We start from the raw sequence: 920,764 nt of genomic DNA, 5'->3' as shown, positions 1-920,764 counted from the left end.
AAAATCTAGCGCAAATCTTAGCGCCACTGCCCAAGCAAAGGCCTGAATGCGCTTTCGTTAAATTAATATAATAATCGCTCTAAAAAAAACTAACTAATTAAATACATAAAAGCACAAGTCACCCAGCAGCATCGCCCTGCCCAATAAGACTTGCGCTTGTGAGGCTAGTGAGGGTTACTCTAGAAGAAATTTAAATTCATTTTCAAGTTCAAAATGTCCCTCTAGATTAATAGGTTCCTCTCGTACAATATATTTCATCATATCGGGTTTAATCAATAACCAAGAGTGAGGATAAACGTTGCCATCGTCGATCAAAACATCATCTTTCAACTTACATGATAAAATGGCTGCGAACGCACTTTCACTAAAATGTGGCTTAATATCTTCGTCTTTGTACACCACCAGTAACGTTTTAAAATCGCCTTTTAGCTTAACAACATCTATATAAACAGGTTTTTCATCAGCGTCTTTATTATCAAATAAAAGCGCGATTTCATCTTCTCCTACTTCCAATATGGATTTAACAACGTTTATTATTTCCACTAATAAATAATTCTTTCTTATGAAAATCTGATAACTCATTTTGTAATTTCAGTAAATACTTTTCTAGCAGAGTTTATATCTTCCAATTTAACATCTTTCATTTTCTTCAAGATATCCATTGTTTTTTCCTTGTCCCCAAGCTTATTAAAGCCATTCTAGCGCAAGTCTTAGCGCCCCCGCCCAAACAAAAGGCCTGACTTGCGCTCTAGTCAAATCAATATAATAATCTCTGAAGAAAATTTAAAAGCACAAGTCAGCCACCAACACTACCCTAGCGACTAAGACTTGCGCTAGTGAGGATCTTTTAGAGCGTTCTTTCCATTAAAATTTGTCTTTATTATTCTTATATCTTCTGGCGCATGCACATTCAGCTAGTCTAAATTGTTTAAACCACTAAACTTGTGCAGTGAGGGTTGTTAACGTTCAACAGGAAAACCCATCATTAAAACTTACGTTTTTTATTAGCATTATACTGTTTAAACATCACATCGATATCGTTGTATTTAATTTCCTTATCCTGAATTTTCTTAACCAATTCGGGGAAATCGGCGAAAGCTTCTGTTAGAATTTCCTTATAATTGCCTCTTCTAAGTGGATAAGTGGTATCTCCATCCTGGTAAATATAAATTGCCATCTCTCCCGAAATAAACCTGGTAGATGTAGGTGTGTTGCTGTAATTATTAGATGGGCCAGGGCCAATATGCCCCATCATGCTTGAAGTATCGTAAGACATCGTATAGTAACAAAAAAATTTCCTTACCGGTGTAACCGCGATTAATGAACAATAATGTTTTTCTAATTTTTCCTTTCCATAGTTTAAAACCACCAAACTATCCTCATTTATAAGTAGCGATGATACGGAATCTATTTTTATTTTCTGTTTCTTCGATGCTGCATTGCTTTTAAAAGTAATGTACTTCACCAAGGGATGATGCGCAATTAGCCCGGATATCTTTACCCCGTGTAAATCATAATAAGATGCGGGCTTAAAATATTTGTCTGCCTGCGCTTTCGCATTAAGACTAATGAAACAGAGTAATATGAAGGTAATCGTGTAACGCATAAGGGAGCTTTAATCTAGTCGTTTTTTTTGCCTAATTTATATATTTTATGCTTAGTTCGTTACTTTCTTTTTTTAATTCTAGCAGAACATCTAGCGCAAGTCTTAGCGCCCCTGCCCAAGCAAAGGCCTGAATGTGCTTTCGTTAAATTATTACAACAATCGCTCTAAAAAACTAACTAATTAAGTACATGAAAGCACAAGTCACCCAGCAGCATCGCCCGGCCCAATAAGACTTGCGCTAGAGAGAAGAAGGCAACAGGATAACCGAACTGGCCAGACTGCACGGACGCTCTTATGGCGCAATAAAAGCCAGACTCATCAAACTCGGAATACTGGAAAAGTAAAAGCCCGGCACAATCGCCAGGCTTAGATTATTTTAAAAGCACAAGTCATCTGGCCCACTAAGACTTGCGCTAGTGAGGTTTTTTATTGGTACGAGTTAAAAACTCGCACCAGCACAATTTATCTAATTGCAATCCGCTCGGACTAGCAGGGAGGAGGATAAGCCACTATTCGATATTCTCTTTCAGCAATGCTCATTATTTTTTTTACCGAAGTCCTCTCAGAGTTATGATAAAATCCAATGCTACCAGTATGATGAAAATAAAAGAAAAAATCTTCTTCAGTATTAAAAAATAGCGGACTATATGGAGCCTGATGAGTTAAGATACAGGTTAGAACTAATGGTAAGAATTTGTTCCAATCATTACATGTACATATACCAGAATAGTCTTTCTCAATAAAGGAACTTTGCAGCATTTTTAAATAAGCTTTCGATTCATTAGACTTACCTGTTAATTCGTAATTGTAGTCATCATTTTCTATATCCCAAGTATCTAAGCAAAAGTCCCACCAAGAATAGTTATATATTTTAATATTATTGTCTACACTTTGAAATAAAGAACGGAACATCTGCAATAAATCTTCTAAAAGATTATTGTTTTTATTTAGATATATCTCATATCTACTTCCCTTGCTATCTGGGAAAAAATCAAGATTAACCCACTCAAATGGAAAATCTTGATTATTAGTTGAGTTTAGTATTGTCATTTTTATTGAACCGATTTTAATTTGCTCCACGGAATAAATTTCCCAGTCTCTCCCTTGTGTTTATCTTGTATAAAATTTCCAAATCCATCAGCATCTTTATACCATTCCAGTCCTTTTGGTGTTTCTGTAAAAACTTTAAATTTACTTCCTCCATGCCCTGTTTTGTCAACAGACCACCAAAGTCCATCAGATTTACTTTTGTACATGCGTCCCCAAGTTGTACTATTTTTAATCTTTGACGACCCTTCTTTCGTTAATTGCCAAGGAGCTTTTACTTTAGTTTCAGTAGGAGCACCACCGTGAGCTGAACTGGCTTGGTTATTGGAAGATTTTTCTGGTGTGTTTCCAGCATCAGAAACAGCCATATTGTTAACCCCTAGTTTCCTAAGTTGTTCTAAAGTCTGTCCCAAATCAACTGCTCCTGCTGCACCAACTCCCGCACCATGACCTGCCGTTACTAAACCTCCCACAGCTGCAGGTGCTCCGACAACTGCACCAACACCGGTCAATGATACAGCTCCTCCTGCTCCTGCTGTTGAGAGTCCTCCAGTTACCTCTCCTCCTCCTTGTATAATTGATACTGCATCTCCTACAACTCTTCCATACAGATACATTTTTTTATCATAAGAAGTAGAATAACTACCCACATTATCCGTTCCACCGAAAGCATCGGTAAGACCAAAAGTGTTAGCATTTAATACTGCATCGGCTGTACCCTTCAAAGCTACTGTATTTTCAGATGCCATTTTACCTAAAGCAGCCTTTGCTTTTCTAAGAATTTCTACTAGCTGTGATGGTGTATATTCCAAACCATCCAAATCAATCCCATCAATAGGCCTATTACTCGCAAACTGATATGGTGTAAGGTCCGGGAACTTAGGGCTTAAAGGATCCACACTCAAGAACTTCGCAATCCTCGGGTCATAGATCCGCATCCCATAGTCCTGCTGATTCCCCACCCCTTTTACCTCATTGTCGTTCTCCTTGCCGTTAAAACCATAACGGTAGGCTTGTGCGCCTGGGTTTGTAAAATCGCGGCCTTTCATGGCCATACCAAAGGCATAATAATCGCCAGCGGTTAATACTTCCGCTTTAAAACCTCCGCTTACCGGCACCTGCTTATCGGTAATGGTAGCCATGGTATTGCCTAAATGGTTATTTAACTCGTAAGTAATGTTACCTGTAGTTGCCCATACATCGCCTCCGCTTTGCAGCGCTAAGTTAATATTTGGTTTCCACATGCCCAAACGGCTGCTGCCATATAAATCCTGTTCGAGCCAGTTGCTGGTACTCCCTGCATTATCATAAACGGCTAAGGCATTGCCCTGTGCATCGCGCACATAAAAGGTGCTGGCTCCACCGCCTACCTGTTTACTTACGCGGTTTCCGCCAGCATCGTAAGTATATGTTATATTTCCTGAGTTTTTGGTAATCTGCTTAATCTTGCCATAAACGCTCCACTGTATATTGGTTATACCTTCGCCAGTATCGCCGGTTAAATTGCCAATTGCATCGTAGGTATAGTTGCTGTTGCCAATATCGGTACCGTTGGTTATGCCTTCCGTATCGGTTACACTTGCCAGTTTATTATGCAGTAATCTGCCATTGGCATCTCTGCTATAATGATAGCTCAGGTTATCCATTAGTCCGCTCTGGCTGTTACGGCTTAGCGATGAGATATTCCCGTTTGCATCATAAATAAAGCTTTCCTTAAAAGCCGAGTTAGCAGCATCGAAACTCCAGTCGTTAACTCCGCCTAATGTTTGTTGGTTTACATTTTTCAAACGGTTTAACTGGTCGTAACCATAGGTATAACCTACTGTTGCACCATTGTTTATTTCGGCTATGGCATAGGTACTGTTGCTAATGTTACCATTATAAAAGTTACGGCCAGCTATGTTACCGTTATTGGCCTGGTGTTTATAATTAAAGGCACTGCCCGCGCCAATCGGGTTATAATCGCCCTGGTAATAACCCAGGCTAAAGGCCAGGGCATCTTTGGCGATGTCGGCCCCGTCATTGCCTATATCATTGGTATTTAAGGTGCTTCCGTTTACCCCTTTAAGCCAGCCCTGCAAGGTATAGGCATAATCTACACCCTGTACTAAAGCACCTTCTGGGCCAAGCTCCATACGGGCCAGAGGGCCATGCAGGTAATATTGGTAACTGGCATTTAAACGTTGGTACGGCGCACTTAAAGTACTGCCAAAACCGTAACTAGATACGTTGGCCTGCGTAGCGGTATATGCTTTGGTTAAGCGGTTTTCGGCATCGTATTCATACTTATAATAAAAGCGGTCTTTAAAAGCTGCCGTTGATTGATCGGGGTTATGCTGGTAAGCCAAAAAGTTTACCTTGCCACTTACCAGATCGTATTCGTAATCGAGGCGTTTTAAACCCAGTCCTTTTACCTGTTGGTACAATGTTTTTACATTGCCCGCTACATCGTAACTGTAGTAGCTTGCATTAAAATTAACATCGCTATCATTTTCGCGGTAAATGCTGGCCGTTACACGTTTGCGTGGGTTATTTTGTGTTAAACCTAAAATAGAACCGCTAATGGTACTTGGGGCATCGTAAATGGTATTGGTAATTTGGCTGTTTGTACCACTAAAATAGATACTCAGTATTTCAAACTGATCTAAAAACTTACCACTACTATTTACCAGGTAACCAGGCGTACCCAGGCTATATCCGTTATGCTTCTGTCCTACTTCGGTAATACGGCCAAGGTTTGGATCGTAACGGGTATAACTGTAGTCGTTATTCTCCAACTGTTTTGCATTTTGGCTAAATGTTAAACGGCTTAATTTATCGTACCAAAATTTGCTGATACCTGCATCGGGTGTATTTTGCTGTACTACCTGGTTAGTGGCATTATAGGTATAGGTAGTGGTTAATACATGCGCAGGGTAAATGCCATGAAACTGTGTTTCTTGTCTACTGTTATCGGCAATGGTTGTAGGATCGCCTGCCTCCGGTACATTGAAACGGTAGTTGTAAGGGTTGTTTACATCTACTACCCCAAAACAAGGACTGTTTGCATTTTTGGCAATTTCATCACCGGTCATTAACCTGTTTTGGTATACCCTTAGGTATTTTAGCAAAGCAAAATTATCAGGCATTACCACATTGCCGGAGCCATTGGTGCTAATTGCCCAACCGCAGCCTGCTGCCGGTGCGCCTGTTACTGCAGTATATTGTTTGCCATTTATCCAGATCTGTAATGCACCCTTAGCTAAATCTGCTCCCTGTACTACAATATGGCTCCAGGGTTGCAGCGGTATTATACTGCTTACATCGGCCGTAACATGGTTGCTTAAGGTAATGGCTACGCTGTTTGCCGCTGTTTGGTTTAAGGTAAAAATATCAACATTAACCAGGTTACCGTTCTGGCAGGCCTGTAACAGGTATTTCATATCAGGAGTGGTGGCTATAAACTGCCTTGCGCCAGGATTACCTGCATACAACCACATCTCAATAGCATTGTTTCCTGCTCCCTGTAAGGCGGTACTTAAACTTCCCAATGCGGTATTACGGTCGGATGCTGTTTCAGGCCCATTGTAATTACAACTTTCATTTACCAAACCATCACGATTGCGGCCTACTTCCTTTATTTCAGTATCGCCCAATAACACTACTCCTTCCGGCGGTACGGTGCGTACCAGGTTACCTGCCAAATCGTAGTAGTACAGGGTAAAGTGATAGAGCTGTTGTTCGGCCTGTAAACGTACATTTGCCTTGGCCGAGGCGGCAGTACTGATGTAGGCATTTATAAATTTAGCCCTTTCTTCGGCTATATAGGCATTATATAATTCTTCGCCCTGTCCAAATGCCATGTTAATTAATGAGCTTGCACAGGCATAAACATCTTCTGCAACAGGTACAAAAGGTGGTTCGTTGCAGAGCATCTGGCTGTAAGAATTATCTGCAAAAGTTTTATACTGATCGTACCCCATTACAAAACCAAACCTGTAATTCATAAAATTGGTTAGTATGGTTGGGTAATTGCTCCAGCTGGTATTGGGCGTACTTGCAAACAAACTGTTCATTTGAGCAAGCGCTGTATTATATTCACTTTTGGTAATACAACCATTTGCTTTTGGCTGCAAAAACACCGGGAGCTGTATATCTTTGGCTAATAAATATTTACAATTTTGACAACCATTTAGCAGGGTATCTAATGCGCCCTGTGTTAAGGTCATTGCACTACCATAGGTATTTTTTAAATAGGTAAAAAGCGGCTGACCATTAGCTGCTGTGGTTAAAGCCGTTATTTTATCACAGATTTCGGATGTGGTAGCCGAAATTACCATATCTGTAGCTTGCTGCCTCACTTCACTTGGGGAAAAACCATCCAGCAACCAGGGGTTAAGGTCGTTGGTAAAAGGATTACTCTCATTTAAACCTAAAGTATATTTAATTACATCAACAACATTTGAGCAGGCATGATTATTAATGATGATAGCAGGTTTATCATTGCTTACCACAAAACTGCTTGCACCAAAAGGATGGTCAAAATCGCCTCCACGGCTACACAGTTCAATTAAATTTGCGCGTAACTGCGTAGTTAAATTTGGGTAGTTAACTAAACCAGGTGCCAATTTTTCCATCCAGTCATCAGCATTGCTGGTACAAACATCAGTAAGCTGTGCTGCCAGATCAGTATGTACCTTGGTATCCTGCTGACCATCATCTAGGGTAGGTACGGTATAATCTATATTATCAAAACGGCTGATTTTTGATGAATAAGCAGCGCAAGTATTCGGATTTGTTGCTGGCGGTGTATAATATGGGTTTAGAAAACTTTGTGGGTTGCCATTACCACCAAAGCCGTAGCTTGTCTTTAGGTTTCCATAAGACTGCCACCCTGAAAAACCTGGCCCATATATATATAAATCATAGTAATTCCACAATGTTTGAGAATATTCTGCCCCCTGACTACCATACGGATCGAGCTGCCAAGAATCTAAGTTGAATATAACCCTGCTATCGAAGTAATCTTTATAATATTCTCTATTATTGGTTCCCTCCATACTATAGGTGTTCCCATCAACATGTATACTATTAGTTGTATTATAGGTATTAGAGTAGTACTCCCACACATTTTCATAAACTATTGGAGTGCTATTGCTCATCAGATTACGAATCTCCACGCGTGGATAAAACGTTCCTAATGTAAAGTAAACCATCTGATCCGTAAAAGGACGTTCGAGATAAAAGCTCTGCGTAACAGAATTAGGATCTGAAGTACCTACACGCACAAACATGACATCTTGCTGGGTGCCCCCTCCTTGATAACTAAAAGTTGCCTGCCCGGTCTGGTCAAAACCAAATAAATCGCGTACGGTAGGTGTATTCGGATCGGCCGGTGGTGCCAAACTAACCGGTGTACCAATCGTACAGGCAGCAGTACCACAATGTGCTTTACTTACCTTGGCTACATATTTATTTTTAAGATCGAGGTACATGGTGCGGTACATTTCCCATTCTCTATCGTTTACCCGGCAGGAATTGTTTGGCGCACAATTTGTCCAGTTATCGGCATCATTGCTTGTATTGGTGTTGCCACTGGTACAATAGAGCATAAAATCTACTACCTGGCTCAAATTTTTAACCGCATAAGGGCGCACCAGTACATTGCTGCTGTAATTAGCTAAATCGGCTGCCATATTATTGATTTCTCCGGCCCCTAATCCTCCATTAAAGAAAGGGTCAGTGTTTAGCAACCAATTTGAAGCATTGTTATAACCATACCCCGCTGCCGCAGCTGTTTTTTCTTCCAGTTTATTGTCCCATATTTTACTGGCAACATTTGCCTCGCAGAACAGCAGTTTACAGTTTTCGGGGTGGTGTTGCAAAAATTGCTCTGCCCAAATAGGTTTCCAGTATTTCACTAAATCTTCAAGCGTAAAACCAGTTGCGTAAGGAGTGGTCACCTTTCCGTCTGCTTTGGTGACCTGATATTCTGGATCAGTTACATTATCATTATCATTAAAAACACCATGTTTAAAATAGAGTTTCAGCACATTAATAGCGGGCTCTGTTAAATTTCCATTGACATCAAGGGGTGCATATTGTCCGCCAGGAGAAACATCGGCTAACATTGGTTTTCTATAGATATCACAGGGTGAAGCAGGTGCAGTGGCACATGCTATCTCTAAAGCCCCCACATAAGAATCAAGTGCTGTATATAATCCACTGATATAAGTAGCATAATCTAAAAGATTATCGCGTTCGCCAAGACTATCGAGCCTTGTATTAAACATCTTAGTAAACTCAACCTGCGAACCTAAATTCTCTTTAGCTGTTTTACAATCAGAAAAACATCCGCTAAAATCGGCCTTGGCCAGTTGCTGTAACACGTAAAATTGCTTTTTCTTTAATGTACCATTTCCCTGTCCCTCTGTAATATACGCTTTGGTATATTTCTCAATTACATCTTTGCTTAGTTTTAAATCGAAGGTAATGTAATATGTTCCTATCTTATCGAAATTTATGGCTAAGCTACCTGAGGCTAATCCTACAGCAGTTTGGTCAGAAGTTTTTGATCCGATGGCTACCGTCGGAGGTGGTAAAGCAGACGAAGTGGGATAAATGGTAATTCCACAATCGTCTTTTACCGTAATCTGCAAGTCGTAATAAGCATTGCTATATGGCTGAAATACTCCTCCCGGGTATCTGCTGATGAGTTTCTCTACGTCATATGAAATCGTAGCCTGGCCAATAAATGTTGCATTATAAGTAGCAGTTGCACTTAAGTTTAGATTGCTGCTGCTAAAGGCAAATTGATTAGGCTTAATAAGGTCTACATTAACTTGCTGAGACGAAGGTTTATTAGGCAAAGGATCAACATTAGCTGGTGTACCTGCAGCTAATGCTGTAGCGATGGTTTTGCCTGCTGCATCTACATAACTTACCGACGTTTGTCCGTTTGCATCGATCACTGTATTTTTAAGATAGTGATCTGCATAACCTACATCATTACCAAATAAGCGGTCTAACTCCCACTGACTTGGCTTATCGTAAAAATATTGCGTAGTATGTTTATCGGTCTGCCCTGGTTGAAAAACCTGGCCAACACCTCCCTGCGCTTTTATCCTTCCGGTATTATCTGGTGTATATTGCGTAACCGAGATGGGATAACCGCCTGCATCGGGAATGTATTGATGATAAAGTTTTTGACTGTATGGTGCAGTTGATAAAAATTGGTTATTACCCGAATAGTATTTAGATGCGCCGAACCCCGTACTTAGTGGGTCGGGCACAATTTGGCAATTTACAATATTTAGATTAGCGAAGTTATAACTGGCACCAGCATTGTTTCTATTAAATGCTGGAAAATAATGCAGGTACTGAACAGCAGTATTTTCATCTTTAAATGGTGCTGGCAAAATGCTTGCTGTGGCGCGGCCAAACTTATCGTAAATATTCTCTTGTACTACAGCAACATTATCGAAATTGTTAAGTGTAGCGGTTTGCCTGTTACGTAGTGTGCCATCAAAATAACTAACTACTTCTTTTTTCTTTCCATCTTCGGCATAGGTTGCTGCGTATTGCCAGTTTAAATTTTGTTGATGCCAGGGGGTTTCCCATACTGCATATGAGACATTATCATCTTTCCTATAAAACCAATTACCCTCGTCTCTAAGCCCATCCGCTGTATAGGCAACTTGCCTCATCCTCACGGCAATATAATTGGAATTGTAAATTAATGAAATGGTATAATTTTCTTCGTGTGTGGTAACCCGAGTAGCATTATTACGAAACATTGGGGCAATTTGCTCATCATCATAATAATAACCTTGCTGAAGAGCAGCAGCCATTTGTCCAAATTCACCGTCTTCATCTATCGGTACCCATTCTATATCATATTCCTGGGCACCAACAATAGCAGCCCAAGACAGTGCAAGTTGGTGATCATTATTTGTTGGCGCACTTAAGCTACTTAAACGTTGCATACCACCACTTGAACCACTACCCTGAGCTGTTTGCCCATTTATACCTATAAACAGGTATTTTTTAAAAGTGTAAGTACGGTCGATATTAATTTGATTGGTTAATTGCAGAACTGGTGGAAGCTGATTACCATATTCAGGACTACTAATATCCAATACATATACTTTTACATAGTATCCGTTTTCGAAAGGATAAGTTGCTGTTCCTTTATAGGTAGCCCCCGATTTTTTATCGTAGTTAACCAAAAGAAATGCCGAATCAATACGCGTTGGTTCTGCCTGTGTTGGGCTGCTAAAATATTCTACCCTGAACTTTAATTTGCAGCTGAAAGACTGGCTAATATTTTGATCCGCTAAAATCTGCAATGTAATGGCGTTGTGTACCGATATGTTGGTAATTTCGCTCCAGTTAAATGCCGGATTTTTAAATTTCTCATCCTTTACCAATACCGAATCGCCAACTTTGATCGTACCTTTCAAAAAATTCTGATAAGGCTCTACAGCAGCAAAAACATGTTGCTGAAGGAGCAACAACAAGGATAAAGCAAAAATAAACCGAAGTGTTTTTAACATATTCTTTTTTTATTCTGATACTTAATATTTTATAGCTAATTGCTTAGCCTATTTATTTTTTAATTAGATTTTCTTCTTTCCACTGAGATAATGCAAACTAAATTTCCAAATGATTGGCACCGTTTTAACAGGTTCAATAATCCTTAAACAGATCCTTCATAATACCACTACTTATAAAATGATAGCTATAAATTGAAGGCGATTCTTTAACTTACCGAAGTTCAGGAAGCACAATCAATTCGTAATCCTTATACTTTTCTGCGGGCACATACTCCTGCGGTTGTTTTTTTTCAACAAAACGGTCTACCTTAAATAAACCTACATTTACCTGTGAGTCAGTCATAATTTCAAAACTGATCTTCTTATCTTTTTTATTGTTTAGGGGATCGTCGAAATTACTTAAGCACATTACAATCTTGTTTGGCTTTAACGTGAGCGAATCGTAAGTTATCTCATATAATTTGCAGGTAATGTGCGTCTGATTTATGAGAGAAATAGTCCAATGTTGTTTATCTGTACGTCTATCCCACAACTGGTATTTCTCTTCTTTAAGCTGTTTTGTCAGGTCAGATAGATCCGGAAAAACAAGTGGTGTCATCCCGCCCTTATTTTTGCCCAACATCATCTTTTTCTGGGCATGATCTACATAAACAGATATGCCATCTGCATTTATGGTTTCTGTTTGCCCTGATTGATAATAATATTGATCACCTTGTTTTTGAAATACATAAGACAGATTGTGTAGGTTCTGACTAGAATCTACAGGATTTGTGATATTAATTTTTCCTGCTACTTTAAAGTTCTCTCCATTTGGATTAACCATTGCTGAAATCTTAGTGAATTTTTCTGCCAGTTTAGGATCAATATCTGTCTCCTTCTGTATAATGGCCGTTGCTGGCCAATCGCTGCGCTGCGTAAATCCTTTGATCAAGCTGGTTCCACCATAAGCAATTAAGCAGATGCCAAAAACAGAAATGCTAATAAAAAATATACTTTTATAAATTCTTTTCATCTTAATTACTTACTGTTATTCTTTTACGGTATGAAGAGTGATTTTCTTTAATGGTTGCGATTCCTCTTTCAGTTTCTTTTTTCACACGAATTAATGAACCTTCGTCATCGTATTCGTAAAATGTTGCAAAAGCATTTTCATCAAGTTCTGCCATTAGCTTGTAATTCTTCTCATTATACACATAGGTTTTCATATGTGCATCATTAGGGTGGATACGGATATCATCCAAATAAACCACAGTACCACTAGTTGGATAGATGTTTACATCAAAGCGGTTATTGCCAGAGCTAGAGGGAAGATCGAAGGTGCCCACAACCTGTTTCCAACCTTCTACCGCTGCTTTAAAGGTAAGGTATACGGGGGTGGATGCATTGGCATTGCCCACATTTACTGCTACCCTAATATCTCTATCCAGTGGTTGATTATCCTTGATCCAAAATGAGATAAGATAGGGATTGCCCGGTTTTGGCTCGAAACCACGGGGGTAAAGGCCGATAGTAGGCATTAAGCTAAACTCGTATTTGCTGGTTTTTGTCAGGTAGGGCTTATTAACATCTTTTTGTTCGGTGAAATGTTTTTTGGTTGATAACCGTATGCCGGTATTTGGCAACCGTAGAGAATAATTACCAGAGTGTGCCTCAGAAGATACCCTAAATGTATTGTCACCAGGATAAGCAACAAAAGGCTGCCCATTTATTAAAGTAAGCTCTTTTGTCGCGCTCGTGTCGGGCACACTGTTCATTCTTGAAACATCCTCAAAACTATTTGAGTAAATTTGTCTACGCATAGCATTAGAAGCGACCGCCGAAGGTAATTGCCCTGCAAAATCGAAACTGGCGGCACTGTATCTTCTTAGTGCGTCTTGATTTTCTGCTTCCTGTCCGTATTTATCGTATTGTTTAATGGTATTGGTACTCACCCATTTTGTAGCAGATGTATTGGTAACCCAATCGCCATATTGAACAACCCAATAGGACTTAAAAAAGTTTAAATAACCCGAGTTTGATACATTTATACCTTTTTTGCCTGGTGTTAAAATATTATCATAGGTCCTGTTTTCCTGATAAACGTTTTGTTGATATGGTCGCCAATTCCCTTTCATTCCATGAACAAAAGGATTGAAATAAGTTTCATAAGTAAAACGCCAGGTTTTAACATAATCAATGGTTCTAAAGGTTTGAAAATCCAATTGATTTGAAATCAATTGAGAAGTACTAAAAATGGTATTTATTCCTGTAGACCCTGAAGCATTTTTTAATTGCAACCCTGTATTATTATAAATTTCTACAGCCATTGCTCCCGGGTTATTACTCCAATTAGAATATCCATTGTAGATATTATACCCCTCTACCTCTATTTTATGTGTACCTTCCGGAATATAAACAGGGTAAATCGTCCAAAATTGAAGGTTATTATCCAAACTAGGAATCTCACTCTGACCATCAATTTTAATCTTCAGTTTATCATCTCCGGCAAAACCTATATAATAATATTTACTTTCCGGAGCATAGAATGTAGCTTCAAAACCTAATGGTTCTTCATCACTATAATTCACTTCATTATTACTATTAACCGAAGAGAGAGAAGGTGCCTTTGGCCAAATCCCAGTATTTATCAAACGTGAATTTAGATAAGCGCTACTAAAAGACACATAATTATTACAGACATTATTTATCATTAATGGATTTTCGCCAACGCCTTCCTCCGGACAAATACTATATATACGACTTCCTGAGGCTCCATAATAACTCTGATAACCACTAAATTTATATGTAAACGGATAATTAGCATCAACATATTCCTTTCTTTCAGTAGCCTGGCCGGTTCCATCTACAGGCCATTCATCACTGTAAACCGTTGATGAGGCATTGATTACTTTTAGTGCTGAAAGCTCATTTGATGAAGCAATAGAGAGTACACCATTTTGAATTGGGTTATTTAAACATACAATATTTTGTGCACTGGCATCTAAAATATTTCGGAAACCTGAGCGTACCACTTTGAAGCTGTGATTTAAATCACCTGCTGCAATTGATGATAATCTTGCTCCTTTTTTATCTACAAGGATTTTGCTCGGCTCAGCCCAGAAATGTAATGGGCTTCCATCTATATTAACTGCCGGTCTACTATCTACAGCCCAATAATGCAGGCCTGTGCCAAGATTTACCAGTTCATCTCCCTGGGTTAATAAATAGCCATGCGGGCTAACTTCAAAATTGTTATTCAGTGTTACATTTTGCAGTAACATCCCAATATTTTGATAAGCACCTCCCATTCGACGATATGGCCAATAGGCGGGTAGGTTTACGGTATAATAACTCTTGTTAAATTCGTTCTGTGTTTTGGTAACCAATGGCGCCCCTGTAACACCATCATAGGCTACATTTTCTACTGTAATTGAAGAGCCGTTCTCCTTTTTCGTAACTTTTGATAGTATGCCATTGGTTTGTATAACCTTTACGGCACATGCAGATCGGAATAATTTATATTCGTTGTTTGCATTTACCGGAAAATGTGGAAGGGGGATTATTACGAAAGTGTAATGCATTATATCTGCACCGATACCAACTGATGTACCAGAATTTATACTCTCCTGCTCTCTAAAGTCGGTAAAAAATTCGATGTCCCTGCCAACCACAGCATCAACTACATCCCCATTAGGTTTTACAACTTTAACTGCATTGTTAAGTTTTAAAGTTTTTTCTTTTTCATTATCTACCTGGTAGCGGTACTCGCTAGAAGAAATTTCTGCCGATGAAGCATTAAATACCCGATCTGCACTGGGCTTGCCATGCATATCATTTAACTCAATGCTATATCCTTGAGACATGGTTTGCTCCTCGATACTTTCTGTTTGAAACCACGAGTATTGAGTTTTTGGCTTAGAATTTTGGGATTCGATAGGCAGAACGGTAACCCTGACAGGAAAATCTTTAGCGGTGTAAAATTCGTGTACGGTATAGCCTGTTCCCGGAATATTGGGCTGCGTTCCTGTACCTTCCAAATCCTTTACAACAATTCTGCTATAACCAACGCTTGGTGCGGGGTATAGTGATTCGCCAAAAGGCGTTTCCAGCTCAAAAAAGTTATTTACGGCGCCTTTTATTTTTTGAATATAGGGTATAGGTTGTTTTAATGCATTCTCATCATTTCCAACGGAAGGCTCATAAGTTGCTACCCCACTGCTAATAACACGCCCATCATCGCCTTTCGTGGTATACTCATATCTTTGCCCATATGTACCTTTTGGGGCTGTTCCACCAGTAAATGTATCCCAGTCATCCTCGATCTGAATCTGTTTCACCCTAGCACCACCACCTATTTTAGTTACACTTGCTTTGGAGATTCTGGCAAAACTTTGCGCCGGATAAAAATTTTCACAAAAACCTTTTCCTCCTCCTCTTTCTGCCCTGCTGTAAAAGCCTTGCCATAATTCACTTAAATTTCTTGTAGCACTCGAAATGGCTTTCCATACTGCTGCAATACCGGGATTCCCGTTACCTATCCTATTTTCATATCCTGGATAAGCATATTTAGGATATTCATTTTTCAGTTTTTGCCACGCTGCAAAACGGATTGGATTGGTAGTTACTTCATCTTCCGTAACGTCTTCAAGCTCAACAGTAGCACGGTTATTTGAAACATTTACGTGCTTTACCTTTGCATATGCCGATACAAAATCATTATCATTTCCTTCACTAGGTGCATTTGAAGTACTCATTTTAATGGCCGATTTGGTATATATATAATCTGAACCGTTTAGATATACTCTTTTAAACCAACCCGTTACATCCCCTGCATCAGCTTCAGGAGGAATTGAATCGATGTCCAGCACAATTGAATTGTTCCTATTGGTTATATTTTTCCCGGCAACAAAATCAAAAGGCACCATAACTGCAGCCTTTTTATCCTGAACATAGGCATAATCATCAGCTTCATAGGTTACGTTAATCTTTCCTCCTGAAGGTAATTCAATTTTATTTAAATGCCATAAAGCCGCTGCCTGATCGGCTCTACCTCTGTTTTGATCCGTATAAGGATATTGTTCGTTGTTTAATGAGCCGTAGTTATTAGCTGGATTTTTATATACACCCCATCGGTCTACCATTTGAGCTCCATAGCCTACATTCGATTCATAATGAAAAAAATAGGGATGATTAGCACCTTTATGTGTAGAACCGTATTCGAACCATACCTGCTCTAAGGTAAGTTTTCCTCCCCCTTCAGCAGTATTTGGTACGCCCGGACAAAGACTGTAGTTATATTTAAATCTTACTACTTTAATGGGCTTATCCATATTGGCTTTACTATACAACCGTATTTCCCTTAAACATTTCTGTCTTATAGATGGATCTTTAGCTCCATCTACATTCAGAACACCTAATGCATCCTTTCTATCCTCGGTTATAAAATAGGCTATCTTTGTTTTTGATTCGATAGAATGAACATAGTATATTTCCTTCTCTCCATAAATAATACTCCCTTTATCGTCTTTAGGATCGGCAAGTAAGCCTCTATTTAAAGCAGCTTCAGGATTGCTGCCTAAATTATATGGGGTACGCCATTTATAGGAATCAATTTTAGAATAATTAAATTTAATGGCTGTACCAATATCGTCAGGAGTAATGCCATTCCCTTCTTTATCAACATAATCAGGTGAGAGTATGCCGGTTAATAGATAACTACTCGCGTAACCGGGTTGTTTATCCCAATGAAAATAGTTATCGGTGCCATTAACCCCAGATGTATTAACATTATATAAATTACTAGAAGAAACCCGCCCATTTGTATTGTTTACAGCATTATCAACAGCAAAGGTAATTTCTTCCTGTCGTTTATTATAAACAGGCAAACCATATACGCTTCGTTGTCCTTGCTCATTTAAAACAGTTATTTCAGAAATATGGTGTGCCTTTCTGAATTCGTTATTTATCCGGCTACTAGAATCGGGGATGACATTTAAATTCGGATAAAATGTCCCAAAATTATTAAACGGGTAATTTTTTATTTTTTTGTCTAACCCGGCCTTACTTGCTTCTGCAGCTGTAAGGTAACTTATTGCGGTGCTTTGTTCTTGTCTCTTATTTTTCTCGATCCGGTCGTTTACCTGGTAGATGTTACTGGAAATAGAATTGCTTGTTTTAAATGCTGCATTTGCAGTTTTTCCTGAGGTATTTATCATTAATGGTTCTGTACCATGAATTTTATCATGCATGGTTACATCTTCAATATTCTTTTCATCAGGTTTACGAAAAAACACATGTTGTTTTTGCGGTTCGTTGATGTCTTGATCTTGAAAATCACCTTTATTGGTGTATAAATTATCCCGGGTCCATTTCCCTGTAGTGTTGGTTGCAGATTGTTTAAAATAGGTAACCCCAACATGTGTATTGGTAAAACCAAAGCCCAAATCAATACCTGCTGAAGTATTTTTTGAGCCATCAACCGCCTGATTATCGTAAAAGATACCTGATCCACCTCTGTATAACCTAAATTGACCCGAGCCTACCTGGCTATTGAACGTAAAAATATCGGGCGTTGCAACAGGCAAAGCTAGGTTTGGTAATTCTGGGATGATAGGGTTTTCTTTCTCCCTGATAAAATCGTGCAACGCGTTTACATCGTTTTTTCCTCTTTCTGAGTACAAAAAGCCATATTCTCGATTTTTCGCATGATGATTTGCAACCCATAGTTTTTTCCAATAACCTGTAGCACCACCACCCCAAAAGATAGGCCCCTCTGCTGCACCAGCATCTATGCTAAATGAATAATTTTCAGAGGCGTAAGCTTTTTGCACTTTAGGCTGTATAGGTTCTGTATTGTAAGAAACCGATCCATTAAAAATATCTAAACCAGCTGCATTTGCGCCAAAATTGAATGCTTTTAAACCCGCCCTACTATTATAACCTAAGCTGGAAGTGAGACCAGAGTACATGGCTTGTTTTTCATCTCTATTATTAGCAATTGCGGCAGAGATATATGGTGAAACGTCTACTCCTGAAGCAGTATTTGATAGGACTCCAAGCCCTAATTTAGAGGTAAGCAAACCACTACTTCCAAATGAATACGATATACCTGCATTGGCTCCAATCTCTGCTCCCATACCTGTATAATTATCACTAAAAATACCAAAAGTAAATGAGCCACTAATTTTAAGTTTTTTACCAACAAGGTCTTTTACGTCAGAGGCTAAGCGGTTTACATACTTGCCCCTTACTTCCATCTTTCCTGTTAGCCTTCCTCCAACGGTAATTCTATCTCTATTCTGCTGCTCAGTTAGAAGTGTATCTCCATTAAAATCATCGGGTATACCTCTTAATTGCCTATTAATGGAACCCACGTTCAAATTCCAGCCTAAGCCAACCCAGCTGGCCTCATCATCCATACTTACGCCCGATTGATAATTTAAATTAACAGGATAACCATCGATATCCATTAAAGGGATATTGTATTTAAAATCTCCGCTAAAAACATCAACCATATCAGAAACACCAGCTGGTTGAAAAGATTGACTTTCTGGCTGTGATGGCCCTGATGTTAAAGCATAAGCAGAAAATGGTTCAATTAAATTTAAAACCCAAACGGCCAATAAAACCCTGGCAATTTTTTTTGTATTACTCCTAAATCTATTATTCATTCTACTTTATCCTCAATTGATAGGTTTTTCCATTAATATTTTTTGCATTAAAAACAAATGCGCCTACCGTTTCGGCTATTTCTGCCTTATCAAACAGTACAACATATTCAAAGCAGTTTTTTATTCCGCTGGCTACCGGAATAACGCCTACAGGAAACACTTTTTGAAGACCTTTTAGTTTGTAAAAACTACTATCCTGACTGTAATCCATTACTTCCGTTAATTTTTTAACACCCGGCTCGCTCAGTTTCATCTGATTAAAAATCCGTATCTGATAGGCTATTTTTGTTGAATCATCTACAGCATCCTCTTGCTTTACCTGTATCATTAAATCTTTATCCTGCTGTTTAACTGAAGTAGTTTTTCTTTTGCAGGCAGATAAAGCAAGTGTAAGCAGTACTATAAAATATATTTTTCTCATTCTATTCTACATTCTTATAAATAAATCTTAAACTTTTTGGGGTACCATCTGGTAAGTACGCAGTCATTACATATGAATAACCTTCTTTAAATGAAAAATTACGACTGAGATCTATGTTAACTTTGTTCTGGCCTTTTTTCAGTTTAATCGTTGGTAAGCTTCTTATTTTTGATTTGGGATCAGTAGTACATACAATATTAAAACGCAATTTTTGTTCACTATAAGAGTTCATTATAGAGAAGCGAATAAAACCTTCGGCTATGTAAAAATTACCCTTAACCAAATCCTCTATATCTCTATACCCATAATCAGTTGGAATAACGGCGCTAATCGTATCCTGACAGTTTACCTCGAACGACCAGACATCTGATCGATTGATGATGGTTTGATCGCGGTAGGCGCTTACCTGCCAGGCATATTTTTTACCCGCCACCAGCTCCTTTGAATTGGGTGGGTAAACCAATAGATTGGCCACCACCTCTTTCTGATTCACAATTGGCAGGTTATAGTTCAGGGCTTCAACAGCATTCTGTTTATCTTTAATTTCGACCAGCATCACCTGATAGCGCAGACCATCTACTTTTGGCATAGAAGGTTGCCAGGTAAGCAGAGGCCGTTTTTCGCAAATTTCGTCCTGATCGTAGGGTTCAATCAGATCTAAAGGTGCTGGTGGGGTAATCTCATTATTAAAGGTTTGATCAATAATGATCTCCTCGCTTGAGGAGGCCGAATAAATATTAAATGAGTATTCGTAATCACCCTGTGGAAAGTATTGGTTTCGCCTGATAAAATTCGCTGTTGCGTTTTGTGCCATGGCTACACTGGCAGTGCGGGCTACTCCTGTTGGAATAGGATTATTTCCTGGCATAATCGTAAAAGTACCTGTTTGTATAGTGGCAATTTTTCCTGCACGGGCTTCGCTTACGGTGATGTTCATTCTAACCGATTTCGCGCCTGAAGCATTGAATATCGATGCCCTGAAAAGCCCGTTCAATGTAGTACCATACACTTCAGGGACAAACACAATACTGGTTTGAGCTGAGGCAGCTGCGCTTATGGAAATAAAAAAAAATAATAATCTTAATTTAAGCTTGCTCATTGTTTGTCGAGATAATAGTGTATAGATATTTCTCCCCTATTGGTAGAGAAAAGATCAGGATAAGTTGGGGTAATCAGGTTTTTGCGGATATCTACATATGCCGAGATATCAAAATGTTTTTTCAGCATGAACTGGATACTTTGTTTAATGCCGGCCTGACGGGCAAGATGCTGATTATCGAGATAACTCAATCCGCTCGACATTGAAACGCCTCTGAATAATTGATATTGAAGCGAAGCATCTGAATTAAGCATATTGCCCAATATGGTATTGGCATTCAGTTCACGGTTGTAAAAAAGGTTTCCGGAAAGTGAAAAATCTTTAAATACGACCGTTTGTACATAATTTAGCTGCAAGAGACTAGAATTACCCAGTGATAAAGGATTAGCAATTTCCTGCTGCGCCACACTCACATGGCTAAAACCGCGCTGCCCAAAAAGTTTATAATTCGAATTGAGATCGAGTTGAAGTTTTTTAGAGGCATAAACCGGAGTGTTGCCCTGCGATACCTTATCAACGCCATTATCAATATATTTTAAACCCAAATTGGCCGACCTGGAAATGCGGAATCTCGAATCGATCTGAATGTTGTGGTTGCTCCAATGCGAATTGTCGCTAGCACTAATCGGCATATTCTTAAAATCAGAACGTAGCGAAAGTGTCATTTTGTTGTGAAAAAAATCTTTGCGGATATTGCCACCAAACCTTAAATTCAGGTTACCAATACCTTGTTGCCCTGGATTTTGAAAACCAGAACCTGCATAATTTACAAATACAGAACTCCTTAACCCAAGTTTTTTATTATCTACTGAATGGTTTAGCCCAACCGACATGGTTTGAAGAAAATCATCTCTAAAGTAGTTGCCATTGGTATTTCTATCAATCATTAATTGATCGGGGCCAAATGCAGCAAGTTCTTTGTACTGTGTTGACGATTTAGATACATCAAAGGTAAGTGTGCCAGCCTTGCTGAAATTAAAAGCCTGGCTAAGCGTAAATACCATATTGTTTCTGGGCAGCGCATTTTGTGCTTGTGCCATGCTACCATTAAATTGCCTGTCGTATGTACCCACCCAAGAAAGTTTACCTGAGCCAAATGAAAAATTTGTGGTAGGCACACTTAAATAACTGTACAGTTTTGGAATGGAGAAAGTAGAGGCATTAAAGCCCACATCTTTAGTTGAATTAAGATCACGGTTAGTACTAAGCCCCACGTTTACAGGCCCTCTTGGCGTTCTTAAAGAAAAGTTGAAACCATTTAAAAATAGATCACGATTAAGGAAACTCCCCGGTAGCTGATGCCCAAAATTACCGGCCTGAAACTCACGAAACCGGGCATAACTTTTTTGTAAAAAGCCCATATCTTTTCCTTTAGCAAGTTCTGACACAAAGAAATTTTCAAGTTCTCTTTGCGAGATTTTTCCTTGGGCTACTTTTTCCAGTAAATCAAGTCTTTCAGGGTCAAGGCCGCTCTCATTTAGTGATTGCTGTACTTTTTGAATTTCGGCAAATAACTCCTGCTTTTTGGCATTTAAGAGATTATTGAGCGAGTCTTGTCCGTGCTGATTGAGCTGCCTTCCCTGATTTTGGGCCTGCGCTTTAATTTCATTTGTAAATTCATTAAGTTTCCCTTTAAGCTCCAGTTCATCCATTTTAAGCATGCTCCTTAAATTTTGTGGATTGTTTAAATAGGCCTGAAGTTTTGGTGAACCGGACAGGTTAACATTCTTTGCAATCTTATCCTGTATCTTCTTTCGGAGAAAAGACTCAGCGGTTTGCCCACTTAATATATTCTTGCGCAAGTTCCGGTATTTGTCTATGTCGGCCTTAAAAAACTGGTTAAAACTCGGTTTGGGTAAATTGAACTTAAAAAGATTGCCCTGATCGAACCTAAAATCTCTCATGGCCGTGTAAGCATTGGCCAATGAAAGATCAATTGGAATGTTATATATTTTCAGTTGACCGGAAAAGGTTACATTATTTAACAGGTTTTTACCATTTGCCGGATCCTGTGTTTTGATGTATTGCGTTGCATTTTCTACAGAAACATCACTAAACTGTATTTTAGCACCTTTTTTGAGTGTGTCTTTTTTTAAGAGCTTTGCAATATCAGATTGTTTCACGCGTTCATCCGCTTGCGTCAATATCGTTTTTTTGGTAGCCTGTATTTTACCCATTGCCACCGAGTCGAGCTTAGAGAATTTCTTCTGTGCTGATTTCAAACTATCTGTTATCAGTTCTTTTGTTTTAATATATTTATTAGAAACAGCAGCAGATTGTACTTTCACATTTTTTTTCAAACTATCTTTGTTTAACAATTCTGTGGTAGCTGATTGCCCGGTTTGCAAGCCTACTTGTAAGTTTAACGAGTTTTTGGTCGCCTGGATTTTTTGTTTAGCCAGCGAATCAAGCTTTGAAAGCTTCTTTTTCCCCGATTTCAGACTATCGATAGCAGCCTGCCCCGTTGGAGGAAGTTGTGCAAATAGCTGCACAGCATGCAGGCAAAAAAATATCAGCACAATAGCTGTTATTACGGCTTTGTTCATATATTAAATTTAGCATAGCACTTTATCAAAGGCTTTCTCCGGCATGTAGGGCAAGATGGAATAGACATTAATAAAAGCGTTATTTAGTTTGGTTTATGAGCTTGAGAACTCAATTTCGAATATCCTTAAAAAAACAGCGTCAAAAAAGCCGGCAAAGCTCCGTTTCCACAAACAGTACATTTCTAATGACGAAAGTGACTGAATGTTTGATGAAACCGCCAATATTCCATTCGGATATTTTGGAGAGCTGGCTTAATTTGCTGGTAATCGGGCTTATATAATAGCTGTTTAAACTTCATAATCATCGTTTTTTTTATTGCTTCCTTATTTTTTTTACAGATCCAATCCTAATCATGGATTTTCGGAATACCCGATTTTTAAAGTCATTAAGATTAGCCTGTTGCTTTTTTAATATTTTAATTTCTTTATCCTGCGCAATTAAATGGAGTGTAAGCTCTTCAATCTTTTTGAGCAATATTTTATTTAGCTCCCCTAACGCTATTCCATTATTTGCAGCCTCTTTGGCTGATGGAACTTCAGGCAAGTGGTTGTGTTTTTTAATGAATGCTTCTAGTTCTGGTAAGGGAAGGTTTTTGTAATTATCTTCAAATACATAATCAGGAATTTGTTGTCCATTCACCCGGATTTCATTTGCTTTAATACGCCCGTTCACAGTGAGTTTATCTTCGGGATTATAAGTACCGATGCCCACATTCCCCACAGGATCAATAACCATTCTAACCATTGGCTGGGCACCATTAGAAGTAGCAAAAAAAAGCCTGGCACGGGCATCATGAGTAGCATCTTCGGCAAGCTGGGCACCTATATAAGCCATACCTTTATTAAATTGTGCATTTTTGGCAACCCAGGTTATACTTCCGGCGGAGCTTCCGCTTAGGGTTGAGTTATTGCTGAGTATCAGATGTGATTGGCTATTTATTTCGGTATTTGGGTTCAAAATTTCAAAAACCTTGTTGTTCCCACCATGAAAGTAGCTTTGGGGGGTTGTTATATTCAAACCAAGATTACCAGAAGGAATATCCATCGCCAAAAAATAAGTACCAGAAAGCGGTCCACCAAGATAAATTCTCTTGGTAGAAGTGGCGTTGTAAACCGAAGAAGCATTATAACCACCAACAAAAATTGCTTCCGGATCCCAGCCTGCATAGGTACCGATAAGCTGATGCACAAAATCCCCTTGCCTACTGGTCAGCACATTATCGTATGCATCTTTTATGGTCACCCCTGTTGTAACGATCGGAGCCTGCGCACGCAATTGCCATGCGCCGGTAAGGGTAATTAACATATAAATTAGATACTTCTTCATTTTCTTTTAGATTGGCCTGCTAATATTTGTTTAACCTGTGTTTGTAACACCGAAAGCATTTCCTGTTGATCGGTAGTATTCTTTTTTAGTACATTAATATCTGCCTGTTGTGCATCTAAAATTTTATTCTTTTCAATCAGATGTAGCGTGAGTTCTTCGATCTTTTTGAGTAAAATTTTGTTCATCTTTCCCAGTTCAATTCCATTCTTTTCTGCTTCTTTGGCCGAGGGCACCTCAGGCAGGTGTTTGTACACTTGTATAAATTTTTCAAGCTCAGGTAAGGGCAACAGCTCATATTTTGGCGCAAAAACATAATCGGGCATTGCCTCAACATCAACCCTGATGGCTCTCGCCCTGATATTTCCGTTTACTGTAAGTTTATCAGAGGGCAGATCAGTCCCTATACCCACGTTTCCATCCATCACGTTCAGGTTGCCCACGTAAGTATGGGCATTGTCTCTTATCATATTATAGATAGTCACTATTGCACCGTTATCATTCAAGTTGTCGTCACTAATCGAACCGAGTTCCAATGCGCCTGCTAAAAGATTACTCACTTTAAAAACTCCCAAATCTGCACCTATTGCTGCTTTTACCCATATCTGGCTTTCTCCTCCAAAATTTAATAGTGCAAACTGTGGTTGCAGCCATGCTGCATAACCCATACTATGATGCTCCTGAATAGAAAAATTCTGTGAATTGATAAACTGGATCCTACCCGATACCAATGAAGGCTTATGTGCTGTGGTATGTTTATAGGTGTACTCAAATTCGCTGTGCAAACCACCAACTTTAGCCACCAGATACCATTTTCCATCGGCAGGTAAACTGAACTGCTGCGCAGATAAGTTCATACCGCTAAAGAGCACCAAGGTTAAAATGTATAAATGTTTCATTTGACCTTTCCTTTAAGTTCTGCTATTTCCTTTTGCTGCCTGGCCAATACTTCGGCCTGCTCGTTCATCTTTCGCTCGTGTTCGATCAGGTGCAGTGTGAGCTCTTCAATTTTCTTAAGTAGCAGTTTGTTCATCTCTCCAACAGCCATTCCATCACGTTCGAATTCTTTAGCAGAAGGTACTTCAGGAAGATGTTTGTTCAAACGGATGTATTTTTCAACTTCAGCGAGTGAAAGTTTATGATAGCTTTCTTCAAAAACATAATCAGGTGCTCCCTGGCCATCAACCCTAATTTCCCGGGCTTTGACCGTTCCGTTTACCGTTAATTTTTCAGAAGGATTAGAAATATTGATGCCAACATTGCCTGTACCATCAATCACGATATCATCCCCGTAAAACCAGTTAAGTCCATTGCCATATTTGTCAAAAAGCCGCCGGGTACCCAAAATCATCTTCCCGGCAGCGTTGCTGTTCTGCAGGTTTCCTGCGACAGTAATAATCCTTCCCTGGCCATAAAAATTTGAGCCGTCACTATTTGCAGGGATTACAAATTCTATCTGGGCGCCTTTGTCCGAAAATCTTCCTCCTGTTGCTGCCTGAACGATCAGACCGCTCCCTCCGAATGTAGGATTAGACCCATTTAGTGCCGTGCCATCATAATTCAAATGAAGTTTCCCTTCAGGAAGAGCAGTTCCGATCCCAATTTTTCCACTGCTCGAAACCGCGAGTCCATTATCATAAAAATCATTACCAAAATAAGCAACGCCTCCTGCTGAGGTAATGAGTGCCGTACCATTATGGTCTTCACCAGTTACCGTTAGTTTTCCACCCCAGAGATCAAATTTTTGTCTCGGATTAGCTGTTCCAAGGCCTAAAAAGCCGTTCGATGTAATACGGGCGGCCTCCCGGTTGGCCTGATCAAAAGGACTGGTATGTAAAGCCAAGCCAACACTACGATTAAACCCTAAACCCGGATCTTCACTTACGGCGTAAATACCCACACTTTTTTCTGGTGTTAGCTGATCAGCATCATTCCTTCCATAAAGCTGTATCCCCCATTTATATCCTGCGCCATTCGTTCCTCCTGGATTGGCACCGGTATAAGGTGTTTGGATAAGTAATAAATTATCGACGGTTGAGCCAGATGCATTGGCATCCGTAAAAGCGTCCATTTTCCGAATATGCAGTTTAGCAAAGGGGGTAGGCGTACCAACACCTATGCTACCGTCAAAATAGCCCTGTCCATCTGCCCTTACACTAAAAAGACGGTTACCAGCTGTTATGCCATCAAAATAAAAATTCTGAGCACCGTTTGGATTATCAGTTAAAGCCCTGAAAATGCCGGCCCCATAACCATATGTACTTCCCAATTGATGACCTGTAAAAAAAGACTGTCCGATAGAGGTTTGAATGTTTAAATTCCCCGAACTGAGTACACCATTACTTTCGGTAAGTATTCTTAACCAGGGTTGTTGAGGATTACCATTGGTTTTCCTCAGATAGAAATTCTGATCAAAAAAACTCCCAGCCATCTGCATGGCATAATTATTAACCTCATTGGAATGTCTCACATCAAGCAAATGCCACCAATTGGCTGCGCCAGAAGGATAATTTATAGGTGCTACAGTTTCAAAAAAGCCCGAAACTGCACCGGCATTACCCTGTAGGCCCGCATCGTTACGTACACCTGTTTGCGCCAGCACACTCTTTACGCCGAGTAAAAAGAAAATTATAAGATAGCTTAACCTAATGCTCATTTTTAATTAATTTTTAACAATTTTTCTATTTTTTCCAAGCGCTCAGCCTGGCTTTTCAATTCTTTTTCCTTTTCAATTAAATGCAGGGTGAGTTCTTCTATCTTTTTCAGCAACAGCTTATTCATCTCTCCAACAGCCATTCCATCACGTTCGAATTCTTTTGCAGAAGGTACTTCAGGAAGGTGTTTGTTCAAACGGATGTATTTTTCAACTTCAGCGAGTGAAAGTTTATGATAAGTTTCTTCAAAAACATAATCGGGTGCTCCCTGGCCATCAACCCGAATTTCCCGGGCTTTGACTGTTCCATTTACCGTTAATTTTTCTGTTGGATTATTCATGCCAATCCCTACATTACCTGCATTATTCCAAATGCCACCAGGAAGCCTGATGTTGGCCGGTCCAAAACCGCCATCGTAACCCAGTTCAATTGCGCCATTACCAGCACGAATAAAATCTACTCTTGATCCCGAATCATGAAAACCGATAGTAGAATAATCTAAACCATTAAGCAGCATAGTGGTTTTACCGGCCCAATCGCTAATTATCGGAGAGGAATTTTCGAGAATATTCCCAAGGCTCAAATATCCATCTGTATTGTGAATAACGCTATTGACTCCCAAAACCATTGCACCACCAAGCACATGTAGCTTCGCACCTGCATATGCTGTACCAGTTCCAATCCCAATATTTCCATCAGGGCTAATGGAAAGCCCATTAGAGAATTGATTATTGGAATAAAGGGCCAAACCGTTATATGAGGTAATCAGTGCCGTACCGTTATGGTCGTCTCCTGTTATAGAAACCCTACCTCCCCATATGTCGAGCTTTTCCCGCGGGATTACACTCCCTATGCCGATATAGCCGTTTTGGCTCATCACCATATTGGGCGTATTGCCCATTTGTTTCGATAGAAAACCAAGTGAGCGGGAATTTCCTTCCAACTGGAGTGAAAACTTCTCCTCACCCCAGGCACCCACATTAAGCCCTGATTCAGATTCGTTCTGTGCAAATACTATGGCATTCCTTGCACCTGAACCGAACGTCCAAGCATCGTTATTCTGCTGGAAACGTCCTGTCAACATAAAAGTAGTGCGGCCAAAATCTGTCGCATTATTAGTCAGTGTAAACAGGGTGGAGGCATCGAACCAAGAATCTCCCTTTACCTGAAAATGACCAGCAGGGTTTAAAGTATTTACTCCCGCAGGGCCAGAGCCTGGAAAAGTATTCTGCGCATATGCCTGGTGTGAAAAGGCAACCATTAGCATAAAAATTGAAACTATGTGAGATGTGAATTTCATTTCTTAAAGGATTTTAATGTTTTCTCTAGTTCAGCGATCTTTAAACGCTGGGCATCTAATAAGTCTCCTTGTTTTTCATTTAGCTTGTGCTCTTCCATGATATACAAGGTGAGTTCTTCAATTTTTTTAAGCAGCATTTTATTCATTTCACCCAATTCCAGCCCATTCTTTTCAGCTTCAATAGCACTCGGTATTTCGGGCAGGTGTTTGTTCTTTTTAATATAACTTTCCAACTCATTCAACGTTGCAGCCTTATAACCCTCTTCAAAAACGTAGTCGGGCACATCGCTGGCATCTACCCTGATCTCTCTGGCCTTAATTTTTCCGTTTACGGTTAGTTTTTCAGTCGGATTGACAAGGCCAATGCCCAAATTGCCTGAGTAAGCATTGAGCCAGCTGTCATTATTACCCATCAAACGGGTATTCTCGCGGCCATCTGCATAATATAATTTTAGCATAGCCCCTATACCAGTCCCCCCACCCAGCAGGGCAATATCTAATCCTCCCTGGGCACCGATAGACATGTACCGTGCTACATCAAGTGGATAGTTTGGACTTGTTGTACCTATACCAAGCTTACCCTGTGAGATAAAGTGTGTGCCTTCCCCCGTAACCATGAGGTTGCTCGTAGAAGTTAGTGGATTATCTGATAAAACCGGGACTGAAAAATCTTCAATATGTACCGATGCTGGTGCTGTATTAATTTTAATTTGATTCTGTGAAGTAAGGTCTTCGACCCTGTCCTGCTGATAAGTAATTTTTACTCTGTACCTTGCATAATTTCTTACATCAACATAAATGGGAAATGCCTTATTAACGTAACCGCTATAACTGGTCTGCAAATCATAAGGGGTGCCTAAAGTTACCTTTGCGAACTGTTCTTGTCCACCAGTTTCGACCAGATTTAATTTAGTTTGGCCTGAATTGATTCCTGTACCAGCGCCGTTATTGATGATATATTTTTGGTAACCTGTAGTGTAAGACTGCTGAAAAAGCTCGACAATAATTATCCCACCTAACTGCCAGTGATAAGAATTAAAACCGACTATGGCTACTTCATATCTCAATGCCTGCGGCAGATTGTTAGTATTGAGGTCATTAATCACTGAAGATTTTAAACCATTTTGATCGGAGTGAACCTGTGCATTTACTTTAATACAAGAAATAAATGTAAAAGCCACACAACAGATGGCTATAGCAATAATATTAATTTTCATTCCGTTTTCTTTTCGCTATAATTTATTCTCTTAAAAAATCCAGCATGCCATATCACTTGATCAGCCAAACAATGTCCTTTTCAACGGGCGACAATCAATCTGTAGGCATTTAGTTTGTTTGTGGAGCTTGAGAACTCCGAATCGAAGATGAAGGAAAAAAAAGAGATTTTATAGCGCCAAACCCTTACATTACACGTAAGTGGTACTATAATACCATGAATTGGATAAAATGTAGGATGAAACTTCTTTTTTTGTCAATCGTACCTTACAGATTCTTATATTTGAACTTTAAAGTGCTCTCTATATGAAATTTAACTGTATTGCGGTCGATGACGATCCCGCAAACCTGGAACTACTTTGTGATTATCTCACCACGCTTGACGATTATGAACTTCTAGAATGCTTTACCGATCCCATTAAAGCAATGAACCGTATTACTGCAGGAGATAACCTTGATATTGTTTTCATGGATATCGAAATGCCAGGCCTGTCAGGAATAGACTTGGCCAAGATTATACGCAATAAAACAAGAAATCTTATTTTTACGACTGCGCATTCTAAATATGCAATAGATGCATTTGAAATTGAGGCTGATGCTTTTCTTTTAAAACCCTATTCTCTGGGCCATTTTGCAAGAGTACTCCATAAATTACAAAGCCGACGGATACTTGCGAAGCCGGATCAGGAAAAGAGCAACGACCAATATTTCTTCATCAAGAGCAAAAATGACAAGTCGAAACTTGTAAAGATTAGATTTGATGAAATCATAGCCATTGAGAGTATCCAAAATTACATTTCTATATATACCACACAAAAAACTGTAGTTGCCCATATTACACTCACAAAAATCAAAGAAATACTCAGGGATAATAACTCCTTTATTCAGATCCATAGATCTTTTATCATTTCTAGAAATTATTTAGAGGAAATAGAGAATAATCTGGTCAGGATGAAAAACGATTTATTATTAACCATTGGAGAAAACTATAAAGATGAGCTCATTGGTTTTGTAAAAACAAGAACAATTAGAACAGGCAGGAATTAGAATAATAGGTTGTTTGGGTATTTGGGCAAAAGAAAAGTAAATTGGACTATCCATAGTATGCAAGGTAAAATTGTCTTCCGTTTGTGGATGTAAGTGACAATACCAGTGAATAAAATTGTGTAGTATATTAAACTGGAACGTACCTTATATCCCGTTTTTTACCAGATCAGTCAGCTATCTTGTATTTGGCGTATAAAGAAGGGTTAACCCCATATTTTTTCTTGAACTCCTGACTAAAGTGTTTCCTGTTGTTAAAACCACTCATGAAAGTGATTTCGTTAATATTGAAAGATGTTTCTTTGAGTAATTGTGCTGCCCGTTTCAACCTTACTTCTTTAATTAAATCTGCTACCGCATAATTGGTGAGCTGCTGAACTTTTTTATAAAGTACTGATCTGCTCATCCCCATTTCATCAACCAGGTTTTGTACGTCGAAACTGGCATCAGGCACTCTTTCTTCTACAATTGTCATCAGCTTTGCGATGAATTTTTCTTCAGGGCTAACCGCGTTGGCGGGGATTGGTGATATCAATATGGTTTTACAGAACTTCGCCCTGACAATCTCTTGTCCCCTGAGCAGGTTGCGGATATTCAGCTGTAACAATTGCGGACTAAAGGGTTTAGAGAGATAAGCGTCTGCACCAATACCCAATCCTTCCAACTGATGTTCAACCGAAGCTTTCGCGGTAAGCAAAATAAAAGGGATATGATTAGTCGCCTCTGCAGATTTCACTTTTTGACAAAGCTGGATTCCATCTAAAACCGGCATCATAATATCGCTTACGATCAGATCGGGGATTTCATTTTCTAAAAAATCCAATGCAACCTGGCCGTTTTCACAGCCAACTAACTGATATCCAAAGGACAGATGATCCATAATAAGGTTTTTAACATCTAAATTATCCTCTACAACCATAACTTTGTATTTCCTGCCGTCTCCGCTTTCGGGTACAGCAAAGAGCTGGTTCAGGTTTTCTGGCATGTTCACCTGATGCGGATGGGGATACGGAACTGCGGTTTGTGAAAGGATTTCGGCAGGTGAAAGATGTGCATCACCTTTCTGAAGGGATACGGTAAAACAGGTTTTATTTTTTTTAGGCGATTGTTCGCTTGTTACCCCTATTTTTCCTTTGTGGAGTTCAATAATGTTTTTGGCCATCGCCAGCCCTATTCCTGTCCCCATCTGGGCGATACCCTTTTGGTCTAGCTGAACAAAACTTTCGAATATCTTTTCTCTAAAATCCTCCTCAATGCCGCAGCCGTTATCAGTCACTGTGATATCAACCCAATTCCTATCTGAATCAGAATCGGCCATGCTTAATGAGATATCTCCACCATCGGGACTAAACTTGAATGCATTGGCCAATAAATTGAAGATCACCTTTTCAAGTTGGTTGCCATCGAAATAAATAAAGAGTGGTTCTCTCGGAGCTGAAAATGTAAATGTAATGTTCCTGTGCGTTGCCAGACTTTCAAAAGACTGATAAATCCGGTGACAAAATGGTACCAGATCTTCCAGGCTACAGTAAATTCTAAGGTGCCCTTCTTCCGCTTTTCGAAAATCCAAAAGCTCGTTAACCAATTTCATTAACCGGTCGGCGTTGGTCTTGATTAACCGCAGCGTTTTGGAAAAATCACCCTCTTTACTTTCCTGTATCAATTTTTCAACAGGCCCAATTATTAAGGTTAATGGTGTGCGGATTTCATGAGAAATATTGGTAAAGAAGTTGAGCTTCATATCATAAAGCTCATTGAGTTTTTCGTTATGTGCATGCTCAAGGTAAAGATCGCGTTTTAGCTTTTGCCTGGCGCTGATAAACCTAAAGATGATGTAACAGGTTATTACAAGGAGTATCAAGTAAATGAGGTATGCCCACCAGCTGAGCCACAATGGAGGCCGGATATGGATATGGAGTGACCGGTACTTCTCGCCAGAACCATTCCCGTAATTGGCGACTTTCACTTTAAAAACATAATGTCCTGGCGGCAGATTGGTAAAGTTAACAACTCGTTGGTCGCCTATAACCTGCCAGTTATTGTTTTCCCCATCGCCTTCCATTTTATAGGCATAGCTGTTATTGTAAGGATTAATGTAATTAAGCGCAGCAAATTTTATCCCGAGTGAAGATTGATTGTGGTTCAGTTCTAAATCTTGTATGGTTTCGACAGAGGAGTTAAATATGGAATCTTTATTGCCGGGTTTCAATGGTATATTATTTACTGATAGCTCAGTAATCACCAGCGGTGGTGGAATTGTGTTTTTAGTGATTTGGTTAGGATGAAAAATGGTTAATCCGTTAATGCCTCCAAAAATTAACTGGCCATCTTTTAGTTTAACAACAGCCTGGTTCGAGAACTGATTGCTGATCAACCCATCGTTAGTGGTATAAGCGGTAATGTCGAGGTTTTCCTTTTTAAAAGGTAGGTTGAATTTTTTGAACTTTATTTCCGAAAGGCCCCGGTCTGTACTCACCCAAAGATTGTGCTGGTCGTCTTCAGTTATGGCATGTATAAGGTTATCATTAAGGCCTTGCCTTACATCAATTACGTAAAACCTTTGGCTACTTTGATCGAAATAATGAAGCCCCCCATCTTCTGCACCTACCCATAGCCTGTTTTTTGAATCTTTGAATAACGATAATACGTTGCTTTTATTAAGCTGAAATTTCCTGTCTCCTATTTTTTGGTAAATGGCCAATATCTTATCCTGCCGGGTATCGTAAAGGTTTAGGCCGTTTTGTGTGCCAATCCACAAGCGGTCCGGAGCAGTTTTCAGTAAGGCAGTAATGTAATTATCAGATAAACCAATTTTGCTTTTTCGCAAGGTATCTGTTTTAGCAGGCTTATTGAGGAGCAATTGGGATCTCCCATCGGGCAATAAATAACGCAATCCGCCTCCGTTTGTGCCTACCCAGGCGCCCTCTCCATCCGATAGTAAACAGGAAATGAGCGTTTCGCTTAATTTACTTTGCGGGGAGCTAAACCTCAAATATTGGAAAACTTTGCGCTTTTTATTGAATAACCCCAGTCCGTTCAAGGTACCTACCCACAAGTTTCCTTTGTGATCGTCGGCTAAAGATTTTACCCCCGTAAACGACTGGGTATTGTTTTGCATCGGGATGTTATAGCTTTCACTCTGGGCTGGGCTAAGCCAGATCCGGTTCAATCCACCGGCAGTACCTACCCAAAGGGAATTATCGGCATCTGCTGAGAGGGCAGTTACCAGCACATGATTTAATCCAGGCGATTCGCCTACCCGCTCCCCAATGTTCCGGAAGTTGGCGTTACCTGCATAATAGAAATTAAGCCCGCCGGCAAAGGTTCCTACCCATATACAGTTGTTCTTATCTTTTAAAAGGCTCCATACCGAGTTATCGTTCAGGCTTTTACTATTAAGGGGATTGTGCTTATAATTGGCAAATTTCTGGGTGTTTTTATCCAGAACGCTAATTCCATCGCGGGTTGCAAACCAAACCTGGTTATTATTGAACAAAATATCTTTAACCCAGTTTGATGCTATTGGACTAACAGCATCCCGGTAGCTGTAGTTTTTGATGGTATTTTGTTGTACCGAATAACGGAATACCCCTGAAATTTCAGTACCCAAATAAATGTCCTGGTTACTATCCTGCCTGATGACTAGAATCCGGTTATTGGCAAAATCTGCAAATTTTGAGAAGGGAGCTGGTAATGTAACCAATTTATGGCTACTGGCGTTAAACCTAATCAGCCCAGCCTGTGTACCCGCCCATATATTATTTTCATGATCAGCTAGCAGCGCAAAAACCGGATTTTCTTTCAGAAAGGTATTCGATTGTTCGGTACGAATGTCTTCAAGCTTGAGCGTTTTTTTGTTTAACTTTTTGAGACCTCCGAAAGTGCCTACCCAAATGTTTTTATGCTTGTCTTCGGTAATAGACGAGATATAGTTTCTTCCGCCTTTTATATCACGAAGATCAATACGTGTAAATGTACCACGTGTACAATTATAGCGATTTAACCCATTCGAAGTACCCACCCAAAGCTGGCCGGCGCTATCCTGAAAAATAACGTTTATCTTTTTATTGCTTATGGTTGTGCTGTCATTAGTTATCGGCTGGTAAGCTTTAAATTCATATCCGTCATATCTGATTAGCCCTTTCTGCGTGGCCAGCCATATAAAGCCTACCCTATCCTGAACGATGCCAGAGATCTGGCTTTGAACCAGGCCATCCCGGTTAGTAAAATGTTTAAAGCTGGGCGATTGGGCCCGCAGGAAATTACAAGCCAGGGATAGAAATGCAACAAATAAATACTTACAAATATTCATAACCAGTGCTACTGCTATCTAATTTACAAAATAGCTTCCCAAATTTTCTTTATAACTTAAATAAAAACATCTTATTGTCTGGCCTATCGGTGTGCCAGGCGCTGCCTGATCCGGGTGAGCGTTTGCCTTTCTATCCCCAAATAGCTGCATAAGTGTGAAAGCGAAATCCTTCCAAATAATTTAGGTTGTGCTTTAATGAAATCCAAATAACGCTGCTCTGCCTTTTGCAAGATAAAACTTTCCAAACGGATTTGTTGTCTGTTGAGTAGCTCTTCTGCGATCAGACAGCGGTAATTGCCTCCACAGGCTGAATGACTGTAGATTTGATTCAGGTCACCAAAAGGAATACATATAATTTTAGTTTGCTCCAGGCATTGGATAAGATAATTGCTGGGCTGCTGTTTCAGAAATGCCGGATAATCTGCCACGTAGTCTCCTTCAGAAAAAAAAGCTACAGTATGCTCATTTCCGTTTTCATCGATAAAATAAGCGCGGGCTAATCCTTTTGCAATAAAGCCCAGAAATTTCTGGACCTTTCCTGAATGCAGGAAAAAATCTTTCTTACTTAATTCTATTATGCCCGATGTTGGACTTGTAGGGTATACCCCACGTTCAGGCAAATCGGTTTTTGAATAATCTACCGATTTTAAATGCTTCAAAACATCGTTTTGAGCATCATTATTATAATGGCTTGAATGATAATACATGGCTATCTCCGGTTGGTTATAGCATAAATTTCGGCAGGATTTTGTTTTTTAAGGGGACGCTAATATCCTTATTTGGGGGTTGTTTTGTCTTTTTAAACCAAAAAGCAGCTCTTTTTTGGAGCTGCTAACGGTAAGAGGATTAAAATATGGAATAACCAGCTTTGGAATGTTATACCAGGGCCATTAATTCAGTATTAATGAATTCCATCTCCTCATCATCCAGGCTTACTGAAACAGATTGCGCATTACTGATGGCTTGTGCTTTATTTCGCGCGCCGGCTAAAACGATACTAATACCAGGCTGCATAGTAGTCCATTTTAGCACCAGTTGCGAAAGGCTGATCCGCTTTTCATTTGCAATAACCTCAATTCTTTCAAGAAAATTTTTAACCTTTGAAAGATCGAAGTGACTAAAATAGCCGTTTCGGTGATCGCTGGCCTGCAGGGTATCCCCTTTGAAAAACTTACCACTGAGCAAGCCTCTTTCCAGCGGACTGTAGGCAATTATACCGATATGATTTGCAATTGCAGCCGGTATCAGCTCAGCTTCGATTTCCCTTTTCAACATGCTGTAAGGCACCTGATTGGAGGCCACATTGATGCTTTGCTGCGCCTGCATCATTTGTGCTGCGCTGTAATTGCTTACACCAGCCGCCCTGATTTTACCCTGATCTATCAGTAATTGCAGGGCCTCCATTGTTTCCTCAATAGGTGTGGTCGAATCTGCCCAGTGCAATTGCAGTAAATCAATATAATCTGTTTTTAAACGCTTTAAGCTTTCCTCGGCTTCTTTAATTACATTGGCTTTCGAGGCGTATTTATAAACCGGGTAATTTTTGCCTAAATGATCAATATCAAACATAAAATCCCCGCGGCCATTATTACTTCCATCCCAAACCATTCCAAACTTGGTAAGAATCTGTATTTTAGAGCGGTCTGTTTGCGCAGTTGCACTGGCAATCAGTTCTTCGCTTAAGCCTAACCCGTAGAATGGTGCGGTATCTAAAGTGGTTACGCCCAGGTCAATTGAGGCCAGAATGGCTTCTTTAGCCTCTTTCTTTTCTGTTCCTCCCCACATAGTGCCTCCAATAGCAAAACTGCCATAAGTAATGGCAGATAAGCTTAAATCTGTGTTTCCTAATTTTCTATATTCCATGATGAATTATTAATGGTTAAGCATTTTCTTCGGCAGGATGTAATTCGGCATAAGTTTTCCAGTCGGTATAGCCTTCCGAGCCCAGGCCATAATATAAATCGCGATTAGGTGGAGTAAGCTCAAGGTTATTTTCCAATCGCTCAACCAAATCAGGGTTAGCGGTAAACAGCTCTCCGAAACCGGCAATATCAATAGTACCTGCATCGATTAACCGTTCTGCTTTCTCCCTGGTCATGCTACCGGCCAGGATGATTACCCCTTCATACCAGGAACGAAAGCGCTCCAGAAAACCTTCGGGCAAAGCATGGCTGCCTTTAGATTGCTGATCCATCAGATGGATGTAGACGACTTGCCGTTTGGCAAGTTGAGCTGCCAAATACTGATAAGTTGCCTCTATTTCATCATATTGGGGCAATTCGCCAAGCCCGCCATAAGGCGTTAGCCTGATACCAACCTTTTCTTTGCCAATGGCAGCAACAGCTGCATCAACTACTTCGAGCAAAAATCTAGACCTATTTTCAACGCTGCCGCCATATTCATCCTTTCGGTTATTGATGAAAGGATTTAGGAACTGTTCGATTAAATAGCCGTTGGCTCCATGAATCTCAACGCCATCGAACCCTGCTGTTATCGCATTGCCTGCTGCATTGGCAAAATCGTTAACGACCTCGCCAATCTGGGCTGCCGACAACGCTTTAGGCTTGGAAGCCAAAACAAATCCTTCCCTCCCGTTTTCATCAAAACCCCAGGCATGTGTATTAGCTGCCTGAATATCTGAGGGGCCGACTGGAGCAATACCACCTGGCTGATTGGAAGTATGTGATACCCTGCCGACATGCCAAAGCTGTGTAAATATGGTACTACCTTGCTTGTGTACAGCCTGGGTTACTTTTTTCCAGCCTTTAATTTGTGCCAAAGTGTACAGCCCGGGAATGTAAAGGACACCTTTAGCGGTTTCTGAAATTGCTGTGCCTTCGGTAATAATTAATCCTGCGGTGGAGCGTTGCGAATAGTATAAAGCATTTTCCTCATTAGCGATGCCATCGGCATTTCGTGCCCTGGTCATAGGTGCCATGGCAATCCGGTTTTTTAATTGCAGCGAGCCAATGGCTGCCGGCCTAAAAATATTTGTGCTCATTTTTTTTCTGAATATGTACAATTATGTGTTGCTGTTTTACCTTTTTTTAACCAGCCAGCTTTCTACCGCTCTGGAGAAATCGGCAACATCAATCGGGTGCCTGCTGGTAACCAGGTTACCATCGGTAACAACAGCTTGTTCCAGCACCTCTCCACCTGCATTTTTAAGGTCAGTTTGAATGTTCCAATAACCCGTTAATTTTCTGCCTTTCAGGATATCGGCAGATGCCAGTACTACAGGCGCATGGCAGATAGCGGCAATGAGTTTTCCGGATTTATTAAAATCCTGAATAAACCTGATTACATCTTTATCATAACGCAGGTTATCGGGGTTCCAGGCACCACCCGGGATAAACACCGCATCATAATCACCTACTTTAATCTGATCTGCTGTGCGGTCTACCTTAATCCAACCCACTGGCTGCAAATATTGAATGGCCATGATATGCGTAGCAGCCATCTCCGGCTGGCTAAGTCCATATCTGGCTGGAGCCGGGTTATATTTTGGCGATACAATTTCTACCTGGGCGCCAAGTTGCTTAAAGTACCATACTGGTCCGGTCAATTCGATTTCCTCGAAACCATCTGCCGCAATAACCGCAATTTTTTTACCTTTCAGCACTGCTTTATCTTTAACAGGGGTAAAAAAGAATGCCCTTAAAGCTTCATTTCCCGGAGCATTCAATAATTGCGAAACGGGCATATTAACTACCGCAGATGGCGAGGTGAGTTGATTGATAACTTCAAGTTCATTGCTTTTAAGCTGGGCATTTGCACCAAGTACCGCAAATATGCACAGGATACCTGTCAGTACGATTTGATTTACTGTTTTCATTTTTTCGTTTTTTATTTGTTTTCTTTTTGTTGCTTACTGTATTGTTATTGGATTTATTAATTCGGGACCTTAATTAACCTGCGGATGCCAGTTTGAAAGGGTTGCTTTTTGATACTGGTATTTAAATAATCGATAACAGGTTGTATCGGTGGAAATTTAAGGTGGTACTGAAAAGCGCTTTCACTTCTGAATTTTTCGTAGGTAACAAACTGCGTCTGGTCATTTTCAAATTGCGAAAGCTGATAATTGATCACCCCTGGCTCACTTCGAAATTGTGGCATCGCCTGGTGATAAACAGTTTTGAACTTAGCCTCAGTACCGGGCTTACAGTCTACAAAAAGCATGATCGTAATGGGCTTATCTTCTTTATTGGCCTCCATACGCCACTGTTTTTTGGAGAGTGGCTCGAGATCCTTTACCTGTATTTTTTTGACTGGTTGCACCAGGTTTTTTGTAAGCGCCAGAACAGCCCTGAAAAGTGTTTCACCACTGGCTTTATGGAACTCCTGTTTACTAATCCATCTTTCAATGGTCCAGAGCACAGCAGGATGTTCCTCTTCGTAATAAACCTCGGCCATGATGTTGGCCTTTTGCAAGATGGCATAAGCAACATAATTTTGCAATGCCTTTTTAAAAGTCTCCCGGTCATTCGGTTTAAGCTCATAACGGGTTAATATGGCTAAAGGTTGCGGGTGCTTCTCACCTGTAGCAACAAGTTTTTTTTTCGGCATAGTACTGGTTTGTGCCTGACTCAACAGGCCGGTTAAAAGCAGGGCAACAAGCACATAATAAAAGATTATGGGGATCCGGGCTATGATTATTTTTGTTTTCATTTTCTGGATATTTAAGGCCGTTACGGCACAATTTTTATGATCAATATGGTTGAAATTATTTTCCAGTCCTAAGTAGCAAGGCGGCAAGCTCATGGGGTTTGGCCAGGAAAGGCGAATGACTGGTATCGATCTCATATACCGATTTAATGCCGGAGCTTTTTATCATCCTGTCTTGCAATCCGGGCGAGATCACAATATCCTGAAGCGTTTTGATGTAGATTTTTGCTACGCTGCCAAAGTTTTCGCTGGTCAAAGTAACTTTACCGGCAAAAGGAATGGCCGGCTCCGGACGGTAATTGGTTAAAACCTGCTCCTGATCGGCAGCTGTTCCATCAGGGATAAACAGGTTTGTTAAATTCTCGCGGCGCACATCCAGGCTCAGCTGATCCTGCGAGGGTACTAATGCAGGGCCAAGCTTCGCATCCGGATCTGAAAAGGCCAGATCGGTAAGCGCCTGTCCGTTTGCAGGTAAAAATGCCCCAACATAAATCAGTTTATGAATTTTAGCAGGTACTTTTTCAGCAACAAGACTGATAACCATCCCGGCCATGCTATGCCCTACCAGTATTACCTTACCTTTGGTTTTCGCTATTGCTTCTATTACCTTATCCCGGTAAAGATCTAAACTCAGTGTATGTAAAGGGCTTTTATCTTCGCCGTGCCCCGGCAATTCGACGACAATTACCTCATTGCCTTTTTTAACTAAATCAGCACGAACTGCATCCCATACGTAGGGAGCCTGCCAGGCACCGTGAACAAGTACATAAGTTTGTTTTTTTATTAGGTTGACAGCTGTTTTTTTCGCATCAGAAGCTATAGTAGCACCAGAAATAAATGCTGATAACAGTATTAAGATTGACTTTTTCATTTTATATCTTTTTTATTTTTTAAAGCATAATTATTGTTCATTTTGCCCGGCCGGCATGTCATAGCCATTGAGTAAGATTGCTATTAAACTATAGCCACCTATAAGGAAGAACAGCTCGGCCAGGCCATCTTTTCCGAGTACCTTTAAAGCATGGCTATAGCTCGATGTTGGGAGTATCCGTCCTGCAACCAGGCAGTTTGCAATATCCTGGGCCAGGTTTTCCTGTTGATTTAATCCCGCAGTTTTGCTTCCTATGGCCAGTGCAGCAATCGTCTCCTCCGGAATACCAAAAGCTGCTGCCATAATCTCATGAACGTAAAGTTCAAATCTGGCCCCGTAAAAAGCGCCTACGGTGAGGATAGCTACTTCGCGTACTTTTTTATCGAGTGTGGCCTGGGTATCCAGACTACGCAAAAAAGTAAGCGCTGCGATGCCAAATTGCGGAAAATGCAGCATCGGGGTGAAAGGCCCCAGCAAAGCCCCCTGGTTATCAATCATCCTGGCAGGACTTTGGCTTCGGTTAATCAATTCAGATATTTCCTGGTGTACATACAGTAATTCAGGACTCAGGCTATTCGGTGGTAGTGGGTTTAGGCGCATCATGATTTACGATTTAAGTATTTCACTGGTAAATTCGCCATCAATTAAAATGAAGGCTATCCGGCAGTTTTTACCAGAGCGGTTAGCCCAGGCATGATTGGTGCCATTTTGAATAATAATATCACCTGCTGAAACCGTAACTTCAGCCTGATCCATAATCATAGTAATGCTACCTTCAAGTACAATTCCGTAATCTACCGTCTGGGTGCGGTGCATAAGCGGATGCGGGGCTCCAACTGTGGAAGTAGAAGCTTGCTCATCTCCCATTGCCTTAAATTTTGCTGCAGCATCCTTTTCGCTTAAGCTCCTGATTTCTTCTCCTTCCGGTGGAAAATCGATCATCCTGATCCGGGTACCTTTTTTTGGTGGCCCCAACTGTAAACCAGTGTTATCCAGCTCATCAGGTTGGGCATGAATCAACGCCGGGCTTTCCAGGGTGTGCCAGATTTCGAAAAAAGTTGGTCCGCCTTTCCCTCCCACTAAATGTATATTGGTAGGAGGAGCATCAGAGACAATGATGGCCTGACCGGTGGCGTCATGCCCTGTTACAATACGCCTGAATGTTTTTTGAGTCGAATCCATAGTTAGTTATTTTTAGCCCTTCTAAATGCAGTAATTCCCAGATAATGGAATAAGACGCCAATTGCCCATAGTGGAGTAGACCAAAGAGGCCACGGATAACCGGCACCGGTTAAATACCATACCATCCAGATAATTGGTGTAGCGATAATGAACACCAAAAAATGAATTCTAAATCCACGTTTCGGATTCGATACCGCGGTGTAGTTGTGTTTGATGAAGTGTGTCATGATGTTTAATTGTTGATTTTCTGATACAAATTTGCTAAGAAAACCAGGGACATACCTGACGCAATTGCGTCAAAAACAACACATTACAAATAAAAAAAGCCACTTATGAGAAGTGGCTCCATGGTATTTAAATGATTTTAAAACAGGCTTAAAAATCAAAAATCTTTTCAAGCTCAATAACATGTGTTCCCGACTGAAATACTTCGGGGGCTTTAGCCATTTTTGCGGCCAGCGTTGAGGTTGGCATGGCCCTAAACTTTTTAAAAAGGCCAATTGTATTCAGGCTCCTGATGAGACCAATAGTTATGCGCTCTCCGGCACGATCACTATTTTGCCGCAGTAAAATACCAGGTTTAAAAATGGTGTAGCTATTAAACCCCAGTTCGCCAATGGCCTCTTCAAGCTTTCCTTTCATTTTAGAATAAAATACACTACTAGCTACATTTGCACCATAAGCCGATAACAGCACTGCAGCTCTTACTCCGTTTAGCTTAGCGATCCTGCCAAACTCCAAAGGAATCTCGTAATCAATTTTCCACTGCTGTTCTTTCGAACCTGCTGCCTTCAAAGTAGTACCCAGGCATGAAAACCATACATCGCCTTTAATGTGTGCTGCAACGGCGGCCAGCTGATCAAAATCGGTAACGATTTCGGTTAATTTGGCATGAGATTCACCCGTCGGTTTTCGCACAAAACTGAACACTTCTGAGTAAACCGGATCCGTCAGTAATAACTGCAAAAGATCGCTGCCAGTTGCGCCTGTTGCGCCGATAATAAGTGCTTTCATAAAACAAAGTTATTGGAATTAAATTAACGGTTACTGCTTAAAAATATATAAAGATTACTGCCCGATTTTTAACAGCAAATCACTTACCGCTTCGGGTTGCGACAAAAATGGAGAATGACCGGTATTTACCGTAAATACTGTTTTAATACTGGCATCAGCAATCATACGGTCCTGAAAAGCTGGCGTTATCACCACATCCTGTAAAGTTTTTATATACACCTTTTCAACTAAACCGAAATTGGCATTTGTGAGCGTAACTTTTGTAGTAAAAGGGATTGCGGGCTCTGCACGATAATTATCCAGCATCTGTTGTTTATTCGCAGCCGAACCATCGGGGATAAAAAGATTGGTTAAATCCTCGCGGTTTACATCCAGGGTTAATAAATCTGCCGATTGGCTTAGCGAAAGGCCTAATTTTGAAGCCGGATCTAAAGGACTTAAATCTGCCAACGCCTGACCCGATTTCGGCACAAAAGCACCAATGTAAACCAGTTTGCTAATCTTAGACGGGATTTTTTCAGCTACGTGGCTAACCACCATCCCACCCATACTGTGGCCAACCAGAATAACCTGCCCGTTTACCTTCGAAATGGCCTCGATCACTTTATCGCGGTAAATATCCAGATTCAACTGGTATGTTGGTGTTTGGTCGGTACCATGACCGGGAAGCTCAACCACAATTACCTGATGCCCTTTGTTTATCAGATTTTTACGCACTTCGCTCCAAACATAAGGTGCCTGCCAGGCGCCATGTACCAATACATAGGTTTGCGGTTTAATTACCGGCACCTGATCATTTTTAGAACAGGAATTAAGCAACATCCCTGCGCATACTGCCATAAGCAGTGATAAAACTATTTTTTTCATTTTTATTATTTTAATGGTATTTGCCTACTTTATTACCGGTGTTCGGCTTTCCCGTTTATCAGTTCTATTTTAACTGTGCACCCAGGCGCTCTACTTTTTTAAGCCATTTTTTGCGTTGTTCAGGTGAAGATTTTCTCATAAACCCGAACGTAGTGAAGCGGATGGGATCAAAGCCAACATAACCGAATACAATATCTTTCAGGATTTGGTACTGTGAGGCGCGATATACTAAATAAAACCACCAGGTTGGCGTATCCATGGTAACCAGCAGGCGGATGCTTTTACCTTTCAATAGTTTTTCCGGAAATGGTTTCCCTGAGTGGTTTTTAAAGGCAAAGCCAGGGAGCAATATCCTGTCGATGAATCCTTTGGTCATGGCGGGCATAAAACCCCACCAGTTTGGATAAGCCAGTACAACGTGGTCTGCCCATTTAATCAGCTCTTGCGCTGCAAGCAGATCAGGTTCAAGAACCATCGTTTTACCATTTCTGTAACCATCGGCGAGGTTTACATCGAAACTGAGCTGACTAATGATTAACATTTTACATACTGAACCGGTATGTTCGGCCGCTAACTGATAACGTTCAAGCATGGCTTTGCAAAATGATTCTTCTGAAGGATGCCCGAGTAAAAGTAAGATCTTCTTTTTCATTATGTGGTATAATTAACTTACACCACAAAATTGGAAATTAAAGGAAAGCTAAGCCTGACACATAAGTGCCAAAAGCTATTTACGCGCAACTTTCTGACGGATACGGGTTAAGGTCTGCCGTTCAATACCCAGGAAACTACACAGGTGCGAGAGAGAAATCCGATTGAATAAGGCAGATTGTTTACTGGTGAAATCGAGATAACGTTCTTCAGCAGTTTGAAAAATAAAACTTTCTATACGGGCTTGTTGCTTCATTAAAACCTGTTCTGCAATTAACCGGCCATACCGTTCAAAATAATGGCCCTGCCGGTAAACGCCCTGCAAATCATCGAGTGTAAGGCAAACAAATACGGTAGGTTCAAGGCATTGTATATAATATTGGCTCTGCTGACTGGTTAGAAATGCAGCATAATGGGTTGCGTAGTCACGTTCGGCATAAAACCCAACGGTTATTTCGTTCCCCTGCTCATCAACGAAATAAGAACGCACTAAACCACTTACAATGAAGCCCAGATTTTTCTGAAGCTTTCCGGCTTCTAAGAAAAATTCTTTCTTTTTATACGCTTTTACGGTAAGTCGTTTGGCCATTCGCGAAAGGTCTTCTGCTGATACATCATTACCACATGTTGCCAGCATGGCATCGATGTAGGCTTGTATAGCTGTTTCCATTGGTTAGTGGCTTAAAATTGGGTTAACAGGGCAAAGATTAAGTTACGATCTTTTACCCCGTTTTCAATGTGGTTACTGAATTAATTTATTGATTTCTTTTTGTAGGATGCTTTCAATTTTAGGATCTGAATTAGCAATGTATTTTACTATTCCATTTTTATCGATAATAATGTTGGTTGGAAATGTATTAATCCCATATGCTTCACAAGCTGCTTTTAAATCAGGAATTAGGGTATAGTCAAATTGATGTGTTTTTAGGAAAGTTTTCACCTCTTCTGCATTATTAAATGTAGGCGCTAAAAAGACAACCTGCTTAGGATCATACTGCGCAACGAGGTGATTAAGTTGAGGCATTTCTTCAATGCACGGCGTACAGCTGGTAAACCAAAAATTCAGCACAACAACCTTGCCCTTAAGCGCGCTTAAGTTTGTTATTTTCCCAGCACGGTCTCTGAAAGAAAAAGACTTAGCCTCCTTTCCTTTCATGTCATTCATTGCCTGGTTATATTTTTGGGCTGCTTCATCGGCCTGTCTTTTCATTTCCTGCGTTTGCCGTACCAGTCCCATAGTGCCTTTTTGTTCATCCTGTTTGGTCCGGGTAAACTTTACCAGATCTGGTGCCCATGCTTTTTTTACACTGTCCAGTTTATCTGTTGTTACGACCTTACCATCCGGTAAACGGAGTCCGTTTACTTTGATTTGTGCACTAGTACAGAAATACATACCCAAGCACGCCAATACCATCATCAATTTTAGTTTCTTCATTTGTTCGTTTCTTAAATGTAAAAGCGAAGATTTGAGGCATCATTATTCATGAATGAAACATCTTTTCGCGCCACAATAAAATTCTGCATCTATATCGATAAACACCTGACGCAAATGTGTCAAAAATGATAAGAGAGCTTCTCCATTTATTAGCTTATTTTTAGTCGAATTGAATTCTGGTGAGAGAACATCAATGCCGAGCACAATTGTTACCAGTGTTAAGCCAGCAGGAAATCTCCGTGGCTTAATTCCAAATGCTACTAACCGGCAGCTTAAATCATTACTTTCGCTAGTAACTGCAGGGTACAGATTAAGCACAAATATTCATTTTTTGAATTTTCCGGTGATTCGATCATGTATATGATTGGCACTCGCAGTTGTAAAATTTATCTTCACAACCGCATCCTGTTCTGTTTGCAGAGCGAGCTATCAAAAATTTAACGACCTTGATTTATTTTATGAAAATTCCAGCGTTGAAGGCAAAAGATATTCGATTAGCTGTCTTTTTCCTAAAAAAATGAAATACGATGGATACCGATATCAAACACTTTTGGCCAATGAAATTACGGAACACATTTACCTGAAAAACAGAGGATTTAAAAAAAATTAGACAAAAATATTCGAAAAATCTTTGCCCTACTGGGCCAGTTGCGGTGCGTAATTCGAACCACTTTGCGGACGAATTGATTGAACTAGGCGGTTATTCATAAATTCTGGAGGAATAATTAGAAACGAATTTAATCTCTTTTAGCACCATTAATTTCACTCGGAGTTGTTCCAAATTCCTTTTTAAACACAAAATAAAAATGGGTTATATCTTCAAAGCCTAAATCCAGGTAAATGTCGGTCGGTTTTTGCTTTTTTTCTTCGATGAGAAAACGGGCTTCTTCCAAACGTCTTTTTAACAGCCAACGATTGGGTGTTTCCTGGAATATATTTTTAAAATCTCTTTTAAATGCTGATAAACTACGTCCCGTTAAAAATGCAAACCTTTCCATACTCACATTGAACTTATAATTTTGTTGCATAAATTTTTGCAGATCCAATCTTCCAGGAACGCCAAAATCAAAAAGAATGTCTGACAACTCTGGATGTAATTGCAATAAAATGAGCAATAATTCTTCTCTCTTAATAGCTGAGAAAGTTGGGCTGATATTTCCCGAATTGTTATAGTACGGTTCTAATGACAACAAGAAGCTATTGATTAAATCATCTTTTTTCAGTTTAACAAATGCATCCTTTGAAATAAATTTTTTAAATACAATGGAGTGTTTTTTTTGAAATGCTTTTAAAAACAATTCATCAAAAAAAATGATCACTTTCTCGAACTGGTTATTATCCCGTACTTTATTGTATCTGGCTAAATGATTTTTCCGGACAAGGCAACTTTCGCCCGGCTTCAACACATAATGTTTGTTGCCATCATAACCATTCATCTTTCCTTTTGCCAGAAACACAAAGAAATGCTCGGCGATGAATTGTTCTGCCGAAAGTGCCGGACCTACGATGCAGGATTTTATTTCGGTTATTTTCATTTCGACAATTTAAAAATATCGTCTGCTTCCAAAATTTGGTTGGGATAACCTTTTGACACCGCATTAATCATCGCTTTCCCTACTTCAGAAAGTTTCAATGTTTTTGCCGGAAAAAATGGCGACATCAGCGGGCCCAAAATTTTATAAATTGTCTTTACATTTTTCTGTCCTTTGCTTCCAGTCATTATTGCCGGACGGAAATTATACTGCCCCTTGAACGGCAGTTTCATCAATGCATTTTCGGTCCTGCCTTTTACCCTTGCCCACATTACTTTTCCTTTTTCTGTGCTGTCAGTGCGGTTCCCAGATACATAAATAAAAGTCATTCCAGGATTAATATCTGAAATTGTTGCGGCAAATGGAACTACAAAATCATAGGTCTTTTTAGTAAAACTTTCCTCATTCTCGCCAACAGAACTTACGCCCGCGCAAAAGAAACATCCGTCGTAAGTTTTCAATAAATCCGAGTGATTGCTGATTTCTGAAAAATCTTTTACAATCAATTCTTTCAGTTTTGGATGGCTTTTATCGTAGTGTTTTCTTCCAATAATAAGCACTTCGCTTACCACAGGATGATCTAAGCATTCGAAAAGTACGCCTTCGCCCACCATTCCGGTGGCACCTGTTATGATTACTTTCATACGTTTACAATTTTTAAATCGATTAGACTATTTGCAGTAGCTAATATAGCTTCTTCATTGCTTCTTGGCTTCCATCCCAACAATGTTTTTGCCTTTTCGTTGCTGGCCTCTTTTATTAACCCTAAATGGGGCACTATCATTTTAAGTTTTGGAATGAAAACCGACAATAACTTTACCAACCAATTAGGCAATTCTTTGGTTGGTACTTTACTTGCCATATCGCCTAAGTTTTTTCTAAGAATTTTAGCGATCTCCAATACGGAAATGCTTTCTCCGGCTACAGCAATAAAACGCTGGCCAAGAGCCTGTGGCATCGTCATCGCCTTAAAATGCAGATCAGCTACATCGCGTACATCTACATAACCAAAACTCATTTTAGGGCATCCGCTTACTTCGCCATTGAGCATTTGTTTGATCGTTTGGATGGAATGGGAATAATCATCAGCCAGCACAGGCCCCAGAACACCAGTCGGGTTGACCACGGAAAGTTCCATGCCCGCACCTTCATTTTTAATAAAATCCCAGGCCGCTTGCTCCGAAATGGTCTTAGAACGCTGGTAAGGTGCAACAGTCTCGTTGATGACCGTCCAATCTTCCTCGGTGTAAGGTGTTGTTTTTGTTGTTCCCATACCTACAGCACCGAAAGCAGATGTAAGTACCACTCTTTTTACACCTGCTTTTTTAGCAGCACGTAGTACAAACAGCACACCGTTTTTTGCAGGAACCACAAAATCATCTTCTGTTTTTGCGTCGGTATTTGGTGTGGGTGAAGCCACGTGGATAACATACTGACATCCTTCGACCGCTTTCCCCCAACTGCGCTCATTTTGCAAATCGGCTTCCACAAAAGCTAAGTTTTCAAAGGAGTTGATACCGCCTTCTTTCAGCATTTGTTTTACCAATTCTGATTTGTGAGGGGAACGCAGGGATGCCCTTACTTTAAAACCATTCTTCAATAAGGTAATCATGCAATAAGAAGCTATAAAACCCGATCCACCTGTAACTAAAACTGTTTCTTTATTTTCCATTTTTGAAGTTTTGATAAGACAAAGTTCAACGATAAAAAAGTAAAAAAGCTTGTTATAAGGTCCAGATTTACTTGCTGTAAAGGTCAGCATTTGATAGCTGATCACAACCTGAATAGAAACCTAGTAATGCAATAATGTGAAATTATGGGTTTTCTTTTCTAAAGGAATAGATGACCGGCATTGAATCACAAAATAGATTAATAAGAAACTATTTTTGCATCCGAAAGTGTCAATATTGTGCTCGAAACCCAAACGGGTCTCCATCGCTTTTATTCAATGTTTTGAAAATAGTCTAAAAACAAAAAGTACTTTAAGATCTATTAAGGGCCCAACGGAGCAAAAGTTCAAATCAGCAATAAATTCATTGCTGATTTGACAATAAAAAAACCGCAAAATTGCGGTTTTTTTTATTTCGGCATGCACCTTAAATGAATTATTTACGGTATAAAGGGCATCTTTTTAACAGATATTCGAGCGGACCACTGTAGGATCCATCAGTATTGCTCAGGAAGGCCTTGTGACTTTCATTATAGATACTCGCATTATTGTCCATGTAGATCTGAAGACTCACACTAACATCATACCGCTGTACCGCATTACTATTAGTAGATCCATAACTTGATACCCCTTTAACCTTGTCACCATCACCACGTTTTATTTTGGTATCATCACTCGATGAGCTAAAACTGGTCTGATATCCCTTATTCTGGGTAATAGTTCCCTGAATAATATATTCAACGCCCAGGATATCGCATAGATTTTTCATCGTAAACCCGATCAGCTTATCCTGTGTAGCACCTGCCTGGATCAAAGCTGCATTGGTTGAGCGCGGATCCAATATCGTATATCCGGCCGAATGCTGGCTAAGCAAGGCAAAAGCATCCTGCTGGGCCTTCATTCCAATGGCATCAGCACCAGGTTGGTTATCCATCAAAAAGGTAAAAGGGATGATCGCAATTTTATTGTGATGGTCAACCGGAGTCGCAGTCATCGCAACCGGATCCTTTCCTCTGGTCTCTGAAGGAGATACCTGTTGCGAGATGATCTCTACTCTGCCACTGGAGTGGGTAATCTGGGAGATATCCGATTTTTTAATAATGTATTCCGCGGTTTCTCCAGAATAAACAAAAGAAACCTCAGCATCGGTGACTTTGATAATTTTTCCTTTTAGTTCTTCACCATTATTCTTTTTGATTACATCAACCCGCTGTGAAACAGCGGACTGCGAAAAACTGCTGAGCGCAATTACCATGCATAGCAGCGATAGATAGATTTTTTTCATAATTAGGGTTGATTTGAAAGTAAAAATAAACAAAACACATCAAAAGAATAAATGTTGGAAGGAACATAGCAAAAAATAACTAACGCATGCCTGTTGTAAAGGTCAGCATTTGATAGCTAAGAATTGCAGAACTAGTGTAAGCTCCTTTCTCTGCAAAAACGGACAGCATTAAGTTTTTGACTATATACATTAATTATGTATGTTAGTGCATCCCAAACAGAATGCCCTATAAACACCATAATGACCAGGAACTAGCAGACTTACTCAAGTCAGGCGACCAGCTGGCCTACGCTGAAATTTATCACCGCTATCATGCTGCTTTATACATTCACGCATTTAAACGGCTTCAATTAAGAGAAGAATGCAGGGATCTGGTGCATGAACTCTTTACCACCTTATGGATTAAACGTGAGGAAATTACTTTTAAAACGACCCTTTCCGGGTATCTTTATACTTCAGTTAGAAACAAAATATTCGATCTGCTGGCAAAGCAGAAGTTAAAAAAATCATACACTCAGTCCATTCAGGATTTTGCAGAAACCGGTTTCGTCACTACCGATTACCTGGTCAGACAAAACCAGCTAAAAGCCATTATAGATCAGGAAATTGCCAACCTCCCTACGCGAACCCGTCAAATATTTGAACTAAGCAGAAAGAATTTCCTCAGTCATCAGGAAATCGCCAAAGTGCTTAACCTTTCCGAACAAACTGTAAAAACTACAATAAACAATGCATTAAGGGTGTTACGTACCAGGCTTGGATCAATGATGTTCCTGTCGCTCTGATTTTTTTTTAAAATTTCTTTACCCCCAAGGCTATTTTGCTTCGTCTTTAACTTCTGAATGCGGAAGGTACGCTCCTTCCCTCGATAAGAATGATGCAAAAAGAGGAAATTAGCAAGCTTTTACAAAAAAAACAGGCTGGTAACTGTACACCTGAAGAAATCGCCTTTTTAGAGAGCTGGTATGCCCAATGGAATAAAGATCTTCCCCTGGGTTTAACGGAGGAAGAACTATTTGAAGACCTGCTCATAATCAAGAAGATGACCAGTACGCTACCTACAGAAAGACATTTCAAAATATCAAGCCGAAGCCTTGCGATTGCAGCATCACTGCTGGTGATTATGAGCATCGGCCTTTATTTTTACCTGCATAACCAGCGCATTGATTATAATTTAGCGCTACACGATATTCAACCTGGTGGTAATAAAGCAACGGTTACCCTGGCAAACGGACAAAGGTTTGATTTAAAGAATTTAGAAGGCGGAGTAGTGGTTGACAAATCCGGACTGGAATATAACGACGGAACAGCTATCAGCGAAATCGGCTCAGCCAAAGGAGCAGCACAGCAATTGGTATTATCTACCCCTAAGGGCGGCCAGTACCAAATCACACTCTCTGATGGAACCAAAGTATGGTTAAATGCGGCCTCATCATTAAAATTCCTTTCCAGCTTCGCCGGGCAGAAAGAGCGTCGGGTAGAATTAACCGGTGAAGCCTATTTCCAGGTAAATCATGATGCGAAGCAGCCGTTCCGTGTAATAAGCGCTGGCCAGCTCGCCGAAGACCTTGGAACTTCCTTTAACATTAATAGCTATGCCGATGAACCACTCAGCAAGACTACACTGGTAGAAGGAAGTATGCAAGTTCGAAGTTTAAAAAATGCTCAGGATAAAAACCCCATTCTGTTAAAACCTAGTCAGCAAGCTTCTATTGATGCTGCAGGAGCAATTAGCTTACGAATGGTAAATACTGCAGAAACATTAGGCTGGAAAAATGACAACTTCATCTTCGATGGAGAGGATTTGAATTCGGCCATGCGGAAAATCGCCAGATGGTACAATATTGATGTCGTTTATGAACCTGATGTAAAAGCTAGTTCAACACCTATTCTGGATGGATTAGTGTCGAGAAAAAGTAAGTTGTCGGAAGTACTGAAGTGGATAGAAACTGTTGGTGAAGTCCGTTTCAAAATAGAAGGAAGGAGGGTAACCGTGATGAAATAAGTACTTCTCCATCATGCCAAATCACCAGGGGTGCTGGAAACACCCCCGATAATTACTGGCATCCAGTTAATAAAAATTATCAACCGAAACCTGCAGTTGCCAACAAATTGACCTGATCGGCCACTGCACAACCAAATATAACAAAATGTATAGATTTTATGCCAGCAAATCGGGTATAACGAACCGTTATGTCCGTAAAATATGGATGATTATGCGCCTAACCACCATCATACTTCTTTTAACGCTAATGCAGGTAAGTGCGGCAAGCTTCGGGCAACGCATTACCCTTAATGAACGTCGGATATCATTAAAAAATGCATTAGAAAAGATCCATAATCAAAGTGGATATAACTTTTTGTTCGATAGAAAAGTCCTCAACGGGATCACCCCCATTACCATTTCTATCGAAAATGAAGAATTGGAAACCGCAGTAAAAAAAATTCTGGGTAACCTCCCCTTAACCTACGTAATTGATGGAAATACCATTCTGATCAAAGCAAAAGAAACTTCACTTCTGGACAAGGCTGTTGACAAACTGAGCAGCATGTTTAGCAGTCAGGAAATACGGGGTAAAGTAACCGATTTAAAAGGAAATCCTATTCCGGGGGCAACGGTGTCCGTCAAAGGCACTAAAAAAGCAACTTCTACAGATGCTTATGGAAACTTTAAAATCCAGGCAGATAAAAATGAAACGCTGGTGATTCAGATCGTGGGTTTCATCACCAAAGAAATACTTCTGGGCGAACAGACTGAAATCAGCATCAACCTGACAGAAGAAGACAAATCCCTTGAGGATGTAGTCGTTGTAGGTTATGGTAAACAAAAGAAGGTGACCATTACCGGTGCCGTTAGCACCATCAATATGTCGGATATGCAGACTCCTAACCGTTCTCTTTCAAATTCGTTGGCCGGTAAAGTAGCTGGTATTATCTCCATGCAACGAAGTGGTGAACCAGGATACGACAATGCCTCCTTTACCATCAGGGGCATAGGAACTTTTACCGGCAATACAGAACCACTGATTATTATTGACGGCGTACAACGGGATGATGTAAACAGCTCTTTCGGAGGCTCTTACAACAACATCGACCCGGAAGACATACAAAGCATTTCCTTACTTAAAGATGCTTCAGCCACTGCCGTATATGGCGCCAGGGGTGCCAATGGTGTTTTAATCATCAACACCAAACGGGGTACTGCCGGTAAACCGCTCATTTCAATAAAAACTGAAGCCTCCATGTCTGGCCTTACTAAAACACCAAATATGCTGGATGGTGTTTCGTGGATGAGACTCTATAATGAAGCCAATATTAACGATGGCAATCAACCCGTATATTCAGAAGAAATTATCCAGAAAACTGCAAGTGGACTGGATCCTTATCTCTATCCTAATGTAAACTGGATCAAATCAACTTATAAAAACTGGGCTCCTGGTTTCAACACCAATTTAAATGTAAGCGGTGGTTCTCCAAGCGTGAGGTACTATGTTTCTGCCTCTTTTTATAACCAGGATGGCAGTTATAAAGTGACCGAACAAAATGGTTATAACCCAAATTTAAATTTTAAAAGATATGATTTCAGGACCAATCTCGACATCGACCTGAGCCCGACAACGCTTTTGTCAATGAATCTGGACGCCATGCTGGTGAGCAGCAGGTACCCCGGTTTGTCAGCAAGCAGAATCTGGTATAATGCCTATTTAACCCCGCCTATCGCTTTTCCTATCCAATACCCTGACGGATCATGGGCTGGCCCATTTAACAATGGAGGAAGTAATCCGCTCAACGAAATCCAAAATTCGGGTTACGCAGCAGAATTCCGCCCCACCATACAATCCATTTTCTCCATCAATCAGAAATTAGACCGTTTTATACCAGGATTGAGTGCAATGGCCAGGTTCTCCTTTGATTCTTACAGTGAAAACGACAACAGGCGAACTGGAAGGAACAACCTTTTCCTGGCCAGTGCAAGAGATGCGGATGGTAACCTGATCCTTAACCAATCGCGGATCGGAGAACAGTTTTTGGGTTATTCACAATCATCAAGTGCAGAGAAAAAGATGTACCTGGAAACCAATGTCACTTACGACCGCAGGTTTGGCAATCATCATTTTGGTGGTTTATTTTTATACAATATGCGCACCAGGGTGGTTAGCTCCGCAGGAGATGTGATTTCTTCTATCCCCTACAAAAACCAGGGCATGGCGGTAAGGGCTACTTACGATTATGCAGACCGTTATTTGCTTGAATTTGACGCAGGTTATACCGGTTCGGAAAACTTTGAACCAGGTAAAAGATTTGGATTTTTCCCTTCTGTTTCGGCGGGCTGGGTGATTTCAAAAGAACCCTTTTTCAAAAATCTATCGGCTACTGTGAACCTGCTAAAAATTAGAGGATCGCATGGAATTGTAGGAAATGATCAGATTGGAATTTATAATGGATTGAAGAGGTTTCCTTATCTGAGTCAATATGGCCCAGGTCGCTCTATAGGTTTGGGCTTTAATGGCGCTATCGTAAATGGTGTTACAGAAAGTGTGTTCGGTGTAGAAAACCTAACCTGGGAAAAAGCGATCAAAGACAATATCGGAACAGAAATTGGTTTATTCAATAGACTGAATATCACAGTAGACCTGTATAAAGAAAGAAGAAAAAATATCCTCATTGCCCGCAGCTCACTCTCGGGAATCCTGGGGGTAACCGGAACCGTATTCGCCAATTTAGGAGAGATGAATAATCAAGGGGTAGATGCCAACTTGGAATACAACGAGCAGATTGGAAAGGTATCGCTTCGCCTTTATGGTAATTTCACCTATAACAACAATAAGATCGTCGAAAGGGATGAACCCAGGCAGCTATATGCCTATCAGCAGGCAACCGGGCAGAAATTAGGAGACAACCTGATGTACATTGCTGAGGGATTATTCACTTCTGCCGAACAGATTGCCGCAAGTCCGACCCAGTTTGGTACAAATTTAAAACCAGGAGACATCAAGTACAAAGACATGAACGGTGATGGGGTGATCAACAGTTTCGACAGGGTGTATACCGGAAAATCAGACGTTCCAACCAAACTTTATGGAGCAGGATTTACGGTAGGCTATAAAGGTGTAGACCTTTCTCTTTTCTTCCAGGGTATTTCTGATGTATCATTTATGGCCAATGGCGCTGCAGTAACTGGTGATGGAGCAAGTGGAGCAGGTATAGTGCCTTTTACAGGCATGGGTCAGTACCCTTCTGGTATGCTGGCTATTCTGGAAAACAGGTGGACTGTTGAAAATCCAAGGCAAGATGCCTATTATCCCAGACTGGGGATTTCGAATCAGAACAGCAATAATTATCAGCCTAGCACCTGGTGGTCTAAAGATGGCAGCTTCGTGCGCTTAAAACAAGCTACTTTAGGTTATAAATTTTCGGATGCTTTTCTAACCAGGATATCAATTAAGTCAGTGTATCTATATCTCTCGGGTCAGAACCTACTCACTTTCTCCAAATTTAAATTATGGGATCCGGAACTTGGCGCCAACGCGGCAGGCTATCCGCCTTTAAGAACATTTGCGCTGGGACTGAAAGCATCCCTTTAAAAAGACATATTGATCAATTATAAGCATTAAAAAATATTCTGATGAAAAGTAAATATTTAATCATGATAGCAGCAGGGACATTGTTTTTAACAAGTATCCTATCGGCCTGTAAACACCTGGACGAAAAGCCAGATAACCTTCTTACTTCAGATATCCTTTGGAGCAACCGGGCAAATGCAGAATCCTACCTCTATAACATTTATGGTGCAGTGCTCGAAATCGACTTTGCACATATCGGCATTAGCGATGAAGCATCTGTTTCTATCCCGGGTACAAATATCAGGCAAATGGTTGCCGGGAACTGGAGCCCTGTAAACGCCTATTATGACCATTGGGACCTTTATTACACCGGCATCCGGTCAACTTTTATTTTTGAAGCCAATGTAGGAAGAGTACCTGAGTCGCAGCTGAGTTCAGCTTTAAAGACGCAATACAAAGCAGAATCAAAATTCTTAAGGGGCTGGTTTTACTGGCAATTGATCAAACAATACGGACCGGTGGTAAAATTAACGGGTTCCCTAGCCCTTGATGAGGATTTCAACAAATATCCCAGGAATACTTTTGATGAATGCAAAGACTACGTAAATCAATTAATGGATGAAGCAGCCGTTGATCTGCCGGTAAACTGGGCTTCTTCCAGTAACTATGGCCGACCTTCAAAGGGAACCTGCCTGGCAGTAAAATCACAACTTGCACTTTGGGCAGCCAGTCCACTATGGAACGGAAACCCGGCATTCAGCTCGCTAAAAAATCAGGATGGAAAGGCACTTGCTCCCACATCATTTGATCCAAATAAATGGAAAATTGCCGCAGATGCTGCGAAAGCGGTGATAAACCTCAATGCTTTTAAGTTATTCACCAATCTGGATAACGGTGGTACCAGGTTTGATCCTTATTTTTCAGTAAGGGATCTTTTCCTCACCAATTGGAACAGCGAGATCCTGTTTTCCAGAAATTCATGGAACTATTGGGGATACACCAAAGCATCTTCACCTAATCCGGGGGGAATCAATCTGTACAATGCCACTCAAAATGTAGTGGATGCCTTTTACATGAACAATGGACGCGCTATTGATGATCCTTTATCGCAATATACCGAAACCGGCTTTGCAGAAAACAACAGCGATCAGAGCTGGGGGCATAAAAAAGGACAGTGGAATATGTATGCCAACAGGGAAGCCCGTTTTTATGCATATATCCAATACAATGGCCGTCCGGTATTGCCTGCGCCTACTGTTGATGACAAAAATTATTATTCTTCGGCCGGAAATGTGGATGGTACCGGTCGCGTAGAATTTTATTATTCAGGTAAAGCTGGCGCCAAAGCCACCGGAATTACCAATAACATCACGGGTTATAATTTTCTAAAAAACATCAGCCCGGCTGATAACATCAGGCAGGATGCTACCAACTACAGGCCCTTCATCATTATGCGCTATGCGGAGATTCTGCTCAATTATGCCGAAGCTTTAAATGAGTATGATCCTTCGAATCCTGAGATTGTGCAAACGCTAAATCTGGTTAGAACCAGGGCTGGCCTGCCGGGAATTGAAACTGTATATCCTAATGCAGTTGGAAATAAGGAACTCATGAGAAAGTACATTCTCAAAGAAAGACAGGTAGAATTATGCTTCGAAGGCGACAGGTATTATACGCTAATCAGAAGACTACAATTGGGTGCTCCCGAAAATCAAAATATCTATACCATGAATGTAAATGAAGATGACGGGGGGCTGGGATTTGGTTTTACCGGTTTTTACAAGCGCACGTTATTTCAAAAAAGAGCCTGGGAGAACAAGATGTACCTCTTCCCTATTTCTCAATATCAGCTCGACCGTGACAGGGCGCTGGTACAAAACCCAGGTTGGTAATTAAAGCATCATAATGTATTTAAATCAGAATTACATGAAAAGATTCATCAATATAACGGCAGAGCGTTCGCGCTTGTTAAGCTATACGATCTGCTTCCTGCTCCTTATTGCAGGCTGCAAAAAAGATAAAACCGACGGTTATAATCCGTCTTCTCCAATCGCTATTTCAGATTTTATTCCAAAAAAAGGTGGCGGTGGCACAGAGGTACTCATTACCGGAACTAACTTCACTTCTGATCTCTCCAAAATCGCTGTGACTTTAAATGACCTGTCGCTTAAAGTAATTGGGGCCAGCGCGACGCAGATCATGGTAGTAGTGCCGAAAAAATCGAAATCAGGTCCGATAAAAGTGAAGATAGAAAATAAAGAAACTTCAAGTGTGGCCATTTTTAATTATGAATATACACGAACAGTTACAACCCTTGCAGGTTCTGGTAACGCAGGATTTGCCAATGGCAAAGGAACAGATGCCTCTTTCAACTTTTCAGGGCAAAATTGGTACAGAAGTTCCGGTATTGTGGTAGACGATCAACTCAATATCTATGTAGCAGATCCAGGTAATCATTGTATCCGTAAAATCGATCCCGAAGGAAACGTGAGTACCCTGGCAGGTAATCCTGCAGTTGCTGGTTATGCAGATGGTAAAGGCACTGCCGCAAATTTCTCTTTGCCTTATGACTTGGCGATTGATGGCAGTGGCAACCTATATTGTGTAGACCCTGGCAACTGGGACATCAGAATGATCACCCCTGATGGACAGGCCAAGACATGGGGTTTTGGCAGTCAGGCACCATGGAGCGTTGCTTTTGACAAAAGCAGTGGCAAAGTCTACTATGCGAGCTGTTCGAGCCCGGGAAGCGTTTATCAGATCGATGCCCAGGGTAGCACCAAGGAAACCATTTCGGGTCTTAATTATCCTGCCGGAATTAAATTTGACCATGCAGGTAATTTATTCGTATCTGCGCATGGCGATCAGGTGATTAGAAAATTCAATGCCGGTACCTGGCAGGGAAGCATTGTTGCGGGGCAGCAAGACAAAGTAGGTTATTTAAACGGCGATGGCAAATCGGCGCAATTTGCTTACCCATGGGGCATTGCCATAGATAGCAACGATAATATTTATGTGGCAGGTAACGGAACCGGTGGTGGAAGCACCAGCAATCCTGATCAAAGTATCCGCTTAATCCAGGCAAATACCTACCAGGTGAGCACATTTGCAGGAAGCAACGTGGCAGGCTACACGGACGGATTTGGACAACAGGCTTCCTTCAGTGCACCTGGCGGAGTTGCTGTAGACAAAAACGGGACGGTCTATGTAATCGACAAAAACAACAACAGGATCAGAAAGATCGTTTCAGAATAATTTAATCAAGTCCTAATTTCAATAATACATGAAATTTTACTGTTTTTTAGGCCTATTTTTACTAGCACAGGCCCTGGTCTGTGCTGGTAAAACATTTGCGGCTACATTTCAAATTAAAAATAACGCGCACAAATATTACGTATCCGTTAACGGCTCGGATACGAATATAGGAAGTATCAGCGCACCATTTCAAACCATTAATGCAGCACTAAGTAAAGCTGAGCCAGGAGATCAGGTAGTGGTGCGGGGTGGAACTTACCATCAGCAGGTAAAATTCCCCAAATCAGGCAAGCCAGGCAAAACCATCAGCCTTCAAAATTACCCGAAAGAAAAACCTGTGATTGATGGCAGCAAAATCGAAGTTACCGGATGGCAGGCGTTAGTTACGCTTAACAACATGAGCTGGGTAAGCATTGATGGTTTTGACATTTGCAACCTGCATAGTGCTATGGTTAATACAGATCCCCAGGGTATTGCCATTTACGGCAGCGGGCAGCACATTGCTGTTAAAAACTGCAACATTTACAACATTAAAAACACCACTACGCTTGCCCAGGGCAGAAGTGGACATGCCATACTCGTGATTGGGAGCAATGATACCCCCATTTCAAACCTGTCGATTACCGGTTGTACCGTTCATGATACGCAAACCGGAACCAGCGAAAATGTAACCCTCGCAGGTAATATAGATGGCTTCATTTTCAGGAATAATAAAGTGTATGATACCGAGAACATTGGTGTTATTGTTGCTGGTGGCGACGGCCTCAATCCGAAGGGAGCTATAGCAACCAATTATGCCCGAAACGGGGTCATCAGCGATAATATTTTCCACCACAACAGCATGACTAAAACCCCTGAAACATGGGGAGCTGATCGATATGGTGCCATCTCCATCTATGTTTGCGGAGGCGCCAATACCCTGATTGAAAGGAACATTGTTTACGAAAGTGATAGAGGAATCGGCCTGGTTAGCGAAAGCAATATCTATCCGACAAGGACCACTACCGTAAGGAACAACCTGGTTTACAACTGTTACCGTGCCGGTATTTATCTGGGTGATTATTTAAATTACACCATCTCGGGCACTAAAAACTGCAGCATAATGAACAATTCTCTATTTCAGAACAACCGCGTGTTAGGTGCATTCGGAGAAATAGAAGGAGAAATCAGACTGACAGAACACTGCGATAGTAATGTGATCAAATACAACCGTATTTATGCAGGACCTGCAGATGTTCTTGTCCATAAGTATACCTCAAGCGGAAGTGATAACCTCATTGACCATAACCGCTATTTTAGCATGGAAAAATCGCAATGGATCTGGAACAGTACCAATGGTAGTCCAATCACAGATTTCCAGGTCTGGAAAAAATCAAGCGGTCAGGATGCCAATTCTACCTTAAAAATCGTCAGTTCAAAGTTTTACGCTAACCTATTAAAAAAATGGAAAAGATCCCTACCATCAAAGATATAGCCAGAAGGCTAAAGATAAATCCTTCAACAGTATCCAGAGCCCTCAGAGGGCATCCAAGCATCGGACTTGTTACTACTATGAGGGTCAATAAAATTGCCGAGGAGTTAAACTATCATCCTAATCAGAATGCCATATTCCTGAAACAGGGAAAAACCTTTACCGTAGGTGTTGTGCTTCCGGATATTGCTGAACCTTTTTACTGTTCTATCCTGAGTAAAATTGAGCGCTTTTCCCATAACAAAAATTACAATGTGATATTTGGTCAGTCATTCAAAAAACCCGAGCAGGAAAGACAAATCCTCGAAAACATGATGAATGTGAGGGTTGACGGTATTCTGATTGCCCTGAGCAAACCCAGAACACCTTTAAAGCAGATTGAACAGTTAAAAAGGTACAATATTCCTGTTGTTATTTTAGACAACAGGAATATCATAAGTGATCAGCCTCATCAGGTTATTGAGCAACTGTTTTCAATTTTAGAACTTCAGCAACTACCTCAGATAGAGGCTTAACCTTCCCCTCTGCTTTGAGTTCCATATTTTGCGTTACCCATGCACGCTCCCAATCAAAAAATTTGGGAGCTTGCATGTTCTTGCCCTGGAGCTCTTGCTGTAAATATTCGATATACATCTCCCACCTAACCAGGTAATAATCCTTCATTAAGCCTCCCCATTCCTTATATGCATAATCATGCAGGTTATCTTCTGCCGGGTTGTTTTCGCCCCAATAAGTGATCAGCATCATTGCGTTTTGGAGGTTCAGCTTTTTCTCTTCCTTTGTTTTTCCCAAACTTAAAGCCTGGGTTTTGTAAGTATTCAACCGGTAATAAGGGTGTGCAGATAACAGATCGTCGGTTAAACGGATCATGTCAAGAAACTGAGCGGATACTTTGGTAAACTGCTCCGTGTTTTTCTCCTGGTAAGCCTTAATCATCGCCTGAAAAACCTGCTCACCATCATTGGCCAATACCTGTCTTAAAATATTGATCAGATCAATCTGGTAAGTATCAGATTTTTTAAACTCTGGTGCTGCTTTTGCGAATTCCTGCGCCGCTTCTTTAAATTTTATAAGATCATAGGTTCTCACCCGGGTGCCCCAATGAGAAACAGCCTTCGTATCAAGTGCCGGACGGATGCAAAAAACCGATTCACTAGCCCCTTCCTGATAACCCGGAATGCTTTGATAAATGGTTTCGAGAAAACCCTGCCAGGCTTTATCAATATGAGGGTTTGAGTTTCCATAGCGGTATTTAGTATAACCGCTCAACCAGTCTTTAACCTCCACATGGTCATTTCGCCAGCCCAGCTCCAACATCAGGTCGTATACCGGCGGATTATTATTGAGCCCCTCCGGCATAATCCCTACTCCGCTTAAAACATCCTTGTACGGGCCTTTTCTGATCCTGTCTACTTCGTCTGCAAAGCGTTGCAGTTTCCCGTACAGCCCTGGTCTTTCGCCAAAATTGTTTACCACACTCCAAATAAATGGCGTAGCGTCGTAACCCTTCCTTTTCTCCCAGTTGTTGGTGAATTCGCCAAACAGCTCCTGTACCAGCACATGTGACTTATCAAGGCCATCAAGCATTTGCTGTTTGGGATTATCCTGCCAGCCTTGAAGAACCCATATTGATCCGGGAAAACTCTTTTGCATCTCCATTTGAATAGATTTGCCTGCTGCCTTCAAGTCTATGCCCTCGGTGATTCCACCTTCATGAAAAGGATCACCTGCAAAAAAGCGGATGTCTTTTCCATATGCTTTCCGAAGTTCAGCATAATATATACCTGCTATTCTGGTGAAGTCAGCCCGGTCAGGAACTAAAATATCTGGTCGTTTAAATGCACCCCAGGTTTTTTGGTCAATAATTTGCGCTTTACCCTTATCTTTCAAAGATGCAGGAACCATTCCATAAAACCCTTGTAATACTGGCGCTATGCCCAGTTCTTTCATCCTGGCCATCATTTTTTGCTGTAAAGCTTTACGACCATCGATCTGACTTTGAGGCATCGGGCCTCCCCACCCCTGAATGTTTCCCATCAGCCACCAGGCGGTATAAGCCGGTCCAACTAAAAAATCGTTAATCTCCTGATCAGAATAGCCGATCTGCTTCAGTGTATTCTGCCATACGGCTTCCATGCCATTTACGGTGAGCATCAGGTTAACGCCATTTAAAGCCATCCAGTCCAGCTCATGCTCCCAATCTTTCCAGTCGTAAAAGCTCATGGTATAGTTATACGTACAATAGTTTAAAGCATAACGGTATTTGGCAGGAGCTTCAACGCGAACTTGCTTCTGTACCTGTGGAATTGGATATACTGCCGAAAGGTTATCACCCATGTGCGACATGGAGCGATTACAATAGTATTTCAGATACCAGTTCAATCCAACTGCGGCAGCATTGGCGCCGGAAGCACTAATCATTAGTTTCTTCCCGATACTCTTCAACTCAAACGCATCTTTCTGACCACTTTGCAATTGTTTAAAAACCACTTGGTTTGTCAACCATGGTGTACGCCGCTTGATCAGCTCCTGTACCGACTTAAACGGCTGCCCCAAAAGATTTAAAGGGACTAAAAATAAAAGTAAACAGGTAAATTTTCGCATAAAATTATTCGGTTTTCAATTTCAAAAAGACCGAAACTAAATAAAATAAATAGTAAAAAGCTAAGCGGAATATGGCCTGGAAGGCCCTAAAAATAGCACAATCGATTGTTCCGTATGCCGCAATCGATTGTGCTATTTTTCCATATTTTATTTATTCTTTTTTTGATTAGCATTGCCCTAAATGTTTGTGTTTTAACATCATTCCATTATGAAAAAGCAGCTAATTGGTTTATTATTTTACATCCTATCTGCAGCCTGTCCGCTATTGGTTTGGGCACAAAAGGGAACGGTTAGCGGCATAAAAGTATGGCCGCGACAGGATATGGAAACGAGCAGAATTAAGGATTTCAGCCCCTATCTGGCCGAAAAATTATTTAATGGGCCATAATGGATAAATGTAATTTCCTGATGAGATTGAGTCCTTTATTATTACAACGAAAAGAATAAGATCTTCTAACAGGAAAATATTACCCAATGACTCAACAATATTGGCATAACCACAAAACGATATCTAATTCTGTGGTATATTAATAGACCGAATATAAACCTAATCAGATATGAAACCGCAATTACTAAAAGTTTCAACTACACCTACGCAGTCTTTTAGCGTGAGGAGAGACCTGGTTCCTTACATGAACAACAAATGGCATTATCATCCGGAGATTGAACTCATCCATCTAAAAAAAGGCGTAGGCACACAATTTATTGGCGACAATATCAAAAGCTTTAGATCAGGGGATATTGTGCTGGTTGGCCCTCATCTTGCCCATTACTGGAGATTTGATGATTGTTATTTCAAAGATCAATCTAACGTACAGGCTGATGTTAGGGTGGCGCATTTTAGCGAAAATTTTTGGGGAGATCAATTCCTGAACCTGCCCGAAAACAAGGCCATTAAGTCTTTATTGGAAAACAGCAGAAGGGGCTTGCAAGTGAATGGCAAAATTAAGGTAAAAGTAGCTGGCCTGCTTGAAAGGATGCTGGAATCAGACGGGGCTTCCCGCATCATATTGTTAATGGAAGCGCTCAACCTGATTGCTAACTGCAACCAAACCGTTAAACTTTCTTCCATCGGTTTTAAGCAGGATTATGATGAAACCTCCAATATAAAAATTAATGCTATATACAATTTCACACTAGAAAATTTCAGGCGGAAAATACATCTGGAAGAAATTGCAAGTGTAGCCGTCATCAGTCCAAATTCATTTTGCAGGTACTTTAAATCTAAAACGGGCAAAACATATTCACGGTTTTTAACCGAAATAAAGGTTGGCCATGCCTGCCGGTTATTGATAGAGAACAAACTCAATATCAAACAATTGTGTTATGAAAGCGGATTTAACAACATGGCCAGTTTCCATAAATATTTCAAAATTACTACAGGAAAAAGCCCGCTAAGCTATCAGCGAGAATTTATTTCACAAGGTACAAATTGACCAATTTACACTGGCGATAACTGAATGGTTCAAATTAAAAACTATTGTTCTATTAATGCTGTAGCTGTCCATAAAATGGGTGCCTGTCCATGCAGATCACCGGTTACCCTTTTTCTGTCCAGGTAATATTGTTTATCGTTTTTCTTATTAGTACCCTCACATACTTCTTTCACATTGGCATTTTCATCGAGATAAGATACCAGCCCTATCCAGGCTTTTCTTGCCGCCGGAGCATATTTTTCTTTAGCCAACCAACCTTTTTTCACTCCTACCACCATGGCATAGGCAAACATACCTGTTGATGAACTTTCCTCCCAGGATAGGGGTTCATCTATCAATTGCCGCCACAAACCAGAAGGTGCCTGGTATTTTAACAAAGAAGCCATCATTATTTGATAACCTTTCAAAATCCGTGATCGATCGGGGTTGTTAGCGGGCAGGGAGGTTAATATTTCGGCCATGCCGGCTGCCATCCATCCATTGCCTCTTGCCCAAAAGAAAGGAACATCTGGTGCATGATAAAACAGGCCGTTTGGCCGCTGAAGTGAATCCAGGTACAATACCATTTCCTTTGCTGCCCTATTGATATATTTGTCATCTTTGGTCACCCTATAGGCCTGGGCCTGTAAAGCGGTTATCATAAACATATCGTCTATCCACATCCGTGTATGCCATGTATAGCCACTTTTAAAAGCGGCCAGCTGGTCCGGGTTAACCTTCACACCTGAATCTGGTGCTGCCCATTGTTTATCGGCAATAGCTTGCCCCATTTCCTGATATTTTTTATCACCTGTTTGTATAAAGAGCTGAAGGGGCACAGCTCCAAAAACGGCATAATCTACATTTGTTACCGGGGGAATCATACTGGCTTCCTGAGCGAACATGGGTTCAAATCTTTTGATCAGCTCATTTTTCAGGCTACTGTTTGCCGATGCTTTGGCAAATTTTAGTGCACCGTACCAGGCACAGCTTTCTGCGTAAGTAATTACCCTGGGTGGGGTTGGTTTATTAAAATTGGTATGCGGAGTAGCTACAAACCTGACCGCAACTCTACTACCTACTTCTTCTGGTGAAACACCTTTAGGCCATTTTTTTAAATCTGCTGACTGCGGTAAACTGATGGTGGGAAAAGCAAATAATAATCCCAGGATTACGATAATATTTTTTTTCATATGCATGTTCAATTTGATTAGTAAACCAATCTAAACGACTTATAAAGCCTGCCTAATCTATGGCTCCTGTTTTCATTTTCTCCTTGCCAGATCCTTCAAGCCAGGTCTGCATTTTGCCTTTTACTTCTACTTTGATCACACTGGCTACCTGATTGGGTGCACCGGGTGGTAATTTCAGCGTTACCTGATCTGCTTCTTTTTTCCAGGTTACTTTACCGCCATTGTTCAGCAACCGGGCTGATATCAACTCGCGTGATATACCTTTCACCATCAGTTCTCCGTTTGCCGGCCACTCGAAAACAGAAAAATACAAGGTGGTATTTCCGTTAGCCAGATCCTTTCTGGTTACCCTACCCCAGGTTTGCGACTGGATAGGACTGGCTTGTGTAGCATATATTGCCTCACTGTATATCTTCATCCAGGCGCCCAGGTCTTTTAACCGTTCTACACTTGCCTCTGGGAAAGACCCATCTGGTTTTGGCCCGACATTTAATAGATAGTTCCCGCCTTTTGAAGCGATATCTACCAAATTACGAATCAAAGTAGCCGATGATTTCCAGTTGGTATCCGAATTCCTGAATCCCCATGTACCGTTCATGGTCATACAGGTTTCCCAGTCTTTACCGTCCAGCTCACTTAAATTTGGGATTTTCTGTTCAGGTGTTTTGGTATCTCCCGGGAAGTTTGGTCGTTTTAACCTATCGTTTGTAATGATGTTGGGCTGTAATTTTAACTGCTCCTGTAACTTTAAGGCAGCCTCATCTGTCATGTTGGTTGGGGTATCCCACCACAATACCGCAATATCACCATAATTGGTCATCAGCTCTTTTACCTGAGGCACAGCAACCCGATCGATATATTGCGCAAAAGACGATGTTTCCTGCGCCGGATCCCAGTGTCCTTTATGTTCCTGGGTATAACGGTTAATTTTAGTGCTATCGGGATTCGGCCAGCCTTCGGCCATTAACTTTCTGGCTACCGAACCGCCAGCATTACCCCAGTCTTGTGCCTGAGAGTAATAAAAACCTAATCTGATGCCATATTTTTTACAGGCAGCGGCAAGAGGTTTTAACAAATCCTTTTTGTAGGGTGTGGCATCAACAATGTCCCAATCGCTTGCTTTCGAATCAAACAGCGCAAAGCCATCGTGGTGTTTGGCCGTAATGATCAGATACTTCATTCCAGCATCTTTGGCCATTTTAACCCATAAATCGGCATCGAATTTTACAGGATTAAATTTTTCTGCTATTGCTTTATATTCTGCTACCGGTACTTTCATTCTGTTCATAATCCATTCTGCACCACCTCTGGCCTGTTGGTGTCCGTTATATTCGCCTGCCAACTGGGCATATACCCCAAAATGGATGAACATACCAAAACGGGCTTCCCGCCACCATCCCATTTTGTCGTTTTGCGATACCTGCTGTTGAGATTTTACAATAGCAACTGAAAAAGTAAATATCAAAAGCAGACAACTAAGTTTCTTCATCATATTATTTTATTAAGAAATTGAAATTATAACCCTTTGTTTTTAAGCATACAATCACCAAAAATTGGTTATTATTTAGTTTATTTAACTACCATTGTTTGTATTGGTTTAAACCAATTGGGGCCAATATTTTTTGCCTTTAGTATTGAAAGTTGGTCATGATTTACCCTTGCTCCGGCTTTTTGCTGTTTTATGTTCCAGATACCTTCCTGTTTTTCGAATTTTGCATCGCTAACACTAAAACCCTTATCAAGATTTTGTGGAGTTGAAGTGGCAACCAACACATTTCCGTTAAAAATCACATCAGCATTTTTGTCAACCCAGCTTACCGGATGAGTATCTGCTTTTACCAGATTATTGGTAATCACCACTTTCTGCGGAGGCAATATCCGGTCAGCATTTTTGCCTGCACCAAGTGAAAAAGCCTCTTTGCAGTCTACAATTGTATTGGACGTAATATCTGCATATTTCACCTGCCAATGGCTTACCAAAATCGGATTCGGCAGTCCATCCATTACCGATATTGCAGCTCGCAAACCGGTACCGGTTAAACCTTGCAGATAATTATTGTATACTTTGTGATGTTCGCCGATTACCCGGATACCACCAGTATTTTCAATTTTGTTTCCGATGAAAATATTCCCGGACACTTCATTGTAATTACCATGGCGCAAGGTCAAAGTACCCACGCTTTCGAAAAATAAATTATTAGATATGGTATTCCTGCATGATTTAACAGAGACAATCTCAGTTTCTCCGTTGCAGTGCGCGAAAATGTTTGCATCAACTTTTGTGAATGAATCATACATAGACCAGGTGCTTGTGCCAATCCGGATGGTTTCGCCCCCATTTCCGCCGATATCTGGTCGTGGACCAAAATAATTATGGTCTATCTGATGGTAGTTAGGCTGGTCTGAAAGCCATACGACTAAGGTGGGCGCCTGATTGGTTTTACCTTCAAAATAACAATGATCTACCCGGTTATGATCGCCATAAAGTGAGGTAAATGTATATTCCGTAGCCTGATCAGGTGGATTATAACCTATAACCGACGAATTTGTTAAACGGCAATTAGCAGATTTTTCGGAAAATGTGATCACATTTTCACCTTTTGTAAAACCATCCTTAAACGACATTCCATCTGCAATTAACCAGGTTCCCTCAATTCTTAGTGAAGCTGTTCCCGTAAAGACCACGTTTCCGCCAGTCTCTGCTACAAAGGTGATGGGTTTTGAGCGTGTACCATTACCTTTAAATACCAGTTGTTGATTTTTCCATTCGCCATTTTTAAGAATTACGTTATCTCCTGGCAACAGGTTTAAAGCAGCCAACTCAGTAGCAGCGCTTATTTTATAATCTTTTGCAGATCCATAGATCGAACAAACTATCAGGATACCTGTTAAATAAAAATTCAGTCTCATATATTTGGTTATTTATATGCTTTAAATCAGCGTCCTACTGCTTTTTATAGTTTTTATACCGCAGCAGCGCTTCTAAATAATAATAATCGGCATAACTCAATGGTACATCAACCTCACTATCTGATGGTTTTGAACCTGTACTATGCAATAAAATAAAGCCTTTAACAGTTCCTGCTGGCGCAGCATAAGTTGTACTTAAACTTTTCAAAATCTGGTTTGCCTTTTGATAATAATCCGTTTTGTTCTTGCTGTACCTGCTTAATTCATATAAACCGGAAGCAATAACAGCTGCAGCTGATGCGTCTCTTGGTTCATTTGGAATGTGGGGCGCGTCAAAATCCCAATAAGGCACCAGATCTTTTGGCATATTCGGATGAGTGAAGATAAACTTTGCAATATTTTCTGCCTGTTTTAGATAAGCGGGATTTTTAGTGTACCGGTAACATAAGGTATAACCATACAAGCCCCATGCCTGCCCGCGGGCCCAGGCAGATGAATTACGATAGCCCTGATGAGTAGTTTTCTTAATTACGCCGCCAGTTTTAGGATCATAATCGACCACATGATAGGAGCTAAAATCTTCACGAAAATGATTTTTCATGGTAGTATTGGCATGGCTTACTGCAATTTTATGGAAGGATGAATCGCCTGTTAATTTAGTGGCTTCGAATAACAGTTCCAGGTTCATCATGTTATCGATAATTACCGGGTTTACCCATTTATCCCGGCTATGGTCCCAGGATAGGATCGTCCCTGTCTTATTGTTAAATCGGGTTGACAAGGTCTTTGCAGCTGCTATAATAACCTCTTTATCGTGTGCATTTCCTGTTAAACGGAATGCATTGCCTACGCTACAAAAAACTTTAAAACCCATATCGTGGGTAGTAGCGTTATTCTTTTCGTTTTCTATAGGTGTAGTAAACGCTCTTGCTTCGGTTTTCCATTGATCGGTTTTATAATAGTCATCCAGATACCATAATACACCCGGAAAAAACCCGCTTGTCCAATCTCTGCTGGCAACGAGTTTAAGTACCCCATGATCTAATGTTCGTGGAGAAATTAGTTCCGGTTTAGTTGGGTCGTTCGATTTTTTTATTTCCTGCAACATCAATTGGGTTTGGACAGCAGCCTGTTGAAAGGCTTTTTTAACATTTATATCCTGCGCAAAAGCAGCTGTTTGCAGGAACAATAAAATAATTGCTGGAATAAGGTATCTAATTTTGATCATCATCATGGGTTTATAGGGATTAATTGAATTTCCGGGAGTTTCATCAACCCGCTTTTAAAAAATGGTCCGGAAGCAATGAAAATTTCGATTATCAATTTCATATTACCTGGTCATAAAGGTGAAACTTACTTTACCAATGGTATTTGGCTTTCCTTTCTCTGCCATAGAGATACTTCCTTTTAACTGGCCGTTTTTAAGTCGCTCTACCTTAATTTTCCTCCAGGTAAACGCGCCTCTTTCAAATTCAAAAGTTTCTCCATCATCATCATATAAATAATATTCACTGGCTTTTTGGCCATAGTGGCGAATTTCGAGATCTACTTTCGCGCCTAATTTGGGTGAGTGGAGTAAGGCCGGCATCAATGGGATTATTCCACCATCTTTAACATAAACAGGTATTTTATCTAAACCTGGGGTTACGGTGATAACCTGTCCATCGCCGACAAAAACACCGGTATAAAAATCATACCACCTGCCTTTTGGTAAAATCACTTTTCGCTCAGTCTGACCGGTAAACATTGGCGCAACAAGCAAATATTCGCCAGCCATGTACTGATCCTTAATCTCCCTGGAAGTAGCTTCTGCATAGGGGTTTTCTTCTAAATCAACATTGGCTTTTTTCTCCATTTTTGCCTCCTGTGTAAAACCTTCTTCTAAATTCATTCCCCTAAAAGGCGGTATACCTTCAAAATGGTATTTTGCAGATTCGCTATACCAATAAGGCATCATGCTCATCCTTAATAAAGCATACTCCTTCACCTGTTTTTCTACATCAGGATAAGTCCAGGGTTTGGTGCCACTTGCCCAGGCATTGATCATGGCCATAGGCGAGAAAACATTCGATTGAAACCTCCTCAACCACTCCTCTCCTGTTTTAGAAGCCCTCACCTCCGGTGTCCACAGTACGCCGGCATAACCACTATTAATAAGAGCGGTAACAAAGTCTTCATGGTTATAATAATCGTTATAAAGTACATAAGGAAAAGAAGTTCCACCGCCATTAGATGCCCTAACCAAACCATAGGTACGTTTGTTACTGTTTTTGAAGATATCAGCAGAGTAGCGCTGCATTAGCAGCCCGTAAGTTTGGCGCATTTGCTCAGCACTCGTACCTGAAGGAAAAGTGGCAACATCTGGCCATAAATAATAATCATATCCGTCAACCTCATCAATTTTATATCCACTTACCCCTATCGCTACCTGATCTTTTTGCAATTGACCAAAGAAAAGCTGTCGTGCTTTTGGCAGGTTAAAATCTGGCACAGCACCCAACCAAACGGTATGTGAAGCGGTTAAGGGCCTGATATCTTTATAAAACGGTGCATCTGGCGAAACATAAGGGTTAATCCAAAGATTTAACCTGATCCCTTTGGCCAGCATATTTTTTACAAAACCAGCAGGTTCGGCAAACCTATTTTTATCCCACGAAAAAGTTCCTGGGTAAGCTTTACTTTGCCAACCAGGTTCAAGGCCTACAAAATCTAATGGATATCCCTTTTCTTCAAAGCTATTGACCTCTTTTTCTACATCCGCAGCAGTTGAACGTGTCATTACCCTTTGTGTAAAACCAAGGCCCCACCGTGGCGGCAGATAACCACCGCCGTTAAATAAATTATATCTTTTAACGGCATCCAACGGTTTAGCCCCTGCAAAAACGTAAATTTCTACGCCTGCCGCTGGAACTAAAATCTCCACTTCATCTCCATTGTTGCGGGATGACCAGCTTTTGTCAGCATTTCTGTCTTTTGGTATGGGAAAATCTTTACTGTCTTTCCTCATACCTGTTCCGGCCCATACTTTAAGGTACCTTGCCGAATTGATAAAAACGCCATACCCCTTAGATGAAACATAAAAAGGAACCGGGGCATGTGTTCTGCCATTATCCTTTCCACCGTAATGATCTACGTGCAGTTCCAAAATCTTCCCCCGCTGATGTATGGTTTGAAAATTCAATCCAAAACCATATAACTGCTCCGTTTTATCAAGCGGGATTCTTAAATAGGTTTTGCCATCATTAAGCTGGGCTTTGATTGCCTGCTCAGAGAAAGGAAATGTTGCCTGACCTAATTTGCTTAATGATTCGTGATTGGGTTTAGCGCCCGAAGCTTTTAAAAGATCATAAGCTTCCGGAGTACCAAATACACCTTTCCACACTCCGGGCTCTATTTGCGTCCAAGCTATTTCCTGGGCTTTCAAACCAAAATGCAGGTGAAGAAGAAGCAAGGCAAAAAATGGCAATCTGAATAATTTCATAAGGATTTTGTGGACAGATACGAATAATTAGAACTCAACTGGGGCTACATTCTTTTAAAGATGAAGGTAAAAATACAACAAACCGGCATAGTTGATATATACCCGGTTTGTTAGATGAAATTACAGTGAGGGGGCCAGCGATGCGCCAAAAACGTGGACAATACCATTGGTGGTTACATAACCTGCACTTCGATCATTAGTCCTGTTGTTATGCACAATTGGCGCCTGGTCACTGTTATTCAATATTTTTAGATAAAAGATCCCGTTTTCGTCAAAGCCCTTACCGTTGTTGGCATAACCCAACATGGATGATTTGGATAACACCGCATTTGCCGGCAGAATTGATTTTACAGGCATATTATTGGCATTGAGATTATCGAAATTATACTTGCCCTGTCCAATCAGGTATAAGAAATAATTTTTGACATCTTCTTTGGGGTAATCGCTCCATTTGGTAGCTGGTTTCGTTATTGGCAGGCCTGTAGTAGGATTAATGCCGGTAACAATAGGAAAATCGAACCATAAACCTGCTGTTGGTATGTTACTGGTTGTTACTGTTACGCCATTGGTTACTTTTGTAGGTAATACCCTCACCCCAAGGTTATGCAGAAAAAGAAAGGTACGATCGCTTTTTTCGTATTCTGCAAGGTCTATGCCTGCATATTCCAGGCCGAGTTTCATATACTTAAAAACGGTATCATTTGCATCGGTTGCCATACCAGTACCGGTTGCCCTGTCTTCCAAAAACTTACGGGCCGATACACCGATATTGGGATCAAGTGTTTTCTTCACGTAATCATAATCCTTCTGACGGTACAAACCAAACATTTTTCCGCAGCCGCTTTGGCTAATCGCCATCAAAATCAATAAGATTGAAGGCAATATTCTATTTTTAAAAACTTTCATTTCCATATCATTAAAAGCCTGCAACGTTAGTCAGGCGTAATTTTAAAAAATTAATCATTACTCACCGTAACCAGGGTTCTGCACCAGTTTTTTATTCGAATTCATTACTGCCCTGCTTAATGGCCAGTAAGAACGTCGCACATCTGTAAAACCAACTATGTCAGTATTACCGTTTCGAAGCTGACGGTCTTTTAACACGGGATCCATAATTTCTTTCACTTTGTTTGTTCTTACCAGATCAAACCAGCGTTTGCCTTCGCCGATGAGCTCATATTGACGTTCCTCCAAAATTGTATTTTCCATTGCGGCTTTAGCATTTACCTTAACATCGGTTGCCATATACTGATCTACATTGGCCCTTTTCCGCACAAAATTTAAATATTTAAGTGCATTTGGCAGATCATTGTTTCCGTTAAGTGCTTCTGCGTAGAGCAGATAAATATCAGATAACCTGTACATTGGCAGGTAAACAGCTGTATTCTGATTGTAATATAGGTTTAATTCTGTAGTGGGTATTGCACCAACCGGGTTTGAAGGACTTGGATAGAATTTCAGGAAACGATCACGGTTGTTAAGGCTAGGATTTGCAACTGCATACACATCTAATGTTTGTTTAGGCCTGATATCGTTGGTATGAACAGGCTGGGTTTGAGGCAAAAAGTAACTTGCGTATAAAAGCGGATCAAGTTGCATCTGTCTGTTATTGGGCGAAAAAGATATCTGCATGCAGGCACAACTGTTTGTGGCAAAATCCCAGTGGATAGACCATATGGTTTCTACGCTCGCTGCAGGGGCCGTAAATATACTTTTCCAGCTGGCTGTTGGCTCCAGGTTGGCATCAGATGTACCCGTATACAGTGCGCCTTTAGGGTTTCTGGCCTTAAACAGGTTATTGATCCAGAGGATAGCATTGGTATAATCTTTTTTCCACATATACGCATCTGCCAGGGCTGCACAAATAGCACCTTCATTCATATAGTAGACCGATGCATTCTGATTTTTAACGGTGAGGTCGTATGCTGTTTTTAAATCCTTGATGATCACATCGTCTAAAATCTGCGCTGCCTTAGTCCGTTCCCGCTCGGCTGCAACCTGACTATCCTCGTAGGGTTCTAACCAAACTGGCGCATCGCCCCAAACCCTCACCAGGTAAAAATAAGAAATTGCCCTAATGGCATAAGACTGCGCCAGGTTTGCATTAACAATTGCCTGGGTAACATTATTATCCAAAGCTGGTACCCCTGGTATATATTTAATGTTGCTGTTTGCCCTGGCAATCACGGTATAAAGCCTTGACCAATCGGCATAGGGATTATCTGTGGTAAGGGCATTAAGTGCTATCTCAGTTGTGTAGGTGGTGGTATAGGAAAGAAAACGGTCGAAATTATCTGACCTGAACTCGCCCCAATAGTGGTAGCGGTCGTTAAACTGCGATTCGCCCACCATAGTAAGCTGAAAAGCAGAATACATGCCCGCCATTGCGGCATCAATATCATATTTTGATTTGTAGAATTTATCGCTCGACACCTGCGAAACAGGAGCCTCTGTAAGGAACTTTTTGCAACTGCCCAATGTGAGCAATAGCATAAAAATACAGGTATATTTTATTGTTTTCATGTTGCTTATTATAAACTGATGTTTAAACCAAATCCAAGTTCTCTTCTTTTGGGATATTTCCCTGTATCATCGCCGGGGGTTAAGGGGTTAGAAGTGCTAAATTCAGGATCATAGCCCTTATAGTTGGTCCACGTTAATAAATTCGTGCCATATATAAATGCTGTTACTCCTTTGAGATACACCCGTTTTGCAAGGGCCGGATCCATACCATAGGCAAACCTCATGCTGGCAAGCCTGATAAAAGAACGGCTTTCCAGGTAGGCACTATTGCCATTAGCTTTTAAATTACCCCTGGAAGGTCTGTTTGGATAATAGGGATATTTTGCGATATCTCCAGGTTTTTGCCAGGAATTGTACAGCACATCAGGGTTACCAGGACCTGTATTGGATGGATTGTTTGCATTATACAACAAGGTATTATAAATGTCTCCACCTATAGATGCATTGAATAATACATTCAGTGAAAATCTCTTATAGTTAAATGTATTGCCAAAACCGATATTGAACTTGGGTTGGGCATTGCCGATCACATGGCGGTCACCATCATCAATCAGGCTATCCCTTTTGATATTTGCCCATTCGGTATCTCCTCCAACAAGTTTACCGGAAGGATCGTATAGGTTATGAACGGTTCCGTTATAAGGCTGTCCGTTGAAAGTATACTGTGGTTTTCCGTTCACATACAAAGGTTTGTTATCAGCGCCCAATACCACCGTCAGTTTATCCCAGCTATCGTTATAGGCATTAGATTCGTTCCATTGGTAAACCCCTAAGTTTTTCCATCCATAAAAGTCTCCAATTTTTCCACCTTCCTGAACATACCATTTGTTGCCTGCAATAAACGGAACGCCGCCTGCAAGTTCCTTAATGGTACCCCTCTCGAAATAAATGTTCGCATCTATGTTCCATGAAAAATTCTTTTTGGATATTGGCGTACCGGAAACGGTGAATTCAATACCTTTATTAACAATAGAACCAAGGTTAACAATAACCGTTGAAAAACCTGTTTCTTTAACCAGCTGGCGCTGATATAACAAGTCCTTTGATTCCTTCTCATAAAGTTCGCCGGTGAAGTTCAATCTTCCTTTCAAAAAGGTAAGATCCAATCCCAGGTTTTTCTGGATGCCGGTTTCCCATTTAATCAGGCTGTTGCCTATCGTGGTATTATAGGCTGCCCCACCTATCCCATTGTAATTTCCCTCAAACTGTACTTTGGTAATGGCTCCATAATCCTCGATCTGATCGTTACCAACCCTTCCATAACTTGCACGGATTTTGGCATCATCAAGAAATGACTTGGACCAATCCATAAACTTTTCTGCAGAAAAACGCCAGGCCATCGATCCTGAATAAAAGGATCCGCGTTTGTTCTCGGGGCCAAAACGCGACGAACCATCATTGCGGTATACTGCACTGGCAAAATACCGGCTTTTATAATCATAGTTTACCCTGGCAAAAATAGCCTGATTGGTGTTGGCTGTGCCAGTGGTATAAGTTTTGGAGCCCGTCAGATAAGCAGGAAGGGTAACAATAATTTCCTCACTTGCCGAATTCAGGTACTCCAAATGAAATACACTCTGCGTTCTACGGATGGCATTTGCCCCCAATGTTGCGCTTAAGGTATGGTCTTTAAATTTTTGGTTATAGTTAAAATAGGTCTGCGCTTCATACCTGAAATTTTTGGTCAGTTCATTTATACCATTGTTTGTATTCCGGTTTGGACTTACATACCGTGGTGCAAAAAAAGTATACTGTGGATTCTCATAAGCCAGGTTAAAAAGTGTGGTCCATTTGATATGCCTGGTGAGATCAAAATCCAGTTGGTTATTGATCTGCGCCGAATAGGTTTCGGTTTTATTGATCTCATACATCGCATTGGCCACTGGATTCCGCTTCGAAGCGATATAACTCGTTAATGCCCCATCCGGATAATAGATCAGCGAGTTTGCCGGCCTGTCGAAAATAACATTTACCGTTCTTGCAATGGGTATTTCATTTTTGGTCTGATAGTAAAGCGAAAAATTTGAGGTGTATTTAAGTTTAGGCAAGGCCTGGTAAGAAATGTTCAATCTGGTTTGAAGTGATTTCGCAAAACTGTTGATCACAATAGATTTATCGTCGATATAATTTACGCTCGAATAATAGTTAAAAGTTTTTGAAGCTCCTGCCAAACTTGCATTGACCTGGTTTCGCTGACCGGTATTACCCAGCAACAAATCCTGAAGATCATTATCTGAATTAAAAGAAACGTTCAATGAATCTGTATTCGAGCCTGCCGTGATCAATCCTCCGTTCTGTAACCTTCTAAAAGCCCTAACCTCCTCAGAATTACTCTGCGGGAGTTTATGTGCCAGTTTGCCAAACAGGTGTGTATACTGTATATCTACCCTGGGCTTGCCCTCAATCCCTTTTTTTGTCGTAATCAAAATCACACCATTAGCGGCTTGTGCACCATAAATAGACGCAGAAGCTGCATCCTTCAGGATTTCAATGCCTGCAATATCCAATGGATTGATGTTTCTACCATTGTCTGTAATTACGCCATCAACCACATAAAGCGGACCTGCGCCACCGTTTAAGGTAGTTACCCCTCTAATCTGAACGGTTCCTTCGCCTCCAGGACCACCATCGGTGGTTACAGTTACGCCTGAGGCTTTCCCCTGTAAGGCATTCAATAAGTCTACAGGTTGGCGCTCCTGTATATCTTTGGCGGAAACAGAAGAAACTGCTGAACTAAGGTCGCTTCTTTTAACCTTGCCGCCAAAACCGATTACAACCACCTCATCTAGCGCATTTGAAGCGTCTTCCAGTACAACATTGATTGCTCCGCCGCCAACTTTCCTTTCAACAGTGTTATAACCGATCATGTTAAACTGCAGAATGGCATTCGGGGCTACTGAAATGGTAAATTTACCGTCGTTATCAGTAGATACTCCACCAGTCTGGTCTTTCACCCTTACCGTTACGCCCGGAAGGCCTGCCCCGCTACGGTCTTTAACAGTTCCTGATACCTTTGTTTGCCCCTGAGCAGAAACATTAAAAATGCTGGTCAAAGTTAGCATACATGCAAATACCGCTACCTTCAGCAAAGTCAGATCAGCGGGAAAAAATCGTGTAAATCTTCCTTTCATATCCCTGAATTAAAAGTTAGTAGAAAGTCGACTGGATAGACGAGCTGATTGGCCCGATGGGTGGCGTACAACAAGTTATTGATGTAACGCCAATGGTTCTCAAACCCTGGGTAATTTCTGTTACTCATACGATTTAGTTTTATATTTGGTTAATGCAATTAAAGGATAAAACAAGAAATAGTTGATGCAAGAATTGGCGAACTAATCAACTATTTTGGCAATAGCGCTTCTACATTTTGAAAATAGCTTTCTGATCGAAATGCCTATAATTATTACCCGACACCTATGTTTAGAAAAGCAATAGAGCTGGGAATGGGAATAAAAATTTAAAATCTGTTTACGATAATGATGTCAAAATAGCTTTTAAACGGACCCGGTATCAATAATAGCATGCTACGCAATTTAATAGCATAATAATCAACCATTTGACAGAATACAATTCAGCAGTTATAGGCATAAGGTCTCCGCGCAGATGTTATTTCTTAGCATAAGCAATTAGCTTAAAAATTAAAAAATAAAAAAACTATAGTCCCTTTCAATATCCTAATCAAGAATCTTAATGATCATCAGACGTAATCAGATAAGTCTCACCTTTCCGAACGTCAAGTTCATAAAGATAAGTTTGCTTTAAGTTAAGCGGCTGCAGCGCTGTTTGGCTATGGTTAAGGTATTTTGTTTCCTCCATATGTTTAAGATCACCCATCCGTAAGCCAGCATTCAAATGCTTGATCTTAATTTTGGTAAACGTCCTGATGCTACATTTCCCGGTTCTATTTGCTTTAAGGGATGCCGATTTAAGCTTTCCATTCGCCCATTGTATCCCGATGTTATAATCTCCCCTTGCTTTAATCCCTTCAATTTTACCCGATGGCCATGCATCCGGCAGTGCAGGGAGCAAAACCAGCTCACCATAATGGCTCTGCAGCAACATCTCTGTCATCCCGGCGGTAGCCCCGAAATTACCATCGATCTGAAACGGAGGATGTGCATCAAAAAGATTTGGATATGCTCCGCCACCGCTCATCTGTCCTTTTGACGAAAGTGGATCGATATAATTTAATGCCGAGCGCAACACCTCATATGCATGATTTCCATCCTGCAACCTCGCCCACCAGTTCGTTTTCCAGGCCATAGACCAACCTGTACTCACATCACCACGGTGAAATAAAGACTGTCTGGCTGCCGATGAAAGTTCAGGGTTCCCGTAAACATTGATCTGATTTGCAGGGTAAAGTCCATAGAGTTGAGAAATGTGCCTATGCTGGCCTTTAGGGTTATCCCAATCCTGAAACCATTCCTGTAGCTGTCCATATTGCCCGATCTGATAAGGATATAGCCTGGCTTTGGCCTGTTCGAGCCTTTTTGTAAATGTGCTGTCGATCTTCAAAACTTTCGACGCCAGTATGCACTGTTCGAAAAGTTCTCTGATAATTGACATATCCATCGTAGAGGCAATGCTCAATTGATACTCTTTGCCTTTTATTTTGACTGTATTTTCGGGAGAGGTGGAGGGATTAGTAACCAGATAACCGCTTTTAGGATCTTCTATTAGCCATTCCAACATAAATTCAGCCGCACCTTTCATTAAGGGGTATCCCGTTTTCTTCAAAAACAAGGTATCATTGGTATACAGGTAATGTTCAAAAAGGTGTGTACTCAGCCAGGCTCCAGCCATTGGCCAGGCGGTTTTTCTGGGCATTTCCCGCTCATCCTTATCAAAAGCACCAACCGGTGAGGTTTTGGCCCAGATATCCGAATTGTGATGGGCAACCCATCCTTTATTGATATTATAATTCACCCTGGCTGTTACTGCCCCATTAACTGAAAGGTTTTTGATCAGGTTAATTAATGGCGCATTACATTCGGTAAGATTGCTATTTTCTGCCAGCCAGTAATTCATCTGTGTATTTATATTGGTCGTATAGTTACTGCCCCAGGGTGGCTGCACCAGATCATTCCAAAGTCCTTGAAGATTTGTAGCCTGACCTCCTTTTCTGGAACTTGATATCAGCAGGTATCTTCCATACTGATAATAGAGTGCCATCAGATTTTGATCAGAAACCTCATTGTTTTTAAAACGCAACAACCGTTCATTGGTTGGCAGTTGATCCAATTTAAAATCCTGATCCCCAAGTTCAAAATTTACCCGATTAAAAAGCTTTTGGTAATCGCTCAAATGATCCTTAAAGATCTGCGAATTGCCTTTTTTAATGGCCTTTTTCATGCTGGCCATGGTCTGTACCGAAGGATTTTTACCTGCTAAACCTGCCGACTTATTAAAACCATTGAAACTTGTTGCAGCTGTTAAGTAGATGACAACTTCTGTTGCCTTGCTTACCGTTAAATTTGAAGAAGTATTTTTTACGGTTCCGCCAACATTGGCCACTTTCACCCTGATCTGAAAATTCATTCCCTCTTTTTCATCGTAGACCACCTGTTGAGGATCATACTCCCTTGCGGCCACATACTTTGGTGCTTTACCATTCAAAATCAGTTGTTGCTGACCTGAGCTTGCCACCACATATTTTAATTTGCTTGTTAAATCAAGCTTAAAACTGATCGAGTTTGCTTTGCTAGCCGTTAGTTTCAACACCAAAACCTGATCGGGGTAGCTCATATAGCATTGTCTGGTATATTTTATTCCATCTACGGTATACCTTAGCAGAGAGACTGCATTAGCAAGATTAAGTTCGCGATGGAAGTTCGTAAAAGTGACATTTTTATGGTCAAATTCCAGAAATAAATCGCCCATTGGAAGGTACCTTGCCGAATATGGCCCCTGCATTTTACTCCAGAGCGCTGTTCCTTTCAGGTAATCTCCTTCAAACAATGCTTTCCTAACTTGTGGAAGCAAATTTGGTCCTTCCGGATTGTTCCCCGGGACTGGATAACCAGACCATAAGGTGCTTTCATTTAACTGTAACCTTTCCCGATGCACGTTGCCGAATACCATGGCACCCATTTTCCCATTACCTAAGGGCAGTGCCTCCTCCCAAACCTGGGCAGGCTGAACGTACCACAGCTTTAGGGGCCTGGCAGTTGTTTTTTGAGCATTAACCTTTGCAGTATCAAGACCTATAAAACATATGATTAACTGAAAGATTAAAACAATTCTTTTCTGACTAAGAGTCTTCATATGAGATATCATAAATATTTGGTTATAGTAGGTTTATTTTGCCGAAGCTTAACAAAAGCTGGCATCTGCTAAACCATGATTTTAAACAGAATACCCTGGTCTGTTAATCCTGATTATAAATTTAAAATAAACCGCTTTTATATTTAATCTGCAACTACGTAATAATCCATTAGGTTTTACTCTTCCGAATTATCTATTTAGTCAACAAAATTGACATCAATCAGCAAGCTTACGCTTAAAGCAGGCCAATTATGTTTAGTATTCTGCAAATATGATTGACAAATGGAATTCTATTTAAGATTAATTTGTATGAACCATTTATAAACCGATTGCTTTTTTAAACCTTCTCATAGAAGCCCACGCAAGCCAAACCACTATTCATTAATAGATTATCAATAATGACTAAAATGCTGAATTTAATCCGTGTTACTAGTTTTACCACCATGCCAAGTGGCCGAAAGCTCAAAAAGGGAGATCAGCTCAGATATGATTTCCGAATCGAAAATATTAGTGATTCAATCATTACTAATATCTGTATCAATAAAGAAGGTGAAGAGCCACAAAAGGAAGGAATATCCATTAGTCCAGGGCTTAGCCACACAATAAGTAAAACTTATTTCCTAACACTAGAGGATGAACGGACAGGGATTATCCGAAATACTTCAATCCTATCGGGCCAGATACCTACAGGAGAAATCATTACCGAAAAACTGACAGGATTGAATGAGATAAAATAAATATGAAAAGACAAACTGTTCGGTTTGTCTTTTCTGATGTTGATTTTATTGTGCTACATCGGCATAAGATGTACCAATTCTTATTTTTTTAACAAAATGGGTTGCCTGTGAAGAATCACCTCCATATACGCCCCACTTCGGATCACAGTAATCGACATCTAAAGTTCTGCAATATAAGCGCTGACTACCATTTGCCAGTGTCTGTTTAACGCCATTATACCAGAATTCAATATAGCCCACTGCAGGATCTCTGGATACTTTCATCCGGATAACGAATTTAAGCCAGGTGTTTACCGCCAGTGTGGTAGACCATGGAACCGTGGCTACATGGTTGTCGTCGAAATGCTGTAATTCAAGGTTCCCCGATTTGGTTCTGAGCATCAGGGGATGATTTTGTAGTGATCCGGCAGTTGGATAGGATTTCCATTGGAATATGGCCTCTGTTTTTAATGTAGTTGGCATGTAAATCTTACTGGTCCATCCTATATATATTTCATCTCCATCCTGGGCTTCGTAATTTTTGGCACCATGGCCCTCTGTCCTGTGGCTTGATGCTGGCTTCAGAAATTTCCAGGTTAGGGTACCCGTTTCATCATTTACGGTAGTTACCGTTCCTGTACCTTCAATATTAATGTCTTTCCATACATTAGCCGATCCGTTGGAGGCATCACCATTAAAGAGCACAGACATGATCTGTACCCCTCCTGCTGTAGTGTTTTGCTGCTGTTCAGCTTTGCCAATTTTTTCTCCCGGCGTTTCAGCTGTTGATTGTTTTTTGCAGCCATACTGCAATACGGTGGCGCAGGCAAGCGCCAGAATTACTGGTTTAAAAGTTCTCATAAGGTTATTATTTTGGTTAGTAATAACTAAATTTAGCGCCTTATTTCATTTCATTATTCTGCACCATAGGCCAATTAATCAGCTGGATTAGCATATTAAGAGAATCATTTTCGCCCTAGATATTTTAGAGCTTTTTTAAATAAATCACGAATGAGCATTATGTAAATGAGGCTTTTTTATTAACATTACATTTATTTTATGTTGATGCTTCGAAATATTCAAATTGATTTCCTAAGGTTTTTGGCCATAACACTCGTTATCATGCTTCATTCAGGTGGTTTTACAAATTCCAATATAATAAACCAGATTTACAATACTATAGCGCGTGGAGGATGGATTGGAGTAGATTTGTTTTTCGTTTTAAGTGGATTTTTAATTACCTCACTGGTCCTGAACGAATATAAAGCATCTGGCAAATTTGACGTTAAAAAATTTTTGATCCGGAGAGGCATAAAAATATATCCTTTATTCTACTTTTTTCTGGTCTTCCAATTTTGTTACAGCGCTTACCTTGGAAAGCCTCAGTCTTCCATAAATCTTCTTTATGAAGCAACTTTCATCGCTAATTATACAGCATTAAATAATCTATTTCTTTGGTCGATATGTTGAGGAACATTTTTATTTGATCATTTGCATGTTTGCCTATTTCTTCCAAACGCATAAAGCTTTTCATCCTAAAATTATCCTGAAGATTTATGTTTTCACATTGCTCCTGGGATTCTGCATCCGGATGTTTAATTACATTGAATTTCAAAACTATGATTTTTATAGGGATTACATACCAACTCATTTGCGAATACATGGGCTTTTTGCAGGTGCAGCTTTAGCATATTTTAATATTTATAAACCCAATGCAATTGCTGCAGTAATTGATAATAGAATTTTAAATTCAGCATTACTGTTGTTATCTGTAGCTTTTCTACTTATTAATTTCATTTGGAACTTAGATGAGGATATAATAGTTTCTACATTATGTTTTACAACAAATCCTATCTGCTTTGCTTTCATTCTGATCAATCTAATCACCATGAAAAATAGCTGGATACTTAGTTTGTTAAAACCTATGGCATATATTGGAAAATACTCCTACTCCATCTACTTGTTTCATATATTTTTCTTAAGCGTAAAGTATCCTTTTATCCATAACTACGGCCTTATGTTCGTTATCATTCGATTTGCAGGCATATTTATTGGAGGAATTGTAATTAGTAAGTTAATAGAATACCCGATTCTTAAATTAAGAGATAGGTATATTCCAAGTAACGCAAAGCTGTCATTGGCTTCGTCCTAAAATTCTTTATCATAAACGTTCCTTAAGCTGATGTTGGAACCGCGCATGTATTTTTGGGTTGCTTAAATACCAGCCAAAAACTTAATGATTTACAAAATGCCGTTGCACAAAAAACTCGAGCAGTTAATTTTCTGGAAATTTTGGGCCTTGTAATTACCGAAAACTAACGGAGCTCTAGCCTCTAATGTTGATTTATATAACCATGATGATATTTTAAAGTATTATATCCCTAGGTTTTCACGCGTCCGTATTACTGTATTAACCGGCAGCATCAATTGCTCAGCTATCTGCTCATGTGTCAAAGAAGCATCCTTTATCAGCGCATTTATAACCGCTCCGCCAAACCTTCCGATCTTTGAACGGTTTTTAAGCAGTTTGGGCAACTTGTCTTTAATATCTGAACCAACAGATTGCGGTGCCAAAGGATATTTATGGTTGTTCAAGGAAAAATTCAGTTTTCATCGAACCGCTGAAATGACGGAAACGTTTAATCGTATTTACCTGATAAACAAAAAAAATAGGGAGTAAAAAAAAGGGCAAAAGATCTTTAAAAATCCTTTGCTCTGTGAAGGGTCCAATCGCAGTTCTGAATAAAAATCAATTTGTGGATGAATTAATCGAACTAGGCCGATTTTCAAAAATTCTTTTTAAGGGATAAAATCCAATATTGGTTTTGCAGGAATGAGGATTGCCGAAATCCTCAACTTGAAAATCAATTGGTTCGAGGGTTGACTTCAATGCGCTATAAATTTAAAACAAAAAAACCTTTCAGGCCATCTCCTGTTCATTACCTATTGAAGGTTTTCTCCTCTTAATACTGCAGGCTAAAACTGAATACTTAACATTTTAAAAAAGCGTTTTTAGAAACTTGATATTCGCATAAAGCCCTTAAAGATATAATCAGTTTATAATTTGAGCATAAATTAAGAGCGAAGTTTCTTTTTCAATTTTATAGCTTTGAACATGATTTCAGAAAGCAGCCTTGGTAGTAATGATGATTTTGAGAAAGACCTTAATGAGGAAAAAGATATTGACCTGGAAGAGCCATCATCTGCATTACTGCTCAACGCCATTCCCCAGCAGGTATGGACAGCGAATAGCGCTGGAGAAATTAATTATGTAAACGATGTTATCTGCAGGGATTTTGGCCATAGTCCAAAAACAATCTTAGCGCAGGGCTGGACCTCCTTTGTACACCAGGATGACCTGCTTTCAAGTATTCAGCGCTGGAAGGCATCACTAGAGAGCGGAAAAGAATATACAAACGAATTTAGGTTACTTTTCTCCGACGGCCTGTACTACTGGCACCTTGTTATTGCAAGACTGGTGAAACAGAAAGGGAAACCCGATATCTGGGTGGGAACCAATACCAATATCCACACCCAAAAAATGAATGAGGCCAGAAAGGATGAATTTATTTCTATCGCGAGCCATGAACTCAAAACCCCATTAACCACCATTAAAGGGTTTCATCAGCTCCTTTTGAGAATAGCTGAAGAGGGCAAGGTAAAAAGTTATCTCGAGCGTTCATCAGGACAACTCAACAGATTGGAAAAACTTATAGGCGATCTGTTGGATGTGAGCAAAATAAATGCAGGCAAAATGCTTCTGAATTCAGAACTGTTTGATTTTTCCAGCATGCTCAAAGAAGTGGTAGTAGAAATGCGGCAGATGTACCCTAAACATGAACTGAAATTAGCGATTCAGGATGAAACTGCCTTCAATGGAGATCGATTCAGGCTCGAACAGGTGATCCATAACTTTGTTTCCAATGCCGTCAAATACTCCCCGGATTCAAAAACAGTAGAAATCAATGCAAAAATAGCTGACGGGAACATTATCGTTTCAGTAACTGATTATGGAATTGGTATCAAGTCGAGTGATTTAGAGCAGCTATTTGAACGGTATTACCGCGTAGATAATTCCTCAACCCGATTTGATGGGCTTGGCCTGGGGCTGTATATCTCTGCAGATATTATCAAACGCCATGGCGGAAGTTTCTGGATAGAAAGTACTTTGGGTAAAGGATCTGTTTTTTCTTTCAAGCTGCCATTGATCTCAAACTACCTGGTAAGCCTGGAAATACACACCAAGAGCCATTATAAGGATAAACATATTACCATATCCTGCCCAGCTGACAGTGATACGATGCACGTAGAATGGACAGGACACCAGGATATGCATTCTGTCAAACACGGCGGCACTTTAATGATCGAATACTTAAGGGCAAATCAGCGGAGCAAAGTGTTTAACGACAACAGGCTTGTTCCCGGAACCTGGTCAGAAGCCTCAGATTGGGCTGCAAATATCTGGTTGCCCCTAATGGAACTGGCCGGCTTAAAATTTTTCGCATGGATACTGTCAGAAAGTGCGTTTAGCCAGCTTTCTGCAAAAAAGAGCGTCGAAAACGACGATAAACAGGCTGAGATTGTTTTTTTTACTTATGCTGAAGAGGGATTAAAATGGCTGGCAGACAAAAAGTGAACGGGTTATGATGCTACACCCTAATGCAAAAATTACAGCTATTATCTTATCCTAAGTGAAATAAGATTAGCCGGGAGAGTAATTACATTTGTTTTTTGTCGGGATGAGAAGATTCGAACTTCCGACCTCCAGCACCCCATGCTGGCGCGATACCTGGCTACGCTACATCCCGATTAAAAGTTATGCCTGGCAAATATAATAGCAGATGAAAACAATCACAATCGATAAGTTGCAACCCATTGAAAATCATGCCGAATAAATTACAAAGTTAATTTCAGTTTTTAGAGGTATAGTAAAGATAAAATCTTGTTTTGGCAAGGTAATGAGTGGATACTGGTTGGAAAAGCTAAAAAAGAGCCTGATTATTTAAAAAAAATAATCAGGCTCTATCGATATGTTCTGAAATAATAAATTGATGCAGTTACTTTTTGCACTTACCTAGCCACCAGTATAATTAAAAGAAACCCTTGTTGCAATTTCTGTGTAGCCATCATCTTTAAAATAAGCAACATAATAGCTTCCTGCAGGACTATTGGCTGGCAGGCTCAGTGTGACACTTCCACTTGACATTCCATTGGTATATTTCCAGCTATTAGCATAATTGGTACCGGGTACTTTGTTACTTTGATAAATCCCTACCCAGGCTTTCGCATTAGTTGAGCCATTTGCAAAATTTACGGTAATCGTTTCGCCATTGGCGTAATTTGTTTTATTCAAACTTATTGTCGGCTTTATGCTTGTAATCGAAAAAGTGGTAATTAATCCTTTATGATCGGATGGCCATGTTCCTGTTGGAATCAGGAAAGGATTGGTATAGGTTGGGTCTTCATATCCTTGTCCCCGCACAATTGATCCTGAAGGCCCAAATACAATAGATTCACTTACATTTACCCTGTTACTATTATCGGCATAATAAATGTAATCAATCCGGTCCCTTTCATCTGCATCGGGCGCCCAGACAAGCGAGGAGAGGCTGGCACTGGTATTAAATGCGGCCCAGGTAAAGCCAGGTGCGGTGACCGGGTTGGAATTCCTTACCCTATAAGAGTCCTTAAATCCTTTAGCATATAAAGTAACACTGTTCTGCCAGGGAACAATAGTTCCGCGGTGGTCAAAAAGATTCTTTTGTTCGTTCACCCAATCCAGATGAGACGGTTCGTTAAAATCTCCACCCAATATTACAATCCTACCACTATCCCTTTCCAGTTTTGCATCATTCACAAAAGCTGCGATTTCTTCATCTCTACTCGATTGCAGATTTGAGGCCAAAATAGCATTTACGTCGGTGACTGGCTGACTCATTTTTTGAAAACTATTGCCATCGTAGCCTCTGGGTAGGTAACAGGCATAATTTAAATAGTCCAAATGTGCTGAATAGATAGCAACCTGGGTATTGAGATCAAGATTGATAACCGCCTTATCAAATGCATTTCCATATATCCCTGTTTTAAATGATACGATAGGATATCTGGATATGATTCCTACATTATTGTCTTTAAAAGAATAAAAGGTTAAGTTTTTCGCACTTAATGCCGCTAGAACCCTGGCGCTGAAATTCGTATTATTATAATTGCGCACTTCACTTAAGGTGATTAAATCTGCACCTGATTGTACAATGGCATCAATAATACCATTAAAACCTCCTGACACCTTTGTCCCCTCCTGCCACACATTCAGCTGCAATACTTTTAAACTAAGCGTTGAGCTCGCGGAGGTGCTGGCCTTTAACATTGTGGAAGGTAATGCAATAGTACTATTTGCAGTGGTGGGTGTGCTGTCCTTTTTGCAGCTCATTAAGATGAAGCTGCAAAGGAGGATAGTAAGAAAATTGGTTTTCATAATTGTTTTATTAATATTTGGTTAAAATCATGATATTATAATCTGTGAGAATTGGTAAATACTAGTTTACTTAATATGGCTGCACTGCCAGGCGGAAACAAGACATACAAAAAGTAGGTTGTTTTTGCATTAGATGTTTTGAGTTTAGGATTGAAAAATATTGCCCTTAGTTTTATTGCCCTATTTAACCTGATGTTGGCTGGCAATTCCCCGATCTCAAAACAATCCTCAACACTCTCCTTTTCCTGCTGCTGTACTATCCAAAGTTCAGCTCACTATTTAAGTGAAATGCGAACTACCTTAAGTTACAAACAAGTAATTATAGCTTATAAAATTAAATGAGCGCAAACGTTTGTTTTAAAATTATATATTGAACGGTTATTTAATCTATTTTGATTCCAAAAGACAGAGATTCTTTATACCTTATTGCTTAGTTAATTGCAAACGGATATCTATATCGCACAAACGTTTGATAATTCATTCTGGGCGTACTAAAAAAGCAGCTTTTATTAAATTAATATGAATTTGTATTACAATTAAGACTGGTTTTTCATATGATTAAGGAAGTAAGTGACATGACGAGAAGCTTGATACAATGACAAAAATAATTCGTCAGTCATGAAGCTAATTTCAACCAGATTATTGGCAAAGCAGTTTTTTTAAAAAAAATCAAACAACTAACCACCCTGTAACTAGCTGCCACTTTAGTTATCAAAAACTTTAAATCTTTAAAAACCAAATCGGGCCTTCTGCCGTTTATCAAAAATAAATTTTAACAGTTTGGGCAAGGAAAATCATATCAATACAAAAAAAATAAATGCACCCTTAGATCTTGAAGTTCTTTACAAGGTTTTGGATGCGTCGGTTACCGGAATTGTTATCACCGATAATCTGTTGCCAGACAATCCGATAATCTACTGCAACCCTGCTTTCGAAGATATTACGGGGTATAAAAGAAACGAGATCATTGGCCATAACTGTAGGTTCCTCCAGGGCAGGGATCGCCAGCAGCCTGAGCGCCGGGCAATTTCGACTGCACTTGCCAGCGGAGAGAGTTGTAGGGTTGAGATTAGAAATTACACCAAAAAGGGCAAATTGTTCTATAATGAACTATACATATCGCCAGTTAAAGGAGAAAATGGTAACATCACACATTTTATTGGTATACAGAATGACGTGTCTTCCAGGCGGAGGTCCCAACAGGAACTCGAACTTGTGCAACAAGAGACAGAACGGAAAGTTGAAGAACGAACCAGAATGTACCGGGAGAGCCAGGAATATTTAAGTAGCATCGTTGAAACCATTCGGGAGAGCCTTGTCGTGATGGACAAAAACTATAGGGTTTTAAGCGCCAATAAGCATTTCCTCAATACTTTCAAGGTTTCTATGAATGAAACAAAAGGAAAGTTGCTTTACGACCTTGGTAATGGTCAATGGAATATTCCGGAGCTAAAAAAGATGATGGAAGAAATCCTTCCTACCAACAATCCGGTACTGGACTATGAAGTTGAACATGAATTTCCGCATATCGGCAAAAAACTGATGCTCCTTAATGCCCACCGCATTGAGCTTGAAGGCAGATATAAGGATTGGATATTGCTTGCAATTGAAGATATTACAGATCAGCGGGCACTACAGCAGCGTAAGGATGATTTTCTTTCCATTGCCAGCCACGAGCTTAAGACACCGCTAACTACCATTGTTGGATATATGCAGCTTATGAACAGGCTGATGCCTGATAATGCGAGTGATAAGTTTAAAGCGGTGGTAGAAAAAACAGGAAAGTATATCCAGCGCCTTAATCAACTATTGTCCGAACTTCTGGATGTATCCAGGATCCAGACCGGTAACATCACCCTTCACCGTGAGGATTTCGACTTTGATAAAATGGTGGCTGATACTGTTGAGAGTATGAGAGCAGCAACGCCATCAAGAAAAATTTCCCTTACGGGAAAAATTGGCAGAAATTTTAACGGGGATGAATCCCATCTCATTCAGGTTGTTTCAAATTTGTTGAGCAATGCGATCAAATATTCTGCTGATCACACGGAAATCCAGGTCCAGGTTTCTTCCATTAGCGATTTTATCAAGGTATCTGTAATTGATGAAGGCATGGGCATTAATGAGGATGAACTAGCTAAGGTTTTTGACCGCTTCTACCGCGTCGGAGAGGTACACAAACATTATCCGGGAATGGGAATTGGACTTTATCTTTGCCAGCAGATTATTACCAACCATGGCGGCACCATATGGGCCGAAAGCCAGAAAAACGTTGGATCTACCTTCAACTTTACCTTACCGATGTATTAGCAGTCCGATCAAAATATGAAAGATAAAAAGATTCTGATTTGTGATGATGATTTAGGCATACTGGAAATGCTCGAACTGTTTTTGGAAGATGAAGGCTACCAGGTGCTAATCGAGCCTAACAGTATTAATGCGCTTAGGACAATCGAACGGGAGTCGCCAGCGCTTATTCTTCTTGATATTTGGATGCCTAAGATATCAGGTGACCAGATCCTGAGGTCATTAAGACAGAACAGCAAAATTGCTTTAATTCCGGTATTAATGTACTCTGCGAGCACTGATGGCAGAAATATTGCTGAAAGCTGCGGAGCCGATGCCTATGTCCCCAAACCTTTCGATCTTAATGTGTTGCTGGAAGAGATTGAGAAACTGCTTGATAAATGATTGCTCAACGGCTTAACAGGTTAAGAACCTTTCGAACGTTATTTTTTGAGGGTTCTAAAATGATCCGGAAATATTAAAAGCATAAATATGTACATTTTTTAATTTCAGCTAATGGTAAACCATCTTAGGAATACAGAGTTGTGAAGCAAAAACAATGGCAGGTTTAGGCAAATGCAAAAACCTTCCCGCGTATCACATCTGAAAGGTATATCTGGCACTCAATATCACGAAAAAGAATCGGGATTTAAAATCTGAAGACAGGTGCGATACGCATTAGCAATGCAGAAGATAAATTTCACTTCAATATTTCGCAGCACTACACACAGCTCTAAACTAACATTAAAATGGCAAGCATAAAATTTCTGCAAGTTGCTTAGCTATATTTCTGCTAATGGCTTATTTATTTCTCAACACTACCAATTATTCATTTTTCAGGATGTACAACATCAAACCGCTGAAATGACGGAAACGTTTAATCGTATTTACCTGATAAACAAGGGATTAGAAGGCAAAAAAAGAGGGCAAAAGATCTTTAAAAATCCTTTGCCCTGTGAAGGGTGGCTGATGGGGCTCGAACCCACGACCCTCGGCACCACAAACCAATACTCTAACCAACTGAGCTACAGCCACCGTGTTTTTTGATGTCACAAAAGTACGACTTTTAATATTCCATGCAAATATTTTTTTCAAAGTTTTTACAACAAATTTTTAATTCCTTAACATTCAATTATTTGAAATGGAAAAAAAAATTCAAAAGCAGATAAAACAAGCTATTTTGAACCTAAAAACATAACTTTACGACATTTATGATCGAAATTTACACAGACGGAGCAGCTAGCGGAAACCCGGGACCAGGTGGCTGGGGAACAATTTTAAGGGCAGGACAACACTATAAAGAATTAAGTGGTGGCTTTAGGATGACCACAAATAACCGCATGGAACTATTGGCTGTAATAAAAGGATTGGAAGCATTAAAAAGCTTAAATCAACAGGTAACAGTTTATTCTGATTCGAAATATGTAGTAGATGCGGTGGAGAAGAAATGGGTATTCGGCTGGGTAACCAAAAATTTCAAGGATAAGAAAAACAAAGACCTATGGTTAAGGTTTCTGGAACTGTATAAACTTCACAAAGTTAAATTTATCTGGATTAAAGGCCACAACGATCACCCGGAAAATGAACGTTGCGACCGTTTAGCTGTTTTTGCCTCGCAAGACAAGCAAAACCTGGCTATAGATACTTTTTTTGAAGTAGAGAGAAGCAAAATTTAGTTAATCTTAATCAATTCCACCAATTACATTCAAATTTTCCAGTTTAGCTTCTACTGTTGGCTCAATTGAAATTGATTTTGCGGTATACAATAGCATCATTTCTTCAGCCTTTTCTACCATATGTTTTGATCCGATAAAAATCGGAACCCTTTGGTGCAGTTCTGTTGGCTCAATATCGAGTATACGATCAAAACCTGTGCTGGCTTTGCCTCCGGCCTGCTCAATAATAAAAGCCATTGGGTTACATTCGTATAACAACCTTAACTTGCCATTAGGCGAGCGCGAAGTAGTTGGGTAAATATAAATACCGCCTTTAATTAAATTCCGGTGGATATCGCCAACCATCGAACCAATATAACGCGAAGTGTACGGGCGTTTAGTCGCTTCATCCTCTACCTGGCAGTATTTGATGTACTTTTTAACACCATCAGGGAAATGAACATAATTACCTTCGTTTACCGAGTATAGATAACCTGTTTCGGGTATTTTCATCTGGGGGTGCGATAAACAGAACTCACCAATTGACGGATCTAATGTAAAACCGTTAACCCCCTTCCCAGTGGTATAAACCAACATGGTAGATGAGCCATAAATAATGTAACCGGCAGCTACCTGTTCAGTGCCTTTTTGCAGCACATCAGTTATGCTCGCCCTACCATCAACCGATTTTCTGCGATAAATAGAGAAAATAGTCCCTACAGCTACGTTTACATCTGTATTCGAAGAACCATCCAGAGGATCAATACACACAATATATTTAGCATTCTGCGAAACCGGCGATTCGATGTGGATGATTTCGTCTTCTTCTTCGGTAGCAACAATACAGCATTCGCCACCACTGGTTAGTGCAGCAATAAATTGTTCATCAGCATAAACATCTAACTTTTTTTGTTCCTCACCCTGAATATTGGTGGTTCCCATATCGCCCAAAATATCAACTAAACCCGCTTTATTAATTTCGCGGTTTACAATTTTAGCGGCAATACCAATATCCCTTAACAACCTCGAAAGTTCTCCTTTAGCATATGGGAAATCTGCTTGTTTTTCTATAATAAATTGTCCTAATGTTTTAACGCCACAAACCATACTTAGTGTATATTTTACATTATCTACCCGATAACTCTATAACCTCTAAGGTATGAATATTTTCATCAGTTATACAAAATCTAATGAGGGTTCTCACTTTGTGCCAACCGTGTTTTCCTGCTGCTCCGGGGTTTATATGCAAACATTTTATTTTTTCATCGAACATTACTTTTAAAATATGCGAGTGCCCGGTAATAAATAATTTTGGAGGGTTAGTGTACATTTCTGCCTTAACTGAAGATGAGTATCTCCCCGGGTATCCGCCAATGTGGGTCATCCAAACATCAACCCCCTCACAGCTAAATCGATTTTGCTCCGGGAATTCCGCTCTAATTGCAGCATCATCAATATTTCCAAACACACCACGCAGCGGCTTAAACGCCGCCAGGGGCTCGGCCACATGAGGCCCAAAATCTCCGGCATGCCAAATTTCATCTACACCATCAAAGTGTTTAAAAACCGCATCGTCTAAAAAACCATGGGTATCAGAAATTAATCCTATTTTTTTCATTATGTAAACTTAATTGTGCCCAGTAATTTACAGGATTAGCAAAATCTTTCGACCAATTTTCACTAAAACAAATTATTCAGCACTTAAAAAAATCTGTAAAATAATAACTAATTAATATAAAAAAGGTGTTACTATAATTGTACAATATTACCATCTTCATTCGAACAATACCTATCCAGAACGTCAGAAAAAAAATTAAACCATTGTAATCTTAAAGAAGAAACTTCAACGATCCAATTAAAAACCGAACATTAAAAGGATGCTTTATTTTTTTTTAGAAAAAAATACTACTTTAGTCCTAATCTCTATGAAATTATTACGCCTCTTATTATTATTTTTTGTCATAACGCTATCTGCCCAAAATCTGTTTGGACAAATTATTTATAGAGGTACAATAACCGACGATAAAAAACAACGCTTACCCTTGGTTACGGTTAAACTAATTGCAGAAAATATAGAAACTGCAAGTAATCAAAATGGCCAATTTAGCATTACTTCGTTAAAGGGATTAAATGACACACTGTTATTTAGCAGCGTAGGTTATGAGAGCAAAAAAATTGCCACCATTGATTTTAAACAGAACAGTAAAATCATATTACCCGAAAACATATTGTATCTTAACGAGGTAAACATTGCGGGCGGCAAGAAAAAAAGTGTAACAATCAATTATTTTGAATACGCTCAAGCCAACTACAATCCCCAGGTAAGGAAAAAAATATCGTCCTACATCTCACCCTTTCCAATAGCAAAATTGTTTACTTCGGAAGTAGCTAAAGCGAAAATAGAGAAAATAACTCTTGGAAGGTTCGTATATAAAGACTATTACACTGGCCCTATAAGTAATACATTCAACCGCGTAATGAGGGGTGGAAATTATAATCCGGTAACGGTGGGTCAACAGCAGATCGCTACCGCGAGATCAAATTTTGCCAATGAGAAGATTGTGACAAAGAGCTATGATGCCCGCTTTAATCTTTATTTATTAGATGCAGATACCTTAACCGGAAAGCCTGGCAAACTATTATACAAAGATAAAATTGAAGTTAAATTAACCAATAACGCAACTTTAATTGAAGTTGGACTTGCCACGAAACAGATTTTCATTCCCCATCAAAAATTTTATGTAATGGTAGAGTGGCTTTATATTCCTTTTAATGAAAATATTGCACTGAGCCATGAGTTCGTTAACAGAACTGCAATATTGAACAAAAACATAGATAGAATGAGCCTTATGCCTGTTTACAAAACCAATTATGAACCACTACTCTCAACCTATCCGGCTAAAAAAGATAAAGTAGCTACAAAATGGAAGCTTATTGGCGATCAATGGCAGCCATTATCCTTTTTTAAAAATAGCCAGTATGAAATGGAATTAGCCTTATCAGCAACTGTTAGTTTTTACGAAAAATGAAATTAAGTATCATCCTCATTTTACTTCTTGTGACCATACAGGCAAATGCACAGCTAAGTGACACGACTCACCTTGAAAGGTTCTCTTTAAATGTAATAGATAGTTTAAGCGGAAAAACAGTAGCCGACGTTTTGTTTTCAAATCCTTTTGATAGAAACACTTATTTAACAGATAAAAATGGCGAACTTAACTTAATTATCAAAAATGATTTTCTTCAAGATACCCTCTATATCACCAAACAAAATTATTTCACAAAAAAAATCTGCCTCAAAAACCTAAACAATGAAAAATCGATTTTACTAAGCCCAAAAAACAACTCGATTTCAAAAGAAATACAACAAAAGGTTCGGAGTAAATCCGTCACACTTAATGTTTTTGAGCGAAATGAATCTAAACACTATTTAGGCCTTTCCTATCAGCTTGAACCCTTTGCATTTCTTCAAGTGGCTCAAAAACTTAATGCTTCAGAGGAAGGCCAACTCAACTCGGTTAGTTTGAGTCAATTGGTATTTTTTAATGAGAAATGGATTTCAGAAAATCCTAGAGATCCAGACAGCCGAACGCACTCGTATCTGGCCATGCAACAAAGCTCGTGTAAGCTCAGAATCTACTCAGCTGATAGCAATACCGGATTACCCAAAGAAGATTTGTGTAATGAAATTATTGAAGTTAAAAATTTCAATAACCGTAACATAACGGTTAACCTTAAACAGTACAAAATTAAAGTACCAAAAGGTGATTTTTTTATTGCAATTGAATGGATCAGAAATGATGAAAATATGAGCAAAACAACTTATAATGACCAATCGCTAACATTCAATATCACAAGTTATCGTCCATTCATCGCAATATCGACTAATGAAGGGCCAAAGCTTAATGTTTATGGACTAAACTTCTTCGACAAATGGGAACCACTGGCTAATCTCTCCCCAGATTTTACAGACCTGGCCATAAGCGCAGAAGTTTCCTACTAAATTAACTAATACCCTAAAAAGTAAGGCTTCAGTAAATCTCGATAGGCTTGCGTATAAACCTTTTCGGCCTGGTAAATGTAGAATTGCGTTCTATTCAACCCTGCATTGTTCCTACTTAAACCCACAATTCTCCTAAATTCGGGCTTGGTTTGGTCAGAATGCAAGCTGATTTGTTTGTTTGGATATAAACCAAATTGAGTACCACTATTAATTAACTGCTCGGTTTGTTTTATGGGAAGAACAAACCAAAAAGTACCAGTCGCACTTAGCAATTCGTTTACTTTTCTGATTAAATCATCAAAAAACTGTTCGTTAGTATGCCTGGCAACACTTTTATTTTCTTGTTTACTTTTTAAATCATTCACAAAAAAAGGCGGATTAGAAACGATCAGATCAAATTTCGCTGAATGGCTAAACTGTTCGATAGCTACGTTGCTAATACTTAACCGGTCACTGAAAACTGACGACTGGAAATTCCGTTTAGCAGTTCCTGCAGCCTGTTCATCAATTTCTACAGCATGTATATTTGCGTCTGGAAAACGCTGAGCCAGCATCAATGCAATCACACCAGTACCTGTTCCAATATCCAGGATGTTTTTAGGTTCTTCCTGATTGGCCATCGCGGCAATTAAAACGCCATCGGTATTAATCCTCATGGCGCAACCCTTTTGGTCGACTTCAAATTGTTTGAATTTGAAAATACTCATATAAATGTTAAAACCTTACCCCTATCCTTATTGGGAGAAACATGGAGTTATGTACAAATCTTAATCCCGTTTTATATTGCAAACTTAGTTTCTTCCCAACTTTATGTTCCACCCCACCGCTAATATCAATAAAATTATTATCGGCAATATTATTAACGTAACTTTTTCCAATTTTCAAATTAATCACAGGCGAAACCTTGTTTCTTGTAGCTACAAACTCCATGTCGCCAAAAATAGCATAACCATTACCTTGTTTATAATTCAAATAAGAAATACCTACACCAAACCGAAGATTATTCCTGAGACTTATACCGTTAACAAAGCTTACGTCTATTCCATCTTGTAATCCATCCCACCAATAATACTGTACTTCATCAGCGGGTGAATCTTTAAGAAACATGGCTAGATGAAATTGATACCCAGCTTCCACTTTCGCTGTGTATTTAATTTGAGATTGGGCATGAAGATTTAGCGAGACATAAATTAATGTACAGCACAACAGCGTTCTTTTCATTTTGAGTGTTAATTTTAATTATTTAAATTCTAATTTTCGTAGAGCTCTAAAGGCAGGCCATCTGGGTCAGCAAAAAAGGTAAAACGTTTATCGGTAAACTCATCAATACGAATGGGTTCGGTGATGATGCCGTGATTATTTAAACGCAAAATCTCTTTTTCTATATCCTCAACTTCGAAAGCTAAATGACGCAAACCCTGCGCCTCCGGACGTGAGGGGCGTGCAGGAGGATTTTCAAAAGAAAAAAGCTCGATCTGATATAAACCATTTACGGCCAGATCTAACTTATATGATTTCCGCTCAGTGCGGTAAACCTCAGCCAATATAGTAAAACCGAGTTTATTTACATAAAAATCTTTCGACTTTTCGTAATCTGAACAGATAATGGCGATATGATGAATTTTATTGAAGATAGATTTGATTTTTATAGATTTTGTATTGCTATTACGCTACGATTGGCAGACTTTAAAAAAAACATCATCTCGACTGCAACGCAGTGCAATGCAGTGCAATGCAGAGATCTACCTGGATAGATCTTTCGGCTGCCTTGCACTCCGCCCGAAATGACGATCGGCGAGCAACATTAACGTCAAAAGTAATAAAAGCGCAATTATATTGTGCGCTTCAATAAGCTTTTTAAATTTTAAACGCTATTTTTGCAACTTCAAAAAAAAAGCATGATTCATTTCTTCCTTAGTCAATCGCAGGCGATTTTTGTTTTACAAACAGACAAAGCGCTTTCTACCACTGATATTACTAAACTTGAATGGTTATTTGGCGGTGCCAAAATCTCGCAAGAAACAGCTTTAACAGGCTTTTTCGTTGGACCAAGAGCAGCAATGATTACTCCATGGAGTACCAATGCCGTAGAGATTACCCAAAACATGGACATGCAGGGGATCATCAGGATTGAAGAATTTAAGCAGGTTGATGAAAACTTTGCTGATTTTGACCCGATGCTTTCTCAAAAATACAACAAGCTTGATCAGGAGGTATATACCATCAATATCAAGCCTGAGCCGATTTTAGAAATCACCGACATTGCAGCTTACAATAAACAGGAAGGGCTTTCTTTAAGTGATGAAGAAGTTGGTTATTTAAATACTTTAGCGCAAAAATTAGAAAGACCTTTAACCGATTCTGAAGTTTTTGGTTTCTCTCAGGTAAATTCGGAACACTGCCGTCATAAAATTTTTAACGGCAAGTTCGTAATCGATGGTGTAGAGCAGCCTACTTCTTTATTTAAGCTGATCCGCAAGACATCAGAAGAAAACCCTAACGATATTGTTTCGGCCTATAAAGATAACGTAGCTTTTATTAAAGGCCCTAAAGTGCAGCAATTTGCACCTAAACGTGCGGATGAACCTGATTATTACACGACAAGCGATTTCGAATCAGTCATCTCCTTAAAAGCCGAAACCCATAATTTCCCTACCACAGTTGAACCTTTTAACGGTGCAGCAACAGGTTCGGGAGGTGAAATCAGAGACCGTTTAGCAGGCGGACAAGGTTCATTGCCTTTAGCCGGAACTGCCGTTTATATGACTGCGCTTTCGCGTTTGGAAGATAACCGCCCATGGGAAAAAGGTGTAGAAGAAAGACAATGGTTATACCAAACCCCAATGGATATCCTGATCAAAGCATCAAATGGCGCTACAGATTTTGGAAATAAATTCGGGCAACCACTGATTACCGGTTCGGTTTTAACATTCGAACATGAAGAAGACAGCAGAAAATTAGGTTTCGATAAGGTAATTATGCTTGCAGGTGGTATCGGTTACGGTAAAGCCAGCCAGGCACAAAAACTTAAACCAAAAGAAGGCGATAATATCGTTATCCTCGGTGGCGAAAATTATAGAATCGGGATGGGCGGTGCAGCAGTTTCGTCTGCAGATACCGGTCAGCACGGAAGCGGAATTGAATTAAACGCGATTCAGCGATCAAATCCCGAAATGCAAAAACGTGCAGCCAATGCAGTACGTGGTATGGTAGAAAGCGATCACAATTCGATTATCTCGATCCACGATCATGGTGCAGGCGGACACTTAAACTGTTTATCAGAACTGGTTGAAGAAACCGGTGGTTTAATCGACTTAGATAAACTGCCAGTTGGCGACCCTACCCTTTCGGCCAAAGAAATTATCGGTAACGAATCGCAGGAAAGAATGGGATTGGTTATCGGCAACGAGCACATCGAAACCTTACAAAAAATAGCCGACCGCGAACGTTCACCAATGTATACCGTAGGTAAAGTAACCGGCGATCACCGTTTTACCTTTAAATCTGCAACAACAGGTGTAAAACCAATGGATTTTGAGTTGGCCGCCATGTTTGGCAGCTCACCAAAAATTGTAATGGACGATCAAACCATCGATCGCAAATACGAAGCTATTGAATATAATAAAGCTGAATTAAATACCTATTTAGAGCAAGTGCTTCAATTAGAAGCAGTGGCATCGAAAGATTGGTTAACCAATAAAGTAGATCGTTGTGTGGGTGGCCGTGTAGCCAAACAGCAATGTGCAGGTCCGTTACAATTGCCATTAAATAACTGTGGTGTAATGGCTTTAGATTTTCAGGGTAAAGAAGGTATTGCCACTTCAGTTGGCCATGCACCACTTTCGGCGCTAATTGATCCTGCTGCTGGTAGCCGCAATGCCATTGCCGAATCGCTATCGAATATTGTTTGGGCTCCTTTAAAAGATGGTTTAAAAAGTGTTTCACTTTCTGCCAACTGGATGTGGGCTTGTAAAAACGAAGGTGAAGATGCCCGTTTATATGCAGCAGTAAAAGCCTGTTCTGATTTTGCGATCGATTTAGGAATCAACATCCCAACCGGAAAGGATTCATTATCGATGAAGCAGAAATACAAAGATGGTGATGTGATTGCACCTGGAACGGTGATTATTTCTGCAGGAGCAAATTGCGATGATATTACCAAAGTAGTTGAACCTGTCCTTCAAAAAAATGGCGGTTCGATTTATTACATTAACCTATCAAAAGATACTTATAAATTAGGTGGTTCATCTTTCGCGCAGATTTTAAACAAAATCGGTACGGAAACCCCTGATGTAAAAGAAGCTGATCAATTTAAAACAGCCTTCAATACACTACAACAGTTAATTAAAGCGGATAAGATCCAGGCTGGTCACGATATTGGCAGCGGTGGTTTAATTACAACCTTGCTGGAAATGTGTTTTGCTGACCGCGATTTAGGCGCTTCGATCGATTTGTCTTCATTAGCAGAGGCTGATAGCATTAAAGTATTATTTGCAGAGAACATTGGTATCGTTTTCCAGGCTGATGCTTCAGTTGAAGATACTTTTGCACAGGCCGGCGTTGCTTTCCACAAAATCGGAGAAGTAAATGCTTCAGCTAAACTGGACGTCAAAAATGCCGCAGATCACTATAGTTTCGACATCGATCACTTACGTGATGTTTGGTTTAAAACTTCGTACCTGTTAGATAACAAACAAACCGGTAATGGCCTGGCAAAAGAACGTTACGATAATTATAAAAACCATGTTTTAAATTACACTTTCCCATTACAATTTGACGGAAAGAAACCTGTAATTGACGCAACTAAACCGCGTCCAAAGGCAGCCATTATCCGCGAAAAAGGAAGTAACTCTGAACGCGAACTGGCCAATGCCATGTACCTGGCAGGTTTTGATGTGAAAGATGTACACATGACCGATTTAATTACCGGAAGAGAAACTTTAGAAGACATTCAGTTTATCGGTGCAGTAGGTGGTTTCTCTAACTCTGATGTTTTAGGATCAGCCAAAGGTTGGGCAGGTGCATTTTTATACAACGAAAAAGCAAGGGTAGCTTTAGAGAAATTCTTTGCCCGTCCTGATACTTTATCGGTTGGCGTTTGTAATGGTTGCCAGTTGTTTGTAGAGCTGGGCTTAATTAACAAAGACCACGAAGAAAAACCAAAAATGCTGCACAATAAAAGTGGTAAACACGAAAGTATTTTCACTTCATTAACCTTACAGGAAAATAATTCAGTGATGTTATCTACCCTGGCCGGAAGCACTTTAGGGGTTTGGGTATCACACGGTGAAGGCAGATTCTCATTACCATACGCAGAAGATAAATATAAAATCGTAGCGAAATATGCTTACGAAACTTACCCGGCCAGTCCGAATGGATCTGATTACAATACCGCAATGTTATGCGATGAAAGTGGTCGCCACCTGGTAATGATGCCGCACATTGAGCGTTCATTGTTCCAATGGCACTGGGCAAATTACCCGCAAGGACGTAAAGACGAAGTTTCACCATGGATGGAAGCCTTTGTAAATGCACGCAAGTGGATTGAAAATAAAGGATAAGAAACTGATGGAAGATGTAAAATGGATGATGGGATTAAAACCATCATCCATTTTTTGTTTACAGACTTCCGTCATTCCGATCCGCATATTGCATTGTCATCCTGAGCCTGTCGAAGGACAAATGTTTCTTTTTATAAAAATAAAGGCAAAACACTATCAACTAAAATTTTAGTTTTATATATTTAACTAAAATTTTAGTTATGAAAAATCTTAAAAACTTATTCTTGCTCTTTTTACTGTTGTTTACCTTCAACGTAAATGCACAGCTCAGTGGTAAAATTTCCTTTTTAAAAGATACAATTTGGACTTTAAGCAATAACTCGGGCATCAATTTAAAAGTTAAAGGCGATAAGAGTGGTCGATTTGAAATAGATATCAGCAAACTCGAAAAAGGAATTTATTCTTTTGGCGAAATGGGCGAAATTTTTATTCAACCAGATTACAAAACAAGTGTTAGCTTCAATAGCGGGCAATATATCATTACCGGGGATGGCAAAACAGAAAGTGATCTTTTAAATGAAAACAAGAAGCTACTGGAGAATTTTTTGGGAAACCCTGGCTACGGTGTTAAATTTAATTACCTTCTAACTGAACCTGCTTTTTTTATTCCTGTGCTTGATAATTATGTAAAAATCGTAAATTCAAAATCAGCACAATCATCAAATGCCTTTTTAAAAAATTTCATAAAACAAGAGGCCGAGTTCGGTAAACGGTTTTGTTTATCTGCTTACGCCCGCTTTTATGGACTGGATTCATCTAAAATGGATGCTTTAAGAAAAATCTTATCCATTCCGGTTGCAGATCGCAAAGAACATTACAAAAAGGAGCTTATGGCTGCCTATCAAGCGCAGTTTTCTAAAAAACTTACACCTGAAGAAAAAGAATCATTAAATAAGAGCATTTATGAAGGATGGGACATAAACAACGAGATATTGTACAAAAATTCAAGTTATTATAAAACCTTGATTGGTTATCGCATAGATTACCTGACTTATCTTCCAGAAAATCAAAAATTAAGAGATTCATTAAAGAATGACGACATCGTTAGGCTTAACATTGCAAAAAATCTCATCACCAATAGTAGAATTAGAGAAGATTTTACTTTCAACTATACGATTGGTGCCATAAAAAGAGCTAAAGTACCAGCTGAAATTACAAAGATATATCAATCTTTTATCGACAATTCTAAAAATGAAAGGTATAAAACAGAAGTCAAAACAACCTTTCAAAATTTAGTTACAACTTTAGCAAAGGCAATAGCTCCGGATTTCAACTACCCTACTCCCGAAGGAAAAATGGTTAGTTTGAAAAGCTTGAGGGGAAAATATGTTTATATAGATGTTTGGGCCACGTGGTGCGCGCCATGTGTTGCAGAAATCCCCTCGCTAAAAAAATTAGAAACGTATTATAAAGATAAAAACATTCATTTTGTAAGTATATCTGTTGATAACAAACAACAAAAAAAGGAATGGTTAAATTTTGTAGAAAAGAATAACCTGAAAGGTATTCAACTGATGGCCGATAATGATTTTAAATCAGATTTTATTAAAAAATTTGGAATAAGCGCTATCCCAAGATTTATATTAATTGGTCCTGATGGCGCAATTATAGACAATAACGCCAAACGGCCTTCTGATATTGAGCTTATTAAACAATTAAATACTTTTAAATTGTAGAAATTGTAAAATGGATGATGGAATTAAAAACCATTATCCATTTTTTGTTTACAGACCTCTATCTCAAACGAAATATCTTCACCGTGCCGTCATCTCGAGTGAGGTGCAACGCAGTCGAAAGATCTGTTGAGATAAATTTCTCCCCGCCTGTACGGGCAGGCATTTCGCTACCGTTGAAACCGGCAAGCTTCAGTCGAAATGACGGTTTAATTTTATGCTTCTAAATAATTTATATGATGAAATGAGCGTTCCGCTTTCCATAGCTGCTGTACACCCGCCATCGCTTATAGTCCTCGTTCCGCTGCGCTTCACTGCGGGCTAACCGCTCTGTCGGGTTTATTGATCAAAAGCCTGCTCTTCGGCATAAGGCCAGTTTCTGCGCTTGCAATAAACCATTAATCGTACCACCATCCTTGCCACCTAAACCCGACCGAAGTGGAAAACCCACAGCCTGAGGTACGAGGGCGAGGATTTGAAACAAAGCGCGGGACGGCAATGACAAAAAGGTGCTGCTCTGGCTTTCCAAAATTAAACAATAAACATTTTCCCTTAGCAGCAGCTTTATAAATTGATTTCGTTCCGCTATTGATTAAAAATGGGGAAAGAGTAATAGTCCGCTAACACAACAAAAAACGGCCTGAGCTTTCGCCCAAACCGTTTCAATTTACCCAACCTCACATTTTTTCTAAAAGAGCATTAATAGAAAAATTATTTAAACATTATGCTGAACTTGATTCAGCATCTTTCCTTCAGGTTAGCCACTGAAACAAGTTCAGGGCAACGGGTTTACCTCCCTCTTCCATCTCAAATCCCCTGCACATCTTTCCTCACTTCTTTGCGCCAACCCCTTCCATATTTACGATCCATAAAAGAAGCTACTACTTTATTATAATCTTCAATGGAAAGGCCTGAAGGCATTACACACCCAAAATCATAATAATCTACACCATACTTCTTTTCAAATATTTCCTGTCCTTTAACATATGTAGATACAATACCTCCACGGATTAGAAATTTAATTTTTCCGTTCTTTAAATCGGTATTGGCCAGTTTAATGCTGTATATTTTAGCAGTATCTACATGATTTATCACTTTAGCATTTAAATGAAGCGTGGCAAAGCAAAGAAACAGTAATATTAAAAAGGACTTTTTCATTTTTGAAGATTTTAATTAGAAATGGTAAAGTTAATCGCCATATTATACCTTACCCGCACTGGTACACCTCTATTTTTACCGGGTTTCCATAGCGGCGATTTTTTAATCACTTTAATGGCTTCTTCGTCGCAGCCGAAACCAAGTCCCTTTAACACCTTAACATCAGTAACAGAACCATCTTTCTCTACCACGAAACTCACAAATACTTTCCCTTGAACATTTTCTTCCTGGGCCTGATATGGATATCTTAAATTACGTTCCATATATTTAGACCAGGCCTTGGCACCGCCATTAAATTCAGGGTACTCATCAACTCCACCCAGATCTATAACTGCATTCGGATCGCCGGTTCCTGCACCATCCTTCGCTACACCTGAACCATCACCATTCCCCTTATTATCGGTTAGAACTGCATTAGGCGCAACTACTCCATCCTGGGTTTTATCACTAATCACTGCATCCTGGATTTCTTTAATTGTTGGTGGATCAGGCAGATCTACTTTATTAACCACTACGACCTGCGATGGAAGCGCTATCGTTTTAACCTTTACCGGATCTGCTTTTGCAGGTTCTACCTTTTTCTCTGGTTCAGGGGTTTTAGGCTTCATCTGATGGATCACATCTGTTAAATCGACAGGCCTTGCAATTTCTACAGTTACCTCTTCTTTCGGAAACAACTTTGCATAAATTAAAGGAGAGAAACACAGGAGGATAAATAAGCTTCCGGATACAAAAAGCGCCCTCGTCATAATCGACGAAGATTTAGATCTTAAATCATAAGCGCCATAATTTTTGTTGCGGTTTGCAAATACAAGATCGAGCCACTCGGTTTTGTATACGTTAATTGAAGAGTTGAACATAGCTTTTATTTTTATAGCATGATGCAGCTAAATCTTCAATTCCATAAAACATTCGAAAAATCTATTTTCTTTACAAAAAATGAAATTTTTCATCTGAAAAACATTTTTTTATTTCATTTTCAATAAAATTCATAAAAATAATACGATTCTTTTACGAAAATTAATAAAATATACTATTTTTGACAAAAAACATAACAAATTAATGAAAAGCTTAAGAACCATCGCATTAAAAGAGGCTCAAAACAGAATTTCACCAGAAGTTAAATCACCATCAGCAAAAATTTCTGACTTTTTTGGCGCTAATGTATTTGATAAGAGAAAAATGAGAGATTTCTTATCTAAGGACGTATATGAAAAATTAATATCATCCATTAACCAGGGTGAGTTAATCAACGCAGAAGACGCTAATCAGATTGCGACGGCAATGAAATCTTGGGCTATGGCAGCTGGTGCAACACACTACACACACTGGTTCCAACCATTAACCGGCACAACTGCCGAAAAACATGATTCATTTTTTGAGCCAAGCGGCGAAGGTGCAATTGAAAAATTTGCCGGCAGCGCTTTAGTTCAACAAGAACCAGATGCATCTAGTTTCCCTAACGGAGGTATCCGTAACACATTCGAGGCTCGTGGTTATACAGCATGGGATCCTTCTTCTCCAGCATTTATTATGGAAAGCAAAGCAGGTAAAACACTTTGTATCCCTACCGTATTTGTATCCTATACCGGTGAGGCCCTGGATTATAAAGCACCATTATTAAAAGCATTAGCTTCGCTTGATAAAGCGGCTGTTGATGTTTGTCAATATTTCGATAAAAGCATTACTAAAGTAAATGCATCTTTAGGTATCGAGCAAGAATATTTCTTAGTTGACGAGTCGTTGTTTAATGCCCGTCCAGATTTATTATTAACTGGCCGTGCTTTATTCGGACACATGTCTGCTAAAGGCCAGCAATTAGAAGATCACTATTTCGGTTCTATCCCTGAGCGCGTATTCAGCTACATGGTAGATTTCGAAAACGAAGCTTTAAAATTAGGTATTCCTTTAAAAACCCGTCACAATGAGGTTGCACCTTCTCAATTTGAGTGTGCGCCAATTTATGAAGAAATCAACTTAGCGATCGATCACAATCAGTTGTTGATGGATTTGATGGAGAAAGTTGCCCGTCGTCACCACTTCCGTGTATTATTACACGAAAAACCATATGCAGGTATCAACGGTTCAGGTAAACACAACAACTGGTCGTTAATTACCGATACTGGTAAAAACTTATTGGCACCAGGTAAAACACCTAAAAATAATTTAATGTTCCTTGCTTTCTTTGTAAACACAATTAAAGCCGTTAGCGAGCATGCCGATTTATTACGTGCAAGTATTGCATCAGTAAGCAACGATCACCGTTTAGGTGCTAACGAAGCACCACCTGCAATTATCTCTATCTTCTTAGGTTCTCAATTGAACGATGTATTAGACGAGATTGAGCACTCACGTATCAGCAAAAAAATCAAAGAAGATAACGCACTTTGGTTAGGTATACCTAAAATCCCTCAGATTCTATTAGACAACACCGACCGTAACCGTACTTCTCCTTTCGCATTTACAGGTAACAAATTTGAGTTGAGAGCTGTTGGATCATCAGCAAACTCTTCTGCTCCAATGACGATCTTAAACGCAATTATGGCCGAGCAATTGGTTAAATTTAAAGCTGAGGTTGATAAATTGATCAAAAAAGGTGATAAAAAAGACATCGCTTTATTAACTGTGATCAAAAAATACATCAAAGAATCTAAAAATATCCGTTTCGAAGGAAATGGTTATAGCCAGGAGTGGGAAGATGAAGCTGCAACACGCGGTTTATCAAACATCAAAACTACACCAAAAGCTTTAGATGCTTATTTAACTGAAAAATCTGCTGAGTTATTTGCTTCAACTGGTATTTATAGTGCACGTGAGATTCATGCCCGTCATGAAATCATGTTAGAAAACTTCTATAAAAAACTACAGATCGAAGCACGTGTAATGGGCGAAGTAGCAAATACCGCTATCATCCCTGCAGCAATTGCTTACCAAAACTCTTTAATTGAAAATGTTAAAGGATTAAAAGAACTTGGTGTTGACAGCAAATCATCATTAGATATCGTTAAAAAATTATCAGAGCATTTAGATATCGTGAAAACCAATATCGATGCGATGTTAGAAGAACGTAAATTAACCAACAAAATCGAAGATACCCGCGAGAAAGCGATTGCTTACGATGAGAAAGTTAAATCATACTTCGATACCATCCGTTACCACGCTGATAAATTAGAGCAAATTGTTGACGATAGCGTTTGGCCATTACCAAAATTCAGAGAATTATTATTCATGAAATAGATTTTAAGCCGTAAGGTTTAAGTACGGGGCGTAAGGTTTAACTTTACGCCCTTTTTTTAGTTAGTTCAGTAGTTCATTTGCCATTCGTTCATTAGTAACTGCTAATTTGGTTTATTGGTACCGCGAAATGGTTAACCGGTTAATTGGTTAACTGTAATTCCAGCGTGTCGTCACCCTATCCGATAGCTATCGGATTTATTTCAGGGTCTTCCCTGCTAAAAAGATCCTCCTTTGCATCTCCCTAGACCGTCATCCTCACCACGGTCGTCCTTTCGACTGGAGTGTAACGCAATGGAAAAATCCATTTCCAATATTTTCCACCTTAGCCAGGGCGTCATCTCGACTGGAGCATAGCGGAATGGAGAAATTTATTTCATATATTTTCCATCCTAGCCAGGGCGTCATCTCGACTGGAGCATAGCGGAACGGAGAGATCTATTTCATATATTTCTATTTAAAAAGATACTTCATTGCTAACAGAATGACAACTCACGGAGAAAGATAAACTTTAAAACAGCCCTTATTAATCATTGATTATCGGTATTTGATAAAAGCTGGTGGCCCACCGCAAAACGCCAAACGCCACACGCCAAACTTATCTTTAGCACAACAATTTAAAACCTTTTACCTTTTACCTTCCACCTTTTACCTCTAATCGCTATCTTTGCGCCAACATGAGTGATAACAGGTACAATCAACGCGGCGTTTCCGCCTCAAAAGAAGATGTGCACAATGCCATCAAAAACATCGATAAAGGAATTTTCCCAAAAGCATTCTGCAAAATCATCCCCGATATTTTAGGTGGTGATGAGGAATACTGTAATATCATGCATGCAGATGGCGCGGGTACCAAATCTTCTTTAGCTTACGTATACTGGAAAGAAACCGGAGACATCTCGGTTTGGAAAGGGATTGCACAAGATGCCATCATCATGAATATCGACGATTTAATCTGCGTGGGTGCTACCGATAATATTCTCTTATCATCAACCATTGGCAGAAATAAAAACCTCATCCCGGGTGAAGTTATTGCTGCTGTAATTAACGGAACAGAAGAAATTTTAGCCGATTTACGCGAACAGGGTATCTCGATCTATTCAACCGGTGGCGAAACTGCCGATGTTGGCGACCTGGTAAGAACGATTATCGTTGATTCTACGGTAACTTGCCGCTTAAAGCGCGAAGACATCATCAGCAACGATAATATTAAACCTGGCGACGTAATTGTGGCGCTAGCTTCTTCCGGACAAGCTACTTACGAAACAGAATACAATGGCGGTATGGGTTCGAACGGATTAACCTCTGCGCGTCATGATGTTTTTGATAAAGCAGTAGCCAACAATTACCCTGAAAGTTTCGATCCGGCTGTTCCTTTTGATCTGGTTTTCTCCGGAAAGAAACAATTAACAGAAGAGATCGATATTGAAGGTTTTGGCAAAACGACGGTAGGAAAACTGGTGTTATCGCCAACCCGCACTTATGCACCTGTAATTAAAAAGATTCTAGAAAACTACCGCAGTCAGATTAATGGCATTGTACATTGCAGTGGTGGTGCGCAAACCAAGGTATTACATTTCATCAACGATGATATCCATGTCATCAAAAATAACTTATTCCCAATCCCTACCCTATTTAAACTGATTCAGGAGCAATCGGGTACCGATTGGAAAGAAATGTATAAAGTATTTAACATGGGGCACCGCATGGAGCTTTATGTGCCTCAGGAGATTGCTGAAAGTATCATTGAAATTTCAAAAAGCTTCAATATCGATGCGCAGATTATTGGTCGCGTAGAAAAAGGCGAACAGAAACAGGTAACCATCGAAAGCGAAAAAGGAACTTTTGTTTATAATTAAGGAATAAAAAAACAACAAAAAGCCGTGTCGAGATGCTCTTCACGGCTTTTTTTATTGCAATAATGTTCCAAAATCCTATTATATCTTTATCGATACATTCTTAAATTTTATTGGCACAACATTTATTTTTGCTGATATAAGTGTATATTGGATTTAAGAAATTACTCCTAACAGGAATAAAAACAATGATCAATGTATATCTACTAGGTGCAGGTAAACATGCCGCTGAACTAAGCGAGTATTTCAATGGTTCGGATGAGTATCTTTTAACCGGATACATCATCAATTTAGAAGATGCGGTAAATCATCCAAACCTAACGAAGCCTATTATTTCGCTGCCCTCTTTTTTAGAAAAACATCCCACGACTTTAAACATTGCATTAATTGGCGCAATAGGCAATTATGAAAGAAAATCTATTATTGAGCCATTAGAAAACAAAGGTTACCCATTTATCAATATCATCCACCACCATAATTACATCAGTTCCTCGATTAAAATTGGCGAAGGAAACTGCATTGCCCCAGGTTGCGTAATTAATGCAAACGTGCGTATCGGCAACCATTGCATTGTGAATTCAAACTGCAACATCAGCCACGACTGTATTTTAGAAAATTATGTAACCATTTCCCCTGGTGTAACCATTGCGGGCAATGTACATATCCATGAAGGTGTTTTTATCGGTTCAGGTGCAACCGTTATTCCAGGTATAAACATCGGAAAAGGAGCCTATGTTGCTGCCGGAGCCTGTGTGACAAAAGATGTTCCGCCCCATGTAATGGTGGCTGGCGTACCGGCAAGGGTAAAAAAAGAAGTGAGATAATCAATCTGAATGCTTTGAAATCATAAATTTCTTCTCCATTCAGCTTATAACAAAAAAGCCCCAATCAAATGATCGGGGCTTTTTTAATCTTGTATTTATTATTAGTTAAAGTTATAACGAACTCCAACTTGTCCTTGCCATCTTGAAAGGAAAGAAGATAGTGCATAAGGAACGCCACCAGTTGGTGCTCTAAATGTAAAACCGCCACCATTCGCGGTAGAATAGTTAATAAGCGAATAAGCTGTATTATTAATAAAATAAGATTTTCCCCAATCTTTATTGATCAGATTTCCTACGTTGATAATATCTACAGAAAGTTGCAGTGAATTTTTAGTGCCTTTAAACACAATACCTAAATCTTGCATAATGCGAACATCAAATTGGTGTTCCCAAGGCATTCTTGCAACATTACGCTCAGAATACTGACCTCTAATTTTGCTTAAGTAAGGATCATTGCTAATATAGTTATCTAAGGCAGCCCATTGTTCAGCAACTGTTTGAGCAGGTAAAGAGCCCGAAGCCGCTAAAGGAACTAATTTAATATCGTTTAAGGTACGAGGTACAAAAATTAAATCATTACTTGGGTTACCAGATGAAATTGAGTTATCACCATTTAAATCTCCATTATAAATATAAGAGAATGGAGTTCCAGATTTACCTACATAAAATAATGAGAAAGTAGTAGCTGACGCTTTGTTTCTGCCATATTTAATTGAATAATTTAATGCACCTACCACTCTATGACGAAGATCGTAGTTAGAATAAGCTAATGGTGGATTCTGAGGGTCGTTAGAAATCAACACACCTCCGAAGCCAGAACTAGCTGTGCTACTAAAACCTGAATTGATATCTTCTGATTTTCCATAAGTATAGGCAATTGAAGCATATAATCCCATGTCAAATGCTTTTTGTAATTGAGCAGTTACATTATAAGCAGAACCACTTCTTGTGTTTTGCAATAAATAAACTTCAGTGAATTTTGTTCCATTTACCCTACCGGCAGTTGTATTAACAAAAAGAGGACGTGTATCAGCACCACCCGATAAAGATGGATTGATTGAGGCAACAGAAGGTTTCATATTTAAGTTTTTATATGAAATATTGTTAACCGTTGAAGAATACAATCCTTCAATAGTTGCCTGAACTCCACCAGGTAATTTAAAATCAACAGCTAAGTTGGCTCTAAAAACCTGAGGTAATTTGAAGTTATTATCAATTAAACTAATTTGTGAAGTTGTACCAGCAACACCACCAGCGGCAGATTGGTTATTAACATCTGGAATAAATGTTCCACTTCCAACAGGAGCACTAACAGCACTTGTTAACATACCATTTCCAGAGAATTGATTAGATATCCATACAAATGGAGCGCGACTTGTTAATAATCCACCACCACCTCTCAATTGAACCGAACGATCTCCTGTTAAATCCCAGTTAAAACTTAAACGTGGTGAAACAAGTATTTGGCCGCTTGGAACCTGATCAGTTCTGTAATTAGGAAAAGTAGCAACAACATCAGGGTTAGCTAACGGAGTATCAAAAATTAATGGCACATCTACTCTTAAACCAGCGATTAATTTAAAACCTTTAAAAGCATCAATCTCATCCTGGAAATAAAACCCTAATTGTGCAGCACTAAATCTAGCTGCAGGTCTTGGATCTCCAGGAACTTTTGAAGTACTTGTAGCTGCAGAAGGTTTAGTATTCGCTTCAAAATCAGCTAAATTATTCCATGCATAACTTCCAGTAAGGTTGTTCACAAATAAATTTCTGATTTTATAAAACTCATTGTGTGTACCAATTGTGAAAGTATGTTTGTTAGCAAAAATTTTAAAGTTGTCAGTAAATTCAAAAATATCCTGATCCAATTCATTCGCTGTTGATGATGCTTCCGAACCTAATGTAGCTGACTGACTACCAGTACCTAGACCATTAATTCTGATTTGTGGAAATAAATCGCCAACAGTTGCTCTTGTATCTCTAATTCGTGAATAACCAATAATTAAATTATTCGATAATGTACTAGATATTGCACTTCTCAATTCTAAAACAGAATTGTTTTGCTGATCGTTAAAACGATATAAGTTACTTGCAAATCGGAAAGCAGTCGCACTTCTAGAGATGTTATCATCATAAGCTTTAATGTAGTTATGACGTAATGTTAATTGGTTCTTAGCATTAATGTTCCAATCTAAACGAGCAAAAAGTTTATCACTTCTTGTTTCAGCATCAAATGCGTCAATACCACCAGCATCATAACCATAACGATCTTTAGCAACTTTAGCAATTCTTAAAAGTTCAGCAGTAGAAACCGCACCTACATCGCCTGAGTTGAAGGTTGTAGGCTGAACAATAGTCTGTCTTTCAGCACTTACGAATAAAAATAATTTATCTTTAATGATTGGTGCTCCAATTCTTGCTCCATATGTATAATTATGGAAAGGCAATGCTTTGGTATTTGTACCATCAACACTTTTACCAATTGTATTTTGGTTTCTACCAAAGAAATAAGCAGAACCTTCAACAGTATTTGATCCTGAACGCGTAACCGCATTCACACCTCCACCAATTGCATTACTATTCGTAACATCAAATGGAGCCAATACAATTTGTAATTCTTGAATCGCATCTAATGAAATAGGTTGTGTATTTGCCTGGCCACCTGGAGCACCAGTACTTCCTAATCCAAATGCATCGTTGTTTACAGCTCCATCAATAGTTAAACCATTGAAACGATTGTTAATACCACCAAATGAATTTCCATTCGCTTGAGGAGTTAGACGCGTAAAATCTTGTAATGACCGTGATAAAGAAGGTAAATTTTGAATCTGGTCCTTACTAACGTTCGTAGAAGCACCTACTTTTTTACTACTAAATACAGCATCTCTTTTACCAGCAACTACAACTTCCTGCAGTTGCTTACCATTTTCACTTAAAACAAGGTTTAATAAGTAAGGTTCACCTAACTTTAACATTGCTCCAGTTACTTTCTCTGGTTCATAACCAACAAAACTAATTTCAAAAATATAAGGACCGCCAACACGCATGTTATTAATTACAAAACGGCCATCATTATTTGTTGATACAGAATATACTGTACCAGTAGGCGTATGTGTCGCTTTAACACTTGCACCAGGTAGGGCGCCTTTGGCATCCTTAATTGTTCCTGTCATTGATGATGAGGTTACCTGCGCATTTGCACCAAAGGTAATACCTACAATTGCAACAATAACCAGTACTAATCTTAAAAGTAAAGATTTCTTCATACTTTGTTTTTTAAATGTTTTTTGTTGTTGAATAATAAATCTAATAGGGATATTATGCTGCAAATGTACCCAATAAAATTTAACACATTTTAACATCCAATGTTAAATAATTATTAAGTCGGGCAAAACTTTTCAACATTTAACACATATTGAAGCCTTTATAACTTTCAGTTTATCAACACTTTGATCGTATAACTAGATTATTAATAACGAAACTTACAGTTGATTATAATTTACGCAGAAAAGACACTGTAATGTTGGTATTTTTCCAATAACACCTATTAACAATAACTTTTTAAGTAAAAACAGCATCATATTTTAACCTATCGCTTAAATATTTACCATTCATCAGCAAAATCCTAAAGGCCAGATCAACATCGCACCGTAAATTTACCCCAACAATATTCAATCATTGTAAATTTTAACGGTTATCTCAATATTGATCTAGCCAATTGACATTTTTTTTTTAGTTTTGAGCGATTGTTCCAGGATGATGATCCTTTAACTTTTTGTAATGCGGATACAGGCAACCCATATTGAGGGACGATGGAGAAGATTACAGATATACAAAGCAATTAAAACAAATCTCTTTAAAATAGATTAAAAAACAGATGAATTACGACGTTATTGTTTTAGGCAGCGGCCCAGGTGGTTACGTAGCTGCAATCAGAGCTTCTCAATTGGGACTAAAAGTTGCAATTGTTGAGCGTGAATCATTAGGTGGTATTTGTTTAAACTGGGGCTGTATCCCTACTAAAGCACTTTTAAAAAGTGCTCAGGTTTTCGAATATATCAATCATGCTGCTGATTACGGAATTACTACTGCAGGTGCAACTGCTGATTTTGCTGCTGTAGTAAAACGCAGCCGTGGCGTTGCCGATGGCATGAGCAAAGGCGTTCAGTTTTTAATGAAAAAAAATAAAATTGACGTAATCATGGGTACTGGTAAAGTAAAACCAGGAAACAAATTAGAAGTTAAAGGTGCTGATGGTTCTCAACAAGAATTAAGCGCAAAAAATATCATCATTGCTACAGGTGCACGTTCAAGAGAATTGCCTAACCTGAAACAAGATGGCAAAAAAATTATCGGCTATCGCCAGGCAATGGTACTTCCTGAATTACCAAAAAGCATGGTCGTAGTGGGTTCTGGTGCTATTGGTGTAGAGTTCGCTTATTTCTATGCTACCATGGGCACAAAAGTAACCATCGTAGAATTTATGGATAACGTTGTCCCTGTAGAAGACGAAGATGTATCTAAACAATTGTTACGCAGCCTGAAAAAAGTAGGTATCGATGTCATGACATCAGCAAGCGTTGAGTCTGTTGATACCAGCGGTGCAGGCTGTAAAGTTTCGGTTAAAACGGCTTCGGGTATGCAAACTATCGAGGCAGACATCGTGCTTTCGGCAGCAGGTATCGTAGCAAACATCGAAAACATTGGTTTAGAAGAAACCGGTATCAAAACTGAAAAAGGTAAAATTGTTACTGACGAATTCTACAATACTTCGGTTAAAGGTTATTATGCCATTGGTGATGTTGTTGGTGGACAAGCTTTGGCACACGTGGCTTCTGCAGAAGGTATTATCTGTGTAGAAAAAATTGCTGGTCAGCATGCTGAGCCATTAGATTACAATAATATCCCGGGATGTACTTATTGCACACCAGAAATTGCTTCAGTAGGTTATACCGAAAAAGCAGCAAAAGCAGCAGGTTACGAATTAAAAATTGGTAAATTCCCGTTCTCTGCATCAGGTAAAGCAAGTGCTGCCGGTGCTAAAGATGGTTTCGTAAAATTAATTTTCGATGCTAAATACGGAGAATTATTAGGTGCACACATGATCGGTGCCAACGTTACCGAAATGATCGCCGAGATCGTAGTGGCCCGTAAACTGGAAACTACCGGTCACGAAATGATCAAATCTGTTCACCCTCACCCAACCATGAGCGAAGCCATTATGGAAGCTGCCGCTGATGCTTACGGAGAAGTGATACACTTATAAGGTAGCAAGTTTAAAGGTGGAAGGCTTAAGGTCAACCCCATCAGTAAAACCAATATTATTACAAAAACCCTTTAGTTAATGCTAAAGGGTTTTCTTATTTTTAGCATTTACATCATCCGCTTTACATTTTACATCAAATGAAACTCCACACCATAAATACAGGCTTTTTTAAACTCGATGGCGGTGCCATGTTTGGCGTTGTGCCCAAATCTATCTGGCAAAAAACCAACCCGGCCGATGCGAACAATCTTTGTACCTGGGCGATGCGCTGCCTTTTAATCGAAGAAGGAAACCAGTTGATTTTGGTTGATACCGGGATAGGAAATAAACAGGACGAAAAGTTTTTCAACCATTATTATTTGCATGGCAACGATTCGATGGAGAAATCGCTGGCACATTTGGGTTTCAGCACAGCTGATATTACCGATGTATTTCTCACGCACCTGCATTTCGACCACGTGGGCGGGGCAATCGTTAGGGAAAATGACAAACTGATTCCTGCTTTCAAAAACGCACATTATTGGAGCAACGAAAAACACTGGCAATGGGCAGTAGAACCCAATGCAAGGGAAAAAGCTTCTTTCTTAAAAGAAAATATTTTGCCGATTCAGGAAAGCGGGCAGCTGAAGTTCGTAGAAGAAAGAGAGGATATGGAGTGGCAGAAAAATATCAACATCAGTTTTGCTTACGGCCATACCGATGCCATGATGTTGCCTAAAATTAACTACAAATGCAGGACTATTGTGTACATGACCGATCTTTTACCTTCAGTAGGTCATCTTCCCCTGCCCTACGTCATGGCCTATGATATGTTCCCCTTAAAAACCTTGACAGAAAAGCAGGCCTTTTTGGAAGAAGCCGTAAACAACAACTATATATTATACCTGGAGCACGATCCAATTAACGAATGCTGCACTTTACAGCGAACAGAAAAAGGAATACGCGTTGCAGAAACTTTTAAGCTCAGCGACATCTAAATGATCAGACCAGCCCTGCCCACCGATGTGGAAGAAGTTGTACCGCTGATTATTCAGGCCATGGGTAAGCTGGCGAATAAATTAACCCATACCAATGATATAGCAATTATTAACGAGATTTTTAAACACTTCTTTCAGCAGCAGGGTAATCAATACAGTTATGAAAACACTTTAGTTTTTGAAGATGAAGGCAAAGTGCTGGGCGCTATAAATGCTTACGACGGCAGTAAACTCGCCCAACTTCGCCAGCCATTTCTAACCTACCTGGCCAAACATCACCGGGTTAATCACAACAACCAGGATAACGAAACTGAAAGCGGTGAGTTTTATCTTGACAGTATCAGCGTTAATCCAGAGGCACAGGGAAAAGGAATTGGCAAACAATTGATCAGCGCCGGTATAGCTTGGGCTAAAAAACTTGGTCACCATACTATTGCTTTATTGGTAGAACAAAATAACGACAATGCATTAAAGCTTTATGAGAAAATGGGCTTCGTTATTCAAAACGAAAAACAATTTATGGGTGGATGGTATCACCATATGGTTTTTAAGATTAAATAATTACCTCTCACTGCTATAGTTTTACAACGTCATACGCTCCCTTACTAAGCGCTTCTCAAATTTATTTTCGTTTTTATTTGTATTTAATCTAAATAATGCCAATTTTTGTAACCGATGGAAAAAGCGTGTATCGATATTAATGAACTGGTTAACGTATTCTCAAATACCCATGGTTCTGTTTATCAATCAGATAAATTAAACTGCTTTTATGTAGATTTTGGCGGCAAATTTGCACGCTATAACTGCCTGTCTCTTCAAAAATTAAAAGCGGTTGTAGAACAGATTGATATTGAAGCACTGCTTTTAAATACCCACAAAGCCGATTTCGAATTGGTTACCTTTAATGGTTGCGAACACATTTACCTATTGAGTGCTTTAGAAATCATTGCTTTAAAAGATTTACTGCAAGGCACCTTTACCATGTTCAAACTTAACCACATTATTAGCGACTGTCTTTACAGATTGGTTTATTAATGACGGAAAATGTTTGATGTAAGATGGAAGATGTGATACCTAGATTGTTTTAAAAGCTACTAAAATCTTAATGATCTTAACTCCTTAATGGTAAAAAAGACTTCATTCTCAATTGCAACTGGTCATTTGGGGTTAATTGATTAACTGTTCAAATTGGTTAACTGACAACAAACGATTAGTTACTTAACATTTCTAAGTTATAGCCATATTATTTATAGCAATTCCGAAACCTTAATGCGCTTAACTTCTTAATGATCGTAATATGGGTTAGCTGTTCAAATTGGTTAACCGACAACAAACGATTAATTACTTACATTTCATATTTATAGCTATATTATTTATAGCAATTCCCAAACCTTAATGCGTTTAACTTCTTAATGATCAGAATAAATGGTTAACTGTTAAACCGGTTAATTGCTACCAAACACCCTACTCCAAACACTAGACAGATTCATTCAGTAACTGCAAACTAAAAATCGCTAACTAAAAACCGGCCATTATCCTGCTGAGTCTCAGCCAGTATCCGTTTCGCGTTATACCTCCATTTTCCATCATACCTATCACGTTACCCCGTCTTATTTAAACTGATTACAAATAACTAATTATCAGCAATTTAGACTAATTTCATATAGCAAATAAATCACACAATCTGCTTAATTTGATGTTATCTTTGTATCATTAGTTAAGCAAAGAAAATTATGAAAGACTTAATGCGCATTAAATGTTTAATATCACAGGATATCGAAACATTATTAAATCAGCAGATCAAAAAAGAAGCTCACTCTTCATCACTATATTTATCAATGTCATCCTGGTGTGACCAAAATGGATTCGATTTTTCAGCAGATTATTTCTTAAAGCAATCTGAAGAAGAAAGAGTACACCAGTTAAAATTGTTCAAATACGTTTTGGATATGGGTGGAAACGCAATATCTCCGGAAGTTTCAGGCATTAAAACCGACTTCGCCGGATTTAGAGAAGTTTTCGAAGATGCTTTGGAAGCAGAAATCGCCATTACCCAAAGTTTTAAAAACCTGGCTTCTAAATGCCATAAAGAACAGGATTTTGTAACCATGGAATTTTTAAACTGGTTCCTGAAAGAGCAGCGCGAAGAAGAATACAAAGCACGCAGAGCATTAGAATTATTCGAAGTGATTGGCGAAGAAGGTACAGGAAGATGGGAAATTGATAAACACGTGAATAAAATCACTTATTCAGAAGAATAACAACAACAAAACATATATTGAAAGCTATCCTGATTAAAATCTGGGTAGCTTTTTTTATGCCCAGAATTTTTGATAAGACATTATTCTTTTCAGTTGCAGTGACCCATAGTTAAGAATCCATAGGCAACCCTTTACCTCACAGTATCGTCATGCTGAATTTATTTTATTAGCTGTTTTTATTGTTTTAAGGCCTAATAGCTACTTCGTGGTCAGCATCTCATTAATGGAACTCAAGCTTATAGATCTCTCCATTCCGTTTCACTTCAGTCGAGATGACGATCGCCTATAAAAAGAAAAGCTCCGGGTTTACCGGAGCTTTCTTGGTTTAGGGTGTTTGGTTTATGTTGATTATGAATAAGTCTTGAAATTTTTATAAAAAAAGCGCCGTTACCAGCGCTTTTTTTAAACCAAATATATAATAATAATTAACGAGCATTACAAAAGTACAAACTTTATCCGTATTAGCAAGTATTTTTATTAAAAAAATTAAAAATTTTAATAAAAAACACATAAAACACTAAAATTCAGACTAAAAAACAATCACAAATAGATAAAAATCATATTAAAATTAAATTTTTATATAAAAACATTAGTTTTTTACTTACAAAATCATAATTTAAGGAAATATTTAAGCAAAATGATAAAAGATTTTATAAAAAATTACTTTAATCATCCCAAAACTTACGATGAAATGTTCCTAAATGGTGACAATTACAGAAATCACTATGCAAATTTCATCAGCAATTTCTCTAAAGAGTCGCTCGAAAACCTAAACAAAAAGGAAGAACTCGCCAAAACGCTATTTATGAGTCAAGGTATTACCTTTACCGTGTATGATAGCGGCGAAGGCATCGAAAAAATCTTTCCTTTTGATATTATCCCGAGAATTATCACTTCAACAGAGTGGTCTTTTATAGAAAAAGGGATAAAACAACGACTAAAAGCGCTGAATCTTTTCTTGAAAGACATTTACAGCAATCAATTTATCTTAAAAGACCAGATTGTTCCTATAAATGTAATTTATTCTTGTCCGCATTTTTTAAGAGAGATGCACAATGTAAATGTATTACACGATATCTATATCCATATTGCCGGCATAGACTTGATCAGAGATTACGACGGAACATTTTATGTACTGGAAGATAACCTTCGGACACCATCAGGCGTAAGCTATATGCTCGAAAACAGGGAAATCACCAAAAGACTATTCCCCGACCTTATTCCGCAATGTGGCGTAAGAAGCGTAACCGAATACCCGGCCATATTATATAAAAATTTAATGAGCCTCTCTCCGAGGGCCGTTTCGAATCCAACCATTGTACTGTTAAGCCCGGGCATGTATAACTCTGCCTATTACGAACATACTACCCTGGCCCGTCTAATGGGCGTAGAATTGGTAGAAGGACGAGATTTGGTGGTTAAAGACCATAAGGTATTTATGAAAACCACTACAGGCCTGCAACAGGTGGATGTGATTTATCGCCGTGTAGACGACGACTATCTGGATCCGCTGGTTTTTAACCCAAACAGCGTACTCGGCGTAGCAGGCCTGATGGGTGCCTATCGCAAAGGAAATGTAGCCATTATTAATGCAGTAGGCAATGGCGTAGCCGACGACAAGGCGGTTTACACCTATGTACCGGATATGATCAGGTACTACCTGAATGAAGAACCTATATTAAAAAATGTACCCACCTACCAGCTCAGCAATAAAGATGAGCTCGATTATGTTTTTGCAAATATCAATACGATGGTGATAAAAAAAACCAACGGAAGTGGTGGATACGGGATGTTAATGGGACACGCTGCCGGCGAACAGGAAACTGAAGCATACAAAATTGAGATCCTGAAAGATCCACGCAACTTTATCGCCCAACCCACCATCAGCTTGTCTTCTGCCCCGTGTTTTATTAATGGAAAACTGGCGCCACGCAGAATCGATCTTCGCCCATTCGCCTTAAACGGACCGGACGGCATTTCAATTGTGCCAGGTGGTTTAACCAGGGTAGCCTTAAAAGAAGGTTCGCTGGTCGTAAACAGCTCGCAGGGTGGTGGCAGTAAAGATACATGGGTTTTAACTTCTTAGAATACAAAATATGTTAAGTAGAGTGGCATCAAGCTTATATTGGCTAAGCAGATATGTTGAGCGCAGCGACGGTATGCTGCGCATGTTAAAAATAAATTACGCTTCCTCACAAGATACCATACAGGAATTCACCTGGAAGCCTGTAATCAGGATTTTTTCTTCAGATGATGAAAATGAATTACTGAATATCCAGCACGATAGCCGGGCAGTGATTGAATACCTCTTGTTAAACCGCGAGAATCCAAATTCGATTTTAAATATCGTTACCCTGGCGCGAGAAAATGCACGGAGCGTTCAGGAACACATCCCTAAAGATTTGTGGCAGTGTTTAAACGAATATTACCACACCGTTAAGGATGAAAAATTACTGTGGCATGTACAAAAAGATGATCCGGTTACTGCTTTAGACGTTTTGATTAAACAGGTGATGTTATATAATGGAACCGCCGACAGCGTAATGGAACGCGGAGAAAGCAGAAGTTTCATGAATATTGGCAAACACCTCGAGAGAAGTATACAATCGGTTGATATCCTCGATATTAAATTCAGCTCGATCAGCAGCAATCCAGATTTGCTGACCGATATATCCTACTGGAAACATTTACTATTATCCTTGGGCGGTTATGAGCTCTATTTAAAAACCTACCGGCAGGGTTTCGACGCCAAAAACATCATCGAGCTAGCCATGCTGAACAATGATTTTCCACGGTCGGCACTGTATGCCATGAATAATATTGAACGGTATTTTAACCGGTTAAAAAGCGAAAGCAATATCGAACATTACAACAACCTCTCTTTTAAAATAGGGCGTTTAAAAAGCATGATTACTTATAGCTCGGTTAATACCATGAACGAAGAGCAATTACACCATTACCTTACAGAGATCAGGGCCGAACTTTTCGGCATCGGAAACCTGCTAAATGAATATTATTTCGCAAATTCATAAAAAGTATTTTCTTTAACCACCGATGAACACAGAGACGATCCTTTAATTAATTTTTAAATCTGCAGTAACATATAATAAGCCATATGCCCATTTTCAAAATCAAACATATCACCAATTACAAATATGAATTGCCGGTTCGCGATAGTGCGAATCAGATTATTTTATTTCCGATTAAAGATGATTTCCAGAAAGTGGTTAAACACGACCTGAATATCTCCGGAAGTCCGGAAATTGAAATTTTTATTGATTATTACGGCAATGAGATTGGTACTTTTACCCAAACTGAGCCCCATACACAACTGAAAATCTTCTCCAAGGTAAGTGTAGAAACCTTTGCAAAACCCTTACCGCAGGATGATATGTTTAGTAGTGAGCAATGGAACAGTTTAAACGCCTTAAAATTTGAAGTACCCTATATCGATTATTTAAGGCAGGAAAGTTTTGAGGGCATAACCCAGTTGAAGGAAACGGCTTTGACGATCAGGAATACCGAAGATACCCCCTATCAAACCGCGATAAAATACTGTGCCCATGTGTTCAATAATTTCGAATACATTAAAGGCGTAACGGCGGTTGATACCACTATTGATGAAATTTTAAACCTTAAAGCAGGAGTTTGCCAGGATTTCGCGCATGTATTAACGGCCATGTTACGTTTAACCGGCATCCCGGCGAGATATGTGAGTGGTTACATTTGCCCCAACAGAGATGGTATGCGTGGAGAAGGTGCAACGCACGCCTGGGCCGAAGCCTATTTACCCGAGTACGGCTGGTTGGGTTTAGATCCGACCAATAACTGTATTGCCAACGAAAACCATGTGCGACTGGCCGTAGGCCGTAATTTTACCGATTGCTCGCCGGTAAAAGGTGTTTACAAAGGTGCTTTCGAGCATATTATGGAAGTTAACGTATCCGTAGGTTATAACGATGAAGATTTTAACGATAACGAAACCTACTTCCAGCCAAAAGAAGTAAACTACACCAAACCTTCAGGAACGATAAGCACCGCCAGATCGAAAAACAGCTATCAACAATACATGGAAGCCATTCAGCAACAGCAACAACAACAACAGTAGGCAATTTCCAGCCTTCAATTTGCAGTTGGTAGTTGGCAGCAGGCAGTTTTCAGTTATCAATGATCAGTTGGCATTTCTCCGTTGTAATATTGGTTAATGATATGATTTTGCTAAAAAACTGTCAACTGAAAGCCGAAAACTGCCAACTGATAAAGTTTTTTTTTCTAAATTTGCGCCTTTTACAAATAACAATATGATTAAGAGACAGCAAATTAAAGATTTATTAAAGTCGACAGCATTTGACACAGAAGTAACGGTTATGGGATGGGTAAGAACTTTCCGTAATAATCAGTTTATTGCATTAAATGACGGGTCTTGCATGAGCAATATCCAGGTTGTGATCGATTTTAATAATTTACCTGATGAGCTGTTAAAAAGAATAACAACTGGTGCGGCCATTTCTGCAACTGGTAAATTAATCGAATCGCTTGGTAAAGGTCAATCTGTTGAGATTAAAGCCACAAGTGTAGAAATTTTAGGTGACAGTGATCCGGAAAAGTTTCCGTTGCAACCCAAAAAACACAGTTTGGAGTTTTTACGCGAGATTGCGCATTTGCGTTTCCGCACCAATACCTTTAATGCCGTTTTTAAAGTGCGTCATGCTTTGGCTTTTGCCATTCACCAATTCTACAACGAACGTGGTTTTGTGTACATGCACACGCCTGTAATTACCGCAAGTGATGCAGAAGGTGCTGGTGAGATGTTTAAAGTAACCACTTTAGATTTCGACAATACCCCACGTACAGAAGATGGTAAAGTAGATTTCTCGCAGGATTTCTTCGCTCGTGCAACCAACTTAACCGTATCGGGACAATTGGAAGGTGAATTAGCGGCAATGGCTTTCGGACAAATTTATACTTTCGGTCCTACCTTTAGGGCAGAAAACTCGAATACCACACGTCACCTGGCCGAGTTCTGGATGATTGAACCTGAAGTGGCCTTTGCTGATTTAGAAGATAACATGCAGCTGGCAGAAGACATGATGAAGTATGTGATTAAATATGCTTTAGACCACTGCAAAGATGAATTAGAATTCTTAAACACCCGTTTAGCGGAAGAAGATAAACAAAAGCCACAGAACGAACGCAGCGAATTTAGCTTGTTAGAGAAATTGGATTTCTGTTTAGCCAACGAATTTGAGCGCTTAACCTATACAGAGGCGATCAGGATTTTAAAATCTTCTAAACCTAACCAGAAGAAACAGTTTAAATACCTGATTGACGAATGGGGTGCTGATTTACAAAGCGAGCACGAACGTTATCTGGTAGAAAAACACTTTAAAAAACCGGTAATCTTAACGGATTATCCTGCTGACATTAAATCGTTCTACATGCGTCAGAATGAGCCGGATGCTGAAGGCAGAAAAACGGTTGCTGCGATGGATATCTTATTCCCGGGTATTGGCGAAATGATTGGCGGATCGCAACGTGAAGAACGTTTAGACCGCTTAACTAAACGCATGGAAGATTTAAATATTCCACAAGACGAACTTTGGTGGTATTTAGATACCCGCCGTTTTGGATCGGCCCCGCACTCGGGTTTTGGTTTAGGTTTTGAACGTTTAGTATTGTTCGTAACCGGAATGACCAACATTCGTGATGTAATCGCTTTCCCAAGATTCCCGAAAAACGCAGAGTTTTAGGAAGGTTTAGGGTTTAGGGTTTAGGGTTTAGGGTTTAGGGTTTAGGAAAAACAAATACCCCATGATCAAAGAAGTCAAGTTTTGAAAACTTGACTTCTTTTTTTTTACGTCATACTGAACTTGTTTTACTGCGTAGCTTTCCGCTTTGCTACAGGTCAGTATCTATCTTGCTATAAAGATCCTGAGCTAAACTCAGGATGACGATCCAATGAGTACGCAACAATCGAGTTTTTTTTACATCGTCCCATGGGGACGCCTCACGGGTAAAAACGCCAATTGCCAATTGGTGTTTTCGTTCCGTTAGGAACGTTTGGTGATTAAACCCTTAATATTTCTTCTGCTCTGGCCACCTAAACCTGATTGACGCGGATGCCGATTTTTCATCGGCAGAAGCAAAAAGCAGGACTGAATAAACCTATGCGCTACTAGCTTTCCTTTCCAAAAAAAATAACTCAAAACCAAAGAAGTCAAGCTTTTAAATGAAACTTAACTTCTTTTTTTGCCTAAAAATTTCTGCATTAAAGTTTGAGATTTGTTTTTTGGCATATTTAATCTGTTGTTCGCTACTTAACTATAGGGTGGCCAATACCTCCATTGTCTTTTTTTCTTTTTCAGAAATAGTTTTCAGGATATTGGATGCTTGTTCAATGTATTTAAACTCTTTTGTTTCACTTACCTTTTCGAACAGCTGTGATACAGTTGTCCAGAGTGTTGCAATTTCAGCAAATGCCTCCCATCCGGTTTTTAGCTTATCAAGTTCCAGCAATTCATAACTTTCTTTTAAGAAATCACGATACAAATTCCTGAACAATGCGCCACCCGTTCCTGCTTTTTCCATAATCATGGCGGATAGTCTAAATTCATGCTCAATATTTTTACTCGTTTTAAACCATTTCACAATTTCAGCACTTGTTTTCAAAATTCCTTTGTAGGCAATATTCGTAATGGGTGGGTTCAGGTATTTGATGGCATTATTTTTAATCGCTATCGGTATGATCTTTTTTAGATCTGGATTATTCCTTTGGCTAGTCTGCTTGAGGGTATAATACAGATTTTTCGAAGCCATAGGTCCTTTTTCAGCCCTCGCCAAGGTTAAACTTTCTAAAGAAGTTTTTACCTCCCCTCCTTGCTGTATTGTATCTACTAAAAAAGCATTTTCATGGTCATAGCCATAAATTGCAGCATAGTGGCCTGCAAAATGAAAAGGGTTCGAAAAATATTCCAAATGGTAGCAATCCAATTTCAGTCCTACAACCTGTCCTTTATCGAGAAGCTGCTTTACGTTATCCCAGGCTTTTTGTTTTGAAGAAGTTTCCTCAACAGTTAATTCGAGATTTAAATTTTTAGCAATATTTTGCGTCAGCAGATCGGTTTTTATTCTCCCTCCTAAAAATGGAAAGTCCATCGTTTTCATATTCCAATAGATAAACCCAAGTCCTTCACCAAGTCCAAAAAGCATGGGTTCGGAAAGTTCAATCCCCAGTTGCAGCAATAATGTTCCCGTTGCCGTGGTTTCGCAATGTTGTCCGTTAAAAGGCTTTAAATACTCAATTTTCATTTTAACTGATTAATCTAAAACATTATATTTTTTTTATTCCGACCGTTCCCAGACGAGATTGGAAATGATTTAAAATCATAAATCATACGGTTTAGGAACATCGTTATTTAGATTTAAATTAATGACATCGTCCCATGGGGACGCCTCATGGGTAGAAACGCCAATTGCCAATTGGCGGTTTTCGTTCCGTTAGGAACGTTTGGTGATTAAACCCTTAATATTTCTTCTGCTCTGTCCACCTAAACCTGATTGACGCGGATGCCGATTTTTCATCGGCAGAAGCAAAAAGCAGGACTGAACAAACCTAAGCACTACTGTCCTACCTTTCCAAAAAACCAATGAGTTGCCATACGCTAAACTTCCGAAGTTCTGCCTACGCTTAGCCCCTTTTAAACTTCGGATTCATCCTTATCGCCCATCATCATGCATACTATCCCCGTACGGATTAGCATGTGCATAATCTACCGCCGACACCTTATAATCTGTCGGTGCAAAACTAGCCGAAGTACTGAGTGCCATGCCTAATTCGTAACGCGTTGGATAAGGTGTTTTTAATAAACTACCTGCCGGGATATATGGAAAACTCTCCAAATAACTCTGCATTACACTCGGACTTACGCGCCTGTTGATATATGCCCTGCTTAACTGATGCGTTTCCCTTAAACCCGCAGCACCTAATAATTCTACCGCGCTGGCTACGGTTAGGTTATGGAAGTTTTTTACCCGAACGGTTTTATCTTCTACCACAAGGCCTTTCATTAAACTCTGATCCTGCGTAGCCACCCCTGTTGGGCAAGTATTGCTATTACACTCCAAAGCCTGAATACAGCCTAAAGCAAACATCATTCCGCGGGCAGCATTACACATATCGGCACCAAGGGCTATATTTTTTACCAGATCGAAGCCCGTTGCCACTTTACCCGAAGCAATAATTTTAATGTGTTTTTTCAGGTCGAAACCATTTAAAACATCATATACAAAAGCCACACCTTCGCGCAGCGGCATCCCTACCGAATTCGAAAACTCCTGAGGTGCCGCACCTGTTCCGCCCTCACCACCATCAACAGTAATAAAATCAGGATAAATGCCGGTTTCAACCATGGCTTTACAAATGGCATAAAATTCACTTTTACGACCGATACAAAGTTTAAAACCTACGGGTTTACCATCCGATAAATCGCGGAGTTTCTTCACAAACTCCAATAAACCAATAGGGGTATTAAAAGCCGAGTGTGCAGGCGGCGACAATACATCTTTACCTTCAGGCACTAAACGGATCCTGGCCACTTCTGGTGTTACTTTTTTGGCGGGTAACATACCACCATGCCCTGGTTTAGCGCCTTGTGAGAGTTTAATCTCGATCATTTTCACCTGATCGGTTTTGGCCCGCTCGGCATAAGCATCGTAATTAAAAGTACCATCAGCATTCCGGCAACCGAAATAACCGGTACCAATCTGCCAGATTAGATCGCCACCTGGCTGACGGTGATAATCGCTGATCCCTCCTTCGCCGGTATTATGTGCAAAGTTGCCCATTTTAGCACCACCATTTAAAGCCAGAATAGCATTCTGACTTAATGAGCCAAAGCTCATGGCCGAAATATTATAAATACTGGCAGAGTAAGGTTTTTTACAATCCGGTCCGCCAACGGTAACACGCGGATCTAAATTCAATTCGTGGTGCGAAATCGCAGCAATGCTATGACTTAACCATTCGTAACCATTATCGTAAACATTTAACTGAGTACCGAAGGGAATGGTATCGTTATCTTTTTTAGCACGCTGATAAATGAGTGAGCGGTTTAACCTGCTGTAAGGCGTACCATTGGTATCGCTTTCAACAAAATATTGATACACTTTCGGCCGCAGTTCTTCCATAAAATACCTCAAACGGCCAAAAACCGGATAGTTCCTGACGATACTGTGCTTGGGCTGGTATAAATCGTAAATACCCAGAATAACAAAAGGACCAGTAAAAATGAATGTCCACCATAAAAAGGGATGATACAAGCCCAGCATAATGGTTAGGGCGATTAAAAATGCGGCAATCGCGACGAAAGCTTTTCTCATAATAATAGATTAGCGTATGTTTTGTTAGTACAAAGATTAGGATTATTAAACAACTGACACCATTAATTTGTTATTTTTACGCTATGCTTATTAAGATATATCCAGAGAACCCGAACGAAAGAGCCATTGAACAAGTTGTTGAAGTGTTGAAGAAAGGTGGTTTAATTATCTACCCAACCGATACCATTTACGGTTTGGGCTGCGATATCACCAATCCGAAAGCGATCGAAAAAATCTGCCGCTTACGTGGCATCAAACCTGAAAAGGCCAACTTCTCTTTCATCTGTCACGATTTAAAGCACATTTCCGACTATATCAAGCCAATTGACAATACAACTTTCAGGGTGTTAAAAAAAGCTTTACCCGGGCCATTTACATTTATCTTTAACGCCAATAACAACGTACCCAAATTACTCAGTTCCAACAAAAAAACGGTCGGTATCCGTGTGCCCGACAACAATATTGCACGCTGTATTGTAAAAGAACTGGGCAATCCTATCCTATCTACGTCCATAAAGGATGATGATGATGTAATTGAATATTCAACCGATCCCGAGTTGATTCATGAAAAATACGAAGACCTGGTCGACCTGGTAATCGACGGTGGTTACGGCGATAACGAAGCCTCTACCGTGATTGATTGCACCACGGGCGAGTTCGAAGTAATCCGTGAGGGTAAGGGAAATATTGAGGAGTATTTGTAAGCTCTTTATAGTAAAGCCAGATCGTTTATTTTACGAGGATTGTTAGATTGATTTTTTTTGGAAGTGACGGTTTCAGTTCCCTGTGGCGGCCTCCAGCCCTGCTTTACACTTCAAGTCCTCCCCGATAAAAATCGGGATGCGGGCTTTCCGTTTCAATCAGGCTTAGTAACAAAGGGTGTTTTATCAAACGCGGGAATGACGACCATATTATCACTACCCCCTGCCCCCTAAATTCTATTGATGCCTGCTCTATACGCCAAGCTATCTGCACCCTGCTATCCGGCCTATGATATGATGGAAGGAGAAAACGTTAAAGCTTTTGCACCTCCTTTCAACCCACCACTGCCTCGAGGCAGCACGCCCTTTCCGACCCTTCGTCGGAACTTGTGCTGGCGACCAATAAAGCTTTGACGAATTTATCCGACATCAGATCCAAGCCTTGGGTTTTTGTTACTTTTGGGCCAAGCCAAAAGTAAGAGCCCCTCGGCGGCGGTGAGCCGAGGCAAGCCCGAGCCTGGGGCAATCCTGAACCACGCATTAACTCTATTTATAAGATTGCTTCCCCGAAAGGTCGGGACAAGCTGTCGGCTGAAAAAGCCTTCTCGCAATGACGAATTCATCGTGGTAAAAAGCCCATAGATCTCTCCACTACGGTCGAGATGACGATTGATCTTGATTGAAATAACGTCAATGATTTCTCTACACCCTGCTACCCGGCCTTGGATATTTTCGCCGGAAAAAGCACGGAAATCTTTGCACTACCCTACATTACCTCACAGTCCAAGGCAGGATCAAGCGGGAGTGTTGGGATAAGCAAGGGTAAGAGCCTCGATACTGCTGCAATTGAGATTTCCGTAGGTTTTTACAAGAATTGCGCAGCAATCTTTTATACCTATAAAAAACAATATGATCACATAAAAAACTGATCCCAGCCTTGATTGTTTGTTTCTTTATCATCAAGGATAAAGAAAGAGCCCTTTCGGCGGCGGTGAGCCGAGGCAAGCCCGAGCGATGGGCAAAACCACCCCCAGCCCCTCCTTGAAAATCAGGAGGGGAGCTCCCACCAATAGCTTTAAGGTTCCCACCTGCGCGGGAATGACGAACGATGTTTAGAATCCGGATAACGGAATAATTTTGGTACAAATCGCAGATAACCCATAGTATTAAGATTGCTTCGTCGTTCCTCCTCGCAATGACGGAATTGATGTTGCAATGACAGCTTTAAACAAAAAAGCACCAAGAACATCGCGCTCTTAGTGCCTAAATTTATACACAAGCCTATAAATCTTAAAGATGTTATAGGCTCATATATAGGATTTACAAATTAATTCCAGCCACCGCCTAACGAGCGGTACAAACCAACAACTGCATTTAACTGCTCCGTTTTAATCGTCGTTAACTCCAGTTCGCTCTGCAATAAATTGCCTTGTGCCGTAATTACCTCTAAATAATTAGCCATACCGCTTTTGAATAATAAACTTGCATTTTTCGAGGCCTGTTGTAAAGTCTGCGCCCTTTTCTCCGCGATACTGTATTGAGTCTTTAACTTCTCTACTTTCGTTAACTCATCCGACACTTCACCAACCGCATTCAATACCGACTGACGGAACTGGATCACTGATTTCTCACGGTCGATTTTAGCCAGTTCCAGAGAAGTTTTCAACTGACCTCTTTGAAAAATCGGTTGCGTAATCCCTGCCCCAACCAAACCGAATAAAGATGCCGGTACATTAAACCAGTTGCTCGCTTTAAAAGAGTTGATGCCTCCGCTGGCGGTAATCACCAGCGATGGATATAAACTCGCTTTCGCTACCCCAACCTTCGCATTGGCAATGGTTAAAGCTAGTTCAGCACTTTTAATATCCGGTCTGCGGCTTAACATCGCTGAAGGAAAACCTGCGTTTAATTCCTGTGGAATACTCATTTTATCCAGACGGCTATCGCGGTTAATCGCTTTAGGCAAGGTACCAATCAATACACTTAAAGCATTCTCCTGTAAAGTTACATTCTGCTCTAAACGGGGGATCAGCTGTGCCGCCACCAATTGCTGTGCCTGTGCCTGCTGAATGGCTAAGGAAGTAACCTGACCGGCATCGAACTGTAAATTGATAATCCTTAATGTGCTGTCGTTAAGCTTTAAGTTCTTTTTGGCAATTTCCAGTTGCGCATCAAGCATTAACAGGTTGTAATAACCCTGTGCCACATTGGCAACCAAACGGGTTTGAACGGCTTTACGGGCTTCTTCTGTCTGCAAAAAACTGGCTAAAGCGCCAGCTTTTTGATTGCGGATTTTACCCCAGATATCGGCTTCCCAAACCACACCCAGATTCGCATTGTAATCTTCGATGTGACTCGAACCCGTAAACTGGTTCAGGCTTAAACCATTTAAACTGTTATCAGACGGACGGCTCGAACTCGCTGCCACCTGTAATTTCAATTCAGGCAAATAACCCAATTTCGATTGTTTAAACAATACTTCAGCGGCATCGATATTTTTCAATGCAATTTGCATATCGTAATTCTTAACCAAAGCGGTATCAATTAAATTTTGAACAGTAAGGTCGTTGATAAAACTCTTCAAAGGCATACCGCCAACACTTGAAGAATCTTTAGGTAATGTGTTTCTGAACAAGCCCGGTGCCACATTGGGCAAGGCTGTATCTTTCGAAACCGAACATCCGCTCCAGATTAAAGCCAGGAGCAGGATGGTAAAAATATTAAACCGTTTCATAAACTACATGATTATTATTGACAGGTTCTCCATGATGATGAACAACCTCATTTCTTGATTTTTTTGATATTTTTTCCTGTAAAGCCTGGAAGATGACAAAGAGTACCGGAATGATGAACAAACCTAAAATTACACCCGATACCATACCTCCTGCAGCACCAATACTGATGGAGTGGTTACCCTGTGCCGATGGACCCGTGGCAATACTCATCGGGAATAAACCAAACACAAAGGCCAGTGAGGTCATAATGATCGGTCTGATCCTTAATCGCGCTGCTTCTATGGCTGCATTAACCAAACTCAGTCCTGCCTTTCGTCGCTGTACCGCAAACTCCACAATCAGGATGGCATTTTTAGCAAGCAATCCGATCAGCATAATCAGCGCTACCTGTACATAAATGTTATTCTCAATACCGGTTAAACCCAATACCACAAACACACCGAATACACCTGTAGGGATAGATAAGATTACCGCTAATGGCAGGATATAACTCTCATACTGTGCCGATAATAAGAAGTAAACAAACACTAAACATAACAGGAAGATCACCGTCGACTGTCCGCCTGAAGAAATTTCCTCACGGGTTTGTCCCGAGAATTCGTAAGCATAACCGGTTGGCAATTGTTCTCTGGCGGTTTCTTCGATCGCTTTAATCGCATCACCAGAACTGAAACCTGGTTTAGGAATCGCATTGACTTCGATCGAGTTAAACAGGTTATAACGTGAAGCCGTTTCCGAACCATATACACGGGTTAATTTAACCAGCGTACTAATGGGCACACTTTCTCCAGATTTGTTTTTCACAAACACACGGTCGATACTCGCAGGATCAGTTCTATCGGCAACATCCGCCTGAACCACTACACGGTAGTATTTACCAAAGCGGTTAAAATCTGATGCCTGTGCCGTACCAAAATAAGTCTGCATCGTTTGTAAGATATCTTTTTTACTTACGCCCAGCTGATCGGCTTTTTCATCGTTAACATCCAGTTGTAATTGCGGATAATCTGCTTTATAAGAAGTAAAAGCATAAGCAATAGCCGGTTTTGCCATTAACTTGGCGATAAAGTTATTTGCAACCCCACTAAATTTATCCAGTCTGCCATTCGTTTTATCCTGTAACATCACGTTCATGGCCTCCACATTACTAAAGCCCGGAACCGTAGGGAAACTGAATACAAAGAAAGTACCGGCAGAGATAGCCGCCATTTTAGCCCTTACGATATTCTGGATTTCATCAATATTTTTGACCGCTCCCCTTTCGTCGTTTGGTTTTAACAATAAGAAAATCTGACCAGCCGATGGACTGTTGGATGCCGTTAAAAAGTTATAACCGGCCAGCGACATTACAAATCGTGCTGATGGCATCGCCCTCAACTCTGCTTCAGCCTGTTTTAATATTTTATTGGTATTGGCTAAAGATGTTCCTGATGGACTGGCCACCGCGATCGCCACAAAACCCTGATCTTCTGTCGGAATAAAGCCTGTTTTGGTTCTGCCTACCAGAAAAATGGTAACCAAAACGATTAAAGCAAGCCCGCCCATACTGATCCATTTATTGCGGATTAATACTCTTAAGCCGCCGATATAACGGTTGGTCATATAATTGAAACCACCGTTAAAACCTGCATAAAACTTTTCTACAAAACCTTTTTTAGGTGCCTGATGACCACCTTCGGCATGTTTGTTCTTTAAAAATAAGGCTGCCAAAGCAGGACTTAAAGTTAAGGCGTTAACAGCCGATATAATGATGGCAATGGCCATGGTTAAGGCAAACTGTTTGTAAAAGATACCTGTTGAGCCGGTCATAAAACCAACCGGTAAAAATACGGCCGCCATCACCAGGGTAATCGATATAATGGCCCCGGTAATTTCGTTCATCGCTTCGGTAGTGGCGGCCCTCGGACTAAGTGAAGGGTTTTCTTCCATTTTGGCATGCACCGCTTCGACGACCACAATCGCATCATCCACCACAATACCAATGGCGAGTACCAATGCAAACAGCGTTAAAAGGTTAACCGAGAAGCCGAACAGCTGCATGAAAAAGAATGTACCGATAATCGCCACCGGAACGGCAATTGCTGGAATTAAAGTTGACCTGAAATCCTGAAGGAAGATAAATACAACGATAAATACCAGTAAAAAGGCTTCGATCAAAGTGTGCTCCACCTGATTGATGGATTCGTCAAGATCGGTTTTGGTACGGTAAAACTGATTGTGTTTAATACCTGCCGGGAAATCTTTTGAAAGTTTCGCTAACAGTTTATCAATGGCAATCTGGATTTCGTTGGCATTTGAGCCTGATAACTGGATTACACCAATAGTAATCCCGTCATGTCCGTTTAAACGGTTTACACTACCATAACTGTATGCACCCAATTCAACACGGGCCACATCTTTTAAACGCAAGATAGAACCATCTGCATTAGAGCGGATCGCGATATTCTGATATTCCTCTGGTTTGGTCAGCTTACCTTTATATTTAATGATGTATTCAAAAGCCTCACTACTTCTTTCTCCAAATCTGCCCGGAGCCGCTTCCAGGTTTTTGTCCTGAATGGCGGTGATCACTTCATTAGGAGTAATTTTATAAGTAGCCAATTGACTTGGGTTTAACCAAATACGCATCGAATAATCTTTAATACCACCAAATACGCTGGCCGAACCTACACCCGGGATACGTTTGAGTTCGGGAATGATATTGATTTGTGCATAGTTATTGACAAAAACCGCATCGTATTTTTTTGGATCTTCCGAGTAAACCCCGATTGCGCCAATAAAACTGTTTTGCTGTTTTGTGGTGGTGATACCATATTGTACTACCTCTGCAGGCAGTTGACTGGTGGCCTGTGAAACCCGGTTTTGCACGTTAACTGCGGCCTGATCGGGGTTGGTACCTTGCTGAAAGTATACCGTGATCGCCAGGGTACCATCATTACTGGCGCTGGAGGTCATGTAGGTCATGTTCTCCACACCATTAATGGCTTCCTCCAATGATGGAGTTACCGAACGTAAAATCGTTTCGGCATTGGCCCCAGGGTATACCGCAGTTACCAATACCGACGGAGGTGCGATATTTGGAAAGCGCTCTAAGGGCAACTTGGTTAAGCCCAGTATACCAACTATTACCAATAAGATGGAAATAACAGTCGAAAGTACAGGCCTGTCTATAAATTTCTGAAACATGATTGCTTAAACTTTAGTGGTTTATTATTTTTTTGTTTTGGCAACAGCTACTTTATCTGCTGCTTTTTGAGGCTGGATTACCATACCCTCCTGTAATTTATCAACGCCGCTTAACACGATCTGATCACCAGCTTTTACCCCGTCCTTAACCAGGTAATTTTCGCCGGCTTTACCCACAATGGTAATGGCTTGTTTTCTCACCTTACTGCTGTCGCCAACGGTAAACACAAATACCTTATCCTGCATTTCTACCGTCGAAGATTGCGGTACCAGAATGGCATCATCGTGTTGTAAACCTAAACGGATTTTACCCGTATTACCTGAGCGAAGGATTCCGCTGGCATTAGGGAAACTGGCCCTTAAAGTAATGGCACCGGTGTTTTTATCAAACTGACCATCAATCATATCGATTTTACCTTTGATTGGATAAGCTGAGTTATCGGCCAATAAAAGTTCAACCGCTGGTAAATGTTTAATCCGGTCGGCAGGACTTTTACCCGGGTAGTTGGCATTAAAGTTGTTGAAGTCGTTTTCAGCCAGGGCGAAATAAACATGCACTTCGTGGATATCTGATAATTGTGTTAACGCTACCTGATCAGTTGGTGAAACTAAACTTCCCTGTTTCTTCGGGATACGGCCAATGTAACCGCTCACCGTAGCCTTAACATTGGTATAACCTAAGTTAATCTGTGCCGAAGCCACACTGGCTTTAGCTTGTTCGGCATTTGCCTGGGCGATTTTATAAGCCGTTTTAGCCGTCTTCAACTGAAAATCAGAAACTACTTTATTCTGAACAAGAGGGGTTAACTTATCCACTTCCAACTGAGCGTTTAAGATAGCCGCTTCTGCTGCGTGTAAACTTGCTTTAGCATTGTTTAATGCCTCGCGATAAGGGTTTTCATTGATTTTGAACAGGGTTTGTCCTGCCGTTACATAAGCGCCTTCGTTAACCAGTACACTTTGTAAATAACCACTCACCTGCGGACGAACGTCGATATCAACAGCACCCTGAATAGAGGCCGGATATTCGATATAGGTGGTTTCTGTACTCGAGTTAATCGCACTTACAGGCAGTGCAGGTGGCGGTGGTGCAGCTGCTGATTGCTCCGGAGATGACTTACAGCTCACCAAAATTATAGATAGAAGAGAAATTGTTAACAATAACTTAATACTATTAAACTGTTTAACAGTGTTAAGTAATGGGTACAAGCGATGTAGAGATTTCATATGATTAAATTTAATTGGAATTATAGTGTATAAATAATCTAACAGTGTTAAATTACTGTGTAAAAAAAATATTAACTGTTAATAGATAACGTAATGCCCTTGATGGCATCTTTTAAAATTTGCTGGTTTAACTCGTCAGTTGTTCTTCCGTTGGGGCGAACTAAATTGATGGAAATCAAGCCATGAATGATCGACCAATAGGTGTAATACTTCATGCAGATATCATTGTCCGAAACTGGTTTCTTCTCAAATAACGATTCGATTACATCGCCCAACATACTGCCTACGTTTTCGGCTTCAGGCATCGAATTTTTAACGGTACAACAAACCATATCTACACCGTACATCAGCTGATAAAATTCTTTGTGGGCAAAGGCGAAGTTCCAGTAGGCAATCCACATGGCTTCCATTTTATCTTCCGGAGATTCGTGTTTATCCCTGGCTTCGCGGATATCTTTGGCCAACATTAAATACCCTCTCCTGGTGAGTTCCAGCAAGATGCCATCTTTGTTAGAAAAGTACTCGTAAATAATCGGTGCAGTATATTCAATCTGGTCGGCAATTTTACGCATACTTAATGCCTGCCAGCCCTCTGTTTGAACAATGTTCAAGGCAGCATCCAGAATTTTTGTTCTGGTTTCATCTTTTAAACGTAGAATTCTTTCTTTACTTCCCATGACTGGAATATTAGGTGTAAATAATCTAACACCGTTAAGCAAATGTAGAACCAATTCCAGAATTCACAATCATTCATTTGTCATATCGCGTTTTTCAGAAAGAAAAAGGGCTCTGTTAGCATTTAAACAAGCTTTTTTAATCATGGCAATATTTTGAAAGAATAGGATGATGTTTTTTTCTCAACTGACAGGGCTGACATTTTTTTACTTTGAAAAGCAACTGCCGCAGTCTTTTTGGCAGTGTAGCCAGTTAAAGAGAACGAAGTCATATTTTTTTGAAAAGCAGGTTCCGGTATTTATCGGTTCCGAAAGCCCTGCCATTCGCTGTAGCCCTCATGATCCCGATATAAAAATCATGATGGGGCTGCCGCTGCTGTCAGGTTTATTAAACGTTGGTCCACGCCTGTTGGCAATAAACTTTGTGCCTAGTCCCCGATTGAATGGATGCCGCCGATATTTCATCGGGGGCAGAAAGGAAAGCGGGAACATTGAAACTGATGAGCACTGCAATTGCGCTCCATTCCCTCACAGGATGATAATAAATACCAACCAATCATTATCTTAGTAAAATGATATTCCGGGAAGCACGCCTAACTGACATACCTGCGATACAAATTGTCAGGCATACGGTAAAAGAGAACACTTTGTCTGATCCCGCGCTGGTGACTGACAAAGATTGCGAAGAATTTATGACGCAGCGCGGCAAAGGATGGGTTTGCGAAGTGGATGGAGAACTGGTTGGTTTTTCCATTGTTGACCTGAAAGAACATAACATCTGGGCTTTATTTCTTCGTCCTGAAATTGAAGGTAAAGGCATTGGTAAAGAACTGCACCGATTGATGATGGACTGGTATTTCAGTCAAACCCAGGAAACGGTTTGGTTGGGTACCTCGCCCAATACCCGCGCGGAAGAGTTTTATACCCGGCAAGGCTGGAAAAACGTTGGTTTGGTCAACAAAGGTGAAGTAAAATTTGAAATGACTTATGCGGATTGGGTGAAACATCTTCTTTAAACAGCACCTACAAAAACAGATCATATAGATCAATCTTTTATATTTGTCGAAAAAATATTAACGCTCTTTATTATGGCAATAGGCATTACTCCTAAGCATCGGGAAGAGATTCCCTTACATGAATTAACCGGACTAGAATTCTTAACGATAGCAATCCAGACGGCCACACAACTCAACTGGACCATTCTTTATCAAAGTGCGAGTGGTTTTATCGCCCAAAGCGGTACTTCTTCTTTTAATTCAAATAGTGAAATTAAACTGATTATTGAAGATCAGACTGCCATACTTTCGAGTGAATCAATAGGTGGCGAAATGATTGATTTTAACAAGAACAAAAAAAATGTCCGAACTTTTTTAGATGCTTTCTCTACTGTACAGTCTGAATTATCGCCTGAGGAACTTTCGGTTAAATCACAGGAGTTATACAGCTCATTCGATTTAGCGGCTGCCGACCTGCTGAAAATCCCGGCAGAATCTGCCACGCAGAAGATTAAAAATTTCTTTTCGCTGTTTATTCCAAAGAAAGATTTCTTTTTCACCCCAATACTGATCAACCTAAACATTCTGATCTTTATTCTGATGGCTATTGGTGGTGCAGACATTTTTTCGCCGAGTTCTGAAATCCTCATTAACTGGGGCGCCAACTTCCGTCCGCTAATTTCCATCGGGCAATATTGGCGATTAATTACCAACTGTTTTTTACATATTGGCCTATTACACCTCCTTTTTAATATGTATGCATTGTTATATGTTGGGGTTTTGTTAGAACCAATGCTAGGAAAAGGCAAGTTTATTGCGGCCTACTTATTAACCGGTATCGGAGCCAGCCTGGCAAGTACATGGTGGCACGAGCAAACCATCAGTGCGGGGGCATCTGGCGCCATTTTTGGTCTATATGGTGTTTTCCTTGCCTTACTTACTACCGATCTGATCGAAAAGGAAACCAGAAAGGAATTATTAACGAGTATTGGCATTTTTGTGGTTTATAATTTAGCTTACGGCTTGACAGGCGGTATAGATAATGCAGCCCATATCGGCGGATTAGTTTCTGGATTGGTAATCGGCTATGCCTTAATCCCTAGCTTAAGGAAACCAGAAAAGCCATCCTTAGAGGTTATTTCTATTGCTGCATTGTGCATATTAATGTTTTTTTCATCTTTTGGTGTGATTAAATCGATTCCCAATGCAGAAAGTTTAACAGCATACGATAAAAGGTTTGAGCGTTTCAAGGTTTTGGAAACAATGGCGCTTGGCATTTATACGCTTGAAAAAGATGCAAAAAAAGAAGACGTGTTGTATGAGATCCGTAACCGCGGAATTTATTACTGGAATGAAAATATTAGTTTATTAGACAGTTTAGAGCAACTAAACCTGCCACCATTTGTTAGAGAGCGCGATAAGGTTTTAAAAGAATATTGTAATTTACGCATTAAGGCTTACGAACTGATGTATAAGGCAATCGACGAAAATTCGCATCAATACGATGCTGACATTATTAAAATAAATAAACAAATAGAATCTACACTAAAATCTTTTGAGGAGCCTAAATGATGTTCCAAAACGCAGCTACCCTTAGCAGCAAAGACCCTGAAACAAGTTCAGGGTGACGAACCGCGGGAGTGATTGTCACTTCGAAAAGGCTTTTTCAGCCGATGAGCATCATATAACCAATGAACAGATGGCTAATGAACTTTATTGCCACGGAGGCACAGATTAACACGGAGATGTTTTATTAGTTTATTAATTACCAGATACAAAGTAATCTGCCTAAATAATAACCGTCAAAAGAATAAACCATATAAGCTATATAAGTTGCATATAAGCTCAATGCCTAATATGTTCTTACATTCCTTATATGGTGAAAAACTATAATAAAAGTTTTAACCATTAAAACCTTGAGCGAAGCGGAAAGCTACACAGTAAAACAAGTTCAAGGCGACGACCCGATAGATTGACCGTCATCTCGACCGGAACGCAGTGAAGCGGAGAGATCTATCTAGTTAGATTTCTCCGCTACGGTCGATATGACGAACCGACTGAATGTGCCTTTCTGGTAAAACACTAATCCTTAAACTTCTTCATGAAATTGCTCACACTTTCTGCTAAATTCCCATCAGCGATGGCTTTAACGAAAGCTGTACCGATAATAGCACCATTCGCATACGAACAGGCCTTATCAAAAGTTTGTTTATCGCTGATCCCGAAACCAATCATTGTTGGATTCTTCAGGTTCAGGTTTTTAATCCTGCTGAAATAGGCTTCAGTGGTATTGCCTACTTCGAGGTTTTTACCCGTAGTAGCCGATGATGATAACAAATAGATAAATCCATTGGTTAAACCGTCAATTTTATGGATCCGTTCTCCAGCTGTTTGAGGGGTGATTAAAAACACATTGCTCAGGTTATGTTTTTCGAAGCAATCTTTATAAAACTCCTCGTATTCTACCATCGGCAAATCGGGAACAATACAACCATCTACGCCTACTTCGGCACAGGCTTCACAGAACTTTTCTACGCCAAACTGCAAAACAGGGTTTACATAACCCATTAACAAAACAGGAATACTTACCTTTTTGCGCAAGTCTTTCAGCTGTTCGAAAAGCAACTGAAGCGTCATCCCTTGATCTAATGACTGTTTGCTACTCGCCTGAATTACCGGTCCATCAGCAACTGGATCTGAGTAAGGGAACCCTATTTCGAGCATATCGGCGCCCGATTGCTCCAATGCCTCTGCAATTTGCAGGGTATCGCCAGTATTTGGATAACCAGCGGTATAATAAATTGATAATATATTTTTCTTCTCCTGGAAGAGTTGTTTAATTCGGTTCATTTTTTTAGCCTTGAAATGTGAGACGTGAGATGGGAGATGTGAGATGGGAGATTAAGTGCTTATCAGAAAGTCCATCGTCTCATGTCTCACATCTATTATCTCATATCTATAAGTTAAAATATTTAATATAAGTATCCAGATCCTTGTCGCCACGACCTGAAAGGCAAACCACTACGTTTTCGCCACCTTTAAATTCCATTTTTTCTAAGTAAGCCAGGGCGTGTGCACTTTCTATCGCCGGAATAATCCCTTCCAATTGGGTGCAAAGCAAACCTGCATCTAAACTTTCTTCATCGGTGATGGAAACATATTGTCCGCGACCGGTTTTAAACAAATGTGCATGTTGTGGACCAATCCCCGGGTAATCCAATCCGGCAGAAACCGAATGCGGTTCCACCACCTGTCCGTCTTCCGTTTGCATTAAAATGCTTCTGCTGCCATGGAGCACACCTTCTTTACCCAGGTAAGTGGTTGCTGCAGAAAACCCACTCGATACCCCTTTTCCCGCAGCTTCAACCGCGATGAGTTTCACATTTTCATCATCCATAAAATGGTAAAACATACCCATGGCGTTACTGCCACCACCTACGCAAGCCAAAACATAATCAGGCTGATCGCTTCCGGTTTGCTCCAATAGTTGTTTTTTGGTTTCTTCCGAGATAATCGACTGGAAAATCGCTACCATATCAGGGTAAGGATGCGGACCAACCACCGAACCAATAATGTAATGCGTATCAACCGGATTGTTGATCCAATCGCGCATCGCCTCATTAGTGGCATCTTTTAAGGTTTTACTCCCTGAACTTGCCGGAACCACCTTGGCGCCCAACATTTTCATACGGGCCACATTCGGTGCCTGGCGTTCGATATCAACTTCACCCATGTAAATAACACACTCCAGGTTACGTAGCGCACATACCGTTGCCGTGGCTACACCATGCTGACCAGCGCCTGTTTCGGCGATGATTCTTTTTTTGCCCAGCTTTTCAGCCAGTAAAATCTGTCCGATGGTGTTGTTGATCTTATGTGCACCGGTGTGGTTTAAATCTTCTCTTTTTAAGAAAATATTGGCACCATATCTTTCCGAATACCTTTTGGCAAGATATAAAGGCGAAGGACGGCCAACATAATCTTTCAATAATTGATGAAATTCCTTTTGAAAATCGGCATCATCAATAATCTTTAAATAGTTTTGACGCAATTCTTCTACGTTTGGATAAAGCATTTCGGGGATGTACGCGCCACCAAAATCTCCATAATATCCTTTTTCGTTTACTTTGTATTTCATGTTTTTTTCTTTTCCTTCCCTTGGTTGAAACCAGGGGTTATGAATAACAACTTATTTATTCATTTCTTTTATAAATTCTTTAATCTTCTCTGCATCTTTTAAGCCTGGTTCAATTTCAAATCTGCTATTGATGTCCAATGCATATAAACGTTCGTCATTTATGTTTTTTATGGCCGGGGCATGTTCTAAGTCAATTCCGCCACTTAAAAAGTAAGGTTTGGTATAAGTATATCGGTCTAAAACAGACCAATCGAATGTTTTTCCCGATCCACCATGTGCTTTGGTTTTGGTATCGAACAGGAAATAATCTGCCACATCTAAATAAGTTTCCAGCTCAGAAAAATCGAAATCCTCATCTATTCCAAATGCTTTGATTACTTGTAAGGAGCCAAAGGCCGTTTTTAATGCTGCACAGTATTCAGGCGATTCGCTGCCATGTAACTGAACAGCCTTTAGCTTCAATGTGTTTACTTTATCCTTTACTTTTTCTAAGTCTTCATTTACAAAAACGCCTACGGTTTTAATCTCGGATGGAATGTATTTGATCAATTCAGCAGAAACATCGCTGATCAGTCTGGGCGATTTTTCATAAAAGATAAAACCCAGGTAATCTGGCTGCAATTCTGCAACCGCAGCAATATTGGCGGCCAAACGCATGCCGCAAACTTTTAACTTTAACATGCCAATAGTTGTTTGAAACTGTTAAGTGCTTTTTTGCTCATTAACGATTCTTCCGCTTCATAAAAACAATCGGCAAAAGATTGTTGTGGTTTTATGGTTTTAATGGCCAATGCTGAATTACACAACACCACATTGTTCTGTACATCTGTAGCTTCACCATTTAAAACATCCATAAATATTTTGGCTGATGACTCTACGGTATCGCCACCTTTAATCGCATTCACCTCCACCTTATCAAAGCCCATATCCTGAAGGGTTAAAATCTGCTCCCCCTTATTCGAAAAGGTTTTCACATCGCAGGTTAACGAAACTTCATCATAACCCTCCAGTGCATGTACAATGGTATAACTTTTATCCGTATCCTGATATAAATAGGCGTATAAGCGTGCTAGTTCCAAACTGAACACACCTACCATCTGGTATTTTGGCTGTCCGGGGTTAACCATTGGCCCCAGCATATTGAAAAATGTTTTTACGCCCAGGTCCTTACGGATTGGTGCTACAATTTTCATTGCCGGATTAAACAGTGGTGCATGTAAAAAACAGATTCCTGCAGCATCTAAATTACGCTTTAATGTATCCTCATTATTGGTAAAAGTATAACCTAAATATTCCATTACATTAGAAGAGCCACAGCCCGAAGAAACGCCATAATTACCGTGTTTGGCTACATGATGACCAGCACCTGCCACCACAAATGAAGACAGGGTGGAAATATTGAAAGTGTCTTTACCATCACCTCCGGTACCACAAAGATCAATCAAATCGTAACCCGACAAGTTTACTTTAACGCACATATCAAGCATCGCATCCCGAAAACCCTGTAACTCCTGTACCGTAATATTACGCATGGCATAAGCCGTAATAAAAGCAGCAATTTGTGAAGAATTAAATGCCCCTTCAGAAATGGAGATTAAAATGTTCCTGGCCTCTTCCCTGCTAAAACTCTTGTTCTCGAATAAATGGTTTAATATTTTTTTCATGTTTTGTATACTCATTTCCGTCATTCTGAACTTGATTCAGAATCTTTTAAATAGATGCTGAACTAAATCAGCATGACGACTTCAAAAAAATTGCATAAAAAAAGGATTGCTTTTTGGGCAATCCTCTTCGTTGTGTTTAAAATATTATAAAATATATAACAATAGAATTTGCCTAACGAATTTCGTTATGCCACCACCAATTGTTATTTAAGTTTTTAATTATCATGTTTGTATAAAGCAAATATTGACATAGTTTTTTAATATTCCAAAATCTTTCTAAAAATATATGGCTTTCTTTAAAAGAAAAGTACAGTTTAATGATGATTTCGGTTTCGGATCCAATCCCGTTACCAAAAACCAGCGCATGCTTAACCCCGATGGTTCTGCAAATATCGAGCGTACGGGCCTGCCCTGGTTTAAGTTCGATGATACCTACACCCGACTGGTTACCATGAGTTGGCCGCGGTTTTTCTTTGTTATTCTTGTCGCCTACCTCATTGTGAATACCATATTCGCAGTATTATATAATGTGGTTGGAATCGAAAACCTGGAAGGTGCTAAAGGTTTAACACTACGCGATCAGTTTTTTGATGCATTTTTCTTTTCTGCCCAAACCATTTCTACAGTAGGTTATGGTCACATTTCGCCACAGGGTTTTATCACGAGTATCCTGGCGGCATTCGAAAGTATGCTGGGCCTGCTGGCTTTTGCACTAGCTACAGGTTTATTGTACGGCCGTTTCAGCCGACCTACATCTAAGGTAAGTTTTAGTAAAAAAATGGTGATTGCGCCTTATGAGAAAGGCCATGGCTTAATGTGCCGTTTGGTTAACTTAAGACGGAATCAGCTCATCGAGGTAGAGGTACAAATGGTAATGTCGTACAACGAAACGGTTGATGGCAAACAGGTGAGAAGATTTTATCCTTTGGCACTGGAGCGTGATAAAATCGGCATCCTGTCTTTAAACTGGACATTGGTACATCCCATTACAGAAGACAGTCCGTTTTACGAAAAATCGTTAACGGAGTTGCAACAGGCAGAGGTAGAAATTTTTGTGATGCTTAAGGCTTTTGATGATACTTTTTCACAACACATTCATACCAGAACCAGTTATCAGGATGAGGAAATCGAAATGGATGCTAAGTTTGATAAAATGTATTACCATAACGAGGCGGGTAAAATGGTAATGGATTACAGTAAGCTGGATAAGGTTACGCGGACGGTGTAAGTTCCTTCTTTCCTATTTTGAGGGATTTTTTTTTGTTTTTGGAAAGCAGGTTTCAGTGCTAATCGGTTGCGATAGTCCCGCCATACGCTTTATCCCGATGAAGAATCGGGATGCCCGCTACTGTCGGGTTTAGGTGGGTTGGGCTAGTGCATTAACCAGGAACCACCCCGCCTTACAGGCACCCCTCCAAAGGAGGGGAATTCCCCCTCATAGTTTCTATGCGATTTGTATTCCCCTCTTCCAGTGGGGTGTCCGCAGGCGGGCTGTTAATCAACGCCCTATAAAATCCAAAATATCCTGATACAACTGATTTCCACCAAAAATCATCTGGCTAATCATCGGTACATGGCTTTTGCCTTTAATCTCCTTTATTTCTACCGAAACATGGTTAGCTTTAAGCTTTTCGTATAAACTTGGGGTTTGCAATTTAATGGCGCCATAAGTTTTGCTTCCATAAAAAAGTAAGTGCGGGTTTTTAATATTGCTCACATAATCCAACGGCGAAGCTACTTTCCAAACCGCAGGCTGATCGGTAAAGGTTCTGATGAAATCAAAATAAAAATGGTCTTTTTCGGCCGTGGTTAAATATTCGTTCATATCCAGCCCAAAAGGATCGTTCAGGATTACACCTTTAATCGGATTTTTAATTCCAGCTTTGTTAAAATATTTAGGATCAGCATTGATCAATTCGGCCAGGTGAGCTCCCGCCGAATGTCCCATTACAAAAATTTTATCTGCACTTGCTTTATAATCCGTAATATGCGCTTTAACCCATTTTATTGCCAAAGCGCAGTCATCACCCATTTTTTCATATTGAACATTTGGTGCCAATGGGTAATTGATAATGACGGTAACTACACCTTTCCGCGCGAAGTTTCGGCCCAACCACCAATAAGTTTCTTTCTTCCCGCTGCTCCATGAGCCGCCATGAATAAAAACCAGAACAGGTTTATTTTTGATGCTATCGTTTTTATAAAAAATATTCAGCGTATTGGCTTCATCAGCATTGCCCGCGTAATTGATATTTTTTACTTTTTTAACCTGCGCAACAGAAAGTATCGTTTGAAACAAGAGCATCAATAGAACAAGGGGTTTATACATAAAAAAGGTTTATCATTTCAACAGTGAATAAACGAAATTGTTGTAGATGTGGATTTTCATAATTGACTCGTCACCCTGTACCGATTTCACATCGGGATCAAGTGGCTATTTATCCAAGAATGTATTTAGTTGGCTACCAAAATTCAGATATGGTATTATAGGGTAGATCAAATGTTCGTCATTTCGAGTCTAAAGGTATTAGAAAAGGAATCAATATTGATGATACTAAATGTTTTATTCCCAACGGCACAGTCTTGCCTCGGCTCGCCGCCGCCGATGGGCTCTTTCTTTTTGCTGTCAAAAAGAAACAAAAAACACCGGCTGAAAATTTTTCTTTGGAAGCTAGTGGGATGGCTAGACTGGTAGAACCCGAAAAATTTGTTAGGCCGGATTTAAGTAGAACGGGGATGCGATGCTTCGGCCTAGCTGGGTGGAAACCCATACTCGAAATAATTTGTTCATTATTAATGGCTACCTATTTTTATTTCTACCCTACGCCTTAAACTTTACCCCCTAAACGCTAAACCCTAACCGCTACACGCTAACCCCATTTACCCCTACGCCCTAAACCTTCCGCCTTTATACCCTCAACCTCCTACCCTTTTATCAACGGATTCTTTTCTTTCGCAAACAGATCAAAAACTTTTTTATCTACAAAGGCTGGAAAAAGTTTATTCATCCATACCGCCAATTTTCCTTGTCCGGTCATGATTAAGGTACGTTTGCGTTTTTCAATACCATCGGCAATAATGCTGGCTACTTCTTCCGATGTCATCATTTTACCTTCATCCATGCTGGTTTCGCCATGTGCAGCACCATCTTTAGACAAAGCCGTTACACGGATATTCGATGCCGTAAAACCCGGACAGGCCAAAAGTACATTTACACCTGTTTTAAGTAATTCAGTACGCAAAGATTCCATAAAACCGTTCATTGCAAATTTAGAGGCCGAATAACCTGTTCTGCCCGGCAAACCGCGAAAACCTGCAATTGATGATACGCCAACCACAGTACCTTTGGTTTTCAAAATCTCAGGCAAAGCATATTTGGTGCAGTAAACCGTCCCCCAAAAGTTCACATCCATTAGGTTTTTAAGCACCGATAAATCTAAATCGTTAAACAGTGCACGCATCGATAATCCAGCATTATTAACCAGCACATCAATTTTTTGAAACGAAACCAAAGCCTGTTTGATAATCAGTTCGCAATCGGTTTCTTTGCTTACATCAGCCTGAACAGCTACAGCCCTGATATTATATTTTTTCTCCAGATCGGCCGTAATTTCGCAAAGCGTTACATATTGGCGGGCAGCCAAAACCAAATTGGCGCCACGTTTTGCAAATTCTTCGGCACAAGCTTTTCCGATTCCGCTCGATGCGCCAGTAATGATGATTACTTTTTCTTTTAAATTCATTATAGTATCAGGTAGCGAGCATCAAGATTGATCCCGCTTATTAGTTCGTTTTAAAATAGTTTGTTGCTTCGGTAACTTTGTCTGTATTGATGATATCTGCACCTAATTCACGTAATAACTTCCAGCAAGCCTGATTGTCTGGGGCGCCCCAGAAACGAAAGGGTTTACCCAATTGATGTGCATTGTTAATCAGTGCTGCCAATTTAGTTTTATCGGCTTCTGAAATCTCACCGACACCTTTCCATTTAGAATAAGTCGCAAAATTATCGCTGATCATCGCTATTTTCTTCAGGTCTTCCAGGCCGTAGCTAACATGTGGCAAGCCATCAAAAAATAAGTGGGAATATTTGTGAAATGTATTTGTAGCAGGTCGATTGCCACTAATCACCACAATGGTATTTCGCCCTTGTCGGCCAAAGTATTTCTGGTATTTTTTCAGATTTTTCCCTAACAAACGATATGTCGAATCCCAGTCACCTTTTACATCGATCATCAATTGGAAAGTATAATATTCCTTTTCAGCTGATAAGGATTTAATATGCTTTAAATATAATTGTTCTAATGTATGGCCAGCTTTAATTTCTTTTTTACTATGCGCCACCATTAACGAATCGCCAACGACAAAAACATCGGCCTCTATGGAAAAAGCCTTGTTTTGAATCGCTTCGTAAAAAGGTTTTTTGTGGGTATAATCGTTATGGGAATGGATCCTGACAGGCGTTTGATCAAACCAAGCCGCAAAAATAATTACAGATAATAATAAAAAGTGTTTTACCATTATTTCATCATTGCAGTTTCATAAGGCACACGGGTTACAATCGAACGGCCGAGCGTAATTTCATCGGTATATTCCAACTCGCCACCAAAAGCAATACCCCGTGCAATGGTCGTTACCGGAACATTAAATTCTTTTAATCTTTTGTACAGGTAAAATAATGTAGTATCACCTTCCATATTCGGACTAAGGGCTAAAATCACTTCTTTAATCCCCCCTGCTGTCATTCTGCTTACTAATCCATCAATAAACAGATCGGAAGGGCCAACACCATCCATTGGAGAAATTAAGCCCCCCAAAACATGGTAAACCCCAAAATATTGACCGGTATTTTCAATCGCCATCACATCGCGGGTATCTTCTACCACACAAATGGTTTCTTTATCGCGTTTTGGCGATGTACAGATCTCACATACCACATAATCGGAAATGTTATGGCAGGTGCTGCAATGTTTAATCTGCTGCTTAAGTTTTATAAAAGTATTGCCAAACTGGTCTACCTCCTCCTGCTCTTTATTTAAAAGATGTAATACCAAACGTAAAGCTGTTTTTTGCCCTACACCAGGAAGTTTTGAGAATTCGTTTACCGCATCTTCGAGCAGCTTGGATGAAAAATTCATATTACAAAAATAGGTAAAATGGTTCATTGGTTCAATAGTCATTGGTTCATTAGTTCATTCGTCATTGGTTCATTGGTAACTGACAATTGCAAACTGGATACTTGTTCAGTCGTTCATTAGTTCATTGGTAACTGACAATTGCCAACTGGATACTTGTTCAGTCGTTCATTAGTTCATTCGTCATTGGTTCATTGGTAACTGACAATTGCAAACTGGATATTGTTCAGTCGTTCATTAGTTCATGTGTCATTGGTTCATTGGAAACTGACAATTGCCAACTGTATACTTGTTCAGTCGTTCATTAGTTCATTCGTCATTAGTTCATTGGTAACTGACAATTGGCAACTGGATACTCCTTCATTCGTTCATTGGTAACTGACAATTGGCAACTGCAAACCGGATACTGGTTCATTGGTCATTTTACTCCGGACTCCGGACTTCCGACTTCGGACTCAAGAATATTGCTTGATTTGATAGTTTTCTTTACATTTATCACCTTAACACAAAACTATGTCTCCAACCATCCTCTTATGTTTCCTGATCGGTTATTTTTTACTGCTGATTATTATTTCATTCGTAACCTCAAAAAAATCTTCCGATAATTCCACTTTTTTTGTCGCTAACCGAAATTCTAAATGGTATTTAGTGGCCTTTGGCATGATCGGAACGGCACTTTCGGGTGTAACTTTTATTTCGGTACCCGGAGAGGTTGGCGCACCAAGCGGAAACCAGTTTCAATATTTTCAGTTTGTTCTGGGTAATGCAGTTGGTTTTATCATCATCGCCACAGTTTTGCTTCCATTGTACTACCGGATGAACCTAACATCCATTTATAGCTATATCGAAAAGAGATTAGGCCATTATAGCTACAAAACAGCAGCATCCATATTTTTATTGAGCCGCACCCTGGGATCGGCAACAAGATTATATCTCGTTGTGATTGTTTTACAGCGTTTTATATTCGATAATTATGGCGTTCCGTTTTGGTTAACCGTTTTAATTTCGCTGGCCCTGATTTGGTCGTACACCTTTAAAGGCGGATTAAAAACCATTATCATTACCGATACCCTGCAGACTTTTTTCCTGGTGCTTTCGGTTTTCCTGACCATTTATTTTATTTGCAGCAGCCTTAATTTCAATATTCAACAAGCATTCGAAACGATAAAAAGCAGCAGTTATTCGAAAATATTCTTTCTAAACGATTTCCTAACGAATAAGTTCTATTTCAGTAAACAGTTTATTGGCGGTATTTTCGTTACCATTGCCATGACAGGTTTAGATCAGGATTTGATGCAGAAAAACCTGAGCATGGGCACCATTAAAGAGGCGCAGAAAAACATGTTCACTTTTACTGGCGTATTCGTGATTTTAAATGTTTTCTTTTTAAGCGTAGGTGCCTTGTTATACATTTTCGCCGCGAAAAATGGCATCGATATCCCATTGGATCATATTAGCGGAAAACCGAGAACAGATTTATTATTCCCCGAAATTGCCTTAAATAACCTGGGCGCGGTACCCGCAATTATTTTTATGCTGGGCTTAACTGCAGCAACATTTGCCACCACCGACTCTGCCCTTACCGCTTTAACCACATCGTTCTGTGTCGACTTTTTAGGCATGGCCAAAGCAGAAAATGTAAATGCTAAAGATGCTGTAAAAAAACGCCATACCGTTCACGTGGCCTTTTCTATTTTGATGTTCCTGGTCATCATCGTGATCAATGCATTAAACAGTTCATCGGTAGTCAGCTTGATTTTTACCATCGCCTCTTACACCTACGGGCCGCTTTTAGGCCTATACAGTTTTGGATTATTTGTCAAAAAACGTGGTCTTCACGATAAATTAGTCCCAATAGTTTGCTTATTATCACCTTTTTTATGTTACTTGCTTGCCACGTACTCGACCACCTTACTTGGCGGTTACGTTTTTAGTGTTGAACTGATTTTGATTAACGGTTTAATCACATTTATAGGCTTGTTGTTCATTAGCAAAAAGACTGATGCGCAAACCAAATTTTAATATTTAGCATTACTTATATGACGAGTGAAGAAAAAATTAGAAGTGCTTTCGAAAACAAAGACTGGCAGGAAATTAAAGTAACAGACTCCTGGCAAATTTTTAAAATCATGGCCGAATTTGTAGACGGCTTTGAAAAACTGGCTAAAATTGGCCCATGTGTTACCATTTACGGTTCGGCGCGTACAGCCCAAACACACCGGTATTATCAATTAGCAGAGCAGTGCGGCAAATTATTAACCGACAGAGGTTATGGTGTAATTACTGGCGGTGGTCCGGGTATTATGGAGGCGGGTAACAAGGGTGCACATACCAATGGCGGTAAATCGGTAGGTTTAAACATTGAGTTACCATTTGAGCAGTTCCACAATAAATATATCGATCATAATAAATTACTGGAGTTTGATTATTTCTTTGTGCGCAAGGTAATGTTCATGAAATATAGTCAGGGTTTTGTGGTTTTACCAGGTGGATTTGGCACCATGGATGAGTTATTTGAAGCCTTAACCCTGATCCAGACAGGCAAAATCGCCCGTTTCCCGATTGTATTGGTTGGTATTGATTATTGGGGCGGATTAATTGACTGGATTAAAGGCACTATGCTTCAAAAAGAACATAACATCCACGAAGAAGATTTGAATCTTTTCAGATTGGTAGATACCGCTGAAGAAGCCGCAGAACATATTTTCCGTTTCTATGATAAATATGTACTTAAACCGAATTTTTAGACTGGTTCATTGGTCATTGGTTCATTAGTTCATTGGTCATTGGTTCATTAGTAGGGTTAACTGCTTAATTGTCTAAATCGGTTAACTGAAGATTGCAAATTGTAAACTGTTTAATCGGTTAACTGAAGACTGCAAATTGTAAACTGCCTAATTGGTTAACTGAAAACTGCAAATTGTAAACTGTTTAATCGGTTAACTGAATACTGCAAATTGTAAACTGCTTACTCGTTTAACTGAAAACTGCAAATTGAAAACTGCCAACTAAAAAAGTGCTTATCAACAATAAGCACTTTTTTTATTTGTAACAACTCACGAAAACTGCCATCTAAAGTAAAACGTATCTAAGATGTCGAAATTTATCAGCTGGAAAAACAATTGGCTTAGTGGAAACTTTCAACTCTTTGCAGATGGTGTACAGAAAGGCGTAATCACTTTTGCAACTTGGAAAAGCGATGCAGAAAGCATGTTCGAAGATAAAAACTACTTCTTTTCGAACGAGGGCTTTTGGCAATCGCGCACGCAGGTAATCGACAGAAAAACAAATGAAACGGTAGCCATGATTACTTACGACACCTGGAAATCAAAAGCGGTAATCAGCTTAAAGTCAGGCGAGCAGTACGAATGGAAATCGACAAATTTATGGCGTTCGAAGTGGACGGTAAGCAATTACAAAGATGAGCACATTATGTATAGCGCCAGCAGCAGCAGCGGTGCATTATCGTCTGATACCGACAATGAATTATTAATTATAGCAGGCTTATTTATTAAGCAGATTTATAACAAACAGGCAATTGTGCTTATTGCATGCTTCATGCCAATCATTACGATATCAACACTTCGTGATTAGTAACTTATTAAATCCTTTTGTGAGATGGAACAGGTATTAAATTGGAGAAAAGGTTTATTTGATAGCAATTATCAGGTATATAACAATGCACAATTAAAATTTGCGTTAAATTTTAGTTCGTGGAAAAATTCGGCAATAGCCACTACTCAAACCGGTATTTACTTATTAAAAAGTGAAGGGTTCTCTAAACCTGAAACTAAATTACTGAACAACCAGAATGAGGTTTTAGCTATAATTACCTACGATTGGCTTCGTTTTAAAGCAAAAATTTTATTTGCCTCCGGCGATACTTTTGACTGGAGCTTTCAAAACAGCTGGTTAAGTCGCTGGTCGTTAAATAACCATCAGGATAAACAGATCCTGTTTAATGCTTCAACCGGAAATGGGTTGGTACATACCAATGTAGATGATGATATGCTTATTTTATGCGGGCTTTTTATCAGGGAATATTATTCGAGGCTTCTGGTTGGTTTTATTATTTTTATGTTCATTCTGTTTAGCTTTAAGAATATTTTTTAGACTAATCTAGTCTTAGCATCTCGCTAAGACATTAGAAAACACTAAAACAACATTACAGCATTATTTTATGTTGTAGCAAGATGCAACGACTAGTGTCATTTTTCGAAGTCCATTTTCAAACGCGATCGTCATGCTGAATTTATTTCAGCATCTACCCTGCAATATAGACCCTGAAATAAATTCAGGGTGACGTACCTCGATAGCGACTTCTTAGGTTAACCCAAAATCTCTTTTATCTTTTCGGTTGGTCTGGCGATAACCGCCTGCTCTCCTGAGACAATAATTGGTCGTTCAATTAAAATCGGATGCGCGACCATAACATCAATCCATTCTTCATCGGTTAAAGTTTTTCCTTTATAATTTTCAGTAAAAACCTTTTCCCCTTTACGGATCAGTTCCAGTGGTTTTATGCCCAGTTTACGAATAATTTCTTCCAGTTCACTTTTACCGGGTGGGGTTTCCAAATAATAAATCACCTCAAAAGCCTTTCCACTGTTTTCTAATTCGGCCAAAGCACAACGGCTTTTGGTGCATCGGTTATTATGGTATATCGTGATCATTTAGAAATGTTTAAAGTCCGCTTACGCCGCCGCTTACCACCAGTTTCATGGCATCTGCTGCTGTCATTTGCAAATCAGTTACCTTATCTCTTCTTACAATGCAAAGCTGACCTGCAAAAGAATAAGAAAGTGGAAAATATACGGCAACTTCATCCGGGAGATTGAGTTTATGCAGATCGTTTTGGGTTAAAAATCCGATTTTTTTTAGGCCACCCTCCACTTCTACCAGCACCGGGTGGTTAAATTTCTTCTCATCGCCAACAAAAGCCTCTGTTAAATCTTTTATAGATGAATAGATAAAATTAAGCAAGGGTAGCCGCTGCATAATCCGCTGAAACCAATTGTACATGGGTTCGGTTACCAAATTGGTTACAAAGATACCAGCAAGTAAAATGATCGTTAAAACCGTCAATAAACCTAAACCAGGGATATTCCGGCTTTCGCCTGTATTTGGATTTACGCCTAAAATATTGTTTACATTTAACCAGCTATCAACAGTTGTAACCGCCCAAACCACAATAAAAATACTTACGGCAATGGGCACAACAATTAATAAACCTTTAATCAAATAGTTTAAAATAGCTTTCCCGACTTTATTCATGGTGCAAACTTAGGAAAAATATGGCTAAATGGTTAGGATTGTTATATTGTTTAATGGCTAGATTATTACCAATCTTTTAGCTTTGAGCCCAACAATATATCAATTAAATAATTTAGCACTTTTCTTACTCATAGAAATAAACCCTTTTAACCCTTTGCGAGATATTGGTTAAAATTTCATAGGGAATGGTGCCGATATCTTTGGCCAGCTGCATAATGGTGTGCGCTTTATTAAAAACAATAGCTTCATCACCAGGTTTAACATCAATACCTGTAATATCTAACATGGTCATGTCCATGCAGATTGAACCAATGGTGGGCACCAAGTGGCCGTTAATAAGCATTTTACCCACTCCGTTACCAAAATATCGGGTGTATCCGTCTGCATAGCCTATTTTTACCGTCGCTATTTTCCCTCCATTTGGCATTACACCCTTCCTGCTATAACCCACAGTTTCGCCTGGAGCCAGCGTCTTCACCTGGGTAACCGTTGTCTTAAGTGTCATTACGGTCTGTAAACCCCGGTTATTAGCCAATGCAGAGTCAAAACCATACAAACCTATCCCCAGGCGTACCATATCCATTTGGCCTTCGGGCCAACGCGAAATGCCCGAAGTATTGGAGATATGAAGCAGCGGTTTATAACTTAAAGCTTCAAGCAGCTGATTCGCGATGATTTTAAACCTTTCAATCTGTTGTTGTGTAAATCCATCATGTTCTGCAGCATCACTTGCCACCAGGTGAGAAAAAATACTTTGAACTTTTACCCTCGCCGAATCTTTAAGCAGATTAGACAAGGTATCAATTTCAGGCTGATCAAAGCCCAAACGATGCATTCCACTATCTATTTTAATGTGGATCGGATAATCGAAATCATAATCAGACAGTGCATTTAAAAAACTATTCAGGATTTCGATACTATAAATTTCGGGCTCGAGTTTATGTTTAATGATGGCTTCGAAAGCAGATTCCTCAGGACTCATCACCATAATGGGCAAGGTGATACCCGCTTTACGCAAGGCAATACCTTCATCGGCATAAGCTACTGCCAGATAATCTACCTTGTGAAACTGCAATAAATTGGCAATTTCGAAACTTCCGCTCCCATACGAAAAGGCCTTAACCATGGCCATCATTTTAACGCCAGGTTTGATTTTAGACCGATAAAACTGCAGATTACTCACCATGGCATTCAGATCGATTTCTAAAACCGTATCGTGTATTTTCTGGGTAAGGAGTTTACTGATCCGGCCAAACTCGAACCGCCTGGCTCCTTTTACCAATATGGTTTCGTGGTTAAACTGTAAACCAGGGAAAGCATCGATAAAAGCATTCGTATCGTCGAAAAACTGCGTCTCAAATTTAAAAAGATCAGCATACTTCGAAATATGAGTTCCAATTCCAATCAGCCGGTTTACTTTCTTCTGCAAAAGTAATTCGGCTATTTCTGTATATAAATCCAGGTCATCTCTCCCTGTTTCAAATAGTTCGGAAAGGATAACGGTTTTCTTTGCATGCTGATTCTGCTGATTTAAAAAATCGAGGGCAATGGCTAAAGAAGAAATATCGGCGCTGTAAGAATCGTCAATAATAGAACATTGATTGATACCATTTTTCAGTTCCAAACGCATGCTTACATGGCTCAGTTTTTCCAAACGTAAATCGGCTTGCTCTGGCGTATAACCCAAAGCCAGTAAGGTTGCCCAGCAGATCATTCCATTTTCTATCGAAGCTTTATCTTTAAAAGGCAAAATGCATTCGATTTCTCTGTTTTGATAAATGGCCCGTAAATAACAGTTTCCTTCAATGGGTTCAACCGCAATAATCTGAAGATCTGCCGCTTGTTTACTGCTCCAGCTGAATTGTTTTCTACCAGGAAGTTCTTTTGCACTGATTTCGCTTACATATTCCGGCGAATAAATAAACAGTTCAGATGCTGCAAAAAGTTTCAGTTTCTCGGTTAGTTTTTCCTTTTTGGAGCTGAATCCTTCGGCATGAGCTTCACCAATATTGGTTAGTATTCCGATTTCAGGGTGGATAATTTCAGCTAAACGCTGCATTTCGTTAACCGCAGAAATACCAGCTTCAAAAATGCCCAGGGTATGATCAGCCTCAATCTGCCATACTGAAAGCGGCACACCTATCTGTGAATTATAACTTTTCGGACTTTTAACGATATTAAAGTCGGTTGCCAAAAGTTGATATAACCATTCTTTAACAATCGTTTTTCCATTACTCCCCGTGATGCCAATTGTTTTTAGGTCAAATTGGTTCCGGTGTTCAATCGCAAGCTTTTGAAGCGCTGCCAAAGCATCGTCTACCAGTAAAAAATTGCAGTCGGGATATTCGTTAATGTATTTCCCTTCAGTAATGACAAAATTCCTGATTTCCTTGGTGTAGGCATCTTTAATAAATTCATGTCCGTCACGATGCGAAGAAAGGGCAAAAAACACAGAATTTTCAGGCACCAAAACCGAACGGCTATCGATCACCAGATATTGAATAATCACCTGTTCATCAACTAATTTGGTATCGGCATTTAAAATTTCGGCTATTTTGGCAATGGTGTATATTGGATTTTGCATGCTTTATATTTCAGAAAAATACGGTAATCGCTATTATTTTTACGAATTTCAGTAAATAATTATGAAAAGCGGTAAACAAGAGGCAGTATTATTAGATAAAAAACAAGCGCTGGTAAAAGCGGAGCATTTTTGTGTTTACCAGGAGCGTTCGCAAAAGGAAGTACGGTATAAACTGGTAGAATGGGGAATGCGTGGTGATGAATTGGAAGAGATTTTAAGCGAACTGATATTGAATAATTTTTTGAATGAAGAAAGGTTTGCTAAAAGTTATGCTTCGGGCAAATTTAACATCAAACATTGGGGACGTGTAAAAATTAAACAGGGTTTGAAATTAAAGGGCGTGCCCGATAAAATTTTGCAAAAGGCAATTTACAGCATCGATGATGATGATTATTTACAGACCATCGAAAAATTAGCTTCAAAAAAAGCAGCAAGTTTGAATGAAAATGATCCGTTTAAAAGAAAAAACAAGCTGATGAGCTACCTTCAGGCAAAAGGTTTTGAAACTGATTTAATTTTACTTGTACTGAAAGCCAGCAATTTAAATTAAATATTAAATTTTTAACAAGAAATCTCTTGACAGAAATATAAATCTGCCTATATTTGCATCACCAAAACGAAACAACAACATCAGTTTTGTTCATGCGAAAGTAGCTCAGTTGGTAGAGCACGACCTTGCCAAGGTCGGGGTCGCGAGTTCGAATCTCGTCTTTCGCTCCAAAATGCCTTCCTACCAGAAGGCATTTATTTTAAAGTTAACCAAGCCGATGGAGATCGGTAGCGGCTAATGCTCGGGTGGTGGAACTGGTAGACACGCAGGACTTAAAATCCTGTGCTTTCAAAGGCGTGCGGGTTCGATTCCCGCCCCGAGTACACAAAAAAATCGAACAAAAACCTTTCAGAAATGAAAGGTTTTTTTGTTTACTGAATAAGCTCAGTTATTTGAATTAATGGATTAAATAGCATTATAGAAAATAAAGGATTCCTTTCTCTTCGGATCTAATTTTATTTCATTGATTTTGAAGCACTAAGCATTTTATTCGAAAAATTTATTTTATTTTTTTGATTTGGAAAGTTTAATTTCTATATTTGCAACCCCAAAGGAATACAACAAGTATTCATTTTGCGAAAGTAGCTCAGTTGGTAGAGCACGACCTTGCCAAGGTCGGGGTCGCGAGTTCGAATCTCGTCTTTCGCTCTAAATGCCTTCCTCACAGAAGGCATTTATTTTAAAGTTAACCTACCGAAGGATTTCGGAACAGGCTAATGCTCGGGTGGTGGAACTGGTAGACACGCAGGACTTAAAATCCTGTGCTTTCAAAGGCGTGCGGGTTCGATTCCCGCCCCGAGTACACATAAAAAATCGAACAAAAAAAGCCATCAGCAATGATGGCTTTTTTTGTTTAACAACTAATTCAATTCTTATTTACCTTCCTCAAAAATGCTTATAAATCCTTGCAAAGCGGGTGTAAGTGGTAAATCTTTACGATAAACAAAAAGGGTAGTCATTAATCCAAGTTCATGCGGAAGGGCAAAAGTTTTGATATTTTTACCACTATAAAAGGTGGAGATAATTTCTTTAGGCAAAAAACTAAAGCCAATACCTGATTCAATAAAATTAACTACACCTTCTATCGAATTCATAACCGTTTTATGATATTGATCAATCCCCTTGCTCACCAGCCACGATTCGAGCCTGGCCCTGAATACACAGCCCTGATCGAACACTATCGTTTTTATCGGTTTCTTATTCAATAAATCGTCAAGGGTTTTGCAGTCGCCCGGCGCAACCACAACAATTTCTTCTTCTTTGATTTTGATCTGATGCAATTCCTGAACATCTATTGGAGCTGGCACAAATGCCGCATCGAGCCTATAATTTATTACATCATTTAAAAGGGTCGGGCGCATGGCCGATTTAAATTCTAGCTCAACAAAAGGAAATTTAGCCGCAAGTTCGTTAACCAGCTCCGGTCCCTTAATCGTCATCATCGTCTCCAAAAAGCCAATTTTGATCTGCCCTCTAACCAAATCACTTTTACCAATAGCCCTCTTTGCTTCGCTAATGATGTGGTTAAGCTGCTTGCTGTACTGCATCAATGTTTCACCTGCAGCTGTTAGCGCTACCTTTCTCGATGTTCTGGTAAACAATGGCGCGCCGAATTCTTCTTCCAGATTTTTGATACGGGCAGTAACGTTCGACTGTACTGTAAACATGGCTTCAGCAGCCCTGGTAAAACTACCATGATGGGCAACGGCTTCGAACAAATTTAAATCATTGGTATTCATAAATCACAAATTATGATAATTAATATCTTAATAAATCATTTTTAATAATCAAATATCGTTGATAGTTTTGAGGAAAAGAAACAAAAAATGAAAAAATTAATTTGGTCAGCATTAATAATGGGTGTTCTATTTGGAAAATCAAACCTCATAGCACAATCTATTTCAACAACAAGCAAGTCTGCTTCAGAAACAGCAAATGTTCATTATCGCCGCGTAAGTATAAATGGTTTGAATGTATTTTATCGGGAAGCAGGTCCGCTGGGCGCCCCAACGGTGTTATTACTTCACGGTTTCCCCAGCTCATCGCATATGTTTCGTAATCTCATCCCCATCCTGAGCAAAAAGTATCATGTTATTGCACCCGATCTGCCAGGTTTTGGTTATAGCGATCTACCTGAGCGCACTACATTTGATTACACTTTTGATAATCTGGCTAAAACCATGCAGACGTTTGTAGATGAATTAAAACTTAAACGATTCGCTATATATGTTTTTGACTATGGTGCACCGACCGGATATCGTCTCGCACGGGCAAATCCCGAAAAAATTACGGGTATTATTTCACAAAATGGCAATGCCTATGTAGAAGGGCTTAGTGAAGGCTGGAACCCGATCCAACGTTACTGGAAAAACGACACTCAAGCAAACAGAGCGGCATTAAGAGACTTTCTAACTCTTGAAGCAACTCAATCACAATATTTGACAGGGGTGGATGATCCTTCGGTTATTGCACCGGAATCTTACACATTAGATCAGTATTTTCTCGATCGCCCGGGTGTGGCCGAAATTCAGCTTGATCTTTTTAAGGATTATAAAAATAATGTGGCCTTATATCCTAAATTTCAGGAATATTTTAGAACATACAAGCCAAAAATACTAGCTGTTTGGGGCAATAAAGATCCTTTCTTTTTACCTGCTGGTGCAGAAGCCTATAAAAAAGACCAACCCGATGCAAAGGTGAAATTTTACAATACCGGCCATTTCGCTTTAGAATCGCATGTTGTTGAAATTGGAGATGAAATCCTTAAATTTCTGGCAACTTTACCTAAATAAGCAGAAAAGCAAACATAAATAAATTGGATTTAAGTGTTATCTATCAATAGATTTTAGAACAATGGAACAAAAACCACCGCTACCACCATTTACCCATGAAACTGCAGTACAGAAAGTACAAATGGCCGAAGATGCCTGGAACTCACGCGATCCCGAGCGGGTATGTATGGCCTACACCATCAATACAGAATGGCGCAACCGAAGCGAATTTATTAATGGCCGGGAAGAGGTAAAAGCCTTTTTATCGGGCAAATGGGAAAAGGAACTGGATTATAAGCTCAAAAAGAAATTATGGTCGTTCACTGAAAACCGCATAGCAGTACGATTTGAATACGAATGGCATAACGAGGCTGGCCAGTGGTACCGCAGCTATGGCAATGAGTTATGGGAGTTTGACGAAAATGGCTTAATGCAGAAACGTTATGCCAGTATAAATGATATGCAAATTGCTGAACAGGATCGACACTTGTAAAAATTGAAGTTTGAATCAACACAAAAGCCGTCAGCAATGATGGCTTTTGTGTTTTATTTAGTAACCCATTTCCTGTAATAATTGTGCACAATACCATTCCTGTCTTGGCAAATGAAATGGCCCTTTAAACAGGTTGCCTTTCGCTGTCTGCGCTACCGTACCATCGCGATGCAGGTAACCAAACCATTCTCCATGTTCCTGATCATGAAATTTATCGTAAGCGTAATCATGAACCATTTTATGCCAGCGCGCATATTTTTCATCACCGGTTAAGGTATAAGCCAATAATGTGGCAATAATCGTTTCGTTTTGTGGCCACCAGAATTTCATATCCTGCCAATACTCCTGAACAGGTTTGTTGTACACATCTTTAAAGTATAAAATCCCACCATATTCTTTGTCCCAGCCACGCGCCCACATATAATCGAGCATTTTACAGCCCAGTTTAATTAATTCGCGATCGTTATTGCGGTATTTTGCTTCGTGTAAGATAAACCAGGCGCCTTCTATGGCATGACCAGGATTTAATGTTCTTCCATCGATATGATCGATTATGGAGCCATCTGGTGCGACCTGTTCCATCACACATTGGATATCATCTTTCACAAAATCGTTTTTGATTTCTTCAATCCAGGTCGAAATCCATTCATCACAACGCGGATCGCCAATGGTTTCCCTCAACTGCTGGGCGGTATTCATCATAATCATGGGCACACCTATCCCTTTTGCCGGACGCGTTCCTGTAAATTTTGCGGGCAATAATCCTGGCGTAGTGGCGTATTCGATACATTTCCCAAACAGATATCTTGCTTTTTCAGCCGCAGCTTCATCACCGCTGGCTTTTGCATAGGCTGCATTGGCAATCACCGCGAAAGTTTCAGAGAAATAATAGCGCCTTTTGCGGATCGGCTGCCCCTCACGGGTTACATGAAAAAACATCTGTCCGTCGGTATCAAAACAATGGTTATTTAAAAAATCTATTCCAGATTTTGCGCCATCAAGCCACGCTTGTTTCGGCTCAATGGTATTACAAAGGGTAGATAACAACCATGCAGCGCGCCCTTGAATCCATACCGCTTTATCATCATCGATTAAACTTCCGTCACGATCGCACATCAACAGATAACCGCCGTGTTCCTGATCAACCGATCTTGGAAACCAAAAAGGAACGGTATTATTTAACAACTGGTTTTTATAAAATGCAGCAAGTTTTTGCAATTCTTGGGTCGTATAACTCATATGGATTTAATTGATGGAAATGGAAAATGTGGAAGCCGGCAGTTTGGCTTCGTTAATTAAATTAGCCCTGGTAAAAGCTTGCCAGGCATATAAAACCTGCTTGATTTTGAGTTGAGCAGGAACAATTAAATGCACCTGGTTATTAATGATAGTCGCTCTAACGGGAAGATGATTTCCTTTATCATCCGCTACTTCAAAACCTTTTAAAACCGGACCATTGCCCGACAGCAGCTTTTTGGCATGGCTAAAGTTGATCATGATGGTATTTCCCTTACGTAAAGCTTTCACTGCAACAGGGCCACTAGCTGAAATATTTTGATGGTAAGTATTTTTTAAGGCGAGTAAAGCCAGGCGCTCGCCGATCTCTTTTTTATGTGAAGGATGAACATTAAGCGAATCGCCCAGATCAGAGCTCACGGCCATGCCTGAATTGGGAATAACAGCCTGCAGTTTTCGTTGTGCATCCCTAAAAAAGGGCCAGGAAGGACGATCGATAGAAGACAGCTGAACACTATAAAAAGGAAAGTTATCATTCCATTTTTCACGCCAGCTTTTAACCAATAAGGGAAATTCGTGATTATAAAGCTCAACATTATGCGCATTGCTCTCCCCCTGGTACCAAATCACACCTTTTATTGGAAAGCTGATTAAATTAGAAATCCCGGCTTCATAATTATAGGCTGGTTCGTAAGGGTGCCGTTGTTTCGGGTTCAATGCATTTTTGAGGTTTACATCTGCCCTGCCCCTTACCCAATCCTGGATAAAATCCGATTTCCGCCAGTTAGCCAACAAATCAACCAGCAAATTATCATGTTCTAATGTTTTTCGATCCATCCACGATTCGAGTGTTGAACCGCCAACGGCCATTTGAATGAGCCCAATTGGGATTTGCGTATTTGAGACAACTTTTTCTCCAAAATAATAAGCAACGGCTGAAAAATTGCCGACCGTATTTTCGTCGGGCTTAGCCCAGGTTCCAGCGAAATAATTGAGTTCATTTACCTGCTTTAATATTTTTTCATCCCAGGCAACGTTATCTGTTTCGGCCAGTAGATTATACTTCAATAATCTAACCGGAAGATTTTTGTTTAGCCGGCTTAAGGTAGCCTGAGCGGTAGCTGATGATTTTAACGGAAAGGCCATATTCGATTGTCCTGAACACAACCACACATCGCCAATCATCACATCATTTAACCAAACAGCATGTTGATTTGACTTAACTTTAAGCAGGTATGGCCCACCAAATTTCATCGGTTTAAAAAACACTTTCCATTGGCCATTTCGATCGGTTATTGTTCGCCGGGTAATGTGGTTAAACTGGACTTCAATCCAATCACCGGCATTGGCCGTTCCATAAATTGGGATCGGCCGATCGCGCTGCAAAACCATATGGTCAGCAAATAGTGTATTTAATTTAAAGCCTCCAAAATTTCCGGTAATATGTCCATATACCGTTTTCGCAATAATACCCGCGCCATTAACATCAGGATGGAGATTATCGGCAAAAAGCTCCGGGCGGTTATTTAAAGCATTATTGAGGTCGATCAGTTCAAATTGATTTACTTTTGCAACCTGTTCTATTTTATCCTGAGCCTGCCTATACCAAACGCGTGTTCCTGACTTAAATCTTGGATGGCCGCTAAAAATCGGACTTAGTTTGCAGCAATAAATTTTAAGCTTTGGGTTTCCTTTTTTCAGGCTATCGATCAGCCATTGGTAATCAGCCTGAAAATCGCCTTTATAATTTGGCCAGTTACGGGGATCGGTATCATTTAAACCGAGATGAATAATGGCAATATCCGCCCGAAAGTTTAATGCATCGTTAAATTCTTTGGTCTTAAAGTAAGGATTATGGCCTTTTTTTAACAAGGTAGCTCCGCTATGGCCGAAATTACCGACCAGATATTGATCGCCCAAAAGCTGTTGCAATTGCGCCGGATAAGATTCTTGTTTTGGATTAGGCAATAAATAACCCGCCGTTAGGGAATTCCCGATACAGGCAATTTTTATTTTTTGCGCATAAGTATTGCTGCTGATCAAAAAGATCAGTCCTGTTATTAACCCGAAAAAAGCTTTCATAAGGTCTATTTTACGATTTCACTCACCGGAATACGCACAAAATATAAATCTTTCAAGCCTTCGTAGAAAAAGCCAATGGTCTGGTCATCAATCTTCGTTAATGAGGAATAACCATAAAACTTTCGATCATCTACCAAGAGTTCATTTTTCTTATTCCAGCTTTCCCCTAAATCTAAACTTGCCTTTATGGTTAAATTGTACCGGTTGGCTTGCGTATTATCGTTCCCAAAAAACACCACTTCTTTTTCCTTGCCTTTTACCATCACCCTGGCTTTAATGAAACTGGCCATGCAAACCGGATCAGGCAGCGCATTGTACGAAGTATGGTGTTCTACCCAGGTTTTACCCATATCAGCCGTTGTGGCTACACTTCTAAAGCTGCCGCGGTTATCGCGCATATTCAGCATTAAAATACCTGGTGTGGTTTCTATAATCTGGCTTTCGGTTGTGTTAGGCTTAGGGCCGTCTTCTGTTTTCCAGCTTAGGCCATGATCAGCACTATATACCAGTGTAGAATGTGGCATGGCATTTTCATCCCAATACTGCGCGGCAAAAACCAGTTTACCATCGGCCATGGCCATACCACTACCCGGACCATTAAAAAACAGATTCCAGGCCGGATCTTTAACATTTTTGGTAATGCTTTTCGGTGCCGACCAGGTTAATCCATCATCATCGCTACTCACCAGCACCAACTGTCCGGTGACATCTTCTGACAAACCCGGCTTTGATCCGGCTATTGATCTGTTTCCTTTACTCCACAATGCGGCTACCCATATTTTTTTGGTAACAGGATCAAAAAGAACCGCCGGATCACCTACCCCATTATTTTCGTTCGGTTCGCCCATATCCATAATTACTTTCATGGGTTCCCAGCTTTTACCGCCATCGGTACTTCTACTCATGCCCACGTCGATATTTCCGGGTAAATCCCCTGAGTTTTTATAACGGATATCGTAAACGGTAATCAACGAACCTTTGTCTGTTGTAGCAATTCCCGGAATCCGAAAGGTATTAATGCCATTTTCGCCAGCCTTTTTTACTGCTATCCCCAATCTTTTAACAAAACCTTGCCCCTCTTCCTTAACGGTATATTTTTTAGCATTGGTGTCTTCCATCTGATTCACATGAAATTCAATTTTCGAATCGATATCGCCCAAATCTTTCAGTTTAGCACTAAACCAAATGTAATGCATACCCGGTTTGAGCTTAATGTTCACCTCAAAACCCATATTTACACCTATTGGATTAACGGTAGTTAGTTTATTTTTTGCTGAAAAAAGCGGTTCCTGATCGGTAAAATAAACATCAATCTTTTCAACGGACTGCAGTCCAGCGGGATTGAGCTTGGCCGCTATTTTTTTAAACGTAATTTCTTTTTCACCAGCCGGGATATAAATCAATACCCGCAAAATTGGATTTGAATCCATCCCTTTTAAAACAGGAACTACCGGTGAAGAGGCGGTAATGCTTAACCCTTTCAATGGGAAAGCCTGTAAGGTAAATGTGGTAAGCATGAGCAGCAAATTCAAAACTGCCCCTATTTTAATAAGTTTCATATTTTTTTCTGTTGATTTAAGCATCTTCAAAGTCGTTAAATTTTGGACGCAGGAAATAAAGTTGAATCATTAAGGCAATAAAAACAATGATAGAAAGCATGGCAAAATCTTTACCCAGACTACCTGAATCGGTCGATTTGCCCAATAAATCGGTAATGAAAGCCCCGGCAAAAACACCGGTCATATTCATCACCCCGTATGCTGTGGCCCTATATTTTGAGGAAACAAACTGACAAAGGATCGGCATATTGTTGGCATCGAACATGCCATAACCGAAACCAAAGCAAAAAGCGGCTCCAATGATATTGAACAAAGAGTGGCCAAAACCAATAAGCAATAGTGAAGGAATGGTTAAACCCAGACCAATGGCACTGGTGTAAATACGCCCTTTGATATTTTTCTGCACCCACCTATCGGATAAAATACCTCCGAAAATCACCCCTAAAAATGAGGATGCCGCAATCGTAATGGTCGATATGGGTCCGGCTTGTGCCATATCGATACCTAAATTATTAGCAAATAAAGTAGGAAGCCAGTTTTTGGTGGCCCACCCAGGCAAACTGGGAATGGCAAAATAGATGAGAATTACCCAAAAAGAAATATTGCTGAATAAAAGCGCCAGTCCTTTAAAAAGCGGCTGTTTAATCCGGATCGTTTCGGTACCCCGTATTTCAGTATGTTTTTTCTCTCTTAAAAAGAACATCAGGATCAATGCATATACAATACCCACAAAACCGAAAGAATGAAAGGTAGCTTGCCATGAGAATTTTGAAGCTATAGTTGCACCAAAACCACCTAAAGCCTGCCCCATGTAAAGCCCGGTCATGTGTATACCAATGGCGACAGATCGTGTTTTAGAACTGTGATAATCGGCAATGAGCGATAATCCCGCAGGAATATAAAGTGCTTCACTAACGCCCATTAATGCCCTTAACCAATAAATCTGATTAAACGTAGTGGCGTAACCCATTAAAAAGGTAACCAACGACCAAACCATTAAACTACCAACAATTAACCACTTACGATTCAATTTATCGGCAATAATTCCTGAAACAGGACTCATTAAACCATATATCCACAAAAAAATAGCCATCAGATAGCCGAAATTTGTAGCCGATTTTAGCTCAGCAATATCCATCTGCATGGCAGGTTTCATGGTCGAAAGCATTTGACGGTCCATGTAATTCAACAAGGCTACAAACCAAAGCAGTCCCACTACTACCCATGCGTATCTTTTCTCTCTCATTTGTTTGGTTTTAATTTCCCCATTAAAATATTGGGCGTTCTTACCCCCGCTTTAATTTCACCACCTGGGATAATCGCCTCCTGACCTAAAAGCACGGCATTAGTGGTCACTGTACCATAAGGCAATAAACCTTTTAGGCTGAGCCAGGTATTCTGTTTTAGATCATATTTCAGCACCGACTTACTAAAACCCGGGTGATTAGACTGAAGTTTAATTTTCTGTTGATTCAATCTTTCTTTTTTTACAGGATCTTTCTCCCGATCTATCCCGGCAATTAGTTTTTCCGCCTGATGAAAGGTTTCGCCCTGATCTCCGCTAAAAATGAAAAGATCTTGCGCGTTTGCAACACCCGAGGCGGCAGATAAAGCATAAGGTAATGATGCTTTTATGGCCCAGGTCTGCTTGTCGACATGATAGGAAAATACATTTTTATAGAGCGTGCTGGTATCGCCCTGGTTTCTTTTTCTACCCCCGATGAGGAAAATCTCCCGGCTATTTTCAGGATGCAGCAATACCGTATGTGAAACGGGATGAGGAAGATTGATCATTTTTTTCCATCCATCTTGTGGTTTTGTTAAATTCAAGGATAAAAATTGATCTGTTGCTCCATTTTCTACTTCACCTCCAGTGAGGTAAACAACATCTCCTACTGCGGTTAGCGCGCCATTGCTTAGTCCATTTGGTAAATCGGGAAGAAAGCTGATCTGCAATTCATTTGCTTTCCAATTCAGGATCAATACTTTTTTGCTCAGTCCGTTTTCATTTTCACCGCCAGCAACAACAATACCATGTGGAGTACTACAAACTGCACTGTATGCCAGGTTAAAAGGTAATTTTAAGTCTTTCTTAGCGGGCATTAAACGCAGGTTATCGTTGGTTTTTCGATACAGAAAAACATCATCGTAGTATTTCTTTTTGCCACCGTTCCAGGGCATTTCATTAGGAAAATTTGTTCCTCCTGCAATAAGCAACATGTTTTGACTGTTACCTGAAATCGCACCAGCTAAACCCATAGCGGTTGTTTGTTCAGGAGCAGGTGGTATTTTGGCGGCTATATTCCAGCCTATATTTTTAACATAGTGGTGCTGAGCCGATAATTCTGGTGATATGATAGATGTAAGCAAGAAAGTAAGGTATAAGATGATCTTTTTCATGAATACTAAATAGGGATTAAATAAAGATAACCATTGCTTAATGATAATTGAATGCAATGCAGTTAAGCTTTAAACCTTTTCAGTTTTATTTAGCCCGGCTGTTGATTTAAAACCTTCAAAGTCTAAACTTTCAACATCCTTTTTGAAGCGTTCGAATGCGGCTGCATCCATATTTTTAACGGGTAACCTGAATTCGCCACAGTCTAAACCGATCATTTTCATATAAGCTTTACCTGTTGCAATTCCACCATATTTACCCAATAAGCGAATAAAATCAATTGATTTCTGCTGCAAGGCCACGGCGGTTTTCAGGTCGTTTTGCTCAAAAGCTTCAATTAACCGGTTGTATAAAGGCGTCAAATAGTTAAATGTACTGCCAACGGCGCCTTTTGAACCTAAAACCAATGCAGAAAGCATATTTTCATCACGTCCCCAAAGCATATCGTATTTATTACTTTTGAAACTCATGCAGGAAAGAAAGTCCATAAAATCCTCATGAGTATATTTTACGCCTGCGAAATTTTCAATTTTACCGTCAACCGCTTCCAATAAATCGATCATATTGAGGTTTGCTCCGGTTAATACCGGAATGTGGTAATAATAAAAAGGCATTTCGGGCACTTCTGCAGCAATTTCGGCACACATTTCGGCTAAAACCCCAACATTTGAAGGCTTGAAATAAGAAGGTGCGGTAAAGGAAACACCATATAAACCGATTTCGGCTGCATGTTTTGCCAATACTTTACAATCGGCCAGACAGGTACCACCCAGCAAAGTCATTACCTTAAAATCCTGATCATTTTTGGTGGCTGTTGCCCAGGCCTCGGCAACTTCCATTTTTTCTTCACGGCTAAGTGAAACCCCTTCTCCTGTTGAACCACAGATAAAGGCTCCTGTAACACCGTTTGACTTAAGAAACTGGTAATATGCTGGTATGATTGATAAATTTAATTTTCCCGATGGATCAAACGGCGTGAATGGCGCAGCGATTAATCCTTGTAAATGTTCGTGTTTCATTTGTATTGTTGATAATGGCTTTGATGTAATTTGATAGCAGATAACTATCGGAAGGCATTTATCCCGATAGTTATCTGGTGTTATTATGTCCCTTTATATCCAGGGTTTTGATCGCCTTTTAAAGTTTCATCCTGGTTCAGGGTCGATAAATCAATCGGCCACAAAATTTTGTGGTTTTGTCCGGCAACGTTATCTAAAACTCCAACCAGTGGCAAATCTTTACGAAAAACCAGTGGATTACCTGAAGCATCCTGCATTCTGCGTAAATCGTACCAACGTTTACCTTCAGCCACAAATTCTTTGGTTCGTTCCATAAATATGGCCAATTCATTTTGCTCAAAGCTACCGTTAACAAATACTGGCGCAACGCCTGGTGCGTATGCGCGGTTGCGGACGATCATTATTTCTGCCGCAGGGCTTTGGCCTTGTTTGTTTTTCACTTCAGCCAGCATTAAATAGGCTTCTGCCAGGCGATATACCGGAAAATCATCAGAGTAGTTACGCGCGCCCTCTACTACCACACCAGGGAATTTACGCAAATTAGTGGCATGAATGGTTCCTTTATTGAAATTCAAAAATGTAGCATTTGCACGTTTATCGTCAACATCAAATAAATTGTACAATTCTATTTTGTATTCGTATCGAATGATTGTTCCACCGCCATTTACCTGTAACGGGTCGGCAGGAATAGCCACACCTTTATCATCTACATAACCGCTTAAAGGATCGGTGATGGCGTAAATGAACTGGGAATAACTATTAGTTGCTTCACCAAATTGATTTCTCATGGCAAATATCATTTCGTTATTACCTTTACTCGCAGCAATACTTGCCGATTTAAAAACGTTACCAAAATCGGGCAATAAACTATATTTCGAAATTACATCTTCCAAAGCTGTTCTGGCCGTAGCTAAATCTGCTACAGTTGTTGCAGGCACCGCATTATCAATTTTAACCTTGGCCGACCATAGGTACACCTCGGCTTTCAACATCTGTGTGGCGCCAAGCGACCATTGTGCTTTTTGAAATTTTGTAGTGTAATTGGTTCCAAAGCTCGATGCCGATTTATCGATATCAGCTTTAATGAAATCAAGCGTTTCTTTTTCCGTTTTTGCCCTCGGAAGGTACATTTCCTGAGCCGATTTTGGATTTTTGATCAATAAGGTTGGCTCCATGGCTAAGGGTATCCGGCCAAAAGTGCGAAACAAATGAAAGTAATAAAATGCCCTTATTCCGTAAGCCTGACCTAAATAATAAGCCTTATCAGTAGAGGAAAGGTAATTCGCCTGTTCTACCTGATAAATGAAATTATTCACATCAAAAATTGGACGATAAAAGCCCGACCAGCCGGTTATGCCAGTGCTCGATTCGCGGATATCCTGATTGATTACATTTGCAGAATTCAGCGATGCTGTACCTGTAAAGCTGGTTCCGGTTCTTAAAGTCCCGCCACGCATTTCGCCCAGTGTGAATATAGTAAATTGGAAACCTCTCAATTGACTATGAAGACCAACCATCCCCCCCTCTACCTGGGCCGGACTTTTCCAGAAACTTTCGCTTGCAAAATAATCCTCAGGGGTGAGTTGTAATTTTTTACACGCACTGAAAGCGGTGCTTAATATGATTAAGGCAAAGCCTATTAGTATCTTTTTCATTGCAGTTTAATTAGAAAGTAAATTGAAGACCAAAAATTATCGTTCTAGGTAAAGGGTAACCACCACTTCCGGCACCACCAATTCCTATGCTGCTGCTCTCCGGCGAATAGAGGGTCGACTCGCTAAAATAAGCCAGGTTCTGTCCACTTACCGACAGGTTAATTCCTTCACTTTTTAACTTACTGGCCAATTTAGCTGGTAACTTATAGGTTAAGTTAACTTCTCTCAGTGCCAGATAATCTCCTTTATGATAATACATGCTTGATTCGCGGAAAGTATTGTTTTTATAAAGTTGATCTGCCCAGTAATAAGTTGGGAATTTTGCATCCGGATTACTTGGCGACCAGGTGTCCAAAACATCCGTAATGGTGTTAAATGTGCCCTGCGCATTACTGGCAAACCAAGATCGTGGTCCATCATAAGCCATAAAACCTAAAGCATAATCAAAACGGGTACTTAGGGTGAAACCTTTCCAGCTTGCGTTTGCACCAAAACCTCCGGTAAAACGCGGAACGGTACGTCCCATGTAAACACGATCGAAGCTATTAATCACATTATCTCCGTTTACATCCGTCCACATTACATCTCCCAAAGCAATCGGAAAGTGCAGGTTTTTATCAGCAGCGCTCATTGCATTATACACATTAGGGTGCACAAGTCTTCTCGCTCCAATTAAATCAACAAAAGATGATGAAGCATAAGCATCCAAATCGGCCTGGGTCCTGATGATGCCTTTAGCCTGATAAGCATAAGCTACGTTTGGATCCTGACCTTCCTGCAAACCTCCAACCCAGATCAACTCTTTGGTATTGGGATCGTAAACCTGCGTACCTCCCTGCCTGTTGTTTTCTAATCCATTGGCAGGAAGTTTTAAAATTTTATTGGCATTATAAGCCATATTGAAATTAAAGTTTACCGTCCAGTCTTTGCTTCTCCATACACTGTAATTCAAATCAACCTCTACCCCCTGGTTTTGCATATCGCCGTTATTGGTCGTAATGGAGGTTATCCCTGCACTGAGCGGAAATGTTAAGGATGCAATTTTATCACTGGTGGTTCGGTGATAGTAAGCCACAGAAAGATCAATCTTGTTTAACAAACGGGTTTCTAAACCAACTTCTTTTGTAATTAAACTTTCCCAGCGCAAATTGGGATTTGGAATATTGCCCAGCAAATAACCAATGCTGCTGTTGTATTTATTAGAACCATATGATCCCTGCAAAGTATAAGCGCCAATAAAATCGTCGCTCACATTACCGTTTGCACCATAACTGGCCCTTAATTTTAAAGTATTCACCACGCCGGTAAGTGATTTAAAGAAATCTTCTTTATGTAAGTTCCAACCTACCGAAACACCTGGGAAATTACCCCAGCGATTGTTTAATAACCTGGAATATCCATCGCGACGTAAGGTTGCGGTTAACAGGTATTTTCCATCATAATCGTAATTCATACGACCAAAGAATGATAAAATGCGCTGGCGGGTATGATAGGTATCTGTAGCACGTCTATCTTTTTCTGAATTGGTAAGTGCCAGATCAGAAAAGTCGTCAGTAGGTGCGCCGCTTCCGGAAGCAGATAGACCCTGGGCATACGTATCATAATATTCTGTACCCACCATGGCATCGATATGATGTTTGGTTGCTATCGTGGTGTTATAATTGATTACGCCATTATAGGTTTGGCTTAGCGCTCTATCAAAAGACGCCGATGAAGTTCGGGTTCTGTTATAATTTCCGGGGCTAGATAAAAAATCCCTGTTAAAAGATTCATAATTCCCATTGTTAAAGAAGTAGTTTCCACTCACCCTTAATGACAGGTTCTTCAAGAAATCTACTTTTAAAGCCTGGCTTAATGTAAATTTATCGGTATTGTTATTCCGGATAAACTTATCGTCGTTTACCGCCGGGTTGCCATCAAGATAATCTCTGCCGACCAATAAATCACCATTCTCATTCATTCCTCTCATGGTTGGTGGCGCACCTAAAGCACGGGTGAGATAATTTCCTTCCGAATTAATGGCATCGCGCCATTTGGCATTGGCAAAATTTAAACTTGAAATAGAAGTTAACCAGGGTTTTATCTTATAATCGCCATTTAATACGAAGGTTAATCGTTTATAAAAGGTATTAATGGGCATGCCTTTTTCATCATAACTGCCCAAGCCTGCATAATATTTGCCTTTCTCATTTCCACCTGTCATCGATACATTATAATCCTGTGTCAAACTATAATCTCTAAGTGCATAGTCTGAGTAGTTAAAATCCTTATAGATGATCTCTTTGTTTATCCCATTCGGATCATAGGCTCCCGCAGCATTGGTTTTTAAAGGATCAGTCATCACTTGCCATCCTTTTGCCAGTAATTCTTCATTGGCAGCACTTCTAAACATTGGACTCCACACTGCCGAAGCATTCAGATTTCCATCCAGAATATTCCCCGCAGCATCTTTGTATAAGTTACCTGTACCAAAGGGGCCTGTTGTATTTAATTGTGTTAAACGGCTAGGTTCGTACATTCCTGAAGTTTCAATTGCTTTTCTCGACCAATAAATGTATTGCTCTGCATTTAAAAATTCGAACGGGATGTTTAACTTATTAATACCTACTTTAGATTTGATAGAGATATTGGAAGCGCCCTCTTTACCTTTTTTAGTGGTGATCAATACCACACCATTACTGGCCCTGGCGCCATAAATGGCCGTAGCAGAAGCATCTTTTAACACCTCGATCGATTCAATATCATCCTGGTTAATGTCGCTAAATCCCGATCTCAGCAAACCATCCACCATTACCAATGGTGAACCACCCCCTGTGTAACTGGTACCACCACGTAAAACAATATTAGGTACCGAACCCGGACGGCCAGAAGTTTGCTGAACCCTTAAACCAGGGATTGTACCAGCCAGAGCAGATGCCGGGTTAGAACGTATACCCGTTTCCAAAACTTTAGCATCAAGTTTTGATACCGAACCTGTAAGTTTCGATTTTTGGATAGTACCATAACCCAAAACAACTACTTCATCTAAATTCTTGTTATCCTCTGCCAGTGCGACATTGATATTGGTGTTATTACCCACTGTAATTTCTTTGGCGGTGTAGCCTGTAAAGGAAAATACCAGAATATCGCCCTGTTTAGCGGCAATGCGGTAACGCCCGTCATTATCGGAGGCTGTGCCTGTTTTCGTGCCTTTAACAAGAACGGTTGCACTTGGAATCCCCATTCCAGATACGTCAGTAATTCTACCCGATACCGTACCGGTTTGTGCCATGGCTGTTAGCGCAGTTAAGCAAACAGCCAAACTAAGCAGAAACTGCCTAGCAAATGTTTGGTAAATTTCTTTCATAATTTGGTTATCTTATTTTGTATTATGTTATACATAATAATACTAAGTACCGACTTATTTTAGATATTTGCAAATAGTTTCGATAAATTTTGAGCGAATATTTAGTTGCTTAACTTTATATTTGCCCAGAAAGCTATTTAAAGACCGATTTTTAAAGAAAATAAATTATACATAATAATGGAGAGCATCAGTAATTTTAAACAAGTGGATACCAGTTCGTTGGTAGATCGTGTAGAAGATAAGCTTGTTCAACTTTTGCAGGAACGCAAACTTAAAGTTGGAGATAGCATCCCTACGGAGCTCGAACTTTGTGCCGCGCTGGGCGTAAGCAGAACAGTAGTTCGCGAGGCCATGTTGAGATTACGAATGATGGGATTAATTGAATCGAAAAAGAAAAAAGGCGCGGTGATCACCAGTCCGGATTTATTTGGCATCCTTTCCAAAAGTATGAATCCACATATTTTAGATCAGGGAACGCTAAAAGAAATATTCGAAATCAGGCTGGTGCTCGAAATTGGAATGGCTGATTTTCTTTTTCAGCGCATTACTGCCGAAGACCTGAAAGAACTGAGAACCATTGTGGATAATGAACCCGAGGCTTCGCAAGATCATTTATTTAATATCGAGCACGAGATTGCTTTCCACGGAAAGCTTTATGATATCACCGGAAACGAAACCCTGAGAAAATTTCAGAGCATGTTATTGCCGATATTCGATTTTGTACACAATAGCGGCTTACTAAAAAAGCAAGGACAACTGCACAAGTTTGTATCACACAAGGGTTTAGTCGACATTTTAGAAAACGGATCGCCTGAACTTTTTCGCAACGCGATGAGAAATCACCTCGAAAATCATTTTAACCGTTTATTTGCTGAAGAGTAGTTCATTGGTAATTAGTTCATTGGTTCACTGGTCATTAGTTCATTAGTTCACTAGTCATTAGTTCATTCGTTCAATGGTCATTAGCTAATTAGTATGGATAATTGGTTAATTGATTCATTCGTTCAATGGTAGTTAGTTCATTATGATGGTAATTCTTTAACTAACGATCGAATCTAAGCTCCATCCTCATCTTGAGCCGATTTTCACCGGTAATCCTATCTACAGCTTAATCCCTTAATGATCTTAACTTCTCAATGGTAATTCTTTAACTGACGATCGAATCTAAGCTCCATCCTCATCTTGAGCCGATTTTCACCAATAATCCTATCTACAGCTTACCCCTTTAATGATCTTAAATTCTTAACGTTTTAAGATTTGTTAACATCATTCCCTCAACGACGGCCAGATTTTATACACACAACCTGGATGATTAAAATAATCCTAAAACAAAAAAGGCTTTCTTTACCATAAAGAAAGCCTTTGCCTGCAGATCATCCGTTTAACTTAGGATAATCTGGTAATTTACATTTACTCTTTTCGGATAATTGCTTTCCTCATTATTTAAGGAAACAAATGCAGCATTATCGTGAACTTCATTTTTCAATGCATGTTCATAATGCGATTGGATAGTTTCTTGATAATCGTGCTGAAGGTTTTTAGTTGTTTCGGCTAAAAGATTTCTGTCATTCAGGTTTTCTGGCAATAAGGTAATATCGCAGTTTCCTTCACTGATTTCTTTGACTAAGTATTTCATTTTTGGTTTTAAATCTTCGTTTCCTGTTTTATAAATAAGATTTCGAGAACGGTCAAAAATATGGTAAGTCTTTATTTTGTATGTAATCTAAAAGTTAATTTTTTACTTAAAATGATGTATTAACTTTTATGCAGCATGCATTACAATAGCTACATAAAACCATTGGAGTTTAACTAAGGTTCTCCTATTCAAAACCAACCGTTGTGCTTTCCATAAAAACAGATTGAAACCTTTTAGCCTGGCCATTGTTAAGCAAACACAAGTAATTTATTTACAATAGGTTAATCAGTCACAATAACCTGATGGAGAACGAGAAAAATGAAAAGAATATTAGTGGTTGACGATAATCAGGAAATACTGGAGCTTATAGAATTAATTTTAAATCTGGAAGGTTATCAGGTAAGTGGATTAATGGATGCAAGTCATTTTAACCAGCGCATTACCGATTTTAAGCCTGATTTAATTTTGCTGGATGTGATGTTAGGTGCCCTGGATGGTCGTGATCTTTGTAATCTGCTCAAAGCAGACCGGTTAACCTTACATATTCCGGTGATTATGATTTCCGCCAGTCATAACTTAAGCGATATGAAAGGCAGCATTTGTCACCCTAACGATTTCATTGCCAAACCATTCGACATCAGCAACCTGATTAATAAAGTAAGCGCACAGCTAGCAGCCTAAAAGATATTTATGGTTTTGCGTTAAAATAATTACTCATAAAAACGCTCTGAAACTTAATGGCATTGGCCCAATAGTCCCAGTTGTGTACACCAGGTCGGGTGGTAAAATCGTGCGGAATATTGTTATACAAAAGCTCGTCATGCAAACGTACATTCATTTTATAGAAAAAATCTTCGGTACCACAATCGATGGCAATGGCAAGTGCCCCGGGTTTGATGCGATAAATCATATCAATCACACTGTTCTGTTTCCACCGTTCCGGAAATTCATCTTGCGTACCTAACCTTTTCGAAATATTCCACCCATTTGGAAAAGGTTTAATGTCTACGCCCCCACTCATGCTGCCCACCGCACCATAAACATCCTGATGTTTAATCGCCAGGTATAATGCACCATGCCCACCCATACTCAAGCCAGTAATGGCCCTGCCCTTTTTTTCGGCAATGGTTTTATAATGTTCATCGATATAGCTTACCAACTCTTTAGCCACGTAGGTCTCATATTTCCATTCAGCATCTACCGGACTATCGAAATACCAGCTGGTTACATTACCATCAGGGCAAACAATAATAAACTGATATTGATCGGCCAGGTTTTTAATGCCCGGTACTTTTCTGGCCCATTCGGCATAGCTGCCACCAGCGCCGTGGAGCAGGTAAACCACCGGGAAAGTTTTTCCGGTTTTATAACTATCGGGCTTAATGACCACCGCTTTAATATTTTTTTTCATTGATTGGCTATAGGTCAAAGCAGTGTCTACTTCTGCAGCATTTAAGATATGGCTAAACAAAAACAAACAGATGGCTATTAAAAAGCTATTTCTCATGGGTAATTTTAACTATTAATACGATACGGTGCTAAATTTATAAAATAACCAGTTATTGTTTGCCTTTTCTACTCATGGAAATCAAAAAATAATTGGGTTTGGGGCGTCTATTCCTTAAACAGCTAAAAAACTTTAAAACAATTTTGTTACCTTATGGTTGTTGAACGGTGAACCCATCTAAAAATGCTTAAAACCTACCCATTTTACATCAAAGCTCCTGTAATTCTTTTAGGAATCGTAATTACAGTGTTTATGATGAGTGTGCTGAGAGATATTCTTGTGCCACTTGCTTTCGCAGCTTTAATTGCGATATTACTTAATCCGCTTACCAATCGTTTCGAAAGGAAAATGCCCAAAATAGTAAGCATTATGCTCGCTATGATTATCGGTATTGTAGTGGTCGTTGCCGTCCTTTATTTTCTATCCTCGCAGGTCGCTCACTTTTTTGATGACCTGGACAGCATTAAACACAAGTTAACACAATTGTTAGAAGAAATCAGAGCCTGGCTACAAACTACCTTTGGCATTTCTTCGCAAAAACAAATGCAAATGGTTAACGATGCCGCAAACGGCAGTAAAGCATTAATCGGCCAGACCTTAAGTGGCTTAATGGGTGTATTAAGTGTTGTTTTTCTAATACCTGTATATACTTTTTTAATCCTGTTATACAAAACACTGATCTTAAACTTTATTTACGAGGTTTTTTCAGAAGAAAACAAACAAAAAGTTGCCGAGATTTTAGGCGAAACGAAAGCGGCGATTCAAAGTTATATTATCGGCTTACTCATCGAGACTTCAATTGTTGCCGTCATGAACTCGGCCGCCCTGCTTATTCTCGGTGTACAAAATGCCATTCTGATCGGCGTTATCGGGGCAATATTAAACCTGCTACCCTACATCGGAGGGATTATTGCCATTGCCTTACCTGTATTAATGGCTACCTTAACCATGGATGGTTTTACCACTCAACTTTTAATTATAGGTGCTTATGCGCTGATCCAGTTTATCGATAACAATATATTAGTACCACGCATTGTTTCGAGTAAGGTGCAAATTAATGCGCTGATTTCTATCGTAATTGTATTGATGGGCGCTGCGCTTTGGGGCATACCCGGTATGTTCCTTTCCATTCCTTTTATTGCGGTGCTGAAAATCATCTTTGACCGGATTGATGGCCTAAAACCCTGGGGGAAATTGCTGGGTGATAACATCCCGACTGAACACATGGGGCAGGTGAAAAGATTCAGAAGGAAGAAAACCGCAGTTACTGGTAAATAATATTGCTTTTATTTATTTGAAAACAGGCATTCAGTAATTCTTCGCGAACAGCAGCCCCGTTATCCGCTAATTCCGATAAAATCGGAACCGCTGCTACCGGGTTTATAAACAAGGGCTGGTGCAGGTAAGCGCCTAATCAAAAATAGCACCACCTAATAGGCCAACTAGCCCCGATTGGAGTGGGCATCCCCATCCTTCATCGGGATAAAACGGAAAGCAGGAACAAACCTTAATACTTGCACCAAATTGCGCTCCTCATTTTCAACTTGGTCATGTTCAGCATAAAAGGGCGCATATCATCTCCCGCAAATTTCGCAGAAAGCGCTGATTTATAATTTTATCTGCGTTAGTCCGTGTGATCAGCGGGAAATTAATAGCGACTAAACAATTAACTTATCAATAGCTAATCTCATTAAAATGCCCTTCGACTCCGATCTGGTGACAGCCGAATGGATAAATTGCCAGACATTGATATTTTAATCGCACCAAACTGTAATCCCAATATTTAATTTTGTCATGTTCAGCATGAAAGGGCACATATCATTTGCCGCAAATTTCGCAGAAAGCGCTGATTTATAATTTTAATCTGCGTTAATCCGTGTGATCAGCGAGAAATATCTTTCAATTCCGCTCAGGACGATAACCGAATGTATAAACTGCCAGGCATTGATATTTTAATCGCACCAAACTGTACCCCCAATATTTAATTTTGTCATGTTCAGCATGAAAGGGCGCATATCATCTCCCGCAAATTTCGCAGAAAGTGCTGATTTATAATTTTATCTGCGTTCATCCGTGTGATCAGCGGGAAATATCTTTCAACTCCACTTAGGGCGACAACCGAATGGATAAACTGTCAGGCATTGATATTTTAATCGCACCAAACTGTACCCCCAATATTTAATTTTGTCATGTTCAGCATGAAAGGGCGCATATCATCTCCCGCAAATTTCGCAGAAAGTGCTGATTTATAATTTTATCTGCGTTCATCCGTGTGATCAGCGGGAAATATCTTTCAACTCCGCTTAGGGCGACAACCGAATGGATAAACTGTCAGGCATTGATATTTTAATCGCACCAAACTGTACCCCCAATATTTAAGTTTGTCATGTTCACCATGAAAGGGCGCATATCATCTCCCGCAAATTTCGCAGAAAGCGCTGATTTATAATTTTATCTGCGTTAATCCGTGTGATCAGCGGGAAATATCTTTCGACTCCGCTTAGGGGGGCAATTGAATGGATAAACTTCCAGGCATTGATATTTTTATCGCACCAGACTGTACCCCCAATATTTAATTTTGTCATGTTCACCATGAAAGGGCGCATATCATCTCCCGCAAATTTCGCAGAAAGCGCTGATTTATAATTTTATCTGCGTTAATCCGTGTGATCAGCGGGAAATATCTTTCAACTCCACTTAGGGTGACAATCGAATGGATAAATTGCCACGCATTAATATTTTAATCGCACCAAACTGTGCCCCAATATTTAATTTTGTCATGTTCAACATGAAAGGGCGCATATCATTTGCCGCAAATTTTGCAGAAAGCGCTGATTTATAATTTTATCTGCGTTAATCCCTGTGATCAGCGGGAAATATCTTTCGTCTCCGCTTAGGGAGACAATCGAATGGAAATCACATATGATCTTCCGATCAATTGTAAATTTTACTACTTTTGGTTTATTCTAATCAACATGAAACCAACCGCTTTTCTTTATTTAACGCTACTGCTAACGGCATTAATTTCTAAAACTTTTGCCCAAAACAAGTTACAATCTTCATCTTTCATCACTTTTAATGGCTATAGCCATACCATCGCTGAAAAAATCAATAAAAGCGAACCTGTAACCGTTGCCTTTTTAGGCGGATCGATTACCAATATGGAAGGCTGGCGTGGATTGGTATGTAACTATTTAGCCAAAACGTATCCGCAAACAAAATTTAGGTTCATTAACGCCGGTATTCCATCATTGGGCAGTTTACCGCACGCCTTCCGCCTTCAGCGCGATGTACTTGATAGTGGAAAAATAGACCTGTTATTTATAGAGTCTGCGGTTAATGACCATGTCAACAAAACAGCAGAACAAACGCAGCGAAGGGCTTTAGAGGGCATTATCAGACATACTTTAAGTAAAAATCCGAAAACGGATATCGTCATGATGGCTTTTGCCGATGAAGATAAAAATGATGATTTTAATAAAGGTAAAATCCCAACTGAAGTAAAGGTGCACAGCGATTTAGCCGAATATTACCATTTGCCATTTATTAACCTCGCTTTAGAAATTGAGAAGCGCATTGCCAATGGCGAATTTACCTGGAAAGGTGATTTTAAAGACCTGCACCCTGCACCTTTCGGACAGCAACTTTATTTTAATACGATCAAAACTTATCTGGAAGAAAATCAGAAAAATGCCACCAAGAAAGCTTCTGCGAGTCTTCCTAAAATCATTGATAAATTTGCTTATACCAAAGGACAGTACATCAGTATTAATGCTGCCGAAAACTTAAATACTTTTAGCTTCAATAAAAACTGGAAACCAAGCGACGGATTGGAAGGAAGGCCAGGTTTTGTTCATATCCCGGTGCTTGAAAGTGATACCAGGAACAGTACCTTCGATTTGATTTTTAAAGGCAATGCTGTGGGAATTGCTATTTTATCAGGTCCGGATGCCGGAGCGCTTCATTATCGTATAGATGATGGAGCAGAAAAAATGGTCGATCTGTATACACAATGGAGTTCTAGCTTACATTTACCCTGGTACTTGTTACTCGGCGATCAATTGACTAACGGTACACATAAATTAAGTGTACGCATCAGCGATCACCACAACTCAAAATCAACAGGTTACGCCTGTCGCATTGCTTATTTTTTGGCAAATGCTAATTAAGTTTTTTCAAAACATGATTGCCTAACCCAATACCGTCTTCGTTTATAACAGATATAGACAAGAGGGATGATTTTATCGCCATTAGGTTTCAAATGTGAATCCAATTCGTCACCGTTGCACAGCTGTGTTAAATCTTTGTGATCATTAGAAACAGGTTTCTAATCTGTAAATAAGTATTCTATATTTGCTATACTTAATCGATTTAGTTTAATTCATTCAAACAATATTGATTGACGATTGCTTATAAAGAAAATAACTCATGAAAAACATCAAATTAATTATCCCGGCAGTATTGTTATTATTTTCGGCCTGTAGCGAAGCCACCAGAAATACAGCTAATAGCAAAAGCGATAGCATAACACAAACAGGTATGGCCAGCAGAACTGATTCGCTCGAAGCTTCCATCAAAGTAAATGGTAATGTAGCCCTGGGCGATCCATTAATATTAAGGTTTGTGGTATACAATAATTCTGATACCACTAAAAGTTTTTGCATCTGGCATACACCATTTGAACCCTTAATGAGTAGTTATTTAAGCATAACAAATGAAAAAGGAGAAGAAGCGCAATACAAAGGGGCAATGGCCAAAAGGATGATGCCTCCACCCGCTTCCAGCTATTCTACAGTAAAACCTGGTGATAGCCTGGTTGCTAACGCCGATCTGTTAAAAGCTTATGACCTAAAAAAAGGATCGAGTTATAAAGTAGTTTACACTGGCGGGAATATGAGCGGACTGGTATCCAGAGATACAATTACCTTTGTTTATACCGAATTGCACTAACAAAAAGCATATCTACATCATATCATTTAGTTTTTTTAACTACAGCTTTAAACGGATTAACACAGATCTGACCATTTTATGGTTGAGTCATCGTTTTAACCTTCCCAAGACCTGAACAGGCTGTGGTTAATTTAAACATACCGATTGTGGCATTTCCACCCCCTATTTTGTCGCATTTACACTTTCTGAGTTGTTAAAGTTCCCCTAACTTTATTAAAAAATTAAACACTTTAAAACATGGAAAATAAAACATCAATCACTGTTGAAACTACAGTAAATGCGCCGGTAGAAAAAGTTTGGGAATTTTGGAATAATCCGGATCACATTACTAAATGGGCATTTGCTTCGCCCGATTGGCATACGCCCTACTCAGAAAACGATTTAAAAGTTGGCGGCAAATTTAAAAGCACCATGGCTGCAAAAGATGGCAGCATGAGTTTTGATTTCGGAGGAACCTATACTACCGTTAATCAAAATAAAACAATCGAATATACCATGGAAGATGGCAGAACCGTAAGCATTATTTTTGATGCACTAGGCGAAAAAACCAGGATAACCGAAACTTTCGATGCCGAATCAACCAACCCTATCGAAATGCAACGCGGCGGATGGCAGGCCATTCTGGATAATTTTAAAAGTTACACGGAGGAATCATAAACATATTTTTAATAACATCTTGCGAGATAACAAGTCTATAAACAGGTTATCACGGATATATTCCAATAAAAAAGTCATTGCGAGGTACGAAGCAATCTTAAAGCGCTCGCTACTAGCGATAGTTGTAAGATTGCTTCGTCGGCTGAAAAAGCCTTCTCGCAATACTGATTTGATTATCTAAACTCAGTTTTGGGTTAAATCGGCCCCATGCTATGCCTTAAGTAACAATTCGATTATTATTTGATTCGCATAATTTTTGATTTGAACCGAATACTTTGATATTGTGATCATAATTTACATTTGCCGTGTAAATTATACACTATGTCTCGTACATCTTTATTTTATTTTTCGCTATTATTATTTATCAGTCTATCCATCGGTGTAAATGCACAAATACTCAGCTTAAAGCAAGCAGTTAATACCGCATTAAACAATTATGGTACGATTAAAGCCAAGGATAATTATGCAAATGCATCAAAATCATCTATCCAACAGGCCAAAAGAGAGTATCTCCCAAACTTCAGCCTAAGTGCCCAGCAAGATTATGGAACTATTAACGGCCAAAACGGGCCACAATATGGTTTGGGTGGTTTAGGAACAGCTTCCTCTGGTCCATCTCTAGACAAACAAAACTGGAATGCCGCATTTGGCGGGCTCTATCTGGCCAATGTAAACTGGGATTTCTTCACTTTCGGAAAAATCAGAGAACGCATTAAAATTGCCGATGCCGCTTACCAAAGAGACAAGAATGACCTGGAGCAGGAAAAATTCCAGCAGGAAATCCGTGTTTCTGCCGCATATTTAAATTTACTGGCTGCACAAAGGTTAAGCAAATCGCAACAGAAAAATCTCGATCGTGCCATCACCTTTAAAAACACTGCCGTAATCAGGGCTAAAAACGGATTAATTGCTGGGGTAGATTCTTCTTTCGCAAAAGCCGAAGTTTCTAACGCTAAAATTGCTTTAACAAAAGCGAAAGACCTGGAACAGGAACAGGCCAACCGACTGGGCGTTTTAATGGGATTAACTGCAATATCCTACGAGCTGGATACCGCATCGATTACGCGCATCCCCGGCAATCTGCTCGAAGATACAGTGATTAAAAGTTCACATCCACTTTTAAAGTTTTACCAAAACCGTGTAGAGGTTAGCCAGCAACAGGTTAATTATTTCAAAAAACTATACTATCCTACGTTTACTTTATTCGGTGTAATGCAAGGCCGCGGTTCGGGTTTCAGTCCGGGTTATGCCTTAGACCAAACGGCTTATTCTACCAGTTATGCAGATGGTATAAATCCTACCCGCGGAAACTATTTGATTGGCATAGGAATGACCTGGAACCTGTCAACCTTACTCAAAAACCGCCCGCAGGTACGTGCCCAGGAATACATTAGTCAGGGTTTAAAGGAAGAATATAACCTTGTCGATCAACAGCTGAAAGCACAATTGGCCCTTGCCGAGACTAAATTAAGCAATGCTTTAGCTAATTATAGAGAAGCACCCATTCAGGTAAAAGCTGCATCAGATGCCTATCTGCAGAAAAATACGCTTTACAAAAACGGACTCACCACATTGGTTGATCTTACACAGGCGCTTTTCACTTTAAACCGTGCCGAAACCGATCGGGATATTGCCTTTACCAACGTTTGGCAGGCCTTACTGCTAAAATCAGCGGCACTTGGCAATTACGACATATTTATCAACGAATTTTAATCTGGCTATATCAATGAATTTAATACGTTTCGCACTCCGCAAACCCATATCCATCTTAGTTTTAGTGGCTGGATTGTTCTTTTTCGGTATTGGGGCCATCAATCAGATCAAGGTTGATATCCTTCCGCAGATGAACCTTCCGGTAATTTATATTGCCCACCCTTTTGGCGGATATACCCCTGATCAAATGGAGGCTTATTTTGGTAAACAATACGTTAACATCCTACTTTTTGCTAACGGTATTAAAAGTATCGAAACCAAAAATACACAGGGTTTAATGTTAATGAAACTAACTTATTACGAAGGCACCAACATGGCGCAGGCCGCGGCAGAGTTAAGTGCGCTCTCTACCAGGGCGCAAGCCATTTTCCCGCCAGGTTCGCAACCGCCCTTCGTCATCCGTTTTGATGCATCGTCGCTTCCCGTTGGGCAATTGGTATTAAGCAGCCCTATCCGCACCAACAACGAATTGCAGGATCTGGCCAATACCTATGTACGTCCTAGTTTTTCCGCTATACCGGGTTTGCTCTCTCCGGCCCCTTTCGGTGGTAGCCCAAGAACAATCGAAATTAACGTGAATCCGTCACTTTTGCGTTCGCATAACCTAACGGTAGACCAGGTGGTTGAGGCCATCAGACTGAATAACCAGACTGCACCTTCAGGAAATGTGCGGATTGGCGATAAAAACTACATCACCCCCACCAATTATACCATTAAAAAGGTTAAAGATTTTGAAAACATTCCCTTATTTAAAGGCAGCGTGCAAAACTTACAACTCCGCGATGTGGCTACTATAAAAGATGGTGCCGATTTAGTAGCGGGTTATGCCTTAATCAATGGTAAACGCTCCGTGTATTTAAGTATCGCTAAATCTGGAGATGCCTCTACCTGGGATGTGGTTAAAAACTTAAAGAAAAACCTACCGAACATCCAAAATACCCTTCCGGAAGATGTTAAACTTTCTTACGAGTTCGACCAATCTGTTTATGTAATCAACGCGGTAAAAAGTCTAATCAGTGAGGGGGCAATTGGTGCCATATTAACCGGACTAATGGTTTTACTTTTCCTGGGTGATAAACGTGCAGCATTGATCGTTATCCTCACCATTCCGACCTCTATTATTGCTGGTGTTTTGTTCCTGAAATTATTCGGACAAACCATCAATATTATGACCCTGAGCGGATTAGCCTTAGCCATTGGTATTCTGGTAGATGAATCGACCGTAACGATAGAGAACATCCACCAGCATTTTGATATGGGCAAGCCAAAAGCACTGGCCATTTGGGATGCCTGTAAGGAAATCGCTTTCCCGAAACTACTGATCCTGTTTTGTATCCTCGCTGTATTTGCACCTGCCTTTACCATGACAGGGATTCCAGGAGCACTATTCTTACCGCTGGCATTGGCAATCGGCTTCTCGATGGTGGTTTCATTTCTCTTATCGCAAACTTTTGTACCCATTATGGCCAACTGGCTGATGGTGGCACACCCGAAAAAAGGCAGTGAACATCATCCGGGCATTACACAGGATGAGGCTGATTTTACCGCAACCGGAATTACATTGGAGTCGGAAAAAGATACTTTGAACCAGAAAAGGGTATTAGTCGAGCGTGAAGATTTTAGTGGCAATGGCAAAATTGGTTTCTTCGATAAGTTCAGGAACCGTTTTATGCGTTTCCTCGACCGGATATTACCTTACCGAAAATCTGTTGTTTTGGCTTATTTGGTGGTTATTATCGGTTTGGCAGCGTTACTATTGGTTAATATAGGTCGCGATGTTTTGCCAAGAGTAAATTCGAGTCAGTTTCAGTTGCGTTTACGTGCACCCGATGGAACACGTTTAGAACGTACCGAAGAAAAAGCGAATGTGGTTTTAGCTGAATTGAAAAAAATGGTTGGCGAAGAGCATATGGGTATATCATCCGTGTATGTTGGTCAGCACCCTGCCCAGTTTTCGGTGAATCCGATTTATCAGTTTATGGCGGGTCCGCATGAGGCCGTTTTCCAGGTAAGTTTAAAAGACTTTGAAGAAGATATGGACGATTTTAAGGATCAGTTCAGGGAAAAAATTAAAAAAGTGCTGCCTGATGTTAAACTTTCATTCGAGCCGATAGAGTTAACCGATAAGGTATTGAGCCAGGGTTCTCCTACGCCTGTTGAAGTGCGTATTGCAGGAAAAAACAAAAAACTGAATGAAAAGTATGCCAACAAAATCCTGGCGGAACTGAAGGAAATCCCATACATGAGGGATGTTCAGCTCGCACAGCCCATTAAATATCCATCGTTAAATATCGATATCGACAGAACACGTGCGGCACAGATCGGGGTAGATATGGCGGATATTTCGAGATCATTAATTGCCTCAACTTCGTCATCCCGTTATACTGATAAAAATATCTGGCTGGATGAAAAAGCCGCTTTGCCATACAGTGTTCAGGTTCAGGTACCGCTTAATCAAATGACGAGCAAAGATGATATCGGAGAAATTCCTTTATTGAAAAATTCGGCACGACCGGTTTTGAGCGATGTGGCAAAAATCACGCCTGATACCACTGCAGGTGAAAATGATAACATTGGCGCTATGCCTTTCCTATCGGTAACGGCCAATCTTTACCATACCGATCTGGGCTCAGCATCAAAAGATGTAGAAAAAGCCATTAAGGACGTTGGCGAACTGCCACGTGGATTAAATGTTACCGCTATAGGCTTAAGCAAAGTATTAACCGATACTTTAGACAGTTTGCAATCGGGATTATTTGTAGCCATTGTGGTCATTTTCTTAATGCTGGCAGCCAATTTCCAGTCTTTTAAAGTACCATTGGTTATTTTAGCTACAGTACCCGCGGTTATTTTAGGCTCGCTATTGTTATTAACGATTACCGGATCAACCTTAAACCTGCAATCGTATATGGGCATTATCATGTCGGTGGGGGTATCCATCGCCAATGCGGTATTGCTCATCACCAATGCAGAGCAATTAAGAAAACACAACGGCAATGCGCTCGAATCGGCACGCGAAGCCGCTGCATTACGTTTACGCCCAATCATCATGACCAGTATCGCGATGATTGCGGGCATGCTACCCATGGCCATTGGACATGGCGAAGGTGGTGGGGCCGTTTCGCCACTGGGCAGAGCCGTGATTGGTGGTTTGTTGGCCTCAACATTTGCCGTACTCATTATATTGCCACTGGTATTTGCATGGGTGCAGGGAAAACAGACTACCGATTCGATATCGCTTGATCCAGAAGACGAAGAAAGCATCCATTACATTAAAGGTTTACAAGAAAACGAATAAATCATCATCACAAATGAATACGAAGATATTTTCAAAAGGATTATTAAGTACAGGGTTTTTAGTGCTAACGGCCATATATGGCTGTGGGCACTCTGAATCGAAAGTAACGCCCAGGAAAGAAAAAGAAGCAGCGATAGCCACCTTCGACCTAAAAAAGGAAAAGCTATCTACCAAACTAAGTTTACCGGGCGAATTAATTGCTTTGCAACAAGTAGATCTGTACGCCAAAGTAAGCAGCTTCGTAAAAACCTTAAAAGTCGACATCGGCTCTGAAGTAAGCAAAGGCCAGTTGTTAATGACTTTGGAAGCACCAGAAATGACTTCGCAATTGGCGGCCACACAATCGAGGATAAAAGCACAGGAAGCCATTTATACGGCCAGCAAAGCCAATTATAACCGTTTATACGAGACCAGTAAAACCCCTGGAACCATTTCTACCAATGATCTGGATCAGGCAATGGCCAAAAAAAACGCAGACCTGGCACAGCTCGAAGCGGCGAAAGCGGCTTACAAAGAAGTAGGTTCCGTTCAGGATTATTTAACCATCAGGGCGCCATTTAGCGGGATTATCTCGGCCAGAAATGTGAATTTAGGCGCTTATGTAGGTCCAACAGGTAAAGGATCTGACTTGCCTTTGTTTACTTTACAGGATCAGAAAAATTTGCGTTTGGCGGTTTCCATTCCAGAGGTTTATACCGGTTATTTGAAAGCTGGCGATGAAATTAGTTTCACGGTTAAATCATTACCAAGCCAAACTTTTAAAGCAAAAGTGAAACGTTTATCGGGTGCTTTAGATCTACGCTTACGCTCCGAGCGCATTGAAATGGATGTGCCGAATGTTGACAAGATTTTGTTACCGGGTATGGTTGCGGAAGTGAACATCCCACTACCGGCCAATACCAGCACTTTTATCATCTCTAAAAAAGCTTTACTGGATACCAGTGAAGGATTATTCGTGTTAAAAGTAGCCGACAACAAAGCGGTTAAAGTAGGGGTAAAAAAAGGTAGGGAAACCGATGACCAGGTCGAAATTTTTGGCGATTTAACAGAAGGTGACAAATTAGTGGCAGAACCAACCGAAGAAATGCACGAAGGAATGACGATTAAACCCTAACTTTACTTGTATTAAGCACTTAAAATATGTTATCAAAAAACCAAGAGCTTTCTACCCTTCAAAAAAAGGAAACATTAGAGGATTTTTATAATAAATTAAAAATCACGCGGCCAGAAATCCCTACGCCTAGCCTGGGGATGATTAATGATATTGGGCACTTTAATGTTTTTAACAGAACTACTGTTTGCAGCAATGTACCATCTGTTTTTAGCCGCAGAGATTTTTATAAAATTTCCTTGATTATTGGCAACGGCATTTTGCATTATCCTGATGCGCAGATTGAAATTAAAGGACGGGCATTACTGTTTACTAACCCGAATATTCCATATTCTTGGGAAAGTACTTCGCCAAAACCTGCTGGTTTCTTCTGTTTATTTACCGAAAATTTTATCCATAACCGGAACGAAACCCTTCGCGATTCTTTATTGTGGCGCATTAACGATAATCCGGTAATCCACATTAGCGAAGAGCAGGAAGTAACCTTAAGGGATATCTTCATCAAGATGATGAAAGAGATGGATGGCGATTACATCCATAAATATGATCTGCTGAGAAATTATGTGCAGTTGATCGTTCACGAAGCACTAAAGGTTAAACCTCAGGATGTTGTTTTCAAACAGAATAATGCATCGGCACGCTTAACTGCATTGTTTATCGAATTATTGGAAAGGCAGTTTCCTATTGGTTCTACCGAGCATATTTTAGAGTTAAAAACGGCACACGATTTTGCCTTCCGCTTGCTGGTGCATGTAAATCATTTAAACCATGCCGTAAAAGAAGTAACCGGCAAAACCACGTCCGAGCATATTTCTAGAAGAATAGCAACCGAAGCGGTGGCCTTGTTAAAACATACCGAATGGAATATTGCACAGATCGCTTATTGCCTGGGTTTCGAATATCCGGCAAATTTCAACATATTTTTTAAACGTCAAATGCATTGTACCCCAAAAGGTTTTCGTGCAAATTGATGATAATTTTATTAAACCTAGTCGTTTAAATAGTCGAAGCGCCAATCCTGAAACGAGGAAATGGCGCTTTTTTATTGTCCGATAGCTAAATGGCCCATTCTCTGATCGTTTCGTCATTTCGAGCGGAGTGTAATGAAACCTGGAATCTATGGAAAGGGTCGTCACCCTGAACTTGTTTCAGGGTCTTATCAATAATGATTTTTAAAATAGATGCTGAAACAAGTTCAGCAGGACGCACCTTTGAATAAGAATCCCTTGTATTTGCAATTCCTTTTTAATCTACCAACTCAACATGATCGCTTTTATCAGCATTCAATACCTATCCAATAAAGATTTATCCAATCTTTAACCAGCCTGTAATACTCATTCGTTGTTTATGGGTAAGCAACACTTCATGTGCCAGATCAGAACTTTTAAAGAAAACACTTTTGCCGTTATTGGGTGGTATATCCTGTTCCTCATCAACATGATAAATGCGCAACTCTCCCCCATCTTCCATTTTCCAACCGGCATTTAAATACATAATCATCGAATATTGCCGGCTTCCGTTGTGCTGAAACTGATCGATATGTTTTTTATAAAACGTACCCGATTCGTAAAGTGTGTAATGAAACTCGTAGCCGGTAATGCCCGTATAACAGGTCCGGTTTAAGTAGGCAACAAATTCGTCCATCAGGTCGAAGAAATCATTTTCGTACTGGTTTTCGTGTTTTCGATCCAGCCAGTAAATCACATCGCTCCTGATCAGCTTATCCTGATTCACTACCACATCGTTACCCACACCAGCATTTAAAAGTTTTTTGTTTTCGAATAACCCGATCAGGTTATCTTTAAGGTGTGCCGCTAGCGAAACACTTAAAAAGTTCTCGGCTATCCCTACTTTATCCTCGATAAAACTATCAATAAGGCAATCAAATATTTTCTCCAACAGATTAAATTAATCTTAAAACAGCTCGCCTAAGGGCGGTAAGGTAGTCTTAATTAATGGCTAATCTTAAAACTAATTGTTAAATTGCCTACAAAAGTCAAATCTTATGAAATATCTATTTACGCTCTTACTATCAATTTGTTCCTGTGCCTTGATTTTTGCCCAGGACACGTCAAAATCTGTTCAAAAAAAAATAATTAAAGTATCTACCTCAATAGCACATAGCAAACTCGATACCAACAGAGTTGTATATGATGAAACGGGGAAAGCACTACGCTATTATCAATATAGCAAGGTGATGAATACGGGAGAATATTCGATTAACTATGACGGAAATCCATCTCTGCCAACCACTAAAGCCTTTTTAAAGAAAATCTCTCAGGAAGAACAATTCAAAAGGTATGAAATGATAAAAGAATTCATGAAAATCAATAATTCTGCTATCGCTGAGGGCAAAACACTGGATGTTTCTCCCTTAACTGCATTTTATGAAAAAGAAAAGCTCGAAAATAAAGCCATTGTTTTGGTATTCTGGTATGCAAACTGCCCTCCATGTACAGAAGATTTTGCAGATATTGGTACCTTTCTGAAGCAAGTAGATAACACAAAGGATTTATTAGTGCTGGCAATTACCACTGATGAGCAGAAAATTGCTGCAGCTAAACTAAAAGAAAAACCTTTGTTATATGCAGAATTAATTAGTTCGGGGCGCGCCATTGCCGATGCCTATCAAATAAAAAGTTATCCATCGTATATTGTCACCGATAAAAACCATGTTATAAGGTATGCCATTGCCGGAAGTTCTCAAATTACCATTCCCGGATTAAAAAATGCTATAAAAGCTGTTTTACAACAATAATGAACATTTTCCCAGCCCAATATTCCACTTTATCAGCCGCGGCATTAAAAGATTATTTAATTACAGCATATCAGTTGAATCCGTCCACAACATGCCGGTTACTCATCCGAAATGTGAGTGATACTTATATCCTGGAAAATCCGCATCAGAAATATATCTTCAAAATTTACCGCGATGCACACCGTAAACGCAACGAAATTGAAGCTGAAGTAGAGTTGCTCAACATTCTAAAAGCAAATGGAAATTCGGTTTCCTGGCCAATTACAGATGTGGAAGGAAAACAGATCCAGCAATTTAATGCCATAGAGGGTGTTAGAAACGGCGTATTGTTTTCTTTTGCTGAAGGAAAAGTGATTTTAGACCTGGAAGATACACAGCTCATCCAATTGGGACATGACATGGCCAAACTGCATCAAACTACTGCTTCGATAAAGCTCGGGAACCCACGACCTGTATTCAGTTTCGAAAGCACTTTATTTGAACCCTTAAAAGATCTTGAACCTCATTTTTCAGAAATGAAGGAAGAATATGAATATTTGCGCTGCATTTCAGAAAAAGTAGTTAAAAAGTTCGAAGCATTCGATACTTCAAAATTCAGTTATGGTTATTGCCACTATGATTTCTTTCCTAAAAATTTCCATTTTGATGAGCAGGGAAAAATTACCTTCTTCGACTTCGATTTTGCCGGCGAAGGTTATCTGATTAACGATTTAATGTCGTTCCTTAACCATTATTTCTTTCATCAGCTCAATAACCTGATTACAAAAGAGCAGGCAGAGAAGGATTTCAATACCTTTTTAAATGCTTATCAAGAGGTGCGCCCCTTAACTGATGATGAATTAAAAGCCATCCCTTACCTGGGCATTACCTTTCATATTTTCTTTTTGAAATTCTTTTATGATAATTACGATGATTGGTCGAATGCTTTTTTAAGCCCCCGATATACAAAACACCGTGTAACGCTGATTAAAAAATGGGAAGAAATGTATTGTAACTTTTAGGCAATGCTACCTTAAATCTCGACATCCTTGTTTATCTTGTATGGTAATTCAAAATCAATAAGATGGATCAGAAAATAATTAACCTGTATGATGAGTATACCCACAGTCAGGTAAGCAGAAAAGATTTTATGAGAAAGCTGGCTATCCTGGCGGGCAGCACTGCACTGGCCATGACTATTTTGCCGATGCTGGAAAATAATTATGCGGCCGCGGCAGATTTTACCAGTGATGATATCGAAGTTGAAAACATTACCTATACAGGTGTTGATGGTGAAATGAAAGCTGTATTGGCTAAACCAAAAGGCAAAAAGAATTTGGGCTGCGTACTGGTTATTCATGAAAACAGAGGTCTGAATCCACATATTATTGATGTTACTAAACGTGTAGCCGCCGAAGGTTTCCTAGCCCTTGGTGTTGATGCACTCTCGCCGCTTGGCGGAACACCGGCAGACGAAGATAAGGGGCGCGAACTCATCGGGAAATTAGATCCTGAAAAGAACTTACAGAATTATTTAAAGGGCCTGGATTATTTACGCAAAAGAAAAGACGGAAACGGTAAAGTTGGCTGTGTTGGCTTTTGCTGGGGCGGTGGAATGGCCAATAAATTAGCCGTTAACGATCCTAAACTGCAGGCCGCTGTTGCTTATTATGGCGCACAGGCCAATGTAGCAGATGTTCCGAAGATTAAAGCCAGTTTAATGTTACATTACGGAGGTTTGGATGAACGCATCAATGCCGGAATTCCAGCTTATGAGCAGGCTTTAAAAGAGAATAAAATTGATTATAAGGTTTACATCTACGATGGGGTAAACCATGCTTTTAACAACAATACCTCACCCACCAGATACAACGAAGCAGCTGCAAAACTAGCCTGGAGCAGAACAATTGATCTGTTTAAGCAAAAACTGGCAGTATTAACCAGGTAATAAATTAAATCCGCCATGTCTGTCCGTCCGTCATTTCGACTGGAGCGCAGCGGAACGGAGAAATCTGTTAAGGATGCAATTAAACTAAATTTAAAAGGCTTCGCCAAAAAGTCGTTGCAAGTCATCTTCCGCTATGCAATAACAATTGCTCTATTTTGAAAACGTCCGTTCCGTGTTTCATAGGTGCTGTAGCCCCGCCATCGCTTGTAGTCCTCACTGCGTTGCGGGCTATCCGCTCTGTCGGGTTTATTTCACAAAGGCAGGTAGAATAATACCCTAATCGTACCACTAATGCCGCCCCTTAAACCCGATTGCAATGCAAAGCCCACAGCGAGGCACGAGCGAGGACTTGGAATAAAAAGCGGGACTGCCAACACCGAAAAGTGCTGTAACTGCTTTCCAAAAAAAAAACAACTAACCTTGCGCTACAAAATTGCTTCCTGGAAAAGCCGAGGCAAGTCATCGTCCGCTATGCAACAACAATTGCTCTATTTCGTCGCGATACTTCTTAGCTGCCCTTAGGTATCTCAGGTGGCAAAAAAGTGCCAAAATAAATCCCCCTTCAACATATCCGATTAAAATTTATCCAATACTTTTTCAGCATCGCCCGAAATGATGCTATCGCTTTTGTGTTTTTTAGGATAGTTAAACAATAAGGATGTTAATACGGGTATAATGAAAATTGCCACTGTAAAAACAGACACAAAAAGATCGGTTTTTTCACTTTCAATAACATGAGAAACAGGCGAATCTTTATAGAAATGTGTTACTAAGGATGAAGTAAGTTTAATTCCTAAAACAGCAATAACGATGAATGCTATCGTTTCTAAAAAGGTAAATTTCTCCATCAGTTTCACAAATGCCTGTGCGACAAAACGCATCGCCAAAATCCCGATAAAAACGCCGATATAAATTAACCAGATATGATCGGTAAACGCCACAGCTGCAAAAACATTATCGATAGAGAAAGCCAGATCCATTATCTCAACTAAAGCAACAGTTGCCCAAAAATTACCCATTAAGCCAACTGTAGATTTATAAATCCAGCTTTTGCTTTTGTCTACATCCTCTTCTTCCTCCCTGCCTTTATTATTCTTTTTTCTAAAATAATCGAAAGCCAGGTATAGCAGGTATAAACCGCCAAGAGGTTTTAACCACCAGATTTTTACCAGCCATGCGGCCAGGAATAAGCAAATACCTCTAAAAACATAAGCACCAATAATACCATATTTTAAAGCTTTTTCCCTTTGCGATTTTGGCAGATCCATGACCATGGTAGCCAAAACAGCAGCATTATCAACCGAAAGCAAACTTTCGATCACAATTAAATTTAAAATAATTAGTAATCCGGCCTGTATATCATCACCTAAAATCGTGTGCAAAAAATCCATTGATGGCGTGTATGTTAATTAAATTATCAGTTGGCCAGCAAAGAAACAAAATTTATCAGTCCAAAATGCTTCAATCTTTTTTATTAGTTAAATCGTCTTTCAGATTAGCTACTTAATCAATACAACTTTTACCTTACAGGTCTGAAATTTTATTTGCTGATCTCCAGTTGGTAAACATTACCTTTTTCTCCAGCCAGCACAATCTGTTTTCCTTTCTTCGCTTTTTGAACCGCATTAAAGCTTTTATCGGAAATGTGTTTCCAGTTCTGACCGCCATCTGTCGAAATATCTGTTCCTGAGGTACCCGTAGCGATTAAAGTTTTAGCATTAATATAGGTTACGCCCGACCGGAAGCCTAAAACCGGCGTAGCTGGCTTTTGCCATGTTTTCCCGCCGTCGTTCGTTAAAAGAACATTATTCGAATTTTCTTTATCTTTTACGTAGTTACCCCCAACCGTTACACCTGTTTTTTCATTAAAAAAATCTATTGAAAAAGGACCGGTACTCCCCTCGCCCTGTAAAATCGGGCATTTAAATACTTGCCAGGTTTGGCCATAATCGGGCGAAAAGTAAATGTTAGATACAGTTCCACCCGATGCAATCCAGGTTTTGCCACCAGGTAATGTTTTAATGGTTGTACCACTGGCCGCAAAACTGGCTTCGCCTTTGCTTAAGTTAGTTTTGAGGTTTGCAGAGATATCCTGCCAGCTTTTACCGGCATCTACAGTTTTGAGCAACTGCATTTTATCATTTATGGGATCGCCAAAAATGAGTCCTTTATTTTTATCCCAGAAACTTAGCCCATCCAAAAATATGGCCGAATCTACATTTTTATAGCTTTCTGTCCAGGTTTCGCCACCATCTGTGGTTTTCAAAACATATGCCGGAGAGGCAATCCCCACAATAATGGCCTGCTTATCGTCGAAAGCTTCGATATCCCTGAAATCGATTTTCTCGTAACCTTTTGGTTTTAACCATTTCCAGGTTTTACCACCATCAGTAGTTTTTCCTACCGATCCATTACTACCACTTACCCAGGTAACCTGGTCTGATACCACACTTAACCCACGTAAACTGGTTTTGGTATTTTCATTCAATGGTTTAATGGAATACGATTGCGCAGCGCAAAAAAAAGGTGCCACTAAAAGGCACCATAAAATTTTCTTCATTTATAAATTATTTTACTCGTCTAAAAGTCTCTGACCGGCCTAAAAGAGAAATACCAACATAACCACGAACGTTTAACACATCGTTACTTTTTAAAGACAGGTTACAGCTGTATGTTTTACCGCTTTTCGGATCGTAAATCGTTCCATCCGTCCACTTACCATCATCGTAAACAAAATCTTTCAGTATTTCCAGGTTCAATAAAGCGCGCTTCTGTAGCTTTTCGTCAGGGTTTTTCGCATCTAATTTAGGTTTACCATTTAAATTTGGTTCCTTCATCCAGGCTAATTTTCCATAATATTTATCGCCTTTTTTATAGATTTCTATTTGCCCTTCTCCTGAAGGATTAAGCCATTTGCCCACAATAGCATCTTTGTTCTGCGCAAATGCAGAAAACGATACCGCAACAAAAAGCAACATTAAAAATGGTAACTTCCTCATATTTTTTATTTCTAGTTAGTTTTTAAAGATAATAATTACACCTTATATCAAAACACTAAATAAAGAGAAAAAGTATGAGAATGTTAAAAACTATAAAATTTACTTCGAAACGATTGGTAAATACTTAGCCCGGTAAGCATAAAATAAGAATAAATTAAACAGGAGCATTACTGCAACCATCGGTAATTCTTTCGGACCTAAAAATGCATGGTAAAGAAAAATATTTAAGGTAACCGGGAAAAGTACCAGCGCAGCTAAAGGTGCTGTACGGCCAATAAGCAATAGTATACCTCCCACCAGTTCGGTTATTTTAATCAATGGAAAAAGATACACGGAGGCCATCAAGCCGGTCATAAAACTCGTTTGTGCCGCGGTCATTTCCGGAGCTTTCGGCATTATATTAAGAAAATAGCTCACAGAAGCAAAAAGATACATGGCGGCTAAAAGCACGCGTACAATAATAACTGCAATTTTCATAGTGGTTTAATTTTGGGTTTCTATATTTAAAAATAATAAAAGTTACTTATAGTTCAATAGTCATTGGGCATTGGTTATTAGTTCATTAGTCAATAGTTCATTGGTTTATTGGTTATTAGTTCATTGGTTATTAGTTCATTGGTCAATAGCCAAAGTTTATAAGCCATTGACCATTAGCCACCAATCCAAAACTACAGACTCAGGACTCAAGACTCCCCCCCCCCCGTTCCCTCACTTCCGATTATTTATTATAATCGTAATTCACCATCCATTGAATACCAAATTTATCGGTAGCCATACCAAATAGTGCGCCCCAGAACATTTTTTCCAAAGCCATTGTTACTGTTCCACCTGCAGATAGACTGTTAAAAAGGGTGTGTGCCTCTTCTTCGCTTCCCGCATCAACTGATAGTGAGATTCCGGTACCAAAAGTAGATGCAGGCATTGGGTCGGTAATATCGGTCCCCATCAGTATGTTGCCGCCAATCGGCAAGGCGACATGCATAATTTTGTTCTGATCGCCTACCACCATGCCTTCGCATCCCGGTGAATCTTTAAAGCGTTGCAGTACGAGAAAATCGCCTCCAAAAACAGATTTATAAAAGTTAAATGCTTCTTCGGTGTTACCATTAAAATTTAAATAGGTGTTAAGTGTAGCCATTGTTTTGTTGTTTTTCCCCTTCGGGATGGTTAATTATTATTTATTTCGATTAGTTTAATCCAGTTATTTACAAACTGCTCCAGCGCAACCTGTTTCTCTTCAATATCTATCATGCTGTAAAACCTTGCCTCGCGCCTATCCTTCCAATTCCCCTGCAATAACGATGAATCTTCGATCATTTTTCCATCGTAAAAAATAAAAATGATCTGTACATATCCGTTTGCCCGAAGGTTAAAAGCAGCCAGATCTTTTATATAATAAAAACTTGGTGAATTCCATTTAATCCTTTCCTGCAGTTTAGGATTTGCATTCAGGATGATATGCCGTAACCGCTCGATTTCCTGCTTAAAAGGATGCTCAAGTTTTTCCATGTAATCATTAACCTGATCTGCTTTCGGCATCTGCTCCTTACTCCTCATGTGCAAGTTTCGTTAATTTAATATCCATCCATGGCACCCAGTTTTTACCATCAAACTGTTCCCATGTCCCTTCAATGGTATTGGCTTTGAAATTTCCTTTAAATCTTTCCGTATCGGCAAATATTAAAATGATATCATCGTAAATTTTAAGGGTTGATATGGCAATATTACCTTCATTATCGAACGATTGCGACCTAAAAACATCTTCCATATCATCATAATGTGTAATTTCTAACGATCGGATCTTTTTATCACCGAACATCACATCTACCTGGTGTGTTAAGAAAAAACCGCCGTCAACCCATTCATAGGTATCTGTTCCGATAATGACATCACCCGATTTTGTTAAACCTTCTGTTTTCCATTTACCGATATAGGGATTTAGCAGATTAAGCCTGTTGTTTCTCATAAATTTAGTTAAAAATCAATTGCTATCCAGCTCGTTGTAAATATTTTTTAATTGGTGTACGTGTCGTTGTGTATGATAAATTACAAAATAAACAGCCTCTAAACGGGTTAGAAAACCATAACCGGGCAACTCAAAGGCGCTGCAGGTTTTAGTTAAATCAAGGCCCGCTATAGCAGTTGAAATCCCATCCCTGATCTGTTTCAAACTTTCTAATAATGCATACTGATGATAGGTTTTATCTTCAGGATAAATCTCTTCAGGTGAATTAAACTTAACATTGAAATTCAAAAAATCATTTCTTATCTGCGCTACCATCAAATCGGCTGGCTTATCTGTTTCGGTTACCGGACCATTTATCACTTCCAGAAACCCCGAATTCGACAATATCATATGTTCGGCCAACTGGCCTGCCGTCCAGCTTCCTTCAAAAGGTACCACATTAATTTGTGCGGTATCAAATTTTGATAACGTGTTTTCTAATGCCGACAAAGTTTCGTTAGCTTCCTTTATTATCTTTTCCATAACTTACATGTAATTCATTCCAGGGTATCCCAATAACCTCCGCCATAAGGCAATCTGTCCGATACAGTTCGCTTCGCGGTAGCTGCTAAAACTGATCATTTCAAACAATGTTATTTCCATTCCGGGGATACTGAGTTTCTCTTCCAGCTTCTCATCGGTAGCCTGGGTTAAAGCTTCCTGCAGCTTTGGCGAAATTGCTGTCCAGTCTTTTATCAAATCTTCTAACGATGGATAAGTGGCATCATCAATAATGCCTTTATTGTTTTCAAAAAGTTCGTCGGTTATAGAGGGGAGATCGATTCCAAATGATTTAGCTAAAAAATAGCGACCATGTACCACACTCCCTGTAATCCATGCAATATGGTTTGCTTTAGTATCTAATCTTTTTTGGGCATCCTTTTGGTCTATGCCATCCAAAGCCCTTAATAAAAAATCTGTCTGCATTTCGTAAAGCACAATAAAGCCATACATTCTGCTACTCGTTGGTGTGGTTTTCATATCGTTATTAGTTAGGTAATTAACTTGAATAAAGTTAGGGCTTAATTCAGATGAACACCCTTGCCGTAAAAGTCAATCTTAAGGGGCATTTCAGACAATTTTTATATATTTACGATACCTTAATTTTTAACCAAATGATACAAGTAGGTGTTTTACTGCCCCAAAATTTCAGATTATTAAGCATAGCGGCTATTTTAGACGTATTTGATACAGTTAATGGTTTTTACAGAAAAGATGCCCTTGAAACGCCATTTAACATTAGTTTAATTACCCTCGACGATAAAAATTATAATTTTAGTACGCATCCTTGCGTGCCTTTGCAAAAAACCGGGCAGTTTGAACTGATTTTAGTTCCATCATTTGCAACCAATGATATTAAAGACTGCATTGGGGCCAACAGGGGTTATATCCCGTGGTTAAATAAACAGCATGCAGCAGGGGCCGAAATTGCGACCTTTTGTACCGGAGCATTTTTACTTGCCGCATCGGGACTGTTGGATGGCAAAGCGGCCACCACACATGTTGATGCCTGCTCTGCTTTTTCTCTCGCATTCCCTTTGGTTCATTTAAAGGCTGATAAAACGGTAACACAGGACGGCAAATTATTTACTAGTGGTGGTGCCACCTCTACCTTTCATTTATTGCTGCATCTTTTACAGCTTCATTGCGGAAAAGACATGGCCGTTAAGGTAGCCAAGATTTTTGCGATCGATATGGACCGCGTAAACCAATCGTATTTTAGCACCTTCCAGCCTATCCGTCACCACAATGACGATATCGTTGCCTCTGCGCAAGAAAAAATTGAAAATAATTACCAGGATGTGGCCACTATTGAAGAGATGATTAAAGATATTCCTTCCAGTAGAAGAAATATTGTGCGTCGCTTTAAACAGGTCATCGGCATTACCCCTATCGAGTATCTTCAGCAAACCCGTATCGAAGCCGCTAAAAAGTTATTAGAGCAAACGGCGCAGCAAATGACAGAGGTGATTTACAATTCCGGCTATAACGATCCAAAAGCATTTAGAAAAGTGTTCAGAAAATCAGTCGGCATGACGCCAACGCAGTATAGAGATAAATTTCAGGCCAGATAAATTTAAAAACCGAGGGTTCCAATGCGTTATTCAATAGATACCATATTTCAGACTGGCTGTTTATTTTTTTGAAGCGCAAAGCCTGTGGTTCTTGGTAAATGGCTGTCCCGCTTTTACTCCAAGTCCTCACTCATCCTTCGCTCCGGGCTTTTCGTGCAATCGGGGCTATGAATGGTTTGATCTGCACCAAACATCAAAAAACACTATTGCTTAGAAAAAGCCTGCTGGTATTTTAATGGCGTTTTGCCGGTTATTTCTCTAAAATATTTATGAAAACTGGTAAAATTATAAAACCCACAGTCGTAGCAGATTTCTTTTACCGTAAGATCATTTTCGATCAATAATTTACAGGCCTGCCCTACCCTAATCTCGTTCAGAAACTGCGTATACGTTTTTCTGCTTTTAGTTTTAAAGAATTTACAGAACGAATTGGGGCTAATTTTAGCTACCGCAGCAATTTCCTTTAGTTCTATTTTATTTTTGTAATTGCTGATGGTATAGTTATAAATAGACTGGATCCTGTCTTTTTCGTTCTCCAAAAAGTTTGGTTTAAATCCTAACGAAACCAATATGTTTTTTTCTTCACAATTGGCTATTTCAGTTAATACTTCGAGTATTTTTATAATCCTCATCGTACCTGTAGCCTCAATAATCTGCGGCATTAAACTGGCAATCCGCTCTTTTGAAATTCCTTGCAGCTGAATGCCCTGTCGCGATTGCAGCAAAACTTTTTTGATTTCCTGATTTTCGGGAAGCTCGAGAAAATCCTTGCCTAAAAAATCCTCTTTAAAATGAATCGCATAAACATCTACCGGTTCACCAGCTTTTTCATCAAAAAATTCGGGGTCAAAACGCCAGTAATGGGGCAAATTGCTTCCCAGTAAAACAACATCACCGTCCTTAAAATTTTTAATGCTATCGCCAATAAACTGCGTTCCTCTGCCTTTTTTAACGTAGATTAATTCTAATGCAGAGTGGTAATGCCAGCGGTTGTTTATATCGGGCATAACATCTCTTCGAGCGCTAAAAGAATCTACCGAATTAGTAGATACATTAAGTAAATGCGGTTTCATAAAATCTTAAAAAATCAATCTAATATGCAAAATTATTTTGCAATGTAAAAAATTGAGCCAATATCATTTAATAATTAGGTAATAAAGTTAAATTTTTATTAACGCTTAACGGCTTAATTTGTAAAGCAACAACTCACTAAAAACATTTTATGAAAGTTGGATTATTTATTCCTTATAATATAGACCAGTTGTATCCTAAAGTTGCCTTTGCAAGCTTAGAATTGCTGGAAAAACCTGGTTTAAATTGATCATTGTGCCCACGGAGCCAGAAGTTTAACTATTTTTATCTTGGCAGAACCTGCTTAACCATTTATAACCAAACATCATATGAGCCACACACCATCAACAAATTTTCAGGTATCCGATACGCCAAAAAATGGCAAGGGATACTTATTCCCATTAATTTTGGTCACCAGCCTGTTTTTCTTCTGGGGCTTTGTCCATAACCTCGATCCGGTATTAATTCCGCATTTACGCAAAGCTTTCCAGTTAAACGTTTTCGAATCTACCCTGGTCGATTCATCTGTATTTATCGCTTATTTTTTACTGGCACTGCCTGCAGGCTATATTATGCGCAAGTACGGCTATAAAAGCGGTATTATATTGGGCCTTGTTTTATTCGCCATCGGCTGTTTATTATTTATACCCGCAGCCAATACCGCCCAGTATATATTTTTCTTAGGGGCACTTTTTATTATCGCCTGTGGTTTAACCTTTTTAGAAACAGCCGCAAATCCTTATGTTACCGTGTTAGGCCCACCGGAAACCGCTACCCAACGATTAAACTTTTCTCAGTCATTTAACGGTTTAGCGGCTTTCTTAGCCCCCGTACTCGGTGGTAAATTTATTTTTACAGAAGTAAAATATACCGATGCCCAATTGGCGAAAATGTTGCCTTTAGAAAAACAGGCTTATATGCTCGAAGAAGCATCGACGGTAAAAGCACCTTATTTAATCTTAGGCATCCTGATTATTGTGGTAGCCATCCTGTTTATTTTCACCAAGCTACCCGATATTAAGGAAGAAGAAAATGCTCAGGAAAAAAGCAGTTTTGCACATGTATTAGGCCATAGCCATTTACGCTGGGCCATTATTGGGCAGTTCTTTTATGTAGGTGCACAGGTTTGTGTATTAAGTTTATTTATCAGTTTTGTCACCTCATCGGCTGGTATCAGTCAGGATGCAGCAAAATGGTATGCTGGTGCGGCAGGCCTGGCTTTTATGGTTGGCAGATTCGCTGGTACGTTCTTCATGAGATACGTAGCTGCCCATAAATTATTAATGCTTTACGCATTAATCAGTGCTGTACTTACCCTCGTATCTATTTTTGCAAGCGGCATGATTACCGTTTATGCTTTAATCGGCGTCTCTTTCTTTATGTCGATCATGTTCCCAACCATATTCTCATTGGGTATAGCAGGTTTGGGCAAGGATACAAAACTGGGTTCGTCGTTAATTGTAATGTCAATTGTTGGTGGTGCTTTTTTACCGCCGGTATTGGGTTTGATATCAGATGCAACCCACAATATACAATATGGGTATTTAGTGCCTTTTGTATGTTTTTTAGTGGTTTTCTACTTCGGCTGGAAAGGATGGAAACCCAATCACATTGAAAAAGAACTTAGTTTAGAAGTATAATATACAATGAGCCATCATGATTTTTCAAAACGAATATAAAATCATCACGGCTTCATAACCGATAAAAACAGATTATAAATAGATGAAAAAATTAGTCATCAAGATTAACCATGTAGATAACGTTTTGGTTGCGTTACAAGATTTACCTAAAAACACCGAAATAGTGCATGAAGGAAATACCTACGTTACTGTTGATGAAATCCCTGCCAAGCATAAATTTTTTATGCAGGATATGAAAGCAGGCGATGAGGTAATGATGTATGGCGTTTTGGTTGGAAAGGTACAGTTTGATGTAAAAGCGGGTATGCGGATGAATGTGGAGAATACCAAACATGCAGCAGAGCCATTTGCTTATCGGAATGTTAATTATAAATGGGAAGCACCTGATGTAAGTAAATATGCCGGCCGCAGTTTTAATGGTTATCACCGTAAAAACGGCGAAGTGGGTACCGCAAACTATTGGTTGTTTATCCCGACTGTATTTTGCGAAAACAGAAATCTCGATATCATTAAAGAATCGCTTTATAGTGAGCTGGGTTATGCAGTAGATGATAAATATAAATCTTACACCCACAAACTGGTTCAGGCCTACGAGAATGGAGAAGATATCCATAACATTAGTTTCGAGCCTAAAGTAGATAAAGCCAGCCGTACCTTTAAAAATGTAGATGGGATTAAATTCCTCACACATAATGGTGGCTGTGGCGGAACACGTCAGGATTCGGATACGCTGAGCAAATTATTGGCAGCTTATGCCCATCACCCCAATGTGGCCGGTATTACAGTTTTGAGTTTAGGTTGTCAGCATTTGCAGGTAGAAGATTTTAAACGCGACTTGTTTGCACTTGATCCTGATTTTGATAAACCACTTTTAATTTTCGAGCAGCAAAAAGCACAAAGCGAAGAAGAATTAATCCAAAATTCTATCCGCAGTACTTTTGAAGGATTGATGTTCATTAATAAACAAGCGCGCGCAGCAGCACCGTTAAGCAAAATGTGTGTGGGTGTAAAATGTGGCGGTAGCGATGGTTTTAGCGGCATTTCAGCCAATCCATCTGTTGGTTATTGTGCCGATTTATTGGTGGCCTTAGGCGCCAAGGTCTTACTGGCCGAGTTTCCCGAACTTTGTGGCGTAGAACAAGAAATGATTGACAGGTCTGTGGATCAGCCAACCGCCGAAAAATTTATCCGCTTAATGACGGAATATGATGATTTGGCGCATAAAGTGGGTTCTGGTTTTTACATGAATCCTTCACCAGGCAACATTAAAGACGGTTTAATTACCGATGCGATTAAGTCGGCAGGTGCTGCACGTAAAGCAGGCTCTGCGCCTATTGTCGATGTTTTAGATTATACCGAACCTGCCACTAAACCAGGCTTAAGTTTGGTTTGTACACCAGGGAATGACGTGGAAGCAACTACAGGTAAAGCGGCTGCCGGTGCCACCTTAATTTTATTCACCACCGGTTTGGGTACACCAACCGGAAATCCGGTTTGCCCCACCATTAAAGTCGCAACCAATTCCATCCTGGCGAAACGCATGAGTGATATTATCGATATCGACACAGGCGCTGTAATCAGTGGCGAAAAAACCATTAACGAAATGGGTGAAGATATATTGGAATACTGTATTAAAGTGGCCAGCGGCGAGGAGATCCCTAAAGCGGTACAACTTAATCAGGATGATTTTATCCCCTGGAAAAGAGGCGTAAGCCTTTAATTCATGGAAGATGGGCGAGGGAAGATGTATGTCCTGAGCTAAATTCGAGCTAGCATCATACAGGCAATTCAGGTCAGATGCTGTCATGTTGAGCTTCCCGAAAAATCGGGACAAGTAGTCGAAACAACTTAAAAGAGTTTAAACAGGTCCTTCGACAAGCTCAGGATGACAAATCTACATTTATGATACAACCTCGTAATGCTTTCAACGTAAACGCTTTGCGCTCAGCAGTTATAACAACAAAATATTAACCAAATATGAATTTAAATTTAGACGGCAAAATAATCCTGGTGAGCGGTGGCGCCAAAGGCATTGGTGCAGCAATTGTGAAAGCTTTGGCCATTGAAAATGCTTTCCCCATCATTATTGGCCGTAACGAAAATGATAACCTGAAAATGCTTCAGGAAATAACAGATTTAGGCTTAAAAGCAGATTATTTTACGGCAGAGCTTACCGCACCTGAAAGCTGCAAAACCATTGTTGATGCAATATTGGCAAAATATGGCAGAATAGATGGCTTAGTGAACAATGCTGGAGTTAACGATGGTGTTGGCCTTGAAAATGGCACTTATGAAGGTTTTATGGAATCGCTACATAAAAATGTGGTACATTATTACCTTTTAGCCAAACATGCCCTGCCTGCACTTAAACAAAGTAAGGGTTCGATTTTAAATATTGGTAGCAAAACTGCAGAAACCGGACAAGGTGGAACATCTGGTTATGCCGCATCTAACGGTGCCAGAAATGCCTTAACCCGCGAGTGGGCAGTAGAATTGTTGCCATTTAGCATCCGTGTTAATGCCATTATTGTGGCCGAAGCCTGGACTCCGTTATACGAGAAATGGATTAACTCTTTTGAAGACCGTGATGAAAAACTAAAGAACATTACCGATAAAATCCCTTTTGAAAACAGAATGACCAGTGTGGATGAGATTGCCAGCATGGCGGTATTCTTATTATCAGATAAATCCAGTCATACTACAGGGCAACTGATCCATGTAGATGGTGGTTACGTACACCTGGATAGGGCTTTGTTGTAAATATTTATACTCAATTCATCACGACGCGTCATTCCCGCGCAGGCGGGTAATCTTAAAGCACTAGTATTTGGCATTAAGATTATCTTCATGAGCACACTGTGGTTCCCAATCAACCCGATAGCTATCGGGTTGGGAATGACGTAACGCGCTTAACTAAGCTATTTCTTTTTCCTTTCTTCCAGATAAGCATGCCATAACAACATTGTAGCAATGGTTCGGTGAGGTTTAAATTGATCAGCTACTGCCAATATTTCTTCTTTACTAAGCCCTGCTTCCAAGCCTTTTACTTTCTTTAATGAGTTAACCGCAGCCAAATCACCGATCGGAAAAACATCGGTATGGTGCAAAGTAAAAATCAGGTAAATATCTACCGTCCAATCGCCGATACCTTTAATGCTTTTAAGCTGGTTTCTAATAGTTACATCGTCCATTGTTTCCATTTTGCTTAAAGACAATGTTCCACTGATCAGGCTTTCGGCCAAATGACGAACATAAATCGTTTTTTGCCGACTGAAATAACAATCTCTTAATTCCTGATCGGTAAGCAAAAATAAGCGTTCAGGCACAACTTCTCCTATCTTTTCTTTCAGCTTATTTAAGGCAGCCAATGCTGATGCCAAAGAAACCTGTTGTTCCAGGATAATATGTATAAGTGATTCGAAAGTATTCGGTCTCGACCAGAAAGGTGGGTATCCATATTTATCCAAGATGGGTTGTAAATCTGCATCGCTGCTGCCTACTAAATTACAAAGCTGGTGGAAGTTGGTCTGATCAAAAGTTTCGAACATTTTTATGGATGTTGATTGGAACGGATCAATTTTGTATATTCAAATATAATACAATCAACAAATTAACCATTTTAATCCCATTTTAAGATGAGATGGTTACTTTTGTCGGATGCTAAAGATTGGAATAGCTGAAGACGACCCTAAAATTGCTGAACTCTTAAAATCGGCACTCGAAGAAAACGATTACCAGGTGTTTACTGTAGCCAACGGTATTGATGCACTGGAGCTTTTCTTGGGCGAAAGCTTTAACCTGTTCATTATCGATGTAATGATGCCGCGGCTTAACGGCATTCAGCTTTGTAAACACATCCGTGGAAATGCCGTGCAAACACCGATTTTGATGCTTACCGCTTTGGGTGCTATTGATGATAAGGTTACAGGCCTGGGAGCTGGGGCTGATGATTATCTGGTAAAACCTTTCCACCTGAAAGAACTCCTGGCAAGAGTTGCTGCACTTTTACGCAGACAACCTATTGTTACCGCTCAAACTGATCATAAATTATATTTCGAAGACCTAGTGCTCAATACTTACAGCAAAGAAGTAAGCCGTGGAGGAAAAACCATTGAACTTAGCGCCAAAGAATTTGTGCTGCTCGAACTGTTTATGCACAATCCCAACCGTTTACTCTCGCGGCAATTTATAGCAGAGCAAGTTTGGGACATCAGTTTCGAAACCGGAACCAATGTAATTGATGTGTATATCAATTTCTTACGAAAAAAGATCGAAAAAGGTTTTGAACGGAAACTCATCCACACCAAAATCAATATGGGTTATATCCTGAAATAATGAAAATAAAGGATCGCATAGCATTATATTTTACACTGATCAGCACCTCGTTGCTGTTTGCCGTACTTTGTACTGTGTATTTTACTTTCATGAAATTTTTGGAAGCAGATTTTTTCGAGCGCCTAACCGACCGTACCATGGTTACGGCTAAACTTTACCTCGAAGCCGACGAAATTAGTCGGGATGCGTTGAACAATGTGCGCCATAAATACCTGCAAAAGTTAAACGGCGAAGTTACCCGCATTTACGATAATAAAAACAGGGCCACCTTTATTGGCGATTCTGCTCAATACTGGACTAATTCTACTATCGATGAAGTTCGCAAAAAAGGCCGTTTAAAATATACTGATGGCCAGCGGCAGGTAGTTGGCATTTATTACAAAGATAATCAGGGCGACTTTGTAATCCTGGCTTCAGCAGATGATCAAGGCTCGCACAATAGGCTCGATAAGTTATTGAAGATCATGATTTTCATCTTCATTCTAATTTCCCTCATCGTGCTATTGTTGAGCCGGTGGATTGCACAAAATATGCTAAAACCCCTACAAAAGTTTATGCAGGAAGTAAAACAGGCGGGCTCGCAGAACATGGAGTTCAGGGTAGAAGAAAAGCACAATAAAGATGAAATCAACCTGATTGCCAAAAGCTTCAATCATTTAATGGAAGAACTGGAACAGGCTTTTATTTTACAGAAAACCTTTGTGGCCAATGCCTCTCACGAACTTCGCACACCCGTAACGCGGATCATGATGAATGCTGAATTGGCTTTATCCAAAGAAAGAGACCATACAGCTTATGAAAAGGTAATTGCTTCTATGCTCGAAGATGCCGAGAAAATGGAACACATCATTACCGGATTGCTCGCTCTTGCAAAAATGGACCTGGAACTGATCAATTCTCAACTTATTCCAATCAGGTTAGACCACCTGCTTCTCAAAATACAATCTGAGTGGAAAGCGCAGAAAAACCTTGACCTTAAAATTACCTATCAAAATCCCATTGATCCAAAACCTGAAATATTGGCCAATGCTGTACTATTACAAATTGTCTTGGATAATATCATTTCAAATGCTTTTAAATTTTCTGACAATCAACAGGTAAGCGTTGTTGTTGAAGCAGCTGAAAATGACTTTCTCATTCACATTACGGACAATGGAACAGGTATCGCTACTGAGGAACAGGAAAATATTTTCAAACCCTTTTATACGCGGGCAAAAGATTTTGGTCGTCATGGCGAAGGAATGGGACTTTATATGGCTCAAAAAATTATCGATCTGCTAAAAGGTGAAATAACTACCACAAATCTTGAAAAAGGAGGTTGCACTTTTACGGTGAGATTGACAAAGCTTTAGTAGCTATTTATTACTTCATTCTAATTTACAACTCGATCGTTACCCTGAATTCATTTCAGGGTCTTAGCGACAGAATAGATGCTGAAATAAATTCAGCAGGACGATTAGCGTCCCAACTTTAATTCCCTTTTAATTTCCGTTTAATCTCCCTTTAATTCGGCAAGGATAGCTTTGCCATATGAGAATAATATGTACGTTGCTCATTTTCTTTTTGGCGATCAGGCCTGGAGCAACTTTTGCACAAAAAGATACGCTAAGCTTAACCCTTAGTAAAACAGAAAGCCTTTTTTTAAAACACAATTATGATCTCCTGGCCGGTAATTACGAGATCGATCAGGCAAAGGCCGAAATTATTACCGCCAAACTCTTTGATAATCCTACCCTTGAATACGAAAATCTGTTTTACAACCACGAAACAAAGAAATTCCTGCAAACCTCTTATGCTTACGGACAATACGCGGCTTCTATTTCGCAGCTATTCAAACTTGCTGGCAAACGCAATAAAAACATCAAACTGGCCCAAACCGGAGTTAAGCTAGCCGAATATGAATATTTCGATCTGATGCGAACATTAAAATTCGAACTGGTCAACACGTTTTATAAAACCTATTTCTCCGCACAATCAGTTAAACTGTATCAGGAACAGATCAGCTCTACCGATCAATTATTAAAAGCTTATAATATCCAGTTAAAAATGGGCAATATTGCCGCAAAAGATGTCATCAGAATTAAATCACTGTTAATCAATCTTAAAGCCGAACAGGCGGGCTTACTGAACGACCTGGAAGATCATTACAAAGACCTTAAGCTACTCTGTGGTTTGGATGCCAATATTTCACTTTCTTTAATTGTAGATCAAGAAGATTTTAAGAGCGGATTGCTCGATAAAATCCCTTACAGTTCCTTATTAGATTCTGCAAGAGCCAACCGCGCCGACCTTAAATTAGCCAAAACCGAGCTCCTTTACAACATGCGGAATTTAAAACTGCAAAAGGCTATGGCCATTCCCGATATAGAAATCGGCCTTAGTTATGATTTAAAAGGTAATTATCCTGAAAAATATACAGGTTTGGGCATCAAAATTCCCATTCCACTTTTCTCCAGAAACCAGGGTGAAATTAAAAAAGCCCAAGTTGGTATAGCTGCAGCCGATTTGAACATCAAAAAACAGGAAGCCCTACTCGAGAATGAAGTATTTAACAGCTACAAAACCGCTTTACGCAACGAAAAATTGTACCAAGAGATCGATCCTGCCTTTAGTACCGATTTTAATATACTCATTTCTGCCCTCATTAAAAATTTCAAAGCAAGGAACATCAGCCTGATCGAATTTTTAGACCTCTATGATGCCTACAAAGAAAATACGCTACAATTGAATAAACTCCAATTCGAAAGAATGAGCACCCGTGCTGAGCTCAATTATGTAACCGGTTCTAATATTTTTAAATAAATCTCATGCAAAATCTTTATAAAAACACTGTACTCATTGCTGCAAGCAGTTTAATATTTTCCTGCAACGAACATAAAACGACCGTGCCAAACGATAAATTTGCCATCACCGATTCCCTGATTAACCGCTTGCTGATTGATACCGTGCAACAGGCCAACAGCAAAACAGAACTGATGTTTTCAGCCAAAATTGCAGCAGATGAAGAACGTCGCTCAGAACTTTTTCCGATGGTAAGCGGCATCGTAAATCGCGTTGGTGTAAGGTTGGGCGATCAGGTTGTGAACGGACAAACGCTGGCCACGGTAAATAGTTCTGAAATGGCCGGATTTGACAAAGAGGTAATTACCGCAAACGCCGAACTTAAAAATACTGAGCGATCGTTAAAACAGGCCGAGCAGCTTTTTCAAAGTGGTTTATCCTCGGCAAAAGAGCTCGATGAAGCCAAAAACGATTACCAGATTAAAAAAGCAGAAGCCAAAAGGGCTAACTCCGTATTAAAACTCAATGGTGGAAGCAGTACCGGATTATATGCTATTAAATCGCCCATTAATGGTTTTGTGATTGAAAAAAACGTAACCCAAAATATGCAGTTACGCAGCGACAACAACAAAAGCCTCTTTACTATTGCCGATCTCTCCAATGTTTGGGCTATGATCAACATTTACGAATCGGATATTTCGCGTGTTAAAGCCGGTGATGAAGTGAGTTTATTTACCCTCTCCTATCCCGACAAGGTTTTTAAAGGAAAAATAGAGAAATTATATAATCAGGTAGATCAGGATAGCAAGGTAATGAATGCAAGGGTTGTGATCCCAAATCATGAATTTTTATTAAAACCAGGTATGCTCGGAACGGTAAAAGTTTCAGCAAATTCGGCCATCGATCTTCCGGTATTAAACTCAAGGGCAGTTATTTTCGATGAAAACAAAAATTATGTGCTAGTCTTAGGTCAGGACCACAAAGTGAGGGTCCAGGAGATCGAAATCGGGCGGAAAACAGCCGACAAAACCTACATCAGCAAAGGTGTACAGGCCGGCGATCGCATCATCGCGTCTAAACAGGTTTTCTTGTTCGAAAGTCTAAAAACTCAATAATTTCTTTTCATTCCTAGATTTCAAAAATGACTAAATTCATAAAAAGCATTATAGGCTTTGCACTGAAGAATAAATATTTCATCTTTTTTGCCACTTTTCTCTTAATTCTGGCAGGTTATTTAAGCTTCAAACACACCACCATTGATGCGTTTCCTGATGTTACCAATACCAATATCACCATCATTACCCAATGGCCAGGCCGAAGTGCCGAAGAGGTAGAAAAGTTTGTAAGCAGACCTTTGGAAATTGCCATGAATCCTACCGAAAAACGGACCAGCATCCGTTCTTCTTCCCTATTTGGTTTATCCATCGTAAAAGTAAGTTTCGAAGATGATGTAGATTATGCTGAAGCACGCGTACAGGTAAACAACCACCTCGATGAAGCAGACCTGCCCGAAGGAATCCAACCCGAAGTACAGCCACCTTACGGGCCTACTGGTGAAATATTCCGTTATACCTTATCTAGCGACACAAAATCTGTAAGTGAGTTAAAAACCTTACAGGATTGGGTGATACAAAGAGAACTTTTATCTGTTTCGGGCATTGCTGATGTAGTAAGTTTTGGAGGCGAGGTAAAAACCTACCAGATTACTGTTGATCCACAAAAAGCCATCCAATATGGTGTAAGTGCGAAGGAACTCTTCGAAGCGGTATCTAAAAGCAACATCAATGTGGGCGGCGATGTAATTGTACAAAGTGGTCAGGCTTATGTGGTGCGCGGTATCGGCGTGCTCAACAATATCGACGAAATCAGAAATGTGGTGGTTGATAATATTAATGGCACTCCTGTTTATGTTAAAACCATTGCCGATGTGGCAGAATCGGCTTTGCCAAGGCTAGGTCAAGTTGGCCGCGATAAAGATCCCGATGTGGTTGAAGGCATTATTGTAATGAGGAAGGGCGGTAATCCAAGTGATGTAATTGCCAGGCTGAAAGAAAAAATAAATACGATCAATTCCAGTATTTTGCCTGATGATGTAAAAATCAAACCTTTCTACGACCGCGAAGATCTGGTTAATTACTCCGTACACACCGTGATGGGCAATATGCTTGAAGGGATTTTATTTGTTACCCTAATCGTATTCCTCTTCATGGCTGATTGGCGCACCACCTTAATCGTTTCTATTATCATTCCTTTAGCACTTCTTTTTGCGTTTATCTGCCTCAAATTAAAAGGCATGCCAGCCAACCTGCTTTCTATGGGTGCAATTGATTTCGGGATCATTATAGACGGCGCCGTAGTAATGGTTGAAGGAATTTTCGTCGTGCTGGATGCAAAAGCCAAAAAAGTAGGCATGGAAAAGTTTAATAAAATGAGCAAACTCGGTTTTATTAAAAAAGCCTGTTTAGAAAACGGAAAAGGCATTTTATTTGCCAAACTGATCATCATTACTGGCTTGCTCCCCATTTTCACCTTTGAAAAAGTGGAAGGTAAAATGTTCTCTCCCCTGGCCTGGACTTTAAGTTTTGCCTTATTGGGCGCTTTAATCTTAACCTTTACATTTGTACCGGCCATGGCCAGCGTGTTTCTAAAAAAGGATGTAAAAGAGAAACACAATATCTTTTTAGAATGGATTACCAAAGCAACCCTTAAATTTTACGATCTCTGTTTCAAAAAAAAGAAACTGGTTTTTGGAATTTCTATTGTAGTGCTGTTTTTAGGTGCTTTTAGTTTTAAATTTCTGGGGACAGAATTTTTGCCCAGTTTAGATGAGGGCTCCATTTATGTGCGTGCTACTGGCCCGTTGAGTATTTCGTTGGACGAAACCAAAAAACTTTCGAACGAGATGAGAAAGATCTTTTTAAGTTTCGAAGAGGTAAAACAAGTGATGTCTCAGACTGGCCGGCCAAACGATGGAACGGATGCAACGGGTTTTTACAACATGGAATTCCACGTGGATATTTACCCCCGAAAAGAATGGAGACAGAAACAGACTAAAGAACAGCTGATTGAGCGGATGCAGGAGAAATTAAAGCGCTTTCCTGGTATCAGCCTTAACTTTTCTCAGCCAATTTCTGATAATGTAGAAGAAGCTGTTTCAGGTGTAAAAGGATCAATTGTAGTGAAGCTGTTTGGCGAAAATTTCGAGTACATCGAAAAGGAAGAGGAAAAAATAGAAGATATTTTAAAAACGGTAGAGGGTATTGAAGATTTAGGTATACTCAGGAATCTGGGGCAGCCAGAATTACAGATTAATCTCGATCAGAAAAAAATGGCCTTATATGGCGTAAGCACAGCAGATGCTAATGCAGTGATCGAAATGGCGATCGGTGGTAAAGCCGCTACGCAGATTTATGAAGGTGAACGCAAATTTGATCTCATCATCCGTTATCCCGAAGATTTTAGGAATGACGAAAGTTCGATCAGTAAATTACGTATACCAACGCTATCGGGTTCAAATGTTCAATTGGGCGAAATCTCGAGTATCCGTAAAATTACCGGACCAAGTATGATTTACCGCGATAAGCACAAGCGTTATGGGGCGATCAAATTCTCCATCAGAGGCCGTGATATGGGCAGCGTAATTGCCGAAGCACAACAAAAAGTAAATGCAAAAATCAAATTGCCACAGGGCTATCAGCTCGAGTGGGCCGGTGATTTTGAAAACCAGCAAAGAGCCATTGCACGTTTATCGCAGGCTGTTCCGGTAAGTTTGTTGCTGATATTTTTTATCCTGTTTGTGCTTTTCGGCAATTTTAGGGATGCGCTATTGGTACTCAATAACGTTCCTTTTGCCATGATCGGTGGCATATTGGCGCTGTTGGCCGCAGGTGTAAACTTTAACATTTCAGCAGGCATTGGTTTTATAGCATTATTCGGTATCTGTGTGCAGAACGGTGTGATCCTGATTACCCGCTTCAAAACCAACATCACCGAGCTGAAACACCACGCCACGTGGACTTTTACCGATGCCATGCGTGATGGGATTGCCAGCAGATTTAGGCCGGTATTAATGACGGCCTTAATGGCCGCTATTGGTTTAATGCCAGCAGCACTCTCTACCGGAATCGGTTCCGAAGCCAGTAAACCACTGGCCATTGTAGTTATTGGTGGGTTAATTACCAATACCTTGTTTAACCTTTTTGTGTATCCGATTGTATTCTATTGGTCGTACAGGAGAAAGGTACATAAAGCGATGAGAGATGTAAAAATATAAGATTGACCATCGAAAATGTAGGACAGTAGATGTAAAATGGATGATGGAATTTCAATGCTTAATTAACGAAAAAAAAGTTTTTAGTAGCGTTTTTGGTCGCTGTACCGTATAAGCTATAAATTAAAGCTTTATGAAAAAGATATTATTACTCCTCCTGGCTGTAACAGGCCTTTTGTATGTATCATGCAAAAAAAACGATAAAGATAACGATGGGCCTGGTGAAGTTTATGGTAAGTGGAAACTCACCGAAACGATGCAGGATCCCGGGGATGGAAGTGGCAGATATAAAAAGGTAAGCGGCCAGATCAAATATCTTATTCTAAACAAATCAGCAGATAATGCCGGTAAATTTGAAGGTGATGCACTTCCGGATTTATTTTCGTTCAGGATTTTGGATAGTGTAAAAATGGAAGTTTACAGCAACACCTATAAAATGCCGATGATTTATCAGTACAAGGTTTCAGCAAAATCGCTACAGCTTAACCCTCCTTGTTTCGAAGGTTGCGGGTACAGGTTTGTAAGGGAATAATCTTGTAGGTGAGGTCCTTAAAAAGATTAATTTATTTGAACCTGGATTCAACAAGATCTTCTTATATACGATCGTCCTGCTGATTCGATAACGATCAGATCAGCAGAACATCATTCTTTTTCAAACAGTCAAACTATCCCAGATCACCTGATAAACATCCGGTGCATGTAAGCTTTTATCGATTGCCTTTGAGGTAACCAGAACAGGTTTAAACTGATCGGCCACATTAATGCTGCCATGCGATCCTTTAACCAGCGTAGCATCGAGTGGAATGACATCCATCACATAACGGAAACCGGCTTTTTTCCTTAAAAGTTTGTAGCCTGCCCTCAATTTAGAAGTCATGAACATTTCTACAGGATCGTAGCCAGGTTTTTTATGAATATCAACTACCCGCGCATAATCCGGCGCTTTAGCATCGTCAAGCCAAAAATAATAGGTAAACCAGCTGTTTTCTTTTGCCGTAAGCACCAGATCGCCTGAACGTTCGTGGTTAATATGGTGTTTCTCCTGTTCAGCCTGATCCAGTATCAATTCAATTTCTGGTACACTTTTCAATAAAGCCTTCACCTGCTCCGTTACACTTTTATCATTGATGTAAACATGTGCAACCTGGTGATCGGCCACTACGAATGCTTTAGAAGCACCCGGATCGAGTAACTCCAACCCTCTTTCTTCACGAATCTGAATCAAACCGTTTTCCCTGAACAAACGGTTAAGGTGGATTGGCTTATTTACGGGGGCAATACCATATTCAGAAAGCAAAATGATGCGTGCACCCCTGCTTTCATAAAAACGAACCAATTCTTCTACTACCTGGTCGATTTCTTTCAGTTCAGTACTGATTTTATCGAGCTCCGGACCAAACTTTTGCAGGCAGTAGTCTAAATGGGGTAAATAAATTAAAGTAAGCGTAGGATTGTGCAGCTTTTCAGTTTCCATCGAAGCATCTGCAATCCATCTGGTAGATTTAATATTTGCGCCTGGTCCCCAGAACTGAAACAAGGGGAACTGTCCCAGTTTATTTTGTAAATGATCACGTAATTCAACTGGCTGCGAATAACAGTCGGGTAGTTTACGGCCATCGGCCAGGTAATTGGGGCGTGGTGTTACCGAAAAATCGGCTGTCGAATACATGTTGTACCACCAGAACATATTGGCACAGGTAAAATCCGGATCTTCTTTTTTAGCCTGATCCCATATTTTTTCGGCATTCACCAGTTTATTAGACTGTTTCCAGAATTTAATTTCACTATCCGTATCATCGTACCATCCATTACCCACAATGCCATTTTCTGAAGGATATTTACCCGTCAAATAGCTCGACTGTACCGCTGTGGTAACTGCCGGCAACAAAGGTTCAACGGTAGTTAAATGGTTTTTCGAAATATATTGCTGAAGAAAAGGTGTATGCGTTCCAATTACGGAAGTAGATAAGGCTACGATATCGATAACAACGGTTTTGTGCATATTTCTTAAATTATAATAAATTTTTAACCCAGGCAAGCTCCCTAATGATTGAATCGTTCAAAGGTGCTTTTAAAGCTGTTGGTAAAACCTCCCAGGTGTAGGTTTCGACTTCTAAATGCGTGGTAAAAGGACTGTTTTTTTGCAAGTTTAGCACCTCGGTAATGTCTGACTGTGTAGATTGGATCAAACCCATATCTTCAACAAAAATGGGAACATGGAAATGTGCCCTCCACTCCTCTACTTCAGGATTTTCACCCGCTGCCAGTGCATCCGACAGGTCAGGATAACGCAATAGCGTACCGTCATTTTTTCGTGCAATTACCTGGTGGAGGTAAGTAGGCTCATCAAAACGGCCTAACTGATCTAATACAGCTGTTCTTGCTGAAAGAGAGGCAGGTAATTTTGCTTTTAATGCCGCACTAATCTGAATTTTCCCAATCTTAATCCCTTTCTCCTGCAGTTCTTTGATGATGGCCGTATGTGGTTCATATCCGATTGCAAAATGACAAACATCATAACACAAACGGATATGCATTTTGATTAAATTTTCTGCTTCATTGGCGTTTAAGCCCGATTGCTCCGCAAAATATGTTTTTCCAATTGGTAAAAGCTCGTTTTCAAACCAGTTGATAAATTCCTCGCCAGATTCCAAAAAACCATCTGGTTCTGGTTCGATATCGAGGTGGATCATTTTATCTGTTTGTTGATGGATTTTTGCTAAACCTTGTGCAACTGCTAAAACATGTGTGCTTGCGGTGGCAGTAGCTTTTTCCTTCTCTAAAGTATCTTTAAACCAGGGTTTATAGCTTAATGGTGAAGTCGAAATCCCACCTTCTAAGTCTTCCGGGAGTAATTCGGAAAGGATTTCAGCTAAACGAATTGTATATGCAACGCGGTCTCTGGTCGTCCAATCTGGTGCATGTACCTGGTCTTTAACCCGGGTATGGTGGAAACCACCATAGGGAAATCCGTTCATGGTAAATACGTATCCACCTTCCTGCTTAAGCCATTGTTTAAATGTTTCCAGGTGATTTTCTTCCAGCAATTCGATACTGGCAAGATTGGAAAGGCGTAAACCGATGCCCATAGGTGCATCTGGCGATAATTGGGCTTTTAATACCGGAAAACTATCTTTTAACACCGCAAAATGTGCCATCCAGTCTTCGCCTGCATAAATATTGGTGCAGAAGGTTAAATGTCCGGAAGTTAATTTCATCGTTTAATGTTGAATTATAGCGGTTTGGTTATTTAAAATTTCGGCAGCTTGTTTTAAAATATCTGCATCAATTTCATGCACTTCCTCTCCACTACCCAGGCCTGTAAGCAAAGTGATGGTTAATTCACCACCAAGGTGTTCCCTAAATTCTTCCAGCCCCTGTAAAATTGGACTATTGCCTTCAGTAACCTGTAACAAAGGATGCGTTAACTCGAAACCAAGTTGGTGGATCAGGCCAATTATCCTTTGCGCATCTTCGGTACTGATTCTGCCCGATAAATTGGAATATACGGCATCTAAGGCTATGCCCATGGCAACAGCCTCGCCATGCCTCACTTCAAAATTAGTCAGATATTCTAGTTTATGCGCACTCCAATGGCCAAAATCCAATGGTCGGGCCGAACCGTTTTCGAAAGGATCGGCACTGCGGATATGCTCCAGGTGGAGTTTTGCGCATTTCCAGATCTGGTAGTTCATGGCGGTGATGTCGCGTTGTGCCAGCGCAGCGGCATTCGCCTCCAGCCATTCAAAAAATTCGCGGTCTTTAATCAGTGCCACTTTAATCGCTTCGGCAATACCTGAACGCCAATCGCGATCGGATAAAGTGCTTAAAAATACTTCATCATTAAAAACAGCAACTGGCGGCGAAAAAGTGCCTAGAAAGTTCTTTTTATTGAAATAATTAATTCCATTTTTTACCCCGACGCCTGAATCGTTCTGCGAAAGCACAGTACTTGGAATTCTGATGTGTTTGATACCGCGGTGTGCAACCGTCGCCGCATAACCCACCATATCGAGCACCGCCCCACCGCCAATGGCAGCAACAAACGAGTGCCGGTCAATCCCATGAACATTAATGGCTTCCAATACCCGATCAAAATATTGCGTATCGTTTTTCACCTGTTCTCCCCCGGGAATAACTAAGATATCCTGAACCAACTGCGTTTGTGGGTATTTTGAAAAATATGCTTTAATCTGGTTATTAAGGTCCTGGTGTGCATTTGCCACACCTTCATCTATTACAAATAAAATCTTTTTTACGGCAACGGCCGGATTTAGATTAACTAAAAAACTGTTTAACAGTTCATTTTCTGGCAAAAAGAGCGATGAAGTAAAGAAAACATTATAATTATATTGTACCGTAAAGGATTGATGTAAATGTTCCATATCAATTTGGTAATGTGTGTTTGATGGTTAAGTAACGGCGAATAATTTAGAGAGCCACATGGATAATGGCAATAAAGCTGCAATAATAAAAGCCAAAATCAGGGCATCGAAAGTTACGGCCCAGGCGGCATCCATCAAAATAAGTGAAATTACGCCAGCTTTTACTGCTCCGCCGATATTTTTACCGATAGGTTCTTTTATTGCTTTTAAAAGTGGCCTGAAAATCATAAAGGTAAAAGGAACCAGAAACAGTAGCGACCACAACAACCTATCGTTTACAAAAGCAAAATAAGCAATAGCGCAGATCACGATTGCATATAGAAAGGCCGCCAAATACAAGTTTTTAGCATGGCCTCCGTGAACTTCACCCCGGCTGGTCATCGTAATGGAAAAAATATAAATAACCGGAATAACCGCCAGGTAATAATGACTACAAAGCATTTCTGGCACAATGCTCAAACCTAGCAGCAGGTTAAAACCACGGCATAGGCCCATATTCAATGGTCCGAAAAAAGAATGATGTTTGCCAAATTTATTATAAAGCAAAGCGAAAACGGCGACCAAAAGCGCCAATAATCCCGATGTTAAACTATTTAACGCTGCCAGGGTTATTCCGGCAAAAAGCAACAGAGTCCCTAAAATGGCTGCATTTTGCAAACTGATCAAACCACTCGGGATGGCCCTTTCCGGACGTTCTATTTTATCCAGATCGGCATCAAAAACATCGTTGAAAACAATTCCTCCTCCATACAAACAGGCTGTTGATGCGGCTAAAAGTACAATAGATAACCATGGAATGGAAAACCCACTGCTTAAAACACCAGAAATGGCAATTCCCGCTAAAATATCTGCAACTGAAGTAACAATATTGGCAGGGCGCATCATGCGCAGATAGACAATTATTTTTTTCAATACTTTAGCTGATGATGATAGACGATTTATCTGTTCTTGGCTGTTGTCCGCCGCGCAAAATGGTGTTACCTTCGAATTTCTCGGTCAGGTCTACATTTTTTTGCGCATTGAAATCGGCTTCATCCAGCTGTCCGCTCTGTGCAAATGCAGTAATCGCATTGCGGTAAGTAACCAGTTCAATATCCTGATCGCTTAAACCGCGCATTTTCATTAAAGCCGCAGTTTTAGGTACAGCCAAAGGATCGCTGATGCCCCAATCGGCAGCAGAATTGACCATAATACGCTCCGGGCCGTACTGTTTTACAATCTCCACCATGCGCTCATTACCCATTTTGGTAAAAGGATATATGGTAAAAGCAGCCCAGAAGCCTCTATCTAATACCTCTTTTACGGTCTCTTCATTGTTGTGATCGATAATTACACTATAGGGATCGAGGCCATGTTCCAAGGCAATATCCATGCTCCGCTGCGTACCTTTTTTCTTATCGCGGTGTGGTGTGTGCACCTGTACAGGTAAACCTGCTTCTTTGGCCAGTTCGAGCTGTAGCCTGTAATATTTTTCTTCCGCGGCAGTCTGGTCGTCGAAACCGATTTCCCCTATTCCCACTACGCCTTCTTTATAGACAAACAAAGGCAATATTTCCATTACCTGTTCTGCCAGGCTTTCGTTATTGGCTTCTCTCGAGTTTAGTCCAATGGTACAATAATGTTTGATACCAAACTGTGAGGAACGGAAACGCTCCCAACCGATCAGGCTGCTATAATAATCTCTAAAGCTATCCAATCCGGTACGTGGCTGCCCCAGCCAAAATGCGGGTTCTATCAAAGCAACAACACCTGCATCGGCCATCGCCTGATAATCGTCTGTTGTCCTCGAGGTCATGTGAACATGTGGGTCGAAGAATTTCATCCCCTTTACCGCACTGATATCGAACGCTTCAGGCTCCCCCATCAATGCTTTATCTCTTTCAATTGAACTACTGCAACACATATATTTCTGTTTTGAATGTCTAATGGTTAAAATGAATCCCAGTTTAAGTTCCCTTCTGAAAGGGCCAGCTTAAGTTCAGGAAAAGTATGAATATAATCTTTTGCCGGTTGATAATCAGACTGAGCAACGGCAAGTGCAATGGCCCGTTGTTCAATCTGGTCGTAATGCATCAAACCAACTTTAAGGTGCTCAAAAATTTCTGCATTGATAAATTTACCAACCAAACGCCAAAGTTGTGGATGCACCTTTCGTCCCGCAGCCCAGCGTTCATTTGCATAATCTATCAAAGTTAATGCAAGTTCCAGATTGGCGCGTTCATCTAAACCTACAATATGCCTGATATCTTTTTCGGTAAAAAAAGCTTTTAGTACCAGTTGATTCCAGGCGGCATCGTCCAGATTTTCTGAAGGGTATGGGTTGTTTTCCATAATCGCTTCCAAAACCGATCCGATATTACTCCTGATCCCTTCAGCACAACGTTTAACCCAAATTTCAGGATGAGCCAAAAATGGCAATGCCGAATATAAAGCCACGGCCTCATTCATTTCTGCCGAAAGGAACAACCGATCGACAGTTGCATATAATTTCTCCTGATCTGCTGCATTTAAATTGCTTAGCAGCCAAACGCGGCAAAGCCTGTCAATAGTCCAGTTACTGATATAGCTGATCCCAGCCGCCGTTATTAAAACCTTTTGGGCATCGTTAAGCTGAATAACCGATTTCCCAGTTTTGCGTGGCACCATCACAAATGCCTGACTGATCTTATTGCTTTGATCAGCCGATTGCACTATACTTTCTAACCAGTTTTGGCTATCTGCACTCACATTGCTTTTTACAATAGCTGATAAAGCTTCTTGGATAGCCATCCTATCATCACGTTTCATAAAGTATCTGAATAATCGCTTAGCTGGTGATACCCGCCGAAACAAAATAATTGATTAACAACGCACCTGCAATAATTAACAGCCCAAAAAATTCTCTCGTTTGTTCGATATAAGGTTTAGTAGCCTGCATACTTTCTACCAGACTTGGCCGCTTATATTTCATCATCCAATCTCGTACACCATCTTTTGCAAAAAACAGGATAGCAGCATAAATTAAATAGAAAGCAGTTAAAAACAGATAAGCGAAAGGGTAAAATTTACCTGCAGCAGCCAATCCACAGCATATTGCGGCGCTTAAATAGATAGATACCCAAAGAAAAGCATCGTTATCATTTAAATTTACATAGGCAAATCCTATAAACGAGATGCAAAAAATAATGTTGAGAATAATTAAAAGCATTTTAAATTATTTGGTTTAAAACAAGGTAAATCGATTTCCCGATTCTTTTCATTCAAAAACAAAGTTATTTAAACTGAATGCTTTTTTTGCCTAAAAAATGTAAATTATATACTGCTATAAAAGTTTTTTTTGATTAAAAACGGCGTTTGCCCATACCTTTGCTCTTCTTTCAATATTGCATAAAAAGAAAGGCAGTCTGCATCATCATTCCAAAATGATAATGCTCAACGGTATCTGCCATCACATATTTTACCGGCATTTAAAAGCGTCAAACCATCATTCTAATCTCCAAAAACAAGTTTTAAAATATTCGCCAGCACAGGATTATGGTCATCGGCCCGCCAATTGATCAATATATCGGTTTTAAAGGGCAGCGGGATAAAGCGCAGCCCCGGACTTTGGTGATGCATATAAGAATCGGGCAAAATCGCTATTCCCAGTCCTTTTCGTACCAGTGCAATAATGGTTGATCCAAATTCGGAATGCAGAAATACATCCGGCACAAAATCATAAGATTTGAAAAGTGCCTGAATAATCTCGCTGTAGCTACTGCCCTCATCTTTAGTGGGCAGGATAAATTTTTGCGCCCTAAGGCTCTCCTTAGATAAATCTTCGAATCTTTTAAAAGCATGTTCTAAAGGAACCACTAAAGCCAGGTGATCGGAATATATTTTTTTCGATTTAATCCCCTGCTCGCTGGTTATATCGCGGGTAATGGCCAGGTCGATCTTATAATTTTTCAGAAAATCGAGTTGATTTTCATATAAAACCTGTACCAATTTAATTTGGAGCTGTGGAAAGGCCTCTGTAATCTTCGCTAAAATATCGGGCATGATGGAAGCCGATATCGAATCAGGATGTGCGATGGTAATCGTTCCGCGTTCGCCTAAATGGATCTGCTTGGCAAACTGATGGATATATTCGATTTCATTTAATTCGACTTCCCACTTTTCTTTTAAGAATTTACCCGCCGAAGTGAGCTTCACATTACGTTTATTACGTTCAAAAAGCTGTAAACCCAATTCATTTTCGAGCGACTGAATTTGGCGGCTAAGGGCTGACTGTGTGATATTTACCTTTTCTGCCGTTTTCCAATAATGAAGCTGTTCTGACAAAGCCAAAAAATACTTGATTCGCTGAAGATCCATTAATGCAAAATACGCATTAATAAATGAAAAAATAGCATTTTATAACATTTAAAGAGTTCCTACATTCGTGGCATGGAGCATATCACAATCGAAAGGGCAACAAGAGCGAATATCGAAAAATTACAGGAGATCAGTAGAACAACGTTTTATGAGGCTTTTGCAGATGTAAACAGTGCCGAAAACATGAAAGTTTATCTCGAAAACAGCTTTTCGCAAGAAAAACTGACAGGGGAACTGAGTAATACGGATTCTCAATTTTATTTCGCCCTACTTGATGGAAAAGCGATTGGCTATTTAAAAATCAACCTTGGGCAGGCACAAACCGAAAAGCTGGATCTTGATGCACTTGAAATAGAACGGATTTACCTTCTGAAAGCATTTTATGGTCAAAAAGTTGGCCAGCTGCTTTACCAGAAAGCCATTGATATTGCCCACGAAATACAGGCCAGTTATGTATGGCTGGGTGTATGGGAAGAAAACTACAGGGCTTTAAAGTTCTACGAAAAAAATGGTTTTATCGCGTTCGATAAACACAAGTTCTGGCTAGGCGATGATGAGCAAACAGATTTGATGATGAAAAAAGTATTGGTTAACGAAAACGAATTAAAAGTATCCTGATGGAAAAAAGAAACTTCTTTTTAATTTTATTGATATTAGGTACCGCATTCTGGGGCATTTCCTTTTCAGTTACCAAACTGGCTATTGGCCAGCACCAGCCGGTGTTGTTTTTATGCTATCGTTTTTTTCTGGCCACAATGGTTCTATCTGTTATTTTCTGGAAACATGTAAAGAAATTAGATTTAACAACCATTAAAACAGGCGCCAGCCTGGCTATTCCACTGGTATTGGGCATTTATTTGCAAACACTGGGCATTACACACACTTCAGCATCACAATGTTCATTTGTGGCAGGAATAACGGTGGTAATGATTCCAGTGATTAAACTTTTTATTTACCGAAAAGCTGCAGCATTAAAAATATGGATTGCCGCCTGCACCGCACTCACTGGCCTGTTCGTCATATCGGTTACGAATCAATTCAGTATTGGAACGGGCGATTTATACACCATCATCGGCGCTTTTTGTTTTGCCATATATCTCATCCAGATCGAAAAAGAATCGATGGCGGGTGATATTATTCCGACCATTGTGCCCATGTTTGCCACTTGCGCCATACTCACTTTTCTATTAACGTTTATTCAGGGAAACATCACCTGGATTCCGCAGCAGGAAACATTTTGGATGGGTATTATTTTTTGCGCACTATTTTCGACGGCGTATATGTACACCATATCGAATATTTCTCAAAAGTACATTAGTGCCGAAAGGGTATCCATCATCTATCTTTTCGAACCTATTTTCGGAGCCTTCGCTGCACATTTTATTTTGGGAGAAGAAATTACATCGAGGCTATTAATTGGTGGCGGCATGATATTTTTGGCAACACTGATCTCTGAACTGAAATGGAAAATGTCAAATCAAATGGCAATGCTCAGGGTATTGAAGGAAAAAAAGTATTAGCCTAAATTGAAGCAAGGCCATTCGAAATAATTGGCTAGCTATTGCAAATAGACACAGAGATATAATCCTTAAAAAAACTTCGAAAAATAACATCCAGTCCGATCAGGTAAATCTTGGTCGGGCTTTATTATATTTACCAGGAATTACGGCAATTAAAAATCAACCTTAACCATCCCTCTATTTTAAGCAGGGGACAAAATAAATTAATGCGATGAAACTCTTTTTTTTACTTCCGATTTCTATCCTGTTAACCAGCTTTATACCCGGTTCAAAAACAGACACTTATGAGCATAGTATTTCACCTGTAACAGCCCGTAAAAAAGGTTTAACACTTAACGAGGCCAATAGTTACATAAGCGATACCGACAATCAGGAAAAAGAAAAAGATAAAACGGCTTTAAAACCCTCATGGGATAATAAAGAATTTAGTTACAATGGCAAAAAACTCAAATTCAAAACCAATACCTATGGCGAAAAACCAGCCGATGGAAGAAGCCTGTATATCTCCCTACATGGTGGTGGCGGCACCACTGCCACAGTAAATGACGGGCAGTGGAATAACCAGGTATTTATGACAAGCGATCAGCCCAACATGTACAATATTAAGGAAGGTGTGGTTATCGTTCCAAGGGCACCGACAGATAGCTGGAATATGTGGTTTCAGGATGAGGTTTACGTTTTACTGGAACAAGCCATACGGGCGGCTACCCTATTTGCCGATGTAAACCCCGATAAGGTTTATGTTATGGGCTATTCGGCAGGTGGAGACGGGATATTCAGACTGGCCACCTACATGGCCGATCATTGGGCAGCAGCAGCTATGAGTGCGGGCCACCCTGGCGAAACCACGCCGGCAAATCTTCGAAACATAGGTTTTGCCTTAAACATGGGCGGAAAGGATGATGCTTACAAAAGAAATGAACTTGCAGCAGAATGGAAGCAGAAATTAAACAAATTACAAACAGAAGATCCCTCAGGATACAAACACATGGTCAATATTTTTGCCGATAAACCCCACTGGATGAAAATGGAAGATAAAATTGCGATCCCTTTTATCAGCGGCTTTAAAAGACAGCCCTATTCAAACACTATTGTATGGGAGCAAAATTCATCTCATGTTCAGCGTTTTTTTTATTGGCTGGGTATTTCAGAAACTGATGCCAAGACCATTAAAACTGCAGAAAATTCGCCCAAAACCATTCAGGTTTCATATGTGGGTAATACGATAAATATTAAAGATAATTTTGCCGGTGAACTTTACTTGTACCTAAACGATAAGATGTTAGATTTGGATAAAAAGGTGATTGTAACCTATAAAGGCAAACAGATTTTTAAAGGAAAGGTAAAAAGGAGCCGGAATGTAATTTCGCAAACGGCAGCCGAAAGGAAGGATAGTGCCTATATTTTCGCTGCAAAGCTGACCGTAAGTAATAATACTAAAGTAGTTATAGCGGATTAAAAGAAATCGGTTATCAGTATTTATTCAGTTAAAGGGCTATTTATTCATAATCCCAAATTTGTTGTTTTTAAAGTCCAAAACAACAATTTCGTCAAGAAAATAAGCGTTGCCTGTAAGCCCGTCAATTTTTTCTGCTTTATTAAATTCCATCAGTCTTTTATTTTCGTTATACCATGCATCACTTTTCTTAAGTTTCTTTCGCCCCAAATAAACATCTTCTTTGATGTGGCCTCCATAAAACTTTACTTTTTCACCCCAGGAATTTGCTTCAATAGTATCTTTTGGAATGGATTCCCCTACCAGTTGAGTCCAAATATTTTTATTGGTGTTTATCGGAAACAGGCTGGCACCGGTATCAAATAACAGCCAGTAAGTGTTATTTTTTATTGTAAACGGAATATGCAACCTTCCTTTTTGGTATCTTGTTTCAACAAAAGTTGTTTTCTTTTTTAAAAAATCATCCATTTCATCTAACACACACATCCGCTGTTTTGAATAATCGATAACCAATATTTTATCCTTAAATGCATCAGCACCCAGTGTTCCTAAAATTTTTGGGCTTTTAGTGTACAAAGAATCTTTAGGAATCTCATCACCATATTTATCTTTAAGCAATATATTATTAACGCTAAAAGCACCAAATTTAAGCTGCAACCCTTTGGTATCATAACTGGTATGGCCCGCATCAGAAGTGTATTTGGCACTTTTAACAATAAAAGCATCATATTCTTGTGGCGTGTAATAACTGCTTAGCGTATTGCCATAAACAGATGTTGCATCACTTCCCAAATCGAACTGCAAAATAAAACCGGCAGGTATACGATCAATTTTTGCAGGAACCAGAATCGCAACCTTATCGAACTGTTTCCCTGATATTTTAGCAGCATGCCACATAAAAGGAAACCATTTATAACTATTTAAAGGCAGTGTTTTCTTTTGTGCATAACCATTAGCAAAAGTTAAACACACCACAATAAGGCAATTGGTTAAATGATTTTTCATATAGCTGTTTGAATTTTATTGCTGGCTTTCATACATATCATAATTCTGACACATATTTCGCTACTGAAATTTAAAAAAATATTTTCATTTAATAATTAATATCATCACGGTTGCGCGATATAACCAAATTTCGGTAGTGATATGTCGTGTTGATCCTCAGCACGATACCATACCATTTATACAGATCTTTTCTATATTTGATAACAGTCTTTAAAGTGGGAAGCGCAGGATAAGAAATTTGATTTTTCTACTTTACGGTTTAAAATTATAATCATTAGTATGTAGTATGGTGCCGGACAAAACAAGTAAATGTAATCTTGCAGCCCTAAGAAAAAGTAAGGGGCTTACTCAGGAAACATTATCCGAACTGTCGGGTGTTACCGTACGTACTATTCAGCGCATAGAATCAGGCCAGGTGTTGCCCCATATGCATACATTAAAGCTTATTGCTGCAGCATTAAATATTCATACCGATGAAATTTATCAAAATGAAGAATTGCCTTCAGGACAAGATGGCATCACGCCCAAACTATTACCCCTGATTCATATCATTCCACTATTGGGTATTTTAATTCCTTTCGCAAATCTCATTTTGCTTGTTGTATTTTGGTTAATATACAGAACAGAAAATGACTGCTATGATATGGAAGGCAGGAAGGTCATCAATTTTCAGATTACGATTTCATTATTAGGTTGTATCAGCATTCCGTTACTCATTTTCTACATGCCTGTTGGTTATCCGCTATTGATTTTATGCTACCTTATCGGAATCATATTTTCTATAGGCAACACCATAAGAGCAGTCAAAAATGTTCCCTCTTTTTACCCACTCAGCATCCGTTTTTTAGCAATCCGCTCAAATGTCGGGTAATTGACACCTAAGTGTCGTTGTAGTAATTAGCAGTTTTACGGATTTTTGGATAATAAAATGATCACCACGAACCGTTTAAGCATTTCCTTAAAAAATAAACGCTATGACTTTAAAATACGCACTTGCTTATTTTCTTTTTTTTGTTCCGGGTATTAAATTCAATCAGGTCGATGATATTAAAAGATTGGATGGAAGCACGGTATCAGTTGCAGAGATTAACACTACGGTAAAAAGGCTGATGGATGCAGCGAATGTTCAGGGGTTAAATCTGGCTATACTAAACCACAATAAAACGGTATTCGTTAAATCTTATGGTTTTAGGAACAAACCGCAGCATGCCATGTTAGATACCGCGACAATTGTATATGGGGCATCTTTGAGTAAAGCTGTTTTTGGATACTTAATGATGAAATTGGTGGAGGAAAAAGCGATTGACCTGGATAAACCGCTTTATAAATACCTGAAAAAGCCAGTACCAGATTATGAATATTTCTCTGATTTAAAAAATGATGACCGATGGAAATTAATCACGGCAAGAATGTGCCTGAGCCACACCACGGGCCTGCCCAATGTAAGATGGTTTAATCCCACAGAAGCAGCTCCCTTATTTGATTCGCTCGGTGTGATTAAAATTTATTTTAATCCGGGAAGCAAATATGCTTACTCTGGTGAGGGGTTTAAACTTTTACAGTTAACGGTAGAAGAAATATGCGGAAAAAATATAGATGAGCTGGCTCAGGAAAAAATATTTAAACCACTGGGTATGGCGCGTACCGGATATATTTGGCACGATTCATTTGGTGATGATAATGTGGCGGTAGGACATATGGATAATGGTGATATAGATTCGAAAAGAAAGCGTACCGAACCAGTTTCAGGAGGATCAATGGTCACAAGCATTGCTGACTACGCAAAATTTATAGAAAATGTGATGCAGCAGAAAGGTTTAAGTAAAAAAATGTATCATGAAATGTTTTCCCCACAGATCACGATCCATTCCAAAACGCAGTTCCCGCCCGTTAGTAATGAAACAACAACCGAAAATGATGCCATACACTTATCATATGGACTAGGTTGGGGTTTGTTCAATTGTAAATATGGAAAAGCATTTTTTAAAGAGGGAAATGGCGGTGCCTGGAAAAATTATAATATTAATTTTATAGACAAGGGAATTTCGGTCATTATTACGACCAATAGCGAAAATGGTGAAAAGATATATCAGGAACTTTTAGAAACGATACTCGGCGAAACCTGCATACCCTGGAAATGGCAGGGTTATATACCTTACAATTATAAAAAACAGGAGTAATTGAACTCCATAATTTATTTTGAACAGAAAGCTTGAGCAAAAGACTACTTACCTGACTCAAATATTTCGACCTTACCCGAATTCATGTTATAAACACCTCCTTTAATCATGATTTCGCCTTTTGATTCCATTTCTTTTAATATCGGGCTTTTACTAAGAATCTCCTGAATAGACCATTTTACGTTCTCATCGCAAACAGCTTCTACAAAAGCGGGATTTGAAGAAACAGCGTTACCGTGAAATGAAGCTTTCGCAGCATTAACCGCCGGGTTAATTTTTTGAAGTAATGTGGTGATATTCCCAAGCTTAACACCATCTATAGCTGACTTAATTGCGCCGCAATATTCGTGTCCCAGAACAAGCACAAGTTTTGCACCTGAAACCTTACAGGCATATTCCATACTCCCCAGAATATCATCATTGATGATATTTCCAGCTACCCTAACCACAAAAAGGTTGCCTATGCCACTGTGAAATACATCTTCTACCGGCACCCTCGAATCGAGGCAGGAAAGTATAACGGCTTTGGGGTATTGTCCAAGAGATGCTTTCCTTACTCTTTCAGTAGTATTACGTATGGTTAAATTATCTTTTGTAAAATCGAGGTTACCTTTTTTTAACCTGTTAAGCACATCTATCGGATTAAGTTTTGCCTGCTGCTCTTTTGTTAAAATATCAGCGGTCAAAATATCTTCGGTAGCAATTACCAGTGTATCTTCGCTATTAACCGGATTGGTTTTCACCTCAGATTCACTTTGTTTGCATGCACTTAACAGCGTCGCCGTAAATAAGAAAAAGAATAAAAATAAGCGCTTCATACCTTAAAGAAATAACATTTAAACTTATGAATTATTCTTATGCTTCACAATATCTTATACATATTTTAAACTGACAGGAATGATCGAAAATATACTGACCAAGCCCCTTAAGAGCTGACCAGGACCGTGCCTGATAGTCACTCGTACACCATGATCTTCAGACTCCTGACGGCTGAGTTCCATGATATCCTTAACGATATACTTTTTCACCTTTAATCACGGTATACACTCTTTAGAAATATTCAAATACTGCGCAAAACCATATCCCTGCTATTTGAAACACTACCTTTCCTGTTTTATGGTTTTAGTTTTGCTATTATTGCGACAAGTTTGATGAAAATTAAACCTTAACATTATGAAAAAAATTATTTTTTTATTCCTCAATTTTATTTTGCTAAACGCAGTACATGCGCAAACGGGTATTGATTTCGATCATATTTATGAAAGCGGCAACAATCAATGGATGAGCGTTGATATCGGTGCTAAAGAAGTTTATTTTAACAACAAGGTAAATGGAGAGTTTAATACTTCATTTAATTATATACCTGGTGTAAATAAACTCAGTATTGAGTTAAGAATTAAAGAGAAAAAAAATACACAAAAATATCGCTATACAATCTTGCAAGATGAAAAGCCAATTGTAGTTAATAAGCAGTTTGAAGATATTATAGATTATACGAATGGACAATTTAGAGGAAGTATAGTAACGTTAGGCGTTTTCCCCATAAAAGGTAAAAGCATAACAACATTGATTTACAACATTGAAAAGCCTTTGGATATTTATAAAAATATATATTATTCAAAGGAAATCCCAAGAGCGAAAATTTTATCTTTTTCTCATCGCTTATATTCCGGCGATAAAATCCCAATCAAGAATAACTCAAATGAAATTACAAATGTTAATTTCTCTAAACATGATTTTGGATTGAGAGTTACAAAAGATAAATCAATTATTGATAACATTTATGCTATCTGTATAAAAGATAAGCGAACAAATGAGGTTATTTACAATTCAACAGCATGGAAATATGACTTATTTGACTCAGAAGGAGATTTTCCTTATATAGATATTGAAGAATATGTTTTCCCAAAATCTGGTGAATATGAGATTATTATTCGCCCTTCTATTCGATGGCAGGTTCCAGGAGAGGGACCAGAAAAACACATAATAAGACAGACTATATCCGTTACATTAGCTGAAGAGAGTTTTACTAAAAAAGACCTCATAAAGTTAGGAGTAGTATCAACATTAGGTGTAGGGGCTTTTTTTTTTAGTAGTGCTTTATTTTGTTAAGAAAAGGAACAAGAAAAAACTTGCACAGCAATTAAAAGAAAAAGAATTTGCTCAGCTTAAGTTGGAGTCTGTCCGCTCCCAATTAAACCCTCATTTTCTGTTTAATGCACTCTCGGGCATTCAAAATTTAATGAACAAAAACGAAATAGACAATGCCAATAAATACCTTTCTAAATTTGCCCGGTTAACGCGTAACGTACTTGATGATAAAGAACTGATTAGTTTATCGCAGGAAAAAACGCTGCTAGACGATTACTTACAAATGGAGCAATTGCGCTTTGGCTTTAAATACGAAATTAACTACTCCGATAATTTAGCCTTGGAGAACGTTGAAATACCAAGTATGCTGCTACAACCTTTTGTAGAAAATGCGGTGAAGCATGGTATATCGAAAAAGGGCACAGATGGAAAAATTATGATCACATTTACTAAACAAGCGAATGATTTAGTGCTAACTGTTGCCGACAATGGAAATGGATTTAACATAGAAAAAAAGAACAATGGCCTGGGTCTTCAATTAAGCGATAGTAGAATAAAACTCTTAAATAGCATTTATAAAGAAAATCGCTTTATTTTAGCCACACAATCAACCGCTAAGGGCACTGAAATAAGTTTAACACTGACCGATTGGCTATAGTATGATGAGGGCAATTTTAATAGACGACGAAATTTCCAACTTAGAAAACCTGCAGGCATTGCTAGAAAAGCATTGTCCGCAGGTAAGCATAATGGCTACAGCGCAAAATGTAAGTGATGCCGTTACTGCTATTGAAAAACATCTGCCTCATTTAGTGTTCCTGGATATTCAAATGGGCGAGCAAATCGGTTTTGAGGTATTAAAACTACTACCAGCACGTGATTTCGAAGTTATTTTTGTAACTGCTTACGATCAATATGGCATACAGGCTGTAAAATTTGCCGCCTTAGATTATCTTTTAAAACCCATTGATATTGAAGAATTGATAAATGCGGTAAGTAAAGCTGAAGCTAAATTGACCAAGCCAATACCAAATCTACAACTCGATTTTTTACTACAACAACTCAAAAAGCCAGAAACGAATGTGAGCAAAATTGCCCTACAGATGCAAGGCGAAATCAGGTATGTTACTTTATCAGAAATTATACGTTGTGAGGCAGACAATACTTATACCCACTTTTTCCTTTCGGGTGATGAAAAAATATTAGTTTCTAAATCACTAAAAGAATATGCAGATTTATTGCGTCCTAACGGATTTTTAAGAACGCACCAAAGCCATTTAGTAAATCCAAAGTATGTAAAAAGCTGGTTAAAAGAAGATGGTGGTATTCTACTCTTAACATCCGGAGAAAAAATACCTATTTCTAAGCCCAACAAGGATACAGTAAAACAAGCCTTACAGCGACTCTAAACAAAATCTCTCTTATTCAATTGATATTGAAACGCTTTATCATGATTAAAAATCAAAAAAGCCTCTCCCATATTAGTGGGAAAGGCTTTGTATTTTACTGATATCAGTTTATTGCGTCACCAAATAGGCCGATACATAATATTTACTATCTGTTTTTTCAAATTCGGCCTCGGGGATTGATATTTTCAAAGTATGTTTTCCTTTTGCCAATGGACCCAGGTTGATAATACGTGTGGGTACAGGGCCGCCTGGGCACCACGAGCGACGTTCTTTGCTAATGTCGCCGAAATAAATACCATTAGGCTGCGTATTATACATCTCAAATGGTGCACAATTTTGGCTCATTTCTATTCGGGTATATTCTTTACCGTCCAGATCTACAACATGTTCTCTCCAGTTGTATTCTTCTCCCCCTTCGGCAGCTCCATGTCCTGATGAAATAACATAAAGAACTGTTGCTTTAGTATTGTCAGGCAATTCGAAGCTTACTTGTTTACTGTTTTTTCCCGCGGCTTTATCCTTGCCGTCTAAACTGTAATAACTCAACAATGAAATTCCTTTTTGTGCAGGCAAATCCTTCACTTTATCGCTGATTAAATCTACCGACACATTAAAAGTTAGTAATGAACCATCGCAACCAATTACTTCCCTTTGTCCGGCACCAGTTGTACCAAATACCTCGGTTAATAAATAAACATCCTTTCCGGCTTGTTTTATCGTACTAACCATTTGGTCTATTTGTGCTTCGTAAGGAATATGGTCGGGTTGGCGGGTACGGTACATAAACGGTGTCATGATCCTTAAAAGTTCAAATTGCTCACCTTTTTCTGCATTAAATTGTTCACCTTTTGGCATAAGAACCAGGGTGACATGGCCAATTCTATCATAGTTATCGCAGCCTGATTTTATGCTCACCTTTATTTTTAATGTTTTACCAATCTTATCGATTTCGGCTGAACTAAGCTGACGCAAATACTCCGCATTATTGATGCGTGTTACTCCTTTAGGAACCGGATGGCCTACCTTTTGTGCATAACCATCATAAAAATCAACATTTGTTAACACATTGATGGTTGCCAGCTTCTCTGTTAACTTAGCTAAGGCTGTGGTGATCTCTCTACCTAATGCGGCGCTTTTTTGTTTGGCCGGTAGCCGATCGAAAAATTGTTGTGCTTTATTGATGTTGAAAGCAGAACCATCAGTGCTTACATACATTAACAAAGCTTCGGCAGCATAAGGTTTGGTGATATTTATTGATAAAAATTCTGACAATTGCGCAAGTTTCAGGTTTTTCACACTATCGATCTCCTCATCAACATTTTTTCTACCAATGGTATCTTCGGCTTTTACCCGTCTTTTTTTCCAACCCAGTAAACGCAATGAAGTATCTAACTTTAAGTATGGCTTTTTAAAGATCATATAATCATTATTTACGGCAGACCCACTAATTATGGATTTACGCAAATAACCTTTTGCACTAACATTTACCAATCCTTTGGAAAGATACAGGCTCAACGAATTAGGATCAGCGGCTGCATTTGGTGAAGTATTTGGCTTAGTAAATTGTAAAGAAGTTTTAGTATCGATATCAGCCAGACCTTTAAAACTGAATTTATTGCCTTTAATTATAGCACTGTCTAAAACCTCTTTGCCATTTCTTTGGAAGGTAAAATAAATCGCCCGATTGGCAGAATCGTAATCAGGTAAATTAACCGTTCCCTGTAATTGGAAAGGGACATCAGTGTTTTTTTGAGCCATTAAACCTGTTGATGAAATGGCGATTAATAAGAGCAATAGATATTTTTTCATCTGTTAAAATTGTTTTCTTTTGCGATGAAGCTGTCGTGATTTAAAATGTTTCACTTATTCTTTTCTAAAATGGGTCAGTGCAACCCGGCTTTTTTAGCTTCGGTAAATATCATAAAAAATTAAAAGTGAATCTTCCGTTATTTTATCAAAATATGATGCAAAATATGCCAATGCTGGCTCAAAAGGTGCGGAAACAAAAAAATCCTTAACAATCATTATGTTAAGGTTTTAATTTTAAGTCGTACCGATCAGCAGGAATACTTTGAACATTTAAATCGCTTTTATTGCTTATAGATCTATAATTGAGGACTTGGAATAAAAAAATTCATTTGAGCAGACATCGAAATACAAAATAATTTTCGATTACCACACCTTGACCAGATTATAATAGAACGAAAAATTTGGCAAATGTCATTAATAGTATATCACATCCATTCATTTGCCCATGATTCCAAATCAACTAAAACCACACTATAGTGGTTATCCTGGGCTTCTACTTTAAAGCAACATCCATTTTGTTCAAAAATTTATCAACCGCATCTCTTATATCAATCCCAGACCTTTCAGCTAAAACAATCAACCACCAAATATTTTCGCCTAGTTTATGTTGCAATTCAGCCTCCGAACCGGCTTTCGGCCAGCGTTGCTGTTGCGACATAATGTTGCGTCCCACTAATCCAGCATCAGTCAAATAAGCCAACGCATCTTCTTCCACAGTCCACTCGCTTCCATGATGCAGCACCTCCAGTTCATGATACTTTTTTCTTATTTCCAGAGACCTACGAATAATCTCGTCAAAATTTTCTTTACTCATTGCTATAAATTTATTTAGTGAATTAAGTTCGCATTGACAGAAGAGATCTTGTCATTTTTAAATTTAAATTCAAACGTCCCTCCAATTTTACCTTCTGGAAAATCACCAGAAAATTGCACTACCAAATGTGCATTTTGCTGATCTATTATTGTCAGTTCTACTTGGTCTGTATGTGTGTTGTACCCTATAAAATAGTCGTCAAAATATTTTCGAATCCCTTTATGCCCTTGAAATTTTCTACCTACCGATGGATCGTCTAGAATAGCATCAAATAAATAAAAACTTAGATATTTCTCCGCATCGAACATGTTACTGGCTGTAATCCATTCCGTGATAAAAGTTTGTATGTCCATTTTTTCTTTTTGTTATATACGTGGGTTTGGTTTAAATGCGGAATGTACTTTACGTAAAGCTGGCTTAATGTTCACCTAGAACTGAATCACAATTTAGTTCAATAAACTCTTTTTGTATTCTGAAGGGGAAAAAGAAGTCTTGCTTTTAAATAACTTATTGAATGACTGAGGGTGTTCAAAGCCTAAATGATAAGCAATCTCAGCTATGCTAAATTCATCTTTTGCAAGATATTCCTTGGCTTTTTCAATCACCTTTTCATGGATAAACTGTTGGGTATTTAATCCGACCAGATTTCGCAGCAGATCACTCAAATATCTTGGTGTTACATTTAGATTTTCGGCTACCGTATTTACGGCAGGAAGTCCTTTAATCAAAGAACCCTCTCCTTTGAAATAGTCTTCCAATTGCTGTTCTAATCTGGCAAGCAAGTCATGGTTTACAGTCTTCCTGGTCAGGAACTGCCGGTCATAAAAGCGGTTGGCGTAATTGAGCAAAAGTTCAATTTGTGAAATGATTACATCCTGACTGAATTTATCAATGCGTTCGCTCAGCTCCTCCTGAATAAATCTGTAAATACTCAGAATGGTTGCTTTTTCCTTCTCGGAAAGATAAAGAGCCTCGGCTGCTGAGTATCCGAAAAAACCATATTGTTTGATCTGTGTATTTAACGAATAATGTCGAATGAAATCGGGATGGATGTGAAGTGTCATCCCACTATAATCGGCTTCTTCGTCCTGCATTTTCAATAGCTGTCCGGGGGCTATGAATGACATTCCACCTGATTCAAAATCATAATATCCCAGACCATATTTCAGCGCTCCGGAAAAGCTTGTCTTAAATGATATCTTGTAAAAGTCTAATATAATACCCTGTTCAAAATCCCTTGGATCAAACTTTGCATCTCCATAATTCATTACACTGATGAGCGGATGCGATGGAGCAGCTTGCCCCATTGCCTTATGCAACTGTGATAGCGAACTGAATATGACGGGCTGTTTTTTCATAGTACAAATTTAAGTAATCCATAAAGAAAGTCATTTCTGCCAGATTGTTACAAAATCCGGCAGAGACAACGAAACTAAAATATAAATTGCGAACGTATTTTTTCGAATTGCCCTTCGGGCGTCAAATCCAAGCGTTCCTTGTACAGACCGATAGCATCATTGCCTGCTATATACCTAAGCTGTATTTTGTCATCAGTGGCTGCATCATAAATAATCTGGGCTACGTCGTCTGCTTTTGAATAATTGGCAACCTGCTCCTCGCTATAGCCTTCACTAACTTTTGCTACTAGTTGAGCGTATGCTTCGTGCATTCCACCCTGTAAAGACCTTCCCGCAAAATCAGTCTGCATTCCTCCTGGCGCCACCACTTTAACTTTGATCCCAAATTGTGCCAATTCGTAAGCCAGCCCCTCTGAAAAACCATCTACAGCGAATTTGGTCGCATTATAAATCGAACAGGTAGGATAGCCCAATAATCCAAATGTACTGGTAACATTGATAAAGCTTCCACTTCTGCTTTCTCTAAAATAAGGAAGAAATGCTCTGGTTACATTGATCACACCAAACAGATTGGTCTGCACCTGCGATAGAATTTGCTCGTCTTTCAAAGCTTCCAACGGACCTATCAGACCGTAACCGGCATTGTTTAGCACAACATCAACAGCATAGGATTGTAAAATAGTCGAAACTGTTTTTTGAATTGCCGCAGCGTCAGTAACATCCAATTTCACCAAGGTTACGTTCGGAAGCTCTTTAAGTTTATTTTCCTTTTCAGGATTTCGCATGGTTGCGATCACGCTCCAGCCTTTTGCATGAAATAATTCAGCTGTTGCTTTACCTAGCCCTGATGAGGCCCCAGTGATAAAAATTGTCTTTTGCATAATTCGTTTTTAGATTGAACTATGCAAAAGTGGACATTCCGTAAAGTATGGAATTAATCGAAAACGACATATAGTAAGCCAGAATGACGTTTTGGGCCTGAAGTCGCAACAAGTGATCTAAGCTATTATTACCAGACTGACCATGGGCAGGAATACTTTGAAAATAACAGAGATTGCCTAGAAAGGCGATTTTGAAGATAAAAAAACCGTACTTAGAAATGTTCTAAGTACGGTTTATACCATTAAGAGGAATACTTTGAACTGTACCCAAGAGGAGATTCGAACTCCCACACCCATACAGGCGCCAGCCCCTCAAGCTGGTGCGTCTACCAATTTCGCCACCTGGGTTTGTGCTGCAAATATAATTTAATTTTGGATTTTAAAAAGCGTTTAAATTTCTATTTTCAAACCATCATAAGCCAATCGGATTTGCGCAGGTAAATTCTTTTCTACATCGGCATGTTTACCCAGGTTATGACTGATGTGTGTTAAATAAGTACGTTCTGCACCTACCCTTTCGGCAAAAGCAATAGCCTCGTTTAAGGTAAAATGAGAAATGTGCGACTCTTTCTGTAAAGCATTCAGCACCAATATTTTGGTTCCCCTTATTTTTTCAAAACTTTGTTCCGATATGGTTTTGGCATCGGTAATGTATGTAAAATCGCCAATCCGGTACCCGGTAATGGGTAATAAATGGTGCATTACTTCAAAAGGAACTATCGTGCTTTCGCCGATTTTAAAATCTTCGCCATTGGTTACTGTATGAAGGTTAATCTGCGGTAAACCATGGTATTTGGTTTCGGCAAAAATGTAATAGAATTCCCTTTTCAAAGCTGCTTGCACCCGATCAGTGGCATAAACATCAATTACCTTGTGCAGCAGGTAATTAAACGGCCTGATATCATCCAAACCGGCAATATGATCTTTGTGTTCGTGTGTAAACAAAACGGCATCCAGGTCTTTTACCTTTTCGCGCAAGAGCTGGTAACGGAAATCTGGTCCGCTATCTACCACAATGGTTTTATCAGCTGTTTCGATTAAAATCGATGTCCTTAACCGGTTATCTCTTTGATCGGCAGATAAACAAACTTCGCAACTACATGCAATTACAGGAACGCCTTGTGATGTGCCAGTGCCTAAAAAAGTAACTTTCATCTGCTTAAACTTTCCTTTCTGTTGATGTAATTGTAGTTTTTTATCTCCATTAAAATAATTCGGTTTGCTGTAAAGATTGATAAAATTGCCGTTGTTTTTCGTCTAACTGGTTTTCATCGGCGTTGGTTTGTTTAACCAGGGCAACCAATGCAGCAATTTTTCCTTCCAGATTGGAGAATTTATTTACTACAATAACCTTATTGTGCTCGAGCAGGCAGGAACCTGTTTTAAAGTTCCCTTTCTCGTAACGAACCTTATAACCCATGGCAAAAAGCAGGGCTTCTAATTTCTCTAAAGTATGGTTTGTTAGTGGCAATGACATTGGAAACAAACTTAGATAAATCTGCGCAGCATTCATAAATACCCGATGAAAAATTTATCAACCATCATGTTCATTTCTAATAATCGGCGTCATCTCGACCGTAGTGGAGTGATCTTTTAATCTAGGTCAAAGATCTCTCCACTGCGCGTTGCTCCGGTCGAGATGACGATTCATTGTAAACCTGTCATCCAGCTCCTCTGTTTTGGCTAAATACTAACTTCTATAAGTGTCGGGAATCGTGTTCGCTTCTGCCAGTTTTATTAAAATGCGCTGACCTCACTATTATTCTATTTTTTAAATGTTGGCTAGAAACCATTGTTTCTTAATTTCTTAAAAGGACCAAGCCGCTTAAACCCGGCAGCAGCGGCAGCGCCCGATTCTTCATCGGGTCTATAGCGAATGGCGGGACTGCTGCAACCTATGCATACGCAAATTGCTTTTCAATGCCAGGATACCTGAAAACACATTGGCTTTTATTCTAACTTAGGTGACCTCAGGTGTCTAAGGTGGTTATTTTTCACCATCCTCGTTTGTTCAACCACCTAAGTTACCTTAGCACATATTAGTTGATAAATAGCTAAGATTGTTATCAAACAAAAAAGGTTCAGCTGTTTCCAACTGAACCTCCAGGTTTCATCCCGCCCAGGCGGAAATCACAATTATCTTAAATCGACTACCTCAACACCAGGATATTTTTTGGCATCGAAAGCAAAGGTAGTTTCTGGTACGTTTACATTTGGCGAAAAAGTTTTCACGTTGTACGTGTATTTGTTACCGTTTTTATCGAATAACACCACATTGGCAATTTGTTTAGCGGCTTTATCGATACTTAAACGAACTTTAAAAATCGATTTTTTAGCATCAACAGGTGTTAAATCAATCATTTGATAAGTTTTAGCACCTGCTTTTTCTTCGCCGGTGTACACATATTTAAATCCTTTTTCGTAAACCGTAAAAATCTTAGCCGGATTAATGGCATCACCACTGTTATCTACATTGCTTACTTGTACCTCTTTGTCTTTTTTCAAATAAGTCCATTGGCTTTTACCATCGCTAAATAACTCCTGGTTAGTCATGGCTACTTTATACTTATTCGAATTGGCTTTAACATACAAAGTACCTTGCTGGGTTTCTTTTACTTTAGCTTTTGGATTATCCAAAGTGAAGGTAAAATCTGTTTTTACAATATTATACGATTTGTATTTTTTACTCACCTCTGCTAAAATGGCTTTAGCTTTCGCATCAGTTTGAGCATAAGTTGAAGTTGTAAAAGCAACTACAACCATTAATGCTGAAATTAATTTCTTCATCTTTTCTTTTTTAAATTTTCCTTTGAAACGTTAGAGTAGATTTTTTGGTATTGGTTTAATCTAGTCTTTGTCATTCATACTGTTCAAGAACTGTTCCAAAGAATACTCATCAGGGTATAAAACTTCGCGGGCCTTACTTCCTTCAAACGGACCAACAATACCGGCGGCCTCTAACTGATCGATAATCCGGCCTGCCCTGTTATAACCCAATTTTAGTTTACGCTGTATTAATGAGGTAGAACCCTGCTGATGCATCACGATCAGCCTGGCCGCATCTTCAAAGAACTTATCACGTTCGTTAGGATCAAAATCGGCCTTACTGCCTTCGCCTGCTTCATCTATATATTCAGGCAGCTGATAAGCATCGGCATAACCACGTTGGTTACCAATATATTCAGAAATGCGGTCTACCTCAGGTGTATCAACGAAAGCACACTGTAGCCTGATTAAGTCGCTTCCTGTAGATAAAAGCATATCACCACGACCAATTAACTGATCGGCACCGCCACTATCCAAAATGGTCCTCGAATCGATTTTCGATAATACCCTAAAGGCCAATCGCGCCGGGAAGTTGGCTTTAATGGTACCGGTAATAATATTTACCGATGGACGTTGCGTAGCCAGAACCAGGTGAATACCGATTGCCCTGGCTAACTGCGCCAAACGTGCTATTGGTGCTTCAACCTCTTTACCTGCCGTCATCATTAAATCGGCAAACTCATCTACCACTAATACAATGAAAGGTAAAAAGCGGTGACCGTTATTTGGATTAAGCTTGCGTTTAACAAACTTATCGTTGTATTCTTTTAAATTCCTAACCTGTGCATCCTTCAGCAAATCGTAGCGCTGATCCATTTCGATACAAAGTGAGTTTAGCGTATTTACTACTTTTTTAGTATCGGTAATAATGGCATCGGCTTCACCAGGTAGTTTAGCTAAAAAGTGTCTTTCTATACGGTTAAATAAAGTTAACTCTACTTTTTTCGGATCGACCAGTACAAATTTCAATTGTGCAGGGTGTTTTTTAAACAACAGCGAAACCAGGATGGCGTTAATCCCTACTGATTTACCCTGACCAGTTGCTCCTGCCACCAGTAAGTGAGGCATTTTAGCTAAATCGGCAATAAATACCTCATTGCTAATGGTTTTACCTAATGCAATAGGCAAATCCATAGTGGTTTGGCTCCATTTCTCCGTATTTAGAATACTGCGCATCGGCACCATTTCCGGGTGCTGGTTGGGCACCTCGATACCAATGGTACCTTTACCAGGCATTGGCGCGATAATACGGATACCTAAGGCGGCTAAAGAAAGTGCAATATCATCCTCCAGGTTCTTAATTTTCGAAATCCTTACCCCAGGGGCCGGGATAATTTCGTAAAGGGTAACCGTTGGACCAATGGTCGCCTTAATCTTATCAATTTCAATATTGTAATGATTAAGGGTTTCTACAATTTTATTTTTATTGGCTTCCAGTTCTTCGGCATTTACCGAAATTTTATTGGTGCCATAATTCTCTAACAGATCAATTGTTGGATACTTATAACCAGACAGGTCTAATTTTTCATCATAATTGCCAAACTGCTCAACCAGATCATCCGATTTTTTATCTTCTTCAGTTTTTTCGATCGTAAAAGCAGGTTCCTTTTCGGCCTCAATTGGTGGCTCAACCGTTAATGGAAGTGTTGCTGCCGCCGCAGTGGCAAGTGGTAAATTAGTTGCAAGAGGCGATAACACCACAGGTGCTATAGTTTCTTCCTCTTCTTTTTCTTCGAAACGGCTCGGCTGTAATACCACATTTTGCGGTTTACGTTCGTTACTTACCGGCTTATCGCGTACCGGAAATTCAATAGGTTCTGAAGGTTCGTCGAAAGTCTGGTTTTTTACGGCTTGCGCCCTAATGTCGTTTACATAATCCGGGGTCTCGTTATCCAGGTAAACTTCTTTCTCTTTACGCTCCGGAAACTTAAAATCGATGTTATAAGCGATGATTAAAATCGTTAATCCGGCAAAAGCGATTAATCCGGCCACACCGGCCGCACCAATTTGGGCAGCTAATAATTTATTACTCCAATAACCAAACTCACCCTCTAAATAATGTGGCGATTCTGACCAAAAACTATGTGCAAAGCCTAAGGTTAGTGAAATAAACAATAAAAAGAAAAAGCTATAACCTAATGTTTTAGAGATGGAAAGGATTTTAACTTTAAATAATAAACGGTAACCGATAATAAAAAAGGCCAAAACGAACAAGAAAGATGCAATACCGAACCATTCGTAAATAAACTGGTGCGATAATAATGCACCAAACTTACCTAACCAGTTTTGCACAACCGGGATAGAAACGCCTGCTTCTTTTAGTTCTTCTGTTGTTTTAAAAAGATTACTCCAGCCGCCATTTGCGTCGATTACATAACTCTGATCGTCTTGCCAGGTAAATAAATACGAAGTAAAAGCAATTAAAAAGTATAATGATAATATCACAAAAAACAGACCTACAATTTTAACTGCACGGCCGTCTGCCAAATCGAAGCTTGGCAAAAAATCTCTTTTTTCTTTCGGCTGCCGACCTGATGATGATCTGCCGGGTGCACTTTCTGCACCTTTATCTCTGAATGTATTGGTTTTAAACTGGTTACCCCTTACCGACATTTTCTATCCTAAATAATTTAATATTGAACAAACTTAGATAAAACTGCGCAGCATTAACGAAAGCCTGACAAAAAAAATAATCACAAATTGTAACCATTGCTGTTATATGCTTTCTACCACGACTCCTCTTTTCAAAACAACGCATCAAACCCGAGGAAATATATAGTTATACCTTTTATTTTTATAATGTGCCTTAAATTAAATAAAAATATTCATCGGGCATTAAACCTTAAACAGAAATTATTGTCTATTATTTCAACAACACACAAGTTGTTACGTTTTGTCAAATGAAACGGATTTTGTTTTAGGTTTTATCCCGTTTTGCCTGGAGAGGTTAAACGGGATTTTTTTTTTCGAAAGACCTTATAGGTTTAAAAAACCTATAAGGTCATATAAATTAATTCGGGTCTGTAATTAAGCTTTAAGATGAATTGCTGATTAGACCTATGGGTTTCGCGTTAGGGATTGTAAGGGTTCAGTACCGATCCTTCATCGGTACCGGAGCGAAGCGCAGCCCTGAAAAGCCCGACCCTTTCCCGTATTTCACGGGATTGGGTAACGCCCATATTTTTTAATGGTTAACCAATGCTTAAATGTACTCAGGTGACTTAGGTGGTCCGTATTATTTTGAAAAGCAGGGTTCTGTGCACATCGGTTATAACAGTCCTGCTATCACTTCTCCCGACTTTTTTACGTCGGGATCGCTTTATCAGGTTTATTTAACCTGATTCAGTAGAGCTTAGTTTTAAAAACCTACCAGGTCTTGTGACTTTTGCTAATTTGCTTTACACTATATATATTTAGGCATTAAAGTTTACAATTCCTTAATTTTAGTTAATTTAAAGTGATTTTTGAAACAATATTATGGGTATAGCGCAACTCGAAGAACAAATTGAGGCCGGAAATTTACAAGCAGTAAAAGAAATTTTGGTTGAAAATCCAAAATTGGCAAATATTGATACCTCACATCACATTTCGCCATTATTATTGGCTTGTTACTATAAAAAACAGGAAATAGCCGACTTAATTGCTGAGTTTGTAGATCATTTAACTTTATTTGAAGCCTGTGCAGTTGGTAAATTTGATGCCGCTACCTTATTGATTTTTCAAAACCCGGAAAGTATAAACGAATTTTCTGAAGATGGTTTTACACCGCTAGGTTTAGCCTGCTATTTCGGACATGAAGAATTAGCCCGTTTTCTGGTTTTAAAAGGTGCTGATGTTAATCTGGCTTCAAAAAACGGCTTCAATGTATTTCCGATCCACTCGGCAGTTGCCGCTAATAATTTCAATATCACTAAAATGCTGCTAGATGCCGGCGCATATCCGAATGTATGTCAGAAAGCAGGCTTAGCCCCTTTGCATACTGCCGCACAATTGGGAAATATAGAACTGATTATTTTATTATTAGAACATGGAGCAGAAGTTTCTTTACGCATGGAAGGTGGCAAATTACCTGCAGATTTAGCCGCAGAAAAAGGTTTTAACGAAATTGCAGAAATTTTAAGAGACGATGATTAGTTCAATTATCAGTTGGAAGTTCTCAGTTTTAATCAACTGCTAACTGAATATTGTTAGCTGTAAACTGGATACTGAATCATTCCCATATTCTCAGACGCATTCTTTTCATGTATGTCCTGATATCGAGCACCACGGCGGCCAAAAAATAAAATAATATTGGAAAACCCACCGCCAAAAAAGACGAATAAATAAAAAACAAACGGACTTTAGCGGTACTCATATTCAGTTTACTGGCCAAATAAGTAGAAACCCCAAAACTCTGCTGTTCAAAATAAGTTATAATTCTCTGGAACATTTTAAGCCTGTTTTAAAATCTTAACGCACAACACTAGATAAAAATTATCCAAAACCGAAACCATCATTTTGCTTTCAAACTCTAATTTAACAAATTTAATTGATTAAATTTCAATAGCCTAAGCAAACTCGTTATTCCAAAACCAATTTTTCGAAATCCTGTTTATCCTCGTGTTTAATAAAAAGCGTTTGTTGTTCTTCCAGTCCTGAAAATTTTTTGATCAGTTCTGCCTTAAATTTATGGATATCGACATCTTTATTCAAAATAACAGTTAAGGCATCGGCATTCCCCCTAACTTCAATAATCTGATTGGGGTATAGTTCTTTTAGCTCGTGTGGAAATTCCATAATGTAAAAACGGATTATAAGGTAGAAAGTTTTATCGGAAATGAGAATCTGTTTAGGCTTGCTTTAAAATTTTAATTCCAATACCACAAGATAGGCATTTTTTCTCATCACAATACTGCTTTTTTAGCTGCAAAATTCCCTGCGAAGCAAATGCATGATCTATCTTCACTCCTGCCCCGGTAAATTTATCGGTAATGGCATTTTGTTCAGGTGGCAAACTTTCTAACAGTTTAATTGCCCTGCTGATATAATATGGTGTAGCGGTATGTTTTCCATAAGCGAATAAAAACAAGGCTACTGTATTTAACAGGATATTATCTACAGATGTTTTGCCCATCTGGATATTTACCGAGGAAGCTACTTTTTTAAAATGATAATGTGTTTTCCAGTAATCGTTTACCGGCAGGTTTTCAAATAAGGTACGCAGCTCAGCCACATTCTTTATTTCCATAATTTTGGAAAAAAGATGGTTGGCCTTTACAATTAATGCTGCAAATTGCGCCAGGCGAATTGTTGGAAAGTTTTGAGGACGCATCCGCATAAACTTCCAAAGGGATACGTCGACTGGTTTAAGGTTATATTTCTTTTGAAGAAACTGAAATTCGGTTTTTAGCCGTTTAGGATATTCTTCTTCAAAATGATCGTTTAAAAACCCTGCAGCACCAAAAACCAATGCTTCTATCTGATGTGGATTATTTTTATGCTTGCCATAAATCTGCTGCGAAACGGCTTTGGAAAATAACTCGAATGGCAAAGCATTTATTTTGAATCCAAAATTACGCGCCATGAAACGGTAAAAAGTTTCATCCCAATTTCCGCTTAATTCGTTTAAAGTTTCCGTAACCGCATTTGTTTTCTGCTCAAAACGTTCAACTACAGTTCTCGATAAAAAGGAATCGACAATTAATTCATCTACCTTTCCTATTTGAGCAATGCAAGGAAAATCAGTCAGTGTAAGAAACAGGTTTTCATACTTTCTAATGAGATCTGTAGAGATGCGGTTTTTCAATTCAAAAACCGGTAAAACGGAACCATCCATCCTGTTTATTTCGGCATCATGTTCGTAAACTACATGCAGGATTACATTTTCATATGCGGGGTTCACCTGATGGTTGTGTTTTAGCCAATCTGATGATTTAAGGTGGATTTCTACATTACCTGCCCACGTGGTATCGCCAATTTCGATTTTTGCATGAAAAAAGTCGGGACCGGCATTTTTATTCAGTAAGCCGGGGTTTATGATTTTCAGATTTTCGCCACGAGTGGTTTGCAGACCGTTAAAATCAAACGACCTGAATTGCCAAACATAATGAAGAAAATCTTCTGGAAAATTCATTCTTGAAGATAATGAATTATTCCTGTAAGTTATAAGTTTTAATGTTCTATGGATAATTGTCTTTCAAAAACAGAAGCTAGACGAAAGTATAAACGGTCGTCATGCTGAATTTATTTCAGCATCTTTCTTGCTACTGAGACCCTGAAATGAATTCAGGGTGACGACACTACCGGTAAACTAACTTTGGTTAATAAAATATAGAACTAACTAAACCAGTTCTGCTTTAATCAAAATCTGCTCCATTTCTTGCTGCAGTTTTAATGCTTCTTCTCTGGCTTTTTCTGCAAAGTCTTCACCTTGGCTTGCATAGATAATCCCCCTGGAAGAATTGATCAGCAATCCGCATTGCGGGTTTAACCCGTATTTACACACCTCATTCAAATCTCCACCTTGTGCACCAACACCCGGTACTAAAAGAAAGTGATCGGGTGCCAGTTTACGTACATCACCAAATGCAGCACCACGTGTAGCACCTACCACATACATCATCTGCTCATCAGTTGCCCAGGTTTGCGAGGTTTTAATCACCTTTTCGAAAAGTCTGTCTTCTCCAACCTCCTGCAGCTGAAAGTCGGCATGCCCTGTGTTCGATGTTAGGGCCAATAGAATTACCCATTTATCTTTAAAAGTTAAAAATGGTGTTACCGAGTCGCTCCCCATATAAGGCGCTACGGTAACCGAATCGAAACTCATCTCAGACGATGCTGCGTTAAAAAAGGTTTCGGCATACATGGCAGAGGTATTTCCAATATCGCCGCGTTTAGCATCAGCGATAGAAAAAATATCTTGTGGAATATATTTCCAGGTTTCAATTAAGGTTTCCCAACCTTTTTTGCCGTAACACTCGTAAAAAGCAGTATTGGGTTTATAAGCTACACACAAATCTTTGGTAGCATCAATAATCTGTTTATTGAATTCCAGAATCGGATTTTCATACTTTAACAGGTATTTTGGTATCTTATCTAACGAAGAATCTAATCCGACACATAAAAATGAACGTTTTTTTTGTATCTGCTCGAAAAGTTGTTGCTTGGTCATATATGGGCTTATTTGCTGCAAATATGAAGATTTTTAAGTTTTCTGAGCGACAAAATAATGCTCACATTAATTATTTTTATAAACATTTTAAACTTTTGCTTGCAGATTACGTTTCAAATACATACAATTGCAACATAATTTCTCAACCGTTTATCTGAATATCCCAGAAAAATTTATCAAGACTTGTTTTTTGTTACCATTTTTTAAAGGCGAATTTCGCTTTTTATTCAGCTTGTAAACAATTATGAAACAATTTGAGCATTTTCCATAATGAACTCATTCAATGTTTTATAGCCTTAAGAATTTATACACAATGAAACTGCCGGGCCTGCACTAACACAATTATTTTTAAGCCTGTGTAGATTTATAACAGAAAACATCCGTTATAAACAAATGAAAAATTTCTTGAAACATATATATTTAGAATGTTTAGTAAAACAGAATTAAATGATAAGCTCACAACAGAATTACGTGAGCTAGCAAAAAGCTATGGCATTGAAGGTGCCGACTCCCTAAGAAAAATCGACCTTGTTGAAGTACTTTTACACCAACAAGAAATTATAAATGCCGCTAAAGCTGGTGCAGACCCTTATAGCGATATCGAACCTATTGCAGCTACTCCTGCGCCTAAAACCAAAGCGGCAAAAACTCCAAAAGTTGCGGCCGCAGCTGCAGCCGCCGCTTCTACCGTGGTAGCCGATAAACCTGCTGCAACAACAGCCGACAAGCCGGTAAAAAAAAGAGCAAGGTTAACGAAAGATGAGCCTGCAGCACCTATTGAAAGAAGAAGAGATGCTGTAACTTTATTTGATGAGCCTCAACATCAGCAACAGCCGGAAAGACAGCCAGACAGAATTATTGAAGCTGAAGAAAGTGTAAAACCAATCTCAGCTTTAATAGAGGAAAGTGCAGAAGTGCTTCCGGTTGCTCCGAAACAAAAACAAGAGCCTAAAGAAAAGCAGGAAAAACCACAACGCGACGAAAATCGCCAGCAAAAACAACCTGGCGGTGGCAACCACCACAAAAACGAAAACAGTTATTCTAACCTGGATTTCGACAACGTAATTACAAATGAGGGTGTTTTAGAAATTATGCCTGATGGTTATGGTTTCTTACGTTCGGCAGATTACAACTACTTAACCTCTCCTGATGATATTTATGTATCTCAGTCTCAGATAAAACTTTTTGGATTGAAAACCGGTGATACTGTAAAAGGTAGCATCCGTCCACCAAAAGAAGGCGAAAAATATTTCCCATTGGTTCGCGTAGAAACCATTAATGGCAGAATCCCTGCTGAAGTTCGCGACCGTGTTCCTTTTGATTATTTAACACCACTTTTCCCAACCGAAAGATTAAACCTGTTTACGGATACGAACAATTATTCTACCCGTATTATGGATTTATTTACACCGATTGGTAAAGGGCAACGTGGTTTAATTGTTGCGCAGCCTAAAACGGGTAAAACCAATTTATTGAAAGAAGTGGCCAATGCCATTGCTAAAAACCACCCGGAAGTTTATTTAATTATTTTATTAATTGATGAGCGCCCGGAAGAGGTTACCGATATGGCACGTAGCGTAAGGGCTGAGGTAATTGCCTCTACTTTTGATGAACCGGCTGAGCGTCACGTTAAAATTGCCAACATTGTTTTAGAGAAATCGAAACGTTTGGTAGAAAGCGGACACGACGTGGTCATTCTTTTAGATTCGATTACCCGTTTGGCCAGGGCATATAATACGACAGCACCAGCTTCGGGTAAAATATTATCAGGTGGTGTTGATGCAAATGCCTTACACAAACCAAAACGTTTTTTCGGTGCGGCACGTAACATCGAAAATGGTGGTTCATTAACCATTTTAGCTACGGCATTAACCGATACAGGTTCTAAAATGGATGAGGTGATTTTCGAAGAATTTAAAGGAACAGGTAACATGGAACTTCAGTTAGATCGTAAATTATCTAACAAACGTATTTTCCCTGCTATCGATATTACAGCATCAAGTACACGTCGCGACGATTTATTGCACGACAGAGACACGTTACAGCGTGTATGGATTTTACGTAACCACCTTGCTGACATGAACAGCCAGGAAGCAATGGAATTTGTTCAATCTCAAATAAAAGGAACAAAAAGCAACGAAGAGTTCTTAATTTCGATGAACAGCTAAGATAAAGCTTAAAGGTAAAAGGTGTAAGGCTTAAGGTTTCCTAATTGGAGGCCTAAACCTTACACCCTAAACCTTAAACCTTAGACCCCATGCTAAAAAAACATATCCCTAATGCGATTACCTGTGCAAACCTTTTTTCTGGTTGTATCGGAATCGTTTTTGCATTTAAAGGCAATCTGGAAACCGCAGCGTACTTCGTTATTCTTTCGGGAATTTTCGATTTTTTTGATGGTATGGTTGCCCGTTTATTAAATGTAAAATCGGCAATCGGAAAAGATCTTGATTCTTTGGCAGATATGACAAGTTTTGGGTTCTTACCTGGGGTAATCATGTTTCACTTATTGAAGGCAAGCGATTATTCATCTGAGTACCTTCCCTATCTCGGTTTTATCATTACTGTTTTTTCTGCGCTTAGGTTGGCCAAATTTAACAACGATGCCAGGCAGACAGAAGATTTTATCGGTTTAAATACCCCGATGAATACTTTGTTTATCTGTTCATTACCTTTTATTGCCACCGATTATCCGCAGGTTATTGCTTCCAGTATTTTGCTGATTGCCATTACGGCAATTACAAGTTTCTTACTGGTGAGCGAAATAAAAATATTCTCTTTAAAATTCAGCGATTTAAGCTGGGCGAAAAATAAAATCAAATTTATCTTCCTCATCCTGTCGGCTATATTAATTGCTGTTCTGAAATTTGCAGCAATACCTTTTGTTTTGGTATTGTATATTGCTTTATCAATATTGCATTTTAGAGGTTCTACGGCTAATCATAAAGTATAACTAAATTTTTTCCGAAGATTTAAGAAGATCAAAATCGCAGATTAACCCATTTTAGGTAATCCTTTAAAATCCGCGTTCCTTTTCTGCGGAATCTGCAGGAAACAAAAAACAGGTAATGATCAGTACTTTTCTTCGCCTCAACAAAGGCAATTTGACATCATTCTAATTACTGCTTGGAAGTAAGCTTGTTTTTCTCCAGCTCAAGTTGCTGACAGATAATCACACAAACCAATTTTAGCCTTTCCACATCGGCCTGGATGGTGTCAAGCGCAATTTTATTCCTCGCATGATCTTCAATTTCTTGAACGAATTCCTTTACGTCATTTCTGCCTATATAACTGAATGTTGGTTTAATTTTGTGTGCAGAATTAGCTACTTTGCTCCAGTTCTCTTTCAACAATGCATCAGCCATTTCTGCTAAATAGACCGGCGTTTGTAAAATAAAAGCCTCAAAAAAATCAATTAAAAATGTCTTGTCATTACCAACCATTTGGATCAGGTAAGAAAAGTCAAGAGGGCGTTGGTCGGTTAACATAAGATCAAAGTTAGATGCGCTAAAGCTTTTTAACCTCAAGCGGGTCATCAATATTACGACAGATCGACAAAATCGTTTCTCCCAGTACAGGATGTATCACTTCAGGTGCAATCTCAGCCAGGGGTTTCATCACAAATTTTCTGTTCTGCATATGCGGGTGAGGCACCTGAAGTTTATCGGGAATATCGATAATTTGATTTCCAAAAAGGATAAGGTCGATATCAATCAAACGTTCACCCCATTTATCTTTCCGCACCCTGCCCAATTCCTCTTCAATACTTAGTGCAAGATCTAAAACGGCTATAGCGCTTAGATTGGTTTCTACACCTACAGCCTGGTTCAAAAAAGCAGGCTGATCGGTTTTGCCCCATGCAGCCGTTTCGTAAAGAGAGGAGATGGCAATCACCTTACCGATTTTATCGTTCAATAGATCAATGGCTTTTTTCAAATTCGCCTCCCTATCGCCTAAATTTCCACCCAGTAACAAATAAGCCGTGCTGCACTCTAAAGCTTTATTAAGCATCATGTATTTTTATATCTTTACAACACAAAATTAAAACATTTAAATGAGAGAATTCTTTAAGTATTTATTTGCCTCTATGTTGGGCTTTTTCTTATCGATAGTAATTGTATTTATTATCTGCTTCGTAGTTGTTGTAGGTTTAATATCTTCTATTGATAGCGACAAAACGGTTGTTGTGTCTAATAATTCGGTACTATTTCTGAATTTAGACCAGGCCATTATGGAACGTACACCTAAAAACCCATTCGGAAACCTGCCAATTGTTGGGGGCGAAGAAAAAGATGGTATAGGCTTAAACGATTTTTTGAAAGCGGTACAAAAAGCCAAAACAGATGATAATATTAAATGTATTTACCTGAATGTAAGTAGTCCGAACGCTGGTTTTGCCACTTTGCGCGAGGTTAGAAATGCATTGATTGATTTTAAAAAATCGCATAAAAAAATTATTGCATACAGCGAAGTGTATACACAAGGTGCTTATTATTTAGCTTCAGTGGCTGATAAGGTTTATTTAAATCCCGAAGGTGCTTTAGAATTTAAAGGATTTAGCTCTGAATTAACTTTCTTTAAAGGGACTTTGGAAAAAGTTGGTGTAGAAATGCAGGTCATCCGCGTGGGGAATTACAAAAGTGCAGTAGAGCCATTTATTTTAGATAAAATGAGCGATTATAACCGCAAACAGGTTACAGCTTATGTAGGTGGTTTGTACAATACTTTCTTAAGCGATATCGCACTAAGCAGAAATATTCAAAAAGATAGTCTTTATAACATTGCCGATAATTACAAAGTGCAACAGCCACAAGATGCCGTTAACTTTAAAATGATTGATGCCTTAAAATACAAAGATCAGATTTTAGAGGAATTAAAAGGATTATCGGGAAGAACCAGAGGAGAAAATGTCCGCTCGGTTTCGATTAACGACTATGCCAAAAACAACAGCGATACAGGCGAAGGAAAAGATAGAATTGCAGTAATTTATGCCAATGGCGAAATTAATGGCGGCGAAGGTTCCGATAACCAGATTGGTTCAGAACGTATTTCCAGGGCAATTAGAAAAGCACGTTTGGATGATAACATTAAAGCGGTGGTTTTACGCGTAAACTCTCCCGGAGGTAGCGCATTGGCTTCGGATGTGATCTGGAGAGAAGTGGTATTAACCAGAAAAGAAAAACCTGTTATTGCATCGTTTGGCGATGTGGCTGCATCAGGTGGTTATTATATTGGTTGTGCCGCTGACAGTATTTTTGTACAGCCAAACACCATTACAGGTTCTATCGGTGTATTCGGTATTATCCCGAACTTCCAGAATTTAATGACCAACAAGCTGGGCATTACATTTGACGGCGTTAAAACCGGCAAATATGCCGATATTATGGCGACTAACCGCCCCATGACTGCAGGTGAAAGATTCATTATCCAAAATGAATTAAACAGGATTTACAGCGGTTTTGTGAGCCGTGTGGCCGATGGCAGAAAGAAAAGCAAAGCTTACATTGATAGTATTGGCGGTGGCCATGTGTGGATTGGAACAGATGCCGTTCAAATTGGCCTGGCTGATAGAATCGGAAGTTTTAACGATGCGATTAAAGCGGCCGCTAAAAAAGCTAAATTAAAAAATTATAAAGTTGTAGAATATCCCGATGTAATTGATCCATGGAAATCGTTAATGGATGAAGGTACCGACAGAATTAAAACCTATTATACCAAACAAGAACTTGGCGATAATTACATGCTTTATCAACAAATGAAAAAGGTAATTGCAAGCTCTGGCATTCAGGCCAGGATGCCATTTGAAGCGGTTATTAAATAATGTAAAATGGATGATGGAATGTTAGGATTGATGGTTCATAGTTAAATAGTTAATAGTCATAGGGGTCAAGCCTCATCAGCAATTAACCATGAACCATCAAACCATGATCCAGTTAACCATCATCCATCTTACCTGTTCCATCTTACATCACCCATCTTACCTCTTCCATTTTACATCTTCCATCTTCTATTTTACACCTCATATCATCCCCTAATCAATCACCTTCCACTCCGGATGCAGTGTTAAATAAGTTGCATTAACCGGAATATTTGCCCGATGAACGGTTAAAGAAATGCTTTTCCCTTTTAAAAATTCAAAGCCAATCCCATCTTTTTGGGCATCGTAAACCGTTACCGTATCTTGGTCTTCATTTAAATAGGCCGAAAGTTTTTTGATGGATGGAAATTTCAGTTTTGTATCTTCCAAAGTGCTGCCTGTTGCTAAACCATTTTGGGTTTTAAACTGATTAGAGGTAATCCTGATTTGTTTCACATCCTTTACAAGCATACTTGTATCACGATAAGAAGAATATACTGCAATTTCGTTGGGATGTTTCCCAGTCGAATCGTTGCTATACCAAATCCCCCAGGCTTTTCCCATAGCGGCATCACCCGCGCTTGGCCTGCCCAGTTTTATCCCAACCTGTTCCATATTTTCGCCAAGGGTGATTTCGCCCACTGAATGTCCGGCCACAACCAGAAACCGCTCATCAACAGGTTGCACGGCAGCTGATGTTAAATTACTTGTCGAATCTGTTTTGTTCTGATCTGCTTGATCGGCAGATTGACAGGCCACCAAACATATACTTAATCCCAGGAGGGCAAATTTTATAGATTTCATCAGTGTAAAACAACGCTTTAATAAAATTGTGTTTATAATTTTGGGCATGCGGTAAAGATTTGAGGCATTATTTCCTAATTTTACCCCTTATGGAAAACAAGACCATCGCCCGCACCTTGCGCCTCTTATCGCAGCTTATGGAACTGCATGAAGAAAACCCCTTTAAAATTAAATCTGTTGCAAATGCCTATTTTAAAGTAGATAAATTGCCTTTTGCTTTAAAGGATAAACCTTTAGCGGAACTGGATAAAATTGAGGGAATTGGCAAAGGATTGGCTTCCAAAATTATTGAGCTTCTTCAAACCGGAGAATTAAAAGAACTTAACGAAATTTTAGAGAAAACCCCTGAAGGTGTAGTAGAAATGCTGGCTATAAAAGGCATTGGACCGAAAAAGATTTTCATTATCTGGCGTACTTTAGGCATAGAAAGTATAGGCGAATTGTATTACGCCTGTAACGAAAACCGCTTAATTGAAGCTAAAGGCTTTGGTTTAAAAACCCAGGAAGAAATTAAAAATGCCATCGAATTTAAACTGGCTGCCAACGGACGGTTTTTATATGCCCAGGTTGAAGGTTTTGCCAAAACCTTATTTACTCAGCTTTCTGATTGGGCTGCAAAGATTGACAGCCATGCACTTTTAGGTTTCGCCGGTCAGTACCGCCGTGCATGTGAGATTATTGATGAATTAGAAATCGTAATCGGTACAGCACAAATCGATGCGCTTAAACAAAACTTACCCGCTTTCGCACCACTTTCACTAATCGAAGTCGAAAATGCTTTCATCTGTACTACCGAAGCAGGTTTTAGAATAAAAATCCATGTGTTAGAAAAAGCTGGTTTCTACTTAGAGTGGTTCAGGTTAACCGGAAATACGGAACATGTAGAAAAAGTGCTGAAATTAGCTGGTGAAGGGCCTTTTGCAAATGAAGAAGAAATTTATAGCAAAGCAGGTTTATCTTTTATCGAGCCTGAGCTTCGTGAAGATTTCAACGAAATTGAACTGGCGAAAGTCAATCAACTCCCGACTTTAATCCAATACGAAGACTTGAAAGGCAGTTTGCACAATCACTCTACCTGGAGCGATGGCGTACATACCTTAGAACAAATGGCTGTTTACTGCAAAGAGAACTTAAACCTTCAGTATTTAGGTATTTGCGATCACTCTAAAACTGCGGTTTATGCAAAGGGATTAAATGAGCAGCGTGTTTTCGGTCAGCACCAGGAAATTGATGAACTAAATAAAAAACTCGCTCCTTTTAAAATTTTCAAAGGTATTGAGAGCGATATTTTAAGTGATGGCTCATTGGATTATTCGGATGATATCTTAAAAACATTCGATTTTGTTGTAGCTTCTGTGCACAGCAATTTGCGTATGGACGAGGCAAAAGCCACTGCACGCTTACTAAAAGCTATTGAAAATCCATATACCACCATTTTAGGACACCCAACCGGCCGTTTATTGTTAAGCAGGGCCGGATATCCGATCGATTATAAAAAAATTATCGATGCCTGTGCAGCAAACAAAGTCGTGATCGAAATTAATGCGAATCCCTTACGTTTGGATTTAGATTGGCGCTGGCACCGTTATGCCCTAGAAAAAGGTGTATTGCTATCTGTAAATCCCGATGCTCACCGTACCGAAGGTTTCCACGATATGCACTACGGTATTTTAGTCGCCCGCAAAGGCGGTTTAAGTGCCGATAAATGTTTGAATGCTTTTACTTTGGAGGAGATAACTGCGTATTTTGAGAGTAAGAAGGGTTAGCGGTTAGCGGTTAGCGGTTAGCGGTTAGCGGTTAGCGGTTAGCGGTTAGCGGTTAGCGGAAAACAGTCTCTAAATTATCTTGTTTTAAATTTCACAAAAAGAAAACAGTATAATCTTTAAATCAGTGTAATCAACCTGCAAGGAAAAAAATCGGTTAATCATTTAATCTGTGTAATCAACCCGTAAGGAAAAATCTGTATCATCACCCATAAAAATCTTTTAATATCTTTGCCCCATGATAAGTGAAATTGCCAACCGCATATTTAATCAAGTAATTACAGACTACCACCAGTTTGATGATATTGACCACCCAGTTGAAAACCCATATGATGCCGAAAGTTTAGAGCATCTTTTTTACGTTAAAAACTGGATTGATACTGCCCAGTGGCACATGGAAGATGTAGTACGTAACCCACAGATTGATCCTGTTGAAGGTTTGAGCTGGAAAAGGCGAATAGATGCACAAAACCAGGTGCGTACTGATATGGTTGAGTTTATTGATGGTTATTTCTTAAACCTTTATCAGGGCATTTCAGCTCTTCCAGATGCAAAAATTAATACAGAAAGTCCGGCATGGGCAATAGATCGCCTTTCTATATTAGCTCTGAAAATTTACCATATGCAGGAAGAAGCTGAACGCGAAAGTGCATCAGCTGAGCACCGTGAACAATGCCAGACGAAACTAAATGTATTGTTATCGCAACGCGAGGATTTATCAAACAGTATCGATGAGCTACTGGCCGATATTGAAGCGGGTAAAAAATACATGAAAGTATATAAACAAATGAAAATGTATAACGACCCGAGTTTAAACCCGGTGTTGTATAATAAAGCATAGTACTACAAACCGTCATTGCGAGGCACGAAGCAATCCTACTACTTTCGCTATTCAAATTTAGCATTGAGATTGCTTCGTGCCTCGCAATGACGAACTACGTGAAAAATATATGGCCGTAACCCAAAAAATTATCGTTTTACGTTTTTCGGCTATGGGCGATGTGGCCATGGTAGCCTCCGTTTTACGCGAATTTTCTGAGCAGCATCCATCTGCAGAAATCATTATGGTGAGCAGAGCTGCTTTTAAGCCATTTTTTGATGGTATCCCGAACCTGATCTTCCACCCTATCCAGCCTAAAACCATTCATAAGGGAATTGACGGGCTATACAAACTCTATCAGGAGCTCCGCAGTTATAAACCAAACGCGGTAGCCGATTTACACGATAATTTGAGGAGCAGGGCAATTTCAACCTTTTTTCGCTTAACCGGAACAAAAATTAAGCGCATAGATAAAGGAAGGCCTGAGAAAAAGGCACTAACCCGTGCCCATAACAAGGTTTTTAAACCGCTCAGAAAAACCGTTGAGCGTTATGCCGATGTTTTCCGAGAATTGGGATTTAATGTTAAACTCACTCATAAAATAAATAAGTCTCCGCAGGAAATCCCAGAAAAGGCACAAAATTTATTTACCCATAAAACCACAAAAAAAATAGGCATCTCTCCTTTTGCGCAGCATGTTTATAAAGTATATGCTTTGGCAAAAATGGAAGAGGTTATTGCCTCATTAAGCGGATCAGGCCATGAGCTTTTCATATTTGGTGGTGGTAAAACAGAACAAGATGTTGCTGAAAATTGGGCTGAAAAGTATAAAAATGTCCATAGTTTAATCGGCAATTTTAGCTTAACAGAAGAGCTTGCCATCATCTCGAACTTGGATGTAATGTTAAGCATGGACTCATCTGGCATGCATATGGCATCACTTGTTGGTGTACCTGTTGTATCGATTTGGGGGCCAACACATCCTTATGCAGGCTTTTTGGGCTACGGACAATTGGAAAGCGATTGCATTCAGATTGATCATCCAGGCAGGCCAAACTCAATTTATGGAAACAAACCCTGCCTCTGCGGTGTTGAAAACTGTATAGACTTAATTAAGCCTGAAACCATTGTTAACAAAATTAAAGAGAAACTAAATGGCTAAACAACTACTGCTGGTCCGCCATGGCAAATCGGATTGGGGAAATATTGATTTAAGTGATTTCGACCGTCCGTTAAACAAACGTGGTAAAGAAAATGCACCAGAAATGGCCGAAAGACTGGTTAACAGAGGTTTCAAAATAGATTTAATCGTAAGTAGTCCGGCGAAAAGGGCTAAATCTACGGCCAAATATTTTGCAGAAGCCTACAATATTGATCAGATCCAGTTCGAAGAATCCATTTACGAAGCCAATACCACTGCTTTGCTTCAGGTGGTTAATGCCTTAGATGATGCGGCCGAAAAAGTAGTGCTGTTTGGTCACAACCCCGGTTTTACAGATTTCGCGAACGAGTTATGCGATGCCGACATTTACAATATCCCGACTGCAGGCATGGTGTTAATTTCTTTTCCTTTTGATTCGTGGCAGGTGGTGAGTAAAGGAACAGGAGAATTGATGTTTTTTGATTACCCGAAGAATAGCGATGAGGTTTAAGGCTTTTTTACCATTAAGGAATAAGATCATTTAGGCGAGTGGCCAGTTAATTATTTGCCACGGAAACACTGATTTACACGGAAATTATGGCACCTAATAGTCCTCGTTTGCAACGAGGATTAGTGAGATCCGCATTTGTAATGCGTAATGAAACCAAAAAATGGCGATAAAATCGCCTTTCTCTTTCATCCTCGTTACAAACGAGGACGATAATGACTTTAGCCCATGGGCGCTAGAAAGGCTTTTCCCGACAAGCACAACCCACAGTTAAATAAACCCGGTAGAAGCGGCAGCTCCCGATCCTTTACCGATGAATCGGCACTAAATTGGTATCGGGACTACAGCGAATAACGGGGCTGATGAAGGCCAGGAACTACTGACAAACATTTCCAAAAAAAATCGCATCAATTTAAAATATATCAAATCAGCTATGAATACCTCAAATCAAATAATTTTATTACCTTTGAATATATAACACGAAAATCTGGCAATAGACATTTCGGTGAATTCATAACCTAAACTCTTCTGGTTATTTCATAATTCGTATCGCCAGAAAATTTATCCATTAATTTATCTGAACATGAGTTTTGACTATAATACTACGCGTAGCCATTTAATTTTATCGGAATATGGCCGCAACGTACAAAATATGGTAAAGTATATCTGCGAATTACCAACCATTGAAGAACGTAATAAATATGCCCAGGCGGTTATCGACCTGATGGGGTTTTTGCAACCACATTTACGTGATGTTGCCGATTTTAAGCATAAACTTTGGGATCACCTGCACATTATTTCTGGCTATCAGATTGATGTAGATAGTCCTTACCCTAAGCCATTAATTGAAAATGCTTACATTAAACCAGAACCGTTAGCCTATCCTCAACAAAGAATTACCTACAAACACTATGGTAAGACAGTTGAGAATTTGATTGAAAAAGCCATGCGTGAAGAAAATGCCGAAATTAAAAAGGCAATGGTTCAAAGCATCGCTAATTTTATGAAAATGGCTTACGTTACCTGGAACAAAGACAATGTGAGTGATGATACCATTATTAAGGATTTAAAGTACCTTTCTGGTGGATTGTTATCGCTTGATGAAGGTGTTAACCTCGCTAAAGTAGAATTTAGGGCGCAAAATCCTCGTCAAAACAATAATAACAATAATCGCGGAAGAAGCAACAACAATAACAACAACGGAAAAAACCGTCAAAATAACAACAACAATAATAACCGTCAACGTAATAACAACAATAAACCTAAATATTAATAACCATAGGTCATTCTGAACTTGATTCAGAATCTTTAAGATAGATGCTGAAATAAATTCAGCATGACGAAAGGGTTAGCAAAAGAAAAATATATGAACGCATTTGAAATAACAGGCGGAATTAAATTAAAAGGCGAAATTACCCCCCAGGGAGCCAAGAACGAAGCTTTACAGATTTTATCAGCTGTATTGCTTACCGAAAAGAAAGTAACCATCAGTAATATCCCTGATATTAAAGATGTTAACAAACTGATTGAATTACTTGGTGATTTAGGTGTTACCGTTGAGCGCATTAATAAAGACACCTATACTTTTGAAGCTAAGAATATTGATTTAAATTTCTTTGAATCTGATACTTTTAAATCGAAAGGTGGTGGTTTACGTGGTTCGATTATGATTGTTGGGCCATTGTTGGCGCGTTTTGGTAAAGCGGCAATCCCGAAACCGGGCGGTGATAAAATTGGCCGCAGAAGGTTAGACACCCACTTTATCGGTTTCGAAAAATTAGGCGCAAAATTCGTTTACGATAGCAAAAAAGCTTTCTTTAATGTGGATGCGACCAATTTACGGGGTGCTTACATTTTGTTAGATGAAGCTTCGGTAACCGGAACGGCAAATATTGTAATGGCGGCTGTTTTAGCAAAAGGCACCACTACCATATACAATGCAGCCTGCGAACCCTATTTACAGCAACTTTGCAAAATGCTTAACCGCATGGGTGCTAAAATATCGGGCATTGGCTCTAACTTGTTAACCATTGAAGGTGTTAGCGTTTTAGGCGGAACCGAGCACAGAATGTTGCCGGATATGATCGAAATTGGCTCTTTTATTGGTATGGCTGCCATGACAGAATCGGAAATTACCATTAAAGACGTTTGTTATGATGAACTGGGTGTAATACCAGAGGTTTTCAGAAAACTGGGCATTAAATTAGAACGCCGCGGCGATGATATTTATGTTCCTTCTCAAAAACATTACGAAATCGATACTTTTATCGATGGTTCTATTTTAACCATTGCCGATTCTCCTTGGCCAGGTTTTACGCCTGATTTATTGAGTATTGTTTTGGTTGTGGCTACACAGGCAAAAGGAAACGTTTTAATCCACCAAAAAATGTTCGAAAGCCGTTTATTCTTCGTGGATAAATTGATTGATATGGGTGCTCAGATTATTCTTTGCGATCCGCACCGTGCAACGGTTAATGGTATCGATAAAAAATATAAACTTCGTGGGATCAGCATGACTTCTCCCGACATCAGGGCCGGGGTTTCATTGTTAATCGCGGCTTTATCTGCAGAAGGCAAATCGACCATCTACAACATCGAACAGATTGAACGTGGCTATCAGGATATCGACACCCGTTTACGTGCCTTAGGCGCGCAGATTAAGCGTGTAAATGCTGATGCACCGAGTCATTAGTAAGGTTAATGGTTAGCAGGTTGAGGGTTTAAGGTAAAACCCAAAGCGAAAATAGCATAAAGAAAAACGCCCGAGTAAAAATTTTACCCGGGCGTTTTTTATTTGGTCACTTTCAAGGGAAATCGTCATGCTGAATTTATTTCAGCACCTATCTCGTCTTAAGCCCCTGAAATAAATTCAGGGTGACGACTAGGAGGTGCCCTCTGGATCAGCATTTTCCATGCTAAAAAGATCCTGAAACAAGTTCAGGAGGACGATCGGAGGAAGTATACCATCATCCATCTTACATTTCCCATCTCACATCTTACATTTCCCATCTTACATCCTACATTTCCCATCTTACATCCTACCCTGATATCGCGTTTATAATATCATATTGTGTAATAATTTCGATCTTACCTGTTTCATCTTCTACCAATACAGCAGAATTTTCTTTATTAATTAGAGAAGAAATTTTATCAATTGAGGTATTCAAATCAACAAACGGGAAAGTAGCGGTCATAATTTCTGAAATGGGTGCCGATTTTAACCCAGGATTTTCAAGCAGTGCGCTTAAAATATCGCTTTCAGCAATTTTACCAACAATCATGCCTTGCTGTGTTACCGGAATTTGAGAAATATTCATCGATTTGATAGTATTGATCGCTTCGAGCACCGATTTTTGTGCATCAAGGGTTACAATTTCTGTACTTTCTTTTTTAGACAAAATAGATTTAGCGGTTAATTTTTCGTCTTGTAAAAATCCACGCTCACGCAACCAGTCTTCATTGTACATTTTGCCCATGTAACGGCTGCCGTGGTCGTGAAAAATAACCACAACCACATCTTCGGGCTTCAGTTGATCTTTGAGCTGGATTAATCCACCAATAGCAGCACCGGCAGAGTTACCTACGAAAATACCTTCTTTACGCGCAATATCTCGCGTCATTAAAGCAGCATCTTTATCCGTAACCTTTTCAAACAGATCGATTACATCAAAATTTACGTTTGCCGGAAGAAAATCTTCGCCAATACCCTCTGTGATGTATGGATAAATTTCATCCTTATCAAATATGCCCGTCTCTTTATATTTTTTGAAAACAGAACCGTAGGTATCGATCCCCCAGACTTTAATATTTGGATTCTTTTCTTTCAGATATTTCCCGGTTCCGGAAATGGTTCCACCTGTACCCACACCAACCACCAGGTGTGTAATTTTACCTTCTGTTTGCGCCCATATCTCAGGACCAGTTTGCTCATAATGTGCCTGTGAGTTGGCTAAGTTATCGTACTGATTGGGTTTCCATGAATTTGGAACCTCGCGTTCTAAACGCGACGAAACAGAGTAATACGAACGGGGATCTTCGGGTTCTACGTTTGTAGGACAAACGATTACTTCAGCACCAAAGGCACGTAAAGCATCAACCTTTTCTTTCGATTGTTTATCGGTAGTGGTAAAAATACATTTATAACCTTTAATAATGGCTGCCATAGCCAGGCCCATACCTGTATTTCCGGATGTTCCTTCTATAATGGTTCCGCCTGGTTTTAGTTTACCACTTTTCTCAGCATCTTCAATCATTTTAACGGCCATACGGTCTTTAATTGAATTGCCCGGATTAGTAGTCTCTATTTTCGCCAGAATTGTTCCCGGAACTCCTTTTGTTATCGTATTTAATTTCACCAATGGCGTATTGCCAATAGTTTCTAAAATATTATTGTACCACATCTTGCAAAATTAAGCAAAGGCATTAAGTATTTTACAAACTATATTTTATTTGAAACATAATTTTGAAAATTAAAATTAAGAAGAATTTAATTTCATAATCTATAATTATGATAGGCATTATAGATTGATTATTGGGCAAAATGCAATTTCAATTTTCTTACAGGAGTTTATATATCTTTCCTGGCAGCGATACAATAATGCCCTGCATCTCTAAGGTAAGGATTACGATGGCCAGTTTACTTTGCTGAATATTCAATTGAGCACATAGTTCATCTATAGAAAGCTGACCATTTTGTAAGGCATCAACAACCCGCTGTTCGTTAGGCGTAAGATTTAACTGCAGCCTGGTTTGCTGGATAGGGTGCTTGCCTTTCACTTCATCATCCCAACCTAAATAATAAATCAGGTCATTGGCATTATTTATTAATCCGGCCCTATTGGTCTTAATCAGGAAATTACAACCTTCTGAAAAAACATCATTTGTTCTACCCGGAAAAGCATATACATCTTTATTATAGGAATTTGCGATTTCTGCGGTTATTAAAGCGCCTCCCTTTATTGATGCTTCAACTACAACGGTAGCATCTGCAATACCTGCAATAATCCGGTTTCTTTGTGGAAAATTCGGCCGGTCGGGATTGGTTAGAATGGGAAATTCGGTGAGCAGGCCTCCATTTGAAACCATTTTCTGCGCTACCGTTTTATGAATTTTTGGATACATTCGATCCAAACCATGACCAAGCACACCAACAGTAGGAATATTATTTGCCAGGCATTCTTTATGGGCGGTTACATCGATGCCATAAGCCAGGCCACTAACGATTAAAACATTGTATGGTGCTAAAACTTCGCACAATTCCTTACAGAGATTTTTCCCATAACTTGTTGCATTACGGGTTCCAACAATGCTGATGATACGTTGCTGGTTAAAATCAGCGGTACCTTTGGCATAAAGCAGTATGGGCGAGTCGATGCAATTCTTTAATCTTTTAGGATATTTCTCATCAGCGAAAAACAATACTTCTATCCCGTGTTTTTCAATAAAATCCAATTCTTGCCTGGCCCTTACCAAAGCATCGCTGCCACGGATGGCTTCAATTGTTTTCTCTCCAATACCTGGAATCTGCAAAAGCTGCTTTTTACTCGCAGAAAATACATTTTCGGCACTTCCACAGTAGGCAAGAAGGTTTTTGGCCGTTACCGGACCAATCGTTTTAATAAAAGTTAAGGCAATTTTATGGAGCATGCTCATGATCTGATAAGGTTAAATAAATGCGGGATGATTTATTTCCTTAAAGCAAGCTTAAAAATCGATGTCGATTAAACTTTTTAATGGAATATGAATATTGTTTTTTAGTTGTATATATTTCTCTGTTACGGCCCAAACTGTAGTATCAACGCGTTTTGGACCAATGGTGGTATTGAAAGTAATGACGGCTTTTGATTTAAATTCATTACCTAACCTTTGCGCTTCATCAAGTTTGGTTTTTAATTCAGTAGAATGATCCTCTCTTGCATTGATGATGTTTAAATAACTGATATGTTCCTTTTCTACAATTTCTATTGGCATGGTGTCTCTTTAACGATTAATGTTAAACAAGCTTATCAATTTTTTATAAAAAAAGCAACTCTTATTTATTCGATTTGTGTAATAATTATAAAAAAACTGGCCAGATTTGAACTACAAATCTGGCCAATTCGGTGCATTTTTATCGCTAATTATTTAAATCTCAACTTTCTAGTTTCAACCATTCCTTTAAATTCGTGGTCCATTTTGCCAGAGAGATCTTCCACCTGAGTTTTAGATAGTGGTGAAGTACTGCTTATGGTATTATCTTTAAGGAAAGAAGAAAAACCTCCATTGGCGGAATAATATAAAGCCTGAGCCAATAGTTTTTCTGTTGGATCGCCAAAATCTTTAGTTACATCATCAAAAATATCCTTATCAACTGCCATTCCATCAAAGTAACCACCTTGATTTAATTGATTTTTGGTTTCAAACTGAGGAATGTATAAATCGTTTTTATCGATACGGATGGAGAAAAAACCAACTGGTTTGCCATAAGTTTTCTTGCCAATCAGTTTAACATCGATTACAGGTTTTAAGTTATTGATCAACAATTCGCTTGCCGATGCTGTACTATTGGTTACAATAAAGTAAACCCTGGTTAAGCCATTCAACGATCCGCGTTTAGCAAAAACTTCCTGGTTTCCAGCTGCAACGGTAGGTTTATATGAATAATCAAAATAAGAATACATCCGTGTTACGCCATCGTTACCTTTAGCATAAAACTTCTGATTTTGAAGAATAGTGGCTTGATTATCCTGCATGGTCTGCGTCCAGTAAGTAGTATACATTACTCTACCGTTTTGAGCTGTTGGTGCAATTAAATTAGTAAAGGCTTCTGATGTAGCTACCGAACCACCTCCATTATAACGCAAGTCGACAACAAGTTCAGTAATCCCATCTGTTGAAAACTGCGTAAAGGCGGCATCCAGAAAATCAGTTGAATTAGTGGTAAAACTGTTAAATACAATATAACCTACTTTTTTCGGTCCTACGGTATACGTTTTGGTAAAAAGTACAGGGTTGATATTATAATTTGCTTTGGTTATGGTTACATCCTGACTAGTTCCATCTGGCTTTAAAACCGTCATTGCAACCGTTGGACTTGAACCAAAAATAGCGTTCACTACGTAATCAATCCTTGCATCACTGGTATTGATATCTGTGCTACCATTAATTTTTGTAATCTGATAACCTCTTTTTAAGCCTTGAACACCAGCAGGAGATGTTGCATATACATATTTAATTCTTAAATCATTCGTACTGGCAAAGAACACAGAGAAACCAAAATCACCAGCTACGCCGCCTAATTCGCCAGCTACGGTTCCATCATCAATAAACGAATATTTATCTTTCCCACCCGTACTCGGCAATGCTTTTAAAGCAGCTAAAACTGAGTTGTTTGAGCTATATTGTCTTGGATTAAAGGCCGAATAGCTTGGCATCCCTACATTCCAATAATAAGTTTGCTGTGCATACAGGTAAATCGAATCTTTCGTTAGCTCTGCCCGGGTTCCTGGAATGCCTTGCGGTGCACCATCTACATCAGGATTATTATTTGATTTTTTACATGATGCTGTAAACCCAACCACAATAATCAAAGCACACAAAAATGTATTTTGCGAAATAAATTTTCTAAGCATATCTATTTGTAAATTTCTAGTGACTCAATATACGGCAAATTAATTAATTTAGATTGTTGCTCATCAAATTTATTTGCACCAACAACTAACGCCTGGTTTGGCGATAAATTGTTGCTGTTTAATATGTTCTGAAAAATTTCTGCTTTAGTTAAACCCAGTTCATCAACAAAATACACGGTAAGATATTGTTCCAGCCCATTCCACTCGGTTTGCTTAATTTTATTAAGTTGTTGCTCCTGGTTGCCGGCCGTTACAATGAATATCTGTTTGCGATCTACCACAAGTTCCTGCATAAACTCCAGCATATTTTGATAGAGCAAAAGCTTTAAAGGTAAACGGGCATTCTGATGCAGAAGATCGAAATTATGCTTGTACTTTGTATCAATGGCAAACTGGTTTGCTGTTTTCTCAAAAAGTTTTTCGACACCATTATTTTCATATGCTGCACGCATAAATTCAATGATAGGTTGTGCACTTTTTTGCTCGGTGTATTCTATAAACTGTGCAAACAGATAATAAACCTGCAGCAAATAATCTTTCTCGGGAAATAGCACATCATCCAATTCAAAAATTACAATCTGCTTATCTTTAACGTATTGATTTGCATCCATATTAAATTGTAAAAAGTTTTAAATCATCAGCGTCGTTATAACCAAATACGCCATTTAATTCAGGAGATACATTTGCATGTATAACATGTTCATCGGTTGAAAAAATCCGATCACCATGAATAAACACCGCAAAATTTTGATAAGCAACCTTTTCTTCAGTTATATAATCAGCAATTACATCTGCATTGGGCAACAGCACCTGGATGCCGTACTCACCAAAAAGCACAGCAGATTTAGCCAGTGGCTCAAGCTCATAATCGTGTAGCGGAATAATACAATCTATGGCTTCGGTGATGCAGAAATTTAACAGAATATGGGCGATACTATCTTTATTTAGCAGGCCTAGTGATGAAAAGGCATAATTTTCGGTTACTATTCCCGGCACATCGCCATAATCGGCAAGTAAAACAAAATGACTGGGAAATGCCTTCATCAGCTTTAAAGCTTTGGCATTGTTCCCTCCTGTTATCAGTATTTTCAAGGTATAATGATTGAATGAATAAATTAGTGATGGATAAAATGAGTGAGCGAATAAAGAATTAGCGCATAATCTTATACGATTAAACCATCTTTCATACTTACCACACGGTCGCTGGTTTTTGCAAGGTGTTCATTGTGTGTAACAATTACAAACGTTTGATGGAAATTATCGCGCAAACTTACAAACAACTGATGTAATCCGGCTGCATTTTCAGAGTCTAAATTCCCTGAAGGTTCATCAGCCAATATAATAGAGGGATTATTGATCAGCGCTCTTGCAATGGCCACACGCTGCTGCTCTCCGCCAGAAAGCTGATTGGGTTTATGCTGAGCTCTATCTTTAAGCCCAAACAAATCTAACAGTTCAAATGCCCTGGTTTCGGCCTGTTTTTTATTGGTTTTGGCAATAAATGCCGGAATGCAAATATTTTCAATGGCGCTAAATTCTGGCAGTAAATGATGAAACTGAAACACAAATCCGATGTTCTGATTTCGGAAAGTACTCAACAAATCGCCATTCAATTTATTGATAACCGTACCTTTTAATTCTACAGATCCATCATCAGGTTTATCTAATGTCCCTAAAATATGTAATAAAGTACTTTTACCTGCACCAGATGGCCCAATAATACTTACAATCTCCCCTTTTTGTACTTCAAAATTTACGCCTTTTAAAATTTGCAGATTCCCGTACGATTTTCTTATTCCAGTGGCTTTTAGCATGCTCCAAATTTAATAAAATGGTTGGTTAGTTCAATAGTTAGCGATAGTTCAACAGGTAATCATCCATTGGAAATTCATGATTGGCATATATTTCTTGAACACTCAAGGCTATGGACCATCTCACCATGAGCCATCTGGCCATTAACATCAACCAATAAAAAACAAAAAAGATTTGCATTTATCAATTTTCTATTTAACTTTGAAAAACAAAGCACTTTTAAAATGAGCACTCAGGAAGAACAATTAAATGCCTTAAAAGATATCAGACAAATGATGGACAGGTCATCAAGATTTATTTCTTTGAGCGGTTTATCTGGTGTTTTTGCGGGTGTTATTGCACTAATCGGGGCTTATTTTGCCAATGATGAAATTAACAAATTCATCAACAAACGGGGTTACGGTTACGGTGTTGATGGAGAAATGGACCTGGAATTTAACCTGATCAAACTCGGTATTTTTGTTTTGGTGATTGCTTTGGCTGGCGGAATTTTGTTTACCTATAGAAAAAGTCAGAAAAACAATCTTCCCATCTGGGACAAAACCTCTAAATCACTTTTAATTAACTTATTTGTTCCATTGGTTGCAGGAGGTTTATTTATTATTGCTTTATTGGTTAACCATCCGAACACCTATGCTATTATTGCACCAAGCTGCTTAATTTTTTATGGTTTAGCGCTTATTAATGCCAGTAAATATACATACAGCGACATTCGCTACCTGGGGCTTTGCGAGGTAACACTGGGATTGATTTGCATGTTTTACGTGGGTTATGGCTTAATATTCTGGGCTTTTGGCTTTGGTATACTGCACATTGTTTATGGTCTTTTAATGTATTTTAAATATGAGAGAGGTCAGTAAGAATGAAAAACCCGATAGCAGATTTAAATAAAATATTCGATAGCCGGATCAGGTTAGGTGTAATGTCTATCCTGGTGGTAAACGATGAAATTGGCTTTAACGACCTGAAACAAATGCTCGAGTTAACTGATGGCAATTTGGCTTCGCATTTAAATACATTGGAGCAGGCCGAATTTATTAAAGTACATAAGGGCTTTATTGGTAGAAAAACCAGTACCACCTACGCGATTACCGCTTTGGGTAAACAAGCCTTTAAAGCACATTTAGATGCACTTGAAAAAATGATCAGGAAACTATAAACATTTTTTTTTAACTATTTACTTTGAATTTCAAAGCACTTTTAAAAACATGAAAACGGAAGAAATATTAGTACCTCAAATGAATTATTTAGGCAAAAGGCTGGCTTACTATTCTGCACTTATCGGCACATTAATGTTAATAATAAACTTAATATCAGACTCTTTTTTTCTCATGATCATAGGAGCTGTTTTTACGCTTGGTGCAGCAATTGTAAATTTCTTTGTGTTAGCAATAATTCTAATTGAGCTCATTTGTGACCAAACTTCCTGGAGAAACACCGTCGCTACCATCATCTGCATGCTATTAAATATTCCTTTAGTGATTATCTACCTACTCATTATCAGTTACTTCAATTCTTAAACCTTAAACAAAATGAAAAATAAATCCAACCTCTTAACACTCTCCGTCTTGCTGGGTGGCCTCTTGTTCACTTTTCTCTTTTGGCAGGAAAGATTAGCGCTCAATTTGCTTATTTATAGCATTTATTTACTAGCCATCACTTTTATTAATCCCGATGTAGTTAAAAGCAATAAACTAAAAATTTATGGTTTAGCACATCTTTTGGCAGCGGTACTGGTTGTGGTTAACAACTCCGATTTAGCTGTTGCCACCTATTACATCAGTTTACTATTATTCATCGGTTTTAGCCATAACCAACAGATCAGAACCATTTTTACTGCTTTTCTTGCCAGTATTTTACAATTGATTACGGTACCTTTTAATGCAATACGGCATTTAAGTAAAGTAAGCATAGGCAATTTTAACCTTAAACCTGTTTTTAAATTAATCAAGTATATTTTTATCCCGGTTATTGCCGTAATCTTTTTTGCCTGTTTGTATTCGGCTGCCAATAATGTTTTTGCACACTATGCCGAAAGTGTTTTAACGAGCATCGGACAGTTTTTTGAAGATATCCTTCATTTCTTTTTCAAAGATTTAAGCATCGGACGCATCGTACATTTCTGTTTCGGATTAGTTTTAACAGGTGGTTTATTGCTGGCATTTTTTGATAAAAGTTTGGAAAAAGCAGAACTGAAATGCAAAGAACAATTGGTGAGGATCAGGAAGACAATAGGTCAAAAAACGATTTGGTACAATATTGTAGAAACATTTAGCGGGAACCTCTTAACCCGAAAAATGGCCTTAAAAACCGAATATATTGTGGGCATAATTTCGTTTGTTGCACTTAACCTTTTGTTGTTGTTATTAAATGCCATCGATATTACCACGCTTTGGTTTGGCTATAAACCTTCAGGAAATTTCTCCGGCGAATTACACCAGGGCACTAATACATTAATCTTTAGTATTGTAATGGCCATGGCCATAATCCTTTACTTTTTCAGGGGAAATTTAAATTTTTACCACAAAAGCCAAACGTTAAGGGTGCTTGCCTTTACCTGGATGGCTCAAAACTTTATATTGATTATATCGGTATTGATCCGCGACAGTTATTATATCGAATTCCATGGCTTAACGCACAAGAGAATCGGTGTATTGGTATTTGCCATCCTTTGCATCATCGGTTTGGCAACGGTTTATTTTAAAGTAGCAAAACAGAAAACGATATTCTATCTTTTCAAGGTGAACGGAAATATCTGGTTCGCCTTGCTCCTAACTTTTAGCACCATTAACTGGGATGTTTTTATTGTAAAGTATAATCTGGCACACAGCACATCTATTGCGTTAGATGCAGATTACCTGCTTTCTTTATCCGAAAAAACGCTTCCCACATTAGATAAAAGCCGGAATAAGCTGGTAATGCCTCCTTCATTCATCCCAGAAGAAGAAACGGTTGTCAGTTCAGATAAAAACAATGATCAAATCTTAACTCGCCTCGATAAAAGAATTGGCTATTTTAAATCGCGTTATGAGGAATCGGGCTGGTTATCGTGGAATTTACAAGATTGGAATACCGCAGCATATTTTGGATTAAACAAATAAAAATCAAAATCATGAAAGCAAAAGCATTTCTTATCTTTTTGGTAGTTGGCCTGTTCTGCTGGAATTATTGCCATCAATTGAGGTCTAACCGAACATTAACGCATGCTATAATAGATCAGATTATTTCGCAACAAAGTATTGATTTCTCGAAGATTGAAAATTTAGATGCAGATTATATCCTCATTGCTGCGCCTTATACTCAACTAAATACACTTCAATGTAAGTTAAAAATAGATTTAAGCAATATCCGAAACAACGGGATAAACCAGCTTGATCATTTCAACTTAGTTGTTTTTATCAAAAATGGCCAATCTGTTTGGATATCGGAATTAAACCGCAAATATGGCGATTTCAGGGAGACACAAATGCTTATTCCGATTGCTAAAGCAAAATTTAAGAAAGTGAAAGCTGTTTTGCAAATCGTTTTATAATTAACCGCTCAACCCTTAGCTCCCTGGTGCAAACCGCATCAGGGAAACTAAAAAATTATTTAATTATCCATTAAAAACTTATATTAAAATATAAAATCATGAAAAATCAGGAAACATTAAATTCAGGAAAACTAAGAATTACCATCATCTTAAGTGTAATTGCATCAATTTTAGCCATTCCATTGGTAGCCATGCAATTTACAAACGAGGTACAGTGGGACACAAGGGATTTTGTAGTAATGGGTACACTATTGCTAAGTACAGGTTTAGCCATAGAACTTGTGCTCAGAAATTTAAAAACCGGTGTTTTAAGAACGGTAATACTTGTAGCGATTTTACTGGCATTATTCCTCATCTGGGCAGAACTGGCCGTTGGTATCTTCGGAACACCATTTGCAGGAAGCTAACGGACACTATTAACCCTTATGTTCCCGCAGATTTAAAATGATTAGCGCAGCGGAAATATTTTTATGCATTTGGCAAAAACTCACTTTGTTTTTAAGCCTGATTGCAGCGGTAAGCCCGGAGCATAGTGAGGACTTATAGCGGAAAGCAGGGCCGCCAGCCGCCACGAAGCACCGGGCCTTCGCTTTCAAATAAAAAATCGCTGCGCCTATCTGAGAAATCAGCAGGACACTATAAACAAGCGTCCATTACAGGCACTAATTTCGGGTTTAACATAAAACGTTCATTTTATGAAAAAATCGGCAATTGCTATTTGTTTAAAGGGTTTGAAATTGTAGCTTTGGGCAAATTTTGTAGCAAATGAACCCGATACGATTAAAATATTATTTTAATTGTAATAGGCTCCATCTGACAGATAAAGACAAAAATATAAACAGATGAATATTCACGAATACCAGGGTAAACAAATATTAAAAAGTTTCGGTGTTAACGTTCAAGAAGGAATAGTTGCCGATACTCCTGAGCAAGCTGTTGAGGCTGCTAAGCAACTGAAAATAGATTACAATTCTGACTGGGTTGTAATTAAAGCGCAAATCCACGCAGGTGGTCGCGGTAAAGGTGGTGGTGTTAAATTAGCCAAAAACCTGGAAGAAGTTAAACAACGTGCAACCGATATTATTGGTATGCAATTGGTTACTCCTCAAACCGGCCCTGAAGGTAAATTGGTGAATAAAATTTTGGTCGCTCAGGATGTTTATTATCCAGGTGCTTCTGAAACCAAAGAATTCTACATCTCTGTATTGTTAGACCGTGCAAAAGGCCGTAACATTATTATGTACAGTACAGAAGGTGGTATGGATATCGAAGAAGTGGCAGAACACACGCCACACTTAATTTTCAAAGAAGAAATCGATCCTAAAGTTGGTTTACAAGGTTTCCAGGCACGTAAAATTGCTTTCAACTTAGGTGTAAGCGGTAATGCCTTTAAAGAAATGGTTAAATTTGTAAGCGCTTTATACAAAGCTTACGAAGCAACCGATTCTTCAATGTTCGAAATTAACCCGGTATTAAAAACATCTGATGATAAAGTAATTGCAGTTGATGCTAAAGTGAATCTGGATGAGAACGGTTTATTCCGTCACCCTGATTATGCAGCAATGCGCGATGTTACGGAAGAAGATCCGATGGAAGTTGAAGCAAGTGCTTCTAACCTAAACTTCGTTAACCTTGATGGTAACGTAGGTTGTATGGTTAACGGTGCTGGTTTAGCAATGGCGACCATGGATATTATTAAACTGGCTGGTGGTGAACCTGCTAACTTTTTAGACGTTGGTGGAACTGCTAATGCACAAACGGTTAAAGCGGCTTTCAACATCATTTTGAAAGATCCTAACGTTAAAGCAATTTTGATCAATATTTTTGGTGGTATCGTACGTTGCGACCGTGTTGCGCAAGGTGTAATCGATGCTTATAAAGAAATCGGTAACATTCCGGTGCCAATTATCTGCCGTTTACAAGGTACAAATGCTGAAGAAGCTAAAAAATTAATTGATGAGTCTGGCCTTCAGGTTTACTCAGCAATTGCTTTAAAAGAAGCTGCAGATTTAGTAACTAAAGTATTGGCTGAACAAGCATAGGCTTAAGCTTAAAGTCGAAAGACCCAAACTTAAAGCAATAACATATTCTAAAACCTTTCAGTGCAAACTGGAAGGTTTTTTTATTCCCCTCTTTAGAGGGGTCTCCGCAGGACGCGGTGTTTCTTTAAACTATTATTTACTCTATACATAAATATCCTAAGATGATCTAAGATGATCTAAGGTGTCTTAGGTGGTCAGAATATTTAGAAAATGAGGGGTTCTATTCGTTTCGGTTACGAAAGCCCTGCTCTCAAACAATCTTTTTGTGACTGTCAGTCTGAGTGGCGTCGAAGCCGTGCAACAAAAAGTATTTCCATTCCATCAGGGTTTATTGAACCAACCAGAAGTTAATCTGCACGGAATTCTAAAATATCACCAGGCTGACAATCTAAAGCCTTACAAATCGCCTCTAAAGTTTCCAAACGAACAGCCTTTGCTTTACCTGTTTTAAGTATCGATAAATTAGACATCGTAATCCCTACCCGCTCGCTTAATTCGGTTAACGACATTTTACGCCTGGCCAACATCACATCTAAATTTACAATTATGGGCATAAGGCTTATATCGTTAAATCGTTTTCTTGTTGAATTTCAATCCCCCTGTTTACCACCTGTACAATGATAAAAAGCACAACAGCCATAAAAAACCACACATCAGCACCATCCATATTTAATGTTTGGAGGTTAGCCCCCTCAACGCCATTTTCCGCTAACCAGATGGTAAATTTATAGCCCAAATGGGCAAAAAAACCTATTCCTAGCGCTAAAAAAACCTGTATCAATATAAAATGCTTCAATTCTACACTAAAAGGCTGAGAAATACTGAGTTTTTTATCGATAAACAATTTCACAATTAAATAGAACATGATGGCTTTCAGCACGGCAACGATAATCATCACGAGTGTGATGACCAGAAAATATCCCTGATCAAATTTGTAAACATTTGACAAATAATCTGCTCCATCCCAAAAGTTGCGTACGCCCTGTGGGTTTATAAACGCGGTAATAATCGTATTAACGAGTACCCCACCTGCTTCGACACACAGGCCGATAAAGATGATCCAGGAAAGCACCTGTAATACTTTCAAAATCTGATTGGTTGTTATTTTAATTTCCATAATTACATAGTTGTTTAAAATGTAATGCCTGAGATTTATTTTTACTGTTTAATAATAGAAGTAATTTCTTGTTTTAATTTCCATACAGACTACCTGACAAAAATTACATGATCAAAAACACACTGCAATAAGTGCCTTTTTTGAATTGGCTTTAAATCGTTGAAAAATTAAGAAACGTCATATTTATTTAATTATTTACAGCACAAACATAAATAATAAATTATTAAAATTCAAAATATATTTATTGATTTACAATAAATAATAACCGAAAAACAATTATAACAGTCATTTAATCACAAATAAGGTCAGAATTTTATTTGGAATGATTTTTGCTATAAGTAAAACTGTAAAAAACTTGTGCAAACAGCAACATTTTCAGCATTTTATCCTTTCGGATTGCTATACTATTTCGTAACTTTGCACACTCAATAATTAAAGAGCACACAATTCGTATAAATGAGACAACTCAAGATAACGCAATCCATTACCAACCGTGAAAGTCAGTCATTAGATAAATACCTACACGAAATTGGCAAAGTAGATTTAATAACAGCAGAAGAGGAAGTAATTTTAGCAAGGAAGATTCGTGAGGGCGATCAGGCTGCATTAGAGCGATTGACTAAAACCAACTTGCGTTTCGTTGTATCTGTTGCAAAACAATATCAAAATCAGGGTTTAACTTTAGGCGATTTAATCAATGAAGGTAACTTAGGTTTAATTAAAGCGGCCAAACGTTTTGATGAAACTAAAGGTTTCAAATTCATTTCTTATGCCGTTTGGTGGATTCGTCAATCTATTTTGCAGGCAATTGCCGAGCAAAGCCGTATTGTACGTTTACCTTTAAACCAGGTAGGTTCGTTAAGCAAAATCAGTAAAGCTTTCTCTAAATTAGAGCAAGAATACGAACGTGAGCCTTCTCCGGAAGAACTGGCCGATATTTTAGAAACGACAGTGGATAAAATTTCGGACACATTAAGTAATTCTGGCCGTCACGTATCAATGGATGCGCCTTTTGTTCAAGGTGAAGAAAATACATTATTAGATGTATTGGAAAACCACGAACCCAATACTGATAGCTCATTGATTAATGAATCTTTATCAGAAGAAATTAAACGTTCTTTATCTACTTTAACGGAAAGAGAAAGAGAAATTATCGTTTTATTTTTCGGCTTAGGTTCTAACCACCCGCTTTCTTTAGAGGAAATTGGCGAGAAGTTTAATTTAACACGTGAACGTGTTCGTCAGATTAAGGATAAAGCCTTACAACGTTTACGTCATACTTCAAGAAGTAAAATCTTAAAATCTTATTTAGGATAAGATTTAATGCATACAAACAGGAAAAGATCGGCAAATGCCGGTCTTTTTTTTTGTTTATACTATTTATGTTAATTGGGCTTATTAAGGATCCTAAAACGAGTTCAGGATGACGATTATCCTAACTTATTGCGTCATGCTGAATTTATTTCAGCATCTAAATGCTAATTGTTGTTAAGATCCTGAAACAAGTTCAGGATGACGTTGTCGCAGGTTAAAACAACAAGTGTTTTACCGTTAATCCATTATTAATCAACTGTTTCAAAGAATCAATACCGATTCTTAAATGCGTTTCTACATATTTTTCGGTTACGCTGCTATCACTTTCTGCGGTTTTAACACCTTCAGGGATCATAGGTTGATCGGAAACTAAAAGCAATGCACCAGCCGGGATTTTATTGGCAAAGGCCGTGGTAAAAACCGTAGCGGTTTCCATATCTACCGCCATCGCTCTTAAAGTTTTTAAGTATTTTTTAAATTCTTTATCGTGCTCCCAAACCCTTCGATTGGTGGTATAACAGGTTCCGGTCCAATAATCCCTACCGTGATCCCGGATGGTAGTAGAAATCGCTTTCTGCAAAGCGAATGCTGGTAACGCTGGTACTTCTGCCGGAAGATAATCATTTGAAGTACCTTCTCCCCTAATCGCTGCAATGGGTAAAATTAAATCGCCTAACTGGTTTTTCTTCTTCAAACCACCACACTTGCCTAAAAACAGAACCGCTTTAGGTTTAATGGCCGTTAGTAAATCCATCATGGTTGCCGCTAAAGGACTTCCCATGCCAAAGTTGATAATGGTAATGCCATTCGCTGTAACACTTTGCATAGGCTTATCTAAACCCATAATCGGCGCATTATCGTTCCACTCCGAAAACATGCTTACATACTTACTGAAATTAGTTAACAGAATATAATCGCCAAATTGATCTAATGGCCTGCCAGTATAACGTGGCAACCAGTTTTTAACAATTTCGTCTTTCGATTTTAATCCTGATTTAACGGGAGATTCTACCTCTTTCACTCTTTTCGATTTCGCTACAATTTCCTCGTCTTTTTTTACGTCTTTTTCTTCGTTCATATTCTTTTAGTTTTGAGCATAGCGCTTGGCGCTTAGCGTTAACAAATATTATATTAAAAAAAAAATCCCCCCGCTTTCGCGAGAGGATTTGAATTTTTATGCGGCCTGCAACTTTTTAAAGTCGGCCTTTTCAAATTTTTCTATCGCATAATCGAGATTGATGTGCAATTCCTTGACATCCGTCTGCGTTGGCGTATCGAACATCGCATCCAACATAATCGCTTCGCAGATTGATCTTAAACCACGGGCACCTAGTTTATATTCCATTGCTTTATCCACAATAAAATCTAAAACATCATCCTCAAAAATCAATTTAACATCTTCGTAAGCAAAAAGCTTCACGTATTGTTTAATCAATGAGTTTTTAGGCGCTGTTAAAATGTTTCTTAATGATTCTTTATCCAATGGATTTAAGTGAGAAAGAACTGGTATACGACCAATTAATTCCGGAATTAATCCAAAAGATTTTAAATCCTGAGGTGTAATATACTTATAAAGATTTTTAAGATCTAAAACGGTCTCATCTTTCTTTACTTTGTAACCTACAGCCTGGGTGCGTAAACGATTGGCAATTTTGCGTTCAATACCATCAAATGCGCCACCACAGATAAATAGAATATTGTTGGTGTTTACCGGGATCATTTTCTGATCAGGGTGCTTACGTCCGCCCTGAGGTGGAACGTTTACAACCGTACCTTCTAAAATCTTCAATAAAGCTTGCTGCACACCTTCTCCTGATACATCACGGGTAATAGATGGGTTATCACTTTTACGCGCGACCTTATCTACCTCATCAATATAAACAATGCCACGTTCGGCAGCTGTTACATCATAATCGGCGGCCTGAAGCAAGCGGGTTAAAATACTTTCCACATCTTCACCTACATAACCTGCTTCTGTTAAAACCGTGGCATCACAGATACAAAATGGCACATGCAAAATTTTTGCGATGGTTTTTGCCAAAAGTGTTTTTCCTGTTCCGGTTTCGCCTACCAGCATGATGTTCGATTTTTCAATCTCGATCTCGTCTTTATCAACTTTTTGATTTAAACGTTTGTAGTGATTGTAAACGGCAACAGATAATACCTTTTTAGCATCATCCTGACCAATCACATACTGATCAAGATGTTGTTTAATTTCAAGAGGCTTTAATAAATTTATAGCCTCCTGAATATTTTTTGTCCCTTTGGTCCCTAATTCCTGCGCAAGCAATTGATTGGCCTGGGTTACACATTTATCACAGATAAATGCATCCATGCCTTCAATCAACATTAACGTTTCATGCTTGCCAGAATGGCAGAATGAACAACGGGATTCTTTATTTTGTTTCGCCATCTTTTTTTGCGTTTCTCGATAACACTTCATCAACCATACCAAATCCTTTTGCCTCGTCAGCTGTCATCCAGTAATCGCGATCTGAAGCTTTCTCTACCCAGTCGTATGTTTGGCCAGAGTGCTCTGAAATAATATCGTATAATTCTTTTTTCAATTTCAACATCTCTCTCAAGTTGATCTCCATATCAGATGCCACACCTTGTGCACCGCCTGATGGCTGGTGAATCATTACTCTTGAGTGAGGTAATGCAGCACGTTTTCCTTTTGCACCTGCTACCAATAAAACGGCTCCCATTGATGCAGCCATACCTGTACAAATGGTAGCTACATCTGGCTGTATATATTGCATCGTATCATAAATACCTAAACCTGCATAAACCGACCCACCTGGAGAGTTAATGTAGATCTGAATGTCTCTATCGGCATCTGTTGATTGCAAAAACAACAACTGCGCCTGGATAATGTTTGCATTCTGATCGTAAATGGCATCACCTAAAAAGATAATACGATCCATCATCAACCTGGAGAAAACATCCATTTGCGCTACATTCAACTGGCGCTCTTCAATGATATATGGTGTCATGCTCTTCGGGTTCAGATTAGCCTGAGCAATAAATTTATCTACGTGTAAACCGCCAATCCCCTGATGTTTAACGGCAAATTTTCTGAATTCTTGTGAATCTATGTTCATGGTTATAGAGTTTGGCGTTTTGCGATAAGCGTGTTAAGCCTAAACCAAATACGCAAGTTATTTTAATAAATATTTTCTGAAGTTGGTTAATTTCCGTGCCAATTTATCCAATTCTTCCAGATAATCATTCAGTTCTGTGTCAGAAATATATTTTCGCCGCTCTAAAACTACTAAAATATTTGCATTCTCGAAGACAGATCGATGCGCAATATTCAGATAATGAGCGAATTCCTTATTGGAAATAGAGCCTGAGCCCTCGGCAATATTATTGGATATGCTAAGAGCAGCCCCATTGAGCTGCTCTGCAAATCTGTATTTTTTATCAACTGACAATCGGTCAGCTATATCAAGTAGTTGATCAGTTAATGTTATGGATAACTGCCAAACTTCGAGCGATTGAAATTTAAATTGAGCCATAACTAAATATAGGAATAGCACAATCATTTTCAAAACGCCTTACGCCAAACGCATTACTTTTTATCCAGCGCAATAAACTTATCGTAATCAATATCTTTTTGCTCTAACGTAACAACAGATTTGATTTGTTCGAAAGTTTTTAATGCTTTTACCTCTTCGAAAACACGGTTTGCATTTTCTTTTTCTTGTAAAAACTGAACAGCATATTGAGCCAGCTGATCTTCAGGTAGCGGGCTTGGGCTGTACATTCTGAATTGAGCATCCAATTTAGCTTTAGCCGCCTGAACTACGTCCTCATATTTAATTTCGATGCTGTTATCTTTAATGATTTTGTTTTCGATTAAAGTCCATTTCAGGTTTTTAGCGAAATCATCGTAACCTTCTGTCAATTCCTCATCAGTTAGTTTTTCGTTTGTGGCTTTTAACCAGCGACGTAAAAACTCATCAGGCAATTCGAAACTGTGCTTAGCTAAAAGTGCTTCATAAATATCGTTCGATAATTTACGTTCAGCATCTTGTTTAAACATACTTTCTACTTCCTCTGTAATTTTCGCTCTGAAACCCGCTTCGTCAGTTACAGTACCTTCACCAAATAATTTATCAAAAAACTCCTGGTTTAAGTCAGACTCTTCTAAACGGTTCACGTTTTTAACGTGAAGTTTGAAGTTTGCTTTTAATTCAGCTGCTTCTTCTTCCGAAATGTTTAAAGCTTTAGCAATTATTGCAGCATCTTCTAATGCTTTCTGGATATCGATGGTAACTTCATCATCTTTCTTTAAACCGATCAACGATTTAAGGATTTTTTTATCTTTAATCTGATCTAAACGAATAGTTGCTGTACTGGTAATACCGCCTTCAACAGCAGTACCATCTGCAGCTACCTGAGTAAGTTCGGTATAAAGCACATCATCATCAGCCGAAACCTCAGGATTAGTCATTTTACCATAGCTGCGACGGATATTTTTGATACGGCTTTCTAAAGTTTCTTTATCAGCTTTAATTACGTATTCGGTAAATTTATCTTTAGATGAAAGATTTACATCAAAAGCAGGCGCTAAACCTAACTCATAATCAAATTCGAAATCATCTGTATTATCCCATTTAAATTCGCGTTCATCGTCCATTTTAGGAAGTGGTTGACCTAAAATTTCTAATTTTTGCTCTGCGATGTAGTTAGATAAGGTATCGTTCAACAAGTTGTTAACCTCTTCTACCAGGATACTTTTGCCATACATTTTTTTAATGTGGGCAGCAGGAACCATTCCTTTACGGAAACCAGGTAATTGTGCTTTTTTAGCTTGATCTTTAATGGCTTTCTCTACTTTTCCAGAGTAATCAGCAGGTGCGATTTTGATTTTTACAACAGCATTTAAGTTGCCGGTTTTTTCCTGTGTAATATTCATTTTTATGAGATATAGTAAGATGTACTTTAGACGGGAGAATTGCGATATGAGATTTGAGAAAAAACCATATATCGCCACAACCGACACCGCACATCAATTTTTATTAATCAATGTTTTTAAAAACAAAACCGTTCCGATGTTTAAATCGGAACGGCCTTTATCTTGTTGTGCGGAAGAAGGGACTCGAACCCCCACGCCGTGAAGCGCCAGATCCTAAGTCTGGTGCGGCTACCAATTACGCCACTTCCGCAGTTAGGATGTTGTAAGGACTGCAAAGATAGAAACAAGATTGGATAATCAAAAGGCATCAGCAATATTTTATTGATTATTTCAATCAAAAACCGCTAACTCTTTAATTTTTAAGGAGAAAAATTTAAACAGGAATAACTTTTCGGCAACATCCAGTGAAAAAATGAGCGATTATATTGGGCAACGGCCATAAAAAAACCGCTCTGATGTTTAATCGGAACGGTTAATCTTTTGTGCGGAAGAAGGGACTCGAACCCCCACGCCGTGAAGCGCCAGATCCTAAGTCTGGTGCGGCTACCAATTACGCCACTTCCGCAGTTAGGATGTTTTAAGGATTGCAAAGATAGAAACTAAATTGAATAATCAAATTTTTGCAGCGCTTTATGGGAGCATAAAATTGATTATTCAGCGCTGCCATCTGGAACATAGACCATTAAAAATACAACATCACATTATCCATCTCACCTTTCCCATTTTTCAGCTAAAACTTTACCAATGTTACTTCGACCAACTCAGGGCCGCCATCTAATGGATAACCTGCTACTTTCCTTCCTTTTATGGTGACCTTTTTATCCAGATAAGTATCCAGATTGATGTTTGCGCTTTTTAAGGCATAAGTTTTATTGTCGGCTTTTAATAAATGTGTACCATATTGAAAAGTCGTCATTCCAAGTTTCTCTATTGTTCCACTTGCTGTAACTGTAGTGGAGTTTCCTCCGTTTTTCATTGAACTGCAACCAGAAATTGCGGCTACAAATAGGGATAGTATTAATATTTTTTTCATAGTTATGGTAACGAGATGATTTAATTTTATGCTACAAATTACAAAAATTTAATCGCCAATAACTAATAAAGTTCTTTTTGAAACTCAAAAAAATACTGAACTGCTTTAACCAGCCTGCTTCCATACCAGCTAAACATTTCTCCATCAACCAGTATAATTTTTGTATCTGGAATGGCGGTTTGGATTTCTTCAATATGTTTTTCAGCAAAAGGATAGGGTTCGGAAGAAAGCAGGATCAGATCTGCTTTTAAAGTTTTCAGATCTGCTAATGTAACCGATGGATAACGTTCTTGCGTAATCACATTAGTCATACCATTAGTAAGCAGCATATCGTTTATAAATGTATTTTTTCCAGCTGCCATAAAGGGCTTACGCCAGATGAGATAGGCTACTTTTTTATCAATACGATGTTGAAGGGCGAGTGTTTTCAGATCATTAAATCCTGCAGCAATTAAATGGTTAAGATAACCGGCTTCCGGTTCGCGATCTACCAGCGCCCCTATCTGGCCAATCGTCTTCATTGCATCATCTAAAGTAAAAATATCGCTCATCCAAACCGGAAAGTCTGTTGCAAGCTCTTCTATATCACTTTGTGTATTTTCTTCTTTATTCCCAATAATCAAATCGGGTTTTAAATCCCTGATTAAATCGATGTTGAGTTTTTTGGTGCCACCAACCTTGGTTCTTGCTGCAAATTTTTCTATCGGATGGATGCAAAACTTGGTCAATCCGATAATTTCCTGATCCAGGCCCAAATCAAACAACAATTCTGTTTGTGAGGGCACCACAGAAATAATCCGTTTAGGTGGAAAATTAATAGAAATTTCCCTGCCCATTTGATCGATAAAGGATTTTTGCATGTTGCAAATATAGGTTATAGAAAGATTAGTCTGTTTAAAGCAAGCCTTTTCCAGAGTTAATCTTCATTCAGCAAGTTTTTAACTGATCAATCTACAATTAACATTTTTTTATATTCTTTTGGGGTAACGCCTTTTGCCAGCTTAAAAAATTTGTTAAAATTAGAAAGACTGTTAAAGCCACATATGTAAGCCATTTCGCTTATTTGATGATCACTTTCGGCTATTAATTTACAGGCATGGCCAATTCTTACTTCGTTAACAAAGGTTACAAAAGTTTTCTGGGTACGGTTCTTAAAGTATCTGCAAAAAGCCTGCTTATTCATATTGGTCATCTCAGCAGCATCTACCAGCAATATCTCTTTATTAAAATTATCAAAAACATATTTCAAAATCTTGTCCATTCTATCATTATCTTTTAACTGATAGTTATTGGTATAACCCGGACTGGCCAGTAAAACATAATCTTTGTTTTGACAAAGCAGGTTTAAAATTTCCAGCACCCCTATTAAACGGGTAATTTCTTCTGTGGCCCTGGCAATTTTTAACAACAAAGGTTTAATTTCCTTTCTGGCCGAAAGGTTAAATTTCATTCCACGTTTAGCCAGTTGAAAAAAGTTTTTAAGCTTCTGTATATTCTCTGGCTCATGGAAAATATCCAATATTTTTTCGGGGTGGACAAAAAGCGAAATTGAATGCGCATGGGTATCTGGTGTAGAATCGCTAAAATACTGTTGACTATTGTGCCATACATGAGGTAAATTAGAACCTACAAAAATCAGGTCTTCGTTATTAAAATCTTCAATGCTATCACCAATCATGCGTCGTCCCTCACTCTCCACATTATAAGTGAGCTGGCATTCTTCATGAAAATGGAATTCGGTAGAAAAGTAAGGTGCGTCTACAACCTTTATGCCGTACACATCATTTACTTTCCCATCTAATATTTTGGCGAAAATCGGTTTCATTTGATACAGGTTATTTTCTTGACCATCACTTTGGCAATATGTCAGTTATTTGGTTATTGGGAACTCATTTCTCATTTAGCATCCTAAATTACCAATAACGATAGACAAATTTAATAATTAAGCTAATATAACATCACTATTAGCAAATTATACCTCAGTTTATCTCTTTTTTCCTTAATAAATTGGCTATTACAAATACTAACCGAATTAATCAACATGCTTCATCATAAAATTATTATACTCACAGGAGGTGCCGATGGTATTGGCTGGGAATGTGCAAAAGCCTATTCAAAGGCTGGTGCTACTGTTTGTATCCTGGATAAAAACCCAATAGCCGAAACCAAACTAAACGAGCTTGAAACCGCGCAAAAAATAGCCATAACCTGCAACCTGGTTAATGAAAATGAAGTTGCTGCTGCTTTTGAAACCATCATTCAAAAGTTTGGCAATATAGATGCCATCCATAATAATGCGGGGATTGCACATCCTTCAAAAACACTTGATCAAACCACAGATGCGGAGTGGGACTTGTTGATGAATGTTAACTTAAAGAGCATTTTATATACCACCCGTTATGGCATCGAGCAGCTAAAAAAAACAAAGGGTTGTATTTTAAATACCAGCTCGATGGTAGGAACTATCGGGCAGGACAATCATGCAGCCTACGTAGCCACAAAGGGCGCAATTAATGCCCTGACGAAGGCCATGGCTTTAGATTATGCACCATACAAAATACGTGTTAATGCGGTTTCGCCTGCGGCAATTAATACACCAACCTTGCAGTTATGGAGCAAAGAACAACCGAACAAAGAAGAAATACAGCATTACTTAGATAAACTTCAGCCTTTAGGTGGTATGCCGGCTGGCGATGTAATTGCAGATGCCTGTCTATTCTTATTGAGCGATGCGGCCAGATTTATAACAGGAACCATTTTACCGGTAAGCGGTGGCGCCGAATTGGGGTACAGAACCATCATATAATCCAGATTACGAACATGATAAATAAAATAGAAATTAGCGACAAACGATTTGAACTATCAACCGGTGCGGGCAGTGATGCCATCCACAAAGACCCTCAATACTCCTATGCAGTTACCAACTTAACCAACGAGAATGGCATTACAGGAACAGGATTAGCCTTTACGCTGGGCGCGGGGAACGATTTGGTTTGCAATGCTGCTCAGTTTTATGCCAATAAGCTAAAAGGACAGGATATTGAAGAATTGATGAGCGATTTTGGGCAGACTTTTCGCACCCTATCAAACGAACAGCAATTTAGATGGTTGGGGCCGCACAAAGGTGTTGTACATTTAGGCTTAGCTTCCGTAACCAATGCCTGTTACGATTTGTGGGCAAAAAAAAGAGGTGTACCACTATGGAAACTCCTGATTGATTTAAGTCCTGAAGAAATTGTAAATACCCTCGATCTCTCCTACCTGGAAGATGTACTTACTAAGGATGAGGCAATAGCCATGCTGCAAAGCCAAACGGATTCAAAAAAATTGAGGGAAGGTATTCTCGATACCGGTTATCCAGGCTACGACACTTCTGTGGGCTGGTTTAATTACGATGATGAAAAAGTACGTGAAAACTGCAAGAAAGCTATTGCTAATGGTTTTACCGCAATGAAACTTAAAGTTGGATCGGCTGATCCTAAACGTGATATCAGAAGGGCAAACATTGTACGCGAAGTTGCCGGCGAAAGCTCAAAAGTGATGTTAGATGCCAACCAGCAGTGGACGCTGCCACAAGCCATTTCAATATGTAATGAGCTTAAAAATATGAATCCTTTTTGGGTTGAAGAACCTACGCACCCGGATGACGTATTGGCGCACCAGACTTTGGCCAGAGAAATTGCACCCGTTAAACTGGCTTTGGGAGAACATGTACCCAACCGCATTATTTTTAAAAACTACCTGCAAACTGGCTGTACGGGTTTTGCCCAGGTAGATGCCGTGCGTGTAGGCGGTGTTAGTGAGTTCATCACGATTAGTCTGTTATGTAAAAAATTTGGCGTACCTGTAGTACCACACGTTGGCGATATGGGACAATTACATCAGCATCTGGTACTCTTTAACCACATTGCTATGGGGCACGAAGCTTTATTTCTGGAACATATCCCCCATTTAAAACAACATTTTAAAAATCCGATTAAAATTGAAAAGGGCGTTTACATTACCCCGCAAGAAGCAGGAAGTAGCTGTGATTTAAAATAACCAAAATCTAACCAAATATGATCAGTACAACCGATATTGTAATAACCATTGCCTATATACTTTTTATTGTAACCATAGGTTTATGGAGCGGAACACGAAAAAAGAAAAACGAAGAAACCACCAGTGGTGAATATTTTTTGGCAGGCAAAACCTTAAAATGGCCTATGATTGGCCTGGCATTATTTGCAACAAACATTTCGTGCCTCCATTTGGTAAGTTTGGCACAGAGTGGATTTGACAGCGGACTCTTAAATGGCAATTTCGAATGGATGGCGGCCTTCACCCTCATTCTTTTAGCCTTGTTATTTATTCCTTTCTACATCCGTTCGGGCATTTCTACTTTACCCGATTTTTTAGAACGAAGATATAACCGCGCCTGCAGAGATTGGCTGGCATTCATCTCCATTCTATCGGCCATCATTATTCACATTGCCTTTTCTTTTTTAGCAGGCGGTATCGTACTCGAAACCCTATTTGGTATCGACATGTATGTAAGCATAGTGGTAATCGCCTTACTAACCGGATTATATACCATTATAGGTGGATTAAGGGCAGTAGTCGTTACCGAAACCATACAAAGTTTGGTGCTCATTACTGGCGCCATTATCATTACCTATTTTGCCTGGGACAAAGTTGGTGGCTGGGATCATATGACGGCGATACTACAGAAAGAAAATGCCATGGATAAACTCAGTATGATACGCCCGATTGGCGATAAAAGCGGAATGAGCTGGATAGCCGTATTTTTAGGCTATCCCGTTTTGGGTATCTGGTATTGGTGCGCCGATCAAACTATTGTGCAGCGTGTTTTAGGTGCAAAAGACGAAAACCATGCCCGTGTAGGCTCGTTATTTTGTGGTTTTATCAAAATTTTACCAGTATTTATTTTCGTGCTTCCTGGTTTATTTGCCTATATCTTATATAAATCGGGCACGATGGATTTATCGAGTTTACAAACTGTTGGCGCCAACGGCGAAACCGTGTTAAACACCAAAGGCATTTATACTTTAATGATTACCCAGCTTTTGCCAAAAGGATTGGTCGGTATTTTGGTAGCCGCATTATTGTCAGGTTTAATGAGTCAAATTGCAGGCGCTTTAAATTCTATCGCTACGCTAAGCAGTTATGATTTATATAAAAGATTTAAACCCGAAACCAGCGATAAAAAATTAGTGAGCGTAGGTCGCTGGTCGGCGGGTATTGCCTTAGCCGTTTCAATAGGCCTGTTGCCGTTACTAAATAGCTACGAAAGTCTTTTCAATGGCATCAACGATGTAATCGCACATATTGCCCCTCCCATCACCTGTGTGTTCTTATTGGGGGTATTCTGGAAAAAAGCATCTGCAAAAGGAGCACAATATACTTTACTGCTGGGCTCTATTATTGGCGCTGGTGTTTTTGTGATAAACAAAGTGTATGGAACAGAAACGATAATTGGTCAAATCCCCTTCATGATGATGGCTTTTTACCTTTTCTGCATCTGTGTGTTGATCCAGGTGGTATTTTCTTACATCTATCCGGTGAAACACACCGCTCAAAGTGAAACCTTGTATTGGACCTCTATTTGGGAACCGCTGAAAAGCAAAGGCTGGAGTGGCATAGGAAACTATAAATTTCTATCGGTGCTTTTATTGGCGATAATGGGTGTTTTGTATGTTTATTTTAAATAATGTGTACAATAATCAGGAAAAACTATAGCACCATAAGTAAATCAAACTTGGCAGTTAATAAATAACATTTAAAAAAATTAAATATATGATACAATTCAAATATCCCTTACCCTACAAAATCATTAACGGTATCACTTTAGTATGCGTTTTAGCCTTTACAATGGCTTTACAGGTTGCTGCGCAATCCAAAAACAATAAACCATCGCCTATAAACGATTTTATGGATAAACGCTTCGGCATGTTTATTCACTGGGGGCCGGTAAGTTTACGCGGCACCGAAATTGGCTGGAGCCGTGGCGAGCAGGTTCCAACGGAAGATTATGACAATCTTTATAAAGAATTCAATCCGGTTCTGTTTGATGCCGATGCAATTGTGAAAACAGCTAAAGATGCCGGAATGAAATACCTCACCATTACCGCTCGTCATCACGATGGTTTCTGTTTATGGCCAACAGCTTATACCGACTATAGCATCACCAACACACCATACAAGAAAGATATTGTTGGCGCATTAAATGAAGCCTGTAAAAAACAGGGAATTAAATTCTGTATTTATTACTCGGTACTAGATTGGCATCATCCTGATTACCCAATCCACTCACCAAAAAACCAAACGATTGATCCCAAATCAGACATGAGCCGTTATGTGGTGTATATGAAAAACCAGTTAAAAGAACTCATTACCAAATATGATCCTTACATGCTCTGGTTTGATGGGCAATGGGAAAAACCCTGGACAGACGAAATGGGTAAAGACCTGTATGCCTATCTCAAAAATTTAAAACCAACCATCATTATCAATAACCGATTGGGAAAAGAGTTTGCCGCATTGGAGAATAAAAACATTGATGTTTCTAAAATGATAGGTGATTACGATACACCTGAACAAGTAGTAGGAAAATTAAATATGCAAATGCCCTGGGAAAGCTGTTTTACGATTTGTAACCAATGGGCCTGGAAACCAAATGATAAAATGAAACCCTTAAAACAGTGCCTCGAAATTATTTCGAAAACGGCAGGTGGCAATGGCAATCTATTATTAAATGTTGGCCCGATGCCAGATGGTAGAATTGAAGCCCGCCAGATAGAACGTTTAAAAGAAATTGGCGATTGGTTAAAAACGAATGGCGAAGCCATATATGGTACTTTAGGTGGCCCCTACCAGCCTAATGGCGAATATGCCACCACTAGAAAAGGAAATAAAATCTACCTGCATGTATTAAATTCCAGCCTGACTAAGCTTAGTTTAAAAACTATCCCAGGTTTAAAAGTTAAAAAAGCATACCTGTTAGATAACCAACCTGTTAACATAGTGCAAAAGGATGATATTTCAGTGCAGCTTCCTGCTAACCAGGCCAGCCAGTCAGATTATATTGTGGTGCTGGAATTAAACGGAAACACCGAAAATATTCCAATTGTTAAATAAACCGATATTTAAAAAAGGCAAATATGAAAATTTCAAAAGCAATGTATTTCCTGGCATTAGCCTTCGTGCTAATGGCCTCCGCCTGTAACCCACCTGCAAAAACTGAAGGTAAATCATCAAATACAGCAAACAAAGTATTACGTTATGGCAGTATTACAGGACTGAAACCCGAAAAAATGGCCTACTACAAAAAGTTACATGCTGCAGCCTGGCCAGGGGTATTAAAAAAAATAACCGAATGCAACATTCATAATTATTCCATTTATTTAAAAGAAATTGAGGGCAAACCATATCTTTTTAGCTATTTCGAATATACCGGGACTGATTTTGCTGCCGATATGAAAAAGATGGCAGCTGACACCACTACACAACGCTGGTGGAAAGAAACTGCACCAAGTCAAATCCCTTTGCCCGATGCCGCCGCAAAAGGCGAAACCTGGAGTGCTATGGAAGAGGTTTTTCACCATGATTAATCAAACCAAAGCTGGTCATCGTTAATCTGCAGGCACAGCGCAAGTTCAAATTCTTGCGACACTAAATCATTGAGATAAACACAGATGCTACATTAAAGCCTGTGTTTATCTCTCTTAACAAAGCTTAGGTAAAGATATTAACCCACCGCTACATCTTCTTTTACTACACCATCGGCAATGTGCAAAATTCTATTTCCGTATTGCGCATTTTTTTCGGAGTGCGTAACCTGAATAATGGTAATGCCATCTTCCTGATTTAGCTTTTTAAACAGGGTCATGATCTCATCTGCCTGCGCCGATTGCAGGTTGCCGGTTGGCTCGTCTGCTAAAATAATGGATGGCTGCGCGGCCAATGCCCTTGCAATACCAACCAATTGCTGTTGCCCGCCTGAAAGTTGATTCGGGAATAAATCTTTTTTAGCTACAATATTAAAACGGTCTAACAGGTCGGCAATTCTACTGGCTCGCTCGGCGCTACCCACTTTTTTATATAGTAATGGGGCCTCAATATTTTCGTAAACGGTCATTTCATCAATTAAGTGGTAAGCCTGAAAAACAAAACCAATGTGATTTCGGTAAAGTTCAATGCGTTTGCGCTCGTTTAACGAGGTTACACTCTCACCCAGAAACTCATACGAACCGTAAGTTGGCTCTTCCAGCATGCCAATAATATTAAGCAAAGTAGATTTCCCCGCACCCGATGGGCCCATAATGGAAACAAATTCACCTTGTTTAATACTGGTCGTAACTAAACGCAACACATAATTTTTAATGCCTTTGTTTGCGTAATATTTTTCGATGTTATTAAGTTGTATCATATTTTTAGGGTTTGGCGGAGAGCATTAGGGGTTTAGAGATAAATCTACACTAAGCGCCAGTTTATTCATATTTAAGTGCATCAATCGTATTTGCAGCTGCTGCTTTATAAGAGCGGATACTGACGGTAACCAAGGTAATTGCCATCGAAATCAGCATGGCGAGCGCAAAAGGCCAGATGCTGATGTCGATCCGATAGGCAAAACCGGATAACCATTTCGAAATAAACAGGTACGCAAGCGGCCATGCCACCAGGTTAGCAATAAAAACCATTAACAGGAATGATCCGTTGAGCATCTTAACCAATTCGATGGTCGAAGCGCCTAGAACTTTTCTAATGGCCACTTCTTTGGTGCGCTGTGCGGCAACAAATGATATTAAACCAAATAAACCAATAAAAGAAATAAAGATAATTACCCCCACAAACACTTTAAACAGGGCGCCCATTATTTTTTCCGTTTGATAATATTCACTTATTTTATCATCCATAAAAGTAGCGCCGTATACATACTCAGGCAGTACATTGTTCCAGGTATTTTCTATGGCCTTCATGGCAGGTAAAATAAGCTTACTATCGAGCTTTACCGCTATCGTGTTATACGATTCCTTATCGCTACTGATCAAAATTGGGGAAATGGGCTCATGCAGGCTCATGTTGTTAAAATCTTTAACCACACCGATAATATTGCCCATTTTACCATGAACCCGAATGGGTTTACCAATCGCATCATTGTAGTTAACCACATTGAGTTTTCTTAATATGGTTTCGTTAACTACGAATTCTTTGAGTGTATCACTTTTAGATAAACCTTTCCCGGCAATAATTTCTAAACCAAATGTTTTAAAATAATTTTCGTCACCGGTTTTGGTATTGGCCTGAAAAGTTGATTGTACTGTTCCATTATACCTGAAATTACTTTCATTATTAAAATCAGAAGATGGTGCTGCGCTGCAATAACTGCTTGATATTACACCTGGAATTTTACTGATCCGATCTTGCAAAGTGTGGTACCGGGTAATGGCGATGCTATCAAAAGGGACGTCAATTAGGGCTACTGCAGTAGGGATAAAACCAAGAGGTTTCTCCCGCATATAACTCATTTGCCTTAATACAACCAAAGTGCCTATAATGAGTATAATGGTGATGGCAAATTGCACCACCACGAGAACTTTCCGCAAACTTAAACCTGCAGCGTTTGCTGTGATTTTATTTTTAATGGCTAATGCGGGACTATAACCAGACATCACCATTGCAGGATAAAAACCGGCTAAAAAGCTTACGACTAACACCAAGGCCACCATAAATATCAATATGATCGGGTGTTCGATTATACTAAATGAAATATGATCTTTAAAGAGGCTTTGCATCCCAGGCAAGGCCGCTTCTGTTAAAACACATCCTACCAATAACGATATGACTGTGATTGTTAATGTTTCGGTTAGAAACTGTACAATTAACTGCCTGCGCAAACTGCCCATCACTTTACGCACACCAACTTCTTTCCCTCTGCTTACCGCCTGTGCAGTAGCAAGATTTATAAAATTGATACATGCAGTTAACAGTAAAAAAGCACCAATTATGGCCAGGCCATAAAGTTCTTTCTTTGGCATTACTTTATTTGCAAAATTGCCCAGGTCTGCATTGTAATGAATATCTCTCAGTGGCTGAAAACGATGCCCTTCTTTCGAAACAGCATCTTTTTGATAATATTTAGTAATAAACTGAGGGAGGTTTTTACTTGCATCATCAATAGAAACACCTTCCTTTAATAATACGTAACATTCGGAATTAGAAGAAACTGTACCCCAATTGGTAGACTCTGGTCTTGCCTGATTCAGATATGTCTTATAAGAGATGACTACCTTCAGCGGAAAAGAGCTATTATCGGGGGTTTTGGCTATAATGCCCGTAACTTTAAGGTTTTCTTTATTTCGAAAATTAATACTTTGCCCTACTGCCTTATGCCAATCTCCAAAAAGTTTATCGGCCATATCATCTGATAAAACAACAGTATTAGGCTGGCTCAGCGACTGGCGTGGATTCCCTTCGAGCCATTTAAAGCTTAAAATCTCAAAAAAATCGGGCTCAGCATAATGCACACTTTCAGAAGTTTTAATTCTTTCTTTTTCCGATTCATCTTTCACTTTAATGATCCCTCCACCTGCCTGAATCGCAGCAACTTTATCAAATTGTTGCTTAAAATCATTGCGCATAGCTGCCGGAAGAGGTCTGGGCGTACCTGGAGATTCGAAAAAATTATCAGGGGTAGTCCAGCCACTTATGACGCGATATATACGCCCCTCATTTTTAAAGTTTTCATCAAAACTTAACTGGTAACGTATAAAAATAAAGATGAGGATACAACTCGCCATACCTATTGATAGGCCAAGAATGTTAATCAAGGTATATCCCTTGTTTTTCCAGAGATTTCGCCAGGCGATTTTTAAATTGAGTTTAAACATAAGGTGTAGGGTTTAGGGTGTAGGATTTAGGGTTTAGGGGCTGGGCGTTAACCTTACGCCTTATACCTTAAACCTTACGCCGTTATTCATATTTAAGGGCATCAACAGGGTTTGCTTTAACTGCGCTATTCGCCTGGATACTTACGGTGATAATGGTTAATAAAATGGTTAATGCAGCACTGATTAAAAAAGGAAAAAGTGGCAGATCTATTCGATATGCAAAGGTTTCGAGCCACTTTTTAGTTAATATGTATGCCAGTGGCCAGGAAATAACATTAGCGATTAGAACCATCACAAAAAATGAAATATTGATGAGTTTAAAAATCTGTAAATGACTTGCGCCAAGAATTTTCCTTACTGCAATCTCTTTAATCCTACCAGTCGTAATGTACTTTGCAAAAGCAAACAAGCCCAGTATTGCAATAAAAATGGTGAGTATAGCCGCAGCAAAAAATACAGATTGCAATTGTTCTTGTTTTTTAAAGAGTTTGCCATACATTTCATCCAGAAACTGATAGCGGAAATTATCTCCATCCAGTTTATTAATCGCCGGCCATTGCGATTTTAGGGTGCTCAGCACATCAGCCATCTTGTGCTCGTCGATCTTAATCATAATTTCAGTCTTCGGATTTCCACAAGGATCATTTATTGCATAAATGGTTGGCTCTACTACTTTCTCAAATCCCAGCGCTTTAAAATCTTTTATCACCCCTACAATCTTGTATTCTTTATTCTGGCAGCCTTTTATGATTTTACCCAGCGGGTTGGTTAATCCATACTTGGCTACTGCGGCCTCATTCAGTATAGCAGCGTTTGCAGTATCGGTTTTAAATTCCCTGGAGAATGTTCTGCCTTCTTTAATCTTGATATCTAAGGTTTCGAAATAATCAAAATCTACATCCGTAAAACTTAAACTTTGTTCTTTCCCATCAACCGTATATTTATTTTTCCCACTGTCGGAGCCATCAGGCAAGGCATTGGCAACGGTAACCGACTTTACGCCCGGAATTTTAGAAATTCTATTCCGTATGGGTTCAAATTTACTTGGCGCAACGAAATAAGCCAGGTTTTTAATGTAAACGACCTGCTCGGGCTTGAAACCAACATCCTGGGTACGCATGTATTTCAGTTGAGAATTAATGATAAGTAAACCAATAATAAAAATTACGGCTACACTAAACTGAACCACCAACAGGCTGTTACGCAACCAATAGCTCTGTTTGCTGGTTTGAAAATTACCTTTTAAAACGAGCGCAGGTTTAAATCCTGATAATACCATGGCAGGATAAATACCAGCGATTAGTGTAATAAAAATTAAGATAAGTGGCAGCTGCCAAAACAAGGCATTATGGGATGTCCAAATAGTTAAATTTATGGTAAACAGGTTATTAAATTTTGGCAGGATGATTTCTGCTATGATCAAACCTAAAATGGTGGCTACGAAACACTGGATCAATATTTCTGATAAAAACTGAAAGGCAAGCTGAAAGCGGTAAGCGCCCATTACTTTTTTAACACCTACTTCTTTTGCCCGTTTGGTCGCCTGTGCTATACTCAGATTGGTAAAATTGATACAGGCAATTACTAATATTAAAATACCTAAAACCGATAAAGCCATCAGCACTTTATAGTTGGCATCGCTACCTGCTTTTGGTCTAAGGTGCTGGTTTTTTAAAGGATCAATAAAGGTTTTGGTCTTTTTAAAAGATTCATTGTTTGGATCAGCTCCGTCTTTGAGCATTTCCTTTTTGTAAAGTGCATTTATTTTGGCTTCCAGCGCCTGAACATCTGTTCCTGGTTTTACCTGGATATAGGTAGTATAGTTGTTATACCCATAGTTTTCGCCTGTCCCAACTTCTTTCATCAATGAAATGGCATCGAAAGAAATATTAGATTGCGGATTGGCAAAAATACTTCCGCTCAGTTTACCTGTTATATTAGCAGATTTACTCCCAATCCAAACCATTTCAGGCTGACCGTTTTTATTACGAGGGAAAAGCGTTTTATAATTTTCGTTACTGAGGTAAAACAGATTTTCGGTGGTACTTTCTGGCTGGGTTAAACCGTTACTGGGTTTCAAATTAAACATTTTTGCAGCAGCATAATCGAGATAGAGGCATTTACTTAAAAAAACCACGCCATTATTGCTGGTAACAGGAAACTCAAAGTAGCTTAATTTCATGGTACCAACTGCAACTACTTCTGGCATTTCTGCCTTAATGGCTTTACCCAACGGTGGCGGAGTATTATTGGTCTTAAAATCAGGCAACTGCCTGCCTACTACGTAAATTTCGTTATAATGAGGGTTTTCCCTGTCAAAACCTGTTTCATAGGTAAAATACATCGTAACCAAAATAAAAGCAGCTAAAGCGATAGCCAAACCACCTACGTTAATAGCGGTTATGGTTTTATTTCTCCAAAGGTTACGCAAAGCGATTTTTAAGTTTAATCTGAACATAAGGTGTAAGGTTTGAGGTATAGGGTATAAGGTCTGGGCGTTTTAACCTTACGCCCTCAACCTTTTAACCTTATACCTTATTCATATTTTAACGCATCAATAGGATTGGCCTTTGCCACTTTAACCGACTGGGCACTAACGGTTAGTATGGCAATGATTACCGACAAAGCAATTGCTACAATAAAAGGTAATGCAGATATAGAGACGCGGTACTCGAAAGCCGAAAGCCATTTATTTATAATGATATAGGCTAAGGGAAACGCTATAAGATTGGCAATGGCCACCAGTTTTATAAAATCTTTATTCAGCAACACGAGGATATTGCCCGTGCTGGCACCTAAAACCTTACGGATACTGATTTCCTTTTTACGTTGTTCTGCCATAAAAAGCGCCAGGCCTAATAATCCTAAACAAGAAATGAAAATGGCGAAACCACCAAACCAGTTTGAAAGCGTACCTAAAAGTTTTTCATTTTTAAATTTTACTTCAAATGATTCGTTCACAAATTTGCGGTTAACCGGATAATTAGGTTCCATTTGTTTTACTAAATCATCAATTTTAGCCAATGATGAACTGATGTTTTGATTTGGGTTTAACCGCGCAATGATAACCCTCGCATCATCCTTTCCATTTGACCTAAAAATCATTGGGGATACTCTTTGGTAAACACTTTCTACAACAAAGTCTTGTACAATACCAACTATATTTAGTTTTTTACCCCAGAAAGTAATCTGCTTACCGACCGGATTGTTTAATCCCATCATCCTCACTGCTGCTTCATTTAACAATATGCTGGTTGTATCATTTGGAAATTTCGCAGAAAACTCTCTACCACTTACCAGCTTGGTTCCAATGGTTTCAACAAAATCATATCCTATTGCTCTATGGTTAAAAGAAATTTTCTCATTCGGATTTTTACCTTCCCATTCTACACCCGTTGTATTATCTCCACCTTCAGTAAAATCTGTGCTAAAAGAAGTAACATGAGTGGTTGCACCAGCGGCTATAAGTTGTGTTTTAAGCAATTCTAGCTTGGCAGCATCGTTCATTTTGCCTACTACTGCTATTTGAATTAAATTGGATTGATCATAACCAATAGGTTTGTTTTTAACATAGTTAAGCTGCTGATAAATTACTGCGGTACAAATAATTAAACCAGCAGCAAAAACAAATTGGCCAACCACCAATACTTTCCTCACCGAAGCGGATGAATCTGTTTTAAGGGTGAAACCTTTCAACACTTTAATCGGCTCGAAAGAAGATAAATAAAGTGCCGGATAACTACCTGCTACAAATCCGGTTAAAACCATTAGCCCCATAAGCGTTAACCAAAATGGGCCATTATGATAATCGATTGTTAATTTAATATCCAACAAATTATTAAAATACGGTAAACTAACCTCAATTAAGATAAATGCTAAAACAGTGGCAATAAATGTGATGAGCAGGGATTCTAAAAAAAACTGACTAATTAACGATTTGCGTGTTGATCCAATTGCTTTACGAACGCCAACTTCTTTTGCCCTACGTTCTGATCGTGCTGTAGATAAATTCATAAAATTTACGCAGGCAATTAATAAGATGCAAAAGGCCAGCAATAAAAATATTTTAAGCTGATCTATTTTTCCACCTACCGATTTACCATTTACAAAATCATCATAAAGATGCCATTTAGACAATGGATGCAATAAAGCTACCGCCGAATTATCTTTTTGATTGCGTTTGTAAATACCATACATCAGATCATTTGCAGTTGTGAAAAAGTTATTATCCTTTAACTGAACAAGTGTTAAACACATGTTATTCCCCCAATTGTCTTCCTTAACCCAGGTTTCCCGTTTTTCGAATAATGCCCAGGGCATAATACATTCAAAAATTAAGCTGCTATTTGCTGGGGCATCTTCTATTACGGCTTCTACTTTTAATACTTCTTCGTTTTCGAGCTTTACTGTTTTATTAATAGGATCTTCATTTCCGAATAATTTTTTCGCAAAAGACCTGGTTAGAATAATCGTATTTACATCTTTTAAAACGGTGGCCGAATTACCTTCAAGAAATTTATAATCCAATATTTTAATAAAATTCTGATCGGCAAATACGGCATTGCTATTTATCTTATGATCTGCAACGGTAATGAGTTGTTTCCTTGGATAAGTGGTGTGAGTGGCATATTTAACACCAGGGATTTTTTCCTGAACTTCTTTAGCCATCACATTTGGTGTCCATGCCCAGCTAAAAGTTTTACCACTTGCCTTCATATTTTGATAAACTACATAAGTTTTATCATGATTGGAGAATTGTTTATCGTAACTCCACTCGTAAGCAACATATAATAACAAAATCATACAGCTGGCCAAACCAATGGCTAATCCACCGATATTAATCAGGGAGAAACCCTTGTTTTTCCAGAGGTTTCGCAAAGCTATTTTTAAGTTTAATCTGAACATATTTTTATTGTTTGGCGATAGGTGTTTAGCGTATGACGTTCAAAATGCCTACCTGGTGATCTTTACTCTTTGCCTCCCCAATCTCCCCATCCGGGAAGATTATTGGGCGGCTATTATTAACTAAACTAAAATCTTTTAAAGGTTGAAGCGAGAAGGGCGGAGGATTAAAGGTCGATATCACTCAACCCTCTACCTTAAAACCTTCAGCCTTTAACCTTAAATAAGTTCTTCATTCCGGCTTTTGTTGATTTTTTCCGATATCACATGACCATCTTTCAGGTTGATGATCCGGTTTGAAAAACTGGCATCGTGACTGGAGTGCGTAACCATTACGATAGTTGTTCCGGTTTCATTTAATTCGCAAAGCAACTCCATTACTTCGTTACCATGCGAACTATCCAGGTTTCCGGTAGGCTCATCAGCCAGAACCAGTTTAGGTTTGGTAACTAAAGCCCTGGCTACGGCTACCCGTTGCTGCTGTCCGCCTGATAATTGTTGAGGGAAATGACCGCTACGGTTTACAATATTCATCCTTTCGATGATTTCATTGACCAGTTTTTTGCGTTCTCCGGCAGGAATCTTGTTATAAATTAATGGCAGTTCAATGTTTTCGAAAACCGTTAATTCATCAATCAGATTGAAATTCTGAAAAACGAATCCCATATTTCTTTTTCGGAAATTTGAACGTTCCCTATCGTTAAGCGTTAAAAGCTCCGTATCGATAAATTTATAGCTTCCATTTTCAGGCTTATCTAATAAACCCATTACATTTAACAAAGTAGATTTTCCGCAACCCGAAGGTCCCATGATTGAAACAAATTCTCCTGCTGCAACATGCAGGTTAATGCCATTAAGTGCCGTCGTTTCTACTTCTTCAGTCTTGTAAACTTTTTCCAGATTTTCTATTTTAATCATCGTATCAAGTATTATTCTAGTATCATGTATTTTTATCAGGTATCAGAGCCTGATTATATTAATTATCTATTTGCCTAATCAATTAAATTGGCGCGAAACACCTAACGCCAAACGCTTACCGCTCTACTTATTAATCTCCACCTGGTCGTACTGGTTAAACTGATCGTAAGACGAGGTAATTACTTCATCACCTTTCTGCAAACCATCCAGTATTTCGTAGTACAGGTAATTTTTTCTTCCAATTTTTACGTTTTTCTTCGTTGCTTTTCCATTCGCTACCACAAATACCCAGGAGCCACCGGTACTCTGGAAAAACTGTCCCTGAGCCAGTAGCAGCGATTTGCTGTTGTCAGACAAGGTTAATTTTGTTTGCAACGATAATCCGCGACGTAAACCTTCGGGTGCTGCTCCTTTAAAAACCATTTCTACCTGAAACTGACCAGCTGTAACCTCAGGTATTACTTTACTCACGGTTAAGTTATAAGTTTTACCATTAAACTCACAGTTAGCAGTTTGTCCTTCTTTTACCCGATTGATATAATATTCATCCACACCTGCCTGAAGTTTATAACCTTGCAATACGTCAATCTTTCCAATCATTTCGTTAGAATTGTATGATTTACCGATTACCGGATCGTAAGAGGATAATTTACCAGATACAGGGGCTTTGATCGTCATATTTTCGATGTTCTTACGGATCATTTCCAAACTTTCATTCATTTGTCCCATCGACTGATCGATTTGAGCAAGTTGCATCTTACGGCTTTGATTTTCCTGCTTAATGGCCTGGCGTACAATTTTCAATTTACCCTGATAATATTCATAATCCTGGTTCGACTTGTTAAATTCTTGCAGCGTAATTACTTTTTTAGCAAAAAGCGAGCTATCTAATCTAAATTGCCGCGTTGCTGTACGTAAATTATTCTCTACATCTAATACATCCTGATTCAGGATCCTTTGATTCTGCTCTAAGTCTAACCTCGATTTACGCAGTTGATTGATTTGCTCGGTGGCGGCTGTTTGTTGGGATGTATAACCCAACATGGCATTTGAATTCGCAATACGCAATAAGGGCGTACCTTTTACTACAGAAGCACCGTTCTCGGTAAAAATTTCGGCAACTGTTCCACCTTCCGATGAACTTACAATTACCGAAGTTAAAGGAACTACACTGGCATTTAATAACACGACATCTTCAAAATCGCCATATTCAACTTTACTGATGGTTAATTTATCGGCATCTGCACTGTAAACTTTTTTGAGGGACAAAGTATAGCCATAAATTACAACCGCTACAAAAGCAATTGCTCCACCTATAATTAAAAGGCTTTTAGTGCTAAATCTTTTTTTCTCTATTTTCTTATCCATGTGTTCGGTTGTACTGTTTGGTTTCACTAATAACCAAGCTTGTGCCAAAAGAACCAAACACATTTAAAACATTAATAATCAATAGATTAATAGTAGATTTATTTTTTATATGTTCATTATCGGACAGTTGATGTGCGGGAGCGGACAGTTTTATTACTTTAGCAACGTGAAAAAGGCCTCTCCCCTTCATCCCCTCTCCTGGAGGAGAGGGGGCATGGAGCAGAAGAAAGCAAGGCACAGAAATTTGGCCGGGTATTAAAGTGATATTGTTATACGCATAAATAATGTTATGGAAAACTATAGGAATGACCTTTTTAAAGGTGCTAGTAGCAAACTCTTCGAGTTTTCTAAAGCATTAAGAAAAGCTCGTACCGAAGCTGAAGATATTTTATGGCAATCTTTAAGACGAAAACAGCTTAATGGTTTTAAATTTAGAAGACAACATCCTCTAGATAAATATATTGCCGATTTCTACTGTTATGAGGCTAAATTAGTGGTTGAGGTTGACGGAGAAATTCATGACAAATTAGACATTAAGGAGTATGATAAAGGCAGAAGTTATGAACTTGAAACACTTGGAATAACTGTAATAAGATTTACAAATGAAGAAGTATGTGGTAATTTGGATATGGTTTTGAAGGTAATTAGGGGGTATTTACAAAAATAAAACCTTTTCCCTTCATCCCCTCTCTGCAAGTAAGGGGTCAGCAGACAGTAACAACCACTACTTTTAATAAGGAAAAGTTAAAAATAAAATAAAAGGAGTTATGCTGGGACCATTAGGTTCAACCCACTTAACATCGAATCCCTCTCTTAAAGGAGAGGGACAGCAAAAAAAAACAATCACCACTACCTTTAATAGGGAGAGGTTAAAATAAAGAGGTTATGCTTGACGCCACAGTTTTAATTATCGATGATGACGACGATATCCTGCTTAGTGCCCGTTTGTTTTTAAAGCAGCAGGTAAAGCAGGTAATTACATGTAAATCGCCTAAAGAGATCAATGTTTTATTGAGCAAAAATGAAATTGATATCATCCTGCTGGATATGAACTACCAAAAAGGTGCCAGTGATGGTAGAGAAGGCCTTTATTGGCTGGAACATATTTTATCGATTGATAAAGATTATGTAGTCATACTAATGACTGCTTTTGGGAATGTTGAACTGGCCGTAAAGGCGATTAAAAAAGGAGCTACCGATTTTATTCTAAAACCCTGGGAAAATGAAAAGCTGTTTGCCACTATTTCATCGGCATCTAAACTTCGAGAGTCGACCAAAAAGGTAAAGAAACTAGAAAAAATACATTCATCGCTCCAAAAAGACCTTACCCGGGGCTTCGAGAACATTGTTGGGCAGGCAGATGAAATAAAGCAATTGCAAAATACGCTTTTAAAAGTGGCTCCTACGGATGCTAATGTGCTTATTCTGGGTGAAAACGGAACGGGGAAACAAGTTTTCGCTTATGAAATCCATGGAAACTCGCAAAGGAAAAACCAGGTGTTTATGCATGTGGATTTAGGCTCCTTAAACGAAAACTTATTTGAAAGTGAGTTATTCGGTTATGCGAAAGGCGCTTTTACCGATGCCAAAGAAGATAAACCCGGCCGCTTTGAGCTGGCCGATGGCGGAACGATATTTTTAGACGAGATTGGAAATTTAACATTACCGCTACAGGCTAAACTATTAAGCGTTTTACAGAACCGGACGGTTACCCGTTTAGGAGAAAGCAAAGAACGTAAGGTAAATGTTCGGCTAATAACGGCCACCAATATGCCCTTAAACGAAATGGTAGCTAAAAATACCTTCAGGCAGGATTTACTTTTCCGCATCAACACGGTTGAACTTTTATTACCAGCACTGCGTAAACGTGGAACAGATATTTTACTTTTAGCCAATCATTTTATGCAGGTTTTTAGTTCTAAATATCATAAAGACATCCGTAAGCTGAGCAATAAAGCCCAGGAAGCACTTTTACAATATAAATGGCCGGGTAATGTCCGCGAGTTACAACACGTTTTAGAAAGAGCCGTTATTATGAGCGATGGTGCAGATATTGCAGAAGAAGATTTGCAGTTGAGTCCGCAGCGCTATTCACAGAATAACACCATACCAGACGAAATGGCACTGGAGGATATGGAAAAAATGATGGTGCAAAAAGCAATTGATAAACACAAAGGAAACATATCAAAAGCCGCAGCAGAACTTGGCTTAACCCGGGCTGCACTGTACAGGAGAATTGAGAAATTTGGAATTTAAAAGAGGTGTATGGTGTAAGGTTTAAGGCGTAAGGTTAATCGCCGAACAAAACCCTAAACCCTAGACCTTAAACCCTAAACCTTAATGATGTTTTACCAACGTTTTACTTTTCGTTTAATAGTTCGCCTGCTGATCATTAATCTGCTGGGCTACCTCTTATTTTACCTGATTAAAAACACGCAGCTCTGGTTTACGATAACAGGTGTTGCATTGATTTTGTTGGGAACTATCATTTCACTTTACTATTACATCAATCAAATCCGATCAGACATTAACCGTTTTATCTTAGCCGTTAAAACAAGAGATCATACCCTAAATTTTAAAAATAAGGCAACTAAAGGAAGTTTTCCTGAGTTATACGAATCATTCAGCGATATTTTACAGGTCCACAAACAAATCCGGCTGGAACAGGAAGCTATTTTTCAACTGATCAAAACCATTCTGGAACAAGTTCCTGTGGGTGTAATTGTAGTCAATAATACGGAGCAGGAGAAAGAAGAGATTGCATTTTTTAACCAGGCAGCATCCAGTCTTTTAGGTGTTCCTGCTTATAAATATTGGCACCGGTTAAAGGAGCATCTGCCCAGTTTTTCTAACGAGGTCGAACAAATCTCTTCAGGAGGGAAAAGATTTTTAGAGTTAAAAATCCAGGATAAACTGATTCAATTATCAACCGAAGTGATCCCTTTAAACCTTTACGGGAACAATTATACCATTATCAGTTTTCAAAACATTAAAGATGAAATTGAGCAAAAAGAAACAGAAGCGTGGAATAGATTAATTGGCGTAATTTCTCATGAGATCTTAAATTCGATCACACCGATCAGTTCACTGTCTGATACCATAAATAAAATGGTAAGTGATAAAAAAATGCTTACTGAAGATGAAATGGACGATTTAAAAACAGCTTTGCAAACCATTCAGCGAAGATCATCGGGTTTATTGGATTTTGTGAAAGACTATCGATTGATTGCTGAGTTGCCAACCCCAAACCTCGAATCGCATACCATTGGCGAAATACTGAAACACATTAAAGTATTAATGCAGCCTTTTGCAAAAGTTAAAAATGTGGTATTGGATGTGGAGCAAACTTCTTCAAAAATTACCATTCAGCTCGATTTAAAATTAATCGAACAAGTGCTGATTAACCTGATTACCAACAGTATTTATGCCGTAGAAAACAGCGAACACCCACACATCAATGTAAATTACCGCTTAGAAAACACCAAATTGTATATTGATGTGAGCGATAACGGAAAGGGTATCGATGCCGGTGATCTCGAAAAGATATTTGTCCCATTTTACACCACCAGAAAAAATGGCTCAGGGATTGGCTTAACCATTAGCCGTAATATTATGAAAATGCACAGGGGCAGTATAGAAGTTATTTCAACACCCGACAATGGCACTACTTTTTCGTTGGTATTTAATTATGTTTAATCATTTGAATGTTTTTTTGAGTTAAAATATCAAACAAAACCAGTTTGATATGCTTTTAATGATGTGGATACATCAAATACAAGCATGAAGACAGTTATAATATCGAACAGACTACCCGTTAAAATCATTGAAGAAAACGACGAATACACGTTTATTCCGAGTGAAGGCGGCCTTGCTACCGGACTAGGAGACGTTTATAAATCAGGAAATTCCATCTGGATCGGCTGGCCAGGAATTGAAGTACCAGAAGAACGTCAGGAAGAAGTTACACAAAAACTTGCCGAATTAAACCTCTACCCGGTTTTCCTTACTCAAAACGAAATCAATTTATATTACGAAGGCTTTTCTAACGAAATATTATGGCCTGTATTTCATTACCTCGTTACTTACGCACATTACGAACAAAACTACTGGGACTGCTATCGATCGGTTAATGAGAAATTTGCAAAAAGCGCGATGCAGGTGCTCAACAGAAAAGATAAAGTCTGGATCCAGGACTACCAGTTACTCCTTCTACCAGGTATATTAAGAGAAAAACTTCCTAATGCTACCATTGGTTTTTTCCAGCATATACCCTTTCCATCATACGAAATATTCAGGTTGATTCCCTGGCGTGAAGAGCTTTTAAACGGGCTTATAGGTGCCGATTTAATCGGTTTCCATACTTTTGATGATGTTCGCCATTTTATCAGTACCGCAACACGTTTACTTCCGGTAAATTCCTCATCAAACATACTCAGCAGCAATGAACGACAAATTGTAGTGGAAGCTTTCCCAATGGGAATTGATTATAATAAATTTTCAGGTTTAACCGCAACGGAGGAAGTACAAAAAGAGATTGCCTATTTCAGATCAGGTAAGGAAAATACGAAAGTAATCTTGTCTATCGATCGGCTCGATTACAGCAAAGGCATACTGGAGAGGTTAAAAGCTTTAGAATTATTGCTCCAGCACCATCCCGAATATATCGGCAAAATCGAACTTTTTATGATTGTGGTTCCTTCGAGGGATACCGTACCAAAATACAGTGAATTAAGAGATCAGATTGATCAGTTTGTTGGAAATTTAAATGCCAGGTACCGTTCAATGAACTGGATTCCGGTAAATTATTTTTACCGCTCCTTCCCTATTGAAGTGTTATCGGCCCTTTACTCCACAGCAGATATCTGTTTGGTTACGCCTATGCGCGATGGAATGAATCTGGTTAGTAAAGAATATGTGGCCAGCCGGAACAATAATGATGGGGTATTGATTTTAAGCGAAATGGCCGGTGCATCCAAGGAGTTAACAGATGCAGTTATTGTTAATCCGAATAACCTCGGCGACATTATGGAAGCCATTGTAACTGCGCTTAAAATGCCTTTAGCAGAACAAAAACAACGTATGAAAGCCATGCGTGCAATTGTAGAAAAATTCAATGTTAAACATTGGGTGAACAATTTTATTTTAAGATTAAACGAAGTGAAAGATTCTCAAAAATCCTTATTAACAAAACATGCCGTAAATGCCATTAACGAAGTAATTGCAAGCCAATATGCAAAAACCCAAGATCGTGTACTATTTTTAGATTATGATGGCACACTGGTAGATTTTACGGGAAATATTGACGATGCTTCGCCAGATGCAGAATTATACGATTTAATTGAGAACCTAACGCTTGATAAGGCCAATAAAGTTGTAATTATTAGTGGCAGAAGAAATGAAACGCTTGAAAAGTGGTTTGGGCACCTAAAGGTAGATTTGATTGCGGAGCATGGAGCCTGGCAAAAATCGTTCGAAGATAAATGGAACAGCCTGCCACTGTTAACCGATCAGTGGAAACAGGAAATCAAAACGCTATTGGAAACTTATACCGACCGTACGCCGGGATCGTTTGTCGAAGAAAAAAGTTACTCATTGGTTTGGCATTACCGGAAAGCAGAAGAAGGACTTGGCGATTTAAGGGCCAATGAAATTATCAGCCATATGAAAATTTTGGCTGCAGATAAAGGCCTGCAACTCATGCCAGGCAATAAGGTAATCGAGTTTAAAAACATGGAGGTTAACAAAGGCAAAGCAGCCTTAAATTGGTTGTACAATAAAAAACCTGATTTTATTTTGGCGCTTGGCGATGACCATACCGATGAAGATATTTTTAGGGCATTGCCAGATGATGCTTTTACCATTAAAGTTGGCAATAACATTTCAGAAGCCAAGTATTACCTAAATGATTTTAAAGAAGTGCGAAAACTGCTCTGGAGTTTAGTAAAAGAAGAGTTTGTGGGAAGGAGTTAAATTTTAGCGTAAACGTCATCCCCAACTCGATTGGGATGACGTTATGCTTATTGCTCTAAGATTCCCGTATTCACGGGAATGACGTCAATTAAGTAAAAAACATTTTCTCAACAGGAATCGTCATTTCGAGCGGAATGCAGCGTAATCGGGAAATCTAACTATATAGATCTCTCCATTTCACTGTGTTCCAGTCGAGATGACGATATTTTTAAGTTAGTCGGGATTTGCAATCCCGACTCTTGAGATGTGGATTTGCAATCCACTTACTGCCTTACAAAAATATCGGCCTATCCAGTTTAATTGCAATGCGATAAGCCGCATTCATTAACCCCACATGGCTATAAGCTTGCGGGAAATTACCCCACTGGCTACCCGTTTTAGCATCAACATCCTCACTAAATAAAAGAAGGTGGTTACAATATTTAATAATGTTTTCGAATTCTTTTATCGCTTCATCGGTTCGGCCAACGCAGGCCAAAGCTTCCACATACCAAAAGGCACAAATTAAAAATGTGGTCTTTGGTTTACCAAAATCATCAGCATGTAAGTAACGGTAAAATAGCCCATCTTCCGTTTTCAGCTCCTTTTCTAAAGCTATTAAATGATCCTTTGCCCGGTCGGAAGCAGGATCCAAATAATTCATCATGATCAATTGTAAGGTGCTGGCATCTAAATGCGGGCTTCCTACGGCGTTGGTATATACTTTTCGTTCCGGATCGTAGCAGGCTTCTATGTGTGCAGCAGCTTTATCAATTAAAACCTGTGCCCGTTTCTCAAAATCATCATTACCAATTGTTTTGGCCATTTTTAAAGCAGCCTGTGCGCCTGCCCATTGAAATAAATTACTGTAACAATGTACATTGGCAATATTCCTGAATTCCCAGATTCCAGCATCCTTTTCATCAATTGTCCGTTCAATTTTAGAAAGCACACTTTCAATCCACCTTACCGAATCGCTACGTTCTGAAAAAACAAAACGGTGGTCGGTATAGAGTGGTAACATCGAAATTAAAACCTGACCATAAATATCATTCTGAATATGTTCATAGGCTTGGTTCCCTACCCTAATGGGCTGTTCGCCCTTGTATCCTGTCAAATGGTCTAATGTACGTTCGGTAATTTCCCTTTCACCCGCAATGCCATACAGGGGTTGGTAACGTATATCCTCCGCGTGCGAAATATCAGACAGGTAATTAAAATACCGCTCCATTTCTTCAAAATGGCCAATATGGTTTAACGAAGTTAATACATAGTGAGAATCGCGCAGCCAGCAATACCGGTAATCCCAGTTTCGGGTACTACCCGGTGATTCTGGTAAACTGGTTGTACTTGCAGCTATAATTGCGCCAGTGTCTTCATATTGGTGGATTTTAAGCACCAGGGCCGAACGGATAACAAAAGGCTGGTAAAAACCGGCAATGGACGAATGTTTAATCCATAACCGCCAATAAGCTATCGTTTCACGCAAAAAATTTTCAGCAGTACTTACTACAGGAGCTTCCAGATTTTGGCCATACGTCATGATGAGATATTTAGCCTCATTCAGTACAAATGCTTTCTCGTCAAAAATATAGGTAAGCGATACATTCGTACTTAAACGGATATTTTCGTCACAACCCAGATAATCAATGTGATTACTGCCCCTGCTCGATTTCATTTTACCTTTTCCATAATCGCACACAGGCTCGCACTTGATGGTAATGCGCGGGCTCCCTTCCAAAGGTTCGATTTTTCTGATGAACATGAGCGGTTTAAAATAACGATCGTATAGATGAAAACGGGGTGCAAAATCTGTAATCCGGTATTTTCCATCTTCGGCAGTAATCTCTGTTCTTAACACATTGGTGTTCTCGATATAATATTGATGAGAAGTGAATTCGCCTTGTGGCAAGATTGAAAATTCACCTCCCTTTTTCTCATCCAATAAACTGCCAAATACAAAAGGGCTATCGAAGCGGGGCCAGCAAAGCCAGGATATATCGGTGTTTTTATTTACGTGTGCAATGAAAGCGCAATTTCCTATAATTCCGGTTTGATAAAGATGCTTTTCGGCCATAGACTATAATTTTGTTTATTTTAGTAACAAGCCGATTAGGAAAATGTTAGAGAGAAAATTTTAAAAAAGCTTTTACAGGCTTTAAAAACTTATAAAATCTGTGCTAAAATAATGAGGTATTTATTCGTTTTTGGAAATGGAGGGTTCTGTTTCAATCGCTTACTCCAGCCCTGCAATCGCTTCAAGTCCTCACTCGTTCCTCGCTCCGGGCTTTCCGCTTTATCAGGTCTATAAACAAGGGTTCTGATACATTTTTAATTAGCACAGGCCTATTTCAATAAGGCCGATTGAAATGATTTCGATTTTTCATCGGAAGTAATGAAAAGCGGGGCCAACATTAAAAAGACTTACTGCAAATGCCTTCCAAATAAAACTAAAAATTTATCAGAGTCCTCACTCGTTCCTCGCTCCGGGCTTTCCGCTTTATCAGGTTTATAAACAAGGGTTCGTCCAAATAAAAAGCCAGCCACGAAATCGCGACTGGCTTCTGGTTAATGAATAATGATTATTTTAAATCACAGTACCGCTAGGCACTACTGCTCCTTTTTTAATGACCACTATGCCATCTTTAACGGCATAAAGTTCGAAGTCGCCATCTTCTAAATGGTCGCCGCCATTAATTTTTACATCGTTCCCGATGCGACAGTTTTTATCGATAATCGCGTTGTTAATATGACAGCGGTCTCCGATACCGATTAATGAATGCCCTTTACTGGTTTCATCCTGAATTTCTTCCAGTGTTTGGTACCGATCGCTACCCATTATGTAGGCATTGGTAATTACGGTATCTTTTCCAATTCTTGATCTGATCCCTAAAACCGCATGTTCTACTTTACTGGCCTGAATAATACAGCCCTCGGCAATAATGGTTTTATCCAAAGTGGTACCCGAAATTTTCGATGGCGGTAACATCCTCGCTCTTGTAAAAATAGCATGGTTACTATCGAACATATTAAATTTAGGAATTTCATCCGTTAAGCCTAAATTGGCCTCAAAGAAAGATGAAATATTTCCAATATCAGTCCAGTAACCTTCGTACTGATAGCTTAAAACCCTGCTCTGAGAAATTGCTCTAGGCAAAATTTCTTTACCAAAATCTTTCTCCTCTTCGTTCTCATTTAAGATATTGATCAGGTACTCGCGGTTGAATACGTAAATTCCCATTGAAGCTAAGAAATTACGTCCCTCGCCCTGCATTTCTTCACCCGTATCCGAAATCCAATCTTCTAAACCCGTTTTAGGTTTTTCGATAAAAGAAGTGATCATGTTTTCATCATCAGCCTTTAAAATACCAAAATCAGTTGCATCTTTTGCCGTTACCGGAATAGTTGCAATGGTAATTTCTGCATTGGCTTCGATATGTTTTTCGATCATATCTTTAAAGTCCATCTGATACAACTGATCGCCCGATAAGATTAAGATGTAATCGAACTCGTGCGAAACAATGTGATGCATACACTGACGGACTGCATCTGCTGTACCCTGAAACCAACCTGAGTTTTGTACAGTTTGTTCAGCCGCCAAAATATCAACAAAGGCCGTACTAAAATGGCTAAAGTGATACGTGTTTTTAATGTGTTTGTTTAGGGATGCTGAATTAAACTGGGTTAACACAAACATTCGATGAATACCAGAATTTAGGCAGTTTGAAATCGGGATGTCTACCAATCTGTATTTACCAGCAATCGGAACTGCCGGTTTAGAACGTGTTTGTGTTAGTGGCGATAATCTAGAGCCCTGGCCACCGCCAAGGATAACGCCTAAAACTTTGTCGGTCATAGTTTAAGCTTATTTTAATATTTGATATAATTCAATATAATTCAATGCTGCCTTATCCCACGAATGGTCTATTTTCATCATTGTTTTTCTAACTGCTTTAAAAGCTTTTTTATCATTATATAATTCAACAGCACGGTTAATGGCGTGGGTGACATCCCAAATACTGGTTTGATCGTGGCAAATCCCAAAGCCTTTATCGCCTATATCAATTACTGTATCTTTCAATCCTCCAATACGGCGCACAATAGGAACCGTTCCATACCTTAATGCATAAAGCTGATTTAAACCACAAGGTTCAACTCTTGATGGCATAATCAGAAAATCTGCTCCAGCATACATCTCGTGCGAAACCTGCTCGTTGTAGCCAATATAAGCATTGTATTTACCTGTAAAAATACCTTTCAATTGATTTAACCGGCCTTCCACCCAATTGTCTCCTGATCCCAACACCAGAATATTGATGTTATCACCATGTTGTTGTAAAGCGGTATAAAAAATATCGGGCAATAAATCGGCTCCTTTTTCATCAACCAGCCTGCCGATGAAAGTAAACAGGGGCTTAGACGCATCCAATTGAAAAACATCACAGAGTGCTGTTTTGTTTGCCAGTTTGCCTGCTTCAACTGTTTTTAAGTTATAACCTTTATTCAGCATCGGATCGGTTTCGGGATTCCAAACCTCGCTATCGATTCCATTTAATATTCCTAATGATTTCCATCGCTCCTGCCTTAACAAACTTTCCAATCCACGTGCATTGTTCATCATCTCATCCAGGTAACTTGGCGATACGGTGGTTACCCTCCAGGCACATTTAATGGCCGATGCTAAAGGGTTAATGGCATCTTCCCAGCCCAGTAAACCACCTTTCCATAAATCGAATGCTGGTATGTAGTATAATTTATCCCAGCCAAACTGACCCTGGTATTGTGCATTGTGAATGGTTAAAACCGTCGGAATGCCACTTATTGGCTTATATTTTACACAATTTGAAACCATAAAAGGGATTAAACCTGTATGGTGATCGTGACAATGAATTACATCCGGACGATGTTCCCATTGTACAATCCAATCGAGTGTGGCAATCTGGAAAGCGACAAATCTTTCGGTATCATCGTGATATCCATATACGCCCGGGCGATCCGTTAAACCCTGGATATGAACAATGTATAAATCGAAACCAAGTTTATTGGTTTTTTCTTTTAATATGCGGTATTGAAAATGATTGTTTCCGTAATTTGCCCAGGCATCATAAGTCACTTCAAATTCACTTTCACGGATAAATTTTGTATCGTAAGCTGGTATTACCACCTTGGCAATGTGGCCTAATTTATTTTGGTACTTTGGTAAGGCTCCTACTACATCGGCTAAACCTCCAACTTTTGCTGCAGGGTAACACTCAGCACTTATATGTATAATTTCCATCAAATATTTGGTCTAGATAACCTAAGTAAGTTACTAATTGTTTTGAATTTTGCAAATAATGATAATTAAATTTTTAGTTAATCGTTTTAAACCGTTAAATCCCCCTATATAGGGCTTATTTAACCATTTCAACAAGGCTATCCATCTTAAAATAGAACAGATAATACGGTTAATAAGGGCTTATCTATACCTGGATTTTTTGACATCAACAGCGACTCTACCAAACGCAAAAAAACCGCTTAAATCCTTAAGCGGTTTTAACAACAAAACAAATATATTTTTGGTTTAAAAAATATCTTAATATTCTTCGGCGATAATCTCGTAGAAATCGCGGATCGGCTGAAATTGCGGGTGTAAGGAAACTACATCTCCAAAAACCAATAACGCTGGTGCCGTAATTCTTTTATCTTCAACAATCTCGGCAATGGTATCAACAATCCCAACTGCAATTTTTTCTTCTGAGGTAGAACCATTTTGAATGACTGCTACTGGCAAAAGGTTTTTATTTTCTGCCTGGAATATGGCTGCAATTTCTTTTACTTTTTCAATTCCGTTTAATACCACAATAGTCGCTTTGGTTTTTGCTGCGATATATAAATCTTCAGAAATTTCTCCTTTTGAGTTTGTTCCGGTTACTGCCCAAAAACTTTCGCTCAAATCTTTATAAATCATTGGGATCTTTTGCAAACTTGGCGCACCCGTTGCACTCGAAATACCCGGAATAATTTCAGTAGGGATACTGTACGATTCTGCAGCATCTATTTCTTCGTATCCTTTGGCGAAGAAAAACGGATCGCCGCTTTTTAAACGTACCACGTGGCCGTAGTTTAAAGCATAATCAACAATCAGTTTGTTTACTGCATCCTGCGAAAACGATTCATCATCTGAACGTTTACCCACGTAAACTTTTGGAATACCATCTGGTGCATGACATAATAAAGCTTCGTTCACATTTGCATCATACAAAACAACATCAGCTGTTTTTAATGCTTTAACACCTTTTAAACTAAATAAATCCGGATCGCCAGGACCTGCACCTATTAAAGTAATTCTTGGTTCAATGTTCGCTTTTTCTACTTTATTCAAAATCATAACAGATAATTTAAGCTCGTTATACGTTTGTTAATTACACAAATATATAAAGTCTATGGGAATAGTAGTAATTTATTTTAAAATATTTTTATTTCATTTTTCAGCAGGTGTCGATTTTGATGATTTTAACTGTTAATGAAGGATTTATCTTTCTGAACGCGGTGGATAATCTTTATGCTGACACATAATATCTACTTTAAAGATCCTTCGACACGGCTCAGGACGACCAACTAATTGGAGATTCCGTATTTTCTGTGCCTCCGTGGCTAAAAAACGAACACGGTAAAAACGAACGGACATGGTCTTAGCGAGACGCTAAGACCAGTAGCGGCGATGAAGAATCTTTATTCTGACACAGAAGATCTATTTCAAAAGATCCTTCGACTCCGCTCAGGACGACCAACTGATTGGAGATTCCGTGTTTTCTGTGCCTCCGTGGCAAAACGAACATGAACATGGTCTTAGCGAGACGCTAAGACCAGTAGCATGGATAATCTTTATGCTGACACATAAGATCTACTTCAAAGATCCTTCGACTCGGTTCAGGATGACCAACTGATTGGAGATTCCGTGTTTTCTGTGCCTCCGTGGCAAAAACAAACACGTTAAAACGAACGTGGTCTTAGCGAGACGCTAAGACCAGTAGTTTTCTTTTTAGCTCAGAATTAAGTTTTACTTACAATCTACACCTTGAAAAATAAATTTACCGGCTTCGAAATTAATAGGTTTATCTTTAACAAAATACGACCTTCCGAGCGTGGTTTCAATTTGCCCTACGCCCATAATGAGTTTTCCATCTTTCTTTAAAAATGCCAATGGATTGGTATAAACGCTTACGGTATCTTCACCGGTTTTAAAGCGGTAATCGACCAATAAAGTATCACCATTAAATTTCCCATCAATGGTGCCATTGTTATGGGGTTTCTCTCCGTAGTTAATCAATAATGAGCCTGTAACTTTACCAGAGGCCAATATTTTCACATTCATGGCAGCACTGTCTTTTTCAAAGGCCGCAGCATAACAGTTCTCAGTAACCAAAGAATCGGTTTTGGTTTTAGCGCCAGTGGCTGTTTTATTATTTTGGGTACAGGCATACGCAAAAGGGATTGCTGCCAGGGCAAGGTAAAGGATATTTCTTTTCATGGTATTTGTCGTTTATTGTTTTCTACTTCAATATACAAATACGATGATTATTTCACATCATTTCCATAATGCAATTTTACATCAGAATACTATTTTCGGGGGTTAGTACCGGCGGCAGATCAGTTTCATCAAGCATATCCCTCATATCTATTTCTATTGTCCGCGAGATATTGCTAATTGGCACATCGTTGGCACTTCCTTCAAAAGGGTTGGTAGAACTTTCGCCAACAATATCCAGCGAGTTAAACACCCAGGTGAGTAAAATGGCGAATGGAATATTTAACCAAATGGAATAACCCTCAATTAAAGTACCATTCCCCAGTTTGTTAAACTCGTTTAATAAGCCATAGGGCACTAAAAATACAAATAAGTTTAACATAATGGTTGCTATTGATGAAAAGTGGCGTGGGTAAGGGAAATTTTTAATTCTTTCGGCTTTGCCCTGGTTATCGTAAAAACTGGTAACCGAACTTTGCAAAGATTGTAATTGCAAGTCGGATAAGCTCCCTGCAGCAGCCAATTTATTGATATGGCTAGATTGTAGAGCCATTAATTGAGTAGATTTATTTTTCTTGGTTAAAATGTATTTCAACTCATCTGCTGAAAGATATTTCGACAAGATATCTTCTAACTTCTCCGTTTTTTCGGAAACATGATATAGTCTGGCATATTCAATATTGCGGGGATCGTTCGAGTTTTCCCAGGCCCTCGGCTCTCTTAGCTGAAACCGAAGTGCGGTTAACCAGGCGAAATGGCGATAAAAAATAACCTGAACGTCTGTCTTTTTATCCTGATTGGCCAGGTAATCGCGTACCATGACCCCAAAAGCACGACTCGCATTGATAATTCCACCATAAATCTGCCTGGCTTCCCAAAGACGTGCGTAACTGGCATTATTTTTAAAGCTTATGATAAAGGAAACAGCAGTACCTAAAAGTGCCACCGGAACCCAGGAAATGGAGAGAAAAGTGAACTTACAGAAATGATAAAGAACAGTTGGAATAATGGCGAGAATGGTTAAACGATAAATATCTCGTCGGGTCCATACAATAAATTCGAAAAAGGTATATTTCTTTCCAGCGTGCATAGTTTTAGGTTTATTCGGAAAATTATCTGAGGGATTTAAACTAAGATATAAAAAAAATTAAAGGGCTTAAATTTAAAATATTTAAAAAGCGCGTAAACGAAAAACGGGGCTGCCTGATGGTGCCCCGCTGAAATTGCTTTCCCTTTAGATTAAAAACCTAAAGTCTTCATTATTATATTTGGTTGTGGTTCTACTGGATTACATCTTCCATCACACATAGGATTTTAGGATCAGTGAGTTGAAATCAAGTATTCTTCATTTCCATCTCACCGCTTATATCATCCATTCTTCTAGCATTAAGGAATTAAAATATTAAGATTTTAGCGATATGCGATAAAGCTACAGCCATTGAGGATTGAAAATTGGTTATTGATCATTTTCCATCCAACATCTTCCATTTTACATTCCCTACTTTTCTACTCTACTGCTGCCCTGAACATTAAAGCACCAACGGTTAAGTTCGTACGCGTATCTACCAAAATGGCTGAACCATTTGCCCGGTTATCATCGTATAAATCGAAGGCCAAAGCATCAGCAGTTTTAATAATTACACGACCAATATCATTCAATTTAAATTCATCAGCAGCATGTTTTTCAAGCGTATTGATATCAACCTTATGCAAAATTTCACTGATTTTACAGCGGGTAATTTTACTGTTATGCTGAATATTGTACATGATGGAGGTATCTAATGCACGGCCATCCATCCAGCAAAGATCTGCTTCAATCAGCTTCGATTCTTGCGGTAATGCCGAAGCATTTACAATGGTATCGCCACGGCTAATGTCTACATCATCTTTTAGGTGGATAATTACCGATTGGCCAGCATGAGCGGCATCTGGGGTTTGATCAAAAAATTCAATCTTCTCCACTGTAGAGCTCGCACCACTAGGCAATACCGTAACCTTATCATTTAAGTTAAAGGTACCACTTAATACCCTACCTGCATAACCGCGGTAATCGTGTAATTCTTCAGTTTGCGGACGCACCACCCACTGCACTGGCATACGGGCCAATTGCGATTTATCTAAGTTATCGGTATCAACTTTTTCTAAGAAGTGTAACAAACTCTCTCCTTCGTACCAATCCATATTACCTGAATTTTGCACGATGTTGTCGCCTTTTAAGGCACTAACCGGAATATAGGTTACATCTGCCAGCTTTAACTGCTGCGCCAAAACCTTGTACTTTTCTATAATTGCGCTATAAACGGTCTCGCTATAATCAACCATATCCATTTTGTTGATACAAACCACTACATGTTTAATACCCAATAAGGAAACAATATAGGAGTGACGGATGGTTTGTTCTACCACGCCGTTACGGGCATCGATTAAGATAATGGCGAGGTTGGCTGTAGAAGCGCCTGTAACCATGTTTCTTGTATATTGAATATGACCAGGAGTATCGGCAATAATAAATTTGCGTTTTTCGGTCTGAAAGTACTTATAGGCTACATCAATGGTAATGCCCTGCTCGCGCTCTGCCCTTAAACCATCGGTTAAAATGGCTAAATCTATTGTGCCGTCATCATTTTTGCGGTTAGAGCTCTGTAAAGCTTCTAACTGATCGGCCAAAATAGAATCTGTATCGTATAACAAACGGCCGATTAAGGTACTTTTACCATCATCTACACTGCCTGCTGTGAAAAATTTTAATATGTTCACGATTGTTGAAATGTTTTAATGTTGAAATATTTTAATGTTTTGGTTGATGGTTAATAGTTTTTTAGTTGATGGCCTAAATGATGAGCCACAGACTAAAGACTATTGACTTAGGACTCTGGACTAAAAATATCCCCCTTTTTTTCTGTCTTCCATTGCGGCTTCAGAAACTTTATCATCCATACGGGCACCACGCTCTGAAATTTTAGAAGCGCTGATTTCAGAAATAATATCATCAATCAAAGTGGCATCCGATTCTACTGCAGCGGTACAAGACATATCGCCCACGGTACGGAAACGAACTTGTTTGCGTTCTACCACATCTTCATCATCCATATTTAAAAATGGCGAAGCGGCCATCAACTGTCCGTTTCTGGTGATACAATCGCGTTCATGTGAGAAATAAATACTTGGCAAATCTATTTTCTCTCTGCGGATATAATTCCAAACATCTAATTCTGTCCAGTTACTGATCGGGAATACACGGATGTTTTCTCCCTTGTGGATTTTACCGTTGTAAATGTTCCAAAGTTCAGGACGCTGACGTTTGGGATCCCATTGGCCAAATTCATCACGAACAGAGAAAATACGTTCTTTTGCCCTTGCTTTTTCCTCATCTCTACGTGCACCACCGATGCAGGCATCGAACTGGTATTTCGCGATAGTATCGAGTAAGGTTACCGTCTGTAAAGCATTTCTACTCGCATTTTTACCGGTTTGCTCTACCACTTTACCCTGATCTATTGATTCCTGCACAGATCCGATGATTAATTTTTCACCAATCCGCTCTACCATCTGATCGCGGTAAGTAATGGTTTCTTCAAAATTATGGCCTGTATCAATATGTACTAAAGGAAAAGGAAATTTCCCCGGACGGAAAGCTTTTTCTGCCAAACGAACCAAAGTAATTGAATCTTTTCCACCCGAAAATAATAAGGCTGGCTTTTCAAACTGGCCCGCTACTTCACGTAAAATGTGAATGGCTTCGGCCTCTAGTTCATCTAAATAATCGAAATTATATGTACTCATTGCAAATGTTGGAATGTTTAAATGTTGAATGATTAAATGCTCAATGGCTTCATTATTCAACTTGTTATATTTGTTGTGTTGTTGTTGTTAAAATTGTTGTAAAGTTGAAAGGTTTGAACGTTGAAATATTCCAACGTTTCGTCGAGTAAGGAGTATAAACCTTCCACCTTTTAGCCCTCCGCCTTATACCTTAAGTAGCGTGCAAACCGCATTCTTTTTTACTCTGGTCTTCCCACCACCATCTTCCGGCCCTAAAATCTTCGCCTGGCTGTACTGCTCTGGTACATGGGGCACAACCGATACTAGGGAAACCCTTATCATGCAGGGTATTGTAAACAATGTTGTTTTCTTTAATGTAGGCTTTCACATCATCTAAAGTCCAATCGAAAATAGGATGAAATTTAACCAGTTGGTTTCCTTCGTCCCATTCTAAATCGTGCATATCTTCACGATTGGCACTTTGATCGGCCCTGATTCCGGTCACCCAGATTTCATTACCTTTTAATGCTCTTTTTAAAGGTTCGATTTTACGGATATAACAGCATTCTTTTCTGTTTTCTACCGATTCGTAAAAACTACTCGGACCTTTTGTATTTACCATATCCTGCAACAGCTCGTTTTGCGGATAATAGGCATAAATGGGTTTATTATAAATTTCTAAGGTCCGGTTCCAAACGTAATACGTTTCCGGGAACAAACGTCCGGTTTCTAAAGTAAAAACCTTAATCGGAATATTATTGGCAAAAATTAAATGTGTAATCGCCTGATCTTCCCAACCAAAACTGGTCGAAAATATAATGCGGTCGGCATATTTAGCTGCCAAAAATTTCAGTTTATCAATTGTACTTAAACCTGCCAGTTCTGCTTTTATCTCCTCTAGGTTCTCCATCACTAAATTAATTTTAAAATAAACATAATCACACTGCGCAAGCTTACAATCATCACAATAATCCCCACAGCAACCATAATCGTTTTTGCCGAAATTTTGTTCGATACTTTTGCGGCGATTGGCGATGCAATTGCGCTACCAATAATTAAGCCCAAAACAGCTTCCCAGTGTTTGCCACCTAACATGGTAAAAAAGGTAAGCGAACTCAGCGTGGCAATAAAAAAGCGGCTTATTTTTACCGTACCCAATGAAAATAATGGGTGCCTGCCGCCTGCAATTAAACTCGATAATACGATTGAACCCCAGCCACCACCAAAGGCCGCATCGATAAAACCGCCTACAAAGCCTAACAAGCCAATTTTCTTAATCTTATCCTGTGCTTTTTTTCTTTTAATATTAAAGGCTTTCATTAAAATAATTGCCCCTAAAACCAAGGTATAAACAGCAACAACCGGTTTAACGTAAGCACTGTAATGTTCTAATGACGACAGAATATAAGCCCCTAAAACTGCCCCGATAATGGCAGGGATAATTAAAATTTTGAATAGTTTCCAGTTTACGTTACCCATCCGGTAGTGCATCCAGCCTGCAATACCATTACTCATTACTTCAGAAATGTGAATGGCCATACTTGCTGATGCCGGTGGTAAGCCCATCGCTAACGAAAAAGATGCTGTGGTAACACCGTACGACATTCCAATTGCACCATCAATTAAGGCAAATACAAATCCAGCACCTAAAAACCAATAGAATAATGGATCGATATTAATTAAAAATGCCTGAAATTCTGGTTCCGTATTCCACAAAGAAAAGCCGATGGCACCAATGAGTAGAACGGATGCCACCCAGATTAACCATTTAATGTTCCGTTCGGCAAAACTTTTTTTAGGGTTAATTAAACTTTGGGTAACCTTATTGAGTTTTTTAACCTTTGCCGAAAAATCGCCATTTAAAGTTTGACGCAAAGCACTCATGTTCTGCAGTGTTTCATCAAGCTCAGCTGGCAAACCTTCATTTAAAATCTGCTTTAAACGTTTGGCTATGGTTGGTGATTTTCCATTTGTGGAAATGGCAATTTTTAAATCGCCTTTTTGAACGATTGATCCTAAATAGAAATCGCACAGTTCTGGCTTATCGGCCACATTGATCAACAGGCCACGCTCGTGCGTCACCTTTCTGATCTCTTCATTTAAAATATTGTTATTGGTTGCCGCAAAAACGATATCAATATCGTTCAGATCATCTACGTCAAAACTTTTTTGCTTCACCTTTATCAGCGGATAATTGGCGATAAGGGCATAAACTTCTGGCGATATTAATTCTGCAACAATGGTGATGGTTGCCTGCTGACTGTTATTTACAATCGCTGTTAACTTCTCCAGCCCAATATTTCCTGCACCAATTAATAATGTACGCAGCTTGTTCAGCTTTACAAAAACCGGAAAGAGCTGGTTACCTTTTTCTTCTTCCGAAAAAGATTCTGCATTATTAGGTTGGTTAGGCAATACTTGCATATTGTTTAATTAATTTCTTAAATGATGGATGTAATGATACAACTTCTCCAAAAATTAATAAAGCGGGTGCTTTAATATTTTCTTGTTGCACTAAGCCTTCTATAGTTTCAACCACACCAACTACTAATCTTTCATCTTCTGCCGATCCGTTCTGAACCACTGCAGTTGGTAAATGATGTTTGCCTGCGGCTTTAAAAATCTCTACAATTTTTGGCAACTTTTTAAGTCCCATCAGTACCACAACAGTGGCATTGGAATGTGCGGCCTGGTAAATATCAGCCGAAACTTCTCCGGAAGTGGTTGTTCCGGTAATTACCCAAAAACTTTCGCTCATGCCACGGTGTGTAACCGGAATCTGCTGCAAGCCTGGTACACCGATAGAACTCGAAATACCCGGAATTACACTTACCGGAATGCTATACGATGCCGCATAATCCAATTCTTCGTAACCTCTGCCAAAAACAAATGGATCGCCACCTTTTAAACGCACCACGTGACCGTAGTTTAAGGCATAATCAATCATTAATTTATTGATGGTATCCTGAGGATAAGAATGCTCACCTGAACGTTTCCCTACATAAACTTTAATGGCTTCTGCCGGAGCATGCTCTAATAAAGCTTCGTTGGTTAAGGCATCATACAAAACCACATCAGCAGTTTGCAATGCTTTTACGCCTTTTAGTGTCAATAAATCAGGATCTCCAGGACCAGCGCCTAAAAGGGTTATTTTTGATTCTTTATTTTGATTAACCATGTTTCTTTTTAATTATTGAATTTTGAATCATTAGATGAAGAGTTGTTTGGCGCATGGCGTTTAGCGTCTGCAGTTCTCCAATCTCCTATCTATTGTTTCAAATCTCATTTCGCTAATACGGCCCTTTTCTCCTTAATCTGATTTAAAAATTGTTTTGCTTCTTCAAAATATTTCTGAGCAAACTCGGCTGTTGGTTCGTTTTTGTTAATCTGTAAAACCAGGTCAGAGAAATTGGTCGATAAATTAAATTCTCCGGTTTCTACATAATGGTTATCAAATTCGCGAATCACACCTACCTGTGTGCTGCTATTTACACCTTTATCTAACAATAACGATTTGGCAGCGCTCACAAAAGTGCTGTAAGTATGATAAATGGCATCGGCATAAGCAGCTTTCTCCAGGTTTTGTTTCGCCCAATCGAATTTTTCATCGGCCTCTAACAATAAGGTAGCGACTAAGTCAATTACCACACCGGCACACTCGCCTACACCAATTGCAGTTACAAACTCTTCTACGTGTCCCCAATCTACAAATTCTTCTGTTTTAAGATTGGTTAAATCGGCCAGTGGCTTTAACAACTGATAAAAATGGTCTTTACCTTTTCTATCATAATATTGGTGAAAGTTCTCCTCTTCCAGGTTATTGGCTTTAAAATCATTTAAAATGAAATGTAAAACACTGGTTGCTCTTTTTGAAGGCACTTTAATTACACGTTCTGCTACTCTGCCCACACCATTACCTACTGTACCACCACCCAACATCACCTGAACTGCCGGAACAACTTTTCCTTCAGCTTTTACCGAACTTCCGTGGAAACCAATTTCAGCTAAACCATGCTGACCGCAAGAGTTCATACATCCACTGATTTTGATTTTGATGTTTTTCTCGTAAATAAACTCAGGGAAATCGGTATAAATCACCTCTTCCAAAACCTCAGCCAGGGTCATTGAATTGGAAATACCCAAATTACAGGTATCGGTACCAGGACAGGTGGTAATATCAGCTAAACTATCAAAGCCTGCTGTAGTAAAACCAATTTTATTTAAAGCTGAATATAATGAAGGCAATGCTTCCTTACGTACAAACTTTAATAATAAGCCCTGGTTTTGCGTAATCCTGATTTCATCAGCCACATAAAGTCTGATGGCATCAACAAAAGCACGCGCTTTATCAGTTTTAATATCGCCTACCTGAACTTTTACATAAACGCCATAAAAGCCGGCTTGTTTCTGCTCAATTACATTGGTCGCTAACCAGTGTTTGTAATGGGCTTCATTTAATATTTCTACCGCAGGGTACTCCTGTTCTAAAGGCAAGAGTGGCTGAGGTACCGTATTAATATCTATTTTAAAGGTTTTTACTTTGTTGGCAATGCGCTCTTCAGCAACCAAACGCAAAACTTCTTCTAAACCTAATTTCTGAACTAAATATTTTAAACGCGCTTTGTTACGGTTGGTGCGTTCGCCATAACGGTCGAATACACGAAGAACCGATTCAGTAAATGGAATTAACTGGTCTTCAGGTAAAAACTCATGTACCGCATTGGCTAAAAACGGCTGCGCACCTAAACCACCTGCAAATAAAACTTTAAACCCACGTTCGCCATTTTCGTTAATTTTAGGAATAAAACCTAAATCGTGAATATAGCTAAACGCGGTATCTCTATCACTCGAAGAAAATGAAATTTTAATCTTTCTACCCATTTCCTGACAGATTGGGTTACGCAAAAAGTAAGCAAATACGGCCTGCGCATAAGGCGAAACATCAAAAGGTTCTTCTGCATCAATTCCAGCATTTGGAGAAGCGGTTACATTACGTACCGTATTTCCACAAGCCTCGCGAAGCGTAATATCATCCTGCTCTAATTTAGCCCAAAGTTCTGGTGTGCGATCTAAACTTACATAGTGAATCTGAATATCCTGACGGGTAGTTAAGTGTAAATTCCCGCTTCCATACTCATCAGCAATATCGGCAATACGTAACAACTGCTTAAAAGTTACCTTACCAAAAGGCAATTTAATACGCACCATTTGTACTCCAGGCTGTCTTTGACCGTAAACACCGCGTGCTAAACGGAGGCTTCTAAACTTTTCGTCGTGGATGGTTCCATCTCTAAAAGCTTTAATTTTATTCTCCAAATCGATAATGTCCTGCTCGACAATCGGGTTTTCGAGTTCTGTTCTGAAACTTTGCATATGTGTTGTTAGCTTTATTCTAAAAATGCTTCCCTGTTACCGAGAAGCATTCCATATTTTATACTTAAAATTATCTGTAGGCTCCTATTACTGCGTTTTACAACAACACATTATTTGCATAGCGATTAATTGATTAGGTATAAAATTGAAATTCATACGCCAAATATATAAAGTATATAGGAATAGTCGTAATTTATTATGAAAAATTTTACGAAATCCTGTTAAACCTGGCAGGCACCCTCCTTCTAAACGTCATCCTGAACTTCTTTCAGGATCTGTTTTGAATGGCTGGTTAATAAATAGCTAACTGTCAACCTGTAACTTAATTTCATATTAATAACTGAAAATCCAAAATTGCCAACTGATTAGGCGCTAACGCGAATTAAGACCTCGCGGGTTTTAAAAACCTGTGAGGTCTGAACTCCCGATCTTGCTACTACCGCTGTTAAATAAACCCGATTGCAGTGGTAGCTGCCGGCTTCAAGCCGGCACTACAAACGGAAAGCGGGACTGAAAACCCCTATGAAAAACTGAACTTTCATTTCCAAAAAAAATCCCAAACTCAATAAATGAATTTGGGATTAATATTTTAAAACCTGCGAGGTTTAAGACATATCCTAATAGATGCTGAAATAAATTCAGCATGACGGACTTGGTGGCGAAAAATAAATATTATAAATTAATAACCCCGATTTTCAGGTTATCCTCACGGCCAATTACATCTGCTATGCTCGTTTCGGTTAAAACCTTAAGCGTAGCATCTCTAACATCAATAAAGGCACTTCTGATTCCGCAGGTTTTCTCGTCAACACATTCATCACATTTGTGATAAAAATTTAAACTTGCACAAGGCACCATGGCAATAGGACCATCAGTTACACGCATTACGTGTACCAATAAAATCTCTTCGGGCTTTTTGTTTAAGCTATAACCACCGCCTGCGCCTTTTTTACTGTATAAAAAACCAGCGTTACGTAAATCGAGCAGGATTTGCTCTAAGAATTTTTTCGGGATATGCTCCTCCTCTGCAATTTTTGAAATTTGCATAGGTGGTTTATCTAAATTTTTACCAAGCGCAACAAGCGCTTTAATGGCATACTTTGTTTTTTTGGACAGCATATTTGCACAAAGCTAATAAAAGAAAGTAAATTATAAAATATGCAACAGGAAGTTGATTTTAATTCAACAAACTATGATATTGATAAATATAAGGCTTAATAACGATAATTGCTTTAATCAAACCAGCGTAAAAATAATCGCTAACCGTAACAGTAGCTTATTATCAGCGTTTAAATTCTACTTTTACCTATATTCTGAATTACAGATTTTTAACAATGAAAAGAAAACTCAATCTATTGCCGCTCCTAATCGTTGCAATTATATTTTTTGCCCTTAACGCCTATGTTTTATCTGGCCTGGGTACCATCAATCAATCTACCTGGCTTAGTCCTATTTTCTGGGTCTTTATTGTTGGACTAACTTTCGCTTTACTTTACGCCATTCAGCAGATGCGGATTCAGGGTATGAACAGGTTCTTCCAGATCATCAGCCATGCCTTTCTGATCATTTTTGCCGCAGAAATTGTGTTTGCCTTTTTTCTGCTTCTGGGCGATGTTTACCGCTTGCTATTAGGTCTTTCGACTAATTTTCAGCCAGAAGGTTTCCATATTTTAGGCCGCAGCAATTACTGGGTTGATTTTGCCTTTGTAATGTTCTGTTTAACCATTGCCTTATTTGCTTATGGCATTACCCAGGGAAAATATGCTTACCGCGTAATTAAACATACTTTATACTTTGATGATCTGCCTGCCAGTTTTGATGGTTTCACGCTAACCCAAATATCGGATGTACACGCGGGAAGTTTTACCAATCCTAAAGCGGTACAAAAAGGTATCGACATGATCAATGCCCAAAAGAGCGATTTGTTTGTTTTTACCGGCGATTTGGTCAACAATGCTTCTTCTGAAATTGTGCCCTATATCGGCCATTTTTCACAAATCAAAGCACCCTTCGGACAATTTTCGGTTTTGGGCAATCACGATTATGGAGACTATATCAAGTGGCCTACAGAAGCAGATAAAATACAGAATCTAAATCAGTTAAAAGCTTATCATAAAGAACTTGGCTTTAAGCTTTTATTAGACGAGCATGTGGAACTGCATAAAAATGGCGAGAAAATTATACTGGCCGGAATAGAAAACTGGGGAATCGGTTTTGGAGAGCGCGGTGACCTGAATAAAGCCCTGCAAAATACAGCTGTTAACGATTTCAAGATTCTCTTATCACACGATCCTTCGCATTGGGATGCGCAGGTAAAAAATTATCCTTCGAAAATCCAGCTGTCGCTGGCCGGACATACACACGGTATGCAGTTTGGGATCGAAGCTTTTGGGATTAAATGGAGTCCTGTAAAATACCGTTATAAACATTGGGCGGGCATTAAAACCGAAAACGGAAGGTACTTGAATGTAAACAGAGGCTTCGGTTTTCTAGGCTTTTCGGGGCGGATTGGTATCTGGCCGGAGATTACGGTAATTGAATTGAAGCGGAAGTAAACAACAAATGCCCCTATTTGGGGCATTTGTTGTTTAAAATTTAATCCGTCACCCTGAATTCATTTCAGGGTCTATCTTGCAAAAAGATGCTGATCCCGAAGCTTCGGGACAGCATGACGACCGATAAATTTAGCCTAGTAATTAAGCGTATACGTTAAATTATACGTTCGGCCACGGCCTGCATAATAAAAGGTTTCTTTCTTCGCTAAGGATTGATATAAAAACTGTGAGCGTTGACTCCAAATAGTCTGGTAGTTTTTGTTCAACAGGTTTTGTACCCCAAAGGATAAACTTCCGGTAAATAATTTTACCGAACCTAATAAATCAACCGTGGTGAAGCCTTTTAATTCATTCTGTACGGCAACATTTGCAATTGTTGCATAACCTTTCGAATCAAACGAGTGAAAAGCCTGTGCTTTTAAACCGAATACTTTTCCGTTATAACCCAGGTAACCTGCAATTTTTGACGGACTGGCCACCGTTACATCCTGTAAAGACCAGGTACCATCAGCATTTTGTTTCTGGGTTTTGATATACAAACCGTTTACTCCAGCCTCGAAACCATTTTGCAGGTTTAACGATAATGAACCTTCAACACCTATATTCCGTACATTTTCATCAAAAACTTCAATATTGAATGTGCTGTTGGTTTTCACATTTTTATCTGATAAGGCATAAAAACCAGCTACCTGTGCATTAAATACGCCTGTGCGATAACGGTAACCTGCTTCGTACTGTTCTGTTTTGATACCGGTTAAAGGAGAACTTGCAACATTAATCGAGTTACCTAAATTCCAGTTGGTGCCAGCTAAAGTATAAGCACCCTGTCCATAATATTTTGCCGGATCAGCCAGGTTAAAACCTTGTGAAAAATTAACCCAGGCCTGTTGAGGGGCATTGATTTTAAATACCAAACCACCATTTAATAAGTTCACATCATAATGGTTTTCTCCACCTGCAATAGCAGTAGCCGTTCTACCCACACCATAGGCCAGAGGCACCGCTGCAGCAGTACCCACAAAATCGCCAACTTTAACAAACATGCGTTGCTGGCGCACTCCTCCTGATAAAGTTAAAAAATCGGCTACTTTAACCTGAGCTTGTAAAAATCCAGATAAACCATTCACCCTAAAGTTTGGATAACGGGCAATGGTCGCTACTGTAGTATTGTTTAAACCGCCAGATGTAGCAGCTTTTGTTCTATCAAACAGCGCTTGCTGGGCATTAAAATTCTCATTATCGGCATCAATTCCATAAGTAAGGTTCAATCGGTTCCAATCTTTATTCAATACGAGTTTTAACGCACTATAATTCGTGTTTTGGATAGATGATCCGCTGTAAAGCACACCAGGTATTGCCGCCTGTCCCGGAAATGGGTGAAAGCTGAATTTTTCATTTCTTGCCGCTGCCTGTACATAAAGTGTTTGTCCACCCAAAATGTCGCTGGCCTGGTAATTGGCATTGATATTCGCCCGGCTGGTTTTTGGGTCAACATCTGCTGAATAACCATTTCTCATTTCTAAAAGTGCTGGATTTGACAGTAATCCACCATAATTTGTACCCAGGAAAAGGTCTTTATCACCACGGTAACCCGAATTGTAATATTGGGCATTCACCGATAGTTTTTGGTAATCTGTCAATTTAAATTCAGTACTTCCGAAAAAATCGAAGGACTGGTTATACTGTAAGTCAGTTTGTGTTATGTCAGTAAAAATCTGTTTTCCATCTGCGCCATAGGCTGCGTTATTTTTCTGGAAGGCCATACCGATACGTCCGTTCCAATCTTTACTCCCGCCTGAAATCGCTTGTGCTACGCGTACATCGTGGTCACTTTTTTCTTTCAAACCACTGCGTACACCAACTTGTGTCGTAAAACTTGGCTGACTATCCTGCCCTTTTTTGGTAATAATGTTAATAATACCACCTGTTGCACCACCGCCATAAACGGCGCTTGCTCCAGACAATACCTCTATTCTTTCGATGTTGAAAGGATCTATCGATTCGAACTGACGGCTTACACCACGTGTACTGTTTAACGATACGCCGTCAATCATCACCAATGCATCTCTGCCGCGTTGGTTTTGGCCGTAATTCGTACGTCCCTCCGGACCAGCATCCAAACTCGGGATCAATTGCGCCAATGTTTGTTTAAGCGGAATCCCTGCTCTGGCTTGTTCCTGAATTTTTGCACCGTCTACAACCCAAACTGTACCTGGTATCTCGCTGATTTTGGTCGGTTTACGTGATGAAACCACCACCACCTCCTGCATATTGGAAGTAGGGCTTAAATAAAGGGTTAAATTAACCGTTTGGTCTTTAGCCAAACTTACTTTTTGCAGTATGGTTGTATATCCTACATAACTTACCTGTAATTTGTAAGCACCTTCGGTTAATTTTAACTCGAAGCTGCCATCAGCAGCAGTTGTAGCCGAGGCATTTTTGCCTTCGACTTTAATATTTGCCCCCGCAAGCGGAGCAGTTTCGCCAATTACCTTTCCGGTAACAGTTTGTGCTTTACCTGTTAACATAAATCCACAAACAAGGATTGCAATTAAGTATAGATTTTTCATTTACTATTATTTTTTTTGCGCAAAGCAATCATTTATTTAGATCAAATCCAAATAAAATATTTTAATTTTCTGTTGAACAGGATACTAAAACGGTTAAGTAGTACTCCGTAAACAACTTATCAACAATGTGTTAAAAATATTTTAAATATTATTTTTAATCAATCTAAATAAAAATATACCTTAGCGGTCGGAATTATCGATAAAAAAACTGCTCACGCTAATCTCTCAATAACCAGATTTATTAATAAAAAATATCGGCTTAAAAGGCCCGGTATTTTATAGCCTTTAAACCTTAATCTTTTGAAAAATTGAAAAACTAATGTTTACATCAGACCTCGAAAAACATGAATTAATTGATTTCCTTACGGAAAGTCCGACCAAGGAAATCTTCCACCACGAAAATGAAGCAGAGTACCTCCATGCGGTAGGAAAAGTTACCCAGGCGGTAAAAAAATTCCTCAACAACAACCAACAACCTTTTAGTGGTGTATCGCCCTCGAAATTAAGACCGCTGTTTGATTCGATTGAATTTGAAAAAACGCACGATAATTACGATGCCTTGCTTAAAGAAGTGGAACAGCTTTACACCAGTCATGCGGTTGCCTTCCACCACCCTGCTTATATTGCCCATTTAAACTGCCCGATTGTGATTCCGGCGGTAGCTGCTGAGGTGATGATTTCGGCCATCAATTCATCAATCGATACCTGGGACCAAAGTGCAGGCGGTACATTAATTGAGCAAAAACTAATTGAATGGACCTGCGACCAGATTGGTTACAGCAAAAAGTCCGACGGTATTTTTACCAGCGGTGGTACGCAGAGTAATTTAATGGGACTTTTACTGGCCCGCGATCATTATTCCATTAAGGCACTAAACCACAACATTAAAGTAGAAGGCTTACCTCAGGAAGCTTCCCGTTTCAGAATCTTTGTTTCTGAAAAAGCACATTTCAGTATTCAGAAAAATGCTTCCCTTTTGGGTTTGGGTGAAAAATCGGTGATCAAGATTAAAACTGATCGCAGCTTTAGGATGAATACCGTTCTGTTAGAAGATGCCATTAAGCGGGAAATTGCTCAGGGCAACATCCCTATTGCCATTGTCGGCACTGCAGGCACTACCGATTTCGGCAATGTTGATCCGCTGAAAGAACTGGCTTCTATCAGCAAAAAATACCATACCTGGTTCCACATCGATGCAGCCTATGGCTGTGGTTTACTGCTAACAGATAAATACCGGAGTTTGTTGAATGGGATCGAACTGGCCCATTCGGTTACGGTTGATTACCATAAATCTTTCTTCCAGCCGGTAAGCAGCAGTGGTTTCCTGGTTCGTGATAAAAACTTTTTCAACCTGATTACCCACCATGCTGATTATTTAAATCCTAAAGATCATGACGAGGATGGCTTACCCAATCAGGTGAACAAATCGATTCAAACTACGCGACGTTTTGATGCGTTAAAACTCTGGTTTACCCTTAGGATGATGGGCAGGAACAAATTGGGCGGTTATTTTGATACCATTATCGAAACCGCAGCCAAAATTGCCGATCTGTTACATGCTGATAGTGATTTCGAGCTGATGAACGAATCAGACATCAGTGCATTGGTATTCCGCTACCGTCCTAAAAACGTACAGTTAGATGTCTGCGCCATGAACCAGTACATCAAAAAAGCAATGTTTAATCAAGGAAAAGCTTTAGTTGCGGGCACCAAGATTAACCAGCAATTCTACCTCAAATTTACCCTACTTAACCCGCTTACTACCATCAGCGATATTGAAAACATTATTAAAATCATTAAAAAACATGGAAACGAATACGTTAGACTCAATCAGGCTTCAGCAGATTTCAGAAGAAACTAATTTTAATGCACTCCTAAACAGTTATTGCAGAGAATTTAATAACTGGAACCGTTATTTAGGCATACCTAAGTACGATGAGTCTTTAGCAAACTATTTGGTTACCAAACCTGACCGCTTGCATATCCGCTTCGATTTTACAGCTATTGGCTTCGAAGTATATGCACCTTTAAAATTTTATGCCGATAGTGGCAGACACGTATTTAATTTCCCAATAATCGAACGTAATGTTGCTACAGATGTCATTAGTCCGATCAGCATTTACAGGTTTATGGAATTGGCCATACAGTTTAGTGCTGAAGCGTTTCCCAATGTTGATGCCGGTCTGGTGAAACAACGTTTAGCGAATAGTGTAGAAAATCTTGAAGCATTTTTATCGTTCTTTAAACAGAATGGCAGGCCTGTAAATTTCGCCAAAATGAATTTTATTGAGGCAGAGCAATCATTGTTTTTAGGCCACAATGCACATCCGCTTCCCAAAGGAAGATCGGGTTTTAACAATAAAGAAGAACTTTTTAAATATTCGCCAGAAACCCAGGGTCGTTTCCAGCTGGCCTATTTCCTGATCGCAGCAGAAAATATTGTGGAGAAAAATGCGGAAGGTTTCGACATCACCGATCTTTTCAGAATCGAATTGTTAGATGGCAATAATGTTGAAATCATTAATTTACTCGATCAACACCCCAATCATAAAGTGGTACCCATGCACCCGTGGGAAGCCGAATACCTGCTTAACCTGCCTAAGGTAAAAGCGATGCAGGAAGAAAAGCTGCTGTTCTATCTCGGACATTTTGGAGAATTCTACACGCCAACATCTTCGGTAAGAACAGTTTATAATGCATCGAGCGACTGGATGCTTAAATTTTCATTGCATGTAAAAATAACCAACTCACAGCGGGTTAACCTGGTTCGGGAGCTTCACCGCGGTTATGATGTGAGTAAATTATTAAAAACAGCATATGGCAAAGCAGCCAAAGCTGAGTACCCGGAAATTGAATTTATTACCGATCCTGCCTTTATCACCGTAAATTATAAAGGTGAAACCATTGATGGTTTTAACATCAGCATCAGGCATAATCCTTTTAAAGGAGAAGGAACAGAAAAAAATGTCACCTTGTTAGCGGCACTTTGCCAGGATACTCTATTAGGCCAAAAGCCAAGAATGGTAAACCTGATTGAAGAAGCAGCGATCAGTAAAAACAAAACGGTTGCACATACCGCAATAAACTGGTTTAAACAATACCTGCACCTTTGCGTAGCGCCGATTGTGGGCCTTTATAACAATTATGGGATGGCTTTTGAGTTTCACCAGCAAAATGTGATGGTAGAACTGGATAAAGATTATTATCCAGCCAAACTTTACTTCAGGGATAATCAGGGCTTTTTCTTTAGCGACGCCAAAGCTGAAGCACTGGAAAAGGCATATCCGGGAATTGCGGCCGAAAGTGGTTCTATTGTACCAAACGAATATATCATTCCTAAACTCACCTATTATCTGCTCATCAACAATATTTTGGGCGTAGTAAATGCCATAGCCAGCAACAATTTGGCTGATGAGAAAACTTTGATTGATCTCGTTTATCTGGAATTTAAACAATTTGAAAACAGTGACACCACCGGTTTGGTAGATTATATCATCAACCGCCGCAGCTGGGAAGTAAAAGGCAACCTCTTAACCAACCTCTGCAATATCGATGAGGCCAGTGCCCCTATCGATAATCCAGCTATCTATCGTGATTTCCCGAATCCATTATCTAAATATTTCTTCTCTGAAAACCTGATCAAACCACGAACCAAAGAGGTGCTTTACAGCAGGTTTTTCCCAAAAGAAAATGTAACCATCAACATCCGTCCGTTTAATATCGACCGCGACCTGGAAATGGTTCACGATTGGTTTAATCAGGAACATGCCAAACCGATCTGGAAGATGGATGGACCAATCAGAGGTCTGGAGTTATTCTACAGGACTTTATTACCAAACGATTCATCACACAGTTTTATAGGTGAAATAAATGGTGAACCCACCTTTACCATAGAGCCCTACTGGCCTATGCGCGATGGTGTAGGTGCCTGCTACGAGGCTTTAACTACCGATTATGGTGCACATTTGCTGATTGCGCCAACAGATAAGGACAAAAAATTCAGCTTCGAAACCGGTCAGGCTTTAATGGATTTCATTTTTGAACAACCTGAAGTAGGTAAATGCATTGGTGAAGCCGCTGTTGAAAGTCGTGCGATGCACATTTTTGTAACCCGACTGGGCTTTAAATTAGAAAAAGTGATCCAAATGCCTTATAAAATGGCCAACCTTACCTTCTGTTACCGTGATTGGTACTGGGAAAAATTCCCTGAAGCAAAGGCCTATGCTATGGCTAAATCATCAGAATTTGAAACGGAGGAAATTTAAATGCAGAATCAAAAAATATACGACATTGTAGGAATCGGCATAGGCCCCTTCAATCTGGGTTTAGCGGCGCTATGTGCGCCCATCAGCAGTTTATCGACCTTATTTTTAGATCAGGCAGACGAATTTAACTGGCACCCCGGTATGATGCTGAGTGATGCGACTTTACAGGTCCCGTTTATGGCCGACCTGGTTACTATGGCCGATCCAACCAGCTCATACAGTTTTTTAAACTACCTTAAACAGACAGATCGCCTCTATAAATTTTATATCAGAGAAGATTTTTTTGTGCTGCGTAAAGAGTATAATGCTTATTGTAAATGGGCCATCAATCATCTGCAAAACTGCCTGTTTGGGCAGAAAGTAACCAGCATAAATTATATCGACAGCATTTATCAGGTAGAAAAAGTTGATCAGGTAACCGGTGCCAGAGAAATCATTTTGACTAAAAAAATCGTGCTTGGTACAGGAACTGCACCTAAAGTGCCTGGTTTTATCAATCCGGCTGAGCATCAAAATGCGATACATTCTTCAGCATACTTAAAATTTAAATCAACGCTGTTGAAGCAAAAAACCGTAACGGTTATTGGCTCAGGTCAAAGCGCTGCCGAAATTTTCTACGATCTTTTGCCTGAAACTGAAAATGGCCTGAAACTGAAATGGTTTACTCGGCCAGACCGCTTTTTCCCGATGGAGTATTCGAAACTGACACTCGAACTTACTTCGCCTGAATATGTAGATCATTTTTATAATTTGAATGATGCAAAACGCAAACAGTTATTAGCGAAACAGAACTCATTATTTAAGGGAATAAACTTTGATCTCATTAACCAGATTTTCGATAAACTTTACGAGCTGAGTGTTGATGGCGAAAAAATCAATGCCGAACTAATGCCCAACTGCCAGTTGAATAATTTAACGGTAAACACCGATGGCAAATACCAGCTTGAACTTTACCACACCGAAAGTGAAAAGGATTTTGCGGTGGATACTGACTTTGTGGTACTGGCAACTGGCTACAAGTACAATGAGCCGGGTTTCTTATCAGGAATAAACGATCGCATCACACGCAATGCTGATGGGCTTTTCCAGGTACACCGCAACTATGCTATTGATGTGAATGGAAACGAAATCTTTGTTCAAAACGCTGAATTGCATACGCACGGTTTTGTAACGCCTGATCTGGGCATGGGTGCTTATCGCAATGCCTCCATTATCAATGCCATTTTAGGTTTCGAAATCTACCATGTTGAAAAACGGATTGCCTTTCAGCAGTTTAGTGTAGCAGATAAAATACAGGTAGATGAATTGTCTATTGCTGAGCTTCAGTTATCAGAAGATTAAGTTAATTCAGCGCTGTCACGTTGGTCGGGATTTGTAATCCCGACCGTTGAGAACCGGATTTGAAATCCGGAGTATGAAACAGGTTGTATCATAAGTTATAATTTCATTCGAATTTGTCACGTTGAGCTTCCCGAAGAATCGGGACAAGTAGTCGAAACGCCTTGAGAGGCATTTAAACAGGTCCTTCGACAGGCTCAGGATGACAATTTATAATTATGATACATTATTGTTGGTCGGGATTTGTAATCCCGACCGTTGAGAACCGAGTTTGAAATCCGGAGTACAAAAAGTCCAGATTACAAATCCGGACTAACCCAACATTTAAAAAAACAAATACCATGAACTACAACAACTTCAATCACATTAAACCCTTAAATAAGGAAGTTTGGGATAAAGTAAACCTAAACTATATTGCAAAGTCGATCGTGGAACTGATGCACGAAAAATTAGCAGAACCAACACTGATCAATACCAATGAACAAGGTATTTCCGATTTTCGACTGGCTACCGATACTGAAGACATTTATTATACTTTTTCAGGTCAGCAGCGCGCTTTAGATTACCTGCACATCGACAAACAGAGCATCAAAAAATTTGTAAATGGCGAAAGTGTAACCGTAAACAATGCACCTGCTTTTTATACCGAACTACAGCAAACCTTTGGGATTAAACCATTTACTTTGGCTCATTTTGTAGAAGAAACCTTAAATACGTTATATGCCGATGCTTATATTCATGAAAAAGGCAGGTTAAGTGCTGATGAGCTGGCTAATTCGGATTACCAGACCATCGAACACCAAATGGATGGGCATCCCTGGGCAACCATTAACAAAGGACGCATAGGTTTTAACCATAGCGATCAGGGCAGATATGCTCCTGAAGCCGCTCAAAGAACGCAACTGGCCTGGTTAGCGGTACATAAAACAAGAGCAGAATTTAAAAGTATCGAAAGTATTTCTCCGTTTTCTTTTTATAATGAAGAACTCAGTTTAAAGCAGGTTCACGATTTTAATCAGGTACTCATCCAACAGCAGTTACAGCCTGAAGATTATTTCTTTATCCCTGTTCACGAATGGCAGTGGAACAATAAAATCGTATTACAACTGGCACATGACATTGCCCATAATTTAATCATACCGGTTGGCTTGGGTACTGATGAATACATGTGCCAAAACAGCATTCGCACCTTTTTTAATGTGAGCGAACCCAAAAGACATTATGTAAAAACGGCTATTTCGATTTTAAACACCTCTATTTTCAGAGGACTTTCACCTAAAAAACTCGCTATTGCACCAAAGGTAACCCAGTGGGCAAAAGACATGCTTCAGGGTGATGAGTATTTAAAAAAGACCCGCGTAGTGCTTTTGGGTGAAGTGGCTACAGTGGCCTATACCCATCCACAATACAGTGAAATACCGGGTTCACCATACCAATATCAGGAGTTTTTAGGGGCCATCTGGCGCGAAAGTGCCGAAAACTATTTGCTGGAAGGCGAAAATATCATGACCATGGCCAGCCTGCTTTATGTAGATGACAATGGCAAAAGCATGGTAGAGGCCCTGATCGAAAAATCAGGATTGGATGCAGAAACCTGGTTAAATGCCTATTTATCGGCTTATCTAAAACCAGTGTTAAGGATTTTTTACAAACATGCTTTTTTCTTTAGTCCACATGGTGAAAACACGATTTTGGTAATGAAAAACGGTGTGCCCGAACGCATTATCATTAAAGATTTTGTAGAAGAAATTGTATTAACAGAAGAATCGAAAGCAAAATTACCGAATGATCTGGTCGATGTTTTAAGGGAGATTAATGACGAGCTGGCACCTTTATTTATCCTTTCAGGAATATTTGATGCTGTTTTCAGATACCTCAGCAATATTTTTCACAGTTATGTTGGATTGGACGAAAAGCAATTCTGGCGCCAGGTGGCAGATGTAATTTTAGAATTTCAACAGGAAAACCCAGAGCTTGCGCCTAAATTCGAAAAATTTGATCTTTTTGTACCTGAATTTATCAGGGTTTGTATCAATAGAGTGCGATTATTAACACACGGTTACAGCGAAAGCACCGATGTTCCAGTTCCTGAATTGATTGGTACATTGGTTAACCCCGCAGCAGAAGCTTTGAAAGAAAATGTGATGGTGTAGTTTTAAAATAATATCAGGTAAGAATCGTCATTTCGAGCGGAGTGCAACGCAGTCATGAATCACGAAATGCTCAGCATAGCTAAGTCTAAAGAATAGATCTCTCCATTTCACTTCGCTCCAGTCGAGATGACGATCTTTCTGTGAGATGATATCTTCATCGTCCCCGAGTAATGACGAATAATGTGCAGTCAGATGGTAACATCTGACACCACGAAAAAAAATAAATCGTCGTTTGTAATCAGAGTTGTCAACTTTCCGGCGAAAGCTTATAAAAGTTGACAACTCTTTTTTAAACTATAAAAATAGTTTATATTGATAAAATCATTATCTTGCTTTACAAATTCTTAAAGCATGAGAGTACTATTATTGATTTTTTTAACAACACTTTTATTTGAAAGCCCGACAATAGAGAAAGACCGCGACCGCTGGAAACCCTATTATACGGATACCGCACCTGCAAAAACAGCCGATAACTGGTTTCTTCCTTTCGATGTAGCCAACCGTAAAAAAATAAATAACATCAAAATCATTAGCATTTTTGGCGATCATCGGGATAGTTATGTTAAAGGCCATATCCATACGGCTATCGATATTAACCCTGCTCAGCCTAAAGCGAAACTGGTTAATGTTTACGCCATGGCCAACGGAATAGTCTGCTCTGTGCATTTGGGCGAAAACCAACGTACAGTTGTGGTAAAACATAAACTGCCCAACGGATTAATCATGTTTACCAGCTACAAACATCTGAAAGAAGTTTATGTAAGTAACGGTCAAAATGTTGATCAGAATACCAAACTGGCCAGGTTATTCACACCACAGGAAAGTAAAAAATACGGTGGCGATTATCACCATCTTCATTTAGAAATCAGGAAAAAATTTGATGATTATGGCTGCGCAAGCTGGTTAACTTTTAATAATACACAACTAAATGAACGATTTTATAACCCTCAAAATTTCATTAGAGAACACATTAAATAAGATAAGTTAATCGCAGAGAAATCAAGTTTGAATAGCCACCCCGCTAATAAACTTGACTTCTCTTTTGATAGATGAAATGAGAAAGTTTCAGTTGGTGAGAAAATAATAGCTTACCAGAGAAGTCAAGTTTAAATAGCCACCCTGCTACGAAACTTGACTTCTCTTTTGAAATGAGGAAAGTTTAAGCTGGTTCGCGCGGGGGGATAGCATCAAAATTAAAAAAATTGAAACCAAGTTTCTTGGTTTCTTGTTAGATAAGCAAACGCTCGTAAATAAATCATTTTATTATGTACGTTATCTTAGGCGCGTCTGGTCAGGTTGGATCAGTAATTGTAGATCATTTATTGGCTAAAAAATTACCTGTTAAAGCCGTTATCCATAATCCCGAAAAAGCTTCAGCAATTAAAGCAAAAGGAGCCGAAGTGGCCATTGCCGATGCCATGGATTTAAATTCTTTAATTGAAGCATTTAATGGTGGCGACACACTTTTCGTATTAACACCTGAAACAGGAAAAAATAAAGATGTACTCGGCGAAACCAAAACGATCCTGGAGAATTACAATCAAGCCATCAGTCAATCTTCAATTAAAAAAGTGGTAGGCTTATCCTCCATTGGCGCACAATATCCTAAAGGTACAGGCAATTTATTAATGTCGTACATGCTGGAACACGCTTTTAAAGATTTGGCTATTCCACAGATTTTTGTCAGGCCAGCTTATTATTACAGCAATTGGCTGGCTCAACTCCCTGCAATTAAAAAGAGTGGAGAACTGCCTACCTTTTATCCAACCAACCTATCCCTACCTATGATCTCTCCGATGGATGTAGCTGCATTTGTAGCTGAGGTTTTAGAAAAGGAGAATGAGTCTAAAGTTTATGAAATCGTTGGGCCACAAAAGCTAAGTTCAGCAGATGTAGCTGAAGCATTTTCTACGGTGCTGGGACAAGAAGTAAAGGCAAAACAGATTCCGCGTGAAGATTGGGATGAAACTTTACAAAAAATAGGTTTTTCACCAGATGCGAGGAAAAATTTTATTGAAATGACGCAGACCGTGATTAATGGCGATACTGATCCCGAAAACGACGGGACAACTGTTGTAAAATTAAAAAAGCGCATTTCCGAATACTTCGAAAACGCGCTACGAGACAATAAAAAATAAAATTCGGTTGGTGAGCTATCAACCGATAGCGTCTTCAAGCTAATTAATAAGTAAATTTAGGTTTACCATTCTCGCAGGTTACGCCTTTAGGCTGTATGACCAAAGCACAATCAGAAAATACACCATATTTTTTATTGTAATCGGCTTGTAGTTTGGTAAATTGTTCTACCTTTTTCAGAAATGTGCTTTCATCTATTTTTACAGAGTAAGCTATGTAACCAGCTGCGCCACCACAAGCTTTAGATCCAATCGCAGTAAATTTCCATTCACCTGCATTTTCACAGGTAAACTGCTGTGCGGTTTTCTCAATATCTTTATAAAGCGCTTCTAATTCTGTCTGATCGACATTTTGCATGGGTTCTTCGCGATCTGTACAAGCCCAGATCAAACTCATGATCAGTACAATTGAAGATAAAATAAATAGCGTCCGTTTCATTGTTGTTTATTTTAACCTAAAACGGGAATCAAAATAAAAACGCTACATCCGCTAAGACCTATGCGGCTTAAAAACAAAGACTTCCGAAGTTTAACTATGAAATGAGCACAGAAATTTCGGAAGTCTTTCAATAATTAAAACTTTATCTTTAACGTACACTTTTCCCTGTTTCCATCATTGATCAATCCATCAGGCAGGGTAATTCTTAAGCCTTTAGCGTTCTGTTTCCATTTGATGATAAACGCTTCATCTTCCATGATCAACTCTTTCACTTTTAAAATGGCGGTTGATAGCGATTTAATAATCAGTTCTCCATGATTAAATTCTAAAAGCTCGATATTGAGTTCATCTGCTTCGCCAGAATAAAAAATAATCGGATTAACCTCATAAATATGAAGTTGATTACCACTTTGCTCGCTTGTGTTTAAAGCAATTTTTCTACTTACTGCCATTACGATTTGATTTGAGTTAATTTAAAATGGTTACGGCTAGTTTACCGGAGGAAAATTATAAGGTTTCCAGGCACGAAGCCCGCTTAATTCTTTCTGCGTTTCTTCACTTATGCCAACTCCCCAGGTATTAAAAAATGGAGCTAAATTTCTTTTCACCACATTAGAATACGTTTTAACCCACAAATCGCGTTTTTGCTGATCATTTAACCTGCCAATACTTGGTCCGATTTTTTGGTATTCTTTAAAAAAGGCTTTAAAGCTTTCCCATCCAAAACCTTCCTGCATTTGACGGAACATGATCAAACCTAAAAATGCATCGCTTTTCCATTTTTCATAACTGGCACCTTCAGCAAAGTATTTCTTCATCATTTTTTGTGTATTTGCACTCGATACGCCAGTATGCGAATCGTCTCTTCCGCCCATTAACCTGTCGAACATATAAATCGAAAAGAAGTTATTGCTCACTTCGGTTGTGCCACCAAAAACCCAGTTCAGGTTTTGCATGTTATGGCCAATTTCGTGGAAGAAGCCCCAGTTTGCACCGCCCTTGCTTGGTTTCATCAATAACTCCGGGTTGGCCATAATTTCGTTTGAAAGCATTTTTCTCGATGGTGAATGATGAATCATGATCGGATAACCACTGTGCATGTATCCTCCACCAATATGCTCGTCTGGTACCATCCGTTGAGCCCTGTAAAATGGCGCTGGCATATTGGCCAGGTCCAGTTCTCCCAGTACCACCAAATCCCATAATTTTAATACCTCTTCAGGATTTTTAATGGTTTGCAAAACACTATCTGGCAAGGTTAAAATCACATTTTCAGTGGCCATTTCGCCCCAGGGCGCTTTATTATTCTTTAATTGGTTCTCCCAATCGCTTTGCGTGCTTTTTCCCAATACAAAAAGAGGAGCTGCTACGGCGTGACTAATTTTGAAGTCAATTTTTCTACTTTCGGCCTTAGGTTTAACATTAATATAAATCAGTCCACCAAAAGGCGAGGCCAATCTGTTTTTTCCAATTACCAATTGCTGTTTTTTGGTGATAATTGGCATTCTGCGCCAATCTTCCTTACCAGCTACCCAATAGTTTAAACGATCGCTATGTGCGCCAATCTGCACTTCTAAATCATTTATATTGGTATTTTTAGGCACATCGATTTCGATATATTCGCCTGCTTTTGCATATAAACCCGTACTGTACATGGTCGCATTATCATAACCAGAGTAGCCCAGGGTTGACACGATAGACACTAAACTATCGGCCATTTTTTTATGCTCAATGCTTACGGTTTTGTTTACGAACTGAAAGCCCGCTTTTACTGCGCCTGGAAAAACCTCAGCAGATGGTTGTGCTTTGATATTCTTATAATCGGTACTTTTTAAGGTTTCATCACTCCATTTGGCAATGGCTTTTCTAAAAGCAGTGTCGTTTTTAGAAAGGGTGTGCTGTGGTGTAATGACGATTGTTGCCGGGTCTTTAGCAGCATCTTGAGCAAAGGCACTTAAGCCAGTTGCGACTAATGCAAGGGATAATAGTGATTTCATTTTGTGCTTGGTTTGTTGTTATTTAAGGTGTTAAACTTTCTTTAAGCGGAAAACCTTGGTTTCGTGAGCAGTTACCTCACCATTCCATTTATTATTTTTGCCAATTACTTTATGTTGCCATAAATCTTTGATCTCGTATTTATCAGTCAGGCCTAATTCGGCAAAATTTATCTTTGCATTTTGAGCAGCTATCGATTTATTTAAAATCGCTATGGCGAAATCGCCATTGGCTAAAGGGCGAACAAAAACATCCCAGATATCCGTTTTGATTTTTCTTTCGGCCTGTTTACCCAAAGCATCCTGGTTTAAAGCAATTACTTCTTCATTTGTAAAAATGGTTTTTGCTTCATTATCCATTTTACGGATATCGCAACTGGCATATAAAGGTGAATTAAGCATACTGTACAAACTCATCTGGCTCTGGTATTCAGCCTGGGTACAGCCTTTGCCATTAAAAGCCGATGAAGGGCCTTTTGTTCCATGTAAACCTGCCACTAGCATATCTCCATCGTTCCATCTCCCCGGACCTGAAAAGCTGGCCAATCCTGCGGTTTTATCAACAACGTTATAAATACCTACCCCACCTTTACCTTCTACATCATTCCATTTATCTCTGATATCGTAAGTGGTACGCCAGCTCTGTCCGCCAACCTGTGCACCCCAGTTCCAGGGTTCGCGTGGGCCCCATTCGCAAATACCTAATACAATATCTCTACCCGATTTGCGTAAGGCCTGTGCTATTTTGCCATAACGGGTTTTGGCCGTTTCCACATCTTCTGGTGCGTTGCAATAGTCGTATTTTAAATAATCTATCCCCCAAGAGGCAAAAGTTTTAGCATCCTGATCTTCGAAGTTTAAACTTGCGGTATAACCACCACAGGTTAAAGGGGCAGCATCAGAATAAATGCCCAGTTTCATTCCTTTGCTGTGCAGGTAATCGGCCAGGGCTTTTATACCTGAGGGAAATTTCTTTGGATCGGCAATGATTTTGTTTTTATTATCGCGGCCACCCTGCCAGCAATCGTCTAAAAAAATATACTGATAACCTGCTTTCACCATTCCACTGGTAACCATGGCATCGGCCATTTCTTTAATATCTTTCTCGTTCGGATTTTCTGACATGATGTTCCAGCTCATCCAGCCCATTGGTGGTGTAACCGCTAATTTTGGTTGCTGAGCAAGAGCGGTGAAACCAATTAATAGCATCGGAAACGTTAGTTTCAATTTCATAAATATTAGTCTTTTTGAATGGTATGGTCTATCAAAAACGTAAAACGGATGATCTTAATTCCATCATCCGTTTTACATTATCCATTACTATTTAATCGGTTTGATATAATAACTGTACTGGTAATCTTTAAACGGGATCTGATACTGAATTAATGGCATAGAGCCCCAGCTATCAATCCCCTGAACACCTAATTGTTGCATATCCATGTGCACATAAATCTGGTTGCGTTTTACCAGTTCGCCAGAGTGATATTGTTTTTTCTCGGCCTCTGGATCTAAATCTTCTACCGAATATGGCAATGCATTAAAATTCAGCAACTGATCGGCAAATTCGAAACGTAAGCCTTTACCAGCTTTATTGGTAAAAGTTACCCAGCGTACGTCGGTTTTATTACCACTTTCTTGTGGGCGTGCATAAGGAAAATACTGATCAGAAACCGTTGATTTATAAGTACCAATTAACGAAGCCGTTTTTCTATCTACATAATTTTCGCCCGGACCGCGACCATACCACTGGATATTGCTGTAATCGTTTTTCAGTTGTAAATCGTTACCGATACGCATTAAACTTTTGTAGTTGCCTGTCACTGCTTTAAATTGATTATTTACTTTTACAGTTCCATCAGCGGATACATTAAATTCTTGTGTGGTTTCCGCATCGCCTTTAAGTAAAGATGATTTAACAGTTAGGGTAAAGCCATCAGCAGTTGAATTTATAGTTGATTTAATATTACTTGTATTGTTATCCTGATATACATTACGCCACATGCGTAGTTTTGTGTTTAAACCTGCACCGATGTCATTATCAGTTGGTGCACGGTAAAATCCAGGCTGTGGACCAGAAGCCAGTAATTCTTGTCCTTTAGAAACATAACTTGTTAACGTCCCTTTAATTAAATCGAAAGTGATGGTAAAATCGCTTCCCTTAACCACCGCTTTTTCTGCTGTCTGCTCAACCTTCAAAGCTTTCTTGTTGCCACTATAAACATTGGCTTTTGGCGTACCTGCTAATGCAATCTGCTCGTAAGCAACTTCATAACCTTTTTCTAAAAATGGTTCAGCCGTTTTTAAGCGGTAATGAACGTTTAAGAAATATTCTTTTCCTGCAGCATAATTCGTTTTAAATGGCAGGCTTAACATCTGTGTTTGGCGTGCGCCAACATTCAGGTTACTTACTACCCCATTCTGGATCACTTTCCCATCTTCAACCAATTCCCAGTTTAATTGTACATTGCTGATATCTTTAAAGAAATAACTGTTGTTTACATTAATCTGCTTGGTGCCGTTAAAAGTAGTTTTAATATATTGATGTACTTTTTTCAATTCCACAGCCATTGGTGTCATGCCACGGTAGGCCGTAACTACGCCCTTTACACAAAAATCGTTGTCGCTAAAGTTTTCGTCAACGGGGCCGCTTAGCGGGAAATCTCCTCCATAAGCCATAATGCGTTTGCCATTTTTAACGGTATCGATTGCCTGATCTATCCACTCCCAAACAAAACCGCCCTGTAGTTTAGGGTTGTTCTCAATGGCATCCCAATATTCTTTAAAATTCCCCAAACTGTTACCCATAATGTGGGCATACTCGCTCATAATAAACGGACGGGTTTCTTTATCCTGTTTCGAATAACGTGGCAGATAATTTGGCGAAGGATATTGCGGAACAATCATATCGGTATTGAAATCACTCTCTGCCCTTTCGTACTGTACCGGACGGAAATCTTTTCCTTTAAGCCATTGGTAAGCTTCGTAAAAGTTAACACCATTACCCGCTTCGTTACCTAAGGACCAGGTAATGACCGATGCGTGGTTTTTATCACGCTCGTACATTCTGGTAATGCGTTCAAGATGAGGAATACGCCATTGCTTATCGTTAGCGAAAGTCGTTTCCAAACTGTAATAACGGCCATGCGATTCGATATTGGCCTCGTCGATGACGTATAAACCATATTCATCGCAAAGTTCCATCCAATAAGGATCGGGTGGATAGTGAGAATGACGAACAGCATTTACATTCAGTTTCTTCATCATTTCCATATCTTTCTCCATATCGGCATGGGTTAAAGTATGGCCTTGTGTGGCATTATGCTCGTGTCTGTTTACACCTTTTAAAAACACACGTTTACCATTAACCAATAAATCGCTGCCTTTAATTTCTACCGAACGGAAGCCCACGCGTTGTGGAATTACCTCGATTATTTTATTGTTTTTATCTTTTAAAGTGATGTAAAGTGTATATAAATAAGGGATTTCTGCTGACCAGTTTTTCACATTACTGATCTGTGTTTTAAAAGAAAGATCCGTTTTATAATTGCCTAATACTTTTTGAATGGTAGTCGCATCTTTCCAGACATTATTTCCTTTAGCATCAACTAAATCAAGCGCTACATAAAAACTATCCGGGCGACTATGGTTAGTACGCTGATCGATTTTATAATTTTCTACCGCTAAATCTACATTTAACAATCCGTTGGTATAGGTAGCATCCAAATTTCCAATAACTTTGAAATCGCGGATATCTAATTTTGGTGTTGAATATAAATAAACTTCGCGCTCTATTCCCGATATGCGCCACATGTCCTGGCATTCTAAATAGGTTCCATCGCTCCATCTGTACACTTGCAGTGCGATGGTATTTTCGCCAGGTTTAACATATTTGGTAATATCGAACTCCGCAGCCAATTTACTATCTTCACTATAACCCACTTTTTTTCCGTTTACCCAGATATAAAAAGCAGATTTTACAGCACCTAAGCTGATAAACACCTGTCTACCGCTCCAGTTAGCCGGAATATTGATTTTCTTCCGGTACGAACCTACCGGATTATTATCTACCGGAATATCGAATGGAGGATTCATTTTTGCACCTGTTAGCTGGCGGCCAGCAAATTCGTAAGGTTGATTTACATAAATTGGGGTACCATAACCATTAGTTTCCCAATTGGCAGGTACTTTAAAATTATCCCAGCCTTTATCATCAAAATCTACTTTGTAAAAATCTGTAGGTCTTTTACGTGGATCTTTTACCCAGTTAAACTTCCAGGTACCATTTAATGATAAAAAATATTCTGATTTTTCTTTAGCTCTTTTAGTAGCTAAATCTTGATTTTCGAAAGCAAAAGCCGATGCCCGCATAGGCAAGCGGTTTACTGAAACCACTTCGGGGGTTTGCAGTTCGGAAGGCAGATCTTGTGCACTGATTTGCCCCGCAATAAATAATGATGTAAATAAAATGGTTAATTTTCTCTTCATTCTGTGTGTATAATTTATTTTATTGATCCAAATTACTGATGATTAACTGATAATGATGAAAATGTTTTAGCGCAAACGTTTGAGTTTTAAATATGTTACCGAGCAGTTAACTTTAGGAGAACAAATTTTGTTATCTGCGCGTTAAAATCTTTGTTTATAACCTCTGCGATATATCGACTTCAAAGGCAGAAAAAACCGCTCCAATCAAACACAGCAAGGTTTTCTAATCCCCAAAGAAATGTTAACAAAACTGAAAATTATATTTTATAGAAATATTTAAACGACGAGATTTTGAGTAGGCTATACAAATGCGGGAAATTAAAAATGAGAACAAGAAAGCAGTGGGCCTTTTAAGCAGGAATAATCAAACGTTTGCGCTAAAATAGCAGAACAGTTAGTTAGGCTGAACATTTTTTTATGGGTATGTTAGTAAGCTAATTATACATCTACTTAATGCCAATCTCTAGATTTCCGTTGGACAGACAAATGGACATGATGGACTGTGGTCCTGCATGTTTGAAAATGATTGCCAAATACTATGGTAAATTTTATTCTTTGCAATATATGCGGGATAAATGTGGTATTACTAAAGAGGGAGTATCTTTTTTAGACCTAAGTCATGCCAGTGAGGCCATCGGACTTCGTACTCTTTCGATAAAATGTACTGTTGAAGACCTGCTGCATAAAATTCCTTTACCAGCCATTGTTCATTGGGATAACAGCCATTTTGTTGTTGTTTATAAAACGAAAGCAAAGAAAGGTTTAGATTTAAGTCAGGGCACTATTTATGTTGCCGACCCAGCCAGAGGTTATGTAAGCTACAAATCTGACGAATTCGCTTCAAAAACCATAAAAAAAGGCTATGGCGAAGAGCAGGAAAAACTGGTTTTAATGGCTATTGAGCCTCAGGCAGATTTCTACGAAAGGCAGGCTAATGAAAAAATAGATCGCCGCAAGACCTTTTATAATTTCTTAAATTATTTCAGGCCCTATAAAAAAAGCTTTATCAATTTATTCGTGGTAATGTTATTGGTAACCATTTTGCAGGGATTTTTGCCCTTTATTAGCAAGGCAGTAATCGATGTTGGGATACAAACGCACGATCTTAACTTTATTAATGTAGTGCTGATTGCAAACATTGCCATTTATTTAAGCATACTGCTGAGTAATATGGTTAGGGATTGGATTCTGCTCCATGTTACCTCAAGGGTAAATATAGCTTTGATTTCTGATTATCTGATCAAATTAATGGTGTTGCCCATTACGTTTTTTGAGAACAAAATGACTGGTGACATTTTACAAAGGGCGCAGGACCATGAACGCATCAGGAGTTTTATCATGAACAACTCTCTGAACATGGTTTTCTCTACGCTAACATTCATTGTATTTGGTATCATTTTGCTCATTTATAATACGGTCATTTTCTGGATCTTCCTGATTGGTAGTATCCTATATGTTGCCTGGGTTATGGCCTTTTTAAAACTCAGAAAAAAGTTAGACTGGGAGTATTTTGAGCTGGTTAGTAAAAACCAAAGTTATTGGGTGGAGACAATTGCGAGTATACAAGATATCAAAATCAATAATTACGAAAAACCAAAGAGATGGAAATGGGAAGATATTCAGGCGAGGTTGTACCAGGTTAATTTAAGGGTTTTAAGCGTTACCAACACTCAAAATTTAGGTGCCCAGTTTATAGATAATTTAAAAAATCTTTTTATTACTTTCTTCTGTGCTAAAGCAGTAATAAGTGGCGAAATGACATTCGGAGTGATGATCTCCACACAATTTATCATCGGGATGTTAAATGCACCTGTGGTACAGTTTATCCAGTTTATTATCTCATTTCAATTTGCCCAGATTTCGTTTTTGCGTTTAAATGAAATCCATCAGCTTGAAGATGAAACCGAAAATGTAGGAACAAACCCCATTGATTTACCACAAGACAAAAGCCTGGTTATTAACAATCTGGGATTTCAATATACCCCCACTTCTAATCCGGTATTAAGAGGTGTAAGACTGATTATACCAGAGGGTAAAGTAACCGCAATTGTTGGTGATAGTGGAAGTGGAAAATCAACCTTATTGAAATTGCTGTTGCGCCTCTACAAACCCAGTTATGGTGATATTAAAATTGGCAATATGAATGTCAATAATATTAGCCTTAAACAATGGCGGGATAAATGTGGAGCGGTAATGCAGGATGGAAAAATTTTTAACGATACTATTTTAAACAATGTAGTTCTGGATGATGAAAAAATAGATTACGAAAGGCTTAAAAAGGCATTGGATACTGCAAATATTGCTTCTGAAATTGAGGCCTTGCCTCTGGGTTATCAAACCATGATGGGAGAACAAGGACGCGGATTAAGCGGAGGTCAAAAACAGCGGGTTTTAATTGCGAGAGCCTTGTACAAAAATCCCGATTATCTATTTTTTGATGAAGCAACCAATAGTTTAGATACGCTAAATGAAAAGAAAATTGTTGATGCCCTAGACCAGGTTTTTAAAGAGAAAACAGTTATTGTTATTGCGCACCGTTTGAGTACGATACGCAAAGCCGATCAGATTGTGGTTATGCAAGGAGGAACTATTGTAGAAATGGGTAATCATCAATCATTAATGACCCAGAAGGGAAAATATTTCCAATTGGTGCAATCGCAAGTAGAGGTTGCTGAAACTGTAGAACCTTTAAATTAACCATACCTTATATAAACAAAATGCACAAGGATTCTGAAATCTATCACCATAAACAGCGTACTGAGCAGGTACAACATATTATAGAAAGAATGCCCACTAAGTTCGGTTTATGGGTAAGTATAATTGTAGGTTTTATTTTTATATTACTTTTTGTATTTGGCTGGCTTGTACGCTATCCGGATGTTGTGCCCGGACAAATTGTTATCAATTCAAATATCTCACCTATTAAGCTGGTTGCGAATGGCAGCGGCAAGTTAAAGCTGAATGGAATTAAATCAATGGATGTGGTTAAAGAGGGACAAATTATTGCTTATATAGAAAACCCTACAAATCCGGCCATTGTTTTTTATATAGATAGTATGCTTAAAGGCTTTAATCCTTCCAAAGAGTCTATTCTTATACTCAAAAACCGGTTACCGAGTACTTTATCCTTAGGTGAGTTAAACAGCAAGTATTATGCTTTTGTAAGTAGCCTGCAGGAATACACCAATTATAAATATGATAAATTATTTGACAAACAAGGGCAAAATTTGGCAGATCTGCTGGTAGAACAGGAAAAAGCGATGGAGAGTGCCAAAAACAGGGTCGAAATGGCTAAAAAATCATTAACCTATGCCCATAAGTTTTATCAAAGAGACTCTACACTTTTTAAAAACAAGGTCATCAGTGAGGCTGAACTGGATAAAACAGAAATGAGTTACATCTCTAGTAAGGATGCACTGCAGGCTGCCATTAATAACCTCGTGCAAACCAAACAAGGTAGCCAGCAAACTGAGGGAAAAATACAAGAATTAGATATTCAAAAGCCGGAGAAAAACGATGAGTTGAATATTAAACTTATTTCTGCCTATAACGATCTTGTTGATAATATTAAAAGCTGGGAACAACGTTATGTTTTCAGGGCACCATTTGGCGGGAAAGTACAGTTTTTAAAATTTTATAACGAAAATCAATTCTTGCAAAGTGGCGAACAGGTATTCACCATTATACCCAATAATGAAGACCCGATTGGCCAGGTTGTTTTACCTGCAAATGGATCAGGAAAGGTTAAGATCGGTCAGGAAGTAATTGTGAAACTAGACAATTATCCTTACATGGAGTATGGGAGCATAAAAGGCCACGTTACCTCTATTTCCATTACCACCAACACCGAGAAAACAGAAAAGGGAGATATGGAGACCTACCTCGCTTTAGTGAAATTTGATGATGGCCTTAAAACCAATTATGGGAAAAAGCTCGATTTTAAAGCCGAAGCCAAAGGCAGCGCCGAAATTATCACCAACGACCGAAAATTAATTCAAAGATTATTTGATAACCTCAAATATGTGGTGAATAAATAAAAATTAACTTAAATAAAGTTCAATGGTTTTTTCTGCCATCTGCCTGGCGGTAAAGTGTGCTTCAAATAAGGCCTGAGCATTTTTACTCAGTTTATTTCTCAGTTCCTCATTTTTGTAAAGGCTTAACATCTGAGCGGCAAGATTTTTTTCGTCAACTCTGCCTAAAGTATCTGTTTCTACTTTAATCACATTTATTTTATCCTCAAAAGGTTTTTCAAATGCAGGGATATCCGAAACGATTATAGGAAGTTGATTAGAAAGCATTTCTAGTACGACAAAACTGCTCTGTTCGGTAAAGGAAGGAACCAGGCCCACATTGGCAATTGAATAATAATTATTAATTTTCGATTGATCTACATAACCGGCGAACACTACTCTGGCGCAAAAATCAGCACACATTTTGGTATATACCCCATAATCTCCTGCCCCAACAATAAGTAATTTAGCATTTGGTATCTTTTTCAAAAGTTTGCCAAATGTTTTAACCAATAGATCGAGTCCCTTTTGTTTATTCATTCTGCCGGCAAAAAGAAAGATAAAATCATTTTCATCAAATCCCATTTTTCGCTTTTGAGCCGGCACATCAAACTTCTTAACTGGGTTTTTCAAATTTAAGCCATTTGCAATCACTGAAATTTTTTCGATAGCATTTTCGCTGTAATGTTTTTTCATAAAGGATTTACTATCCTCGTTTAAACAAATTACATGGTCGGCAATCTGATACATTCTTTTTTCGAATTGGATAGAGGTTATCCGCATCTTCTCATGATTATCCTTAGGAGCCACATTGCTCCATTCTTTTAAGAACTTCTCATAATCATTTTCATAAAAAACCCGCCATAATGAAACGTGATTGGTATAAATTAATTTAAAATCATATTCCTTGGCTAACTTTCCGAGTTCGTATTGCAAAACAAAATTTAAATGAAAAACGATATCAGCCGGATCTTTAAAAAATTCCCCCAATAAACAGAAAATCTTTCTCGCTAAAACAGGCTTAATGGGCACTTCTACGTTTGGCTTAATCAGCTTATCCTTAAAAGAGATTTTTATTTCGTTTACATTGGCATTTATTGGCTTTATCAAAAAGTCTTCAACTTCATTGAATACAATTTTAACAAAATACAACTTAAAAAAACTTTCCTTTTCAGCGAGTGCTTCTATAAGTTGATTGGCGTAGGTACCAATACCATGTCCAACGGCGTCAGACGGGGTTTCAAATAAGAAAATTTTTTTCATAGGTAATTGAGCAATTTGTAGTAATCATATTGCTCTTTAAAATCTCTTTTGGGCGCAAATAACATTTCTATGCCGAAGTCTATTTTCTGGTAATAAGTTGCACGCTTTAAATTTTGCTCCAGCAGGCCCTTCTCTACTTTTGGTATACTTTCTTGTTTAAGGTTCTTCATCAATAGCTCATCCAAAAAATCCTTAGGTGCAATTTTATCATTCACATCACCTAGTCCTTCGGTTTCACCTATTGCGTTTAACACGAATGCTAAATCACTATTTAAAGGGATAACATTTAAGGCTAACCGTTTCTTAAACTCCTGAAAGAAAAAATTATAGGTTTTTATATAATTCTTATCAAAAGCTTTTAACAAATGAAGACTAAAAATAACGTTATTGATATTTTCATCTTTATCTAAATTCAGGGTATCTCTTTTTGAAAAGGCTATTTTTAAACGATTATAAAGATCTTTTGGTAAGGTCTGTTGAAGGTTTCTTTGTTCAATATAGAGCATCGCTATTAAAGCCAGGCTAAATCTTGTTTGTGGCACGGTAACCAGCTTAATACAATGATGATCTATTTCTGCCAGCAATTTATCAAGCGATAAATTCATAAAACCCCAATGATTGAACTTTAATAAATAAAGTCCAATCACTGGGTAAATCGTAACAGGTAAGTTTTTCTTAAGATTGCCACAATGTGTTATTAACTCCTCCACCAGGGCAAAACCCAGGTGATTATAATATTCATCCTGATAACTTTCGGCATATCTAAAAATATAAAAGATAGATTTTATATGTTTTCGCAAATCTAAACCGTTTTGCGTTAATGGATAATTATTATCTGTTAAAACAGTTTTATTTATGGCATCTAAGATTGACTTATTTTGCATGAAGCGTATTAATAAGCGGATGTATAAAATACGTAACCACCAGAAAACTGATCTGCGTACATCGTTGCATCAAAAGGAAGAGCAGCAAAAGATTGATTGAACTGATCTATTATATAACCTGAAGTCACATAGTCATAATAAACTGCCTTTCGATCTTCAGTAACTCCCTGAAAATATAATCTCTCGGGTGTATTATCATCGTAATCGCCTACAAATTCCAGAGAAGAGCCATTTATGCCCACATATGCTCCTTTCGAATGAACATCATCGTCGTAAAAGGATGTTATGTATCCCCCTATTTCGAAATCTCCAAGATATTCTGATAGATTCGCAGGATTGTATATCCCCAGACCTCCTGCAACTGAAAGCTGCTCATTTTGAGTTAATGTTTCAAAATTGTTTTCCAACTCCTTTAATGTTTTAATTTTCATAGTTTAAAGATTGAAGTTTAATTATTTTATTGATTTATAAATTTGTTTGGAATACTGTTAATTTGAATAAAAACGAACATAACCACCGGTAAACTGATCATAATATTCATGTATGGTCGTATAATTCGGATCGTCTGAAGGCATGTCATAGGTATGAGCGAACGATTGATTATAGGCATCTAAAAAATATCCGCCTGTAACATTATCTACATAATATGCCTTATAATCTTCTGTTACAAATAAGATTTGAAATCTATTATTATAAGGATCTCCATAGCCACTTGTAAAGCCACCGCCATCTATCCCTGGTTCATAAGCAACTACATATCCTCCTGAATTCCAATAATCATCATCATAAAAATAGGTTATAAAACCAGCATTTGTAAAATCCATATCCCCTAAATACACTGTAGGATCTGTTGGGCTGTAAATGCCTGTTCCTCCAAGCATAGCCGCTTTCTCCTGGTGAGTCAAAATTTCAAAATTGTTTTCTACTTCTTTTAATGTTTTAATTTTCATGGTTTAAATTTTAGGTATGGTGTTTAATTAAACAATATTAAAACTTGGGTACTTAGCACCGCGCTTATTTACTTAGAAATTAGTAAATAGAGTAAAAATATACATAGCCGCTGGTAAACTCATCGTAGTATGCGGTAACGGTATTATAACCTGGCTCTGAAGAAGGGGCCGAATAGTCAAACTTAAAAGATTCGTTATATCTATCTAAAAAATAACCGCCTGTAAGCGTATCTTCATAATATCCTTTAAAATCTTCGGTAACATAAAGCAGCTGAAATCTATTATTCTGGTAATCACCAAGTCCTGAAGGAGAGCCGTCAATTCCGGGTTGATAGGTTATGGCATAACCACCAGAGCTTCCTGTACCCTGATCTTCAAAATAAGTGATATAACCAGCGTTTGTGAAATCCAGATCCCCCCAATACTGTGTCGTATCTGTTGGATTATAAATTCCTGTTCCGCCGAGCATAGCAGCTTTCTCCTCATTGGTCAAAATTTCAAAATTGCTTTCTACTTCTTTTAATGTTTTAATTTTCATAGTTTAAATTTTAAGTGTTAATTAATTATAATTACTTCCTTATAGGTTAAATATTTTGCGACGACTTATATCAGCAATCAATCAAAAAGCGTGGTTCATTATTGCTTATTTGATGTCGGTATTTAATAAGAATAAACAAAAAAACCCTTTACCGCCACAAGGCGGCAAGGGTCTCACTAACTAAACTAACTACTATTTTAAAAATTCTACTTCGTACTGGTTCAGAAAAGGGTTACCATCAAAACCATAGTCTGCTAAAATTTTAATGTTCATCCAATACAGCGAAAGTGCTGAAACATCACCTAAAGAAGACACATAAGATTTAGCTGATGCTACATAATTAGGATCCGGAACAGTGCCTGCAGGTACATCTATACCAAGGGATGTCCATTTGTACTGACCAGATAACACCATATTATATCCTCCCGGAGCTTTGTTTCCGATAAGGCCGTCTGCACCTTCATCAATAGGCCAGAAGCCTGTTAAGTTGGCATAATTAGGGTGTTGTTTAATATCCTTTAAGGCAATATTATTTAAAATCGTTGCTGTAGACAAGGCCGTATTAAAGTATGCCAGATTTGCAGCATAAAAATTTGCTGAACCTGAACCATCAACTTTTTTAAACCCAATTCTCAATTTCTCAGAAAGTGCTGATAAACTTTTATGAGTAGCGATATTACCGGTTGCAGTTTGCACTCCATCCATGTAAGTGGTAACCGTCCGCGTAGTGGCATTCACATTTTTAACTGTAAAGGTAACGGTATGCCATTTACCATCTGCCCCTGTTAATGCCACATCAATCTGACTTCTACCTACACCAGAAGCATTTAATGTTCCACCCCAGCTGGATCCAATTGCGGCACCCGATTCAAGCCATAGCCATCCCGTTTGGGCGCTCCCGTCAATCCCCGTTCCTTTTGACAAAATACACGGATAACTGGTTGTACTTAAAAATTTAACCTGCATCTGTACGGTGAACTCGTTTGTTTGTCCTCCACCATCATAAAGACCGTTATCACTTGGCACCTCTGCATAAATTCCCGTATTGTTAAAAAGAACCGTATTAAATCCCATTTTTTTCAGTTCCTGTTGCTTTAACGAAGGATTATAGGTCATCATAAAACCATTTGTTGGTGAGGTACTGCTACCGCCATGGTTACTGGTTATAATCACAAGCCAATCTTCATTGCTATAGGTTTTTCTGGCTTTCAAAGCAGTCATAATATCGCCTATATAACCATCAGTTGTAGTTACTGCGCTTTTATAAGCTGCATTTGCTGCAGAAAAGCCCCCATTTACACCTGCTGTTTCTACATCCCTAAAATTAACTACTAATGTGCCCAGGCCTGTTTGGTTAGTTAATATGGCAATCGTACTATCTTTTACGGCTATATCAGTACTTACTACGGGAGCAAAATCGGCATTACTTAAATATTTGCGTAAGTTTACCCATGGGGTTACCACACCTGTTTTTACCGCTTTAAACTGGGTGATATAATCCAGCATATTGCGATAAGAAGTGGTTGGCGTATGATCATCATCATTCGGATTGCGACTACGTTCAAAATTATCGTTCTGCACCTGGTGTTTAACAAATCCGGTACCGGTTAACATACTTACCCAGCCGCCAGCATCTGAAATACCGCTATTGGTACTGAAGGAGTATTTGGCATTTTTTTGCATCGCCGTAAAGTTTGCAGGTGCAATGGTTTGTAATTCATTTCCTCCAAGGCCATCGATTCCGATAACCAATACTTTTCTTTGTTTACCGACAGTTCGAATCAAATCTTCGTAAACAGGTGGTGGGTTATCGTATTTTTTACAGCCTAAAACACCTGCCAACAAAGCGAAGGTACCGGCTATGAATATTGAAGTTTTATTGTTTGTTCTCATTTTCTTAGCTCTTTACTGTTTATTTAATTACACCTATTTCTGATAATGATGCTAACGTATTGTTGGCTGTCCAGCTGTTTTTAAGAATTACCCTGAAATATTGAGCATTAACTGCTCCTGCAGGGAATAAGAAATCGTATCTGGCAAATGCATTTGGTATCTGAGCTGTACCTACGCTGGTAAAAGTTACATTATCATTACTCACGAAAACCTCGATATCTTTCGGACGTTGTGCCGTAGAATTTCTTGGGAAGAAATACATACCTTTTGCCGATGCTCGGTTACCCTGGCTTAACAAAATTGTGAAAGGATAGGTTTGTGCAGCTGTTGGCGCAGGCGAATACTGTGAGTGCCAATAAGTTGTGTTGTTACCGTCTAACATATTTGCCGGAGCACCTTCATTAGATTGATTTGAACTTACCGAAACGATTACCGGTACAATAGCAGCCGTACCCCCTGTTTTATTAAGCGGATTATATGTCCATATCTGTGTATTTAATTGCGGGTATTTTGCAGCAACTTTATCTCTTACAGTTGGACTGGTTAAAATACCCCAGGCATCGAAAAATGGTCCTAAATCTATTTGTGTATAATCAGATAATTTCTCGTAAACAAAATTATGCATGGTGATATCGCTGGTGTTTAAGCGTGGTGCATGTCTGGCTTCCGAATACAAATAAGTCATGGCACCATAACCATATTTTTCAAAAATCTGCACAAAAGGCGTCATCCGTTTAAACGGATCGTTCATGGCCACATCTGTATCGAAATTTTTAACCCCAGCACCGGAGGCATAAGCAATAGCTTGTGGAAAACCGCTTGAAACTGCCGGATGAAGAATGTTATAATCAGCCCCTATCCTATTAGCTACTTTAAAACTGAACAGGTTATTGGTGGTTTCGCCTAAAGTACTCCAGCTCCATACCTTACCTTGCTGGCAATTGTGTCCGAATTCGTGATAAGAACCCCATTGACCAGAACTGGTACTGATGGACTTTAAGCTCGTAAAGCTTTTAAACCACTCACTGTCATTTAACCCCACAAAAGGAAAACCACTGTGACCATAACCTGCTGATAACTGAATATCCAATACCCCTCTCCACGGCCCCTGCGGGCTTCTGTCTTTTATATCTGGCGCATTATCTGATAAACCCATCCAGGCATTATAATCCAGATCGAATACATCGTTCCATTTGCCGAAAGCTACTGTTGGGTTAGTATAAGGTTCTGATGATGAAAAGGTAGCTACAATTTTATCTCTCGGTACCAGGAAAATTACCCTTTTGCTGCGTAACTCTAACCAGGGTACCTGCGAAGCTTTTACTTTATTTACCCAGTCTGCATCGACGGTTTGTCCCAGGATAAAATCAGGAGAAACACAAGCGTTTGTAATGGTAAATTCTACAGGATTAGGATAAGCTCTACCCGCACGGATATAAATGGTACCACCATACAAATTACGTACATAGTTAGCACCAGCATACAATTGCTGACGCATATAAACAACCGGATCTCTTAATAATGGAGATTTCCCTGCGAGATTATCGGTATGCCCTCCAACCTGAACAGTTAAACCTTCAATCCCTGCCGGAACCTCTATTTTAACCAATTCGCCTGGTGCAGCGTAGTAACCTGTACTGTACTGCGGCTCTGGCGCTACCGAAATACGCAGATTGTCGGTAGTTTGATCCGTAAAATTTAAATCCAATGTGAACTTGGCATTTTGTACACGGGGCTCCGATTGATCGACTAAGCCCGGGAATACCCGTGCTTTGGCATACATCGACTTATCGATCACCTTCATATTGGTGTCAATCTTGCCTGCAGCAACATTCTGAGAATCGTCAGGGTAACCATCCGGAATGTTGTAACCGTATTTTTTACAGGCTGTTACCCCTAACAACAACGTAACAGCACATGATATAGTGAAATGATTAAGTTTCATATTTCTAATATTTAATTAGTTTGTTGGAAAAGTAACTGAAGGGTTATAAAATTTACCCATTAAACTCCATTGGGCCGGTACAGCAATATTCATCCAATTGTAGATTAACACCGGAATATCAACACCGTTAGGCACAGCTTTAAAAGCGGCTTCAGAGATTGCCGGAGAGAGATTTGGAGAGATATCAGCAAAACTCGTCCAGTTAGGTGTTCCTACTAAATTCATTTTAGGTGATTTTCCAGTCACATCATTTATTACATTTCCAACACCTTCGTCACCTTTAAAATAGGCTATTAAATTATTGTAATATGGATCTGTTATGGGAGTTAAAGGTGTTTTTTTACTCGCCGCTATAATATCGGCATTCGGAATGGCTATATTATAAACTGCAAATTCGGTAATAAAACAATCCACACCAGTATATTTTCCAAACTGTAAAGGTGCTGTGGTATTTAAATTTCCATTAGCTCCACTTACGGTTAGGGCTAAATTAGCGGTTTGCGCAGCTATACCATCAACAAACATACTGGCTGTATGGGTAGTGCCATTATTAAAGAACCTTACTGCAACAGAATGCCACTTTCCATCATCTAACTTTTGAGATGTTGGCCCTTTTGCCTGGGTGTTAGCAGTAGTCCCTGGGAAACTCGTATTAAAACTAATGATACCACCATCATCTTTTATAAAGGCCCAACCCGGTACGCCTCCGGTTATTCCACTAGTCAATCCTCTTTTTTGGAGAATTGCGCAGTACCCCGAATTTCCGGCACTTCCATCCCAACGGATGTTAAAACGGATGGTAGCTTCAATATTAGTACCTAAATTTAAAAAATTAGGATCACTTTGTACCGCACCATTGGTAGCATTTACCTTAGGGCCAATTCCGGCATAAGGCAAGTTACTTACATCAGGTTTCACTACGGCATTCGGTTTAAATTTAGGGTTGTAAAAAGCCACGAAAGTATTACGGGAATCATCAGCATAGATATTTGATCCGGCATTACCACCTGAAGTAGGACCGCCACCTTTGTTGGAAGCGATTACTACTAACCAGTTTTCGTTAGCATAGGTTTTCCTGGTGCGTAATGCAGCTAAGATTTCTCCTACATAACCATCTAATGTATTAATGGCAGTGGCATATGCTGCTGTTGCCGCGGTATATCCATTAGCAGCACCAGCCGTTTCAGCGCCATGAAATTGTGCCACTAATAATGACGGGTTACTGGTTGTTAACTCCGTAATCACTGCAGTTTTAACACCTGCATCATCAGACAGGGTTTGTTTAACACTGGCATCAGCAGCCAGGTTATCGTTAAACGCTGCTGTTGATCCGAACGATACTGTTCTTGCAGTTGGTATAGTTGATTTAATTCCAGTAAATAATGTCGGGGCAGTTTGCAGATTTAAACCTGTAAAAGCCTCTGTAGTAACATTATGTTTGGTATAATCTACCCCAGTAAGCATAGTTGTCCAGGATGCTGCATTGGTTATCGCATTTCTCTGGTAATCGGCTACACCATCATAAGAATAAATTGCATTATTAGTAATTTGAGTAAGATTAGTTGGAGCTAAAGTGCTCACTACCGAACCTTTAACGCCATCTAATATAATGTACAATACTTTTTTAGCATTAGTACCTAAACCAAGCGTATCATTTTTGAATGAGGTAGGTAGTACACTATCAAAATTTTTGTTGCAGGCCGAATGGAGTAAAACAAATCCCAAAACGAGTGCAGCACTCATCGTTTTTATATTAAAAACTGATATTATATTTCTTTTCATATCTATATAATTAAAAGTGTACAGTTAATTAGAAATGATTAATCTGAGTACGTTATGTGGCAATATGGAATTAAACCTGCTGATATCGCCCACCAAAACAACCTGAGAACCATTTGACACTGGTGTTTCGATCATATCGTATACCCTGCCCTGGAAACCGCCGGTATTGTTGTATCCTACTGCCAGTTGTCCATTTGCTTCAAGTATCATAAAACCCTGGCGTAAATAATCTCCATATTTATTAAATGAGCCCGCTACGAGAATTTTTCCGTTGTTTAATTGTGAGGCAAAAGTGGCTAAGCCCCCTGTAATCAGTGCCCCCGTAAATGTACTTACAGTAGAACCATCAGGATTAAGCAGTGCAAGACCAGAAGATGCCTTTCCATTAAAACTTGTGAAGTTTCCACAAACCACAATTTTATTGGTGGTTGCATTGTAACGGATAGAATAAACATCACCATCAGCACCGGCACCAGCGTTGAAACTCTGATCTACAGAACCATCCAGATTTAAACGTACAATCCGGTTTGCCGTAACGCCATTAAACGAGCTAAAGCTACCCACCAGAATCAGTTTACCGTCAGTCTGCATCATTGCATCGATAATTGCTCCATTACCTCCAGCAGCACTTTGGCGTGTGTTTTTATTATAATGGAAAGTTGAGTCCATTGATCCATCTGCATTCACGCGAACCATCTGTTTCATTCTGGTTACATCATACACCTTATCATCATAAGTAGAGTTTGGATAATACATTCGCTTAAAATTCTGGAAATTACCAATGATGTAAATCTGTTCGCCAAATACAAAAGTTTTCCTCACCATACCATCAACTCCGGCATTAAATGCGGCAACGGTATCGCCGTTTTTCCACAGTTGTTCTGGTTTAGGATTAACTATGGGCACCAAAGAGTTACCCAATGCATCTTTATCTGCAGTTTTTATGGTATCTAAACTACCATTGGAATTTAATCTCACAATGTTGTTCAATGTTTGGCGATTGGTACGGGTAGAATTGTAGGCTGTAAAACTGCCGGCCACAATGTATTTACCATTTTGAGAACCCGTAGTAATGCGGTTAATGGAATAAATGGTTTGACCAGCACCAACAGCACCTTTACCAAAACTTACACCTGAGGTGCTATAAGCCCCATCTGCATCTATCTGGACGATACCGCCATTTGGAAGTGCTGCTGTACCTTTTTGTTCAAAGTTGCTAAAGCTGCCTGTTAACCAGAACAAACCAGTTGGCAGCTTCTCTGCGTCGTAAACCGTTGTACCTCCTGAGCCCGAAACAGATCCTGCTCCGTTTACAATCTTAAATGAAGGATCTACAGCCACTTTACCGCCAATTTTAACAATCGGGCCAAAAAAGCTCTGCCCTTGGGAAGTAATCCAAACGCTACCTGTACTGGCCACTAAAGGCACTTTAAACTGTATCGTACTATCGGTATAATTTAATACTTCAGCTTCGATCTCATTTACATACAGTTTAAAATTATCCTTGTATTTCATTAAGCCCTTTACCTGAAGATTTAATGTCGTGCCTGCACTTACAATATCAGGATCGGTTGATTTAGAGATAAAAGTAATCCCTAAAACCTGTTTACCACCTGCATAAGGATCATCGGCCAGTCCCTCACTTTTTTTGCAAGCAACCATTAAGCTGGCAAGGCAAACCGCCGTTGCAACCAATAAGCTTATTCTATATTTTATGTTTGTTAACATGTATCAGTTCATTTATATTAATAAATATTTGCTATGGTGTTGGCGGCAAAATACCAGATGCTACTACCTGATCTATAAACGTATCGGTATTAAAACCAAGGTTATGTTTAATTTTGGTGAGCACGTGGATTACCCCGTTGTTCGTCTGGATATCAGATGTTGCCACAGGATTATTCTGTAAAGCCACCTGCGGATTGGACAAATCCGGGATATAAGCCAGGTATAACTGGCGGTAACCCGCATATTTCACACCTGCTGCATCGTTAAAAATTGCCCCTACATTCATAATACGACCAGCATATGAAGTGTAGTTCTGGCCCGGATAAGCGATATATGCTAATGTATCGCGTTGAGGGTAATCTTTTAACAGGAATGCACCTTTAAAAATATACTGAGAGAGTGTATTTCTCCAAACTTCAGGTTTAATCTGGCTGAGTTTGGATACCGTATCTTTTCCATTATTTTTTAAATACTGGTTTAATCTTTTAATGCTTTTAAAAACCGAACCACTTGGTGGTGCAAAAAAAGTTACATTTTCTTTATCCAGTATATCATTCATACCAGCCAAATTGATTACAGTAAGTGTGCTATCAAAAAAAGGCTTTTTGTCTTTCATGTAAGCGAGTGTACTTCCGCTATACTTTGGATCGTGCACACCTGTATCGAAATAATATTTTTTACAGCTACCGAAAAGCAACAAAGCAGTTGCCAACAGGAGTAAAATTGATTTATTTTTGTTCTGTATTTTCATATTCTTAGTTCCAAAAGTTATTACCCACTAAATTAGGATTTGCAGCACGCTCTGTTGCACTGATGATTAAAGGCCATGTCCAGGCACCAGCATTAAAATTGCTTACACTAATTACCGCTTTTGAAAATTCGGTATTAATGGCTCTTTTTGTTCTCACAAGGTCGAAGAAAAACTGTCCTTCACCAATGAGTTCCCTGCAACGCTCCCTGTAAATATCATCTTTCAATTCACTTCCTGTTGAAATGAGTGCAGGGGCAGCGGCCGCCAATCTAACCTGGTTTACATAGCCCTGGGCTGTAGCATCATCACTAAGCTCTGCAGCCGCTTCAGCAGCGAGTAACAGCACATCAGGTAAGCGAAAAATAACAGCACTATCATCATTATTTACGGTTAAACTCGATCCTGAACCTGTTGAATAAACGTTAATAAACTTTTTAAACTGAAAAGTATTATTATCCGAATTGGCATTTTCGAACCAGGTGGTAAACCTGGCATCAGGTACTCCCGCCGGAAATAACTTGCCTATATAATCTTTATCATAGGCCATAAAACTAGTCGTTTTACTGATTGCACCCCGATATGGATAATGTGAAAAGAAATACGAATAATTGGCATATGCGACAAATGTTTCGCCGTAGTTATAATCCTGTAGCACACCAAAAAGATTTTCGCTGGTACGGCCTTTAAAAATCCGCATGGTATTTTGTTCGTTAATTGGCAGGAGCGAATAGTTAGTATAGGTAGCCATTTCGGTTCCCAGAGCTACAACTGCTTTGTAATAACCGCTTTTATCGCCGTTATCCCATGCAGCTGCCCACATATTTAAGTGCATTAACAATGCCACTGCACTTGCCCTGGTTGGTCTAAAGCCGGTAAGCGAAACATCGGTATAGGCTGTTGGCAAATCGTTTTTTACGGCGCTCATATCAGCTATACATTTTTTCATTACTTCTACCTGTGGTGTACGTGCATATGATTTACTATTATACGCTTCAGTATAGTAAATGGCATCGCCAAATAACTTACAAATAAACATATAGCTTAAGTTACGCATAAAAACGGCTTCTGCTTTATATCTTTTTCTGTCGGTATCGGATAAATTGCCCGATGGTACATTATCTACTTCATAGTACAAGATATTGCTTGCCGCAATAATATCGTACCAGGCTTTCCAATCCATAATGGCTTTTAACCTGTTATCGTAGGTAGTGCTGGCGGTTGTTACAGACTTTAAGTTGTTATTAATTAAATTATTAAAAACATTGTTTCCACTATTATCAATAGTACCCACTGTTTTAACAAAGTTACCCCTAACATCAAGCGCAGGCATTAATACGCCTCCGCCAACTTTATCCCTAAGTCTGGCATAAATACCGTTGGTAAAACCTTCTACATCTTTTCTGGTCTGCCAGAAATTATTTCCCGATAGCGCATCTATTGGTACTACATTAAGGAATTTTTTACAGCCCGTGCCGATAAACAACAGCCCCATGGCCACGAGTAAATATTTTATATTTTTCATTTTCATCCTGTCAAAAAATTAAAATTCTATGTTTAAGCCCAAAGCAAACTGTTTAGAAATCGGATATCCACCGGCATAATCCCTACCTAAAGCGGTTACGTTTTCAGGGTTTGGACCTGAGTAACGGGTAATGAAGCCAAGGTTAGAAGCGGTAGCGTTGATACTTACCCTGTTCATTCCGAAACGTTGGGTAAATTTCTGATTAAATATGTAGTATACTTTTACTGAGTTTAACTTAAAGTACGAACCATCTTCCTGGAATAAAGTCTGATTAAACCTGTAAGGATTTAATATAGTAGACCTTACAAAATCTAAAGGATTACCATATGTAGCTATATCGCCAGGTGCAGCCCAATAGCTATACTGCGATAGTGGAACAATGTTTCCTAAAGCTGTAGGCGTACCAAAAGAGGCAAACTGCGAAGCCAAACTATTGTTTAAGATGTCTCTCTGAAAGGTAAATGAAGTATTTATTTCTAAACTCCAGTTTTTGTATTGCAAAAGGGAAGTGAAACCACCCGTAACCTGAGGTTGCGAATTACCTGCTATTACCCTGTCATAGTCATTCAATACATAATTACCATCTAAATCGGTAAATATCGGATCACCGGCTTTGAAATAATTCAGTTTAGAATTTGCACCCACACGATAAGGTAAACCAGTAAGCGGATCTACCGGAACCTGTGCATTGGTACTGTAAACACCTTTAGTATTGTACAGATAGTTGGATAATGAGTTAATACCTAAACGATAGTAAATATCCTGACCCAATGCAGCGTCAGTGTATATTTGTTCACGCAATCCATCAGGCAATGCAGCAAGTACCTCACGGTTAATAGCCAGTGTACCACTTAATGTTAACTTAAACGGACTGGTGGTGCTTAAAGGACGTGCCGTAGCCTGGAATTCCCAGCCGTAATTTACGTTACTGATTTCAGTCGATCCAATTTTACTAAATGAATTTGAACTCGATATCGGTTTTTCCCTGAAAATGTTATCGTTCTGTTTGTAATAAGCATCCATCGCTAAAGAGAACTTACCGTTTAAGACACCTATATCGAAACCAGCGTTGTAAGTAGTGGCTTTGGTTGGCTCTAAACTTAAGTTTGGTAAGAAACTTAAATCAGAAATTACGGTATTACTGTTGTTGTAACGGTCGCCACCAAAATATTTACCATAAGCCTGGTAAATATTACCATTTGGTGTAATGTTCGATCCATAACTCAGTCGAATATCTCCAAAATCTAACCAGCTAAGCCCTTCTAAAAAGCGTTCCTTATCAAAATTCCATTTAACCGCTATTGCCGGGTTTTTCTTGTAACCTGCATTCGGACCATTGGTAGAAAGTCCATCTACACGGTAATTGAAATCCAACACATATTTTTGTTTGTAGTTATAAGAAAATGCAGCTGCAAAAGCAATGGTTCTTAAATCGGTATAATCGATTGTTCCACCCAAAGAGGTTAGGTAATCGCTCATATTGGTTAATGGCCCTCTTAACTGATCATTTACTCCCCTATCGTTCAATATGGCATCTGCTTTAAAAAACGAAGCCCTTAACTCAGAGAAAGCAAATATATTGAAGTTGTGTGCATCTTCTCCTGCTTCTTTAATTGCGTAAACATATTGTAACTGGTTACGGTTATACAAGGTAGTAGCCCTGTCGGTATAAGTATAATACTGTGACTGATTTGAGTTCAGTGCAGCCGGCGAAAAATTATCTTTAGTACTCGATACACCGGTATAGTTTAATACCGTACCTAATTTTAAATTAGGCAGAATCTCGTAATCTACATTTAAATTTGCAGTAGTATTCAGAATCTTATTATCGTTATCAGTTGTTAAAGCCCCTAATACAGAGTTAACAGAAGAATATAAAGACGGTGCTGGTAAGAGTGACGATGAACTACCTCCTGTAGCTACACCTGCATTCTGAAGTCCGTTTCCACTTCCTGTTTGTACTTTCTGAACGGAGTTGTTAAACTGCCCGGTGAGTTTAAACTTACGACTTGGAAAATAGATCATGTTCATGTTGAGGTTGTAACGCGACAAACCCGTATTTTCCTGAACACCCTTTTCATCATAAGCTGTTAAAGCCACCTTGTAGTTAAACTGCTGATCGCCACCCGAAACATTAACCGTGTGGGTCTGGTTAAAGGTAGGACGGTAAAAATAAGACTGCCAGTTGGTAGAGTTATTGTAATAGGCATTTAAACTATCGGATAAAAACGGTGTGGAGTTGATTAAATCGATAGCATGGTTATAAGCGGTGTCATAACGTAAAATCTGATCGATTCTTAATAAACGCTCGCCTTTACCACCAATTACCGAACGCAACTGCGGCACGGTTGACATAAAAGCCGCACCATTATAACGTACAACTGGCACTTTAGAGTTACCGCGTTTGGTGGTAATCAAAATTACCCCATAAGCACCTCTAGATCCGTATAGCGATGTTGCTGCAGCATCTTTTAACACGGAGATATCTTCAATATCTTCTGGTGGAATTTGAGAGGCTGGCGAAATACCCGGCCCTGCCTGCTGGAAACCATAAGAGTAATTGGTATTATCGTCAACCGGTACCCCATCAATTACATACAATGGAGAAGTTGGTGTTAAGAAAGAGGCGTTTCCTGAACCTGATACATTGATATTAGAAATACCACGCAAGGTTACACTACCCCTAAAACCCGGAGAACCTGTATTGTTCTGGATGTTTAAACCAGCTACTTTTCCCTGTAGTAATGAAATTACATCACCTGCAGGCTGTCCCTGAATATCCTTACCAGAAATGGTTACTACCGAACCGGTAGTTAGGGTTCTGGTCTTGGTTTGGTAACCCGCCGTAACCTTCACTTCATTTAAGGTCTTACTATCACTATTTAAACTAATCGAAATACTGGTGCGGTTGTTCACCTTTACCGTTGTGGTTTCGTAGCCTACATAACTGAATGTTAAACTGGCATTATTAGCTACCGTAACTCTGAATTTACCATTCATATCGGTAATACCCAGCGAGCTGCCAGCACTTGTAACGCTCACGCCGGGTATGGTTTCTTTTGATTTTGATGAACCATCTGTTACCACACCTGTAACAACAATACGTTGCTGGGCGCTTGCCAGATTCTGGAAACCAAAAATCAATAAAATAACTATGGTGTAAAAATACTTCATTGGAAATATGTTTTGTTTTAGTTTATACTGTTCCATTAATCATTATCAAATTTTGGTTTATCGCGCTTAAACCAGAAGGTTATCTCCCAGTCTCCTTTTTGGTAAATATTAAAGTTGAATGCCAGGAAGCATTGTTGTAGCACATTACCAAAAGCCTGTCTGTTAAACCTGAATACCACTCTGGCCTGATCGCCGGATAGCGTAGTATATTTGGTTGGGTAAGCACTACAAGGAATTGGGTAGGCTACCTCATATTTTACCTTGGTAGCATCTTTAACCATATTAAAACCATGTACCAGATTTGCCCAATCGGTAGCGGCAAACTTATTCGGATCAATTGGATTAGATAAGGTATCTACAAATTTGAAAGTGATACTGTTACCATTTCCTGCTTTTTTGAATAAAACCTGTACATCATCTCTGGTATTCAGTGGCTGTCCACGTAAACCCGTAATATTTAAACTGGTTGGATTAACCGATACAGATGTACCCTGTCCGGTTACCGGATCTAAATTTGAAGGCTCATACGGACGTTCACGTAAAGGACGTAAGCGGAAATTCTGAAAGTACTTCCTGCCACCTGAGTTCGACATTTCTACATCGAAAACATAACCTGAATCAGGCTGTGCCTTAACCATATTCGAGTTCGCAGCAGCCCACATCATAAACTCCCCTGAGTGTGGACGTACTTCGAATAAAGGATGATTTTCAGTCGTTCGTTTAGCTTCGATCTCAGCAATAGACTTCTCTGTTCCATCGTAAGCAGTTTTCCAAACGGTCACCGGATAATTATTAGTAAGTTCTGGAGCAGGCTCGCCATTAAACGTACGCATGTTAACAATTTTGAAATCCAACGGACGGCTTGAGTTACCGTATTGAAAATTATTTGCAAACAAGGTATTTCTTCCCAAAACCGGTTGATACACGTATTGGATATATTGAGAATCGTTGGCTATTGATAACCTTTCATCGGGCAGGTTTTTCTTGCACGAAGATAATGCGATGCCACCTAACAATAAGGTTAAGCTAACTTTTAGTATATATTGAATATTTTTCATCATTCCTGTCTATTTATTCAATCTGTATGTAAATTCATCGAAACCAAAATTGTGTATTGGCGTTAGGATATTAATTGTGGCGTTGTTGGTTTTAATGTTCACCGCATTTGTTGTTGTTGTTACCCAATAATCGGTAAAAATAGAGCCGTAAGTATCACTAAAATTAAGTGTAGCAGCCCCTCCATCAACGTAACCTGCAGAACTCAGTTTTACATATTTCACATGCATCTGATAATCAATTACGATATTTTTAACCAACATTCCATCAACATTATCAATGTAAGCATCAGTAGTTTTATTACCCCTTACAATGTATTTACACAGCATAAATCCCAACTCGTCCCAGTCTGCAGTTGATAAATAAACTGGTACCTTACCTTCGTTTTTACGCGTGATGTTTAAATACTTTACTGCGGCCTCGAAGTTTTTGTTTACCGGTGCAAAAAGTGTTAGCTTTTGGTTGGTTAACGAATCCATCAGGAAAGGGTATCGGTTTAAAACCAATAGTAAAGAGTCAAAAGTCCCTTTTGGTTGTGCCTTTAAATAATCCATAGCCGAACCTCTAAAGGTTTGCTGTGTATTTACATAATCATGATAAGGCGAATCGTCTTTTTTACAAGCCGTAAAGCACAAGGCAATAAGCCCTAAAAGAAAATATGTGCTCTTTTTATATAATAAATTTTTCATTCTAAATCTGATTAGGTGATTATTGCCAGTATGGGTTTTGGGTAATTGATGAATTTGCATTAATTACATCCTGAGATACCGGCCAGTAAATGCCTCCTGCAGCCTCAAACTGTTTAAAGGTCAGTGGGGTACCATTTTTCGTTGTAAAAACACTCTGTGGGTTTTTGATCCTGTTATACCTGATAATGTCATACCATCTCCAGCCTTCGCCCATTAACTCTCTTCTGCGTTCCTGAAAAATCGCGGCAATTAAATCTGGCGTAGATGTTGAAAAACTAATTCCTCTTAACAAACAAGCTCTGTTCAAGGCATTAAGGGCGTCATCTTTCAGACCTAAAACAGCCAGTGCCTCAGCTCTCAATAAGGTAATTTCTTCCATACGGCTAAACACCATTGATGAACTGAACAAAGTCACATTTCCGGAAGTATTGGATGGATAAATTACCTTTACTTTATTGAAAATTGGTCGTTCAGATTCTACACCATAGAAATAATTAGTTCTGTACAGACCTTTTATCGGATCTATGCTAAAACGTAAATCGAGTGGATTTGTAAATGCTTTAAGGATAGTATCTTTTGATACATACATTTCGGGCTGCGATTTCGGTATAAATGGCGAGGCCAGTGTTAACTGCTCTAAATGCCCGTTAGCTGTTGATAAACCGTTACCTGCCTCGAATGGAAAACCCACCATCAGATTTGCCCTTTTATAAGCAAACGGGCTATAGTTATTCTGGTTTTCAGTTAGTGCATTCATATCAATATAATCTAATGGGTTGGCCCCATCTACAAAATATTGGGTAGATTGATTATCCAAAACGAATTTAGAATAGTTGGCCGCATCGATGTAGTTGCCTTGCCATGCAGCAATATGTGCTAACAAAATATAAGCTGATAAGCGGGTAAAAATAATCCCGTTCCAGCTTGGCCAGTTGCCACCATAGTACAAGCCTGGCATAATTGGATCGGTACCGCCATATCTGAAGGGCACTACCTTTGCAGCTGCCAACAGCTCGTTGGTTGCAAATGCAAGCACCTTTTGTTGTGGTGAACGACCTAGTTTTACAAACTCTCCATCGTGCGATGAGGTAAGTAAAGGCACATCACCCCAGATCCTGGTCATGTAAAAATAAGCAAAAGCCCTTAGCATCCTGGCTTGCGCCACATCCACATCGTTGTTAATTTTGGTGTAACGCGGATCAATTGCCTGTATTTCTTTCGATCTTTCGATAAAAAGGCTGGCTGCATTTATCGCTGCATAATAAGGTCTCCAGTTGGTGATCCTGTTAATTACAGGATAAGAGGCATTTAATTGTCCGTTTACAATGGCCTTTAAATCTGCCCGGTTGGTAATGGTAAAATCACCTTGTCTTAAATCGCCCATTAACCAATGCGCATTGTCAGCAACGGTAGCCGAACGGAGCAGCCCGTATATTGATAACAAATTGGCTTTGGCATCTTCGAGCGTTTTCCAGTTGGTTTCTTCTGTTGCTAATCTTGTTGATTGTACATCATCAATCTTTTTGCAAGAAAAATTCCCAAAAGTAATCAGTAGTACAAAAACTGCGATAGCCGTTTTGTAAAACATGTTCTCTTTATTGATTGTGTAATTCATGTTAATGCTATAATTATTTTATAAATCCAATTTAAAGCCCAGTACAAATGTTCTCGGAATGGTTAAATTGGCGCCATCATAATATCCGTTGTAATTCACCAGCTCAGGATCTACACCAGAAAACTTAGTAATGGTGAAGAGATTCATCGCTGTAGCATATAAGTAAGCTCTTCTTACAGCTGAAGCTGAGCCTGATTTTTTGAAAAGTGAAGTTTTACCAAAATCGTAGCCTAACGTTACCGACCTTAATTTTACGTAAGAAGCATTTTCAAGGAAAAGATCCTGGTCTGTTCTATAAGCATCAACATCACTCCATGGATTGTAAATAGGATAAGTTTTTTCGTTATCGAATATCTGCCACGAAGAAACCTCTTTAACCGAATTGATATCGTTACCAGCCTCACGGTTAATAAAACCATAACGTGTGGCTTCGTACTGGTTAATGGCTTTTTGTCCAAGTGCGAATATGAAGTTGAAATTCAGGTCGAAATTTTTATAAGCAACTGTATTGTTCCATCCACCAACAAATTTTGGCAACCGATCACCAGTTAACACTTTATCTTTATTATCAACACGGTTATCGCCGTTGTAGTCAGCCCAGTTCGGGTCGCCCGCTTTTAAAGGAATACCGTTAAATGTTCTGCCTGCAGGTACTTCAGCATTGGTATTGTAAATGCCGTTATTAGTATACAGCCAGAAACTACCAACTGGTTTACCTACAACCAATTTATCATTACCGCTAATTAATTCGGTTAAGCCATTTGGCAATGCGGTAAGTTTATTTTTATTGTAGTTGAAGTTCACTGTAGTATTCCAGCTAAGTCCTTTAGGATTAGTGATTACCAAAGCGTTTAACATCAGCTCAAGGCCCTTGTTATTGATATCCATGCCCGACTGGTAGTTAAGACTGTAACCAGTTTCGAAAGGTACCGGTACACCAATAACCTGATTTTTATTGTCGCGGTTGTAAGCGGTAATGGCTGCATTAACCCTATTGTTCAAAATTGAACCATCTAAGGTAATGTTGATCCTGTCAGCATATGGCAACTTTATTCCGTAGCCGATAAAACCACTATCGTATGGTCTGTTAATTCCTAACTTACCACCGTAACCTGGAATGGTAGGCTCTTCAAACCATCCGTTTTCTGAACGGTATTGCGGACCCGCAGCATATCTGTCATCCAAAAAGATCCTTATATTTCTGCCCCATCCTGCACTCAGGTGTAAGCTGCTGAAAAAAGAATTGCTTTTTAAAAATTGCTCTTTAAGGTTAAAAGTCGCGTTAAAAGCTGGTGTAGTCACCCAACGGCTATCTGGCTGACCATTTGATGAGCCATCTCTACGTAGCAAAACATTCACATCAAGTAAATTTTTATAACTGTATTTCGCGGCACCATAAAAAGACATCAAATTATTACGCTCTTTATCAATGTATCTGAATACATAAAAACCTCCTGCTGCAAGCGTATTTAAATAATCCTCATCTCCGGAGTTACCATCAACCAGGTTTAATTTTACATAATCGTTTGGTCCGTTATAAGCCCTGGCATAGTTATATTTATGCGTATCGCCTTGAAAACTCTGACCAATTTCGAAATTAACAGTATGTTTTTTGTTGATCTCATACTTATATGAGGCAGTGTTGTTGATCATTAAACGTTGGCTGTAACCAAAATAATTTGATACATAACTTACGCCATCCATTAAAGTAGATGGTGTAAAATAATCCCTTACGCCTTCATTATAATCGAATATTAAGCTTGATGAAAGTGTGAGTTTGTTAATTTTAGCAGTTAAGCTTAAATTACCATTCAAAGTATTGGTGCGGTTATTATCTACGCTTTTATCATTTTCTTCCAGAAAACTTTCGTAAATCGCTGCATTAGGAGATAAAGGACTGGTTAAATCCGGAATATACCTTGTTTCAGCAAAACGATCTCTTAAACTCCTGTTCCGGTTACGGTCTAAACGAGCTGCGTTTACGTTACTTGAAACGGTTAACCACTTAAACGGGGCCATATTAATACCAAAAAACAGGTTATACCTATTAATGTTGGTCGCATCGGCATTGCCCGCATTTTTCGTACCTGAACCATAAAACCTGAAATTTGCCCGGTCACCACCACCGGTAATACCTAAATCAGCCGAGTAAGTTGGCGTTGTGTTATAATAGATATCATTCCAGTTTGATGGTCCATAATATGCGGTATTGGTAGAATCTCTTAAATAAGAGGCATAACCAGCATAATTTTCAGCAGTTGCATATTTTTGGTAAAAAGGTTTCCTGAAATTATTTTCATAAACTCCGTTTACCGTGTTTACACTTGGTGGCGTAACATAACCAAAATAAGAGTTTAAACTAATATCCCTCAAGCCTGCTCTTGCACTTTTTGTGGTGATGTAAATGGCACCATTCGCTGCATTTGGTCCTAGTTTAGCCAGTTCAAATGGGTCTTTAATTACCGAGATAGATTGTATATTATCTATACTGATCTGAGAAAGTAAATTAGTAGCAGGACCAATCCTGTTAAAATCATATTTCTGTACATCAAAAGCAAAGGGATTATCGGCAACTAAAGGCACACCATTTAAATAAATAGCCGGCTGTAATGCGTAAATATCCTTTTTAGTAAATAACTGGCCTGATGCACCCTGTATAATTATGCTTTGCTCAGTACCAGGCTCACCATTTGGCTCCTGTACATAAACTCCAGCCAAATTACCTTTGATAATTTGCTGTAATGATAAATTCGGAACAGGTGTTGACGAACGGATGTTAATTGTATCGCGTACTGTTTTAAATTTCTGTAATGCTCTAACCATTTGGCCAATTGTATCGGTTTTAATGGAATAAGCGGACGAATCTTTTTTGGCTTTAGTGGTATCTTGCTGAAAAACAAAATAACTACCATTAGCCGTTTTAAGCCATGCCTCGTGGGCACATAAAGATTGTGATCCAAAAACAGATAAAAACAAGGCAATACAAACGCTTGTATAAATTTTAACCATTTTATTAGTTTAATTAAAAGTTTAAGTGTTTAAAGAAGAAACTCGATTGTTAAATGCGATTAAGAAATTATCTCTATTTGAGATTTTGGGCAAAAAAATGCCTGAAGACAAAAAGTAAAATTTTTGATCATGGGATGTGGTTTAGGGTGATTAATATTAATTCTTAAAGCAATATATATTGCCCAGAATGATTAGTTTTTGTTTGTTTGCTTATTTTACCCTGGTTAGGGGGTTATTATTTTATTTATTCATTATTCCCTGTTAGTTTAACAGTTTTTTTGCTCGTAATACTAAAATAAAATATCGGCTCGTTATTATTTGGTAATGCAAGTTATATATTAAGAATACTTGATTTTTATTTTTCTTAACGCAAACGTTTGCTTAAAAAATGCGTAATATGTAAAGCAATAAAAGGCTATAACGCTTAAACAGTGGCACTAATCTGCTGATTTCTATAATTTTTATAAACGATATTCTAATAACGAATAAGGACTAAGAAAAATAGTAGGGATGATCGTTTGATTCATCAAAAAAAATAACCCGTCACTGTTACATTTATACGCACTTATACGCTGGAATGCTTTACCATTATTAGCAAATTTGTAATTAAAAAAAGACATAACGAAAATTAAGCGCAAACGTTTGTTTGTTTTAAAAAAACTTCATTTTTACACTCGTAGAGGCATTTTTTTTATTAAAAAAGTTTTATTCTGATATACTATTTTTAAGTAATTTTAAGATAAGTCTATCAAAAAGATTAACAATAAATTAATAAATTACTTTTCAAAAAAACTGCTGTTTATAATCTTGAAAAACAGCAAATCATAAACCGTTTTACTAACTGTATTTTCAGTAGAAACGCTGTTAGTCGGGATTTGTAATCCCGACTTAAGAACTAAGGATTTCTAATCCTTAAAAAGAATTAACCATGCAGATTATAAATACACAGCACAAAGGTCAAGATCGCAGATCCTGACCAACTAGCGTAAAGTATAGACAACGTATTGTTAGTGTATCAGTATTATTTTTGGCAGGATTTATTCGGTACTCAATTTAAAATACTGCTAAGTACCGCCTCAGATGCGGCTTCGCAGAAATCGATTCCGGAATAATCGGGATTGTAACCACCAATGTACGGAACAGCCATAATATAGATTCTTTTATTCGCCTCCCCTGCTTCATCAACCACCTGAAAATGATCGGTAATGGTGATACCGGGCACCGTTAAAAAATAAGTATTGCCTTTCTTTGTCACCAAATCATTATGCTTCATTTCTTCCTTCCCATTTTCAGCAGACTGGAATTTTAGCTTTGCCGGACTTACCGTTCCATTGGTAATTAAGCTTTTAAAAGGAAAATCATCGAAAGAAAGGTGCGGCTGGCCAACACAGTCGATAAAGGTATCGAAGTGAACGGTAACCTTTTTATCATCCAACGTATAATGATAATCTGCACCGCCAGTTTTTAACGGTTCTACCTTTGCATCATCTCCAACGGCAACAATGTTTAACACGCCAGCCTCGTAAAGTGCCAGTAATTCTCTGCACGAGCTTTGTGGCACAAATGCAATTACAATAGAGATTAATGGCATCAATACTTTTTGGAGCCGCTCCATATCTTCGGCAGACAAATATTTGGCAGGATAATTCATCGCAAAGCTTAAAACAGCCAAAGCTTCTTTCCAATAAATGGATTTACGCTTCTCTATCGATTTTTCAGCTTCATCATATTCTTTTTTAAAAAGATCGAAAGGTTCCATTTTTTCCCTGAAACCCATCATGGCCCCTACAAATTCTTCCAGGTTCATGTTTTTGATCTGCGCATAAAAGGCCGGATCTTTTTCGATAAACATCTCTTTAAAATTCTTTTCGAATACAAAATCCAATGGTAAAAAGCCTCCGTTTTCGGCTATGCTCGCCTGAATTTCAGCTTTGCTCAGCGTTTCTTCTTTGCCCAAATGCGAATCTTCCAGATGAAAACGAATGGCCGGTAATAAACCACTTCGCGAGTGCATTACAATTTTAAAGCCTTCGCTTTCTAAATGATAACGATAGGTTCCATCTTCATTGTCTTCAAACTTACCATTTTGCCTGGCCAGTGTTCTTAAGGCATCAATAGCCGTTAACGATGAGCCCATGATGCCAACAGCGTGATTGAGCTTTAACGATATCTTCTTTGGTGGATAAGGCGAATCGAAATAGTTGGGAATACGACCTTCATATTTCTTTGGCCAATTGTGTCCGGTACAGATAATAACCTGGTCGAAATATGCCTTACCATGATTTTGAATACTTACAGCCACTTGATTATCTTCAGGAAAATCGACAATATCTTCTACCACACATTTTAAATGTACATTGGTTTTTATCCCTTTTTTCGCCGCTGCATCTTTCAGCAGATTAAACTGCGCAGATAAGTATTCTCCAAAAAACAATCTGGGCAATACTTTATACTCATTAAATTTCGCTTCGTTGATGTTAAACTTTTTTAGCACTGCTTTAGGCGCAATTTTTACCCAATCTTCTATAGAATTATAAATGATTGGAATTTCATTGTCTGATACATTGGTAATATGTTCTACATTAGCGCCTTCGGCACTATAAGGCATACCGGCACCTAAATAATCCTTACGTTCGAAAATGTCTATCTCAAAATTGGCCGCTTTTGATTCTGTTAATCTTTTATACATGAAAAGACCACTCGGCCCACCGCCAATAATGGCAATTCTTTGTTTTGCTGTTTTAGTATCCATTTATAATTCATACAATCTTAAAAAAGGGAAATTGTTTTGTTTTTTTGCCACGGAAAGACAGCGCGCAGTGATTAATCAGTTTAATTTGTCATCCTGCGGAGTAATTTATTCTATAAAAATTAATATTAAATGACAGGAAAGTCTCTGCATCTAACTCCAATAAGTTACCGTCATTTCGAGCGGAGTGCAAGACAGTCGAGAACCACGTTGTGCTCAGCGGAGCTAAATCTGTCTTAATAGATCTCTCCGCTCCACTGCGTTTCGGTCGAGATGACGCTATCTTTTTTAACGCTGTCAATGGTAGAGGTCAGACGATCGGTTTTAGGTGTTGTCATCCCCTGTGGTTAAGAGAAAATCAAAATTACCAAGAACCAATTCTGCTTATTACTGTTAAAAGAAAAGTCAACAAATTAAATATGGATACACCGCAACCAAAATTATATATGCTTTTATTGGGATCGAAAGCACCGAAAAGAAATGTAGAACAGCACGATTATTTCTTTGGCATTGCACATTCGCTTAAAGCACTGGTTCCCGAAATTAAAGCATTTTGGCCAGAAGCAGGAGCCAGTATCCATGTAGATGGCTGGCGGGAAGTGAAAAAGGTTGACAACTATGAAATCAACATTAAATTAAGAGATAGCCACACGCCTCTTTCTACTGATAAACTCTTTTTTATTAACCTTGGCGGCTACCAATCGAACAAACTATATGAGCAACATTATATTGTTTTATCAGTTCATGACGAAAGGGCCAAAGCCATACAAGAGGCAAAGAAAACTGTATTCTTTAAAACAAATTCAATAAAAGGTGCCAATGCGCATATTGACGAAAAGTATGGCATTGATGTAGATGATATTTATAAAATTGAAGATATTTTAAGTGAAGAATCGAAACAAAAATACCATATTGAAATAAAACCATCTTCAGGTGCTTTACCTGAAGATGAAATTCATTTGGGTTATTTTAAACTGGATAAACTTTAACAGTATTACAGGGTTATTTTTTCGACAGTTTTTTTAGCCATGCCACTAAATCAGCGGCTGCTTTATCATTTTCGAAACCCATTTCTTTTGGTAAACGTCCGTTAACATATTCGTCATACAACCATGGATCGGCAATGGCAATTGCGGTTCCTTTACCATATTTAGCAGAAGCAATCACTGTTGCATTAGCTGCATTTTTCAACACCGGTTTTGCACCGGCTTTGGTTTCAATGGAGCAAACATCTTTCATAAATATTTTCTGCGCCGTTTTAAATACAGGATTGTTTTTGATTGAAATGGCACCATCATCAAAATGTTTGTCATCAATAACGTGATTTTGCATCTCATTGGTAAAATGCATGCCAAACACATTGGCTAGTTTATTAAAGTGTGGCAACTCTACGTTTGCACTATCATTGGCAAACATTACCAATACACCACCTTGCTTTACCCACGCCGAAATTTCAGTGATATCTGCTGCCTGTATATAATTTGGTTTTGGGTTTTCTTTTGGTCGGTCAGGATCTACAATTAGATATACATCAGTACCTTTTAATTTGGCTACAGTAGGTGCTGTTTCTAAAGAATCTAACTTAAAACCCTGTTTTTTAAATGCATTGCCGAAAATAGAAAAACCACTCATTGCCTGCTCACTCCACAAGTAATGAAAACGAATTTCTTTACCCTGCTTATCTTTACGGGTTTCGCGATTAAAAAAATAATCTAAGGTAACAGTTTGTGCACTTGCCAGGATAGATGAACAGGTTAAAACAGAAAGTATGCAAACTCTAAAAAGCATTTTCATAAAACATATCGGGTTAAATTGTAAATATCAATAGCCCAAAAGTATAAAATTTAACCATAATCAAATTGTTATAATCAACCTACAAAGGCTTAATAGATATAAAACTTACGCCATATTAAACTAAATTGATTTACCACAACAAAAAAAATACACCAACGCGATTAAAATCGATTATCGGTTTAGAGCCAATGCAGATAATCGTGTTCTCCGTCATTTTTTTTCTTGTTTACTTTAAGTCGTTTTTTGCATAAAGCCACAATAAAGAAAGCAATGATCAGAAAGGTAGCGCCTATTTGAGCTATACTTTCTAAATCGAGATCAAACATATGGTTAGTTTTATAAGTTTAACACTAATTTACCCGTACCTGCTCAGCTTTTGCCGTTATGGCTACTGAACTACTTGCCATAAATCCCTGAGGAACCTTGGGTTCTATCCAGGTAGATTTCGGCGGCAAAAACTCAGCATTTTCTGCAGCTGTAATAAACGCATCTGCCGTCATCGGAAAAAGAGAAAAGCCAATGGCGCTTTCATCACTGTTCAGCGCTGTAAGAAATTGAGCCCATTTACAATCCGGAAAACAGGTTAATCTTTCGTCTTCCTTCGGTTTATTAATCCCCAGCACAGCTGACAGGATTTTATCTTGTAAAATAACCGTATCAGGCACTGCTGATAATGCCATAGAAGCCTGATTTAAATCCAGCTGATACCATTCGCCTTTAAAACAAAGCCCTAACCTATTCTTCTGATCAGGTTTATAAGCTTTGTTATTGGGGATTTTTGAAACATAATAATACTGTTGGAGTTTTTCCATCAACAGTGAGTAAGAAATATCTACCCCCGTAACCACTCTATGAAAGGCACCTATCGAAATAACATCAGCAGACACAAATAGCGAACTGATCTGCTGAGGTGAGTTTTTCTGCAATGAACAGGCTGCTTCCAGGCGATGATGGCCGTCGGCAAGGTAAACCGCTTCAAGTTTCGTAAATTCTTGCACAAATTTTTCAATAACATCTTCTTCCAGTACCTGATAAAGAAAATGTTCCATCTGCGACCATTCGCTTGCCAAAGGTTTACGCGTACGCACCACAAAATCAATAAGCGCATCTAAGGTTTTGTCTTTTTTATGCACCAATAAGATTGGTGATTTTTGCGTTGCCTTATTTTTCCGATCTGTTTTAAGTGATTCTACTTTCGACGATACGGTTTCTTCGTGCCTTTTAATGGCATTTACGGGTGTTTGAGAAAGATCGGTTGCTGCCCAAATTCCCCGCATTGCACCAAACTCACCACGAAACTCGTAAACATAAATAGCCGGCCGCTCATCCAAAGGACATCCAAATAAATTGAGCAGGTCTTCAAAAGAAAGCTGTTCATTTTTATGCACCTTACCATTTACCTGATCAGAAATCATCAGGTCAAATATGTCTTTGCCTGGCTGTAATGCCTTTAGTGGAGAGATTTTTATCATCTTTTAACTGATTATTCGAGTTCAAGAACTGTTTTATCGCTGTATATTTTTTCAAAACTGGCCATCGCATTTACCAATACTTCAACACTCGATAATGGGAGTGCATTGTAAAGCGAAGCCCTAAATCCGCCAACTGTTCTGTAACCTTTTATGCCTACAATTCCTTGATCTGCCGCAAATTTTAAGAACTCGCCCTCTACATCTTTATTAACCGCCAGAAAAGTAACGTTCATTCGGGAGCGGTGTGCAACATCGGCAGTGCCATAAAAAAGCGGATTTCGGTCTATTTCGGCGTATAATAATTTTGCTTTTTCTATATTTCTTTGCTCTATCCCGCTTACACCGCCCTGATCTTTAAGCCACAATAAATTAAGCATGGCTACATAAATGGAAAAAACCGGTGGTGTATTGTACATGCTCATATTATCGCGGAATACCCTATAGTCCATCATTGATGGGATTTCTTTTTTGGCCTGATTAAGAAATTCATTTTTAGCTATCACGAGTGTCATCCCGGCCGGTCCCATATTCTTTTGGGCACCTGCATAAATGAGATCAAAATCGCTAACATTAATCTTCCTTGAAAAAATATCTGATGACATATCGCATACCACGGGAACGCCGTTAGGAGAAAAATCAAATATCTCTGTTCCTTCAATCGTATTGTTTGAAGTATAGTGTATATAAGCAGATTCGTGATCAACATTAAACTGATCAGGGATATAAGCGTAATCTTTATCTTTCGAAGAAGCAACCAGCTCAACTTCACCAAATAATTTGGCTTCTTTAATGGCTTTTTGTGCAAAATATCCGGTATCAAGATAAGCAGCCTTTTTTCCTGCGCTCAAAAAATTCATCGCCACCATAGCGAATTGTGTACTGGCCCCACCTTGTAAAAAAAGCACGGAATAGTGATCAGGAACAGATAATAACCCGCGAACCAAAAGCTGGGTTTTAAGCACCACATCTTCAAATTCAGGCGATCGGTGAGAAACTTCTAGAATAGATAAACCCATCCCACCCCAGTTGATTACGGCCTGAGCAGCTTGTTCCATTACAGATGACGGCAATATGCATGGGCCGGCACCGAAGTTGTGTTTTTTATGCATGAGAAAAATAATATTCGGTTAAATTAATTACAATGTAAAGATCAGTAGTTAAGCAAATTATACCGCAACAACTTATTTTTTTGGTAAAAATTATTTTTTATCAAACCCTTAACATCCTAAAAATTTGGTTTAGCACTTCAGGAAAATAAGTTGACAGAATATAATTTTTATTTGCACTCCATAATTTTCACTATTATTGTAATATATACACTAAGTAGCTTTTTAAATAAGAACCATAAATTAACTTAAATATACCTTATTTTAACTATTTTTAGGCTTCACAAAAGCAAACAAAATAGAAACAATTATACACTAAGTATTTTACATGCAACCTCAAAAAGTTGATCAGACTGATATCGAAATCCTAAATCTTTTACAACGTGATGGATTATTAACCTATAAAGAAGTTTCGGGAAAGCTTAGAAAAAGCATGACCCATATTGTAGAGCGCATTAAAAAACTGCGGACAAACGGCTACATCAAATCAACAGTTGCCATTGTAGATATCGATAAACTGAGGTCTCATTTTATAGCCTTTCCGCACATACAGCTTACCATGCATTCGGAAGATATTGTAAGGGCATTTAAGGCCGAAATGGAAAAATACCCCGAAGTGATGGAATGTTATCATCTTACCGGACATTTTGATTTTATGCTTAAGGTAGCCATGCCCGATATGGTCTCTTACAACAATTTCCTCAGAGACAATATAGGTGCCCTGGCTTATGTAGGAAATATCCAAAGCTTTTTGGTGCTGAATCAATCGAAAGCCGAAACCGCGTATGCTTTGTAGATTGGTTAACCGATTAATTGTTGAAATCGGTTAATCGATTCCAAATTAGCGGCCTAATCCTCAATATCCAGTTTGAAGTGGTCCAATAAGCCCGAAAGGTTAGTTGATGAAAATCTGGCTTTCTTCATGTTGTTCAACGCAGGGTCGAAAGAAAAATTTCTTGCGGTGCGGAAATCAGTTTTCTCCAGAATTGTCCTGTTAAAAGATGTGGCCGTGAGGTCGCAATTATTAAAAACAGCTGAAGATAAATCGGCCGATTCGAAATCGACTTCCTTTAGCGAGCAGTTAATAAAATTTGTTTTCCTGAGCTTGGTACCATAAAAAACAGAATAATCCAAAATGCAGCCCTTAAAAGAAAAGGAGAACATAAATTTATTGCAGGTAGAAAAATCAATACCCAGTATTTTACAATTTGTGAATGTAATGTTACTAAAACCTGTACCTGTTACCTGAGTGAGCGAGAAATTACAATGGCTAAATTCACAGTCAACAAAATCGTTATAGCTCAGTTCACTTTTAGAAAAATCGCACCTTATAAATTCACACTTAATAAACTCTCGCTTTTGCAGCTGTTTACCCGCGTAATTGATATCGATAAAAGTTTTATTTTGATGAACGGTTGTTTCAGCAGGTTCTTGCATACAAATTAGCGCTAAATTTTAATGGGAAGTTGATTTGGAAAAACATTGAGCACCACTACCCCTGCAACAATAAGACTAATACCTATAATGGCGCCAATATCTAACTTATTTTTAAAAACAACAACCGATATTATTGCGGTTAATACAATACCCAGACCTCCCCAAATGGCATAAGCTGTGCCGAGTGGAATCGATTTTAGGGCAATGGACAAAAAATAAAAACAAAGCAAATAGGCTACAACTGTTATGGCCGATGGAATGAGTTTGGTAAACTGATTGCTGGCGTTTAAAAAGCTCGAACCAACTACCTCTGAGATAATGGCCAGCGCCAGAAAAAGATATTTCATATTTAAAGTTTAATGAGTGTTTCTAAAATCTGTTGTTTTTTCTTGTCACTGATATCATAAACACCCAGGTTATCCGAATACCATAATCCATCAGCAACAAGCATCACAATCAGGTGTTTTATACCTTGCTCGCTATCATCACCATTACCAATATGAGTACTAAACCATTCATCCCAGCCTTTACGGTACTCGGGATTGATGAGAATAACCTGAGTGATAATTTTCATCGTCCTCCTATAAAACAGGTCGTTACTTTTACCAATAATAAAGCGCAGGTAAGCCAAACTGCCTACCTCCTTTGATGACTTTTTTTCTTCTACAATCCACTCGGTAAGCTCTGCCAAACTTTGGTTCATCAATTCTTTTAGCAGATCTTCTTTGTTACGGAAATGGTGGATAATGCCCCCCTTGCTCAAACCCGTTTTATCGGCAATGGCCTGAAACGTAACGCGATGCCAATCTAATGCGCCGATTTCTGCGGCGGCTGCCAAAATAAGTTGTTTGCTTACCTCAGGCTCTTTTTTTCTTTTATAGGGATTTTCCATATCACAAAGATACCGAACGTTTGGTTTGTTTACAAATTATTCTTACGTTTGCATTGACAAAAGATCAGTTTCAGCTATGGATTGGTCTTGAAAATCCATTAATTATTCCTAAAATATGCCCAGATACATCACCATCATCTCTACCATTATCGAATCGGGCAGAGATACCGGTTTAATTGCTTTGGCCGTTGCAGGCCTGCAGGATATTTCAGAATGGTCTATCGATCTAGAAGATTGCGACAAAGTAATCCGCATTGTTTCGGTAAAGGATATCAGCAATGAGTTTTGCGAAAAATTGGCGCTGTTTGGGATAAAAGCATCGGTAATGCAGATTTTTGATGATCGTTATCACCTGATGTAGTGCGCTAAACCTGTCAGATGGTAACATCTAACCGCAAAAAAAAGCTAACTGTTAATGCCCATGGCGTACAGGATAATATTTACCCCAAATTTGGTATTGTCTTCAGCTAAAAAGCGTTTATTCCTGAAATCGTAGTCCCACTCGCAGCCATAATCTTTATTGCTATACAACACCCCTATCCTGTTGTTAATGGTGATGGCTTTCAGGTAATCGTGCACCAGATCGTCGCCCCAACCGTTTAACTCAAAAGAAGTGGTAGGCGGTCCCTTCTCAAACTTGAAAAAAGAACTATAAATGCCGTGGTTATTGGGAATTTTCTTCAAAGCTTGTGGACCGAAAAGGTTGCTCATCTGTGTTTCGAAAGAGCGGGCGAATAAACCATCAATATCGTGGTTACAATCATCTACAAAAACGAAACCGCCGTTATGCACATAAGTTTTGAAATTTACAGCTTCCTGCTGGCTAAATTGAACCAGTTTGTGTCCGCTTAGATAACAGAAAGGATATTTAAATAAATCGCGACTGCTCAATTCTACAATTTTCTCCTCTTCATCTAAAGGAATAGTGGTATACTCCAGCAAAGAATTTAACAAATTAGAAGGCATCCGCTGATCGGTATCCCAATCGCCAGAATTATATTTTAACCTCGCAAATGTAAATTTAGCTCTTTGCACAGCCTAAAATTACCTTCATTTTTCATTAATTGTATTTTTTAACCAAATTATCTTGTAAATTTTTTGATATTCTTTCCACAGGGCTAAAACTATCTGCCAATATGCGCTATATTGAAGCACAATATCGTTATACTAAAAAATCAACCGTTTTGGAGCGTTCAGAAAGCAACCTAAAAATATTGATCGATAAGATCTCCCTGTTAAAAAGCGAAATACAGAAAGTAATTGTTGGCCAGGATGTGATCATTGAAGAAATGCTGATTGCATTAATGGCTGGCGGACATTGTTTACTCGAAGGCGTACCAGGCCTGGCGAAGACTTTAATGGTAAGAACCATGTCGCAGGCTTTAGATCTTTCTTTTAGGAGAATCCAGTTTACGCCCGATTTAATGCCCACCGATATTGTAGGCACCGAAATACTGGAAGAAGACCATGTAACCGGAAAACGTTTCTTTAAATTTAATAAAGGCCCCTTATTTGCCAATATTATTCTGGCCGATGAGGTAAACAGAACCCCACCAAAAACTCAATCGGCCTTATTAGAAGCCATGCAGGAATTTGAAGTAACCTATGGCGGGCAAACTTACCCTTTAGATCGGCCATTTTTTATCCTGGCCACCCAAAACCCCATTGAACAAGCCGGTACTTATCCCCTGCCAGAAGCCCAGTTAGACCGGTTTCTGTTATATATCAAAATCGGTTACCCTACCGCAGCAGAAGAAACACAAATTTTAAGCAGTACCACAGGCAGCAAGAAAGCAATAATCAACCCGATTGTTGGAGCTGAAGAAATTAAGGAACTGCAAGCCATTACCCGCGAAGTAAGCATCAGCGATGACCTGATTACTTATGTAAGCGAAATGATCCGTGCTACACGTCCTGATACCACTACTGTAAATTTTGTAAAAGAATGGGTGCGCTGGGGCGCTGGCCCACGTGCCGGACAGGCGCTGATTTTAACGGCTAAAGCAAGGGCCCTGTTTAAAGGCCGGTATGCTGTAATCATGGAAGATTTACAAGCCATGGCTTATCCGGTATTGCGTCATAGGGTATTAATGAACTTTAAAGCGGAAGCGGAAAATGTTTCGTCAGACAAAGTAACAGACGAACTGATTAAAGCCATTTCGAAACCAAAATCGAATATTTAATGCAAAAACTGCTCGATCCGAAAATATTGATGGCCATTAAAGACCTGTCGTTATCGGCTAAAATGACGATTGACGGGTTTATGAATGGCATAAATAAAAGTACTGTAAAAGGTCCGGGATTGGAGTTTAGCCAATACAGAAGCTACCAGCCTGGTGATGACCTCCGCTCGCTCGATTGGAAAATGTTTGCCCGCTCAGACCGTTATTACATTCGAGAATCGGAAGTAGAAACCAATATTGCCATACGAATAATCATAGACGCTAGTGCTTCGATGAGCCACAGCGACGGTGATTTCACTAAAATAGATTATGCACGGTATCTTGGTGCATCGTTAGCCTACCTGGCAAATTTACAGGGTGATGCCATTGGTTTATATGTGCTTAAAAATTCGGGCATCTTTTCCATGATAGCCAAACAGGATTATCAGCATTTGGCCAGGTTATTTTACCAGTTGGAGCAGATTAATCCTGAAGGAAAGTTCACCAAACCCATTCGCTACAAAGAGCTGTTTACAGGTACTCAAAAACGCGAACTGCTTATTTTCGTTACCGATCTTTATCAAAGCGATGATGAGATTATTAAATTGCTGGATACTTTAAATACACTTCGGCACGAAATTATAGTCTTTCATGTACTCTCAAGAAATGAACTCGACCTGGATTTTAAAGGGTATAGTACATTCGAAGATCTGGAAACAGGCGAAACCATTCAGATTGATCAGGAAAAGGCTCGTGTGAATTATAAGACCAAACTGGCCGTTTATTTAGAGGAAACAAGAGTTAAAATGCTCGACAGAAGAATTTTCTACCGAACCATTTGTACTGATGAGCCTTTAGATCAGGCATTAAGAGATTTTTTAAAACAAAGAAGTAAACTTAGAATTTAAACTGTGCAATTTTTATATCCCATAGGTTTAGTGGCGCTGGCAGGATTAATTATTCCGCTCCTAATCCACTTGTGGAACGTTAAACAGGGTAAAACGGTTAAGATTGGCAGCATTGCATTGCTGGGCGAAAGCTCGAGGGCAAGTTCCAAAAGCTTTAGAATTAACGACTGGCTTTTATTGGTTTTGCGCTGTTTGCTTTTGGCACTACTGGCATTTCTGCTGGCGCAGCCATATCTAAAAAAAAATATTTCAGGCAATAGTAAAAATGAATGGATTCTGGCAGATAAAGCCACTTTTCCACAGGTTTTCAAAACACATAAAAAGACGATCGATTCATTGCTAAAAAAGGGTTATGAAATTCACGATTTTAATGTGGGTTTTACGCCATTAACCTTAAAAGATACTGCTGGTGAAGTAAAACAGCGCAATAATTTAAATTACACGGCCTTACTGAGCGCAGCGAATCATTTTGTTCCCGCAGGTGCAAGCGTTTATCTTTTTGCAGACCGGCGCTTAAACCATTTTGGGAACGAATGGCCAAGCCTTAGCTACAAACTCAAATACATCCCCTTAAACCAAACGGATACCCTGAGCAGTTGGATTGCCAGCTACGCAGGAAAGAAATATGAGGCAAAATCGAATCCATCCAATACCACCTACGAAGCTTTAAACCCGGCAGATGAAGTGCCAGTAAACATCGCTATACATGAAGGCTCAGGCATTGAAGATGGTAAATACCTCATTGCTGCTTTAAAGGCCATTGGCAGCTTTACAAAACGGAAAATCATCATTAATCCTGCTTCCGGAAAGGTAGCTATTGGTTTCTGGTTATCGGATGATCCGGTTACTCCAATTTTTAAATCTTCAATCGCAGCCAGTGGAAACTTGTTTCAATATGAAAAAGGGAAAGTAATCACCTCACCATCTGCCCTTAACCTTTATGGTCGCCACATTAAATGGAGTAAAAGGGTTGTTTCGAATAATCAATCAGAAAAAATATGGACCGACGGCTTTGGAAATGCAATATTGACCAATGAAAAGGTAAATAATCTAAATACATTTCATTTTTATAGCCGGTTTAATCCGCAATGGAATGAACTGGTTTGGGATGGTATATTTGTAAAAGCATTAATGCCCCTGCTTTTACAAGATAAAACCCCAAATGATTTTGGTTTTGAAGACCATCCTAATGATCAGCGACGTTTATCTACCGCTCAAAATAATGTCTTCGAGATCAACAAAGCCCAATCGGCCACAAAAAGTACTCAAAATAAAGCGCTTGGCACTTTATTTTGGATCGCTGCCTTATTGATTTTGGTTACCGAACGTATTTTATCATTCAGAAAAAAACCGAATTATGTTAAAAGCTGAAGGACAAAACTGGATCAGTAACCTAAGGAAAAAGTGGATTAGCTTTTACCTGATCAGCACCTTTGCAATTGCTTTGGCTATCGCCCTGGTTTTATCGGTTATTGGTGTGTACCTGCTGCATTTTTCACCATGGCTTTTTGCAATTGTTTTTCCTGCGGCTCTGGCTGTTCTTTTGTTCAGGAAACCCATTTGGAAAACCACCAACCATGATGTTTCGAGATTCGTCAATAATCAATATCCTGAACTGGAAGAAAGTGCCGACCTTTTGCTTCAACAGGAGACTGAATTATCGATCTTACAACAATTGCAACGCAATAAGATTGAAAATATCCTCCCAGGCCTTCCACAACCTAAAGAACCAGCCAAGAAATTATATCTGGGTTTGGGCATTTTGCTTGCGGCTTTATTCATCAGCTTAGCGATCAGCAAAATCCCCCTGCTCAAAAAAGAACCTTTAAACTTTCACGAAAAGCTTAACCAAATTCCCACAATCAAAGAAAATATCCCGGCAGAGATTTCCGATTTCAGCGCAACCATTATTCCTCCAGCCTATACTGGAAAAGGAGAACGCAAACAGAAACAATTTACCATCACCGCCGAAACAGGTGCTCAAATAAACTGGAAAATAGAGACGAATATTGGCATCAAAAAACTGAAACTGATCTTTAACGACAATGAAATTGTTTCGTTAAAACCTTTAAATAAAGCAAATACACAATGGGTTTATGCCAAAACCATTAACAAATCCGGCTTTTACCAATTGGAACTGGATGGCAAAAAATCAGATCTCTACCAGATGGAGATCATACCCGATTTGCCCGTTACAATTAAAATTACACAACCCAAACAGCATACCACAATTGATATCGGTCAGCCACAAAAAATTAACCTGAACGTATCACTTACAGATGATTACGGTATCAGCGATGCCTTTATATCGGCAACCATGGCCAGTGGCAAAGGCGAGGGCGTGAGTTTTACCGAAAAAAAATTATCCTTCAATACCAGTTTTGACAACCGGAAGAACATTTCGTTAGGTAAATTAATTGACCTGAAAAACCTCGGCATGAAACCCGGTGATGAGCTTTACTTTTTCATCAAAGCGATGGATAATCATGGTCAGTCGAGCCGGTCGGATGTTTATTTTGTTTCAATTGTGGATACCGCAGAGTTAATGAGTTTAGCAGGCATGACCAATGGTGTTAACCTGGTTCCGGAATATTTCAGGAGCGAAAGGCAAATCATTATTGATACTGAAAAATTGCTCAAAGAACAATCGACGCTGCCTGTTGCAACTTTCAAAACCAGAAGCAATGATCTGGGTATCGATCAAAAGCTGTTGCGATTGCGGTATGGACAGTTTTTGGGTGAAGAAAACGAAACCGAAATCGGCGGCGATCATGATGACCACGATGAACATGCCGGACATAAGGGAGAGGGTGAAAAATTTGGTGATGTGACTGAAATTATGGATAAATACGCCCACAAACATGACATTGCCGAAGATGCTACCTTTTTTGAACCGGAAATGAAGGCACAGTTAAAGGCTGTTTTAACTGAAATGTGGAATGCCGAACTTCGTTTGAGAACCTATAAACCTCAGGAAGCATTACCATACGAATATAAAGCGCTGAGGCTGCTCAAAGACCTGCAGCAAAAATCCCGGGCTTATGTGGCTAAAACTACCGTAAAAACATCGGCATTAAAACCCGAAAAACGCTTAACCGGCGAACTGGATAAGATTACGCAACCCGTACAGAAAATGTCATTTGAGCAAAAAGAAAAAAGGACCACTTCTTTTAAAACAGTACTCGCCTTGCTGGAAAGCAGAAAAGCAGGCAAAAAGTTTAGTGAACAGGATCAATTTTTACTCAGCGAAACAGAGAAATACATGATTGGTGCTGCAGCCGATCATCCTGCTACTTATTTAAATGCCTTAAGCAGTTTAAGGAAGTTAAGTACGGACAATAAGCTGGTGGTTAAAGACATCGACCTGGTTCAGCAAGCCATACAAAAAATGATCAATACCGAATCGGCCAAACCGCAAACACAAAGCGCCGGCCCGGCTTCGGCCTTGTACCAAAACTATTTTAATAACCTCAACAAAACCGGCAGATAGATATGGAATTTAAATACATCGCTATTTTGGCTGGGTTAATTTTATTGGCCTTTTTGCTATACAAAGAGGTACGCAGGACCAATCAGGCCAGATTAGTGTGGCGGATTATAGCAAGTATAATCGCCGTGAGTTGTTTTGTTTTATTAATCGTGCCGATCAAATATGAAACACACCTGCCACAAAACATCGATGAAATCATCTTACTCACCGAAGGTGCTAATCCTGATTCGATTGGCAGCCTAAAAGGAAAGAAATATGCGCTTTCTTCTCCAGATTTAAAAAATACGAAGGCCATAATCATTCCCGATCTTTCTTATTTCCTAAAATCGAATTCCAATATCCGAAAGCTGAATATTTATGGTTACGGCTTAAATGCCGCTGAATTAGCGCTGCTGAAAGGATATCAGATCACTTTCCACCCTACCGCCAATCCCCGAGGGATCATCGCGGCAAATTGGCCAGCTCAATTAAAAACGACCGAATTATTACAGGTTCAGGGCACTTATCAAAATTCAGGTGATGAAACGGTCAAACTTTTGCTCAAAGGTTTGGGCAAAACCGTAGATTCGATCAGTATTGAAGCCAAAGCGAACAAAACCTTCTCCTTTAAAACTTTCCCAAAGCAAACAGGAAAGGCGGTTTACGAATTAATATCCTTACATAAAAAGGATACTTTGGCTAAAGAACCGGTTCCTGTACAACTTGGCGACCAAGCGCCCATGAAAGTTTTAATCCTGGCTTCTTTTCCTGATTTCGAATATAAATTTTTAAAAAACTGGCTGTACGAAAATCAATACCCGCTGGCTTTCAGAAGTCAGATTAGTAAAAATAAATATGCTTTCGACTTCCTGAACATCGATAGCGTTAACCTTAATCGCATCAATGCATCGTCCTTAAAAAAATTCGACATGATGATCATTGATGAAGAAGAGTTAGCGGCCATTAGCCCCAGCGAACGGTTTTCAATAGATTTTGCAGTTAATAACGGAATGGGTTTGTTGATCAGGGTGACTAATTTAAAGGCTTCAACTACACTCAGCGGCAGGTTTAGCCGATTTGAATCTCCTGTTTTAAAAGGGAAACCGCTAAATTTAACGCTTGTAGAAGATCACCTGAAGTTTAATCCATTGCCACTCGAGCAAACATTGTTTTTAAAGGCCAATCAAAGTGATCAACCACTTATTGTTGATGCCAATGGTAAAACAGTGGTTACTAGCAGCATCAGCGGTTCTGGTAAAGTATTGGTCTCTACACTTTCCGCTACATACAATTGGCTATTATCTGGGCAAAAAACTGATTATGCAAGCTACTGGTCTAAACTTTTGGCCAACGCCGCAAGAAAAAGAAACGATATTCAGTCTGTAAACTTCATTCCTCAATTTCCCGTTATTCATCAAAAAACGAGGATTATTGCAGATCTGGCAGCGTCAAATAAGGTACCAGTATTAAAAATTGATAACATTTCACTTAGTCCGCGGCAAAATATGGCACTTCCTTTCCAATGGGATGCTTTATACTGGCCTCAAAATTCAGGCTGGACAAACCTGGAAATAAATCAATCCATCGAGCCAGTATACATTTATAAAAAAACCGATTGGAAGACGCTCAAAAACCAGCAAAAATTAGACGAGACCCGTCAGTTTATCAAAAACCAGAATACTACTGAAGCCAATAACAAATTAACAGACACCATTCTGGAGGAGGAAGTATCACTCTGGTGGTTCTTTACAGGTTTTGTGCTTGCTGCTGCTTTTTTATGGTACGAAGCAAGGATTTTGACTGTTTAAATTGTATGGCTATTTCCGAGAAAGAAGTCAAGTTTTAAAAACTTGACTTCTTGAAAAATCTACTTATCAAAATGAGTGCTCTTCGTTCCTGATCATAAACCGCAGCAATACCATACAAATCAGCTCCGTGCTTTCAGTGTTTCCGTGGCAAAAAAAACAAATACCATACCTAAGGCACTAAAACCTGCGTTTATTAGTCGCTAAAATCACCTAATAAATCATTTATACTTAAATATCGGCCTTTGAAACTAAAATGTTATAATCAATTTCCAGTTTTAGCCTCATAATTGGCTATATTGAAATCGTAAACTAACTAAATTCAACCAATTGAAAAGAAAAGACTTCCTCTACTTATCCGGAATGGGTATGGGTGCCCTGCTCCTGCCCGACCTTTCTGCATTCGGAACTCCCATAGACCCTTTACAGGCCTTAGATGGAGTAGATGTAAAAATTAAAAAAGAACTGGCTGATGTTGCTTTAAATGCAGCAAAATCAAAAGGTGCAACTTATGCCGATATCCGCATAGGCCGTTATTTGAACCAGTTTGTAGCCACCCGCGAAAAACGTGTTCAAGGCGTAGCCAATACCGAATCGTATGGTGTGGGTATTCGCGTTTTAGCTAATGGTTGCTGGGGCTTTGCTGCCACAAACAATGTAACCAAAGATGCCATTGCCAAAGCGGCCGAACAAGCGGTGGCCGTTGCAAAAGCCAATGCCAAAATACAGGGCGAACCGGTTCAGCTGGCTCCCCAGAAAGGTTATGGTGAGGTAAGCTGGAAAACACCAATCGAAATTAATGCTTTCGAAGTTCCGGTAAAGGAAAAAGTAGATCTGCTTTTGAATGTGAACGACGTGGCTATGCAGAATGGAGCCAATTTTGTAAACTCCGTTATTTTCGCGGTTAATGAACAAAAATACTTCGCTTCTACTGATGGTTCTTACATCGATCAGGATGTTCACCGCATTTATCCAACTTTTAACGTAACCAAAGTTGACCGCGAATCGGGTAAATTTAAAACCCGTAATGCATTGAGTGCGCCCTCAGGCAAAGGTTATGAATATATGCATGCCCGTCCTGAGGATAAGGTTTCTGGTATTGTAACCCGCTACAAAGGTCGTTACGATATGCTGGAAGATGTAAAAGAGGCGGCCCGTGTAGCAACCGAAAAAGTAAAAGCCAAATCGGTTGAGCCGGGTAAATACGATCTGGTTTTAGATCCTTCCCACCTTTGGTTAACCATCCACGAATCGGTGGGCCACCCGACTGAATTAGACCGTGTTTTAGGCTACGAAGCCAATTACGCGGGTACCAGTTTCCTTACATTAGACAAATGGGAATCGAAAAAATTTAAGTTTGGCAGCGATAAAGTAAATATTGTGGCCGATAAAACCCAGGTTGGATCGCTGGGCGCTGTTGGTTACGATGATGAAGGTGTAAAATGCAAAAAATGGGACCTGATCAAGAACGGCGTATTGACAAGCTATCAGGCAATCCGCGATCAGGCACATATTATCGGTTTAACGGAATCTAATGGCTGCTGTTATTCGCAGGGCTGGGATGATGTTCAGTTTCAGCGCATGCCAAATGTTTCATTACAGCCAGGCAAAGAAAAACTAAGTGTGGATGATATGATCAAAAACGTTGAAAAAGGCATTTACATCATCGGTGATGGAAGTTTTTCTATCGATCAGCAACGTTACAATTTCCAGTTCGGCGGACAGATTTTCTACGAAATTAAGGAAGGTAAAATTGCGGGCATGCTTAACGATGTGGCCTACCAGGCCAATACCCAGGAATTCTGGAATTCGTGCAATGCCATTTGCGATGAAAGCGATTACCGTTTAGGCGGTTCGTTCAATGATGGAAAAGGGCAGCCTTCACAAAGCAGTGCTGTTTCGCATGGCAGTGCCACTACCCGGTTTAATGGAGTTAATGTTATCAATACAGCAAGAAAAATATAATTATGGCCATATTAAGTAAAGAAGAAGCCCAGGCGATATTAAAAAAAGTAATCGGGTATTCGAAAGCCGATTTCTGCGAAGTAGGTTTAAACGGTTCTGACGGCGGAAATATCCGTTACGCCCGTAATGCAGTTTCTACTGCAGGGCAGATCAGCACCATGAGTTTAGGTGTAAGTTCAACCTTTGGTAAAAAAACTGGCTCAGCAACAATAAACGAATTTGATGATGCCTCTTTACAAAAAGTAGTAAAAAGAGCAGAAGAATTGGCGATGCTGGCACCAGAAAACCCAGAGTTTATGCCTCTTTTAGGTCCGCAGACCTTTGCAGAATCGAATACCTATAATGCAAAAACAGCTGCCATGACACCCGATACCAGGGCCGAAATGGTGGGTAAAAGTTTAAGTGTTTCAAAAGCTGCCGGATTAGATGCCGCAGGTTTCCTGGAAAATGCAACCCGTTTTAATGCCATCATGAACTCCAAAGGTTTATTCGCTTACAACAAGGGTACAAACGTTTCTTTCTCGGTAACGGTTAGAAATAAGCAAGGTACAGGTTCGGGTTATGTGGAGCAGGATTTCAACGATTTAGACAAGATGGATACCCTTGCACTAAGTAAAATTGCGGCAGGTAAAGCCAATGGCTCTGCAGGTGCAAAAGCCATTGAGCCCGGCAAGTATACGGTGATTTTAGAGCCTCTTGCCGCCAGCGATATCTTAAGCAATATGTTTAGGGGTTTCGATGCCAGAAGTGCTGATGAAGGCAGAAGTTTTATGAGCAAAAAAGGCGGTGGAACGCGCTTAGGAGAACAGTTGTTTTCAGAAAATGTAAACATTTATTCTGACCCAATGAATACTGAAATCCCATCGGCAACATGGAATGGAGATGGTTTGCCCGTAAAGCGGACACAATGGGTAGAAAAAGGGATTGTAAAAAACCTCTCCTATTCGAGATATTGGGCAGCACAAAAAAATGTTGAACCTATTCCATTTAGCCGCAGTGTCATTATCGAAGGCGGAACACAATCCCTGGAAGACTTAATCAAAAGTACCGAAAAAGGAATATTAGTTACCCGTTTCTGGTATATACGCTCAGTGGATCCACAAACGTTATTGCTTACCGGGTTAACCCGTGACGGTACTTTTTACATCGAAAATGGTGAGATTAAATTCCCGATTAAAAATTTCAGGTTCAACGAAAGTCCGGTCATTATGCTCAACAATGTTGAAGCCTTAGGTAAACCAGTGAGAACTGGAAGTGGCTTAATTCCGCCGATGAAAATCCGCGATTTTACGTTCACTTCGTTATCAGATGCGATTTAAGGAATTCCCTCTAAATACCGTCATCTCGAGCGGAGTGCAGCGAAGTCGAGAGATCTGCCTAGATAGATCTCTCCTTTCCACTGCGTTCAAGTCGAGATGACGACCTTTTTATTAAAAACCTACAAAATTGAGAAGAAGAGATTTTTTATACATGACAGGTGTTGGCCTCGGTGCCAGCATGATGCCCAATATACCTGCCTTTGGCAAAATAATTTCTGTTGAAGAATCTTTAACACCTGTTGATGTTGCCCTAAAGAAAAAAATGGCCGATGTTGCGCTCAACGCTGCAAAAAGCAAAGGCGCAACTTACGCCGATGTACGTATAGGCCGGTATTTAAATCAGGTAGTGGCGACCAGAGAAACCAGGGTAGAAAACATCTCTAATTCCGAATCTTATGGTTTAGGTGTTCGTGTTATCGCCAATGGAAGCTGGGGTTTTGCGGCAACCAATAACCTCGATAATGCCAGTATTGCCAAAGCCGCCGAGGCTGCCGTAGCCATTGCAAAAGGAAATTCAAAACTGATGGATCAACCGGTCCAACTGGCCGCGCAAAAGGGATATGGCGACGTAAGCTGGAAAACACCAGTTGAAATTAATGCATTTGAAGTACCCATTGCAGATAAAGTTGATCTCCTTCTAAAAGTAAACAGCGAGGCCATGAAAGGTGGGGCAAAATACATCAGTTCCAACCTTTTTATGATTAATGAGCAGAAATACTTTGCTTCAACCGATGGCTCCTATATCGATCAGGATATCCACAGGATATGGCCAACCTTTACCTTAACCAAAACTGATGCAGCAAGTGGCAAATTCGAAACCAGAAATGCCTTAAGTGCTCCAATGGGTATGGGTTTTGAATACCTGAAACCAAAAGACGAAGAAAAAATTAAAGGTGGTCCGGTTACGATGTACAAAAAGCGTTACGACATGCTGGAAGATGTACGCGAAGCCGCCGCACATGTTGACGAAAAGCTAAAAGCAAAACCAATCGCTCCCGGCAAATACGACCTGGTTTTAGATCCCTCTCACCTGTTTTTAACCATCCACGAATCTGTTGGTCACCCAACCGAATTAGACCGCGTTTTGGGTTACGAAGCCAATTATGCGGGCACCAGTTTCTTAACCCTGGATAAATGGGAAAGTAAAAAATTCAACTTTGGCAGTAAAGAGGTAAACATCATTGCCGATAAGCTCGAAGTTGGCTCCTTAGGTGCAGTAGGTTACGATGATGAAGGTGTAAAATGTAGCCAGTGGGATATCATTAAAGATGGAATTCTGGTGAATTACCAGACCATCCGCGACCAGGCCCATATTTTAGGACTAAAAGAATCGCAAGGCTGCTGTTATGCCGATAGCTGGGAAAGTATCCAGTTTCAAAGAATGCCAAATGTTTCACTGGTACCTGGAAATGTGGCCTTAAGTGCGGCTGATATGGTTAAAAATGTGGAGAAAGGCATTTATATGTTCGGGCGGAATTCTTATTCCATCGATCAGCAGCGATATAATTTCCAGTTCAGCGCACAGCTGGCTTACGAAATTAAAGAAGGTAAAATTGTTGGCATGCTTAAAGACGCGGCCTACCAGGCCAATACCCAGGAATTCTGGAACTCCTGCGTGCAACGTTGTGATAAAAACGATTACCGGCTAGGCGGTACATTTTCGGATGGAAAGGGCCAGCCCGGGCAAGTCAGTGCAGTTTCGCACGGAAGTGCCACCACCCGGTTTAATGGCGTTAACATAATTAATACCGGCAGAAAGTTAGGATAGTTAAATTGTCGGTACTAGCTACCGGCAATTTTATTATAAGCCAATTTTAAGAGAAAAAGAGCATACTCAACATCTGTTTCATGCTCAACACAAAAGCTTATCCATCCCGATTTCTCAAATACATGGTGCTGTGCCACCTTCCCGTCAAGCATCAACTCTGCTTTAATTTTCTGCGTAAATAGAATATCCAATAGACCATTACTGTGAATGTGCGCAAATTCTATCTGGTTATGATTAAACTGTAAACCACCAAATTTATGCAGACTTAAAGAAGTATTTTCCCACTTCAAAACTTCATTTTCTATTTCATCAATCTGATCCAATCTTTCGGGCTTTGTAATCAGCATCCACATTTTCAATAAGCTATCAAATACCAGTGCAAACAATGGCACTGATTTAAGAAAATTGAATCTCTTCACTATAAAAGAAAACATGTTTAATTCTTTTCGCTAAGTTCCTTAATGTGTTCCATTACACGCAAATGCACATTTCGGGTAATGCTTTCTGCCCATAAATTGTAATACCAAGTTGGAAATACCCTTAGTTTATACCAGCTGTTCCCAACAAGCGTGGTGGTGCCATCGCCATTATCTTGCAATAAAAACTGACCTCTTTCTATATCGATATGTCCCATGATTTCAGGATCGTGAGGTTGCCTCGTGATATCAAAGGTTAAATCTTTGTTGACATCAAAAGTTACAATCTTTTCATCAAAAATATATCCATTACTAAAAATACATTTTCTACCTGCACCTTTTTTATAGCCTGTAACTGTTGTCTGCATAGGGCTAGGCATGCCTGCTTTGAAAAGCCAATAAGTATTGTTTTGTTTAATCTTGTCAAAAGCAACCACATTTTTCCAGATTTTTTCTGGTGTAGCTTTAATTACAAGCTCATCGCGTACCATGTTTCTGTAATGATGATCAGAAATGGAATCAATTATAAAAATGGCAAGCAGAAAAGAAATGATACTTACATTTAGGGTTTGGTTATGTTTTTTAAACATTGCTTTGCCAATAAACGCTCCTGTAATTACAAACGCAAAAATGAGTGGGGAAACAATAATTAAACAGATTGTACCCTCTTTCAGAAAAATATAGCTCAAAAGAATAGCAAGAAAACCATTCAGGATCGAATACCAAACGAGCAATCTACTTTTCAGATTCAGATCTCGCCAAAACCAAGCACTGATTACACCCATTAAAAGCGGCAAAATAACAAATTCTGAAAATACAAGAACACCATCTTTCTCACTATGGAACAGATTATTTAACCAAATGATAATTAATATAATCACATTTGAGATGATGATCCCTTTAAGTAGTTTTGACTGGAGAAACGTTTTCATACTGTTTTATTTTGATCAAAATTAAGATATATTTTTAATTTTCAAAAATTACTGAAAATAAAATACAAATTTAGATTTCATGTTTTGCATGTTCTTCATTGCAATATTCAAGAAAAAATAATAAAACTACTATTTCTATAGATTTTATAGTAATTATTTTATACCTTTGTTTTATCTTATTCAAATAGCTGCTTTTAGGGGTATATAGAAGAGATTTATAGTCATGTGGCCGAGTGGTTAGGTAAAGGTCTGCAAAACCTGGTACGGCGGTTCGATTCCGTCCATGACGTCTAAACATTTTAATTGTTTAATACACTTATCAAGAAAGACGGAGGGAATGGCCCTTTGATGTCTTAGCAACCTGTTACACTACAAGGTGCTAATTCCTTCTGCAAATTGCAGAAAAGATGAGTTTGAACGCAGGTATTTACTGTATTCGACGGACGATCAATGGCTATCCTTTCTGAAACTTGTAATTAAAATTCATTCATATGTCGGTATATTTTGATTATCCATCGATCAGGGATTTTTTTGAGATCCATGGAAACACTTCGAAAGAAAAATTAGATGATTATGAAAATTGTAGGGCGGCATCAGACCGGCTTTACAATGAGCAGTTGAAGGAAACTGATGAAGAAATTCATGATCAAGATGAACCAAATACAGACACTTGAAATCGATACAATCGCGCTTATCTATAAATTAAAAACCTAGCATGCATTCAGTAAAGAATAAAATTCGAACGGTAATTAAAATATTTCTAATCACTTTAATTTTCTTTCATTTTCCCAATCAAAGCAGGGCGCAATCGAAAGATCCATCCCCCCTCAGTTTTCCTACGCCTAAAAATGTAGACCATATGTTATTTTACCTCCAGCGCGATCCAAATACCAATACCTTAATTTATGCCTTAAACCTCAAGGAAAACGGCAGTATTAATCCTGATGCGCCTATTCAGGTTTACTGGATTCGTTATGGCGAAAAAGGACAGAAAAAAGAACTCGGTTATATCCAACGAAAGTTCGCCTACGGCATCGATACGAAAGCGCTTGGAGCTGATAAATATGAATTTAGGTTTGTATCACATAAAAAACTGCCTTTTTACCTGCAAAGGTATAGTGATAAAAGTTACCATGTTTCGGTAACGATAAACAACCGGATAATCAGAGTTACCCGATTGTTTATCAGGATTCAAGGCGGCAGCTTCTGGCTCCCCAATGTCAAATACGGAGAAATTGAAGGCATTGAAGAATCGACAGGAAAAGCTATTGTTGAGCGGATAAGTGTAAAATAATCGAAATATTATACTTCAATCATCAACACTGTCCATAACAATTATTTCGCCTCTCTTTTATTGTCTATCGCAGTGCCAAATGTTTTATCAAACTCTCCCTTTACCCATTGCACTTTTCCAAAATCTCGTATACCAGGCGCAATAATGTAATTTCCTGTTTGAGAATCCAGAATTACGACTAAATCACTCGCCCCTACCTGGGTGCGATATCTTCCAATACTCTGATCTTGTCCATTTTTAAAACTGATGGCGGTAAACATTAAGCCTGCGCCCAGAAATCCCAGCAAAAGGGATTTTGTGTCTAATGTAATTTTCATATCCTTAAGATTTATTTGTGTGTAAAATCAAGATAAGATTTTTCTACGAAAGACGAGAGTTACCGCTTCATTCTATCGGAAATATTGCAATTCATTTTGACTTGATCAGAAAACTAAATTACCATCATGAATTAGGCTTTTAACTGGTGATACTCTGGATACAGCCTCTGCAGAGCAGCTGGCATCAACCAGTACCACATTCGCTCTATCCCCTGCTTTTGGCCACTGTTTTTTCCCTTTGTCATCCAAAGGAAGAATATTGCCGGTAGCCAGTTTCAGTATCCTCGAAAGTTCAAATTCTGTACGATAGCCGTAAATCTGGGCAGCGATATTGGCCTTTTGCAGAATGCTTCCTGTACCAAAAGTATTCCAATGGTCAACAATACAATCATTACCTGCCACCACTTCTACACCATGTTTGTACAATGCAGGGATAGGCATCGGGTTACCAGAAAGCGGAATGGTTGAAGCTATTCCCATTTTTGCCGCACCAAGCTTTTCGGCTATTTCTTCCGTTTTGGCTTTATCGGGATACCGCAGTGCAAAAGCATGGCTCACATAGGTTTTCCCTTTCAATGCCGGGTTTTCCATCACTTTATCAATCAGGTATTCGATTGTTTTTACACCCGATTCGCCCGACTCATGAAGGTGGATATCTATCCCCTTTCCATGGTCCAGCGCCAGCTGTATGACAAAATCCATGTGTTTTTCAATGCCACCGTCAATAGAAGTCGGATCTAAACCTCCGATAAAATCAATATCCATTTGAGCAGCTTCCTTCAATAAATCTGCCGATTTGGTATAATAAATCCCATGTTGAGGAAAAGCCACAAGTTCTGCCTGAAATGATTTCTTTTTATGCAATAACGCGGTTTCTAAATGTTTCAGGGAATCTAATCCCGAGGTAGGATCAATATTTACATGCGAACGGGCGTAACTGGTTCCGTATGACTGGAGCAACTCAATCAATTTTTCAGATCGTGGTATAGAAGTTTTTAACAGCTCAGGGATGATCTGCTGCTCGAAAGCGATCATATCTTTCACTGATCTGTTTTTCTTCAAATGCGCCTGCCAGGGCAATCCATAATAGGTTTTATCCAGGTGGATGTGCATATCTCTGAAAGCAGGAAGCATTAACAATCCTTTTGCATCAATCGCTTTTGCCTGGGCATTATTGGGAAGCACATTCTTCACCTTACCACCTTCGATCTCGATGATAAAAAGATCGGTTTTTGTTTTGATTACTTCATTTTCATCATACTCAAATCCTGTTTCAAGCCTTACATTTTTTAGGATCAGGGTTTTTCCAGCAAAATTACTCGTTACATTTTCTTCGGCAATTGCCTGTTCTGTTGACAGTAAACAGCTGCTGGCAAGCAAAATAGATGAGCTTCTAATAAAATCTTTTCTTGAGATCGAATTTGGGTTTATCATAACAGGATTTCTTTCCTACAAAAATAACGTTCTGTTATGCTTATGAATGGTAGGATTTATATTAAAAATTGTACCATTTATAACTACCTGTGTTTATTGATCGGTTTTTCAGGCTATATTTTGTGCAATTCATAACTGTTCGCGAAATGCGCGAGGTGTCATACTGGTTTGGTTTTTAAAGAATTTAGAAAAATAGGCCACATCATAAAAACCCAGATCGAAGGCAATGGCTTTAATGGGCCTTTCGGTGGTGAGTAAAATCCGTTTTGCTTCAAGGATTAAACGTTCGTGAATCAAGGCGGTAGCGGATACATGAAAATGCTTTTTGCAGAGCATGTTCAGGTAATTTGCCGAAATACTCAATTGATCGGCGTAAAATGCCACAAGTTTTTCCTTTTTATAATGCAGATCAATCAGCGAACGGTATTTAAACAGCACCGGTTTGCTTTGATAAACCGTTTGATTATTGAACAACGTTTCTGCTTCCTGACTAAGCATCAGGGCAATGAGTCTGATCCTGACATTGATAATTTCCCAAAGTATCGCGGGTTTTGCGAGTTCCAACTTGATGCTCCGAAATTCGTACAGGATTTTTCCGTAAGCTTCGGCACTTAAGTTGATAACCGGATAATTTTGATATAAGATCAATGAAAAACGTAAAGAATTGGCCAGTGTTTCGAATATGCTCCTACTAATCATGAGCTGATGGGCATGGGTTTCTTTCCCCAGTTCCCATTTATGGATCTGTTCAGGAAACAATAAGTGCAACTGACCACCGGCAACCTGATGATCTGAAAAATCGATGGTATGCAGGCCACTACCCTGCTCAAAAAGCATAAAAAGAAAAAAATCATGCTTGTGTGGTTTTTCGATATGCCTTTCCCCAATTATTTCATGATAAAGCAAATTATTTCCCGAATCTTCCCGGGGCCAAAATTCACTGATATCCAGTGTAGGAAAATTTGCAATCACATCCATCAACGAAAAATACCAATTTTGAATAGAAGTTACGAAAAAAGGTGATGGAAAATGAATGGAGCATTGTTATTAGTCAGGTTGCGAACGCTAAAATTAAAATAGAGGCTGTATCATAAGGTGTGGATTTACTGGTCCTTCGACAGGCTCAGGATGACAATCTATTTATAATACAGCCTCACCAAAATGCAAGCCTGAAACTTGCAGCATAATTTTCATAGGTAGATGAAAAGTTATTAATGCCTCATTTTAACAATGGCAAATACCACACCGATCAAAAATGACAAAACGTAGTAAGAAGCTGGAACGAGGATACTTCTGATTAACAAGGCTTTTTTACTATAGTTAAATCCGGAAAAAAACTGATAATAAAACCAGATGCTATAAAAAAGGCCAAAAAAGCTCAATACTCCGAAATACAAAAATACCAGCACTTTGGTATTGGTGTAAAAAATGGTCAGTGCCGCAACAAAAAGGCCCATGATGAGTTCAACGATAATCCGGTTTGAATTTAAAACCAGGTGTTCGGAAAAATTAAGTTTCGCTTTTCTGAACCAGATAAAACTAAAAAAAGAGTAAACAGGAATGGCAATAATGAGGACCAGCTTGGGATGACCAGAGATAAATTTTTCAAGATCATTCATCATCGATCTGCTTCCCTGAGGCATCAGATCAGACATATTGCCGTGTGTATACGGCGCAATAAGACCTGATACCGTCAGAATGAGCAGGATGAGCGTCACAAAACTAAAATAAGGTACCCTTTTGCCCTGAATAAATTCGCGGACACTGTGCCCTGGCCGGGTGAAAAGACCTTTTAGGGTAAATAAGATGCCTTTATCTACATGCCAAACACCATGAATAAAATCATGTGCAAGGAAATGTTTAATGGAATAACGGTGTGTAGTAGATTTTTGTCCGCAGTTCGCACAATAATTCTGCGTAACCGGAGCAGCACAATTTAGACAATCTGTTAACATCGATAACTATTTTTTAGCGTCTCTGTTTTTAATTTCAGTATTAATCTGCCCCAGGCTAATAAAAGCCGGTAAAAAGGTTAGCGAACAACAAATAGGAACTATAATAAGCACTTTGGGCATTTTGGATGAGAAGGCAAGATAAAGTATGATCACACTGGCAGCAAGCAGCACCAGGCCTAGTCCAATCATCACGCCTTGCAAACTTTGCTTCTTTTTATATAATTCTTGTACAGATAATTCGGTAATCGGAATGGCCTTTTTCATATCGTTTGTGGTGATTTAACTTCGTTTGGTTATCGCAAAGAGCTATACAATCATTCCGCATGCCTCTTCTGCCGAACAAATATACAATATATCACCAATTGGTGACAAAAATATTTGAAATTGATTGTGTAATTTTCCAGCACGCTTATTTTTCATCATATGGAACAGCAAACAGGGGTTAAATCCTTAAGAAACAAGGAAAAAAGTAAACAGAAATTTTTAGATGCAGTGGAGAAAATACTCCATACCAAAGGTTTCTCAGGTCTCAAGGTTAACGATATCGCACGCACTGCAGGCCTGGACAAAAAACTGATTTATAACTATTTTGGGGGAAAGGATGAACTCATTGATGAATATATCCGCTCGCAGGATTTCTGGAGCAATGTAAAAGATGAATCGGGAGGTGCTATGGTGAATGATGGCGGAAAAGCATTTTCTAAAGCCATGTTGCGCTCTCAATTTGACTATGTTTTCAAAAATAAGGAGCTGCAGAAAATCCTGCTTTGGGGATTAATAGAGAACAGGAAATCGTTAAAAAAACTCGCAAATGACCGCGAAGAAAATGGTGCCCTCTTGTTTGAAAGCATTACCGATCCACATTTTAAGGAAAATGCGAAAAGATACCGGGCCATTATTGCGCTCCTGATATCGGGAATTTACTATTTAGACATTTACGCCACTACAAATGACTGTACTTTCTGCGGATTGGACGTAAAAAGTAAGGAAGGAAGATCGGAGATTGAAGATGCTATTTCGTTTTTGATTGATAAAACTTACGAGTAAATCAGATCAGTTGCATAAAAACCGGAAAGAATAGCTCGAAAAACTTTCTTTCCGGCAGCACCAACACTGAACCTAAACACTTTACTTTTTACTTATTTTGCCTTTAAAGCCGATCACCCCCATTTCCCTATCTGGCAGGTGGATACTATAACAATGCAGCTGAAGCGCTAATCCAAAGATTCCTTTTCGGATTTTAAGGAAATCTGGTTTATAGGTGATTTAACAACAGCCCCCCAACTTAGCAACCGCCTTTGCGGGGGATACGTTTAAAAATCACTTTGCTATCTCGTTCTGCATATTCGCACGAAACTATCGGATAGGAATACTTAGGTGCGTACGATACGAAATGGCTTCTTATTATTATTTTGTCGTTAACTTTCAGGCTATGCAATTGCTCCAGCTGAGATTTTTCCGGCTCAAATTTTACAATATAATCGTCACCATTAATCCTGGCCATAACACCGAAACCTAATCGAGATCCTGGCGGAAGAGAAAGCGAGGTTACAACAGCCTCCATATTGGTAAAAGCACTGAGATGTTCCCTTATTTTGGCAGCACCATTAAGCACTTTTTGACCTCGGGGAGACGCTTCCCATGCTTTGAACTTTATACCATCAGGACTAGCCTCCCATTTTTTCCTTTCGGCATTTCTTTCAGCAGCAGAAAGTGGCTTTGGCGACGGTTTATTAGTCGTTTCATTCTTGATTTCACGATTCGCAAATACTAGTCCGCTCACCACAACCAATGGTAATATCAGCGCATAAATTACTTTTTTCATCATTTTTATGGGTTTATTAAATTACATAGATTTTCTTGATCAGTCAGATCGGATAAGCCATCATTTATTTTTCATATGCGATCAAACTTGATTCAGTAAAATTACTTTGATATTTTTCGGCCTGCGTAACTTTTATTGTAAATAAAAATGTAAACTTTGTAAAATAAAATATTGACACTATGCATCTTAGTCGAAATCTACTATCCGGTAATAGCAAGTATCTGTTTGGGTTCATGCTTTTATGTATTGCTGTAATTTGTGCAGCCTTCAGTATAACCGGCAGTGACGATTTTGATATGGCCAGGAGAGAAGTTTTACTTCGCAGGATAGGACATGAACTCCTCTTACAGTCGGGCGACAGTACATCAAGGGTGCTGCCGGTAAAAAAGATCGCGGCAAATGAATACCAGGTTGGGTTTGAGCATGCGCTAACTTTTCAACCGGGTGCGCTGGTGAATATTACCAGTCGCGTGCTGGCCAAAGACCCGATGGCAGATGATTATGTTGTTAAAGTGCTGAATTGTGGCAATTCCAGTGTAGCTTATAGCTATGCGATATCCCAAAATAAAAAAGATGATATTGTAACATGCCTGGGAAGAAAGCAACCCAAAGCATGTTACATGATCAATATTAAATTCAAACCTACCGGCATAATCACCGCAAAGAATGGGTATTTGCTGGGCAGTCTGCCATTTTTAGCATTTATTGGTTTTATTTTTTTGAGATCCGTTAAGCCGCGAAGAACTATATCGGATAATGATCAGCATTCAGATATAATTACCTTGGGTTCAGTTTTGTTTGATGTGAAAAACCGTAAGCTTATCGTAAATGGAAAACCAACTGACTTAACCGGAACTGAAACCCGTTTAATGCTCATTTTCGCACTGTCGCCTAACGAAACCATCGCTCGAAACCGGCTACAAAAAGAGATATGGGAAGATGAAGGGGTGATCGTGGGACGTAGTCTGGATATGTTCATATCAAAACTTAGAAAAAAACTGGAGCCCGATCCGAATATCAACATTGTTGTGATACGGGGCAAAGGATACAGGCTTGAAATTGGCCTTTAGGGTTAATCTTCCTGCTGTGAACTTGTTCATTAAAAGACAAAACCCTCTCTACGTAATGTAAAGAGGGTTTGTACCCAGCGCCGGAGTCGAACCGGCACGGTTTCCCACAGGTGTTTGAGACCAGCGCGTCTACCAATTCCGCCAGCTGGGCATTTGCTTATTCAGCGGGATGCAAATGTATAAATTAAGCAATTCATTCGCAAATTTTATTTGCTTCTTTTTATTTTTAATCTGATTTAAGAGGATACCTTCAGTTTAACAGATTATCTAATAACAACTGATTCAATTGTTTAACTTCTTTTTTAGTCATTTCCATATTCATTGGCAGATAAACTAAATTTTGAAGTGTTAGCTCATTTGAGGTTTTTGACGACAAACTGGTGAAACCGATCTTAACTAAACTGGAGGCTTTTGACGTGGCATCGAATCCTTTGGCCCTTAATTTATTGATTAACACTGATGGATTAGCCACCGCTATCGGGATTACCCAATGTGTATGCCTTAGGTTTGCACTACCAATAATATTTCGCGAATCTATATCCTGCAATAATTGATTTGCCAGGATCTTTCTTTTATGCATATGAGCTTGATTAAAATTACCCAATTTATGCTGCAACATCCGCAAATTAGCATAACATGGCCTGTATTTAATTTGCTTCATTACATCCGCACCGGGAAAACCTCTTGTAAAACCCGTAATAAAAGCATCAAAATCTTTACCAAGTTGCCTGCAAAGCCAATAAGCCAGGGTAAATGGCCATCTTGCGGTAAGGATGTTAATCAGGGTTGCAATGATTATTTTTTTGAAGTATCGATTACCTTTTTGTACCGGCAGCCTGTTGTTTAATGTTTTTACCGCAGCAAGTAATTCCTCATTTCGAATATAAAGTATTGCGCCGCTTAATGCGGTATTCGTCTTAATTAGCCCAAAACTGAACAATACCACATCTGATTTCACATTACCCTCATAAACTCCGTCATAAGCTTGTGCACAATCTTCTACTACGATCAGGTTATGCAGTTTGGCTACGTGAAGCAGTGCTTCAGTATCCATTATGGCACCAAATAAATGGGTAATTAGCAGCAGTTTCGTTTTGGGCGTAACAGCAGCCGCTATCTGCTCAGTGGATAGGCCAAGCGTGTTTTTATCTATAGCTAGAGGTACCACTTTTAGCTGATGGGCAGCCATAATGGCAAACATGTCCGGGATGTTAATATCTGCAACCAGTATTTCGTCACCAGGCTCAAGATTTAGTGCTTCAAATACGAGATGTAAGCCTGTACGAGCAGAGAGACAAGGCAACTGCCCTTCAGAGAAAAGGAGCTGTTCTTTTTTAAAACCGCAAGCACTGCCACTACAATATAATGCGCCCTTAAAAAGTTCGGTAAAACGAATATCTAACCTACCCCTGGCGATCATTTGTTAAGCACATAAAACACTAAGGTAAGTAATTTGTGTAATGGACAATTAGTTTAGCGCTTTTTCGTCTTTTAGCTTTCGGTCGACGATAAAAGGTGCGAAAGGAAGTAAAGAAGCCAGGAAAATTAAAACAGCTTTACCAAACTTCCATTTTTGCTCTTGCCAGGCCAAAATTAAGGTAGCGGCATACAATACAAATAACAAACCATGTGCCCATCCGGTATACTTTACGTACAAAGGAAGATCTGCGAAGTATTTTAAAGGCATGGCTACAAATAATAAAAGCAGGTAAGATATTCCTTCTGCTACGGCTACTTTACGGAAAATAGAAAGGGAGCTATTCATTGATCTGATTGTTTGCTCCGAAAGTAGAACAAAGCTTTTACCTGTCAAAAACTAAAAAATGATTTTACAATCCGCTGTTGTTATTTGCCACGGAAACACTGAATATAGAGATAGCGATTACAAGCTCAGGCAACCAGCGCTTTGCATCATTTCTTCGGACCTCAGACTCCTGTCTTCGGACTTAAGTCTATTTCACCAATCGTTCTCTAATCCGATCGATATACTTTTGTCGGTAAAAATTATCCTTTATAGCAGGCAACAGTGCGTCTGATTCTTTTGGATTGCTATCGAACTGACTCATCAGATCGCTTAATTCATCGGCTAAATCCTTTTCTATCGCTTCAACATCGCGTTTTACCTGTGCGCTCTTTTCAGCATCTGGCTCAAATTCCAAATCCATTAAAGCCTCGTTAATATCCATCATTTCCATCAGAAAAGATTGTGGCAATTGATAAGCTTCATCAGCTTCTACAATCCCTTTTAACTCCAGCACGTATTTTAAGCGTTTCTTAGCGTTGCTCAGTGTTTGATAGGCCTTGTTGTTCAGCGTTGACAGATTAAGCACTTCCTGCTGCTTCTCTTCGCTTTCATTGGCATAAAAATCGGGGTGAAACTGTTTGCTTAAAGCATAAAACTTTGCTTTTACCGCATTTTGATCTGGATTAAACAGAATTGGTAACTCGTAAAAATCGAAATAATTAGTATCTGATGCTACTAAACTCATGATGTATATTAAATTAAAAAGCCGCAGATGTACAGATCCGAATGGTCAAATCTGCGCATCTGCGGCAATGATATAAATTTGGTTTTACTTACCGAAGGATTTTAGAATATCATTACCAAAAGCAAACACCATCAAACAGATTAAGATTACAAAACCTACAATCTGTGCTTTTTCCAGCACTTTTTCACTTACCGGCTTACGTTGTACCATTTCGATCAAAAGAAACACGACGTGACCTCCATCTAAGCCTGGAATAGGCAATAAATTCATGAAGGCCAGGGCCATCGAAATCAAACCTGTTAAAGTCCAGAATTTAACCCAGTCGAAAGTACTGCCATAAACCTTGGCAATCCCAATCGGGCTACTGATATTACGTGCACTTAACTTTCCGGTTATCATTTTACCAATACCTTTTGCATTATCTACAAAAGTGCTCCATGCCATGCTGGCGCCAACTGGTAACGACTCTATAAAGCCAAAATCTACATGTGCAGTTTCTGGCATCTTCAGGTTAGGGATAATACCAATTGTCCCCTCTTTACTTACTTTAAGGTCGAATGTTACCTCCTTACCTTTGCGCAATGCTTTAACGGTAATGGGTTTTAACTTATTTGTAGAAACTTCTTCTTTAAACTGATCAAAGAAAGTAATCTGCTTACCATTAACGGCTAAAATACTATCGCCGGGTTTAATACCTGCGGCATAAGCCGGATATACTGGTTTCTCGAACTTTCTGCCAAACAGTTTATCAAAAAATGATGGTTTATCCGCCTTTTCATCAGGTGCGCTTACCTTATCAACACGCTCCATTATATATCGCGGTGTGATGAAATTCTCTTTATCGTTTTTCGATATTTTATTTAAAATGGTATCGGGAACAGAGATGTAAAGGGTTTTATTCTCTCTTAAGATGGTTAATTGTGCACCATCAAACAATACTTTGCTCGATATCGCATCTTCAAAACGGATTAATTTATTTCCATTGATAGCCAAAATTTTATCTCCATTTTTCAACCCGATTTCTTTACCAATTGCACCTACAGAAATACCATTGTTTAGCTTGCCATTAACGGTATAATTTTGTCCAATGTTAAAGGTTAACATCCAGAAGATAAAAATACCTACAATTACGTTTACAATAATACCACCTAACATCACGATTAAACGTTGCCAGGCTGGTTTAGAACGGAATTCCCAGGGTTGAGCAGGTTGAGCCATTTGCTCTGTGTCCATACTCTCATCAATCATTCCGGCAATTTTTACATAACCACCAAGTGGTAACCATCCCACTCCATATTCAACATCACCTTTTTTGAAACTAAAAAGCTTGAAACCCCATGCATCAAAAAATAAATAAAACTTTTCTACTTTAATACCAAATGCTCTGGCTGCCAGGAAATGCCCTAATTCGTGTAATATTACCAATAAAGACAATCCGAGCAGCAGCTGCCCCGCCATAATCAATCCATTCATATTTTCTTATAAAATTTTTATGTTAGATGTTAAACTATACTTTTTGTTACTAATTCGCCGGCTAAGATACGGCTATGTTTGTCAGTTTCTAAATAATCACTCAATTGAGGTTTTTCAACAAAACTGATTTCTTCCATACACTGCTCTATAACCTCGCTCATCTGCAGAAAACCAATTTTATCCCTCAAAAATGCGTCTACAACAATTTCATTCGCCGCATTTAAAATACATGGCATATTCCCCCCTTTTCGCAAAGAAGTGAATGCCAGATTTAAATTTCTGAATGTTTCCATGTCGGCCTTTTGAAAGCTAAAGTTTGGATAATCTAAGAAGTTAAAACGCTTAAAATTGTTTTTTAGCCTATCGGGATAATTTAAAGCATACTGAATGGGCAGTTTCATATCCGGCACGCCCATCTGCGCCTTCATGGAGCCATCGGTAAACTGAACAATTGAATGGATGATAGACTGCGGGTGAACAATCACATCAATCTGATCTACATCCAGGTTAAATAACCACTTTGCCTCAATTACTTCCAAACCTTTATTCATTAGGGATGCAGAATCGATCGTGATTTTTGCGCCCATCACCCAGTTGGGATGTTTTAAAGCCTGCTCCTTTTTTACTGTGGATAAGAAATCTTTTGTTTTGCCTAGAAATGGTCCGCCTGAAGCTGTTAAATAAATCTTTTCGATTTCATTCTGCTCCTCGCCTACCAAACATTGAAATATTGCAGAATGCTCTGAATCGACTGGTAAAATTTTAACCTGATGTTCAGCTACCAGTTGTGTAATCAGTTCACCAGCTACCACCAGGGTTTCTTTGTTGGCCAAAGCAATATTTTTTCCTGCCTTAATAGCAGCAATAGTAGGCTTTAGTCCTACCGACCCCATTAATGCGGTCAACACGACATCACTATCACCATAAGCCGCAACTTCTGATAAAGCATCTTCACCCGCTAAAACTTTAATATCAAAAGCAGATAAAGCATTTTTTACTTCATTGTACTTGTTTTCATCACAGATCACAACAATAGCTGGCTTAAATTCCTTTGCCTGTTGAATCAGTAATTCCGAATTCTTTAATGCAGATAGGACAACAACTTTAAATGTTGAGGGATGATCCCTTACCACTTCCAGTGCTTGTGTACCTACACTTCCTGTAGAACCTAATATGGTTATTCTTTTCAAATCGTTTTAATATCGTAACGCTTAAAATTAATTAAGCTATTTATTCACTAATTATAACTTCGTCATTGCGAAGCTGGGTTTGAGCGAGCTGAAGCAATCTGATTTGTGTAATAAGATTGCTTCGTCGTTCCTCCTCGCAATGACGAATTTGGCTATTAAACAATATACCTTTCCAAAGCGTCAGCCAGCTTCCTATCATTGCTCAAACGCGGTACTTTATTCTGTCCGCCTAATTTCCCTTCACTTTTCATGTAGTTTACAAAAGCCTCTTTTTGCAAAGTACGTATAATCAACGGCTGGAGGATGTTTCCTTCAATCAGGTCAAAGTAATAAATATTTTTCTTTTGCAAAGCCTCGTCTACCTTTTTGCTAAAAGCAGCCATATCTTTTGGAGCAGATGAAAATTCGACAAACCATTCGTGATAAGGCAATTGCCCGGCATCTGGGTTAACCTGAGGCGCAACGGTAAATTCAGTAATTTCGACCTGTTCTTCGTTGGCTACACTCAAAATCGCCTGCTCTACCTCTTCTCCTATTACGTGTTCGCCAAAAGCAGAAATAAAATGTTTTATACGTCCGGTGACCACGATTTTGTAAGGATTTTTCGAAACAAACTTCACGGTATCCCCAATACTATAACCCCACAAACCTGCATTGGTATTTAAAATCAGGGCATAATTCGTATCTAGTTCAACCTCCCCCAGCGATAATCTGGTTGGCTTATCATTATAATATTCATCTGCCGGAACAAATTCGTAAAAAATCCCTGCATCAGCCAATAACAATAATCCTTTATCTTGCTGCGAGTCCTGATAAGCGATAAAGCCTTCTGAAGCCGGATAAGTTTCGATAGCATCGATCTTTTTACCGATACTCTGTTCAATTTTTGCCCGGTAAGGTTCAAAATTTACACCACCATAAATAAACAGGCTAAAATTTCTGAATATTTCAGCGATTTTCTTTCCGCCCGATTTCTCCGAAAGTTTATCGAAATACATTTGCACCCAGGGTGGGATGCCCGATATTAAAGTCATGTTTTCATTGATGGTTTCCTCAACAATGGCATCAACTTTTTGTTCCCAATCTTCGATAATATTGGTTTCGTATGAAGGTAATCGGTTCTTTTGCAGATAGGCTGGCACATGGTGGGCTACAATGCCTGATAAACGCCCTACATTGATTCCATGTTTTACACTTAAAACCGGACTCCCTTGCAGAAAAATCATCTTTCCGTTTACAAAACCGGCCTTACCTGTTTCATTAATATAAGTTAAAATAGCATTCCGGGCAGCCTTTATGTGCTCGGGCATCGATTCTTTAGATAGTGGAATGTATTTTACGCCTGAAGTGGTACCTGAGGTTTTGGCAAAATAAAGCGGCTTTCCTTTCCAAAGCACATCGGCTTCACCCGCTACTACACGATCTACATAAGGTTTTAATCCTTCATAATCCTGAACCGGAACATGTTTTTTAAAATCGGCATAGGTTTTAATCTCAGCGAAATGATGGTCTTTTCCAAACGCAGTATGCTTAGCTTCGTCAACCAGCTTCCTTAATATTTTATGCTGAGCATTAACGGCATTATTTTTCCATTTGTTAATCTGCCAAACCGCAAATGCCGCAAAGGGTTTACTTAATGCTGCTTTAAGCCCCCAACCCCCTGAAGGAGACTTTCCCCTTCTACCGTTCTTTTCTTTTTCCATAAATTTAAATCTGATTTTTAACTCCCCTTCAGGGGCTGGGGGTTAAACGATATTATGTAAAATATCCGGATGCTCATCGCCTTTATATTCGCTCGAAATTTTACGGTACGCAACCGTTAAGGCTACACTGGAAAGTGGAACGATAATAAATGAACTTAAAATATTTACAATAAAGGCGATTAATGGCCATTGCAGGTAGTTAAGCAACAGATAAATTAAATACCCGCCTCCTAAAACAACCAATAACAATAAAATCTTGGTGAAATTTCCTTTAGTAGTAGCCAAACTCAATTTGATCGAATCGAATGGCGTTGCACCTTTATCAATGATAAAAAACGGGAAGAATGAAATTCTTAACCAGGTGATAAAAATGGCAATAATACCTACTGAAATGGCTACGTTTTTAACAATGGTTACATTAATTCCTGTATAAATAAAAGGAAAAGCAACCAGAATTACCACCAGGTAAACACCAAGGATACAGGCTACAAAATAAAGGGTAGCAAGCAAAAATCTAATAATCTGTTGTCTGGTTGGAAGCGTATCCACAATTTTCACGTCGTTTTCTTCATCGTCCATTAAATGGAAAATATATTTAAACAACGAAAGGTTGATGGTAAAATAAAGCAAAACGAAAATAATCACCATTATAACGCTTAAAGCTTTGCTTACGTCTTTAATAAAAAAGGCCATTAAGCTCGATGCACTTGCAGTGATAAACATCAAAAAACATAGCGTAGCAATCGAGAAATAGTGTTTCTTGGTAATGCTCCATGCCTTTTGAATTACATCATTAACGGCGAACGTACTTTCTTTTAGATAATTTATCATTGTTGTTTGAATACCACACGTTTAAATAAATCCTGTATAAATCCTAAACCATAAGCAGTTAATTGGATAAATGAAGATATAATGCTCAAAAATGCAACTTTTAACGATTTATTTACAGACCATGAATGAAAAAATATCAACATAAAGTAAATCAATAAGAAGAAGTTACAAACATATGCCAATGGAGGATATATAAAGTTACATAAAATAGTAAAACCAAAACCCAATGTGAACAAGGCTGGAAAAAAGTGTACGAGTTTTAATTCTTTTGGGAAATGTTTGTAAATATTGATCCTTGCTCTCCCGAAAAAATGTAATTGTTTGTAAAACTGACTGAAGCTTGTCCGGCGCTTATGGTAAACCTTTGCATCTGGGATCAAACCAATCTTGAAACCGTTCTCGTGGATGCGGATACTATATTCAATATCTTCACCCAATCTGGTTAAGATAAAGCCTCCTACCTTCTCCCAAGCCTGGCGTGAAACGCCCATATTAAAACTGCGTGGATGAAATTGTCCTACGTGCTGCTTGTTTCCGCGGATACCACCAGTGGTGAAAGGCGAAGTCATGGCATAACTGATGGCTTTTTGTACAGGCGTGAAACTGTCATGTGCAGCGTCAGGGCCACCGTAAGCATCTAAATGATGCTCATACAAATAGTTTTTAACTGTTTCGAGGTAATTTGCAGGAATTAAACAATCTGAATCGAAAATTACAAAGTAATCACCAGTAGCCCTTTCGAAACCAAAATTACGTGCAAAGCCTTGTCCGGCGTTTTCCTTAAAGTAATATTTAATATCCAGTTTATCAGCATAAGAGGCAACAATAGCCTTTGCATCGTTTTTCGAACCATCTTCAATAACCAAAACCTCAAACTGTAAATAAGTTTGTTTGGTTAGGGTGTTTAATAGTTCGTCGATTTCCTGAGGACGATTGTAAAGTGGAATGATGATGGAGAAAAACATGCTTTTAAAGGTAAAAGGTAGAAGGTAAAAGGTTGAGGGTTTATGGCGTATAAAACCTTACGCCTTAAACCTTTTGCCTTATACCCTCTTCTCGATTAAGTATTGATTTCTTTCTGGCGCGTTACGCGATAATAATTCGGCAATAAAACCTGCCAGGAACATCTGCGAACCTACTACAATGGCAACCAGTGATAAATAAAACAAGGGCTGATCGGTTACATCACGATAAGCCTGGCCTTGCCATATCAAATATTTTTTTTCGAACAAAATATATAGCGCCATGATGATGCCGATAAAGAAACTTAAAACGCCTAGTGAACCAAAAAAGTGCATCGGGCGCTTGCCGAATTTACCCACAAAGAAAATAGAGAGTAAATCTAAAAAGCCATTTATAAACCTGCTGAAGCCAAATTTGGTTGTGCCATATTTACGTGCACGGTGTTCTACCACCTGCTCGGCTATTTTACTAAATCCGGCCCATTTAGCAATTACCGGGATATAACGGTGCATTTCGCCATAAACTTCGATCGTTTTGATTACGTCGCTACGGTAAGCTTTTAATCCGCAGTTAAAATCGTTCAGTTCTATGCCGCTCATTTTGCGCGTAGCGGCGTTGAACAATTTAGTCGGGATAGTTTTTGTGATCGGATCGTAACGTTTCTTTTTCCAGCCTGAGATGATATCAAGTTTTTCTTCTTTTATCCGGCGGTATAATTCAGGGATTTCATCCGGACTATCCTGCAGATCAGCATCCATGGTAATGACCACATCGCCCTGAGTAGCTTCGAAACCAACATTTAAGGCGGCAGATTTACCGTAATTCCTTCTAAATTTAATGCCTTTTATAGCAGGGTTTTGAAGTCTTAAGTCTTCAATCACCTCCCACGATCTATCGGTACTACCATCATCAACCAAAATAATTTCGTAACTGAAATTATTGGCAATCATCACTTTATCAATCCATGCCGTTAATTCCGGCAAAGATTCATCTTCATTAAATAAGGGTACTACAACTGATATATCCATTTTTGAGTATTATCGTCATTGCGAGGAGGAACGACGAAGCAATCTATTATAAGATTGCCACACCCCTATGCGCTTTCCGCGCTTCGTTCGCAATGACGCATTATTAAAAACGTGCAAATTTCATCAAATTAAATGATAAAACCTGCACGTTCAAAATTTTATAAAGGAAATTAAGATTCTTTCGGGAACGAGTCGAATACAACAGGTTGTTTTTTCTTCAAGATAGCGGAAAGGATTAAAGAAAGAACGCCATATAATGCCAGTGAAACTCCAAAACTGGTGAAGATGTTTTTAAAAGTAGGCTCAAGTTTCTCCTGCATATTTCCACCCTTAGCTATTGCCTCATCAATTTGTTCACTAGCCATTCCAAATTTTTCCATCATAGCCCGCTGTGCACTTTCGATTGCAGCAGCAGCCTTTTGCGGAAGATCGGGATCAATAAATTTCATGAGTACAACATTGTAAAGTGTTGCAGTTAAGGCCAGAATAAGGGAGATGATTAAAAATGCTTTGAAAGCTTCTCCAAACGTCCAAAACCCACCTATTTCTTTGCGGATATTGATTCCCACCACTACTAATAGTGCGATGAATAAAACGAATATACCTATCTGAGCCACAAAACTTGTGTAAATCAATACCGGATCTATAAAATGCAGGGTTAACGATACAATTATCGAAACCGCAGCGAGCATTAATCCATTTTTAATAGCTAATTTGGAAATAAGAGCACTTTTGTCCATAATTTTAAATTTTAGTTTAATTATTAATTGTTGTAATTAATATATAAGTAGCAGAATCAAACGATTTGTTACTACTATACTGTATTATTTCTTTAGTTGTTTCTGCACTTCCCTCTACATCAAGGAAAAAGATCATAAAAGGTACAAATAATTCTTGCATTTCTTCACTGACATTCAACTTCGCTGCTGCTTTGCAGATTTCTTCCACGCTGGTTTCTGCCAATTGCTGGTTGCTGATCAGTTCTTCATAAATTTCGAATTCATCCTGAAACTCATCGTCTTCTACCAATAAAAACTCCTTTAGGAAATCGCCCAACTCAGGATCCAAATCTTCGTCCTTACACTCTTTAATGTAAAGCAAAAGATTTAACAATTCCGTACCTCTGTTAATGGTTTCTTCTTCAATATTCGCCCACTCATCACTTTCTAAATAGTCGTCTTCCAGTTTCTGCACATCACTGCTAAAGAAATTCACCATCAATAAATCGAAAAATACTTCGCGTAATTCTTCAAATTTCGGATGAGAATCGAAAACAGCATCAAAAGCAGTAGCCTTATCTAAAAAGTTAACATCAAGTTCAAAAGCAGCCAATAATTCTGTTTCAAAACCGTCTACATTGGTAGCCGAAACTTCAGCGTACTTATTAATGGCTGCACTTAGTGCTTTTTTTACTCTGTTATCCATAGGATCAATATTTTTAGTATTTAAGGATTATTACATCAATAGTCATGCTGTCCCGAAACTTCGGGTTCAGCATTTATAAGTTATTTTTAACTAATTCTCCCAGTACTGATTATTGTTATAAACCAATTTTACTTTTCCCGTTAGTTCTGTATTCATTAACGGACTATTCGCCGATTTTGAATGGTTATTTATGGCATTGTATAACCATTTTTCTGTTGCGTTAAAAACAGTAAAGTTGGCTTCAGCGCCTTCTTCGACTACCGGAACAGCTAAATTTAATAATTTACGTGGATTAATAGCCAATTTCTCCGCAATTAAAGTGATATCCAATCCGGCCTTTAATAACAATGGCAATACAGTTTGCAAAGCAATAATGCCATAGTGGGCAATTTCGAACTCTACATTTTTAAATTCGATTTCCTCCGGGCGGTGCTGTGAAGTAATGGCATCGATGGTTCCATCTTTTAAACCAGCCAATAATGCCTTTACATCTGCTTTTCCACGCAGTGGTGGCTTAACCTTATAGTTGCTATCAAAATCGTTTAAAAGTTCTTCTGTAAACACCAGGTGATGCGCTGTTACATCACAGGAAACCTGAATGCCATCTTTCTTTGCCTTACGGATCAAAGCCACAGCCCCTGCAGTTGAAATATTACTGATGTGGATTTTGGTTTCATTATACGAAGCGAGGAAAATATCGCGGGTAATGTGCATTTCTTCGGCCAATGCAGGTAAACCTTTCATGCCCAAAAGAACAGAGTTTTTACTTTCATTAATCTGTGATTTGCCAGCTATCGATTTATTTTCGGGATAAACCATTAAAAGTGCATCGAAACCTTTGGCATATTGTAGAGCACGACTCATAAAACCATCATCCTGCAAGGCCCTATCCCCATCAGAGAAAGCTACTGCACCAGCCTGTTGCATATCGAAAAGTTCGGCCAGTTCTTTCGCTTCGCGGTTCTGGCTTATGGCCCCAACCGGCAACACATCAACCAAATTGTTTTTGGCCCTATTGATGATATATTCTACCTGGGATTTTGACTGTACAACCGGACTGGTTTGCGGCAATAAAGCTAAACCTGTAAAACCACCAGCTTTTGCCGTTGCCGTTAACGTTTGAATATCTTCCTTAGTTTCGAAACCTGGATCGCCGGCTACGCAGTTTAAATCGAAAAAACCTGGCGTTAAAAAAGCACCTTGAGCATCAAAAACAGTTTCGTTTTTATCGGCAGTTAATTTACCTATGTTTTTAATTTTACCATTATCTACCCGAACATCGCATTGCTGGTTATTAAATTTACTTTGCGGATCGGCAATGGTTACATTTTTAACTAGGAGATTCATATTGTTTTTTTTGTGTTGTTAAAAAATCGGATGAGCAAAATTTCTGCTGCAATAAAAATCAGCGACAAAATTAGACAAAGTTTCCATAAAGTCTGCCCGATTTTATCGGTGCCTGCAATTAATTTAACAGCATCTTTATCGGTATCGAAAACTTTGAGGTTACTTTTGTCAGCTAACTGATCGAGCTCGGTTTTACTTAAATAATGCATATCAGACTCTGTTCTGCCATTGTTGAAACTATAAACGGCAAGCAGGGAATCTGCAAGCTTCAGGTTATAGAAGCCTGCACTTTTTATCTGATCGGCAATGTAAATCAATGTTTTTCCATCTGCCTGACGGATTTCAGGAATGGCCTCAAAACGATCGGCTGTTATTTTTAAGCTTTGGTTTTTACCAAGTATGATCTTTTTACTCGCTAAGGCATTATCATTGCCAAGATTGTAGTATAAAGGAGTTTCATTTCCACCACTAAGTGCAATACGGTAGATTAAGGGAACAAAAACCGGATGACGGGCCAAATTCCCATCACTTGTATTTAATCCTGAAGCTGATAAATAAACCTGTCCGTTCCCGACCCCATATTTAGAGAAAAAAGGCTTCCTGCCCGGCAATAACATAATATCCTCCCTGGCGGAGGTATTTTTTTCTACAAATGAATAGTAGCGCGAAACAGCTGGAAGATCTAAATTTTTAGGTATTTCTTCAAAAACAGTCTTGAAAATGGGGTTTTGCAGGTCAATCTGATCAACCTTGCTTGCTGAGGTATTCAGTGTTTGAATTGCAGGAAGTGACAATCCACCTAAAAACGAATTATAAGTTTGAATATCGGCATCTAAATCAGGGAAAAGCACCACCGTACCACCTGCATTCAGATAGGTTTTTAGCTGCTGCGCCAAACCTGTTGACGGATTTTTTAATCCGTTTAGCACAATCAGCCCATAACTGGCAAAATTGCTATAATTTACATTACTCTCGGCATTTTCAGTAAGTTTATAATAAGGGTCGGCTGCAAACAATGCTTTAATATAATTACCTGCATTAATGCCATTGACGCATAAAACCGGGAAGCTTTCATCTACTTTAAAACTGAAAGAAAGTGTATCATCAAAAGTCACCGGAAAATCTTTAATGCTGATCACGCCTTTTTGCCATCCTGCGCCCAGTCCCGAAAAGTTCAAGGTATCCTTAACTGTTTTACCGCCCGGAATCGTTACTGCCCCTAATCCCTTTTGCTGATTATTGATACTCAGCTTTAAGGGAATATTTTTCGCTTCTTCTTCTGAGTAATTTTTTAACTGTACGACTAATCGTTCATTCGCACCTGGTTGATGATTCGGGGAAAGCGTCCAAACACTATCTACAGCAATATTGGGCAGCGTATTGGCATTCAGTTTCAAAAATGAATATTGAATGTCGGCTTTTGTATCGAGTTTATTGGTGGTTGAAATATTCTTTTGAAAATCGGAGATCAAAAAGCTATACTTATTTGCAGAACCAGTTAAAATATTGCCCTGTCTGTTTAGTATCTGTTGCAGGTTTCGGTTAGCTGCCGAGATTTTAACATCATCAAGCGCTTTTAAAAACGCTTCTTCATTTAACAGGCGTTGATGCTTTCCTTCAAAATTATTGGTTAATAACTGAAAACGATCGTTCATACCGAAACCTTTAACCAGTTCTTTTGCCCTCCGCTTGGCTTCATCGAGCAGGTTGCCATCTTTATTAATGGCTTCCATGCTGTAAGAATTATCGATATAAATGCTTACTATATTGTTTAAAGCAGTTGTTTTTTGGTTGTACGCCGGGATGTAGGGCTGGGCAAATGCCAGCACCAAAAAGATGATCGCCAAAATCCGCGACAACAGTATGAGCAGGTTTTTAAGTTTTTCTTTGGAAGAATTTTGCTGCTCTACTTCTTTTAAAAGCTGAACATTAGAGAAATAAACCTTTTTAAACTTCCTGAAATTGAATAAATGAATGATAACCGGGATGGCAACCGATATTAGTGCGAAAAGAAAGCCCGGATAAAGGAAATTCATTAAAAACCAAAGATAGAAAAATTATGTAAAGCGGCGAATTTCAAATGTAATATTTGGATATCAATATGCAAATCCAGGAAATTCGATATTTACAACTTTCCAGCTATTGTTGTGCAACGCAAAATACAGTTTAAAGGGTCCGCTAACGATTTTCGATTGTTTTCGAATCACATCTCTGTAACCCGCAACGCCTTCAACAAAGCCCATGCCCTTACCATCGTTCAGCAGTTCAAAATTAACATCAATAATATCGTACCGGCCACCAACATATTCATCAGATTGACCAAAAACACCTTTCAATCTCCCGATAATTACATCTTTACCGATTATTTTATTACCTGGAAGGATAAAAAAATCATTCAATTCGTCGGTAATAGCCTTAGATTGCTTAAACCATGCGTTTATAAACCTAATGGCACTATTTACGATATCAGCCTGATGGTTAAATGTGGAGTTGCTCTGCATTGTATCTTTAAAAATTAACCGACTAGCTTTTGACTAGTCGATTAAAAACTTGGCGAAGTTAATTATTCTTTAGCCTTTCTCTAATTTCTGCGAGAGAATAATCGGACAATAACTTTCCATCTCTAAAAATTTCTTTCAATTCGCCTTGTGCTTCCTCCTCCCAGGTGCATTGGTCTTTCAGCTCATATTCACCTTTGTCGTTTTTAAAAATCTGCAATAATCCCTTCGCCGATTTCTTGGTTCCGTCGTCGGTAATCGGATCTTTAAATATTTCACGTCCAATACCATCTACCTCACCATATGTAGCTTTCATGGCAAAACCAAAAGTATCGCGTGTATTGTACTGATACGTAAATGAACCAATACCAAAAACTACGTTGGTAGAGGCAAAACCTTTCGATTTTAAGCGTTCGCAAATCTGAGTAGCTCTTTCTGTGGTGATACTATCGCCATAAATGGCACCAATTTGTGGGACCAGCTCCTTAAAGCCTTTATCATTAACTTTCCCTCCAAATACATCCCAAAGCAACTCAATTACACCTTTTTTCTCGTTTTCGTTTTTACCGTTGGGGTTTCCGCAGATGATATCAACCGGATCACCCGAATCTGGCCTGATTACTACTTTACCTGAACGAGCGGTAATATCATGTTTTAAAACTGGAAGATATTCGGTCAGTACTTTCCATAAATCCCAGGTATCGGAAACGATGGATACAATTCCTTTTGGGTAAACTTCTAAAATCAAGCGTTTAAAGGTTTCAAGTTCCCCGGTGTTGGTTCCCATGCACATCACAGAATGTTCCGTTGCGGCTACGGAGCCACCGATGAGCTCTTTATCCGAATCTGCATGATAATATTCTTCTAAAAAGTCAATAGCGGGAATGGTATCCGTCCCGGTGAAGCTCAGTAAATGGCCAGCTGCTGAAGTTACTGCAGCTTCTATCCCTCCCATGCCACGCATAGAGAAATCGTGACCCTGCCAATCTACAAATTCTGGTACGGATGAAGTTTCTGCTGCATATTTATCCAAAATGAGCCGGTATTGTTTAGCGATGGTAGCAGAATTGCATGGCAGCCAAACCACAGCTGATAATAATGTTTCGAAATAGTTAGTTAACCAGAAAAATTCGGGTTTGGTATTATACATGGTAAACATGGGTACGCGCAATGGCACTTCAGCCCCCTCTGGTAGTGATTTAAAAACCATAGGAATATAGCCCAAATCGTGTAGATCGCCGATGTGCTGCGTACCTACTAAATTTTCTCCTAAATAATTGTTAATCCTGCGGGCATATTTTTTCAAAATTTCTTCTTTTGGTTGTTTAAAGAAGTTTTGGTTAAAATCTTCAATAATGTACTTTTTGATAAAATATTGCAAACCAAAAAGTACCACATGGTTTACGTTTGCGAGCCTGCTTTTTCTGGGTGTCCAGTTAGAATAAACCAATGTGGTATTTTCAGGGTATTGTCTGCGGTGATCTACTTTGTATCCGTCTGTTAATAATAATGGGTTCATCATGGTATTTTATGTTATTATAAATTATTTATTTCTTCCTTTTTCGTTTGGATACAGGCTTTGTAGAGTATCGCTTTGCCAAAATTCTTTGGTTTCGATATCCAAACAAGTTAATTTTCCGGTAAATGCAGCACCGGTATCGATATTCCAAACATTACAACCCTGCATGGGTACGTTCATATTATAATAGAGCGTTGGGGTATGGCCGATGTAGATTTCATGATAGAGCAATAAACGTTTAGGATAAAGTACCGAATTTTTTTTGATCCTCTTATCCATAGTCAGGGCCATTTCCCAAAGCGTCCTGTCCCACGAATAATTGGATGAATAACGTTCTTTCTCCGGACCGTGCATGGAAGAAAAACCCGCGTGGATAAAGAGGTTGTTCTGCTCATCCACGTAGTAATCATTCATCCGTTCAAAAAAGTTTAAGTGTTCCTGCCTGATCGCATCAGAAATATCTTGGTAACTCTCCATGGTTAATTTACCGCCATGAACAAACCAAACCTCATCTATAATACCGTTTTCGAGCCAATCGATACACCAGGCATCATGATTACCTTTGATAAAAATGCATTGATGGTTTTCTTCCAATTGGATCAGATAATCAATTACCTGTGCCGATTCGCTCCATCCGTCCACATAATCGCCAAGAAAAATCAGTTTGTCAGCTTTTGTTACTTCTGCACGCTCGAATAACTGGGTTAGGCCTTTCAATCCGCCGTGAATATCTCCTATTACTAATGTTCTGCTCATCTCTAAAACGCTATAAATTCAGCAGGCACAACATCTGTAAGCCAGACATTGTTATCTGATAAGTAAAATTTGTACCCAGCCTTATGCATAGCCCCACTGTTAATGGTGAGTATAACGGGTTTTCCTCTCCTACTGCCTACTTTATTCGCCGTTTCTCTGTCAGCGCTTAAATGCACGTGCTGTCTGCCCATTTTTTGCAAGCCCTGCGCTTTAATAGCTGATAAGAATTTTTCAACTGTACCATGATATAAGTATGCTAATGGCTCTGTTTCATTCAAGTTTAATTCAACAGCAATGGAATGCCCCTGATTCGCCCTTATTTTAGTTTTATCATCATTGAAGGCAAATCTTTTTTTGTCGTTATTTTCAACAATGTACTCAAGCAGTTCAAAATCTATTCGTTTATCATAGAGGTTGAATTTGGCCATTAGCTCATTAACATCTGCCCAGCCATTTTCATCCAGTTTTAGACTTATGGTTTCTGGTGAATGCCTCAAAACGTAACTTAAAAGCTTACTAATTCCTTTTGTTATTTTATTGTCCATGAGCTATCAGATTAATTTTCAATTTTTTGTTCAATGCATCATCTTCAAAGACAAAAGGTTTTTCTATCGGGATCATTAAATTCTCCAGCTGATGATTCTGAACAAATGCATGTTGTTCCTTTACAAACGTGCTAATATCTTCTATTAACAAAATATCATTTTTAGCGAAAGAATTAATGAATTTATCTCTCAATCCGATCTGAATTGCCCTTCTTTCCTGTTTTGCACCATAAGGATCGTGATCCGGATCCCATTGAAGTCGAATATTAGAGTTTTCCAGTTCATTTCTCCACTCTTCGTGAGAAATTCCCTTTGTTTGATCGTAAGAAGAGTACACCGCATTTTCTAAATAATTACGAAATGCAGAAATTTTAAGGTGTATTGCTAAAGTAACTTCTTGTCCTTCTTTTTTGCCCCAACCACTTCTGTACATCATCCATAGAAAATTAGGTTTGATCCATGTCATTCTGCTTAAACTGAATTCACCTCCAAAAAATTGATTTTTGACTGCAAATTCACCGATTTCTTTTCGGTAAGCCTGATAAACGATTATTTTTTCATCATCATACTGAGCCATAATATGGCATCCTGAAGTTGGCCATTCTAATATCTGTTCTTTATATTTTTTTACTGTTATTTTCATTTTGTAATTCTATTAACAACTCATATCATTGTTTAATGCGATTGAGTTTCTCATCATAGAGCCTGTAATTCTCATCGTCGAAGCAAACGAAGATTACCTTTTCTATTTTTTCTTTTTCAGCAAAATTATTTACCGTGGTAATGGCAATATCTGCTGCTATATCTTTAGGGAAATGATAAATCCCTGTACTGACGTTTGGAAAAGCAATAATCTTAACATCATTTTCAACGGCTAAGGTTAAACTGTTGCGGTAGCAATCTGCAAGCAAAGCATTTTTTTGTTCGCTATCACCATTCCAAACAGGCCCAACCGTATGGATCACATATTTTGCCGGTAAATTGCCTGCCGTGGTAATTACGGCATGCCCAGTTTTGCACTTTCCCTGTTTATCTCTGATGGCCACGCAAGCTTCTAAAATGGCTTTACCACCTTTTCTGTGAATGGCACCATCTACCCCACCGCCACCAAGCAAAGAACTGTTTGCCGCATTAACGATTGCATCAGCCTTAATTTCTGTTATATCGGCTTTGATTACTTCTAAAATCATTATTTTTTATTTAAAGTTACCTATACAACTCATCCCTAACTTCCATCAATGCAAAGCCCAAAAGGTTTAATCCTTTCCAATTCTTGGGTATTTTTGCATCAGCATTGTCTTCTGCCAACCCAATTCCCCAAATCGTATCAACCGGACTGGCCTCGGCTAAAATCTTATCTCCTGTATGGATTAAAAACTCTTTTAGCTCTTTATTTTGATTAAATTTATGAAAGTTGCCCTCTTTCACAATTTCATATCTGTTTTTTGACCAAATGGATTCATCATAATTTTTAACCTCACGTCCCAGTTTTTTAACTTCTTCCGGGGATTTTGAAGCTAAAATTTTATTTAATGTTTCACTGTCGTTAAATAATTCAGCTTTTTTACTCATCATCCAATGTTCAGCGGTTTTATATTTAATCTTATGTACCACAAAAGGAGAATGCCACCACTGGCTTAAGCAAGCTTTAGAAAGAACAACATCTTTTGAAACCTGATGCCCCCAAAAGAAAAAATACTCTTGTTTTTTTGTGTTTGATACCAGTTTCGCTATTGTATAGCGTTGCATCTGCTCATATTTAGTCTGTAACTTGTTACATAGATTTTCAATATCACCTTTTCTTACTAGCAAGCTTATCCATTTTTCAGGTATAGCTTCAAAACCATAAACCAAACCTGCTAAACCACCTGCAATAGCCGCAGTTGTATCGGTATCGTCACCAAGATTAACTGCTTTTAGAACAGCATCCTCATAAGATTTAGTAGTAAGAATACACCATAAGCTAGCTTCGAGACTGTGTAACACATAACCTGAACAATAAATCTCATTTTCAGTAACTGTTGATATATCATCTATTAAAATTCTATTAAATAGATTGATTTCCTTTGACTCGAAATTATTTTGTGCAATAAAATCTTTGAGCTTAAACTTCATATTATGGTATGCTTGATTCTTATCATTACCTTCTAACAGCTCCAAACCATAAATGATATAAATAAAGCAAGCAAAAACCGACCGAAAGTGCGCATGAGTAATGGATGAAACTTCTTTCACCAGCTGAAAAATATACTGCAAGTCGTTTTTACCTTGAAGATAAAATAGCAGAGGCAGAATTCTCATCAAAGATCCATTTCCATTATCCGTTTCTCCGCTACCTCCACATAAAACCGGATCAACTCCTTTAGCAATTTCCCGTATTGCCTTGCCGGTTGCAATCCCAATATCAAATACTTCTCCATGTGGGGTCCAGATATTACCATTGTACCATTTCAGAAATTTCTGGGATATATCCTGCAAATCATACCCATAGCTGAGACTTTCAGCTAAGCAAAAAGTTAGTGAACTATCATCGCTCCAAGTTCCAGCAGGCTGATTATGGGTTCCATGACCTTTCATACCTTCAACAGGGTTTTGCGTTAGATATGCTCTCGATTTAAATTCTACAGGAACACCAAGTGCATCACCAACAGCTAAACCAAAGAGGGCATTATGAACAATTTTGCTTTTCATTTCATGTTACTTTAATAATATATTTAGGCTTACAATATCTTCTGTAATTTTATCTGTGTTACCCCTTTATGATCAACCTCTTTGATCGAATCAGTAGTAAAAATCTGCTCAAAGTATTTGCCCAGTTCATCAAAACCTTTACTAAATATGCCATGACTAATCGCTAAATAAAGTTTCCCAGCATTTTTAGTCTTTAGCGCTTCAGCCAGACCAATAAAAGTTCCACCACCATCACAAATATCATCTACGATTAAACAATCAGCACCGGTTAAATCTTCCGCATATACTTTAAACCCTGAAAGCTTTCCTGTTTTCACATCCCGGCTTTTTGAACATTCTATCACTTCTGCACCACCTAAAAACTCAGATACTTTATAAATTTTCTTTAACGCGCCACCATCTGGAGATATAAGTTTTACATCAGTTCCAATTTTTGCAATTACCTGTTTTATAAATTCATGGTTTGAAATGGCAACACAGTTATTGAGCAATGCCGGACTTACTTCGCTATGCGGATCGAAAATGGTAACACTTGCTAATGCCATTGCATTAATAATATCGGCATAAACTTTTACCGATAAGGGCTCGCCTGGAATCATGACGCGATCTTGTCTAGCTGCAGGAAAATATGGTATAAAAAGATGAATCTCCTTCACCCCCATTCTTTTGAGCGCATCAACTGTAATACAGATCAGGCCTAAATCGTTAAAGGAATTTATTCGGTGTGTAATGGTAATAGGCAGGGCAGCATCAAAATTATTTGAAATTTTAATGTGTGGTTCGCCACCTGCAAATAAGAAAGATTTGTATTCGATTAAGTTATTTTCGCCTAGCGGAGTAAAACCCGGATTTAGATTTAACATATATTTGCGTATTATTTACACAAATATAAAAATCATTTTCAGAATCCAAAAAATAATTTGTGTTTATTTTACGCAAACCTAATGTCAAACTGGAAATTTTCTTTTAAAAGTTGGTTATATTTCGGCTTATCGAAAGTAAAAAGCTTCCCTGGTCTACCACTAACTCCGATTTTAACCACTTTATCAGTTTCTTTAACAATTCCAAAACTTAGAATTTTTTTTCTGAAATTTCTTCTGTCGATATCTCTTTCTAAAATGGAACAGTATAAATTCTCCAGATCGGAGAAGAGGAATTCTAGATCTAATAAGTCAAATCCGATTGGCTGATACGTCAATTTGCTTTTTAGCCGCTGATGCGCCAGGTTGACCATTTCATTATGATCGTAACCCAACTGTGGAATTTCATCAACCGGAAACCACCTGGCATCTTTGGCGTCAGTATCGGCCTTTAACACAAAGTTTTTCGGATTTACCAAGGCAAAATAGGCTACAGAAATTACCCTGAAGCGTTCATCACGGTTGATATCATCACCAAAAGTCCCCAACTGTTCAAGATAATTTACGGTAATACCAGCCTCTTCTTTCAGCTCCCGCTCTACAGCGCTTATTAAAGGTTCATCATTTAAAATAAATCCACCTGGTAAAACCCAGCGATCGGCTAACTTACCAAAACGTTGCTGAACAGCCAGTACATAAAGCGTTCCTTTTTCATAGCCAAAAACAATAGCATCAACAGCGATTTTGATATTTTGATCGATCATTCTTTAATTTGTGTTAAAACAACACAAAGTTAATCCTTTTAACGAAGAAGATTGAATCTGTTAATTAAATTCTACCTAAACTTCTTCATCGCAACCCAAAGTTTTTCGTCCATGCCGTAAACATCAGGCCTGTATTCGATCCTATCGTTTTGAGCCCATGCCGTGATATAGGTAATAATTAACGGAACATTTTTCTTTGGCGCAAACCAAGCTGGTTTTAATTGAAAAGTTTTAAGCGTATCAGCCTTTTGTGCCATGCGTTTTTTATACCATTTTACATGTGTACTATCTATCGGCGGCAAATCTACTTCAGCCCTGAGTTTATCGTAAGTGTAAGAATCTTTTACTAAAAGTTCGGCAAATTCCAAAGGCTTTTCAATACGAACACAACCATGACTGATTGCCCGATTGCTTAAGTTAAAACCGTTCTTGTTATTGGTATCGTGCAGGTAAATACTCGAGCTGTTATCGAAGATAAATTTGAACTTTCCTAAAGCATTTCCACCACCTGAACCTTGTTTAAATTTAAAGGGTAATTTATCACGCGAATACCTGTTCCAATTGATGGTATCAGGCTCACCAATTAGTTTGTCTTTATAGTAAACTTTAATGTTGCTATTTGATAAATAATATGGATCTTTTCGAGCCATCCAATAGATCTCACTTTGCGCAATACTTACCGGAATATTCCAGATCGGATTGGCCTGAATGGAGTTGATTTTACTGAACAATAAAGGCGTCTCATGATTCTTCGGTTTGTCATCTAAATTACCCGATTTTGCAAAGGCTTTTAGCTTATCTTCATAACCGTTTTCACGCTTCCCACCCACACAAACTTTCATCGTAATTACCGTATCGGTTTTGTCCAGCCAGGTCAACCTAAAATCAGGGATATTTACCTGTACATAATTGTCTCCGGTCTCCGGCATTTTCCAGCGGAAACGTTCCATGTTCAACAGTAAAATTCGCTTCTCACTTTCAGCATCTGTATTTAAATAGGCCGACTGCAATGCTTTATACTGAACTGATTTTGGTTGAACGGATTTTAAGGTATCCACAAGACTTTTACTATTTAAAAGATTAGACATTCCTAAGCTATCCGGACGCCTGACTTTAATGTAATAACGTGAAAAAATGGTACGGGGATTTACCACCCCATATTTAAGGTAATTATTATAATTGAGATAAGCATTAGCCGACAATAATTCTAATTTCGCGATTACGGGATAACTTTCCTCTACCTTTTTAAACTTATTGGCTGTTAATACGGCTAACAAGCTTTTAATTTCATCTCCTTTAAAAATCTTTGGATTAAAGCCATGCACCTCACTCTGATCTAAATAGTTCACTAACGAATCTAGCTCACCATTAATATAAAATTGTGTAACCAGCTTAGGTTGAGCATAATTATCGGCATAAAAAGCTTTAATTGTTTTCGGATTAACGAATTTACCCGAAAGACTGTCCATTGTTTTCACAAAAATGCTATCATAAGCTACAGTATCGAAATCTTTGTAGATTTTATTCTTAAAATGTTCAGACAGTACTTTCCCAATCTCTGGTGGGCTTTTAAACCATCCACAGGCAGAAATAAATAAAATAAAGGGCAGAATTAGAAAGCGGAACTTTTTCAAATACGTAAAATTTTAATACAAAATAAGGGTTATTGGCAATAAAAACAGCATAATGGCAAATTAAGTGCCATTATTTTTTGTTTTCCCATTTCAAACACTATATTTGCCAGCGCTTATCAGCTAAAGCATTGATACTGGCAGAAATAATTTATGAATTTAACTTTGAACCATCACTTACATTTACACCATCGCCGATAGGCGATATGATATGTTTGTTTTGTACTTCAAAACTTTTTTCCGTAAAATAATTTCTTGTTCACTCTATATTCAATACTTTGAAAACACTTAAAATCGCTATCCAGAAGTCGGGTAGGTTAAACGAAAAATCTGTAGAAATACTTAAAAACTGTGGTTTATCTTTCGAAAACTACAAAAGCTCACTCATCTCAACCGTTACCAATTTTCCTTTAGAAATTCTTTTCCTTCGCGATGATGATATTCCTGAATATGTACAAGATGGCATTGCCGATCTGGGTATCGTTGGCGAAAATGTAATTGTAGAAACCAAAGCCGAAGTTGATTATCTGCAAAAATTAGGTTTCGGAAAATGCACTTTAAAAATCGCGGTTCAGGCCACCAGTAATATCCAAAAATTAGAGGAATTAAATGGCAAAGCTATTGCGACATCTTATCCCGTAATACTCGAAAAATTCTTACAGGAAAAAGGCATCAAATCTGATATCAGAACCATTTCAGGATCGGTAGAAATTGGTCCGGGTTTAGGCTTAAGTGATGCCATTTTTGATATTGTATCAACGGGTGGAACATTAAAGAGCAATGGCCTAAAACCTTTCGCTGATGTAATGCAATCGGAAGCCGTTTTAATTGGAAATAAATCGATAGCAGATAATCCTGAAGTTGCAGAATTGCTTCAACGCATCCGCTCTGTACTTAGCGCAAAATCGAACAAATACGTGGTACTAAATGTATCAAAAGATAACCTTCAAAAGGTAGTCGATTTACTGCCAGGTGTAAAAAGTCCAACCGTGGTTCCACTCTTCGAACCGAACTGGGTAGCCGTTCATTCTGTAATTGCTGAAGAAGATTTCTGGGATAAAATCAACAGTTTAAAAGCAGCAGGTGCCGAAGGTATTTTAGTAATGCCAATCGAGAAAATAATCAGATAAAATCGTTTAAATTCACATTAACTATTAGTTAATTTTAAATTATAAAACATTGAAAATCTACAATTATACAGATTTATATAAATCAAAAATTGAAGAACTTTGTTCAAGGCAGATTGAAGACGACAAACTGGTTGAAGAACGGGTAACCGACATCATCAGCACGGTAAAAAAAGATGGCGACCAGGCACTTTTCAACTTCGCAAAAGCGTTTGATAAAGTTGATTTGGAGAAGCTGTTTTTGGATGCTGAGGAATTAAAAGCAATTGCATCTACCATTCCGGCTGATGCAAAAAAAGCGATTAATACGGCCTATCAAAACATTAAAACTTTTCACCAGTCGCAGTTAAAAACTGAAGATAAAATAGAAACGATGCCAGGCGTTATGTGTTGGCGCGAATCGAGGGCAATTGAAAAAGTGGGACTTTATATTCCGGGAGGAACAGCCGTTTTACCGAGTACTTTTTTAATGCTGGCTACCCCTGCAATCATTGCCGGCTGTAAAGAAATTGTGGTATGTTCTCCTCCACAAAATGATGGCAAAACCAATTGTTATCTGGCCTACTGCGCGGTGCTTTTGGGTATCGAAAAAGTATTCCTCATTGGCGGCGCACAAGCCGTTGCTGCAATGGCTTTCGGAACGGAAAGCGTACCACAGGTATATAAGATCTTCGGTCCCGGCAACCGTTATGTCACTACAGCAAAAACGATGGTTCAAAATAAAGTAGCTATCGATATGCCTGCCGGACCATCAGAGGTACTGGTTATCGCTGATGAGACTGCCAACCCGTCATTTATTGCTGCTGATCTGCTTGCACAGGCAGAACACGGAACTGATAGTCAGGCTATTCTAGTGTCTACTTCTAATCAGATCATCGCTGAAACCTTAAATGAAATTGAAAACCAGCTTAATGTGCTCCCTAGAAAGGACATTGCAGCTAAGGCAATAGCCAATTCATATGCGGTTTTAGCTAAAAACCTGGAAGAGGCGATGCAATTTTCAAATGAATATGCACCAGAGCATTTAATATTGGCTACTGAACATTTTCAAAGCCTTATCCGATTGATTACCAATGCAGGATCGGTGTTTTTGGGTAACCTTACACCAGAAAGTGCTGGCGATTATGCTTCCGGAACGAACCATACCTTACCAACCAGTGGTTTTGCAAAGGCTTATTCGGGTGTATCTACTGATGCTTTTCTGAAAAAAATCACCTTTCAGCACCTTTCTGCAGCAGGATTAAACAACATAGGCCATACAGTTGAGATACTTGCCGCAGCAGAAGGCCTGGAAGCGCATAAGAATGCGGTGAGTATTAGATTGAAGAATTAAATTAAGGTAAACCTATATAGTGAGGCCGTCATGCTGAATTTATTTCAGCATCTATATAATAAAAAGACCCTGAACTAAATTCAGGGTGACGAATAAAAATATTAAAATGGACATTAACGATTTAGTAAGAGAAAATATAAAAAACCTTCGCCCCTACTCTACCGCCAGGGACGAATTTAAAGGTCAGGCATCAGTATTTTTAGATGCAAACGAAAACAGTTATGGTTCGCCATTACCAGCAAATTATAATCGTTATCCTGATCCTTTGCAACTGGATTTGAAGGATGCAATCAGCAAAATAAAAGGTGTGCCCATTGAGAATACTTTTTTAGGAAACGGTAGCGATGAAGCGATAGATTTATTGTTCCGCGCTTTTTGTAATCCTGGAAAAGACAACGTCATTGTGCTGCCACCAACTTACGGAATGTACGAAGTTTCGGCTAACATAAACGATGTAGAAATACGCAAAGTGAGCTTGCTTCCTAACTTCCAACTGGACATGGAAAAGATTGCAGAAACGATTGATAAAAACACCAAATTAATCTTCATTTGTTCGCCAAATAATCCAACCGGAAATTCGATAAACCGTGAAGATATTGAAACCATTTTAGCCAACTTTAATGGCATCGTTGTGGTGGATGAAGCGTACATTAATTACGCCCGTCAGAAGACCTTTATTCAGGAGCTAACTGAGTACGGAAACCTGGTGGTTTTGCAAACTTTTTCGAAAGCCTGGGGACTTGCTGCTTTACGTTTAGGCATGGCATTTTCTTCCACGAAAGTGATCGATGTTTTGAACAAAATCAAACCACCTTACAACATCAATCAGGCCACTCAGGATTTAGCTTTTGAAGCCTTAAAAAATATCGCTCAGGTGAACGATTGGATTAAAGAATCTGTGGCAGAAAGAGACCGTTTAAGTAAGGCTTTAACTGCACTCAATATTGTTAAAAAAGTATATCCTTCTGATGCTAATTTTATCCTGACAGAAGTTACCGATGCATTAAAAATTTACGATACATTGGTTGATCAGGGCATCATCGTTCGCGACCGTTCTAAAGTAACTTTATGTGAAGGCTGTTTAAGGATTACCGTGGGTACAAAAGAAGAAAACGATAAACTATTAACTGTTCTAGAAAATTTTTAAAATGAAGAAAGTATTATTTATAGACCGCGATGGTACGTTAAACATCGAGCCTGATGATGAACAGGTAGATAGTTTTGCAAAGCTTAAATTCTATCCGCGCTCTTTATATTATTTATCGAAAATTGCGGCCGAATTAGATTACGAACTGGTGATGGTGACCAATCAGGATGGATTGGGAACACTTTCAAATCCCGAAGAAAATTTCTGGCCGATCCACAATTTTATGTTGGATACTTTTGAAGGTGAAGGCGTTCATTTTAGTGAGATTGTAATTGATAGAACTTTCGCTAAAGACAATGCCCCTACGCGTAAACCAGGTACGGCTTTATTAACCAAATATTTCAGTGAAGATTACGACCTGAAAAACTCTTTCGTGATCGGCGATCGTTTGAATGATGTGGTTTTGGCCAAAAACTTAGGCGCTAAAGCAATTTTCCTCCGCCAGAATGATGCCTTAGGTTCGACAGAAGCCTTGGATAAACACGAAACTTTATTGGATGTGATCATTCTGGAAACCAAGAAATGGGAAGATATCTACAACCTGTTAAAAGCAGGAAGCAGAAAAATTCACCACGAACGCAAAACCAATGAAACTGATATCACCATCAACCTCGATCTGGATGGAACAGGAAAGGCCAAGATCGAAACAGGCTTAAACTTTTTCGATCACATGCTTGATCAGATTGCCAGACATGGAAGTGTGGATTTGGAAGTAATTGCAAAAGGCGATTTACATATTGATGAACACCACACCATAGAAGACACGGGTATTGCCTTAGGCGAAGCCTTTGCCAAAGGTTTAGGCAACAAATTAGGCATTGAAAGGTATGGTTTTTGCTTACCAATGGACGATTGCCTGGCACAGGTAGCCATTGATTTTGGCGGAAGAAACTGGATTGTTTGGGATGCCGAATTTAAACGCGAAAAAGTTGGCGATATGCCGACAGAAATGTTCTATCACTTCTTTAAATCGTTTAGCGATGCCGCAAAATGCAACTTAAATGTGAAAGCAGAAGGCGATAACGAGCACCATAAAATTGAAGCTATTTTTAAAGCCTTCGCCAAAGCCATTAAAATGGCCATTAAACGCGATGCCGAGAAAATGGTATTGCCGAGCACAAAGGGACTATTGTAACCCCCCGCCCCTAAAGGGGAGAAGACAGCAAATTGACGTTAAGATAAATTCGTTATAAACAATAACATGAACGATAGAAATTCAAAGTCCCCTTCAGGGGATTTAGGGGTTGGAATAGTAAATTACGGAGCGGGCAACATTTTCTCCCTTACCGCAGCTTTAGATCGCTTAAATGTAACCTATGGCATGGTAAATACAGAAAGTGACCTCGAAAAATATAGCCACATCATCATCCCTGGTGTTGGTCATGCGGGTGCAGCGATGGAAAAATTAAAGGGAACAGGCTTGGTTACGGCCATAAAAAAACTAACAAAACCAGTCCTCGGTATCTGTGTGGGCATGCAGCTCATTACCGAACATTCGGAAGAGGGCGATGCCGCGCTTTTAAATATCGTTCCGGTTAAAACCAAAAAATTCGATAAATCACTGAATATCAAAATTCCACACATGGGTTGGAATGCGGTAAGCCCGAAAAACAATTCATTATTTGAAGGTGTTGAAGATAATACACAATTTTACTTTGTGCATTCGTACTTTATTGAATATAACCCTACTTTTGACATCGCATCTGCTGATTATGGTTTAAAGTTTTCGGCAGCGGTACAAAAAGATAATTTTTACGGCGTTCAATTTCACCCCGAAAAATCGGGAAAAGCCGGCGAACTAGTATTAAAAAATTTTTCAAACTTAAGCTTATAAAATGTACATAATACCTGCTATTGATATTTTGGATGGAAAAGTTGTCCGTCTTCGTGAAGGCGATTACAACCAAAAAACAGAGTATGCTGTGTCTATCCCCGAAATGATAGAGAAATACCGTTCAAATGGCACCGATTTCATTCATATTATCGATTTAAACGGCGCCAAAGGAGATTTTAGCAATCAAAAAACACTTTTCGAGATTATTAAAAAAACCGAAATGAAAGTGCAGTATGGTGGAGGAATCAGAACCATTGAGCAGGTGACCAATTTGCTTGATGCTGGTATTCACCGCGTAATTGTAGGTACACAGGCCATTACCAATCCTGATTTCTTACCTCAACTCAGCGAGGCTTTTGCTAAAAAAGACGATTACGCCAACCGTATTGTGATTGCAATTGATGTTTTGGATGAAGTCATAAAATATTCGGGCTGGATGGAAAGTTCGCCGATTAAACTGATGGATTACGTTGACAAATGTCTCTCGCTAGGCTTTTTCCGTTTCTTATGTACTGATATCAGCAAAGATGGAAAATTAGGCGGGGCTGCTATCGATTTATACGAAAAACTGCTTGAACATTCGCCTATGATTAAACTGATTGCTTCAGGTGGTGTAAGCTCAATGCAGGATATCTACGACCTGGCCAAGTACCCGATTAGAAGTGTAGTAGTTGGAAAAGCAATTTACGAAGACCGCATTACCATCGAAGAGATTAAAGAGTGGAATTTGAAGGCGTTGAGCTCGATTTAAAGCGGAATTTTATATAATATTTGGCTCATTGTAATAGGCGATCGTCATGCTGCCCCGTACATCCGGGATCAGCATCTTTCATACAGTAAAGACCCTGAAATAAATTCAGGGTGACGAATCTCGCGAAGCGAAAGCTTTAAGATTGCTTCGTGCCTCGCAATGACGAAAACCCAAAAACACATGCTTTCAAAAAGAATAATCCCTTGTTTAGACGTTAAAGATGGTCGTACGGTAAAAGGTGTAAATTTTGTTGACTTACGCGATGCTGGTGATCCGGTTGAATTGGCGGCGCAATATGCACAACAAGGTGCCGACGAATTGGTTTTCCTGGATATTACGGCTACACACGAGCGTCGTAAAACGATGATTGAAATGGTTAAATCGGTTGCGAGGCAATTGAATATTCCTTTTACCATTGGCGGGGGAATAACAGAAATTGCTGATGCAGATGCGCTTTTAAATGCAGGTGCAGATAAAATCAGTATCAATTCGGCTGCTGTTCGGAATCCTAAATTAATAGAAGACCTCGCTAAAACTTTCGGGGTACAATTTGTGGTTTTAGCTGTCGACACCAAATATGTGGATGGTAAAAACATGGTTCACTTAAATGGAGGAAGACTAATTACCGAGCTGGAAACCGAAAACTGGATTAAACAGGCAGAAGATTTAGGCGCAGGAGAAATCCTCTTAACTTCGATGGATCACGATGGTACCAAAGCTGGTTTTGATTGTGGATTGCTTAGTAAAGTAAACCAAATGATCAATATCCCGATTATAGCATCAGGTGGAGCAGGCAGTATGGCGCATTTTACCGAGGTGTTTCAAAAAGCCAATGTTGATGCCGCACTTGCAGCTTCGGTATTTCATTATGGCGAAATCCTGATCCCTGATTTAAAACAAGAATTAAAAAGGAATAACATTCCGGTAAGAATATTAAACCCCTAAATCCCCTAAATGGGACTTAAAATAAAATACTTAAATGATTAAAAAAAAAATAGATCTTAGCCAAGTTGACTTTGGCAAAACTCCCCCTTCAGGGGGCTGGGGGGTCCCTGTAATCATTCAGGATTACAAAACTTTAGAGGTTTTAATGCTGGGCTATATGAATGCCGAAGCGCTGGAAAAAACACAGGCCGAAGGCAAAGTAACATTCTTCTCACGCTCTAAAAACCGCCTTTGGACTAAAGGTGAAACCAGCAACAATTTTCTTTATGTAAAAGAGCTTTTTGTAGATTGTGATCATGATACAATCCTGATTAAAGCCGACGCTGTTGGTCCAACCTGCCATACAGGTAGCCGCAGCTGTTTTAAAACGGATTACAACCAGAATTTCATTTTCGAACTCGAAAACATCATAAATGATCGATATGAAAACCCCGTTGAAGGATCTTATATCAACAAAATGCGCAACAAAGGTTTGAACAAGATTGCCCAAAAAGTTGGTGAAGAAGGTGTGGAAACGGTAATTGCTGCACTTGCTGAAACGGAAGAAGAACTCATTGGTGAAGCATCAGATCTTGTTTTTCACCTACTGTTTTTATTGAAAGAAAAAGGCTTATCTATTCAGGATATAGCTAAGAATTTAGAAAAAAGACACCAATAAAGGTTTGAGGTAAAAGGCCTAAGGTTTAAGGTGCTAGCTGCCTAACCTTATAGCCTAAACCTTAAACCCTAAACCTCAAGAAATGCTCAAACACCTACAAACCCTTCCCGGACACCAAAACCCTGTTTACGCTTTAGCCAATTCGGATGAGGAAGGTATATTTTTTAGCGCAGGGAACGATAAGGGTGTTGTAGAGTGGTCATTACATACCATGGCTTTTGTAAAGGTGAAAATGCCAGTACAGAGCTCGGTTTATTGTTTACATTATTACAATAAGCAATTATTTATTGGAGAACGTAGTGGTGCTTTTAGCGTTTATGACTTCAATGATCAGAAAGTAATTGCCAGAATAAATGCGCATACCAAACCCATTTTCAACATACAAACGGTAAAAGGTAAAAATGAACTTTTAACCACCGGCGAAGATGGAACGGTTGCGGTTTGGTCGCTGAACGATTTCACGGAGATCTACCGCTTCCAGGTGGCTTATGATACGGTTAGGGCCATTGCTATTGCGCCCAATGAAAATGAAGTGGCTTTTGGCTGTAAAGATCACCTGATCAGGATTTATAACCTCGCAGACTACAGCTTAAAACAATCTCTGGAAGGGCATTCATTACCTGTTACTTCTTTGGCTTATCATCCAACGGGTAAATACCTGATTTCGGGTAGCAGGGATGCCCAATTAAAAATATGGGATTTGCCGAATTACGAACTTAGGGAAACCGTTCCGGCGCACATGTTTACCGTTTACGATATTGCCTTTCACCCTACCCTACCTTATTTCGCTACGAGCAGCCAGGATAAAAGCATTAAACTCTGGGATGCAGAAAATTTTAAATTGTACAAGATTTTAAGCTTAGAAAAAGCAGGCACCGGCCATACCCACTCCATCAATAAGATTATATGGAGCCATGATGGTAAATACCTTATTTCTACAGGAGATGACAGACAGGTAATGGTTTGGGAAATGGAAGGCTAGTTATTGTAATATCGATAAGCTATCGTCATGCTGAATTTAGTTCAGCATCTTTCCTGATATAATAAAGACCCTGAAATAAATCCAGGGTGGGGCTCGCTTTTATCCCTACTATTCCACAAAGCGTTTAATAATTCTCAGCCTGTGAGAATATTTACCCAGTTCTTTATTAAAAATCCCCTGGTCATCAATCGGATCAATTTTAACCTTTGCTGAGGAGTGGATAATTTCATTCGGGTTCAACATAATACCCACATGGGTAATCCGGCCTTCATCATTATCGAAAAAAGCGACATCACCGGCTTTACATTCGGCCAGAAAGCCCACCAGCTCGCCTTGTTCTGCCTGTTGTGAAGCATCGCGATTTAACTTAATGCCTAACATTTTAAATACGGTTTGTACAAAACCAGAGCAATCTAAGCCAAACAAATGCCTTCCGCCCCATAAGTATGGAATGTTTTGAAAGAATTTAGCTGTTTCGGTTACCTGATCAGTAAAATTTACAGCACTGTTATCGTATGTTTCGAAATTCACTTTAAATTTTTCTTCACCTGCATAACAAAAACCATCTTTTAAAAAAGGGAGGTTACTTGCCGGACTTAAATGATACGAACTTCCATCGGCCGCGGTTAACACATTATTAAAACTTAATGGAGCGAGTAATTTACAATCGTGCATTGCTGCAAACTGGTTTTCTGAAATCGGAGCCAATTGTCTGAAATCCATCCAGCCTTCGTAACCATCATAGCCATTTTGAATGAGCCACCAGCGATCTTCCTTCTGAATAACTTCTACATGATCGCCGAATAACAATTGCGAAACAATTTCTGCTTTATCTGATGCATCAGCTCTTAAAGGTGCTACAGCAACCCTGCAAATACCGTATTGATTTTCCATTTAAATATGCTCGTGAAACTATTGTAAAACTAATAAAATACATTCATTGCCTAACATTTTACCTGCAAATTTGTTATTTTTATGATGATCACCTTTTAAATATGCTCGCCATGAATTTTAAAAAAATATTAATTGCTGTTGATAATAGTACCTGCTCAGAAAAAGCGGCAAAAGCCGGTTACGACATGGCTGAAAAATTTGGAGCGGAAGTAGCATTGGTTAATATTATCGAACCTATCCCGGCTAATGTAAATCCTGATTTAACCCTGGCACCGGTATTTTTGGAAACTTACGATAACAGCGAAGAAAACAGCCATATCCTGCTTAAAGAAATGGAAACGAAATACAGTAAAGGTGCAAAAACCACGTATTTAAGTATTGTTGATACCGCAGCACATGGCATTATCCAGCAATCTGATGAGTGGGGATCTGATTTAATTGTAATCGGTACTTATGGCCGTACGGGTTTGTATCACTTTTTAATGGGTAGCGTTGCGGAACATGTGGCGAGAAAATCTGCCTGTCCAGTTTTAATTATCCCGAATAAATGTGATGTAGATTAGTTCATTGGTTCATTAGTCATTAGTTATTGGTAACTATAAACTGCCAATTGCAAACTGACACGGGTTCATTAGCAATTAGTTTATGGGTAACTATAAACTGCCAATTGCAAACTGAAACAGATTCATTAGCCATTAGTCTATTGGTAACTATAAATCGCCAATTGCAAACTGAAATGGGTTAATTAGCCATTAGTTATTGGTAACTGCCAATTGCAAACTGCATACTGAAAACTGGTTTATTGCTTACTAGTTGCTGTTTCCATCTTTGACCATTAAGAAGTTAAGAACATTAAGGTTTTAGTGTTTATTTATTGGTCATTTGTAAGTTAGCATGATACAAAAAATAGCTCCTTGTTAATCTGTGGTTCCGTTGTAGCAAAATTGCGAACTGCCAACTGAAAACGGTAAACCTCCAATTCCCTTAAACAAAAAAGTCTCACTTTATGCGAGACTTTCCTTGTAAATATTTAATAAAGGCTTATCCTTCCTGGTGCAACCAGGCTTTTTTAGCCAATAATTCTTCTTCTGTTTCGCGGATGTCTTCGTCATCTACACAACAATCAACTGGGCAAACTGCCGCACACTGAGGCTCATCATGAAAGCCCTTACATTCTGTACACTTATCGGATACAATGTAATAAACTTCATCAGAAACTGCTTCCTGAGCGGCATCAGCTTCAATTTGTTGATTACCAAAATCAATGATACCATTTAAGTTAGTACCATCAGAAAAACGCCATGCAGTACCGGCATCGTAAATTGCGTTGTTAGGACATTCCGGTTCGCAAGCCCCACAATTTATACACTCATCTGTTATTTTAATCGCCATGTTTTCGTCTAATTCTTTTGCTTAGTTTACCTTTGCGATGCAAATATAATATATAATCACTTAATAATAATTCTAAATATGTCAGCATTAACTCAAGAAAAAGCAATAACCGCATTTAGCAAACTAGGTAAATTGCTTACAAACCCTACTGACATACTAGGAAATGCATTTTATAGCGCTGAAAGCACTAATGCATGGTTTACTGCAGAAAACATAAAAAAATCTATTTTATCTTTTGCTGAGCAATTAAATGATGCCGATTTGACGGTTTGGTTTAAATCGATCAGGTTTAGCACATCCCCAAAAAAGGTTGGTTTAATCCTGGCAGGGAATATTCCACTGGTGGGTTTACATGATGTTCTAAGTGTATTGGCCACAGGTAATATTGCTCTAATTAAACTTTCTTCAGCCGATGATAAATTAATTAAAGCTGTAATTGCTGAACTCATTAAAATAGAACCATCTTTCGAAGATAGAATAGAATATGTGGAGCGTTTAAAAGACTTTGATGCTGTTATCGCTACCGGAAGTAATAACTCATCACGCTATTTTGATTATTATTTCAGTAAAGTACCCAACATTATCCGAAAAAACAGAAACAGTGTTGCCGTTTTAGATGGCTCGGAAAGTTTCGAAGATATTCAAAACCTGGGCAACGACATTTTTGATTATTTTGGTTTAGGCTGTAGAAATGTTTCTAAAATCTATTTCCCAAAAGGGTACGATATTGCTAATTTTTACGAAGGCATAGAAAGTTTTCAGCCAATTATTAACCACTTTAAATACAATAATAACTACGATTACAATAAGTCGATCTATCTCGTTAATGCGGCTAAACACTTCGATAATGGCTTTTTGTTATTAAAAGAAGATGAAAGCCTAACTTCACCTTTAGCTGTTCTTTTTTATGAGGAATACGATAACCTGCAGCAAGTAGAAGATAAATTAAAGGATAAATTAGAAAACATCCAGTGTGTGATAAGCCAATCGCCTTTAAATTTAAATACTTTCGGTTTTGGTCAAAGCCAGCATCCAAAACTTTGGGATTATGCAGATAATGTAAATACCGTAGCGTTTTTGAATGGTTTAAACTAATATTGCTGAGTGACTTTGCTTATTGATGGCAATTTAAATTCTAAATTTATTTAATATTGCATAAACCTGAGCCAGTAGATGCACTCTCTATCAAAAGCGTTATGTTTTCTTACTATCCTCTTATTTGCAAATTTTGCAAAAGCGCAGCTTTGTAGCGGAACTTTCGGATCACCGCTTATTAGTCAAACCTTTGGGCAAGGAAATAGTATAGATAGCTGGTACGGCCCACTAGCGCAATATGCACCAGGCGCCTCTACCTATACAACTTTTGTTGGCCCTCCGGGAGTAAGCCCACGTAATTTAACAGCCAACCAATCGGGCCTGGTTAAAACACCTGCTACCCCTGGTAATCCATACCCCATTTATTGGCAGCCGCATGCCGATCATACCGGAGATCCTAATGGCTTAATGCTTCTAATTGATGGAATTGCTACGCAAACTGTATTTTTTGAGCAGCAAATGGATAATCTTTGTCCAAATACTATTTTACGCTTATCAATCTGGGTGTTAAATGCAAATTCGCCGACTGCCAATGCCCAAACCCCAAACATGAGCTTGCGCATTACCGATCCTAATGGTAATGTATTAAACGAGCAACCCACCGGAAATGTACCCGCAGATCTTACATGGCATCAATATTCTATCGACTTTACCAATGGCAACAGCTCAACCATAACCTTACAACTCATTAACAGAACACCAACAAACAGTGGTAATGATTTTGCCCTGGATGATATTACCGTGCAGGCCTGTGGTCCGGGCATTAGTCCTTTTTTTAACACGAATGCCCCATTATTAAGTATGTGTGAAGGTAATACCAGCAATTTCATTTTAGATGCGAATATTACTGCAGGTTATGCTAACGCAGTTTACCAATGGCAGGAAAATACCGGTAGCGGCTGGACTGACATCGTAGATAAAACCACCAAACAAGCTTCGATAGATTTTTCAAATCGAATATCTGGCACTTATCAATATCGGTTAATTACAGCTATGAATGGCAATATTGACAGAACTTATTGCAGGGCAATATCGGAGCCGATAAAGGTTACGGTAAACCCACTTCCAATAGCCAAAGCAGAAAATATTAGTCCAGTTTGCAGTGGTGGTACCATCCAGCTAAATGCATCTGGCGGAACAAGTTATAAATGGTATGGTCCGGATGGTCAATTTCTTTCTTCAGAGAAAAATCCAACAATTGCCAATGCAACCAAATTAATGGCAGGTACATACACTGTTCAGGTGACTGCAAATGGGTGTACATCCCCGGCAACAACAACCGTTGAGGTTTTAGACCCAATAATCCCAATAACCAACATCCAAACAGCAAGCATTTGTGAAGGTAAATCTGTTCAGTTAGAAGCATCTGGTGGCTCAACCTATCTTTGGCGCCCATCAAAAGGTCTGTCAGATCCTCAAATCGCTAACCCAATTGCCTCACCAACTGAAACAACTACCTATACTGTTCAGGTTTCAGACGGACGATGTTCGGCTGAAGCAGAAATTACCGTCAATATAAATAAAAATGCAACGGCTGATGCAGGTACAGATCAGAAGATCGTAACTGGACAAAACATCACCTTAAATGGCAAAATAAGCGGTGATAACGTCAGCTATTATTGGACACCATCAGATTATCTTGACGATCCAACCAAACTCCATCCCATTGCTACCCCAACTGAAGATATCACCTATACTTTACATGCCAGTTCAAATTTAGGCTGTAACAGTAGCATTGATGAGGTTTTCATCAAGGTTTATCCAAAAGTGGTCATTCCCAATACATTTAGTCCGAACGGCGACAATGTAAACGATACCTGGAACATTCCAACTGTTTCGTCTTTCCCGAATCCCATTGTAAGAGTAACCAACCGTTATGGTCAGCTAGTATATCAAAGTACAGGTACCTTTAAGCCCTGGGATGGCAAAATGAATGGAAAAGATCTTCCTCCGGCAACCTATTATTACAGCATTTATTTAAATAAAGATTTTAAAACCTATACCGGCTGGGTAATGCTGATGAGATAAAAAGGACTTCTTACTTTCGCTTATCATTTGGAAATGCTATTTTTGGACACAATGTATATCGTTAAAGTTAAAGGCATAGCCAAAATTCCAGATTACGTACAGTTAAGAGATGACAAGTTTACACTTTTAGCTTATTTTAGGGTGGACAGACCTGATAAATCGCTGGAAAAACTCGGACTTGGCGACAAGCAAGATTACATTATGGAAATGGTTAAAGATTTGCCTTTCGGGCAGATTGCAAAATTAGAAATATAATATGGCAGGCAACTCAGTAATTCATTTAAGCAATGTTGATGTTTTTCAACAAAAACATTTAGTCCTCTCAAACGTAAATTTACACATCGAAAAAGACGAATTTGTGTTCTTAATCGGTCAAACAGGTTCGGGCAAGAGTAGTTTGCTTAAAATATTATACGGCGACTTACATATTGGCAATGGTGAAGGCAATATTGCCGGTTTCGACCTTAAAAACCTAAAAGAAAGTCAGGTGCCGTTTTTACGCCGTAAATTGGGTGTAGTTTTCCAGGATTTTCAATTGCTTACCGACAGGACCATCGAAAAAAACCTTGAATTTGTGCTTAAGGCAACAGGCTGGAAAGATGAAAAACTAATTAATGAGCGCATTAAAGATGTTTTAGACAAAGTAGGTTTACGTTCTAAAATCAAAAAAATGCCGCACGAAATTTCTGGTGGTGAGCAGCAACGTATTGTTATTGCCAGGGCTTTGTTAAATGATCCGGAAATAATCCTGGCTGATGAGCCTACCGGGAATTTAGATCCGGAAACTTCAGAAGAAATTGTAACCTTATTAAAACAAATTAGCCAGGCCGGAACTGCGGTGTTAATGGCTACACACGATTACCACATCATCCGCACTTTCCCTTCGCGCATTATTAAATGTGAGAATGGAGTGGTGCACGAAGATGCACAAATCGTATAAAAAATTCTGACATCCGTCAGCTAATCAGCCAATCTGTTCAGATAAATACAAATAAATCTGACAGCTTGGCTGATTTCCGTTTATGGCAAAATAGTTGAGATTAACACAAAAAAATTCAGCCCAGTATTATGTTTAATAAGAAGAAAAATAACGATAAAGAAGAAAATATAATGAATCCTGAAAATACATCAGAAAATACTGCTGAGAATGTAGAGAATACTGATGCTCCTACCGCTGAAACAGAACAGGCACCTGAACTATCTGCAGAAGAAAAGTTGCAAGCCGAAGTTCAACAGCTTAACGACAAATATTTACGTTTATATGCTGAGTTCGATAATTATAAACGTCGTACACAAAAAGAACGCGTAGAATTATTGCAAACTGCTGGTAAAGATGTAATTGTGTCACTTTTACCTGTTTTAGATGATTTCGACCGCGCATTAAAAGCAATGGAAACTGCTGCTGACGTTGCTCCGGTTAAAGAAGGTATTTTACTGGTAAGCACCAAACTGAAAAACACCTTAGCACAAAAAGGTTTGAAAGATGTAGAAAGTATTAGTCAACCTTTCAATACCGATTTCCACGAAGCAATTACCAATATCCCTGCGCCTAGCGATGATCTTAAAGGGAAAGTGATTGATGAAGTTGAAAAAGGTTATACCTTAAATGATAATGTAATCCGCTTCGCCAAAGTTGTAGTTGGAGCGTAAGAAATAATTATTGAATGATTGAATTTTGAATGATTGAATTAATATTCTCTCATGCCATCATTTAATCATTTAATCATTTTATAAAGAAGATGAGTAAAAGAGATTATTACGACGTATTAGGCGTAACTAGGGGCGCAGCCGCTGATGAGATAAAGAAAGCTTATCGCAAGATGGCGATTAAATATCACCCAGATAAAAATCCGGGAGATAAAGCTGCTGAAGATAAATTCAAGGAAGCTGCCGAAGCTTACGAGGTTTTAAGTAGTGCGGAGAAAAAACAGCGTTATGATCAATATGGTCATGCTGGTGTTGGTGGCGCAAGCGGTGGCGGCTACGGCGGTGGCGGCATGAACATGGACGATATTTTTAGCAATTTCGGCGATGTTTTTGGTGGTCACAATCCTTTCGAAAGCTTTTTTGGTGGCGGCGGTGGCGGTCAGCAACGTGGCGGTCGTCGGGTAGCCAAAGGTTCCAACCTGCGCATAAAAGTTAAATTAACACTTGAAGAAATTGCACATGGTGCAGAAAAGAAAATCAAGGTTAATAAACTAATCGTTTGTAAAACCTGCGATGGCTCTGGCGCAAAAGATAAATCATCGGTAAGTACCTGTGGTACCTGCGGTGGCAGCGGCCAGGTGCGTAGAGTAACCAATACCATTTTAGGCCAGATGCAAACGGCATCTACCTGCCCTACCTGTAACGGTAGCGGTCAACAAATTACGGCTAAATGTTCAGTTTGCCATGGAGATGGTGTGGTACGTGGCGAAGAAACCATTACCATCAATATTCCTGCAGGGGTAAGTGAAGGTATGCAGTTAAGCATGAGCGGAAAAGGAAATGCAGCACCTAATGGCGGTATCCCTGGCGATTTAATTATCTTAATTGAAGAAACCCCGCACGAAACTTTAAAGCGCGAAGGCAATAACATTGTGTACGATTTACATTTAAGTTTTGTTGATGCTGCTTTAGGGATGAGTATCGAAGTACCAACCATTGATGGTAAAGCAAAAATAAAGATCGAACCAGGTACCCAAAGCGGAAAATTATTGCGCTTAAAAGGTAAAGGTTTGCCTGAAGTAAACTCATACCACAGAGGTGATGAGATTATCCACATCAATATCTGGACACCAAAAGCTTTGAGTAGCGACGAACGTAATGCTTTAGAGAAATTACGCGAATCGCCAAACTTTAAGCCTCAGCCAGGTAAAAATGATAAGAGTTTCTTCGAAAGAATGAAAGAATACTTCGAGTAATTAATTAAATATAAATTGAAAAACCGGTGCCACAAGCATCGGTTTTTTTGTTTTACAACAAATTAGCGGTATCTCACTTATTATTTTTATTGCCATTTATAACCGATGATAAACCTTTCCTGATATAACCTGTTTTATATGTATGAAATGGAGAATTGGTTGTTCAGGTTTCTATTACCGCGAATGGAAAGAGGTTTTTTACCCTAAAGGTCTGGCACAAAAAGATTGGTTTAAATATTATTGTGAACATTTCAATACCATAGAAATCAATTCTACCTTTTATAAAATGCCAACTCAAAAATCGTTTGATAAATGGTATAATGAAAGTCCTGATGGTTTTTTATTTACGATTAAGGCCCCGCGGCTAATTACACATTATAAACAGCTCAATGAATGTGAGCAACTCATCAACGATTTTTACGAGGCTATTCAAACCGGACTACAAGAGAAATTAGGCTGTGTACTCTTTCAGTTTCCGCCAAAATTCGATTATAGTGCAGAACGGTTAAATCTGTTGATGGAAAACTTAAATCCAGATTTTAAAAATGTAGTAGAATTTCGCCACATCAGCTGGTTTGAAGAAGAAATTTACAAAAAACTCGCCGAAAACAATATCATTTTTAGTGGCCAGAGCTACCCTTCTGCCCTGCCTGATGATGTAATCCGGAATACAGAAACCGTTTATTACCGTTTTCACGGAAAGCCTGTATTGTATAAATCTGAATACGATATTAATGTTATGGAAGGTTTCAACAACCAGATTGAAAGTAATGTAAATGAAGTGTTTGTTTATTTTAACAATACCTGGGGCGTTGGTGCATTACATAATGCGAAACAACTGCAGGATTTAACAAAATAGTTGCGTATTCAGGTCAGTAAGCATTTGAGCACTTCGCTATCTTGCCAAACCCCACAGACCTCAATAAAATAAACCTGGATCGCAATGGTATTTCGCTCTACTACCCTTAATTTAGCAAAAACGTTAACGAAATTTAATGAATAGCAGGAAATCGGTACCCAAGAACTGCTGACCTTGCTTTCCAAAAAAACAAAAACATCAAATATGCGCATTGCTGTTATCGACCTCGGTACAAACACCTTCCACTTACTCATTGCTGAAACAGCAGGAAGCCAGCCGGAAATTTTATACAAAACCAACGTGCCCGTTAAGTTGGGTGAAGGGAGAATTAACGACAACATCATTATCCCGGCAGCCTTTGAAAGAGGCCTGAATTGCCTTGAAACCTTTAGCCATACCATTGCTGAATACCAGGTTGATCAGGTGAGGGCTACCGCAACTTCAGCCGTGAGAAGTGCTGAAAACGGTCAGGATTTTGTAGATGTGGTAAAAGAAAGAACCGGGATAAACATTGAAACGATTAGTGGTGAGGTAGAAGCTGAATTAATTTACCAGGGTGTAAAACTGAGCGGAGCTATTGCTGAGCGATCGCTGATTATGGACATTGGTGGTGGAAGCGTCGAATTTATTCTGTGTGATCCTGAAAAACTGATCTGGAAGAAAAGTTATAATATTGGCGCAGCACGTTTAATGCAGCAGTTCTTCAAATCAGATCCTATAGCCGACAAGGAAAAGAATGCCATTTTATTTCACATTCAAAATCAACTGAGCGATCTTTTCGACATCTGTGAAAAATACCAGCCCAAAACCTTAATTGGTTCGGCGGGAGCCTTTGAAACCTTTGCCGAACTCATTATCCGAAAAAATAACCTGAAAGCAGATATCAGTACTGCCAAAACTTTCGCATTCAATTTCGACGATTATATCGAAACTTCCATCAGGCTGTTGAATGCTACACATGAAGAGAGAGCCGCAATGCCAGGCATGATCTCCCTGAGGGTAGATATGATTGTGATCGCTGCGTTAATTACCAATTATGTATTAGGCCGATGTAAAATAAACAAGCTAATGCTTTCTAGTTATGATTTAAAGATGGGTGTTTTGGCTAGCCTGATGTAAAATGAGTGAGATTATAAAGGTAGTTTCTCCTCAGATTTTATCCTGTTGATCCTCCCTATTTTACCATGACAAGTAATCGAACCACATAAAAGGTATTTAATTAAATCCTTCGACAAGCTGACATGGATAGCGTCCAGTAGAGTGGTCGTCATTGCGAGAAGGAACGACAGCCTGTCCCGACCTTTCAGGAAAGCAATCTTTCCTGCTATTAAGCCCCCCTTTGTCTATAAACAAACTATCTTGTGGTTACAAATATTATTTTTTTCCGCTCTCTGCCGCGGGGCATGGTACTTTGGAGCGCCAAAGTACCCAAAGCGCTTTGTCAATCCGGCAAGGTAGCTTCTCACTGCCCCAGGCTCATCAAAAAAACAGCGGCACTTCGTTTTGTGTTCAATACCTTTTAAAAGCTGAGAATCATGATTATTGAACACAAAACCACTGCGTTTAAGGTTTGGTAGTGCTATTTATTCTATTCTGCAGCTGTTTTTTTGATTTTTCTGCCACTTGGGATTGACGACGTTCTTCGGCAAAGCCTGAACTTTATTAACGTTGGTTAGCAAACGGCATAAAAAACCCAAATCAAAAGATGTGTTCACACGATAGGAAAGGTCGGGACAGGCTGTCGGCTAAAAAAGCTTTCTAGTAATGACGATACTTTGAGGCAGTTTATCTCCATTAATATCTTGTCATTTATTATAATTTTTATAAAATAAATTACTCCTCAGGATGACAATTCTATATCAATGTATAAACCACAGTAAGCATTAACCTCTATTCACGTAGGCTATTTCTTTTTCGGTGCAATCATTATCTTGCCCACAATCATGTGTTCAGCTTTTTTAAGGGTCAGATTATTTTGTTTTTCGTTAGAAAAATTGAGTGTTATAAAAGCACTATACTGGATGCTATCAACCACCAATTGATTATTACTGACATCAAATTTCTCATCTAAAGTAATTTCATACCGGCCATTTTTGTCCGTCACCGCGAAAAACTTCGTATTAACAATAACCAATCTTATTCCTGCTGCTGGCTTACGATCTGCTCCAAGAACATAACCATATATTTTTTTGGGTATAACCGGCTTTTTAATCGCTGGTATGCTATTTATGCCTCTTGTGATTTCAATTGGTGCTTTCGATTTTTCTGCTTTGGCATCCATTACAAAAATGCTCATCCCTATGGCCAATACGCCAAGGTATTTCATCCAGTTTCTATTGCTGGTAGGAACAATGGATAAATGATAATTGAGCTGGTTTAATTGGGTTTGACTTAAGCGACCACATATCGAGCCACTGGCATTAGCCAATACCCCTATGATTTGGGCATTGGTATAACCTGAAAAATCGATTACATTTTTGCTGCAGGCTTTACAGAAATTAAAACCCTCTCCTTTATCCATTTCATCCCAGTTCTGCAAACATGGTTCGGCTATGGTAACTTCGTTAATTCTCGTTTTCATCGTGCTGATTTTCTTAGATGATGAAACTTTTACGAGAATTCCACAAGACGATTTAAATAAATTTCAACAGTTCGTTGTAAAGCTTTTCTGTTGGCAAACCCATTACGTTTGTATAAGAGCCTTCTATGCGTTCTACCACTACAATACCCCACCAATCTTGCACGCCATAACTTCCGGCCTTATCAAAAGGTTTATAATTATCGATATAGAAGTCGATTTCATCAGGTGTAACCGATTTACAGTAAACTGCTGTTCTATCGTAAAACGAATGAATTTTGTCGCCTTTAACAAGTGTTACACCGGTAAAAACTTCATGTTTGCTGCCTGAGAGTTTAGCTAACATTTCTTGTGCATGGGCCCTGTCTTCGGGTTTACCTAAAATTTCTCCGTTTAAGGCAACAATGGTATCGGCTGTAATCACGATTTCTCCATCAGCCGTAAAAGCCTTAGCCTTCTTTTCTGAAATGTAAACCGCAATTTCTGCAGGACTTAAATCCGGCGGGTAACTTTCGTCTACATCTTTTAATTCGACTTTAAAATCTAAGCCCATAAGGGTTAAAAGTTCCTGTCTACGTGGCGATTTAGATGCTAAAATAATGGGAGGGAAATTGGCAGGCATATTTTATTTTTTTGCTAAAATAAGAAAAGCGACATAAAGCCGCTTTTCTTATTTGATATTTTACCAGGATTAGTTATTTCCACCACCTTGTCTACGTTTTTCCATCTCGGCGCGCTGCTCTTTTTGCCAAGCTTCGTAAGTTTTTTTCTGATCGTCAGTTAATACTGCAGTTACTTTTGCATCATTATCAGCACGCATTTTTTGCATTTTCTCTCTCATTGCATCTCTATCACCACCACCTTGCATTTCTTCACGCATTTTTTTCATGGTTTCTGCCTGCTCAGTAAAAACAGTGGTTAATTTTGTTTTTTGATCATCAGATAATTTTAATTTTTCGTCTAACTGTTTTACTCTCTCTTCAGGTTTCATCATCATTCTTCCTTGTCCACCACCTTGTTGCGCGTTAGCGAAACCAGCTATACCTAGCATTAATCCGCAAATCATCATTAATTTTTTCATGTTGTTCTTTTTGTTGTTTTTGGTTGAAAATTGAGCTAGTTGGAGTGCAAAAGAAAATAAAAGTTTAACGATGCTATGTAACTTAGCTGTTGCAAAATGAAATGGCTTAATCTTTCAGCAATAACACCGGCACATGCGATTTAATGGTTAGCTTTTGAGATACACTTTCATGCAATAAACTTTCGAAAAAACTATATTTCTTAGGCAGCGCAATAATCAGCTGGGCTTCTTCACTTTTGGCAAATTTTACGATTCCTTTAATCGCATCGGGATGATCAGCATAATGATATTCGGGAGAAAAATCTTTGAGCATTTCGTGTAAAAAGTGTTCTTCCTGCGCGTCAATAACATGACCTGAATTGATATTGAGTACCAAAAGTTTTAAGGCGTGTTTGCTTAAAATGTTTTTAAGTGCGTGCATGGGAATCACCTCTTTAACCTTTTTAAAATCGCAGGCTAAAATGGCTTTTCGAATCGATTGATAATCGGCCTTTGGCGGAACAACCAACACTGGAACAGGACTTGATTTAGAAATTTTGATCGCATTAGAGCCGATATCGCTTTCATCTTTTGCTTTTTTACCGTTGCTGCCGATAATGATGAGTTCTATTTCCTCCCTATTTACCCGATCGATGATAGAACGCAAGAGTGTTTCTCTGGTGAGGTAAATTTCTATTTCAGCACTGGGGCTAATCGCTAACATTTTTACCTTCAGTTTTTCGAGTGCTTCAAGCCTTCTGGTCATTTCATCAGCAATATGAACATCTGTAGTAACAATTAAATCAGGTGTTGGCAGAATGCTTTCGTATGCAGAAACATAATAGGCATTAAGCAAGATAATTTTTGCGTTCGTCATCGCAAAACTCAACCTGGCGGCATATTTGGCTGCATGATCTGCCGTGTTCGAAAAATCTACTGGTACAAGGTATGTGCTCATATGATTAAAATTAACGTTTTTTACATTGATAAATTAATCAATCGATTGATTAATTTATCAATGTAAATTTCGCATATAATACGGTTTATTGCAAATTTTAATGATTGAGATTTATAATGGTAACGTCATTCTGAATATGCTGTCATTTTGAACGTAGTGAAGAATTTATCGCCAGAAAGATCCTGAAACAAGTTCAGGATGACGATTCGCCGAGAGACTTTCTACTAATGCACTAATGACACCTGAATTAATGAACTACCTACATCCCCGAATCGGCGGCGTTTGGATTTTCATCATGCCATCTGCCCTGTACTTTCATTACCTTTTCGATAATGTCGCGTACGGCGGTTTTGCCTCCATTGTAAGGAGAAACAAATGTAGATATCGCTTTTATCTCTTCTACGGCATCAGCGGGGCAGGTTGGAAGGCCTACGAGTTTCATTACTTTTAAATCAGGAATATCATCGCCCATGTAAAGCACTTCTCCTGCAGTAATGTTTTTATCCTGAAGATATTGATTAAAGATGGCCACTTTATCGCCTGTTCCGAGGAAAACATCGGTAACCCCCAGGTTAAAAAAACGCTTCCCCATGGCAATACCATCCCCACCAGATATGATGCAGATGTTGTAGCCTCTTTTAACCGCCAGCTGCATGGCATAACCATCTTTAATGTTAAAAGTGCGTAACGACTGACCATTATCAGTTACCTGAACAGATCCATCGGTAAGCACACCATCTACATCAAAAATGAAAGTGGTAATCTCTTTTAGCTTTTGGAGAAACATTGGCGCGTTTGGCGTTTAGGGTTAAGCGCTCGGTGCTGACTCAAGACTGAGGACTCCGAACTCAGGACTAATTACTGATTATCTCTCCACTCGTATACCCAGGCAGATTGAATTTGCTCTAAATGTCCTTCACTGCTTTCCTCACGGGTTCCTTTAAAGTTAGGCAATGATAAAACCCAATCTAAAAGTTCGGTAAAACGGATACGGTAGATTTTGGCTTCTGTAAAATCATCACCAAATTTCTCATATAAAGACATTGCAATATCTTCATAATCGTTCCAGTAAAAAGGTAAAGCAAATTTATCGTTATTCATGTTTTGTTTGTTGTTGTTTTGGTTAATTGTTTGAACTGGTTAATCGGTTAACTGTTATACATGGTTAATCGACTCCCGACTAAAGACTTTGGACTCCAGACTAACTAGTGTCCCATAAAGTCAGACTGATCTGGAATAGTTACTTCGATATCGCCGTTAATCACTACACACTGGCAGCCCAGGCGGGAAGTAATTTTTGGACGAACAGCTCTATCGATAAAGTCTTCTTCTTTATCAGAAATCTCTTCGATATTATCCATACCCTTTGTTACGTATACATGGCAGGTACTGCAACCACAAACACCACCACAGTTGTGCTGTAATTCTATTCCGTTATCCAGGCAAACATCTAAAACAGATTCGCCGGCTGCTATTGGTAATTCAATAGATTCGTGATCTGCTTCTTCAAAATTTATTTTTAGTTTAAAAATGCTCATAATTATTTTGCAAAAGTAATAAGCAAAAGCCGTAATTATGCTATTTCAGCGTTAATTTTATGCTATCGCTCAATGTTTGATAAATGTTCTGCAATTCGGGCATATCTGTTAACATGCTCAAATGTTTGTTTAAAGTGCTTTCATCGGCCCTAACTGCTGGCCCAGTCTGCACATTTTCAGGTAGATTGCTCATTACCTTATCGGCTGTTTCGGCAATTAATGGCCTGATGATTTCGAAATCCAAACCATTCTGGTTTAAAATCTTATTGGCTAAAGCGTACAGGTGATTCGGAAAATTACAGGCAAAAACTGCTGCCAGGTGTAATACTTTTCTCTTATCGCCATCTAACTGATATACCTGACGGCTAATTTTTGCTGCCAGTTTATTTAAAATCGTTATTTCGCTTTCATCATTCGCTTCGATACAAAGCGGGATATTTTCAAATGAAACTTCTTTACCTTTCGAAAAAGTTTGCAAAGGATAAAAAACACCAGCTTTTTTCACATGCGTTGATAAAATACTGATATCTGTAGTTCCTGAGGTATGCACCACCAAACCGGTTACGTTTTTTAATGATTTGGCCACTTCTTCAATGGCACCGTCTTTTACCGAGATAATGTATAAATCAGCATCCTGGTAAACCGCATTTAAATCGTTTACGGCTTCAGCTGCAATTAAATCAGCCAGTAACCTTGCGTTATTGAGATTGGGGCTGTACACCTGCACCACATCTTCACTTTTTGCTTTTAATGCTTTTGCAAAGTGTGTGGCAACGTTTCCCGAACCTAATAAAACGATCTTCATGATTTTATGCGGCTTTGGCCTCTTTTCTCCTTCTGAAAATTGAAAGTAAGAAACCAACAACCATGATAATGGTACCTGCCCAATATAAATTAATGAAAGGAAATTCTATTGCTTTAAAAACCACCCAGTCTTTAGCCTGCTGAGGTTTTTCAAAAATCTGAAGCTCCACTTTTTTCTCATCTGGCAATACTCTGGAGAAACGGAATTTCAAATCCAATTCATCTACCTTACGGGCGAAATCGAAAGTATTATTTCCTTTAATCAAGAAAATAGGCTCAGTGTTATAAATTTTGCCGGCAGCATTAACTTCTAATGGTAAACCCACAGCATAATCGCCCTGCCCTAAAACTAAATCTTTAGCGGTTGGTTTTCTGTTTAAATCTTTAACCGTAACAATACCACTTGAGGTATGAATGGTATCGCCTACCGAAACTTTTACAATCCGTGGCGCTTTGTAATTTTCATCATCAGAGTGACCTTCGTGATCGCCATGCGATTCCTGTTTAATAGCGGCACTGGTAATGTGCGTATACACATCATAGGTTAAATAATGTTTGGTATCAGGAGAAGCAATTAAGCCCATTTTTTCGTTATCCTGCACATGTGGATGCAAGTTAAAATCTTCCTTAACCTTTCCTTCTTTATCTAAAACCTTAAAATTAAGGGTATAAATCGTATTGGGTGCTACTGTGGTATCGGCTACATAGGTTACGGTATACTTACCCATTTTTTTAGGTTCGTTTTTATATAACATGATGTTTTCGCCAGGTTTCTCTGTTTTCTCGAAATCCTTTACCGGGATAAAATTATTTGAATTGATCGATAAAGGTTTGTTGGTGGCAGCAGAAATTAATGCACCAAGAATTAAGAAAGCAAAACCAATGTGCGCAATTGCCGATCCGGCCAGTTTTGCCTTACCACCGAAAGCCTGATATAAAACAGCTGCGTTAGAAAGCACAGCGAATAAACAACTGAAGGTAATCAGGATATACATGGTGTTGGTGTATATGTTAGCCACATATACCAAACCGGCTGTTAGCACAACAGAGAAAATAATTGCAGAAACCAGGCTACTATAAAATTTGCGTGGATCAGTCCTTTTATATTTTAAATATTGAGAGAAACCTGAAATTAACGTAATTAATACGGCGAAAGGTGCCTGCCACTGGTTGTAATATTTCACAGCATCAATTGGCGGAGAAAAGTTTGTTCCGAAAGCCTTATTGAATACGGGTACCGAAGTGGAGAATATGACCTGGATACAAGCGATGGTTACCACTAAAGCGCCAATAAACATCCAGAATTCGCGGGAATAGGTTTCTTCATCTTTGGTGGTGATGGGTAATTCTTTCCATCTGATGACAATAAGCACTATCGCTAAAACAGCGAAAACTACATTGTATAAAATCAGGTGGCCAAACATCCCCATATCGGTAAATGAGTGAACTGATGTATCACCTAAAATTCCGCTTCGGGTTAAAAAAGAGGCATAAAGCACCAATAAGAAACTTAAGAATACTAAAGCAATTGCCGTAAAGTAAGCATGGCCAGTATTTTTATAAGCAATCATCACGTGTACCGCACCTATAAGGGTTAACCAAGGAATTAAAGAAGCATTTTCAACAGGATCCCAGGCCCAGAAACCGCCAAAGTTTAACGCTTCGTAAGCCCAGAACGAACCCATAATAATACCTGTACCCAAAACCATTACTGCAAAAAGTGCCCAAGGCATAGCTGGTTTAATCCATTCCTTATATCTTTTTTGCCATAAAGCCGCAATTCCATAAGCAAAAGGCACAATCATACTGGCAAAACCTAAAAACAAGGTTGGTGGGTGAATCACCATCCAATAGTTCTGCAGCAAAGGATTTAATCCTCTACCATCGGTAATAAACTTTAAATAATTTGCGAAGTTTTCAGGGTTTGCGAAAACTACAGGCGCCATTGATTTCAAATCAAGAGAATCTCTTAACAGGATAAACGGAGAACTTCCGATGCGCTCACCAAAAATCTCTACCCCTAAAAGCATTGAAGTTAAAAACACTTGAGAGAAGGCAACAACTGTCATTACCGGGCGCTCCCAGGTTTTCGCTTTCCAGATTAATAAAGTACCCAGAAACGACTGCCAGAAAGCCCAAAGTAAGAAACTTCCTTCCTGCCCTTCCCAGAAAGCAGAAATAATATAATGAATTGGAAGCTGTTTTGAAGAGTGCCAATAAATATAACTGTACTCATTGTAGTGGCCCAGCACCAGGTAGAACAAAATTGCTCCGATACCGATTACACAACAAAAGTTAACGAGAAATCCAATCCGACCTAAGTTTCGCCAAGATTTATCTTCTAAATTTTTCTCGCGACTGGCATAAAAGTATGCGATGGTTGAAAGTAACGATGCACTAAACGCCAGCACAATAAAAAACTGACCGATTTTACCCGGCAGCAGGTTTTCGCCTACAAATTGAATATCCATTAAAATTAGTTATATTTTTTCTCGCCGTACTTACCTACGGTATCTACTTTACCATCTTTATTTATTTCGACAAGGTTATCGTTATATTTGGACGGGCATTTCATTAAAATTTTCGATGCGTAAAATTTGTCTTTGTTCATCTTGCCGATCAACACCAATTTTTCTGATTTTTCGAAATCCTGCGGTTTGGTACCTGCGTAAATTACCTCTCTCACTTCTCCTTTTTCATCTTTCATGTGGAATGAAAAATGGTTAGCATCTTTTACGGCGTCGTAGTAAGTACCCATTGATTTTACCCAATAGCCCATCACATGTTCTTCTTTCTCTGAAAGAGCTGCCTGTTTGAAATTAGAGTAGGTGTCGGTATTTGCGTTTAAGCTAAATAAAATCCCTACGGAAATCGCGATGGTAATCAATCCAATGATTGCACTTTTCTTCATGGTTATACTTATTGTAAAAGCTGGCAACAAAGATAGAAAAATCGGCTTAGCCAGCATTCTTTTACATTTTTCTTGTCTTTATATTGACAATTATCTGATTTTTGAAGGAAAATATTTTTCCGAAAGCCACTATTTATAACCGATCTTAAGGAATATCTTAATTCGTTTAAATATCCGGACTGAAATTATTAAGTTTGGCCTGTCAGATAATCATTCCTTTTTTACATCCCACAGTAAAACCTAAACCAGATTAACATGAAATTAAAGCAGTTTTATAAGCTTTTGTCATTTATCGTCTTGATCCCCTTTTTAAGCTCATGTTTTGAAGTAATTGAAGAAATTGCCCTGAAAAATGATGGAACCGGCGATGTAGTACTTACCATAAACCTGAGCCAGAGCAAAACCAAGGTAGCTTCGGTAATGCTTTTGGATAGTGTACAAGGCTATAAAGTACCCAGTAAGCAAAAAATTCAGCAGGAATTAAATGAAGCCGTTGCTTATTTAAGAAAATCGGAGGGAATTTCGAATGTAAAAAGCACGAGCGATTTTAATAATTACATCGCCACCATCAGTTTTTCTTTTAAAGATGTTTCAAACATCAATAACATCACCAAAAACATTCTTGCCCAGCAAAAAATTAAGGCGACTAACACGTCATCGTATACGTATAACAAGGCCACTAAAACCTTTAGCCGAAAATATCAGGCCATTGGTACCGCTAAAACAGAATTCAATAAATTAAAAGCAAAAGATAAAGCCGTTTTTAACGGCGCAACCTACACCAGCATTTATCGTTTCGAATCGCTTGTAACAAGTAGTACCAATCCGGCATCAAATGTATCGAAATCTAAAAAAGCCGTGATGTTAAAAAGCAGCATCATGGATTTAATTAACGGAAAAATTAACGTATCTAATTCCATACAATTATCTAAATAAATGAAACCAATGTCTAATTCACGATAGTTTCATTTTCACTGAAAACAAATTACATAATGAAAAAAATTCTAATTGCCATCGCTCTTTTCTTATCATTTAACCTGGCCAAAGCTCAGGATTTAGTTAAGAAAATACCATCTAACGCCTTCACAGTTGCCACAATTAAAGGCGATAATATATTTAAATTAATGTTTGTGAAAGATTTTAACGAATCTTTTCTAGGCAAGAAATTATTGACCGAAACTTCAAAATCACTTGATAAAAGCTTTACCAGTATAGAAGACTTCGGTATAAACCTGGAGAAAAATATGTATTACTTCAATCAGTTAAGCGATAGTATTACATATAACTGTTTTCTTATTCCGATAAAAGATGCTAAAAAATTTGAAAGTCTGATTGACAACAAAGAGAAAAAGTTTACCCAGCAGGGCGATATCCGTACGATGGTTTTGCCTGACAGCACCAGTATTATTAAATGGAACAACAACATGCTGTATTTTGTAACAGGAAGCATCAGCAGTTCTTTTTTTGCTGATTCAGTTAAATCTGCCCGTTATGGGATTAAGGACATCAGGTTCCAGAATGATGATGCAATAGCTATTGATAGCACTGCAGTAGTTGTAGATTCTGTTGCTACAACAGTATCGATGGATGAAGAAGTGCCTGCCCCACCTGTAGCAAAAGTGAAGGTTCAGAAAAAGCCGGTTGCAAAAAAGAACACTAAAAAAACGGTTGCAACGAAAAAAACCGGTAAAAAGAAAACAGCCAAAAAATCTAAAAAAATCGCCAAAACTGATCCGGATTTTGAAGAAGCAAGAGAATTCGCAGTCGATACTGCAAGCATGACTCCTGTTCATGGCATTGTTGATGAGCAATATGATGCTTACCAGCAAGAGCGTTTAGAACAAGATGCAAAGAAAAAAAGATTGGCTTTTACCTGGATGACCGCCCAGGCAGATCAGGTTTTTAATGGTACTTACGAATCTATCGAAAACAATAAATCGTACACAGCCAGTTTAGATAACAAAGCCATTGCAGAGCTTTGGGTGTCGAGTCTTCAAGATGTTTATAATGCGGTTTCTCCGGAATTCGGTGCTTATGGTAAAGCGGGATTAATGAAAGGTTATAGCAGTTTAAATGCGAAACTTTTTATGGATGACAAAAGTTTCCGCATCTCTACAGGCTTGGAATTGGCCCAGGAACAGGCAGATGCTTATAAAAAAATCATGAACAGAAAGTTAAACAAAAACTTTTTGAAATATGTAAACAGCGAAAAAGCCCTTGGTTTTATGAGCTACTCCATCGATACCAAAGCGTATCTCGAAGAATTCCCTAAATTAATGAAACAGGCTTATGGTTCTTTTCTGGGTGCTAAAATGGACGAAGAAATTGACCTGGGTGCAGAATTGATTTCGCTTTTATTAGATGAAGAAGCGGTAAGCAAAGTGGTTAAAGGTGATGCCCTATTTGTAATTAACGGACTAAACACCAAAGATGTTACTTATACCACCTACGAATATGATGATGATTACAAACAGAAAGAAATAGTTAAAACCAAAAAAGAAACTTTGCCTGATTTCCTTTTCATGTTTTCTTCTGAAGATACCAGATTGATCAATAAACTGATTAAATATGGCGTAAACAAAAATTATGTATCTGTTGAGAACAACATTTATAAGATACAGGAAAAGAAAAGTCCGATTGATATTTACTTTATGATTAAAGATGGCATTGTATTTTTTGGTAATTCCTTAACCGAAATGCAGGGCATTAGCAACAATCAATACAACAGTAATAAATTAAGTAAACTGCATAAACAACTATTGAGCAAAAACAATTTCAGTTTTCTGTTTAATGCCAAAAACCTGGTAGGCAAAGTGCCGGATTCGGAAATTGGTGGAGAAGAAACTGCTAAGAAATTTAACAGCACTTTAGAAAAAATGGGTAATGTATACATGAAATCGAACCCGATTAAGGGCAGATTGGTTTCAGCTGATATTAGCGCTGAGATTCCGAACGGACATGAAAATGCATTGAAATACTTGTTTTCGCTAATTGAAAATGCAGCTAAGTAGTTTAGCTGGCAATTATCAGTTGGCCGTATACAGTTAACCCACTTAAACAGTTAACCTTTTCTATGAAGAAATTTTTAAAAATAACAGCAGCGATAGTAATATTGCTGCTTATTTGTTATTTCGGCTTTTTCAAGTACAGACAAATCCAGGCCAATAATGTATCTATCCCTGTTTCGACGAATGCCTTACTCAAAATAAATGTTGACGAACTGTACAAAACCATTGCGCTGAGTTATATCAAACATCCAAATCAATATGCTGGAGCAGATAAAAAAGGGATTAAGGAAAAGGTAGATGATTTAAACACTGGATTGAAAATCCCGGCAAACATTTACCTGTATGGTTTAAAAGGAAAGGCAAAAACTACCTTTTTCTCGAGCTTTGAAATAGCAGATGCTCCAGCATTTAACCGTTTTATCCAAAAGAAATCTGCTTTGCCATTGATTAAAATAGATAGTAATTTTTTTCAATCCAAAGATTCGACCCTTTGTATCTTATTTAACAAAACAACTGTCGCGTTAGCCTATACACCACAAAAAGAACAGGTTAAAACTGTTCTGACCGAAATATTGAACCGCAAAAACATGATTAAAGTTGGCGATAGCCAGTTTAAAGAACTGGTAAATCTTTCTGATCATGTTTCGTTTCAAAACATTGAAAACTTTAGCCAAATTAATTTTACTGATGGAAAAATTAATTTCAGCAATGAATTTATCAATAAGATGATCGAACCAGCCGCGAAGCCGCAGCACCGGGCGCTAAACCCGGAAAGTACAGTAAGCATGTGGCTAAACGCCAAGTTTAAATCCCAGTCACCTCAGCAAAATCAGACCGTAAGCCCTTCTCTCCTTTCGAAATATAATTTTTTCAGGTTTTACAAAGATTATGTGGATTTTGAGTGGACAAATACCATTACACAGGTAGATACCATTGTAGGCTACGAATACAATGATGATTTTGAGCAGGTGGAGAAAAAAATACTCCAGGACCGGAAGATTCCTTCAATTGTTATCAATCTAAGCGCTGATGATAAAGCAGTGGGTAATTATCTCAAATCGCTGGGCGCATTGGATCAATCTACCGGAAAGATTAGCAGTGCTATGATTCCATTGTACCAGGTTTACTTTAAAGGCAAAAACGGTCATGTTCAGTTAAGTACATTGCCAAGCATTCAACCCGATCAAAAAAGGGAATCATCCAACGATTTCTTTTATTTTAAAGCAGATTTTAAAAAGTTGATTAAACAAACACCAATGCCCTTAATTGCAGATAAACTGGCTACTTTTAGTCAGCTGGAAATCAAAGCAAAAAGTATAGGCAAAGACAAAATCAAACTGGAGTCGGAACTTTTATTTTTAAATGAGGATACCAACGCCTTGATCCAGCTTTTAAAAACGTTTAGAAATGGCTTCAATAGTTCGTTAAATTTTAACTTCTCAGTTGGTACGCCGGCAAGTAGGTAGTGTATTTCTCGCAGATTGAAGGCAATTTACGCAGATTAACTGTCCATTGTACCTAAACCTGATGGGACGGATGCCGATCCTTCATCGGCAGGAGGTACAGCAGGATTAGCCCACTCCTATGGAATGCAGACCTATCATTTCCAAAATAAAAAAAAGCTAGAAGTGGCTTACACAGCCAGCAAAAGATTCAAATTGCGAACTTAGGCACAAAAAAGCCCTGCAGTTTTAAATCCTGCAGGGCTTTGATTTAGATCTTTATCCTTCGGCAAGCTCAGGATAAACTAAGTATTATGGCCAAACGCCCAGGTTCATGTAAGAAACTGCAATTTTATCAATTGAATTTACAAAAGCAGCTGTTCTTAATGTTTGTGTTGCTGGTTTGTTCATTAATGTTTCGCGGATTTCGTGATAAGAATGAATCATGGTATCTTCTAAACCAGAGTTTACCAGTTCCATTTCAGACGCCCCTTTAACAATCATTAAACGATGCTCAGGAAGGATCGTTTTACCCGTTAAGTTTTCTAAAGTATTAATTAGATTGGCATTTGAATTGGCTGCATAACGGTTCTCCATACGACCAAAAGCCACGTGAGAAAGGTTTTTCAACCATTCGAAATAAGAAACCGTAACACCACCTGCATTACAATACATATCAGGAATGATGATACCACCCATTTCGGTAAATATGGTTTCGGCTTCTGGTGTAGTTGGACCATTTGCACCTTCAGCAATAATTTTCGCTTTGATATTACGGATATTAAGCTCAGTGAATTGGTTTTCTAAAGCAGCAGGAACAATGATATCGCAATCTTGCTCTAAACCTTCCATTGAATTTTTAAAGTCTTTAGCGCCCGGGAAACCTAAAATTGAACCTGTGTTTTTACGGTGTGCAAAAACTTCATCAACATTTAATCCGTTGGGATTGTAAATGGCACCTTCAAATTCGCATAAACCTACAATGGTAGCGCCAAATTCTGCTAAGAATTTAGCCGAGTGGTAGCCCACATTACCTAAACCCTGAACAATTACCCTTTTATCACCTAAACCAGCTTTAAAACCAATTTTAGCCATATCTTCTGCCACTTCTACACATTCGCGTACGGCATAGGCAACACCACGTCCGGTGGCTTCTTTACGGCCACGGATACCATGTAAAGCTATTGGTTTACCCGTTACACAGCCTAGAGCATCTAACTGACCAGGATTCATGGTCATATAAGTATCGGCAATCCAGCTCATTTCGCGTTCACCCGATCCATAATCAGGCGCAGGAACATCAATACCAGGGCCAATAAAGTTTTTCTTAATTAATTCTGTAGTATAACGGCGGGTGATGGTTTCTAACTCGGCAACACTGTACTGTTTAGTATTAATTTTAATACCACCTTTTGCGCCACCAAATGGAACGTTAACAATGGCACACTTGTAAGTCATTAAGGCAGCAAGGGCCATAACCTCATCTTCGTTTACCATTTCACTGTAACGGATACCACCCTTGGTAGGGCTCATGTGGTGAGAGTGTTCTACACGCCAGGCATCAATTACTTCAAAACCGTTTCCGCGGCGGATTGGGAACTGGAAACGATACACACTATTACATGTTTTAATCTGGTTCAATAAACCTTCTGGATGATTGGTGAATTGAGCCGCACTGTCAAAGTTCTTACAAACATCTGCAAAGAACTTGTTCTCGTCTGCTAGATTAGCCATTATTTATTTTTTTTATGAATAAGTTTTCGCTGCAAAATTGCCTAAAAAAACCGCACATATCCAAATGAAAAAAGACTTAGTGTAAAGCAAACACCACCTTATTTTGGCTGTTAAGGCCATTTTATACCGTTTTGAGGGAATGTACAAAAACAATATTTAAACATATTTAAAGGCAGATATAATAAAACAATACTTTGATTAAAGCAGCGTTTTAACCAGCTTTTTATGGCGTATTATGATTTAAAAAAAAGTATAAAAAAAATATTTAAAACCAGGTTTTGCAAGCGCAATTAAGAAAGAAAAAATTCAACGGGTTTAAAATTGGGTTCATTATGGGTTTTACACCAAAAATAAGGCATAAAAAAAAAGTGACCAATTGTATTGATCACCTTCTTAAAGTTAATCTAAATCGTCCCGTTGATTTAATTTATAACTAACCAAACTTGATCAATAAATTACCAAAAAACAATACTGTGATGTAGGTATTTTGGTTATGTACTGGTTTGTATTTTTAATTAGGGATTTCTGAATCGGCAAAAACCTCTATTACAATGAGATAAACAAGATAAATTCCGATAATTGCAACTTTTATCCTTCTAAAATAGCGCTTTTATCCATTCTAAAAATAAAATGTGATTTTAGCAAAAATTCTTGTCTAAGCTATTATTTATCAGTTTGGTTTTCTTTTTCGATTTTCTTTAATCTCTTATCTATAGAGAACAGATAGGCCAGCAAACCGACAAGGATAATCACAATACAGATTACCACAACATATATCTTTCCATTGCTCCGAAGGCTGTCAGCCATTTCTACACCATTATCCTGCGCAAATAACTGCAGGGCTGTCATCATTAATATCAGGGAGAAAAATATCTTCTTCATTTTAGTTATGTTGTTGTTTGTTTTCTATAGTACGTATTCTGAAACGGATGGTATAAACCCAGTAACCAATTAATATCCAACCCAAACATGCAGGATAAAATACCATACGCATGCGGCTATCTAAATCGTAACTGTTAAAGCCAGGGTTACCACCGTTACCCGGGTGTAAGGAGTCTTTTAACCGGGGTAAAACAAAAAGTAATACCACCATCATCGGGAAGGCAAAAATATTGTAAATGGCCGAAATCTTGGCTCTTTTCTGTTCCTCATCTATAGCATTGCGCAAAATAAGGTAAGCAAAGTAGAGCAAAATGGAAATGGCGGCGAAATTTTGTTTAGGATCGAAACTCCAAAACTGCCCCCAGGTATATTTAGCCCAGATGGCACCCGTTACTAAACCTAAAACACCAAAAACAATCCCGGCATTTACACTCTCTACCGCTTTAATATCGTCGATTTCACTTTTGGTACTCAACGATTTTACGCTGTAAAAAACAGAGATCGAAAAAAGGACAATCATGGCAAACCACATCGGAACATGGAAATACAGATTACGGATGGTTTCGTTCAAAATAGCCAGATGTGGCACGCCAAGTAACAAACCCGCTATCGCAGTATAAATCACCAAAACTGAACCTAAAATTTTCCACCAAGTTTTATTCATACGTTTATTTAATTATTGAGTTTTGAATGGCTGAGGGAATCGTTGCTTTTTCATTCCATCGTCCATTTTCCACCTTCCATTTTTAATCCCTCCAAAGGTAAGGAAATAACAATAAAGACGTTGCCACCATCAGTACATTCACCACGAGTAACATCGCTATTTCATCGTAACTATTCTCCCATGGCAAGCCATCAACAGCATTTTTAGCCAGTTTAATTAATAAAATCAGCACCGGAATAATAATTGGAAAGCTTAAAATCGCCATCAACATTCCACCGTTACCGGCTTTACTTGCTATGGCCGAAACCATTGTAAATACTGTAGAAAAACTGATACTGCCCAATACCACGGCAACGTAATACATTGCTAAATCGGGTGGGGTAAAAGAATCGAAAACCAGTGTATAAAACCCTAAGGCAATTGTGGTGAGCACCAACATCAGAAGCGTATTGTAAACTGTTTTAGAGATTAACACCGCTGCCGGACTTGCCAAGATATAACTATACAACTGCTGGCCTTTGGTTTCCTGCAAAAAACTTTTCGATACGCCATTAATGGAGGCAAAAAGCATGATGATCCAAAATAAGGCATTCCATGTTAGTTTATCGCCGAGGCTAACAAAAGAGAGGTAACAGGTAAAAATGGTCGAAACCACATAGAGCAGTACACCGTTAATGGTATATTTGGAGCGCCACTCTAACAATACTTCCTTGTGAATTAAATATTTAACCTCTTTGGCCAATTGCATAACCGCAAAGATACTTTTATTGATAAATATTGCACGCTTAAATTGTTGTATTGTTGTAATTTTGTTTATAGATAATCCACAGAAACACAGAAAACCGATAAAAGCGTTAGGTACAGATGGTTTTTTTAACGTTGTTATCTTTTAACTAAAAAATCTGTGTTTATTTGTGAAAATCTGGGGTAAAAAACATGAACTACGCATCAGTTATAACATCGCCGGTTGGCAAAATAACCATCTTAGCTGATGATGAATTTGTGCATGTAGTTACTTTTGCGGAGAAAGACATCTCAGGATTACCAGAAAACGAACTTACGGTAAAGGTAGCCAATCAGTTAAATGATTATTTTAAAGGCGATTTAAAGGATTTCGATTTCCCGATGAAACAAAAAGGAACCGAATTTCAACAGGAGGTTTGGCAGCATTTATTGACCATACCTTTTGGCGAAACCACTTCATATGCCAAATTTTCTGCACACCATCCATTGGCCATACGGGCTATCGCTGCCGCAAATGGAAAAAACAATATCGCCATTATAGTGCCATGCCATAGGGTAATTGGCAGTAATGGTAAACTGGTTGGTTATGCAGGTGGTTTATGGCGTAAACAATGGCTGCTACAACACGAACGTGAAATTGCCCAAAAAGGACAAACCGAATTAAAATTTTAAACCCATATTTTTTTTTTGCAGATGAATACAGATCAAGCCGAAACCAAAAATTACATAAAAGCCATCCGTTTAATTAATATTGAAGATGACAAATGTGCCTTTGAAAGGGGTACAATCCCAATCCGTCAGCATATTAATGCGAATTATTTTTTCGCTCAAACCGATGTATCAACTTTAGAGAAAATCCCCCACCCTGCACCAAGGCGCCAATATGTAATTACCCTCAAGGGCAAACTCCGCTTTACGGTAAGTAATGGCGATACTTTTATCATCGAGCCGGGCATTATCCTCATTGCCAATGATACGGCCGGAGAAGGGCACACCTGGGAAGTTGTGGAGGGCAATGAATGGGAAAGAATCTACATTCCATTGGAAGATGATACGGACGATTATTTTACCGCAGACAGCCCATTTTAAATTCTCTTCTTAAAATCTTCTTACATCTAAAATAATTTATATTTTTGGAAGATATCAAACGCTCAATGAACTACAATCCTGGCTTACATATTTTATCAGAGTTCTCGTCTGAAAAAACTGAACAACTTTCTTCTTTTCACGATTGTAAAGCACTATTTAACAGCTTAATTAAGGAAAATACGCTGGAAAAAGTTGGCGAGGTTTATCACGATTTTCCAAATGGGGGTTTTACGGCTGTAATCTGTTTAACAGAATCGCATCTGTCTATCCATACATGGCCGGAGTTTAAACTGGCAACTTTTGATATCTTTTTATCAAATTATCAAAAAGACAATACCCAAAAGGTTAAAGATATTTATGCAGCTGTACTCCAATTTTTTGAGGGTATAGAAATACAAAAAACTGAAGTTGTTCGCTAATGGAGAATTCAGTAAAATCATTTTTTAAATTATCAGAGACCATTACTTGTTCGATTTGCAAACAAGATATTGTGCTTTACGAGCCAGCTAAAAGCGAGTACATCGTTTGCCCATGTTGTTTCTCGTACCTACGTATTTTTACCAGAACAGAAACTAGACTGAATAGAAAATTAGATCAACCTGAAAAAGTTTTGGTATTAAAACTAGGCTCAACAGGAAATATTCATGGCACTGAATTCAAGGTAATTGCCTATCTCGAAAAAAAAGAAGCAGGGACGAATTACCATTGGAGGGAATATATCTTAACCAGCCATGATAAAGGTTACGTTACCTTATCCGAATTCGATGGGCATTGGAATTTTATTGCCAGCAAAGATTTTCTTCCAGACTTTAAAGAACCTATATCGTATGGGCTAAGCATTGGTTATAAAGATGTGGAATACAAACTTTTCAATAGATATACACCTGTAGTCACCGCTATGCTTGGTGAAGTGGATTGGGATGTAGTGAATGAAAAGGTTAAAGCTACAGAGTATATCGCCCCGCCTTTTATGGTGGTAAAGGAGGTTGGCAAAACCAGCCACCAAACCGACTATTACATTGGCGAATATCTCGATGCTGAAGTGATTGCAAATGCATTCAACATTGATAAAAACGACCTACCCGAGCAAATTGGTATTGGTGCAAACCAGCCATCAAAAGCTTTTGAAAGGTGGACAGCCTCGTTAAATATATCCGGTGTAGCTATTGTTTTAGTCCTGGTTTTCCATCTATTGTTCAACCTGGTAAAACCTGAAAAAGAGCTGATCAATGATGATTTTTTAATTGTTTACGATACGAAAGGTGGTCCTGATGCTTTCAAATCATTTATTACACCATCTTTTACAATTGATGATGAATCATCAAATATTGAATTCGAAATTGCATCAGCAGTTGATAATAACTGGCTCGAAACCACCATTGTATTGGTTAATGAAAGCGATAACAAAACCTGGGAAGTAAGCAAGGGGATCGAATATTATCACGGTACTGAAGATGGTGAAAGCTGGTCGGAGGGTTCTACAAGAGAATCGATTACACTATCAGAAATACCCAAAGGAAAATACCATTTAAATGTGTATCCATCATCAGGCGATATTTTTAGAAATAACCTTTACATCAAAGCGGTGAGCAATGTAACCATGTGGGGCAATACGGTAACCACCCTATTATTGCTTTGTATTTTTCCGGCAATCTGCTGGCTTTTAATGCGCGATTATGAAAAAAGAAGATGGAATAACAGCGATTTTTCACCTTTTGTAAATGGAGAATAAATGAATTTAAAACCAATAAAATATTACCTGATCGTATTGTTGGCTGTTATAGGTTTTTATGGCTACAGTGGTTTAAAGGGGCGTGCTTATTTCCCCGATAAAGCAGAAAAAAACACAGAATTTAATGGCAATAAAAGTCATTCAGGTCACATAAATAGATTTTACCATAAATAAGAACATTATGAGTTTAAATGAATTAATTAACATCAAGTACATTATTGCATCACTGGTTTATTCCGTATTGGGCATCATTGTTCTTTTTATTGCATTCTGGATTATTGAAAAAATTACACCAGAAAACCTTTGGAAAGAGATACTGGAAAAGCAAAATCTAGCATTGGCAATCGTTTTTGCAGCTTTTATTATTGCAATAGCAATTATTATAAGTTCAGCCATTCATAGTTAGCATGAACAAAAAGCTACCGGCACTTTTATTAATTTCTGTTTTTGTTGTTGCAACCTGCGGGCTTATATACGAGTTGATTGCGGGTACACTGGCCAGCTATTTACTTGGCGATTCAGTTACCCAATTCTCCACCATCATTGGCGTTTACCTTTTTTCTATGGGTATAGGCTCGTGGATATCTAAGTATTTCGAAAAAAATATCCTTTCGTGGTTTATTCAGATCGAAATTTTAGTCGGCCTGGTTGGGGGTTTTAGCTCAACGGTTTTATTCCTCGTTTTTGAAAGCATTGCTTCATTCCGAATTGTGTTGTATGGCTTTGTGAGTCTGACCGGTATCCTTGTGGGCTTAGAAATCCCGCTGTTGATGCGCATCCTTAAAGATCGTTATGAATTTAAAGATCTGGTTTCGAAGGTTTTTACATTCGATTATATCGGCGCACTTCTGGCCTCACTCATTTTCCCACTCCTGCTTATCCCCCATTTAGGACTGGTTAAAACCGCTTATCTGTTCGGGATGCTCAATGTGGCAGTGGCTTTAATTGTATGCTTAAGTTTCAAAAAAGAAATCAGGGCTTCTAAGTACCTGCAGAGTGCGTCCGTTATCAGTATTATTTTGCTGCTTGCAGGTTTTGTTTATGCAGATAAAATTACAAGTTTCTCCGAAAGTCAGACCTATAGCGATACCGTCATATATTCGAAAAGCACGCCTTATCAACGGATTATCCTGACTAAAAAAAATAAAGTTTTACGACTTTTCTTAAACGGAAATCTTCAGTTTAGCTCTGATGATGAGTACCGGTATCACGAGGCATTGGTACATCCTGGACTGCAGGCATTACCTTTTGCAAAACATGTACTAGTAATGGGCGGTGGAGATGGACTTGCCGTTCGGGAAATACTAAAATACCCTAATGTAGATTCGGTAACATTGGTAGACCTGGACAAAGGGATGACGAGCCTTTTTCAATCGAACAAGATTCTTTTAGGTTTAAATAAAAACGCACTCTTATCGCCTAAGGTAAAAGTAATTAATGCCGATGCCTTTAGCTGGATTAAAGCACAGCATAAAAAATTCGACTTCATTGTAATCGATTTCCCAGATCCTTCAAATTATGCCGTTGGCAAGTTATATACCAACGCTTTTTATAAACTGGTTAAGGGTATACTTGCTCCTAAAGGTTTAATGGTTGTCCAGTCTACTTCACCTTACGTTGCACCAAAATCTTTTTGGACGGTAAACAAAACCCTTGAAAGTGTGGGTTTAAAAACCATTCCGTATCACAATTATGTACCCTCTTTCGGCGAGTGGGGTTACATTATGGCAACCGATCCGGATAATGTTTACAAAAAACCGCAGCAATACTTACCTGGTTTAAGGTTCGTTTCGAAAGAAAGTTTAGACCTGATGCTCTTCTTTCCAAAAGATATGGCAAGGGTAGAAACTGATGTAAATAAATTAAATAATCAGATTTTGGTGAAATATTTCGAAGATGAGTGGGCAAACGTTTTATAAAGATGATTTATCGGCATATTTAAAACGACGTGCTTTTCTTTTGAGAATAGGCCTGATTACTGGCGGTATTTTTTTGAATAGCTGTTATAAAAAAATCAGATCTACCAAATATAACATCAAAGGAACTTTACAGGGACCGAATGCAAAAGCTGGTCATATTTTACGCGATAAGATCAAGCTAGCCCCCTCAAGTAAAACAAGAAAGGTAAAAACACTAATTATCGGCGGTGGAATCTCGGGTTTATCAGCTGGCAGGTGGTTAAAAAAGAATGGAGAAACAGATTTCGAGATTCTGGAACTGGAAAATCATACTGGTGGAAATTCTTATTTTGGCACCAATAATATATCCTCATACCCTTTAGGCGCGCATTATATTACTGTCGCGAACAATGATGATCATCTGCTTATCGATTTTTTGCAGGAAATTAATGTCATCACCCACTTCGAAAACGAACTCCCCTACTATAACGATTATTACCTGACTTTCGATCCCGAGGAAAGGTTATTGATTAATGGCGAGTGGCAGGAAGGTTTGGTGCCAGATTTTGGTGTACCTGCAACGGACAAAGAACAAATCAAGCGTTTTTTATTGGAGGTAGATCAGTTAAAAAATACCAAAGGGAACGATGGAAAATTTCTGTTCAATATCCCACTAAGTTCATCATCAAGCGATCCAAATTACAGAAAACTGGATAAGATTTCTTTTCAGGCCTATCTCGAAGAAAAAGGATACGATTCGAAATATCTCTTATGGTATTTAAATTATGCCTGCAAAGATGATTATGGTCAGAAAACAGATAAAATATCAGCCTGGGCTGGTTTGCACTATTTTGCTTCGCGTAGAGGGAAAGCTGCAAATGCAGAACAAAACGCTATACTCACCTGGCCAGAAGGCAATGGCTGGATCATGAAGCAACTTGCCAGTCAGCTTAAAGATCATATCAAAACCTCAACCTTATGTTATGGTTTAAAATCGCTGGCCAATGGAGATATAACGGTTTCCATATTCAATATGCAAGCCAATATCACCGAAGAAATAACAGCTGCAAAGATTATTTTATGCGCACCTCAATTTGTAAACAATCGTTTACTCCAAAACTTTAACCGCCATATAAATTATCAGTCTTTTAGTTATTCGCCCTGGCTAATCGCAAATATTACCATCAACGAATTACCGGAATCAAAAGGCATTAATCTTTGCTGGGATAATGTTGCTTACAATACAGCATCTGTTGGCTATGTAAATTCGGCTCAGCAACATTTAAAACTCTCTGAGGATAAAAAAGTAATTACTTATTATCTGCCGCTGTGCGATTTTGAACCAGCAATTGCACGCTTAGCTGCATATGCCAGGAGTTACGAACAATGGCTTGATATTGTTGTTCCTGAATTGGAAATGATTCACCCGGGAATTACAGCGGCTATTGAAAATATAGATTTCTGGGTTTGGGGACATGGGATGATTGCACCTACAACAGATTTCGTTTGGAGTGAAAACCTGGCAAAAGCCAGAGCTCCAATAGATGATAAAATTTTCTTTGCCCACAGCGATCTGAGTGGGGTTTCTATATTTGAAGAAGCTTTTCATCAAGGCGTAAACGCTGCAAAACAGGTTTTAAATGTTATCTCATAAACATACTCAACCCTGGCTACACACGGCATGGACTGATATTATTTTTATTATATCGCCGGCATTTCTCTCTTTATTGCTGGTTTTACTTTTTCCAGATCAGTTTCAAAACGCAACAGGTATTCCATTAGCCTATTGGGTATTTTTAATTGTTTTTATTGATGTTGCACATGTTTACAGCACCTTATACCGAACCTATTTTAATCGGGGTAATTTCAAAAAGCAGTATACATTGCTCATCTCTATTCCGTTGGCCTGTTATGTTATAGGTGTTATGCTCTATCGTTTTGATGGTTTATGGTTTTGGAGAATCCTGGCTTATTTGGCCGTTTATCATTTTATCAGGCAGCAATATGGCTTTATGCGCCTGTATTCCCGTAACGAAAAATCAACCAGGCTATTAACAACTATTGATAAAATTGCCATTTATACCGCAACTTTATATCCTTTGCTTTTCTGGCATTTAAGCAGCGGGCGAAATTTCAACTGGTTTGTAGAAGGCGATTTCTTTACTTTTAAGAATGATATGCTGTTAACATACTCCAGCATGGTGTACATCTTAATCATCGCCATTTATATCGTCAAAGAAATTTTATTGATCATTAACAAAAAATGGATTAATATTCCACGCAACTTAATCGTAATCGGAACATTTTTATCCTGGTATTTCGGTATCGTTTATTTTAATGGTGATATGGCCTTTACTACCTTAAACGTAATTTCGCATGGCATTCCGTATATGGCATTGATCTGGTTTTTTGAAAAGAAAAAAATCGGAGGCCAAACCGCTAAGAATAAAATCATGGATCTCTGTTTCGGAAAATTCGGAATATTATATTTCTTATTGATTCTGGTACTTTTCGCGTACATGGAAGAAGGCCTTTGGGATGGCTTGGTATGGAAAGAACATCAATCGGTTTTCAAACTTTTTTCCGGCTTACCGCAGGTTACCAACACGGAATTATTATCGCTGCTGGTTCCACTTCTAGCCTTACCACAGGCTACACATTATGTGCTCGATGGCTTCATCTGGAAAGCAAAAAATAAATTCTAAAAAATCTGTTTTTTTATCCGTTTCGTAAATCATATCAAAACTCCTGATATTATGAAAACGGTCTGCTTATTCCTGTTTGTTTTTTTAACCCACCTGCCAATGGAAAAAAATATTCCTGTGGCTAAATTAGATTTAAAAAAATACGCCGGAACCTGGTACTCCTTATATTCTATTCCTACCATATTTGATAAAGGGAGCCGTGAAACCACTACTAAATACACCTTGAATAAGGATGGTTATTATAATGTTTTAACTACCTATAAAAAACCTGGCGATGATAAAGTTTATTCCAGGAATTCTAAAATGTTTCCATCGGAAGAGGGAGATAAAGGAGAGTTACAGGCACAGTTTATTTGGCCGATAAAGGTTGATTACTGGATCATTGAACTGGCAGATGATTACTCTTATGTAGTGGTAGGACACCCCGATCACAAATTTTTGTTCATCATGAGCCGTAATAAGACTATACCGAAGAAAACCCATGATGAAATTGTAGCCAGGTGTAAGGCAAAGGGATACGAGGTTTCAAAACTCACCTCTCAGTTGCACGAAAAGGCTTAAGCGCTAATCTTCTCTCCGCGTTTAACACTAAAAAGCATCAATATTACGCCAACTAAAAGTACGATCCATCCCCATTGGAAATGAACAACTTTACCGATAAGTTTATTGGCGAAGCCATATTTAGTATAATTATTTGCGGTAAAATAAACAGCAACTACCGCTAGAACATACCAAATAGCCATTACAAAACTCATAAACCTAAATGCCCCTACTTTTCTAATGAACAGAAACAATACCGAAATGGCGATAATGGCATAAGTAATCATAAACAAACGCGCATCAGATTGATACAAGTTCCAGTTGCCTTTAATCGGCACTTTTAATATCGGGCAGAAACCTGCAATAACGCATAACAAAATGCCTAACCAGGCCCTGAATTTATTTAATACTAACATCTTTTTGGTTAATCGGTTAACTGGATAAATTGGTTAATTGTTTGTAATGGAAGTAATGGTTTAATCGCTAACTTGTCTGGCATTTTTTAATGACTAATGACTAATGACTAATGACTAATGACTAATGACTAATGACTAATGACTAATGACTAATGACTAATGACTAATGACTAATGACTAAACTACTGTCCCTCAATAATCCCCATCTTATCAGCAAAGTGGGCACAATAATCGCGTAAATCTTCAACAATCAAAGTTTCATTTGTGGCTTTTAAAAAGCTATCGCCCATGGTTTGCAAAGTTTCGTAGAAAAAACGTTTCATCTCATCAACAGGCATATCTTTTGTCCAAAGATCTATCTTTAAAGTATTTTTATAATTATGGTCCCAAACTGATAAAAACATCGCCTTTGCAGGCACTTTATCAGCATTTCCAGCATCTGTACTTTCCCAAAGTATATTATCGGGATTATTTCCTTCGTCTAACTCAACAGTTATTTTTATTTCTGCTTTTTTCATATTCATATTGATTTCATCGATTTAACAGATTCCTCCCATTTAAGCCGACTAATTTTTCCGGATGCAAAGATGCTTATTTAATTTGATTACACGGATGAGTAGATTGAACAGATAAGAATTGTACAGATATTTTTACGGTTTAATTACGTTAACTTCTGCAGGATTAACATCAGTACTGCGGCAATGAAGATGAAAATCAGCTCAATTATCCAAATACGCTTAATATCTTTTAAAGTGAATCGAAAAATTAAATCGGTAATAAACGTAACCAGAATTAAACACCCTAAAATGAATTTGTAAAAAGCACTCAGGTCAAAATGCTGACCAGCCGGTTTGCTTTGAAAAATACTAGCCACCAGAAATGCCACAGCGAGTGATGTAACAATATTTAAAGGGGTAATCCTCAGCTTCATTACTTTTTCTTATCGAATTTTTTACCTTTTTTAAAACTCTTTACCTGCTTGCCGGCTTTTGCTTTGGCTTTCTCCCGCACCTTTTTCTCTATCGCCGCAGCATGTTTTTTCTCATGGAAGGCTCCTTTAAAATCAGGATCATCCTTGCGTTTCTGCATATCAATTTCCTTCGCAATATGTTGACGTTCCTCGTAAGGGGTTTCATCAATGAAAACACCTTCAGGAATTTCGGCCACAGGAATATATTGGCGGATTAATTTTTCAATCTTGCGGATATAATATTTTTCGGCATCAGTGGCAAAGGTAATCGCATCACCTTTGGCAAAAGCCCTACCCGTACGGCCGATACGGTGTACATAATCTTCGATAATGATCGGCACATCAAAATTAATTACATGACTCACATCACTTACATCAATGCCCCTACTCGCCACATCTGTAGCCACTAAAACCCTGATATTACCTTCCTTGAAACTATTGATAGAGTTAATCCTGGTATTTTGCCCTTTATTCGCGTGGATTACACGAACATGCTCAGCACCATATCTGCGTTCAATAAAACTGTAAATGTTATCTGCAACCGTTTTGGTTTTACAGAAAATAATCAGGCGGTTAAAAGCCTCATCATTCTTCAGCAAATGCTGCAATAGGTTAATTTTCGTTTTGAAATTCGGAACGTAATACAAAGCCTGCGTTACGTTTGCTGCAGGGGTTGCTTGCGCAGATGCCTCAATCACAAGCGGATTATTTAAGAAATCGCCGGCAATTTTCTGCACCAGGTCGCTCATTGTAGCCGAGAACAACAAATTCTGGCGTTTACGCGGAACAATTTCCAAAATACGGTGAATTGAGCCAATAAAACCCATATCCATCATTTTATCGGCTTCATCCAGCACCAAAAATTTTAAGCTCTGCGTATTAATATCACCTGCCAAATATAAATCCAGGAATCTTCCGGGCGTAGCAATTAAAATATCAACGCCTTTTGCAATTTGCTCTTTCTGTGTTTTCGGACCAATTCCACCGAAAATCACCAAAGAACGTAAATCGGTATAGGTAGAAAATAACTTTACCTGTTCTGCAATCTGCATCGCCAGTTCGCGCGTTGGAGATAAAATAAGTGCTCTTGGATTGTCGCCCTGAGCATATTTTAACTGCATTAAAATGGGCAAAACAAAAGCAGCGGTTTTTCCGGTACCGGTTTCGGCGATACCAAAAATATCTTGTCCAGATAATACTGGCGAAATTGCTTTTTCCTGTATCGGTGTGGCAACGGTATAACCTGCATCGGCAACTGCATTTAAAATTTGCCTGTTTAACTTAAATTCTTCGAACGATTTTGCCATAGCGCACAAAGATAGTGATTAAGGTTGAGGGTTTGAAGGCGTAAGGCAGAAGGTTTCAATCCTATGCAGAATTGAAGCTTCGTTTTATCAGAATTGGGAGTAAAGCAATTTCAGTAATTCTTCGGTTCTGATAGCCCTGCTATCGTTTCAATCTTTTTGCAATGGTCAGTCTGAGCTTGTCGAAGACCTGCACCAAAAAGTATTTCCACTTTATCAGGTTTATTTAACCCAAAACATAGCATAAAAATTCAATTTCCCCTTTCCACAGTATCAAAATCTTGATACCTGATACTAGCTACTTAACACTAAATTACTACCTTTGAAACCATGAATACTTACCTGATAAAAGCCGCTACACTTGTAAACGAAGGACAAAAAATTGTTGCCGATGTATTGATAAAAGATGGATTGATAGCCAAAATCGGCCAAAACCTGTCTGCACCTGATGCACAAGAAATTAATGCAGAAGGACAATACCTTTTACCAGGAATGATTGATGACCAGGTCCATTTTCGTGAGCCCGGTTTGACCCATAAAGCCGATATTTTTACCGAAAGTATGGCCGCTGTAGCTGGTGGGATTACCTCTTTTATGGAAATGCCCAACACCGTGCCCAATACTTTAACACAGGATTTATTAGCTGATAAATACGAAATTGCTGCACAAACCTCATTGGCTAATTACTCCTTTTACATGGGCGCCAGTAACGACAATATTGAAGAAGTTTTAAAAACCGATCCTAAAAATGTTTGCGGCATTAAAGTTTTTATGGGTTCATCAACCGGAAATATGCTGGTGGATAACGAAAAAACTTTAGAAAACATTTTTAGCAAAGCGCCAATATTGGTGGCCACCCATTGCGAAGATGAAGCCACCATTCGCCATAATCTGGCCGAATTTAAAGCCAAATACGGTGAAGATTTAACGATAGAGATGCATCCTTTAATCCGAAGCGCGGAGGCTTGTTATAAATCATCTTCCCTAGCAGTCGAACTGGCAAAAACTTATCAAACGCGTCTGCATATCCTCCACATTTCTACAGCAAAAGAAATTGCGTTATTTGATAACATTACGCCACTAAAAGACAAAAAAATTACGGCTGAGGCTTGCGTACATCACCTTTGGTTTAATGACCAGGATTATGCTTCAAAAGGAAATTTCATCAAATGGAACCCTGCAGTAAAAACGGAAGATGATCAAAAAGGCGTACTTAGAGGTGTTCTTGAAAATTATATCGATGTGATTGCAACAGATCATGCCCCACATACACTGGCAGAAAAACAGCAGCCTTATTCGCAAGCGCCATCTGGCGGTCCGTTAGTACAACATGCATTACCCGCTTTGCTGGAAATGCATTTGCAGGGTAAAATCTCTCTGGAGAAAATTGTCGAAAAAACCGCGCACAATCTGGCTATCTGTTTTGATATCGAAAAACGCGGTTTCATCCGTGAAGGCTACTGGGCAGATTTAGTACTGGTAAACCTGAAAGATTCGTGGAAAGTAACTAAACTTAATAATTTCTATAAATGCGGCTGGAGCCCCTTTGATGGAGATACCTTCCAGGCCAGTATTAGCCATACTTTCGTATCAGGAAATTTAGCTTATCAAAATGGCAAATTCACGACCGATCAGATCGGAAAACGCCTAACTTTTGCAAGATAGATTTGTTATATTTGTTTAGCTCAATGAATTAGCGATGACAGATTTACAATTATTTTCGGAAATTTCCTCACTCCCTTCAAACATGAAGAAGGAGGTTTCGGATTTTGTTGCTTATTTGAAAGAAAAGGACAAAAATAAAAGCATAAATCCTACAAGTAAAGTGGAGGAACCCACAGTAAAATATGGCGCTAAGTTCTCGGATATTCTACTAAATGGTCCTGTTTTCTCTGAAAGTCAAATTCAAAAAATCGAAGAAACAAGAAAATCATTAAATGAATGGCGGACCAAATAATAATGGTCGACACCTCTATTTTGATTGATTAATTCCGTAAAAAGGACAAATCAAAAACAAGGTTATTTACTTTATCTCAAAAGTCTGATAACTTATGCATTTCCAGCATTACAGAATTTGAAATTTATACAGGAGCAAAAGGCGAACAGATTGAATTCTGGAAAACAATGTTATCCAATTTGGTTGTATTTCCATTTGATAGTGCTGCAGCTTTAGCATCTGTAGATATTCAAAATAAGCTTAAAAAATTCCGTAAAAGCATCGATAAGGCTGATTTATTTATTGCAGCTACTGCTGTGGCGCATAATTTATTCTTCGATACTCTTAATCAGAACCATTTCGAAAGTATTGAGGATTTGAAACTACTTAAAAGATGATTACTTTCTACCCTCCTATCAAAGATAGAACAACGGAAGAACTCCTGTTAATTGTAGGCACTCCCGATGAATGGAATGAAACAGCTTTACAGGAAGCTCAATCAGTGCTAATTTTAAGGCAAGTTGATGAATCAAAAATCAAACAGGCCAAACACCTGTCCAAACAAAAAGTTAAATTAGAAGAATTAAAAAGAGCAAAAGAATCATACTCCGTTTTTGATTTTATCTTTGAGCCGATAACTTTTATCGAAATTATTTTTTCTTGGGAATTAAAAAAAGATGGATACCTTAGAAAAACAGAACAGCAGCGATGGTTCAGAAAAATATTACTCTTCCTATTGCTTGCCATATTATTGTTTTTTATAATCTACAAGTGATTTGATCTCATTTAAAAAGTTAGTCCGTTCTAAAACGTTTATCATTGCAACAGCCGCTTTTTTAGTTTTTCTGATAGGATTAAGTGAAAACTTAACCGAAAAAATTTATTTCAACAACTTCTATCCGTTAATTTCCAAACTGCTAAGGTTTTTAAGTTCTCCTTTCCCCTTCGCCATTGGCGATATACTCTACATCCTGTTGGTTGCATATTTATTGTGGTATTTTTTCAAAACCTTCAAAAAGTATCTGGCAAAAGCAATCAGCTTAAAACAGATTGGGATTAAATGCCTCAATCTTATTTTAGTACTTTATCTTGTTTTCAAATTAAGCTGGGCCTTAAACTACTCGCGACCAGCAATAGCAACAAAACTGGGTATAGCCAACGAAAAATACAACACTGCCCAGTTGGTAACGTTAGGAAAATACTTTCTCATCAGGATTACGCACTTAAAGCTTAAGATCGATAGTATGAACAGCAGACCAAAGTTATATTCGGTTGCGGGTTTATCTAAAACAGCAGCGCTAAGCTATCAACTCCAGGCTAAACAGAACAATGCTTTTAACTATGCTATAACCAGCGTAAAACCGTGTTTATTTGCCGGTTACGTAGCAAAAAGTGGCATTGAAGGTTATTATAATCCATTAAGTGGAGAGGCTAACATTAACATGAATCTACCTCCATTTATTCTACCTTTTACCATTTGCCATGAAATTGCACACCAAACAGGTATTGCAAAAGAAGATGAAGCCAATTTATTAGGCTATATCACGGCCATCAAAAGCGATGATATCAATTTCCAATATGCAGGTTATTATTGTATGTTCCGCAGTATTTTGTGGGAAATCAGAATAAAATCGCCTAACGATTACCAAATGATTTTTGAGCGCATTGCTCCTACAGTGTTAGCAGATTTTAAAACCGAAAACCAATTCTGGCTAAAAAATAATTCCGATATGTCGAAATATATGAGCGTAGCTTTTGATCGGTTATTGAAACTAAACAACCAGAAAAAAGGAATTAACAGCTATCAGGATATTGTGCTCTGGTTATACAACTACCATAAAAAGGACTTAGAAAAAAGCTTGTCGCGCGGTTCATCAGAAAATTGGATCACTAAAGATCTTCAACGCAATTAATCATGTTTTCAGTTGGTTATTAAAAACTGAAAATTGCAAACTGAGTTATCCGTGTATCGCTTCTCTCGTTCCGAAACTCTGGATCAGTTCTCCTTCAAAATCTAACCATTCCTTCCAGCGTTTATCTACATCCACATCGGTACTATATTTACGGGCAAAATTTAAAAATGTAGTGTAATGTCCGGCTTCAGAAACCATTAGCTCATGATAAAATTTAGCCAGTTCCTGATCTTTTATATTTAACGAAAGCACCCTGAAACGCTCACAACTTCTGGCTTCAATCATTGCCGCAAACAATAACCTGTCAATAAAAGCCATATTGCGGCTTCCGTCTTTTTTACTGAATTTCACCAAGCGGCCTACATAATCATCTTTGCGCTCGCGGCTTAAGGTATAACCACGTTTTTTTATAATTTCAATAACCATCTGGAAATGTTGCATTTCTTCAATGGCAATCGCAGTTAATTCATCTACCAGATCCTGATGTTCAGAATTTTGAGTGATTAACGTAATGGCATTGGTTGCCGCTTTTTGTTCACACCAGGCATGGTCAGATAAAATTTCTTCTAAATTCGATTCCGCAATATTTGCCCAACGTGGGTCTGTCAATAATTTTAATCCTAACATGTAGTGCTTGTAATTGAACTGCAAAATTAGGAATATTTAAGATACGTTTAATATCTCCCGCAGATTTAAAAGATGATGCAGGTTTTACATTTCACTTCGCGAAAATCAGATTTATCTGCGGGAGCCGAAAAAAAGCACTTATTTTGCAGGTAAATGAATACAAGTGTTAAGAAATTATTGATTATTGGATTTGTCTGGCCCGAGCCCACTTCATCGGCAGCCGGTACAAGGATGGTCCAGCTTATTGATTTATTTCTGTCTAAAGGTTATCAAATCACATTTGCATCGGCAGCATCAAAAAGCGATTTCAGTTATAATTTTACTGGAACCAGCGTTGTATCCCAAGAGATTAAACTCAATGACGAAAGTTTCAATGCTTTTTTAAAAGGATTAAACCCTGAAATAGTCCTGTTCGACCGTTTTATGGTAGAAGAACAATACGGCTGGCGGGTTCAGCAGGAATGCCCCAATGCCCTCAGAATTTTAGATACTGAAGATTTACATTGCCTGAGGAGTGCCCGCCAGCAAAGCGACAAGAAGAAACAAGCTTTAGATTTATTCTCGGATACGGCGAAGAGAGAAATTGCTTCCATTTTACGCTGCGATTTATCTTTGATCATTTCGGAAGTGGAAATGAATATCCTGAAAACGCAGTTCAAAATTGATCCCTCGCTGATTTATTATTTACCTTTTCTTGAAAACGAAATCAATCAGCAGGCGATCGAAAAATGGATCCCTTTTGAAGATCGGGCAGATTTTGTTTTCATTGGCAATTTCCTTCACGAACCCAACTGGAACACCGTACAGGTTTTAAAAACCAGGATCTGGCCTACGCTCAGAAAAAGGCTTCCAAATGTTAATTTAAATATATATGGATCTTATGCATCGCAAAAAGTGTTGCAGTTGGATAACAAAAACGAAAAGTTTTTAATTAAGGGAAGGGCTCTAGATGCCAAAGATACCATTGCTAAACATCGAATATTACTTGCCCCTATTCAGTTTGGCGCGGGTGTAAAAGGTAAATTTATTGATGCCATGCAGGTGGGTACGCCGTCGGTTACCACATCCGTTGGTGCAGAAGCCATGAAAGGAGATTTAGATTGGAACGGTAGCATCGAAGATGATCTGGACCTTTTTATCGAAGAAGCTGTAAAACTCTATCAGGATAAAAATACATGGCAAATGGCACAGCAAAATGGCGTACAGATTATTAACCAAAGGTATTCAGCAAAATATTTTGCCGATCCATTTATTAAAGAAGTTGAAAGATTGGCTTCAAATTTAATTACACACCGACAAAATAACTTTTTCGGACAAATCCTAAATCATCACACGGTACAGAGCACCAAATACATGAGTTTGTGGATCGAAGAGAAGAATAAAAAGTAGTCCGGAGTCTTTAGTCCAGAGTCCGAAGTCGGGAGGCAGAAGTCCGAAGTATAGTGGCTTAAAGAAGAATTAGTATAGATTCTGATTCCGTGGTCTGTGTCTCACAGACCACTAGTGATAAGTTAATTTTATAGTGGCTATTCATTTCCCGCTGATCACACAGATTAACGCAGCATACAATGACAAATCAGCGCTTTTCTGCGGAATTTACTGGAGATTATATGCACCTTTTTATATTGAACATAACATTAGTATAGATTCGGGAGTAAATTTTATCTGTGACGAATTTCGCTGAGGTCACAGCACCCTTGTTAAATAAACCTGATGGTACGGAGCCGATCCTTCAATCGGCGGGAGGGACAGCAGGGCTGCTGCAACCAAAGAATTACCGGAGTGTTCATTTCCTAATACTAACCGTATTTGAAAGAAATCAAATTTAATCTATTTAACATTTCAACTTTACAACATTTCAACAATTTTAGTACAACATTTGCTTACTTTTGTGCCCATGGCAAAAATATCGATTAACCTTGCTACAGGTTCGTTTCAGAAGGAAGAAATTATAGTTGGAATAGATTTAGGTACAACCAATAGTTTGGTGGCTTTTATCAATCCCGATAAAAATCCGCAGGTAATTAACGATGCAGGTAAAGGAATATTGGTACCATCAGTGGTTTATTTTAATAACCAGAACGAAGCCATTGTGGGGAATGAGGCGAAAGAATTTTTAACCACCGATCCTTCAAACACCATTTTTTCGGTAAAAAGATTACTGGGCCGATCTTATAAAGATGTAGCCGAACATAAAGATATTTTCTCTTACAAAATTATAGACGACGATAGCGATGCTTTGGTGAAAATCCATGCCGGCGACCGCTTTTATACGCCCATCGAATTATCGGGAGAAATTTTGAAAGAGCTTAAAGCAAGAGCAGAACACGCTTTAAAAACTCCGGTTAACAGAGCGGTAATCACTGTTCCGGCATATTTTAACGATAGCCAGCGCCAGGCCACAAGAGATGCCGGAAAACTGGCTGGCTTAGACGTGATGCGTATTGTAAACGAACCTACTGCAGCAAGTTTGGCATACGGAATTGGTTTAGATCCAACACAACAAAAAACAATTGCAGTTTACGATTTAGGCGGTGGAACATTTGATGTTTCTATTTTACAGATCCAAAACGGAATTTTTGAAGTGTTGGCGACCAACGGTAATACCTATTTAGGTGGCGATGACTTTGACCGGGCCATTTTAAATTACTGGCTGGAGAAAAACAACCTTGATTTAGCCGTAGTTGCCCAAGACAATATTTTGATGCAAACCTTACGCCTACAAGCTGAGGCTGCTAAAAAAGCATTATCTACCCAAAATTTATATAACGAACAGGTTGGCGAAATCTGGTGCACATTGGATAAACAAACCTTTGAGCAATTAATTGCAGCAAAGGTTGAAGAAACCATCACTGCTTGTAAAAATGCATTAAATGATGCCGATTTATCAGCCAGTGATATTGATGAAGTAATTTTAGTGGGTGGTTCTACCCGTACGCCTTATGTAAAACAGGCTGTAGAAAATTTCTTCGGTAAAAAACCACAGGATAATATCAATCCTGATGAAGTCGTAGCACTTGGTGCAGCCATTCAGGCTGATGTTTTAGCCGGAAACCGTTCTGATATCTTGTTATTAGATGTAACCCCGCTTTCTTTGGGGATTGAAACCATGGGTGGCCTGATGGATGTAATTATTGCCCGCAACAGCAAAGTACCAACTAAAGCGGGTCGCCAGTACACCACTTCTATTGATGGACAGGTAAATATGAAAATTTCTGTTTATCAGGGCGAGCGCGATTTAGTGAAAGAAAATAGAAAATTGGCCGAGTTCGACTTAAAGGGAATTCCTGCAATGCCTGCCGGTTTGCCGAAAGTAGACATTAATTTTTTATTGAATGCCGACGGAATTTTAACCGTTCAGGCGATAGAATTGCGCTCTGGCGTTAAACAGGAGATCGAAATTACACCAAGTTATGGCTTAAGTGACGATACCGTGGAGAAAATGCTCCTGGATAGTATAGAACATGCTAAAAGTGATGTAGAACAACGTATGCTTATTGAAGCGAGAAGCGAAGGAGAGCAATTGCTTTACACCGCCGAGCGTTTTATCGAAAAACATGCAGAACATTTAACCGAAGTCGAAATTTCGGATACTGAGGCACATATCGAGGCATTAAAAGTAGCTTTAGCCAGTCAGGAAAAAGATACTATTCTAAAGAAAGCAGATGAACTGAACGAATTTACGCGTCCCTTTGCTGAGCGTGTAATGGATGCAGCGATTTCTACGGCAATGAAAGGTAAGAAGATAGAATAACCAAATTTGAATAAAAATTATATTGATGAAAGAAAAAATTTTAGAGGAATTCAAAACCAAAAAAAAGACATTAAACTATTTCAAAGAAAGAGCTGTCAATCTTTTAATAGATTTACTACGTGAAAATAATATAATATTTCATCAAATAAGTGCACGAACAAAAGACTTCGAAAGTTTAGCCAAAAAGATAGATAAGAAACAAGGAAAATATAATTCATTGAATGAGATAACTGATTTAGTAGGGGTTCGCATAATTACCTACTTGGAAAGCGAAGTCGATTTAGTATCCGAACTTATAAAGAAGGAATTTAAAAGCGATGAATCAAACTCGATTGATAAAAGGATTCTGAAAACAGACCAATTTGGGTATAAATCTTTACACATTGTATGCTCACTAAATGACAGTAGAAGTACTTTAAGTGAATATTCCTCATATAAAGAACTAAAGTGTGAAATTCAAATCCGCTCAATTTTGCAACATGCATGGGCTGAAATAGAACATGATCTTGGTTACAAAGGTAAATCATCAATTCCTGATGAATATAAGAGAGATTTCAATCGACTTGCAGCATTATTGGAAACTGCGGATAAAGGTTTTGATAGACTCAGGAAAGAGTTGTCTGAATATGAAAAGAATGTACCAAAACTAATTGAGGAAGAGCCAGAAAATGTTGAATTGAATCAAGCCTCTATGAATTCAATATTATCCACTAATGAAACTCTTATTAAATCAAAAGAAATTATAATTAAAAACACTGGAGCACAAATTTATGACGATAAGGAATTAAGTAATATTATAAGTAAGTTTAAATTTTTCAACATAAACAATGCTAAAGAATTAGAGGACAATCTGAAAATTCACGGAACCGACTATCTTTCATTTGTTAATGAGTTTACAAAAAAAATGAAATACAACAAACTTCCTGTTTCTCTTCCATTATTTTATTTCCAGCATTTTTTAGCATCAATGACACAGAAAACAGAATTCATTGAGGAGTATTTTAAATATGGAGGAACTAGTATATCTTACGATTCAAATACGGCTCTAGAATTCATTAAGACCTATCAAAATGCTATAAAATAACCTATAAAACATAATATCTATTCCTTTTCTTACCATACATCAAAAACTACTCCCCCCTTATCCATTAACTTTGTTAAAATTATTTTAACAATATGGAATTAGGTATCGGTATGTTTGGCGATTTGCAGATTAATGCAAAGGGAGAAATTCAACCCGCTCAGCAAAGACTTCAGGAAATTATAGCAGAAATAAAACTAATGGACGAAGTTGGTTTAGATTTTTATGGCATTGGCGAACACCATCGCCCTGACTATGCTGTATCGAGCCCTGAAATTATATTGGCTGCTGCAGCCACCGTAACCAAAAACATCAAACTTAGCAGTGCTGTTTCGGTTTTAAGTTCTTCTGATCCGGTTAAATTGTATCAAAATTTTGCCACAATAGATTTAATTTCGAATGGCAGGGCCGAATTAATGGCTGGCCGGGGAAGTTTTATTGAGTCGTTTCCCCTATTCGGCTACAACCTCCAAGATTACGACGAGCTTTACGAAGAGAAGTTAGATTTACTCCTTAAAATAAATGCAGCACCTAAAATCACCTGGAAAGGCAAATTCAGGCCAGAATTGAATAACCAGGAAGTATTACCAAGAGCTGTAAACGACAATTTAAAAATATGGGTAGCCGTTGGTGGAACACCAGAATCAGTAGAACGTGCTGGCAGATTAGGTTTGCCCGTAATGTTTGCCATTATTGGCGGTCAACCCATACAGTTTAAGCCCCTTTTCGATTACTATAAAAAAGTTTACCAGGCTTACGGACATGATATGGATAAATTTGAAGTTGGCGTTCACATGCATTCTTTATTTGGCGAAAACAGCAGTGAAGTTGCCGATTACTATTACCCGCTTTATTCGGCACAGATGAACAGGATCGGCAAATCGCGCGGCTGGGCACCTTATCAACGAAATCAGTTCGATGCTGGCAGAGGCAATAGCGGTGCGTTAATTATTGGCGATGTAAACGAATCGGTGGAGAAGATTTTAGCTATGGAAGAAACCTTTGGTTTAACGCGTTTCTCTGCACACATGGATGTAGGTGGTCCATCTCATGCAGCTTTGATGAAATCAATTGAGTTATTTGGAAGCAAGATTGCACCCAAAGTACGCGAAGCTTTAAAGCAATAAACTAAGCGTTGTTCTTTTTTGCGAAAACCTGTAAAAAAGAATAGATATAACAACCTACACAGATGGCAAATAAACTTTCTAACAAAGCGAAAATGGTCATGATCGAAGTAAAAATCAACGCTGCATTATAATAATCAAATAGAAATACCGCGGTAATCAAAAGGCAGAATCCAAAGCCTAAGGTTGCCGCGAACTTTTTTGGGGCCAGGTCTTTCATTTTCGGCGAAAGTGAAAATGCATTGGCTATTTTAACGGCGATAAATTTCAACAAACTCAATTTGCCCGATGTAAATGCCCTTGAAGCAAAATCAAATATCAGAAAAACAATTGCCCAATAATTTGAAAACACAACACAAGCAATTGCAATTACTGCAACCATAAAGGCAATAATCCGCACTACATTTTCATTTACTCTTTCTGCTGATACCGGGCAAGATAATTCCATGGGCTAATTTTGCCGTAAAATTAGCGATTTAATTTTATGTCTATACAATCCAACAAATAACCACCCCCAACCCCTCCTTGAAAATAAGGAGGGGAGTTGATTTATCTACTAAGATTATACGCAGCAAAAGCTTCATACTAACACCTAACCAGCACATCCTTATAATAAAGAGTAGAGTTATTTCATCTATTAAAATGTATAGCCAAAGGATTCAAACTACAAACGCCAACAACAGGAACTAACCTTTGCCTCAGCACTTCCTACTCCCCTCCTATTTTAGGAGTGGCAAGGGGTGGTAAACGCGTTGCCTCAGCCCTTTCGCAAAATTTTCTGTACCCAATAGAAATACATTCTTATATTTAGTAAAGTAAAATTACACACGAGCAGATACAAAACAAACCATGAAGAACATTTTCCAACCCGCGGTAACTAGCGAAATTATTGACAGAATTAACCAGCTTACTCCAGCTACCACTCAACTTTGGGGCAAAATGAATGTTGCACAAATGCTGGCACATTGTAATGTAACTTACGAAATGGTTTATGATGACACTCATCCAAAACCAGGCCCAATAATGAAGTTTATCCTGAAAAAATTAGTTAAAAGCAAAGTGGTAAACGAGAAACCTTATCCTAAAAATAACCAGACGGCACCACAGTTTATCATTAAAGGTGAAAGAGATTTCGAAAAAGAAAAGACCCGTTTAATCGATTACATCAATCAAACCCAGCAGCTTGGCGAAGATTATTTCGACGGCAAAGAATCACATTCATTTGGCGCATTAGGCAAAACAGAGTGGAACAACATGTTTTACAAACACCTGGATCATCATTTAGCGCAATTCGGAGCATAAATCTTGGGAATATAAGCGCAAATTATTGTCGAAATCGCCCCCTTAAATCGTCACTTTTAAACCTTACACCGTCTAAAAATCTTGCCTAACTTGTAGTAACAAAAAAATATATAAAATGGCAAAACCACTTGTAACATGTCTTTGGTTTGACGGACAAGCCGAAGCAGCAGCAAAATACTATTGTTCAGTTTTTAAAGATTCTAAAATTACGCAGGTTACGCCCATGGTTGTTACTTTCGAATTAAATGGAAATAAATTTATGGGCCTTAATGGCGGTCCGCAGTTTAAATTCGATGAAGCGATTTCTCTTATGGTAAACTGCGATAATCAGGACGAAATAGACTACTACTGGGATACTTTCATAAATGATGGCGGTACAGAGAGTGTTTGCGGATGGCTAAAGGATAAATTCGGACTTTCATGGCAAATTGTTCCATCAAACATCGGCGAACTTATGGCAGTGCCCGAAAGAGCAAAAAGAGTAATGGAGGTGGTTATGCAGATGAAAAAGCTGGATATGAAAAAAATGGAAAATGCATAATAGTTTGCTTTGAAACCCTTAGCGTTACCAAGAAAATTGTATATCTTCAATATATGAAAAGATTAACGATTTTAACCGCGTTAATCATCCCTATATTTCTTTGTACCTCCTGGGGTTTCTTTGCACATCAAAGGATAAACAACCTTGCTGTTTTCACTTTGCCTTCTGACATGATCGGTTTTTATAAAAAGAATATCAAATACATTACCGAACATGCGGTTGATCCCGATAAACGCAGGTATGCTGATACCCTAGAAGCACCACGGCATTACCTTGATGTGGAAAATTACGAGAAAAATATCGATAGCATTCCCGAAAAATGGGATGATGCCTTGGCTAAATATGGCCTGAAAAAACTGAATACCGATGGCATTATTCCCTGGCAGGTACAGCGTAGTTATTATGCTTTAGTTAAAGCCTTTAAAATGCGTGATTCGGTGAAGATTTTAAAATATTCTGCAGATCTGGGCCATTACATTGGCGATGCACATGTTCCTTTACATACTACAGCCAACCATAACGGGCAACTTACCAACCAGGTTGGCATCCACGCTTTTTGGGAAAGCCGTTTACCCGAATTATATTCAAGCCATTACAATTTTGTTGTTGGCCAGGCGGATTATATTGAAAACCCATTGCAAGAAATCTGGAAAATACTTAAACACACGCATAGTTTAGTTGATACGGTATTAACTTTCGAAGCTGAACTGAGCGCATCATTTCCTTCCGACAAAAAGTATAGCTTTTCTGAACGTAATCATACCGTATTGAAACAATACGCTACAGGTTATTCAAAAGCTTACCATACCAAAATGAATAACATGGTAGAAAAGCAAATGCGTGCTGCCATATTAAAAACGGGTTCATTCTGGTATTCTGCCTGGGTTGACGCAGGTCAGCCGGTGCTTAAAAACCTGATTAAAACATCATTATTACCCGAAGAGAATAAGGAAAATGAAGAGGTAGAAAGGAAATATCAAAATGGTTCCCTCATTGGCAGGGAACTTTAATTATGCCTTTGGATCCTCTCCTTCAATCATTGCTTCAATCTTTTTAGGTTGTAAACGGCTTCTGATGGCTGCCCAGATGGCAGGAACAAAAGTTACCACAGCAATAAAAATAATAACCAGTTCGAAGTTATTTTTAATTACCGGGATTTGCCCTAATAGATAGCCCCCTAACAATAATGCAAATATCCAGGCTACTCCGCCAACAATGTTATAATAGGTAAAACGACCGAAAGGCATTTTGGCTATTCCCGCTACAAATGGTGCAATGGTTCTGAAAATTGGGAGAAACCTGCTTAACATAATGGCCTTACCACCATGTTTTTCAAAAAATTCGTGAGATTGATGATAATATTTAAGCTTTAGAATCTTGTTCTTTTCTTTAAATACACCTGCACCTAAAAAACTCCCGAGTTTATAATTAAGGGTATTGCCTAAAATTGCAGCCACAATTAATATAATGAGCATAATCCAGATATTTAAACCTGTTTCATGTTCGCCCGCAATTAAAGCACCCATTGCAAAAAGTAATGAATCGCCAGGCAGGAAAGGTGTAACCACAAACCCCGTTTCGGCAAAAATGATCAGGAATAAAATGAGGTAAGTCCAGGTACGATATTCGTTAACAATTTCAGCTAAATGTACGTCTATATGAAGAATAAAATCTATGAGCTGCTGTAGTAGTTCCATTTATCTAATTTTGGGCAAAAGTATGAATATGAAAGGGATTAAGTGCTAATCTTTAAAGATTTAATTATTGGGAACCAAACGCTCTTTTAGTTTACCATTCTTTGCGCCTTCAATAATAACGGTATATACCTTTCCTTTAGCAAAATTAGTATAGGAAATTGAGTCTTGAACACCTGCAGAGTCAACTAAATTTAAAACAATAGACGTTTTACTTTTACCAATGTCGGTTATTTGTCTATAGCCAGATTTTTCTCCATAGCCCAATATTTCTTTGAAACTTTCAGCACGATCTGTAATGACAACCTTTGAGCCCAGTGTATAACCCATATTGATAAACATAATTTGAGCAAGATTCAAGTTTTGTCTTACTGTATCTTCATAAACAATCAGCTTTGCTTTGGTTGAAGGTAAACTGTCACTTTTAGTATAATAAATCGAATAATTTCTCCCTAAGCCAAAAGCTTGTTTAATTGAGCTGTTACTTATACTGGTAATGCTGTTTCGGGAGTCAATTTCATATTCTTTATCAGCTTCAACTACAAAATAAGATGAATTTGTACCAGTTGCCAATGCAGTTTGACCCGGCTGGCTATTAAATGCAGCTCCGTTAAAATAAAAATTTCGAGTCGTATCAGAAATAATATTATTGAAAATACGCACTTTAGCATCACCTTCAATTAAATTATCGTTTTTGATGCATGAGCTGATTAAAACGGCAAGTGTAAGAAGAAGAAATATTTTAGGAAACAATACTTTGTTTTTCATAATTAATCGCTGATGCTAATAAAACGTAAAGATAGCAGAAAGCATATTAAACATTGAAATTAATTATCGGTAATGATATGTGCTTCTAATGTTGCAGCTGTAGTACCACTGAACCAAATCGTATAAATTTTACCGCCTTCCAAGCTCGTTTTATCAATAGTTTTAACATTACCAGAACCGACTACCGTATATCTTAAATTAAATCCGGTATCTACTGTAAAATAGCTCGATGCTTCTTTAAAAGCCAGTCCATTTACAAACTGGGTACCACCCTGCACCATAACATTGATACCTGTCGCAAAATTAGGCGTCAGGTTAATCAGTTTTACTTTGGCTTTATCGGCCTCTGTATTACTTAAATTATCTTCATAACTTACAATTTCCAACTCTCCTTTTTTATTGGTCACCAAAAAAGTAGTATAGGTAATAGATGGTGTAAAATTTAACGAGGTATCAGTGGTTGTATTATTTGTTCCGGCGTAAGAAACGCTTCTATTGCCTGAAGGTATTTTTACATAATCGCTGGTTTCGCCAAAAGCTAAAGCTACACTGGTTAGTTTTTCATTATCTAAATAAACATCCTGATGTACGTCGGCCTGCGATGCGTTGACCATTTTCACCTTGGCCTGGCCTTTTACGACTTCATCTGGATTATCCTTTTTACAGGATGAAAAGCCTATACTACATAGGGCGGTGAGCAAAATCAATGATTTCGAGAGATTGTTATAGATTTTCATTGCTTGTGTTAGTTGATTAAAAACAAAAATGGCTCGGTCAAAAACCAAGCCACTTTCTTATCAAAACTAATAAATTAGTTTTTTCTTAATAACTATTATTTAGCATAACCGGCATCACCAACATTAAAACGTCTTCATTTTCGTCATTGGTTTGCGGAATCAAAAGTCCTGCTCTATTAGGTGTTGAAAGTTCTAAAGTCACTTCATCACCACTTAAATTACTCAACATTTCGATCAAAAAGCGTGCATTAAAGCCTATTTCAAGATCTTCACCATCATATTGGCAACTTAAACGCTCATGTGCCTCGTTAGCAAAATCTAAATCTTCAGAAGAGATATTTAACTCACTTCCGCTAATTTTCAATCTTACCTGATGTGTCGTTTTATTGGCAAAAATTACAACCCTACGAAGTGTGTTTAAAAACAGACTTCTGTCGATAATTAGTTTATTAGGGTTATTGGTTGGAATTACCGCCTCGTAATCTGGATAACGTTCGTCTATTAAACGACACACTAAATTGATATTTTCGAACTTAAAGAAAGCGCTGGTTGCGTTATAATCTACTGATACGTTAATATCAGTTGAAGGTAAAGCCGCTTTTAAAAGTGTTAAAGCTTTTTTAGGGAGAATAAATGATGTTGCTTTATCTGCCTTGCTATCCATACGGCGATACCTTACCAATTTATGTGCATCGGTAGCCACAAAGGTGATGTGCTGAGGAGATAACTGACAGAAAACACCTGTCATCGCGGGGCGTAGCTCATCGTTACTTACGGCAAAAATAGTTTTTGTAATGGCTTCAGTTAAAACAGATGCAGGTAAATTTACAGAAGACGCGTTTTCTACTACGGGAATCTTCGGAAAATCATCACCATTTTCGCCACTTAATTTATATTTACCATCGCCGGCACTGATCTCGATCGCAAAAGTACTGTCATCGATATTAAATGCGATAGGTTGATCTGGCAATGTTTTAAGCGTATCTAATAAAATTTTAGATGGAACAGCTACTTTACCTTCTTCCTTTGATTCTACAGCCAAAGCAGTTGTCATGCTGGTTTGCAGATCGGTAGCAGAGATAGTTAAGTTTCCATCTTTAATTTCGAAGAGAAAATTTTCTAATATAGGCAAAACCGTACTGCTGCTTGATGCACCATTTACGGTTTGTAAGTGTTTTAATAGAGTTGATGTGGATACAATAAATCTCATGATATTATTTAGTCTTCTTCAAAAATATAAAAATTATTTAGCGTACTTGTATTTGCGGTAATAATGTTGAAAAATCGCAAAGAATATTAACAATAGCAAGGGGGCCACTACATTTATAAATTGCCATTTCGTTTTTTCGAGCTTAATTTTGGCTTTATCCAACAATCTGATTTTTACTTCTTTATTCCGCAGCGCAATTAAGTTGTCGTTATCTGTAAAATAATCAACAATATTGAGCAATAAGGCCTTATTGCCAAAAGTACGCTGCGAATAACGATCGAAACCTAAGGGAAAGGGATTTCCATTTTGTTCCGATACCTGGTTTTTAAAAATATCGCCATCTCCTATTACAATCATTTTTGCTGCTTTACCTGTACTTTCCATGGTGTAAGGCTGTGTAATATTAGCCGGTAAAGGTCGACCGGCAAAAACCGATGGAAAATTACCTTCCAACATCAAACCAACATGCTGTGGCTTACTTTGGAAAGATCGTGGATCTAACTGTTCGCTTACCATTTGCAAGCTAAACAATTTTGGCACATTATATACTTTATTAAAAGGAGATGTTGCTAAAATATATGATTTCTTTACGCCTTTTACACCAATGGTATCTACTGTACTTGGAAATTCGGATTTTATTCCATCCAGCTTTTTCACAACACTTTCTACGGTATCGGGTAATAAAATGGGGTAATAAATCCAGGGCACTAATTGCATTTGGTTCTGCCCGCCAACAACACCTGTTGAAACCGGAATTTCGGCACTGTTTGCCGGATCAGCAATAATATCATAATTAATCCTTGCTCCATACATAAAAAGCATATCATCAAGGTTCAAATTACTGCTAACCGCCATTTGTCCGCTTTTTCCCCGCAAACTGTCCAATTCGGCACTTACCTGATCAATACTCCAGAGGACCCTCCCACCATTCATTACGAAATAATTGATTTTATATTTCTCCGTTTCTGTAAAAGGTTTTTTGGGTTTGGCGATAACCAGCATTTTCAATTTATCAAGCCCTGCTTTATCAATACTATTTAAATCGATACGGCCAACCAAATAACTGCTTGATAGGGTGTGAATGGCATCAGCCAGTTGCAAATCGGAGAGTTCGCCATTTGACTCGGAAAAACCAATACGAGGGTTATCTCCCGACAGTACTTTCTTTAAACTTGAAGTAAAAATATATTCCAGATTTTCAATAGCACGGTTTATATTATCTTCATAATTTCCCCGGGTATCTAAATTTTGGAAGAGCTTAATGGGAAATTCCTTCCCTTCGCTTTCCATCATGGCCATCGGAAAAACGAGTTTCTGCGTTAATCCACTTTCAGTTTTCACGCTCAAATTGGTTGCTTCTATTCCCCTGTCGTATAAATTATTGATCACAGTATCCTGATCGGACTGATTAAGCCCGGCTAGCGGATCAACAAAAACCACCTTAACTTCGGTTTTAGCATAAGCCCGATAGTCAGCTAAAATGTCTGACACCGCAGCCTGCAACCGTTTAAAAGCAGGTGGTAACTCTCCAGCTAAAAAGACAGTAATGATGACCGGTTTTTCATTCTGCTCCAATAAAGCTTTCGTCTTATCACTTAAAGTAAAACGTTTATCGGCCGTAAAATCAAAACGATGAAAAACATATTGCCCCACAACATTTAAAATAATCAATGCGGCTATAACGATGATAGAACTAATCCATTTATGCTTCAGCCTCATTATCGTTTCCCTCCTATGATTATTTTAGTGACCAATAAAAACAGCACTGAAAACGTAATAAAATAAATGAGGTCTCTGGTATCTAAAACACCACGGCTTATCGAGGTGTAATGTTGATTGATTCCTAAACTACTGATCATGTTGCCGATGCTTTGAAATGCAGCAAGCTGACTGCTATAATCGAAGCCTAAAAAAGCGAATGCACATAAAGTGGCACTGATTACAAAAGCAATTACCTGATTTTTAGTCAGCGCAGAGGAGAAAATGCCAATGGATGTGAAAGCAGCACCTAATAAAAACAGACCGATGTAAGAGCCAATTACCGATCCTGAATCGATATTTCCTTCAGGAAAACCCAGCTTTGAAATGCTGTAATAATAAATTAACGTCGGGATTAAGGCAAATAATACCAAAACCAGGCTCGCTAAATACTTTGCGAAGATGATTTGCCAGATCTGGATGGGCCGTGTGATTAAAAGCTCGTATGTTCCTTCTCTCCGCTCTTCGGCGAAAGACCGCATTGTAACGGCAGGAATAAGAAACATAAAAAGATAAGGAACCAAACTGAAAAAACCATCAAGTTCAGCGTAACCATAATCAAGTATGGAGGTATCAGGAAAAAACCAAAGTAACAGGCCAGAAACCAATAGAAAAATGCCAATGGTTATATAAGCAACCATCGAACTTAAGAAACTGAATAACTCGCGTTTAAAAACTGCGTACATGTGCTATTAAAACGCCGAAGTTAACCATTTATTCCTGCAAATTTAAAAGGAATTGATTAAATGAATGGATTATCAAATCTGCAATATTTAAATTTAAAAAGAGGCCTTATCATAAATAGAATTGTCATCCTGAGCCTGTCGAAGGACCTGCTTAAAGTCTCGCAAAACGTTTCGACTACTTGTCCCGATTCTTCGGGAAACTCAACGTGACAAATTAGAACTGAATTAAACTTATGGTACAGCCTCTTCAATATTTCCCGATTCGGTTTAGAAAGAAAAACCTAAACCCACTGATAATACGCGGTTAGTTACTTTTGATTTATTCGTATCAGCATAATCAAGGTTACTCAAGCCTAAACCATAACCCGCGTTGATGTTAAAACCATTACTTAGCTTATAACCTGCTAAGAAATTAATCCCAAAATCTCCTCTTTTCATCGTACCATCTTCTCCAAATTTGATTTCTTCTTCTTCTGAATTAGTTATGGTACTACCTCCACCACTTAATGTTGCTGTAGATTTATTTTTTCCGCTTATGGCCATTGCATAATAAGGGCCTGCACCAATAAAAAATTTTCCATCACCTAAATCGAAATTAAATACTGCATTTACAGGAAGTTCAATATACATCATACTGATTTTCGAATTAGCAGTAATCGTATAAATGTTTCCTGGCTCCGCATTAAAATAAGAAAAATCACTTTTCCCACCCTTACCAATTAAAGATAAGCCGGGCTGGACTGAGAATATTTCTGAAACAGAAATATCCATCGTTCCACCTACAAAAAAAGAGGTACTCATTTTTTGTTTATACCCATTGTTTTTGGTCCCCGATGCACTAAAGGTTGGAAATGTTACACCTGCTTTTACACCAATTTTGAGATTGTTTGTTTGAGCTAAAGCTGCAAAGCCTAAACCCGCAACAGTTAATAAAGATAATACTAGTTTTTTCATCAGTTTAGATTTGTTTTCAATTGTGATGAAGCCATCACGATTTTTCATTTAATGAATGATTTTGAAAATCATGATGACTTCATTTGTTTTTTTGAAAATCACTTTTTATTTGCCTTGGTTTTAGAAAGCAAAACCAACGCCTACTGAGAAAACTTTATTTTTAAAGGTAATCTCATCTGAGAGATCAGTATCTGCAATGCTGCTTAATCCCAATCCATAACCTGCGTGGATGTTAAAGCCATTGTTTAATTGGTAACCAGCCAAAAAGTTTAAACCAAAATCGGTTCTTTTAAATTCTGATTCTGCTTCGCCAAATTTAATGTCTTCTTTTATCGACCCGTATTTACCATTTGCACTTAATGCATAGGCAAAGTATGGCCCTGCGCCTAGAAATACTTTCCCAGCGTTTCCTAATTTAAAATTCGCTAATAAATTTACCGGTAACTCCAGGTATTTAAAATTTAATGTTGCCTCATCTGTAACTGCAATATCATCATCTTCGAAATCAATATCACCACTAGCCAGTTTTGTTCCTTTGTTTATAAAAGTTAAGCCCGGTTGAATTGAAATTACATCAGATAATACAAATTCGGCTGTACCGCCAACATAATAAGATGTTTTTGCATCAAAACTGACCGATGTACTTCCTGATGATATGGTCATGTTTGGAAAGGCTACCCCGGCTTTCACGCCAAAAATTACAGGTTTACTTGTTTGAGCTGAAGCTGCAAGGCTTAGACCTGCAACTGTTAATAAAGATAATACTAGTTTTTTCATCTGATTTTTACAAATTATTTTTTAGTTTCCGTGCCTTCGCCTCATCAGCGAAAACAGTACAATAATAAATAAACTAATTTGATAGTTAAAATTTTGTTTTCCAACTTTACCACGTTAAATGGCTGATATACAACAAAGCCCCCAACTTCGTGGAGGCTTTTGAATGAATTATGGTTTTTATTATAAACCGAATGCAAATGCAGCACGTAAGCCGATAAAGCCTGTAGAACCGCCATTTCCTGACCAGTTTTCGTAACGTAAACCGAAATCTAAACTAGATTTATCGGCAACAGAAAACGATGCACCTAAAGTTGGTGCAACAGCAAATAAAGTGTTGCCACCGCTTTCAGTACTAATTGCAGCACCTAATTCACCAGCGCCATAGAAGTTACCACCAAAATAGTATTTAGCACCAGCCTTTAGTGGAACTACACCTGTACTTGTTGGAAGTCCTAATGCTTTAAAAGCGTCCTTAGTATCGCCTGTAAGCATTAATGATAAATAACCAGCTGAACCAGTTAGGCTTAAAGATTTTGCTACCGGATGTTCGTACTGTAATGAACCACCTACGATTAAGGTCTTTGAATTTTTCTCTGTTGGTAAACCAAACTCAGCACCGATGCTTAGTTTTTGAACTGCTCCTTCTGTTTGAGCTGAAGCTGCAAAGCCTAAGCCCGCAACCATTAATAAAGAAAGTAATACTTTTTTCATGTGATTTTTAGATTATTGTTCGTTAATTATTTACTGTTTTTAGACAAGCATTATGCCAAAAACGTTACAAACGAAACAAATGAAGCTAAAACAAAAGCACAAGACATTGATTTACTGACAATTACACACAAACAGTTTTTATTCCAATAAGTTGTAGGCGTGCTAAAAAAGACTAAATTATTGTATGCTTATCATGAATTAATTGAATAAAAAACAATAAGGGAGCTTCTTAATTATTACTTATAACCCAAACATATAGGCAAATCTGATTCCAACAAAACCTTTGGTGTTTGTTTTATTTGAATCGGAAAACTCATTTTTTCCTGTCCATGCTTCATATCTTATGCCTAAATCCAGTTTATTTTCGCCCGATAGCTTAAATTGATTTCCAATGCCCGGCGACCAGACCAATAAGGTTTTTTGTCCATTGTTTAGTGGCAATGCTGCACCTAACTGCCCTTCGGCATAAAAGCTTTCACCCAGCTGATATTTCAAGCCAGCTTTAGCGGGTAGATAAGTTAAATCCTGAACTTTAAAAAACTGGTTTCGTTTACCAAAGAAATTCATAAAACCTCCATTTAGGGATATGGCAAAATCAGCAGCTATTGGAAAATCAGCTTTTATTGAGGCGCCCAAACCTATTCCTGATAAATTAACGAAGTTTCCTGATGGTAAACCTATTTCTGCGCCAATACCAATACTGGTGGTGCTTTGGGCTTTCAATATAAAAGGCATTAAAAATAGAAAGGTGATTAAGGCGTTTTTAATTTTTGGACAAAACATGAATTAAGCGGTAAGTTTTCTAAAAATATCTTCTAATGATTGTTGCTGGTGGTTTTTTTTCAGGCCTTCGAGGGAATCTTTCGCTACGATTTTACCTTTGCTGATAATGATGATATCATCACAAATGGCTTCAACCTCTTGCATAATGTGCGTAGAAATGATAACCGTTTTAGCTGCGCCTAATATTTTGATCAGCTGCCTGATGTCAACCAGTTGGTTGGGATCTAAACCAGAAGTGGGTTCATCTAAAATTAAAACTTCCGGATTGTGTATAATGGCTTGTGCCAAACCTACCCTTTGGCGGTAACCTTTTGATAACATCCCGATCTTTTTATGCTGTTCTGGTGTTAAACCTACCATTTTGATTACCTCATCAATCCGTGCAGGTAAATGGCTAAGCTTATAGGTCTGGCCAACAAAATTTAAAAATTCCTTTACATACATATCAGCATAAAGCGGGGTATTTTCAGGAAGGTAACCAATATGTTTTTTAGCTTCGATAGCTTCTGAAAGAATGCTCTTTCCAGAAATTTCAGCCTCACCAGATGTTGGTTCTAAATAACCGGTTAGCATACGCATGGTGGTAGATTTACCAGCACCATTAGGGCCAAGAAAACATAAAATACGACCTGGTTTGGCTTCAAAACTTATTGAATCGACCGCCTTTTGCTTATCGTAATGTTTAGAAAGATTTTTAACTGAAATACTCATTTTATTTTTTTGCCACAGATTACACAGATAAACACAGATTTTAACGTTTCCCGATCTGTGTCTATCCTGTTTGTCTGTGGTTAATTAACATATGGTGAATTTATTTTTTTATTATACCTAAACTTATCCAGTTCTTCTGATGCCTGCGGTAAATTATCGCCCGATAAAATATCTGCACCGTTATTAACCAAATGATAATAAACATTTTTTACTGGACTGGCCATGGCACTCTTGTCGATATTCCCCATGGTGCCTAAAATAGTGGTAATGCCCTTATTGTGCAGGTATTGATAGAGTTCTTTATCAGGAGCAGATACACCAACAAAAGCTACAATGCGGTTATTGGGAATGCCCATGTTATTTAATCGTTTCAATTCCGCTTTCTTCTGGACGGAGGCTGAAATCATTAGCCCGGGTGCCAATTGATGTACTTCCTTCGCCTGATCTGCAGTATAGGTGATAATTATCGAGTTACTTTCCACTTTATACTGTCTTACTTTTTCAATCACTTTCGAGTAAGAAACTCCTTTTTTTAAATCGATAGTTAACAAAACTTTTCCTTTGCTCCAGCTCAATACGCTATCTAAAGTCGGGATTTTAAATTTTGTTTCTTTGCCCGCATCATCTTTAAGATTAAAGGCTTTCAACTCCTCGTAAGTATAGTTGCCGATCGGCCCTTTTCCTGTCGAAGTCCGATCGAGCTTATCATCGTGCATAATCACCATTACCGAATCTTTACTGTAAGCGATATCAAATTCGATGATGACCGGATTATAGGTAGTGGCATTGTCAAACGTTTCGATGCAGTTTTCAGGAAAACCAGGCATTGGGCCACCACGATGCGCACTAATTAGTGGAAAACGGTTTTCTGGCGACCATTTTAAGAATTGATATAACTCTGCGGGTGTATTAAACTTAATATATTGATGGCTTTTTTCTTCTGGTTTGCATGAGGTAAAAACTGCAACAATAACCAGGAATAGCAAATGATGAAATTTCATGCTTCAAAAGTAAACAAATTGCTTAACTGTTAAACGGGTTAATCGGTTAATTGTCGAGGTGGTTAAATGGTTATGGTTAATTGTTGAAATTGCTTAATTGTTTAAATTGGCTAATTGCTTAATCCACAATTTTAAACATCATGCACAATTAACCAGTTTATACAGTTTAAACGATTAACCTCTAGGCAAATCCATTCTTAATGGCAAAAACAGCCAATCCTACCCGGGTTTTAAGTTCGAGTTTTTCGCAGAGCTGATCGCGATAGCTTTCAACAGTCCTTGGACTACAGAACATTTTATCCGCTATTTCTTTATAATTTAGCTCCGTAACGGTGTATTTTAAAAACTCCTTCTCCCGATCTGAAATTTTGATCTCCACATCTTTGGTTTTATTCAGGCTGGAGAAAATGATTTTTGATGCCCAATCAGGATAAAAAAATCCGTTGATATTCAATTTAGTCAGTGCGTTTTCGAGCTCTACCGGATGTGCATTTTTTAACAGGTAACCTTTAGCGCCGTTGCTCACCATTTTAATCACACTTTTTTCTTCACCCTGCATGCTCAGCGCCATTACCTTTACCTCCGGGTGATGTTCGGTTACCCAGGTTACGGTTTCAAAACCATCCATAATGGGCATACTAATATCCAAAAGTAAAATATCGGGTATTTTATTGCTGTTTTCGAAGTTTTTAATCAGCTCTTTTCCGTTTTCACAAACGTAGATCACCTCAAAGGCTGCAAAATTATCGATAATGCCTTGAAGTGCTTTTGCAATCAGGATATGATCATCAACAATAACTATAGTTTTTTTCATGCCGGGCCATTTAAAATAATAGTAAGGGTGGTGCCTAAATCGGGTTTGCTTTCTAAGTTAAATTGTCCACCGATTATTTCGGCTCTTTTTTTCATGTTTTTTAATCCTATACCATCAGAAGTGATCTGATCATAATCAAATCCTACACCATCATCCTGTATTTTTAAGACTAAAAAAACCTCAGGTGAAGAACTTAATTGAATCTTAATGTTACTGCAATGTGCATGTTTTAAACTGTTTTGAAGAAATTCCTGGGTTATCCTCAATAATACATTCTTTTTCACAAACTCAAGATCTAGACTTTCGAAATTGTATTGAAAGGTTACCTTACATTTTTTCAAAGCATTAAGGTTGTTCACTTCTTCCTGTATTAAAGTTACAATTTCATTTTCACTTATATTATCGTTCGTTAAGTTTTTCGACAAACTTCTCAAGTCTTGGAGCGATGAATTAATAATCTGATAAATCTGTTCAATTCTTGTACTTGCCTGTGGCACTTTATTTTCGTGCACCAATTGCTGGGTATAAAGGCTCACCAATGTTAATTTTTGCCCGATATTATCGTGCAATTCGCGGCCAATCTGTTGCATGGTGGCCTGTTGTATTTCTAGCTGTGTAGTTAAAAGTTCCTTTTGATGTATTTCGTTGGTGATTTTGATTTCATTCAGATATTCTCTTTTCCGCTCTTTGTATTTTTTAATGTAAACCATAATGGCCACAACAAACAGCACGAAAAACAGGTTAAAAAGGATGATTGTAATTAAGAGTTCTGTTTTCCCCATATAAATGAAATTGAGAATAATATATACATTACAATCCCCGATACCAGAAAATAATCGAAATAAATATTCCAGATCTGTTTATATTCTACCAGCAGGTAATAAAACGTCCAAAACGGCAAGGTTCCGATATAAAACAACGTTACCCCCAAATTAACATAAAACATCCTGTTTCTATTAAAATTAATGATATCGGAAGAGGTGATCTGTTTGTAATATTCCATCACCACTAAAACCATCAAAATAAGGGAACCAAAAGTATAGTTAAATGAAAAGATTATTTTACTCCCTTTAAAGTAGAATTCGCTGGGTATAAATGATATTAAATATAATAAGGAGAGTACCCAAAACAGCTTTTTATTGTTAAAAGATTTCAAAGCATAAAGCCAGTAAAAAAAGATAAACTGAAAAGGGATAACGATATAGTTATAATAGGTTGTTTTAGAAAAACTAAGGTAGGCTCCTCCCCATTTACCAAAGGCCTCACAGCTAAAAACAGCTACCAGAAAATATACGAAAAAACGCCAGTATTGCTTTTTTAAGCCTTTTAAATGCAGCAAAGCAACAATTGCAGTCCCTCCTTCAATCCAAAGAAAGCTATCGCTCAGAAATTTCTGAAAGCTGTTCATACCTATGGCACATTAATAAATTTCAACCGCAGCTTCTGCAGGTGGAATAAGCTGTCCGTGATTTTGAGCCATTACCTCACGCGACTGGCTTGCATTACTATCCGAACTCATGGCCATCAAGGTAACTGGTTGCTGCTTTTCTCTTTCTTTTAGTGGAAAAGTGGTACGGTCTAAAGGATTAAAGTCATAATCCTGGAAGCTTCCGTCACTACTCTTCTTTTTTAAAGTAGGGATCATCACCAGTGTATGTTTCTGAGCATAATTTTTGCCTATCGATTTTTCACCTTCAAAGCCATTCCATTCGTTCTCTTTTGGATAAGCAGCATAATAAAAACGGATACCCAGCGCCCCATCTGCAATGCGCGGGTCTACTTTTTTGCTAAAAAATTCGATGTCGGCAATAAATTTCTTTAAGGTTTTTAAGCCGAAAGAAACCGAATGTGAATCGGTTATGCCCAATACTTTATTAATGGCCGCTAAATGATTATTGCGGTAACCATCTACCATTTGCTGAATTGTGGCCGGATCCATTGTATTTGGATGTCCAGGTCTTTCGTTTTTTTTCATAAGATCGATTATTTTTTGTAACAGATAATACGCTAGCGCCCCACATAAAAACACGATAGCATAGGTTGGCAGATGTTGCATTTCCATAATTTTTAAGTTTTAATTAAAGTTAACTTTTATTCCCAAATGTGATAAAACTTTTATGGATAATAGATGGGGTTTTCCCCATATTTTAATGTTGTTTTTACCGCTTTTTATTTTGTTGCTTTTACTACTGGTTTTTAGTGTTTTACCTGCCATTTCTTCAATGTAACTATTCCAATTTTGGGTATTGTTTAACACAAAGGAACAAGCCGAAAATCCTGAATAGAGTAGGCAAAACCTAAAACATTAAAACCATGTCAAAAACATTGAAAAAAGAAGAAAAAGTAGAGTACACCGGAAGATACCTGGTATTACTGCCAGAAGGATCTAACACCTCCGATTCTATTAACCAGATCAATTCTGTTAGCGGATTGAACTTAAAAAGCTCCTTAGAATTTGAAAACGAGTTTTTCACGGATAAAGACCTTGCTAAAACCGATGGTATCATCCTAGACAAGCTAGGTATCGCTATTGTAAACGAAAAACCAAAAATTGAAAATTCAATCAGCAGTTTAGGCGAAACTGAAATGATTGTAGAAAAGGAAAGAGTAGTTTATGCCATTGGAATGCTGGATGAAAGTACCCAAAATTATGTAGAGGGTTACAGAGATGCGGTAAACCAAATGACCAATGTATTGGTTGGAACCGAAACAGAAGATTACAGCTATGAAGAGCAAGAATCGGAAGTAGAATCTGTTGGCGCCACCTGGGGATTAAAAGCCACCAATGTGGTACCCACCAGCTTTTTAAGATACAATCCTTACAATGGTGCCGGCATTAAAGTTGCCATATTGGATACAGGATTTGATTTCAATCACCCTGATTTTGCTGGCCGCCCTGTTGTTCATCAAAGTTTTATCAGCGGAGAAAGTACGCAAGATGGACATGGCCACGGCACACACTGTACTGGTACGGCCTGTGGCCCTTCTAGCTCGCCATCGGCTACTGAAAGATACGGTATTGCATATGCCGCGAGTATTTATATCGGAAAAGTTTTAAGCAATGGTGGATCTGGTGGTGATGGTGGTATTCTTGCCGGTATTAACTGGGCCATTGCCAACCGTTGCGATGTGGTAAGCATGTCGCTGAGGGGCTTTGTAACAGGAGCAGGTTATTCAGCTGTTTTTGAAACCGCTGCAGCGCGCGCTTTGGCACAAGGCACTTTAATTATTGCTGCTGCAGGAAACGACTCGGCAAGGCCAGGCACGGTAAGACAGGTAATGCACCCTGCAAATTGCCCGTCAATAATGGCTGTTGGTGCGGTAGATGTGAATATGAATGTAGCTGCTTTTTCTAACGGAGGCCTTTACCCAACTTATGGCGCTGTAGATATTGCCGCTCCGGGTGTTAACGTATACTCTTCTACAAAACTGCCCACCAAATATGCAAGCTGGAACGGAACCAGTATGGCTACACCACATGTTGCAGGTATTGCAGCACTATGGGCACAAGCATCGGGTTTGAGAGGAATTAATTTATGGAGAAAATTAACCTCAACGGCAAAAGCCTTACCTTTACCAGGTAGAGATGTAGGAGCTGGATTGGTACAGGCACCTACAAAAACAAGATTGATAAAATACCCAATTGATAGATTACCGATTGATAAATTCCCAATTGATAAACTCCCTATTTTAGTTAATCCGAAATTCCCTATCGATCCAATTGGTCCAATAGAAAAAATTATAAGATGAAAACAAAATGGTTAATATCTGTAAAAAACGACGCAATGGATTTAGTAGTCAAATCGCTGAAGGAAATTGGTGTTAAAGATGTAGAAGCCTTAGATGCAATTGGTGTAATCGTAATTGTTCCGGGCAATCATAAAATTGCAGATATCAAAAAAATTGATGGCGTATTAAGTGTTGAAGAGGAAAGGGACATCAGCATTTAAGCCAGCAAAACCTAATCATGCGCTTAATTTTAAAATCGGTGCGACATTTAGTTGCACCGATTTTTTTTATAGCTGATTTAGGCTTGATGAGTAAAGGTGCTGTAGCCTTTTATGGGAAGGCTTCGGTCAGGCTGTTTGCTATTAATACAAAAATAGAAGCACTAAAGTGGCCACCTAAACCTGATTGCAGCGGGCAAGAGTGTAACGATTAAAGCGGAAAGCAGGACTACTGAAACCGACTAGCGTTCCAATTGCTTTCCATATTATTTGAACCATTTAAGAGATTTAAGGGCAAATAAGCTGACTGGCAAGACTGCCTTTCGCCCGTTTTCGACCACCTAAGACACCTTAGTACACCGAAGTTAAGTGCAGAAATTCTAAAATCTGCAGTTCCTTACCATTGATCAAAAACCTTTTACCTTTTACCTTGATTGCAGCGGGCAAGAGTGTAACGATTAAAGCGGAAAGCAGGACTACTGAAACCGATTAGCACGGCAATTGCTTTCCATATTATTTTACCATTTAAGAGATTTAAGGGCATATAAACTGACTGACAAGGCTCCCTTTCGCCCGTTTTCGACCACTTAAGATACCTTAGCACACCGAAGTTAAGTGCAGAAATTCTAAAATCTGCAGCTCCTTTGCCATTGATCAAAAACCTTTTACCTCTTACCTTTTACCTTGATTGCAGCGGGCACGAGTGTAACAAGTAAAGCGGAAAGCAGGGTTGATTAAACCGATTAGCGTTCCAATTGCTTTTCAAATCATTTGAACCATTTAAGAGATTTAAGGGCAAATAAGCTGACTTATCACGGATCTGATTCCCTTAAAAGATGCTGAAATAAATTCAGCAGGACGATCGGATTGTTTTTTTAGCTTGATCAAAAACCTTTTACCTTTTACCTCTTACCTTTTACCTTATTTATTATCTTTGCTGCATTATGGCTCAAAAGAATAACGACGAACAATTTAAAAATGTAATATCACACGCTAAAGAATACGGTTTTGTATTCCAGAGCAGCGAAATATATGATGGCTTAAGTGCTGTTTACGATTATGGCCAATTGGGTGCCGAGTTAAAAAACAACATTAAAACCTACTGGTGGAAAGCTATGGTGCAGATGCACGAAAACATTGTAGGGATTGATTCTGCAATTTTTATGCATCCCAAGGTTTGGAAAGCCAGCGGACACGTTGATGGTTTTAACGACCCCATGATCGACAACAAAGATTCTAAAAAACGTTACCGTGCCGATCAGCTATTAGAGAATAAAATTGATGAGTTATATTCAGAACTGGCCAATTTCAGTGCGGAGAATAAGGCGAAATTTGAAGCATTTCAGCAAGAAATATTGGGTTTAAGTGATGAGGGTCAGGCAAGCTGGGTTCCAACATTTAAAGATGAGGAAACGATTTTAGACCACGCAAAATATCCTTTTGTGGAGGAAGCAAGCTGGAGATTTGTTAAAAAAGGTTTAACGCTTGAGGTAGAAATGAACCTTGCGCTGAAATCGGAAAACTTAGCACAGCTAAAAGATTTAATTGTTGATTACAAAGTAATCTGCCCGATTTCTAAAACTTCTAACTGGACTGATGTACGCCAGTTTAACCTGATGTTTAGTACCCAATTCGGTGCAATGGCCGAAGGTAGCGATGAAGTTTATCTTCGTCCGGAAACAGCGCAGGGTATTTTCGTAAACTTTTTAAACGTTCAAAAATCTGGAAGGATGAAAATTCCTTTCGGTATTGCGCAGATTGGTAAAGCCTTCAGAAATGAGGTAATTGCCCGTCAGTTTATTATGCGTATGCGTGAGTTTGAGCAAATGGAAATGCAATTTTTTGTTCGCCCGGGTGAAGACAAAAAATGGTTCGAATACTGGAAAGAAGCACGTTTAAAGTGGCATAAAGCTTTAGGTACTTCGCCTGAAAAATACCGTTATCACGACCACGTAAAATTAGCACACTATGCCAATGCCGCTACTGATATTGAATTCGAATTCCCATTCGGATTTAAAGAAGTTGAAGGTATCCATAGCCGTACCGATTTCGATTTAACCCAACACCAGGAATATTCTGGCAAGAAAATGCAGTATTTCGATAACGATTTAAATGAAGAAGGTAAACCTTATGGCAATTACGTTCCTTATGTAATCGAAACTTCAATCGGTTTAGACCGTATGTTCTTGTTAACCATGATTAATGCCTTTGAAGAGCAGGATTTAAGCACCGATGATAAACAGGATAGCCGTACTTTATTACGTTTACACCCTGCTTTAGCACCTTACAAAGTTGCCATTTTCCCATTAACCAAAAAAGATGGCTTGCCTGAAAAGGCCCGCGAAATTATGGATACCTTGAAATTTGATTTCAACTGTATTTATGAAGAGAAAGATGCGATTGGTAAACGTTACCGTCGTCAGGATGCTGTGGGCACGCCTTTCTGTATTACCGTTGATCATCAAAGTTTAGAAGATAACACAGTTACCATTCGTCACCGTGATAGCATGGAGCAAGAACGCGTAGCCATTGCCGATTTAGGAAACATTATTGGCTCGGCAGTAAGCTGGAAAACCTTGTTAGCATAAAACGAATCGTCATGCTGAATTTAATTCAGCATCTCACAAGATAAATAATTCAGTCGCAGGTTTTACCCCTGCGACTTTTTTGTGTATAAAAAATGAATTTAGCCGAACATTACCATAAACTGTATACCGACGCTGTTGCGAAAATATCAGCTGGCCGTTATGAAACAGATCATTTAATCGATTCAGATACCGACCAGCGTTTTGGACTCACTTTGGTCATCAGGCCTGATGCGGCAACCAACACCAACATCCAACAGTTTTTAGCGGAAGCGGAAGCCATTGAACCTGATCAATATTATTATCAAAATTCAGATATCCACATTACCTTAATGTCTATCATTTCCTGTTATGAGGGCTTCGATTTAAAGGATATTGAGGTGGAGGACTATATTCAGCTTATCCAAAAGGTGCTTGCGAGGCATAAAAGTTTCAAAATTCAGTTTAAAGGGCTTACGGCATCACCATCCTGTATTTTAATTCAAGGTTTTTTAACGGATACCTTAAACGAAATCAGAGACGATTTACGGGCAGGCTTTAAAAATTCAGGTTTGCAACAAAGCATCGATAAACGTTATACCATCCAAACTGCCCATGCTACAGTAATCCGTTTCAGATCGGAGCTGAAACATAAAGATGTTTTGCTTAATCTGATCGAAAAGTACAGGGATTTTGATTTTGGCACTTTCGAAGTAAAGCAAATAGAACTTGTTTATAACGATTGGTACCAAAGGGAAAGATTGGTAAAAAAACTACAGGTATTTGAATTGGGATCATAATATCAATCGATTGAACTGTTTGTAAAACCACATTCTGGCTTTGTTATTTTCTAAGGCAAATTCAATTAAACGGTGTTTTATTAATTTAGTAAGCTAATCTGACCAAATGTATAAGGCCAAAAAATCGATACTCACCATTTTAGTTGTTTTTTTCAGCATTTCAATGGTTATTGCACAGGGCAAACCAAAATTTAAGGTCATTGCCTTTTACACGGCCAAAAATGATCAGGCGCATATCAGTTTCGTTCATGAGGCAAACAAATGGTTTTCTAAAATGGCTGAAAAATATCACTTCAGCTACGATTCTACGGCAAACTGGAATAATTTAAATGCCGGATTTCTAGCTAAATATCAGGTTGTTTTGTTTTTAGATACCCGGCCGGAAGCAGCCGAACAGCGCAAGGCTTTTGAAAAATATATGGAAAATGGTGGCGGATGGATGGGCTTTCATTTTTCAGCCTTTGCCCTGTCAAAATCGGCTTTCGTTCAAAACTGGAACTGGTACCACCATACTTTTTTAGGATCGGGTGAATATGGCAGTAATACCTGGCGACCAACATCGGCAATACTTAAAGTAGAAAACAAAAAACATCCGGTAACCAAACACCTGCCCAATACCTTTAAAGCACAGCCCAACGAATGGTATCGCTGGCAGAATGATTTAAGAAAAAACCCAGACATCCAGATTTTACTATCTATTGATTCATCTAGTTTTCCGCTAGGTACCGGGCCAAAAGCACACGAGATCTGGCATAATGGTTATTACCCGGTGGTTTGGAGCAATAAAAAATTTAAAATGGTTTATGTAAACATGGGGCATAATGATATTGATTACGAGCACAAGTACGATAAAACCAATAAAACGCTCTCTTACACCTTCGGCAATGAAACACAGAATAAAATGATCATCAACAGTTTATTATGGTTAGGGAAGGGAAAAAATAAGTAATTTTCCATAAACTGCCAGATAGCGCGTAATCCTTTGGTCACAAATACCATTACCATAGGTTTCAGATTTCATAATCATTTAGCTGAATATTATATTTGTTTACACCGGAATCGCTTTGATATGAAAATCCCACAGAAGTTTTTTGCCCGTCAACACGAAATCGCAGCCGATTTTTTAAAAGAGCTGGATAAACATTTAGACGATGTGGTATCGGGCCGGGCAACTGAAATGTTCGAAGTAAGAGATTTTGCCGAACTTATTCATGTTCACCCCACACACTTAAGCAATACCATTAAATCGGCAACAGGTTATTCGCCTTGTTATTTCTTTGAAGAACGTTTAATGGAAATTTCGAAATCGATGTTGCAGAATGTAAGTATGCCTATTGCCGAAATCGCAAGGACATTAACCTACGATCCCTCTAACTTTACCAAGTTTTTTAAACATTTCTCCGGCCAAACACCTAAGCAGTACAGAGAAGCTTATTTCCAGTCTTTAGCCGCCAATAAGGAAATTGTCACCATATAAAACTTAAACAGTCACCATTTTTACTTAAGCTATCACCATTTTTACAGCGGCTTTCCATCTAACTTTGTTTAACAAATTAAAAGAAAATGGAAACACAAAATAAAATTGCCCTGATAACCGGCGGTAGCCGCGGATTAGGAAAAAATGCCGCTTTAAAAATTGCAGCAAAAGGAATTGGTGTCATTGTTACCTATCAATCAAAAAAAGAAGAAGCCGAAGATACCGTTAACGAAATAAAACAGTTAGGGGTTCAGGCTGCAGCATTACAGTTAAACGTTGCCGATACTAAAACTTTCGATGCCTTTTTTACGGAAGTTAAAACGGTATTGAAATCTGTTTTTAATGCCGAAAAATTCGATTTTCTAATTAATAATGCGGGTATTGGCATTCATGCTTCATTTGCAGAAACGACTGAAGAACAATTTGATACTTTGGTAAACATCCACTATAAAGGAGCCTTCTTTTTAACCCAAAAGGCTTTGGCATTATTAAATGATGGCAGTGGGATTATTAATCTTTCTACTGGTTTGGCACGTTTTGCTACCCCTGGCTATGCGGCCTATGCCTCAATGAAGGGTGCAATGGAAACCTTAACAAAATATCAGGCCAAAGAATTAGGTGCAAGAGGGATTAGATCGAACATTGTTGCTCCAGGGGCCATAGAAACCGATTTTGGTGGTGGCGTAGTGCGCGATAATGATCAGCTAAATGCCGGAATTGCTTCGCATACCGCTTTAGGCCGTGTAGGTTTACCTGATGATATTGGCGGCGTAGTTGCTTTTTTATGTACCGAAGATGCCAGATGGATTAATGCGCAACGCATTGAAGCATCGGGTGGTATGTTTTTGTAAAATTTAGTTAACCGCTAAGGCGCAAGGGTCACAAAATCAATTAAAACCCTTGCGTTCATGCTGAACTTGTTTCAGTATCTGTAACTATTAAGATCCTGAGATGAACTCAGGATGACGCTAAAACTTATTGAACATCTGCTTCAACCCAACCGTTAATAGGCTGAGGTGCCATACCAGTCATGTTGATCTACCCTTGTAATTTCGGGCTTACCAATCTGGTTTAAAAAACGTTTGGCGCTCACCAGAGTTTTACTTTCCCGCTCATCAAAATTGGAAGCATCCGGTTTTAAGCTGTTAATCCTGACCATTCCTGCTGATTGAATAAATTCGCCATCGCCCATATAAATAGCAGTATGCGTTATCCTCCCTCCTGTAGTTCCCCTTAGCTTTGCAGCGGCAAAAAACAGTAAATCGCCAGCCTTTAAATTGTTAAGACACTTAGTCAGGCTGATTGAATCCTGTTCTAAAATATCAACATCTTCGCCAACCAAAGCTTGTTGTGAAGCATCTCTCGGAATAATGATCCCATTCAGAAAATAACTTGTTTTGGTAAAACCGCTACAATCTACACCTTTGTTAGATGTACCACCCCAAAGATAGGGTACGCCAATTAATGTTTTCGCCGTAGTCAAAATAGCTTCAGCGCTTGGATTAGGCCTTTTAATCCAGCTCGAAAACAACTTCGCATCAGATTTTTTAATGTAGCCTGTACGTTTATCAGGGAAAAGAACCTGATAATAAGCTTTTTCTTCACCAGTTAACACTAAGATATTGCCACTCACTAAATCAGAAACGCGGGAGGCGTTCACATCTGCCTGACTAAAAGCATGACCGAAATCGGAAGTAAAAATAATCCTTTTCGATTTTTTCCATTCCTCAAAGGCCGCTTTATCCATTACACTTACAGCGGTACCGTCAGTCCATGATAAGTAACCATCGGGTGTGCGTACCAGATAATAACCACCTTGCTTTTTTAATACCTGCACAGGCGTACCCAAAATCATTTGTGTCATCATTTCTGCCGCATTTTGAGGGGCGGCTCTGTTGTTACAGACCGAAAGATTGGCTAATCCGTATTCCATTCCGGTCATTTTGTTCGAAGGAAGCAGTGTGTTTATTTTAACGAAGCCCTTAAAATCTTTGGTTTGATTATTTAGTGCCTCAAGCACTTGTGCCGATGTACTTTCTGCAATAACCGTATCTCCTTTAAACTGAACATTAAAATAAACAGACCGTTTATCTGGCGCAAACTCTTTTTTTACCTGATTCGAAACAGTTCTATATGCTGCCGTATCAACCTGCGCCTGTAAGGAAACCGCAAAATTTAATAAACAGCCCAGTATTAATATTCTTTTCATCATCGTTTTATGAAAATAAAATTACGAATATTCATATTGCCTAATGAGGTAAATGCTGTAACTAATTGCTTACTCGATATTATTTTTAACAAACGAGAAATAAAAAAAATTAAAAGACGTTATCCATGAAAATCGTCCTATGTTTAAAAAACTTCTACCCATTCTTTTACTCTTATTTTTTGCCAGTCAGGTTAAGGCCCAAAAATGGACTGATGCCGAATTTCGCAAGGCCAATACGGCCGCAAATGCTTCTTATTTAAGCAACGAAGAAAAAAACATTGTGATGTATATGAACCTGATCCGCATTGATGGCGAAAAGTTTTATTATACGTTTTTAGAAGACTACATTAATAACTACAATGCTAAAGTGCGTAAGTACAGAAATTACAACGAACTCCGGATTACCAGAAATAATTCCTATTACACCTCTTTACTTAAACATTTACGTGGCGTAAAAAACCTGCAGATGTTTTATCCTGATGATAAATTAACTTCGTTAAGCCGCAGCCATGCACAGGATTTAAACAGGAATAATCTCGATACACACGAAAGCAGTAACGGAGATAAATTCTCAAAACGATTATCCCGATACTTCCCGAATAAGGCCATGAGCGAGAATATCGATTTTGGTTACTCGAACAGTTTAGATATTGTTTGCCACTTATTATTAGATTGTGGTGTACCCTCCCTTGGTCACCGTTTTAATTTACTCGATCAGAAATACAAGCTCAATACCGTTGGGGTAAGCATACAGCCCCACCCCTCTTATACCTGGTGTGCAGTGATTGATTTTGTTGCGCAATCTGCGTATTACACCAATAATGAGTAATTGCATAAATGATCTTATTACTATGGCAATAAAAATATAATTGTAAATTGCGCCCAACAATAAAGGGTGCACAATAAATGCATATTTCAAGGCCACCACGTCCTGCTGAACTCGTTTCAGCATCTTTATCGCAGGAAAAGATCCTGGTCCCGAAGTTTCGGGACAGGATGACGACCGCTTATGCAATTTGATGTATGCCCGATAACCACAACGAACAGTTTTAAGTAATGCGCAAAATAATTTTAGCCGTCATAGATTTTTTTCACCCTCCTTTTAAAAAATTTATTTCCTTACATAATTTCAGGTACCTGGCCACTGGTGGTGGCACTTTGCTGCTGGGAATCTTAAGTTATTATTTTGCTTACTTTTTCATTTTTAAAACCGAAGAGGTAGATTTTGGCGTGATTGTGCTTCAGAGAGAAACTGCATCATTATTAGTCGATTATGCCATTGCCATCCCCACCAGTTTTTTACTCAACAAATACATCATATTTACACATAGCGAACTAAAGGGCAGGGTTCAGCTTTTCCGGTTTTTAAACCTTCAATTCATTAACATACTGGCCAATTATGTTTTATTGAAGTTTCTGCTGGAACTGTTAAGAGATTACCCAACTTTAGCCATGCTTTCGAGAATACTGGTATCGGTTTTAATGGCACTTTTCAGTTACCTGTATCAGCACTATTTTACGTTTAGCGTAAAAAAAATAGGGGGCAAAAAAGCAGGTAAGAAACATTAATAACCCTCGGTAATGGTTTTGCCACAGAGGCACGGAATATTTGTAGCGCAGTTTAGGTGCCAATATTTGCTATTATTTTCGTTTTGCAGCGAACTGCCTAAAAAACCTAATTCATCAGCACAAGCCTTTGTAACTAAACGGGATGGAAGCGGCATCCCCGATTCTTCATCAGGGATATAGCGAACAGCCCGACAGAACCTCTACAATGAAATACCACAGCACCTTTCCTAATCATCAGGTTCAATTTTAAATAACCAAAACCTTAATATTTCGATATTTTTTGGAAAGCAGGCCACAAGCACTTCGGTTTCTACTGTCCCGCCTTTGCTTCAAGTCCTCACTCGCGCCTCGTTCCGGGCTTTACGCGCCAGTCGGGTTTAGATGGCCAATAATTTGCTACTATTTTCGCTTTGCAGCGAACTGCCTAAAAACCTAATTCATCAGCACCAGCCTTTGTAACTAAACGGGATGGAAGCGACATCCCCCGATTCTTCATCGGGGATATAGCGAACAGCCCGACAGAACCTCTACAATGAAATACCACAGCACCTTTCCTAATCAATAACAGATGATCAACGTTATCTTTTTCACGCACCTAAACCTTTATTGCTTTAACCTGTTAATTTATGCAGCCGCTTTCTTGATAAGATAAAAACAACATCCTAACTTAGCTGCCGACCAACTTATTTTCAGATTAACCATGAGCCATTTTAATGATTTTAATAATGCGCAGGTAACGAAATTGCCCAATCATTTAAAGCAATTTATTGTTGACCAGAATTACGAAAAATATACACCAATCGATCAGGCGGTGTGGCGTTATGTGATGCGCCAGAATTATAGTTATCTAAAAAATGTTGCTTATTACCCATATATAAAAGGCTTACAGCGAGCTGGTTTGAGTATTGAACACATTCCCGACCTGCAAACCATGAACGATAACCTGGGCAAGATTGGCTGGGGAGCTGTTACTGTTGATGGTTTTATTCCGCCAGCAGCATTTATGGAGTATCAGGCTTACCGTGTACTGGTCATTGCGGCCGATATCCGCCAGATTAACCACATCGAATATACACCAGCCCCCGATATTATACACGAAAGTGCTGGCCACGCCCCTATTATCGCCGATACCGATTACAACAATTATTTAAGTTATTTTGGCTCGATTGGTGCCAAAGCCATGTTTTCGGCTAAAGATTTTGAACTTTACGAAGCCATCAGGAAACTATCGATTTTGAAAGAAGCTGTCGATGCTGATGAATTTCAGATCGCAAAGGCAGAAAAGGAATTGCGCTACATTAGTGAAAATATGGGCGAGCCTTCTGAAATGGCTTTACTTGGCCGCTTACACTGGTGGACGGTTGAGTATGGTTTAATTGGTACTTTAGAGAACCCCAAAATTTATGGTGCGGGTTTGCTTTCTTCTATTGGTGAAAGTGCAACCTGCATGCAAAGTGATGTGCAGAAACTTTGGTACAATATTGATACGATTAACTATGCCTACGATATTACCAAACCACAACCGCAGCTTTTTGTAACCGAAACATTCCAAAACCTGATTGATGTTCTGGAAACTTTTGCCAACACCATGGCCTTTAGAAAAGGTGGAACAGAAAGCATTATGAAAGCAATTGCCTGTAAAAATGTGGCCACAGCGGTTTATAGCTCGGGTTTACAGGTAAGCGGTGTTTTTACCGATATTGGTGTGGGTACAAAAGATGAGGTCACCTTTATTAAAACAACTGGTCCTTCCGCACTGGCATTTAACGGAAAGCAATTAGCAGGTCATGGAAAACACTACCATGCCGACGGTTTTTCGTCTCCTGTGGGTAAGTTAAAAGATGCTGTAAAGGCATTTGAAGATTACAAGCCCAATGATTTACAGACCCTGGGGGTAATTTTAGGCGAAAAGGCTGAACTTATATTTGAAAGCGGCATTAAAGTAATTGGTACCGTTAAGGATATTATTACAGAAAACGATAAGCTTCTTTTAATTGCCTTTAAAGATTGTACGGTTACAGAAGGTAATGGAAACATCCTGTTTAAACCCGAATGGGGCATTTACGATATGGCGATAGGTGAAACGATTGTTTCAGTTTTTAATGGCGCCGCCGATAAAGACGCCTACGAGGAGATTACTTTAATAAGCAATGAGAAAACGCATCAGATTGTTTACGATGATAAAACGTTAAAACTGCACGGTTTATACCAAACAGTTCGTGCGATTAGGGAAAGTGGCGAAGGTTTGGATCAGCTTGCCGAAATCTTTGCACAACTTAAAACGAACCACAGGCAGGACTGGCTTTGTGCATTGGAAATTCTGGAAATTATTTACCATAAAAAGATTTATCATCAGCTGGAAAAAGAGATTCAGGTTTACCTGGAAATCAAAGCTGGCAGGGAGCTTGATCACAGCAAATTGATCAGTGATGGTTTGCATGTAATTAAAAACCCGGTAAGCCAGTTGATTGTGGAGGATTGACCCATACCTTTAATTTTATTAATTTTATGATATGTTTAATACAAATAGATGCTGAAATAAATTCAGCATGACGAACTTATCTCTTAAATACCCAACAATTTTTAACTTTTTTTAATGAACATTATAATTACAGGTGCAAGTAGTGGAATTGGTTTTGAAACTGCTTTAGAGTTTAGCTTACAGAAAGAGAACAAAATCGTAGCCATTGCACGTTCAGCGGATAAACTGCGCAAACTCTTAGAAATTGCTAAAGGCATTAATCCCGACTGTACACTTTTACCAGTAGAATTTGATATTGTAAATGACGATTACAGTGTACTCCTTCCGTTTTTAAAAGAACGATTAGGGACTGTTGATATCCTGATTAATAACGCAGGAGCCCTAATTAATAAACCTTTTTTAGAAACTACCGAAATTGACCTCGGCGAGATGTTGCAAAGCAATGTGATTTCGCATTTCAGGATGATCCAAAGTATTTTACCATTAATGCAAGCTGGAAGCCATATTGTAAACATTGGAAGTATGGGCGGTTTTCAAGGAAGCGTTAAATTCCCGGGCCTTTCGGCTTATTCTGCAAGTAAAGCGGCACTGCATACCTTAACAGAATGTTTAGCATTTGAATTGGCTGAAACAGGAATTAAAATAAACTGCCTCGCATTGGGCTCAGCACAAACTGAAATGCTCGAAGCTGCTTTCCCTGGGTACCAAAGTCCGGTTATGGCCTTCGAAATGGGAAAATACGTTGCTGGTTTTGCAAAAACCGGGCATAAATTCTTTAATGGAAAGATTTTGCCTGTTGCTGTTACCACACCATAATATCCATATTATTTAGTAATTTACATGCTAAATCGAAAAACTAAAAACCTATGGAAACAAACTCTCCTTTTAAAACAGTCGACAATGGAAAAAATGCCGCAATAGTAAGCTACTTTTGGTTTATTGGCTGGTTAATTGCCTATTTCGCTATGTATAAAGATAATCAGACCGAATTGAGCAGATATCATTTAAAACAAACGCTGCTGTTCCATCTGGTATCAACTGTTGTGAGCTGGGGTTTAAGCTTATTTTTAATTCCTTTAATTTTTGCAACTGGTTTTATAGATGCCGTTTATATACTCCGCATTGTTCAAATTGGATTATTCGTATTGTGGATTATCGGACTAATTGCTGCATTCCAGGGCGAAAAAAAACCTATTCCATTAATTGGAGAGCGGGCACAAACCATGTTCCCAAGTATTTAAATATTTTAATCAGAAGAGGCTGTATCCTAAGTTGTAATTCCATTCGAATTTGTCACGTTGAGCTTCCCGAAGAATCGGGATAAGTAGTCGAAACATCTTGCGAGACATTTAACAAGGTCCTTCAACAGGCTCAGGATGACAATCCTATATTTAGGATACAGCCTCGTTTTATTTGCACTCATTTTCAACATTTTAATCGACTTTGGATATTTTTTATATCTTTGGTTCCAACATATGAAGAAAATAATAGTCCCGATTGCGTTTTTCATTTTGTCTGCCACGGCAGGAAAAGCCCAAACCATCATCCCGGCTCAATACCAGGAATTAGTTAAAAAACTCGTTGCCAGCCTGCCTAAAGAGGAGAAATCATCAAACCATTCGCCGGCTAACCAATCTGAAAGTTTAATCGAATTTGCTAAAAGTATGTTAGGTATCCCCTATCGTTACGCAACAAGCAATCCCAAAGTTGGCTTTGATTGTTCAGGCTTTGTGAGTTATGTTTTCAGTAATTTTGGTTTTAAGGTTCCACGTTCTTCACGCGAGTTTAGCTACGCGGGTAAAGAAACCAGCCTGGAAAACGCAAAAGTAGGCGATGTATTGATTTTTACAGGCAGTAATTCAAGAATAAGAAGAATAGGCCATGTTGGGATTGTTTATTCTATTGATGAAAATGGGATCAAGTTTATCCATGCCTCTTCGGGTAAAGCGCATCAGGTAACCATTACGGATCTTGATGGCCATTATAAGGCCCGTTTCATGAAAATTGTAAGTATTATATAACTTACTTTTTATATTTCCACATTCTTGTTTTGCCTTCTGCAAGCCATACCAATGTGGTAACCAGTCTTTTTTGTCTGGTAGCTTCTGTTTTGGCTTCTTCAAGCCACAATACATAATCTTTTTTATTGGATGTGCTAAAATTCTGAAAAACCGCCAATGCTTCAGGATCTTCCTGTAAGGCTTCCATTAAATATTCTGGTATAATCAGTTCTTTCTTTTCTGCAGACTTTGGTTTTACCGGCAATTTTACATTATCCTCATTTAATTGAATGGCCTGTTGTATATAGGCAATCAGGATCTCATCCGAAGGCAAATCGTCTAAAGATGTTATTTTCCCCAAAAAACCCATCGCTTCAGAACGTTCTTTGAAGATGCCATACTCATCCTGCATTAACGAACCTTTCCAGAAACCAAAAGCACAATGGTGTTTAAAGGATGCCATGTGGCAAACCGTGCCTTTAAAATCAAAAAATGGCATGCTCCACTTCATTTTTTCTTCAATCCGTGCATCGGCCTTATGTACCAGATTTCTTAAATGATCTAAAATGGGGATCGCAAATGCTGCCGAATTAATAATGTACTGATCTACCTGAACAATTGTATGCATAACTTATAAATTACCTTTAATAAATTTAAAGCAAAACAACCTTTAAAGCAAGTTCTACCGCTCCATGATGAAGAAACTTTTTGGCCAGTTCGTGTAGTTCCCTTTCACGGTTGGTTGCATCGCCTATGGTCGCATCGAGCACTTCTTTTACCTCGGCATGGGTACTGATCAAATCGATTTCTTCGTCACTCGGTAAATGTTCAACATTTCCTAACATGCCCAGATCATTTCCAGACAATACTTTGGAAAAACGGACTGAATGTGGCAAGCGGTCTACACCTATGCCTAACTTAGCCAGTGGTTTTGCTACCTTAAACAAATTATCACCAGTAACCCTACAATACCAATCGCCACCTAAACGGGCTACAAGGTCGATTTTTTCCTGATCAATCCGGCCGTTTTCGTCTAAAATAGCTTCATTAATATGAATCACTTTTATTTCAGCCAGAACCAGGTTGCCTGCACCATGCTGATCACCCAGTGAAATTACCTCATTTACAATACATTCAAACTGTACCGGTGCTTCGGCCACCCTTGGCGGACTAACCAGATCAGATTTCAACATGGTAAATCCCGCTTTCTCGAATTCGTTTACGCCTTTCGCATATTCGGTACTGGCCAAACTCATTTGCTGCACCATATCGTAATTTACAATATTGATTACACACTCTTTAACCTGCAATACATTTTCAAGGCTATGTTTGGTCGTATTATCACGCACCCTTCTCGACGGGGAAAAAATACAGATCGGTGGATTTGTGCTAAACATGTTAAAGAAACTAAAGGGACTTAAATTAATATTCCCTTCGGCATCAATAGTGGAGGCAAAGCAAATCGGCCGCGGAGCGATAGCATATTGCAAATAATTTTGCAAGTCTACAGGGCTTAAGTCAGAGGTATTTAAAGTTAGCACAGGTAGTTAAGTTTACTATTTGAAAGGATTAAATGGCGATTAAAACTTTAAAAAGATCGTCCTTTCGAGCGGAGTGAAGCGTAGTCGAGAAATCTATCATAGATCTCTCCATTACACTGCGCTTCAGTCGAGATGACGACTTTTCTATTAGATTTTATCATTGATAACATCTAATAGAAAAAAGATCATGAAATGAATTCAGAATTAGGAACACATTATTCAAGCGTGGATTTACTTCTTCAACGCCAGGATCGAAAAATCGGTATTGGCCTTTGTAATCGTATTGGTTAAAGCGCCCAGACCTGTAATTTCCATTTCTACAACATCGCCCGGCTGTAACCATTGCACTTTATAATTTGGATCGTTAAGTAATCCTGTTCCGTTTAACTCTAAAAAACAACCTGTACCCACTGTTCCTGAACCAATTACATCACCGGGAAGGATATCTACGCCATAAGCACAACGCTCAATAATTTCAGCAAAAGTCCAGTCCATATCAGCAGCATTTCCTTTCGAAACTTCGATCCCATTTACCCTACAGGTCATTTTAAGATCGTATGCATGACCAACATGTCCTGCTTTAGGTGCCACTTTATATTGCAATAGTTCATCAGGTGTTACCAGCCACGGACCAATTACAGTAGAAAAATCTTTTCCTTTTGCAGGGCCTAAATTCAGCAACATCTCTTCCATCTGCAAGGTGCGGGCACTCATATCGTTCATCACCATATAACCGGCAATGTATTCATCTGCCTCGGCAGCTTTAATATTTCTACCTTTTTTACCAATAACAATAGCAATTTCTAATTCGAAATCCAGTTTATCAAAATGATCTGGCATACATTCAATTTCGCCGGTACCCTGAATAGCATTGTGATTGGTGAAATAAAAGATAGGATACTCATCAAATTGCGGAATCATATCAACCTTCCTGTTCCTACGTGCCGCAGCAACATGCTGTCGGAAAGCGTATCCATCGCGACAACTGGTTGGGTGTGGAACAGGTGCCAAAATTTCGTAAAAAATTTCTTCTTTAGCTGCTAAACTACTATCTTTTATTTGATCGTCTATCCTTTTTGCTCTTTCCATTAACACTTCGCCTCCTTGCAAAAATTCGCTCATGTTATCAGGAATAAGCTTATCACAGCTATTTAAATTATAAATATGCCCATTTACAAACACACCAAGATGCTCTCTGTCTTCGGTTTTATAGGATACTAGTTTCATATACAATTTGGTTAAATACGCGGTAAAGCTAAGCAATTAGGGCATTCAAAATAAAACTTAAACGTTATTATTTTAACACGGTATATTTCTGAAGGTTTGATTTTATTAAAGGAAAATCTTTTGCCTGTAGGTTCTTGTAATGCTTTTTATTGGAGAGTAATCCACCAATCAGTAAGCCACCCGATACCCCAACAGGTACACCCGCAGCAATAAGCACCACCGATTCTACCAGTTTATCGCTTTTGGCAGCCAGTACAAAAAAAGTTAAACCTCCGGCAATGGCCAGCGGTGCGGCAATCCCTTTGCGGTGAATGTATAATGCACTGATACTATCGGCACTTAATTTTATGGTATCCTTCCGGTTTCTGATGATGGTTAAGTAATCGTCGGCTGCTGCGTAAAAAGAACCTCTTGTAGCGTTTCCACTTCGGTCTATAACCCTAATGGTGTACTTCGCCTTTTGTTGTGCAAAAGCGGCATAGCTCAAGGCTAAAAAAATTAAGCATGTAAAAATAAATTTCATCGGGATGATCGTATAGTAAGTAATTAAAGGTAATTAAAATTTCAACTTTTAAATAAAATACTTACCTTGGCACCATTAAAACCATGATCTTAAAAGCATTACATATTAATCTGGTAAACGACGCTATTGCGGCCCGTCGCTATAAGATGCTATCCAAGCTGATCATGGCTCAATATTCTCTGTAATTTTCTCTTACCCTTCTTTTTTAATTGAAACGCATTGTCGTTTTGATTGTTAATTCATTAGGATTTTTTCTTTCTAACCATAACATCATTTAATTATGCCTATTTATCATAAATTGGGGCAGATTCCAGCTAAACGTCACACGGTTTTTCGTAAACCCGATGGAAATCTTTATGCCGAAGAATTGGTATCAACCGAAGGTTTTTCCAGTTTATATTCATTGGTTTATCATTGTCATCCGCCAACCATTGTAAAACATTTAGGTGAACCGTACAGTGTTGAGCCAAAAATTGCCCGGGAAAAACACCTGAAACACACAAGTTTAATTGGTTTCAACATTAAATCCGAAGATGATTTTCTAAAAAGCAGAAAAGCAGTTCTGGTGAATAGCGATCTACATATCGTTTTGGCAGCACCAAGAAAATCGATGACCGATTATTTCTACAAAAACAGCCAGGCCGACGAAATGATCTTCGTACATGAAGGTTCAGGAAAGCTGAAAACAGGATTTGGAGAAATTAAATTTGCTTATGGCGATTATCTGATCATCCCGAGGGGAACCATTTATCAGCTGGAATTTGATACTGAACAGAACAGGCTGTTCATTGTAGAAAGTTTTAGTCCGCTAAGGCCGCCAAAAAGATATTTAAACCAGTTCGGACAGCTAATGGAACACGCGCCTTATTGTGAGCGAGATTTAAGGTTGCCTGAAAACCTGCAAACGCATGATGAGTACGGCGATTTTAAAGTGCTGATTAAAAAACAAGGCTTAATTTATCCATACACGTATGGTACACATCCTTTTGATTATGTAGGCTGGGATGGTTATCATTATCCTTATGCTTTCTCCATTCACGATTTCGAGCCAATAACAGGTCGCCTGCATCAACCACCTCCTGTTCACCAAACTTTCGAAGGGCATAATTTTGTGGTTTGCTCTTTTGTTCCCCGTAAATACGATTATCACCCTGATTCTATCCCAGCACCATATAATCACAGCAATGTGGATAGCGATGAAGTGCTTTATTATGTTGATGGTGATTTTATGAGCCGCAAGAGCGTAGTGAAAGGGCAGATTACCCTGCACCCAGGTGGTATTCCACACGGACCACATCCCGGTACAGTAGAAAAATCAATCGGAAAAGAAAAAACGGATGAACTGGCGGTAATGATCGATCCTTTTAAACCTTTAATGCTTACACAAGATGCATTAGATATTGAAGATGAGAATTACCACAAAAGCTGGCAGGTTAATATAGAATAAATGAGTCGGAAGTCGGGAGACCGCGGTCCGAAGATAAAGAGCAGATAAATAAGCAATCATCCAACATTTAAATGAGTCGGAAGTCGGGAGACCGGGGTCCGAAGATATAGAGCAGATAAATAAGCAATCATCTAACAATTTAAATGAGTCGGAAGTCGGGAGACCGCGGTCCGAAGATATAGAGCAGATAAATAAGCAATCATCTAACAATTTAAATGAGTCGGAAGTCGGGAGACCGCGGTCCGAAGATAAAGAGCAGATAAATAAGCAATCATCCAACATTTAAATGAGTCGGGAGACCGGGGTCCGAAGATAAAGAGCAGATAAATAAGCAATCATTCAACATTTAAATGAGTCGGGAGACCGGGGTCCGAAGATGAAGAGCAGATAAATAAGTAATCATCCAATATTTAAAACAATAGCACATCCGACTTCGGACTTAATAATAACAACAATGGAAACACAAACATTTGCAGAAAAAATATCAAAAGCACCAGATTTTCTGCCTATAAACGGAACAGATTATATCGAATTTTATGTAGGCAATGCCAAACAAGCAGCACACTACTACAAAACGGCATTTGGATTTCAAAGTTTGGCTTATGCCGGACCTGAAACAGGCGTTCGCGATCGTTCATCGTACGTGTTGCAACAGGGAAAAATCAGACTGATTTTAACGACGGCATTAAAATCAGATCATCCAATAGCAGAGCATGTAAAAAAACATGGTGATGGTGTAAAAGTATTGGCCCTTTGGGTAGACGATGCGTACAGTGCCTTTGAAGAAACCACAAAACGTGGTGCGAAACCCTATCTGGCCCCTCATACCTTAACGGATGAAAACGGTGAGCTTAAGATGAGTGGTATTTACACTTATGGCGAAACAGTACACATGTTTATTGAGCGTAAAAATTATAATGGAACTTTTATGCCAGGTTACCGGGTATGGGAAAGCGATTATCAACCTGCTGATGCTGGACTTTTATATATCGACCATTGTGTGGGTAATGTAGGCTGGAACCGAATGAACGAAGCGGTACAATGGTACGAAGATGTAATGGGTTTTGTTAACATTTTATCTTTCGATGATAAACAAATCAACACCGAATATTCGGCTTTGATGAGTAAGGTAATGAGTAACGGAAATGGCTATTCGAAATTCCCGATTAATGAACCTGCCGAAGGCAAAAAGAAATCGCAGATTGAAGAATACCTTGAATATTACGAAGGTGAAGGTGTTCAGCACATTGCTGTAGCCACTAAAGATATTGTTAAAACGGTTAAAGAACTGAAAGCGCGTGGTGTGGAGTTTTTAAGTGCGCCACCAGAAGCTTATTACGATATGATGCCACAACGTGTAGGCAAAATTGATGAAGAAATAGCCTTATTAGAAAGTCTTGGCATTTTAGTCGATTGCGATGAGGAAGGGTATTTATTGCAAATTTTCACTAAACCAGTTGAAGACCGCCCTACCCTTTTCTTCGAGATTATTCAGCGTAAAGGCGCACAAAGTTTTGGCGCGGGTAACTTTAAAGCCTTATTTGAATCCTTAGAGCGTGAGCAGGAATTGAGGGGTAATTTGTAATGTTAATAATTAACAAGGCAACCAGTAAATCGGCTTGCCTTGTTAATTTATTATTCATGAAGTCCTTCCACAAGCTACCATTGACAGGATTCTATTAGTAGACGTCATTCCCGCGCAGGCGGGAATCTTAATGCCCACTGTATTACGATTCCTAAGCGCTATAGATTTACTAAATTCCCAATCTTTATATGGATTAAATGGAATTAATTAACCCTAAACATGATGATAATTAATAGATTCGATCTCTTTTTATTTCGGATACGATAAAGAATTTAAGGATTCGGCAATTTACATTCTGCAAAGTAGCTAAATTTTGTACTTACGGTTTGGCCATTTTTCGTGGCTGCATTCCATTTTGGGCAATCCTTTATTACTTTTTTCACAATTTCATCCATGCCAAATCCCAAACCTCTTATAATCTTAACGTCTGTAACATTTCCATCATAATCTATTTTAAAACTAAAGTATACTTTTCCTTCAACTTTGTTTTTTAAAGCCTCTTCTGTGTATTTAATGTTTTCAGAGAAATATTCTTTAAGCGCTTTATATCCTCCCGGGAAATTAGGTGGTGTGTCTACTTCTTCAATCTTATAGGTAGAATTGTCGGGTACATTTTGCTTCGATGGGCCACCCATCGCCATAATTTTGACACTACTTAACTTAATATAATCAGCCGGAATAACTGCTTCCTCCTGAACCAACGTATTTCTTACACCCTCCATTTTAAATATGATGCTGATACTATATTTTCCATTTATGGTTTTGGATAGCCCGGTGTAAGCTGCAATTAAATTCCTGGCACCTTCACTCAGTCCTTCTAAATTTAAGGCTGTTTCTACATGCTGTATTTGGCCATTTTCTACTTGAAAAAGAAAAGTAATTGTGCCTTGTATATTATTAAATAAGGCTTTAGAAGGATATTGTAGTTTATGCCCCAAATATTTATAAAAACCTATAAATTGATTTTTTTGCTGTTCTTTTTGCGAATCGGATGCAAGCTGAGCAAATATTGGCAAAGAGGTGGTTAACAATAAGCATAGTGCGCTTAAAGTGAAGAGTTTGCGGTAATTCATTCTTATTTTTTTAAAAACGTAAATATATCAATTCATTCATCGTCCTTTTAAAATTTTTCAAATAATGTTATTGACTAATAATTCTTTAAATTTAGATACACACAAATATTTAACCTTAAAGAATTATGAAAACAACACTCACGCTGGTCTTCCTGCTGGCTGCCACACTCAGCGGCTACGCACAAACAAATGCCGAAATCGTTAAAACCATCAATCAATTGCTGGCAAAAGCCATCGGCGGAACCGATCACATTTTACGTAAGGGTATTGAAACTACGTTTACCATTACAGCAAATTCATTTTCCATTGATGAGGAAATGAATTACGGGGTTTTTACTGTTGGAAAAACCTTTGCCAGTTCAGATCATGCCAAAGAAGAAACCACCAGCAAATCGCAATTAACCGCCTGGAAAGGATTCAAAGTTAGTCCGGAACAAACCAGCACCAAAATTAAATCAATCTATCCGGTTTTCGACAAACGTGAAGATGAGCCAGATAACGATAAAAATGGAATTAAATATTATTGTTTAGCAGGTGATGAGGATAAATTGGTAGCGGCATTAGCGCAGCTACAAGGGATGTATTCGAAAAAGTAATGAACTTGATCGTCAGAAAGAGGCTGTATTATATTTGTGATTTCCCTTTCCAATTTGTCATGTTAATTAAGGAAAGTAATGAAAATGCTTTACGAAGCATTTAAACAAACCCTTAGACAGGCTCAGGATGGCAATTTTATATTTATGATGCAACCGCTTTCATATTTTTTTCAGTTGTAACATAAGTATTGCAACTGCGATAAGGTGAGGTTTTCTTCACTAAAACTTCATAAATGAAGTGCACCTTTGAAATAACAAAACACGAAGCGATTTCAATTTTGTTAAATTCTAAAAACTCATAATTAGTTTTTTAGTTTTCCGGTTACCCTTATCTGATACCTCATGTATTGCAAAATACATGAGGTTTTTTGTTTTAGAAGAAATCAAGTTTAAATAGCCTGTTGCCAACAAAACCTGATATCTTTAATTACTCAGCACTTTCTTTAAGCATTTGATAAAGATCTGTTGCACCCCCGTCAAATTTAGTCCCGTTTACATAAAAGGAAGGCGTTCCGTTTACGCCACTCCGCACACCACTATCAAAATCATCTTCTATTTTTCGTTTAATCTCTTCTGAAGTGCTGTCTTGCTGAAACTGCTCCAAATCTAAACCAATCGTTTCAGCCAATTCGTCGAAAAGCTCACCATCCAGGCGGTACTGATTTTCGTAGAGTGCATCGTGCATTTCCCAAAACTTACCTTGCAAACCTGCCGCTTCTGCAGCAATGGCCGCTGGAAACGCAAATTCATGGGCATTTGCCAAGGGAAAATGCCGGAAGATAAATCTGATCTGATGGCCAAATGTTTCCTCAATTTCCTTCATAATCGGATAGGCATTGCCGCAATAAGGGCATTGATAATCGCCAAACTCCACAATGGTTACACTAGCCGAATCATCGCCCTGGACATGATCTTGATTATTGATTTCAGGTTTTAAAGTACTCATAACTTATTTCTTATCTAATTCCTCTAATGCTTCTAAAATTCCGTCAGCACCAGGATTAACGGCTATTGGCGATAAATAACTCCAGGCAATTTTGCCTTCTTTATCAATCACAAAAAGTGCCCTTTTACTTTCGCCAAGTTCTTCATCATACACACCATAAGCTTTTGACACGGCGCCTTTCGGTTCAAAATCGGCCAATAAGGGGAAATGCAATTTCCTGTTTTCTTCGAAAGCGAGGTGGCACCAAACACTGTCGACAGAAACACCGAAAATCTGGGCATCATACTTATTAAAATATTTTAACATCTCGTTATAAAGTGCCATTTGGTCGCTACATACCGGGCTCCAGTCGGCAGGATAAAAAGCCAGGATAACATTTTTACCTTTAAAATCTTGAAGTTTTATTTTCTGATCGGGAGTAGCATTCAATTCGAAATCTGGTGCTATAGCGCCTTTTTCTAACATATTAGGAAGTTTAAAATTTAAATCGTTTATTAAACAGCACCGAACCGGTGTTGTTTGCATCAAAATTTTAGCCTAATTTCTGCCGTTTGATTAAATAAGACTGAAGGACCGGATAAAATCCATCATTCATATCGGCATCAATTAAGTCGATTTTATATTGGGCACATTTTAGTGCAATCTGCTGGCGGTAAGTAGAAACTGCCGCGGTATAATTTTCCTTTACCTGATTGGTGTGCACTTTAATCGTTTCGCCGGTTTCCATATCGATAAACTGGTATGGGCGGTTCTCAAAATTGAAATCAACTTCTTTTGATTTATCCACCACGTTAAAAACCACCACTTCGTGTTTGTTAAATTTTAAATGCTGCAGGGCATCAAAAAACTCATCCGTTTTAGCTGTACTGGTCTGCGTATTAAATAAATCGCTGAAAATAATAACCAAAGAGCGTTTATGAATTAATTCGGCAACCTGATGCAAAGCTTCGCTTAAATTTGTCTGCGCATTTACCTTAGGTTTGTGCAGCAGATCTTCTAATTGTGTAAATAAATATTTCTGGTGTACCGTAGTCGACTTTGCCGGCGAATTCAACAATATTTCATCCGTAAATAAGCTTAAACCAAAGGCATCGCGCTGTTTCTTCAGCAGGTACATTAATGATGCAGTTGCCTGTATGGAGAAAATCAGTTTATTGTTTTTGGGTTCGGGGAAGTACATTGATGAGGAAACATCAATCACAAACTGACAACGCAAATTGGTTTCTTCTTCGAAACGTTTACTGTAAAGTTTATCGGTTTTGGCGTATAATTTCCAGTCGATATTTTTAACATTATCGCCATTATTATACTGACGGTGTTCGGCAAATTCGACAGAAAAGCCATGAAACGGACTTTTATGCAGTCCGGTAATAAAACCTTCTACTACTTGCTGTGCAAGCAATTCTAAATTACCATAGCTCGTTTCGTTTTCGTAGTTTACAGCCTGCATATGGTAAAGCTAATAAAAGATTTATTAAAAATTCTTAAAAACCTATCAGGTTTGGATGGAAAAAATATATTTTATCGATAAGTATAGTTTGGAAGTTACGTTTCGGTCAAACGGTTAAAAAAAGAGATATTAGGTGTCATTTTTTGAAGTGATTTGGAAAGCAGTTGCAGTACTTCCAGGCTAATGTAGTCCCGCCCCCACTTCTGCCGATAAAAAAACGGCATCTCGCTACGGTCGGGTTTAGGTGGCACCGACTGTGCTGCTATCCGTGGTGAATAAACCAGATGGTAGTGGCAGCTCCCGATTGAAAATCGGGACTAAAACGGACAGCGGGACTGAAAATGCCATGAAAAGCAGAACCCCAAATTTTCAAAAAATAAGATGATTTAAAACAAAAAATCCCGAGCTCAATAAATGAACCCGGGATCTATATTTTATAATTACTTAACTTACTTTTTCGCTATTCTAAACAGGTGGCCATTATCGGTTACTGAATAAAGCGCTCCGTCTTTACCCTCTACCATATCGCGGAAACGTTCGCCTTTGCCTTCCAGCAAACGCTCTTCGCCAACAATTTTATCATCTTTTATTACTAACCGGATAATGTGCGATCCGCCCAAACCGCCTACAAATAAATTCCCTTTCCATTCGGCAATGCTGCTGCTGTTGTAAAATGCAATACAACCTGGCGAAATGCTTGGATTCCAGTAGTAAACGGGTTGCTCCATGCCTTCTTTCTGCTGAATACCATCGCCCACTTTTTTACCACTATATTCAGTTCCGTAGGTGATGATTGGCCAGCCATAATTTTTGCCCGGTTTAATGATATTTACTTCATCACCTCCTTTTGGTCCAAATTCGGCTTCCCACAAATCTCCGGTTATTGGATTAATAGCCAAACCATCAGGATTGCGTAATCCATAGGCATAAATTTCTGGTTTTGCATCTGCCTTGCCTGCAAACGGGCCATTGGCCACCGCTTTTCCATCAGTAGTAAGGTGCAGAATTTTACCCAAAGAAGAGTTTAAATATTGTGCCTGGATCCGGATATCGCTGCCAGAACGTTCGCCTGTACTTACAAATAAATTGCCATTTTTATCGAAAACAATTCTCGAACCGTATTGCAGTTTACCGCCATAAGCTGGTGTAGCACGGTAAATAATGCTTTGGTTTTCAATGGTCGTTTCGTTAGCGGCTAATTTACCTTTGGCAATAGCCAATAAAACGCCTTTATCCTGAGGCTCTGAATAAGCCCAGTAAATCATTCTGTTTTTAGCAAAGTTGGGATCTAAGGTTACATCTAATAAACCACCCTGACCAGATGGATCTACCTTTGGCAAACCGGTTATCTTTTTACTTAATTTTCCATCTGGCGTAAGAATTACCATGGTGCCCTGCTTTTGGGTAATTAGGAAACCTCCGTTCGGAAGAACCGAAATGGCCCAAGGGTTTTCTAATTTTTCATTAATAATCTTAATATCAAGAGGGGTTTTCGTCTTTACACCTGCAATTCGGGTCTGCCCGGCAAATGCTGGCTTATAATCTGCTGATGGTTCGTTGGTTTCAACAGGATTCTGCGCCGATACACATGCAATATTTGCACAGTTTAGTGTTATACCTGCCAATAAAATACCTAAAGTTTTATTGTTAAATAAGTTAATAGACATGATTGTTAGTTTTTTATTAAAGAAACAAAATTATGTTTGCAATAAAAAACCCAAATCCATCAAATGAACCTGGGTTTTTGTAATATTATTAGTGAAGTTTTGAAGATTTTGCGTTTACCTTAAACCTTTTACCTTCAACCTTTATTTAAACTAATTGCTTGTTTAATTTTTCTGCTAATACTGATTTTGGAACAGCACCAACTTGTTTGTCTACAACCTGACCATCTTTAAAGTATAATAAAGCTGGGATGTTACGGATACCAAACTGCATTGAAATTTGAGGGTTGTTATCAACGTTTACTTTTCCAACTACCGCTTTACCATCATACTCTTTTGCGATTTCTTCTACTACTGGACCAACCATGCGACAAGGGCCACACCATTCTGCCCAAAAATCTACTAATACGGGTTTATCTGATTTTAATACAAGCTCCTCGAAGTTTGCATCTGTGATTTCTAATGCCATAATTATTTTTTTATGTTCAAATATATGTATTCAATTGTAATGCCAACCCATCCGTAATGTCAATTTGACATTATTTTGGTAAATGCGTAAGGCGGTGTGCGTATTGCGTTTTGCGTTCGATAGGCTAAACGCTCGGCGCCAAACGCGTATCGCTTAGTTCAGCTTGTAATTTACAACATTAAGCCCGAGTAATTGTTCTAAAAACTTATTGCTTGGATTTATTTTAAGGTTTTTGGATGGCATATCCAGCATAATCTCCTTTTCCCGATCAAAAATAGCGAAGTTAAGTTGGCAGTTTTGCTGCTCAGAGTTTGCCTTATTGTCTGCTAATATGGCTTCAATCTCGCGCATCAGCTGATCGTTAACCCGCTCAATCGGCACCTGGATCGTTAAACTTTTAGCTAATTTATCCCTCAGCTCAGACATTAGGTTAATTGCTGTGATTTTAAATTCCCAATCGCCGGCTTTACCGAAACGTTCACCTACCCTACCTCTGATCTGTAAGAAATATCCTTCTGTTAAAAACGATTTAAACTTTAAAAAATCTTCGCCGAACAGGGCCATTTCACTGGCATCGTCGTAATCTTCGAAAACAAAAGTACCAAATGGCTTACCGGTTTTGGTAATCCTTTGCGATGCGGTGACTACAAGTCCGCCTACACAAAGCTCACGGTTTTTTAGTTTTTCGAATTCAGCCAATATATCCTCGTTGTTATCGCCCATACGCACCTTATTGATGATGCTTAGCTGTTTAACCCCATGGGTACAGAATTTATCGAGTTCGAGTTTATAATTATCCAGCGGGTGACCCGAAAGGAAAATCCCAATGGCATCTTTTTCATATTTTAACCTGTCCATTAATGCCCATTCAGGCGAAACCGGCAAACTTGGTTCTAAAATCAGATCAGCTTTAGAGCCCCCGAACAAGGAAGCTTGTGAGGTACTTTCATTGTTCTGAAAATCGTTGGCATATTTAATAATCTTTTCAATGCCATTCATTTTATCGTTCGGGCCAATATAAAAATACTGCGCCCTATGACCTCCAAAAGCATCGAAAGCGCCGCTATAAACAAAACTCTCGTAAGCTTTTTTATTTACAATACGGGTATTGGAACGTTTAGCAAAATCATATACATTACCATAAGGCCCATTTGCCAATCTTTCTTCAATAATACTTTCTACCGCCTTTTCACCCACACCTTTTACTGCCGACATTCCAAAACGCACTTCACCTTTGGCATTTACCGAGAATTTGAGATCGGATTCATTTACATCAGGTCCTAATACCGTAACACTCATCTGGCGACATTCTTCCATAAAGAAGGCTACCTGTTTAATATCACTCATGTTGTTTGACAGTACCGCAGCCATATATTCGGCAGGATAATGTGCTTTTAAATAGGCTGTTTGATAGGCAATCCATGCATAACAGGTAGAGTGCGATTTGTTGAAAGCGTAGGATGCAAAAGCTTCCCAATCTTTCCATATTTTTTCTAAAGTTGTGGCATCATGACCTTTTTCGGCCGCTTGTTTCACAAACTTTGGTTTCATTTTATCCAGAACGTCTTTCTGTTTCTTACCCATCGCCTTACGCAGCACGTCGGCCTCACCTTTGGTAAATCCAGCCAGTTTCTGCGATAAAAGCATTACCTGCTCCTGGTAAACGGTAATTCCGTAGGTTTCTTTCAAATACTCTTCGCAGGCATCTAAATCGTACTTAATTTCTTCTTCGCCATTTTTACGGCGAACGAAACTCGGAATGTACTCCATTGGTCCTGGGCGATATAATGCGTTCATCGCAATTAAATCGTCGAAAACTGTTGGTTTCAGCTCCTTCATGTATTTCTGCATACCCGGACTCTCGTACTGGAAAATACCGATGGTTTCACCCCGCTGGAAAAGCTCATAGGTTAAAACATCATCAATGGGGAAATTATCCGGATCGAGGTCGATACCAAAGCGTTTTTTAACCAGTTTTACAGTATCTTTTATCAGGGTAAGGGTTTTTAAACCCAAAAAGTCCATTTTTAATAAACCCGCGCTTTCTACAACCGAGTTATCAAATTGGGTAACATATAAATCAGAGTCTTTTGCCGTAGAAACAGGAACGAAATTGGTAATATCGCTTGGCGTAATAATCACCCCGCAGGCATGGATACCGGTATTCCGCAAAGAGCCTTCTAAAATCTGTGCCTGTTGAATGGTTTCGGCACTCAAATCTTTTAAGCCACCAAGGTTTTTCAATTCAACAACGCGTTCATATTCATCAGGACGCAAAGCTTCTTTTAGTGTTTTCTCATCCAGCGTAAAGATTTTGGCGAGCTTCATGTTCGGAATCAGCTTGGCAATCTTATCTGCTTCAAAAAGCGGCAAATCCAACACCCTTGCTGTATCGCGGATAGAAGATTTGGCGGCCATGGTTCCATAAGTGATAATTTGTGCCACCTGGCTGGAGCCATATTTGCCAATTACATATTCCATTACACGTCCACGGCCCTCGTCATCAAAATCGATATCAATATCGGGCATGGATACACGATCGGGATTTAAGAAACGCTCAAAAAGGAGATCGTACTTAATGGGGTCGATATTCGTAATCCACAAACAATAAGCCACAACCGATCCGGCTGCAGAACCACGGCCAGGGCCCACCGAAACATCCCTGCGACGGGCTTCGGCAATAAAATCCTGTACAATTAAGAAATAACCCGGATAACCGGTTTTCTCAATGGTTTGTAATTCGAAATCTAAACGTTCGGTAACTTCAGGGGTTAATACACCATAACGTTTCTTGGCACCCTCGTAAGTAAGGTGACGTAAAAATTTATTCTCCCCGCGTTTTCCACCGTCGGCTTCATCCTCAGCAACCAAAAACTCTTCAGGAATATCGAATTTAGGTAAGAGTACTTCGCGGGCAAGTTTGTAGATTTCTATCTTATCTACAATTTCTTTTATATTGACAATCGCCTCTGGCAAATCGGCAAAAAGCGATTTCATTTCATCGCCAGATTTGAAATAATATTCCTGATTGGGCAAACCATAACGATAACCACGGCCACGGCCAATTGGTGTGGCCTGTTTTTCGCCATCTTTTACACAAAGCAAAATATCGTGCGCATTCGCATCCTTTTTGTTAATGTAATAGGTATTATTGGTGGCGACCAATTTAACAGCATGTTTACGAGCCAATGCAATCAACGATTCGTTTACACGGTCTTCATCTTCCTGATTGTGACGCATTACCTCCACATAGAAATCATCGCCAAACATGTTCTTCCACCAGATCAGCGCTTCTTCAGCCTGGCTCTCGCCCATGTTTAAAATTTTATTCGAAATCTCCCCGGAAAGGTTACCCGATAAAACAATAATATCATCTTTATACTGTTCAATTACCTCCCTATCAATACGTGGAACGTAATAAAAACCTTTGGTATAAGCGATAGAAGACATTTTAGCTAAATTATGATAGCCTTTTTTATTTTTCGCCAACAGTACCATCTGGTAACCGTTATCTTTTGCGGTCCGGTCTAAGTGATTATTACAAACAAAAAATTCAACGCCAACAATCGGCGTCATTACCACTTCAGTTGGACGTTCGCCTGCCTCAATTGCGGCAGCATTTTTTGCTTCGGCGGCTTTGTTGTGGTTTAAAACATTGTTTACAAAATGAAAGGCCCCCATCATGTTCGCATGATCGGTCATGGCTACTGCCGGCATTTTTTGTGCTGCCGCAGCTTTTACCAGATCGGGGATACTGATGGTACTTTGCAGTACCGAAAACTGGGTATGGTTATGTAAATGTACAAAAGTTGCTGCTGCCAGTTCCTGTTTGTTCCCGGCAAGTTCCTGTTTCGAAATTCCCCCGCCTTCGGCTTTTTGTAAACGTTTGCGGATTTCATCAGAAGCTGCTTTTAAATTGATGTGTTTTAAACCAACACCTTCAATCGTAGCTGGGTTTACCTCTCTAAAGCGAGGGAAATATTCTACATCAACCTGTAATTCTTCTTTTTTAAAAACCTCTCTTTTTACCAATTCCAGGAAACAACGTGTAGTTGCTTCCACATCGGCAGTTGCATTGTGGGCTTCGTTAAATGGAACGCCAAACAAATAAGAATGTAACTCGGTTAAGGTTGGCAGTTTAAACCTTCCACCCCTACCTCCGGGTAATTGTAAAAGCTGTGCGGTAACCTCGGTACAGGTATCCAAAACGGGCATCTCGGCCAAACGGTTGGCTACACCAAAACGGTGGAACTCACAGCCCATAATGTTCACATCGAAGCCCACATTCTGGCCTACAATAAATTTGGCCTTGTTTAAAGCTTCGTTAAACTTCGCCAGCATCTCGTCGAAACCGATACCCTGTTCGGTAGCCAGTTCGGTAGAAATACCATGAATCCGCTCTGCATCGTACGGAATATTAAATCCCTCTGGTTTAACCAGATAATCCTGATGTTCAACCAATCTCCCCATCTCATCGTGCAGTTGCCATGCAATTTGTATACAACGTGGCCAGTTATCCGTATCGGTAATAGGTGCGTTATAATTACGAGGCAAACCAGTGGTTTCAGTATCAAAAATTAAATACATATTGTGCTTAAAGAATTAACCGTTTCAGAATAATAACGGTTCTTCAAAAATAGGAATTTTGGCAGGTGCTTTTGTCAGATTTTATCAACAAAATATGGTGGAAAATAAGAATATATATTCCGTCCTAATCGGTACTGCGATTGCTTTCCCAATCAGAAAAAAGGCATAATAACTTCAAAAGTTTTTTTTGGAAATGTGGGGTTCGGTTTTTCATCGCCGTTTACAGCCCCGCCCCCGCTTCTGCTGATGAAAAATCAGCATACCGCTACGGTCGGGTTTAGGTTGGGCAGTCTGTGCTCCTATCCACAGTAAATAAACCCGATAGGAGCGAACATCCCGATTTTTTCTATCGGGATAAAGCGTATAGCGGGACGGTAATGACCCAAATTTCACTGTAACTGCTTTCCAAACTGGTTCTATAAACTGAACGATGGGATTCTTCGCTAAGCTATCATTGACAGAATCCAATAGAAAGCTTGTTATAGCAGGGAGAAACCAAAAGCCTTTCTCGCAATAAAGATCTCTTGCAGACTGCCGTTTGCCAAAAAAATCTGTCATTCGTATTGATTTTCACACCATAAATTACCCCTCAGAATGAGAAGAAATTTTTAAAAATGCTCCTGACTCACCAACTCACTTACGTTATACCCCTTCTGCCTGCACCTTTCGATGATGTGCACCAATAAATCGGCCTCCATCTTGGGTTCGCGTGCCATAATAAACAGGTACTTTTCATCGGGATGACCTACAACCACATAACTATAGTCGTCAGCCAGTTCGATAATCCAGTAACCGATTTTAAAAGGCCATAGAAATTGTGCCTTCATATCACCATCATGCTTTTTTTCATCGAAAAACAGTTTGGAAGTGATCGACTTTTCTTCAGGTTTTCCTTCTTTGTGATAAGTAGTATAAACATCAAAATGATCGTTGTCGGCCAGCGTGTAGGTTTCGGTAGTTTGTTTCCAATGTTTATCCAATAAAGTTGGGATGGAATATAATGAATACCATTTACCTTCAAAGGCTTTATAATCGATATTTGAAATGGGTTTGTTTTCCATAATTGGCCTTTACTTTTATGCTTCTGCTTTTGAACTTATTAAGTAAACCATCATCAAATTATAAAGTTTTGAAAAGGATTTTTAAACCTTATATTTATTTCTACCTTCGATTAAATATTTAACGATACGCAAACCATTAAAATAAAATATATGAAAGTAACGGTTGTTGGCGCAGGCGCAGTTGGTGCCACTTGTGCAGATAATATTGCCCGCAAAGAATTGGCGAACGAACTTGTCCTGTTAGATATTAAAGAGGGTTTTGCCGAAGGCAAAGCAATCGACATGATGCAAACTGCAACCCTTTTGGGTTTCGACACCAAAATTACCGGTGTAACAGGCGATTACAGCAAAACTGCTGGTTCTGATGTGGTGGTAATTACTTCAGGCTTGCCCCGTAAACCAGGGATGACCAGAGAAGAACTCATTGGTATTAATGCTGGTATTGTTAAAGGTGTTGCCGAAAATATTTTAAAATTCTCTCCTGAAGCCATTTTCATCGTGATCAGTAATCCGATGGATACGATGACTTATTTAGCTTTAAAATCATTAGGCCTGCCTAAAAACCGCATTATCGGCATGGGCGGAACCTTAGATAGCTCCCGTTTCAAATTTTATTTATCGCAAGCTTTAAATTGCAATCCAAACGATTTACAGGGCTTTGTGATTGGAGGCCATGGCGATACCACAATGATTCCGTTAACCCGTTTAGCTACGTATCAAAGTTTACCCGTAAGTAATTTACTGGACAAAGCTACGCTGGATAAAGTTGCAGCAGATACGATGGTTGGTGGTGCTACTTTAACAGGTTTAATTGGCACTTCGGCATGGTATGCTCCAGGTGCTGCAGGTGCCGCACTGGTTGAAGCGATTTTACGTGATGAGAAAAAATTATTTACCTGCTGTGTTTCCCTCGAAGGAGAATACGGACAGAAAGATATCTGTTTAGGTGTACCGGTAATTATTGGCCGTAATGGCTGGGAAAAAATCATCGATTTTAAATTAACCGATGATGAGCAGGCTGCATTTAACAAAAGTGCCGATGCGGTAAGGAACATGAACAGTGTACTGGCAGAAATGAAGTTGGTTTAATATCATTCTGAAGATTAATTTTAACGGAAGTATTAAATTTACTAAAATAGTTTTCTTCGGTTCGTCATTCCCAACTCGATTGGAAATCTTAATACAATAAGCCTTAAGATTCCCGCCTGCGCGAGAATGACGATCGTTCTTTTATATCCGTGTATTTTTGTAATCCGCGGCTTTTTTTCACCTAAATAAATTGTCATCCTGAGTGTAATCGAAGGACAGTAGACAGCAATAAATAATGAGATCAATTTCAATCCCACTAAAACTGATTAACTTACAAGATGACGGCTTCCACCTTTTGGTGGAAGTTGTTGTTTTTAAGGAAAAACATTTTGCAGTTTTAGATACTGGTGCCTCACGTAGTGTGTTCGATAAATCGTTAATTGAGCAACACCTCTCCGAAACCCTACAGGTATCAGACGAAATTAATGCAGCTACCCTTTTTACCACCACCACTACCATCCAGGCAACGATCCCTGAACTAAAAATCGGACCGTTAAAGCTCAAAAACTACGAAACAGTGGCTTTTGATTTGCAATCGGTTAGCGAAACGTATCAACAGTTTGGCCACCCACCTATTATAAGTATTATTGGCGGAGATATATTAATGCAATATAAAGCCGTTATTGATTACAGGAAAATGATCCTCAGGCTTTATAAATAATACAAGGTAATGAAGAACGACATCAGTGACAGGAATGATATTATGCTTTTAGTGGATACGTTTTATAAAAATGTAGCCCTTAATAAACATATTGGGCCAATATTTACCGATGTTGCCAAAGTAGACTGGTCGCACCACCTACCAAAAATGTACGATTTCTGGGAAAGCATTCTCTTTGGAAAGGCCACTTATAAAGGTAATCCTATGCTTACCCATTTTACACTAAATGAGCAAGTACCATTACAAACTGAAGCCTTCGAAACCTGGAAAAATCTATTCTTCCAAACCGTTAATGATCTTTTTGCGGGAGCTAATGCAGATCTGATCAAACAAAAAGCACAATCTATTGCCGATTTAATGCATTTCAAAATCAATGCACCGCAATCGAAGATTAAAATTGTTTAAGTTTTTTTACTTTGATTTAAACTGCTTTCTTTATAAATTTAGTTAACCAAACTAAAATCAAATTATGAAATTCCTAAAAATCTTACTTGGCATTATTGTCGTATTGGCAATAATCATTATTGTAGGTGGCTTTTTCTTGCCTAAAAGTTATACCGTAACCAGGTCTACAGTAATCAATGCTCCTGACAGTGTGATTTACAAAAACGTTGCAGACTTTAAAGAATTCTACAAATGGAATCCATGGGCAAAAATGGAGCCTACAGCTAAAACGACCTATGGTGGGGTGGCCGGCGAACCAGGCCATATTTACGAATGGAAAGGTAAGGAAACAGGAAGTGGCTACATGAAAATAAAAAGTGTAGCACCTAACAAACAGGTAGATATTGAATTAAAATTTATCGAACCTTTTGAAAGTTTAGCAGACACCAAATTCGACATTCAACCTGAGGGAAGCAGCAATAAGGTTACATGGACAATGAGTGGAGAAAATAACCTGATCAGTAAGTGGATGTGTGTGTTTGTGAGTATGGATAAAATGATCGGCAAAGATTTTGAAGATGGGCTAAAATTTCTGAAAGAAAAATCAGAAAAGGGAGTTTAATCGATCCGAGCAGAACTATTTGCCACGGAGACACGGAAAGCACGGAGTATTGTCATTGTGAACATAGTCTAAGACCAGTTAAAATTATTTACAGCCTCTCATTTGGGAGGCTTTTTTTGTGTCAATTTGCAATAATCCAAACAATTGTGTCGGCTTTACGTTAAAAAAACATTAAAAACCGACTAAGCAGCAATTAAGATTTTGTAATTCCCTATTTTTTAGATTACTTGCCAGCAAATGAATTTATTACTTGTAGAAGATGAACCGAGCGTTGTATCTGTAATTTCGAGAGGTTTAAGCGACGAAGGCTTTACGGTAAGTATAGCCCCTGATGGCTTAATCGGGAAACAGATGGCTTTAGAAAATCAGTTCGACCTGATTATTCTCGATATCATGCTACCTGGAATAAATGGACTGGAGCTCTGCAAAATCATTAAAGAACAAAAACCAAATACACCTATTATTATGCTTACCGCATTAGGCACTACCGAAAATGTGGTAAACGGACTGGATAATGGTGCAGATGATTATTTAATAAAGCCATTTAAATTTGCTGAGCTTTTTGCAAGGATCAGAATGCTGCTGAGGCGATATCATGGGGTAGTTTCACAAGATCAGATCATTTCCATTGCAGACCTCCAGCTAAATTTAAGCGCAAAAACGGTTAAGCGCAATCAACAGGAAATTGTACTGACTGCAACAGAATACCGCTTACTCGAATACATGGCAAAAAATAAATCTAAAATTTTATCCCGGATAGATATTTTAGAAAACGTTTGGGATATCGATTTTAACCTCGGCACCAATGTCGTTGATGTTTATGTTAATTATCTTCGCAAAAAAATAGATAAAAATGCCGATCAAAAGCTTATCCATACTGCAGTAGGCCTGGGCTATATATTAAAAGATAAATAATGCAGATTGCCAAAAAAATCACTTTACTTTTCGCCATTTTATCGGCAATTATTATCTCCCTGTTAAGTGGTTTTGTCTGGTATTTTTCTAACGACTTTGCCTTTGAAGATTTTTATAAACGTTTAGAAGCCAGGGTTAATATTGCTGCGCAGATTAAATTGTACGAAGATGAGAACAATAAGGTTTATGCAAAAATGCGTAATCAATACCTTGAACGTCTGCCTTCAGAAAAAGAGTACATCATAGAAGCTGGAAAACCAACCAATAAACTGGACCGAGAACTACCAGCTAGTTTTTACAACCGCATAAACGCCGGATATGTAGCACGTTATCGTGTGGAGAATCACTTTTATGCTGGCAAATTCTTTAAAAACCCAAGTAAAGGATATATTGTAATTGTTTCGGCAAACGATCCCTTTGGCTTTCGGGAGCTAAAAGACCTGCAACGAATCTTGATTATCGGTTTTTTCCTTTCTGTTATTTTATCTTTTGTGGTTGGCTGGAAATTCTCTAATTACATGTTAATGCCATTAAGAAATGTAATTAAGAGTGTTAAAAAAATAAAAGCAGAAAATTTACACCTGAGATTAGATGTTAAAGAAGGAAATGATGAAATGTCGCAATTGGCCCAAACCTTTAATAACATGCTTAACCGTTTAGAAACAGCTTTTGAAACGCAGAATAACTTTATCAGCAATGCTTCACACGAATTAAGAACACCTTTAACCATTATTAGCGGGGAGGTTGAACTGGCGATGAAAACCATCGAAGATACCGCAAAACAGGAAAAAGCTTTAGCGAAAATTAAAGATGAGGCAGAAAGGTTAGAACATATCTTAACCAGTTTACTGGGCCTGGCACAATCGGGCTTTAATGGGAAAAACCAACCCTGGGAAGAGGTAAGGATGGACGAACTGTTATGGGAAATTAAAGAATCGGTTAACCAGGTACATCCCAACAGTAAAATAGAAATCGATTTTACCAAACTCCCTGACGATGAAGAATTACTAACACTTCGGGTCAACAAAAACCTGATCAAACTTGCCATCAGCAATATTGTAAACAATGCCTGTAAATACTCAAATGAAAATCTGGTAAACATTAGTATCGAAAGTAACGCCAATATGCTTTCCATTGCTGTAACGGACAGGGGGATTGGAATACCGCAGTCAGATATACAGCATATATTCGAACCCTTTTACCGTGCATCTAACACCAACGATTTTAAGGGATATGGCGTTGGCTTACCACTTTCTTTAAATATTATCCGTTTGCACAGAGGTAGTATCGCTATTAAATCGCAGGAAGGCATTGGCTCAGAGATTAAGGTTTTATTACCTGTAACAGGTTAATTGTTTAAATCGTTTAGCTGGTTAACTGTAATTAAACGAGAGATACAATTAACCGCTTAACCAATTTATACAGTTAACCATTAATTACTCAAAAAAGGAGTACGCTCTAATCTCATTCTAATCTCGCTCTTATTTCGCTATAATAACATCAGGCTAAACTTGTATAAATAATTTTTCAATTCATTTAAACAAGATATAGCGATGAAAACAATATTAGTACCAACCGACTTTAAATTAGAAAGCGTTAAAATTATTGATGCGCTTGTTCAACATCAAAAAAACGAAAGCGTAAACATCATTTTTGTTCACGCCTTTAAACTATCCGATTCGATAACTGATATGTTAATGTTAAGTCGCCGCAGCCGTGATTACGAAAATGTTAGCGACGAATTTTATCAGCAAATCAATCAGGCCAAGGCAAAATACCCTAAACAGATCAATACTATCGGGATCGAATATTTTTATGGAAGTACAGTAGCGGCTTTCAAAAACTTTATCGAAGCCTTTGATGTAGAACGTATTGCCTACTTAAAAGAATACAATTTTACGCCGATCAATAAATATAGTATCGACCCTAAAATATTAACAGAACGTGCCGGCTGTGAAGTAATTCAATTAAACACGTTGACCGTTCATGCCAGCGAAAACTTAATTGACACAAAAATACACGAAACACAGTTGCAAGAAGCAAACGCTTAATTATCACATTTTAAAATTTATATTATGCTGTTACGAAATAATATTCCGCTCACTTATATATTCGGAAAGATCAAAAAAGAACTCCTGTTTGTTATTGGCTACTCTATAGGTATTGTGGTATTATATGAAAACTTTCATGTTACACGCATTTCCATTCCTGTTGCTGTACCCGCTTTACTAGGAACAATCATTTCGCTGCTATTGGCATTTCGCTCTAACCAGGCTTACGATAGATGGTGGGAGGCCAGAATTCTTTGGGGAGCTATCGTTAACGATTCCAGAACCCTATCACGTCAGATATTGTCTTTCGTCGAAAATCCTTATGGTTTAGAGGAGGTTGAGCAATTTAAAGAACGTTTCATCAAAAGGCAAATTGCCTGGTGTTATGCTTTAAGTAAATCGTTAAGGGGTTTTAATGCACGCAAAGATTTAGAAGAGTACTTGTGCGCCGAGGAAATCGCTTTTATTAAAAAACGTAAAAATGTAACGACAACGATATTGGAGTTACATGCCATGGACTTAAAAAAGGCATTACAGGAAGGCTGGATTAATAAATACCAGCAGATAGAAATCGACAAAACCATTACGGCTTTATGTAACCATATGGGCGGATCGGAAAGAATAAAAAATACCGTTTTCCCGGTTACTTATAGCAAATATATCAATATGTCGATCCATTTGTTCATCGTGTTATTGCCTTTTGGCTTAATTGAATACTTTGGTTATATGGAAGTACCTCTAGTAGTTGCTATTGCGGCATTCTTTTTATTGGTAGAAAAAATGGCGGTTCATCTTCAGGATCCATTTGAAAATAAACCTACAGACACACCAACGACAACCATCTGTAGAAATATTGAACGCGATCTTTGCCAGATGCTGGATGATAATAAAATATACGAGGACAAACCTCAAACCGAATTGGCACCTGTTGGATCGTATTACATTCTGTAATCAATCCTTGCCTAAAAATAATCTCATCATTGAGATGGTTAGTTAATCAAAATGTATCTGTACTGGATAGTCCAGTTCATTTTGAAAGGTTTATAGTGATACAAAGCCATTCGTAAACGGAATGGCTTTGTTTTTATAATTAACTATATAATAGTTTATATTTCTCCATTAATGACTTAGTTTCCCTTATACCTGCCCTTGCTGTTCTAATAGCAGCATTAAAATAGAGTACAAATAAAATGATAGAAAGTGACACCACTAATTGCTGTACATTAATAGAAAAAATAGTGAGTTCAGACGGTGTGTTATTCACGATAAGATTCGTAAAAATCAAATCAGCTCCTAACAGACTAAGGAAAGAATTTCCAGACTTAAAAGACAGATATTTTTTATAACCAGAAACCTGAATGTTAATGTAGGAAAATATCAAAACTCCAAACACTGAAAGCATCGCCAGAACAAAAAACATATAAAAGTTGTCTTTTGTAAGTAACCCTTCCATTTTGTAAATAGCAAATATGGAGAAACACAGCAGTAACACATATTTATATCCGAAAGCTGAGCAGAAAATCCTCCAAAACAGGCGGCTATATTTTGCACGAATTGAATTGGCTATCCCATTGGCAACGGCACTGAATCCCATTACACCAAATGACTGATGTGTTTCACTTACCGCAGCATCAAAACTAAGCAATGGATTTTCGTCCATTTTATCTTCTACTGATGAGGCCACATGATCTAAAATTTCCATTTGTACATCAACATCTTTAAAGCCTCTCTGTGCTATAAGCGCTTTAATTTGATGCAGTTGTTCTTTACTGAGATTCATTTAGAACGAAGGTTTTAAGTTTAACAATAGCTGTAGCTGGGCAATAAAATCTTTTGCTTCCTTTAATTTATTTAGCACCTCTTTTTCTCCATCTTTAGATAAGGAATAATATTTCCTCACCCTGTTTTCAACCACTTCTGTGGTTGTTTCCAATAAACCTTCTGCTTCCAGTTTATGTAAAGCCGGGTATAAAGCCCCCTCTTTTAACAATAATTCGCCCTGCGTGATGGATTTTACTTTTTGAGTAATTTCATAACCATACATCTTTTCATTTTCTGATAAAAGATTTAAAATAATGGTTTGTAAAGTACCTTTAAATAATTCATTATTAACTGCCATATTGCAAACATATAAATTTTTACATACATAAGAAAATTATGCATGTAAATTTTAAAGTTATAATGTTAAAAAACAAAAAACCCTCTTCAAGATTTAAATGAAGAGGGTTCGTATTTTAAAGTCCCCTTAAAGGGATTAAGGATTAAGCATCAATTTTTGCATACTTGGCATTACGCTCAATAAACTCTCTACGTGGCGCAACTTCATCGCCCATTAACATCGAGAAAGTATGATCGCACTCTGCTGCACTTTCGATTGTAGCCTGTAATAAGGTACGCGTAGCAGGATTCAGTGTAGTATCCCAAAGTTGTTCAGCGTTCATCTCACCCAAACCTTTGTAACGCTGGATGTGTACACTATCTTCTTTACCATTACCTTTAATACGTTGTACAGCAGCATCGCGTTGTACATCATTCCAGCAATATTCGAAATCTTTACCTTTTTTAACCTGGTAAAGCGGTGGTGATGCAATATAAACATAACCGGCTTCGATTAATGCCCTCATATAACGATAGAAGAACGTTAAAATCAACGTGGTAATGTGAGAACCATCAATATCCGCATCCGTCATAATTACGATCTTGTGATAGCGTAATTTAGTCAGGTTTAATGCTTTATCGTCTTCTGGCGTACCGATACTCACACCGATAGCCGTAAACATATTTTTGATCTCGTCGTTCTCGTAGATTTTGTGCTCCATCGCTTTTTCCACGTTCAAGATTTTACCTTTTAGTGGTAAAATGGCCTGAATGTTTCTATCGCGACCTTGTTTAGCGGTACCACCCGCCGAGTCACCCTCTACCAGATAAATTTCACATCTTTCCGGATCACTATCTGAGCAATCGGCTAATTTACCTGGCAAACCAGATCCACCCATTACACTCTTACGCTGCACCATTTCGCGCGCCTTACGCGCTGCTGCACGTGCAGTAGCCGCTAAAATTACCTTGTTGATGATCATTTTAGCTTCTTTCGGATTTTCTTCCAGATAGTAACCCAATGCTTCACCAACTGCAACATCAACCGCTCCCATTACCTCACTGTTACCCAGTTTGGTTTTGGTTTGCCCCTCAAACTGAGGCTCCTGAACCTTTACCGAAACTACTGCGGTTAAACCTTCTCTAAAGTCATCACCGGTAATTTCCATCTTCAGGTTTTTTAATAAACCCGATTTATCGGCATAAGCTTTTAAAGTACGGGTTAAACCTCTGCGGAAACCTGCGATGTGCGTTCCCCCCTCGTGGGTATTAATGTTATTCACATAAGAGTGAACATTTTCTGAATAACTATCGTTGTACTGAAAAGCCAGCTCAACCGGGATGCCGTTCTTAATTCCTTCGATATAAATCGGTTCAGGTAAGAAGGATGCTCTTGTTCCATCTAAAAAGGCAACAAATTCTTTCAAACCACCTTCTGAGTGGAATACTTCTGATAAGAATTTTCCATCCTCTAAAACTTCACGCTCATCAGTTAACGTTAAGGTAATTCCTTTATTCAGGAAAGCCAATTCACGTAAACGACCTGCTAAAGTATCGTATTTATATTCAGTGGTTTGCGTAAAAATGGTCGCATCCGGACTAAAAGTTACAATGGTACCACGCTTATCGGTCTCACCTACTTCTTTAACATCGTATAAAGGTTTACCGATGTTATATTCCTGCATCCATATTTTACCTTCGCGGTGAACTTCGGCTTTTAAATGTGTAGATAAGGCGTTAACGCAACTTACCCCCACACCGTGTAAACCTCCGGATACTTTGTAGGTATCTTTATCAAATTTACCACCCGCGTGTAAAACCGTCATTACGATTTCAAGCGCCGATTTATTCTCTTTTGTATTAATTCCGGTTGGAATACCCCGACCGTTATCTTCAACCCTGATGGAGTTACCTTCTAAAATTCTAACATCGATTGTATCTGCATGACCAGCTAATGCTTCATCAATTGAGTTATCTACAACCTCGTAAACCAAATGGTGTAAACCTTTTACACCCGTATCACCTATATACATTGAAGGGCGCTTACGCACCGCTTCTAAACCTTCTAAAACCTGTATATTATCTGCCGAATAATTTGACTTTAAATCCTGTTCTTCGCTCATATTTTAATTAAAAACAATAAGTATCAAAAATACGGAAATTTTGGCATTTAACCCAATATGTGGATAAGTTTTAGGCTGTGAAAAAGCGATAAAGCTTTCTAACTAAACACTTAAGCATAAAGCCTGTTAAGGATAATTAAAATGTTTTTTTTGAAAATTAAATCGCGTATTCCAAAAAGGGCTGATCTCTCATTTTTTATGTCTCAACTTTACATCTTCTGCCAAACGTTCCTACGGAACGAAAACGCCAATTGTACAATTGGCTACCGATGAAGCGTTCCTACGGAACGGTTTGTGAACTAGAATTTTACCTTTTTCGTTCCGTAGGAACGCCTGATGGGTAGAAAAAAAAATGAAATGTTTTTTCGTTCCGTAGGAACGTTTGGTATGGCAAATTGCTATTGCCACCCTGCAGCCCCAAATAGCCTTACTGTCCGCGCCATTTAAACCCGATGGCAGCGGACATGAAATTAAGCGGACAGCGGGACGAACAACCTTTTGAAATACAGGCTTTGCTTTTCAAATCACCGCTACCAGATGACACGCTTAGCCTTATGCGCTTAGCGTTGAGTAAATTAAACGTTTAACACAAAAACCAATTTGGAGCAACTTGTATTGCGATAGGCCTTTCTTTAAATTGGATATAAAAACTAATTTATATAAGTTTGCTAAAATTTATTAAACAAGAATGGAAAGAAGAACCTTTAAAACCTTTGGTTTACTTGCAACAGCAACTTTGATAACTGCTTTCTCTGCATGCCAGAACAAAGACACTAAAACTACTGAAACTAAAAAAACAGAGGGTACTACTGCCGCAGTTTCTCCAACTGAGAAAATTGTGTACGTAAACTCCGACTCGTTACTTACAAAATATGAATACTTCAAAGATCTTAAAGTGAAATTTGAAGGTAAGACCAAAAATGCTCAGGCAGACATGCAGGCTAAAGGTCAGGCTTTTCAAAGAGAGGTGGCGCAATACCAGCAATCGGCACAAACTTTATCTGCCGATCAACGTAAAAGCACTGAAGAGCGTTTAGCACGTAAACAACAGGAACTACAAACTTACCAACAAAATGCTGGTGGTGCTTTACAGAATGAGCAAGCTGCTGAGAATGAAAAACTTTATGATAAAGTAGCCGATTATTTAAAAGGTTACGCGAAGGAAAAAGGTTATAAAATGGTTTTAACTTACTCAAAAGGTAACAGCGCTATTTTATTTGCCGATGAAAGTTTAGATGTTACTTCTGAAGTAATTAAAGGCTTAAACGCTGAGTATAGCAAAAAATAAGCAAAAAGCGATTAAAATATAGATGCCCCGAATAAATCGGGGCATTTTTTTTGTGCTGTATTTTATAAAAAGATCAAATTAATATGGACAATCAAAATCAGAAATATATGCAGATGGCAATTGAGTTATCTGTACAAAATGTGAGTGAAAGCATTGGCGGACCTTTTGGAGCGGTAGTGGTAAAAGATGGAAAGTTGATTGCCAAATCGGCAAATAAGGTCACTTCTACCAACGACCCTACTGCACATGCGGAAGTTTCGGCCATCAGGCTGGCCTGCACCGAATTAAATACTTTCGATTTAAGTGGCTGCGTAATTTACACCAGTTGCGAGCCGTGCCCCATGTGTTTAGGAGCAATTTATTGGGCAAAAATCGACACCATTTATTATGCTAATACCAAGGCTGACGCCGAACACATTGGTTTTAGTGATAAATTTATTTACGAAGAGTTAGACAAACCCATGGAAAACAGAAGCCTGCCGGTTATCCAGCTGATGCGCGACGAAGCCCTGGCAGCTTTTAAACTGTGGGAAACCTCACCGATGAGGATAGCGTATTAAAACAGAAAAGGTGCCGATACTCAGCACCTTTTCTGTTTTGAAATTATTATTTATTTACTCGATTCTTTTCCTGCCAATAAGCCGATCATGGAATCTATTTCCTTCACCACACCATCATCAGAACCAGAGAAACCTACCGCTTTAAACCTGATATTACCATCTCCATCAATCACAAATTTAGTCGGGATTCCATCCACTTTATAGGCACTTACTACGTCAAACTTCGATGGATCTTTTGCATTTTTGGTATCGTAAAGCACATTAAAATTGTATTTCTTCGCAGCAATAAAGTCAGTCACCACTTTCTCTCTATTTTCTTCCGTTTGCCAGGTATTTACAAACAAGAAAACCACATTTGGATTACTGGCGTATTTGTTCATTGCTTTTTGCATCCCAGGGAAAGAGGATACACAAGGCCCGCACCAGGTGGCCCAATAATCTAAAATCACAATTTTACCTTTCAAACTGGCTAAACTTATGGTTTCGCCTTTCAGGTTAGTTAATGAAAATGCAGGCGCTGGAATATTAATCATTTTTTTTGTCCATTCTGCGCGCTCTTTTTCTAATGCTGCTTTTTCTAAATTGGCAATGTACGTTTCATAAGTTCCACTTTTCTTTAACTTAGTATAAAGCATTTTAAATTCGTTCTTTAACGAATCGTTGCCATTACCTTCTTTAATCAATTTTTCGGCCTCACTGTAAGCTTTATCATCCTGGCCATTCTTAATTAAATAAGTTACATAACGGGAGGATACATCTGGCGGAACATTAGCGTACAAGGGTATGGCTTTTTCCTGCATAGCCAGCGCTTCTTTAAATTTCCCCTGATGATAAAGCAGCAAGCCATAAGTATCAGCATACATACCATAAGCACCGTCTAAATATTTAAGGTATTCTTCTTTAGTGTTATAATACTTTGGCATCTCATCACTTCTAGATGCTTCTATCAGTTCGAGTGATTGTTTTGAAAGTTGAGCGGCCAATTCTACATTTTCTTTTTTCTGAGCAGATGGCCAGGCAAAACTATTGTTGTACAAGCTTGCCCGAGACATTTTATCGGTAACTTTTGCAGCATAAGCCTGAAATTTTTCCAGATCATTAGCTTTTACGGCACTATTGGCTAACATACTATAAATGGAATTCAACCTACCGGCATCTGCTTTTTTGGTTTGATCGAGGTTAAACCTGCTAATCATTTCATCGGCCTTTTGTACTTGTGTGGCAAAATCTTTTGTGCTATAAAGCGTATTCATCCCGTCATTCCAGGCATAATTTCCGGTAGGATATTTTTTAAGCACAATAGCTTTAACTGAATCGGCCTGCACTTTTTTCTTTAATAAGGAGTAAAGGCTAATAACAGTACCCAAATCTTCTTCTTTTGGTTCTTTCAGTTTTGACAGGGTCGAAATATTTTCATTGATCAGCTTTGTACCATTGTCTTTATCTGCTTTGTACTCAAGCGACAGGTATTGATTCAGGTTTTTCTTTTTCAGCTCAGGTTTTAAGGCAAAAGCTTGTTTATACAGTGAAACTGCTTTTTCAGGGTCTATGGTAAGCCCCAAATAGTAATTCCCTGCTAATCCATACAAAAAAGCTTCGTTAAGATAGGCCTCTGCCGGAACTTTTCCCGCTTTAGTAAATTCTAAAACATAACCAGCAGGTGCTTCATCTTTTTGGTCGCCAACCGAAAAAGCAAGTCCAACCACAGTAACACTATCGGGAGTAGAGATTTCTCCTTTATAAATCCCTCCCTCCTTTGTGAGTTCTATTTTGTTACTTTTAGGATTGGTTTTTGAAAAAAAGGTATAACCAGTACACTTCACATCTGCCAGGTTTTCGAGATTGGTTCCCTTTGGGTCGTATGTAAATTTAACTGTACTTCCTGCTGCAGGTTTGGTAGCAGAAAATTTTACTCCTTGTGCATTTGCCACTCCGGCAGCAAATATGAGCAAGCATAACAATTTTAAGGTTTTCATAATGAAAGGATTAAGTTTTTTTAGGTAACTAAATATATAGTTTATTCTTTATTCTTCAAAGCTGTTTTATGTTAAATTTTAAGGAATAATTATTGTAGTAATTAAGGATGACCTACGAACAAAAAATAAGCAGTGAGCTGAATTTCTGGAAGTTTAAAACTTTGCAAAAACCTTCGCTTTTGAATAAAATGACGAATAAAGTGCAGAAAAAAATAAATAGTTATATTCCCGATAAGGTTCACAATGCCATAACTACTGCGATTAAACAGATGGTTAAGGCTGTGCTTTTTGGATCGACATTTACCACCTCGAAGCCGATTACCGATTTAACCCTGATGCACCGCGAAGCATTAATTAAGCAAAAGATAGAAAACTATAAAAAAACAGGTGCTGCCGAAGGCGGAATTACCGGTGCAGGGGGATTTTTAATGAGCCTGGCTGATTTCCCGCTGTTACTGGGCATAAAAATGAAAATGCTTTTTGATATTGCCGCATTTTACGGATACGATGTGAAAGATTACAGAGAACGTTTATACATTTTACACATCTTCCAGCTGGCTTTTTCAAGTAAAGAAGAAAGCCAGAATATTTTCATGAAAATGCAGGATTGGGATGATAAAGCACATCAATTACCGACCAATATTGATGAATTTGACTGGCTTACCTTTCAGCAGCAATACCGTGATTATATTGATTTAGCCAAACTTGCACAGATGCTTCCTTTTGTAGGTGCGGCAGTGGGTGCAGTTGCCAATTATAAACTAATCGATAAACTGGGCAAAACGGCAATGATGAGTTACCGGATGAGGTATTTTAGTCTTCAGTCCATAGTCCTAAGTCATGAGTCGACTGACGACTTAAGACTCAAGACTGGGGACTAACTAACTAATCTTCTTCTTCGAACATACCTCCAATCAGGTCATCCGTTTCCCGTCGGTCTTTTTTAGTTGGGCGGCCAGTACCTCTATCCCGTTTTAGGTTTGGTGCATGAAACATCGATTTAAAAGCATGCGTTTCTTCAACAGGGGTTAAATCTTTATATTTTGTTAAAGCTGTTGGCGAATCTGTTCTGTTATACGAAAGTTCTACCACTTCGATAATTTTCTTTTCGATCCCCTTCGATACCTGATAAACTTCACCCACTTTCACAATTGCCGAAGGTTTAATATTCTGTCCTTTGAGTTTCACCCTACCCGCTTTACAGGCATCAGTAGCCAGGCTCCGGGTTTTAAACAACCTGATTGCCCATAAATATTTATCGATCCTAAGTTTTTCTATCTCTGTCATAAAGTTTCAAAAATACGCAATTTGGTTAACTGTTTAAATTGGTAAATCGGTTAATTGGATAGGACGTATTCCTGCAGTTAACCAGTTTAAACACTTAAACAATTAACCTCTTTATGCACAGTTAACCAGTTTAAGCGATTTAAACAATTAACCCATCAACAAAACAATTTAAACAATTAACCATTTAATAAGCAAAAATTGATTTATTTTGCGTAAAATTTAAAAACATCATGTATTCAGATTTAAAGAAATTAATTGAAGCCGCTTGGGAGGATAGAACCCTTTTAAAATACAGCAACTATTGCGAAGCCATTGAAGCCGTTATTATGGGGCTTGATAAGGGTGAAATCCGTGTTGCTGAGCCAGTTTTAAACTCTTGGGGCATTAATGAATGGGTAAAGAAAGCAGTAATTTTATATTTCCCGATTCGCGAGATGAAAGAAATTAAAAGCGGTCCTTTTGTTTACCACGATAAAATGGATTTAAAAACCGATTATAAAGCAACTGGTGTACGTGTTGTGCCTATGGCAAGTGCGCGTTACGGTGCGTTTTTAGCAAAAGGTGTAATCATGATGCCATCATATGTAAACATCGGCGCATATGTTGATGAAGGTACAATGGTTGATACATGGGCTACTGTAGGTTCTTGTGCACAAATTGGTAAACGCGTTCACTTAAGTGGTGGTGTGGGTATTGGTGGTGTTTTAGAGCCGGTACAAGCTGCTCCGGTTATTATCGAAGATGACGCTTTCTTAGGCTCTAGAGCAATTGTTGTGGAAGGTGTTAAAGTAGAGAGAGAAGCTGTTTTGGGCGCTAACGTAGTATTAACAGCATCAACCAAAATTATTGATGTTACCGGCCCTACCCCGGTAGAGTATAAAGGAATTGTTCCTGCACGTTCGGTTGTTATACCAGGAAGTTATACCAAAAAATTCCCTGCCGGCGAATTTCAGGTGCCTTGCGCTTTAATTATTGGTAAACGTAAAGAAAGTACAGATAAGAAAACTTCGCTTAACGATGCGTTAAGAGAAAATAATGTTGCCGTATAAAATGGATTGAGGCGTAAGGTTTAGGGTGTAAGGTGACATCCCAAACCTTATACCTTATGCCTTTAACCTTATACCTTTAATGAAAATAGGATACGATGGCAAGCGTGCCGCCAATAATTTAACAGGATTAGGTAATTACAGCCGTTCTTTAATTGAGCATCTGGCACATCAGTTTCCTCAACACCAGTACCTGGTTTATGCGCCCAAAGTAAAAGCGGCCAAACAGATCGATACGTTTTTCGAAAATGATAACATCCAGCTTAAACTTCCTAAAAGTGGGCCTTTTTTATGGCGGACTTTAAATATCCTGAAAGATTTAACCCAGGATGACTGTCAGATTTTTCATGGTTTGAGCCACGAAATTCCATTAGCCATACAACATACGCGGATTAAATCAATCGTGACCATTCATGATTTAATTTTCCTTCGTTTCCCGCAATATTATAAATTTATCGACCGGAAATTATACGAGTGGAAAAGCAAATCTGCCTGTAAACGGGCCAATAAGATTATCGCCATCAGCGAAAAAACAAAGGCTGATATCATTGAACTTTACAGCATTAGTCCGGAGAAGATTGAAGTAATTTACCAAAGTTGCGATGACAGCTTTAAAACACCTTTCCCAAAAGAAACATTGAGCCGGATCAGGGCAACCTATAAGCTACCTGAAAAATATATACTGAATGTTGGCACCATTGAAGAACGTAAAAATCTAAAACTGGCTGTGCAGGCCTTAAAAAAGGTTAGAGAAGATTATAAATTGGTGGTGATAGGCAAACAAACGGCTTATTTTAAAACGGTTGAGAAAGAAATAGAAAAACTTGGCCTTAAAAACAGGATTTTATTCCTAAAAAACATCCCCTTTGCCGATTTGCCGGGTATTTATCAAATGGCAAGTGTTTTTGTTTACCCTTCTTTTTACGAAGGTTTTGGCATTCCGATTATCGAAGCGCTATATTCTGGCGTTCCGGTTGTTGCGGCAACAGGCTCATGTCTGGAAGAAGCTGGCGGACCAGATAGTTTGTACATCTCACCAAACGATGCCAATGCTTTAGCCACAGCAATCAATCAGATTGTCGAAAACCCTTCACTCCAAAAAGAGATGAAAGAAAAAGGGCTGGAGTTTGTTCAAAAATTCAATAGTCCTGTGGTTACAAAGCAATTAATGGATTGCTATTTAGCGCTTTAATTATTTCTACGATTATACCGCAGCAGCCTTCCTAATCTAAACCTGACATTCGCGGAAAGCCCGGAACGAGGCACGAGTGAGGACTTGCAGCATTGGCAGGGCTAAGCACTAATAGTAGCAATGCCCCTTCTTTTCAAAATAAAATCCTATGTCTCAAAAAAGCAAAAGAAAAAGGGCTGGAATTTGTTTAAAAATTCTACAGCCCTTTCGCTATTCAGCAACTAATAAATTGCTATTCAGATTTTTATCATGTAAACCCTAAAATTATTTAGCTGCCGTAACTGTTGGCGGATATTGTGCCAATATTTCTTTTACGCCTGTATACAAACGTTCTTCTCTTTTGTTAAAGCTATCCAGGTTAAAACCAGATCCTTGCCCGTGCCAGAATAAAATCTTTTTAGCAGGATCTAGGAAATCGATAATAATGGTGCCTTCAATATATTGGTTCACGTAGGTACCGCCACCCCAGAAAGGATTTCCCCAGCCGCCGCGCCAGCCCCAACCCCAGCCACCATAGTAACCAGGACCATAAACATCAGTTTTTTCACGGGCAACCACAACCAAATTCACTAACATATCTGGTTTTTCAGATTTAGTAAATCCTTTGGCATTCATTTCTGATTCAACCGCAGCCAATAAACGGCGTTTATCCAGGTTATTTAGCTTAACCCTTGCTATGCCTTTATCATAAAAATTGTAAGTTTTGTAACCGCTTAAATCAACATTTTTGTCATAGTCTGAAGCGGTGCGGAGTGTTGTACATCCTGCTAATGCCAATACCACTGTAAAAAGCATTAATAATTTTTGTGTCGTTCTCATTTGTGCGTTGTTCTTTAAATAACCTGATCTAAATATAACGATTTTGACAATTAAAAAGGAAAATCATTTATATTTTTTACAATCAGATTGTTATATTAAAAACAGCTAGTAATTAATTAAGTTTGGATGCTATATACCTCTAACTAAATATTTTACAATTAGATTAGATCTGTCTGTGGTACATAATGATCAAATCGCATTTACTGGAAGGCAGGAGCTAAAATCCTTAAAGTTTTTGATCAAAAAAACGGGTGAAGTTTTCCGCGATCACTATCCTTGTAAACTTCGTAAATAAATTAACTTTGCAACATGTTAAGAGACGAGATTAATAAAGCTTTTGAAGTATTAAAATCAGGAGGCGTTATTCTATATCCAACGGATACCATTTGGGGATTAGGCTGCGATGCAAGCAATCCCGAGGCAGTAGATAAATTACTGAAGATCAAAAACCGCCCTGCTGAAAAGAGTTTAATCGTATTATTGGATGTAGACAGCAAACTGCAAAGTTATGTAGCCGAAATTCCTGATGTGGCTTATGATTTAATCGAATATGCAGAAAATCCCTTAACCATTATTTTCTCAGGGGCCAAAAACTTAGCGCCAAACGTAATCAATGCGGATGGAAGTGTGGGTATCAGAATTGTTAAACACGATTTTTGCACACCATTAATTCAACGCTTTAGAAAACCCATTGTTTCTACTTCTGCAAATTTAAGCGGACAGCCTTCGCCAAAATTCTTTGACGATATCGATGCTGAAATTATCGATGCTGTTGATTATGTAGTTGATTTCGAACAAGAAAACCGAACCAGCAGAAAGCCTTCAACCATTATGAAACTTTCTCCAGGCGGACAATTTGAGTTTATTAGGAAGTAAGTCCCCAACCCCTAAATGGGCTTTGAATCGCTGATAGTGTTTACCGACCAAATGTTTTGCTTAATTTTGAACAAATGAATTACCCTTATATATGCAGTCTGAATTAAATGAAGGGAACTCCAAGTCCCCTTCAGGGGATTTAGGGGGTCACCTACAAAACCCCATATTTAAAACCTTATCCTCAATAGCCGATAAGCACAATACCGAAGCTTATGTTATTGGAGGCTTTGTTCGTGATTTATTTTTAGATCGCCCTTCAAAAGATATTGATGTGGTGGTTGTGGGTAGTGGAATAACCTATGCAGAAGCGGTAGGCCGGAAACTGAACACTAAAGTTGCTGTTTTTAAAAATTTTGGCACTGCAAATATTAAATATCAGGATTTAGAAGTCGAATTTGTAGGCGCAAGGAAAGAATCGTATCGTTCAGATTCGCGTAAGCCAGTTGTTGAAGATGGCAGCTTAGAAGATGACCAGTTGCGCAGGGATTTCACCATTAATGCTTTAGCCATTAATTTAAACGCTGATCATTTTGGCGAACTGTTAGATCCTTTTGACGGGATTAAAGATTTAGAAAATAAGCTCATCCGTACCCCGCTGGATCCTGAAATTACTTTTTCTGATGATCCGCTGCGTATGATGAGGGCAATCCGCTTTGCTTCGCAGCTAAATTTCAACATTGATCCGGCTGCTCTAAATGCCATTAAAACGCAAAAACAGCGCATCAGTATCGTTTCAAAAGAGCGGATTACCGATGAGATGAATAAAATCATCCTCTCTAAAAAACCTTCAGTGGGCTTTAAACACCTTTTTGATACCGGCTTGTTGCAGCTCATTTTTCCTCAAATGGCACAGCTTTATGGTGTAGAGATTATTAAAGGAAAAGCACATAAAGATAATTTTTACCACACGCTGGAAGTATTGGATAACATCTGTGCAGATACCGATGACTTGTGGTTACGCTGGGCCGCCATTTTACACGATATTGCCAAACCTGCTACCAAACGTTTTGAAGAAGGCCACGGCTGGACTTTCCACGGTCATGAAGATAGAGGAGCCAGAATGGTTCCGAAAATATTTGCACAGCTCAAACTGCCTTTAAACGAAAAGATGAAGTATGTACAAAAATTGGTGCAGCTTCATTTACGGCCGATTGTTCTGGCGCAGGAAACTGTTACAGATTCTGCCGTAAGGCGATTACTTTTTGATGCCGGGGAAGAAATTGAAAGTTTGATGTTGCTTTGCAATGCCGATGTAACCACTAAAAACGAATACAAAAAAACGAAATACAGAAACAATTTTGAGCTGGTTAAACAAAAGCTTAAGGATGTAGAAGAACGTGATAAAATTAGAAACTGGCAGCCCCCTATTTCAGGAAATGATATCATGGAAACTTTCGGTCTTGACGCCGGGAAAGAAGTTGGACTAATTAAAAATGCGATCCGCGAAGCTATATTAGAGGGCGAGATTACAAACGACTATCAGGAAGCATTTAATTTTATGCTAAATCAGGCAAAACAAATGGGATTAAATCCTGTTAATAAATAATTTAATTGCTGAAACACTACAATCGGGATGTCTTTTATGGCACCTGATATTTGTGGTAATTATAAATTAACTTTATTTTTACGGTTCCAAAACACTATAATGGCTATTTATAAATTTAGAATTACTTTCGAAGATTTTGATGATGTTGTGAGAGAGATCGACATTAAATCAAACCAAACATTTGAAGACCTGCATAAGGCTATTCACAGATCTACGGGTTATAATGCCGAAAAATCTTCCTCTTTTTATGTAAGCACCGATAATTGGTTAAAAGGTGATGAAATTGCCTATTTACCAAGCGAACGTAAAAAAGACCGTGTAGTTTTAATGGAGAATTCTAAACTGAGTGGTTTTATTGAAGATCCACATCAAAAGTTTTACTACATCTATAATTTCGATCGCCCTTACGATTTTCATGTAGAGCTGGTAAAAATAATTTTAGATGCCGATCCAAATATCGAATATCCGTTTTTAGCGAAAAGCAGTGGCGAGGCCCCAAAAATAATGGAGCAAAACAGTCCACAGGCTGTTGATCCAAGAGGCGCAGTGGCATCGGCAAGTGAATTTGATTTCTTAAATGAAATGAACTTTGTACCGGAAGATACCGACGAATTGGAGGCTATGGGCGAAATGGGCATCAATACCGAAGAGCGGGACGAAGATGAAGAAAGCGAAGAAGACGAATTCGGCGACGAATTTTCGGATAGCGATAACTTCGAAGATGATAGCCATAAAGACGATTATTAATTAGCAACAAAATAATAAGTACAAGAAGCTGCCAAATATTTAAATTTGGCAGCTTTTATTTTATACAGCCCTATGCGTCACCCAAAAACCTTAATATCCATTGTTGGCCCTACTGCAATTGGCAAAACAGCCCTGGCTATTCAACTGGCTCAACATTTTGGCACAGAAATTATTTCTGCCGATTCCCGTCAGTTTTTTAAGGAAATGGAAATCGGAACGGCAAAACCAGATATTACCGAATTAGCTGCAGCAAAACATCACTTCATTAATTCTCATTCGGTTTCCCAACTGTTCAGCACAGGTGATTTTGAAGTAGAAGGTTTAAAAACGATCGATCAAATTTTTAAAGCCCACAACCTGGCCATTATGGTTGGCGGTTCGGGTTTATATGTAAATGCCTTAATTAATGGTTTGGATGAGATGCCTGATATTGATTTAGCAATACGTGAAAGGCTGAATAAACAATTTGAAGAAGAAGGATTATCCAGTATCCAAAACCAGCTGGCCAAATTAGATCCCGAATACTTCGCAAAGGTAGATCAACAGAATCCGCAAAGAATGATCAGGGGTTTGGAGGTATTTTTATCAACAGGTCAAAAACTTTCGTCAATGCTTTCGGCTACCAAAAAAGAAAGACCGTTTAATATCATCAAAATCGGGTTAAATACCGATCGTGCTGTTCTATACGACCGAATTAACCGCAGGGTTGATAAAATGATTGCGGATGGTTTAGTAGATGAAGTAAAATCGCTAATACCTTTTAAAAAATACAATGCCTTAAACACCGTAGGTTATAGTGAACTTTTCGATTACCTGGATGGGCTATCACGCCTTGATGATGCAATAAGTTCGATCAAACAAAATACACGTCGCTTTGCTAAACGCCAACTGACCTGGTTTAGAAGAGATGAAGAGATTAATTGGTTTGAGCCCAATCAAAGCGCAGAAATTATAAACTTTATAGAAGATAAAATAACAGCAAAATAAAAAGAGGTTGTATCATAAATGCGATTTCACTTTAGATGCTGTCATCATGAGTTTCCCGAAGAATCGGGATGACAATTCTATATTTATGATACAACCTCCGCTTATGCCATTAAAAATCTTATTATTTATCCGGGAACTTTACACCTCTATACTGTGTAATATCAACTGTTGGAATGGTAGAACCATATTTAGCATTAATGGCATCAATAAATACATTCGCAATTACTGCATTTCCACGTGGGGTTAAGTGAATACCATCTAAAGAGAATGCACCACCTGTAATAAATGCAGCATTAATACCAACACCCTGAACGTTAATACCCGTTTTTACCTGATTAAAATAAGTATAGGTATCAGCGATAGCCAAACCTTTGCTTGTAGCTAAAGATTTAATCGTACTGTTGTAGCTATTTACATAATCTTTTACTTTAACTACCTCATCTTTATCCAGTACCCATTTATTTTCGATTGGATTTAAGGGATGTAAACCATAAGGAATACCGGCAGCATTTGGTTTTCCAAATATGCCTTCTGATTGAAATGGCAAACGGATTAAATCTTCAGCAGTTGCAGGTCTTACCGCGCCTGCTCCGGTTTGGATGTAAATTGCCGCTGCCGCTGGATTAATTGCCTTAGCGGCATTTAACAAAGCTGCCACAGTAACCGTATTAAAATAAGGAATTGCCGTTACATCAGGAATAGTACCTACTATACCTTTTTGACCACCTGCGGTTAAAACATTTAAAAAGTTAGCATATAAAGATGAAAAAGTAACCTTATCTGTTAAAGCTGTTGTAGGATCAGTCGATACGGTAACCGCACCGTTTAAGGCATAACCCAATACATCATTATTTCCTAACCAAAGGGAGAAAAAAGTATGGTTTCGGCCTTGGATAAACTGAAAATAATTGGTTTTACCTACCTGAGCATCTGTTAACAAACGTTCGAAATATGGGTTTGCAGCACTGAAAGAAAATGTTGGATCGAAAGCCAGATCAACACGCATGCCCGGTATACCTAAGTTTTGAATTTCACCGTTGTATTTGTCTAAATGCTTCGCTGCATCCCGATAAGCCAGTTTATCAACTACCGGCGTTAGCGTTGGTGTTCCGTTAACCAATGCGGTTAAAGAAATATAACCTGAGCCGTTTAAATGTTCTTCACTAAAAAACGGCGAAGTGAAAGCACCACCACCAACAGTAGCCATTTTGGCCGCCAATAAATTAGGATAGGCCACTTTCTGTCCTTCTAAATATAAACCTCCATCGGCAAAGCCAGAGGTTAAGGAATTACCTACTGCAATATATTTGCTAAAATTAGCTTGTCCGGCGGTTGATCCTGCAGGAGTTTCTATTTCTGGTTTACAAGCTGCTGCAAAAAGGATGATAGCAGCAACGAAACTATTCAATATGTATCTTTTCATTTGTAATTCTCCTACCATTTATAAGTTAACGAAATACCTGGTGCATAAACCAAAGTTTTAAAGGTACCATCCAGGCCCGTTTCGATATTCTTTTGTTTACGCGATTTAACATCTTCAAAAAAGAACGATGCATTAACTTCGAAATGGCGGGTAGGTGTATAACCTAAACCAGCACTTAAAATATAACGGTCGGCATCAGGCGCTTCGGGGGTTACGTATCCATCCTGTACCGGAGAAAAGGCATAACCAACACCTGCCCTTAATGCTAATTTCTCTGATGCCTGGTGGTTAATACCTAATTTAAACGAAGAACCATCACGATAATTGCGTGCCGATTTTGTATCAACAAGCGCAGGTGTATTGGTTGCATAATCAAAAGATAAATCCTGATAAATATGCCATTGTACCCAGCTTGCATCAAATGCTAAAACGGTGCTTTTTGACAAGGGAATACCTACCCCTAAACTGGTGGTTGCTGGTAAAGGCAATTCGGCATTAAATGTATTTCCAGCCGGGAAAGATCCTTCTAATGATTTTGGGACTTCAAATTCTGCTGAGCCACCATCAAGTTTTGTAATGACCTTCGATTTGTGTACCAGCGCAAAAGAGATGTTGCTTAATGTTTTAATGTATAAACCCGCATTCCATCCATAACCTGTTCCGGTACCATCTAAGGTTGCTTTTCCCGAACGACCGTCAGGAAAATTTACAGGAATAGCCCTTTGAAGATTTACATCGCCATGGTTATAAACGAAACCTGCCCCTATCCCAATACGATCGGTAATTTTGACACTTAAAGTTGGTTGAAAATAGATTGCTTTTAAATTTAGTGAGGTTAAAGCATACTTACCAGACCAATTATCGCCCCAATCTACCAAACCGCCGAAAGGTGTATACACACCTAAGCCTACTTTCCATTTATTCGATTTCGGACCCCAAACTGCATAAAATTCGAAAGGCGGCGCAATTTTGTTCTTCACATCTTCTGTAACGTTCGAACCTGCTTGTTTAAATGCCGACTTAAATAATAATGGGTTTACACCTGCTGAAACGGAGTTTTTCTCTAAGAAAGTTACTGCACCTGGATTGTAAAATACGGAAGCCTCATCTAAAGCCAATGCAGAACCTGCACCTGCCATACCAATTTGTTTCTGTCCTTGTAAATTAACCTGGAAACCCTGCCCCAAAACCCAAAGTGGGGCAGAAAGTAATGCGCTCAATAAAATTTTTCTCATCTATATATGGTTAAATAACAAATATATACTATGCTAACATAGCAAACAAACATTTGTTTGTAAGATTTTGAGTACGCTTACGCTTGAGCGGTTGGCCCGCCGAAGCCCATCGGAAAAGGTGGTTCTTCCTGAGTTTTAATACGTCCGTTTACGGCTTCGAATTTCTGAATGTTATCTTCCAATGCCGATAATAAACGTTTTGCATGTTCCGGAGTTAAGATAATCCTTGATTTCACTTTAGCCTTTGGAATCCCCGGCATTACGCGGATAAAATCCAATACGAACTCGGTATTAGAGTGTGTAATGATGGCTAAGTTTGAAAAAATTCCTTCAGCGATTTCTTCTGATAACTCTATGTTTAATTGATTCTCGTTTTGTTGTTCTTCCATAATAGCTCAAAAATAAAAAATTCCGCTGCTTAATAGCGGAATTTAAAACATAATGTTTGAAATAAAATTAATTCACTGGCGCTATAAAATATTATTTTTCTAAAAAATCTAATTCTGCTATAGCCAATGTTTTTTTATTGCCTGCAATCGCTGTTGCTTTTACCTGTATGTATTTTGCTGAAATTGCTTTTTTGAAATAATGCGTGCGCGGGGTTGGATCATTAATTAAATTACCAAACCCGAAGCTCTCGGCATCTTGCCAGGTTTTACCATCGTTACTGATTTGTAAAACGCCCTTCTCTAGCATTCCATCAGCATAATCAGTTGGTGGCGTATAAATAAATCCCGTTAATTCACGGACATTACCTAAATCTATTGCTATTTGGTGCTGATCATTGCTTTCGTTCGCTAACCAAGAGGTTTGTTTTTTACCATCAAATGCCATTGCAGCAGCGTGCTTAGCACCTTCGCTATCACTACTTAACAATTTCCAATCTTTTTTCACTATACCAAATGTTTCAGTGGCTACAGGCCCTTTTTCTTTATTGGTTATGGCTATTGCTTTTACTTCGCCTTTTGCAATTTGAATCGGACCAGTATATTTTTTAGCACTGGCATTAGGCACAGTTCCGTTTGTGGTGTAGTAAATTTCGATGCCTTTGTTAAGGTTAGCGGTAGCATTTTCTCCGTGCGGCTTCCACCCAAATACGTGGGTTTTCGGTGAAATGGTGGTTAAACCATTTATATCTCTGCTAAACTGCAATTGTGGCGGACGTGTACGGTAATAATGTGCCGATATGGTCGCTATTGCAGGTTCAGCTCTTGATGACAGAACAGTTAACCTAAACCTGGAAGAAGTGATTTCAGGGAAACGTAAAATACGTTTATAACCAATATTTGTTGCCGCAGCAATTTTTTGCCACTTATTCCCGATCCAGGCCTCCAGCTGGTGTTCGATTACACGCTCGCTATGGTTTGCAATATCCTCTTGTATTGCAATTCTATTGATGGTAACCGGCTTAACGGTTGTTATTTCAATGCTGTTTTGCTTATTGTTAAGTAAAACATAAGTGTTCATATCGTTATCCAGTACTTGTTTTGCACCTTTTGCACCGGCAAATAAATTTTTGCCATAGGTTTCGGTGATGCGCTTACCAACCTCGTTCAGCACACTTACATCTTCATCTGAGAATTTACCACTTCTATTTGGGGGGATATTGAGCAAAAAGGTCGAATTTCCACCTGCAGAGCGTTCGTAAATATCAAAAACATCATCCGAACTACGTACTTTTTGTTTCTCATCGTCACGGTAAAACCAGCCTTCTCTTATGGATGTATTGGTTTCGGCTTGTTGATAGTGCAGGTATTTAGCTTTATAAAGTTCGTTATTGCTACCTAAATCCTTATCTGTCATATCAGGAAAATGTGTCGCCGTATCCGGGTTTTCACTATAAGGAATTACGTTCCATTCGGTTTCGCGGGTTCCACCAGCTTCATTGCCACACCAACGGATGTCTTCTCTACCAAAAATCACCGCTTTTGGTGCTAAAGTATGGATCAGTGTTTTCCAGGCCGGATAGTTATATTTCTGTCCGCCTTTAGTTTTAGGATGTGCACCATCAAACCACACTTCATCAATTGGTCCGTATTCGGTTAAAACTTCAAATAATTGGTTTAGAAAATATTCGTTGTAATCGTCAACCTCGAATTTAAATTTAGTTGGGTTAGCGAACGGGCGTCCTGCTGTTTCGCGTGGAATGGTTCGCGTAGTTATTTTACTCAAATTGCCATACAATCCTTCAGGATTTTCGATTTGATATAAATCTGCCGGAGATAAATAAATACCTAGTTTAAGTCCGTATTTTTTGCAAGATGCAGAAAGATTTTTTAGAATATCTCCTTTCCCGTCTTCGAAACCTGTTGACATGATACCGTGTTTGGTGTAACGGCTTTGCCAAAGTACAAAACCATCATGATGTTTTACGGTAATGATCACCATTTTCATCCCTGCCGATTTCATCGCCTGGCACCATTGATCGGTATGCAGTTCTTTTAAATCAAAAACTTTAGGGTCTTCTTTGCCATTTCCCCACTCCATTCTGGTAAAAGAGTTTGGCCCAAAATGAATAAATGCAATAAACTCGTTTTTTAATGCGCTTAATTGATTAGCGGTTGGCACCACATGACTTGCCTTTGCAATAATGCTGGCTTTACTTTCTCCCGGCGTAATGGCTATGGTATGCTGTGGTTTTAATTTATCGCTTTGAGCTAAAGCATTGGCCATGAATAACGCCACTAAGGTTGAGGTAACAATTAATTTTTTCATTAAATTATTTTGTAATAAAATTAGCATTTGGTTAAGATTGAAGTATAACTTATGTTAACAGTGTTTGAATCTATATTATCATTTTCGCTCCGCTTTTAGCGCGACAGCCGGATCACTAATCCATTTCCCATCTTTCTGTTTAACAGGAATAAAGGCGAACATCCAGTTCTGCCCGGTTATGGGTTTGGGCACTTTTATCAACAGTTTATTCCACCCTTTTTTAAGCTTGATGGCTGCAGGTTTACGCGACCAGAAAAATTCTTCATCAGTATATGGAATTTCATTGGCTGGTGTAAACCAAGTTGGTTTAAGGTTTTGGTTTGCACCCGGATTTTGCCAAACCGGCCCTTTTAGTTCCGTATTGTCGATGTAAATTTCGCCACCATTGGCATCCCATTTTCCATTTTGTGGTATGCCTGCGCTATGCCGGTTAGAACGTGCAGGGGTTTCAAAACCAATTAAAGCATTGATCGTTTGGTCTGCTTTACAAAAAATGTATGAAGTAAAATCAACTTGTTTTAAACTATCAATCGGCTGATCGGGCATTAATGATTGATTAATTCTGATCACACTACCAGCAACTTTTTGAAACACTTGTTTTGCTTCCCCAGCCTTGTTTTTCGGATAAACCTTGCTTAACAGCCATTCTGTTTGGGAAGTATTAAAGTATGGAAATGCCAGCTGACTAAAAAAACGGCCCTGATGAGCTGTTAACCGTTTTTCAAATTCTCCGAAGTATTGATTGGCCAGGGTATTTTTTAAAGGTAAAACATTAAGGTATTCGGGCTTAGCTTCAGCTCGCCCACACCAAACGGCTTCACTGTATGCCAATGCACCCGGCCAAACCGGATTGTGCAGAAAAATTTTCTGCTTATCTGCTACCCTGGTATCTGGCCAGCAACATAAAATACCGCCTAAAGCATATTGATCTCCCTGAGCTTTGTTGCAAACCTGTTGGAAAAAGTAACGCTGAATTAAAGTAACAGCATCAAATAAATTTAAATAACCACCATACGAATCGATAATGGGATTAGTGTTATTGTTGGCTACTTCGCCTGTTGCTTCTTCCCGCCAAAGCTGCTGTATGCTTCCTGCTGCTGGTGGCAAGCCCGGATTCCACACCATTACCTTGCGTCCGTTAGCCAAAACCCTTTTGCTCATCCTATCGATAAATGCCACAGGATTGGGAATATGAACCTCATCAGAGCCAATATGTATAATCGGGCAATCGCCGGATGGGATTTCTTTGCAAAATTCGTCAATTAACTTTTCTAAAGTCTGCATCCCCTGCTCACTTTCCATCTTAAAGCCAAATACACGCTCGAAGTAAGCACTATGTCCAGGCATATCTAATTCGGGGATAATGGTGATAGCCCTTTCTTTGGCAAAGCGGATCAATTCTCTAATATCATCAAAGCTATAACTACTATCCGGATCGCGGTTAGTCTGCCTAAATCTGGCTTCATTAAGCTGAGGGAAAATTTTACTTTCCATACGCCAGGCCGGATTATCGGTTAAATGCCACTGAAAGGTATTGTATTTATAATGAGAAAGTATATCCAGTTGTTCTTTTAACATAGCAATACTTTGAAAATTACGCCCATTATCGTGCATAAATCCCCTAACAGCGAAAGCTGGCCAATCACTAATCTCGCAAAAAGGTAATGAGCTGAACCCGTTTTCTTTCTGCATTAACTGCCTCAAAGTCTGGATACCGTAATACAAACCATTAATGTCTGCCGCGCTAATGTCAATTCCTTTTTGAGAAACGGAAAGCTGATAACCTTCTTTTTTAAGGTTTGGTATTTTTACGATTGCTAAATTTACCTGAGTTTTATTTTTGCCAGAACTGGCTGAAATCGTAAGACCATTATCCACCATTAAGCTTTTTAAAGCAGGTAGAATAGCAGTTGCCGCATTTGATTTGACTACAATTTGCTTAACTATCAATTTACCAGGCAGCCATTGTACTTTCTGTGGAAATGGTATAAGTGCAACAGGTGCACGGTTTAATTCTTCAAGAGAATGGTTACTTGTCCAATTGCCTCCTTTGGTTTGTGCACTTAGATTAAAATAGATGCCTATAATAAGAATACAAAACAGAAGCCTCTTTATCATTTTGCATCGTTTTTAAATTGATGAAATTTCACCCAGTCAATTTCCATTTCTACCGGCAAATCGGCATCTTTTATCTTACCAACCCAGCTACCTCCCAGCTGCATATCGATAAGCAGATAATGTTTGCTTTGATTAAACGGAAACTGTCCTTCTTTAGTGGTCGCTATTTTTGGATAGGTAAAAGCCTTTTTGTTATTCACGAAGAATACTAAACTGTCTGGATACTTTTCTACAGCATAAGTATTAAATTTTTTGGGATCAATCTTAGCTGTTCCTCCTGATTTTGGTTTATCCTTTATTTTAAGGGTAAGCGTATAATAAGTGTGAATGGTTTGATAAGCAATGGAATCAAAATTTAATCTTTCCATAATATCAATTTCGCCACCATCAGGCCATTTACTGTTTTCGGCCAGCATCCAAAAAGCAGGCCAGGCACCCTGGGCACCATTTAGTTTGGCTTTAATCTCTAAACGACCAAAACCAAAAGCCATTTTATCTTTGGTATAAATACCACCGGTTAAGTAGCGTGAAGTATCTTTCGAAAAATCATTATTTTTTATTCCACGGAGTATCATTTTACCGTCCCGAAGCGCATAACAATTTTCATCATCGCTCATGTGCCTGTTCCAATCGGCACCACCTCGAGGTATTTTAGACCATTTTTTTTGGTCGAAACTACTTTTCTGGTTAAAATCTTCCCTCCAGGTTGCTTTCTGGTTATAGGTTCTATTTACCGAACAGGAATAAAGTAAAACCATTAATAATGAAAGTGATACAAGCTTCATAAACCGAAGTTAATTAAACCTTACACAATAAATTAATGGATTGGCAGCCCACACCTACGCAAACGTTTGATAGATTGTAACAAAACGAATACGCAGAACATCGGCAAGAAAAGCTATAAATTCTGATTAAAAACTTTCAGGGCTTCTTTATCATAGTAGGCGATAATTAGCGCCTTAAGTTTCTTTTTAAGCTCATTTTTAATGACCAAATAGTTTTTATCCTCAATTATATTTTTTAATTCTTTGGGATCTTTTTTCAAATCATACATTTCCCAGGCCTCTGTGCCTTTATAAAAACGGGCCAAAACATAACCATCGGTTCGAATGCCAAAATGCGGGGAAACATAATGTGGTCCTGGATATTCGTAATAATGATAATATGCGCCTTCTTTTTTCCAGTTCTTTATTTTTGGATTTTCTAGTACGGGCAAAAAAGACCTACCCTGCATGAAGCCTGGTTTGGAGATGCCTGCAAAATCAAGAATTGTCGGCGCCCAATCAACATTTGAGATGATTTGATCTAATTTTTTATCTTTCATTGCCGAAAGGCCTGGCACACGGATGATGAATGGGGTACGAAGGGATTCTTCATAGATAAAACGTTTATCAAACCAACCATGCTCACCCAGGTAAAAGCCCTGATCTGAGGCATAAATAACAATCGTATTTTCACTTAATCCATTACGATCCAGGTACTCCAGTATTTCTCCAATATTTCTATCCAGTGATTTTGCTGTAGCATAATAGTCTTTCATATATCGTTGAAACTTCCATTCTTTTAACGCATTTCCTGTTAAATTAAGTTGCTGAAATGCTTTCGAAAGCTGACCATAATACGCACGATATGCTTTACTCTGCAGGCTATCCATGCGAGAATACTCTCCCTGCTGATAATAGCGCATCATTGATTCTTCAATCTCTTTTCCTTTTACCGCCGGCTTTGTGGCTTTACCTACACTAACTTTTTCACCAAAAGGTTGATTGATTTTTAAATCGGTTTTAATTGTCATGGCCTCCCCAATACTCATTAATTGCTTAGATGCCGCCGTTCTTCCTTTGTAATCATCGTAAAACGTAGCAGGTAAAGGAAATTTTATCGAGTCGTATGCGCCAAGATCCTGTAAATCGGGCAACCATTCTCTGTGCGTTGCTTTCTCACCTACAACCAGGAAAAAAGGTTTATCCGGATTTCTTTTGTTTAAATAATTTTTTGTCAACTCCGTTATCACCTCCGTTACGTAACCATGGTACAATAAAGTATCATTTTTTTGGTTTATAAAATCCGGATTAAAATAATGTCCCTGTACTGGCATTACATTCCAATAATCAAAACCTTGTGGAAGGCTCCCCAAGTGCCATTTCCCAATCCAGGCCGTTTGATAGCCATTTTCGCTCAATATTTGTGGTAAAAAACGTTGGTTGGTATCTAATACACCGTCGTTAACCTTATAGCCATTTTTATGGCTGTATTGCCCGGTTATAAAGGCTGCCCTGCTTGGTCCGCAAATGGCATTTGATACAATTGCATTGTTAAATAAGGTGCCAGACTTTGCCAGTTTGTCAATATTCGGTGTATGAATCAATTTATTACCATAGGCACTTATTGCCTGATAAGCATGATCATCGGAAAGTATAAAGATGATATTAGGGCGTTTATTTTGAGCAAAAACCGTGGCTTGAAAACATAAGAAAAGAAAGAGAAAAAAATTCTTCATATGGCAAAAATTATTGGATTAGGCTATTGTGTTTAAAACTACATAAATATTTTTTTTTCGCTGCGATGAAAAATAATCGGGTAACAAAAAAGCCTACCGATTTTTACATCGGTAGGCTTAAAATTATTGTTAGATTAAAATCTAAGCTTCTACTTCTTCTTGTTTCGAAGCTAATAATTTATCGTATTCTTCCTGAGAACCAACGATGATTCTTTCGTAACCACGTACACCAGTACCTGAAGGGATTAAGTGACCAACGATCACGTTTTCTTTCAAGCCTAACATATTATCGCGTTTACCTGCAATTGCTGCCTCATTTAATACTTTCGTAGTTTCCTGGAACGAAGCCGCAGAAATGAACGATTTAGTTCCTAATGATGCACGTGTAATACCTTGTAAGATAGAACTTGCCGTTGCTGGTCTTGCATCTCTAACCGTAATCTGTTTTAAATCTTTACGTTTCAATTGAGAATTTTCGTCTCTTAATCTACGTAATGAAACAATCTGACCTGGTTTGAAATCTGTAGAATCACCTGCGTCTTCAACAACTTTCTTGTCGTACATTGCATCGTTCTCATCGGCGAAATCCCAACGGTCAACAGCATTGTTTTCTAAGAAAATAGTATCACCTGGATCTTCAATGTGAACTTTCTGCATCATCTGGTGAACAATTACCTCGAAGTGCTTATCGTTAATTTTCACACCTTGTAAACGGTAAACCTCTTGAATACCATTTACTAAGTATTCTTGAACCGCTGCAGGGCCTTTAATTGATAAGATATCGGCAGGAGAAATTGAACCATCTGATAAAGGCATACCGGCTTTCACAAAGTCGTTATCCTGTACAAGAATGTGTTTCGACAATGGAACCAGGTATTTTTTAACTTCACCATCTTTCGATTCAATTGTGATCTCACGGTTACCACGTTTAACGCCACCTAAAGTTACCACACCATCAATCTCAGTTACTACAGCTGGGTTAGATGGGTTACGTGCTTCAAATAATTCCGTTACACGAGGTAAACCACCTGTAATATCCCGGGTTTTACCAGTTGCACGAGGAATCTTAGCGATAATCTGACCAGTTTGGATAGCTTCACCTTCATCAACTGAAACGTGGGCACCTACCGGAATGTTATAACCTTTGATCATTTCGCCTTTTTTATCAACGATCTGAACTGAAGGGTTTTTAGTTTTATCACGTGTATCGATAATTACTTTTTCACGGTGACCAGTTTGCTCATCTGATTCTTCACGGAAGGTTACACCTTCAATAATGGCATCAAATTGTGCTTTACCGGCAAATTCTGATAGAATAACCGCGTTGTACGGATCCCACGAACAGATTTTATCACCTTTAGAAAGTTTATCACCTTCTTTTACGAATAAGAATGCACCGTAAGGAATGTTGTTGGTTACAATGATACGTCCGGTTCCTGGCTCAACAATTTTGAACTCACCTGAACGACCTAATACCACCTGAACTGTTCCTTCTTCTGTTTGTGTATCAACAGTACGGATATTTTCGAATTCGATTACACCATCAAACTTAGCTACGATGTTAGATTCTGCAGCAATGTTTGATGCAGTACCACCCACGTGGAAAGTACGAAGTGTTAACTGTGTACCCGGCTCACCGATTGACTGTGCTGCAATTACACCAACTGCCTCACCTCTTTGAACGCGTTTACCAGATGCCAAGTTACGGCCATAACATAATGCACAAACACCACGTTTAGATTCGCAGGTTAATACTGAACGGATCTCGATACCTTCTAACGGAGATTCTTCGATCAATTTAGCAACATCTTCGTTAATATCTTCGCCCGCACCTACTAATAATGTATTATCCAAAGGATTGTACACATCATGTAATGAAGTACGGCCTAAAATCCTGTCGTATAATGGCTCAACGATATCTTCCTGATCTTTTAAAGCGGTTGTATACATACCCCTTAAAGTACCACAATCGTTATCGTTAACAATCATATCCTGCGCTACATCATGTAAACGACGGGTTAAGTAACCCGCATCCGCCGTTTTTAACGCCGTATCCGCCAAACCTTTACGTGCACCGTGAGTAGAGATAAAGTACTCTAATACCGATAAACCTTCTTTAAAGTTTGATAAGATCGGGTTTTCGATGATATCGCCACCTGAACCTGATTTTTGAGGTTTCGCCATCAAACCACGCATTCCGCAAAGCTGACGAATCTGCTCTTTAGATCCACGTGCACCTGAATCAAGCATCATGTAAACGGAGTTAAAACCTTGGTTATCTGACGATAACTGGGTCATAACGAATGTAGTTAACCTGTTGTTGATACGGGTCCAGATATCGATAATCTGGTTGTAACGCTCGTTGTTGGTAATGAAACCCATGTTATAGTTGTTTCTTACTTCTTCAACCTCAGCTGCTGCCTGTTCTAATAAAGTATGTTTTTCAACCGGAATGTTTACGTCTTGTAAGTTGAACGATAAACCTCCCTGGAATGCCATTTTGAAACCTAATTCTTTGATATCATCCAAGAATTGAGAAGCACGGGCCATACCAGTCATTTTCACTACTTCACCAATAATATCTCTTAAAGATTTTTTGGTTAATAATTCATTGATATAACCAACTTCTTCAGGAACCATTTGGTTGAACAATACTCTACCTACAGTAGTTTCAGTTAATTTATTAACGATAGAACCATCAGCTTGTTTAACATTTACCCTTACTTTGATAAATGCGTGCAAGTCTAATTCTTTTTCGTTATAAGCAATAATAACTTCTTCCGGAGAATAGAAAGCAGAATCCTGTCCTTTTACCACTCTGGTTTCATCTGTTCTACGGCCTTTAGTAATATAATAAAGACCCAAAACCATATCCTGAGAAGGTACTGTAATTGGTGTACCGTTTGCAGGGTTTAAGATGTTATGTGCTGCAAGCATCAAAACCTGGGCTTCCAAAATTGCGGCATTACCTAACGGTAAGTGCACAGCCATCTGGTCACCATCAAAATCGGCGTTGAATGCAGTACAAACTAACGGGTGTAACTGGATTGCTTTTCCTTCAATTAATTTTGGCTGGAAAGCCTGAATACCTAGTCTGTGTAGCGTAGGTGCACGGTTTAATAATACCGGGTGACCTTTTAATACATTTTCTAAGATATCCCAAACTAACGGATCTTTTCTATCAACGATTTTCTTCGCAGATTTAACTGTTTTTACAACACCACGCTCAATCATCTTACGAATAATGAACGGTTTGTAAAGTTCAGCAGCCATATCTTTCGGAATACCGCACTCGTGTAATTTAAGGCTAGGCCCTACAACAATTACCGAACGAGCTGAATAATCCACACGTTTACCTAATAAGTTCTGACGGAAACGACCTTGTTTACCTTTCAAGATATCTGAAAGTGATTTCAAAGCACGGTTACCTTCAGTTTTTACCGCGTTAACTTTACGTGAGTTATCGAATAACGAATCTACAGCTTCCTGCAACATACGTTTCTCGTTACGTAAAATTACCTCTGGTGCTTTAATCTCGATCAAACGTTTTAAACGGTTGTTACGGATAATTACACGACGGTATAAATCATTTAAATCGGAAGTAGCGAAACGGCCACCTTCTAATGGTACTAAAGGACGTAATTCTGGTGGAATAACCGGAACGATTTTAACAATCATCCACTCAGGGCGATTCTCGATACGTGTATTAGCTCCACGGAAAGCTTCAACAACCTGAAGACGTTTTAAAGCCTCATTTTTACGTTGTTGAGAAGTTTCGTTAGCTGCCTGGTGACGTAAATCATAAGATAAAGTATCTAAATCAATACGTTTTAATAAATCTTCTAATGCTTCAGCACCCATTTTGGCGATGAATTTATTAGGATCCTTATCATCCAGGTATTGGTTTTCTTTAGGTAATTTATCTAAGATATCTAAATATTCTTCTTCCGTTAAGAAGTCCATATAGTTGATACCTTCTTCAGCCATTAAGCCTGATTGAATAACTACGTAACGCTCGTAATAGATAATTAAATCTAATTTTTTAGTAGGTAAACCTAATAAATAACCGATTTTGTTTGGTAAAGAGCGGAAGTACCAGATGTGTGCAACAGGAACCACTAAAGCAATGTGGCCCATACGCTCACGACGTACTTTTTTCTCCGTTACTTCAACACCACAACGATCGCAAACAATACCTTTATAACGGATACGTTTGTATTTACCGCAATGACATTCGTAATCTTTTACCGGACCAAAAATACGCTCACAGAACAAACCATCACGCTCAGGTTTGTAAGTACGGTAGTTAATGGTTTCTGGTTTCAACACCTCACCGCTTGAACGTTCCAAAATAATTTCTGGAGACGATAAGCTAATCGTGATTGATGTGAAATTGCTTTTTAATTTATTATCCTTTTTGTAAGACATACTTATGTAAGGTTAAAGGCGTAGGGTTTAAGGTTTAGGGCGTAGGGTTTAAAACCTTTCACCTTATACCTTAAACCTTCTACCTTATTTAATCTAATGTAATATCTAAACCTAATCCGCGTAACTCATGTACCAATACGTTAAACGATTCTGGCACACCTGGCGTTGGTAGGTTTTCACCTTTAACAATGGCTTCGTAAGTTTTGGCTCTTCCGATTACATCATCCGATTTAACGGTTAAGATCTCCTGAAGAATATTAGCTGCACCGAATGCCTCTAATGCCCAAACCTCCATCTCACCAAAACGCTGACCACCGAACTGGGCTTTACCACCCAATGGTTGTTGTGTAATTAATGAGTATGGTCCGATTGAACGGGCGTGCATCTTATCATCAACCATGTGACCTAATTTCAACATGTAGATAATACCTACAGTTGTAGTCTGATCGAAACGCTCACCTGTTAAACCATTGTATAAGTAGGTTTTTCCTGAAGCAGGAACTCCTGCTTTAGCGATCCATTCTTCCACCTCATCATGCGTAGCGCCATCAAAAATCGGGGTTGCAAATTTAACACCCAATTCTTTACCAGCCCATGCCAATACGGTTTCGTAGATCTGACCAAGGTTCATACGTGAAGGTACACCCAGTGGGTTCAACACGATATCAACCGGACTACCATCAGCTAAGAAAGGCATATCTTCATCACGTACAATACGTGCAACAATACCTTTGTTACCGTGGCGACCCGCCATTTTATCACCTACTTTTAATTTACGTTTTTTAGCTACATAAACTTTTGCCATCTGTACGATTCCTGAAGGAAGCTCATCACCTACACTGATCGCGAATTTATCACGTTTGTAAGCACCAAGTTCTTCGTTAACACGGATACCGTAGTTGTGAAGCAACATTTTAATCATCTCGTTTTTATCATCATCAGTAGTCCATTTGTTAGGGCTAATGTGATTATAATCAAGCTCAGCTAAAATTTTCTGAGTAAATTTAGCGCCTTTAGCAACCAATAATTCTTTGTAAATGTTAAATACACCCTGAGATGTTTTACCGTTTACGATGGTGAATAATTTATCAACTAATTCTGCTTTTAATTTCTCAGTGATATTGTTATATCCTTTGTCTAATTTCTCAATTGCCGATTTTTCCTCAGCTTTTGTCGTTTTCTTAGCACGGCTGAATAATTTAGTATCAATTACTACACCCTGGATTGAAGGAGGAGTTTTTAAAGACGCATCTTTAACATCACCTGCTTTATCACCAAAAATTGCACGTAGTAATTTCTCTTCCGGTGAAGGATCAGACTCACCTTTCGGCGTAATCTTACCAATTAAAATATCACCTTCTTTTACGTCAGCACCAATACGGATAATACCATTTTCATCAAGGTCTTTAGTAGCCTCTTCAGAAACGTTCGGGATATCTGGTGTTAATTCCTCTTCTCCACGTTTAGTATCACGTACTTCTAATTCAAACTCTTCAATATGCAATGAAGTGAAAACGTCATCACGAACAATACGCTCGTTAATTACAATCGCATCCTCAAAGTTGAAACCTTGCCAAGGCATGAATGCCACTTTCAAGTTTCTACCTAATGCTAATTCACCATTTTCAGTTGCATAACCTTCGCAAAGTACTTGTCCTTTAGTTACTTTCTGACCTTTCTTAACGATTGGTTTCAAGTTGATACAAGTATTCTGGTTGGTTTTTTTGAATTTAATTAAACGGTAAGTTTTGCTGTCACCTTCAAATGAAACTAAACGATCATCTTCGTTACGCTCATATTTAATGGTGATTTCGTTAGCATCAACATACTCTACAACACCGTCACCTTCTGCATTGATCAAAGTTCTTGAGTCACGTGCAACGCGACCTTCTAAACCTGTACCTACAATTGGTGCTTCAGGACGTAACAATGGTACGGCCTGACGTTGCATGTTCGATCCCATCAAAGCCCTGTTCGCATCATCATGTTCTAAGAACGGAATTAACGAAGCAGCGATTGAAGTAATCTGGTTAGGTGCAACGTCCATTAAGTCTAATTTCTCAGGCTCAATAATCGGGAAGTCACCCTCGTAACGCGCTTTAACACGTGGTGTGGTAAAGTTACCTTTATCATCATACTCTGCATTAGCCTGAGCGATGGTTTTACCATCTTCATCTTCTGCAGATAAATAAATAACGTCTGAATCTACAACTACTTTACCATCTTCAACACGTTTGTAAGGTGTTTCAATGAAACCTAAATTATTGATTTTTGCATGCACACAAAGTGATGAAATTAAACCAATGTTTGGTCCCTCTGGCGTTTCAATCGTACATAAACGACCATAGTGCGTGTAGTGAACGTCACGTACCTCGAAACCGGCACGCTCACGTGATAAACCACCTGGACCTAGGGCCGATAAACGGCGTTTGTGCGTGATCTCTGCTAATGGATTGGTTTGATCCATGAACTGAGATAACTGGTTAGTACCAAAGAAAGAGTTGATCACTGATGATAACGTACGGGCGTTAATCAAATCAGTTGGTGTAAACACCTCGTTATCGCGAATGTTCATACGCTCACGGATTGTTCTGGCCATACGGGCTAAACCAACACCAAATTGTGCGTATAATTGCTCACCTACCGTACGTACACGACGGTTAGACAGGTGATCGATATCATCTACCTCTTCTTTTGAGTTGATCAATTTGATCAGGTATTTTACAATTGCAATAATATCTGCTTTTGTTAATACTTTAACCTCATCAGGGGTATTCATTTTTAATTTACGGTTGATGCGGTAACGACCAACATCTCCTAAATCGTAACGTTTATCTGAGAAGAATAAACGATCAATGATACCACGTGCTGTTTCCTCATCAGGTGGTTCTGCGTTACGCAAAGCACGATAGATGTTTTCTACAGCTTCTTTTTCTGAGTTTGATGTATCTTTCTGTAATGTATTATATATAATGGTATAATCAGCCTGACTTGCGCCATCTTCTTTTGATAAGATGATGCTTTTTACGCCAGCTTCGATAACCATATCAATGTGTTCGTCTTCTAAAACGGTTTCTCTTTCAAGAATCACTTCATTACGGTCGATTGAAACTACCTCACCAGTATCTTCATCAACAAAATCTTCAACCCATTTTTTCAATACCCTTGCAGCCAGTTTACGACCGATGTATTTCTTTAAACCTGATTTACTAACTTTTACTTCGTCAGCAAGATCGAAAAGTTCCAAGATATCTTTATCAGAATCGTAACCGATAGCACGTAATAAAGTGGTAACCGGGAATTTTTTCTTACGATCGATGTAAGCATACATCACGTTATTAACGTCTGTAGCAAACTCGATCCATGAACCTTTGAAAGGAATTACACGGGCAGAATACAATTTGGTTCCGTTAGTGTGACGGCTTTGACCGAAGAACACTCCTGGAGAACGGTGTAATTGCGAAACGATAACACGTTCTGCACCGTTGATAACAAATGTACCTTTTGGTGTCATATACGGGATCGTACCTAAGTACACATCCTGGATAATGGTTTCAAAATCTTCATGTTCTACATCATTACAAGAAAGCTTTAGCTTTGCCTTTAATGGAACATTGTAGGTTAATCCACGCTCAATACACTCGTGTATATCGTAACGTGGCGGATCAACAAAATAATCAAGAAACTCTAATACGAAGATATTTCTTGAATCTGTTATTGGAAAGTTTTCAGCAAACACTTTAAACAAACCTTCGCTAGAGCGATCGTCTGATGTGGTATCTATCTGGAAAAATTCTCTGAATGATTGCAATTGCACATCCAGAAAATCCGGATAGTCTATAATGTGCTTACTAGTTGCAAAATTTACTCTTTGTTCGACTGTCTTTGCCAATGGACTAAAAGATTTTAGTTTAAGAATAAACTATTTGTTTGGTTCAGATTTCAAACAGGCTCATTAACCAAACAAAATGAGATGTTTATAAACAGGTAAAGACACCGACATTTTCAGTCGGTGTCTAATACATTTTTAGCTTAGCTAAGTTAAGTGATTACTTAATCTCAACTACTGCTCCAGCTTCTTCTAATTGTTTTTTAAGAGCTTCTGCTTCGTCTTTAGCAACACCAGCTTTTAATTCTTTTGGTGCTCCGTCTACTAAGTCTTTAGCTTCTTTCAAACCTAAACCAGTTAAGTCTTTAACCAGTTTTACAACTGCTAATTTCTGACCACCAGCTTCTTTTAAGATTACATCAAAAGATGTTTTTTCTGCAGCAGCAGCAGGTGCATCACCACCGGCAGCAGGACCAGCAACTACAGCAGCAGCTGCAGGCTCAATACCATACTCATCTTTTAAGATTTGAGCTAATTCATTAACTTCTTTTACTGTTAAGTTTACTAATTGCTCAGCAAACGCTTTTAAATCTGCCATTTTATTAAGATTTTAAAAATTTACGTGTGTAATAATTTTGTTTAATTTGCGAACTTAAGGTGTTCGTTAACCTTCTCTTTCTTGAAGAGTTTTAACAATTCCTGCAATTTTGTTACCGCCTGACTGAAGCGCAGATAGAACATTTTTAGCTGGTGACTGTAATAATCCAATGATATCGCCAATAAGCTCTTCTCTTGATTTTAAGCTTACTAAGTTATTCAATTGGTCGTCGCCAACGTATACTGATGAATCTATATATGCTGCTTTAAGCACTGGTTTATCAGATGTTTTTCTCAAAGTTTTGATCAACTTAGCCGGAGCGTTTGCTGTTTTTGAGAATAATAATGATGATGAACCTTTAAGGGCTTCGTATATCTCAGAAGCATCGCCATCTAAACCTTCAATCGCTTTGCGGATTAAAGAGTTTTTAGCAACCTTCATTACGATATCACCTTCGAAACATTTGCGGCGGATGTTATTGATCTGCTCTACAGAAAGGCTAGAAGTATCAGCAATATAAAAATTGCCAAACTCTTGCATTTGTCCTTGTAGTTCTAAAACTACTTCGTTTTTTTCTTCTCTGTTCATGATTAGATCCCCGCTACTGATTTTGTTTCAATTGCAATCCCAGGACTCATTGTAGAAGACACGTGAATGCTCTTAAAATAAGTTCCTTTTGCAGCAGATGGTTTTAATTTAGAAATTACTTGAATAATCTCAAGTGCATTCTCATAAATTTTGTCTGCTGGGAATGATACTTTTCCTATCGAGGCGTGTATGATACCCGTTTTGTCTACTTTAAAATCAATTTTACCTGCTTTAACCTCTGTTACAGCTTTACCAACTTCGTTAGTTACTGTACCAGATTTTGGGTTAGGCATTAAGTTCCTTGGACCTAAAACACGGCCCAATTTACCTACCTTAGCCATACAAGCTGGTGTAGTGATAATAATGTCTACATCGGTCCAACCACCTTCAATTTTAGCTACATACTCGTCTAAACCTACGAAGTCTGCGCCAGCTGCTTTTGCTTCTTCTTCCTTATCAGGAGTTACTAAAGCTAAAACACGTACAGTTTTACCTGTTCCGTGTGGTAAAGTAGCAATACCACGTACCATTTGATTGGCTTTACGCGGATCTACTCCTAAAGATACATCAATATCAACTGAAGCATCGAATTTAGTCGTAGTGATTTCTTTTACCAAAGCAGCAGCATCCTTCAAAGTATAAGCTTTACCAGCTTCTATCTTAGCATGTGCCTTTTTTTGATTTTTAGTTAATTTCGCCACTGTTGTAAACTGTTTTTTAATTAATTGTTCCAGGGTGCGTCACCAGAAACGGTGATTCCCATACTGCGTGCTGTACCGGCAACCATACTCATTGCAGATTCGATCGTAAATGCATTTAAATCAGGCATTTTATCTTCAGCAATAACTTTAATCTGGTCCCAGGTCACCGATCCAACTTTTTTACGGTTAGGCTCAGCAGAACCACTCTGTAATTTAGTAGCATCTTTTAACTGGATAGCTACAGGAGGGGTTTTGATGATGAAATCGAATGACTTATCAGCATAAACAGTAATTACAACTGGCAATACTTTACCTGCTTTATCTTGGGTACGAGCGTTGTACTGTTTGCAAAACTCCATAATGTTCACCCCTTTAGCACCTAATGCAGGTCCTACTGGTGGCGATGGATTTGCCGCTCCGCCTTTGATCTGTAATTTGATCATTGCACTGACTTCTTTTGCCATTTTGTGTTTTTTGTTTATTTAAAACTCAATGTTAAATATTGGAAGCATGTAACATTTAATTCCTTATAGCTCCTATAAAGCTTAAAGGACTGCAAAGATATGGATAATATTGTATTACTGCAATAGATATAGAGAAATATATTTCATTATATATAATATGTGAAATATACTCGAAAAACTAAATTACTTACAAGACTACAATTGATTGCTTCAAGCTATTACAAAGCCTGCTTCTCTGTTTGCACTAAGTAAATTAGATCTCAAAGTTTTTATTAATAAGCAAAGCGATATCAAAAGTGTTTAAAAAGAAAAAAACCGCATAACGTTAATTTTGCGGTTTTTTTATATCTTAAAAAGATTACTTACTCTTTTTCTACCTGCATGTAGTTAAGTTCAAGTGGTGTTTTACGTCCAAAGATTTTAACCATTACTTTCAGTTTTTTCTTCTCTTCGTTTACCTCTTCGATAATACCAGAGAAACCATTGAAAGGTCCGTCCATTACTTTGATGCCTTCGCCCACATAGTAAGGCACATTCATCGTTTCACCCTGCTCGCTCATTTCATCAACCACACCTAAAATACGGTTCACTTCTGCCTGGCGCATTGGGATTGGATTACCGGCTTTATCACCTAAGAAACCAATAACGCTGTTAATTCCTTTAATGATGTGTTCTAATTCTCCATCTAATGTAGCTTCGATTAAAACATAACCAGGATAGAAGTTACGTTCTTTGGCAATTTTTTTACCGTCTTTCATTTGGTAATATTTTTCCATTGGTATTAAAACCTGAGGAACCAAATGAGAGAAACCTAAACGGCTGATCTCAGCATCAATGTACTGTTTTACTTTCTTTTCTTTACCGCTAACAGCCCTTACAACGTACCACTTTAGATCGCTCATTAGTAAATATTAATTAGAAAGTGATTTATAAAAAGTATCTAACACAAATGTTGATCCTTTATCCATTGCAAAAATAACCAATGCAATAATTAAAGAAGCCACTAATACAAGAATTGCAGAACTTTGCAGTTCACCCCAGGTAGGCCATGTAACCTTCTGGGTCATTTCATCGTACGATTCTTTTATAAACTCAACTACTTTAGCCATATTTAATTTATTGAATGACAGAATGACTAAATGAGTGAATGATAATATTCGAAAGCTTACTTTCAAATTCAATCATTCACTCATTCAATTACTCAACCATTGTTTTGAGCACGGGAACAAGGATTCGAACCCTGATCAAAGGTTTTGGAGACCTCTATTCTACCGTTGAACTATTCCCGTATTTAGAAAGCGAAGTGTTTAAGTGTATAAACACTTCGCTTTTCTTATTTTACTTAAAGCCCCGGTAAACCGGGATTTAAGATTTATTTTAAAATTTCAGTTACCTGACCAGCACCTACTGTTCTACCACCTTCACGGATAGCGAAACGTAGACCTTTTTCCATTGCGATAGCGTTGATCAACTTTACAGTGATGGTAACGTTATCACCTGGCATTACCATTTCAGTACCTTCAGCTAGTGAAATCTCACCAGTAACGTCTGTAGTACGGAAATAGAATTGAGGACGGTATTTGTTGAAGAATGGTGTGTGACGACCACCTTCTGCTTTTGATAATACATAGATCTCAGCTTTGAAATCAGTGTGAGGCGTTACTGAACCTGGTTTACAGATTACCATACCACGACGGATATCAGTTTTCTCAATACCACGTAACAATAAACCTACGTTATCACCAGCTTCACCGTAATCTAAGATTTTACGGAACATCTCAACACCAGTTACTGTAGATTTTAAGTTCTCAGCACCCATACCTAAGATCTCAACCGGATCTCCAGAGTTGATTACACCACGCTCAATACGACCAGTAGCAACAGTACCACGACCAGTAATTGAGAATACGTCTTCAACAGGCATTAAGAATGGAAGATCAGTTAAACGTGGAGGAATTGGAATGTAGCTATCAACAGCATCCATTAATTCCATAATTTTTCCAACCCATTTAGGATCGCCGTTTAATCCACCTAATGCAGAACCTTGGATTACAGGAATATCATCACCTGGGAATTCGTAGAATGATAATAATTCACGAACTTCCATTTCTACTAATTCTAATAATTCAGGATCATCAACCATATCCACTTTATTCATGAATACAACTAATGAAGGTACACCAACCTGACGAGCTAATAAGATGTGCTCGCGAGTTTGTGGCATTGGACCATCAGTAGCAGCAACAACGATAATTGCACCGTCCATCTGAGCAGCACCAGTAACCATGTTTTTCACGTAATCCGCGTGACCTGGACAGTCAACGTGTGCATAGTGACGGTTAGCTGTTGAATACTCAACGTGAGCTGTATTGATTGTAATACCTCTTTCTTTTTCCTCTGGAGCAGAGTCAATTGAATCGAATGAACGTGCCTCAGTTAAACCAGCATCAGCCAAAACTTTTGTAATAGCTGCTGTTAAAGTTGTTTTACCGTGATCGACGTGACCGATTGTACCGATGTTTAAGTGCGGTTTACTGCGGTCAAATTTTTCTTTTGCCATTTTATTTATAACTAATTAGTAGGTTAACTTTTTATTATTTTTTTATTTATTGTTATTTCAACACAAAAAACCTTGTCTACTCTGCTTATTAAACAGATTTAACAAAGCTTTATTATACCTGAGCCAACTATGGGAATTGAACCCATGACCTCTTCCTTACCAAGGAAGTGCTCTACCGCTGAGCTAAGTCGGCTTTTTAGTTTCCAGTTTCAGCCTTTTTAGTTTTATCCAAATTAAAACTGTTACCAATAACTGCCCACTTTCTAATTTTTATTGGAGCGGAAGACGAGGTTCGAACTCGCGACCTATAGCTTGGAAGGCTATCGCTCTACCAACTGAGCTACTTCCGCTTTTAAAAACTAGTGATTGATTAAATGAAAGAATGATAGAAATAATCTCTCATTAAAACATTTGGTCGTTCATTTAAAGTGTGGGGAGAGAAGGATTCGAACCTTCGAAATCTTGCGATAACAGAGTTACAGTCTGTCCCATTTGGCCGCTCTGGAATCTCCCCATTTTTTACTTTAAAATGCTAACACTTTAAAATAAAAAGAGCCTCCTATCGGAATCGAACCAATGACCTACTGATTACAAGTCAGTTGCTCTACCAGCTGAGCTAAGGAGGCTTTAAATTTTGTGCAATGATACGAAAAATCTTCATTTTTCATACTATTAACGTGTTTTTTTAAAACTTTTATCTTTTTAAAGAACAACCCTTTTCTTCCTGGCCTAACGCCGTTTCCGAAAGGGAATGCAAATATACACACTTATATTTCACTTCAAAATAAATTTGAAAAAAAATACTGAACTTTTTTAGCCCATTCATTCAATTAGGCCGATTTAAAATAATAGGTACTTCATAATCAGCCGCTTTGCCTGCGCTTAAATTTGTATTATTTTTTTTAACTTTTTAGGTGTTCTAAACGAATACGAATCGGTTTTTAAGTTTAATCGTACTTTCCCCTGCTGTCTGCTGCTTTGCCGCCATTGCCCTTTACATACGCTACCGCCACTAAATCGTTTCTATTCTTCTTGATTTTTTTAAAAAAATCATTCGATACCATAATTCCTTAGTCAATAACAATTAAAAAATAGTGGCAAATTCCTCAAGGTAGTGCATAAAAAAAAAGGCAACATAATCATTAATCATGTTGCCTTTTCTTAATCTAAGCTGATTTTTAGTAATCAGCGGCTTCGCTTTCGCTTAAAATTGCTTTATGCTCGCTTAATTTTGCGCGTGTTTTATCTTTGTGTTTCGTAATCTGCTTTCTTAACGATTCAATAGCCAGATCGGTGGCTTCTTCAAATGATTTACATTGTTCTTTAGCGAAGAGGGTTCCTCCGGGCACAATGAGTTTTATCTCACTAATTTTATTGGCCTCATCCTCTACGTTCTCTAACTTTAAATACACTTCTCCGCTAATGATCTGGTCAAAAAACTGATCTAGCTTATTTGCTTTTTTTTGTATAAAATCTAACAACTTACTGTCTGCACTGAAGTGGATTGATTGAACTCCGATTTTCATTTTTCCTCCTTTTTTTATGCCTTTGGATGGGCTTGTTTATAAATTGTTTTTAATCTTTCGATTGAATTGTGGGTGTAAACCTGGGTTGCCGCTAAACTGGCATGACCCAAAAGTTCTTTAATTGCATTTAGATCTGCTCCTGCATTTAACAGGCTTGTTGCATAACTGTGCCGAAGCACGTGGGGACTTTTCTTCTCATTGGTTGATACGTGGTTTAGGTATGAGGTAACAATACGGTATATTAATTTTGGATATGCCGCTGCACCTGTATTGGTAACGATTAAGATAAGCAAATTGTTATTAAAGTTTTGCAACTTTTTTAGCTCAATGTAGGTATTTACCTGATTAATAAGCTGTTTATTTACGGGGATGATCCGTTCTTTATTTCTTTTACCCAGCACCTTTATCGTTCCCGAATAAATATCAATATCGGTATCCTTTAACTGAAGCAGTTCTGTTAAACGCATGCCTGTTCCATAAAGCAGTTCGATGACCAGGTGATCGCGAACGGATGGGAAACTTTCGTCAAAATAATGCTCGGAATCCAGTAGATGATCCATTTTTTGTGTATCAACAAATACCGGTAGCCTTTTGGGTATTTTGGGTGCCTTAATTAAAACAGTAGGGTTTTGATCAATTTCTCCGGTTCGCTGTAAAAATTTATAAAAGCTCCTTAAGGTCGAAATTTTTCTATTGATGGTATACTCTGATATTTTGTTCTCCATCAGATCTACCATATAACTCCTCAGATGAACATGTTTTACTTTTAAAAAATTCAGACTGAACGTATGATTGATGTACTCTTCAAACTGATCTAAATCGGTTTGATAAGAGGTAATGGTGTGCTGAGAATAGCGCTTCTCGTGAGTTAAATAGGTTATAAAACTTTTTAGCAACATTCAATATCTTTTTGCCGGGACTGATATGAAGTTACAAATAGTTTTGATATAAAGAAATCATTAATTAATTGTTTATTGTAAAGTTTTGATTTCTTTTTTAAAAAAAAAGTCCTCCCGATTTAACATCTGGAGGACTTTAATGTATTTATATCTTAAACAACTATGCAGTTGTATCTTGATTCATATTCTGAATGTAAACAGCATGTTTAATTTCAGTACGGCGAGCAACGGATTTTTTCTCGTATGCTTGGCGACTACGTAGTTCTCTCAATACACCAGTTTTTTCAAACTTTTTCTTGAAACGTTTAAGGGCTTTATCTAATGATTCGCCGTCTTTAATGTTGATAATGATCATAACGCTGAAATACCTCCTCTCGTGGTTTTTTAAATTTTCCCGTGTTATCGGGGCTGCAAATGTAAGCAAAATATTGAAAATGAGAAAGATTTTATAAAAAGAAATTATATTTAAATCATTGATTAAACTAAACTGTTGTTTACTTACATTTATATATATAATATAGGATATGACAACAGGCAAAAAAGTAGGCTCAATTATCGCAGTTATAGTCGTGATTTTACTCGCAGCAATTTGCTATTACCGGTATTTCTTTGTTTTTGGCGAAGGGGTTAAAGCAGGCGAATTAAATTATGTGGTGAAGAAAGGTTATATCTTTAAAACATACGAAGGTAAATTGATTCAAAGCGGCGTACGATCCAAACAAGCCGGTACCTTGCAAAACAACGAATTCGAATTTTCTATTGCAAATAAAGAAATTGCCGATAAAATGATGGCCAATAGCGGAAAGTTCTACGAGTTACACTATAAAGAATATAAAAACACCCTGCCTTGGCGTGGATTTAGCGTTTATGTGGTAGATAGCATTTTAACTACGAAAGATATACAATAGCTAAAGGTTTAGGGTTTAGGGTTTAGGGTTTAGGGTTTAGGGTTTAGGGAAAATTATTATTCAAAAGATTAGTTTTAAAACCTTATACCATAAACCTTTTACCTGCTAACCTTTCTTCGGTACCTTCGCTCCTGCTTTTCTGGCTTCCGATAATCCGATAGCAATTGCCTGCTTTTTGGAAGTCACTTTTTTACCTGATCCGCTTTTAAGCTTACCTGCTTTCATTTCGTGCATGGTTTCTTCTACTTTCTCACCAGCTTTTTCTGAATACTTTGCCATACATTAGTTCATTAGTCATTAGTTCAATGGTTCATTAGTTCACTTACCAAATGGTTATTGATCCTTGAATATTGGTTATGGTACAATAGTCACTAATGTGGGCCATTATTTAATCGGTTAACTGACGCCAAACGCCAAACTCAAGGCTTATCCTGGTTATTGGTTATTGGTTATTGGTTATTAAAAAACATCGCTTTCAAGTAGTTGGTTTTAAAATTTTAAACAAAAAAAATCCGGAAGTGGTTAAGCCATCCGGATTACTCATAATATATTTGGTTTTAATAAGGTTGAAGGCGAAAGGTTTAAGGTATAGGGTGATCGACATTTGCCTTAAACCCTAAACCTTCTACCTTTCTACCCTTGCAATACTTCTCTGGCGATTACAATCTTTTGTATTTCTGAGGTGCCCTCGCCTATTGTACATAATTTACTATCACGATAAAATTTCTCAACCGGAAAGTCTTTGGTATAACCATAACCGCCAAATATCTGAACGGCATCTGTGGCTACCCTTACCGAAACCTCTGACGCAAAATATTTCGCCATAGCCGATTCTTTTGTCATGGGCAAATGCCTGTTTTTTAAATCTGCCGCCTGGCGGATTAATAACTCTGCAGCTTCAATCTCTGTAGCCATATCAGCAAGTTTAAAGCTAATGGCCTGAAAGCTCGAAATGGGCTGACCAAACTGCTGGCGTTGTTTCGAATAAGCTACTGCAGCATCAAAAGCACCTTTTGCAATGCCTAGGGCCAAGGCGGCAATAGAAATTCTGCCGCCATCTAACACCTTCATGGCTTGTTTAAAACCTTCGCCAACATTGCCCAATAAATTGGCTTTTGGTACGCGGCAATTGTCAAAAATCATTTCTGTGGTTTCTGATGCCCGCATTCCTAATTTATTTTCTTTTTTCCCTGCAGTAAAACCAGGCGTACCGCGCTCTACTACAATGGCCGAAATCCCCTTCGAACTTCCCTGTTCTCCGGTTCTTACCATAACCACCGCAATATCGCCGCTTTTGCCATGGGTGATCCAGTTTTTTGCACCGTTTATAATGTAATCGTCGCCATCTTCAACAGCAGTGGTCATCATCCTTAAGGCATCCGAACCAGTGTTGGCTTCGGTTAATCCCCAGGCACCAATCCATTCTGCTGTTGCCAGCTTTGGCAGCCACCTTTGTTTCTGTTCTGCATTGGCAAAGGCCAGAATATGACCAGTACATAAGGAGTTGTGCGCAGCTAATGATAAACCGATTGAACCACAAACCCGGGCCACTTCTACAATTACATCAACATATTCCTGATAGCCCAATCCAGAGCCGCCATATTCTTCGGGAACCAATACGCCCATTAAGCCCAGTTCTCCGAGCTGTTTAAACAATTCAACGGGGAAATGCTGTGCCTCATCCCATTCCATGATATGTGGACGAATGTTTTTCTCTGCAAAATCGCGGACCATAGCCTTTACACTTTGCTGAGTTTCTGTTTCTGAAAAATCGAAGCTTACGCTCATTAAATTTATATTTTATAGTTAGTTGAGGCAATTATAAACAATTATTTGATAGTTAGTTACCATTAAATATTTGTCCAATTACAGAATGAAATGGTATTCGGTTCAATTAGTTTATCGGTTAATTTTAAACCTTGAAATTAACGCCAATAATTAACCTGGATACGAAATACATAATTTTTTAATGATCATCTTTTTTTGGAAATCAGGTGCAGAAGTGTTTGGGGTTAATAAGCAATGCTCTTCCATGATTAAACCTGATTGAAACGAACACGATTGCCGATTCTTCATCGGCAGCGTAAAGTGTAAAGCAGGACTTTCGGAACCGATTAGCAGTACTATTGCTTTCCAAATCAAATTGAAAATGGATTCTTTTAAACCTGGCGGCTAACTCTTATAATTAACCCAGAATAGGGAAGGCTTAATTTAACTCAAGTGTCTAAAAATAAATATAAGGGGTAATTTTATCAATAACCTGCTGGTTTAACAGCACAATCTTTTTCAAATCAGATATACTCGAATAATTGCCATGTTGCTTGCGGTATTGAATAATGGCATTGATCTGTTTGTACGAAAGGTATGGATTGCGCTTTAAATCGTTAAAAGTTGCTGTATTTAGGTTTATTGTTTTTAGCGGCACATTGCTGATTTCGATCTGATCTTTAATTTCAGCATACTTAGTAGAATCTAAGCCATAAACTTCCAGCAGCTGCTCTTTCTTGTAAAAACCACCTAAACGCTCGCGGTATTTAATAATTCTAAGGGCAAAAGTGCCACCAATGCCTTTTATCTCGTCCAGTTGTGCCGAATCAGCCCTATTGATATCGACGATTGTCAATGTTTTTTTAGCATATTCCTTTTTTTCGAAAGGTGCATATTTTCCGGAGTCCTTGATGGGCTGATCGGGTATCTGAACATAAGGCAATATCTTTTGGTACATTTCTGGCGAAATGGTATACATTTTCTGAAGATCTTCGGCTTTATAAAATTTACCACCCTTAGCGGTATAATTTATAATCGATTGTGCCTGTTTTGGCGATAAGCCTAAAGTTTGCCAGCCTTGTACATCTAAAGTGTTGGGATTGAATTTAAAAAGTTTAACCGGTTTTTCGGGATTTGAACTTTCAATCCGATCGCGAATGCTATTGGCATGTGCCTGATCTGTGATGCTGATCTTCTGAATTTGTGCTAAGAGATTTGGATCATCATTTGAAAGGGGCTGATAATAATCATATATAATAGGTATGGCCTTTATGACGATAAGAATAAAGACCAGAAACAGCAATCCATTAAACTCACCCTTGCTAACACCAAAATTTTTGTTGAGCCAAATTCTCATTGATGCGATATGACATGTGTATTATAAATATAAATCTTATTTTTGGGATTGCAAAACAGAATGGGTTTTGCCTATCAACAATCTAAGAATTTTATATGAAGATCATAACTACATCTGAGTTTGCGAAAGCAACAAAGATAGATAAGCTAGGTGTACCAGGTTTAGCAGGTTTGATGATGGAGATCATGAAACTGAACGACATCAACGACGTATTCGCTCAAAATCAACACTTTAAAGGCTTAGAATTTGTAGACAAGATATTAGAAACCATTGGCGTTTCGATAGAATTTGATGATGATGATTTAAACAGCATTCCGAAAACAGGACCTTTTATTGCTATTGCAAATCACCCTTATGGTGGTGTAGAAGGTTTGGCTTTAGTTAAACTATTGTGCACGGTTAGGCCGGATGCCAAGGTGATGGTAAATTTCATTTTGAAGAAAATACCAAACCTTGATGAATTTTTTGTTGCTGTAAATCCTTTCGAAAATGTACAGCATTCTTCAAGTATCAGTGGCTTAAAAACTACTTTTGATTTACTTAGAAATGGAACACCAATTGGTATTTTCCCTGCAGGAGAAGTTTCTACCTTTAAATTAGATGCGCAGCAGGTAACCGACAGGATGTGGCATCCTGTTGTTGGAAAACTGATTGCTAAAGCAAAAGTACCTGTTGTACCTATTTATTTTCATGGCAATAATGGTGTTTTCTTTAACATTTTAAGCTTCATCCATCCTACGCTGCGTACAGCAAAGCTGCCTTCGGAGTTTTTAAATAAACACGGGCGCACCATTAAGGTACGCATTGGCAAACCCATTGCCGTATCCGAAATTTCGCATATGAACAGCAGTAATAAACTGATGGACTTTTTAAGGGCCCGTACCTATGCGCTTGGTGTTGGATTAGATACAGAGAAAAAACTCTTTAATCCGTTAAACTTATTTAAGATTAAAAAGAAACCTGTTGAAGTAATCGAAGAAACTTCGAGGGAATTAATTAAAAATGAGGTTGTGCTTTTGGAAGATTTCAAGGTTTGGACAGAGAAAAACTACGAAGTATATATTGTGCCGACTTTAAAAATCCCGAATATTTTAAGAGAGATTGGCCGTTTGCGCGAAATTACTTTCCGTGAAGTTGGTGAAGGCACGAACAAAAAAATCGATCTCGACAATTACGATATCTACTATAACCACTTATTTATTTGGGATAAGGATTTGGAAAATATTGTAGGTGCTTACCGGATTGGTAAAGGAGATGAAATTTTAGAAAGCATGGGCCGCCGTGGCTTCTACCTGTCTGAATTGTTCAAAATGAAAGATCAGTTTTATCCAATGTTGAGACAAGGGATCGAGCTGGGAAGATCGTGGATCAGAAAAGAATACCAGGGCAAACCTCTTCCATTATTTTTGCTTTGGAAGGGCATTTTAAAGTACCTGATCGATAATCCGCAGTATCGTTACATGTTTGGACCGGTGAGTATCAGCAACAACTTTTCTAAATTTAGCAAAGCCCTAATTGTAGATTATATTACCAAAAACCATTTCGATTACGAGATGGCCAAATATGTTAAACCCCGGAACAAATTTAAAGCCGACTTACTGCCTATCGCTACCGATACCCTGGTAGACAGTAGCGAATCGTTCAAAGATTTAGACAGCATCATTGGAGACATTGAAAACTCGCACATCAAAATTCCAGTATTATTGAGGCAGTACATGAACCTGAATGCGAAGATTATCTCATTCAATATCGACCCTAAATTTTCTGATTGTTTAGATGGCTTCTTAGTGGTTGATACACATAATATCCCACCAGAAATGCTCGAAAAACTCGGCAAGAATCTATAAGTTAATTCAATAAAAAAACCCAGACATCCATCTGGGTTTTTTATTATCAACTAACCTAAACTTTATAAATACTAACCAAATATTTATGCCACAAAAGTAGGTTTGCCTTGTTAAATTGGTATTAATGATATGTTATTTATAGAATTTATTCATGCATATATAATGATATTTCTAATCCAATGATTTTCTCCTAAGAAGCAATTTTCAAAGCCCTGAATCAGCATTAATGTTAACACTACGTTAAGTGATGCTAAAATTGTTCACATAAAGAAATTGTTGCTTTTATGTTAATAATAAGTAAATTTAATGTAACCAAATACAGGGCGGTTTGAAAAGAGGGATTTATACATATGTTTTGAGCACTATTTTGTTCGTTTGCCTGATGATGAATGCCATCATCTCGAAGGGACAAAACTATTCTTTCGATTTTTATGATGGGACCTTTAACTTTAGTATCGATTCTTCAGTGGTTTTTCCAATACCCAAAACAGCAACCACATCAGCCGTTTCAAACTTTTACAGCCGCATCTCCTCTGGTCAATATGCGCCCCTTATTTCTTCTTTAGAAAAATACCAGAAAAAATATAACCTGAACGACTGGATTTATTATCAGCTGATTCGTAAAACAGCCGAACAGATTAGCCCGAAAGCAGCTAATTATTTCGGTTATACTTTATACAAATGGTTTTTACTGAGTAAATGCGGCTACGATGCCAGGTTAGCCATAGGCAATGATCAGGTTATCTTTTATGTAAGAAATGAAGAGGATATCAGTGATATTCCGTTTTTTATGATTGATGATAAAAAGTTTATGTGCCTGAATTATCATGATTATGGCAAACTGTTTAAACAGGCCGATGCTTACAAACCTGTTAAAATTTTAATTCCAGAGGCTAAAAATCCTTTCTCTTATAAGGTAACCAGAATGCCCGATTTTAAACCGGAAAGTTATCAGGAAAAGGATATCGAATTTAGCTACCGTCAAAAAATCCATCACTTTAAGCTAAAAGTTAATGAAGATGTACAAGCCATTTTCAAAAATTATCCGGTAGTAGATTTTGAGAGTTATTTTAATATCCCTTTAAGCAGGGAAACGTACAGCTCGCTTATTCCCACCCTGAAAGAAAACCTAAAGGGCATGGATCAGAAAAAAGGGGTTGATTACCTGATGAGGTTTACCCGTTATGGTTTTTTATATGAAGATGACGGTGAAAACTTCGGCAAAGAAAAACGTTTCTCCCCTGAACAAACATTATTAAGTACCTACAGCGATTGCGATGACCGGGCCGCACTATTTTTCTATCTGGTAAAGGAGATATATAACCTGCCGATGATTGCCCTGTTATACCCTAAACATTTAACCATTGCCGTTCAGTTTGATAAACCAATTGGCGAACCGGTTACTTATAAAGGTAAAAAATATTCGTATTGCGAGCCTACCCCCCAGGCTCAAAACCTAAAAATCGGACAACTTTCTTCAAATTTTAAAAACAGTAAATACGAAGTGGTTTATGCATACGAGCCTGTTAAGAAATAAACCATACGCATTAAATTAATGTTAAAAAATCATTATGTTATCAACAACAGGTTGATTCATGGGCTATTTAAGGTAATTTAGATTTCTTATATTGAGTTAAATTTAAAAACCTGGTCTATGTCTGCTGTTATCTATACTGTTTTAAAAGAATTTTTTGTTGAGGTAAACGGCCACGCAATAAAGGCTAGAATTATGTCGCCTATTAATGATGACAAAGTTTTCGTTTTCAAAATCAGTTCGTTTTACAAAAGCAAAACTGATGCTGATGCCTATGAACCGGCGTCTACATTTACCTCTTATGCAAATGCAGAGCGGCATTTACTTCAGTACTTGGAAGGTTTCCAGAATACATTAGATCTAGGTGGCGAAATCGCAGCAGGGCATACTTTTTAAATATTTTCCTTATCGTCTTTTTCAGGGGGAAGTTCTGATTCGATGGTATCCTCTTCAAAGGCCTTCTTATCCTTTTGGTTTCTTTTAATCAGGTAAGCAATTAAAATAATAACCAGAACCGCAACGCCGATTAATATTGGATAGTTCATATTCGTTCGATTAAATTCTAAACTATTTGATTTAAACTAAGTTATGAGAAATATTTTATATGTTAAGCGCCGGGCTATGTGTTAACATAATCATAATATTAATTTAACTTTCTGTTTTTTTATCTTTGAAGAAACCCTATAAGTTCTAAATGAAAAAGAATAAATCCAAGTCGAAAAATCATTCGACAAGCAAAAAACTACGCAAAGAATTAGAATCGAAATTAGCCCTTGCATTTAACGAACTTGTTATCCCGTACGGAAAAGCCAAAAAAACCGATAAGGTAATCGAAAAATTTGCAAAGCAATTAACTAAAAAAGTTACTTTCGCTACTCAAGATGATTCTATAACGCCATATATCAAAGAAGAAAAAGCAACGCCTTTAACTCCGAAGGCTAAAACAGCTAAACCTGCTGTAGCAAAGAAAAGCAAAGCAGAGATTAAAGAAACAGCATAAAAAATTATAAAATAAAAGGGGGCGTTCATCAGATGAACGCCCCCTTTTTATCTTTATTAAAGAATAGTAGCTATTATAAATTAGCTAATAAATCTACACCATCAACAGTAGCCCATTTTCCTTTTGTTAAAGCAGCACCAGTTGCAGTAGTTGATACGGTCCAGTTTGTACCGAAACTCGCTGCGTTTACTGCGAAAGTTGTTGCACCAGCAATGAACAAAGTAGGGGTATTAGTTACTTTAACATTAGTTAACTTAATTTTCCCCGTTGTTACCTGATGGTCGTAAGTAACTAAATCTTTGATTTGAACAGCTCCACCAACGAGTGCTGTTGGCGTTGTTTGGCTATTATATCCATCAATTATAATATTGCTAAAATCGCCATTTCCTTCTGCTTTAAACTGGAAAGCATCTAACTGGATTTCACTTTGTGCTTCAGTTGTGGTACCAGCAGCTCTTTTTAACGTAATGTTGGTTACTTTAGGCCAAAATGCATTGTTAACACTTTTTGCTTCGACTTCCATACCATAGTTAGCCACACCAGTTTGATAAGCAAACCAGTTGGTATTATCCTGGCCTTTCCAGCCATCCTGCCAATCGAAAGCGTCATCAGCGTTACCATAAGAGATTAAGTTTTTACCACTTACTGTACCACCATAAAATTCGAAACCATCATCATTTCCTTTGTAAGAAACCAGGTTTTCTAAAACTGTTCCGCTACCTACTGAGTAGAATGAGAAACCATTTTGCTCTTTAGAGTTGGTTGTAATTACACGACCAGCGTATTCTACTCTTACATATTTTAACGAACCACCATTATGGGCAGCATTAGTACCACCGTAAGATATATTTAAGCCATCTTCTGAAGCTGCAGTTTGTGTACCTGGAGCAGTTGACGAGTTTACAATCGGTGCATCACCATACATAATGATACCATTCCATGAACCACCAACTTTTGATTTCTCAGTTAATACAATCGGATTATCGGCAGTACCATTGGCAATCAGTTTACCACCATTTAATACCACTATACCGTCGTCGCCATCAGTTTTATCGGCTGTAAAAGTAGAACCTGCTTCGATAGTTAAGGTAACACCCGACTGGATTTTAACAATACCTTTTAACGTATAATTACCAAAAGCCAATGTCCTGTTAGCTGTAATATCACCTGTGATTTCGCCTACTACCGGAACTTTTGTAGGGATCTCATCATCTTCGTCTTTTGAACAGCCCGTAAAAATTGTAGCTGACACAGCAATTGCATAAAGTAATTTTTTCATTTTTAATCTTTTTTAATTTTCCTTTGATGTGTAAATTTAGTTTTCCTATGTTTTGAATACATTAACCCATGTTTAACATTACGTAAACCGAAGGTTAATAAATCGTAATGTCAAATTAGAATGTGTAACCAAGGCCTAACGATACGCCAACACCTCTTTTATAATCTTTAACAGTAAGGCTGTTCTCGTATATTTTCACTAAGCTCTTTTCACCCAAATCAACTTTATAAGTTGGGTTTAAGATATTCTCTACGCCAAACTTCAAATCCCACTTGCCTGAAATCTTATTGCTCCAGATCAAATCCAATTTTCCAAATGGTTTCTCGTAGTAGTTATCTAAACCGTTGGTACCTACCGCATAAATACGTTCGCCATAAATATTATAGGCTACTGTGATGGTACTTTTCCAGTTCTTACCAAAATTACTTTCGTGTTTGATATCGGCATTGATTAACCACGGTGAAGCGCCCTGTAACCTGCGGGTATTCTCATTACCAATAGCGGCAGTTTCTGCACTGTTTTTCACCTTATCAATAGTAGTTTGGGTATACATCAATGAGGTATTGAAACCAACCGAGAAATTAGAAAGTGATTCGCTAAACCTAGATAGTTGCAGTAAAAATTCTAATTCAGCACCGTATAAAACTGCTTTTTTAGAGTTATCATAAGTAATGGCTAAACCACCACTTCCTGCAGTTTGTGTAAACAAACGTTCTATCGGATTTTTCAAATATTTGGCAAATCCGGTTATGGCAAACATTTCGGTATTAGAAGGGAAAAACTCATATTTTACATCAACGTTGTAGTTTTGACTGTTCACCACATTAGGGTTACCATTTTCAATAGTCGCATCCGGATTTACGAACTCTAACGGGAAAGCTTCCATAATAACCGGTTTGGTTAAGGTTTTTGAAAGTGATAGCCTTAAGTTCGTTTTCTCGCTAACCGAATATTTAAAGTTTACAGCTGGTAAAACATCAACGTTATTTTTGGTTACTCTTAAAAAAGGGTCATCAAAAGTTCCCTGATTCCTGAACCTGGTAATCCTCTGCGATTGCTCAACCCTTAACCCTCCATTGATGTTAATTTTATCACCTACTACAAGAGATAAATCGGCATAACCGGCGTTAACGCTTTCCTGCATGCGGGCAAGATAAGTTGCTCCTGTACCTTCATTATAAGTAAAGCCGCCATTAGCAATCTGATCAGCCAAGGTAGCATCGGGCTGATTGGTATTAAAAGTAGCATTATTAGACGCCAGGTTTTGTGAAACTAAAAACCTGAAATTAGATTCTATTTTATTGAAAGAGCCATTGTAACCCACCGTAAGTTTGTTGCTCTTTGCTAAATCGCTATTTCCAAACTTCCAGTTGTATTCCAATAAACCAGATCCAAAGAAATCGCCGTTAAAATCCATATACTGTCTTGAAATACTGTTACCAGTATAACTAATAGATGTGGTATTCGCGTCTAGCTGTACTCCTTTAAAGGATTTTCTATCAGGAAGCTCGTAACTTGTTTTCGAATAAGAAGCTCCTGCCCTTACGCTATGTCTGTCGTCTTCTGTTATTTTATAATTCGCGAACACCTGACCGGTAAAGAAATCGGTTTTTTGCAACTGGTTTAAACGGATAAATGAGTTAGTAACTGTAGCCTGGCTATTGGTATAACCCAATTGATCCTGAATCATGGTTTCAGTCCCTTTTAAATAAAAAGCATTTAAATTAAGATTTAACCTGTTGGTACCATAATTAACGGCACCTAATACTGATGAATTGGTAGAAAACCTGTATTTAGTAGTATATAAGTTATTATCGTAAATACCTTGTGCGGTATTAAAGAAACGATCTACACCTTCTCTAATCTGGAAATTGTTATCAGTATTAATTGAAACCAAATACTGGAATGAACGGTTATTTTCGAACCTGATTTTTTGTGTATGTAGTATCCCAATATTTGTATTTAAAGGTGCATTTCCTTCTTCTACATCGAAGCCAGAGTCAAACTGTGAGTTGGCTTCTTTTGCAGTCATGGTATAAGATGATGGCTTCTTACCGAAAACCTTCGGTATGCTACGGTCATTGCTTGGAAAACCAAAGTAATCGCCAACTGAAGTCTCACCCTCCGGTCTTAAGAATTTTTTAAAGCTACTGTTAGAAAGAAAGCTGGTACCGATATTAATTTTCGTTACTGCCTTTTCGCCCTTAGCGGTTACAATATTAAATGTTCCACCTGCAAAATCGCCATATAAACCTGAGTTGAATGTTTTGTAGGTTTCTAAAACACTTACAATGTCTGTTGGGAAAAGATCTAAAGGGATAATCTTTTTGAAAGGATTGTTAGAAGGAACAGCTAAACCATTTATTAAAAGATTATTATACCTGTCTTCTAAACCCCTTACAAATAAACCCCTGCCGTCTACTTTGGTAATACCGGTAATTTTGGTTAATCCTTCTTCAACATCACTTACACCCTTCCTGGATAATTCCTGGATTCCGATACCCTGTTTAATTTCGATTGCATTTTTTTGAAGTGATAAAAGTGCCGTTTCAGTTTCTCTGCTGGCCTGACCTTTTACCTGTACGTCAGCTAATTTTTGAGAATTAGATTCTTCAAGCGCCAGGTTTAAAGTAGTTGTAGCCCCTCCGGTCACTTCCACAGCCGGTACTTCTTTATTGGCATAACCTACATAAGAAGCCTCTATAATAAATTTGCCATCTTGTAATGCAGCGATAGTATATTTACCATCTGCACCTGTAGAAGTACCTTTAGTAGTACCTTTAATTTTAACCGTTACCCCAATTAAGGTTTCGCCCGTTTTTTTATCGGTAACCGTTCCAGAAATTTTTCCTGTTTGTGCATACGCAAGTATGCTGATCGTTAAAGCGAACACCGTGAGTGCCGCTCTTTTAAAAGAGTTTAGTAAATCCAATTTGCCTTTATTTGATAAGGGCAAAAGTATTACCACAGTGTTAACTACAGGTTAGGTGTTAATTAACATTGTTTTACTTTAAAGTTAACTAAACGTTAAGTGCTTTCAGGATCAGTAACGAATACCCACTTTCTTGCAAATGAAGTGCAATAACCAGATCGGACCGATTAACAGGAACTTAACATCATCCAGGAATGATGGTTTTTTGCCTTCAATTTTATGACCAACGAACTGACCAATCCAGGCAGCAACAAATATAGCCGCATAAATGGCATAGGCTGTTCCGCTCCCTAAACCCACAGCTTGTTCAATCTTTACAATGATATAGCTCATTAGTCCCACCACCCAGATCATCAAAAAAAACAATACCGGCGAAAGCGTAAAGTAATAATACAAGCTAAAGGCCAATAGAAAAGAGGCCCAGTTAAAGAAACCATTATAGCTACCCAAAAAGCCAATATGTGGAAAAGGGATCTGCCAGATCAATCCTAATAAGCTGAATACAATTAACGGAACACAGATCCAGTGCACGAGTTTGTTTGTTGGATTTTGATGACTTTCGGCATACTTATCAAAAAGTACATCTACTGATCGTTTGGGTTCGGTTGTTATGGTTTGCTTGCTCATTATGTAAAAATAAAAAAAAGCGATGGAATATCCATCGCTTTATATTTTGTTTTCGCCGGGGTTTGTGTCTTCACAAACCTTTTTCTATTACTAAGATCCTGAAACAAGTTCAGGATGACGATTTAACCTATTTCGCAAATGCTACAGAACGGGTTTCTCTGATTACCGTAACCTTAATCTGACCAGGATAAGTCATTTCGGTTTGAATACGGGTCGAAATATCGGCAGCTAAAAGTTCTGCCTGAGCATCAGTAATGCGTTCGCTTTCTACAATCACACGTAATTCTCTACCAGCCTGAATAGCGAAGGTTTTTTCAACACCAGGGTAAGATAAAGCCAGTTCTTCTAAATCTTTAAGGCGTTTAATATAACTTTCTACCACCTCGCGACGTGCACCCGGGCGTGCGCCAGAGATCGCATCACAAGCCTGAACGATTGGCGAGATCATCGAAGTCATCTCAATTTCATCGTGGTGGGCACCAATAGCATTACAAATTTCAGGATGCTCTTTATATTTTTCGGCCAATTGCATTCCTAAAATGGCGTGTGGCAATTCAGGGTTATCATCTGGTACTTTACCGATATCGTGTAATAAACCTGCACGTTTAGCCATTTTAGCATTTAAGCCAAGCTCTGCCGCCATGGTTGCACAGAAATTAGCTACCTCACGAGAGTGATGTAACAGGTTTTGTCCGTAAGATGAACGGTAACGCATACGGCCAACCATACGGATTAACTCAGGGTGTAAGCCATGAATACCTAAATCGATCACAGTACGTTCACCAATTTCTACAATCTCATCTTCGATCTGTTTTTTGGTTTTGGCTACAATTTCTTCAATACGTGCCGGGTGGATACGACCATCTGTTACCAAACGGTGTAAAGCCAAACGGGCAATTTCTCTTCTTACCGGATCGAAACCTGATAAAATAATTGCCTCTGGTGTATCATCCACAATAATCTCAATACCGGTAGCGGCTTCTAGCGCACGGATATTTCTACCTTCCCTACCAATAACGCGACCTTTAATCTCATCACTTTCGATATGGAAAATAGAAACCGAATTTTCAATTGCAGCTTCAGTAGCGGTACGCTGAATGGTTTGGATCACCACTTTTTTAGCCTCTTTACTGGCGGTTAATTTTGCCTCATCAACAATATCCTTCACCTGCATCATTGCTTGTGTACGGGCTTCCTGTTTCAGATTTTCTACCAATTGCTCTTTAGCTTCTTCAGCAGAAAGACCAGCAATGGTTTCTAATTGTTTTAGATGCTGATTCTTAAGCACTTCTACTTCTTCCTGTTTTTTAACAGCCAGTTCAGTTTGCTTTTCGAGGTTGCTTTTGTGCTTATCGAGTTCTTGCTCTTTTTTATTGAAGTTCTCCATACGCTGATTTACCGATTGCTCTTTCTGCTTCATGGTATTTTCGCGCTGGTTAATGTTATTGTTTTTCGCATTCACTTCTTGTTCATGCTCGGCTTTCATTTGCAAAAACTTCTCTTTTGCTTCTAAAAGTTTATTCTTTTTTAAAATTTCTGCATTGTTCTCTGCATCTTTTAAAATCTTCTTCACTTTGTTCTGTGCAGCAACTTCCTGCTGTTTAAGCAAGTTACGCAGGAGGAATCTTCCTACCACTACTCCGATAGCTATACCCGCTATTACGGCAAATACGTATCCTAATATTTCAACTATTTCCATTTTGTTTTTTAAGTAAAAAAAAACCGCAACTAATTTTTAAAGTCTCATACATTTTAAACCTCAACTAAGCATAATTAGGGTTTAAGCCATTTTCAGGTGCCATAGCAGATGAAATACGCCCTCTTAACCCTATAGATATTGAAGTGTTAAGTTTTATAAAATTTGAAACTCAAAAACTAGCTGCGGCTATATTTTTGTGCTAATATATTTAAGGCATGCGTCATCCTGAATTGATTTTACTACGTAGCTTTCCGCTGCGCTACAGCTCAGGATCTTATTAAACAGGCTCTGAAACAAGTTCAGAGTGACGTATACTTTGAAAGAACGAACCTTATTTTGAAAAGAAATTACTGAGTAAAACATCCAATTCTTCAACTTTATCGGCAACAGCAGTATCCTGGTTTTGTACTTTATTTTCTGTTCTCAATACAGCTGTTGCATAGTGCAACACAGCCATAGAAAGAAGATCCTGCTTATCTCTAACCGCATAATTATCCTGATAATCTTTTATGCGCTCGTTGATCATTTTTGCTGCCCGTCTCACAATTTCTTCCTCTTCCATATTCACCTTTAGCGGATAAATACGGTCGGAAATGGTTATTTTAATCGAGATTTCTCCCATTTGTTTAGCTTAGTTTCTGATTTCTTTGCATCATTATTTTTTTAATAATGCAATACTTTTATCAATCTCCCGCACAAAATCGTTAATTTTTTGTTTAATGTCAAGCGATTTTTCGCTTGTTCCCTCTATACTTTTGGCCAATTTGGTAACCCTTAATTTTTCGTCAAGTTCTACATTTTTGCCCTTCGCCGTATCGAGTGCTACTTTTAACGATTGATTTTCAAGCTTTAATAAATCGTTTTCTTCCTGTAGCGCATTACATAGCTCTAATACCTGAGCCGTTTTTTGTAATACTTTATCTAATTGATCTGCAACAGAAGTCATGAATTTATTTCTAAAAATACGAATTTATATTTTATTTCCTAATTTCTGCACCAGCTTGTGCCGTTAAATTCGCGATTAGTTTCTGCATTGTATTTTCGATCTGCTTATCGGTTAAGGTTTGTTCCTCATCCTGCAAAATGAAATTCAAGGCATACGATTTTTTACCCTCAGGTAATTTATCGCCAACATACACATCAAATACACCAACCTCTTTGATCAGCTTTTTATCGGTTTTGAAAGCAATGCTTTTTAAAGTATCGAAAGTTACGGCCTGATCGATCAATAAAGATAAATCCCTGCGCACTTGCGGGTATTTGGAAACCTCTTTGTTTACGATTTTATTTTTCCTTACAATATCTAGCAAGGCAGCCCAATCAAAATCAGCATAAAAAACCTCTGCGTTTACATCGGCTACTTTACGGTCGGCTTTTGATACAGCACCAAAGCTTACCAGGGATTTATCTCCACGGAAATATTTAATGCCATAAGCAAAGTTTTCATCATTTAAAACATCAGATTGAAAGCTTGCAATGCCTAAACGCGAAATAATCGCATCAACTGCCGATTTTAGATTATAGAAAGTTGCCGGTTTAGCATTGTGGTTCCATTGCTCGCTTTGTTTTGCACCTGAAATCAACAACAATAACCTGGGGCGCTCTACATACTGCTCATTAATTAAATGATAGGTTTTACCGAATTCGTAAAACTTAACATCAGCATTTTTACGGTTTTGGTTATAAGCTACGCTTTCTAATGCCGGCATCAACAAATTCTGGCGCATCACATTTAAATCGCTGCTTAAGGGATTTAAAATAAATACCGCTTCGTCTAAATTTTTCGAATAGGCCGATTTAGTCAACGAGTTACACATAATTTCTGCATAACCATTCGAGGTAAGCATATCTGCAATTACATTATGCGTATTTTCTTTTTCAGGTTTAATGCTGTAAGAAAGCGATGCATTTACCTTTGATGGGATTTCGATATTGTTATAACCGTAAATACGCAATACTTCTTCTGTAATGTCGCATTCGCGGGTAACATCAACCTTGAAAGATGGAACTCTTAAAGCCAAAGTATCATCAGAGGTATTGGTTGCCGATATACCCAATGCCGTAATAATGTGTTTAATCTCTGCTGATGGAATATTTGCGCCAATTAATTTATTGATGTTGCTATAACTTACCTCAAACTCGAAAGGCTTGATATGACTTGGATAAATATCAGAAACTGATGAAGAAATTTCTCCGCCTGCCAGTTCTTTAATTAATAAAGCCGCATATTTTAGAGCCGTAACTGTAATTTCCGGATCGGTACCACGCTCAAAACGGAAAGAGGCATCGGTTTTTAAGCCATGTCTTTTCGATGTTTTACGTACAGAAACCGAATTAAAGTAAGCACTTTCTAAGAAAATATTTTTGGTACTGGCATCAACTCCTGAAGATTTTCCACCGAAAACACCCGCAATACACATTGGTGCTTCAGCATTGCAGATCATTAAATCATCTGCATTTAACTTACGTTCCACATCATCAAGTGTTACAAATGGTGTTCCTTCAGCAACTTTTTTCACGATTACTTTTCCACCGGTAATTTTATCGGCATCGAAAGCATGCAAAGGCTGCCCTAAACCATGAAGCACATAATTGGTAATATCAACCACATTATTGATGGGACGTAAACCAATTACCTTTAATTTATCTTTTAACCACTCTGGCGATTCTTTCACGGTAACGCCAGAAAGTGTTAAGCTGCTGTAACGTGGACAAGCTGCTAAATCTTCTACTTCTACCGGAATAATCAGGTTTTCGTTATCCGTTTTAAAAGCTAAAAGATCAGGCATTTCATATTCGCTTCTGAAATAAGCAGCTAAATCTCTGGCCACCCCTAAATGCGAAGCCGCATCAGCACGGTTTGGTGTTAATCCGATTTCGAAAACAAAATCATCATCCATTTTGAAGTGCTCTTTTGCAGGAATCCCAATTTCGGTATCCCCGGCAAGGATCATAATCCCATCATGAGATTTACCCAAACCAATTTCATCTTCGGCACAGATCATGCCCTGAGAAAGTTCTCCCCTTATTTTGGATTCTTTTATTTTAAAAGGCTCACCTTCTAATGGATATACGGTTGTACCCACTGTTGCCACTACCACTTTTTGACCAGCACCTACATTTGGCGCACCGCAAACTATCTGAAGGTTTTCTTTAGTACCAACATTTACCGTAGTAATGCGCAAACGATCGGCATTGGGATGCTGAACACAAGTTAATACTTCGCCAATAACCAATCCCTCTAAGCCACCCACAACAGGCTGCACTTTTTCTACACTTTCTACTTCTAACCCAACATTGGTAAGGATTAACGAAAGTTCCTGAGGTGTTTTATCGATCTGTACGAATTGTTTTAACCAGTTATATGATATTTTCATTTATTGAGATTTGAGATTCTAGACATGAGATTTGAGGCATGCGAGCGCTAAAACCCTAGTTCAAGAATTATAAAACGCAAAGATATTATTTAAAGCCCAAAGGAGAAAGTTAAACCCACTATCTTCACAATAAAAATGACTAATGGCTAATATTTAAATTGGATAGAATTACGGCACATGCCCCTGCTCCGATTAGCAGCATAATAACTGAGGCAATAACTAATTTAAGGCCGGGTTTAACGGGTTGATTTTTCGCGGCTTTTACAATGATCTGAATGATGCCTATTACAAATAACAATACCACGATTACCCAATATACAATAAAAATTTCCATGAGTTTTTTGAGATTAACTATTGGCAAGCAATACCGCACAAGCACCAAAACCGATTATCACCATAATTACTGAAATAATAAGTAATTTTAGTCCAGGTTTAACGGGTTCATTTCTCGACGATTTAATAATAATCTGAATAATGCCAACCACAAAGAGTACAACTGCTGTAAGGCAATAAACAATGAATAATACGAATAAGCCGTCCATGTTAGTTCATATTTAATTTTTCCCTGATCAGATCAATTTTATTGTCGCGGTAAAAAATATTCATGGTTTCGAAAGGCACCATTTTATATTTATCGCTCACAATGTGCACACAGGACTTTTTAACCGCACGCACATCAAAATCCAGCGGGTCCATAAAATTCATGATGATGATCCGGAATAAATTATCATAACTTAAACTATCCGATTTTACCCTTGGCAGGCAGCACATCAATTCGCCAAAGGTATCTTCTGCACAATCAACTGAAACACCTGTACTAAACAAGTTAAGCATGTGTTCTTTCAATTTTTCATCATGTTCGAAAACGATGGTATTTTTCGAATTGTTGAGTAAATCTTCCGGATTGATCAGATGTGTCATCGGGATCACCTCATCGCCAATTTTTAAGGCATAGGCCATACACAGCGCATCTGGATTGCATGGCACCGGGATTAAATCCTGCGGGGTAAAAATTGGGTATTGCTCATAAATTTTCCTGCGTACCTCTGTTAAGGTGATCCTTCCCTGTTGATCATTATAATCATCATTTCTTCCGGCCACCTGAGTAGGCTGGAAAGTAACGCCACGAACACATTTCTGTTTAAGGGCATAATCCAAAATGTCGCCAATTTCATGATCATTAAGGCCATTCTGTAAAGTAACCACCAAAGTTGTGGATACATTAAACTGATTGAGGTGATCGATGGCTTTTCTCCTTACCTCGGTCAGGTCTTCCCCCCTTAATTTGGTCAATACTTCGGGGCTGAAACTATCAAACTGCAGGTAGATTTCAAAATCGGGCATGTAACTGGCCAGTTTCTCGACAAAATTAATATCCTTTGCAATCCTGATGCCGTTGGTATTTACCATTAAGTGTTTAATGGGTTTGGTTTTGGCAAGGTCTAAAATCTTAAAAAATTCGGGGTGTACCGTTGGTTCTCCGCCTGAGAGCTGAACCACATCGGGCTCACCCTCGTTGGCCACCACCACATCCATCATCCGTTCTATTTCAGCCAAAGTTCTATGTCTGCCATAACTTGGCGAAGACATGGCATAACAGGTTGGACAGGCAAGATTGCAACGATCGGTAACTTCTATTACAGTAAGACATGAATGCTGTTCATGATCGGTACATAAACCGCAATCGTAAGGGCAACCGTAATGCACTTTGGTATTAAACTTAAGCGGCATTTCGGATTGTTTATTGTAATTCCGGATCTGTTTGTAATATTCTACATCATCAGCGATCATTACTTTGCTATCGCCATGCGTCCTGCAGTTTTTCAGCATAAACACCTTAGCGTCCTGAAAAACAATTTTCGCATCGCAAAGCTGTAAACATTCCGGACAAAGACTTTTGGTATAATCGTAGTATATATAATCTCTGGTATTGGCCATAATGTTTACTGTTTAGGTAAAATCTGTTTCGAAATTCTGATAATAAATCTATAATAATAAATAAAAATAAACAATGCAGACCAATGAATACTGCTTAAATTTAAAAATAATGATTGGTAAGGTTTTATAAATTCAATTACAAAACGGAACAGAAAATATAACACCATCAATAACTTAAAGCAATCTCCGTTAATCAGTTTTTTGTGTTTTAAGCGATTAAAAAGGGAAATTAAAATTATGAGGTAGATTATTTCATAGAGCATGATGGGATGCCGAAGGATGCCATCACCCAGATCCATGCCCGTAAAAAAGCGAGTCGGCACACCATAAGTTGGCTCGTCGATCCCCATTGAAAAGCAACCAATACGACCGATAATGAGTGCTACCAAAATCGGGATCACATAGATATCACCAGAGGCGATATTTACACCTATGATCTTTTTTATTAGCTCCACACCGAACAAACCGCCGAGCAAACCACCTACAATGGTTTTACTTTGATAAAGAACTGAAAAACTAAGGTGGTGGAGTACTTGGGGCGTTTCGAGCACCGCAATTACACGCGATCCGATTAAGGCGCCAAACATGGCTCCCAGCATAATCCACAACCGGTTTTCGTCAGATATCGGATCTACAATCCCTTTTTTATAGTAATAATATAGCCTAACACCAATGATGAATGCCAGGGTTTCGAAAATATAGTGATAATGGTATTGGTTACCAAAAAGTTCGAATTGAAAGGGAAACAATGATGCAGATTTTAACAGCATAGATTAAAACCAGAGTCTGCAGAACACAGGTAAATGATCAGAATAATACCTTTTATCCTTACTATCAGTTAATACCGCAAATTTCTGCACTTTAAATCCTTTGTTTACAAAAATATAGTCGATCCTGTTTTTCAGGTCGCTGTTAAAATCAAAAGCATTAAAAGTACCTGCCGGGCCATATGGAGGCTCTGCAGAAACCTCTTTCGCATCGATAAGAAAAGATTTGATGGTAGCGATGGCTTCAGTTTCAGGGGTTACATTTAAATCACCCGTAAAAACAACTGGTAAGGTAGGTGCGATCTGTTGTATTTTTTGTTTCAGCAATTTAGCGGATTCAATTCTTGCTTTCACGCCAACATGATCGTAGTGGGTATTAAAAACGATAAATTCTTTTTTATTCAGCTTATCGTACAATTTTACCCAGCTGCATACACGGTTAAGTGCAGCATCCCATCCTTTTGAAGGAACATCAGGCGTTTCTGACAGCCAAAACGTTCCGCCATCTTTTTTGGTAAACCTGTCTTTATCGAAATAAACTGCTGAAAATTCTCCTTTTCGTTTACCATCATCACGCCCAACCCCTACTACATCGAAATTAGAATTCTCGAGCAATGCATCAAATTGTTCTGGTAAAGCTTCCTGTACGCAAAGAATATCGGCATCATGAAATTTCACCAAAGCTTTTACATTATCTTTTCGGTTTGGCCAAGCGTTAACACCATCAGATGCTACATTTAAACGGATGTTATAGGTAATGATATTAATTGGAACCGCTTTTTTCTGAGCGAAAGCCATAATTGTTAATAAAAGAAAAACAGGGATGAGTTTTAAAGTATTCATAAATATAATTTCACCATTTAATTAATGCCGGCAGGCCAATAACAACTAATTTTAAGCCGCTATTATACTAATTTAAGGTTAATTGTACTTTAACAATCAAATATCTTTTAAATTAAATCTTCATCTCTGTAACTATAGTAACGGTTATTGGCGAAAATCACGTGATCAACCACATACAAACTGAGCAAATTTCCGGAGGCAACCATATTCCTGGTCAATTTATCATCGCTCTCGCTGGGCTTTATATTACCCGAAGGATGGTTATGTGCCAATACAATATTTGCGGCATTGTTTTCTAAAGCTGTTTTAAAAATAATTTTTGGATCGGCTACCGTACCTGCCTGCCCGCCTTTACTGATTAAAAACTTGCCAATTACCCGGTTAGACCTGTTGAGGAGTAATATCCAGAACTCTTCGTGATTGAGATTGGCGAAGGTTTGATGTAAATATTTATAAACATCGTTAGAGGTCGTAACGTGGGTAATGGACTCTTCCGCAGTTTCCTTCCGACGTAAACCAAGTTCTAAAGCAGCAATAATGGTTAAGGCTTTGGCTTCGCCAATGCCTCTAAACCTCGAAAGATCCAGAATGGAAGCTTTTCCCAGTTTTGTTAAATTGTTATCGTAAAAAGATAAAATCCTTTTGCTTAAATCCACAGCGGTTTCATTTTTACTTCCCGAGCCAATTAAAATCGCAATCAGTTCGGCATCTGTTAAATGTCTCCGGCCATGTAATAAAAGTTTTTCACGTGGGCGATCTTCTTCCGCCCATAACTTTATACCCAGTTTCTGTTCGTAATTTTCCATTTTTTCAGACAAAAAAAAAGGCATCCCAACTTTTGGTTGGGATGCCTTTACTAATATCGTAAAAATTCAGATTAATCTACTTTACTTTAGAAAAAATCTCATTGAGTTTTTCTTCTAATGTAACCCCTGTTAACCCTCTTGCTAAAATTACGCCGTCCTTATCAATTAAAATATTATCCGGAATCGATCGAATGCTAAACATTTTTGCAACCTCATTATTCCATCCATTTAAATCAGAAACATGAAGCCAGCTGAGTTTATCATCTTTTATTGCTTTTAGCCAATTCTGTTTTTTATCATCTAGTGATACACTTAAAATTTCGAAGCCTTTATCTTTAAACTTATGATAGGCGGCTACAACAACAGGATTTTCCTTTCTGCAGGGTATACACCAGGAAGCCCAAAAATCAATTAAAATATACTTCCCTCTAAATGACTGAATTGAAATTTTTTCTCCTTTTACATCATTTTGTGCAAAATCAGGTACCTTTTCTCCTAATACAATTGGAACCACCTTAATTGTGGCTCCAAGAATATCCTTTCCTTCGCTTGTATCTTTAATTTCTGCACTTAGCGATTGATAGATTTGTTTAAGTTCTGCGTGAGTAAAGCTTACCAGATTCCTTTTTAATATAACAGTACTGGCCATTGTATTGGCTTGTGAAGTTAAAAAATCCAATACAATCTTTTTAATTTCGCTATTTTTAGCTACTTGATCAACCACAGTTTTGGTTCGTTCAGATATTATGTTTGATACAGAATCAATCAACTTATCTGTTAGGCCTTTCTTTAAAAACTTGGTCTGCATACTTATGTAACTAAACTTGCCGCTTTTTCTAAGTCCGCTTTTAGTTACAGTATCGAGTTCTAGAACAACATCACCATCCCCTAAATAAAATGGATCAAGCGTTACCGTTGTTTTGTTTTTAAAATATACATAGGAAAATGCAGGTAAACCGGTTTTTCCATTAAAAGAAAAAGTTCCGTTTTTAACGATGGTTGAATCTTTTTCATCGCCATGAACCAAATATAACAGGCCATCATACGGACACTTAAAGTTTCCGGTAACTAAATAAGTTTTTTGTGCAAAGGCTCCCAATGCAAGACAAAAGAAAAAACTGAATACAAGAGAACGTTTCATCTAAAAAAAATTTAATCACAAAAAAAACGGTATTGAATTGCTTCAATACCGTTCTAATATCGTATAAAAAACTAGCTTATGCTAAACCGTTAACGAATTTCGTTAATTTTGATTTGTTATTAGCCGCTTTGTTTTTGTGGATAATGTTCTTTTTAGCTAAACGATCTAACATAGAGATTACTTTAGGCAATAAATCAGATGCAGATTTTTTATCTTCTGCAGCACGTAATCTTTTAATAAAGGTACGTGTAGTTTTTGCCTGATATCTGTTACGTAAACGTTTTGTTGCGTTTGCTCTAATTCTTTTTAATGAAGATTTATGATTTGCCATTTCTATTTAGCCTTTTATTTTTCTTATTCGTTTCCTATAATTCGGGTTGCAAATATAGGATTAATGTTTTTAAATTACAAAACACTTTCAACTTTTTTTTCATTAAAATTGAACCCCCATTTCCGAACTGCAAAAATACGTTAAAATTATTCATTAATAATACTTTAACTTAATTGAATAAAATTTCTTTTCGATTAAGAAAACAGGCTTAAAAATACTATTTTTGGGCAAAACGATTTTTGAGTGAAAAAACGAATAGCCATCTTTGCATCAGGTTCTGGCTCCAATGCCCAAAAACTGATGGAGCATTTTAAACGGAGTAATGAAATAGAAATATCTTTGGTATTGACCAACAACGCCGATGCCTATGTATTACAAAGAGCTGATAATTTCGAAATTCCCACTCATATTTTCGACAAGAACGAGTTCTACAAAACGGATGAAGTGGTAGACCTGCTTAAAAATCTGGAGATCGATTTCATTGTACTGGCAGGTTTTCTTTGGTTAATCCCTAAAAGCCTCATCCACGCTTACCCGGGCAGAATTGTAAACATCCACCCTGCCATCCTTCCCAAATTTGGAGGAAAAGGGATGTATGGCGACCATGTACACCTCGCGGTAATGGCTGCAGGCGAAACGGAAGGCGGCATCACCATTCATTATGTTAACGAAAACTACGATGAAGGCGAGTACATCTATCAGGCGCGCTACAGAATCGACAAAAACGACAACCTGGAAATGGTCAAGTTTAAGGGCCAGCAGCTCGAGCACCAACACTATCCGCGTGTGGTAGAAACCATTGTAAAAAAAATCAGCAAATAAATTACACCTACAACTGATTAATAAGGCTATTTAAATCCACTTTAAAACAGCGAAGCTGGCAAATGGATCTGCCTTATTATATATAGTAGAATAAAATTTAATATTGATCGGTAAATCTCATTAAAAAACAATCCTGTTTTACTACCTTTGCGGCTCAAAATTTTCAGTAGAATGAGTCAATCCATTAAAATCAAAAACGCTTTAATCTCAGTATATTATAAAGATGGTTTGGAGCCATTGGTAAAATTGTTAGCCGCACAAGGGGTGCAGTTATTTTCTACCGGTGGAACAGAACAATTCATCAAAGATTTAAATCTTCCGGTAACAGCGGTTGAAGATTTAACCGGTTATCCATCAATTTTAGGCGGACGTGTTAAAACTTTACACCCAAAAGTATTTGGCGGAATTTTAAACCGTAGAGCATTAGCTGGCGACCAGGAGCAGATTGCTGAATATGAAATCCCTGAAATTGATTTGGTTATTGTTGACTTATATCCATTTGAAGAAACCGTAAAAGCAGGTGGAACACCGGAAGAGATTATCGAGAAAATCGATATCGGTGGTATTTCCTTAATCCGTGCTGCTGCGAAAAACTTTAATGATGTGGTGATTATCGCATCAAAAAACGACTACCCTACTTTACAAGCCCAATTAGAAGCACAAAATGGCGAAACGACTTTAGCACAACGTAAATCGTTCGCTAAAACAGCTTTCCATACTTCTTCTCACTACGATACTGCAATTTTTAATTATTTCAATACAGAAGAGCCGCTTGATGTTTTCAAACAAAGTGTAACGGAAGCTAAAACTTTACGTTATGGCGAAAATCCTCATCAGGGTGGTGTATTTTATGGCGATTTAGATGCCATGTTTACCAAACTGAACGGTAAAGAATTATCATACAACAACCTGGTTGATGTGGACGCTGCTGTTGCTTTGATTGATGAATTTGAAGATCCAACTTTTGCAATCTTAAAACATACAAATGCTTGTGGTATTGCTTCGCGCCCTACGGTTAAACAAGCCTGGATTGATGCATTGGCCTGCGATCCTGTTTCTGCTTTTGGTGGTGTATTGATTACCAATGTTGCGGTAGACTTAGAAACGGCTCAGGAAATCAACAACCTCTTTTTCGAAGTTTTAATTGCTCCTTCTTACCAGGCAGAAGCAATTGAATTATTCAGCAAAAAGAAAAACCGCGTTATTTTACAACGCAACGAAGTTGAATTGAGCAAAAAACAATTTAAAACATTATTAAACGGTGTAATTGAGCAGGATAAAGATTTAATTATCGAAGGTCCGGAGCAAATGACAACCGTTACCGATAAAGCACCTACTGCACAAGAACTAAAAGATTTGTTCTTTGCCAATAAAATTGTAAAACATACTAAATCGAACACCATTGTTTTGGTTAAGGATGATGTTTTAATTGCAAGTGGCGTTGGTCAAACTTCTCGTGTTGACGCCTTAAGACAAGCGATTGAAAAAGCAGCGGCTTTCGGATTCAGCGTTAAAGGTGCTGCAATGGCTTCTGATGCTTTCTTTCCTTTCCCTGATTGTGTTGAAATTGCTGCCGAAGCCGGAATTACAGCTGTTCTGCAACCAGGCGGATCGATTAAAGATGCTGATTCAGTAGCGAAAGCCAACGAAAAAGGTATTGCAATGGTAACCACAGGGGTAAGACACTTTAAACACTAGTTATTCAGGTAGAAGGTTGAGGGCTTAAAGGTAAAAAGGTTTACATCTGACCCTAAAATTATTAGTTTTATTTTGTTAATATTTTAATTGCCTTAAAAACAATTTAATAACTGAAGAAAATAAAACTTAAAACAATAAAAAAGCTATTTTTACATTAGGAATAGTATAGATTTGATAAAATAAAGAAAACATACCTTATACATGGGATTATTTAACTGGTTTACGCAAGAAGTTGCCATCGATTTAGGCACTGCGAATACCCTGATTATACATAACGACAAAGTAGTTGTAGATGAACCATCTATCGTTGCTTTCGATCGTACTACAAACAAAGTCATTGCTATAGGTCGTCAGGCAATGCAAATGGAGGGTAAAACCCACGATAATATTAAAACCGTTCGTCCATTAAAAGATGGTGTAATTGCCGATTTCAACGCTGCTGAGGCGATGATTAAAGGCATGATTCGCATGCTTAATGGTGGTAAAGGCTGGATGTTCCCTTCTTTACGTATGGTAATCTGTATTCCATCTGGTATTACTGAAGTAGAAAAACGTGCGGTGCGCGATTCTGCTGAAATTGCCGGTGCAAAAGAGGTATACTTAATCCACGAACCAATGGCAGCTGCCGTAGGTATCGGAATTGACGTAGAAGAGCCAATGGGTAACATGATTATCGATATCGGTGGTGGTACTACTGAAATTGCGGTTATCGCTTTATCAGGTATCGTTTGCGATCAATCGATCCGCGTTGCGGGAGATAACTTCGACTCTGATATTGTAAACTACATCCGCCGTCAACACAACATCATGATTGGCGACCGTACGGCTGAAAAAATCAAAATTGAAGTGGGTGCAGCTTTGCCTGAATTACAGGATGCTCCTGCTGATTTCGCGGTTCAAGGTCGCGATTTAATGACCGGTGTACCCAAACAAATTACTGTTTCCTATACCGAAATTGCACATTGTTTAGATAAGTCGATCTCTAAAATTGAAGAAGCGATTTTAAAAGCTTTAGAGATTACCCCTCCGGAACTTTCGGCTGATATTTACCAGACTGGTATTTATTTAACCGGTGGTGGTGCATTGTTGAGAGGTTTAGATAAGCGTGTAGCGGCTAAAACGAAATTACCTGTTCACGTTGCAGAAGATCCGCTTCGTGCGGTAGTTCGTGGAACTGGCATCGCCCTTAAAAACATTGGCGGATATAAATTCTTAATGCAATAACCCACAGAAAATGGAAGATGTAAGATGGATGAGGTATTAATTCCATTTTACATTTCCCATCTTCCATTTTACATCAAAATATGCGTAACCTTTGGATTTTCATCAGCAGATACAACGCATTTTTCTTATTTATCATCTTTTTTATCGTGGGGATTTACCTAACGGTGAAAAACAACTCCTATCAGCGTAGTGTAACCTTAAACTCAAGCAATGAGGTAGTGGGTACTGCATACGAAAGGTTAAATGTTTTTAAACGATATTTAAACCTGGGTATGGTTAACGATAGCCTTGCTGCAGAAAACGCTAAGCTTAAAAGCCAGTTACTGGCATTAACAACGGTAGATACGGCCAAAGATGTTAAAGTGATCGATACGGTTACTAACCAACAATATACGTACCTGGCGGCCAAGGTGATAAAAAATTCTATTACGTTGCGCAATAACATCATCACCATTAACAAAGGTTCTTTGGATGGGATTAAAAAAGACATGGCTGTAATTGCCCCACAAAGGGGGGTTGTCGGTCTTGTCCGTGATGTTTCTGAACATCTGGCCACGATTCAATCCCTGCTGCATAAAGATGCCCGCATTAGTGTGGTATTAAAGAAAAACAATGCATTAGGATCCCTCGTATGGGGCGATGGAAATTTCGACATCAAAAAGGCGTTTATTAAAGGCGTGCCTAACCACATTAAAATGTTCGCTGGCGATACAGTGGTCACTTCTGGGTTTTCCGCATTTCCTGCAGGCATCTTAGTAGGCCGGATTACCAAACCCAATGTGGCAACCAACGATAATTTCTTATCGGGAGAATTGAATTTATTTACAGATTTTAGCACATTGCAATATGTTTATGTGGTTAAAGATAAAAAAGCTGAAGAGCAAAAAGCTTTAGAAAGCATCGCTAAACCGAATGAATAGTAGAATCATTATTATAAATGTCATCAGGTGGTTTTTACTACTTTTTGTGCAGATATTCCTGCTCAAGAATATGGGCTTCTATGATCTTTCTACGCCATTCATTTACGTATTATTTTTACTCCTGCTGCCCTTCGGCATGCCCAACATCCTGTTGTATTTACTGGCTTTTGGAACAGGTTTAACACTTGATGCTTTTTACGATACCATGGGCGTACACGCTACAGCCTGTGTGGTATTGGCTTTTGTAAGAATTTCTTTTATTTCAATAAGTTTAAACCGCGACGCAATTGATGACCCGGAGCCATCGTTAAGTTATATGGGTTTTCAATGGTTTTCACTTTATGCTTTTCTTTGCGTTGTTGCACACCACCTGGTGCTGTTCTTTTTAGAAACATTTAGGCTAACCGAAATTGGTTATACCTTAATGAGATGCGGCTTAAGTTGTATCTTTACACTGCTTATTATTTTATTGGTAGAGTTTATATTCTATAGAAGAACACCACGCTAATGGATCAATTATTTAACCGAAAATATATCGTTCAAGGATTATTTATTGTAATCGCCCTGATTTTATTAGGGAAGTTATTTTATATCCAGATTATTAGCGATGCAGCTTTCGTTTCTGCAGAAAGTAACGTTTTAAGAAAAATATACAAGTACCCTGCCCGTGGTGCCATTCTAGACAGGAATATGAAGGTGATTGTACAGAATGAACCTGTATACGACCTCATGGTTACGCCAAATGAAGTAAAACCTTTTGATACCCTCGCGCTTGCTCAGGCTTTAGACATTACTTTTGAGGATGTCCGGAAAAACCTAAAAAAAGCAAGAGGAAAATCGAGTTATCAGGCCACTCCTTTCCTTAAACAGATTTCGGTGCAAAGTTATGCCCGTTTACAGGAAACACTTTACCGTTTCCCTGGATTTAGAACACAGGACAGAACGATCAGGCATTATCCCGATAGCGTTGGCGGACAGTTATTTGGTTATGTAAAAGAAGTAAGTCCTGTTGATATTGAAAAATCTGAAGGCTTTTATAAACCCGGCGATTACAAAGGCAAAAGTGGTTTAGAGTTTTCTTATGAAGAAACTTTAAGAGGCGAAAAGGGCGTAATTAATACGGTATACGATGCGCACAACACCCCACAGGGAAGTTATGCCGATGGTAAATATGATGTTAACGCGGTTTCTGGAGAAAGGTTAATCTCGGGAATTGATATGCGCATTCAAAAACTCGGTGAAGAACTGATGATGAATAAGGTTGGTGCAATTGTAGCAATCGAACCTGCTTCCGGAGAAATTCTTTCGCTGGTCAGTAGCCCGGGATATGATCCAAATCTTTTGGTCGGTAGAAACCAGGGGAATAATTACATGGAATTTATTGTGGGTAATCCATACCGCCCATCTTTAGTAAGACCAATAATGGGTTACTATCCCCCAGGATCTTCTTTTAAACCCGTTGATGCGCTAATCGGATTGCAGGAGGGTGTAATCGATCCCAACACCACCTTCTTTTGTCCACACTATTATCAGGCTGGAAACAGGAAAATTAAATGCGAACACTTTGATGGTTCCATTTCGCTGAGAAGGGGTATTGCCCGTTCCTGCAATACTTATTTTTGTTATGTTTTTCAAAAGTTAATCACCAAAAACGGGATGAAAAACCAAAGACAAACTTATCAGGAATGGCGCGATAAAGTAGCTAAATTTGGTTTCGGATCAAAACTGGACATCGATATGCCTTATGAAAGAAAGGGCTATTTTTACACCGCAGATCATTACGATAAAGTTTATGGTAAAAGATGGGGTTATACCAACGTCATCTCGCAGGCTATTGGCCAGGGTGAAATTACTGCTACTCCATTGCAGATGGCAAATGCCATGGCGATTATTGCCAACCGTGGTTATTACATCAAACCGCACTTAATTAAAGGCATCGGCGATAAAAACCTGGTTAAAAAAGAATATGTGGTTAAAAATTATGTAGGTGTAGATGCCAGACATTTCGAGCCGGTAATTGATGGCATGCAGGATGCGGTAAACACCAGCTGGGGAACCGCCATACTCTCACGAATTCCGGATGTGGTACTCTGCGGAAAAACAGGAACGGTACAAAACCCACACGGCAAAAACCACTCCGTATTTATAGGTTTTGCCCCAAGGGATAATCCGAAAATTGCCATCGCTGTAATTGTAGAAAATGCAGGTTATGGCAGTACCTATGCCGCACCAATTGCCAGTTACATGATCGAAAAATACCTTAAAGGTAGTGTAAGTGGTGGAAGAGCTGCTCAGGTAGAATGGATGAAGAATCAAAACCTGCTTCCTTTATTAATCGACAAAACAAAAAAAATCAAATTAACGAAAGCCGATAGTTTGTTGCTAAAAAAAGCAGATTCTACCAAGCGGATAAAAGATAGTTTGAGAATTAAATCGGCAACCATAAAACAAACGGTTACCACAAAGCCCAAAGAATTAAAATCAGTAATCATCGATAAACCTGTAATCCAGAAATAAAATGCAGCAGCAACAGGGAAACCGTTTTTTCTTTAATGTAGATTGGATTACTGTTTTAATCTATATCGCTTTATGCGCTATTGGTTTTGTCAACATTTATGCTTCCGTTCCACCCGAGCAAACTGCCGTGTTTGGTTTTAGCACGCTTTACGGCAAGCAGTTAATTTATATCATCACCGGTTTAATTTTAGGCTTATCGATCTTATTATTTGACGGTAGGCTTTTCAATGTCTTCTCGCCCTTTATTTATGGCGGCACCTTGCTTTTGTTAATGGCGGTATTGCTGATCGGAAATAAAGTAGCCGGGAACCAGGCATGGATTGCCATAGGCTCTTTTAAACTTCAACCGGCCGAATTTGCCAAGTTTGGCACAGCCCTGCTTCTGGCAAGGTATGTAGGCGCATTTAATCCCAAATTCCGTGATATTAAATCAATCATGATTGCGGGATTAATCGTTGGTGCACCACTATTGTTAATCATGCTTCAGCCCGATACGGGTTCGGCATTGGTGTTTCTTGCATTTATGTTCCCGTTATACCGCGAGGGCTTATCAGGATACTTTCTATTGATATTTTTGGGAATGATTGTGCTCTTTATTGCCGATTTCTTAGTACCAACCTACATCTTAATCATCATTATTACCACCATTGCCGGCCTCTTTATTTACAACAACAGAAGGAAACAAAAAATAATCTTCTCTACGGTATTGGTAACCGTTTTCGCTATTGGCTATCTGTTTTTAATCAAAATCGCCTACGAAAAAGTTTTAGCGCCCCACCAACGCAGCCGTATCGAATTAATGTTAGGGCTTAAAACCGATAATAAAGGTGCGGGTTATAATGTAATTCAATCGCAGATTGCCATAGGCTCGGGCCAGGGAACGGGTCGTGGATTTTTACAAGGCACACAAACTAAATATGGTTATGTACCCGAGCAAAGCACTGACTTTATTTTCTCTACCATTGGTGAGGAATGGGGATTTATGGGCTGTTCGGTGGTGATAGGTTTATACATGTTCCTGCTGCTCCGATTGGTTAATTTGGCAGAAAGGCAGCGATCTACCTTCTCCAGGGTGTATGGCTATAGCGTGGCCTGTATCCTCTTTTTTCACGTGTTTATTAATATCGGGATGACAATTGGCATTATTCCGGTAATCGGAATTCCCCTACCTTTAATTAGTTATGGTGGTTCTTCGCTTTGGAGTTTTACCATCTTGCTGTTTATCTTCTTGAAGCTGGATTCTAACCGGATGGGATTCATTTAGTCCTCAGTCGAAAGTCTTTATTCTGAAGTCGATATATCAAAAGAGACGCGTCATCCTGAATAGATTTTTCAAAGGCATTACAAATGCTAATCTCGTGCATCCTCGTTACAAACGAGGACGATAATGGCATTAAGATTCCCGCCTGCGCGGGAATGACGCCTCAATGGGCAATAGCATGATGGATACTGACCTGTAGCGAAGCGGAAAGCTACACAGTAAAACAAGTTCAGTATGACGATGCGCAGTGTAACGCCAGCCGCTATTCGCCTTACGCCATGCACCTACTTACTAAACCTTCGGTTCAATAACTCGTAAAACTGATCGACAGTGGCTTGTTTGTTAGCCCAGTTATTTTTAGCGGCGTAATTATTCTGCAGGTAGCTATCTGCAGCTTCGAAGCTGTTCATTTTATTAATAATATCAATGACTTCCGAATAGGCCAGATTATAGCCATTAAAAAGATCTTTAATAAAAAGTAACTTTTCATTTAAACTAATTGCCTGTTTTAAATCAGCAATAGGTGCTTTAACAGGTTCATCGCTTTTTCCATTTGTTTTGGCCAGCAAATCGTTTAAACTTGGCGCAGGTTTAGCCGCTTCAGGCTGTGGAGCAGGTTTTACCGGAACAGCTTCAGGTCTAAACAGAGGGCGTTCCTGTTCAACAGGTGGCGAAATAATGGGATCATCCAGTTTCACATCTTTCAGTGCCTCAATAGGCTCACTTGGCACAGCAACCGGTTCCACTTCTTTAACAACTGCAACAGGTTCTTCTTCGGCAATTACTAAAGGTTCTTCCTCTTCTTCCTGCGGAATTAAAAAAGGCTCCGGGCCAATTTCATCTTCTTCAGTCGGCAGCACCTCTTCCTGAACAGATAAAGCATCTTCCTTTTCGTGAATTATCTTTTTACGCGCTAAAATTTCTGCTTCTTCTTTGCTTAAGGGTCGATCGAAAATTTCTTCAACAGATTTTGCTTCGTAATCAAACTGATCATTTTCATCGTGTTTGCCCAGTACAAATTCAAAAGTATGGTCATCTTGGTCGGGTTTAAAGAAATCTTTATTCAAAAGCGAAGCCGCTTTTTCTTCTTCAATAATTTCATCATCCAGCACTTCCTGCTCCGGCTTTACATCCACTCGTTCTTCCTCTTCCTGGGCGGTAGCTACTTCCTCCAGTTCCTGTGGATCAAAACACTCATCGTCTTCCGCATAACTTTTTTCAGCTTCAGGCAATATAATGGTATTCTGTTCAGCCAACAAAGCATGGTTTCCCGGTTCAGCCGTTTTATCCTCGGTTATGGTATTTAATTTTTTGACGATATTCACATGATCGGAAAGGAAATGGGCATTAGCCAGAAAAAGCTCCAGCTCCAAATCGTTTAATTGCTGAGGATTTTGAGCTAAAAACTGATATTGCTCATTTAATTCTGTTAAAATGCTGCCGATCTTTCTGAAAATATCTTGTTGGTTCATCATAAAATTAAAACGAATTTTTAGTCGATTTATGTTGGTAACTATGTGTTCAAAAATAACACATAATTCTCATATTTGTTCGGTTTAAAAATTATAGCACGGACATAGGGGAATAAAAAAACAGGCATGTTATTTAGCGAACAAAATTTTAGAAGAAGGGGCGAATTTTCGGGAAGTATAGAGGTGGTATGTGGCTCTATGTTTTCGGGTAAAACGGAAGAACTGATCCGCAGGTTAAAAAGAGCCCAGATTGCTAAACTGAATGTCGAAATTTTTAAACCGCGCACCGATACCCGTTACCATGAAACTGCTGTGGTATCGCACGATTTAAACTCGATAAACTCTACCCCTGTTGATAGTGCTTCGGCCATTTTATTACTTGGCACCAATACGCAGGTGGTGGGCATAGATGAAGCACAGTTTTTTGATGATGAACTGCCTGATGTTTGCAATAAACTGGCCCTTAAAGGCATACGTGTGATTGTTGCAGGCCTGGATATGGATTTCACGGGCAAACCCTTTGGCCCTATGCCTGCATTAATGGCCATTGCCGAACATGTTACCAAAGTAAATGCGGTTTGTGTTTGCTGTGGAAACCCTGCCCTTTACAGTTACCGGACCGTTGCCGATGAAGCAACCGTTTTACTGGGCGAAAAGGAAAGTTATGAGCCACGTTGCAGGGCTTGTTATAATCTGGGCAAAGGATAACGCCATTCTTGATTAATCTGTATCTTTAAACCGGATTTAATTATAGGTATGGATAAACAATTTAAAATCAATGCTTTTAGAACCGGTTTAGCTCAATTTGTAACCTTCAAAGAAAGTGAATGGGAAATCTTAAGTCAGTACCTGAGTTTTTCTACCTTAAAGAAAAAGGATCATTTTGTAGTGGAAGGAAAAGTATGCAATTATATTGGCTTTATTATCCAGGGTGCGGTTAGGCATTATCATGTTAAAGACGGACAAGAAATTACGGGTTATTTTTGTTTTGAAAACGAGCTGGTAAGTGCCTATAAAAGCTTTGTAAAAAGAATACCCAGTACAAATTTTATTCAGGCCTTAGAAGAAACCGAACTCGTTCTTATTGCTTACGCCGATCTTCAGAAAATGTTGAACCATCCCATGTTGGCACTTAAAATGGAAAGGTTTGGCCGTCTGGTTGCAGAGTATTACATCTGCTGTTATGAAGACCGCGTTACCGCCTTTGTTACCCAAAGCCCTGAAGAGCGATATACTACACTTGAAAAAACGGCAAAAGATATTTTCCAGCGTGTTCCACAGCACTTTATCGCCAACTTTTTAGGTATCACCCCTGTCTCGCTCTCGCGTATCCGTAAACGCACACTCATTTTAAAAGATTAAATTCAAACCTTATCTTTTGTTAACGTTTTCACGGTTCCATGGCGCATAACTTTGAACTAATCAAAAAACAAAGATATGCATACTATACTTGGCGCCGGCGGACCAACAGCAAACGCACTAACCAGAGAATTAAGCAATACGAACGAAACCATTAGATTGGTTAGCCGAAAACCAATTTCTACCAGTAACCCAAATGCAAGCTGGGTTAAGGCCGATTTATTAAATGAAGCTGAACTTTTCACAGCGGCCGAAGGTTCGAAAGTTATCTACCTGTGCGCCGGTTTGACTTACGATGCCGAAATATGGCAACAACAGTGGCCGGTTATTATTCAAAATGTAATTAACTTAACTAAACGTACCGGCGCAAGGCTAATATTTTTCGATAATGTTTACATGTATGGGCTGGTAAATGGCCCAATGACAGAAAATACGCCTTACCAGCCATGTAGTTTAAAGGGAAAAGTAAGGGCAAAAGTAGCCGAACAATTAATGAACGAATCGAAAGCGGGTAAAATAAATGTAACCATTGCCCGCGCTGCAGATTTTTACGGAGCAGAGTCGATGAACAGCTTTTTTGATATGATGGCACTCGATAAGTTTGCCAAAAACAATAAAGCTCAATGGATAGGAGACCCAAATACACTACACAGTTTTACTTACGTTGAAGATGCGGGGAAAGCTTTGTATCTATTAGGACAAACACCCGATTCTGGCAACCAGATATGGCACTTACCTACTGCGGCTCCTTTAAAAGGGAAAGCTTTTATAGAAATGGCTGCAAAGATTTATGAAACCAAGCCTCAATACATGATCATTAATAAACTGATGCTACGCCTGGTAGGTTTATTTAAAAAGGTAGTTGCTGGCACGGTAGAAATGTATTACCAGTACGATCATGATTACCATTTCGATTCTACAAAATTTGAAAAAGCATTTAACTTCAAACCCACAGCGTATTATGATGGTATTTTAAAGCTATCGAAAACCATGTATAAAAAGCAGAATTGACAATAATCGGCGTAAATTATAAAGCCAACTATTTATCTTTAGGGCAAATGATTTCAGATAATACAACGCATAAAACCATATCTATTCTAGGCTGTGGTTGGTTCGGGTTGGCTTTAGCCAAAAAACTGATCGGGTTAAATTACACCGTTAAGGGTTCTACCACAAGCCAGGAGAAGTTAGCGATACTTCAGGCCGAAAATATCCAGCCGTTTTTAGTCAACTTTACGACTGAAACGATTGTAGCTGATCCAGTTTTTTTTGAGGCCGATACCTTATTTATCTGCATTCCACCAAAGCGAAATTCAACGGAACTCCATGATTATCCCAAAAAGATCAATTCAATTTTGGCTGCAGCAAAAGATAAATCGAAACAGGTGGTGTTGATCAGTTCGACGAGTGTTTATGCTGATGAAAATAAGATCGTAAATGAAACCAGCGAAACCCATCCCGATACTGATTCAGGAAGAGTCGTTTTAGCAGCAGAAATTTTATTTAAGGAGCTATTTCCAGAAAACTGCACCGTGATCCGCTTTGCAGGTTTGATTGGCCCTGACCGCAATCCGGGGAGATTCTTTGCCGGAAAAAGTAATGTTCCGAATGGTTTAGCACCAGTAAACTTGATTCACCAGACAGATGCCGTTGGCATTGCAGTTAAACTTTTAGAAAAAGAGGCATTCGGCCGAACCTACAATGCCTGCTCGCCAAACCATCCTGCAAAAATGGAATTTTATGTCAACGCGGCTAAAAGCACAGGGCTTGCAATACCTGATTTTATCGCGGAAAAGAAAGATTGGAAAATTGTAGAGAGTTTGCATGTACCTGAATTTTTGGGGTATGAGTTTGAGGTGGAGATTTAGAAATCTAAACCGAATTCGTCACCCTGAACCGAGCCTTAGCGAGCTCACCGAAGGTAATTTATTTCAGGGTCTATTTTGCAGAAAGATGCTGATCCGAGTGTTCGGGACAGTATGAAGATTGTTTAGGTTAAAAAGGCTAAAAAATTATCACTACGAATAAATAGTAATTGAACTGAGCCCGATAGATTTCTCGACTTCGTTGCACTCCGCTCGAAATGACGAACCTTTTATAATAATTAGTGAGCACCTTGGTTCATATCTCCTCGGACCAATAGCAAAATCACTAACTCAACAAGCCCAATAATTCTTTTTTGGTTAAATTCTTGAACAAACTTCCATCCGTTTGGATCAGATCTTTAACCAGATCCTTTTTGGTGGCCTGAAGCTTCATAATTTTCTCCTCGATCGTATCAGGGCAGATTAAACGTACAGCCATCACATTTTTATGCTGACCAATCCGATATGCCCGATCTATAGCCTGGTTTTCTACCGCTGGATTCCACCATGGGTCGACCAGGTAAACATAATCGGCTTCGGTAAGGTTCAATCCGGTTCCACCGGCCTTTAAACTGATCAGAAAAACAGGAATATCGGCATTTTGTTGAAAAGAACTAACCACTTCTGCCCTTTTACGGGTTTGCCCCGTAAGGTATTCGTATTTAATGCCACGGCTTGCCAATTGTTTTTTAATCAGATCGAGCATGGTTACAAACTGAGAAAAAACAAGGATTTTATGGTTGCCAGCCTTACTTTCAATCTGCTCCATCAGCACATCAATTTTTGAGGAAGCCTGCAAATATGATTTTCCATCGGCCAGTAATGCAGCCGAATTACAGATCTGCCGTAAGGTGGTAATGCTTTTCAGCACATGCATCGAGCTTTTAGGTAGCTCATCTTCCTGTTTACCCAGAATAAAATCCTGGATTTCCTTTTTGTTCGCTTCGTACACTTCGCGCTGTTCCGTTCCCATTTCGCAATACAGTACAATTTCTGTTTTATCGGGAAGTTCTTTCGCCACCTGTTCTTTGGTCCTGCGGAGAATAAACGGCCTGATTTTTTGCTGAAGCTCTTCTGCCCTTCTACTATCCTTAAACTGATCAATCGGGGTTGAATACAAATCGGCAAACTGCTGTTTACTGCCAAATAAGCCCGGACAAGCGAATGACAACTGCCCGTATAAATCAAAGGTATTGTTCTCAATCGGCGTTCCCGTCATGGTTACTTTATTTCTCGATTGCAGCATCCTTACCGCTTTATAACGTTGCGAATCGGGGTTTTTGATCAATTGCGATTCATCCAAGAAGATATAGTTAAAGCGATAATCTTTCAAAAAACGGATATCAGAAAGTAGTGTTCCATAAGAGGTTAAAATGATTTCGTAATCATCGAATGTATCCGTCGTTTTGGTCCTTTCGCCGGCATAAATGGTTTTTACCTTTATGGAAGGTGCAAATTTCTCTACTTCGGCCTTCCAGTTAAAGATTAACGAAGCCGGAACAACGACCAGATTGGTATTGTGTTTTACTTTTTCGCGCTGTGATAAAATGAAAGCCAAAACCTGAATGGTTTTTCCCAATCCCATATCATCTGCCAGGCAGGAACCGAAATTAAAATCATCCAAAAAGTTGAGCCAGTTTAAGCCATCCTTTTGGTAATGGCGTAAAGTGGCGGTTAAACCCTTTGGTACTTCAACCTCCTGGATTGAGGCTGTACCTTCGAATTTCTGCTTATATAGTTTCAACTCGTTTTTTACATCGCCATCTAATAATGCATCTTCATAAAGCTCACTGATGGAAGCAAATTTAATTTTTGGCGTAAGAATGGCTTCTTCGGTAACTTCTCCTGCACTAAAATAAGCAGCAAATTTTTCGATCCATTCGTGTGGTAGTATACCCTGTGTTCCATCATCAAGCGTTACAAACTTACTTTTGTTCCTGATCGATTTATGCAAATGTTTTAGCGCAACCTGCTGCTTACCAAATTTCACTTTTACTTTGGTTTCGAACCAATCTGTCCCACTTAAAACCTCGATATTAATTTTAGCCTGAAATTCACTCAATTTATTGTTTTTGAGCTGGTTGAAACCTAGAATATGAATGCCTTTATTCCGCCATACCTCAAAAGCTTCGAGGAACCAGGCTTCTTCCAGGAATCGTTTACGATGCAGGTAAAAAGAATCGTTGGTTTCCTGATCGTAGAAAAAAGGATGCTGTTTCAGCACATTTCCGATAAACTGCAGCTCGGCATTTTCGTCACGATGTAAGGTAAAGAGATTACCCAGTTTATCCTGCGCCTGGATTTGCTTTTTCGACAGCACGGGTATTTCTAAATTCCCATAACGCATTACCGGCGTAAGAAGGATGTAGTCTTCAGATTCTGACAGGTAAATCAATTGCTCGTTTTCGAGATCGAAACCTTTTTCTTCAATCTGGCTTTTGGTAGCAGGCTTTAAATAAGAATAATCGACATGGATACTGCCTTCCAGAGGCACCAAAATAACTTTTTGAAACTCCGGGTATTTTGTTTTGTGCAGGATTAACCGGTTGCTCTGTTTTTTGAAAAACCCGATTACGCGTAGAAAATCGAGTCTGCCAATTAAATACAGCTGATCTTTAAGTTTAACAAAATACTGGTGTATCAATACCAGGTTATCCAGCTCGTATGATTTCCCTTCGATGATCAACCGACCTGTAATTTCGTAATAATCATCGCGTTGGTTTACAGAAAGACGCAGGTCTACTTCCAGCAAATGCACATCAACGGCCGTAATGGTTGAGGCCTGAATTGCGGCAGACTGTTTACTGTCCTGCAGGTAAAAAGGAATCTGTAGCGGATTTTTAACGATCGCCTTTAAGGCTTCAATTTCTGCCTCGCTTTGATCGTTATTGTAATTCTGTTGAAAAGTGGTGATACCGCTATAAAATTTGAGCAGATCATTATCGTTGGTTTTAAAAAGCAGATCTGCAGGATTAATTCCTTTTACCGGGTTTTTAACTTTGCCACTTTTAGTGGTTTCGGCCTCAAATAATTCTACCGTTAAATTGTTGTAATAACGGTGTTGTCCAAAAACCAGGATCATTTTACCCCGATCGTTTTTGGCTTGTATTTTTGTATTACCTTTAGTTGCCGGCAATAAAAGCTCCTGTAAATTTTGCTGTGCTTCTTTATTGAATGGCTGGAGGGCATCCATTTTAGGGCGGATATCTAACTGGCCGTTTTCGTAGCGGAGATTAAAAAGCAAATCAAGATGCGCTTCCTTTTCCAATCCATAATCGATTGCAATTTTACTAAGCTTTTGCTTCCGCAGGTTACTATCGAAAAATATGAGCAGATCCTGACGCTGAAGGATATTATACAAAACCCTTGCCTGGTGTTCGCAGAGTTTATGTTTCGGTGTGGTACAACGGCAAGAAAGCTTTACTGAATTATAGTTTTGCTGTACCTGAACAATCGGAAAAGGTAAACCAGAAGCTTCATCGCTAAAGGCCGCAAAATCGATTTCAATCTGCTCTGGAAAAAGCTGATAAAAGCCTTTAACATCAGTATGAATGAGTCCGCTTAAATGTTTAAGGATAACAATCTGGCTAAGATTTTTCAGGTTAAAATCCTTTAAAATATAATCGTAAGGATTATGCTCTGATACCTGATGTGCGGTTACCTGTTCACTCATTTAAACTAAAATAGCTAAGTGATAAAAGTAATCATTAATAAGTTTTAGCTAAAACTCCTTTTTAGGTTTTTATGCACAATTAATCGAGAATCGTCATTTCGAGCGGAGTGCAACGCAGCCGAGAAATCTATCTCGATAGATCTCTCCATTTCACTGCGCTTCAGTCGAGATGACGAACTAACAGCGTACTACAGCGATTTACGCAAATTCAAATAAAAAGGCACTGCTACCTTCTCAGTTTTTCCATTGAGAATAAACTCTGCCGCCTGGGCACCTAGTTCGCTAAAATCAGTCGAGATTGTTGTAATCCCATCCAAAATAATCCTTTTTAAAGGCGTTTCGTTATAAGAAATTACGCCAACATCTTTTCCGATTTTAAGTTTTTGGGCAATCAATCGTTCAATGAGTGTTACCAGGTCATCTTCCATCAGGTTAATGTACACCTCACCCGGATTAATTTCTTCATCTTTGATATTGTGGATTACTTTATGATCAAAAGCATATTGCTGACAGAACCGGTAAAAACCAGTGAGTATTTCGTGGGGAAAATAACTGTTTTTTGGAAAGATAATTTTCAGCGTGCGGTAATGCGAAAGTCGATCCAAAGCCTGTTCTAAAGCGGCGTAAATATCCTGCGCAAAGTTTTCGTAAGCCGCAGCATAATCGCCTGTTACCCCCGGCAGCAGTTTATCAAGGATCACCAGTTTTTCTTTGGGAATGGTATTGATAATTTCGTACGCATTTTCGCCCCCTTCCAAAAAATGTGGGATAATCACAAAGTGCGAATAATCATCACGTTTGGCCACGATCATTTTTTTAAACAGCGCAAAGTCGTTGTTGTAAATATAAAAATCAATTGCGGCACGCTCTCCTAAGGTTTTGGTGAAGGAATCGTAAATGATCTTTTTGTGTGTACTGAGCTTATTAAAAAGCAGGCAAACCTTGAGTTTGCGCGAGAAATCGGTATTGATAATAAAATAACCTTTACCCGGTACAGAATCAACTACCCCTAATTTCCGGAGGTTGCGGTAACCTTTTTCGGCGGTATCCCTCGACATTTCCAGACTGAAACTCAGCTCGTTTATCGAAGGCAACAAGCTATTTTTCAGAAGCTTACCACTTTCAATTGCAGCCAAAATGGCGTTGGTTAACTGCTTGTATTTCGGCGTCGACGAATACTCATCGACGTTGAGATAGGGGATTAAATCTTCTGGTTTCAAAATGGTTGTATTGATATAGGAAATTCTAATATACGGAAATTCCTAAAGTTCTATTGTACGTTGTATGGCAGAATAGTATTTTAACTGGATCATATCCGTTGGTGCAGGGTTTTCATTCCAGGCATCATTTATCGCCAAAGCTGTGCCTATAGCCGTAGCCTGCGAAACTGAAGAAGCATAAACTTCAATATCTGGAATAGAGGTAGCCAACAAGTGCATGTAAATTGCATTTTTGCCAAAACCGCCATCTACAAAAATCCTTTTCACGCCAGTGTTCAGGATCAGCTTTAACGAATAAATCTGCTGTTTGATCAAATCAAAAATCAATTGATGATAGGCTTCCTCTGCTGTTTGAAAGAGATTTAAATCACGCTCCGGAAAAGCAGAATTTGCTGAAAAACCCTGTTGCTCCTGCCGGTTTTCAGGAATTTTATTCGCCAGTTTCAAAATCATTGAAGGGTTAAACTTCAAATGTTTAAACAGATAGGCCGCACGATCGAAATGTTCGGCAATGCGTTTTAGCTGCACCTCGTGTTCGTAACCTGCAAAAATACGTGAAGCTTTAACCGCTTTGCCCTTAAAATGCATGTAACACAGGCAATCTTGTTTAAGTTCTTCGGCCGTTAAAGGTTCCTGGTTAAAAGGATTTAAACTAATGCACCAGGTTCCGGTTGAGATGAGTACGAATGGCGTATTAAAATTGGCTAGATAGGGAATCAATGCGGCTGAACTATCGTGCAGGCCAACACCAACTTTTACACTACTGCCTTCGAAATCAGTTTTCAGGCTGGAATCGGCAGGGGTAAATGTGCCAAATTTCTCATCGATTTTTTCGGTTTTAACCCAGTTGTGGTATTCACTTTTGTTGAAATCCCAAAGCTGGGTATGGCAACCGATACTGGTAATATCGGCAACTGCTTTACCCGTGATCAGATAACTTAAATATTGAGGCAGGTGTAAAGCCCACTTCACTTTTTTAAATATTTCTGGCTTTTCGTGCTTCAGGCGGTACAATTGCATGCCCGAATTTAAACTACCCAAAATTGGTGAGGCCGTTTCTAACGAAATCTTCTCCTCACCCCCATATTCTGCATAAAAGGCTTTTTTAAGCGCCTCAGGATATTCTTTTAAATAATTATAAAGCGGTGTAAGCGGATTGCCATTTTCATCCAGATAAACAAAACTGGCCCCATAAGTAGAAAAATTAATGGCCCTGACATCGAACTCTTTCAACTGCAAAACCTGATGCAGGGAATCGTAAACAGATGAACGCAAACTTTCGAGATTTTCGCATGGTTCGCCATCTTCATCAACTGTTTCAACAAAACGTGCAGAACGTTCATAAACGATACTGTAGTTTTCGTCAATCAGAAACAGTTTTTTATTCGTTTTCCCAACATCAAATATGGCAATAACAGGTTTTGGCATTTCTATTTCTCTATTTACAAACCTGTGGCAACAGTATTTCCGCGGTGATTAACTAATTGATTTCTAACTTCTAAACCACGATATAAGGCGATTGGTGATAAGGCTGCTCCAGCTCTTAACCTGGCTTCGGCGACTAAAGCCCTTAAATCGCTACGGAAAGTATGTTGTAAAATTTCCTGCGCTTTGGCTACATCGTTGTTATTTTGTGCTTCGTTTAATGCTTTTCTATCCACCAGTAATGCCTGTGCATAGGCGATCATAATCGCTTCTACCGATTGTAATAAATCCTCTAAAGGATCTTTCACATTGTGCGAAGCATCGATCATCCAACCTAAATCTTTTGCATGGTTCATTCCTTTTGCATCCATACCCTCTACCAGCTCGTTAAAAATCAAAAACAATTGGTAAGGTTTAATACTTCCGGCAGTTAAATCATCATCTCCGTATTTAGAATCGTTAAAGTGGAAACCACCCAATTTTCCTTCCATTAACAATAAAGCCACAATCTGCTCGATATTTGCATTAGGCAAATGGTGCCCCAAATCGACCAAAGTATAGGCTTTTTTACCCAGTTTGCTCGCGTACAACAATGATTGTCCCCAATCGCCAACCGTAGTTGAATAAAAGTTAGGTTCGAAGGCTTTGTATTCGACAAACATTTTCCAATCTTCCGGCAGGGCTGAATAAATCTCCTGAAGGCTTTCTAAAGTATTTTCGAAGGCTTTACGGAAATTAAGCTGACCAGGGAAACAAGAACCATCGGCAAGCCAAACGGTTAAGGCATCAGATCCCAGTGCGATACCATGTTTAATTACTTCGATATTGTGTTCAATCGCTTGCTTGCGGATATCTTTATTTACATTTTGTAATGAACCAAATTTATAACTGTGTGCAGCACCTTTCTGATCCTGAAAAGTATTTGAGTTCATGGCATCGAACTTTAAACCATAGCCAGCGGCCAGCGTTTTTAAAGCTTCTGCATTTTGAGGGATATCCCAGGGAATGTGAAGCGAAATGGCACCACTTGCACCATTAAGGGCATGAAGTAAACCTACATCTTCAATTTTTTCTTCAATGGTACGTGGTTCGCCGCCGGTAATGGCAAAACGGCCAAAACGTGTTCCGCCGGTACCCAATGCCCAGCTTGGAATGGCAATCTGAAAATCGACCAGTTTCTGGATTACGCTTTCCAGATCAACGTGTGCCCAATCTTCCTTTAAGAAAGAAAGTTTACGCTGATGCGAGGTTAAAAGGGAGTCGTTATGCTTTTCTATTTGGTTCTGCTCGATATTCATGAGAATATTTGGTTTTGTTAGGTTAATCATTCTGGCGACACAATCGCCATTCACTTCCACCCTCTTCACAAAGAGGATGATTATTTTTTTTAAAAGTTATTCCCAGCCTGCAGGGACACAAGCCTAGGGAATAACGCACTAAAACTATTTTTAATCTCCGTGGTCTGTGTCTTCACAGCGTACCAATCTTCATATCGCTCTGTTCGGACACCGGCCACGGATTTATATTATCTTACAAATGCCATGGCTACACCGCCATCAACATTTAAGACATTTCCGGTTGATTTGTGCAGCAAGCCACCAACAAAGGCGAAACAGGCATTGGCAATATCATCCGGTAATATAATCTGATTTAACAAAGTACGTTTTGCATAATAAGCCGGTAGCTCTGCAACGGTAATGCCATAGGCTTTTGCACGTCCTTCGGCCCAACCGCCAGCCCAGATATTGCTATCGCTGATCACCGCGTCCGGGTTAACCACATTTACGCGGATATTATCGGCACCCAATTCGGCAGCGTTTAACCTGCTTAAATGTAACTGAGCTGCTTTTGCACTGCCATAACCAGCATTATTTGGTCCGCTTACCAAAGCGTTCTTGCTTACAATATTAATGATATCGCCTCCAATATCCTGCTTTTGCATCGTATTTGTTGCAGCCTGGGTAATAAAGAACTGGCCTTTTACCAAAACATCATATAACAAATCCCAATCCTTTTCAGTATGATCGGCAATGGTTTTAGAAATCGATAGGCCGGCATTGTTTACAATAATATCTACCCCGCCAAAAGCCAGAGCAGCCGAATCGAAAGCTTGTTTAATATCTTCTTCGCTGGTTACATTTAAAACTGCCGTGCTATAAGAATCCTTACCAAACAGGCCTGCGAATTCTTTAGCTGCTTCATCTAAACGCTCGGCATTCATATCGTTTAAGATGACTACCCCGCCCTCAGCCACAAACTTTTTAGCAATCGCTTTACCAATTCCACCAGCACTGCCCGTAATCAAGGCAATTTTACCGGTTAAAGGTTTTGGCTTAGGCATACGCTGTAATTTTGCTTCTTCCAACAACCAATATTCGATATTAAAAGCTTCCTGATGTGGCAATGAAGTATATGCTGAAACCGCCTCAGCACCTTTCATCACATTAATGGCATTGATATAGAATTCTGCCGCAACCCTGGCCGTTTGTTTATCTTTAGAGAAAGTAAACATTCCTATTCCGGGATACAAAATAACAACCGGGTTGGTATCGCGAATGGCCGGACTGTTTGGATGTTTACAGGCTTCATAATAAGCGGTATACATTGCCCTGTACGCTTCGAAAGCAGGCTCCAATGTTTCTTTTAGCGCTTTAACATCCGATAAATCGGCATTGCTGGCTAAAGTTAAAACCAGCGGACTGATTTTAGTTCTTAAAAAGTGATCGGGACAACTGGTCCCCATTGGGGCCAGGCGATCCAAATCATTAGAATTGATGAATTCCAGCACACGCGCATCATCAGTAAAATGACCGATCATGTGTTGTTTAGAAGAACACAAGCCACGCAAAACAGGCGCTAAAGCAGCCGCTTGTTGTTTACGTTGATCTGCTGCTGCACTTTCAATCTTTTGTCCACCAAAAACAGGACCTTTTTTGCCATAATTCTGGTTGAGGTAATCCGAACAAATTTCGATTACTTCTAAGGTATTCAGGTAACTTTCGTAGGCCGTATCTCCCCAGGTAAACAAACCGTGTGAACCTAACATAATACCACGGATACCTGGATTTTCATCCAAACATTGCTTTAACTGCAAGCCCAGCTCGAAACCTGGTTTTTTCCATTCTACCCAGCCAATTGTGCCGCCAAATAATTCTTCCGTAATTTTTTTACCGTCTTTAGCCGCAGCGATGGCAATGGCTGCATCCGGATGCAAGTGATCAATATGTGCAAACGGTAAAAAACCATGTAAAGGCGTATCGATTGATGGTGCTTTAGAGCTCAAATCGAAAATGCAGTGGTTAAATAATTCAACCATTTGATCCTCATGCTCTACCCCACGGTAAATATTTTTCAAACTACGTAAACGATCAACATATAATGCTGCAAGGCCGCTTTTCTTTAAAGTACCTAAATCGCCACCTGAGCCCTTTACCCACATGACTTCGGTTTCTAAACCGGTAAGGGGATCTTTTTCCAATACTTTACACGAGGTATTTCCACCTCCATAATTGGTTAAGCGTAAATCTGCACCCAATAAATTAGAGCGATAAATCAAAAGGGCAACTTCATCTCCAGCCAGTTTTGCGGCTTCCTCTTCATCCCACAGATAGCTTACGTGCTTATAACTTTTCGTATCGATTGACATTCTTATATTCTATTTAAATTTTTATTATTATCCTTTTATTCTATTACCATACCCCACAATGAGTACCGAAATGATGATGGTTAAAATACCCGCCAACACAGTAATCAAAGTTTTTCTGGATACCCCTTTCCACTCTTTTAATACCAGTCCCCATACGTTGGCAATGAGGATGATAAAGGCCATGTGCAGAATCCACGAACTGGCGCCATTACCCATTTTACTTTCCCCCATACCATAAAAAAAGAACTGTAAGAACCAGGTGGTACCTGCCAGTGCAGAAAAAATATAGTTTTTTAATAGCGGTTTTGCCGCGTTTGTATAATCACCAAATGTTTTGTTTCTTGCATTTAATACCATACACCAGATAAAGTTGGTGGTTAAACCTCCCCAAAGCACAATTACATAAGTAACGTTGTTCTGGAACAAGAAATTACCCGGTTCAGCTGGATTTGCTGCTTTCCAGATCGCGTTAGCCGCATCGGCCATTGGTTTCCCGGCTTCGATGCCAAAGTTGAAACAGGCACTTAAAACACCCGATACAATACCCACGAATAAACCGAGTCCAAACTTATATTCTGTTTTTACCTCCATGCCATGCGGATCGGTAATACCGGTTTTCATCTCTTTCTCTTTCATCATACCTGCCTTACCGCAGATGATAATACCCACAACGCAGACTAAAAGCCCCAGCAATACCATGCGGCCCCAATCGGTATGTAGAAACATGGTAAAAGTATCTTTACCTGCCTGAGGGAAAAAATCGAAGTAAATAGATGGCAGGATGGAACCCAAAACCATACAAAGTCCTAAAATGATACTACTCCCTAACGATACGCCCAGATAACGAACGCCCAATCCATAGGTTAAACCGCCAATACCCCAAAGCACCCCAAAAAAATAGGTTAGCCATAAAATGCTACCGTTGGTACTGGTGATAATTGCCGTAAAATTTGGGATGGTTAAAAAAGCAGCAAGTGGCGGAACGATTAACCAGGAGAAGATTCCCCCAACAATCCAGTAACTTTCCCAGGCCCAGCCTTTAACTTTTTTGTAAGGAATATAAAAACTTCCGGAGGCAAACCCGCCGAAGAAATGAAAAATTACGCCTAAAATTGCTTGCATGCTCTATTAATAATATTTGGTTGCTCTAAAATAGAATATACGGTAATTTTAACTGTTATGCACTGTTATGGATGAGAAATAATATGAGTGATGGAAGATGTAAGATGTATAATGGAAGATGGAATTGGTAAGTCGGGAGACCGGGGACGGAGGTCAGAAGCTATATTGTGTAAAAAAGCATGAGCGTACTTTAATAATTAAGTTGAGGTTATTATCCTAAAAATAATTTCTCGTCAGGTATTTAGTTTAATCCTTCGACAGGCTCAGGATGACAATTTATTAATGGAAGATGGAATTGGTAATCCGGGAGACGGAGATTAGAAGTTATCAGGTATAAAAACAGATATCCGTTCTTTTCCGTGGTTTTAGATGTTACCATCTGACACTTATTAAGCTCTTAAAGTTCTAATTATCTCGTTCAGGTTATCCAGTATCAGTCTTTTTTTTAGGAAAAGAAAGGGCAGCATTTCATAGGTGCTGTAGTCCCGCCATTCGCTTTATCCCGATTGAAAATAATCGGGATGCCCGCTACTGTCGGGTTTAGTTAACAAAAGCCTGTTCCCTGTACCAGCCTGGATTAAATAAACCCGATTGCGATGCTGAAACAAGTTCAGCATAACGATCGCCTTAGACAAAGGAACTAAAAACAAATGTAAATTAACAGAGATGTGTCTACACGATAAGAAAAGTCGGGGCAGGCTGTCATTCTGATGCAAAATGTACCACGTGGTACGATTTATAACATTGAAAGTGCAGAAATTCTATCCACAATATCTTCAATTACCTCTGCCGATCTGAGGATTTTATAATGTCCCACATCGTCGAAAGATTTTGCCTGGATTACAGGATATTTATCCATGAATTCTTTTAGAAATGCATAGGGAGAAATGTGATCAGCCGGATCGAACGCCAGGAAATGATCAATTGCTGGGTTTAACTGATATAATTCAGTCAGGTTGAAGTGGCTTGCAGCAACGGGGAACTCTTTGGCAAAGTTGCTAAAAAAGATATCCTGATCCATTAAGCCGATGTTGACCGAATCGAGACTCTGCTCGAAGTTTTCTTTCAGTCTGATTAAGGGCGCGATGCTAATGAGCAGATCTGGACTATAGTCGAGTTCTTGTAAAGCAATTACATTAGCCATACCGCCAAGGGAATGCCCAATCAGCACGTCGGGCTGCGCATAATTTAAGGCAATAGATTTTACCGAATCGGCATATAACATCAGGTTGGAGAATTCGGAGATCGAACTTCCGTTACCGGGTGCATCAAAAGCTATAATTTCCAGGTCATCTACTTTCAGGAGTTCAGTAATCAGCTCATAAAAGTCTAAAGCTTTTGAGGCCCAGCCGTGCGTAAGTAATACTTTACGTTTTCCGTTTCCCCAGCTAAAGCAGTTAATGGTTACTTCGGCATCGGTAAAAAAGGTATCAAAAACCTCAAGACTAAATTGTTTTGATGCTGCTATCAACTGTTCCTGATGCAGGCGTAAAGGCATTTTGGGTGAGTAAAAAATAAACTCACGCATTAAAGCTGCATCAGGTGCTGCCTGTGTTAATTTAAGCTCGCTTACAATCTGTTTTAGCCTTTTCAATTCGAGCTTATTTAGGAGTTAAACCAAATGTGATTTTAAATCAGCTGGCGAATAGTTGATCGACTTTAAAGTCTTATCGTCAGATTTCCGGAACACCAAAAACAGTCCGTCGATTTCTTTGTAATAAGATTCGGTCTGGTCTTTATCTAAGTAAAACTGAATGGTTTGTTCTGCTTCTTCTATGGTTTTGCAGGCTTTGCTCATATTAGAGCGGTGAACTTCATCAAATAAAGTCTTAAATTTTCCACCTAAGCCAAACTCATGGATGGCACCGGCCAAAACATACTGCAAATCGCAAAGCGCATCGGCTACTTCTACCAGATCATCATTTTCTACGGCTTCCTGTAATTCTTTCAGTTCTTCAGCTAAAAGCGAAATACGCAAATTGGCCCTCTGTTTTGAAGGAATAACCGGACTTTCTAAAATAGGATGTTTAAAGGTGGTGTGAAATTCTGCAACCTGGTTTAGCGAATTCGTTTCTTGCATGATGATGTTGGTTTAATCTTTATGCAGCAAACTTAAAAAAAACGGGATAAATAATTCGGAGAATTTATGCACACTGTAAGGGTAATCGGTTAACTGTATAAATTGTTGAATTGCTTTATTGTTGAATTGTTAAAAACCAGTCGATATGGTTAACCGATGAGAAACACCAAGAATTTAACAATCAAACCATTAACAAATTAATCAACCCCGCATTAATACTCTTAACTGCTTAATGGTTAAAGAAAATATGCAGTAAGATTTTCACCATTAAGAAATTAAGCACAATTAGAAAATGATTTAACAATCAAACCATTAACAAATTAATCAACCCCGCCTTAATACTCTTAACTGCTTAATGGTTAAAGAAAATATGCAGTAAGATTTTCACCATTAAAGAATTAAGCACATTTAGAAAATGATCAAATAAAGATGAATCCCAACAATTTAGCAATCACTCTTCAACCATTAACCGTTCTTCTTCCCTTCCCTCACCACTTTAAAAAAGTCTTCTTTATAGGTTTCACCAATTGGAATTGCCTGATCGTTAATATAAACGGTATTCCCATCTATCATTTTAATTTTTTCGATCGAGATGATATACGATTTATGAATGCGGTAAAAAGGTGGCTGAGGCAGTTCGGTTTCCAATTCGCGCAGTGCCTGGTAGGTCACAATCCTTTGGGTAGCGGTATAAACCGAAACATAGTTTTTCAATCCTTCTATGTAGAGAATATCTTCGTAATTAACCTTGATAAACTTGTTCTTAGTATCGCCTTTGATGAAAATAAAATCATTTCCCTGCGTTACCTGCTGCACCACAATTTCTTTCTGAACAGGTGCCACAGGCATTAAAATCTGCTGCGCTTTAGTAGCTGCCTTGTAAAAACGCTCGTATGAGATGGGTTTAAGCAGATAATCTACCACATCAAGATCGAAACCTTCCAGGGCGTATTCGGGATAAGCGGTAGTCAGGATTACCTTGCATTTACCACCACAGATTTTCAAAAACTGAATGCCGGTTAGTTCTGGCATCTGTATATCTAAAAAAACAAGATCAACTTTACCTTCCTGCACCAGGTTAAGTGCTTCAAAAGCATTGGTAGTGGTTCCAACCAATTCTAAAAAGGGGGTTTTATTGATGAAAGCAGCAATAATATCTGAGGCGTAAGATTCATCATCAACAGCAAGGCAACGGATCATAATGGGCGGTTAGGGGTTGGCGGTTAGGGTTTGGCGGTTAGCGATTCGGGTAATAATTCCAATGATACAAATTATCCATTACAGATTTAAAATTAACGTGCTTTTATAGGTATTTCCATTATTCGAAATCAACAATTCATGTTTTTCGGGATAAATCAAATCCAACCTGCGGTGGATATTCACCATACCGACGCCACTCGAATGATCTTTCTGGGCATGACTGATCTTATTGCTTACCTCAAAACTTAAACGTTTGTTTTGCACCTTAAGTTTAATGCGTACAGGCTGTGCCTCGTCATTTACCACCCCATGTTTAAAAGCATTTTCGACAAAAGGAATCAATACCAGGGAAGCAATTTTTTGACCGGCAATGCCTTCGGTTGTAAAATCGACATAAAATTTCGGTTCAAAGCGCATCTTAAATAATGCCACATAACTCTCCAGGTATTCTACTTCCTTGTCTAAACTTACTTTACCGTCAGGACTATCGTTTAGGGTATAGCGCATCAAATCAGACAAGCGTAAAATCGCATTGGCCAGTTGATCAGAAACTGGAATCGCCAAAGAGTAAACATAATTTAAGGTATTATATAAAAAGTGTGGATTGATCTGCGATTTCAAAAACGAAAGCTCGGCTTTCACCACTTCTTCTTTAAGTTTTCGGTTAACCTGTTCCGATTTAAAGCTCTGCTCGATACCATAAACCGCAGCAGGCACCACAATAAAGGCAATACTCCAGTAAATGTTATCCGATATATAAGCCCAAGCCGTTACGCCATCATTATAATTATGAAAACCAAGCCATTTTAGATAAAGAACCTCTTCTATTAAATAACGAAGTGAGATAAAAACTGCTATAGTAAACAAAATGCCTGCAATTAACTGTGGCAATTTATTTCTTTTCAAAAATCGCGGATACACCCATACATAGCAGATGTAGAACTCTATCAATTGTATAAAATTCATAGAGATACTCAAAGCAGCCTTAGTAAAAGTTGTGCCATCAATTAAATAGCCTCCATAAAAATAACCTAAAACAAGTACCCAGCAAAGAATATGGATAGAAACGATTTTTATTGTTTTCATAGCCTAAAACTATACAAAGCTTTTTTAACTGCCTATTTTCTTATTCCAAACCTTCAAAAAATTATCCCAACCTGTACATTTTAAGGATCAACACCATTTATTATCCGAAAATGGATTGGGATAATATTTCAGGGGTTTGGGATTATATAATTTTTAGGCTGATGCAACCTCTACATCTTTGAATCGTCAATTATAAAACAAACAAGATGATGAACCTTTTATTTAAATCTGCGCTTTTCGCTTTGCTTATTTTTAGCTTTAAATCTGCTTATACTCAAACCATTAAGGTATCGGGAACCATTACCGATAAAAGCAATAAAGCACTTGATTATGCTTCGGTCGCATTAATTCACTTACCCGATTCGGCCTCAGTTGCATTACAGGCCACCAATCAACAGGGAATTTACGAATTCACCAATGTTAAATCTGGCCGCTATCTGATTAAAGCATTGATGATGGGCTACCAGAAAAACCAATCTTCAGCTTTTGAAGTGAAAGATGTGGCCATTAAAGTTCCTTCAATTATATTAACCGACCGTTCCAATAACCTGAAAGAAGTAAACATTGTATCGAAAATGCCGGTAATTGATCAAAAAGCAGACCGGGTAATTGTAAATGTAGAACAGATGAATACCGCCGGCGATAATGCACTGGAGGTCATCAGCAGGTCTCCGGGGGTAAAACTGGATAAAGACGATAACATTGTGCTGAAAGGCAAAAAAGGAATCAATGTAATGATTGATGGCAAGATGAGTTATATGACGGGGATGGAATTAACCACTTACCTCAAATCGTTGCCCGGCTCAGTATTGAGTAAAATTGAGCTGATTTCTAATCCGCCATCTTCTTTCGATGCTGCTGGTACAGCAGGGATCATCAACATTAAGCTAAAAAGAAACAAAATGCAGGGCTTTAACGGAAACATGAACCTTGGCGGTGGTTATGGCCGTTATGAAAAAGTTTACGCCGGCACCAACCTGAATTATAACATCGGTAAAGTGAGCACCTATGTACGCTTAAATGCCGGGCACTATAACTCATACAACAGGCTGACTTTAAACCGGACCATTGGCGATGAACAATATAACCAGCTTAATTTCTGGCATCCGGTAACCAGGAGTTTAAATTACTCTACGGGCGCCGATTATTTTATGAATGAAAAACATACTTTAGGTATAATGGTAAAAGGCTTTACTGCACCCGCAGAAACCAAAGTAAACAGTAACTCAGTAAACTATAGCGCAACAGGAGCAAAAATGGGCGGCACATCGATGTTCAATCCACAAAGCAATACCGAAAAAAACCATGCGCTAAACTTAAACTACCGTTTTAAAACCGATACATTGGGTGGCGAACTGGGTTTTGATGCGGATTATGTTCAATACGGTAACAGCAAAAATGAAACCTTTACCAACAACTACCTCGATGCAAATGACCAGCTGATTGGCAATCCGATCGACCTGCGCAATGCGGGCATGGGCAACGTTTCTATCTATTCAATCAAGGCCGATTATAGCTTAAATTTTTCAAAAACATTAAAAATGGAAACCGGCTGGAAGAGTAGCTGGGTAAAATCGCAGAGCGATGTGCGTTTCGACTCGCTAAAAACCGTCGGCTGGATTAACGATCCGCGCAGAACCAACGCCTTTTTATACAATGAAAACATTAATGCCGCTTATCTTTCCCTTGATCAAAGCTTTAAAAATATACAGATCAAAGCAGGTTTACGGGCAGAACAGACCCTGGGCGATGGCCGTTCATCAGGAACCAATACGTTGATAGACAGAAAATACTGGAAGCTTTTTCCAACACTTTTTGTTTCTTTCAAAATCGATTCGAACAATCTCGTTACCGCTGCTTACCGCAAAAGCATCAACAGGCCTTCATACAGCAGTTTAAATCCCTTTACCTTTTATACCGATCCCTATACTGCCATACAGGGAAATCCATTATTACAACCATCCTATGCCAATAGTCTTGAATTTAATTACTCGATTAAAAACTTCAGGGTACTCACATTGAGTTATTCGGTTAGTGACGGATCGATATCGGAAGTGGTTTACCAGAACAATAGCACCAAAGAAAGTATCTCCAGGTCAGAAAACCTGAACCGCACCACCAATTTTTATATGGCTACCGGGAGCCCTTTCGACATCACCAAATGGTGGAACAACAATACCGAAGTTTCAGCCGGATTTAACCGAACCGAATCGGATGTGCAGGGCAATGGTTACAACGCTTTCTCTTGGAACTGGTCGGTAATGATGGATAATACCTTCACCCTGCCTAAAAACTACAGCATAACTACCTATGCTTACTACGATTCTCCATCCGTTTCGGGCCTGTTCCACAGTTTGGAGAGTTATCAGTTAAATATCGGTGTTAAAAAATCATTCTGGAACAAAAACGCCACACTGGCTTTAAAAGTAAACGATATTTTTAATACGAATAAATTCAGGGCCAATCTGGAATACAATAACATTAAAACCTATTGGCAAAACGAATGGGAAAGCCGTAGGGTAAATTTAAGTTTCACCTACAAATTCGGGAACATGAAAATTAAAACTGCCCGCAGCAGAAACACCGGAACAGCTGATGAAGAAAACAGGGTTGGGAAGAATTAAATAATAAAATATTATATGCAAATATGATACTGTCGGACTGAGCCTATCGAAGACCTTTATAGTCGAAAACAAATAATGTTTGTCCTTCGACAGGCCCGGGATGACAGCTTCAATAAAAAACGTCGTCATCTCGACTGAAGCGCAGTGGAATGGAGAGATCTATATAGATTCCTCGACTTCGCTCGAAATGACGACTACTTGATGAGGGTATCTACGAATTAAAGTTTAATCTTCACAAAATACAAACGATGACAGCATCTTTGAGCTTGCTGCTAAACAAGGTCTTTGTCAGGATTTATTTGATCCTTTAATTGACTATCATTTTGCTAAGCGGTAAGCCTGGATGATTTTATGAAAAATCTGATTGTTGGGGTACACACCCATAAAAGCATCCGAGCCTGGGCCATAAGCAAATACAGGTACCATAATATTGGTATGATCATCTGTACTGAAATGACCACGAACTGCTCCTTTTCTATAAGAGGCATCCAGGAGCGACAGTCCACCGGTTTCATGATCGGCAGTTACCACAACTAATGTTTCGCCATCCTGATCGGCAAACTTTAAGGCTTCGCCAACCAAACGGTCGAAATCCTGCTGTTCGGTTACTGCAAAAGGCAGATCGTTGGCATGCCCGCCATGATCAATCTGTGCGCCTTCAGCCATCATGAAAAATCCTTTTTTATTTTTCGAAAGCAATTCAATTGTTTTTAAGAACGAAGTCTTCAACATCTCCCTCCTGCCTTCCAGTATTTTCCGCGTAGCCGAATCGTCTAAAAGTACCACTTGCTTATCCGCATTTGATGCAACAAAGCTTTTTAAGTTTTGCTGAAAAACATAACCTTTAGCCAAAATTTTGTCCATTAGCTTTTGATCTGGATTTTCGGTAAAACTTTTACGTTTAGATCCTACCAGAACATCAACATGGCCATTCAGAAAATCGGCTGCAATTTCGTGGGTCATGGTACGCTCAACCTGATGGGCGTAAAATGCTGCAGGTGTAGCATCGGTAATATCTCCACTGCTGATGATTCCGCTTTTAATGCCATAAGTTGCTAAAATATCTGGAATAGCCGCCAGTAATTTACCGGTAGAATCGACACTGATATAGCGGTTATTGGTTTTATGTCCCGTAGCCATGGCCGTTGCACCAGCAGCAGAATCAGTAAAATCTGAGTTGGAAGCCTCTGTACGTGAAAAACCGATATGCCTGATCTGAATCATATTGGATTGACCAAAATTGGCGCTCAAGCCGGCCTGTATCTGGGCCAGCCCCATGCCATCGCCAATTAAAAGGATAACATTTTTAACTTTTGTTTTTAGTGCATCGCTTTTATAGGTTGGCTGGTAAGGTGTATAACCTTTATCATTTATGTACTCCAGTTTGGCCCTGTTCTGATAAAAATCTTTCAACAATGCCGGATGATCCGTGCCAATCCAATCAACACCCATGTGCTCCAGTTCTTTCCAGCTGTTCGGACTATCTTTGGTTGCCCAAAAGCGGAAAGATTTACCCTGGGCATGTACCTTGGCAATTACGGCTTTCATCTTCTCCAGGTCGGTTGGCGTTGGTGTTCCTTTTCCATTCCATACCGAGTAATGCGAAATATCATCACTGATCATACCGATGTGTTGCAGTTGATCGCTGGTATAGTTATTTCCCGGACGGCCATCAAAACTGATGATTGATGGATAATCTGCAAACTTTTCGGCTGGCGGAACATCTCCGCTCAATACAATTTTAATTGCTGATGGATTGACCTGTTGATCGAAAACAGGCTCCAAACCTTTCAGGTCAGTCAATAATTTTGCAATTACATGCTGGTAATCTGCTTTGATATCGATTACCAGTTGCAGTTTTTGTTTTGGATCGGGATAAGGATGGTTTGCATTTTCCTTAAAAAAGGCCACGAGTGGATCGATGTATAGCTTCTTTAAGGTTTTACCGGACTTAATTTCGCTGCTTTCATGAGCAACGAACAACTCCCCATCGCGGTAAAAAACATCTGCTTCTATAGCGCCCATTCCGGCATAATACGCTGTTAGAAGAGGGATGTCCTGTTTGTAATCGTTATGGCTATGCCCGCGATTGGGGTTCATTTTAATTTGCGCAGATGCGCTCTGCAGCGCCAGTAACATCACCAGCGCTGCAAAGTTTATCCATATTTTATTTACCATCCTGCGTTTTGTTTAATTATGCCTGCACTGTTATCAATTTCTCTTTGTGGTACTGCCCATACATCATGTACCTGCGGATTGAAGGTTCTGGCTGGCCAGATCACACTCCCATCAAAATCATGCAAAGGTTTTGCATAAGCTGCCTGCGCATCGCCCCACCTTACCAAATCTCTATGGCGGTCGGCCCATTCTCCCGCAAGTTCGTTGCGGCGCTCACGTTTAAGGTCATCTATTGTCATTCCGGTTTTAGTACCCAATCCCGCACGAAGCCTGATTTTGTTTAGTTCGGTATCGCCTGCACCAGCTCCACTTAAGTTGATGGCCGCTTCTGCTTTGATTAACAATACTTCTGCATAACGCATTAAAGGCACATTTAAATCGGTAGTACCATTATCTCCGTTCGGATTAACATGTGTTGGGATGGGGTTGGCGTAAGAAAATGGCTCCATATATTTTTTAAACTGGAAATTTGAAGTGGCTCCGGCATCTTTGGTAAAACTGCGTTCGGCACCAAAGAATATAAATTTATCGCCAGGTTTTAAAATAGTGGCTTCACGGCGCTGATCTCCCGTTTCATATGAATCGTAAAGCTCTTTGGTTGGCAGGTAATAACCCCAGCCATTGTAAATTCCCCAAGCTTTATTGGTTAACATTACCCCCGGAAGTTTGCTCCCCCAGCCGGTACCGCCACCGCTTGGTGTACACACTACCGACCAGATATATTCTTTAGACCAGTTGTTTGATGCTTTAAATACATCTGCAAAACCTGTATTCACCAAATCATGCTGACCTGAGGTAATAACCATATCAGCATATTTTGCGGCATTAGCATAATCCTTTTTATACAGGTATACTTTAGACAGGTAGGCCCATGCGGCGGTTTTATGTGCTTTGCCATAATCAGCAGGTTTCATTGCCGAAAACAATGGAAGGTTATCAGCCGCCTTTAACAAAAGTGAAATGATATAGTCGTAATTTTCGTTTACATTTTTTGCGCGTGCAATAGGCAATGACGGATCGCTTTCTGGCTTAACAATCGGAACTCCTGCTTTATCGTTTCCATAGTTGGCAGCCAACTGGAAATAAACTAAACCAGCATTAAAATAAGCATCACCGATGATCTGTTTTTTCAAAGCTTCGTCCATGGAGATGGCCGGCACATTGATGATGATATCGTTCGCGCGTTTAATGATAGCATAACGCATACTCCACTGGGTTTCGGTATAACCTCCACCCACATAAGTACGGTTAAAGTTTTTAATGTTATCGGCCTCTGGTTTGTTACGCCCTGTAACCATATCATCGCTGGCATTGATAAACCAGAACATTCCACGGCCGTAAAAGTCTTCAGCATTGTAATTTTCGTACATGCCCGCTTCTGCTTTTATTGCGTCCTCTTTAGTTTTCCAGAAATTTTGTGCCGATGGAGATCCTTCGGGTACGATATCAAGCTCTTTTGTACAAGAAGAGAAAAAAGCAAGGGCGGCAAATGCCATATATTTTAAATTCGTTTTCATTGTTATAATTGGTGATTATAGATTTACACTTAAACCAAGGATAAAGCTTCTTGCCTGTGGATAACGGCCAACATCCAGTCCGTTATTGTCCATTCCGATTTCCGGATCGAAACCAGAATAATTTGTAATGGTAAAGAGGTTATTTGCAGTGGCATAAATCCTTACCCCTCCTGTTTTCAATTTATTGGCAAGCGATTTTGGCAAACTGTAACCCAGTGTTACATTACGGATACGCAGGTAAGAACCGTCTTCGATATAAAAATCGGAAGCATTAAAGTTTCCATTGGCATCGCTCGTTGAAATGATCGGCACTTTTCCACCCGGGTTCTCTGGCGACCAAGCATCCAGGATGCCCACCAATTTATTATACGATGGACCGCTGGCACTATACGTGGTACGTTTTACGGCATTAAACAATTTGTTCCCCTGTACGCCCTGCGCAAAAATATTAATGTCGAAATTTTTATAACTCGCATTAAAGCTCAGGCCATAAGTGAAATCGGGATAAGCGCTGCCTGCGAAATAACGGTCGTTTCCATCAATCGATCCGTCGCCATTGATATCAACAAATTTAAAATCACCCGCTTTTGCATTCGGCTGAATTTTAGTTCCTTTCACATTTTTATAATTATCAGCTTCAGCCTGACTCTGGAAAATACCATCGGTTTTTAACACATAATAACTGTATAATGGTTGCCCTACCCTGATGGTAAGTGGAGCAAGCTCGTTACGGAAATTGGTACCTACCGCAATGTTTTCCAATCCTGGAGCAAGCTCCTGCACTTTGTTATTAACCTTGGTTAAAGTAGCGTTTACGCTATAAGTAAATGCCGCGTTTTTATCACTATTGTAGGTTAAGCCCAGTTCTATGCCTTTATCTTTTACAATCCCGGCATTGATGGTTTGTGTATTTAAACCAGCTGTTCCAGGTAACGATCTCGTCAGGATCATTTTATTGGTTTCTTTGATAAAATAATCTGCATTCAGGCTTAATCTGCCCAGAACAGCTACATCAATACCAAAGTTTGTTTGTTTTGATTCTGCCCATGTTAAATCTTTGTTGGCCAGAACAGTTTGTACATAACCATTTTGCAGCGTTGGTGTCTGCCCGAAATAACTTTGGGTTGCACTTAATAATGGATTTACTGCTGAAGCATTAAGCGATGCTAAATTACCCAATATGCCATAGCTGCCTCTCAGTTTCAGTTCGTTCAGCCAGGAAGCATCCTTAAGAAAGTCTTCTTTGCTCACTACCCATCCTGCAGAAGCCGATCCGTAATTTTTTGTCCTGTTATTTTTACTGAGCAGCGATGATCCGTCACGGCGCCCGATTAACGAGAGCAGGTATTTTTCTTTATAGTTATAGTTGGCCCTAACAAATAATGAAGAAAGTGCCTGTTCAGACATCCCGCTAACCGAAGGCTGTATCACGGTTGCATTTACCAGATACCTGTATTGCGGCGATTCGTCATCAAAACCTGCTCCCGAAGCTGATAAGCTGTTACTTTTTGTTTTCTGAAAAGAATAACCACCTGTAAGATCGAGCTGATGACTGCCAAAAGCAGCTTTATAGCTTAACACCTGCTCGGCAAGAAAATCGTTACTGCGGCGCTGCTTTCCTGCAAACTATTGCTCAATACCGGTTTCCCTACCTCAGGTCTTTTGGGTGTAAAGCTTTTAAATGCGGCATCTGATTTGGTGATACTCAAATTAGACCTAAAAGTTAAACCTTTGATCAATTTAATATTAACATAAGGATTAACCGCCAACACATTTACCGGGTTATTGATATCGATGCGTTGTAAATCGGCAACAGGGTTCACAATATCACCATAATCGCCCGCATATTGCCCGCCCGGTAAACCTGCAAAACTGCCATCGGCATTGTAAGGCGTACCATTGGTTGGATAATAAATCGCAGAAAGCAAAGCACCGGTATAATCGCTACTGGTATTGGCGCCATTTCCATTGGTACTGCTGTACGACAGGTTTTCGCCTACTCTTAACCAGTTGGTTACCTCATGTTCGGTATTGATCCTGAAATTGTAGCGTTTGGTTTGGGTGTTTAAAACGATGCCTTCGGCATTACGGTAATTGAAACTCAGGTAATAATTAGATTTTTCACTGCCACCGTTTATAGCGGCATTGTAATCCTGTACCATTCCATTTCTAAAAACTTCGTCCATCCAGTTGGTGCGGGTAACCTGCCCATCAGGATATTTCGAAGCATCAAAAGCAGGCAATATGGTTGTACCTCCGTTTTTGGCTGCAGTGGCGGCTACCTGTGCCCGTTGCTGAGCATTTAATGGTTCCAGTTTTCGCCATGCGCTTTGTTGCCCCAACTTGGCATCAAAACTGATCTGCATTTTACCGCTTTTACCTTTTTTGGTGGTAATCAATATTACCCCACCTGACGCCCTTGCCCCATAAATTGCGCTCGCCCCATCCTTTAGCACAGAAATCGATTCAATATCATTGGGGTTAAGCTGTGGCACACCCAGAAAAATAGACCCATCAATTACATAAAGTACACTTTCTCCGTTGATACCTCCGGCACCGCGAATGTTGATGCGAGGTGTAGCCGTTGGATCGCCACCCTCATTGGTTACAATTACCCCAGGTGATTTTCCTGCCAGCACCTCTCCTACACTATTCAGTGAGCGGGAAGAAAGTTTATCCAGTCCCACAATGGTAATTGCACCCGTTAAGGTTTCCTTTTTCTGCGTACCGTAACCTACCACCACTACATCGGCAAGCGTAGAACGTTCTTCGCTCAACACCATATTGATTACCTGGTTTTCGCCAACTTTTACTTCTTTAGTACGGTAACCGATCATCGAAAATGAAAGTATAGCATCAGCGCCCACCTCAATACGGTAAGCACCATTACCATCAGTTATGGTTCCGCTTTGTGTACCCAGTACTTTAACCGAAACACCCGGTAAAGTTACACCTGTCGAGTCTTTTACTATCCCGGTAATAATACGGTCGGGTTTGTTAAAAACGGCATTATTTAATATGACATAACCGCCCTTTTCTAAAACCTGCAAGCCCAGCCTATCCAGCAATGACCTTACGGGTTCAGTGGTGAAATCGCCACTTACAAACATATTTTTCTGTTGTAGCTGGTCGGGATTGTATACAAAGCTTAATCCAGTGCGCGACTCGATTTCTTTGATAATTTCGGTTATTTTACGGCCTTTGTTAATCGTAATACTAACCGTTGTCTTCTCTAACTTTTGCGCCATACCAGCAGAAGCCAATATTGAGCTGCAAAATATGCAGAGGATTGAAAATGTTAAACATGAGTATTTCATGATCTTATAAAGAGCTGGTGTCCTCTTATGGGAGGTAGTTTTCATTGTTTAATTTGTTTGATTTTATTTATTTGTAAAGCTTTAATTATGCTGACGCCTATGGTCAGAAAGAAAGATTACGATGACCGATCTAACCGGTACCGCAGATGATTGCTATATCATACCTTTATCTCATCTGTATATATTAAATGTTTTATGATTTTTTGATGCATTGAATTTTAGGTGGTGGAGGCTGCAGATAATGTCCAAAATCTCTTCCGGCGATTGCCTGCTGGTAAAAACGGCTGTACTTTTAAGTTTGCCTAAAGCGGTATCGCCCAGTAAAATTTTAATACTGAACACGTATTGAAGTTTACTGATTACCTGTTCTAAAGTTGCGCCGTCAAAAGCAAGTTCAACAAAGGCAGCTGCTTTAATTTTACTGACTGCAGCACTGCCCGCATTTTTATCATAGGTTAAACACTCATCTTTGATGAGCGTAGCCAGATTTCCTTTTTTATTGCTCACGGCAACCTTTCCGGTAACTACGGCAACTTCGATCTGTTTACTGGCCTGGTAAGACTTCACCTTAAATGAAGTACCCAGCACTTTGATATTTATACCTGATGCGGTATGTACCGTAAATGGTCTTTTCGCCTGATGGACAATATCAAAAAAAGCTTCACCTTCTTTTAGTTCGATCTGGCGGCTGTTTGAGGCAAATACTTTGGGATAAATGAGTTTTGCAGAAGGACCCAACAAAACCACCGAACCATCTGATAAGGTAATGCGTTTTCGCTCTGCCGCTTTGGTAATTACGGTAAGCTGACCTTCAATAAATTTTACCGGCGCACTGAGCTTCCAGATGGTTAAACCCAATGTAATAAGAACCAATACTGCGGCGGCTATCCTAATAAAAGGGCTAAGCTTGAGTACCTTGCCTGTTTTTTTGTACATAGCGGCTTTAAGGTGAACAAACATTTGTTCCCCTATTGCTGCTTTCCGCTCTGCATTAAGTTCAATATTTTCCTGACTGAGCGTTTCATACCACGCTTCAACTATTTTTTGCTCTTTCGGATTTGCCTGCTTATCGAGATATTTCTGCAGCAGCTCCTTTGCCTGTTCTTCTGTCATTTAAATACATGTCAGTTGAAAAGCAGATGGGTACTAACCAAAAATGTTATCTATAAATTAACTTTATGTTAAGCCAATCAAAGCCGCGATGAGCAGGATATAGGAAAGGCTTTTTTTAAGCAGTTTCAGGGCAGCAGAGATCTGGTTTTTTACCGTTTGTACCGAAACATCAAGTTCTGAGGCGATTTCTTTAATGGATTTCTCCTGTTTCCGGCTCATTGAAAATACCAGTTGCATTTTCTCTGGCAAGAGCGCTATAGCCGCGTCTACCTCTAAGTGCAGCTCTTTTAAAATCAGCTGATCATCTGCGGCAGCCGTATGTTGTTCATCCATAAGTGTTATAAGTGCAGTTTGGTGCTGCTCTTTAACGCTCCCCGACCTGAAATAATTAATCACTTTGTATTTTACAGCACCATGCAGGTAAGCGCCCAGACTTCCCGATAAGTTAATTGCCGCCCGGTTTTCCCAGAGGGAAATGAAAATTTCCTGCGTAATATCCTGTGCGACGGCTTCATCTCCGGTTTTTTTGAGGGCAATATCAAAAACATCTTCCCAATAGCTACGATAGATTTCTTCCATAGCCTGATGGTTTCCGTGCTGTAAAGATGAAAGTAATGAATTGCTCAAAGGATGCCGCTTTATAAAAAGCAAAGCTAGCGGCCCAATATTCCTTTAATATTAATAAATCTTAAAGAGTAGGTGATGATGATGGAAAATGTAAGATGGAAAATGGACAGGGTTCTGCGCCATTAGCCATATCCATGAGAAACAGTTATCATTTCGACGATATTACACCATCAAAAAACTAAAGCACTAGCAGCATCCAAACATTACAGGCAAAATGCCCTGAATTACCGAGTGGTGCAGTGAGTTTTTTAAACCCTGCTTTTTCGTACATAGCAATTGCCCGGGTAAGTTCAGGAAACGATTCCAGGTAAATCTCATTATAGCCAAAATGCTGGGCCGATTCTATACTTTTTTCCATGAGCATTTTGCCGATACCTTTTCCGCGTGAAGATGCTGAGGTATACAATTTAACCAGCTCAACACAACCATCCGGCAAACCTTCGGTTGGATAAATGCCACAGCCGCCAATAATAACGCCATCCTCTTGGGCCAGCCAGTAAGCCGATTGAGGGTGTTCGAAAACTGTAGACAGCTCATCGGTTGTCGGATCAGTATAAACCGTACCCGGCTTGTCTATTTTAAATTCTCTTAAAATCGTCCTGATCATTTCAGCCGTAGCCTTATTATCTGCGGCAGTTATCTTTCGGATGGTAATGGCCATGTTTTTTATTTTTTTTGTAAAGTTAATGGTTTAGGTTAATTCTTGCGCGGTTAGGTTAATTGTTTAAATTGATAGACTGTTAAATTGTTATGATTTGATCTTCAGTTAACCGATTTAAACAATTACCCGATTAACCAAACTTTGAAACTAATCAGTTTGAATTAACCTAAGCGTTCTGAAATAGATTTATTATTTTGGCGTTATGTTTGCAGTATATCAATATCCAAATTTTTGGGTACTTATACAATCACCTAACACACATAAAATGAAACATGGATTATTAGTATGCCTTTTAACTGTTGGCCTTTTCGGCTGCGGAATAAACAGGCAGGCCCAGCAGATAAAAGCCTTGGAAGACTGCACTTATAAAATTACAGGTGTACAACAGGTATCGATTGCGGGCACAGACGTTAAAAAATTAATGGACCAGCAAAGTTTTAGCTTAACCAGTTTACCTGGGGTTGCCCTTGGCCTGCTAAGAAAAGACATTCCACTTAGGGCCAATCTGAATTTAGAAATAACCAACCCATCAGGCAATTTAGCAGCCATCAACCAGTTCGAATATAAAATATTGGTTAATAACACCGATCTGGCAGAAGGAATCGTTAATCAAAATGTAAGTATTGCACAAGGTCAAACGGTTACTGTTCCGGTGCAGCTGGTAAGCAATATTTATGGATTAGTATCTAACGGAAACGTTTTTAACGATATTATCAAAGCTGCTCAAAAAGGATCTTCTTCAAAAGATGAAAAACTAGGTTTATTAACCATTAAAATAAAGCCAACCTTTATGCTGGGCAATACGCCTGTTAAATATCCAGGTTACATTACCATTAACAAAGATATCAGCAGTAAAATATTATTGTAAATAGCACCACAAATAAAAATGCCCGCTTAACAAACATGTTAAGCGGGCATTTTTGTTAAAAAGCTTGATTAAAATCTTTTATCAGGTGTCATAATCATTCCTTTAATTCCTTTAGGATCCAGTTTTTCATCCAGTGCCCTCAGTTCTGCGACCGATAGTTTTGGCGGCAGTGCTGTTGTAGTGGTACTCAAGCTAGCAGTTTTCGCTGCTGTGGTCACAAAATTACCGTTTTTGGCATACAACAATGCATAAGCCAGTAAGGTCTCTGTTTCATCTCCCCACGCTTTGCTTAAGTCTTCTGCTGATTCTTTATCAACCGTCAAACCAGAATAGTAGCCACCAACTCCGAGTTTATTTTTGGTTTCAAATTCGGGAATATACATATCCACCTTATCTATTCTGATCGGAAAGAAACCAACAGGTTTACCATAGGTTGTTCTGCCAATTAGCTTTACATCCATTACCGGTTTCAAACTGTTAATGGTTAATTCGCTTGCAGATGCAGTAGATCCCGTTACGATAAAATAAACCCTGTTTAAGTTTAAACTACCTGATTTTGCAAATTTCTCAATATTATCAGCGGCTGTAGGCGAATAATTTAAATCGGCATAAGTGGCATACTTTCCGTTTACACCCGTGGTAAAGGTTTGTAATTTACCTGCATCATCTAACAATGGCTGGTGTGCCAAAACGGAAGCTTTGCGCTGCGCAGTCGTGATCGATTGCAAATAAGCATTGTAATAAGAAGTAAACATCGTATTCCCTGTTTCTCCTGCTGGTGCGGCTAAATTAATCATCTGGGTAGCTGTTGAAACATAACCACCACCGTTATAGCGTAAATCAATAATCAATTCACTTACCCCCTGGGTAGCGAAACTAGAAAAAGCGGTATTTATAGCTGTAGAGGCATTATTGGTAAAGCTATTAAATACAATGTAACCCACTTTCTTGGTGCCAACCGTATAAACATGGGTAAACAATATTGGATTAACCGTATATAAGCTGCTTGATATAACGGCTGTTTTTGGATTGCCATCAATATCATTAAAAGCCAAAGTCACATTTGCATTTGTACCAAAAATGGCATTATTTAAAAAATTAATCGCACCAGGATAGGTCAGATCCGTCCTTCCATTTACACTGGTTATCCTGCAACCACGTGTTAAGCCCTGAACTGCTGCCGGTGAGTTAGGGTAAACATATTTTACCCTTAAATCGGTAGTGCTATTATACTGATACTGAACAGAAAAACCGTAGTCATTGGCCGAGCCATTTACATCAGCTTTAAGTGCACCTGTTTTCCCCGATGTAGCTGCCGTATAATCGAAAAACGAATATTTAGGCTCGCCATAAGAAGTGCTTACAAATTCATATGGTTTTCCTGTTGCCGGATCCAATGAATATTGGGTCATGGCATATAACTCAGCTTCATTCGAACTAAATGCACGTGGATTAAACACCTCATAAGTTGGCAGCGAAGTATTCCAGTAATAAAGTTCTTTACCGTATAAAAAAATAGAATCTTTAGTCAATTCTTCCCGCGTTCCGCTAGGTGTTGTCACAACTGGCGGAGATACGGGCTCTTCAGGCACAGGATTACTCTTTTTGCAGCCAGTAATGACCCCAAAGCTTAAAAAACCCAGCGCAGCCAGGTAAAGGAATATCTTATTTCTCATTTAAATTATGATAACATTATCTTTTATATACGTATTGGGCAATAGTTAAGTTGTTCGGAAAGAAACTTTTGTCTACCAACAAACTAAATTTAATTCAAAATATTGTGCTCTTGAACATATGTATCGGTCAATTACGTAAATCTACCGATTAAATTACTTTTCGCTGAGATATTTAATAAATTTTAACATAATTAGATTAAACCAACATTCGGGTCATAGTCCTTATGCCCCCACAAATTGTCGCCTTTGCACCGCTTAAGTCAATCAAATTCGCTGCAAATTTGTTATACTTAATTATTTGATTTAAAAATCTAAGAACCATGAAAAAGATCGAATTTAAAACCACAATTAACGCCACAGCAGAAAAAGTTTGGGATGCGCTTTTTGGCGTGGAAACCTACCCTAAGTGGACAGCTGCTTTTATGGAAGGATCGCGAGTAGAAACCGATTGGAAAAAAGGAAGCAAGGCCCTGTTTCTAGGTAATAATGGAGATGGAATGGTAGCGGTTATTAAAGAAAATATCCCTAACCGGTACATGTCTATCCAACACCTGGGCGAAATAAAAGATGGTAAGGAAGACTTAAGCGGGGATTGGGGCGAAACACTCGAGAATTATACCCTCAGTGAAAAAGATGGCAAAACAGAACTCCTTATTGATATGGATATTAACGATGAGTGGAGAGATTATTTCGAAAAAACCTGGCCAAAAGCTTTAGATAAGGTTAAAGAAATAGCCGAAAAACACAATGAATATCATGTAGAGACCTAAATAAACATACTCAAAAACCAAAAAAGCCTTACATTTCTGTAAGGCTTTTGTTTTATAAGTGGTGCCACCTGGATTCGAACCAGGGACACAAGGATTTTCAGTCCTTTGCTCTACCGACTGAGCTATGGCACCCCCTTTTGGGATTGCAAATGTAGTATTCTTTTTCCCAAATCCAAAAAAAGGATTTAAAATTATTTAAAAAAATAAAGACTTTATTAACCATTTGCATTCATTTTTCTGACAATCAACAAGATGCAATCCAAAAAAATAATTCTTCTATTATTGATATCCAGCGCCACCACATCGAGATCACCAACCACCACTGCATAACTACCACATTTGCGTTTTCATTTGTCAGGGAGATTATTTTTTTCACAAACGTCACTTGATCCTGATGGTAGCGGTTTCCCGGCTGGCGGCATTTTCCGGTGTAATACGTACAGCATCTGGCCGGTTACCATATTGATCATAAATAATTACCGTATTATCACCTGCTTTTAACCAGCATTCGGGGATATAAAGTCCGTTAACGGGTACACGTTCCGGATAACCTCCTATGTTATGGCCATTAATAAAGACAAACCCATGGCTTAATCCTTCAAAAGAAATGCGCCACATGGGATGGTTATTGGGCTTTGTTTTTTCCAGCCGGAAAGTATTTTTATAAAAGTAAGGACGGTTAAATTTTTCTGTTGATTCGACTTCTGACCAGCCATCAGCAGAAAGCATATCACCAGGACCGCCTTTCATTTTCCAACCTTTCAATTTGAGGTCATCGTTATAAATGATCTCTACCGGCTTATCAATGCCCCCGGCTCCATAATGGTTCTCCAGGAATACGGAAAGCACAATCGGTTTATTGGTGCCGTCATTCTGATAAACCGCTGTAAAAGGTTTATTCCAGTCACCTGCCCTGGCTACGGGCTTACCGTTAATAAACACAACGGCCTTGTCATCAACACTCCGAAACCGGAATTCTGTCGGCACACGACCATCTTTTATAGGGATTATGGCCTGAAACCAGGCGAAGCCAGCCTTTTGACTGAAGGGATCATCTCCAATTTTATAGCTTTCGGCATTTGTAAAATCAGGAACAGGCTGGTTTTCGTCATGGCGTTCGCCGGCAAGTTTAACCATCTTCCAGTTATCAACGAGTCCGGGTGCCCCCCGAAGCATAATGACTTCGCCCGCAATGCCTTTCTTGTCAACCTCACTGAGATAACCAATAAAGTTATAAAGCTTATCCCGGCCATCGTGTGCGGTATAAATCGCAAGCATATGGTCACCGGTTTCGACATCAAATTGAAGTTGATCACTATAACCAGCTGTAACGCGTTTACCATCAACAAACACAATGTAGCGACCAACACCGCTACTGATGTTGAGTTTGTAGCGGCCACTTTTTTGGATTTTAATATGTGTTCTGTACCAGGCATTGGCAGAAATATCTTTATCGGCTCCCATTTCAAGGGGTTTATCGCTTGCCAGCCATTCGCGATCATCAAAATCAGGTAAGGCTGCTGCTGAAGCCGATTTTGCTAACCAGTTATTATTAAGCACTGCATTTGGTCTGGAGATCAGATTTCTGGAGGGAACGATATGTTTTTTTAATTGATCGCCGAATACCCAAACCGGGAATTTTTTATTTTCCTTCCAGAAATACTCGGTGTTTAGCGTGATGGCTTGATTGGTTGAAATATGAAAATCAGCTACATATTCCGGCCCAACCACCACAAATTGCTGTTTTTTTTCTTCTACAAACCAGGAACGGTCTGCCAGTTCGGTGCTCAGTGCCAATATGCGCAGCGTTTGCCCACCCGTAATTAAATCCTGCACAAGCGGTGCATCTTTGCCATAGCTTAACTGAATATTATGTAATTTTCCATTGGAAAGGTGTTTTAAGGGGCCAACGCTTTTGGTTTGGCCTGTTATGCGCAAACTTAAGGAGCCTTGTGAGCCTGGGAGACCATATACAACAAGCGTAGTGGTTTTTCCATTCCGGGCGATACCCAGCACCCGCGTATAGGCACCCAGCAGGGTTACCTTTTCTGTCAGATTGAAATTTTGGACAACCGGCAAAATCTCACCAGGCTCCAGATTGATTGTAAAATTTCCTTTAGCACCTGCCAGTCCCTGACCTGAATAAGGCAATATTCCTTTACCATAATTGTCGATAAATGAAATGGTACCGGCAGTGCTTATGCGTGAGTTGATCGTATAGCTGCTGCCAATACCCTTAAGTTGTTGAACCGGGCCGGCCGTACTGTTCTCTAGGATCTGTTCAAAACTACGTGCAAAGAGACCATTTCGTTTAAACTGATAATAAATAGGCCTCAAATCGCCGGTTTGGCCTACAGCAGCGCCATAATCATAACAGGCCGCATCTTCATGACTGAAGCTGTAATCGAAATTGGTACCGCCATGGGCCATATAGTAATTATAACCATTGCCACCGCGAGCAATAATTTTCCAGGTTCGTCTGCCAAAAGTATCTGCGTCAGCTTTAGTAGAACCATAACGATCATACCAAACACTCCAGAACTCGGTTGTAAACCACGGGCTTGGCCGTTTGGGGTCGTCCAATGAAACCTTATTTCCGGCCGGGTCGCCACCATGATTGAGGCCGCTGAAAAAATATGGTACCTGCAGGCCCAGTGCTAATGCTTTTTCCTGTAGATGTTTAAAATAGGTATTCGGTATATTGGTTCCCCATGATAAAGGATGCTCATTTTCCAGTTGGACCAATATAACCGGGCCACCAAGATGGATTTGCTGACGGCTGACAATAGGCATCAAATTATCAAGAAACCGATCCATATATTTTTCGAAAGGTGCATTTGGAGAACGCACTTGCAGGTTATCTTTAAAGCGTAGCCATATCGGATAACCGCCACTATCCCACTCACCACAATAATAAGGCCCTACCCTCACAATGGCATACAAGTCTAGCTGTTTACATATTTTTAAAAAATTATCGAGATCACGGTCTCCCGCAAAGTCAAACTTTCCTTCGAAGGGCTCATGAAAATTCCAAAACGTATAAACTTCGACACAATTAAAGCCACCTCTTTTCAAGCGAAGGAGGCGATCATACCAAAGTTCGTGAGGGATACGGGCATACTCCATGCCTGCCGAAACCAGAAAAGTACGTTTTCCGTTTAACAGGAAACCCTTAGCATCAAAACTGATGAATTTTTTAGCGGCGTCTGCGGGCGGAAATATATGATCATTGATTTGGCAAAAAGCCGGGCTGTTAATGTTTAACAGTCCGAAAAATATTAAAATAGGTAAAAGGCAAAATTTGCGTTTCCTGAAATGATTGATTTGAATGGAAGATATGGTCATGTGTACAATAATAGCGGCTGTTTAAAATCTAAATTATTTTTGCTAATCAGTATATTGGTCAGGTCTAAATTATTGCAACTCTGTTGGCGCAGGGATAATATTTGAATGTGCCCGAGCCCGGGTTATAACGGTTAATACCCCCACCGAATGTTGCTATCCAGATCACATCATTATTGCTTCTTACAATGCTGGTCACATTGTTACTCGTCAGCGATTGTGGGTTACCGTTTTCATGACGGTAAGTTTTAAAACCCTTCAACCGGTCCCAGAGCGATATTCCTCCGCCATCCGTTCCGATCCAGATTTTCCCGTCACGATCTTCGCAGAAGGATAATATAAAATCGCTGACCAAACTTTGCTGGCTCAGCGGATTACGGTATATATGCTTGAATTCGTTTCGCTTGCGATCCAGGACATTGATTCCACCACGCAGTGTGCCAACCCAGATCCGATGTTCTTCATCTTTTAAAATAACACTTATCGCATTGCTGTTCAATGAGGATGGGCTTTCACCTGCAGTCTGATAAGAAAAACTTTCCTTTTCAGTATCCATAATATTAATTCCACCGCCATCTGTCGCGATCAGCAACCGGTTCCTTCGATCAAATGCCAGGCTAAGAATGCGCTGAGCAAGAAGTTGACCGGGGGCTACACTATACCATTTAAAGCTTTTAGCTGAAATGTTATAGCGATAAAGTCCGTGGTCTGTACCAATCCACAGGTTTCCCGATTGATCGACCTCAATGGAATTTGCATTCCGGATATCCCCATTGCTACTCACCAAAGAAATCTGCTTTGAACGGTAGTCGTAATAAGCCAGTCCTTTCGCGGGGTTGATCAGCCAGGCCCGGTCCTGAACTGGCCGGATGGCACGGATGGAATAAGGGGTCAGCACTTTTTCACCGGGTTGAAAAGATACCTGACGCGTTTCCCGGGAGTGATTATCGTAAACCAGAAGCCCCAGATCAGATGAGCCGATGAACACATCACCATGATTTCCTCCTTTTATGGCATAAATTTCCTGATCGATAGGTCTCGCCTTTCTATCATTATAAGCTTTAAATATTGGTTTGACAAATTTGGAAGGGAAACTGTGCAGCACGCTTATTCCTCTTTTCGTAGCAATCCAAAGCGTCCCTGAGCCATCTTCCGCCATACCAATAACCTGATTGTTGACAAGTGATGAGCTATCATTGGGGTTATTCCGGTAAATACGGAAACTGTAACCATTGTATTGATTCAGGCCATCATCTGTTCCGAACCACATAAAACCAAAATGATCTTTATATATCGCATTAACCGAATTATTGGAGAGCCCTTTTTCGATTCCTAAGTGGGAGAACATATCCTGTGCATGCAGGTCCGTAAACCTGATAATCAGTATGATTAAAAAAAATAAGTAACGAAAAATTTTTTTCATGTTATTTTTTTAAAGGTTCCGATCCCAAGGCCTCGCCAGGGAGTAATCGATATAAAATCAATTACAAATGAACGATTTTTTTTGAGGTTTGTAAATTTATAAGGACATGCCTTGCCAGGGCCTTTTTATGCAGTGCAGCCATACCCGTACATATTCTCAACTCAGTATATTTTTATACCTGTGAAAATATATAGTGAAATTAAAAATAGGTATAATTTAATCGATCTTACGCGGCAAATGGTCGGGTACGCTATGGTCAATTCCATCGAGCAAAGGATGGTCGATCCCCGTTATTTCGTTCTGGTTGGGCCGGAGTAATTCCAGTACCTCGATCGAATTAACACCTTTACGTAACCACTCTGCGGGAAGATAAAGCGTTTCCTGTGGACCGATGCTCCAATACTTACCCAGGTTATGGCCATTCACCCATACCATTCCTTTCCCCCACTTACGCATATCAAGGTAGGTATCGCCAATAGCAGTGAGGTTGAACGTGCCCTTTTTAATAACAGGCGTATTTCCGGCCTTGATGGTTGACTGGTATTTGATTTTTGACAGATCGTTGAAAGGAAAGCGGTACATTGTCCAGCCTTTAATTTTTCGATTGTTAAAGCTTACGTACCCCGTTATTCCTTTACGGTTTTGCAATAAGTATTTCCCGAAATTAATCCGTCCAAGATTTTCTACCAGAATATCCAATACGACCTTCCCTTGTGGAAGACTTATATTTAAACTATCCTGGTTCAAACGGCGGTCAAGCGTAGCGATCTGCTTACCATTAACCATGATCAATGCATAATCGCGCAGCTCTTTGATTTTCAATGTGCCTTTAATACCGCCGGTTAGTGTAGTTCTGTAAAGTACAAATCCATAATCCTGCAGGAGTTCCTCGAAAGTGAGGGGACTATCGTGATAAGTTCCCTTAGAAAGATTCCCCGTTAATGCTGCCGTAAGCCCAAGTTTTATAGTTGGTATCCGTATGGCTGGTTTAGGATTGGGAACAGGTGGTAGCGTTGTTCCGGCAGGCAGGTGCTTTTGAATAACGGATCGAAATGCATGGAATTTCGCTGTGGCATTGCCTGCCTCATCCAGAGGGGCATCATAGTCATAACTACTAATCTGCGGTTCATAAGGGGTTTCATCCTTAAAATTCGCGCCGTTCATAAAACCGCGTGTTGTACCGCCGTGAAACATATACATATTAATGGATATTCCGGCGGCAAGTACCGAGTCTAATTTACCCGTAAATCGAGCTGCCGGCACGGTATGATGAGGAGCTCCCCACCAGTCGAACCAGGCGGGATACCATTCAGCGATATAATAAGGCCCTTTGCCGTTATGATGATCTGCGATCAGTTTCTTCACCTGTTCAGGGTTATCAAGCCCGTTAACTGCCGGCAACAGGCCCGGAAGATAACCATTGGTCAGGTCAGCTGCAGGGTCACAGGTATATAACAGTCCGTCGAAACCAGCTTTTATAAATAATTTCTGATTGATCGAAAGATATTCCTTATCGCTGCCGTAAGAGCCATACTCATTCTCAATCTGGACCATTAATATATTGCCACCGTGGTTAACCTGTAATGGTGCCAGCTGCTTGCCAACCTCCATGATGTATTTTTCATACTCCTTTAAATAAAGCGGGTCCTTACTCCGCACCACAAGTCCTTTTTCGTTTTCCAGCCAATAGGGATAACCACCAAATTCCCATTCTGCGCATACATATGGGCTTGGCCTTAAAATAACCCACAAACCTTCTTCCTTAGCTATTCTGACAAATTCGGCCACATCATTATTGCCTTTAAAGTCGAAGATACCCTTTTGGGGTTCGTGAAGGTTCCAGAATACATAAGTTCCGATGGTATTAAGCCCCATTGCCTTTGCCATCTTCATCCTTGACCGCCAGGCTTCTCGTGGAATCCTCGGATAATGAATTTCACCACTGATCATTTGGAATGGTTTACCATCAAGTAAAAAAGCATCATCACCAAGGGCGAAAGTGTGTGTTTCCTGCGCGAAAACGGGGATTGTAAAAAGTAAAGCGAGTATTACCGCTCTGATTGTGTTAAATAAATACATACAGCTCTTTATTAAGTAATAATTGGTTTAAATAGATCATCTCTGATTGCAAACAGCACAGGATACCCTGCACGCCACATTGATTCTGCTCACGCAATTCCTGAGCTCTGCAAATCTGAAATAAACGTAGAAATTAGCTAAAGCACCACACAGGTAGGAAATCATAATTTTGGGGAGGTAAATCGGTATTCCCCGTCCATGGTAGCTTTAACCCTCATCAAATGATGATAAAGATTACGCCTTTTAACCAGGGATATGAATCAGAAGGTTTTTTTAACTGCCCGATTGCAGTCGCCCGACACAAGAGATGATTGACTTAACAGAAAAAGAAAGTATTGTTAAGTTCCCGCCTAAAATAAAAAGTCTTCGTCGAAGACACTTCATAAAAAAAACAGCACCTGAACACCCAGAGCGGCTTTATACGAGAAACGACCCCTAAAATTATGATTCCCTACCCGCTTAGATCGGTCGTATATCTATAGGTTTACATCCGCTAACCAAAAGCATTCAGGTTGCCGTACCATATGCAAAAAAAACATTCACATGATCTTCAGGAAAAGGATCTGGACATTATCGGTCTGGCACAACTGGCTTATTCGGGTTTAACCGACCAGGCGAAGCATAAGGGCATTGAAGTCGATTTAAAGCTTACCGGCACAGACACCCAATTCCAAAAAGCAGATATTCACCAGATAGAATTACTCTTATATATCATGCTTTCAACCTCCATCAACCTGGCGCGTCCAAAAAGCACTATTGTATTGGCAGTGACGGATAAAGCAGGAGCGGCCGAGATCAGCGTTTCTTTTTCTGCAGTAGGATTGGGCAGAAACAGAACGGAAAATGTAGGAAAAATGGATTCTTCCATCAAAACCATCGCTTTTCTGCTCGGACAATTTCCGGTAATACCAAATTCCAGTTCCCCGGCAGACATCTCAGAACAAAACTGGACACTTAATTTACATCAAACAACAAGCGGCCTCGAGATGATGTTTACCGATAAAAAAATACAAACATCGTATATGAGGAGCTTGGGCTCGGCCTATGATGCCATAGCTGAAACCGCAATACCTGAACATTTGCGCCATTTAGATCTGCCATTCAACTGTATTACCTCTGTCCTGGTAATTAAGTCTAATGAAGCACCTCATGTGTTATTTAAGCACAACCATTGCACTTTCAGTGTAATTTCCTATCGGGAAAATATTAGAGATCTTCTTGAGCAGGTTAAGAGTAAGCTACCAGAACTCATCATTTGCCTTGCCGACCCCGAAGCAACTCCGGTAACAGCGATGGCGGCGGCTATCAAGTCTGTCCACATATTTAACCACATCCCGGTTATCATTGCCTCGAGGAACGGCAAAATCTCCAAGCATATTTGCTCAGGCCTTAACGTCCCCTATTACCGGTATACAGCCCAATCAGATGAAACAGTAGCTGAAGCAATCGAATTAATAATGGCCAGAAGACAGCTGCTTCAAAAATATTTTTATCGGGAGGTGTGCGGAAATGAGTTGAAAAACATTCCTTTTATGTATCAGGAGCTTGTAGCAGTATGTACCGCAATCATTGAACAGCACCTCCTGAATCAATCTTTTACCATTCATCAGTTATGCGAACTGATTGGCATGAGTTATTCCAGTTTATTTAAAAAAATGAAAGCGGCCACAGGACTTTCTGTAAACGGCTTTATCAGATATATACGACTATGTAAAGCAGCACATTTACTGCTCGGCAGCATGTGTAAAGTTCAGGAAGCCGCACTTAAGGTTGGCATCTCAGATATTAAATATTTCCGCGAAAAATTTATCGAACTGTTTGGTATGCGACCTTCCCTCTTTGCAAAAACGCATAGGGCTGCCTTTAGCTTCGAACAAACTACAATCCTGGAGAAACAAATACAATTCACTAAATAAAAAATCAATCACTTTAAAAAGAAAAAAAAAGAAACAGATGAGAAAAATATCCATGAAATGGGCTCTGGTAGCTATGATAACACTTTCGGTTTCCGCTCTAAAAGCATCAGTTCAGCAAACTGAAGGTAATAATCCTTCTAACGACAGGCCTCCTGCGGAAGATGCAGGCAAAAATAAAGTGATAAAAAACCTCCCGATACTCAAATCAGGTCCATGGCTGGACCTTGATGATACGCACCCTTCAGCTACATTTACTGTTAGTGCATCCGACCTGCAAAGCGATCAGCCGATCAATATTACTGCAACTTCAGGCTTTTCTGTAAAACCCCAGGTAATTCCGGCTAATGCGCAAAATGCCACCGTAACGGTTACCTTAAACAGCACCAAAAAACTGACTCTTGGACATGTGATCCTCAGAAGCGGCGCTACCAGATCTTATGTAAACTTAAAAGGTTATGGAAGCAAAATGACCACCAAAGCCATGGCCGATAACCCGAAATATGCAGGTGGTAGGGATGCCGAAATAACCTTTGGCGAAAAAGAGGGCTTCAATCCCGATGTCAACGGGTTTACCATGGAATTCAAAGTAAATACGGATAGCTTAAAGGAATTTTATCCTTATGCTGTTACGAATAAAGGGATTGGTTTTAAAGCCTATATTAATGCCAAAGGGATGGGTTTATACAACGGATTAGACAAAAAAGAGCTGTTTAATCCCACAATCAATGAAGAAAGCGGTCTTGGCCAGTTTTACAATGATGATAAAAGATCTCATACATACCGCTATTCGTTTACCAGAGACAATCGGATTATCATTTTCAAGGACAACTTGCTGATTGATAGCGTGCGTGCTACAGATTACGGCACCCAGCCTGAGTTTGCGGTTGGAAACGGCGATATGGTAGAGAACCTGCTGAAGAATCCAAACTTTGAAGGCGAATTTAATACGGCCTACGATAACCATATCGCAACGAAGATAGAAGGCTGGGATGTGCTGATCGGTGACCGTTATAATTCCGAGCAATTTATCAAAAATCAGGAGATCAACAACCAACAGGATTTTGACAATCATATTTTAAGCATGAACAATTATAAATGGGCAGATGGTTGGTCTGCCTCCGAGATCGGGCAGGTAATAGATGTTGTACCTAATGAAACTTATACACTTTCGGCACTGGTACGCGGCGGTATCAAAAAAGAGGGTCCCACCATGGGGGTGATCAAGATCCAGGAAGTACAGGACAATTCACTCGGAACCTCCGTGGATGTGACCGATAACAACTGGCAAACCTATTCTCTTGACTACACCACCTCTGCAACCTGCAAGCAAATCCGCATATTTTTCTACCTGGAACGAGATAAATGGGGCGCCACGATTAGTCCGCTGGAGGTGGATAACGTGAAGCTGACCGGAAAATCAAGGACTTATGCAGCAAAGGCAGGATTCCAGAATACATCCACAGGTATAGACTATTTTACGTTCGATACTACCGGGGCCTATGCGCCTAACCTAAATCCTCAGATAAACATTTCTGTAGGAAAAGCTAAGTAAAAGAATAATATACCAATCATAAGTTTATGAAATTTTATCTGCTAATTATACTATTGCTCGTATCGGGCATGGTTAATGCCCAAAATAATTTTAAGCCTGGAGAGATTTGGAAAGATCAGAATGGGAAGGCAATAAATGCACACGGCGGCTGCGTGATCAACAATAATGGAACCTATTATTGGTTTGGTGAAAACCGCACGGGCGGAAAATCTAATGGAATTAGTTGTTATCGCTCAACAAACCTTTATAACTGGGAGCGGTTAGGACTAGCACTAACGCTTTCCGGTCTTCCTCAGGCAGATCTGAATGATCTGGCGCAAGGGCGTAAGTTGGAACGTCCAAAGGTGATTTTCAACAAAACCACCAAAAAATGGGTGATGTGGGCGCATTGGGAAAAAGAGAACGGTTATGAGGCTGCGCGTGTGGTGGTCGCAACCAGTGATAAAGTTGAAGGGCCTTATCAATTGTATAAAACATTCCGGCCAAATGATCATGATTCGAGAGACATGACGCTATTTGAAGATCACGACGGAACCGCTTATCATTTCAGCGCGACCGATATGAACAAGAGTATCAACGTGATTCGCTTGAGGCCCGATTACCTTGAAGGCAGCCCCACTGAGAACAAAATTCTGATTGGCGAACGTGCGGAAGCACCGGCTATATTCAAAGTGGGTGATGTTTATTTTGGCTTATTCTCCGGGTCTACCGGCTGGGATCCAAATCCAGGAAGGAGCGCCTATAGCTGGAACATCCTGGGAAATTGGAGCATAGGCTCAAATTTTGCGGTAGATCAGATGAAAGAGCTGACTTATCAGTCGCAAAGCGCCTATGTATTCAAAGTGGGCGGAAAAGAGAATGCCTTCGTTTATTATGGTGACCGATGGGATGCCAAAGACCTTGGGGCATCACGATATGTATGGCTGCCCATTAGTATGCGGTCAGGCTACCCTACTGTAACCTGGCATCAAAGCTGGGACTTAAGCATTTTCAATGCGATGTATCGTTATAAACGGGCCAAGGCGATTATCAGTAATAATAATTACAGTTTATTGGAAAAACAATCCAACCGCCTGGTATCAAAACCTGCGAACGGATTTTCGATCGCCGATGATGACGACAATATCAATCTTAGCTTTCAATTCTTACCTACTGCAAATCCCTCGGTATTTAAGTTGAAGGATGTTAAAAGCGGAAAATACCTGGAATCTGTTTTTAATACTTTGAGATTAAATGAAGTCAATGTGAAAGGGAGCCAGGAATGGGAATTTTATCCGCAAAATGATGGTTATTTCAAGATCAGAAATAAGGCTGACGGAAAATATTTGACCGTTTCAGGGGGAGCCACCTTTTCAGGCAGCGGTTTGTATCTCAACGCCGCAGATGATACTATTCCACAAAACTTTGCAGTTTATTTCGATTCTGCAAAATACCAGTATGAGGCGGCCGATATCTTTTCAGCGGCTTACCATGCGGAGTGCATCAAACAGGCCGCGCAAAGCAAGCTTCAGCATTGATTTACTGGGTATACTCCGAAAGGGAAAATATTATTTATCCGGATAAAAACCTCCGGATAAGAAGCTAAAATAAAAAAGGTCATTTTCAATCGAAAATGACCTTTTTAACGTTTGTGGTGCCACCTGGATTCGAACCAGGGACACAAGGATTTTCAGTCCTTTGCTCTACCGACTGAGCTATGGCACCATCCGTTTGGGATTGCAAATGTAGCGTTCTTTTTTCAAAAGCAAAACTTTTTTTCGATTATTTCATTGTTACTCTGATTATCAATTAATTAATTTTTCACCTTTCTTAAAAAAGGCCTTAATCGTTGCTTAGAATGAGTACAAACAAACAATTTTATTATATTTTTTATGCATGCATAGTAATTTATTTAGATTAATATCCTAATTTAGCGTAACAATCTAATATTGCATGGTAGCACAGATCCTTTTTCTAGTACTTACACTTGCAGCAATTGCGCTGTTTACAGTTAATCTGCGTAAAATAATTCGCAATATCCGTTTAGGCAAACCGGTAGATCGACAAGATCAGCCGCAAAAAAGGTTAATGACCATGCTTCGCGTGGCTTTTGGCCAATCTAAAATGGTTGTGCGGCCTATCCCCGCCTTTCTCCACTTTTTTGTTTATATCGGTTTCGTGATCATTAACATTGAAGTATTGGAAATCATCATCGACGGTTTATTTGGCACACACCGTATTTTTAATGGTTTGGGTGGTTTATATAATTTTCTGATCGGCTCTTTCGAAATCCTGGCCTTTACCGTTTGGGTTTCCTGCGCGATTTTTCTCGTCCGCAGAAATATCCTAAAATTGAAACGCTTTAGTGGTGTAGAGATGAAAAGCTGGCCAAAATCTGATGCCAATTATATCCTCATCACCGAGATTTTATTAATGAGTGCCTTTATCTTAATGAATGCAGCCGATGCAAAATTACAGCTTTTAGGTGCCAGTCATTACGTTAATGCAGGTGCATTTCCTGTAAGCCAGTATTTAATCAATATCCTGCCTTCCTCAGAAAGCGCCCTGGTTGTGATAGAGCGCAGCTGTTGGTGGTTCCACATTATAGGTATTTTGGCTTTCTTAAATTACCTGCCTTATTCTAAACATTTTCATATTCTCTTTGCTTTTCCAAACACCTACTTTTCTAATCTGGAGCCTAAAGGCGAGTTTACCAATATGGCCTCCGTTACCAATGAGGTGAAGGCCATGCTTGATCCTTCTTTTGTTCCGGCAGAAACAGAACCCGGTAAATTTGGCGCCAAAGATGTAACCGACTTAAGCTGGGTAAACCTGATGAATGCCTATACCTGTACAGAATGCGGAAGATGTACTTCGGTATGCCCGGCAAATATCACAGGTAAACTGTTATCGCCGCGAAAAATCATGATGGATACCCGCGACCGTATTACCGAGGTGGGACAAAATATTGATAAACACGGTGCAGAACACCAGGATGGAAAATCTTTATTGGATGATTACATCAGCAGAGAAGAAATTTGGGCTTGTACCAGCTGTAACGCTTGTGTAGAGGCTTGTCCGGTAAATATTGATCCCTTACAGATTATTACAGAGCTTCGCCGTTTTGCCGTGATGGAAGAGTCGCAGGCACCGGGAAGTATTAATGCCATGATGGGAAATATTGAGAATAACCAGGCACCCTGGAAATACTCTCCGGCTGACCGTTTTAACTGGGCACAAGAAAGCTAGCAATTGATAGTTTTCAGTTGGCATTGAATTAAAAGAATAATTACATCAGGTCTTAATACTTGATAATAGATAATAGACAAATGGAATTTAAAGTCCCTACAATGGCCGAGTTGATGGCCGCAGGAGAAGAACCGGAAATATTATTTTGGGTAGGTTGTGCTGGAAGTTACGATGAAAGAGCGCAGAAAATTACCCGCGACATTTGCAAAATCTTACATCATGTAGGTATAAAATATGCTGTTTTAGGAACAGAAGAAAGCTGTACAGGCGATCCTGCCAAAAGAGCTGGTAACGAGTTCCTGTTCCAGATGCAGGCCATGACAAATATTGAGGTATTGAATGCCTACAACATCAAAAAAATTGTAACAGGCTGTCCGCATTGCTTCAACACCATTAAAAATGAATATCCGGGTTTGGGCGGCACTTACGAGGTGATTCACCATAGCCAATTGATCCAGGACCTGATTAACGAAGGCAAACTAAAAGCCGAAGGTGGTGAAAGTTTCAAAGGCAAAAAAATCACTTATCACGATCCGTGTTACCTGGGCCGTGGAAATGGCATTTATGAAGCGCCTAGAAAAGCCCTGGAGGTACTTGATGCTCAATTGGTGGAGATGAAACGCTGCAAAAGCAATGGTTTATGTTGTGGTGCCGGTGGTGCACAGATGTTTAAAGAACCTGAAAAAGGGAATAAAGATATCAATGTAGAACGTATTGACGAGGCTTTACAAACCAACCCACAGGTGATTGCTGCTGGTTGCCCTTTCTGTATGACGATGCTGAGTGACGGCATTAAATTAAAGGATAAAGAGCAGGAAGTTAAGGTATTGGATATTGCGGAGATCACCGCAAGGGCAAACGGACTTTAATTTTCTCCATTTCAACTAAAATAAACAAAGCCTGAACATCGACGATGCTCAGGCTTTGTTATGTTGTTCATTACCATTTTGCTATACCGCATCAGATAAAGAAGTGAAAGTAAAATCCCTGATCCTTAACGGCGGCAACAGATAATTGGCTTCCGATTCGGCGCTTACTGTTCTTTCGGTTATTCCGATTTCGTCGAGGTTATTCAACATAATAATCGGACTTTCGTTGAAACGGAAATTTTTAACCGGAAACTTAATCTCGCCGTTTTCGATGTAAAAAGTGCCATCCCTGGTCAGCCCTGTTAACAAGAGGGTTTGCGGATCTACCGTACGGATATACCACAAACGTGTAACCAATATACCTTTTTCTGTTCCTTTAATCAGCTCTTCCAAAGTTTTGGTTCCACCTTGCATAATGGCACCACCCGGAAATGGGATCGCTTTAATCCCGGTTTTTTGCGCCCAATATCTCGAGCTGTATAAATTTTTAACTACTCCTTTTTCTATCCAGTTTACTTTCTGCTGTGGCCTTCCATCCCCAGACCATGTTGCAGTTGGCAATTCAGGATTCCAGGGATCTGAGTAAATATTCACTCTTTCATCTACCAGCTGTTCACCCAATTTTGTCTTACCTCCGGTTTTGCTCATAAAACTCCGTCCTTCATCGGCCTGTCTGGCATCCATCGAGAAGAATAAATTCTCCAGCATTACCGCCACGGCAGTTGGTTCTAAAATAACAGTATATTTTCCTGGTTCTATGGCCTTTGCCGTTACCGACGACATTGCCTTTTTGGCTGCTATGGCCGTATCGGCCTTTGCATTGAGTTTACTAAAATCGTTATATCCCCTTGTGGCATAACCAGAACCTTTACCATCATCAGTTCTTACCGTAATGTTAAAAGCAACATCGGTTGAAGTATTGTAGGCAAATAAACCCTTACTGTTCATCATTGCGGAACAACCCACACTGTTTGATAAAAATCCTGCAGCATTCAGTTTATTATCCATTGCCTGTTTTAAACTGGCCTGTACGGCATCGGCCCGGTCTTTTGGGGTAACAGCTGCTGTAGCCGGAGAAAATGTAGGAGAATCGGCACCATATTCCTGAGGACCAAGAAAAGGCATAAATTCAGGGTTTTCTGGTGCAAGTTGTGCAAGTTCTTCTGCCCTGCGCACTACTTTTTGTAGTGAAGCATCATCAAACTCATTTATGGTTGCTGTACCAAGTTTCTTCCCGAAGGCTGAACTCACCACCAAACTGTTAGCACTAATTCCGCCACTGGTAGAAACGGCGTTTCTGGCATACCTCAGGTTGCCGCTATCCGAACAATTTAAATTTATTTCACATTGTTCTGCTTTAGAGTAAGAAAGTACTTTAGTTAAAAGTGCCTTTGCTTCTGCTTTTGTTAAGATTGGCATAATTTCTATCAGATTTTTCTAGCGGTGTTGATAACATTAACTTTATTAAAACGTGTGGTTGCCGATCCATGAGATACAGCACTTACCTGCCCAGGCTGCCCCTTACCATCAAAGAAAGAGCCTCCTAAACGGTAATCGCTTTGATCGCAAATGGCCACACACGAATTCCAGAACTCCTGCGTATTGGCCTGATAAGCGACATCCTTAAGCATACCCACTATTTTCCCCGCCTTAATTTCGTAATAAAGCTGACCGCCGAACTGGAAATTATAACGCTGCTGATCGATAGAAAAACTTCCATCGCCTACAATGTAAATGCCTTTTTCTACGTTTTTGATCTGATCGGCTATACTCAATTTGGCCTTACCCGGCTGCAATGAGATATTGGCCATGCGCTGAAACTGAACACTGCTCCAGTTATCGGCATAACAACAACCTTGCGATGCATTTAAACCTAATATATGCGCCTGGTCTCTGATGGCCTGATAATTTACCAGGATGCCATCTTTAATCACATCCCATTTTCCGCATTTTACCCCCTCATCATCATAACCAACTGCACCTAAGGAACCTACCTCCGTTTTATCTGCCGTAATATTAACTTCTTTACTGCCGTAATTAAATTTTTTAGATTCCCATTTGTCTAAAGTCAGAAAACTGGTTCCTGCATAATTGGCCTCGTAGCCCAATACGCGATCGAGCTCGGTTGGGTGACCACACGATTCGTGAATAGTTAACCATAAATGCGAAGGATCCAAAACCAAATCATACTTGCCTGGTTCTACCGATTTTGCCTTTATCTTTTCGCCTACCTGCCTGGCTGCCTGTGTAGCATCTTCAAGCATATCGTACCGGCCCTTATAAAGCGTACCCGATGCAGTTTGTATTTTATCCTGCGGTCTTGCATTTAAATATTCGTAACCTTTGCCTGTAGGTGCGCTCAATGCATTTCTGGTTTCGAACTTACCGGTTTCCTTATCTATTTTGGTGATAAAGAAAGTCGGCCAAATGCGATGGATATCCTGATCGATATATGAACCATCAGTTGAGGCAAAATATTTCTGTTCATTTACCGCAAATAAGATGGAGTTGATATAATCTGCACCGCCCTTCATAGCCGCATCATTCACAGCCAACAATAAATCTACCTTCTCTTTTACAGGTACTTCAAAAGTATTTTTCTCAATCGGTGCTTTCCAGCTAACCTCACCGTAGCCTTTTTGTGGCGCCAGTTGTACGGGCTCTCTTAACAAACGGGCATTTTCTTTGGCAATAGTTACCGCCAGTTCAGCTGCTTTGGCAATACTGTCTTTATCCATTTTGTCGGTGGCCGCAAAACCCCAGCTGCCATTCGAAATCACCCTGATACCAATCCCATACGATTCGGTATTAACAATATTCTCTACTTTATCTTCGCGTGTAACCACATATTGGTTAAGATACCGGCCTACACGCACATCGGTATAAGTGGCCCCTTTTGAGCGTGCCGCATTTAAGGCCACATCAGACATGATTTTTTTAGCGGCAGGATCAATATACTCCAAAGCCTGCTCGGGGGAAATCTCTTTCCCAAAAACTGGAATGGCAGGAAGCATGGCCGCAGCAGCTCCTACACCAGTTAAATAAATAAAGTTTCTACGTTTCAAGATGAGATGGTTTAAATGTAACTGAATATAAGTGTTTTAAGTCAGTCTCCAAAATTTCACACCTCAATTACACAATCACGAATTTCACCCCAAGGATGGAAAAAGCAGGAAGATCATCATAGTTAGGCGTTCTATGGAGCAGAAACCTGCGCATTTATTTTATTCAAATTATCGCGGATCAGGTTTAAATCTTCAGCCTCCATGTTTTTTAAGGGGATAATTAGCTGTGTAGCCATCGAATCTACATCGCCTCCCCTGTCTTTATAGGTTTGCACAATTACATCATCACCTTTGGTATGGATATACAATTTACCAGAAGTAGTTGTGCCGTAATAGTCCATATCTTTAAATTTCGATAACTTAAATGCGAAATACTCGGTTTTACCGTTATTAAAATACCGCTTGTAACGGCAAAAGCCATTGTTGGTAACATTTAGCTCATAACGCTTTACCTGGTCGCTTTCCTGACTGTTATCGTAATGATCGGTAAATGTTTTTTGCAGGTAATTAAGAGATTGCGCGACAGAATCGGGATCGGAAAAAGCACATAAAAACATACAAAAAGCCGAAATAAGGGATATTTTCAAGCAGAGTGTAAACTTTTTCATCAGGTTAGCGTTTTAAACACACCAATTTAATTAAAATCATAAATTTGTATATGAGTTTTTCTCCACAATCAAGAGTTTGGATATACCAAAGCGATCGCAAATTTACTTCTACTGAAGAAAATGAGATCTTAAATAAATTAGCAGCTTTTACTAACCAGTGGAAAGCACATGGAAATGAATTGCTTGCAAAGGCAGAAATCCGTTATGGCTTTTTTATTATCCTGACGGTCGACGAAAGTCAGGCGGGTGTTACCGGTTGTTCTATTGATAGCTCTGTTCGCTTAATTAAAGAAATTGAGCAGGAATACCATGTAGATCTTTTTAACCGTTTCAACATTGCCTACAAAGTAAATGGCGAGGTTGTGGTAAACAGTAAAGAAGATTTTGAAACGCTGGTAAATATTAAACAGGTAACGCCAGAAACCATCGTGTTTAACAATATGGTTCAAAACCTGGCAGAACTGGATAACAAATGGGAAGTACCATTTCAAAATAGCTGGCATTCTACTGTTTTTGCCCATTTATTATAAATAAGGATGTTCATTGTAGATCTTAAATATATTCTTCCACTGGAAGAACTGGATGAACATATGGAGGCACATGTTCAATTTTTAAGAAAATACTACGATAAAAATATTTTTGTAGCCTCGGGCCGAAAAGTACCCCGTACCGGTGGAATCATCTTAGCCCTTGCCGAAGATGAGGCAGCCTTAAAAAAAATCCTGATGGAAGATCCGTTTTACATCAACCGATTGGCCGATTTCACCATTACCCAGTTCTTAACTTCACAATATCATCCTGATCTCGAATCACTTTTGGGAAAATAATTCTTAAAACCGTCAGTAGTATTCTACATTATTTTCGCTCTTGCTCAAACAATTAGCTGGCAAAAAACATTATATTGGTTAAATCAAAATAATGTCTATGAAGCGCTGGCTCAAAATCTCTTTAAAAATTATCTCTGTTATTGTTGTACTGATTATCCTCACCTGGCTGGCCGGTGCATTTTATATCAGCAGAAATAAAAAAGAAGTACTGGCTTCTATCCTTTCGCAGCTCAATAAAAATTTAAACGGAAAAATTACCGCTACCAGCATGGAGCCAACGCTCCTTAAAAGTTTCCCGGGCGTTTCCGTATCCTTAAATGGTGTTTTACTGAGAGATAGCTTATGGAACCAGCATAAACACGATCTTTTAAAAGCACAGGATATAGATGTATCGCTAAATGTACTTTCGCTTATTGTGGGCAATATCAACATTAAACAAATTGCCATTAACAACGCCTCCATTTATATCTACACCGATTCTACAGGCTACAGCAATACCAGTATTTTTAAAAGCAAGCCTAAAACCGGGCAGAAATCCTCATCAAAATCCTCAGCTTTAGAAGTTAAGAAAATTGATTTTAATAAGGTGAGTTTGGTATTGGATAACAAAAAAAGGTTCAAATTATTCAATTTCGATATCGATCAGATCCAGGGCAGAATGGAATACCCGGATAGCGGCTGGACAGGTAAAATTAAACTGGCGACCAAGGTAAACAGTTTCGCCTTTAATACCCGAAAAGGCAGTTTTTTAAAAGATAAAACCCTGGAAGGGACTTTAAATGCACATTATAGCCGAGATATGGATGCGGTAATTCTGAATCCTGAAATACTAAACATTGGCGGCCATCCTTTTAAAATCGGTGCTAAAATAGAATTAGATAAATCTGCTTTTGCCATTAGCATAGCCGTTGATGATATTTTATTTAGAGATGTCGCTTTACTGCTATCGCCCAATATCTCTTCCAAACTCTTAAAGTTCGGGATAGAAAAACCGATCGATATCCGTGGAAATATTGTTGATGACGGATCAGGGAAATACGGCGATCCTTTAATTAAGGTAGGCATAACCGTGAGGGATAATGTAGTTTCTATTCCGGCGGGCAAATTAACCGCTTGTAACTTTGATGGTTCTTTTACCAACCGGGATACCGTTGGTGGCATAATTGGTGATGAAAACTCATCCATTAAGTTCCACAGGCTTACGGCAAAATATTTTAATGCACCGCTTAAAATCGACACTTTCACAGTGAATAATTTATCTCGCCCAATTGCCACCGGACTGGTCACTTCGCAATTTCCTCTATCCAATTTAAACAACTCATTAGGCACAAACGATTTTGAATTTAAAAACGGAACAGCCAACTTAAGATTATATTGTAAGGCTGATATTGATCATTTCAGGTTTACCAAACCAGTTGTATCGGGCAAGATACAGATTGCCGATGCCGACATCCTTTATATCCCCCGGAAGCTTCATTTGGTAAAAAGTGCGCTCAACATTAACTTTAACCAGAACGATTTATCGATACAAAACGGGCATTTCCAGTTGGGCAAAAGCGAGCTTAATGTAAGTTGTAGCATCGCCAATTTTGCCAATCTGTATTATACTGCCCCTGAGAAGATATTGGTCAACTTAAAAATGTCGAGCCCTCAGCTCTACCTGAAAGAGTTTTTACCCTTCTTAGGACCAAGAACGGCAAAGAAAAAATCTGGCGGAAATAAACAAGTGGTTTCCAAAGAGCTAAGTAATGTGCTGGAGCTTTCACAAATGAATATCCGCTTAACGGTTGGTAAAGCCATTTATGAAAATTTTCTGGCCAAAAACCTTGATGCTGATATTTCCTTGCGTGGTGGAGGCATATTCTTCAACAAAATAAGTGTGGCACACGCAGGAGGCCAGTTATCGCTAAACGGGAATATTATGCAGGAAGCTGCCTCAAATAGCTTTAAAATCAATTCAAAAATCAGCCATGTAAGTGTTAAAGATTTCTTTTATTCATTTGATAACTTCGGACAAAACACCATCACCAACAAAAATTTAAAAGGTTATTTATCTTCATTGGTTAATATTTCCGGACGCATATCGCATACCGGAAAAATTCTTCCGCGATCGATTAATGGTAAAGTTGTGTTTAATCTAAACAATGCAGCCCTGGTTAATTTCGATCCAATGGTTAAAGTAGGGAAATTTGCCTTTGCCAACAGGAACCTATCAAACGTAGAAATCAAAAACCTTGATGGAACACTAAACGTGCGTGGCGATAAGGTAGAAATTAGTCCGATGCAGGTAAACTCAAGCGCTTTAAACTTTAATGTAAAAGGCACCTATGCTTTAGGAAATGGTACAAACGTAGAAATGGACATCCCACTGAGAAATCCAAAGGGCGATGAAAACCTCACTAAATCAGAAAAAAGAGAAGCCCGTATGCGCGGTATCGTGTTGCACTTAAAGGCGGTAGATGACGAAAAAGGCGGAATAAAAATCAGGTGGAATAAGGATCATGATTAATCCATGGTAGATGTAAGATTGATAATGGAATTAAATTCCCCCTTCATCCATCTCACCTCTACCATTTTACATTAAAAGTCAAGCGGCCCTAACCTATTCATATTCCTTAAAATCAGGTATTGACGGTGTCTGATGTATGGGGTAGCATTTTTGGGTGTCCATCTTCTCGGATTTGGAAAACAAGAAGCAATTAAAGCGGCTTGTTTCTTAGTCAGTTTTGTACAGGATTTGCCATAGTATTCCTGGGCAGCCGCTTCAGCACCATAAATCCCGTCGCCCATTTCAATTACGTTCAGGTAAACCTCCAATATTCTTTCTTTGCTCCAAAACAGCTCAATCAGTAAAGTAAAATAAGCTTCAAAACCTTTTCTTATCCACGAGCGGCCAGGCCACAAGAAAACGTTTTTAGCCGTTTGTTGCGAAATGGTACTTCCTCCCTTTACCTTTTTCCCTTTGGCATTACTGGCAAAAGCTTTTTCAATGGCTTTCATATCAAAGCCAATATGTTTTAAAAAGAGCTGGTCTTCGGCAGATACTGCAGCCCTTTTCATATTATCAGACATATCCTCGAATTTCACCCACTTTTTCTCTGTTTTAAAAGACTTTCCATCGGCTTTACGCTCAATGTTCCGTAGTACCATCAAAAGGGTAATTGGTGGGTTGATAAAACGCAGGGCAATTACCCAAAACACAGAAACCAACAGAAAATATAAAAATACTTTCGTAGCAATATTGGTAATCTTTTTTAGAAGGGGATGTTTTGCTTTGCTTTTAGTTCTGCTTGTCCGCGTTTTCGCCATGGCGCAAAGGTAATTAAAGAGACGGAAGATGGAAAATGAAGCGGTGTGGAATAACGCCAAAAAAATCTTTTTTTTATGTGCAAAAAATAAAGCCGAAATGCAAAATTCTCGTGGTAAAGCCTTAATGTACCTTAAAATCACTTTGTTTATGTATTTTGTGACTCACATTTTTAAACAGAGGGCAAAACAAAATTAACCAAATGAAAAAACTAGGCTATCTCTTTCTTGCTGTTACCCTATGGAGCTGCAGTACAACCAAAAACATCAATAACAAGTCTGAAAAGTGGATTACACTTTTTAACGGGAAAGACATTAAAGATTGGAACGTTAAAATCCACCACCACGATTACAATGTAAATTTTGGCAATACCTTTAGGGTTGAAGATGGAACCATACAAGTGCGATATGATCAATACGGCGATTTCAATGATCAGTTTGGTCATCTTTATTACAAAACGCCCTTCTCTTACTATCATCTAAAATTAAAATACCGTTTTGTTGGCGAGCTGCAAAAAGGTGCGCCGAGTTATACCTTGCGTAATAGTGGAGTAATGTTCCATTCTCAGGATCCGAAAACCATGCCTAAAGAACAGGATTGGCCAATTTCGATCGAAATGCAGTTTTTAGGTGGATTGAGTGATGGCCGTCCCCGCCCTACCGGAAATATGTGTTCGCCAGGTACAGAGATTTTTTATAACGGCAGTAAGTATCCGGGCCATTGTCTGGATTCTAAATCGAAAACATACGACGGCGACCAGTGGGTATCAGCTGAACTGATTGTGATGGGCGATTCGATTGTTAAACATATTATTAATGGTGATACCGTATTGCAATACAGCAAACCACAAATTGGTGGAGGCGTAGCTAACCGTTTCGATCCAAAAATTAAAATTGATGGAAAAGCGCTTACTGAAGGTTTTATTGCCTTACAAAGTGAAGGACAGCCAGTAGATTTTAAGGATATCCAGATTATGGAGCTCCCGCACCATGACAAGAAAAAATCTAATTAAACATTTTTCGATATCATACGTTACAACAACATGAAAGTTGCATTAATTACAGGAGGAAGCAAAGGAATTGGTTTCGGTATTGCCGAAGCCCTTTTGAAAGCAGGTTATAAAGTAGCCATTACAAGCAGGACGATTGCCAGCGCGAACCAGGCTGCATCAAATCTGGTGGCACACGGTGATGTATTGGCCATTGAAGCAGATGTTGTTGATTTTAAATCTCAGCAGGATGCGGTAAGCCTGATAATCGAAAAATGGGGACAATTGGATATACTGATCGCCAATGCAGGCGTTGGCCATTTTGCGCCTATTGACGAGCTGGACATCGATTTATGGAAAGAAACCATCGATACCAATTTAACAGGCGTTTTTTACAGCATTAAAGCCTCGGTTGATGAGATCAAAAAGAACCAGGGGCATATCTTTACCATATCGAGTTTAGCCGGTACAAACTTTTTCGCAGGAGGTTCTGCGTATAATGCCAGTAAATTTGGTTTAACAGGGTTTACGCAATCGGTTATGCTCGATTTAAGAAAGTACGGCGTAAAGGTGAGTACCATTATGCCCGGATCGGTAGCCAGTCATTTTAACGATCATCAGCCCAACGATGAAGATGATGCCTGGAAAATCCAGCCAGAAGATATGGGTAAACTGATTGTTGATTTATTGGCCATGCCAGCAAGAACTTTACCAAGTAAGGTAGAAATTAGGCCAACTACGCCGAAGGGGTAGTGGAAGATTAATCTTATGTATAAACACCCACTCAGCTCATTAAAACCTGTGGGAATCTATAAAGATTTCCCACAGATTTGCTGATTCAGCGCCTCCATGCATCATATTACCACTATCAACGCAACAAAATGCCCTTACTTTGTTACAAATTTTAATAAAATATGCCCTTACTTTGTTACAACAAAAACCTATATTTGGGTTGACTTTGTTACAAAATAGAAAATAATGGCATTTAAACGATCCATTGAAGAGAACTTAACCCGATGGAAAAACAGCAAATACAGGAAACCTCTAATTATTCGAGGGGCACGTCAGGTAGGAAAAACAACACTAATAAAGGACTTTGCGAAAAGCTATCCTAATACTATTTTTCTTAATCTGGAGAAACCTGCACACCGTCAATATTTTGATGATTTTGACGATGTACACAATATTGTTGAAGCACTATTGCTGGGACATGGGATTCAATCGGATAAGATAGCCGAAACTTTGCTCTTTGTTGATGAAATTCAGGAAAGTGCGAAAGCTATACAAATGCTAAGGTATTTTTTCGAAGAAATTCCTGACCTGCATGTAATCAGCGCTGGCTCCCTTTTGGAGTTTGTATTACAAAAAGTAAAAAGTTTTCCGGTAGGCAGGGTCGAATTCTTATACTTATATCCCTTAAATTTTCAAGAATACCTTCAAGCTAACCAAAAAGATGATCTGTTAAAATATCTGCTTCAAACCCCTGTAAAAGCTGTTGCGCACAAATTGTTATTAAAAGCCTTTCGTAGATATGCCATTATCGGAGGTATGCCAGAAATAATAAAAACCGATTTAGAAGAACATAACCTTTCAGATCTATCTATTGTTTACGAAAGCATTTGGGCAACTTACAAAAATGACATAGAAAAATATACCCAGAATGAAACAGCGAGAAGAACTATTAACCATATAATGGGTACTGCCCATCTTTTTCTCGATAAGCGTGTTGTTTTTCAAGGTTTCGGCAATTCGAACTATAAATCGAGAGAGGTTGGAGAAGCTTTTAGGATATTAGATGACGCAAAGATCATCCGGTTAATATACCCATCTACTAATACCGAAGTTCCAATTATTACTGATTTAAAAAAATCGCCTAGACTACAATTTTTAGACACAGGATTAGTCAACTACTCATTGGGTATCCAAGGAGAAATGCTTGCTTTAGATGATTTAAGTTCAGCTTATAAAGGAGCCGTTATTCCACATTTATTTACTCAGGAACTGATATCAGTTGAGCGTATATCTTCTCATAAACCTAATTTTTGGGTAAGAGAAAAAAAACAGTCTGATGCAGAAGTTGATTTAATTTATGCCTGTAAAAAATTTGTAATACCGATTGAAATAAAATCGGGCAGTACAGGAAGCTTAAGATCTCTTCATCAATTCATTGATGCCTCAACACATCCTTTTGCCATTCGGGTATATGGAGGCGAGTTTAGGCTAGAAAAAACAAATACACCAACAGGCAAGCCTTATCTTTTATTAAACCTCCCATACTATCTGGGAACACGTATAGCAGAATATGCTTCTTGGCTAACAGAACAAAACCTGTAATCCTATCGAAACCTTCTTTCTTCCATCCTTATTTTTTGGTATAAAAAAAAGAGCCTTTCGATTTGCATCGAAAGGCTCTTTATATGATTCTTTAAAGAATGCTTATTCAGCTACTACTTCAAAAGGAACCTGAACTTTCACTTCTTTGTGTAAGTTTAAGTTAGCAACATATTCGCCAACAAATTTAGGTTCAGTTTCGAAAGTAATACGACGACGGTCTACATCAAAGCCTTGTGCTTTTAATGCTTCAGCAATCTGGATGGTGTTAACCGCTCCGAAGATTTTTCCGCTTTCGCCTGCTTTAGCACCGATTGAAAGTTTAACATCAGTTAAACGCTCAGCAACACCTTCAGCATCTTTCTTAATTTTATCTTGTTTAAAAGCAGCTTGCTTTAAGTTCTCAGCTAAAACTTTTTTAGCAGAAGAAGTAGCCAATGCGCCAAATCCTTGAGGGATTAAATAGTTACGGCCATAACCTGGCTTTACTGTAACTACATCATCTTTCTCACCAAGGCCTTTAATATCTTGTTTTAAAATAATTTCCATATCTCTAGCCTCCTATTTTAATTGATCAGCAACGAAAGGTAACAAACCGATGTGACGGGCACGTTTAACTGCCTGAGCCACTTTACGTTGGAATTTTAACGAAGTACCAGTTAAACGGCGTGGTAATAATTTACCTTGATCGTTAATAAATTTCAACAAGAAATTTGCATCCTTGTAATCGATGTATTTAATTCCGTTTTTCTTGAAACGGCAATATTTTTTACGGTTATCCTCTACTTTAGGGGCAGTTACGTATTGTATTTGTTCTCTTGCCATTACGCTGCAACCTCCTTAGTTTTTTTGTTAAAAGCACCACTACGCTTTTTCTCATTGTAAGCAACAGCGTGTTTGTCTAAACGGATAGTTAAGAAACGCAACACACGCTCATCGCGTTTTAATTCAAGCTCTAATTTTGCGATCAAATCTCCTGAAGCTTTGTATTCAGTTAAGTTGAAGAATCCATTTGATTTTTTCTCAATTGGATACGCTAATTTTCTCAAACCCCAATTATCTTCCTGGATAATTTCGGCTCCGTTATCAGTTAGAACTGCTTTGAATTTAGCTAATGCCTCTTTCGCAGCCTCTTCTGATAACAACGGGGTTAGAACGATAACAGTTTCGTACTGATTCATTGTTATAAATTATGTTTTTAATTTTTTAATCCCGAGGTATATTACGGGGATGCAAAAGTAACAATATATTTCTTAAAATCAAATGATTAATTAGATTTTATGTAGCAAATGTAATGAGGTAAAATGGAAGATGGATCATGGAAGAGGTAAAATGGACGATGGAAAAAGGAAAATGGAAGGTCTGTAATGAAAACCATGCACACTACATCATCCATCTTACCTCCCACATCTTACCTTTTTTAAATCAAATGATTAATTAAAAAGGCATATGAATAATGGAAGAGGTACAATGGATGATGGAAAAAGGAAAATGGCAGATCTGTAATAAAAACAACGCATACTACATCATCCATCTTACCTCCCACATCTTACATCTTCCCATCTTACCTATAAAAAAAGGGAGACTATCTATCCGACAATCTCCCCATATCAATTAGCTGTTAGTGTTTAATAGGTTTCTATTGTTTTAACAAAACTCTCTTCTTTATACTTCACTACGAAAGTTAATTCTTTAGAGTCTGTTTTACCGATATTGAATTTTTTAACCAGTTGCGATTTATCTTTGAATACCTCTTTATAAACCTCATCATTGTATTCATTATACACTTTAACTTCTACCGGACTATTCTCCAGGTTTTCGAGGTTAAGCGTAATAACCTGATCTTTTTTAGTGTAAACAGGTTTAAATACATTAGAAACTTTCGGCTCGGAAACAAGTGCCTCACCGTTTTTAATTACGACATTATATTTCGCAACTTTTATATCCGACTCCACTTTAAGTGTGTATTTTCCGTCAGGAAGTTCATTCAGATCATAAATTTTGCTAGAGAAAGCAGAAGCATGAATATCCTCCTGAAATAAAACTTCATTATCAGCATCCATTAGCGATAAATTAACGTTCTCTGCCTTATCTACAGAAAAGCGGATAAATTTTTCCTTTTCACCTTTTACTTTTAAAGTAAAATCATCATCGTTAGCGTGTACACCCGTAGCAGTAAAAAATAACGCTGCTATTAAACCGATTTTTAAGAACTTTTTCATAACCAATATTTTTAAAGAGTTAATAATTATATGACACCACTAAGGTACGGCGCTAACTGAAGGATAGGTGATTGCATATTTTCCAATATCTATGCTATATTACCCCTGGTTAACTGTTATTTTAACAAAACCTATAATAAAGCATATTTTTTACGTATTTTAGAACAATAATTTAGCAAACCATGAAGCCCAGTTTTGAGGTTGTTGAACCTTCTTTCGGAAGTTCATTTTATTATTCGAAATATGTAGAGAACGCCAACAATATGGCGCACCTCTGGCATTACCACCCCGAAATTGAAATGGTGTTTGTGAATGGCGGTGCCGGGAAAAGGCAGATTGGCAGTCACGTTTCCTATTACACCGAAGGCGACTTGATCCTGATTGGTAGCAACCTCCCCCATTGTGGCTTTACCGATACCAATACCGGAAACAAAAACGAAACTGTTATCCAGATGAAACCCGATTTTTTGGGTAGCATTTTTTTGGGCCTGCAGGAAATCAGAGGCATACAAGAATTGTTCGATAAATCGAAGGCCGGAATTGCCTTTGGGCCTGAAACCATGCAAATAGTGGGCGACAGAATAGAAATGATGGACGATCTGCCACCTTTTGAACGACTTTTAACTCTACTCAGCGTATTAAAAGAACTTGAACATGCAAAAGATTACAAGATCTTAAACGCAGACGGTTTTTCGATGGAAATGCAGGTTCAGGATAACGACCGCATTAATATGATCTTTAACTATGTAAAAGATCATTTCCAGGAGCAGATCAGCTTACAGCATATTGCGGAAATGTCGAGTATGACTGTTCCTTCATTTTGCCGTTATTTCAAAAAAATCACCAAGAAAACATTTACACATTTCGTAAACGAATACCGCGTGGTCCACGCCTCAAAACTTTTGGCCGAAAAACCGACCAGCATTGCCAATATTTCTTACGAAAGTGGTTTCAACAACTTTAGCCATTTTAATAAATTGTTTAAGGAGTTTACCGGCAAAAGCGCTTCCGAATACCGTCACGAACTTAAATCGCTGATTAAATAAATGAATATGAACAAATTCCTGTTTTTGATATTCTCAAACCTTTTCAGCCTGTCTCTTTATGCCCAGTATGTGAACATTAATTTAGTTAACTGCAAAATAAGTGAAACCGAGCAAAAGAAAATCGAGAAACTGATTGCCTATGAGCGCATGTTTTGTAACGAAATTTTCGAAACAAGAGAAAACATTACGGCCCCGGTAAAAATAAATCTATACGGAAAAAGTAAAGATTACCGGGCTGCTCAAAAAGCATATAGTGCACCAGTAAATAGTGCCGGATTTTACATTGCCGCCATTAACGAAGCCTTTGTTTACAAGAGCAGCGATTTCATTTCGGTAGCCCTCCATGAGGCCAGTCATAGTATTTTTCAGTTTAATTTTAAAAAATCGCCCAAATGGCTAAACGAAGGGCTTGCAGAGTTTTTTGAAACACTGGATTTCGACAGTGAGGGGAATTTATACTCCTATCCACAAAGCGGTAGAATTAAAAGTATAAAGGCTGGGATAGATTCAAAAGACACCGAAAGGTTAAAAAATTTCTTTAAAATATACAGCGGTTCATTTTATGGTCATGACATAGACGACAATTACAATACGGCCTATAGTGTGATCTACTTTTTTATAAAATCTAAAAGAACAGACCTGCTCAAAAAAATAATAAAATTAAACACCCAGGGTTACGATACCGAAAAAGCGATTGAACTTACTTTTGGTAGCTTTAACGCGTTTGAGGAAAGGTATAAGCTATTTTACAAATATCATCAATAACGTTATTCCTTTAACCTCAAACTTTTGCCTCAGGTCTTATCCTACTATAAACTAAACCCTCCAACTTTTCAACCTTGCAACTTTTCCACATTTCTACTTTTCAACCTTACAACACTTAAATTTTTCCTATTTTCGTGCCGATGGAAAATTTTATCGTTTCTGCCCGTAAATACCGCCCAGCCACCTTCGAAACCGTTGTTGGCCAGCAGCATATTACAGGTACGTTAAAAAATGCCATTAAAAACAATCAGCTTGCCCAGGCATTTTTATTTTGCGGGCCTCGTGGAGTGGGTAAAACAACTTGCGCACGTATCCTTGCAAAAACCATTAACTGTACTAACCCTACAGCAGAAATGGAAGCTTGTGGCCAATGCGACAATTGTCTTTCTTTCCAGAATGGGCATTCTTTTAATGTTCACGAATTAGATGCGGCTTCAAACAACTCTGTTGATGACATCCGTAGCTTAATTGAGCAGGTTAGGATACCACCACAAGCCGGAAAATATAAAATTTATATCATTGATGAGGTTCACATGTTATCGCAGAGTGCATTTAATGCCTTTCTGAAAACACTGGAAGAACCGCCTTCATATGCTATTTTTATCCTGGCCACCACCGAGAAACATAAAATCCTGCCAACCATCTTATCGCGTTGCCAGATTTTTGATTTCAACCGGATCCAGGTAGAAGATATTGCCAGTCACCTGTCAACTATTGCCCAGCGCGAAAATATTGCTTTTGAAAGCGATGGTTTACACATTATTGCCCAAAAGGCAGACGGTGGACTGCGTGATGCGCTTTCGATGTTCGATCAGATTGCCAGTTATGCAAACAAGAACATTACTTATAAGGCGGTAATCGATAACCTTAATATTTTAGATTACGATTATTTTTTCAAACTTACCGCTTATTTAACCGCAGCAGAAGTTAGCCAAACCTTACTCCTGTTCGACGAGATTTTAAATAACGGTTTTGATGGTAATAACTTTATAAATGGCCTTGCTTCACACTTCCGTAATTTATTGGTAGGTAAAGATGCATCGACGATTAAACTATTAGAAGTTAGCGAAAACATTAAACAAAAATACCTTGATCAGAGCAGGCAAACAGAATTATCGTTTTTGTTAACGGCATTAAACCTGGCCAACACCTGCGATCTGAATTACAAAAATTCTAAAAACCAACGTTTACAGGTAGAGCTGGCACTGATAAAAATGTGCCATATCCGGTCGGTCGTCAATTTAGCACAACAGCCTTTAAGCCCTAATAACACAGCAACTGACGTAGATCAGGATAAAAAAAAAACTAATGTCGTAGCCGGGCAGGCCGAAACCCCAAAGCCACATACTGAAAGCCCAATTACGGTTCAGGATGCAGCGCCTGCTGTTAAAAGTACAATTTTACCCCCTGTTCCTGCAGCAGAAAAACCTAAAGAAACACCCAGGGTTGGTCCGCCGCCATCTGCAACTTCCATCAGTATCAATATCCCTAAAGCAAATGCGGTAAGCACACTGATCCCTTCATTAAATGATCTGGAACGTGTAGCCCAGGGAGATGACGATGAAGGACCAAAGAAAGTTACCGGCGAAGCCCGGGAACCTTTTAGTTACGATCGTTTACTGGAAGTGTGGAATGCCTTTACCCAAAGGATGAAGGCTACCGATAGGATTAATCTGTTCACCATCTTAAATAATTTTGCGCCAACACTTTTAAATCCTGAGCTGATTGAGATTTCAGTAGAGAGTAAAACGCAGGAACATCTTGTACAACAAGAATCGGTTGAGCTTTTAAATTTCTTACGGAACGAGCTTCGAAACTTTGGTGTTGAGGTTACTTATAAACTCATGGAGCGCAAGATAGAAAACAGGCTTTACGGTAACCGCGAAAAGTATGATTATCTGGTTAACAAAAACCCAAAGCTGGACGAATTACGTCGCAGATTTAATTTAGATATCAATCCATAATTTCATATTCGCTAGCTGAACAATTATATTCAGTTAAAATAAAAATTCTAAACAAAAAGCAGGATTACCCATCATCGCAAATGTTTAACCCTGCTTTTCTATTTATGATTGTTTCGTCGAATCACCATCTTCCCGATGGTAATCTATCGACTATTTTTGGGGCGTATCGTTAATCGGGTATCCTTCTTCATCTAAATCATCACGGTTATCCTCCGGTGTACGGGCAAGAATTTCATCTTCGGGGCTTAGTTTTACGCTTTCTCCGTTATCTACGTGCATACCCAGTTCTTCCAGTTCATCGTTTACGATATCTTCATCTCTGGCATATTCATCCCCAACATAAGGATTGGCCTCATCGTAAGTAGAATCGTCATCTTTAGCACCGGCAGCTACGGTTTGGTAACCCATCGGATGGTCGTAATCTGCATCTGTACCTTTCACATCGAGCTCGTAACTCTGCTTACGTTCATCATAAGCCAGGTTTTCTTTATTAATTTCGCTATTTTCTGTGGTACTGTGTATTTTATCCTGCGATCCTTTATTCTCGTTATTTGCCATGATATGGGTCTCCTATAATTTATATGAATATAACAAATTGATATTGATAAGGTTTGTTTCCAGCAGAGAATCTTCCAATTATTAGGGCGTGTCCCAAGCTACGCAAGGGTCGGGCTATACACTGCAAGTCCTCCCCGATGAAAAATCAGGATGCGGGCTTTCCATTTCTATCCCTCACGCAGGCCGAAAATAATACCCAGGCAAGTTTAGGAGGTACGGTAACGGTTAATACCGAAACGAATTAATTACTTGACTGGACAAAAAAAGTTTAGATAAAATATTAGGATCTATTTTATTTCAGTAAAGCAACGATGTGGCCGGTCGGGTTTATTTTACCCAAAGTAGCTGCACCATTTAAGCCCGTTAAACCCGATCAAAGCGAGATGCTGCCGATATTTCATCGGTAGCAGAAGCGGGAGCGGGACTGTTGCAACCCAAAAGCTTCTGCATCTGCTTTCCAAATGAAAAATATTTACGCCTAACAAAATACTAATCAAGCTGACAAACCTACAGCATAAAAAAAGCGTCCAGATTTTTACATCAGGACGCCAAAGTATTTTAAGAGTTGTCAACTTCTATACTAGAAGCATATTAAAGTTGACAACTCAATTCGCTTACAAAGAAGCCAAAGAAGTATTTAATGTTTCGCTTGGGCGCATCGCTTTGCTTGCCAGCTCATCATTAGGGTTATAGTAACCGCCAATGTTCTGAGGTTTACCTTGAGCACCAATCAACTCTTCGTTAATTTTCGCTTCGTTTGCAAATAAAGTTTTAGCCAATGGCTCAAATCTCGCTTGCAAATCAGCATCCTTAGTTTGTGCAGCTAAAGCTTCAGCCCAATATAAAGCTAAATAAAAGTGTGAACCACGGTTATCAATAGTACCCAGTTTTCTACCCGGAGATTTGTCGGTTGCCAGGAATTTAGCATTAGCCTCATCTAAAGCATCGGCCAATACCTGCGCTTTTGTATTGTTCTGTGTTTGAGATAAATGCTCTAAAGAAGCCTGAAGCGCCAGGAACTCACCTAATGAATCCCAACGCAGATAATCTTCTTCGATAAACTGCTCAATATGTTTTGGAGCAGAACCACCAGCACCAGTTTCGAACAAACCACCACCATTCATTAAAGGTACAATAGATAACATTTTAGCAGAGGTTCCCAATTCTAAAATCGGGAATAAATCTGTCAAATAATCACGTAATACGTTACCGGTAACCGAAATGGTATCTAAACCTTTGCGGATACGCTCTAAAGTAAACTTAGTCGCTTCAATCGGCGCTAAAATACGAATGTCTAAACCTGTAGTATCGTGGTCTTTTAAATAGGTATTAACTTTAGTGATGATTTCTCTATCGTGCGCTCTGTTTTCATCTAACCAGAAAACTGCTGGCGTTTCTGATAAACGTGATCTGTTCACCGCTAATTTTACCCAATCCTGAATTGGAGCATCTTTAGTCTGGCACATGCGGAAGATGTCGCCTTTTTCTACCTTCTGGTCGAAAAATACTTTGCCATCTGCATCAGTAACACGGATAGTTCCCGAGCCTGTAGCCTGGAAAGTTTTATCGTGCGAACCATATTCTTCAGCTTTTTGAGCCATTAAACCAACATTTGGTACCGAACCGATGGTGGTTACATCAAAAGCACCATTTGCTTTACAGTCATCAATTGTTGCAGTATAAACACCAGCATACGAACGATCTGGAATTAAAGCGATGGTATCCTGTGCTTTACCAGCTGCGTTCCACATCTGTCCCGAAGTACGGATCATTGCCGGCATAGAAGCATCAACAATCACATCAGACGGCACATGAAGATTGGTAATTCCTTTATCAGAATTTACCATAGCCAAAGCTGGTCCGTTTTCAATGGCCTGAGCCAAAGCGGCTTCAACCTCTGCTTGTTTGGCATTGCCAGCAATTTTTGCATAAACGTCGCCTAAACCATTTCTGGTGTCGATGTTCAGTTCCTTGAAAAGATCGGCATATTTAGTAAAAACATCTGCAAAGTAAACTTCAACAATAGCGCCAAAGATAATCGGGTCAGAAACCTTCATCATCGTAGCTTTTAAGTGTGCAGATAACAATACGCCTTCGGCTTTAGCTTCAGCAATTTCTTTGGCTACAAAAGTTTTCAATGCCGATAAGCTCAATGCCGAGCTATCAATCACCTCTCCTGCTTTTAATGGCGATAAACCTTTTAATTCGGTTACCGTACCATCAGCAGCTACAAATTCTATTTTAAATTGACCTGCTTCAGCAACCGTTGTAGATTTCTCTGAACCATAAAAATCGCCTTCAGTCATGCTGGCCACTTTGGTTTTCGAATCTGCCGACCATTTACCCATCGAGTGTGGGTTTTGTTTAGCATAGTTTTTAACCGCTTTAGGCGCCCTGCGATCAGAGTTACCTTCACGTAAAACCGGATTTACAGCCGAGCCTAAAACTTTTGCATATTTAGCTTTAATTGCTTTTTCTTCGTCGCTCTGTGCATTATCAGGATAATTTGGAATGGCAAAACCCTGCGATTGTAGCTCCGTAATTGCACCTACCAATTGCGGGATAGAAGCAGAAATATTTGGTAATTTGATAATGTTAGCTTCTGGAGTGGTAGCCAATGCACCAAGCTCTGCTAAAGCATCACCAATTTTTTGATCGTCTTTTAAATACTCAGGAAAGTTTGCCAAAATTCTTCCTGCTAAAGAAATATCTCTGGTTTCTACATCAATACCTGCTGATGCGGTAAAAGCTTGTACGATAGGTAACAGTGAATAGGTTGCCAACATTGGCGCCTCATCGGTTTTGGTGTAGATAATTTTTGATGTATTTGACATGTTTATATTGATTTTGCTTATTAAGGTTAATTATTCAATCGGTTTTAGGTTTGTAAACCGATCTTCTTAAAATCGCCTAAAGATAAAATAATCGAATGAATTAAGGAACATCACAATGTTATTTCTGGTTTGGATCAGCAATTCATTTATTAAAAACCGATAATCTTCTTAGTAGTGAAATAATAATGTAACATACCATTGTATTTAGGGAGCGCAGAGTCATTTACTATATTTAAAGTTAGTCCTGCTCTCCGCTTTATCCCGATGAAATATCGGGGATGCCGCTTCGATCAGGGCTATTCACCTGGGCCTGTAGCACAGAAAACCGGCATATTAGCAGAAAAATGGCGTAACTAAACCTGATCGAAAAGTCTTGGGATAAGGTTTTGCGTGTGGACACAAATAATTAAGATTAGTATAGGCATTTTGCTAAAAAACTTCAATAAAACACAAATTTTAAAGAAGGGCGCCGTCAATCCCAAGTGGCCGAAGAATCAAAAAAACAGTTGCAGAATAGCCCAAATGGCACCAACAAACCTCAAACGCAGTGGTTTTGTGAACATATCTCATCAACTTTCATTTAGCAGAACCGAGCAAAACAAAGTGCCGCTGTTTTTTTGATGAGCGTGGGGCGGTGAGAAGCCACATTGCCGGATTGACAAAGCGTTTTGGCTACTTTGGCGCTCCAAAGTAGTATGCCCCGCGGCATAGAACGGAAAAAATTATACTTGTACGTAAACGGTAGTTCTTTTTGGGCCAGAATCTTTTTAATAGCAAAAAAGATGCTGAAACAAGTTCAGCATGACGATCACCCTAGACAAAGGAACTAAAAAATCCAGTCAAAGAAAAATGTGTCCATACGATAGGATTTTTATCGGGGAAGGTAGAGCAGGAAGAAATTAACCAATGGAATACTGCGATTGCTTTTCAAAAAAATAAACGACCATATCATAATAAGGTATAGTTTTATCTGTCTTTAGTGCAACATCCCAATATTTTTTCTGTGAACCATTTCTTTGGCTAAACTTTTGTAGCCTCAAAACCATATATCTATCTATTTAAACTTTTTAATTGAAAATGACTGAACCTACTTTAGATCAACAGTTAAACGCCCGCAAATTCGACGAAGCTAAAAGCCTTATGCTGAATGGCGAAAAACTCTCCAAAAGCTTACAAGAACACCATCGATCATCCATATTCGACAACCTGGTCGGAGCGAAACAATACGAAATCCTCCAATTCATGTTAAAGGATAAAACCATCGAAACCGACATTTACGAATTCGACAGTTTTGACAAAAGCATTTTTCAGGCCATTGCCCGGAGCCTTGGCCATGACGATGAAGATATCGCATTTTTTGATGAATTTATTACCCATTTCGACAACTTAAATGATGAGGTAAACACGAAAACACTATTAAGTTATCTCTTCGAAAACGGGGTGAATTTAGGGGTAATCAAAGTATGTATTAATGCAGGTTGCAGGGCTAATTTCAAAAACAACGCAGAAGAAAACTACATCCATCAGGTAGTGAAAAGCAGTTTCCGCCGTTATAACCTGAACGATGAGCAGACTACTGATCTGCTTAAGGGATATATCGATATCCTTATAAACGAGGGAGTAGATATTAATGAAGGCAATGTGGTGCAGGAAAGCCCACTAATTACCGCGATAAAATTTAACAAGAAAGACTTAATAGCTTATCTCCTCGAAAATGGTGCCGATCCCAATCATACCGACCGTGATGGAAATTCAGCCTTCTTTTATGCAGTGGCACATTTGCAGAGCGAAAAAATATACGATACGTTGCGTAATTCTGCTACACCAGCTTTCGATCAGATTAATAAAAATGGCGAAACACTTTTATTCGAATATGTGCGGATGATGTCGAATAGTGAAAGTGGTATCAACTTCCTTAAAAAACTGATTGAAGACGGCGCCGATTTATATCAGGCCAGTACCTGGTATGGCGCTGATACGACTCCCCTGGATATCATAGCCGAAAAACAGGCTGATATTTTACAGGCCGTTTTAGAAAGCGGGCAAGTAGATGTGAACAGAACAGATAATGAAGGGAATACCCTCCTGCACAAGGTTTGTGCCTACAATGTAAATTACGAAGCGGAAAAAGCAAAAGAAACTTATCGAAAAGTAAAACTCCTGCTCGAAAACGGTGCAGATATTGCGGTTACAAATGATCAGGATCAAAGCGCATTGATGCTGGCCGCTGATGATAACCTGAAAATAAAAACGGTTGAACTGCTTATGAAACAATCTTAAAATATGTCGATGTCATTTATTATTGCCTGCGAGAGCGGCAAGCGCAAAATAGCCGAACTTTTATTGGCCAACCAAGAGGTAGAGGTAGGATATACAGATGAAAAAGGCAGAACAGCACTTCACTTTGCTGCCCATCGTGGATATTTAGACCTCGTGCAGATTTTAATAGATCGTGGGGCAGCTTTAGATTATGAAGATCATGCCGGCGAAACACCTTTTTACTTTGCCTGTTTACAAAAACAGAAACAAACCGCATTGTTTCTTCTGGATAAAGGTGCAAGGGTGGATATTAAAGATTTTAAAGGCAATAGTTTATTACACCTTACTGCCCAAAGCGGACAAATTGAAGTATTAGAAAAACTGATCGATCAAGGCCTTGAAGTGGATGGTGAAAATAACGAGGCAGAAACCCCTTTGCTTATTGCGGCAAGCTGGAGGAATAAGGAAGTTGTTCAAAAATTACTGGAATTTGGCGCTAACATTAACACCACCAATAAACACGGCGATTCACCATTAATTTTTGCGGTTAAATCTAAAAACACACCTATGGTTGAACTTATTCTCGAAAAAGGTGGAAATATCAACCATGTTAATCATGCCGGAGAATCGGCCTTATTGATTGCCTGTTATGATGCCAACCGGATGTTAACCAAAATATTGGTAGAAAAAGGTGCAGATGTATTCGTTTCTTCAAAAGATGGTCTCTCACCAATTTGGCATGCCTGCGCCAATAACCAGAAGGAAATTGTTGATTTATTTTTAAGCCATGGTGTTGATGTAAACTATGCAAAACCACTCTCGGGTAACGACGATTCGATGTATTCGTATTTAGAATGGGTAGAAACCGCCAATAACATTTCCATATCGGCCAGTTTTTCTTTCGATAATAATTACAACTACGGTGGCGAAAGCATGTTACATGTAGCCGCCAAAAGCGGACATTTAAGTATGTTAAAACTATTAACAGAAAAAGGTGCCAATGTTAATATCCAGGATGAAAGCGGGAATACCGCCTTACATTACTCGGCTGCCAATGGTAAAAAAGATGCGATAAAATTTTTACTCGAAAAATCAGCAGACCCTACCATTGTAAATGTAAAGGAACAAAAAGCGATAGATTATTCGAATATTAAGGGTTTTAATGAAATTACCGAGCTCTTATTACAATTTGGCCCCTCAAACATTTCTAACCAGCCAATCAAGGGTGCAGCACCTGCTGAAAACAGTGCAGAACCGGCTAAAAATGATATCACATCAAAAAAACAGGCACTGTTAGATCTGAAAGAATTACTGGATGCCGGTATTTTATCACAGGAAGAATTTGATGCCGAAAAAACCAAAATATTAAAAGGTTAAGTGATAATATTATAAAAAATTATCAAAACAGTTTAAGACTTAAATTTTAGTTATAAATTTATGTCTTAAGAATTTTCCTGGCTGAATGACTAAATTCAACCAGGAGAATTCAACTTTAATGCTCACACAAATGAAAAACCTCAACAAAATCAAACTGCAGTTATTTGCCTTAATTGTTATTGCTATTGTGATATACAGCTGTTCGCCAAAACTGTATCTGGATGAAACTAAACGCTATCAGGCAGGAACATTAACCGATTTACAGGTAGATTCCCTGCATCTTTTTTTAAAAGAAAATCAAAGGCTTGCTTTAAAAGATACCATTATCATTAAATACGATTTCAATAAAGACGACTGCTGGAAAGACCTTAGTTATCAGAACCCAGAGTTCCTGAACAATGTAAGGTGGGCCTTTCAGAAAAACATTCTCGAAAAAGCCGAGGCGAGGCCAAAAGTTGCCATTTACCAATACCGTGAGGTAGGAAAAAGTTTCAGTCCGATTAAATCGAAAGGTTTAGAGATAGAAACCGATTCGGGCTTTCTTAAGAAATTATTATTTAAAGAGGCCACTTCTTGCGGAACCTCAGCAATCATCCTTCCGAACGGAAAGTTTTTACTGGTAAAATCAGACCCACAATTCTCTGCACTGATATTAAACGCCAAAGACATCGAGAAAAAATTACAGGAAAATCTGGTTAAATAAAGACCAGAAATAATCCAGGTTTACCTTAGAAACGATTTAACAAAATTTAACTAAAAAATTAGGTGTAATACTGTAATTTAGTTTTAACGAATCGCTTTTCAAATTAACAACTCGAAATTTATGCTCAAATTCCTTTGCTCCACTCCTACTAACTTAAAGTAAATCATCTTTTCTGTGGTCAGATTTTCGCTGTGAAGTAATATTTCAATTTTAAAAGATTATATAAAAGTACTTCCCTGTTAATCATCATCGCATTACACCAAGGGAAAATAATATGCGCTCTCCAGGAAGGTACTCACAGGGTACTTTCCTTTTATGATTTTAAGGTTGTGGCAATTTTGCTCTGGCTAAAAACTTCTCTCCGTTTTCGATGTTATATTTTTTGAGATAAGTTCTTAATCAAAAACCGGTTAACATGAAAAACAATATTTTTTACGCATCAATGCTTTCTACTGCGGTCCTTTTTGGATGCCAATCCAATTCTAATTCACAAAAACAGGGAGAAGATACAACCGTTACAACTAAAAATGGCGCTGTAGATTTGCCCGCACCCGATACCAATGCAGCCAAAAGCAAATTTAGCAAAGTTATCGGTTGGCCAGAAGGTAAAACGCCTATCGCTCCTGAAGGTTTTGTGGTAACCAAATTTGCTTCGAACATTAAAAGTCCACGCCATACTTATATTGCCCCAAATGGCGATGTACTCGTGGCGCTTTCTAATTCGGAAAGAAGCACTGTAGAAGCGGTGGCCAATACCATAACAGGCAAAGCAAAATCAGAAGTACCAGGCAAAAGTGCCAATACCATTCTCTTATACCGGGATGAAAATAAAGATGGCAAGCCTGAAACTGTTACTACATTTTTAAATGGCCTTAATCAACCTTTCGGAATGCTGATTATTGGCAATTCATTTTACGTAGCCAATACCGATGGCTTATGGCAATACCCATATAAAACCGGCGACACTAAAATCACCGCTACAGGAAAAAAAATCCTGAGCCTGCCCGCCGGTGGATACAACAATCATTGGACTAGAAATCTAATTACCAATGCAGATAAAAGCAAAATTTATATTACCGTTGGATCAGGCAGCAACGTTGGCGAAAATGGAATGGAAAATGAAGTAAGACGGGCCAATATATTAGAAATAAACCCCGACGGGACCGGAGAAAACATTTATGCCAGTGGTTTGCGAAATCCTGTGGGAATAGATTGGGCTCCATCAACGAATATGCTTTGGACAGCTGTTAACGAGCGCGACGGATTAGGCGACGATTTGGTACCAGATTATATTACCAGTGTTAAACCAGGTGCTTTTTATGGCTGGCCGTACGCTTATTTTGGACAAAATGAAGATCCCCGTTTAAAAGGTAAAAACCCGGAGTTGGTTAAAAAAACTATAGCTCCTGATGTTGCCGTAGGCGCACATACCGCTTCTTTAGGATTAGCTTTTTACAAAGGCACAAAATTTCCGCAAAAATATCAGGGTGGTGCGTTTATTGGTCAACATGGCTCATGGAACAGGTCGGTAATTTCTGGCTATAAAGTAGCATTTGTACCCTTTAAAGATGGCAAACCAATTGGAAAACCTGAGGATTTTTTAACTGGTTTTATCGCCGATCAGGATAAGGCAGAAGTTTATGGCCGTCCGGTTGGCATTACCCTAACACCAGATGGCGCCTTATTGGTAGCCGACGATGTGAGTGGTACAATCTGGAAAGTAGCAGCAAAATAGTTTATCAATTAGCCACAGATTAGCAGAATATGCAGTAAATTTATCTGCCGATTTGTGGCTAAACTATTAATCCCTTTCCCCTTTGAAATCGAACTTTACCTTACTGTTTATCCTTCTTTCACTTACTGGCTTCGCGCAGGTCCTTAAACCTGATTCCGTAAAAAAACTTGAAGAAGTTACCGTTAAAGGTTATTACAATTCGCATTCTTTATTAAGATCGGTATCAGCTGTAAATTTGATTGACAGCAATTTAATCGCAAATCAGCAGAGCAGCTCCTTAGTGAGCACTTTAAATATTGTTCCTGGTGTAAGAATGGAAGAACGTTCGCCAGGTAGCTATCGCCTATCGCTCCGTGGGAGCTTATTACGCTCTCCTTTTGGCATCCGAAATATTAAAATTTACATTGATGATTTCCCACTAACTGATGCAGGTGGAAATACCTACCTCAATGCCTTAGACGTTTCTGCAGTAGGTATGATGGAAATTTACAAGGGGCCTGAAGCCAGTATTTTTGGTGCAAACACAGGCGGTGCGATTTTGATTAATCCGCCCGCCATGAATCACAATGAAATTAATATTTCAGCGATTGGAGGTTCCTATGGTCTCTTTCATCAAACAGCATCCATCAAACAGCAATATAAAAAGTACAGTTTCAGTTTTAGCGAAGCCTATCAGCGAAGTGACGGATATCGGCAAAACAGTGCAATGGACAGAAAGTGTTTTCAAACTTTGCAGCAATGGAATTATAGCAATGCAGGCAGTTTAAAGGCTTTTGCTTTTTACAGCGATTTAAATTACGAAACACCAGGTGGATTAACGGCTGCACAATTAGATCAGGATCCTAAACTGGCCCGTCCGGCAACAGCAACCTTACCTGGAGCCATTTCGCAGCAAGCTGCCATTTACAATAAAACCATTTTCGGGGGAATAGCTAATTCCTATCAGATTAACAGGCAGTTAAAACATGTTATTGCTTTATTCACCTCTTATACCGACTTCAAGAACCCCTTTATAACCAATTACGAAAAGCGCTACGAAAGTACGCTCGGGTTCAGAACATTTTTAGAATATGCGCAGGCCAAAGAAAACATTAAATTTAATGCGCAAATTGGGTTAGAAAGCGCTGCCACCAAAAGTCAGATTAAAAACTTTAATAATAATGGCGGTGAAGCTACTGCCATGCAAGCTTCAGATCGCTTAAAAGCCAGTCAGGATTTTGCTTACATCAGGTTAAACTTCGATATCACCAATAAATTCCTGATCGAACTTGCTTCAAGTTTAAACTTTTTTGGCTACAACTATGAAAGTTACTTCCCTGCAGTCATTGCGACAAAAGAGCGTAAATTTAATTCGCAGTTTATGCCAAAGGCTGCGCTATCTTACTTAATTTCAAATGATCTATCGATTAGGGCTTCGGTAAGTAAAGGTTATTCGACACCTACTATCGCAGAGGTAAGGTCGTCTGATAATAACATCAATAATAACCTTCAGGCAGAGTCAGGCTGGAATTATGAACTGGGCTTAAGGTATAAAACAGCGGATAACCGTTTTTATGCCAACGGGAATGTATTCCATTATCAGTTAAAAAATGCCATTGTAAGAAGGCTAAATCAAAATGACACTGAATATTTCATCAATGCAGGCGGGACAAAACAAGAAGGCATAGAACTGGAAACAGCCTTATGGATTATCAAAAACAATAATTCATGGTTAACCGGATTACAACTCAGAAGCAATTATACCTGGAGCCAATTTAAATTTGAAGATTTTGTAAGCGGCACTAACAATTATGCAGGTAACCAACTTACCGGTGTTCCAAAAAATATCTGGGTGAATAGTCTCGAATTTAACTTCAGGAAAGAATTTTACCTCTTTGCCCAGCACAACTATACCTCAGCTATTCCGCTAAATGATGCCAATACCGCTTTTTCTAAAAGCTACCATCTGCTAGAAGTAAAAGCTGGAATAAAAAACCTAAGGTTAGGTAACACTCGCCTTGATTTATTTGCAGGTTTAAACAATCTCTTAAATGTTAATTACAGTTTGGGCAACGATTTAAACGCCGCAAATGGAAGGTATTTTAACCCGGCAGCAGGAATTAATTTCTACACAGGCCTATCTATTAAATTGTAATTTTAAATCGCATCATATAAATCAAATTTACATGATGCGATTTTTTCGTAAGCTAAAAGGCAGCTTGTTTTTCATTTTCCCTAATTACCACATCGCCAACTACGATTTCTACGGCATAACGCTTTTTCCCGTCCTTACCATCATAATTATTTGCCTGTAATCTGCCTTCAACAGTTAACCCTGTACCTTTTTTAATCTGGGCTTCGGCCAAATCTGCTTTTGCGTTCCAAAAAATTAAATTAAACCATTGTACTTTTTTAACTTCCTCACCCGCAGCATTTTTATAGGTTTCATTTATCGCAAGGTTTACCCTTGCTAATTTTTGATTTCCAAAAGTTTTTACATCTGCATCTGCTCCAGCAAATCCGCTCAATACTACTTTGTTAACTGCACTTTCCATGATCTTTAAATTTTAAGTTTCTAAATGTTTAACGAACAGCGGTCACCACGACAACTGACAGAACAAAATTGCCACGAGAATCAAAAAATAGTCGGATTGTAAACATTTATAGTCGTTTATAAACGTTTATACACGGAAAACATGTGTTTAAAGCCTTCAGGAGATGTTTTATATTTTTTTCATTCCATCGTTTTATTTTATAAATTAGGTCATCATCCCATAATAAAAAAGAAATTATTATGGAACGTTTATGTTTAGACTGCGGAACCCTGATTAGAGGAAGGGCCGATAAAAAATACTGCGATGACGCTTGTCGCAACAATTACAACAATCGTTTAAAGGTTGAAGACAATCTTGTGATCAAACGGGTAAATAGCATATTAAAAAAGAATCGTGCGATACTTGCTGGCCTTAATCCGACTGGAAAAACCAAGATTACCCGTAAAAAGCTAATTACGGCAGGCTTTAATTTTGAATACCACACCTATAGTTATGAAACCCATAATGGGAACACCTACATTTTCTGCTATGAATATGGTTATCTGATTTTAAACGATGACAGATACTTGTTGGTAAAAAGGGAAGAAAAGCTTTGGCTAGTCTAATTTAAAACACTTTCGCTTGCTCGTGCCTACCCCGCAAATTTCGCAGAAAAGCGCTGATTTGTAATTTACGTCGTGCAACCTGTGTGATCATCGGAAAATGAATAGCCATTACACAATTCATTGATCAGATTTAATCATCCAAAATTTGCAGAAGGCTAAGCGTATGATTTTTTTATTCAGGAGGAGATGGTTAGCTTTATCAGCTTATGATAAACGATAACAACAAGCATTTAAACCCATCATCGGGAGATCAATCGAAGGGCAATAATGCCAGATTTGTTAATAACACTAAAAGTTATTGAGATAAAAAGTCTTTATTTTTGCCCAATTTCTTTCGCCTCCTATTTTACCAGCCAATATGCCATCAAAAGAAAGTGCCAAAAACCAATTACCATCTATATTACTAACGGCATCCAATTTAGTTTATAGTCCTTTAGGTTATCAAATCAATAACTTACAATTAGAAAGTGAAAGTCAGGCATATGCAGCCTGTGCCTTTGAATTAAACGGTTTAAAAATCAGACACCGCCTTTCGAAAATCACCCCAACTAAAACCGGACAATTTGTAACCATATGGAAGCGCAATGAAGTAGGCATTACAACGCCCTTTAACGACCAGGATGAATTCGACCTGTTAATAATATCAGCGAAAAGCGCTGGCCAATCTGGCCAGTTTATTTTTCCAAAAGCCATATTGGTAGCACATAAAATAATTACCAAAAATGGAGTAGAAGGCAAAAGAGGGATTAGGGTTTACCCTCCCTGGGATAAGCCAACAAATAAACAGGCCGAAAAAACCCAGCAATGGCAGGTACCATATTTTCTTCAGATAGACCTCAATGGAAATACCGATCTTGCAAGAGCGAAGAAATTAATTGGAAATGGAATTAAATAACTGGGATTTAAAATCCCGGTTAAACTTAGCAAGTTTCGGGTAGTTTACCTTTTCTTTCCAAACTACTTTTGGATATAAATTATTCAAGATCATGAAAGCACAAGAAGAAATCAATTTCAACCGGATAGCAGAAGCCATAAACTACATCAAGGCGAATTTTAAAACACAGCCTGGTTTAGAAGAAATTGCAGAGAAAGTAAATTTAAGCCCCTTTCATTTCCAAAGATTATTTAGCGAATGGGCAGGTACTACGCCCAAACGTTTTTTGCAATACATTAGCATTGGTTATGCCAAAGAAATGCTGAAAGAAAACCAAAGTTTATTCGATACCGCATTAGAAACCGGCCTATCAGGAACCAGCAGGCTGCACGATCTTTTTGTAAACATCGAAGGGATGACACCGGGAGAATATAAAAACGGAGGTGAAAACCTTCATATCAATTATAGTTTTGCAGAAAGTCCGTTCGGGAACATTATCGTAGCCAGCACATCAAAAGGTATCTGCCATATCGCTTTTTACGACGATGAAAACATTGCTTTAGCCAATCTGCAACGCCAATTCCCATCCGCTCAATATCAGCAGATACTGGATAAAGAACAGCAAAATGCGTTATACATTTTCAGTCACGACTGGAGCAAACTGCACCAGATTAAACTACATTTAAAAGGGACGGATTTCCAGTTAAAAGTTTGGGAAGCCCTGCTAAAAATACCTATGGGTAAATTGGCCACCTATGGCAACATTGCCAAACAATTGCATAATCCTAATGCATCCAGAGCGGTAGGTACGGCCATTGGCGATAATCCCGTAGCCTTTCTCATTCCCTGCCACCGGGTTATACAATCAAGCGGTGCATTGGGCGGTTACCATTGGGGGGTAAACCGAAAAACGGCCATGATTGGTTGGGAAGCAGCAAAAACAAATGTTTAGCCCTGTATGATCAAACATGTCGATATTTCAACGGAAGAACTAAAAAAGCATTTTAGAAACAAAGCTATTTGCCTCGGTGGAAATGCCCGGTTGAAGATTTACGGGTTACTTAAATGCAGCTCGGGAAAACGGATGAGGAAAGAAAACCGTGTATTTTTTCGTTCTGTAGAAGAAGCACTTCAACATGGCTACCGCCCCTGCGGGCATTGCTTAAAAACAGCATACAAACAATGGATTTATTCAACACCACAATAGATATTAATCAAAATCTGCTCCCATATGGCGGCACCGTAAATTACTATGGCAAATTATTCACAATATCAGAAGCCGATTATTATTTCGATACGCTGATGAATACCATTGAATGGAAGAATGACGAAGCTTTTATTATGGGCAAACACATTATTACCAAAAGAAAAGTAGCCTGGTATGGAGATGAAGCCTATTCCTATACCTACTCCAATAAATCGAAAATGGCCCTGCCATGGACAAAGGCGTTACTGGAGCTAAAAAAAATCTCAGAGGAGCAAACAGGTAGTACTTTTAACTCTTGTTTGCTTAATTTATACCACAATGGTGATGAAGGAATGGCCTACCATAGCGATGATGAAAAGGCCTTGGCAAAAGATTCGGCCATTGCATCACTCAGTTTCGGTGCAGAGCGAAGATTTCTTTTCAAACACAAACAAACTAAAGAAACCGTAACCTTATTTTTAGAAAATGGAAGTTTATTGGTGATGAAAGATGAAACGCAAACGAACTGGCTGCACCGCCTCCCACCAAGCAAAAAAGTAAGTAAACCAAGGATAAACCTCACCTTTAGAACAATGGTGGTTTAGTCCTGGCGGTTAAAACTACTTAAAACTTTAATTAACTTAAGGAAACCATGTCTTGTGTATTCATAAACCAATTTTATAGCAAAGCTTATATTTCTTGCAATTGAGGCTTTACTTTATCATAGAATTCTTGAAACACTTTATTATCAGCATAAGACATACCGGGAAATCCACAACTCTCGAAGCAAATTCTCAAATAGTTGATAAATGTTGTCTCATTAGGTTCATTTAAAAACTGACTATCAATACTTTTCCCCTTATTTAACTGCAAAGCATATGGTGCTCCCCCACTAACGTTATCCTTGTGAAGATCATCAGCCGAAAGATCCAGAAAAGCAAAACCAAAATCGTCATCTTGAATATATTCTTCCATTTCTTCCAACCAATATTTATTGGTTACCTGTGAAACACAATCTGTTATTGGGGCTATCTGGATAGCATCTGACATTTCCCATAGAATGTCTGGATCTCCTTGATAATTCCATGCAAAATTGCAGGAACCTACAATCTGATAAAACATTTTCATTGATACCGGTAACTTTCCGATTGGCTCAATGTTTCGCTCCAATGTATCAAGTAGCTCATCTGTATCTGAGACTGGCTTTAATAATGCTTCGTCATTTCCCGATTTATCTTTCCAGAAAACGTAATCAATATCTTTAAGTTCTTGGTAGATAATCTCAAGATTAAACCTAACCCTTTGAAAGGTTTCAATCAATACTTTTTCAACGTCAGGATAATGACTAGGAGAAAATGCCTCTTCTCCTAGTTTTTCAATGTCGGCATAAACACTATCCGTTTCTCCATTTTTGTACCTGTTGTAAAAGCTCATTGTTATCTGTTCTTAAGATACTATGGCAGTTAGATTAGTGGTTAAACTCTTTAATATCTACAATGCGGTCGTCATCAGCACCTTTCTTTAAAAAAGAAGTACCATTTGCATTCACCACCCAGGTATAATCTCTTTGAATATTTCCAACAAGGGTTTCAGGTTCATTGATTAATGCTGCTGGTAATGGCAAGTTAAAAGTTTCGCCTGTTGCCGTATTTACCTGGTACAAAGAATTAGCGGTTAAAAAGGCTAATGTTGTTTTATCGCTGGAATACATAAAAAATTTCCCCTGGATACGTTCATCAGGATTTTGTCTTTTAACCGGATAAACCCTCGAATTGATCGTCGTGATAAAGAAATCATTATTAACCAAAATATTGCTACGGGTTAATTCCTCTAAGCCATTTGTATATTTTTTATCTTCAGCACCTTTTGATGGCTTGTTCAAACTCACCACTTCGGTTTTTCCATCATTAACAGCAATGATATAAAACGGCGCCATTTTTCCGGTTTCGTTTGCTACCTGAACCAATACAGCAGTTTTTTGTGTATTGATGAACGATGCAACAATGAATTTCTGTGCAGCGGCATTTGGCGCGTCATCAACAATAATCGTGGTATCCTTGTATTGAATGGCAAAACGATCGGCTGTGGTCACAGCACCTGAATCTGTTTTTACGATAGTCAGTACATTTTTCTTCGATTTCGGAAAAACATTAAAATCGTCAGTTGCAGCAAATGTTCTGGCTTTGTAGGTTTTTTCTGATTTACCGCAGCCAAATAAAACAACGGAAAGTAAGAGTGCATAAAGCGTAATTTTCATGAGTATAGCTATTTATATATTTTTCGCTAATTTATAATCTTTATTGCTTTTCTGTTATCAAAGTCACCAGAAAATTACCGCATCAATTGAAAAAAATAATTCCAAATGAATCAGTTGCATTTTAACTTCTGCACCTCGGCTTTGCTATGACAAGATTAGACGTTCTTCTTCTGGCAAAATTCCTTATTTTTGATCAAAGGATTATCACCATGGCAGGCATTTCGAATTTTCTGGTTAAAAACAAAAGCATTATCCTTTATGGCGTTTTTTTGGCTGTTTTACTTTTTTTATTAAAGTGGCTTGAGCTTCGTTTTATCATTATTAACCATGCCTTCGAAATTTATGCGGGTTCAATAGCAGTTATTTTTACTGCTTTGGGTATATGGCTGGCGCTTAAATTAACCAAACCTAAAACCATTTTAATTGAAAAGGAGATTTTTACCGAACGGGGAACATTTATCCTTAACGAAAAAGAACTCATCAGGCTTAATATCAGTAAAAGAGAATTAGAAGTTTTACAACTCATGGCAGCAGGATTAAGCAATCAGGAAATTGCATTAAAGTTATTCGTTTCGCTAAATACCATCAAAACACACAATGCCAGGCTTTTCGAAAAACTAGAAGTAAAGCGCAGAACACAAGCCATAGAAATGGCTAAAAAACTCAGTATCATCCCTTAAACAACTCGTACTTAAGTATTAAAATTGCGCTATTTTTTAAAAATCACCCTAAAGTATGAGGGTTAAAACAAATAATGGGAGCAATTTTGTGGTCTAATCTCTTAATTATAAACAAATGAAACCATCATGAGCAAACGCTCACAGACAGACATGAATAGTACTCATGATAGCTTCATCACAATTAAAAAACAAACTATAAACTGATGAAAAAGAACGTAATTGTATTCGGATTGATCGCTGGCTTAATTGTCTCTGTTTTAATGGTGCTCTCTATGGCCAGATGTTACAGCGACCCGAGCCTGGAACACAGCATGCTTATCGGCTACGCTTCTATGGTGCTGGCCTTCTCCTTCATTTTTGTGGGCATCAAAAACTACCGTGATAAGTATAACGATGGCCTGATCACTTTTGGTAAAGCTTTTAAAATCGGATTATACATCAGCCTGATCGCCTCCACCATTTACGTTTTGGTATGGCTGGTTGATTATTATGTATTTATGCCAGATTTTATGGATAGATATGTTGCTCAGGCCATGAGAGAAGCTAAAGCCAGTGGTGCATCGGCAGCAAAACTTGCTGAAAAAGCCAAAGAGCTTGCGGTTAATCAAAAATTGTATAAAAACCCGGTAATGGTTATTTTGTTTACCTACCTGGAAATTTTACCTGTTGGTATATTGGTTTCATTGATCGCTGCACTCATTCTGAAAAGAAAACCGAACACGCCACTTGCGGCAAGTCCTTTTCAATCTTAAAGGTTGAAAAATAGGTAGATCTGCATTTTTTTAAAACCAAAAGACGCTTTAGCTTATTTATTAAGTAACATTTTGTTTCGCGGTCATTAGAAAAATAAAACGATGATAGTTAAATCTCTTTTAGGTGAATTTCTTCATGAGGCAGAAAGCACCTGCAAACTTTTAAAAGCAATACCCAACAGTGCCTTAGATTTTAAACCCTCTGCGCACTCGTGGACTACGGCCCAGCTGGCCACACACATTGCCGAAATTTACGATTGGTACCCGGGTACTTTCCATGGCAATGAGTTTAATATGGATACCTATCAGCGCGACGAAGTCGACACCAGCAATATCGACAACATTATTGGCAAATTCGAACGTGCTTTTGGCCGGGCAAAAGAAAGCATCGAATCGGCAACCGACGAAAGCATGTTCGAAGACTGGAAGATGACCGCCGGGGGCAAAACTGTTCTGGCACCCATGCCGAGGATTCAGGTCGTGCGGGGCTTTTTAATGAACCACATCTACCACCACCGTGGTGAAATGATTGTTTATTTACGTGCTACCGGAAATAAAGTACCCAGTATATATGGACCAATTTACGAAGATAGCCTAAAGTAAAATTGGCAAATTATCCTAATTTTGAAGGATAAGATCAAAACTGGCCATGAAGATTTTTGCCGAAACTGAACGTTTAATCCTGCGCGAACTAATACCGTCAGATGCTAAAGGTATGTTTGAAATGGATGGTGACCCCGAGGTGCATCTTTATCTGGGCAATAAGCCGGTAAAATCTATAGAGGAATGTAGCGCTGCTATCGAATTTATCAGAAAACAATATATCGAAAATGGCATTGGCAGATGGGCGGTTATTGAAAAAGCAACAGGTAATTTTGTGGGATGGTCGGGCTTAAAATTGATTAAAGAATTTACCAATAACCATATTGATTACTACGATCTGGGTTATCGGTTTAGCAAACGTTTTTGGGGAAAAGGTTATGCTACCGAGACTGCGATCGCGGCAAGAGACTATGGTTTTAATGAACTCAATCTCCATGAGATTTTTGGTATAGCAGCTATCGGGAACCTCGGTTCTATCCATGTTTTGGAAAAAGTTGGTTTAAAGAAGATCAATCTTTTCGATTACGATGGCATAAAACACCATTGGATGAAGATGGAGAAATCAGTTTCGCTTTAATCAAAAGGCAATTTTTTCTTTTTATGGTTTAGTTTTTGATGCTACAAAGGAAATCATTTAAACCTTGTATTATGAAACACCTTATCTTCTGCGGAATGCTGATCTTAATATTGAGTTCTTGTAAAGAAAAATTAGATCCGGCAAGCTTTACCAATACCAAATGGGAGTTAAGCGAACTACCTGGCTTAACTTTGCCCACAGCTGCAAAAGCAACGCTAAACTTTGCTGATAGTTTGAGGATCAGCGGAAAATCGTTCTGTAACAACTATGGCGGACAGGGAGAAATTGCAGATAATAAAATAACCGTTAAAAATGTTTTCGGCACAAAAATGTTCTGTCAGGAAACTGATGCTGCAGAACGCGCCTATTTACATGCCCTTAATCAGGTGACTAGCGCAAAAATAACTGATAATAAGCTATATCTGTTAAATGGCGATAAAACCTTGCTGGTTTTCACCAAAACAAACTAGAATCTTTACACGCATAAAAAAGGCTGAATAAAGTATTTTTACTATTTTCGGCCTTTTGAGTTTAACGCAGGAGTGATGCCATCGATAACAGAAGATCTGAAGTTTTTTTTCTCAACCGTAAGAAAAGCATTTAATTTATTTCAGCAGAATGATCCCTTACGTCTGGCCGGTGCTACTGCTTTTTTCACCAACTTCGCCTTACCCCCAATATTAATTATCCTGATCAGGCTTTTCGGGATGTTTACCGATCGAAGATTATTGGCTACCCACCTCTTCGAACGTTTGGCCAGTATTCTCGACAATGAGAGTATTTTACAGATCAGAACGACCTTAAGAAACATTCGGGGTATCGATCAGGCCTGGTATGTTACCTTGTTTAGTTTTATTTTTTTTCTTTTTGTAGCCACCACCCTGTTCAATGTGATTAAAAACTCGCTGGAACAGATCTGGAATATAGGCCAAAAAGATAAAAAAGGGATCATTAATACGCTTAAATCGAGAGCCATATCGGTTACCATCATCTTATTGGCTGGGATATTATTTTTTATCGGTTTACTGGCCGATAGTGTGCAGGCTTATATTGGTGCCTATTTAAAAAATGGCGCACCATCTTTCGGCCTGGTGTTAACTTCCATCATTAATCAGTTTGTATTTGTGCTGATTGTAACCACCTGGTTTACCATACTTTTCAGGTATTTAACCAATGGACGGCCAACCTGGCGGGCAGCAATTTCAGGAGGTTTGTTAACGGGATGCCTTTTTACCGCAGGAAAGTATATTTTAAGGATTTTATTGCCATTGAGTAACATCAGCAATATTTACGGATCGGCCGGATCGATTATCGTAATTATGCTTTTTGTATTTTACTCTTCACTAATATTTTATTTCGGCGCATCATTTATTAAAGCATTGAGCGTGGGCAGGGCCACGCCTATTATACCAAAAAACGGATCGTTTGCCTACGAGCTCACAGAAGTTGAATTGGAAAAAGAGGAATAAAAAGAAAGGCAGATAAATTAAATTCATCTGCCTCTTCTTTATTGAGTTCGCTTAATTATAATCGTCATGCTGAACTTGGTTCAGCATCTTTTAATCTAAAGACCCTGAAATGAATTCAGGGTGACGTATCCTGGGAATAATCAACTAAGATTACAAAATCCTATAACCTAAGCCCACTGTAAATATGTTTAACTTAGTACCAGGATACCCTGATTTATTGATTTTTGATAAACCCAATTCGTAACGTGCATCAAAACTTAATTTTTTTAGGTCTAAACCTGCACCAAACTGCCAGGCCATAGCTTGATTTTTAAAGTCGGCTTTGAAAACGCTTCCTGCAGCCTGACCAAAACTCTGGTTTTCATCTAATATTAGCGAAAACATCGGTCCGGTATTTAAACGAAGTCCAATACCGGCAGCACCAAACTTGGTACCCACCAATAAAGGCACATCTAAACTTGTAAAACGCACTTTATTTACCTCACCCGTTGACTCACTTACTAAATCTGCTTTTTTCCCCGACACATAAAGCTCCGGCTGGAAGTAAACGCCTGCTGCACCTACCCTGGCCCAAAGACCACCGTAAAAGCCTGCACGGTTATTACTGTTAAAAGTGTTTTCACTATCAAATTTCGAAAAATTTGCACCAGCTTTAATGCCCAGCTGGAAAGATGGCAGTACCTGTGCGCTGGCAAATAAGCCAACAAGCAAAAAGGCAACGGTTAAAGATAAAAATTTCATATGCGATTAATTTTAGCTGGTGGCATTGTTAATGGCTTCTTGTTCTTTTAAAGCCTCAACATTGTTTTTATCACCAAAGTTTTGTGTTTTACCTGCAAAGTAATCTAAAATTCCCGAAATAGTATCTAAGTTATCGGCTAAATTTTGATGAATGTCTGGTAAATCTTTTTCCAGGCGGCTATCGCCCAATTCGATATTATCTACTTCAATTTTACCAATTTTCTGAATAAGTGCCTGCTGAGAGTTTTGCAAATCTTCCAATTCACGCACGATCTTTTCCATTAATTCAAACTTCTTTAAAGTATTCATAGGTTCTTATTTTTAGTTAAACTATTCCTTATAAACCCCTTAGCCCTTATTTTGTTTTATTACCCCGATATTTCACAAGAAATTTGGAATTACCAAAAACAACTAATAAATTAGTTTAAAATTAGTTGTTATGAAAAAGCGCCTTACACTATTGGTTTTATTTGGTTTAAGTTTAGCAGGTTACGCGCAAAATGCAACCACTGTTGATAAGGAAAAACTTTTTGATTTTTATCAGACCCAGCGTTATGCCGATGCTGCTCAGTATCTTAAAGGTATTTATGGAGAAGAGGTGAATGATTTTAAAACCCTCAGCCAGATTGGCTATTGTTTTTTAATGGCCGGCAATAATGTAGAAGCCGAAAAATTTTACAGCAAAGCCTATACACTACAGCCACAGCACCTCCCTACCCTTTTCAGTCTGGGTAGTATTAATACCAAACGGGGAAATACCGAAAGAGCCAAACTCTATTACGGTCAAATTGTAAAAATAGACAGCAATAATTTTAATGTATATAAACTGCTGGCGAACCTTTACACTTTGCCAAAAGATTCTTTAAAGCTCAAATACTTGTTAAAGGCCAATCAGATCAATCCGTTAGAGGGTGATGTGGCTACTGATCTGGCTGAAGAGCATTCCGCTTATCAGCAATACGAAAAAGCTTATCAGGCACTCGATATAGCCATTAAGGGAGACAGTGATAACTTGGTGCTGCAACGGGCGAAACTTCCCATTGCCAACCAGCTTAAAAAATATGGTGAAGTGATTACTTCAGGCGAAAAATTATTGAAAGATGCTGCCGATGCAGGGGTAATAAAAGATGTAGCAAAAGCCTATTATTACACTAAAAACTATCAAAAAGCGATCGATCTTTTTAAACTGTTGGAAGCAGCAGCGATGGAGAATGAAGCGACCTTATATTACACATCACTGAGTTACCGGGCTTTAAAAGATTATCCGCAGGCGGCTGTTTATACCAGAAAAACCATCGATGAGGCCATTTCGCCAAATACTTCCAGTTATTATTCTTTACTGGGACTGGTTTATGAAGAAAACAATCAGCTCACACTGGCAAATGCTGCTTACAAAAAAGGCCTGCAGTTTAAAGCCACCCCTACCTTGTATTACCGTCTGGCCGTGTTTTACGATACACGCCTAAAACAGGGTAAAAATGCGCTTAAATATTATAACCTATATTTAAAAAGCAGGCCCAGTTTGATGGATGATAAAGAAGAAATTAAATTTTCGAAAGACAGGATAGCGCAGCTAAACCTGACTGACTAAACCAGATCTTCGAAAACGGGTTTTACATTGTCCCAAAATTCGTCGAGGGCAATAATTCTGGGTTTAAAAAAAGAAATCAGCTCGGGCCAGTGCTGCTGATTAAATATGCTTACCCCGGTAATACTGATTGAAATTTGTGATACGGTTTTGCCGAAATCATCGGTGGTATCTTTAATCCACTCCCATTCTTCGTTTACAGTATTGGTAAACAAGCGTTTAAATTCTTCAAACTGTTCGAAAATGAGATGCCTGATATCGGGATCGGGATGTGATAGCTGAATGCTGATAAAAGCTTTTTTACCGTCAACATCCATTTTAAAGAAGATATTCTTCACCCCCGTTTTGTAGTTCGTCCAGTTTACGGTTGAACCACTGGCCGAAGGCACGGGTTTCATATATTGTCCGAAACTGATCCAAAACTGTTGGCGCAGGCGGGCTGCTTCTTCTTTACTGTACATTTATTTTTTTAGCATTGGCTAAGCATAAAAGGATCGTCATCTCGACTGGAGCAACGCGAAATGGAGAGATCTATGAAGATAGATTTCTCGGCTTCGTTGTACTTCGCTCGAAATGACGATCTTTCGTGTTCTTTTAACGAGGTTGCAATATTAAGCGATTAATATTTATATTCAAAATGATAGCTACCTGAGCCAATTTCTTCTTTTTTATCGGTTTTTGGCAATACCACGGTGGCGGTTGCATTGGCTGGCACAGTTACGTCTAGTTTAAAAACACCATCAGCAATCGTCCATGAGGATTTAACGGTACCATACACGGTTTCAAGTTCTGCAGATGCATTGGTTAATTTTCCGCCTGGTCTTGGTGCAATTAAAATGTTTTTGTAACCTGGTTGTGCTGATACCGGATTAATGCCGGCAATATTTTTATACATCCAATCGCCAATAGCGCCGTAAGCGTAGTGATTAAAAGAATTCATATCAGCCGTTTGAAAAGAGCCATCCTGTTTAATACCATCCCAGCGCTCCCAAATGGTCGTTGCACCCATTTTAACCGGATATAACCATGAAGGGTAACTTTCCTGCAGTAAAAGATCGTAAGCTACATTCTCGTGCCCAAAGCGGCTCAATACATGGCAAAGGTATGGTGTACCCAAAAAACCCGTAGTCAGGTGATTTCCGTAATCTTTTACGTTATCTACCAATCTTTGTGCAGCCTGTGCGCGTAAATTTTCAGGCAGCATATCAAACTGCAAGGCCAATACATATGCGGTTTGGGTGTTGGAGATCAACTTTCCATTCGGCGTCATATTTTCTTTCATATAAGCCGCTTTAATCTGCTCCAATAGTGTACTGTACTTGCTTACATCATCTGTTTTACCCAATACTTTTGCGGCATTTATAAGCAACTGAGTAGAATGCGCATAAAATGTTTGGGCAATCATGTACTTATCCGTCACCGCAGCACGGCCATCATTATCATCGTTGGGACGATAGAACAACCAGTCGCCGAAGTGGAAACCTGTATTCCAAAGGTTATTTTTTGCTACAGAAGAAATATAATCGACCCACTTTTTCATACTGCCATACTGCGTTTCCAATAGGCCTTTGTCTCCGTACGATACATACATGTCCCAGGGAATAATGGTGGCTACATCGGCCCAGCCTGCCGAACCTGCATCATTCTGGTTCAACACATTGGGTACCACAAAAGGAACACTACCATTAGGGAGCTGATCTGCCGAAACATCTTTTAACCATTTGGTAAAAAAGGCCGATACATCCATGTTGTATGCCGCAGTTGTCGCAAAGGCCTGTGCATCACCTGTCCAGCCTAAGCGTTCATCTCTTTGCGGACAATCGGTAGGTACATCAACAAAATTCCCCTTCTGTCCCCAGCTAATATTGTGTTGCAATTGATTTAGCAAAGGATTTGAGGTCGTGAATTTCCCACTGGTTTTCATATCGGAATAGACCGCTACTGCAGTAAGGTTTTCCAGTTTGAGTTCACCAGGATAGCCATCTATTTTGACATACCTAAACCCCTGAAAAGAAAAATGTGGCTCAAATAGCTGTTCAGTTTCACCTTTTAAAATATAATTGTTTTGTTGTTTGGCGCTTCTGAGGTTTGTGGTGTAAAAGTTTCCTTCTTTGGTTAATACTTCTGCATGGCTGATGCTAATTTTAGTACCAGCAGCACCTTTAGCTTTTAACATGACCCAACCCACTAAATTCTGCCCAAAATCGACAACGGTCTCACCTTTCGGGGTTTTAAATATTTTTAAGGCTTTAAATGTTTCGTGTTTGCTTACCGCTGGTCCGCTCATGCCAACCAGTTTTTCTGTACCCTTTGCCAGTTCCTGCACTGGTTTCCAGGCAGCATTTTCTTTAAAGCCGGTATTATTCCAGCCGCGGAGCTCTAAGCGGGCATCATAGGTTTCGCCATCGTAAATATTGGAGGCCAGTATTGGTCCATAAGCTGTTTTCCAGCTATTATCGGTAGTGATGGTTTCTCGGGTTCCATCAGTGTATTCTACTTCCAGTTGCAACAATAATGCTCTGGTATCGCCATAAAAATGTTTTTGATTACTAAAGCCGATGCGGCCTTTGTACCAGCCATCGCCTAGTGAAACGCCAATTACATTCGCGCCCTTTTTTAGTGCTTGCTTCACATCATACACCTGGTATTGAATATGGTCTTTATAACTTGTCCAGCCTGGTGCAAAATAAGCATCACTAACACGGCCACCATTAATATGGGCTTCATACAAACCTTTTGCAGTGATATAAACTATTGCCGACTTTACTTCTTTTTTGAGGTTAATTTCTTTCCTGAAAAAAGGACTGGCCAGGGAAGTATCTTTTCCTGCTACCGAAATCCATTTTGCCGTCCAATCCTCAGGTTTTAAACCTGTTTGAAAAAACTGCACGGGTGACCATGCAGATGCATTTCCGTGGTTGTCTTTTACCCTAACCTGCCAGTAATATTTAGTTTTCGAGGATAGCCCGGGACCATCATAACCAATGAGCACCGATTGATCGTTGTTTACGTCTGCTTTCCACAAAACTTTATCAATACTGACTGATGTACCCAATCTGATTTCATAATTACTCTGCCTGGTATTTTTAAGATCAGAAACCATCTTCCAGCTAAATCTGGGTTTTGGCTGATCGATACTAAAAGGATTTACCAAATGCTCAACAGTTAAATCTTTTACCGAAATTTTCTGTGCTAAAACATTTGTTGTAAATAAAAAGAATAAGGCAAGAGCAGCTATTGTGCCTGAGGTACGGAAATTCTTGTTCATATTGGTTAGCGTTAATTTTTTAGTCTTAACTATACGATAATCAGAAATATTATTTAACCAACCATCCTGCACTGTTATGAAAAATTAAGCGTTAGCACAACGCCAATAATTAAATAAAATGCTATTTAACAGTCATTTACAACAATAAACTAATAGAAAAAAATAAAGCTTACCGGTTCATTAATCGGGCAACATATTTGCCAATGATATCGAACTCTAAATTTACAGTATCGCCAACTTCAACTTCCTGTAAATTGGTATGTTCGAAAGTATAAGGGATAATAAATACCGAAAACTCATCGGCCTGAGAATTTACGACGGTTAAGCTTATGCCATTTACACAGGCGGAACCCTTTTCTACAGTTACATTTCCGGCTGACGCATCGTATTTAAAGCGATATTCCCAGCTACCATCCAGTTCTTCTCTTTTTACGCAAACAGCCGTCTGGTCTACGTGGCCCTGTACAATGTGGCCATCTAAACGGGCATTCATCTGCATGCAGCGTTCGAGGTTAACTTTGCTCCCCACCTTTAGGCCGTCGAGATTGGTTTTATTTAAGGTTTCATCTATAGCGGTAACGGTATGTGTTCCGTCATTTAAAGCCACCACCGTGAGGCACACGCCGTTATGGGCTACACTCTGGTCTATTTTCAGCTCATGGCTAATTGCAGAAGAAATGGTAAAGTGGATATTGGTATGGTCGTTTTTAATGGCAGTAACCTCGCCAAGTGTTTCTATAATTCCAGTGAACATTTTATATTTATTTACAATAAGGTCGTCATTTCGACTGAAGTGCAGTGAAATGGCGAAATCTATATTATTTTAACTTATAGATTTCTCCACTACGGTCGTAATGACGATCCCACCCCATGACGATTCATTTATTCTAATATTTCAATCTATTTTTTCTCCAGTCGGAGCTATTTTTAATAGCTGCATCTCCCAACTTCACCTCTTTCTTATCAAATAGTTTTGCAGCAATTACAGCAGCAATTAAGGCTTCTGTTTCGTCCTGTACTTTTAAACTTTCAGGCTTAAAGTATTTACCCACAAAATGTGTGTCGAAATTACCCGTTTTAAAAGCCTCGTGCTGCATGACAAATTTACCAAAACCCAAGGTAGTTTCTATCCCTGTAATATCATATTCTTCAATAGCCCTCACCATGCGCTCAATGGCCTCTTCCCTGTCTTTACCATAAGTAATCAGTTTGGCGATCATGGGGTCGTAATAAATCGGGATTTCCATCCCCTGCTCAAAACCATCATCAACCCTTACCCCGTTGCCTTTTGGCGTATTATAAGTTTGCAGGGTACCAATATCCGGCAGAAAATTATTGGCCGGATCTTCGGCATAAACGCGAAGTTCTACGGCGTGCCCACTGATTTTTAAATCGGCCTGACTAAAGCTCAGCTTTTCGCCAGAGGCAATTTTTAGCTGTTCTTTTACCAGATCTATACCTGTAATTAATTCGGTTACGGGATGTTCTACCTGCAAACGGGTATTCATTTCGAGGAAAAAGAAATCGAGGTTCTCATCCAAAATAAACTCCACCGTACCAGCTCCGGTATAATTTACCGAACGGGCTACATCTACGGCGCACTTGCCCATCCTTTGCCTGATTTCTTCAGTTAAAACAGACGAAGGTGCTTCTTCTATCACTTTCTGGTGACGCCGCTGTACAGAACATTCACGTTCAAAAAGATGAACAATATTGCCATGGTTATCACCCAGAACCTGTATCTCGATGTGTCGTGGAGAGGTAACATAACGTTCAATAAAAACAGCTCCATCACCAAAAGCCGAGGTGGCTTCACTTACGGCAAGCTGCATTTGTTCTTCAAAATCTTCAGCCCGCTCCACAATACGCATGCCCTTGCCTCCGCCACCTGCAGCAGCTTTAATCAATATCGGGAAACCGACTTCGATGGCACGTTGTTTTGCCTCGTTCACATCCTGAATGGCTTCTTCCGTTCCTGGCACCATGGGGATGTTATATTTTAGCGCTGCTGCCTTTGCCGAGAGTTTATTACCCATCGTTTCCATAGCCTGTGGCGAAGGACCAACCAAAATCAGCCCTGCATCGGCAACCATTTGTGCAAAACCAGCATTTTCTGACAAAAATCCATAACCGGGGTGAATGGCTTCGGCTCCCGTTAATTTACAGACACCAATGATCTTCTCTCCTACCAGATAACTTTGGTTAGATGGTGCTGGCCCAATACAAACCGCCTCATCGGCATAACGTACATGCAGTGCATTACGGTCTGCTTCAGAAAAAACGGCAACCGTTTTTATGCCCATTTCTTTCGCCGAGCGCATGATACGCAAAGCAATTTCGCCACGATTAGCGACGAGGAGTTTGGAGATTGGCGTTTGGGCTTTGGAGTTTTCGGGCATCTTGGTTAGCATTTCATTAGACATATCGACTTAGGACTAAAGACTCAGGACTTAAAACCCTGTCTAAGACAAATGTAATATTATTTCTATTGCCTGATCGATCATTTCGGTACTTAGATCCAGGTGTGTTACCAAACGGATGGTGCTGGCACTGGTGGTATTGCAATGCAATCCTTTTTCTTTAAACTGGTGTACAATTTTCTCTGCTGATCCCTTTTCTACTTCGAAAATAACAATGTTGGTTTCAACCGGCATGACCGATTTTACATATTTTGTGCTGGCCAGTGCATTAGCCAAAGCCTGTGCATGAGCATGATCGTCTTTCAAACGCGTGACGTGATGATCGAGCGCATAAATACCTGCCGCTGCTAAAAAACCAGCCTGGCGCATGCCTCCACCAAAAGCTTTTCTAATTTTCCGCGCTTTATGGATCATTTGTTTGCTGCCCAACAATACTGAACCAACAGGTGCTCCAAGTCCTTTAGATAGGCAGACCGAAATACCATCAAAATATTTGCCGTATTCGCTTGCCTGATCGCCCGTAGCCATAAGTGCATTAAAAATACGTGCACCATCTAAGTGCAGCTTTAATCCTTTTATGTTACAGAGGTGATGGATAGGTGCAATCTGCGATAAGGTATAACAGCTTCCGCCACCTTTATTTACGGTATTTTCTAAAACCACCAAACTGGAATTGGGGTAGTGGATATTATCTTCATTGATTTCAGGCTCAATCAGCTCCGGTGTCAGAATCCCACGATCGCCATATAACAACCTGACCGATGCGCCGGAATGATAGGCAATGCCGCCGATTTCGTAACGGTATACATGTGCCGTCTGATCGCAGATCACCTCGTCCATGGGTTGGGTAAAACACTTAATCGCAATCTGGTTGGTCATCGTTCCGGATGGACAAAATAATCCGGCTTCCATATTAAAGGTCGAAGCCAGTTTTGTTTCCAATGCATGCACCGTTTCGTCTTCACCAAAAACGTCGTCGCCCACTTTTGCATTCATCATGGCATCCAACATTCCGGCAGTTGGTTTGGTTACCGTATCACTCCTGAAATCTAAAAATCTGTTGTTCATTTCGCTATCTGCTTGTAAAATATTGTTGACGTTAAAAAAAAAGACCAATGCCTTTTCTGGTATAATTTTAAGGTTTTTCGGCGATTAAACGCCCTATATAGTGTATTTTTTACACACTTAATTTCCGACAACAACAAATTGTTAAAAAATTATTAAAAAAAAGGATACAAAATATAAGACTTTTTATACTTTTATCGTGCTAAAACCAAAAATAAATAAAATGATAGTAATTGCAGACGGCGGATCTACCAAAACAAATTGGTGTTTGATTAACGAGGCCGGCAGAAAAATTTACTTTAACACCGAAGGTTACAATCCATATTTTTCAAAAGGAGAGTACATTGTAAAGTCTTTGAATGAGACTCTTCCAGACCACTTGGAAAGAGAGAAATTAACAGCAGTTTACTACTACGGTGCCGGCTGTTCTACACCTGCAAATGTTAAGATTGTGGCTGATGCCATGCAACAAATCTTTGTTAATGCAACCATTTTTGTAGGCCATGATTTACTTGCTTCATCTAGAGCACTCCTTGGAAACGAGCCAGGATTTGCTGCTATTTTAGGTACCGGTACTAACTCATGTCTTTACGATGGATCTGAAATTACCATGAATATCGATTCATTAGGTTATTTCCTGGGTGATGAAGGTAGCGGTTCGTACATTGGTAAACGTATCTTAAGCGATTACATGAAAGGTTATATGCCGAAAGGCCTGCGTGAAGCTTTTTACGATAACTACGCTTTAACTAACGAAGATATTTTCGATAACATTTATAACAAGCCATTGCCAAACCGTTTCTGCGCAAGCTTTAGTAAATTCTTATACGATTTTAAAGATAATTACGAGGATTATGCCTTTGCAACCATTGATTATGCATTTACCGCATTTTTCGAGGCTTTGGTTATTCACTATCCAAACTACAAAGACCACAAGTTAAACTGTGTAGGTTCTGTAGGTTACAGTTTCCGAGATATTTTAAGTATTGTAGCCGACCGTTACGAAATGGGCGTGGGTAAAATTATCCGCTCACCTATAGATGATTTGGTTCACTACCACCTGGAGCTAGCCCCTAAGGCTTAGTTTTCAGTCCTAAGTCTGGAGTCTTTAGTCCGGAGTCAAATACGAGTTAAAATAAAAATCCCCGATTTCAAACCGGGGATTTTCTTTTTTATAAGTTATTCAGCTGTATTAGTCTTTCAGCTCTTAAGTCTTTAAGCCCTCTGCTATCTCACTTCTGGCTTTATTTTTAGCGCTATGCCCTCCGCACAACGCCAAACGCTTTCCGCTTAGCGCTCTCCGCTAAAACGAAATTTCCTTACCAAAAAGTTTGGCATATTTACGTTTATCAAAACGGTATAAAGTAGCTGCACGATAAGAAACACCTTTTTGTTTTTCATCAAGCTCTTTCAACACGCCAAAACTCACAATTTTCTTTCTAAAGTTTCTTTTATCGAGTTTTTTACCCAGCACCAGTTCATAAACATGCTGTAATTGCGTTAAAGTAAATTTTTCCGGCAAGAGTTCGAAAGCAATGGGCTGGTGTTTAATCCGGCGTTTTATTTTTTCTAATCCTTTGTCGTAAATTTTCTGGTGATCGAAAGCAAGTTTAGGTAGATCGGTAATTGGCAGCCAGTTGGCTCGCTTGGCGTAGCTGCTAATCGGCCTCAGCTCTTTATCGCCACCCAAACGGATCAAGGCATAATAAGCCAAAGTAATTACCCTACCCTGGGGGTGCCTGTGCGGATCACCAAAAGCATAATACTGTTCCATATAAATACCACGCAAACCAGTAAGTTCGTACAAAATCCGGGAGGCTGATTGATCTAAACTTTCATCAGGGCCAACAATGTTACCGGGCAATGCCCACCAATCTTTAAACGGTTCTTCATTCCTTTCAATTAGCAGGATTTTTAATTCCTTACCATCAAATCCAAACAAAACGCAATCTATCGAGAATACAGAATCTAAATGAGGTAAAATTTGTTCCAAAGTAAAATTTAGTTATTTTAAGCAGATAAAGGTATGACTTTCAATATTAAGTAAAAAAAATAAAATAAATTACTTAGTGTAAAAAATACACACTATATTCGTGTTATAAAGATGGAGCCAAATATAAAAAATATAGCTGTACTCACTTCTGGAGGCGACGCCCCTGGAATGAATGCTGCAATCAGAGCTGTTGTTCGTACCGGAATTTACCATGGCATTAACATGTTTGGTGTAATGCAAGGTTACCAGGGTTTAATTACCGACAACATAAAACCAATGGACGCCCGTTCTGTAAGTAATATTTTACACTTGGGTGGTACCATATTAAAAACTGCACGCTGTTTAGAATTTAAAACAGACGAAGGTCAACAGATTGCCTACAATAACTTAAAGAAAAACGGCATTGATGGACTAGTGGTAATCGGCGGTGATGGAACATTTACCGGAGCGAAACGCTTTTCAGAAACTTTCGGCGTTAAGGTAATCGGGATACCAGGCACGATTGATAATGACTTAGTGGGATCAGATTTTACCTTAGGTTACGATACGGCTATTAATACTGTAATCGAAGCGATTGATAAAATTAGAGATACTGCCGATGCACACGACCGTTTATTCTTTATAGAGGTAATGGGCCGCGACTCTGGCTGTATTGCATTAAGAAGTTCGATTGCCAGCGGTGCCGAAGCAGTTTTGTTACCGGAAAAGGAAACCAGTGTAACTGAATTGATTGAAAAACTGGCCTTAGGCGCAGCTACAAAAAAATCATCAAGTATCGTTATCGTGGCCGAAGGCCATAAACAAGGCGGTGCTTATGATATTGCAAAAAAAGTAAAAGAAACTTTTGACCATTACGACACCAAAGTAACTATACTGGGCCACCTTCAACGTGGTGGTAGCCCAAGCAGTTTCGACAGAATTTTAGGCAGTCGTTTAGGTTTTGCCGCGGTAAATGCGTTAATTGCAGGCGAAACGGAGCAAATGGTAGGTTTAAAAGGAAACGAAATAAAATTAACCAGCATAAGAGAGGCTTTAACCGCTCATTCTTTTAAACTCGAGCCCGATTTAATGGAAATGACAGAGGTACTTTCAATATAATATGGTAGCAGTTGTTTATAGCGGATCAAAAACAGCATTTTGGAAAATAACACAAAATGGACAGGTAGTAGCACATTGTAATACTACAGGCCTAAACCCTTGCTTTGTTGATCCAAAAACGATCTTACAGATTTTAAACAAAAAAGTTGCTTTGGTTAACAACGCAGAAAATATAAAGAAAATTTATTTTTTTGCAGCTGGGGCATCGTCAGCAGACAGAAAAGAGGAATTAGCCAAAACCCTATCATCGTTTTTCAAATACAGTAAAATTGTAGTAGAAAATGATTTATTTGGCGCCGCTAAAGCAGCCTGTTATGATCAACCCGGTATTGTTGGCATGCTGGGAAGTGGTGCACATTGTGCATATTTCGATGGAAAAAAGCCAATCAGTAACAACTTTGGATTAGGTTACATACTGGGTGATGAAGGTTCTTCGAATTATTTTGGGAAAATACTCCTTAAAGAATTCCTAAGCCTTAAAATGCCTAAGGATATCGAAACCAAATTCATGCTGAATTATAATCTAGACCGCCCTCAGATATTAGAACGTATATACAATAAGCCACAGGCCAATATATTTTTAACTTCTTTTTTTGATTTCATTACCCAAAACAGCAAACACGAATATATTCGCAGGCTGATTGACGAGGGCTTTGAAAAATATATTAAAACCTATGTTTTACCAATGGCCGAAAAATACAGCGACCGGGATATACATATTGTAGGTAAGGTAGCTGCAGAGCTCGAAGACCGGTTAAAGCTGGTGGCTAATAAATATGACATCACAATTAAAAGCATTATTAAAGAACCAATACAAAATTTATTAAAACATTACACTAATTAACAAAAACAATGAGCAAAATTGGAATAAACGGCTTTGGCCGTATTGGCAGACTGGTTTTCAGAGCCGCATTAAAAAGAGGATTGGATATTGTAGCGATTAACGATTTGATCGAGCCTGATTATATGGCATACATGTTAAAATATGATACTACACATGGCAAATTTGATGGTACGATTGAAGTTGTTGATGGTAATTTAGTTGTTAATGGCAAAACAATCCGCGTAACTGCAGAAAGAAATCCTGCTGATTTAAAATGGGATGCTGTAGGTGTTGAAGTGGTAATCGAATCTACAGGTTTATTCTTAACCCGTGCTGATGCTGAAAAACACATCGCTGCCGGGGCTAAAAAAGTAGTTTTCTCTGCTCCTGCTAAGGATGGCGATATCCCTACTTATGTAATGGGCGTTAACCACCATAAATTAACTGCAGATCAAACTATTGTTTCTAATGCATCTTGTACCACAAACTGTTTAGCACCAATTGCTAAAGTTTTAAACGATAACTTCGGTATTGTTGAAGGTTTAATGAGCACAATCCACGCGGTAACAGCAACTCAAAAAACAGTTGATGGTCCTTCTGCTAAAGACTGGAGAGGTGGCCGTGGTGGTTTCTCTAACATCATCCCTTCTTCTACTGGTGCAGCTAAAGCTGTTGGTATGGTTTTACCTGAATTAAAAGGTAAATTAACCGGTATGTCTTTCCGTGTTCCTGTTGCTGACGTTTCTGTTGTAGATTTAACTGCACGTTTAGAAAAACCAGCTACTTACGAGCAAATTAAAGCAGCAATGAAGGCAGCGTCTGAAGGCGAATTAAAAGGTGTGTTGGCTTATACTGAAGATGAAGTTGTTTCTTCTGACTTTATTGGCGATGACCACGCTTCGATTTTTGATGCCAAAGCTGGTATCTCTTTGAACGATAATTTCGTTAAAGTGGTATCTTGGTACGATAACGAATGGGGATATTCTTCTGCATTAGCTAAATTCGTAGAATATTACGCAAGTTTGTAATAAAAAATTGCGCTAAGCGCTATTTTAAACCATAATAAAAGGCAACATTATTCAATTAATGTTGCCTTTTTGTTTTAAATACAATTTTCACCCATAAAACTCCATCTCAAAAACGATTGAAAATCAGTTTTTATTTAATTTTTATACCCAAAATTTACTTAACAACACCTAAAACTCAAAAAATAGGCTTAAAATTTCAGAAAAATTCATATTTACCCAATAACTAAACAAACGTTTGACTAAATAATACCATAAATTGATAATATTTAACAATTACTTAACATATTTTTGAGCTATATTTGCAACACAGTCGTTTTAAATCCTAAAAGCTTACAGAAAAGGAACAGGAAATAAAAAATGACAAAAAAAATACTTAAATTTTTCTTAGTGTATTTTTTACACTATCAAATTTTTTACTATATTTGTAGAGTAATAAACGGAACGATGTTTATCACGATAAAAAAAGACAAATCATTTTCTTGAAGCACTTCGGTTCGGATAGAAGATTAAAGACAAAGCCTGGCTCATAACAGGTTTATATTTGGTTAGAAAAAAGAGACAAGTCTGGATAGATTGTCTCTTTTCTTATTTAAGGGGAAATCTTATCAGATCGATGTAATAAGCCCGCTACTCTACATAAGGTTAAGCATTACATCCACCATTCCTTCTTTACTTTGCCAAGCTCCCTTTCAGTAACCGATACTTTAGGAGTCTTGTTTTTTAGCATAAGATCCAGCCAACCGTTTTTTCTATATTTTTCAGAAACATTTAGTTCGCCAGCCCCTGTATCGAAGTCACAGTTTGAACTTGGCACCCTATAATCTGCCCAATTACATTTTTTACCGGTTTTCGAACCGTAAATTTTCCAACTTCCTACAAATGCATTATTAAAATAGCCATCTGAGCCTATATTTATATTATCATAAACGACTTTATTATTTTTATCCAGATACCATTTCGTTTTTACAATCCCGGAAAATACACCTGAATGCTTTTGATTTTTATTTTCAAAAAACTCATACTTTGCAATCAGAATCCCTTGCGTTTTTGAAATGCCTTTAAACTCATTGTCTACTCCGAAACTGGTGCGCCTGGATTCCTTAACTTCTTGAATGGTTATCTTGCCATTAAAATCACAAACATCCTCCTTCACGCATGATTTCCCTTTTATGATATACTCTAATGGATTATCAGGATTTTTCACTGCTGTTAAAATCTTAATTAAGATTCTTTGATGTTCATTTCCAATTATCCCATAAACTAAATCATTCTCTGTTCTTAGCCACAGATCTGAAAAGTTATACTTTACAAATTGTTTAGTTTTATCAACAGGAATTAATTCTTCATGACTCATAATATCAGTACGGCAAAGTGATTGAGCAGATAACTGAAAAGAAGAAAGGAATAAAATGGTCAATATTTTATATTTCATTGTTAGAGCGTTAGTAATACATTATTAAGATACAATTCTATATCTGTATTATCAATTCTTTATTAAAACCATTATATTTTTCATTTATATACCCATGCGGGTTACAGATGATTTCCGTTTGATCTATGTTATATCTTACCGGAGTGTGAACATGACCGTGAATCCAATAACCAGGTTTATATTTTATAATCATATGCTCAAGATCTGATGCATAAGCTGCTGCAACAGGGTTATCTTTATATTCCATGGGGATAGATCTGATGCTGGGCGCATGGTGCGTGATGACTACATTTTTATCAGATTTTGATTCCGCTAAACTTTTCTGCAACCAGTTTTTAGAAATCTGGTGAATCTTATAAGTATCGATCGTCCTTAATTTTGAATACGAAGGGTCTCTCCTGATTAATTTATAATCATTCATTTTAGCCTGACAGACAATTCCGTATTCTACAGGGTTGCCAAAAAGGGAAAAATCTGTCCATAAAGTCGTTCCATGAAACCTTATCCCGCTGAACTCAATACTATCATTCTCTAACACGTTAACATTCGAAGCTCTTGACGCTTCTACTATTTTATGGAGCGTATTTGGATATGTTCCTTTATAATATTCGTGATTGCCTAAAACATAAATTACAGGTTTATCTGGAATATTTTCTTTAATCCATTCGACACCTTTTGTTCCTAAATTGACGTCGCCTGCCAGAATTATCAAATCCGCATTTTCGAAATTTAAGTCCGAAATCCCAAACTCTTGGTGTAAATCACTTATGATCTGTATTTTCATGTATTCAGTTTATCTCCCAATTGTTATTTCCCGTGTGGTATATAAAAATATCATGAATTATTTTTTTATTGATCCATGCCTTAATAATAATCTAGGTTCTAAACCACCTCAATCCCTAAATGTTTATAGGATGCGAGGGTAACATGATCAGCATCTGTCTCCGTAATGATTACATCCACATCCGTAACCGGACAAACATAAAAAGGCTCTACGGTATTTATTTTTTCGAGTGCGGAAAGTGCTATGGTTTTCTGCGCCTGGTTAATCATGATATTATTCAGCTGGGCATCTTCATAAATAATGGAAGTAATACCCATACTGTGGTGCAAACTACAAATACCAAGCATACAAATATCGGCCCTGACCTTTCTAAAGGTATCGATAGTTTCTTGTCCCATGGTGGTAAATGCAGTCTTATGCAATCTTCCGCCAGCAAATATCACTTCGGCGTTAGGGTGGTCTTCCAAAATATTGGCTACCGGGAAGCTATTGGTAATAATGGTGATTTTTAGCTCTTTAGGTAATGCGGCAGCCAGCGCTACTACAGAAGTACCGCCATCGAAAAACACCACCTGACCATCTTTCAAAAACTGTAATGCTTTATTTGCAATAACCTGTTTGTGTTGCTGATTGTACTTCTCCCTGTCCCGGTAGTGCTGTGGAATGGGTGAATGGGAAATGGCGCCCCCTCTAACTGCCCTGAGTAATCCTTGCATGTCAAGTTCCTTAATATCTCGGCGTACAGTATCTTCTGACACATTGAGCAATGTACTCAATTCATCCAACCGTACCTTATTGTCTTTTTCCAGCGTATCTATAATGACCTGTAAACGTTCTTCTTTTACCATATTCATGCAATATATTGCAAATATATAAATTTAATGAGATTAATATTTGCAATATATTGCAAATATTAAATATTTTTGTTGCAAAATATAGCAAATCATGAGAAAAACAATTGGCATCGACATGGACGGAGTTCTTGCCGACATCGAAGATCATATACTACAAACCTATCAGGAAGAAACGGGTATTTCACTTACCCGCAATGACATAAAAGGCAAATCGGAAGAAGAACTTTTTCCGGATAGAGCAATGGTAATGAAGATCTGTAATAGAGCAGGCTTTTTCAGAAACCTTCCTGTTATGGATGGCGCGGTTGAAGCGGTTAAAAAATTAATGGAAGATTATGAGATCTATATTGTTTCTGCTGCCATGGAATTTCCTTTATCACTCTTCGAAAAACGCGAGTGGCTTGCAGAACATTTTCCTTTTATAGGCTGGAAGAATATCATCTTTTGTGGCGATAAAAGCATTATTGATACTGATTATTTAATTGATGACCATTGTAAAAACCTCGATTTCTGCAAGGGAAAACCCTTAATGTTTACTGCATTCCACAATGTAGAAAAAAATCATCATCAAAGGATAAATCACTGGGCTGAGGTATCAGAATTAATGAAGGAGTTGGAGGAGACAAATCTTACAATCGCGTAGTTAATATTTAGGGCTTCATATTTACTACTGCAAAAAAATGCCAAGAACAAAAAAGGATGTAGCCACTGGCCACATCCTCTATCTAAATTAACGCTCTCAACTATGAAGTTGATATAAGGCTCTCACCCCTTATATCTGCAATATTACGGCTCAAAGATTAAGATTTGATGAAGATTTTACTTTAGACCATAGCATTTAATAAAAACTTTAACAAAATCATTTCATTATTGGGAAGCTTGACCGGATAGGCTGAAATAAAATAAGCCTCCCTTAACAGAGAGGCTTACCAGTGTAAGTGTAATCTAAATCGTCCCGTTGATTTAATTTTTACTTGACCAAATTTAAACACAAATGCATGGTTTAGTATGCATAATCTGATGTTGTACATCAATATGTAAAAAGTGTATAATGTTATGTAAACATAGCGTTTAACTTGAGTATTCATTATGCACATCAACCTAAGCTGTTATAATATTGATCATTATCCTGAAAAGCAGCTGTTTTTACTTGATTACACCAGCTCTCTCACTAATTTACTCCGTATGCGACTGAGTGTTTCTAAACGCATCCCTAAATAACTGGCTATACACCTTAGTGGCACCCTGGATACGTCAAAAGAATTTAGTTCCAAGAATTTTTCATATCGTCTTTCTGCCGAAGGGATTCGTGCGATTATGGCCCGTTCTGAGGCGGCATGGTACTGGAGTGCCAAAATCTTTCTGCCAATAACATTTGTTTCCTGATAACTGGCATAAAGCTTATCAATCAATAAGTGCGGGATGGCCACTAATTCGGAGTTTTCCAATGCCTGCAAATATTCGATAGAGGGCTGAATATTTTCATCCGGATGCTGAATGGCCCCAATAAACTCATCCCCTAAACTGATCCAGGTGGTAATCTCCTTATTACCATCTTTAATAAAACCCCTTACCAAACCTGATACGACAAAAAAAACATAATCATTATTATCAATAGGTGATAAAATGTATTTATTCTTCCTGATGAGAAGGGGCTCCACATTTTTCTCAATTTCCTGGATAAATCCAGGGGTGATAGGGCATAAACTACTGAAATAATTCAATACGGCGTTCACTAAAAACACCTTGCGGGATTCGAGCATACACAAATAGGGATAGACTTTAGACGCTTAATTATAGTGATTTTGAACGGAAAATCAAAATAATGTAGATTATCAGGAACTTTATGCTGTTTAAACCTATTTATGATATGGATTTTTTAATATTCTGAAGTGCAAACTGATTTATCCAGGTAAAAATCCTGAATTTAGTCTGATCAAATTGCGAAAAAGACTGCCAGGCTTCGCAAAATGTTTGTTCTAGAATTAATTTAGCTTTCTCTTCATCTCTTACACGCCTTATAATGTTACCATAAAGAGCTGCTGAATATCTTTTGTAAAGAATTTTAAAAGTAGCAGGATCATGCGTTTTCAATGCAATCAAAAAGAGCTCATCGCCAGATAAGCCAGCCTGCTGATCAGCACTTTGTTTTTGATGGATAACCCTTTGGGATAGCGGTTGCATGGATGATTTGATAGTATTGCTTTAACACGCCGGATATTCGTTTGTTTAGCTAACACACTAAAAATCAAACAACCGAATGGAGTATGCGCAACACCACCTGAAAAGCTTAAAAAAATCCTAACCAATTATGCCAGGTATTTTTACAACATTCATTCCATTCATTTTTCACATAAAAACGCAAACAGGTACAATCTACACGCCTAGGCAGCGGAAATTAGTATGATGCAAATAGATAAGGAATTTCGGGCGAAAGATGCCCAACGATTAGAAGTAACATTTTGGCCTTCTGCTTTTTGCGGTTTGCAGGTAATAACCAATAGATATTTCGTGCGAGCCATAATCATAGCTACCGAATTTATTTAAACTGTAATCGTAACCGTAACCAATGCGGAGATTTTCGCGGACAAAAAACTCGGCAATCAATCCAATGGCGCTCCTTGCCCTTAAATCGCTTTGTAGCGCTGGTTTAGGATAAAATTTCACGGAGGTTCTGTATGCAGCACCTAACCAAAGTTTTTCTTTGATCATTAAAAAAGCATTCAAATCCAGTGAGGTTGGCCCGTTCAAATCATCTTTGATTAAAAAGGTTGGTTTGAACATAAAATCATTGTTCATTGGAAAAACCATTCCGGCCGTTAAATAAAAATGTGGTTTGGAAGTAATACTGAGCAGATTATTATCCCTAAAAACAGGGAGATATTGCGTAAGCAGGTTATTGGCAGAAAAACCGATAAAGAATTTTTCGTTAGAATAATGTACGCCTACCCTAATATCAGGTACAATCCGGCTTTCATATCCCGTTGGAATTTTATTGTCGCCAGTTTCATTTGGATCCAGCAAACTTCCGTTAAGGCCCATCTGCATGACACCTATGCCAACGCCAAAAGCAAGCACATTGGTTTCGGTGCGGTCTAACTTAATGCGGTAAGCAAAATTACCGGATAAGTTTAAGGAATTCTGTGCGCCTATTTTATCTTTCGATACCAATAAGCCCAAACCTAAACTTTCTTCTTTAACTGCTTCATCTACTGATACGGAAAGCGTTTGGGGAGCACCCTGAATACCAGTCCACTGGGCCCTGACAAAGGCCTGCATATATAACTCTTCTTTGTAACCTGCATAAGCTGGATTGATGAATAAACCATTGAACATATATTGCCCAAACTGTGCATTCTGCTGAGCGAACAAACAAATGCAGGCTAAATTAAATAATGCCGTTACAACAATCTTTTTCATCTGTATAATCTAATTTCATTCCTTCACATTTTAAATCCACTTACCTGATCACGGTAACGTAACCTTTAAACTCCTGCCATTGTGCACCTGTTGTTTTCACTTTAAGTACATAGAAATAGGTTCCATCTACCAAGCCGTTAGCTGTCCAGTCGTTTAAATAGCTATCTTTCTCATAAACCGTACTTCCCCAACGGTTAATAACGGTCAGCTGGTTTTCGCTATAACGGTCTAAGCGTTCAATAAAAAAGGTTTCATTTTTTCCGTCACCATTTGGGGTAAATACATTCGGTATTTTAAGCCCGGTGATTTCTTTAGTATCAACTGATATATTGTTCGATGGATCGGGATCTGCTTCGTTGATGGTAACCGTAGCGCTGTTTACCACATTACCCGGCTTCATGGCCCTTACGTTAACCACAAGCTCTACAAAACTTCCGTTGGCCAATGTGGGTATCGTCCACGAAACTGTTTTGGTTTGCTCGTTATAACTGGCAGTACCTACAATTGTAGCATCAACACTCACAAAAGTTAGGTTTTCCGGAAGGTCATCTTTTACCTGAATGTTAGTCGCATTGCCCAGCCCGTTATTACGCACCAACAAATTGTATTTAAATACCTCGGTATTGATTACCTGCCTGCTTTCAGATCTTTTAACGATGGAAACATCTGCAGACATGGCCGTTTCCATAACTACTTCCATTTCTTCAGACAGATCGGAACTACAACCGCCCAGGCTAAAAGTAATAACAGTATATTTTCCGGCGGCATTTACGACGTAATCTTGCAAAGTAGCACCCAAAATAGCCTCACCATTCCTGAACCATTGATACGAGGTAGCCCCAGTACCGTTGGCCCTGAGTTTAACGGTAACACCTGGTTTAAGGTTAAGCGTATTCGGGTTGGAAGATTGCGCAAAGCATGCCACTGCAGAAAGCAGTAGCATGCCGAACACAATTATTCCAAATCTGTTAAACATCATCATTAAACCGGACGAACAATAACACCTTAAGGCGCTACAGAGATAGTTGCTTTACCTGGCTTAACCGTAACTGTAATAGCCTTGCTGGCCGTTGCGGTACAAGTTGTTGCAGGTACAATCGGAACAGCACCAGTGGCATAACTTCCAACAGCAGCAAAAACATAAGCACCTGGAGCCACGCCGGCTTTAAGGGTAAAAGTATCTCCTGAAGCAGATGCTGTCCCCAAAGTTGCAATATCAGCTACTGCTGTACCGCCTAATGTTGCAGACCAAGTATAAGCCATGCTTACCCCAGCTGGTAAGGTTATCGAACCATCCTTACTGGCCGTAATTACAGTAGTTGCGGTTTGATCGGTACAATAAACACTTCCCGGGGCTGCAACGGTAATAATAGGCGTAGGTAATTTTTCTACAATGGTATTATCAGAGGCATCACTAGGGCAAAGATTAGCATCAGCTGGTATTACCTGAACCGAATAAGTATGGTTTCCGGCTGCTAATCCTGCAGCGATCTGATAAAAAGCATTTGAACCATTGTATATTACAGCAGCTTCTGCAGTTCCGTCAACGGTCCATACAATTTTATCACCATTTACAGGGGCATAACCGGTGAAAGTTGGATTCAATTTTACCGTACCAGTTCCGCACAGGTAAACATTTGGTGTTTGCGCAAAGGCACCCAGCGGCAATAAGAACATTAAGAATACAAAGATTCTTAGATTGCGTTTTGTAGATTTTTTTGTCATGATGATAATTGGTTTGGATGGAATGATTTATTTTCTTTTTAATTAATAGATACTGTTGGTTTATGTGGTACAAGCTTGACCCTAAAACTAAAGGGGATGGCCCGTTCGCAGCCGTTTGCATTTTTTATGGTTAATAGCCCCTGATATACGGCTACCGGCGTATTTGACGGAACATTGATTGTAATTTCGTTTGCTGACAAAACCTGATCTGAAACAGCAGGAAGTAAATTTCCAGTCCAGGAGATGCTATAGGTAATAGGACTGAAAACCGGATTAGTGTAAGCCATTTTAGTTGTACTAAGTCCTTCGCAAATACCTGGATTAGATTCCAGGGTTAAATTTGGTAGCGGGTTTACAGTTAAATTAAAATCCACTTTCTTTCCACAATAGGTAGCATCATCAGCAACCGTGTAACTAATTATGGCAGCGCCAGCGGCAACAGCTGTAACTTTTCCTGTAACATCTATCGTTGCGATGGTTGCATCGCTGGTACTCCATGTTCCACCAGCATAGGTATTTGTAAATGTTGTGCTTGTTCCGCTACACATCGCTGAAAGGCCGGCAATTGCGGGGACAGGTGCATATTGTTTTACTTTAACTTCTACCACCTGCGCACCTCCGGCATTTTTACATCCCGTTAGGGTATTAACAGCTTCTACGTAATAACTGGTTGTGTTTGTAAGAATAGGAGTTGTATATGTTGTACCTGTTTTTATTAGTGCGCCTCCTGATGGCAAATCGTACCAATTGTAGGTAAAACCAGCATCTGGCGCGGTAACCGCTATTATGGTAGAAGATCCGCTGCAGATTGTTGCACCGGGCACCACGAGCGTTGGTAAAGGGTTTACCTTAAGTTTTACCCTTAAGCGTTCAGAAACAGCAGTAACGCAATATGTTCTACTTGCCTGTACATAATAATTATATTCTCCGGCGGCAAGAGTAGAGGGAGGGGTATAGGTCAAACCGGTATGAACTAAATTACCCCCAGTCTCGGCATCGTACCATTTATATTCTGTGCAATCTTGGGCATTTTGAACAGAAAATGAAGCGGTACCGCCCTGACAAATAATTTTCTCGTCAGTAGTAGATGGATCCACCAGTGTGCGTGGTTTTGCCAGCTTGCGCTTAATGTCGTAAATCCTTAAACGGCTGAAAGCACCCGTAAGCCCGCCCATTGTAATCTCCAAACGGTCGTACACATCAGTTACCAAAAAGGTTAAAGAATATTTGCTGGTTGATCCAGGTAATAATTTCAGATTCAAAAAAGTACCTGTGTTTTCAAACGCAGGTCCAGCTTCAACTCCATTTAAATAGGGCTGTATAGTAAAGCCAGTTAAAAGGCTAAGATCTAAAAGACCACCTCCGGGATTTTCGAGGATAACGGTTACAGAATCAGCTGGTTGAGATGGTTTATTAAAAATTGTATTAAGATATACCTGATTTAAAACAGACGCACCAACATCAATCAAGGCGTAGCTATTTGGATCCGGATCAATAGCATTAAAGGGATTGGCAACCGTACCTGTTAAATTTGCAATCCCACCCAAGGCAGTTGGTTTTACACCAGAGAGTACGTCTATTGCTTCATCGCAATTGATTGATCCTGTGCTCAGCTCCATGATATAAGCATGAAAAACCTTTAATGATAATGCTGTAGAAACCACGGCACCGGCAATCTTTACATAGATTCCGTTAAAAGCCTGTGTTGGCGTTACCGTAATTTCAATCTCTCCCCCTCCACCAATTACACCGGCAATATTTGCAGATGTATAAATAGGAGTTCGGGTTGCATCGTAGCCTGGCTCATATCCATAACCAATTAAAGGCTTGTTTCCGGGAACTTCATGAAGGTCTGTAAAACTACCGATTTCAAAGCTGCTCAAAAGCCCCAATAATTCTTTTGGAAGTGCCAGTTTCACTGTTACAGGGGTATTTGCGGCTATTGTGCGTTTATTTGCATTAGTACCATCTGTAGTAAATTCGAGAAATTGGGTGGCCGATCCGGTAAGACCAAGAATTCCTATCGGAACAGATAATGTTGAAGCATCTTTAACCTGTCCATTTACAGCATTTGATGCGTCTGAAATACTTCCATATAAATTTGCGCCTAAAATACCTAATCCATCAATGTAAGAACCTTGAAAGTTTGCATAAGTCCGTGCGGTATTTTCACACTGCGCATATAAATATGCGGGCATAAAAAACAGCACAAACACCAGGAAAGATAGACAAGAGCGCCTTTTCAATGTAAGTTTGGGATGACGTGAAAATTAAATTTTGTTTGTTTGCTCGTGATACAAAAGTACTGCGAGCCAATGTCACATTATCCGTTCACTTTATTCATTACCCTCGATAACACGCGTTAAAAGCCTGTTTTGTTGATATTTATCAACAAAACTTAAAGAATGGAAACTTTGGTCTATCCTGTGTCCTCTTATCTGATGAGGGATGACCCGAATCTAGCTATGATGTTATAATAAACTATTATTAAACCATAAGTAAGCAAAACAGAAAACAGCAACGATTAAGATAACCGCTCAAATAGCACAAGGCTGTAGTTGCGGTATAAAAAAGGAAAGAAATTTTAATTGGGTTTGGAAGACTATTTTTTACCGGCGGGGCAATATCTTCAAACCAATTGCAGAAAGCAGGTACAAAGTGTGATGCTAGCCAGGCTACGATGGTATTTGGACCCTACCAAAAGAAAAATCTTCCCATGCAAACATCAAGTTTAAATGCTAACAGGCAGCGCTTTATCATAATGTATCAGGCAAAGGTTTATACCTTAAAAATTATTTAAAAAATAATACTTGCAGGGAACAATGGTTATTGTATCTTTGCACCCTCTCTGGAAGCTTCCACTCCAGGGTTTAAGAAAGCCTCCCAGCAATGGAAGGCTTTTCTTATTTAAGCTATTTAAGAATTTAGTTTTGTTGCGTATAATGTCACCATTTTTTTTTTATTTGCTCTTAAAAACCGTTACGGCCAATGGTGGCAAATCAACAATTATTGAATATTCCTGCCCATTATAATTTTCCAGATCAGGAACTATATCTCCCCTGTTATTAATACCGCCTCCATAATATACAATATCATCGGTATTAAAAATTTCTGTCCATTTGGTTTTAAAAGGAACACCAATTCTATAATTCTCACGCACCACAGGTGTTAAGTTTATGGCGATAACCAAAGTATCTTTTGCTTTTGGTCCTTTGCGCATAAATGTGAATACTGATTCGTTTGCATTATCGGCATCGAGCCACTGAAAACCTTCGTAACTAAAATTGAAATGATATAAGGCTGGTTCCTTCCTGTAGAGGAAGTTTAAGGCCTTAACGGTTTCCTGCATGCCTTTATGCGGTGGGTATTGCAATAAATGCCAATCCAGCGATTGTGTAAAGTTCCATTCGTTGGTTTCGCCAAACTCATTTCCCATAAACAGGAGTTTTGCTCCCGGATGGGTAAACATGTAAGCATAAAGCGCCCTTAAGTTTGCAAACTTCTGCCAGTCATCACCAGGCATTTTATACAGCATGGGTGATTTACCATGCACGACTTCATCATGAGAGAAAGGCAACATGAAATTCTCGGTAAAGGCATAAGTCATGCTAAAGCTTAGCTGGTGATGGTGATGTTTCCGGCCAAGGGTTTCTACTTTGAAATACTTTAAGGTATCATTCATCCAGCCCATCATCCATTTCATGCCAAATCCTAATCCGCCTGCATATACCGGATGGGTTACGCCAGGATAAGTGCTGCTTTCTTCGGCAATGGTTTGTACGCCCTCAAAATTCCCATAAACGGCAACATTCAGGTCCTGCAAAAACTGTATGGCGCCAAGGTTTTCACTTCCACCATATTCGTTTGTTGCGGCATCTCCGTCTTCTCTGGAGAAATTAAAATACAACATCGATGCCACGGCATCTACCCTTAGCCCATCGGCATGGTATTGATCTATCCAAAACAAAGCATTACTAATCAGAAAAGAGCGTACCTCGTTTCGGTCATAATTGAAAATATATGATTTCCAGTCGGGATGAAAGCCTTTCCGCATATCTGCATGTTCGTATAAATGGGTTCCATCAAACTCATACAAACCATGCCTGTCACCTGGAAAATGAGAAGGAACCCAATCCAATATCACCGCAATACCTGCTTTATGGAGCTCATCAATCAGGTACATTAAATCCTGTGGAGAACCATAGCGAGAACTTGCGCCAAAATAACCTGTAATCTGATAACCCCAGCTGGGGAAAAAAGGGAATTCCATTACGGGCATCAGTTCTACGTGGGTAAAACCCATTTCTTTTACATAAGGAACAAGTCTGCCGGCTACCTCCCTGCAATTTAGTACTCGCTCTGGATTATCCGGATCGCGCTCCCAGGATCCTAAGTGGATTTCGTAAACCGAAATCGGCTGATCTAATGCATTTATCTTTGCCCTTTTATTCAGCCAGGCTTTGTCTTTCCAGGTGTAATCGGTATCCCAAACAATACAAGCTGTTTGCGGAGGATGTTCCCATCTTCTGGCATAAGGATCGCCTTTTAAATGCTCAGATTCATCGAAACCTTTAACAAAATACTTATAAACTTCTCCCTTTGCGATACCGGGGATAAAACCTTCCCAAATACCCGATTTGTCCCATCGGACACTCAGCGGATGCGAAGTATTGTTCCAATCGTTAAAATTACCCACTACACTTACACGAATCGCATTGGGTGCCCAAACTGAAAAATAAGTTCCAGCGACACCGTCAACTGTAATTAAATGTGAGCCCATTTTCTCGTAAAGCCTAAAATGCTTTCCTACAAGAAAAAGATCAATATCATAATCGGTAAATAAACTATGGATCCAAACGGATTTCTGTTTATCAATTTTTGGTTGGGATGATTTCTTTACAGGAACTTTTTTTGCTGACGGCATAGGTATTTTGGTTAGACTGGGTGAAACCCCAAATACTAAACAGCATTTGGGGTTCAATGTTACAAACTCAAGATTTGTATTTCTAAGAAGTTTTTATTGCATTTGAAATGCAGGATATTCTGATCGTCGGTATAAAAATCTTTCACCTCTTTATTATCGATAATGATCTTTTTCACCTGGAATTTTACGCCGATAACGTTGCAAACATAAAATTCATAATTAGGGGTGTACAATCCTTCGTTACGTTGGTTCACTTTAATGGCCTGAGCATCGCCTTTTACGGTGAATTTCTTTTCCAGATAAATGTCCTGCTCGTAGGCAAACGTATCACCATGATCTTCGTACATGTATGAATTTACCTCGTAATCGCTATGATAAATATTCAATACAACTTCAGTAATCGATTTTTCATCCACATATTGCATGACCGGATATTCTGGTAAAACCGTACCTGCCCTTACAAACATCGGCATACTGTCTATCTTGGCATCAACTGTATATTCATTACCACCGTCGAGGATTTCGTTGGTCCAGAAATTATACCAGGTTCCTTTTGGAAGATAAACTTTTCTGGATATTGCACCTTGTTCTAAAACCGGGCAGATTAACAGTTTATCTCCATAACAAAATTCATCCTGACGGAAACTGTTGCTGATATTTTCCTGCTCCAGCATTACTAGCGGTCTTAAAATAGGAAAACCATAACGATGATGCTCCCAGAATACCGAATAGAGATAAGGCATTAAACGATACCTTAATTCGATAAACTTACGGTTAATATCTTCGAAAAATTCGCCAAAACTCCAGGGTTCGCGTTCAGCAGTATCACCTGCAGAGTGTGCACGCATAAATGGAGAAAAAGTACCTAACTGGATCCAACGGGTAAATAATTCCCCATCAGGCTCACCACTAAATCCGCCAATATCTGTTCCACAGAAAGGCACGCCAGAAACCGATAAACGCTGGCACTGGATATTTCCGATCTTTAAATGTTCCCAGGTGGCAATATTATCGCCGGTCCAAACACTTGCATATCGTTGCATGCCCGAATAACCCGCCCTGGTAATAGTAAACGGACGTTTATTGCGCATTAATTTTTTTAATCCTTCGTAGGTAGAACGCACCATCTGCATGCCATAAACATTATGTGCTTTACGGTGTGAGCCACGGTAACCATCATAGTTATGACGGACATCATTAGGGAAAGTTCCTGAACCAAACACGGCTGGCTCATTCATATCGTTCCAGAAACCTGCAACGCCCATGTCTACCAATTCTTTGTATAAATTACCCCACCAGCTCCGTACTTTTGGATTGGTAAAATCGGGAAACTGGCAACGGCCTGGCCAAACATGCCCTTCCATATAATAATCGTCGCTACGGCGACAGAAGAATCTTTTCTCTTTACCTTCTTTAAAAACCCAGTAATCGTCATCTACCTTAATTCCAGGATCGATCATAACCACGGTTTTAAAGCCATCATCAGAAAGTTCTTTAATCATTCTCCGTGGATCTGGAAAGTATTTTTTGTTCCAGGTAAAACAGCGGTAACCATCCATGTAATCGATATCCAGGTAAATGGCATCACAAGGAATTTTACGTTCCCTGAACTGTTTGGCTATTTCTTTAACTTTTGTTTCAGGGTAATAACTCCAACGGCACTGCTGATAGCCTAAAGTCCATTTTGGAGGCATCGGGTGCGTTCCGGTTAAAGTTGCATAACGTTTAACCACGTCCATTATATGTGGGCCGTGGATATAATAGTATTGCAATTCTCCGCCATCGGCCCAGAAACTGGTTTTATTTACATCTTCACTGCCGAAATCGAAGTATGATTTAAAGGTATTATCGAAAAAGATACCATAAGCCGCCTGATTATGCAAACCAATATAAAAAGGTATGGTGCGGTAAAGTGGATCCTGGTTCCAGCCGAAAGAATAAGCATCGGTATTCCAGTTTTCGAACCGCCTGCCGCGCAGGTTAAAATTGCCAGATTTATCGCCTAAACCGAAGAAATTTTCTTCAGGGTGGCATTTTTTGGTTGCGTAGATATAATAACCGCCAAAATCTACATTTTCTTCCCAGTGCATAGAATTGGCTTCATCAACCATAACTACATTGGTAATATTATCAGAGAAGGAAATATGGAAATTTGCTTTTTCTATTTTACAGGTAACCGCATGGGTAGAGATTGTGAAATGATCATCGTGTTCCTGCATTTTAAAAACAGAAACTTTTTGATCCACTTCAGGCACGGCATAAGAAAAATCATCTAAGAAAACGCCATGAGGAGCCAGGCGAACCCGGATAATATCATCACTTACCACCCGAACTTCTACTCTTGCATCGCCATCAGAGAAATAAAAACGGTTGCCCTCCTTTTTTACTTTTTTAACTGCACCAAGGTATTGTTTAACAATTGGCTTTACCGATATATCTACTGGATTGTTTAAATGTTGTATTTCTTGTTCCTTTTCGATCAGGTCACTTGTCTCGTTAGTTTTGTCGTTTTGCGCTTCCATCCTTATTTATTCAAATTTTAAATTCATGGTTCTTAAACCGGGATGTGCTTAAGAAAGTACTATAATACAAATATTTTATAAAAGGGATGTAGCTTTTTTGCAAAAGTTGTTTTTAATAGTGTAAGTTTTACACTAACTTATGCTAATTATGCATTTTTGATGCGTTATTAAGTACTGTTTTCTTGAACTAAAGATAATACTAGAATTGTAAATTCCAAACAAGATTAATGAAAATAAACAAGTTATTTTATTTCAAATCAGGAAATATGGCCTTCCATCATGACTTTGACTCAATATATTTAAAAGGAAAATATGGGCGTTCATTCAAGAAGATTTAAATGACGTAGCTGATCGCCCCAGCAATGACTGGCCAAATGTTTAAGTCCACAAAAAAGCCCTCTATACAATTAGCATAGAAGGCCCTTAAAACTCAATTCACTGATTATGGATTAAAACTAATGGCTACGTAATAAATTGCACCTGCCTGCGGGTTACCGTAAGAAGTAAAATAATATTTATTCAGTACGTTAGAACCACCCAGTTTAACAATTGATTGTACTGAAGGGATTCTTAAACTCACCTGCGCATCTAAAGAGCTGTATGCAGGCACCTGGCCTGAGGCGAAAGAAGAATTCCAGTAGAATTGATCTTGCCAGCGGTAAGCTAAATTAAAACCAAAGTTTTTGATAATTTCTTTATTGCCAAAGCCCAGGTTGTAACGGATTTTCGGGGTATTGAAATCGTTGATGTAATTAACTGGCAAATCGCCAATTTCATTATAGGAAACGTTACCGCTGATGGTATATTTACCCACTAAATAATCTAAACCTAAAGCTGCACCATAAGATGTTACTTTACCTTCTGCATTAACCGGAACGCCGAATTTCACAAAACTTCCGTTATTATTCTGATAAACATCTACTGCAGTAATAAAGTCTTTATAAATGTTGTAATAACCATAAGCATCAACCAATAAATTTGGAAGAAGCAATCCTTTATACCCTAACTCATAAGACTGAACGCTCTCGGGGCGTACACCTCTTGCATCAAAAGTATATTGCTGCAATAATGCCGGGTTAGGCGTTCCTGTTGCCGCTGCAGACGCCAGGAAGGCACGGTAACTCACATCAGTAAATGCCTTATTATTATCGAGATGGTATTTATTGAACATAATTTCTGGCAAACCGCCAATTAATCTTTGTGATCCACCACCTACTGAAAGGTCGATATATTGATTTTGTGTGGTTGGGTTACGGTAACCGGTTTGATAAGAAACCCTGATGTTGTTATTTTTGGCCACAGTGAAAACGCCCGTTACCCTTGGGGTAAAACGGCCTTCAAAATTCTGACTCTTATCATAACGGCCGGCAACTGTGAATTTAACTTTATCATTAAAGAGTTTTTTACCAATTTGTGCAAATGCACCGTATTCTTTAATATCGATAGATTCAGTTAAATCATTAAAAATTGTTCCTGCTGAATTTAAGTCGTATAAACGATAAGATGCACCTACCTGAAACTCGACCACTTTATCGAAAAGGTTGGTAAAGTTGTACATACCTTCGTAGTGATATAGATTGGATTTATCATCGAACTTCGCACCGTAAACACTTTTTGATGGATCAACAGAATTAATGCTTGTTGCACTAATGGTAGTATTCATCACTTTATCTTTCGCAGCTTCAAATTGTGGACTTCCAGGCTCAAAACGACCTTGATTGGCAACTCCTCTTGCAAATGCATGTGCAGCCGCATCATTTTGTCCTGCCGCTCTTGCCCCTACATAATTCCCTATATATTGCGGAAACCAGCTTGTTGAAGGTTTAGATATCTCATTAACATAACTACCCAAAATAGAAGAAATATAAGAATCGCCCGAACGCTCCTGAGTGGTATAGGCTTTTACAAAAAAGTCTTCCCCTTTGATCTCCAGTTTATATTGACCAATGTTAAAGTTACGCAGCGAATAACGATCAGATCCAGTGTAAACAGAAGTTCCCGTACCCCAATTGGCTAAGGCAACAGCTTGCACGGTATTGCTAATGTTATAATACAATGCACCTGATGCTTTTAACGACTTGGTGTTATAATCAACCAGGTTTTCTTCATTATAGCCAGTTCTGGAAATATTCTGATCAGGGATTAAACCTGCTTTCAAACCCACGTAAAAAGGAAAATAATTCTGAACCGGACCACGCAATGCAGAGGGCAAACCAGCTAAAAAGCCTGCCTGTTGTGCCGCATTTGGAATAGCAGCACCAAAAGTTCCGTCCATTAATGTTTTAATGTTTGGTATTAAACCACCAGACCCCGTATTAATTCCAGCGATGGTTGCATTTTGCACACTTAAAGCCACATTTCTCATGTTCTGGCTCACCTCATCACCATAACTGTTTATTCCGTCATAATTAGGATCGCTGCTTCTATCACCACCTTTTACACTTCTGGAAACCCGGTCGAAATTCGAGTAATTATTACCAATCCAATCTTTGGCCTGCAGGAATGAAAATGCAGCTTTTACGCCAAACTTATTGTTCCATGATTTTGCCATGCGCACATCTAACTGATTGAAAGGCTGCACACTGCTATTGTCATCGTTCACATGGTTTACCCCTGTTTTATATTGAAAACTTGCACCAGGATATTTAAAGGGATCTTTAGATGTCATTAACAAGGTACCGTTAATACCACCTGCACCGTAAAGGGCCGAAGAAGCGCCAGGTAAAAGCTCTACATTATCTACATCCAGTTCGGTGATGCCCACAATGTTACCTACCGAGAAATTCAGTCCAGGTGCCTGGTTATCCATTCCATCGATGTATTGGTTAAAACGCGTATTACCATTCGAATTGAAACCACGTGTATTAATCGACTTGAAAGTTAAACTCTGCATGCTGCTTTCCACACCCTTCATATTGTTCAAGGCATCGTAAAATGATGGCGCGGCGATTTCCCTGATAGAGGCGGCACTCATGCGCTCGATAGAAACCGGCGATTCTAATATACGCTCGGGTGTACGTGAGGCCGAAACCACAACATCGCCACCCAATACAACCGCGGTTTCCAATTCCAGGCTAATACCCGAAGTGCTTCCGGTAATCTGCTGTTCTACCGTACCATAACCTACATAAGATGCCACTAGAGTGAAGGGAACCTTTGCTGATGTGGTAAAAGTAAAACTACCATTACTTGTGGAGGCGGTACCGCCAGACTGACCTTTGATAGTTAAACTAACCCCTGCTAGTCCTTCTTTCGATTGCTTATCTTTTACGGTTCCGCTTACCGTAATACTTTGTGCCTGTGCCGCGATGTTGCCCGCGAACACAAATAATAACACGTAGAAGATCTGTGTAAAAATTCTGCTCATAAACGAATGTTAATTTGGTTGTTTGTATTATTAGTTATATAAACTTAAATTCTTTTTTTGAATTAAACAAATTATGTTAGCATAATAATTTCAATTCAAATTATAATTTTGATTGATATACAGTTTGTTGTATTTTGCATTAAACATAAACCGTCATTTTGCCCTATCTTAGCAAAAGACTTGTTAGCTAGCCATTATGAATAAAATTAAAGCCCTGTTCTGCATCATCATTCCGATAGCATTAGCTTTTTTATTTAATACCAAATTAGGCAGTACGCCTCCATTGTTAAAATTCCTAAATCCTTTTATGGGTTTCTGGCAAAATGCAGAGAACAATCATTTTATGTTTAACCATAAAGCGAAGATTAAAGGCGCAGTAGATAAAATCGAAATCGTTTTTGACGACCGCATGATCCCCCATATTTTCGCACAGAATGATCATGACCTGTATCTGGCACAAGGTTATGTAACCGCCATGCACCGCCTTTGGCAAATGGATTTTCAAACCCGTTTTGCAGCCGGAAGAATTAGTGAAGTGGTGGGCGATAAAGCCATTGAGGTAGATCGTTATCAGCGCCGGATGGGTATGGTTTATGGGGCTGAAAACTCATTAAAAGGCATGATGGCCGATCCTAAAGCAAAAGAGATGATCTTAGCTTATACCGAAGGAATTAATGCCTATATCAAAACACTCTCTAAAGCAAATTATCCCTTAGAATACAAAATACTCGATTTTAAGCCCGAAGACTGGACCCCGGTAAAATGTGCTTTGCTCCTAAAACAGATGTCGGCAGTATTAGCTATGGGCTCCGACGAATTTTACATGACCAACATCCTGAAAAAATTCGGACCTGAGGTGACCAAAAATCTTTTCCCTGATTATCCTTTCCGTGAAGACCCGATTATCCCGGTAGGCACAAAATGGGATTTTTCACCCTTGCCAACACCAAAAACACCAGAAAGTTTCACTCAGGCTCAAACTGGCGAGGTAAAAACAACCGAAAAAATAGAGGGCATTGGCAGTAATAACTGGGCTTTATCTGGTGCTAAAACCGCATCAGGCTATCCGATTCTGGCAAACGACCCGCATTTGGATTTAACGCTTCCATCAATATGGTACCAGATTCAGCTACATGCACCTGGGGTAAATACCTATGGCGTTTCTTTACCCGGTGCACCGGGCGTCATTATTGGTTTTAACCAGAAAATAGCCTGGGGCGTAACCAATGTTGCTGCCGATGTGCTTGATTTTTACCAGATCAAATTTAAGGATTCCTCCCATAATGAATATTGGTTCAACAATACATGGAAAGCCACAACCAAACGACTCGAAACCATTAAAATACGCGGCGGAAAAGACGAAGTAGATACCGTGTATTACACCCATCACGGGCCGGTGGTATATTTCCAGAAACCAAAATACGGCAGGGCCGACAATGTACCCGTTGGCGATGCTTTAAGGTGGATTGCGCACGATGAATCGAATGAGTTGATGACTTTCTATTATTTAAACCGTGGAAAAAATTACAACGATTACCGCAAGGCTTTAACTTTTTATACGGCACCTGCACAGAACTTCGTTTTTGCCAGTGTAGATAATGATATCGCCATCACGCCCAATGGCAAATTTCCGCTAAAATGGAAAGATCAGGGCAAATTTATACTTGACGGTACCGATCCGGCATACGACTGGCAGGGATGGATCCCAAATGCACAGAACCCAACGGTTAAAAATCCGCCACGTGGTTTTGTGAGTTCGGCTAATCAGTCTTCTACCGATACCACTTATCCTTATTACATTAACTGGGAATTTGCGCCTTACGAGCGGGGCAAGCGGATTAATGACCGTTTATCGGCCATGAATAAGGCGACCTTAGACAGTATCCGCCTGATGCAAACCGACAATTACAGCATTATGGCGCAAAACCTGGTTCCTGCATTGTTACCGTTACTAAACAACGAACAGTTAAATGCAACGCAAAAAGAAGCATTGGCTTACCTGAACAAATGGAACAAACGTTATGATGCCCATGAAATTGCAGCCAGTGTATTCGAGATATGGACCAAACGCTTATCACATAATATCTGGGCGGATGAATTCGAAGTGAAAGGAATCCCGATGCGTTACCCGTCAAGAGACCGCACGGTTGAGCTGATTTTGAAAGAACCCAATGCTATTTGGTACGATAACATTAATACCAGCAAAAAAGAAACATTACCTGATCTGGTTAACGAAGCCTTTAAATATAGCTGTGATAGTTTAGAAAGACGCTTTGGGCCGATAAACAAAGATTGGGACTGGGCCAATGTAAAACAGACCAACGTACCGCATCTGGCCAAAATACCAGGCTTCGGTTCGAAAGTTTTACAGATTGGTGGTGCGAAAACAGCTATTAATGCATTAAGCGAAGCCAATGGACCTTCGTGGCGGATGGTGATTGAATTGGGTAAAACACCAAAAGGACATGGTGTTTATCCTGGTGGCCAATCAGGCAATCCTGGAAGCAAATTTTATGATAATATGATCGATACCTGGGCAAATGGTAAATTATACGATCTGTTTTATATGCAAAGTCCTGATGATAAATCGGGTACAGTTATTTCTCGTTTAAAAATTTCTAAATAGGCTAAAATGGTTTTCATTGTTATATTAATAATCTGTTTTCTACTGCAAATGATCGCCCCCTGGTGGATGATTATTGTGATTTCTTTTGCTACCTGTGGTATTATTGGCAAAACAGGAAAAATAGCCTTCTGGCAATCATTCCTTGCTATTTTTTTACTTTGGATAGGTTATGCTTTATTTAAAAGTTTACCCAACGATAACGTACTGGCGGGGCGTGTAGCCGTAATGACGGGTATTAAACTTTGGTGGGCACTGCTTTTGGTTACCGGTATTTTGAGTGGCCTGGTTGCCGGAATAAGTGGTTATTGTGGTTATCAGTTCCGCATGGCGATGCTGGCAAAAAAAACTGACGAGAAAATAGCATAATGCTTTGTACTTTTGCCCTGTGAATTTAACAGCTAAGGATATATTTTCAGTAAAAAGCACCAATGCGTTTAACGCCCTGGCATTAAACATTTTTAAGTTACAGGCGCAAAACTGTAATGTTTACCGCGAATATATCTTCCATTTAGGTGTTGATGCAGATGAGGTGAGCGAAATTGCACAGATTCCCTTTTTACCCATCAGTTTTTTTAAAAGCCATGCTGTTCTGAGCAGTACAGATCCAGTAGAAATTACGTTCAGCAGTTCGGGCACTACAGGCATGGTACAAAGCAGCCATCATGTAAGCAATGTTAAATTATATGAGCAGAGCTATTTGCAAGCTTTTGCCCAATTTTACGGAGACATTACCGAATATTGCTTTTTGGCGCTGCTCCCGTCCTACCAGCAGCGATCGGGCTCATCATTAATTTATATGGTCAACGACCTGATCGAACAAAGCAGACACCCACAAAGTGGTTACTTTTTATACAACCACGATGAATTACTGAAAACCCTTCTCGAGCTTAAATCAAAAAAACAGAAAACCGTTTTAATTGGTGTAACCTATGCCCTGCTCGATTTTATAGAACAATTTGATATCGATTTCCCTGAGCTGATTGTAATGGAAACCGGAGGAATGAAAGGAAAACGTAAAGAAATGGTACGCGAGGAGCTGCATGAACAATTAACGAAAGGATTTGGTGTAAAATCAATCCATAGCGAATATGGAATGACGGAGCTACTTTCTCAGGCTTATTCTTTAGGTGAAGGCATTTTCAAGTGCCCTAACTGGATGCAGGTTTTAATCCGTGATACCAATGATCCTTTAAGTTTAATCGAAAATGGCAGAACTGGTGGCATTAACGTCATCGATCTGGCCAATCTCAATTCCTGCTCCTTTATTGCTACGCAAGATCTGGGCAGAATAAATCCCGATCAAAGTTTTGAAGTATTGGGCAGATTTGATAATGCCGATATAAGGGGATGTAATCTATTGGTGCAGTAAACGCTAATTTACCTTATCCGAACAGCTCGCACATAAACCAGTAGCAATCAGATTAAGGTGTGCTACTTTAAATCCTGCCGGAACTTTTAATGCCGGAATCTTAACGGTATCCAAACAGTAAATTTTATGGCAGTTATCGCAATTAAAGTGTACATGTTCATCATGGTGGTCATGTGCGCTGCAACCATCAGAACAAATGGCATAATTGGCTGTGCCCTGTTGATCTAAAACCTTATGGATAATCCCTTTTTCTTCAAAAGCCTGCAAAACACGATACAAGGTAACACGGTCTGCATCTTTACCCATCACTTGCTCCAAATAAGGCTGAGAGGTTGCAGAATCCCTTCCACTCAAAATCTCCAGCACCTGCAAACGCGGGGCAGTTCTTTTTAGTCCGTTTTTAACCAAAAGTTTTTCGAAACGCGCAGTATTATCTTCCATAACCATACAAAAATAAACAATTAATTAATGAGTTTGGCATTTTTGATGCTTATTGGTGGCGCATAACTCGCATCCTTTTGCTCCAATTTTAAAATCCCCCGTATACGGATCGGTTTTTCGCTATAAGGTACCGCACGTTCCATTTCAATCATAATCATTACCGGAATACCATTTTGTCCGCAAAAATAACACTGGTTAACGGGCAGGGTAGCCAGGAGAAATTTCTGCTGTTTCGATCCGCTTTTTATCGGAATCAGGTAACCTGTCAAATCAAATTCCCTGTCTTCAAAACGTTTAATTGATTCGGTAAACAAGGGCATAAGTTCGTTCTTTTCAGTAAGTTCAAATTTCACAGAACCGATGATGTCCCAGTTTAAAGATCGCAACTGATCTTTAGGACTGTGCTTTTGCGTTTGTGCATTGACCGTACAAACCGAAAACAGGAAAAAAATAAAATATACATGTCTCATCGTTTTACGGCGTCTAAAAGAAAAAAAGCAGATCGGCTATCACCAGAATCGTTGATTATAAATTTCCCCCGTAGGACAATGGCTTCTTCTGTCCAGTTGATGGGTTTCAAAGTCTTTACTTCGATCATTGAAGGAATATCGCCTGTCCCACAATAGGGGCAAGAGGCAATGGGCACGATAGAAAACATGAACTCGCTGAAGCTATTGCCTACTTTAGTGGGAATAATATACCCAGGGAGTTCAATTATCTTATTATGGATTGCTTTTAGCGCCGATGGAAAAACGGCCTGCCAAACCAAGGGTTTAACCTGCTTATCGTACTTTAGACCAATGAGATTCCATGTGGCGGTTCGCATCTCTGTGTGCACAGATACCTGAGCCGTTGCTGTAATGGAGATTAAAACCAATAGGACCAAAATGCATTTCTTCATGATCGAATGAGCCTATAAAAGTTTTGCATTTAACAGGAAAAACTCGCTCCTGTCATCCCCGGAGTCGTTAATCATGAAAATTCCCCTGAGCTTAATTGCTTTTTCTGTAATGGGGATAGCCCTTAACATTTTTACCTGCACCATTGATGGAATATCGCCCGAGCCACAGTAAGGACAGGAAGCGATAGGCACAATAGAAAACATAAATTCGCTAAATTTCGATCCTACCTTTGTGGGGATGATATAACCGGGCAGTTCTATGATTTTATGGTGTAATGCCCTTAATGCAGGCGGAAAAACACTTCCCCATTTCTTTGGTGCAATTTCGGCATCGTACCTCAAACCGATCAGGTTCCAGGTAGGCGTGCGCAAGTCGGTGTGTACCTTAACCTGCGCCGCTACTACGTGGATAACTAAACATGAAACAACCAATAAAACCAATTTCTTCATTGCATTAACCTTAACGGATTATCTGTTTTTGGTTAAAGTTTCGGCAATATCAACCTTGTAAATCTGCATAGCAGGAATAAGCGAGGCTAAAGTGCCAATAAAAAGCCCGATCCAGATTAAATATATTTCCTGTGGAACTGCAGTAAACCCCGTTAATTTTGCTTGGGATGATTCCTGATAGGCCCCAATTGCCTCAAGCGCAGCATGCCCGATCAATAAACCTAAAAAGGCACCAATAAGCGTAACCAAAACCCCTTCAAACATGACCAGGAAAAACAGTTTCGATTTTGATGCACCCAGGCAGCGCATAATCGCCAGATCGTATTTCCGTTCTTTCATCGCGTTATAGAGGCTGATAAAAATGCTTAAGGCGGCAATCGCCATAATAAATACGGCTAACCATTGCAGCGTATCAATCCCAACGCCGATCAAAGAAAATAACCTCGCGCTTTCCATTGCCGGAGAGGCGGCCTGCATGTATGTACTTTGATTAACCATCCGTGGAAAAAGAATTACCGACATGGGCGATTTGTACTGGATCAGTAAGGCGGTGATTTGTTTATCATTAATTTCTTTAGCTTCTGCTCCAGAAACATGGCCATGCTCCTGATTATGCTTTTCTTCGTGCATTTTATACACGCTGCCAATATTGGTCAGGATCAGGTTATCGGTTATATTCCCCTGTGGTTTTAAGATTCCTTTTACCAGGTAAGCATGTTGTTTATGAATATCTCCGTTGCCAGTTAAACCATGTGCGCCGAAAAAAGAATCCCCAATCTTCAGCCTGGATGTTAAAGCAACCGTGCTACCCAGGGTTACTTCTAAATCTTTACGCCAAAAATTACCACTTTGGATGGATAAACCATAAAGATTAGAGAAAGTGCTATCGGTGCCAACAATCCGGTAACCGTTGTAATTATCGCCCAATGCCAAGGGAACAGCCCGCTTAACCATAGGGTTTTGCATCAATTTGTAAGCATCTTTTGCAGGGATATTTCCAGTAGGATAATCGATGTGGTAAACGCTGCTTAATATCAATTGTAAAGGACTTCCTTTTGCACCAACAACTAAATCAATATCCCTGGCATTTTTTTCCAGTTTATTTCCAATCTGGTTGGCGGCCAAAAATAGAATAGAGAGGATGCCTATACCAAAGGCAACTAAAATAATATTCAAAATTGTTGTTAGCTTATTCCTGCCGAGGTTTTTGCTGCTGATTTTAAAAATATTCATTAGAGTAGATAGGTTTTAGTAATATATTCCTGCACCCTCCTATCGTGTGTAGCAATGATCAGTGCAGCACCATTATCTTTAGCCTGGGTAGTCAGCATCTGAATCACCAAACTGGCATTCTCATCATCTAAGCTAGAGGTAGGCTCATCAGCAATTAACAGATCGGGTTTGTTGACCAATGCACGCGCCACCGAAACCCTTTGCAACTGCCCCTCACTTAATTGGTCAGGATAATTTTTAGCCAGCCCGGCAATACCCAGCTCGTGTAAAAGTGAAAGATTCCGTTCATGGTCTACAGGTACCCCAGCCATTACTGCCGCAAGTTCCAGGTTATCGAGCACATCGAGAGAACGAATAAGATGCGGCCTTTGAAAAATAATACCGATATGCCGCCCCCTAAACTGGTCTCGTCCTCTTGCAGGTAAAGTATATAAATCAGTTCCATTAACTAAAACTTCGCCCTGAGTTGGCTCCAAAAGCCCAGAAATAATATTAAGCAATGTGCTCTTTCCACTGCCAGATGCACCTAGTAAAAGCCATTGCTCCATATCGGCGATTTCCCAGTAAGGAAATTTCAACCTCCTTCCCTTCTCATAAACATGTGCTAATGCGCTGATCTTAATCATGACCTATCACCTTTTGCACTTTTTTAACGACCAAATTTTTGATGGCATAACGCCTGTAAAGCTCTACTCCATCATTTGTGCCATGCTTACAGGCAGGGTTTAACATCGCAGTAAACAACAATGTGGGGATAAACAAGATTTTAGAATTCATTGACATAACTGACTAATGACCCAATGGGCAAGACTTAAGCATTCGTAAATTGATATAGTGGGCCGCGGCAATGGTAAATCCACCAATCGGGATCAGGATTGGCTCCAATGGCTCAATACCCGAAAAATGTCCCAATGTTATACAGGCAAAGCCCGCAATAAGAACCAGAATGGGTATAATACGGCGATGTTGTTTGCGGTAAGCGGTACTTAAACTCCAAATACCAATGATTAAAGAAATGGCGATCATGGTAATTTCAACCACTTCATTTGCTAAGAAACCCATTCCCCACATGGGTAAAACGGTAATTAAGAATGGCAGTGCGGCGCAATGTATGGCACAAAGTGTTGAGGCGGTAATCCCGATCCGGTCGAGGTTGATTCTGTAACTCCATAGTTTCATCAAAATAAATTTAGTTCACAAATATAAAAGCAATTTAGTTGCATTTATAACAATTTGAAATATATTTGCAACATCATTGCATTAAAATGATAAAAACAATCCCATTGCTGCATTAAGCAGTTTTTACTGGAGCGTGAAACAATAGCTCAGTTGCCCCCACTTATGAGTAAAAAAACCGCTCGATTATTGTCTGTTAACTGATACATAAACAAAAAATTACAAAACAAAAAGCAGCTTTAAGCGCCTGTTTGCGCATATTTTATGTTGAAACTGAATAATAGTCGATGAAATGAACAAAATGGTAGTTTTTCTATGATATTCTTAGGTTTTATTTTGCGTAAGTTTGATTTACCCAACCAAACTATGCTTATTATGGAACCCTCAGAAGAACTGACTTTAGTTAAAACCCGCCTATCTTGCCCGAAGTGCAAAAACTTCGAAACCTATAGGGTACCAAGGGGCTTTATCTTTAAAACGCTTATGCCGTGGATTTCAGTTAAGAGATACAAATGTTATAAGTGCTTTAATAAGTTTTACGTATTTAACTAAAAAATCTAGAAATTAGCATCTCATTTAAGCCACTTTAGTGGCTTTTTTCTTTTTAAGATCAAGTGTATAAAAGCAACCCGCTCTATTTGATTACCCCTATCAATTTGCGAATAAAGTTTCCGAAGCGTTTTTCAGCTACTTATTATTTAGAATCGATTTTAGCGGCATTGGAAGATTAACCACCGCAACACTGGTTTACCGCTTTAACTGTAAAAAAGATGAAAAGGACCGCCTAATAGAATATGAGTAAATTACTTACATAGATCTAATGAAGAATTCTGCCATTAGGATATTTAAAAATCTTTTCTGAAAGAAAGTAAATCATATCCCTTATAGAAAAAAGTCAGCAAATATTTGTTAATTTTGATCCAGGGGATAATCTTAAAATAAAGAAATGCCAAGCCTGAATGTAATATCAAAGCGGTTAAAACAGCTATCTGAGATCTCAAATAAAAAGGAAACAATTTTTCTGGATGATATCCGGAAGGAATTCCGGCAGGATCTCCAGCATTTTATCTTTGGAGAGACCCTAATCCTCAAAGATGGAAAACCTGTGATTGGAAGAAATCTTTACAAAAACTGGCTTTTTAAGATAAAAACCAAGGGTTTTGATTATGATATTAAGTTTCTTTAATGGATATTTTAGCGAAGTTAAAAAAGATTGATCGCCTAAAAAAAAAAATAGATGCCTTTAATGTAGGTAAAGATTGGGACCATGACTTTATTGAAAAGATCAAGATTGACTTTACGTATAACTCGAACAAGATAGAAGGTAATGCGCTGACCTACGGGCAGACCATACAATTACTAAAAGAATTTGTAGCTCCTAAAAATACATCCACCAGCGATTGTCTGGATATCTTAAATCACCAGCAGGTACTTGATGAGGTTTTCGGGCAATACCAGGCAACCAAGATTACTGAGGCAAATATTAAACGCCTTCATAAAGTACTGATGCAAAGCCCCGATCAATGGTCTGATTCGATCCACTACGATCCTGGAAAGTACAAAATCCTTGAGAATGTAACTACCCGTTCATCTGGTAAAATTCATTACTACAAACAACCTCATGATGTACCCGTGGCTGTCTCAGATTTAATAAAAAAGACAAACCACCGTTTATCCTCATTGACATTAAATGCGAATGATGACCACATCTTGAAGATTGTAACAGAATTTCATTTTCAATTTTTAAATACGATCCATCCTTTTGGTGATGGAAATGGAAGAATTGCAAGAATCATCATGAACATCATTCTCCTTAAGTTTAAATATCCTCCTATATTCATTAAATTGATTAACAAATCAGATTACATGAACACTTTCGAAGCGGAAGAGCACACACCTGGATCAATGCTCACATTTATGGCCGACCGGTTGATCGAAAGTCTTAAGATCAAAGAAAAATTTTTAAAAGCCAGTTTATTATAACGACGATGATTAATTTACTTCTGGTCGGGTAATCTCGTTAAAAATTTCGTTTGTCTTGTTTTTGATATCGATTACTCTTTGAGTCGTGAGTATTGTAAAAATAAGTGCAAGAGGGAAAACCATATAGCCAATCATCCAACATATCCCAATTAGGGTAAGGATGGACAGAATTATCCCAGATATTGATACCGAAAACAGAAATTTTAAGATTTGATGGCTATCACTTTCAACTACTTCGAAACTACCATTTCTTACTTTATCCCAAATATAAAAGATTGTGACCTTCTCATGAAGGAATCTTTGTTCAAACAGGATTTTTTGGATTGATCGATCTAAAATCAGGTAATCCTGTTTTTTTAATTCTTTAGTGATACGCGCTAAAAGAATTTCTGCTGGGAGATCAACTTCCTGTTCTATTTTAAATTCGAGCCCAATGAATAAATCTTTTACCTTTAATTTCATTGGGTCCGAAAATATTAATCTGCGATTAAAAGGAAATAGTTTTTCTTTCCTTTTTGTACCACAATAAATTTATCGTTGATCAAATGACCGGTATTGAAAACCTGGGTAGCATCTGCTACTTTTTCTTTATTTACAGAAACACCACCACCTTGAATCAGTTTTTTGGTTTCGCCTTTAGAGGAGAAAACAGCAGCCTTTTCTGCAAGCAAAGTAGCCGCATCAATGCCATCAGCCAATTCAGATTTCGAAATATTAAACTGCGGAATACCTTCGAACATTTCTAACACCTGATTTTCTGACAAGCTTTTCAAAAACTCTAACGATCCATTTCCGAACAAGAATTCTGAAGTTTTAATAGCCGTTTCCAGCGCTTCTACAGAGTGTGTTTTGATGGTGATATCTTCAGCTAAAGCTTTTTGCAGGATACGCAAATGTGGTGCGGCATCATGTTCTTTTTCTAAGGCTTCTATTTCTTCCTTATTTTTAAGGGTAAAAATGCGGATCCATTTTTTCACATCGTCATCTGATGCATTTAACCAGAACTGGTAAAATTTATATGGAGAAGTTTTCTCTGGGTCTAACCAAACTGCACCACTCTCGGTTTTACCGAATTTGGTTCCATCTGCCTTTTTGATCAATTGTGTGGTAATGGCATAAGCTGTACCGGCATCTTTTCTTCTGATCAGCTCCGTACCGGTAACAATATTACCCCATTGATCAGATCCGCCCATCTGTACCAAACAGTTTTCGTTTTTCCATAAATGATAGAAATCGTAACCCTGAATCAACTGGTAACAGAACTCGGTAAAAGACAGACCAGAATCACCCTCCAAACGTCTTTTAACGCTGTCTTTCGCCATCATGTAATTTACGGTAATGTGTTTACCTACATCCCTGATAAAGGTAAAAAGATTCATATCCTTAAACCAATCGGCATTGTTAACCATTACTGCGCCATTTCCACCCTCTTCAAATTTTAAGAATTTAGCCAGTTGCTTTTTCATCCCTTTTAGGTTATGCTCAATCATTTCAGGGGTCTGAAGATTACGTTCATCAGATTTACCCGAGGGATCGCCCACCATACCCGTAGCACCACCAACCAAAGCAAATGGTTTGTGCCCGGCATTTTGAAAATGAATCAGTGTCATGATCTGCGTTAAGTGACCAACGTGCAACGAATCTGCGGTGGGGTCGAAACCGATATAACCAGAAGTCATACCCTCGTTTAACTTTTCCTCCGTATTCGGCATAATATCATGCAGCATGCCACGCCATCTTAACTCTTCAACAAAATTCGTCATTGTACAAACACTTTAATAATGTGGGTGCAAAGATAAAATTTTAGCTTAGTTTAAAGCAAATTAGTTGGTATTGTAATTGAGTTACCATATTTGATCTTTCCACCCCCTATCCTTACCCATATTTTACTATTGGTTCTTTACAACAATACAAGAAAACATTACCTTGCAAGATGAACTTTTTATCCCATTATTATTTCGACCGGACAAATAATGATGCCAATGTGGTAATGGGAACGGTTTTGCCAGATCTGATTAAAAATGCTGCAAAAGAGGCAAATTTATACCCACAGAAAAACGAATTCTTGTTTAAAGGAAATCCTGATGAGGAAAACCTGCTTTTTGGATGGAAAAGACATTTAGCTGTCGACCTACTTTTTCATTCCTCTAATTTCTTTTTGGAAAAAACCACTGAACTTAAGCAGCTCATTAAACCTATAGTTGAAAATACGGCGGTTCGTCCGTCATTTCTCGCGCATATTGGCTTAGAACTTTTATTGGATCATTTATTGGTTGAACACAACTTGATCCAGGTGAACCATTTTTACGATAAACTCGAAGCAGTAAAAAAAGAATCATTAAGCGATTTTCTGGAGCACTGCAAGCTAAAAGATCCTGAAGTATTTTTTGGGTTTTTAGCAAAATTCATCAGCAGTAAATACCTGTTAAGCTATCAAAAACTCGAAAACATCAGTTATGCCCTTAACAGGATCTGTATGCGCTTATGGCCAGAAACCTTAAGTGAAAAGCAGTTGCAGGAGCTCACTTTCCAGCTAGGCCTTTTCAAAGTGGTTTTAGAAAAAGACTATATGGATATTTTTAAGGAAATTGAGAAAAAACTGGTTTGATTATTTTGATATATTTGGGCAAAAACCAAATAACTAAATGAAAATTAAACTAATTCTCTCTCTATTGCTTATCTTTTTGCAATTCAATACCTTCGCTCAACAGCAGATTAATGTTATTAAAAAACCAACATGGAACATCAGGGCTTCTTATGATAGCAATTATGGCACGAAGGTAGATTTATCGGGTAATGCCATCGCCATGATTGTTGACGTTCCCAAAGCCGACTTTGCAGTGGTTACCGTTGATGATAAGCTCAGTCAGCAATGGCTGACAACACTTGTCGGTTTTCCAATGGCCATTGGAAAGTTCAAAAGCAATATCATGGTTATTGCTGCTTCAGACCGCAGTTATTTCAAAAGTTTCACCAACCAGTTTAAAGCCTATCTTCTCGAAGAAAAAACCGGTAAAATACTTTCCGAAAAAGTAATTTACGAAGGAAGCAAAGATTATGTTGAAACACCAGAATTTTTTATGGCTAAAGATGGCTCTTATTTTAAGATGGCCACCAGATTAACCGGCCTAAAACGCAAGGTGCATATTGGACTACCTGTTGTTGGCTTCTTCACGGCACTAAAAATGGATAAGGACTTTAATGAATCTCAAAGCTATACCGTTATCGACTTTAATGATAAACTGGAGCAGATTCAAAAAATGGAGCCTGAAATGCCAGATGGTGATACCTGGAAAGCGTCTTGTGCGGATGACGGCAGTTTTATCATCAGCACGGTAGATGCTTCGAAAGGAAAATGTAATGTGGCAATTTATTTAAGCAGCAACCCTAGTCCACTCAAAACCGTTAGCATTCCTTTGGATGCTTTTAACCAGGATGAAATATCGTCGATAAGTTTTGCAAGTAGTAAAAAGCCCCTGGTAAATTACATTGGCATATTCTACAAAAATACGAACAAGGAACGCTCTACGTTAATTGCAAAAATCGATTTCAATAACGGCACCTATACCTCAACAAAGGAAGTTTTTGATAAAACCCATATTAAAGATCTGCAAAAGTCTTTTGTACCGGTCAACAAAAAATTCAACGATCTGACTTTCTCAGATATTAAATACATGAATATCAGACATATTGCAGAATACAACAATACGCTTCTCGTTACTATTTCTCCAAGGTTCTCTGTTACGAGCAGCCATGGTTCTATTACATCTGAGGGATCACTTCTGATGAATGCCTATGATGTTCAAATGAAACCACTCTATCATCAATTCTTGCCCCGTGATTATACAAGTAGTATCGCGGGAGAGGGATCAGAGGTTTCGTTCAACCTGGCAGAGAAAACCCTTCGAATCTTAGCTAACCAAAAAGATGGTCTTACTTCAGTTGCTACCGTATATGCTGAAATGAACTTGGAATCGGGTACAATAAACAAAATCAATCTGATATCTAAGGACGACATCAAAAATTCTTATTATGCCAATACCGAGTCCATCAGCTGGCTAAATGGTAGTTTTATTATTCCATTTGTTGAGCGTATGGGCATTTTTAGCAAGAAAGTAGATTTACAGCTTTTACAACTAAAATATTAATCACTCTGCTCCTTTTTCTATATTTGTCTTATGTCGCAAACTGCAATAAAACAAGAAATGGATGCCCTGGTGGCCGAATTAAACCAGCACAATTATAATTATTATGTACTGGCTATGCCCACCATTGGCGATTATGAATTTGATAAAAAATTAAAGCACCTCTCTGAGCTCGAAAAAGCAAATCCTGATTTTGCCGATCCCAATTCGCCTACGCAGCGTGTGGGTGGCGATATTACTAAAAACTTCATTACGGTAAACCACAAATACCCGATGTTATCATTGGGGAATACCTATAACGAGCAGGATCTCCGCGATTTTGACGAGCGTATCCGTAAAGCGATTGGTGATAATTTTGAATACGTTTGCGAATTAAAATTTGATGGCCTATCCATTAGCCTTACTTACGAAAACGGTAAACTTTTACGTGCGGTTACCCGTGGTGATGGCACCAAGGGCGATGATGTAACCAACAATGTAAAAACCATCCATACCATCCCGCACCAGATTAAACCGACTGTTGCACCTGAACATTTCGAAATCCGTGGGGAAATTTTTATGCACAAAGCAGCATTTTTACGTTTAAATGCAGCGCGGGAAGAACTGGGCGAAATTCCTTATGCCAATCCGCGCAACTTTGCATCAGGCACCATAAAAATGCAGGATAGCAAAGAAGTCGCTAAACGGCCTTTAGATGGTTTTATTTATTTCCTGTACACCGATAAAAATGAATTCAAAACCCATTGGGAAAGTTTAAATGCCGTAAAAGATTGGGGTTTCCATGTTTGCGAACATAATCGCCTAGTTGCTAACATTGATGCTGTACTGGAATTTATCCACCATTGGGAAAACGAACGTTTTAAACTGAGTTATGATATTGATGGCATTGTAATCAAGGTAAACAGTTATGCCCAACAACAAGAATTGGGTTTTACCTCCAAATCGCCACGTTGGGCCATTTCATATAAATACAAAGCAGCCGAGGTTGAAACCGTTTTAGAAAAAGTAACTTATCAGGTGGGCAGAACCGGTGCCGTTACACCGGTTGCCAATTTAAAACCTGTGTTATTGGCTGGTACTACGGTTAAACGAGCCACATTGCACAACGCCAATGAGATAGATCGTTTAGATTTACATGAAGGTGATACCGTTTATGTAGAAAAAGGGGGTGAGATTATTCCAAAAATCATCAAGGTAAATCTTGATAAACGCTTACCTGGTTCAACCAAGGTGCATTATATCCATCATTGCCCGGAGTGTGGAACCGAACTGATCAGAAAAGAAGGTGAAGCAGTACATTACTGCCCTAATGATGAAGGTTGTCCGCCGCAGATTGTGGGAAAAATCCAGCATTTCATTTCGCGCAAAGCGATGAATATCGATGGGCTCGGTGATGAAACCATCGAAACATTTTACAAACACGGCCTGGTAAACCATATCAGCGATTTATACACCTTGTATCAAAAATCTGATCAGTTAAAAACCTTAGACCGTTTCGGGGAACGATCAATCGAAAACATGCTCGCGGGAATTGAAAAATCGAAGGAAATGCCCTTTGAAAAAGTACTTTTTGGATTGGGCATCCGATATGTTGGTGAGACTGTTGCGAAAAAAACCGCTGCTGGGGTGAAGAATATCGACAAACTTGCTAATGCCACAGTAGAGGAACTCATCGCAATTGATGAGATTGGGCAACGGATTGCAGAGAGTATTGTTGAATATTTTGGAAAATCTGAGCATTTACAGCAGGTAGAATTATTAAAATCGGCAGGATTACAGTTTGAAATTGAAGAAAAGATAATTACGCTTGATAGTGATAGGCTTATTGGAAAAACATTCGTAATTTCGGGCGTTTTTGAAAACTTTAGCCGCGATGAACTAAAAGACATGATTGAAGCCAATGGAGGCAAGATGCTGAGCGGTATTTCAGGCAAATTGAATTACCTGGTTGCAGGCGACAATATGGGTCCATCAAAGCTGGAAAAAGCCAATAAGTTAAACGTTCCGATCATCAGCGACGCAGAACTTTTAGAAATGCTAAAAAGTTAATATGCATTACTCATTAATTTTGATGAGGCAAAAATAAAGATGGAATAAAAAGAGTTATAAATAGCTATTTATAACCTAAAGATAAAAGCCTCGGCGCCCTTTGTTGCTCCGTGGTAAAAACAAAAAGTAAATTATATAATGAACAAATTTCAGGGTACTGGTGTGGCATTGGTTACACCTTTCAACACAGATGGATCAGTTGATTATAACGGCTTAAAAAACCTGATTAATCATTTGGTAGACGGAGGGATAGATTACCTCGTTTCTTTAGGTACAACCGGCGAAACCGCTACAATGACCAAGGACGAGAAGAAGAAGGTGTGGGCCTATACTGCTGAAATTAATAACAACAGATTACCGTTAGTTGCCGGCATAGGTGGCAATAACACATTAGCCGTGGCTGAAGATATTAAATCTTTCGATGCTGCTGGTTATAGCGCAATTTTATCGGTTAGTCCTTATTACAATAAACCTACTCAGGAAGGAATTTATCAGCATTATAAATATTTAGCTGAAATTTCTCCTTTAGATTTGATTTTATACAATGTACCAGGTCGTACAGGAAGCAACATGAGTCCGGAAACGACCTGTAGACTGGCGCATGATTTTAAAAACATTATTGCTACCAAAGAAGCTTCAGGTAGTTTTGATCAGTTTAACCAGATTATGAGAGATAAACCAGCAGATTTTCTTTTAATCTCTGGTGATGACCCGGTTACTTTGCCCATGATCGCGTTAGGTGCTGCAGGGATTATTTCAGTAATCGGTAACGCTTTACCTAAACAGTTCTCAGACATGGTAAAACTATGTTTAGCTGGCGATTATAAAGTTGCTTTGCCTGCTCATTTGGGCTTAATAGAATTCACCCGTTTGGCTTTTGCTGAGGGCAATCCGGCAGGAATAAAAGCGGCATTAAAACATTTAGGTGTTTGTGGCGATACGGTAAGATTACCACTGGTTAAAGCTTCTGCATCATTAGAAAAATCAATTATAGCAGAAATAGAAAAACTGAGTGAAGTAGCTTAAGCTGCTCCATAATCATATTTTAGAACAGATTGTTTGATTTTGCTGAAAAGTAAATGAAGACAATCTGTTTTTTTGTGTGTAAATAAAAAATTACGCAAATTAATATTCTGACAATCAATACCTTAAAACAAACGCTAAAAACTGCAATCCTACAAGCGTTTTAAGCATATTAAGGGCATCATTATTGAATTGGCTTCGATACACACAAATATAACACACAATGAAAAAATTAGTATTAATCGCCCTGGTGGCGGTAATGGCTATGGGCTGCAAGAGCAGATCCTACCAGGAATCGTCAATTACGATCGGTATGCCAGAAAATGAATTCAAACGCGTTAACCGCTCTGCAGAACTGATGCTGGCCAATGATGATGGAACGAGTATTTATCGCATCATCACCACATCGTTTATTCCCAAACCCGAACCCTTCACATTCTTTTACTTTTATCAGGGAAAACTTACGCGTTTTGTAAAATCAGACCGATTAGATGATTATAAATTTATCCGTTAAGTAGAAAAGGAGATTTTTATAAGATTTGTCATGTTGAGCTTGTTGAAATATGTTCAACAAGCTCAACATGAAAGCATTTGAAGAGAGATTGCATTTATAATACAATCTCTCTTTTAATAATGTTAAGCAATTAATTTATTTCTTCTTTCCATTAACAAGTTATCCTGCCACACGCCTTTGGCTTTACCTATTTTTTCCCTGTATCCTACTACCCTAAAGCCCGCTTTTTCGTGGATTTTCAATATGGCTGAATTTTGTAGAAATATTCCAGCCTGAAGCATCCAAATGCCTTTATTTTCACTTTCTTTAACCAAGGCATCCAATAATAAGGAGCCTATCCCTTGGCCTTTGTAGCCATGTTTAACATACACTTCTATCTCGCCTACCCTACCAATATCGTAATTTGCAGATACCGGCAAAAGTGCGCTCCAACCTACAATTTCTTTACCTTTGCAGGCCACGAACCTGCAAGCTTTAAGGTGTGATGAATCCCAGTCTTTCCAGGAAATATCAGGGGTTCTAAAACTCGCAGTACCTGTATCGATTCCTTCCTGATAAATAGCACTAACCTCACTCCAGTCTGCAGCACGCATTATTCTTATCATAGTTTTAATCAATTGTGGCTAAAAAGCCAGTGAAAGCTATATCGTTAATGTTTATTGAACGAAATTAGCCATTCAGGCCACTTCTGGCGAAGATAACAGGACCAAGTTTGTCCTATATTATAAATCAGTACAATTAGCGAGTAAAAAGCAGCTTAAAGCGACGTTTTTGTAACAAAAACGTTAAGTTAACGTTTTTCCTTCCCGATGTTCTTTGAATACTCAACAGGGCTCATTCCCACTACTTTTTTAAAAGCGTTATAGAAAGCGCTTCTGGAAGAAAAACCTGCACTGTAAGCCAGTGCCTCCAGCGTGAAATTTTGCATAATCTCCGGATTGCGGATGCTATCCTTGATCCAGGTTACCCGATACTGGTTAATATAATCAATAAAGCTTTTATTGAAATAGCTGTTTAAAACAACCGAAAGTTGATGACTGCTTATCCCTATTTTTTGAGCGAGAGAGTGGAGCCTGATATCTTTTTGCCTGAACAATTGATGTTTGTTCACGTGGAGCTCCAATTTTCGCCCACATTCTTCCAGGTCTCTGCTACGCTCTTTAGGTTTTGAAAAATTTTTCTTGATGGATAAAAGTGTAGAGGCCTTAACATTCAGCAAAGAAGCCACCAGTTCCAAAGGCAGTCGATCTAAATAACCCGGATTAGTTTTGGCAAAATACAGATACCTTTCTTTTGCATTCCCCACACGTATAATATGTGCTCTGTGCTGGGCATCTTTGTAATATTTTTCTAAAACAACCCTAAAGATATAATTGAGCTCGAAGTGATGTGCAAAAAGACGATTCAGTTCATTATTGTGAATGGCCAACAGATCTGTATCTTCAACAGCTACGACATATTCTTCCGAATAACCCGATCCATGAAGACCTGAAATAGAACTAACAAAATCATTTTCGACTGAGATATAGGTTGTTATTTTCTGTTTATTATGGGTGGTACACCCCATTACAGCGCCTTTAACAATAAAATAGATGTACTCGCATACTTCATTCTCATTGAACAGTATCTGGTCTTTTTTAATACTTAGCGTTAAAAGGTGTTGCTCAAATTCTTCTTTCAATTTAGTATCTACAGGATGCACGCTACCCAGCACATTCAACACATACCCTACATCCTTACTTTCTGCTTTATTGTATTGCAAATGTTTTGACACCTTATACAGTTAATAATGTTAGCACTTCATACCAAATGAATGACGCAATTGGTATGCTTTATCTACTTTGCCTGAACACAAAGCTTTCCATATACCCTAAAATCAAAATTTTCGTTTAATGTTTGTACCTAAAAGGCTGGCTGGAGCAAATAAATAGAAAGCTAAGGAAAGTTAAGCAATGAAAGATAATTTGTCTTATATATTTTACAGTAAAGATGACATTTAGTGATAAATAACAATAAGAAAATGTAGTGTACAAAAAAAGCCTCAGAAATATCCTGAGGCTCTTCATTATAATATTTTGGTCGCTTAAGCTTTGTTTTTGGTTTCCTGAACTTCTAAACGGATGGCCTGAGCTAAGTTTTTCAAATCCTGCATACCTTTACGTATACGGGTTCCAGCAGCGCTGTTACCTTTGTTATAAAATTTGTCTGCATCAGCTTCTAAAGCTGCCACTAAACTTTTTACTTCTTCGAATTTTTTCATTTTTAATTACTCCTATGGTTCTTTAAGGTTTTTAGTTTTTAATTATCTACTCTAATTTAAAGGGTTTGATGAAATAAAAAAATTTTTAGAAGAATAAAAAACGGCCTTCTACGCCGTTTTTTTCCACATTCTATGCATTTATAAACATATTACCTGAAAAATAACCAGCTCAAACAGCTGTAATACAGGTTTTTACAAAAAACTACTCCATAAAAAAGCCCTTTAAACGCATTTAAAGGGCTTTGTAAAATTTTCATTGATCTTAAACGGTAGCGAATAGATTCTCTTTATAATATCCGTTTTCTAATTTTTCAGCAACTTCGCTAAAAGCATCTAAAGTACGTTGTACATCTTCCAGCGTGTGAACAGCTGTCGGAATTAAACGCAGTTCGATCATACCTTTTGGAATTACCGGATAAACTACGATTGAGCAAAAGATGCTGTAGTTTTCGCGTAAGTCGTAAGTAATCGCAGTTGCATCAGAAAGTTCACCTTTTAAGAAAACAGGCGTAACTACTGAATCGGTAACCCCTAAATCGAATCCCCGTTCGCGTAATCCTTTTTGCAAGGTCATTGCAATTTCCCAAAGTTTATCTTTTAATTCAGGCTTGCTTTTTAGCAATTCTAAGCGTTTTAACAAACCGATTACCATTGGCATAGGTAATGCCTTAGCAAAAGTCTGAGAACGCATGTTATACCTTAAGAAGTTGGTAATTTGTTCTGTTGAAGCAACGAAAGCACCAATACCTGCCATTGATTTGGCGAAGGTTCCGAAGTAAACATCAATTCCTTCAATACAGTCTTGTGCTTCGTGTGTACCCGCACCGGTTTTACCCATTGTACCAAAACCATGTGCATCATCAACCAGGATACGGAAGTTGAAATCTTTTTTAAGGTCAACAATCTCCTTTAGTTTACCCTGGGCACCGCTCATTCCGAAAACACCTTCTGTAATTAAAAGAATACCACCACCAGTTTCTTCAACCAGTTTGGTTGCACGCTCTAATTGCTTACGGGCACTTTCAATATCATTATGTTTGTAAACAAATCGTTTACCCATGTGCAAACGTAATCCATCTACAATACAGGCATGCGATTCTGCATCATATACCACCACATCATTCCGATCAACTAAGGTATCGATGATAGATACCATACCCTGATATCCGTAGTTTAATAAAAATGCATCAGGTTTGCCTACAAATTCTGCAAGTTCTTGCTCCAGCTGTTCGTGATAGTTTGAGTTACCGCTCATCATACGGGCACCCATCGGGTAAGCCATACCAAATTTTGCAGCAGCTTCTTCATCTGCTTTTCTAACTTCCGGGTGATTGGCTAAGCCTAAGTAGTTGTTTAAACTCCAAACCAAATGCTCTTTTCCACGAAACTGCATATGAGGTGCAATTTCTCCCTCTAATTTTGGAAATGAGAAATACCCATGAGACCATTTCTGGTGTTGGCCAAGTGGCCCCATGTGCTTTGCTATCTTATCAAATATATCCAATGTATTATGTGTTTTTTATAATAAAATTTTGCGAATTTAAGCTTTATTCGTCTTAAAATCAACCTAATGATCTTTTAGGTGTTAATTAAGATTTTTTAACACTCCAATTTTATGCCAAAAAAGCCCCGATTTTACATCGGGGCTTTAAAATTATATTTGGTTTGTTTTAATCAACGTTATCGTGCAAGAAAGAATTGTTCGGTCTGATCTCAGTACCACCGTCCTGATCATTGCTTAAAGTAAATCTGCTCACCTGCGATTCTGAAGAATGCTGAACTTGTTGCAACTGCATTTGTTTGCGTTTGTAAGCAGGTTCGTTTTCCAATTCCTGTAAACCATTGGTGGTACGCAATTTCATACTTAAATCTTTCAAACGTAAGATACGTTCTTTAGATTTTTTCAATTGCTCTTCCATCGATTCATCGCTTTTGTCGTCGTCTAAACCTACAACCGGCATTTCGATTTCTGGTTCAGGCTCAGGCATTGGCGGCATTTGGGCAACCGGTGTTTCGAATACAAAATTAGTTTCAGCTAATTTTACTTCAAACTCAAAACCAGTTTCCTGTGCTTCTTCTACCTGGGGTTCTTCCTCCATCAAAGTATGGCGAACCACATTATTTTCTGGCTCCTGAACTTTTTGAGGCTCAGATTTATTGAACATACCACCAAAAAGATCTGCCTGCGAAACTTCTTCCTTCGTTTTTAAAACAGGCTCGTAAGATGGCGTTGTTTTAGGCTGAATGAAAGAATTTACTGGTTCAACGGGACGAACCAGCGGCGCTTCTTCAGGTGTTAAAAGTGATATTTTCTTTTTATTTTTTTCTTCGTTTACGCGTTCTTCTGATGTTTGGAAACCTGTAGCAATAATGGTTACCGAAAGTTTATCGCTTAAAGATTCGTCGGTACAGTTACCCCAGATTAAATCAGCCGATAAACCGGCTTTCTCCTGAATGTAATCGGTAATGATCGAAACCTCATCCATGGTTACTTCACGCAAACCAGAACTGATGTTCAATAAAATGTAACGGGCACCTTCGATTTCGTTATCTTTTAATAATGGAGATGCTAAAGCACCTTCCACCGCCTGTAATGCACGGTCTTCGCCCTCAGCGGCAAAACTACCCATAATGGCTACGCCACTATCTTTCATTACCGTACGCACATCTTTAAAATCCACGTTGATATAACCTGGCACTGTAATAATCTCTGCAATACCTTTTGCTGCCGTCGTTAAAATATCGTCGGCCTGACCAAATGCAGAACCTAAGGTTAAGTTTCCGAAGATTTCGCGCAGTCGATCGTTAGAGATCACCAGGTAAGAATCTACGTATTTCTTCAACTCTTCCATTCCCTCGTCGGCCTGCAGTCTACGTCTTTTTCCTTCGAAAGAAAATGGTGTAGTAATGATGGCCACAGTTAAAATATCAAGTTCTTTAGCTGCTTTTGCAATGATTGGAGAAGCACCTGTTCCGGTACCACCACCCATTCCTGCTGTAATAAAAAGCATTTTGGTTGTACTACCTAACATTGCCTTAATATCATCTATATTCTCTATAGCTGAGTTTTTACCAACCTCAGGAATAGAACCAGCTCCCATTCCTTCGGTTAAGCTAGCACCTAATTGTACCTTGTTAGGTATAGGGCTAGATTCCAAAGCCTGGGCATCTGTATTACAAATAATAAAATCCACACCAGTAATACCAGACAGGTACATATGGTTCACTGCGTTGCCGCCACCGCCCCCAACACCAATTACCTTGATGATTGAAGACTTATCTTTTAACATTTCGAACTGCATATCTTTATGAATCAGTTGTTTAAAAATTTTTAAATTCTGTTCATTACTCAATGTAATATTAACACTTTTTCAACAGACGTTTTCCACAACTGTTAATAATGTGGAAAACTCATCTTTTGTGGAAAAATAATTAACTTTTTAAGTAATCTTCATCGCTTACATTCATATCATCCTGAATGAAAGTTCTTGTTTTTGCCAGTAATTTATCAAACAAACCTGGTCCTCGTTTCTCTTTTTCTTTTGCTGTTTTTGGTTTTTCTACAAAAACACCGGGCTGTTTCATTTCTTCAATTAACTCTTCTGCTTTCTGGATTCCTTTGATCAGCAAGCCAACACTGGTTGCATACATCGGGCTTTTCAAATCATCGTAAATGGCTTTAGGCATATCTTCATATTTAGATAAATGCTCGTTCGGATAACCAATACGGCAATCTAAACCGGTTACATATTCAACCGCCTGAGACAAGTGTTTTAATAAAGCACCACCTCCGGTAATCACAATACCACCGATCAGTTTTTTCTCGTATCCGGAAGATTTGATTTCGTAATACACGTGTTCAATAATTTCTTCCATACGGGCCTGAATCACATAAGCCAGGTTTTTAACCGAAATTTCTTTTGGTTCGCGGCCACGTAAACCCGGAACGCAAATAATTTCGTTTTCTTTATTCTCCTCAGCCAATGCCGAACCAAAACGTGTTTTTAACAACTCAGCCTGGTTTCGCATAACAGAGCAGCCCTCTCTGATATCTTCGGTAACACTATTGCCACCAAAAGGGATAACTGCCGTGTGACGGATAATACCTTCATGGAAAATGGCAATATCTGTCGTACCACCACCAATATCAACCAATGCAATACCAGCTTCTTTTTCTTCCTCGCTCAACACCGATTCAGAAGAAGCCAATGGCTCAAGAATTAAATCCTGAGTTTGCAAGCCTGCATTGTTTACACATTTGATAATATTTTTTACAGCCGTAACCTGACCAGAAATGATATGGAAGTTAGCTTCAAGGCGAACCCCTGCCATACCAATGGGATCTTTGATTCCCGGCTCGTTATCGATGGTAAATTCCTGTGGTAATACATGGATGATCTCCTCACCCGGTGGCATCACCAGTTTAAACATATCATCAATTAACTTATCGATATCTTTTTTACCGATTTCGTTATTTAATTCTCTTCTTGTTAAAATTCCTCTGTGCTGTAAGCTCTTAATGTGCTGACCAGCAATACCCACATTTACCACCTGTATCTCTACATTGGATTGTCCGCTTGCTACTTCAACTGCTTGAGCAATACCCTGCACGGTTTTTTGAATGTTAGAAACCACTCCACGTGTCACACCCGCCGATTCTGCTTTGCCTATTCCTAAGATTTCTATCTTACCGTGTTGTGTTCTACGACCAACGATAACACAAATTTTTGTAGTACCGATATCCAATCCTACTACAATGGGCGACTGACTGGTAAATTTTGCCTTGTCCATATTCGTTAATTTTGCTGAGTTTTATACTGTTTTTCCAGGGCCCTGATTTCTTTCTCTCTTGCCTCTCTCTGTTTTTTTAAATCTGCCTCAGATTTTGCCGGCTTTGGCTGTGTTGTTACCGTTTGCTTCGGTTTTTCTTTTTTATCCGCAGGTTTTGTTTCCTTTGGTTTAGTGGCCTGCGTAACTGCCGGCTTTTTTACTTCTGTTTTAATGGGTTCCGTTTTTTTAGGCGCTACTGTTTTTACTTCAGCTTTTTTGGGCTCTGCCTTTTTCACTTCAGCTTTAGGTGCTTCTACCTTTTTTGGTTCCACTTTTTTAGGTTCGGGCTTTTTGGGCGCTTCCTTCTCTGCTTCATCTGCCTCAGGCCGGTCATCCATCGCAGCAACAATTGTACTCTTGATTAATGAATCGGTCACGTTTCGCTGTATCCTCAAACTATCGGCGGCAGAAATTGTTTTTGCTTTTTTTCCTAATTCTGTTGAATCTCTTTTTTCGCAAACAATCTGGTTGGTATATTTAATATTGATGGTTTTATAAGTATCCCAGCCTACCTGTGGCATTGCTTTTTTATAAAACAACAACAGGTTCTTCATTTTCTTCTCCAGCGAATCGGCATTACCTAAAACAATGCGCTGATTACCTACCCTTGGTATCAGTTCGATGTCGTTTTTCTGATCAACCACAATCTGCTCGATCTGCGAATCCCAAAGGGTATCTTTTTTAATGTACTGAGCAGTTTTATATAAATCTCTTGCCAGTTGGGTATGCAGGGTATCTACACGACTTCCAAAAACTTCTGTAATGTGTCCTGTTGCCACAAGTACATTAGCAGTGAAGTTTGATGAAATAGGCATTTTCAATCCATCATTATCAATGTAAAAGTCCTGCCCGTTTTCGTTCAATATACGAAGGATAGGCTGGCGTTGTTTTACTTCGATGTGCAGTACTCCATCCATATCTACATATACCTTGGCAAAGCCGATGTAAGGATTAGACTGCAGTTTTTTCTCGATCTTATGAATATTGATGTTTTCGAGGTTGCGCCCTAAAAGAACACCCTGATCTTCTTTTAAAATGGCATCGATTTCTTCGCGCTCAATAAAATTATCAGCACCCGGAATTAAAATCTTAACATCGGTACATTTAACCGTCTGTTTCTTCACATTGATAAAACTCAAAAGCACCACCACCCCTGCCAGGCTGATCAGCCAGGCAAAGCCAGTAAAAATTGCGCTCCAGTTTATCCGTTTAAGCATTGTTTAATGTATTTTTAAGGGGCTCGATAATCGTGTCGATATCTCCAGCACCCACTGTTAAAATTAATTCAGGTTTTGTGTTCTTAACCTGCTGAACCACAAAATCTTTTCCACATATTTTCTTATCTGCTAAAGTGATTTTATCCAATAAAAACTGTGCATTTATACCATCAATGGGCAATTCTCTAGCCGGATAAATCTCCAGTAACATCAGTTCGTCGGCAGTGCTTAAAACTTTTGCAAATTCATCTGCAAAATCTCTTGTCCGCGTGAACAGGTGCGGCTGAAAAATTACCGTTAACTTTTTATCAGGGTACAACTGCCTCACGGCATCAAAACAAGCCCTCAGTTCTTCAGGATGATGTGCATAATCATCTATATAAATCTGACTGCCGTTATTCACAATATATTCGAAGCGGCGTTTAACACCCTTAAAGTTTGCAACCGCTTGTTTTACTTTTTCAGCATCGATACCCAACTGTAAGGCAATAGCAATGGCAACCGTTGTATTTTCGACATTGTGCTTACCGGGAAGCATTAAACTGATGTCTTGGATACTTTGGGTGTTATCGGCATAATCGAAAACAAATTTCGATCCTTCCACCCTTAAATTCTCTGCTCTCGCTGTTGCCGTTGAACTTGCCGCATAACTGATGCTTTTTTCCAGCGGCAATCCTTCATGTGCATAAAGTACCCCTTCGGCTTTCAACTGGCCGGCAAACAAACGGAAAGATTCTTCCAGGTGACTTTTATCTCCGTAGATATCCAAATGATCGGCATCCATTGAGGTTACCACAGCCACATCCGGGTGCAGGGTTAGAAACGAACGATCATATTCATCAGCTTCTACCACTACCACGTTGTTTTTCCCAAAAAGCACATTACTGTTATAGTTACTGGTTATCCCGCCTAAAAAGGCCGTACAATCGTAGCCGGTATCTTTTAAAATATGTGCAACAATAGAAGATGTAGTGGTTTTGCCATGCGTACCCGCAACCGCAATACAGAACATCCCTTTACTGATGATCCCTAAAACCTCAGAACGCTTTTTAAGCGCGAAACCTTTACTTATAAAATGGTTTAAAATTTTGGAATCTTTTGGAATCGCCGGTGTGTAAACCACAAGGGTATCATCATGATTATCCAAAAATGCACAAGGCAGCGAAGAGGCTTCATCGAGATAAGTAATGAGAATGCCTTCCTGCTCCAAGGTTTCAGTCAGCCTGGTCCTGGTTTTATCGTAACCACAAACTACCTGTCCGCGTTTAGCAAAATAACGGGCAAGCGCACTCATGCCGATACCACCGATACCTACAAAGAAAACCCTATTTATTTTACTTAGTTCCATTTTATTAGATTTGAGATGTAAGATTTGAGATACTAGACAAATAGTCTGATCTCATATCTTACATCTAGTTTCTCATATCTTTACTTAATCAATTTCAATACTTCGTTCGCAATAATTTCATCTGCTTCTGGCAATGCCATCTTAGCTAAATTTTCGGCAAGCGTTTCGCACTGCTCTTTATTGTTTAACAGGGCTAATGCTTCTTTAACCAGGGTATCTTCTGCAGAGCGGTCGTTAATTAATATTGCCGCTCCGTTTTTAACCAGGGCCATCGCATTTTTAGTTTGATGGTCTTCTGCTACATTTGGTGAAGGCACCAGTATCACCGGTTTTTTAATCAAACAAAGTTCTGCTATGGTTCCGGCACCTGCCCGGCTCACAATCACATCTGCTGCTGCATAAGCCAGATCCATTTTATTTAAAAACTCGAGGATTCGAACATTGGGGTGATAGTCTACGCCCAATCTTTCTATAATCCCCTTGTAGTAATATTTACCTGTTTGCCAGATCACCTGCACATCTTGCGCAAGAATAGCTGGTAAATGTTTTTCAATTGCTTTATTCAGTGTGCCTGCACCCAAACTTCCACCAGTAACCATAATGGTCTTTTTCAATGGATCGAGTTTTAACAGTTCGGCACCCTGAAAATGTTTGCCTTTTATATCCACCACTTCCTGGCGGACAGGATTCCCTGTTTTCAAAATTCTATCCGCCGGAAAAAACTGATCCATATCATCAAAGGCGACACAGATTTTCGAAGCTTTTTTACCTAACCACTTATTGGTTATTCCGGCATAAGAATTCTGTTCCTGGATGAGGTAAGGAATTCCTTTCAAAGAGGCTGCATACAATAGCGGCCCTGAGGCATAACCACCCACACCGACTACGGCATCGGGTTTAAAATCATTAATAATCTGCATGGCTTTGCGCACGCTACCGATTACCTTAAACGGGAGCGCCAGATTTTTAATAATCGAGCCACGTTGCATCCCGCTAATATTCAATCCTATAATTTTATATCCGGCTGCAGGAACTTTTTCCATTTCCATTCGCCCTATAGCACCCACAAATAAAATTTCACAGGCTGGCACCATGCGTTTTAGCGCATTGGCTATGGCCACGGCGGGGAAAATATGCCCGCCGGTGCCACCACCTGATATGATAATTTTTGGGGAATTATTCATTTTAATTGTTATTTAACCGCAAAGAGCACTGAGTTTTTCGCAAAGCACGCCAAGCTTTTTATTATTTATTCAAATTGAGTTATTGGATATACTTCCAATCCGCTAACGCTTAACCTATTTAGGCGATCGCTGGAATCTCTCCAACAATTATCTTATTATTTATTTTTTCTTCCTTCGGTGTCAGTTTTGCATTTTCTTCTACATCACGGCTTACGCTGAGGATAATCCCAAAGGCCACACTGGTAAAGATCATGGATGTACCGCCCATACTAACCAATGGAAGCGGAACCCCGGTTACCGGCCCCAGCCCTACAGCTACCGCCATATTAGCGAAGGCCTGAATGGTGAGACTGAAACTCAGTCCGGCTGCCAGCAACGCACCAAAGGCCTTGGGCGCCCGGGTTACGATCTTGATACATCGGTATAAAAGCACCAGGTATAGTATCATGATTACAATTCCTCCCACAGTTCCCCATTCTTCAATAATAATGGCGAAAATAAAATCGGAATACGGGTGTGGTAGGAAATTGCGCTGCGTACTATTACCTGGTCCTTTACCAAAAACACCACCAGTAGCTAAGGCAATTTTTGCCTGATCTGCCTGGAAAGTTTTATCTGAATGCTGCATCTCGGGATGTATAAACGTATTGATACGCGACATGTAGGTTTTCCTTCTTGGTCCTAAAAAGAAAACAAACAGCAGCAGTACGAAACCGCCTGCACAAACAATCGCGATCTGTTTAATACTGATCCTACCGATAATTAACAGCAATATGCTTACACCAAACAGCATTAATGCTGTAGACAGGTTAGCCAGTGCGATTAAAACAAATACCACACAAACCGAGCCCATAATTGGTATAAATGACTCTTTAACATTTTTAATATTTTCCTGCTTTTTGGTCAGCATCCGGGCTAAAAAGGTAATCAAAGCCAGTTTGGCTAAATCGGAAGTTTGAAAAGTTAATCCGATTACCGGTATTTTAACCCACCTGGAAGCATCGTTTAAGTTGGTTCCGAATATCAGCGTATAAAACAACAGCGGAATGGTTACAATCATCAGCACCTTCGAAATTCCTGCATAATAGCGATAATCCAGCAGGTGGGCGATATAGATCATCCCGATACCCATCAACACAAAAATTAAGTGCTTGGTGAGCAAAAGCTTCTCTACGGCTTCTCCTTTTTTATAGGCTAAGGTACCTGTTGCACTGTACACTGCCATTACAGATATAAGCGAAAGCAGGATGATGATCAACCAGATCCATCTATCGCCTTTTGTTTTATTAAGTAGTGCCTGCAACATATATTGAGCCTCCTATTATAATTCTCTAACTGCCGCTTTAAACTGATTACCGCGGTCTTCGTAATTTTTAAACAAATCAAAACTTGCACAAGCAGGCGATAACAATACCGCATCGCCACGTTTAGCTAAATGAAAAGCAATCTGTGCCGCTTCCTCAGCCGAAAAAGTATTTACAATTACTTCTACATCATCCTCAAAAGCATCGTGGATACGTTTATTATCCTTACCTAAGCAAACAATGGCCTTTACCTTACTTTTAACCAAATCCTTAAGCATGTTATAATCGTTCCCCTTATCAACACCGCCCATAATGAGCACTACATCGCTGGTCATACTCTCTAAAGCATACCAGGTAGAGTTCACATTGGTGGCTTTACTATCGTTGATAAAATCGATCCCCGAAATTTTGGCCACATGCTCCAACCTGTGCTCAATATTTTTGAAATTCCCCATGCTTTCGCGAATGGACTCATTTCTTAATTCTAAAACTTTCGACACAATGCCTGAGGCCATAGAATTGTAAATGTTGTGCTTGCCCTGTAAGGCTAAATCTGAAATAGACATGGTTAGTTGGTTATTTGGTTCTGTAAGGATATGTATAGTAGTTTCTTCTAAATAAGCACCCGGTTCAACTTTTTTAGTAATTGAAAAGGGAAAAGCTTTCGCTACGGGTTTAGCCAGTGCGATGGCTTTTAAGCTCTCTTCGTCATCTGCACAATAAATGAAAACATTTTCTGCTGTCTGGTTTTGAACAATGCGCATTTTTGACGCCGCATAATTCTCCAGTTTATAATCGTAACGATCTAAATGATCTGGGGTAATGTTAAGTAAAACAGCGATATCTGCTTTGAACTCGAACATATCATCAAGCATAAAGCTTGAAATTTCCAGCACATAATATTCGTAATCTTCTGTAGCCACCTGTGCGGCAAAGCTCTGACCGATATTACCCGCCAAGCCTACATTTAACCCCGCATTTTTTAAGATGTGATAGGTTAATAAACTCGTCGTTGATTTACCATTGGAACCTGTAATGCAGATGGTTTTTGCATGGGTATATCTTTTGGCAAACTCAATTTCTGAAACCACTGGAATCCCTTTGGCCACCAATTTTTTAATGATTGGTGCGGTAGGTGGAATGCCCGGACTTTTAATGACTTCGCTAGCATTTAAGATCAACTCTTCAGTATGTTTTTCAGACTCGAAGGGAATGGAAAGTTTTTCTAAAGCAGCCTTATATTTATCGGTAATTACACCATAATCGGAAACAAAAACATCGAAACCTTTAGCCTGAGCCAGTTTTGCGGCGCCAACGCCACTTTCGCCGGCCCCTAGAATAACCACACGGCCCTGCCCGGTCATTGCTGACTTCGTATTGCCTGATGTGATATTATTCGTGCTCATTTTTTTTTTATTTTTTAGTATCAAGTGGTGAGTATCTAGTGTCAAGACATTAATACCATCACACTTAACTTTTTACTTATTTTTTATTTACCACTAGGGCATTTTATTTATTACGCTCTCTTTTACCTTTCAGCTTTAGTCTTTGAGCTTTTCTATTAAACCTTCAAACCCTCGACCTTCAACCTTAACTTACCTTAGTTTCAATGTTACGATGGTCATAATGGCCAGCATAATTCCGATAATCCAGAAACGGGTTACAATTTTAGCTTCGTGATATCCTTTTTTCTGGTAATGGTGGTGTAAAGGCGACATCAGGAAAATCCTTCGCCCTTCGCCAAACTTCTTCTTGGTATATTTAAAATAAGATACCTGCATAATTACCGACACCAGTTCGACCAGGAATATTCCGCATAAAATCGGGATCAAAAGTTCTTTACGGATCATGAGCGCAAATGCGGCAATGATACCCCCAATGGCCAAACTTCCGGTATCGCCCATAAAAATCTGAGCAGGATAAGAGTTGTACCAAAGAAAACCAACGCAGGCCCCAACAAAGGCACCGGCAAAAATCATCAGCTCGGCCGAGTTCGGGATATACATAATATTGAGGTAATCGGCCATAATGGTATTACCAGATACATAGGCCAAAATACCAAGGGTAATCCCGATTACAGCTGATGTTCCGGTGGCTAAGCCATCAATACCATCGGTAATATTGGCCCCATTTGAAACCGCTGTAATGATAAACACAGTAAAGATGAGGAATATGATAAATGCATATTTCTGATAATCGCCACCTAAAAACTTCAATACCTTGGCATAATCGAACTCATTGTTCTTATAAAAAGGCATATTGGTTTTGGTCGATTTTACATCTTGCGTATAATAAAAGGTTTCTCCTTTTTGGCGCAGTACCATTGGAACCGTAGAAGTGCTCTTAACATTATCCTGAACCGTTTCTCTTACCACAATATTGGGATGAAAATACATGGTCGTACCTACAATCAAACCTAAACCTACTTGACCAACCACTTTAAACCGGCCCGCTAAACCTTCTTTGTTTTTTTTGAAAACCTTGATATAGTCATCCAGAAACCCAATTGCACCCATCCAAATGGTTGTGATGATCATCAGGATGACGTAGATATTGGAAATATTGGCGAATAACAAGGTCGGAATCAGGATACCCAGCAAAATAATGATACCCCCCATTGTTGGCGTACCTTGTTTTTGCATCTGTCCTTCTAAACCTAAATTCCTTACCGTTTCTCCAACCTGTTTTTTATGCAGGTAATCAATTAATCTACGTCCGTAAACGGTGGTAATGATCAACGATAAAATAATAGAGATAGATGCACGGAAAGTGATGTACTGAAACAACCTCAACCCAGGTATATCATAATGCTTATGCAGGTATTCGAATAATAAATATAACATTAGCTGATTGGTTTTAATTGTTCAAGTAAAATTTCTTTATCATCAAAATGGCTCCTTAAACCATTAATTTCCTGGTATTTCTCGTGCCCTTTGCCTGCAACAAGAATAATATCTCCTGGCTGCGCTAAATGGCAGGCTGTTTTTATGGCTTCTCTTCTATCTAAAATGGACAAGGTTTTACGCTTATTTGTCGGCGAAACCCCAGCTTCCATGTCGTTGATTATGGTCTGTGCATCTTCTGTCCGTGGATTATCAGAGGTCAGAATTACCTTATCACTCCAATCGCAGGCCACCTGGGCCATAATTGGGCGTTTAGTTTTATCACGATCTCCTCCGCATCCGATTACCGTAATGACCTGTTCAGTTCCTTTGCGGATATTGGCAATGGTACTCAACACATTCTGCACCGCATCTGGCGTATGGGCATAATCCACAATACCAATAATTTTATCGGCAGAAGTGATATAATCAAATCTTCCTTCAGCGCCTGATAAACGGCTCAACAAAGTCAACACTTTTAATTTATCCTGTTCTAACAAGATGGCAGTTCCATAAACGGCCAGCAGGTTATAGGCATTAAAAGAGCCTACCAGTTTGAAGTATACATCTTCGTTATCGATATCTAAATGCAGCCCGCTGAACTGGTTTTCGATAATTTTTGCTTTGAAATCGGCAAGTTGTTTAAGTGCATAAGTCTTTTTATGCGCTTTGGTATTCTGCAACATTACCACACCGTTTTTATCGTCGATATTGGTTAGTGCAAATGCCGATTTCGGTAAAACATCGAAAAATGCCTTTTTAGCCTTCAGGTAACTATCAAAAGTTTTATGAAAGTCTAAATGATCGTGTGTTAAATTCGAAAATACCCCACCAGAGAAAGTCAGTCCTTCGATCCGGTGTTGCGATACAGCATGCGAACTCACTTCCATAAAACAATAATCGCAGCCTGCATCAACCATTTCTCTTAAAAGCTGGTTTAAGGCAATTGGATTCGGCGTTGTATGTGTTGCTGCTACTACCGTATCATTGATATAATTCTCTACGGTTGATAAGAGTCCGGTTTTATACCCTAAATCTTTAAATAATTTAAAAAGAATGGTGGCAATGGTGGTTTTCCCGTTGGTTCCGGTAATACCAATCAGTTTTAAATCTGCTGATGGATTTCCAAAATAATTACCAGCAATGATCCCCAAAGCAACCGATGTATTTTCTACTTTAATATAAGTAATGGTAAAATCCTGGATTTCTGGTAAATTCTCACAGATAATTACCGCCGCTCCCTGCTGAATGGTCTGCCCGATAAACTGGTGCCCATCAGCCAAAGTACCCACTATTGCGAAAAAGACATCATCCTTACCTACCTTACGCGAATCGAAATTCAGCGCATTGATTTCCCTATCGGTTTTACCAACCAATTCTTTAATCGTTACGCCGTAAAGTAAATCTTGTAATTGCATTTTTATTCTTTTATTATCAGGCATTTAGGAACAAGCAGCAAGAACTTAAGCCCTATACCTTTCACCTTACACCTTAATTCAACTCTATTTGTACACCCAATCCTTTACCCACCTTCGTTCCGGCGATAATAGATTGGCTCACTACTTTTCCAGAACCAAAAACTTTCGTTTTCAAGCCTGCATTGCCTAACAGATACAATGCATCTTTCAGTCCCATACCTGCCACGTTTGGCATTACACCTTTACGCTCGTTATTTTCCTGAAAAATTGTTCCTGCACTGGTATCTATAATGTTGTAATACTCAGATTTTGAAGCAAAAAGCGGTTTAAAACCAAATGCTTTATACACTTTCTGAGTCGCTTTACTCTGTCCGGCTTTTGTAGGCGGCGTACCGGTATTCCCAACCAAACGGGTAGGAACATCGTTGTACATCTGCATATCGCTCGCATAAATACGATCGGCAATTTCCCTGAACACCGGTCCAGAAACCAAAGCACCATAATAAGCACCCTTCGGATCGTTAATTACCACGATTAAGGAATATTTCGGTTTATCAGCCGGGAAATAACCCACAAAAGATGCCTGATATTGTTTTTTTCCCTTATATCCTTTATTGGCATCAGCCACCTGAGCTGTACCCGTTTTACCGGCAATTGGATATAACGGATTGTAAACAACCTGCTTTCCACTGCCCTCGGTTACCACACCTTCAAGCATTTTCCTGATCTTGCTCAAGGTCACATCTGAACAGATTTTATCATTAACCACCCTGGCTTTAAACTGCTCGATCGGATTACCCAGTCTTCTGATCTCTTTCACGAAAATTGGTTGCAACATCTTACCATTGTTAGCTACCGCATTATATAGCGTAAGCATCTTTAATGGCGTCAAATTCATTTCATAACCGTAAGCCATTTGAGGAAGGGTCATGTTTTTGTTCCAGCTTCTGTTGGCTTTAATATTTTTAATTACCGGCATTGCCTCACCCGGGATCTGCAAATCCATTTTTTTATTCAGATGCCAGTCATATAAATGATCGGTAAATTTCATCGGATCGCTGCCGTAATGCATATTGATCAATTTCGCAATCGCCGCATTCGAAGATTCTTCAAATGCTTTTTTCACGGTAACCGTTTCAATTTTCGGGTGCGAATCTTTAATCAGTTTACCTGGAATCTGATAATACCCTGTACCGATCATGGTATTGGTATCGATCAGTTTATCTTCTAAAAGCGCCATGTACGAGGCCAGTTTAAAAGTCGATCCCGGATCCTGATTACCCGCGATGGCGTAGTTAAATTTCTCTTTATACTCCCCTTCTTCAACCTTAGAAAAATTGGCCACTGCACGGATCTCGCCGGTTGCCACTTCCATCAAAATCACCGTACCATGATCGGCCTGCGATTTGATCAACTGTTTTTCCAATGCACTCTGGGCCAGATCCTGCATGTTTACATCAATGGTCGAAATGATATCGGCACCATCTTTCGGCGCCACCTCAGCTTCTTCATTTACCGGAACATAAACCCCACCGGCAATGCGCTGCATTAGTCTTTTTCCGGTTTCGCCGTTGATATATTCTTTATATGCTCCCTCTAAACCTACACCGTTTTTAACATTTTCATTTTTATAGCCAATGGTACGGGCCGCCAAAGCCTGAAAAGGAAGGATCCGTTTGTTCTGCTGAACAGCAATTAAACCACCGCTAAACTTGCCGATGTTATATAAAGGAAAAGTCCTGATGGTTTTCAGATCAGCATAACCTACTTTACGATGGATCAGCAAATAACGTGCACTATCCTGACGTCCTTTACGCAGGTAACGCGCATATTCTTTAGCGGTTTTATCCTGAAAGAGCTGCGCTAATTTATAACCCAGCGAATCTACTTTTTCGTTAAATACTTTATCTTCAGCAATACCACCTGCAAACATATCCATACGCAGTTCGTATTCCGGTATAGAAGTAGCCAGCAAACTACCATCGTTCGAATAAATATTCCCACGGGTAGCCTCCACGCTTACATATCGTGTAGAAAGACTATCTGCCATAGCTTTCCATTTTTTCCCTTGCACATACTGTACCTGACCGAGGCGTAAAAACACCGCGAAAGCAAAAAGCACAATTAAGCCAAATGCCAGATATACACGAAGCAAGATGTTTGCTCTAATATTCATCGCTTTTAACAATTATTTTTTTTGGTGGTTCAATCAGTTCTTTTATCCCAAGGGTATCTACCTTTTTGGCAACCTCTGTCAGTTTACTTTTGAACATCAGGTCAGCTTTAAGGGATTTATACTCCCATCTTAATTCTTTTACTTCTTTATTTAATTTATCAATGCGGCGAACATTGTTTACCGCAAAGTGGCTATTGGCAATATAAATCATCCCCAAAAGCGCCAGAAAACACAAATAAGGCAAAGCATCAGTTGCCGCCTCTTTACTTACTAATCCATCATTAAATAGCTTACTGATAAATGAATTACTATCCATTTTTTCTTCGGCAGTTTTTGGCCTTTTGGGCGCAACTTTTAACTCTGGTTCAGGCCCAACCTCTTCTTCTATCTCTTCCCTAAACCTGTTCATATCTTTTCTGCAATTCTTAGTTTCGCACTGCGAGCCCTGTTGTTTTGAGCAATTTCCTCATCAGTGGCAATTATCGCTTTGCGTGTAATTACATTAAATGGCTTTTGCTGATTTCCGAAGAAATCCTTTTCTACCTCACCCTGAAATTTACCTTTAGCCATAAAGTTTTTAACCGGCCTGTCTTCTAAAGAATGGTAAGACATCACCACTAAATGACCACCAGGTTTTAACACATCGGCGGCTTGCTGTAAAAAATCTTCAAGCACCTGGATTTCAGCATTCACCTCTATACGCAGTGCCTGAAAAACCTGCGCTAAATATTTATTCTCTTTTCCTTTCGGGATATAACCAGCAATAGCTAATTTCAAACTATCGATATCGGTAAAAGGCTGTTCCAAACGCGAAGTCACAATAGCACGCGCTAAAGATTTCGCATTTTTCACTTCACCATAAATCCCAAATATTTTATGCAGCTTATCTTCGGTATAGGTATTCAATATTTCAGCAGCGGTTAAATCGCGGTGCTGGTCCATACGCATATCCAGATCTGCATTATGACGGATCGAAAAACCACGTTGCGGCACATCGAACTGATGCGAAGAAACACCAAGATCAGCCAGGATACCATCAACCTGCTTAAATCCTTTTAAGCGGAGATTATTTTTCAGGAAACCGAAGTTCTGGTCGATAAATATAAAACGATCATCAGCAGGGATATTTGCCTGCGCATCAGGATCCTGATCAAAAGCAATCAAACGCCCTTTCGGTCCAAGATGTTTTAAAATTTCTTTTGAATGACCGCCACCTCCAAAGGTTACATCAACATAAACGCCGTCAGGTTTGATATTCAACCCATCAATGCAGGGCTGCAACATTACAGGAACATGGTAATTATTCGCCATCAGCACCTCCTTTCTTACCACCCATCACCTGCTCGGCAAGGTTTGCAAAATTCTCCGGTACGTCATCAAAAATATCTTCGTAAGATTTTTTATCCCAAACTTCGATACGATCTAACTGACAAGCTAACACAAGATCGCTTCCGATACCTGCATAATCAACCAGCGATTTAGGCAAAAGCACACGACCAGCTGCATCAAGCGAAAGCTCGGTTGCACCACGGGTAAACGACCTGATAAATTCACGGTTATTTTTTTCGTAGATGTTCAGTTTGCTTAAATCGGTAACGATAGCATCCCAAACTTTCTTTGGATAGATCACCAGGTTTTTCTCAAAACCACGGTTAATAATCAACCCTTCTTTCTCAGATTCAGGCAATTGTTTCTTAAGCGCAGCGGGAACCATAAGGCGGCCCTTTGCGTCAAGTTTACAATCGAATTCTCCTAAAAGTTGGGTCATAGTGGTATCTACACTTTTTATCTAGTGTAAAAGTAAATAGTTCTACCACTTTTTACCACTTTTTACCACAAAAAAGTTTTCCACATCCTTTTTGTTACAATAATGGTCTCACAATATAGTTAGATTAAGCCTATCCGCACAAGCAGAAAACCATTATCCACTGATAATTAGCAGGTTAAAAATAGATTATTAAAAAGTGTCACGTTGGCCCAATTTTTCCCATAAAATTTAATAGCGCTAAAAATGAGCATATTAAAAAAGCCAAATTATTCAGCTAATGACCGTTCCTGTAAAATCTCAGCTTTAACGAGCAGGTAAGGGAAATAGCAAAAAGTAGGCGCTTGGGTCTGACAGGAAACCGAAAAATACCACTCCGTAAATACGACATCGAGAATGTCACGAGAGAAACAAGCGGTAGGGAGAAAAATAATATGTAAAATTCTTTTGGCTAATCTGTCACCAGCTTTGTAAATTAATAAGATCAATTTCGTTAAAATGCCTATCCTTTGTATGCAATTTTAAGTCGAATTGCTTTGCTATTGCTGCTATCCATATATCATTCTCCGGTATTGGCTTACCTTTTTGCAATAATGCTGCTTTGATTAAAGCATAATGATTAGCTGATCTGTAGGCACCCAGACAAAGCTCTCCCAATACAGCAAAAGGAATATTGATTTCCTCCTTTAAGGTTTCAAGAAATGTTGTGATTGTCGGGTTTCCTTTAAATAACTCGATCACTATATTAGTGTCTAAAAGGTTATTTCCAATCATCCGGGTGGATTGTTTCACAGGATTCTGCGATAATACGTTCCATTTCTTCCGCTTCAGCTTTAGACCAGATTCCCGAAAAATCTCTTACGCTCGGTGTTTTTTTAACCGTTTTATTATTTGCAACTTTTAATAGGTTCTCCAAAGCAACTAAAGTAGCTTCACTTTTTACTTTGAGCATTTCCTCAATCAAAAGTAATTTACGTGTTTCTATGTGCATGGATGTGATATTAAGTATAACACAAAAATAAAGAATTATTTCTACAATAACCTTACCATCCTCAAATTGAGGGTGGTAAGGTTGTCCATTTCTCTTTCCATTGATGGAATCAAAAGAGGAGGACATATTCGGAACGTATTCTCTTAAAGATGGGAACTTCAAAATTCGTTGGAAATACTTAATACCCTCCTGCCACATCTCTGTTTAAGTTGATCACAGTTTTTCTTTCTCCTTTGGCAATTGGATAAAGTTTCCATTTATTGTTATCAACCTGTTCTAATTGCCAGCTATTTGCAGGGTCTGCCAGCAGTCTTTTTACCGCTCGTGGAAAAGCGTTGGCGGCTCTTGCATTTTCCCAGGTTCTTATTACTTTAAAAATAGCTTCTTTCTGCGGACAACTTTCAACGTCCTTTTGATTCATTTTTAAACTGTATGTTGTACCAACACCTACTGAAATGGCTTGTATATGCTCATATTCTTCAACTTTGGATTTGGCATTGATTGGGAAGTTACCCCCCATACCCACAGGAAAAAAGTTAGCATAACATACATCGCGGAGATCCTTTCCCTGACTGGTGGTACTGCCCCATTCGCGCGTTTCAGCATCGTATAGATTTTTCCCACCCCCAACATTCCAGATGCTTTGATAATGCCAGGATCCTTCAGACAAGGTAGCACCTGTGAAACGAATATATGGGACACCCAACTGTGCTGCCTTTTCGAACATTTTACCAAAGAAACGTTTAGTAGAATAATAACCATGTCCGTTATTAAACAAAAACTCCTGGCCATCGAAATCGTAATAAGAAATGCCATTGACTTTGCAGACTTCAGCAAAGTGTTCAGCGATTTTGTCCTGCAGCTGCATATTCGGGATAAGCCCATCGTATCCATAATTAACCGTTACCTGAAGTTTGTAAATGGTATCGCCATTGGCATGGTTTGAGGCAGTGGTTTTCCAGTATCCCCGCTTCACATTCAACAGCCTGTAGGGTTTCTCCTTTGAAACGCCCATATAATGAATAAGTTCTTTACCGATTTTGATCATGTTTAAGTTGGCACAATGACCTTCCCAACTGGCAATCTCATCAAGATAAGTGGGGTTGTCTACCAAAATAACCGTGTCGGTTGCGCTGATATTTTTCACCAATAAGCGTTTTTGCTGATAACACAGGCTATCGCTCGGGATTGGACTTGCATCCAGGGTGCCCGGGGCCAAAGCATTTGTAATTGGAGTCCTGCCGATACTGATCCCTAGTTTGGCTGCCATATCAGAAAACTCCTTATGCGAAACACTTCCGCTTGTTAATTTAATCGGCTTTTTCTCAAAATTCTTTCCGTCGATATAACCGTTATTGCCCCGATCGGCTCTTAAGAAGCCCTGATCGTATAAACTTATGGTTTTAAAGCCCAATCTGGATGTATAAGAAATGGTGCTATCATTTAAATTACCACTTGTTAGGAGGTCAGGAACAAATGCAGCCGGGTCTTTTATCCATTTTCCATTAATGGTTGGATGTGGGAGCTTTTCCTTCAAGACAATATCCTGGATTACATCCAGCAAAGCCGTACTGTCAGGGCTTCCCCATAAGGCGACCGATGACCCGATATAATCTACACCTGGCAATGGTTGTACCTGTAAATGGTTGGGCGTGTTCGCAGCCATATTAGGAATGAGCGAAAAGTAAACCTCTCTTTCAAAACCACGGTCTCTTGACTGATAAGCGAGTGATATTCTCCCGTTTTTATCTACAGTTGCCGCATTACCATACATGATGCGGTACCAGGGTTCTTTATGTGCATAAAATGCAACATCGCTGACCCCGTTTCCGCCCAATGTAAATACCTGACCTTCATGCAGGTTCGAGGGCAAAGGAAAACGCTTAGCATCAGGAGTATGAACAATGTATTGAAAAGGTGCAGCATCGCCAATGGTTTCCGCTTTTCCACCCAAGGTATTATCATTTAATGCCATCATACCAATAGAGTAGTTTACAGCAGCACTTGTATCCCTGGCCACACCTATGATTTCGCCTAACAGATTATTGATCTGAGTGTGTAATGGGCCCCATTCAATCACATCGATGCCTTTTCGGTTAGTGAGTGACAGCAAGGTTAATTTAAAATATTTCGCCTTAGGCTCCAGTTTAACGTTTGCCACCGAACCATTGGCATAATATAGTGCGAGTGTTTTTTTATCTTTTATATAAACCGCTTTAGTGGGTTCGAAGTATTTTTTTTTGGTATCACTATATAAACTCAGTAAAGGTGAGGGTTTGTCAGCCGGGCTAAACTCACGGTAAGGGGCTTTAGTCTTATTTTTCATGCTGGTCACGAAACCTTTGTTATCCACCCTGATTTTAAAATAATCAGTCGAAAACTCGGTCTGGCTATATCCCTTCACCGAAAACCAGCAGCTGATCACCATTAGCAATACAGTAGCTTTTGCGGCGATATTTAAAGAATTATTTTGCATTTCAGGTATTTATTTGTGTGTTTGTGTTGTGTTGTATAAAAGTAGGCGAACTTTTTTATATCCGCCTACTTGATTATTTGTATTTTATTGTAGCGGGTCAAAAGGGCCGCCCCATTCTTTGTTCTGTGGCAACTGATCAGGTTCAGCAGATATCTGCGTTGGATGCAAAGCATTAAACCAATGATTAAGATCAAGGTTATAAGTCTGATTAGCCGAAGCTGTCTTATCCAGATTTTCTACGATCACTGCAGAGAATTTAGCCCTTACCGCAGCAGTCATAATGTTGTCTGTATTTCCAGGCAAAGCTTCACCTTTATTTAACATCAGGAATAAACCTCTCCTGGTGGTCTGGGTATTCAGGATATCGTAACGTCTCCACCTTCTTAAATCGTTAAATCTAAAACCTTCAAAAGCGAGTTCCACCTGGCGTTCGTTGATAATCGCTGTGCGAAGATCGGTCTGTGAGGTTGCTGTAATGCCATATTTCCCGGATACGCCTGCGGCAATACCCGCACGTTTACGGATGGAAGATAAAGCCGTTATGGCCTCGTTACTGTTACCTGTTTCGTTTGCAGTTTCGGCAAGCATTAAGAGAAGTTCAGCATAACGCATTGGCGAGAACCAGCTTTTAGCACCAGCTGCCACGCCTACAAGCGCTGCTCTGTCTATAAGTGTATCTAAACCCTTACGCTGGAAAAAGCCTGTTACGCCATTTTCATCTCCATTTTGAACCAGCGGAGAAATGCCTGAAAATAAGGTCGTATTTTTCTCCGGGAGCACAGTGCTGGGCGTTGCCGATGCTTTCCAGGTCCAGGCTTGCCAGTAAGTACGGGATCTTGGCGCGGTCATACCTATTGTATTCACATCAGGCGTTGGGTATACCGTACCACCACACCAAATGGTTGCATAAAACCGGTCGTCGCGATTGGTGTAAAAATCGGTTAGAAACTGCTGGTTATAAGCTGCATTGGATAATTGGTTTTTATCAAATTGCATAGGGCTACCATCACGCTTTGGATAAGCGATCAGTAAAGGTAATATAGGTTGATCGGTATTGGTATTTCCGTTTGTAAAAGGAAGGGGCCTGATGGAGTTAAAGTTCATGTAACTATCCGGATAATAGTATTGTCTGGTCATAATATGCTCTTTGTTCCTCGAATACCAGATTAGCCTATAGTCGGCAAACAGGCCAAAACCCGCTGCATCTGCAGCCTGTACGGCGGCTTTGGCAGCATTATAGGCATTTGCCCACCTGACCTGATCGTTTGAAGGGTTAAACAATGGACTGGCATACCATAAAAGTACCCTTGCTTTAAAACCAAGCGCAGCAGCGCGGTTAATCCTGCCGTAATCAACTCCACTGTAGTTGGGAGGCAAAACGGCAGCCGCCTCATCCAGATCCTTTATAATCTGTGCAACGCATTCAGATGTTTTGCTCCTTGCTACTTTCAGCGAGTTTACATCGTTCCCGTTTTGCGTCTTTAAGATCAATGGTACCCCACCTACCGAGCTGACCATCCCCCAGTAAGTCCAGGCACGCCAAAATTTAGCCTCGCCGATTAACCTGTTTTTGGTATTTGGGTTGATTACCGATTCGGGCAAATCCCTCACCTGATCCATAAAATAATTGGTTTTATCGATATTCGTATAATTCAAATTGGTCGCATTTGCTACTAAATCGACTATACCCCTCTGGAAACCACTTAAGTTCCCTCCAGATGCATTAATGCCCTCATCAGCATTCGCACCACTTCCAAGCGGCCATCCGGGCATAAGGCCGCTGTATACATCGTTCAAATAAGACTTGATTAAAACAGAATCGGTCCATACATTCTTTGGATTTATCGCGCCTGTGTTTTCATAATCCAATCCTTTTTTACAAGACGAGCCCAAGGCAATAATCAGGGCGATATAAAGGATAAATTTATTTTGATTTAGATATTTCATTTTGATTTCCTTTTAATGTTAAAATTTAGAACGTTACGCTAAGACCGGCATTGTAGGATTTAACAATTGGGAAAGCCGTACCTCCACCCATTTCAGGATCATAGAATTTTTTGTTGAATTTGCTGATCACAAAAAGATTAGATCCGGATACATAAAAGCGAATGTTGTTTACGTATTTTTTATATAATTTTTGCGGAACATTATAAGCAACATTCAAAAACTTCAGGCGCAGAAAACTTGCATCTGCCAGCCAGAAATTACTTCCGGCTGTATTAACACCTCTTACCGCATCATTTGCGCTGTAGCGATAAGGCAACCAGGCGTTATCAGGATTTTCCGGACTCCATGACTCATCGTACCAAGGGCGCCACATCCTGTTCCATTCTACCCCTCCGGATAAATCATTGAAAGATTTTTTATAACCGAACGAACCATTAAAATTGGCATTCACACTTATTCCCTTCCACTCTGCACTTAAATTTAAACCCACTACTTTGGCATTATTGCTATTGTTTAGCACCGTGATGTCGTTGTCGTTGATTTTATTATCACCATTAAAATCCACGTAGGCCAGCTGTCCGGGTTTAGGCGCAATGCCATTGAAAGTATATCCAGGTTTAGCCGCCAGTAAAGCATCCACATCCGCTTGCGACCTGAGCATCTTATCAACCGTGTAACCTGTAATCATATTCGCAGAACGTCCCTCTTTGAGTATATCCTGATAATCGTAAGTTACATTCTGATCCCTCGTCACATACCATGAATCGCCATAAGTGAAATTCGCACCTACGCTATAATTAAATTCGCCAACCCTGTTGTTGTAGTTCAGGCCGATATCAATACCGTTTGCTTTCATTTTACCGTAATTCACAGATGGTAATGGGCGGCTAAAGGTTGGTGGGGTAGACTGGATCTTTGCAGCCAGAATATCGTAGGTAAGGTTATGCCAATACTCTGCTGAGGCTGTGAAATGTTTTAAGAAACTGATATCGACCCCTATGTTCTTGTTCTGGTATTTTTCCCAGGTAATGTCGGGATTGGGCAATACATCATATCGTATCCCAGGGTTAAGTGCAGGCGATTCGCCAAAAAATGCACTGCCTCCCGGAACATATTTATCTTCATATTGCCAGCGTGCTACGTTATCATTACCTGTTATTCCGAAAGAAGCCTTTAATTTTAATGATTCAATTCCTTTTACATTTCTAAAGAAGTTTTCTTTAGAGATCACCCAGGCTGCAGAACCGGCAGGGAAGAATCCCCAACGTTTATCCGGGGCAAAAATTACCGAACCATCATAACGATAGGTGAAAGTAGCGATATACTTATCTCCATAATCGTAAGCAAATTGTCCAACATACGATTTACGGCCAGTTGTTACCTCGAACCCATAGGTATTGCTGATACTTTTTGTTGCCGTACCGTTGACCACACCTGCTCCTCCGGTGGAGGCCCACCACTGGTCAGTTGTATAAATAGGAAAACCATTGATGGTCGCATCAATACCGTCACCGGAACGTTCCTGACGTTCGTACACCAGTGCTGCATTTACGTGATGCTTGCCAAAATTTCGTTCAAAGTTTAACTGAAAGTTCAATTGTTCCTCTTGGTTCCAGGCAGATAGTTTTTCTATAGAATTCGAATGTTGTGTAAGACTTTTCCCTACAACAGTATTTAAATCCCAGATAACTGGTGTAATCTGTTTCAGTTCGTAATAAGTAAAAGGATGTGAATATATTTTTTGATTGGTGTTCGTAAAGCTTTTTATATAGCCAACTTTAGCACTTAATCCTTCCAAAAACGGGGCCTTATAAGTTAAATTTAAATTCGCAACAGATTTGATGGCCTCTGATTTATTGTAGCCTGCCAATCCTTGCGCTTCACCTGGTTTATTGGTAATCCAGAAATAATACACTGGGTCGCCCGAAGCCGTAAACGAGGGCATATATGGCTGCCATACCAAAAGTTTAGGAAACATATCTCCCGACCAGTCGCCCTGAGGGGCATTAAATTTATTATTGTTTATGCTAAAGCCAGCGAAAACAGTTACATCTTTGGTCAGGTTAGCCGTTATATTTGCCCTGACGTTGTACTTTTTTTCGTTGGTGTTTTTGATAAAAGTTTCCTGGTTTACATAAGAGCCGCCGATAAAATACTGAAGTTTATCCGTCCCTCCAGAGGCACTTAAATTATGCGTAGTAATAGAGGGATCGACATAAACATCTTTTAAGGCATTAAACCCATAGCCCTTGCCGCCACCAAAATCCGCATCCTGAAAGTATGCTTTTGCATCAGCGGTCCAGGGAGTATTTGCTGGTCCGCCAGCTTCGCCCCAAATTCTGTTTTGAATCGCTCCCCACTCCATGATACTGGTTAGCTCCATGTTATTTCCACGGACATCTTTTCCGGTGTTCACCGAATAGTTTACAGATGCTTTTCCGGCCTTACCGCGTTTGGTGGTAATCAACATCACTCCCCCGCCTGCACGGGCACCATAAGCAGCTGTAGTCGCCGCGTCTTTTAAAATGGTTACATCTTCAATTTCATTAGGGCTTAAATTGTTGAATTCTGCCGCATCACTGGTTACTTTTCCGTCAATTACATATAAAACCGGCGCTGTATTCCATGAGCTTGGCGTTCTGATGCGAATGCTGGGTTGTGCTCCTGGTATCCCACTAGGCGTGGAAACATATAAGCCTGGCATTCTACCTGCCAATAAGTTACCTACTGATGTAGTCGGGATTTCGGTGTCTGTCTCTTTAAATTTAACAGAAGCGACAGACCCGCTCAAAAGTTCTTTCTTTTGCTTGGTGTAACCGACAATCACCGTTTCGTTTAAATTGATTGCGGTAGAGACCATTTCTATTACTATTCCCTGTTTAGGCACAACAGTTATCGCTTTATAGCCGGTCATGGTAACCCTTAGCATTGCTCCACTGGGTACAGCAATTGTAAATTTACCCGACTCGTCTGCCTTTACCGAGGATGCAGCGCTCCCTGTAACGGAAATTGTGGCAGCCGCCAATGGGATCTTTCCTTCTGCATCTACTACCGTTCCCGATATTTTTACCTGAGCAAAAACATGATAGGACTGCAGTAAAATGAAGACGATTCCGAGCACCCGTAAGTGCATTTGTAATACCTGTTTCATAATCTAATTCTTTGGTTGGTTAGTTTTTTTGTTTGGTTTTTTGCCGGATGGTTTGGAGCCCAACCAAACCACCAATGCTATTAGGATAAATCTCAGAAGAATACCTAGCCGCAACTACCACTAATTTGATCGTTTACAATGTTTTTTTTGCCCTCTTTTCCCCTTGTTCCTACGGATAAAATGACCTGAATCATCAATTAACCCGCAGCAGGGGCCATACGCTAAAATTCCACCTTCTCATTCTAATCAACTATTGAGCGTGTAAGCCAGACTTATTGAATTAAAAAGCGGATAGCAATTTCCATTTCGAGAATATTCGATGAATTATTATTTAGACTTATTAAATATAATTTGGATGAAAGCAATTAAAACAATTTCTTTGTAAGCGTAAACCAAATTCCCTATCGCGATATCCGCATTGGAAACCAAGCTAAAAAATGAAATCAGAACACACTCCTCGAAGGCTAAACTGGGCAAAACATCAAAAAAGGTGGTTTGGTAAATGGCATCTTTATCTTGGTATTATTGCCGGGGCAATTGTTGCTTTTGTTGGTGTTACCGGTAGTATCCTGGTTTTTCAGGATGAGATAGACCGTGCGCTGAACCCTAAGCTATTCGAGGTGATTGCACAGAAACAAAAGATGCCTGTTGAGGAGATCGTGCCTTTAATTAAGAAAAACTATCCCAAATTAAAAATCGATTACCTGATGCTCAATAACTTCAAAAATCCAAATGAAGCATATAGCGTGCTGGATTTAAAAACTGGCGGAGAAACTTTTATTAATCCCTATACAGGAAAAACAACTGGCAAAAGAATACACACCAGTTCTTTTATTCATATAGTTACCGAACTGCACCGGACGTTGCTTATTCCTGTTGCGGGACGATACATTTGTGGTTTAGCTTCACTCTGTCTTTTAATTTTAACCATTTCAGGTTTACGTTTATGGATTCCTAAGAAATGGAAACAGTTAAAATCGGTACTTACCGTAAGGTTTAGCGGATCACTTAAGCGGCAAAATTACGACTGGCACAATTCACTCGGTTTTTACTCCTCTCCCATTGTGGCAATACTGAGTCTTACCGGTTTTTCGATTACTTTTTCTACACTTATTATTCCACTGTTGTTCGTGCTTAGCGGGAAGTCGCCGCAAGGAGTTGCCAAATTGTTAGGGGCAAAATCGGCATGGCATGCACAGGCTGTGCCACTTCCGCTTAAACAGGTTGTTGCCGCAGCCAAAGAAAAAATGCCAAACGGTTATATTGGCGGGATTGCCTTTCCGGCCGATAAAATGGGAACTTATCGTTTGGATGTAGTGAGCGGAAACCTACCTAAGGTTGGAAAAAGAGAAATGCTTATTGTTGATCAATATACGGGCAAAGTGTTACTGAACAGCCGGAAGGATTTCCCAAATGTTGGCAATGCTTATCTCAGCTGGTTAACGCCCATCCATTATGGAAGCTTTGGTGGCAGGCCGACGCAGGTTATCGCCATTATTGCCGGATTAATACCTTTGGCCCTCTTTATTACAGGTTTTATCATCTGGTGGCCACGTTATAAGAAACAAAAGAGAGGTAAAAAACGAAAAACCAATGAAGCCGTATTGGATGAGGCATTGGAAACTCCAATAGTTGAAAAGGAATTAAAACCAGCGAAAATTAAAACACCACTTCCGAAATTAGGCAGGTATTTTCTTTTGCAGTTTAAATCGGGATTGAAATATGCTTTGATTATCCTTCCCCTCAGTTTTATGATGGGTGCACTCTACGGCCTTCCTTCCGGAATCATCATCCAGCCTGCTATTTTTGTAGTGGCTTTTAGCTGCGTGATGGTCTCTTTGAATTTTATATGTGCATTGTTATCAGAAATATTCAATATCCTGTTCCTGCTTCCATTTAAAAAAGGAAGCCACAAGGTAACCCGCTACTTCGCATTATCAACCGCATTTATGGTCTGTTATCTGGCAGTTTATATGCTATTGCTCAATACGGGTTTTGAGGTTTTCTAAAATGAATTTATATGATGTTGTCAGATGGAAAGATCTGACAACATATCGTTATATGGAACAAACGCAGCAGGTTATCCCAGATCAAGCTATTCACTTCAGTTTCATTGCTAGTTTTCACCAGCTACCGAGCCCTCAACAGGTTTATTCGTCGCGGTAATTTTGGTTGGGAGTGGCGCTTTGGTTTTCTTCATCCAGCTTAAAAGATCATCCAATAGTTCATCTCTTTTTTTCAGATCAGCATCCGCCAGGTTATTGTGTTCGCCCTCGTCTGTTTTGATATTATATAATTCTACGGCATGGTTACTGCTAATTTTGGCTTTTCCTCCATCCAACAACCACTCTTCGAGGTAGAGGTGCAATTTAAAATCACCTTTTCTGATTACCGCAACGGGCCTTGTTCTAAATACCTTATCGCGACCTCTGATTACCGGATTATCAAGGTAGCCAGGAAAATACCAAAATATAGCCCTTCTGCTTGTTTCTGTTTTATGACCAAATAAGAGCGGGCTCAGGTCTTCTCCATCACCTTTGAATGTATTGTTGCCAGCGATGGCCATAAAAGTAGGGTAAAAATCCAGATTGATAATCGGTGTAGAATTTACAGCTGCCGGTTTGATATGACCGGGCCAGTAAGCGATAAAAGGCTCTCTTATTCCTCCTTCGTAGTAGGATCCTTTATTGCCTCTTAAAGGTTCTTGCGAAGATTGTTGTGTGGCGCCATTATCGCTTGTAAAAATAATCAGGGTATTTTTATCGAGCCCTGATTTTTTCATAAAATCCATCAATACCCCGATGCTGGCATCAAAATCGTAGGTGCAGGCGGCATAGAGTGCCATGTTGTCTTTTAAACCTTTTTTCTTAAATTTCTCTATCGTTTCTGGTTTTGCCTCCAGTTTAGAGTGAATGGCGTTATGTGCAAGGTAAGCGAAAAAAGGTTTTTCCCGTTTGGTTTGCATAAACCTGATGGCCTCATCAGTTAAGGTAGACACACCCTTTGGATCAATCTGCCCGTCGGTTCCCATATTGGTTTTTGGTCCACGGAAATACTGGTCAAAGCCTTGCGCTTCTGGCTGTGTTTCCTGCGTTTCGCCCAGGTGCCACTTACCAAAAATAGCTGTAGCATAGCCCTGCCCTTTTAGTCCCTCGGCTATGGTTACAAATGTGGGGTTCAGCTCCATATTATTGCGTACCGGAACCAGTCTCATCTGCGCTACAGGCCCTCGGGTGGTACTTCCTACTGCGTAAACGCCATGTCTGGGTGTATAGTGACCACTTATTAACGAAGCACGGCTCGGCGCACAGTTGCCTGCGCCAGCGTAAGCATTATTAAATACCATGCCCTTTTTAGAAAGTGCATCAATATTTGGTGTTTCCATGAGCTTACTGCCGGTAAAGCCACAATCCATATATCCAAGATCATCAGCAAAAATGAGCAGGATGTTGGGTTTGGTTTTCACCTGTTTATTCTGGGAATAAAGGGTTAAGCAGGAAAAGCTTACTAACACGACTAAAGAAAATGTTTTAATGAATGTCTTCATAGAGATGTTTTTAAATGGATTTTAGCAAATGATTAATGAGCAGACATTCGTCTTCTTAACATCAACAATTTTCATCAATACCAAACAAATATAATAACAGTTTATTACCCCATTTAAACGATATATTGTCAATTGGAGCGCCCCAAATTAAAGCCATAATAAAAAGGCCCGGGTAAACCCAGGCCAATTATCAATCATTATCATTTTGCCGATGTAATGATGATTTTTTTAATATCCGATTGGAGAGGCCCCTCCGCTAAGTGGCCAACCAGGATTTTGATAAATGGGAGATGAGGCTAAATCTCCGCCGTTTGCAGTAATGGAAAAATTTTGAATACCAATTGGGCTTAAATAATGTGCCATTGCCCAACGCACCCCCTTATAAGAATCGGCATTACTTTTTACTTCAAACGGCCTTAAATAAACACTTAATCCGGGGTCAGAAACAACTGCGTCACTATTTGAAGCCCCATAAACGATTTGCTTAGGGGTGTACCAGTTCTGCATAGGTCCCCATAGTTTAAATCCCTCAATGTGGGCTGGCGTCGTAATCATTTGGTCCATAGCTCTCCAGCGTCTCAGGTCCATGTACCTTAAGCCTTCTGCCATTAGCTCATCACGTCGTTCACGGCGAATATTATATAATGTCGGCGAAATTAACTGACCGGCCGAATATGCCCCCCAATCTAATTTTTCTTTAGACATATCGGTCGCTGCGATAGTGATATTAAAATCAGGGTTAACCTGGGCTCTTGCCCTGATTTTCTGCCAATAACTTGTAGCGCTTGCATCCAAAGATCCGTTTTTTTCATAGCAGGCCTCTATATAATTCAGATAAGCTTCAACAGCCCTAAAAACAATACTGCCGGTATAACCTCCACCATTATTTGCCTGGGCTCCATCATAACTTATACCTTTCCTGATGGTGTAGCCGGTAGTATACCTTTGTTCTGCGTTCGAAGCATATATCAAAGGGGTAGGTTCAACATCGGTTTCGTGACTCCCTTTGCCTTTGTTTATCAATACATTTAACTGTCCGGGTTCTTTTAAGAAAAGATTTAAACGGCCATCACGGTTTGTTCGCTGATTGGTAATATAGTCATCACCGGCCCAACCGCTTCCAGGTGCATAAATTGGTAATCCATTGGCCATCACAAAACTTTCTACCATACTGCGCGTCAGGCCAATTGCATTGTTGCCCAATTGCGCATATACCGGTACGTTATGTGTCCCTACAGCGTTTGTTGCCTGCCGCCACAACAGCACTTCGCTATAACCCGACATGTCCAGCGCACCAAACATGCTAAAATATGGATTTTCGTTATTGGGAGAAACGATGGTTCCGGTGTTTGTTACCAGTGTTACCACATCAGCAACTGCTTTTGCCGAAGTCATGGCCTCTCCCAGAAAGTATTGGATCTCATTGTCTATGCTTCCTGATTTAAACTGGTAATTGGCGTTATAAGCCTTTGCTGCGCCTGGCCAGTTTGGGCCGTTTGGCACAAATGCCGTACCTTTAAAATATTTAAGCCATGTGCCTTCGTACAAGGCCACGCGAGATTTGAGCAGCAATGCGCAATTTCTGGAAAGTCTGTTTTTTGCGGCATTGTACTGAGGCTGCATCAACATTGCTGCAGAATCAAGGTCTGACAAAATAAAGCGGGCAACTTCCGAACGTGGCGCGCGTTTGCTGGCCTCCGTTAATATCTGGCTATCATCCGGAAATATTGTCTTTATAATGGGGAAATCACCTAAATTCCGAAGCTTGCTAAAATAGGCGAAAGCCCGTAAAAAATACATTTCGCCAATGAACTGGTTTATATTATTTTGGCTGCCGGTTATTTTTCCGGCCTTCCAACGCGGTATAACCGTTTGAAGGAAGTAATTGCACTGGAATATATCAGTAAAGTTCCAGTTGCCATCCAAACCTGAAGGAACTTTCACTAAACCAGGTGCAAATCTATTGTCCTGAGAAGTGCCCACCTGGTTGTCTGTTGCCTGATCAAGTGAAAAAGTTCCAAAAGTATAATTACCCACCTGCGCGTGCGATGGTAGCATACCATAACGAGCAATGGCATAAGCGCCCAGTTGGGATTCCTCAATTAAATAATCATCCGGTGTAATATCAGAGGGGGGAGTTACATCAAGTAAATTCTTTTTACACGATGGAATTATTAACACAGCTAACGCAATGATGATAAACCAGGCATAGTTTTTATTTCTTAAATTCTTCATTTCTTATTTATTTAAAATGTAACATTTAAACCGATGGAGATAACTTTTGTTAACGGATATGCGTTTCCTCTCGCTCTGGGCGTGTCCTTTGCACCTCCGTTTATAGTTTCGGGATCAAACTGGGGCGGAACTTTGGTTATGGTAAATAGGTTATCACCTGAAACGTACAGTCGCAATTTTTGCAGGCCGATACGTTTGGTTAATGATGGAGATAAACTATATCCCAGCTGAAGATTCTTTAACCTCAAATAGGCACCGTTAAGTAGATAAGCGGTTTGCATATTGTGGTTTTTGTTTGTGCCAAACACTGGTCTCGGAAAATGAGCATCTAAATTTTGACCTAAAGGGTTATTAGGATCAGCACGAAAATAATCTAGTTGTTCTCCTTCAAGAACTGTGGAATAGTATACATTATCCGTGATTCCCCAATAATAATAATTGTCAATATTAGTACCACCAGGCCAGAAATCCTGTTTTAATACCCCTTGAAAAAAGGCGCTCATATCAAAACCCTTGTAGTCAAAATGCATATTAAAGCCAATCTTATAACGTGGTGTTGTATTACCAATAACATGCCGATCGCCCAGATTGCCTATTGTTCCATTTCCTGCGTCTATTTTGCCATCGTTGTTGTAATCGGCATACATAATATCGCCGGCACCCCAGGAAGAACCAAAATAACTTTGGCCATTGCTGCTGCTAGCCAGGTGTGCATCCATCTCTGCCTGGGTTTTGGCTATTCCTATCGTGGTGAAACCATAAATGTTTCCGATTTTCTGCCCTGGTATATAGGTGTTAGTTGTACCAGTAATATTGGGGTACCTGGTGACGGTCGTTTGATCATCAGATAAACCAAGGTTAAAACCATAACCAAGTCCACCCTTTGTACGGTCTTCCCAGGCAACCGTTAACTCCCAGCCTTCTGTTTTTAAATCAGTGTTATTTGTCGGAGGTACTTCAATACCAAAAGTCACCGGCAATTCCACTGCGGGGCCCAGCATGTTTAAAGTTTTGCGGTTATACCAATCGAAAGAACCTGTTAGCCGGTTATTAAGAAATCCATAGTCAATGCCTAAATTTAATGTTCTAACCGTTTCCCAGGTGAGCGTTGTACTTACAGGTCTGGGAGCGCCCGCGGTATTGGGCTGTATGCCATTCACTAACCAACTGCCATTAGCAGTGCCTACCGGCATGATGATATAGGTTGGATAAAAGAGGTTTGTATTCTGGTTGCCTACACTGCCGTACGAAGCCCTAAATTTAAAAGTATTTAAAAATTTGGCATGCTCTTTAAAGAAATCTTCATTTGCTACGTTCCATCCTGCAGAAAAAGAAGGAAAATAAGCCCAGCGTTTGTCTTCACGAAACCTTGATGAAGCATCGTATCTTAAGTTTGCTTCGAACAGATACTTATTGTCATAGCTGTAATTGATACGTCCAAAATATCCGGCTGTACCCCATTTCTGATATTGGCCACTAACATTTGGAGGAATTACCAATCCGGTGTAGCTTAAACCCGAAGTGGTATTGATTGTGGGTGACTCTGGTACAATAACTCCATCTCTCGAAGCATATATATCGCGATACTTGAAAGATTCCGTTTGTGCACCTAAGGTTATCTTGAAATAATGATTTTTAATATTCTTCTCATAAAAACTATAAATATTACTTTCCAGGTAGTCTTCTTTATATCCTTTTTCATTTACGCTTGAACCTGTTGAATAAATGATGGCATTGCCCGCTACATCATGGTTATATCTTTGCAGATAATCGGTATGGTCAAAATAATTCATCGTACGGAAATTAAATTCGCCAAAGGTTTTCCAGCCTTTTATTGGCTCTGCTACTAACTGCAATTGATGCACCATCAGATCTTGCTGGTGCTTATATAACCCTCCATTTAGTAAAGGCGCTGCAAATGAGGGAGATTCGAATAAAAAGCCATTGGGATCATAAAGTGGTAATGTTGGCCAGCCTTGTCTTGCCAAACTCTCATAAAGCCCACCACCCAATGCACTGGGCTGCTGTATTTGTTCGCGTACGTTACGGGTAGTGTAGTTAGCCGTAACATGATCAGAAATTTTTGTACTGATCTTGGCGGTAACGCTGTAACGGCTATATAGGTCTTGATTTAAGGCCAGCAAACCCTTTTGGCCCAGATAGTTTCCAGATAAGTAATAGGTGGTTTTCGCGTCGCCACCGGTTAAACTTAAATTATGTTCCTGCGAAAAGGCAGAATTCGCATAAACCACCTTAAAATAATCAATATTATCGTTGCCATACGCGTATCCATCACCCCATTGTGATGGGTTATTTGGATTAGGAATAATTGCTGTAGTAATCTTGCCGCTCATATAATCCTGTATACGCTGCAATTGATCTGCACGAAATATATCCGAAGAATTTCCATTTCTGCTGGCTTCATTAAAAACCAGCGCAAAGGTGTAGGAGTCGACCGTTTTTGGCAATGTAACAGGGCTCGTAAAGCGGAAATTATCATTGTAATTCACTGATACTTTACCAATCTTGCCTTTTTTGGTAGTGACTAAAATTACGCCAAAGGCTGCCCTTGAGCCATATATAGAAGAGGCGGAAGCATCCTTCAGAACGGATATATTATCTATATCTGCGGGGTTAAGTGCGGTTAATGATCCATCCATACCATCGATCAAAACCAGCGGCGCTGCACTCGAAGCCGAGCTAATGCTGCCGGTTCCACGAATATCAATAGACGGCGGTGTATTAAATGCACCGTTTGATTGCGTAATATTCAATCCCGGTACAATGCCCTGCAATGATTGTAAGGCATTAATAACGGGCCGGTTTTCCAGTTGCTTACCACTAACGGTTCCAACGGCGCCAGTCAAATTTACTTTTTTCTGGGTACCAAATCCTACCACCACTACTTCATTAAGTACCCGGTTATCGGATTGCATCTTCACATCAATCACTGTTCGGCCACCTATAGGGATTTCTTGCGTATCATAGCCCATATAGGAAAAAACGAGCACCGCATCATCTCCCGATACGGTTAATGAATAGCTACCATCTGTACTGGTAACTGTACCCTTCCCTGTGCCACGCTGCGTTACCCCCACTCCTGGAAGTGGATTTGCTTTATCATCGGTAACTTTACCGGTGATTATTTTGTCTTTCCGGATTTCCTGAATGATCATTTTTGAATGATCCGATACTCCAGTGCTATAAGATCCCAAAGTATTTCGAAAAGCATCAATATGGATCGGCGCACGTGCTTCTGCACCACCATATAAAAATACCATGAAAGTATTTATAACCACAACACTTAAAAAGAGTGCGGTCTGAGATTTTTTTTTCATAATTTTTTTTTTTAAATCAATATCAATTTTTAATTAAGGCCTTTTCAGAACCTGAAAACAGTATACAACAGCGTCATTCAGGCTATTTGTCACCTATTTTTTCAGGAAAATGAAAGATTTTCAAGGCCTGCGGAGCTACCCCTGTAATGGACTCACTTTTTCATGTCTGTTGTATTTTTTCTCCATACATTAATTTTTAGTTTATTATTATTTGGTTTATTGTTGGTTTATAAATAAGTCACTCAGGCCCTGCCCAACCTAGGGGAGAGGGCAACATTCAGAACTTCTCAAACTGCTGCTGCCCAACATCCCTTTGGTGTTTCAACTCATTTGTGTTAGTTGTTTATTAGCTGTTTAGCAAAGCCCTTGTCATTTCAATATTAAATCCAGTTGCGCTTTAGTTAATGTCACCGGGGGATTAAATGCTGCTGACTGTGCATACATCATTATACTTTTGTAAAGTTGTTTAGCCACAATATCCTGCTTAAGTCTGCCTTGCAAATCGAGTGAGCAGACGATTAATTTGCCTTTCTTAACCTTACACTCAAATAAAAGGGCCAGTTTATTGTTTAATGTAGGATCGTCAATCACGTAAACCAATGGATTTAGCTCATGGGGAAGTTCGTCCAGTACCATTGCACCATTACTAAAACTGTCTGTCCTGCCATCCGCATGGGTTAAATTCCACCATTGCCATTCAGAGTGATCTGCCGTTGGGAAATGATTAAAAACAGGATTTTTAGGATTACAATATATCCCATAGGTTTTAGGTTGAGCTGAAAAAAGAAGTACATTCCAAAACGGCGTCGGGAATCGTATTGCCTGTGCCTGTTTTAGTTCAGGATGCAATAAAACTACCGTTTGGCCATCTTCAAGACGCTTCATGGCTGCAGCATCCAACCGCCTGGTTACCGATAAACCCGTTACTGATACTGATTGATCTGAAGGATAAACCCAAATATTCCATTCGTTAACAATTGTTGCATTTGAGGTACGAATCTGAATGGTTAGTTGCTGTGCTTTTTTTACACCAGTTAGCGAATAATGAACGGCTCCAACCCGTGTCAACCCACCCGATAGAATGGGCTTGTTTTGCAACTGCCCTTGTCCGATTATTTTCTTTTGCTGATCAAGAACTACATAATAGGGTTTGAGGGTAATATTTTCCATTGAATAGTTCGCAAAATCTACCACACTCTTTATGGTGTCAGTATTCAGCCAAACATATTTTTCCAATCGCAAGAGTGGTACCACCGGCGAGCAGAAATGCCTGAATTCAGCAGGTGAGATTATGCCTTTTGATTTCCAAAAAACATCAAGAATCCCAACAAGTGCTGTGCCCTGGCCAGGATAATCATGCAGATCTAGGAGTTGAAAGCCACCATAATTCGGGGTACGCAAAGAACGTTCTATTTCTTCGCGGTAAAGTAACATGGCGAACTTACCCGATGCGGCCGAGAAAGCCTGATTTAATGGCAGCAGGCCTTTTTGCTGCATGGATTGTCGCATCCACTCCAGGTTTAATGGCCGGAGTATACCCGTATAATCTTTTATTTGATTATAGTCGGGGTACACACACCATTGCCCTATCTCATGAGAAATACAGGGTATAGTTAAGTAAGAGAGTGCATTTCGGTAATCTGAAGATGATTGAGGGACAGAACGATCGAAAACATCTTCGCCTCGTTTCATTATCCGCCTTCCATTTTCCAATCCGGCATGAAGCGCAAGGTATTGATCAAACTGGCCCGGCTTTAAAGCACCCCCAGCTTCGGGGTTTGTGGTGCGGGTATATAAATGACGTTTATTGTCGATGGCTTTCCCATAAACCACCAGCCGATCCAATATCCCGTAATCTCCGGTTAATTCATTTCCCATGCTCATCAGGCAAAAAGAAGGGTGGTTTCCGTAGGTGATCAGTATCCTCTTCAGTTCATCTTTCAGGAATTGATCGCGGGCGGCATCCTTACCGATAGGCGGCGCATTGATATTGAACAAAGGCAGCTCGCATTGAAGATAGATTCCAAGCTCATCTGCCGCTGCAAAGGCTGCGTCGGGCGGAGTGAAAGAATGGAACCTTACATGGTTCAAGCCGTAACTTTTGATGATTCCCATAATTCTAATCCAGTCTTTTTTATCCGTTGAGGGATAACCGGTTAGCGGAAAGGCGCCTTCATCGTGTGTCCCCCTTAAAAAAACAGGCTGTTTATTGATCACGAAATTGCCGCCCCTGGTTTCAAATGACCGTAAGCCGAATAACTGCGTGCTCACACACCTGATATTTTTTGCTGCCAGACTGACCTGCACCCTATACAGATTCGGATGAAATTCATCCCATAACTTAAAGCCCTTTGCGATGGGTACAACAACTATTAGTGTAGTATCCCCGCTCTTTAAATGTGGCTGAAGATTTATGCTATGGATGATATCCTTTGATTTAGAACCTGAAATACGCAGTTCAATATTGGCGTTTACTTCTTTGTCAAGCGAGTTATGCGCTTTTACATGTACCTCAAATTGTTTTAGATCAGGATTGGTATAAACATTTATACTTTCAACAGCCATGCTTTTATGTGCAGACATTTCCATCCGGCCGATGATACCGTTCCAAATGGTTTGTACTTCATCGGAATAGGCATGGCTCCATTCCCCTATGTTAAAAATTCTTGCATTATCAACACAGATGGAAATAGTATGCCTGCCCGGAGTCAGCTGCCCCAGTTGATAATCGTGAGGTGATAAGAGGCTCGATTGTGAACCAAAAGATGCGCCATCTACCCATAACTCGGTATTCCACATACATCTTTCCAATGAAACCGACAACTGGCTGCCTTTCCACGATTCAGGAACAACTATCGACCGCTGGTACCAGGCTTTACCGGTGTAGCGGCGGGTTCTGTTTAATCTTGCAAGCGGACCCGGGAGTTTATGTTCAAACAAGTTAAAATTCTCTTGTCCTATAGGCTCTCCGTAACCGCCCTGTTCAAGTGATCCGGGGAGTGTAATTGCTCCATGATATTTGATAAACCGTTCTGCCAGGGATTTTGCTATACGGATAGTGTCAATATCTTTTAAAAACCAGCTGGCTTTTTTTCCTTCATCCATCGGATCGAGTAATACCCGCCAATTTCCTGCTAAGGATAATTTGTTCGAAATATCAGCAGAAGATTTTTGAGTGAGAGGTGCCTGTGCATACAGCTCAACAGTTACGCCTAAGTTGAAAAATAACAAAGTAAATACAGGCATGCGCTTGTAGAAATTAAGCATTGTACTTCTTATCATGGTATGAGAAAATAACATTTGGTCAACTGTTCCAGGTGATGGTTGTTTATCTATTTTAATTCAAATTAAATTGCTGTGATACGATAGTGTAGCCCTTTCTTTGAAGTGAACGTAGTGATATAGCCATTTGCAGTTTTTGTTGATTTAGCCGCAATACCCGCAACTTTAACAGGGTTAGCCGTACGAATTCGGCATGCGCCGCCCGCTCCTGATAATACAGAAGCACTCACGAGCCGCTTATTTTTCCAATCCATATCCACCGTGAAATTCCCGCGCGCTTTTAGTCCGCTAATCGTGCCTTCAGCCCAGGCATCTGGCAGGGCGGGCAGCATATTAATCTCATCCGACTGGCTCTGCAACAGCATTTCGCACATACCGGATAAGCTGCCAAAGTTGCCATCTATCTGGAACGGCGGGTGTGCATCAAACAAATTGGTGTATAATCCGCCGCCGTTTGTATAATTGAAACTTTCTGTACTTGCAGGGCGTATTAGCAGATGGAGCAATTTATAAGCGTGGTTGCCATCCAGCAGGCGTGCCCAGAAGTTGATCTTCCAGGCAAGGCTCCAGCCTGTGCCGTCATCGCCCCTTAATTCAAGCGTTTTTTTGGCAGCCGTTGCAAATCCGGGTGTTTTAAGAGGCGATATCTCGGCTCCGGGAAATAATCCAAACAGGTGCGATACATGGCGGTGGTGGGGGTCAATATCCTCGTAGTCTTTATACCACTCCTGCAAATTGCCTTTTTTGCCGATATGCAGGGGGAAAAGCAAAGCCCGTTTAGCTATAATGCTGTCACGGAAAACCTTGTCATCGCCTAACTCATCAGCAGCATCAATAACATTGGTGAACAGGTCCCGGATAATAGACATATCCATGGTGGTGGCGATTGAGACACGTTGCTGCTTGCCGTTCTTGTCAAGATAAGCGTTCTCCGGCGATACCGAGGGGGCGGTTACGAGATAGCCCTGGTAAGGCACCAGCCAGTCCATGCAAAACTGTGCCGCCCCTTTCATTAAAGGGTATGCGGTTTGGCGCAGGTAGTTTTTATCCTGTGTAAACTGGTAATGCCACCACAGGTGTTGCGACAGCCAGGGCGAACCCATGGCCCAGTTGGCCCAACACGGATCGCCTTTGCCTTCACCCACCGGGTTAGATATGGCCCAGATATCACTGTTGTGGTGTACTGCCCAGCCGTGTGCATGGTAAAACTGGGTTGCAGTTATTTTACCAGTTACGGCAGTGTTTTTAATAAAATTGATAAAAGGTAGTTGCATTTCCGACAGGTTGGCTGCTTCAGCAGGCCAGTAGTTCATCTGGGCATTAATATTAGTCGTGTAATTGGAGCTCCATGCCGGGCGGAGGTCTTTGTTCCAAATCCCCTGTAAATTGGCTGGCATCCCACCCGGCCGCGAACAGGATATCAGCAAATACCTGTTGTATTGAAAATATAATGTTTCGAACGATGGGTCTTGTACACCATTCGTGTATTTTATCAGGCGTTCGTTAGTGGGAAGCGTGGCATTTGAATTATCTGCCGGAATGGCCAGGTTGAAGTTTACCCGGTTAAAATAATGATGATAGTCGGATGTATGCGCACTCAGCAAAGCAGGCCATGCTTTCATCAATGCTTTGGCAAGGTACTTTATGGCGAGCTTATTCTCATCCTGCCCTTGGGTAACCGGACTTTTGTAGAAGCCGTTAAAACTGGTCGCTGCCGAAAGGTAAACCAGCACTTCATCGGCATTTTTTACAGTGATGCCTGATGTATCGGTGCTTACCGAGCCGCCTTTGTTTACCGCTTTCACCAATAGTTCATAACGCATGCCACGTTGATGCAGACTATCGTCCCATTCAATCGGGTTTTTGGTATTGATATAATTGGGTTGGATATGCGCGGGTACTTTGCCCCTCATGGCTAATCCGTTATTGGAGATGGCTATGTTTTGGTGTTTTAATACATTGCTGGTGGCCAGCTTAAAACTTAAGGCGCCCGGCCTGCTTGCCGTAAATCGAATCACCATCACCTGGTCGGGTGCTGAGCTGATCATTTGCCGGGTATAAGTTATTCCACCGATAGTGAACCGGGTGGTCGTTATGGCATTTTTGATATCCAGGTCGCGGTAATAGGCTGACGGATCGCTGCCAGGGAGATCCTGCGTGATGGAAAGATTGCCCAAAGGGAAATAGGAGTCGCTGTAATTGCCCTGCATGTTTCTGGCTAATTGATCTCCCGCCGCATAATCCTCATTCTTCAAGAGGGCCTCGCGTGCCAGCAGCAGGTTGGCGTAAGCTCCCGGGTTCATATTGGTACGCATAGGGCCGCCCGACCATAAAGTAGCTTCATTCAACTGGATCAATTCATGCTTTACCCCGCCATATACCATAGCACCAAGCCTGCCATTGCCTAGCGGCAAAGCTTCTGTAAATTCTTTGGCAGGTTGCTTGTACCAAAGCTTCAGGTTTTCCTGCGCAAAGGTTAGTGATGGAATAAATATTGCCAGTACAGCAATGTAATTTTTCATTTTTATATGTTTTAATATTTTCAGGAGCACTGACTTGCATCGTATAAGATTTGGATGAAATTTGTTTGGTAACCTAAATCTCTTAGCAACTGGCAAAATAACTGTTCGCATTGTATTCCTGTCCTTTAAAGGAACTGAGGCATAGACAATACATCAGGCTATAAACCAGCAGTTTACGGTCAGTCAGGTCGTAATTTTTTCACATTATTGGATCTCGGTAATGGTCTTGTTTGGTTCAAGCAGGTCTGTTTGCCTGAATTTTTAGAAGTGTTATGATCGCCAGGGCTAAGTATTTTCATCTTTATGTGTCATCATTCTATTTTTTATAAAGGTTTATAAATGGTTATCTTTTGTTAATCACGCTTATGCGCTGTTGCTCCATCGAATTTCCAGCCGCCAGGTATGCGCTATGCGCGCTCCTGTATCAGTTTTCCGGTATTGATTTCTACAATTTCAGCATCAATTTCTACGCTGACATTATCAACTGCGAAAGCAACAGGAATAATTCCTGGCTTCCACGATCAATTGTCAGTTTACTACAAATTATTTTGCTGCAGCCAACATTTGGTCAGCTACGGGCACAATAAAATATAAAAACAGCATGCTCAGGGCCTTCAGGCCAAAGCAATGTAAATGTGGGATGATTGGACTTCCGTCCTCAGTTGGGATGTGATTCAGGTTGAAATACCTGATAAAGAAAGATTGCCATTACCATTAAAGGGATTTAATAGATTATGCAATCGTAGAAACTAATTTAATAACTAATAATAGAATAACAAAATTATTTTAAGCATTTATTCTAAAGCAGTTTTTGCAATGGAGATTTTTCAATCTCGAATAAACAGCGTTAACTATAAATTTAATGTTATTTATTGCTTACCAGTCAAAGTTACAGGCCAGCTCATGAAAACTGGAAACTTTGTACATAAAAAAGGCCTGGATTTTTCCAGGCCTCTAAAATTAGATCATTATTTTGCGGGTGTAATCACGATTTTCCGGTATTCAATCGGTTCGTGATCTCCCTGAAGGTAAATAGGTCCGGGCTCGCCTTCATTACTATCCAGCGCGCCACCCGTTATCCCCGGAATTTCCTGGTTACTGATGATGGTTTTGCCATTGGCTACCACAGTTACCAAACGCCCTACGAGGGTAATATCGTAACTTTGCCATTCGCCTGGGCCGAGCGTAACCATTTCATTGGCCGTTAAAAAACCGTAAACACCACCAAAAAGTACGCTGTTAGGGTGCGCATCTTTTTTGCTATCCTCAATCTGCACCTCGTAGCGGCCTCTTAAGTATACCCCGCTATTTCCTCCTTTGGCATATTTGAATTCGACATGGAGCTTAAAATCATTAAACTTCTGTTCGGTAACGAGGTTTGAACCTGCTTTCGGACTGGTTAAAATGCCATTTTTTACGACCCATTGATTTTGTCCGCTGGCTTTCCACCCTGAAAGGTCTTTGCCATTGAACAAATTAACAGGCTTGCCCCATGTTGGCGCAGCAGTCCTTTTCAGGTAAGGTGCCTTAACACCTTTCCAGCTATATTGTTTACCATCGCAATTGGTCATTGTACCCTGGATCCCTGCATCGGCCACCGCGCCCTCTATAATTAAATTTGATGAACCGCTTTCCCATTGTGGCGGGATTTCGAACCTAAACTTTCCATTGTCGAACTTTACTTCCGCTACCGGACGTGCACTCCCAGCAGTAGATACAAAATAACCTACTAAGGTTTTATAACCAGACAGTTTTACTTCCAGCCATGCGGGTGCCGGTTTTCCGTTGATATCGACTGTAATGTCCCAACGGCCGATCAGAGCTGCAGGCTCAACCGCCAATTGAAGGTGATCAGTTTTAGTTGCTGTTGCAGCCGATGTTTTTAGAGACGGTGCAGCAAGGAGCAGGCAGCTTATACCAAACGAAAAGATTTTTTTTCTCATATTGTAATTTGATTTATAATGAATTGATGTTTTATACCCAAGACCACCACTACGTTACAGACCAAGGTAAATTGCCAGTAAGGTAGGACTTATTTGTTTTAAGCGCAAGTGCCTTTTGGCTGCTGAACAGTATCGTTACAAGATATACTGCACTACAATAATAATAAGACTTTGTAAAAAAGCAGAGTTGACACCAAGCGCAAAAGGTGTATGTGTTGAAAATAATTTTAAAAACAAAGGCCCTTACAAATTGATCTGTAAGGGCCCTGTTTATATTAAGAATGACATTTTATCCATTAATGGCTTTAACACCCGGCAATTCTTTACCTTCCATATATTCAAGCAAAGCACCGCCACCTGTAGAAACGTAGCTTACTTCATCTTCCATACCGAATTTTGCGATTGCTGCAGCTGAATCACCACCACCAATCAATGAGAATGCACCGTTATCTTTAGTTGCGGCCACAACAGCTTCAGCCACAGCTTTAGTACCAACCTGGAAACTTTCCATTTCGAAAACACCCATTGGGCCATTCCACAATAAAGTTTTAGAGTTTTTAATTACATCCTGGAATAATGCCACTGATTTCGGACCGATATCCAATCCCATCCAATCTGCAGGAATCTGACCTGATGTTACATCTTTTTTATCGGCATCATTTGCAAATTTATCTGCAATTACTGTATCAACAGGTAAAATCAGGTTCACGCCTTTTGCCTTTGCTTTTTCGATCAGTTCTAAAGAAAGTTCCTGTTTATCAGCTTCTAATAACGAGGTACCGATTTCTCCACCTTGTGCTTTAGCAAAAGTGTAAGCCATACCGCCACCAATAATCAGGTTATCTACTTTATCCAGCAATTTCTCGATCAAAAGAATTTTATCCGACACTTTAGCACCACCCATAATGGCTGTAAAAGGTCTTTCTGCATGGTTTAATATTTTCTCGGCATTTTCTACTTCCGAGGCCATTAAATAACCGAAATATTTCGCATCCGGGAAAAACTGGGCAATAATTGAAGTAGAAGCATGTGCACGGTGAGCCGTACCAAAGGCATCGTTTACATAAACATCGCCTAATTTTGATAATTTCTCTGCAAAGGCAACATCACCTTTTTCTTCTTCTTTGTAAAAACGAAGGTTTTCTAACAATAAAACTTCACCAGATTTTAAATCGGCTGCCTGTTTTACGGCGCTTTCGCCAATACAATCGTCAGCAAATTTAACTTCAACACCAACAAGAGCAGATAAATCAGATAAAATGTGTTTTAAAGAGTATTTATCAGTAGGGCCATCTTTCGGGCGACCTAAGTGAGACATTAAAATAACCGCACCACCATCTTTTAAGATTTTAGAAATGGTTGGCAAAGCCGCCCTGATTCTTTTATCGTCAGTAATTTTAAATTCATCATCTAAAGGCACATTAAAATCTACCCTGATTAATGCTTTTTTATCTTTAAAGTCAAACTGGTCAATTGTATTCATGTTAATTATTTTTGATTTAAGTTTAATTTCATTTCGTAATGGAAACCGATGCCAGGGATATCAAATTCCGGCGATTCGGTCGTGAAGCCGATTTTCTTGTAAAAAGCTGCTGCCGTTGAGCGGGCATTACACCATAAATAATCGGTTTTATATTCTTTTAAGTATTCGATGGCAAAAGTAACCAATGCGGCACCGTAACCATTGCCAACCGCATCAGGATGCGTAGCCATGCCCCTTAGCTGATAGCCCTCTCCTTCTTCGGGGAAAAAATCGTTCCGCATAAAAGTAGCAATGGATTTTATTTCTCCATCTTTTAAAAAACCAAGGTGAAAAGTATCATAGGCAAGATCGCCTTCAAAAACACATGCCTCAAATGGTTTGCCATTGCGTAAAACCAGGCTTCTTAAGGGCAGTACTTCTTCTGGAAGAATAAATTTCACCATATTTTTTTATCATTAGCTATATCTGAAGACATAGCGCCGCAACGCTTGCAAAGTTAATAAAGCAATTGAAACCCAATAATAATATCCGTCAGAAAGTTCTAACATTTTAGCTACTGTTAGGTTGGAATTAAAAAGAAAGGGATAATGGACAGCTTGGTATCGGTTCTTTGCAGATCAGAAGCGTCTAGCACCTGGCGCAGCAAAGGGATATAGCGGAGAATGGGAACAAACTTGAATAACTGTATAGGCACAGCGCTCCTAAAAAGATTAAAACAATGGATCATATATCATTATTAGGAAAACGAGTGATGTGCTAATCGGTTACGGCAGTCCTTCCTTTCGCTCCTATCTTTTTGTGATCGTTAAGCGGAATGTTGTAGGCTGGTGGAACAAAAAGGATAGCCGCTTCAATAAGGTTTATTGAACAAAGGCGTGTTAAACAACAGAACTACAATACAACCAAATAAATGGGCGAATTGCATCGGTTTGCTTGCAAAAAGCAAGTGCTTAGCCCCGGGCGCAGCGGCATCCCCAAAGCGCAGCGAAGGGATATAGCGGAGAACGAGAACAAACTTCAATAACTGCACAGGCACTGCGCTCCTAAAAAAGATTAAAATGATGGATCATATATCATTATTAGGAAAGCTAGTGAAGTACTAATCGGTTACGGCAGTCCTTCTTTTCGCTCTTATCTTTTTGTGATCGTTAAACGGAATGTTGTAGGCTGGTGGAACAAAAAGGATAGCCGTTTCAATAAGGTTTATTTAACTAAGGCTTGTTAAACAACAGAACTACAATACAACCAAATAAATGGGCGAATTGCATCGGCTTCCTTGCAGATCAGAAGTGTCTAGCCCCGGGCGCAGCGGCATCCCCAAAGCGCAGCGCAGGGATATAGCGGAGAACGGGAACAAACTGTAATAACTGCACAGGCACTGCGCTCCAAAAAAAAAGATTACACAAATGCATAATCACGTTTTTTTTTTTAAGAAAGCACCCTATTCCTTTTCTACTCACACGAGCCGTTTCGCTCATCCATCCGCTTAAGTAAAAAGGACAATACCTTTGCATAAACCACATAGGCAACAAAAACAAAAAACCCGAGTTGTAGCGCCGAATTATTGGCCGTAACAGTGGTTAGCGTATCGTTTTCGATGTTCAGGCCGGATAGCTGGCTTTTCAATATTCCGTTTAAGCCGATATAGGTCATTGCAATGCCCACCACCATTACATCAGCCATATCCCATTTACCTAAATCGAATGCCATAAACCGCAGCACTTTCTGACTTCCGAAAAGATGTCCGCAGGATACATGTATGCCTCTTGCCACGATGCGGAGTAGCGGCAATGCCACAACAAATAAGAGCAACAATGCACCAACGAGCACGGCATCTGGTTTGGGCTGTTCGATTAATGTTCCGATAATGCCCAGTATGCTTTTGCTTTGAAAAAAAAGCACCTGATTAGTGAAGGCGATTTTATCGCCCAACAATGCAAACTCTAATGTTTTTATACGTGCATCAACCTCAATAATTGGGGAGGTAACCCCTACTGTAAGCAAAACAACTGCAAAGAGCAACGACATCACAAACAATGGAACGTGCAATTGCACCCGTTTTCTTAAAAAGAGCCAGAGCACTAGTGCAATGGCTACGCAGCCTAGCATCGCCCATGCACATTGAAAAGTATCGTGTTTAATTTGCGCAAGTTTGGCCTCTACCAAACGGTTGTAAGCGCTTGCTCCGGCAACATGGTACTTTTGATAAATATTATGTTCTACCGTGGTAATGGTGGTATCGGTACTATCGTAGGTTTGCTCTTCCAGCTCGTCTACTTTGCTCGCCGCAACATTTTTGAGCCGCTTTAAACTCGCCGGACTCGTGATCTTCGTTACAATGGTTTTGGCGAAAGATGGCACCTGTGCATGGAGCTCATCAACATCTACAAAACTGTTAAAGGCTAGTTTTTTGAGTTTGCCACCAAGGGTTTTCTGAGGCTTAGTTACTTCTGAAACCGCTTGATTAACCAATCCGTGCAGCTCCTTCTCAATCCCCTTGCGCATCTCTATTTTCTGTTTAGCGGTTAACTTGAAGCCTTTTACGCGTCGGTCTACAACAGCCGATATCTTCTCTCCCCATCGATCTACCGAGAAAATACCAAAGGTAATGTTGTTCGATAAGCTGTAATCTTCCTTAATCCGTTTTTGTTCGTAAGAAAGCTGGTGGAAGCGGTAACCGAAATAGGCTTCTCCAATTAAAAGCAGGCTAAGTGCTGTAATTAACACGAAAGGTGCTAACCAGTTCTTTTTTGCCGGAGTATTTTTAGGATTATGTGTTGTTGTTGCCATAAAAAAATGAATCAAACAGCTGCAATTAAATTGGATTAATGGGCATCGTGCGGTGTAATGAACTTCAATATCGTTGAGAGAATGAGGCCATATAACACAAAGCTGATGAATATGATATATCCGGGCTGCAATGCCGTATTGTTGGTGGTTAGAATGGTAAGCGAATCGTTTTTGATATTAAGTGCCTGAAGCTGCCCTTCGAGCAAGCCATTCAGCCCGATATAAGCCATGAGGATGGCGATGACAATTACATCGGCCATACTCCATTTGCCCGATTGGAACGCGAAGTATTTAATCACCTTATTTTCGGCCAGCTTTTTATTACCCAACAGGTGTATGCCCGTCGAACTTAACTTTACTGCCGGAAACAGAATACTAAAAACCAATATCAGCACGCCGACCAGAATAGAATCAATACCAGGCTGGCTGATGAGTACGCTTACCACATCCATGATACTTTTGCTCTGAAAAAACAGCACCTGATCTTTAAAAACCACATGCTCGCCGAGCAGCACAAAATCCAGCGAACGGATACGGGCATCAACCTCTATCATTGATGCGGTGAGGCCGACAGCCAGGAGGATAAATGCAAAGAGCAACGACATGACAAAGAGTGTGGTATGCAGATCACGGCGTTTGCGAAGCCCCCACCAAAAACCCAGCACCACCACCACGCAAGCCAGCATACCAAATGAATAACTGTAGGTTTTACTACGAATTTCGGATAACGTTTGAACAAGGTTTTTATTCAATGCATCGGTAGAGCTTACATGATATTTTTTGTACAATGCCCTTACAGAAGCTCCGTTGGCCACAAATGCACTATCGAGCTTTTCTTCATTGGCCAGTTCGTTAAACTCGCCCATGGCCATTTTACTCAGTTGCCGCTTGTTTTTGGGATTATCTACCTCGGCAATAATCTTTTTGGCAAAAGCCGGCACCTGTGCCCTGATGCTGTCGGAGTTTACAAAATTGCGTATCGCAAATTTCTGAATCTTGCCACTGATTGTTTTTTTGGGTTTATTAACCAGTGCCTCAGCTTTGTCTATAAGGGCGAGCAGCACATTTTGCACTTCTGTTTGTAATATTTTCTTTTGTTTTTTGGTCATTTTCAGGTTGCGTACCTGATGGTGCACAATCCTTGAAACATTATCTTTCCATTGCTGCACAGAAAACAGTCCGTAGGTAATGTTATTGATATTGGAATAATCTTCCTTTATGCGTTCCTGCTGATCGGAAAGTTGGTGCAGCCTCAGTCCGAAATATCCTTCCGCAACCAGCAGTGCGGCCAGTGAGAGGATGAGCAATAATTTGGGAAGAAAAGACTTCCGCTCTTTAAGGTGTGTTTTTTGTGTTTCCAAGCGATTCAGTTTACACGTTTAGTCTCTTTTCTTCTTGCTGTCCAGATGGAAGTCCTTGCATTTAGGAAATGCAAAATCTGACCAGCTATTGGCAGATAAAACCAATAAAACACAAAAAGGTTTAGCAAAAGCTAAACCTTTTTTAAAATTACTTAAAACCTTATATTTTACAATCGATCAATTTTCTTTACCACATCGATTAAACGGCTGCTATAACCAAATTCGTTGTCGTACCAGCCTACCACTTTAACCAGATCGCCAACAATAGAAGTTAATAGCGAATCGAAAATACAGGAATGCGGGTTGTCGATAATATCGACAGATACAATTGGATCTTCAGTATATTCAAGGAGACCTTTTAATTCATTTTCGGCAGCGTGTTTAAAAGCAGCATTAATTTCTTCGATGGTTGTCTTTTTCTTGAGCAGGCAGGTAAAATCGGTTAAAGATCCGTTTAAAACCGGAACCCTGATCCCTGCTCCACCTAAACGACCATCCAGTTCAGGAAAAATATGGGTAATGGCTTTTGCTGCCCCAGTTGTGGTTGGAATAATGGAAGATGAGGCTGCCCTTGCCCTGCGCAAATCTTTGTGGTTTGCATCATGCAGGTTCTGATCACCGGTCATGGAGTGGATGGTGGTAATATAACCTTCCTCCACCCCCCAGCTATCATTCAAAATCTTAATCATCGGGGCAATATTGTTTGTGGTACAACTCGCATTTGATAGTACAGCACTGGTTAAATCAATCTGATGATCGTTTACCCCCAATACCACCATCGGAATATCTTCGGCTGCCGGCGCTGAAATCAGCACCTGTTTAGCCCCTGAGGTAATGTGTTTTTCAGCGAGCGATTTGGTTAAATTTTTGCCTGTACAATCGATAACCAGATCTACCCTAAGTGCCGACCAGGGCAATTCATCGGCATCTTTAATGGCGAAAACCGGAATAGAAAGCTGATTGATCACCAAGGCATCGGGTTTTGCAGAAACATTCCCTGCGAAAACACCATGAACAGTATCGTATTTAAATAAGTGAGCCATCGTCTTGGCATCTGCCAGGTCGTTAATGGCCACTACTTCAAATCCCTCAGCCAATGCCAAGCGTAAAAATGTTCTTCCTATTCTACCAAAACCATTTATTGCCAGCCTCATTGTTATTATAAAAATTAGAGCGCAAAATTAGTATTTATTTATCAAAGCAAAGACCTGATTATATAAGATGGAAAAGGGATGATGCTTTTTGGTTGTAAGGCCAAAAATGTGCTAATATTCTTACAAAATGATGAAGGTTAGCCGGGTGACAAACACGTGTTTTTAAAAAAAATAAAATTTTTTCGAAGCGCCAAGGCTGAGCTACTATTAGTGTTGGTTCCCGTTCTTTGCTGTATCCCTCCGCTACGCTTTGGGGATGCCGCTGCGCCCGGGGCTAGGCATTTCTGATCTGCAAGGAGGCTGATACAAAACTGCCCGTGCGACCGAGGTTTTGTCACCCAGACCTTTGTTTAATAAACCTTATTGAAGCGGCTATCCTTTTTGTTCCGCCAACCCACAAACATCTCACTAACCATCACAAAAAGATAGGAGCGGAAAGAAGGACTGCCGTAACCGATAGGCAAACACCTGCTTTACAAAAAAAAATAAAATTTATTTTCTGAAGCGCAGATCTGCACAAATACAGCAACCATTAAAAGATTACCGGCCTTTCTTTTTAAGCAGACTTAAGGTGAGCAGGCTATTGAAGGCAATGCAGAGGCCAATAATGAGCAAAATCAGCACAAAATTTCCAAGATGCTGAAGAATAATGGTGGCCGCTATTGTAGCCAGATTAAACCCGGCAGTAGAAATTACGATCCAGCTGGGCTTTAACCCCAACTGCTCTAAACGGTGGTGAATATGGTTACGGTCGCCCTTAAACGGAGATCCGCCCTTTAAAATACGAATAGTGAACACCCTTAAAGAATCGAAAACCGGCACAATGAGTATGGCTACCGCTATGGCTGGTGCAGAATAAAAAGCAGGTTTACTCCCACCGGTGAATTTATTAAGCTCTATAAATTTAATGGCCAGCGCAGCAGAAATAAGTCCGATGATTAATGCACCCGTATCGCCCATAAATATTTTAGCTGGAAACCAATTGTATTTTAAAAAACCAGCTATGGCACCCGCCAGGGCAAAGGCAATAAATGCATAAGCTATCTGTCCCATCGAAGAAAACAAAATACCGAAAACCAGGCTCGTCAAAATGCCGATTCCACCCGCCAACCCGTCAATACCATCTATTAAATTGAATGCATTATTGAGGAAAATAATCAATGCAATTGAAAAAAGACTTCCCCATAAAGGTACCATATCTCCTATGCCCAAGACACCGTAAAGGCTGGTTAAACGGAAAGCACCAAAAAAAACCAGAATAAAAGCCACCACAATCTGTAGAATAAATTTTGTACTGGTATTGGTACCATAAACATCGTCTTTTAACCCCAGTGCCGAAAGGATAATGCATGATGCAATTAAAAAATTAGCCTCTTTAAAATTAATAATGGCAGAAAAAAGCAAGATGCTTACGGTGAAACTACCTACAATGGCCAGGCCACCTAGGCGTGAAATATTGCGTTTATGGTTTTTACGGTGCAGGTCGTTTTTATCAAAAAGGCCATATTTTAATGAGGTATAGATTACACTTGGAATACTGATCACCACGATAGAAAAGGCCAAAATAAATATGGCCATACAGAAATAGTTGGGGTTGGTATTCAGGATATCTTTTAGCAAAGCGGGATGACTTGATACACAAATATAAGTAATGTCCCCATAACAAACTGGCGTTTATAAATGTTTAACATGACATAAATCAAAGAGAAGCAGTTTTAGAATGATTCAACCGGAGCTGTAGCCAAATTAATCAGGAAAGAATTAAAATTGACTGAGTTTACTCAGCTTTTTTCTCATGAGGGCAAAAAGTGGGTACGGTATGCTGTTTCTTTTCAGCGCTTTATAATCATTAATAAAAGCAGAAATCCTGCCCCTTAAAGATTGGTTACTTACACCACCTGTGCGCATATTCACCATTAAGATGGGTAAATAAACCGCTTCGATTTTATGGGTATAAAAGTAACGTAATATTAATTCGTAATCGGCAGCGGTGCCCAGATCTAAGGCATAATTTCCTTTTTTTTCAAACAACGATCTTTTCAAATACAGCGTGGGGTGCGCGGGCATCCAGCCTTTTTTAAGATCTTCGTATGTGTTTTGATGTGATCTCCAGGTCCTGACAATTTTATGTGTTGTGGGATGGATATAATTAAGGTCGCCATAAAGTCCATCTATTTCTGGCTGATCGATAAAGGTTTTGGCTACTGAAGCCAATACATCAGGATGTGCAAATAAATCATCGGCATTTAAAATCCCGATTACTTCTCCTGTTGCCCTATTAATTCCTTTATTAATCGCATCATATAAACCTTTATCCTTTTCTGAAATAAAATAATCAATGGCAGATTGGTTTTCCTGAATAATATTCAGGGTTCGGTCTGTCGATCCTCCATCAATCACAATATATTCTATATCGGCATAAGTTTGCGCCATTACCGAACTAAAACACTGTTGCAAAAAGGCTTCGCCGTTGTAAACGACTGTGATTAGGGATATTTTCATGTTTACCAAACGGGATTCTTTGGCTTTCTTTTGGAATGAATTCTTAAAACTTTGGCAAATATAGAGAATAGATACGTTAACCTTCACAGATTAATTGAAGGATAGCAGGAAGCGAAAGAAAAACCAGTAGTTATAATTTATTTTTTCTTCTGATGACGAGTACACCGAAGAGACCAGCTGCTGCACCAAGGGTCCAAGTGTAATCATCTAGATTGCAGCTCACAAACGAGTAAGAAAATTCTACTCCCTCATTTTGTGCAACAAGCCCCAAACCCAGTATGGTTAGTGCAGATGTAGTACAAGGGGTTCCAAGGCTTACAGGAGCATTTGCATACCCAGGACATGCTCCCGGAATTTGTGAAATCTCGGGTGAGCTGTAAAGAGGAACTAAAAGCCCCAAATTCAGAGGGATTAATGTAGCTCCAAGCAAAGCTGTTCCCGTTTGTGGCCCGTAGATCTTACCATCAGGCAACTTACATCCTGTATCCGCACCAGCTTTAAGATTACAAAACAACAAAAAAAGGCCTATAAAATAGTATTTGATGTAGTACATCTCCGCGTTTTTATGCGAAGTTATTACTATTTGAAACTAAAAAATACGTTCTTTTTGTTCAATCTCCATTGAGAAATGCTGAGATAAAATCAAATATAAATTACTCATTAGCCATGCATAAAATTATAGATTTGATCACAAAAAATCCAAGAAAAGAACTTACAGATAATAAAATCCAAACTAAATCATCAAGGGGGCAACCTTCAATTGTCGAAGTATCATAATATACAAGCGTACCAACATCATAAGGTGCTCCATTTTGTGCACATTTTGTTGTTGTATATCCTGAAGGAATGGGAGCTGATGGGTAACTATTTCCGCGAGGTACTCCACAACCAATATCACCTGTACTAAGTAACCGATAACCAGATAATCCATCGTACAAAGGGTATGTCTCGCCATTTGTAAATGAGCCACCAGTTGGAGTTGGATATAAATAATTCCCTGTTTTACAACCAATTTCAGTGGAGCCCATTACGTTTATCCCTAATATTATCAAGGAAAAACATACATAAAAAAATTTCATAAACGACTTAAAAACGTACAATAAATACTACATTTTAAGCAAATATTGCAAATAAATAAATTATATACGCTACTCTGAACAGGCTGGATTTTAAAAAAGACAATTAAAAAACAATAGCCCATAGCACTGGAATAACTAGAAAATATAGAAAAACTAGCTTAACATAATTACCGAGGCACATTTTCATCACAAAAACGTTTTAGTTGGTACAAATCAACTTATTGACAAATATCATGAACAAAATGAACGGGTAAATTGAAAATTGCTTAATGATTGGGGTGATTATTAAAAGATTAGTTTCAACAGTAACTGTAGAAATCGCAAGGTTAATAAAAATTTTCAGCTAAAATTTCGACTCACTCAAACGTTCTTTTTATAGAAGCAATACATAAACGTTAAGTAATTTACCCAAAATTTCGAAGCCCCTAAACAATATGCTTTGATAAATAAAAGTGAAAATCAAAGCAAGGTTGTTGAGCATATTAAAAGTTAATTATACTAACAAAAGGGAAAAGATCGATAGATTGTGGACCTGGCCTACGGCAGATATTTTAACTTCCATTTACTCCTCAGCATGCAGGCTCCTAAAAGTCCCGAAAAAAATAGCAGGAAAATGTCATTATCATCAAGTGGTAAACCACATGGCGCTTCAAAAGTAGATGAAATGGTATAAATTAGTCCAGTTTTTGAAGAGCCGTTTAGCGTACAGGTGCCTTGTGAAGCCCCTGATGTTGCTAGGTAAGTATGAGGACCACATACCCCCTCCCACCATACAAAGTTATTTCCATCTCCGGTATAGAATTGGGTAGCCGTTTCGTGGTTATTAAAAACTTTATTATAGGCATCAAAATTTAGCACTAAACAGCCTGTTTGGGCAGACGCAGTCAGCGAAATGACAAATGCAATTAAAAAGGATAAAAGGATCTTGAGCATTTTCGGGAGCATTATCTCGCAAAGATTAGAAAAAGCAATTCAAGAATACTTAAATGTAGATAAAATAATACAAATAAATTATTTATGATACTATTTATGAGTACTAAATGTTAAAACAATAATTACGGAGATTAAAACCTCATGTTGTAATACTAAGCTAATCCATTATTAATAATAACAAATAAGAATAAAACAATCTCCAATCAAAAGAATTAAATTAAGTTAAGTGTATTTCTGATCTTGTAAAAAGCGAGAAGTCCCATAATCCCCAAAATTGGTAGAATGTAGTCATCAATAGGACAAGACAACATATACAATCCAATAATACCACATAAGTTATTTCCTTCAGGTGCATTGACTTTACAGGTTCCTGAAGTAGATAAAGGAACCCAGCTACAACCGGAAGGCTTATTATACATGGTTTGCGTATCACTGTACGACTGTGTCCCTGTACCACAAACATTAGTAGTAGTTGCTGTGCCTGTCATGGTATATAAATCTTGGTTACCACCAGCGGTAAAACAACCAGTTTGTGCTTGAACATTAGCCATAAAACAAATAAATACAGCCAATAGAAAAAATCTTAAACACCTCATACACCAATTATCTTAAAGTTGTTATTCGTTTTAGGTTTATAACAGCCCCTAACAACCCGAAAATAATGGCAAATCAGCATAAACAACACACCTGCGCAGGTGATATGCAACTTGAATTATACTTACAGGGATAGCGACTTTTTAAATAAGCATAAAAGCAATAATCAACTTTATAGCTTAAATAAAATACGGACAAATATACCTTATAACTGTAGTACCAAAACTACATGCTTAAACTTTTACGTTGATTTATATCAACACAAAAAACGGCTTTGGATTCAGACTTACTTAATCGTAGGTTAAAAACAGCACAATTAAAAACCGAAAGATGTTGTTTATAAGATATATCGAGAATTAATTCGTTAAAGTATACTTATTACTATTATAAAGACAATCAAGAAGCCTTAATTCTAATTTAATTTTTTTTAAGCATCTTTAACCCATATTTTTGCATGTAAGCCCTAAGCTTATATCCTACATCCCGAATTAAGAATATGATCCCGACAAAAGCAATTTTAAAATTTCTTTGTATTTTATCTATCAGTATCGCTCTTGCCAGCTGTGCTGCCAGAAAAGAGCATAGTCTGTTTAACGCCCCAAGTGATGTAGTTACCGATACCATTAAACAAGTGTATGTGGTAAACGATCAGGGCATTAGCGATGCCTATTATAAAATAAAGGTTAATGATCAATTGGCTATCCGAAATGTACAGAACAAAGAATTCGGAGCTACTGCATCGCCAAATAGTAGTTCAAACGCTAACCAAAATATAGCTGGAGGTACCATAAGCAATACACTTTCTTATCCGGTGGATATTGATGGTAAAGTTAACCTGCCAGCCATAGGAAAGGTTGAGGTAATCGGTTTAAGCAGAAGAGATGCCGCCATTAAAATTCAGGATTTATACGCCAAACAACTGCTTCGCGATCCCATTATCGAATTAAGTGTAGTAAACTTAAAAGTAACTTTATTGGGGGAGTTTGGTAAACAGGGGAATTTTTTACTCGAGCGAGAAAACACCACGTTAATTGACATTATTGGTGAAGCAGGAGGCATTAACAAAACCGCTGACCCTAAGACCCTAAAAATTATACGCGGTGACAGAAGTCACCCTGAAATCATCTACGTTAACTTAAACGACATTAATAGTTTAGCCAGCAAAAAGCTGATTCTTCAAAATAACGATATTATCGTATTGCAACAAACCAAGAGCTCGGCATTGAGCGAAAAGCTAACCAGTGTGAATAACATTGTACAACCGCTGCTGGTGGTAGTCAACCTGGCTGTATTAATATTTACCTTAACCCGCTAATGGATAACACTACACCAACCGAAAATAGAAAGTTAGCCAGCCAGACCATTAACTATTGGAAAATCGTATTGATTTTCTTGAGCAGATGGTATTGGGTTGCCGGAACGGTATTAATCAGTTTTGTAATGGCCTGGCTTTATGTGCGGAGCATTACCCCTATTTATATTACTTCGGCTTCGCTAAAACTAGACAGCGACCAGCAACAACAATTGACTTCGCTACCCGGTTCTCCTGTAAACTATCGGCCTTTTAATCAGAATCAGATTCAAACCGAAGGTATTATTATGCGTTCGGAAGATGTAATTTTAAATGCATTAAAGAATCTTGATTATAAAATTAGCTACTATTTAGAAGGTAGAGTACGGGTAACCGAACTTTATCCGAAACAGCCATTTCAGGTTGATATTTTAACGCAAGATTCTGTTAATTTCAGCAGGGCTACTTATACCGTCAAACCTGTTGATAACCGGACTTTCGAACTATCAAGCAGCGATGATAACAATCAGCATTTGAAGAAATATCGTTATGGGCAAGCCATCAGTATGGGAAATATGGTATTCACCGTTAAAACAGAAATACCCGCTATTGGTCATTATAGCTTCAAATTTAATGGAATCAGAGATCTGTATGGCCGGGCTGCTGGTGGTTTAAATGTATTCGAACAGGAGAAAAACACCAATATTATGGGCGTAACCCATACTGATAGTAATCCTGTTTTTTCTGCCAATGTATTGAATGAGATCATCAAACAATATGTAAAAAATGATGCAACACTTAAGAAAAGATCAGCCAAACAAACTATAGATTATCTCGATAGTCAGATTGCCTTTTTAGATGCTCAGGTGAATAAATCGGGCAACAAACTTTCCAGCTTTCAAAGTAGTAACAAACTCATCGATCCAGCCAGCGATCGGCAACTGGGAAATTCTAAACTAAGCAATCTGCAAAACCAGATTGCCGAATTACAACTGCAAGAGTTGGGTATCCAACAATTAGAAACACAGGTAAAAAACAATAAGGACCGGATACAGTTTAACCTCAACTTAGAAGGCACCAACAGCACGCTCTTAACTGGTTTAATTACACAGCTTAATGGGCTTATCCTTAACAGAGAAAATAAATTACAAAATTTTAATGCTGATGCTCAGCCCATACAAGATATTAACCGGCAAATTAATGAGGTGAAACAGGCCATAGTAACCAATATCCGTTTATTGCACGAGCGTAATCAAAAAACCATCAGTTACATTAACGGGCAAATTGGCCAGGCGAATCAGGCATTGGGCGGTATACCAGCTAAACAAAACGATTTTGCAAAATTACAGAGCAATTTCGATATTAACCAACGCATGTTTTCGATGCTATTTGAACGAAAACTCTCCGCGCAGATCAGTTCAGCAGCCGTAATTTCGGGCGCTACCATTATCAGTGTAGCGCAGCCTTCTTTTTTCCCAATTTCTCCTGTACCTAAGAAAATTTATTCCTCTTATTTATTTATGGGTCTGTTTTCGGGTCTGGGCTTAATTTTATTGGTAAGAATTTTAAATCCGTATTTATATGATATCGAGACGATTGAGGGCTTAACCGCAACCCCTATTATTGGCGTAATTTTAAAATACCCTAAAAAAGTTGGCCTTGGTGAAAGCGTTTTATCAATAGAACGACCAAAATCTATATTTGCCGAATCGGTGAGGTCGGTGCGAACGAACCTAAGTTTTATGGCCAGTGATCAGGAAACTAAGGTAATTTGTATTACTTCAGAGGTTTCAGGAGAAGGAAAATCGTTCGTAAGTTTAAATCTTGCCGGTACTCTATCCATCATTGACAAAAAGGTGATTTTAATTGCCGCAGATTTACGAAAATCTAAACTCCACTATGCTTTTGGCTCCGACAACCACATTGGTTTAAGCAGTTATTTATCAAAACAGGCTGATTTAGCAGATATCATCTTTACTGATGAACGACATAATATTGATTACATCACGTCTGGCCCGGTTCCTCCAAATCCTTCTGAGCTTTTACACCACAAGGCCATGGGAACATTGATTGAAAAGCTTAGAGAAAGTTATGAATATATTATTATCGATACGGCTCCTGTAGGCCTGGTTTCAGATTCTGTTCCGCTCATCCGGAAAGCAGATATTAATCTGTTTATTATCCGTTCAGGCGTTTCTAAATTCAGGGCGGCCACCATTCCTGATCGTTTATCAAAAGAATATGGCCTTAACAACATTGCAATTATCCTAAATTCATTTGGTGATGAGAAGTTACATGCCAACATTTATACCACTAACTATGCCCATAGCAATACCGGAACGTATTACTACTCTAACTATACCGGCTATGGAAAAAGTGGTTATTATGATGATGAGAAGAGCTGGTGGGAATTTTGGAAGAAAAAATAGAATGGAAAAGGTGAGATGGAAAATGGATGATGGAAGGCTTAGCTTAGTGGTTAATGGTTTAGAATGGAAGGCTTAATCGATTAAAATTTAAATTGGTTAATGGTTGAGATGTAAATGGAGTTTAATCAATGATAGAGTGTAGCTAATGATAGATCAAAATTACAGGTGGTACCCGGTTTATACGCGTTCGAGAGCAGAAAAAAAAGCGAATGAGGAATTGAACAGGAAAGGAATTCAAACTTATTTACCTCTTAAAAAGGCAGTTAAGCAATGGAGCGACCGTAAAAAAATCGTAGAAGAGCCCTTGATTAAATCTTATCTATTTGCGTATATTTCGGCAAGAGAATATGCTGAAGTTCTGATGACCAATGGTGTTGCCAGATTTATTTATTTCTCCAGCCAAATCGCTTCTATCCCTGACCAACAAATCCATGATCTTAAACTCTTGCTCGCTACAGATGCCGATCTGGAACTCATTGATTATGACATTAAACCAGGTGAAAGGGTATTGATTAAAGCCGGACCTTTTAAAGGTGTAATTGCCGAATTGGTATCGGTACATAATAAGCAACGTATTATTTTACGTTTACAAAACATGGGTTATTCGATAAATATTAATACATCGACAGCTTTTGTAGAACCGCTTTAGGCAGGGATGATGTGAGAGATGAGATTTGAGTCCTGAGAGGTGAGGTAGGACTCAGCAAAATATATAACAATTGATCAGTTCATTTTGAAAATAAAAATGTGACTGAGCGGGCGAAGCTGTATCCGGTGCAGAATAAATAGCCCAAATTTTATTAAAAAAAGATCAATGTGTCGCATAGCAGGCATCATCAATAGCAAAAATTCATTCGAAAAAGTCAATCAACAGGTAAAAGCCATGTGCGATAGTATGCAACATGGTGGCCCCGATGATCATGGTATCTATACTGCTGAAAAAACACCCTTGTGCTTAGGCAACCGTAGGTTGGCTATTTTAGATCTTAGTTCTGCTGGACATCAACCGATGGTAAGCCATAAAGAAGATCTGGTGATCACTTATAATGGAGAAATTTATAATTATAAGCAAATCAGGACTGAATTAATCAATTTAGGCTATATTTTTAAAACAGAAACAGATACAGAGGTCATCCTTTATGCCTATCAGCATTGGGGAGAAACAGCATTCGAAAAACTTGATGGTATTTTTGCCTTCTGCATTTTTGATAAACGGGAACAATATGTGTACCTGGTCCGGGACCAAAACGGAATAAAACCACTTTATTATCATTTTGATAACGAAACTTTGACCTTTGCATCAGAAGTAAAGGCGTTTAAACACGCTGATATTGACCAGGAAAATGATAACTGGCGGATTTACTACCTTGCTTTTGGCCATATCCCCGAACCTTATACTACGCTTAAAAATGTATGTAGCCTGGGTAAAGGCTGTTTTCTGAAATACAACATTAGAAGCGCCCAGCATGTTATTCAATCGTATCATGAATTTGAAAGCACTTCTTATATTCATAACGAAAGTTATGCGATTGAAAGAATCCGCGAACAACTTGGCCACTCTATCAAACAGCAAATGATTTCTGATGTTGATATAGGCGTATTATTCAGTGGTGGGCTCGATTCGAGCATCATTACGATACTGGCTAATCAATACAATAACAAACAGTTGTCTAGCATTTCTGCCAATTTTAATGAGATAGACTTTTCAGAAAAAAAACAGCGGAATAGTTTACTTCAAAAAATAAATCTTCAAAAAATTGAACAGCTGATTACCTATCGCGATTTCGTGCAGAATTTTGAAACCGTTTTAGCAGATATGGATCAACCCACAAATGATGGGATCAATACCTGGTTTGTATGTAAAACAGCAAAAGCGAACGGGATAAAAGTGGTGCTATCGGGTTTAGGCGCTGATGAGCTTTTTGGCGGATACCCATCTTTTGATCGGATCCATAAAATACAAAACCTAAACTGGTTGAGTAAAAGCGCTTTACGCAGTACGCGTTTTTCCAATAACACCAAATTTAAACGTTTATATTACCTCAGCTTAAACTCGCCCATTGGCGAATACCTATGTTTGAGAGGCGTTTATTCTCCGGATGTAATCGCCGAATTGTTAGACATCGATATGAAAACCGTTATCGATTGTCTGGAAGAAATCCCCCTTCACCCCGGAATAAGGAAAACCAGTAACGAAACAAGAGCGAGCTGGTTCGAATTTAACATGTACATGCAAAATCAGTTATTAAAGGATACCGATTTTATGAGCATGAGCCATGGTGTTGAAGTGAGGGTTCCATTCCTGGACCGTAATTTCGTTGATCTGGTTCTTTCGATCTCAACAGAAATAAAGTTCAGTTACGAACAGAAGAAAAAACTCCTGGTAGAGGCTTACAAAGAAGACCTACCCGTAGAAACCTGGAAAAGATCAAAAATGGGTTTCACTTTCCCGTTTCAGGAATGGATGAGAAAAAGCTCCGACATTGCCGATCCATCCCGTTATGCAAATAAAAGGGCGAAATCACTCATGCAGAACTTTGGAGAAAATAAATTGCACTGGAGTTCTGCCCTAGCCTTATACAGAATATATCATGCCAGTTAAGGTTCTATTTTTAACACTTAAAACGTTTAGTTTTACTGGTGGTATTGAAAAAGTTTGCCGAAGTTTATCCCGTGTATTATACGATTTAAGTGAAGAAGAACTTGTTCAATCGACGGTATATTCCATGTATGATAAAAATGCTGACCGTGATTCCCGGTATCTAAGCAAATATCAGTTTCATGGTTTTAACGGAAAAAAAGAACGCTTTGTAGTACAATCTTTTTTAAGTGGCTTAAAAGCTGATGTGATTTTGTTGAGCCATATCCATTTAATCAACATTGTTTATTTCATCAAGAAAATACATCCCCATAAAAGAATCTATTTGTTGGCACATGGTATAGAAATTTGGAAAAAGTTATCTGATTCCAAACTCAAAATGTTAAACCAGCTGGATAAGATTATTTGTGTAAGTCATTTTACTGCAGATAAAATTATGGAGATGCATCACATTCCTGCAGATCGGATTGAAGTATTAAACAATTGTCTTGATCCTTTTTATTATTTATCTACACAGTTCGAAAAACCGCAGCGTTTATTGGATCGGTATCATCTAAACCGCGAAAATTTAATCCTTTTTTCACTATCCCGTTTATCCTCTTCAGAGAAGTATAAAGGATACGACCATACCATTGAGCTATTGCCGCAACTATTGGAGATATACCCTAACCTCGTTTACCTATTGGGCGGTAAATGGGATGCTGTAGAAAAGAAAAGATTAGATGACTTAATTGTAAAGAATCAACTTCAGGATCATATCAGAATGATCGGTTTTATTGATGAAGCCGAACTTACCGAACATTTTTTACTGTCTGATATTTTTATTTTACCCAGTAAAAAAGAAGGTTTCGGAATTGTATTTATCGAAGCCCTGGCAAGCGGCCTTAGGGTAATTGCCGGCAATAAAGATGGCAGCGTAGATGCACTTCAAAACGGAGCGCTTGGTTTATTAGTAGATCCTGACGATCAACAAGAAATGCTAAACAGCATATTCAAACTGCTACAACATCGTCAAACTGAAAAGGAGAAAAGCAGCTTGCAGGAAAAATGTATGAAAGCATTTGGATATACCCACTATCTTCAATCAGTAAAAAACTTGATTTTAAAAGGCTCAATTAATCATACAGCATCAAGTAACGATCAACAAAAAAACATGCAGATAAACAAGCTTAATATTTATGGTTAAGGAAGAACAGCAGTGGACCATTGAGGCAAAATCATCCTTGTTTGACCTAAAACTACATGAAGTTTGGGCCTATCGGGATTTGTTGGTATTATTGGTCAGGAGAGATTTTGTCTCTTTCTACAAACAAACCATTTTGGGGCCACTCTGGTTTTTTATTCAACCCCTGTTTACCACCATCATTTTTACCTTTATTTTTGGCAACCTCGCAGGTATCTCAACCGATAGCCTACCGAAGCCCTTATTTTATATGGCCGGCATTACGGCCTGGAATTACTTTGCTGATTGTTTAACCAAAACATCATCTGTTTTTAGGGATAATGCGGGTATTTTCGGCAAAGTATATTTCCCCAGGTTAATTATGCCTTTAAGTATTGTGGTAAGTAATCTGGTGCGCTTTGGGGTACAGATGCTGTTATTTCTCATATTAATGGGCTATTATTATTTTTCAGGCGCAAATTTCAACATCAGTTGGGCAATTTGCCTGTTCCCTATTGTTGTAATATTAATGGCTTTACTGGGTTTGGGTGCAGGGATGATTATCTCGGCTATGACCACGAAATATCGGGATCTGGCTTTTCTGATCAGTTTTGGTGTGCAGCTATTGATGTACGCAACAACAGTGATTTATCCCCTATCCGAAGCGATAAAAAAATACCCAGCATATGCCTGGATAATTGAGTATAACCCGATGACTCCTATTATAGAAACTTTTAGATATGGCTTTTTAGGACAGGGAAGTTTTAGCTGGTTTAGTTTGAGCTACGCTACAATTGTTACTATAGTTTTACTATTGTTTGGTACTGTGGTTTTTAATAAGGTAGAACGGAATTTTGTTGACACCGTATAAATGGGAAATGGAAGATGTAATGTGGATAATGGAAAGCATAACTTTAAGCATATTTTAAATGTCTAACATTGCAATAAAAGTAGAAAACCTAAGTAAGGCTTATCAATTGGGCCAAATTGGTACTGGAACGATCAGCCGCGATTTAGAACGTTGGTATGCGAGAATTCGTGGAAAGGAAGATCCTTTTTTACGCATAGGTGAAAGCAATAATCAAAATACCAAAAGCGAAAGTGATGTGGTATGGAGTTTAAAAGATATCGATTTCGAAATTGAGCAGGGAGATGCGGTTGGGATTATTGGCAGAAATGGTGCCGGTAAAAGCACCTTACTTAAAATATTAAGTAAAGTAACTGCACCTACTACTGGCAAAATATCAGGTAAGGGCCGAATTGCGAGTTTACTGGAAGTAGGTACCGGATTCCATCCTGAATTGAGCGGAAGGGAGAATATTTTTCTCAATGGCGCTATTTTAGGCATGCGCAAAAAAGAAATCCAACGTAAACTGGAAGAAATTGTTGATTTTGCTGGTATCGAACGGTATTTAGATACACCCGTAAAAAGATATAGTAGCGGCATGTATGTAAGATTGGCCTTTGCTGTTGCGGCTCACCTGGAAAGCGAAATACTGATTGTAGATGAAGTGCTTGCAGTAGGCGATGCCGAGTTTCAGAAGAAATGTTTGGGAAAGATGGGCGAAGTGAGCAAAGGAGAAGGAAGAACGGTATTGTTTGTAAGCCATAATATGGGGGCGGTACAGAAATTATGTAATAATGGCATTCTGTTGCGAGATGGATTAATTGAATCTTCTTCATCGATAGATATTGTTACTAGTAAATATCTTTCTATGGGCTCGTCAATACAAGCCCTATACAATATCGGGACTAATCATAACAAAAATGAGCTAGAAGGTTATGCTTACGCTCTAAGTGTCGAGGATCTCAACGAAAATTTAATTAATGAAATACCTATAGGCCATCCTTGGCAAATAAGAGTAAAATTTAGATTAAATAAAAGAATTAAACACTTTATCATTGCTTTAGGAGTAAATACAGTATTAGATTTAGATATCCGAACTTCATGGAGCGAGAAAACAGATCTAGATGAAGGTTTTTACGAAGCTGTTTTTAAAGAAACTAATTTATTATTCTCTGCAGGTGAATATAAATTAACACTTGGTTTATCTACTTATGAAAGGACAATTCATTACATTGAAAATGTGGCATCTATTATCATCTCAGATATTGCAGCAACTGAAATAGACAATACCATATTAAGAACATCGAATGGTATTTTACTTAACCCAATGAAAATTGAGATTTCGTCTAGAAACTATCACTAATATTCACAATACCTTAGCCATGATTAATAGCCTGAAAAACAAAATTATTCTACTATTAAGATCGATAAAATATGCTCTGACACCAGAAACACAAATATTTGTTAAAAAGTCATTCTCACAATGCGGAGAAGATTTAATCATTAAGTTTATATTCGATCAGCTGGGAATCAATAAACCCAGCTATCTGGACATAGGGGCCCATCATCCTTTTGACATAAATAATACTCAGATATTTTATCAAAATGGCAGTGTAGGAATTAATGTAGAACCCGATCCAAATTTGTATAAAGAATTTATAATAAATCGAAAAAAGGATACCAATCTGAATTGTGGGGTTGGTAAGTTTGAAGACCACCTCTATCTAAATGTTATGAGTGCTGCCACTTTAAATACCTTCTCTGAGGTTGAAGCAAATAGATTAGTCAACGAGTTTGGATTTAAAATAGAAAACAGAATAAAAATAGAAATTCTTCCTATTTCTTTGATATTAAAGATATACAATAATGGAATTTTTCCAGATTTTTTAACACTTGATGTAGAGGGCTTAGATGAGGAAATTATAAAATCAATTGATTTTGAAAAATCAAGGCCAATAGTCATTTGCTTGGAAACAATATCTTATTCGGAAACCGGACATGGTATAAAAAATCATGAAATGACAAGCTATTTGGAAAGCAAGGGATATCTAATGTATGCGGATACGTATATAAATACCATATTTGTTCTACGAGAAAAATGGCAAAGAAATTAAGTCCTAACTTTTGGTTATAATAGAATTAAAAGGCGGACTCGGAAATCAAATGTTTCAATATGCTGCTGCTATTGCATATGCAAATAATAGGCACCAAGTTTTCATAGACCTTGGTTTCTTGCAAAGACATCATCAGTCAAATTCACATTTCACCGCCAGACAATTTGAACTTAACATTTTTTCAAAACTTAGATTGAAGATTGGCAATAAATTTTTAAAAAAAACTTTTTTTTTAACTACTAAAATAGAAACATTTCTAAAAAAATTCTGCATCAATCTAAAATTTACAGCTATGATCTTTGATGACCATTCAGGTGACCATATCAAAAGTTGGTTCATATATATGGATGGTTATTTTCAAGACCCCCTAGTCTTCGAGCACAAAAGAAAAATTTTAATATCTTATTTTACTTTTCCGGAACTTCCTGATAAGGCGAAGGAAGTCGCCTCTTTAATTAAATCAAGTAATGCTGTAAGTATTCATGTTAGAAGGGGAGATTACATAAATCCAGAAATAAATGACTTTCATGGCATATTACCCAAAACTTATTATGAAGAAGCTATTAGGAAAATAAAAAAGGAGGTTAAGCAAACATCTTTTTTTATATTTTCTGACGACATCTCCTGGTGTATATCTAATTTTTCATTTATTTCCAATGATGAAATCAACTTTGTTGATCTAAAAGAACAAAACTGGGTTGACATGAAGTTAATGACCTTATGCAAACACCATATTATCGCTAACAGTAGTTTTAGCTGGTGGGGAGCTTGGCTGAGCACAAATGAAAGCCAAATTGTTATTGCTCCGAAATTATGGTTTCGCAATGAAAAAACTAGAATTATTCCTAAACAATGGAAGACAATATAAATCCTGATATTTCAGTCATAATGGCTGTCTACAATGGAGAGAAATTTATTAAAGACACATTAAATAGTATAATTGCACAAACTTTTAAAAATTTTGAGTTTATCATTATTGATGACGGTTCTATCGATAACACTCACAATATTATTAAAACGTTCACCGACCAAAGAATAAAATATATAGTTAACGAGAAAAACAAAGGTACTGTTGAATCGTTGAACAGGGGGTTATTAATAGCCAAAGGAGAATTCATTGCAAGAATTGATGCAGACGATATTGCCCATACTTCCAGGCTTGAAAAACAATATCATTTCCTAAAAAGTAATCCTAGCATATCAATTGTTGGCTGCCACATTAATTTTATTAATGAGCAGAATGATGTGATAGGTAAACACATTTTCCCTATAAATGACAATGAAATTAAAGCCATGATTCCATTTCAAGCCCCATTTGGAGGACCCTGTGTAATGTTTAGAAATAAAGAATTCAACGAACAGAACTTACGTTACGTACAAGAATTTCTTTATGCAGAAGATTATGATTTGTGGCAAAGAGCATTAACAAAATTAAATGGCGCTAATTATAATGAAATTTTACTTGATTATAGAATATCTTCAGCGCAAGTTTCAAATAAGCATTATGCCCAACAGCAAATTGCTGATAAAAAAATTAAAACTAATTCTTTGAGAATTTTAGGGTTGAATGCTCAAACAATAGATTACCTGAATGTATTTTTGAAAGATACCTTTGAGCCGACACAGGCAGAAAATTTAAATCATATTCTGAGCGCATTGTCTGAATTGTTTAACGCAAACAAAAGACTTAAAATTTATGACAACAATGCCCTAAAAACATCGGTTGTCGTAAAGCTTGAAAAGATTATAACATTTTATACCTCTAAAACTTTCAAACTATTCAAATTATATCAAAAAAGCGAATTTTATAAATATAATAACCTATCTGTTATCACCAAAACTAAATGTTTCATTAAACAGCTCACCAAAACCTAGTTAAATGCATTTTAGTTGTCTTATTACCTGCTATAATAGGGAAACATCTATATTAAAGGCTATAAACAGTATTCTAAATCAATCTTATCAAAATTTTGAGGTAATAGTTATAGACGATTGCTCTAAGGATAATAGCTTAGAAAAAATAAGATCCATAACTGACAATAGAATAAGGATTATTGAACATAAAATAAATCGAGGCCAAAATGCCGCATTAAATAGCGGTGTTCAGGCCTCTAAGTTCGAATATCTTGCTTTTCTTGACAGTGATGATGTATGGTTACCAAACTATTTACAAGAAATGCAACAAACTTATATTAGTAATCCAAATGTTGCTTTCGTTTATTGTAGCTTGATTAACGGACCACTTTGGACGCTAGAAGGAGAAAATAAATATGCTGATGTATTAAATCAGGGATATCTCTCTTCTATGATTACTATTACAGCTAAAAAAAGTGCGGTTGTTAGTATAAATGGATTTGATCCGAGGTATACAATATGTCAGGACGATGATTTTTGTTTTAGATTAGCTCAACATTATTCCTTCATTGCTATAAGAAAACCGCTTGCTGAAGTACATGGTGCAAATGATTCTATGACTAGAAACATTATTAAAGTAGCTCAGGGCTGGGATTTTCTATTTAAAGACTATAAAAATGACATTTTGAGTTTTTGCGGAGCAAAATCATTTTCACGGCATATGCTAAATGTGGCGATGCAATATTTTAGTTGCAATCGGATTTTCCTTGGTATGAAATGTTACATAAAAGGTATATTTTTTTTTATCAAACCATCACATAATAGGTTCTTATTTAGTGGTAAAGAATTTATGGTGATCCAGAAAAGAATATTCCTGATTTTAATGGGAAAAATTAAACGGGTAATTACAAACCAAAAATGATCGAAAAAGTATTTTTTCATGAAACACTACTCGCAATCATCATCAGAGCTAGTTATAAAAAAGAGGGCATTGCTTTCTTTACACCTGGCGATTTTTCTCAACAGCTAGGCTATATGAATAGACCAAAAGGTTACAGTATCGATCCACACTTACATAATGTAGTAGAGCGCAAAGTTACGCTTACGCAAGAGGTTCTTTATGTCAAAACGGGAAAAGTTCGAATCGATTTTTACAATGACGAGCGCATTTATCAAGAGAGTAGAATAGTTGAAACAGGCGATGTAGTATTATTGGCGTCTGGTGGTCACGGCTTTGAGATGCTCGAATCTTCAGAAATGATAGAAGTTAAGCAAGGTCCATACTGTGGTGATGAAGATAAAGTAAGATTTGACCATAAACCTGAAAATATTAACCTAATTACAAAAAAAAATGACTCTCAACTTTAAGCTTTATAGTCAATACTATAACTTGCTCTATAAAGACAAAAATTATGTGGCAGAGGCAGACTACTTGGTTGATCTAATTGCTCAATACGGTTCCCAAGGTAAGAAAATTATTGAGTTAGGTTCAGGAACTGGCAAACACGCAAATTTACTAGCTGAGAAAGGATATCAAATACTTGGCATAGAACGCAGTGCTGAAATGGTAAAAATTGCCAATCAATTTAAACAAGACAGTGTTAATTTTCAAATTGCAGATATTACAGATTTTAAAATAGATTTATCCTTTGATATCGCATTATCCCTTTTCCACGTAATCAGTTACTTAACTAAAAATGAGGATTTGATCAAAACGTTCAAAAATGTTCATCATTGCTTGAATAAAGACGGATTATTTATTTTTGACGTTTGGCACAGTTCGGCAGTACACTTTCTGGTACCAGAAAACCGGACTAAAATTCTTAAGGATGAAAATATTGAAGTCACCCGAAATGCCACACCGATCATTTATCCCGAATTAAATGTTGTTGAAGTCAATTACGGTATTTCTGTAAAAAATCTAAAAGATGGCTCGACTAATTTTTTTCGAGAACAACATCCTATGCGGCATTTTAGCAGACCAGAAATAGAACTACTTGCTTATGCTACAGGATTTGAACTAATTCACAGTGAAGAATTCCTAAGCAAGAACACACCCTCAGGTGAAACCTGGGGCGTGTGTTATATTTTTAAAAAAGATCATAATGCATCCGATTCCCGTTAACACTCCCCTAATTAGTGGCAATGAATTAAAATACCTAACTGAATGTATTGAAACAGGCTGGATCAGTAGCGAAGGGCCTTTTATTAATAAATTTGAGAAACAGTTTAGTAAATATATTGGCAGTTCGTACGGAATTGCGGTTAGTAATGGTTCTGCAGCCTTAGATATTGCGATTAAAGCTTTAAATATCGGCCCTGGAGACGAAGTAATCATGCCTACTTTCACGATTATCTCTCCAGCGCAATCTGTTGTTACGGCCGGTGCATTACCTGTATTGGTAGACAGTGATCCTTTGACCTGGAATATGGATGTTACCCAAATTGAAGCAAAGATAACAACTAAGACAAAAGCCATTTTGGTGGTCCACATTTATGGATTACCAGTGGATATGGATCCAGTAATTGAAATGGCAAAAAAATATAAGCTCAAAATAATTGAAGATGCTGCCGAAATGCATGGACAAACCTATAAAGATAAAATGTGTGGCAGTTTTGGTGACATCAGTATTTTTAGTTTTTATCCCAACAAGCACATTACAACTGGTGAGGGGGGTATGCTATTAACCAATGATTCAAAAATCGCCGAAAGATGTAAAAAATTACGAAATCTTTGCTTTGAACCCAACGGACCACGTTTTGTACATCATGAAATTGGGTGGAATTATAGGATGACAAATTTGCAAGCTGCTTTAGGGGTGGCACAATTAGAGCAGATTGATAGTTTTGTTGAGAAAAAAAGAGCAATGGGCACTTCCTATCAAAAAGTGCTTTCTCACCTAAAAACAAAAGGTTATCAATTACCTCTTGAAAAAACAGATTATAGCGAAAATATTTATTGGGTATTTGGCCTTGTGGCCCCCAATCAAAATAAAAAAGAAAGACTGGTACTTCATTTAACAGAAAATAAAATAGGCACCCGTCCCTTCTTCTGGTGCATGCATGAACAGCCTGTATTTCAAAACATGGGTTTGTTTAAAAATGAGCACTACCCAGTGGCGGAGAAATTAGCAAGAAATGGTTTTTATATACCCAGTGGCCTTGGCTTATCAGATGAAGACATTAATTATATTACTACTGAAATTATTTCAATTATAAAATGAAGCTATTTTCTAGAGAAAAGTGTATTTACATTTTTTCTCACCATACTGATTTTTTCACAAATCCCACATTATTATATTTAGCAGAAGTATTAGATCATTCCAGTTATAGGGTAGTGATATATAATAATATTTCAAATAAAAATAGAGCAACATTAAACTTTAAAAATATACGTTTTTATCCCTTCCCAAGTATATATCCGAATAAACCCAGAAGACCCTTGCTATACTTAAGAACGGTGTTATGGCCTAAGCTTATTATCAACTGTCTAAATTTTATTTTTCAAACTCAAGCTGTGGTAGGTGTAGATTTGATTGGCTATATCGTTGCAGCTCAATCTTTCAACTATCAACCAAAAAAAACACACTATATCTCATTCGAATTGCTTTTTAAATCTGAAATGACCAACAGAAAAAATTCTAACTTTATGAGATTAAAAATATTAGAAGAGAGTTTTTTAAACCTTGGAATAAATTCTTTATTAATTCAAGATCCATATAGAAACTCTCTATTTCAAAATGAAAATCCAAATGTAGTTGTACATAAAACCTATCTAATTCCTGTTGCACCAAAAAGAAATCTAACCTTTACGCAAAAGTCTATTACAAAAGTGGGTAAAAAAATTAAATTAGTATATGCTGGAAGTGTATATGAGTGGTCTGGTCTAAATGCTATTATTGATTCATTTATCCAAATGAACCATCCTTTATACGAACTGCATATTCATAGCAGATTTAAATTAGATAAAAATCATCCACTATCAAATAGAATTTTTAGATTAAACCAAGAAGGGAATCAAATATATTTCCATCCTGAAGATCTGGATTATCAAGAACTATGTCAATTCTTATGTAACTTCGATATTGGAATTGCCACGTACTTTCCAGTTAATGCCCCAAGTGTTTACGATGGGTTAAATTTAAAAGAAATCGGACTATCGTCAGGTAAATTTTCAACATACATGATGCTAGGGCTTCCAACGATAGTATCACCGTCAAAATCATTTAACAATTTACGCGAAAGTTATAATTTTGGGGAAATCATATCTGACTTCTCTCAACTATCATCGGCTATTACTAAAATTGTAACCGATTATCAAAAATTTTCTTCAGATTCTATAAAACTCTATGAAGAGCAACTTAATCCTGATCTCTTCATAAATAGCTATATCGAAAATCTATTGAGCTAATAATTTTTATCAAATGAATTTTCTGTATCAAAAGATATCAAATCAACTTTTGAAAATTATGAAGACTTTTAAAAGCTTTCAATTAAAATTATTTTTAAAAAAGTTTAATTCGGTAGGACAAAATTGCTACATAGAACAACCTGTTAGAATGGAAGGTATTAAATACATTACATTAGCTAATAACGTTTCTATAAATGCTTTTGTACATATCTGGGGCCATGGTACTGTCAAAATTGGCAATGATTGTTTAATTGCTTCTCATGTAGCCATCATATCAGTAACTCATAGTACTGATGCTTTAGTTTTCAGGGAATCTATCATAAAAAAGCCTGTTATCATTGGTAACAATGTTTGGATCGGATCTCATTCTATAATAATGCCGGGTGTAACCATTGGGGATAATGTTATCATAGGAGCAGGAAGTGTTGTAACTAAGGATCTGGAGCGCGACAGCATCTATATAGGACGCCCAGCAATAAAAGTTAAAGATTTACAGCAATTTACTAAATATTAGGAATACCATCTGATAAAGTTTAACCGTTTAACGAGCTCTACCAAATAGGCTTAAAACTGCAGTTAAGTATATCCATTACATTTGATAAATATCTCTTATAGGAAAATGGAACGGATTTTTAAAAAAATTAATTTATAAAGAATTTCTTAGGAACTACAGATAAAACTCAACCTTATGATCCTTACAAAGATATGAATGAAAACAATTTTACCATAAACGTGTCAAAGATAACCATCTGCAATTGATGCTTTTTTAAATAAAGTATATCAATGAAAAGTTTCAGAATTTCATATATTATATCAACCTATAACAGGCTTCCTTTTTTGAGTTTCACATTAAAAAAACTTATAGCCACACTAAAAAGTGATGAAGAAATTGTAGTGGTTGACGGTAACAGTAACGATGGTTCAAAAGATTATTTACAAGCACTATTAAAAGAAGGGAGCATTAACCAATTCATCTCAGAACCTGACAAAAACCAGGCTCATGGCTGGAACAAAGCAATGCTTATGGCCAATGGAACCATCATAAAAAAGATTATTGACGACGACGTTTTTGATTATAACTCCATTCGAAAATGCGCTGATCACATGATCGAAAATCCTGACATCGATATCTTGATTTCCAACGATCTATTTGCCTCCATTTATGATACTAAAACCATCACTAAAAATAGCAGGCTTAAGCACTTCGAAGAGTGGTCAAAAGGTAAAAAGCCATCATTTACTTTTGGAGATGTACACATGCTAATCAGAAAATCTGCTATTTCCTACATCGGTTTATACCATACTGGTTATGTAATGATGGATTGGGAATATGCTTTAAGGATTAGTTTTTTAAAATCGAATATTTGTTATTATACTGGATATAACGCTTTATCTGTTGCACATGAAAATACCATTACTTCAAACCAATTAGTCGATCAAATTACCGAGCAGGGTAAAAGAGCACAGATATTTTACAGTTACAAAGGAGATACGTTCGAGATTAGCCTATGGTCTAAATTTAAAATTAATATAGGAAAACTATTATTTAATGATCAAGCAGCATCGAAGAAAGTTCAAAAACTATCACAGGAAGAAAAAGAATCTATCTATAAAATTTTCTCAACTGTTCTAGCATCGATAAACACAGAAAACCAATACCATTTCATTCATTCTAATACGTTTGAAAAAGAAAGCAATTAAAATAAAATTCCAAAACGGCCTTGCCTTTGAAAGCTTTATAAAAGAGGTTTTCGAAGTGAATAAAGTACTCGAAGAGTTTGAGTTCATTGAATCCGATCAACCTAATTTTGTTGTATTTGGCCCTTACGGAAATGATATTCCAAAAGAAGGAAATTATGTGCGCATAGGGTACTTTTGTGAAAATATTAATCCTGATTTTTCTATTTGCGATTGGGCATTTGGTATGCCTAGCGAACATTTAATCAGAAATCCAAAATATAGAAAAATCCAATGGCATGGATTTAATCCACAATTATTGGTCAAATCAATAACTGAGAATGATATTGGCTGGATTCTTGACGAAAAGCAAAAGTTTTGCAATTTTCTTTATGGAAATCACGTTCCTTATCGGGAAGAGTTTTTCAAACAATTATCTAAATATAAAAAAATTGATGCTCCAGGTAGATCAATGAACAATATGTCATCAATCGATTCGCTGTATAAAGGTGATGTTTGGGATAGAAAACGTCAATTCTTAAATCCATATAAGTTTACTATTGCTTTTGAAAATTATTCTTACAGTGGATATCATACTGAAAAACTGTTTGATTCTATGTTAGTTAAAAGCCTTCCTATCTATTGTGGGGATCCGGAAATTAATGAGGTTTTTAATACTGATAGTTTTATAAACACCTCAGAATATGCTCCTGTAAATAATGGCATAGCTGTTAAAGGATTAGAAAAACTTGCACAATGGAACTTCGTAGATATTAGACCATCTTTCTACCATACTCCAATACACCGCACATCAAGAAAATTAAAATCACTGGGTAGAAAACTTAAAATGAAACTTCAATATAGCAACTATAATTTTAAAGATTTAATTGACAGAATAGTAGAAATAGATAAGGATAGGGATCTCTATGTAAAGTATCTTTTAGAACCATGGTTTTATGGAAATGTTATACCTGAAAATACCCTTTCTAAACACAGATGGTCAGAGATATTTAATTCAATTTGATGGCAGCACTAGTTTCAATAATCATTCCTTGTTATAATGCCGAAAAATATATTGCCGAAACCATTTCTTCTGCGCTCGCCCAAACATATCAACCAGTAGAAATAATTGTAATTGATGATGGTTCTTCAGATAAATCTATAGATATTATCAGGCAATTTTCATCAAACCGCATTTTTATTTATCAACAAAAAAATAGTGGTGCCTCAATAGCAAGAAATAAGGGCTTATCAATATCAAAAGGAAAATACATTCAATTTTTAGATGCTGATGATTTTATTAGTACAGACAAAATTGAAGCACAGGTAAGCATACTCGAATCCAAAGCAAACTACATATCTCTTTGCCATACGGTTCATTTTAAAGATGGTACCAACCCCTTATCATACCCTATTACACATGAATGGTTTAAGGAAGGGTCCGAAAACACCACAGATTTTCTTATTAAATTATATGGAGGACCTTTGATAGGCAATGGTCTAGGGGGGATGATTCAACCTAATGCTTGGCTCACACCGAAACATTTAATTGATAAAGCCGGCTTGTGGAACGAAATGCGGAGTCCTGATGATGACGGGGAGTTTTTTTGTAGGGTTTTATTACAGGCAGAGGGGATGGTTTACACTTTAAAGGGTGTTAATTACTATCGCAAGTTTGAGAATAGAAACACCTTAAGTTCTCAAAATAATGAACAATCACTTTCCGCTATTTTAAAATCAACAGAACTCAAAGCAATCCATTTAATATCCAAAACTGATGACCCAAATGCAAAATTAGCCATAAGCCGTCTATTTTGGGAACTTGCATCAAATGCTTATCCCAAGTATCTTTCAATTTCTAAAAAAGCTATTTTAATGGCAACTAGTTATTCTAAGCATAAACCTGTTTATTTATATACCTACACTAAACTTTATACATTCATATCTAAGTATTTTGGTTGGAAAACCAGCGCTTGGATTAGCTATCTTAAACAAAAACTGATGAAACATCTAACCATAAAACGAGGATGAAACATTTTATAGGACGAGTATTGATATACATACTCAAAAAATTAAATATTTCACTTTTAAGCCATGCACATATTCAGATGGGTATTTCGGCTTTCAACAATTTTACTGTTAGTGGTGAAGAGCAGTTATTAAAATTTATAAAGAAAAAAACAATTTATAATTTATCAACCATAATTGATGTTGGTGCCAACAATGGCGATTACTGTTTATTACTTACAAATGTATTCGATCATGCAGCTATTTATGGATTCGAACCTATGATATCTACCTATGAAGTAGCTAAACAAACTACAAACAAACATCAGAATATTAAGTTATTTAATTACGGTATATATTCTAAAGCTGGCGACATTACACTATACAATAGCTTGGATCAACCTAACGATCAGATTTCAACGTCTTATAAATCTGGCTTACTAGACTTTTACAAGGTAGAACACTTACAAGAGTTCAAAGTACCAGTAACTACTTTGGATATCTTTTGTAAACAAAACAATATTGACATTATCGATTTTCTAAAAATTGACGTTGAAGGAGCAGAATTAGAAGTGCTAAGAGGTGCAAAAAAACTGTTGTTTGATAAAAAAATTAACATAATCCAATTTGAATTTAATGATTTTAATGTTAGCTCAAGAACATTTTTCAAAGATTTTTATGACTATTTAACAGATTTTAATTTTTATAGGGTATCAAGTAGAGGGCTTCATTTTATGGGAAATTACACTACTAGTCATGAAATTTTTGTTTATCAAAATATCGTAGCGATACATAATTCCAAGGATTACTTTAAAAAACATATCTACTTCTAGTTTAAATGTTTCGGGCTTTAAATCCTACTATCCGAAATTTATAAAAAAACCCACAAAATTGAATAAATTAATAAGCATCGATTTATTGAGAGGATTTGCAGCCTTTGCTGTTTTTTATTACCATCAACACCTTGGTTTTACCTTTGCAAAAAAAACCGGCCTAAACTTTTTAAACCTTACTGATCAGATTGGATCAACCTATGCTGTACCTTTATTCTTTTTAATCAGTGGTTTTTGTATCCACTTATCTTGTCTAAGGCAATTATCCAACAATGAGCCCCTCCCGTTAAAAAAATATTATTTAAACAGATTTTTTCGAATTTATCCAGCGTACTTCTTTTCTTTAATCTTCTCTATTGTTATAATTAATATTACGTCTCCTGGTTCAATTATATCTTTAAAAGATTTATTGATTCATCTTTTAGTTGGTCAAGGATTTAGCTCAACGTATTTCAATACAATAAATTTAGTTTTGTGGACAATAACCATAGAAATGGTTTTTTATATTATTTATCCAGCCTACTATTATATTAATAGAAAGCTTAATCCTCATTCAGCACTTGTTTTCTCATTACTGGTTAGCAGTATAAGTATTGCCATATTTATGATGAACAACCAAGCTTTATCATTTCCACAATTATATTTATTTACAAATTTATGGTTTGGCTGGTGTTTTGGGGCTTGGCTTTGTGATCAACATATCCGATACCCTGACTTTTTTAAATCAACAATATGGATTGTAATAACAGTAATTATTATTGCAATTTTTTTTAGCCTTCAGTTAATTCAATTTAATGATGATATTCTAGTAAGAAATTTATCAAATATTCTAATCTGGGCACCAATACTAGTTGGCTTGATAAAAAAAGAAAAAAATTTAATCAAAATAAAAAGGTTGTTAAAAATCCCAATAGCACTTGGTCTATCGAGCTATAGTTTATATTTGTTTCACATTCCATTAATTGCAATAAAAAATTTTTTAATAAGCAATTATATCCACCAAAACTATAATTTGTTAATAATGGCCGTTGGCACTATGTTAATTCCGATAGCTTGTTATTATTGTTACCACGCTATTGAAATTCCTTTTATGAAAATAAGTAGAAATATTAATAAAAAATTATAATTATTTGTTGTTTACAAGTGCCTAATGCAGTTTAAAAATTAATGAAAAATGTAATTACGATTGCTACTGGTAAAAAGTTATATATTAATTTAGCTGTGAATCTGGCTAGATCTTTTTGGTATTGGAACAGTGATACAGATATTAACTTTTATATTGTTACGGATATTGAGGATAGTTTGGCAAGTGATATTAGAGAATTTGTAAAGGTTATACAGATAAAAAAAAATGAATTAGGAAAAGGATTTACACCTAAATTATACCTGGATAAACTTGCCCCCGCTGGTCAAACATTATTTATTGACAGTGATTGCCTTGTATATGGGAATCTTGATCCTGTTTTCAAAAAATTTAAGGGTCATGGGGTTTCGGTAATCGGTAATTTAATTTCTAATGGCGAATGGTTTGGAGAAGTAGCACCTATTTGTAAACAATTCGAAATCCCACATTTGCCTAAATTTAATGGTGGTGTGTATTATCTGGAAAATGGATTAATGGCTACTCATGTTTATCAAAAAGCCCGCGAATTAGAAAAAAAATATGATGAAATTGGCTTTGTTAGATTAAGGGGAAGACCAAATGATGAAGTGCTAATGGCATTGGCCTTACAACTTTTTAACCAGCAGGCTGTTGATGAAGACGGCACCATAATGGCAGAGTTTGTCAATTTTCAATCAGGAATTGAATCTGATTTATTAGAGGGTCACGCTGTTCTATATAATCGTCCCAAAAGCAAAAATTATAACAGGCATTGGCCATTGATAATGGCTAAGCCAATTATTGTTCATTATTTGGGTCACCATAATCAGATATATCCATATACTAAAGAAGTGAAAATTTTAGAACTATTAGCTAGGGGACATTCAAAAACATCAGCCAGACTTTTATCATTAACTTGTATCACCTTACCTTATAAAATAAAAGTGAACCTTAAAAAATTGCTAAGGCCAGTCTATAGAGTTTTTTTTGGGTTTAGAAAGAGTACAAAATCAGAAAGAATTATCGATTAAATGGATGTTAGTATTATTATACCTACCTATAACAGATTATGGAGTTTACCAAAAGCGATAGCATCATGTTTTAAATCAAATCTCCGAATTGAGGTAATTGTTGTAGATGATGGAAGTAACGATGGGAGTAACGAATGGCTAAGTAGAAGAACAGACATTGTTGTAATCAGCCAAAAAAATCTGGGTAAGGATTGGGCTGTTAACAATGGTTTACAATATGCACAAGGGAAATATGTTCGTTTTTTGGATTCAGATGACTGGTTATTACCCTTTTCAACTGATCGACTTTTTGAAGAAGCTGAAGCAAAAAATGTGGAGGTTGTGGCTGCAGGGTATGATATATTTAATGAAGACGGTAAATTAATGAAAACAATTAGCTGGACTATTTGTGATGATTTTATTGCCCAACAATTGGGAGAATGTGATTCGTCTCATTACTCTGCTTATCTTTTTGAAAAAAACTTTATCAATGATATTCCACATAGGCAGGAATACGCTTCAAGAGATGATAGAAAGTTTATTATTGAAGTAGCCTTAAAAAAACCTTCGTATAGCTACCTTTCAAATTCAACTTTTGCTCATAGAATGCATACCAGGGAGCGATTACAGCAAGCTAATGGCCTCATTAACTCATTGAACAACTTGGCTTATTTAAAAATATTTGAAGCTGCTATAAAAGAGCTCGAACAATTAGGCACATGTACGCAAAGACGAAAAAATGCCGCTGCAAAATCGCTTTGGCCTTTAGCTACATGGATAGCAAAAGACAACGTAAATGAAGCTGTTAAGCTTATTAAATGGATAAAAAAACTCGATCCTGCTTTCAAATTCAATAAAAATGGAGTTATAGGCTTATGTTATAAAATATTTGGTTTTAAATTCACTTCTCATCTTCTTAATTTCAGGAGGTCATTATTTAACTATTGAAAAATTATAATTACATAGTTAGATAAAACTAAAAATTCTGATTTATCGATTAAAAAATGGAGCCTCTTAACTTATTTTTTGAAGAGCCTAACCTTGATCGCTGGTTTAAGTACGATCGCTATCCCAGAAAGGTTTTGAGGAGAATACTGAGAGGTAAGGAAAAACCTGGAGGTGTAATGATGGTAGCACTCCAGTTGATGAAAGGCTTAGATAAACTCAATGTTCCATATCGTTTTAACGATTTTGACTATATAAAAAAACATCCTGAAGAAGTTGCCTGCATTATTGGAAAGCCCCAGATACTCGACAAATTTAAGTGGAAAAACCCCATCATTTATGGTGCGGGCGTCTTTTCTCATCCCACTGACGATTTAAATTTTTTGATCAAATACCCCACCATTAAAAAAATATTAGTTCCAGGCCCGTGGATGAAACGAGTTTTCGATCCATTTTACGGAAAAGAGTTAGTAGATTTTTGGCCTGCTGGAATAGATACAGATCAATGGAGCGATAGTATAAAGGAAGCTAACTTAACATTAGACTTTTTAGTTTATGACAAAATAAGGTGGCAGCACGATGATTTTGAAAAAAGCTTAATTAATCCGATCATCAGCACACTTAAAAGGAAGGGATTTACATACGAGTTTATAAGATACGGCGCTTATAATCATCAAGAGCTTATAAAGAAATTGGCAAGAGCGAAAAGTGTTATTTTTTTATGTGAACATGAAACACAAGGACAAGCTTACCAACAGATACTCTCTACCAACACTCCTATTCTGGCTTGGGACAGGAGTGGTTTTTGGCAAGATCCCGATTACTACCCACATCGAGTTAAGTACGAACCGGTAACTTCTGTTCCTTATTGGGATGACCGTTGTGGAATAAAATTTAAATTTATTGAAGATTTCGAATCTTTATTAGAAAAATTTATTGTTAAAAACAATTCTGGAGCGTTTATGCCAAGAGCTTATATTTTAGATAACCTAAGTTTAGAAGTATCCACCAAGAAATACCTGGGCCTTTATAATTCTATATTAAAATGAAAATCTTATTAATTATGGATCCTGGCATTCCGGTTCCGCCCCCTTTATATGGTGGCCACGAACGTCTTGTCTATATGTTTGCCGAAGAATATAAAAAATTAGGTCATGAAGTTAGTCTTCTAGCCGGACCAGATTCAAAAATCAGTGGTAAAACATATAAGTTTGGAATAAATAATTTAAAAAGATCAAAGTATCAAAAATTAAAGGAAATCATCCTTGCCTGGCGATTCTTGTACCAAAACAGAAATGAATTTGATTTGATCCACAATTTTGGACGATTAGTTTATTTGCTTCCAATATTGAATCACCGGGTAAAAAAAATCATGACATACGGTAGAAAAATAGATTCAAAAAATATTGCATTTATTGATAAATTGCCCAACCAAAATCTAAAATTTACGGCGCCAAGTTATGATTGTATCAGCTCAGCTAAAAGCATAGGCAATTGGACAAGAGTTTACAATGCAATAGACTTTTCAAAATATGACTTTAAGAGTGATGTATGTGATGATGCTCCATTAATATTTTTAGGAAGATTAGATAAGGTAAAGGGGTGCCATATAGCCATTGAAGTTGCGAAAACTACAAATAACAAGCTTATTATTGCTGGTAATATTTCGAATGAAAATCATGAAATAGAATATTTCAATTCAGAAATTAAGCCATACATTGATGGTGAAAATATCAGGTATGTTGGGGCTGTAAATGATGAGCAAAAAAACATGTATTTAGGCGACTCAAAAGCACTTTTATTCCCAATAAACATAAGAGAGGCCTTTGGGATGGTAATGGTAGAGGCCATGGCTTGTGGTACACCAGTTATTGCATTTAACGCTGGGGCAACCCCAGAAGTTGTTATTAACTCGGTTAATGGCCTTGTGGTAAGTAATAAGGACGAGATGATACAGGCATTGGATGAGGTAAGCCTTATTAACCGAGGCTGTTGCAGCGAAAATGCGAAAAGAAGATTCGATGTAAGTGTCATTGCCAGCGAATACTTAAATTTATTTGATCAAAATAGAAGTTGAAAAAAGTATTGCTTATTACTTCTGGTCAGCCTTCTCTAAACCCGAGATTAGTTAAAGAAGCCGATGCACTTGCAAATGCTGGCTATCATGTAACAGTTCTTTATCAATATTGGAATGCTTGGGGTACAGCGCTAGACGAGGAACTCTTCCCTAAAAAAGAGTGGAAAGCCATACGTGTTAATGGGGATCCCGTTAAGCAAAAAGCTGTTTATTGGCTAACAAGAGGCATACACAAAGCAGCAAGAAAAATGATTACGCTAGTTGGAATAAATCCTGCTACTGTTATTTTTGCATTATCAAGAGGTACTCATGGGCTGACTAATAAAGCGAAGACCATTGTTGCCGACCTTTATATTGCCCATAACATAGCGGCTTTGCCCGCAGCAGTAGAAGCGGCCTTAATACATGGGGCAAAATGTGGATTTGATGCAGAAGACCTTCATAGATATGAAACACATAGCAAAGATTTAAATTTTCGCCTCGTTAAATTTGTTGAAGAAAAATATTTTCCGAAAGCAGATTACCTCAGCGTAAGCAGCCCTCAAATTGCAAAAAAATACAAAGAGCTGTTTCCGGCGTTGACATTTCATACCATTCTTAACGTATTTCCTAAAAACTCATTCACCAACCGTGTGGCTCCCAGCCAACCGCTAAAGCTGTTTTGGTTTAGCCAAAATGTTGGGCTTTCGCGTGGTTTGCAGGATGCTATAAGAAGCTTAAAAATACTTGAAGGGTTTAAAATTGAATTCCATATACTGGGTTTTTTAAATAACACAGTTAAAATCGTTCTTGATGAGCTTATTCAAAGTCTAGGATTTGCTAATCCACCACTTATCAACTTTCATCAACCGATTGCCTCTTCAAAACTTGTCGAATTTGCAAGCCAATTCAATGTCGGATTAGCTACCGAGCCTGGTTTTTCGATCAATAACCATCTGGCACTAAGCAATAAGCTATTTACCTACCTACAAGCTGGTTTGGCCACGGTAGTTACAGAAACAATTGCTCAAAAAGAATTTATAAATGATCACCCATCAATAGGTGCTAGTTATGAGATTGGCAATGTTCAACAATTGGCTGAAATCCTATTAAATTATATTCAGAATCCAGCGATCTTAGCTCAACATCAAGATGAAGCTTACCATTTGTTTGAAACTACTTTAAATTGGGATGAGGAATCTGATAAATTTATAGCTATCGTTAATAAAACACTTAATTGAGTAAACTATAAAAGATCATAACCTGAAACGCTTACTTATTATATCTCCACACTTTCCTCCTGCAAACACGGCAGATATGCAACGTGTGAGGATGAGTCTGCCATATTTCAAAGATTTGGGTTGGGAGCCGGAGGTGATTACAGTTGATGAGAAATATCTTGATGTAGTAAAGGACGGTCTTTTAACAGGATCCATTCCTTCTGATATCGTTATCCACAAAGTAGGTGCGCTTGCTAAAAAATGGACCAGCAAATTTGGTTTGGGAAGCTTGGCACTTCGCTCGTTATGGTCTTTTAGAAAAAAAGGCAATCAATTGCTTAAAAGTGGTCTCTTCGATCTTGTTTATTTTTCTACTACGCAGTTTCCGGTATGTATTTTAGGGAATTATTGGAAGAAAAAGTTTGGTATTCCATATATAATCGATATGCAAGATCCCTGGCATTCTACTTATTATTTGGATAAACCAAAATCACAGCAACCGCCAAAGTATTGGTTCTCTTATCGTTTAAATAAATACTTGGAACCAATTGCCATGAAAAATGTAGATGGTGTCATCAGCGTATCTGGCGCATATATCGAAACTTTGGAAAGTAGATACCCTTGGTTAAAAAATAAACCTTCCAAGGTAATTACATTTGGCGTTTTTGAACGGGATTTTGTGATCGCTGAGAAAAATAAATCGAAACTTCAATTGGTGTATCAGACAGGTTCGAACCAAATTAACCTGATTTATATCGGCAGAGGTGGGTATGATATTCACCCAGCAATTAAATTATTGTTTGAAGAAATTTTAGCTTATAAAGAAACCAATCCAGCGATTTTTTCTCTGCTACATCTACATTTTATAGGTACGAGTTATGCGGCAAATGGGACCGGCGTTCCAACAATAGCTCCTACCGCAAAAGAAATGGGTTTAAGCGAGAAAGTGACAGAATATACAGATCGGATAGGTTTTTATCAAAGCATCAGAAATCTGCAGGAAGCGGATGGATTGCTCATTGTCGGCTCGAATGATGCATCGTATACGGCTTCCAAACTTTACCCTTACATAATGGCGAAAAAACCTTTACTTGCGCTTTTTCACCCAAAAAGTGAAGCGGCAACTGCAATTAAAAATTGTAATGCAGGAAACTTAATTACACTTGACCAATTTTCTCCAGCAGTAAAACCTATTTTTGAACATTATTTGGAACAGGTAATCGAGAAAAAATCTCCAGACACGAATTGGAAAGAGTTTGAAAAATATACGGCAAAATCTTTGACCCAAAAACAGGTAGATGTATTTAATGAAGTACTGGAATTGAAACATAGCTAACGAAATGATCCTTCAGTCTCTATATAAAACCATTCTCAAAAGGCGCTTTTTTAAAGGGCAGGACCGCATTTTTTATTTTTTGTTTAAAAACAGCAGATTTTCCAAAGCAAAAGTTATCGTAAAACCATTGATTGGGAATTTCAAAATTGAATGTGATCCAACAACATGGATTGGTTCTAAAATCGTATACACTGGTGATTATGAAGCCTCGCTGAAACAAGTTTTCAGTTCGTACATTGCTAAAAATGACTATGTGCTTGATATCGGTGCAAACATCGGATTTCATACCTTGTATTTTGCAGAATTAGTTGGACAATCGGGCAAGGTAACCGCATTTGAGCCCATACCACTTAATTACAGCGCATTAATTCGCAATATCAGCTTAAATAATTTCACTCAAATTAACGCACAAAACATTGCACTGAGCAATAAAAACGAAACATTTCAAATTACAGCGGATGCTGCCAGTAATAACCCAGGATCATTTAATCTATTCGAAAAAAATGGAGATGTGACTGTCGATTGTAAAATTGGCGATGAATTTTTAACTGATGAAAAAATCAACTTTGTCAAAATTGATGTAGAAGGCTATGAAGCATTTGTAATTACCGGATTGATGCGGTCGATTGCCAAAAATTTGCCCTATCTGGTTTTTGAATACGATCAGGATTACCATTTAAAAACGGGATTTGAGCCCAATTATATTTTCAATTTATTGAAACCCTTAGGCTACCAATTTTATTTGATCAAAAGAACCGAACAAACTGCGATTAACAATCTCGATCAATTGTTATCGGGAAATATTTTAGCAAAACCACCTAAGAAGTAAATTTAAATATGTCTTTATACGTACAATATGGTTGCGGTTTTAGCGCTCCCAAAAACTGGAAAAATTACGATGCTTCTCCTACTTTGAGATTTGAGAGAACTTGGTTAATAGGCAAACTTTACAAAAAAAACAGCCATCATTTTCCCGAGAACGTGCTTTATGGAGATATTGTGAAGGGTTTGCCTGAACAAAAAAATACCTGCGATGGGGTTTATTGCTCCCATGTCCTTGAACATTTGTCATACCAAGATTTCCAGACAGCGCTAAAAAACACATATCGCATTTTAAAACCTGGCGGAATTTTTAGGTGCGTGGTGCCTGATTTGAAATTTGCGATAGAAAAGTATTTAAAAGATTATAGTGCTGTAGAAAATCCAGCATCCGATTTTATGCGGAGAACACTATTGGGCAAAGAAAAAAGAAGTAAAGGTTTAACAGCTGTAGTTAAAGATTATGCGGGCAACTCCAAACATTTATGGATGTGGGATGAAAAATCGCTAGTGTCCGAACTAGAAAAAAGTGGGTTTAAAAACTGTAGAATCTGTTTTTTTAACGATAGCAAAGATGAACATTTTAAATTTGTTGAAGAAGCCAACCGTTTTAATGAGGCCGTAGCAATAGAATGCACAAAATAGAAAAGCTAGCAATTATAATCAGTCATCCGATACAGTATTACGCCCCAGTATTTCAATTACTGGCTAAACAGTTAGCGTTAAAAGTATTTTATACTTGGGGAGAACAATCAATGACTAAATATGATCAGGGTTTTCGCCAACAGATTGAATGGAATATACCTCTGTTAGATGGCTATGATTATCAGTTTTTAGAAAATAATTCAAAAGATCCGGGAACCCATCATTTCAATGGCATCATCAACCCAGGCTTGCTTAGAGCAGTGCAGGATTTTCAACCAGAAGCTATTTTAATCTATGGCTGGGCGTGGAAAAGTCATTTAAAAGCTTTGCGGTTTTTCAAAGGTAAAATCCCGATTTACTTTAGAGGTGATTCCACCTTATTAGATCAACAAAAAAGCTTTAAGAGTGTATTAAGAAAATGCTTGCTTAAATGGATCTATAGCCATATTTATAAAGCATTTTATGTAGGCGATGCTAATAAAAATTATTATGGGCGATTTGGTTTAAAAGAAAAACAATTGGTTTTTGCTCCACATGCTATTGATAATGATAGATTTTCGAAAGATAGCGATACAAAATCGAATTGGTTAAGAACACAGCTAGATATAAAGAATGATGAAATCCTAGTCCTCTTTGCAGGAAAACTGGAACCCAAAAAAAATCCTGAACTCCTGTTAGATGCGTTCATAAAACCAGAGTTGCAGCATATTCATTTACTTTTTGTTGGAAATGGTGTGTTGGAGGGGAGTTTGAAATTGAAGGTTGAGGGGTTAGCTTTTAGAAGTAATGATTTAGGAGAGAAAAAGGTTGATGAAAAGTCCTTCGACTATTCTCAGGATGACAGACTAGAGGGGACTCAGGATGACCGAAAGGGTAATCCCATGGCAAACGATATAAAAAAAAGAATTCATTTTATGGATTTTCAGAATCAAAAAGAAATGCCTGTGATATATCAGGCCTGCGATCTCTTTTGTTTACCATCAAAGGGGCCAGGTGAGACCTGGGGTTTAGCTGTTAACGAGGCGATGGCAGCAGGTAAAGCTGTCTTAGTTTCCACAAAAGTTGGCTGTGCCATAGATTTGGTTAAGCCAGGAATTAATGGAGAAGTATTTAAATCAAATGACTTAGATGATCTCATGCAAAAATTAGGAGAACTAACAGGCAATAAAGAAAAATTAACGAAAATGGGCATTCAATCCCAACAGATCATTCAAAACTGGTCATTTGAAAAACAGGTAGAAGCAATTGTAGATACTATTTATAATAACAATGCAAAATAATACCCCTACAAGACTTATTTTAACACTGTACTTTCCTGTTTTAGTTTCCTATTTATTAATCAATAGCCCCATTATATCTTATTTTGTGGCTTGGTTTGGTTCGCTCTTTATCTTTTATACAACCATATTATCTCCAGCCGCTATTATTAATCAGGATTTGCCCATCCATAAGCAAATTATGCGACCTCTATTTCTTACGCAGCTTATTTTTGCTGGATTTATGTGTACAACCTCGATATTTTATTTTATGGATCATTTGGGTTACCGGTATTTAACTGAAGTTAATTACGGAGCACAGTTTAAAGAAAGTGAACAAACCGCACTCATTGCCAGTTGCCAGCGGATGAGTTTATTAGCACATGCTGCGTTGGTTACAGGCATGCTATTAGTAAGAAAGAATACCATCATAATTAAAAGTGCTAAAACTTTTGAAAATGATGATTTTTTAATCTGGCTCAGTATTATTGTTTTCGGAATTGGTTCAATCTGCCAACGTTTTTCTGGACTTAGTCAAATTTCTCTTCCTCTCACCATTATCGGAATTTCGTGCGCAGCCGTACTGTTCGTTAAAGGATTTACGGCAAAAAATATCAGATATCTTAGTATAGGGGCTACTATTTTCATCATTAATTTTATACATGCCTCGCTATCTGGATACAAGGAACCGATCATTATCAATGTGATCGTTATAGCTTGTGTATTTTTTCCGTATTATAAAAAGGCCATACTTTATTTGAGCATTCCTATTGCTTATATACTACTTTATTTCCTTCCAACTTATAATAACACCGTAAGACAGAGCTGGGGTGGAGAAGTAAGTGCGGAGGAAGCACAAAACCAAGCCTTTGAAAACCTTGAGTCTAAAAACGAGGAACAAATTGAGGATACTAACTGGGGCTTCCTTACCAAAAGGCTGAGCGAGATTGAGATGTTTACCCAATTTGTAGACTATGTACCTGATCATCATCCCTATTACGACTGGGAGATTGTAGAAAATTCCTTAGAAGGGCTTATTCCCAGAATTTTTTGGGCAGGAAAGCCCAATATGGAAACCGTGTCCATGCAACGTGTTTATGATGCAGGTGTGGCACACAAAATGTCAACTGTTTCAGCCAAAACTCGTCCAATAGTAGATGCTTACCTAAGTTTCGGCATTCCCGGAGTGTTCCTTTTCATGCTTTTGTATGGAATGATAGTCCAACATTTTTCCGATTTAGCTGAAAGTTTATTCGGTGGCTACGAATTGGGCTGTGTAATTATGTTTAACAGTATTTTTCAAGGCCTTTGGCGGGGAAATAACTTCGAATTTATGTTCAACAATATTTTTTGGGGTTATGTAATTATGTGGTTCCTGTTTTACCTGCTCAGAACCATAAAGGTATTGAAGCCTGTGTTTGATTAAGAGGGTTAGTTGTTTTAAAGAATTTACATTGAAAATTATTCACATTACTGCTTCTTACAAACCGGCGTACATTTACGGCGGGCCTATACAGAGTGTTGGGAAGTTGTGCGAAGCCTTAATTGGGTTAGCGGTGAGCGGTGAGGACTTAGGCATTAATGATGTGCAGATATTAACGACAACGGCAAATGGAACAAATGAGCTAGATGTGGCAATAGGTAAACCTGTACTGGTTGAGGGTGTAAAGGTTACTTATTTTAAACGCTGGACAAAAGATCACAGTCATTTTTCGCCCGGGTTGTTACTGAGACTAAGGAAAGAGATCCGTCAACAGGCTCAGGATGACAATAATACTAAACGCCAAACGCCAAACGCCAAACTCATTATCCACATTCATGCCTGGTGGAATTTGGTTTCGGTATTAAGCTGTTTAGTGGCCAGGTGGTATAAAGTCCCCGTTATTTTATCACCGCGTGGAATGCTCACCTCCTATACATTTGGTAACCGGAATTCCCTTTCGAAAAAAATCATTCACAACTTACTGGGTAAACAATTATTAAAATATTGCCATATTCACGCCACCAGCGAACAGGAGAAGACAGATATCCTTAAAATAATTACGCCAAAAAGCATCAAAGTCATTCCTAATTTGGTCAGCTTTCAGTTTTCAACTTCCAGTTTTCAGATATCAACTAATGACATATTTCGCTTACTCTTCCTCTCCCGTATTGAAGAGAAGAAAGGGCTTGAATTACTTTTTGACGCCTTAACTCTTGTCGATATTCCATGGAGATTAACTATTGGAGGCACAGGGCAGGAAGAATATATACAAGGTTTAAAAGACAAGGCTGAAAAGCTAAAACTTAGCGCACGAATTAATTGGCTCGGACTGGTCAGTAATGAGGATAAGTTTAACTTAATGGCCGCTCATGATTTAACTGTGCTCACCTCTTATAACGAAAATTTCGCTAATGTGGTGGTTGAAAGTTTAAGCGTGGGCACACCTGTGTTGATCAGCAAATTTGTTGGTCTGGCTGATTATGTGGCAGATAAAAACCTGGGATGGATTACCGGTCTAAACATTGAAGAGATCAAAACCGGAATAATTTCGGCCCAGCTGGATATTGAAAAAAGAAAGGCAATCAGGACGACTGCTCCATTACAAATCAATACCGATTTTAACGATGATGTTTTGGCTAAACAATACATCGACTTTTACGAAGAAATTTTAGCTACTCCATCAGGAATTAATCCTTAAATGAATCAAAATTTTAGTTTTATCATATTAACCTTTAATGAGCAGATACATCTACCCAGATTATTGGAATCGATTAAAAAACTAAATGCCAGCATATTCATTTTAGATAGCGGAAGTACCGACGAAACCTTAAAAATCGCTAAACACTATGGCGCTGAGGTAAAACAAAATCCTTTTATAAATCACCCAAAACAATGGGATTTCGCATTAAAAAATTTTAAAATAGAAACACCATGGACGATCGGCCTGGATGCGGATCAAACGGTTACCCCTGAGCTGTTCGAAATGCTGGCCAACTTTAAAGAGGAAGATCATGCTGATGTTAATGGTATTTACTTTAACCGCAAAAATTTCTTTCAGGGAAGCTGGATCAGGTTTGGCACCTTTTATCCCTTTTACCTTTTAAAAATGTTCAGGACCGGGGTCGGTTTTTCTGATCTGAACGAGAATATGGATCACCGCTTTATTGTACCGGGGAAAACCGAAATCTGGAAAAAAGGATGGATTTTAGAAGAAAACTTAAAAGAAAACGATATAACCTTTTGGAAAGCTAAACACGAACGCTACAGTGACCTGGTTGCACTGGAAGAAGTAGAAAGGATGTTGAAGCTGCGTACACAAAGTTTAAAGCCTAACTTATTGGGCAGCCCTGACGAAAAACGGGCATGGTTAAAACAATTGTGGTGGAAACTCCCTCTTGGATTTCGCCCCTATCTTTACTTTAGTTACCGGATGTTTTTTAAACTGGGTATATTTGAAGGCGCCACAGGTATCAAATTCCATTATCTTCAAGGTTTCTGGTTTAGAAAACTGGTAGATAAAAAAATTAAAGTCATTCAAAAAAACAGTAGTTAAATTTATAAATGCCGATAATATATGACCCCAGAAGAAGCAAAAAAAGAAGCGAATAAAAAGGCCATCAAATTTGTGGTTGCCCTGTTTATCTTATATATCCTGTTCAGCCAGGGTAATCTGTTTATGAATAGTGTAATGACACCTGGTTCCAGATTTCATAATGCCTATATTGCTGATCACTTTGATTATATCCAGGGCTTGAAAACAGCCTTAATTGTACCTGCCGTATGGATTATCAAAGCTTTTGGCTTTTATGCCATTTATAACGAAATGGATGTAATGGTTGTGGCCGGCCCCTATCTCCGCGTTAATTATTCGTGCCTTGGCCTTGGTGTGATGAGTTTTTTAGCCGCTTTCGTACTTGCTTTTCCTGCATCATGGAAATCGACTTTTAAAATGCTCATCATCGGTTTTATTGCGATTTACGTTCTGAATGTATTGCGTATTGCAGGCCTGGGCGTATTGCTCGGATTCTTTAAATCGCAGCGGAACAATTTCACCTATCACCATGAAATTTTCAATATTATTGTATACATCTGCATTTTCGCGATGTTATATTTGTGGATCAGAAAAAGCAACAAACTAGCTAAAAATCAAACCATTGCCAACAACAGATAAAGCGGAAATTTTGCTAAAAACACAGCTACATAAAGATTTTGATACCGGCAATTTTAAGGTGGGCGCTTCTATTGTTAAGCAGTTTTTATGGTACTTTACAGATGTTATCTTTTTTAAGAGCCGCATCATGCCAGTCAGCTCGGTATTGGTTGCTTTGTTACGCTTATTCGGTGCCAGGGTGGGTAAAGAGGTGCGCATCAAGCCTGGTATTCACATTAAATATCCATGGAAACTGGAAATTGACGACTATAGCTGGCTGGCTGATTGTTATATAGACAACCTGGACCAGGTAAAAATCGGCAAAAACTGCTGTATTTCGCAGCAGGCTGTTCTGATTACCGGAAATCACAATTATAGCAGCACAAATTTTGACTTAATGACTGGTCCTATTGTGCTGGAAGATGGTGCTTGGATAGGTGCCGCAGCTAAAGTTGGCCCTGGTGTAACCTTGCACAGTCATGCGGTTTTAACGATGGGAAGCATGGCAACAAAAGACTTATTGCCTTATGTTATTTACCAGGGCAACCCTGCCCTGAAGGTTAAAGAACGCGTAATGCAGCGATAATACTTTAACTCAAACAGAATAGACTGAGCGGATTGCCAAAAAGTAATCCGCTTTTTTTTGTCGTTAGCTCATTATATTGATAAATATCAACAGATTTACATTTCTTTGGCACAAGAAATTACCTGATATAAAGAAATTATCTAGACATTTGTACTGTCTGTCGTCCAAAACCTAGTTAAGTGATAAATTTTAAATTAATGAAGAATAAGTATTCCTTATCTTCTAATCTTATTTTAATTACTTTTTTAATCGGGATCGTAAATCTTTTTTTCTACGATTACAAGAGTGCGCAGGAGCTGATTATCTTTATATCAATCCTCATCACGCGCTATCTGCTTTTTATCCTGATCAAACGCAGGTTCGAATGGAGCAAATACTTGCTGGTCTTAATCATTATCAGGAGCGTATACCGCCTTTACGTCGTAATGGGTGATGCAGATATTCATCCGGTGACCAAGATAAACCTCTCTTTACAGGCGATCATTTCCATACTGGCCTTTGCAATCCTTTTTATTGTCCCAAAGCTAAAAGTGTGGATAAATGAGCGAAGGAGGTATCTTTCTGCAACAGGGCTACCTAACGCCCAGCATTAGTTTTTATTTGAAGCATCAAGAAAACACGTTTTAAGCATGTTGGATCATAAGGACAGCTATTTTAATGGAAAAATAGTATAATTGCCGAAAGCAATCCAAAACAAAATGAATGTTATCCTTGCCTCTACCTCTACGCTGTTTGGCGGCAATTATCTGGAATACCTAAAAGATGAGCTTATTACACTCTTTTCCGGGATAGATGAAATTATATTTATTCCTTTTGCTAGGCCGGGAGGTATTTCGCATGAAGAATATACGGACAAAGCCCGCGATTTTTTCTCAAAACTTAATATCTGTGTTAAAGGCCTGCACGAATTTAATGAGCCCATTAAAGCCATCCATGCTGCCAAAGGCTTTTTTACCGGTGGAGGCAATACTTTTCTGCTGGTCAAAACCCTGCATGAGTTAGGACTGATGAGTCCCTTAAGTGAAAACATTAAATTGGGCAAACCTTATTTGGGTTGTAGCGCCGGAAGCAATATTGGCGGTTTGAATATGAAAACCACCAATGATATGCCAATTGTGTATCCTCCTTCTTTTGATTGCATGGGCCTGGTTCCTTTCAACCTTAACCCGCATTACCTTGACCCAAATCCGGAGTTAAAACATAACGGGGAAACCAGAGAAACCAGGATCATGGAATTTCTAACGCAGAATAACATAAAGGTAGTGGGGCTGCGCGAAGGCAACTGGATCAGGATTTTGGGAAAGGAAATTACTACGCAGGGAAGTGAAGATACCAGGATTTTTGAAGCAGGAAAAGCCCCATATGAGCTTTCACCAGGTAGTTCGTTATTGTAAAATAATACGCTAAATAGCTACAAGTGAGGATGGAATTAGGATCATCAACTTGTAGCTATTATGTTTCTTACCGGTAAAACGGAGATATTACAAAGTCATTTACATTTTAATTATAAAGCTACGGATCTGCTCTTTTTTCGTGAACGAAGATATATCACCATTCCGCCGAAAGCTATGATCAATATTAGAGGGATAATCAGTGTCGTCTGCAGGATTTCAGGGCCTGCCAGATTTTTAGCATTGGCCAGCGCCTGCCCTGATGCTGAACTTTCCGGCGCTTTTAAATAAGTGTCAAGCGAGGCTCCGGAAGGTAAATGTTTAACGATCAGGTTATCGTAAAAACTTCCCATAAACATCGTATAAATAGAAACCGCAAACATTCCTGCCCCGCCCATCAGGTTTAGGCCCAGGGCTCCCGATTTAGGAACATTCTCGGCCACAAAACCGATCATCGTTGGCCAGAAATAACAAACACCTATACCGAAGATAATGGCTGCGAAGAAAACGGAATTTCCGGTAAAAGTGCTCAACATGTAAAGCCCAGCCGCAGCAAATATTGCCGATAAGAGCAATACACCCTGAGGAGCAAGACGGTGAACCACAGGTTCGGCAAAACCGCGGCCGATTACCATAATTCCGGTAGTCAGGGTGAGTAATAAAATAGCATTGTCCGTTACGTTTTTGAGTAGTAAACCGATCCATTGACCAGTAAACAATTCGGTAATGGCAGTACCGAACATGCAAATGAACATAAAAATAAACAATGGCGAAAGTACTGCTTTATACATATCTGAACTGGAATAACCAGAGGACACCCTTTCCGTAACCGGAAAATCCAGTTTTGAAAACAGGTACCCGTAAATCAAAGTTGGAATAATCATCATGGCAACCTGTACCTTCCAGCCCAGTCCAAGCTGAACAAACAAAGTCACCAGCAAAGTGCCAATCACAATACCTCCGGGAAACCACAGGTGAAAATGATTTAAGCGAGTGGTTTTATTTTCAGGGTACAAAGCAGCAACCAGCGGATTACAGGCGGCCTCTACCGTACCGTTGGCTATGCCAATCAATAGGGTCGATAAAAACAGGCTCCAGTAACCCTGTGCAAAAATAGTGAGGACGATTCCGGCCAGATGGAAGATAAAGGCCATCACCAGCAAACGTTTCATTCCGATCATATCAACTACAAATCCTCCAACCACAATGGCCAGCGGAAATCCCCAGAAGGCCGCAGCTGTAATGGTGCCCAACTGACTGGTACTTAATTGAAAATCGGTCCCCAGCTGGTTCATGATCCCGGCACGGATACCGAAGGAAAGGGAAGTTACCAATAATGCCAGGCAGCTTGCCCAGAATAGTTTGGTCGTTTGAATGTTAAGCATATGTTTAGGTTTATATTGGTTTTAATTTTGGAATGAACAAAAGTTTTTTTCTTAATTCAGAAATAGCTCATCTACAAAGAGCCAGGCTGGTTGTCCCTTAGCCGGATGCCATTCAGGTAGTTTCTTGAGGTTTTTGGCCACAATTTTCAGACAGGAAATACGCTGCGACTTGAACTTAGCCTCAATTTTAATGAACTCCCGTTCCTCCATTTTTTTGGGGATATCGGGTCTTAACCTTCCCAATAAATGCAGTTTATTCTGAGTTGCCCCACCCCATACCTCCACATCGGTAGGTGGGAATATGTACGGTTGTATCTGCTTCATCACATGTAAGGTTATCGACTGCAGGGTTACGGGTTGCTTAAAATACAGCATCGCCTCCATATTATTTTCCCTGAAAGCGATCCACTTACCCAGGTTGAAATCATAATCTCCCAATTGATTGTCGATCAAAACCTTTGCTCCACCGGCCCTGTATTTCTCATTGGCCGGCAATAAAAATGATATGCTATCGGGTTTATAGGTGCTCCTGTAAAAATTAGCAACCAGCACATCACTTCCATACCAGCCGGCTTTATATGCTTTAGCCTTTATGGTTGTATTCCCGCTCAGGACAATTTCTTTGTTATAGATTGGGGATTTTAGGCTGTCGGGTTCAGTTCCATCTGTAGTATACCTGATTTTAACCCCGTTGATCAGATGTTTCATCTGCAAAGTAATCGCATCTTTGAAAACAGTTATATCCGTATTTAGGCGTGGTTTGTTTAATTTAACGGGATGTTTTCCATCATCCTTAAAACCAGCTACTACAGTTATGTTCTTGTTTAGTTTTTGTAGCTGAGACACTTCTGCCCCACTCAGGCCCATGTTCCATAAAGTTAGCTGCCTGAGGCCAGGCATATTCATAACCTGTTTGACAAGATTATAACTGACTTTGGTACCAGAGAGCGACAATGCATTTAAATGAGGCAAGATGACCAAATGTTTTAATCCCGTCCCTGTGATGTTCGTAAAATTCAGGTTCAATTTACGCAGGTTTTCGAAGCCGGCAATGATCTTCAGGTCGTCATCGCTTACCGGCATTCCGCTCAGGTTTAAGGATATGATCTGTTTTTTAACCTCACCCAGCTCCTTCAACACCGACGGTTTATAAACACTTTTATTATAAATATTCACGGCCAGTGCCGGCGATTCCTTCGCTAAGGAATAAACATTCCTGTAGTTATTGTTTAACTTTTTAACAGTGGCTTCATCTGCTGCAGCAAATTCGAATTTCTCTTCGGGCGCTTCGGCAGGAGCCAAAAAGGTCGTTGCCAATAACCTTAAAGAATCAGTTGCAGGCAAGTCCACGACTTTCTTCTTCATTTCGGCATTGTTTTTTACCCAAAGTTTTAAAAGCTGTATTTCTTTTTCGGTCAATTGGGATTTTCCTCTTGGAGGCATATGTTTTTTTTCATCCAATGGCACGTGTATCCGTTCTATTAGCAAACTAAGCTCAGGTTTGCCGGGCACAAAGAGCTTCCCCGTTTTCCCGCCTTTAAGAATTGCCTGGGCATTATCCATGATCAGATTGCCTTTAGCCTTTTCGATATTGTGACAACTTAGACACTTCTGAGAAAATATCGGCATCACCACATCTTCAAATACTTTTGCCTGCTCCAGTGGAACTTTAGCGCTTTCTGCAGGGCTACTTACCGGTTCGAGCACAAAATTATCGCCGTGGGTTAGTGCCGCGCCATAATGGCCGGCAAAGATTACCGAAAGTATGGTAAGCACAGCACCACTTCTTGCTACAGGCAGTTTATACCAGGCAGCATTCCTGCAGTAATAAATAAAGGTGGTGATAAAAACGATACCTACTCCTGTCCATTTGTGCCATTGTAAAATAGTTCCGGAATAGCCCTCCTCTTTCGAGAGGAAGAGCCCCATGATAACCGTTACTGCAGAAAAAAGGGTACCAGCAAGCAGTAGCCAGGAAGTAAAATCATGGTAGAGTTTTTCTTTGGCATAGGTATCTTTAAAACGGAAAAACTCCAGCAGCATCGCCAATAGCAAAATAACGATCGGAAAATGTAATACCATAGGGTGCATCCTTCCCAAAGGCTGTAACCAATATGGCACTGTAATCCTGTTGCCAAATACCAGCAAAAAAATAATAAAGGCATTTGCCATGAACAGCACATTCTCTGCAAAACCCTTGAGCGTGATCTTCATTATATGCGTGTGAATTTGTAAGGATAAACTTTTCCTGATGCCCACTGCGCTACATAAAGGTTTTCATCATTATCCACGCAGACATCATGTGGATTCAACAATATCTTTTCGGCCTGAGCCATTGGCTGCAATACACCATCTTTGTAAACCGGGATCGTTCCGCCAACATTGGATATCACTTTATTGTTTTTATCCAAAATGGTCATAAAGCCGCTTCCATCCTTACCCAAATCAGGTGAGCGTAATACCGCTGCATACAGGTAGTCATTTTTGATCACCGGTCTGCAAACACAGGCGCCAGGGAGGGTGATAACTTCTTTCAGGTTACCCTGCAGATCAAAACGTTTAAAACAGTTGCGGGCACGGTCTGTGACCAGTAACGATGGTGTTCCATTTCGTTTATCAATACACACCCCATGGGCATTGTCAAGGTGTTTGGTTTCCGTTCCCCGGCCCCCGAAATAACTGAGTAATTTACCATCGGCACTATAATGAAATACATACTGCTGGCCATAACCGTCTGCAATAAAAAAATCGCCATTATCAGCTACCGCGGTTTCAGTAGGAACAAATTCCTCTTTCTTTTTATACAGTCCGGTTTCCATCGGGCAGTCGATGGTCATCAGGATCTTGCCATCCAATGTGGTTTTATAGACTTGATTGCGCGCTGTATCGGTAATAAAAAGAAATTCCTTCCCGTTTTCTTTTGCCAGGGTAAGCCCATGGCCACCAGGAAATTCATGTCCCCATGAGTCAAGTAGTTTGCCGGATTTATTATAAATGAGAATATTGTTTTTAGTCTCGTTGGTCAGCAGGATAATCCTTCCTTTAGCATCCTGTACCATCTCATGGCAATCGTTTACCGGATGTTGCAAAGGATTCAATTGTCCCCACTTGTTATCCAGCATATAACGCATGTTGTTATGCCCATATACAGGTCCCTTAGGTTTTGCCAGCAGATCTTTGGCAATAAAAAAACTCGCAGAAACTACTGTAGTATGCTTTATAAATTTTCTTCTGTCCATAAACGGAATCTATATTAAAATATCATTGATTACCTTACCGGATACATCGGTTAGCCTGTAGCGGCGGCCCAGATGTTTGAAAATCAGTTTCTCGTGGTTTAATCCGAGTTGGTGCAAAACAGTAGCCTGAAAATCATGCACATGTACAGGGTCTTTAATGATGTTATAGCCAAATTCATCTGATTCGCCATGCACGATCCCGGGTTTTACGCCCCCACCTGCCATCCATATGCTGAAACAGCGTGGATGATGGTCGCGCCCGTAATTGTCTTTGGTCATTTTACCCTGAGAGTAATTGGTTCTGCCAAATTCACCACCCCAAATCACCAGGGTTTCATCCAATAACCCACGTTGCTTTAAATCGGTAATCAATGCAGCAGAAGCCTGATCTACATCTTTTGCCTGCCCGGCCATTTCGTTAGGCAGGTTTCCATGCTGGTCCCATCCCTGATGGTAGAGCTGTACAAAGCGGACACCGTTTTCACTTAATTTTCTGGCAATCAGACAATTGGCCGCGAAGGTTCCCGGTACCAGGCAGTCTGAGCCATAGAGTTTGATGATGTCATCCGGTTCCTTGGAAAGGTCGGTGATTTCGGGCACAGCAGTCTGCATCCGGTAGGCCATTTCATATTGCTGCACTTTTGCATTGATCTCCGGATCACCAAACTCTTTGTAGGAAAGATCGTTCATCTCCGCCAGCTTATCGAGCATTTTTCTCCTTTCAAACCTGTTCAGTCCTTCAGGATCCTTAAGGTAGAGTACTGGATCTTCACCACTGCTGAAGTGTACCCCCTGATGGGTTGAATCCAAAAATCCGTTTGTCCATAATTTCGAGTATACCCCTTGCCCGTTACCTTTGCCGCGTGAGAGCAGAACAGTAAAAGCCGGCAGGTTTTTATTTTCGCTGCCCAGCCCGTAACTCAGCCAGGCCCCCATACTTGGCCTATTGCCTTGTTGTGCACCGGTTTGAAAGAAAGTTAAAGCCGGATCATGGTTTATCGCCTCGGTAAACATGGATTTAATGATACAGATATCATCAACTACCTTTGCTGTATGCGGAAACAGGTCGCTTATCCAAGCCCTGGATTCGCCATATTGTTTAAAATCATAATAGGATCCCACCAGCGGGAAGGATGCCTGATTGGCCGTCATCCCGGTAAGCCGCTGTCCGGCACGGATGGATGCCGGAAGTTCTTGCCCCATCATCTCCCTGAGTTTGGGTTTATAATCAAAAGACTCCAGCTGTGAGGGCGCCCCGTTCTGGAACAGGTAGATTACTCTTTTGGCTTTTGGTGCAAAATCGGGAAGACCGGCTAAAATATCGCCATCATCCATGCCCCCTGAAAAAAGATCGGGCATTAATAAGGAGCCCAGGGCAACGCTTCCAAGTCCTAAACTTAACCTGGACAGGAACCGGCGCCTGTTAAAGTTAAGGCCATGTTCTAAAAAATCCTTTTCCATATATCAGGTTTTTGTAATGGTTTCCTCTAAATTATAAATGGTGGTAATCACCTCCATCATTGCAGCCAGCGTGACCTTACTGACGTTTTTAGCAAGGGGATATTCGCCCACGGCCAATACTTTTTCTGCATCTTTCCCCTGCTGAAATACCTTTTGCTGATCTGCATAATAAGAAGTGAGCAGTTTTATCTCCTTTTCGTTCGGCATGCGGCATACAATCAGCCTGAATGCTTTCCTGATTTTTGCCTCAGTCGTATTCTTTTCCTGTAAAAGCTTTGCTGCCAGAACGCGTGAAGCCTCCAGTACCGTAGGGTCATTTAACATCACCAGGGCCTGAAGCGGGGTGTTGGTGTTTAAGCGTTTCACCTCGCACTGATCGCGGTTACTGGCATCGAAAATACCCATTGAAGGTGGTGGAACTGTACGTTTGATAAAGGTATACATGCCCCTGCGGTACAGGTCTTCAGCATGGTCTTGCCGGTAAGCGGCCAATATACCCCGCCCGGATGTTGCTCCTTCCCAAAGGCCGGCAGGCTGATAAGGTTTTACGCTTGGGCCGCCTATGGTTTTCACCAATAAACCACTACTGGCGAGTACCACATCTCGAATAGATTCCGCCGGGATGCGGTAACGTGGCGCGCGTGCGAGCAAAATATTTTCAGGGTCGGTTTTTAATTTCTCTTTGGATACGATTGCCGACTGACGATAAGTTGCCGACAGCACAATCTGTTTAACCAGTCGTTTGATGTTCCAGCCATGGTTCATAAAATCTACAGCCAGCCAATCCAATAGCTCTGGATGAGAGGGAAGTTCACCCTGCATCCCAAAATCACCTGAGGTTTTAACAATGCCGCGTCCAAAAAATTCCTGCCAGATCTGGTTCACAAATACCCTTGCAGTAAGTGGATTTTGCTTATCGAAAAGCCATTGGGTTAAACCTAAGCGGTTTTTGGGATACTTATCGCTGAAAGCGAGCAACGATTTCGGGGTACCCGCCTGTACTTCTTGTCCATGCGCATCGTAAACACCCCTGTTGAGGATGTAGGTCTTACGCAGGGTATCTCTATCACCCATTACCGATACAATCAGTCTATTGGTATCTTTCTTATTTACAAAGCTTAGGATCTTTTTGATGTCCTCATTACTGATTTCCATCAGTGGCTTTTTCGCATAGGTTTCAGGGCCACCTACAGTTGATTGAAGTCCGACTTCTTTAACATTGTTAAAAAAAGCATATAACTGATAGTATTCCTTTTGAGAGAAGGGATCATACTTATGATCGTGGCAATGCGCACACTCAATGGTTGCGGCCAGCATGGCTTTGCCAAAGGTATTTACCCGGTCTGTTACATATTCAACGCGGTATTCTTCATCTATCACCCCACCTTCTTCGGTGATTTTGTGGTTGCGATTAAATCCCGTAGCGAGTAGCTGCTCTTTAGTGGCATTGGGCATCAGATCTCCCGCCAATTGCCAGGTGATAAACTGCTTGTAGGGCATATTGGTATTGAATGCATGGATGACCCAGTCCCTCCAGGGCCATTGACTGCGATAGTTATCATCCTGGTAACCGTGCGAATCGGCATAACGGGCTACATCCAGCCAATGTAATGCCATCTTCTCTCCATAGGCGGGGCGCTGAATGAGCGATTCTACAACCTTTTCATAAGCACTACTACTATTATCGGCCATAAATCTATTCATCGTCTCCATGTCGGGCGGCAGGCCGGTAAGGTCGAGGCTGACGCGTTTTAATAACCTTTCTTTGTCTGCCTGCTCATTTGGTTTTAACCCTTTTTGCTCCAGTTTCTGCAGGATGAAATAATCGATTTCATTTTTTGCCCACTCTTTATTTTCTACTTTTGGGATCCGCGGACTTTTTGGGGGCGTAAAGGCCCAGTGCCGCTCATATTTAGCGCCTTGCTTGATCCATTTCTCAATGACGGCAATTTCATGTGCGGTTAATTTGAGATTAGAGGATTTAGGAGGCATAAGCTGCGTTGAATCCTGACTAGATATGCGCAAAAAAAGTTCAGAGGACAGGGGCTTAAACGGGACTAATGCGTGCGCAGAGGGTTTATCTTTCAAAGCTTTATAGGCTTCTTCAGCGATATCCAATCTTAAATCTGCTTCACGTTTATTGGCATCGGGGCCGTGGCAGATAAAACACTTATCGGACAGAATCGGCCTGACATGAAAATTGTAACTGATGCTATCAGGCACCTGCTCCTCGGCGATCTGGCTCGTTGATGAGCTATTGCATGCCTGTATCGCATACACAATAGCCGAAAACAACAGCATTATATAAATAAGCCTGCGGTTCATACTGATTATATTTGGTTTCGGTCCTCGCTGATGAGATGATCATCGGTAGGGCTGGTATAATTATAAATAACTAAAACGATTAACACAATGGATTATCCTACTCATTACGATGGACTATCTTACTATAAAACAGCACAGTAAGCTCAAAATCTTGCAATCTTTATCAGCAACATAAACGCCAAAGAAAAAACATCCGGCATTCTTAATTTTATAAAGGTTCAAATATAATGGGCGCCCAACTACAAGTAATTTGACAATTACTTATGTTTTTTTTGCAAGTGTAAAAACCAGATGGTATCGTAATCGGCTATTTTTATAATGCCCTGAAAATAATAGCCTCTCCACCTTTTGCTTTTAAATCAAACGACAGCACGGTTGAAGAATCAACCTCTATTTTCCTGATCAGAATTTTTGTGGCCGTTTGTAGTGAAGCATCATCGGTATAAATCGTGGCTTCGTATTTTGTTTTTTTGTCTAGAAAATTAAGCGGTAAAGTGAAACTTCTTGATTGATCGGTCATTGTACCCAGGTACCAATCGTTTCCATTTTTTCTGACTATAGTACCGTATTCACCTATTTTCCCACCGAGTACCCTGGTATCATCCCATACAGTTGGCAAAGCATCATAAAAACTAAGATCAGGTATTTCATCTATTACGGAAGCTGCCGATCCTGCCCCTCCCTTAGCCCTGGGTGCATCAGCAGGACGGTCATACCAATAAACGAATTGCCATGGGCTATATAAACAGATTGCTTTCGCCATTTGCGAGGCATGCGAGCCCATTTGATCTACCCTTGGCGCAAAATAACAATTTGTAGCATCGGCAGCACCAGCCAGCATCCGGGTAAACATGGTGCTTAATGCCTGTTTGCTATCAGGACTTTCTTCATCACCACGCACGCCCTCCTGGGTCATTAAATTCGGATAAGTCCTCGAATAACCTGTTGGGCGGTAATCGTCGTGAATATCCAGCATCAGTTGATGATTTGCTGCTTTTTTGATGGCCTCATGAAGCCATTTCATATTCTGCTGTGAATTTACATTTACAAAGCCATATTTTAATCCTGCCACGCCCCAGGATTTATACAGAGGCAGGATTGTATCGATCTGTTTTGTTAACGCTCTTTGATTGACATAGAGGATTACCCCAACACCTTTGCTTTTTCCATAAGCGATAACTTCCTTTAGATCCAATGGACCTGGAGACCTTGAAGCGTCTACATTTACGGCAAGCGCGCTGGATGCGTTATCATATTCGTGACCATACCAGCCGGCATCAAACTCTATATACTGGAGATGATGTTTGGCAGCAAAATCTATGCAGGCCTTGCCTCCAGCTGTTGTTAAAGTGACCTCGCGGATTACCTTTCCAGGTTTTATCCAAGATACATCCTTCAATGAAGATGGTTTATTTAAGTTTAGGATGAAATAGTTGTTTTCTAATAGCCTTCCTGGTGATTCAGCAATCATTACATAACGCCAAGGTGTTGAAAAACTGCTATCAAAAACCGATTTTCCATTTAATGCTGCTGTTATCAACAAACTGTCTTTTGGAGAACGTTCAAATTTCATCTGTGCATAATTGGTCAAAGCAGCTTCGCCCAGCGCTACCACACATTTTGGGTCGATTTCAATCACATAAGGACGCTCAGTACCATTTGGTGTTTTGCTCACACGCCCCCTGGTATAACTTGCCTGCGATTCCCTGGCTATCCATGAAGCATGATCCCGGGTAAATTGAAAACCAGTAAGCTCACGGGTAATCGTTACCGGTTTTTTGGTATCGATGTTATATTGAAAGGCCAGTCCTTCATTGTATAAGCGAAAATCCATCGAAAAAGAACGGAAAGGTTTTGTATTTTCCTTAAACCTGATGGTTAGTCCCCTATAGTGATTAGTATATATATTTTTCTCTCCGTAAACCGGTTTCCAGGTATCATTCACTAGTTTTTGGCTAACTGAAACAATTTCCAGATGAGCGGACAAAGGTCTTTCTCCTTCAAGTTCAAGCCCAAGCGGTGATGGTGATAGGACAACACTTCCCTGAAACGTAACACTATAGTTTAATGCAGATTTACTTTGCATTTCCGTACTAAGGGTTAGGACTATTTTTTTGTCCGGGCTCAAAATCTTAACTTCTTTTGCCTGTACAAACCGGCTAAATGTTATCAAAAACAGTATGGTAAGAAACTTATTCATGTTTATTTTGTCTGTGCGATCGGGATCAACATTTAATTTGTATGGTGGGTTAGCGGTGAGCAATGAAGCCTGAATGCTCTACTACGACTTCTTTAAGCAGAACAATTTTCTGTTTGGTTTGGATGATTTTCATGTCAATAAGATATTTGGCTGGCTCAATGATAAGAAATCTGCAGCTAATTTCTAGATAATATTGGATGTGGAGCATAAAATTTGATTTTCTCCGTTTCATTCTATAAATTGAGGCGGAATCTTATCCAAACTCCATTAACCGTTATGAAAAGGTATCTTTTTATTATCCTTTTAGCCATCTCTTTTTCTGTACAGGCACAGTCTAATGCAGGCAATTACAAATACATTATCGTGCCCGAGAAATTCAATTTTTTAAAGCAGGTTAATCAATATGGTTTAAATACCCTGACCAAGTCTTTTTTTGAGGAGAAAGGTTTTACGGTATATTTTGATAATTCGGAGATACCTGAAGAAATTGCAGGCGATAGATGCAAGGCCCTGATTGTAGAACTGCAGGAAAACAACAGTATGTTCGTGACCAACCTTACGCTTTTGCTTAAAGATTGTAAGGGCGCTGTAGTGATCAAAAGCAAGGCAGGCAAAAGCAGGGAAAAAGAATATGAAACTTCGTATAATCTGGCGCTGAGAGATGCTTTCACCTCCTTCAACGATTTTAAATATATAGCGGGCAACCCGACTGTGGTTACCAGCCCGGCACCAACCACGGTAAATACAGCAGCTAAAACCGCCCCTGTACCCGTTAATGAGCCAGTAGCTGTCAAAACAGAACAACAAGAAGGATTATTATATGCACAACCCATTAGCAATGGCTATCAACTAATAGACGCGACGCCTAAAATTGTAATGACTTTACTCAAAACTTCAGCAGAGGATTGTTATATTTCGAACAATGGGAATGCAAATGGTGTCGTTTTAAAAAAGAATGGAAGCTGGTTTTTCGAGTACTACAAAAACAATGTTCTTGTTTCGGAGAAACTATCAATTAAATTTTAGTGCTATGATTTAAGCCTAAAGACTTATGGAAGAATTAATTAAAGGCAGGCTAAAATAAAAAACAGATCCCTTCCCTATCTGGCTTTCTGCCCATATTTTCCCGCCATGTCTGTGAATAATCTCCGCAGACAGATAAAGTCCTATTCCAAAACCGGCAACAGTGCTCATCCGGTTACTTTCTACCCGGTAAAACCGTTCGAAAAGCTTTGGAATATCGTTTTCATCTATTCCCATTCCATGATCCTTAATCCGGAATACGGCGGTCTCACCTTCAAGATAACAGTCTACAGTTATTTCACTATCAACAGGTGAGTATTTCACCGCATTGCTGATCAGGTTATTAACCACATGTCCAAGCTTGTCTCTATCCACGCTCACAAAAAACCCTGGCTGGAAGGCAAATTTTATGTTATGGCTGTTTACCGTGGCCATATATTCTTCAAGCACTTCTTCAAGCAGCACAGACATTTCTACGGGCTGAAAATCCATCAACATTTTGCCTGACTCCAGACGTGACAGGTTAAGGAAACCATTGATCATGCTTGTCATTTTATTCACCTGGCGTTCAGCTCGCTGCAGGGCTTTATCTTCAAAGCTATTCTGATTACCCCTGGCTTTCAGCTGCATAACCTGGATATAACCTTTCATGGAAGTAAGCGGTGTTTTAAGTTCGTGGCTCACCATTGCAATAAAGTCATTCTTCCGCTGTTCGTCGCGTTTTTGATCTGTTACATCCATCAGCACGGCATAAATGCTATCAAAATCGCCATTACTGCCTTTTTTAGCCTTGCCAACTATTCTTACCCAACGGCGCTCGTCTGAAATAAGATGCCTGATCGGATAGGTATAATCCAATGGTTTTCTAAGATTGATACAATCCTGAAAAGCCTGCTCGAGATCGGAAAGGTATTCAGTATCAACACAAGCCAGCACCATTGACCGGTTCACCTCTTCTTCCAATGGCATACCGCAAAGTTCCCTGAATCTTTGTGACACTTCTGCCCGTCCTGTTTTAATATCCAGGTTACAACTGCCCAGCTCAGCGGCATCGAAGGCCGATTGCAGGTTATCTTCACTTTCCTTTAAGGCGTGAAGTGCATCATTAAGTTTATCGTTGATTTCTGTCTGAAGATCATTAACTGCTGCGAGCTCTTCATTGATCGCTTCCAGTTCCCTTGTCCTTAGCCTGACGGTATTTTCAAGATTTTCATTAAGTTCATCAGCCGTTCGTCTTGCTGCTTCAAGCTCCTTATTCCTGGTTTCTAAAAGCAGCTGGTTTTTCTTCAACTCGCTCAGATCAGTAACAATGACACTTAGCGCGGTACCTTCATCAAGATTAAGCACTTTCAAAGAAAGCTGCACGGACAAATAGATGCCTGAACTGCTTATAATATTGATTTCTGCTTTAGTATCTGCCTGCCAGGCACTATTGATCAGCTCTTCTACAATCGCCTGGTCTTCTCTTGAAAAAAATGTCAAAAAGTTTCGGCCGATAACTTTTTCTAAAGGTAGTTCCAAAAGCCTGGCCAGCTGTGAATTGCAATACAATATCCGGGCGGACCCATCAAGGGTGAGTGCGCTTTCGGTCATCTGTTCGATAAAAATCCGATAGGTATGATCAGCACTCTTGAGCGTGAAGAGCTGATGTCCATCTTCACCATTTACAATCAGGGCATCAACTTCTCCCGAGCGGATGGCCTGGATGATATCGTTCGCTTCCTCCAGCTGGAGACGAAGTTCCTCATAGGCACGTTCAAGCTGAATATGTTCACTTGTCTTCTGCATAATTTAATACCTGATACCCAAGCCCTTCAATACTTTTTCACGATCTGAACAATCACCGATAAGCTTTCTGATAGGAAGAGGTGATTTTTTGATCAACATCGGAATGGCGGTAACGTCCTCCTGCTGTACCAGTAAGGGTTGCTGATGTGCATCAATAATATCCAGCTCATACCTGCCGGCAATAAATTCCTCGCAGATTGCACGGATATTAACAATTGCCCTTGCGGAAACCGGTGATGCACCTGCAATGAAAAGCCTAAGCGAAAAAAATTCTGCGCCTGGGGTACTATCTGGATGATCTGGATTTCCTGTAGACATCATTAATTATTAACCTTTGTACGTATATCCAGTCCCACTAAAACCTTTTCCTCATTTGAAAGGTCACCTATAATTTTGCGAACGGGTTCAGGCACTTTTTTCACCAGTGTCGGAATTGCAAATATCTGATCACCTTCAGCCAGTTGTGGTTTTTCCAAAAGGTCGATCACCTCAATGCTATATTTTCCCTTCAGATGTTCTTCGCAGAGCTTCTTCAGGTTTTCCAGTGCCGCTACCGATTTACTCGTTTTACCGGCTACATACAGCCGGAGTTCGTATGCTTTACCCACTATTTATTTCTTTTTTTTATTTATATTTTGTTCTTCTCTACCCGTATTTCCCCTGCGCATATCGGCTATCTTGCTTATGGTCTCTCCCATAATCTGTTTTTTTAAGGCCTCCTCTACATAAACTTTATTAAGCTCTTCTTCTGCAGATTCATATTCTGACCTTAAACTTTCAATCTTTGCTTGTAAAATTTTCCGCTTACGTTCCAGTTCCCTGTCTTTCCGGCTGACTGCCTGGGCATGGATCACTTCACCGGTTTGCTCTAACAATACCCGTGCCTCTCTTGCCGATCCGGTAAGCACACCATCTTCGGTAAGATATACGTCCATCAGGTCAAGTCCCTGATCGGTAATGACAAATTCCCTAATCTGGTTGGAATGTTTCATGCCCCTTGATTTCATGATATACAGGCCTCTGTTCCTTTCGCCATTGCTCTCGATATCCCGGATCAATAACCATGCATCAACAAGCGAAGACACACCCTCGTCTGTTTGTTCGTTCACGATAGTATTGAGGGTAAGTGCCGTAAACATTACCGTAATCTGCTCAGCCTGTAGAAAGTCGATTAAACGCACAAGCATGGTTTTCACCTCACTTACAGATCCGATCGTGATCAGGTTGGTGATCGGATCAAGCACAACCACTGAGGGTTTGAATTTTTTGATCGCCTTGTGAATCGCTACCAAATGCATCTCCAGGCCATATAAAGTAGGGCGTGAAGCATAAAATTCCAGGGTCCCTTTGGTTACATGTTTTTGAAGATCAACACCAATAGAGCGCATGTTCCTGATAATTTGTTTTGGGGACTCTTCGAAAGCAAAGAAAAGACATTTTTCGCCTCGCGCACAGGTAGAATTGGCAAATGTAGCCGCTATACTGGTCTTGCCAGTTCCAGCCGTACCTGAAACCAATATGCTACTCCCTTTATAAAAGCCAGAATTTCCCAGCATTTTGTCAAGTGCAGGAATACCTGAAGACAAGCTTTTCGAAGAAACCTCATGATTCAGTTCCAAAGAGGTAACCGGAAGTACCGAGATGCCTTCATCATCGATCAGGAAAGGGTACTCATTGGTTCCATGAACCGATCCGCGGTATTTTACAATCCTAAGTCGTCTGGTGGAAATCTGATTGATAATCCTATGGTCAAGTAAAATCACACAGTCTGACACATACTCTTCCAGTCCCTGGCGGGTGAGTCCATTTCCACCGCGCTCCCCTGTGATGATTGCAGTAACCCCTTTCGATTTTAGAAACTGAAAAAGCCTCCGGATCTCTGCCCGTAATATTGCAGCGTTGTTTAGCCCCGAAAACAAGTTCTCGATGGTATCCAGTACAACTCTTTTCGCGCCTATACTGTCAATGGCATAACCCAGGCGAATGAAAAGTCCTTCCAGATCATATTCTCCGGTCTCTTCTATTTCCGAACGGTCGATATGCACATAATCCAACTTTATTTTCTTATCCTTTTCTAAGCGATCCAGATCAAATCCGAGTGAGGCTACGTTTGCTTTAAGTTCTTCGGCTTTTTCCTCAAAAGCCATAAATACGCCGGGTTCGTTATAATCCAGTGCCCCTTTTACGATGAACTCTATGGAAAAAAGTGTTTTTCCAGAACCCGCTTCGCCGCAGACAAGTGTAGGCCTTCCCGAGGGCAGCCCCCCCAGCGTGACTTCATCAAGTCCGGAAATACCAGTAAGTGTTTTAGGAATTGTACCTGATGAGCGCGTTTCCGACTGCTTTTTTACTTTAGCCATTCATTTAAATTTTAAAGCCTAAATCTATTAATTAATTATAACCTCAGATCAGCTCTTTTCAAACAAACAGGGAATATAAAAAAATGTTTGCCTCCAGCACACTTATATCCGATCTAAAAGTTGAAGTGCTTTTAAAATAACTTTCACCATAAGTTATAACAGTAGGCTGCAAGATTCATCATTGTACCGCTGATCATTTCAGGTCTGTCCTGCAATTATTGATACCGCCTATAACCATGTTGATCCCAAATCATTGGGATAATACGCACCCGAACCAGAATGATCTCTAAAAACGAACTCCTTTTCGCCCGATTTTTAAACCCGTTCGTCGAGAATTACACTGCGTTGGTATAATTGAGCATTTTCTGCTGCAACGTTTTGCCCATAGTGGCGTCTTATCTACAAAACAATCACAAAATATTAATTAAAAATATAAATAACAGCATTATGAAAACCTCAATCAAAACCCTAACAAAATCAGTATTAGCAGCTATCGTTTTAAGTTCTGCTATTTTCTCAACAAATGTAATGGCAGGCGAAAAACAGCCAGTTAAAATGTCGGCACCTAAAAACATCAGCCAGGTTATCGTAAGTGGAAATGTAGAAATTACATTGATACAAGGAGAAAAAGAAGGCGTAAGCTACAATGATGATAACACTGGTAAAGTAAAAGTAATCCAGGATGGACATGCATTAAAAATTAGTTCGGCAGATAGAAATACCGCTAAGATTACGGTTTATGTAAACAATATCTACAGAGTACAGGCTTCTGAAACTGCAGTAGTAAAAACAGCTGGTAAATTAGATGCTAAATACCTACAGTTGTTTTTAAAAGGAAATGCGGTTGCTGAAATCGATTCTGATACAGAAAGTTTATATACTGTAATTGAAGGCCGTGCAGATTTAAAATTAAGCGGAGCTACAGGAGAACATATCTTAGTAATGGGAAGCACTCCAAAATTGAATCTTGACAGGTTTGCAGCATTGAAAACACAAATGAGCTCTCCAGTAACTGGTACAGAACAAACAGCTTCATTAGCAAAATAAGTTTATTACAATATTAGTAAAGGGCGGCAAAAATATTTTGCCGCCCTTTTTTTTGTTGAAATTTTTGTTCAGAAATAAGTCTTCCTGTGGTCTTATCCGCACACAACTTCACCATTGGTCTGAAACTGGTTTCGCTTTACAGTAAGGCAATTTAAGAAATGGCCAAAGAATGTGGCCGAAGTGATACGCTCAGAAAATCAATTCTAATCCCTATTTTTGAAAACCCATATTTTCAATAAAAGATAATATTCACTACTGCTTAAGCTAGATGATAACACGAAATTCTTTTTACCCGGCCATCCGGAACTCCATATCCTTACTTTTTATCCTGTTTTTTTCTGCTCATGTGTTTGCCCAGCAAGATAAAGGTCAGGATGTAGCTATTCTCTCCGATTCTGCTACCTTGACCAGGGGTGATTATCTCACGCACCTGGAAAAAGTATTTGAAACCGTTAATAAAGTTCCGGTTACTGTTGGCTCATTTAAGAAACTTAAGCCCATAGAAGCACATTTAACGCAGGATGAAGCCGCACTGGCACTGCTTAAAAGCCGCTTAACACAAAGCGACAGGTCACCAAACCTGCAAAACCTGCAGATGGACCAAACCCTGCTGGAAGAACTACAAAGCAATAACAAAGATTGTTTATCAGACCTTGACGAATATGAAAAAGAGCTACGGGCTTTAAAAACCGAGATTCTGAACCTGCGTAAAGATACCGTACTGATTAAAATATTTACTGTGCCTGCCATTCAGGTGATGTTTAAAGATCAGTTTGCAGAGTTAAAGAAGAAACGGGTAGTGATGGATAGTTTATTGAAAACAACTACCTTATCAATTAACAATCTGCAGGCCAGAACCTCTTCTAACCTAATCAATATTAAAGAGTTAATGTATCTGACCGACAGTCAGCTCGATGCGGTGAGCATTAAAGCTTTTGGTAAAGAGCGCCGTTACTTATGGGAATCGGTAAACAAAAGGGCCAATAGAAGCATGGGCTTTCGCAGGTTTATCAAAGGAGAGCAGGAAATATCGGGCTATTATTTCGTATATACCCGAAGCAGCCGGCTCTTGTTGCTGTTCACTTGTACCATATTTTTCTTTTGGGTGTTCTTCAATTTCAGAAGTGTAAAACAGCGTGGCCGTTTAGAAACCCTTGATGGTTTTTCGCTGATCAGTCCGCAGCCTTACCTCATCACCTTTATTATGCTCTTTGCACTGGCGCCAATCTTCGATCTGCGTGCGCCTGCACTTTACATAGAAGCGGTGGAGATTATACTGGCTATTTTGCTCACGGTATTTTTCCGCAAAAAGCTAAGCGCAAAGTTATTTTACCATTGGTGCATATTTGTGGTACTCCTTCTTGCTCCTGTTTTTTTACGCCTTCTGGGTATGCCACCAAGATACCAGCGCTGGCTGCTGCTGTTCCTCACGACCAGTTCGGTGGCCTATGGCATTATGGTATGGAAAATGCTCGATGAGCAAACCAAACGATATAAAATGATCCTGACCACGGGTTTTATTTATGTTGTCTTTGCCATCATAGCTACCTTTTGTAATCTATTTGGCCGCTTTACCCTCACGCAGATTTTTTATTCTACCGGGGTAAGCTCGCTTTTAAACGCCATATCGTTAACCATCCTGGCCAAAGTATTGGTAGAAGCCTTTTTGCTACAGATGAAAAGCAGCAGAATCAGAAAGGGATTTCCGGAATATTTCGACTGGCAGCCAGTAATTGCCGGACTTAAAAGGCTCACGGGTATTGGCGCTACCCTAATCTGGTTTGTCATCTTTACCACCAACCTGAATATTTTTAACGGGCTGTATGAATCGGTAATGGAAATCCTGACTGAGAAAAGAACCATAGGCAGTTTCTCTTTTACCTTTGGCGGCATTGTATTGTTTTTGGGCATTATCTGGATTGCCAACTTTTTGCAGAAATACATTGCTTATTTCTTTGGCGATACCGGCGATGATAGTTTTGATGATAACAAAGGAGAGCGATCTAAATTACTGGTCACCCGTTTGTTGTTATTAATTGGCGGTTTTTTAATCGCGGTTGCAGCCTCCGGACTGCCAATCGATAAAATAACGGTGATCCTGGGTGCGCTGGGTGTAGGAATTGGTCTGGGTTTACAGAATATCGTAAGCAATTTTGTATCGGGCATTATCCTTATTTTTGATAAAACGATCCGAATAGGTGACATTGTAGAACTGAGCAATAAAAAAGGAAGGGTAAAAGAAATCGGCGTACGCGCCAGTACCCTACTTAGCGACGAAGGTGCCGAAATTATTATTCCTAACGGCTCCATTTTATCGAACAACATCATCAATTGGACACTGAGTAATAACCAGATGCGGGTAGATATTTCTTTATCAATTGCCAAACCCTTTAATTCAACTGAAGTGGTAAACCTGATCAGAGAAATTATTGTAGAGAACAGCAATGTTTTTATCAGTAAAGAGCCGATTATTATGATTAGCCCGGTAAGTAAGCTCAACAGCAATATCAATATTTATTTCTGGTGTAAGGATATTTCTAAAGCTGATCTCACCAGAAGCATGATCAATGCGCAGATTTTCGAAGTGTTTGAAGAAAAGGGGATTGAAATTATATAATTAGTTTTTTTTAATATGTCCAATTTTTCTTCAAATCTGAACATATGGCCACAATATGTTCAGATTTTGAGCACATGAGCACATGTAATAAAGCATGATGGATAATGAAACTAGGTCAATATAACTAACAATTTCATTAAGTTAAGCCATTCGACACGAGCAAAAATAAATAACCACAGATAGAAAGGATGCACACAGATAGGAAATTCGTGTTTATCTGTGGTTAAAAAACGCTTAACTTAATGATATTGGTATGACAGAAGAAGTGAATTTTAGTAAAGAGATGAAAATGACATCATTTGCACTAGCTAAGGCTTTTTATGTTTGATAACCAATATCGTTAAAAATATGATCCCTAAGACTAGAAAAATAAGAGGCAGTAAAAAAAATATATAAAAAGGGAAAGCAAAAGCTTTTATATTAACAAGCTTAGACTCCTTCCCTAAACTTTTCACATCAACAGTATCACCTATTTTCATATTGATCGTAACATCTGGATCGAGTACTTTCATCTTATCAGCTATTTTACCATCATTGTAAGTATAAGTGATAACCCTTGGATGCTCATCATTTATTGTAAACATCCTATCAACCTGTATTTTAGTGATTTTGCCTTTTACCAATTTACCCTCTTTATCAATTTTATCTAAATTATATTTTTGATAATATTCAGTATTAATTGACGAAATAATCATTAACCCGGGAATCAGGATCAGAATTGGAAGAAGTGTAAATGCCAACCCCATGCGCGCCATAGTAGGATTCGAATGATAAATAGAGTTCAAATTCACTAAAACATTGCTCTTTTGGTTTTCGGTCATGATGGTAAAATTAAAAATCCGAAAATACATTATAATAATCTGGTAAACATTACATATCTCCTTTATTAACAGCAAAACATTTAAACGATAAATTAAAATGTGTTATTTACCTTTACAATATGAGCAAATTCATCCTTTCTGAAATCAATATTTATCCCATCAAATCGCTGGGTGGAATACGACTTGAAAAAGCGCAACTCGAAGAAAGGGGCTTGCAATATGATAGAAGATGGATGCTTGTTGACGAGGAAGGCATCTTTATTACCCAAAGGAAACACTTTGAACTGGCACTATTGCAGGTAAATATTGGCGATGGTAAATTAACAGTTTCCCATAAAAAATTACCTGAGCGAAGTATATCTTTTTCTTTAGATGAAGATACCGGGGAGCAAATTTCTGTTGTAATCTGGAACGATACCGCTACAGCACTTGAAGTAAATAAAACCGTAAGCGACTGGTTTTCTGATTTCCTGAACTTTAAGGTTAGATTGGTAAAAATGCCTTTAACCGAAAAACGATGGGTAGACCGTGATTATGCTTCGAATGATGAAATAGTGAGTTTTGCCGATGGTTATCCCTGTTTGCTTATCGGTCAGTCTTCGCTTGACGGGCTTAACGACAAGCTAGACCAACCCATTCTGATGAACCGTTTCCGTCCAAATTTTGTTTTTACGGGTGGCGAGCCTCATGTGGAGGACCGTTTTCAAAATTTTCAAATTGGCGAGGTACAGTTTTCTGCGGTAAAACCTTGTGCAAGATGTGTATTAATCACGATCGATCAGCAAACCGGTGAAAAAGGCCAGGAACCATTGAGAACGCTGGCCGGCTACCGTACAGTGGGCAAAAAAATCATGTTCGGACAAAACCTGCTTCATCATCATTTAGGTACAATACATCTTGGTGATGAATTAAAAGTTAAAGTTTGGAAGGAAGCGCATTAGCACGCTACCCTATTCATAACTAAATGCAGACCTATTTCATTTGCATTGTGGTAACTTTATTTAAACGGTTTTAGCTTTTCCAGTAAGCGTATTCCCGCATCATCTATGTCGGTTTTCGGCAGTTGTTCATTTTCAAATACCTGCAAACACCACTTTACTATTTTATTGTCGGGATATTGTTTAACCTGCCCTTTCAGCCATTTGCTCGCTTCTGCTCTTTTTCCAAGTTTTTCAAGTGCCCAGGCCGTCGCCAGATGATTGGAAGCAATGAAATTATTCACCGTATTCTCAGTTTTAGATTTGAACTGAATAATCTTTTGTAAAGAGGCTTGTGCGGCTGCTCGTTTTCCCATTTGTTTAAAGCACAGATAACTCATCCAATCTTCTAAACGTTCATCCAGATTTTCTGCATAGGGTTTACCTACGCCTAAGTTCAATGGCCACTTTTTCGCCTCATCAATGAAGGTAATTGCGGTGTTATAATCTTGATGTTGTATCCTTTCAATGGCCTGCATCAGCTCTGCCTCCCGATATAGTTCGCGCCCAATTGTAGCCCCCTCGAAGGGCAGGATATTAATTTTTGATAAAAGTTCAGTGCATTTTCGGTAATCTTTATTAAGCAACAGTGCTTTTGCATACAACATACCGATGATATAATTGTCCTGGTGTGCGTTGTAATAAGGTTCAATTACCGTCAGCGCATTCTGCTTATGGCTAATGTAATAATCGCCCAATAGTTTAATGTAACGCCAGTCATTTTTGTCTAATGCAATTGCCTTTTTAAGATCAGCAAGATCTGAGTTCCCCATTAGCATTGCGGCACGGGCGGCATAAAAAGCTGCAAAGTCTGGCTGATCGCCACATGCGGTAAACAATTTTTTACTTTCAGCGATGTTATTCCGGTCTTTATATAAAAGGGCAAGGTAATATTTTGGTTTCCAGCTTTTGCTGTTTTGGGTTGCCCATAACAATACTTCAAGGTCTTCTGATCGGAACGGAAATACAAATGCAGGAGAGGTAGCATCAGCCTGTTCTAATAGTAGAGAGGAAGACAATCCTTTTTTATGCTGCAAAAATGCCAGCCAATAATTTACCAAAGCATTTGCAGGCGCCAGGTTCAATACTTTTTCACATTCCTCATAACACCCGCTTTCGTAATAACTAACAGCCAGTTCTAAAAAGGTTTCGGTTGGCTGTTCGTCGCGTATCATTGAAGTGAATGCTGTCTTGTTGTCTGCTGAAGGCTTTGCCAGATATTTTTCGAAACGTACGAAATGATTAAGTGGATCAAAAGACAAAATCGTATCCAATACCGGTTTAGCATTTTTATCTTGATAGCGAATGGCAATAGCCTGTACTTGTAATGCTGCAATATCAAAACGGTTATAATCAATCGCTTTGCCTGCATACTCCATTGCCTTGTTCCAGTTTTTTTCTACCAAGTATAATTTACTTAAACCATTATAAGCTGCACTTCTGTATTCAACAGATAAACTTGCGATATCAAAGCCGTCTTTAGCATCAATTACATTACCCAGTTCTGCATTGATGATGCCATAATAGTAATTAGCTGCACCATCATTGGTGTCCATACTTAATGCTTTTTTTATCACTGTTAAAGCTTCCGCATACTGCATATTGCGGTACATTAATTCGGCCATTTTAACCAATGCGGGTAAAAAATTAGGCTCTTTAGCCAAAGATGCCTTTAATTTTTCTGCTGCAGCTGCGTACATTTTCTGATCCATCAGCGCTTTACCCTGCAAATAAAGGCCATAGCCCGAATTCCAGTTAAAATCTTTGGGCGATTCAAGCGGGCGACTCAGGTTATAGGCATTCGGTTTAGACTCATAAATCAGCTTATTATCACCTAAAGTAACGACCAGATCTCTCGGATTCACATCCATTTTTATAGAATCAGTAAAAGTTTTGGATGGAGCGATCGCTATTTTTTTATCATAAATATTTTTCCCTCCCTGCGTCACCTTTAGCGTTTCTGAAATCTGTTGTACAGCACTCAAATAAATTTTCAACCAGCCATTTTCATGTTTCACATTCAATGCGCCATACTCATTGGCTTTTACAAAACCTTTCGTCTTTAAAACAGGATACCAGTATTCTGTCCATAAATCAGCAGCACCAGGTGAAAAACTTTTATGTTTGAATGGCGTAAACGTACTCTTATCAGCAGTTTGGTTGAATAATCTTCCTGATTGGATTTCGGAGTATTGACCATCTGTATCGGTTAACAGCTTTTCCCATATCATGCCCTGATCTGAGAGTCCCCAGATCCATATCTTTTTACCTGCCTTATCATCGTGACCAGAATATCTTGCAATTCCGAAATCGTCATCATGCCAGTAAGCCCCAAAAAAATCAGTGTATTTGCCAAATACATGGTAAGATTTATACCCACCAAAATTATTGTTATCATAAAAAGAAATGTCTTTACCATTCTCTTTATTTATCGGCCAGTCGTTGTGCTCGCCCTCATGCCCCAGATAATGGGTGCCCGGATAAATGTATTCTAAATTTCCACTCACCTTTATCCCGGTGTTCATCCAATGGTAATAGGGCTGCTCAACAGATGTTGAATTAAACCAAAAAGATTTGGTGGTAAAATATGATTTATCCCTGGGCAGATTAATTTCCATTGTCCAGTTTGTCCGGGTTAGCAGATCCAGTACCCCAATAAAACAGCTTACACTGCCGTCGTCATTTTTTCTGGTCAAATAGTTTACCGGCGTTACCGTGTTAGGTGTATGCCCCATAATGCCATAGTTCGGCTCAATTCCACCACTGGTCCAGGGGCCACGCATGGCTATATCCCTAAATTTCACCACATGGTTATCGTAAACGAAAGATTTTCCTGTCGATTTTTCAATGGCCGACCATATCTTTCCTCCTATCTCTGGTAAGATGGTCAGTTTTAAATAAGCATTTTCCAGCTCAATAACTTTCCATTCTTTTTGAACGGGTTTATCGGTAAATCCATCATAGCGGAAATAAGGATAAATGTGGGTAAACGAAGGAATTGGATTAGGATCAGAAAAGGGATAAGTTTTAAATGCCTTCTGATATTCGCGGATACGGGCAGCCTCCTGACCAAAAGCATTGACTGTAACGAGACAGATTAAAAATGCGAAGCATAAATATTTTTTCATTGTAACCTTTATGTGATGAAATAACCTGAACCATTATTGAAACATTTCCTGGCTAGCATATAACTAGATCGACTATTTCAAATCGTTAATTCTGACTTGTTTTAAGCCTTTTTAGTTGACTTAACTAAGATAGAATTTCCTGTTCATTTTATCGTATCAGCAATGAACCGTAGGGATGGTTTTTAGAAATGATAATCTGTAAGGCCAACAGCCAAAATTTAGCCCTTTGAAGTAAGGATATAGGTGAGCATACCTGGAACATCCATATGTGTATTTTGGTAATCGCTTGATTAAAGAAAAGAATTCTTCCAAATTGCCATTTTAATAAAAAGTGTAATTTATTTTAGAAATATTTATTTTTTGATTCTATTTACTCCAATCAAGATTAATAAGCATTTGAAAACAAGATTTTGAAAAAATTAAAAGATAATAAGCGCTCTTTTCCTGATTTATCAGAATCTTTTACAGTACGCTACAAAGATGCACAACCCTCAATACTTGACGGAATCGATTTTAAGCAACTTAAAACTACCAAATGAAAAAGATCATCATTATAGCTATTATTTGTATTGGTCTTGCGATAATATCATGGCCTTTCGGCATAGCCATTTATAACAAATCAAACCAAAACTTAAAGACTGCCGAAATAAGATCCCTGCTAATTGGAAGATGGAAATTTTCGCACGGAGATTTTAATGGTTCGCAGAAACATATAGAAATCGATTTGATGCAAGGACAAATATTCGATTTTTCAAGTATTTCGTATCGCACAAATAAAAGCAAGTGGTATTCCTTACCAAACGCTTATTTAATAAACCAAAGTCAGGTTGGTGGTCAGTTTTTTTATTCGTTTGTAGGTGCACAATCGAATCGAAATAGTTTTCGAATACTTTTATTAAATGATAAAGAACTATCAGGAGGTTGGGTTTCACAGCCAGATGAAATGCCAAAACCTGTTTTTTATTTTAAAAAGATGAATTAAATTTTTATCGTTTAACTTATCTGAATTAAGATTTATCTCTAATATTTATAGTCAGAGGAGTTATTTAGTAGGGCCTATTACATATAAGACCGCAGAAAGTTAATGCTGCGGTCTTTTTATTAGCGCTAAATACAAATTGCATTTATAGGAATCTACTTTTTAATTGGAATCCTAATATTGTACAATTTATCATGTAATGCTTTCATCTGTGTTTCCGAAAACTTAATGTCTTTTCGATCATAGGTCATTAGTCCATTGGTTTCTACTTCCACATCGGTCGTTTGCGTGTACACGCCGGCAGAAAGTCCTAAGGGGATTAATTCTTCCAAACGTTTCATAAACTGGGCGTATTTGTTAAACAGATCGGTTTTGTTTTTAAAGCTCTGATAACCCCAGTTGTTTTTCTGTTGCCAAACATGGCCATCAATAGGCAGGCCAAGTCCGCCAAACTCACCAAGCACAAGCGCATAATCTTTCCCAAAATAATCAGGGCTCGGCATAGCCGGATGTGGATAATTATGCAGATCGATAATATCGCCTACCGGATGAAAATTACCTCCACTAGCCGTATTTACCAGCCTTGAAGGATCTTTCTCCTTCGTCCATTTGGCAATTTCTACCGTCTTAAACTGGCCCCAGGCCTCGTTGAAAGGCGTCCACACCACGATTGAAGGCACATTGTAAAGCGCATCGATAATGGCATTCCACTCTTTTTTATAATAGCCTTCAGATTCTGCACTCCTGTTTTGATCTGAGCCATGGTCTAAAATACCCGGACGGTTCTCCCAGCCATTACCCAAATCGCCACTTGGCATATCCTGCCAAACCAGCATACCCGCTTTATCGCAGTGATAATACCAACGTGCGGGCTCTACCTTAATGTGTTTTCTGATCATATTAAAACCCATTTCTTTGGTTTTATCGACATCAAATTTTAAGGCTGCATCCGTTGGTGCAGTGTAAAGACCATCTGGCCACCAGCCCTGATCTAGCGGACCATACTGAAAAACAAATTCATTGTTTAACAGCATACGCTGAATACCATTCTCATCTTTGCCCATTGAGGTTTTGCGCATGGCAAAATAACTTTTCACCTCATCTAGCTTTTTATTTTTAGCAATCAGTTCAACTTTTAAATCATATAAAAATGGATTTTTAGGGCTCCAAAGTTTAGGGTTCGCAATTTTTAAACTGATTGCACCGTTACCATCAGCGATCTGCTCAGCCACTTTCGTAGTGCCATCCCATGCCGAAACCTTAACCTGATCGCCAGTACCTGCACCGGTCAAAAATGGGGTAACCGCTACCGTTTCCTGATCGATATCTGGTGTTATTTTAAGGTGATCGATGTGTACTTTATTTACCGCTTCAATCCAAACGGTTTGCCAGATACCGGTTACCGGGGTATACCAGATGCCTTCAGGCTTTTTCACCTGCTTTCCTCTTGGCTGAGGGCCCTCATCTGTCGGGTCCCAGACTTCTACGGTTAAAGTCTGGTTTCCGCTCTTGTTTAGAAACGGCGTAATATTAAAACTGAAAGGATCGAAACCGCCTTCATGTTTACCTACCACTTTACCGTTGATGCTCACTGTACTTCTCCAGTCAACCGCACCAAAATGAAGCAAAATTTCTTTGCCTTTCATATTGGCCGGTACGGTAAAGCTGGTTTTGTACCAAAGCAGGCTATCCTTACCAACGGTTTTGCCCACACCCGAGAGTGAAGATTCTACCGCGAAAGGAACCAGGATTTTACCCTGGTTAATTGCCGGTTGTTGCGATTTTCCGGAAATGGCATAGTCCCAAAGTCCGTTTAAGTTTTTCCAGTTACCACTACGCTCAAACTGTGGGCGTGGATATTCTGGCAAAACATTTTTAGGATTAACTTCCTGCGCCCATGGTGAAGAGATTTTCCCTTTTACCATCGACCACGATTTGTCCTGTTGCGCGAAAAGGGATAACGAGAGCCCCAGCAGCGAGATAAGGATGGATACTTTTTTGTTCATTGGTTTAAATTTGTGTGTTAAGATTGGGTTTGGCAATGTTTTTAATTTAAGCAAAGAATAGTTTCTTCCTGAGGGCTTATTTGTTTCATAAAAGTCAATATGAATGACAGCAATTAATTTACGCTTAAAATCCCCATAGTTACCGTCATTTCGAGCGAAGTGCAACGCAGTCGAGAAATCTGTCTAGATAGATCTCTCTCCCGAACGTTCGGGACTGTGCTACAGTCGAGATGACGACTATTCTATTGGAGTTTATCAATGATAGCCTCTGGAAAGACAAATATTTCAATTTTCAACTAAGGGTCTTCGACTCCGCTCAGACTGACAATAATTTTTATGAATCCCTTCTTCGGATCTCCCTACTGAAAAAAATTTATTTGTTATTGAGTTTTTTAATCAGGTTCACCTCATCCAGGCGGTACGGGGTGCCATCGGGCTGAAAGATTTCGTGGAACCACTCAATCGGATCAGATCCATCGGCAAGTGGCGTATCCCAGGCATATTTGGTATTGGTTTTACCCGCAGCAAATCCCCAGTTAATGGCGCCAACATTTTCATTTTTTAGCATAGGCAAAATGTTTGAAAAGCGGCTGTTGCGTGATCGGGCCATATATTCGGTACAGATCAATGGCCGGCCGCTGGCTTTTAACAGATCAATGGTTCTTTGGTGCCAGTCTGGTGCCTCATAGTTGTGGTAGGTTACAATATCTGAGTTGGCCAGCTGTATTTCGTTAAGCTTTTCGAAACCCCAGCTCCACAATCCGATAGAAATCGGCTGATCGGGATTCACTGCTCTTGCCCAGCTGATGGTTTTGGTTAACAAGGGAATGGTAGCCTCTAACTTTCCACTATTTCCGGGTTCATTGTACAAATCCCAAAGTAAAATTCTTTTATCGTGTGCAAAATGGCTAAGCACATCCTTTACATATTTTTCGAGTTCAGGAAAATTGGCTTCTTCTTTAAAAGCAGGATCACCGGGATCTTGCAACCAGCCCGAATTGTGAACGCCTGTTTTAGGTGCCGGCTGCTTACCAATGGCTGAAGTTTTATTCCAGCAATCGTCGAAAAAGACAAACATCGGTTTAATTCCATGTTTTTGGGTAATGGTTAAAAACTGATCCATTCTCTTTTTAAAACCCTCAGGATCCTGACTCCAGGCCTTACTGAACAAGAATACACGCAGTGTGTTAAAACCAATTCCTTCGGCCCAACCCAGTTCTTTATCAATCAAATCGGGTGAAAAAGTATCGGCCTGCCACATTTCCAGCTGATTAATGGCATTGGAAGGAATGTAGTTTGCGCCTGTTAACCATTTGTGTTCCTTGTACCAGGCATTGGCTTTTTCTACTGACCAAACTTTTGCAGGCTCAGTATTTTTTTTTGTTTTTTGCGCGAAGCCCAGGCTGATGTTCAAACTCAGTACAGCAAGAAGCGCATAGTTTTTTAAATTCATATCGGTATTTATCTGATTATTATTTATTTCGGTTTGATGGTGAGGTGATGCTCAGTCCTGTTTTTACCGGAGTTCCAAAATTTGGTGTACCATCGGTATTCCAGTTGAATTTTTGGGCACGGGGTGAGCGGAAACCTCCGCAACCCTGACCCGGTTTATCGTTGGCATGATATAGGATCCAGTCTTCTTTTCCGTCTGGCGATTTAAAAAATGAGTTATGACCCGGCGCGTAGACGCCGTCTTTTGGCGACTGCTGGAAAACAGGCTGATCAGATTTTGTCCAGGAAGCAGGATCGAGCAGATTGCTTTTAGCCGACGCGGAAAGCATACCCAGGGCATAAAAATCTGTCCAACAGCCACTGGCTGAATAAATGACAAATATTTTATCCCCATGCGGCAAAAACTGAGGCCCTTCGTTTACATCCACATGGGCTCCTCCACCCAAATCCCCTATTTTTTCCCAGGTAAATTTTGGTGTAGAAATCTTTACTCTTTTTCCTTCTACCGTCCATGGATTTTTAAGCCTGGCGATGAAAATTTCCTGTTTGCCGTTTTCATCACCCTCCCATCCAGACCAGATCATATACAACTGGCCTTTAAAATCGATTACATCCCCATCAATGGCCCATTTATCGGTTGGATCGGCAATTTTGCCTTTAAATACCCACTCGCCTTTCATGGGGTCGGCTGAAGCATTTTCTAAAACATACATGCGGTGGTTTTCATTTCTTCCGTCATCGGCAGCGAAGTAAGCGTACCATTTGCCTCTTAAAAACATGACTTCCGGTGCCCAGATTTCTTTACTGTACATGGTGCCTGCAGGTGCATGCCAGATGGTTTTGCGCTCTGCATCTTTTAAGCCATCTAAGGTTTTGGTTTTCCAAAGATCTACACGGTTGCCAGTGGTATGGGTATAATAGTAATATCCATCTTTATAATAACTATAAGGATCGGCCCCGGATGGCAGTAAAGGGTTGGTAAATGTTTGTACAGGTAAGCCCACTGCCCATAACAGGCATAAAGTACTTAGCAAGCATCTTATTTTCAAAGCGTTCATTTTTAAAGCTTTACATCTTTTATGTTATACGACTAGTGGCATTCGCTAATCCTTAAAAAAAGCAATTTCTTTTCTTAAACCGATTCATTTTCATCTCAATATTTCTACAAATGCAATCAATTTAACCCTAGAATGTTTTTGTAACACTTTGCCTTAAAAACCGAAAACTTTCAGGGTCGATTTGCATGTGGTAGCGATCATTTTTATCTTTTACAAAGGCCGCTTTAATAACAGCAGTAGCCCTCGGCGATACTTTGTGGTTCGAGTAATGGGTATGAAATACATATTGCAGCTGACCACTTTTATCCGTAAAAAAATCTCCGTGACCGGTTCCGTTTAGCTGCAAGGTCTTTTTGCTGATGATCGGATTGCCTGTATATTTTAACCATGGTCCTTTGGCTGAACCTGAAGTGGCATAACCCACGGCATAATCAGGATTCCTGAAATCATTTGCGGAGTAAAAAAGATAGTAAAGATTTTCCTTTTTGATTACTGTTGGGCCTTCTGTTACCGGCCAATCGGTTTTTGCGGTATTTTCCCAGGGCTCAGTTCCTGATAAACAAAATTTTGTTGTTTCAGGGATTACGTCCGAAAAATCATCCTTCAGTTCAGCTACAAAAATCCGGTTCCCTTGATCAAGTTTTACATGATAGAGGTAGTTTTTCCCATCGGTATCGGTAAATACAAATGGATCGATCTGTTTCCCTATACCTGATATTGCTTTTAATTCTTCCTGAACAAAAGGTCCTGTTGGGCTATTACTATGGGCAATAGCAATCTGTTCATCAGCGGTATAAGCCATGAAATAGGTTTTACCCTTTTTAAATACCTGTGGTGCCCAAAACCCTTTAGTTCCAAAGGCATCGCCCTTTTTTAAGGCAAATCCCTTATTTTTTCCGATTGGTTTGGTCCAGTTTTTAAGATCGCGGGAAGCATAAACCAGAAAGCCTTCATCGCCGCTGGTACCATATAAATAGTATATACCCTTGTCTAAAAAAATGGTTGGATCGGCCAGGTAAATGGTATCGTTTAATTGCTTGGCAAATGCATTTTTACCAATAGAAAATACGAAGAAGCATAAAAAAAAGGCAAAAAGATATTTCATTTAATAACGATTTCTAAGGGTAAGATACTGATTATCCAGGATGTTTATTAGGGTAACATGTCATCCTGAGCTTGTCGAAGGACTTGCTTAAATATATGATTAAAGCGTTTCGACAAGCTCAACGTGACAAATTCTGTTTAGGTTTAAACTTTCTTTTTTTTAAAAATTTATTTTAGTAACAGGCGTAAAAATAAGGTCGTCTACTCCTGCAATTTTAACGCCTATCCTGGCAAACACATAATTTTGTGCCGGTACAATCGTAGGGATACTTACACTCATATTTAAGTTATTTAAGTCGGCAATAGCCGCTCCGGTGAGTTGTTGTATTGCCAGGTTATTGCCCCCGTCTACAAACTGTGTTTTGTTGATATATAGCGATACACTTTCTATATCCTTTGCATTGGCATCAGTGATAATTTTTTCCAGTTTACAGAATCCATTCACTTTGCCGGAAGCCGCAGTTAAGCTAGCACCGCGGATCATGTAATAAGGTACAACTTCAATATCCATCACCTTGTTCCCGCTAATGTTTACCGCCAGGGTATCCTGTTTACCTGCAGCATTCTTTTTCCATAAAAACGGACCCTGGTTGGGTGAGAAAACCAGTTTATAGTTCCCATCGAATAATTTAGCTGAATAATTACCATCCTGACTTACATTTACGTTTAGTGCGGAATAGTTACCAAAGCCTGACTGCCAAAGTTCGAAATTTACCTGGCCATACTGAACATTAATAGCTTCGCCCTTGTATACGATCCTGCCTGTGAAATCGGCTGCAGGAGCCTCGTAATTATCCTTTTTACAAGAGGAGAAAAACATGGCTATAATTGCCCCTATGATGAAATAAAATCTATTTTTCATGTTATATATGATTATTGATTAGGGTTTCTGATAATTTTCGGATTGCCGTTAAGTACATCCTGCCCGATAGATGAGTAGTAATTACCGATGCGGAAGCGGTGTGCCGCGGTAACACGGCTGGGTTTAATGACCTTAAAAATATACTTCAGGTGATTGGCATTACCCGGGTTGTAGTATTTATATGGCCACAAGCCAAACACCTGTGTACTGGTACGCGTTGCGCTTCCAATATTGGCTGCATTGATAAAATCGGCGGCCGACATGTTGTTGCCGTTCCATACTTTGTCGGCCAGTCTCCAGCGTTTCATATCCCAAAGCTGATGTCCTTCAAAAGCAAATTCTACTTTTCGTTCGTGTACGATACGGTCGAAAGTAATATTTGCCGGACTTAATGCAACGGTTAATCCTGCACGGTCTCTTACCGGTTTGATATAATTGGCTGCTGTAGCGGCATCACCCAGTTCAAAAGCGGCTTCCGCAGCATTTAACAATACTTCGGCGTAACGGTAGCGGATCCACCATACATCGCTCCGGGTGCCAATCTGACCCGAACCTGTAGCAGGATCTAAATATTTACGCACGTAAAAGCCTGATTGCGCACTGAATTCTAAACCATCAACAGGGCCATCTCTTCCCACCACCTGTACCGATGCCGGATTATCTGGCAGTACCTCTTTTTTGCTCTGCCCGAAATTATCTCCGGTAATGATGGTACCATTGGCTAATTGGTAGCCCGCCCAGATATCAACTGTTTTCCCTTTAAACTGTGTTCCAGGGAGAATTACCGTTCCGGCTAAACGCGCATCGCGGTCAGCAAAAATATCGGTGATGTTGGTATAATAAACCGGATTTCCACTGCCATCAACCGAAGCTAAAGAGGCATAGGTATTATCCAGTTTTTCGAAAGACTGAACCAGATTTAATGATGGGTTTAATCTTCCACCTTGTGCTTCTTCGGCAGAAGAGCGCGGCTGGTTATCGATGGTAAAACCATGAACCTTATTGGTTTTCAATTTAAAATCTTTAGCGAATATGACCTCCGGATTACTGCCTTTATCGGTAAAAAGGGCCGCAAAATTATCAGATAGGTTTGGGTTCTTTTTGTAAAGTGAATATTTACCGCCATCGATAATTTCTTTCGCCGCATTTAAGGCTTTGGTAAAATAACCATTAGCCATTGCCGCAGGAATGCCAACCTCTCCACCGGGAAGGCTTAATTGAGCATTGCTGTATTTGGCAATCGAACCAGCATATAAAGCAGCCCTCGATTCCATGGCCAGCGCCGCAGCTTTTGTAGCCCTGCTCTGGATGGTTGCATTATCAGGAAGAATGGTTTTAATGGCTTCCAATTCTGAAATCACAAAATCATAAATTTCTGATTCCTTAGCCCTTGGATATTGCAGGTAACTTGGATCTCCGCTGTAATCGTAGGCCAGGGGGACTGTAATCAGAGGAACACCGCCCATTCTTTTTACCATCTCGAAGTATACACCAGCCCTGATAAAACGCGCTTCGGCTAAAAAACGGTCGCGGTCTTCAGCTTTTAAAGCAGTCGCTTCCTGCCCGCGTTTAATAAACAGGTTCAGGTCGTTTACGAGTCTGTAAACTTCCATATCCCAGTATCTCCATGCATCGTATCCATATTCTAGATTCTGGTGGCGAAAATAATCACCGCCCGCAGAGGCAAAACCCTCATCAAAATCGGCAAAAAGCCACCACGATTCGATGCGCTGAAAGTCAGGGTAACGATCGTACAGATCACCAACTACGGTAAGCACCAGGTTAGGGTCTTTCCATACCGCATCAATGGGTAAGGTACTGGTGGGTTGTTTATCTAAAAACTCAGAATCTTTTTTACATGACTGCGCAAAACTTAAACATGCAATGGCAGCAAATGCGTATATATATTTTTTCATTTGATTAGTCGTTTTCATGTTATAGCGATAATTTAAGACCGATGTTAAAAAACTTGTTCTGTGGATATTGTAATCCATTATCGTCTGCAATTTCAGGATCTACACCATAATCTTTCAGGTTATCGATCGAGAAGAGGTTGTATCCGTTTACATATACCCTTGCATTCTGGATCTTGATTTTTTCTGCCCATCTTTTTGGCAAGGTGTAACCAATCTCAAGTGTACGCGCCCTCAGGTACCTCACGTTGTGCAACCAGAAAGTTGAATTTCTGGTGTTGTTACTATGATCGCGGTCGTTAAAACGGATTGCAGGATATTTACCAGCCACCCAGGGACTGTTCAGGTCATAGAGATTAGTACGGTGCCAGCTGTCGTCAGCAAAATTCTGCAGTAAAGCACCACCGTTCTGGAATGCCCAGCGCTGTTCCCAGTTCTGGTTCCACGAATACATCGCACCACCAGAAAAATCGGCCGTAAAATCGAAGTTTTTATAAGAACCGCCGATGGTAAATCCAAAACCTACATTTGGTTGCCCTGCCGTGGTATAACCTATTGGTCTTTCATCTAAAGGATCAATAATCCCATCGCCATTCTGATCTTTGTAAATTAAATCGCCCGGCAATAAAGAACGGTTGCCTTTTCCATCAATATTCACTTTGTAGTTATTGATCTCATCAATGCTCTGGAATTGACCGGTTACTTCATAACCCCAAAAAATATCCGCATATCTATCGGTACCATTACTTCTGTAATTTTCCCATGAGTTGCCAAAACGTGGTTTATATCTTTCTAAAAGTTTCTTTCTGCTAATGGAAATGTTTCCACCAACATTGTAATTAAACTCACCGATTTTATCTCTGTAGTTTAAAGAGAATTCACCTCCAAACTGTGCATCGCTCTCCAGGTTTTCAACATTTAAAGGATATCCCAGTTCTATTGGAACAATGACGTCGTTTTTAATGGCCGGTAAACCAGAACGTTTTCTATAAAAATAATCTGCAGTTCCGGAAAGTTTACTGCCGAACATCGTAAAATCCAGACCGATGTCGGTAATTTTGCTTTTAAACCAACTCAGGTTGTTGATAATAGGACCTTTATCCCTTGAAGTGGTAATGTTTTTTCCATCCAATATCACACTGCCCTGGTTGTAGTTATAACCTGGGATATAGGCAAAAGGATCGATACCCACATCATCATCCCCAAGCTGCCCGTAAGAAGCACGGAGTTTCAAATCGTTTAAGATATTGCTTTCGCCCAAAAGCGATTTCATAAATTTCTCTTGCGTAATTCTCCATCCAATTGATGCTGAAGGGAAATAACCTACGCGTCTATCTGGTGCAAATTTCCATGAAGCATCTCTACGACCAGAAAGCTCGAGGTAATATTTATTGTCGTAATTGTAGTTTAACCTGCCCACGTAACCAATACGGGCCTGCTCTTCCTGTATATCAGCAAAATCCTGCCCATCCATATCGGCAAACTGCAGCACAGGCAAAATATTAGTCTGTGGTACCGCGTGTTGGAAGGTATAGGTCCTAAAACGGTCCAAACGCTCGGCCACCAATACAGCGCCTACAGTATGTTTGCCAAAAGTGCGGTTATAATTCGCCTGAAGCTGATAGGTATTGGTATATACTTTTTCGTTTCTGCGCTCTCTGTAAGGGTTTGAACTGCCTACTTTTTCTTCATAAATGCCTGTTTCCGGATGATAGGTATATACATTATAAGTGTACTCATGTCCGTTGATTACGTTATCGGCAATGTAATAAGAATATAAACCTTTTATTTCCAAACCTTTTATTGGTGTTTCATAAGAGGCGGATAAATTGGTTTGCAAAACTCTCCAGTCTGATTTCCAGTAACCGCTTAAAGCTTTACTCTGCACAGCAAACTGCTCCGTATTGTGACCGATATCATTCGGGTAATTTGGATTGCCATTGGCGTAAGCCTGTTCAGTAGGTCTGTTTCTCAACAAAGCAAAACGGGCGGCCCAGTAATCATCTCCACCCGGTACGCCTGGCTGGTCGCGGCTTTCGATACGCCCATTGATGAGCATACCCACCTTAAAACGGTCGGTTATTTTAGCCTCGATATTACTTTGAATATTGGTCCGGTTAAAATCGAATTCTCTTGCTTTTCCATATACTCCTTTCTGATCTAAACGGGTAGCTGAAAAGTAATAGTTTACACGGTCACTTCCACCCGAAGCACTTAAGTTTACGGAAGTTTGTGGTGCGTTTGGTGCAATAATAATATCTTTCCAGTTCTGACTCTGGTAACCATATTCTGTACCTGCTTTCCATTTATCCAGTTCGGCCTGGGTAATACTGGTTGATCCGTTCTGGTTCATTTCTGCAGTAGCCTGCCCTACTTTCCACTGGTAAGCATCAGTCGTTTCCGGAAAACGTACCCAGTTCTGCCAGCCGGTATAAGCATCAACACTAAAGGTATTTCGTGTACTGTTTTTTCCCCTTTTGGTGGTTACCAAAATTACACCGTTTGATGCCCTGCTACCGTAAATCGCAGCTGATGCATCTTTAAGCACACTGATACTTTCGATATCGTTAGGTGAAATATTATTAAACTGGCCGGCATCTTGTTGAATACCGTCGATAACATAAAGCGGATTACCCATGTTACGGATCTGGATATTGGCGCTCGAACCCGGTCTTCCGTCAGGCATCCTGAACGATACACCAGGTAACTTTCCTGCTAAACCTGTGCTCACGGTAGAACCGCCGTGCACTTTTTCAAGGTCTTTGCTGCTTATTGATGAAATAGCACCTGTAATGGCCTCCTTTTTCTGTGTATTGTAGCCCACCACAATAACTTCCGACAGGTCATTATTAGATGGCTTAAGCTGAACGCTGATTTGCGTACGGCCAGCCAATGCAACTTCCTGATTAACATAACCCACATAAATAAAGATCAGTGTGGCATTTTTATCAGCTACCTGAATCCTGAATTTTCCATTGCCATCGGTAGTTACGCCTGTGCTGGTACCTTTAACTTTAATACTGGCACCAACAACCGTTTCGCCTTTTTCGTCGGTTACTGTTCCGGTAACGGCTGTCTGCTCCTGGGCCCTGAGCTGAAAGGAAAGTAAAATTAGGGTGATGGAAGTAAAAATAACGGAGAGGACTTTGCGTTTCAAAAACATTTTTTGAAGCAGGTACCCATCCAGGCGTACAAAGCCGCCATAAGAGAATAAACTTCTTTTCATATTAGGTTAGGGATTTGGTTAGTTATAGAAGTAAATGGATTTAGTTCTATTTAATTCTTATCCAAAGATTCGGTTTTTAGCTTTTCAGAGGGATACGCATTTGTATCAATCTTTCTTCATTTTGTCTCGATTTGTAATTAAGGAGTCTGTTTGCCACGGAGGCACAGCAAAACGGAAAATGCTGCTCAATGCGACATCCTGAGTTTAGCGCAGAATTTTAATGGCCACAAAGTATCGTCATTGCGAGAAGGCTTTTTCAGCCGACGAAGCAATCTTTCTAGCAATGACGACCATTCTACTGGACGCTGTCAATGGTAGTTTAGCGCAGGATCTTAATGACAACGGATTAACATGATAGGTTTCGCAGCCCTGAAAAGCCCGACCCTTTCCCGTATTTCACGGGATTGGGTAACGCCCATATCAGTTAACAGTTCGCAGTTTTCAGGTTTAGAAAAAGCATTCTTTACCCATACAACGATCTGTCTCAATCTTTCTACTAATCTGCTCAAATTCAATTTAGCCTGAAAGCAAAGCATTTCTTTAATATATTTGATGCAGCTGACCAAGATATCTTGAAAAAACTCTTCACCCTTTTGTTTCTATTGTTTTCGGTACACCTGCTTTGGGCGCAACCCTATTATTTCAGGCATTATCAGGTAGAAAACGGGCTTTCTAACAATACAGCGTTTTGCAGTGTACAGGATGGAAAGGGCTTTATGTGGTTTGGCACAAAAGACGGCCTAAACCGCTTTGATGGTTATTCTTTTAAAACCTATCGCCACGATCCGGATCAGGCTGGCAGTTTAGGCAACGATTTAATTTATGCGCTGCACCACGATCAGGAACAAAACCTTTGGGTAGGCACAAATAATGGCGTATACCAATACAATGCTGCAAAAGAAAGCTTCGCCATCATCAAAGAAACCAAAGGCATGCGGATTATCGATCTGGCCAGCGATCAGCGTGGAAATTTATGGATCTTATCTTCATTCAAAATATACTTATATGAAAAGCGGACCAGGAAAATACAGGCTTTTACCCATAATGCACCTTTCGATGCCTCGCTGGTAACGGTTTTAAAGGATGGTAGTGTATGGATCAGTACCGGAAAGGGAACGCTCGAGAAATACAATCCCAGGGAAAATAATTTTCAACAGTTTAATATCAATGGAAAAAATGCCAAAACCGAATATGGCTGGGTATCGAGAATTGCCGAAACCGAAAATGGCAGTTTATTGGTCGGCACCACCAATCAAGGGGTTAAACTCTTTAATCCGGTTACCTTAGCCTCAAAAAATATACTCAGCTTAAATGACGACCAAACGCCAATTTTTGTACGGGACATTAAAAAAACAGGACCTCATGAGTTTTGGATTGCCACAGAATCGGGCATTTACATTTATAATGATGAAAACGAAACGATTATCCACATCAAAAAGCAGTATAACAATGATTATTCTTTAAGTGATAATGCCGTTTACACCATTTGCCTCGACCGTGAAGGCGGGGTTTGGACAGGCACCTATTTTGGAGGGGTAAATTATTATTCGAGCCGCACATCTTTGTTCACCAAATACTTTCCGCAGAAAGGTACCAATTCGATTAGCGGAAGTGATGTAAGGGAAATTACCAGAGATGCTAACGGGAATTTCTGGATCGGTACGGAAGATGCAGGATTGAATAAACTCGACATCAAAACAGGGTTATTTAAACACTTTTTACCGGACGGAAAACCCGGAAGCATTGCCTATTCCAATATCCATGGTTTATTGGTTGACGGCGACAAACTCTGGGTTGGCACTTTCGAACATGGGTTGGATGTTTTAGACCTGAAAACAGAAAAGGTAATTAAACATTATCAGGCAGGTGCCGGAAATGCTTTACGTACTAATTTTATTGTTACTTTTTGTAAAACTCGGTCGGGTGAAATCTTAGTTGGAACCATTAACGGGATTTATCGTTACAACCGCAAACGCGACGATTTTGAACCCATTGCCGGCCTCCCCTTTATTTTTTACGATTCGGTTATTGAAGATAGCAAGGGCAATATCTGGGCAGGCAGCTTTAACGATGGTTTATTTCAGTTTAACTTATCCAAACCCGGTTATGTGAACTATCGGAATAATCCAACAGTTATTAAAAGTTTAAGCCATAACACTGTAAATAGTATTTTTGAAGATCGCAAACAACAAATTTGGGTAACCACCGATGGTGGCGGACTTTGCAGGTTTGATCAGAAAACACAGCAGTTTAAGCGTTACGGCATCAAGAATGGTTTTCCAAGTAATTACCTGTTCCGTATTGAAGAAGATGCGGCAAATAAGTTCTGGATAAGCAGCACCAGGGGGCTTATCCATTTCGATCCCACCACTGGTTTGAGCAAAACCTATTCTAAAGCCAACGGATTGCTTACCGATCAGTTCAACTACAGTTCTGCCTATCAGGACGAGACTGGCCGAACCTATTTTGGAAGCGTAAAAGGCCTGGTGAGCTTCAATCCGGCCAATTTAAAGGCAACCACCTATGAAACCCCTGTATTTTTAACCGGATTCCAGATCAACAGTTCAGAAATAGGTTTAAACGGGACTGATTCTGTTGCCAACCAATCGATTGTTTATGCCGATACCATCGAATTGAACTACAACCAATCTTCTTTTAGTATCGATTTTGCCGCCTTAAGCTACTTATCGCCCGAAATGACAGAGTATGCCTATAAAATGACGGGGCTTTATAAAAACTGGGAATATTTAAAAACCAACAGGAAGGTTTATTTCACCAAACTTGCCCCGGGGAATTATATTTTTGAAGTGAAAGCATTGGTTGAAGGAAGCAGTACCTGGAGCACCAAAAATGCCAAACTCCTGATTAAAATACGTCCTCCTTTTTACCTCAGCCCTTTGGCTTACCTGCTTTATCTGATTGCCGCAGGCGGAATTATTTTCTTCCTGGTGCGAAGGTACCACCGAAAAATTGCGTTAAAAAACAGCAGGCGGATGGAAGTTTTTGAGCATGAAAAACAAAAAGAAGTTTATCAGGCGAAAATCGAGTTTTTCACCAATGTTGCCCACGAAATCAGAACGCCACTCACCTTGATCATCGGCCCGATGGAGAAACTGATTAAACAGGCCGATGCCGTACCTGCGATAGAAAAGAATTTACGGATAATGGGACGAAATACCGATCGGTTGCTCAAACTGACCAATCAGTTATTGGATTTCAGAAAAACCGAAACCAGCGAATTTTCATTAAACTTTGTAAAGGCCGATATTTCTGAAATCCTGAAAGATGTATTTCTTCAGTTTCAACCCGCTGCCGAACAGCACGACATCAAGTATAACCTTCATTTACCCGAAAAAAAGCTCCATGCCTATATCGATGTAGAGGCTTTTTACAAAATGATCAGCAATTTGATCGACAATGCCATTAAATATGGAAAAACAACGGTACAAATTAACTTATCCTTACAGGAAGGTGATCAGTTTGCGGTGATGGTAAAAAACGATGGGCATAGAATCCCTATTGAAATTAAGGATAAAATATTTGAGCCTTTTTTCAGGGGCAAAGAAACAGAAATAAAGGCAGGAACCGGAATAGGTTTATCGATTTCAAAATCGCTTGCGCAGTTGCATAGAGGGGAGCTTTATTTAGATTTTAATGACCGTGATTTTAATATATTTGTATTAGCACTGCCTATCCATCAACTTATAGAATTTAACCTGAACGGAAAATGGAAGAAATTGTAGGCACGCTTACCATAAAAGATACTGAAGATATGGAAAGGTCTGTAGTGTTATTGGTTGATGATAATGAAGATATCCTGGATTTCATTTCAGATGATCTGGAAGAAAAATACCAGGTGTTACAGGCCAGAAATGGATTAGAAGCATTAGCCATATTACAGCGTGAAATTGTTCAGCTCATCATCAGTGATGTAATGATGCCCGAAATGGACGGGTTCGAATTTTGCGCAAAAGTAAAATCCACCTTAGAATTCAGCCACATCCCCGTAATCCTGCTTACCGCAAAAAATTCATTGCAATCTAAAATTGAAGGTTTAGAGCTGGGTGCCGATGCTTACGTGGAAAAACCCTTTTCGCCAGAATTTCTGCAGGTACAGATTTCCAGTCTGATTAAAAACAGGAACAAGATTAAGGAATATTTCTCCAGTTCTCCCCTCCTTCACCTTAAAAGCATTGCTTATTCTAAGGCCGATGAGTTGTTTTTAGAAAAATTACAGGATACCATCAACAAAAACATCAGCAATCAGGACCTGGATGTAGAACATCTGGCCGAAAAGATGAACATGAGCCGGCCAACCTTATACCGGAAAATCAAATCTATTTCTAACCTGAGTCCGAATGAACTGATTAATTTGGCCAGGCTAAAAAAAGCTGCCGAACTTTTAAATGAAGGGGTACTAAAAATTTATGAAATCTCCGAGATGGTAGGTTACAGCTCTCAATCGCACTTTGGAAGAAACTTTGCCAAGCAGTTCGGCATGTCGCCTACCGACTATGTAAACAGTAAAACCGCCGATAAAAAAAAGCCTTAAAATCAAAGGGTTAGGCATTGTTATTTTCTTTATTTTTCCGTAAATTGTCATAACCAAAATATAGAAGTTATGAACATGCTTAAGAAAATCCAGCACTGGGGCGATCACCATCACCCAAAATGGTTAGACTATTTTAGAATCTTATTAGGCCTTATTTTAATCTGGAAGGGCATTGATTTTTACATCAATATGCAAGCCTTTAGTAATTTAATGAGGGGCGCTTTCTTAGGCACAGCGGTGAGCATAAGTTTGCTGGCTCATCTGATTATCATGCTACATATTATTGGGGGTTTAGCCATTACACTGGGCACCCATACCCGCATATTTTGCCTGGTTAATTTACCCATACTCATCGGGGCGGTATTCTTTGTGAATATTTCCGGTGGTATTTTTAAACCCTATTCAGAATTTTGGTTTTCGGTCTCGGTATTAATCGGACTCGTTTGTTTTGCAATTGAGGGAAATGGCGTTTTATCGGTAGACCGGGAAAAAATTTACCCCAAACAAGCGCTTTAGCTTAAAGCTGAAGTCCAAAATTTCGCTTAAAAAGGCCAATATTGGCCCTTTATTTATTTTTTTGAACGTTTTTATGCGAGCTAACTAAATGATTAGCAACGCTTAAAATATTTATGCAAATATTTGATTCGAAATCATTTGCAGATTTGCGCCAAGTTCGTACTTTTGCAGCGGAGAGCTGGCAGAGTGGTCGAATGCGGCAGTCTTGAAAACTGTTGACTGTAACAGGTCCGGGGGTTCGAATCCCTCGCTCTCCGCCGAAATGGTCTTAAAGCCATTCAAAGCCCGCAAATCGTATGATAGCGGGCTTTTTGCTTTTTATTTTAGCGTTATTCATATTTGTTCGCTAGCAGATTCTCAAGTTGCGAGTAGCTGAGCACGAATTTATCCTGGCTTTGAATTGGGATATGAAGATTGGTGATATGTGCATTAATAATACCCACTTGCTCAAATTCCTTGCAATCGTTTAGCCATCGTCGCTTTTTGGCTAATTTTTGATGAAATTCTTCCACATCACGATCATCGAATTTGGCGATCATGTTTCTCAAGGCCGAGGATTTAGCGGGAAAACGCACGAGCTTGCAATCGATCAACAATGCTTCTTTTTTATTTGGCGCCAAAGCCAAGACATCGATTTGGCCTGGAATTTTCTTTTTGTTTGATAATTCGACAGGTCCATTTTCGATTTTCCAAGTGCCTTTTTCGCTCACTTCTCCGCATATAAAGCCATATCTTTGCAACAGTTGAATTACTTTTTCTTCAAATGGTTTGGTAAAATATTTTTCGTAGAGTTGAGAGTTACCATGAACATATTGCTCTAAGCAACGATTGATGCCGTCCATCAGTAGCAATGAAGAGGTCGCAAATAGGCCACTGAGGTCACGTATTCTAATGCAAGGACGTTCTGCAATCATAGCCTGTAGCACATCTATGTCGCCATCAATGCTATTGCGGTGCCAATCCTGCCGCCAGAAACATTCGTATACAATTTTCTGTAATTTCTCCCTTGGTATAGGAGAATATGAAAGCATCGCCGTTTCCGGAATAATGCATAAACGATGGGGACTTCTGGCATTTTGGTGATTATGAACAATTACAGAAAGCCAAAGTTTTCGCAGCAACCAGATCTTTACCCAAAATCCAATTTCTTTAGGGCTGATATCAGACAAAAATGATCCCAAAAAAACTTCTTTAGGCAGAATAGTTCCGTTGATAATACCTTCAAGCTGTAAGTCAATTTCCTGGTTTTCCCAAATGTAGTTAATGGCTTCCTCTATGACTTTATACTCATGTCTGCCCTGGAGTTCTAACATAGTGTTGAAATTGTGAAAGTTAACCGATTCGACGGCTCCATTCTTTTTCAAGCCTAGACCCGACAAGTCGACCTGTTCCCAGACCCTGATGATATGTTCCAACACTAGGTATAAAACACACTTGGCAAGGATGAGTTTGAGGGCAGAATAGGATCTGGAATCACGTGCTTGATGATGATAGCTACCGGTCCAGACAAATCCCAAAGCTGTTTTCAGGGCGACACCGAAAAGCGTCTCATCAATTGGATTTTTATTTTCATAGTATTTCGATATCCCGTCAATTAGAATCGGCGTGCAATATAGATAATCCATTTCCAGGCAAGATTTTTGTATAGCTTTTTTGAGCTGAGTCCTGTGGGACTTGATCTCGATAATATTATTGAATCTAAGTTCTTCTCCATATGCCATTAAGTCAAAGAGATTTTCCATCTCTGCATAAGCATAATTATAATCGGCTATCAGTTGTTGGGCTATCTCATCTGCTGTTCTATAAATTTTATTGATGTCATCAAAAGGCGTTCGCATTTTATTTCTGTTTGAGAGTCGTTTAACAATATTTAACTCGCAAATTACAATTCTAAAGCCGCTTTTCACAGCTGCAGTTGGACATGTTTTCAAAATTGCAATTCGAAGGTATGGATGAGATGCTTAGCCAACTATATGGCTCTAATGGTGTAATCAATTTATGCAATTTTTGGGTTAAGTATTTCGGACGACTTCTTCCTTCATCAAAAGCATCCAAACTATCGTAAACATATTTTTTTCCTTATCTTCACCATATTTACAGCTACTACTGTGTTTTATGACAAAAGATGAAATGGTTTTACACCAAAAATCGCACGATTATGGCGGGTATTCTTGTATGGCATCTTTGCTATTGTTTACATTTTTTGTCATGATAATCATTTCCTATTTTTCGGATGAGAAAGGGGCCTTGCATATAGCGCTTTACGCCGTGGGGGTGCTCCTATTGGTATTATTGGGCATAAGACTAATCGCTTATAAGTCTAAACATGAAGCAAAAAACATGCGGTTAAAGGTATCTGAAGAGGGACTCCAATATTATGAGCACCTCACCTTGATCGAATGGAGGGCAATAACAGATATTCAGATTATTAACCGGGAGCTCTCAGTTTCTGTTGGTACGTCGCCAGCGTTAGACTTTAAACTGAATTTATTGAATACAGATCTGGAGTACGATTTTGACGACTTCTGCCAGTTACTGAATAAGTACTACTACCCCAAAAGTATTTATACCTATGAAACCTGGTCTTCCTGCGGCTGTTAAATAAATCATGATGAAACCTATATTCACCACTGTATTACCGGATGAGGAACATCAAAATTATACACAAAACCCACTGTGGCAACGACTTGATGCTTATTCGCCGGATAATGATGATTTCGCAATCCCATTCTCCAGGAAACTGGCGGTTACCGAAGGCTGGACAAGACGGTTTACCTTATTGGCAATTGAAGAATATAAGCGTTTTGTGTACCTCTGCTGCATATTACGCAACGGGGCATCACCTTCAATTGTGGTAGATAAAGTATGGCATATGCACTTACTTTATACGGTGGAATATTGGAAAAAATTTTGCCCTTTGGTTTTGGAGCGGGAATTACACCATTACCCAAATGTAGGCGGTATAGTGGAATATAATAAACATCAGGATTGGTACCTGGAAACACTGAAACTTTATATCTTGATTTTTAAAGAAAATCCACCTCCCGATTTTTGGCGGATACCTAAAGATATTTCCCCCTATCTATTGTCTCAACCTAAAGATAAAAGAGCTTATCATACGATGTTGACGGCGAAGAAACAGATATTAACGAAAATTACCAGCGTACTACGTAAATTCCGTTTAACCTAATGTTTTGTTTATTGTAGTCTTTTAGGTTTTATTAGGATTATTTTATCTGCAGTCTATGGCATGGCCATAGGCACTGGTTGTCTTAGGAGATATAAAGGGGATACCCAAATCGGCCGACCGCAATATAAGTAAGGCACCCATAAAAAACATAAACCAGGGGATAAGTTTGTTGGTATTAAAGTGAATGTATTTCTTCAGGAAGATCCCTCCCAGCGAAATCATGAGCATAAGTGGTACGGTACCCAAACCAAAAAGAAACATAAAAGTAGCACCAGATTTAATGCTACCCGTATTCAAAGCAGTTGCAAGTGCCAGATACACCATTCCGCATGGGATGATGCCATTCAGCATACCCGCAAACAGCCCCCAACATGGCATGCCGAATACTTTACCCATAAGCCTGGCAAGTGGCTGTAATAGCTTTAACTGTATTTTCGAAAACCTACTGGTGTAGGCTTGACTGAACTGAAGGGCAGTGAATAGAATAAGTATAAAACCGATTAACAAACTCAGTGTTTTCTGATCGCTAAATATGCGGATACTGTTTCCTAACATGCCTACTAAAAGCCCTAAAATGGTATATACTGCAATGCGCCCAAATTGGTAGAGTAAAAGCTGAAACCCGCTTCGAAAGAAATTCTGTTTCGCAAACGGCATACCCAACATAATCGGACCGCACATTACAGCGCAGTGCAGGCTTCCGAAAAGGCCCATCAAAAATGCCAGTGGCAAAAAATTGGTCATAGCGTGATGTTGTCTTTAAACAGATAATCTTTGCCTGAAGCGCGCCATTGAAGGTTTAAAAACCACATACCTCTGGCCATTTTAGTTTTATCGACCAGAATGAGATTCGCCGTTCCCGAGGTGTTTCCTTTTAGCTTAACATCATCATCACTATTAACAGGGCGCATTAAAATGAGGTGGTAAGTAGCACTATCTTTAATTTCGATAATAATCTGAGTTGCTGTAACCGTGATTTTGGGTTTGGCATTATCCTCTATAACACGCTGTTTGGCATCGTATTCTGAATTGTAATGGATTCCCTTTTCATAATAATTTTCTTCGATCAGAGCGTCACGTCCGTGTACATGAAACATATAAACCACCATACACACAATAAACATCATGAATGTAAGCATACCCAATACTATTTTTGTTCCCCAGTTCATATCTCTTTTTTTAATTTTGAATGCATGAATTTTGAATGACTTCATGTTAACGGCAATTCCACATGCCAATCATCTCTCATTCAATCACTCCACTCCTTCCGGCTGCGCGAAAAAACTTGTATTTGCCGTACTTAAAACTTCGCCATTTACCACAATTTCGAAAACCGCGTCGGTTTTATATTTTTTGATGGATTTATTCTTCCTGATTAAAAAGAATGTGAGATGTGCTGAACCTTCTTTTGGCAAAACATCGGCTTTTTGGATAAAATTAATTTCGTCTCTCTTGTCTTTCGATCTGAAAGTAAATTTTACAGCCTTATTGGTTTTGTTAATCAACTCTGCATTATACAAATTACTCGTTCTGTCTGTACCCCTGCTCTGGTATAAGGTGCCACTTGCTCTTAAAACGGTGGTTTGGATATCTTCTCTTTTATAAATCAATGAAGAAAAAACCATCATTACAACAAACAGTACCGCAGCATAACCGTATGATTTTAAGCCAATTTTATAAGGTTTACGCGCATTAATAAAATCCTGATTAAAAAAACCAATCAGATTTTTGGGTTTGTTGAGTTTAAGCATCACCTCGTTACACGAATCGATACAGGCGGTACAGTTTACACATTCAAGCTGTGTACCTTCTCGGATATCAATACCTGTGGGGCAAACCTGTACGCAAAGCCCACAATCAACACAATCACCCGTGTTTAAAGCCAACTCCTGTTTCTGCATACGACCACGCGGTTCTCCCCGGGTAAAATCGTAAGCAACAACCAAACTCTGATTGTCTAACAGCACACCTTGCAGCCTTCCATACGGACAGATTACCGTACACACCACTTCGCGCACATAGGTAAAAACGCCATAGAATATAAATGTAAACAGCCAGATGGATACGAAGCCAGAAATATGGCCTGATACCGGCTCCGTTATAATTTTAAGGAGTACATCCGAACTAATCATGTATGCCAAAAAGGTATTCGCAATGGCAAAAGAAATCACCAGAAAAATAAAATGTTTACTTCCTTTTTTGAATATTTTCTCTGCATTCCAATCGGCCTGGTCTAGTTTTTTTTGTTTATTGGCATCGCCTTCAATCCAATATTCAATCCTGCGGAATACCATTTCCATAAAGATCGTTTGCGGGCAAGCCCATCCGCACCATAACCTGCCCAACACGACTGTAAAACACACGATGAACATGATGAAAATCAGCATGGCAAGGGCGAAAAGATAAAAGTCCTGCGGGGTAAAGATCAATCCGAAGAATATAAATTTTCGCTCAATAAAATTAAGCAGTACCAGCTGCTCGCCGTTAAGTTTTAAAAACGGACAGGAGAATAAAAACAACAGCAACACATAACTTACCCATTTCCGGTAAGTATACAACCTGCCCGATGGTTTTTTAGGATAGATAAAATTTCTGCCCTTGCCTTTATTTTCTTTTTTATTTTTTAATAACATCGGCTTTGTTCACACTGTCTTTCGGCGCTTTCATTTCATTGTCTTTTAAATCTTTTGCTTCGTATTTCTCGCCTTGAGGCGCTTTGGCTCCTGCAGGGTTTGTTCCTTTTAGCGATAGGATAAAATTGGTAACGGCACTGATCTGTTTTGGGTTCAGGTTTTTCTCCCAACTAATCATCCCTTTCTCAGGAACCCCATATTTTATGGTTTTGAATACATTGTTTACACCGCCTCCATGCAACCAATACTCATCAGTTAAATTCGGCCCGATGAGGCCCTGGCCTTTATCGCCATGACAAACCACACAGTTGGTATTAAAAATAGTTTTACCGTCTTCCAGTACAGTTGCTGTATTATCAAACTTTACTGAGTTTTCATCAATGGTATTGGCCGATTTTTCGAGATAAGCCGCTTTCTCTACCTGCGCCTTGGCCATTTCGTTTTCATATTCTTTGTCCTGCAAATCTCCATATCCACCGATGTGGTAATAAAAAAGATAAGCTGCTGCGAAAATCATGGTCCCGTAGAAAAGAAAATTAAACCATGCTGGAACAGGATTATTCAGTTCTTTAATACCATCGTAAGCATGATCAATTATCAGATCCTTTTCTTCTTCAATGGGCCTTAAACTTAAAATTTTGGTCCAGATGGAAGGTTTAACCTGTTGTTGTTTTAACCAGGCATCGTAATCTAAAACTGGTTCTTTTATCGGTTCGGTGTATGGTGTAGGATTTAACTGTTCCTGATACATGACCTTAAATGCATTTAGCAGCGTTACAGAAACGAAAAGCAGCACAATTGCGAAAACCAGGAGGATGATAATCAGTATTTCCGACTGGTTTAACCCCAACCCTGCCTGAGCAGGTGTTATGGTTTCTGCAGTTTTCTCATCCGCAGCGAAGGCTGTAACTGATATGAACAGGAACAATAACAATAGTTTAATCTTCTTCATGTGCAATAGGTTGGTTATCTTGAATAGGAAGCTGGCTCATCACTTCGATATGTTTTTTATTTAGTTTGAGCAGGTAAATACCCACAATTACAAAAAACACCATGAACATGAGCAATGAGGTGATGAGGTATAATTCACCACCGGCTAAATCTTTGATCTGGTTGAACATCTTTTATTGATTTGAAGGAATGTTTTCTTTATTTGCTTTGATATCGGTACCCAAACGTTGCAGATAAGCAATAATGGCGACTATTTCTCTATCGCTTTTAACTTTTATGTTGTTCTGTTTTAGCTCGAGTGCAATCTTTTCGGCCTGAACTTTTAAATCATCATTAGCACGTTGATCGTAACCTTCGGAATAAGGAACGCCCAATGTTTGCATGGCCATGATCTTGCTGACTGTGGTTGTAATATCCAGTTTCTGTTCGATGAGCCATGGGTATGGAGGCATAATGCTTCCTGGTGACATTGATGCAGGATCGACCAGGTGATTGTAATGCCAGGCATCTGAATATTTTCCGCCTATGCGGTGAAGATCGGGGCCTGTTCTTTTACTTCCCCATAAAAACGGGTGATCATAAACAAACTCTCCTGCTTTACTGTATTCGCCATATCGCTCAGTTTCAGAACGGAAAGGCCTTACCGTTTGCGAATGGCAGTTTACACAGCCTTCTCTGATGTATAAATCTCTGCCCTGAAGCTCTAGCGCCGAATATGGTTTTACGCTGGAAATGGTTGGCACGTTAGATTGAATCGTAAAAGTAGGCATCATTTCAACCATGCCCCCAATGAGGATAATAATCAACGATAACACCATAAATTTCATCGGTTTGCGTTCCAAAACCCTGTGCCAGGCTTTATCAGCTGGAGAAGTTTCGACAATGATTTTGGTTAAAGGCATGGCCTCGGCCGGTTCGTTGGCCAGCAGTTTAGCTCTTAACATGGTTTTCGCCAAGTTATAAGTCATGGCAATTACCCCTATTAAATATAGTGCCCCGCCGATTGAACGTAAAACATGCATTGGTATAATCTGTAGTGTCGTGGCTAAGAAATTCGGATACTTTAATAAACCCTCGGGCGTAAATTCTTTCCACATCAAACCCTGGGTAAAACCAGCCCAATACATGGGTACAGCATAAAAAAGTATACCTAAAGTGCCTATCCAGAAATGGAAACCCGCTAATTTTTTAGAGTATAATTCTGTTTTGTAAATACGCGGGATTAACCAATACAGTACACCGAATGTTAAAAATCCGTTCCAACCCAAAGCGCCAACATGCACGTGCGCCACAATCCAGTCGGTAAAGTGGGCTACACCGTTTATCTGTTTTAAGGATAATAACGGGCCTTCGAAAGTGGCCATGCCATAAGCGGTAAGGGCAACCACCATAAATTTTAAGGTTACATCTTCTCTTACCTTATCCCAGGCACCACGCAAGGTTAATAAACCGTTAATCATACCGCCCCAGCTTGGGGCAATCAGCATGATCGAAAAGGCAACACCTAATGATTGTGCCCATCCAGGTAATGAAGTGTATAATAAATGATGAGGGCCTGCCCAGATGTAAATAAAAATGAGCGACCAAAAATGCAGGATACTTAATTTATAGGAGTAAACGGGTCTTCCGGCCATCTTTGGCAAGAAATAATACATCATGCCCAGATAAGGTGTAGTTAGAAAAAATGCCACCGCATTATGTCCATACCACCATTGTACCAGTGCATCCTGAACACCAGCATATACATAATAGCTTTTCATAAAAGAAATGGGCAACTCGAAAGAGTTTACAATATGCAATACCGCAATGGTAACGAAAGTGGCAATGTAAAACCAGATGGCCACATATAAATGGCGTTCTCTTCTTTTAAAAATGGTTCCGAACATGTTTACCCCAAAAACCACCCATATGATGGTGATGGCAATATCAATTGGCCATTCGAGTTCCGCATATTCATGTGAGGTGGTAAAGCCTAGCGGAAGCGTGATTACTGCCGATAAAATAATGAGCTGCCAACCCCAAAAGTGGATTTTGCTGAGCACATCGCTAAACATCCGTGCCTTTAACAAACGCTGAAGGGAATAATAAACGCCCATAAAAATAGCATTGCCCACAAAGGCGAAGATGACAGCATTGGTGTGCAGCGGCCTGATCCGGCCAAATGTGGTATACTGACTGCCCATGTTCATTGCAGGTTTAAACAGTTGCATTGCAACAAGCAAACCAACTGTCATCCCTATAATTCCCCACACCAGGGTGGCGATACCAAAGTTCCGGACAATCTTGTTATCGTAAGTAAATTTTTCTAACTGCATAATAGAAGCTGAATTTTTGTATGTTTTGTACACCAAAGGTATTTGGCAGTGGGCTGACAAAGTATGACAGCAGTTAGCTGGAAAAGTGATCTTCTTCACTTTTTTCGGCTTCAACCTCATCATCGAAGAGCATACGGATACCTGGGGTATGTACATCATCGTTCTGACCAGTTTTGTAGGCCCAAAAGAACGCAGCAAGAAAAATGATTGCCATTAAAAGGCTGCAGCCCACTAAAAAGTAAAGGATGTTCATATCAATTTATTTTTGCGGGCAAACCATCTGGTTGCCAGGGTTGTAAAGGAGATAATGGTAACCGTACTAATCGGCATCAGCACTGCGGCCACCAAAGGATAAAGGGTTCCCTGCACGGCAAAATAAATACCAATGCAGTTATACGCAATGGCTATAGCGAAACTTGTTTTAATGATCTTCAGCCCGTCCTTACTTAACTGGATAAAGTCAGGCAGAAAATTTAGGGCATCACCTTTCAAAATGGCATCGCAGCCGGGCGTAAAATTATTGATGTTATCGGTTATCGCGATTCCAAAATTACTTTGTTTTAAGGCACCGGCATCGTTTAAGCCATCACCCAGCATCATTACTTTATTTCCTTGCTGTTGAAGTTGTAGAACGGCATCCAGTTTTTGATGCGGGCTCTGACGGAACCTGATACTTGTATTTTTTGTAAAAATGGTATCCAGCATCCACCGGTCTTTATCGGTATCACCAGATAAAACCTGTAACTTAAATTTCGAAAGTTTTAAAATCAATCCAGCCAAACCTGAACGCCACAGCTGTTTGATGTCAAAACATCCTTTATAAACATGGTCGATCACCACATGCACTCCACTTTCACTTGCAGACTCTACCGCAATCGGTAACATAGACAGGTGCCCGGCATAAATACTGTGGTTGTTTATTAAGGCGGTCAAACCTTTTCCAACCACCTCTTTATAATCGCTGAGCGAATAAAACCGGTCAACATTTAAGGCTTTTAAAATATGCCGGCTTAGGGGATGGATAGAGTTTCGCAGCAATGAGGCTACCATACTTTTTTCCTCGCCTGTTAGAGATCCGTTGAAACCAATTTCGGCATTTTCGTTACTCGTTAGCGTACCTGTTTTATCGAAAATAAGGGTATCACATTTGGCAAGTTCTTCAACTGCATCTGTATTTTTTACATAAAATCCCTTTTTATCAAAAACCGATAAAATGGCAGATAAGGTAAATGGGGTACTTAAAGCCAGTACGCATGGACAGGCCACAATAATCACTGCTGTAAATGCCGACCATGCTTTGTGGCTATCGTTTTGGAACAACCAATATGTGGTAGCTGTAAATGCGATCAGGAAAACACCCAGGCTGAAGTATTTCGCTACAGTATCGTTAAAATTCTGTTTTTCGGTATTGTTTTTATAATTATCGTTGTTCCATAAACCAGTTAAATAACTCTGTGAAACAGGTTTGATTACTTCGAGTTCTATGGCCTCACTGGTTTGTCTGCCCCCTGCATAAATGATCTCACCCAAAACTTTGTGTACGGGTTCCGATTCGCCCGTAACAAAACTCATGTCCATCCAGGCCTCACCTTTCATCAGAATGGCATCAGCCGGAACCAGTTCGCCGTTCCTGATCCATAACCTGTCGCCAATCTTGATTTCGTTTATCGATACCGGCTTTTCTTTGCCATTTAACAAGCTAGTTACTGCAATTGGAAAGTAGGAGCGGTAATCACGATCAAATGAAATGTGATGATAGGTGCGCTGTTTGAGCCATTTCCCCATTAAAAGCAAAAATACCAACCCGGTTAGGGTATCGGCAAAACCTGGACCTGTGCCCAAAACAACTTCAAAAGCTGTGCGCAGGAAAAGTACTGCAATAATCAACGCTAAAGGGGTATCGAGATTAATATGCCTGTGTTTAAGACTTGTGATGGCCGAGGTAAAATAATCGCGGCCACAATAAAAAACCGCAGGAATAGAGAAAGCAACGTTTAGCCAGCCAAACAGCGATTGAAACTGCCTCTCAAAACCAGATAAACCAAAATATTCCGGAAAACTGAAGAGCATTACATTGCCCATTAAAAATCCGGCAACGGCTATTTTTAATACCAAAGCTTTATCTACCGAACTGCTGTGTTCCTTTACTACATCCTGCAGACTGATTAAAGGTTCATAACCAATCTGGTTTAAAGTTTCTACGAGCTGCCTCAAAGAGATTTCGGTGTGATTGAAACTTATGGTAACCTGTTTTTTAAGAAAATCGATCCTTGAGCTGAATATAGCGGAGTTGATTTTATAGAGGTGTTCTAACAACCAGATACACGAACTGCAGTGGATAGCCGGGATATAGAGGGTAATAATACTCGAACGCTCCTGTTTATAATCCAGCAGCTGCTCAATAATTTTAGGTTCGTCGAGGTATTCTAAATGACTTTCATTTTTAAATTGCCTGCCCGGGTTGTTAGTGTACACATAATAATTGCATAAATTATTGTCAGAAAGGATCTTGAAAACAGCCATACATCCGGCACAGCAAAAATCTTTATCTGCTGTATGGTATTTTACCTTGGGCAGATCTTCGCCACAATGGTAGCAAAGGGCCTGTGTTGCGGTTTTATTTTGATCTTCCATTATTGCCTTACTTAAATTGATGAACTGAACAACTGGGTTTTGGGCTGTTTAAGCCATAGCTTCTCGTCGAAAGCCATACACACGTTTCTTAAAAACGATCGCCCTTTGGTGGTAATCCTGATTTCTTTTTCGGTTACCCAGATCAGTTTATCGCGTAATAAGGGCAACAACCTGTCATAAACAAGTTCGGGGATACCTTCTTTGTACACGGTATTTTCCTTACACATGATATTAAGGATATGTTTTCTTATTTCAAGATCTTCCGCTGTAAGGAAATGTCCTTTTTCTACCGGTAGTACACCTTGTTCAATTTTATCAAGATAATCTTCTACCTTTTTCGGGTTTTGTGCAAAAGCCGTCCAGCTATCGCTGATGGAGGACACCCCAAGGCCAATCAATAAATGGGTATGGCTGTTAGTGTAACCCATAAAATTGCGGTGCAGTTTCTGTTCGGTCATTGCCTTAAACAAAGAATCGCTTTTCAGTGCAAAATGATCCATGCCTACGTCTTTATAACCCGCTTCATCGAGCAAGTGCCTGCCCAACTGGTAGAGCGCAAATTTTTCGTCGCCCAGAGGAAGATCTTCTTCGGTATAATGTCTTTGGCCGGGTTTTAACCAGGGCACATGAGCATAACTGTAAAAAGCAATCCGATCGGGTTGCATAGCAATAACCTCTTGCATGGTATCTGATAAGCCTGAGATGGTTTGCCCCGGAAGACCGTAGATCAGGTCAAAATTAACGGAGCGATAACCAATTTCCCTGGCTTTTATGGTAACCTGTGCAACCTCTTCAGGCGTTTGAAACCGGTTAATTAAAAACTGAACTTTAGGATCAAAATCCTGTATACCCAGGCTTAACCTTTTAAAGCCGAGTTTGAATAAGGTTTCAAGATGTTCGGGAGTAGTATTTGCAGGATGTGCCTCGAAAGAAAATTCTATATCCGGAGCCAATGTTGAGTTTAGGGTAATTCCGCTAATGAGTATTTCGAGGTTGGTCGGACTAAAAAAAGTAGGTGTTCCGCCGCCAAGGTGTAGCTCTTTTAATTTGGGCTTGCAACCTAAGGCTTTAACATACATTTCCCATTCGGCAAGTACGGCCATGATGTAGGGCAGCTCTACTGAATGGTTTTTAGTAATGCGCGTATTGCAGCCACAATAGGTACATAAACTTTCGCAAAACGGCAGATGGATGTATAAACTTATTCCTTCTTCCTGATGTATTGCATAGGTTTTTGCTACGGTTGTTAACCAGTTTTGCTTATTAAAATTTTCATTATCCCAGTAGGGAACAGTTGGATAACTGGTATACCTGGGGGCCGCAACATTATATTTTTTAAGCAATGCCGAAGTTTCCATTATTTTAGCATTTTAAGAGTAGAACATTCGTTTTGGCAGCAACATGCCTTACCTACACATTTGCCTGCAGCCCATTGATCGAGGTTTTTAATGACCTGCTCCATGCGGAGTTTAGCTTCTGCATCTCCAGCGGCCAGGGGAACATTTGCTACCTTTAAACCGGCCGAACCGGCGGCTTTTAAATCAAGATGATCGGTTTCGGATGATGAAGTAGCGATATATTTTATGCCCAATGCTTTTAGGCCTGTAATCATGGCTTCACTCAGCTCATCATTATTAAAAACCAATAAGGCCTCTTTTCCTGCTGCAAATGAAAGTGTATCGGCGGTTAAACTGTTGGCAATTATGGTGATGTCGTGTTTTTTGTAATTGGCCAGTACCAACCATTCCTTTTCATCGGGTTTGATGTTATAAGCTATAGCTTTCATATACAGAGTTTATCTATACAAAACTATAGTGGAAGTAAGCGGCAACAGATGAGGATGCTTAGAGAAAAAAATGATTTTTGTTACATTTCTGAATTTGGAGTTAGGCGTCTGGGATCGATTAACTGATTGATTAGTCCACAGTCTGAAGTCTTTAGTCCATAGTCGATTAATCCATGAACAACTTGGCTATCAACCATGAACCATCCGGCTATTGACCGATGGGCAGAATAAGTTGGGCGTTTGGAGTCAGTTAAGCGCTTGAGTAGTCCAGAGTCTGAAGTCTTTAGTCCACAGTCGATTAATCCATGAACGACTTGGCTATCAACTATGAACCATCCGGCTATTAACTAATGGGCAGAATAAGTCGGGCATTTGGAGTCGATTAACCGATTTAAACAATTAACCGATTAACCCCTGGGCAATCAACCATTTATCAACAACCTGAGTATCAAATACCAGTTCTCAGTTTGCAATTTACAGTTAACCGATTTAAACAATTAACCGATTAACCTCTAGGCAATCAACCCAATTACTGTTTAATATTCCTTAGCTTTTCTAAGGAGAGGATATTAATGGCATTACCTGTTTTATCGATGAGCTTTTCATCTTTAAAATCAGCGAGCATTCTGCTTACTGTTTCGCTGGCCGTACCTACCAATGCAGCAAGATCATCGCGCGAGATCCTGATGGTACAGCTGTCTTCAGTACCGTCGCCAAATTTAACGGCCACCTGTAACAATGCTTCTGCCACACGTTTTCGTACGGATGAATAAGCCAGCTGGAGCATTTGCTTTCCTTTATCGCGTACATTTCCAGATAATAAAGCGATAAAAGTTTTGGATACCGCCTGATGGTTGAGCAAGTATTCCATAAAATCGGATTTGGGGATCTGGATAATGTCTGATTCTATTAAGGTTGCCGCATTGTCTGTGTATACCTCGCCATTACATAAACTTTCGTATCCAAAAAAATCTCCGTCATGATACAGGCTGGATGAAAGTTCCCTGCCATCCTTAAAACGTTTGTAGGTTTTTACCTGGCCCTTAACTAGATAATAAAGATGGGTCGGTTCATCCCCTTCCACATAAATAATTTGTTTGTTGCCAATTGGCCTTGATTTGCCCCTTTTGCGAAGTTCGTTCATCACCGTTTCGCTATTGCCTGCGCCTGAATTAAAACCCGATGATTGTTGTTTTTTCTTAAACCTGCTTTCTATGGCCTTAAAGAGTTCGATGTCATCAAATGGTTTGGTGAGGTAATCATCTGCTCCCATTTCCATACCTTTTCGCATGTCTGCCCGCTCAGTTTTCGCCGTAATGAAAATAAAAGGAATGTTTGCCGTTTTCTGATTTTTATTCAGCAGGTACAGCACCCCATAACCATCCAGTTCCGGCATCATGATATCGCAAAGGATTACATCAGGTAAATGGTTCAGGGCCATTTCTACACCTAACTTACCATGTTTGGCGGTAAAAGTTTCGTAACCGGCCAGATCCAGTACTTCGGCCGTACTTTCCCTGATGTCATCATTGTCTTCAATAATCAAAACTTTCTTGTTCATGGGAATGGGTATTAAACTGTAAAATTATTTATGGAAGTTAAAGCGGAGTGTAAAAACCGTACCCGAATTTTGTTCACTCTGGCAGGCTACGGTTCCATTCATCAGGCCTACATATCTTTTTACAATGTTTAAGCCTAAACCTGTGCCAGGGATATCGCCAGTATTATGCGCCCTGAAAAAAGGTTCGAACAGGTTATTCTGATCCACTTTTGGAATGCCAATGCCGTTATCCTTCACTTCCAGAAGGAGCTCATCATCTTTTAAAATAGAATTGAACTGGATCAAAGTATCGGCACCAGAATATTTTATCGAATTGGAAATGAGGTTAATCACACAGTTTTTCAACAGGTTCGGATCAAGATAAACTTCGGCAGTTGTACCGGTATGTTCGTAAATAATATGCTGGTTCTCTTTGGTCATCATCTGCATTTCTTCTGCAATTTCTTCTGCAAAGCTGATGATATTGAAAGTTTGGGCAGATGCTTCTACTTTTCCGGCTTCAAGTTTTTCCAGCGAAAGAAAGTCGTTTAAGATTGTAGTGAGGTTATTGATCGAATTTTTGATTTTCAGCGTATGTTTTTCTACACTGGCCACATCCTGTTTAGAAGTATATTTATCTATTAAAGAAGCTGATAATTGTATAGAACTAAGTGGCGTTCTAAACTCATGCGAAGCCATGGAAACAAACCTTGTTTTGAGCTGATTAAGTTCTTTCTCTTTCTGAAATAGCGCCTGCATATTTTCTTTGGCCATTTCGAGTTCGGATACCAGTTTAACCAGATCGTGTGTACGCTCTTTTATTTTAACCTCTAGTTTTTCGGTGTAACTTCTAATCTGCTCTTCATTGGCTTTTTCTTTACTCAGATCGTGGATAAAACCAGTATAAATTTTACGGTCACTAAATTCTATTTCGCTTACGCCCAGCCTAAAGGGAAAAACAGAACCATCTTTACGCTTTCCGGAAACTTCTCTCCCAACACCTATAATGTGTTTCTGCCCGGTATGTTCATATCTGGATAAGTAGCCATCATGGCGCGAATGGTCGGGCTCCGGCATTAAAACCGAAACATTTTTTCCCACCAGTTCTGCTTTATCATAACCAAAAAGCTCAAGTGCAGCCGGGTTTAAATGTTCAATAATCCCTTTATCATCAATAGTGATAATTCCATCAATGGCATTTTCAATAATTGCATCTAAAAATTTCGATCTATCCATGTATCACATCAGTATATCCTTGTAAATATAGAAAAGTTATTCCCGATCTTTTTTCCCTTATTCAACAATCAATCCATCCAGTTTGTCTTTCGACTTCGCCAGTTGCTCATACAATCCTTTTAATTCACCAGATGCCTGATCGGCAACCTCGGCAAAAAGCTTTTTATAATAATTAATGCCTTCGGCCAGCTGGAGTTTGAATCCGTTTAATTGCTTTCTTTTTTTATCGCTAAAATTTTGAAGCTGCTGTTTGATATCTTCCTGAAGATAGTCGATGTATAGGTTAAGCTCTTTGATAAAAATATGTGGCCTTTCCACTTTGCTCAGCAGGTTAATTTTTCCATAAATATGGCCAACCATCTCCTCAAATGAATATACATCAGAAAAATAAGCCAGGTTTGGTCCCGGGCAAATGGCTATTGCGGTATTTTCTTTTGGTTTAACCATATTATATTTCAAATAAGTTGAGGAACATAAGCCTTCACAAAGGCAAACTTTTTCGGTTACCAGGTTAAACTGTTTCTGGTATTCATCTTCTGATAGACTAGCTGTTTTTAAGCTTTTGATCTTTAAGTGCTGATATTCGCGGGATGCCGTACAGATGGCTTGTTCGGTAAATTCGGTATTGTTGCAGAGGTATTTTTTGGTACACGGACTTCCGGGCCTGCCCTTTTTAATCCGCTCGGTGCGCTGGAGATCTATTGTACTATTTTTAAAATTATTAAACCGGATACCCAGCGGAGAGGCCCCGCTTAAATAAAAATCGCTTTCTGTCGAGCCGGCCAATTTTACTAATGTTTCGGCATCTACATTGGTTACTTCGGGTACCAACAGAAAAGGGCTTCCCCATCCTGTGGCATCTAGATTATAATATTGAAGGAGGAAATCGTGTTCTGCTGCAGTACCTATGCCACCCTGCACACTGATCCGTTGTTTAGGCTGTTTTTCTGTTTGGATTCCCTTTTGCGCCAAAGCAAATTGGTACATTTTAAAAAGCTCGATGAGCATATCATTTTTTTTGAGCTTAAATTCTTCCAAAATCGGCCCCAATAAATATCCTTCCGTTGCAAAGGCATGGCCACCACAATTTAAGCCCGATTCTATTCTGAATTCTGAAACCCACAAACCCTTTTTTGCCAAAAATTTAGCCTGGATCAATGCCGACCTGAAATCGCTAACTTTTAAGATGATTTTCTTTTTCAGCTTGCCATTTTCATCTGGAAAAAAGTCTTCAAAATTTTCCATATAACTGTATAATTTCGGGTTCATACCTGCAGATAACACCACTGAAGCGCTCAGTTTACTTTCTGCAAAACCACGAAGTGCCGCCAATGCATCGGTATTCATATCGCCGGAATATTCGCCATCTGCATAATTCATTTTATCTACCTTGGCCATGATGTTCACATCAATAGCCCCCATCCGCATCGCATTTTTTAAAAGCGACTGGAAGGTCTTTTTGGTTTCACCTTCAGGATATTCCAACATCAGATCATACCCATGTTTTAATTTAGCGGTATCGGGCAAAAGTTCGAAATAGCGGCAAATATCATTTCCAATTGAAAAATCCTGTTGTTTTAAAGTTTTGAAATCGTCGGTGATGGTATCCGACAAAAAATTGAGGTAGGCGGTGATGCGTTTACTCCGGCTATCCGTTTCTCCTTTTGGAATTGCATCGAAATGAATCAGGCGTTTTTTTGAATGATAAGCACGCATTCGCTCGATCAGTTCGTCATCAACAATAGAAAGCACGGATGAAATACCGTATCTGGCAACTTTAAGTGGGGTATCAATAGAATAACCTAAGCCTAATACGGGGATATGGAATGAATGTGGCATGATATTTTGTGATATAGGTTTGGCCTTTTATAACAAAAAGCCGATGATTTCGACAGCAAAACTATCGCAGTTGAACCAACCAAAGCATGATGCCAGTCAAAACGAAAAGTGAGTGAGATCACTTTTTAATGATTTTACGGAAAGTACTTATTCTACGGTATCGTGAACCTCAAATCTGCCCGTTTTAAGGTGTAAGATAATTTTAAACACGATAATATCTTCATCATAAGTATCTGCTTTGCCCGTACCATGTGACGGCTGTGCCGAAGGGGTATTGGTTAAAGGCATCATCCGGTGGATAATCCCCTGAAGTGCTCTTTGCTTTTCTGCATTATCATTGATTTCTTCAAACTTGCCCCAGCACACTACACTCTTCCAGTTAAAGGTATCGCGGATCTGGTCGGTCTGAAAGCATACCTGAGGATTACTTTTCATCATCCTGATTTTTTGCCCGGGAGCAGAGTGCGCGTAAACCGTGCCGTTATTGTACACATAATTGATGGGCACAATGTAACTTACGCCATGGGCATGGCAGGCCAAACGGCCAATATATTGTTCTTTAAGGAGCTTTTCTATTTCCTCTTCTTTTAATATGCCTAACATCTTCTTATCGTTAAATATTGATTAATAAACACCTAATCACCAGAAATATCCAGGACAATCCGTCCCTCAATCTCTCCTTTTTTCATTTGATCAAACACATTATTAATGTCTTCCAATTTTGCTCCTTTAACCTGCGCCCTTACCTTTCCGTCTACCGCAAATTCGATGGCTTCCTGCATATCTTTTCTTGTGCCTACAATTGAACCTCTAATGGTTATCCTATTCAACACGGTATCGAATATAGGCAGATCAAAACTGCCTGGAGGTAAGCCATTTAGGGATAAAGTACCTTTTCTGCGCAAGGCTGAAAGCCCCTGGCTAAATGCAACAGGCGTTACCGCCGTTACCAATACACCATGCATACCACCAGTTTGTTTTTTAAGAAATTCGCCTGGATCATGTTCCTGTGCATTAACCACAATATCTGCCCCCAGTTTTCTAGCCATCTCCAGTTTATCGTTGGAAATATCAATTGCGGCAACCTGAAAGCCCATCGCTTTTGCATATTGAACACCAAGATGGCCGAGGCCACCAATACCAGATATGGCAACCCATTCGCCTGCTTTTGCATCAGTTTCTTTTAAACCTTTATAAACGGTAACGCCGGCACAGATAATGGGTGCCATTTCTGCAAAATTTACATGCGAAGGGAAATGGGCAACATATCTCGAATCGGCAATTACATATTCTGCAAAACCTCCATCAACACTATATCCTCCATTTTGTTGCTCGTAGCACAATGTTTCCCAACCAGTTAAGCAAAATTCGCAACAACCACAAGCACTGTACAACCAGGGCACTCCAACTACATCGCCTTCCTGAACACTTTTAACATCATGGCCCATTGCCGCTACCAGTCCGATGGCCTCATGGCCGGGCACCAAGGGCATTTTTGATTTTACCGGCCAGTCTCCATTACAAGCATGAAGATCAGTATGACATACACCGCATGAAATTACCTTAATCAAAATCTCATATTGATTGAGCGGTCTAACCCGCAATTCTTCTATGGCCAGTGGTCCGCCATATTCATGAATAACTGCGGCTTTCATTGTTTTGGGATACATATATAGTCTGTTTAAGAATTGAATTTTATAATGATAAGCTGTTACATTGGGGTACAATGTTCGGGAGGTAAAACCAAAAGCGGGATCTGAATATGATCAGACATGTTCAGGGTATAGCTCCCTTTAAGCAGGCGATGAAAAAAACTGTGTTTTCGGTGCACCATGGCCAGAATATCGATCTGTCCGTTTTCGACAATCCAGTTTAAGCCATCTTGAACCCGCTCACTGTTTACATGCCTGTGGTAGATATTTCTATAGTTAACCCTATCGGCAACCCGATTTAAAAAATCTTCGATTTCTTGTTTGTGAAGCCTCGGATCAGATTGTGAATTACCGGTATGTGTAATGAGGATATCAGTATTAAAAGGTTTTGCAAATTCGGCAAGTGTACATAAAACCGGGATATCGCTATGGCTAAAATCTGTGGCGAAAGCGATTTTTTTTGGTTTCTTAAACCGATATCCCGCAGGAATAAGCAAAACAGGTATTTCCTGTTCGATGATTTTTCGGGCCACACTGCCCATAAGTGTTTTGGTTAACTTATCTGCCCGGTTTAATCCCGCCACCACGAGGTTCATTTTACAATCAGCAAAATATTTACTCACCTCTTGTTCTACTTCGCCACGAACAGATCTTCCAAACACTTCTGCTTTAAAACCAGGCTCATGATGGGCCATTTTATATTTTTCTTCAACTTTTTCAACCAGTTGGTTTAAGGCTTTTTTAGCCTCCTGCTCTATAAGTTTATATTCTTCGAGCGGCCATACCAGAGATGCGGCGGCAGGAGAAAACTCCGGAACCTGAAAAACATTTAACAGTTCTACCCGGGCACCTATACCATGGGCCAGATTGGTTGCATAATCAGCTGCGTTCTCTGCCGCTGCAGAGAAATCAACAGCTACCAGGATCTTTTTCATATTCTATGCCGTTTAACTAGCATAAAGTTTGTAAAAACCTGAGGTTAAAAATATGAGCAGCATCAGTTATTAAAATGATTGTCTACCAAACGCTTCCGTTAAAAAGTGATGTAGTTATTACAAGCCGCTAAATAAATATTTAGACTAATTATCATTACCACAAAAAAAGATTAAATCGTTATGCTTTCCGTAATTTCAATGTTTTAAAATTATACAAGATGAGTGTGCATATAGGCTTAATGATCTGGAAGGAAATGAAGCAGAAAGATATTTCTGTTTCAGACATTGCTGCCGCGCTTGAGATCAGCAAAACAAAGGCACAGGAAATGCTGAATGCCGCAACGATTGATATCCTTACTTTGGTACGCGTGAGTGAATTCCTGAATTACAATTTTTTCAGCTATTACGAAAGCGGAAAGGTTTTCTCCAAGATCGAGCTACAGGAAAAAAAACGGCTGGCAGCAGAAGTTGACCGGTTAAAGGCTTTGCTCACTGAAAAGAACAAAGCCCTCGAACTTCAGGAAAGGTTAAATAAGATTCAGCTCAGTACAATTTCACTATTGGAAAAAGGCCAGTTTAGATGATTTTCATGACAAAGCGCGTGCTTTTAGTACACGCGCTTTTCACCAATTGGTTTATTAACCCATCAAAATCCTGAGACAATTGTTATTGCCAGCCTGGGTTTTGCTGCATTTTTGTAATATCAATTTCCGTTTGAGGGATCGGCATGTACCACATCTTTTGATTAAAAGGCCTGTTTTCTGCGGTAACCAGATTGTAACTTGAGCCAGCTGCATCAGTCCAAACAATACCTTTAATTTCGCCACCGAAAGTCAGTTTCCATCTTCGGTCATCAAAAAAACGATGTTCTTCAAAGGCAAGTTCCACTCTTCTTTCATGTCTGATGGCCAATCGCATCTGCTCTTTAGACAATCCTGCCTGAAGGTCTGGTAATCCCGCCCTGCTGCGAATCAGATTGATATAAGTATAAATTAAGGGATCGGCTGCTGGAGTTGTGTTAGCTTCATTGCTTGCTTCTGCATAGTTTAAGTAAAACTCTCCCAATCTGAACCAAACACTCATCATTTGCCTGCCGGGACCTGAAGACAAATTCACTGTTTCGTCGCAGTATTTACGTAGATAATAGCCTGTTTTGGTATTATTATTACCACCGTTAATGGCATCTCTTCCTCCAGGATAAGTTTGTACGGCAAGACCTCTTACGATGCTTCCATTGTACCATACCGTAGCATAAAAACGAGGTTCTCTATTCAGGTAAGGTTTAGCTGGGTCGTATCCCGAAGTTGGATCGGAAATATCCTTTCCATTGGCCATCTGGTATTCATCAACCATATTTTGGGTGGGGGTCATATTTCCCCAGCCATTACTTCCTATCGGATAATAGAGCTGTTCGTATGTTTTTCCATTACCAAGATTGATAAACCAGATTATCTCCTGATTGGCAAAAATATTAAATACCGCTTTGTAATTTTCGGCTTTATTGGCATTGGCATTGTACAAAGAAAACTGATTGAGATCGATCACATCCTTTGCTGCCTTAGCCGCATTTTGCCATTTTGCGATATTGTCTGCAGTGTTCAATGGACTGGCTGCATATAACAGAAGTCTCGATTTTAAAGCCATACACATCGCTTTATTCGCCCTTCCTAATTGATTTGTGGCATAACTTTGTGGCAGTAAAGGAATCGCATCATCAAGATCTTTTTGAATAAAAGCCACACATTCATCATAACTATTTCTTGGGATCTGAAATTCCTGATCTACAGCTAAGCGTTTATCAACGATTGGGAACCTTCCAAATACTTTAATAATATCGAAGTAATAGAAAGCCCTTAAAAATAAAGCCTCTCCTCTTAATCTTTTTCTAACATCTTCGTCTTCAGGGCTAACTGCAGGCACACCAGGTAACTTTTCCAACAGAATATTTACCTTTCTGATGTTTCTGAACGAATTTGCCCAGATGTTGCCTATAAAGGTGGTAATGTTTGTCGGACCATATCCACCACCGTTAAATGCACGGCCATTTTGGAAGAAGGTTGGCGCCCCTTCGTCGCTGAGGCAATCTAAAGGGGTATTGCCATCTCCGGTTCTGGTAAAGGGCGACGGAAGGCCGGTATAAATATTATTTGCAAAATTTTCAGTTTGGATCATCGTACTGAAAGCCTGCGCTTCAGTTATATTTTCATTGGGTGCAAGGTTTAAAAAATCCTTATTGCACGAATAAAAAGTTGTGCAGGCAACCAACAAAACGGCTATGATTATTATTTTTTTCATGACGCTGTATATTAAAATTCTAGAAATCAAGGTTTAAGCCGAAATTGTACACTTTCTGCTGTGGATAAGTAGTTCCAATACTTCCGCTACCGTATTCGGGATCAACCAGTTTAATTTTAGACCAGGTTACCAGGTTTTGACCATTGGCAAATACCCTTACCCTCTTTAAACCAACTTTTTTCAAAAGGTTTTGTGAAAATGAATAGCCTACCTCGGCATTTTTTAACCTCAGGTAATTTCCATTTTGCTGGGTAAAGGTAGAAAGCCGGGTATTGTTGGCGTTTGCACCAATGTCTATCCTTGGGTAAGTGGCTGTTGCCGCATTCTCCGGTGTCCAGCTGTTTAAATGATCCTTTAAAGCAGTTCCTTGTCTATCAAATGGAACATAACCAAACTGATCGAAATAAACACTCGAATTTGCTGATCCCTGAAAAAGCACACTTAAATCAAAGTTTTTATAGCTTAAATCAAATATTAACCCATATTGCATTTCTGGAACGGTGGAATAGCCAATCGCTACGCGGTCAAAATCATTTACCAATCCATCTCCATTGTAATCGAGGTATCTCAAATCGCCTGGTACTATTTTACTGGTATAGGTTTGTGTTGGGTTTGCGGTTATTTCCTGGTTATTGGCAAAAAATCCCTGCGAAATTAAGCCCAATGGCTGTCCTACACGTTTTCCCTTACCCGATTGATAATCGAAAAGTGGTGTAGCCTCATTGTTATCAATTACTTCACTCCGGTTAAAGCCGATGTTTCCTTTAATATTTACCAGTAGGTTATTGAAGTTTTTACGCAGGCCCAATTCAACCTCAAAACCCTGGTTTTTTACCTGTCCTTTATTTATTGGTGGCGAATTAGGGAGGCCAGCCAATTGCGGAACTAAAGAGTTGACCAGAATCTGTTTTCGGTCTTCACGGTAGAGGTCGAGATTTAAAGTAATGATGTTGTTAAAGAATTTACTTTCAAAGGCGATGTTTTTCTTATACCCGCGTTCCCAGGTAATATTTTCATTCCCCAAAAAAGACTCTGCCAATCCGGGTGTACCTGCCGGAGGATTTCCGAATGAACCACCTGTAGCATCAGCAAAATAGCTATTGAATAAGAAACGGCTACCACCGATCTGATCATTACCAACTACGCCATACGATGCTTTTAACTTTAAAAAGGAAAGAAATTTAAGGTTTTCTTTGAAAAAATCCTCTTCGGTAGCAATCCATCCAATGGCTCCTGCCGGGAAAAAGCCAAAACGTTTGCCCTTCGCAAAATTTTCTGAGCCATTGTAAGCATAAGTAGCCTCGGCAAAATATTTGTTCCGGTAATTATAGGTTGTTCTTCCGGATAATCCTTGCAAGGCAGCAGGAATATCTACGTTGCTATAAGATTTTTGCTGGGTATAGATGGCAGAACTGGTTAGCGCATGATTGCCAAAAGTCCTGTCGTAAGCCAGTATCGCCCTGTAGGTGGCAAAACGGCTTAAGCCATAAGCGCCACTCACCGCGCCAAGTTTAGAACCGGTTCTGGTTCTGGTATAGCTACCATTTGCATTATACTGGAAAGCATCATAGTTTTTAGACCTGGTTTGATCCTGAGTGTAATTGGCATCGTAAGAAAGAGAAGCCGTTGCCGATAAGCCTTTAGTTAGGACATCTAATTTTTGGGTGATGGCAAAAGTACCCTGCGAACGCCCGGTGTACGATACCACATAACCATTATCTGAAAGTTCGGCTACCGGGTTGTTGGTTAGCGAAACTGCTGAACCCCATGTTCCATCAGGGTTTTTAATCGGATATATGTTCGGTGCAAAACGAACGACAGCAAAAAATGGTTCATTCTCGTATCTCGGTCTGTTTACAGAACCGAAACTTCCCGATAAATCTAACCTTAAGAGCGTGGTTTTGGTTACGTCAACATCAACGTTACCGCGAAAATTATACCTTTTAAAAACCTGATCTGAAGGGTATGGCGTTTCAAATTTATTATAGATACCCGCCTGAGACAAATAACCGGCCGAAACGAAGAACCTCGCAAAATTCGAACCTCCGGTAACGGTAAGGTTCTGACGGGTCATCACAGACGATTTTCTTAATAAAATCTTGGCAAAATCATTATCCGGGTATAAATATGGATCTGAATGGGTTCTGTATCCTTCCAGCTGGGCCGGACTATAGGTTAGTGGCGTTCCGTTATTTTTATTTGCCTGATTAATTAATGTTGCATACTCATAAGAATTGACCACTTCAGGTATTCTTGTGGGTTCCTGAAGACCATATTGGCTGGTAAAACTAATGGATGGTGCTTTTGCTGCAGAACCTCTTCTGCTCGTAATCAGCACAACGCCGTTTGCTCCCCTTATCCCATAAATGGCTGTAGCTGTTGCATCTTTAAGAATACTCACACTCTCTACATCACTTGGTTCGATATCAGCAAGGGTACGTCCTTCAACTCCATCAACCACAACCATTGGGCTGGTGCCGTTTAACGTAGCTACCCCTCTGATCAATAAGGTTGCTCCGTCACTTCCCTGCCTGCCGTTTCGCTGAATCGAAATTAATCCAGGTAATCTTCCTGCCAGGGCATTACTTAGGTTCGCTACCGGACTCTGTTTTAGTTCTTTTGTAGATACTGAAGAAATTGATCCGATTACACTAGCCTTTTTCTGTACACCTTGTCCTACCACCACCAGCTCCTCCAATCCTTTATTATCCTCCAGTAAAGTGATTTTTAAATCACCCTCCTTGCTCACGATGATCCTTTGTGTAATATACCCTACTCCAGATACGATAAGTACGTCGTTAACCTTTACATTTTTTAAGGAGAATTTTCCATTAAAATCTGTAGAGGCGCCATTATTTGAATTTTCGAGTTTTACATTTACCCCTGGAACCACCTTTCCGGTCTCATCAAGAACCTGACCATTCAATGTAAAATCGGGAATACCAGTAGTCTCTTCTTCCTTTTTTTCTACAATGGTTATGGTTTTATTGCGTAACTTATACGATAATGGTTTGCCCAGAAAGACCAGGTTTAAAACTTCTTCAATTGAAGCATTTTTCACCTGCAGGGTAACAGGTTTAACTTTCTGCAATAGTTCATCGTTGTATAAAAACGCATAGTTGGTTTGTTTTTCAACTTCCTTAAAAATGACCTTTAAGCTGGTATTCTTAAGTGTTAAAGTGATTTGTTGTGCCCGCCCACCGGCATGTACGCCGAGCGAAAACAAAAAAATCAATATTGTGGTTAGCTTCATAATCCTGATACTCTGAATAAATATTGGGCAAAGCGATTTTCTTTCATGTTCTTTGACATAAAACAGATATTTCATACTTTAGTAATGTTTGGTTAAAATTTGGTTAGGTATACACGTAATACAAATCAGACCTTACAAAACCGGAAGTAGTGGATTACTCCCGGTTTATTTTTTTTAAGGGCCAATTTTTTATAGGTAATTGTAAATTTTATTTCATCATAGGCATTATAATTAATTTGTTGTACATCAATTACTGGTAATCAACTGAGAGCGTATTCCCATTTCTTTTAAACCTCAGGCCTGTAAGATCAGTGAGGATTTTCAACACATCTTCTAATTTTTCAGACCGCAATATTTTTCCGCTATAATGTAATTCTGGGTTTTTATTGGTGTTGTATTTTATTTTGATGTCGTACCATCGGGAAAGCTCTCCCAATATGGCTTCGATTCCATCTTCTTTAAAATAAAAGTAGCCGTTTTTCCAGGCCATTACCTTTTCTAAATCAGCAGGACTTAGTTTAATTTTTCCTTCATTTGATACGGCTTGCTCTCCAGGTTTTAGCAAACACAGCGCGTTATTTGTTGCCATGCTTACCGATCCTTTAAGCAAAGTAGCCGACACCGTTTTTGCCTGAAATGCGTTAACATTAAACTTCGTTCCCAATACCTTTAATTCAATACCATTTACCATTACTTTAAAAGGTCGTGAAGCATCATGTGCAACCTCAAAATAGGCTTCTCCTTTTAAGGATACGATACGGTTATTACTTTTATCAAATGATACCGGAAAGGTTAATTCAGACAAGTTATTTAACCACACGGCTGTACCATCGGCAAGATTAATCCTGAAGGTTTTTCCTGTTGGCACACGAAGAATATTATGTGCAGATGCAGCTAAGCCAGAAATTTTATGATAAGAAACAGCATGCTGATTAATTTTAATTTCTGTACCATCTGTTTCTTTAACGGTTTCGGCCGTTTTTTCCAGATCGACGCTTCTGCCGTCAGATAAAGTCAGCATCATTTTATTCCTGTCGGGTTCGGTTACCGATACAGTTTTAGTTAGCGGTTGAGGGTTTGAAAGATTAGATTGGTAGTACCAGGCAATACCGGCTCCGGTTAAAAGTAAAACCGCAGCATATTTTAGTATAAGCTTTAAAGTAATTGATTTTGGATTAGCAGCGTTTACCTTTTGTTTTACGCTTAGCAGGGCTGCTTCTAAATCCAGGTTGTTTAGATAATTTAAACGCTTGTTTAAATCGCTTTTATCTTTATACTCATCCAATAACTTTTGAACGCGTAAATCAGAAGACAGCAAATCCTGAAACCGTGCTTCTTCTTCTGCAGTTAACTTCTGATTTAAATGGCCCTCTATTAATCTTGCGATTTCAAACGGGTACAGCTTGCTCATCAAATTGTTTATTGGTTTTGCAGGTAAAGAGACTTAACTGGCCAAGAAGGATGGAAGAAAAAATAAAAAAAAATTAAAGCACTGATAATCAGCAAGAAAATTATCTTAACAAAAACGGAAGCAGTAATGAAAGTGCGCCTGGTTTGAGTTTAGTCCTGAGCAGATCAAGTGCTCTTTTCTTTTGGCTTTTAACGGTATTAACGCTGATATTTAGCTGATCTGCAATTTCCTGATTGGAAAGTTCATCAAAATAACCCAGCTTAAATACCTCAGCACAACCTGGAGGTAGTGTTTTCAGCGTTCTATGTATTTCGCCAATAATTTCTGCATGAATGATCGCATCCAGTGTGTAGGCTTCCGATGGCTCTTCCAGCTTTAGCGTTTCCTGATATTTACGAATTACTTTATCGTGCCGGTGTTTCTTTAAACAGGCATGTTTTACTGATGTATAGAGATAGTTTTTTATGGCTATGGGATGAGCAGCGATCTGCCCCATCTGCCGGTGAAATACAACAAAGCTATCCTGCACAACATCTTCTACCTCATCTGTATGTTCACCCATCATTCGGGCAGCAAAATCACACAATCGAGGATAATAAAGTTTAAAAATTTCATCGAATGAAACTAATAACTCATTATCATCGGGCAACAAATCTGCCATAATTAAATTTAAGTTGATCTGATCGTTTTACAATATGAGCTGAATGTAACAAACATAACACAAATTTTAAAATTAAAGATTTCTAAAGCTCTACATTATTTAACTGAAAGATCTGTTACCTGTCCGTTAACCGAATTATTCCTGATATCCGCGCGAATGACACGATTAAAACTGATTACATTTTTATTGGCATGAAATGCCGGATATTCTTTGTTCATGATTATTTTATTGTCGCTAAACGTTAATCCATCAACTGATTTTGAGTATAAAATCGGATAGTCAAAAGTGTCAAATTGATTATGATGTATCCGTATTCCCGAATGAAAATATTTCTTTTGGTTCTTCAGATCCGGAATTTCAGGATAGATGGAGATAACTGCACTGGTAAACTGATACATACTGGTTAAAGCATTCACAAATTTATTATCTGTGATTTCTATGTCTCGGCAGGCACCGGTTTCATACCAGCCGTTACTGTCGCCGCAGAGCAAAATAGCGGTTCCGGAAGTATGGTCAAACAGATTTCGGGCCACCAATGTTTTTTTGGGCGTACTGAAGAGTGCTCCTCTTGCCCTATTATTCCTGATGGTGTTGCCGGTAAATTGCACGGCAGGTGTCCAGGTTAAGTTTTCAATCCCAATATCCTGTTTCGAGGGATCTATTTCTGCATCCAGCTCTTTTGTAAATTCAATCTTAAAGGATTTGATCGGATCGCTTTCATTGGCACTTATGGGCTTGATAGCGGCAATGGTATTTTTAGCATCCCACAGTTCCATTGTTTTGGATTGGATAAACTGTACACTGTCGCCTGCATAACCCCAGTCAAAGCCATAACTCTGGCTATGCATATAATTACCAATAACCGTTTTACTATCAATCTTTTTAACTAATTTCAGGTAGGTACCATGTATGTTAATCGCATCATCCATCATCCCTTCATATAAGCCATTCTTAGAGGTAATAATACCTTTACAACCAGAAAAATGTGTTGCATCTGCTTGCGTGGTAAAATATCTTGGATCATGATCGCCTCTTAAACACACGCCGAAACCATCCATATAAATATTTTCTGTTAACTGGGCCAACAGTCCCATGCCCTCAGCATAATGCACTTTTACATTCACCAAACTGATGTTTTTACCTTTATGCACAAAGATACCCGGTGCAGGGCGCGCCCAGCTTCTCATTGCGATTACAGTACCAGGAACCAGCTTCTTGTTTTTCCAGTTGTAAGCCCTTATTTTACCCGGAGATATTTCGGAAACACCTTTCGTTCCTACCCGGATATCTCCGGTATTAAAAACAATATGTTTGGTTTTGCCTTCAAATGCAATGCCCGATGTTGGTTGCATTTGCCATCCCTCTCCTGTATTATAAAATACGCTGTCTTTGATCAAATATTTCACCCATGGCGCGGTTTCAAAAACAATATTTCCTTTTATGGTATCATTTTCAATAATTTTGACCTGCGCAATTTGTGGTTTTTCAAAATCGATACTCAGGTTTTGGAGTTTTACATTACTAGCCTCCACAAGTGCAACCGGAAGCATACGTCCATGAAACATTAAATCAGCACCATTGCCTTCAATCGTGAGGTTTTTGAATTGTTCCAGTGCTATTCCAACAGTTTTCGGATTATTCTGATCGTGATTGGAAACGTAATACGTTTTTATTGCGGCTCCTTCGGGATAAAAAT

At 39.0% G+C, this 920,764-nt stretch carries 769 protein-coding genes, 19 tRNA genes, 1 pseudogene and 1 riboswitch (1 of these 790 only partly in view); of the genes and pseudogenes, 321 read left to right on the top strand and 468 right to left on the bottom strand.

Annotation, left to right across the window (positions count from 1 at the left end; genetic code table 11):
• Nucleotides 1-174 precede the first annotated feature (174 nt).
• From AC04QZ_RS19715 to AC04QZ_RS19650, 14 genes are all read right to left on the bottom strand, one after another.
• Nucleotides 175-582 carry a hypothetical protein gene (locus AC04QZ_RS19715; RefSeq protein WP_478359148.1) on the bottom strand — a complete coding sequence of 136 codons (408 nt, stop codon included), beginning with the start codon at nt 580-582 and terminating at the stop codon, nt 175-177.
• Nucleotides 583-985: 403 nt separating this feature from the next.
• On the bottom strand, nt 986-1,606 hold the full coding sequence (locus AC04QZ_RS19710) for a hypothetical protein (RefSeq protein WP_478359147.1): 621 nt from the start codon (nt 1,604-1,606) through the stop codon (nt 986-988).
• 486 nt (nt 1,607-2,092) lie between these two features.
• Nucleotides 2,093-2,656, bottom strand: a complete 564-nt coding sequence (locus tag AC04QZ_RS19705; protein ID WP_086547965.1) for a hypothetical protein — start codon at nt 2,654-2,656, stop codon at nt 2,093-2,095.
• 2 nt (nt 2,657-2,658) lie between these two features.
• On the bottom strand, nt 2,659-11,187 hold the full coding sequence (locus AC04QZ_RS19700; protein WP_478359146.1) for an RHS repeat domain-containing protein: 8,529 nt from the start codon (nt 11,185-11,187) through the stop codon (nt 2,659-2,661).
• A gap of 211 nt (nt 11,188-11,398) precedes the next feature.
• Nucleotides 11,399-12,199 (bottom strand): hypothetical protein, encoded by an 801-nt coding sequence (locus AC04QZ_RS19695; protein WP_478359145.1) that lies wholly within the window; start codon nt 12,197-12,199, stop codon nt 11,399-11,401.
• A gap of 1 nt (nt 12,200) precedes the next feature.
• On the bottom strand, nt 12,201-18,836 hold the full coding sequence (locus tag AC04QZ_RS19690) for a carbohydrate binding domain-containing protein (RefSeq protein ID WP_478359144.1): 6,636 nt from the start codon (nt 18,834-18,836) through the stop codon (nt 12,201-12,203).
• 1 nt (nt 18,837) lies between these two features.
• Nucleotides 18,838-19,257, bottom strand: a complete 420-nt coding sequence (locus AC04QZ_RS19685; protein ID WP_478359143.1) for a hypothetical protein — start codon at nt 19,255-19,257, stop codon at nt 18,838-18,840.
• 1 nt (nt 19,258) lies between these two features.
• Nucleotides 19,259-20,356, bottom strand: a complete 1,098-nt coding sequence (locus tag AC04QZ_RS19680) for a DUF928 domain-containing protein (protein WP_478359142.1) — start codon at nt 20,354-20,356, stop codon at nt 19,259-19,261.
• Nucleotides 20,353-22,902: a TonB-dependent receptor gene (locus AC04QZ_RS19675; RefSeq protein WP_478359141.1), complete on the bottom strand. Its 2,550-nt coding sequence runs from the start codon at nt 22,900-22,902 to the stop codon at nt 20,353-20,355. Before AC04QZ_RS19675 ends, AC04QZ_RS19680 begins: the two co-directional genes overlap by 4 nt.
• 313 nt (nt 22,903-23,215) lie before the next feature.
• The gene (locus tag AC04QZ_RS19670) at nt 23,216-24,229 is read right to left on the bottom strand and encodes a hypothetical protein (RefSeq protein WP_478359140.1); all 1,014 of its coding nucleotides are present in this window, start codon (nt 24,227-24,229) and stop codon (nt 23,216-23,218) included.
• Nucleotides 24,226-25,125: a hypothetical protein gene (locus AC04QZ_RS19665; RefSeq protein WP_478359139.1), complete on the bottom strand. Its 900-nt coding sequence runs from the start codon at nt 25,123-25,125 to the stop codon at nt 24,226-24,228. The genes AC04QZ_RS19670 and AC04QZ_RS19665 overlap by 4 nt, the downstream gene beginning before the upstream one ends.
• Nucleotides 25,122-26,882: a hypothetical protein gene (locus tag AC04QZ_RS19660; protein WP_478359138.1), complete on the bottom strand. Its 1,761-nt coding sequence runs from the start codon at nt 26,880-26,882 to the stop codon at nt 25,122-25,124. The genes AC04QZ_RS19665 and AC04QZ_RS19660 overlap by 4 nt, the downstream gene beginning before the upstream one ends.
• Before the next feature lie 2 nt (nt 26,883-26,884).
• Nucleotides 26,885-28,180 (bottom strand): hypothetical protein, encoded by a 1,296-nt coding sequence (locus AC04QZ_RS19655; protein WP_478359137.1) that lies wholly within the window; start codon nt 28,178-28,180, stop codon nt 26,885-26,887.
• Complete coding sequence (locus AC04QZ_RS19650; RefSeq protein ID WP_478359136.1) at nt 28,177-29,397, bottom strand: hypothetical protein; 1,221 nt, start codon at nt 29,395-29,397, stop codon at nt 28,177-28,179. Before AC04QZ_RS19650 ends, AC04QZ_RS19655 begins: the two co-directional genes overlap by 4 nt.
• 304 nt (nt 29,398-29,701) lie before the next feature.
• Between AC04QZ_RS19650 and AC04QZ_RS19645 the strand changes: the two genes are divergently transcribed.
• Nucleotides 29,702-30,442: a LytR/AlgR family response regulator transcription factor gene (locus AC04QZ_RS19645; RefSeq protein WP_478359135.1), complete on the top strand. Its 741-nt coding sequence runs from the start codon at nt 29,702-29,704 to the stop codon at nt 30,440-30,442.
• 166 nt (nt 30,443-30,608) lie between these two features.
• On the opposite strand, the gene AC04QZ_RS19640 is transcribed toward AC04QZ_RS19645, so the two are convergent.
• The 19 genes from AC04QZ_RS19640 to AC04QZ_RS19550 form a co-directional block, all read right to left on the bottom strand.
• A complete protein-coding gene (locus tag AC04QZ_RS19640; protein ID WP_478359134.1) occupies nt 30,609-34,751 on the bottom strand; it encodes a hybrid sensor histidine kinase/response regulator transcription factor in 4,143 nt (1,380 codons plus the stop codon).
• An 83-nt stretch (nt 34,752-34,834) separates the two neighbouring features.
• Nucleotides 34,835-35,458, bottom strand: coding sequence for a Crp/Fnr family transcriptional regulator (locus tag AC04QZ_RS19635; protein WP_478359133.1), 624 nt, complete (start codon nt 35,456-35,458; stop codon nt 34,835-34,837).
• A gap of 169 nt (nt 35,459-35,627) precedes the next feature.
• The gene (locus AC04QZ_RS19630) at nt 35,628-36,614 is read right to left on the bottom strand and encodes an aldo/keto reductase (RefSeq protein ID WP_478359132.1); all 987 of its coding nucleotides are present in this window, start codon (nt 36,612-36,614) and stop codon (nt 35,628-35,630) included.
• 16 nt (nt 36,615-36,630) lie between these two features.
• The gene (locus AC04QZ_RS19625) at nt 36,631-37,752 is read right to left on the bottom strand and encodes an alkene reductase (protein ID WP_478359131.1); all 1,122 of its coding nucleotides are present in this window, start codon (nt 37,750-37,752) and stop codon (nt 36,631-36,633) included.
• Nucleotides 37,753-37,788: 36 nt separating this feature from the next.
• The gene (locus AC04QZ_RS19620) at nt 37,789-38,586 is read right to left on the bottom strand and encodes a DJ-1/PfpI/YhbO family deglycase/protease (RefSeq protein ID WP_478359130.1); all 798 of its coding nucleotides are present in this window, start codon (nt 38,584-38,586) and stop codon (nt 37,789-37,791) included.
• 56 nt (nt 38,587-38,642) lie between these two features.
• Nucleotides 38,643-39,419 (bottom strand): putative quinol monooxygenase, encoded by a 777-nt coding sequence (locus AC04QZ_RS19615; RefSeq protein WP_478359129.1) that lies wholly within the window; start codon nt 39,417-39,419, stop codon nt 38,643-38,645.
• 55 nt (nt 39,420-39,474) lie between these two features.
• Nucleotides 39,475-40,287 (bottom strand): alpha/beta fold hydrolase, encoded by an 813-nt coding sequence (locus AC04QZ_RS19610; RefSeq protein ID WP_478359128.1) that lies wholly within the window; start codon nt 40,285-40,287, stop codon nt 39,475-39,477.
• 30 nt (nt 40,288-40,317) lie between these two features.
• Nucleotides 40,318-40,890 (bottom strand): carboxymuconolactone decarboxylase family protein, encoded by a 573-nt coding sequence (locus tag AC04QZ_RS19605; protein ID WP_478359127.1) that lies wholly within the window; start codon nt 40,888-40,890, stop codon nt 40,318-40,320.
• Between the two features lie 3 nt (nt 40,891-40,893).
• Nucleotides 40,894-41,469, bottom strand: coding sequence for a cupin domain-containing protein (locus AC04QZ_RS19600; protein WP_478359126.1), 576 nt, complete (start codon nt 41,467-41,469; stop codon nt 40,894-40,896).
• Nucleotides 41,470-41,471: 2 nt separating this feature from the next.
• Nucleotides 41,472-41,696 carry a 2TM domain-containing protein gene (locus tag AC04QZ_RS19595; protein ID WP_478359125.1) on the bottom strand — a complete coding sequence of 75 codons (225 nt, stop codon included), beginning with the start codon at nt 41,694-41,696 and terminating at the stop codon, nt 41,472-41,474.
• 148 nt (nt 41,697-41,844) lie between these two features.
• Nucleotides 41,845-42,483: an NAD(P)H-binding protein gene (locus AC04QZ_RS19590; protein WP_478359124.1), complete on the bottom strand. Its 639-nt coding sequence runs from the start codon at nt 42,481-42,483 to the stop codon at nt 41,845-41,847.
• A gap of 54 nt (nt 42,484-42,537) precedes the next feature.
• On the bottom strand, nt 42,538-43,350 hold the full coding sequence (locus AC04QZ_RS19585) for an alpha/beta fold hydrolase (protein ID WP_478359123.1): 813 nt from the start codon (nt 43,348-43,350) through the stop codon (nt 42,538-42,540).
• A 64-nt stretch (nt 43,351-43,414) separates the two neighbouring features.
• A complete protein-coding gene (locus tag AC04QZ_RS19580; protein ID WP_478359122.1) occupies nt 43,415-44,002 on the bottom strand; it encodes an NAD(P)H-dependent oxidoreductase in 588 nt (195 codons plus the stop codon).
• Nucleotides 44,003-44,077: 75 nt separating this feature from the next.
• Nucleotides 44,078-44,671 carry a Crp/Fnr family transcriptional regulator gene (locus AC04QZ_RS19575; protein WP_478359121.1) on the bottom strand — a complete coding sequence of 198 codons (594 nt, stop codon included), beginning with the start codon at nt 44,669-44,671 and terminating at the stop codon, nt 44,078-44,080.
• Between the two features lie 72 nt (nt 44,672-44,743).
• Nucleotides 44,744-45,436, bottom strand: coding sequence for a peroxiredoxin family protein (locus AC04QZ_RS19570; RefSeq protein WP_478359120.1), 693 nt, complete (start codon nt 45,434-45,436; stop codon nt 44,744-44,746).
• Between the two features lie 737 nt (nt 45,437-46,173).
• Nucleotides 46,174-46,971: a helix-turn-helix domain-containing protein gene (locus AC04QZ_RS19565; protein ID WP_478359119.1), complete on the bottom strand. Its 798-nt coding sequence runs from the start codon at nt 46,969-46,971 to the stop codon at nt 46,174-46,176.
• Nucleotides 46,968-47,612 (bottom strand): NAD-dependent epimerase/dehydratase family protein, encoded by a 645-nt coding sequence (locus tag AC04QZ_RS19560; RefSeq protein WP_478359118.1) that lies wholly within the window; start codon nt 47,610-47,612, stop codon nt 46,968-46,970. The genes AC04QZ_RS19565 and AC04QZ_RS19560 overlap by 4 nt, the downstream gene beginning before the upstream one ends.
• Complete coding sequence (locus tag AC04QZ_RS19555) at nt 47,609-48,640, bottom strand: SDR family oxidoreductase (protein WP_478359117.1); 1,032 nt, start codon at nt 48,638-48,640, stop codon at nt 47,609-47,611. The genes AC04QZ_RS19560 and AC04QZ_RS19555 overlap by 4 nt, the downstream gene beginning before the upstream one ends.
• Nucleotides 48,641-49,073: 433 nt before the next feature.
• Entirely contained in the window at nt 49,074-49,922 is an 849-nt protein-coding gene (locus AC04QZ_RS19550) for a hypothetical protein (protein WP_478359116.1), read from the bottom strand.
• A 221-nt stretch (nt 49,923-50,143) separates the two neighbouring features.
• Between AC04QZ_RS19550 and AC04QZ_RS19545 the strand changes: the two genes are divergently transcribed.
• From AC04QZ_RS19545 to AC04QZ_RS19515, 7 genes are all read left to right on the top strand, one after another.
• On the top strand, nt 50,144-50,707 hold the full coding sequence (locus AC04QZ_RS19545) for an RNA polymerase sigma factor (protein ID WP_086545587.1): 564 nt from the start codon (nt 50,144-50,146) through the stop codon (nt 50,705-50,707).
• An 89-nt stretch (nt 50,708-50,796) separates the two neighbouring features.
• Nucleotides 50,797-51,927 (top strand): FecR family protein, encoded by a 1,131-nt coding sequence (locus AC04QZ_RS19540; protein WP_478359115.1) that lies wholly within the window; start codon nt 50,797-50,799, stop codon nt 51,925-51,927.
• Nucleotides 51,928-52,072: 145 nt separating this feature from the next.
• Nucleotides 52,073-55,507 carry a TonB-dependent receptor gene (locus tag AC04QZ_RS19535; RefSeq protein ID WP_478359114.1) on the top strand — a complete coding sequence of 1,145 codons (3,435 nt, stop codon included), beginning with the start codon at nt 52,073-52,075 and terminating at the stop codon, nt 55,505-55,507.
• A 41-nt stretch (nt 55,508-55,548) separates the two neighbouring features.
• Nucleotides 55,549-57,378 (top strand): RagB/SusD family nutrient uptake outer membrane protein, encoded by a 1,830-nt coding sequence (locus AC04QZ_RS19530; RefSeq protein WP_086545584.1) that lies wholly within the window; start codon nt 55,549-55,551, stop codon nt 57,376-57,378.
• A gap of 34 nt (nt 57,379-57,412) precedes the next feature.
• Complete coding sequence (locus AC04QZ_RS19525; protein ID WP_478359113.1) at nt 57,413-58,741, top strand: IPT/TIG domain-containing protein; 1,329 nt, start codon at nt 57,413-57,415, stop codon at nt 58,739-58,741.
• A gap of 28 nt (nt 58,742-58,769) precedes the next feature.
• A complete protein-coding gene (locus AC04QZ_RS19520) occupies nt 58,770-60,215 on the top strand; it encodes a right-handed parallel beta-helix repeat-containing protein (protein ID WP_478359112.1) in 1,446 nt (481 codons plus the stop codon).
• Complete coding sequence (locus AC04QZ_RS19515; RefSeq protein WP_086545581.1) at nt 60,185-60,727, top strand: LacI family DNA-binding transcriptional regulator; 543 nt, start codon at nt 60,185-60,187, stop codon at nt 60,725-60,727. The genes AC04QZ_RS19520 and AC04QZ_RS19515 overlap by 31 nt, the downstream gene beginning before the upstream one ends.
• Here AC04QZ_RS19515 and AC04QZ_RS19510 read toward each other — a convergent pair.
• Complete coding sequence (locus AC04QZ_RS19510; RefSeq protein ID WP_478359111.1) at nt 60,669-62,816, bottom strand: alpha-N-acetylglucosaminidase; 2,148 nt, start codon at nt 62,814-62,816, stop codon at nt 60,669-60,671. The two genes, AC04QZ_RS19515 and AC04QZ_RS19510, sit on opposite strands and share 59 nt — an antisense overlap.
• A gap of 208 nt (nt 62,817-63,024) precedes the next feature.
• Here AC04QZ_RS19510 and AC04QZ_RS19505 point away from each other — a divergent pair, with 208 nt between their 5' ends.
• Together AC04QZ_RS19505 and AC04QZ_RS19500 are read left to right on the top strand one after the other, a co-directional pair.
• On the top strand, nt 63,025-63,204 hold the full coding sequence (locus tag AC04QZ_RS19505) for a hypothetical protein (RefSeq protein WP_086545579.1): 180 nt from the start codon (nt 63,025-63,027) through the stop codon (nt 63,202-63,204).
• Between the two features lie 169 nt (nt 63,205-63,373).
• On the top strand, nt 63,374-64,252 hold the full coding sequence (locus tag AC04QZ_RS19500; protein ID WP_086545578.1) for an AraC family transcriptional regulator: 879 nt from the start codon (nt 63,374-63,376) through the stop codon (nt 64,250-64,252).
• Nucleotides 64,253-64,293: 41 nt separating this feature from the next.
• Here the strand turns inward: AC04QZ_RS19500 and AC04QZ_RS19495 are convergent, their stop codons facing one another.
• The 9 genes from AC04QZ_RS19495 to AC04QZ_RS19455 form a co-directional block, all read right to left on the bottom strand.
• Complete coding sequence (locus AC04QZ_RS19495) at nt 64,294-65,424, bottom strand: glycoside hydrolase family 88/105 protein (protein ID WP_478359110.1); 1,131 nt, start codon at nt 65,422-65,424, stop codon at nt 64,294-64,296.
• A gap of 52 nt (nt 65,425-65,476) precedes the next feature.
• Nucleotides 65,477-66,913 carry an alpha-L-fucosidase gene (locus tag AC04QZ_RS19490; protein WP_478359155.1) on the bottom strand — a complete coding sequence of 479 codons (1,437 nt, stop codon included), beginning with the start codon at nt 66,911-66,913 and terminating at the stop codon, nt 65,477-65,479.
• Nucleotides 66,914-66,993: 80 nt separating this feature from the next.
• Nucleotides 66,994-68,334 (bottom strand): polysaccharide lyase 6 family protein, encoded by a 1,341-nt coding sequence (locus AC04QZ_RS19485; protein WP_478359109.1) that lies wholly within the window; start codon nt 68,332-68,334, stop codon nt 66,994-66,996.
• A gap of 34 nt (nt 68,335-68,368) precedes the next feature.
• Nucleotides 68,369-69,565 (bottom strand): glycoside hydrolase family 88 protein, encoded by a 1,197-nt coding sequence (locus tag AC04QZ_RS19480; protein WP_478359154.1) that lies wholly within the window; start codon nt 69,563-69,565, stop codon nt 68,369-68,371.
• Between the two features lie 99 nt (nt 69,566-69,664).
• Nucleotides 69,665-71,815, bottom strand: a complete 2,151-nt coding sequence (locus AC04QZ_RS19475; protein WP_478359108.1) for a glycoside hydrolase family 31 protein — start codon at nt 71,813-71,815, stop codon at nt 69,665-69,667.
• Between the two features lie 120 nt (nt 71,816-71,935).
• A complete protein-coding gene (locus tag AC04QZ_RS19470) occupies nt 71,936-72,721 on the bottom strand; it encodes a hypothetical protein (protein WP_478359107.1) in 786 nt (261 codons plus the stop codon).
• Nucleotides 72,722-72,778: 57 nt separating this feature from the next.
• Entirely contained in the window at nt 72,779-74,338 is a 1,560-nt protein-coding gene (locus AC04QZ_RS19465; RefSeq protein ID WP_478359106.1) for a RagB/SusD family nutrient uptake outer membrane protein, read from the bottom strand.
• Nucleotides 74,339-74,346: 8 nt separating this feature from the next.
• Nucleotides 74,347-77,469: a SusC/RagA family TonB-linked outer membrane protein gene (locus tag AC04QZ_RS19460; protein WP_478359105.1), complete on the bottom strand. Its 3,123-nt coding sequence runs from the start codon at nt 77,467-77,469 to the stop codon at nt 74,347-74,349.
• 556 nt (nt 77,470-78,025) lie between these two features.
• Entirely contained in the window at nt 78,026-80,605 is a 2,580-nt protein-coding gene (locus AC04QZ_RS19455; protein WP_478359104.1) for a glycoside hydrolase family 95 protein, read from the bottom strand.
• Nucleotides 80,606-81,003: 398 nt separating this feature from the next.
• Here AC04QZ_RS19455 and AC04QZ_RS19450 point away from each other — a divergent pair, with 398 nt between their 5' ends.
• Complete coding sequence (locus AC04QZ_RS19450; RefSeq protein WP_145954211.1) at nt 81,004-81,342, top strand: DUF7507 domain-containing protein; 339 nt, start codon at nt 81,004-81,006, stop codon at nt 81,340-81,342.
• Between the two features lie 45 nt (nt 81,343-81,387).
• Here the strand turns inward: AC04QZ_RS19450 and AC04QZ_RS19445 are convergent, their stop codons facing one another.
• Nucleotides 81,388-82,182 carry a heparin lyase I family protein gene (locus tag AC04QZ_RS19445; protein WP_478359103.1) on the bottom strand — a complete coding sequence of 265 codons (795 nt, stop codon included), beginning with the start codon at nt 82,180-82,182 and terminating at the stop codon, nt 81,388-81,390.
• A gap of 198 nt (nt 82,183-82,380) precedes the next feature.
• Between AC04QZ_RS19445 and AC04QZ_RS19440 the strand changes: the two genes are divergently transcribed.
• Nucleotides 82,381-82,791, top strand: coding sequence for an acyltransferase family protein (locus AC04QZ_RS19440; protein ID WP_478359102.1), 411 nt, complete (start codon nt 82,381-82,383; stop codon nt 82,789-82,791).
• 903 nt (nt 82,792-83,694) lie between these two features.
• On the opposite strand, the gene AC04QZ_RS19435 is transcribed toward AC04QZ_RS19440, so the two are convergent.
• Nucleotides 83,695-83,916 (bottom strand): hypothetical protein, encoded by a 222-nt coding sequence (locus tag AC04QZ_RS19435; protein ID WP_086545566.1) that lies wholly within the window; start codon nt 83,914-83,916, stop codon nt 83,695-83,697.
• 520 nt (nt 83,917-84,436) lie between these two features.
• Here AC04QZ_RS19435 and AC04QZ_RS19430 point away from each other — a divergent pair.
• Entirely contained in the window at nt 84,437-85,957 is a 1,521-nt protein-coding gene (locus AC04QZ_RS19430) for an ATP-binding protein (RefSeq protein ID WP_478359101.1), read from the top strand.
• Between the two features lie 98 nt (nt 85,958-86,055).
• Here the strand turns inward: AC04QZ_RS19430 and AC04QZ_RS19425 are convergent.
• Nucleotides 86,056-86,129: transfer RNA gene (locus tag AC04QZ_RS19425), tRNA-Pro, on the bottom strand.
• 266 nt (nt 86,130-86,395) lie between these two features.
• Nucleotides 86,396-87,796: an endonuclease/exonuclease/phosphatase family protein gene (locus AC04QZ_RS19420; protein ID WP_478359100.1), complete on the bottom strand. Its 1,401-nt coding sequence runs from the start codon at nt 87,794-87,796 to the stop codon at nt 86,396-86,398.
• 780 nt (nt 87,797-88,576) lie between these two features.
• Here AC04QZ_RS19420 and AC04QZ_RS19415 point away from each other — a divergent pair.
• Nucleotides 88,577-90,106, top strand: coding sequence for a sensor histidine kinase (locus AC04QZ_RS19415; RefSeq protein ID WP_478359099.1), 1,530 nt, complete (start codon nt 88,577-88,579; stop codon nt 90,104-90,106).
• Nucleotides 90,107-90,121: 15 nt separating this feature from the next.
• Nucleotides 90,122-90,487 carry a response regulator gene (locus AC04QZ_RS19410; RefSeq protein WP_478359098.1) on the top strand — a complete coding sequence of 122 codons (366 nt, stop codon included), beginning with the start codon at nt 90,122-90,124 and terminating at the stop codon, nt 90,485-90,487.
• Nucleotides 90,488-91,043: 556 nt separating this feature from the next.
• Here AC04QZ_RS19410 and AC04QZ_RS19405 read toward each other — a convergent pair.
• Nucleotides 91,044-91,117: transfer RNA gene (locus AC04QZ_RS19405), tRNA-His, on the bottom strand.
• Between the two features lie 176 nt (nt 91,118-91,293).
• Here AC04QZ_RS19405 and rnhA point away from each other — a divergent pair.
• On the top strand, nt 91,294-91,758 hold the full coding sequence (rnhA, locus tag AC04QZ_RS19400; RefSeq protein ID WP_029278406.1) for a ribonuclease HI: 465 nt from the start codon (nt 91,294-91,296) through the stop codon (nt 91,756-91,758).
• A 6-nt stretch (nt 91,759-91,764) separates the two neighbouring features.
• Here the strand turns inward: rnhA and fbp are convergent, their stop codons facing one another.
• Nucleotides 91,765-92,844 carry a class 1 fructose-bisphosphatase gene (gene fbp / locus AC04QZ_RS19395; protein ID WP_478359097.1) on the bottom strand — a complete coding sequence of 360 codons (1,080 nt, stop codon included), beginning with the start codon at nt 92,842-92,844 and terminating at the stop codon, nt 91,765-91,767.
• 19 nt (nt 92,845-92,863) lie between these two features.
• Complete coding sequence (locus tag AC04QZ_RS19390; RefSeq protein ID WP_478359096.1) at nt 92,864-93,355, bottom strand: metallophosphoesterase family protein; 492 nt, start codon at nt 93,353-93,355, stop codon at nt 92,864-92,866.
• A gap of 307 nt (nt 93,356-93,662) precedes the next feature.
• Here AC04QZ_RS19390 and AC04QZ_RS19385 point away from each other — a divergent pair, with 307 nt between their 5' ends.
• Together AC04QZ_RS19385 and AC04QZ_RS19380 are read left to right on the top strand one after the other, a co-directional pair.
• Nucleotides 93,663-94,766, top strand: coding sequence for a carboxypeptidase-like regulatory domain-containing protein (locus AC04QZ_RS19385; protein ID WP_478359095.1), 1,104 nt, complete (start codon nt 93,663-93,665; stop codon nt 94,764-94,766).
• Entirely contained in the window at nt 94,763-95,740 is a 978-nt protein-coding gene (locus AC04QZ_RS19380; RefSeq protein ID WP_478359094.1) for a hypothetical protein, read from the top strand. The genes AC04QZ_RS19385 and AC04QZ_RS19380 overlap by 4 nt, the downstream gene beginning before the upstream one ends.
• Nucleotides 95,741-95,745: 5 nt before the next feature.
• Here AC04QZ_RS19380 and AC04QZ_RS19375 read toward each other — a convergent pair whose 3' ends face one another.
• The 3 genes from AC04QZ_RS19375 to gloA2 are packed head-to-tail and all read right to left on the bottom strand — an operon-like array spanning nt 95,746 to nt 97,374.
• Nucleotides 95,746-96,447 (bottom strand): tRNA1(Val) (adenine(37)-N6)-methyltransferase, encoded by a 702-nt coding sequence (locus AC04QZ_RS19375; protein ID WP_478359093.1) that lies wholly within the window; start codon nt 96,445-96,447, stop codon nt 95,746-95,748.
• A 7-nt stretch (nt 96,448-96,454) separates the two neighbouring features.
• Entirely contained in the window at nt 96,455-96,961 is a 507-nt protein-coding gene (locus tag AC04QZ_RS19370; protein WP_478359092.1) for a hypothetical protein, read from the bottom strand.
• Nucleotides 96,962-96,990: 29 nt separating this feature from the next.
• Nucleotides 96,991-97,374, bottom strand: a complete 384-nt coding sequence (gloA2, locus tag AC04QZ_RS19365; protein WP_478359153.1) for an SMU1112c/YaeR family gloxylase I-like metalloprotein — start codon at nt 97,372-97,374, stop codon at nt 96,991-96,993.
• 264 nt (nt 97,375-97,638) lie between these two features.
• Here gloA2 and purL point away from each other — a divergent pair, with 264 nt between their 5' ends.
• The gene (purL, locus tag AC04QZ_RS19360) at nt 97,639-101,301 is read left to right on the top strand and encodes a phosphoribosylformylglycinamidine synthase (RefSeq protein WP_478359091.1); all 3,663 of its coding nucleotides are present in this window, start codon (nt 97,639-97,641) and stop codon (nt 101,299-101,301) included.
• Between the two features lie 200 nt (nt 101,302-101,501).
• Nucleotides 101,502-102,977 carry a TlpA family protein disulfide reductase gene (locus tag AC04QZ_RS19355; RefSeq protein WP_478359089.1) on the top strand — a complete coding sequence of 492 codons (1,476 nt, stop codon included), beginning with the start codon at nt 101,502-101,504 and terminating at the stop codon, nt 102,975-102,977.
• Between the two features lie 804 nt (nt 102,978-103,781).
• Here AC04QZ_RS19355 and AC04QZ_RS19350 read toward each other — a convergent pair.
• The gene (locus AC04QZ_RS19350; RefSeq protein ID WP_086545556.1) at nt 103,782-104,132 is read right to left on the bottom strand and encodes an FEKKY domain-containing protein; all 351 of its coding nucleotides are present in this window, start codon (nt 104,130-104,132) and stop codon (nt 103,782-103,784) included.
• An 11-nt stretch (nt 104,133-104,143) separates the two neighbouring features.
• Nucleotides 104,144-104,992: an energy transducer TonB gene (locus AC04QZ_RS19345; RefSeq protein ID WP_478359088.1), complete on the bottom strand. Its 849-nt coding sequence runs from the start codon at nt 104,990-104,992 to the stop codon at nt 104,144-104,146.
• A gap of 202 nt (nt 104,993-105,194) precedes the next feature.
• Here AC04QZ_RS19345 and AC04QZ_RS19340 point away from each other — a divergent pair, with 202 nt between their 5' ends.
• From AC04QZ_RS19340 to AC04QZ_RS19330, 3 genes are all read left to right on the top strand, one after another.
• Nucleotides 105,195-107,369 carry a glutamine synthetase III family protein gene (locus tag AC04QZ_RS19340; protein WP_478359087.1) on the top strand — a complete coding sequence of 725 codons (2,175 nt, stop codon included), beginning with the start codon at nt 105,195-105,197 and terminating at the stop codon, nt 107,367-107,369.
• A gap of 674 nt (nt 107,370-108,043) precedes the next feature.
• Nucleotides 108,044-109,225 (top strand): AIR synthase related protein, encoded by a 1,182-nt coding sequence (locus AC04QZ_RS19335; protein WP_478359086.1) that lies wholly within the window; start codon nt 108,044-108,046, stop codon nt 109,223-109,225.
• A gap of 185 nt (nt 109,226-109,410) precedes the next feature.
• The gene (locus AC04QZ_RS19330; protein ID WP_478359085.1) at nt 109,411-110,046 is read left to right on the top strand and encodes an acetyltransferase; all 636 of its coding nucleotides are present in this window, start codon (nt 109,411-109,413) and stop codon (nt 110,044-110,046) included.
• A gap of 101 nt (nt 110,047-110,147) precedes the next feature.
• Here the strand turns inward: AC04QZ_RS19330 and AC04QZ_RS19325 are convergent, their stop codons facing one another.
• Nucleotides 110,148-113,375 (bottom strand): TonB-dependent receptor, encoded by a 3,228-nt coding sequence (locus AC04QZ_RS19325; protein ID WP_478359084.1) that lies wholly within the window; start codon nt 113,373-113,375, stop codon nt 110,148-110,150.
• 548 nt (nt 113,376-113,923) lie between these two features.
• Between AC04QZ_RS19325 and lpdA the strand changes: the two genes are divergently transcribed.
• From lpdA to asnS, 9 genes are all read left to right on the top strand, one after another.
• Nucleotides 113,924-115,312, top strand: a complete 1,389-nt coding sequence (lpdA, locus tag AC04QZ_RS19320; protein WP_029275810.1) for a dihydrolipoyl dehydrogenase — start codon at nt 113,924-113,926, stop codon at nt 115,310-115,312.
• 137 nt (nt 115,313-115,449) lie between these two features.
• Nucleotides 115,450-116,289: an MBL fold metallo-hydrolase gene (locus AC04QZ_RS19315; protein ID WP_478359083.1), complete on the top strand. Its 840-nt coding sequence runs from the start codon at nt 115,450-115,452 to the stop codon at nt 116,287-116,289.
• Entirely contained in the window at nt 116,290-116,850 is a 561-nt protein-coding gene (locus AC04QZ_RS19310; RefSeq protein WP_478359082.1) for an N-acetyltransferase family protein, read from the top strand. It begins immediately after the preceding gene.
• A 114-nt stretch (nt 116,851-116,964) separates the two neighbouring features.
• A complete protein-coding gene (locus AC04QZ_RS19305; protein ID WP_086545547.1) occupies nt 116,965-117,324 on the top strand; it encodes a hypothetical protein in 360 nt (119 codons plus the stop codon).
• Between the two features lie 698 nt (nt 117,325-118,022).
• Nucleotides 118,023-118,550, top strand: coding sequence for a ferritin (locus AC04QZ_RS19300; protein WP_086545546.1), 528 nt, complete (start codon nt 118,023-118,025; stop codon nt 118,548-118,550).
• 637 nt (nt 118,551-119,187) lie between these two features.
• Nucleotides 119,188-120,636 (top strand): circularly permuted type 2 ATP-grasp protein, encoded by a 1,449-nt coding sequence (locus AC04QZ_RS19295; RefSeq protein WP_478359081.1) that lies wholly within the window; start codon nt 119,188-119,190, stop codon nt 120,634-120,636.
• 10 nt (nt 120,637-120,646) lie between these two features.
• A complete protein-coding gene (locus AC04QZ_RS19290; protein ID WP_478359080.1) occupies nt 120,647-121,582 on the top strand; it encodes an alpha-E domain-containing protein in 936 nt (311 codons plus the stop codon).
• An 83-nt stretch (nt 121,583-121,665) separates the two neighbouring features.
• The gene (locus AC04QZ_RS19285) at nt 121,666-122,658 is read left to right on the top strand and encodes a transglutaminase family protein (RefSeq protein WP_478359079.1); all 993 of its coding nucleotides are present in this window, start codon (nt 121,666-121,668) and stop codon (nt 122,656-122,658) included.
• Nucleotides 122,659-122,851: 193 nt separating this feature from the next.
• Entirely contained in the window at nt 122,852-124,300 is a 1,449-nt protein-coding gene (gene asnS / locus AC04QZ_RS19280) for an asparagine--tRNA ligase (RefSeq protein ID WP_478359078.1), read from the top strand.
• Nucleotides 124,301-124,871: 571 nt separating this feature from the next.
• On the opposite strand, the gene AC04QZ_RS19275 is transcribed toward asnS, so the two are convergent.
• Nucleotides 124,872-125,858, bottom strand: coding sequence for a BtrH N-terminal domain-containing protein (locus tag AC04QZ_RS19275; RefSeq protein WP_478359077.1), 987 nt, complete (start codon nt 125,856-125,858; stop codon nt 124,872-124,874).
• 408 nt (nt 125,859-126,266) lie between these two features.
• On the bottom strand, nt 126,267-127,928 hold the full coding sequence (locus tag AC04QZ_RS19270) for an FMN-binding glutamate synthase family protein (protein ID WP_478359076.1): 1,662 nt from the start codon (nt 127,926-127,928) through the stop codon (nt 126,267-126,269).
• Nucleotides 127,929-128,011: 83 nt separating this feature from the next.
• Here AC04QZ_RS19270 and AC04QZ_RS19265 point away from each other — a divergent pair, with 83 nt between their 5' ends.
• A complete protein-coding gene (locus AC04QZ_RS19265; RefSeq protein WP_086545539.1) occupies nt 128,012-128,632 on the top strand; it encodes an L-threonylcarbamoyladenylate synthase in 621 nt (206 codons plus the stop codon).
• A 1,324-nt stretch (nt 128,633-129,956) separates the two neighbouring features.
• Here the strand turns inward: AC04QZ_RS19265 and AC04QZ_RS19260 are convergent.
• The 4 genes from AC04QZ_RS19260 to AC04QZ_RS19245 all read right to left on the bottom strand — a co-directional run bounded on the left by AC04QZ_RS19260 (nt 129,957) and on the right by AC04QZ_RS19245 (nt 136,454).
• Entirely contained in the window at nt 129,957-131,363 is a 1,407-nt protein-coding gene (locus AC04QZ_RS19260) for a TolC family protein (protein ID WP_478359075.1), read from the bottom strand.
• Entirely contained in the window at nt 131,350-134,550 is a 3,201-nt protein-coding gene (locus AC04QZ_RS19255) for an efflux RND transporter permease subunit (RefSeq protein ID WP_478359074.1), read from the bottom strand. Before AC04QZ_RS19255 ends, AC04QZ_RS19260 begins: the two co-directional genes overlap by 14 nt.
• A gap of 24 nt (nt 134,551-134,574) precedes the next feature.
• Nucleotides 134,575-135,777 (bottom strand): efflux RND transporter periplasmic adaptor subunit, encoded by a 1,203-nt coding sequence (locus AC04QZ_RS19250; protein WP_478359073.1) that lies wholly within the window; start codon nt 135,775-135,777, stop codon nt 134,575-134,577.
• A gap of 71 nt (nt 135,778-135,848) precedes the next feature.
• The gene (locus AC04QZ_RS19245) at nt 135,849-136,454 is read right to left on the bottom strand and encodes a TetR/AcrR family transcriptional regulator (RefSeq protein ID WP_086545526.1); all 606 of its coding nucleotides are present in this window, start codon (nt 136,452-136,454) and stop codon (nt 135,849-135,851) included.
• A 569-nt stretch (nt 136,455-137,023) separates the two neighbouring features.
• On the opposite strand from AC04QZ_RS19245, the gene AC04QZ_RS19240 reads away from it, so the two are divergent.
• Nucleotides 137,024-137,467: an N-acetyltransferase family protein gene (locus AC04QZ_RS19240; protein ID WP_478359072.1), complete on the top strand. Its 444-nt coding sequence runs from the start codon at nt 137,024-137,026 to the stop codon at nt 137,465-137,467.
• A 72-nt stretch (nt 137,468-137,539) separates the two neighbouring features.
• The gene (locus AC04QZ_RS19235) at nt 137,540-139,018 is read left to right on the top strand and encodes a rhomboid family intramembrane serine protease (protein WP_478359071.1); all 1,479 of its coding nucleotides are present in this window, start codon (nt 137,540-137,542) and stop codon (nt 139,016-139,018) included.
• 510 nt (nt 139,019-139,528) lie between these two features.
• Here AC04QZ_RS19235 and trpA read toward each other — a convergent pair.
• From trpA to trpD, 4 genes are all read right to left on the bottom strand, one after another.
• Nucleotides 139,529-140,296, bottom strand: coding sequence for a tryptophan synthase subunit alpha (gene trpA, locus AC04QZ_RS19230; protein ID WP_478359070.1), 768 nt, complete (start codon nt 140,294-140,296; stop codon nt 139,529-139,531).
• Nucleotides 140,297-140,402: 106 nt separating this feature from the next.
• Entirely contained in the window at nt 140,403-141,584 is a 1,182-nt protein-coding gene (gene trpB / locus AC04QZ_RS19225) for a tryptophan synthase subunit beta (RefSeq protein WP_086545523.1), read from the bottom strand.
• 51 nt (nt 141,585-141,635) lie between these two features.
• Entirely contained in the window at nt 141,636-142,265 is a 630-nt protein-coding gene (locus AC04QZ_RS19220) for a phosphoribosylanthranilate isomerase (RefSeq protein WP_478359069.1), read from the bottom strand.
• Entirely contained in the window at nt 142,259-143,248 is a 990-nt protein-coding gene (gene trpD / locus AC04QZ_RS19215) for an anthranilate phosphoribosyltransferase (protein WP_478359068.1), read from the bottom strand. Before trpD ends, AC04QZ_RS19220 begins: the two co-directional genes overlap by 7 nt.
• A gap of 286 nt (nt 143,249-143,534) precedes the next feature.
• On the opposite strand from trpD, the gene AC04QZ_RS19210 reads away from it, so the two are divergent.
• Entirely contained in the window at nt 143,535-144,476 is a 942-nt protein-coding gene (locus AC04QZ_RS19210) for an ion channel (protein WP_478359067.1), read from the top strand.
• A 270-nt stretch (nt 144,477-144,746) separates the two neighbouring features.
• Here AC04QZ_RS19210 and AC04QZ_RS19205 read toward each other — a convergent pair whose 3' ends face one another.
• The 4 genes from AC04QZ_RS19205 to recR form a co-directional block, all read right to left on the bottom strand.
• Nucleotides 144,747-145,577 (bottom strand): alpha/beta hydrolase, encoded by an 831-nt coding sequence (locus tag AC04QZ_RS19205; RefSeq protein ID WP_478359066.1) that lies wholly within the window; start codon nt 145,575-145,577, stop codon nt 144,747-144,749.
• 595 nt (nt 145,578-146,172) lie between these two features.
• On the bottom strand, nt 146,173-146,991 hold the full coding sequence (locus tag AC04QZ_RS19200; protein ID WP_086545518.1) for an SDR family oxidoreductase: 819 nt from the start codon (nt 146,989-146,991) through the stop codon (nt 146,173-146,175).
• Between the two features lie 40 nt (nt 146,992-147,031).
• Nucleotides 147,032-147,769, bottom strand: coding sequence for a PI-PLC domain-containing protein (locus AC04QZ_RS19195; RefSeq protein WP_478359065.1), 738 nt, complete (start codon nt 147,767-147,769; stop codon nt 147,032-147,034).
• On the bottom strand, nt 147,769-148,386 hold the full coding sequence (gene recR, locus AC04QZ_RS19190) for a recombination mediator RecR (protein WP_478359064.1): 618 nt from the start codon (nt 148,384-148,386) through the stop codon (nt 147,769-147,771). Before recR ends, AC04QZ_RS19195 begins: the two co-directional genes overlap by 1 nt.
• A gap of 510 nt (nt 148,387-148,896) precedes the next feature.
• Between recR and AC04QZ_RS19185 the strand changes: the two genes are divergently transcribed.
• The 4 genes from AC04QZ_RS19185 (at nt 148,897) to AC04QZ_RS19170 (ending at nt 152,496) form a co-directional block, all read left to right on the top strand.
• Nucleotides 148,897-150,405: a sodium:solute symporter gene (locus AC04QZ_RS19185; protein ID WP_478359063.1), complete on the top strand. Its 1,509-nt coding sequence runs from the start codon at nt 148,897-148,899 to the stop codon at nt 150,403-150,405.
• A gap of 17 nt (nt 150,406-150,422) precedes the next feature.
• A complete protein-coding gene (locus AC04QZ_RS19180) occupies nt 150,423-151,130 on the top strand; it encodes an LOG family protein (protein ID WP_086545514.1) in 708 nt (235 codons plus the stop codon).
• Nucleotides 151,131-151,476: 346 nt separating this feature from the next.
• Complete coding sequence (locus tag AC04QZ_RS19175; protein WP_478359062.1) at nt 151,477-151,977, top strand: hypothetical protein; 501 nt, start codon at nt 151,477-151,479, stop codon at nt 151,975-151,977.
• A gap of 24 nt (nt 151,978-152,001) precedes the next feature.
• Nucleotides 152,002-152,496: a hypothetical protein gene (locus AC04QZ_RS19170; protein ID WP_086545512.1), complete on the top strand. Its 495-nt coding sequence runs from the start codon at nt 152,002-152,004 to the stop codon at nt 152,494-152,496.
• Between the two features lie 215 nt (nt 152,497-152,711).
• Here AC04QZ_RS19170 and arsC read toward each other — a convergent pair whose 3' ends face one another.
• The 3 genes from arsC to AC04QZ_RS19155 form a co-directional block, all read right to left on the bottom strand.
• On the bottom strand, nt 152,712-153,056 hold the full coding sequence (gene arsC / locus AC04QZ_RS19165; protein ID WP_478359061.1) for an arsenate reductase (glutaredoxin): 345 nt from the start codon (nt 153,054-153,056) through the stop codon (nt 152,712-152,714).
• Between the two features lie 10 nt (nt 153,057-153,066).
• Nucleotides 153,067-153,657, bottom strand: coding sequence for a DUF502 domain-containing protein (locus AC04QZ_RS19160; RefSeq protein ID WP_478359060.1), 591 nt, complete (start codon nt 153,655-153,657; stop codon nt 153,067-153,069).
• Nucleotides 153,658-153,781: 124 nt separating this feature from the next.
• Entirely contained in the window at nt 153,782-156,241 is a 2,460-nt protein-coding gene (locus tag AC04QZ_RS19155) for a bifunctional UDP-N-acetylmuramoyl-tripeptide:D-alanyl-D-alanine ligase/alanine racemase (RefSeq protein ID WP_478359059.1), read from the bottom strand.
• Between the two features lie 61 nt (nt 156,242-156,302).
• On the opposite strand from AC04QZ_RS19155, the gene AC04QZ_RS19150 reads away from it, so the two are divergent.
• The 5 genes from AC04QZ_RS19150 (at nt 156,303) to AC04QZ_RS19130 (ending at nt 157,593) form a co-directional block, all read left to right on the top strand.
• Nucleotides 156,303-156,791: a regulatory protein RecX gene (locus AC04QZ_RS19150; protein ID WP_086545508.1), complete on the top strand. Its 489-nt coding sequence runs from the start codon at nt 156,303-156,305 to the stop codon at nt 156,789-156,791.
• A 94-nt stretch (nt 156,792-156,885) separates the two neighbouring features.
• A tRNA-Gly gene (locus AC04QZ_RS19145) sits at nt 156,886-156,961 on the top strand.
• A gap of 69 nt (nt 156,962-157,030) precedes the next feature.
• A tRNA-Leu gene (locus tag AC04QZ_RS19140) sits at nt 157,031-157,114 on the top strand.
• Nucleotides 157,115-157,366: 252 nt separating this feature from the next.
• Nucleotides 157,367-157,439: transfer RNA gene (locus tag AC04QZ_RS19135), tRNA-Gly, on the top strand.
• 70 nt (nt 157,440-157,509) lie between these two features.
• A tRNA-Leu gene (locus AC04QZ_RS19130) sits at nt 157,510-157,593 on the top strand.
• A 70-nt stretch (nt 157,594-157,663) separates the two neighbouring features.
• Here AC04QZ_RS19130 and AC04QZ_RS19125 read toward each other — a convergent pair.
• Nucleotides 157,664-158,530, bottom strand: a complete 867-nt coding sequence (locus AC04QZ_RS19125; RefSeq protein ID WP_478359058.1) for a LysR family transcriptional regulator — start codon at nt 158,528-158,530, stop codon at nt 157,664-157,666.
• Between the two features lie 87 nt (nt 158,531-158,617).
• On the opposite strand from AC04QZ_RS19125, the gene AC04QZ_RS19120 reads away from it, so the two are divergent.
• Together AC04QZ_RS19120 and AC04QZ_RS19115 are read left to right on the top strand one after the other, a co-directional pair.
• Complete coding sequence (locus tag AC04QZ_RS19120) at nt 158,618-159,583, top strand: alpha/beta fold hydrolase (protein ID WP_478359057.1); 966 nt, start codon at nt 158,618-158,620, stop codon at nt 159,581-159,583.
• Between the two features lie 61 nt (nt 159,584-159,644).
• Nucleotides 159,645-160,055, top strand: coding sequence for a nuclear transport factor 2 family protein (locus AC04QZ_RS19115; protein WP_478359056.1), 411 nt, complete (start codon nt 159,645-159,647; stop codon nt 160,053-160,055).
• Between the two features lie 57 nt (nt 160,056-160,112).
• On the opposite strand, the gene AC04QZ_RS19110 is transcribed toward AC04QZ_RS19115, so the two are convergent.
• The 8 genes from AC04QZ_RS19110 to AC04QZ_RS19075 all read right to left on the bottom strand — a co-directional run bounded on the left by AC04QZ_RS19110 (nt 160,113) and on the right by AC04QZ_RS19075 (nt 173,350).
• Entirely contained in the window at nt 160,113-161,294 is a 1,182-nt protein-coding gene (locus tag AC04QZ_RS19110) for an AGE family epimerase/isomerase (RefSeq protein WP_478359055.1), read from the bottom strand.
• 6 nt (nt 161,295-161,300) lie between these two features.
• A complete protein-coding gene (locus AC04QZ_RS19105; protein ID WP_478359054.1) occupies nt 161,301-163,373 on the bottom strand; it encodes a GDSL-type esterase/lipase family protein in 2,073 nt (690 codons plus the stop codon).
• Nucleotides 163,374-163,378: 5 nt separating this feature from the next.
• On the bottom strand, nt 163,379-164,932 hold the full coding sequence (locus AC04QZ_RS19100) for an exo-alpha-sialidase (protein WP_478359053.1): 1,554 nt from the start codon (nt 164,930-164,932) through the stop codon (nt 163,379-163,381).
• Between the two features lie 16 nt (nt 164,933-164,948).
• The gene (locus AC04QZ_RS19095; RefSeq protein ID WP_478359052.1) at nt 164,949-166,178 is read right to left on the bottom strand and encodes an MFS transporter; all 1,230 of its coding nucleotides are present in this window, start codon (nt 166,176-166,178) and stop codon (nt 164,949-164,951) included.
• A complete protein-coding gene (locus tag AC04QZ_RS19090) occupies nt 166,175-167,332 on the bottom strand; it encodes a hypothetical protein (protein WP_478359051.1) in 1,158 nt (385 codons plus the stop codon). The genes AC04QZ_RS19095 and AC04QZ_RS19090 overlap by 4 nt, the downstream gene beginning before the upstream one ends.
• Nucleotides 167,333-167,401: 69 nt before the next feature.
• Nucleotides 167,402-168,349: a dihydrodipicolinate synthase family protein gene (locus tag AC04QZ_RS19085; protein ID WP_478359050.1), complete on the bottom strand. Its 948-nt coding sequence runs from the start codon at nt 168,347-168,349 to the stop codon at nt 167,402-167,404.
• A gap of 83 nt (nt 168,350-168,432) precedes the next feature.
• A complete protein-coding gene (locus AC04QZ_RS19080) occupies nt 168,433-170,004 on the bottom strand; it encodes a RagB/SusD family nutrient uptake outer membrane protein (RefSeq protein WP_478359049.1) in 1,572 nt (523 codons plus the stop codon).
• 10 nt (nt 170,005-170,014) lie between these two features.
• Nucleotides 170,015-173,350 carry a SusC/RagA family TonB-linked outer membrane protein gene (locus tag AC04QZ_RS19075; protein ID WP_478359048.1) on the bottom strand — a complete coding sequence of 1,112 codons (3,336 nt, stop codon included), beginning with the start codon at nt 173,348-173,350 and terminating at the stop codon, nt 170,015-170,017.
• Nucleotides 173,351-173,527: 177 nt separating this feature from the next.
• Between AC04QZ_RS19075 and AC04QZ_RS19070 the strand changes: the two genes are divergently transcribed.
• Entirely contained in the window at nt 173,528-174,232 is a 705-nt protein-coding gene (locus tag AC04QZ_RS19070) for a FadR/GntR family transcriptional regulator (RefSeq protein ID WP_478359047.1), read from the top strand.
• Between the two features lie 499 nt (nt 174,233-174,731).
• Here AC04QZ_RS19070 and AC04QZ_RS19065 read toward each other — a convergent pair whose 3' ends face one another.
• Nucleotides 174,732-174,986: a hypothetical protein gene (locus AC04QZ_RS19065; protein ID WP_086545488.1), complete on the bottom strand. Its 255-nt coding sequence runs from the start codon at nt 174,984-174,986 to the stop codon at nt 174,732-174,734.
• A gap of 318 nt (nt 174,987-175,304) precedes the next feature.
• On the opposite strand from AC04QZ_RS19065, the gene AC04QZ_RS19060 reads away from it, so the two are divergent.
• Nucleotides 175,305-175,667: a response regulator gene (locus tag AC04QZ_RS19060; RefSeq protein WP_478359046.1), complete on the top strand. Its 363-nt coding sequence runs from the start codon at nt 175,305-175,307 to the stop codon at nt 175,665-175,667.
• Between the two features lie 7 nt (nt 175,668-175,674).
• Here the strand turns inward: AC04QZ_RS19060 and AC04QZ_RS19055 are convergent, their stop codons facing one another.
• The gene (locus AC04QZ_RS19055) at nt 175,675-176,493 is read right to left on the bottom strand and encodes an alpha/beta hydrolase (RefSeq protein WP_478359045.1); all 819 of its coding nucleotides are present in this window, start codon (nt 176,491-176,493) and stop codon (nt 175,675-175,677) included.
• A 183-nt stretch (nt 176,494-176,676) separates the two neighbouring features.
• On the opposite strand from AC04QZ_RS19055, the gene AC04QZ_RS19050 reads away from it, so the two are divergent.
• The 8 genes from AC04QZ_RS19050 (at nt 176,677) to AC04QZ_RS19015 (ending at nt 189,193) form a co-directional block, all read left to right on the top strand.
• Complete coding sequence (locus AC04QZ_RS19050) at nt 176,677-177,771, top strand: AI-2E family transporter (protein WP_478359044.1); 1,095 nt, start codon at nt 176,677-176,679, stop codon at nt 177,769-177,771.
• A 1,631-nt stretch (nt 177,772-179,402) separates the two neighbouring features.
• Nucleotides 179,403-180,662, top strand: a complete 1,260-nt coding sequence (locus tag AC04QZ_RS19045) for an SGNH/GDSL hydrolase family protein (protein WP_478359043.1) — start codon at nt 179,403-179,405, stop codon at nt 180,660-180,662.
• Nucleotides 180,663-180,921: 259 nt separating this feature from the next.
• A complete protein-coding gene (locus AC04QZ_RS19040; protein WP_478359042.1) occupies nt 180,922-181,443 on the top strand; it encodes a protease in 522 nt (173 codons plus the stop codon).
• Between the two features lie 237 nt (nt 181,444-181,680).
• Nucleotides 181,681-182,100 (top strand): SRPBCC family protein, encoded by a 420-nt coding sequence (locus AC04QZ_RS19035; RefSeq protein WP_478359041.1) that lies wholly within the window; start codon nt 181,681-181,683, stop codon nt 182,098-182,100.
• 321 nt (nt 182,101-182,421) lie between these two features.
• A complete protein-coding gene (locus tag AC04QZ_RS19030; protein ID WP_478359040.1) occupies nt 182,422-183,813 on the top strand; it encodes a TolC family protein in 1,392 nt (463 codons plus the stop codon).
• A gap of 13 nt (nt 183,814-183,826) precedes the next feature.
• Nucleotides 183,827-187,111 carry an efflux RND transporter permease subunit gene (locus tag AC04QZ_RS19025; protein ID WP_478359039.1) on the top strand — a complete coding sequence of 1,095 codons (3,285 nt, stop codon included), beginning with the start codon at nt 183,827-183,829 and terminating at the stop codon, nt 187,109-187,111.
• Nucleotides 187,112-187,124: 13 nt separating this feature from the next.
• Entirely contained in the window at nt 187,125-188,225 is a 1,101-nt protein-coding gene (locus AC04QZ_RS19020; protein ID WP_478359038.1) for an efflux RND transporter periplasmic adaptor subunit, read from the top strand.
• 26 nt (nt 188,226-188,251) lie between these two features.
• On the top strand, nt 188,252-189,193 hold the full coding sequence (locus AC04QZ_RS19015; protein WP_086545477.1) for a helix-turn-helix domain-containing protein: 942 nt from the start codon (nt 188,252-188,254) through the stop codon (nt 189,191-189,193).
• Between the two features lie 334 nt (nt 189,194-189,527).
• On the opposite strand, the gene AC04QZ_RS19010 is transcribed toward AC04QZ_RS19015, so the two are convergent.
• Nucleotides 189,528-190,121, bottom strand: a complete 594-nt coding sequence (locus AC04QZ_RS19010) for a 2OG-Fe(II) oxygenase (RefSeq protein ID WP_086545476.1) — start codon at nt 190,119-190,121, stop codon at nt 189,528-189,530.
• A 106-nt stretch (nt 190,122-190,227) separates the two neighbouring features.
• On the opposite strand from AC04QZ_RS19010, the gene AC04QZ_RS19005 reads away from it, so the two are divergent.
• From AC04QZ_RS19005 to AC04QZ_RS18995, 3 genes are all read left to right on the top strand, one after another.
• On the top strand, nt 190,228-190,980 hold the full coding sequence (locus tag AC04QZ_RS19005) for a TlpA family protein disulfide reductase (RefSeq protein ID WP_478359037.1): 753 nt from the start codon (nt 190,228-190,230) through the stop codon (nt 190,978-190,980).
• The gene (locus AC04QZ_RS19000) at nt 190,980-191,981 is read left to right on the top strand and encodes a phosphotransferase (protein WP_478359036.1); all 1,002 of its coding nucleotides are present in this window, start codon (nt 190,980-190,982) and stop codon (nt 191,979-191,981) included. The genes AC04QZ_RS19005 and AC04QZ_RS19000 overlap by 1 nt, the downstream gene beginning before the upstream one ends.
• Nucleotides 191,982-192,043: 62 nt before the next feature.
• Nucleotides 192,044-192,907 (top strand): dienelactone hydrolase family protein, encoded by an 864-nt coding sequence (locus AC04QZ_RS18995; RefSeq protein ID WP_086545473.1) that lies wholly within the window; start codon nt 192,044-192,046, stop codon nt 192,905-192,907.
• 575 nt (nt 192,908-193,482) lie between these two features.
• Here AC04QZ_RS18995 and AC04QZ_RS18990 read toward each other — a convergent pair.
• The 9 genes from AC04QZ_RS18990 to AC04QZ_RS18950 all read right to left on the bottom strand — a co-directional run bounded on the left by AC04QZ_RS18990 (nt 193,483) and on the right by AC04QZ_RS18950 (nt 198,892).
• The gene (locus AC04QZ_RS18990) at nt 193,483-194,298 is read right to left on the bottom strand and encodes a TerC family protein (RefSeq protein ID WP_478359035.1); all 816 of its coding nucleotides are present in this window, start codon (nt 194,296-194,298) and stop codon (nt 193,483-193,485) included.
• Nucleotides 194,299-194,447: 149 nt separating this feature from the next.
• On the bottom strand, nt 194,448-195,467 hold the full coding sequence (locus AC04QZ_RS18985) for a WD40/YVTN/BNR-like repeat-containing protein (protein WP_478359034.1): 1,020 nt from the start codon (nt 195,465-195,467) through the stop codon (nt 194,448-194,450).
• Between the two features lie 7 nt (nt 195,468-195,474).
• Nucleotides 195,475-195,906, bottom strand: coding sequence for a DUF2147 domain-containing protein (locus tag AC04QZ_RS18980; RefSeq protein WP_086545470.1), 432 nt, complete (start codon nt 195,904-195,906; stop codon nt 195,475-195,477).
• Nucleotides 195,907-196,005: 99 nt separating this feature from the next.
• Nucleotides 196,006-196,383 carry a DoxX family membrane protein gene (locus tag AC04QZ_RS18975; RefSeq protein WP_478359033.1) on the bottom strand — a complete coding sequence of 126 codons (378 nt, stop codon included), beginning with the start codon at nt 196,381-196,383 and terminating at the stop codon, nt 196,006-196,008.
• A gap of 241 nt (nt 196,384-196,624) precedes the next feature.
• Nucleotides 196,625-197,044, bottom strand: a complete 420-nt coding sequence (locus AC04QZ_RS18970) for a VOC family protein (RefSeq protein ID WP_478359032.1) — start codon at nt 197,042-197,044, stop codon at nt 196,625-196,627.
• 29 nt (nt 197,045-197,073) lie between these two features.
• Entirely contained in the window at nt 197,074-197,463 is a 390-nt protein-coding gene (locus AC04QZ_RS18965) for a DUF1801 domain-containing protein (protein ID WP_478359031.1), read from the bottom strand.
• The gene (locus AC04QZ_RS18960) at nt 197,453-197,872 is read right to left on the bottom strand and encodes a hypothetical protein (protein WP_478359030.1); all 420 of its coding nucleotides are present in this window, start codon (nt 197,870-197,872) and stop codon (nt 197,453-197,455) included. Before AC04QZ_RS18960 ends, AC04QZ_RS18965 begins: the two co-directional genes overlap by 11 nt.
• A gap of 15 nt (nt 197,873-197,887) precedes the next feature.
• Nucleotides 197,888-198,394, bottom strand: coding sequence for a DinB family protein (locus tag AC04QZ_RS18955; protein WP_086545466.1), 507 nt, complete (start codon nt 198,392-198,394; stop codon nt 197,888-197,890).
• Between the two features lie 3 nt (nt 198,395-198,397).
• Complete coding sequence (locus tag AC04QZ_RS18950; RefSeq protein ID WP_478359029.1) at nt 198,398-198,892, bottom strand: DinB family protein; 495 nt, start codon at nt 198,890-198,892, stop codon at nt 198,398-198,400.
• A gap of 134 nt (nt 198,893-199,026) precedes the next feature.
• Here AC04QZ_RS18950 and AC04QZ_RS18945 point away from each other — a divergent pair, with 134 nt between their 5' ends.
• Complete coding sequence (locus tag AC04QZ_RS18945; protein ID WP_086549268.1) at nt 199,027-199,986, top strand: GlxA family transcriptional regulator; 960 nt, start codon at nt 199,027-199,029, stop codon at nt 199,984-199,986.
• Between the two features lie 203 nt (nt 199,987-200,189).
• On the opposite strand, the gene AC04QZ_RS18940 is transcribed toward AC04QZ_RS18945, so the two are convergent.
• Nucleotides 200,190-201,059, bottom strand: a complete 870-nt coding sequence (locus AC04QZ_RS18940) for an AraC family transcriptional regulator (RefSeq protein ID WP_478359028.1) — start codon at nt 201,057-201,059, stop codon at nt 200,190-200,192.
• Between the two features lie 327 nt (nt 201,060-201,386).
• Here AC04QZ_RS18940 and fucP point away from each other — a divergent pair, with 327 nt between their 5' ends.
• The 3 genes from fucP to AC04QZ_RS18925 all read left to right on the top strand — a co-directional run bounded on the left by fucP (nt 201,387) and on the right by AC04QZ_RS18925 (nt 205,457).
• Nucleotides 201,387-202,697, top strand: coding sequence for an L-fucose:H+ symporter permease (fucP, locus tag AC04QZ_RS18935; RefSeq protein ID WP_478359027.1), 1,311 nt, complete (start codon nt 201,387-201,389; stop codon nt 202,695-202,697).
• An 82-nt stretch (nt 202,698-202,779) separates the two neighbouring features.
• On the top strand, nt 202,780-204,417 hold the full coding sequence (locus AC04QZ_RS18930) for a UxaA family hydrolase (protein WP_478359026.1): 1,638 nt from the start codon (nt 202,780-202,782) through the stop codon (nt 204,415-204,417).
• 257 nt (nt 204,418-204,674) lie between these two features.
• A complete protein-coding gene (locus AC04QZ_RS18925) occupies nt 204,675-205,457 on the top strand; it encodes an L-fucose dehydrogenase (RefSeq protein ID WP_086545460.1) in 783 nt (260 codons plus the stop codon).
• Between the two features lie 158 nt (nt 205,458-205,615).
• Here AC04QZ_RS18925 and AC04QZ_RS18920 read toward each other — a convergent pair whose 3' ends face one another.
• On the bottom strand, nt 205,616-206,245 hold the full coding sequence (locus AC04QZ_RS18920; protein WP_086545459.1) for a DNA-3-methyladenine glycosylase family protein: 630 nt from the start codon (nt 206,243-206,245) through the stop codon (nt 205,616-205,618).
• 109 nt (nt 206,246-206,354) lie between these two features.
• Here AC04QZ_RS18920 and AC04QZ_RS18915 point away from each other — a divergent pair, with 109 nt between their 5' ends.
• From AC04QZ_RS18915 to AC04QZ_RS18890, 6 genes are all read left to right on the top strand, one after another.
• Nucleotides 206,355-207,032 (top strand): response regulator transcription factor, encoded by a 678-nt coding sequence (locus AC04QZ_RS18915; protein ID WP_086545458.1) that lies wholly within the window; start codon nt 206,355-206,357, stop codon nt 207,030-207,032.
• Nucleotides 207,032-208,384 carry a sensor histidine kinase gene (locus AC04QZ_RS18910; RefSeq protein WP_478359025.1) on the top strand — a complete coding sequence of 451 codons (1,353 nt, stop codon included), beginning with the start codon at nt 207,032-207,034 and terminating at the stop codon, nt 208,382-208,384. The genes AC04QZ_RS18915 and AC04QZ_RS18910 overlap by 1 nt, the downstream gene beginning before the upstream one ends.
• Nucleotides 208,385-208,562: 178 nt before the next feature.
• A complete protein-coding gene (locus AC04QZ_RS18905) occupies nt 208,563-209,834 on the top strand; it encodes a TolC family protein (RefSeq protein ID WP_478359024.1) in 1,272 nt (423 codons plus the stop codon).
• 5 nt (nt 209,835-209,839) lie between these two features.
• Entirely contained in the window at nt 209,840-210,928 is a 1,089-nt protein-coding gene (locus tag AC04QZ_RS18900; RefSeq protein WP_086545455.1) for an efflux RND transporter periplasmic adaptor subunit, read from the top strand.
• 26 nt (nt 210,929-210,954) lie between these two features.
• On the top strand, nt 210,955-214,086 hold the full coding sequence (locus AC04QZ_RS18895) for an efflux RND transporter permease subunit (protein ID WP_478359023.1): 3,132 nt from the start codon (nt 210,955-210,957) through the stop codon (nt 214,084-214,086).
• 130 nt (nt 214,087-214,216) lie between these two features.
• A complete protein-coding gene (locus AC04QZ_RS18890) occupies nt 214,217-214,615 on the top strand; it encodes a hypothetical protein (RefSeq protein ID WP_478359022.1) in 399 nt (132 codons plus the stop codon).
• Nucleotides 214,616-214,735: 120 nt separating this feature from the next.
• On the opposite strand, the gene AC04QZ_RS18885 is transcribed toward AC04QZ_RS18890, so the two are convergent.
• From AC04QZ_RS18885 to AC04QZ_RS18850, 8 genes are all read right to left on the bottom strand, one after another.
• Complete coding sequence (locus AC04QZ_RS18885) at nt 214,736-216,085, bottom strand: alkaline phosphatase family protein (protein ID WP_478359021.1); 1,350 nt, start codon at nt 216,083-216,085, stop codon at nt 214,736-214,738.
• A gap of 10 nt (nt 216,086-216,095) precedes the next feature.
• On the bottom strand, nt 216,096-217,301 hold the full coding sequence (gene eboE / locus AC04QZ_RS18880; RefSeq protein ID WP_478359020.1) for a metabolite traffic protein EboE: 1,206 nt from the start codon (nt 217,299-217,301) through the stop codon (nt 216,096-216,098).
• 3 nt (nt 217,302-217,304) lie between these two features.
• Nucleotides 217,305-218,468 carry a 3-dehydroquinate synthase gene (locus tag AC04QZ_RS18875; protein ID WP_478359019.1) on the bottom strand — a complete coding sequence of 388 codons (1,164 nt, stop codon included), beginning with the start codon at nt 218,466-218,468 and terminating at the stop codon, nt 217,305-217,307.
• A gap of 27 nt (nt 218,469-218,495) precedes the next feature.
• Nucleotides 218,496-219,380, bottom strand: coding sequence for a UbiA-like protein EboC (eboC, locus tag AC04QZ_RS18870; RefSeq protein ID WP_478359018.1), 885 nt, complete (start codon nt 219,378-219,380; stop codon nt 218,496-218,498).
• Between the two features lie 4 nt (nt 219,381-219,384).
• Entirely contained in the window at nt 219,385-220,371 is a 987-nt protein-coding gene (locus AC04QZ_RS18865; RefSeq protein WP_478359017.1) for a TatD family hydrolase, read from the bottom strand.
• 26 nt (nt 220,372-220,397) lie between these two features.
• Nucleotides 220,398-221,237 (bottom strand): EboA domain-containing protein, encoded by an 840-nt coding sequence (locus AC04QZ_RS18860; RefSeq protein ID WP_478359016.1) that lies wholly within the window; start codon nt 221,235-221,237, stop codon nt 220,398-220,400.
• Nucleotides 221,238-221,274: 37 nt separating this feature from the next.
• Nucleotides 221,275-221,655: a transmembrane 220 family protein gene (locus tag AC04QZ_RS18855; RefSeq protein WP_086545446.1), complete on the bottom strand. Its 381-nt coding sequence runs from the start codon at nt 221,653-221,655 to the stop codon at nt 221,275-221,277.
• Nucleotides 221,656-221,936: 281 nt separating this feature from the next.
• Nucleotides 221,937-222,803, bottom strand: coding sequence for a LysR family transcriptional regulator (locus AC04QZ_RS18850; RefSeq protein WP_478359015.1), 867 nt, complete (start codon nt 222,801-222,803; stop codon nt 221,937-221,939).
• Between the two features lie 72 nt (nt 222,804-222,875).
• On the opposite strand from AC04QZ_RS18850, the gene AC04QZ_RS18845 reads away from it, so the two are divergent.
• From AC04QZ_RS18845 to AC04QZ_RS18835, 3 genes are all read left to right on the top strand, one after another.
• Entirely contained in the window at nt 222,876-223,421 is a 546-nt protein-coding gene (locus tag AC04QZ_RS18845; RefSeq protein WP_478359014.1) for a GNAT family N-acetyltransferase, read from the top strand.
• Complete coding sequence (locus tag AC04QZ_RS18840) at nt 223,421-224,323, top strand: DMT family transporter (RefSeq protein WP_478359013.1); 903 nt, start codon at nt 223,421-223,423, stop codon at nt 224,321-224,323. The genes AC04QZ_RS18845 and AC04QZ_RS18840 overlap by 1 nt, the downstream gene beginning before the upstream one ends.
• A 211-nt stretch (nt 224,324-224,534) precedes the next feature.
• Nucleotides 224,535-225,782 (top strand): hypothetical protein, encoded by a 1,248-nt coding sequence (locus tag AC04QZ_RS18835; protein WP_478359012.1) that lies wholly within the window; start codon nt 224,535-224,537, stop codon nt 225,780-225,782.
• 36 nt (nt 225,783-225,818) lie between these two features.
• Here AC04QZ_RS18835 and AC04QZ_RS18830 read toward each other — a convergent pair whose 3' ends face one another.
• Complete coding sequence (locus tag AC04QZ_RS18830; protein ID WP_478359011.1) at nt 225,819-226,784, bottom strand: hypothetical protein; 966 nt, start codon at nt 226,782-226,784, stop codon at nt 225,819-225,821.
• Nucleotides 226,785-227,070: 286 nt separating this feature from the next.
• On the opposite strand from AC04QZ_RS18830, the gene AC04QZ_RS18825 reads away from it, so the two are divergent.
• Both AC04QZ_RS18825 and AC04QZ_RS18820 read left to right on the top strand, forming a co-directional pair.
• Nucleotides 227,071-227,655 carry a magnetosome magnetite crystal formation protein family gene (locus AC04QZ_RS18825; RefSeq protein ID WP_478359010.1) on the top strand — a complete coding sequence of 195 codons (585 nt, stop codon included), beginning with the start codon at nt 227,071-227,073 and terminating at the stop codon, nt 227,653-227,655.
• Nucleotides 227,656-227,758: 103 nt separating this feature from the next.
• Complete coding sequence (locus AC04QZ_RS18820) at nt 227,759-228,964, top strand: serine hydrolase domain-containing protein (protein ID WP_478359009.1); 1,206 nt, start codon at nt 227,759-227,761, stop codon at nt 228,962-228,964.
• Between the two features lie 44 nt (nt 228,965-229,008).
• Here AC04QZ_RS18820 and AC04QZ_RS18815 read toward each other — a convergent pair whose 3' ends face one another.
• Entirely contained in the window at nt 229,009-229,782 is a 774-nt protein-coding gene (locus tag AC04QZ_RS18815; RefSeq protein ID WP_478359008.1) for a carbonic anhydrase family protein, read from the bottom strand.
• Between the two features lie 355 nt (nt 229,783-230,137).
• Here AC04QZ_RS18815 and AC04QZ_RS18810 point away from each other — a divergent pair, with 355 nt between their 5' ends.
• Genes AC04QZ_RS18810 through AC04QZ_RS18800 form a run of 3 tightly spaced genes read left to right on the top strand, consistent with a single transcriptional unit; the run spans nt 230,138 to nt 232,464 of the window.
• On the top strand, nt 230,138-231,076 hold the full coding sequence (locus AC04QZ_RS18810; protein ID WP_478359007.1) for a hypothetical protein: 939 nt from the start codon (nt 230,138-230,140) through the stop codon (nt 231,074-231,076).
• Complete coding sequence (locus AC04QZ_RS18805) at nt 231,060-231,713, top strand: sensor histidine kinase (protein WP_478359006.1); 654 nt, start codon at nt 231,060-231,062, stop codon at nt 231,711-231,713. The genes AC04QZ_RS18810 and AC04QZ_RS18805 overlap by 17 nt, the downstream gene beginning before the upstream one ends.
• A gap of 1 nt (nt 231,714) precedes the next feature.
• Entirely contained in the window at nt 231,715-232,464 is a 750-nt protein-coding gene (locus AC04QZ_RS18800) for a LytR/AlgR family response regulator transcription factor (RefSeq protein ID WP_478359005.1), read from the top strand.
• A gap of 108 nt (nt 232,465-232,572) precedes the next feature.
• Here AC04QZ_RS18800 and AC04QZ_RS18795 read toward each other — a convergent pair whose 3' ends face one another.
• From AC04QZ_RS18795 to AC04QZ_RS18750, 10 genes are all read right to left on the bottom strand, one after another.
• Nucleotides 232,573-234,273, bottom strand: a complete 1,701-nt coding sequence (locus AC04QZ_RS18795) for a peptide-N-glycosidase F-related protein (protein ID WP_478359004.1) — start codon at nt 234,271-234,273, stop codon at nt 232,573-232,575.
• Between the two features lie 493 nt (nt 234,274-234,766).
• The gene (locus AC04QZ_RS18790; RefSeq protein ID WP_478359003.1) at nt 234,767-235,087 is read right to left on the bottom strand and encodes a MazG-like protein; all 321 of its coding nucleotides are present in this window, start codon (nt 235,085-235,087) and stop codon (nt 234,767-234,769) included.
• Between the two features lie 14 nt (nt 235,088-235,101).
• On the bottom strand, nt 235,102-235,440 hold the full coding sequence (locus AC04QZ_RS18785; protein WP_478359002.1) for a nuclear transport factor 2 family protein: 339 nt from the start codon (nt 235,438-235,440) through the stop codon (nt 235,102-235,104).
• A gap of 93 nt (nt 235,441-235,533) precedes the next feature.
• Nucleotides 235,534-236,445, bottom strand: a complete 912-nt coding sequence (locus tag AC04QZ_RS18780; RefSeq protein WP_478359001.1) for a helix-turn-helix domain-containing protein — start codon at nt 236,443-236,445, stop codon at nt 235,534-235,536.
• 74 nt (nt 236,446-236,519) lie between these two features.
• Complete coding sequence (locus AC04QZ_RS18775; protein WP_478359000.1) at nt 236,520-237,326, bottom strand: SDR family oxidoreductase; 807 nt, start codon at nt 237,324-237,326, stop codon at nt 236,520-236,522.
• 264 nt (nt 237,327-237,590) lie between these two features.
• Nucleotides 237,591-237,674, bottom strand: a tRNA-Leu gene (locus AC04QZ_RS18770).
• 42 nt (nt 237,675-237,716) lie between these two features.
• Nucleotides 237,717-238,481, bottom strand: a complete 765-nt coding sequence (locus AC04QZ_RS18765) for an MBL fold metallo-hydrolase (protein ID WP_478358999.1) — start codon at nt 238,479-238,481, stop codon at nt 237,717-237,719.
• Nucleotides 238,482-238,530: 49 nt separating this feature from the next.
• Nucleotides 238,531-238,803: a hypothetical protein gene (locus AC04QZ_RS18760; RefSeq protein WP_086549265.1), complete on the bottom strand. Its 273-nt coding sequence runs from the start codon at nt 238,801-238,803 to the stop codon at nt 238,531-238,533.
• Nucleotides 238,804-239,462: 659 nt separating this feature from the next.
• Nucleotides 239,463-240,113, bottom strand: a complete 651-nt coding sequence (gene lolA1, locus AC04QZ_RS18755) for an outer membrane lipoprotein periplasmic chaperone LolA1 (protein WP_057933023.1) — start codon at nt 240,111-240,113, stop codon at nt 239,463-239,465.
• A gap of 60 nt (nt 240,114-240,173) precedes the next feature.
• Complete coding sequence (locus tag AC04QZ_RS18750; protein WP_478358998.1) at nt 240,174-242,765, bottom strand: FtsK/SpoIIIE family DNA translocase; 2,592 nt, start codon at nt 242,763-242,765, stop codon at nt 240,174-240,176.
• Nucleotides 242,766-243,629: 864 nt separating this feature from the next.
• Here AC04QZ_RS18750 and AC04QZ_RS18745 point away from each other — a divergent pair.
• Complete coding sequence (locus AC04QZ_RS18745) at nt 243,630-244,286, top strand: ankyrin repeat domain-containing protein (protein WP_086549263.1); 657 nt, start codon at nt 243,630-243,632, stop codon at nt 244,284-244,286.
• A gap of 76 nt (nt 244,287-244,362) precedes the next feature.
• On the opposite strand, the gene AC04QZ_RS18740 is transcribed toward AC04QZ_RS18745, so the two are convergent.
• The 4 genes from AC04QZ_RS18740 to pyrF form a co-directional block, all read right to left on the bottom strand.
• Nucleotides 244,363-244,581 carry a PspC family transcriptional regulator gene (locus AC04QZ_RS18740; protein ID WP_086545426.1) on the bottom strand — a complete coding sequence of 73 codons (219 nt, stop codon included), beginning with the start codon at nt 244,579-244,581 and terminating at the stop codon, nt 244,363-244,365.
• Nucleotides 244,582-244,712: 131 nt separating this feature from the next.
• The gene (locus AC04QZ_RS18735; RefSeq protein ID WP_029277138.1) at nt 244,713-244,928 is read right to left on the bottom strand and encodes a hypothetical protein; all 216 of its coding nucleotides are present in this window, start codon (nt 244,926-244,928) and stop codon (nt 244,713-244,715) included.
• A 52-nt stretch (nt 244,929-244,980) separates the two neighbouring features.
• The gene (locus AC04QZ_RS18730; protein ID WP_478358997.1) at nt 244,981-246,264 is read right to left on the bottom strand and encodes a DUF2851 family protein; all 1,284 of its coding nucleotides are present in this window, start codon (nt 246,262-246,264) and stop codon (nt 244,981-244,983) included.
• Nucleotides 246,265-246,471: 207 nt separating this feature from the next.
• Nucleotides 246,472-247,302 carry an orotidine-5'-phosphate decarboxylase gene (gene pyrF / locus AC04QZ_RS18725; protein ID WP_478358995.1) on the bottom strand — a complete coding sequence of 277 codons (831 nt, stop codon included), beginning with the start codon at nt 247,300-247,302 and terminating at the stop codon, nt 246,472-246,474.
• A gap of 425 nt (nt 247,303-247,727) precedes the next feature.
• On the opposite strand from pyrF, the gene rho reads away from it, so the two are divergent.
• Nucleotides 247,728-249,470 carry a transcription termination factor Rho gene (gene rho, locus AC04QZ_RS18720; protein WP_478358994.1) on the top strand — a complete coding sequence of 581 codons (1,743 nt, stop codon included), beginning with the start codon at nt 247,728-247,730 and terminating at the stop codon, nt 249,468-249,470.
• A gap of 89 nt (nt 249,471-249,559) precedes the next feature.
• The gene (gene pssA, locus AC04QZ_RS18715) at nt 249,560-250,255 is read left to right on the top strand and encodes a CDP-diacylglycerol--serine O-phosphatidyltransferase (RefSeq protein WP_478358993.1); all 696 of its coding nucleotides are present in this window, start codon (nt 249,560-249,562) and stop codon (nt 250,253-250,255) included.
• Nucleotides 250,256-250,421: 166 nt separating this feature from the next.
• Here the strand turns inward: pssA and AC04QZ_RS18710 are convergent, their stop codons facing one another.
• The gene (locus AC04QZ_RS18710; protein WP_478358992.1) at nt 250,422-250,790 is read right to left on the bottom strand and encodes an Hpt domain-containing protein; all 369 of its coding nucleotides are present in this window, start codon (nt 250,788-250,790) and stop codon (nt 250,422-250,424) included.
• Nucleotides 250,791-250,809: 19 nt separating this feature from the next.
• Complete coding sequence (gene folK, locus AC04QZ_RS18705; protein WP_478358991.1) at nt 250,810-251,316, bottom strand: 2-amino-4-hydroxy-6-hydroxymethyldihydropteridine diphosphokinase; 507 nt, start codon at nt 251,314-251,316, stop codon at nt 250,810-250,812.
• A gap of 40 nt (nt 251,317-251,356) precedes the next feature.
• Here folK and sppA point away from each other — a divergent pair, with 40 nt between their 5' ends.
• The gene (gene sppA, locus AC04QZ_RS18700) at nt 251,357-253,123 is read left to right on the top strand and encodes a signal peptide peptidase SppA (protein ID WP_086545417.1); all 1,767 of its coding nucleotides are present in this window, start codon (nt 251,357-251,359) and stop codon (nt 253,121-253,123) included.
• A 210-nt stretch (nt 253,124-253,333) separates the two neighbouring features.
• On the opposite strand, the gene AC04QZ_RS18695 is transcribed toward sppA, so the two are convergent.
• Nucleotides 253,334-253,963 carry a hypothetical protein gene (locus tag AC04QZ_RS18695; protein WP_478358990.1) on the bottom strand — a complete coding sequence of 210 codons (630 nt, stop codon included), beginning with the start codon at nt 253,961-253,963 and terminating at the stop codon, nt 253,334-253,336.
• An 89-nt stretch (nt 253,964-254,052) separates the two neighbouring features.
• Here AC04QZ_RS18695 and AC04QZ_RS18690 point away from each other — a divergent pair, with 89 nt between their 5' ends.
• The 6 genes from AC04QZ_RS18690 (at nt 254,053) to murA (ending at nt 260,887) form a co-directional block, all read left to right on the top strand.
• Nucleotides 254,053-255,729, top strand: coding sequence for a helix-hairpin-helix domain-containing protein (locus tag AC04QZ_RS18690; protein ID WP_478358989.1), 1,677 nt, complete (start codon nt 254,053-254,055; stop codon nt 255,727-255,729).
• A gap of 235 nt (nt 255,730-255,964) precedes the next feature.
• Nucleotides 255,965-256,567 (top strand): DUF4254 domain-containing protein, encoded by a 603-nt coding sequence (locus tag AC04QZ_RS18685; RefSeq protein ID WP_478358988.1) that lies wholly within the window; start codon nt 255,965-255,967, stop codon nt 256,565-256,567.
• A 109-nt stretch (nt 256,568-256,676) separates the two neighbouring features.
• Nucleotides 256,677-257,708: a glycosyltransferase family 9 protein gene (locus AC04QZ_RS18680; protein ID WP_478358987.1), complete on the top strand. Its 1,032-nt coding sequence runs from the start codon at nt 256,677-256,679 to the stop codon at nt 257,706-257,708.
• The gene (locus tag AC04QZ_RS18675; RefSeq protein WP_478358986.1) at nt 257,701-258,198 is read left to right on the top strand and encodes a SixA phosphatase family protein; all 498 of its coding nucleotides are present in this window, start codon (nt 257,701-257,703) and stop codon (nt 258,196-258,198) included. Before AC04QZ_RS18680 ends, AC04QZ_RS18675 begins: the two co-directional genes overlap by 8 nt.
• Before the next feature lie 580 nt (nt 258,199-258,778).
• Nucleotides 258,779-259,468: a DUF4290 domain-containing protein gene (locus AC04QZ_RS18670; protein WP_478358985.1), complete on the top strand. Its 690-nt coding sequence runs from the start codon at nt 258,779-258,781 to the stop codon at nt 259,466-259,468.
• A gap of 93 nt (nt 259,469-259,561) precedes the next feature.
• Nucleotides 259,562-260,887, top strand: a complete 1,326-nt coding sequence (murA, locus tag AC04QZ_RS18665; protein WP_086549262.1) for a UDP-N-acetylglucosamine 1-carboxyvinyltransferase — start codon at nt 259,562-259,564, stop codon at nt 260,885-260,887.
• 346 nt (nt 260,888-261,233) lie between these two features.
• Here murA and AC04QZ_RS18660 read toward each other — a convergent pair whose 3' ends face one another.
• The 7 genes from AC04QZ_RS18660 to AC04QZ_RS18630 form a co-directional block, all read right to left on the bottom strand.
• On the bottom strand, nt 261,234-262,595 hold the full coding sequence (locus tag AC04QZ_RS18660; RefSeq protein ID WP_478358984.1) for a pyridoxal-phosphate dependent enzyme: 1,362 nt from the start codon (nt 262,593-262,595) through the stop codon (nt 261,234-261,236).
• Between the two features lie 157 nt (nt 262,596-262,752).
• Nucleotides 262,753-263,847 (bottom strand): DNA-processing protein DprA, encoded by a 1,095-nt coding sequence (gene dprA / locus AC04QZ_RS18655; RefSeq protein ID WP_478358983.1) that lies wholly within the window; start codon nt 263,845-263,847, stop codon nt 262,753-262,755.
• A gap of 51 nt (nt 263,848-263,898) precedes the next feature.
• Nucleotides 263,899-264,165, bottom strand: coding sequence for a hypothetical protein (locus AC04QZ_RS18650; protein ID WP_478358982.1), 267 nt, complete (start codon nt 264,163-264,165; stop codon nt 263,899-263,901).
• A 149-nt stretch (nt 264,166-264,314) separates the two neighbouring features.
• Complete coding sequence (locus tag AC04QZ_RS18645; protein ID WP_478358981.1) at nt 264,315-265,805, bottom strand: S41 family peptidase; 1,491 nt, start codon at nt 265,803-265,805, stop codon at nt 264,315-264,317.
• Between the two features lie 2 nt (nt 265,806-265,807).
• A complete protein-coding gene (locus tag AC04QZ_RS18640; protein WP_478358980.1) occupies nt 265,808-266,416 on the bottom strand; it encodes an HAD family hydrolase in 609 nt (202 codons plus the stop codon).
• 1 nt (nt 266,417) lies between these two features.
• The gene (locus AC04QZ_RS18635; protein WP_478358979.1) at nt 266,418-266,897 is read right to left on the bottom strand and encodes a hypothetical protein; all 480 of its coding nucleotides are present in this window, start codon (nt 266,895-266,897) and stop codon (nt 266,418-266,420) included.
• 71 nt (nt 266,898-266,968) lie between these two features.
• Nucleotides 266,969-267,619 carry an ABC transporter ATP-binding protein gene (locus AC04QZ_RS18630; protein ID WP_478358978.1) on the bottom strand — a complete coding sequence of 217 codons (651 nt, stop codon included), beginning with the start codon at nt 267,617-267,619 and terminating at the stop codon, nt 266,969-266,971.
• 222 nt (nt 267,620-267,841) lie between these two features.
• On the opposite strand from AC04QZ_RS18630, the gene AC04QZ_RS18625 reads away from it, so the two are divergent.
• The 7 genes from AC04QZ_RS18625 to sucC all read left to right on the top strand — a co-directional run bounded on the left by AC04QZ_RS18625 (nt 267,842) and on the right by sucC (nt 273,191).
• A complete protein-coding gene (locus AC04QZ_RS18625) occupies nt 267,842-268,477 on the top strand; it encodes a hypothetical protein (protein ID WP_478358977.1) in 636 nt (211 codons plus the stop codon).
• 2 nt (nt 268,478-268,479) lie between these two features.
• Nucleotides 268,480-268,776, top strand: coding sequence for a winged helix-turn-helix domain-containing protein (locus tag AC04QZ_RS18620; RefSeq protein WP_086545402.1), 297 nt, complete (start codon nt 268,480-268,482; stop codon nt 268,774-268,776).
• A 49-nt stretch (nt 268,777-268,825) separates the two neighbouring features.
• A complete protein-coding gene (locus AC04QZ_RS18615) occupies nt 268,826-269,137 on the top strand; it encodes a hypothetical protein (RefSeq protein WP_478358976.1) in 312 nt (103 codons plus the stop codon).
• Between the two features lie 12 nt (nt 269,138-269,149).
• Entirely contained in the window at nt 269,150-270,718 is a 1,569-nt protein-coding gene (locus AC04QZ_RS18610) for a DUF4153 domain-containing protein (RefSeq protein WP_478358975.1), read from the top strand.
• A gap of 11 nt (nt 270,719-270,729) precedes the next feature.
• On the top strand, nt 270,730-271,149 hold the full coding sequence (locus tag AC04QZ_RS18605; protein WP_478358974.1) for a hypothetical protein: 420 nt from the start codon (nt 270,730-270,732) through the stop codon (nt 271,147-271,149).
• 98 nt (nt 271,150-271,247) lie between these two features.
• The gene (locus AC04QZ_RS18600; protein ID WP_478358973.1) at nt 271,248-271,556 is read left to right on the top strand and encodes a hypothetical protein; all 309 of its coding nucleotides are present in this window, start codon (nt 271,248-271,250) and stop codon (nt 271,554-271,556) included.
• Between the two features lie 435 nt (nt 271,557-271,991).
• Nucleotides 271,992-273,191: an ADP-forming succinate--CoA ligase subunit beta gene (gene sucC / locus AC04QZ_RS18595; RefSeq protein WP_086545396.1), complete on the top strand. Its 1,200-nt coding sequence runs from the start codon at nt 271,992-271,994 to the stop codon at nt 273,189-273,191.
• A gap of 347 nt (nt 273,192-273,538) precedes the next feature.
• Here the strand turns inward: sucC and AC04QZ_RS18590 are convergent, their stop codons facing one another.
• Nucleotides 273,539-273,745 carry a helix-turn-helix domain-containing protein gene (locus AC04QZ_RS18590; RefSeq protein ID WP_108200565.1) on the bottom strand — a complete coding sequence of 69 codons (207 nt, stop codon included), beginning with the start codon at nt 273,743-273,745 and terminating at the stop codon, nt 273,539-273,541.
• Nucleotides 273,746-273,750: 5 nt separating this feature from the next.
• The gene (locus AC04QZ_RS18585) at nt 273,751-274,308 is read right to left on the bottom strand and encodes a hypothetical protein (RefSeq protein WP_478358972.1); all 558 of its coding nucleotides are present in this window, start codon (nt 274,306-274,308) and stop codon (nt 273,751-273,753) included.
• A gap of 456 nt (nt 274,309-274,764) precedes the next feature.
• Here AC04QZ_RS18585 and AC04QZ_RS18580 point away from each other — a divergent pair, with 456 nt between their 5' ends.
• On the top strand, nt 274,765-275,625 hold the full coding sequence (locus AC04QZ_RS18580; protein WP_010601359.1) for a sigma-70 family RNA polymerase sigma factor: 861 nt from the start codon (nt 274,765-274,767) through the stop codon (nt 275,623-275,625).
• A gap of 211 nt (nt 275,626-275,836) precedes the next feature.
• Here AC04QZ_RS18580 and AC04QZ_RS18575 read toward each other — a convergent pair whose 3' ends face one another.
• From AC04QZ_RS18575 to AC04QZ_RS18530, 10 genes are all read right to left on the bottom strand, one after another.
• Nucleotides 275,837-276,700, bottom strand: coding sequence for an AMP nucleosidase (locus AC04QZ_RS18575; RefSeq protein ID WP_478358971.1), 864 nt, complete (start codon nt 276,698-276,700; stop codon nt 275,837-275,839).
• A gap of 96 nt (nt 276,701-276,796) precedes the next feature.
• Entirely contained in the window at nt 276,797-278,035 is a 1,239-nt protein-coding gene (gene clpX, locus AC04QZ_RS18570) for an ATP-dependent Clp protease ATP-binding subunit ClpX (protein ID WP_086545393.1), read from the bottom strand.
• Nucleotides 278,019-278,726: an ATP-dependent Clp endopeptidase proteolytic subunit ClpP gene (gene clpP, locus AC04QZ_RS18565; protein ID WP_057932889.1), complete on the bottom strand. Its 708-nt coding sequence runs from the start codon at nt 278,724-278,726 to the stop codon at nt 278,019-278,021. The genes clpX and clpP overlap by 17 nt, the downstream gene beginning before the upstream one ends.
• 57 nt (nt 278,727-278,783) lie before the next feature.
• Entirely contained in the window at nt 278,784-279,143 is a 360-nt protein-coding gene (locus tag AC04QZ_RS18560; protein ID WP_478358970.1) for a four helix bundle protein, read from the bottom strand.
• A gap of 53 nt (nt 279,144-279,196) precedes the next feature.
• Nucleotides 279,197-280,546, bottom strand: a complete 1,350-nt coding sequence (tig, locus tag AC04QZ_RS18555; protein ID WP_478358969.1) for a trigger factor — start codon at nt 280,544-280,546, stop codon at nt 279,197-279,199.
• Between the two features lie 168 nt (nt 280,547-280,714).
• Nucleotides 280,715-280,796 (bottom strand) — tRNA-Leu (locus tag AC04QZ_RS18550).
• A gap of 233 nt (nt 280,797-281,029) precedes the next feature.
• Nucleotides 281,030-281,111: transfer RNA gene (locus tag AC04QZ_RS18545), tRNA-Leu, on the bottom strand.
• Between the two features lie 165 nt (nt 281,112-281,276).
• Nucleotides 281,277-281,579: a hypothetical protein gene (locus tag AC04QZ_RS18540; RefSeq protein WP_478358968.1), complete on the bottom strand. Its 303-nt coding sequence runs from the start codon at nt 281,577-281,579 to the stop codon at nt 281,277-281,279.
• A gap of 62 nt (nt 281,580-281,641) precedes the next feature.
• The gene (locus AC04QZ_RS18535) at nt 281,642-282,439 is read right to left on the bottom strand and encodes a helical backbone metal receptor (RefSeq protein WP_478358967.1); all 798 of its coding nucleotides are present in this window, start codon (nt 282,437-282,439) and stop codon (nt 281,642-281,644) included.
• Between the two features lie 86 nt (nt 282,440-282,525).
• Complete coding sequence (locus AC04QZ_RS18530) at nt 282,526-283,404, bottom strand: AraC family transcriptional regulator (protein ID WP_478358966.1); 879 nt, start codon at nt 283,402-283,404, stop codon at nt 282,526-282,528.
• 216 nt (nt 283,405-283,620) lie between these two features.
• On the opposite strand from AC04QZ_RS18530, the gene AC04QZ_RS18525 reads away from it, so the two are divergent.
• The 5 genes from AC04QZ_RS18525 to AC04QZ_RS18505 all read left to right on the top strand — a co-directional run bounded on the left by AC04QZ_RS18525 (nt 283,621) and on the right by AC04QZ_RS18505 (nt 289,189).
• Nucleotides 283,621-284,385 carry an SDR family NAD(P)-dependent oxidoreductase gene (locus AC04QZ_RS18525; protein WP_478358965.1) on the top strand — a complete coding sequence of 255 codons (765 nt, stop codon included), beginning with the start codon at nt 283,621-283,623 and terminating at the stop codon, nt 284,383-284,385.
• Between the two features lie 14 nt (nt 284,386-284,399).
• Complete coding sequence (locus tag AC04QZ_RS18520; RefSeq protein WP_478358964.1) at nt 284,400-285,620, top strand: enolase C-terminal domain-like protein; 1,221 nt, start codon at nt 284,400-284,402, stop codon at nt 285,618-285,620.
• Nucleotides 285,621-285,637: 17 nt separating this feature from the next.
• A complete protein-coding gene (locus AC04QZ_RS18515) occupies nt 285,638-287,290 on the top strand; it encodes a sodium:solute symporter (protein WP_478358963.1) in 1,653 nt (550 codons plus the stop codon).
• A gap of 85 nt (nt 287,291-287,375) precedes the next feature.
• Nucleotides 287,376-288,716 carry an alpha-L-fucosidase gene (locus AC04QZ_RS18510; protein WP_478358962.1) on the top strand — a complete coding sequence of 447 codons (1,341 nt, stop codon included), beginning with the start codon at nt 287,376-287,378 and terminating at the stop codon, nt 288,714-288,716.
• A gap of 23 nt (nt 288,717-288,739) precedes the next feature.
• On the top strand, nt 288,740-289,189 hold the full coding sequence (locus AC04QZ_RS18505; RefSeq protein ID WP_478358961.1) for an L-rhamnose mutarotase: 450 nt from the start codon (nt 288,740-288,742) through the stop codon (nt 289,187-289,189).
• Between the two features lie 137 nt (nt 289,190-289,326).
• Here AC04QZ_RS18505 and AC04QZ_RS18500 read toward each other — a convergent pair whose 3' ends face one another.
• The 6 genes from AC04QZ_RS18500 to AC04QZ_RS18475 all read right to left on the bottom strand — a co-directional run bounded on the left by AC04QZ_RS18500 (nt 289,327) and on the right by AC04QZ_RS18475 (nt 299,656).
• Nucleotides 289,327-290,007, bottom strand: coding sequence for an ABC transporter ATP-binding protein (locus AC04QZ_RS18500; RefSeq protein ID WP_478358960.1), 681 nt, complete (start codon nt 290,005-290,007; stop codon nt 289,327-289,329).
• Between the two features lie 61 nt (nt 290,008-290,068).
• Entirely contained in the window at nt 290,069-292,468 is a 2,400-nt protein-coding gene (locus AC04QZ_RS18495; protein WP_478358958.1) for an ABC transporter permease, read from the bottom strand.
• Nucleotides 292,469-292,550: 82 nt separating this feature from the next.
• Nucleotides 292,551-294,926 carry an ABC transporter permease gene (locus AC04QZ_RS18490; protein ID WP_478358957.1) on the bottom strand — a complete coding sequence of 792 codons (2,376 nt, stop codon included), beginning with the start codon at nt 294,924-294,926 and terminating at the stop codon, nt 292,551-292,553.
• Between the two features lie 77 nt (nt 294,927-295,003).
• Complete coding sequence (locus AC04QZ_RS18485) at nt 295,004-297,373, bottom strand: ABC transporter permease (protein ID WP_478358956.1); 2,370 nt, start codon at nt 297,371-297,373, stop codon at nt 295,004-295,006.
• Nucleotides 297,374-297,589: 216 nt separating this feature from the next.
• Complete coding sequence (locus AC04QZ_RS18480; RefSeq protein WP_086545376.1) at nt 297,590-298,288, bottom strand: ABC transporter ATP-binding protein; 699 nt, start codon at nt 298,286-298,288, stop codon at nt 297,590-297,592.
• A 123-nt stretch (nt 298,289-298,411) separates the two neighbouring features.
• Nucleotides 298,412-299,656, bottom strand: coding sequence for an efflux RND transporter periplasmic adaptor subunit (locus AC04QZ_RS18475; RefSeq protein ID WP_086549259.1), 1,245 nt, complete (start codon nt 299,654-299,656; stop codon nt 298,412-298,414).
• 289 nt (nt 299,657-299,945) lie between these two features.
• On the opposite strand from AC04QZ_RS18475, the gene AC04QZ_RS18470 reads away from it, so the two are divergent.
• The 4 genes from AC04QZ_RS18470 to AC04QZ_RS18455 all read left to right on the top strand — a co-directional run bounded on the left by AC04QZ_RS18470 (nt 299,946) and on the right by AC04QZ_RS18455 (nt 305,626).
• Entirely contained in the window at nt 299,946-300,323 is a 378-nt protein-coding gene (locus AC04QZ_RS18470; protein WP_478358955.1) for an endonuclease domain-containing protein, read from the top strand.
• Between the two features lie 218 nt (nt 300,324-300,541).
• Entirely contained in the window at nt 300,542-301,912 is a 1,371-nt protein-coding gene (locus tag AC04QZ_RS18465; protein WP_478358954.1) for a sigma-54-dependent transcriptional regulator, read from the top strand.
• Between the two features lie 84 nt (nt 301,913-301,996).
• A complete protein-coding gene (locus AC04QZ_RS18460) occupies nt 301,997-303,352 on the top strand; it encodes a sensor histidine kinase (RefSeq protein WP_478358953.1) in 1,356 nt (451 codons plus the stop codon).
• 84 nt (nt 303,353-303,436) lie between these two features.
• Entirely contained in the window at nt 303,437-305,626 is a 2,190-nt protein-coding gene (locus tag AC04QZ_RS18455; RefSeq protein WP_478358952.1) for a bifunctional alpha,alpha-trehalose-phosphate synthase (UDP-forming)/trehalose-phosphatase, read from the top strand.
• 271 nt (nt 305,627-305,897) lie between these two features.
• Here the strand turns inward: AC04QZ_RS18455 and AC04QZ_RS18450 are convergent, their stop codons facing one another.
• From AC04QZ_RS18450 to AC04QZ_RS18390, 13 genes are all read right to left on the bottom strand, one after another.
• The gene (locus AC04QZ_RS18450; RefSeq protein WP_478358951.1) at nt 305,898-307,682 is read right to left on the bottom strand and encodes a glycoside hydrolase family 15 protein; all 1,785 of its coding nucleotides are present in this window, start codon (nt 307,680-307,682) and stop codon (nt 305,898-305,900) included.
• Between the two features lie 510 nt (nt 307,683-308,192).
• Complete coding sequence (locus tag AC04QZ_RS18445) at nt 308,193-309,461, bottom strand: glucose-1-phosphate adenylyltransferase (protein ID WP_086545371.1); 1,269 nt, start codon at nt 309,459-309,461, stop codon at nt 308,193-308,195.
• Between the two features lie 9 nt (nt 309,462-309,470).
• On the bottom strand, nt 309,471-310,883 hold the full coding sequence (locus AC04QZ_RS18440) for a glycogen synthase (RefSeq protein ID WP_478358950.1): 1,413 nt from the start codon (nt 310,881-310,883) through the stop codon (nt 309,471-309,473).
• Between the two features lie 297 nt (nt 310,884-311,180).
• A complete protein-coding gene (gene cobA / locus AC04QZ_RS18435; RefSeq protein ID WP_086545369.1) occupies nt 311,181-311,975 on the bottom strand; it encodes a uroporphyrinogen-III C-methyltransferase in 795 nt (264 codons plus the stop codon).
• 672 nt (nt 311,976-312,647) lie between these two features.
• The gene (locus AC04QZ_RS18430; protein ID WP_478358949.1) at nt 312,648-313,118 is read right to left on the bottom strand and encodes a hypothetical protein; all 471 of its coding nucleotides are present in this window, start codon (nt 313,116-313,118) and stop codon (nt 312,648-312,650) included.
• 76 nt (nt 313,119-313,194) lie between these two features.
• Nucleotides 313,195-314,205, bottom strand: coding sequence for a bestrophin family protein (locus AC04QZ_RS18425; RefSeq protein WP_478358948.1), 1,011 nt, complete (start codon nt 314,203-314,205; stop codon nt 313,195-313,197).
• A 416-nt stretch (nt 314,206-314,621) separates the two neighbouring features.
• Nucleotides 314,622-315,872: a sulfate adenylyltransferase subunit 1 gene (locus tag AC04QZ_RS18420; protein ID WP_086545367.1), complete on the bottom strand. Its 1,251-nt coding sequence runs from the start codon at nt 315,870-315,872 to the stop codon at nt 314,622-314,624.
• Nucleotides 315,873-315,992: 120 nt separating this feature from the next.
• A complete protein-coding gene (gene cysD / locus AC04QZ_RS18415) occupies nt 315,993-316,898 on the bottom strand; it encodes a sulfate adenylyltransferase subunit CysD (RefSeq protein WP_057932867.1) in 906 nt (301 codons plus the stop codon).
• Between the two features lie 190 nt (nt 316,899-317,088).
• Nucleotides 317,089-317,787, bottom strand: a complete 699-nt coding sequence (locus AC04QZ_RS18410; protein ID WP_086545366.1) for a phosphoadenylyl-sulfate reductase — start codon at nt 317,785-317,787, stop codon at nt 317,089-317,091.
• A 2-nt stretch (nt 317,788-317,789) separates the two neighbouring features.
• Complete coding sequence (locus AC04QZ_RS18405; RefSeq protein WP_086545365.1) at nt 317,790-319,301, bottom strand: TSUP family transporter; 1,512 nt, start codon at nt 319,299-319,301, stop codon at nt 317,790-317,792.
• Nucleotides 319,285-320,055 (bottom strand): uroporphyrinogen-III C-methyltransferase, encoded by a 771-nt coding sequence (gene cobA / locus AC04QZ_RS18400; protein ID WP_086545364.1) that lies wholly within the window; start codon nt 320,053-320,055, stop codon nt 319,285-319,287. The genes AC04QZ_RS18405 and cobA (AC04QZ_RS18400) overlap by 17 nt, the downstream gene beginning before the upstream one ends.
• Before the next feature lie 104 nt (nt 320,056-320,159).
• A complete protein-coding gene (locus AC04QZ_RS18395; RefSeq protein ID WP_086545363.1) occupies nt 320,160-322,250 on the bottom strand; it encodes a HEPN domain-containing protein in 2,091 nt (696 codons plus the stop codon).
• 672 nt (nt 322,251-322,922) lie between these two features.
• Nucleotides 322,923-323,369 carry an RrF2 family transcriptional regulator gene (locus tag AC04QZ_RS18390; protein WP_086545362.1) on the bottom strand — a complete coding sequence of 149 codons (447 nt, stop codon included), beginning with the start codon at nt 323,367-323,369 and terminating at the stop codon, nt 322,923-322,925.
• Between the two features lie 215 nt (nt 323,370-323,584).
• Between AC04QZ_RS18390 and AC04QZ_RS18385 the strand changes: the two genes are divergently transcribed.
• The gene (locus tag AC04QZ_RS18385) at nt 323,585-324,805 is read left to right on the top strand and encodes a metallophosphoesterase (protein ID WP_478358947.1); all 1,221 of its coding nucleotides are present in this window, start codon (nt 323,585-323,587) and stop codon (nt 324,803-324,805) included.
• A gap of 134 nt (nt 324,806-324,939) precedes the next feature.
• On the opposite strand, the gene AC04QZ_RS18380 is transcribed toward AC04QZ_RS18385, so the two are convergent.
• A complete protein-coding gene (locus tag AC04QZ_RS18380) occupies nt 324,940-327,375 on the bottom strand; it encodes a TonB-dependent receptor (protein ID WP_086545360.1) in 2,436 nt (811 codons plus the stop codon).
• Nucleotides 327,376-327,694: 319 nt separating this feature from the next.
• Here AC04QZ_RS18380 and AC04QZ_RS18375 point away from each other — a divergent pair, with 319 nt between their 5' ends.
• The 6 genes from AC04QZ_RS18375 to AC04QZ_RS18350 all read left to right on the top strand — a co-directional run bounded on the left by AC04QZ_RS18375 (nt 327,695) and on the right by AC04QZ_RS18350 (nt 337,269).
• Entirely contained in the window at nt 327,695-329,236 is a 1,542-nt protein-coding gene (locus AC04QZ_RS18375) for a pyridoxal phosphate-dependent decarboxylase family protein (RefSeq protein ID WP_478358946.1), read from the top strand.
• Nucleotides 329,181-331,640, top strand: a complete 2,460-nt coding sequence (locus AC04QZ_RS18370) for a GNAT family N-acetyltransferase (protein ID WP_478358945.1) — start codon at nt 329,181-329,183, stop codon at nt 331,638-331,640. Before AC04QZ_RS18375 ends, AC04QZ_RS18370 begins: the two co-directional genes overlap by 56 nt.
• The gene (locus AC04QZ_RS18365; RefSeq protein ID WP_478358944.1) at nt 331,641-332,981 is read left to right on the top strand and encodes a lysine N(6)-hydroxylase/L-ornithine N(5)-oxygenase family protein; all 1,341 of its coding nucleotides are present in this window, start codon (nt 331,641-331,643) and stop codon (nt 332,979-332,981) included.
• A gap of 338 nt (nt 332,982-333,319) precedes the next feature.
• Complete coding sequence (locus AC04QZ_RS18360) at nt 333,320-335,131, top strand: IucA/IucC family protein (RefSeq protein WP_478358943.1); 1,812 nt, start codon at nt 333,320-333,322, stop codon at nt 335,129-335,131.
• Between the two features lie 351 nt (nt 335,132-335,482).
• Nucleotides 335,483-336,109 (top strand): M23 family metallopeptidase, encoded by a 627-nt coding sequence (locus tag AC04QZ_RS18355; protein ID WP_478358942.1) that lies wholly within the window; start codon nt 335,483-335,485, stop codon nt 336,107-336,109.
• 287 nt (nt 336,110-336,396) lie between these two features.
• Nucleotides 336,397-337,269: an NmrA family NAD(P)-binding protein gene (locus tag AC04QZ_RS18350; RefSeq protein WP_478358941.1), complete on the top strand. Its 873-nt coding sequence runs from the start codon at nt 336,397-336,399 to the stop codon at nt 337,267-337,269.
• Between the two features lie 43 nt (nt 337,270-337,312).
• Here AC04QZ_RS18350 and AC04QZ_RS18345 read toward each other — a convergent pair whose 3' ends face one another.
• The 5 genes from AC04QZ_RS18345 to lacZ form a co-directional block, all read right to left on the bottom strand.
• Nucleotides 337,313-337,705 (bottom strand): hypothetical protein, encoded by a 393-nt coding sequence (locus tag AC04QZ_RS18345; RefSeq protein WP_478358940.1) that lies wholly within the window; start codon nt 337,703-337,705, stop codon nt 337,313-337,315.
• Between the two features lie 134 nt (nt 337,706-337,839).
• Nucleotides 337,840-338,157, bottom strand: a complete 318-nt coding sequence (locus AC04QZ_RS18340; RefSeq protein WP_086545353.1) for a hypothetical protein — start codon at nt 338,155-338,157, stop codon at nt 337,840-337,842.
• Nucleotides 338,158-338,193: 36 nt separating this feature from the next.
• Nucleotides 338,194-339,702 carry a M60 family metallopeptidase gene (locus AC04QZ_RS18335; RefSeq protein ID WP_478358939.1) on the bottom strand — a complete coding sequence of 503 codons (1,509 nt, stop codon included), beginning with the start codon at nt 339,700-339,702 and terminating at the stop codon, nt 338,194-338,196.
• A 30-nt stretch (nt 339,703-339,732) separates the two neighbouring features.
• Entirely contained in the window at nt 339,733-340,932 is a 1,200-nt protein-coding gene (locus AC04QZ_RS18330; protein WP_478358938.1) for a glycoside hydrolase family 27 protein, read from the bottom strand.
• An 87-nt stretch (nt 340,933-341,019) separates the two neighbouring features.
• Nucleotides 341,020-344,184 (bottom strand): beta-galactosidase, LacZ type, encoded by a 3,165-nt coding sequence (gene lacZ, locus AC04QZ_RS18325; RefSeq protein WP_478358937.1) that lies wholly within the window; start codon nt 344,182-344,184, stop codon nt 341,020-341,022.
• A 453-nt stretch (nt 344,185-344,637) separates the two neighbouring features.
• Between lacZ and AC04QZ_RS18320 the strand changes: the two genes are divergently transcribed.
• Complete coding sequence (locus tag AC04QZ_RS18320) at nt 344,638-346,881, top strand: peptidase domain-containing ABC transporter (protein ID WP_478358936.1); 2,244 nt, start codon at nt 344,638-344,640, stop codon at nt 346,879-346,881.
• Nucleotides 346,882-346,901: 20 nt separating this feature from the next.
• On the top strand, nt 346,902-348,221 hold the full coding sequence (locus tag AC04QZ_RS18315; protein WP_478358935.1) for an HlyD family secretion protein: 1,320 nt from the start codon (nt 346,902-346,904) through the stop codon (nt 348,219-348,221).
• A 3-nt stretch (nt 348,222-348,224) separates the two neighbouring features.
• Here the strand turns inward: AC04QZ_RS18315 and AC04QZ_RS18310 are convergent, their stop codons facing one another.
• From AC04QZ_RS18310 to AC04QZ_RS18230, 17 genes are all read right to left on the bottom strand, one after another.
• Entirely contained in the window at nt 348,225-349,460 is a 1,236-nt protein-coding gene (locus AC04QZ_RS18310; protein ID WP_478358934.1) for a glycosyltransferase family 4 protein, read from the bottom strand.
• Complete coding sequence (locus AC04QZ_RS18305; RefSeq protein WP_478358933.1) at nt 349,457-350,344, bottom strand: hypothetical protein; 888 nt, start codon at nt 350,342-350,344, stop codon at nt 349,457-349,459. Before AC04QZ_RS18305 ends, AC04QZ_RS18310 begins: the two co-directional genes overlap by 4 nt.
• Before the next feature lie 8 nt (nt 350,345-350,352).
• Nucleotides 350,353-350,775, bottom strand: coding sequence for a hypothetical protein (locus AC04QZ_RS18300; protein WP_478358932.1), 423 nt, complete (start codon nt 350,773-350,775; stop codon nt 350,353-350,355).
• 57 nt (nt 350,776-350,832) lie between these two features.
• Nucleotides 350,833-351,294 (bottom strand): hypothetical protein, encoded by a 462-nt coding sequence (locus AC04QZ_RS18295; protein ID WP_478358931.1) that lies wholly within the window; start codon nt 351,292-351,294, stop codon nt 350,833-350,835.
• A 79-nt stretch (nt 351,295-351,373) separates the two neighbouring features.
• Nucleotides 351,374-351,832 (bottom strand): hypothetical protein, encoded by a 459-nt coding sequence (locus tag AC04QZ_RS18290; RefSeq protein WP_478358930.1) that lies wholly within the window; start codon nt 351,830-351,832, stop codon nt 351,374-351,376.
• Between the two features lie 192 nt (nt 351,833-352,024).
• Nucleotides 352,025-353,725: an alkaline phosphatase family protein gene (locus AC04QZ_RS18285; RefSeq protein ID WP_478358929.1), complete on the bottom strand. Its 1,701-nt coding sequence runs from the start codon at nt 353,723-353,725 to the stop codon at nt 352,025-352,027.
• Between the two features lie 19 nt (nt 353,726-353,744).
• Nucleotides 353,745-355,670, bottom strand: coding sequence for a M60 family metallopeptidase (locus AC04QZ_RS18280; RefSeq protein WP_478358928.1), 1,926 nt, complete (start codon nt 355,668-355,670; stop codon nt 353,745-353,747).
• A gap of 15 nt (nt 355,671-355,685) precedes the next feature.
• Nucleotides 355,686-357,452: a LamG domain-containing protein gene (locus AC04QZ_RS18275; protein ID WP_478358927.1), complete on the bottom strand. Its 1,767-nt coding sequence runs from the start codon at nt 357,450-357,452 to the stop codon at nt 355,686-355,688.
• Nucleotides 357,453-357,476: 24 nt separating this feature from the next.
• Nucleotides 357,477-359,180 (bottom strand): DUF5008 domain-containing protein, encoded by a 1,704-nt coding sequence (locus tag AC04QZ_RS18270; RefSeq protein ID WP_478358926.1) that lies wholly within the window; start codon nt 359,178-359,180, stop codon nt 357,477-357,479.
• A gap of 31 nt (nt 359,181-359,211) precedes the next feature.
• Nucleotides 359,212-359,931 (bottom strand): fasciclin domain-containing protein, encoded by a 720-nt coding sequence (locus AC04QZ_RS18265; protein ID WP_478358925.1) that lies wholly within the window; start codon nt 359,929-359,931, stop codon nt 359,212-359,214.
• A 4-nt stretch (nt 359,932-359,935) separates the two neighbouring features.
• Nucleotides 359,936-361,453, bottom strand: a complete 1,518-nt coding sequence (locus AC04QZ_RS18260; RefSeq protein ID WP_478358924.1) for a RagB/SusD family nutrient uptake outer membrane protein — start codon at nt 361,451-361,453, stop codon at nt 359,936-359,938.
• 18 nt (nt 361,454-361,471) lie between these two features.
• A complete protein-coding gene (locus tag AC04QZ_RS18255) occupies nt 361,472-364,627 on the bottom strand; it encodes a SusC/RagA family TonB-linked outer membrane protein (protein WP_478358923.1) in 3,156 nt (1,051 codons plus the stop codon).
• A gap of 35 nt (nt 364,628-364,662) precedes the next feature.
• A complete protein-coding gene (locus AC04QZ_RS18250) occupies nt 364,663-365,688 on the bottom strand; it encodes a DUF5007 domain-containing protein (protein ID WP_478358922.1) in 1,026 nt (341 codons plus the stop codon).
• A gap of 6 nt (nt 365,689-365,694) precedes the next feature.
• Nucleotides 365,695-366,372 carry a hypothetical protein gene (locus AC04QZ_RS18245; protein ID WP_478358921.1) on the bottom strand — a complete coding sequence of 226 codons (678 nt, stop codon included), beginning with the start codon at nt 366,370-366,372 and terminating at the stop codon, nt 365,695-365,697.
• Nucleotides 366,373-366,391: 19 nt separating this feature from the next.
• The gene (locus AC04QZ_RS18240) at nt 366,392-367,987 is read right to left on the bottom strand and encodes a RagB/SusD family nutrient uptake outer membrane protein (protein WP_478358920.1); all 1,596 of its coding nucleotides are present in this window, start codon (nt 367,985-367,987) and stop codon (nt 366,392-366,394) included.
• A gap of 18 nt (nt 367,988-368,005) precedes the next feature.
• Entirely contained in the window at nt 368,006-370,996 is a 2,991-nt protein-coding gene (locus AC04QZ_RS18235) for a SusC/RagA family TonB-linked outer membrane protein (protein ID WP_478358919.1), read from the bottom strand.
• Between the two features lie 1,048 nt (nt 370,997-372,044).
• The gene (locus AC04QZ_RS18230) at nt 372,045-373,748 is read right to left on the bottom strand and encodes an FAD/NAD(P)-binding protein (RefSeq protein ID WP_478358918.1); all 1,704 of its coding nucleotides are present in this window, start codon (nt 373,746-373,748) and stop codon (nt 372,045-372,047) included.
• 416 nt (nt 373,749-374,164) lie between these two features.
• Between AC04QZ_RS18230 and AC04QZ_RS18225 the strand changes: the two genes are divergently transcribed.
• The gene (locus AC04QZ_RS18225) at nt 374,165-374,734 is read left to right on the top strand and encodes a DUF1543 domain-containing protein (protein WP_478358917.1); all 570 of its coding nucleotides are present in this window, start codon (nt 374,165-374,167) and stop codon (nt 374,732-374,734) included.
• Between the two features lie 13 nt (nt 374,735-374,747).
• Here the strand turns inward: AC04QZ_RS18225 and AC04QZ_RS18220 are convergent, their stop codons facing one another.
• The 3 genes from AC04QZ_RS18220 to serC form a co-directional block, all read right to left on the bottom strand.
• The gene (locus AC04QZ_RS18220) at nt 374,748-375,539 is read right to left on the bottom strand and encodes a lacto-N-biose phosphorylase central domain-containing protein (RefSeq protein WP_086545328.1); all 792 of its coding nucleotides are present in this window, start codon (nt 375,537-375,539) and stop codon (nt 374,748-374,750) included.
• 350 nt (nt 375,540-375,889) lie between these two features.
• On the bottom strand, nt 375,890-377,011 hold the full coding sequence (locus tag AC04QZ_RS18215; protein WP_478358916.1) for a DUF1015 family protein: 1,122 nt from the start codon (nt 377,009-377,011) through the stop codon (nt 375,890-375,892).
• 11 nt (nt 377,012-377,022) lie between these two features.
• Nucleotides 377,023-378,120, bottom strand: a complete 1,098-nt coding sequence (gene serC, locus AC04QZ_RS18210; RefSeq protein ID WP_478358915.1) for a 3-phosphoserine/phosphohydroxythreonine transaminase — start codon at nt 378,118-378,120, stop codon at nt 377,023-377,025.
• A gap of 325 nt (nt 378,121-378,445) precedes the next feature.
• Here serC and AC04QZ_RS18205 point away from each other — a divergent pair, with 325 nt between their 5' ends.
• Nucleotides 378,446-378,913, top strand: coding sequence for an Lrp/AsnC family transcriptional regulator (locus tag AC04QZ_RS18205; RefSeq protein WP_086545325.1), 468 nt, complete (start codon nt 378,446-378,448; stop codon nt 378,911-378,913).
• A 53-nt stretch (nt 378,914-378,966) separates the two neighbouring features.
• Here AC04QZ_RS18205 and AC04QZ_RS18200 read toward each other — a convergent pair whose 3' ends face one another.
• The 3 genes from AC04QZ_RS18200 to AC04QZ_RS18190 are packed head-to-tail and all read right to left on the bottom strand — an operon-like array spanning nt 378,967 to nt 380,446.
• Complete coding sequence (locus AC04QZ_RS18200) at nt 378,967-379,554, bottom strand: pentapeptide repeat-containing protein (RefSeq protein ID WP_478358914.1); 588 nt, start codon at nt 379,552-379,554, stop codon at nt 378,967-378,969.
• Between the two features lie 11 nt (nt 379,555-379,565).
• Nucleotides 379,566-379,901, bottom strand: a complete 336-nt coding sequence (locus AC04QZ_RS18195; protein WP_478358913.1) for a DMT family transporter — start codon at nt 379,899-379,901, stop codon at nt 379,566-379,568.
• Between the two features lie 2 nt (nt 379,902-379,903).
• Entirely contained in the window at nt 379,904-380,446 is a 543-nt protein-coding gene (locus AC04QZ_RS18190) for a TetR/AcrR family transcriptional regulator (protein ID WP_478358912.1), read from the bottom strand.
• Between the two features lie 115 nt (nt 380,447-380,561).
• Between AC04QZ_RS18190 and AC04QZ_RS18185 the strand changes: the two genes are divergently transcribed.
• Nucleotides 380,562-380,807: a hypothetical protein gene (locus AC04QZ_RS18185; RefSeq protein ID WP_478358911.1), complete on the top strand. Its 246-nt coding sequence runs from the start codon at nt 380,562-380,564 to the stop codon at nt 380,805-380,807.
• A gap of 44 nt (nt 380,808-380,851) precedes the next feature.
• Here AC04QZ_RS18185 and AC04QZ_RS18180 read toward each other — a convergent pair whose 3' ends face one another.
• Nucleotides 380,852-381,481 carry a DUF4159 domain-containing protein gene (locus tag AC04QZ_RS18180; protein ID WP_086545324.1) on the bottom strand — a complete coding sequence of 210 codons (630 nt, stop codon included), beginning with the start codon at nt 381,479-381,481 and terminating at the stop codon, nt 380,852-380,854.
• A 101-nt stretch (nt 381,482-381,582) separates the two neighbouring features.
• On the opposite strand from AC04QZ_RS18180, the gene AC04QZ_RS18175 reads away from it, so the two are divergent.
• The 8 genes from AC04QZ_RS18175 to AC04QZ_RS18140 all read left to right on the top strand — a co-directional run bounded on the left by AC04QZ_RS18175 (nt 381,583) and on the right by AC04QZ_RS18140 (nt 393,842).
• Nucleotides 381,583-382,629, top strand: coding sequence for an AAA family ATPase (locus AC04QZ_RS18175; protein ID WP_478358910.1), 1,047 nt, complete (start codon nt 381,583-381,585; stop codon nt 382,627-382,629).
• Nucleotides 382,629-383,516 (top strand): DUF58 domain-containing protein, encoded by an 888-nt coding sequence (locus AC04QZ_RS18170; RefSeq protein ID WP_478358909.1) that lies wholly within the window; start codon nt 382,629-382,631, stop codon nt 383,514-383,516. Before AC04QZ_RS18175 ends, AC04QZ_RS18170 begins: the two co-directional genes overlap by 1 nt.
• 3 nt (nt 383,517-383,519) lie before the next feature.
• Nucleotides 383,520-384,887 (top strand): BatA domain-containing protein, encoded by a 1,368-nt coding sequence (locus AC04QZ_RS18165; RefSeq protein WP_478358908.1) that lies wholly within the window; start codon nt 383,520-383,522, stop codon nt 384,885-384,887.
• Nucleotides 384,874-387,006, top strand: a complete 2,133-nt coding sequence (locus tag AC04QZ_RS18160) for a hypothetical protein (protein ID WP_478358907.1) — start codon at nt 384,874-384,876, stop codon at nt 387,004-387,006. Before AC04QZ_RS18165 ends, AC04QZ_RS18160 begins: the two co-directional genes overlap by 14 nt.
• A gap of 2 nt (nt 387,007-387,008) precedes the next feature.
• Nucleotides 387,009-388,793 carry a hypothetical protein gene (locus AC04QZ_RS18155; protein ID WP_478358906.1) on the top strand — a complete coding sequence of 595 codons (1,785 nt, stop codon included), beginning with the start codon at nt 387,009-387,011 and terminating at the stop codon, nt 388,791-388,793.
• Nucleotides 388,794-389,120: 327 nt separating this feature from the next.
• Nucleotides 389,121-390,755: a TldD/PmbA family protein gene (locus AC04QZ_RS18150; RefSeq protein WP_478358905.1), complete on the top strand. Its 1,635-nt coding sequence runs from the start codon at nt 389,121-389,123 to the stop codon at nt 390,753-390,755.
• A 2-nt stretch (nt 390,756-390,757) separates the two neighbouring features.
• The gene (locus AC04QZ_RS18145) at nt 390,758-392,074 is read left to right on the top strand and encodes a TldD/PmbA family protein (RefSeq protein WP_086545319.1); all 1,317 of its coding nucleotides are present in this window, start codon (nt 390,758-390,760) and stop codon (nt 392,072-392,074) included.
• A gap of 127 nt (nt 392,075-392,201) precedes the next feature.
• Nucleotides 392,202-393,842, top strand: coding sequence for a TldD/PmbA family protein (locus AC04QZ_RS18140; protein ID WP_478358904.1), 1,641 nt, complete (start codon nt 392,202-392,204; stop codon nt 393,840-393,842).
• 14 nt (nt 393,843-393,856) lie between these two features.
• Here AC04QZ_RS18140 and AC04QZ_RS18135 read toward each other — a convergent pair whose 3' ends face one another.
• Nucleotides 393,857-394,276, bottom strand: a complete 420-nt coding sequence (locus AC04QZ_RS18135; RefSeq protein WP_478358903.1) for a luciferase domain-containing protein — start codon at nt 394,274-394,276, stop codon at nt 393,857-393,859.
• 2 nt (nt 394,277-394,278) lie between these two features.
• The gene (locus tag AC04QZ_RS18130) at nt 394,279-395,190 is read right to left on the bottom strand and encodes an SRPBCC family protein (protein ID WP_478358902.1); all 912 of its coding nucleotides are present in this window, start codon (nt 395,188-395,190) and stop codon (nt 394,279-394,281) included.
• A gap of 219 nt (nt 395,191-395,409) precedes the next feature.
• Between AC04QZ_RS18130 and AC04QZ_RS18125 the strand changes: the two genes are divergently transcribed.
• The 3 genes from AC04QZ_RS18125 (at nt 395,410) to AC04QZ_RS18115 (ending at nt 396,484) form a co-directional block, all read left to right on the top strand.
• Nucleotides 395,410-395,480 (top strand) — tRNA-Cys (locus tag AC04QZ_RS18125).
• 23 nt (nt 395,481-395,503) lie between these two features.
• Nucleotides 395,504-395,604: riboswitch (SAM riboswitch) on the top strand.
• Nucleotides 395,605-395,681: 77 nt separating this feature from the next.
• Nucleotides 395,682-395,864 carry a hypothetical protein gene (locus tag AC04QZ_RS18120; protein ID WP_478358901.1) on the top strand — a complete coding sequence of 61 codons (183 nt, stop codon included), beginning with the start codon at nt 395,682-395,684 and terminating at the stop codon, nt 395,862-395,864.
• Between the two features lie 41 nt (nt 395,865-395,905).
• On the top strand, nt 395,906-396,484 hold the full coding sequence (locus AC04QZ_RS18115) for a DUF4833 domain-containing protein (RefSeq protein ID WP_478358900.1): 579 nt from the start codon (nt 395,906-395,908) through the stop codon (nt 396,482-396,484).
• A 41-nt stretch (nt 396,485-396,525) separates the two neighbouring features.
• Here the strand turns inward: AC04QZ_RS18115 and AC04QZ_RS18110 are convergent, their stop codons facing one another.
• From AC04QZ_RS18110 to AC04QZ_RS18090, 5 genes are all read right to left on the bottom strand, one after another.
• The gene (locus AC04QZ_RS18110; protein ID WP_086545315.1) at nt 396,526-396,801 is read right to left on the bottom strand and encodes a hypothetical protein; all 276 of its coding nucleotides are present in this window, start codon (nt 396,799-396,801) and stop codon (nt 396,526-396,528) included.
• Between the two features lie 105 nt (nt 396,802-396,906).
• The gene (locus tag AC04QZ_RS18105) at nt 396,907-398,235 is read right to left on the bottom strand and encodes an amidohydrolase (RefSeq protein ID WP_478358899.1); all 1,329 of its coding nucleotides are present in this window, start codon (nt 398,233-398,235) and stop codon (nt 396,907-396,909) included.
• 129 nt (nt 398,236-398,364) lie between these two features.
• Nucleotides 398,365-399,213 (bottom strand): AraC family transcriptional regulator, encoded by an 849-nt coding sequence (locus tag AC04QZ_RS18100; protein ID WP_478358898.1) that lies wholly within the window; start codon nt 399,211-399,213, stop codon nt 398,365-398,367.
• Between the two features lie 233 nt (nt 399,214-399,446).
• On the bottom strand, nt 399,447-400,190 hold the full coding sequence (locus tag AC04QZ_RS18095; RefSeq protein ID WP_478358897.1) for a DUF3667 domain-containing protein: 744 nt from the start codon (nt 400,188-400,190) through the stop codon (nt 399,447-399,449).
• Nucleotides 400,191-400,196: 6 nt separating this feature from the next.
• Nucleotides 400,197-400,454, bottom strand: coding sequence for a hypothetical protein (locus AC04QZ_RS18090; RefSeq protein ID WP_086545312.1), 258 nt, complete (start codon nt 400,452-400,454; stop codon nt 400,197-400,199).
• Nucleotides 400,455-400,613: 159 nt separating this feature from the next.
• Between AC04QZ_RS18090 and AC04QZ_RS18085 the strand changes: the two genes are divergently transcribed.
• Nucleotides 400,614-401,237, top strand: a complete 624-nt coding sequence (locus tag AC04QZ_RS18085) for a TetR/AcrR family transcriptional regulator (RefSeq protein ID WP_478358896.1) — start codon at nt 400,614-400,616, stop codon at nt 401,235-401,237.
• A 238-nt stretch (nt 401,238-401,475) separates the two neighbouring features.
• Here the strand turns inward: AC04QZ_RS18085 and AC04QZ_RS18080 are convergent, their stop codons facing one another.
• Entirely contained in the window at nt 401,476-402,018 is a 543-nt protein-coding gene (locus AC04QZ_RS18080) for a hypothetical protein (protein WP_478358895.1), read from the bottom strand.
• Between the two features lie 230 nt (nt 402,019-402,248).
• On the opposite strand from AC04QZ_RS18080, the gene AC04QZ_RS18075 reads away from it, so the two are divergent.
• Nucleotides 402,249-403,085, top strand: coding sequence for a winged helix-turn-helix domain-containing protein (locus tag AC04QZ_RS18075; protein WP_478358894.1), 837 nt, complete (start codon nt 402,249-402,251; stop codon nt 403,083-403,085).
• 71 nt (nt 403,086-403,156) lie between these two features.
• Here the strand turns inward: AC04QZ_RS18075 and AC04QZ_RS18070 are convergent.
• From AC04QZ_RS18070 to AC04QZ_RS17955, 24 genes are all read right to left on the bottom strand, one after another.
• Nucleotides 403,157-403,236, bottom strand: a tRNA-Leu gene (locus AC04QZ_RS18070).
• Between the two features lie 99 nt (nt 403,237-403,335).
• On the bottom strand, nt 403,336-404,505 hold the full coding sequence (locus AC04QZ_RS18065) for an aminotransferase class V-fold PLP-dependent enzyme (RefSeq protein WP_478358893.1): 1,170 nt from the start codon (nt 404,503-404,505) through the stop codon (nt 403,336-403,338).
• 48 nt (nt 404,506-404,553) lie between these two features.
• Complete coding sequence (locus tag AC04QZ_RS18060) at nt 404,554-404,850, bottom strand: DUF3817 domain-containing protein (protein WP_086545306.1); 297 nt, start codon at nt 404,848-404,850, stop codon at nt 404,554-404,556.
• Between the two features lie 187 nt (nt 404,851-405,037).
• Nucleotides 405,038-405,574: a Fe-S protein assembly co-chaperone HscB gene (gene hscB / locus AC04QZ_RS18055; protein ID WP_478358892.1), complete on the bottom strand. Its 537-nt coding sequence runs from the start codon at nt 405,572-405,574 to the stop codon at nt 405,038-405,040.
• Nucleotides 405,575-405,658: 84 nt separating this feature from the next.
• Complete coding sequence (rseP, locus tag AC04QZ_RS18050) at nt 405,659-407,047, bottom strand: RIP metalloprotease RseP (protein ID WP_086545304.1); 1,389 nt, start codon at nt 407,045-407,047, stop codon at nt 405,659-405,661.
• 29 nt (nt 407,048-407,076) lie between these two features.
• On the bottom strand, nt 407,077-408,237 hold the full coding sequence (locus AC04QZ_RS18045) for a 1-deoxy-D-xylulose-5-phosphate reductoisomerase (RefSeq protein WP_478358891.1): 1,161 nt from the start codon (nt 408,235-408,237) through the stop codon (nt 407,077-407,079).
• A gap of 155 nt (nt 408,238-408,392) precedes the next feature.
• Nucleotides 408,393-409,940 carry a GH3 auxin-responsive promoter family protein gene (locus AC04QZ_RS18040; protein ID WP_478358890.1) on the bottom strand — a complete coding sequence of 516 codons (1,548 nt, stop codon included), beginning with the start codon at nt 409,938-409,940 and terminating at the stop codon, nt 408,393-408,395.
• A 42-nt stretch (nt 409,941-409,982) separates the two neighbouring features.
• Nucleotides 409,983-410,771 (bottom strand): hypothetical protein, encoded by a 789-nt coding sequence (locus AC04QZ_RS18035; protein ID WP_086545301.1) that lies wholly within the window; start codon nt 410,769-410,771, stop codon nt 409,983-409,985.
• Nucleotides 410,768-411,736, bottom strand: coding sequence for a glycosyltransferase family 2 protein (locus AC04QZ_RS18030; protein WP_086545300.1), 969 nt, complete (start codon nt 411,734-411,736; stop codon nt 410,768-410,770). The genes AC04QZ_RS18035 and AC04QZ_RS18030 overlap by 4 nt, the downstream gene beginning before the upstream one ends.
• Nucleotides 411,737-411,814: 78 nt before the next feature.
• Entirely contained in the window at nt 411,815-412,762 is a 948-nt protein-coding gene (locus AC04QZ_RS18025; RefSeq protein WP_086545299.1) for a glycosyltransferase family 2 protein, read from the bottom strand.
• Between the two features lie 170 nt (nt 412,763-412,932).
• A complete protein-coding gene (locus AC04QZ_RS18020) occupies nt 412,933-413,502 on the bottom strand; it encodes a DUF4199 domain-containing protein (protein WP_478358889.1) in 570 nt (189 codons plus the stop codon).
• 16 nt (nt 413,503-413,518) lie between these two features.
• Nucleotides 413,519-414,187 carry a hypothetical protein gene (locus AC04QZ_RS18015; protein WP_478358888.1) on the bottom strand — a complete coding sequence of 223 codons (669 nt, stop codon included), beginning with the start codon at nt 414,185-414,187 and terminating at the stop codon, nt 413,519-413,521.
• Between the two features lie 90 nt (nt 414,188-414,277).
• Nucleotides 414,278-415,534 (bottom strand): dihydroorotase, encoded by a 1,257-nt coding sequence (locus AC04QZ_RS18010; protein WP_478358887.1) that lies wholly within the window; start codon nt 415,532-415,534, stop codon nt 414,278-414,280.
• Nucleotides 415,531-417,570, bottom strand: a complete 2,040-nt coding sequence (locus AC04QZ_RS18005) for a BatA domain-containing protein (RefSeq protein ID WP_478358886.1) — start codon at nt 417,568-417,570, stop codon at nt 415,531-415,533. Before AC04QZ_RS18005 ends, AC04QZ_RS18010 begins: the two co-directional genes overlap by 4 nt.
• A gap of 60 nt (nt 417,571-417,630) precedes the next feature.
• The gene (locus AC04QZ_RS18000; protein WP_478358885.1) at nt 417,631-418,035 is read right to left on the bottom strand and encodes a hypothetical protein; all 405 of its coding nucleotides are present in this window, start codon (nt 418,033-418,035) and stop codon (nt 417,631-417,633) included.
• Between the two features lie 58 nt (nt 418,036-418,093).
• Nucleotides 418,094-419,554 (bottom strand): nicotinate phosphoribosyltransferase, encoded by a 1,461-nt coding sequence (locus AC04QZ_RS17995; protein WP_478358884.1) that lies wholly within the window; start codon nt 419,552-419,554, stop codon nt 418,094-418,096.
• 21 nt (nt 419,555-419,575) lie between these two features.
• Nucleotides 419,576-420,307, bottom strand: coding sequence for a metallophosphoesterase family protein (locus tag AC04QZ_RS17990; RefSeq protein ID WP_478358883.1), 732 nt, complete (start codon nt 420,305-420,307; stop codon nt 419,576-419,578).
• 2 nt (nt 420,308-420,309) lie between these two features.
• Nucleotides 420,310-420,852: an RNA 2'-phosphotransferase gene (locus tag AC04QZ_RS17985; RefSeq protein ID WP_478358882.1), complete on the bottom strand. Its 543-nt coding sequence runs from the start codon at nt 420,850-420,852 to the stop codon at nt 420,310-420,312.
• The gene (locus tag AC04QZ_RS17980; RefSeq protein WP_478358881.1) at nt 420,842-421,495 is read right to left on the bottom strand and encodes a DUF4291 domain-containing protein; all 654 of its coding nucleotides are present in this window, start codon (nt 421,493-421,495) and stop codon (nt 420,842-420,844) included. The genes AC04QZ_RS17985 and AC04QZ_RS17980 overlap by 11 nt, the downstream gene beginning before the upstream one ends.
• Nucleotides 421,496-421,520: 25 nt before the next feature.
• A complete protein-coding gene (locus AC04QZ_RS17975) occupies nt 421,521-422,042 on the bottom strand; it encodes an O-acetyl-ADP-ribose deacetylase (RefSeq protein ID WP_478358880.1) in 522 nt (173 codons plus the stop codon).
• 16 nt (nt 422,043-422,058) lie between these two features.
• A complete protein-coding gene (locus AC04QZ_RS17970; RefSeq protein WP_478358879.1) occupies nt 422,059-423,543 on the bottom strand; it encodes an ADP-ribosylglycohydrolase family protein in 1,485 nt (494 codons plus the stop codon).
• Between the two features lie 29 nt (nt 423,544-423,572).
• On the bottom strand, nt 423,573-424,406 hold the full coding sequence (gene prs / locus AC04QZ_RS17965; RefSeq protein WP_478358878.1) for a ribose-phosphate diphosphokinase: 834 nt from the start codon (nt 424,404-424,406) through the stop codon (nt 423,573-423,575).
• A 68-nt stretch (nt 424,407-424,474) separates the two neighbouring features.
• On the bottom strand, nt 424,475-425,167 hold the full coding sequence (locus AC04QZ_RS17960; RefSeq protein WP_478358877.1) for an NUDIX hydrolase: 693 nt from the start codon (nt 425,165-425,167) through the stop codon (nt 424,475-424,477).
• Nucleotides 425,168-425,238: 71 nt separating this feature from the next.
• On the bottom strand, nt 425,239-426,801 hold the full coding sequence (locus tag AC04QZ_RS17955) for a L,D-transpeptidase family protein (RefSeq protein WP_478358876.1): 1,563 nt from the start codon (nt 426,799-426,801) through the stop codon (nt 425,239-425,241).
• Nucleotides 426,802-427,076: 275 nt separating this feature from the next.
• On the opposite strand from AC04QZ_RS17955, the gene hisG reads away from it, so the two are divergent.
• From hisG to AC04QZ_RS17910, 9 genes are all read left to right on the top strand, one after another.
• The gene (gene hisG / locus AC04QZ_RS17950) at nt 427,077-427,928 is read left to right on the top strand and encodes an ATP phosphoribosyltransferase (RefSeq protein WP_086545283.1); all 852 of its coding nucleotides are present in this window, start codon (nt 427,077-427,079) and stop codon (nt 427,926-427,928) included.
• A 49-nt stretch (nt 427,929-427,977) separates the two neighbouring features.
• Nucleotides 427,978-429,258, top strand: coding sequence for a histidinol dehydrogenase (gene hisD, locus AC04QZ_RS17945; RefSeq protein ID WP_478358875.1), 1,281 nt, complete (start codon nt 427,978-427,980; stop codon nt 429,256-429,258).
• A 106-nt stretch (nt 429,259-429,364) separates the two neighbouring features.
• Nucleotides 429,365-430,405, top strand: a complete 1,041-nt coding sequence (hisC, locus tag AC04QZ_RS17940; protein WP_036670380.1) for a histidinol-phosphate transaminase — start codon at nt 429,365-429,367, stop codon at nt 430,403-430,405.
• A 1-nt stretch (nt 430,406) separates the two neighbouring features.
• Nucleotides 430,407-431,540: a bifunctional histidinol-phosphatase/imidazoleglycerol-phosphate dehydratase HisB gene (gene hisB, locus AC04QZ_RS17935; RefSeq protein WP_086545281.1), complete on the top strand. Its 1,134-nt coding sequence runs from the start codon at nt 430,407-430,409 to the stop codon at nt 431,538-431,540.
• A gap of 66 nt (nt 431,541-431,606) precedes the next feature.
• A complete protein-coding gene (gene hisH / locus AC04QZ_RS17930; protein ID WP_478358874.1) occupies nt 431,607-432,239 on the top strand; it encodes an imidazole glycerol phosphate synthase subunit HisH in 633 nt (210 codons plus the stop codon).
• A gap of 1 nt (nt 432,240) precedes the next feature.
• Complete coding sequence (gene hisA / locus AC04QZ_RS17925) at nt 432,241-432,990, top strand: 1-(5-phosphoribosyl)-5-[(5-phosphoribosylamino)methylideneamino]imidazole-4-carboxamide isomerase (RefSeq protein WP_086545279.1); 750 nt, start codon at nt 432,241-432,243, stop codon at nt 432,988-432,990.
• A gap of 180 nt (nt 432,991-433,170) precedes the next feature.
• Entirely contained in the window at nt 433,171-433,935 is a 765-nt protein-coding gene (gene hisF / locus AC04QZ_RS17920) for an imidazole glycerol phosphate synthase subunit HisF (protein ID WP_478358873.1), read from the top strand.
• Between the two features lie 34 nt (nt 433,936-433,969).
• Nucleotides 433,970-434,593 carry a bifunctional phosphoribosyl-AMP cyclohydrolase/phosphoribosyl-ATP diphosphatase HisIE gene (gene hisIE / locus AC04QZ_RS17915; protein WP_478358872.1) on the top strand — a complete coding sequence of 208 codons (624 nt, stop codon included), beginning with the start codon at nt 433,970-433,972 and terminating at the stop codon, nt 434,591-434,593.
• 82 nt (nt 434,594-434,675) lie between these two features.
• Nucleotides 434,676-435,575, top strand: a complete 900-nt coding sequence (locus AC04QZ_RS17910; protein ID WP_478358871.1) for a WD40 repeat domain-containing protein — start codon at nt 434,676-434,678, stop codon at nt 435,573-435,575.
• 108 nt (nt 435,576-435,683) lie between these two features.
• Here the strand turns inward: AC04QZ_RS17910 and AC04QZ_RS17905 are convergent, their stop codons facing one another.
• The gene (locus tag AC04QZ_RS17905; protein ID WP_478358870.1) at nt 435,684-436,469 is read right to left on the bottom strand and encodes a C40 family peptidase; all 786 of its coding nucleotides are present in this window, start codon (nt 436,467-436,469) and stop codon (nt 435,684-435,686) included.
• A gap of 110 nt (nt 436,470-436,579) precedes the next feature.
• On the opposite strand from AC04QZ_RS17905, the gene AC04QZ_RS17900 reads away from it, so the two are divergent.
• Nucleotides 436,580-437,032, top strand: coding sequence for a universal stress protein (locus tag AC04QZ_RS17900; RefSeq protein WP_086545274.1), 453 nt, complete (start codon nt 436,580-436,582; stop codon nt 437,030-437,032).
• A 478-nt stretch (nt 437,033-437,510) separates the two neighbouring features.
• Here the strand turns inward: AC04QZ_RS17900 and AC04QZ_RS17895 are convergent, their stop codons facing one another.
• Entirely contained in the window at nt 437,511-437,861 is a 351-nt protein-coding gene (locus tag AC04QZ_RS17895) for a 4Fe-4S dicluster domain-containing protein (RefSeq protein ID WP_025143125.1), read from the bottom strand.
• A 78-nt stretch (nt 437,862-437,939) separates the two neighbouring features.
• On the opposite strand from AC04QZ_RS17895, the gene AC04QZ_RS17890 reads away from it, so the two are divergent.
• The 8 genes from AC04QZ_RS17890 to AC04QZ_RS17855 all read left to right on the top strand — a co-directional run bounded on the left by AC04QZ_RS17890 (nt 437,940) and on the right by AC04QZ_RS17855 (nt 445,865).
• Nucleotides 437,940-438,956 (top strand): acyl-CoA reductase, encoded by a 1,017-nt coding sequence (locus AC04QZ_RS17890; protein ID WP_478358869.1) that lies wholly within the window; start codon nt 437,940-437,942, stop codon nt 438,954-438,956.
• Between the two features lie 78 nt (nt 438,957-439,034).
• Complete coding sequence (locus AC04QZ_RS17885; protein ID WP_478358868.1) at nt 439,035-440,984, top strand: gliding motility-associated C-terminal domain-containing protein; 1,950 nt, start codon at nt 439,035-439,037, stop codon at nt 440,982-440,984.
• Between the two features lie 51 nt (nt 440,985-441,035).
• Complete coding sequence (locus AC04QZ_RS17880; RefSeq protein WP_039476747.1) at nt 441,036-441,239, top strand: hypothetical protein; 204 nt, start codon at nt 441,036-441,038, stop codon at nt 441,237-441,239.
• A 1-nt stretch (nt 441,240) separates the two neighbouring features.
• Nucleotides 441,241-441,924, top strand: coding sequence for a cell division ATP-binding protein FtsE (locus AC04QZ_RS17875; RefSeq protein ID WP_029278680.1), 684 nt, complete (start codon nt 441,241-441,243; stop codon nt 441,922-441,924).
• A 128-nt stretch (nt 441,925-442,052) separates the two neighbouring features.
• Nucleotides 442,053-442,634 carry a nucleotide exchange factor GrpE gene (locus tag AC04QZ_RS17870; protein ID WP_086545271.1) on the top strand — a complete coding sequence of 194 codons (582 nt, stop codon included), beginning with the start codon at nt 442,053-442,055 and terminating at the stop codon, nt 442,632-442,634.
• An 89-nt stretch (nt 442,635-442,723) separates the two neighbouring features.
• On the top strand, nt 442,724-443,887 hold the full coding sequence (gene dnaJ, locus AC04QZ_RS17865; protein ID WP_478358867.1) for a molecular chaperone DnaJ: 1,164 nt from the start codon (nt 442,724-442,726) through the stop codon (nt 443,885-443,887).
• A 142-nt stretch (nt 443,888-444,029) separates the two neighbouring features.
• Nucleotides 444,030-444,746, top strand: a complete 717-nt coding sequence (locus AC04QZ_RS17860) for a DUF72 domain-containing protein (protein ID WP_478358866.1) — start codon at nt 444,030-444,032, stop codon at nt 444,744-444,746.
• 204 nt (nt 444,747-444,950) lie between these two features.
• Nucleotides 444,951-445,865, top strand: a complete 915-nt coding sequence (locus AC04QZ_RS17855) for a Ppx/GppA phosphatase family protein (RefSeq protein WP_478358864.1) — start codon at nt 444,951-444,953, stop codon at nt 445,863-445,865.
• Nucleotides 445,866-446,649: 784 nt separating this feature from the next.
• Here AC04QZ_RS17855 and AC04QZ_RS17850 read toward each other — a convergent pair.
• The 10 genes from AC04QZ_RS17850 to AC04QZ_RS17805 all read right to left on the bottom strand — a co-directional run bounded on the left by AC04QZ_RS17850 (nt 446,650) and on the right by AC04QZ_RS17805 (nt 454,595).
• Entirely contained in the window at nt 446,650-447,327 is a 678-nt protein-coding gene (locus AC04QZ_RS17850; protein WP_478358863.1) for a peptidase associated/transthyretin-like domain-containing protein, read from the bottom strand.
• A gap of 52 nt (nt 447,328-447,379) precedes the next feature.
• On the bottom strand, nt 447,380-447,946 hold the full coding sequence (locus AC04QZ_RS17845; RefSeq protein WP_478358862.1) for a Maf family protein: 567 nt from the start codon (nt 447,944-447,946) through the stop codon (nt 447,380-447,382).
• A 69-nt stretch (nt 447,947-448,015) separates the two neighbouring features.
• The gene (locus tag AC04QZ_RS17840; protein ID WP_086545265.1) at nt 448,016-448,405 is read right to left on the bottom strand and encodes a Spy/CpxP family protein refolding chaperone; all 390 of its coding nucleotides are present in this window, start codon (nt 448,403-448,405) and stop codon (nt 448,016-448,018) included.
• 106 nt (nt 448,406-448,511) lie between these two features.
• The gene (locus AC04QZ_RS17835) at nt 448,512-449,342 is read right to left on the bottom strand and encodes a universal stress protein (protein ID WP_478358861.1); all 831 of its coding nucleotides are present in this window, start codon (nt 449,340-449,342) and stop codon (nt 448,512-448,514) included.
• A gap of 259 nt (nt 449,343-449,601) precedes the next feature.
• Nucleotides 449,602-450,129, bottom strand: a complete 528-nt coding sequence (locus AC04QZ_RS17830) for a KdsC family phosphatase (protein ID WP_478358860.1) — start codon at nt 450,127-450,129, stop codon at nt 449,602-449,604.
• Nucleotides 450,130-450,200: 71 nt separating this feature from the next.
• Entirely contained in the window at nt 450,201-450,443 is a 243-nt protein-coding gene (gene iscX, locus AC04QZ_RS17825; RefSeq protein WP_086545262.1) for a Fe-S cluster assembly protein IscX, read from the bottom strand.
• Between the two features lie 104 nt (nt 450,444-450,547).
• Nucleotides 450,548-450,880, bottom strand: a complete 333-nt coding sequence (locus AC04QZ_RS17820) for a 2Fe-2S iron-sulfur cluster-binding protein (protein WP_029275355.1) — start codon at nt 450,878-450,880, stop codon at nt 450,548-450,550.
• Between the two features lie 40 nt (nt 450,881-450,920).
• Nucleotides 450,921-451,685 carry a Rossmann-like and DUF2520 domain-containing protein gene (locus AC04QZ_RS17815; RefSeq protein WP_478358859.1) on the bottom strand — a complete coding sequence of 255 codons (765 nt, stop codon included), beginning with the start codon at nt 451,683-451,685 and terminating at the stop codon, nt 450,921-450,923.
• Between the two features lie 4 nt (nt 451,686-451,689).
• Nucleotides 451,690-454,155 (bottom strand): heme lyase CcmF/NrfE family subunit, encoded by a 2,466-nt coding sequence (locus AC04QZ_RS17810; protein WP_086545260.1) that lies wholly within the window; start codon nt 454,153-454,155, stop codon nt 451,690-451,692.
• Between the two features lie 5 nt (nt 454,156-454,160).
• A complete protein-coding gene (locus AC04QZ_RS17805; RefSeq protein WP_057932366.1) occupies nt 454,161-454,595 on the bottom strand; it encodes a cytochrome c maturation protein CcmE domain-containing protein in 435 nt (144 codons plus the stop codon).
• A gap of 255 nt (nt 454,596-454,850) precedes the next feature.
• Here AC04QZ_RS17805 and AC04QZ_RS17800 point away from each other — a divergent pair, with 255 nt between their 5' ends.
• From AC04QZ_RS17800 to AC04QZ_RS17790, 3 genes are all read left to right on the top strand, one after another.
• Nucleotides 454,851-455,531 (top strand): hypothetical protein, encoded by a 681-nt coding sequence (locus AC04QZ_RS17800; RefSeq protein WP_086545259.1) that lies wholly within the window; start codon nt 454,851-454,853, stop codon nt 455,529-455,531.
• Between the two features lie 56 nt (nt 455,532-455,587).
• Nucleotides 455,588-457,606, top strand: a complete 2,019-nt coding sequence (locus AC04QZ_RS17795; RefSeq protein ID WP_478358858.1) for a hypothetical protein — start codon at nt 455,588-455,590, stop codon at nt 457,604-457,606.
• A 62-nt stretch (nt 457,607-457,668) separates the two neighbouring features.
• On the top strand, nt 457,669-459,069 hold the full coding sequence (locus AC04QZ_RS17790) for a hypothetical protein (protein ID WP_478358857.1): 1,401 nt from the start codon (nt 457,669-457,671) through the stop codon (nt 459,067-459,069).
• Nucleotides 459,070-459,357: 288 nt separating this feature from the next.
• On the opposite strand, the gene AC04QZ_RS17785 is transcribed toward AC04QZ_RS17790, so the two are convergent.
• The 4 genes from AC04QZ_RS17785 to AC04QZ_RS17770 form a co-directional block, all read right to left on the bottom strand.
• A complete protein-coding gene (locus AC04QZ_RS17785; protein WP_057932370.1) occupies nt 459,358-460,779 on the bottom strand; it encodes a Glu/Leu/Phe/Val family dehydrogenase in 1,422 nt (473 codons plus the stop codon).
• Nucleotides 460,780-461,442: 663 nt separating this feature from the next.
• Nucleotides 461,443-461,661: a CcmD family protein gene (locus AC04QZ_RS17780; protein WP_478358855.1), complete on the bottom strand. Its 219-nt coding sequence runs from the start codon at nt 461,659-461,661 to the stop codon at nt 461,443-461,445.
• A gap of 1 nt (nt 461,662) precedes the next feature.
• Nucleotides 461,663-462,325, bottom strand: a complete 663-nt coding sequence (ccsA, locus tag AC04QZ_RS17775; protein WP_086545255.1) for a cytochrome c biogenesis protein CcsA — start codon at nt 462,323-462,325, stop codon at nt 461,663-461,665.
• 82 nt (nt 462,326-462,407) lie between these two features.
• The gene (locus AC04QZ_RS17770; RefSeq protein ID WP_086545254.1) at nt 462,408-463,073 is read right to left on the bottom strand and encodes a heme exporter protein CcmB; all 666 of its coding nucleotides are present in this window, start codon (nt 463,071-463,073) and stop codon (nt 462,408-462,410) included.
• Nucleotides 463,074-463,261: 188 nt separating this feature from the next.
• On the opposite strand from AC04QZ_RS17770, the gene AC04QZ_RS17765 reads away from it, so the two are divergent.
• The 10 genes from AC04QZ_RS17765 to AC04QZ_RS17720 all read left to right on the top strand — a co-directional run bounded on the left by AC04QZ_RS17765 (nt 463,262) and on the right by AC04QZ_RS17720 (nt 471,054).
• Nucleotides 463,262-463,741, top strand: coding sequence for a methylated-DNA--[protein]-cysteine S-methyltransferase (locus AC04QZ_RS17765; RefSeq protein ID WP_478358854.1), 480 nt, complete (start codon nt 463,262-463,264; stop codon nt 463,739-463,741).
• A 21-nt stretch (nt 463,742-463,762) separates the two neighbouring features.
• Nucleotides 463,763-464,158, top strand: coding sequence for a cupin domain-containing protein (locus tag AC04QZ_RS17760; RefSeq protein ID WP_478358853.1), 396 nt, complete (start codon nt 463,763-463,765; stop codon nt 464,156-464,158).
• 65 nt (nt 464,159-464,223) lie between these two features.
• Entirely contained in the window at nt 464,224-464,577 is a 354-nt protein-coding gene (locus AC04QZ_RS17755; RefSeq protein WP_478358852.1) for an S-adenosylmethionine decarboxylase family protein, read from the top strand.
• Entirely contained in the window at nt 464,577-465,890 is a 1,314-nt protein-coding gene (locus AC04QZ_RS17750; protein ID WP_478358851.1) for a DUF4178 domain-containing protein, read from the top strand. Before AC04QZ_RS17755 ends, AC04QZ_RS17750 begins: the two co-directional genes overlap by 1 nt.
• The gene (locus AC04QZ_RS17745; protein ID WP_478358850.1) at nt 465,891-466,064 is read left to right on the top strand and encodes a hypothetical protein; all 174 of its coding nucleotides are present in this window, start codon (nt 465,891-465,893) and stop codon (nt 466,062-466,064) included.
• Between the two features lie 7 nt (nt 466,065-466,071).
• Entirely contained in the window at nt 466,072-466,296 is a 225-nt protein-coding gene (locus tag AC04QZ_RS17740) for a DUF350 domain-containing protein (protein WP_086545249.1), read from the top strand.
• A gap of 1 nt (nt 466,297) precedes the next feature.
• Nucleotides 466,298-467,809, top strand: coding sequence for a polyamine aminopropyltransferase (locus AC04QZ_RS17735; RefSeq protein WP_478358849.1), 1,512 nt, complete (start codon nt 466,298-466,300; stop codon nt 467,807-467,809).
• Nucleotides 467,787-469,442 carry an NAD(P)-binding protein gene (locus tag AC04QZ_RS17730; protein WP_478358848.1) on the top strand — a complete coding sequence of 552 codons (1,656 nt, stop codon included), beginning with the start codon at nt 467,787-467,789 and terminating at the stop codon, nt 469,440-469,442. The genes AC04QZ_RS17735 and AC04QZ_RS17730 overlap by 23 nt, the downstream gene beginning before the upstream one ends.
• Complete coding sequence (locus AC04QZ_RS17725) at nt 469,429-470,493, top strand: hypothetical protein (RefSeq protein ID WP_478358847.1); 1,065 nt, start codon at nt 469,429-469,431, stop codon at nt 470,491-470,493. Before AC04QZ_RS17730 ends, AC04QZ_RS17725 begins: the two co-directional genes overlap by 14 nt.
• Before the next feature lie 99 nt (nt 470,494-470,592).
• Nucleotides 470,593-471,054, top strand: coding sequence for a lipocalin family protein (locus AC04QZ_RS17720; RefSeq protein ID WP_478358846.1), 462 nt, complete (start codon nt 470,593-470,595; stop codon nt 471,052-471,054).
• On the opposite strand, the gene AC04QZ_RS17715 is transcribed toward AC04QZ_RS17720, so the two are convergent.
• From AC04QZ_RS17715 to AC04QZ_RS17705, 3 genes are all read right to left on the bottom strand, one after another.
• Nucleotides 471,051-471,449, bottom strand: coding sequence for a hypothetical protein (locus AC04QZ_RS17715; RefSeq protein WP_086545244.1), 399 nt, complete (start codon nt 471,447-471,449; stop codon nt 471,051-471,053). The two genes, AC04QZ_RS17720 and AC04QZ_RS17715, sit on opposite strands and share 4 nt — an antisense overlap.
• A 182-nt stretch (nt 471,450-471,631) precedes the next feature.
• The gene (gldC, locus tag AC04QZ_RS17710; protein WP_057932380.1) at nt 471,632-471,967 is read right to left on the bottom strand and encodes a gliding motility protein GldC; all 336 of its coding nucleotides are present in this window, start codon (nt 471,965-471,967) and stop codon (nt 471,632-471,634) included.
• A gap of 412 nt (nt 471,968-472,379) precedes the next feature.
• Nucleotides 472,380-473,726, bottom strand: a complete 1,347-nt coding sequence (locus AC04QZ_RS17705) for a DEAD/DEAH box helicase (RefSeq protein WP_478358845.1) — start codon at nt 473,724-473,726, stop codon at nt 472,380-472,382.
• Between the two features lie 327 nt (nt 473,727-474,053).
• Between AC04QZ_RS17705 and AC04QZ_RS17700 the strand changes: the two genes are divergently transcribed.
• The 5 genes and pseudogenes from AC04QZ_RS17700 (at nt 474,054) to AC04QZ_RS17680 (ending at nt 477,572) form a co-directional block, all read left to right on the top strand.
• Nucleotides 474,054-475,388 carry a dihydroorotase gene (locus AC04QZ_RS17700; RefSeq protein ID WP_478358844.1) on the top strand — a complete coding sequence of 445 codons (1,335 nt, stop codon included), beginning with the start codon at nt 474,054-474,056 and terminating at the stop codon, nt 475,386-475,388.
• Nucleotides 475,389-475,470: 82 nt separating this feature from the next.
• On the top strand, nt 475,471-475,680 hold the full coding sequence (locus tag AC04QZ_RS17695) for a hypothetical protein (protein WP_478358843.1): 210 nt from the start codon (nt 475,471-475,473) through the stop codon (nt 475,678-475,680).
• A 56-nt stretch (nt 475,681-475,736) separates the two neighbouring features.
• Nucleotides 475,737-476,057: pseudogene (locus AC04QZ_RS17690) on the top strand (type II toxin-antitoxin system VapC family toxin); the annotation flags it as partial.
• The gene (locus AC04QZ_RS17685) at nt 476,054-476,434 is read left to right on the top strand and encodes a hypothetical protein (RefSeq protein WP_478358842.1); all 381 of its coding nucleotides are present in this window, start codon (nt 476,054-476,056) and stop codon (nt 476,432-476,434) included. The pseudogene AC04QZ_RS17690 and the gene AC04QZ_RS17685, both read left to right, overlap by 4 nt.
• Before the next feature lies 1 nt (nt 476,435).
• Nucleotides 476,436-477,572 carry a DUF3810 domain-containing protein gene (locus AC04QZ_RS17680; protein WP_478358841.1) on the top strand — a complete coding sequence of 379 codons (1,137 nt, stop codon included), beginning with the start codon at nt 476,436-476,438 and terminating at the stop codon, nt 477,570-477,572.
• 45 nt (nt 477,573-477,617) lie between these two features.
• On the opposite strand, the gene AC04QZ_RS17675 is transcribed toward AC04QZ_RS17680, so the two are convergent.
• Nucleotides 477,618-478,199 (bottom strand): MiaE family protein, encoded by a 582-nt coding sequence (locus AC04QZ_RS17675; protein ID WP_025143164.1) that lies wholly within the window; start codon nt 478,197-478,199, stop codon nt 477,618-477,620.
• A gap of 153 nt (nt 478,200-478,352) precedes the next feature.
• Between AC04QZ_RS17675 and AC04QZ_RS17670 the strand changes: the two genes are divergently transcribed.
• The 4 genes from AC04QZ_RS17670 to AC04QZ_RS17655 all read left to right on the top strand — a co-directional run bounded on the left by AC04QZ_RS17670 (nt 478,353) and on the right by AC04QZ_RS17655 (nt 484,161).
• Nucleotides 478,353-479,588, top strand: a complete 1,236-nt coding sequence (locus AC04QZ_RS17670; protein ID WP_478358840.1) for a glycosyltransferase — start codon at nt 478,353-478,355, stop codon at nt 479,586-479,588.
• A gap of 508 nt (nt 479,589-480,096) precedes the next feature.
• A complete protein-coding gene (dnaK, locus tag AC04QZ_RS17665; RefSeq protein ID WP_478358839.1) occupies nt 480,097-481,953 on the top strand; it encodes a molecular chaperone DnaK in 1,857 nt (618 codons plus the stop codon).
• Between the two features lie 25 nt (nt 481,954-481,978).
• Complete coding sequence (locus AC04QZ_RS17660) at nt 481,979-483,037, top strand: GTP pyrophosphokinase (RefSeq protein WP_478358838.1); 1,059 nt, start codon at nt 481,979-481,981, stop codon at nt 483,035-483,037.
• 92 nt (nt 483,038-483,129) lie between these two features.
• Entirely contained in the window at nt 483,130-484,161 is a 1,032-nt protein-coding gene (locus AC04QZ_RS17655; RefSeq protein ID WP_478358837.1) for an LLM class flavin-dependent oxidoreductase, read from the top strand.
• Nucleotide 484,162: 1 nt separating this feature from the next.
• Here AC04QZ_RS17655 and AC04QZ_RS17650 read toward each other — a convergent pair whose 3' ends face one another.
• Nucleotides 484,163-484,606, bottom strand: coding sequence for a DUF4395 domain-containing protein (locus AC04QZ_RS17650; protein WP_478358836.1), 444 nt, complete (start codon nt 484,604-484,606; stop codon nt 484,163-484,165).
• Nucleotides 484,607-485,007: 401 nt separating this feature from the next.
• On the opposite strand from AC04QZ_RS17650, the gene AC04QZ_RS17645 reads away from it, so the two are divergent.
• The 3 genes from AC04QZ_RS17645 to AC04QZ_RS17635 all read left to right on the top strand — a co-directional run bounded on the left by AC04QZ_RS17645 (nt 485,008) and on the right by AC04QZ_RS17635 (nt 487,011).
• On the top strand, nt 485,008-485,460 hold the full coding sequence (locus AC04QZ_RS17645; protein WP_478358835.1) for a DUF1569 domain-containing protein: 453 nt from the start codon (nt 485,008-485,010) through the stop codon (nt 485,458-485,460).
• Nucleotides 485,461-485,575: 115 nt separating this feature from the next.
• Nucleotides 485,576-486,001 carry a VOC family protein gene (locus AC04QZ_RS17640; protein WP_478358834.1) on the top strand — a complete coding sequence of 142 codons (426 nt, stop codon included), beginning with the start codon at nt 485,576-485,578 and terminating at the stop codon, nt 485,999-486,001.
• A 53-nt stretch (nt 486,002-486,054) separates the two neighbouring features.
• The gene (locus tag AC04QZ_RS17635; protein ID WP_478358833.1) at nt 486,055-487,011 is read left to right on the top strand and encodes a zinc dependent phospholipase C family protein; all 957 of its coding nucleotides are present in this window, start codon (nt 486,055-486,057) and stop codon (nt 487,009-487,011) included.
• On the opposite strand, the gene AC04QZ_RS17630 is transcribed toward AC04QZ_RS17635, so the two are convergent.
• The 16 genes from AC04QZ_RS17630 to AC04QZ_RS17555 form a co-directional block, all read right to left on the bottom strand.
• Entirely contained in the window at nt 487,012-487,698 is a 687-nt protein-coding gene (locus tag AC04QZ_RS17630) for a DedA family protein (protein ID WP_086545227.1), read from the bottom strand.
• Nucleotides 487,699-487,758: 60 nt separating this feature from the next.
• Nucleotides 487,759-488,463, bottom strand: a complete 705-nt coding sequence (locus AC04QZ_RS17625) for a hypothetical protein (RefSeq protein ID WP_478358832.1) — start codon at nt 488,461-488,463, stop codon at nt 487,759-487,761.
• A 59-nt stretch (nt 488,464-488,522) separates the two neighbouring features.
• Nucleotides 488,523-489,200, bottom strand: coding sequence for a DUF4397 domain-containing protein (locus AC04QZ_RS17620; protein ID WP_478358831.1), 678 nt, complete (start codon nt 489,198-489,200; stop codon nt 488,523-488,525).
• 85 nt (nt 489,201-489,285) lie between these two features.
• Nucleotides 489,286-490,410: a DNA polymerase III subunit beta gene (gene dnaN / locus AC04QZ_RS17615; protein ID WP_086545224.1), complete on the bottom strand. Its 1,125-nt coding sequence runs from the start codon at nt 490,408-490,410 to the stop codon at nt 489,286-489,288.
• A 33-nt stretch (nt 490,411-490,443) separates the two neighbouring features.
• Nucleotides 490,444-492,129, bottom strand: coding sequence for a gliding motility-associated ABC transporter substrate-binding protein GldG (gene gldG, locus AC04QZ_RS17610; protein WP_478358830.1), 1,686 nt, complete (start codon nt 492,127-492,129; stop codon nt 490,444-490,446).
• Nucleotides 492,129-492,854 carry a gliding motility-associated ABC transporter permease subunit GldF gene (gene gldF, locus AC04QZ_RS17605; protein WP_478358829.1) on the bottom strand — a complete coding sequence of 242 codons (726 nt, stop codon included), beginning with the start codon at nt 492,852-492,854 and terminating at the stop codon, nt 492,129-492,131. Before gldF ends, gldG begins: the two co-directional genes overlap by 1 nt.
• A 267-nt stretch (nt 492,855-493,121) precedes the next feature.
• Nucleotides 493,122-493,808 (bottom strand): porin family protein, encoded by a 687-nt coding sequence (locus AC04QZ_RS17600; RefSeq protein ID WP_478358828.1) that lies wholly within the window; start codon nt 493,806-493,808, stop codon nt 493,122-493,124.
• A 120-nt stretch (nt 493,809-493,928) separates the two neighbouring features.
• On the bottom strand, nt 493,929-494,585 hold the full coding sequence (locus tag AC04QZ_RS17595; RefSeq protein ID WP_478358827.1) for a porin family protein: 657 nt from the start codon (nt 494,583-494,585) through the stop codon (nt 493,929-493,931).
• 180 nt (nt 494,586-494,765) lie between these two features.
• Nucleotides 494,766-495,296: a hypothetical protein gene (locus tag AC04QZ_RS17590; protein WP_478358826.1), complete on the bottom strand. Its 531-nt coding sequence runs from the start codon at nt 495,294-495,296 to the stop codon at nt 494,766-494,768.
• A 240-nt stretch (nt 495,297-495,536) separates the two neighbouring features.
• Nucleotides 495,537-496,031, bottom strand: coding sequence for a hypothetical protein (locus AC04QZ_RS17585; protein ID WP_478358825.1), 495 nt, complete (start codon nt 496,029-496,031; stop codon nt 495,537-495,539).
• Nucleotides 496,032-496,082: 51 nt separating this feature from the next.
• Nucleotides 496,083-496,790, bottom strand: a complete 708-nt coding sequence (locus AC04QZ_RS17580; RefSeq protein ID WP_478358824.1) for an ATP-binding cassette domain-containing protein — start codon at nt 496,788-496,790, stop codon at nt 496,083-496,085.
• Nucleotides 496,791-496,870: 80 nt separating this feature from the next.
• Nucleotides 496,871-497,791, bottom strand: a complete 921-nt coding sequence (locus tag AC04QZ_RS17575) for a glycerophosphodiester phosphodiesterase family protein (RefSeq protein WP_478358823.1) — start codon at nt 497,789-497,791, stop codon at nt 496,871-496,873.
• Nucleotides 497,792-497,972: 181 nt separating this feature from the next.
• Complete coding sequence (locus tag AC04QZ_RS17570) at nt 497,973-498,605, bottom strand: response regulator transcription factor (RefSeq protein ID WP_086545214.1); 633 nt, start codon at nt 498,603-498,605, stop codon at nt 497,973-497,975.
• Nucleotides 498,602-499,387 carry a sensor histidine kinase gene (locus tag AC04QZ_RS17565; RefSeq protein ID WP_478358822.1) on the bottom strand — a complete coding sequence of 262 codons (786 nt, stop codon included), beginning with the start codon at nt 499,385-499,387 and terminating at the stop codon, nt 498,602-498,604. Before AC04QZ_RS17565 ends, AC04QZ_RS17570 begins: the two co-directional genes overlap by 4 nt.
• Nucleotides 499,366-500,013, bottom strand: a complete 648-nt coding sequence (locus AC04QZ_RS17560; RefSeq protein ID WP_478358821.1) for a hypothetical protein — start codon at nt 500,011-500,013, stop codon at nt 499,366-499,368. Before AC04QZ_RS17560 ends, AC04QZ_RS17565 begins: the two co-directional genes overlap by 22 nt.
• Before the next feature lie 12 nt (nt 500,014-500,025).
• Nucleotides 500,026-500,580 carry a hypothetical protein gene (locus AC04QZ_RS17555; protein WP_478358820.1) on the bottom strand — a complete coding sequence of 185 codons (555 nt, stop codon included), beginning with the start codon at nt 500,578-500,580 and terminating at the stop codon, nt 500,026-500,028.
• Between the two features lie 338 nt (nt 500,581-500,918).
• Between AC04QZ_RS17555 and AC04QZ_RS17550 the strand changes: the two genes are divergently transcribed.
• The 7 genes from AC04QZ_RS17550 to AC04QZ_RS17520 all read left to right on the top strand — a co-directional run bounded on the left by AC04QZ_RS17550 (nt 500,919) and on the right by AC04QZ_RS17520 (nt 508,244).
• Nucleotides 500,919-502,355 (top strand): S8 family peptidase, encoded by a 1,437-nt coding sequence (locus tag AC04QZ_RS17550; protein WP_478358819.1) that lies wholly within the window; start codon nt 500,919-500,921, stop codon nt 502,353-502,355.
• Nucleotides 502,356-502,390: 35 nt separating this feature from the next.
• Nucleotides 502,391-502,555: a hypothetical protein gene (locus AC04QZ_RS17545; RefSeq protein WP_478358818.1), complete on the top strand. Its 165-nt coding sequence runs from the start codon at nt 502,391-502,393 to the stop codon at nt 502,553-502,555.
• 941 nt (nt 502,556-503,496) lie between these two features.
• Nucleotides 503,497-505,140 carry a glycine--tRNA ligase gene (locus tag AC04QZ_RS17540; RefSeq protein ID WP_086545208.1) on the top strand — a complete coding sequence of 548 codons (1,644 nt, stop codon included), beginning with the start codon at nt 503,497-503,499 and terminating at the stop codon, nt 505,138-505,140.
• Nucleotides 505,141-505,232: 92 nt separating this feature from the next.
• A complete protein-coding gene (locus AC04QZ_RS17535; RefSeq protein ID WP_478358817.1) occupies nt 505,233-505,916 on the top strand; it encodes a 2'-5' RNA ligase family protein in 684 nt (227 codons plus the stop codon).
• A gap of 106 nt (nt 505,917-506,022) precedes the next feature.
• Complete coding sequence (locus AC04QZ_RS17530) at nt 506,023-506,865, top strand: ThuA domain-containing protein (RefSeq protein WP_478358816.1); 843 nt, start codon at nt 506,023-506,025, stop codon at nt 506,863-506,865.
• Nucleotides 506,866-506,985: 120 nt separating this feature from the next.
• Nucleotides 506,986-507,393, top strand: coding sequence for a helix-turn-helix domain-containing protein (locus AC04QZ_RS17525; RefSeq protein ID WP_478358815.1), 408 nt, complete (start codon nt 506,986-506,988; stop codon nt 507,391-507,393).
• An 86-nt stretch (nt 507,394-507,479) separates the two neighbouring features.
• The gene (locus AC04QZ_RS17520) at nt 507,480-508,244 is read left to right on the top strand and encodes an SDR family oxidoreductase (protein ID WP_086545204.1); all 765 of its coding nucleotides are present in this window, start codon (nt 507,480-507,482) and stop codon (nt 508,242-508,244) included.
• Nucleotides 508,245-508,396: 152 nt separating this feature from the next.
• Here the strand turns inward: AC04QZ_RS17520 and AC04QZ_RS17515 are convergent, their stop codons facing one another.
• Nucleotides 508,397-509,605, bottom strand: coding sequence for a C40 family peptidase (locus AC04QZ_RS17515; protein WP_478358814.1), 1,209 nt, complete (start codon nt 509,603-509,605; stop codon nt 508,397-508,399).
• 136 nt (nt 509,606-509,741) lie between these two features.
• On the opposite strand from AC04QZ_RS17515, the gene AC04QZ_RS17510 reads away from it, so the two are divergent.
• The 6 genes from AC04QZ_RS17510 (at nt 509,742) to AC04QZ_RS17485 (ending at nt 515,674) form a co-directional block, all read left to right on the top strand.
• Nucleotides 509,742-510,431 (top strand): CAP domain-containing protein, encoded by a 690-nt coding sequence (locus tag AC04QZ_RS17510; RefSeq protein ID WP_478358813.1) that lies wholly within the window; start codon nt 509,742-509,744, stop codon nt 510,429-510,431.
• A 227-nt stretch (nt 510,432-510,658) separates the two neighbouring features.
• Complete coding sequence (locus tag AC04QZ_RS17505) at nt 510,659-511,171, top strand: GtrA family protein (RefSeq protein WP_478358812.1); 513 nt, start codon at nt 510,659-510,661, stop codon at nt 511,169-511,171.
• Between the two features lie 700 nt (nt 511,172-511,871).
• Nucleotides 511,872-513,653 carry an aromatic amino acid hydroxylase gene (locus tag AC04QZ_RS17500; protein WP_478358811.1) on the top strand — a complete coding sequence of 594 codons (1,782 nt, stop codon included), beginning with the start codon at nt 511,872-511,874 and terminating at the stop codon, nt 513,651-513,653.
• Between the two features lie 114 nt (nt 513,654-513,767).
• Nucleotides 513,768-514,469 (top strand): SDR family NAD(P)-dependent oxidoreductase, encoded by a 702-nt coding sequence (locus AC04QZ_RS17495; RefSeq protein ID WP_478358810.1) that lies wholly within the window; start codon nt 513,768-513,770, stop codon nt 514,467-514,469.
• A gap of 50 nt (nt 514,470-514,519) precedes the next feature.
• Entirely contained in the window at nt 514,520-514,894 is a 375-nt protein-coding gene (locus AC04QZ_RS17490; protein WP_478358809.1) for a DUF4870 domain-containing protein, read from the top strand.
• A gap of 234 nt (nt 514,895-515,128) precedes the next feature.
• Complete coding sequence (locus AC04QZ_RS17485) at nt 515,129-515,674, top strand: C40 family peptidase (protein WP_478358808.1); 546 nt, start codon at nt 515,129-515,131, stop codon at nt 515,672-515,674.
• A gap of 1 nt (nt 515,675) precedes the next feature.
• Here AC04QZ_RS17485 and AC04QZ_RS17480 read toward each other — a convergent pair whose 3' ends face one another.
• The 4 genes from AC04QZ_RS17480 to AC04QZ_RS17465 all read right to left on the bottom strand — a co-directional run bounded on the left by AC04QZ_RS17480 (nt 515,676) and on the right by AC04QZ_RS17465 (nt 518,908).
• Nucleotides 515,676-516,281 carry a YdeI/OmpD-associated family protein gene (locus tag AC04QZ_RS17480; protein WP_478358807.1) on the bottom strand — a complete coding sequence of 202 codons (606 nt, stop codon included), beginning with the start codon at nt 516,279-516,281 and terminating at the stop codon, nt 515,676-515,678.
• 25 nt (nt 516,282-516,306) lie between these two features.
• Entirely contained in the window at nt 516,307-517,194 is an 888-nt protein-coding gene (locus AC04QZ_RS17475; RefSeq protein WP_478358806.1) for a flavin reductase family protein, read from the bottom strand.
• A 231-nt stretch (nt 517,195-517,425) separates the two neighbouring features.
• Nucleotides 517,426-518,421 carry a fumarylacetoacetate hydrolase family protein gene (locus tag AC04QZ_RS17470; RefSeq protein WP_478358805.1) on the bottom strand — a complete coding sequence of 332 codons (996 nt, stop codon included), beginning with the start codon at nt 518,419-518,421 and terminating at the stop codon, nt 517,426-517,428.
• A 67-nt stretch (nt 518,422-518,488) separates the two neighbouring features.
• On the bottom strand, nt 518,489-518,908 hold the full coding sequence (locus tag AC04QZ_RS17465) for a hypothetical protein (protein WP_478358804.1): 420 nt from the start codon (nt 518,906-518,908) through the stop codon (nt 518,489-518,491).
• Nucleotides 518,909-519,224: 316 nt separating this feature from the next.
• Between AC04QZ_RS17465 and AC04QZ_RS17460 the strand changes: the two genes are divergently transcribed.
• Both AC04QZ_RS17460 and hppD read left to right on the top strand, forming a co-directional pair.
• Nucleotides 519,225-520,391 carry a homogentisate 1,2-dioxygenase gene (locus AC04QZ_RS17460; RefSeq protein ID WP_478358803.1) on the top strand — a complete coding sequence of 389 codons (1,167 nt, stop codon included), beginning with the start codon at nt 519,225-519,227 and terminating at the stop codon, nt 520,389-520,391.
• 454 nt (nt 520,392-520,845) lie between these two features.
• On the top strand, nt 520,846-521,976 hold the full coding sequence (hppD, locus tag AC04QZ_RS17455) for a 4-hydroxyphenylpyruvate dioxygenase (RefSeq protein ID WP_478358802.1): 1,131 nt from the start codon (nt 520,846-520,848) through the stop codon (nt 521,974-521,976).
• A gap of 272 nt (nt 521,977-522,248) precedes the next feature.
• Here hppD and AC04QZ_RS17450 read toward each other — a convergent pair whose 3' ends face one another.
• Nucleotides 522,249-523,049 carry an energy transducer TonB gene (locus AC04QZ_RS17450; protein ID WP_478358801.1) on the bottom strand — a complete coding sequence of 267 codons (801 nt, stop codon included), beginning with the start codon at nt 523,047-523,049 and terminating at the stop codon, nt 522,249-522,251.
• 125 nt (nt 523,050-523,174) lie between these two features.
• Between AC04QZ_RS17450 and AC04QZ_RS17445 the strand changes: the two genes are divergently transcribed.
• Nucleotides 523,175-523,645, top strand: a complete 471-nt coding sequence (locus AC04QZ_RS17445) for a hypothetical protein (RefSeq protein ID WP_478358800.1) — start codon at nt 523,175-523,177, stop codon at nt 523,643-523,645.
• Between the two features lie 427 nt (nt 523,646-524,072).
• Here AC04QZ_RS17445 and AC04QZ_RS17440 read toward each other — a convergent pair whose 3' ends face one another.
• The 7 genes from AC04QZ_RS17440 to AC04QZ_RS17410 all read right to left on the bottom strand — a co-directional run bounded on the left by AC04QZ_RS17440 (nt 524,073) and on the right by AC04QZ_RS17410 (nt 533,822).
• Entirely contained in the window at nt 524,073-524,591 is a 519-nt protein-coding gene (locus AC04QZ_RS17440) for a DsbA family protein (protein WP_478358799.1), read from the bottom strand.
• 3 nt (nt 524,592-524,594) lie between these two features.
• A complete protein-coding gene (locus tag AC04QZ_RS17435) occupies nt 524,595-525,056 on the bottom strand; it encodes a redoxin domain-containing protein (protein ID WP_086545187.1) in 462 nt (153 codons plus the stop codon).
• Nucleotides 525,057-525,123: 67 nt separating this feature from the next.
• Nucleotides 525,124-526,041, bottom strand: coding sequence for a DUF58 domain-containing protein (locus AC04QZ_RS17430; protein ID WP_086545186.1), 918 nt, complete (start codon nt 526,039-526,041; stop codon nt 525,124-525,126).
• 449 nt (nt 526,042-526,490) lie between these two features.
• Entirely contained in the window at nt 526,491-527,708 is a 1,218-nt protein-coding gene (locus tag AC04QZ_RS17425) for a PQQ-dependent sugar dehydrogenase (protein WP_478358798.1), read from the bottom strand.
• 145 nt (nt 527,709-527,853) lie between these two features.
• Nucleotides 527,854-528,174: a thioredoxin gene (gene trxA / locus AC04QZ_RS17420; RefSeq protein ID WP_086545184.1), complete on the bottom strand. Its 321-nt coding sequence runs from the start codon at nt 528,172-528,174 to the stop codon at nt 527,854-527,856.
• 153 nt (nt 528,175-528,327) lie between these two features.
• On the bottom strand, nt 528,328-532,761 hold the full coding sequence (dnaE, locus tag AC04QZ_RS17415) for a DNA polymerase III subunit alpha (protein WP_478358797.1): 4,434 nt from the start codon (nt 532,759-532,761) through the stop codon (nt 528,328-528,330).
• Between the two features lie 608 nt (nt 532,762-533,369).
• Complete coding sequence (locus AC04QZ_RS17410) at nt 533,370-533,822, bottom strand: lipocalin family protein (protein WP_478358796.1); 453 nt, start codon at nt 533,820-533,822, stop codon at nt 533,370-533,372.
• Between the two features lie 150 nt (nt 533,823-533,972).
• Here AC04QZ_RS17410 and mdh point away from each other — a divergent pair, with 150 nt between their 5' ends.
• From mdh to AC04QZ_RS17370, 8 genes are all read left to right on the top strand, one after another.
• Nucleotides 533,973-534,911, top strand: a complete 939-nt coding sequence (gene mdh / locus AC04QZ_RS17405) for a malate dehydrogenase (RefSeq protein ID WP_478358795.1) — start codon at nt 533,973-533,975, stop codon at nt 534,909-534,911.
• 235 nt (nt 534,912-535,146) lie between these two features.
• Nucleotides 535,147-535,572 (top strand): aspartyl protease family protein, encoded by a 426-nt coding sequence (locus AC04QZ_RS17400; RefSeq protein WP_086545180.1) that lies wholly within the window; start codon nt 535,147-535,149, stop codon nt 535,570-535,572.
• Between the two features lie 9 nt (nt 535,573-535,581).
• Complete coding sequence (locus tag AC04QZ_RS17395; RefSeq protein WP_478358794.1) at nt 535,582-535,977, top strand: group III truncated hemoglobin; 396 nt, start codon at nt 535,582-535,584, stop codon at nt 535,975-535,977.
• A 64-nt stretch (nt 535,978-536,041) separates the two neighbouring features.
• Entirely contained in the window at nt 536,042-536,578 is a 537-nt protein-coding gene (locus AC04QZ_RS17390) for an SRPBCC family protein (protein WP_086545178.1), read from the top strand.
• 237 nt (nt 536,579-536,815) lie between these two features.
• Complete coding sequence (locus AC04QZ_RS17385) at nt 536,816-537,493, top strand: response regulator transcription factor (RefSeq protein ID WP_086545177.1); 678 nt, start codon at nt 536,816-536,818, stop codon at nt 537,491-537,493.
• Nucleotides 537,493-538,845 carry a sensor histidine kinase gene (locus AC04QZ_RS17380; RefSeq protein WP_086545176.1) on the top strand — a complete coding sequence of 451 codons (1,353 nt, stop codon included), beginning with the start codon at nt 537,493-537,495 and terminating at the stop codon, nt 538,843-538,845. Before AC04QZ_RS17385 ends, AC04QZ_RS17380 begins: the two co-directional genes overlap by 1 nt.
• A 201-nt stretch (nt 538,846-539,046) precedes the next feature.
• Nucleotides 539,047-539,544 (top strand): hypothetical protein, encoded by a 498-nt coding sequence (locus AC04QZ_RS17375; protein WP_478358793.1) that lies wholly within the window; start codon nt 539,047-539,049, stop codon nt 539,542-539,544.
• Between the two features lie 24 nt (nt 539,545-539,568).
• Nucleotides 539,569-540,495, top strand: a complete 927-nt coding sequence (locus AC04QZ_RS17370; protein WP_478358792.1) for a bestrophin family protein — start codon at nt 539,569-539,571, stop codon at nt 540,493-540,495.
• A gap of 139 nt (nt 540,496-540,634) precedes the next feature.
• On the opposite strand, the gene AC04QZ_RS17365 is transcribed toward AC04QZ_RS17370, so the two are convergent.
• From AC04QZ_RS17365 to gyrB, 3 genes are all read right to left on the bottom strand, one after another.
• Entirely contained in the window at nt 540,635-541,324 is a 690-nt protein-coding gene (locus AC04QZ_RS17365; RefSeq protein ID WP_478358791.1) for a hypothetical protein, read from the bottom strand.
• Nucleotides 541,325-541,663, bottom strand: coding sequence for a PadR family transcriptional regulator (locus AC04QZ_RS17360; protein WP_478358790.1), 339 nt, complete (start codon nt 541,661-541,663; stop codon nt 541,325-541,327).
• Between the two features lie 142 nt (nt 541,664-541,805).
• Nucleotides 541,806-543,764, bottom strand: coding sequence for a DNA topoisomerase (ATP-hydrolyzing) subunit B (gene gyrB, locus AC04QZ_RS17355; RefSeq protein WP_086545171.1), 1,959 nt, complete (start codon nt 543,762-543,764; stop codon nt 541,806-541,808).
• 688 nt (nt 543,765-544,452) lie between these two features.
• Between gyrB and AC04QZ_RS17350 the strand changes: the two genes are divergently transcribed.
• Nucleotides 544,453-545,052, top strand: a complete 600-nt coding sequence (locus AC04QZ_RS17350; RefSeq protein WP_478358789.1) for an OmpH/Skp family outer membrane protein — start codon at nt 544,453-544,455, stop codon at nt 545,050-545,052.
• A gap of 83 nt (nt 545,053-545,135) precedes the next feature.
• A complete protein-coding gene (locus tag AC04QZ_RS17345; protein ID WP_478358788.1) occupies nt 545,136-545,612 on the top strand; it encodes a nucleoside deaminase in 477 nt (158 codons plus the stop codon).
• 50 nt (nt 545,613-545,662) lie between these two features.
• On the opposite strand, the gene AC04QZ_RS17340 is transcribed toward AC04QZ_RS17345, so the two are convergent.
• The gene (locus AC04QZ_RS17340) at nt 545,663-547,588 is read right to left on the bottom strand and encodes a TlpA family protein disulfide reductase (protein WP_478358787.1); all 1,926 of its coding nucleotides are present in this window, start codon (nt 547,586-547,588) and stop codon (nt 545,663-545,665) included.
• Between the two features lie 107 nt (nt 547,589-547,695).
• Between AC04QZ_RS17340 and AC04QZ_RS17335 the strand changes: the two genes are divergently transcribed.
• Nucleotides 547,696-548,469, top strand: a complete 774-nt coding sequence (locus AC04QZ_RS17335; protein WP_478358786.1) for an EcsC family protein — start codon at nt 547,696-547,698, stop codon at nt 548,467-548,469.
• A gap of 4 nt (nt 548,470-548,473) precedes the next feature.
• Here AC04QZ_RS17335 and AC04QZ_RS17330 read toward each other — a convergent pair whose 3' ends face one another.
• Nucleotides 548,474-548,875, bottom strand: a complete 402-nt coding sequence (locus AC04QZ_RS17330; RefSeq protein ID WP_478358785.1) for an RNA-binding S4 domain-containing protein — start codon at nt 548,873-548,875, stop codon at nt 548,474-548,476.
• A gap of 230 nt (nt 548,876-549,105) precedes the next feature.
• Here AC04QZ_RS17330 and AC04QZ_RS17325 point away from each other — a divergent pair, with 230 nt between their 5' ends.
• Nucleotides 549,106-549,924, top strand: a complete 819-nt coding sequence (locus tag AC04QZ_RS17325) for a 2,3,4,5-tetrahydropyridine-2,6-dicarboxylate N-succinyltransferase (RefSeq protein WP_057932460.1) — start codon at nt 549,106-549,108, stop codon at nt 549,922-549,924.
• 79 nt (nt 549,925-550,003) lie between these two features.
• On the top strand, nt 550,004-551,113 hold the full coding sequence (locus AC04QZ_RS17320) for a glycosyltransferase family 4 protein (RefSeq protein WP_478358784.1): 1,110 nt from the start codon (nt 550,004-550,006) through the stop codon (nt 551,111-551,113).
• Between the two features lie 264 nt (nt 551,114-551,377).
• Here the strand turns inward: AC04QZ_RS17320 and AC04QZ_RS17315 are convergent, their stop codons facing one another.
• Entirely contained in the window at nt 551,378-551,932 is a 555-nt protein-coding gene (locus AC04QZ_RS17315) for a DUF4136 domain-containing protein (RefSeq protein WP_086545164.1), read from the bottom strand.
• Nucleotides 551,933-552,241: 309 nt separating this feature from the next.
• On the opposite strand from AC04QZ_RS17315, the gene AC04QZ_RS17310 reads away from it, so the two are divergent.
• The 4 genes from AC04QZ_RS17310 to miaA all read left to right on the top strand — a co-directional run bounded on the left by AC04QZ_RS17310 (nt 552,242) and on the right by miaA (nt 556,088).
• Nucleotides 552,242-552,808: an L-threonylcarbamoyladenylate synthase gene (locus tag AC04QZ_RS17310; RefSeq protein ID WP_086545162.1), complete on the top strand. Its 567-nt coding sequence runs from the start codon at nt 552,242-552,244 to the stop codon at nt 552,806-552,808.
• Nucleotides 552,809-552,899: 91 nt separating this feature from the next.
• Nucleotides 552,900-554,354: a CCA tRNA nucleotidyltransferase gene (locus tag AC04QZ_RS17305; RefSeq protein ID WP_478358783.1), complete on the top strand. Its 1,455-nt coding sequence runs from the start codon at nt 552,900-552,902 to the stop codon at nt 554,352-554,354.
• 99 nt (nt 554,355-554,453) lie between these two features.
• Nucleotides 554,454-555,101 (top strand): IS1096 element passenger TnpR family protein, encoded by a 648-nt coding sequence (locus AC04QZ_RS17300; protein WP_086549250.1) that lies wholly within the window; start codon nt 554,454-554,456, stop codon nt 555,099-555,101.
• Nucleotides 555,102-555,173: 72 nt separating this feature from the next.
• Entirely contained in the window at nt 555,174-556,088 is a 915-nt protein-coding gene (gene miaA / locus AC04QZ_RS17295; protein WP_478358782.1) for a tRNA (adenosine(37)-N6)-dimethylallyltransferase MiaA, read from the top strand.
• Nucleotides 556,089-556,209: 121 nt separating this feature from the next.
• Here miaA and AC04QZ_RS17290 read toward each other — a convergent pair whose 3' ends face one another.
• The 24 genes from AC04QZ_RS17290 to rpsU all read right to left on the bottom strand — a co-directional run bounded on the left by AC04QZ_RS17290 (nt 556,210) and on the right by rpsU (nt 582,027).
• The gene (locus tag AC04QZ_RS17290) at nt 556,210-557,511 is read right to left on the bottom strand and encodes a G-D-S-L family lipolytic protein (RefSeq protein ID WP_478358781.1); all 1,302 of its coding nucleotides are present in this window, start codon (nt 557,509-557,511) and stop codon (nt 556,210-556,212) included.
• 11 nt (nt 557,512-557,522) lie between these two features.
• Entirely contained in the window at nt 557,523-558,746 is a 1,224-nt protein-coding gene (locus tag AC04QZ_RS17285; RefSeq protein WP_478358780.1) for an OmpP1/FadL family transporter, read from the bottom strand.
• Between the two features lie 77 nt (nt 558,747-558,823).
• On the bottom strand, nt 558,824-559,135 hold the full coding sequence (locus AC04QZ_RS17280; RefSeq protein WP_029279713.1) for a DUF3467 domain-containing protein: 312 nt from the start codon (nt 559,133-559,135) through the stop codon (nt 558,824-558,826).
• A 91-nt stretch (nt 559,136-559,226) separates the two neighbouring features.
• Nucleotides 559,227-561,461, bottom strand: coding sequence for an alpha-L-fucosidase (locus tag AC04QZ_RS17275; RefSeq protein ID WP_478358779.1), 2,235 nt, complete (start codon nt 561,459-561,461; stop codon nt 559,227-559,229).
• Nucleotides 561,462-561,539: 78 nt separating this feature from the next.
• On the bottom strand, nt 561,540-563,579 hold the full coding sequence (locus AC04QZ_RS17270; RefSeq protein ID WP_478358778.1) for a family 20 glycosylhydrolase: 2,040 nt from the start codon (nt 563,577-563,579) through the stop codon (nt 561,540-561,542).
• Entirely contained in the window at nt 563,576-564,364 is a 789-nt protein-coding gene (locus AC04QZ_RS17265) for a glycoside hydrolase family 16 protein (RefSeq protein ID WP_478358777.1), read from the bottom strand. Before AC04QZ_RS17265 ends, AC04QZ_RS17270 begins: the two co-directional genes overlap by 4 nt.
• Nucleotides 564,365-564,477: 113 nt before the next feature.
• Complete coding sequence (locus AC04QZ_RS17260; protein ID WP_478358776.1) at nt 564,478-566,079, bottom strand: sulfatase family protein; 1,602 nt, start codon at nt 566,077-566,079, stop codon at nt 564,478-564,480.
• A gap of 141 nt (nt 566,080-566,220) precedes the next feature.
• A complete protein-coding gene (rpoC, locus tag AC04QZ_RS17255; protein WP_086545154.1) occupies nt 566,221-570,507 on the bottom strand; it encodes a DNA-directed RNA polymerase subunit beta' in 4,287 nt (1,428 codons plus the stop codon).
• Between the two features lie 88 nt (nt 570,508-570,595).
• Complete coding sequence (rpoB, locus tag AC04QZ_RS17250) at nt 570,596-574,399, bottom strand: DNA-directed RNA polymerase subunit beta (RefSeq protein ID WP_057932471.1); 3,804 nt, start codon at nt 574,397-574,399, stop codon at nt 570,596-570,598.
• 157 nt (nt 574,400-574,556) lie between these two features.
• Nucleotides 574,557-574,934 (bottom strand): 50S ribosomal protein L7/L12, encoded by a 378-nt coding sequence (rplL, locus tag AC04QZ_RS17245; protein WP_010601097.1) that lies wholly within the window; start codon nt 574,932-574,934, stop codon nt 574,557-574,559.
• 66 nt (nt 574,935-575,000) lie between these two features.
• Entirely contained in the window at nt 575,001-575,522 is a 522-nt protein-coding gene (gene rplJ / locus AC04QZ_RS17240; protein ID WP_086545152.1) for a 50S ribosomal protein L10, read from the bottom strand.
• A gap of 2 nt (nt 575,523-575,524) precedes the next feature.
• On the bottom strand, nt 575,525-576,223 hold the full coding sequence (gene rplA / locus AC04QZ_RS17235) for a 50S ribosomal protein L1 (RefSeq protein WP_025143259.1): 699 nt from the start codon (nt 576,221-576,223) through the stop codon (nt 575,525-575,527).
• Nucleotides 576,224-576,243: 20 nt separating this feature from the next.
• Nucleotides 576,244-576,687, bottom strand: a complete 444-nt coding sequence (rplK, locus tag AC04QZ_RS17230; RefSeq protein ID WP_010601094.1) for a 50S ribosomal protein L11 — start codon at nt 576,685-576,687, stop codon at nt 576,244-576,246.
• Nucleotides 576,688-577,049: 362 nt separating this feature from the next.
• Nucleotides 577,050-577,589, bottom strand: a complete 540-nt coding sequence (gene nusG / locus AC04QZ_RS17225; protein ID WP_025143263.1) for a transcription termination/antitermination protein NusG — start codon at nt 577,587-577,589, stop codon at nt 577,050-577,052.
• A 9-nt stretch (nt 577,590-577,598) separates the two neighbouring features.
• Nucleotides 577,599-577,796: a preprotein translocase subunit SecE gene (gene secE, locus AC04QZ_RS17220; protein WP_029279332.1), complete on the bottom strand. Its 198-nt coding sequence runs from the start codon at nt 577,794-577,796 to the stop codon at nt 577,599-577,601.
• Between the two features lie 109 nt (nt 577,797-577,905).
• Nucleotides 577,906-577,976: transfer RNA gene (locus AC04QZ_RS17215), tRNA-Trp, on the bottom strand.
• Between the two features lie 83 nt (nt 577,977-578,059).
• Nucleotides 578,060-579,247: an elongation factor Tu gene (gene tuf / locus AC04QZ_RS17210; protein ID WP_086545150.1), complete on the bottom strand. Its 1,188-nt coding sequence runs from the start codon at nt 579,245-579,247 to the stop codon at nt 578,060-578,062.
• 121 nt (nt 579,248-579,368) lie between these two features.
• Nucleotides 579,369-579,440 (bottom strand) — tRNA-Thr (locus tag AC04QZ_RS17205).
• 81 nt (nt 579,441-579,521) lie between these two features.
• A tRNA-Gly gene (locus tag AC04QZ_RS17200) sits at nt 579,522-579,597 on the bottom strand.
• A gap of 81 nt (nt 579,598-579,678) precedes the next feature.
• Nucleotides 579,679-579,761, bottom strand: a tRNA-Tyr gene (locus AC04QZ_RS17195).
• Between the two features lie 39 nt (nt 579,762-579,800).
• Nucleotides 579,801-579,873 (bottom strand) — tRNA-Thr (locus AC04QZ_RS17190).
• A 552-nt stretch (nt 579,874-580,425) separates the two neighbouring features.
• On the bottom strand, nt 580,426-580,773 hold the full coding sequence (gene hpf, locus AC04QZ_RS17185; protein ID WP_025143266.1) for a ribosome hibernation-promoting factor, HPF/YfiA family: 348 nt from the start codon (nt 580,771-580,773) through the stop codon (nt 580,426-580,428).
• A gap of 14 nt (nt 580,774-580,787) precedes the next feature.
• The gene (locus AC04QZ_RS17180; RefSeq protein WP_478358775.1) at nt 580,788-581,672 is read right to left on the bottom strand and encodes a tyrosine-type recombinase/integrase; all 885 of its coding nucleotides are present in this window, start codon (nt 581,670-581,672) and stop codon (nt 580,788-580,790) included.
• A 160-nt stretch (nt 581,673-581,832) separates the two neighbouring features.
• Nucleotides 581,833-582,027: a 30S ribosomal protein S21 gene (rpsU, locus tag AC04QZ_RS17175; RefSeq protein ID WP_086549247.1), complete on the bottom strand. Its 195-nt coding sequence runs from the start codon at nt 582,025-582,027 to the stop codon at nt 581,833-581,835.
• A gap of 169 nt (nt 582,028-582,196) precedes the next feature.
• On the opposite strand from rpsU, the gene AC04QZ_RS17170 reads away from it, so the two are divergent.
• Entirely contained in the window at nt 582,197-582,580 is a 384-nt protein-coding gene (locus AC04QZ_RS17170; RefSeq protein ID WP_478358774.1) for a hypothetical protein, read from the top strand.
• 105 nt (nt 582,581-582,685) lie between these two features.
• On the opposite strand, the gene AC04QZ_RS17165 is transcribed toward AC04QZ_RS17170, so the two are convergent.
• The 3 genes from AC04QZ_RS17165 to AC04QZ_RS17155 form a co-directional block, all read right to left on the bottom strand.
• Nucleotides 582,686-582,859 (bottom strand): DUF6496 domain-containing protein, encoded by a 174-nt coding sequence (locus tag AC04QZ_RS17165; protein ID WP_478358773.1) that lies wholly within the window; start codon nt 582,857-582,859, stop codon nt 582,686-582,688.
• 354 nt (nt 582,860-583,213) lie between these two features.
• Complete coding sequence (locus AC04QZ_RS17160; protein ID WP_478358772.1) at nt 583,214-584,368, bottom strand: acyl-CoA dehydrogenase family protein; 1,155 nt, start codon at nt 584,366-584,368, stop codon at nt 583,214-583,216.
• A 436-nt stretch (nt 584,369-584,804) separates the two neighbouring features.
• On the bottom strand, nt 584,805-585,704 hold the full coding sequence (locus AC04QZ_RS17155) for a ComEA family DNA-binding protein (RefSeq protein ID WP_478358771.1): 900 nt from the start codon (nt 585,702-585,704) through the stop codon (nt 584,805-584,807).
• 95 nt (nt 585,705-585,799) lie between these two features.
• Between AC04QZ_RS17155 and AC04QZ_RS17150 the strand changes: the two genes are divergently transcribed.
• The 3 genes from AC04QZ_RS17150 to AC04QZ_RS17140 all read left to right on the top strand — a co-directional run bounded on the left by AC04QZ_RS17150 (nt 585,800) and on the right by AC04QZ_RS17140 (nt 589,481).
• Nucleotides 585,800-587,551, top strand: a complete 1,752-nt coding sequence (locus tag AC04QZ_RS17150) for a lysophospholipid acyltransferase family protein (protein ID WP_086545145.1) — start codon at nt 585,800-585,802, stop codon at nt 587,549-587,551.
• A 355-nt stretch (nt 587,552-587,906) separates the two neighbouring features.
• Nucleotides 587,907-589,088, top strand: a complete 1,182-nt coding sequence (locus tag AC04QZ_RS17145; protein ID WP_478358770.1) for a hypothetical protein — start codon at nt 587,907-587,909, stop codon at nt 589,086-589,088.
• Nucleotides 589,089-589,205: 117 nt separating this feature from the next.
• Complete coding sequence (locus tag AC04QZ_RS17140; protein WP_086545143.1) at nt 589,206-589,481, top strand: hypothetical protein; 276 nt, start codon at nt 589,206-589,208, stop codon at nt 589,479-589,481.
• Here AC04QZ_RS17140 and AC04QZ_RS17135 read toward each other — a convergent pair.
• Nucleotides 589,478-589,630, bottom strand: a complete 153-nt coding sequence (locus AC04QZ_RS17135; RefSeq protein ID WP_478358769.1) for a hypothetical protein — start codon at nt 589,628-589,630, stop codon at nt 589,478-589,480. The genes AC04QZ_RS17140 and AC04QZ_RS17135 overlap by 4 nt on opposite strands.
• A gap of 149 nt (nt 589,631-589,779) precedes the next feature.
• Here AC04QZ_RS17135 and AC04QZ_RS17130 point away from each other — a divergent pair, with 149 nt between their 5' ends.
• Entirely contained in the window at nt 589,780-590,085 is a 306-nt protein-coding gene (locus AC04QZ_RS17130) for a hypothetical protein (protein WP_478358768.1), read from the top strand.
• A gap of 73 nt (nt 590,086-590,158) precedes the next feature.
• Here AC04QZ_RS17130 and AC04QZ_RS17125 read toward each other — a convergent pair whose 3' ends face one another.
• The 15 genes from AC04QZ_RS17125 to rpsT all read right to left on the bottom strand — a co-directional run bounded on the left by AC04QZ_RS17125 (nt 590,159) and on the right by rpsT (nt 605,825).
• On the bottom strand, nt 590,159-591,364 hold the full coding sequence (locus AC04QZ_RS17125; protein ID WP_478358767.1) for a hypothetical protein: 1,206 nt from the start codon (nt 591,362-591,364) through the stop codon (nt 590,159-590,161).
• Nucleotides 591,365-591,479: 115 nt separating this feature from the next.
• On the bottom strand, nt 591,480-594,296 hold the full coding sequence (locus tag AC04QZ_RS17120; RefSeq protein WP_478358766.1) for a TonB-dependent receptor: 2,817 nt from the start codon (nt 594,294-594,296) through the stop codon (nt 591,480-591,482).
• Between the two features lie 111 nt (nt 594,297-594,407).
• The gene (locus tag AC04QZ_RS17115; protein ID WP_478358765.1) at nt 594,408-594,923 is read right to left on the bottom strand and encodes an Mpo1 family 2-hydroxy fatty acid dioxygenase; all 516 of its coding nucleotides are present in this window, start codon (nt 594,921-594,923) and stop codon (nt 594,408-594,410) included.
• Between the two features lie 127 nt (nt 594,924-595,050).
• Nucleotides 595,051-596,622 (bottom strand): ribonuclease Y, encoded by a 1,572-nt coding sequence (gene rny / locus AC04QZ_RS17110; protein WP_086545137.1) that lies wholly within the window; start codon nt 596,620-596,622, stop codon nt 595,051-595,053.
• A 331-nt stretch (nt 596,623-596,953) separates the two neighbouring features.
• Nucleotides 596,954-597,244 carry a cell division protein ZapA gene (locus tag AC04QZ_RS17105; RefSeq protein WP_029277272.1) on the bottom strand — a complete coding sequence of 97 codons (291 nt, stop codon included), beginning with the start codon at nt 597,242-597,244 and terminating at the stop codon, nt 596,954-596,956.
• A 33-nt stretch (nt 597,245-597,277) separates the two neighbouring features.
• Nucleotides 597,278-597,568: a hypothetical protein gene (locus AC04QZ_RS17100; RefSeq protein ID WP_029277274.1), complete on the bottom strand. Its 291-nt coding sequence runs from the start codon at nt 597,566-597,568 to the stop codon at nt 597,278-597,280.
• Nucleotides 597,569-597,599: 31 nt separating this feature from the next.
• Nucleotides 597,600-599,999 carry a phenylalanine--tRNA ligase subunit beta gene (pheT, locus tag AC04QZ_RS17095; RefSeq protein WP_478358764.1) on the bottom strand — a complete coding sequence of 800 codons (2,400 nt, stop codon included), beginning with the start codon at nt 599,997-599,999 and terminating at the stop codon, nt 597,600-597,602.
• A 139-nt stretch (nt 600,000-600,138) separates the two neighbouring features.
• The gene (locus tag AC04QZ_RS17090; protein ID WP_478358763.1) at nt 600,139-600,333 is read right to left on the bottom strand and encodes a hypothetical protein; all 195 of its coding nucleotides are present in this window, start codon (nt 600,331-600,333) and stop codon (nt 600,139-600,141) included.
• Nucleotides 600,334-600,346: 13 nt separating this feature from the next.
• Nucleotides 600,347-600,541, bottom strand: a complete 195-nt coding sequence (locus AC04QZ_RS17085) for a hypothetical protein (RefSeq protein ID WP_478358762.1) — start codon at nt 600,539-600,541, stop codon at nt 600,347-600,349.
• A 1-nt stretch (nt 600,542) separates the two neighbouring features.
• On the bottom strand, nt 600,543-601,937 hold the full coding sequence (locus tag AC04QZ_RS17080; protein WP_478358761.1) for a radical SAM protein: 1,395 nt from the start codon (nt 601,935-601,937) through the stop codon (nt 600,543-600,545).
• Nucleotides 601,938-601,942: 5 nt separating this feature from the next.
• Entirely contained in the window at nt 601,943-602,707 is a 765-nt protein-coding gene (locus AC04QZ_RS17075; protein ID WP_478358760.1) for a prolipoprotein diacylglyceryl transferase family protein, read from the bottom strand.
• A 3-nt stretch (nt 602,708-602,710) separates the two neighbouring features.
• A complete protein-coding gene (locus tag AC04QZ_RS17070; protein ID WP_086545130.1) occupies nt 602,711-603,547 on the bottom strand; it encodes an endonuclease/exonuclease/phosphatase family protein in 837 nt (278 codons plus the stop codon).
• A 107-nt stretch (nt 603,548-603,654) separates the two neighbouring features.
• Nucleotides 603,655-604,353, bottom strand: coding sequence for a RadC family protein (gene radC / locus AC04QZ_RS17065; protein WP_478358759.1), 699 nt, complete (start codon nt 604,351-604,353; stop codon nt 603,655-603,657).
• A gap of 76 nt (nt 604,354-604,429) precedes the next feature.
• Nucleotides 604,430-605,494, bottom strand: coding sequence for a redoxin domain-containing protein (locus AC04QZ_RS17060; protein WP_478358758.1), 1,065 nt, complete (start codon nt 605,492-605,494; stop codon nt 604,430-604,432).
• 76 nt (nt 605,495-605,570) lie between these two features.
• A complete protein-coding gene (gene rpsT, locus AC04QZ_RS17055) occupies nt 605,571-605,825 on the bottom strand; it encodes a 30S ribosomal protein S20 (RefSeq protein WP_010603296.1) in 255 nt (84 codons plus the stop codon).
• A gap of 243 nt (nt 605,826-606,068) precedes the next feature.
• Here rpsT and purN point away from each other — a divergent pair, with 243 nt between their 5' ends.
• The 7 genes from purN to rodA all read left to right on the top strand — a co-directional run bounded on the left by purN (nt 606,069) and on the right by rodA (nt 614,270).
• Entirely contained in the window at nt 606,069-606,647 is a 579-nt protein-coding gene (gene purN, locus AC04QZ_RS17050; RefSeq protein ID WP_478358757.1) for a phosphoribosylglycinamide formyltransferase, read from the top strand.
• A 171-nt stretch (nt 606,648-606,818) separates the two neighbouring features.
• Nucleotides 606,819-608,345: a bifunctional phosphoribosylaminoimidazolecarboxamide formyltransferase/IMP cyclohydrolase gene (purH, locus tag AC04QZ_RS17045; protein WP_230145384.1), complete on the top strand. Its 1,527-nt coding sequence runs from the start codon at nt 606,819-606,821 to the stop codon at nt 608,343-608,345.
• Nucleotides 608,346-608,546: 201 nt separating this feature from the next.
• Nucleotides 608,547-609,569: a rod shape-determining protein gene (locus AC04QZ_RS17040; protein WP_010601761.1), complete on the top strand. Its 1,023-nt coding sequence runs from the start codon at nt 608,547-608,549 to the stop codon at nt 609,567-609,569.
• Nucleotides 609,570-609,649: 80 nt separating this feature from the next.
• Entirely contained in the window at nt 609,650-610,489 is an 840-nt protein-coding gene (gene mreC, locus AC04QZ_RS17035; RefSeq protein ID WP_086545125.1) for a rod shape-determining protein MreC, read from the top strand.
• Complete coding sequence (locus AC04QZ_RS17030; protein WP_478358756.1) at nt 610,482-610,997, top strand: rod shape-determining protein MreD; 516 nt, start codon at nt 610,482-610,484, stop codon at nt 610,995-610,997. Before mreC ends, AC04QZ_RS17030 begins: the two co-directional genes overlap by 8 nt.
• Nucleotides 610,997-613,006 (top strand): penicillin-binding protein 2, encoded by a 2,010-nt coding sequence (mrdA, locus tag AC04QZ_RS17025; protein ID WP_086545123.1) that lies wholly within the window; start codon nt 610,997-610,999, stop codon nt 613,004-613,006. Before AC04QZ_RS17030 ends, mrdA begins: the two co-directional genes overlap by 1 nt.
• 1 nt (nt 613,007) lies before the next feature.
• Nucleotides 613,008-614,270, top strand: a complete 1,263-nt coding sequence (gene rodA / locus AC04QZ_RS17020) for a rod shape-determining protein RodA (protein ID WP_086545122.1) — start codon at nt 613,008-613,010, stop codon at nt 614,268-614,270.
• Nucleotides 614,271-614,551: 281 nt separating this feature from the next.
• Here rodA and AC04QZ_RS17015 read toward each other — a convergent pair whose 3' ends face one another.
• Entirely contained in the window at nt 614,552-615,742 is a 1,191-nt protein-coding gene (locus tag AC04QZ_RS17015; RefSeq protein WP_478358755.1) for a hypothetical protein, read from the bottom strand.
• 123 nt (nt 615,743-615,865) lie between these two features.
• Between AC04QZ_RS17015 and AC04QZ_RS17010 the strand changes: the two genes are divergently transcribed.
• The 4 genes from AC04QZ_RS17010 to AC04QZ_RS16995 all read left to right on the top strand — a co-directional run bounded on the left by AC04QZ_RS17010 (nt 615,866) and on the right by AC04QZ_RS16995 (nt 618,966).
• Nucleotides 615,866-616,447, top strand: coding sequence for a thymidine kinase (locus tag AC04QZ_RS17010; RefSeq protein ID WP_051691820.1), 582 nt, complete (start codon nt 615,866-615,868; stop codon nt 616,445-616,447).
• Nucleotides 616,448-616,495: 48 nt separating this feature from the next.
• On the top strand, nt 616,496-617,101 hold the full coding sequence (locus tag AC04QZ_RS17005) for a Crp/Fnr family transcriptional regulator (RefSeq protein WP_478358754.1): 606 nt from the start codon (nt 616,496-616,498) through the stop codon (nt 617,099-617,101).
• A 75-nt stretch (nt 617,102-617,176) separates the two neighbouring features.
• Nucleotides 617,177-618,109: an NAD-dependent epimerase/dehydratase family protein gene (locus AC04QZ_RS17000; protein ID WP_478358753.1), complete on the top strand. Its 933-nt coding sequence runs from the start codon at nt 617,177-617,179 to the stop codon at nt 618,107-618,109.
• A gap of 47 nt (nt 618,110-618,156) precedes the next feature.
• Nucleotides 618,157-618,966 (top strand): SDR family oxidoreductase, encoded by an 810-nt coding sequence (locus AC04QZ_RS16995; RefSeq protein WP_478358751.1) that lies wholly within the window; start codon nt 618,157-618,159, stop codon nt 618,964-618,966.
• A gap of 283 nt (nt 618,967-619,249) precedes the next feature.
• On the opposite strand, the gene AC04QZ_RS16990 is transcribed toward AC04QZ_RS16995, so the two are convergent.
• The 10 genes from AC04QZ_RS16990 to AC04QZ_RS16945 all read right to left on the bottom strand — a co-directional run bounded on the left by AC04QZ_RS16990 (nt 619,250) and on the right by AC04QZ_RS16945 (nt 634,415).
• The gene (locus AC04QZ_RS16990; protein WP_478358749.1) at nt 619,250-622,636 is read right to left on the bottom strand and encodes a DEAD/DEAH box helicase; all 3,387 of its coding nucleotides are present in this window, start codon (nt 622,634-622,636) and stop codon (nt 619,250-619,252) included.
• A gap of 188 nt (nt 622,637-622,824) precedes the next feature.
• Nucleotides 622,825-623,856, bottom strand: coding sequence for a GntR family transcriptional regulator (locus tag AC04QZ_RS16985; protein ID WP_478358748.1), 1,032 nt, complete (start codon nt 623,854-623,856; stop codon nt 622,825-622,827).
• 42 nt (nt 623,857-623,898) lie between these two features.
• Nucleotides 623,899-625,284, bottom strand: coding sequence for an FGGY-family carbohydrate kinase (locus tag AC04QZ_RS16980; RefSeq protein WP_478358747.1), 1,386 nt, complete (start codon nt 625,282-625,284; stop codon nt 623,899-623,901).
• A 14-nt stretch (nt 625,285-625,298) separates the two neighbouring features.
• Nucleotides 625,299-626,579, bottom strand: a complete 1,281-nt coding sequence (locus AC04QZ_RS16975) for a sugar isomerase (RefSeq protein WP_086545115.1) — start codon at nt 626,577-626,579, stop codon at nt 625,299-625,301.
• Between the two features lie 227 nt (nt 626,580-626,806).
• Nucleotides 626,807-628,927, bottom strand: a complete 2,121-nt coding sequence (locus AC04QZ_RS16970) for a bifunctional aldolase/short-chain dehydrogenase (RefSeq protein ID WP_478358746.1) — start codon at nt 628,925-628,927, stop codon at nt 626,807-626,809.
• A gap of 27 nt (nt 628,928-628,954) precedes the next feature.
• The gene (rhaT, locus tag AC04QZ_RS16965; protein ID WP_086545113.1) at nt 628,955-630,049 is read right to left on the bottom strand and encodes an L-rhamnose/proton symporter RhaT; all 1,095 of its coding nucleotides are present in this window, start codon (nt 630,047-630,049) and stop codon (nt 628,955-628,957) included.
• 736 nt (nt 630,050-630,785) lie between these two features.
• Nucleotides 630,786-631,643, bottom strand: a complete 858-nt coding sequence (locus tag AC04QZ_RS16960) for an alpha/beta fold hydrolase (RefSeq protein ID WP_478358745.1) — start codon at nt 631,641-631,643, stop codon at nt 630,786-630,788.
• Between the two features lie 18 nt (nt 631,644-631,661).
• Nucleotides 631,662-632,129 carry a pyrophosphohydrolase domain-containing protein gene (locus tag AC04QZ_RS16955; RefSeq protein WP_478358744.1) on the bottom strand — a complete coding sequence of 156 codons (468 nt, stop codon included), beginning with the start codon at nt 632,127-632,129 and terminating at the stop codon, nt 631,662-631,664.
• A 465-nt stretch (nt 632,130-632,594) separates the two neighbouring features.
• Nucleotides 632,595-633,329, bottom strand: coding sequence for a LytR/AlgR family response regulator transcription factor (locus AC04QZ_RS16950; protein ID WP_478358743.1), 735 nt, complete (start codon nt 633,327-633,329; stop codon nt 632,595-632,597).
• A gap of 78 nt (nt 633,330-633,407) precedes the next feature.
• Complete coding sequence (locus AC04QZ_RS16945) at nt 633,408-634,415, bottom strand: sensor histidine kinase (RefSeq protein ID WP_478358742.1); 1,008 nt, start codon at nt 634,413-634,415, stop codon at nt 633,408-633,410.
• A gap of 206 nt (nt 634,416-634,621) precedes the next feature.
• Here AC04QZ_RS16945 and AC04QZ_RS16940 point away from each other — a divergent pair, with 206 nt between their 5' ends.
• Complete coding sequence (locus AC04QZ_RS16940; RefSeq protein ID WP_478358741.1) at nt 634,622-637,039, top strand: outer membrane beta-barrel family protein; 2,418 nt, start codon at nt 634,622-634,624, stop codon at nt 637,037-637,039.
• A gap of 318 nt (nt 637,040-637,357) precedes the next feature.
• On the opposite strand, the gene AC04QZ_RS16935 is transcribed toward AC04QZ_RS16940, so the two are convergent.
• The 7 genes from AC04QZ_RS16935 to AC04QZ_RS16905 all read right to left on the bottom strand — a co-directional run bounded on the left by AC04QZ_RS16935 (nt 637,358) and on the right by AC04QZ_RS16905 (nt 646,452).
• Nucleotides 637,358-639,217 carry an alkaline phosphatase gene (locus AC04QZ_RS16935; RefSeq protein WP_478358740.1) on the bottom strand — a complete coding sequence of 620 codons (1,860 nt, stop codon included), beginning with the start codon at nt 639,215-639,217 and terminating at the stop codon, nt 637,358-637,360.
• Complete coding sequence (locus AC04QZ_RS16930; RefSeq protein ID WP_478358739.1) at nt 639,211-640,734, bottom strand: RagB/SusD family nutrient uptake outer membrane protein; 1,524 nt, start codon at nt 640,732-640,734, stop codon at nt 639,211-639,213. The genes AC04QZ_RS16935 and AC04QZ_RS16930 overlap by 7 nt, the downstream gene beginning before the upstream one ends.
• Before the next feature lie 15 nt (nt 640,735-640,749).
• The gene (locus tag AC04QZ_RS16925; RefSeq protein WP_478358738.1) at nt 640,750-642,315 is read right to left on the bottom strand and encodes a SusC/RagA family TonB-linked outer membrane protein; all 1,566 of its coding nucleotides are present in this window, start codon (nt 642,313-642,315) and stop codon (nt 640,750-640,752) included.
• Nucleotides 642,309-644,051 (bottom strand): SusC/RagA family TonB-linked outer membrane protein, encoded by a 1,743-nt coding sequence (locus AC04QZ_RS16920; protein WP_478358737.1) that lies wholly within the window; start codon nt 644,049-644,051, stop codon nt 642,309-642,311. The genes AC04QZ_RS16925 and AC04QZ_RS16920 overlap by 7 nt, the downstream gene beginning before the upstream one ends.
• Before the next feature lie 171 nt (nt 644,052-644,222).
• Nucleotides 644,223-645,164, bottom strand: coding sequence for a FecR family protein (locus AC04QZ_RS16915; protein WP_478358736.1), 942 nt, complete (start codon nt 645,162-645,164; stop codon nt 644,223-644,225).
• Nucleotides 645,165-645,227: 63 nt separating this feature from the next.
• Nucleotides 645,228-645,743 carry an RNA polymerase sigma-70 factor gene (locus AC04QZ_RS16910; RefSeq protein WP_478358735.1) on the bottom strand — a complete coding sequence of 172 codons (516 nt, stop codon included), beginning with the start codon at nt 645,741-645,743 and terminating at the stop codon, nt 645,228-645,230.
• Between the two features lie 226 nt (nt 645,744-645,969).
• Complete coding sequence (locus AC04QZ_RS16905) at nt 645,970-646,452, bottom strand: GNAT family N-acetyltransferase (RefSeq protein WP_478358734.1); 483 nt, start codon at nt 646,450-646,452, stop codon at nt 645,970-645,972.
• 265 nt (nt 646,453-646,717) lie between these two features.
• Between AC04QZ_RS16905 and AC04QZ_RS16900 the strand changes: the two genes are divergently transcribed.
• Entirely contained in the window at nt 646,718-647,320 is a 603-nt protein-coding gene (locus AC04QZ_RS16900) for a hypothetical protein (protein ID WP_086549243.1), read from the top strand.
• 68 nt (nt 647,321-647,388) lie between these two features.
• Here AC04QZ_RS16900 and AC04QZ_RS16895 read toward each other — a convergent pair whose 3' ends face one another.
• Complete coding sequence (locus AC04QZ_RS16895) at nt 647,389-648,996, bottom strand: S41 family peptidase (RefSeq protein WP_478358733.1); 1,608 nt, start codon at nt 648,994-648,996, stop codon at nt 647,389-647,391.
• Nucleotides 648,997-649,316: 320 nt separating this feature from the next.
• Here AC04QZ_RS16895 and AC04QZ_RS16890 point away from each other — a divergent pair, with 320 nt between their 5' ends.
• Nucleotides 649,317-649,766: an SRPBCC family protein gene (locus AC04QZ_RS16890; protein ID WP_086545102.1), complete on the top strand. Its 450-nt coding sequence runs from the start codon at nt 649,317-649,319 to the stop codon at nt 649,764-649,766.
• A 59-nt stretch (nt 649,767-649,825) separates the two neighbouring features.
• Here the strand turns inward: AC04QZ_RS16890 and AC04QZ_RS16885 are convergent.
• From AC04QZ_RS16885 to AC04QZ_RS16870, 4 genes are all read right to left on the bottom strand, one after another.
• Nucleotides 649,826-649,898: transfer RNA gene (locus AC04QZ_RS16885), tRNA-Phe, on the bottom strand.
• A gap of 249 nt (nt 649,899-650,147) precedes the next feature.
• Nucleotides 650,148-653,111, bottom strand: coding sequence for a beta-galactosidase (locus AC04QZ_RS16880; RefSeq protein ID WP_478358732.1), 2,964 nt, complete (start codon nt 653,109-653,111; stop codon nt 650,148-650,150).
• Between the two features lie 64 nt (nt 653,112-653,175).
• Nucleotides 653,176-654,531, bottom strand: coding sequence for a ligand-binding sensor domain-containing protein (locus AC04QZ_RS16875; protein WP_478358731.1), 1,356 nt, complete (start codon nt 654,529-654,531; stop codon nt 653,176-653,178).
• A gap of 216 nt (nt 654,532-654,747) precedes the next feature.
• Entirely contained in the window at nt 654,748-656,610 is a 1,863-nt protein-coding gene (locus AC04QZ_RS16870; protein WP_478358730.1) for a glycoside hydrolase family 35 protein, read from the bottom strand.
• 524 nt (nt 656,611-657,134) lie between these two features.
• Between AC04QZ_RS16870 and AC04QZ_RS16865 the strand changes: the two genes are divergently transcribed.
• From AC04QZ_RS16865 to AC04QZ_RS16855, 3 genes are read left to right on the top strand one after another with little or no spacing between them, the layout of a single operon-like run.
• Entirely contained in the window at nt 657,135-658,526 is a 1,392-nt protein-coding gene (locus AC04QZ_RS16865) for a helix-turn-helix transcriptional regulator (protein WP_478358729.1), read from the top strand.
• Between the two features lie 37 nt (nt 658,527-658,563).
• Entirely contained in the window at nt 658,564-660,078 is a 1,515-nt protein-coding gene (locus tag AC04QZ_RS16860; protein ID WP_478358728.1) for a carbohydrate binding domain-containing protein, read from the top strand.
• A gap of 26 nt (nt 660,079-660,104) precedes the next feature.
• On the top strand, nt 660,105-661,595 hold the full coding sequence (locus AC04QZ_RS16855) for an RICIN domain-containing protein (RefSeq protein ID WP_478358727.1): 1,491 nt from the start codon (nt 660,105-660,107) through the stop codon (nt 661,593-661,595).
• A gap of 114 nt (nt 661,596-661,709) precedes the next feature.
• On the opposite strand, the gene AC04QZ_RS16850 is transcribed toward AC04QZ_RS16855, so the two are convergent.
• Nucleotides 661,710-661,782 (bottom strand) — tRNA-Phe (locus tag AC04QZ_RS16850).
• A 228-nt stretch (nt 661,783-662,010) separates the two neighbouring features.
• On the opposite strand from AC04QZ_RS16850, the gene AC04QZ_RS16845 reads away from it, so the two are divergent.
• Both AC04QZ_RS16845 and AC04QZ_RS16840 read left to right on the top strand, forming a co-directional pair.
• A complete protein-coding gene (locus AC04QZ_RS16845) occupies nt 662,011-663,306 on the top strand; it encodes a 4Fe-4S dicluster domain-containing protein (protein ID WP_478358726.1) in 1,296 nt (431 codons plus the stop codon).
• An 80-nt stretch (nt 663,307-663,386) separates the two neighbouring features.
• Complete coding sequence (locus AC04QZ_RS16840; protein ID WP_478358725.1) at nt 663,387-664,175, top strand: (Fe-S)-binding protein; 789 nt, start codon at nt 663,387-663,389, stop codon at nt 664,173-664,175.
• A gap of 81 nt (nt 664,176-664,256) precedes the next feature.
• Here the strand turns inward: AC04QZ_RS16840 and AC04QZ_RS16835 are convergent, their stop codons facing one another.
• The 3 genes from AC04QZ_RS16835 to AC04QZ_RS16825 form a co-directional block, all read right to left on the bottom strand.
• A complete protein-coding gene (locus AC04QZ_RS16835) occupies nt 664,257-665,594 on the bottom strand; it encodes a TldD/PmbA family protein (protein ID WP_478358724.1) in 1,338 nt (445 codons plus the stop codon).
• Nucleotides 665,595-665,602: 8 nt separating this feature from the next.
• A complete protein-coding gene (locus AC04QZ_RS16830) occupies nt 665,603-667,240 on the bottom strand; it encodes a TldD/PmbA family protein (protein WP_086545084.1) in 1,638 nt (545 codons plus the stop codon).
• A gap of 131 nt (nt 667,241-667,371) precedes the next feature.
• Nucleotides 667,372-667,848, bottom strand: a complete 477-nt coding sequence (locus AC04QZ_RS16825) for a hypothetical protein (protein ID WP_478358723.1) — start codon at nt 667,846-667,848, stop codon at nt 667,372-667,374.
• A gap of 50 nt (nt 667,849-667,898) precedes the next feature.
• Here AC04QZ_RS16825 and AC04QZ_RS16820 point away from each other — a divergent pair, with 50 nt between their 5' ends.
• The 3 genes from AC04QZ_RS16820 to AC04QZ_RS16810 all read left to right on the top strand — a co-directional run bounded on the left by AC04QZ_RS16820 (nt 667,899) and on the right by AC04QZ_RS16810 (nt 671,184).
• Nucleotides 667,899-668,378: an ABC transporter ATPase gene (locus AC04QZ_RS16820; RefSeq protein WP_086545082.1), complete on the top strand. Its 480-nt coding sequence runs from the start codon at nt 667,899-667,901 to the stop codon at nt 668,376-668,378.
• Between the two features lie 6 nt (nt 668,379-668,384).
• Complete coding sequence (locus AC04QZ_RS16815; protein WP_478358722.1) at nt 668,385-668,675, top strand: YciI family protein; 291 nt, start codon at nt 668,385-668,387, stop codon at nt 668,673-668,675.
• A gap of 97 nt (nt 668,676-668,772) precedes the next feature.
• On the top strand, nt 668,773-671,184 hold the full coding sequence (locus tag AC04QZ_RS16810; protein ID WP_478358721.1) for an AsmA family protein: 2,412 nt from the start codon (nt 668,773-668,775) through the stop codon (nt 671,182-671,184).
• 71 nt (nt 671,185-671,255) lie between these two features.
• On the opposite strand, the gene mtgA is transcribed toward AC04QZ_RS16810, so the two are convergent.
• Nucleotides 671,256-671,984 carry a monofunctional biosynthetic peptidoglycan transglycosylase gene (mtgA, locus tag AC04QZ_RS16805; protein ID WP_086545079.1) on the bottom strand — a complete coding sequence of 243 codons (729 nt, stop codon included), beginning with the start codon at nt 671,982-671,984 and terminating at the stop codon, nt 671,256-671,258.
• A gap of 28 nt (nt 671,985-672,012) precedes the next feature.
• Here mtgA and AC04QZ_RS16800 point away from each other — a divergent pair, with 28 nt between their 5' ends.
• From AC04QZ_RS16800 to AC04QZ_RS16785, 4 genes are all read left to right on the top strand, one after another.
• Entirely contained in the window at nt 672,013-672,180 is a 168-nt protein-coding gene (locus AC04QZ_RS16800; protein ID WP_478358720.1) for a hypothetical protein, read from the top strand.
• Between the two features lie 4 nt (nt 672,181-672,184).
• Complete coding sequence (locus tag AC04QZ_RS16795; protein WP_086545078.1) at nt 672,185-672,994, top strand: 3-keto-disaccharide hydrolase; 810 nt, start codon at nt 672,185-672,187, stop codon at nt 672,992-672,994.
• Between the two features lie 30 nt (nt 672,995-673,024).
• The gene (locus tag AC04QZ_RS16790; RefSeq protein WP_478358719.1) at nt 673,025-673,723 is read left to right on the top strand and encodes an SDR family oxidoreductase; all 699 of its coding nucleotides are present in this window, start codon (nt 673,025-673,027) and stop codon (nt 673,721-673,723) included.
• A 225-nt stretch (nt 673,724-673,948) separates the two neighbouring features.
• The gene (locus AC04QZ_RS16785) at nt 673,949-675,304 is read left to right on the top strand and encodes an ATP-binding protein (RefSeq protein ID WP_478358718.1); all 1,356 of its coding nucleotides are present in this window, start codon (nt 673,949-673,951) and stop codon (nt 675,302-675,304) included.
• A 102-nt stretch (nt 675,305-675,406) separates the two neighbouring features.
• On the opposite strand, the gene rplI is transcribed toward AC04QZ_RS16785, so the two are convergent.
• The 4 genes from rplI to AC04QZ_RS16765 all read right to left on the bottom strand — a co-directional run bounded on the left by rplI (nt 675,407) and on the right by AC04QZ_RS16765 (nt 677,523).
• Nucleotides 675,407-675,850: a 50S ribosomal protein L9 gene (gene rplI / locus AC04QZ_RS16780; protein WP_029277406.1), complete on the bottom strand. Its 444-nt coding sequence runs from the start codon at nt 675,848-675,850 to the stop codon at nt 675,407-675,409.
• A 12-nt stretch (nt 675,851-675,862) separates the two neighbouring features.
• Nucleotides 675,863-676,126 (bottom strand): 30S ribosomal protein S18, encoded by a 264-nt coding sequence (gene rpsR, locus AC04QZ_RS16775; protein WP_010599582.1) that lies wholly within the window; start codon nt 676,124-676,126, stop codon nt 675,863-675,865.
• On the bottom strand, nt 676,126-676,482 hold the full coding sequence (rpsF, locus tag AC04QZ_RS16770; RefSeq protein WP_086545075.1) for a 30S ribosomal protein S6: 357 nt from the start codon (nt 676,480-676,482) through the stop codon (nt 676,126-676,128). The genes rpsR and rpsF overlap by 1 nt, the downstream gene beginning before the upstream one ends.
• 447 nt (nt 676,483-676,929) lie before the next feature.
• Nucleotides 676,930-677,523, bottom strand: coding sequence for a flagellar hook assembly protein FlgD (locus tag AC04QZ_RS16765; protein ID WP_086545073.1), 594 nt, complete (start codon nt 677,521-677,523; stop codon nt 676,930-676,932).
• A gap of 182 nt (nt 677,524-677,705) precedes the next feature.
• Here AC04QZ_RS16765 and AC04QZ_RS16760 point away from each other — a divergent pair, with 182 nt between their 5' ends.
• The 3 genes from AC04QZ_RS16760 to AC04QZ_RS16750 all read left to right on the top strand — a co-directional run bounded on the left by AC04QZ_RS16760 (nt 677,706) and on the right by AC04QZ_RS16750 (nt 681,298).
• The gene (locus AC04QZ_RS16760) at nt 677,706-678,569 is read left to right on the top strand and encodes an AraC family transcriptional regulator (protein ID WP_086545072.1); all 864 of its coding nucleotides are present in this window, start codon (nt 677,706-677,708) and stop codon (nt 678,567-678,569) included.
• A 6-nt stretch (nt 678,570-678,575) separates the two neighbouring features.
• On the top strand, nt 678,576-679,334 hold the full coding sequence (locus AC04QZ_RS16755) for a DUF1570 domain-containing protein (RefSeq protein WP_478358717.1): 759 nt from the start codon (nt 678,576-678,578) through the stop codon (nt 679,332-679,334).
• Between the two features lie 140 nt (nt 679,335-679,474).
• Nucleotides 679,475-681,298, top strand: a complete 1,824-nt coding sequence (locus AC04QZ_RS16750) for a DNA polymerase III subunit gamma/tau (protein WP_478358716.1) — start codon at nt 679,475-679,477, stop codon at nt 681,296-681,298.
• 150 nt (nt 681,299-681,448) lie between these two features.
• Here AC04QZ_RS16750 and AC04QZ_RS16745 read toward each other — a convergent pair whose 3' ends face one another.
• Nucleotides 681,449-681,856 carry a hypothetical protein gene (locus AC04QZ_RS16745; protein ID WP_478358715.1) on the bottom strand — a complete coding sequence of 136 codons (408 nt, stop codon included), beginning with the start codon at nt 681,854-681,856 and terminating at the stop codon, nt 681,449-681,451.
• A gap of 614 nt (nt 681,857-682,470) precedes the next feature.
• Nucleotides 682,471-684,690, bottom strand: coding sequence for an NADP-dependent isocitrate dehydrogenase (locus AC04QZ_RS16740; protein ID WP_478358714.1), 2,220 nt, complete (start codon nt 684,688-684,690; stop codon nt 682,471-682,473).
• 1,077 nt (nt 684,691-685,767) lie between these two features.
• Between AC04QZ_RS16740 and AC04QZ_RS16735 the strand changes: the two genes are divergently transcribed.
• The 5 genes from AC04QZ_RS16735 to AC04QZ_RS16715 all read left to right on the top strand — a co-directional run bounded on the left by AC04QZ_RS16735 (nt 685,768) and on the right by AC04QZ_RS16715 (nt 692,898).
• Entirely contained in the window at nt 685,768-686,970 is a 1,203-nt protein-coding gene (locus tag AC04QZ_RS16735; protein ID WP_478358713.1) for an ankyrin repeat domain-containing protein, read from the top strand.
• A 9-nt stretch (nt 686,971-686,979) separates the two neighbouring features.
• Nucleotides 686,980-688,326: an ankyrin repeat domain-containing protein gene (locus tag AC04QZ_RS16730; RefSeq protein WP_478358711.1), complete on the top strand. Its 1,347-nt coding sequence runs from the start codon at nt 686,980-686,982 to the stop codon at nt 688,324-688,326.
• Nucleotides 688,327-688,456: 130 nt separating this feature from the next.
• Complete coding sequence (locus AC04QZ_RS16725) at nt 688,457-689,029, top strand: hypothetical protein (RefSeq protein WP_478358710.1); 573 nt, start codon at nt 688,457-688,459, stop codon at nt 689,027-689,029.
• 415 nt (nt 689,030-689,444) lie between these two features.
• Entirely contained in the window at nt 689,445-690,764 is a 1,320-nt protein-coding gene (locus AC04QZ_RS16720) for a PQQ-dependent sugar dehydrogenase (RefSeq protein WP_478358709.1), read from the top strand.
• Between the two features lie 82 nt (nt 690,765-690,846).
• Complete coding sequence (locus tag AC04QZ_RS16715; protein WP_478358708.1) at nt 690,847-692,898, top strand: TonB-dependent receptor; 2,052 nt, start codon at nt 690,847-690,849, stop codon at nt 692,896-692,898.
• Between the two features lie 52 nt (nt 692,899-692,950).
• Here AC04QZ_RS16715 and AC04QZ_RS16710 read toward each other — a convergent pair whose 3' ends face one another.
• Entirely contained in the window at nt 692,951-693,298 is a 348-nt protein-coding gene (locus tag AC04QZ_RS16710; RefSeq protein WP_086545061.1) for a single-stranded DNA-binding protein, read from the bottom strand.
• Nucleotides 693,299-693,537: 239 nt separating this feature from the next.
• On the opposite strand from AC04QZ_RS16710, the gene AC04QZ_RS16705 reads away from it, so the two are divergent.
• From AC04QZ_RS16705 to AC04QZ_RS16685, 5 genes are all read left to right on the top strand, one after another.
• A complete protein-coding gene (locus tag AC04QZ_RS16705; protein WP_086545060.1) occupies nt 693,538-693,903 on the top strand; it encodes a hypothetical protein in 366 nt (121 codons plus the stop codon).
• A gap of 358 nt (nt 693,904-694,261) precedes the next feature.
• Entirely contained in the window at nt 694,262-694,798 is a 537-nt protein-coding gene (locus tag AC04QZ_RS16700; protein ID WP_478358707.1) for a MepB family protein, read from the top strand.
• Nucleotides 694,799-694,889: 91 nt separating this feature from the next.
• Complete coding sequence (locus AC04QZ_RS16695) at nt 694,890-695,729, top strand: methylated-DNA--[protein]-cysteine S-methyltransferase (protein WP_478358706.1); 840 nt, start codon at nt 694,890-694,892, stop codon at nt 695,727-695,729.
• 6 nt (nt 695,730-695,735) lie between these two features.
• The gene (locus tag AC04QZ_RS16690) at nt 695,736-695,984 is read left to right on the top strand and encodes an Ada metal-binding domain-containing protein (RefSeq protein ID WP_478358705.1); all 249 of its coding nucleotides are present in this window, start codon (nt 695,736-695,738) and stop codon (nt 695,982-695,984) included.
• A complete protein-coding gene (locus tag AC04QZ_RS16685) occupies nt 695,960-696,568 on the top strand; it encodes an alpha-ketoglutarate-dependent dioxygenase AlkB family protein (RefSeq protein WP_478358704.1) in 609 nt (202 codons plus the stop codon). Before AC04QZ_RS16690 ends, AC04QZ_RS16685 begins: the two co-directional genes overlap by 25 nt.
• A gap of 85 nt (nt 696,569-696,653) precedes the next feature.
• Here AC04QZ_RS16685 and AC04QZ_RS16680 read toward each other — a convergent pair whose 3' ends face one another.
• Together AC04QZ_RS16680 and AC04QZ_RS16675 are read right to left on the bottom strand one after the other, a co-directional pair.
• A complete protein-coding gene (locus tag AC04QZ_RS16680) occupies nt 696,654-697,397 on the bottom strand; it encodes a hypothetical protein (protein ID WP_478358703.1) in 744 nt (247 codons plus the stop codon).
• A 34-nt stretch (nt 697,398-697,431) separates the two neighbouring features.
• Entirely contained in the window at nt 697,432-698,220 is a 789-nt protein-coding gene (locus AC04QZ_RS16675) for a hypothetical protein (protein WP_086545054.1), read from the bottom strand.
• Nucleotides 698,221-698,366: 146 nt separating this feature from the next.
• Here AC04QZ_RS16675 and AC04QZ_RS16670 point away from each other — a divergent pair, with 146 nt between their 5' ends.
• The 6 genes from AC04QZ_RS16670 (at nt 698,367) to AC04QZ_RS16645 (ending at nt 702,301) form a co-directional block, all read left to right on the top strand.
• On the top strand, nt 698,367-698,900 hold the full coding sequence (locus AC04QZ_RS16670) for a response regulator transcription factor (protein ID WP_478358702.1): 534 nt from the start codon (nt 698,367-698,369) through the stop codon (nt 698,898-698,900).
• 203 nt (nt 698,901-699,103) lie between these two features.
• Nucleotides 699,104-699,652, top strand: coding sequence for a DUF4199 domain-containing protein (locus AC04QZ_RS16665; RefSeq protein ID WP_478358701.1), 549 nt, complete (start codon nt 699,104-699,106; stop codon nt 699,650-699,652).
• Nucleotides 699,653-699,754: 102 nt separating this feature from the next.
• Nucleotides 699,755-700,255: a DinB family protein gene (locus AC04QZ_RS16660; RefSeq protein WP_478358699.1), complete on the top strand. Its 501-nt coding sequence runs from the start codon at nt 699,755-699,757 to the stop codon at nt 700,253-700,255.
• Between the two features lie 46 nt (nt 700,256-700,301).
• Complete coding sequence (locus AC04QZ_RS16655; RefSeq protein ID WP_478358698.1) at nt 700,302-700,832, top strand: GNAT family N-acetyltransferase; 531 nt, start codon at nt 700,302-700,304, stop codon at nt 700,830-700,832.
• Between the two features lie 71 nt (nt 700,833-700,903).
• On the top strand, nt 700,904-701,302 hold the full coding sequence (locus AC04QZ_RS16650) for an META domain-containing protein (protein ID WP_478358697.1): 399 nt from the start codon (nt 700,904-700,906) through the stop codon (nt 701,300-701,302).
• Nucleotides 701,303-701,377: 75 nt separating this feature from the next.
• Nucleotides 701,378-702,301 (top strand): YihY/virulence factor BrkB family protein, encoded by a 924-nt coding sequence (locus AC04QZ_RS16645; protein ID WP_478358696.1) that lies wholly within the window; start codon nt 701,378-701,380, stop codon nt 702,299-702,301.
• A 150-nt stretch (nt 702,302-702,451) separates the two neighbouring features.
• On the opposite strand, the gene AC04QZ_RS16640 is transcribed toward AC04QZ_RS16645, so the two are convergent.
• Together AC04QZ_RS16640 and AC04QZ_RS16635 are read right to left on the bottom strand one after the other, a co-directional pair.
• The gene (locus AC04QZ_RS16640) at nt 702,452-703,042 is read right to left on the bottom strand and encodes a porin family protein (RefSeq protein WP_086545047.1); all 591 of its coding nucleotides are present in this window, start codon (nt 703,040-703,042) and stop codon (nt 702,452-702,454) included.
• 12 nt (nt 703,043-703,054) lie between these two features.
• Nucleotides 703,055-703,351 (bottom strand): hypothetical protein, encoded by a 297-nt coding sequence (locus tag AC04QZ_RS16635; RefSeq protein ID WP_086545046.1) that lies wholly within the window; start codon nt 703,349-703,351, stop codon nt 703,055-703,057.
• Nucleotides 703,352-703,481: 130 nt separating this feature from the next.
• On the opposite strand from AC04QZ_RS16635, the gene AC04QZ_RS16630 reads away from it, so the two are divergent.
• Complete coding sequence (locus tag AC04QZ_RS16630) at nt 703,482-704,633, top strand: tetratricopeptide repeat protein (protein WP_478358695.1); 1,152 nt, start codon at nt 703,482-703,484, stop codon at nt 704,631-704,633.
• Here AC04QZ_RS16630 and AC04QZ_RS16625 read toward each other — a convergent pair.
• From AC04QZ_RS16625 to AC04QZ_RS16605, 5 genes are all read right to left on the bottom strand, one after another.
• A complete protein-coding gene (locus AC04QZ_RS16625; protein ID WP_478358694.1) occupies nt 704,630-705,091 on the bottom strand; it encodes a DUF4268 domain-containing protein in 462 nt (153 codons plus the stop codon). The two genes, AC04QZ_RS16630 and AC04QZ_RS16625, sit on opposite strands and share 4 nt — an antisense overlap.
• Before the next feature lie 158 nt (nt 705,092-705,249).
• Nucleotides 705,250-707,898 (bottom strand): family 78 glycoside hydrolase catalytic domain, encoded by a 2,649-nt coding sequence (locus AC04QZ_RS16620; protein WP_478358693.1) that lies wholly within the window; start codon nt 707,896-707,898, stop codon nt 705,250-705,252.
• Between the two features lie 169 nt (nt 707,899-708,067).
• On the bottom strand, nt 708,068-708,652 hold the full coding sequence (locus AC04QZ_RS16615) for a riboflavin synthase (RefSeq protein WP_086545043.1): 585 nt from the start codon (nt 708,650-708,652) through the stop codon (nt 708,068-708,070).
• A 133-nt stretch (nt 708,653-708,785) separates the two neighbouring features.
• The gene (accC, locus tag AC04QZ_RS16610; RefSeq protein WP_478358692.1) at nt 708,786-710,297 is read right to left on the bottom strand and encodes an acetyl-CoA carboxylase biotin carboxylase subunit; all 1,512 of its coding nucleotides are present in this window, start codon (nt 710,295-710,297) and stop codon (nt 708,786-708,788) included.
• Between the two features lie 63 nt (nt 710,298-710,360).
• Complete coding sequence (locus tag AC04QZ_RS16605) at nt 710,361-711,386, bottom strand: threonine aldolase family protein (protein ID WP_478358691.1); 1,026 nt, start codon at nt 711,384-711,386, stop codon at nt 710,361-710,363.
• A 220-nt stretch (nt 711,387-711,606) separates the two neighbouring features.
• Here AC04QZ_RS16605 and AC04QZ_RS16600 point away from each other — a divergent pair, with 220 nt between their 5' ends.
• Complete coding sequence (locus AC04QZ_RS16600; RefSeq protein WP_086545041.1) at nt 711,607-712,467, top strand: N-acetylglucosamine kinase; 861 nt, start codon at nt 711,607-711,609, stop codon at nt 712,465-712,467.
• Nucleotides 712,468-712,686: 219 nt separating this feature from the next.
• On the opposite strand, the gene AC04QZ_RS16595 is transcribed toward AC04QZ_RS16600, so the two are convergent.
• Nucleotides 712,687-713,376 carry an NUDIX hydrolase gene (locus AC04QZ_RS16595; RefSeq protein WP_086545040.1) on the bottom strand — a complete coding sequence of 230 codons (690 nt, stop codon included), beginning with the start codon at nt 713,374-713,376 and terminating at the stop codon, nt 712,687-712,689.
• 111 nt (nt 713,377-713,487) lie between these two features.
• Here AC04QZ_RS16595 and pfkA point away from each other — a divergent pair, with 111 nt between their 5' ends.
• The 3 genes from pfkA to gap (AC04QZ_RS16580) are packed head-to-tail and all read left to right on the top strand — an operon-like array spanning nt 713,488 to nt 716,325.
• Nucleotides 713,488-714,474, top strand: a complete 987-nt coding sequence (gene pfkA / locus AC04QZ_RS16590) for a 6-phosphofructokinase (RefSeq protein WP_086545039.1) — start codon at nt 713,488-713,490, stop codon at nt 714,472-714,474.
• Nucleotide 714,475: 1 nt separating this feature from the next.
• The gene (locus AC04QZ_RS16585) at nt 714,476-715,318 is read left to right on the top strand and encodes a hypothetical protein (protein WP_086545038.1); all 843 of its coding nucleotides are present in this window, start codon (nt 714,476-714,478) and stop codon (nt 715,316-715,318) included.
• An 8-nt stretch (nt 715,319-715,326) separates the two neighbouring features.
• Nucleotides 715,327-716,325 carry a type I glyceraldehyde-3-phosphate dehydrogenase gene (gene gap, locus AC04QZ_RS16580; protein WP_029280245.1) on the top strand — a complete coding sequence of 333 codons (999 nt, stop codon included), beginning with the start codon at nt 715,327-715,329 and terminating at the stop codon, nt 716,323-716,325.
• 649 nt (nt 716,326-716,974) lie between these two features.
• Here gap (AC04QZ_RS16580) and AC04QZ_RS16575 read toward each other — a convergent pair.
• From AC04QZ_RS16575 to AC04QZ_RS16565, 3 genes are all read right to left on the bottom strand, one after another.
• On the bottom strand, nt 716,975-717,757 hold the full coding sequence (locus AC04QZ_RS16575) for a hypothetical protein (RefSeq protein WP_478358690.1): 783 nt from the start codon (nt 717,755-717,757) through the stop codon (nt 716,975-716,977).
• Nucleotides 717,758-717,794: 37 nt separating this feature from the next.
• Nucleotides 717,795-718,541: a metallophosphoesterase gene (locus AC04QZ_RS16570; protein ID WP_478358689.1), complete on the bottom strand. Its 747-nt coding sequence runs from the start codon at nt 718,539-718,541 to the stop codon at nt 717,795-717,797.
• Nucleotides 718,542-718,639: 98 nt separating this feature from the next.
• Nucleotides 718,640-719,395 carry a DeoR/GlpR family DNA-binding transcription regulator gene (locus AC04QZ_RS16565; protein WP_478358688.1) on the bottom strand — a complete coding sequence of 252 codons (756 nt, stop codon included), beginning with the start codon at nt 719,393-719,395 and terminating at the stop codon, nt 718,640-718,642.
• A gap of 91 nt (nt 719,396-719,486) precedes the next feature.
• Here AC04QZ_RS16565 and AC04QZ_RS16560 point away from each other — a divergent pair, with 91 nt between their 5' ends.
• On the top strand, nt 719,487-720,038 hold the full coding sequence (locus tag AC04QZ_RS16560; protein WP_478358687.1) for a 5' nucleotidase, NT5C type: 552 nt from the start codon (nt 719,487-719,489) through the stop codon (nt 720,036-720,038).
• 511 nt (nt 720,039-720,549) lie between these two features.
• Here AC04QZ_RS16560 and AC04QZ_RS16555 read toward each other — a convergent pair.
• The 9 genes from AC04QZ_RS16555 to AC04QZ_RS16515 form a co-directional block, all read right to left on the bottom strand.
• On the bottom strand, nt 720,550-721,158 hold the full coding sequence (locus tag AC04QZ_RS16555) for a Crp/Fnr family transcriptional regulator (RefSeq protein ID WP_478358686.1): 609 nt from the start codon (nt 721,156-721,158) through the stop codon (nt 720,550-720,552).
• A gap of 100 nt (nt 721,159-721,258) precedes the next feature.
• Complete coding sequence (locus AC04QZ_RS16550) at nt 721,259-721,579, bottom strand: hypothetical protein (RefSeq protein ID WP_478358685.1); 321 nt, start codon at nt 721,577-721,579, stop codon at nt 721,259-721,261.
• A 264-nt stretch (nt 721,580-721,843) separates the two neighbouring features.
• A complete protein-coding gene (locus AC04QZ_RS16545) occupies nt 721,844-722,815 on the bottom strand; it encodes a PorP/SprF family type IX secretion system membrane protein (protein ID WP_478358684.1) in 972 nt (323 codons plus the stop codon).
• Nucleotides 722,816-722,855: 40 nt separating this feature from the next.
• Nucleotides 722,856-723,758 carry a T9SS type B sorting domain-containing protein gene (locus AC04QZ_RS16540; RefSeq protein WP_478358683.1) on the bottom strand — a complete coding sequence of 301 codons (903 nt, stop codon included), beginning with the start codon at nt 723,756-723,758 and terminating at the stop codon, nt 722,856-722,858.
• Between the two features lie 62 nt (nt 723,759-723,820).
• Nucleotides 723,821-724,540 (bottom strand): hypothetical protein, encoded by a 720-nt coding sequence (locus tag AC04QZ_RS16535; protein WP_478358682.1) that lies wholly within the window; start codon nt 724,538-724,540, stop codon nt 723,821-723,823.
• A gap of 38 nt (nt 724,541-724,578) precedes the next feature.
• The gene (locus AC04QZ_RS16530) at nt 724,579-726,738 is read right to left on the bottom strand and encodes an Ig-like domain-containing protein (RefSeq protein ID WP_478358681.1); all 2,160 of its coding nucleotides are present in this window, start codon (nt 726,736-726,738) and stop codon (nt 724,579-724,581) included.
• A 761-nt stretch (nt 726,739-727,499) separates the two neighbouring features.
• Complete coding sequence (gene glgB / locus AC04QZ_RS16525) at nt 727,500-729,464, bottom strand: 1,4-alpha-glucan branching protein GlgB (RefSeq protein ID WP_478358680.1); 1,965 nt, start codon at nt 729,462-729,464, stop codon at nt 727,500-727,502.
• 59 nt (nt 729,465-729,523) lie between these two features.
• Nucleotides 729,524-731,986, bottom strand: a complete 2,463-nt coding sequence (locus tag AC04QZ_RS16520; protein WP_086545029.1) for a glycoside hydrolase family 31 protein — start codon at nt 731,984-731,986, stop codon at nt 729,524-729,526.
• A gap of 442 nt (nt 731,987-732,428) precedes the next feature.
• Nucleotides 732,429-735,353 (bottom strand): TonB-dependent receptor domain-containing protein, encoded by a 2,925-nt coding sequence (locus tag AC04QZ_RS16515; protein WP_478358679.1) that lies wholly within the window; start codon nt 735,351-735,353, stop codon nt 732,429-732,431.
• 196 nt (nt 735,354-735,549) lie between these two features.
• Between AC04QZ_RS16515 and AC04QZ_RS16510 the strand changes: the two genes are divergently transcribed.
• The 3 genes from AC04QZ_RS16510 to AC04QZ_RS16500 are packed head-to-tail and all read left to right on the top strand — an operon-like array spanning nt 735,550 to nt 739,348.
• Entirely contained in the window at nt 735,550-737,979 is a 2,430-nt protein-coding gene (locus tag AC04QZ_RS16510; protein ID WP_478358678.1) for a penicillin acylase family protein, read from the top strand.
• Between the two features lie 6 nt (nt 737,980-737,985).
• Entirely contained in the window at nt 737,986-738,345 is a 360-nt protein-coding gene (locus AC04QZ_RS16505; protein WP_086545026.1) for a hypothetical protein, read from the top strand.
• Nucleotides 738,346-738,364: 19 nt separating this feature from the next.
• Nucleotides 738,365-739,348 (top strand): LuxE/PaaK family acyltransferase, encoded by a 984-nt coding sequence (locus AC04QZ_RS16500; protein ID WP_478358677.1) that lies wholly within the window; start codon nt 738,365-738,367, stop codon nt 739,346-739,348.
• 3 nt (nt 739,349-739,351) lie between these two features.
• Here AC04QZ_RS16500 and AC04QZ_RS16495 read toward each other — a convergent pair whose 3' ends face one another.
• From AC04QZ_RS16495 to AC04QZ_RS16465, 7 genes are all read right to left on the bottom strand, one after another.
• On the bottom strand, nt 739,352-739,789 hold the full coding sequence (locus AC04QZ_RS16495; protein WP_086549238.1) for a Fur family transcriptional regulator: 438 nt from the start codon (nt 739,787-739,789) through the stop codon (nt 739,352-739,354).
• Nucleotides 739,790-739,809: 20 nt separating this feature from the next.
• Nucleotides 739,810-740,259 (bottom strand): hypothetical protein, encoded by a 450-nt coding sequence (locus tag AC04QZ_RS16490; protein WP_086545024.1) that lies wholly within the window; start codon nt 740,257-740,259, stop codon nt 739,810-739,812.
• A complete protein-coding gene (locus tag AC04QZ_RS16485; RefSeq protein ID WP_478358676.1) occupies nt 740,256-740,690 on the bottom strand; it encodes a hypothetical protein in 435 nt (144 codons plus the stop codon). Before AC04QZ_RS16485 ends, AC04QZ_RS16490 begins: the two co-directional genes overlap by 4 nt.
• A gap of 12 nt (nt 740,691-740,702) precedes the next feature.
• Nucleotides 740,703-741,140, bottom strand: a complete 438-nt coding sequence (locus AC04QZ_RS16480) for a hypothetical protein (RefSeq protein WP_086545022.1) — start codon at nt 741,138-741,140, stop codon at nt 740,703-740,705.
• 18 nt (nt 741,141-741,158) lie between these two features.
• Entirely contained in the window at nt 741,159-742,373 is a 1,215-nt protein-coding gene (locus tag AC04QZ_RS16475; RefSeq protein ID WP_478358675.1) for an ABC transporter permease, read from the bottom strand.
• Entirely contained in the window at nt 742,373-742,999 is a 627-nt protein-coding gene (locus tag AC04QZ_RS16470) for an ABC transporter ATP-binding protein (protein WP_478358674.1), read from the bottom strand. The genes AC04QZ_RS16475 and AC04QZ_RS16470 overlap by 1 nt, the downstream gene beginning before the upstream one ends.
• Nucleotides 743,000-743,162: 163 nt before the next feature.
• A complete protein-coding gene (locus tag AC04QZ_RS16465) occupies nt 743,163-743,552 on the bottom strand; it encodes a MerC domain-containing protein (RefSeq protein ID WP_478358673.1) in 390 nt (129 codons plus the stop codon).
• A 1,182-nt stretch (nt 743,553-744,734) separates the two neighbouring features.
• On the opposite strand from AC04QZ_RS16465, the gene AC04QZ_RS16460 reads away from it, so the two are divergent.
• Complete coding sequence (locus AC04QZ_RS16460) at nt 744,735-745,532, top strand: Fic family protein (RefSeq protein WP_478358672.1); 798 nt, start codon at nt 744,735-744,737, stop codon at nt 745,530-745,532.
• A gap of 9 nt (nt 745,533-745,541) precedes the next feature.
• Here the strand turns inward: AC04QZ_RS16460 and AC04QZ_RS16455 are convergent, their stop codons facing one another.
• Both AC04QZ_RS16455 and tyrS read right to left on the bottom strand, forming a co-directional pair.
• Complete coding sequence (locus tag AC04QZ_RS16455; RefSeq protein ID WP_478358671.1) at nt 745,542-745,994, bottom strand: hypothetical protein; 453 nt, start codon at nt 745,992-745,994, stop codon at nt 745,542-745,544.
• A gap of 14 nt (nt 745,995-746,008) precedes the next feature.
• Nucleotides 746,009-747,295, bottom strand: coding sequence for a tyrosine--tRNA ligase (tyrS, locus tag AC04QZ_RS16450; protein ID WP_478358670.1), 1,287 nt, complete (start codon nt 747,293-747,295; stop codon nt 746,009-746,011).
• 170 nt (nt 747,296-747,465) lie between these two features.
• Here tyrS and AC04QZ_RS16445 point away from each other — a divergent pair, with 170 nt between their 5' ends.
• The 5 genes from AC04QZ_RS16445 (at nt 747,466) to AC04QZ_RS16425 (ending at nt 753,263) form a co-directional block, all read left to right on the top strand.
• A complete protein-coding gene (locus AC04QZ_RS16445; protein ID WP_086545015.1) occupies nt 747,466-748,140 on the top strand; it encodes an ACP phosphodiesterase in 675 nt (224 codons plus the stop codon).
• Nucleotides 748,141-748,177: 37 nt separating this feature from the next.
• A complete protein-coding gene (locus tag AC04QZ_RS16440; RefSeq protein ID WP_478358669.1) occupies nt 748,178-749,680 on the top strand; it encodes a hypothetical protein in 1,503 nt (500 codons plus the stop codon).
• Nucleotides 749,681-749,710: 30 nt separating this feature from the next.
• A complete protein-coding gene (gene ligA, locus AC04QZ_RS16435; protein ID WP_478358668.1) occupies nt 749,711-751,726 on the top strand; it encodes an NAD-dependent DNA ligase LigA in 2,016 nt (671 codons plus the stop codon).
• A gap of 138 nt (nt 751,727-751,864) precedes the next feature.
• The gene (gene dapA / locus AC04QZ_RS16430; protein ID WP_478358667.1) at nt 751,865-752,752 is read left to right on the top strand and encodes a 4-hydroxy-tetrahydrodipicolinate synthase; all 888 of its coding nucleotides are present in this window, start codon (nt 751,865-751,867) and stop codon (nt 752,750-752,752) included.
• A 220-nt stretch (nt 752,753-752,972) separates the two neighbouring features.
• Entirely contained in the window at nt 752,973-753,263 is a 291-nt protein-coding gene (locus tag AC04QZ_RS16425) for a hypothetical protein (protein ID WP_478358666.1), read from the top strand.
• A gap of 122 nt (nt 753,264-753,385) precedes the next feature.
• Here the strand turns inward: AC04QZ_RS16425 and AC04QZ_RS16420 are convergent, their stop codons facing one another.
• From AC04QZ_RS16420 to AC04QZ_RS16315, 22 genes are all read right to left on the bottom strand, one after another.
• Nucleotides 753,386-753,868 carry an N-acetyltransferase family protein gene (locus AC04QZ_RS16420; RefSeq protein WP_478358665.1) on the bottom strand — a complete coding sequence of 161 codons (483 nt, stop codon included), beginning with the start codon at nt 753,866-753,868 and terminating at the stop codon, nt 753,386-753,388.
• Nucleotides 753,869-754,053: 185 nt separating this feature from the next.
• Nucleotides 754,054-755,037: a helix-turn-helix domain-containing protein gene (locus tag AC04QZ_RS16415; protein ID WP_478358664.1), complete on the bottom strand. Its 984-nt coding sequence runs from the start codon at nt 755,035-755,037 to the stop codon at nt 754,054-754,056.
• Between the two features lie 309 nt (nt 755,038-755,346).
• Entirely contained in the window at nt 755,347-755,523 is a 177-nt protein-coding gene (locus AC04QZ_RS16410; RefSeq protein ID WP_029278061.1) for a hypothetical protein, read from the bottom strand.
• A gap of 262 nt (nt 755,524-755,785) precedes the next feature.
• Entirely contained in the window at nt 755,786-757,027 is a 1,242-nt protein-coding gene (locus AC04QZ_RS16405) for an aminotransferase class I/II-fold pyridoxal phosphate-dependent enzyme (protein WP_086545008.1), read from the bottom strand.
• Between the two features lie 166 nt (nt 757,028-757,193).
• Nucleotides 757,194-758,825: a cell division protein FtsZ gene (gene ftsZ / locus AC04QZ_RS16400; RefSeq protein ID WP_478359152.1), complete on the bottom strand. Its 1,632-nt coding sequence runs from the start codon at nt 758,823-758,825 to the stop codon at nt 757,194-757,196.
• A gap of 130 nt (nt 758,826-758,955) precedes the next feature.
• Nucleotides 758,956-760,314 carry a cell division protein FtsA gene (ftsA, locus tag AC04QZ_RS16395; protein ID WP_086545007.1) on the bottom strand — a complete coding sequence of 453 codons (1,359 nt, stop codon included), beginning with the start codon at nt 760,312-760,314 and terminating at the stop codon, nt 758,956-758,958.
• Nucleotides 760,315-760,319: 5 nt separating this feature from the next.
• Entirely contained in the window at nt 760,320-761,570 is a 1,251-nt protein-coding gene (locus AC04QZ_RS16390; RefSeq protein WP_478358663.1) for a cell division protein FtsQ/DivIB, read from the bottom strand.
• The gene (gene murC, locus AC04QZ_RS16385) at nt 761,563-762,918 is read right to left on the bottom strand and encodes a UDP-N-acetylmuramate--L-alanine ligase (protein WP_478358662.1); all 1,356 of its coding nucleotides are present in this window, start codon (nt 762,916-762,918) and stop codon (nt 761,563-761,565) included. Before murC ends, AC04QZ_RS16390 begins: the two co-directional genes overlap by 8 nt.
• An 80-nt stretch (nt 762,919-762,998) precedes the next feature.
• On the bottom strand, nt 762,999-764,102 hold the full coding sequence (gene murG / locus AC04QZ_RS16380; protein ID WP_478358661.1) for an undecaprenyldiphospho-muramoylpentapeptide beta-N-acetylglucosaminyltransferase: 1,104 nt from the start codon (nt 764,100-764,102) through the stop codon (nt 762,999-763,001).
• A gap of 118 nt (nt 764,103-764,220) precedes the next feature.
• On the bottom strand, nt 764,221-765,408 hold the full coding sequence (locus AC04QZ_RS16375) for an FtsW/RodA/SpoVE family cell cycle protein (RefSeq protein WP_478358660.1): 1,188 nt from the start codon (nt 765,406-765,408) through the stop codon (nt 764,221-764,223).
• Nucleotides 765,409-765,423: 15 nt separating this feature from the next.
• Entirely contained in the window at nt 765,424-766,812 is a 1,389-nt protein-coding gene (gene murD / locus AC04QZ_RS16370) for a UDP-N-acetylmuramoyl-L-alanine--D-glutamate ligase (protein WP_478358658.1), read from the bottom strand.
• Between the two features lie 189 nt (nt 766,813-767,001).
• The gene (gene mraY / locus AC04QZ_RS16365) at nt 767,002-768,249 is read right to left on the bottom strand and encodes a phospho-N-acetylmuramoyl-pentapeptide-transferase (RefSeq protein ID WP_086545002.1); all 1,248 of its coding nucleotides are present in this window, start codon (nt 768,247-768,249) and stop codon (nt 767,002-767,004) included.
• Nucleotides 768,249-769,706: a UDP-N-acetylmuramoyl-L-alanyl-D-glutamate--2,6-diaminopimelate ligase gene (locus AC04QZ_RS16360; protein WP_478358657.1), complete on the bottom strand. Its 1,458-nt coding sequence runs from the start codon at nt 769,704-769,706 to the stop codon at nt 768,249-768,251. The genes mraY and AC04QZ_RS16360 overlap by 1 nt, the downstream gene beginning before the upstream one ends.
• A 73-nt stretch (nt 769,707-769,779) precedes the next feature.
• Nucleotides 769,780-771,882 (bottom strand): penicillin-binding protein, encoded by a 2,103-nt coding sequence (locus AC04QZ_RS16355; protein WP_478358656.1) that lies wholly within the window; start codon nt 771,880-771,882, stop codon nt 769,780-769,782.
• A complete protein-coding gene (locus AC04QZ_RS16350) occupies nt 771,872-772,291 on the bottom strand; it encodes an FtsL-like putative cell division protein (protein ID WP_478358655.1) in 420 nt (139 codons plus the stop codon). Before AC04QZ_RS16350 ends, AC04QZ_RS16355 begins: the two co-directional genes overlap by 11 nt.
• Nucleotides 772,288-773,193 (bottom strand): 16S rRNA (cytosine(1402)-N(4))-methyltransferase RsmH, encoded by a 906-nt coding sequence (gene rsmH / locus AC04QZ_RS16345; RefSeq protein ID WP_478358654.1) that lies wholly within the window; start codon nt 773,191-773,193, stop codon nt 772,288-772,290. The genes AC04QZ_RS16350 and rsmH overlap by 4 nt, the downstream gene beginning before the upstream one ends.
• Nucleotides 773,183-773,650, bottom strand: a complete 468-nt coding sequence (gene mraZ, locus AC04QZ_RS16340) for a division/cell wall cluster transcriptional repressor MraZ (protein WP_086544998.1) — start codon at nt 773,648-773,650, stop codon at nt 773,183-773,185. The genes rsmH and mraZ overlap by 11 nt, the downstream gene beginning before the upstream one ends.
• A gap of 456 nt (nt 773,651-774,106) precedes the next feature.
• Entirely contained in the window at nt 774,107-774,421 is a 315-nt protein-coding gene (locus AC04QZ_RS16335; protein ID WP_478358653.1) for a PIN domain-containing protein, read from the bottom strand.
• On the bottom strand, nt 774,408-774,836 hold the full coding sequence (locus tag AC04QZ_RS16330) for a hypothetical protein (protein ID WP_478358652.1): 429 nt from the start codon (nt 774,834-774,836) through the stop codon (nt 774,408-774,410). The genes AC04QZ_RS16335 and AC04QZ_RS16330 overlap by 14 nt, the downstream gene beginning before the upstream one ends.
• Complete coding sequence (locus AC04QZ_RS16325) at nt 774,817-777,114, bottom strand: hypothetical protein (protein WP_478358651.1); 2,298 nt, start codon at nt 777,112-777,114, stop codon at nt 774,817-774,819. The genes AC04QZ_RS16330 and AC04QZ_RS16325 overlap by 20 nt, the downstream gene beginning before the upstream one ends.
• A gap of 84 nt (nt 777,115-777,198) precedes the next feature.
• Nucleotides 777,199-779,061 (bottom strand): RagB/SusD family nutrient uptake outer membrane protein, encoded by a 1,863-nt coding sequence (locus AC04QZ_RS16320; RefSeq protein ID WP_478358650.1) that lies wholly within the window; start codon nt 779,059-779,061, stop codon nt 777,199-777,201.
• A 25-nt stretch (nt 779,062-779,086) separates the two neighbouring features.
• Nucleotides 779,087-782,212, bottom strand: coding sequence for a SusC/RagA family TonB-linked outer membrane protein (locus AC04QZ_RS16315; protein WP_478358649.1), 3,126 nt, complete (start codon nt 782,210-782,212; stop codon nt 779,087-779,089).
• Between the two features lie 437 nt (nt 782,213-782,649).
• On the opposite strand from AC04QZ_RS16315, the gene AC04QZ_RS16310 reads away from it, so the two are divergent.
• Complete coding sequence (locus AC04QZ_RS16310; protein WP_478358648.1) at nt 782,650-784,221, top strand: PepSY-associated TM helix domain-containing protein; 1,572 nt, start codon at nt 782,650-782,652, stop codon at nt 784,219-784,221.
• Between the two features lie 107 nt (nt 784,222-784,328).
• Here the strand turns inward: AC04QZ_RS16310 and AC04QZ_RS16305 are convergent, their stop codons facing one another.
• The 17 genes from AC04QZ_RS16305 to AC04QZ_RS16225 all read right to left on the bottom strand — a co-directional run bounded on the left by AC04QZ_RS16305 (nt 784,329) and on the right by AC04QZ_RS16225 (nt 810,953).
• Nucleotides 784,329-785,759 carry a sulfatase gene (locus AC04QZ_RS16305; RefSeq protein WP_478358647.1) on the bottom strand — a complete coding sequence of 477 codons (1,431 nt, stop codon included), beginning with the start codon at nt 785,757-785,759 and terminating at the stop codon, nt 784,329-784,331.
• A 228-nt stretch (nt 785,760-785,987) separates the two neighbouring features.
• Nucleotides 785,988-787,994, bottom strand: coding sequence for a RagB/SusD family nutrient uptake outer membrane protein (locus tag AC04QZ_RS16300; protein ID WP_478358646.1), 2,007 nt, complete (start codon nt 787,992-787,994; stop codon nt 785,988-785,990).
• 11 nt (nt 787,995-788,005) lie between these two features.
• Nucleotides 788,006-791,332 (bottom strand): SusC/RagA family TonB-linked outer membrane protein, encoded by a 3,327-nt coding sequence (locus tag AC04QZ_RS16295; RefSeq protein ID WP_478358645.1) that lies wholly within the window; start codon nt 791,330-791,332, stop codon nt 788,006-788,008.
• 369 nt (nt 791,333-791,701) lie between these two features.
• A complete protein-coding gene (locus AC04QZ_RS16290) occupies nt 791,702-794,614 on the bottom strand; it encodes a glycoside hydrolase family 2 TIM barrel-domain containing protein (RefSeq protein WP_478358644.1) in 2,913 nt (970 codons plus the stop codon).
• A 65-nt stretch (nt 794,615-794,679) separates the two neighbouring features.
• A complete protein-coding gene (locus AC04QZ_RS16285) occupies nt 794,680-797,136 on the bottom strand; it encodes a glycoside hydrolase family 95 protein (protein WP_478358643.1) in 2,457 nt (818 codons plus the stop codon).
• Between the two features lie 968 nt (nt 797,137-798,104).
• Nucleotides 798,105-799,079: a 3-keto-disaccharide hydrolase gene (locus tag AC04QZ_RS16280; RefSeq protein WP_478358642.1), complete on the bottom strand. Its 975-nt coding sequence runs from the start codon at nt 799,077-799,079 to the stop codon at nt 798,105-798,107.
• 289 nt (nt 799,080-799,368) lie between these two features.
• Nucleotides 799,369-800,562 (bottom strand): phosphoglycerate kinase, encoded by a 1,194-nt coding sequence (locus AC04QZ_RS16275; protein WP_086544985.1) that lies wholly within the window; start codon nt 800,560-800,562, stop codon nt 799,369-799,371.
• Nucleotides 800,563-800,567: 5 nt separating this feature from the next.
• Nucleotides 800,568-801,005, bottom strand: coding sequence for a GNAT family N-acetyltransferase (locus AC04QZ_RS16270; RefSeq protein ID WP_086544984.1), 438 nt, complete (start codon nt 801,003-801,005; stop codon nt 800,568-800,570).
• A gap of 1,009 nt (nt 801,006-802,014) precedes the next feature.
• Nucleotides 802,015-803,352: a paraquat-inducible protein A gene (locus tag AC04QZ_RS16265; RefSeq protein ID WP_478358641.1), complete on the bottom strand. Its 1,338-nt coding sequence runs from the start codon at nt 803,350-803,352 to the stop codon at nt 802,015-802,017.
• 35 nt (nt 803,353-803,387) lie between these two features.
• The gene (locus AC04QZ_RS16260; protein WP_086544982.1) at nt 803,388-804,713 is read right to left on the bottom strand and encodes a paraquat-inducible protein A; all 1,326 of its coding nucleotides are present in this window, start codon (nt 804,711-804,713) and stop codon (nt 803,388-803,390) included.
• Nucleotides 804,714-804,880: 167 nt separating this feature from the next.
• Nucleotides 804,881-805,867 carry a type I glyceraldehyde-3-phosphate dehydrogenase gene (gap, locus tag AC04QZ_RS16255; RefSeq protein WP_478358640.1) on the bottom strand — a complete coding sequence of 329 codons (987 nt, stop codon included), beginning with the start codon at nt 805,865-805,867 and terminating at the stop codon, nt 804,881-804,883.
• A 540-nt stretch (nt 805,868-806,407) separates the two neighbouring features.
• Nucleotides 806,408-807,445, bottom strand: a complete 1,038-nt coding sequence (locus AC04QZ_RS16250) for an MraY family glycosyltransferase (protein ID WP_478358639.1) — start codon at nt 807,443-807,445, stop codon at nt 806,408-806,410.
• 183 nt (nt 807,446-807,628) lie between these two features.
• The gene (locus tag AC04QZ_RS16245) at nt 807,629-808,369 is read right to left on the bottom strand and encodes a glycosyltransferase family 2 protein (protein WP_478358638.1); all 741 of its coding nucleotides are present in this window, start codon (nt 808,367-808,369) and stop codon (nt 807,629-807,631) included.
• 130 nt (nt 808,370-808,499) lie between these two features.
• Nucleotides 808,500-808,922, bottom strand: coding sequence for a hypothetical protein (locus AC04QZ_RS16240; RefSeq protein WP_478358637.1), 423 nt, complete (start codon nt 808,920-808,922; stop codon nt 808,500-808,502).
• A gap of 100 nt (nt 808,923-809,022) precedes the next feature.
• A complete protein-coding gene (locus AC04QZ_RS16235) occupies nt 809,023-809,448 on the bottom strand; it encodes a hypothetical protein (protein WP_478358636.1) in 426 nt (141 codons plus the stop codon).
• A gap of 537 nt (nt 809,449-809,985) precedes the next feature.
• The gene (locus AC04QZ_RS16230; protein ID WP_478358635.1) at nt 809,986-810,381 is read right to left on the bottom strand and encodes a hypothetical protein; all 396 of its coding nucleotides are present in this window, start codon (nt 810,379-810,381) and stop codon (nt 809,986-809,988) included.
• A 212-nt stretch (nt 810,382-810,593) separates the two neighbouring features.
• Nucleotides 810,594-810,953, bottom strand: a complete 360-nt coding sequence (locus AC04QZ_RS16225; RefSeq protein ID WP_478358634.1) for a hypothetical protein — start codon at nt 810,951-810,953, stop codon at nt 810,594-810,596.
• 518 nt (nt 810,954-811,471) lie between these two features.
• On the opposite strand from AC04QZ_RS16225, the gene AC04QZ_RS16220 reads away from it, so the two are divergent.
• The 37 genes from AC04QZ_RS16220 (at nt 811,472) to pepE (ending at nt 848,701) form a co-directional block, all read left to right on the top strand.
• Nucleotides 811,472-812,290, top strand: coding sequence for a polysaccharide biosynthesis/export family protein (locus AC04QZ_RS16220; RefSeq protein ID WP_478358633.1), 819 nt, complete (start codon nt 811,472-811,474; stop codon nt 812,288-812,290).
• Nucleotides 812,290-814,695, top strand: coding sequence for a GumC family protein (locus AC04QZ_RS16215; RefSeq protein WP_478358632.1), 2,406 nt, complete (start codon nt 812,290-812,292; stop codon nt 814,693-814,695). The genes AC04QZ_RS16220 and AC04QZ_RS16215 overlap by 1 nt, the downstream gene beginning before the upstream one ends.
• 145 nt (nt 814,696-814,840) lie before the next feature.
• Complete coding sequence (locus tag AC04QZ_RS16210) at nt 814,841-815,344, top strand: UpxY family transcription antiterminator (RefSeq protein ID WP_478358631.1); 504 nt, start codon at nt 814,841-814,843, stop codon at nt 815,342-815,344.
• A 165-nt stretch (nt 815,345-815,509) separates the two neighbouring features.
• Nucleotides 815,510-817,297: an asparagine synthase (glutamine-hydrolyzing) gene (gene asnB / locus AC04QZ_RS16205; protein ID WP_478358630.1), complete on the top strand. Its 1,788-nt coding sequence runs from the start codon at nt 815,510-815,512 to the stop codon at nt 817,295-817,297.
• On the top strand, nt 817,287-818,480 hold the full coding sequence (locus AC04QZ_RS16200) for a glycosyltransferase family 4 protein (protein ID WP_478358629.1): 1,194 nt from the start codon (nt 817,287-817,289) through the stop codon (nt 818,478-818,480). The genes asnB and AC04QZ_RS16200 overlap by 11 nt, the downstream gene beginning before the upstream one ends.
• The gene (locus tag AC04QZ_RS16195) at nt 818,473-819,327 is read left to right on the top strand and encodes an ABC transporter permease (protein WP_478358628.1); all 855 of its coding nucleotides are present in this window, start codon (nt 818,473-818,475) and stop codon (nt 819,325-819,327) included. The genes AC04QZ_RS16200 and AC04QZ_RS16195 overlap by 8 nt, the downstream gene beginning before the upstream one ends.
• Before the next feature lie 58 nt (nt 819,328-819,385).
• Nucleotides 819,386-820,666 carry an ABC transporter ATP-binding protein gene (locus tag AC04QZ_RS16190; RefSeq protein WP_478358627.1) on the top strand — a complete coding sequence of 427 codons (1,281 nt, stop codon included), beginning with the start codon at nt 819,386-819,388 and terminating at the stop codon, nt 820,664-820,666.
• Nucleotides 820,667-820,685: 19 nt separating this feature from the next.
• Nucleotides 820,686-821,417 carry an FkbM family methyltransferase gene (locus AC04QZ_RS16185; protein WP_478358626.1) on the top strand — a complete coding sequence of 244 codons (732 nt, stop codon included), beginning with the start codon at nt 820,686-820,688 and terminating at the stop codon, nt 821,415-821,417.
• A gap of 10 nt (nt 821,418-821,427) precedes the next feature.
• Nucleotides 821,428-822,285, top strand: coding sequence for an alpha-1,2-fucosyltransferase (locus AC04QZ_RS16180; protein ID WP_478358625.1), 858 nt, complete (start codon nt 821,428-821,430; stop codon nt 822,283-822,285).
• Nucleotides 822,270-823,292: a glycosyltransferase family 2 protein gene (locus tag AC04QZ_RS16175; RefSeq protein ID WP_478358624.1), complete on the top strand. Its 1,023-nt coding sequence runs from the start codon at nt 822,270-822,272 to the stop codon at nt 823,290-823,292. The genes AC04QZ_RS16180 and AC04QZ_RS16175 overlap by 16 nt, the downstream gene beginning before the upstream one ends.
• 4 nt (nt 823,293-823,296) lie before the next feature.
• The gene (locus AC04QZ_RS16170) at nt 823,297-824,193 is read left to right on the top strand and encodes a glycosyltransferase family 2 protein (RefSeq protein ID WP_478358623.1); all 897 of its coding nucleotides are present in this window, start codon (nt 823,297-823,299) and stop codon (nt 824,191-824,193) included.
• Nucleotides 824,190-824,639, top strand: coding sequence for a hypothetical protein (locus AC04QZ_RS16165; protein WP_478358622.1), 450 nt, complete (start codon nt 824,190-824,192; stop codon nt 824,637-824,639). Before AC04QZ_RS16170 ends, AC04QZ_RS16165 begins: the two co-directional genes overlap by 4 nt.
• Entirely contained in the window at nt 824,623-825,396 is a 774-nt protein-coding gene (locus AC04QZ_RS16160; protein ID WP_478358621.1) for a class I SAM-dependent DNA methyltransferase, read from the top strand. The genes AC04QZ_RS16165 and AC04QZ_RS16160 overlap by 17 nt, the downstream gene beginning before the upstream one ends.
• Nucleotides 825,377-826,495: a DegT/DnrJ/EryC1/StrS family aminotransferase gene (locus tag AC04QZ_RS16155; RefSeq protein WP_478358620.1), complete on the top strand. Its 1,119-nt coding sequence runs from the start codon at nt 825,377-825,379 to the stop codon at nt 826,493-826,495. Before AC04QZ_RS16160 ends, AC04QZ_RS16155 begins: the two co-directional genes overlap by 20 nt.
• Nucleotides 826,492-827,682 (top strand): glycosyltransferase family protein, encoded by a 1,191-nt coding sequence (locus tag AC04QZ_RS16150; protein ID WP_478358619.1) that lies wholly within the window; start codon nt 826,492-826,494, stop codon nt 827,680-827,682. The genes AC04QZ_RS16155 and AC04QZ_RS16150 overlap by 4 nt, the downstream gene beginning before the upstream one ends.
• Nucleotides 827,683-827,740: 58 nt before the next feature.
• Nucleotides 827,741-828,196 (top strand): acyltransferase, encoded by a 456-nt coding sequence (locus tag AC04QZ_RS16145; RefSeq protein ID WP_478358618.1) that lies wholly within the window; start codon nt 827,741-827,743, stop codon nt 828,194-828,196.
• A gap of 269 nt (nt 828,197-828,465) precedes the next feature.
• Entirely contained in the window at nt 828,466-829,383 is a 918-nt protein-coding gene (locus AC04QZ_RS16140; RefSeq protein ID WP_478358617.1) for a glycosyltransferase, read from the top strand.
• Nucleotides 829,364-830,383: a glycosyltransferase family 10 domain-containing protein gene (locus tag AC04QZ_RS16135; protein WP_478358616.1), complete on the top strand. Its 1,020-nt coding sequence runs from the start codon at nt 829,364-829,366 to the stop codon at nt 830,381-830,383. Before AC04QZ_RS16140 ends, AC04QZ_RS16135 begins: the two co-directional genes overlap by 20 nt.
• On the top strand, nt 830,383-831,390 hold the full coding sequence (locus tag AC04QZ_RS16130) for a glycosyltransferase family 2 protein (protein ID WP_478358615.1): 1,008 nt from the start codon (nt 830,383-830,385) through the stop codon (nt 831,388-831,390). Before AC04QZ_RS16135 ends, AC04QZ_RS16130 begins: the two co-directional genes overlap by 1 nt.
• Nucleotides 831,387-832,199 (top strand): FkbM family methyltransferase, encoded by an 813-nt coding sequence (locus AC04QZ_RS16125; RefSeq protein WP_478358614.1) that lies wholly within the window; start codon nt 831,387-831,389, stop codon nt 832,197-832,199. The genes AC04QZ_RS16130 and AC04QZ_RS16125 overlap by 4 nt, the downstream gene beginning before the upstream one ends.
• Before the next feature lie 58 nt (nt 832,200-832,257).
• Nucleotides 832,258-833,325, top strand: a complete 1,068-nt coding sequence (locus AC04QZ_RS16120) for an acyltransferase family protein (RefSeq protein WP_478358613.1) — start codon at nt 832,258-832,260, stop codon at nt 833,323-833,325.
• A gap of 41 nt (nt 833,326-833,366) precedes the next feature.
• Nucleotides 833,367-834,332, top strand: a complete 966-nt coding sequence (locus AC04QZ_RS16115; RefSeq protein ID WP_478358612.1) for a glycosyltransferase family protein — start codon at nt 833,367-833,369, stop codon at nt 834,330-834,332.
• Entirely contained in the window at nt 834,333-835,259 is a 927-nt protein-coding gene (locus AC04QZ_RS16110) for a glycosyltransferase family 2 protein (protein WP_478358611.1), read from the top strand.
• Between the two features lie 56 nt (nt 835,260-835,315).
• The gene (locus AC04QZ_RS16105; RefSeq protein ID WP_478358610.1) at nt 835,316-836,305 is read left to right on the top strand and encodes a hypothetical protein; all 990 of its coding nucleotides are present in this window, start codon (nt 835,316-835,318) and stop codon (nt 836,303-836,305) included.
• Entirely contained in the window at nt 836,302-837,333 is a 1,032-nt protein-coding gene (locus AC04QZ_RS16100) for a glycosyltransferase (protein WP_478358609.1), read from the top strand. The genes AC04QZ_RS16105 and AC04QZ_RS16100 overlap by 4 nt, the downstream gene beginning before the upstream one ends.
• Nucleotides 837,330-838,553, top strand: coding sequence for a glycosyltransferase family protein (locus AC04QZ_RS16095; RefSeq protein WP_478358608.1), 1,224 nt, complete (start codon nt 837,330-837,332; stop codon nt 838,551-838,553). The genes AC04QZ_RS16100 and AC04QZ_RS16095 overlap by 4 nt, the downstream gene beginning before the upstream one ends.
• Nucleotides 838,554-838,686: 133 nt before the next feature.
• The gene (locus AC04QZ_RS16090; RefSeq protein ID WP_478358607.1) at nt 838,687-839,868 is read left to right on the top strand and encodes a glycosyltransferase family protein; all 1,182 of its coding nucleotides are present in this window, start codon (nt 838,687-838,689) and stop codon (nt 839,866-839,868) included.
• A gap of 127 nt (nt 839,869-839,995) precedes the next feature.
• Nucleotides 839,996-840,697: an FkbM family methyltransferase gene (locus AC04QZ_RS16085; protein ID WP_478358606.1), complete on the top strand. Its 702-nt coding sequence runs from the start codon at nt 839,996-839,998 to the stop codon at nt 840,695-840,697.
• A gap of 8 nt (nt 840,698-840,705) precedes the next feature.
• On the top strand, nt 840,706-841,332 hold the full coding sequence (locus AC04QZ_RS16080; protein WP_478358605.1) for a class I SAM-dependent methyltransferase: 627 nt from the start codon (nt 840,706-840,708) through the stop codon (nt 841,330-841,332).
• Nucleotides 841,320-842,612 carry a glycosyltransferase family 4 protein gene (locus AC04QZ_RS16075; RefSeq protein WP_478358604.1) on the top strand — a complete coding sequence of 431 codons (1,293 nt, stop codon included), beginning with the start codon at nt 841,320-841,322 and terminating at the stop codon, nt 842,610-842,612. The genes AC04QZ_RS16080 and AC04QZ_RS16075 overlap by 13 nt, the downstream gene beginning before the upstream one ends.
• The gene (locus AC04QZ_RS16070; protein ID WP_478358603.1) at nt 842,602-844,014 is read left to right on the top strand and encodes an exosortase Y-associated Wzy-like protein; all 1,413 of its coding nucleotides are present in this window, start codon (nt 842,602-842,604) and stop codon (nt 844,012-844,014) included. The genes AC04QZ_RS16075 and AC04QZ_RS16070 overlap by 11 nt, the downstream gene beginning before the upstream one ends.
• Before the next feature lie 28 nt (nt 844,015-844,042).
• The gene (locus tag AC04QZ_RS16065) at nt 844,043-845,269 is read left to right on the top strand and encodes an XrtY-associated glycosyltransferase XYAG1 (protein WP_478358602.1); all 1,227 of its coding nucleotides are present in this window, start codon (nt 844,043-844,045) and stop codon (nt 845,267-845,269) included.
• A complete protein-coding gene (locus AC04QZ_RS16060; protein WP_478358601.1) occupies nt 845,270-846,124 on the top strand; it encodes a glycosyltransferase family 2 protein in 855 nt (284 codons plus the stop codon).
• 21 nt (nt 846,125-846,145) lie between these two features.
• The gene (gene xrtY, locus AC04QZ_RS16055) at nt 846,146-846,742 is read left to right on the top strand and encodes an exosortase Y (RefSeq protein WP_086544935.1); all 597 of its coding nucleotides are present in this window, start codon (nt 846,146-846,148) and stop codon (nt 846,740-846,742) included.
• Nucleotides 846,726-847,307, top strand: a complete 582-nt coding sequence (locus AC04QZ_RS16050; protein ID WP_478358600.1) for a WcaF family extracellular polysaccharide biosynthesis acetyltransferase — start codon at nt 846,726-846,728, stop codon at nt 847,305-847,307. The genes xrtY and AC04QZ_RS16050 overlap by 17 nt, the downstream gene beginning before the upstream one ends.
• A 197-nt stretch (nt 847,308-847,504) precedes the next feature.
• On the top strand, nt 847,505-847,900 hold the full coding sequence (locus AC04QZ_RS16045; protein ID WP_478358599.1) for a hypothetical protein: 396 nt from the start codon (nt 847,505-847,507) through the stop codon (nt 847,898-847,900).
• Nucleotides 847,901-848,005: 105 nt separating this feature from the next.
• Nucleotides 848,006-848,701 (top strand): dipeptidase PepE, encoded by a 696-nt coding sequence (gene pepE / locus AC04QZ_RS16040; protein WP_478358598.1) that lies wholly within the window; start codon nt 848,006-848,008, stop codon nt 848,699-848,701.
• Between the two features lie 110 nt (nt 848,702-848,811).
• Here the strand turns inward: pepE and AC04QZ_RS16035 are convergent, their stop codons facing one another.
• The 6 genes from AC04QZ_RS16035 to AC04QZ_RS16010 form a co-directional block, all read right to left on the bottom strand.
• The gene (locus AC04QZ_RS16035; RefSeq protein ID WP_478358597.1) at nt 848,812-850,083 is read right to left on the bottom strand and encodes an MFS transporter; all 1,272 of its coding nucleotides are present in this window, start codon (nt 850,081-850,083) and stop codon (nt 848,812-848,814) included.
• A 51-nt stretch (nt 850,084-850,134) separates the two neighbouring features.
• Nucleotides 850,135-852,297 carry a c-type cytochrome domain-containing protein gene (locus AC04QZ_RS16030; protein ID WP_478358596.1) on the bottom strand — a complete coding sequence of 721 codons (2,163 nt, stop codon included), beginning with the start codon at nt 852,295-852,297 and terminating at the stop codon, nt 850,135-850,137.
• The gene (locus AC04QZ_RS16025) at nt 852,297-853,322 is read right to left on the bottom strand and encodes an NHL repeat-containing protein (protein ID WP_478358595.1); all 1,026 of its coding nucleotides are present in this window, start codon (nt 853,320-853,322) and stop codon (nt 852,297-852,299) included. Before AC04QZ_RS16025 ends, AC04QZ_RS16030 begins: the two co-directional genes overlap by 1 nt.
• Nucleotides 853,323-853,331: 9 nt before the next feature.
• Nucleotides 853,332-854,783, bottom strand: coding sequence for a DUF1501 domain-containing protein (locus AC04QZ_RS16020; RefSeq protein WP_478358594.1), 1,452 nt, complete (start codon nt 854,781-854,783; stop codon nt 853,332-853,334).
• A gap of 3 nt (nt 854,784-854,786) precedes the next feature.
• Nucleotides 854,787-857,108: a PSD1 and planctomycete cytochrome C domain-containing protein gene (locus AC04QZ_RS16015; RefSeq protein ID WP_478358593.1), complete on the bottom strand. Its 2,322-nt coding sequence runs from the start codon at nt 857,106-857,108 to the stop codon at nt 854,787-854,789.
• A gap of 313 nt (nt 857,109-857,421) precedes the next feature.
• Nucleotides 857,422-859,308 carry a glycoside hydrolase family 97 protein gene (locus tag AC04QZ_RS16010; RefSeq protein ID WP_478358592.1) on the bottom strand — a complete coding sequence of 629 codons (1,887 nt, stop codon included), beginning with the start codon at nt 859,306-859,308 and terminating at the stop codon, nt 857,422-857,424.
• A gap of 276 nt (nt 859,309-859,584) precedes the next feature.
• On the opposite strand from AC04QZ_RS16010, the gene AC04QZ_RS16005 reads away from it, so the two are divergent.
• A complete protein-coding gene (locus AC04QZ_RS16005) occupies nt 859,585-860,334 on the top strand; it encodes a hypothetical protein (protein WP_478358591.1) in 750 nt (249 codons plus the stop codon).
• Between the two features lie 15 nt (nt 860,335-860,349).
• Here AC04QZ_RS16005 and AC04QZ_RS16000 read toward each other — a convergent pair whose 3' ends face one another.
• The 4 genes from AC04QZ_RS16000 to kaiC are packed head-to-tail and all read right to left on the bottom strand — an operon-like array spanning nt 860,350 to nt 864,479.
• On the bottom strand, nt 860,350-862,119 hold the full coding sequence (locus tag AC04QZ_RS16000; RefSeq protein ID WP_478358590.1) for a PAS domain-containing sensor histidine kinase: 1,770 nt from the start codon (nt 862,117-862,119) through the stop codon (nt 860,350-860,352).
• 3 nt (nt 862,120-862,122) lie between these two features.
• Nucleotides 862,123-862,440: a circadian clock KaiB family protein gene (locus AC04QZ_RS15995; protein WP_478358589.1), complete on the bottom strand. Its 318-nt coding sequence runs from the start codon at nt 862,438-862,440 to the stop codon at nt 862,123-862,125.
• Nucleotides 862,440-862,727 carry a circadian clock protein KaiB gene (gene kaiB / locus AC04QZ_RS15990; protein WP_478358588.1) on the bottom strand — a complete coding sequence of 96 codons (288 nt, stop codon included), beginning with the start codon at nt 862,725-862,727 and terminating at the stop codon, nt 862,440-862,442. The genes AC04QZ_RS15995 and kaiB overlap by 1 nt, the downstream gene beginning before the upstream one ends.
• Nucleotides 862,728-862,730: 3 nt before the next feature.
• Nucleotides 862,731-864,479: a circadian clock protein KaiC gene (gene kaiC, locus AC04QZ_RS15985; RefSeq protein WP_478358587.1), complete on the bottom strand. Its 1,749-nt coding sequence runs from the start codon at nt 864,477-864,479 to the stop codon at nt 862,731-862,733.
• Nucleotides 864,480-864,926: 447 nt separating this feature from the next.
• Between kaiC and AC04QZ_RS15980 the strand changes: the two genes are divergently transcribed.
• Complete coding sequence (locus AC04QZ_RS15980; protein ID WP_478358586.1) at nt 864,927-865,526, top strand: GIN domain-containing protein; 600 nt, start codon at nt 864,927-864,929, stop codon at nt 865,524-865,526.
• Between the two features lie 268 nt (nt 865,527-865,794).
• The gene (locus AC04QZ_RS15975) at nt 865,795-868,143 is read left to right on the top strand and encodes a mechanosensitive ion channel family protein (protein WP_478358585.1); all 2,349 of its coding nucleotides are present in this window, start codon (nt 865,795-865,797) and stop codon (nt 868,141-868,143) included.
• Between the two features lie 308 nt (nt 868,144-868,451).
• Here AC04QZ_RS15975 and AC04QZ_RS15970 read toward each other — a convergent pair whose 3' ends face one another.
• Complete coding sequence (locus tag AC04QZ_RS15970; RefSeq protein ID WP_478358584.1) at nt 868,452-868,964, bottom strand: hypothetical protein; 513 nt, start codon at nt 868,962-868,964, stop codon at nt 868,452-868,454.
• Nucleotides 868,965-869,083: 119 nt separating this feature from the next.
• Between AC04QZ_RS15970 and AC04QZ_RS15965 the strand changes: the two genes are divergently transcribed.
• Nucleotides 869,084-869,905, top strand: coding sequence for an MOSC domain-containing protein (locus AC04QZ_RS15965; RefSeq protein WP_478358583.1), 822 nt, complete (start codon nt 869,084-869,086; stop codon nt 869,903-869,905).
• A gap of 56 nt (nt 869,906-869,961) precedes the next feature.
• Here AC04QZ_RS15965 and AC04QZ_RS15960 read toward each other — a convergent pair whose 3' ends face one another.
• Nucleotides 869,962-873,069, bottom strand: coding sequence for a DUF5107 domain-containing protein (locus tag AC04QZ_RS15960; RefSeq protein ID WP_478358582.1), 3,108 nt, complete (start codon nt 873,067-873,069; stop codon nt 869,962-869,964).
• Nucleotides 873,070-873,604: 535 nt separating this feature from the next.
• Between AC04QZ_RS15960 and AC04QZ_RS15955 the strand changes: the two genes are divergently transcribed.
• Complete coding sequence (locus tag AC04QZ_RS15955; protein ID WP_478358581.1) at nt 873,605-874,051, top strand: hypothetical protein; 447 nt, start codon at nt 873,605-873,607, stop codon at nt 874,049-874,051.
• Between the two features lie 152 nt (nt 874,052-874,203).
• Here the strand turns inward: AC04QZ_RS15955 and AC04QZ_RS15950 are convergent, their stop codons facing one another.
• The 7 genes from AC04QZ_RS15950 to AC04QZ_RS15920 all read right to left on the bottom strand — a co-directional run bounded on the left by AC04QZ_RS15950 (nt 874,204) and on the right by AC04QZ_RS15920 (nt 885,669).
• On the bottom strand, nt 874,204-876,054 hold the full coding sequence (locus AC04QZ_RS15950) for a glycoside hydrolase family 2 protein (protein WP_478358580.1): 1,851 nt from the start codon (nt 876,052-876,054) through the stop codon (nt 874,204-874,206).
• 373 nt (nt 876,055-876,427) lie between these two features.
• Nucleotides 876,428-877,507 (bottom strand): glycoside hydrolase 5 family protein, encoded by a 1,080-nt coding sequence (locus AC04QZ_RS15945; protein WP_478358579.1) that lies wholly within the window; start codon nt 877,505-877,507, stop codon nt 876,428-876,430.
• Between the two features lie 19 nt (nt 877,508-877,526).
• Nucleotides 877,527-878,555 (bottom strand): glycoside hydrolase family 43 protein, encoded by a 1,029-nt coding sequence (locus tag AC04QZ_RS15940; RefSeq protein WP_478358578.1) that lies wholly within the window; start codon nt 878,553-878,555, stop codon nt 877,527-877,529.
• Nucleotides 878,556-878,691: 136 nt separating this feature from the next.
• Nucleotides 878,692-879,669 carry a glycoside hydrolase family 43 protein gene (locus AC04QZ_RS15935; protein WP_478358577.1) on the bottom strand — a complete coding sequence of 326 codons (978 nt, stop codon included), beginning with the start codon at nt 879,667-879,669 and terminating at the stop codon, nt 878,692-878,694.
• Nucleotides 879,670-879,828: 159 nt separating this feature from the next.
• Nucleotides 879,829-880,530 carry a DUF3823 domain-containing protein gene (locus AC04QZ_RS15930; protein WP_478358576.1) on the bottom strand — a complete coding sequence of 234 codons (702 nt, stop codon included), beginning with the start codon at nt 880,528-880,530 and terminating at the stop codon, nt 879,829-879,831.
• Between the two features lie 11 nt (nt 880,531-880,541).
• Nucleotides 880,542-882,446 carry a RagB/SusD family nutrient uptake outer membrane protein gene (locus AC04QZ_RS15925; RefSeq protein WP_478358575.1) on the bottom strand — a complete coding sequence of 635 codons (1,905 nt, stop codon included), beginning with the start codon at nt 882,444-882,446 and terminating at the stop codon, nt 880,542-880,544.
• A 19-nt stretch (nt 882,447-882,465) separates the two neighbouring features.
• On the bottom strand, nt 882,466-885,669 hold the full coding sequence (locus AC04QZ_RS15920; protein WP_478358574.1) for a SusC/RagA family TonB-linked outer membrane protein: 3,204 nt from the start codon (nt 885,667-885,669) through the stop codon (nt 882,466-882,468).
• Between the two features lie 572 nt (nt 885,670-886,241).
• Here AC04QZ_RS15920 and AC04QZ_RS15915 point away from each other — a divergent pair.
• The 4 genes from AC04QZ_RS15915 (at nt 886,242) to AC04QZ_RS15900 (ending at nt 890,994) form a co-directional block, all read left to right on the top strand.
• On the top strand, nt 886,242-889,412 hold the full coding sequence (locus AC04QZ_RS15915; protein WP_478358573.1) for a ligand-binding sensor domain-containing protein: 3,171 nt from the start codon (nt 886,242-886,244) through the stop codon (nt 889,410-889,412).
• A complete protein-coding gene (locus AC04QZ_RS15910; protein ID WP_478358572.1) occupies nt 889,397-890,221 on the top strand; it encodes a response regulator transcription factor in 825 nt (274 codons plus the stop codon). Before AC04QZ_RS15915 ends, AC04QZ_RS15910 begins: the two co-directional genes overlap by 16 nt.
• A gap of 69 nt (nt 890,222-890,290) precedes the next feature.
• Nucleotides 890,291-890,737 (top strand): DoxX family protein, encoded by a 447-nt coding sequence (locus AC04QZ_RS15905; RefSeq protein WP_086544914.1) that lies wholly within the window; start codon nt 890,291-890,293, stop codon nt 890,735-890,737.
• Nucleotides 890,738-890,909: 172 nt separating this feature from the next.
• Nucleotides 890,910-890,994, top strand: a tRNA-Ser gene (locus AC04QZ_RS15900).
• A 72-nt stretch (nt 890,995-891,066) separates the two neighbouring features.
• On the opposite strand, the gene AC04QZ_RS15895 is transcribed toward AC04QZ_RS15900, so the two are convergent.
• On the bottom strand, nt 891,067-892,575 hold the full coding sequence (locus AC04QZ_RS15895; RefSeq protein WP_478358571.1) for a hypothetical protein: 1,509 nt from the start codon (nt 892,573-892,575) through the stop codon (nt 891,067-891,069).
• A 370-nt stretch (nt 892,576-892,945) separates the two neighbouring features.
• Here AC04QZ_RS15895 and AC04QZ_RS15890 point away from each other — a divergent pair, with 370 nt between their 5' ends.
• Together AC04QZ_RS15890 and AC04QZ_RS15885 are read left to right on the top strand one after the other, a co-directional pair.
• Nucleotides 892,946-893,338 (top strand): hypothetical protein, encoded by a 393-nt coding sequence (locus AC04QZ_RS15890; protein WP_478358570.1) that lies wholly within the window; start codon nt 892,946-892,948, stop codon nt 893,336-893,338.
• Nucleotides 893,339-893,345: 7 nt separating this feature from the next.
• Complete coding sequence (locus AC04QZ_RS15885) at nt 893,346-893,927, top strand: glycine-rich domain-containing protein (RefSeq protein WP_478358569.1); 582 nt, start codon at nt 893,346-893,348, stop codon at nt 893,925-893,927.
• 42 nt (nt 893,928-893,969) lie between these two features.
• Here the strand turns inward: AC04QZ_RS15885 and AC04QZ_RS15880 are convergent, their stop codons facing one another.
• The 16 genes from AC04QZ_RS15880 to AC04QZ_RS15805 form a co-directional block, all read right to left on the bottom strand.
• Nucleotides 893,970-894,671, bottom strand: a complete 702-nt coding sequence (locus AC04QZ_RS15880) for a sulfite exporter TauE/SafE family protein (RefSeq protein ID WP_478358568.1) — start codon at nt 894,669-894,671, stop codon at nt 893,970-893,972.
• The gene (locus AC04QZ_RS15875; RefSeq protein ID WP_478358567.1) at nt 894,668-895,141 is read right to left on the bottom strand and encodes a FixH family protein; all 474 of its coding nucleotides are present in this window, start codon (nt 895,139-895,141) and stop codon (nt 894,668-894,670) included. Before AC04QZ_RS15875 ends, AC04QZ_RS15880 begins: the two co-directional genes overlap by 4 nt.
• A gap of 39 nt (nt 895,142-895,180) precedes the next feature.
• A complete protein-coding gene (gene ccoG / locus AC04QZ_RS15870; protein ID WP_478358566.1) occupies nt 895,181-896,560 on the bottom strand; it encodes a cytochrome c oxidase accessory protein CcoG in 1,380 nt (459 codons plus the stop codon).
• Nucleotides 896,544-897,512 carry a cbb3-type cytochrome c oxidase N-terminal domain-containing protein gene (locus tag AC04QZ_RS15865; protein WP_478358565.1) on the bottom strand — a complete coding sequence of 323 codons (969 nt, stop codon included), beginning with the start codon at nt 897,510-897,512 and terminating at the stop codon, nt 896,544-896,546. The genes ccoG and AC04QZ_RS15865 overlap by 17 nt, the downstream gene beginning before the upstream one ends.
• Nucleotides 897,499-897,681: a hypothetical protein gene (locus tag AC04QZ_RS15860; RefSeq protein ID WP_478358564.1), complete on the bottom strand. Its 183-nt coding sequence runs from the start codon at nt 897,679-897,681 to the stop codon at nt 897,499-897,501. Before AC04QZ_RS15860 ends, AC04QZ_RS15865 begins: the two co-directional genes overlap by 14 nt.
• A gap of 3 nt (nt 897,682-897,684) precedes the next feature.
• Nucleotides 897,685-899,826, bottom strand: coding sequence for a cytochrome-c oxidase, cbb3-type subunit I (gene ccoN, locus AC04QZ_RS15855; RefSeq protein WP_478358563.1), 2,142 nt, complete (start codon nt 899,824-899,826; stop codon nt 897,685-897,687).
• A 73-nt stretch (nt 899,827-899,899) separates the two neighbouring features.
• The gene (ccoS, locus tag AC04QZ_RS15850; RefSeq protein WP_478358562.1) at nt 899,900-900,079 is read right to left on the bottom strand and encodes a cbb3-type cytochrome oxidase assembly protein CcoS; all 180 of its coding nucleotides are present in this window, start codon (nt 900,077-900,079) and stop codon (nt 899,900-899,902) included.
• Nucleotides 900,076-902,460, bottom strand: a complete 2,385-nt coding sequence (locus tag AC04QZ_RS15845) for a heavy metal translocating P-type ATPase (RefSeq protein WP_478358561.1) — start codon at nt 902,458-902,460, stop codon at nt 900,076-900,078. The genes ccoS and AC04QZ_RS15845 overlap by 4 nt, the downstream gene beginning before the upstream one ends.
• Nucleotides 902,461-902,471: 11 nt before the next feature.
• Entirely contained in the window at nt 902,472-903,818 is a 1,347-nt protein-coding gene (hemN, locus tag AC04QZ_RS15840; RefSeq protein ID WP_478358560.1) for an oxygen-independent coproporphyrinogen III oxidase, read from the bottom strand.
• Nucleotides 903,818-904,246, bottom strand: a complete 429-nt coding sequence (locus AC04QZ_RS15835) for a Rossmann-fold NAD(P)-binding domain-containing protein (protein WP_086544893.1) — start codon at nt 904,244-904,246, stop codon at nt 903,818-903,820. The genes hemN and AC04QZ_RS15835 overlap by 1 nt, the downstream gene beginning before the upstream one ends.
• Nucleotides 904,247-904,775: 529 nt before the next feature.
• Nucleotides 904,776-905,807 carry a response regulator gene (locus AC04QZ_RS15830; RefSeq protein ID WP_478358559.1) on the bottom strand — a complete coding sequence of 344 codons (1,032 nt, stop codon included), beginning with the start codon at nt 905,805-905,807 and terminating at the stop codon, nt 904,776-904,778.
• 24 nt (nt 905,808-905,831) lie between these two features.
• Complete coding sequence (locus tag AC04QZ_RS15825) at nt 905,832-907,022, bottom strand: PAS domain-containing sensor histidine kinase (protein ID WP_478358558.1); 1,191 nt, start codon at nt 907,020-907,022, stop codon at nt 905,832-905,834.
• 57 nt (nt 907,023-907,079) lie between these two features.
• Entirely contained in the window at nt 907,080-908,861 is a 1,782-nt protein-coding gene (locus AC04QZ_RS15820; RefSeq protein ID WP_086544890.1) for a hypothetical protein, read from the bottom strand.
• A 147-nt stretch (nt 908,862-909,008) separates the two neighbouring features.
• A complete protein-coding gene (locus AC04QZ_RS15815; protein ID WP_086544889.1) occupies nt 909,009-909,464 on the bottom strand; it encodes a pyridoxamine 5'-phosphate oxidase family protein in 456 nt (151 codons plus the stop codon).
• 32 nt (nt 909,465-909,496) lie between these two features.
• Nucleotides 909,497-910,531, bottom strand: coding sequence for an alcohol dehydrogenase AdhP (gene adhP / locus AC04QZ_RS15810; RefSeq protein ID WP_478358557.1), 1,035 nt, complete (start codon nt 910,529-910,531; stop codon nt 909,497-909,499).
• A 41-nt stretch (nt 910,532-910,572) separates the two neighbouring features.
• Nucleotides 910,573-911,448, bottom strand: coding sequence for a universal stress protein (locus AC04QZ_RS15805; RefSeq protein ID WP_478358556.1), 876 nt, complete (start codon nt 911,446-911,448; stop codon nt 910,573-910,575).
• A 218-nt stretch (nt 911,449-911,666) separates the two neighbouring features.
• Here AC04QZ_RS15805 and AC04QZ_RS15800 point away from each other — a divergent pair, with 218 nt between their 5' ends.
• Entirely contained in the window at nt 911,667-912,032 is a 366-nt protein-coding gene (locus tag AC04QZ_RS15800) for a helix-turn-helix domain-containing protein (protein WP_478358555.1), read from the top strand.
• An 82-nt stretch (nt 912,033-912,114) separates the two neighbouring features.
• Here the strand turns inward: AC04QZ_RS15800 and AC04QZ_RS15795 are convergent, their stop codons facing one another.
• The 5 genes from AC04QZ_RS15795 to AC04QZ_RS15775 form a co-directional block, all read right to left on the bottom strand.
• The gene (locus AC04QZ_RS15795) at nt 912,115-913,743 is read right to left on the bottom strand and encodes a RagB/SusD family nutrient uptake outer membrane protein (RefSeq protein ID WP_478358554.1); all 1,629 of its coding nucleotides are present in this window, start codon (nt 913,741-913,743) and stop codon (nt 912,115-912,117) included.
• Between the two features lie 19 nt (nt 913,744-913,762).
• Nucleotides 913,763-917,071 carry a TonB-dependent receptor gene (locus tag AC04QZ_RS15790; protein ID WP_478358553.1) on the bottom strand — a complete coding sequence of 1,103 codons (3,309 nt, stop codon included), beginning with the start codon at nt 917,069-917,071 and terminating at the stop codon, nt 913,763-913,765.
• Nucleotides 917,072-917,246: 175 nt separating this feature from the next.
• Nucleotides 917,247-918,407 carry a FecR family protein gene (locus AC04QZ_RS15785; protein WP_478358552.1) on the bottom strand — a complete coding sequence of 387 codons (1,161 nt, stop codon included), beginning with the start codon at nt 918,405-918,407 and terminating at the stop codon, nt 917,247-917,249.
• Between the two features lie 100 nt (nt 918,408-918,507).
• Nucleotides 918,508-919,068, bottom strand: coding sequence for an RNA polymerase sigma-70 factor (locus AC04QZ_RS15780; RefSeq protein WP_478358551.1), 561 nt, complete (start codon nt 919,066-919,068; stop codon nt 918,508-918,510).
• 95 nt (nt 919,069-919,163) lie between these two features.
• Nucleotides 919,164-920,764 carry the 3' portion of an alpha-1,3-galactosidase-related protein gene (locus AC04QZ_RS15775; RefSeq protein ID WP_478358550.1) on the bottom strand. Its footprint extends 244 nt past the window's final position, so 1,601 of the gene's 1,845 nt are visible here — the last part of the coding sequence; the start codon falls outside the window, past its right edge — the gene reads right to left on this strand; its stop codon occupies nt 919,164-919,166.

The organism is Pedobacter folensis, from assembly GCF_056490665.1.
Note: the sequence above shows the minus strand (reverse complement) of the source record. Positions and strands in the feature narration are given on the sequence as shown.

Excerpts from the sequence above, each read along its gene's own strand:
- AC04QZ_RS16670 (WP_478358702.1), top strand. The coding sequence starts at position 698,367 with ATGACAAGATTAGACGTTCTTCTTCTGGCAAAATTCCTTATTTTTGAT.
- AC04QZ_RS19185 (WP_478359063.1), top strand. The coding sequence starts at position 148,897 with ATGTCTCCAACCATCCTCTTATGTTTCCTGATCGGTTATTTTTTACTG.
- AC04QZ_RS17780 (WP_478358855.1), bottom strand. The coding sequence starts at position 461,661 with ATGAAGAAGATATTTTTCTCCCTGATATTAATGATGACAGCCCTGCAG.
- AC04QZ_RS16790 (WP_478358719.1), top strand. The coding sequence starts at position 673,025 with ATGAAAGTTGCATTAATTACAGGAGGAAGCAAAGGAATTGGTTTCGGT.
- trpB (WP_086545523.1), bottom strand. The coding sequence starts at position 141,584 with ATGAAATACAAAGTAAACGAAAAAGGATATTATGGAGATTTTGGTGGC.
- AC04QZ_RS16015 (WP_478358593.1), bottom strand. The coding sequence starts at position 857,108 with ATGAACCGCAGGCTTATTTATATAATGCTGTTGTTTTCGGCTATTGTG.
- AC04QZ_RS17910 (WP_478358871.1), top strand. The coding sequence starts at position 434,676 with ATGCTCAAACACCTACAAACCCTTCCCGGACACCAAAACCCTGTTTAC.
- AC04QZ_RS16010 (WP_478358592.1), bottom strand. The coding sequence starts at position 859,308 with ATGAATAAGTTTCTTACCATACTGTTTTTGATAACATTTAGCCGGTTT.
- cysD (WP_057932867.1), bottom strand. The coding sequence starts at position 316,898 with ATGAGTACATATAATTTCGATTATTTAGATGAACTAGAGGCCGAAGCC.
- AC04QZ_RS16315 (WP_478358649.1), bottom strand. The coding sequence starts at position 782,212 with ATGAAACAGGTATTACAAATGCACTTACGGGTGCTCGGAATCGTCTTC.
- AC04QZ_RS17105 (WP_029277272.1), bottom strand. The coding sequence starts at position 597,244 with ATGGGAGAAATCTCGATTAAAATAACCATTTCCGACCGTATTTATCCG.
- AC04QZ_RS16910 (WP_478358735.1), bottom strand. The coding sequence starts at position 645,743 with ATGGAAGAAATCTATCGTAGCTATTGGGAAGATGTTTTTGATATTGCC.
- AC04QZ_RS17820 (WP_029275355.1), bottom strand. The coding sequence starts at position 450,880 with ATGAGCATTTTTAAACTAAAAATAAATTTTGAAGAAGCAGATCACGAA.
- AC04QZ_RS19555 (WP_478359117.1), bottom strand. The coding sequence starts at position 48,640 with ATGGAAAATAAAGAAACAGTTTTAGTTACAGGTGGATCGGGTTTTATA.
- AC04QZ_RS19665 (WP_478359139.1), bottom strand. The coding sequence starts at position 25,125 with ATGAAACATTTATACATTTTAACCTTGGTGCTCTTTAGCGGTATGAAC.
- AC04QZ_RS19495 (WP_478359110.1), bottom strand. The coding sequence starts at position 65,424 with ATGAAAAAAAATATTATCGTAATCCTGGGATTATTATTTGCTTTTCCC.
- hisC (WP_036670380.1), top strand. The coding sequence starts at position 429,365 with ATGGACATTAACGATTTAGTAAGAGAAAATATAAAAAACCTTCGCCCC.
- AC04QZ_RS17760 (WP_478358853.1), top strand. The coding sequence starts at position 463,763 with ATGAATACAGATCAAGCCGAAACCAAAAATTACATAAAAGCCATCCGT.
- AC04QZ_RS16485 (WP_478358676.1), bottom strand. The coding sequence starts at position 740,690 with ATGAAGAAATGCATTTTGGTCCTATTGGTTTTAATCTCCATTACAGCA.
- AC04QZ_RS17875 (WP_029278680.1), top strand. The coding sequence starts at position 441,241 with ATGGCAGGCAACTCAGTAATTCATTTAAGCAATGTTGATGTTTTTCAA.
- AC04QZ_RS17115 (WP_478358765.1), bottom strand. The coding sequence starts at position 594,923 with ATGAGCAAGCAAACCATAACAACCGAACCCAAACGATCAGTAGATGTA.
- AC04QZ_RS18840 (WP_478359013.1), top strand. The coding sequence starts at position 223,421 with ATGGAAAAAAGAAACTTCTTTTTAATTTTATTGATATTAGGTACCGCA.
- AC04QZ_RS19630 (WP_478359132.1), bottom strand. The coding sequence starts at position 36,614 with ATGGAATATAGAAAATTAGGAAACACAGATTTAAGCTTATCTGCCATT.
- AC04QZ_RS16285 (WP_478358643.1), bottom strand. The coding sequence starts at position 797,136 with ATGAAAAATTACATTGCTGTACTGGCAATATTTATTCCATCACTAACC.
- AC04QZ_RS19475 (WP_478359108.1), bottom strand. The coding sequence starts at position 71,815 with ATGAAATTATTCAGATTGCCATTTTTTGCCTTGCTTCTTCTTCACCTG.
- AC04QZ_RS17305 (WP_478358783.1), top strand. The coding sequence starts at position 552,900 with ATGCAGTCTGAATTAAATGAAGGGAACTCCAAGTCCCCTTCAGGGGAT.
- AC04QZ_RS18090 (WP_086545312.1), bottom strand. The coding sequence starts at position 400,454 with ATGAAAAAGGCCATTCCGATTACCGAATTATCTGTACAAGAATTATAT.
- AC04QZ_RS18790 (WP_478359003.1), bottom strand. The coding sequence starts at position 235,087 with ATGAGTAAAGAAAATTTTGACGAGATTATTCGTAGGTCTCTGGAAATA.
- rplL (WP_010601097.1), bottom strand. The coding sequence starts at position 574,934 with ATGGCAGATTTAAAAGCGTTTGCTGAGCAATTAGTAAACTTAACAGTA.
- AC04QZ_RS17715 (WP_086545244.1), bottom strand. The coding sequence starts at position 471,449 with ATGTTAGTATTAAATAAATTCAGGGCCTGGTTAGGCATTTTGTTATGC.
- AC04QZ_RS18170 (WP_478358909.1), top strand. The coding sequence starts at position 382,629 with ATGCAAAAACTGCTCGATCCGAAAATATTGATGGCCATTAAAGACCTG.
- AC04QZ_RS16655 (WP_478358698.1), top strand. The coding sequence starts at position 700,302 with ATGAAGATTTTTGCCGAAACTGAACGTTTAATCCTGCGCGAACTAATA.
- AC04QZ_RS19370 (WP_478359092.1), bottom strand. The coding sequence starts at position 96,961 with ATGAAAAGAACGCTGTTGTGCTGTACATTAATTTATGTCTCGCTAAAT.
- AC04QZ_RS18895 (WP_478359023.1), top strand. The coding sequence starts at position 210,955 with ATGACTAAATTCATAAAAAGCATTATAGGCTTTGCACTGAAGAATAAA.
- AC04QZ_RS17705 (WP_478358845.1), bottom strand. The coding sequence starts at position 473,726 with ATGGCAAAATCGTTCGAAGAATTTAAGTTAAACAGGCAAATTTTAAAT.
- AC04QZ_RS15975 (WP_478358585.1), top strand. The coding sequence starts at position 865,795 with ATGATAACACGAAATTCTTTTTACCCGGCCATCCGGAACTCCATATCC.
- hisH (WP_478358874.1), top strand. The coding sequence starts at position 431,607 with ATGAACGATAGAAATTCAAAGTCCCCTTCAGGGGATTTAGGGGTTGGA.
- AC04QZ_RS16800 (WP_478358720.1), top strand. The coding sequence starts at position 672,013 with ATGGAAAATGAAGCGGTGTGGAATAACGCCAAAAAAATCTTTTTTTTA.
- AC04QZ_RS19210 (WP_478359067.1), top strand. The coding sequence starts at position 143,535 with ATGGCTTTCTTTAAAAGAAAAGTACAGTTTAATGATGATTTCGGTTTC.
- AC04QZ_RS19125 (WP_478359058.1), bottom strand. The coding sequence starts at position 158,530 with ATGAATACCAATGATTTAAATTTGTTCGAAGCCGTTGCCCATCATGGT.
- AC04QZ_RS18285 (WP_478358929.1), bottom strand. The coding sequence starts at position 353,725 with ATGAGAACAAACAATAAAACTTCAATATTCATAGCCGGTACCTTCGCT.
- AC04QZ_RS17270 (WP_478358778.1), bottom strand. The coding sequence starts at position 563,579 with ATGATAAAGAGGCTTCTGTTTTGTATTCTTATTATAGGCATCTATTTT.
- murC (WP_478358662.1), bottom strand. The coding sequence starts at position 762,918 with ATGGAACTAAGTAAAATAAATAGGGTTTTCTTTGTAGGTATCGGTGGT.
- AC04QZ_RS17750 (WP_478358851.1), top strand. The coding sequence starts at position 464,577 with ATGGAGAATTCAGTAAAATCATTTTTTAAATTATCAGAGACCATTACT.
- AC04QZ_RS16970 (WP_478358746.1), bottom strand. The coding sequence starts at position 628,927 with ATGTCAATCGATACGAAAAGTTATAAGCACGTAAGCTATCTGTGGGAT.
- AC04QZ_RS16935 (WP_478358740.1), bottom strand. The coding sequence starts at position 639,217 with ATGGTAAATAAAATATGGATAAACTTTGCAGCGCTGGTGATGTTACTG.
- AC04QZ_RS19485 (WP_478359109.1), bottom strand. The coding sequence starts at position 68,334 with ATGAGACTGAATTTTTATTTAACAGGTATCCTGATAGTTTGTTCGATC.
- AC04QZ_RS19385 (WP_478359095.1), top strand. The coding sequence starts at position 93,663 with ATGAAATTATTACGCCTCTTATTATTATTTTTTGTCATAACGCTATCT.
- AC04QZ_RS18065 (WP_478358893.1), bottom strand. The coding sequence starts at position 404,505 with ATGATCGCCAGGGGTAGGTTAGATATTCGTTTTACCGAACTTTTTAAG.
- AC04QZ_RS18475 (WP_086549259.1), bottom strand. The coding sequence starts at position 299,656 with ATGGATAAGAAAATAGAGAAAAAAAGATTTAGCACTAAAAGCCTTTTA.
- AC04QZ_RS16185 (WP_478358626.1), top strand. The coding sequence starts at position 820,686 with ATGATTAATAGCCTGAAAAACAAAATTATTCTACTATTAAGATCGATA.
- AC04QZ_RS19510 (WP_478359111.1), bottom strand. The coding sequence starts at position 62,816 with ATGCGAAAATTTACCTGTTTACTTTTATTTTTAGTCCCTTTAAATCTT.
- AC04QZ_RS18175 (WP_478358910.1), top strand. The coding sequence starts at position 381,583 with ATGCGCTATATTGAAGCACAATATCGTTATACTAAAAAATCAACCGTT.
- AC04QZ_RS19700 (WP_478359146.1), bottom strand. The coding sequence starts at position 11,187 with ATGTTAAAAACACTTCGGTTTATTTTTGCTTTATCCTTGTTGTTGCTC.
- AC04QZ_RS17850 (WP_478358863.1), bottom strand. The coding sequence starts at position 447,327 with ATGAAAACGAGAATTAACGAAGTTACCATAGCCGAACCATGTTTGCAG.
- AC04QZ_RS18130 (WP_478358902.1), bottom strand. The coding sequence starts at position 395,190 with ATGAAAACGTTTCTCCAGTCAAAACTACTTAAAGGGATCATCATCTCA.
- AC04QZ_RS18030 (WP_086545300.1), bottom strand. The coding sequence starts at position 411,736 with ATGTTTTTCTCCATCATCATTCCACTTTACAATCGTCCTCAGGAAATC.
- murA (WP_086549262.1), top strand. The coding sequence starts at position 259,562 with ATGAACGCATTTGAAATAACAGGCGGAATTAAATTAAAAGGCGAAATT.
- AC04QZ_RS18760 (WP_086549265.1), bottom strand. The coding sequence starts at position 238,803 with ATGTCATTGCCACTAACAAACCATACTTTAGAGAAATTAGAAGCCCTG.
- AC04QZ_RS18305 (WP_478358933.1), bottom strand. The coding sequence starts at position 350,344 with ATGCAAAATAAGTCAATCTTAGATGCCATAAATAAAACTGTTTTAACA.
- AC04QZ_RS18695 (WP_478358990.1), bottom strand. The coding sequence starts at position 253,963 with ATGAAATCTATAAAATTTGCCCTCCTGGGATTAAGTATATGTTTGGTG.
- AC04QZ_RS18380 (WP_086545360.1), bottom strand. The coding sequence starts at position 327,375 with ATGAAAAATCTATACTTAATTGCAATCCTTGTTTGTGGATTTATGTTA.
- AC04QZ_RS18255 (WP_478358923.1), bottom strand. The coding sequence starts at position 364,627 with ATGAAGTATTTTTACACCATAGTTATTTTATTGATTTTTGGTTTCCAG.
- AC04QZ_RS17835 (WP_478358861.1), bottom strand. The coding sequence starts at position 449,342 with ATGAGCACATACCTTGTACCAGTAGATTTTTCGAACACGGCAGATCAT.
- AC04QZ_RS17525 (WP_478358815.1), top strand. The coding sequence starts at position 506,986 with ATGAAAATCCCACAGAAGTTTTTTGCCCGTCAACACGAAATCGCAGCC.
- AC04QZ_RS19550 (WP_478359116.1), bottom strand. The coding sequence starts at position 49,922 with ATGAAAAAAATCTATCTATCGCTGCTATGCATGGTAATTGCGCTCAGC.
- AC04QZ_RS18075 (WP_478358894.1), top strand. The coding sequence starts at position 402,249 with ATGCTTTTATGTATTGCTGTAATTTGTGCAGCCTTCAGTATAACCGGC.
- AC04QZ_RS18920 (WP_086545459.1), bottom strand. The coding sequence starts at position 206,245 with ATGTTCGAAACTTTTGATCAGACCAACTTCCACCAGCTTTGTAATTTA.
- AC04QZ_RS15960 (WP_478358582.1), bottom strand. The coding sequence starts at position 873,069 with ATGAAAAAATATTTATGCTTCGCATTTTTAATCTGTCTCGTTACAGTC.
- AC04QZ_RS17030 (WP_478358756.1), top strand. The coding sequence starts at position 610,482 with ATGAATAGTAGAATCATTATTATAAATGTCATCAGGTGGTTTTTACTA.
- AC04QZ_RS17795 (WP_478358858.1), top strand. The coding sequence starts at position 455,588 with ATGAAAAAAATTCTAATTGCCATCGCTCTTTTCTTATCATTTAACCTG.
- AC04QZ_RS19695 (WP_478359145.1), bottom strand. The coding sequence starts at position 12,199 with ATGAAAAGAATTTATAAAAGTATATTTTTTATTAGCATTTCTGTTTTT.
- AC04QZ_RS18500 (WP_478358960.1), bottom strand. The coding sequence starts at position 290,007 with ATGATACAACTTAATAACATCGAAAAATATTACGCAAACAAAGGCATT.
- pheT (WP_478358764.1), bottom strand. The coding sequence starts at position 599,999 with ATGAAAATATCATATAACTGGTTAAAACAATTCGTACAGATCGATAAA.
- AC04QZ_RS18585 (WP_478358972.1), bottom strand. The coding sequence starts at position 274,308 with ATGGAAATTAAAATAACAACCAATCAGATTTTGAAAGTATTACAGGTG.
- AC04QZ_RS17845 (WP_478358862.1), bottom strand. The coding sequence starts at position 447,946 with ATGCCTGCCAATTTCCCTCCCATTATTTTAGCATCTAAATCGCCACGT.
- AC04QZ_RS17695 (WP_478358843.1), top strand. The coding sequence starts at position 475,471 with ATGAAGAAGGAGGTTTCGGATTTTGTTGCTTATTTGAAAGAAAAGGAC.
- hpf (WP_025143266.1), bottom strand. The coding sequence starts at position 580,773 with ATGAAAATCGGAGTTCAATCAATCCACTTCAGTGCAGACAGTAAGTTG.
- AC04QZ_RS17150 (WP_086545145.1), top strand. The coding sequence starts at position 585,800 with ATGAAGATCATAACTACATCTGAGTTTGCGAAAGCAACAAAGATAGAT.
- AC04QZ_RS17800 (WP_086545259.1), top strand. The coding sequence starts at position 454,851 with ATGAAATTAAAGCAGTTTTATAAGCTTTTGTCATTTATCGTCTTGATC.
- AC04QZ_RS16820 (WP_086545082.1), top strand. The coding sequence starts at position 667,899 with ATGAGTTTTTCTCCACAATCAAGAGTTTGGATATACCAAAGCGATCGC.
- AC04QZ_RS17975 (WP_478358880.1), bottom strand. The coding sequence starts at position 422,042 with ATGATTTTAGAAGTAATCAAAGCCGATATAACAGAAATTAAGGCTGAT.
- AC04QZ_RS17905 (WP_478358870.1), bottom strand. The coding sequence starts at position 436,469 with ATGGAAAATCAATACGGTATTTGCAGGGTTGCTGTAGCACCTTTAAGA.
- ligA (WP_478358668.1), top strand. The coding sequence starts at position 749,711 with ATGTCGCAAACTGCAATAAAACAAGAAATGGATGCCCTGGTGGCCGAA.
- AC04QZ_RS15860 (WP_478358564.1), bottom strand. The coding sequence starts at position 897,681 with ATGTTCAACCAGATCAAAGATTTAGCCGGTGGTGAATTATACCTCATC.
- AC04QZ_RS15790 (WP_478358553.1), bottom strand. The coding sequence starts at position 917,071 with ATGAAATATCTGTTTTATGTCAAAGAACATGAAAGAAAATCGCTTTGC.
- AC04QZ_RS17460 (WP_478358803.1), top strand. The coding sequence starts at position 519,225 with ATGCCTATTTATCATAAATTGGGGCAGATTCCAGCTAAACGTCACACG.
- AC04QZ_RS17995 (WP_478358884.1), bottom strand. The coding sequence starts at position 419,554 with ATGATGAACCCATTATTATTAACAGACGGATACAAAGTAGATCACCGC.
- AC04QZ_RS17325 (WP_057932460.1), top strand. The coding sequence starts at position 549,106 with ATGTATTCAGATTTAAAGAAATTAATTGAAGCCGCTTGGGAGGATAGA.
- AC04QZ_RS16535 (WP_478358682.1), bottom strand. The coding sequence starts at position 724,540 with ATGACAAAAAAATCTACAAAACGCAATCTAAGAATCTTTGTATTCTTA.
- AC04QZ_RS15820 (WP_086544890.1), bottom strand. The coding sequence starts at position 908,861 with ATGCCACATTCATTCCATATCCCCGTATTAGGCTTAGGTTATTCTATT.
- AC04QZ_RS16760 (WP_086545072.1), top strand. The coding sequence starts at position 677,706 with ATGAAGCCCAGTTTTGAGGTTGTTGAACCTTCTTTCGGAAGTTCATTT.
- AC04QZ_RS16660 (WP_478358699.1), top strand. The coding sequence starts at position 699,755 with ATGATAGTTAAATCTCTTTTAGGTGAATTTCTTCATGAGGCAGAAAGC.
- AC04QZ_RS19380 (WP_478359094.1), top strand. The coding sequence starts at position 94,763 with ATGAAATTAAGTATCATCCTCATTTTACTTCTTGTGACCATACAGGCA.
- AC04QZ_RS19410 (WP_478359098.1), top strand. The coding sequence starts at position 90,122 with ATGAAAGATAAAAAGATTCTGATTTGTGATGATGATTTAGGCATACTG.
- AC04QZ_RS17545 (WP_478358818.1), top strand. The coding sequence starts at position 502,391 with ATGGATTTAGTAGTCAAATCGCTGAAGGAAATTGGTGTTAAAGATGTA.
- AC04QZ_RS19220 (WP_478359069.1), bottom strand. The coding sequence starts at position 142,265 with ATGTTAAAGTTAAAAGTTTGCGGCATGCGTTTGGCCGCCAATATTGCT.
- AC04QZ_RS19610 (WP_478359128.1), bottom strand. The coding sequence starts at position 40,287 with ATGAAAAAGTCAATCTTAATACTGTTATCAGCATTTATTTCTGGTGCT.
- AC04QZ_RS17765 (WP_478358854.1), top strand. The coding sequence starts at position 463,262 with ATGAACTACGCATCAGTTATAACATCGCCGGTTGGCAAAATAACCATC.
- AC04QZ_RS16440 (WP_478358669.1), top strand. The coding sequence starts at position 748,178 with ATGAAAATTAAACTAATTCTCTCTCTATTGCTTATCTTTTTGCAATTC.
- AC04QZ_RS17550 (WP_478358819.1), top strand. The coding sequence starts at position 500,919 with ATGTCAAAAACATTGAAAAAAGAAGAAAAAGTAGAGTACACCGGAAGA.
- AC04QZ_RS17890 (WP_478358869.1), top strand. The coding sequence starts at position 437,940 with ATGTCAGCATTAACTCAAGAAAAAGCAATAACCGCATTTAGCAAACTA.
- AC04QZ_RS15965 (WP_478358583.1), top strand. The coding sequence starts at position 869,084 with ATGAGCAAATTCATCCTTTCTGAAATCAATATTTATCCCATCAAATCG.
- AC04QZ_RS18115 (WP_478358900.1), top strand. The coding sequence starts at position 395,906 with ATGCATTCAGTAAAGAATAAAATTCGAACGGTAATTAAAATATTTCTA.
- AC04QZ_RS16310 (WP_478358648.1), top strand. The coding sequence starts at position 782,650 with ATGAAATCAGAACACACTCCTCGAAGGCTAAACTGGGCAAAACATCAA.
- AC04QZ_RS19030 (WP_478359040.1), top strand. The coding sequence starts at position 182,422 with ATGTCTCGTACATCTTTATTTTATTTTTCGCTATTATTATTTATCAGT.
- AC04QZ_RS16265 (WP_478358641.1), bottom strand. The coding sequence starts at position 803,352 with ATGGCAACAACAACACATAATCCTAAAAATACTCCGGCAAAAAAGAAC.
- AC04QZ_RS19715 (WP_478359148.1), bottom strand. The coding sequence starts at position 582 with ATGAGTTATCAGATTTTCATAAGAAAGAATTATTTATTAGTGGAAATA.
- radC (WP_478358759.1), bottom strand. The coding sequence starts at position 604,353 with ATGGAAAATTACGAACAGAAACTGGGTATAAAGTTATGGGCGGAAGAA.
- AC04QZ_RS19605 (WP_478359127.1), bottom strand. The coding sequence starts at position 40,890 with ATGATGCGCCTAAACCCACTACCACCGAATAGCCTGAGTCCTGAATTA.
- AC04QZ_RS15795 (WP_478358554.1), bottom strand. The coding sequence starts at position 913,743 with ATGAAAAAAATAATAATCATAGCCGTTTTGTTGGTTGCCTGCACAACT.
- AC04QZ_RS19670 (WP_478359140.1), bottom strand. The coding sequence starts at position 24,229 with ATGAAGAAGTATCTAATTTATATGTTAATTACCCTTACCGGCGCATGG.
- hscB (WP_478358892.1), bottom strand. The coding sequence starts at position 405,574 with ATGAGTTTAGTAGCATCAGATACTAATTATTTCGATTTTTACGAGTTA.
- AC04QZ_RS17005 (WP_478358754.1), top strand. The coding sequence starts at position 616,496 with ATGGATAAACAATTTAAAATCAATGCTTTTAGAACCGGTTTAGCTCAA.
- AC04QZ_RS18670 (WP_478358985.1), top strand. The coding sequence starts at position 258,779 with ATGAGTTTTGACTATAATACTACGCGTAGCCATTTAATTTTATCGGAA.
- adhP (WP_478358557.1), bottom strand. The coding sequence starts at position 910,531 with ATGTATCCCAAAACAATGAAAGCCGCAGTTATTCATGAATATGGCGGA.
- AC04QZ_RS17870 (WP_086545271.1), top strand. The coding sequence starts at position 442,053 with ATGTTTAATAAGAAGAAAAATAACGATAAAGAAGAAAATATAATGAAT.
- AC04QZ_RS18520 (WP_478358964.1), top strand. The coding sequence starts at position 284,400 with ATGATAAATAAAATAGAAATTAGCGACAAACGATTTGAACTATCAACC.
- AC04QZ_RS17430 (WP_086545186.1), bottom strand. The coding sequence starts at position 526,041 with ATGCAGGCTGTAAACTACGAAAACGAAACGAGCTATGGTAATTTAGAA.
- AC04QZ_RS19535 (WP_478359114.1), top strand. The coding sequence starts at position 52,073 with ATGTATAGATTTTATGCCAGCAAATCGGGTATAACGAACCGTTATGTC.
- AC04QZ_RS19300 (WP_086545546.1), top strand. The coding sequence starts at position 118,023 with ATGAAAGACTTAATGCGCATTAAATGTTTAATATCACAGGATATCGAA.
- AC04QZ_RS19100 (WP_478359053.1), bottom strand. The coding sequence starts at position 164,932 with ATGAAACTTATTAAAATAGGGGCAGTTTTGAATTTGCTGCTCATGCTT.
- AC04QZ_RS16755 (WP_478358717.1), top strand. The coding sequence starts at position 678,576 with ATGAACAAATTCCTGTTTTTGATATTCTCAAACCTTTTCAGCCTGTCT.
- AC04QZ_RS19465 (WP_478359106.1), bottom strand. The coding sequence starts at position 74,338 with ATGAAAACAATAAAATATACCTGTATTTTTATGCTATTGCTCACATTG.
- AC04QZ_RS19645 (WP_478359135.1), top strand. The coding sequence starts at position 29,702 with ATGAAATTTAACTGTATTGCGGTCGATGACGATCCCGCAAACCTGGAA.
- rseP (WP_086545304.1), bottom strand. The coding sequence starts at position 407,047 with ATGAATGGATTGATTATGGCGGGGCAGCTGCTGCTCGGATTGTCTTTA.
- AC04QZ_RS17015 (WP_478358755.1), bottom strand. The coding sequence starts at position 615,742 with ATGATGAACCAACAAGATATTTTCAGAAAGATCGGCAGCATTTTAACA.
- AC04QZ_RS19155 (WP_478359059.1), bottom strand. The coding sequence starts at position 156,241 with ATGCAAAATCCAATATACACCATTGCCAAAATAGCCGAAATTTTAAAT.
- AC04QZ_RS16275 (WP_086544985.1), bottom strand. The coding sequence starts at position 800,562 with ATGAATACAATTGACCAGTTTGACTTTAAAGATAAAAAAGCATTAATC.
- AC04QZ_RS18855 (WP_086545446.1), bottom strand. The coding sequence starts at position 221,655 with ATGCTTTTAATTATTCTCAACATTATTTTTTGCATCTCGTTTATAGGA.
- AC04QZ_RS15950 (WP_478358580.1), bottom strand. The coding sequence starts at position 876,054 with ATGAACAAAAAAGTATCCATCCTTATCTCGCTGCTGGGGCTCTCGTTA.
- AC04QZ_RS16740 (WP_478358714.1), bottom strand. The coding sequence starts at position 684,690 with ATGTCAAATACATCAAAAATTATCTACACCAAAACCGATGAGGCGCCA.
- AC04QZ_RS19615 (WP_478359129.1), bottom strand. The coding sequence starts at position 39,419 with ATGAAAACAAAAATAATCATAGCCCGGATCCCCATAATCTTTTATTAT.
- AC04QZ_RS16640 (WP_086545047.1), bottom strand. The coding sequence starts at position 703,042 with ATGAAATTTTTATCTTTAACCGTTGCCTTTTTGCTTGTTGGCTTATTT.
- AC04QZ_RS19235 (WP_478359071.1), top strand. The coding sequence starts at position 137,540 with ATGGCAATAGGCATTACTCCTAAGCATCGGGAAGAGATTCCCTTACAT.
- AC04QZ_RS16615 (WP_086545043.1), bottom strand. The coding sequence starts at position 708,652 with ATGTTCACTGGAATTATAGAAACACTTGGCGAGGTTACTGCCATTAAA.
- AC04QZ_RS18265 (WP_478358925.1), bottom strand. The coding sequence starts at position 359,931 with ATGAAAATACAGAACAAAAATAAATCAATTTTACTCCTGTTGGCAACT.
- AC04QZ_RS18365 (WP_478358944.1), top strand. The coding sequence starts at position 331,641 with ATGCAGAATCAAAAAATATACGACATTGTAGGAATCGGCATAGGCCCC.
- AC04QZ_RS17655 (WP_478358837.1), top strand. The coding sequence starts at position 483,130 with ATGGAATTAGGTATCGGTATGTTTGGCGATTTGCAGATTAATGCAAAG.
- AC04QZ_RS15825 (WP_478358558.1), bottom strand. The coding sequence starts at position 907,022 with ATGGATAGATCGAAATTTTTAGATGCAATTATTGAAAATGCCATTGAT.
- AC04QZ_RS18145 (WP_086545319.1), top strand. The coding sequence starts at position 390,758 with ATGGCCATATTAAGTAAAGAAGAAGCCCAGGCGATATTAAAAAAAGTA.
- AC04QZ_RS17515 (WP_478358814.1), bottom strand. The coding sequence starts at position 509,605 with ATGATGAAAAGAATATTAATACTGGGCTGTTTATTAAATTTTGCGGTT.
- AC04QZ_RS18945 (WP_086549268.1), top strand. The coding sequence starts at position 199,027 with ATGATACAAGTAGGTGTTTTACTGCCCCAAAATTTCAGATTATTAAGC.
- AC04QZ_RS17365 (WP_478358791.1), bottom strand. The coding sequence starts at position 541,324 with ATGAATCTCAGTAAAGAACAACTGCATCAAATTAAAGCGCTTATAGCA.
- ccsA (WP_086545255.1), bottom strand. The coding sequence starts at position 462,325 with ATGAATAAAACTTGGTGGAAAATTTTAGGTTCAGTTTTGGTGATTTAT.
- AC04QZ_RS17440 (WP_478358799.1), bottom strand. The coding sequence starts at position 524,591 with ATGAGTACTTTAAAACCTGAAATCAATAATCAAGATCATGTCCAGGGC.
- AC04QZ_RS19585 (WP_478359123.1), bottom strand. The coding sequence starts at position 43,350 with ATGAAAAAAATAGTTTTATCACTGCTTATGGCAGTATGCGCAGGGATG.
- AC04QZ_RS16160 (WP_478358621.1), top strand. The coding sequence starts at position 824,623 with ATGACTCTCAACTTTAAGCTTTATAGTCAATACTATAACTTGCTCTAT.
- AC04QZ_RS16695 (WP_478358706.1), top strand. The coding sequence starts at position 694,890 with ATGAAAGCACAAGAAGAAATCAATTTCAACCGGATAGCAGAAGCCATA.
- AC04QZ_RS19055 (WP_478359045.1), bottom strand. The coding sequence starts at position 176,493 with ATGAGAAATAGCTTTTTAATAGCCATCTGTTTGTTTTTGTTTAGCCAT.
- AC04QZ_RS16645 (WP_478358696.1), top strand. The coding sequence starts at position 701,378 with ATGCCATCGATAACAGAAGATCTGAAGTTTTTTTTCTCAACCGTAAGA.
- fbp (WP_478359097.1), bottom strand. The coding sequence starts at position 92,844 with ATGGTTTGTGGCGTTAAAACATTAGGACAATTTATTATAGAAAAACAA.
- AC04QZ_RS17675 (WP_025143164.1), bottom strand. The coding sequence starts at position 478,199 with ATGTTAGGATTAAAATTATTGACAGACCCACGTTGGGCAAATATTGCG.
- AC04QZ_RS18775 (WP_478359000.1), bottom strand. The coding sequence starts at position 237,326 with ATGCAAAAGACAATTTTTATCACTGGGGCCTCATCAGGGCTAGGTAAA.
- AC04QZ_RS18615 (WP_478358976.1), top strand. The coding sequence starts at position 268,826 with ATGAAAACGGAAGAAATATTAGTACCTCAAATGAATTATTTAGGCAAA.
- AC04QZ_RS18830 (WP_478359011.1), bottom strand. The coding sequence starts at position 226,784 with ATGAAAAATCATTTAACCAATTGCCTTATTGTGGTGTGTTTAACTTTT.
- AC04QZ_RS16945 (WP_478358742.1), bottom strand. The coding sequence starts at position 634,415 with ATGAAAACAATAAAAATCGTTTCTATCCATATTCTTTGCTGGGTACTT.
- AC04QZ_RS18985 (WP_478359034.1), bottom strand. The coding sequence starts at position 195,467 with ATGAAGAAAATTTTATGGTGCCTTTTAGTGGCACCTTTTTTTTGCGCT.
- AC04QZ_RS17260 (WP_478358776.1), bottom strand. The coding sequence starts at position 566,079 with ATGAAGAATTTTTTTCTCTTTCTTTTCTTATGTTTTCAAGCCACGGTT.
- AC04QZ_RS16855 (WP_478358727.1), top strand. The coding sequence starts at position 660,105 with ATGAAATTTTATCTGCTAATTATACTATTGCTCGTATCGGGCATGGTT.
- rplJ (WP_086545152.1), bottom strand. The coding sequence starts at position 575,522 with ATGAACAGAGAAGAAAAAAACGAAGTAGTTTTAGAACTACAAGGACAA.
- AC04QZ_RS18940 (WP_478359028.1), bottom strand. The coding sequence starts at position 201,059 with ATGAAACCGCATTTACTTAATGTATCTACTAATTCGGTAGATTCTTTT.
- AC04QZ_RS18530 (WP_478358966.1), bottom strand. The coding sequence starts at position 283,404 with ATGAAACCGATTTTCGCCAAAATATTAGATGGGAAAGTAAATGATGTG.
- AC04QZ_RS18205 (WP_086545325.1), top strand. The coding sequence starts at position 378,446 with ATGCAACCTCAAAAAGTTGATCAGACTGATATCGAAATCCTAAATCTT.
- AC04QZ_RS18200 (WP_478358914.1), bottom strand. The coding sequence starts at position 379,554 with ATGCAAGAACCTGCTGAAACAACCGTTCATCAAAATAAAACTTTTATC.
- AC04QZ_RS18405 (WP_086545365.1), bottom strand. The coding sequence starts at position 319,301 with ATGCAAGTATTGCCTAACCAACCTAATAATGCAGAATCTTTTTCGGAA.
- AC04QZ_RS19295 (WP_478359081.1), top strand. The coding sequence starts at position 119,188 with ATGATAAAAGATTTTATAAAAAATTACTTTAATCATCCCAAAACTTAC.
- AC04QZ_RS17180 (WP_478358775.1), bottom strand. The coding sequence starts at position 581,672 with ATGTTGCTAAAAAGTTTTATAACCTATTTAACTCACGAGAAGCGCTAT.
- AC04QZ_RS16510 (WP_478358678.1), top strand. The coding sequence starts at position 735,550 with ATGAATAAAATTAAAGCCCTGTTCTGCATCATCATTCCGATAGCATTA.
- AC04QZ_RS19560 (WP_478359118.1), bottom strand. The coding sequence starts at position 47,612 with ATGAAAGTAATCATAACAGGTGCCACCGGAATGGTGGGCGAAGGCGTA.
- AC04QZ_RS16130 (WP_478358615.1), top strand. The coding sequence starts at position 830,383 with ATGGCAGCACTAGTTTCAATAATCATTCCTTGTTATAATGCCGAAAAA.
- AC04QZ_RS17370 (WP_478358792.1), top strand. The coding sequence starts at position 539,569 with ATGCTGTTACGAAATAATATTCCGCTCACTTATATATTCGGAAAGATC.
- AC04QZ_RS16030 (WP_478358596.1), bottom strand. The coding sequence starts at position 852,297 with ATGAAGATCACGCTCAAGGGTTTTGCAGAGAATGTGCTGTTCATGGCA.
- AC04QZ_RS17485 (WP_478358808.1), top strand. The coding sequence starts at position 515,129 with ATGAAGAAAATAATAGTCCCGATTGCGTTTTTCATTTTGTCTGCCACG.
- AC04QZ_RS15865 (WP_478358565.1), bottom strand. The coding sequence starts at position 897,512 with ATGAAGAAGATTAAACTATTGTTATTGTTCCTGTTCATATCAGTTACA.
- AC04QZ_RS18235 (WP_478358919.1), bottom strand. The coding sequence starts at position 370,996 with ATGGTTAAAATTTATACAAGCGTTTGTATTGCCTTGTTTTTATCTGTT.
- AC04QZ_RS18095 (WP_478358897.1), bottom strand. The coding sequence starts at position 400,190 with ATGTTAACAGATTGTCTAAATTGTGCTGCTCCGGTTACGCAGAATTAT.
- AC04QZ_RS18610 (WP_478358975.1), top strand. The coding sequence starts at position 269,150 with ATGAAAAATAAATCCAACCTCTTAACACTCTCCGTCTTGCTGGGTGGC.
- AC04QZ_RS17000 (WP_478358753.1), top strand. The coding sequence starts at position 617,177 with ATGCATACTATACTTGGCGCCGGCGGACCAACAGCAAACGCACTAACC.
- pssA (WP_478358993.1), top strand. The coding sequence starts at position 249,560 with ATGCTAAAAAAACATATCCCTAATGCGATTACCTGTGCAAACCTTTTT.
- trpA (WP_478359070.1), bottom strand. The coding sequence starts at position 140,296 with ATGAACCGAATTAAACAACTCTTCCAGGAGAAGAAAAATATATTATCA.
- AC04QZ_RS15995 (WP_478358589.1), bottom strand. The coding sequence starts at position 862,440 with ATGATGTCTACAGGAAATCCAGATCATCCAGATAGTACCCCAGGCGCA.
- AC04QZ_RS18950 (WP_478359029.1), bottom strand. The coding sequence starts at position 198,892 with ATGAAAACCACACCAACGAGTAGCAGAATGTATGGCTTTATTGTGCTT.
- AC04QZ_RS16355 (WP_478358656.1), bottom strand. The coding sequence starts at position 771,882 with ATGAATATTAGAGCAAACATCTTGCTTCGTGTATATCTGGCATTTGGC.
- AC04QZ_RS16835 (WP_478358724.1), bottom strand. The coding sequence starts at position 665,594 with ATGCCAATCTTAACAAAAGCAGAAGCAAAGGCACTTTTAACTAAAGTA.
- AC04QZ_RS18025 (WP_086545299.1), bottom strand. The coding sequence starts at position 412,762 with ATGGATATATCAGTTGTAGTACCCTTATTTAATGAAGATGAATCTTTG.
- AC04QZ_RS19545 (WP_086545587.1), top strand. The coding sequence starts at position 50,144 with ATGCCCTATAAACACCATAATGACCAGGAACTAGCAGACTTACTCAAG.
- hppD (WP_478358802.1), top strand. The coding sequence starts at position 520,846 with ATGGAAACACAAACATTTGCAGAAAAAATATCAAAAGCACCAGATTTT.
- hisF (WP_478358873.1), top strand. The coding sequence starts at position 433,171 with ATGCTTTCAAAAAGAATAATCCCTTGTTTAGACGTTAAAGATGGTCGT.
- AC04QZ_RS17280 (WP_029279713.1), bottom strand. The coding sequence starts at position 559,135 with ATGGAAGAACAACAAAACGAGAATCAATTAAACATAGAGTTATCAGAA.
- AC04QZ_RS17495 (WP_478358810.1), top strand. The coding sequence starts at position 513,768 with ATGAACATTATAATTACAGGTGCAAGTAGTGGAATTGGTTTTGAAACT.
- AC04QZ_RS18535 (WP_478358967.1), bottom strand. The coding sequence starts at position 282,439 with ATGCAAAAATCCTTTATCGATCAAATGGGCAGGGAAATTTCTATTAAT.
- AC04QZ_RS18460 (WP_478358953.1), top strand. The coding sequence starts at position 301,997 with ATGATGTTTTACCAACGTTTTACTTTTCGTTTAATAGTTCGCCTGCTG.
- AC04QZ_RS17500 (WP_478358811.1), top strand. The coding sequence starts at position 511,872 with ATGAGCCATTTTAATGATTTTAATAATGCGCAGGTAACGAAATTGCCC.
- AC04QZ_RS17340 (WP_478358787.1), bottom strand. The coding sequence starts at position 547,588 with ATGAAAACCTTAAAATTGTTATGCTTGCTCATATTTGCTGCCGGAGTG.
- AC04QZ_RS16545 (WP_478358684.1), bottom strand. The coding sequence starts at position 722,815 with ATGAAAAAGATTGTTGTAACGGCATTATTTAATTTAGCCTGCATTTGT.
- nusG (WP_025143263.1), bottom strand. The coding sequence starts at position 577,589 with ATGAGCGATCTAAAGTGGTACGTTGTAAGGGCTGTTAGCGGTAAAGAA.
- AC04QZ_RS15980 (WP_478358586.1), top strand. The coding sequence starts at position 864,927 with ATGAAAACCTCAATCAAAACCCTAACAAAATCAGTATTAGCAGCTATC.
- hisIE (WP_478358872.1), top strand. The coding sequence starts at position 433,970 with ATGATTAAAAAAAAAATAGATCTTAGCCAAGTTGACTTTGGCAAAACT.
- AC04QZ_RS16505 (WP_086545026.1), top strand. The coding sequence starts at position 737,986 with ATGGTTTTCATTGTTATATTAATAATCTGTTTTCTACTGCAAATGATC.
- AC04QZ_RS19375 (WP_478359093.1), bottom strand. The coding sequence starts at position 96,447 with ATGAGTATTTTCAAATTCAAACAATTTGAAGTCGACCAAAAGGGTTGC.
- AC04QZ_RS15885 (WP_478358569.1), top strand. The coding sequence starts at position 893,346 with ATGATGAAACCTATATTCACCACTGTATTACCGGATGAGGAACATCAA.
- AC04QZ_RS16995 (WP_478358751.1), top strand. The coding sequence starts at position 618,157 with ATGATTTCAGATAATACAACGCATAAAACCATATCTATTCTAGGCTGT.
- AC04QZ_RS17590 (WP_478358826.1), bottom strand. The coding sequence starts at position 495,296 with ATGAAAAAAGTATTACTTTCTTTATTAATGGTTGCGGGCTTAGGCTTT.
- AC04QZ_RS16620 (WP_478358693.1), bottom strand. The coding sequence starts at position 707,898 with ATGAACAAGAATTTCCGTACCTCAGGCACAATAGCTGCTCTTGCCTTA.
- AC04QZ_RS18600 (WP_478358973.1), top strand. The coding sequence starts at position 271,248 with ATGAAAAATCAGGAAACATTAAATTCAGGAAAACTAAGAATTACCATC.
- AC04QZ_RS16215 (WP_478358632.1), top strand. The coding sequence starts at position 812,290 with ATGGATAACACTACACCAACCGAAAATAGAAAGTTAGCCAGCCAGACC.
- AC04QZ_RS16585 (WP_086545038.1), top strand. The coding sequence starts at position 714,476 with ATGGTAGCAGTTGTTTATAGCGGATCAAAAACAGCATTTTGGAAAATA.
- AC04QZ_RS15780 (WP_478358551.1), bottom strand. The coding sequence starts at position 919,068 with ATGGCAGATTTGTTGCCCGATGATAATGAGTTATTAGTTTCATTCGAT.
- AC04QZ_RS16940 (WP_478358741.1), top strand. The coding sequence starts at position 634,622 with ATGATGAACCTTTTATTTAAATCTGCGCTTTTCGCTTTGCTTATTTTT.
- AC04QZ_RS16300 (WP_478358646.1), bottom strand. The coding sequence starts at position 787,994 with ATGAAGAATTTAAGAAATAAAAACTATGCCTGGTTTATCATCATTGCG.
- AC04QZ_RS17570 (WP_086545214.1), bottom strand. The coding sequence starts at position 498,605 with ATGAAAAAAACTATAGTTATTGTTGATGATCATATCCTGATTGCAAAA.
- fucP (WP_478359027.1), top strand. The coding sequence starts at position 201,387 with ATGAGCCACACACCATCAACAAATTTTCAGGTATCCGATACGCCAAAA.
- kaiC (WP_478358587.1), bottom strand. The coding sequence starts at position 864,479 with ATGGCTAAAGTAAAAAAGCAGTCGGAAACGCGCTCATCAGGTACAATT.
- AC04QZ_RS16765 (WP_086545073.1), bottom strand. The coding sequence starts at position 677,523 with ATGAAAAAGTTCTTAAAAATCGGTTTAATAGCAGCGTTATTTTTTACT.
- gldG (WP_478358830.1), bottom strand. The coding sequence starts at position 492,129 with ATGAGGCTGAAGCATAAATGGATTAGTTCTATCATCGTTATAGCCGCA.
- AC04QZ_RS17625 (WP_478358832.1), bottom strand. The coding sequence starts at position 488,463 with ATGAAAAACAAAGTATTGTTTCCTAAAATATTTCTTCTTCTTACACTT.
- AC04QZ_RS15800 (WP_478358555.1), top strand. The coding sequence starts at position 911,667 with ATGAGTGTGCATATAGGCTTAATGATCTGGAAGGAAATGAAGCAGAAA.
- AC04QZ_RS17395 (WP_478358794.1), top strand. The coding sequence starts at position 535,582 with ATGAAGAACGACATCAGTGACAGGAATGATATTATGCTTTTAGTGGAT.
- pfkA (WP_086545039.1), top strand. The coding sequence starts at position 713,488 with ATGGAGCCAAATATAAAAAATATAGCTGTACTCACTTCTGGAGGCGAC.
- AC04QZ_RS16195 (WP_478358628.1), top strand. The coding sequence starts at position 818,473 with ATGGTTAAGGAAGAACAGCAGTGGACCATTGAGGCAAAATCATCCTTG.
- AC04QZ_RS17155 (WP_478358771.1), bottom strand. The coding sequence starts at position 585,704 with ATGAGAATTTGGCTCAACAAAAATTTTGGTGTTAGCAAGGGTGAGTTT.
- AC04QZ_RS19275 (WP_478359077.1), bottom strand. The coding sequence starts at position 125,858 with ATGAAAATTGAGTATTTAAAGCCTTTTAACGGACAACATTGCGAAACC.
- AC04QZ_RS15830 (WP_478358559.1), bottom strand. The coding sequence starts at position 905,807 with ATGAACAAGAAAGTTTTGATTATTGAAGACAATGATGACATCAGGGAA.
- AC04QZ_RS19205 (WP_478359066.1), bottom strand. The coding sequence starts at position 145,577 with ATGTATAAACCCCTTGTTCTATTGATGCTCTTGTTTCAAACGATACTT.
- AC04QZ_RS19685 (WP_478359143.1), bottom strand. The coding sequence starts at position 19,257 with ATGAGAAAAATATATTTTATAGTACTGCTTACACTTGCTTTATCTGCC.
- AC04QZ_RS16425 (WP_478358666.1), top strand. The coding sequence starts at position 752,973 with ATGAAAAAATTAGTATTAATCGCCCTGGTGGCGGTAATGGCTATGGGC.
- AC04QZ_RS16690 (WP_478358705.1), top strand. The coding sequence starts at position 695,736 with ATGATCAAACATGTCGATATTTCAACGGAAGAACTAAAAAAGCATTTT.
- gldF (WP_478358829.1), bottom strand. The coding sequence starts at position 492,854 with ATGTACGCAGTTTTTAAACGCGAGTTATTCAGTTTCTTAAGTTCGATG.
- AC04QZ_RS16140 (WP_478358617.1), top strand. The coding sequence starts at position 828,466 with ATGAAAAGTTTCAGAATTTCATATATTATATCAACCTATAACAGGCTT.
- AC04QZ_RS18560 (WP_478358970.1), bottom strand. The coding sequence starts at position 279,143 with ATGGCTCAATTTAAATTTCAATCGCTCGAAGTTTGGCAGTTATCCATA.
- AC04QZ_RS16305 (WP_478358647.1), bottom strand. The coding sequence starts at position 785,759 with ATGAAGACATTCATTAAAACATTTTCTTTAGTCGTGTTAGTAAGCTTT.
- AC04QZ_RS18845 (WP_478359014.1), top strand. The coding sequence starts at position 222,876 with ATGGAGCATATCACAATCGAAAGGGCAACAAGAGCGAATATCGAAAAA.
- AC04QZ_RS19470 (WP_478359107.1), bottom strand. The coding sequence starts at position 72,721 with ATGAAAGTTTTTAAAAATAGAATATTGCCTTCAATCTTATTGATTTTG.
- AC04QZ_RS18385 (WP_478358947.1), top strand. The coding sequence starts at position 323,585 with ATGAAAAGAAAACTCAATCTATTGCCGCTCCTAATCGTTGCAATTATA.
- AC04QZ_RS16295 (WP_478358645.1), bottom strand. The coding sequence starts at position 791,332 with ATGAAAAAAAAATCTCAGACCGCACTCTTTTTAAGTGTTGTGGTTATA.
- AC04QZ_RS19195 (WP_478359065.1), bottom strand. The coding sequence starts at position 147,769 with ATGGTAAAACACTTTTTATTATTATCTGTAATTATTTTTGCGGCTTGG.
- AC04QZ_RS18120 (WP_478358901.1), top strand. The coding sequence starts at position 395,682 with ATGTCGGTATATTTTGATTATCCATCGATCAGGGATTTTTTTGAGATC.
- AC04QZ_RS16905 (WP_478358734.1), bottom strand. The coding sequence starts at position 646,452 with ATGGCCATTACCATCCGAAAGATAACTGCCGCAGATAATAAGGCTACG.
- AC04QZ_RS18015 (WP_478358888.1), bottom strand. The coding sequence starts at position 414,187 with ATGGATAACAGAGTAAAAAAAGCACTAAGTGCAGCCATTAATAAGTAC.
- AC04QZ_RS16565 (WP_478358688.1), bottom strand. The coding sequence starts at position 719,395 with ATGAATATGGTAAAAGAAGAACGTTTACAGGTCATTATAGATACGCTG.
- AC04QZ_RS17960 (WP_478358877.1), bottom strand. The coding sequence starts at position 425,167 with ATGATCGATCAAAATATCAAAATCGCTGTTGATGCTATTGTTTTTGGC.
- glgB (WP_478358680.1), bottom strand. The coding sequence starts at position 729,464 with ATGCCGTCAGCAAAAAAAGTTCCTGTAAAGAAATCATCCCAACCAAAA.
- mreC (WP_086545125.1), top strand. The coding sequence starts at position 609,650 with ATGCGTAACCTTTGGATTTTCATCAGCAGATACAACGCATTTTTCTTA.
- gyrB (WP_086545171.1), bottom strand. The coding sequence starts at position 543,764 with ATGAGCGAAGAACAGGATTTAAAGTCAAATTATTCGGCAGATAATATA.
- rodA (WP_086545122.1), top strand. The coding sequence starts at position 613,008 with ATGCAGCAGCAACAGGGAAACCGTTTTTTCTTTAATGTAGATTGGATT.
- AC04QZ_RS18330 (WP_478358938.1), bottom strand. The coding sequence starts at position 340,932 with ATGAAATTGAAACTAACGTTTCCGATGCTATTAATTGGTTTCACCGCT.
- AC04QZ_RS19655 (WP_478359137.1), bottom strand. The coding sequence starts at position 28,180 with ATGAAATTCACATCTCACATAGTTTCAATTTTTATGCTAATGGTTGCC.
- AC04QZ_RS16825 (WP_478358723.1), bottom strand. The coding sequence starts at position 667,848 with ATGAAAAAGTTTACACTCTGCTTGAAAATATCCCTTATTTCGGCTTTT.
- AC04QZ_RS17335 (WP_478358786.1), top strand. The coding sequence starts at position 547,696 with ATGACCTACGAACAAAAAATAAGCAGTGAGCTGAATTTCTGGAAGTTT.
- AC04QZ_RS19530 (WP_086545584.1), top strand. The coding sequence starts at position 55,549 with ATGAAAAGTAAATATTTAATCATGATAGCAGCAGGGACATTGTTTTTA.
- AC04QZ_RS19065 (WP_086545488.1), bottom strand. The coding sequence starts at position 174,986 with ATGAAATACTTAGTCAAAGAAATCAGTGAAGGAAACTGCGATATTACC.
- dapA (WP_478358667.1), top strand. The coding sequence starts at position 751,865 with ATGAACAAATTTCAGGGTACTGGTGTGGCATTGGTTACACCTTTCAAC.
- AC04QZ_RS16975 (WP_086545115.1), bottom strand. The coding sequence starts at position 626,579 with ATGAATATCGAGCAGAACCAAATAGAAAAGCATAACGACTCCCTTTTA.
- AC04QZ_RS16705 (WP_086545060.1), top strand. The coding sequence starts at position 693,538 with ATGGAACGTTTATGTTTAGACTGCGGAACCCTGATTAGAGGAAGGGCC.
- AC04QZ_RS19255 (WP_478359074.1), bottom strand. The coding sequence starts at position 134,550 with ATGTTTCAGAAATTTATAGACAGGCCTGTACTTTCGACTGTTATTTCC.
- AC04QZ_RS17635 (WP_478358833.1), top strand. The coding sequence starts at position 486,055 with ATGAAAAGATTAACGATTTTAACCGCGTTAATCATCCCTATATTTCTT.
- accC (WP_478358692.1), bottom strand. The coding sequence starts at position 710,297 with ATGCCCGAAAACTCCAAAGCCCAAACGCCAATCTCCAAACTCCTCGTC.
- AC04QZ_RS16455 (WP_478358671.1), bottom strand. The coding sequence starts at position 745,994 with ATGAAATTAAAGGTAAAAGATTTATTCATTGGGCTCGAATTTAAAATA.
- AC04QZ_RS18620 (WP_086545402.1), top strand. The coding sequence starts at position 268,480 with ATGAAAAACCCGATAGCAGATTTAAATAAAATATTCGATAGCCGGATC.
- AC04QZ_RS19105 (WP_478359054.1), bottom strand. The coding sequence starts at position 163,373 with ATGAAAGCTTTTTTCGGGTTAATAACAGGACTGATCTTTTTGATCAGC.
- AC04QZ_RS17885 (WP_478358868.1), top strand. The coding sequence starts at position 439,035 with ATGCACTCTCTATCAAAAGCGTTATGTTTTCTTACTATCCTCTTATTT.
- AC04QZ_RS18240 (WP_478358920.1), bottom strand. The coding sequence starts at position 367,987 with ATGAATTACACAATCAATAAAGAGAACATGTTTTACAAAACGGCTATC.
- AC04QZ_RS16235 (WP_478358636.1), bottom strand. The coding sequence starts at position 809,448 with ATGAAATTTTTTTATGTATGTTTTTCCTTGATAATATTAGGGATAAAC.
- AC04QZ_RS19505 (WP_086545579.1), top strand. The coding sequence starts at position 63,025 with ATGAAAAAGCAGCTAATTGGTTTATTATTTTACATCCTATCTGCAGCC.
- AC04QZ_RS16665 (WP_478358701.1), top strand. The coding sequence starts at position 699,104 with ATGAAAAAGAACGTAATTGTATTCGGATTGATCGCTGGCTTAATTGTC.
- AC04QZ_RS19160 (WP_478359060.1), bottom strand. The coding sequence starts at position 153,657 with ATGAATAAAGTCGGGAAAGCTATTTTAAACTATTTGATTAAAGGTTTA.
- AC04QZ_RS16895 (WP_478358733.1), bottom strand. The coding sequence starts at position 648,996 with ATGAGAAATAAGATATTCCTTTACCTGGCTGCGCTGGGTTTTTTAAGC.
- AC04QZ_RS19015 (WP_086545477.1), top strand. The coding sequence starts at position 188,252 with ATGTTATCAAAAAACCAAGAGCTTTCTACCCTTCAAAAAAAGGAAACA.
- AC04QZ_RS16530 (WP_478358681.1), bottom strand. The coding sequence starts at position 726,738 with ATGCCCGCATATTTATATGCGCAGTGTGAAAATACCGCACGGACTTAT.
- AC04QZ_RS19050 (WP_478359044.1), top strand. The coding sequence starts at position 176,677 with ATGCTTAAAACCTACCCATTTTACATCAAAGCTCCTGTAATTCTTTTA.
- AC04QZ_RS16105 (WP_478358610.1), top strand. The coding sequence starts at position 835,316 with ATGGAGCCTCTTAACTTATTTTTTGAAGAGCCTAACCTTGATCGCTGG.
- AC04QZ_RS18640 (WP_478358980.1), bottom strand. The coding sequence starts at position 266,416 with ATGGATGCAAATCAATACGTTAAAGATAAGCAGATTGTAATTTTTGAA.
- AC04QZ_RS17810 (WP_086545260.1), bottom strand. The coding sequence starts at position 454,155 with ATGGATATTCAATTTGTAGGCGAAAACCTGCTGCCGGGTAAAATCGGT.
- folK (WP_478358991.1), bottom strand. The coding sequence starts at position 251,316 with ATGATGCTTAATAAAGCTTTAGAGTGCAGCACGGCTTATTTGTTACTG.
- AC04QZ_RS19175 (WP_478359062.1), top strand. The coding sequence starts at position 151,477 with ATGTCGAAATTTATCAGCTGGAAAAACAATTGGCTTAGTGGAAACTTT.
- AC04QZ_RS18860 (WP_478359016.1), bottom strand. The coding sequence starts at position 221,237 with ATGGCTATCCAAGAAGCTTTATCAGCTATTGTAAAAAGCAATGTGAGT.
- AC04QZ_RS18315 (WP_478358935.1), top strand. The coding sequence starts at position 346,902 with ATGCACAAGGATTCTGAAATCTATCACCATAAACAGCGTACTGAGCAG.
- AC04QZ_RS16550 (WP_478358685.1), bottom strand. The coding sequence starts at position 721,579 with ATGCAACCGCTATCCCAAAGGGTTATCCATCAAAAACAAAGTGCTGAT.
- AC04QZ_RS19245 (WP_086545526.1), bottom strand. The coding sequence starts at position 136,454 with ATGGGAAGTAAAGAAAGAATTCTACGTTTAAAAGATGAAACCAGAACA.
- AC04QZ_RS16495 (WP_086549238.1), bottom strand. The coding sequence starts at position 739,789 with ATGGAAGATAATACTGCGCGTTTCGAAAAACTTTTGGTTAAAAACGGA.
- AC04QZ_RS18710 (WP_478358992.1), bottom strand. The coding sequence starts at position 250,790 with ATGTTAACCGACCAACGCCCTCTTGACTTTTCTTACCTGATCCAAATG.
- clpP (WP_057932889.1), bottom strand. The coding sequence starts at position 278,726 with ATGAACATAGATTCACAAGAATTCAGAAAATTTGCCGTTAAACATCAG.
- AC04QZ_RS15815 (WP_086544889.1), bottom strand. The coding sequence starts at position 909,464 with ATGTTAGGCATATTAAAAGAAGAGGAAATAGAAAAGCTCCTTAAAGAA.
- AC04QZ_RS17435 (WP_086545187.1), bottom strand. The coding sequence starts at position 525,056 with ATGTTAGAAAAAGGCGCTATAGCACCAGATTTCGAATTGAATGCTACT.
- AC04QZ_RS16220 (WP_478358633.1), top strand. The coding sequence starts at position 811,472 with ATGATCCCGACAAAAGCAATTTTAAAATTTCTTTGTATTTTATCTATC.
- AC04QZ_RS17585 (WP_478358825.1), bottom strand. The coding sequence starts at position 496,031 with ATGCCTTTTATATTGAAAGCCCAAAGCACCACCAGTATTGGTATTGGC.
- rplK (WP_010601094.1), bottom strand. The coding sequence starts at position 576,687 with ATGGCAAAAGAAGTCAGTGCAATGATCAAATTACAGATCAAAGGCGGA.
- AC04QZ_RS18965 (WP_478359031.1), bottom strand. The coding sequence starts at position 197,463 with ATGAGGAGTAAGGAGCAGATGCCGAAAGCAGATCAGGTTAATGATTAC.
- AC04QZ_RS19070 (WP_478359047.1), top strand. The coding sequence starts at position 173,528 with ATGGAGAGCATCAGTAATTTTAAACAAGTGGATACCAGTTCGTTGGTA.
- AC04QZ_RS16270 (WP_086544984.1), bottom strand. The coding sequence starts at position 801,005 with ATGGTGAAATTTATTCTTCCAGAAGAAGTACTGCCCTTAAGAAGCCTG.
- AC04QZ_RS17170 (WP_478358774.1), top strand. The coding sequence starts at position 582,197 with ATGACAACAGGCAAAAAAGTAGGCTCAATTATCGCAGTTATAGTCGTG.
- AC04QZ_RS17375 (WP_478358793.1), top strand. The coding sequence starts at position 539,047 with ATGAAAACAATATTAGTACCAACCGACTTTAAATTAGAAAGCGTTAAA.
- AC04QZ_RS19120 (WP_478359057.1), top strand. The coding sequence starts at position 158,618 with ATGAAAAAATTAATTTGGTCAGCATTAATAATGGGTGTTCTATTTGGA.
- AC04QZ_RS16915 (WP_478358736.1), bottom strand. The coding sequence starts at position 645,164 with ATGACAGAAGAACAGGCAAAGGAGCTGCTGCAGAAATATCTCGATAAG.
- AC04QZ_RS17100 (WP_029277274.1), bottom strand. The coding sequence starts at position 597,568 with ATGACTTCTGTTGCAGATCAATTAGATAAAGTATTACAAAAAACGGCT.
- AC04QZ_RS17135 (WP_478358769.1), bottom strand. The coding sequence starts at position 589,630 with ATGAACTATCCAATATTAATCGGCGTTGCGGTTCTGGTTATTATTTTA.
- AC04QZ_RS16515 (WP_478358679.1), bottom strand. The coding sequence starts at position 735,353 with ATGAGCAGAATTTTTACACAGATCTTCTACGTGTTATTATTTGTGTTC.
- AC04QZ_RS19340 (WP_478359087.1), top strand. The coding sequence starts at position 105,195 with ATGAAAAGCTTAAGAACCATCGCATTAAAAGAGGCTCAAAACAGAATT.
- AC04QZ_RS18185 (WP_478358911.1), top strand. The coding sequence starts at position 380,562 with ATGCCCAGATACATCACCATCATCTCTACCATTATCGAATCGGGCAGA.
- AC04QZ_RS18445 (WP_086545371.1), bottom strand. The coding sequence starts at position 309,461 with ATGACCGACAAAGTTTTAGGCGTTATCCTTGGCGGTGGCCAGGGCTCT.
- AC04QZ_RS18865 (WP_478359017.1), bottom strand. The coding sequence starts at position 220,371 with ATGTGTTGCAGTAGTTCAATTGAAAGAGATAAAGCATTGATGGGGGAG.
- rpsU (WP_086549247.1), bottom strand. The coding sequence starts at position 582,027 with ATGATCATTATCAACATTAAAGACGGCGAATCATTAGATAAAGCCCTT.
- AC04QZ_RS16210 (WP_478358631.1), top strand. The coding sequence starts at position 814,841 with ATGATAGATCAAAATTACAGGTGGTACCCGGTTTATACGCGTTCGAGA.
- AC04QZ_RS18605 (WP_478358974.1), top strand. The coding sequence starts at position 270,730 with ATGAAAGCAAAAGCATTTCTTATCTTTTTGGTAGTTGGCCTGTTCTGC.
- AC04QZ_RS18105 (WP_478358899.1), bottom strand. The coding sequence starts at position 398,235 with ATGATAAACCCAAATTCGATCTCAAGAAAAGATTTTATTAGAAGCTCA.
- AC04QZ_RS17685 (WP_478358842.1), top strand. The coding sequence starts at position 476,054 with ATGATTACTTTCTACCCTCCTATCAAAGATAGAACAACGGAAGAACTC.
- AC04QZ_RS18450 (WP_478358951.1), bottom strand. The coding sequence starts at position 307,682 with ATGGCCGAAAAGCATCTTTATCAAACCGGAATTATAGGAAATTGCGCT.
- lpdA (WP_029275810.1), top strand. The coding sequence starts at position 113,924 with ATGAATTACGACGTTATTGTTTTAGGCAGCGGCCCAGGTGGTTACGTA.
- AC04QZ_RS18825 (WP_478359010.1), top strand. The coding sequence starts at position 227,071 with ATGGTGCCGGACAAAACAAGTAAATGTAATCTTGCAGCCCTAAGAAAA.
- AC04QZ_RS17265 (WP_478358777.1), bottom strand. The coding sequence starts at position 564,364 with ATGAAGCTTGTATCACTTTCATTATTAATGGTTTTACTTTATTCCTGT.
- AC04QZ_RS18250 (WP_478358922.1), bottom strand. The coding sequence starts at position 365,688 with ATGATGAAAAATATTCAATATATACTAAAAGTTAGCTTAACCTTATTG.
- AC04QZ_RS19490 (WP_478359155.1), bottom strand. The coding sequence starts at position 66,913 with ATGAAGAAACTTAGTTGTCTGCTTTTGATATTTACTTTTTCAGTTGCT.
- AC04QZ_RS16605 (WP_478358691.1), bottom strand. The coding sequence starts at position 711,386 with ATGAACAACAGATTTTTAGATTTCAGGAGTGATACGGTAACCAAACCA.
- AC04QZ_RS18485 (WP_478358956.1), bottom strand. The coding sequence starts at position 297,373 with ATGTTCAGATTAAACTTAAAAATAGCTTTGCGAAACCTCTGGAAAAAC.
- mtgA (WP_086545079.1), bottom strand. The coding sequence starts at position 671,984 with ATGGCGAAAACGCGGACAAGCAGAACTAAAAGCAAAGCAAAACATCCC.
- AC04QZ_RS19315 (WP_478359083.1), top strand. The coding sequence starts at position 115,450 with ATGAAACTCCACACCATAAATACAGGCTTTTTTAAACTCGATGGCGGT.
- AC04QZ_RS15925 (WP_478358575.1), bottom strand. The coding sequence starts at position 882,446 with ATGAAAAAATATATATACGCATTTGCTGCCATTGCATGTTTAAGTTTT.
- AC04QZ_RS17970 (WP_478358879.1), bottom strand. The coding sequence starts at position 423,543 with ATGAAAAGCAAAATTGTTCATAATGCCCTCTTTGGTTTAGCTGTTGGT.
- AC04QZ_RS16175 (WP_478358624.1), top strand. The coding sequence starts at position 822,270 with ATGGAAGACAATATAAATCCTGATATTTCAGTCATAATGGCTGTCTAC.
- AC04QZ_RS16200 (WP_478358629.1), top strand. The coding sequence starts at position 817,287 with ATGCCAGTTAAGGTTCTATTTTTAACACTTAAAACGTTTAGTTTTACT.
- AC04QZ_RS19515 (WP_086545581.1), top strand. The coding sequence starts at position 60,185 with ATGGAAAAGATCCCTACCATCAAAGATATAGCCAGAAGGCTAAAGATA.
- asnB (WP_478358630.1), top strand. The coding sequence starts at position 815,510 with ATGTGTCGCATAGCAGGCATCATCAATAGCAAAAATTCATTCGAAAAA.
- AC04QZ_RS18540 (WP_478358968.1), bottom strand. The coding sequence starts at position 281,579 with ATGAAAAAAATATTAATACTATCCCTATTTGTAGCCGCAATTTCTGGT.
- AC04QZ_RS18470 (WP_478358955.1), top strand. The coding sequence starts at position 299,946 with ATGGAAAACTATAGGAATGACCTTTTTAAAGGTGCTAGTAGCAAACTC.
- AC04QZ_RS19680 (WP_478359142.1), bottom strand. The coding sequence starts at position 20,356 with ATGAGCAAGCTTAAATTAAGATTATTATTTTTTTTTATTTCCATAAGC.
- AC04QZ_RS18190 (WP_478358912.1), bottom strand. The coding sequence starts at position 380,446 with ATGGAAAATCCCTATAAAAGAAAAAAAGAGCCTGAGGTAAGCAAACAA.
- AC04QZ_RS17385 (WP_086545177.1), top strand. The coding sequence starts at position 536,816 with ATGAATTTATTACTTGTAGAAGATGAACCGAGCGTTGTATCTGTAATT.
- ccoN (WP_478358563.1), bottom strand. The coding sequence starts at position 899,826 with ATGCAGTTAGAAAAATTTACTTACGATAACAAGATTGTCCGGAACTTT.
- AC04QZ_RS16650 (WP_478358697.1), top strand. The coding sequence starts at position 700,904 with ATGAAACACCTTATCTTCTGCGGAATGCTGATCTTAATATTGAGTTCT.
- trpD (WP_478359068.1), bottom strand. The coding sequence starts at position 143,248 with ATGAAAAAAATATTAAACCATTTATTCGAGAACAAGAGTTTTAGCAGG.
- AC04QZ_RS17530 (WP_478358816.1), top strand. The coding sequence starts at position 506,023 with ATGTATAAGGCCAAAAAATCGATACTCACCATTTTAGTTGTTTTTTTC.
- AC04QZ_RS18495 (WP_478358958.1), bottom strand. The coding sequence starts at position 292,468 with ATGTTTAAACTCAATTTAAAAATCGCCTGGCGAAATCTCTGGAAAAAC.
- AC04QZ_RS17990 (WP_478358883.1), bottom strand. The coding sequence starts at position 420,307 with ATGAGCAGAACATTAGTAATAGGAGATATTCACGGCGGATTGAAAGGC.
- AC04QZ_RS19170 (WP_086545512.1), top strand. The coding sequence starts at position 152,002 with ATGGAACAGGTATTAAATTGGAGAAAAGGTTTATTTGATAGCAATTAT.
- AC04QZ_RS18930 (WP_478359026.1), top strand. The coding sequence starts at position 202,780 with ATGAAAAAATTAGTCATCAAGATTAACCATGTAGATAACGTTTTGGTT.
- AC04QZ_RS15970 (WP_478358584.1), bottom strand. The coding sequence starts at position 868,964 with ATGACCGAAAACCAAAAGAGCAATGTTTTAGTGAATTTGAACTCTATT.
- AC04QZ_RS19350 (WP_086545556.1), bottom strand. The coding sequence starts at position 104,132 with ATGAAAAAGTCCTTTTTAATATTACTGTTTCTTTGCTTTGCCACGCTT.
- AC04QZ_RS18280 (WP_478358928.1), bottom strand. The coding sequence starts at position 355,670 with ATGAAACTTAATCATTTCACTATATCATGTGCTGTTACGTTGTTGTTA.
- AC04QZ_RS18360 (WP_478358943.1), top strand. The coding sequence starts at position 333,320 with ATGAACTACAACAACTTCAATCACATTAAACCCTTAAATAAGGAAGTT.
- rnhA (WP_029278406.1), top strand. The coding sequence starts at position 91,294 with ATGATCGAAATTTACACAGACGGAGCAGCTAGCGGAAACCCGGGACCA.
- AC04QZ_RS18275 (WP_478358927.1), bottom strand. The coding sequence starts at position 357,452 with ATGAAAAGAAATATAATATCAGTTTTTAATATAAAAACGATGAGTGCT.
- AC04QZ_RS19480 (WP_478359154.1), bottom strand. The coding sequence starts at position 69,565 with ATGATGATCAAAATTAGATACCTTATTCCAGCAATTATTTTATTGTTC.
- secE (WP_029279332.1), bottom strand. The coding sequence starts at position 577,796 with ATGGCTAAAGTAGTTGAGTTTATAAAAGAATCGTACGATGAAATGACC.
- AC04QZ_RS17285 (WP_478358780.1), bottom strand. The coding sequence starts at position 558,746 with ATGAGAAAAATTTTATTGAGCGCATTACTTTCTGCCCCACTTTGGGTT.
- AC04QZ_RS17510 (WP_478358813.1), top strand. The coding sequence starts at position 509,742 with ATGTTTAAAAAACTTCTACCCATTCTTTTACTCTTATTTTTTGCCAGT.
- AC04QZ_RS19305 (WP_086545547.1), top strand. The coding sequence starts at position 116,965 with ATGGAAAAAGCGTGTATCGATATTAATGAACTGGTTAACGTATTCTCA.
- AC04QZ_RS16145 (WP_478358618.1), top strand. The coding sequence starts at position 827,741 with ATGAAGACTTTTAAAAGCTTTCAATTAAAATTATTTTTAAAAAAGTTT.
- AC04QZ_RS15905 (WP_086544914.1), top strand. The coding sequence starts at position 890,291 with ATGAACATGCTTAAGAAAATCCAGCACTGGGGCGATCACCATCACCCA.
- AC04QZ_RS19090 (WP_478359051.1), bottom strand. The coding sequence starts at position 167,332 with ATGAAAAAGATCATCTTATACCTTACTTTCTTGCTTACATCTATCATA.
- gap (WP_029280245.1), top strand. The coding sequence starts at position 715,327 with ATGAGCAAAATTGGAATAAACGGCTTTGGCCGTATTGGCAGACTGGTT.
- AC04QZ_RS16470 (WP_478358674.1), bottom strand. The coding sequence starts at position 742,999 with ATGATTAAGATCAGCGCATTAGCACATGTTTATGAGAAGGGAAGGAGG.
- AC04QZ_RS16955 (WP_478358744.1), bottom strand. The coding sequence starts at position 632,129 with ATGCAAGAAACGAATTCGCTAAACCAGGTTGCAGAATTTCACACCACC.
- AC04QZ_RS19595 (WP_478359125.1), bottom strand. The coding sequence starts at position 41,696 with ATGACACACTTCATCAAACACAACTACACCGCGGTATCGAATCCGAAA.
- AC04QZ_RS16100 (WP_478358609.1), top strand. The coding sequence starts at position 836,302 with ATGAAAATCTTATTAATTATGGATCCTGGCATTCCGGTTCCGCCCCCT.
- AC04QZ_RS19460 (WP_478359105.1), bottom strand. The coding sequence starts at position 77,469 with ATGAAAGGAAGATTTACACGATTTTTTCCCGCTGATCTGACTTTGCTG.
- AC04QZ_RS18040 (WP_478358890.1), bottom strand. The coding sequence starts at position 409,940 with ATGGAAAAAGAAAAGAACGGTAGAAGGGGAAAGTCTCCTTCAGGGGGT.
- AC04QZ_RS18350 (WP_478358941.1), top strand. The coding sequence starts at position 336,397 with ATGTACGTTATCTTAGGCGCGTCTGGTCAGGTTGGATCAGTAATTGTA.
- AC04QZ_RS16625 (WP_478358694.1), bottom strand. The coding sequence starts at position 705,091 with ATGTACAGTAAAGAAGAAGCAGCCCGCCTGCGCCAACAGTTTTGGATC.
- AC04QZ_RS17830 (WP_478358860.1), bottom strand. The coding sequence starts at position 450,129 with ATGTTTCTCCAAAAGCTAAAAGAGATTACCACTTTCATTTTTGATGTA.
- AC04QZ_RS18000 (WP_478358885.1), bottom strand. The coding sequence starts at position 418,035 with ATGCAGAGCAACTCCACATTTAACCATCAGGCTGATATCGTAAATAGT.
- AC04QZ_RS18885 (WP_478359021.1), bottom strand. The coding sequence starts at position 216,085 with ATGCACAAAACCGTTGTTATCGATATCGTAGCCTTATCTACTTCCGTA.
- dnaK (WP_478358839.1), top strand. The coding sequence starts at position 480,097 with ATGGCAAAAATATCGATTAACCTTGCTACAGGTTCGTTTCAGAAGGAA.
- AC04QZ_RS19620 (WP_478359130.1), bottom strand. The coding sequence starts at position 38,586 with ATGAAAACAGTAAATCAAATCGTACTGACAGGTATCCTGTGCATATTT.
- AC04QZ_RS16280 (WP_478358642.1), bottom strand. The coding sequence starts at position 799,079 with ATGAGAAAAAAAATCTTTTCGTTTGGTATAAGCTGCCTGCTCCTTGCT.
- AC04QZ_RS18060 (WP_086545306.1), bottom strand. The coding sequence starts at position 404,850 with ATGAATAGCTCCCTTTCTATTTTCCGTAAAGTAGCCGTAGCAGAAGGA.
- tyrS (WP_478358670.1), bottom strand. The coding sequence starts at position 747,295 with ATGACGAATTTTGTTGAAGAGTTAAGATGGCGTGGCATGCTGCATGAT.
- AC04QZ_RS19580 (WP_478359122.1), bottom strand. The coding sequence starts at position 44,002 with ATGAAAAAGAAGATCTTACTTTTACTCGGGCATCCTTCAGAAGAATCA.
- AC04QZ_RS17620 (WP_478358831.1), bottom strand. The coding sequence starts at position 489,200 with ATGAAAATCTATAACAATCTCTCGAAATCATTGATTTTGCTCACCGCC.
- AC04QZ_RS17745 (WP_478358850.1), top strand. The coding sequence starts at position 465,891 with ATGAATTTAAAACCAATAAAATATTACCTGATCGTATTGTTGGCTGTT.
- AC04QZ_RS18820 (WP_478359009.1), top strand. The coding sequence starts at position 227,759 with ATGACTTTAAAATACGCACTTGCTTATTTTCTTTTTTTTGTTCCGGGT.
- AC04QZ_RS17125 (WP_478358767.1), bottom strand. The coding sequence starts at position 591,364 with ATGAAAAAATTACTTTATGCAATTGCTGTGTCAGCTACAATTTTTACG.
- prs (WP_478358878.1), bottom strand. The coding sequence starts at position 424,406 with ATGTTAAATCTAAATCCGGGTTTTACTCCGCTAGGCGAAAATAACTTA.
- AC04QZ_RS19455 (WP_478359104.1), bottom strand. The coding sequence starts at position 80,605 with ATGAAGACTCTTAGTCAGAAAAGAATTGTTTTAATCTTTCAGTTAATC.
- AC04QZ_RS16980 (WP_478358747.1), bottom strand. The coding sequence starts at position 625,284 with ATGCCAAAACCTGTTATTGCCATATTTGATGTTGGGAAAACGAATAAA.
- AC04QZ_RS18525 (WP_478358965.1), top strand. The coding sequence starts at position 283,621 with ATGCTTCATCATAAAATTATTATACTCACAGGAGGTGCCGATGGTATT.
- recR (WP_478359064.1), bottom strand. The coding sequence starts at position 148,386 with ATGAATTTTTCATCCAAGCTGCTCGAAGATGCGGTAAACGAATTCTCA.
- AC04QZ_RS17080 (WP_478358761.1), bottom strand. The coding sequence starts at position 601,937 with ATGGCCAATACCAGAGATTATATATACTACGATTATACCAAAAGTCTT.
- AC04QZ_RS17300 (WP_086549250.1), top strand. The coding sequence starts at position 554,454 with ATGGCTATTTATAAATTTAGAATTACTTTCGAAGATTTTGATGATGTT.
- AC04QZ_RS16890 (WP_086545102.1), top strand. The coding sequence starts at position 649,317 with ATGAAAAAGATCGAATTTAAAACCACAATTAACGCCACAGCAGAAAAA.
- AC04QZ_RS16070 (WP_478358603.1), top strand. The coding sequence starts at position 842,602 with ATGCAAAATAATACCCCTACAAGACTTATTTTAACACTGTACTTTCCT.
- AC04QZ_RS17630 (WP_086545227.1), bottom strand. The coding sequence starts at position 487,698 with ATGGAACTACTACAGCAGCTCATAGATTTTATTCTTCATATAGACGTA.
- AC04QZ_RS16815 (WP_478358722.1), top strand. The coding sequence starts at position 668,385 with ATGTTCATTGTAGATCTTAAATATATTCTTCCACTGGAAGAACTGGAT.
- AC04QZ_RS16630 (WP_478358695.1), top strand. The coding sequence starts at position 703,482 with ATGAAAAAGCGCCTTACACTATTGGTTTTATTTGGTTTAAGTTTAGCA.
- AC04QZ_RS18395 (WP_086545363.1), bottom strand. The coding sequence starts at position 322,250 with ATGCAAAGTTTCAGAACAGAACTCGAAAACCCGATTGTCGAGCAGGAC.
- AC04QZ_RS18630 (WP_478358978.1), bottom strand. The coding sequence starts at position 267,619 with ATGCTAAAAGCCACTGGAATAAGAAAATCGTACGGGAATCTGCAAATT.
- AC04QZ_RS19290 (WP_478359080.1), top strand. The coding sequence starts at position 120,647 with ATGTTAAGTAGAGTGGCATCAAGCTTATATTGGCTAAGCAGATATGTT.
- AC04QZ_RS18590 (WP_108200565.1), bottom strand. The coding sequence starts at position 273,745 with ATGCCCATAATTGTAAATTTAGATGTGATGTTGGCCAGGCGTAAAATG.
- AC04QZ_RS17770 (WP_086545254.1), bottom strand. The coding sequence starts at position 463,073 with ATGCAATTGGCCAAAGAGGTTAAATATTTAATTCACAAGGAAGTATTG.
- AC04QZ_RS17660 (WP_478358838.1), top strand. The coding sequence starts at position 481,979 with ATGAAAGAAAAAATTTTAGAGGAATTCAAAACCAAAAAAAAGACATTA.
- AC04QZ_RS16570 (WP_478358689.1), bottom strand. The coding sequence starts at position 718,541 with ATGAAAATACAGATCATAAGTGATTTACACCAAGAGTTTGGGATTTCG.
- AC04QZ_RS16490 (WP_086545024.1), bottom strand. The coding sequence starts at position 740,259 with ATGAGACATGTATATTTTATTTTTTTCCTGTTTTCGGTTTGTACGGTC.
- AC04QZ_RS16730 (WP_478358711.1), top strand. The coding sequence starts at position 686,980 with ATGTCATTTATTATTGCCTGCGAGAGCGGCAAGCGCAAAATAGCCGAA.
- AC04QZ_RS16170 (WP_478358623.1), top strand. The coding sequence starts at position 823,297 with ATGCATTTTAGTTGTCTTATTACCTGCTATAATAGGGAAACATCTATA.
- AC04QZ_RS16735 (WP_478358713.1), top strand. The coding sequence starts at position 685,768 with ATGACTGAACCTACTTTAGATCAACAGTTAAACGCCCGCAAATTCGAC.
- AC04QZ_RS19000 (WP_478359036.1), top strand. The coding sequence starts at position 190,980 with ATGAACATTTTCCCAGCCCAATATTCCACTTTATCAGCCGCGGCATTA.
- AC04QZ_RS18625 (WP_478358977.1), top strand. The coding sequence starts at position 267,842 with ATGAGCACTCAGGAAGAACAATTAAATGCCTTAAAAGATATCAGACAA.
- AC04QZ_RS18080 (WP_478358895.1), bottom strand. The coding sequence starts at position 402,018 with ATGATGAAAAAAGTAATTTATGCGCTGATATTACCATTGGTTGTGGTG.
- AC04QZ_RS19035 (WP_478359041.1), top strand. The coding sequence starts at position 181,681 with ATGGAAAATAAAACATCAATCACTGTTGAAACTACAGTAAATGCGCCG.
- xrtY (WP_086544935.1), top strand. The coding sequence starts at position 846,146 with ATGACCCCAGAAGAAGCAAAAAAAGAAGCGAATAAAAAGGCCATCAAA.
- AC04QZ_RS19525 (WP_478359113.1), top strand. The coding sequence starts at position 57,413 with ATGAAAAGATTCATCAATATAACGGCAGAGCGTTCGCGCTTGTTAAGC.
- AC04QZ_RS16125 (WP_478358614.1), top strand. The coding sequence starts at position 831,387 with ATGAAACATTTTATAGGACGAGTATTGATATACATACTCAAAAAATTA.
- asnS (WP_478359078.1), top strand. The coding sequence starts at position 122,852 with ATGATTAAGAGACAGCAAATTAAAGATTTATTAAAGTCGACAGCATTT.
- AC04QZ_RS18425 (WP_478358948.1), bottom strand. The coding sequence starts at position 314,205 with ATGCACGCTGGAAAGAAATATACCTTTTTCGAATTTATTGTATGGACC.
- AC04QZ_RS19250 (WP_478359073.1), bottom strand. The coding sequence starts at position 135,777 with ATGAAATCTCTACATCGCTTGTACCCATTACTTAACACTGTTAAACAG.
- AC04QZ_RS16325 (WP_478358651.1), bottom strand. The coding sequence starts at position 777,114 with ATGCAAAATAATTCTTTAAATATCGCCGCAAAAGCTACTGTATTGCTA.
- AC04QZ_RS18505 (WP_478358961.1), top strand. The coding sequence starts at position 288,740 with ATGAAAATTTCAAAAGCAATGTATTTCCTGGCATTAGCCTTCGTGCTA.
- AC04QZ_RS17410 (WP_478358796.1), bottom strand. The coding sequence starts at position 533,822 with ATGGAAAACAAACCCATTTCAAATATCGATTATAAAGCCTTTGAAGGT.
- rho (WP_478358994.1), top strand. The coding sequence starts at position 247,728 with ATGTTTAGTAAAACAGAATTAAATGATAAGCTCACAACAGAATTACGT.
- AC04QZ_RS19420 (WP_478359100.1), bottom strand. The coding sequence starts at position 87,796 with ATGAAAACCAATTTTCTTACTATCCTCCTTTGCAGCTTCATCTTAATG.
- AC04QZ_RS18085 (WP_478358896.1), top strand. The coding sequence starts at position 400,614 with ATGGAACAGCAAACAGGGGTTAAATCCTTAAGAAACAAGGAAAAAAGT.
- AC04QZ_RS18905 (WP_478359024.1), top strand. The coding sequence starts at position 208,563 with ATGAGAATAATATGTACGTTGCTCATTTTCTTTTTGGCGATCAGGCCT.
- AC04QZ_RS19450 (WP_145954211.1), top strand. The coding sequence starts at position 81,004 with ATGACTAAAATGCTGAATTTAATCCGTGTTACTAGTTTTACCACCATG.
- AC04QZ_RS16020 (WP_478358594.1), bottom strand. The coding sequence starts at position 854,783 with ATGGAAAAGGATTTTTTAGAACATGGCCTTAACTTTAACAGGCGCCGG.
- AC04QZ_RS17805 (WP_057932366.1), bottom strand. The coding sequence starts at position 454,595 with ATGAAGAAAAGTGCAATCATTGGATTGATTACCATCGCGATTTCCGTA.
- AC04QZ_RS16075 (WP_478358604.1), top strand. The coding sequence starts at position 841,320 with ATGCACAAAATAGAAAAGCTAGCAATTATAATCAGTCATCCGATACAG.
- AC04QZ_RS15880 (WP_478358568.1), bottom strand. The coding sequence starts at position 894,671 with ATGACCAATTTTTTGCCACTGGCATTTTTGATGGGCCTTTTCGGAAGC.
- AC04QZ_RS18355 (WP_478358942.1), top strand. The coding sequence starts at position 335,483 with ATGAGAGTACTATTATTGATTTTTTTAACAACACTTTTATTTGAAAGC.
- AC04QZ_RS19150 (WP_086545508.1), top strand. The coding sequence starts at position 156,303 with ATGAAAAGCGGTAAACAAGAGGCAGTATTATTAGATAAAAAACAAGCG.
- rplI (WP_029277406.1), bottom strand. The coding sequence starts at position 675,850 with ATGGAAATTATTTTAAAACAAGATATTAAAGGCCTTGGTGAGAAAGAT.
- AC04QZ_RS17330 (WP_478358785.1), bottom strand. The coding sequence starts at position 548,875 with ATGACAGAGATAGAAAAACTTAGGATCGATAAATATTTATGGGCAATC.
- AC04QZ_RS18370 (WP_478358945.1), top strand. The coding sequence starts at position 329,181 with ATGGAAACGAATACGTTAGACTCAATCAGGCTTCAGCAGATTTCAGAA.
- ftsZ (WP_478359152.1), bottom strand. The coding sequence starts at position 758,825 with ATGCAGTTCGAAATGTTAAAAGATAAGTCTTCAATCATCAAGGTAATT.
- AC04QZ_RS18780 (WP_478359001.1), bottom strand. The coding sequence starts at position 236,445 with ATGAAAAAACAGCCCGTCATATTCAGTTCGCTATCACAGTTGCATAAG.
- AC04QZ_RS17010 (WP_051691820.1), top strand. The coding sequence starts at position 615,866 with ATGTTATTTAGCGAACAAAATTTTAGAAGAAGGGGCGAATTTTCGGGA.
- AC04QZ_RS18300 (WP_478358932.1), bottom strand. The coding sequence starts at position 350,775 with ATGAAAATTAAAACATTAAAGGAGTTGGAAAACAATTTTGAAACATTA.
- AC04QZ_RS19500 (WP_086545578.1), top strand. The coding sequence starts at position 63,374 with ATGAAACCGCAATTACTAAAAGTTTCAACTACACCTACGCAGTCTTTT.
- AC04QZ_RS17575 (WP_478358823.1), bottom strand. The coding sequence starts at position 497,791 with ATGAAATTTCATCATTTGCTATTCCTGGTTATTGTTGCAGTTTTTACC.
- AC04QZ_RS17310 (WP_086545162.1), top strand. The coding sequence starts at position 552,242 with ATGTTAAGAGACGAGATTAATAAAGCTTTTGAAGTATTAAAATCAGGA.
- AC04QZ_RS19260 (WP_478359075.1), bottom strand. The coding sequence starts at position 131,363 with ATGAAACGGTTTAATATTTTTACCATCCTGCTCCTGGCTTTAATCTGG.
- AC04QZ_RS17320 (WP_478358784.1), top strand. The coding sequence starts at position 550,004 with ATGAAAATAGGATACGATGGCAAGCGTGCCGCCAATAATTTAACAGGA.
- AC04QZ_RS16680 (WP_478358703.1), bottom strand. The coding sequence starts at position 697,397 with ATGAGCTTTTACAACAGGTACAAAAATGGAGAAACGGATAGTGTTTAT.
- AC04QZ_RS19310 (WP_478359082.1), top strand. The coding sequence starts at position 116,290 with ATGATCAGACCAGCCCTGCCCACCGATGTGGAAGAAGTTGTACCGCTG.
- tig (WP_478358969.1), bottom strand. The coding sequence starts at position 280,546 with ATGAATATTACACAGGAAAAAACCGGCAACTTAAATGCTGTTGTAAAA.
- AC04QZ_RS17400 (WP_086545180.1), top strand. The coding sequence starts at position 535,147 with ATGAGATCAATTTCAATCCCACTAAAACTGATTAACTTACAAGATGAC.
- AC04QZ_RS18430 (WP_478358949.1), bottom strand. The coding sequence starts at position 313,118 with ATGAAAAGAAATATCCTTTACCTTGCCCTGGCAGCAATCCCTTTTGCG.
- AC04QZ_RS19520 (WP_478359112.1), top strand. The coding sequence starts at position 58,770 with ATGAAATTTTACTGTTTTTTAGGCCTATTTTTACTAGCACAGGCCCTG.
- AC04QZ_RS17290 (WP_478358781.1), bottom strand. The coding sequence starts at position 557,511 with ATGAAAAGATACATATTGAATAGTTTCGTTGCTGCTATCATCCTTTTT.
- AC04QZ_RS18440 (WP_478358950.1), bottom strand. The coding sequence starts at position 310,883 with ATGGAAATTATACATATAAGTGCTGAGTGTTACCCTGCAGCAAAAGTT.
- AC04QZ_RS18925 (WP_086545460.1), top strand. The coding sequence starts at position 204,675 with ATGAATTTAAATTTAGACGGCAAAATAATCCTGGTGAGCGGTGGCGCC.
- AC04QZ_RS16475 (WP_478358675.1), bottom strand. The coding sequence starts at position 742,373 with ATGAATATTTTTAAAATCAGCAGCAAAAACCTCGGCAGGAATAAGCTA.
- AC04QZ_RS16240 (WP_478358637.1), bottom strand. The coding sequence starts at position 808,922 with ATGTACTACATCAAATACTATTTTATAGGCCTTTTTTTGTTGTTTTGT.
- AC04QZ_RS17085 (WP_478358762.1), bottom strand. The coding sequence starts at position 600,541 with ATGGACGGCTTATTCGTATTATTCATTGTTTATTGCCTTACAGCAGTT.
- AC04QZ_RS17755 (WP_478358852.1), top strand. The coding sequence starts at position 464,224 with ATGAACTACAATCCTGGCTTACATATTTTATCAGAGTTCTCGTCTGAA.
- eboE (WP_478359020.1), bottom strand. The coding sequence starts at position 217,301 with ATGAAATTAACTTCCGGACATTTAACCTTCTGCACCAATATTTATGCA.
- AC04QZ_RS19690 (WP_478359144.1), bottom strand. The coding sequence starts at position 18,836 with ATGAATAATAGATTTAGGAGTAATACAAAAAAAATTGCCAGGGTTTTA.
- AC04QZ_RS17790 (WP_478358857.1), top strand. The coding sequence starts at position 457,669 with ATGAAGAAATTTTTAAAAATAACAGCAGCGATAGTAATATTGCTGCTT.
- rpsF (WP_086545075.1), bottom strand. The coding sequence starts at position 676,482 with ATGAATCAGTACGAAACTGTTATCGTTCTAACCCCGTTGTTATCAGAA.
- AC04QZ_RS19045 (WP_478359043.1), top strand. The coding sequence starts at position 179,403 with ATGGAAATCACATATGATCTTCCGATCAATTGTAAATTTTACTACTTT.
- AC04QZ_RS19270 (WP_478359076.1), bottom strand. The coding sequence starts at position 127,928 with ATGAGAAAAGCTTTCGTCGCGATTGCCGCATTTTTAATCGCCCTAACC.
- AC04QZ_RS18110 (WP_086545315.1), bottom strand. The coding sequence starts at position 396,801 with ATGAAAATTACATTAGACACAAAATCCCTTTTGCTGGGATTTCTGGGC.
- AC04QZ_RS17860 (WP_478358866.1), top strand. The coding sequence starts at position 444,030 with ATGAAATGGAGAATTGGTTGTTCAGGTTTCTATTACCGCGAATGGAAA.
- AC04QZ_RS19590 (WP_478359124.1), bottom strand. The coding sequence starts at position 42,483 with ATGAAAGCACTTATTATCGGCGCAACAGGCGCAACTGGCAGCGATCTT.
- AC04QZ_RS19265 (WP_086545539.1), top strand. The coding sequence starts at position 128,012 with ATGCTTATTAAGATATATCCAGAGAACCCGAACGAAAGAGCCATTGAA.
- AC04QZ_RS18750 (WP_478358998.1), bottom strand. The coding sequence starts at position 242,765 with ATGTCGGTAAGGGGTAACCAGTTTAAAACCAATACATTCAGAGATAAA.
- AC04QZ_RS17070 (WP_086545130.1), bottom strand. The coding sequence starts at position 603,547 with ATGAATACTTTAAAACTCATCCCTGTTTTTCTTTTATTAACAATTATG.
- AC04QZ_RS18320 (WP_478358936.1), top strand. The coding sequence starts at position 344,638 with ATGCCAATCTCTAGATTTCCGTTGGACAGACAAATGGACATGATGGAC.
- hemN (WP_478358560.1), bottom strand. The coding sequence starts at position 903,818 with ATGGAAACTTCGGCATTGCTTAAAAAATATAATGTTGCGGCCCCCAGG.
- AC04QZ_RS16420 (WP_478358665.1), bottom strand. The coding sequence starts at position 753,868 with ATGATAAGAATAATGCGTGCTGCAGACTGGAGTGAGGTTAGTGCTATT.
- AC04QZ_RS16060 (WP_478358601.1), top strand. The coding sequence starts at position 845,270 with ATGAATCAAAATTTTAGTTTTATCATATTAACCTTTAATGAGCAGATA.
- AC04QZ_RS16445 (WP_086545015.1), top strand. The coding sequence starts at position 747,466 with ATGAACTTTTTATCCCATTATTATTTCGACCGGACAAATAATGATGCC.
- AC04QZ_RS18465 (WP_478358954.1), top strand. The coding sequence starts at position 300,542 with ATGCTTGACGCCACAGTTTTAATTATCGATGATGACGACGATATCCTG.
- AC04QZ_RS17060 (WP_478358758.1), bottom strand. The coding sequence starts at position 605,494 with ATGAAACGTTCTCTTGTATTCAGTTTTTTCTTTTGTCTTGCATTGGGA.
- AC04QZ_RS16710 (WP_086545061.1), bottom strand. The coding sequence starts at position 693,298 with ATGGAAAGTGCAGTTAACAAAGTAGTATTGAGCGGATTTGCTGGAGCA.
- AC04QZ_RS18645 (WP_478358981.1), bottom strand. The coding sequence starts at position 265,805 with ATGCTTAGAAAATTTATTTCGCAAAATACATTTTTGTGTGCTTTGATT.
- AC04QZ_RS17900 (WP_086545274.1), top strand. The coding sequence starts at position 436,580 with ATGAATTTTAAAAAAATATTAATTGCTGTTGATAATAGTACCTGCTCA.
- AC04QZ_RS18730 (WP_478358997.1), bottom strand. The coding sequence starts at position 246,264 with ATGAATTTTCCAGAAGATTTTCTTCATTATGTTTGGCAATTCAGGTCG.
- AC04QZ_RS16920 (WP_478358737.1), bottom strand. The coding sequence starts at position 644,051 with ATGAAATACTCATGTTTAACATTTTCAATCCTCTGCATATTTTGCAGC.
- AC04QZ_RS18580 (WP_010601359.1), top strand. The coding sequence starts at position 274,765 with ATGAGACAACTCAAGATAACGCAATCCATTACCAACCGTGAAAGTCAG.
- AC04QZ_RS16720 (WP_478358709.1), top strand. The coding sequence starts at position 689,445 with ATGAAAAACAATATTTTTTACGCATCAATGCTTTCTACTGCGGTCCTT.
- AC04QZ_RS18160 (WP_478358907.1), top strand. The coding sequence starts at position 384,874 with ATGTTAAAAGCTGAAGGACAAAACTGGATCAGTAACCTAAGGAAAAAG.
- AC04QZ_RS16035 (WP_478358597.1), bottom strand. The coding sequence starts at position 850,083 with ATGCTTAACATTCAAACGACCAAACTATTCTGGGCAAGCTGCCTGGCA.
- AC04QZ_RS18990 (WP_478359035.1), bottom strand. The coding sequence starts at position 194,298 with ATGGATTTTTTGCACACGATTTTAGGTGATGATATACAGGCCGGATTA.
- AC04QZ_RS17480 (WP_478358807.1), bottom strand. The coding sequence starts at position 516,281 with ATGCATACAATTGTTCAGGTAGATCAGTACATTATTAATTCGGCAGCA.
- AC04QZ_RS16725 (WP_478358710.1), top strand. The coding sequence starts at position 688,457 with ATGAAAAACCTCAACAAAATCAAACTGCAGTTATTTGCCTTAATTGTT.
- AC04QZ_RS18660 (WP_478358984.1), bottom strand. The coding sequence starts at position 262,595 with ATGTGGTACAATAATATTTTAGAAACTATTGGCAATACGCCATTGGTG.
- AC04QZ_RS18800 (WP_478359005.1), top strand. The coding sequence starts at position 231,715 with ATGATGAGGGCAATTTTAATAGACGACGAAATTTCCAACTTAGAAAAC.
- AC04QZ_RS15785 (WP_478358552.1), bottom strand. The coding sequence starts at position 918,407 with ATGAGCAAGCTGTACCCGTTTGAAATCGCAAGATTAATAGAGGGCCAT.
- lolA1 (WP_057933023.1), bottom strand. The coding sequence starts at position 240,113 with ATGAAGAAATTAATTTCAGCATTAATGGTTGTAGTTGCTTTTACAACT.
- AC04QZ_RS16675 (WP_086545054.1), bottom strand. The coding sequence starts at position 698,220 with ATGAAAATTACGCTTTATGCACTCTTACTTTCCGTTGTTTTATTTGGC.
- AC04QZ_RS19115 (WP_478359056.1), top strand. The coding sequence starts at position 159,645 with ATGGAACAAAAACCACCGCTACCACCATTTACCCATGAAACTGCAGTA.
- sucC (WP_086545396.1), top strand. The coding sequence starts at position 271,992 with ATGAATATTCACGAATACCAGGGTAAACAAATATTAAAAAGTTTCGGT.
- AC04QZ_RS15845 (WP_478358561.1), bottom strand. The coding sequence starts at position 902,460 with ATGGAAGATCAAAATAAAACCGCAACACAGGCCCTTTGCTACCATTGT.
- AC04QZ_RS18890 (WP_478359022.1), top strand. The coding sequence starts at position 214,217 with ATGAAAAAGATATTATTACTCCTCCTGGCTGTAACAGGCCTTTTGTAT.
- ccoG (WP_478358566.1), bottom strand. The coding sequence starts at position 896,560 with ATGTTATTAAAAAATAAAAAAGAAAATAAAGGCAAGGGCAGAAATTTT.
- AC04QZ_RS19640 (WP_478359134.1), bottom strand. The coding sequence starts at position 34,751 with ATGAATATTTGTAAGTATTTATTTGTTGCATTTCTATCCCTGGCTTGT.
- AC04QZ_RS18850 (WP_478359015.1), bottom strand. The coding sequence starts at position 222,803 with ATGGATCTTCAGCGAATCAAGTATTTTTTGGCTTTGTCAGAACAGCTT.
- AC04QZ_RS17730 (WP_478358848.1), top strand. The coding sequence starts at position 467,787 with ATGAGTGGGCAAACGTTTTATAAAGATGATTTATCGGCATATTTAAAA.
- AC04QZ_RS19040 (WP_478359042.1), top strand. The coding sequence starts at position 180,922 with ATGAAAAACATCAAATTAATTATCCCGGCAGTATTGTTATTATTTTCG.
- AC04QZ_RS18810 (WP_478359007.1), top strand. The coding sequence starts at position 230,138 with ATGAAAAAAATTATTTTTTTATTCCTCAATTTTATTTTGCTAAACGCA.
- AC04QZ_RS18650 (WP_478358982.1), bottom strand. The coding sequence starts at position 264,165 with ATGCCAATAGAAATTGTAGAAAAGGAACATATCAGTTATTTAAACATC.
- AC04QZ_RS17855 (WP_478358864.1), top strand. The coding sequence starts at position 444,951 with ATGCGCATTGCTGTTATCGACCTCGGTACAAACACCTTCCACTTACTC.
- AC04QZ_RS17425 (WP_478358798.1), bottom strand. The coding sequence starts at position 527,708 with ATGTCTATTAACTTATTTAACAATAAAACTTTAGGTATTTTATTGGCA.
- AC04QZ_RS17700 (WP_478358844.1), top strand. The coding sequence starts at position 474,054 with ATGAATACTTACCTGATAAAAGCCGCTACACTTGTAAACGAAGGACAA.
- AC04QZ_RS18455 (WP_478358952.1), top strand. The coding sequence starts at position 303,437 with ATGAAGACAGTTATAATATCGAACAGACTACCCGTTAAAATCATTGAA.
- AC04QZ_RS16110 (WP_478358611.1), top strand. The coding sequence starts at position 834,333 with ATGGATGTTAGTATTATTATACCTACCTATAACAGATTATGGAGTTTA.
- AC04QZ_RS17645 (WP_478358835.1), top strand. The coding sequence starts at position 485,008 with ATGAAGAACATTTTCCAACCCGCGGTAACTAGCGAAATTATTGACAGA.
- AC04QZ_RS15935 (WP_478358577.1), bottom strand. The coding sequence starts at position 879,669 with ATGAAATATCTTTTTGCCTTTTTTTTATGCTTCTTCGTATTTTCTATT.
- AC04QZ_RS19635 (WP_478359133.1), bottom strand. The coding sequence starts at position 35,458 with ATGTATTATCATTCAAGCCATTATAATAATGATGCTCAAAACGATGTT.
- AC04QZ_RS16860 (WP_478358728.1), top strand. The coding sequence starts at position 658,564 with ATGAGAAAAATATCCATGAAATGGGCTCTGGTAGCTATGATAACACTT.
- rhaT (WP_086545113.1), bottom strand. The coding sequence starts at position 630,049 with ATGCAAGCAATTTTAGGCGTAATTTTTCATTTCTTCGGCGGGTTTGCC.
- AC04QZ_RS17725 (WP_478358847.1), top strand. The coding sequence starts at position 469,429 with ATGTTATCTCATAAACATACTCAACCCTGGCTACACACGGCATGGACT.
- ftsA (WP_086545007.1), bottom strand. The coding sequence starts at position 760,314 with ATGGACAAGGCAAAATTTACCAGTCAGTCGCCCATTGTAGTAGGATTG.
- AC04QZ_RS18020 (WP_478358889.1), bottom strand. The coding sequence starts at position 413,502 with ATGGACAAAAGTGCTCTTATTTCCAAATTAGCTATTAAAAATGGATTA.
- AC04QZ_RS19075 (WP_478359048.1), bottom strand. The coding sequence starts at position 173,350 with ATGAAAGAAATTTACCAAACATTTGCTAGGCAGTTTCTGCTTAGTTTG.
- AC04QZ_RS16540 (WP_478358683.1), bottom strand. The coding sequence starts at position 723,758 with ATGCTACTGCTTTCTGCAGTGGCATGCTTTGCGCAATCTTCCAACCCG.
- AC04QZ_RS18980 (WP_086545470.1), bottom strand. The coding sequence starts at position 195,906 with ATGAGGAAGTTACCATTTTTAATGTTGCTTTTTGTTGCGGTATCGTTT.
- AC04QZ_RS16795 (WP_086545078.1), top strand. The coding sequence starts at position 672,185 with ATGAAAAAACTAGGCTATCTCTTTCTTGCTGTTACCCTATGGAGCTGC.
- AC04QZ_RS16845 (WP_478358726.1), top strand. The coding sequence starts at position 662,011 with ATGGTAGCACAGATCCTTTTTCTAGTACTTACACTTGCAGCAATTGCG.
- AC04QZ_RS19705 (WP_086547965.1), bottom strand. The coding sequence starts at position 2,656 with ATGACAATACTAAACTCAACTAATAATCAAGATTTTCCATTTGAGTGG.
- arsC (WP_478359061.1), bottom strand. The coding sequence starts at position 153,056 with ATGATCACGATATACCATAATAACCGATGCACCAAAAGCCGTTGTGCT.
- AC04QZ_RS19085 (WP_478359050.1), bottom strand. The coding sequence starts at position 168,349 with ATGAAACACGAACATTTACAAGGATTAATCGCTGCGCCATTCACGCCG.
- AC04QZ_RS18375 (WP_478358946.1), top strand. The coding sequence starts at position 327,695 with ATGTTTACATCAGACCTCGAAAAACATGAATTAATTGATTTCCTTACG.
- AC04QZ_RS16350 (WP_478358655.1), bottom strand. The coding sequence starts at position 772,291 with ATGAACAGGTTTAGGGAAGAGATAGAAGAAGAGGTTGGGCCTGAACCA.
- AC04QZ_RS16330 (WP_478358652.1), bottom strand. The coding sequence starts at position 774,836 with ATGTGGCAGGAGGGTATTAAGTATTTCCAACGAATTTTGAAGTTCCCA.
- AC04QZ_RS19180 (WP_086545514.1), top strand. The coding sequence starts at position 150,423 with ATGACGAGTGAAGAAAAAATTAGAAGTGCTTTCGAAAACAAAGACTGG.
- AC04QZ_RS17470 (WP_478358805.1), bottom strand. The coding sequence starts at position 518,421 with ATGAAACTAGTATCCTATAAAACCGAAGACAGAGAGCATCTTGGTGTG.
- AC04QZ_RS18975 (WP_478359033.1), bottom strand. The coding sequence starts at position 196,383 with ATGAAAATTGCAGTTATTATTGTACGCGTGCTTTTAGCCGCCATGTAT.
- AC04QZ_RS19330 (WP_478359085.1), top strand. The coding sequence starts at position 109,411 with ATGATCAATGTATATCTACTAGGTGCAGGTAAACATGCCGCTGAACTA.
- AC04QZ_RS16750 (WP_478358716.1), top strand. The coding sequence starts at position 679,475 with ATGGAAAATTTTATCGTTTCTGCCCGTAAATACCGCCCAGCCACCTTC.
- AC04QZ_RS18960 (WP_478359030.1), bottom strand. The coding sequence starts at position 197,872 with ATGAGAAACAACAGGCTTAATCTGCTAAATCCCTATATCGGTAAATGG.
- AC04QZ_RS16900 (WP_086549243.1), top strand. The coding sequence starts at position 646,718 with ATGAAACATGGATTATTAGTATGCCTTTTAACTGTTGGCCTTTTCGGC.
- AC04QZ_RS19660 (WP_478359138.1), bottom strand. The coding sequence starts at position 26,882 with ATGAGCATTAGGTTAAGCTATCTTATAATTTTCTTTTTACTCGGCGTA.
- AC04QZ_RS18100 (WP_478358898.1), bottom strand. The coding sequence starts at position 399,213 with ATGGATGTGATTGCAAATTTTCCTACACTGGATATCAGTGAATTTTGG.
- AC04QZ_RS17350 (WP_478358789.1), top strand. The coding sequence starts at position 544,453 with ATGGAAAGAAGAACCTTTAAAACCTTTGGTTTACTTGCAACAGCAACT.
- AC04QZ_RS18340 (WP_086545353.1), bottom strand. The coding sequence starts at position 338,157 with ATGGCAGTAAGTAGAAAAATTGCTTTAAACACAAGCGAGCAAAGTGGT.
- AC04QZ_RS18795 (WP_478359004.1), bottom strand. The coding sequence starts at position 234,273 with ATGAAAAAATATCTATTGCTCTTATTAATCGCCATTTCATCAACAGGT.
- AC04QZ_RS18155 (WP_478358906.1), top strand. The coding sequence starts at position 387,009 with ATGGAATTTAAATACATCGCTATTTTGGCTGGGTTAATTTTATTGGCC.
- AC04QZ_RS15920 (WP_478358574.1), bottom strand. The coding sequence starts at position 885,669 with ATGAAAAGAAGTTTATTCTCTTATGGCGGCTTTGTACGCCTGGATGGG.
- AC04QZ_RS18995 (WP_086545473.1), top strand. The coding sequence starts at position 192,044 with ATGGATCAGAAAATAATTAACCTGTATGATGAGTATACCCACAGTCAG.
- AC04QZ_RS16480 (WP_086545022.1), bottom strand. The coding sequence starts at position 741,140 with ATGAAGAAATTGGTTTTATTGGTTGTTTCATGTTTAGTTATCCACGTA.
- AC04QZ_RS16880 (WP_478358732.1), bottom strand. The coding sequence starts at position 653,111 with ATGACCATATCTTCCATTCAAATCAATCATTTCAGGAAACGCAAATTT.
- AC04QZ_RS16025 (WP_478358595.1), bottom strand. The coding sequence starts at position 853,322 with ATGGACAGAAGAAAATTTATAAAGCATACTACAGTAGTTTCTGCGAGT.
- AC04QZ_RS16410 (WP_029278061.1), bottom strand. The coding sequence starts at position 755,523 with ATGAAAAAATTCGAAGAAGTAAAAAGTTTAGTGGCAGCTTTAGAAGCT.
- iscX (WP_086545262.1), bottom strand. The coding sequence starts at position 450,443 with ATGAATAACGATAAATTTGCTTTACCTTTTTACTGGAACGATTATGAA.
- AC04QZ_RS16080 (WP_478358605.1), top strand. The coding sequence starts at position 840,706 with ATGTCTTTATACGTACAATATGGTTGCGGTTTTAGCGCTCCCAAAAAC.
- AC04QZ_RS18745 (WP_086549263.1), top strand. The coding sequence starts at position 243,630 with ATGGGTATAGCGCAACTCGAAGAACAAATTGAGGCCGGAAATTTACAA.
- AC04QZ_RS17165 (WP_478358773.1), bottom strand. The coding sequence starts at position 582,859 with ATGGCAAAGTATTCAGAAAAAGCTGGTGAGAAAGTAGAAGAAACCATG.
- AC04QZ_RS19575 (WP_478359121.1), bottom strand. The coding sequence starts at position 44,671 with ATGGAAACAGCTATACAAGCCTACATCGATGCCATGCTGGCAACATGT.
- AC04QZ_RS18900 (WP_086545455.1), top strand. The coding sequence starts at position 209,840 with ATGCAAAATCTTTATAAAAACACTGTACTCATTGCTGCAAGCAGTTTA.
- AC04QZ_RS17980 (WP_478358881.1), bottom strand. The coding sequence starts at position 421,495 with ATGAAAATAACAGTAAAAAAATATAAAGAACAGATATTAGAATGGCCA.
- AC04QZ_RS17785 (WP_057932370.1), bottom strand. The coding sequence starts at position 460,779 with ATGGCTAATCTAGCAGACGAGAACAAGTTCTTTGCAGATGTTTGTAAG.
- AC04QZ_RS17130 (WP_478358768.1), top strand. The coding sequence starts at position 589,780 with ATGAAAAAGAATAAATCCAAGTCGAAAAATCATTCGACAAGCAAAAAA.
- AC04QZ_RS15835 (WP_086544893.1), bottom strand. The coding sequence starts at position 904,246 with ATGAAAGCTATAGCTTATAACATCAAACCCGATGAAAAGGAATGGTTG.
- AC04QZ_RS18955 (WP_086545466.1), bottom strand. The coding sequence starts at position 198,394 with ATGGAAAAGATAATAAAGGAAGCTAACGAAACTTTGTCGGCATTAGAA.
- AC04QZ_RS19005 (WP_478359037.1), top strand. The coding sequence starts at position 190,228 with ATGAAATATCTATTTACGCTCTTACTATCAATTTGTTCCTGTGCCTTG.
- AC04QZ_RS16115 (WP_478358612.1), top strand. The coding sequence starts at position 833,367 with ATGAAAAATGTAATTACGATTGCTACTGGTAAAAAGTTATATATTAAT.
- cobA (WP_086545364.1), bottom strand. The coding sequence starts at position 320,055 with ATGGTTAATCAAAATAAAGAATCAAAAATAACCCTTTTAGGCGCTGGT.
- AC04QZ_RS16000 (WP_478358590.1), bottom strand. The coding sequence starts at position 862,119 with ATGCAGAAGACAAGTGAACATATTCAGCTTGAACGTGCCTATGAGGAA.
- AC04QZ_RS17555 (WP_478358820.1), bottom strand. The coding sequence starts at position 500,580 with ATGAAAAAAAACGAAAGACCTGGACATCCAAATACAATGGATCCGGCC.
- AC04QZ_RS19355 (WP_478359089.1), top strand. The coding sequence starts at position 101,502 with ATGAAAAATCTTAAAAACTTATTCTTGCTCTTTTTACTGTTGTTTACC.
- AC04QZ_RS17815 (WP_478358859.1), bottom strand. The coding sequence starts at position 451,685 with ATGAAGATCGTTTTATTAGGTTCGGGAAACGTTGCCACACACTTTGCA.
- AC04QZ_RS18410 (WP_086545366.1), bottom strand. The coding sequence starts at position 317,787 with ATGGAGAACCTAGAGGAGATAAAAGCAGAACTGGCAGGTTTAAGTACA.
- gldC (WP_057932380.1), bottom strand. The coding sequence starts at position 471,967 with ATGAAAAAAGCAGAAATAAAAATAACTGTTGAGTTAGACGAAGGAAAT.
- hisA (WP_086545279.1), top strand. The coding sequence starts at position 432,241 with ATGTACATAATACCTGCTATTGATATTTTGGATGGAAAAGTTGTCCGT.
- AC04QZ_RS19020 (WP_478359038.1), top strand. The coding sequence starts at position 187,125 with ATGAATACGAAGATATTTTCAAAAGGATTATTAAGTACAGGGTTTTTA.
- AC04QZ_RS18575 (WP_478358971.1), bottom strand. The coding sequence starts at position 276,700 with ATGAACGAAGAAAAAGACGTAAAAAAAGACGAGGAAATTGTAGCGAAA.
- AC04QZ_RS16560 (WP_478358687.1), top strand. The coding sequence starts at position 719,487 with ATGAGAAAAACAATTGGCATCGACATGGACGGAGTTCTTGCCGACATC.
- AC04QZ_RS16785 (WP_478358718.1), top strand. The coding sequence starts at position 673,949 with ATGGCATTTAAACGATCCATTGAAGAGAACTTAACCCGATGGAAAAAC.
- AC04QZ_RS16520 (WP_086545029.1), bottom strand. The coding sequence starts at position 731,986 with ATGGAAGCGCAAAACGACAAAACTAACGAGACAAGTGACCTGATCGAA.
- AC04QZ_RS18490 (WP_478358957.1), bottom strand. The coding sequence starts at position 294,926 with ATGTTCAGATTAAACTTAAAAATCGCTTTGCGTAACCTTTGGAGAAAT.
- AC04QZ_RS17650 (WP_478358836.1), bottom strand. The coding sequence starts at position 484,606 with ATGGAATTATCTTGCCCGGTATCAGCAGAAAGAGTAAATGAAAATGTA.
- AC04QZ_RS18035 (WP_086545301.1), bottom strand. The coding sequence starts at position 410,771 with ATGATAAATTATCTAAAAGAAAGTACGTTCGCCGTTAATGATGTAATT.
- AC04QZ_RS17535 (WP_478358817.1), top strand. The coding sequence starts at position 505,233 with ATGAATTTAGCCGAACATTACCATAAACTGTATACCGACGCTGTTGCG.
- AC04QZ_RS16700 (WP_478358707.1), top strand. The coding sequence starts at position 694,262 with ATGCCATCAAAAGAAAGTGCCAAAAACCAATTACCATCTATATTACTA.
- AC04QZ_RS16465 (WP_478358673.1), bottom strand. The coding sequence starts at position 743,552 with ATGAAACTATGGAGTTACAGAATCAACCTCGACCGGATCGGGATTACC.
- AC04QZ_RS19565 (WP_478359119.1), bottom strand. The coding sequence starts at position 46,971 with ATGAAAATAACCGAAATAAAATCCTGCATCGTAGGTCCGGCACTTTCG.
- AC04QZ_RS16360 (WP_478358657.1), bottom strand. The coding sequence starts at position 769,706 with ATGCAATTACAAGATTTACTTTACGGCGTAACGATTAAAGAATTGGTT.
- AC04QZ_RS16635 (WP_086545046.1), bottom strand. The coding sequence starts at position 703,351 with ATGAATACTTTAAAGAAGTTTGAATTAATGGAAAAGATCGTGCGTGAA.
- AC04QZ_RS18215 (WP_478358916.1), bottom strand. The coding sequence starts at position 377,011 with ATGATAAAAATCTCTCCACTAAAGGCATTACAGCCAGGCAAAGACATA.
- AC04QZ_RS16990 (WP_478358749.1), bottom strand. The coding sequence starts at position 622,636 with ATGAGTGAACAGGTAACCGCACATCAGGTATCAGAGCATAATCCTTAC.
- tuf (WP_086545150.1), bottom strand. The coding sequence starts at position 579,247 with ATGGCAAAAGAAAAATTTGACCGCAGTAAACCGCACTTAAACATCGGT.
- AC04QZ_RS16685 (WP_478358704.1), top strand. The coding sequence starts at position 695,960 with ATGGATTTATTCAACACCACAATAGATATTAATCAAAATCTGCTCCCA.
- rpsR (WP_010599582.1), bottom strand. The coding sequence starts at position 676,126 with ATGGCAAGAGAACAAATACAATACGTAACTGCCCCTAAAGTAGAGGAT.
- AC04QZ_RS17895 (WP_025143125.1), bottom strand. The coding sequence starts at position 437,861 with ATGGCGATTAAAATAACAGATGAGTGTATAAATTGTGGGGCTTGCGAA.
- AC04QZ_RS18245 (WP_478358921.1), bottom strand. The coding sequence starts at position 366,372 with ATGAAAAATTTATTATATAAAAAGAGCACATATTTTCTTTTAGGGCTT.
- AC04QZ_RS17275 (WP_478358779.1), bottom strand. The coding sequence starts at position 561,461 with ATGAAAAAATTAATTGTTACCTCAACCTTAGTGGCGTTATTCATGGCC.
- AC04QZ_RS16870 (WP_478358730.1), bottom strand. The coding sequence starts at position 656,610 with ATGTATTTATTTAACACAATCAGAGCGGTAATACTCGCTTTACTTTTT.
- AC04QZ_RS16840 (WP_478358725.1), top strand. The coding sequence starts at position 663,387 with ATGGAATTTAAAGTCCCTACAATGGCCGAGTTGATGGCCGCAGGAGAA.
- AC04QZ_RS19625 (WP_478359131.1), bottom strand. The coding sequence starts at position 37,752 with ATGAGCACAAATATTTTTAGGCCGGCAGCCATTGGCTCGCTGCAATTA.
- mdh (WP_478358795.1), top strand. The coding sequence starts at position 533,973 with ATGAAAGTAACGGTTGTTGGCGCAGGCGCAGTTGGTGCCACTTGTGCA.
- AC04QZ_RS15890 (WP_478358570.1), top strand. The coding sequence starts at position 892,946 with ATGATAATCATTTCCTATTTTTCGGATGAGAAAGGGGCCTTGCATATA.
- AC04QZ_RS18220 (WP_086545328.1), bottom strand. The coding sequence starts at position 375,539 with ATGAAAATGCTTTTTAGAGTTTGCATACTTTCTGTTTTAACCTGTTCA.
- AC04QZ_RS19345 (WP_478359088.1), bottom strand. The coding sequence starts at position 104,992 with ATGTTCAACTCTTCAATTAACGTATACAAAACCGAGTGGCTCGATCTT.
- cobA (WP_086545369.1), bottom strand. The coding sequence starts at position 311,975 with ATGATTTTGAATAAAGTAGAAAAAGCGAACATTGAACCAAGAATTACT.
- AC04QZ_RS18510 (WP_478358962.1), top strand. The coding sequence starts at position 287,376 with ATGATACAATTCAAATATCCCTTACCCTACAAAATCATTAACGGTATC.
- AC04QZ_RS15955 (WP_478358581.1), top strand. The coding sequence starts at position 873,605 with ATGAAAAAGATCATCATTATAGCTATTATTTGTATTGGTCTTGCGATA.
- AC04QZ_RS18005 (WP_478358886.1), bottom strand. The coding sequence starts at position 417,570 with ATGAATTTCCTTTATCCGGGCTTTCTTTTCGCACTAATATCGGTTGCC.
- AC04QZ_RS16335 (WP_478358653.1), bottom strand. The coding sequence starts at position 774,421 with ATGATTGGAAATAACCTTTTAGACACTAATATAGTGATCGAGTTATTT.
- AC04QZ_RS15945 (WP_478358579.1), bottom strand. The coding sequence starts at position 877,507 with ATGAATTTAAAAAACTATGCGCTTCTTGCTGTACTGAGTTTGAACATC.
- AC04QZ_RS18310 (WP_478358934.1), bottom strand. The coding sequence starts at position 349,460 with ATGAAAAAAATTTTCTTATTTGAAACCCCGTCTGACGCCGTTGGACAT.
- AC04QZ_RS18685 (WP_478358988.1), top strand. The coding sequence starts at position 255,965 with ATGATAAGTGAAATTGCCAACCGCATATTTAATCAAGTAATTACAGAC.
- mraY (WP_086545002.1), bottom strand. The coding sequence starts at position 768,249 with ATGTTATATTTATTATTCGAATACCTGCATAAGCATTATGATATACCT.
- gap (WP_478358640.1), bottom strand. The coding sequence starts at position 805,867 with ATGAGGCTGGCAATAAATGGTTTTGGTAGAATAGGAAGAACATTTTTA.
- AC04QZ_RS16930 (WP_478358739.1), bottom strand. The coding sequence starts at position 640,734 with ATGAAAACGAATTTAAAATATATGGCATTTGCCGCCCTTGCTTTTTTC.
- AC04QZ_RS18010 (WP_478358887.1), bottom strand. The coding sequence starts at position 415,534 with ATGAATCTCCTAGTTAAAAATGTAACCATTGCCGATCCGCAAAGTAAA.
- AC04QZ_RS16390 (WP_478358663.1), bottom strand. The coding sequence starts at position 761,570 with ATGCTTAAACGGATAAACTGGAGCGCAATTTTTACTGGCTTTGCCTGG.
- AC04QZ_RS17580 (WP_478358824.1), bottom strand. The coding sequence starts at position 496,790 with ATGAGTATTTCAGTTAAAAATCTTTCTAAACATTACGATAAGCAAAAG.
- AC04QZ_RS17880 (WP_039476747.1), top strand. The coding sequence starts at position 441,036 with ATGTATATCGTTAAAGTTAAAGGCATAGCCAAAATTCCAGATTACGTA.
- AC04QZ_RS18480 (WP_086545376.1), bottom strand. The coding sequence starts at position 298,288 with ATGATTAAAATAGAAAATCTGGAAAAAGTTTACAAGACTGAAGAAGTA.
- AC04QZ_RS17445 (WP_478358800.1), top strand. The coding sequence starts at position 523,175 with ATGAAAACAACACTCACGCTGGTCTTCCTGCTGGCTGCCACACTCAGC.
- AC04QZ_RS16190 (WP_478358627.1), top strand. The coding sequence starts at position 819,386 with ATGTCTAACATTGCAATAAAAGTAGAAAACCTAAGTAAGGCTTATCAA.
- AC04QZ_RS18390 (WP_086545362.1), bottom strand. The coding sequence starts at position 323,369 with ATGCTGTCCAAAAAAACAAAGTATGCCATTAAAGCGCTTGTTGCGCTT.
- AC04QZ_RS18785 (WP_478359002.1), bottom strand. The coding sequence starts at position 235,440 with ATGGACATACAAACTTTTATCACGGAATGGATTACAGCCAGTAACATG.
- mraZ (WP_086544998.1), bottom strand. The coding sequence starts at position 773,650 with ATGACCCAACTTTTAGGAGAATTCGATTGTAAACTTGACGCAAAGGGC.
- AC04QZ_RS16150 (WP_478358619.1), top strand. The coding sequence starts at position 826,492 with ATGAAGCTATTTTCTAGAGAAAAGTGTATTTACATTTTTTCTCACCAT.
- ccoS (WP_478358562.1), bottom strand. The coding sequence starts at position 900,079 with ATGAACATCCTTTACTTTTTAGTGGGCTGCAGCCTTTTAATGGCAATC.
- AC04QZ_RS17345 (WP_478358788.1), top strand. The coding sequence starts at position 545,136 with ATGGACAATCAAAATCAGAAATATATGCAGATGGCAATTGAGTTATCT.
- AC04QZ_RS18295 (WP_478358931.1), bottom strand. The coding sequence starts at position 351,294 with ATGAAAATTAAAACATTAAAAGAAGTAGAAAACAATTTTGAAATTTTG.
- AC04QZ_RS19430 (WP_478359101.1), top strand. The coding sequence starts at position 84,437 with ATGATTTCAGAAAGCAGCCTTGGTAGTAATGATGATTTTGAGAAAGAC.
- dnaJ (WP_478358867.1), top strand. The coding sequence starts at position 442,724 with ATGAGTAAAAGAGATTATTACGACGTATTAGGCGTAACTAGGGGCGCA.
- AC04QZ_RS19445 (WP_478359103.1), bottom strand. The coding sequence starts at position 82,182 with ATGAGAACTTTTAAACCAGTAATTCTGGCGCTTGCCTGCGCCACCGTA.
- AC04QZ_RS17565 (WP_478358822.1), bottom strand. The coding sequence starts at position 499,387 with ATGGGGAAAACAGAACTCTTAATTACAATCATCCTTTTTAACCTGTTT.
- trxA (WP_086545184.1), bottom strand. The coding sequence starts at position 528,174 with ATGGCATTAGAAATCACAGATGCAAACTTCGAGGAGCTTGTATTAAAA.
- pyrF (WP_478358995.1), bottom strand. The coding sequence starts at position 247,302 with ATGACCAAGCAACAACTTTTCGAGCAGATACAAAAAAAACGTTCATTT.
- AC04QZ_RS19285 (WP_478359079.1), top strand. The coding sequence starts at position 121,666 with ATGCCCATTTTCAAAATCAAACATATCACCAATTACAAATATGAATTG.
- AC04QZ_RS15930 (WP_478358576.1), bottom strand. The coding sequence starts at position 880,530 with ATGAAAAATAGATTTTATTTCATCATAGGGGCAATTATAGCCATGTTT.
- AC04QZ_RS18815 (WP_478359008.1), bottom strand. The coding sequence starts at position 229,782 with ATGAAGCGCTTATTTTTATTCTTTTTCTTATTTACGGCGACGCTGTTA.
- AC04QZ_RS19570 (WP_478359120.1), bottom strand. The coding sequence starts at position 45,436 with ATGAAGAAACTAAAATTGATGATGGTATTGGCGTGCTTGGGTATGTAT.
- AC04QZ_RS19060 (WP_478359046.1), top strand. The coding sequence starts at position 175,305 with ATGAAAAGAATATTAGTGGTTGACGATAATCAGGAAATACTGGAGCTT.
- AC04QZ_RS18135 (WP_478358903.1), bottom strand. The coding sequence starts at position 394,276 with ATGTTTTCTTTTATAGTGAAGAGATTCAATTTTCTTAAATCAGTGCCA.
- AC04QZ_RS16950 (WP_478358743.1), bottom strand. The coding sequence starts at position 633,329 with ATGATCCGTTGCCTTGCTGTTGATGATGAATCTTACGCCTCAGATATT.
- AC04QZ_RS17390 (WP_086545178.1), top strand. The coding sequence starts at position 536,042 with ATGAAATTCCTAAAAATCTTACTTGGCATTATTGTCGTATTGGCAATA.
- AC04QZ_RS15910 (WP_478358572.1), top strand. The coding sequence starts at position 889,397 with ATGGAAGAAATTGTAGGCACGCTTACCATAAAAGATACTGAAGATATG.
- AC04QZ_RS18875 (WP_478359019.1), bottom strand. The coding sequence starts at position 218,468 with ATGGAACATTTACATCAATCCTTTACGGTACAATATAATTATAATGTT.
- AC04QZ_RS18740 (WP_086545426.1), bottom strand. The coding sequence starts at position 244,581 with ATGTTCCAGAGAATTATAACTTATTTTGAACAGCAGAGTTTTGGGGTT.
- AC04QZ_RS17160 (WP_478358772.1), bottom strand. The coding sequence starts at position 584,368 with ATGAGCGTAAGCTTCGATTTTTCAGAAACAGAAACTCAGCAAAGTGTA.
- rny (WP_086545137.1), bottom strand. The coding sequence starts at position 596,622 with ATGGAAATAGTTGAAATATTAGGATACGTATTTGCCGTAATAGCGGGT.
- AC04QZ_RS15805 (WP_478358556.1), bottom strand. The coding sequence starts at position 911,448 with ATGAAAAAGATCCTGGTAGCTGTTGATTTCTCTGCAGCGGCAGAGAAC.
- AC04QZ_RS17595 (WP_478358827.1), bottom strand. The coding sequence starts at position 494,585 with ATGAAAAAACTAGTATTATCTTTATTAACAGTTGCAGGTCTAAGCCTT.
- AC04QZ_RS17600 (WP_478358828.1), bottom strand. The coding sequence starts at position 493,808 with ATGAAAAAACTAGTATTATCTTTATTAACTGTTGCGGGTTTAGGCTTT.
- AC04QZ_RS16865 (WP_478358729.1), top strand. The coding sequence starts at position 657,135 with ATGCAAAAAAAACATTCACATGATCTTCAGGAAAAGGATCTGGACATT.
- AC04QZ_RS16250 (WP_478358639.1), bottom strand. The coding sequence starts at position 807,445 with ATGGCCATATTTATTTTGGCCTTTTCTATCGTGGTGATCAGTATTCCA.
- lacZ (WP_478358937.1), bottom strand. The coding sequence starts at position 344,184 with ATGAAGAGAAAATTAACCATTTTATTTACATCATTATTTATTGCGGGG.
- rpsT (WP_010603296.1), bottom strand. The coding sequence starts at position 605,825 with ATGGCAAATCATAAATCTTCATTAAAAAGAATTAGAGCAAACGCAACA.
- AC04QZ_RS18765 (WP_478358999.1), bottom strand. The coding sequence starts at position 238,481 with ATGAAAGTTACTTTTTTAGGCACTGGCACATCACAAGGCGTTCCTGTA.
- AC04QZ_RS16290 (WP_478358644.1), bottom strand. The coding sequence starts at position 794,614 with ATGATAAGAAGTACAATGCTTAATTTCTACAAGCGCATGCCTGTATTT.
- AC04QZ_RS16375 (WP_478358660.1), bottom strand. The coding sequence starts at position 765,408 with ATGTTGCAGGCACTACTTAATAAAACAAAAGGCGATAGATGGATCTGG.
- AC04QZ_RS16575 (WP_478358690.1), bottom strand. The coding sequence starts at position 717,757 with ATGAAATATAAAATATTGACCATTTTATTCCTTTCTTCTTTTCAGTTA.
- AC04QZ_RS19335 (WP_478359086.1), top strand. The coding sequence starts at position 108,044 with ATGAGTGATAACAGGTACAATCAACGCGGCGTTTCCGCCTCAAAAGAA.
- AC04QZ_RS19710 (WP_478359147.1), bottom strand. The coding sequence starts at position 1,606 with ATGCGTTACACGATTACCTTCATATTACTCTGTTTCATTAGTCTTAAT.
- AC04QZ_RS18195 (WP_478358913.1), bottom strand. The coding sequence starts at position 379,901 with ATGAAATATCTTTTTCTGGCGCTGGCCATTATCTCAGAGGTAGTTGGT.
- dnaE (WP_478358797.1), bottom strand. The coding sequence starts at position 532,761 with ATGTATTTAATTTTTGATACTGAAACCACTGGTTTGCCTCGTAATTAT.
- murG (WP_478358661.1), bottom strand. The coding sequence starts at position 764,102 with ATGAATAATTCCCCAAAAATTATCATATCAGGTGGTGGCACCGGCGGG.
- AC04QZ_RS18735 (WP_029277138.1), bottom strand. The coding sequence starts at position 244,928 with ATGGAATTTCCACACGAGCTAAAAGAACTATACCCCAATCAGATTATT.
- purH (WP_230145384.1), top strand. The coding sequence starts at position 606,819 with ATGAGTCAATCCATTAAAATCAAAAACGCTTTAATCTCAGTATATTAT.
- serC (WP_478358915.1), bottom strand. The coding sequence starts at position 378,120 with ATGCATAAAAAACACAACTTCGGTGCCGGCCCATGCATATTGCCGTCA.
- AC04QZ_RS18260 (WP_478358924.1), bottom strand. The coding sequence starts at position 361,453 with ATGAAAAATATAAAATATTTACTCGTGGCCATGGGGCTGTTGTTTATC.
- AC04QZ_RS16745 (WP_478358715.1), bottom strand. The coding sequence starts at position 681,856 with ATGGCAAATAACGAGAATAAAGGATCGCAGGATAAAATACACAGTACC.
- AC04QZ_RS19025 (WP_478359039.1), top strand. The coding sequence starts at position 183,827 with ATGAATTTAATACGTTTCGCACTCCGCAAACCCATATCCATCTTAGTT.
- AC04QZ_RS16045 (WP_478358599.1), top strand. The coding sequence starts at position 847,505 with ATGAAGAATAAGTATTCCTTATCTTCTAATCTTATTTTAATTACTTTT.
- AC04QZ_RS18915 (WP_086545458.1), top strand. The coding sequence starts at position 206,355 with ATGCTAAAGATTGGAATAGCTGAAGACGACCCTAAAATTGCTGAACTC.
- AC04QZ_RS18515 (WP_478358963.1), top strand. The coding sequence starts at position 285,638 with ATGATCAGTACAACCGATATTGTAATAACCATTGCCTATATACTTTTT.
- AC04QZ_RS16005 (WP_478358591.1), top strand. The coding sequence starts at position 859,585 with ATGAAAAGGTATCTTTTTATTATCCTTTTAGCCATCTCTTTTTCTGTA.
- AC04QZ_RS19095 (WP_478359052.1), bottom strand. The coding sequence starts at position 166,178 with ATGAGAGAGAAAAGATACGCATGGGTAGTAGTGGGACTGCTTTGGTTT.
- AC04QZ_RS17840 (WP_086545265.1), bottom strand. The coding sequence starts at position 448,405 with ATGAAAAAATTAATGATGATTTGCGGATTAATGCTAGGTATAGCTGGT.
- AC04QZ_RS18835 (WP_478359012.1), top strand. The coding sequence starts at position 224,535 with ATGAAACTCTTTTTTTTACTTCCGATTTCTATCCTGTTAACCAGCTTT.
- AC04QZ_RS17360 (WP_478358790.1), bottom strand. The coding sequence starts at position 541,663 with ATGGCAGTTAATAATGAATTATTTAAAGGTACTTTACAAACCATTATT.
- purL (WP_478359091.1), top strand. The coding sequence starts at position 97,639 with ATGATTCATTTCTTCCTTAGTCAATCGCAGGCGATTTTTGTTTTACAA.
- AC04QZ_RS18345 (WP_478358940.1), bottom strand. The coding sequence starts at position 337,705 with ATGAAACGGACGCTATTTATTTTATCTTCAATTGTACTGATCATGAGT.
- AC04QZ_RS16460 (WP_478358672.1), top strand. The coding sequence starts at position 744,735 with ATGGATATTTTAGCGAAGTTAAAAAAGATTGATCGCCTAAAAAAAAAA.
- AC04QZ_RS18230 (WP_478358918.1), bottom strand. The coding sequence starts at position 373,748 with ATGGATACTAAAACAGCAAAACAAAGAATTGCCATTATTGGCGGTGGG.
- AC04QZ_RS19390 (WP_478359096.1), bottom strand. The coding sequence starts at position 93,355 with ATGAAAAAAATAGGATTAATTTCTGATACCCATGGTTTTTTAGACGAT.
- AC04QZ_RS16875 (WP_478358731.1), bottom strand. The coding sequence starts at position 654,531 with ATGAAAAAAATTTTTCGTTACTTATTTTTTTTAATCATACTGATTATC.
- AC04QZ_RS19200 (WP_086545518.1), bottom strand. The coding sequence starts at position 146,991 with ATGAATTTAAAAGAAAAAGTAATCATCATTACTGGCGCATCGAGCGGA.
- AC04QZ_RS19240 (WP_478359072.1), top strand. The coding sequence starts at position 137,024 with ATGATATTCCGGGAAGCACGCCTAACTGACATACCTGCGATACAAATT.
- AC04QZ_RS17315 (WP_086545164.1), bottom strand. The coding sequence starts at position 551,932 with ATGAGAACGACACAAAAATTATTAATGCTTTTTACAGTGGTATTGGCA.
- sppA (WP_086545417.1), top strand. The coding sequence starts at position 251,357 with ATGAGAGAATTCTTTAAGTATTTATTTGCCTCTATGTTGGGCTTTTTC.
- AC04QZ_RS19110 (WP_478359055.1), bottom strand. The coding sequence starts at position 161,294 with ATGAGTTATACGACCCAAGAATTGCAAAAACTTGCTGCATTTTATAAA.
- AC04QZ_RS19080 (WP_478359049.1), bottom strand. The coding sequence starts at position 170,004 with ATGAAAAAGATACTAATAGGCTTTGCCTTAATCATATTAAGCACCGCT.
- rpoC (WP_086545154.1), bottom strand. The coding sequence starts at position 570,507 with ATGTCTTACAAAAAGGATAATAAATTAAAAAGCAATTTCACATCAATC.
- AC04QZ_RS17075 (WP_478358760.1), bottom strand. The coding sequence starts at position 602,707 with ATGCTGTTAAAATCTGCATCATTGTTTCCCTTTCAATTCGAACTTTTT.
- AC04QZ_RS16155 (WP_478358620.1), top strand. The coding sequence starts at position 825,377 with ATGCATCCGATTCCCGTTAACACTCCCCTAATTAGTGGCAATGAATTA.
- AC04QZ_RS16555 (WP_478358686.1), bottom strand. The coding sequence starts at position 721,158 with ATGCTCGAATCCCGCAAGGTGTTTTTAGTGAACGCCGTATTGAATTAT.
- AC04QZ_RS16600 (WP_086545041.1), top strand. The coding sequence starts at position 711,607 with ATGATAGTAATTGCAGACGGCGGATCTACCAAAACAAATTGGTGTTTG.
- AC04QZ_RS17040 (WP_010601761.1), top strand. The coding sequence starts at position 608,547 with ATGGGATTATTTAACTGGTTTACGCAAGAAGTTGCCATCGATTTAGGC.
- miaA (WP_478358782.1), top strand. The coding sequence starts at position 555,174 with ATGCGTCACCCAAAAACCTTAATATCCATTGTTGGCCCTACTGCAATT.
- pepE (WP_478358598.1), top strand. The coding sequence starts at position 848,006 with ATGAATGTTATCCTTGCCTCTACCTCTACGCTGTTTGGCGGCAATTAT.
- AC04QZ_RS15895 (WP_478358571.1), bottom strand. The coding sequence starts at position 892,575 with ATGCGAACGCCTTTTGATGACATCAATAAAATTTATAGAACAGCAGAT.
- AC04QZ_RS17640 (WP_478358834.1), top strand. The coding sequence starts at position 485,576 with ATGGCAAAACCACTTGTAACATGTCTTTGGTTTGACGGACAAGCCGAA.
- AC04QZ_RS18680 (WP_478358987.1), top strand. The coding sequence starts at position 256,677 with ATGGCCGTAACCCAAAAAATTATCGTTTTACGTTTTTCGGCTATGGGC.
- AC04QZ_RS17450 (WP_478358801.1), bottom strand. The coding sequence starts at position 523,049 with ATGAATTACCGCAAACTCTTCACTTTAAGCGCACTATGCTTATTGTTA.
- AC04QZ_RS17985 (WP_478358882.1), bottom strand. The coding sequence starts at position 420,852 with ATGGACAATAAAATAACAAAAGGAATTAGTAAGCTTTTAAGTTACGTT.
- mrdA (WP_086545123.1), top strand. The coding sequence starts at position 610,997 with ATGGATCAATTATTTAACCGAAAATATATCGTTCAAGGATTATTTATT.
- AC04QZ_RS17140 (WP_086545143.1), top strand. The coding sequence starts at position 589,206 with ATGTCTGCTGTTATCTATACTGTTTTAAAAGAATTTTTTGTTGAGGTA.
- dnaN (WP_086545224.1), bottom strand. The coding sequence starts at position 490,410 with ATGAGATTTATTGTATCCACATCAACTCTATTAAAACACTTACAAACC.
- AC04QZ_RS17670 (WP_478358840.1), top strand. The coding sequence starts at position 478,353 with ATGAATACAAGTGTTAAGAAATTATTGATTATTGGATTTGTCTGGCCC.
- dprA (WP_478358983.1), bottom strand. The coding sequence starts at position 263,847 with ATGAGCATGCTCCATAAAATTGCCTTAACTTTTATTAAAACGATTGGT.
- hisB (WP_086545281.1), top strand. The coding sequence starts at position 430,407 with ATGAAGAAAGTATTATTTATAGACCGCGATGGTACGTTAAACATCGAG.
- AC04QZ_RS18910 (WP_478359025.1), top strand. The coding sequence starts at position 207,032 with ATGAAAATAAAGGATCGCATAGCATTATATTTTACACTGATCAGCACC.
- AC04QZ_RS16810 (WP_478358721.1), top strand. The coding sequence starts at position 668,773 with ATGAAGCGCTGGCTCAAAATCTCTTTAAAAATTATCTCTGTTATTGTT.
- clpX (WP_086545393.1), bottom strand. The coding sequence starts at position 278,035 with ATGGCGAAACAAAATAAAGAATCCCGTTGTTCATTCTGCCATTCTGGC.
- AC04QZ_RS17560 (WP_478358821.1), bottom strand. The coding sequence starts at position 500,013 with ATGAACAGCTTTCAGAAATTTCTGAGCGATAGCTTTCTTTGGATTGAA.
- AC04QZ_RS19540 (WP_478359115.1), top strand. The coding sequence starts at position 50,797 with ATGATGCAAAAAGAGGAAATTAGCAAGCTTTTACAAAAAAAACAGGCT.
- AC04QZ_RS18970 (WP_478359032.1), bottom strand. The coding sequence starts at position 197,044 with ATGGCTACACTTAACACCTATTTAAATTTTAATGGTAACACCGAAGAA.
- AC04QZ_RS18335 (WP_478358939.1), bottom strand. The coding sequence starts at position 339,702 with ATGAAATCACTATTATCCCTTGCATTAGTCGCAACTGGCTTAAGTGCC.
- AC04QZ_RS17490 (WP_478358809.1), top strand. The coding sequence starts at position 514,520 with ATGGAAACAAACTCTCCTTTTAAAACAGTCGACAATGGAAAAAATGCC.
- AC04QZ_RS16320 (WP_478358650.1), bottom strand. The coding sequence starts at position 779,061 with ATGAAATATCTAAATCAAAATAAATTTATCCTTTATATCGCCCTGATT.
- AC04QZ_RS17740 (WP_086545249.1), top strand. The coding sequence starts at position 466,072 with ATGAGTTTAAATGAATTAATTAACATCAAGTACATTATTGCATCACTG.
- AC04QZ_RS17540 (WP_086545208.1), top strand. The coding sequence starts at position 503,497 with ATGGCTCAAAAGAATAACGACGAACAATTTAAAAATGTAATATCACAC.
- AC04QZ_RS19675 (WP_478359141.1), bottom strand. The coding sequence starts at position 22,902 with ATGAACAAAGCCGTAATAACAGCTATTGTGCTGATATTTTTTTGCCTG.
- rsmH (WP_478358654.1), bottom strand. The coding sequence starts at position 773,193 with ATGGCGAATAATTACCATGTTCCTGTAATGTTGCAGCCCTGCATTGAT.
- AC04QZ_RS18675 (WP_478358986.1), top strand. The coding sequence starts at position 257,701 with ATGGCTAAACAACTACTGCTGGTCCGCCATGGCAAATCGGATTGGGGA.
- AC04QZ_RS16230 (WP_478358635.1), bottom strand. The coding sequence starts at position 810,381 with ATGCTCAAGATCCTTTTATCCTTTTTAATTGCATTTGTCATTTCGCTG.
- AC04QZ_RS17505 (WP_478358812.1), top strand. The coding sequence starts at position 510,659 with ATGCGCAAAATAATTTTAGCCGTCATAGATTTTTTTCACCCTCCTTTT.
- AC04QZ_RS18290 (WP_478358930.1), bottom strand. The coding sequence starts at position 351,832 with ATGAAAATTAAAACATTAAAAGAAGTAGAAAGCAATTTTGAAATTTTG.
- AC04QZ_RS18225 (WP_478358917.1), top strand. The coding sequence starts at position 374,165 with ATGGATACACCGCAACCAAAATTATATATGCTTTTATTGGGATCGAAA.
- AC04QZ_RS18690 (WP_478358989.1), top strand. The coding sequence starts at position 254,053 with ATGGAAAACAAGACCATCGCCCGCACCTTGCGCCTCTTATCGCAGCTT.
- AC04QZ_RS16165 (WP_478358622.1), top strand. The coding sequence starts at position 824,190 with ATGATCGAAAAAGTATTTTTTCATGAAACACTACTCGCAATCATCATC.
- AC04QZ_RS19650 (WP_478359136.1), bottom strand. The coding sequence starts at position 29,397 with ATGAAAATTAATATTATTGCTATAGCCATCTGTTGTGTGGCTTTTACA.
- AC04QZ_RS17720 (WP_478358846.1), top strand. The coding sequence starts at position 470,593 with ATGGAAAAAAATATTCCTGTGGCTAAATTAGATTTAAAAAAATACGCC.
- AC04QZ_RS19440 (WP_478359102.1), top strand. The coding sequence starts at position 82,381 with ATGTTGATGCTTCGAAATATTCAAATTGATTTCCTAAGGTTTTTGGCC.
- AC04QZ_RS17520 (WP_086545204.1), top strand. The coding sequence starts at position 507,480 with ATGGAAACACAAAATAAAATTGCCCTGATAACCGGCGGTAGCCGCGGA.
- AC04QZ_RS17735 (WP_478358849.1), top strand. The coding sequence starts at position 466,298 with ATGAACAAAAAGCTACCGGCACTTTTATTAATTTCTGTTTTTGTTGTT.
- AC04QZ_RS15875 (WP_478358567.1), bottom strand. The coding sequence starts at position 895,141 with ATGAAGTCATTCAAAATTCATGCATTCAAAATTAAAAAAAGAGATATG.
- AC04QZ_RS17380 (WP_086545176.1), top strand. The coding sequence starts at position 537,493 with ATGCAGATTGCCAAAAAAATCACTTTACTTTTCGCCATTTTATCGGCA.
- AC04QZ_RS16245 (WP_478358638.1), bottom strand. The coding sequence starts at position 808,369 with ATGAAAATATCCCTAATCACAGTCGTTTACAACGGCGAAGCCTTTTTG.
- murD (WP_478358658.1), bottom strand. The coding sequence starts at position 766,812 with ATGAGCACGAATAATATCACATCAGGCAATACGAAGTCAGCAATGACC.
- AC04QZ_RS17090 (WP_478358763.1), bottom strand. The coding sequence starts at position 600,333 with ATGGAAATTTTTATTGTATATTGGGTAATCGTGGTATTGTTATTTGTA.
- AC04QZ_RS19600 (WP_478359126.1), bottom strand. The coding sequence starts at position 41,469 with ATGGATTCGACTCAAAAAACATTCAGGCGTATTGTAACAGGGCATGAC.
- AC04QZ_RS18270 (WP_478358926.1), bottom strand. The coding sequence starts at position 359,180 with ATGTTAACAAACATAAAATATAGAATAAGCTTATTGGTTGCAACGGCG.